This is a genomic window from Staphylococcus epidermidis (genome assembly GCF_006742205.1).
Classification (GTDB): domain Bacteria; phylum Bacillota; class Bacilli; order Staphylococcales; family Staphylococcaceae; genus Staphylococcus; species Staphylococcus epidermidis.
On the sequence record NZ_AP019721.1, the window covers coordinates 288357 to 1211102 of the forward strand.

840 protein-coding genes, 44 tRNA genes, 9 rRNA genes, 1 other RNA gene, 15 pseudogenes, 6 riboswitches and 3 other annotated features (2 of these 918 running past the window's edge) are annotated in these 922746 nt (G+C 32.1%); of the genes and pseudogenes, 683 read left to right on the forward strand and 226 right to left on the reverse strand.

Going from position 1 to position 922746, the window contains the following annotated elements; all coding sequences use genetic code 11:
• Positions 1 to 1132, forward strand: the end of a protein-coding gene (locus FNL83_RS01360; RefSeq protein WP_002489729.1) for a YhgE/Pip domain-containing protein. The gene continues 1727 nt to the left of window position 1, outside the view; 1132 of the gene's 2859 nt are visible here — the last part of the coding sequence; its start codon lies beyond the left edge, outside the window; the stop codon is at positions 1130 to 1132.
• 310 nt (positions 1133 to 1442) lie between these two features.
• On the opposite strand, the gene manA is transcribed toward FNL83_RS01360, so the two are convergent.
• The 4 genes from manA to FNL83_RS01380 all read right to left on the reverse strand — a co-directional run bounded on the left by manA (position 1443) and on the right by FNL83_RS01380 (position 6757).
• Entirely contained in the window at positions 1443 to 2393 is a 951-nt protein-coding gene (gene manA, locus FNL83_RS01365) for a mannose-6-phosphate isomerase, class I (RefSeq protein WP_001831892.1), read from the reverse strand.
• A gap of 15 nt (positions 2394 to 2408) precedes the next feature.
• Complete coding sequence (locus FNL83_RS01370) at positions 2409 to 4349, reverse strand: fructose-specific PTS transporter subunit EIIC (protein ID WP_002456327.1); 1941 nt, start codon at positions 4347 to 4349, stop codon at positions 2409 to 2411.
• A gap of 84 nt (positions 4350 to 4433) precedes the next feature.
• The gene (locus tag FNL83_RS01375; protein ID WP_002437911.1) at positions 4434 to 6305 is read right to left on the reverse strand and encodes a BglG family transcription antiterminator; all 1872 of its coding nucleotides are present in this window, start codon (positions 6303 to 6305) and stop codon (positions 4434 to 4436) included.
• 317 nt (positions 6306 to 6622) lie between these two features.
• The gene (locus FNL83_RS01380; protein ID WP_001831873.1) at positions 6623 to 6757 is read right to left on the reverse strand and encodes a beta-class phenol-soluble modulin; all 135 of its coding nucleotides are present in this window, start codon (positions 6755 to 6757) and stop codon (positions 6623 to 6625) included.
• Positions 6758 to 7055: 298 nt separating this feature from the next.
• Here FNL83_RS01380 and FNL83_RS01385 point away from each other — a divergent pair, with 298 nt between their 5' ends.
• Positions 7056 to 7835, forward strand: a complete 780-nt coding sequence (locus FNL83_RS01385) for a (S)-acetoin forming diacetyl reductase (RefSeq protein ID WP_002469307.1) — start codon at positions 7056 to 7058, stop codon at positions 7833 to 7835.
• A gap of 463 nt (positions 7836 to 8298) precedes the next feature.
• Here FNL83_RS01385 and FNL83_RS01390 read toward each other — a convergent pair whose 3' ends face one another.
• The 4 genes from FNL83_RS01390 to FNL83_RS01405 form a co-directional block, all read right to left on the reverse strand.
• The gene (locus tag FNL83_RS01390; RefSeq protein ID WP_002456749.1) at positions 8299 to 8469 is read right to left on the reverse strand and encodes a hypothetical protein; all 171 of its coding nucleotides are present in this window, start codon (positions 8467 to 8469) and stop codon (positions 8299 to 8301) included.
• A complete protein-coding gene (locus FNL83_RS01395) occupies positions 8450 to 9352 on the reverse strand; it encodes a DUF1672 domain-containing protein (RefSeq protein ID WP_002469303.1) in 903 nt (300 codons plus the stop codon). Before FNL83_RS01395 ends, FNL83_RS01390 begins: the two co-directional genes overlap by 20 nt.
• A 103-nt stretch (positions 9353 to 9455) precedes the next feature.
• Positions 9456 to 10370 (reverse strand): DUF1672 domain-containing protein, encoded by a 915-nt coding sequence (locus FNL83_RS01400; RefSeq protein ID WP_002456747.1) that lies wholly within the window; start codon positions 10368 to 10370, stop codon positions 9456 to 9458.
• A 204-nt stretch (positions 10371 to 10574) separates the two neighbouring features.
• Positions 10575 to 11075 (reverse strand): hypothetical protein, encoded by a 501-nt coding sequence (locus FNL83_RS01405; protein WP_002485491.1) that lies wholly within the window; start codon positions 11073 to 11075, stop codon positions 10575 to 10577.
• 338 nt (positions 11076 to 11413) lie between these two features.
• Between FNL83_RS01405 and FNL83_RS01410 the strand changes: the two genes are divergently transcribed.
• From FNL83_RS01410 to FNL83_RS01450, 9 genes are all read left to right on the forward strand, one after another.
• Positions 11414 to 12658 carry an ArgE/DapE family deacylase gene (locus tag FNL83_RS01410; protein ID WP_002485490.1) on the forward strand — a complete coding sequence of 415 codons (1245 nt, stop codon included), beginning with the start codon at positions 11414 to 11416 and terminating at the stop codon, positions 12656 to 12658.
• Positions 12659 to 13090: 432 nt separating this feature from the next.
• Positions 13091 to 14614, forward strand: coding sequence for a M4 family metallopeptidase (locus FNL83_RS01415; RefSeq protein ID WP_002456744.1), 1524 nt, complete (start codon positions 13091 to 13093; stop codon positions 14612 to 14614).
• Between the two features lie 513 nt (positions 14615 to 15127).
• The gene (locus FNL83_RS01420; protein ID WP_001831858.1) at positions 15128 to 15589 is read left to right on the forward strand and encodes an arginine repressor; all 462 of its coding nucleotides are present in this window, start codon (positions 15128 to 15130) and stop codon (positions 15587 to 15589) included.
• A 338-nt stretch (positions 15590 to 15927) separates the two neighbouring features.
• Positions 15928 to 17163, forward strand: coding sequence for an arginine deiminase (arcA, locus tag FNL83_RS01425; RefSeq protein WP_002437936.1), 1236 nt, complete (start codon positions 15928 to 15930; stop codon positions 17161 to 17163).
• A gap of 104 nt (positions 17164 to 17267) precedes the next feature.
• Entirely contained in the window at positions 17268 to 18275 is a 1008-nt protein-coding gene (argF, locus tag FNL83_RS01430) for an ornithine carbamoyltransferase (RefSeq protein WP_002467833.1), read from the forward strand.
• A gap of 263 nt (positions 18276 to 18538) precedes the next feature.
• Complete coding sequence (arcD, locus tag FNL83_RS01435) at positions 18539 to 19942, forward strand: arginine-ornithine antiporter (protein WP_001831841.1); 1404 nt, start codon at positions 18539 to 18541, stop codon at positions 19940 to 19942.
• 218 nt (positions 19943 to 20160) lie between these two features.
• Positions 20161 to 20847 (forward strand): Crp/Fnr family transcriptional regulator, encoded by a 687-nt coding sequence (locus FNL83_RS01440; protein WP_001831835.1) that lies wholly within the window; start codon positions 20161 to 20163, stop codon positions 20845 to 20847.
• A gap of 292 nt (positions 20848 to 21139) precedes the next feature.
• A complete protein-coding gene (locus FNL83_RS01445) occupies positions 21140 to 21898 on the forward strand; it encodes an alpha/beta hydrolase (protein WP_001831870.1) in 759 nt (252 codons plus the stop codon).
• 253 nt (positions 21899 to 22151) lie between these two features.
• Entirely contained in the window at positions 22152 to 23318 is a 1167-nt protein-coding gene (locus FNL83_RS01450) for a CapA family protein (RefSeq protein ID WP_001831857.1), read from the forward strand.
• Positions 23319 to 23664: 346 nt separating this feature from the next.
• Here the strand turns inward: FNL83_RS01450 and FNL83_RS01460 are convergent, their stop codons facing one another.
• Entirely contained in the window at positions 23665 to 25314 is a 1650-nt protein-coding gene (locus FNL83_RS01460) for an alpha-keto acid decarboxylase family protein (protein WP_002456741.1), read from the reverse strand.
• A 171-nt stretch (positions 25315 to 25485) separates the two neighbouring features.
• Here FNL83_RS01460 and FNL83_RS01465 point away from each other — a divergent pair, with 171 nt between their 5' ends.
• The 3 genes and pseudogenes from FNL83_RS01465 to FNL83_RS01475 all read left to right on the forward strand — a co-directional run.
• Positions 25486 to 25932, forward strand: a complete 447-nt coding sequence (locus FNL83_RS01465; protein WP_001831825.1) for a MarR family winged helix-turn-helix transcriptional regulator — start codon at positions 25486 to 25488, stop codon at positions 25930 to 25932.
• 215 nt (positions 25933 to 26147) lie between these two features.
• Positions 26148 to 26630 carry an IS200/IS605-like element ISSep3 family transposase gene (tnpA, locus tag FNL83_RS01470; protein ID WP_001832528.1) on the forward strand — a complete coding sequence of 161 codons (483 nt, stop codon included), beginning with the start codon at positions 26148 to 26150 and terminating at the stop codon, positions 26628 to 26630.
• A gap of 137 nt (positions 26631 to 26767) precedes the next feature.
• Positions 26768 to 27291: pseudogene (locus FNL83_RS01475) on the forward strand (DNA/RNA non-specific endonuclease); the annotation flags it as partial.
• Positions 27292 to 27319: 28 nt separating this feature from the next.
• Here the strand turns inward: FNL83_RS01475 and FNL83_RS12170 are convergent.
• From FNL83_RS12170 to FNL83_RS12000, 4 genes and pseudogenes are all read right to left on the reverse strand, one after another.
• Positions 27320 to 27665: pseudogene (locus tag FNL83_RS12170) on the reverse strand (recombinase family protein); the annotation flags it as partial.
• A 511-nt stretch (positions 27666 to 28176) separates the two neighbouring features.
• Positions 28177 to 28308, reverse strand: a complete 132-nt coding sequence (locus FNL83_RS12290; RefSeq protein ID WP_001832932.1) for a hypothetical protein — start codon at positions 28306 to 28308, stop codon at positions 28177 to 28179.
• Between the two features lie 233 nt (positions 28309 to 28541).
• Positions 28542 to 28637: a type I toxin-antitoxin system Fst family toxin gene (locus tag FNL83_RS01490; protein WP_002494655.1), complete on the reverse strand. Its 96-nt coding sequence runs from the start codon at positions 28635 to 28637 to the stop codon at positions 28542 to 28544.
• Positions 28638 to 28808: 171 nt separating this feature from the next.
• Positions 28809 to 28976: a transposase gene (locus tag FNL83_RS12000; RefSeq protein ID WP_001830645.1), complete on the reverse strand. Its 168-nt coding sequence runs from the start codon at positions 28974 to 28976 to the stop codon at positions 28809 to 28811.
• Between the two features lie 612 nt (positions 28977 to 29588).
• Between FNL83_RS12000 and FNL83_RS01500 the strand changes: the two genes are divergently transcribed.
• The 4 genes from FNL83_RS01500 to FNL83_RS01515 all read left to right on the forward strand — a co-directional run bounded on the left by FNL83_RS01500 (position 29589) and on the right by FNL83_RS01515 (position 35700).
• Entirely contained in the window at positions 29589 to 30926 is a 1338-nt protein-coding gene (locus tag FNL83_RS01500; protein ID WP_001830672.1) for a poly-gamma-glutamate hydrolase family protein, read from the forward strand.
• Positions 30927 to 31333: 407 nt separating this feature from the next.
• Entirely contained in the window at positions 31334 to 31435 is a 102-nt protein-coding gene (locus FNL83_RS01505; protein ID WP_002437978.1) for an SE2200 family small protein, read from the forward strand.
• Between the two features lie 196 nt (positions 31436 to 31631).
• Positions 31632 to 33965: a CDP-glycerol glycerophosphotransferase family protein gene (locus FNL83_RS01510; protein ID WP_002456722.1), complete on the forward strand. Its 2334-nt coding sequence runs from the start codon at positions 31632 to 31634 to the stop codon at positions 33963 to 33965.
• A 190-nt stretch (positions 33966 to 34155) separates the two neighbouring features.
• Positions 34156 to 35700 carry an NAD(P)H-binding protein gene (locus tag FNL83_RS01515; RefSeq protein ID WP_002489712.1) on the forward strand — a complete coding sequence of 515 codons (1545 nt, stop codon included), beginning with the start codon at positions 34156 to 34158 and terminating at the stop codon, positions 35698 to 35700.
• A 122-nt stretch (positions 35701 to 35822) separates the two neighbouring features.
• On the opposite strand, the gene FNL83_RS01520 is transcribed toward FNL83_RS01515, so the two are convergent.
• Positions 35823 to 37292 carry an alkaline phosphatase gene (locus FNL83_RS01520; RefSeq protein ID WP_002456720.1) on the reverse strand — a complete coding sequence of 490 codons (1470 nt, stop codon included), beginning with the start codon at positions 37290 to 37292 and terminating at the stop codon, positions 35823 to 35825.
• A 296-nt stretch (positions 37293 to 37588) separates the two neighbouring features.
• Between FNL83_RS01520 and FNL83_RS01525 the strand changes: the two genes are divergently transcribed.
• The 27 genes from FNL83_RS01525 to FNL83_RS01665 all read left to right on the forward strand — a co-directional run bounded on the left by FNL83_RS01525 (position 37589) and on the right by FNL83_RS01665 (position 68386).
• Positions 37589 to 37768, forward strand: coding sequence for a hypothetical protein (locus FNL83_RS01525; RefSeq protein WP_002456719.1), 180 nt, complete (start codon positions 37589 to 37591; stop codon positions 37766 to 37768).
• Between the two features lie 30 nt (positions 37769 to 37798).
• Positions 37799 to 38464 (forward strand): response regulator transcription factor, encoded by a 666-nt coding sequence (locus FNL83_RS01530; RefSeq protein WP_001830679.1) that lies wholly within the window; start codon positions 37799 to 37801, stop codon positions 38462 to 38464.
• A gap of 5 nt (positions 38465 to 38469) precedes the next feature.
• The gene (locus tag FNL83_RS01535; RefSeq protein ID WP_002456718.1) at positions 38470 to 39366 is read left to right on the forward strand and encodes a sensor histidine kinase; all 897 of its coding nucleotides are present in this window, start codon (positions 38470 to 38472) and stop codon (positions 39364 to 39366) included.
• A 110-nt stretch (positions 39367 to 39476) separates the two neighbouring features.
• Positions 39477 to 40226: an ABC transporter ATP-binding protein gene (locus FNL83_RS01540; protein WP_002456717.1), complete on the forward strand. Its 750-nt coding sequence runs from the start codon at positions 39477 to 39479 to the stop codon at positions 40224 to 40226.
• Between the two features lies 1 nt (position 40227).
• Entirely contained in the window at positions 40228 to 42240 is a 2013-nt protein-coding gene (locus tag FNL83_RS01545; protein WP_002470142.1) for an ABC transporter permease, read from the forward strand.
• A gap of 103 nt (positions 42241 to 42343) precedes the next feature.
• Positions 42344 to 42934 carry a DUF4064 domain-containing protein gene (locus FNL83_RS01550; protein WP_002456715.1) on the forward strand — a complete coding sequence of 197 codons (591 nt, stop codon included), beginning with the start codon at positions 42344 to 42346 and terminating at the stop codon, positions 42932 to 42934.
• A 522-nt stretch (positions 42935 to 43456) separates the two neighbouring features.
• Positions 43457 to 45049, forward strand: coding sequence for a solute:sodium symporter family transporter (locus tag FNL83_RS01555; protein WP_002489714.1), 1593 nt, complete (start codon positions 43457 to 43459; stop codon positions 45047 to 45049).
• Between the two features lie 127 nt (positions 45050 to 45176).
• A complete protein-coding gene (locus FNL83_RS01560) occupies positions 45177 to 46361 on the forward strand; it encodes a hypothetical protein (RefSeq protein WP_002456713.1) in 1185 nt (394 codons plus the stop codon).
• Positions 46358 to 47467, forward strand: coding sequence for a hypothetical protein (locus tag FNL83_RS01565; protein WP_001830606.1), 1110 nt, complete (start codon positions 46358 to 46360; stop codon positions 47465 to 47467). The genes FNL83_RS01560 and FNL83_RS01565 overlap by 4 nt, the downstream gene beginning before the upstream one ends.
• Positions 47468 to 47611: 144 nt before the next feature.
• Positions 47612 to 48937 (forward strand): PrsW family glutamic-type intramembrane protease, encoded by a 1326-nt coding sequence (locus FNL83_RS01570; RefSeq protein ID WP_002467821.1) that lies wholly within the window; start codon positions 47612 to 47614, stop codon positions 48935 to 48937.
• A 5-nt stretch (positions 48938 to 48942) separates the two neighbouring features.
• Positions 48943 to 49692, forward strand: a complete 750-nt coding sequence (locus FNL83_RS01575) for a zinc-ribbon domain-containing protein (protein ID WP_002456711.1) — start codon at positions 48943 to 48945, stop codon at positions 49690 to 49692.
• Positions 49693 to 49911: 219 nt separating this feature from the next.
• Positions 49912 to 50352, forward strand: coding sequence for a MarR family winged helix-turn-helix transcriptional regulator (locus FNL83_RS01580; RefSeq protein ID WP_002467790.1), 441 nt, complete (start codon positions 49912 to 49914; stop codon positions 50350 to 50352).
• 16 nt (positions 50353 to 50368) lie between these two features.
• Positions 50369 to 51712 (forward strand): dihydrolipoyl dehydrogenase family protein, encoded by a 1344-nt coding sequence (locus FNL83_RS01585; RefSeq protein WP_002456709.1) that lies wholly within the window; start codon positions 50369 to 50371, stop codon positions 51710 to 51712.
• A gap of 12 nt (positions 51713 to 51724) precedes the next feature.
• Positions 51725 to 52201, forward strand: a complete 477-nt coding sequence (locus tag FNL83_RS01590; RefSeq protein WP_002456708.1) for a glutathione peroxidase — start codon at positions 51725 to 51727, stop codon at positions 52199 to 52201.
• A gap of 313 nt (positions 52202 to 52514) precedes the next feature.
• A complete protein-coding gene (locus FNL83_RS01600) occupies positions 52515 to 53246 on the forward strand; it encodes a phosphoadenylyl-sulfate reductase (protein ID WP_001830661.1) in 732 nt (243 codons plus the stop codon).
• Positions 53247 to 53543: 297 nt separating this feature from the next.
• Complete coding sequence (locus tag FNL83_RS01605) at positions 53544 to 55388, forward strand: assimilatory sulfite reductase (NADPH) flavoprotein subunit (protein WP_002469597.1); 1845 nt, start codon at positions 53544 to 53546, stop codon at positions 55386 to 55388.
• 19 nt (positions 55389 to 55407) lie between these two features.
• Positions 55408 to 57126 (forward strand): assimilatory sulfite reductase (NADPH) hemoprotein subunit, encoded by a 1719-nt coding sequence (gene cysI / locus FNL83_RS01610; protein WP_002438008.1) that lies wholly within the window; start codon positions 55408 to 55410, stop codon positions 57124 to 57126.
• 21 nt (positions 57127 to 57147) lie between these two features.
• The gene (cobA, locus tag FNL83_RS01615; protein ID WP_002438009.1) at positions 57148 to 57927 is read left to right on the forward strand and encodes a uroporphyrinogen-III C-methyltransferase; all 780 of its coding nucleotides are present in this window, start codon (positions 57148 to 57150) and stop codon (positions 57925 to 57927) included.
• A 74-nt stretch (positions 57928 to 58001) separates the two neighbouring features.
• On the forward strand, positions 58002 to 58613 hold the full coding sequence (locus tag FNL83_RS01620) for an NAD(P)-binding protein (protein WP_002456704.1): 612 nt from the start codon (positions 58002 to 58004) through the stop codon (positions 58611 to 58613).
• A 20-nt stretch (positions 58614 to 58633) separates the two neighbouring features.
• Positions 58634 to 59533 (forward strand): sulfite exporter TauE/SafE family protein, encoded by a 900-nt coding sequence (locus tag FNL83_RS01625; protein WP_002438011.1) that lies wholly within the window; start codon positions 58634 to 58636, stop codon positions 59531 to 59533.
• 23 nt (positions 59534 to 59556) lie between these two features.
• Positions 59557 to 60735, forward strand: coding sequence for a sulfate adenylyltransferase (gene sat / locus FNL83_RS01630; RefSeq protein WP_002456703.1), 1179 nt, complete (start codon positions 59557 to 59559; stop codon positions 60733 to 60735).
• 15 nt (positions 60736 to 60750) lie between these two features.
• Complete coding sequence (gene cysC, locus FNL83_RS01635) at positions 60751 to 61350, forward strand: adenylyl-sulfate kinase (protein WP_002438013.1); 600 nt, start codon at positions 60751 to 60753, stop codon at positions 61348 to 61350.
• Between the two features lie 323 nt (positions 61351 to 61673).
• Positions 61674 to 61979 (forward strand): hypothetical protein, encoded by a 306-nt coding sequence (locus tag FNL83_RS01640; protein ID WP_002438015.1) that lies wholly within the window; start codon positions 61674 to 61676, stop codon positions 61977 to 61979.
• A 318-nt stretch (positions 61980 to 62297) separates the two neighbouring features.
• On the forward strand, positions 62298 to 64148 hold the full coding sequence (gene nrdD / locus FNL83_RS01645) for an anaerobic ribonucleoside-triphosphate reductase (protein ID WP_002438017.1): 1851 nt from the start codon (positions 62298 to 62300) through the stop codon (positions 64146 to 64148).
• Positions 64145 to 64681, forward strand: a complete 537-nt coding sequence (gene nrdG / locus FNL83_RS01650; protein WP_002438021.1) for an anaerobic ribonucleoside-triphosphate reductase activating protein — start codon at positions 64145 to 64147, stop codon at positions 64679 to 64681. The genes nrdD and nrdG overlap by 4 nt, the downstream gene beginning before the upstream one ends.
• Positions 64682 to 65044: 363 nt before the next feature.
• On the forward strand, positions 65045 to 66343 hold the full coding sequence (locus FNL83_RS01655; protein WP_001830664.1) for an anaerobic C4-dicarboxylate transporter: 1299 nt from the start codon (positions 65045 to 65047) through the stop codon (positions 66341 to 66343).
• A gap of 420 nt (positions 66344 to 66763) precedes the next feature.
• Positions 66764 to 68386: a BCCT family transporter gene (locus FNL83_RS01665; RefSeq protein WP_001830660.1), complete on the forward strand. Its 1623-nt coding sequence runs from the start codon at positions 66764 to 66766 to the stop codon at positions 68384 to 68386.
• Positions 68387 to 68415: 29 nt separating this feature from the next.
• Here the strand turns inward: FNL83_RS01665 and cudC are convergent, their stop codons facing one another.
• Positions 68416 to 68997 carry a choline uptake/conversion transcriptional regulator CudC gene (gene cudC / locus FNL83_RS01670; protein WP_002489710.1) on the reverse strand — a complete coding sequence of 194 codons (582 nt, stop codon included), beginning with the start codon at positions 68995 to 68997 and terminating at the stop codon, positions 68416 to 68418.
• A 470-nt stretch (positions 68998 to 69467) separates the two neighbouring features.
• Between cudC and betB the strand changes: the two genes are divergently transcribed.
• The 10 genes from betB to FNL83_RS01720 all read left to right on the forward strand — a co-directional run bounded on the left by betB (position 69468) and on the right by FNL83_RS01720 (position 84225).
• Positions 69468 to 70958: a betaine-aldehyde dehydrogenase gene (gene betB, locus FNL83_RS01675; RefSeq protein ID WP_001830602.1), complete on the forward strand. Its 1491-nt coding sequence runs from the start codon at positions 69468 to 69470 to the stop codon at positions 70956 to 70958.
• A gap of 159 nt (positions 70959 to 71117) precedes the next feature.
• Positions 71118 to 72836, forward strand: a complete 1719-nt coding sequence (gene betA / locus FNL83_RS01680; protein WP_001830593.1) for a choline dehydrogenase — start codon at positions 71118 to 71120, stop codon at positions 72834 to 72836.
• Between the two features lie 321 nt (positions 72837 to 73157).
• Positions 73158 to 74333 carry an amidohydrolase gene (locus FNL83_RS01685; RefSeq protein WP_001830632.1) on the forward strand — a complete coding sequence of 392 codons (1176 nt, stop codon included), beginning with the start codon at positions 73158 to 73160 and terminating at the stop codon, positions 74331 to 74333.
• Positions 74334 to 74779: 446 nt separating this feature from the next.
• On the forward strand, positions 74780 to 74998 hold the full coding sequence (locus FNL83_RS01690) for a sterile alpha motif-like domain-containing protein (RefSeq protein WP_001830634.1): 219 nt from the start codon (positions 74780 to 74782) through the stop codon (positions 74996 to 74998).
• Positions 74999 to 75025: 27 nt separating this feature from the next.
• Positions 75026 to 75472, forward strand: a complete 447-nt coding sequence (locus FNL83_RS01695; RefSeq protein ID WP_001830617.1) for an antibiotic biosynthesis monooxygenase family protein — start codon at positions 75026 to 75028, stop codon at positions 75470 to 75472.
• A gap of 336 nt (positions 75473 to 75808) precedes the next feature.
• Positions 75809 to 77404 carry an acyl-CoA synthetase MbcS gene (gene mbcS / locus FNL83_RS01700; RefSeq protein ID WP_001830656.1) on the forward strand — a complete coding sequence of 532 codons (1596 nt, stop codon included), beginning with the start codon at positions 75809 to 75811 and terminating at the stop codon, positions 77402 to 77404.
• A gap of 347 nt (positions 77405 to 77751) precedes the next feature.
• Positions 77752 to 80379, forward strand: a complete 2628-nt coding sequence (gene ppdK / locus FNL83_RS01705; protein WP_001830624.1) for a pyruvate, phosphate dikinase — start codon at positions 77752 to 77754, stop codon at positions 80377 to 80379.
• Position 80380: 1 nt separating this feature from the next.
• Complete coding sequence (locus FNL83_RS01710; protein ID WP_001830630.1) at positions 80381 to 81199, forward strand: pyruvate, water dikinase regulatory protein; 819 nt, start codon at positions 80381 to 80383, stop codon at positions 81197 to 81199.
• Positions 81200 to 81407: 208 nt separating this feature from the next.
• Positions 81408 to 82907 carry an L-lactate dehydrogenase (quinone) gene (lqo, locus tag FNL83_RS01715; RefSeq protein ID WP_001830651.1) on the forward strand — a complete coding sequence of 500 codons (1500 nt, stop codon included), beginning with the start codon at positions 81408 to 81410 and terminating at the stop codon, positions 82905 to 82907.
• 394 nt (positions 82908 to 83301) lie between these two features.
• Positions 83302 to 84225 (forward strand): hypothetical protein, encoded by a 924-nt coding sequence (locus FNL83_RS01720; protein ID WP_001830655.1) that lies wholly within the window; start codon positions 83302 to 83304, stop codon positions 84223 to 84225.
• A gap of 132 nt (positions 84226 to 84357) precedes the next feature.
• Here the strand turns inward: FNL83_RS01720 and FNL83_RS01725 are convergent, their stop codons facing one another.
• Both FNL83_RS01725 and FNL83_RS01735 read right to left on the reverse strand, forming a co-directional pair.
• Positions 84358 to 85248, reverse strand: a complete 891-nt coding sequence (locus FNL83_RS01725; protein WP_001830665.1) for a fructose bisphosphate aldolase — start codon at positions 85246 to 85248, stop codon at positions 84358 to 84360.
• Between the two features lie 304 nt (positions 85249 to 85552).
• A complete protein-coding gene (locus FNL83_RS01735) occupies positions 85553 to 86914 on the reverse strand; it encodes an FAD-dependent oxidoreductase (RefSeq protein ID WP_001830662.1) in 1362 nt (453 codons plus the stop codon).
• A gap of 609 nt (positions 86915 to 87523) precedes the next feature.
• Between FNL83_RS01735 and FNL83_RS01740 the strand changes: the two are divergent.
• Positions 87524 to 87703 (forward strand): annotated as a pseudogene (locus FNL83_RS01740) (IS5/IS1182 family transposase); the annotation flags it as partial.
• A 3-nt stretch (positions 87704 to 87706) separates the two neighbouring features.
• Here the strand turns inward: FNL83_RS01740 and FNL83_RS01745 are convergent.
• A complete protein-coding gene (locus FNL83_RS01745; RefSeq protein ID WP_001830659.1) occupies positions 87707 to 88297 on the reverse strand; it encodes a hypothetical protein in 591 nt (196 codons plus the stop codon).
• Between the two features lie 322 nt (positions 88298 to 88619).
• Here FNL83_RS01745 and FNL83_RS01750 point away from each other — a divergent pair, with 322 nt between their 5' ends.
• On the forward strand, positions 88620 to 89498 hold the full coding sequence (locus FNL83_RS01750) for a hypothetical protein (protein ID WP_002489707.1): 879 nt from the start codon (positions 88620 to 88622) through the stop codon (positions 89496 to 89498).
• A gap of 103 nt (positions 89499 to 89601) precedes the next feature.
• Here FNL83_RS01750 and FNL83_RS01755 read toward each other — a convergent pair whose 3' ends face one another.
• Positions 89602 to 90033, reverse strand: coding sequence for a hypothetical protein (locus FNL83_RS01755; RefSeq protein ID WP_001830680.1), 432 nt, complete (start codon positions 90031 to 90033; stop codon positions 89602 to 89604).
• A gap of 265 nt (positions 90034 to 90298) precedes the next feature.
• Here FNL83_RS01755 and FNL83_RS01765 point away from each other — a divergent pair, with 265 nt between their 5' ends.
• Entirely contained in the window at positions 90299 to 91636 is a 1338-nt protein-coding gene (locus tag FNL83_RS01765; protein WP_001830675.1) for an aspartate aminotransferase family protein, read from the forward strand.
• 127 nt (positions 91637 to 91763) lie between these two features.
• On the opposite strand, the gene FNL83_RS01770 is transcribed toward FNL83_RS01765, so the two are convergent.
• Positions 91764 to 93215 (reverse strand): APC family permease, encoded by a 1452-nt coding sequence (locus FNL83_RS01770; RefSeq protein ID WP_002489706.1) that lies wholly within the window; start codon positions 93213 to 93215, stop codon positions 91764 to 91766.
• Positions 93216 to 93758: 543 nt separating this feature from the next.
• On the opposite strand from FNL83_RS01770, the gene cidR (FNL83_RS01775) reads away from it, so the two are divergent.
• From cidR (FNL83_RS01775) to budA, 4 genes are all read left to right on the forward strand, one after another.
• Positions 93759 to 94640, forward strand: a complete 882-nt coding sequence (gene cidR, locus FNL83_RS01775) for a cidABC operon transcriptional activator CidR (protein ID WP_001830605.1) — start codon at positions 93759 to 93761, stop codon at positions 94638 to 94640.
• An 833-nt stretch (positions 94641 to 95473) separates the two neighbouring features.
• Positions 95474 to 96424 carry an L-lactate dehydrogenase gene (locus tag FNL83_RS01780; RefSeq protein WP_001830650.1) on the forward strand — a complete coding sequence of 317 codons (951 nt, stop codon included), beginning with the start codon at positions 95474 to 95476 and terminating at the stop codon, positions 96422 to 96424.
• A 62-nt stretch (positions 96425 to 96486) separates the two neighbouring features.
• Entirely contained in the window at positions 96487 to 98151 is a 1665-nt protein-coding gene (gene alsS, locus FNL83_RS01785) for an acetolactate synthase AlsS (RefSeq protein WP_001830666.1), read from the forward strand.
• A 111-nt stretch (positions 98152 to 98262) separates the two neighbouring features.
• A complete protein-coding gene (budA, locus tag FNL83_RS01790; RefSeq protein ID WP_001830626.1) occupies positions 98263 to 98967 on the forward strand; it encodes an acetolactate decarboxylase in 705 nt (234 codons plus the stop codon).
• A gap of 398 nt (positions 98968 to 99365) precedes the next feature.
• Here the strand turns inward: budA and FNL83_RS01795 are convergent, their stop codons facing one another.
• On the reverse strand, positions 99366 to 100235 hold the full coding sequence (locus FNL83_RS01795; RefSeq protein WP_001830628.1) for an oxidoreductase: 870 nt from the start codon (positions 100233 to 100235) through the stop codon (positions 99366 to 99368).
• Positions 100236 to 100310: 75 nt separating this feature from the next.
• Between FNL83_RS01795 and panB the strand changes: the two genes are divergently transcribed.
• The 7 genes from panB (at position 100311) to FNL83_RS12005 (ending at position 106555) form a co-directional block, all read left to right on the forward strand.
• Positions 100311 to 101129: a 3-methyl-2-oxobutanoate hydroxymethyltransferase gene (gene panB, locus FNL83_RS01800; RefSeq protein ID WP_001830671.1), complete on the forward strand. Its 819-nt coding sequence runs from the start codon at positions 100311 to 100313 to the stop codon at positions 101127 to 101129.
• Positions 101122 to 101982, forward strand: coding sequence for a pantoate--beta-alanine ligase (gene panC, locus FNL83_RS01805; RefSeq protein WP_001830610.1), 861 nt, complete (start codon positions 101122 to 101124; stop codon positions 101980 to 101982). The genes panB and panC overlap by 8 nt, the downstream gene beginning before the upstream one ends.
• Positions 101975 to 102361 carry an aspartate 1-decarboxylase gene (panD, locus tag FNL83_RS01810; RefSeq protein WP_001830619.1) on the forward strand — a complete coding sequence of 129 codons (387 nt, stop codon included), beginning with the start codon at positions 101975 to 101977 and terminating at the stop codon, positions 102359 to 102361. The genes panC and panD overlap by 8 nt, the downstream gene beginning before the upstream one ends.
• Before the next feature lie 417 nt (positions 102362 to 102778).
• Positions 102779 to 103789 (forward strand): zinc-ribbon domain-containing protein, encoded by a 1011-nt coding sequence (locus tag FNL83_RS01815; RefSeq protein WP_001830633.1) that lies wholly within the window; start codon positions 102779 to 102781, stop codon positions 103787 to 103789.
• Between the two features lie 3 nt (positions 103790 to 103792).
• Positions 103793 to 105124, forward strand: coding sequence for a zinc ribbon domain-containing protein (locus FNL83_RS01820; protein WP_002486289.1), 1332 nt, complete (start codon positions 103793 to 103795; stop codon positions 105122 to 105124).
• Between the two features lie 306 nt (positions 105125 to 105430).
• The gene (locus FNL83_RS01825) at positions 105431 to 106117 is read left to right on the forward strand and encodes an epoxyqueuosine reductase QueH (protein WP_153647446.1); all 687 of its coding nucleotides are present in this window, start codon (positions 105431 to 105433) and stop codon (positions 106115 to 106117) included.
• Between the two features lie 300 nt (positions 106118 to 106417).
• On the forward strand, positions 106418 to 106555 hold the full coding sequence (locus FNL83_RS12005) for a hypothetical protein (RefSeq protein WP_049381035.1): 138 nt from the start codon (positions 106418 to 106420) through the stop codon (positions 106553 to 106555).
• Positions 106556 to 106685: 130 nt separating this feature from the next.
• Here FNL83_RS12005 and FNL83_RS01830 read toward each other — a convergent pair whose 3' ends face one another.
• A complete protein-coding gene (locus FNL83_RS01830) occupies positions 106686 to 106955 on the reverse strand; it encodes a hypothetical protein (protein WP_001830640.1) in 270 nt (89 codons plus the stop codon).
• A 93-nt stretch (positions 106956 to 107048) separates the two neighbouring features.
• On the reverse strand, positions 107049 to 108113 hold the full coding sequence (locus tag FNL83_RS01835; protein WP_001830663.1) for a quinone-dependent dihydroorotate dehydrogenase: 1065 nt from the start codon (positions 108111 to 108113) through the stop codon (positions 107049 to 107051).
• Positions 108114 to 108336: 223 nt separating this feature from the next.
• On the opposite strand from FNL83_RS01835, the gene FNL83_RS01840 reads away from it, so the two are divergent.
• From FNL83_RS01840 to FNL83_RS01890, 9 genes are all read left to right on the forward strand, one after another.
• Positions 108337 to 109194 carry a fructosamine kinase family protein gene (locus FNL83_RS01840; RefSeq protein ID WP_001830635.1) on the forward strand — a complete coding sequence of 286 codons (858 nt, stop codon included), beginning with the start codon at positions 108337 to 108339 and terminating at the stop codon, positions 109192 to 109194.
• A gap of 206 nt (positions 109195 to 109400) precedes the next feature.
• Positions 109401 to 110780: an amino acid permease gene (locus FNL83_RS01845; protein WP_001830673.1), complete on the forward strand. Its 1380-nt coding sequence runs from the start codon at positions 109401 to 109403 to the stop codon at positions 110778 to 110780.
• Positions 110781 to 111081: 301 nt separating this feature from the next.
• Positions 111082 to 112140, forward strand: coding sequence for a PTS sugar transporter subunit IIC (locus FNL83_RS01850; RefSeq protein WP_001830678.1), 1059 nt, complete (start codon positions 111082 to 111084; stop codon positions 112138 to 112140).
• Positions 112141 to 112240: 100 nt separating this feature from the next.
• On the forward strand, positions 112241 to 113665 hold the full coding sequence (locus tag FNL83_RS01855; protein ID WP_001830598.1) for a polyphosphate--AMP phosphotransferase: 1425 nt from the start codon (positions 112241 to 112243) through the stop codon (positions 113663 to 113665).
• Between the two features lie 655 nt (positions 113666 to 114320).
• A complete protein-coding gene (locus FNL83_RS01865; protein WP_002438072.1) occupies positions 114321 to 115028 on the forward strand; it encodes a lysozyme family protein in 708 nt (235 codons plus the stop codon).
• A 504-nt stretch (positions 115029 to 115532) separates the two neighbouring features.
• Positions 115533 to 117341: an acyltransferase family protein gene (locus FNL83_RS01870; protein ID WP_001830636.1), complete on the forward strand. Its 1809-nt coding sequence runs from the start codon at positions 115533 to 115535 to the stop codon at positions 117339 to 117341.
• A 598-nt stretch (positions 117342 to 117939) separates the two neighbouring features.
• Complete coding sequence (locus tag FNL83_RS01875) at positions 117940 to 118713, forward strand: CHAP domain-containing protein (protein WP_002440903.1); 774 nt, start codon at positions 117940 to 117942, stop codon at positions 118711 to 118713.
• Positions 118714 to 119039: 326 nt separating this feature from the next.
• A complete protein-coding gene (locus FNL83_RS01885; RefSeq protein ID WP_001832328.1) occupies positions 119040 to 120200 on the forward strand; it encodes an aminotransferase class I/II-fold pyridoxal phosphate-dependent enzyme in 1161 nt (386 codons plus the stop codon).
• Positions 120201 to 120212: 12 nt separating this feature from the next.
• A complete protein-coding gene (locus tag FNL83_RS01890; RefSeq protein WP_001832358.1) occupies positions 120213 to 121211 on the forward strand; it encodes a D-lactate dehydrogenase in 999 nt (332 codons plus the stop codon).
• Between the two features lie 53 nt (positions 121212 to 121264).
• Here FNL83_RS01890 and copZ read toward each other — a convergent pair whose 3' ends face one another.
• The 3 genes from copZ to FNL83_RS01905 form a co-directional block, all read right to left on the reverse strand.
• Positions 121265 to 121471 carry a copper chaperone CopZ gene (gene copZ / locus FNL83_RS01895; protein ID WP_001832344.1) on the reverse strand — a complete coding sequence of 69 codons (207 nt, stop codon included), beginning with the start codon at positions 121469 to 121471 and terminating at the stop codon, positions 121265 to 121267.
• 131 nt (positions 121472 to 121602) lie between these two features.
• Positions 121603 to 123987 (reverse strand): heavy metal translocating P-type ATPase, encoded by a 2385-nt coding sequence (locus FNL83_RS01900; RefSeq protein WP_001832365.1) that lies wholly within the window; start codon positions 123985 to 123987, stop codon positions 121603 to 121605.
• 236 nt (positions 123988 to 124223) lie between these two features.
• Positions 124224 to 124430 carry a cell wall inhibition responsive protein CwrA gene (locus FNL83_RS01905; RefSeq protein ID WP_002467715.1) on the reverse strand — a complete coding sequence of 69 codons (207 nt, stop codon included), beginning with the start codon at positions 124428 to 124430 and terminating at the stop codon, positions 124224 to 124226.
• Positions 124431 to 124632: 202 nt separating this feature from the next.
• Between FNL83_RS01905 and FNL83_RS01910 the strand changes: the two genes are divergently transcribed.
• From FNL83_RS01910 to FNL83_RS01940, 7 genes are all read left to right on the forward strand, one after another.
• A complete protein-coding gene (locus FNL83_RS01910; RefSeq protein WP_049387576.1) occupies positions 124633 to 125502 on the forward strand; it encodes an SDR family oxidoreductase in 870 nt (289 codons plus the stop codon).
• Positions 125503 to 126004: 502 nt separating this feature from the next.
• Positions 126005 to 127549: an L-glutamate gamma-semialdehyde dehydrogenase gene (gene pruA / locus FNL83_RS01915; RefSeq protein WP_002503212.1), complete on the forward strand. Its 1545-nt coding sequence runs from the start codon at positions 126005 to 126007 to the stop codon at positions 127547 to 127549.
• A gap of 294 nt (positions 127550 to 127843) precedes the next feature.
• Positions 127844 to 128071 (forward strand): FeoA family protein, encoded by a 228-nt coding sequence (locus FNL83_RS01920; protein WP_001832332.1) that lies wholly within the window; start codon positions 127844 to 127846, stop codon positions 128069 to 128071.
• A gap of 5 nt (positions 128072 to 128076) precedes the next feature.
• The gene (gene feoB / locus FNL83_RS01925) at positions 128077 to 130071 is read left to right on the forward strand and encodes a ferrous iron transport protein B (RefSeq protein ID WP_001832356.1); all 1995 of its coding nucleotides are present in this window, start codon (positions 128077 to 128079) and stop codon (positions 130069 to 130071) included.
• A gap of 14 nt (positions 130072 to 130085) precedes the next feature.
• Positions 130086 to 130268 (forward strand): FeoB-associated Cys-rich membrane protein, encoded by a 183-nt coding sequence (locus FNL83_RS01930; RefSeq protein ID WP_001832330.1) that lies wholly within the window; start codon positions 130086 to 130088, stop codon positions 130266 to 130268.
• A 182-nt stretch (positions 130269 to 130450) separates the two neighbouring features.
• Positions 130451 to 130915, forward strand: coding sequence for a hypothetical protein (locus FNL83_RS01935; RefSeq protein WP_002456695.1), 465 nt, complete (start codon positions 130451 to 130453; stop codon positions 130913 to 130915).
• 304 nt (positions 130916 to 131219) lie between these two features.
• Entirely contained in the window at positions 131220 to 131738 is a 519-nt protein-coding gene (locus FNL83_RS01940) for a methylated-DNA--[protein]-cysteine S-methyltransferase (RefSeq protein WP_002456694.1), read from the forward strand.
• Between the two features lie 251 nt (positions 131739 to 131989).
• Here the strand turns inward: FNL83_RS01940 and FNL83_RS01945 are convergent, their stop codons facing one another.
• Entirely contained in the window at positions 131990 to 133156 is a 1167-nt protein-coding gene (locus FNL83_RS01945) for a hydroxymethylglutaryl-CoA synthase (protein ID WP_049387577.1), read from the reverse strand.
• Positions 133157 to 133400: 244 nt separating this feature from the next.
• Here FNL83_RS01945 and FNL83_RS01950 point away from each other — a divergent pair, with 244 nt between their 5' ends.
• Positions 133401 to 134678, forward strand: a complete 1278-nt coding sequence (locus FNL83_RS01950) for a hydroxymethylglutaryl-CoA reductase, degradative (protein WP_002438099.1) — start codon at positions 133401 to 133403, stop codon at positions 134676 to 134678.
• 76 nt (positions 134679 to 134754) lie between these two features.
• On the opposite strand, the gene FNL83_RS01955 is transcribed toward FNL83_RS01950, so the two are convergent.
• Positions 134755 to 135186: a CHAP domain-containing protein gene (locus FNL83_RS01955; protein WP_002438102.1), complete on the reverse strand. Its 432-nt coding sequence runs from the start codon at positions 135184 to 135186 to the stop codon at positions 134755 to 134757.
• Positions 135187 to 135443: 257 nt separating this feature from the next.
• Complete coding sequence (locus FNL83_RS01960) at positions 135444 to 135659, reverse strand: sterile alpha motif-like domain-containing protein (protein WP_001832364.1); 216 nt, start codon at positions 135657 to 135659, stop codon at positions 135444 to 135446.
• A 187-nt stretch (positions 135660 to 135846) separates the two neighbouring features.
• On the opposite strand from FNL83_RS01960, the gene cidR (FNL83_RS01965) reads away from it, so the two are divergent.
• The 7 genes from cidR (FNL83_RS01965) to FNL83_RS01995 all read left to right on the forward strand — a co-directional run bounded on the left by cidR (FNL83_RS01965) (position 135847) and on the right by FNL83_RS01995 (position 143410).
• The gene (cidR, locus tag FNL83_RS01965) at positions 135847 to 136731 is read left to right on the forward strand and encodes a cidABC operon transcriptional activator CidR (protein WP_001832366.1); all 885 of its coding nucleotides are present in this window, start codon (positions 135847 to 135849) and stop codon (positions 136729 to 136731) included.
• A gap of 311 nt (positions 136732 to 137042) precedes the next feature.
• The gene (locus FNL83_RS01970) at positions 137043 to 137435 is read left to right on the forward strand and encodes a CidA/LrgA family protein (RefSeq protein ID WP_001832353.1); all 393 of its coding nucleotides are present in this window, start codon (positions 137043 to 137045) and stop codon (positions 137433 to 137435) included.
• A complete protein-coding gene (locus FNL83_RS01975) occupies positions 137432 to 138121 on the forward strand; it encodes an LrgB family protein (RefSeq protein ID WP_001832367.1) in 690 nt (229 codons plus the stop codon). Before FNL83_RS01970 ends, FNL83_RS01975 begins: the two co-directional genes overlap by 4 nt.
• 49 nt (positions 138122 to 138170) lie before the next feature.
• Complete coding sequence (locus FNL83_RS01980) at positions 138171 to 139910, forward strand: pyruvate oxidase (RefSeq protein ID WP_001832342.1); 1740 nt, start codon at positions 138171 to 138173, stop codon at positions 139908 to 139910.
• Positions 139911 to 140153: 243 nt separating this feature from the next.
• Complete coding sequence (ptsG, locus tag FNL83_RS01985) at positions 140154 to 142181, forward strand: glucose-specific PTS transporter subunit IIBC (RefSeq protein ID WP_001832339.1); 2028 nt, start codon at positions 140154 to 140156, stop codon at positions 142179 to 142181.
• 19 nt (positions 142182 to 142200) lie between these two features.
• Positions 142201 to 142581 (forward strand): PTS beta-glucoside transporter, encoded by a 381-nt coding sequence (locus FNL83_RS01990; protein WP_002438111.1) that lies wholly within the window; start codon positions 142201 to 142203, stop codon positions 142579 to 142581.
• Between the two features lie 61 nt (positions 142582 to 142642).
• Positions 142643 to 143410, forward strand: coding sequence for a CPBP family intramembrane glutamic endopeptidase (locus FNL83_RS01995; RefSeq protein ID WP_001832343.1), 768 nt, complete (start codon positions 142643 to 142645; stop codon positions 143408 to 143410).
• 64 nt (positions 143411 to 143474) lie between these two features.
• Here FNL83_RS01995 and FNL83_RS02000 read toward each other — a convergent pair whose 3' ends face one another.
• Complete coding sequence (locus FNL83_RS02000) at positions 143475 to 144527, reverse strand: zinc-dependent alcohol dehydrogenase family protein (RefSeq protein WP_002456033.1); 1053 nt, start codon at positions 144525 to 144527, stop codon at positions 143475 to 143477.
• Positions 144528 to 144749: 222 nt separating this feature from the next.
• Here FNL83_RS02000 and FNL83_RS02005 point away from each other — a divergent pair, with 222 nt between their 5' ends.
• The 3 genes from FNL83_RS02005 to FNL83_RS02015 all read left to right on the forward strand — a co-directional run bounded on the left by FNL83_RS02005 (position 144750) and on the right by FNL83_RS02015 (position 147170).
• Positions 144750 to 145076, forward strand: coding sequence for a thioredoxin family protein (locus FNL83_RS02005; RefSeq protein ID WP_002438113.1), 327 nt, complete (start codon positions 144750 to 144752; stop codon positions 145074 to 145076).
• A 182-nt stretch (positions 145077 to 145258) separates the two neighbouring features.
• Positions 145259 to 146107 (forward strand): YitT family protein, encoded by an 849-nt coding sequence (locus FNL83_RS02010; RefSeq protein WP_001832362.1) that lies wholly within the window; start codon positions 145259 to 145261, stop codon positions 146105 to 146107.
• Between the two features lie 82 nt (positions 146108 to 146189).
• Positions 146190 to 147170 (forward strand): alpha/beta hydrolase fold domain-containing protein, encoded by a 981-nt coding sequence (locus tag FNL83_RS02015; protein ID WP_002485371.1) that lies wholly within the window; start codon positions 146190 to 146192, stop codon positions 147168 to 147170.
• Between the two features lie 71 nt (positions 147171 to 147241).
• On the opposite strand, the gene FNL83_RS02020 is transcribed toward FNL83_RS02015, so the two are convergent.
• Positions 147242 to 147559, reverse strand: a complete 318-nt coding sequence (locus FNL83_RS02020; protein WP_002467724.1) for a hypothetical protein — start codon at positions 147557 to 147559, stop codon at positions 147242 to 147244.
• Between the two features lie 447 nt (positions 147560 to 148006).
• Between FNL83_RS02020 and pgsB the strand changes: the two genes are divergently transcribed.
• The 13 genes from pgsB (at position 148007) to sdaAA (ending at position 161144) form a co-directional block, all read left to right on the forward strand.
• On the forward strand, positions 148007 to 149164 hold the full coding sequence (gene pgsB / locus FNL83_RS02025; RefSeq protein ID WP_002467727.1) for a poly-gamma-glutamate synthase PgsB: 1158 nt from the start codon (positions 148007 to 148009) through the stop codon (positions 149162 to 149164).
• A 1-nt stretch (position 149165) separates the two neighbouring features.
• Positions 149166 to 149618, forward strand: a complete 453-nt coding sequence (pgsC, locus tag FNL83_RS02030; protein ID WP_001832320.1) for a poly-gamma-glutamate biosynthesis protein PgsC — start codon at positions 149166 to 149168, stop codon at positions 149616 to 149618.
• A 23-nt stretch (positions 149619 to 149641) separates the two neighbouring features.
• Complete coding sequence (locus FNL83_RS02035; RefSeq protein ID WP_002467717.1) at positions 149642 to 150715, forward strand: CapA family protein; 1074 nt, start codon at positions 149642 to 149644, stop codon at positions 150713 to 150715.
• A complete protein-coding gene (locus FNL83_RS02040) occupies positions 150705 to 150866 on the forward strand; it encodes a hypothetical protein (RefSeq protein ID WP_002469060.1) in 162 nt (53 codons plus the stop codon). Before FNL83_RS02035 ends, FNL83_RS02040 begins: the two co-directional genes overlap by 11 nt.
• A gap of 2 nt (positions 150867 to 150868) precedes the next feature.
• On the forward strand, positions 150869 to 152473 hold the full coding sequence (locus tag FNL83_RS02045; protein ID WP_001832324.1) for a gamma-glutamyltransferase: 1605 nt from the start codon (positions 150869 to 150871) through the stop codon (positions 152471 to 152473).
• 255 nt (positions 152474 to 152728) lie between these two features.
• Positions 152729 to 153610, forward strand: coding sequence for a ribose/proton symporter RbsU (rbsU, locus tag FNL83_RS02050; protein WP_002447102.1), 882 nt, complete (start codon positions 152729 to 152731; stop codon positions 153608 to 153610).
• Between the two features lie 21 nt (positions 153611 to 153631).
• Positions 153632 to 154036: a D-ribose pyranase gene (gene rbsD / locus FNL83_RS02055; RefSeq protein WP_002469069.1), complete on the forward strand. Its 405-nt coding sequence runs from the start codon at positions 153632 to 153634 to the stop codon at positions 154034 to 154036.
• A gap of 53 nt (positions 154037 to 154089) precedes the next feature.
• Positions 154090 to 155013: a ribokinase gene (rbsK, locus tag FNL83_RS02060; protein WP_002467716.1), complete on the forward strand. Its 924-nt coding sequence runs from the start codon at positions 154090 to 154092 to the stop codon at positions 155011 to 155013.
• A 290-nt stretch (positions 155014 to 155303) separates the two neighbouring features.
• Positions 155304 to 156794, forward strand: a complete 1491-nt coding sequence (gene xylB / locus FNL83_RS02065) for a xylulokinase (protein WP_002485370.1) — start codon at positions 155304 to 155306, stop codon at positions 156792 to 156794.
• Positions 156795 to 157067: 273 nt separating this feature from the next.
• Positions 157068 to 157853: a hypothetical protein gene (locus FNL83_RS02075; RefSeq protein ID WP_001832336.1), complete on the forward strand. Its 786-nt coding sequence runs from the start codon at positions 157068 to 157070 to the stop codon at positions 157851 to 157853.
• A gap of 652 nt (positions 157854 to 158505) precedes the next feature.
• Positions 158506 to 159549, forward strand: coding sequence for a PTS sugar transporter subunit IIC (locus FNL83_RS02080; RefSeq protein ID WP_001832326.1), 1044 nt, complete (start codon positions 158506 to 158508; stop codon positions 159547 to 159549).
• A 2-nt stretch (positions 159550 to 159551) separates the two neighbouring features.
• Positions 159552 to 160232, forward strand: coding sequence for an L-serine ammonia-lyase, iron-sulfur-dependent subunit beta (gene sdaAB, locus FNL83_RS02085; RefSeq protein WP_002493287.1), 681 nt, complete (start codon positions 159552 to 159554; stop codon positions 160230 to 160232).
• Between the two features lie 12 nt (positions 160233 to 160244).
• Positions 160245 to 161144 carry an L-serine ammonia-lyase, iron-sulfur-dependent, subunit alpha gene (gene sdaAA, locus FNL83_RS02090; RefSeq protein ID WP_002469061.1) on the forward strand — a complete coding sequence of 300 codons (900 nt, stop codon included), beginning with the start codon at positions 160245 to 160247 and terminating at the stop codon, positions 161142 to 161144.
• A 232-nt stretch (positions 161145 to 161376) separates the two neighbouring features.
• Here the strand turns inward: sdaAA and FNL83_RS12010 are convergent, their stop codons facing one another.
• Complete coding sequence (locus FNL83_RS12010; RefSeq protein WP_162155653.1) at positions 161377 to 161514, reverse strand: hypothetical protein; 138 nt, start codon at positions 161512 to 161514, stop codon at positions 161377 to 161379.
• A gap of 343 nt (positions 161515 to 161857) precedes the next feature.
• Between FNL83_RS12010 and FNL83_RS02095 the strand changes: the two genes are divergently transcribed.
• Positions 161858 to 162034 (forward strand): hypothetical protein, encoded by a 177-nt coding sequence (locus FNL83_RS02095; RefSeq protein WP_002438139.1) that lies wholly within the window; start codon positions 161858 to 161860, stop codon positions 162032 to 162034.
• Positions 162035 to 162097: 63 nt separating this feature from the next.
• Here the strand turns inward: FNL83_RS02095 and FNL83_RS02100 are convergent, their stop codons facing one another.
• A complete protein-coding gene (locus FNL83_RS02100; RefSeq protein ID WP_002438140.1) occupies positions 162098 to 162592 on the reverse strand; it encodes a GNAT family N-acetyltransferase in 495 nt (164 codons plus the stop codon).
• A 175-nt stretch (positions 162593 to 162767) separates the two neighbouring features.
• Between FNL83_RS02100 and srtA the strand changes: the two genes are divergently transcribed.
• Complete coding sequence (srtA, locus tag FNL83_RS02105; RefSeq protein WP_002438141.1) at positions 162768 to 163379, forward strand: class A sortase SrtA; 612 nt, start codon at positions 162768 to 162770, stop codon at positions 163377 to 163379.
• Between the two features lie 344 nt (positions 163380 to 163723).
• On the forward strand, positions 163724 to 164533 hold the full coding sequence (locus tag FNL83_RS02110) for a Cof-type HAD-IIB family hydrolase (RefSeq protein ID WP_002438142.1): 810 nt from the start codon (positions 163724 to 163726) through the stop codon (positions 164531 to 164533).
• Positions 164534 to 164719: 186 nt separating this feature from the next.
• Here FNL83_RS02110 and FNL83_RS02115 read toward each other — a convergent pair whose 3' ends face one another.
• Complete coding sequence (locus tag FNL83_RS02115) at positions 164720 to 165712, reverse strand: D-lactate dehydrogenase (protein WP_002456690.1); 993 nt, start codon at positions 165710 to 165712, stop codon at positions 164720 to 164722.
• A 246-nt stretch (positions 165713 to 165958) separates the two neighbouring features.
• On the opposite strand from FNL83_RS02115, the gene FNL83_RS02120 reads away from it, so the two are divergent.
• From FNL83_RS02120 to FNL83_RS12325, 3 genes and pseudogenes are all read left to right on the forward strand, one after another.
• The gene (locus tag FNL83_RS02120) at positions 165959 to 166621 is read left to right on the forward strand and encodes an NAD(P)H-dependent oxidoreductase (RefSeq protein WP_002438144.1); all 663 of its coding nucleotides are present in this window, start codon (positions 165959 to 165961) and stop codon (positions 166619 to 166621) included.
• 377 nt (positions 166622 to 166998) lie between these two features.
• A complete protein-coding gene (locus tag FNL83_RS02130) occupies positions 166999 to 168492 on the forward strand; it encodes an aldehyde dehydrogenase family protein (protein WP_002438147.1) in 1494 nt (497 codons plus the stop codon).
• A 200-nt stretch (positions 168493 to 168692) separates the two neighbouring features.
• Positions 168693 to 168995, forward strand: a pseudogene (locus tag FNL83_RS12325) (NINE protein).
• A gap of 440 nt (positions 168996 to 169435) precedes the next feature.
• On the opposite strand, the gene FNL83_RS02140 reads toward FNL83_RS12325, so the two are convergent.
• Positions 169436 to 170233 carry a VOC family protein gene (locus FNL83_RS02140; RefSeq protein ID WP_002438150.1) on the reverse strand — a complete coding sequence of 266 codons (798 nt, stop codon included), beginning with the start codon at positions 170231 to 170233 and terminating at the stop codon, positions 169436 to 169438.
• 261 nt (positions 170234 to 170494) lie between these two features.
• A complete protein-coding gene (locus tag FNL83_RS02145) occupies positions 170495 to 170776 on the reverse strand; it encodes a GNAT family N-acetyltransferase (protein WP_001831535.1) in 282 nt (93 codons plus the stop codon).
• Positions 170777 to 170942: 166 nt separating this feature from the next.
• Here FNL83_RS02145 and FNL83_RS02150 point away from each other — a divergent pair.
• Positions 170943 to 171890, forward strand: a pseudogene (locus FNL83_RS02150) (metal ABC transporter solute-binding protein, Zn/Mn family).
• 70 nt (positions 171891 to 171960) lie between these two features.
• Here FNL83_RS02150 and aldA read toward each other — a convergent pair.
• Together aldA and FNL83_RS02160 are read right to left on the reverse strand one after the other, a co-directional pair.
• Positions 171961 to 173385, reverse strand: coding sequence for an aldehyde dehydrogenase (gene aldA / locus FNL83_RS02155; protein WP_002456035.1), 1425 nt, complete (start codon positions 173383 to 173385; stop codon positions 171961 to 171963).
• A 248-nt stretch (positions 173386 to 173633) separates the two neighbouring features.
• Positions 173634 to 174683, reverse strand: a complete 1050-nt coding sequence (locus tag FNL83_RS02160; RefSeq protein WP_002438159.1) for a YkvI family membrane protein — start codon at positions 174681 to 174683, stop codon at positions 173634 to 173636.
• Between the two features lie 347 nt (positions 174684 to 175030).
• Here FNL83_RS02160 and FNL83_RS02170 point away from each other — a divergent pair, with 347 nt between their 5' ends.
• Positions 175031 to 176818, forward strand: coding sequence for a cation:proton antiporter (locus tag FNL83_RS02170; protein ID WP_002456036.1), 1788 nt, complete (start codon positions 175031 to 175033; stop codon positions 176816 to 176818).
• Positions 176819 to 177040: 222 nt separating this feature from the next.
• Here the strand turns inward: FNL83_RS02170 and FNL83_RS02175 are convergent, their stop codons facing one another.
• From FNL83_RS02175 to FNL83_RS02205, 7 genes are all read right to left on the reverse strand, one after another.
• The gene (locus FNL83_RS02175) at positions 177041 to 179005 is read right to left on the reverse strand and encodes a fructose-1,6-bisphosphatase (RefSeq protein ID WP_002438166.1); all 1965 of its coding nucleotides are present in this window, start codon (positions 179003 to 179005) and stop codon (positions 177041 to 177043) included.
• Between the two features lie 173 nt (positions 179006 to 179178).
• Positions 179179 to 179793 carry an undecaprenyl phosphate transporter UptA gene (uptA, locus tag FNL83_RS02180; RefSeq protein WP_001831584.1) on the reverse strand — a complete coding sequence of 205 codons (615 nt, stop codon included), beginning with the start codon at positions 179791 to 179793 and terminating at the stop codon, positions 179179 to 179181.
• 107 nt (positions 179794 to 179900) lie between these two features.
• Positions 179901 to 180899, reverse strand: a complete 999-nt coding sequence (thiF, locus tag FNL83_RS02185; RefSeq protein WP_001831616.1) for a thiazole biosynthesis adenylyltransferase ThiF — start codon at positions 180897 to 180899, stop codon at positions 179901 to 179903.
• A 1-nt stretch (position 180900) separates the two neighbouring features.
• Positions 180901 to 181668 (reverse strand): thiazole synthase, encoded by a 768-nt coding sequence (locus FNL83_RS02190; protein ID WP_001831506.1) that lies wholly within the window; start codon positions 181666 to 181668, stop codon positions 180901 to 180903.
• A 1-nt stretch (position 181669) separates the two neighbouring features.
• Positions 181670 to 181870: a sulfur carrier protein ThiS gene (gene thiS / locus FNL83_RS02195; RefSeq protein WP_001831588.1), complete on the reverse strand. Its 201-nt coding sequence runs from the start codon at positions 181868 to 181870 to the stop codon at positions 181670 to 181672.
• The gene (thiO, locus tag FNL83_RS02200) at positions 181854 to 182972 is read right to left on the reverse strand and encodes a glycine oxidase ThiO (RefSeq protein ID WP_002438170.1); all 1119 of its coding nucleotides are present in this window, start codon (positions 182970 to 182972) and stop codon (positions 181854 to 181856) included. The genes thiS and thiO overlap by 17 nt, the downstream gene beginning before the upstream one ends.
• On the reverse strand, positions 182965 to 183564 hold the full coding sequence (locus tag FNL83_RS02205; protein ID WP_002438172.1) for a thiamine phosphate synthase: 600 nt from the start codon (positions 183562 to 183564) through the stop codon (positions 182965 to 182967). The genes thiO and FNL83_RS02205 overlap by 8 nt, the downstream gene beginning before the upstream one ends.
• A 69-nt stretch (positions 183565 to 183633) precedes the next feature.
• Positions 183634 to 183743, reverse strand: a riboswitch (TPP riboswitch).
• A gap of 492 nt (positions 183744 to 184235) precedes the next feature.
• Here FNL83_RS02205 and FNL83_RS02210 point away from each other — a divergent pair.
• The 5 genes from FNL83_RS02210 to FNL83_RS02230 all read left to right on the forward strand — a co-directional run bounded on the left by FNL83_RS02210 (position 184236) and on the right by FNL83_RS02230 (position 189487).
• Positions 184236 to 185510, forward strand: coding sequence for a pyruvate MFS transporter (locus tag FNL83_RS02210; RefSeq protein ID WP_002438175.1), 1275 nt, complete (start codon positions 184236 to 184238; stop codon positions 185508 to 185510).
• Positions 185511 to 185662: 152 nt separating this feature from the next.
• A complete protein-coding gene (locus FNL83_RS02215) occupies positions 185663 to 185953 on the forward strand; it encodes a putative quinol monooxygenase (protein WP_002438178.1) in 291 nt (96 codons plus the stop codon).
• 161 nt (positions 185954 to 186114) lie between these two features.
• On the forward strand, positions 186115 to 188031 hold the full coding sequence (locus FNL83_RS02220) for an FUSC family protein (protein WP_170210843.1): 1917 nt from the start codon (positions 186115 to 186117) through the stop codon (positions 188029 to 188031).
• A gap of 77 nt (positions 188032 to 188108) precedes the next feature.
• Positions 188109 to 188522, forward strand: a complete 414-nt coding sequence (locus FNL83_RS02225; RefSeq protein ID WP_002438182.1) for a DUF2188 domain-containing protein — start codon at positions 188109 to 188111, stop codon at positions 188520 to 188522.
• A 263-nt stretch (positions 188523 to 188785) separates the two neighbouring features.
• Positions 188786 to 189487, forward strand: a complete 702-nt coding sequence (locus FNL83_RS02230; RefSeq protein WP_002438184.1) for a GTP pyrophosphokinase — start codon at positions 188786 to 188788, stop codon at positions 189485 to 189487.
• A 119-nt stretch (positions 189488 to 189606) separates the two neighbouring features.
• Here the strand turns inward: FNL83_RS02230 and FNL83_RS02235 are convergent, their stop codons facing one another.
• Positions 189607 to 190524, reverse strand: coding sequence for a phosphatase PAP2 family protein (locus FNL83_RS02235; RefSeq protein ID WP_002505813.1), 918 nt, complete (start codon positions 190522 to 190524; stop codon positions 189607 to 189609).
• Between the two features lie 305 nt (positions 190525 to 190829).
• On the opposite strand from FNL83_RS02235, the gene FNL83_RS02240 reads away from it, so the two are divergent.
• Together FNL83_RS02240 and FNL83_RS02250 are read left to right on the forward strand one after the other, a co-directional pair.
• Positions 190830 to 191705 (forward strand): alpha/beta fold hydrolase, encoded by an 876-nt coding sequence (locus FNL83_RS02240; RefSeq protein WP_002505812.1) that lies wholly within the window; start codon positions 190830 to 190832, stop codon positions 191703 to 191705.
• Between the two features lie 85 nt (positions 191706 to 191790).
• On the forward strand, positions 191791 to 192507 hold the full coding sequence (locus FNL83_RS02250; protein WP_032603497.1) for a MerR family transcriptional regulator: 717 nt from the start codon (positions 191791 to 191793) through the stop codon (positions 192505 to 192507).
• A 157-nt stretch (positions 192508 to 192664) separates the two neighbouring features.
• Here FNL83_RS02250 and glpT read toward each other — a convergent pair whose 3' ends face one another.
• Positions 192665 to 194023, reverse strand: a complete 1359-nt coding sequence (gene glpT / locus FNL83_RS02255) for a glycerol-3-phosphate transporter (protein ID WP_001831473.1) — start codon at positions 194021 to 194023, stop codon at positions 192665 to 192667.
• Between the two features lie 367 nt (positions 194024 to 194390).
• On the opposite strand from glpT, the gene FNL83_RS02260 reads away from it, so the two are divergent.
• The 4 genes from FNL83_RS02260 (at position 194391) to galU (ending at position 199159) form a co-directional block, all read left to right on the forward strand.
• Positions 194391 to 195071 carry a GntR family transcriptional regulator gene (locus FNL83_RS02260; RefSeq protein WP_021298771.1) on the forward strand — a complete coding sequence of 227 codons (681 nt, stop codon included), beginning with the start codon at positions 194391 to 194393 and terminating at the stop codon, positions 195069 to 195071.
• Between the two features lie 23 nt (positions 195072 to 195094).
• Positions 195095 to 196636 (forward strand): gluconokinase, encoded by a 1542-nt coding sequence (gene gntK, locus FNL83_RS02265; protein WP_021298769.1) that lies wholly within the window; start codon positions 195095 to 195097, stop codon positions 196634 to 196636.
• A gap of 49 nt (positions 196637 to 196685) precedes the next feature.
• Positions 196686 to 198044: a gluconate:H+ symporter gene (locus FNL83_RS02270; RefSeq protein WP_021298770.1), complete on the forward strand. Its 1359-nt coding sequence runs from the start codon at positions 196686 to 196688 to the stop codon at positions 198042 to 198044.
• Positions 198045 to 198292: 248 nt separating this feature from the next.
• Positions 198293 to 199159, forward strand: a complete 867-nt coding sequence (galU, locus tag FNL83_RS02275) for a UTP--glucose-1-phosphate uridylyltransferase GalU (RefSeq protein WP_021298772.1) — start codon at positions 198293 to 198295, stop codon at positions 199157 to 199159.
• A 217-nt stretch (positions 199160 to 199376) separates the two neighbouring features.
• On the opposite strand, the gene FNL83_RS02280 is transcribed toward galU, so the two are convergent.
• Positions 199377 to 201017 carry a phospho-sugar mutase gene (locus FNL83_RS02280; RefSeq protein WP_002502572.1) on the reverse strand — a complete coding sequence of 547 codons (1641 nt, stop codon included), beginning with the start codon at positions 201015 to 201017 and terminating at the stop codon, positions 199377 to 199379.
• Positions 201018 to 201234: 217 nt separating this feature from the next.
• Between FNL83_RS02280 and FNL83_RS02285 the strand changes: the two genes are divergently transcribed.
• The 4 genes from FNL83_RS02285 to FNL83_RS02300 all read left to right on the forward strand — a co-directional run bounded on the left by FNL83_RS02285 (position 201235) and on the right by FNL83_RS02300 (position 206350).
• The gene (locus FNL83_RS02285) at positions 201235 to 202725 is read left to right on the forward strand and encodes a glycosyltransferase (RefSeq protein WP_021298777.1); all 1491 of its coding nucleotides are present in this window, start codon (positions 201235 to 201237) and stop codon (positions 202723 to 202725) included.
• A gap of 358 nt (positions 202726 to 203083) precedes the next feature.
• Positions 203084 to 204550, forward strand: coding sequence for a Sau3AI family type II restriction endonuclease (locus FNL83_RS02290; protein ID WP_021298779.1), 1467 nt, complete (start codon positions 203084 to 203086; stop codon positions 204548 to 204550).
• 98 nt (positions 204551 to 204648) lie between these two features.
• Positions 204649 to 205887, forward strand: coding sequence for a DNA (cytosine-5-)-methyltransferase (dcm, locus tag FNL83_RS02295; RefSeq protein WP_021298778.1), 1239 nt, complete (start codon positions 204649 to 204651; stop codon positions 205885 to 205887).
• A gap of 271 nt (positions 205888 to 206158) precedes the next feature.
• Positions 206159 to 206350 carry a hypothetical protein gene (locus FNL83_RS02300; protein ID WP_001831457.1) on the forward strand — a complete coding sequence of 64 codons (192 nt, stop codon included), beginning with the start codon at positions 206159 to 206161 and terminating at the stop codon, positions 206348 to 206350.
• A 282-nt stretch (positions 206351 to 206632) separates the two neighbouring features.
• Here FNL83_RS02300 and FNL83_RS12015 read toward each other — a convergent pair.
• Positions 206633 to 206929, reverse strand: a pseudogene (locus tag FNL83_RS12015) (DUF1413 domain-containing protein).
• Between the two features lie 187 nt (positions 206930 to 207116).
• Here FNL83_RS12015 and FNL83_RS02305 point away from each other — a divergent pair.
• Complete coding sequence (locus FNL83_RS02305) at positions 207117 to 207809, forward strand: SDR family oxidoreductase (RefSeq protein WP_001831420.1); 693 nt, start codon at positions 207117 to 207119, stop codon at positions 207807 to 207809.
• A gap of 88 nt (positions 207810 to 207897) precedes the next feature.
• Positions 207898 to 209151, forward strand: a complete 1254-nt coding sequence (locus FNL83_RS02310; RefSeq protein ID WP_080035452.1) for an acetylornithine deacetylase — start codon at positions 207898 to 207900, stop codon at positions 209149 to 209151.
• A gap of 169 nt (positions 209152 to 209320) precedes the next feature.
• Here the strand turns inward: FNL83_RS02310 and FNL83_RS02315 are convergent, their stop codons facing one another.
• Together FNL83_RS02315 and ppx are read right to left on the reverse strand one after the other, a co-directional pair.
• Positions 209321 to 211486 carry an RNA degradosome polyphosphate kinase gene (locus FNL83_RS02315; RefSeq protein ID WP_002470194.1) on the reverse strand — a complete coding sequence of 722 codons (2166 nt, stop codon included), beginning with the start codon at positions 211484 to 211486 and terminating at the stop codon, positions 209321 to 209323.
• 62 nt (positions 211487 to 211548) lie between these two features.
• Positions 211549 to 213081, reverse strand: a complete 1533-nt coding sequence (gene ppx / locus FNL83_RS02320) for an exopolyphosphatase (protein ID WP_002495515.1) — start codon at positions 213079 to 213081, stop codon at positions 211549 to 211551.
• Between the two features lie 313 nt (positions 213082 to 213394).
• On the opposite strand from ppx, the gene FNL83_RS02325 reads away from it, so the two are divergent.
• Positions 213395 to 214213 (forward strand): SDR family oxidoreductase, encoded by an 819-nt coding sequence (locus FNL83_RS02325; protein WP_054828575.1) that lies wholly within the window; start codon positions 213395 to 213397, stop codon positions 214211 to 214213.
• A 161-nt stretch (positions 214214 to 214374) separates the two neighbouring features.
• On the opposite strand, the gene FNL83_RS02330 is transcribed toward FNL83_RS02325, so the two are convergent.
• Together FNL83_RS02330 and FNL83_RS02335 are read right to left on the reverse strand one after the other, a co-directional pair.
• Positions 214375 to 214563: a hypothetical protein gene (locus tag FNL83_RS02330; RefSeq protein WP_002438227.1), complete on the reverse strand. Its 189-nt coding sequence runs from the start codon at positions 214561 to 214563 to the stop codon at positions 214375 to 214377.
• A gap of 16 nt (positions 214564 to 214579) precedes the next feature.
• The gene (locus FNL83_RS02335) at positions 214580 to 215656 is read right to left on the reverse strand and encodes a M42 family metallopeptidase (RefSeq protein ID WP_002456044.1); all 1077 of its coding nucleotides are present in this window, start codon (positions 215654 to 215656) and stop codon (positions 214580 to 214582) included.
• A 183-nt stretch (positions 215657 to 215839) separates the two neighbouring features.
• Here FNL83_RS02335 and FNL83_RS02340 point away from each other — a divergent pair, with 183 nt between their 5' ends.
• Positions 215840 to 216307: a YehR family lipoprotein gene (locus FNL83_RS02340; RefSeq protein ID WP_002438231.1), complete on the forward strand. Its 468-nt coding sequence runs from the start codon at positions 215840 to 215842 to the stop codon at positions 216305 to 216307.
• A gap of 52 nt (positions 216308 to 216359) precedes the next feature.
• Here the strand turns inward: FNL83_RS02340 and FNL83_RS02345 are convergent, their stop codons facing one another.
• Positions 216360 to 217937 carry an FMN-binding glutamate synthase family protein gene (locus tag FNL83_RS02345; protein WP_002438233.1) on the reverse strand — a complete coding sequence of 526 codons (1578 nt, stop codon included), beginning with the start codon at positions 217935 to 217937 and terminating at the stop codon, positions 216360 to 216362.
• Positions 217938 to 218081: 144 nt separating this feature from the next.
• Here FNL83_RS02345 and lnsB point away from each other — a divergent pair, with 144 nt between their 5' ends.
• The 6 genes from lnsB (at position 218082) to FNL83_RS02375 (ending at position 223418) form a co-directional block, all read left to right on the forward strand.
• Entirely contained in the window at positions 218082 to 218864 is a 783-nt protein-coding gene (gene lnsB, locus FNL83_RS02350) for a CPBP family lipoprotein N-acylation protein LnsB (protein ID WP_018113891.1), read from the forward strand.
• A gap of 28 nt (positions 218865 to 218892) precedes the next feature.
• Complete coding sequence (locus FNL83_RS12020; protein WP_002468221.1) at positions 218893 to 219663, forward strand: CPBP family intramembrane glutamic endopeptidase; 771 nt, start codon at positions 218893 to 218895, stop codon at positions 219661 to 219663.
• A 142-nt stretch (positions 219664 to 219805) separates the two neighbouring features.
• Complete coding sequence (locus tag FNL83_RS02360; RefSeq protein WP_002469047.1) at positions 219806 to 220558, forward strand: CPBP family intramembrane glutamic endopeptidase; 753 nt, start codon at positions 219806 to 219808, stop codon at positions 220556 to 220558.
• A gap of 111 nt (positions 220559 to 220669) precedes the next feature.
• Entirely contained in the window at positions 220670 to 221332 is a 663-nt protein-coding gene (locus tag FNL83_RS02365) for an ABC transporter ATP-binding protein (RefSeq protein ID WP_001831406.1), read from the forward strand.
• Complete coding sequence (locus tag FNL83_RS02370; RefSeq protein WP_002458165.1) at positions 221325 to 222101, forward strand: ABC transporter permease; 777 nt, start codon at positions 221325 to 221327, stop codon at positions 222099 to 222101. Before FNL83_RS02365 ends, FNL83_RS02370 begins: the two co-directional genes overlap by 8 nt.
• Positions 222102 to 222239: 138 nt before the next feature.
• The gene (locus tag FNL83_RS02375) at positions 222240 to 223418 is read left to right on the forward strand and encodes an MFS transporter (RefSeq protein WP_002456659.1); all 1179 of its coding nucleotides are present in this window, start codon (positions 222240 to 222242) and stop codon (positions 223416 to 223418) included.
• An 82-nt stretch (positions 223419 to 223500) separates the two neighbouring features.
• Here FNL83_RS02375 and FNL83_RS02380 read toward each other — a convergent pair whose 3' ends face one another.
• Together FNL83_RS02380 and FNL83_RS02385 are read right to left on the reverse strand one after the other, a co-directional pair.
• A complete protein-coding gene (locus FNL83_RS02380) occupies positions 223501 to 224856 on the reverse strand; it encodes a carboxylesterase family protein (protein ID WP_002438243.1) in 1356 nt (451 codons plus the stop codon).
• A 316-nt stretch (positions 224857 to 225172) separates the two neighbouring features.
• A complete protein-coding gene (locus FNL83_RS02385; RefSeq protein ID WP_002438244.1) occupies positions 225173 to 226852 on the reverse strand; it encodes an APC family permease in 1680 nt (559 codons plus the stop codon).
• Between the two features lie 194 nt (positions 226853 to 227046).
• Between FNL83_RS02385 and FNL83_RS02390 the strand changes: the two are divergent.
• Positions 227047 to 227301 (forward strand): annotated as a pseudogene (locus tag FNL83_RS02390) (DUF1801 domain-containing protein); the annotation flags it as partial.
• A 150-nt stretch (positions 227302 to 227451) separates the two neighbouring features.
• Here FNL83_RS02390 and FNL83_RS02395 read toward each other — a convergent pair.
• Positions 227452 to 228504: a 2,3-butanediol dehydrogenase gene (locus FNL83_RS02395; protein WP_002438246.1), complete on the reverse strand. Its 1053-nt coding sequence runs from the start codon at positions 228502 to 228504 to the stop codon at positions 227452 to 227454.
• A gap of 489 nt (positions 228505 to 228993) precedes the next feature.
• On the opposite strand from FNL83_RS02395, the gene FNL83_RS02400 reads away from it, so the two are divergent.
• Genes FNL83_RS02400 through FNL83_RS02415 form a run of 4 tightly spaced genes read left to right on the forward strand, consistent with a single transcriptional unit; the run spans position 228994 to position 232544 of the window.
• Complete coding sequence (locus FNL83_RS02400; protein ID WP_001831407.1) at positions 228994 to 230250, forward strand: betaine/proline/choline family ABC transporter ATP-binding protein; 1257 nt, start codon at positions 228994 to 228996, stop codon at positions 230248 to 230250.
• 2 nt (positions 230251 to 230252) lie between these two features.
• Positions 230253 to 230888 carry an ABC transporter permease gene (locus FNL83_RS02405; RefSeq protein ID WP_001831629.1) on the forward strand — a complete coding sequence of 212 codons (636 nt, stop codon included), beginning with the start codon at positions 230253 to 230255 and terminating at the stop codon, positions 230886 to 230888.
• 16 nt (positions 230889 to 230904) lie between these two features.
• Positions 230905 to 231849, forward strand: coding sequence for an osmoprotectant ABC transporter substrate-binding protein (locus FNL83_RS02410; RefSeq protein WP_002470137.1), 945 nt, complete (start codon positions 230905 to 230907; stop codon positions 231847 to 231849).
• On the forward strand, positions 231849 to 232544 hold the full coding sequence (locus FNL83_RS02415) for an ABC transporter permease (protein ID WP_002456656.1): 696 nt from the start codon (positions 231849 to 231851) through the stop codon (positions 232542 to 232544). Before FNL83_RS02410 ends, FNL83_RS02415 begins: the two co-directional genes overlap by 1 nt.
• A gap of 181 nt (positions 232545 to 232725) precedes the next feature.
• On the opposite strand, the gene lrgB is transcribed toward FNL83_RS02415, so the two are convergent.
• The 4 genes from lrgB to FNL83_RS02435 all read right to left on the reverse strand — a co-directional run bounded on the left by lrgB (position 232726) and on the right by FNL83_RS02435 (position 236538).
• Positions 232726 to 233427: an antiholin-like protein LrgB gene (lrgB, locus tag FNL83_RS02420; RefSeq protein ID WP_002438249.1), complete on the reverse strand. Its 702-nt coding sequence runs from the start codon at positions 233425 to 233427 to the stop codon at positions 232726 to 232728.
• A gap of 3 nt (positions 233428 to 233430) precedes the next feature.
• Positions 233431 to 233880 carry an antiholin-like murein hydrolase modulator LrgA gene (gene lrgA / locus FNL83_RS02425; protein WP_002469559.1) on the reverse strand — a complete coding sequence of 150 codons (450 nt, stop codon included), beginning with the start codon at positions 233878 to 233880 and terminating at the stop codon, positions 233431 to 233433.
• A gap of 143 nt (positions 233881 to 234023) precedes the next feature.
• Positions 234024 to 234782, reverse strand: coding sequence for a response regulator transcription factor LytR (locus FNL83_RS02430; RefSeq protein ID WP_002438253.1), 759 nt, complete (start codon positions 234780 to 234782; stop codon positions 234024 to 234026).
• The gene (locus tag FNL83_RS02435; protein ID WP_001831559.1) at positions 234763 to 236538 is read right to left on the reverse strand and encodes a sensor histidine kinase; all 1776 of its coding nucleotides are present in this window, start codon (positions 236536 to 236538) and stop codon (positions 234763 to 234765) included. Before FNL83_RS02435 ends, FNL83_RS02430 begins: the two co-directional genes overlap by 20 nt.
• A gap of 424 nt (positions 236539 to 236962) precedes the next feature.
• Here FNL83_RS02435 and FNL83_RS02440 point away from each other — a divergent pair, with 424 nt between their 5' ends.
• Both FNL83_RS02440 and FNL83_RS02445 read left to right on the forward strand, forming a co-directional pair.
• Positions 236963 to 238363: an MFS transporter gene (locus tag FNL83_RS02440; RefSeq protein ID WP_002438258.1), complete on the forward strand. Its 1401-nt coding sequence runs from the start codon at positions 236963 to 236965 to the stop codon at positions 238361 to 238363.
• Between the two features lie 423 nt (positions 238364 to 238786).
• Complete coding sequence (locus FNL83_RS02445) at positions 238787 to 239719, forward strand: 2-dehydropantoate 2-reductase (protein WP_001831565.1); 933 nt, start codon at positions 238787 to 238789, stop codon at positions 239717 to 239719.
• A gap of 122 nt (positions 239720 to 239841) precedes the next feature.
• Here the strand turns inward: FNL83_RS02445 and yidC (FNL83_RS02450) are convergent, their stop codons facing one another.
• Together yidC (FNL83_RS02450) and FNL83_RS02455 are read right to left on the reverse strand one after the other, a co-directional pair.
• A complete protein-coding gene (gene yidC, locus FNL83_RS02450; protein WP_001832893.1) occupies positions 239842 to 240678 on the reverse strand; it encodes a membrane protein insertase YidC in 837 nt (278 codons plus the stop codon).
• Between the two features lie 160 nt (positions 240679 to 240838).
• On the reverse strand, positions 240839 to 242356 hold the full coding sequence (locus tag FNL83_RS02455; RefSeq protein ID WP_049387483.1) for a serine hydrolase domain-containing protein: 1518 nt from the start codon (positions 242354 to 242356) through the stop codon (positions 240839 to 240841).
• Positions 242357 to 242642: 286 nt separating this feature from the next.
• On the opposite strand from FNL83_RS02455, the gene FNL83_RS02460 reads away from it, so the two are divergent.
• Positions 242643 to 244472 (forward strand): APC family permease, encoded by a 1830-nt coding sequence (locus FNL83_RS02460; protein ID WP_002447173.1) that lies wholly within the window; start codon positions 242643 to 242645, stop codon positions 244470 to 244472.
• Positions 244473 to 244619: 147 nt separating this feature from the next.
• Here FNL83_RS02460 and FNL83_RS02465 read toward each other — a convergent pair whose 3' ends face one another.
• The gene (locus tag FNL83_RS02465) at positions 244620 to 245996 is read right to left on the reverse strand and encodes an amino acid permease (RefSeq protein WP_002468224.1); all 1377 of its coding nucleotides are present in this window, start codon (positions 245994 to 245996) and stop codon (positions 244620 to 244622) included.
• Between the two features lie 317 nt (positions 245997 to 246313).
• Here FNL83_RS02465 and FNL83_RS02470 point away from each other — a divergent pair, with 317 nt between their 5' ends.
• On the forward strand, positions 246314 to 247123 hold the full coding sequence (locus FNL83_RS02470) for a metallophosphoesterase (protein WP_002494500.1): 810 nt from the start codon (positions 246314 to 246316) through the stop codon (positions 247121 to 247123).
• A gap of 62 nt (positions 247124 to 247185) precedes the next feature.
• Here the strand turns inward: FNL83_RS02470 and FNL83_RS02475 are convergent, their stop codons facing one another.
• From FNL83_RS02475 to FNL83_RS02490, 4 genes are all read right to left on the reverse strand, one after another.
• A complete protein-coding gene (locus tag FNL83_RS02475) occupies positions 247186 to 247794 on the reverse strand; it encodes a C39 family peptidase (protein WP_079993579.1) in 609 nt (202 codons plus the stop codon).
• A gap of 306 nt (positions 247795 to 248100) precedes the next feature.
• Entirely contained in the window at positions 248101 to 249300 is a 1200-nt protein-coding gene (locus tag FNL83_RS02480; protein WP_010959275.1) for a putative multidrug effflux MFS transporter TcaB, read from the reverse strand.
• A 263-nt stretch (positions 249301 to 249563) separates the two neighbouring features.
• A complete protein-coding gene (locus FNL83_RS02485; protein WP_001831448.1) occupies positions 249564 to 250265 on the reverse strand; it encodes a membrane protein in 702 nt (233 codons plus the stop codon).
• A 30-nt stretch (positions 250266 to 250295) separates the two neighbouring features.
• Entirely contained in the window at positions 250296 to 251447 is a 1152-nt protein-coding gene (locus FNL83_RS02490; RefSeq protein ID WP_010959274.1) for a glycerate kinase, read from the reverse strand.
• 283 nt (positions 251448 to 251730) lie between these two features.
• Here FNL83_RS02490 and FNL83_RS02495 point away from each other — a divergent pair, with 283 nt between their 5' ends.
• The 4 genes from FNL83_RS02495 (at position 251731) to FNL83_RS02510 (ending at position 255710) form a co-directional block, all read left to right on the forward strand.
• Positions 251731 to 253203 (forward strand): hypothetical protein, encoded by a 1473-nt coding sequence (locus FNL83_RS02495; protein ID WP_002438276.1) that lies wholly within the window; start codon positions 251731 to 251733, stop codon positions 253201 to 253203.
• 20 nt (positions 253204 to 253223) lie between these two features.
• The gene (locus FNL83_RS02500; protein ID WP_002456051.1) at positions 253224 to 253610 is read left to right on the forward strand and encodes a GtrA family protein; all 387 of its coding nucleotides are present in this window, start codon (positions 253224 to 253226) and stop codon (positions 253608 to 253610) included.
• A 290-nt stretch (positions 253611 to 253900) separates the two neighbouring features.
• Positions 253901 to 254782: a cation diffusion facilitator family transporter gene (locus FNL83_RS02505; protein WP_002456052.1), complete on the forward strand. Its 882-nt coding sequence runs from the start codon at positions 253901 to 253903 to the stop codon at positions 254780 to 254782.
• Positions 254783 to 255023: 241 nt separating this feature from the next.
• Positions 255024 to 255710 (forward strand): 2,3-diphosphoglycerate-dependent phosphoglycerate mutase, encoded by a 687-nt coding sequence (locus tag FNL83_RS02510; RefSeq protein WP_002438282.1) that lies wholly within the window; start codon positions 255024 to 255026, stop codon positions 255708 to 255710.
• 185 nt (positions 255711 to 255895) lie between these two features.
• Here FNL83_RS02510 and FNL83_RS02515 read toward each other — a convergent pair whose 3' ends face one another.
• Positions 255896 to 256000, reverse strand: a complete 105-nt coding sequence (locus tag FNL83_RS02515; protein ID WP_002438284.1) for a putative metal homeostasis protein — start codon at positions 255998 to 256000, stop codon at positions 255896 to 255898.
• Between the two features lie 214 nt (positions 256001 to 256214).
• Between FNL83_RS02515 and FNL83_RS02520 the strand changes: the two genes are divergently transcribed.
• From FNL83_RS02520 to FNL83_RS02530, 3 genes are read left to right on the forward strand one after another with little or no spacing between them, the layout of a single operon-like run.
• On the forward strand, positions 256215 to 257003 hold the full coding sequence (locus FNL83_RS02520) for a transporter substrate-binding domain-containing protein (RefSeq protein ID WP_002438286.1): 789 nt from the start codon (positions 256215 to 256217) through the stop codon (positions 257001 to 257003).
• Positions 256984 to 257703, forward strand: coding sequence for an amino acid ABC transporter permease (locus tag FNL83_RS02525; protein ID WP_001831576.1), 720 nt, complete (start codon positions 256984 to 256986; stop codon positions 257701 to 257703). Before FNL83_RS02520 ends, FNL83_RS02525 begins: the two co-directional genes overlap by 20 nt.
• Positions 257700 to 258431 carry an amino acid ABC transporter ATP-binding protein gene (locus FNL83_RS02530; protein ID WP_001831593.1) on the forward strand — a complete coding sequence of 244 codons (732 nt, stop codon included), beginning with the start codon at positions 257700 to 257702 and terminating at the stop codon, positions 258429 to 258431. Before FNL83_RS02525 ends, FNL83_RS02530 begins: the two co-directional genes overlap by 4 nt.
• 143 nt (positions 258432 to 258574) lie before the next feature.
• Here the strand turns inward: FNL83_RS02530 and FNL83_RS12295 are convergent, their stop codons facing one another.
• The gene (locus tag FNL83_RS12295) at positions 258575 to 258703 is read right to left on the reverse strand and encodes a hypothetical protein (protein ID WP_255262801.1); all 129 of its coding nucleotides are present in this window, start codon (positions 258701 to 258703) and stop codon (positions 258575 to 258577) included.
• 403 nt (positions 258704 to 259106) lie between these two features.
• Complete coding sequence (locus tag FNL83_RS02535) at positions 259107 to 260354, reverse strand: aminoacyltransferase (protein WP_002438293.1); 1248 nt, start codon at positions 260352 to 260354, stop codon at positions 259107 to 259109.
• 360 nt (positions 260355 to 260714) lie between these two features.
• On the opposite strand from FNL83_RS02535, the gene FNL83_RS02540 reads away from it, so the two are divergent.
• The 5 genes from FNL83_RS02540 to FNL83_RS02560 all read left to right on the forward strand — a co-directional run bounded on the left by FNL83_RS02540 (position 260715) and on the right by FNL83_RS02560 (position 264484).
• Complete coding sequence (locus tag FNL83_RS02540) at positions 260715 to 261077, forward strand: DUF4467 domain-containing protein (RefSeq protein WP_001831622.1); 363 nt, start codon at positions 260715 to 260717, stop codon at positions 261075 to 261077.
• Positions 261078 to 261100: 23 nt separating this feature from the next.
• Complete coding sequence (locus FNL83_RS02545; RefSeq protein ID WP_002438295.1) at positions 261101 to 261697, forward strand: DsbA family protein; 597 nt, start codon at positions 261101 to 261103, stop codon at positions 261695 to 261697.
• Between the two features lie 281 nt (positions 261698 to 261978).
• Positions 261979 to 262449 (forward strand): SRPBCC family protein, encoded by a 471-nt coding sequence (locus FNL83_RS02550; protein ID WP_002438297.1) that lies wholly within the window; start codon positions 261979 to 261981, stop codon positions 262447 to 262449.
• 234 nt (positions 262450 to 262683) lie between these two features.
• Positions 262684 to 263505 carry a formate/nitrite transporter family protein gene (locus FNL83_RS02555; protein ID WP_002438299.1) on the forward strand — a complete coding sequence of 274 codons (822 nt, stop codon included), beginning with the start codon at positions 262684 to 262686 and terminating at the stop codon, positions 263503 to 263505.
• A gap of 442 nt (positions 263506 to 263947) precedes the next feature.
• Positions 263948 to 264484, forward strand: coding sequence for a GNAT family N-acetyltransferase (locus FNL83_RS02560; protein ID WP_002438301.1), 537 nt, complete (start codon positions 263948 to 263950; stop codon positions 264482 to 264484).
• Between the two features lie 299 nt (positions 264485 to 264783).
• Here the strand turns inward: FNL83_RS02560 and FNL83_RS12025 are convergent, their stop codons facing one another.
• Positions 264784 to 264921, reverse strand: a complete 138-nt coding sequence (locus tag FNL83_RS12025) for a hypothetical protein (protein WP_049390275.1) — start codon at positions 264919 to 264921, stop codon at positions 264784 to 264786.
• 298 nt (positions 264922 to 265219) lie between these two features.
• Entirely contained in the window at positions 265220 to 266695 is a 1476-nt protein-coding gene (gene nikA / locus FNL83_RS02565) for a nickel ABC transporter substrate-binding protein (protein ID WP_002438303.1), read from the reverse strand.
• A gap of 249 nt (positions 266696 to 266944) precedes the next feature.
• On the opposite strand from nikA, the gene FNL83_RS02575 reads away from it, so the two are divergent.
• From FNL83_RS02575 to FNL83_RS02630, 12 genes are all read left to right on the forward strand, one after another.
• Entirely contained in the window at positions 266945 to 267664 is a 720-nt protein-coding gene (locus FNL83_RS02575) for a sirohydrochlorin chelatase (protein ID WP_002456056.1), read from the forward strand.
• 437 nt (positions 267665 to 268101) lie between these two features.
• A complete protein-coding gene (gene nirB, locus FNL83_RS02580; RefSeq protein ID WP_002438309.1) occupies positions 268102 to 270507 on the forward strand; it encodes a nitrite reductase large subunit NirB in 2406 nt (801 codons plus the stop codon).
• A 2-nt stretch (positions 270508 to 270509) separates the two neighbouring features.
• On the forward strand, positions 270510 to 270824 hold the full coding sequence (gene nirD / locus FNL83_RS02585; RefSeq protein WP_002438311.1) for a nitrite reductase small subunit NirD: 315 nt from the start codon (positions 270510 to 270512) through the stop codon (positions 270822 to 270824).
• Positions 270815 to 271750, forward strand: a complete 936-nt coding sequence (gene cobA, locus FNL83_RS02590) for a uroporphyrinogen-III C-methyltransferase (RefSeq protein WP_002438313.1) — start codon at positions 270815 to 270817, stop codon at positions 271748 to 271750. Before nirD ends, cobA (FNL83_RS02590) begins: the two co-directional genes overlap by 10 nt.
• A 178-nt stretch (positions 271751 to 271928) precedes the next feature.
• Positions 271929 to 275612 (forward strand): nitrate reductase subunit alpha, encoded by a 3684-nt coding sequence (locus FNL83_RS02595; RefSeq protein WP_002486064.1) that lies wholly within the window; start codon positions 271929 to 271931, stop codon positions 275610 to 275612.
• A complete protein-coding gene (gene narH, locus FNL83_RS02600) occupies positions 275602 to 277155 on the forward strand; it encodes a nitrate reductase subunit beta (RefSeq protein ID WP_002438317.1) in 1554 nt (517 codons plus the stop codon). Before FNL83_RS02595 ends, narH begins: the two co-directional genes overlap by 11 nt.
• Positions 277148 to 277723 (forward strand): nitrate reductase molybdenum cofactor assembly chaperone, encoded by a 576-nt coding sequence (gene narJ, locus FNL83_RS02605; RefSeq protein WP_002456058.1) that lies wholly within the window; start codon positions 277148 to 277150, stop codon positions 277721 to 277723. The genes narH and narJ overlap by 8 nt, the downstream gene beginning before the upstream one ends.
• Positions 277716 to 278393, forward strand: a complete 678-nt coding sequence (gene narI / locus FNL83_RS02610) for a respiratory nitrate reductase subunit gamma (protein WP_002438321.1) — start codon at positions 277716 to 277718, stop codon at positions 278391 to 278393. The genes narJ and narI overlap by 8 nt, the downstream gene beginning before the upstream one ends.
• Positions 278394 to 278412: 19 nt before the next feature.
• Complete coding sequence (nreA, locus tag FNL83_RS02615) at positions 278413 to 278865, forward strand: nitrate respiration regulation accessory nitrate sensor NreA (RefSeq protein ID WP_001831592.1); 453 nt, start codon at positions 278413 to 278415, stop codon at positions 278863 to 278865.
• 9 nt (positions 278866 to 278874) lie between these two features.
• The gene (locus FNL83_RS02620; protein ID WP_002456059.1) at positions 278875 to 279909 is read left to right on the forward strand and encodes a sensor histidine kinase; all 1035 of its coding nucleotides are present in this window, start codon (positions 278875 to 278877) and stop codon (positions 279907 to 279909) included.
• 28 nt (positions 279910 to 279937) lie between these two features.
• The gene (nreC, locus tag FNL83_RS02625; RefSeq protein ID WP_002438326.1) at positions 279938 to 280594 is read left to right on the forward strand and encodes a nitrate respiration regulation response regulator NreC; all 657 of its coding nucleotides are present in this window, start codon (positions 279938 to 279940) and stop codon (positions 280592 to 280594) included.
• Positions 280595 to 280850: 256 nt separating this feature from the next.
• Positions 280851 to 282014 (forward strand): nitrate/nitrite transporter, encoded by a 1164-nt coding sequence (locus FNL83_RS02630; protein WP_002470210.1) that lies wholly within the window; start codon positions 280851 to 280853, stop codon positions 282012 to 282014.
• Between the two features lie 704 nt (positions 282015 to 282718).
• On the opposite strand, the gene FNL83_RS02635 is transcribed toward FNL83_RS02630, so the two are convergent.
• Complete coding sequence (locus FNL83_RS02635) at positions 282719 to 283165, reverse strand: MarR family winged helix-turn-helix transcriptional regulator (RefSeq protein ID WP_002438330.1); 447 nt, start codon at positions 283163 to 283165, stop codon at positions 282719 to 282721.
• A 163-nt stretch (positions 283166 to 283328) separates the two neighbouring features.
• Here FNL83_RS02635 and FNL83_RS02640 point away from each other — a divergent pair, with 163 nt between their 5' ends.
• From FNL83_RS02640 to FNL83_RS02650, 3 genes are all read left to right on the forward strand, one after another.
• Entirely contained in the window at positions 283329 to 283958 is a 630-nt protein-coding gene (locus FNL83_RS02640; protein ID WP_002438333.1) for a nitroreductase family protein, read from the forward strand.
• A gap of 123 nt (positions 283959 to 284081) precedes the next feature.
• A complete protein-coding gene (locus FNL83_RS02645; protein ID WP_001831482.1) occupies positions 284082 to 284447 on the forward strand; it encodes a DUF3139 domain-containing protein in 366 nt (121 codons plus the stop codon).
• Positions 284448 to 284611: 164 nt separating this feature from the next.
• Positions 284612 to 285892 carry a dicarboxylate/amino acid:cation symporter gene (locus FNL83_RS02650; protein ID WP_002456060.1) on the forward strand — a complete coding sequence of 427 codons (1281 nt, stop codon included), beginning with the start codon at positions 284612 to 284614 and terminating at the stop codon, positions 285890 to 285892.
• A gap of 165 nt (positions 285893 to 286057) precedes the next feature.
• On the opposite strand, the gene FNL83_RS02655 is transcribed toward FNL83_RS02650, so the two are convergent.
• From FNL83_RS02655 to FNL83_RS02670, 4 genes are all read right to left on the reverse strand, one after another.
• Entirely contained in the window at positions 286058 to 286408 is a 351-nt protein-coding gene (locus tag FNL83_RS02655) for a DUF4889 domain-containing protein (RefSeq protein WP_002438338.1), read from the reverse strand.
• 190 nt (positions 286409 to 286598) lie between these two features.
• Complete coding sequence (locus FNL83_RS02660) at positions 286599 to 287021, reverse strand: pyridoxamine 5'-phosphate oxidase family protein (RefSeq protein ID WP_002489699.1); 423 nt, start codon at positions 287019 to 287021, stop codon at positions 286599 to 286601.
• A gap of 72 nt (positions 287022 to 287093) precedes the next feature.
• Positions 287094 to 289199 carry an AraC family transcriptional regulator Rsp gene (gene rsp / locus FNL83_RS02665; protein ID WP_002438342.1) on the reverse strand — a complete coding sequence of 702 codons (2106 nt, stop codon included), beginning with the start codon at positions 289197 to 289199 and terminating at the stop codon, positions 287094 to 287096.
• A gap of 1162 nt (positions 289200 to 290361) precedes the next feature.
• Positions 290362 to 290739: a YbgA family protein gene (locus FNL83_RS02670; RefSeq protein ID WP_001831516.1), complete on the reverse strand. Its 378-nt coding sequence runs from the start codon at positions 290737 to 290739 to the stop codon at positions 290362 to 290364.
• Between the two features lie 153 nt (positions 290740 to 290892).
• Between FNL83_RS02670 and FNL83_RS02675 the strand changes: the two genes are divergently transcribed.
• On the forward strand, positions 290893 to 292338 hold the full coding sequence (locus FNL83_RS02675; protein ID WP_002456063.1) for a sucrose-specific PTS transporter subunit IIBC: 1446 nt from the start codon (positions 290893 to 290895) through the stop codon (positions 292336 to 292338).
• Between the two features lie 89 nt (positions 292339 to 292427).
• Here FNL83_RS02675 and FNL83_RS02680 read toward each other — a convergent pair whose 3' ends face one another.
• Positions 292428 to 293375, reverse strand: a complete 948-nt coding sequence (locus FNL83_RS02680) for a magnesium transporter CorA family protein (protein ID WP_002438349.1) — start codon at positions 293373 to 293375, stop codon at positions 292428 to 292430.
• Between the two features lie 624 nt (positions 293376 to 293999).
• Between FNL83_RS02680 and FNL83_RS12175 the strand changes: the two genes are divergently transcribed.
• From FNL83_RS12175 to FNL83_RS02705, 6 genes and pseudogenes are all read left to right on the forward strand, one after another.
• Entirely contained in the window at positions 294000 to 294386 is a 387-nt protein-coding gene (locus FNL83_RS12175) for a copper resistance CopC family protein (protein ID WP_002493319.1), read from the forward strand.
• Between the two features lie 89 nt (positions 294387 to 294475).
• Complete coding sequence (locus FNL83_RS12180) at positions 294476 to 295231, forward strand: hypothetical protein (protein ID WP_002494490.1); 756 nt, start codon at positions 294476 to 294478, stop codon at positions 295229 to 295231.
• 8 nt (positions 295232 to 295239) lie between these two features.
• Positions 295240 to 295511: pseudogene (locus tag FNL83_RS12300) on the forward strand (DUF1775 domain-containing protein).
• 41 nt (positions 295512 to 295552) lie between these two features.
• Positions 295553 to 295834, forward strand: coding sequence for a transporter (locus FNL83_RS12305; protein WP_237640909.1), 282 nt, complete (start codon positions 295553 to 295555; stop codon positions 295832 to 295834).
• 213 nt (positions 295835 to 296047) lie between these two features.
• Positions 296048 to 296464, forward strand: a complete 417-nt coding sequence (locus tag FNL83_RS02700; protein ID WP_001831504.1) for a DUF2871 domain-containing protein — start codon at positions 296048 to 296050, stop codon at positions 296462 to 296464.
• Between the two features lie 68 nt (positions 296465 to 296532).
• Positions 296533 to 296934 carry a GNAT family N-acetyltransferase gene (locus FNL83_RS02705; protein ID WP_002474432.1) on the forward strand — a complete coding sequence of 134 codons (402 nt, stop codon included), beginning with the start codon at positions 296533 to 296535 and terminating at the stop codon, positions 296932 to 296934.
• A 56-nt stretch (positions 296935 to 296990) separates the two neighbouring features.
• On the opposite strand, the gene FNL83_RS02710 is transcribed toward FNL83_RS02705, so the two are convergent.
• Positions 296991 to 297983 (reverse strand): NADPH:quinone oxidoreductase family protein, encoded by a 993-nt coding sequence (locus FNL83_RS02710; RefSeq protein WP_002438357.1) that lies wholly within the window; start codon positions 297981 to 297983, stop codon positions 296991 to 296993.
• 240 nt (positions 297984 to 298223) lie between these two features.
• Between FNL83_RS02710 and FNL83_RS02715 the strand changes: the two genes are divergently transcribed.
• The 3 genes from FNL83_RS02715 to FNL83_RS02725 all read left to right on the forward strand — a co-directional run bounded on the left by FNL83_RS02715 (position 298224) and on the right by FNL83_RS02725 (position 301976).
• The gene (locus FNL83_RS02715; RefSeq protein WP_002438360.1) at positions 298224 to 298763 is read left to right on the forward strand and encodes a GNAT family N-acetyltransferase; all 540 of its coding nucleotides are present in this window, start codon (positions 298224 to 298226) and stop codon (positions 298761 to 298763) included.
• Positions 298764 to 299034: 271 nt separating this feature from the next.
• A complete protein-coding gene (locus tag FNL83_RS02720; RefSeq protein WP_001831435.1) occupies positions 299035 to 301200 on the forward strand; it encodes a bifunctional glycosyltransferase/CDP-glycerol:glycerophosphate glycerophosphotransferase in 2166 nt (721 codons plus the stop codon).
• A 128-nt stretch (positions 301201 to 301328) separates the two neighbouring features.
• Positions 301329 to 301976 (forward strand): hypothetical protein, encoded by a 648-nt coding sequence (locus FNL83_RS02725; RefSeq protein WP_002456066.1) that lies wholly within the window; start codon positions 301329 to 301331, stop codon positions 301974 to 301976.
• Between the two features lie 131 nt (positions 301977 to 302107).
• Here FNL83_RS02725 and FNL83_RS02730 read toward each other — a convergent pair whose 3' ends face one another.
• On the reverse strand, positions 302108 to 303787 hold the full coding sequence (locus FNL83_RS02730; protein ID WP_001831509.1) for a CDP-glycerol glycerophosphotransferase family protein: 1680 nt from the start codon (positions 303785 to 303787) through the stop codon (positions 302108 to 302110).
• A gap of 349 nt (positions 303788 to 304136) precedes the next feature.
• Here FNL83_RS02730 and FNL83_RS02735 point away from each other — a divergent pair, with 349 nt between their 5' ends.
• Positions 304137 to 305738: an L-lactate permease gene (locus tag FNL83_RS02735; protein ID WP_001831564.1), complete on the forward strand. Its 1602-nt coding sequence runs from the start codon at positions 304137 to 304139 to the stop codon at positions 305736 to 305738.
• A 204-nt stretch (positions 305739 to 305942) separates the two neighbouring features.
• Here the strand turns inward: FNL83_RS02735 and FNL83_RS02740 are convergent, their stop codons facing one another.
• Entirely contained in the window at positions 305943 to 307088 is a 1146-nt protein-coding gene (locus FNL83_RS02740; RefSeq protein ID WP_001831623.1) for a glycosyltransferase family 4 protein, read from the reverse strand.
• A 331-nt stretch (positions 307089 to 307419) separates the two neighbouring features.
• Here FNL83_RS02740 and mqo point away from each other — a divergent pair, with 331 nt between their 5' ends.
• Positions 307420 to 308898 carry a malate dehydrogenase (quinone) gene (gene mqo, locus FNL83_RS02745; RefSeq protein WP_001831551.1) on the forward strand — a complete coding sequence of 493 codons (1479 nt, stop codon included), beginning with the start codon at positions 307420 to 307422 and terminating at the stop codon, positions 308896 to 308898.
• A 143-nt stretch (positions 308899 to 309041) separates the two neighbouring features.
• Here mqo and FNL83_RS02750 read toward each other — a convergent pair whose 3' ends face one another.
• Positions 309042 to 310397, reverse strand: a complete 1356-nt coding sequence (locus FNL83_RS02750) for a HAMP domain-containing sensor histidine kinase (RefSeq protein ID WP_001832894.1) — start codon at positions 310395 to 310397, stop codon at positions 309042 to 309044.
• On the reverse strand, positions 310390 to 311064 hold the full coding sequence (locus FNL83_RS02755; RefSeq protein WP_001831555.1) for a response regulator transcription factor: 675 nt from the start codon (positions 311062 to 311064) through the stop codon (positions 310390 to 310392). The genes FNL83_RS02750 and FNL83_RS02755 overlap by 8 nt, the downstream gene beginning before the upstream one ends.
• 131 nt (positions 311065 to 311195) lie before the next feature.
• Between FNL83_RS02755 and FNL83_RS02760 the strand changes: the two genes are divergently transcribed.
• Complete coding sequence (locus FNL83_RS02760; protein ID WP_001831464.1) at positions 311196 to 312248, forward strand: ABC transporter permease; 1053 nt, start codon at positions 311196 to 311198, stop codon at positions 312246 to 312248.
• Positions 312248 to 312916, forward strand: a complete 669-nt coding sequence (locus tag FNL83_RS02765) for an ABC transporter ATP-binding protein (RefSeq protein WP_001831526.1) — start codon at positions 312248 to 312250, stop codon at positions 312914 to 312916. Before FNL83_RS02760 ends, FNL83_RS02765 begins: the two co-directional genes overlap by 1 nt.
• A 280-nt stretch (positions 312917 to 313196) precedes the next feature.
• Here the strand turns inward: FNL83_RS02765 and FNL83_RS02770 are convergent, their stop codons facing one another.
• A complete protein-coding gene (locus tag FNL83_RS02770) occupies positions 313197 to 314153 on the reverse strand; it encodes a YdcF family protein (protein ID WP_001832886.1) in 957 nt (318 codons plus the stop codon).
• 187 nt (positions 314154 to 314340) lie between these two features.
• Here FNL83_RS02770 and FNL83_RS02775 point away from each other — a divergent pair, with 187 nt between their 5' ends.
• The 3 genes from FNL83_RS02775 (at position 314341) to FNL83_RS02785 (ending at position 317733) form a co-directional block, all read left to right on the forward strand.
• A complete protein-coding gene (locus tag FNL83_RS02775) occupies positions 314341 to 314796 on the forward strand; it encodes a MarR family transcriptional regulator TcaR (protein ID WP_001832914.1) in 456 nt (151 codons plus the stop codon).
• Between the two features lie 279 nt (positions 314797 to 315075).
• Complete coding sequence (locus FNL83_RS02780; protein ID WP_001831625.1) at positions 315076 to 316464, forward strand: glycopeptide resistance protein TcaA; 1389 nt, start codon at positions 315076 to 315078, stop codon at positions 316462 to 316464.
• Between the two features lie 57 nt (positions 316465 to 316521).
• Positions 316522 to 317733 carry a putative multidrug effflux MFS transporter TcaB gene (locus FNL83_RS02785; RefSeq protein ID WP_001831540.1) on the forward strand — a complete coding sequence of 404 codons (1212 nt, stop codon included), beginning with the start codon at positions 316522 to 316524 and terminating at the stop codon, positions 317731 to 317733.
• A gap of 36 nt (positions 317734 to 317769) precedes the next feature.
• On the opposite strand, the gene FNL83_RS02790 is transcribed toward FNL83_RS02785, so the two are convergent.
• Positions 317770 to 318321, reverse strand: coding sequence for a TetR/AcrR family transcriptional regulator (locus FNL83_RS02790; protein WP_002438383.1), 552 nt, complete (start codon positions 318319 to 318321; stop codon positions 317770 to 317772).
• A 140-nt stretch (positions 318322 to 318461) separates the two neighbouring features.
• Here FNL83_RS02790 and FNL83_RS02795 point away from each other — a divergent pair, with 140 nt between their 5' ends.
• Together FNL83_RS02795 and FNL83_RS02800 are read left to right on the forward strand one after the other, a co-directional pair.
• Positions 318462 to 319109, forward strand: coding sequence for an HlyD family secretion protein (locus FNL83_RS02795; protein WP_054828573.1), 648 nt, complete (start codon positions 318462 to 318464; stop codon positions 319107 to 319109).
• Between the two features lie 12 nt (positions 319110 to 319121).
• Positions 319122 to 321098: a DHA2 family efflux MFS transporter permease subunit gene (locus tag FNL83_RS02800; protein WP_001832918.1), complete on the forward strand. Its 1977-nt coding sequence runs from the start codon at positions 319122 to 319124 to the stop codon at positions 321096 to 321098.
• Positions 321099 to 321277: 179 nt separating this feature from the next.
• Here FNL83_RS02800 and FNL83_RS02810 read toward each other — a convergent pair whose 3' ends face one another.
• Positions 321278 to 321910: a hypothetical protein gene (locus FNL83_RS02810; protein ID WP_001831566.1), complete on the reverse strand. Its 633-nt coding sequence runs from the start codon at positions 321908 to 321910 to the stop codon at positions 321278 to 321280.
• 217 nt (positions 321911 to 322127) lie between these two features.
• Here FNL83_RS02810 and FNL83_RS02815 point away from each other — a divergent pair, with 217 nt between their 5' ends.
• On the forward strand, positions 322128 to 323027 hold the full coding sequence (locus tag FNL83_RS02815) for an alpha/beta hydrolase (protein ID WP_001831549.1): 900 nt from the start codon (positions 322128 to 322130) through the stop codon (positions 323025 to 323027).
• Between the two features lie 135 nt (positions 323028 to 323162).
• Here FNL83_RS02815 and FNL83_RS02820 read toward each other — a convergent pair whose 3' ends face one another.
• Together FNL83_RS02820 and FNL83_RS02825 are read right to left on the reverse strand one after the other, a co-directional pair.
• Positions 323163 to 323552, reverse strand: a complete 390-nt coding sequence (locus FNL83_RS02820) for a hypothetical protein (protein WP_002438395.1) — start codon at positions 323550 to 323552, stop codon at positions 323163 to 323165.
• Between the two features lie 2 nt (positions 323553 to 323554).
• On the reverse strand, positions 323555 to 324031 hold the full coding sequence (locus FNL83_RS02825) for a thioesterase family protein (RefSeq protein WP_002438397.1): 477 nt from the start codon (positions 324029 to 324031) through the stop codon (positions 323555 to 323557).
• 106 nt (positions 324032 to 324137) lie between these two features.
• Between FNL83_RS02825 and corA the strand changes: the two genes are divergently transcribed.
• A complete protein-coding gene (gene corA / locus FNL83_RS02830) occupies positions 324138 to 325085 on the forward strand; it encodes a magnesium/cobalt transporter CorA (RefSeq protein WP_001832877.1) in 948 nt (315 codons plus the stop codon).
• Positions 325086 to 325124: 39 nt separating this feature from the next.
• Complete coding sequence (fni, locus tag FNL83_RS02835) at positions 325125 to 326174, forward strand: type 2 isopentenyl-diphosphate Delta-isomerase (protein WP_001831537.1); 1050 nt, start codon at positions 325125 to 325127, stop codon at positions 326172 to 326174.
• A gap of 154 nt (positions 326175 to 326328) precedes the next feature.
• Here the strand turns inward: fni and gltS are convergent, their stop codons facing one another.
• Complete coding sequence (gene gltS, locus FNL83_RS02840) at positions 326329 to 327537, reverse strand: sodium/glutamate symporter (RefSeq protein WP_001831403.1); 1209 nt, start codon at positions 327535 to 327537, stop codon at positions 326329 to 326331.
• A 316-nt stretch (positions 327538 to 327853) separates the two neighbouring features.
• Here gltS and FNL83_RS02845 point away from each other — a divergent pair, with 316 nt between their 5' ends.
• The 3 genes from FNL83_RS02845 to FNL83_RS02855 are packed head-to-tail and all read left to right on the forward strand — an operon-like array spanning position 327854 to position 329531.
• Complete coding sequence (locus tag FNL83_RS02845; RefSeq protein WP_001831459.1) at positions 327854 to 328174, forward strand: PadR family transcriptional regulator; 321 nt, start codon at positions 327854 to 327856, stop codon at positions 328172 to 328174.
• Positions 328171 to 328731, forward strand: coding sequence for a DUF1700 domain-containing protein (locus FNL83_RS02850; RefSeq protein ID WP_001831458.1), 561 nt, complete (start codon positions 328171 to 328173; stop codon positions 328729 to 328731). The genes FNL83_RS02845 and FNL83_RS02850 overlap by 4 nt, the downstream gene beginning before the upstream one ends.
• The gene (locus FNL83_RS02855) at positions 328728 to 329531 is read left to right on the forward strand and encodes a DUF4097 family beta strand repeat-containing protein (protein WP_001831626.1); all 804 of its coding nucleotides are present in this window, start codon (positions 328728 to 328730) and stop codon (positions 329529 to 329531) included. The genes FNL83_RS02850 and FNL83_RS02855 overlap by 4 nt, the downstream gene beginning before the upstream one ends.
• Before the next feature lie 154 nt (positions 329532 to 329685).
• Here FNL83_RS02855 and FNL83_RS02860 read toward each other — a convergent pair whose 3' ends face one another.
• Positions 329686 to 330294 carry a DNA-3-methyladenine glycosylase gene (locus tag FNL83_RS02860; protein WP_001831508.1) on the reverse strand — a complete coding sequence of 203 codons (609 nt, stop codon included), beginning with the start codon at positions 330292 to 330294 and terminating at the stop codon, positions 329686 to 329688.
• A gap of 205 nt (positions 330295 to 330499) precedes the next feature.
• Between FNL83_RS02860 and FNL83_RS12185 the strand changes: the two are divergent.
• A pseudogene (locus tag FNL83_RS12185) lies at positions 330500 to 331072 on the forward strand (DUF805 domain-containing protein).
• A gap of 572 nt (positions 331073 to 331644) precedes the next feature.
• On the opposite strand, the gene FNL83_RS02885 reads toward FNL83_RS12185, so the two are convergent.
• Positions 331645 to 333255 carry a ribulokinase gene (locus FNL83_RS02885; RefSeq protein WP_002456635.1) on the reverse strand — a complete coding sequence of 537 codons (1611 nt, stop codon included), beginning with the start codon at positions 333253 to 333255 and terminating at the stop codon, positions 331645 to 331647.
• Between the two features lie 587 nt (positions 333256 to 333842).
• On the opposite strand from FNL83_RS02885, the gene FNL83_RS02890 reads away from it, so the two are divergent.
• The gene (locus FNL83_RS02890; RefSeq protein ID WP_001831562.1) at positions 333843 to 334853 is read left to right on the forward strand and encodes an aldose epimerase family protein; all 1011 of its coding nucleotides are present in this window, start codon (positions 333843 to 333845) and stop codon (positions 334851 to 334853) included.
• 72 nt (positions 334854 to 334925) lie between these two features.
• Here the strand turns inward: FNL83_RS02890 and FNL83_RS02895 are convergent, their stop codons facing one another.
• On the reverse strand, positions 334926 to 335606 hold the full coding sequence (locus FNL83_RS02895; RefSeq protein WP_001831436.1) for an MOSC domain-containing protein: 681 nt from the start codon (positions 335604 to 335606) through the stop codon (positions 334926 to 334928).
• Positions 335607 to 335771: 165 nt separating this feature from the next.
• Between FNL83_RS02895 and FNL83_RS02900 the strand changes: the two genes are divergently transcribed.
• The gene (locus tag FNL83_RS02900; protein ID WP_001831586.1) at positions 335772 to 336464 is read left to right on the forward strand and encodes a ribose 5-phosphate isomerase A; all 693 of its coding nucleotides are present in this window, start codon (positions 335772 to 335774) and stop codon (positions 336462 to 336464) included.
• A 238-nt stretch (positions 336465 to 336702) separates the two neighbouring features.
• On the opposite strand, the gene FNL83_RS12330 is transcribed toward FNL83_RS02900, so the two are convergent.
• On the reverse strand, positions 336703 to 336888 hold the full coding sequence (locus FNL83_RS12330; RefSeq protein WP_002438420.1) for a hypothetical protein: 186 nt from the start codon (positions 336886 to 336888) through the stop codon (positions 336703 to 336705).
• On the opposite strand from FNL83_RS12330, the gene FNL83_RS12030 reads away from it, so the two are divergent.
• Positions 336866 to 337045, forward strand: a complete 180-nt coding sequence (locus FNL83_RS12030) for a hypothetical protein (protein ID WP_001831484.1) — start codon at positions 336866 to 336868, stop codon at positions 337043 to 337045. The two genes, FNL83_RS12330 and FNL83_RS12030, sit on opposite strands and share 23 nt — an antisense overlap.
• Before the next feature lie 404 nt (positions 337046 to 337449).
• Here FNL83_RS12030 and sdpC read toward each other — a convergent pair whose 3' ends face one another.
• Entirely contained in the window at positions 337450 to 338598 is a 1149-nt protein-coding gene (gene sdpC, locus FNL83_RS02915; RefSeq protein WP_001831571.1) for a peptidoglycan release complex CPBP-like subunit SdpC, read from the reverse strand.
• A 247-nt stretch (positions 338599 to 338845) separates the two neighbouring features.
• On the opposite strand from sdpC, the gene hutG reads away from it, so the two are divergent.
• From hutG to FNL83_RS02955, 8 genes are all read left to right on the forward strand, one after another.
• Positions 338846 to 339781 carry a formimidoylglutamase gene (gene hutG / locus FNL83_RS02920; protein WP_001831441.1) on the forward strand — a complete coding sequence of 312 codons (936 nt, stop codon included), beginning with the start codon at positions 338846 to 338848 and terminating at the stop codon, positions 339779 to 339781.
• A 469-nt stretch (positions 339782 to 340250) separates the two neighbouring features.
• On the forward strand, positions 340251 to 341369 hold the full coding sequence (locus FNL83_RS02925) for an amidohydrolase (RefSeq protein WP_002456634.1): 1119 nt from the start codon (positions 340251 to 340253) through the stop codon (positions 341367 to 341369).
• 96 nt (positions 341370 to 341465) lie between these two features.
• Positions 341466 to 342347 (forward strand): SDR family oxidoreductase, encoded by an 882-nt coding sequence (locus tag FNL83_RS02930; RefSeq protein WP_002456633.1) that lies wholly within the window; start codon positions 341466 to 341468, stop codon positions 342345 to 342347.
• Positions 342348 to 342633: 286 nt separating this feature from the next.
• On the forward strand, positions 342634 to 343245 hold the full coding sequence (locus FNL83_RS02935; RefSeq protein WP_002456632.1) for a flavin reductase family protein: 612 nt from the start codon (positions 342634 to 342636) through the stop codon (positions 343243 to 343245).
• A 43-nt stretch (positions 343246 to 343288) separates the two neighbouring features.
• Positions 343289 to 343876: a hypothetical protein gene (locus FNL83_RS02940; RefSeq protein WP_002456631.1), complete on the forward strand. Its 588-nt coding sequence runs from the start codon at positions 343289 to 343291 to the stop codon at positions 343874 to 343876.
• Between the two features lie 75 nt (positions 343877 to 343951).
• Positions 343952 to 344048, forward strand: a riboswitch (SAM riboswitch).
• A 133-nt stretch (positions 344049 to 344181) separates the two neighbouring features.
• Positions 344182 to 345483, forward strand: coding sequence for a Na+/H+ antiporter NhaC family protein (locus FNL83_RS02945; RefSeq protein WP_001831611.1), 1302 nt, complete (start codon positions 344182 to 344184; stop codon positions 345481 to 345483).
• 296 nt (positions 345484 to 345779) lie between these two features.
• Complete coding sequence (locus FNL83_RS02950; protein ID WP_001831493.1) at positions 345780 to 346292, forward strand: SRPBCC family protein; 513 nt, start codon at positions 345780 to 345782, stop codon at positions 346290 to 346292.
• A gap of 258 nt (positions 346293 to 346550) precedes the next feature.
• Positions 346551 to 347750 carry an IS110-like element ISSep2 family transposase gene (locus tag FNL83_RS02955; protein WP_080036160.1) on the forward strand — a complete coding sequence of 400 codons (1200 nt, stop codon included), beginning with the start codon at positions 346551 to 346553 and terminating at the stop codon, positions 347748 to 347750.
• A 183-nt stretch (positions 347751 to 347933) separates the two neighbouring features.
• Here the strand turns inward: FNL83_RS02955 and FNL83_RS12335 are convergent, their stop codons facing one another.
• Complete coding sequence (locus FNL83_RS12335) at positions 347934 to 348131, reverse strand: hypothetical protein (protein ID WP_256647372.1); 198 nt, start codon at positions 348129 to 348131, stop codon at positions 347934 to 347936.
• A 16-nt stretch (positions 348132 to 348147) separates the two neighbouring features.
• On the opposite strand from FNL83_RS12335, the gene FNL83_RS12035 reads away from it, so the two are divergent.
• Positions 348148 to 348285 carry a hypothetical protein gene (locus tag FNL83_RS12035; protein ID WP_162139018.1) on the forward strand — a complete coding sequence of 46 codons (138 nt, stop codon included), beginning with the start codon at positions 348148 to 348150 and terminating at the stop codon, positions 348283 to 348285.
• A gap of 223 nt (positions 348286 to 348508) precedes the next feature.
• Here the strand turns inward: FNL83_RS12035 and FNL83_RS02960 are convergent, their stop codons facing one another.
• A complete protein-coding gene (locus tag FNL83_RS02960) occupies positions 348509 to 349270 on the reverse strand; it encodes a MurR/RpiR family transcriptional regulator (RefSeq protein WP_002438434.1) in 762 nt (253 codons plus the stop codon).
• A gap of 197 nt (positions 349271 to 349467) precedes the next feature.
• On the opposite strand from FNL83_RS02960, the gene FNL83_RS02965 reads away from it, so the two are divergent.
• Positions 349468 to 351057, forward strand: a complete 1590-nt coding sequence (locus FNL83_RS02965; RefSeq protein WP_002456961.1) for an alpha-glucoside-specific PTS transporter subunit IIBC — start codon at positions 349468 to 349470, stop codon at positions 351055 to 351057.
• Between the two features lie 104 nt (positions 351058 to 351161).
• Here FNL83_RS02965 and FNL83_RS02970 read toward each other — a convergent pair whose 3' ends face one another.
• Entirely contained in the window at positions 351162 to 351692 is a 531-nt protein-coding gene (locus tag FNL83_RS02970) for a hypothetical protein (protein WP_001830032.1), read from the reverse strand.
• 300 nt (positions 351693 to 351992) lie between these two features.
• Here FNL83_RS02970 and FNL83_RS02975 point away from each other — a divergent pair, with 300 nt between their 5' ends.
• The 3 genes from FNL83_RS02975 (at position 351993) to FNL83_RS02985 (ending at position 354531) form a co-directional block, all read left to right on the forward strand.
• Complete coding sequence (locus FNL83_RS02975; RefSeq protein ID WP_002469500.1) at positions 351993 to 352628, forward strand: HAD-IA family hydrolase; 636 nt, start codon at positions 351993 to 351995, stop codon at positions 352626 to 352628.
• Between the two features lie 17 nt (positions 352629 to 352645).
• The gene (locus FNL83_RS02980; RefSeq protein ID WP_002438441.1) at positions 352646 to 352834 is read left to right on the forward strand and encodes a hypothetical protein; all 189 of its coding nucleotides are present in this window, start codon (positions 352646 to 352648) and stop codon (positions 352832 to 352834) included.
• Between the two features lie 497 nt (positions 352835 to 353331).
• The gene (locus FNL83_RS02985; protein WP_083315720.1) at positions 353332 to 354531 is read left to right on the forward strand and encodes an IS110-like element ISSep2 family transposase; all 1200 of its coding nucleotides are present in this window, start codon (positions 353332 to 353334) and stop codon (positions 354529 to 354531) included.
• A 178-nt stretch (positions 354532 to 354709) separates the two neighbouring features.
• On the opposite strand, the gene FNL83_RS02990 is transcribed toward FNL83_RS02985, so the two are convergent.
• On the reverse strand, positions 354710 to 354895 hold the full coding sequence (locus FNL83_RS02990; protein ID WP_001830056.1) for a hypothetical protein: 186 nt from the start codon (positions 354893 to 354895) through the stop codon (positions 354710 to 354712).
• Complete coding sequence (locus FNL83_RS02995; protein ID WP_002456963.1) at positions 354892 to 355248, reverse strand: hypothetical protein; 357 nt, start codon at positions 355246 to 355248, stop codon at positions 354892 to 354894. The genes FNL83_RS02990 and FNL83_RS02995 overlap by 4 nt, the downstream gene beginning before the upstream one ends.
• 398 nt (positions 355249 to 355646) lie before the next feature.
• Between FNL83_RS02995 and FNL83_RS03000 the strand changes: the two genes are divergently transcribed.
• On the forward strand, positions 355647 to 357023 hold the full coding sequence (locus FNL83_RS03000) for an amino acid permease (RefSeq protein ID WP_002456964.1): 1377 nt from the start codon (positions 355647 to 355649) through the stop codon (positions 357021 to 357023).
• A gap of 122 nt (positions 357024 to 357145) precedes the next feature.
• Here the strand turns inward: FNL83_RS03000 and FNL83_RS03005 are convergent, their stop codons facing one another.
• The 5 genes from FNL83_RS03005 to FNL83_RS03025 form a co-directional block, all read right to left on the reverse strand.
• Complete coding sequence (locus FNL83_RS03005; protein WP_002469323.1) at positions 357146 to 358018, reverse strand: MurR/RpiR family transcriptional regulator; 873 nt, start codon at positions 358016 to 358018, stop codon at positions 357146 to 357148.
• 13 nt (positions 358019 to 358031) lie between these two features.
• Positions 358032 to 359456, reverse strand: a complete 1425-nt coding sequence (locus FNL83_RS03010) for a PTS transporter subunit EIIC (RefSeq protein ID WP_001830059.1) — start codon at positions 359454 to 359456, stop codon at positions 358032 to 358034.
• 12 nt (positions 359457 to 359468) lie between these two features.
• Complete coding sequence (gene murQ / locus FNL83_RS03015) at positions 359469 to 360356, reverse strand: N-acetylmuramic acid 6-phosphate etherase (protein ID WP_002456966.1); 888 nt, start codon at positions 360354 to 360356, stop codon at positions 359469 to 359471.
• Positions 360353 to 361405 (reverse strand): MupG family TIM beta-alpha barrel fold protein, encoded by a 1053-nt coding sequence (locus tag FNL83_RS03020; RefSeq protein WP_002468185.1) that lies wholly within the window; start codon positions 361403 to 361405, stop codon positions 360353 to 360355. The genes murQ and FNL83_RS03020 overlap by 4 nt, the downstream gene beginning before the upstream one ends.
• A 179-nt stretch (positions 361406 to 361584) precedes the next feature.
• Positions 361585 to 361920, reverse strand: coding sequence for a hypothetical protein (locus FNL83_RS03025; protein WP_002469322.1), 336 nt, complete (start codon positions 361918 to 361920; stop codon positions 361585 to 361587).
• Positions 361921 to 361971: 51 nt separating this feature from the next.
• On the opposite strand from FNL83_RS03025, the gene FNL83_RS03030 reads away from it, so the two are divergent.
• On the forward strand, positions 361972 to 362718 hold the full coding sequence (locus FNL83_RS03030; protein WP_002468207.1) for a CPBP family intramembrane glutamic endopeptidase: 747 nt from the start codon (positions 361972 to 361974) through the stop codon (positions 362716 to 362718).
• 178 nt (positions 362719 to 362896) lie between these two features.
• On the opposite strand, the gene FNL83_RS03035 is transcribed toward FNL83_RS03030, so the two are convergent.
• Complete coding sequence (locus tag FNL83_RS03035; RefSeq protein WP_001830039.1) at positions 362897 to 363586, reverse strand: helix-turn-helix transcriptional regulator; 690 nt, start codon at positions 363584 to 363586, stop codon at positions 362897 to 362899.
• A 428-nt stretch (positions 363587 to 364014) separates the two neighbouring features.
• On the opposite strand from FNL83_RS03035, the gene FNL83_RS03040 reads away from it, so the two are divergent.
• Positions 364015 to 364830, forward strand: coding sequence for an inositol monophosphatase family protein (locus tag FNL83_RS03040; RefSeq protein ID WP_001830034.1), 816 nt, complete (start codon positions 364015 to 364017; stop codon positions 364828 to 364830).
• A 188-nt stretch (positions 364831 to 365018) separates the two neighbouring features.
• On the forward strand, positions 365019 to 365969 hold the full coding sequence (locus tag FNL83_RS03045) for an LCP family glycopolymer transferase (protein WP_001830043.1): 951 nt from the start codon (positions 365019 to 365021) through the stop codon (positions 365967 to 365969).
• Positions 365970 to 365988: 19 nt separating this feature from the next.
• On the opposite strand, the gene FNL83_RS03050 is transcribed toward FNL83_RS03045, so the two are convergent.
• A complete protein-coding gene (locus FNL83_RS03050; RefSeq protein ID WP_142191174.1) occupies positions 365989 to 367683 on the reverse strand; it encodes an IS1182-like element ISSep1 family transposase in 1695 nt (564 codons plus the stop codon).
• Positions 367684 to 368515: 832 nt separating this feature from the next.
• Between FNL83_RS03050 and FNL83_RS03060 the strand changes: the two genes are divergently transcribed.
• The 3 genes from FNL83_RS03060 (at position 368516) to FNL83_RS03070 (ending at position 371096) form a co-directional block, all read left to right on the forward strand.
• Entirely contained in the window at positions 368516 to 368791 is a 276-nt protein-coding gene (locus FNL83_RS03060) for a hypothetical protein (RefSeq protein WP_001830049.1), read from the forward strand.
• Positions 368792 to 368812: 21 nt separating this feature from the next.
• Positions 368813 to 369589, forward strand: a complete 777-nt coding sequence (locus FNL83_RS03065) for an N-acetylglucosaminidase (RefSeq protein WP_001832638.1) — start codon at positions 368813 to 368815, stop codon at positions 369587 to 369589.
• A gap of 382 nt (positions 369590 to 369971) precedes the next feature.
• Positions 369972 to 371096 (forward strand): FAD-dependent monooxygenase, encoded by a 1125-nt coding sequence (locus FNL83_RS03070; protein ID WP_001830037.1) that lies wholly within the window; start codon positions 369972 to 369974, stop codon positions 371094 to 371096.
• Positions 371097 to 371236: 140 nt separating this feature from the next.
• Here the strand turns inward: FNL83_RS03070 and FNL83_RS03075 are convergent, their stop codons facing one another.
• The 5 genes from FNL83_RS03075 to FNL83_RS03095 form a co-directional block, all read right to left on the reverse strand.
• Complete coding sequence (locus FNL83_RS03075; protein ID WP_001832639.1) at positions 371237 to 372190, reverse strand: 2-hydroxyacid dehydrogenase family protein; 954 nt, start codon at positions 372188 to 372190, stop codon at positions 371237 to 371239.
• 77 nt (positions 372191 to 372267) lie between these two features.
• A complete protein-coding gene (locus FNL83_RS03080; RefSeq protein ID WP_001830046.1) occupies positions 372268 to 372585 on the reverse strand; it encodes a DMT family transporter in 318 nt (105 codons plus the stop codon).
• Between the two features lie 5 nt (positions 372586 to 372590).
• Positions 372591 to 372917: a DMT family transporter gene (locus tag FNL83_RS03085; protein ID WP_001830041.1), complete on the reverse strand. Its 327-nt coding sequence runs from the start codon at positions 372915 to 372917 to the stop codon at positions 372591 to 372593.
• Positions 372918 to 373069: 152 nt separating this feature from the next.
• Positions 373070 to 373543 carry a CHAP domain-containing protein gene (locus FNL83_RS03090; RefSeq protein WP_001830036.1) on the reverse strand — a complete coding sequence of 158 codons (474 nt, stop codon included), beginning with the start codon at positions 373541 to 373543 and terminating at the stop codon, positions 373070 to 373072.
• Positions 373544 to 373864: 321 nt separating this feature from the next.
• Positions 373865 to 374359, reverse strand: a complete 495-nt coding sequence (locus tag FNL83_RS03095) for a DUF4870 domain-containing protein (RefSeq protein WP_001830040.1) — start codon at positions 374357 to 374359, stop codon at positions 373865 to 373867.
• A gap of 381 nt (positions 374360 to 374740) precedes the next feature.
• On the opposite strand from FNL83_RS03095, the gene FNL83_RS03100 reads away from it, so the two are divergent.
• Together FNL83_RS03100 and nhaC are read left to right on the forward strand one after the other, a co-directional pair.
• The gene (locus tag FNL83_RS03100) at positions 374741 to 375811 is read left to right on the forward strand and encodes an NAD/NADP-dependent octopine/nopaline dehydrogenase family protein (RefSeq protein ID WP_001830031.1); all 1071 of its coding nucleotides are present in this window, start codon (positions 374741 to 374743) and stop codon (positions 375809 to 375811) included.
• Between the two features lie 64 nt (positions 375812 to 375875).
• Positions 375876 to 377273: a Na+/H+ antiporter NhaC gene (gene nhaC, locus FNL83_RS03105; protein WP_001832636.1), complete on the forward strand. Its 1398-nt coding sequence runs from the start codon at positions 375876 to 375878 to the stop codon at positions 377271 to 377273.
• 448 nt (positions 377274 to 377721) lie between these two features.
• On the opposite strand, the gene FNL83_RS03110 is transcribed toward nhaC, so the two are convergent.
• Complete coding sequence (locus FNL83_RS03110; protein ID WP_002440903.1) at positions 377722 to 378495, reverse strand: CHAP domain-containing protein; 774 nt, start codon at positions 378493 to 378495, stop codon at positions 377722 to 377724.
• 571 nt (positions 378496 to 379066) lie between these two features.
• On the opposite strand from FNL83_RS03110, the gene FNL83_RS03115 reads away from it, so the two are divergent.
• The 4 genes from FNL83_RS03115 (at position 379067) to FNL83_RS03130 (ending at position 382915) form a co-directional block, all read left to right on the forward strand.
• Positions 379067 to 381040: an AraC family transcriptional regulator gene (locus tag FNL83_RS03115; protein WP_002438477.1), complete on the forward strand. Its 1974-nt coding sequence runs from the start codon at positions 379067 to 379069 to the stop codon at positions 381038 to 381040.
• A gap of 38 nt (positions 381041 to 381078) precedes the next feature.
• Entirely contained in the window at positions 381079 to 381807 is a 729-nt protein-coding gene (locus FNL83_RS03120) for a transcriptional regulator, SarA/Rot family (protein ID WP_002438479.1), read from the forward strand.
• Between the two features lie 35 nt (positions 381808 to 381842).
• Positions 381843 to 382166 (forward strand): PH domain-containing protein, encoded by a 324-nt coding sequence (locus tag FNL83_RS03125; RefSeq protein WP_001832425.1) that lies wholly within the window; start codon positions 381843 to 381845, stop codon positions 382164 to 382166.
• A gap of 404 nt (positions 382167 to 382570) precedes the next feature.
• Complete coding sequence (locus FNL83_RS03130; RefSeq protein WP_001832412.1) at positions 382571 to 382915, forward strand: SarA family transcriptional regulator; 345 nt, start codon at positions 382571 to 382573, stop codon at positions 382913 to 382915.
• Positions 382916 to 383019: 104 nt separating this feature from the next.
• Here the strand turns inward: FNL83_RS03130 and FNL83_RS03135 are convergent, their stop codons facing one another.
• From FNL83_RS03135 to FNL83_RS03165, 7 genes are read right to left on the reverse strand one after another with little or no spacing between them, the layout of a single operon-like run.
• Complete coding sequence (locus FNL83_RS03135) at positions 383020 to 383856, reverse strand: urease accessory protein UreD (RefSeq protein ID WP_002489285.1); 837 nt, start codon at positions 383854 to 383856, stop codon at positions 383020 to 383022.
• Positions 383856 to 384470: an urease accessory protein UreG gene (ureG, locus tag FNL83_RS03140; protein ID WP_001832410.1), complete on the reverse strand. Its 615-nt coding sequence runs from the start codon at positions 384468 to 384470 to the stop codon at positions 383856 to 383858. Before ureG ends, FNL83_RS03135 begins: the two co-directional genes overlap by 1 nt.
• A gap of 12 nt (positions 384471 to 384482) precedes the next feature.
• A complete protein-coding gene (locus tag FNL83_RS03145; protein WP_002489284.1) occupies positions 384483 to 385172 on the reverse strand; it encodes an urease accessory protein UreF in 690 nt (229 codons plus the stop codon).
• Positions 385165 to 385617, reverse strand: coding sequence for an urease accessory protein UreE (gene ureE, locus FNL83_RS03150; protein WP_001832382.1), 453 nt, complete (start codon positions 385615 to 385617; stop codon positions 385165 to 385167). The genes FNL83_RS03145 and ureE overlap by 8 nt, the downstream gene beginning before the upstream one ends.
• Positions 385618 to 385630: 13 nt before the next feature.
• Entirely contained in the window at positions 385631 to 387346 is a 1716-nt protein-coding gene (gene ureC / locus FNL83_RS03155) for an urease subunit alpha (protein WP_001832399.1), read from the reverse strand.
• 2 nt (positions 387347 to 387348) lie between these two features.
• Complete coding sequence (locus FNL83_RS03160) at positions 387349 to 387750, reverse strand: urease subunit beta (RefSeq protein ID WP_001832383.1); 402 nt, start codon at positions 387748 to 387750, stop codon at positions 387349 to 387351.
• 13 nt (positions 387751 to 387763) lie between these two features.
• Positions 387764 to 388066, reverse strand: coding sequence for an urease subunit gamma (locus FNL83_RS03165; protein ID WP_001832402.1), 303 nt, complete (start codon positions 388064 to 388066; stop codon positions 387764 to 387766).
• Positions 388067 to 388333: 267 nt separating this feature from the next.
• Between FNL83_RS03165 and yut the strand changes: the two genes are divergently transcribed.
• The 5 genes from yut to FNL83_RS03195 all read left to right on the forward strand — a co-directional run bounded on the left by yut (position 388334) and on the right by FNL83_RS03195 (position 393521).
• Complete coding sequence (yut, locus tag FNL83_RS03170) at positions 388334 to 389236, forward strand: urea transporter (protein ID WP_001832405.1); 903 nt, start codon at positions 388334 to 388336, stop codon at positions 389234 to 389236.
• Between the two features lie 432 nt (positions 389237 to 389668).
• Positions 389669 to 390811 (forward strand): acyl-CoA dehydrogenase family protein, encoded by a 1143-nt coding sequence (locus FNL83_RS03180; RefSeq protein WP_002438492.1) that lies wholly within the window; start codon positions 389669 to 389671, stop codon positions 390809 to 390811.
• 318 nt (positions 390812 to 391129) lie between these two features.
• Positions 391130 to 392071, forward strand: coding sequence for a nucleoside hydrolase (locus FNL83_RS03185; protein ID WP_002438493.1), 942 nt, complete (start codon positions 391130 to 391132; stop codon positions 392069 to 392071).
• A 109-nt stretch (positions 392072 to 392180) separates the two neighbouring features.
• Positions 392181 to 392729, forward strand: a complete 549-nt coding sequence (locus FNL83_RS03190) for a biotin transporter BioY (RefSeq protein WP_001832423.1) — start codon at positions 392181 to 392183, stop codon at positions 392727 to 392729.
• Positions 392730 to 392765: 36 nt separating this feature from the next.
• Positions 392766 to 393521, forward strand: a complete 756-nt coding sequence (locus FNL83_RS03195; protein ID WP_002438495.1) for a GNAT family N-acetyltransferase — start codon at positions 392766 to 392768, stop codon at positions 393519 to 393521.
• 120 nt (positions 393522 to 393641) lie between these two features.
• On the opposite strand, the pseudogene fdhD reads toward FNL83_RS03195, so the two are convergent.
• Positions 393642 to 394423, reverse strand: a pseudogene (gene fdhD, locus FNL83_RS12040) (formate dehydrogenase accessory sulfurtransferase FdhD).
• 218 nt (positions 394424 to 394641) lie between these two features.
• Here fdhD and modA point away from each other — a divergent pair.
• The 5 genes from modA to FNL83_RS03230 all read left to right on the forward strand — a co-directional run bounded on the left by modA (position 394642) and on the right by FNL83_RS03230 (position 398361).
• Positions 394642 to 395427 carry a molybdate ABC transporter substrate-binding protein gene (modA, locus tag FNL83_RS03210; protein ID WP_002438502.1) on the forward strand — a complete coding sequence of 262 codons (786 nt, stop codon included), beginning with the start codon at positions 394642 to 394644 and terminating at the stop codon, positions 395425 to 395427.
• A gap of 13 nt (positions 395428 to 395440) precedes the next feature.
• Positions 395441 to 396112, forward strand: coding sequence for a molybdate ABC transporter permease subunit (gene modB, locus FNL83_RS03215; RefSeq protein WP_002438504.1), 672 nt, complete (start codon positions 395441 to 395443; stop codon positions 396110 to 396112).
• Positions 396113 to 396733: an ATP-binding cassette domain-containing protein gene (locus FNL83_RS03220; RefSeq protein WP_002438505.1), complete on the forward strand. Its 621-nt coding sequence runs from the start codon at positions 396113 to 396115 to the stop codon at positions 396731 to 396733.
• A gap of 75 nt (positions 396734 to 396808) precedes the next feature.
• A complete protein-coding gene (locus FNL83_RS03225; protein WP_002438506.1) occupies positions 396809 to 397810 on the forward strand; it encodes a ThiF family adenylyltransferase in 1002 nt (333 codons plus the stop codon).
• Positions 397811 to 397830: 20 nt separating this feature from the next.
• Positions 397831 to 398361, forward strand: a complete 531-nt coding sequence (locus FNL83_RS03230) for a MogA/MoaB family molybdenum cofactor biosynthesis protein (protein ID WP_002438508.1) — start codon at positions 397831 to 397833, stop codon at positions 398359 to 398361.
• Between the two features lie 60 nt (positions 398362 to 398421).
• Here FNL83_RS03230 and moaC read toward each other — a convergent pair whose 3' ends face one another.
• Positions 398422 to 398910: a cyclic pyranopterin monophosphate synthase MoaC gene (gene moaC / locus FNL83_RS03235; protein WP_002438509.1), complete on the reverse strand. Its 489-nt coding sequence runs from the start codon at positions 398908 to 398910 to the stop codon at positions 398422 to 398424.
• Between the two features lie 61 nt (positions 398911 to 398971).
• Here moaC and FNL83_RS03240 point away from each other — a divergent pair, with 61 nt between their 5' ends.
• The 7 genes from FNL83_RS03240 to FNL83_RS03270 all read left to right on the forward strand — a co-directional run bounded on the left by FNL83_RS03240 (position 398972) and on the right by FNL83_RS03270 (position 403785).
• The gene (locus tag FNL83_RS03240) at positions 398972 to 400231 is read left to right on the forward strand and encodes a molybdopterin molybdotransferase MoeA (protein WP_002456088.1); all 1260 of its coding nucleotides are present in this window, start codon (positions 398972 to 398974) and stop codon (positions 400229 to 400231) included.
• Positions 400228 to 400704 (forward strand): molybdopterin-guanine dinucleotide biosynthesis protein B, encoded by a 477-nt coding sequence (mobB, locus tag FNL83_RS03245; RefSeq protein ID WP_002438514.1) that lies wholly within the window; start codon positions 400228 to 400230, stop codon positions 400702 to 400704. Before FNL83_RS03240 ends, mobB begins: the two co-directional genes overlap by 4 nt.
• On the forward strand, positions 400705 to 401157 hold the full coding sequence (locus FNL83_RS03250; RefSeq protein WP_002438516.1) for a molybdenum cofactor biosynthesis protein MoaE: 453 nt from the start codon (positions 400705 to 400707) through the stop codon (positions 401155 to 401157).
• On the forward strand, positions 401154 to 401387 hold the full coding sequence (moaD, locus tag FNL83_RS03255; RefSeq protein WP_002438518.1) for a molybdopterin converting factor subunit 1: 234 nt from the start codon (positions 401154 to 401156) through the stop codon (positions 401385 to 401387). The genes FNL83_RS03250 and moaD overlap by 4 nt, the downstream gene beginning before the upstream one ends.
• 5 nt (positions 401388 to 401392) lie before the next feature.
• Complete coding sequence (mobA, locus tag FNL83_RS03260) at positions 401393 to 401998, forward strand: molybdenum cofactor guanylyltransferase MobA (protein WP_001832403.1); 606 nt, start codon at positions 401393 to 401395, stop codon at positions 401996 to 401998.
• A 12-nt stretch (positions 401999 to 402010) separates the two neighbouring features.
• On the forward strand, positions 402011 to 403033 hold the full coding sequence (gene moaA, locus FNL83_RS03265; protein ID WP_002438521.1) for a GTP 3',8-cyclase MoaA: 1023 nt from the start codon (positions 402011 to 402013) through the stop codon (positions 403031 to 403033).
• Between the two features lie 401 nt (positions 403034 to 403434).
• A complete protein-coding gene (locus tag FNL83_RS03270; protein ID WP_001832414.1) occupies positions 403435 to 403785 on the forward strand; it encodes a SarA family transcriptional regulator in 351 nt (116 codons plus the stop codon).
• On the opposite strand, the pseudogene FNL83_RS03275 reads toward FNL83_RS03270, so the two are convergent.
• The 4 genes and pseudogenes from FNL83_RS03275 to FNL83_RS03290 all read right to left on the reverse strand — a co-directional run.
• Positions 403782 to 404163, reverse strand: a pseudogene (locus tag FNL83_RS03275) (transposase); the annotation flags it as partial. The gene FNL83_RS03270 and the pseudogene FNL83_RS03275 overlap by 4 nt on opposite strands.
• 34 nt (positions 404164 to 404197) lie before the next feature.
• Positions 404198 to 404374 (reverse strand): annotated as a pseudogene (locus FNL83_RS03280) (transposase); the annotation flags it as partial.
• Positions 404375 to 404650: 276 nt separating this feature from the next.
• Positions 404651 to 405844, reverse strand: a complete 1194-nt coding sequence (locus FNL83_RS03285) for an MFS transporter (protein ID WP_002438524.1) — start codon at positions 405842 to 405844, stop codon at positions 404651 to 404653.
• Complete coding sequence (locus FNL83_RS03290; protein ID WP_002489661.1) at positions 405844 to 406284, reverse strand: MarR family winged helix-turn-helix transcriptional regulator; 441 nt, start codon at positions 406282 to 406284, stop codon at positions 405844 to 405846. Before FNL83_RS03290 ends, FNL83_RS03285 begins: the two co-directional genes overlap by 1 nt.
• 162 nt (positions 406285 to 406446) lie before the next feature.
• Here FNL83_RS03290 and FNL83_RS03295 point away from each other — a divergent pair, with 162 nt between their 5' ends.
• The 3 genes from FNL83_RS03295 to FNL83_RS03305 all read left to right on the forward strand — a co-directional run bounded on the left by FNL83_RS03295 (position 406447) and on the right by FNL83_RS03305 (position 412090).
• Complete coding sequence (locus tag FNL83_RS03295) at positions 406447 to 407208, forward strand: VOC family protein (protein ID WP_001829798.1); 762 nt, start codon at positions 406447 to 406449, stop codon at positions 407206 to 407208.
• A 399-nt stretch (positions 407209 to 407607) separates the two neighbouring features.
• Positions 407608 to 408858 (forward strand): lipid II:glycine glycyltransferase FemX, encoded by a 1251-nt coding sequence (locus tag FNL83_RS03300; protein WP_002438530.1) that lies wholly within the window; start codon positions 407608 to 407610, stop codon positions 408856 to 408858.
• A gap of 76 nt (positions 408859 to 408934) precedes the next feature.
• Positions 408935 to 412090 carry an efflux RND transporter permease subunit gene (locus FNL83_RS03305; protein ID WP_057504627.1) on the forward strand — a complete coding sequence of 1052 codons (3156 nt, stop codon included), beginning with the start codon at positions 408935 to 408937 and terminating at the stop codon, positions 412088 to 412090.
• Between the two features lie 50 nt (positions 412091 to 412140).
• Here FNL83_RS03305 and mspA read toward each other — a convergent pair whose 3' ends face one another.
• Together mspA and FNL83_RS03315 are read right to left on the reverse strand one after the other, a co-directional pair.
• Positions 412141 to 412458 carry a membrane stabilizing protein MspA gene (mspA, locus tag FNL83_RS03310; protein WP_002438539.1) on the reverse strand — a complete coding sequence of 106 codons (318 nt, stop codon included), beginning with the start codon at positions 412456 to 412458 and terminating at the stop codon, positions 412141 to 412143.
• A 291-nt stretch (positions 412459 to 412749) separates the two neighbouring features.
• The gene (locus FNL83_RS03315; RefSeq protein WP_002438541.1) at positions 412750 to 412920 is read right to left on the reverse strand and encodes an SE1832 family protein; all 171 of its coding nucleotides are present in this window, start codon (positions 412918 to 412920) and stop codon (positions 412750 to 412752) included.
• Between the two features lie 141 nt (positions 412921 to 413061).
• Between FNL83_RS03315 and FNL83_RS03320 the strand changes: the two genes are divergently transcribed.
• Positions 413062 to 413970 (forward strand): AEC family transporter, encoded by a 909-nt coding sequence (locus FNL83_RS03320; RefSeq protein ID WP_001829745.1) that lies wholly within the window; start codon positions 413062 to 413064, stop codon positions 413968 to 413970.
• A 194-nt stretch (positions 413971 to 414164) separates the two neighbouring features.
• Here FNL83_RS03320 and FNL83_RS03325 read toward each other — a convergent pair whose 3' ends face one another.
• Positions 414165 to 414956 carry a glucose 1-dehydrogenase gene (locus FNL83_RS03325; RefSeq protein WP_049387545.1) on the reverse strand — a complete coding sequence of 264 codons (792 nt, stop codon included), beginning with the start codon at positions 414954 to 414956 and terminating at the stop codon, positions 414165 to 414167.
• Positions 414957 to 414983: 27 nt separating this feature from the next.
• Positions 414984 to 415847 (reverse strand): GRP family sugar transporter, encoded by an 864-nt coding sequence (locus FNL83_RS03330; RefSeq protein ID WP_001829716.1) that lies wholly within the window; start codon positions 415845 to 415847, stop codon positions 414984 to 414986.
• Between the two features lie 290 nt (positions 415848 to 416137).
• Between FNL83_RS03330 and FNL83_RS03335 the strand changes: the two genes are divergently transcribed.
• On the forward strand, positions 416138 to 418273 hold the full coding sequence (locus tag FNL83_RS03335) for a DNA topoisomerase III (protein ID WP_002489667.1): 2136 nt from the start codon (positions 416138 to 416140) through the stop codon (positions 418271 to 418273).
• Between the two features lie 112 nt (positions 418274 to 418385).
• Positions 418386 to 419720: an NCS2 family permease gene (locus tag FNL83_RS03340; protein ID WP_001829757.1), complete on the forward strand. Its 1335-nt coding sequence runs from the start codon at positions 418386 to 418388 to the stop codon at positions 419718 to 419720.
• 56 nt (positions 419721 to 419776) lie between these two features.
• On the opposite strand, the gene FNL83_RS03345 is transcribed toward FNL83_RS03340, so the two are convergent.
• On the reverse strand, positions 419777 to 420175 hold the full coding sequence (locus FNL83_RS03345; RefSeq protein WP_001829776.1) for a hypothetical protein: 399 nt from the start codon (positions 420173 to 420175) through the stop codon (positions 419777 to 419779).
• Positions 420176 to 420530: 355 nt separating this feature from the next.
• On the opposite strand from FNL83_RS03345, the gene rpsJ reads away from it, so the two are divergent.
• The 35 genes from rpsJ (at position 420531) to rpsI (ending at position 439160) form a co-directional block, all read left to right on the forward strand.
• Complete coding sequence (gene rpsJ / locus FNL83_RS03350) at positions 420531 to 420839, forward strand: 30S ribosomal protein S10 (protein ID WP_001118667.1); 309 nt, start codon at positions 420531 to 420533, stop codon at positions 420837 to 420839.
• Between the two features lie 27 nt (positions 420840 to 420866).
• A complete protein-coding gene (rplC, locus tag FNL83_RS03355; protein ID WP_001829727.1) occupies positions 420867 to 421529 on the forward strand; it encodes a 50S ribosomal protein L3 in 663 nt (220 codons plus the stop codon).
• A gap of 28 nt (positions 421530 to 421557) precedes the next feature.
• Positions 421558 to 422181, forward strand: coding sequence for a 50S ribosomal protein L4 (rplD, locus tag FNL83_RS03360; protein WP_001829775.1), 624 nt, complete (start codon positions 421558 to 421560; stop codon positions 422179 to 422181).
• Positions 422181 to 422456 carry a 50S ribosomal protein L23 gene (rplW, locus tag FNL83_RS03365; RefSeq protein ID WP_001829755.1) on the forward strand — a complete coding sequence of 92 codons (276 nt, stop codon included), beginning with the start codon at positions 422181 to 422183 and terminating at the stop codon, positions 422454 to 422456. Before rplD ends, rplW begins: the two co-directional genes overlap by 1 nt.
• Before the next feature lie 28 nt (positions 422457 to 422484).
• Positions 422485 to 423318, forward strand: a complete 834-nt coding sequence (gene rplB / locus FNL83_RS03370) for a 50S ribosomal protein L2 (protein ID WP_001829788.1) — start codon at positions 422485 to 422487, stop codon at positions 423316 to 423318.
• A 66-nt stretch (positions 423319 to 423384) separates the two neighbouring features.
• A complete protein-coding gene (gene rpsS, locus FNL83_RS03375) occupies positions 423385 to 423663 on the forward strand; it encodes a 30S ribosomal protein S19 (RefSeq protein WP_001829710.1) in 279 nt (92 codons plus the stop codon).
• A gap of 27 nt (positions 423664 to 423690) precedes the next feature.
• Positions 423691 to 424044 carry a 50S ribosomal protein L22 gene (rplV, locus tag FNL83_RS03380; RefSeq protein ID WP_001829734.1) on the forward strand — a complete coding sequence of 118 codons (354 nt, stop codon included), beginning with the start codon at positions 423691 to 423693 and terminating at the stop codon, positions 424042 to 424044.
• A gap of 23 nt (positions 424045 to 424067) precedes the next feature.
• Complete coding sequence (gene rpsC / locus FNL83_RS03385) at positions 424068 to 424721, forward strand: 30S ribosomal protein S3 (protein WP_001829791.1); 654 nt, start codon at positions 424068 to 424070, stop codon at positions 424719 to 424721.
• A 2-nt stretch (positions 424722 to 424723) separates the two neighbouring features.
• Positions 424724 to 425158 carry a 50S ribosomal protein L16 gene (gene rplP, locus FNL83_RS03390; RefSeq protein WP_001829782.1) on the forward strand — a complete coding sequence of 145 codons (435 nt, stop codon included), beginning with the start codon at positions 424724 to 424726 and terminating at the stop codon, positions 425156 to 425158.
• Positions 425148 to 425357: a 50S ribosomal protein L29 gene (rpmC, locus tag FNL83_RS03395; protein WP_000644737.1), complete on the forward strand. Its 210-nt coding sequence runs from the start codon at positions 425148 to 425150 to the stop codon at positions 425355 to 425357. The genes rplP and rpmC overlap by 11 nt, the downstream gene beginning before the upstream one ends.
• Positions 425358 to 425381: 24 nt before the next feature.
• Entirely contained in the window at positions 425382 to 425645 is a 264-nt protein-coding gene (gene rpsQ, locus FNL83_RS03400; RefSeq protein ID WP_001829723.1) for a 30S ribosomal protein S17, read from the forward strand.
• Between the two features lie 30 nt (positions 425646 to 425675).
• Positions 425676 to 426044, forward strand: a complete 369-nt coding sequence (gene rplN, locus FNL83_RS03405; protein ID WP_001829742.1) for a 50S ribosomal protein L14 — start codon at positions 425676 to 425678, stop codon at positions 426042 to 426044.
• 41 nt (positions 426045 to 426085) lie between these two features.
• Complete coding sequence (gene rplX / locus FNL83_RS03410; protein WP_002485909.1) at positions 426086 to 426403, forward strand: 50S ribosomal protein L24; 318 nt, start codon at positions 426086 to 426088, stop codon at positions 426401 to 426403.
• Positions 426404 to 426428: 25 nt separating this feature from the next.
• Positions 426429 to 426968 (forward strand): 50S ribosomal protein L5, encoded by a 540-nt coding sequence (rplE, locus tag FNL83_RS03415; RefSeq protein ID WP_001829778.1) that lies wholly within the window; start codon positions 426429 to 426431, stop codon positions 426966 to 426968.
• A gap of 22 nt (positions 426969 to 426990) precedes the next feature.
• Positions 426991 to 427176, forward strand: a complete 186-nt coding sequence (locus FNL83_RS03420) for a type Z 30S ribosomal protein S14 (RefSeq protein ID WP_001829713.1) — start codon at positions 426991 to 426993, stop codon at positions 427174 to 427176.
• Between the two features lie 30 nt (positions 427177 to 427206).
• A complete protein-coding gene (gene rpsH, locus FNL83_RS03425) occupies positions 427207 to 427605 on the forward strand; it encodes a 30S ribosomal protein S8 (RefSeq protein ID WP_001829768.1) in 399 nt (132 codons plus the stop codon).
• Positions 427606 to 427629: 24 nt separating this feature from the next.
• Positions 427630 to 428166, forward strand: coding sequence for a 50S ribosomal protein L6 (gene rplF, locus FNL83_RS03430; RefSeq protein WP_001829740.1), 537 nt, complete (start codon positions 427630 to 427632; stop codon positions 428164 to 428166).
• 31 nt (positions 428167 to 428197) lie between these two features.
• Positions 428198 to 428560, forward strand: a complete 363-nt coding sequence (gene rplR, locus FNL83_RS03435; RefSeq protein ID WP_001829747.1) for a 50S ribosomal protein L18 — start codon at positions 428198 to 428200, stop codon at positions 428558 to 428560.
• A gap of 19 nt (positions 428561 to 428579) precedes the next feature.
• Positions 428580 to 429080 carry a 30S ribosomal protein S5 gene (gene rpsE / locus FNL83_RS03440; protein WP_001829701.1) on the forward strand — a complete coding sequence of 167 codons (501 nt, stop codon included), beginning with the start codon at positions 428580 to 428582 and terminating at the stop codon, positions 429078 to 429080.
• Positions 429081 to 429096: 16 nt separating this feature from the next.
• Complete coding sequence (gene rpmD, locus FNL83_RS03445) at positions 429097 to 429279, forward strand: 50S ribosomal protein L30 (RefSeq protein ID WP_001829711.1); 183 nt, start codon at positions 429097 to 429099, stop codon at positions 429277 to 429279.
• Between the two features lie 16 nt (positions 429280 to 429295).
• Positions 429296 to 429736 carry a 50S ribosomal protein L15 gene (rplO, locus tag FNL83_RS03450; RefSeq protein WP_001829796.1) on the forward strand — a complete coding sequence of 147 codons (441 nt, stop codon included), beginning with the start codon at positions 429296 to 429298 and terminating at the stop codon, positions 429734 to 429736.
• Positions 429736 to 431028 (forward strand): preprotein translocase subunit SecY, encoded by a 1293-nt coding sequence (gene secY / locus FNL83_RS03455; protein ID WP_001829707.1) that lies wholly within the window; start codon positions 429736 to 429738, stop codon positions 431026 to 431028. Before rplO ends, secY begins: the two co-directional genes overlap by 1 nt.
• Before the next feature lie 17 nt (positions 431029 to 431045).
• On the forward strand, positions 431046 to 431693 hold the full coding sequence (locus FNL83_RS03460) for an adenylate kinase (protein ID WP_001829774.1): 648 nt from the start codon (positions 431046 to 431048) through the stop codon (positions 431691 to 431693).
• A gap of 187 nt (positions 431694 to 431880) precedes the next feature.
• Entirely contained in the window at positions 431881 to 432099 is a 219-nt protein-coding gene (infA, locus tag FNL83_RS03465) for a translation initiation factor IF-1 (protein ID WP_001829792.1), read from the forward strand.
• Between the two features lie 31 nt (positions 432100 to 432130).
• Positions 432131 to 432244, forward strand: coding sequence for a 50S ribosomal protein L36 (rpmJ, locus tag FNL83_RS03470; RefSeq protein WP_001829709.1), 114 nt, complete (start codon positions 432131 to 432133; stop codon positions 432242 to 432244).
• A gap of 22 nt (positions 432245 to 432266) precedes the next feature.
• Positions 432267 to 432632 (forward strand): 30S ribosomal protein S13, encoded by a 366-nt coding sequence (gene rpsM, locus FNL83_RS03475; RefSeq protein WP_001829703.1) that lies wholly within the window; start codon positions 432267 to 432269, stop codon positions 432630 to 432632.
• 22 nt (positions 432633 to 432654) lie between these two features.
• On the forward strand, positions 432655 to 433044 hold the full coding sequence (gene rpsK / locus FNL83_RS03480) for a 30S ribosomal protein S11 (RefSeq protein WP_001829725.1): 390 nt from the start codon (positions 432655 to 432657) through the stop codon (positions 433042 to 433044).
• A gap of 76 nt (positions 433045 to 433120) precedes the next feature.
• Positions 433121 to 434065: a DNA-directed RNA polymerase subunit alpha gene (locus FNL83_RS03485; RefSeq protein WP_001829787.1), complete on the forward strand. Its 945-nt coding sequence runs from the start codon at positions 433121 to 433123 to the stop codon at positions 434063 to 434065.
• Positions 434066 to 434081: 16 nt separating this feature from the next.
• Entirely contained in the window at positions 434082 to 434450 is a 369-nt protein-coding gene (gene rplQ / locus FNL83_RS03490) for a 50S ribosomal protein L17 (protein ID WP_001829718.1), read from the forward strand.
• Positions 434451 to 434780: 330 nt separating this feature from the next.
• Complete coding sequence (locus FNL83_RS03495; protein ID WP_002469356.1) at positions 434781 to 435590, forward strand: energy-coupling factor transporter ATPase; 810 nt, start codon at positions 434781 to 434783, stop codon at positions 435588 to 435590.
• The gene (locus FNL83_RS03500; protein ID WP_002456988.1) at positions 435587 to 436447 is read left to right on the forward strand and encodes an energy-coupling factor transporter ATPase; all 861 of its coding nucleotides are present in this window, start codon (positions 435587 to 435589) and stop codon (positions 436445 to 436447) included. The genes FNL83_RS03495 and FNL83_RS03500 overlap by 4 nt, the downstream gene beginning before the upstream one ends.
• On the forward strand, positions 436437 to 437243 hold the full coding sequence (locus FNL83_RS03505) for an energy-coupling factor transporter transmembrane component T family protein (RefSeq protein ID WP_002456989.1): 807 nt from the start codon (positions 436437 to 436439) through the stop codon (positions 437241 to 437243). Before FNL83_RS03500 ends, FNL83_RS03505 begins: the two co-directional genes overlap by 11 nt.
• 3 nt (positions 437244 to 437246) lie before the next feature.
• Complete coding sequence (gene truA / locus FNL83_RS03510; RefSeq protein ID WP_002456990.1) at positions 437247 to 438050, forward strand: tRNA pseudouridine(38-40) synthase TruA; 804 nt, start codon at positions 437247 to 437249, stop codon at positions 438048 to 438050.
• Positions 438051 to 438310: 260 nt separating this feature from the next.
• Positions 438311 to 438748 (forward strand): 50S ribosomal protein L13, encoded by a 438-nt coding sequence (gene rplM, locus FNL83_RS03515; RefSeq protein WP_002469355.1) that lies wholly within the window; start codon positions 438311 to 438313, stop codon positions 438746 to 438748.
• A gap of 19 nt (positions 438749 to 438767) precedes the next feature.
• A complete protein-coding gene (rpsI, locus tag FNL83_RS03520) occupies positions 438768 to 439160 on the forward strand; it encodes a 30S ribosomal protein S9 (protein ID WP_001829714.1) in 393 nt (130 codons plus the stop codon).
• A gap of 262 nt (positions 439161 to 439422) precedes the next feature.
• On the opposite strand, the gene FNL83_RS03525 is transcribed toward rpsI, so the two are convergent.
• Positions 439423 to 440163, reverse strand: coding sequence for an NAD-dependent protein deacylase (locus tag FNL83_RS03525; protein WP_001829706.1), 741 nt, complete (start codon positions 440161 to 440163; stop codon positions 439423 to 439425).
• A 299-nt stretch (positions 440164 to 440462) separates the two neighbouring features.
• Between FNL83_RS03525 and FNL83_RS03530 the strand changes: the two genes are divergently transcribed.
• The 9 genes from FNL83_RS03530 to FNL83_RS03570 all read left to right on the forward strand — a co-directional run bounded on the left by FNL83_RS03530 (position 440463) and on the right by FNL83_RS03570 (position 449126).
• Positions 440463 to 441218 (forward strand): DeoR/GlpR family DNA-binding transcription regulator, encoded by a 756-nt coding sequence (locus FNL83_RS03530; protein ID WP_001829761.1) that lies wholly within the window; start codon positions 440463 to 440465, stop codon positions 441216 to 441218.
• Positions 441219 to 441588: 370 nt separating this feature from the next.
• Positions 441589 to 442017 carry a galactose-6-phosphate isomerase subunit LacA gene (gene lacA, locus FNL83_RS03535; RefSeq protein WP_001829760.1) on the forward strand — a complete coding sequence of 143 codons (429 nt, stop codon included), beginning with the start codon at positions 441589 to 441591 and terminating at the stop codon, positions 442015 to 442017.
• Between the two features lie 14 nt (positions 442018 to 442031).
• Positions 442032 to 442547: a galactose-6-phosphate isomerase subunit LacB gene (gene lacB / locus FNL83_RS03540; RefSeq protein WP_001829777.1), complete on the forward strand. Its 516-nt coding sequence runs from the start codon at positions 442032 to 442034 to the stop codon at positions 442545 to 442547.
• 12 nt (positions 442548 to 442559) lie between these two features.
• Positions 442560 to 443492: a tagatose-6-phosphate kinase gene (locus FNL83_RS03545; protein ID WP_049387542.1), complete on the forward strand. Its 933-nt coding sequence runs from the start codon at positions 442560 to 442562 to the stop codon at positions 443490 to 443492.
• Between the two features lie 3 nt (positions 443493 to 443495).
• Positions 443496 to 444473: a tagatose-bisphosphate aldolase gene (lacD, locus tag FNL83_RS03550; protein WP_054828585.1), complete on the forward strand. Its 978-nt coding sequence runs from the start codon at positions 443496 to 443498 to the stop codon at positions 444471 to 444473.
• A 19-nt stretch (positions 444474 to 444492) separates the two neighbouring features.
• Positions 444493 to 444807 (forward strand): PTS lactose/cellobiose transporter subunit IIA, encoded by a 315-nt coding sequence (locus FNL83_RS03555; protein WP_001829758.1) that lies wholly within the window; start codon positions 444493 to 444495, stop codon positions 444805 to 444807.
• A gap of 5 nt (positions 444808 to 444812) precedes the next feature.
• Complete coding sequence (locus tag FNL83_RS03560) at positions 444813 to 446561, forward strand: lactose-specific PTS transporter subunit EIIC (protein ID WP_049387541.1); 1749 nt, start codon at positions 444813 to 444815, stop codon at positions 446559 to 446561.
• Positions 446562 to 446576: 15 nt separating this feature from the next.
• A complete protein-coding gene (gene lacG / locus FNL83_RS03565) occupies positions 446577 to 447989 on the forward strand; it encodes a 6-phospho-beta-galactosidase (protein ID WP_001832731.1) in 1413 nt (470 codons plus the stop codon).
• Positions 447990 to 448259: 270 nt separating this feature from the next.
• Entirely contained in the window at positions 448260 to 449126 is an 867-nt protein-coding gene (locus FNL83_RS03570) for an alpha/beta hydrolase (protein WP_002502543.1), read from the forward strand.
• Positions 449127 to 449202: 76 nt separating this feature from the next.
• Here the strand turns inward: FNL83_RS03570 and FNL83_RS03575 are convergent, their stop codons facing one another.
• Positions 449203 to 450228 carry an LLM class flavin-dependent oxidoreductase gene (locus FNL83_RS03575; RefSeq protein ID WP_002456994.1) on the reverse strand — a complete coding sequence of 342 codons (1026 nt, stop codon included), beginning with the start codon at positions 450226 to 450228 and terminating at the stop codon, positions 449203 to 449205.
• A gap of 132 nt (positions 450229 to 450360) precedes the next feature.
• Between FNL83_RS03575 and FNL83_RS03580 the strand changes: the two genes are divergently transcribed.
• The 5 genes from FNL83_RS03580 to FNL83_RS03600 all read left to right on the forward strand — a co-directional run bounded on the left by FNL83_RS03580 (position 450361) and on the right by FNL83_RS03600 (position 454632).
• Positions 450361 to 451365, forward strand: coding sequence for an NADP-dependent oxidoreductase (locus tag FNL83_RS03580; protein ID WP_001829756.1), 1005 nt, complete (start codon positions 450361 to 450363; stop codon positions 451363 to 451365).
• A gap of 98 nt (positions 451366 to 451463) precedes the next feature.
• Positions 451464 to 452474 (forward strand): zinc-binding alcohol dehydrogenase family protein, encoded by a 1011-nt coding sequence (locus tag FNL83_RS03585; protein WP_002456995.1) that lies wholly within the window; start codon positions 451464 to 451466, stop codon positions 452472 to 452474.
• Between the two features lie 795 nt (positions 452475 to 453269).
• The gene (amaP, locus tag FNL83_RS03590; protein ID WP_001829712.1) at positions 453270 to 453806 is read left to right on the forward strand and encodes an alkaline shock response membrane anchor protein AmaP; all 537 of its coding nucleotides are present in this window, start codon (positions 453270 to 453272) and stop codon (positions 453804 to 453806) included.
• Between the two features lie 12 nt (positions 453807 to 453818).
• The gene (locus FNL83_RS03595; protein WP_001829717.1) at positions 453819 to 454058 is read left to right on the forward strand and encodes a DUF2273 domain-containing protein; all 240 of its coding nucleotides are present in this window, start codon (positions 453819 to 453821) and stop codon (positions 454056 to 454058) included.
• Positions 454059 to 454131: 73 nt separating this feature from the next.
• Positions 454132 to 454632, forward strand: a complete 501-nt coding sequence (locus FNL83_RS03600) for an Asp23/Gls24 family envelope stress response protein (RefSeq protein ID WP_001829780.1) — start codon at positions 454132 to 454134, stop codon at positions 454630 to 454632.
• 60 nt (positions 454633 to 454692) lie between these two features.
• Here FNL83_RS03600 and FNL83_RS03605 read toward each other — a convergent pair whose 3' ends face one another.
• Positions 454693 to 456654: an IucA/IucC family protein gene (locus FNL83_RS03605; protein ID WP_002456996.1), complete on the reverse strand. Its 1962-nt coding sequence runs from the start codon at positions 456652 to 456654 to the stop codon at positions 454693 to 454695.
• A gap of 102 nt (positions 456655 to 456756) precedes the next feature.
• On the opposite strand from FNL83_RS03605, the gene FNL83_RS03610 reads away from it, so the two are divergent.
• The 7 genes from FNL83_RS03610 (at position 456757) to FNL83_RS03640 (ending at position 465622) form a co-directional block, all read left to right on the forward strand.
• Positions 456757 to 457938: an MFS transporter gene (locus tag FNL83_RS03610; RefSeq protein WP_001829750.1), complete on the forward strand. Its 1182-nt coding sequence runs from the start codon at positions 456757 to 456759 to the stop codon at positions 457936 to 457938.
• Positions 457928 to 459685: an IucA/IucC family protein gene (locus FNL83_RS03615; protein ID WP_002456997.1), complete on the forward strand. Its 1758-nt coding sequence runs from the start codon at positions 457928 to 457930 to the stop codon at positions 459683 to 459685. The genes FNL83_RS03610 and FNL83_RS03615 overlap by 11 nt, the downstream gene beginning before the upstream one ends.
• A 3-nt stretch (positions 459686 to 459688) precedes the next feature.
• The gene (locus FNL83_RS03620) at positions 459689 to 460750 is read left to right on the forward strand and encodes an alanine/ornithine racemase family PLP-dependent enzyme (RefSeq protein ID WP_001829764.1); all 1062 of its coding nucleotides are present in this window, start codon (positions 459689 to 459691) and stop codon (positions 460748 to 460750) included.
• A gap of 201 nt (positions 460751 to 460951) precedes the next feature.
• Entirely contained in the window at positions 460952 to 461947 is a 996-nt protein-coding gene (locus tag FNL83_RS03625) for an ABC transporter substrate-binding protein (protein ID WP_001832728.1), read from the forward strand.
• A gap of 11 nt (positions 461948 to 461958) precedes the next feature.
• Positions 461959 to 462990, forward strand: coding sequence for a FecCD family ABC transporter permease (locus FNL83_RS03630; RefSeq protein ID WP_001832732.1), 1032 nt, complete (start codon positions 461959 to 461961; stop codon positions 462988 to 462990).
• Positions 462987 to 463952 (forward strand): FecCD family ABC transporter permease, encoded by a 966-nt coding sequence (locus FNL83_RS03635; protein WP_001829779.1) that lies wholly within the window; start codon positions 462987 to 462989, stop codon positions 463950 to 463952. The genes FNL83_RS03630 and FNL83_RS03635 overlap by 4 nt, the downstream gene beginning before the upstream one ends.
• 296 nt (positions 463953 to 464248) lie before the next feature.
• A complete protein-coding gene (locus FNL83_RS03640) occupies positions 464249 to 465622 on the forward strand; it encodes a YjiH family protein (RefSeq protein ID WP_002484860.1) in 1374 nt (457 codons plus the stop codon).
• A gap of 178 nt (positions 465623 to 465800) precedes the next feature.
• Here FNL83_RS03640 and FNL83_RS03645 read toward each other — a convergent pair whose 3' ends face one another.
• Together FNL83_RS03645 and FNL83_RS03650 are read right to left on the reverse strand one after the other, a co-directional pair.
• Positions 465801 to 466115 carry a heme oxygenase gene (locus tag FNL83_RS03645; protein WP_002489896.1) on the reverse strand — a complete coding sequence of 105 codons (315 nt, stop codon included), beginning with the start codon at positions 466113 to 466115 and terminating at the stop codon, positions 465801 to 465803.
• Positions 466116 to 466267: 152 nt separating this feature from the next.
• The gene (locus FNL83_RS03650) at positions 466268 to 466528 is read right to left on the reverse strand and encodes a SunI/YnzG family protein (protein WP_001829752.1); all 261 of its coding nucleotides are present in this window, start codon (positions 466526 to 466528) and stop codon (positions 466268 to 466270) included.
• A 176-nt stretch (positions 466529 to 466704) separates the two neighbouring features.
• Between FNL83_RS03650 and FNL83_RS03655 the strand changes: the two genes are divergently transcribed.
• From FNL83_RS03655 to FNL83_RS03755, 21 genes are all read left to right on the forward strand, one after another.
• Complete coding sequence (locus FNL83_RS03655; protein ID WP_001829793.1) at positions 466705 to 467214, forward strand: metal-dependent hydrolase; 510 nt, start codon at positions 466705 to 466707, stop codon at positions 467212 to 467214.
• A 54-nt stretch (positions 467215 to 467268) separates the two neighbouring features.
• Positions 467269 to 468456, forward strand: coding sequence for a UTP--glucose-1-phosphate uridylyltransferase (locus FNL83_RS03660; RefSeq protein WP_002456999.1), 1188 nt, complete (start codon positions 467269 to 467271; stop codon positions 468454 to 468456).
• An 18-nt stretch (positions 468457 to 468474) separates the two neighbouring features.
• Positions 468475 to 469158 (forward strand): PAQR family membrane homeostasis protein TrhA, encoded by a 684-nt coding sequence (gene trhA / locus FNL83_RS03665; RefSeq protein ID WP_001829724.1) that lies wholly within the window; start codon positions 468475 to 468477, stop codon positions 469156 to 469158.
• Between the two features lie 238 nt (positions 469159 to 469396).
• The gene (gene sdrM, locus FNL83_RS03670) at positions 469397 to 470734 is read left to right on the forward strand and encodes a multidrug efflux MFS transporter SdrM (RefSeq protein ID WP_002457000.1); all 1338 of its coding nucleotides are present in this window, start codon (positions 469397 to 469399) and stop codon (positions 470732 to 470734) included.
• Positions 470735 to 470924: 190 nt separating this feature from the next.
• Positions 470925 to 471392, forward strand: a complete 468-nt coding sequence (locus FNL83_RS03675) for a SepA family multidrug efflux transporter (RefSeq protein ID WP_001829729.1) — start codon at positions 470925 to 470927, stop codon at positions 471390 to 471392.
• 269 nt (positions 471393 to 471661) lie between these two features.
• Positions 471662 to 473101 (forward strand): MDR family MFS transporter, encoded by a 1440-nt coding sequence (locus tag FNL83_RS03680; RefSeq protein WP_002469351.1) that lies wholly within the window; start codon positions 471662 to 471664, stop codon positions 473099 to 473101.
• 150 nt (positions 473102 to 473251) lie between these two features.
• Positions 473252 to 474319: a P-loop NTPase gene (locus FNL83_RS03685; RefSeq protein ID WP_001829773.1), complete on the forward strand. Its 1068-nt coding sequence runs from the start codon at positions 473252 to 473254 to the stop codon at positions 474317 to 474319.
• Positions 474320 to 474774: 455 nt separating this feature from the next.
• Positions 474775 to 476325 (forward strand): 16S ribosomal RNA (locus FNL83_RS03690).
• 263 nt (positions 476326 to 476588) lie between these two features.
• Positions 476589 to 479510 (forward strand): 23S ribosomal RNA (locus FNL83_RS03695).
• A 70-nt stretch (positions 479511 to 479580) separates the two neighbouring features.
• Positions 479581 to 479695 (forward strand): 5S ribosomal RNA (gene rrf, locus FNL83_RS03700).
• The 16S, 23S and 5S rRNA genes sit together here with 6 tRNA genes alongside, the layout of an rRNA operon.
• A gap of 13 nt (positions 479696 to 479708) precedes the next feature.
• Positions 479709 to 479783 (forward strand) — tRNA-Asn (locus tag FNL83_RS03705).
• A 1-nt stretch (position 479784) separates the two neighbouring features.
• Positions 479785 to 479856, forward strand: a tRNA-Glu gene (locus FNL83_RS03710).
• 6 nt (positions 479857 to 479862) lie between these two features.
• A tRNA-Val gene (locus tag FNL83_RS03715) sits at positions 479863 to 479938 on the forward strand.
• 16 nt (positions 479939 to 479954) lie between these two features.
• Positions 479955 to 480038 (forward strand) — tRNA-Tyr (locus tag FNL83_RS03720).
• Between the two features lie 4 nt (positions 480039 to 480042).
• A tRNA-Gln gene (locus FNL83_RS03725) sits at positions 480043 to 480117 on the forward strand.
• Positions 480118 to 480120: 3 nt separating this feature from the next.
• A tRNA-Lys gene (locus FNL83_RS03730) sits at positions 480121 to 480193 on the forward strand.
• Between the two features lie 166 nt (positions 480194 to 480359).
• Entirely contained in the window at positions 480360 to 481169 is an 810-nt protein-coding gene (gene cdaA, locus FNL83_RS03735) for a diadenylate cyclase CdaA (RefSeq protein ID WP_001829928.1), read from the forward strand.
• Positions 481170 to 482105, forward strand: a complete 936-nt coding sequence (locus FNL83_RS03740) for a CdaR family protein (RefSeq protein ID WP_001829925.1) — start codon at positions 481170 to 481172, stop codon at positions 482103 to 482105.
• Positions 482106 to 482129: 24 nt separating this feature from the next.
• Positions 482130 to 483485, forward strand: a complete 1356-nt coding sequence (gene glmM, locus FNL83_RS03745; protein WP_002457133.1) for a phosphoglucosamine mutase — start codon at positions 482130 to 482132, stop codon at positions 483483 to 483485.
• 631 nt (positions 483486 to 484116) lie between these two features.
• Complete coding sequence (gene glmS, locus FNL83_RS03750) at positions 484117 to 485922, forward strand: glutamine--fructose-6-phosphate transaminase (isomerizing) (RefSeq protein WP_001829889.1); 1806 nt, start codon at positions 484117 to 484119, stop codon at positions 485920 to 485922.
• A gap of 494 nt (positions 485923 to 486416) precedes the next feature.
• Positions 486417 to 487274 (forward strand): HAD family hydrolase, encoded by an 858-nt coding sequence (locus FNL83_RS03755; RefSeq protein WP_001829896.1) that lies wholly within the window; start codon positions 486417 to 486419, stop codon positions 487272 to 487274.
• A 304-nt stretch (positions 487275 to 487578) separates the two neighbouring features.
• Here FNL83_RS03755 and FNL83_RS03760 read toward each other — a convergent pair whose 3' ends face one another.
• The gene (locus FNL83_RS03760) at positions 487579 to 488730 is read right to left on the reverse strand and encodes a lytic transglycosylase (protein ID WP_001829926.1); all 1152 of its coding nucleotides are present in this window, start codon (positions 488728 to 488730) and stop codon (positions 487579 to 487581) included.
• A 132-nt stretch (positions 488731 to 488862) separates the two neighbouring features.
• Between FNL83_RS03760 and FNL83_RS03765 the strand changes: the two genes are divergently transcribed.
• A complete protein-coding gene (locus FNL83_RS03765; protein WP_001829921.1) occupies positions 488863 to 489594 on the forward strand; it encodes a metallophosphoesterase family protein in 732 nt (243 codons plus the stop codon).
• 260 nt (positions 489595 to 489854) lie between these two features.
• Here FNL83_RS03765 and czrB read toward each other — a convergent pair whose 3' ends face one another.
• Together czrB and czrA are read right to left on the reverse strand one after the other, a co-directional pair.
• Positions 489855 to 490808: a CDF family zinc efflux transporter CzrB gene (gene czrB / locus FNL83_RS03770; protein WP_001829912.1), complete on the reverse strand. Its 954-nt coding sequence runs from the start codon at positions 490806 to 490808 to the stop codon at positions 489855 to 489857.
• Positions 490795 to 491136: a Zn(II)-responsive metalloregulatory transcriptional repressor CzrA gene (gene czrA, locus FNL83_RS03775; protein WP_001829898.1), complete on the reverse strand. Its 342-nt coding sequence runs from the start codon at positions 491134 to 491136 to the stop codon at positions 490795 to 490797. The genes czrB and czrA overlap by 14 nt, the downstream gene beginning before the upstream one ends.
• 144 nt (positions 491137 to 491280) lie before the next feature.
• Between czrA and FNL83_RS03780 the strand changes: the two genes are divergently transcribed.
• From FNL83_RS03780 to FNL83_RS03815, 6 genes are all read left to right on the forward strand, one after another.
• Positions 491281 to 491937 (forward strand): SDR family oxidoreductase, encoded by a 657-nt coding sequence (locus FNL83_RS03780; protein WP_002485259.1) that lies wholly within the window; start codon positions 491281 to 491283, stop codon positions 491935 to 491937.
• Between the two features lie 641 nt (positions 491938 to 492578).
• Positions 492579 to 493517: a type I phosphomannose isomerase catalytic subunit gene (locus tag FNL83_RS03790; RefSeq protein ID WP_002468316.1), complete on the forward strand. Its 939-nt coding sequence runs from the start codon at positions 492579 to 492581 to the stop codon at positions 493515 to 493517.
• A gap of 54 nt (positions 493518 to 493571) precedes the next feature.
• Positions 493572 to 493799 carry a hypothetical protein gene (locus FNL83_RS03795; protein WP_001829956.1) on the forward strand — a complete coding sequence of 76 codons (228 nt, stop codon included), beginning with the start codon at positions 493572 to 493574 and terminating at the stop codon, positions 493797 to 493799.
• A gap of 232 nt (positions 493800 to 494031) precedes the next feature.
• On the forward strand, positions 494032 to 495408 hold the full coding sequence (locus FNL83_RS03805; RefSeq protein WP_002470683.1) for an EVE domain-containing protein: 1377 nt from the start codon (positions 494032 to 494034) through the stop codon (positions 495406 to 495408).
• A 180-nt stretch (positions 495409 to 495588) separates the two neighbouring features.
• A complete protein-coding gene (locus FNL83_RS03810) occupies positions 495589 to 495999 on the forward strand; it encodes a thiol-disulfide oxidoreductase DCC family protein (RefSeq protein ID WP_001829885.1) in 411 nt (136 codons plus the stop codon).
• Positions 496000 to 496186: 187 nt separating this feature from the next.
• Positions 496187 to 496633 (forward strand): Dps family protein, encoded by a 447-nt coding sequence (locus FNL83_RS03815; RefSeq protein ID WP_001829900.1) that lies wholly within the window; start codon positions 496187 to 496189, stop codon positions 496631 to 496633.
• A gap of 123 nt (positions 496634 to 496756) precedes the next feature.
• On the opposite strand, the gene deoD is transcribed toward FNL83_RS03815, so the two are convergent.
• Positions 496757 to 497467, reverse strand: coding sequence for a purine-nucleoside phosphorylase (gene deoD, locus FNL83_RS03820; RefSeq protein WP_001829961.1), 711 nt, complete (start codon positions 497465 to 497467; stop codon positions 496757 to 496759).
• Between the two features lie 207 nt (positions 497468 to 497674).
• On the opposite strand from deoD, the gene deoC reads away from it, so the two are divergent.
• The 4 genes from deoC to FNL83_RS03840 are packed head-to-tail and all read left to right on the forward strand — an operon-like array spanning position 497675 to position 501221.
• The gene (deoC, locus tag FNL83_RS03825) at positions 497675 to 498337 is read left to right on the forward strand and encodes a deoxyribose-phosphate aldolase (protein ID WP_002458726.1); all 663 of its coding nucleotides are present in this window, start codon (positions 497675 to 497677) and stop codon (positions 498335 to 498337) included.
• A 32-nt stretch (positions 498338 to 498369) separates the two neighbouring features.
• Positions 498370 to 499671 carry a pyrimidine-nucleoside phosphorylase gene (locus tag FNL83_RS03830; protein ID WP_002485262.1) on the forward strand — a complete coding sequence of 434 codons (1302 nt, stop codon included), beginning with the start codon at positions 498370 to 498372 and terminating at the stop codon, positions 499669 to 499671.
• A gap of 12 nt (positions 499672 to 499683) precedes the next feature.
• The gene (gene deoB / locus FNL83_RS03835) at positions 499684 to 500874 is read left to right on the forward strand and encodes a phosphopentomutase (RefSeq protein WP_054828579.1); all 1191 of its coding nucleotides are present in this window, start codon (positions 499684 to 499686) and stop codon (positions 500872 to 500874) included.
• A complete protein-coding gene (locus FNL83_RS03840; RefSeq protein WP_001829969.1) occupies positions 500871 to 501221 on the forward strand; it encodes a DoxX family protein in 351 nt (116 codons plus the stop codon). The genes deoB and FNL83_RS03840 overlap by 4 nt, the downstream gene beginning before the upstream one ends.
• A gap of 150 nt (positions 501222 to 501371) precedes the next feature.
• On the opposite strand, the gene FNL83_RS03845 is transcribed toward FNL83_RS03840, so the two are convergent.
• On the reverse strand, positions 501372 to 501842 hold the full coding sequence (locus tag FNL83_RS03845) for an S-ribosylhomocysteine lyase (RefSeq protein WP_001829929.1): 471 nt from the start codon (positions 501840 to 501842) through the stop codon (positions 501372 to 501374).
• Between the two features lie 227 nt (positions 501843 to 502069).
• Between FNL83_RS03845 and FNL83_RS03850 the strand changes: the two genes are divergently transcribed.
• The 3 genes from FNL83_RS03850 (at position 502070) to FNL83_RS03860 (ending at position 505283) form a co-directional block, all read left to right on the forward strand.
• On the forward strand, positions 502070 to 503254 hold the full coding sequence (locus FNL83_RS03850) for a M20 family metallopeptidase (RefSeq protein ID WP_002440552.1): 1185 nt from the start codon (positions 502070 to 502072) through the stop codon (positions 503252 to 503254).
• Entirely contained in the window at positions 503254 to 504444 is a 1191-nt protein-coding gene (ldmS, locus tag FNL83_RS03855) for an L-aspartate--L-methionine ligase LdmS (protein ID WP_002440553.1), read from the forward strand. Before FNL83_RS03850 ends, ldmS begins: the two co-directional genes overlap by 1 nt.
• Before the next feature lie 173 nt (positions 504445 to 504617).
• Positions 504618 to 505283 (forward strand): DUF2750 domain-containing protein, encoded by a 666-nt coding sequence (locus FNL83_RS03860; RefSeq protein ID WP_001829955.1) that lies wholly within the window; start codon positions 504618 to 504620, stop codon positions 505281 to 505283.
• A gap of 221 nt (positions 505284 to 505504) precedes the next feature.
• On the opposite strand, the gene coaW is transcribed toward FNL83_RS03860, so the two are convergent.
• On the reverse strand, positions 505505 to 506302 hold the full coding sequence (gene coaW / locus FNL83_RS03865) for a type II pantothenate kinase (protein ID WP_002440556.1): 798 nt from the start codon (positions 506300 to 506302) through the stop codon (positions 505505 to 505507).
• A gap of 302 nt (positions 506303 to 506604) precedes the next feature.
• Here coaW and FNL83_RS03870 point away from each other — a divergent pair, with 302 nt between their 5' ends.
• From FNL83_RS03870 to FNL83_RS03880, 3 genes are all read left to right on the forward strand, one after another.
• A complete protein-coding gene (locus FNL83_RS03870) occupies positions 506605 to 507465 on the forward strand; it encodes a GNAT family N-acetyltransferase (protein WP_002468299.1) in 861 nt (286 codons plus the stop codon).
• 110 nt (positions 507466 to 507575) lie between these two features.
• Entirely contained in the window at positions 507576 to 508112 is a 537-nt protein-coding gene (gene rpoE, locus FNL83_RS03875; protein WP_002468298.1) for a DNA-directed RNA polymerase subunit delta, read from the forward strand.
• A 336-nt stretch (positions 508113 to 508448) separates the two neighbouring features.
• On the forward strand, positions 508449 to 510056 hold the full coding sequence (locus FNL83_RS03880; protein WP_001829895.1) for a CTP synthase: 1608 nt from the start codon (positions 508449 to 508451) through the stop codon (positions 510054 to 510056).
• 226 nt (positions 510057 to 510282) lie between these two features.
• Here FNL83_RS03880 and FNL83_RS03885 read toward each other — a convergent pair whose 3' ends face one another.
• Positions 510283 to 510804 carry a DUF2529 domain-containing protein gene (locus FNL83_RS03885; protein WP_001829945.1) on the reverse strand — a complete coding sequence of 174 codons (522 nt, stop codon included), beginning with the start codon at positions 510802 to 510804 and terminating at the stop codon, positions 510283 to 510285.
• Between the two features lie 219 nt (positions 510805 to 511023).
• Between FNL83_RS03885 and fdaB the strand changes: the two genes are divergently transcribed.
• The 26 genes from fdaB to fabZ all read left to right on the forward strand — a co-directional run bounded on the left by fdaB (position 511024) and on the right by fabZ (position 534720).
• Complete coding sequence (gene fdaB, locus FNL83_RS03890; RefSeq protein ID WP_001829938.1) at positions 511024 to 511884, forward strand: class IIb fructose-bisphosphate aldolase FdaB; 861 nt, start codon at positions 511024 to 511026, stop codon at positions 511882 to 511884.
• Positions 511885 to 512244: 360 nt separating this feature from the next.
• Positions 512245 to 513504 (forward strand): UDP-N-acetylglucosamine 1-carboxyvinyltransferase, encoded by a 1260-nt coding sequence (locus FNL83_RS03895; protein WP_001829922.1) that lies wholly within the window; start codon positions 512245 to 512247, stop codon positions 513502 to 513504.
• Positions 513505 to 513931: 427 nt separating this feature from the next.
• On the forward strand, positions 513932 to 515359 hold the full coding sequence (locus tag FNL83_RS03900; RefSeq protein ID WP_001832742.1) for an aldehyde dehydrogenase family protein: 1428 nt from the start codon (positions 513932 to 513934) through the stop codon (positions 515357 to 515359).
• A 303-nt stretch (positions 515360 to 515662) separates the two neighbouring features.
• Complete coding sequence (rho, locus tag FNL83_RS03905) at positions 515663 to 516979, forward strand: transcription termination factor Rho (protein ID WP_001829985.1); 1317 nt, start codon at positions 515663 to 515665, stop codon at positions 516977 to 516979.
• A 116-nt stretch (positions 516980 to 517095) separates the two neighbouring features.
• Positions 517096 to 517353 (forward strand): type B 50S ribosomal protein L31, encoded by a 258-nt coding sequence (locus tag FNL83_RS03910; RefSeq protein ID WP_001829959.1) that lies wholly within the window; start codon positions 517096 to 517098, stop codon positions 517351 to 517353.
• Between the two features lie 286 nt (positions 517354 to 517639).
• The gene (locus FNL83_RS03920; protein ID WP_002457127.1) at positions 517640 to 518239 is read left to right on the forward strand and encodes a thymidine kinase; all 600 of its coding nucleotides are present in this window, start codon (positions 517640 to 517642) and stop codon (positions 518237 to 518239) included.
• Positions 518239 to 519315, forward strand: a complete 1077-nt coding sequence (prfA, locus tag FNL83_RS03925; RefSeq protein WP_001829940.1) for a peptide chain release factor 1 — start codon at positions 518239 to 518241, stop codon at positions 519313 to 519315. The genes FNL83_RS03920 and prfA overlap by 1 nt, the downstream gene beginning before the upstream one ends.
• Positions 519302 to 520138: a peptide chain release factor N(5)-glutamine methyltransferase gene (gene prmC / locus FNL83_RS03930; protein WP_002440566.1), complete on the forward strand. Its 837-nt coding sequence runs from the start codon at positions 519302 to 519304 to the stop codon at positions 520136 to 520138. Before prfA ends, prmC begins: the two co-directional genes overlap by 14 nt.
• A gap of 162 nt (positions 520139 to 520300) precedes the next feature.
• Complete coding sequence (locus FNL83_RS03940; protein ID WP_001829923.1) at positions 520301 to 521344, forward strand: L-threonylcarbamoyladenylate synthase; 1044 nt, start codon at positions 520301 to 520303, stop codon at positions 521342 to 521344.
• A complete protein-coding gene (locus FNL83_RS03945) occupies positions 521341 to 521760 on the forward strand; it encodes a low molecular weight protein arginine phosphatase (RefSeq protein ID WP_002457126.1) in 420 nt (139 codons plus the stop codon). Before FNL83_RS03940 ends, FNL83_RS03945 begins: the two co-directional genes overlap by 4 nt.
• 109 nt (positions 521761 to 521869) lie before the next feature.
• Positions 521870 to 522394, forward strand: coding sequence for a TIGR01440 family protein (locus FNL83_RS03950; RefSeq protein WP_001829927.1), 525 nt, complete (start codon positions 521870 to 521872; stop codon positions 522392 to 522394).
• A gap of 24 nt (positions 522395 to 522418) precedes the next feature.
• Positions 522419 to 523657 (forward strand): serine hydroxymethyltransferase, encoded by a 1239-nt coding sequence (gene glyA / locus FNL83_RS03955; protein ID WP_002468313.1) that lies wholly within the window; start codon positions 522419 to 522421, stop codon positions 523655 to 523657.
• A gap of 28 nt (positions 523658 to 523685) precedes the next feature.
• Positions 523686 to 524315, forward strand: a complete 630-nt coding sequence (gene upp / locus FNL83_RS03960) for a uracil phosphoribosyltransferase (protein ID WP_001829916.1) — start codon at positions 523686 to 523688, stop codon at positions 524313 to 524315.
• A gap of 24 nt (positions 524316 to 524339) precedes the next feature.
• Positions 524340 to 525485 (forward strand): non-hydrolyzing UDP-N-acetylglucosamine 2-epimerase, encoded by a 1146-nt coding sequence (gene wecB, locus FNL83_RS03965; RefSeq protein WP_001829933.1) that lies wholly within the window; start codon positions 524340 to 524342, stop codon positions 525483 to 525485.
• A 152-nt stretch (positions 525486 to 525637) separates the two neighbouring features.
• The gene (locus FNL83_RS03970) at positions 525638 to 525988 is read left to right on the forward strand and encodes an ATP synthase subunit I (RefSeq protein WP_002494682.1); all 351 of its coding nucleotides are present in this window, start codon (positions 525638 to 525640) and stop codon (positions 525986 to 525988) included.
• A gap of 25 nt (positions 525989 to 526013) precedes the next feature.
• Entirely contained in the window at positions 526014 to 526742 is a 729-nt protein-coding gene (atpB, locus tag FNL83_RS03975) for a F0F1 ATP synthase subunit A (protein WP_001829936.1), read from the forward strand.
• A 42-nt stretch (positions 526743 to 526784) separates the two neighbouring features.
• The gene (gene atpE, locus FNL83_RS03980) at positions 526785 to 526997 is read left to right on the forward strand and encodes a F0F1 ATP synthase subunit C (protein ID WP_001048816.1); all 213 of its coding nucleotides are present in this window, start codon (positions 526785 to 526787) and stop codon (positions 526995 to 526997) included.
• 97 nt (positions 526998 to 527094) lie between these two features.
• Positions 527095 to 527610 carry a F0F1 ATP synthase subunit B gene (locus tag FNL83_RS03985; protein WP_002457122.1) on the forward strand — a complete coding sequence of 172 codons (516 nt, stop codon included), beginning with the start codon at positions 527095 to 527097 and terminating at the stop codon, positions 527608 to 527610.
• Positions 527610 to 528149 (forward strand): F0F1 ATP synthase subunit delta, encoded by a 540-nt coding sequence (locus FNL83_RS03990; protein ID WP_001829963.1) that lies wholly within the window; start codon positions 527610 to 527612, stop codon positions 528147 to 528149. The genes FNL83_RS03985 and FNL83_RS03990 overlap by 1 nt, the downstream gene beginning before the upstream one ends.
• 22 nt (positions 528150 to 528171) lie before the next feature.
• Complete coding sequence (gene atpA / locus FNL83_RS03995; protein ID WP_001829913.1) at positions 528172 to 529683, forward strand: F0F1 ATP synthase subunit alpha; 1512 nt, start codon at positions 528172 to 528174, stop codon at positions 529681 to 529683.
• 84 nt (positions 529684 to 529767) lie between these two features.
• Positions 529768 to 530634, forward strand: a complete 867-nt coding sequence (atpG, locus tag FNL83_RS04000; protein ID WP_001829942.1) for an ATP synthase F1 subunit gamma — start codon at positions 529768 to 529770, stop codon at positions 530632 to 530634.
• Positions 530635 to 530655: 21 nt separating this feature from the next.
• Positions 530656 to 532068: a F0F1 ATP synthase subunit beta gene (gene atpD, locus FNL83_RS04005; protein ID WP_001829930.1), complete on the forward strand. Its 1413-nt coding sequence runs from the start codon at positions 530656 to 530658 to the stop codon at positions 532066 to 532068.
• Between the two features lie 19 nt (positions 532069 to 532087).
• Complete coding sequence (locus FNL83_RS04010) at positions 532088 to 532492, forward strand: F0F1 ATP synthase subunit epsilon (RefSeq protein WP_002447782.1); 405 nt, start codon at positions 532088 to 532090, stop codon at positions 532490 to 532492.
• Positions 532493 to 532640: 148 nt separating this feature from the next.
• Entirely contained in the window at positions 532641 to 532874 is a 234-nt protein-coding gene (locus FNL83_RS04015) for a DUF1146 family protein (protein ID WP_002456242.1), read from the forward strand.
• A gap of 109 nt (positions 532875 to 532983) precedes the next feature.
• On the forward strand, positions 532984 to 534249 hold the full coding sequence (gene murA, locus FNL83_RS04020) for a UDP-N-acetylglucosamine 1-carboxyvinyltransferase (protein ID WP_001829978.1): 1266 nt from the start codon (positions 532984 to 532986) through the stop codon (positions 534247 to 534249).
• A 33-nt stretch (positions 534250 to 534282) separates the two neighbouring features.
• Positions 534283 to 534720, forward strand: a complete 438-nt coding sequence (fabZ, locus tag FNL83_RS04025) for a 3-hydroxyacyl-ACP dehydratase FabZ (protein WP_001829953.1) — start codon at positions 534283 to 534285, stop codon at positions 534718 to 534720.
• A 317-nt stretch (positions 534721 to 535037) separates the two neighbouring features.
• Here the strand turns inward: fabZ and FNL83_RS04030 are convergent, their stop codons facing one another.
• Positions 535038 to 535478 (reverse strand): YwpF-like family protein, encoded by a 441-nt coding sequence (locus FNL83_RS04030; protein ID WP_001829935.1) that lies wholly within the window; start codon positions 535476 to 535478, stop codon positions 535038 to 535040.
• A gap of 190 nt (positions 535479 to 535668) precedes the next feature.
• On the opposite strand from FNL83_RS04030, the gene FNL83_RS04035 reads away from it, so the two are divergent.
• From FNL83_RS04035 to yidC (FNL83_RS04065), 7 genes are all read left to right on the forward strand, one after another.
• Positions 535669 to 536064: a single-stranded DNA-binding protein gene (locus FNL83_RS04035; protein ID WP_002457121.1), complete on the forward strand. Its 396-nt coding sequence runs from the start codon at positions 535669 to 535671 to the stop codon at positions 536062 to 536064.
• 387 nt (positions 536065 to 536451) lie between these two features.
• Complete coding sequence (locus FNL83_RS04040; RefSeq protein WP_001829904.1) at positions 536452 to 537111, forward strand: transglycosylase family protein; 660 nt, start codon at positions 536452 to 536454, stop codon at positions 537109 to 537111.
• A gap of 113 nt (positions 537112 to 537224) precedes the next feature.
• A riboswitch (TPP riboswitch) is annotated at positions 537225 to 537323 on the forward strand.
• Positions 537324 to 537394: 71 nt separating this feature from the next.
• A complete protein-coding gene (gene tenA, locus FNL83_RS04045) occupies positions 537395 to 538084 on the forward strand; it encodes a thiaminase II (RefSeq protein ID WP_001829894.1) in 690 nt (229 codons plus the stop codon).
• A complete protein-coding gene (thiD, locus tag FNL83_RS04050) occupies positions 538077 to 538898 on the forward strand; it encodes a bifunctional hydroxymethylpyrimidine kinase/phosphomethylpyrimidine kinase (protein ID WP_001832736.1) in 822 nt (273 codons plus the stop codon). Before tenA ends, thiD begins: the two co-directional genes overlap by 8 nt.
• A complete protein-coding gene (gene thiM, locus FNL83_RS04055) occupies positions 538891 to 539679 on the forward strand; it encodes a hydroxyethylthiazole kinase (protein WP_002469583.1) in 789 nt (262 codons plus the stop codon). Before thiD ends, thiM begins: the two co-directional genes overlap by 8 nt.
• Positions 539680 to 539684: 5 nt before the next feature.
• Complete coding sequence (gene thiE / locus FNL83_RS04060; protein ID WP_002505076.1) at positions 539685 to 540323, forward strand: thiamine phosphate synthase; 639 nt, start codon at positions 539685 to 539687, stop codon at positions 540321 to 540323.
• 88 nt (positions 540324 to 540411) lie between these two features.
• A complete protein-coding gene (gene yidC / locus FNL83_RS04065; RefSeq protein ID WP_002470121.1) occupies positions 540412 to 541284 on the forward strand; it encodes a membrane protein insertase YidC in 873 nt (290 codons plus the stop codon).
• A gap of 105 nt (positions 541285 to 541389) precedes the next feature.
• On the opposite strand, the gene FNL83_RS04070 is transcribed toward yidC (FNL83_RS04065), so the two are convergent.
• Positions 541390 to 542043, reverse strand: a complete 654-nt coding sequence (locus FNL83_RS04070) for an HD domain-containing protein (RefSeq protein WP_001829983.1) — start codon at positions 542041 to 542043, stop codon at positions 541390 to 541392.
• Between the two features lie 181 nt (positions 542044 to 542224).
• A complete protein-coding gene (gene cls / locus FNL83_RS04075) occupies positions 542225 to 543709 on the reverse strand; it encodes a cardiolipin synthase (protein ID WP_002457116.1) in 1485 nt (494 codons plus the stop codon).
• A gap of 173 nt (positions 543710 to 543882) precedes the next feature.
• On the opposite strand from cls, the gene csoR reads away from it, so the two are divergent.
• The 3 genes from csoR to FNL83_RS04090 all read left to right on the forward strand — a co-directional run bounded on the left by csoR (position 543883) and on the right by FNL83_RS04090 (position 544672).
• Positions 543883 to 544176, forward strand: a complete 294-nt coding sequence (gene csoR / locus FNL83_RS04080; RefSeq protein WP_001829893.1) for a copper-sensing transcriptional repressor CsoR — start codon at positions 543883 to 543885, stop codon at positions 544174 to 544176.
• Positions 544177 to 544188: 12 nt separating this feature from the next.
• Positions 544189 to 544392 (forward strand): putative copper chaperone CsoZ, encoded by a 204-nt coding sequence (gene csoZ, locus FNL83_RS04085; protein WP_002494680.1) that lies wholly within the window; start codon positions 544189 to 544191, stop codon positions 544390 to 544392.
• 142 nt (positions 544393 to 544534) lie between these two features.
• Entirely contained in the window at positions 544535 to 544672 is a 138-nt protein-coding gene (locus tag FNL83_RS04090; RefSeq protein ID WP_001829949.1) for an Lmo0850 family protein, read from the forward strand.
• 98 nt (positions 544673 to 544770) lie between these two features.
• Here the strand turns inward: FNL83_RS04090 and FNL83_RS04095 are convergent, their stop codons facing one another.
• Positions 544771 to 545982, reverse strand: a complete 1212-nt coding sequence (locus FNL83_RS04095) for an FtsW/RodA/SpoVE family cell cycle protein (RefSeq protein ID WP_002486299.1) — start codon at positions 545980 to 545982, stop codon at positions 544771 to 544773.
• 390 nt (positions 545983 to 546372) lie between these two features.
• Here FNL83_RS04095 and FNL83_RS04100 point away from each other — a divergent pair, with 390 nt between their 5' ends.
• From FNL83_RS04100 to rrf (FNL83_RS04205), 21 genes are all read left to right on the forward strand, one after another.
• Positions 546373 to 547446, forward strand: coding sequence for a D-alanine--D-alanine ligase (locus tag FNL83_RS04100; RefSeq protein ID WP_002468311.1), 1074 nt, complete (start codon positions 546373 to 546375; stop codon positions 547444 to 547446).
• An 11-nt stretch (positions 547447 to 547457) separates the two neighbouring features.
• Positions 547458 to 548813 carry a UDP-N-acetylmuramoyl-tripeptide--D-alanyl-D-alanine ligase gene (locus FNL83_RS04105; protein WP_002457113.1) on the forward strand — a complete coding sequence of 452 codons (1356 nt, stop codon included), beginning with the start codon at positions 547458 to 547460 and terminating at the stop codon, positions 548811 to 548813.
• Between the two features lie 299 nt (positions 548814 to 549112).
• On the forward strand, positions 549113 to 550642 hold the full coding sequence (cshA, locus tag FNL83_RS04110) for a degradosome RNA helicase CshA (RefSeq protein ID WP_002457112.1): 1530 nt from the start codon (positions 549113 to 549115) through the stop codon (positions 550640 to 550642).
• 249 nt (positions 550643 to 550891) lie between these two features.
• Positions 550892 to 551371, forward strand: coding sequence for a PH domain-containing protein (locus tag FNL83_RS04115; RefSeq protein WP_002457111.1), 480 nt, complete (start codon positions 550892 to 550894; stop codon positions 551369 to 551371).
• A complete protein-coding gene (locus FNL83_RS04120; protein WP_002457110.1) occupies positions 551364 to 552869 on the forward strand; it encodes a PH domain-containing protein in 1506 nt (501 codons plus the stop codon). Before FNL83_RS04115 ends, FNL83_RS04120 begins: the two co-directional genes overlap by 8 nt.
• Positions 552856 to 553365: a PH domain-containing protein gene (locus FNL83_RS04125; protein ID WP_002457109.1), complete on the forward strand. Its 510-nt coding sequence runs from the start codon at positions 552856 to 552858 to the stop codon at positions 553363 to 553365. The genes FNL83_RS04120 and FNL83_RS04125 overlap by 14 nt, the downstream gene beginning before the upstream one ends.
• Before the next feature lie 47 nt (positions 553366 to 553412).
• A complete protein-coding gene (gene acpS / locus FNL83_RS04130; protein ID WP_002457108.1) occupies positions 553413 to 553766 on the forward strand; it encodes a holo-ACP synthase in 354 nt (117 codons plus the stop codon).
• Positions 553767 to 553832: 66 nt separating this feature from the next.
• On the forward strand, positions 553833 to 554981 hold the full coding sequence (gene alr, locus FNL83_RS04135; RefSeq protein WP_002457107.1) for an alanine racemase: 1149 nt from the start codon (positions 553833 to 553835) through the stop codon (positions 554979 to 554981).
• Between the two features lie 86 nt (positions 554982 to 555067).
• A complete protein-coding gene (gene mazE, locus FNL83_RS04140; protein ID WP_001829931.1) occupies positions 555068 to 555238 on the forward strand; it encodes a type II toxin-antitoxin system antitoxin MazE in 171 nt (56 codons plus the stop codon).
• Positions 555235 to 555597, forward strand: coding sequence for a type II toxin-antitoxin system PemK/MazF family toxin (locus FNL83_RS04145; protein WP_001829891.1), 363 nt, complete (start codon positions 555235 to 555237; stop codon positions 555595 to 555597). Before mazE ends, FNL83_RS04145 begins: the two co-directional genes overlap by 4 nt.
• Positions 555598 to 555941: 344 nt before the next feature.
• Positions 555942 to 556943, forward strand: coding sequence for a PP2C family protein-serine/threonine phosphatase (locus FNL83_RS04150; protein ID WP_001829902.1), 1002 nt, complete (start codon positions 555942 to 555944; stop codon positions 556941 to 556943).
• Between the two features lie 99 nt (positions 556944 to 557042).
• Positions 557043 to 557369, forward strand: coding sequence for an anti-sigma factor antagonist (locus FNL83_RS04155; protein ID WP_001829952.1), 327 nt, complete (start codon positions 557043 to 557045; stop codon positions 557367 to 557369).
• Position 557370: 1 nt separating this feature from the next.
• Complete coding sequence (rsbW, locus tag FNL83_RS04160) at positions 557371 to 557850, forward strand: anti-sigma B factor RsbW (protein WP_001829903.1); 480 nt, start codon at positions 557371 to 557373, stop codon at positions 557848 to 557850.
• Complete coding sequence (gene sigB / locus FNL83_RS04165) at positions 557825 to 558595, forward strand: RNA polymerase sigma factor SigB (RefSeq protein WP_002440602.1); 771 nt, start codon at positions 557825 to 557827, stop codon at positions 558593 to 558595. Before rsbW ends, sigB begins: the two co-directional genes overlap by 26 nt.
• Before the next feature lie 287 nt (positions 558596 to 558882).
• Complete coding sequence (locus tag FNL83_RS04170) at positions 558883 to 561033, forward strand: Tex family protein (RefSeq protein WP_001832739.1); 2151 nt, start codon at positions 558883 to 558885, stop codon at positions 561031 to 561033.
• Positions 561026 to 561481, forward strand: a complete 456-nt coding sequence (locus tag FNL83_RS04175; RefSeq protein ID WP_001829897.1) for a SprT family protein — start codon at positions 561026 to 561028, stop codon at positions 561479 to 561481. Before FNL83_RS04170 ends, FNL83_RS04175 begins: the two co-directional genes overlap by 8 nt.
• 757 nt (positions 561482 to 562238) lie before the next feature.
• Positions 562239 to 562325, forward strand: a tRNA-Leu gene (locus tag FNL83_RS04185).
• 22 nt (positions 562326 to 562347) lie between these two features.
• A tRNA-Gly gene (locus tag FNL83_RS04190) sits at positions 562348 to 562421 on the forward strand.
• Between the two features lie 114 nt (positions 562422 to 562535).
• Positions 562536 to 564086: ribosomal RNA gene (locus tag FNL83_RS04195) — 16S ribosomal RNA — on the forward strand.
• Positions 564087 to 564350: 264 nt separating this feature from the next.
• A 23S ribosomal RNA gene (locus tag FNL83_RS04200) occupies positions 564351 to 567272 on the forward strand.
• A gap of 70 nt (positions 567273 to 567342) precedes the next feature.
• Positions 567343 to 567457: ribosomal RNA gene (gene rrf / locus FNL83_RS04205) — 5S ribosomal RNA — on the forward strand.
• 340 nt (positions 567458 to 567797) lie between these two features.
• Here the strand turns inward: rrf (FNL83_RS04205) and ilvA are convergent.
• From ilvA to ilvD, 9 genes are all read right to left on the reverse strand, one after another.
• Positions 567798 to 569066, reverse strand: a complete 1269-nt coding sequence (gene ilvA / locus FNL83_RS04215) for a threonine ammonia-lyase IlvA (RefSeq protein ID WP_001830018.1) — start codon at positions 569064 to 569066, stop codon at positions 567798 to 567800.
• 14 nt (positions 569067 to 569080) lie between these two features.
• The gene (gene leuD / locus FNL83_RS04220) at positions 569081 to 569650 is read right to left on the reverse strand and encodes a 3-isopropylmalate dehydratase small subunit (protein WP_002457053.1); all 570 of its coding nucleotides are present in this window, start codon (positions 569648 to 569650) and stop codon (positions 569081 to 569083) included.
• The gene (gene leuC / locus FNL83_RS04225; protein WP_002457054.1) at positions 569651 to 571021 is read right to left on the reverse strand and encodes a 3-isopropylmalate dehydratase large subunit; all 1371 of its coding nucleotides are present in this window, start codon (positions 571019 to 571021) and stop codon (positions 569651 to 569653) included.
• Positions 571022 to 571036: 15 nt separating this feature from the next.
• Positions 571037 to 572080, reverse strand: a complete 1044-nt coding sequence (gene leuB / locus FNL83_RS04230; protein WP_002457055.1) for a 3-isopropylmalate dehydrogenase — start codon at positions 572078 to 572080, stop codon at positions 571037 to 571039.
• On the reverse strand, positions 572077 to 573612 hold the full coding sequence (locus tag FNL83_RS04235; RefSeq protein WP_001830007.1) for a 2-isopropylmalate synthase: 1536 nt from the start codon (positions 573610 to 573612) through the stop codon (positions 572077 to 572079). The genes leuB and FNL83_RS04235 overlap by 4 nt, the downstream gene beginning before the upstream one ends.
• 22 nt (positions 573613 to 573634) lie before the next feature.
• Positions 573635 to 574639, reverse strand: coding sequence for a ketol-acid reductoisomerase (ilvC, locus tag FNL83_RS04240; RefSeq protein WP_001830020.1), 1005 nt, complete (start codon positions 574637 to 574639; stop codon positions 573635 to 573637).
• Positions 574640 to 574755: 116 nt separating this feature from the next.
• On the reverse strand, positions 574756 to 574989 hold the full coding sequence (locus tag FNL83_RS04245; RefSeq protein WP_001830009.1) for an ACT domain-containing protein: 234 nt from the start codon (positions 574987 to 574989) through the stop codon (positions 574756 to 574758).
• Positions 574989 to 576713, reverse strand: coding sequence for a biosynthetic-type acetolactate synthase large subunit (gene ilvB / locus FNL83_RS04250; protein ID WP_044555417.1), 1725 nt, complete (start codon positions 576711 to 576713; stop codon positions 574989 to 574991). Before ilvB ends, FNL83_RS04245 begins: the two co-directional genes overlap by 1 nt.
• 34 nt (positions 576714 to 576747) lie before the next feature.
• A complete protein-coding gene (ilvD, locus tag FNL83_RS04255; protein ID WP_001830016.1) occupies positions 576748 to 578436 on the reverse strand; it encodes a dihydroxy-acid dehydratase in 1689 nt (562 codons plus the stop codon).
• 478 nt (positions 578437 to 578914) lie between these two features.
• Between ilvD and tsaE the strand changes: the two genes are divergently transcribed.
• Genes tsaE through tsaD form a run of 4 tightly spaced genes read left to right on the forward strand, consistent with a single transcriptional unit; the run spans position 578915 to position 581472 of the window.
• Complete coding sequence (tsaE, locus tag FNL83_RS04260) at positions 578915 to 579376, forward strand: tRNA (adenosine(37)-N6)-threonylcarbamoyltransferase complex ATPase subunit type 1 TsaE (protein ID WP_002455871.1); 462 nt, start codon at positions 578915 to 578917, stop codon at positions 579374 to 579376.
• Positions 579357 to 580019 (forward strand): tRNA (adenosine(37)-N6)-threonylcarbamoyltransferase complex dimerization subunit type 1 TsaB, encoded by a 663-nt coding sequence (gene tsaB / locus FNL83_RS04265; protein WP_001832485.1) that lies wholly within the window; start codon positions 579357 to 579359, stop codon positions 580017 to 580019. Before tsaE ends, tsaB begins: the two co-directional genes overlap by 20 nt.
• The gene (rimI, locus tag FNL83_RS04270) at positions 579992 to 580453 is read left to right on the forward strand and encodes a ribosomal protein S18-alanine N-acetyltransferase (protein WP_001829994.1); all 462 of its coding nucleotides are present in this window, start codon (positions 579992 to 579994) and stop codon (positions 580451 to 580453) included. The genes tsaB and rimI overlap by 28 nt, the downstream gene beginning before the upstream one ends.
• Entirely contained in the window at positions 580450 to 581472 is a 1023-nt protein-coding gene (gene tsaD, locus FNL83_RS04275; RefSeq protein WP_001830015.1) for a tRNA (adenosine(37)-N6)-threonylcarbamoyltransferase complex transferase subunit TsaD, read from the forward strand. The genes rimI and tsaD overlap by 4 nt, the downstream gene beginning before the upstream one ends.
• Before the next feature lie 82 nt (positions 581473 to 581554).
• On the opposite strand, the gene FNL83_RS04280 is transcribed toward tsaD, so the two are convergent.
• Both FNL83_RS04280 and FNL83_RS04285 read right to left on the reverse strand, forming a co-directional pair.
• Positions 581555 to 583171 carry a MutS-related protein gene (locus FNL83_RS04280; protein ID WP_001832478.1) on the reverse strand — a complete coding sequence of 539 codons (1617 nt, stop codon included), beginning with the start codon at positions 583169 to 583171 and terminating at the stop codon, positions 581555 to 581557.
• A 341-nt stretch (positions 583172 to 583512) separates the two neighbouring features.
• The gene (locus FNL83_RS04285; protein WP_001830004.1) at positions 583513 to 585447 is read right to left on the reverse strand and encodes an ABC-F family ATP-binding cassette domain-containing protein; all 1935 of its coding nucleotides are present in this window, start codon (positions 585445 to 585447) and stop codon (positions 583513 to 583515) included.
• A 347-nt stretch (positions 585448 to 585794) separates the two neighbouring features.
• Here FNL83_RS04285 and FNL83_RS04290 point away from each other — a divergent pair, with 347 nt between their 5' ends.
• From FNL83_RS04290 to FNL83_RS04330, 8 genes are all read left to right on the forward strand, one after another.
• Positions 585795 to 586430, forward strand: coding sequence for a redox-sensing transcriptional repressor Rex (locus tag FNL83_RS04290; RefSeq protein ID WP_001830017.1), 636 nt, complete (start codon positions 585795 to 585797; stop codon positions 586428 to 586430).
• Between the two features lie 145 nt (positions 586431 to 586575).
• Complete coding sequence (locus FNL83_RS04295) at positions 586576 to 586857, forward strand: hypothetical protein (protein WP_002440364.1); 282 nt, start codon at positions 586576 to 586578, stop codon at positions 586855 to 586857.
• A gap of 85 nt (positions 586858 to 586942) precedes the next feature.
• The gene (locus FNL83_RS04300; RefSeq protein WP_001829995.1) at positions 586943 to 587995 is read left to right on the forward strand and encodes a YeeE/YedE family protein; all 1053 of its coding nucleotides are present in this window, start codon (positions 586943 to 586945) and stop codon (positions 587993 to 587995) included.
• A gap of 51 nt (positions 587996 to 588046) precedes the next feature.
• On the forward strand, positions 588047 to 588271 hold the full coding sequence (locus FNL83_RS04305) for a sulfurtransferase TusA family protein (RefSeq protein ID WP_001830019.1): 225 nt from the start codon (positions 588047 to 588049) through the stop codon (positions 588269 to 588271).
• A 418-nt stretch (positions 588272 to 588689) separates the two neighbouring features.
• Positions 588690 to 589940 (forward strand): ammonium transporter, encoded by a 1251-nt coding sequence (locus FNL83_RS04310; RefSeq protein ID WP_001830014.1) that lies wholly within the window; start codon positions 588690 to 588692, stop codon positions 589938 to 589940.
• 134 nt (positions 589941 to 590074) lie between these two features.
• Positions 590075 to 591028 (forward strand): LacI family DNA-binding transcriptional regulator, encoded by a 954-nt coding sequence (locus tag FNL83_RS04315; protein WP_001830022.1) that lies wholly within the window; start codon positions 590075 to 590077, stop codon positions 591026 to 591028.
• A 259-nt stretch (positions 591029 to 591287) separates the two neighbouring features.
• A complete protein-coding gene (locus FNL83_RS04325) occupies positions 591288 to 592760 on the forward strand; it encodes a sucrose-6-phosphate hydrolase (protein ID WP_001830011.1) in 1473 nt (490 codons plus the stop codon).
• A 6-nt stretch (positions 592761 to 592766) separates the two neighbouring features.
• The gene (locus FNL83_RS04330; RefSeq protein ID WP_002485130.1) at positions 592767 to 593726 is read left to right on the forward strand and encodes a carbohydrate kinase family protein; all 960 of its coding nucleotides are present in this window, start codon (positions 592767 to 592769) and stop codon (positions 593724 to 593726) included.
• 67 nt (positions 593727 to 593793) lie between these two features.
• On the opposite strand, the gene agrA is transcribed toward FNL83_RS04330, so the two are convergent.
• From agrA to FNL83_RS04350, 4 genes are read right to left on the reverse strand one after another with little or no spacing between them, the layout of a single operon-like run.
• The gene (gene agrA / locus FNL83_RS04335; RefSeq protein WP_001829999.1) at positions 593794 to 594510 is read right to left on the reverse strand and encodes a quorum-sensing response regulator AgrA; all 717 of its coding nucleotides are present in this window, start codon (positions 594508 to 594510) and stop codon (positions 593794 to 593796) included.
• Positions 594511 to 594526: 16 nt separating this feature from the next.
• On the reverse strand, positions 594527 to 595816 hold the full coding sequence (agrC, locus tag FNL83_RS04340; RefSeq protein WP_010959211.1) for a quorum-sensing sensor histidine kinase AgrC: 1290 nt from the start codon (positions 595814 to 595816) through the stop codon (positions 594527 to 594529).
• A gap of 26 nt (positions 595817 to 595842) precedes the next feature.
• Positions 595843 to 595983 (reverse strand): cyclic lactone autoinducer peptide AgrD, encoded by a 141-nt coding sequence (agrD, locus tag FNL83_RS04345; protein ID WP_001830021.1) that lies wholly within the window; start codon positions 595981 to 595983, stop codon positions 595843 to 595845.
• The gene (locus tag FNL83_RS04350) at positions 595967 to 596551 is read right to left on the reverse strand and encodes an accessory gene regulator AgrB (RefSeq protein ID WP_001830005.1); all 585 of its coding nucleotides are present in this window, start codon (positions 596549 to 596551) and stop codon (positions 595967 to 595969) included. The genes agrD and FNL83_RS04350 overlap by 17 nt, the downstream gene beginning before the upstream one ends.
• Before the next feature lie 316 nt (positions 596552 to 596867).
• Between FNL83_RS04350 and hld the strand changes: the two genes are divergently transcribed.
• On the forward strand, positions 596868 to 596945 hold the full coding sequence (gene hld / locus FNL83_RS04355) for a delta-hemolysin (RefSeq protein ID WP_002494082.1): 78 nt from the start codon (positions 596868 to 596870) through the stop codon (positions 596943 to 596945).
• A 380-nt stretch (positions 596946 to 597325) separates the two neighbouring features.
• Here the strand turns inward: hld and FNL83_RS04360 are convergent, their stop codons facing one another.
• Complete coding sequence (locus FNL83_RS04360; protein ID WP_002469371.1) at positions 597326 to 598111, reverse strand: carbon-nitrogen family hydrolase; 786 nt, start codon at positions 598109 to 598111, stop codon at positions 597326 to 597328.
• Between the two features lie 351 nt (positions 598112 to 598462).
• Between FNL83_RS04360 and sdrH the strand changes: the two genes are divergently transcribed.
• On the forward strand, positions 598463 to 599764 hold the full coding sequence (gene sdrH, locus FNL83_RS12310) for an MSCRAMM-like protein SdrH (RefSeq protein WP_049387514.1): 1302 nt from the start codon (positions 598463 to 598465) through the stop codon (positions 599762 to 599764).
• A 59-nt stretch (positions 599765 to 599823) separates the two neighbouring features.
• Here sdrH and mroQ read toward each other — a convergent pair whose 3' ends face one another.
• Positions 599824 to 600564, reverse strand: a complete 741-nt coding sequence (gene mroQ, locus FNL83_RS04370; RefSeq protein ID WP_002457068.1) for an intramembrane glutamic endopeptidase MroQ — start codon at positions 600562 to 600564, stop codon at positions 599824 to 599826.
• A gap of 174 nt (positions 600565 to 600738) precedes the next feature.
• On the opposite strand from mroQ, the gene groES reads away from it, so the two are divergent.
• The 3 genes from groES (at position 600739) to FNL83_RS04385 (ending at position 604090) form a co-directional block, all read left to right on the forward strand.
• Entirely contained in the window at positions 600739 to 601023 is a 285-nt protein-coding gene (gene groES, locus FNL83_RS04375) for a co-chaperone GroES (protein WP_001830378.1), read from the forward strand.
• A 55-nt stretch (positions 601024 to 601078) separates the two neighbouring features.
• Positions 601079 to 602698 carry a chaperonin GroEL gene (gene groL, locus FNL83_RS04380; protein ID WP_001830447.1) on the forward strand — a complete coding sequence of 540 codons (1620 nt, stop codon included), beginning with the start codon at positions 601079 to 601081 and terminating at the stop codon, positions 602696 to 602698.
• Positions 602699 to 603115: 417 nt separating this feature from the next.
• On the forward strand, positions 603116 to 604090 hold the full coding sequence (locus FNL83_RS04385; protein WP_002489907.1) for an LPXTG cell wall anchor domain-containing protein: 975 nt from the start codon (positions 603116 to 603118) through the stop codon (positions 604088 to 604090).
• 436 nt (positions 604091 to 604526) lie between these two features.
• Here the strand turns inward: FNL83_RS04385 and FNL83_RS04390 are convergent, their stop codons facing one another.
• A complete protein-coding gene (locus tag FNL83_RS04390) occupies positions 604527 to 605813 on the reverse strand; it encodes an aminotransferase class I/II-fold pyridoxal phosphate-dependent enzyme (RefSeq protein ID WP_002498971.1) in 1287 nt (428 codons plus the stop codon).
• Positions 605814 to 606006: 193 nt separating this feature from the next.
• Between FNL83_RS04390 and FNL83_RS12205 the strand changes: the two genes are divergently transcribed.
• From FNL83_RS12205 to pmtD, 7 genes are all read left to right on the forward strand, one after another.
• Positions 606007 to 606102 (forward strand): Trp-rich small protein, encoded by a 96-nt coding sequence (locus FNL83_RS12205; protein ID WP_002440392.1) that lies wholly within the window; start codon positions 606007 to 606009, stop codon positions 606100 to 606102.
• Positions 606103 to 606288: 186 nt separating this feature from the next.
• Positions 606289 to 606459, forward strand: coding sequence for an SE1626 family protein (locus FNL83_RS04395; RefSeq protein WP_001832481.1), 171 nt, complete (start codon positions 606289 to 606291; stop codon positions 606457 to 606459).
• Between the two features lie 316 nt (positions 606460 to 606775).
• Positions 606776 to 607153, forward strand: coding sequence for a PSM export ABC transporter transcriptional regulator PmtR (gene pmtR, locus FNL83_RS04400; RefSeq protein WP_002469536.1), 378 nt, complete (start codon positions 606776 to 606778; stop codon positions 607151 to 607153).
• On the forward strand, positions 607153 to 608067 hold the full coding sequence (pmtA, locus tag FNL83_RS04405; RefSeq protein ID WP_002457072.1) for a phenol-soluble modulin export ABC transporter ATP-binding protein PmtA: 915 nt from the start codon (positions 607153 to 607155) through the stop codon (positions 608065 to 608067). Before pmtR ends, pmtA begins: the two co-directional genes overlap by 1 nt.
• Positions 608048 to 608707: a phenol-soluble modulin export ABC transporter permease subunit PmtB gene (pmtB, locus tag FNL83_RS04410; protein WP_002457073.1), complete on the forward strand. Its 660-nt coding sequence runs from the start codon at positions 608048 to 608050 to the stop codon at positions 608705 to 608707. Before pmtA ends, pmtB begins: the two co-directional genes overlap by 20 nt.
• A gap of 20 nt (positions 608708 to 608727) precedes the next feature.
• On the forward strand, positions 608728 to 609600 hold the full coding sequence (pmtC, locus tag FNL83_RS04415) for a phenol-soluble modulin export ABC transporter ATP-binding protein PmtC (RefSeq protein ID WP_001830444.1): 873 nt from the start codon (positions 608728 to 608730) through the stop codon (positions 609598 to 609600).
• Positions 609600 to 610331: a phenol-soluble modulin export ABC transporter permease subunit PmtD gene (pmtD, locus tag FNL83_RS04420; RefSeq protein ID WP_001830379.1), complete on the forward strand. Its 732-nt coding sequence runs from the start codon at positions 609600 to 609602 to the stop codon at positions 610329 to 610331. Before pmtC ends, pmtD begins: the two co-directional genes overlap by 1 nt.
• A gap of 130 nt (positions 610332 to 610461) precedes the next feature.
• Here pmtD and FNL83_RS04425 read toward each other — a convergent pair whose 3' ends face one another.
• Positions 610462 to 610953, reverse strand: a complete 492-nt coding sequence (locus FNL83_RS04425; RefSeq protein ID WP_369964122.1) for a thioredoxin family protein — start codon at positions 610951 to 610953, stop codon at positions 610462 to 610464.
• 168 nt (positions 610954 to 611121) lie between these two features.
• Between FNL83_RS04425 and FNL83_RS04430 the strand changes: the two genes are divergently transcribed.
• From FNL83_RS04430 to FNL83_RS04440, 3 genes are read left to right on the forward strand one after another with little or no spacing between them, the layout of a single operon-like run.
• Positions 611122 to 611607, forward strand: a complete 486-nt coding sequence (locus FNL83_RS04430; RefSeq protein WP_002489913.1) for a hypothetical protein — start codon at positions 611122 to 611124, stop codon at positions 611605 to 611607.
• A 52-nt stretch (positions 611608 to 611659) separates the two neighbouring features.
• Positions 611660 to 612217, forward strand: coding sequence for a DUF1700 domain-containing protein (locus tag FNL83_RS04435; RefSeq protein WP_001830393.1), 558 nt, complete (start codon positions 611660 to 611662; stop codon positions 612215 to 612217).
• On the forward strand, positions 612214 to 613050 hold the full coding sequence (locus tag FNL83_RS04440) for a DUF4097 family beta strand repeat-containing protein (RefSeq protein ID WP_001830373.1): 837 nt from the start codon (positions 612214 to 612216) through the stop codon (positions 613048 to 613050). Before FNL83_RS04435 ends, FNL83_RS04440 begins: the two co-directional genes overlap by 4 nt.
• A gap of 53 nt (positions 613051 to 613103) precedes the next feature.
• On the opposite strand, the gene FNL83_RS04445 is transcribed toward FNL83_RS04440, so the two are convergent.
• The gene (locus FNL83_RS04445) at positions 613104 to 614144 is read right to left on the reverse strand and encodes a C45 family autoproteolytic acyltransferase/hydrolase (protein ID WP_002457075.1); all 1041 of its coding nucleotides are present in this window, start codon (positions 614142 to 614144) and stop codon (positions 613104 to 613106) included.
• A gap of 381 nt (positions 614145 to 614525) precedes the next feature.
• On the opposite strand from FNL83_RS04445, the gene FNL83_RS04450 reads away from it, so the two are divergent.
• A complete protein-coding gene (locus FNL83_RS04450; protein ID WP_002489909.1) occupies positions 614526 to 614696 on the forward strand; it encodes a hypothetical protein in 171 nt (56 codons plus the stop codon).
• Between the two features lie 213 nt (positions 614697 to 614909).
• Here FNL83_RS04450 and FNL83_RS04455 read toward each other — a convergent pair.
• Positions 614910 to 615212 (reverse strand): annotated as a pseudogene (locus FNL83_RS04455) (YolD-like family protein); the annotation flags it as partial.
• A gap of 182 nt (positions 615213 to 615394) precedes the next feature.
• Between FNL83_RS04455 and FNL83_RS04460 the strand changes: the two are divergent.
• From FNL83_RS04460 to FNL83_RS04475, 4 genes are read left to right on the forward strand one after another with little or no spacing between them, the layout of a single operon-like run.
• Positions 615395 to 616507 (forward strand): tyrosine-type recombinase/integrase, encoded by a 1113-nt coding sequence (locus FNL83_RS04460; protein ID WP_002489584.1) that lies wholly within the window; start codon positions 615395 to 615397, stop codon positions 616505 to 616507.
• Between the two features lie 2 nt (positions 616508 to 616509).
• A complete protein-coding gene (locus tag FNL83_RS04465; RefSeq protein ID WP_000026848.1) occupies positions 616510 to 618573 on the forward strand; it encodes a site-specific integrase in 2064 nt (687 codons plus the stop codon).
• Positions 618574 to 618581: 8 nt separating this feature from the next.
• Positions 618582 to 618947, forward strand: coding sequence for a DUF6262 family protein (locus tag FNL83_RS04470; RefSeq protein ID WP_000410573.1), 366 nt, complete (start codon positions 618582 to 618584; stop codon positions 618945 to 618947).
• 4 nt (positions 618948 to 618951) lie between these two features.
• Positions 618952 to 620322, forward strand: coding sequence for a hypothetical protein (locus FNL83_RS04475; RefSeq protein WP_002489582.1), 1371 nt, complete (start codon positions 618952 to 618954; stop codon positions 620320 to 620322).
• 42 nt (positions 620323 to 620364) lie between these two features.
• Here FNL83_RS04475 and FNL83_RS04480 read toward each other — a convergent pair whose 3' ends face one another.
• Both FNL83_RS04480 and blaZ read right to left on the reverse strand, forming a co-directional pair.
• Positions 620365 to 620775: a YolD-like family protein gene (locus FNL83_RS04480; RefSeq protein ID WP_000612778.1), complete on the reverse strand. Its 411-nt coding sequence runs from the start codon at positions 620773 to 620775 to the stop codon at positions 620365 to 620367.
• Positions 620776 to 621085: 310 nt separating this feature from the next.
• Positions 621086 to 621931: a penicillin-hydrolyzing class A beta-lactamase BlaZ gene (blaZ, locus tag FNL83_RS04485; protein ID WP_000733270.1), complete on the reverse strand. Its 846-nt coding sequence runs from the start codon at positions 621929 to 621931 to the stop codon at positions 621086 to 621088.
• Between the two features lie 106 nt (positions 621932 to 622037).
• Here blaZ and blaR1 point away from each other — a divergent pair, with 106 nt between their 5' ends.
• Together blaR1 and blaI are read left to right on the forward strand one after the other, a co-directional pair.
• On the forward strand, positions 622038 to 623795 hold the full coding sequence (gene blaR1 / locus FNL83_RS04490) for a beta-lactam sensor/signal transducer BlaR1 (RefSeq protein ID WP_001096393.1): 1758 nt from the start codon (positions 622038 to 622040) through the stop codon (positions 623793 to 623795).
• Entirely contained in the window at positions 623785 to 624165 is a 381-nt protein-coding gene (blaI, locus tag FNL83_RS04495; RefSeq protein ID WP_001284652.1) for a penicillinase repressor BlaI, read from the forward strand. Before blaR1 ends, blaI begins: the two co-directional genes overlap by 11 nt.
• Before the next feature lie 13 nt (positions 624166 to 624178).
• Here the strand turns inward: blaI and FNL83_RS04500 are convergent, their stop codons facing one another.
• Positions 624179 to 624334, reverse strand: coding sequence for a hypothetical protein (locus FNL83_RS04500; protein ID WP_167481987.1), 156 nt, complete (start codon positions 624332 to 624334; stop codon positions 624179 to 624181).
• A gap of 256 nt (positions 624335 to 624590) precedes the next feature.
• Here FNL83_RS04500 and pglS point away from each other — a divergent pair, with 256 nt between their 5' ends.
• A complete protein-coding gene (gene pglS / locus FNL83_RS04505; protein WP_001830420.1) occupies positions 624591 to 625619 on the forward strand; it encodes a 6-phosphogluconolactonase in 1029 nt (342 codons plus the stop codon).
• A 111-nt stretch (positions 625620 to 625730) separates the two neighbouring features.
• Here pglS and FNL83_RS04510 read toward each other — a convergent pair whose 3' ends face one another.
• From FNL83_RS04510 to FNL83_RS04520, 3 genes are all read right to left on the reverse strand, one after another.
• On the reverse strand, positions 625731 to 627110 hold the full coding sequence (locus tag FNL83_RS04510) for an aldehyde dehydrogenase (RefSeq protein WP_001830423.1): 1380 nt from the start codon (positions 627108 to 627110) through the stop codon (positions 625731 to 625733).
• Positions 627111 to 627409: 299 nt separating this feature from the next.
• Positions 627410 to 628339, reverse strand: coding sequence for a manganese-dependent inorganic pyrophosphatase (locus FNL83_RS04515; protein WP_001830428.1), 930 nt, complete (start codon positions 628337 to 628339; stop codon positions 627410 to 627412).
• 54 nt (positions 628340 to 628393) lie between these two features.
• Positions 628394 to 628948 (reverse strand): cysteine hydrolase family protein, encoded by a 555-nt coding sequence (locus tag FNL83_RS04520; protein ID WP_002457081.1) that lies wholly within the window; start codon positions 628946 to 628948, stop codon positions 628394 to 628396.
• Between the two features lie 191 nt (positions 628949 to 629139).
• On the opposite strand from FNL83_RS04520, the gene FNL83_RS04525 reads away from it, so the two are divergent.
• Positions 629140 to 630237, forward strand: coding sequence for a glycosyl hydrolase family 28-related protein (locus FNL83_RS04525; RefSeq protein ID WP_002457082.1), 1098 nt, complete (start codon positions 629140 to 629142; stop codon positions 630235 to 630237).
• Positions 630238 to 630689: 452 nt separating this feature from the next.
• Here the strand turns inward: FNL83_RS04525 and FNL83_RS04530 are convergent, their stop codons facing one another.
• Positions 630690 to 631493, reverse strand: coding sequence for a prephenate dehydratase (locus FNL83_RS04530; protein WP_002489911.1), 804 nt, complete (start codon positions 631491 to 631493; stop codon positions 630690 to 630692).
• An 18-nt stretch (positions 631494 to 631511) separates the two neighbouring features.
• Entirely contained in the window at positions 631512 to 632579 is a 1068-nt protein-coding gene (locus tag FNL83_RS04535; protein ID WP_002485250.1) for a nitric oxide synthase oxygenase, read from the reverse strand.
• A 191-nt stretch (positions 632580 to 632770) separates the two neighbouring features.
• Here FNL83_RS04535 and FNL83_RS04540 point away from each other — a divergent pair, with 191 nt between their 5' ends.
• The 10 genes from FNL83_RS04540 (at position 632771) to FNL83_RS04585 (ending at position 644488) form a co-directional block, all read left to right on the forward strand.
• A complete protein-coding gene (locus FNL83_RS04540) occupies positions 632771 to 634240 on the forward strand; it encodes a nicotinate phosphoribosyltransferase (RefSeq protein WP_001830368.1) in 1470 nt (489 codons plus the stop codon).
• Complete coding sequence (gene nadE / locus FNL83_RS04545; RefSeq protein WP_001832476.1) at positions 634233 to 635060, forward strand: NAD(+) synthase; 828 nt, start codon at positions 634233 to 634235, stop codon at positions 635058 to 635060. Before FNL83_RS04540 ends, nadE begins: the two co-directional genes overlap by 8 nt.
• 73 nt (positions 635061 to 635133) lie before the next feature.
• Entirely contained in the window at positions 635134 to 635760 is a 627-nt protein-coding gene (locus FNL83_RS04550; RefSeq protein ID WP_001830398.1) for a DUF2179 domain-containing protein, read from the forward strand.
• A complete protein-coding gene (locus FNL83_RS04555; RefSeq protein ID WP_001830380.1) occupies positions 635744 to 635923 on the forward strand; it encodes an NETI motif-containing protein in 180 nt (59 codons plus the stop codon). Before FNL83_RS04550 ends, FNL83_RS04555 begins: the two co-directional genes overlap by 17 nt.
• Positions 635924 to 636334: 411 nt before the next feature.
• On the forward strand, positions 636335 to 637630 hold the full coding sequence (gene purB, locus FNL83_RS04560) for an adenylosuccinate lyase (RefSeq protein ID WP_001830440.1): 1296 nt from the start codon (positions 636335 to 636337) through the stop codon (positions 637628 to 637630).
• Between the two features lie 124 nt (positions 637631 to 637754).
• A complete protein-coding gene (locus FNL83_RS04565) occupies positions 637755 to 638057 on the forward strand; it encodes a YerC/YecD family TrpR-related protein (protein WP_001830443.1) in 303 nt (100 codons plus the stop codon).
• A 323-nt stretch (positions 638058 to 638380) separates the two neighbouring features.
• Positions 638381 to 639073: a heptaprenylglyceryl phosphate synthase gene (gene pcrB / locus FNL83_RS04570; protein WP_001830396.1), complete on the forward strand. Its 693-nt coding sequence runs from the start codon at positions 638381 to 638383 to the stop codon at positions 639071 to 639073.
• The gene (gene pcrA, locus FNL83_RS04575) at positions 639070 to 641259 is read left to right on the forward strand and encodes a DNA helicase PcrA (RefSeq protein WP_001830418.1); all 2190 of its coding nucleotides are present in this window, start codon (positions 639070 to 639072) and stop codon (positions 641257 to 641259) included. Before pcrB ends, pcrA begins: the two co-directional genes overlap by 4 nt.
• Positions 641260 to 641262: 3 nt before the next feature.
• Positions 641263 to 643260, forward strand: a complete 1998-nt coding sequence (gene ligA, locus FNL83_RS04580) for an NAD-dependent DNA ligase LigA (RefSeq protein WP_001830451.1) — start codon at positions 641263 to 641265, stop codon at positions 643258 to 643260.
• Between the two features lie 19 nt (positions 643261 to 643279).
• Positions 643280 to 644488: a CamS family sex pheromone protein gene (locus tag FNL83_RS04585; protein ID WP_001830442.1), complete on the forward strand. Its 1209-nt coding sequence runs from the start codon at positions 643280 to 643282 to the stop codon at positions 644486 to 644488.
• A gap of 327 nt (positions 644489 to 644815) precedes the next feature.
• Here the strand turns inward: FNL83_RS04585 and putP are convergent, their stop codons facing one another.
• A complete protein-coding gene (gene putP / locus FNL83_RS04590) occupies positions 644816 to 646351 on the reverse strand; it encodes a sodium/proline symporter PutP (RefSeq protein ID WP_002489904.1) in 1536 nt (511 codons plus the stop codon).
• A gap of 377 nt (positions 646352 to 646728) precedes the next feature.
• On the opposite strand from putP, the gene gatC reads away from it, so the two are divergent.
• The 7 genes from gatC (at position 646729) to dinB (ending at position 654620) form a co-directional block, all read left to right on the forward strand.
• On the forward strand, positions 646729 to 647031 hold the full coding sequence (gene gatC, locus FNL83_RS04595; protein ID WP_002457086.1) for an Asp-tRNA(Asn)/Glu-tRNA(Gln) amidotransferase subunit GatC: 303 nt from the start codon (positions 646729 to 646731) through the stop codon (positions 647029 to 647031).
• A gap of 1 nt (position 647032) precedes the next feature.
• Positions 647033 to 648490, forward strand: a complete 1458-nt coding sequence (gatA, locus tag FNL83_RS04600; RefSeq protein ID WP_002458553.1) for an Asp-tRNA(Asn)/Glu-tRNA(Gln) amidotransferase subunit GatA — start codon at positions 647033 to 647035, stop codon at positions 648488 to 648490.
• Between the two features lie 12 nt (positions 648491 to 648502).
• The gene (gatB, locus tag FNL83_RS04605) at positions 648503 to 649930 is read left to right on the forward strand and encodes an Asp-tRNA(Asn)/Glu-tRNA(Gln) amidotransferase subunit GatB (protein ID WP_002457087.1); all 1428 of its coding nucleotides are present in this window, start codon (positions 648503 to 648505) and stop codon (positions 649928 to 649930) included.
• 224 nt (positions 649931 to 650154) lie between these two features.
• Positions 650155 to 651105 (forward strand): diacylglycerol kinase, encoded by a 951-nt coding sequence (locus FNL83_RS04610; protein ID WP_002484891.1) that lies wholly within the window; start codon positions 650155 to 650157, stop codon positions 651103 to 651105.
• A gap of 79 nt (positions 651106 to 651184) precedes the next feature.
• Positions 651185 to 652555, forward strand: coding sequence for a 23S rRNA (uracil(1939)-C(5))-methyltransferase RlmD (rlmD, locus tag FNL83_RS04615; RefSeq protein WP_002484894.1), 1371 nt, complete (start codon positions 651185 to 651187; stop codon positions 652553 to 652555).
• A gap of 143 nt (positions 652556 to 652698) precedes the next feature.
• Positions 652699 to 653241: a DUF3267 domain-containing protein gene (locus tag FNL83_RS04620; protein ID WP_001830365.1), complete on the forward strand. Its 543-nt coding sequence runs from the start codon at positions 652699 to 652701 to the stop codon at positions 653239 to 653241.
• 308 nt (positions 653242 to 653549) lie between these two features.
• Positions 653550 to 654620 (forward strand): DNA polymerase IV, encoded by a 1071-nt coding sequence (dinB, locus tag FNL83_RS04625; protein WP_001830390.1) that lies wholly within the window; start codon positions 653550 to 653552, stop codon positions 654618 to 654620.
• Positions 654621 to 654650: 30 nt separating this feature from the next.
• Here the strand turns inward: dinB and FNL83_RS04630 are convergent, their stop codons facing one another.
• Together FNL83_RS04630 and ftnA are read right to left on the reverse strand one after the other, a co-directional pair.
• On the reverse strand, positions 654651 to 655205 hold the full coding sequence (locus FNL83_RS04630) for a 3'-5' exonuclease (RefSeq protein WP_001830405.1): 555 nt from the start codon (positions 655203 to 655205) through the stop codon (positions 654651 to 654653).
• 188 nt (positions 655206 to 655393) lie between these two features.
• Entirely contained in the window at positions 655394 to 655894 is a 501-nt protein-coding gene (gene ftnA / locus FNL83_RS04635; RefSeq protein ID WP_001830392.1) for an H-type ferritin FtnA, read from the reverse strand.
• A 221-nt stretch (positions 655895 to 656115) separates the two neighbouring features.
• Here ftnA and murT point away from each other — a divergent pair, with 221 nt between their 5' ends.
• The 3 genes from murT (at position 656116) to isaB (ending at position 659140) form a co-directional block, all read left to right on the forward strand.
• The gene (gene murT / locus FNL83_RS04640) at positions 656116 to 657429 is read left to right on the forward strand and encodes a lipid II isoglutaminyl synthase subunit MurT (protein WP_001830445.1); all 1314 of its coding nucleotides are present in this window, start codon (positions 656116 to 656118) and stop codon (positions 657427 to 657429) included.
• A gap of 1 nt (position 657430) precedes the next feature.
• On the forward strand, positions 657431 to 658156 hold the full coding sequence (gene gatD, locus FNL83_RS04645) for a lipid II isoglutaminyl synthase subunit GatD (protein ID WP_001832482.1): 726 nt from the start codon (positions 657431 to 657433) through the stop codon (positions 658154 to 658156).
• A gap of 447 nt (positions 658157 to 658603) precedes the next feature.
• A complete protein-coding gene (gene isaB / locus FNL83_RS04650; protein WP_001830372.1) occupies positions 658604 to 659140 on the forward strand; it encodes an immunodominant staphylococcal antigen IsaB family protein in 537 nt (178 codons plus the stop codon).
• A gap of 150 nt (positions 659141 to 659290) precedes the next feature.
• On the opposite strand, the gene FNL83_RS04655 is transcribed toward isaB, so the two are convergent.
• Positions 659291 to 660277, reverse strand: coding sequence for an FUSC family protein (locus FNL83_RS04655; RefSeq protein ID WP_002457091.1), 987 nt, complete (start codon positions 660275 to 660277; stop codon positions 659291 to 659293).
• Between the two features lie 173 nt (positions 660278 to 660450).
• Between FNL83_RS04655 and map the strand changes: the two genes are divergently transcribed.
• The 5 genes from map (at position 660451) to vraR (ending at position 664128) form a co-directional block, all read left to right on the forward strand.
• On the forward strand, positions 660451 to 661206 hold the full coding sequence (gene map, locus FNL83_RS04660) for a type I methionyl aminopeptidase (protein WP_002457092.1): 756 nt from the start codon (positions 660451 to 660453) through the stop codon (positions 661204 to 661206).
• A gap of 157 nt (positions 661207 to 661363) precedes the next feature.
• Positions 661364 to 661750, forward strand: a complete 387-nt coding sequence (locus tag FNL83_RS04665) for a hypothetical protein (RefSeq protein ID WP_002489903.1) — start codon at positions 661364 to 661366, stop codon at positions 661748 to 661750.
• 14 nt (positions 661751 to 661764) lie between these two features.
• Positions 661765 to 662466 (forward strand): cell wall-active antibiotics response protein VraT, encoded by a 702-nt coding sequence (vraT, locus tag FNL83_RS04670; protein ID WP_002473931.1) that lies wholly within the window; start codon positions 661765 to 661767, stop codon positions 662464 to 662466.
• Complete coding sequence (gene vraS, locus FNL83_RS04675) at positions 662463 to 663509, forward strand: sensor histidine kinase VraS (protein WP_001830374.1); 1047 nt, start codon at positions 662463 to 662465, stop codon at positions 663507 to 663509. Before vraT ends, vraS begins: the two co-directional genes overlap by 4 nt.
• Positions 663499 to 664128 (forward strand): response regulator transcription factor VraR, encoded by a 630-nt coding sequence (vraR, locus tag FNL83_RS04680; RefSeq protein ID WP_001830439.1) that lies wholly within the window; start codon positions 663499 to 663501, stop codon positions 664126 to 664128. The genes vraS and vraR overlap by 11 nt, the downstream gene beginning before the upstream one ends.
• A gap of 56 nt (positions 664129 to 664184) precedes the next feature.
• On the opposite strand, the gene FNL83_RS04685 is transcribed toward vraR, so the two are convergent.
• The 3 genes from FNL83_RS04685 to FNL83_RS04695 form a co-directional block, all read right to left on the reverse strand.
• A complete protein-coding gene (locus tag FNL83_RS04685) occupies positions 664185 to 665363 on the reverse strand; it encodes a YihY/virulence factor BrkB family protein (protein WP_001830411.1) in 1179 nt (392 codons plus the stop codon).
• Positions 665364 to 665769: 406 nt separating this feature from the next.
• Positions 665770 to 666054, reverse strand: coding sequence for a YtxH domain-containing protein (locus FNL83_RS04690; protein WP_001830401.1), 285 nt, complete (start codon positions 666052 to 666054; stop codon positions 665770 to 665772).
• Positions 666055 to 666061: 7 nt separating this feature from the next.
• Positions 666062 to 666526 carry a low molecular weight protein-tyrosine-phosphatase gene (locus tag FNL83_RS04695; protein ID WP_001830437.1) on the reverse strand — a complete coding sequence of 155 codons (465 nt, stop codon included), beginning with the start codon at positions 666524 to 666526 and terminating at the stop codon, positions 666062 to 666064.
• A 140-nt stretch (positions 666527 to 666666) separates the two neighbouring features.
• Between FNL83_RS04695 and FNL83_RS04700 the strand changes: the two genes are divergently transcribed.
• From FNL83_RS04700 to FNL83_RS04710, 3 genes are all read left to right on the forward strand, one after another.
• Positions 666667 to 666882, forward strand: coding sequence for a DUF1128 domain-containing protein (locus tag FNL83_RS04700; RefSeq protein ID WP_001830421.1), 216 nt, complete (start codon positions 666667 to 666669; stop codon positions 666880 to 666882).
• Position 666883: 1 nt separating this feature from the next.
• Complete coding sequence (locus tag FNL83_RS04705) at positions 666884 to 668125, forward strand: aminopeptidase (RefSeq protein WP_001832467.1); 1242 nt, start codon at positions 666884 to 666886, stop codon at positions 668123 to 668125.
• Positions 668126 to 668204: 79 nt separating this feature from the next.
• Entirely contained in the window at positions 668205 to 668735 is a 531-nt protein-coding gene (locus tag FNL83_RS04710; RefSeq protein WP_001830371.1) for an acyl-CoA thioesterase, read from the forward strand.
• Between the two features lie 136 nt (positions 668736 to 668871).
• Here FNL83_RS04710 and yfkAB read toward each other — a convergent pair whose 3' ends face one another.
• On the reverse strand, positions 668872 to 670014 hold the full coding sequence (gene yfkAB / locus FNL83_RS04715) for a radical SAM/CxCxxxxC motif protein YfkAB (protein ID WP_001830386.1): 1143 nt from the start codon (positions 670012 to 670014) through the stop codon (positions 668872 to 668874).
• 158 nt (positions 670015 to 670172) lie between these two features.
• Here yfkAB and FNL83_RS04720 point away from each other — a divergent pair, with 158 nt between their 5' ends.
• The 7 genes from FNL83_RS04720 to FNL83_RS04750 all read left to right on the forward strand — a co-directional run bounded on the left by FNL83_RS04720 (position 670173) and on the right by FNL83_RS04750 (position 676100).
• Positions 670173 to 670334 (forward strand): SE1561 family protein, encoded by a 162-nt coding sequence (locus FNL83_RS04720; RefSeq protein WP_001830395.1) that lies wholly within the window; start codon positions 670173 to 670175, stop codon positions 670332 to 670334.
• 357 nt (positions 670335 to 670691) lie between these two features.
• A complete protein-coding gene (locus tag FNL83_RS04725; protein ID WP_001830414.1) occupies positions 670692 to 671210 on the forward strand; it encodes a type 1 glutamine amidotransferase domain-containing protein in 519 nt (172 codons plus the stop codon).
• Between the two features lie 320 nt (positions 671211 to 671530).
• Positions 671531 to 672340, forward strand: a complete 810-nt coding sequence (gene sgtB / locus FNL83_RS04730) for a monofunctional peptidoglycan glycosyltransferase SgtB (RefSeq protein ID WP_001830409.1) — start codon at positions 671531 to 671533, stop codon at positions 672338 to 672340.
• A gap of 277 nt (positions 672341 to 672617) precedes the next feature.
• Positions 672618 to 673421, forward strand: coding sequence for a recombination regulator RecX (gene recX, locus FNL83_RS04735; RefSeq protein WP_001830417.1), 804 nt, complete (start codon positions 672618 to 672620; stop codon positions 673419 to 673421).
• Positions 673414 to 673728 carry a YfhH family protein gene (locus FNL83_RS04740; RefSeq protein ID WP_001830430.1) on the forward strand — a complete coding sequence of 105 codons (315 nt, stop codon included), beginning with the start codon at positions 673414 to 673416 and terminating at the stop codon, positions 673726 to 673728. Before recX ends, FNL83_RS04740 begins: the two co-directional genes overlap by 8 nt.
• A 15-nt stretch (positions 673729 to 673743) precedes the next feature.
• Complete coding sequence (locus FNL83_RS04745) at positions 673744 to 675261, forward strand: ATP-binding cassette domain-containing protein (protein ID WP_001830434.1); 1518 nt, start codon at positions 673744 to 673746, stop codon at positions 675259 to 675261.
• 8 nt (positions 675262 to 675269) lie between these two features.
• Positions 675270 to 676100: a membrane protein gene (locus FNL83_RS04750; protein ID WP_001830426.1), complete on the forward strand. Its 831-nt coding sequence runs from the start codon at positions 675270 to 675272 to the stop codon at positions 676098 to 676100.
• A gap of 185 nt (positions 676101 to 676285) precedes the next feature.
• Here the strand turns inward: FNL83_RS04750 and FNL83_RS04755 are convergent, their stop codons facing one another.
• Complete coding sequence (locus tag FNL83_RS04755) at positions 676286 to 677260, reverse strand: metal-dependent hydrolase (protein ID WP_001830424.1); 975 nt, start codon at positions 677258 to 677260, stop codon at positions 676286 to 676288.
• Between the two features lie 180 nt (positions 677261 to 677440).
• Between FNL83_RS04755 and mutY the strand changes: the two genes are divergently transcribed.
• The 3 genes from mutY (at position 677441) to FNL83_RS04770 (ending at position 681111) form a co-directional block, all read left to right on the forward strand.
• A complete protein-coding gene (mutY, locus tag FNL83_RS04760; RefSeq protein WP_001830413.1) occupies positions 677441 to 678484 on the forward strand; it encodes an A/G-specific adenine glycosylase in 1044 nt (347 codons plus the stop codon).
• Between the two features lie 106 nt (positions 678485 to 678590).
• Positions 678591 to 679133: a nucleoside tri-diphosphate phosphatase gene (ntdP, locus tag FNL83_RS04765; RefSeq protein ID WP_001830384.1), complete on the forward strand. Its 543-nt coding sequence runs from the start codon at positions 678591 to 678593 to the stop codon at positions 679131 to 679133.
• A gap of 241 nt (positions 679134 to 679374) precedes the next feature.
• A complete protein-coding gene (locus FNL83_RS04770) occupies positions 679375 to 681111 on the forward strand; it encodes an ABC transporter ATP-binding protein (RefSeq protein ID WP_002489851.1) in 1737 nt (578 codons plus the stop codon).
• A 159-nt stretch (positions 681112 to 681270) separates the two neighbouring features.
• Here the strand turns inward: FNL83_RS04770 and FNL83_RS04775 are convergent, their stop codons facing one another.
• The gene (locus tag FNL83_RS04775; protein ID WP_002489695.1) at positions 681271 to 682365 is read right to left on the reverse strand and encodes an FUSC family protein; all 1095 of its coding nucleotides are present in this window, start codon (positions 682363 to 682365) and stop codon (positions 681271 to 681273) included.
• 306 nt (positions 682366 to 682671) lie between these two features.
• Positions 682672 to 683961 (reverse strand): glutamate-1-semialdehyde 2,1-aminomutase, encoded by a 1290-nt coding sequence (locus FNL83_RS04780; RefSeq protein WP_001830429.1) that lies wholly within the window; start codon positions 683959 to 683961, stop codon positions 682672 to 682674.
• Positions 683962 to 684041: 80 nt separating this feature from the next.
• Here FNL83_RS04780 and bcp point away from each other — a divergent pair, with 80 nt between their 5' ends.
• The 45 genes from bcp (at position 684042) to fumC (ending at position 704599) form a co-directional block, all read left to right on the forward strand.
• Positions 684042 to 684500, forward strand: coding sequence for a thioredoxin-dependent thiol peroxidase (gene bcp, locus FNL83_RS04785; protein WP_142191175.1), 459 nt, complete (start codon positions 684042 to 684044; stop codon positions 684498 to 684500).
• A 2-nt stretch (positions 684501 to 684502) separates the two neighbouring features.
• The gene (locus FNL83_RS04790) at positions 684503 to 685453 is read left to right on the forward strand and encodes a phosphoglycerate dehydrogenase (RefSeq protein WP_002457099.1); all 951 of its coding nucleotides are present in this window, start codon (positions 684503 to 684505) and stop codon (positions 685451 to 685453) included.
• A 95-nt stretch (positions 685454 to 685548) separates the two neighbouring features.
• On the forward strand, positions 685549 to 686001 hold the full coding sequence (perR, locus tag FNL83_RS04795; protein ID WP_001830391.1) for a peroxide-responsive transcriptional repressor PerR: 453 nt from the start codon (positions 685549 to 685551) through the stop codon (positions 685999 to 686001).
• Between the two features lie 651 nt (positions 686002 to 686652).
• Positions 686653 to 688203 (forward strand): 16S ribosomal RNA (locus FNL83_RS04800).
• Between the two features lie 94 nt (positions 688204 to 688297).
• Positions 688298 to 688374 (forward strand) — tRNA-Ile (locus FNL83_RS04805).
• Positions 688375 to 688394: 20 nt separating this feature from the next.
• Positions 688395 to 688470, forward strand: a tRNA-Ala gene (locus FNL83_RS04810).
• Between the two features lie 185 nt (positions 688471 to 688655).
• A 23S ribosomal RNA gene (locus FNL83_RS04815) occupies positions 688656 to 691577 on the forward strand.
• A 70-nt stretch (positions 691578 to 691647) separates the two neighbouring features.
• A 5S ribosomal RNA gene (rrf, locus tag FNL83_RS04820) occupies positions 691648 to 691762 on the forward strand.
• Between the two features lie 10 nt (positions 691763 to 691772).
• Positions 691773 to 691848: transfer RNA gene (locus tag FNL83_RS04825), tRNA-Val, on the forward strand.
• A gap of 6 nt (positions 691849 to 691854) precedes the next feature.
• A tRNA-Thr gene (locus FNL83_RS04830) sits at positions 691855 to 691930 on the forward strand.
• Between the two features lie 6 nt (positions 691931 to 691936).
• Positions 691937 to 692012, forward strand: a tRNA-Lys gene (locus tag FNL83_RS04835).
• A gap of 8 nt (positions 692013 to 692020) precedes the next feature.
• A tRNA-Leu gene (locus tag FNL83_RS04840) sits at positions 692021 to 692103 on the forward strand.
• 3 nt (positions 692104 to 692106) lie between these two features.
• Positions 692107 to 692181, forward strand: a tRNA-Gly gene (locus tag FNL83_RS04845).
• A gap of 11 nt (positions 692182 to 692192) precedes the next feature.
• A tRNA-Leu gene (locus FNL83_RS04850) sits at positions 692193 to 692281 on the forward strand.
• Between the two features lie 12 nt (positions 692282 to 692293).
• A tRNA-Arg gene (locus FNL83_RS04855) sits at positions 692294 to 692367 on the forward strand.
• A 9-nt stretch (positions 692368 to 692376) separates the two neighbouring features.
• A tRNA-Pro gene (locus FNL83_RS04860) sits at positions 692377 to 692450 on the forward strand.
• Between the two features lie 16 nt (positions 692451 to 692466).
• Positions 692467 to 692542, forward strand: a tRNA-Ala gene (locus tag FNL83_RS04865).
• A gap of 24 nt (positions 692543 to 692566) precedes the next feature.
• Positions 692567 to 692640: transfer RNA gene (locus tag FNL83_RS04870), tRNA-Met, on the forward strand.
• A gap of 27 nt (positions 692641 to 692667) precedes the next feature.
• Positions 692668 to 692741: transfer RNA gene (locus FNL83_RS04875), tRNA-Ile, on the forward strand.
• A 9-nt stretch (positions 692742 to 692750) separates the two neighbouring features.
• Positions 692751 to 692840, forward strand: a tRNA-Ser gene (locus FNL83_RS04880).
• 7 nt (positions 692841 to 692847) lie between these two features.
• Positions 692848 to 692923: transfer RNA gene (locus FNL83_RS04885), tRNA-Asp, on the forward strand.
• A gap of 37 nt (positions 692924 to 692960) precedes the next feature.
• Positions 692961 to 693053 (forward strand) — tRNA-Ser (locus FNL83_RS04890).
• An 11-nt stretch (positions 693054 to 693064) separates the two neighbouring features.
• A tRNA-Met gene (locus FNL83_RS04895) sits at positions 693065 to 693138 on the forward strand.
• 104 nt (positions 693139 to 693242) lie between these two features.
• Positions 693243 to 693315: transfer RNA gene (locus FNL83_RS04900), tRNA-Phe, on the forward strand.
• A gap of 8 nt (positions 693316 to 693323) precedes the next feature.
• Positions 693324 to 693399 (forward strand) — tRNA-Thr (locus FNL83_RS04905).
• A 4-nt stretch (positions 693400 to 693403) separates the two neighbouring features.
• Positions 693404 to 693487 (forward strand) — tRNA-Tyr (locus FNL83_RS04910).
• An 8-nt stretch (positions 693488 to 693495) separates the two neighbouring features.
• Positions 693496 to 693569: transfer RNA gene (locus FNL83_RS04915), tRNA-Trp, on the forward strand.
• 2 nt (positions 693570 to 693571) lie between these two features.
• A tRNA-His gene (locus FNL83_RS04920) sits at positions 693572 to 693644 on the forward strand.
• Between the two features lie 11 nt (positions 693645 to 693655).
• Positions 693656 to 693727, forward strand: a tRNA-Gln gene (locus FNL83_RS04925).
• Between the two features lie 5 nt (positions 693728 to 693732).
• Positions 693733 to 693806: transfer RNA gene (locus FNL83_RS04930), tRNA-Cys, on the forward strand.
• 9 nt (positions 693807 to 693815) lie between these two features.
• Positions 693816 to 693890, forward strand: a tRNA-Gly gene (locus FNL83_RS12045).
• Positions 693891 to 693904: 14 nt separating this feature from the next.
• Positions 693905 to 693979: transfer RNA gene (locus FNL83_RS04935), tRNA-Gly, on the forward strand.
• Positions 693980 to 693990: 11 nt separating this feature from the next.
• A tRNA-Gly gene (locus FNL83_RS12050) sits at positions 693991 to 694065 on the forward strand.
• A 40-nt stretch (positions 694066 to 694105) separates the two neighbouring features.
• Positions 694106 to 694189 (forward strand) — tRNA-Leu (locus FNL83_RS04940).
• 317 nt (positions 694190 to 694506) lie between these two features.
• Positions 694507 to 695355, forward strand: a complete 849-nt coding sequence (locus FNL83_RS04945; protein ID WP_001829860.1) for a trypsin-like serine peptidase — start codon at positions 694507 to 694509, stop codon at positions 695353 to 695355.
• 225 nt (positions 695356 to 695580) lie between these two features.
• Positions 695581 to 696639, forward strand: coding sequence for a PTS sugar transporter subunit IIC (locus tag FNL83_RS04950; protein WP_002456347.1), 1059 nt, complete (start codon positions 695581 to 695583; stop codon positions 696637 to 696639).
• 277 nt (positions 696640 to 696916) lie between these two features.
• Complete coding sequence (locus tag FNL83_RS04955) at positions 696917 to 698335, forward strand: ABC transporter substrate-binding protein/permease (RefSeq protein WP_002456348.1); 1419 nt, start codon at positions 696917 to 696919, stop codon at positions 698333 to 698335.
• On the forward strand, positions 698328 to 699050 hold the full coding sequence (locus FNL83_RS04960; protein WP_001829838.1) for an amino acid ABC transporter ATP-binding protein: 723 nt from the start codon (positions 698328 to 698330) through the stop codon (positions 699048 to 699050). The genes FNL83_RS04955 and FNL83_RS04960 overlap by 8 nt, the downstream gene beginning before the upstream one ends.
• A 514-nt stretch (positions 699051 to 699564) precedes the next feature.
• The gene (locus FNL83_RS12055; RefSeq protein ID WP_064783702.1) at positions 699565 to 699702 is read left to right on the forward strand and encodes a hypothetical protein; all 138 of its coding nucleotides are present in this window, start codon (positions 699565 to 699567) and stop codon (positions 699700 to 699702) included.
• Positions 699703 to 699911: 209 nt separating this feature from the next.
• The gene (gene queG / locus FNL83_RS04965; protein WP_001829814.1) at positions 699912 to 701042 is read left to right on the forward strand and encodes a tRNA epoxyqueuosine(34) reductase QueG; all 1131 of its coding nucleotides are present in this window, start codon (positions 699912 to 699914) and stop codon (positions 701040 to 701042) included.
• Positions 701039 to 701509: a tRNA (uridine(34)/cytosine(34)/5-carboxymethylaminomethyluridine(34)-2'-O)-methyltransferase TrmL gene (trmL, locus tag FNL83_RS04970; RefSeq protein WP_001829836.1), complete on the forward strand. Its 471-nt coding sequence runs from the start codon at positions 701039 to 701041 to the stop codon at positions 701507 to 701509. The genes queG and trmL overlap by 4 nt, the downstream gene beginning before the upstream one ends.
• Before the next feature lie 157 nt (positions 701510 to 701666).
• Complete coding sequence (locus tag FNL83_RS04975; RefSeq protein ID WP_002456349.1) at positions 701667 to 702266, forward strand: 6-phosphogluconolactonase; 600 nt, start codon at positions 701667 to 701669, stop codon at positions 702264 to 702266.
• 23 nt (positions 702267 to 702289) lie between these two features.
• Positions 702290 to 702469 (forward strand): SAS053 family DNA gyrase inhibitor, encoded by a 180-nt coding sequence (locus tag FNL83_RS04980; RefSeq protein ID WP_002468490.1) that lies wholly within the window; start codon positions 702290 to 702292, stop codon positions 702467 to 702469.
• Between the two features lie 155 nt (positions 702470 to 702624).
• Positions 702625 to 703029: a hypothetical protein gene (locus FNL83_RS04985; RefSeq protein WP_001829818.1), complete on the forward strand. Its 405-nt coding sequence runs from the start codon at positions 702625 to 702627 to the stop codon at positions 703027 to 703029.
• 184 nt (positions 703030 to 703213) lie between these two features.
• The gene (gene fumC / locus FNL83_RS04990) at positions 703214 to 704599 is read left to right on the forward strand and encodes a class II fumarate hydratase (protein WP_001829862.1); all 1386 of its coding nucleotides are present in this window, start codon (positions 703214 to 703216) and stop codon (positions 704597 to 704599) included.
• Positions 704600 to 704959: 360 nt separating this feature from the next.
• Here fumC and FNL83_RS04995 read toward each other — a convergent pair whose 3' ends face one another.
• Positions 704960 to 705784, reverse strand: coding sequence for an RluA family pseudouridine synthase (locus FNL83_RS04995; protein WP_001829804.1), 825 nt, complete (start codon positions 705782 to 705784; stop codon positions 704960 to 704962).
• 158 nt (positions 705785 to 705942) lie between these two features.
• On the opposite strand from FNL83_RS04995, the gene FNL83_RS05000 reads away from it, so the two are divergent.
• The 9 genes from FNL83_RS05000 to FNL83_RS05040 all read left to right on the forward strand — a co-directional run bounded on the left by FNL83_RS05000 (position 705943) and on the right by FNL83_RS05040 (position 715766).
• Positions 705943 to 707076, forward strand: coding sequence for a GAF domain-containing sensor histidine kinase (locus FNL83_RS05000; RefSeq protein ID WP_001829819.1), 1134 nt, complete (start codon positions 705943 to 705945; stop codon positions 707074 to 707076).
• A complete protein-coding gene (locus tag FNL83_RS05005; RefSeq protein WP_001829810.1) occupies positions 707069 to 707692 on the forward strand; it encodes a response regulator in 624 nt (207 codons plus the stop codon). The genes FNL83_RS05000 and FNL83_RS05005 overlap by 8 nt, the downstream gene beginning before the upstream one ends.
• Positions 707693 to 707962: 270 nt before the next feature.
• Entirely contained in the window at positions 707963 to 708427 is a 465-nt protein-coding gene (xdrA, locus tag FNL83_RS05010; protein ID WP_001829807.1) for an XRE family transcriptional regulator XdrA, read from the forward strand.
• Positions 708428 to 708608: 181 nt separating this feature from the next.
• Complete coding sequence (locus FNL83_RS05015) at positions 708609 to 709739, forward strand: DUF445 domain-containing protein (protein WP_002485606.1); 1131 nt, start codon at positions 708609 to 708611, stop codon at positions 709737 to 709739.
• A 72-nt stretch (positions 709740 to 709811) separates the two neighbouring features.
• Positions 709812 to 710156, forward strand: a complete 345-nt coding sequence (locus tag FNL83_RS05020) for a YlbF/YmcA family competence regulator (RefSeq protein ID WP_001829805.1) — start codon at positions 709812 to 709814, stop codon at positions 710154 to 710156.
• A 270-nt stretch (positions 710157 to 710426) separates the two neighbouring features.
• Positions 710427 to 711623, forward strand: coding sequence for a metallophosphoesterase family protein (locus tag FNL83_RS05025; RefSeq protein ID WP_001829843.1), 1197 nt, complete (start codon positions 710427 to 710429; stop codon positions 711621 to 711623).
• Positions 711613 to 714552 (forward strand): ATP-binding protein, encoded by a 2940-nt coding sequence (locus FNL83_RS05030; RefSeq protein ID WP_002456350.1) that lies wholly within the window; start codon positions 711613 to 711615, stop codon positions 714550 to 714552. The genes FNL83_RS05025 and FNL83_RS05030 overlap by 11 nt, the downstream gene beginning before the upstream one ends.
• On the forward strand, positions 714549 to 715490 hold the full coding sequence (gene yhaM / locus FNL83_RS05035) for a 3'-5' exoribonuclease YhaM (protein ID WP_002456351.1): 942 nt from the start codon (positions 714549 to 714551) through the stop codon (positions 715488 to 715490). The genes FNL83_RS05030 and yhaM overlap by 4 nt, the downstream gene beginning before the upstream one ends.
• Before the next feature lie 171 nt (positions 715491 to 715661).
• The gene (locus FNL83_RS05040; RefSeq protein ID WP_002440288.1) at positions 715662 to 715766 is read left to right on the forward strand and encodes a type I toxin-antitoxin system Fst family toxin; all 105 of its coding nucleotides are present in this window, start codon (positions 715662 to 715664) and stop codon (positions 715764 to 715766) included.
• 149 nt (positions 715767 to 715915) lie between these two features.
• Here the strand turns inward: FNL83_RS05040 and prsA are convergent, their stop codons facing one another.
• The 4 genes from prsA to FNL83_RS05060 form a co-directional block, all read right to left on the reverse strand.
• Positions 715916 to 716893: a peptidylprolyl isomerase PrsA gene (gene prsA, locus FNL83_RS05045; protein ID WP_002456352.1), complete on the reverse strand. Its 978-nt coding sequence runs from the start codon at positions 716891 to 716893 to the stop codon at positions 715916 to 715918.
• 202 nt (positions 716894 to 717095) lie between these two features.
• Positions 717096 to 717656, reverse strand: a complete 561-nt coding sequence (locus FNL83_RS05050; RefSeq protein ID WP_001829837.1) for a DUF3267 domain-containing protein — start codon at positions 717654 to 717656, stop codon at positions 717096 to 717098.
• A 165-nt stretch (positions 717657 to 717821) separates the two neighbouring features.
• A complete protein-coding gene (locus FNL83_RS05055) occupies positions 717822 to 718193 on the reverse strand; it encodes a YtxH domain-containing protein (RefSeq protein ID WP_002456353.1) in 372 nt (123 codons plus the stop codon).
• 76 nt (positions 718194 to 718269) lie between these two features.
• Positions 718270 to 718695, reverse strand: a complete 426-nt coding sequence (locus tag FNL83_RS05060; RefSeq protein ID WP_001829828.1) for an HIT family protein — start codon at positions 718693 to 718695, stop codon at positions 718270 to 718272.
• 129 nt (positions 718696 to 718824) lie between these two features.
• Here FNL83_RS05060 and ecsA point away from each other — a divergent pair, with 129 nt between their 5' ends.
• The 3 genes from ecsA to FNL83_RS05075 are packed head-to-tail and all read left to right on the forward strand — an operon-like array spanning position 718825 to position 721457.
• On the forward strand, positions 718825 to 719565 hold the full coding sequence (ecsA, locus tag FNL83_RS05065) for an ABC transporter ATP-binding protein EcsA (protein ID WP_001829855.1): 741 nt from the start codon (positions 718825 to 718827) through the stop codon (positions 719563 to 719565).
• Positions 719558 to 720781, forward strand: a complete 1224-nt coding sequence (gene ecsB, locus FNL83_RS05070; protein WP_002456354.1) for an ABC transporter permease EcsB — start codon at positions 719558 to 719560, stop codon at positions 720779 to 720781. The genes ecsA and ecsB overlap by 8 nt, the downstream gene beginning before the upstream one ends.
• 58 nt (positions 720782 to 720839) lie before the next feature.
• Positions 720840 to 721457 carry a CadD family cadmium resistance transporter gene (locus FNL83_RS05075; protein ID WP_001829861.1) on the forward strand — a complete coding sequence of 206 codons (618 nt, stop codon included), beginning with the start codon at positions 720840 to 720842 and terminating at the stop codon, positions 721455 to 721457.
• Positions 721458 to 722018: 561 nt separating this feature from the next.
• Here FNL83_RS05075 and traP read toward each other — a convergent pair.
• Complete coding sequence (gene traP, locus FNL83_RS05080; RefSeq protein ID WP_001829811.1) at positions 722019 to 722522, reverse strand: signal transduction protein TRAP; 504 nt, start codon at positions 722520 to 722522, stop codon at positions 722019 to 722021.
• A 292-nt stretch (positions 722523 to 722814) separates the two neighbouring features.
• Here traP and hemE point away from each other — a divergent pair, with 292 nt between their 5' ends.
• From hemE to FNL83_RS05140, 12 genes are all read left to right on the forward strand, one after another.
• Positions 722815 to 723876: a uroporphyrinogen decarboxylase gene (hemE, locus tag FNL83_RS05085; RefSeq protein ID WP_002456355.1), complete on the forward strand. Its 1062-nt coding sequence runs from the start codon at positions 722815 to 722817 to the stop codon at positions 723874 to 723876.
• Positions 723877 to 723952: 76 nt separating this feature from the next.
• Positions 723953 to 724876, forward strand: coding sequence for a ferrochelatase (gene hemH, locus FNL83_RS05090; RefSeq protein ID WP_001829846.1), 924 nt, complete (start codon positions 723953 to 723955; stop codon positions 724874 to 724876).
• A 143-nt stretch (positions 724877 to 725019) separates the two neighbouring features.
• Complete coding sequence (gene hemY / locus FNL83_RS05095) at positions 725020 to 726417, forward strand: protoporphyrinogen oxidase (RefSeq protein WP_002469574.1); 1398 nt, start codon at positions 725020 to 725022, stop codon at positions 726415 to 726417.
• Positions 726418 to 726552: 135 nt separating this feature from the next.
• Entirely contained in the window at positions 726553 to 727107 is a 555-nt protein-coding gene (locus FNL83_RS05100; protein ID WP_001832974.1) for an RBBP9/YdeN family alpha/beta hydrolase, read from the forward strand.
• Positions 727108 to 727421: 314 nt separating this feature from the next.
• Positions 727422 to 727495, forward strand: a tRNA-Met gene (locus FNL83_RS05105).
• Positions 727496 to 727509: 14 nt separating this feature from the next.
• Positions 727510 to 727585, forward strand: a tRNA-Asp gene (locus FNL83_RS05110).
• Positions 727586 to 727595: 10 nt separating this feature from the next.
• Positions 727596 to 727668 (forward strand) — tRNA-Phe (locus FNL83_RS05115).
• Between the two features lie 13 nt (positions 727669 to 727681).
• Positions 727682 to 727757, forward strand: a tRNA-His gene (locus FNL83_RS05120).
• A gap of 17 nt (positions 727758 to 727774) precedes the next feature.
• Positions 727775 to 727848 (forward strand) — tRNA-Gly (locus tag FNL83_RS05125).
• Positions 727849 to 727857: 9 nt separating this feature from the next.
• Positions 727858 to 727932, forward strand: a tRNA-Asn gene (locus FNL83_RS05130).
• Position 727933: 1 nt separating this feature from the next.
• Positions 727934 to 728005, forward strand: a tRNA-Glu gene (locus tag FNL83_RS05135).
• A gap of 53 nt (positions 728006 to 728058) precedes the next feature.
• Positions 728059 to 728147, forward strand: a tRNA-Ser gene (locus FNL83_RS05140).
• Positions 728148 to 728371: 224 nt separating this feature from the next.
• Here the strand turns inward: FNL83_RS05140 and FNL83_RS05150 are convergent.
• The gene (locus tag FNL83_RS05150) at positions 728372 to 728866 is read right to left on the reverse strand and encodes a site-specific integrase (RefSeq protein WP_002456422.1); all 495 of its coding nucleotides are present in this window, start codon (positions 728864 to 728866) and stop codon (positions 728372 to 728374) included.
• A 158-nt stretch (positions 728867 to 729024) separates the two neighbouring features.
• On the opposite strand from FNL83_RS05150, the pseudogene FNL83_RS05155 reads away from it, so the two are divergent.
• Positions 729025 to 729351, forward strand: a pseudogene (locus tag FNL83_RS05155) (amidase).
• Positions 729352 to 729616: 265 nt separating this feature from the next.
• On the opposite strand, the gene FNL83_RS05160 reads toward FNL83_RS05155, so the two are convergent.
• The 3 genes from FNL83_RS05160 to FNL83_RS05180 form a co-directional block, all read right to left on the reverse strand.
• Positions 729617 to 730351, reverse strand: a complete 735-nt coding sequence (locus tag FNL83_RS05160) for a halocin C8 precursor-like protein (protein WP_002456424.1) — start codon at positions 730349 to 730351, stop codon at positions 729617 to 729619.
• A gap of 526 nt (positions 730352 to 730877) precedes the next feature.
• Positions 730878 to 731165, reverse strand: coding sequence for a hypothetical protein (locus FNL83_RS05175; RefSeq protein WP_049387519.1), 288 nt, complete (start codon positions 731163 to 731165; stop codon positions 730878 to 730880).
• A gap of 161 nt (positions 731166 to 731326) precedes the next feature.
• Positions 731327 to 731992 carry an Ltp family lipoprotein gene (locus FNL83_RS05180; RefSeq protein ID WP_002456427.1) on the reverse strand — a complete coding sequence of 222 codons (666 nt, stop codon included), beginning with the start codon at positions 731990 to 731992 and terminating at the stop codon, positions 731327 to 731329.
• Between the two features lie 1250 nt (positions 731993 to 733242).
• Between FNL83_RS05180 and menE the strand changes: the two genes are divergently transcribed.
• Positions 733243 to 734667 (forward strand): o-succinylbenzoate--CoA ligase, encoded by a 1425-nt coding sequence (gene menE, locus FNL83_RS05195; RefSeq protein WP_002456429.1) that lies wholly within the window; start codon positions 733243 to 733245, stop codon positions 734665 to 734667.
• Complete coding sequence (menC, locus tag FNL83_RS05200; protein ID WP_001829851.1) at positions 734657 to 735658, forward strand: o-succinylbenzoate synthase; 1002 nt, start codon at positions 734657 to 734659, stop codon at positions 735656 to 735658. The genes menE and menC overlap by 11 nt, the downstream gene beginning before the upstream one ends.
• Here the strand turns inward: menC and yidD are convergent.
• Positions 735655 to 735903: a membrane protein insertion efficiency factor YidD gene (gene yidD / locus FNL83_RS05205; RefSeq protein ID WP_002457867.1), complete on the reverse strand. Its 249-nt coding sequence runs from the start codon at positions 735901 to 735903 to the stop codon at positions 735655 to 735657. The genes menC and yidD overlap by 4 nt on opposite strands.
• A 70-nt stretch (positions 735904 to 735973) precedes the next feature.
• Here yidD and ytkD point away from each other — a divergent pair, with 70 nt between their 5' ends.
• Both ytkD and FNL83_RS05215 read left to right on the forward strand, forming a co-directional pair.
• The gene (ytkD, locus tag FNL83_RS05210; RefSeq protein WP_002456430.1) at positions 735974 to 736441 is read left to right on the forward strand and encodes an RNA deprotection pyrophosphohydrolase; all 468 of its coding nucleotides are present in this window, start codon (positions 735974 to 735976) and stop codon (positions 736439 to 736441) included.
• A complete protein-coding gene (locus tag FNL83_RS05215) occupies positions 736428 to 737213 on the forward strand; it encodes an alpha/beta hydrolase family protein (RefSeq protein ID WP_002456431.1) in 786 nt (261 codons plus the stop codon). Before ytkD ends, FNL83_RS05215 begins: the two co-directional genes overlap by 14 nt.
• Positions 737214 to 737443: 230 nt before the next feature.
• Here the strand turns inward: FNL83_RS05215 and pckA are convergent, their stop codons facing one another.
• Positions 737444 to 739036 carry a phosphoenolpyruvate carboxykinase (ATP) gene (gene pckA, locus FNL83_RS05220; protein WP_002489635.1) on the reverse strand — a complete coding sequence of 531 codons (1593 nt, stop codon included), beginning with the start codon at positions 739034 to 739036 and terminating at the stop codon, positions 737444 to 737446.
• 151 nt (positions 739037 to 739187) lie between these two features.
• A riboswitch (SAM riboswitch) is annotated at positions 739188 to 739297 on the forward strand.
• 108 nt (positions 739298 to 739405) lie between these two features.
• On the opposite strand from pckA, the gene metK reads away from it, so the two are divergent.
• From metK to FNL83_RS12060, 4 genes are all read left to right on the forward strand, one after another.
• A complete protein-coding gene (gene metK, locus FNL83_RS05225) occupies positions 739406 to 740605 on the forward strand; it encodes a methionine adenosyltransferase (protein WP_001829830.1) in 1200 nt (399 codons plus the stop codon).
• 102 nt (positions 740606 to 740707) lie between these two features.
• Positions 740708 to 741616: a hypothetical protein gene (locus tag FNL83_RS05230; protein ID WP_002474706.1), complete on the forward strand. Its 909-nt coding sequence runs from the start codon at positions 740708 to 740710 to the stop codon at positions 741614 to 741616.
• A gap of 180 nt (positions 741617 to 741796) precedes the next feature.
• Positions 741797 to 742633, forward strand: a complete 837-nt coding sequence (locus FNL83_RS05235; RefSeq protein WP_001829832.1) for an aldo/keto reductase — start codon at positions 741797 to 741799, stop codon at positions 742631 to 742633.
• Positions 742634 to 742935: 302 nt separating this feature from the next.
• A complete protein-coding gene (locus FNL83_RS12060; protein ID WP_162154154.1) occupies positions 742936 to 743073 on the forward strand; it encodes a hypothetical protein in 138 nt (45 codons plus the stop codon).
• A 229-nt stretch (positions 743074 to 743302) separates the two neighbouring features.
• Here FNL83_RS12060 and FNL83_RS05240 read toward each other — a convergent pair whose 3' ends face one another.
• The 4 genes from FNL83_RS05240 to FNL83_RS05255 all read right to left on the reverse strand — a co-directional run bounded on the left by FNL83_RS05240 (position 743303) and on the right by FNL83_RS05255 (position 746022).
• Positions 743303 to 744502: an IS110-like element ISSep2 family transposase gene (locus FNL83_RS05240; RefSeq protein WP_080280653.1), complete on the reverse strand. Its 1200-nt coding sequence runs from the start codon at positions 744500 to 744502 to the stop codon at positions 743303 to 743305.
• A gap of 457 nt (positions 744503 to 744959) precedes the next feature.
• A complete protein-coding gene (locus tag FNL83_RS05245) occupies positions 744960 to 745313 on the reverse strand; it encodes a fluoride efflux transporter FluC (protein ID WP_001830729.1) in 354 nt (117 codons plus the stop codon).
• On the reverse strand, positions 745310 to 745675 hold the full coding sequence (crcB, locus tag FNL83_RS05250; protein WP_001830726.1) for a fluoride efflux transporter CrcB: 366 nt from the start codon (positions 745673 to 745675) through the stop codon (positions 745310 to 745312). The genes FNL83_RS05245 and crcB overlap by 4 nt, the downstream gene beginning before the upstream one ends.
• A gap of 38 nt (positions 745676 to 745713) precedes the next feature.
• The gene (locus tag FNL83_RS05255) at positions 745714 to 746022 is read right to left on the reverse strand and encodes a hypothetical protein (protein WP_002446728.1); all 309 of its coding nucleotides are present in this window, start codon (positions 746020 to 746022) and stop codon (positions 745714 to 745716) included.
• Positions 746023 to 746298: 276 nt separating this feature from the next.
• Here FNL83_RS05255 and FNL83_RS05260 point away from each other — a divergent pair, with 276 nt between their 5' ends.
• Both FNL83_RS05260 and FNL83_RS05265 read left to right on the forward strand, forming a co-directional pair.
• Entirely contained in the window at positions 746299 to 747012 is a 714-nt protein-coding gene (locus tag FNL83_RS05260; protein ID WP_001830731.1) for a transaldolase, read from the forward strand.
• A gap of 139 nt (positions 747013 to 747151) precedes the next feature.
• Positions 747152 to 747595, forward strand: coding sequence for a hypothetical protein (locus tag FNL83_RS05265; protein WP_002485267.1), 444 nt, complete (start codon positions 747152 to 747154; stop codon positions 747593 to 747595).
• Here FNL83_RS05265 and FNL83_RS05270 read toward each other — a convergent pair.
• Both FNL83_RS05270 and FNL83_RS05275 read right to left on the reverse strand, forming a co-directional pair.
• Positions 747582 to 748025, reverse strand: coding sequence for a competence protein ComK (locus FNL83_RS05270; protein ID WP_001830734.1), 444 nt, complete (start codon positions 748023 to 748025; stop codon positions 747582 to 747584). The two genes, FNL83_RS05265 and FNL83_RS05270, sit on opposite strands and share 14 nt — an antisense overlap.
• A 5-nt stretch (positions 748026 to 748030) precedes the next feature.
• Positions 748031 to 748510 (reverse strand): sigma-70 family RNA polymerase sigma factor, encoded by a 480-nt coding sequence (locus FNL83_RS05275; RefSeq protein ID WP_001830724.1) that lies wholly within the window; start codon positions 748508 to 748510, stop codon positions 748031 to 748033.
• 207 nt (positions 748511 to 748717) lie between these two features.
• On the opposite strand from FNL83_RS05275, the gene FNL83_RS05285 reads away from it, so the two are divergent.
• The 7 genes from FNL83_RS05285 (at position 748718) to ribH (ending at position 755781) form a co-directional block, all read left to right on the forward strand.
• Positions 748718 to 748933, forward strand: a complete 216-nt coding sequence (locus tag FNL83_RS05285; protein ID WP_002456441.1) for a hypothetical protein — start codon at positions 748718 to 748720, stop codon at positions 748931 to 748933.
• Between the two features lie 377 nt (positions 748934 to 749310).
• A complete protein-coding gene (gene sagB, locus FNL83_RS05290) occupies positions 749311 to 750162 on the forward strand; it encodes a peptidoglycan release complex glucosaminidase SagB (protein ID WP_001830727.1) in 852 nt (283 codons plus the stop codon).
• Between the two features lie 347 nt (positions 750163 to 750509).
• Positions 750510 to 751994, forward strand: a complete 1485-nt coding sequence (locus FNL83_RS05295; RefSeq protein WP_002484471.1) for an FAD/NAD(P)-binding protein — start codon at positions 750510 to 750512, stop codon at positions 751992 to 751994.
• A 148-nt stretch (positions 751995 to 752142) separates the two neighbouring features.
• Positions 752143 to 752281: riboswitch (FMN riboswitch) on the forward strand.
• A 149-nt stretch (positions 752282 to 752430) separates the two neighbouring features.
• Entirely contained in the window at positions 752431 to 753474 is a 1044-nt protein-coding gene (gene ribD, locus FNL83_RS05300; protein WP_002495598.1) for a bifunctional diaminohydroxyphosphoribosylaminopyrimidine deaminase/5-amino-6-(5-phosphoribosylamino)uracil reductase RibD, read from the forward strand.
• Between the two features lie 6 nt (positions 753475 to 753480).
• On the forward strand, positions 753481 to 754113 hold the full coding sequence (locus FNL83_RS05305; protein WP_002467848.1) for a riboflavin synthase: 633 nt from the start codon (positions 753481 to 753483) through the stop codon (positions 754111 to 754113).
• A 12-nt stretch (positions 754114 to 754125) separates the two neighbouring features.
• Positions 754126 to 755307 (forward strand): 3,4-dihydroxy-2-butanone-4-phosphate synthase, encoded by a 1182-nt coding sequence (gene ribB, locus FNL83_RS05310; protein WP_002456445.1) that lies wholly within the window; start codon positions 754126 to 754128, stop codon positions 755305 to 755307.
• Between the two features lie 12 nt (positions 755308 to 755319).
• On the forward strand, positions 755320 to 755781 hold the full coding sequence (gene ribH / locus FNL83_RS05315; RefSeq protein WP_002456446.1) for a 6,7-dimethyl-8-ribityllumazine synthase: 462 nt from the start codon (positions 755320 to 755322) through the stop codon (positions 755779 to 755781).
• A gap of 256 nt (positions 755782 to 756037) precedes the next feature.
• Here ribH and FNL83_RS05320 read toward each other — a convergent pair whose 3' ends face one another.
• On the reverse strand, positions 756038 to 757039 hold the full coding sequence (locus FNL83_RS05320; protein WP_001832688.1) for a proline dehydrogenase family protein: 1002 nt from the start codon (positions 757037 to 757039) through the stop codon (positions 756038 to 756040).
• A gap of 242 nt (positions 757040 to 757281) precedes the next feature.
• Here FNL83_RS05320 and FNL83_RS05325 point away from each other — a divergent pair, with 242 nt between their 5' ends.
• Positions 757282 to 758109 (forward strand): alpha/beta fold hydrolase, encoded by an 828-nt coding sequence (locus FNL83_RS05325; RefSeq protein ID WP_001830886.1) that lies wholly within the window; start codon positions 757282 to 757284, stop codon positions 758107 to 758109.
• A 489-nt stretch (positions 758110 to 758598) separates the two neighbouring features.
• Positions 758599 to 759000 (forward strand): SarA family transcriptional regulator, encoded by a 402-nt coding sequence (locus FNL83_RS05330; RefSeq protein WP_001830809.1) that lies wholly within the window; start codon positions 758599 to 758601, stop codon positions 758998 to 759000.
• Between the two features lie 236 nt (positions 759001 to 759236).
• Here FNL83_RS05330 and mnmM read toward each other — a convergent pair whose 3' ends face one another.
• Together mnmM and mnmL are read right to left on the reverse strand one after the other, a co-directional pair.
• Positions 759237 to 759800, reverse strand: a complete 564-nt coding sequence (gene mnmM, locus FNL83_RS05335) for a tRNA 5-(aminomethyl)-2-thiouridylate-methyltransferase MnmM (RefSeq protein WP_001830894.1) — start codon at positions 759798 to 759800, stop codon at positions 759237 to 759239.
• Complete coding sequence (gene mnmL / locus FNL83_RS05340) at positions 759797 to 760750, reverse strand: tRNA modification radical SAM protein MnmL/YtqA (RefSeq protein ID WP_001830802.1); 954 nt, start codon at positions 760748 to 760750, stop codon at positions 759797 to 759799. Before mnmL ends, mnmM begins: the two co-directional genes overlap by 4 nt.
• Positions 760751 to 760856: 106 nt before the next feature.
• Here mnmL and FNL83_RS05345 point away from each other — a divergent pair, with 106 nt between their 5' ends.
• From FNL83_RS05345 to FNL83_RS05360, 4 genes are all read left to right on the forward strand, one after another.
• Entirely contained in the window at positions 760857 to 762071 is a 1215-nt protein-coding gene (locus tag FNL83_RS05345) for an MDR family MFS transporter (RefSeq protein ID WP_001830884.1), read from the forward strand.
• Positions 762072 to 762359: 288 nt separating this feature from the next.
• Positions 762360 to 764777 (forward strand): leucine--tRNA ligase, encoded by a 2418-nt coding sequence (gene leuS / locus FNL83_RS05350; RefSeq protein WP_001830785.1) that lies wholly within the window; start codon positions 762360 to 762362, stop codon positions 764775 to 764777.
• Between the two features lie 25 nt (positions 764778 to 764802).
• Positions 764803 to 765114, forward strand: coding sequence for a rhodanese-like domain-containing protein (locus FNL83_RS05355; protein WP_001830891.1), 312 nt, complete (start codon positions 764803 to 764805; stop codon positions 765112 to 765114).
• Positions 765115 to 765518: 404 nt separating this feature from the next.
• Positions 765519 to 776597: a SasC/FmtB family protein gene (locus FNL83_RS05360; RefSeq protein ID WP_001832672.1), complete on the forward strand. Its 11079-nt coding sequence runs from the start codon at positions 765519 to 765521 to the stop codon at positions 776595 to 776597.
• A gap of 371 nt (positions 776598 to 776968) precedes the next feature.
• On the opposite strand, the gene FNL83_RS05365 is transcribed toward FNL83_RS05360, so the two are convergent.
• A complete protein-coding gene (locus tag FNL83_RS05365; protein WP_001830813.1) occupies positions 776969 to 778231 on the reverse strand; it encodes a BaiN/RdsA family NAD(P)/FAD-dependent oxidoreductase in 1263 nt (420 codons plus the stop codon).
• A gap of 272 nt (positions 778232 to 778503) precedes the next feature.
• Here FNL83_RS05365 and FNL83_RS05370 point away from each other — a divergent pair, with 272 nt between their 5' ends.
• The 7 genes from FNL83_RS05370 (at position 778504) to trmB (ending at position 785708) form a co-directional block, all read left to right on the forward strand.
• Positions 778504 to 780165, forward strand: coding sequence for a putative polysaccharide biosynthesis protein (locus FNL83_RS05370; protein ID WP_001830740.1), 1662 nt, complete (start codon positions 778504 to 778506; stop codon positions 780163 to 780165).
• Positions 780162 to 780854, forward strand: a complete 693-nt coding sequence (locus tag FNL83_RS05375; RefSeq protein ID WP_001830817.1) for a pseudouridine synthase — start codon at positions 780162 to 780164, stop codon at positions 780852 to 780854. Before FNL83_RS05370 ends, FNL83_RS05375 begins: the two co-directional genes overlap by 4 nt.
• Before the next feature lie 17 nt (positions 780855 to 780871).
• Positions 780872 to 781300, forward strand: a complete 429-nt coding sequence (locus FNL83_RS05380; protein WP_002456453.1) for a YtxH domain-containing protein — start codon at positions 780872 to 780874, stop codon at positions 781298 to 781300.
• A 307-nt stretch (positions 781301 to 781607) separates the two neighbouring features.
• The gene (pepV, locus tag FNL83_RS05385) at positions 781608 to 783017 is read left to right on the forward strand and encodes a dipeptidase PepV (protein ID WP_001830828.1); all 1410 of its coding nucleotides are present in this window, start codon (positions 781608 to 781610) and stop codon (positions 783015 to 783017) included.
• Between the two features lie 3 nt (positions 783018 to 783020).
• Positions 783021 to 783869: a D-amino-acid transaminase gene (gene dat / locus FNL83_RS05390; protein ID WP_001830829.1), complete on the forward strand. Its 849-nt coding sequence runs from the start codon at positions 783021 to 783023 to the stop codon at positions 783867 to 783869.
• Positions 783870 to 784255: 386 nt separating this feature from the next.
• Positions 784256 to 785047, forward strand: a complete 792-nt coding sequence (locus FNL83_RS05395; protein WP_001830846.1) for a phosphotransferase family protein — start codon at positions 784256 to 784258, stop codon at positions 785045 to 785047.
• A gap of 13 nt (positions 785048 to 785060) precedes the next feature.
• Positions 785061 to 785708, forward strand: coding sequence for a tRNA (guanosine(46)-N7)-methyltransferase TrmB (gene trmB / locus FNL83_RS05400; protein ID WP_002493957.1), 648 nt, complete (start codon positions 785061 to 785063; stop codon positions 785706 to 785708).
• Positions 785709 to 785869: 161 nt separating this feature from the next.
• On the opposite strand, the gene FNL83_RS05405 is transcribed toward trmB, so the two are convergent.
• Positions 785870 to 786184, reverse strand: coding sequence for a PepSY domain-containing protein (locus tag FNL83_RS05405; protein WP_001830778.1), 315 nt, complete (start codon positions 786182 to 786184; stop codon positions 785870 to 785872).
• A gap of 84 nt (positions 786185 to 786268) precedes the next feature.
• On the opposite strand from FNL83_RS05405, the gene FNL83_RS05410 reads away from it, so the two are divergent.
• The 11 genes from FNL83_RS05410 (at position 786269) to FNL83_RS05460 (ending at position 800871) form a co-directional block, all read left to right on the forward strand.
• The gene (locus FNL83_RS05410; protein WP_002456454.1) at positions 786269 to 787354 is read left to right on the forward strand and encodes a M42 family metallopeptidase; all 1086 of its coding nucleotides are present in this window, start codon (positions 786269 to 786271) and stop codon (positions 787352 to 787354) included.
• 5 nt (positions 787355 to 787359) lie between these two features.
• Complete coding sequence (locus tag FNL83_RS05415; protein WP_001830792.1) at positions 787360 to 787671, forward strand: thioredoxin family protein; 312 nt, start codon at positions 787360 to 787362, stop codon at positions 787669 to 787671.
• 137 nt (positions 787672 to 787808) lie between these two features.
• A complete protein-coding gene (locus FNL83_RS05420; RefSeq protein ID WP_001832670.1) occupies positions 787809 to 788663 on the forward strand; it encodes a DUF1444 domain-containing protein in 855 nt (284 codons plus the stop codon).
• Positions 788664 to 788685: 22 nt separating this feature from the next.
• Complete coding sequence (ytpR, locus tag FNL83_RS05425; protein WP_001830779.1) at positions 788686 to 789282, forward strand: YtpR family tRNA-binding protein; 597 nt, start codon at positions 788686 to 788688, stop codon at positions 789280 to 789282.
• A gap of 20 nt (positions 789283 to 789302) precedes the next feature.
• On the forward strand, positions 789303 to 792812 hold the full coding sequence (locus FNL83_RS05430; RefSeq protein ID WP_002456455.1) for a DNA translocase FtsK: 3510 nt from the start codon (positions 789303 to 789305) through the stop codon (positions 792810 to 792812).
• Between the two features lie 20 nt (positions 792813 to 792832).
• Positions 792833 to 794146: a UDP-N-acetylmuramate--L-alanine ligase gene (murC, locus tag FNL83_RS05435; RefSeq protein WP_002484970.1), complete on the forward strand. Its 1314-nt coding sequence runs from the start codon at positions 792833 to 792835 to the stop codon at positions 794144 to 794146.
• Between the two features lie 74 nt (positions 794147 to 794220).
• On the forward strand, positions 794221 to 794712 hold the full coding sequence (locus FNL83_RS05440; RefSeq protein ID WP_001830868.1) for a DUF948 domain-containing protein: 492 nt from the start codon (positions 794221 to 794223) through the stop codon (positions 794710 to 794712).
• Between the two features lie 77 nt (positions 794713 to 794789).
• A complete protein-coding gene (locus FNL83_RS05445) occupies positions 794790 to 796013 on the forward strand; it encodes a YtxH domain-containing protein (protein WP_001832675.1) in 1224 nt (407 codons plus the stop codon).
• A gap of 434 nt (positions 796014 to 796447) precedes the next feature.
• Entirely contained in the window at positions 796448 to 797539 is a 1092-nt protein-coding gene (locus FNL83_RS05450; RefSeq protein ID WP_054828581.1) for a bifunctional 3-deoxy-7-phosphoheptulonate synthase/chorismate mutase, read from the forward strand.
• Positions 797540 to 797794: 255 nt separating this feature from the next.
• Positions 797795 to 798784, forward strand: coding sequence for a catabolite control protein A (gene ccpA, locus FNL83_RS05455; protein ID WP_001830844.1), 990 nt, complete (start codon positions 797795 to 797797; stop codon positions 798782 to 798784).
• Between the two features lie 419 nt (positions 798785 to 799203).
• Positions 799204 to 800871 (forward strand): formate--tetrahydrofolate ligase, encoded by a 1668-nt coding sequence (locus FNL83_RS05460; RefSeq protein ID WP_002440219.1) that lies wholly within the window; start codon positions 799204 to 799206, stop codon positions 800869 to 800871.
• A gap of 89 nt (positions 800872 to 800960) precedes the next feature.
• Here the strand turns inward: FNL83_RS05460 and FNL83_RS05465 are convergent, their stop codons facing one another.
• Positions 800961 to 801866 (reverse strand): transglycosylase domain-containing protein, encoded by a 906-nt coding sequence (locus tag FNL83_RS05465; RefSeq protein ID WP_001830902.1) that lies wholly within the window; start codon positions 801864 to 801866, stop codon positions 800961 to 800963.
• A gap of 403 nt (positions 801867 to 802269) precedes the next feature.
• Between FNL83_RS05465 and tyrS the strand changes: the two genes are divergently transcribed.
• Entirely contained in the window at positions 802270 to 803535 is a 1266-nt protein-coding gene (tyrS, locus tag FNL83_RS05470) for a tyrosine--tRNA ligase (protein WP_001830858.1), read from the forward strand.
• Between the two features lie 190 nt (positions 803536 to 803725).
• Here tyrS and FNL83_RS05475 read toward each other — a convergent pair whose 3' ends face one another.
• The gene (locus FNL83_RS05475) at positions 803726 to 804964 is read right to left on the reverse strand and encodes a S1C family serine protease (protein ID WP_002456457.1); all 1239 of its coding nucleotides are present in this window, start codon (positions 804962 to 804964) and stop codon (positions 803726 to 803728) included.
• A gap of 279 nt (positions 804965 to 805243) precedes the next feature.
• Between FNL83_RS05475 and FNL83_RS05480 the strand changes: the two genes are divergently transcribed.
• From FNL83_RS05480 to FNL83_RS05490, 3 genes are all read left to right on the forward strand, one after another.
• A complete protein-coding gene (locus tag FNL83_RS05480) occupies positions 805244 to 805867 on the forward strand; it encodes a lysophospholipid acyltransferase family protein (protein ID WP_001830872.1) in 624 nt (207 codons plus the stop codon).
• A gap of 209 nt (positions 805868 to 806076) precedes the next feature.
• On the forward strand, positions 806077 to 807549 hold the full coding sequence (gene nagE, locus FNL83_RS05485) for an N-acetylglucosamine-specific PTS transporter subunit IIBC (RefSeq protein WP_002456458.1): 1473 nt from the start codon (positions 806077 to 806079) through the stop codon (positions 807547 to 807549).
• A gap of 95 nt (positions 807550 to 807644) precedes the next feature.
• Positions 807645 to 808769 (forward strand): HAD family hydrolase, encoded by a 1125-nt coding sequence (locus FNL83_RS05490; protein ID WP_001830750.1) that lies wholly within the window; start codon positions 807645 to 807647, stop codon positions 808767 to 808769.
• 79 nt (positions 808770 to 808848) lie between these two features.
• Here FNL83_RS05490 and serA read toward each other — a convergent pair whose 3' ends face one another.
• From serA to FNL83_RS05505, 3 genes are all read right to left on the reverse strand, one after another.
• Positions 808849 to 810444 (reverse strand): phosphoglycerate dehydrogenase, encoded by a 1596-nt coding sequence (serA, locus tag FNL83_RS05495; protein ID WP_001830903.1) that lies wholly within the window; start codon positions 810442 to 810444, stop codon positions 808849 to 808851.
• Positions 810434 to 811597 carry a pyridoxal-phosphate-dependent aminotransferase family protein gene (locus FNL83_RS05500; RefSeq protein WP_001830752.1) on the reverse strand — a complete coding sequence of 388 codons (1164 nt, stop codon included), beginning with the start codon at positions 811595 to 811597 and terminating at the stop codon, positions 810434 to 810436. The genes serA and FNL83_RS05500 overlap by 11 nt, the downstream gene beginning before the upstream one ends.
• 126 nt (positions 811598 to 811723) lie before the next feature.
• Entirely contained in the window at positions 811724 to 812164 is a 441-nt protein-coding gene (locus FNL83_RS05505; protein WP_001830816.1) for an SACOL1771 family peroxiredoxin, read from the reverse strand.
• 77 nt (positions 812165 to 812241) lie between these two features.
• Between FNL83_RS05505 and FNL83_RS05510 the strand changes: the two genes are divergently transcribed.
• Entirely contained in the window at positions 812242 to 812988 is a 747-nt protein-coding gene (locus FNL83_RS05510; protein ID WP_001832720.1) for a glycerophosphodiester phosphodiesterase, read from the forward strand.
• Positions 812989 to 813257: 269 nt separating this feature from the next.
• On the opposite strand, the gene rpsD is transcribed toward FNL83_RS05510, so the two are convergent.
• On the reverse strand, positions 813258 to 813860 hold the full coding sequence (gene rpsD / locus FNL83_RS05515) for a 30S ribosomal protein S4 (protein WP_001830798.1): 603 nt from the start codon (positions 813858 to 813860) through the stop codon (positions 813258 to 813260).
• A 220-nt stretch (positions 813861 to 814080) separates the two neighbouring features.
• Complete coding sequence (locus FNL83_RS05525; RefSeq protein ID WP_001830812.1) at positions 814081 to 814551, reverse strand: GAF domain-containing protein; 471 nt, start codon at positions 814549 to 814551, stop codon at positions 814081 to 814083.
• A gap of 134 nt (positions 814552 to 814685) precedes the next feature.
• On the opposite strand from FNL83_RS05525, the gene ezrA reads away from it, so the two are divergent.
• From ezrA to FNL83_RS05560, 7 genes are all read left to right on the forward strand, one after another.
• Positions 814686 to 816380 carry a septation ring formation regulator EzrA gene (gene ezrA / locus FNL83_RS05530; RefSeq protein WP_002468056.1) on the forward strand — a complete coding sequence of 565 codons (1695 nt, stop codon included), beginning with the start codon at positions 814686 to 814688 and terminating at the stop codon, positions 816378 to 816380.
• 329 nt (positions 816381 to 816709) lie between these two features.
• Positions 816710 to 817849 (forward strand): cysteine desulfurase family protein, encoded by a 1140-nt coding sequence (locus FNL83_RS05535; protein WP_001830860.1) that lies wholly within the window; start codon positions 816710 to 816712, stop codon positions 817847 to 817849.
• Positions 817849 to 819072: a tRNA uracil 4-sulfurtransferase ThiI gene (thiI, locus tag FNL83_RS05540; RefSeq protein WP_001830758.1), complete on the forward strand. Its 1224-nt coding sequence runs from the start codon at positions 817849 to 817851 to the stop codon at positions 819070 to 819072. The genes FNL83_RS05535 and thiI overlap by 1 nt, the downstream gene beginning before the upstream one ends.
• A 39-nt stretch (positions 819073 to 819111) precedes the next feature.
• On the forward strand, positions 819112 to 819876 hold the full coding sequence (locus tag FNL83_RS05545; RefSeq protein ID WP_001830743.1) for a sulfite exporter TauE/SafE family protein: 765 nt from the start codon (positions 819112 to 819114) through the stop codon (positions 819874 to 819876).
• Between the two features lie 242 nt (positions 819877 to 820118).
• A complete protein-coding gene (gene tpx, locus FNL83_RS05550) occupies positions 820119 to 820613 on the forward strand; it encodes a thiol peroxidase (protein ID WP_001832701.1) in 495 nt (164 codons plus the stop codon).
• A 128-nt stretch (positions 820614 to 820741) separates the two neighbouring features.
• Complete coding sequence (locus FNL83_RS05555) at positions 820742 to 821689, forward strand: class I SAM-dependent methyltransferase (RefSeq protein ID WP_002486205.1); 948 nt, start codon at positions 820742 to 820744, stop codon at positions 821687 to 821689.
• Between the two features lie 88 nt (positions 821690 to 821777).
• Entirely contained in the window at positions 821778 to 823058 is a 1281-nt protein-coding gene (locus FNL83_RS05560) for an acetate kinase (RefSeq protein WP_142191176.1), read from the forward strand.
• Between the two features lie 195 nt (positions 823059 to 823253).
• Here the strand turns inward: FNL83_RS05560 and FNL83_RS12065 are convergent, their stop codons facing one another.
• Both FNL83_RS12065 and FNL83_RS05565 read right to left on the reverse strand, forming a co-directional pair.
• Positions 823254 to 823391, reverse strand: coding sequence for a hypothetical protein (locus tag FNL83_RS12065; protein ID WP_162139018.1), 138 nt, complete (start codon positions 823389 to 823391; stop codon positions 823254 to 823256).
• 312 nt (positions 823392 to 823703) lie between these two features.
• Positions 823704 to 824204 (reverse strand): universal stress protein, encoded by a 501-nt coding sequence (locus tag FNL83_RS05565; protein ID WP_002494483.1) that lies wholly within the window; start codon positions 824202 to 824204, stop codon positions 823704 to 823706.
• Positions 824205 to 824351: 147 nt separating this feature from the next.
• Between FNL83_RS05565 and ald the strand changes: the two genes are divergently transcribed.
• Positions 824352 to 825467, forward strand: coding sequence for an alanine dehydrogenase (gene ald / locus FNL83_RS05570; protein ID WP_001830775.1), 1116 nt, complete (start codon positions 824352 to 824354; stop codon positions 825465 to 825467).
• A 63-nt stretch (positions 825468 to 825530) separates the two neighbouring features.
• Here ald and FNL83_RS05575 read toward each other — a convergent pair whose 3' ends face one another.
• On the reverse strand, positions 825531 to 826586 hold the full coding sequence (locus tag FNL83_RS05575) for a M24 family metallopeptidase (RefSeq protein ID WP_001830888.1): 1056 nt from the start codon (positions 826584 to 826586) through the stop codon (positions 825531 to 825533).
• A 171-nt stretch (positions 826587 to 826757) separates the two neighbouring features.
• On the opposite strand from FNL83_RS05575, the gene FNL83_RS05580 reads away from it, so the two are divergent.
• Complete coding sequence (locus tag FNL83_RS05580; protein WP_001830786.1) at positions 826758 to 827447, forward strand: metal-dependent hydrolase; 690 nt, start codon at positions 826758 to 826760, stop codon at positions 827445 to 827447.
• Between the two features lie 300 nt (positions 827448 to 827747).
• Here FNL83_RS05580 and FNL83_RS05585 read toward each other — a convergent pair whose 3' ends face one another.
• Positions 827748 to 828161: a universal stress protein gene (locus tag FNL83_RS05585; protein ID WP_001830808.1), complete on the reverse strand. Its 414-nt coding sequence runs from the start codon at positions 828159 to 828161 to the stop codon at positions 827748 to 827750.
• A gap of 197 nt (positions 828162 to 828358) precedes the next feature.
• Here FNL83_RS05585 and FNL83_RS05590 point away from each other — a divergent pair, with 197 nt between their 5' ends.
• The 8 genes from FNL83_RS05590 (at position 828359) to pyk (ending at position 840210) form a co-directional block, all read left to right on the forward strand.
• The gene (locus tag FNL83_RS05590; RefSeq protein WP_001830890.1) at positions 828359 to 829657 is read left to right on the forward strand and encodes a DRTGG domain-containing protein; all 1299 of its coding nucleotides are present in this window, start codon (positions 828359 to 828361) and stop codon (positions 829655 to 829657) included.
• A 33-nt stretch (positions 829658 to 829690) separates the two neighbouring features.
• The gene (locus FNL83_RS05595; protein WP_001830818.1) at positions 829691 to 830629 is read left to right on the forward strand and encodes a DHH family phosphoesterase; all 939 of its coding nucleotides are present in this window, start codon (positions 829691 to 829693) and stop codon (positions 830627 to 830629) included.
• 23 nt (positions 830630 to 830652) lie between these two features.
• Positions 830653 to 833850 (forward strand): DNA polymerase III subunit alpha, encoded by a 3198-nt coding sequence (locus FNL83_RS05600; protein WP_002486313.1) that lies wholly within the window; start codon positions 830653 to 830655, stop codon positions 833848 to 833850.
• Between the two features lie 303 nt (positions 833851 to 834153).
• On the forward strand, positions 834154 to 835383 hold the full coding sequence (ystJ, locus tag FNL83_RS05605; RefSeq protein ID WP_002440198.1) for an NADP-dependent malic enzyme: 1230 nt from the start codon (positions 834154 to 834156) through the stop codon (positions 835381 to 835383).
• A gap of 98 nt (positions 835384 to 835481) precedes the next feature.
• Positions 835482 to 836339 carry an acetyl-CoA carboxylase, carboxyltransferase subunit beta gene (gene accD / locus FNL83_RS05610; RefSeq protein WP_002440197.1) on the forward strand — a complete coding sequence of 286 codons (858 nt, stop codon included), beginning with the start codon at positions 835482 to 835484 and terminating at the stop codon, positions 836337 to 836339.
• A complete protein-coding gene (locus FNL83_RS05615) occupies positions 836339 to 837283 on the forward strand; it encodes an acetyl-CoA carboxylase carboxyltransferase subunit alpha (RefSeq protein WP_002440194.1) in 945 nt (314 codons plus the stop codon). Before accD ends, FNL83_RS05615 begins: the two co-directional genes overlap by 1 nt.
• A 177-nt stretch (positions 837284 to 837460) precedes the next feature.
• Complete coding sequence (gene pfkA, locus FNL83_RS05620; protein ID WP_002440192.1) at positions 837461 to 838429, forward strand: 6-phosphofructokinase; 969 nt, start codon at positions 837461 to 837463, stop codon at positions 838427 to 838429.
• Positions 838430 to 838452: 23 nt separating this feature from the next.
• A complete protein-coding gene (gene pyk, locus FNL83_RS05625) occupies positions 838453 to 840210 on the forward strand; it encodes a pyruvate kinase (RefSeq protein ID WP_001830831.1) in 1758 nt (585 codons plus the stop codon).
• Positions 840211 to 840590: 380 nt separating this feature from the next.
• Here the strand turns inward: pyk and FNL83_RS05630 are convergent, their stop codons facing one another.
• Positions 840591 to 841949 (reverse strand): amino acid permease, encoded by a 1359-nt coding sequence (locus FNL83_RS05630; RefSeq protein ID WP_002486314.1) that lies wholly within the window; start codon positions 841947 to 841949, stop codon positions 840591 to 840593.
• Positions 841950 to 842296: 347 nt separating this feature from the next.
• On the opposite strand from FNL83_RS05630, the gene FNL83_RS05635 reads away from it, so the two are divergent.
• The 29 genes and pseudogenes from FNL83_RS05635 to FNL83_RS05780 all read left to right on the forward strand — a co-directional run bounded on the left by FNL83_RS05635 (position 842297) and on the right by FNL83_RS05780 (position 876044).
• Complete coding sequence (locus FNL83_RS05635) at positions 842297 to 843418, forward strand: citrate synthase (protein WP_142191177.1); 1122 nt, start codon at positions 842297 to 842299, stop codon at positions 843416 to 843418.
• A 42-nt stretch (positions 843419 to 843460) separates the two neighbouring features.
• The gene (icd, locus tag FNL83_RS05640) at positions 843461 to 844729 is read left to right on the forward strand and encodes an NADP-dependent isocitrate dehydrogenase (protein ID WP_001830826.1); all 1269 of its coding nucleotides are present in this window, start codon (positions 843461 to 843463) and stop codon (positions 844727 to 844729) included.
• A gap of 315 nt (positions 844730 to 845044) precedes the next feature.
• Positions 845045 to 845755 (forward strand): response regulator transcription factor, encoded by a 711-nt coding sequence (locus tag FNL83_RS05645; RefSeq protein WP_001830897.1) that lies wholly within the window; start codon positions 845045 to 845047, stop codon positions 845753 to 845755.
• The gene (pnpS, locus tag FNL83_RS05650; RefSeq protein ID WP_001830867.1) at positions 845755 to 847452 is read left to right on the forward strand and encodes a two-component system histidine kinase PnpS; all 1698 of its coding nucleotides are present in this window, start codon (positions 845755 to 845757) and stop codon (positions 847450 to 847452) included. Before FNL83_RS05645 ends, pnpS begins: the two co-directional genes overlap by 1 nt.
• Before the next feature lie 294 nt (positions 847453 to 847746).
• Positions 847747 to 850377: a DNA polymerase I gene (gene polA / locus FNL83_RS05655; RefSeq protein WP_002470417.1), complete on the forward strand. Its 2631-nt coding sequence runs from the start codon at positions 847747 to 847749 to the stop codon at positions 850375 to 850377.
• 15 nt (positions 850378 to 850392) lie between these two features.
• A complete protein-coding gene (gene mutM / locus FNL83_RS05660; RefSeq protein WP_001830823.1) occupies positions 850393 to 851265 on the forward strand; it encodes a bifunctional DNA-formamidopyrimidine glycosylase/DNA-(apurinic or apyrimidinic site) lyase in 873 nt (290 codons plus the stop codon).
• 15 nt (positions 851266 to 851280) lie between these two features.
• Positions 851281 to 851892, forward strand: coding sequence for a dephospho-CoA kinase (coaE, locus tag FNL83_RS05665; protein WP_002485286.1), 612 nt, complete (start codon positions 851281 to 851283; stop codon positions 851890 to 851892).
• A 354-nt stretch (positions 851893 to 852246) separates the two neighbouring features.
• Positions 852247 to 852630 (forward strand): annotated as a pseudogene (locus FNL83_RS05670) (transposase); the annotation flags it as partial.
• Positions 852631 to 852735: 105 nt separating this feature from the next.
• Positions 852736 to 853761: a type I glyceraldehyde-3-phosphate dehydrogenase gene (gap, locus tag FNL83_RS05675; protein ID WP_002440179.1), complete on the forward strand. Its 1026-nt coding sequence runs from the start codon at positions 852736 to 852738 to the stop codon at positions 853759 to 853761.
• A 519-nt stretch (positions 853762 to 854280) separates the two neighbouring features.
• Positions 854281 to 854751 carry a transcriptional regulator NrdR gene (nrdR, locus tag FNL83_RS05685; RefSeq protein WP_001830825.1) on the forward strand — a complete coding sequence of 157 codons (471 nt, stop codon included), beginning with the start codon at positions 854281 to 854283 and terminating at the stop codon, positions 854749 to 854751.
• On the forward strand, positions 854752 to 856122 hold the full coding sequence (locus FNL83_RS05690) for a replicative helicase loading/DNA remodeling protein DnaB (protein WP_001830762.1): 1371 nt from the start codon (positions 854752 to 854754) through the stop codon (positions 856120 to 856122).
• Positions 856122 to 857042, forward strand: coding sequence for a primosomal protein DnaI (dnaI, locus tag FNL83_RS05695; protein WP_001830772.1), 921 nt, complete (start codon positions 856122 to 856124; stop codon positions 857040 to 857042). The genes FNL83_RS05690 and dnaI overlap by 1 nt, the downstream gene beginning before the upstream one ends.
• 352 nt (positions 857043 to 857394) lie before the next feature.
• Positions 857395 to 859332: a threonine--tRNA ligase gene (thrS, locus tag FNL83_RS05700; RefSeq protein WP_002440177.1), complete on the forward strand. Its 1938-nt coding sequence runs from the start codon at positions 857395 to 857397 to the stop codon at positions 859330 to 859332.
• A gap of 47 nt (positions 859333 to 859379) precedes the next feature.
• Positions 859380 to 859555, forward strand: a riboswitch (Lysine riboswitch).
• Between the two features lie 205 nt (positions 859556 to 859760).
• Positions 859761 to 861263 carry an amino acid permease gene (locus tag FNL83_RS05705; RefSeq protein ID WP_001830900.1) on the forward strand — a complete coding sequence of 501 codons (1503 nt, stop codon included), beginning with the start codon at positions 859761 to 859763 and terminating at the stop codon, positions 861261 to 861263.
• A 57-nt stretch (positions 861264 to 861320) separates the two neighbouring features.
• Positions 861321 to 861444 (forward strand) — a sequence feature (ribosomal protein L20 leader region).
• A 26-nt stretch (positions 861445 to 861470) separates the two neighbouring features.
• Positions 861471 to 861998 carry a translation initiation factor IF-3 gene (gene infC / locus FNL83_RS05710; protein ID WP_001830789.1) on the forward strand — a complete coding sequence of 176 codons (528 nt, stop codon included), beginning with the start codon at positions 861471 to 861473 and terminating at the stop codon, positions 861996 to 861998.
• A gap of 27 nt (positions 861999 to 862025) precedes the next feature.
• Complete coding sequence (gene rpmI / locus FNL83_RS05715; protein ID WP_001830767.1) at positions 862026 to 862226, forward strand: 50S ribosomal protein L35; 201 nt, start codon at positions 862026 to 862028, stop codon at positions 862224 to 862226.
• A 51-nt stretch (positions 862227 to 862277) separates the two neighbouring features.
• Entirely contained in the window at positions 862278 to 862634 is a 357-nt protein-coding gene (rplT, locus tag FNL83_RS05720) for a 50S ribosomal protein L20 (protein WP_001830839.1), read from the forward strand.
• A gap of 417 nt (positions 862635 to 863051) precedes the next feature.
• Positions 863052 to 863663 (forward strand): NUDIX domain-containing protein, encoded by a 612-nt coding sequence (locus FNL83_RS05725; RefSeq protein ID WP_001830874.1) that lies wholly within the window; start codon positions 863052 to 863054, stop codon positions 863661 to 863663.
• Positions 863664 to 863679: 16 nt separating this feature from the next.
• The gene (locus FNL83_RS05730) at positions 863680 to 864603 is read left to right on the forward strand and encodes a pseudouridine synthase family protein (protein WP_001830807.1); all 924 of its coding nucleotides are present in this window, start codon (positions 863680 to 863682) and stop codon (positions 864601 to 864603) included.
• A 160-nt stretch (positions 864604 to 864763) separates the two neighbouring features.
• The gene (tig, locus tag FNL83_RS05735; RefSeq protein ID WP_001830810.1) at positions 864764 to 866065 is read left to right on the forward strand and encodes a trigger factor; all 1302 of its coding nucleotides are present in this window, start codon (positions 864764 to 864766) and stop codon (positions 866063 to 866065) included.
• Between the two features lie 286 nt (positions 866066 to 866351).
• The gene (clpX, locus tag FNL83_RS05740) at positions 866352 to 867614 is read left to right on the forward strand and encodes an ATP-dependent Clp protease ATP-binding subunit ClpX (protein ID WP_001830765.1); all 1263 of its coding nucleotides are present in this window, start codon (positions 866352 to 866354) and stop codon (positions 867612 to 867614) included.
• Positions 867615 to 867725: 111 nt separating this feature from the next.
• The gene (gene yihA, locus FNL83_RS05745; protein ID WP_001830838.1) at positions 867726 to 868313 is read left to right on the forward strand and encodes a ribosome biogenesis GTP-binding protein YihA/YsxC; all 588 of its coding nucleotides are present in this window, start codon (positions 867726 to 867728) and stop codon (positions 868311 to 868313) included.
• A gap of 169 nt (positions 868314 to 868482) precedes the next feature.
• On the forward strand, positions 868483 to 869829 hold the full coding sequence (hemA, locus tag FNL83_RS05750) for a glutamyl-tRNA reductase (protein WP_001830773.1): 1347 nt from the start codon (positions 868483 to 868485) through the stop codon (positions 869827 to 869829).
• A gap of 21 nt (positions 869830 to 869850) precedes the next feature.
• Positions 869851 to 870663, forward strand: a complete 813-nt coding sequence (gene ccsA, locus FNL83_RS05755) for a cytochrome c biogenesis protein (RefSeq protein WP_001832714.1) — start codon at positions 869851 to 869853, stop codon at positions 870661 to 870663.
• A gap of 53 nt (positions 870664 to 870716) precedes the next feature.
• Positions 870717 to 871643 (forward strand): hydroxymethylbilane synthase, encoded by a 927-nt coding sequence (hemC, locus tag FNL83_RS05760; protein WP_001830811.1) that lies wholly within the window; start codon positions 870717 to 870719, stop codon positions 871641 to 871643.
• A gap of 33 nt (positions 871644 to 871676) precedes the next feature.
• Entirely contained in the window at positions 871677 to 872357 is a 681-nt protein-coding gene (locus FNL83_RS05765) for a uroporphyrinogen-III synthase (RefSeq protein WP_001832668.1), read from the forward strand.
• Positions 872347 to 873321 carry a porphobilinogen synthase gene (gene hemB, locus FNL83_RS05770; protein ID WP_002440176.1) on the forward strand — a complete coding sequence of 325 codons (975 nt, stop codon included), beginning with the start codon at positions 872347 to 872349 and terminating at the stop codon, positions 873319 to 873321. Before FNL83_RS05765 ends, hemB begins: the two co-directional genes overlap by 11 nt.
• A gap of 23 nt (positions 873322 to 873344) precedes the next feature.
• Entirely contained in the window at positions 873345 to 874628 is a 1284-nt protein-coding gene (gene hemL, locus FNL83_RS05775; protein ID WP_002456470.1) for a glutamate-1-semialdehyde 2,1-aminomutase, read from the forward strand.
• A 348-nt stretch (positions 874629 to 874976) separates the two neighbouring features.
• Positions 874977 to 876044, forward strand: coding sequence for an AbrB family transcriptional regulator (locus FNL83_RS05780; RefSeq protein ID WP_001830878.1), 1068 nt, complete (start codon positions 874977 to 874979; stop codon positions 876042 to 876044).
• A 166-nt stretch (positions 876045 to 876210) separates the two neighbouring features.
• Here the strand turns inward: FNL83_RS05780 and FNL83_RS05785 are convergent, their stop codons facing one another.
• Positions 876211 to 876771 carry a DNA-3-methyladenine glycosylase I gene (locus tag FNL83_RS05785; protein WP_001830783.1) on the reverse strand — a complete coding sequence of 187 codons (561 nt, stop codon included), beginning with the start codon at positions 876769 to 876771 and terminating at the stop codon, positions 876211 to 876213.
• Between the two features lie 63 nt (positions 876772 to 876834).
• Positions 876835 to 877070: a binding site (T-box leader), on the forward strand.
• A 43-nt stretch (positions 877071 to 877113) separates the two neighbouring features.
• On the opposite strand from FNL83_RS05785, the gene FNL83_RS05790 reads away from it, so the two are divergent.
• The 4 genes from FNL83_RS05790 (at position 877114) to radC (ending at position 882591) form a co-directional block, all read left to right on the forward strand.
• A complete protein-coding gene (locus FNL83_RS05790; protein ID WP_001830862.1) occupies positions 877114 to 879744 on the forward strand; it encodes a valine--tRNA ligase in 2631 nt (876 codons plus the stop codon).
• A 10-nt stretch (positions 879745 to 879754) separates the two neighbouring features.
• Positions 879755 to 881020, forward strand: coding sequence for a bifunctional folylpolyglutamate synthase/dihydrofolate synthase (locus tag FNL83_RS05795; protein WP_001830782.1), 1266 nt, complete (start codon positions 879755 to 879757; stop codon positions 881018 to 881020).
• A gap of 183 nt (positions 881021 to 881203) precedes the next feature.
• Entirely contained in the window at positions 881204 to 881914 is a 711-nt protein-coding gene (locus FNL83_RS05800; protein WP_001832690.1) for an A24 family peptidase, read from the forward strand.
• A gap of 11 nt (positions 881915 to 881925) precedes the next feature.
• Entirely contained in the window at positions 881926 to 882591 is a 666-nt protein-coding gene (gene radC, locus FNL83_RS05805; RefSeq protein WP_064628203.1) for a RadC family protein, read from the forward strand.
• A 63-nt stretch (positions 882592 to 882654) separates the two neighbouring features.
• Here radC and FNL83_RS05810 read toward each other — a convergent pair whose 3' ends face one another.
• Positions 882655 to 882834 (reverse strand): hypothetical protein, encoded by a 180-nt coding sequence (locus tag FNL83_RS05810; protein WP_001830753.1) that lies wholly within the window; start codon positions 882832 to 882834, stop codon positions 882655 to 882657.
• Positions 882835 to 882998: 164 nt separating this feature from the next.
• Here FNL83_RS05810 and FNL83_RS05815 point away from each other — a divergent pair, with 164 nt between their 5' ends.
• The 24 genes from FNL83_RS05815 (at position 882999) to FNL83_RS05935 (ending at position 907506) form a co-directional block, all read left to right on the forward strand.
• Complete coding sequence (locus tag FNL83_RS05815; protein WP_001832708.1) at positions 882999 to 883484, forward strand: DUF4930 family protein; 486 nt, start codon at positions 882999 to 883001, stop codon at positions 883482 to 883484.
• An 83-nt stretch (positions 883485 to 883567) separates the two neighbouring features.
• On the forward strand, positions 883568 to 883708 hold the full coding sequence (locus tag FNL83_RS05820) for a hypothetical protein (protein ID WP_001830756.1): 141 nt from the start codon (positions 883568 to 883570) through the stop codon (positions 883706 to 883708).
• A gap of 406 nt (positions 883709 to 884114) precedes the next feature.
• Positions 884115 to 884954 (forward strand): rod shape-determining protein MreC, encoded by an 840-nt coding sequence (mreC, locus tag FNL83_RS05825; RefSeq protein WP_001830832.1) that lies wholly within the window; start codon positions 884115 to 884117, stop codon positions 884952 to 884954.
• On the forward strand, positions 884954 to 885475 hold the full coding sequence (gene mreD, locus FNL83_RS05830) for a rod shape-determining protein MreD (RefSeq protein WP_001830764.1): 522 nt from the start codon (positions 884954 to 884956) through the stop codon (positions 885473 to 885475). The genes mreC and mreD overlap by 1 nt, the downstream gene beginning before the upstream one ends.
• 32 nt (positions 885476 to 885507) lie before the next feature.
• Positions 885508 to 885584: a sequence feature (ribosomal protein L21 leader region), on the forward strand.
• Positions 885585 to 885596: 12 nt separating this feature from the next.
• Complete coding sequence (rplU, locus tag FNL83_RS05835) at positions 885597 to 885905, forward strand: 50S ribosomal protein L21 (protein WP_001830820.1); 309 nt, start codon at positions 885597 to 885599, stop codon at positions 885903 to 885905.
• Positions 885906 to 885909: 4 nt separating this feature from the next.
• Entirely contained in the window at positions 885910 to 886230 is a 321-nt protein-coding gene (locus FNL83_RS05840) for a ribosomal-processing cysteine protease Prp (protein WP_001830797.1), read from the forward strand.
• Positions 886231 to 886241: 11 nt separating this feature from the next.
• Positions 886242 to 886526, forward strand: a complete 285-nt coding sequence (gene rpmA / locus FNL83_RS05845; RefSeq protein WP_001830822.1) for a 50S ribosomal protein L27 — start codon at positions 886242 to 886244, stop codon at positions 886524 to 886526.
• Between the two features lie 145 nt (positions 886527 to 886671).
• Complete coding sequence (obgE, locus tag FNL83_RS05850; RefSeq protein ID WP_001830741.1) at positions 886672 to 887964, forward strand: GTPase ObgE; 1293 nt, start codon at positions 886672 to 886674, stop codon at positions 887962 to 887964.
• 11 nt (positions 887965 to 887975) lie between these two features.
• Complete coding sequence (locus tag FNL83_RS05855; RefSeq protein ID WP_001830784.1) at positions 887976 to 888431, forward strand: ACT domain-containing protein; 456 nt, start codon at positions 887976 to 887978, stop codon at positions 888429 to 888431.
• A 12-nt stretch (positions 888432 to 888443) separates the two neighbouring features.
• Entirely contained in the window at positions 888444 to 889046 is a 603-nt protein-coding gene (gene ruvA / locus FNL83_RS05860) for a Holliday junction branch migration protein RuvA (protein WP_001830895.1), read from the forward strand.
• Positions 889047 to 889059: 13 nt separating this feature from the next.
• Positions 889060 to 890064: a Holliday junction branch migration DNA helicase RuvB gene (ruvB, locus tag FNL83_RS05865; protein WP_001830787.1), complete on the forward strand. Its 1005-nt coding sequence runs from the start codon at positions 889060 to 889062 to the stop codon at positions 890062 to 890064.
• Between the two features lies 1 nt (position 890065).
• Complete coding sequence (gene queA / locus FNL83_RS05870) at positions 890066 to 891091, forward strand: tRNA preQ1(34) S-adenosylmethionine ribosyltransferase-isomerase QueA (protein ID WP_001830755.1); 1026 nt, start codon at positions 890066 to 890068, stop codon at positions 891089 to 891091.
• Positions 891092 to 891111: 20 nt separating this feature from the next.
• Positions 891112 to 892251 carry a tRNA guanosine(34) transglycosylase Tgt gene (gene tgt, locus FNL83_RS05875; RefSeq protein WP_001830840.1) on the forward strand — a complete coding sequence of 380 codons (1140 nt, stop codon included), beginning with the start codon at positions 891112 to 891114 and terminating at the stop codon, positions 892249 to 892251.
• Between the two features lie 15 nt (positions 892252 to 892266).
• Positions 892267 to 892527 (forward strand): preprotein translocase subunit YajC, encoded by a 261-nt coding sequence (gene yajC / locus FNL83_RS05880; protein ID WP_001830800.1) that lies wholly within the window; start codon positions 892267 to 892269, stop codon positions 892525 to 892527.
• 338 nt (positions 892528 to 892865) lie between these two features.
• Positions 892866 to 895157, forward strand: coding sequence for a protein translocase subunit SecDF (gene secDF / locus FNL83_RS05885; protein WP_001830863.1), 2292 nt, complete (start codon positions 892866 to 892868; stop codon positions 895155 to 895157).
• A 743-nt stretch (positions 895158 to 895900) separates the two neighbouring features.
• A complete protein-coding gene (recJ, locus tag FNL83_RS05890; RefSeq protein ID WP_001830760.1) occupies positions 895901 to 898174 on the forward strand; it encodes a single-stranded-DNA-specific exonuclease RecJ in 2274 nt (757 codons plus the stop codon).
• An 18-nt stretch (positions 898175 to 898192) separates the two neighbouring features.
• Positions 898193 to 898711, forward strand: a complete 519-nt coding sequence (locus tag FNL83_RS05895) for an adenine phosphoribosyltransferase (protein WP_001832698.1) — start codon at positions 898193 to 898195, stop codon at positions 898709 to 898711.
• Between the two features lie 520 nt (positions 898712 to 899231).
• A complete protein-coding gene (locus FNL83_RS05905; protein ID WP_001832683.1) occupies positions 899232 to 901421 on the forward strand; it encodes a RelA/SpoT family protein in 2190 nt (729 codons plus the stop codon).
• Positions 901422 to 901434: 13 nt separating this feature from the next.
• On the forward strand, positions 901435 to 901887 hold the full coding sequence (gene dtd, locus FNL83_RS05910) for a D-aminoacyl-tRNA deacylase (RefSeq protein WP_001830766.1): 453 nt from the start codon (positions 901435 to 901437) through the stop codon (positions 901885 to 901887).
• On the forward strand, positions 901884 to 902759 hold the full coding sequence (locus FNL83_RS05915) for an N-acetylmuramoyl-L-alanine amidase family protein (protein WP_001830843.1): 876 nt from the start codon (positions 901884 to 901886) through the stop codon (positions 902757 to 902759). The genes dtd and FNL83_RS05915 overlap by 4 nt, the downstream gene beginning before the upstream one ends.
• A 371-nt stretch (positions 902760 to 903130) precedes the next feature.
• Positions 903131 to 904405: a histidine--tRNA ligase gene (gene hisS, locus FNL83_RS05920; protein ID WP_001830876.1), complete on the forward strand. Its 1275-nt coding sequence runs from the start codon at positions 903131 to 903133 to the stop codon at positions 904403 to 904405.
• 2 nt (positions 904406 to 904407) lie between these two features.
• Entirely contained in the window at positions 904408 to 906174 is a 1767-nt protein-coding gene (aspS, locus tag FNL83_RS05925) for an aspartate--tRNA ligase (protein WP_001830852.1), read from the forward strand.
• Between the two features lie 275 nt (positions 906175 to 906449).
• A non-coding RNA gene (ssrS, locus tag FNL83_RS05930) (6S RNA) lies at positions 906450 to 906640 on the forward strand.
• A gap of 89 nt (positions 906641 to 906729) precedes the next feature.
• The gene (locus FNL83_RS05935; protein ID WP_001830777.1) at positions 906730 to 907506 is read left to right on the forward strand and encodes a tRNA threonylcarbamoyladenosine dehydratase; all 777 of its coding nucleotides are present in this window, start codon (positions 906730 to 906732) and stop codon (positions 907504 to 907506) included.
• A 193-nt stretch (positions 907507 to 907699) separates the two neighbouring features.
• Here the strand turns inward: FNL83_RS05935 and FNL83_RS05940 are convergent, their stop codons facing one another.
• Complete coding sequence (locus FNL83_RS05940; protein ID WP_001830871.1) at positions 907700 to 908971, reverse strand: replication-associated recombination protein A; 1272 nt, start codon at positions 908969 to 908971, stop codon at positions 907700 to 907702.
• Positions 908972 to 909056: 85 nt separating this feature from the next.
• On the opposite strand from FNL83_RS05940, the gene cymR reads away from it, so the two are divergent.
• Both cymR and FNL83_RS05950 read left to right on the forward strand, forming a co-directional pair.
• On the forward strand, positions 909057 to 909479 hold the full coding sequence (cymR, locus tag FNL83_RS05945; RefSeq protein WP_001830806.1) for a cysteine metabolism transcriptional regulator CymR: 423 nt from the start codon (positions 909057 to 909059) through the stop codon (positions 909477 to 909479).
• A gap of 185 nt (positions 909480 to 909664) precedes the next feature.
• Positions 909665 to 909808, forward strand: coding sequence for an SAS049 family protein (locus FNL83_RS05950; RefSeq protein ID WP_001830746.1), 144 nt, complete (start codon positions 909665 to 909667; stop codon positions 909806 to 909808).
• A 199-nt stretch (positions 909809 to 910007) separates the two neighbouring features.
• Here FNL83_RS05950 and FNL83_RS05955 read toward each other — a convergent pair whose 3' ends face one another.
• Positions 910008 to 911003, reverse strand: a complete 996-nt coding sequence (locus FNL83_RS05955) for an LLM class flavin-dependent oxidoreductase (RefSeq protein WP_001830781.1) — start codon at positions 911001 to 911003, stop codon at positions 910008 to 910010.
• Positions 911004 to 911245: 242 nt separating this feature from the next.
• Between FNL83_RS05955 and FNL83_RS05960 the strand changes: the two genes are divergently transcribed.
• From FNL83_RS05960 to FNL83_RS06005, 10 genes are all read left to right on the forward strand, one after another.
• Entirely contained in the window at positions 911246 to 912388 is a 1143-nt protein-coding gene (locus tag FNL83_RS05960) for a cysteine desulfurase family protein (protein ID WP_001830848.1), read from the forward strand.
• Positions 912388 to 913506 carry a tRNA 2-thiouridine(34) synthase MnmA gene (mnmA, locus tag FNL83_RS05965; RefSeq protein WP_001830892.1) on the forward strand — a complete coding sequence of 373 codons (1119 nt, stop codon included), beginning with the start codon at positions 912388 to 912390 and terminating at the stop codon, positions 913504 to 913506. The genes FNL83_RS05960 and mnmA overlap by 1 nt, the downstream gene beginning before the upstream one ends.
• A 162-nt stretch (positions 913507 to 913668) precedes the next feature.
• Entirely contained in the window at positions 913669 to 914337 is a 669-nt protein-coding gene (locus tag FNL83_RS05970) for a tetratricopeptide repeat protein (protein ID WP_001832695.1), read from the forward strand.
• 1 nt (position 914338) lies between these two features.
• Positions 914339 to 916771: an SF1B family DNA helicase RecD2 gene (gene recD2 / locus FNL83_RS05975; protein WP_001830904.1), complete on the forward strand. Its 2433-nt coding sequence runs from the start codon at positions 914339 to 914341 to the stop codon at positions 916769 to 916771.
• A gap of 328 nt (positions 916772 to 917099) precedes the next feature.
• A complete protein-coding gene (alaS, locus tag FNL83_RS05980; RefSeq protein WP_001830814.1) occupies positions 917100 to 919730 on the forward strand; it encodes an alanine--tRNA ligase in 2631 nt (876 codons plus the stop codon).
• Between the two features lie 63 nt (positions 919731 to 919793).
• Positions 919794 to 920054, forward strand: coding sequence for an IreB family regulatory phosphoprotein (locus tag FNL83_RS05985; RefSeq protein WP_001830883.1), 261 nt, complete (start codon positions 919794 to 919796; stop codon positions 920052 to 920054).
• 1 nt (position 920055) lies between these two features.
• Positions 920056 to 920484, forward strand: coding sequence for a Holliday junction resolvase RuvX (gene ruvX / locus FNL83_RS05990; RefSeq protein ID WP_001830837.1), 429 nt, complete (start codon positions 920056 to 920058; stop codon positions 920482 to 920484).
• Between the two features lie 14 nt (positions 920485 to 920498).
• Positions 920499 to 920807: a DUF1292 domain-containing protein gene (locus FNL83_RS05995; protein WP_001830855.1), complete on the forward strand. Its 309-nt coding sequence runs from the start codon at positions 920499 to 920501 to the stop codon at positions 920805 to 920807.
• 428 nt (positions 920808 to 921235) lie between these two features.
• Positions 921236 to 921871, forward strand: a complete 636-nt coding sequence (locus FNL83_RS06000) for an O-methyltransferase (protein ID WP_001830827.1) — start codon at positions 921236 to 921238, stop codon at positions 921869 to 921871.
• 2 nt (positions 921872 to 921873) lie between these two features.
• Positions 921874 to 922746: the 5' portion of a peptidase U32 family protein gene (locus FNL83_RS06005; protein ID WP_002456168.1), read on the forward strand. 51 nt of this gene lie beyond the right edge of the window; only the first 873 of its 924 coding nucleotides appear in the window; it begins with the start codon at positions 921874 to 921876; its stop codon lies off the right edge, out of view.

A 922746-nucleotide genomic window follows, 5' to 3' on the forward strand; every position in this document is an offset into this window, starting at 1 on the left:
CCGAGTGATTAACGCTGGTCAAGATATTTTAAATAGCGGTAAAAAGAGAATTGATACGATTCAAACTGCATTGCCAGCAATCGAAAACGCATATATAAATGCAATGCGAACTGCACAAGCTTACTTCCCAACAGCTAAAAAAGATGTCGCGAAAGCTGCAGACTTTGTACGTAATGACTTGCCTGGATTAGAGAGAGAATTAGCTAATGTAACACAGTCTGTAAACCAAAAAATACCATCTTTATTTAGTCGTTATGATAATGCTGTAGATTTATTAAACGAGAAACAGCCTCAAGCAAAAGAAGCACTTGCTTCGCTTGCCGATTTCTCAGAAAATAAATTGCCAGATGTTGAGAAAGACTTGAAAAAAGCAAATAAAATCTTCAAAAAGTTAGATAAAGATGATGCTGTAGATAAGCTAATAGATACATTGAAAAATGATTTGAAGAAACAGGCAGATATTGTTGCTAACCCTATTAATAAAAAAACGACAGATGTGTTCCCAGTAAAAGACTATGGTTCTGGTATGACGCCGTTCTATACTGCATTGTCTATTTGGGTTGGAGGATTATTAATGGTCAGCTTATTATCTGTAGATAACAAACATGAACACTTACAACCTATTATGACGAAGAGACAAGTGTATCTTGGTAAATCTGGTTTCTTTTTCTTATTAGGTATCATACAGGCATTAATAGTATCTATCGGTGTTTTAGTTATCCTTAAAGCATCGATAGAATCACCGATATTATTTGTCTCTATTGCCGTGTTTAGTTCTCTCGTATTTAATTCGATTATTTACACATCTGTATCATTGTTAGGTAACCCTGGTAAGGCTGTTGCTATTATCTTACTTGTGTTACAAATTGCTGGTGGAGGAGGTACATTCCCAATTCAAACAACGCCAGAATTCTTCCAAGCGATATCTCCATATTTACCATTCACGTATTCTATCGACGCATTACGTGAAACAGTTGGAGGTATAGTTCCAGAGATACTGATTACGAAAGTGATCATTTTAGGTTTATTCGGAATCGGATTCATGGTTGTAGGTTATTGCTTGAAACCTGTGACTGACCCTATTATCCGTAAAATTGCTGAAAAAGCTGATGAAAGTAAAGTAACTGAATAAGGATCAACGATTTTACTTAATTAATGTTAGAACAGTACGATTTAAAATGATACTTACAGGAAAACATGTTGTATTGTTCTTATCTTAGAAAGATAAATTAAAAAACGGTTATTCACCTTAACAAAAGGTGGATAACCGTTTTTGTTTATCCTAAATTTAACAGTGACAGATTTTATTGCTATAGAAACAGGCACTGTTGTAATTATCGATGCTTCTCTTATATGAAAGAAAAATATATGATTAAGTCAGTTCAAGCAACATGATGTTTTATTCAATTGATTTAAATTAAAAATTGATGCAACCTGTTTATTTAATATGCCTCATCTTTACTAAAACTGACTATTAAATCCATATTACCAACAAATTTAATATATTGATCTTCAGAAGTTAAAATAAAATGATCGCCCTTATCGATTTTATATACTTTGTTATTGATTGAAACTTGCCCGTGGCCGTTAATCATTGACACTAGGCAATAAGTGTGTGGTTTTTGAAAATCTAATATGTCTTTGATAGACCATTCTTCAACCGTAAAGAAATGATTGGCAACAAATTGAGTGTGACAATTGCCATTTATCATTTCAGTCTTAGGTGTTGTATTAGGTTCAGTTGTAGTGATATCAATAACATCTTTACTTTGGTTTAAATGTAATTCACGCGTATGACCATTTTTATCTTTTCTGTCATAATCGTATATACGATATGTTGTATCTGAAGATTGTTGAGTTTCCAAAATGAGGATTCCGGAACCAATAGCATGAACTGTACCGGCTGGTACATAAAAGAAATCACCCGGTTTAACAGGTACATGTTTAAATAAATAGTCGAATTGATGATGATCAATCATATGTTCAAGTTCATTTTTACTTGTAGCATTAACACCATAGATTATTTCAGCACCAGGTTGAGCGTCTAAAATATACCAACATTCAGTTTTACCGTATTCGCCTTCATGTTTAAGCGCATATTCATCATCAGGATGTACTTGTACTGACAAACAATCATGTGCATCTAAAATTTTAGTGAGAAGTGGAAAATCTTTACGTGAGTCATTTCCGAAAAGTGCTTTATCTTCGTCCCAAACTTGTTTTAAAGATTTCCCCTTATGTTTTCCGTTGAGAATTGTGTTAGGACCGTTTTTATGTGCGGAAATTGCCCAGCATTCGCCGGTAGAATTATTCGGAATATCGTAGCCAAATTGAGTGAGATTGGTGCCACCCCATAAACGTTCTTGAAATACGGGTTGAAGAAAAAGTACCATTTGTCATACGCTCCTTTATATCTCTTTTAAAATATTAAATATTTCATCACGACTTTGAGCATGAATTAACTCATCACGCGTATTATCTTTCATGAGCGTTCGTGATAACCGTTGTAGCAGTTTTAAATGTGTATCGTTATTATCATTGGGAACTGCAATAAGAAAAATGAGCTGAGGATTTGATTCATCTAGACTTTCCCACTCTACACCTGCTTTATGATTTAATACAGCGACGATAGGACGTTTAACTGCATGAGATTTAGCATGTGGTATTGCAACGTTCATTCCGATAGCAGTTGTTGACTCAGCCTCTCGTTTAAGGATTGCGGTTCTTACCTCTTCTATATTCGTAATGTAATGACGATGGCATAACTTAGTAAGTAATCTATCAATAGCTTGATCTCTTGTCATTGGTTCCTTGGTAATTTCAATGAGTGATTTATCGAACACCATATGATGTGAGAGTTGTTTGCTGTGATTAATAGATTGGTCATCAGAAAATACATTTTCAGTTCCAACAGAAGTATCATTTCCATTATTGCTTTTTGCTATAGCAGGGGTGTGACGCTTAAATAACAAGACTGTGAACATGGTTACTAAGCTTCCAACGACAACAGCTATAAAGAACCATAAAATATTACTTATTCCACCTAGTACAGCGACAATAGGACCTCCATGAGCAACTTTATCACCGACACCTCCAACCGCCGCTATTACTGAAGCAATCATCGCGCCAATCATATTGGCTGGAATGATTCTTAGAGGATCTTGTGCAGCAAAAGGGATTGCCCCTTCAGTAATACCAAATAATCCCATCGTAAATGATGCCTTACCCATTTCTTGTTCTGCTTTATTGAATTGGTGTTTACGAACAAATGTAGCTAAACCTAAACCAATCGGTGGTGTACATACTGCTACAGCAACCATTCCCATCACAGTGTAGTTGCCTTCAGCAATTAATGCAGAACCGAATAAGAATGCTACTTTGTTTACTGGACCTCCCATATCAAAAGCAATCATCGCGCCAATAATAAGAGCAAGAATAATGATGTTAGCACCTTGCATTCCTTTTAACCATGATGTTAATGCACCAAATATATTTGAAATTGGTGCGCCTATTACAAATATAAAAATGAGACCAACTATTAAAGAAGATAGAATAGGTATAATAATAATAGGCATAATAGGAGCCATAGCTTTAGGAACTTTAATCTGTTTAATCCATTTTGCAATATAGCCCGCTAAGAAACCTGCGACGATACCACCAAGGAAACCGGCTCCTGCTTCACTTCCATATAAACTACCATCAGCAGCAATGGCACCACCAATCATACCTGGAACAAGACCAGGCTTATCAGCAATACTCACCGCGATATAACCAGCAAGGATGGGAACCATGAATTTAAACGATAAACTACCAATATTTTCAATAGATTTCCAAAATGAATCTTCGGGGATAACTAATCCTTTTGGAGTGGTGTGTCCTCCAAGAGTTAAGGCAATAGCTATGAGTAAACCGCCAACGACGATAAATGGAACCATGAAGGAAACACCATTCATTAAATGCTGATATACCATTTGAATATTACTTTTATGAGATTCTTCCTGGTCTCTAGACATATTTGAAGAAATATTTTGATCATGGTAAATTTGTGCATCTTGGTCAATCACACGTTGTATTAATTCCTTGGGTCTATGAATACCTTCACGTACACTTTCATTGATGAGAGGTTTACCATTAAACCTTGATAAATCTACCTGTCTATCGGCAGCAATGATGATTCCATCAGCTTCTTTGATTTCTTTAGAAGTGAGCACGTTTTCTGCTCCGACGCCTCCTTGAGTTTCAACCTTAATATCAACGCCCATATCTTTTGCTGCTTGTTCTAATTTTTCTTGAGCCATATATGTATGAGCAATTCCATTTGGACATGATGTAATTGCAAGTATTTTCATAGTATGCACGCTCCTTTTCCTAACAATAATTGTAAACGCATACATTTAAGCATAAAAAAGAATAATTGCCGTCAATAGTGGCAATTATTCTTTAAAACGTGCATACAAAGTGTTTTTTAGTTGTAAATCATCTAAAAGACATAATTGATGGATGTCATCTTCTTCTAATTGAGCAATTGATTGTATAATTTTACGGTTAATATTTAAATCTTTTTTACTCATTGCTAAAAAGAAAACAAGTTTAACTTCATGTTGTTTCCATGTTATAGGTTGAGAAGGTTTAAATATAATCATGTGTGATTTCAGTACTTTTTCAGGGTTGCCGTGTGGGAGTGCTATCCCTTTACCTATATATGTTGAAGATTGTTTTTCGCGATCTATGGCACTTTCTATATAGCCATCTAGAGTTGCATGATGATAATCTAAAATTTCTTTGGATTTCTCAAAAATTGGAAGAATGTGATTTGAATGATTCAGTTTGAAATTGGACTCAACACTCAACTGAATTTTTGATAATATATCATCTTTTGATAATGGGTTTTGCATGGCTTTTACAAAGAATTCGATTTTTTTAGCATCTTCATCTGAAAATAAAGGTGATACTTGTATGACTTTAGGTATTTGTAAAAGTTGACTTGTATCAAAGTCGTGAGTAGTAATTAATAAGTCAATCCCTTCAAAATGATAGTTATTAATATCTTCAAGTTTTAATGTATCTACGATCTGTATTGCATGATTAAGTTGTTTGATTTTCTCAGCAAGCAACGTTGAAATGCCTAAGCCATAATAACAAGCAATTACAACATGAATATGTGATGACTTATGGCGTTCGATAGAAGACTGAAAATGTATAGTTAAAAAGGCAATCTCATCTTCGCTTAATTGGATATTGGTATCTTGTGATAATTGTCGAATACTATCATATAGTGTATTAAAGACAAAGGGATATAGTCGTTTGATTTGACTTGTTAATGGATTATTTAGATAAACATGACTCATTAATCGCAAATATGTACGACTAAAGTGGACGTTCATATTATCTTTTAAAATTGTATCTTGTGAAAAGGGAAAACCAATATGTTGCTCCATTAATTCAATGAGTCGATCGATATAACTTTGAATAAATAGTTGTTGGATCCCTAAATCAAACTTATTGAAATGGTAGCTAATAAAAAAGGAAAAGCATTCACTTGTTTTATTGTTAAGTTGATATCCAAGGGTTTCATTGATATCTTTTATACACTTTTTCGCAATAGTTAAAGATTCTGTATCAGTGCTCCAATCTTCTTCCTCTGGTTGAGAATGTTTGATAATTAAAATTAGATGCACAAGTAATTGTTGTATTTTATTTTCAGAAGTTGATAATTGATGATTATCTATATGCTTTGAGATAATTTGTTTTATTTTTCTAGTATGGGCTTGAGGTAACTCTTGTAAAATAAGGTTTTCAACTTTAAAGTCATCGTCTGTAAGTTGATTGATATGAAGTACAGCATTACTGATACTCGTTGTACTCGCATCGATCATGATACCTTGCTTCTTTTTAATTGATAAATAAATATCAAATTTTATAGCCCACGTTTGTATACGTGTTACATAATCAATCACTTTTGATTTTGTTAAATGGTAAGTTGAAGATAGCTCTTTGATAGTGAATGTATGCTTTTCCATAAATAACCTATAAGCAATTGTGATAAGCAATTTATTCTCTTTTACAATAACTGACTCTAAAGCAGATTGTATCTCATCAGGTGTATAAAGACATGTATTTAGCATATAACCTTTAGATTGTACACTTAAAATTAATTCATTTAAAAATGTAGTATGTATAGTTTTAATATCATTACGTATAGTTCTATTAGATACATTTAACTGTTTGGCAATATCATAGCCACTTATATACGTATCTGTATAATTTAATAACAATTTGATGAGTTTGATTTGTCTATCAATCACGATTAATCACTCTTCTCTATATAAACTTTGAGAAAACGCTTTAATAATTTACTTTAATTCTATTATTAAAATTGAGCACAATCAATATGGGGGAAGATGGTGAAGTATTAGAATAAATGATTTTGTCAGAGAAATAGAGGGCTAAAATGATAAATTCTAAAAAGGCTATAGAATTAGTATTTTAAGATGAATAGTATAGTCACTTGTTCAACTTAATTAGCATCTACAAATACAATAAAAAAAGGCTAGGACACGAATGTATCCCAGCCTTATTTTATTGTATTTAGAAACAATGAGGTTTCATATGCTATTTTGAATTAAACAAATTTTAAAACTTGGTCAACGATTTTTGCAACTGTATCTGCAATACCGAATCCCATGTCTACCCAATCTTGTTTTACGTGTAAACCAGCGTTTACAGCGTTATGTAATGATTCAACGATACCTGACATAATATAATCCTCCCTTGTTGTTGTTTGTGATACGCTTACATAACTATTTCTAACATACACATAGGTACATGTAAATGGAGTTGAGAAATTTTAACAAATTCTTTAAAAACAAAATAAAATTGAGTTCGATGAATTCGAAATATTGTGACTTCTTATAATTTGATTTATTGCAATAGATGAATATTGAAAATTAAATGTTAATAAAATTGTGCATTTATTCACAATATATTCACATCAAATTGCGCAAATTATGATAATTTAAATATATAATCTTAAGAAATATTGAGGAGTGGTTTTGTTGAGTAACTCAAAAAAAGTAGCCGTTGTCACAGGTGCAGCACAAGGTATTGGCTTGAAAATTGCTGAGCGTCTATTTGAAGACGGATATAGCATCGCGCTTGTAGACTTTAATGAAGAGGTAGCTAAAGAGTCAGCTGAAAAATTATCAAAAGAAGGGCAAGAGGCAGTTGCTTTTAAAGCAGACGTTTCAAATCGCGATCAAGTATTTAGTGTGTTAAATCAAGTCGTTGAACACTTTGGCGATTTAAATGTCCTAGTTAATAATGCTGGTCTTGGACCAATGACACCAATTGAATCAGTAACACCTGAACAATTTAATCAAGTTGTAGGTGTTAACGTAGGTGGTGTATTCTGGGGTATCCAAGCTGCAATTGAACAATTTGATAAATTAGGACATGGCGGTAAAATTATCAATGCCACATCTCAAGCAGGTGTTGAAGGTAATGCTGGCTTATCTCTATATAGCAGTACTAAGTTTGCTGTTAGAGGATTGACTCAAGTAGCAGCACGTGATTTAGCTGAGAAAAATATTACAGTCAACGCATTCGCACCTGGTATTGTTGAAACACCAATGATGAAAGGTATCGCTGAAAAGCTTGCTGAGGAAAATAACCAACCAATGGAATGGGGTTGGAAACAATTTACAGATCAAATTGCCTTAAAACGCTTATCTAAACCTGAAGATGTAGCTAATGTAGTAAGCTTCTTAGCAGGTAGCGATTCAGATTATATTACTGGCCAAACAATCATCGTTGACGGTGGTATGAGATTCCACTAAGATAAATATCAATGAGATATAAAAAAGTTGAGTAAAGTTAATTCTAGAGATTTTAAAATTTCTAGAATTAACTTTTTAATTATCAAACATTAACATTCTTCTATTCTGTAAAAATAACTTAAGCTATTTAAGGTATTAAGGTATGTTAACTGCTTAGTAAATGGTCAATATTTATAATTATCAATTAAATTTAAAATTGATGGCGTGATATATTGTGGCATATCTTTTACAAAAGGTATGCGCTTAGAAAAATATTCACTCTCAAATCCAGAAATGACATGAAATCTAGCAATTGCAAATATTGGATAATCTTTAGGTAAACAATGATTGATACTTTGATTTGTTCATTGCTTTATCATTTAAACAAACATAGTGATTTTAATTTTTATCATATAAAAGAATGAAGATAAAAAAGATGTATGTGAAAAGTGTGCTCACATACATCTTTTTATTAATATACATCTTAGTTAGCACCAACTGCTACTATAGAATTTGATGTGGATGCATCATCGTAAGAATCAATTACTTTGAATTTTTTACCGTTAACTGTAAATTGTTTGTTTTTAGTATTGTGATATACCCAAAAGCCATTTATTTCAGCTATATCCCTATCATTAATTTTTAAATCCGTCATGGTCGAACACCCTATACTCATTAATTTGATTGTTACTTATGTTTGGATCGTTGATTTTTAATTTGTTATTGCTAAATAATAAGTGGAATGTGAAATTATGTGGAATAGATGGCTCTTTTCTCATTTCTTTAGCCATGGATAAAGTATTTTTTCTAATGATTTTTTCGTCATATTCGTCCAGAGTACTGAAAAGTGTAGTCGTTATTTCTGTATTAATATACGTATCTTTTTTAGACTTTAATTGTTTCATATGCTTTTTAAAATCATCGTCACTTTCTTTAATTAAAGGTTCAAAATGTTTTCTATAATCTCGTAATTTCGTGGAACTAGTAGTAATGTAAAAGTAATTATTTTGATAACCTATATTTTGAGTTTTAGTTATTGCTTCATCGGTGAATCCAGTATAGTGATATTTATCTTCTTTATCTTTGAGGTATTTTTCTAAGTTATCCATTTTTTCCTTATTTGCTCTATACTCAAAACCGCTTAACACAGTTCCTACCATCATACTCATAGTATCTCCGTTATCATTGCTTCGCATGGAGCCTTCTTCATGGATTGATTCCATATCAAAAGGGATGCTTGCATTAAACACAATGTCATGATCATCGCAATGAACGTAAACTTCGGCGCCATCACCACTTCCTACAACATTTGTGGCTTTAACATTAAGGCTAAAATTATCTTTAAAAAATTGTTCGCCAAGTTTTTCGTATTCTTCACGATATTTTTTCGCATGTGCGATAGCACTTTTTTCAGCTAATGGTTGGAAATCTTGACCTTTGTATTGACTTGCAGGAACTTTTTCTATTTCGTCTTTCATTGTCGAACAACTTCCTAATATTAGTGTTGAAACGATAATTGTGGCGATTAATTTTATCATGATACACCTTTCTTTACTAATATTACATCTTAATTAATATGAAATACATTATTTAAATCAAGCCCAAAAGCTATTTAATTCAGCAATATCTCTATCATTGATTTTACTCATGTTTATGCACTCCATATTCTAATGGGTTGTTAGCATCATAAAATGCGCGTGTAGAATTAATTTTTGGCTCACTTAATTGTAAAGTTATGTTTGTGTTTTCAGGTTTTTCTTTGTAATGATATAAATCATCACTTAAGAATAATAAATCTTTCTTAGAGTTATTTTTAGTGAAATCAGATTTAGTACTGAATAATGTTGAAACAACTTCAATTTTGGCTTTGAAATTTGTTGCTTCATTTGCTTTTTTCATGCCTTCTTTGAAATTCTTAGAATCTTTTTTTATTAAAGGTTCATAATATTTTCTATAATTATTAATATTAGTAACGTTACCTGCTAAATAATAATACTCATTTTGATATCCAACATTCTGTGTCTTATGTATTGCTTCTTTAGTAAAACCGGTATATTGATATTTTTCTTCATTGTCTTTAAAGAACTTTGTTAAGTTATCATATTTTTCTTTTTGTGCTTTATATTCAAAACCACTTAACACCGTTCCAACCATATTACTCATGGTATCTCCGTTATCATTGCTTCGCATGGAGCCTTCTTCATGTATTGCTTCCTTATCAAAAGGGATGCTTGCATTAAACACAATGTCATGATCATCGCAATGAACGTAGACTTCGACGCCATCACCACTTCCTACAACATTTGTGGCTTTAACATTAAGGCTAAAATTATCTTTAAAAAATTGTTCGCCAAGTTTTTCGTATTCTTCACGATATTTTTTCGCATGTGCGATAGCACTTTTTTCAGCTACTGGTTGGAAACCTTGACCTTTGTATTGACTTGCAGGAACTTCTTCAGGAATTGATTGTGATGAATGTTTTGCTTCTTTATGCACTGTGGAACATCCTCCAATTAATAATGTTGAAACGATAATGGTAGATATCAGTTTTCTCATGATACACCTCAATATAAGATTAGTTACTTTAATTTTAACTTAATTTATAAATTATATAAAAAGAATTTATAAAAGTATTGAACAAATATAACATTTTTCACATATTAGTTATATTGATTTTATAGCAATTTCAAACATATTCGAATAAAAAAATAAAAAGCTTACACAATGTAATTTGATACATGCATAAGCTTTGTCATATGATTAACGATTTTTATTCTGTTTATCATTTGTTCCATGATTTTGATTGTTGGAATTATTATTTGAGTTGCCATTTTGTTGTGAATCAGATTGATTATTATGTTGTGACGACTGTTGTGGTGTTGATTGTGCTGGTTGATGATATGATTGATTAGTTTTGTTCTGATTCGGTTTCTGTTTGTTATTTTCTGAAGAGTTATTTTTATTTGAACCAGACTGTTGATTATTATTTGGGTATTGATGGTAGTTAGGTTGTTGTGCTGGTTGTTCAGTACCTGATTGATTATCGTTGTTATAGTCATTATTTGTTGGTTGAGTTTGGTCTTGGTGTTGATTAGTATCACGATTTTGATTTGAAGTATCATTTTGTTTGTTTTTGCGATTGTGTTCTATTTTTTTATCATTCTTATTAGAATTAGTATGGTGGTTAATAGCTGCATATAATGAAAAGCCTAATGCACATATAAGAATGATTACCACTATTGTAGCTAAAAATTTTTTCAAAGCGTATATCCTCCATCCTTTTTATCAATTATATTTTATTATAATCCTTTTTTTATTGTAAGTAGAATTATTCTATAAGTTACAAAAGAAATTCTATATTTATTCTTCTATTAGTAATATATTACAAGCTAGAATTATCGTTTAACGTCTAAGCATGATGTCATGATTGAACCATTATGCTTGTTATAATCATTTAATATAAAATATGACTTTAACAATGAATGGTATATAAGTATTGTAAGGTAAACAATATAGATAAATGAGATACATTATAGAATAAAAGTTATACTTACATTGTTAAATTAAAAGTTTTACAAATTAAGAAAGGTGGAATAACGATGAGCGTATTATCTAATGAAGAAAGAGTTAAAATCTTATCCGATATAGTCTCAATAAAAACTGTAAATAGCAATGAATTAGAGGTTGCACATTATTTTGAAAGACTATTTAGTCAGTATGGAATTCGTTCACATATTGATACAGTTACAGATGGTCGAGCAAATTTAATAGCAACTGTTGGTTCAAGTCAACCAGTTATAGGAATATCTGGTCATATGGATGTAGTATCTGAGGGGAATCATGATGATTGGACGTATGATCCTTTTACACTCACAGAGAATCAAGGATATTTATATGGTAGAGGTGCTGCGGATATGAAATCTGGATTAGCAGCTTTAGCCATTGCTCTTATTGAAATTAAAGAAAGTGGTAAGTTAACACAGGGAACTATTAAATTCATGGCAACAGTGGGTGAAGAAATGGAACAATCAGGTTCGCAACAGTTGTTTGAAAAAGGATATGCTGATGATTTAGATGCCTTACTCATAGCAGAACCATCATTCCCTAGTTTGGTGTATGCACATAAAGGCTCAATGGATTTTAGAATTAAATCTAAGGGACGTGCATCACACAGTTCAATACCATTTTTAGGACAAAATGCTATTAAACCATTACTAGAGTTTATTCAAAATATAAATCAAGAATATGAAAAAATAATGCAAACAGTAAAAGGTGAGTCCTTAGATTTTTCAAATATGATTAATAAATTAGAGAATCAATTACCTAGCCATATAACAAAAGAAAAAGCACAAGAGCTTATACAGGGACTTGTTATGACCAATAGTATCGTTCAAGGTGGCACACAAGTAAATTCAGTACCAGATTTTGCTACAGCTGAATTTAATGTACGCACAATACCAGAATATAATAATAACAAAGTAAAAGCGCTATTTAATAAATATGTAGAGCAAGCAAATCACAATGGTGCTAGTTTGACTCAAGAACTTTATCTTGATTTAGAACCTGTAGTAACAACAGGTCAAAATCGCTTGGTAGAGCTAGGATTTGATATTGCAAAAAGCCATTTTTCTAACGAAAGAGATTTAATCATTACTCCTACTGTAGCAGTTACTGATGCTTCCAACTTATTAAAAGGAAAAGATGAAAATTTTCCATTTTTAATGTTTGGCCCGGGAAATGGACCTCATCAAATAAATGAGTGCGTAGAAAAAGCCAATTATTTAGAATTTGTGGAATACTATATAGAGTTTATCACTTCATATTTAAATGAAGAGAATGAGTAATAAAGATGTGACGTTACACTCTCCAAGTAGAATTTAAAATATTCAACTTGGAGGGTGTTTTTAATATAACATCGTAAAACTAAACAGTATTTAAAAAATACGCCGTACCATATTGTTCTAGAATTGTTGATTCTTCAGAAAGTGACGACTTTTTAAATCTATTTCTCAAAATATAGCATTTGAAGTGAAACGTTTTAACTATTTGATATAAAAATTAATTTTATTTCATTTTAATTAACTTGAGTGTATTATAACATTAATTCTAAATTTAAATTTTAACATAAGTTTTTTAAGTATTGTACAAATTATTTATACAAAAAAATTATAAGTGATGATTATGTGAATTAAATGAAATTTTCATTTACTTTTCAGAAAATTTTAATTACTATTATATAGTAAGTTGTTTTTCATTAATTTATAGGAGGTAATAAAATGAAGAATTTTTCTAAATTCGCACTTACAAGTATTGCCGCATTAACTGTGGCAAGTCCTTTAGTCAATACGGAGGTTGACGCTAAGGATAAAGTATCAGCAACTCAAAACATCGATGCGAAAGTAACCCAAGAATCTCAAGCAACTAACGCATTGAAAGAGTTACCAAAATCTGAAAATATAAAAAAGCATTACAAAGATTATAAGGTCACTGATACTGAAAAAGATAACAAAGGATTTACGCATTACACATTGCAACCGAAAGTGGGCAACACGTATGCACCAGACAAAGAAGTAAAAGTTCATACGAATAAAGAGGGTAAGGTAGTTCTTGTCAATGGTGATACTGATGCTAAGAAAGTTCAACCTACGAATAAGGTAGCGATAAGTAAAGAAAGTGCCACAGATAAAGCTTTCGAAGCAATAAAAATTGACCGTCAAAAAGCTAAAAACTTAAAAAGTGATGTCATCAAAACCAATAAAGTTGAGATTGATGGAGAAAAAAATAAATATGTTTATAACATAGAAATTATTACAACTTCACCAAAAATCTCTCATTGGAATGTGAAAATTGACGCTGAAACTGGTCAAGTGGTTGATAAATTAAATATGATCAAAGAAGCAGCTACTACAGGTACAGGTAAAGGTGTACTAGGTGACACGAAACAAATTAATATTAATAGTGTCAGCGGTGGTTATGCACTACAAGATTTAACTCAACAAGGTACACTTTCAGCTTACAATTACGATGCGAATACTGGTCAAGCTTACTTAATGCAAGATAAAGATAAAAATTTTGTTGATGATGAACAACGTGCAGGTGTAGATGCAAATTATTATGCTAAAGAAACGTATGACTATTATAAAAATACTTTCGGCCGAGAATCATATGATAATCAAGGTAGCCCAATTATTTCAATCGCACATGTAAATAACTTCCAAGGTCAAGATAACAGAAACAATGCAGCTTGGATTGGTGATAAAATGATTTACGGTGACGGTGATGGACGTACATTTACAGCGTTGTCTGGTGCAAATGATGTTGTTGCACATGAAATTACACATGGTGTAACACAGCAAACTGCTAATCTTGTTTACCGTTCTCAATCAGGTGCATTAAATGAAAGTTTTTCAGATGTATTTGGTTACTTCATTGATGATGAAGATTTCTTAATGGGTGAAGATGTTTACACACCTGGTGTAGGCGGAGATGCCTTAAGAAGTATGTCTAATCCAGAGCGTTTTGGACAACCATCTCATATGAATGATTTTGTTTATACAAATTCTGACAACGGAGGCGTACATACGAATTCAGGTATTCCGAACAAAGCAGCTTACAACACAATTCGTAGTATTGGTAAACAACGTTCTGAACAAATTTATTATAGAGCGTTAACTGTTTATTTAACTTCAAATTCTGATTTCCAAGATGCCAAAGCATCATTACAACAAGCAGCATTTGATTTATATGGCGACGGTATTGCTCAACAAGTAGGTCAAGCATGGGACAGTGTTGGCGTGTAGGCGAACCGTTTTAAAATAAAAATATGTTAACAAGTATCTAAAAATGAATTTTTAAGAGCTTTAACAAAGAAGAAGTAATGTTAAATATTTACAATTTTTAAAGCCTTAATCGAAATGAGTGTTGACTTAATTTCGACTCAGCCTGAGACAAACTTAACTGTCTCAGGTTTTTTATTTCATCATAATAGTGAACTAAAATCTTCAGGAATTTTTAAACTAATACAAAGCCGCTTACTTTACCTTGAGGTAAGACTACGGTTTGTCTAGCGTAAGTGTGACTGCATAGTAATGAGTATAAAAAACCTAATAAGAATAAAAGGGGAAATATAGATAAAATGATAGTTAAATAAACAAATTAATTTTAAATTTGAATGTATGTTTACGTACTTTGTCACAAACGACATAAAAATTCTTATAATTATCAACAATAAAATGATAAAGTATAATTAAATAAAAAGAAATTTTAATTTATAAATTAAAATAAATTAGTTATCTATAGGAGTTGATCATTCAATGAAAAAGAGTAAACGACAAGATTTAGTAACTATGATTGTTAAGCAAAATCACATTTATAAAAAAGCAGATATTATTGATTACATTGATGATCACTTTGGTGTACGTTATAGCATGACTACTATTGCGAGAGATTTAAGAGAACTTCATATTTATCGCCTGCCTGTGAAGGCAAATCAATATGAATACAAATTACTTACGCAACAATCTCAATTAGACTCAAGAGTAAGACTAAATGATTATATAGAAACAGAAATTATTAACACTATGATTAAAGAATCGTATATACTAATAAAGACGACACCAGGATTTGCACAAAGCATAAATTATTATATTGATCAGTTACAACTGAAAGAGATTATAGGAACGATAAGTGGTAATGATACAATTATGATTCTTACACATTCCCAGTCTATAGCTGAATATGTCTATTACAAAATATTTAATCATAATTATTCATAAAAATTTATAAAGTTGTCCATTATAAATATAACCTGGTAAGCGTATACATCGTTTATCAGGTGTTTTTTTAATTCAATAAATATGAGTGTTGTTATTTGACTAAGTATTCAAATTTATGAATAAAAAACTTTTATTCATAAAGATGTAAAGGTTCATATTACTCAAATATTCATTTTTTCAACGAAAGTATGCAATAGTAATGTATATTCAAACACAATTATGTATTGAATAACCAAATGTTGCGAAACTTTTTACATTTAGCATGTGATAATCATCACGAACTAAGTTATTGATCAGTTTTATACTGATAATGTAGCGAAGAAAAGGAGGAAATGAGTATGACAAATGGACCTATTCAAGTTAACAGTGAAATCGGCAAATTAAAGACGGTATTACTTAAAAGACCAGGGAAGGAATTAGAAAACTTAGTGCCTGATTACTTAGATGGATTATTGTTTGATGATATTCCATTTTTAAAGGTAGCTCAACAAGAGCATGATCATTTTGCTCAAGTTCTTCAAGATGAAGGAATAGAAGTGCTTTATTTAGAAAAATTAGCAGCACAAAGTATAGAAGATTCAAATGTCAGAGAGCAATTTATAGATGACGTTTTAGCAGAATCTAGAAAAACTATCCTAGGTCATGAAAAAGAAATAAAAAAACTCTTTTCAACTTTGTCAAATCAAGCATTAATTAATAAGATTATGGCTGGCGTACGCAAAGAAGAAATACAACTTGAATCGACACATCTTGTAGAGTACATGGATGATAAATATCCGTTTTATCTTGACCCAATGCCTAATCTATATTTCACACGTGATCCTCAAGCTTCAATTGGTAGAGGTATGACAGTAAATCGTATGTTTTGGAGAGCGAGACGCAGAGAATCGATTTTCATTTCATATATTTTAAAACATCATCCTAGATTTAAAGATGAGAATATTCCTTTATGGGTGGATCGTGACTGTCCGTTCAACATCGAAGGTGGAGACGAACTGGTGTTATCTAAAGATGTACTTGCAATAGGGATATCTGAACGTACTTCTGCACAAGCAATTGAACGTTTAGCACGACGTATTTTTAAAGATCCGTTATCTACTTTTAAAAAGGTGGTGGCGATTGAGATTCCAACTAGTCGAACATTTATGCACTTAGATACTGTTTGTACAATGATTGATTACGACAAATTCACTACACATTCAGCAATTCTTAAATCAGAAGGAAACATGAATATCTTTATTATCGAATATGATGATAAAGCTGAAGATATCAAAATCCAACATTCTAGTCATCTTAAACAAACATTAGAAGAAGTGCTCGATGTTGATGAAATCACATTAATACCAACTGGAAATGGTGATATCATCGACGGTGCTCGTGAACAATGGAATGATGGTTCGAATACTTTATGCATACGTCCCGGTGTGGTTGTAACTTATGATCGTAATTATGTTTCTAATCAATTGTTACGTGAGCATGGTATCAAAGTTATTGAAATTCCTGGAAGTGAACTTGTACGTGGTCGAGGAGGCCCTCGATGTATGAGTCAACCTTTAATAAGAGAAGATCTATAGATATAAGATAGGGTGTTGAATAGATATAGCTTGAACATCACGAAATACATTCACTTATGCTATTAAATTTGATAGCGACTTATAAAATGAAAGGGGCGCATCCCATGAAAAACATCAAGAAACCCTTTGATTTAAAAGGTAAGTCATTGCTAAAAGAGTATGATCTTACAGGTGAAGAATTTGAAGGTCTAATCGATTTTGCTATGACATTAAAAAAATATAAACAACAAGGCACACCACATCGATATTTAGAGGGTAAGAATATTGCTTTACTCTTCGAAAAGACATCTACTCGGACGCGTGCCGCATTTACAGTTGCATCTATTGATCTAGGTGCACACCCTGAATTTTTAGGGAAAAATGATATTCAATTAGGAAAAAAAGAATCTGTTGAGGATACTGCTAAAGTTTTAGGCAGAATGTTTGATGGAATTGAATTTAGAGGTTTTTCCCAAAAAACTGTTGAACAATTGGCCGAATTCTCTGGAGTACCAGTATGGAATGGGTTAACTGATGATTGGCATCCTACACAAATGTTAGCTGATTATATGACAATTAAAGAAAATTTTGGATATTTAAAAGGCATCAACCTAACTTATGTAGGAAACGGACGTAATAATGTTGCACATTCGCTTATGGTGGCGGGTGCGATGCTTGGTGTAAATGTACGTATTTGTACACCCTCATCATTAACACCGAGAGATGTATATTTTAATATTGCTAAAGATCAAGCGTCTAATTATGGAGGTTCAGTTAAGATAACTGATAACATTCATACTGCCGTCAAAGATGCAGATGTTATTTATACTGATGTTTGGGTATCAATGGGTGAAGAAAGTGAATTCGAAACACGTATTCATTTATTGAAAGACTATCAAGTTAATAGAAAAATGCTTAATTTAACCGGTAAAGTAGATACGATATTTTTACATTGTTTACCAGCTTTTCATGATACACAAACAGAATATGGACAGGATATTTTTAAAAAATATGGCTTAACTGAAATGGAAGTGACAGACGAAATCTTTAGAAGTGAGCATTCTAGAGTTTTTGATCAAGCTGAAAATCGAATGCATACGATTAAAGCCGTGATGGCAGCAACTTTAGGCTAGATTTACTACAAGAAAAATAAATAGGGATAAGATCACGTGTATGCTTCATTAAATAAACGAATATTTAATTTTGCAAATTGTGTCACATAATAAAAATAATTTTTTCAAAATCATGTTGAGAGGATGATATAGAACTTTTGACAATGACTATCAAAGATGTGTCGTTACTCATCTATATCTTTCCGCTATACATCTATATATATGCATATGTATTTTAAAAGGCATATACGTTTTCAATCCCTCCTTCTAAAGGAGAAATGAATATGAATGACACAGGAGATAAAAAATTAAGTCGAACATCATTAATCGGTCTTGTTATAGGTTCGATGATTGGTGGCGGTGCTTTCAATATTCAATCTGATATGGGAGGCCACGCTGGAGGATTAGCAATTATAATTGGATGGTTGATTACTGCTATAGGAATGATTTCATTAGCACTTGTCTTTCAAAACCTAACTAATGAACGATCTGATTTAGATGGTGGTATTTATAGTTATGCTCAAGCAGGTTTTGGTGATTTTATAGGGTTTGCAAGTGCTTGGGGATATTGGTTCTCAGCTTTTTTAGGTAATGTCGCATATGCAACGTTATTAATGTCTTCTATAGGGAACTTCTTTCCAATATTTAAAGGGGGCAACACATTTCCTAGTATCATAGTGGCATCAATATTATTGTGGAGTGTGCACTTTTTAATATTAAAAGGAGTTGAGACGGCTGCTTTAATCAATAGTATTGTCACTATTACAAAATTAATTCCTATCTTATTAGTGATTATATGTATGATTGTAGCCTTTAATTTTAATACATTCAAGATAGGTTTCTTTGGAATGGATGGATATGGATCATTATCATTTCATTTCGCTAATACGATGTCACAAGTTAAAAGTACGATGTTAGTGACAGTTTGGGTATTTATTGGTATTGAAGGTGCTGTTGTATTCTCCGGAAGAGCTAAAAATAAAAAAGATGTTGGAACTGCCACTGTTATCGGACTTATTTCAGTATTGCTCATTTACTTCTTGCTGACTGTATTAGCACAAGGTATTGTAATTCAAAATCATATTTCTAAACTTGAGGCACCATCAATGGCACAAATTTTAGCTTATATTGTTGGTGATTGGGGAGCAACATTTGTCAATATTGGTCTTATTATTTCAGTATTAGGTGCATGGCTAGGTTGGACATTACTTGCCGGAGAGTTGCCTTTTATTGTAGCTAAAGATGGTTTGTTTCCTAAGTGGTTTGCAAAAGAAAATAAAAATGGGGCACCTATGAACGCCTTATTCATTACTAATGTGTTAGTTCAAATATTCCTTATTAGTATGCTGTTTACCAAAAGTGCTTATCATTTTGCATTTTCTCTCGCGGCAAGTGCTATACTTTATCCATACATGTTCAGTGCGTTTTATCAGGTGAAATATACAATAGAACACAAGTTAACTGCAACGCCTAAACAATGGATTATAGGAATTCTAGCATCTATTTATGCAATTTGGCTGGTATACGCGTCAGGTATAGATTACTTGTTACTTACCATGTTGCTCTATATTCCGGGGATTATCGTCTATGTTGTTGTTCAGAAAAATAATCAAAAGCGACTTACACAATTTGACTATATTTTCTTCAGTCTTATCGTTATTTTAGCATTGATAGGGTTATTACGATGATGTAATTCATATTTCTAAATGTTATAGATATTGATTAATCATGAGTTAAAAGGGAGTTTAATCGATAAAAATCAAACAAAGAAAATATTTGATATTTAAACTATTGGTATAATAAGAACAGTGGTCCATGGGTATATACAGAATTGTAATAAATTTTAAATCGGAGATATTTTAGCATCCTCTTTGACCATAGTCTAAGGCAGTAAGGAGTTATTTTTATGACTGGAAATCAAATGTTTTGTAGAGAAAATGAACTTGATGAAAGTTTTAAACAATTAGCATCTTATATCAATATTCCTGTAGGCGTATTACTGCCATTTAAAAGTCAATGTTTTGTGAGACATTACAACAAAGGACAAATTGTCTACTATTCGTCTGATGAAACCACGCATATTTACCTACTCTTAAAAGGTAATATTATGAGAGAAAATTTTAATTTGAATGGTGATGTATATCGATATCTGAATAGAGAAAAAGTGCTCTTTCCTTTAAATAACTTATTTCAAGATAAAGTTCCTAATGAAATGTGTACAGCCCTAACAGATTGCGAAATGATTGGAATACCAAGAGATTTAATAGAATATTTATGCAAAAATCATGAAGAGATTTTTGTGAAATTATTCTCCTTATTAAGCGAAACACAGTGTCAACATATTGAATACAATATGGCTTTAACGAGTAAATTAGCTAAAGAACGCGTGACTAAGATTTTACGTTACCTATGTCAAACAGTAGGTTATGATCATGACGAGTTTTATGAAATTAAGCATTTTATGACAATACAGTTATTGAGTGATATGGCAGGAATATCTAGAGAAACGACGAGTCATATCATAAATGAACTTAGAGAAGAGAAAATACTATTTAAAAACAGTAAAAATTGGTTGGTTAGTAAAGACTTATAATGAGTGCGTATCACTCATACATAATTAAAAACAAGCGATGGTCGAATAGATTTTTATGAAATCATTCACTATCGTTTTTTTTATTTCATGATTTATTGTTTTAGAAATACATCATATTTAAAGGTTAGACAATCGATACTAAATCAACTTGTTTAATATAGAGAATAAAATTTTAGTTCCTCATTGGAAAGTATAGAAATTTATATAATCTATAGTCAAAGTTGCGTTTTTTCTATAAATTAATAAAAAGAATAAGTAAAATAATAGATAATACAGTAGAGGAGTGACATATATGGCTTTAATAACAATGAATTACAATTCACCAACGATAGGAATGCATCAAAATTTAACGATTATTTTACCGGAGGATGTAACATTCTTTGATAGTTCAACAACAGCGAAACATTTGAAATCAATGTTGTTATTACATGGATTGTCTAGCGATGAAACAACTTACATAAGATATACAAGTATCGAGCGTTATGCAAATGAACATCAACTTGCGATTATAATGCCTAACGTCGATCATAGTGGCTATGCAAATATGGTATATGGACATAGTTACTATGATTACATATTAGAAATTTACGAATATGTACATCAAATTTTACCACTATCTAGAAAAAGAGAAGATAATTTTATTGCAGGACATTCAATGGGCGGTTATGGAACGATTAAATTTGCGCTAACTCAAAGTGATAAATTTGCTAAAGCTGCACCACTTTCAGCAGTTTTCGAAGCACAACGTTTCATTGACTTGGATTGGACTGATTTTTCCCCTCAATCTATCACAGGCAACAATACTCAAATTAAAGGTACAGAACTCGATACGTACTACTTACTTGATCAAGCCATCGATGCTAATGTAGATATTCCTGAATTGTTTATCATGTGTGGTAAAGAAGACTTTTTATATCATGATAACCTTCAATTTATTGAGACATTAAATAAAAAAGGGGTTTCTTATAAGTTTGAAGATGGTCCGGGAAATCATGATTATGCCTATTGGGATAGAGCTATTAAACGTGCGATTGAGTGGTTTGTTCAGTAATGATACAAAGGATTGAATTTGGATATATAGGCGGACATCTTATTAAACGAATATGAAAATGATTGTTACTCGTCTTAGTATTTTCACTTATTGATTTTGTGCGGTGTTACTGTTAATCCAGATGAAAGGTAAGTCAACTATAGTTATTTATTAAAATCGACATGTTCACATATCGTATATTGTTTATTAAAGTGTATAGCGATATGATGAAAATAAATACAAAGGTTTATAGAAGGAGAGAAAGTATTAGAAAATGAAAACAGTATCTAAATATTTTGTATATATGATGATATTAGTTACGTTTTTCATAGTTGTTAGTGGGTGTTCGATTAATCAATCTTTTAGCGATAAACAAAATACAAATAAAACAATACGTGTGGTTGCTGTAGGTGATAATTTAATTCACCCAGTTGTATATAAAGATGCACAAATTACGGGGAATAGTTTTGATTTTAAACCTATGTATCAACCAGTAAAAAAAGACATTCAAAACGCAGATATTTCTTTTGTTAATCAAGAATCACCATTAGGTGGGGATGATAGGCCTTATTCAGGATTTAAAAACTTTAATACACCGAGTAGTATTGCTCAGGATTTAGTAGATACTGGCTTTAATTTTGTAAACGGTGCAAACAATCATGCCTTAGATCAAGGAGAGCAAGGTGTAAGAAATCATATTCATACTTGGAACAAATTTAAAGATCAAGTTTTGTTCACGGGTGTATATGAATCAGAACAAGCACACCGTCAAATTCCTATTAAAACAATTAAAGGTGTGAAAGTTGCTTTATTAAGTTACACATTTGGTACAAACGATCATCAACCAACTCATGATTATACGGTAGATACGTTTGATGAAAATAAAATTAAGCAAGATGTTAAGAAAGCCAAACAACAAAGTGATGTAGTACTTGTTTCAGCACATTGGGGTAATGAAGGTAAGCATCAGCCTAACGCCACTCAAAAAAAATATGCACAAATTTTCGCTGATGCAGGTGTTGATGTAGTTTTAGGTACACATCCTCATGTGATTCAACCAGTAAAATGGGTTGACGGTAGAGAAGGGAATCGTACACTTGTAGCATATTCATTAGGGAATTTCTTGAACGGTCAGTCAACAGGGAATGAAAGTAATGATTTATTAGGACGGATAGATTTTAAAATTAGTAAGAAAGATAAACAGTTTCAAGTTCAAGATGTGAAGTGGAGAAGTATGGTGAATTATTACGAATTAACTCAACACCAAAACCAGTTCCTTAAGTCGAACTTTAAAGTGATGATGCTAGATGACTATAATGACAAAGATGCCACTCATCATGGTCGCAATCAAATGGATAGTTCTTCGATGAGCCCTGCACACTTACGAGATATCACACGTTCAGTTATTGATAAACAATATTTAGACAATCGGAGTTTATAGAGAATTCAAGTAAGCCTCACATTAAAGAATGTGCAGGCTTATTTGTATATTTGGAATTTTTAACTTGGAAGTTAAAACAAATTCTAAAACTATAGCAATGGCTAAAGATATGATTAAGTTCATTAAAAAAGGTGTCTTAAGAATGATTTATTAGAATCATAAATGTTTGTGATTATTCATACATGTTACTTTTAATCGATATAAAATATAACGTTAAATGAATGTTGTTTCACGGGAAACGTCATTTTTTAAGTTTCAACTTCTATAAAGATATATTTAACACCCGTATAACTAGAGAATTATACGGGTGTTTGAATTGCTTATATTATAGAATTTTAAAAAGATATTAAGATGATTTGTTTTGTGATGCGAATGCTTTAGCTATATTACTTAATTTAACTGGTGCATCTTCAACAGCCATTTTCACTTCTACAAAGTGCATGCGATCACTATTAGATTTAATATTTTCGAAGGTGAGCATGAGTTCTTCTGAAGTGTTTACATCATGAACTAAAACATTGTCACCACCAAATACAGAAGGTAATGATTTGTAATCCCACATGCGAATGTCATTGTAAGGTTCTTTCATACCATGAATCATTCTCTCAACTGTATAACCATCGTTATTAATTACAAATATCACAGGGTTTAAATTTTGACGAATCATTGTAGATAATGATTGAACAGTTAATTGTAGTGATCCATCACCAATTAATAGAATGTTTCGACGATATGGATTTGCAATTTGTGTTCCTAGCGTTGCTGGTAGTGTATAGCCGATAGATCCCCATAATGGTTGCCCGATAAAAGTATTATCTTTGTACAAGGCTAAGTCATAAGCACCAAAGAATGATGTACCTTGTTCAGCGATTAAAATATCATCTTGTTGTAAAAAATCTTGCATCATATTGAAATAAGTCTCTTGAGTTAATGGCTGATCACTAAGTTCGTAATTGTGTGATTGTGGTCTCTCATATTGTGGGAAATCATTAGTGTTTTTGTAGTGAATATACTTATTTAAACCATTTAATATATTTGGTAATGAAAATGCTTCGATGCATGTATCATTAATTTTAAATTCATTATGATTTAGCATAATCACTTCATTAATATCAAATTGATATGAGAACCCAGCTGTTGCAGAATCTGTTAATTTAGCACCAATATTCAAAATAGCATCACTTTGATTAACATAATCTTGAATATCTTGTTCTGCTATTGAACCATCAAAGATACCCATATAATAAGGATTTTCTTCATTAAATGCACCTTTACCTAAAGATAACTGAACAACTGGAATTTGAGTTTGATTAACGAATTGTTCGAGTTCTTTATGCAGATGGAAACTATTTATTTCATGTCCTGTAATAATGACAGGTTGTGATGCCGATTCAAGTTTGTCTTGAACCATATTGATATAACTTTGAACGTTTTTTTGTGGTTCGACTTCTGGTTTGAATGGGTTTGAAATTTCAATCTCTGTTAGTGCGACATCAATAGGTAAATGAATGTGAACTGGACGACGTTGTTGAAGCGCCGTATTGATTACTCTTGGAATTTCTGTGGTAGCATTATCAGGTGTAATATAAGCTTGCGCTGTTGTAATAGGCTCAAACATTTTTCTATAATCATCAAAAGTTCCTTCGCCAAGGGAATGGTGAACGTATTTGCCTTCTTGTTCTACAGCTCGAGTAGGTGCCCCAGTGATGGCAATAACTGGCACACGCTCAGCATAAGATCCAGCGATTCCGTTGACAGCACTTAATTCACCCACTCCAAATGTTGTTACCATTGCACCGATGCCATTAATACGTGCATATCCGTCGGCAGCATAACTTGCATTAAGCTCATTTGTATTACCAATCCATTTAATATCATTATGTGCAATAATATCGTCTAAAAAGGCTAGATTAAAATCTCCTGGGACACCAAAAACTTTGTCAGCACCTGCTGAATAAACCGCGTCCATTAAATATTGTCCTACGCGTTGTTTCATATATAATTCCACCTTTGATTTCTTTTATCTTACAAGTATCATATTAACGTCAATTTGAAATAAAGTCAACTAAGTTGACCTATTAAAAGTTTGAACAGTTTCTGAAATATATGACTATCAGTCAAAAGTTTATTATAATAACGATATTGAATAAAAAAAGGATAGTGTTAAATGTCTAAAAATAAAAATGATTACGAACATATGCTGTTTTACTTCGCGTATAAGACTTTTATTACTACAGCGGATGAAATTATTGAGCAATATGGCATGAGTCGCCAACATCATCGATTCTTATTTTTCATTAATAAATTACCGGGTATAACAATTAAAGAACTTTTGATTACGCTTGAAATATCTAAACAAGGATCGCATGCAACGTTACGTAAATTAAAAGAAGAAGGTTTAATCGTCGAACAAACATCTAAGCAGGATAGACGAGTAAAAAAACTTTTTACCACTGAAGCGGGTGATGATTTAATAGGTAAGTTAAACCAAGCACAAGATGAATTAATTCAACAGACACTACAAAAAGTAGGCCATGATTGGTACGCGATGATGGAAGAACTAGCTAATTATCGTGAAGGATTCAAAACAATTGAACATTTGAAAGAAGATTAACAAAGATTTTGTAACATAAAGGTCTTAGAAGAAGAAAAAGACAATTTCTATATTTATTCAATAGAAATTGTCTTTTTTATAATTGTATAAAGAAAACCATGCGCTATGCGTATGGTTCAGAAAAGGTTTTACCGTTATCTAAAAAAACATCTCATCATGCTAGAATATATATTGGTCAGCCAACCAAAATATTCAACACGAGGAGATGCTTTTTTATGTCATCTGACACAAACAGTTTAGCACATACAAAATGGAATTGTAAGTATCACATAGTCTTTGCACCAAAATATAGAAGACAAGTGATATACGGAAAAATCAAAAGAGATATTGGAGTTATTTTACGTCAATTATGTGAAAGAAAAGGCGTAGAAATAATAGAAGCAGAAGCATCTAAAAATCATATTCATATGTTAGTTAGTATTCCACCTAAATTAGGAGTATCCTCATTTGTTGGATATTTAAAAGGTAAAAGCAGTTTAATGATTTTTGATAGACATGCTAATTTAAAATATAGATATGGAAATAGAAAGTTTTGGTGTAAAGGATTTTATGTAGATACAGTAGGTAGAAATAAAAAGGTAATTGAAAATTACATTCGTAATCAATTACAAGAAGAGATCGTTGCAGATCAAATTTCAATGGAAGAATACCTAGATCCCTTTACAGGAGAAGAAATTAAAAAAAGACGAAAAAAATAGTACCCCTTTAGGGGTGCTGGGAAAGTAGTGCAGTTGGCTGACCTATCAGTGCCCTTTTAGGGCTGGCCAGTAAGAAAGGCTTATAGCCGTAGAACAAACCACCCGTTCATACGGGTGGTTTTGATTGAAAACTATAAAATCATATTCATTATCAAGAAGCCCCAAATCTTACAAAGGTTGAATATGGTGACCATTATGAACGCAGATTTATGAAGCCTAAGAAATTGAAGGCCAACATCGAATATACAACACCGCATGGACACGTGTATCGAACGGATCACAAAGGCCGTATTAAAGAAGTATATGCGGATGACCTATCACTTCTAGATGGCGGACGTAATTCATATGCGCAACGAACAGTAGGAAGAGAAGACCGATTACCAGATGATGACGGCGGTCATTTAATTGCGCGCGGATTCGGAGGTTCTAAAGATATAGATAATCTCGTCCCCCAAAGTAAATACATCAACCGCTCATTTAAAGAGAACGGAGAATGGTATAACATGAAGAAAGAATGGCAAAAAGCAATTAAAAAGGGAGAGAAGTAAAAAATATTAAAATTGAAGTGAAATATAGCGAGAATAGTCAAAGGCCTAATAAATTTGACGTTAGTTGTGAAATTAATGGAGAAGAGCGTTTGTATTCAATAGAAAATATTTAGGAGTGAGAAAATCTGAAACCATTGCTCATATATGAATGAATAGATTTTTCATAAATTTATCTAATAATGAATTGCCAATCTCATCATTCATCATAGGTATGCTAGTAATCATTAATTAAACTTATTTGTCTTTTAAATAATTAACTGTCTTGATCACTTCATCGTAATTAAGGCCTAAACGATCAAATGACTACACTACAACCTCATCTTCCACCCTCACAAAACTAAGAAATTATTGAAATAACAATCTATTTTTAATAGATTCCCCAGACTGTTTTTCTGTAAATGTTTTTCACACCAAACGTTTTCAAATTATCCAGTTGTCTTTTTAAATTTTGATCCATGGATAATATCCTCGCATAGCCGACATTTATTTTCACTCCATAATTAATATACACCCAAATCATACGTTTGAGTCATTATAAATTCAACTACTATATCAGTATGATTAGGGTGTACTCTAATCATTTATTTTGTAAACTTTCCATATATAAAAAACCAAATGGTATAAATAAATATTATTAAAAACATAGCCGTGAACATAAACTGAATAAAACAAATAATAATTTGATATATAACAGTAGGAATGGACCCTAATATTTCTACAGACGTATTATTCAGTTTAAATATTAAATAATCGAAGAGAAATGAACTTCCTATTATAGTTATGAGTCCAATAATAGGTAAAGTAAGAAATAATAGTTTTTCCTTTTCGTAGTTTCTATGTAATGCTAGAAATCTATCCTCATTTTTGTACATGTGATCCAATAGATTTTTAGCAATTTTATAAGAAACTGACACAGCTGTAATTATTAATATAAAAATTGCAAATGGATTGGAAAAACTTAAAAAATATGTAATATAAATTGAAATCAAGGGAATTATCTATAAAAAGAATATATCTAATATAAATTTTCTGTCTTCCCTTCCATTACTTTTCTTTTCAAGAAATTCTATATCTTTTTGATACTTTTCGTTGTTTTGAATGTCTTTTAAATATGATTTAACCTTTTCCATTTAATACTCCCACCTTGATTTTGTATTCAACTAATTAGCCTTAATGTTAGCAATTTTATAGTATCAAAGAAAATCAATAATTCTAATTATAGAATTGCACTTACTTTTCTTATGTTTTTGCATTCCTCTATTAATCAGTGTTATAATATGGTTAACAAGAATTCTAGTGTGAATACACCAATCCCCTCACTATTGCAGTAGTGAGGGGATTTTTTAGGTGTGGCTATAGTCGCCTATTTATTGTTGCGATTACGTAGCCAATGCGTAAATAACGCAACAATACAACCATTGATGACTGTGGTCGTGATGTGAACAAGAATTTCTAGCATGAATAACACCTCCTCTCTGCGTCTAAATATGACGCCTGAGAGATAGGCGACTATAGTATTATACCATCTGTAAATATACAAGCATATCTACTTCCGATAAGTTATTTTATGTAATGATAGTGAGGTTTATTTCTTTGATATTCAGAGACAAAAGAGATACTTTATAAGTATTCAAATCTCTGAGTCGCTATTTTTCTTAATATTAAGCACCATTAATAAAAATTTTTTCCCTTTGACTTTATTTATAGATCGAGCTGACACTTGAGTGAAACCCAAAATAACCTTCATAAATCCCCAAATAGGTTCTACAGCCAATTTTCTATGACTATAGTTTTTCATTTCTAGTTAAGAAAGGTTTTAATTAGTTTGAATTTTAAAGTATTTCTAATTATCATTTTTCATGATTTTCTTATTTATTATGAACACGGTTTTATGTATAGCCGTTTCAAAGAACATGCTGAACAATCATCACATTTATTTATATTAAAATCACATTTAAAGCCATTTCCACCATTTCGATATACATATGATTAAAATCTATTCTTTTACTATTAAGACATAGAGATTAGTTAAAATCACCATTGGGTTTCGTTCCAAAAATTTTATTAACATATCGCGATATATTTTTGAGCAGTTCTAACATAACTTCCCATTGATAGCATAAGCTTTTAAGTTGAGGCTTGTTATAATTTTTATATGTAAGCCCTCTGTTAATTTAATTTGGTGGTGTTTATTAAAATATATGAAGGTGTCTTATTTTTTAAGGATTTATATCTTAAACTCTTTGTTATTGTTTAAAAAATTTTTTTAGTGAAAATATTTAGTAATATCAATGTTTTAAAAATATTGATATAATATAAAAAAACATTCCGCGACTTAATAAAAATATTGTTTTTTTTCAAAAATAAGTTAGTATAATTTTTATATTAATAATTCATAAGGAGAATTGATATGAAAGTCAAAAGTATTTCACGGTTCTTTTCAATGAAGAAAGTGACGCTAAGTTTCGTTACTTTATTTATTGGAGTAGGGACAATAGGTTCATACAATCAGTTTGCTGATGCAAGTACGAAAACGCAACAAACACATGTAACTAAGACATCTCCAACTCAAAAGACGACGTCCAATTTTAAACGTTCAGTTAAAGATACGTCTGTTAAATCTAGAGCTACATCAACAAAAAGAGCTACATCAACCAAACGAGCTATATCACCCAAAACATCATCAACTAAAAAAACTACAATAGCAAAAAAATCTACCACAGTAAATAAAACGCGCACAACAACCAGGACTCAGCCTACCATTCGTAAGAGTTCAACAACTTCAACACGTTCAAAAACAATACCTACTTCTGTGAAACGCACAACTTCTCATAAAGCAACTACTGTGTCGCCAACTTCTAAAGCTAAAATATCAACAAAGACACAACAATCAACTAAAAGTCATACAACTTCAGTTAAGAAAAACACTACACAACTAAGTAAAACAAAATCTCCGTCAACGTCAACAAAATCTAAAACAGTTCAATCCTCTACGACAAAGGCACAACCTACTTTATCGACTCAAGTTAGTACAACTACTAAAGCAAAGCAACTTTCAACGCCAACTACTTCTAAAACTGATAGCAGTAAAGCTTTAGTAAGTTTAGCATCTACAGAACGTAAAATAGATAAATACCAATCGATGACTCAGTTAGAAAAAGAAACAACTGAAGGTGTAGATTGGAGAAAAGATACAAAAAACACAGGGAATCAAGTACTCATTGTGGCTCCACATGGCGGAAGTATTGAACAAGGTACAACAGAATTAACTAAAGCATTAGCAGATAAAGGTAATTATGATTATTATTCATTTGAAGGTATTCGACCTAAAAATAACTCTGAATTACATGTGACGTCTACACATTATGATGATCCGACATTAAATCAAATGATTAAAAACCGTACTGCAACTATTTCGATTCATGGCGCATCAGGTACTGAGGAGATTATCTATCTTGGTGGGCCCCGTTCAGATTTAAGAAATGCTATAGAGAAGCAACTTGTAGGACGTGGATTTACAGTTAAAGTTCCACCAGAGTATCTAGGTGGTCAAAATAATAAAAACTTCATTAATAAAGAAGACAATAACACTGGCGTTCAGTTAGAATTAACGACTGCTTTAAGAAAAGCATTCTTTAAAAATGGAGATACTAGTACAAAAAATCGTACCAATAAAGAAAATTGGACACCAACAATGGAAGCATTTATTAATGCATTATATGAAGGTATCAATCAAACGTATTCATAAAAAATTTTTAATAAATGATGAACAACAATATCTTACTTAAAAAATCTTGATAAGGACGAGATGTTTTAAGATTATGTTATATTTTATAGTTCTTAATTTATGGTGAAAGTAACAATTTGACTTAAAATAGTGTTTCTATGTTGACTACATTTAAGTGATTATGCGGTATGAATTTACGATATATATATAATTTGTAGTGAAATAGTATAAGAATAAATCGTAATTTAAGTTGTAAAATAAATCTATGTAGTTTCAAAATTAATAATGAATTTTAGAAAATAAGGAAAAAATTACGATAATTTGAAATTCAAGTTTTTAAAAACAACTATAAAACGTGTATAATAGTAACTAACTATTGAACATTTTGTTTGTTCAAGAACCGCATCTTTGAAAGGAGTGTTATTAAGATGAAAAAATTAGCAGTTATTTTAGCATTAGCTGGTGCAGCGTTCTATGGTTTCAAAAAATACCAAAATCATGTAAACCAAGCTCCAAACATTGAATATTAAGATTCACTAATGATAATTATATGAAGACACGACTAGGTCGATTGCGACCATGTCGTGTCTTTTTTATTTTTAAAATTCAAAATTATTTTAATTATATACAAGTAGATAAAATTCCAAATATTAAGTATAATATCTTTCGCGAGTTCTACATATTAAAGATGAAATAATTTAATGTATTTGGGAAGTGAGATATTAAATGAAGATTAACATATTTGGATATAATATCTTCGCCAAGGGCGGAACATCAAGAAGTAATATTAACTTAGTGAAAAGCTTATTAGAAATTGGACATGAGGTACACTACTTTAATTATCAGGACTATAATAAAAGTGATATCACAAAACTAATTATTTACGAAGGTTTGAGCACAAAGCATCTTCATATTCATCAATTTAATAGTGGAAAAGAACTTGCTCATGGAGACCTACTTATAATTACTAGAGAAACCTTTTTTAATCATGCATATCTAGTTAAAAAATTAAATAGCAAGATTAAGATTGTTGGTGAAATACATGGTCCATTGGAATATATTAATGAGAATATAGATTTAGCATTAGACTGTATTGATTGTGTTCGAGTGAGTACAGCTAGAATTAAAAATGAATTTATAGCTAAATATGACTATCATCGGGTTTTTAATCAATACGTAAATGCACAACATATCGATTTAAAATCAGAGCCGATAAATACTAAACGAAATTTTTTAATTAAAGCACGTTTTGAGGATGAAGTTAAAGATATTTCATATATTATTAAATTGTTTAATTACATCATTAAAAACCAAATTGTTGATGATGCTCAACTTTATTTAATAGGATATGGTCCTTCAGAAATGCTTTACAAAAATTTGATAAATTACTATCATCTTAATGATTATATTCATATTAATGAAAAAGAACCACAGAGTTATATTTATGTATCTAGTTCGCCATATGAAACGCTCGGCTATTCTATATTAGAAACGATTGCACAGGGTAATAAAGCTCTAGTTTACTATGGTGATGATAACGTGTTAAAGGATATCTATGCACCATATGAAGCGATACGTTTTTTAACCAAAGATATGATTAAAGATAGTAAAATAATTAAAGACTTTCTAAACTATAAATATAGTCACTGTGATCGACAAAAAGATTATCGACAGTTGAAAAGTACGTTTAAATGCATTAATTATGGACAGGAATTTTTAAATAATGTTGAAACTTTCTCTTCATCTCAACATGTAAAAGTGAAGAAAATTCATCGACATCTCGGTAGTGAAAAACAAATAGATATAGCAAGTCGTTTAAAAGAGAGTCGTTGGATGAATTTAATTAGAAAAAATAAATATTTATTTAATAAATGTAAAACGTACTATGAAAAAAGAACGCATATGAGCTATATCAAAAATTTAAATCAAATACCTGTAGACGACGATTCAATATTTATAGAGTCTTTCCATGGCAAGAATTTTAGTGGAGATCCTAAATATATTGCTCTTGCTATTAAGAGACAGTATGATCATAAAAAAATATATGTGAGTTCAACCAATTCACTTGTTGATATGGAAATCAAACGTTACGGTTTTACACCTGTTCGATTTGGAAGCGAGAAATATATTAAAACGTTTAGAAAGTGTAAGTATGTTTTTATCAATGGTAACTCGTGGGATAAAGTGTACAAGTCTTCAGATCAGATATTTATTCAAACATGGCACGGTTTTCCATTAAAGAAAATGGTTAATGATTTAAATGAACAACATGAAAGACAACAACAACTAGAGGCATTCATACCACGCATGAAAAAATGGGATTACATTTTGACATCATCAGATATTAATACGACGTTGTTGGAATCTGCTTTTATGCTAAATAAAAATCCAAATCTTAAAGTTCTAGAATACGGCGCACCTAAGAATGAATATTTAATAAATAATAATAATTTACAAGAGCGCCAGCAGTTACAGCTTAAATATATGTATAAGATAGATGATGATAAAAAATATATATTATATTGTCCCACTTGGAGGGAAAATCAAAGAAAAGAAGTCACTCAGATTAATTTAAAAGATTTACTTAAATATTTACCAGAGAATTATGAGATTATTGTGAAACTTCATCCTAATGAAAGTCATTTAAGAACCAGATATAATCAAATAGATAATCGAATTCACTGTTATTTCAATGAACTTGTTGATATTCAAGAACTGTATATTCTGAGTGAATGTATGATTACAGATTACTCGTCGACCATTTTTGACTATATACATTTAAACAAGCCAGTCTTTATTCTTCAAGAAGACGAGCAACAATATAAACAAAGTGTTGGTTTTTATTTTGATTTGTTTGAAGTGGGTGATTTTCTTAAAGCCTCTTTAAATGAACGCATGTTAGCTAAACAAATTTGTAGCACTGATTATATAAATTATTCAAAAGTGGTTCATCGTTTGATGAAACAAGATAGTTCGAAAAGCAGTGAAAAGTTAATGGCCGAAATTCTTGGGGAACCAGAATATCCAAGTTCATCAAACTGCAAACAACAGATTTCTTAAAGAAAGTTGTTATTTACCGGGAAATAATATAATTATGGGTACTTTGAGACAAGAATCATGTGACTCTTGTCTCAGTTTCATATTTTTGGGTAAACATTTAACATATAGCAATGATAACCAATACAAATTTAATAAGTATACAATCTAACTATTTTTATAGAACATTAAAACACATTCTAGGGGGGAGTGCATGTCTAAAATTTTACTAACTGGTGCATCAGGTTATATTGGTAGCCATCTCAAGAATAAATTAAAAAAAGATCATGAAGTGATAGCTATATCCAGAAATACTCATAATAAAACGGATGAAGAAAATGTCACGTGGAAGTCAGCAGACTTATTTGATTTGGACGAAATTACAAAAGTAATGAAAGATGTAGATACAGCGATATATTTAGTACACTCTATGATGCCATCAGCAAAATTAACGCAGGCTAGCTTTGAAGATATGGATGCATTGTTAGCAGATAATTTTGCGCGTGCGGCGCAAAAGCAGGGTGTTAAGCATATTGTCTACATGAGTGGTTTAATACCAGAAAATGATGAGCTATCTGCACATTTAAGAAGTCGACTTGAATGTGAAAAAATTCTTGGTGATTACGGTATACCAGTTAGCACATTACGTGCAGGTTTAATTATTGGTGCAAAAGGAAGTTCTTATCCAATTCTTAAACGACTAGTTAAGAGATTGCCAGCAATGGTTTTGCCTAGTTGGGCTTACAATAAAATTGCACCTGTTGCCATTGACGATGTGATAGATGGTTTAGCAGCATTGGTGAATCGAACACCCAAAGATAACGAAGCAATTGATATCACAGGTCCTGAAGTGATGAATTATAAAACGCTGATACAGCGCACAGCTAACGTACTTGATAAGCGACTGCCTATGCTTGATTTACCTATTATACCCATTATCGTAAGTCGGTATTGGGTACAACTGATTTCAAATGTACCGAAAGAAATGGTATATCCATTAATGAATAGTTTAACTCACGATATGGTACCACATCGAAAACGCGTTGTGTCTAACTTGTCCGTAGGAAATATCACCTTTGAAGATAGTGTGAAAAGAGCACTAAGAGAAGAACAAAAGACTTCTAAGAAAAAGTCGGATTCGAAAAATTCTCAATCATTTGGGCGTATGCATCAAGAAATTAAAGATGTACGAGCCATTACACGGTTTAAAATTCCGGAAGGTTATTCGATTAAAGATGTGACTAAAGAATATGCAAAATTCATCAATAATATCACACTACATCTCGTTAAAGGTACGATAAATGAACGAGAATTTAATATGAATTTGCCCTTCATTAATAAATTTATTTTAAAAATGGAACGTGATGAAGCTGACTCTACAGAAGATATGGTGGTATATAATATTGTGGGTGGCGATTTAGCACATTCAAATGATGGTGGAAATGCACGCTTTGAATTCCGAAGAATAAGAAACACCAATGAGGGTATTATTGCTTTACAAGAATATGAACCTACATTACCTTGGGTAGTATATAAACTAACTCAAGCTAAAGCACACAAGACTGTTATGAATATTTTTAAAAATAAAATGGCACGTTTATCGCAACAAAAAAATGTGAAAGATGAAACATATATGTCTAATCGTGTAACTATTGGAGTAACAGTAGCATCAGCGTTCGTTATTGGAAGCGCAGTAGGGTTCCAACTTTTTAAAAAGCATCAAATCAAAAAGAACACAATGTCGAATGCAGAATTATAAGCATTTTATATTTAATTGTTATTACATCTTATGTGTATAAAATATATCATTTACATGATAAAGGGACAGTGGTCATGACGACGACTGTCCCTTTCTTATTATATTAAATTTAAACTTTATAATTAATTTTGATTTGATGTTACATTGTTTCCGAAAAAGTCAAATAAGTTTTTAGCGCTTTGGGTATTTTCCATATTCCCTTTGAATTTGTTAGAACCTGGCCCATATGCATATGTGTTAACATCTACACCTGTATGGCCATTGGTTGTCCAACCTGTGTGTGAAGCATCGTTAATTGGTTTTTGAATTGCATTTTGTAATTTTGTTGTTTGTTCTACAACTTTTTCGTCTTTGTCATCTTTACCTTCTTTTTGTAATTTGTGAAGCTCGTCTGCTGCTTTTTTGACTTTATCGAGTTGTTTATTTGGGAAATCAATACCGTATCCATCTTTAATTACTTTTTCAGGATCTTTTCCATCAGCGATTTGTTTTGTCATATACATTCCAGAATGTTTCATCTTGTGAATAGCCTCTGGATTCCATTTATAATCTTTACCTTTTGCGGTTGATAGACCGCCAGTTGAGTGGTCTGCAGTTGCTACAACAAGTGTATCTTTATGTGTCTTTGCATAATTAATAGCATTATCAAAAGCAGTTTCGAAACCAGACATTTCAGACATCACACCAGTGATATCATTAGGGTGGGCAGCTTTATCAATTGAAGCACCCTCAACCATTAAAAAGAATCCTTTATTATTTTTACTTAATTTATTTAGTGCACTGTTTTGCATGTCTACTAGCAACGGATTAGATTGAGGTGCATCTATTTGTAATGGCATATCTTTTTCTGAGAAAGTACCTAAAACTTGCTTGCTTTGTGATTGATTTAATTCATCTTTATTAGAAACGATATCATAACCATCTTTTTTGAATTTTTTCGCTAAATTTTTATTTTCTTTACCGAAGTATTTTGCACCGCCACCTAACATCACATCGACTTTATGTTTACCATTTATTTTATCATTATAAAATTGCTGTGCAATTTCATCTTTTTTGTCGCGTGAATCTACATGAGCAGCATATACAGCAGGTGTTGCATCAGTAAGTTCAGCAGTAGTTACTAAACCAGTTGATTTTCCTTGTTCTTTAGCTTGTTCTAGCACAGATTTAATTGGTTTTTTATTTGTATCAACACTAATCGCACCGTTATATGTTTTGTGACCGGTACTAAAAGCTGTTCCTCCAGCAGCAGAGTCTGTAACATTTTCTTTAGGATCATTAGAATAAGTACGATTTGTTCCTTTTAGATATTTATCGAATGCAGTTGGAGTCATTTTCTTAGCACCAGGCTTATTTTTATAATAACGATATGCAGTGTTAAAAGAAGGTCCCATACCATCGCCAACCATGAAGATGACATTTTTTGGATTTTTTGTGTTGCCGAAAGCAATGGCATCGTTTTGTGTTTGCTTAGTTTGAGCACTTTGTTCTGAGCTACCTGAAGCATATGATACGTTTACCGTACTTAAAACGGATGCTGCTACGATTGATGAAGCAAGCGTCGTCTTACCCATTTTGTTCATAAATTTCATAAATAAATTGCCTCCCAATATGTATGATAATTTAAGTATAGAAGACAAACTTTGACTGAGAGTTAGTTTTTAGTAAATATAATGTAAAGTAATATTATTTTTACATATTATAAAATTTTATCACTTAAATAAAATGTATGACTCTATATTCGATGTTCGTTTATATCTCTCAAAGTTATAATATTGTTAAAATAATAGCATCATGACAATGTATTTCCTATTAATAAACATGTAAAATAATCTATAATAGGTATCATAATTATTGGGAGCTAGAGACCCTAAGAGAAGGTGAGACAATGATATTTGTAATGTTATCTCCAATATTAATTATTTTGTTTATTGTACTAAGCGTATTAGAAGAAAAACGTAGAAAGAAAAATTCAAAAGAACAAAATTCGAATCATGTAGATCAGCAACAACATGATTATATCGACAAAGAACAACAACAAAATAAAAATTCAAATGATGATAAATAAGAGTGAAAAGATAGTGAAAGGTGAACATATATGAAGATTTTCATTGTAGAAGACGATTTAGTGATTGCTGAAAGTTTAGCTAATGAGCTATCTAAATGGAATTATGAGGTGCATGTGGTTGATAATTTTGAAAAGATAATGGAAGATTTTCGCCGAGTAGAACCACAACTCGTATTATTAGATATCAATCTACCAACACTTAATGGCTTCCATTGGTGCCAAGAAATGCGAAAAGTATCTCATGTGCCTATTATGTTTATTAGTTCAAGAACAGATAATATGGATCAAATTCTGGCTATCCAAATGGGTGGCGATGATTTTATCGAGAAACCATTTAACTTGTCTTTAACAGTAGCTAAAATTCAGGCACTATTGCGTCGCACTTATGATTTATCAATAGCTCGTGATGAAATAGCTGTTAAAGGTTGTAAACTAATTGTTGATGAGGCCAAGCTTAGCAAGGATAATGAACATGTTCAACTTTCCTTAACAGAGCTACAGATATTAAAATTGTTATTTCAAAATGAAAATAAATATGTAAGTCGTACAGCTTTAATTGAGAAGTGTTGGGAGTCTGAGAATTTTATTGATGATAATACGCTCGCAGTAAATATGACACGATTACGAAAAAAATTACTTTCTATCGGTGTCGATGATTTAATTGAGACAAAGAAAAATGTAGGATACAGGGTTTGAGACATATGAAGTTTGCATATATTCAATCGATTCGTAATGAGATTTCAATTATTTTAATAATTCTATTATTTTTTGCACTTATATTTTATGTGTTTTCTTTACCTTTTGATGCATACGTACTAGCAATCAGTATAATATTACTATTGATGTGTGTACGTTGGTGGATAAAGTATTTAAGTTTTAAAAAGAATGAACATCTTAAAGATAAAGTAGCATATTTAGAACATGAGTTAGCACATGTTAAGAATCAGCAAATTGAATATCGTAACGATGTTGAAAGTTATTTTTTAACATGGGTACATCAAATTAAAACACCTATCACTGCCTCACAATTACTTTTGGAGAGAAACGAGGAGAATGTAGTTAATCGTGTTCGACAAGAAATTGTGCACATTGATAATTATACAAGTCTCGCATTAAGTTATTTAAAATTATTAAATGAAGAGTCAGATATGACAATTACCAAAGTGACAGTTGATGATTTGATTCGCCCGTTGATTTTAAAATATAGAATTCAGTTTATTGAACAAAAGACGCAAATCCATTATGAAAAAAGTGAGGACATTATTTTAACCGATGCACAATGGGCTTCTATAATGATAGAGCAACTTTTAAATAATGCTTTAAAATATGCTAAAGGTAAAGATATTTGGATAGATTTTGATGTTGCCAATCAAACTCTACAGATTAAAGATAATGGTATTGGGATTAGTAAAGCAGATATTCCTAAAATTTTTGATAAAGGATACTCAGGATTTAACGGTAGATTGAATGAACAATCAACTGGTATAGGTCTATTTATAGTGCAACACATTGCAAATCATTTAAATATACAAGTAACTGTACAATCAGAGTTGAATCATGGGACAGTATTTTTTATACATTTTACTAAAGAAAAATAATAAACTTTCAAAATTGTAAGTTTGCCAATGATATTTGTAAGATTTCATGAATGTTATTGGCATTCTTTTTATTTTATGATGTAGTAGAAGGGTAGAAAGGAGTTTGCATAGTGTTATTAGAGGTTAAAAATGTAAAAAAAGTCTATGGCAGAGGTATGAACACGACAATGGCTTTAAATCAAATGAACCTTGAAATTGATGAAAATGAATTTGTAGCAATCATGGGCGAGTCAGGTTCAGGTAAATCTACATTACTCAATTTAATTGCTACTTTTGATCGTACAACTGAAGGATTAATAAAGTTAGACGAGTTGCCGCTTAATCAATTGAAGAATAAAGACATTGCACGCTTTCGCAGAGAAATGATGGGATTTGTGTTTCAAGATTTTAATGTGTTGAATACGATGTCGAACAAAGATAATATTTTGATGCCTCTTGTACTTGCAAATGAACGTCCGAAAATAATGCAAAAACGCTTAATGGAAATAAGTGAACAATTAGGAATTGAAGACTTGCTTGAAAAATATCCGTCTGAAATATCTGGGGGACAAAAACAACGGATAGCTATAGCCCGTGCGTTGATAGCACGACCTAAATTATTATTAGCTGATGAACCCACTGGTGCACTTGATTCAAAAACCTCTAAAAACCTTATGTGTTTATTTCGAAAAATTAATCAAAAGCATCAAACTATATTAATGGTGACACATTCAAATATTGACGCGTCATATGCGAACCGTGTCATCTTCATCAAAGATGGTCGTTTGTATCATGAGATTTATCGTGGTGAAGAATCGCAAACAGATTATCAAAAGCGTATTGCCGATAGTTTGGCCATATTGAATGGAGTAGGTGACTAATATGACTTTCAAGATTTTGTGGAAAATGATTAAACAAAATTTTGTTAATCAACGTCATATCATTGTTCCATTTATTAGCGTAATAAGTATTTTATTCGGTATTGAATACATATTGTTATCGTTAACAACCAACATTTACTTTAATGAGCATCATCCTGAATTAAAAATATCTGCGATTATTGGAATAGTGTTTATGACGATGTTATTATTCATATTTTTAATTTATGCAAATCACTTTGTTATGAATCATAGGAAAAAGGAATTTGCCTTAAATATGGCTCTTGGTATGGAGAAAAAACATCTAAGACTCATCATCTTGATTGAACTTTTCATTCAATTTATTATATCTGCAATCTTGAGCATTGTTGGAGGTTACTTATTTGGTGAGCTCTTTTTTATGTTATTTAATAAAATAGTTAATACGCATCAACCTCAGTTGTCAGATTATCCATTTGATGTTTTGTCAATGAAAATCACATTAACCATGCTACTCAGTTTGATGATCATATTGTTTGTTATTAACAATTTTAAAATATCATTTAAAAACTCCTTACAGTTATTGATTAAAAATAAAAGTAAGACGCATGAAAAGTCACGTGTACGGTTAATAATATTTTTAATTTTAGGATTAATTTTTATAGGGATTGGCTATTATTTAGCTATAAAACCTAACACGGCTATCGGTTCCTTGGGGATTATATTTTTTGCGATTTTGTCAACGCTTATCGGTACCTATTTGCTCTTTGTTAGCTTAGGATCAATAGTTTTAGAAATGTTACAAAAATTAGATCATTATTATTATAAACCCAATCATTTTTTCTTTATTGCAGGACTCAAATCACGCGTAAAATCTAGTGCGATTGGTTTAGCTACGATTTCATTTATGTGTACATTTCTGATTGTTACGTTAAGTATGACAGTCTCAACTTATAGAAATATGGATCATAGGTTTGAATTTGCATTTAAAAATGATTACGCAGGTTATTATATTGGTGATTTTCATAAAGATAGCAAAATTCAACGTAAGATAGAAAATTTAAAAAAAGATATTCGCCAAGAAGTTCCAACTGGTCAATTTAAAATCTATGCACGAGGTATGGTTGGAGCGGAATTGCAGGGAGGCTTAAAACATAAAAAGCTAAAAAGACAAACTGTATCGAGTGGTTTATTTAATTTTGGAAATAAGCAAAAATTCAACTCTTTTATTTCTATATATAATAAAAGTGATTATAATAAAAACAATAAAAAAATAAAATTAGATGATGATGAAATTGCAATAAGTACAAGTGTGTCATTATTTAAAAAAATGAAAACGCTCAATATATTCGGGAAAACATACAGAGTTAAATATATTGAGTCGACAAATATAGATAACTTACTCTATGCAGATGGTATAACTTTAATTGTGAATCAACAACAACTGATGGATCGTATTGTTAATGAATATCGTAATCACAATGATGAAAATTTAATCATCACTCCTAATCAAGTCCAAACTGCGGTTGAATTTAATGTATTAAAAGAAAAGGATAAGTTGAATCATCGTATTAAGAAAATAGGTGTTCAACACGATATTGAATTTCAAGTGAAAAAACAAAACCTATTGATGTGGAAACAAGTCAACTCAAGTTTAATTTTTGTAGGAAGTGTTGTATCTCTAGTTTTATTAATAGGTATATTTCTTATGATGTATTATAAACAAGTTTCAGAAGGACATGAAGATAGAGATGCATATATAACGATGAAACAACTAGGATTAGATGAAATTTTAATCAAAAAAACAATTAATAAACAAGTAATATGGGTATTTCTTATTCCTGTAATTGTTGCAATTATACATACGCTAGCTGCTTTTCGTATCATATACTCTGTATTAGGAATCGTTGGTCAATATGATTTGGGACTGTATGCTACTAGTTACGTAGGTGTGATAGTTGTATTTATTATTTTTTATTCAATGATGTACTGGATTACTTCTAGAATTTATTATACGATGATAAATGATAAGCATTAATATTTATATATTTTAAGAAAGATAAATTACAATATATCTAATTTAATGCATATATTTTAAAAAAATAGGGAATTAAATGAATAGGTGAAAAGGAGGAACAAGAATGATACAACGTAAAGGTGAATTAATACTTTCATGGATTGGCAATGGATTACATCTGTTGTATGTATTTTTAATAGGCATATTTTTCATAATGACACAAACAAGTGATTTTAAAAATGGGATGATTCAAGGATTTATAGAAGAAAATCCGGGGGAATATGATTTAGCATACCAAACTTATAACTTGATGTTAGGTTTAGGTGTTGTCCTCATTATTATACTTCTCATTTTATTAATTGTATCAATAGTTGCCGCTATTTTAATTGGCAAAAATGCCAAAGTATCAGGAATATTACTTGTTATTACAGGAATCATTGGTCTCTTTTTAAGTTTTATTGCTGGTGCCTTATGGTTAATAGCAGGTATCATGCTTTTAGTACGTAAACCACAAACACAAAATGACCAAATCAATTCTCAATATAGTAATGACATACATTCACATGTTGTGCCAGAAGAAAAGAAACGTGAACAACAACAATATAATATGAATGAACCACATATTGGTCAAACATCAACATCTCATCATGATCACGCATTGAATGATCAAAATAAACGAGAAAACCATAATCATGATAATCAACCATACAAATAGTACAAATGTATTAAAGGTTGGATACTTATATCATATGTTTTAATGTTTGAAACTTTTATTATAAATAAATGAATTGAAAAATGCTTGTTGCTGACTGTTTCGAATCATAGTCAGTTGTAAGGGAGCGAGACGACGAATCTGAAAAGAATCGGTCTCGCTTTTTTAGTATAAAAATTTAATTATTATTTTAAAATGATAAAGTGATTTCTATAGTTAAATTTAGTGCGAGGATACTTTAAAAAATTATATTGAAAAAATGTCGCTATTACAAAATGTTCTAAAGTGCACAATTCAATTTAAAAACAAAAAAGAAGTTTTAAAATTTATATTTCTGTCTATATATGAGTTGTGCACGAAATGACAAACGCAATTCACATATGAAATATTTATCACTTTACAATAATATGTTGTTAAGTTGATGTAGATAAATTCATTGTTTTACGTATAAGTCACTATCATTGTTTTTTAGGATTCATTTTAATTATATCCAATCGACTAAAGTGAAAAGGAGGAACATATTAAATGAATTGGATATCGATTATTTTATTTATTATGGTCGTATGTGGCATTTCTTTTTATGCCTATTTGCAATCAAGAAAAATTAAAACGAATAGTTCAGATGGTTATTTTATGGGAGGAAATAGCCTTACTGGATTTACAGTTGCCTCTACAATTATCATGACCAATTTGTCGACAGAACAAATTGTTGGGCAAAATGGTCAAAGCTATGCACAAGGAATGGAAGTAATGGCTTGGGAGGTTACGGCTGCCGTAGCAGTTGTATTCTTGGCCTGGGTCTTTCTTCCTAAATATCTAAAATACGGTGTTAATACAATTTCTGAGTTTTTGGAATTACGTTATGATACATTTACTAAACGTTTTGTCTCCATTTTATTTATCTTTACCTATGTCGTATCTTTCTTGCCTGTAGTATTGTATTCTGGTTCCCTAGTGTTCAATAAAATGTTTAAAGTTGATGAATACTTAGGTGTAAGTAGTTCAACTGCTGTCATTATTATTTCATCTATTATTGGTATAATTGGCATTATTTACTTATTTATAGGTGGTTTATCGTTAAGTGCTTTTAGTGATTCGATTTATGGCATGGCTTTAATTATAGCTGGACTTGCGATTACAATATTAGGTCTAGGTCAATTAGGAGATGGCAACTTCCTACATGGTTTCGACAAAATCGTGCAAGACACGCCTGAGAAATTGAATGGTTTTGGTAAGGTGGACTCGGATGTTGTACCTTGGCCAACCCTATTCTTCGGTATGTTCTTTAACAATTTATTCTTCTGGTGCGCAAACCAGATGATAGTTCAAAAAGCACTCGCAGCTAAAAATTTAAAAGAATCTCAAAAAGGTGCAATATATTTAAGCTTATTTAAAGTGTTCGGACCTTTATTTACAGTCTTACCAGGCGTAGTAGCATTTAACTATTTTAATGGTAGTCTTGATAAATCAGATAACGCTTACCCTGCACTTGTAACTTCAGTATTACCAGAATGGGCATTCGGCTTATTTGGTGCGGTTATTTTTGGTGCAATATTGAGCTCATTTGTTGGCTCATTGAATAGTACAACTACACTATTAACACTCGATTTCTATAAACCTATTTTTGGAAAAAATAAATCAGATAAACATATTGCTCGAGTAGGCCATATTGCTACTGTAGTCATTGGAGTTATTGTTGTAGCACTTGCACCAGTCATCTCATTATTCCCTAGTGGTCTTTATGCAGTAGTTCAACAGTTTAATGGTGTGTATAGTATGCCAGTGCTAGCTTTAATTTTAATCGCTTTCTTTTCTAAACGCACATCTAAATTGGGCGCTAAAGTGACACTCTTCACACATATAATTTTATACGCTATAATCAGCTTTGTATTTACAGAAATTAATTATCTATACACATTTAGTGTATTATTCTTTGTAGATTTAATTATTATTTTGATTTTTAACAAAGTTAAACTATCTAGTGAGTTTGATTTAAGCACGCACCAACCGAAAGTAGATATGACGCCATGGAAATATCGTTACGTTGCAGGTATTATTGTTCTTGCTTTAGTAGTAGTAAGTTATATTATCTTCTCACCACTCGTGTTGGCAAAATAAATGTTACAATTAAAACTTAATGAGTAAGAAAATAAAAGTGTACGTTAAGGACGTTTATCAGCGTGATCACGTGCACTTTAACTATGAATAAAGTTGATTTAAAAATTAGAAAGGAGGGACAACGACGATGCAAACAGTCGGAATTATACCTTCGCCAGGTATAGCACATCAACATGCAAAAAAAATAATTCCAAATGTTAAACAGTTATTGTCAAAGCGTACTAAACATAGTCAATGGAATTTCGACATCAAAGTCGATCTCATGATAGGATCTGCAGAGGATGTACATGAAAGTGTTGAAAAAGCAGCACAAATTAAAGAGGAACATCAGTGGGATTACGTTGTTTGTCTGACAGATTTGCCTAGTATTTCAGATAATAAAGTGGTTGTCAGCGACTTTAATAGTGACAAACATGTTGCAATGCTATCATTACCGTCACTAGGTTTTATTGATTTGAAGCGCAAGCTAGTTAAAACGATGACTTCATTGATTGAACAATTATATTATAATCAACCGAAAGACAAAAATGCGCCACATCCTTTTGTACGCGTGAAGGCTGTAGAACCTGACGAAGACGCCACATCAAAACAACGATATATTAATATTTTATTTATCATAAGTTGGATTCAGTTAATTGGTGGACTGACACGAGCAAATCAGCCTTGGAAAAACATCTTTAATTTTAAGAAAATCATTTCAGTTGCCTTTGCAACAGGAACTTATGTCTCAATATTTTCAATGCCATGGGAATTAAGCGTGATTTATTCACCGCTTCGACTTATCATATTGATGGTGATTGCTATACTTGGGATGGCTGGATGGCTATTCTATGCGCATCAATTGATTGAAAAGAAAACTGCTAAATCTCAGCGTGTATATCGATATATTTATAATTCAACCACACTTGTTACACTAAGTTTGATTACACTCATAAATTATGTCATTTTATATTTATTGTTAATCATCAGTATTACACTCTTTGTCCCTGTGGAATTATTTAATAGTTGGACGAGTGCCCAATCACAATTTACGTTCTCAAATTATATGAGATTGATTTGGTTTGTATCATCATTAGGACTTTTAGCTGGAGCTATGGGATCAACTGTTGAAAATGAAGAGAAAATACGTCGTATTACTTATTCTTATAGACAATATCATCGTTATAAAGAAGCTGAGCAAGAACAAAAAGAACAAGAAACTTCTCGTGATGTATCACAACAAAATGTCGAACAACAAACTTCAAGTAAAGATGAAAATAATGAACAATATGAAGGTAAAAAACAAGGACATAGAGAGGAGGATGACGCATGACAAATCAAAAAACTGTGGGTCTAGTCGTCGCTCCAGGTGTTACTGAACGCCTTGCAGAAAATCTCATACAAGAAATGCCTAAAATGTTATCTACGCATTATGATCATCAGCAAGAATGGATTTTTGATTTAGTTACTGATCCGCTTACTGGTTTTGCTGAATCTGTAGATGAAATTTTTGAGAAAGTAGCCGATTATCACGATAAGAGACAATGGGATTATGTGATAGCAATTACAGATTTACCGATGTTTGCTGACAAACAAGTGATGGCATTAGATATTAATATGGAAAATGGTGCAGCTATATTCTCATATCCGGCATTTGGCTGGCGTCCAGTAAAAAAACGTTTCAAGCATGCGATTTATAATATTATTCAAGAATTAAATGAAGCTGAACAAGAAAGTCGTAATTATGATAATAATAATCAAATAGAAAATTCAGTAAAAAAACAATTTCCGCTCTCTAAAATAGACAAAGAAACAATATATATGAAAGAAACAGACTCTTATCACTTAAGATATTTATCAAGTTCACGTTCTAGAGGCATGTTTCGCCTTGTTAGTGGAATGACATTTGCGAATAATCCATTAAATATGATGGCAAGTTTAAGTAATATAGTAGCTATTGCATTTACTACAGGTGCATTTGGACTTGTATTTACAACGATGTGGCAAATGGCTTATAACTTTTCAATGTGGCGTTTATTTGGAATTTCAATTATTGCGATTATTGGAATGCTAATATGGATAATGATGTCACATGATTTATGGGAACCAGTTAATAAAAGCAACCATAAGCGTATTACTTGGTTATACAATCTTACAACAATAATGACATTGATTTTTGCCATTATAATTTATTATATTATTCTTTATTTACTATTCTTAATTGCTGAAATCGTATTATTGCCATCAGGATTTTTAGGTCAGCAAGTTGGATTAAAAGGTCCTGCAGGCATTGATTTATATTTAAGTATTCCATGGTTTGCAGCTTCAATTTCGACAGTTGCAGGTGCAATAGGTGCTGGTTTACTTAATGATGAACTCATTAAAGAAAGCACATATGGATATCGTCAGCGTGTAAGATACGAAGAACAACGTCGATAAAAGCAGTCGCTTTTATCGACATTTTATTTTTGCAATACGAAATTTAACAGTTTATCTGTCATAGAATATAGCGATTTTATGAGAATTAATTTAAAATATTGATAACAACTTTTTTATAGAGATAACTTGAAAGTAGGGATTGAATTGATTTGTTCTAATTGTGGGGCACATTTAGAGAAGGATGATAAATTTTGTGTTAATTGTGGGCAGAGTGTGTTCGATAATCCAAAGACAAAAACTGAACATAATTTTAATAGTCAAGATAGACAATGTCCAAAGTGTCACAAAGTAGTAAATGTCGATGATAAGTTTTGTATCAATTGTGGTCATTCTCTTCAGCAAACATTATCAAATTCAAATGACAACATAGCATCACATACATATTCAAATACAAAACCTGAAATTGAAAATGAAACTGCAGATCATATTCGATTGACAGAAGAAGCCAAGCATCTATTTAATAACACAACGAAATCAATAGGTAGGCTAGCAGGGAATGATGAAAGTTTAAAATTAAATTTGCGTGACATGTTTTCTGAGGTGTTTAAATCTCACACCAAAGATGAAGCGGATGATGTATTTATTGCTGGAACAAAACGTACGACGCCACATATTAATGAAGTTTCCGAGGAGTGGGGAAGACCTTGGGTGTTCTCACGTGTATTTTTAGCTTTAGGTATCACTTTCCTAGCGTTATGGATATTAACAAATATATTTGGTAATGCCAATGCCATACCAGGTATGATATTTATTGGCGCACTATTAGTTCCTATTTCAGGATTAATCTTCTTCTTCGAATCTAATGCATTTAAAAACATTAGTATCTTTGATGTAATGAGGATGTTCTTTATTGGTGGTGTATTATCACTCATTAGTACAATGATTTTATATCAATTTGTTACATTTAGTACTGAATCGCAATATTATGGAATTATGACTATAACAGATGCGTTCATAGTAGGATTTGTTGAAGAGCTTGGAAAAGCAACTGTTGTTATTTTATTTATTAATTATTTAAAAACAAATAAAATACTCAATGGATTACTTATCGGTGCTGCTGTTGGTGCAGGGTTCGCGGTGTTTGAATCAGCTGGTTATATCTTTAGGTTTGGATTTAATTTATTTGATGGAGTTAATAATATTACTGAAATCACTATACAAAGAGGTTGGACAGCTTTAGGTAGTCACCTCGTTTGGGCAGCTATTGTTGGTGCTGCGGCAGTAATAGTGAAAGAAACAAAGCATTTCGAATGGGCGAATATCATCGATAAACGTTTTATATTTTTCTTTTTTGTGGCAGTGACATTACACGGAATATGGGATACGGAAATAACACTTTTAAGTAGTGGTTATTTAAAATATATCTTATTAATTATGATTGCATGGCTATTTATATTTATACTTATGAAAGCAGGGCTAACTCAGGTGAATCAGTTGCGTGATGAATACAATCGTTTAGAGGAAAGGTGATATAAATGAAATTCTGCCCTCATTGTGGAAATCCGATAAAAAAGGAACAGTCATTTTGTAATAAATGTGGAAAACATTTAAAGACATCGACACAAAGAAAAAGTGAAAATCAAATTGAACATATGCGTGAACAGCAATCGTATATTTCTTGTGAGGAAAGACAACATCATGATTCAACATTTTATAAAGAACAAAAACATACTGGTTGGCTAATTGTATTATCAATTATATTTGTCTTGTTGATAGCAGCGCTATTGTATGGTGCGTACTATACTTACAATCATTATATTAGTGATGAGCAAAGTCATCAAACAACACAGTCTCAGCAATCAAATGAAAGTGGTCAAAATAAGGATCAATCCACTGGTCCAAGCATTGATGTTTTTAGTGATGACTTTGATCAAGGTTATATGAAGTCAGCTTCAACAAGTGGATATAGAGGTGTTTATAATGGAATGACACGTGAAGAAGTTGAAGATAAATTTGGAACATCCAATGGTTCTGTAGAAAGTTTGAAGTGGAGTTACGAAAAATATGGTGATTTAGCTGTAGCCTACGATGATAATGAAGTTGTTAGCGTAGGTGTAGCACCTAATCATATTTCAGAAGATCAATTTTTAAGTATGTATAATGAACCGGATGATAGAAATTCAAGCCAACTCATTTATGATAGTAACAAAGATAATGACTTCTCTGTGTTAGCTAATGTTAAAAATGGATATGTTACTGTCATTGAAAATGTAAATCAAATTTAAATATAACGCTTATGGAAAGCCTAAGACCTCACAGAGTGTCTTGGGCTTTTTCTATGATTAGTGGTCAGGGTAGATTGGATATAGTATTATTCCAAGTCGCTTTAACTTTATAGTTGATGGTTTAATGAGAAAATTTTAATTGTGAGCATATATATTATGAATATATGCGAGTCATTTTATACTATAATCAATCGCGCACGATTGAAAAGAGGTGGAGATGTGAAACAAGAACAAATGAGGTTAGCGAATCAGCTTTGTTTTTCAGCATATAATGTAAGTCGTTTATTTGCTCAATTTTATGAGAAAAAGTTAAAACAGTTTGGTATAACTTATTCTCAGTATTTAGTATTACTGACGTTATGGGAAGAGAATCCTCAAACATTAAATTCAATTGGTAGACATTTGGATTTATCTAGTAATACTTTAACCCCCTTACTAAAAAGACTTGAGCAATCTGGCTGGGTTAAAAGAGAACGTCAACAATCTGATAAACGACAGTTGATAATTACGTTAACTGACAATGGGCAACAACAACAAGAAGCTGTTTTTGAAGCAATTTCAAGTTGCTTACCACAAGAATTTGATACGACTGAGTATGATGAAACGAAATATGTGTTTGAAGAACTAGAGCAAACATTAAAACATCTCATAGAAAAATAAGAAAGGATGAGTGTTAATGAAACAATATGATGTAGTATTTTTAGGAAGTGGTCATGCAGCTTGGCATGCTGCGTTAACATTAAAGCAAAGTGGTAAGCAAGTAGCTGTAGTTGAAAAAGATACCATCGCCGGTACATGTACTAACTATGGTTGTAATGCGAAAATTTTATTAGAGGGACCTTATGAAGTGCTTGAAGAAGCCAAACAATATCCTAATATTATTGATAGTCACAATTTAGAAGTGAATTGGAAGAATTTAATGCATTACAAAGAACAAGTCATTAATCCTATGTCTGAAACCCTCACATCGATGTTTGAACAACAGGGAATTGATGTAATCATGGGGAAAGGTAAACTTGTAGATGCTCATACAATAGAGGTAAATAATACAACTTTACAATCAGATTATATTGTTATAGCAACTGGACAACATAGTCATCAATTAGATATTGAGGGTAAAGAATATACGCATGATAGTCGGGAATTTTTATCAATGCAATCTTTACCGGATAGTATCACTTTTATTGGAGCAGGTATTATCAGTATTGAATTCGCTTCTATCATGATCAAATCAGGTGTAGAGGTTAATGTGGTTCATCATACAAATCATGCACTTGAAGGGTTTAACGAATCACACGTCAATAAATTAATTCAAAAGTTAAAAGATGAAGGTGTTAAATTTTACTTTAGTGAGAATACCAAGTCAGTTAAACCGAATGCACAACGTTTTATAGTAGAAACTGAGTCTGGAAAGATGATTGAAACAGATTATGTACTGGATGCAACCGGTAGAAAGCCTAATGTTCAGCAAATAGGTTTGGAAAAAGTGGGTATACTATTTAGTGATAGAGGTATTGAGGTTGACGATTATTTAAGAACAAATGTGAAAAATATATACGCAAGTGGGGACGTTATCAATAAAATGATTCCTAAACTTACTCCTACAGCTACATTTGAGTCTAATTATATCGCTGCCCATATCCTTGGATTGAATACAGATGCCATTCAGTATCCACCAATACCTTCAGTGCTTTATTCATTGCCTCGTTTATCTCAAATAGGTGTCACAGTTAGCGAGGCTAAGAAAGATGATACGTATATGATTAAAGATATACCATTCGGAAGACAAATGGTATTTGAGTATCAAAACGAAACAGAGGCTGAAATGTCAATTGTATTAGATAGTCACAAACGTTTAGTAGGAGCAGAGATTTATGGTAATGACGCTGGTGATTTGGTTAATCTCCTAGTCTTTATCATTAATCAAAAACTTACTGCACAAGACTTAAATAAAAATATTTTTGCATTTCCTGGAGCTTCTAGTGGCGTTATAGATTTATTGAAATTGGCAATGATGTAGAGGTGTATCTAAATGAGTATTTATGATATTGCGGTAAAGAATTATGATGGCTCTACCTATTTACTAAAAAGATATAAAGGGAAAGTGCTCATTATCGTAAATACTGCAACGAATTGTACTCTGAATGATCAATTTAATAAATTAGAAATGCTTTATAAAAAATATCATAAGTATGGTCTTGAAATTTTGAGCTTCCCTTGCAATGATTTTAATAATCAGGAGCCAGAATTAATCAAAGATATTTATCGAGTATATAAATATAAGTTTGGTATTACTTTCCCCATCCATGCTAAGATTAATGTTAATGGAGAGCATGAACACCCTTTGTACACATTATTAAAATGTAAACAACCAGGATTATTTGGTTCGCAAATTAAATGGAATTTTACTAAATTTGTAGTAGATCAACAGGGAAATATTGTTAAACGATTTTTACCTTGTGATAATCCTAACCAAATGGAAAAATTAATAAGACAATTATTAAAATAAATGCCTATATTCTTCTTGGATTAAAGAATAAAATAATCTTGTTCCATTTGTAATATTTTGAATGAAGTCACTATAAACGAATGTAAAAGAAATTATTAAAGAGTCTGCCATATCATATGTGTAGGCTCTTTAAATTTTTTATGAGCATATAGGACAAAAAATTTAAATTAATCTTATCTTTATTTCGATAATTTCTCGAGTTACCTTGACTTTCGTTATAAAAGTAGTTAAAGTATTAAACATAATTATTCTGACAATTCTGATATGTTTTGTTGATTTGGATGGATTGATAAGGTGAGAGGGGGCTCCGCTAATGTCTATAGAAAGAATTACTTATGACAATTTTCAAAACGATCCATTTATAAATGAATTAGATATTAATGATGAGACAAAAGGTGCTTATGAGATTTTAAAATGGGCATATCAAACTTATGAAAATGATATTGTTTATTCTTGCAGTTTTGGTGCTGAGAGTATGGTTTTGATTGACTTGATTTCTCAAATTAAACCCGACGCACAAATTGTATTTTTAGACACTGATTTACATTTTCAAGAAACATATGACTTAATAGATAGGGTGAAAGATAAATATCCGCAATTACGCATTAAAATGAAAAAACCGGAACTTACGTTAGAGGAACAAGGTGAGAAATATAATCCTGCTTTATGGAAGAATGATCCTAACCAATGTTGCTACATACGCAAGATTAAACCACTAGAAGACGTATTATCTGGTGCTGTAGCTTGGATATCAGGTCTTAGACGAGCACAATCACCAACACGAGCACATACAAATTTCATTAACAAAGATGAAAGATTTAAGTCAATTAAAGTGTGTCCCTTAATCTATTGGACAGAAGAAGAAGTATGGTCTTATATACGTGATAAGGATTTACCATATAATGAATTACATGATCAAAATTATCCAAGTATTGGTTGTATTCCATGTACATCACCCGTATTTGATTCTAATGATTCACGTGCTGGTCGTTGGTCCAATTCTAGTAAGACTGAATGTGGATTACATGTAGCTGATAAACCATAAGAGATAGTCAAAAAATTTTAATTTCAAAACATAGTATTCCGATAAGAAATAAAGAGTTGTTTGTTAAAAGCTGATACAGCTTTATTTAGTAACGATAATTTTGAGTAATAAAAGTTTGTATTGCCCTTTGATATTATGAATTGTCTTTTCGATTTTAGTTATCAATTGAGTATTACATTTACTGAAAATAACAAATGGTACATACTAGAATTGAAGATATAATTAATAACTTTCAAAAATAGACATATATAAATAATGACAAATATCGGAATAACAAAGTATAAGAGGTGGATAAGATTGAACTTAAGTGTTACCAATAGTCCTTTTACGGAAGGGCAAGCTAAACAAATCAATGAATTGCTTCACACTTTATCATCTAACCAACAAGTATGGTTAAGTGGCTATCTGATGGCAAATCAACAATCAAATACATCTACAGATTCTGTAGAACAACATAACTCAGATGACAATACAGAAGCGATGCTACATGAAAAGGAACCTTCAGTTGAGCCGGAAGCTAGATCGATAACAATTTTATATGGATCTGAGTCTGGTAATGCGCAAGGACTTGCAGAAATATTTGAACAACGTTTATCTGATATTGGAAATGACGTTACGCTCAAATCAATGGATGACTTTAAACCTAAGAATTTGAAGAAAGTAGAAGATTTATTTATTATCACATCTACACATGGCGAAGGAGATCCACCAGATAACGCTGTTGAATTACATGAATACATCCACGGACGTAAAGCGCCAAAATTGGATGGGGTGAGATTTTCAGTATTAGCATTAGGAGATCAAACCTATGAATTCTTCTGTCAAACTGGTAAAGATTTTGATAACCGTTTGGCTGAATTAGGGGCAGAAAGACTTTATCATCGTACTGATTGCGATGTTGATTATGAAGAAGACGCTGAAAAGTGGATGGCCAATGTTATTAATACGATTGATTCAACACCGGCTGGTACTGAAAGTGAACAAGTTGTTAGCGAATCTATAAAATCAGCAAAAGAAAAGAAATATAGTAAGTCTAATCCTTACGATGCTGAAGTATTGACCAATATTAATTTGAATGGTAGAGGTTCAGACAAAGAGACGAGACATATTGAGTTATTACTTGATAATTTTGGTGAGGAATATGAACCGGGAGATTGTGTAGTTGTCTTGCCTCAAAATGATCCAGCTATCGTAGACTTACTTATTAGCACATTAGGTTGGAGTCCAGAAACACAAGTTTTAATTAACGAGGATGGAGATACTTTAAATCTTGAAGAGGCATTAACATCGCATTTTGAAATTACTAAATTAACAAAACCGTTAATAGAAAATGCTGCGATATTTTTTGATAATGAAGAGCTTTCTGAAAAAATTCAAGATAAAGAATGGATTCAAAACTACGTTGAGGGAAGGGATTTGATTGACTTATTAAATGACTTCGCAACGACAGAACTACAACCTGAAAATTTACATCAATTATTAAGAAAGTTACCACCTAGAGAGTACTCAATATCTAGTAGTTATAAAGCAACACCAGATGAAGTTCACATTACTGTTGGAGCAGTTAGATATCAAGCACACGGTCGGGAACGTTCAGGTGTTTGTTCAGTACAATTTGCAGAGAGAATACAAGAGGGCGATACAATTCCTATCTATTTAAAACGAAATCCGAATTTTAAGTTTCCGCAAGATGAATCAACACCTGTGATTATGATAGGTCCTGGGACAGGTGTTGCACCGTTTAGATCCTATATGCAAGAACGAGAGGAACTAGGTTTTGAAGGAAATACATGGTTATTCTTTGGAGATCAACACTTCACTACAGATTTTCTGTATCAAACGGAATGGCAAGAATGGCTTGAAGATGGAACTTTATCAAAATTAGATGTTGCTTTTTCTAGAGATACTGATAAAAAAGTGTATGTGCAACATAAAATTGCAGAAAATAGTGAACAATTTAATCGATGGATTGAAAATGGCGCTACTATTTATGTATGTGGTGATGAAAGTAAAATGGCAAAGGATGTTCATCAAGCGATTAAAAATGTGTTAATCAAAGAGCAAAACCTATCTGAAACAGATGCAGAAGAATACTTAAAACAAATGAAAAGAGATAAAAGATATCAAAGAGACGTGTATTAATAGAAGGGACGGGGGATACATGGTTAATACAAATAATCATATTTCGGAAGAATTAGATAAAAATCTTGATGAAATGGAATTTTTAAAAGCAAATAGTGACTTTTTGCGTGGAACTATTGAACAAAGTTTAGCTAATCCAATCACTGGATCCATTACACAAGATGATGCAAAACTGCTAAAGTTTCACGGAAGTTATATGCAAGATGACAGGGATTTAAGAGATGAGCGTCGTAAACAAAAACTTGAGCCTGCATATAGTTTTATGATTCGAGTTCGTGTACCTGGGGGGAAAGCGACTCCTGAACAGTGGATTGCTATGGATGATATCTCTAATCAATATGCAAATCATACGATTAAATTAACAACACGCCAAGCATTTCAATTTCATGGAATTCTTAAACGTAATTTGAAACAATCAATGAAAAATATTAATCATGCAGTACTTGATTCTATTGCTGCATGTGGAGATGTTAATCGTAATACGATGTGCAATCCTAATCCTTATCAATCTCAAGTACATAAGGAGATTAATGATTATGCAACGCGTATAAGTAATCACTTACTTCCAAGAACAAATGCATATCATGAAATTTGGCTTGATGGTGAAAAGGTTTTAGATTCGAGTGAGGAAAAGGAACCTATTTATGGGAATACGTATTTACCACGTAAATTCAAAATAGGTATTGCAGTACCACCATCTAATGATATTGACGTCTATTCTCAAGATATTGGTTTAATCGCTATCGTTGAACAAGATGAGTTAATTGGATTTAATGTGACTATCGGTGGCGGTATGGGTATGACTCATGGTAATACTGAAACATATCCTCAACTTGGACGTCTCATAGGTTTTATACCTAAGGAAAAGGTTGTAGATGTATGTGAGAAAATACTTACAATACAACGTGATTATGGTAATCGTGAAAATCGAAAAAATGCACGTTTTAAATATACAGTGGACCGTCTAGGAGAAACTTGGGTGACTGAAGAATTAAACCGACGATTAGGTTGGGAAATTAAAGCGCCACGTGATTTCGAATTTGAACATAATGGTGATCGATTAGGTTGGATTGAAGGTATTAATAATTGGAATTTCACTTTATTTATACAAAATGGGCGTGTGAAAGATACTGAAGACTATTTGTTAAAAACAGCCTTAAGAGAAATCGCAGAAATCCATACTGGAGATTTCAGATTATCACCTAATCAGAACTTAGTTATTGCAAATGTTTCTCCTGAGAAAAAGGAAGAAATACAAGCTATTATTGATAAATATAAATTAACAGATGGCAAAAATTATACAGGACTTAGAAGAAATTCTATGGCTTGTGTTGCTTTCCCAACGTGTGGTTTAGCTATGGCAGAATCTGAAAGATATCTTCCTTCACTAATTACAAAAATTGAAGATTTATTAGATGAGTCTGGTTTAAAAGAGGAAGAAATAACGATTCGTATGACAGGTTGTCCCAATGGATGTGCGAGACCAGCGCTAGCAGAAATAGCCTTTATCGGTAAAGCACCTGGTAAATATAATATGTACTTAGGTGGTAGTTTTAAAGGCGAACGTCTAAATAAAATATATAAAGAGAATATCGACGAAAATGAGATATTAGAAAGTCTACGTCCATTGTTGTTGCGTTATAGTAAAGAGCGTCTTGACGGAGAACACTTTGGGGACTTTGTAATTCGTGACGGTGTGATAGCCAAAGTTCATGATGGTCGCGATTTTCATAGTTAAACGAGAGGGGGAGTGGTTCATATGGGGAAAGTATATTTAGTTGGAGCTGGACCTGGTGATCCAGAATTAATAACGTTAAAAGGTTTAAAAGCCATTAAAGAAGCCGATGTCATCCTTTATGACCGACTTGTAAATAAAGAAATACTTAATTATGCTTCTCCTTCTACTAAGTTCTTCTATTGCGGTAAGGATCCTCACAGGCACTCCTTACCGCAGGAAGAAACAAATAAAATGATGGTAACCTTAGCCAAAAAAGGGCACATAGTTACACGTTTAAAGGGTGGCGATCCATTTGTTTTTGGACGTGGCGGAGAAGAAGCAGAGGAATTAGCATGTCATAATATCCACTTTGAAATTATACCTGGAATTACATCGGGAATTGCAGCACCAGCATATGCTGGAATTCCAGTAACACATCGTGATTATAGTTCTTCTGTAGCATTTGTAACTGCAGTGAATAAACCTGGTATGGATAAAGGCAAATACTGGCAACATTTGGCCAATGGTCCTGAAACTTTATGTATTTATATGGGGGTTAAGAGACTCAGTGAAATTTGTGAGTTGTTAATACAATATGGTCGTTCGTCAGAAACACCAGTAGCTCTCGTGCATATGGGAACGTCAAAACAGCAAATGACAGTGACTGGGACACTCGATACAATTCAAGAACGAGCACATCATATTCAGAATCCAGCAATGATTATTGTAGGCGAAGTGGTTAAGATGAGAGAAAAAATTAATTGGTTTGTAGAACAGGCAACTGTTCAAAATGAAACGTTAACGGAAATGTCATCAACTTAGCGCATACATTTAAAAAAACAGTAAAAATCACGTTTATAATGAGTATTAATTAAAGTGTATAGGAGGAAATCATCATGAATATGCCCTTAATGATTGATTTAAGTAACAAGAAAGTCGTCATTGTAGGTGGAGGTAAAGTGGCAACACGTCGTGCTAAAACTTTATTAGCTTATACAAAACATATTCATGTTGTAAGTCCAACAATTACCGATACATTACAAAAATATCTAGAAACGAAGCAAATCACTTATGAAAAGAAACACTTCGAACCACAAGATGTTGAGAATGCTGATGTGGTCATCGCGGCTACTAATCAATCTGATGTTAACAACGATGTGGGGGCAGCTTTGTCTAAGAACGTATTATTTAATCATGCAGGACAAGCAGACCTAGGTAATGTAACGTTCCCTAATTTCTTAAAAAGAGATAAATTAACAATAAGTGTATCAACTGATGGTGCAAGTCCTAAATTAGGTCAACGAATTATTAAAGATTTAAAAGATACATACAATGAAGACTATTCAATGTATATTCAGTTTTTATATGAAAGTAGACAATATATTAAATCACTTAAAATTGAGCCATCTGATAAACAAGCGTTACTCGAGCAAATTTTGTCAGACAAATATTTAGATGAGAAGAAGCAACAAGATTTCATCCGATGGCTAAAATCACAAGTCAAATGAAGAATGGGGGCATATGATATATGCGCAAAGTATTAATTTTCGCAATTGCGGGATTTTTAGCACAACTTGTTGATGGGTCATTAGGCATGGGATTTGGCGCTTCATCGTCATCAATATTATTAACTTACGGTATAGCACCGGCAGTAGTGTCAGCAACCGTTCATTTTTCTGAAATTGCAACAACAGCTGCATCTGGGACATCACATTGGAGATTTGATAATGTTCATAAACCAACAATGTTGAAGTTAGCTATACCTGGGTCAATAAGCGCCTTTATCGGTGCAGGTGTTTTGACATTTATTCATGGTGATTATATTAAACCATTCATTGCTTTATTCTTGTTAAGTATGGGATTTTATATTTTGTATCAATTTCTATTTAAACGTGCACATGAACATCATCATCATGTGGGAAATTTGAGTAGTTTTAAAGTAATTCCACAAGGTTTTGTGGCAGGATTTTTAGACGCAATCGGTGGTGGTGGTTGGGGACCGGTTAATACGCCGCTCCTGCTTTCAAGTAAAAAAATTCAACCACGATATGCGATTGGAACAGTCTCAGCAAGTGAATTTTTTGTTACGTCATCTGCCGCTTTAAGTTTCATTATCTTTTTAGGAGTCACTCAAATTAATTGGTTTGCTGTAATTGCTTTAAGTCTCGGTGGAATGGTAGCAGCACCTATTTCAGCGTATTTAGTTAAAGTGTTACCCATTAACATTCTTGCAATTTGTGTCGGTGGTTTAATTATTTTTACAAATAGTAATGCATTATTAAGCTATTTTGTAAAAGATAACACTATTTCAAATACAGTTCGATTCATTATTATTCTTGCAATTATTATTTTGCTTGTTTTTCAAGTCGTTCGAAACAAGAAATTGTCTTTTTCTTATAAGAAAAGCCGAGTAAACAAATATAATTAATTGGAAAAGGAGATTTGATTATAATGTCTAACAATGAAACAATAACCAATTATACAATTAAACCTCATGGAGGAGAACTCATCAATCGTGTTGTTGAAGGAAACGAACGTGAACGTTTGATTGAGGAAGCATTAAATTTTAAACCGATTACTTTAAATCCTTGGGGAATATCGGATCTAGAGCTCATAGGTATTGGCGGATTTAGTCCCCTTACAGGATTTATGAACAAGGAAGACTACACTAAGGTTATAGAGGAAACACATTTAAGCAATGGCTTAGTTTGGAGTATTCCTATCACTTTACCTGTAACAGAATCCGAAGCAGATAAACTTGAAATAGGTGATGATATTGCTTTATATGGTGAAGATGGTCAGTTATATGGAACGCTTAAATTAGAAGAAAAGTACACATATGATAAAGAAAAAGAAGCGCGTTTGGTGTACGGAACTACTGAAGAAGCTCATCCTGGAGTTAAAAAGGTTTATGAAAAAGGTAATATATATTTAGGTGGTCCTATTAAACTATTAAATCGTCCAAAACATGACGCGTTTTCAAATTATCATCTGGATCCTTCAGAGACGAGACAATTATTTCATGATTTAGGTTGGAAAACTGTCGTAGGTTTTCAAACGAGAAATCCAGTGCATCGAGCACATGAATATATTCAAAAATCAGCACTAGAAATTGTTGATGGTCTACTTTTAAATCCACTAGTTGGTGAAACAAAGTCAGACGATATTCCAGCGGATGTACGTATGGAAAGTTATGAAGTGATATTAAAAAACTATTATCCTGAAGATAGAGCACGTCTAGTCATTTATCCTGCTGCAATGCGCTATGCCGGACCACGTGAAGCGATACTTCATGCAACTGTCCGTAAAAATTATGGTTGTACACATTTTATTGTGGGAAGAGATCACGCTGGGGTAGGCGATTATTATGGTACTTATGAAGCACAAGAGCTGATTACTCAATTTGAAGATGAGTTAGGTATTCAAATTTTAAAATTTGAACATGCCTTTTATTGCGAAGCTTGTGGTAATATGGCAACTGCTAAAACATGTCCGCATGACGCTTCTCAACATTTACATTTAAGTGGTACTAAAGTAAGAGAAAAACTGCGTAATGGCGAATCATTGCCAACTAAATTTTCAAGACCAGAAGTTGCCGAAGTTCTAATTAAAGGTTTGCGAGAAAAATAAATCAGGAGTGTTAAAATGAGTGAATCAAATCATATTACATGGCATGACTCAGAAGTTACGAAGAAACAAAGACAGCATAAAAATGGACACAAAAGTGCTGTTATATGGTTTACAGGGCTATCTGGGTCAGGGAAATCAACGGTCTCTGTTGCCTTAGAAAAAGAATTATTTAATGAAGGAAAACAAACATACCGTTTAGATGGTGATAATGTGCGTCATGGTCTTAATAAAAATTTAGGGTTTAGTCCTGAAGATCGTTCAGAAAATATTCGACGCATTGGAGAAGTAGCAAAATTAATGGTAGACGCTGGAGCCTTAACAGTTACTGCTTTTATCTCCCCATATAAAGAAGACAGAGAAGGTGTTAGAGCATTACTAGAGGATAATGAGTTTATAGAAGTATATACAAAATGTAGTGTTGAGGAATGTGAAAAGAGAGATCCTAAAGGATTGTATAAAAAAGCACGATCTGGGGAAATACCTGAATTTACAGGTATAAGTGCACCTTATCAAGCACCTGAAAACCCTGAAATTACTATAGATACTGAACACGACACTATTGAACAATCAGTGGTACAAATTATACGTTATCTTAAAGAACACGAATATATTTAAATTGATATTTCATTATATAGAGTAGGAGAGAATTAAAGATTCTTAATCCTACTCTTTTTAATTTTAAAAGTATAATGGAAAGTTTTTAAAGAAAAGCATTTGGTCAGATATACTTACTTTTAATTAAGTAAGAAGATGTTAATTTTTAAATGTCATCAATAGTATACTTATGAGTCATGATTTATGCTTAGTTTGTGACAACTATAATTTAAATTTCTAAAAAGCTAATTATTGATGTGTGATTAAAGTGAAATAAAAAGGGAAAATATTTTTAAAGAGATATTGTGTGATTTATCAAAAAAATAAGAGGATGGTGATATAACATGTCATTTAATATTTGGATGTGGATTTTACTTGTATTATTTATTGTGGGGACAATAGCTGTAATTCTCATTTTAACAGTTGGCTCAGTGTTAGAAGAGCGCTCATATGACCGTCGATCAGAAGATGAAAAGCGCAAAAATTTAGAAAAAAATCTTGAGATGTCAAAGGGACATACAGATGTATCGCAAGAGTCGAGCAATGGGGAAGAACAAGTAACACAAGAGCATTCTCAACATGTCGTTCAAGATCATCAACAAACACATCAAAATATAAATCAATCAACACAAGATAATAGAAATAATTAGATAGGTGAAAGGGAAAAGGTAAATGCTTATTTCGGTTATTTATTCCCAATTTATACGAAGATAATTACTAGAATTACCAAAAATGAAGATATTATAAATTTTAACTGAATTAAAAACTAACTATATGTTATAGAAGCCTGAGAACATTGACGTCTCAGGTTTTTATATTGATTACAAAACTATCTTTATCTCACATAGAGTTCACTAAACGTTAATAATCTTTATGACATTTTAGTTAACGACTTAGTAATCGATTGTAATACTATATATAGTATTTTATTTTATTGATATACACTATATATAGCGAAGGGTGACGAAATGACTACTCTAGAAACATCATTAACTCGATTAATCACAAAAGATCCAACTATATTAAATGAAAATGCAAATAAAGATAGTAATACATTCTCAACAATGCGAGATTTAACAGCTGGAACGGTATCAAAGTCTTATGCACTCGATCATTTACTTCCAAAGCATGTTGCTCATGCACATCAATCGGGAGATATTCATTTTCACGACTTAGATTACCATCCATTTCAACCATTAACCAATTGTTGTCTCATAGATGCAAAAGATATGTTAGAGAATGGCTTTGAGATAGGCAATGCTAATGTTACAACACCTCAATCAATACAAACCGCTTCAGCACAACTTGTACAAATCATTGCAAACGTTTCAAGCAGTCAATATGGAGGTTGTACTGTCGATCGTGTTGACGAATTACTAAGTAAATATGCACAAATGAATGCACAACATCACAGGGAAGTAGCGAATGATTTCGTTCAACCTGACAAAATTGAGAATTATGTGGATACACAAGTAACTAAGGATATTGGTGATGCAATTGAAAGTTTAGAGTATGAGATTAACACACTCTATACTTCCAATGGACAAACGCCATTCGTTACTTTGGGATTTGGTTTAGGAACAGATCAATTAAGTCGAAAAATTCAACAAGCAATTTTACATACCCGTATTAAAGGTCTCGGTAAAGATAGGGTTACTGCAATTTTCCCTAAACTTGTATTTTCGATAAAAAAGGGGGTTAACTTTAGTCCAGAAGATCCTAACTATGATATTAAACAACTTGCATTGGAATGTTCAACAAAGCGCATGTATCCCGATATTTTAAATTACGATAAACTTGTGGAACTGCTTGGTGATTTTAAAGCACCGATGGGATGTCGTTCATTTTTACCAAGTTGGAAGAATGATGAAGGTCAATTGGAAAATAATGGACGATGTAACTTAGGTGTAGTGACGTTGAACGTACCGAGAATTGCAATCGAAGCAGATGGTGACATGCAGCAGTTTTGGGATATCTTTGAAAAACGCATGCAATTATTACATGATGCACTTGTGTATCGAATTCAAAGACTACAAGATGCTATTCCAGATAACGCGCCTATTTTATATAAAAGTGGTGCATTTAAAAATAAACTCACTTCAGAAGATACTGTCGATTCATTATTTACAAAACAACGCGCAACGATTTCAATGGGGTATATCGGTTTATACGAAGCGGCAACATTATTTTATGGACCGAATTGGGAACACAATCCTGAAGCTAAAACATTCACACTAGACATATTAAGAGAAATGAAACGTTATCAAGTAGAGTGGACGAAACAATATGATATTTGGTTCAGTATATACAGTACACCTAGTGAATCACTAACAGATAGATTTTGCCGATTGGACAAAGAAAAATTTGGATTTATTCCAGATGTTACTGATAAAGGATATTACCAAAATTCATTCCACTATGATGTGCGTAAAGATGTAACGCCGTTTGAAAAATTAGATTTTGAAAAAGACTATCCTTACTATGCAAGTGGTGGATTCATTCATTATTGTGAATATCCAAAGTTAAATCATAATCTGAAAGCTTTAGAAGCAGTATGGGATTATGCTTATGATAAGGTAGGTTATTTAGGTACGAATATTCCTATTGATCACTGTTATCGTTGTGGCTATGATGGAGATTTTGAAACTACTGCTAACGGATATAGATGCCCACATTGTGGTAACACTGATCCTAAAACGGTTGACGTTGTAAAAAGAACATGTGGTTATTTAGGAAATCCAGTTCAAAGACCTGTTATTGAAGGTCGACAAAAAGAGATATGTGCAAGAGTGAAACACATGAAGGAACCTCGTTCATGAATATTTTAAACATTAAAGAAGGTCAACACTATATAGCTAAAATAGAAAGTCATAGCTTTGTAGATGGTGAAGGTGTTCGATGCAGTGTATATGTTTCCGGATGTCCTTTTCAATGTAAAGGTTGTTATAACGTTAAAGCCCAAAATTTTAAATACGGAGAACCTTTCGAACTTGAAATGCTTGAAGAGATTTTAGATTATTGTGCGCCTTCTTATATCGAAGGCTTAAGCATACTTGGTGGAGAACCATTTTGTAATTTGTTTATCACACTCCAACTTGTTGAAGCTTTTAGACAACGATTCGGTCATACAAAAACAATTTGGGTATGGACTGGCTTTTTATTTGAATATTTGAAACAGCAAGACGATGCGCGCAAGTCATTACTCGAACATATTGATGTATTAGTTGATGGTATGTTTATTCAACATTTATATCGTCCGAATCTTCCATATAAAGGATCACTTAATCAACGTGTGATTGATGTTCAATCTTCCTTACAAAAAGAACAGGTCATTGAATATCTAACTAAATAGTTTATGATGATAATTGGAATTAATTTTTAAGATATCTCTTGGAAAAATAGCCCAAAATAAATGTTATGGTTCATTTGTTTTGGGCAATCTTTGTTATAAGTTTTCAATGGGATGAACATGAAAGTTATCCACATGTATAACGACAGTTTTAAAGAGTATAGTTAATTTTATTTTTAAAGTAAATTTATATCACTTTTTAGTAGGTAGATGTGATTTGTTGCAATTTATAGACTGAAAAGTGACAAACATTAAACATCTAAAAAGTAAAAGAAATAATCTTATACTTATATATATACTAATTACATATTAAAGTGATAAAATATTGAAGTGAAAATTGTTCGGCATAAGTTAGGAGATTCTTCCATGTTATTGTTTATCATAGAAATCATAATCATGATTCTAGCGATATTATTAGGATTAAGAACTGCTGGTGCACTGGGATGTGGCATCTTTGCTATAGTAGCGCAGCTTATCATGATATTTGGATTCCAGTTACCTCCAGGTTCAGCACCAGTGACGGCAGTGTTAATCATATTATCTATTGGTATAGCAGGTGGTACGTTACAAGCCACTGGTGGTATTGACTATTTAGTATACATTGCATCACGTGTGATTGAACGCTTTCCAAAATCAATTATATTTATAGCGCCAATGATTGTCTTTGTCTTTGTTTTTGGAATTGGTACTGCAAATATAGCTCTTTCACTTGAACCTATCATAGCGAAAACTGCACAAAAAGCACGAATTCAGCCTAAACGCGCATTAACTGCTTCGGTACTTACAGCCAATTTAGCCTTACTTTGTAGCCCGGCAGCTTCTGCTACAGCTTATATTATTTCTGTATTAGCAGGGTATGAAATATCGATGGGCAAGTATTTAAGTATTGTTTTACCTACAGCTTTAATTAGTATGTTAATGCTTAGTACATTTTGTACATTTGTAGGACGAAAAGAACACGTGCGTGATGAGTCAGAACGTTTAGTTCAGATGCCAGAAGTCGAAATCAAAAATGACTTTTCATTAAAAGTAAAAATAGGTGTTATCTCATTCCTATTATGTGTCATGGGTATTTTAACGTTTGGCATATTTCCTAATCTCATGCCGCAATTCAATGTGAATGGAGATGTAGTTAAAGTTGAGATGACTGAAATTGTTCAGTTCTTTATGTATCTCAGCGCTACAATCAATTTATTATTAATAAAAATCAATACTTCTGATATTCTGTCATCGAATATTACACAATCTGCAATGGGAGCACTTTTTGCAGTTCTTGGCCCAGGTTGGTTAGGTGCAACAATATTTAATGCTCCACATAACTTAAAAATATTGAAAAATGATATTGGGTCAATTATTAGTGAAGTACCTTGGCTTGTTATCATACTTGTTTCTGTAGTTGCAATGATTGTCATTTCTCAAACAGCTACAGCATCAATTATGGTGCCGATAGTTATGAGTTTAGGTATACCTCCCATCTATTTTGTTGCGATGGTACAAACATTAAATGTGAATTTCGTTATTCCAGCTCAACCGACACTATTATTTGCTGTAGAACTAGATGAAACAGGTAGAACAAGACCTACGAGCTTTATGATACCAGGATTTTTTGTTATAACAGTATCCGTCATTACAGGATTTGTTATTAAAACCATTTTAGGATATTAATCAATTTTTATAAGTTGGAATTTAATCGCCATATATATAGTGTTTTAAATACTTCATCTCATCGAGTAAGGTATTTGAATGACTAAATATTGGCGATTTTTTATTTATAGATTAAGAGTGAGTATCAGTGGAGAAAAAAATAAAATAAATATATATACGTTAAAAGTGTATAAAAATACGATATGAAATATTGTAAAGTTCGTTCATTTTGTTAAATTTTAACTTAACACTGTTGTCATAGCAATTTAAGATGAATATTTGAGAGGCTTAAATTATATAATTATTCAAATTAGATTTTGATGATACATGTATGTAATTTGCATTATTATTAAAAGTTCGTTATTGTCTTTTTTGTGAATCACTATCCATTGAACGTAATTTAAAGTAAAGATTCATAAATTAATATTAGGGGGATCACATTTGAAAAAGGAAAAAGTTATGGACTGGACGACCTTCATAGGCGTAGTCATTGTGTTACTTTTTGCTGTTATACCTATGATGGTTTTTCCGAAAGCAAGTGAAATAATCATTACCGATATCAATAGTGCCATTTCTAATTCAATTGGATCGGTATATCTCTTTATGGGACTGGCTATATTTTGTTTTGTTTTATACATAGCATTTGGTAAGTATGGGAATGTCACGTTAGGAAAAGCGACTGACAAACCTGAATTTAATAATTTCACATGGGCAGCCATGTTATTCTGTGCCGGTATTGGTTCAGATATTTTATATTGGGGTGTTATTGAGTGGGCATTTTATTATCAAGTACCTCCTAACGGTGCAAAATCAATGTCCGATCAAGCACTTCAATATGCAACTCAATATGGTATGTTTCACTGGGGACCTATAGCCTGGGCAATATATGTGCTACCAGCTTTGCCAATCGGTTATTTAGTTTTCGTTAAGAAGAAACCCGTCTATAAAATTAGTCAAGCTTGTCGACCAATTTTAAAAGGACATACGGATAAATTATTAGGAAAAATCGTAGATATTTTATTTATTTTCGGTTTGCTCGGTGGTGCTGCAACATCACTCGCTCTAGGCGTGCCGATGATCTCAGCTGGTATTGAACGATTGACTGGTTTAGATGGATCTAATATGATTTTACGTTCAATCATCTTACTAACTATTACAGTTATTTTCGCAATCAGTTCTTACACAGGTTTGAAAAAAGGTATTCAAAAATTAAGTGATGTTAACGTTTGGTTATCATTTTTATTATTAGCATTTGTATTCATCGTAGGTCCAACTGTGTTTATTATGGAAACTACAGTTACAGGGTTCGGTAATATGATAAAAGATTTCTTCCATATGGCGACATGGATGGAACCATTTGGTGGCATAAAAGGTCGTAAAGAAACGAATTTCCCTCAAGATTGGACAATATTCTACTGGTCATGGTGGCTCGTTTATGCACCGTTTATTGGATTGTTTATCGCGCGTATCTCAAAAGGACGTACACTTAAAGAAGTTGTATTAGGAACAATATGCTATGGAACATTAGGTTGTGTGTTATTTTTCGGTATTTTTGGTAACTATGCTGTATATCTACAAATTACTGAGCAATTTAATGTAATAAGCTATTTAAACAATTATGGTACAGAGGCAACAATCATAGAAATAATGCATCAACTACCATTCTCGACAATTACTATTATCTTATTCTTAATATCAGCTTTCTTATTCTTAGCAACAACATTCGATTCTGGTTCATATATTTTAGCAGCAGCGTCACAGAAAAAAGTGATAGGAGAACCGTTACGTGCTAATCGTTTGTTCTGGGCGTTTGCGTTATGTTTACTACCGTTCTCTTTAATGCTAGTTGGAGGAGAACGTGCATTAGAAGTATTGAAAACAGCATCATTACTTGCTAGTGTACCTTTAATTGTTATATTTACGCTAATGATGATTTCGTTCTTAATTATACTCGGACGAGATCGTATCAAGTTAGAAAGACGTGCAGATAAGCATAAAGAAATTGAAAGACGTTCTCTAAGAATAGTTCAGGTCAAAGACAAACCTGAAGACGATAACTTATAACAAAAAAAAGCCAAGCGAATGTTAAATCATTATCGCTTGGCTTTTTCTGATTGATCATGATGATGTTGTTCATCTGGAATTGGGAAATAGTTAAAAATTTCTCCTGACTCTAGAGCTTCACTTAATTGAGCGAGCCACTTGTAATATATTTTAGAGTGGTCTAACTGCGCTTTTACATTTATTGCTTGTTTTTTAACTTCCTCATCTATATCATTCTTTTCAAGAAGTGGGTGAATGATATTTTCTGCATCTTCAATTGCTTCCATATTAGTGTCAATTTCACGTTCCCATTTTTTAGTAAAAAAGTTGCGGAAGAAAGTGAAGAAATCTTTCTCTGCAATAAAATGTTGCTTTCGGCTACCACGCGTGAATTGTTGTTTGACGATATCGTATTCTTGTAGTTTTTTTACACCTGTACTCATACTAGGTTTACTCATTTGCAGTTGTTGTCGCATTTCATCAAGTGTCATACTTCCTTCAAAAACCATAATGCCATACAAGTTACCTACACTACGGTTGATACCATACAAATCCATGGTTTCACCGATTGAGTTGATAACTAAATCTTTAGCTTCTTCGATATATTGACTGTCATTGTTATTATAATCCATCATTGCACCTCCATTTTAATCCATTATTTAGCTTAGGTGGACGCACCAGATACTATGATTTTTATGATGATTTGCCTGTAAAGGATACATCTATTACTTTGAGTTGTAACTCGTTCATGAATATAAAGCATAATTACATTGAAATTTCATAATCAAATGTTAGTTATCGATTTGAATTGTTAATGTCTATACTACTTTTGACTAAATTCAATGCTGCAATCTATAAATGGCTATAAAAACCTATGCTATATGTCCCATTTCTAATAAATACACACGAGAATCATTATAAAGCCTTTTATGAAAAAAAGAAAAGTAATTTTCTGAACAAAAATTATTTCTTAAACATAGATAAGTTCGATTGTAAAATACAAACATTTTTAAAGAAATTGACACTTTTTCATCAATTATGATAACATAACTCTGTAAAATTCGTTAAATAAAAATTTAACAAACTTAACGGAGGTCGTTTGATGGAACTTGTAGATAAATTATCAAATCGTCAATATATTGATGGAGAATGGGTTGAAAGTTCAAATAAAAACACAAGAGATATTATAAATCCTTACAATCAAGAAACAATCTTCACTGTAGCTGAAGGAACTAAAGAAGATGTTGAAAGAGCAATTTTAGCTGCTAGAAGATCTTTCGAAGACGGTGAATGGTCACTTGAAACAAGTGAAGTCAGAGGTAAAAAAGTGAGAGCCGTTGCTGATAAAATTAAAGAAAATAGAGAAGAGTTAGCTAAATTAGAAACATTAGACACTGGTAAAACTTTAGAAGAATCCTATGCTGATATGGATGATATTCATAATGTGTTTATGTATTTTGCTGGTTTAGCTGATAAAGATGGCGGTGAAATTATCAATTCACCTATTCCTAATGCTGAAAGTAAAGTAGTTAAAGAACCTGTAGGTGTTGTTACTCAAATTACACCTTGGAACTATCCATTACTTCAAGCATCTTGGAAAATTGCGCCAGCTTTAGCAACAGGTTGCTCATTAGTTATGAAACCAAGTGAAATTACTCCGTTAACAACAATTCGTGTATTTGAATTGATGGAGGAAGTTGGTTTCCCTAAAGGAACAATTAATTTAGTACTTGGTGCTGGATCAGAAGTGGGCGACGTGATGTCAGGTCATGAAGAAGTCGATTTAGTTTCATTTACAGGTGGTATTGAAACAGGAAAACACATCATGAAACAAGCAGCTAATCACGTGACTGACGTTGCATTAGAATTAGGCGGCAAAAATCCTAATATTATTTTTGATGACGCTGATTTTGAATTAGCTGTAGACCAAGCACTTAATGGTGGATATTTCCACGCTGGTCAAGTGTGCTCTGCTGGTTCAAGAATCTTAGTTCACAATGATATTAAAGATAAATTCGAAAAAGCTCTTATCGATCGTGTAAGCAAAATCAAATTAGGTAACGGTTTTGATCAAGATACTGAAATGGGACCAGTTATCTCAACAGCACACCGCGATAAAATTGAAGGTTATATGGAAGTTGCGAAAAAAGATGGAGCAACAATTGCAATTGGTGGTAAACGCCCTGAACGTGAAGACTTACAAGCCGGATTATTCTTTGAACCTACTGTAATTACAGATTGTGATACATCAATGCGTATTGTTCAAGAGGAAGTCTTTGGACCAGTTGTGACTGTAGAAGGATTTGCTGACGAAGAAGAAGCTATTCGCTTAGCAAATGATTCAATTTACGGTTTAGCAGGTGCTATATTTACTAAAGATATTGGTAAAGCACAACGTGTTGCAAATAAATTGAAACTTGGTACGGTTTGGATTAACGATTTCCATCCATACTTTGCACAAGCGCCATGGGGCGGTTACAAACAATCAGGTATCGGTAGAGAATTAGGTAAAGAAGGATTAGAGGAATATTTAGTAAGTAAACACATTCTTACAAATACTAATCCAGAACCAGTGGATTGGTTCAGTAAATAATAATACATTGCTTATATACAGTAAATGACTTATAAATACAAAATGCTACATGAAGTGAGTACTAACTAAGGTATAGTGCTCACTTCAATAAATGAAACCTTTTAAGAAAGAGATGTTAACAAACAAAGAAAACAAATCAATTTTTGGAGGTCTTTAACGATGAGAAGAAAACGCGATTCATACGATTATGTCATCATTGGTGGCGGTAGTGCAGGTTCAGTTCTTGGTGCACGCCTTTCAGAGGATAAAGATAAAAATGTTTTGGTATTAGAAGCTGGACGTAGTGACTATTTCTGGGATTTATTTATTCAAATGCCAGCAGCATTGATGTTCCCATCAGGTAATCGTTTTTATGACTGGGAATATCAAACTGACGAAGAACCACATATGGGACGTAGAGTAGATCATGCGAGAGGTAAAGTATTAGGTGGCTCAAGTTCTATTAACGGTATGATTTATCAACGAGGTAACCCAATGGACTATGAAGGATGGGCAGAACCTGAAGGAATGGACACATGGGACTTTGCACATTGTCTACCATACTTCAAAAAGTTAGAAACAACATATGGTGCAGCGCCATACGATAAAGTTAGAGGCCATGATGGTCCAATCAAATTAAAACGTGGACCAGCTACTAATCCATTATTTAAATCATTCTTTAATGCAGGTGTTGAAGCGGGCTATCATAAAACTGCAGACGTTAATGGATACAGACAAGAAGGTTTTGGACCATTTGATAGCCAAGTACATCATGGACGTCGTATGTCTGCTTCAAGAGCGTATCTACGCCCAGCATTAAGACGTAGAAACTTAGATGTTGAAACACGTGCATTCGTTACAAAATTAATTTTTGATGAAAATAATAGTAAAAAAGTAACAGGCGTGACTTTCAAGAAAAATGGTAAAGAACATACTGTTCATGCAAACGAAGTTATTTTATCTGGCGGTGCTTTCAATACACCACAACTATTACAATTATCAGGTATTGGTGACTCAGAATTCTTAAAATCAAAAGGTATAGAGCCACGTATGCATTTACCAGGTGTTGGTGAGAACTTCGAAGATCACTTAGAAGTATATATTCAACATAAATGTAAACAACCGGTTTCACTACAACCTAGCCTTGATGTCAAACGTATGCCGTTCATCGGTTTACAATGGATTTTTGCACGTAAAGGTGCAGCGGCGTCTAACCACTTTGAAGGTGGTGGCTTTGTAAGATCAAATGATGATGTTGATTATCCAAACCTCATGTTCCATTTCTTACCAATTGCTGTAAGATATGATGGTCAAAAAGCACCAGTAGCACATGGTTACCAAGTACATGTTGGACCAATGTACTCCAACTCAAGAGGTAGTTTGAAAATCAAATCTAAGGATCCATTTGAAAAACCAAGTATCGTGTTTAATTACTTATCTACGAAAGAAGACGAAAGAGAATGGGTTGAAGCAATTAGAGTAGCAAGAAATATCCTAAAACAAAAAGCTATGGACCCATTTAATGGTGGCGAAATTTCACCAGGACCACAAGTTCAAACGGATGAAGAAATTCTAGATTGGGTACGTAAAGATGGAGAAACTGCATTACATCCATCTTGTAGCGCGAAAATGGGACCTGCATCTGACCCAATGGCAGTAGTCGATCCATTAACTATGAAAGTACATGGTATGGAAAATTTACGTGTCGTTGATGCTTCAGCAATGCCTAGAACAACAAATGGTAATATTCATGCACCTGTATTGATGTTAGCTGAGAAAGCAGCGGACATTATTCGTGGTAGAAAACCGCTTGAACCTCAATATGTTGACTATTATAAACATGGTATTGATGATGAAAAAGCAGGTGCAATGGAAGATGATCCATTCTACCAATATTAAAATAGTTTGATTCAAAATATAATCTTAAATTCTAACCAGAAATAGATTATAATAGCAATCATATTGAATTCAATCATCTGTTACGGTATATAAAGACTTAACTTTAAAAAATTGTTGTGTACACAATTGTAACTTATTCATTGGTTACTCATATAGAAGCCTGAGACAACTTGTTGTCTCAGGTTTTTTAGTGTGTAACATTACTGTGATAGATTTGTACGATGATTGTTTAAATATAAAAATTAAGATATGTATCTCTAAAACGTTGTGTAACAATATTTATAAATTAAAGTTTATAATAATCTTGAGGAGAGGATTAAGATGAATCAAACTTTAGTTCAACATCTACGTGAAAAAGAGCAAAGAATGAAAGAAATAAGACGTTACTTACATGAAAATCCTGAATTATCATTCGAAGAAAATGAAACATCTAAATATATTGCAAACTTTTATAAAGATAAGGATTGTTTAGTTGAGACGAATGTGGGTCCTAATGGAATTAAAGTTACCATCGCAGGTAAACATCCAGGAAAAACTATCGCTATTCGTGCTGACTTTGATGCGCTACCGATAAAAGAAGAAACAGAATTACCTTATGCTTCTAAAAATGAGGGAGTCATGCATGCTTGTGGTCATGATGCACATACTGCGTACATGCTAATACTTGGAGAAACATTAATTGAAATGAAAGATCAATTGAGAGGTAATGTCGTGATTATACATCAACCTGCAGAAGAAATGCCACCGGGCGGTGCGAAAGGTATGATAGATGACGGCGTATTAGAAGGGGTGGACCATGTTTTAGGTGCACATGTGATGAGTATGATGGAAACAGGTAAAATATACTATCGTGAAGGTTTTGTTCAAACGGGACGCGCTTATTTTAGACTTGTTGTGAAAGGTCAGGGTGGTCACGGCTCATCCCCACATACATCGAATGACGCTATTGTAGCAGGTGCGCATTTTGTAACGACCGCACAGACCATTGTTTCAAGACGCTTAAATCCGTTTGAAACGGGTGTAGTCACAATAGGTTCCTTCGACGGGAAAGGACAATTCAATGTGATTAAAGATACAATAACAATCGAAGGTGATGTACGTGCACTGACTGATGATACAAGAGACAATATTCAGAATGAAATGACACGACTAGTCAGAGGATTAGAAGAGATGTTCGGAGTGATTTGTGATTTTGAATTTAAAAAGGATTATCCAGCTCTTTACAATGATCCTGAATTTACTTCTTATGTAGCAACAACTTTAAAAAATGCTAAGCTGGATGACATAAAAGCAATAGATATTTGTGAGCCGCAGCCACCCTCAGAAGATTTCGCGTTTTATGCGTTAGAAAGACCTTCAACATTTATTTATTCGGGTGCAGCACCAGAAGATGGACCTATGTACCCTCACCATCATCCTAAGTTTAATATCAATGAAACATCTATGCTTGTAGTTGCAGAGGCAGTGGGTACAATTGTATTAGATTATTTGAAATAAAAGGTGTATGAAATATCAAGAATATAAAGGTATCTATACATTGTAATTAGGTACCGATTTTATAGTTATTACGATTTGTTAATTATCTAATTGATAATTAAATTTTGTTTTTACGATACAAGCTTCTTTTGGAAATTGAAAAGATACGATAAATATAGTGGTGAGTCTAACAACACTTCTTGTGGGTTATTTATAGTTGTTAAGGGAAGCTTAAAAGATACTTTTGGTAACGTCAAAATAAAAATTTAAGTTTTTTGTTTCAATCTATCAATGGTAATTTCAGCAGTCCTTATCATCCGGACTTTTCTTACCACGAAATGTCAGTAAGAATATATAAATAGTGTTGATATGTATAGGTGACGTGCATAGAGTGTCGGTTTGGATTTAATGTTTTATATATTAAATCATGGTAGTATGTATTTATATCATATTAAAGAGGTGATAAGGTGAGTTTTTATCATTTTATACAAAATTTCGTTGGTGATGAAACACCTCTAGGTAAACTAGCCACATGTATTAACCAAGATGAAGATTTACCTATGGAAGAAACAACAGCACATAATATATTAAACTATTTTAATCAGTTAAATTATTTTGATGACGATTGTATTGAAGCTGTAAAACGCTCACTATCACTATATGAACAAAGTAAAGTAGCCCTATAATCTTAAATTGAAATGAAGGGATGTCTTATGTTAATTAGCGATACAAATAAAACATATATAATAGAAGAAACTAGTAATTCATTCACAATTGAAAAGAATAATGATCAGCAGCACTACGAAGTATTAGAATCAATCAACAGCTTATCTAATGATTCATTTTGTGTGTTAAATCACTTATTCGTCAATGGAGGTAATGAAGAGGTTTTTGAGTCACGGTTTTTAAAGCGAAATCAACATTTGCAAGATGTGCCTGGTTTTAAAGCGTTAAGATTTCTTAGACCGGTAGTCAAAGGGAGACATTACATTATCATCACGCTATGGAACAGTAGACAAGCTTTCTATGATTGGCAAAATTCACAAGCATATGCGCAAACTCATAAAAAACGTGGAACTCAAAAAGGTGTTGATCATCGTATAGTCAATAGAGATTTATCCTATAATATAAGAATAGAGTTAGAAAGTCTTAATAACTAAATTTGTGTTGAATATATGAATGATAAAATATAAAAAAGTATAATATGCCATTGAATTTATTAAGAATAAAATTTTGTGGATGCTTTTAATGAATTGTACACACGTAAAAGTATATTTGACTTGTTCAAATAATATAAGATAAATGAATGTAGCAAAAAGTTATTGTCAACAATCAAAAAGTTAATGATAAACCTGTACATTAATTTATGTTTCAGGTTTTTCTTATTTGAAAATTTGTTAGTTGATGATGAATAATATGAATGTTTTTAAGAGGTTTGATAGATTATAAACCTTTGGTAATGTTTAGATGAAAGTGAATTGAAAGGAAGTACACTTATGAATAAATCAAATTTACTAGCACCTGAGAATTATAATATTGTTACAGAAATAGAAAAATATGCCTCAGAAGATCATAAAAAAGCCATTATTTACAAGGATAACGAGCATGAAAATATTTCTGTAAGTTATAAAGAACTTATCAGTAATGCTAATAAAGTAGGGAATGTATTCCTCAATCATGGGCTAAAAAAGGGAGATAAAGTTCTCATCATGATGCCACGTGCAATCGTTACATATGAATTATATATTGCAGCATTGAAACTAGGGATAGCGATTGTTCCAAGTTCGGAAATGTTACGAACAAAAGATTTACAATATCGAATTACTCACGGTGAGATTGATGCAGTTATTTCATTTGATTCTCTAACTAAAGAATTTGAAAACGTTAAAGAATATGACCAATTAAAAAAATTTATAGTAGCTGGTCACAAAGAAGATTGGGTTTCAATAGAAGATGAAAAAGAAAAAGTAAGTGATGACCTTAAAGGCGCAGATACAACACGAGATGATTTGGCGATTCTTTCTTATACATCAGGTACAACAGGCAATCCAAAAGCAGTAACGCATTCACATGGATGGGGGTATGCCCATTTACAAATGGCACCAAAACATTGGTTATGTATACAAGAGAATGATCTTGTATGGGCAACTGCAGCACCAGGGTGGCAAAAGTGGGTGTGGAGTCCATTTTTATCTGTATTAGGGATGGGAGCAACAGCATTTGTCTATAACGGTCGTTTCCACCCTGAAACATATCTCGAGTTACTTCAAAATTATCAAATTAATGTTCTATGTTGTACACCAACAGAATATCGTATGATGGCTAAACTTAGTCATTTAGAACAGTACAATTTAGAGTATTTACACAGTGCGGTGTCTGCGGGTGAACCTTTAAATCGAGAAGTTGTTGAACAATTTAAACGTCATTTTAATATTACTGTTCGAGATGGATATGGACAAACCGAAAGTACATTGTTGATCGGATTTCTAAAAGATACTGAACCACGTATGGGTTCTATGGGCAAAGGTATACCTGGTAGTTTTGTTACTGTCATTGACGATGATGGTAAAGAGGTTGGTCCAAATGTTAAAGGTAATATCGCCGTGCCTTTAGACTTACCGGCTTTATTTAAAGGTTACTTTAAAGATGAAGCACGCACAAAAGCAGCTTCAACAGGTGATTATTATGTTACTGGAGACCAAGCTCATATTGATAATGATGGTTATTTCTGGTTCGAAGGTCGCCGTGACGATATTATCATTAGTTCAGGATATACCATTGGACCTTTCGAGGTAGAAGATGCACTAACAAATCACGCAGCTGTTAAAGAATGTGCAGTTGTTGCAAGTCCTCATGACATTCGTGGAAATATTGTTAAAGCATTTATCATCTTGCAAGATGATTATGAAGCAAGTGATGAGTTAATCCAAGAATTACAAGTATTTTGTAAAAATGAAGTAGCACCGTATAAATATCCAAGAGCAATTGAATTTGTTGAACATCTACCAAAAACAAATTCAGGTAAGATACGTCGTGTTGAATTACGTGACGCAGAAATAAAAAAATATAAACAACAAGATTCATCACATTAAGCATGAATGAAAATATTTCCTGGGACACTTATACAATGTCTCAGGTTTTTTTATTTTGACTGTCAGAGACTAATATTAGAATATGCATTAGTTTAATTTAGTTAATGTGATGGGACAGGGAATTCAGTATGAATTTTGCCCTGCTTTTTAGATTGCATGAGTATAACCTAATCAATGATGAATTGAAAAATAAAATCATGAATAAAAAAGCATTAAATTAATACTTTTGACATATTTAGAGCAAATTTAATGAAAGCCTTTTCTTAAAAATGTTGTAATTCTCTTTTTATTATGACATACTTGTAAATAAATAGTATGACATAATAAAAAATAAGAGGTGGTCAAGAATGACACAATTCGTTTATGCATTTAATGAAGGAAATATAGCTATGAAAGACTTACTTGGTGGTAAAGGTGCCAATCTTTCAGAGATGAAGAGACTCGGACTACCAGTACCAGATGGTTTTACAATTACGACTGAAGCTTGTATTACATATTTAAAACAAAATGAAGAACTACCTACAGAAGTAAAGACACAATTAATTGATCATTTAGCAGCTTTTTCTAAACGAACAGGAAAAGCCTTTTCCTCTGATGATAACTTGTTATTAGTATCAGTACGTAGTGGTGCAAAAATTTCCATGCCAGGAATGATGGATACAATTCTTAATTTAGGACTTAATGATGATAATGTAAAAAAGCTTGTTGACAAAACAAATGATGCACGATTTGCATATGATTGTTACCGTCGTTTACTACAAATGTTTGGAGAGGTTGTTTATGGTATTCCAATGACAGCTTTCGATACATATTTTAATGATTTTAAAACAAAGCATCGTTATCAAAATGATGCTGAAATTCCGGCAGAAGGACTACAAACTATATGTGAAAAATATAAAGAAATCTATGTAGAAGAGGCATATAAACCTTTTCCCCAAGAACCGTTAAAGCAATTAGAAGAAGCAATTGAAGCAGTATTTAAATCTTGGGATAATGATCGTGCACGTGTATATAGAGATTTAAATGATATTCCACATGATATTGGTACAGCCGTAAATATTCAGGAAATGGTATTTGGTAATAGTGGTGAAAATAGTGGTACGGGTGTAGCATTTACAAGAAATCCAGTTACTGGAGAAAATCATTTATTCGGAGAGTACTTACTTAATGCTCAAGGTGAAGATGTTGTTGCAGGCATTCGTACCCCTAAGGATATTGACACTTTAAAACAACAAATGCCAGATGTACATCAAGAGTTTGTTGATGTAACCAAACAACTTGAAAAACATTACAAAGATATGCAAGACATAGAATTTACAATTGAAAATGGTAAACTTTATTTATTACAAACACGTAACGGAAAACGTACTGCTAAAGCTGCAATAAAAATTGCTGTGGATTTAGTTCACGAGCAATTAATTACACGTGAAGAAGCAGTATCAAAAGTAGAAGTAAAATCAATAGACCAATTATTACATCCTAATTTTAATGAAGAATCATTAAAGCAAGCGACAGTGGTTTCTAAAATGGGCTTACCAGCTAGTCCCGGTGCAGCAACAGGAAAAGTAGTCTTCTCTGCTGAAGAAGCAAAACTTCAAGCTGAAAATGGTAATAAAGTAGTGTTAATGCGACCGGAAACATCACCTGAAGATATTGAGGGGATGGTAGCAAGTGAAGCAATCGTAACAACTCATGGTGGTATGACATCACACGCTGCTGTTGTAGCAAGAGGAATGGGCAAATGTTGTGTGACAGGATGTTCGAATGTAGAGATAGATACAGTGAACAAAACAGTATATTATCCTGAAGGTGAATTACATGAAGGGGATATCGTTTCTGTAGATGGTTCAGCTGGTGATTTATATTTAGGAGCAATTGAAACAGTCAATGCTGAACATAGTGAAGAGTTCGATCAATTTATGACTTGGTCTGAAGAGATTGCAAGACTGCAAGTTAGAATGAATGCTGAAACACCACAAGATATAAAAGCTGGATATAATTTTGGTTCTAAAGGAATAGGTTTAGTTCGTACTGAGCACATGTTCTTTGGCCCTGAACGTTTAATAGAAATGCGCCGTTTTATCTTAGCTTCAAATCATGACGAACGTGTACAAGCTTTAGAAAAAATTAAAACATACCAAGTAGAAGATTTTGAAACAATTTTCAGATTATCTCAAGATAGACCTACGATTGTTCGTTTACTTGATCCACCGTTACATGAGTTCTTACCATCATCTGAAGAAGATATAAACAATGTTTCTCAACAGCTGAATGTATCTTCAGAGTTCTTACGCAAGCGAATCGTTGACTTAAATGAGGTCAATCCAATGCTTGGTCATCGTGGTTGTCGTTTGGCTGTGACTTATCCAGAGTTATATGAGATGCAAGTTGAAGCTATCATTGAAAGTGTTATTAAGCTTCAAAAAGAGGGCATAACGTGCCTACCAGAAATTATGATTCCTCTCGTGTCAACAGTAGAAGAATTTACAACTTTAAAAGAACGATTAGTTAATACAATTACACATTTAGAAAAAGAATCACAACAAGATATACAATATATGATAGGTACTATGATTGAAACGCCTAGAGCATGCTTGATTGCGAATGACCTTGCGAAACATTGTGATTTCTTCAGTTTTGGTACTAATGATTTAACGCAATTGACATTTGGTTTCTCTAGAGATGATGCAGGAAAATTCATAAATGTGTATACTGAAAATAACATTTTACAGCTTGACCCATTCCAAACTTTAGATAGAGAAGGTGTAGGACGACTAATTCAATTAGCTGTTGAACAAGCTAAAAATACAAATCCAGAGATAAAAATTGGTGTATGTGGTGAGCTTGGTGGCGATGCAAAATCAATTCGTAAATTTAACCAATGGGAAATTGATTATGTTTCATGTTCACCATTTAGAGTTCCGGGTGCAATTTTAGCTACAGCTCAGAGTCAAGCGGAGGAAAGCGAGCGATAAGGTGAAGGATAATAATGAAGTATTAAAGTTATTTATAGTTTCAGATTCAATTGGAGAAACAGCGCAACGGATGATTCATGCGACGCTGACACAGTTTCCAGATTTAACTCAAGTAGAAATTAAGAAATTTCCATATATTAAGGACGAACAAGAATTTTTAAATGTCTTACAATTAGCTAAAGAACAGAATGCAATTGTTGCAACAACATTAGTGAGTGAGTCATTTAATGCATTAGGTCATCAGTTTGCAAATGAACATCAAATTCCCTATGTAGATTACATGTCTGAGTTAATTAGCATAATTAAACAACATACACACGCTAAACCATTAATGGAAAGTGGTGCGTTGCGTAAGCTTAATGATGAGTATTTTAAGCGTATAGAAGCAATTGAGTATTCAGTGAAATATGATGATGGTAAGCATTTTACAGATATTGGAGAAGCGGATGCTTTAATAGTAGGTGTATCACGTACCTCTAAAACGCCATTAAGTATGTACTTAGCTAATAAAGGATATAAGATTGCAAATATTCCTTTAGTCCCTGAAGTGGCTATTCCAGATAATGTATTTCAACAAAAGAATTTAAAGGTATTTGGATTAACAGCAAGTCCCAATTATATCGCAAATATACGACGTAATCGTGCAGAAACATTAGGGCTATCTTCAGAATCTAATTACAATAGTTTAGAGCGTATCAAAAAAGAATTATCTTATGCTGAAGAAGTTTTTAGAAAATTAAATGCAACGGTAATTAATACAGAATATAAATCGATAGAGGAATCGGCATTTTATATTGAAAAGTTTTTAGCTAAACGTTAAATGTTCATAAAAATATATATCATAAAATTGTCATAAATTTACTATTAACAATTTACTTTTCAAAGTGCTTGCTTTAACATAGATATGTAAAAGCTATTAGATTTGATTCTTTTCTAAGGTTTTGAGGTTATAAAGTAATATAACAAGAATGATGACGTCTAATTAGCTGGAAAGCAATATGATAACTACTACACAAGAGGTGAACATTATGGCTATGTCTGACAAAAAAGACGTCGTGTTAATCGGTGCTGGTGTACTAAGTACTACATTTGGTTCTATGTTGAAAACGATTGCACCTGATTGGGACATTCATTTATATGAACGTCTAGATCGTCCTGGTATTGAAAGTTCAAATGAACGTAACAATGCAGGAACAGGACATGCAGCTTTATGTGAATTGAACTATACTGTACAACAACCTGATGGTTCAATTGATATTGAAAAAGCTAAAGAAATTAATGAACAATTTGAAATTTCTAAACAATTCTGGGGTCATTTAGTTAAATCAGGAGAAATTCAAAATCCTAAAGAATTTATTAATCCATTACCTCATATTAGTTTTGTTCGTGGTAAAAATAACGTTAAATTCTTAAAAGATCGTTATGAAGCGATGAAGCAATTCCCTATGTTCGATAATATCGAATATACTGAAGATATTGAAGAAATGAGAAAATGGATTCCATTAATGATGAAAGGCCGTGAAGATAAGGGCTACATGGCAGCGAGTAAAATAGACGAAGGAACTGACGTAAACTACGGTGAATTAACTCGTAAAATGGCTCAAAATCTTAAAAACTCACCAAACGTTGAAGTGCAATACAAACATGAAGTTGTTGATTTTGAACGTTTGTCTAATGGTAAATGGTCAGTTAAAATTAAAAATCTAAATAATGGACAAGTATTCGAACATCAAACTGATTATGTGTTTATCGGTGCTGGTGGTGGCGCAATTCCATTATTACAAAAAACTGGCATTCCAGAAAGTAAACATTTAGGTGGATTCCCAATCAGTGGTCAATTTATTGCTTGTACAAATCCGCAAGTTATTGAACAACACGATGCCAAAGTTTATGGTAAAGAACCACCTGGTACACCACCAATGACGGTACCTCACTTAGATACACGTTACATTGATGGTGAAAGAACATTATTATTTGGACCATTTGCAAACGTGGGACCTAAATTCCTAAAACATGGTTCTAACTTGGATTTATTCAAATCAATTAAACCATATAACATTACGACTTTACTTGCTTCTGCAGTTAAAAACTTACCATTAATTAAGTATTCATTTGACCAAGTCATCATGACAAAAGAAGGTTGTATGAACCATTTACGTACGTTCTATCCTGAAGCACGTGATGAAGATTGGCAAGTTTATACAGCTGGTAAACGTGTACAAGTTATTAAAGATACTGAAGAGAATGGTAAAGGATTTATCCAATTTGGTACTGAAGTGGTTAATTCTGAAGACCACTCAGTTATTGCATTACTAGGCGAATCACCAGGAGCATCAACTTCAGTATCAGTAGCACTAGAAGTTTTAGAGAAAAACTTCCCTGAATACGCGAAAGACTGGGAACCTAAAATCAAGAAAATGATTCCTTCATATGGTGAATCACTTATTGATGATGTTCAATTAATGAGAAAAATACGTAAACAAACATCTAAAGATCTTGAATTAGGATTCTATAATAAAGCAAAATAAAAAGATATAGCGTTATCTATTAATCCATATTAGGTAAAGTTGCTGTATTTAATCTTATAAATGCCTGAGACAATGAGTGTCTCAGGCATTTTTATATATTAACAGTCAATGGTGTTAATTTGCAGATGGAAGGGATTCAAATCAAGATCGTTAACTATCATATCCTTTGATAAGGCAGCGAAAAATTCAATACAAAGTATATTTCATATCTTTTCTTTAATTGATAGATAATTAATGAAAATTCATTTTTTAAAATTAATAAATAAAAATATGTATAGATAACTATATATTCAAAAACTTAAATAGTGTATTATAAATTTATAAATAGCAATTTAAAACTAAGTAATATTTAATTGTTATTTCTCTGTATATAAAAATTAAAAGGAGATAGAATATGAAAAAATTTTGGGGAATTTTATTAATTGTGATGTCAATTGCTCTTGTGGGATGTTCGAATAGCAATGATTCAGATCAATCTTCTAATGAAAAGTCATCATCAAAAAGTTCGGAGAAAAAAACGGATGTGGCGACTGAATATACAAAAGAGGACGAATATAAAGAACTAGAAAAAGAAGCTAAGGATCTTAAACAAAAGCCAGTTCTTAATGAAATCGATGCACTTATTACAGAAAAAGGTTTTACAAACAAAACGGGATTGCAAGGCTGGGAAGACTATAAAAAATTAGTGGATAAGGTAACACTTGCAGATTATAAATACACAAAAGAATCTAAAGGGTCATCTATAGAAGAAGTTAATAAGTTCTTTAAAGATAAAAAAGGTGTAGAGATTAAACGAATGAAAAGTAAGGAAAAAAATATTAAGCATATCAATTATATGTATGTAGATCCAGATGGTAAAAAAACAGGTGAAAATAAGCAACCTATGTCCTACGCTCAAATACTTGCAACATTTAAAGAAGGTAAATTAGTAGCTACAAATATTCAACCTGGATTTTTTGCTTTAGACAAAAAGAAAATGGTTAAAGCTAAAGACTTAGAAAAAGTTAAGACATTGGAAGATTTAACGCGTTTGAAAGATCCTAAAGCGACATCATATGGTATTTTACAGACGAAATATAAAGGGAAACCATACACTCAAGTTTCAATATTAGGCAGTGATTCTGATGAAGAGAATGATATTTCCTCAGCCATCTTAGCTTATTATCTATTTTCACCAACGGAATTAGATAGTGACGATAATCATAAATACGTTGAAGTTGCATCAGCGCCATTCTTAAGTGCTCAAAACGATTTTTCATCTTATCAACTAGGCGTATTTAAAAAAATTATCGAAAGTAGTATGTCGTTCGATGAATAATCAAAGGACAATATGTGTGTAAAGTATAAAAAAACCGTGTGGTCAGATTAATCTACCACACGGTTTTAATATTTATCTAGACAATGTGATGTTGTTTAGATAAAACATTGTTCGTTATGAACTGATAAATGATTAGTTTTTATTTACTGACGCATCATAGATTGAATCTACAGCATCGCCTAATGCTTTATCGAATTCTTCTTGTGATTGGCTAGCACGTAAGTCACTTGCTAATGCACGTGAGAAGCTTGCAATTAATTCATCGTTATCTTTTAACAATTTGTTAGCTTCATCTCGGCTGTAACCACCTGATAATACTACTACACGTACAACATTAGGGTGGTCAGCTAAATCTTTATATAAGTTAGCTTCAGTAGGAATAGTTAATTTTAACATAACTAATTGATCATCGTTTAATGAATCTAAACCTTTTTTGATTTCAGCTTTTAAAACTTTCTCAATTTCAGATTTATCTTTAGCATTAATATTAACTTCTGGTTCGATAATAGGTACTAAACCTTTAGCGATGATTTTTTTAGCGAATTCAAATTGTTGTTCAACAACATCTTTGATTCCTTGTTCATTAAGTTCAAGGATGTTAGAACGCATTTTAGTACCGAAGATATGACGTTCATTTGCACGATCTAAAGTTTCATCTAAATCATCAATAGGTTTCATTAATTGTACGCCATTTTTCTCTTCAGCAAGACCTTTGTCGACTTTTAAGAAAGGAACAACGCCTTTGTCCGCTAAATAGTCTCCAGTGTATTTACCTTCAACTTCGCGATCCATAGTTTGTTCGAATAAAATCGCACCTAAAATTTTATCAGGTGAAAATGAAGGTGAAGTTACAACACGTGTACGCATATCGTGAACAAGTTGGAACATTTCGTCTTCATTACTGTATTGGTCTTCATTCACACCATATTCTTTAAGTGCTTTAGGTGTACTACCACCACTTTGGTCTAATGCAGCAATGAATCCTTTACCATGAGTCATTTTTTCTAATTGTTCTTTATTCATACTTTCCACTCCTTAATATAACTTTCATATACAGTATGATAAAAATTACTTTTTATCTCAAGTTTTTCTACTTGAAAATGATGAAAAATCACATAATTGTTGTAATTAACTATGATTTAGATGTGTGAAATGTAAATAAATCGTAACAGTGGTTTTCCTTAAATGCATCATATCGTCAGAAACACCGATGAATAGAATTGAAAAAGTTTAACTGGTATTTGCAATTTAACTATCAACTGATAAAGGTTAAATCAACCTAGGACAACAATAGATAATTACTTTTTCCTATATCAGATTAAGAGATTTAGAATAACATCTTATCGCTACCAAATGTATCTCCCAATGCTTGTTGGGCTAACACATTAAGATAATGCCAAGGTCTATCATAATCAGGTTGGAAGAAGAAATCTTGGACAGCGAGCTGTTCAAGTGTGAAACCAGCAGATATTACTACTGAAATTGTGTTAATAGAAGCAGTAATATCTTCTTTTGACATGACTTGACCACCAAGTATACGGTGAGTGTCTTTATCATAAATAATTTTCATATGAATTTTCGTATCATCTTGCATAAACTGAGGACGAATCAATTCTTCTACGTATGTTTGACCTAAATTGCCATCATAATTATCGATTTCTGTACCGTGAATGCCAGTTTGTCCAAATTTATAATCAAATAATTGTAAACCTGAAGTACCAGAAACGCGTGGCATTGTCATTTCTTTACCCAACATGTTTTTTGCTGCGACAACGCCTTGACGTCTTGAATTTGTTGCTAATGCAATATAACGATCCTCAGATACTGGTGCAAAAGGAACTAATGTCGCATCGCCACCCGCATAGACATCTTTAGCAGATGTTTGTTGTTGGTGGTTAATGTTTATAATTCCTTTCTTACCTAAATCAATTTTATCTTTTAGCCACTCGGTAGCTGGTTCGACACCTACAGCAAATAAGACAGTATCTGCGTCATATTCATTTTTGTCGGTAACTACAGTAGTTACTTCGCCATTTTGATTTCCTGAAATTGATTTTACTGTTTCGCCACCTTTAAAATGAAGACCATGTTGCTGTGCATTTGTTTCTAATATGTCTGTAAATTCTTTATCTAAGTAAGTGTTTAATATACGATCAGCGACATCTACGATTGTAGTATCTATGTCTGCTTTAGCAAAAGCTTCAGCAGCTTCAATACCGATATAGCCACCTCCGACTACAACAGCCTTTTTGGCATCTTTCATGCGTTCTTTAATTTGATTTGCCCAATCACGTCCACGCATAAATAATACATGTTTATATTTTTCAATTCCATCGACTGGAGGGGTAACAGGTTTGCCACCAGGACTTAGGAACAATTTATCATAAGAATAAGTTGCTGTTTGACCTTGGTGTTCAACTACAACAGTCTTATTGTCAGTATCTAAATCTGTGACTGTGCTATTCGTATGAATATTTACACCTTGTGCCTTATAAGAGTCAACTGATGCGTAATGTAAATCATCTAATGATGATGAGATGTCTTCAAGATAACTTTGAATACCACAAGATAAAAAGGACGGTTGATCTGCACTTTCAAAAACTTGAATATCAGCATTTTCATCTTCTTTAAGCAATGTTTGGATCACTTCATATCCTGAATGAGATGTACCTACCACAATATATTTCATTATGAGGTCCTCCTTTTATTTATAAAAACGTATTGATTACGTTAGTTTTAGCAATTACATTATGATATTTACCCAGGTAGTTAAATTCTATTCAACGTCATTGAAAAAGTGATATATTCTTCAAAATTTTGTAAAAGAATTGGGGATTCGTTCACGTTCGATTAATATGGAACTTAAGTCATTGACTCAAGGATTTTTACATATGGGTAGTCGATAGTGGATTGAAATACGATTTTATCAAGTTTGTTTCAATATTTATGTTATTGGTAAGAGGGGATAATGTGTTCAAAATGTTTTGCGAAACTGTAGTTTAGTTATGCTTTTAGTTACTTAGATATTTATTTTACAAATATTGAAATTAAAAGGAGAGGCTGGGACATAATTCCTAGCAAAATAGCCAGTAAATGGGTTTTTTATAAATTCATTTACTGGCTTTTTATTTATAATACCTCGTATTGTTGTCTCGCTTTCTTAGGGGACAGCTTCAGCTTGTCCTGTTCTCTCAAGGACTCGCCAAAATACTTTGTCTTTATATGTGAAATACTAAAAAAATAAGACCCTTTCGTATAATTTAATAAACATCACTAAACTAAATTAACGAGGTGCCTTATGTATAAAGATTATAATGTGACTCAACTTACGCTACCAATGAAAACTTCATTTTTTATCCCCGCAAATGATATTTCACGACATGCAAATGATATTGTAGAAACAATTCCCGAGACTGAATTCGATGAATTAAGACATCATCGGGGTGCAACATCATACCATTCAAAAATGATTTTAAAAGAACTATGACATTTTACGTAAAGGTTGATGGTAAAGTGTAATGAAACCAGCAGTGAGTAAAAATAGACTTATTATACCATTTGTATTGAAATTTTTATCTTTCATACCAGTATTCGGTAGCATATCAGATGAACTTTGTTGTGGTAAGTCAGAAGATTGAACTTGACCTACGTAGTATGAATTGAGCTCACGTGTACTATCCACTGCTTGTGTCTGTTGAGTAGAGTGTCGTTTTACTTGTGAAGATGTTGTAGCAATATCTTGTGCAACATAACATTGTCGTGTATTGAGTTGACTATATTCTCCATAATTTCCACTTTTATATAGCACCACTCCATTTTTGTATACTTTATAAGTACCGACACCTGCACCAGATTTATTATTTATATCAATTGTGAAATAATCCCCTTTATCCTTAACTTTTTTGAAATTTTGTAAGTCCGGATTGCCACCACTATTTTTCATAGCTTGAATTGCTACAGCTTGTGCATCATGAGATGTTACTTCGGCTGCATGTGTCGTTGTGTCATTGACACTTGGAAATAATAATAATCCTGTTAATACAGTCGTTGCAATTAGAGAAATCTTTTTCACATTGATAACCCCATTTCGAATTGATGATATATGATGTATTTAAATTACTTTACGATTATAGTTTAGCACCTTGATTGCGAGATGATAGTAGTTTAAAAGAATTCAAATACAAATTTTAAGATACGTTAAAAATCTTAATAATCATAAACCATTGCTAATGATATAGCAGTAAAACAGACGGCAAGTATTGCTTCGTAAATAGCGAATCTTTAAGAATTTGTTAAATTGTTGTACATTTTTAAAAATAGTTAGTTTATAATTATTTTATAAAGTGGTTTATTTTGTTGAGTTAAATATATTAGAATGTGAGGGAGTATTTGAATTGAAGAAATTAGCAGTGATATGTGTGTTTACAATATTAATATTAGCTGGTTGTGGTCTTGGTGATAGTGATAATAATGGAAGCTCAACGATAAATGATGATCAACAATCAGGATATAAAAGTAACAGAGATTCAAAATCAAGTATAAGTAGAAATCAAACAGAAGATAATCAGCAGGACACACAACAAGATACCCATTCGAATAGATACTATGCTCAAGTTTGGTTAACTGCTTTAGATAGTTATAGAGGTGAAAGTGACCTTCCTTTTGACGATTTAGAAATTGTACATCAAAATATTTCTAATAAAGTTTTAGATCCCTATCACCCAGACGAATCAGCCAAACTACCTGAAGGAACAGAATTGTTAACAGCAAGTGTTACTGCAGCAGGTTCAGTTTATTATAAAAGTAATGGAGATGGCACAATTACAATATATAGTGTACCATCACATTTCCAAGGGAGTTGGCGTGACGCTGATTACTCTAAAAGAGAATCTCAACGCATTATAGATGATGCTCGTACAGTTAAGTTATACAACGCTAGTGAAAGTGAAATCAATAAGATAAGTCAGATGATGAGGACTGAATTTTCAGTTGGTGATAATTTAACAGATGAAGATGATACTTCTGAATCTGAAGATCAATCAAGTAGTTCTGATGAAGCAACGGTGACACGAAGTAATGTTATCGATATAGTTGAAGACTACGAAGGGCATCAATTAGATACAGACACATATATTTACAAAGAACCAGAAAAAGATAGCGATGGTAGTTGGGGGTTCTCATTTACAGATAAAGAAGGCCATTTAGAAGGATCTTATATTATCGATAAAGATGGAGAAGTAACGAAGTATGATGAAGATGGAGAGCCAGAATAACTAATAAGGCAGTAGAGATATCATAGTCTAATTATCTATGATGTTTCTACTGCCAATATTTATTTTATAATGTGTAAAAGACATTGAGATATGAGTTTTAAAATCATAAAATTTTTTTCGAAATGATAGGTAGACAAGTCGCCATTAAAATGATGAAAAAAAGATGTGCAACTAACCACCATGCAAATTCGTTCCAACTAAAGGAAAAAAATGGACGTTGCGCAAGAAAAACGAGAAGTGGATACATCAAAGTAAATATCAATACTAAAGGTAAGTATGCTAGATGATACAAGGATTTTGAATAATGATAGATAATTAAAAAGGCGAGATAAATCAATATTCCAATACTTAAATGAATCAGTACTTCAATAATTGTTGGCACTTCATCAGGGTTGATTAAAAAATCAATATTGAGTAATAACTGAGTTAAATGTGTGTTTTGTAGTAACACATCCATTAATATAGTTATAATAAGTAATATCACGCTAATCGTGGTTGCGCATAATAAATGATAAAATATTTTTAACCAATTCATATTAATCTCCTCCGTAAAACATTTTATTCTAAATTCCCTTTAAACATATATTCTAAGCCTCAATGACATATATTTCTTTATCACAAAAGATTCGGAACGCAAATATTCTAAATTATCAGAAAATATTTACAAATCTGAAAATTATTAGTATATTGATTACTATCCTATTAATATTGATTTATTTTAAAACGATAGCAGTTGATAGTTTTATAGCTTCATATGTAGATAGCTATATTAAAAAGAGTCACTATTGGGAGGGAACTCAATGAGTAAGGTTAATCATTTGATAGATGAAGATGAACGTTATTTTGCACATTCTGGACGGATTAAATATTATCCTCTAGTTATTGATCATGGTTATGGAGCCACGTTAATCGATATAGACGGTAAGTCTTATATTGATTTATTAGCAAGTGCAAGTTCGCAAAATGTGGGTCACGCTCCGAAGCCAGTAGTCGAAGCAATTAAGAACCAAACTGAGAAATTTATTCATTATACACCAGCATATATGTATCATGAACCGTTAGTGCGATTATCAAAAAAATTATGTGACATTGCTCCTGGAAATTATGAGAAAAGAGTTACTTTCGGATTAAGTGGCTCTGATGCTAATGATGGGATTATAAAGTTTGCACGAGCGTATACAGGACGTCCATACATCATAAGTTTTACTAATGCATACCATGGTTCAACATTTGGTTCATTATCGATGTCTTCAATTAGTTTGAATATGCGTAAGCGTTACGGGCCATTACTTAATGGATTTTACCATATACCTTTTCCCGATAAGTATAGGGGGATGTTTGAGCAAGCTAAACCTAACACAGTTGAGGAATATTTAGCTCCTTTAAAAGAAATGTTTACAAAATATGTCCCTGCGGAGGAAGTTGCATGTATTGTGGTTGAAACAATTCAAGGTGACGGTGGCTTACTTGAACCCGTACCAGGTTATTTTGAAGCATTACAAGAGCTTTGCCACGCTCACAATATTCTTATTGCAGTCGATGATATCCAACAAGGATTAGGTCGTACAGGAAAGTGGAGTTCCGTAGATCATTATCATTTTACTCCAGATTTAATGACATTTGGAAAGTCATTAGCTGGAGGTTTACCAATGTCTGCGATTGTAGGTCGTAAAGAAATCATGGAAAGTCTTGAAGCACCTGCTCATTTATTTACAACTGGTGCAAATCCTGTAAGTTGTGAAGCAGCCTTAGCTACGATAAAGATGATTGAAGATGAAGATTTACTAAACGCTTCATGGAAAAAGGGGAGTTACGTTAGAAAAAGAATAGACCCATGGATAGAACGTTACCAATATGTAGGTGATGTTCGAGGTATTGGATTATCAATTGGAATAGACATAGTATCAAATAAAATTGAGAAAACTAGAGATTCTGAAGCAGCATTAAAGATATGTAATTACTGCTTTGAAAATGGTGTGATTATCATAGCAGTTGCGGGTAATGTTTTAAGATTTCAACCACCACTTGTGATTACCTATAAGCAACTTGATAAAGCATTAGATACAATAGAAGAGGCGCTTGAAAAGTTGGAAAGAGGAGAATTAAATCAATATGACATTAGTGGTCAAGGTTGGTAAGAAGCATGTAGATGAATAGCAATTCCTCGATAATAAATAACAATATTAATATAGGGAGTGGGACAGAATTCATAACGAGTTCATTGTCCTACTCCCTATATTTTAATTTAATCTATAAGTCTTTCATTTATTTTCTAGGTACTTGATACGCTTCTTCATCATTCTTTTTGGAATGTCTAATTCCATAAATTAAATAAATAATTATACCTACAATAAACCATATCAGTGTATACAACTTAGCTTCAAAACTTAATCCCCAAAATACTAGCAATACTAATATAAATGTAATTGCAGGCAATATAGGATATAAAGGTAATTTAAACTCTGGCTTAGGTAAATCTTTCCCTTCACGTTTTCTTAATCGATACATTGCTAGTGACACAAACATGAATGCAACAAGGGTACCTGCGGAAATCAATTGTGCTAAGAAAGCAAACGGGAACATTGATCCGATAACTACGCCAATGATTGTAAGTATGACAAGTGCTCGATTAGGTAAATGTTTGTGATTCAATTGACTTAACCAAGAAGGGAGTAAACCATCTCGTCCAAATGAATATAATAGACGTGAACCTGCAAGCATCATACCGATTAATGCAGTGAACATACCGATGACAGAAATTGCTTGAACAACTGCAGCAATAATACCATGACTACTTTCTCGTAATGCCCAACCTACTGGCTCTGCATTATCAGCGTATTGAGAGTAATGGAACATGCCAACAAGAACAAGTGCTACGGCCACAAACAATACAATTGCTACTATGAGTGACCCTAAGATTCCTCTAGGCATTGTCTTCTGTGGATTAATCGCTTCAGCTGAATTAGCAGCAATAGAGTCAAAACCAATATAAGCTAAAAAAATCATTGAAACTCCAGCATAAATACCTTGCCAACCTCCAAAGTCGCCAGTTTCAGTAACTTTATGTTCTGGAATAAAAGGTATATAGTTACTGAAATTAATCGCAGTTAGCCCAACAATCACAAATAAAATGATGGCCAACACCTTTAATATAACCAATACATTTTCCATACGAGCGGCTTCGTTCATTCCGCGTGATAATAGTAATGCAGTTAAAATAATCACTACAGCAGCAATGATATCAATGACACCACCGTTACTTCCAAATGGATTAGATAATGATTTAGGTAAAGAAATGCCCAATGGTGCAATAAGACCTCTTAAGTTAGCAGAAAAGCCTGAAGCAACGAAAGCAACAGCAATAAAGTATTCTGCTAAAAGCGCCCAACCGGCAACCCATCCGAATAATTCACCAAAAAGAACATTAATCCATGAATAAGCTGAACCAGCAAAAGGCATTGTAGATGCCATTTCTGCATAAGTAAAGGCTACAAGACCTGCCACAATAGCAGCTAATAAGAATGACAATGAAACAGCAGGTCCGGCATGCTCAGCCGCGACAACACCTGGTAAAGTGAAGATAGATGTAGAAACAATTGTACCAACACCTAGTGCAAGAAAGTCGCGTACACGTAATGTGCGTTTAAGATGCCCATCTTTACTTTGATAAATAGTAGGATTCTCTTTTCGAGTCATCCGATTAAAAAAACTTCCCATAACAAACCTCCATAACATCAACTTACTATTAACATGAGTCAGCAAACATTCCTTAACAATACGTATTAAAAAATCATCTACATGTAGATAAAATGAATTGGCTGATTCTGATAATTAATATAATAGCACAGAAGATAAATATTTTGTCTAAAAATTCTGAAAAATTAACAAAAATTATTTTCCTCAGTGATTAAGTTAATATAGTAAAATTTCAATAGGCTAAAAAGGATATAAATTGAATGTTAATATCACAGGAATTTTCATTTATGGTATTTGTCATGTATTTCTTCACATGATTTATAAATTAGTAAAGTAATTATATTTGTAAAACATGTTATCGTAAAAGAGAGCATCATGATAATGATGAAAAATAATCGGTATTAGTCAATTAAAACAATTATATACACGGAATTATTGTTCAATGAGTGTTAGTGTAAATGATTAATTGAAGAAGTTATGTTAAAAAAATGCTAGATATCAAACGATGGTTCTATGAGAGAAGATATCCATCAATCAAATGTTGATAATTAAGGATGAATGTAAATGGAAATTAAACAAATTAAATATTTCGTAGAAGTTGTACGACAAGGTGGTATGACGCAAGCATCTGAACACTTATACATTGCACAGTCAACGATTAGCAAAGCGATTAAAAATATTGAAAATGAATACGATATTACATTGTTTGACCGGTCACAAAAACAAATAAAACTAACAGATATAGGTCAAACATTTTATGATAATAGTTTAGAATTTTTAGCTTTATTCGAGAAATTATCTTTAGAAATGAATGACATTGTGAACGTTCAAAAAGGTCATATTAAAATAGGCTTATCACCAATGATGAATGTTCAAATGTTTACAAATGCATTGAATCAGTTTCACAGACTCTATCCTAATGTGACATATGAAGTGATTGAGGGTGGTGGTAAAATTGTTGAGAACTTAACATCTAATGATGATGTGGATATTGGTATTACTACATTACCTGTAGATCACACTGAATTTCATTCAACTTCTTTATATAATGAAGAATTATTATTAGTAGTAAGTAATGACCATCATTTAGCACATTTAAATAAAGTAGACATGGCAGATTTGAAAGATGAAGAGTTTGTTTTATTTCATGATGATTATTATTTAAAAGATCAAATTATAGAGAACTGTAAAAGGCTAGGCTATTACCCTAAAACTGTTGCTAATATTTCTCAAATTAGTTTTATCGCTAATATGATTCAACAAGGAATAGGAATTAGTATCGTTCCAGAAAGTTTAGTTAATTTAATGGGGAATAACGTAACGTCCATTCAATTAGAGAATGTTGAATTATCATGGCATCTTGGCGTGATATGGAGAAAAGATGCTTATCTCAATCATGTAACTCGCAAATGGATTGAATTTATTTCTGAGATGAAACCAACATAGGTCAATATTTAGTAAAAGATTTTATATCAAAGTCGATATTACAACTTGTCAATTTTTAATAACGCCAAAGATATGTAAGAGGCACAAACACATCTTTAATGTATTGTACATATGCACGTAAATTTCATTAAGGTACACCAATAGTTCTCACTCCACAATTTAAATATTAAAATGACTAGTACATAAATTGAAGTGTGCTTTTCAAGTAGGTGTTTATACTTAAATAACTGAGCCTGAGACATCGATATTTGTCTCAGGTGTTTTGTATATTGGAAGTTAATGGCTGAATTTAAAATGTGCCGAAGTAAATCTTTATATTATAAATTCTTTAAAAAGGTATACGACGGTAGATATTTTAATCAATTACTATTTTTTTGATGTTTTGACGTTATATTTATTGATAAATATTTGGAATTCACTGTATTTAATTGTTAGTTTATACATAGAGGTGGGTATGGCCTAGTAGGTAGTCTTTTAATAAAGGCATTGAATTGATGTCTTTATTGACGAAAAAGACCGCGATTAACTCATATTCGTTTATTTCATATATGAATAAACAAAGTATTACATTTTTCTATAGGAAACCTATTCCTTTTATGAATGGTTAACATCGTTATTATGTATTTTATTAATACTTTGTCACGTACTATAATAATAAACGTAATAAAGTTAGTCGCTGAATTGATTGCTTCAGAAAAGTGTTGAAAAATTGTCATTAAAATGAATTTTTTATATCTGAACTGAAGTAAAATTCTAGTTATTTTAATAGAAATATTATACAAATAAGCTAACACAGTTATTTGTGTAACTTTATTATGAAGGAGTTCGTTAAAATGAAAAAATTTGGGAAAAAAGTTGTTTTAGTAGGAGACGGTTCCGTAGGTTCAAGTTATGCATTTGCTATGGTGACTCAAGGAATTGCAGATGAATTTGTAATTATTGATATTGCAAAAGATAAAGTGGAAGCAGACGTTAAAGATTTAAACCATGGTGCACTTTACAGTTCTTCACCAGTGACTGTAAAAGCTGGAGAATATGAAGATTGTAAAGATGCAGATTTAGTTGTTATTACAGCAGGTGCACCTCAAAAACCGGGTGAAACTCGTTTACAACTTGTTGAGAAAAATACTAAAATCATGAAAAGTATCGTAACTAGTGTCATGGATAGTGGCTTTGATGGTTTCTTCCTAATTGCTGCAAACCCAGTTGATATCTTAACACGTTATGTTAAAGAAGTTACAGGTTTACCAGCTGAACGTGTTATTGGTTCTGGTACAGTGCTTGATAGTGCAAGATTCAGATATTTAATAAGTAAAGAATTAGGTGTTACATCAAGTAGTGTTCACGCTAGCATTATAGGTGAACATGGTGACTCTGAACTTGCAGTTTGGTCTCAAGCAAACGTTGGAGGTATTTCAGTGTATGATACATTGAAAGAAGAAACTGGTAGCGATGCTAAAGCGAATGAAATTTATATTAATACAAGAGATGCTGCTTACGATATCATTCAAGCTAAAGGATCTACGTATTATGGTATAGCTCTAGCACTATTACGTATTTCTAAAGCTTTACTAAATAATGAAAATAGTATTTTGACAGTTTCTAGTCAACTTAATGGTCAATATGGATTTAACGATGTTTATCTTGGCTTACCAACACTTATCAATCAAAATGGTGCAGTTAAAATTTATGAAACACCATTAAATGATAACGAACTACAATTACTAGAAAAATCAGTGAAAACTTTAGAAGACACTTATGATTCTATAAAACATTTAGTTTAAAACTTATGAGAATGACGAAGATGTTTTGAGTGAACTTAATTTTTGAAAGGAAATGAATATAAATGGCGGAAAAACAATATTCTGCAGCACAAATGGTAATTGATACTTTAAAAAATAATGGAGTTGAGTATGTATTTGGTATTCCAGGTGCGAAAATCGACTACTTATTTAATGCACTAGAGGATGACGATATTGAATTAGTCGTTACGCGTCATGAACAAAACGCAGCGATGATTGCACAAGGTATTGGTCGTTTAACAGGAAAACCAGGTGTGGCTATTACTACAAGTGGCCCAGGGGTAAGTAACTTAACTACTGGTTTATTAACTGCAACTTCTGAAGGTGACCCTGTATTAGCTATCGGTGGTCAAGTTAAAAGAAATGACTTATTACGTTTAACACATCAAAGTATTGATAACGCATCATTACTTAGATCCTCAACTAAATATAGTGCAGAAGTACAAGATCCAGAATCACTATCAGAGGTTATTACGAATGCAATGCGTACAGCCACTTCAGGTAAAAATGGAGCGAGCTTTATCAGTATTCCACAAGATGTTATTTCATCACCTGTCAAAGCTGATGCAATTTCATTATGTCAAAAACCACATCTTGGTGTACCTTCAGAACAAGAAATTAATGAAGTGATTGAGGCTATTAAAAATTCTAAATTCCCAGTATTATTAGCTGGAATGAGAAGTTCAAGCCAAGCTGAAACAGAAGCTATTCGCCGTTTAGTTCAAAAAACAAATTTACCTGTTGTTGAAACATTCCAAGGTGCCGGCGTAATTAGTCGCGAATTAGAAAATCACTTCTTCGGTCGTGTTGGTTTATTTAGAAACCAAGTGGGTGACGAATTACTTAGAAAAAGTGATTTAGTTATCACAATCGGTTATGACCCTATTGAATATGAAGCAAGTAACTGGAATAAAGAATTAGATACTAAAATCATCAATGTCGATGAAGAACATGCTGAAATCACTAATTACATGCAACCAGTTAAAGAGTTAATCGGAAACATTGCAGGTACAATAGATATGATTTCTGAACATGTAAATGAACCATTTATTAATCAAGATCATTTAGATGAACTTGAAAAATTAAGAGGCGAAATCACAGAAGCAACTGGAATTAAAGCAACTCACAAAGAAGGTGTGATGCACCCAGTTGAAATCATTGAAACAATGCAAAAAGTTTTAACTGATGATACTACTGTAACTGTAGATGTGGGAAGCCATTACATTTGGATGGCTCGTAAATACAGAAGTTACAATCCTAGACATTTACTATTTAGTAACGGTATGCAAACTCTAGGTGTTGCACTTCCATGGGCTATTTCAGCTGCACTTGTACGTCCAAATACACAAGTTGTTTCTGTAGCTGGAGACGGTGGTTTCCTATTCTCAGGACAAGAATTAGAAACTGCAGTACGTAAAAACTTAAATATCATTCAATTAATTTGGAATGATGGTCGTTATAACATGGTTGAATTCCAAGAAGAAATGAAATATAAACGCTCTTCAGGTGTAGAATTTGGACCAGTTGATTATGTAAAATATGCAGAATCATTTGGCGCTAAAGGATTACGTGTGACTAATCAAGAAGAATTAGAGGCAGCACTTAAAGAGGGTTACGAAACTGATGGACCAGTATTAATTGATATCCCAGTTAACTATGCAGATAATGTTAAATTATCTACAAATATGTTACCAAATGCTTTAAATTAATAAATTAACCAATGATACTAAGGTGAATTTTAATAAAACGCACTCTAAGGTTGAAAGGCTACCTTAGAATGCGTTTCTTCAAGTAATGAATATTAATAGGAGTGATTATGAATGACTAATGTATTATATCAACACGGAACATTAGGAACTTTAATGGCAGGTTTATTAGAAGGAACTGCTTCAATTAATGACTTATTAGAACATGGTGATTTAGGTATTGCTACGCTTACAGGTTCTGATGGAGAAGTAATTTTTGTTGATGGTAAAGCTTATCATGCAAATGAACATAAAGAATTTATAGAATTGACAGGCGACGAAATGACACCATATGCAACTGTTACAAAATTCAAAGCAGACTCAAGTTTTAAAACATCTAATAAAAATCAAGAAGAAGTATTCGATGAAGTTAAAAAACAAATGAAAAGTGAAAATATGTTCTCGGCAGTTAAAATTTCAGGAACGTTTAAAAAAATGCATGTACGTATGATGCCTGGTCAAGAACCTCCATACACACGTTTAATTGATTCAGCTCGTAGACAACCTGAAGAAACACGTGAAAATATCAAAGGTTCAATCGTAGGTTTCTTCACTCCAGAATTATTCCATGGTATTGGTTCTGCAGGTTTCCATATTCACTTTGCAAATGATGATCGTGATTTTGGTGGTCATATTTTAGACTTTGAAGTGGATGATGTGACTGTTGAAATACAAAACTTTGAAACATTTGAACAACACTTCCCAGTAGATGCTAAATCATTTACTGATGCTGACATTGACTATAAAGATATAGCCGATGAAATCAGAGAAGCTGAATAATTGTTAGCTAGATGTACCTTAACTCCAAACATTATAGACTACAATGATTTGTATACTAAATAGATGAGGATAAGATAAAATATGTATTGAATATATTGTCTTATCTCGGTAACGAACCCCGACATAGAGAATTTCTGAATGAAACTCTCTATGTTGGGGTTTCTTGTACTACTATTGAAAAAGTTTGATATAAACAACATCTTCAATTCAAGTATAAATTATCTATATGGTTAACAAAGCCTAGGACATGAATTTGTGTTCTAGGCTTTGTTATATGTTTATGGTGATTAGAATTTATAAAGTAAATGCATTTCAAATATGGGGTTGTTTATTTGTAGAATAAATATATTTTTTTTGAGAAAAGGTCATATTTTATAATGACTAATTTACCTAAGATATCAATCTGGTTGTGTGTATTCAAGGTGATAAGCGTATAAAAATGTATAAGCCATATCTAGATAGGGTGTCTCTAAATGATGTTTTTTTGCACATTTATATATATAACCCTGTATGGCCTCGACTTCAAGAGGATGCTTGTTAATGACATCGTAATACATACTTGTTCCCATTTCGTCTGGATAACCTTTATAAATATTTAAAATATCATCAACGATATGATCTTCAAAGTCAATTTGTTCAGCTCTAGCAACTTTAAGACCATCAACTAATATACGACGACACAACGACTCAATATGAGGAGATTTTAAAATTTTAGCTGGTTGTTGTCCAATAGCAGTGATGGTATTTATACCTAAATTCACTAATAATTTATACCAAATGCTTTTTTCAATATTTTCTTGTAAAACCACCTCTATTTTGGAAGGATGAACCATTTGCTTGAATTGACGAGTTAGTGTGCTATCTTGAATATATAGTTGGTAATCTCTGAAATGTTGAACATTGTTGTTAACTTTTTGTCCGCTAATATAGACGACTGCTTGAAAGACATGTTGATATGGAAGTTTATTAAGCTGTCCATAGCCATTTTGTGCTAAGATAATGAGCGAATCGTCATGAGTGATTTTAGGTAATTGTTTAATGACGTCATCCAATTGATGTGTTTTAACTGCTATGATAATGACATCAAAAGTTTGATTAATATGATTAAATGAAGTCACTTTAACATTACTTCCATTAGAAGTATTTTCTGGGAAATAGGTCATTAATTTATCTTGCCGGCCGATGAGTTCCGTATCTGGTAGAACTTTTTTTAATTCAAAAGCTAACGTTGTACCCACTGCACCTGGGCCTATAATGGCAATTGTCATAACTTTATTCTTTCCTTTCTTTTTACGATTCATTATACTATTGCTAATAATAAAGGAAATTGAGGGTGAAATGAATTGAAAACTTTAAATCATTTAAACAAAATGAAGGCATCACAGCAAAAGATTTCTATGGTTACAGCTTATGATTATCCTAGTGCTAAGCAAGCACAACAAGCTGAAATTGACATGATTTTGGTAGGAGATTCTTTAGGAATGACAGTGTTAGGATATGATAGTACTGTTCAAGTTACATTGAACGATATGATTCATCATGGTAAGGCTGTTAAAAGAGGTGCTTCAGATACATTTATAGTTGTTGATATGCCTATAGGGACTGTTGGTTTAAGTGATGAAGAAGATCTAAAAAATGCACTTAAGCTTTATCAAAACACGAATGCTAACGCTGTCAAAGTAGAAGGGGCTCATCTTACATCATTTATTCAAAAAGCAACTAAAATGGGTATACCTGTTGTTTCTCACTTAGGTCTTACACCTCAAAGTGTAGGTGTAATGGGGTATAAACTTCAAGGGGATACAAAGACAGCCGCTATGCAACTTATCAAAGATGCTAAAGCTATGGAAACTGCTGGTGCAGTAGTACTGGTTTTAGAAGCCATACCTAGTGATTTAGCTCGAGAAATTAGTCAGCAACTCACTATTCCAGTTATAGGTATAGGGGCAGGAAAAGATACTGATGGGCAAGTGTTAGTGTATCATGATATGTTAAATTATGGTGTTGATCGACACGCTAAGTTTGTTAAGCAATTTGCAGACTTTTCAAGTGGTATTGATGGATTAAGGCAATATAATGAAGAAGTTAAAGCAGGGACGTTTCCTTCTGAAAATCATACTTACAAAAAACGTATTATGGATGAGGTAGAGCAACATGACTAAAGTTATTACAACAATCAATGAAATGCAATCTATTGTTAAACAACATCAACGTGAAGGTAAAACAATAGGATTCGTTCCGACTATGGGAGCTTTACATGATGGTCATTTAACCATGATGAAGCAATCTGTAAGCGAAAATGATCTCACGGTTATTAGTATATTTGTGAATCCCTTGCAGTTTGGACCTAATGAGGATTTTGATGCTTATCCACGTCAACTCGATGATGATGTGGCTGCAGTAAAAAAGTTACAAGTGGATTATGTTTTCCATCCGAGTGTAGATGAAATGTATCCAGAAGAATTAGGTATTCATCTGAAAGTTGGACACTTGGCACAAGTATTAGAGGGAGCACAAAGACCTGGACACTTCGAAGGTGTTGTGACCGTGGTCAACAAACTATTTAATATTGTGCAACCAGATTATGCCTATTTTGGGAAAAAGGATGCACAACAATTAGCTATTGTTGAAAAGATGGTTAAAGACTTTAATCTTCCTGTACATGTTATCGGTATTGATATCGTAAGAGAAAAAGATGGTTTAGCCAAAAGCTCTAGAAATATTTACTTGACCTCTGAAGAACGAAAAGAGGCAAAACATTTATATCAAAGTCTACGCTTAGCAAAGAATTTGTATGAAGCGGGTGAACGAGATAGCAATGAGATTATAGGTCAAATCGCTGCGTATTTAAACAAAAATATTAGTGGACATATTGATGATTTGGGTATTTATAGTTATCCAAATCTTATACAACAATCAAAGATTCATGGACGAATATTCATATCATTGGCAGTTAAATTTTCTAAAGCAAGATTGATAGATAATATAATTATTGGAGATGACTATATTGATTAGAACATTTATGAACTCAAAAATCCATAGAGCTAGAGTTACAGAATCTAATTTAAATTACGTTGGAAGCATAACAATAGATGCCAATATATTAGATGCGGTTGATATTTTACCCAATGAAAAGGTTGCTATTGTTAATAATAATAATGGTGCTCGATTTGAAACATATGTCATTGCTGGAGAACGTGGTAGTGGAAAGATGTGTTTAAATGGCGCGGCTTCAAGACTAGTTGAAGTTGGAGACGTCATTATTATTATGACATATGCACAATTAAATGAAGATGAAATGGTAGATCACTCACCAAAAGTAGCTGTGTTAAATGAAAATAATGAAATTATAGAAATGATAAATGAGAAAGAAAATACGATATCAAATGTATAAGAAATGAGATGGAATTCGTTCTCAAGTGATAGTGTCATTATCGATTTTGAAATCAAAAAGGTTTGAAAAGATATAAATAAGATGATGATTGAATCAATAAAATACTATGAGCATGATTAAGAGTCTGGACACAAGGTAGATGGATGTCCAGACTCTTTTTTATTTCAATTATATTGTTTTGAAGTAAATGTCTAAATAATAATGAAGAGAAATACATACTATTACTATAAATCAATTTGAGAATATATGAGTTGAAAAAGTGGCGGAAAATATATACTCCTTTATATGGAATCTATATACCACAATTCACTATGTCCGATTAAATAAATAAGATTTTTAGGATTTTTGTAGAAAACAATATAAATAAAATGATATAATTTAAAAGATTACAAAATATTTATTATAGGAGGGTTTTATATGCATTGTCCGAATTGCGGTAATCCAATAGAAGATGATGATTTATTCTGTGGTGAATGTGGACATAAAATAAGTCGACATCCACAGTCAGTCAGAAATGCAGAAAGTGAAATAACAAAAGCTGAAAAGAATGATGAAGAACAAAACATAACATCAAATAATAAAGAAAACAACGCAGCGACTCATCAAAATGTTGATTCAACATCTCATGATGAGACTAGATCAAATGAAAATGACGTAGCAGATTCAACATTACAATCTAAGCAGTCACATAATGATACCCAACAATCAAATCTCTCTACATACCATCAAAGACCTCAACATCGAGAAATTCCTCAAAATCAACACAATCACGATCAACAGCAAAGTCAAATAGGTCAACAAGCTAAACAAGTAACAAATGAAAGTAAAGGTTTCTTTAAAAGTGCATTTACTGCACCTGATAAAATCATTCAAACTAATCATGTTTTCAGTTTTAAATTATTATTATCATTATTAATAATCGGTTTTATTGTATTAGCAATTTTACTCGCTTCCGTAATACCAGTTGAGATTGGTATTTTCGGTACTACAAGAGGAAGTTTGGTAACGAGTATCATTTTTGGTATTATTCTATTTTTGGTTGTCATAGTAGGTGCAATATTTGGGCTTACACGTTTAGTAGTTAGACAACCTATTGCATTTAAAAAAGTATTATCAGACTATGTGTTAATTAATAGTGTTTCGTTAGCAATTTTAATTATTTCTGTAATTTTAATATTAGCAGAATCATACAGCTTTGGCGGAAGTATAGCATTATTGTCTTTATTATTATTTATTGCTTCTGGTATTTATCTAATTGCGAAGTATAGCACTGGTAATCAAACAAGAATATCCAGCTTTTATGGTGTGATTATTTATATCATTATTTTGTTCTTATTTATTCGTATTTTTGGGGAGGCATTTTTCCATCAAATATTTGGTGATTTTATAGAAGAACTAGGGGATTTATTTGAAGGAGGAACTTATTAAAATATGAAATATTGCAGTAATTGTGGTCAACCTCTTCGAGAAGGTGTAAAGGTGTGTACAAATTGTGGTACGCCTGTGAGAAATGATGGACCTAATTATAAACATTCAGAACAACGTTATTCTCATCAACAACCACGTTCCAATAAGAGTAATAAAAAAACTTGGTTGATTGTTACTATAGTGTTAGCCATTATCATTGCTTTGGTAGTAATCTTTACTATAGCTAAAAATCAAATGTCTCCAGAAAAACAAGCGACTCACATTGCACATGCTATCAAAAAAGACGATGCTAAATCATTATCTAAGCAATTAACATCAAACGATCATCGTTTAAATGAAGAAGAAGCACGTGCGTACTTAAAGTATATTAAAGCAGAAAGTGATTTAAAGCATGTTGCTGACAAAGTTGAAGAAAACACCAAAGATATTAAAAATAATCACTATAACAATTTATCTGTAGATGCAAATGATAATAATATTTTAAATATATCTAAAGACGGGAAAAAATATGTTTTTTTTGATAACTATCAATTTAATGTTCCTCAAAAAACAATTACGATCGTTTCAAGTGATAGTGGTGAAATTACTTATGAATTTAACGGGGATAAACATCATATTTCTGTAGAAGAAGATGACGATAAAGAATTAGGAACATTTCCTATCGGTGATTATAATTTAAAAGCATCAAAAGACATGGAAGGTAAAAATTTTAAAGGCGCTATTACAATTGATATGAGTGAAAGTGATAGTATTGCATATGAATCGTTTAAACAAAAACGTTTTAATGTTGATACTGAAGGCGGATATATATTAGATAATGTAAAAATATATGCTAATGGTAAAGAAATAGGCGATGGTTTTTCATCAGAAACATATGGTCCTTATGATCCAGATGAAGAAGTTATCGTTCACGCTGAAGGTTCATACGAAGGAAAAACTTTTAAATCAAATTCGGTCAATGTAGCAAGTGCAAGCGAAAAAGATGGTGGTGTGACAGATGTCACAGTCAAATTCGATGAAGAAGCTATTGATCAGTATGTCGATAAAAAATTAGATGAAAAATACGATGATTCAGATGACGAGTCAGATAACGATTCAAGTAGTGGCGAAGTAACGCGTGAAAATGTAATTGATAAAGTAGAGTCATATGAAGGACATACACTAGATACTGATACGTATACGTATAAAGAACCTGAAAAAACCGGTGATGGTAAATGGGGTTTTTCATTCTTAGATAAAGATGGAGATTTAGCTGGATCGTACACGGTAGACATTGACGACGGTTATGTTACAGAATATGACGAAGATGGTGAAGAAGTTGGATCTGGTTATTAATATTTAATGTAAGAACCTGAGACAAAAATAATTGTCTCAGGTGTTTTATTGTAGTGGAAATTGATGACTAATTTTAAAGTAGCTATGTAACAAATTTTTATTTTTAGGACTTGTTGTTAAAATGTGGAAATACACGCAATTCAAATTCGGTCGCTTTTTTTAATTTTTTAAGAGTTAAAGTCGAATTGTCTTGTACATTCGATATTTCCTTTATATATTCGCTAATATATAATATTATTAAATAATGTGTTATGTAGATGAAAGAGAGGTCATATTGTGATTGAAGCGAATCAAATTTTAGCTAAAATGAAAAATCAAAAAATCAACTATGATAAAGTATTAAGAAAGATAATTTCTCAATGGGAACGTGATGGAGAACGCCCTAAAATCTTACTTCATAGTTGTTGTGCACCTTGTAGTACATATACGTTAGAGTTTTTAACACAATATGCGGATATAGCGATTTATTTTGCGAATCCTAATATACATCCCAAAAGTGAATATTTAAGACGTGCTAAAGTTCAAGAACAATTTGTAAATGATTTTAATAATAAAACAGGTGCAAATGTAAAGTATATTGAAGCCGAATATGAACCGCATAAATTTATGAAAATGGCAAAAGATAAAGGTTTAACTGAAGAGCCGGAAGGTGGACTAAGATGTACGGCTTGTTTCGAGATGCGATTAGAAATTGTTGCAAAAGCTGCTTTAGAACATGGTTACGATTATTTTGGTAGTGCAATCACACTCTCTCCAAAGAAAAATGCGCAATTAATCAATGAACTAGGTATGGATGTACAAAATATATATAATGTAAAATATTTACCAAGTGATTTTAAAAAGAATAAAGGGTATGAACGTTCTATCGAAATGTGTAATGATTATAATATTTTTAGACAATGTTATTGTGGTTGTGTATTTGCAGCGATGAAGCAAGGTATAGATTTTAAACAAATAAATAAAGATGCTCAAGCATTTTTACAACAATTTTAAAAATATAAAATGTGAGGCTCGGACATAATTCCTAGCAAAATAGCCAGTAAATGAGTTTTCATAAATTCATTTACTGGCATCTTTATTTAAAATACTTCGTATTGTTGGCTCGCTTTCTTAGGGGACAGCTTCAGCCTGTAGTCTTCAGCTTGTCCTGTTCCCTCAAGAGTCTCGCCAAAATACTTTGTGTTTATATGTAATTTTACATTAAAATACTTTAAAAAAATAAGCCCTTTCGTATAATTTAATAAACATCACTAAACTAAATTAACGAGGTGCCTTATGTATAAAGACTATAACATGACTCAACATACTCTACTAATGGAAACTTCAGTTCTTATCCCTACGAATGATATTTCACGACATGTAAATGATATTGCAGAAACAATTCCCGATACTGAATTCGATGAATTCAGACATTATCGTGGCTTAATATAAGAAAAGTAACAGCTCAACGAGGTGAAAATCATCAAAAAAATTATAAAAAAGACAATTTCTATATTATTTCAATAGAAATTGTCTTTATTTACTTATCTTGGACCTTTTTGTCCCAGGCTCATTTGTATATTTATATCGTTTTTTGGATGAATCGTATGATGGCTATCACTACAATGACAATCATTGAAACGAAAGATAAGATTTTGAAATGCTTACTTTTTGTTTCTTTATTAGATTCTCCATTTTCCATCATTTCCTGTAGTTCTCGTTCTATCTCAAGATCTAAATCAGTTTTTTGATAACCATTTAAACCTTGTCTATCTATATGGTCATTTTGATGTTTATAGTTGTTATTACTATCTTTTTTAGTATCGGTATCTTCTTTGTTTATTTTATCCATGATAGGACCTCCAATGAATAATAGCATTCTTAAACTTTTATACGTTATTTATTAAATTATTCATTATTTAAAAGGCAGCTTCATAATTGTAATTTATGCATCTAAACCAATAATATCACTTACATTAGCATAACCATGTCGAGTTAAATAATGCGCAATTTCTTTATTCATTTTCTTAGTCAAACCTGGTCCTTCAATGACTAATGAAGAGTATATTTGTAGTAATGATGCACCGTTTCTTAACATTTTGATAGCATCTTCAGAACTGAATATACCACCAGTTCCAATAATTAAGAAGTTACCTCGTGTTTGTTGATAGGCATATTTAACCAGTTGTAAGTTTCTTTGGAATAATGGTCTGCCACTCAAGCCACCTTTTTGTATTTTATTTTTTGAATTTAATCCATCGCGTTGTCGTGTCGTATTTGCCAACATAACCCCATCGAATGTATCTGTAATTGAAGGCAAGATTTTTTTAAAACCATCTAATTCCATATCAGATGTTAACTTTAAAAAGATAGGTACATTAATATTGTTCTTAGCTTTAAATGAATTTAAAGCATCACATAACATCGAAAATTCATCTTCGTCGTGAAAGTTTTGGAGATTTTCTGTATTTGGGGAGCTAATATTCACTGTAAAGAATGAGACGTCATTTTTAAATGTGTCAATCACTTTAATGTAATCTTGATAGCGATTTTCATAGGAAGTTGTTTTATTCACACCAACATTTAATCCTACTGGTATTGAGCATGAATGATTACGTAAATTACTTAGTGCTTTATTCATACCCTTATTATTGAATCCCATACGATTGATGAGTGCATCATCTTCTAGTAAACGATACATGCGTGGTTTTGGATTACCTGGTTGAGGCTTAGGTGTTATACCGCCGAGTTCAATTGCACCGAAGCCAATGTTTTCAAGTGCTTTTGGAACTTCACAAGATTTATCAAAACCTGCAGCTAACCCGATAGGATTATCAAAAGAAATACCGTGAATGTGTTGCGTTAATATTGGATTGTTATAAGTAAATAACTTATTAACGATAGGTAAAATGGGTGAACATTTTTGAACACACTTCAACGCATTGATGGTCAAACCATGTGCTCGTTCAGGATCTAATTTGAATAATAAAGGCTTAACTAATTTGTACATATAAATGCTCCTATTTCATTATATTTGAGGCTTACTATCCCCAGTTAATATGTTTGAAATTCATTCTTTTAATAGACTAGCATTTTCATGTAAAATTTCATAGTTAAATATTAGAAAGTTAAAAAATTGACTTAATTTAATAATATAAAGAATTTAAGATTAATGTTTTCATTATAGGTAATATAATAATGTAGATATAATATAAAGTTAAGAGGGTGAGAAAATGAATGAACAATGGATGAGCGCATTGCCACTTGACAATGTGAAAGACATTTCTCCAGTAAGTGGCGGAGATGTAAATGAAGCATTTAAAGTCACTACAGTTGAAGAAGATATTTTTTTTCTACTCGTTCAACGTCAACGATCAGAAGCCTTTTATGCCGCAGAAATTGCAGGACTAAATGAATTTGAAAATGCAGGTATAACAGCTCCAAGAGTAATTGCAAGTGGAGAGATAAATGGAGATGCATATTTATTATTAAGTTTTCTTGAAGAAGGTAGTCAAGGGAGTCAAAGAGAGCTTGCTCGATTAGTTGCTAGAATGCATAGCCAATACCAACAAGATAATAAATTTGGATTCCGTTTACCACATGAAGGTGCAGATATTTCCTTTGATAATTCATGGACTGAGACATGGAAAGAGATTTTTATAAATCGTAGAATGGATCACTTACAAGATGAGTTATTACGTGTAGGATTGTGGAAACAAGAAGATAAAAAAATGTATGAACGTGTAAGAAAAGTTATTGTTGATGAACTTTCAAATCATACTAGTAAGCCCTCTCTGTTACATGGTGATTTATGGGGAGGTAACTACATGTTCTTAACAAATGGCCAACCTGCTTTATTTGATCCTGCACCACTATATGGAGATAGAGAATTTGACATAGGAATCACTACAGTATTTGGTGGATTTACACAAGAGTTCTATGATGAATATAATCAACAGTTACCACTAGCCAAGGGATCACAAAAGCGTATAGAATTTTATAGATTATATTTACTTATGATACATTTACTTAAATTTGGAGGTATGTATGCTGATAGTGTACAACGCTCTATGAAAATCATTTTAGAATAAAGAACATCGACCTCACTAAAGATATCAACGGGCTTTAGTGAGGTTTTTAAACATAAGATTGATTGAAAATTTTAAAAATAGGGTATATTTAAATTTGTAATACGATTTTTCTGTGATTAAAAGAAATTTATTATAAAAAAAGGGGTATGACGTACGACATAATTTTCAGTCAGTGATTTACTCTATGAAATGGAGAAGAAAAGATTATGGCAGATAAACTGCAAAGAGAATTAAGCAATAGACATATACAATTAATTGCTATTGGCGGGGCTATTGGAACAGGTTTATTTCTTGGTGCTGGCCAATCTATTCATTTAGCAGGCCCATCTATCTTACTAACATACATAATAGTAGGTTTTGTTCTCTTTATGTTCATGAGAGCTATGGGAGAATTACTGTTATCCAATTTAGGATTTAAATCGTTTGGTGACATTGCTCATCATCATATTGGTTCTATGGCAGGTTTTATGGTGGGGTGGACATATTGGTTAACATGGATTATTTCAGGAATGGCAGAAGTGACTGCTGTTGCCAAGTATGTTTCCTTCTGGTATCCAACAATTCCAAACTGGTTAACAGCTGCAGCGACTATTTTAGTTTTAGTTGCTTTAAATCTATTCAGTGCTAAATTATTTGGAGAATTAGAATTTTGGCTATCTATTATTAAAGTTTTGACTATTTTAGCTTTGATAGCCGTTGGTGTTGTTATGATTGTATTTGGAATGAAGACAAGCTATGGCCCTGCAACGGTAACGAATATATGGAAAGACGGAGGCTTTTTCCCTAATGGTGCACAAGGTTTCTTCATGTCATTCCAAATGGCAATTTTCTCATTTATTGGTATTGAGTTGATTGGAATAACTGCAGGGGAGACTAAAGATCCTCACAAAACAATTCCTCAAGCAATTAATAATGTACCGTTTAGAATATTATTATTTTATATAGGATCGTTGGCAGTTATCATGTCTGTTGTACCATGGCAACAATTGAATCCTGCTGACAGTCCATACGTTAAAATGTTTGGATTAGTTGGAATCCCTTTTGCAGCAGGTATTATTAACTTTGTTGTACTTACAGCTGCAGCCTCTTCTTGTAATAGTGGTATATTTGCTAATAGCCGTACGATGTTTGGATTAGCTGGAAGAAAGCAAGGTCCAGCATTCTTACATAGAACCAATAAGCACGGCGTACCACATTATGCTATTTTAGTGACATGTGGCTTATTAAGTATTTCAGTCGTGTTAAATGCAATTTTTAAAGATGCGACTAAAGTGTTCGTACAAATTACAACATTTTCAACTGTTTTAAATATTATGATTTGGACAATTATTATGATCGCGTATCTAGGTTATTTAAGACATGAACCGAAACAGCATAAAGAAAGTAACTATAAAATGTGGGGCGGAAAATACATGGCTTACAGTATTTTAGGGTTCTTTGCATTTATTTTTATTATACTATTGATTAATAGTGCAACGCGTTATGCCGTACTTTCTGCACCCGTATGGTTTGTTATCATGCTATTGATGTATCAAAAATATAAAAAAGAATCTCGCAAAGCTAAAATTAAAAATGAGGAAGAGTAAAGCACTTATTATTTCAAATAGGACGAGTTAGCTAACACTTCATAACGTTAGTATTTAAACTAAAGGTTATGAAGTGTATTTTAATTAAAAAAATTAATGTTTTGAATTAAATGTCGAATAAGTTATCTTAATTTTCAGAAAAATATGATATACTATTGAGCATAGTCTTGAATGTCATATATGCATTTCACTAATTATCCCTCTAAGTTACAGCATCTAAGAAAGATTTAATTGAATCATATATGGGCTTCGAGACTCTTTTTATACATAATTTCACTTAGCACATTGGGAGGTTTAACTTATGTCGACGATAAAAAATATCGATGGACCAAAGGATTTTGTTTTTAGAGTGTTATCAGGGGTAGCAATTGGAATAGTAGCCGGACTCGTTCCAAATGCAATTTTGGGAGAAATTTTTAAATACTTTATGCAATATCATCCTATTTTCAAAACTTTATTAGGGGTCGTTCAAGCCATCCAATTTACAGTGCCAGCGCTTATTGGAGCATTGATAGCTATGAAGTTCAATATGACACCTTTAGCAATAGCTGTAGTAGCAAGTGCCTCATATGTTGGTAGTGGTGCAGCTCAATTTAAACAAGGTACATGGGTAATTGCGGGAATTGGGGATTTAATTAATACGATGTTAACTGCATCCATCGCCGTGTTACTTATTTTATTAATAGAAGAACGTGTTGGTAGTATGGCTTTAATTGTTTTTCCGACAGTTGTTGGTGGTTTAGCAGCTACAATCGGCGTATTTACTTTACCATATGTAAGGTTAATTACAACGGGAATTGGTAACATGGTTAATAGCTTTACTGAATTACAACCAGTGTTTATGAGTATGTTAATCTCTATGGTGTTTAGTTTTATAATCATATCACCATTGTCAACTGTAGCCATAGCTATTGCTATTGGATTATCAGGTATTGCTGCGGGATCTGCTTCAATAGGTATAGCAGCGACAGAAGCTGTATTATTGATTGGTACCAGCAAAGTTAATCATGTAGGTATTCCTTTATCAATATTTTTCGGTGGGGTGAAAATGATGATGCCAAATATGGTTAAATACCCTGTCATTATGATTCCGATTTTCTTGACAGCGGCAATATCTGGTATTGCTTCAGGGATTATTGGTATTTCAGGAACAAAAGAATCAGCAGGATTTGGTTTTATCGGAATGGTTGGGCCTATTAATGCCTTTAAATTTATGCATGTTGATTCTGCATGGTTAAGTTTATTACTTATTGTCATCGCCTTTTTTGTTGTGCCGTTTCTAGTTGCATGGATTTTAGATTTAATACTTAGAAGATTAATTCATTTGTATGAGAATGATATTTTTAAATTTATGGGATAAAGCTTCGTATCTCTTCGACGTTTAGAACGTTGAAGAGATTTTTCTATGTTAAAATATAACAATATAACATCTAACTTTAACATATATAGAGGGTGAAACGATGTCAGGGAAACTAGAAGAATTACAATTAAAAGTAGCTCGATTAAGTCGACGTACTCATGAATTAGGTATTCCAATTATGGTATTATTTGAGGGGATTCCTGCTTCGGGGAAGACACGTTTATCAAATGAATTACTATTGCACCTAGATGCCAAATATTCGCGATTTATAGCTACTAAATCGCCAGAGTCAAACGATTTACGTTACCAATTTTTACAAAAATATTGGAATACTTTACCACAAAAGGGCAATATAAATATTTATTTTAGAAGTTGGTATTCACACTTTTTAGATTATAAAGAAAATAAAATTAAGCATGATCAATATAAAAATTATGATGTTTTAGTCAATCAAATTTATCATTTTGAATCGATGTTAAAGAATGATAACTATGAAATTATAAAATTTTTCATAGAAATAAATGAAGAAAAACGCAATGAACATATTCAACAGACAAAAGATAATCCATTAACTAGATGGAAAGTTCAAGAATATGAAAATGTTATACCTCAAGAAAGTTATCTAAATCAAATGCATCAATTCATCAACAAAGATAAAGATTGGAAAGTGATCGATTACACAGAGCGCGAGCATGCTTTTGAAAAAATGTACTTACATTTAATAGATAGACTTGAGCAAGCTATAAAAAAAGTTGAACAACAAACAACTAAAGTCAACGGTAAGTTCACATCAAGCTTTACGACTTCTTTATTTAATAATAATCTTGAGAAAGTAGACAAAAAAACGTATAAAAATCTCATTGTTGAATTGCAACAGAGAATGAGAGAAATCCAATTTGCTTTATATGAAAGAAAGATTCCCCTTGTTTTGGTTTTCGAAGGTATGGATGCTGCTGGTAAAGGTGGCAATATTAAACGTATTAGAGAAAAATTAGATCCAACAGGATATGAAGTGAATGGTATTAGTGCACCTACGGATGTCGAACTTAAGCATCATTATTTGTGGAGATTTGCTAAAAAGATGCCAAAATCAGGTCATATAGAAATATTTGATCGGAGTTGGTATGGTCGTGTACTAGTTGAACGTGTAGAAGGTTTTGCAAGCCAGAATGAATGGCAACGAGCATCTGATGAAATCAATCAATTTGAAAAGATGTGGACAGATGAAGGTACAATCATATTAAAATTCTTCTTATGTTTAGATAAAGATGAGCAGCTTAAGCGTTTTAAAGACCGTGAAAATAATCCTGATAAACAATGGAAGATTACTGAAGAAGATTGGCGTAATAGAGAAAAATGGGATGAATATTTAGAAGCAAGTCATGATATGATTGAATCTACAAACACTTCATATGCCCCTTGGTATATTGTTCCGGCAGATCATAAAAAAACGAGTCGGATTGAAGTACTTAAAACAATTATTAGAAAATGTGAAGAAGTACTATGGGGAGTTAAGACGTATTAATTTTAAATAAAAATCTCGGGAGTGAGACCATGGATGAAGCATTATTCATTGGTCTCACTCTCTTTTTTAATATAATGAATGAAATGTTTATGAATGAGAACGATGTGTTTCTTCTATTATATAGTCTAAAATGATAACTCACCTATATAGAAAATGGTAACGTCGTTTAATATAAAAGATATTTTGAGTTCCAAATTGATATATAGAGTTACATTTTGTTTATTAAAGAATAAGAGTTAAAAAGTAACATCATTAAAATAAGCAAACCTTCATAAAAAATGATAATATTTAGAATCAAATAGTTAGAATTATTTCATTTATGTAACAACATTGCAATCTGTAATTTTACAGATAACTTAATATAATAGTATTTCAGCTTGAAACACAAGGTAATTACTTAAATTAAGGTGGAATATGAAACTAATATTAAGGAATTATATGTTACAAACTGAAATATATCTGTTTTAAGATTACAAAACAATGTTGATATTGTAACCTTTTGTAAGGAACGTGTAATATACAAAGGCGATTTTTATGTTATAGTGGGTAGCGTCAAAAGTTAACAAAAAACATTTTCAATATAGCACAACGAATTTAAAACATTTAAATAACAAAACAAACAAATTTTAAATTATATCTGGAGGATTTATATATCATGAAAAAAACAGTTATCGCTTCTACATTAGCAGTATCTTTAGGAATTGCAGGTTACGGTTTATCAGGACATGAAGCACACGCTTCAGAAACTACAAACGTTGATAAAGCACACTTAGTAGATTTAGCACAACATAATCCTGAAGAATTAAATGCTAAACCAGTTCAAGCTGGTGCTTACGATATTCATTTCGTAGACAATGGATACCAATACAACTTCACTTCAAATGGTTCTGAATGGTCATGGAGCTACGCTGTAGCTGGTTCAGATGCTGATTACACAGAATCATCATCAAACCAAGAAGTAAGTGCAAATACACAATCTAGTAACACAAATGTACAAGCTGTTTCAGCTCCAACTTCTTCAGAAAGTCGTAGCTACAGCACATCAACTACTTCATACTCAGCACCAAGCCATAACTACAGCTCTCACAGTAGTTCAGTAAGATTATCAAATGGTAATACTGCTGGTTCTGTAGGTTCATATGCTGCTGCTCAAATGGCTGCACGTACTGGTGTATCTGCTTCAACATGGGAACACATCATTGCTAGAGAATCAAATGGTCAATTACATGCACGTAATGCTTCAGGTGCTGCTGGATTATTCCAAACTATGCCAGGTTGGGGTTCAACTGGTTCAGTAAATGATCAAATCAATGCCGCTTATAAAGCATATAAAGCACAAGGTTTATCTGCTTGGGGTATGTAATCCAAATCTAATAATATAATTAGAAAGAGTGAGACAGCATTCGTTGTTCTCTCAGCAACGAGGACTAAAATTGACTCCTTGTATATAAGTAAGTTTTAATTTTAGTTATCGATGCAATACATTAAAAAGCCTAGGACACATTGCTTTGTGTTCTAGGCTCTTTTTTATTTGAAAGTCTAATTAAAATGATTTATATAACAAAGTGATGTTAACAAAGTGAAAATATAACATCTAGACTGAAAAAATATAATAAAATTAAATGATATTATGTTTGTATTTATTTAAAAGATATGGTTATATAAATGGTGTGTTTAATATCATATATAGATACATTTAAATTGCTTGCCTACACAACTTATATGAAGATGCTCTAATAAATGTATACCTATTTAATTTGTTAAAGTATAATATTAAAGTAAAAAGATGACATGTCAATGCAATTGAGGATGTAATTGTGATAATATTAAGAGCAAGTATTTTAAAAATTAAACGGAGTGTAATTGAATGAACGAGAACAATTATAGACGTCTCAACAAAACTTATAAACCGCACTATTTGCCTGGTTTAGATGGTTTGAGAGCTATAGCAGTCATTGGGATAATCATTTATCATTTAAATACGAAATGGTTATCTGGTGGATTCCTTGGAGTAGATACTTTTTTTGTCATTTCTGGTTATCTCATAACTAGTTTATTATTAAGTGAGTATTATAGAAATAATTCTATTAATTTAGTTAATTTTTGGCTTAGAAGATTTAAACGATTAATACCAGCAATGATGTTTGTTGTCACGGTTGTTTTAATATATACATTACTATTTAAACCCGAATTAATTATTAGTATAAAACATGATGCTATAGCAGCACTTTTCTATGTTTCTAACTGGTGGTATATCATACAAGACGTAGACTATTTTAATCAATTTGCTGTAGCGCCATTAAAGCATTTGTGGTCATTAGCTATTGAAGAACAATTCTATCTATTCTTTCCATTTATACTTTTAGGCTTATTAAAGTTTTTCAAAAAGAGAACTACAATGATTATTCTATTAATCATCTCTTTATTATCATTAACTGCAATGATAACGATACATATGTATACAGGTAACAATTCTAGAGTTTATTTCGGGACTGACACACGTTTACAAACGTTATTATTAGGATGCTTACTAGCATTTATTTGGCCACCGTTCTCTTTCAGAAAGGATATATCTAAAGGTGCTAAAGCAAGTATAAGTGCAATAGGCATAGTCGGAATGGCAGTGCTCATTTATTTGTTTGTAGTGGTTAGTGATCAAGATAAATGGATATATAGTGGAGGATTTTATGCCATCTCGTTCTTAACACTGTTTGTCATTGCAAGCGTTGTGCATCCATCAAGTGTTTTAAAGAAAATACTAAGTTTCAAGTTATTTATTTATATAGGTAAGAGATCGTATAGTTTATATTTATGGCACTATCCTATCATTATTTTTATGAATAGTTATTTCGTACAAGGTCAGATTCCTTGGTTTGTATATATTTGTGAAGTGATACTTATGTTTGTCATGGCTGAAGTATCTTATAAATTTATCGAAACACCTATTAGAAAAAATGGATTTAAAGCATTCACGGTGATACCGAAAAATTTAACAAGATTTTCAAGAACGATTATTGTGTTAATCTTGCTTGTTCCTTCTGCATTCATAGTATTTGGTGCCTATGATAGTTTGGGTAAAGAGCATGATAAACAACAAGCTGCGAAACAAAAATCTTTTAAAACGAACCAGAAAGCAAAACCTAAAAAGCCAGATGAAAATAATCAAGATAAGTCTTCACAACAACATTTTAATCCTAAAGAAGCGTCTCCATTATTGCTGGGAGATTCAGTAATGGTAGATATCGGTCAAGTCTTTAGTGAAAAAGTACCAAATGCTAATATTGATGGAAAAGTTGGCCGACAGTTAATTGAGGGTAAAGATTTAATCAATCAAAAGTACCAAGATTATACTAAAAAAGGTCAGAGTGTTGTGATAGAACTTGGTACAAACGGTGAGTTTACGAAAAATCAAATGAATGAATTAATTGATTCTTTAGGTGAAGCAGATATTTACTTAATTAAGGTAAGAGTACCGAGAGACTACGAGTCTACTAATAATAAAATTATGGAACAAGTAGCTAAGAAACATAAAAATGTTCATATTGTTGATTGGTATAAAACATCTGAAGGTCATTCTGAGTATTTTGCATATGATGGTATTCACTTGGAATACAGTGGTGTTAAGGCATTATCTAATGAAATCATTAAGAAAATGAAAGAAGTTAATGAAAAATAATATTCAAAAATAAAAATAAGAGAGCTATATATCACTAGAAATTAGAGTTAGATTCAATGTGTTTCCTTAGTCATGATTTAATGAGATGACAAAAACAATTAAGTCAAAAATGGGTATATGGTATTTATTATTATAGTTCACCATAGTGATGGGGTGGGATAACGAATTCGATACGAATTCTGTCTCACCTCATTTTTTATCAATTTTATGAACAATCTTAACGATATCTAAGATTAAATTTACATCAAGTAAATATTCTTTATTGGCTAAATATTTAAAAGATAGATTAAACTCATCAAAGCTAAAGTTGTAATAATAGCAAAATTTATTATTACAAGAATATAACAATTATAAAACGTTACATGAAACATTGTTAGTTACATGCTTTCGTTACGCTATTTACAGACTTCGTTTAACGAAATAACTCTATGTAAACATTACAAAATGATAACACCGCACACAAACGTACATTTTTCTGATAAAGTAATGCTTGTCGTTAAAAAAGAACGAAACCAAGGATAACAAAGTAAATATTTTAGTCACATGACTATTCATTATATGAAATTAATTATTTAAATTTTTAGGAGGATATTTAACAATGAAAAAAATCGCTACAGCTACAATTGCAACTGCAGGAATCGCTACTTTCGCATTTGCACACCATGACGCACAAGCAGCAGAACAAAATAATGATGGGTACAATCCAAACGACCCTTATTCATATAGCTACACTTACACAATCGATGCTGAAGGTAACTACCACTACACTTGGAAAGGTAACTGGAGTCCAGATCGTGTAAATACTTCATATAACTATAATAATTATAATAACTACAACTACTATGGTTACAATAACTATAGCAACTACAATAACTACAGTAATTACAACAATTACAACAACTATCAATCAAACAACACGCAATCACAAAGAACAACTCAACCGACTGGTGGTTTAGGCGCAAGCTATTCAACATCAAGTAGTAATGTTCACGTTACAACAACTTCTGCGCCATCATCAAACGGTGTATCTTTATCAAACGCTCGCTCAGCATCTGGTAACTTATACACTTCAGGTCAATGTACATATTATGTATTTGACAGAGTAGGTGGCAAAATCGGTTCAACGTGGGGTAACGCAAACAACTGGGCAAACGCTGCAGCACGTTCTGGTTACACAGTAAACAATTCGCCTGCTAAAGGTGCAATCTTACAAACGTCACAAGGTGCATACGGACACGTAGCATACGTTGAAGGTGTAAACAGCAATGGTTCAATCAGAGTTTCAGAAATGAACTACGGTCACGGTGCAGGTGTTGTCACTTCACGTACAATCTCTGCGAGCCAAGCTGCTTCATATAACTATATTCACTAATCATATGTGATTAATAATATACTGATATTTAAAGCATTAAACTAACATTGTATGATGTTGTTTAATGCTTTTTTTATTTCTAATAAGTTTAGTATCAATAAGTTTTGTAATTGCTGTGTATCAAATGTTAGAATTTCTAAAAAATGGAACGCAATATTATGCTGTTTGGACGACCGATACATTTTTTGATATGGTTCACTAGTGCTTTTTCAGGCTGCTTCAATAGTTTATGAGATATAATGCTGTTTTCTTATTTCAGAAAATTCTAACTATTGTTATAATATAAAGTACTTACTAATTAAATTATTTTAATGAGGAGGCATAGCATGGAAATGTCAGAAAGGCTAGCTTCAATTCCTGATAGCTACTTTGGCAAAACAATGGGCCGTATAGTTGAACATGGTCCTTTACCACTTATAAATATGGCAGTTGGAATTCCAGATGGAGAAACGCCAAAGGGTATTATCAATCATTTTTCAGAGGCGCTATGTATTCCAGAAAATCAAAAGTATGGTCCATTTCACGGCAAAGATGCCTTTAAACAAGCTATTGTTAACTTCTACCAAAGACATTACGATGTTGAATTAGACAAAGAAGATGAAGTTTGTATTTTATATGGGACTAAAAATGGTCTTGTTGCATTACCTACTTGTGTTGTTAATCCTGGTGAAATTGTACTTTTACCTGATCCGGGATATACAGATTATTTAGCGGGGGTCATGTTAGCTGATGCTAAACCACTCCCTTTAAAATTGTCGCCACCAAATTATTTGCCGAATTGGAATACTATAAGTGCTAAAGTTCTTGAGAAGACTAAGCTAATTTATTTAACATATCCCAATAATCCTACCGGTTCGACAGCGACACAAGATGATTTTGATGAAGCGATTCATCGTTTTAAAGGTACTCAAACAAAGATAGTTCATGACTTTGCATATAGTGCTTTTGGATTTGACGCCAAAAATCCAAGCATATTAGCTTCTAAAAATGCAAAAGATGTTGCTATCGAGATATTCTCTTTATCTAAAGGTTATAATATGTCAGGCTTTCGTGTTGGGTTTGCTGTTGGTAATAAAAAAATGATTCAAGCGTTAAAGAAGTATCAAACTCATACAAATGCAGGTATGTTTGGAGCACTTCAAGATGCTGCTACGTATGCACTCAATCATTATGATGAGTTTTTAGAAAAGCAAAATGAAATATTTAGACGTAGACGTGATAATTTTGAATCACAACTAAAACATGCACATTTACCGTTTGTTCACTCTAAGGGAGGTATTTACATTTGGTTACATACACCCCCGGGTTATGATAGTGAAGCATTCGAACAGTTGTTATTAAAAGAAAAGTCAATTTTAGTTGCACCTGGTAAACCATTTGGTGAAAATGGTAATCAATATGTGAGGGTTTCATTGGCGCTCGATGATAAACAATTAGAAGAAGCGGCGAATCGCTTAACACAATTACGGTATTTGTATGAAAGATAAAGGAGTTATAAAATGACTAAAATTAAATTAATGGGTGTCAGAGAAGAAGATGAACATTATATTGAAATGTGGTCACAACAACATGAAGTGGAAGTGGATATGTCGAAAGAACAGTTAACTGAAGACAATGTCCAATCTATTGAAGGATTTGATGGACTATCATTGTCTCAAACATTACCATTATCAGAAACAATTTATAATAAATTAAATCAACTTGGAATTCGGCAGATCGCTCAACGAAGTGCTGGATTTGATGGTTATAATTTAGAGTTAGCATCTAAATATGGTCTTATTATATCTAATGTGCCTTCCTATTCACCTCGAAGCATTGCTGAGTTTACCGTGACTCAAGCCATCAATATTGTACGTCACTTTAATCATATTCAAAGAAAAATGAGATTGCACGATTTTAGGTGGGAAGCATCAATTTTATCTCAATCAATCAAAGATTTAAAGGTAGCGGTTATTGGCACGGGACATATTGGTGGCATTGTTGCACAAATATTCTCAGAAGGATATCTATGTGACGTTGTAGCGTATGATCCTTTTCCAAGTGAACATGTGAAACCTTACGTTACCTATAAACAAAGTATAAATGAGGCAATTAAAGAGGCAGATATTGTCACAATACATATGCCGTCAACACAATATAACAATTACCTGTTTAATGAAAACATGTTTCAAATGTTTAAAAAGGGTGCTGTGTTTGTAAATTGTGCTAGAGGATCCTTAGTAGATACCAAGGCTTTGTTATCTGCAATAGAGCAAGGTCAAATTAAAGGTGCAGCACTTGATACTTATGAATATGAAATTGGAGTATATACGACAGATAGAAGTGAAGAAGGTTTGAATGACCCACTTTTAGAGGAATTAATTACTAGAGAAGATATTATTGTTACACCGCATATAGCATTTTATACTGAAGAGGCAATCAAACATCTTATTTTTGATGCTTTAGATGCAACAATGGAAGTATTAAATACTGGCACGACGGAGTTAAGAGTAAATTAAAAAGCATAAAGGGTAATGAGAAGCATTCCCTTTATGCTTTTTAACGTTAGCAATTATTTAACATCATAACCTTGTTCTTCAATTGCTTCTTTCATATTTTCAAATGTAACTTTTGAATCATTATACTCAACGCGTACATGATTTTCATCTAAATTTACTTCAGCACTTGATACGCCATTTAGTTTAGCTAGTGCCGATTCTACGGCGTTTCTACAATGTTCGCAACTCATTCCTTCAACTTTTATGATTTTTTGTGTCATAATTATCACTCCTTTTTACTCCGCATATTACATATTATCATAAAGCTTAAATGTAAATTTTTAAAGCTTTATGTATAGATTGTTTAGAAAGTAAATCATTTTGTAAGATATTTATCATCATCTTATATATGCTATAGTTTCATTTTTTTCAGTCTTAATGCATTCATAACTACGCTAACAGAACTTAATGCCATAGCAGCACCGGCAATCCAAGGTGCTAATAAACCACAAGCAGCTATTGGGATGCCAGCTACGTTATATCCAAATGCCCAAAATAAATTTTGTCGAATATTTTTAATCGTAGCTTTACTTGCTTTGATAGCTTTTGGAACTAATAGCAAGTCACCACCAAGAATCGTAATATCTGCAGCTTCAATCGCTACCTCAGCTCCAGTGCCTATAGCCATTCCAATATCGGCTTTTACAAGTGCAGGCGCATCATTAATTCCATCACCGACCATGGCAACCTGTTTACCTTTGTCTTGTAATAAAGAGATTTGATGTGCCTTTTCTTCGGGCAACACTTCTGCAATTACATGTTCAATGCCAACTTGTTTGGCGATGGTTTGAGCTGTTCGATTGTTATCACCAGTCAGCATAACCACGTCGATATTCATATTTCTTAGTTCTTTTATCGCTTGTTTAGCATCATTTTTTACTGTATCAGCAACAGCAATGATTCCATTAATTTGATTATCCACGGCAATCATCATTGCCGTTTGACCTAAATGTTCATAGTGATTTAATTGGTCATTTAATTTATTACTAATAGATATATTGTAATCGTTCATTAATTTTCGATTGCCCACAAGGATTTGTTGTTGATGAATCGTAGCTTTAATACCATGTCCCGGAATTGATTTAAAAGTGTCATTATCAAGTAAATTAAGACCTTTATCTTTAGCATAAGTAACAATAGCATCAGCAAGAGGATGTTCTGAAGCATTTTCAGCACTTGCTAAAAGTTGTAATGTATCATTGTCACCAACATAATCAGTTACTACAGGTTGACCATTAGTAATTGTGCCTGTTTTATCTAGCACGATTGTATCAACATAATGTGCACGTTCTACAAATTGGCCTCCTTTGAATAATATGCCATTTTCTGCAGCACGTCCTGTACCTACCATAATAGATGTAGGCGTTGCTAAACCAAGTGCACAGGGACAAGCAATAACTAAAACAGATATTGCTGAAACAAGTGCAGGTTCAAATTGCCCGGGGTGAACGAATATAATCCATATGATAAAAGTAATAACCGCAATGCTAACTACAATCGGAACAAAATATCCAGAAATAATATCAGCTAAGCGTTGAATCGGTGCTTTAGAACTTTGAGCATCCTCAACCACTTTAATTATATGTGATAATGCAGTATCACCACCTACTTGAGTTGCTTCAATCATGATTGAACCATTTTTATTCATGGTAGAACCAATCACTGAATCGCCACTACTTTTTTCAACAGGTATAGACTCACCAGTTAGCATGGATTCGTCAATAGAAGTATCACCTTTAGTGACTTTGCCATCTACAGGTATCTTTTCGCCGGGTTTTATTAGTAAAGTATCTCCGACTTTAACTTTATCAAGTGGAAGCATAATTTCTTTATTTTCTTTAATTACTCGTGCTTCTTTCGCTTGTAAATTTAACAATTCGCTTAATGCATTGGTAGTCTGTGATTTGGCACGTGCTTCTAAATATTTACCAAGAAGAATTAACGTAATTAAAATAGCACTTGTTTCAAAATATAAATGCGGGTGATGTGTTTGATGTGTGAGCCACATCATCATTTCATAAATGCTATAAAAATATGCGGCACTGGTACCAACAGCAACCAATACATCCATGTTAGCTGAACCATTTCGCAAATTTTTATACGCGCCAACGTAAAATTGCCACCCAATAATAAATTGGACAGGTGTTGAAAGAATTAATTGTACCCAAGGATTGACCAAAATGGATGGAATGGAAATTGGTGAGATATGCACCACCATTACTAATAATAGTGGCAACGATAAAATAGCTGAAATGATTAATTTATTGCGTTTATGTTTTAACTCTTGTTTTTTACGATTTGATTGCGCTTTTGATGAAGTTTTAGTTTCAGCATCGTATCCAATATTTTGAATACGTTTAATTAATGCTTCCGTGTTCGTAGCACTAGGGTAATATTTGATGAGTGCTTGTTCGGTAGTTAAGTTTACTGTTGCCTGTTGTACACCTTGCGTTTGATTTAGAACCTTTTCTATACGATTAGAACATGCTGCACATGTCATACCATTTATATTTAATTCTACTTGCTCAACTGCAACATCATAGCCGAGACTTTGAATTTGCTCTACAAAATCTTCGAGATGATAATCGTCAGACTCATAGTCGATAGTTGCTTTTTCAGTAGTCAGATTCACTTTAGCTTGAACATGATTCATACGATTCAATTTCTTTTCAATACGATTTGAGCACGCAGCACATGTCATACCAATAATATCCAAAGTCAACGTTGTATTAGCCATCTAAATGCCTCCATTTCACATCTAATGTACCCCCTATAGGTATACAAGTCAACTACTTAGCTTATATATTATGGGATAGTATTATGTGTTACCTTTAAGAAAAATTAATCAATAAATCTATATAGGTATAAATATTTAATGGATAAAATAACAAAATACATCGTTTTAATTTATTAACAGGAAACATTTCATAACATCATGTTTTTATCTTTTTCTCAATTAGCATGACATAAATGTTAAAAAAAGTCAGAAGGATTTAGATCTTCAAAATTAATATTATGATAATTATTGAAATGATCGATTTTGATATCTTCAATTATTTTTCCACTTTTGATTTGTTCGAAATAATGATTTGCACAATGTATAACATCATATTCATTGAACGTTTTGATTAAGCCGATGATTATTAATGATAATATAATACCCTTAAGTATTTTTCTCATAGGATACAACTCCTTTATTGAATTATATATGAGTGTACATTTTTTTATGATGATAAACATGCGTCTATAGAATGGATATTGACTCATCCCTTAGTTTGATTAAACAATAGCATATTAGATTTTCTAATATAATTACTGTACGTGTTTGATGATAAAACTTTATGGGAATTTAAATGTAAAACATAAAGTGAGGTAATGAAAAGTGAATTTATTAAAATTTCACAACAAAATCAAAGGATATACTCAAAATAGACAACCAGGTATTGAAGCGGATATGGAACCTAAACCCATTGCAGAATTAGAAGAATATAAAGCAGCAGGAAAGTTAGAGAATAAAGTTGCTCTAATAACAGGAGGAGATTCAGGTATTGGACGTGCGATAGCAATACTATATGCTAAAGAAGGGGCAAATGTTGCTATTGGTTATTATGACGAACATCAAGATGCCGAAGACACAGTTAATCGACTTCAAGAAATGGGTGTAAAAGCTAAAGCTTATGCTCATGACTTAAAAGATGAAAAGCAATCTCAAAAGTTAATCAAAGATGTCATAAATGACTTCGGTAGTTTAAATATATTAGTAAATAATGGGGGCGTGCAATTTCCACGCGATCATTTTGAAGATATCACTCCACAACAAGTGAAAGAAACTTTTATGACGAATATTTTTGGTATGATGTTTTTATCCCAGGCAGCAGTACCTTACCTATCTGAAGGAGATACAATTATAAACACTACAAGTGTCACAGCATATAGAGGATCGGGGCATCTCATTGATTATTCAGCTACAAAAGGTGCCATAGTATCGTTTACCCGTTCTCTTGCTACTACTTTAATGGAAAAGGGAATTCGCGTTAACGCCGTTGCGCCCGGCCCAATCTATTCACCTTTAATTCCTGCGACATTTGATGAAGAAAAAGTAGAACATCAAGGTGACGAAACGCCGATGGGTCGTCGTGGACAACCAGCAGAACTTGCACCTTCTTATGTCTTCTTAGCAACACATGCAGATAGTTCCTATATTACTGCTCAAGTCATTCATGTCAATGGTGGCGATTTTATAACATCTTAATAAAATTAATAGCGCTACTTGGAGCTGATGTTTAGCATTCTAAGTAGTGCTAAATTTTTGAGAAAAGATTAGTTGAAATTAAACGACTTTATAGATGTAATATGACGAGAAGATGGGTGAAAAGAGTATCATTTTTAATAGATTTGATTCTATTAGACGTCTATACAATAATCGAATAAATGTTTACGTTCAATGATAGTAACGTAAGAATAAGGCCATGAAGCGATTAATTTTAAAAAATTCCCTTGATAAGCATAAGTTAAATGAGATATTTAAACATAGATAATGTTAAAACTGTAAATTTATTTATAGAAAGGGAGAGTTATACGGTTCTAAAAGTCACTTACTTTAAAATGAAAGCGTTTGCAAATATATAAGCTTACATAGTAAAATAAGACAAAGGTTATGGCGAAGAAAAATCTTTAAAATAAAAGAAGATGACAAGTCATACCTTTATGCATAAAGGATGGTAGAAATGATAAATTCATAGGGGGTAATTAGAATGGTAGTACCTTTCAAAAATGAACCTGGTATTGATTTTTCAGTACAGACAAATGTTGAGCGTTTTAATGAAGAATTAAGGAAAGTAAAAGCGCAACTAGGACAAGATATACCACTTGTGATTAACGGAGAAAAACTTACTAAAACTCATACTTTTAATTCAGTGAATCCTGCGAATACATCACAGCTCATTGCGAAAGTGTCTAAAGCAACGCAAGATGATATTGAAAAAGCTTTCGAATCAGCAAATCATGCGTATCAATCATGGAAGAAGTGGTCGCATAAGGACCGTGCAGAATTACTGTTACGTGTAGCCGCAATTATCCGTCGTCGAAAAGAGGAAATTTCCGCTATTATGGTTTATGAAGCCGGCAAGCCTTGGGATGAAGCAGTTGGAGATGCAGCTGAGGGTATTGATTTTATAGAATATTATGCAAGATCAATGATGGAACTTGCAGATGGTAAGCCAGTATTAGACAGAGAAGGTGAACATAATCGCTATTTTTATAAACCTATTGGTACAGGCGTGACAATTCCACCATGGAATTTTCCATTTGCAATTATGGCTGGTACAACCTTAGCCCCTGTTGTTGCAGGTAACACTGTATTATTAAAGCCTGCTGAGGATACAGTTTTGACTGCTTATAAATTAATGGAAATATTAGAAGAAGCAGGTTTACCACAAGGTGTTGTAAATTTTGTTCCTGGTGATCCAAAAGAAATTGGAGATTATTTAGTCGACCATAAAGATACACATTTTGTCACATTTACAGGATCCCGAGCTACAGGTACACGTATTTATGAACGTAGTGCTGTAGTGCAAGAAGGACAACAGTTTTTAAAACGTGTTATTGCAGAGATGGGTGGCAAAGATGCGATAGTTGTAGATAATAATGTAGATACAGATTTAGCGGCTGAAGCAATTGTTACATCTGCTTTTGGTTTCTCTGGTCAAAAATGCTCTGCGTGTTCTCGTGCCATAGTCCATCAAGACGTACATGATGAAATATTGGAAAAAGCAATTCAATTAACTCAAAAATTAACTTTAGGTAATACTGAAGAGAACACATTTATGGGGCCAGTAATTAATCAAAAACAATTTGATAAAATCAAAAATTATATTGAAATTGGTAAAAAAGAAGGCAAACTAGAGACTGGTGGTGGAACAGATGATTCTACCGGTTATTTCATTGAACCAACGATTTTCTCCGGACTACAATCTGCGGATCGTATCATGCAAGAAGAAATTTTTGGACCAGTCGTAGGCTTTATTAAGGTCAAGGATTTTGATGAGGCTATTGAAGTAGCTAATGATACTGACTATGGTTTGACAGGCGCTGTAATTACTAATCATCGTGAACATTGGATTAAGGCTGTGAATGAATTTGATGTAGGTAACCTTTACTTGAATAGAGGTTGTACAGCTGCAGTAGTGGGTTATCATCCATTTGGTGGATTCAAGATGTCTGGTACAGATGCTAAAACAGGAAGTCCAGATTACTTACTTAATTTCTTAGAACAAAAAGTTGTTTCTGAAATGTTTTAATTTATATATAACATGTCGTTGTAATGTGCGTGAATGAGGGAGATGACTTATAGCCACTTTACAACGACTTTTTAGTTTGGAAAGGAAATAATTATTGCAATTGATAGAAGAACGTTTATTCATATCGTTAATATTTTCATCAATATTAACGATATGAATAAACGTTTAAAATAATGTATTGTTCACAAAAAAGACATACATCCTGTTAATTGGTTATTGTAAAAAAGTAGTTTAAGGCATATTCTGTTGTTAAATGATAATGATAATGATTATTAATTAGAGAGTGTGAACAATATGATTAGTGTAAACAATGGGGTAAAAAATAAAAAATATAAAGTGAAGCATATAGGGATTTCAAATAAAAATATGTTGTATCGTTTAGGGGCATTAGGGTTAAACATTGGAAGTGAAATTAGCATCAAACAGAAATGTTTACTCAACGGTCCTAGCGTTGTTGAAGTAAATGGTCAACATTTAAGTTTACGACAACGTGATGCACGACTCATAACATTAGAGGAGTAGTTATAATGACTCAAAGCTACTGTATTCTTGGAAACCCTAATGTAGGCAAAACATCATTATTTAATGCGTTAACCGGTTCTTACGAATATATAGGTAACTGGAGTGGCGTAACCGTTGAAAAGAAAGTAGGAAAATTGAAAGATAATGTAGGTGATTTAGTTGATTTACCGGGCATTTATGATTTATCACCTATTTCTAAAGATGAGACGGTTGTCACAGATTATTTAATGTCAACGTCATTCACAGGAATGATTAACATTATTGACGCATGTCAGCTTAAAAGAAATCTTAATCTTACAATACAGTTGATGGAACTCAACAAACCTATGATTATTGGTTTAAATATGATAGATGTTGCAACACAAAGAGGTATTAAAATTAACTATCAAGCTTTGATGAGAAAATTAAAAGTACCGGTATTTCCAATTGTTGCTAGAAAGGCAAAGGGGACACATAGTCTTTTAGGAGAGCTTAATTATTTAGAACCACATCAACGTCGTGCATTTAAGATTAATTATGGAACTGAAATTGAAACTGCAATTCAACAAATTTGTTCAATTATCAAACAGGATAATATGTATCCAACAGAACGTTTACGTTTTATAGCCATACAGTATTTAATAGACAATGTTCAAATTTATCAAGAACTCGATGCCATGATTTTAGAACAGTTAGAACCCATTAAGCGAAAGTTAAGTAACGCGACAGAACAATCAACACGCCAAAGAATTGAAGCTGTGCGAAATGATTACATTAATCAGCTATTGGAAGATATCGTAGAATATCCCGAAGAGGATAAACAATTCTTTACTTCAAAAGTGGATCGATTATTATTAAATAGATATCTAGGTATACCTATATTTTTAGGTATTATGTGGCTTATTTTTCAAACAACCTTTACATGGATAGGAACACCATTATCTGATCAATTAGACGCTTTTATAAGTGGTCCTTTATCAGAATGGATTAAATCTGTTATGAATACATTACATATTACGTCGTTTCTTCAAGATCTTATTACAGATGGTATTATCGCTGGTGTGGGTTCTGTATTGGTATTTGTACCACAAATTGTTGTGTTATTCTTTTTTATTTCTTTATTAGAAGATTCAGGTTATATGGCAAGAATAGCTGTATTAATGGATAAAACAATGGAATCTATAGGTTTAAGTGGAAAATCATTTATTCCTATGATTATTGGATTTGGATGCAATGTACCAAGTATTATGGCAGCAAGAAGTATAGAGAATGAGAAAGAACGTTTGATTACAATATTGGTTGCACCCTTCATGTCATGTTCAGCACGCTTACCGGTTTATGCACTTTTTGTAGGAGCGTTCTTTTCAGCACATCAATCACTAGTTGTATTAAGCTTATATATTTTAGGTATAGTTGTCGCTTTACTAGTAAGTACGTTATTGAATAAATTGATATTAAAAGATAATCAGTCTGTTTTTATTGTGGAGTTACCGACATACCGTGTTCCATCATTTAAAACACTTTGGCGCAGTACTTGGGAAAAAGCAAAAGGTTTTGTCAAAAAAGCAGGTACCTTTATTTTTGGTGGTTCAGTCGTTATTTGGACACTCACATACATCGGTCCGCACGGTGTTAATGTCCCGATTAATCAAAGTTTTATGCATATGATTGGTCAAGGGTTCGCGAATTTAATTGCACCTTTAGGATTTGGCTCTTGGCAGGCAGGAGCAACTTTAATACCTGGCTTTCTTGCTAAAGAAGTGATTATCAGTTCTATGGCTATTTTATACTCTTCTAGCGAAAGTGGTTTAACACAAGTCATTCAACAGCAATTCACTCCACTTTCAGCTTATGCATTCATGATTTTTATTTTACTTTACGTTCCTTGTATTTCAACAGTCGCTACGATTCGTAAAGAGACAAGTTCTTGGAAATGGACATTACTAGCGGTTGTTTATCCAATAGCAACAGCATATATATTAACGTTCGTATTCTATCAAGTTAGTCAATTATTTATATAAAGGATGAATTCGTCATGTTTATTTTAGTCAATACAATATTGTTCATAGCGATTTTTGGTTATACAGCAATGACATTAGTAAAATTCTTTAAACGTTCAAAAGAAGGTGATTGTGGTGGGTGTAAATCTAATTGCAAATGCGATACGAATACTTCATCTCATAAAAATAAATTAAATATTCCACATATTAAGTCATAGATAATTACAATAACAAACCTCTTTCATTCAGAAATGTATTTACGAATGAAAGAGGTTATTTGTATTAATAAAAATTTTGACATGTTAGTTCGATACAATAATGATTAAAAGTTTTAAAAAGTGATATACTACATGTAAAATGTATGTATATAAGTTAATTGCTAATTGGGAGGAATAAATGTATGAAGGGTAGCAAAAAATTAAATGAGTTACTAGAAGATAATCAGAAGAAACTAAAAAAATTATTTAAGTACGATCATAAAAAGGCTTTGGCGTTTACACCAGAGGATAGAGAAAAAGTTAAGGATAAGTTTGGTGTCTATGTGATTTTCGATGAGAAAAAACCAGTGTTTGTAGGTCAAACTGGAGGATATTCATCCACACATCAACCTATAAATAGTGATTTGTATACAAAATTAGGACAATACAATTCACGTTCAGAAACAGGTACAACTAAATTTAGAAAAGCTTATGCTCAAAATAAGGACTTAAATCCAAATCATTTAAAAGACATTACTGCAGATAAATACGGCCTCACTTTTCAATATATAAAAGTAAAAGACGAACCTGCGTTCATTAATGTTTTAGAAATTCTCGCATTAGAATATGCAAAAAATAAAGGGTATGAACTTTATAATTTTCAATAAATATAATGACATCTAATCAAAAGGGTGAGTTGGACTTTAAATTCTATATCTTGACCAGTCTGGGACGTAAATCAAAGTTCCAGACTTTCTTAAAGTATGACCTGTCGATAATTGACTTAATATATAAATGATGACATTTTTCAATTTTAGTTATCGTTAATGGTGTATCACATTCTATTCGAATGTTTATCCAATTTCATAAATATAGCAATTATCTATATTATAAAATTATGTTCAGAATAGAATGCGTTAGTTTATAAGGATATGACTAGAATGATATACACATTTAAGGAGTTGGAGAAATATGTATCAATCAATGTATGACTCGCCCGTTGGCTTATTGCAATTAATTACAAACGATGGCATCTCGTTGTCACATGTCTTATACCCTAATCAACATTTGAAAGGAATTAAAACAAAGGATACGTTAGATGTTTTTAAAGATACTAAAGCGTGGTTAAGAGAGTATTTTAAAGGGAATTATCCTGAGATAAAAGTACCGTTAGCACCAAAAGGCACTGATTTTCAACAGAAGGTATGGAATGAACTTCAGACAATTCGTTATAGAGAACTTAAAACATATGGAGAGATTGCTAAAACAGTAGGACGAGCAATGAATAAGCCAGCAATGTCTGCTCAGGCTGTAGGAGGTGCTGTTGGGAGTAATCCTATTTCTATACTTATACCATGTCATCGAGTGGTTGGTAAAGATGGAAATTTAACAGGATACGGAGGTACTTTAGACAACAAAATAAAATTATTAAAATTGGAAGAAATAGATATGACACATTTATACAGACCTAAAAAAACAACGAAACCTTGAGATACGTTATTGTATAGAATTGCTTTAGTTATTTGTCAATGTTGATCTATGGATAGGATTCGTTTTTATCTATGAATAGTAGGTAAACAGTATATAAATAGTAGAGGTCTATAATAGATGAAATGCACTATCTTGGGATTAAAAACCCCCTAAAAACAGCTATATGACGTTGTTTTTAGGGGGCAAGTATGAATAGTAAATTCGTTTCTTTCATTTTAAAAAATTAAAAAAGCAAAAGAATTGAGTTTAGATTATTCTGCTATATGATATTCACGAATATTGTTATCAATAGATTTTAAATAGAAAATGTCACGATCTGCATTTGATTTTTCAAGTTCATGATTCAATTCTAATTGGTCAAAGCGTTTGAAGAAATGTTCATATTCATCAACAGAAACCTCTATTCTATTATTTAATAAAGATTTGTGGCGCTCAACATCTAATTGCTCCTTGAATCCATCTACTAATGTTCCACTAAAGAACTCGCCTACAGAACCAGAACCATAACTAAAGAGACCAATCGTTTGTCCGCCTTTTAAATCACGTGTTTCTAATAAAGAGATGAGACTTAAATATAAGGCCCCTGTGTAAATATTACCGACATAACGATTATAATCAACTGCATCTTGGTAACTAGAGTTAAGACGGTCTTGTGTAGTTTCATCGGCATGATTAATAATAGAATCTAAAGCTTTTTGTCCCATTTTGGTGAATGGTACATGGAAACATAGTGAAGCGAAATCAGCGAGTGTTTTATTATGGCGACGTGCATATTCATTCCAACTTTCTTGGAATGACTTGATATAGGCATCTTTCGACAATGCACCAGCAACTAAGGGATATTGATGACCCGTTGGACGCCAGAAATCATAAACGTCTTCAGTATATGCTACGGCATCATCATTAAGTTTTAAAATACTTGGGTTATGTGAAATCATCATTGCAACTGCACCGGCACCTTGAGTAGGCTCACCACCAGAATGAATACCATAACGAGCTGTGTCACTAGCAATGACAAGAACCTTTTCGTTAGGGCGTTGAGCAAGATAATCTTTGGCAAGTTGAATTGCAGGTGTTGCTGCATAACAAGCCTCTTTCATTTCAAAGCATCTTGCAAAGGGTTGAATACCTAAAAGATGGTGAATTTGAACGGCTGCTGCTTTGGCATTATCAATCGCAGACTCAGTTGCTACTATAACCATACCAATATTCTTTTTATCTTCTTCTGTTATAATATCTTTAGCAGCATTGGCTCCCATAGATACGATATCTTGATTCACTGGGCTCACAGTCATTTCAGTTTGACCAATTCCAATTAAAAATTTATTAGGATCGACTTGGCGCGCTTCTGCAAGTTTAGCCATGTCTACATAATATTTGGGTACATAGAAACTTATTTTATCTATACCTATATTCATAAGGTGTGACATCCTTTCATTTTTTGAAGTAGCACTAGTATCATACCAAAGAAAATTCGTTTTATACAATGAAATATAACAGACATGACCAGGAATATATAATAAATATGTAAGCGCTTTACAAAAATTGTGAAAAGTTTTGAATTATTTGAGTGCAAGACAATGTTAGCAGTTGATATTTAAAGCGAAAGTTAAAAGGTTACATTACTACAGTAATATAAAGATATTTTAAAGGAGTACATAAATGAAAAGTTTAGATAAAGGATTTAGACATTTAACACGAAAAGATAAATTAAAAAAACTTGTTGAATACGGTTGGCTAGATGATGAAAACTATGAAATATTACTTAATCATCCGTTAATTAATGAGGAAGTCGCAAACAGTTTAATTGAAAATGTCATTGGTCAAGGTGCACTACCAGTAGGGTTATTACCTCGAATTATAGTTGATGATAAAGAATATGTAGTACCTATGATGGTAGAGGAACCTTCTGTCGTAGCAGCAGCAAGTTATGGCGCAAAACTCGTTAATCAAAGTGGTGGATTTAAGACAATTTCAAGTGAACGTCTAATGATTGGACAAATTGTCTTTGATGATGTTGAAGACACAGGCACATTAGCTAACTCAATATATCAAATAGAATCACAAATTCATCAAATCGCTGATGAAGCTTACCCTTCTATTAAAGCAAGAGGTGGAGGATATCAACGTATTGAAATAGATACATTCCCTAATCATCGATTATTATCTTTGAAGGTTTTTGTTGATACTAAAGATGCTATGGGTGCTAATATGTTAAATACAATATTAGAAGCAATCACTGCACATCTAAAAGTTAAATTTTCAAATCAAAATGTTTTAATGAGTATTTTATCTAATCATGCGACAGCATCAGTAGTAAAAGTACAAGGGGAAATAGATATTGAAGATTTACATAGAGGAGAGAGAAGTGGCGAAGAGGTAGCACAACGTATGGAACGAGCGTCAGTTCTTGCACAAGTAGATATACATCGTGCTGCAACACATAACAAAGGTGTGATGAATGGTATACACGCTGTAGTATTGGCTACAGGCAATGATACAAGAGGAGTTGAAGCAAGTGCTCATGCATATGCAAGCAAAGATGGTCATTATAGAGGGATAGCTACTTGGGAATATGATCGCTCACGTAATAAATTGGTTGGAACTATTGAAGTTCCTATGACTTTAGCGACAGTAGGTGGAGGTACGAAAGTTTTACCTATTGCTAAAGCCTCATTAAATTTGCTTAATGTTGAAAATGCACAGGAACTAGGGCAAGTTGTTGCTGCTGTTGGATTAGCACAAAATTTCTCTGCATGTAGAGCGCTAGTGTCTGAGGGGATACAACAAGGACATATGAGTTTACAATATAAATCATTAGCGATTGTTGTAGGTGCAAAAGGCGAAGAAATTGCGCAAGTAGCTGAAGCGCTCAAATATGAATCACAAGCTAATACTGCCAAAGCTCAAGAAATCTTGATGAATATAAGAAAGTCATAATTAAAAAGCCGTCAAACGGGTATATCTTGATATATAGCTTCAAGGATATACTTATTTGACGGTTTGTTTGATTTGATTAATAAATATAATTATAGTTTCGTGCAGACGATTTACTAATAATGCGTGTGCCGTAGCCTAATGGCACATTATAATTATATTCAGAAATTTTGATTTTTCCATTCTTATATACTTTTTCAACCACTGCTACGTGCCCATAATAGCCTCTCGTTGATTGCATAACAGCGTATTTTCGAGGCTTATGTCCAGTTGCATAACCAGATCGACGTGCATTGCTATACCAATTCTTAGCATTACCCCATCGATTTGATACAGGTTTACCTAATTGAGCACGACGTTTAAATGCCCACCAAGTGCATTGTTTTTTACCATAATAATTATGTGCAGCATGGGAAATATGCGTTTGTTCAATAGCTTGATATGAGAGTGTTCCAGTAAATGTAATCATTGTAGCGATAATAATACGAGATAATAATTTTTTGAATTTCATTTCTTTCTCCCAAAAAATGTATTTATTTAATGACAGTAATAATAATAGTATTTAAAAATGCGCTATACAATATAAGAAATGAATTATCAAAGTAAATGTAACATTAATGAAATATACATATTTTTATCGTAATAATCGTTTGAGTAAAAAAAGAGTGAGACTACATTCAAATAAAATGTAATCTCACTCAGGTACGAGATGATTAACTCCATGTATATAAGTATGCGTAAATGTTAAAGTCATGTCATAACATCAATTTATACTTTAGTGAATTGGTTGAAAACAGCTAGTGCCCGTTTGATACTCGTCACTGGTATGTTTTCCGGACATGGATGATTTCGAAAATATGTCAAGATTTCTTTTTGGCTCGTCACGTCTTTAGGGAAATTGATATCTTGATTAATCCAATCAACCAATTCACCTAATGGCGTGTCATCACCTAGGAAATTTTGCATAAATTCGTAAAAGCTCAATATCTCACCTCATAATATATTTTATGAGCCGACTTTTATTTTAACATATTTTCGTTTTTTAAAATACTTGAAAAACTAAATAAAATGTTTTGAATTATAGTTTTTAAATATATTAATCGCTAGAAAGGTCAATTTTGTTGTATAATTAAACTTACTATTGAATTATATCAAAACTAGGGGGATATGCATGGATATAAAACACATGAAATACTTTGTTGAAGTTGTCAAACAAGGTGGTATGACAAACGCTTCAAAATCCTTGTATATTGCGCAACCAACTATCAGTAAAGCAATTAAGGATATTGAAGCAGAGATGGCTGTCCCTTTATTTGACCGGAGTAAAAGAAGTTTAGTACTTACTGATGCAGGTAAAATTTTTTTCAAGAAATGTCAAGAAATCATCGCACTATATGATAATTTGCCCACTGAAATTAATAGTTTGTATGGTTTAGAAACAGGTCATATCACTATTAGTATGTCTGCAGTGATGAGCATGCGTAAATTTATTGGCGTATTAGGAGACTTTCATCAACTTTATCCGAATATCACGTACAACTTAATCGAAAGTGGTGGTAAGACGACTGAAAACCTTATACTTAATGATGAAGTGGATATTGGTGTGACAACATTGCCAGTAGATCATCAAAAATTTGAATGTATATCTTTAAACAAAGAAGAACTGACTGTAGTTTTAAATAAAGAACATCCTTTAGCACAAAAATCTTCTATTAAAATGGAAGAATTAGCTGATGAGAACTTCATTTTATTTAATGAAGATTTCTATCTCAACGATAAAATTATTGAAAATGCGAAGAATGCTGGATTCGTGCCGAACATGGCCTCACAAATCTCACAATGGAATGTGATTGAAAATCTTGTCATTAATCAATTAGGTATTTCCATATTGCCAGCCACTATAGCACAATTACTTAATGATGACGTCAAAATTGTACATTTGGAAAATGCACATACAACTTGGGAGCTTGGTGTCGTTTGGAAAAAAGATAAACGTTTAAGTCATGCTACAAATAAATGGATAGAATTTTTGAAAGAAAGATTATCCGAAGAATAATATAAATATAATAACAAACAATGCATTTAATAAAAGAGCGAAGTTGTTAAAGATGTGAAATAATATGTTTTTACAAAGTCATATTACAACGAAAACGTAGGGTTTTGAATTATAAATTAATTCTGCCCTACGTTTTTTTACTATCAATTAGTTCTCAGCACTATTAATTTGCTAGCGTTTTCATAGATTTAAGGAATATAAAATATCATGAATAAATATTTTTAATATATAATAGCAAACACTATAATAGAAAATGTCACTAAAAAAATACAGTAACAATTTGGACACATTTTTAGAAAGGGGTGTTGTTGATGGAAAAAGCAAAATTTGTCATTAAGTTAATACTTCAACTTGCCCTTATCATGCTTATTACTTTTATAGGCACAGAAGTTCAAAAATTACTTCATATACCTCTAGCAGGTAGTATCGTAGGGCTTATGCTTTTTTTCCTATTGTTACAATTTAAAATTGTACCTGAATCATGGATTAATGTAGGAGCAGACTTTTTACTTAAAACAATGGTTTTCTTCTTTATCCCATCAGTGGTAGGAATTATGGATGTTGCATCTAATATCACGATGAATTATATATTATTCTTTATTGTTATTATAATTGGTACATGCCTTGTAGCACTATCATCAGGTTATATCGCTGAAAAAATGCTAGAAAAAAGCAATACACGTAAAGGAACTGATCACTCATGAATGAATACTTACAAGCAGTTCTAATGATTTTGTTAACTATTGTTCTGTACTATGTTTCCAAAAAGATTCAAGATAAATACAATAATCCACTATTAAATCCAGCTCTTATTGCATCAATTGCAATAATTATTGTTTTATTGGTTTGCGGAGTAAGCTATAAGGGGTATATGAAAGGTGGTACCTGGATTAACCATGTTTTAAACGCTACAGTTGTATGTCTTGCATACCCACTTTATCAAAATAAAAAGAAAATAAAAAAATATTTAACAATTATTTTCACAAGCGTGTTGACTGGTGTAGTTCTCAATTTTGTGTTAGTATTTACAACGTTGAAAATCTTTGGTTATTCTAAAGACACAATTGTTACCCTGTTACCTAGATCAATTACAGCAGCAGTAGGTATAGAGGTTTCTCAAGAATTGGGAGGAACAGATACAATTACTGTGCTCTTTATCATAACTACAGGTTTAATCGGCAGTATTTTAGGTTCAATGCTTTTACGTATGGGAGGTTTTAAATCTTCCATTGCGCGAGGACTAACTTATGGGAATGCTTCTCACGCATTTGGTACCGCAAAAGCATTAGAGCTTGATATTGAATCAGGAGCGTTCAGTTCAATTGGTATGATTTTAACAGCAGTCATTAGTTCTGTTCTCATACCAGTACTGATTTTATTGTTTTACTAAAGGGAAAAAGATTTACTCATATTAATAGAAAGGGAGGCTATTTGTAAAAATGGCACAAATTAAAGCAAATGAAGCATTAGTTAAGGCATTACAAACCTGGAATATTGATCATTTATATGGTATTCCTGGCGACTCAGTAGATGCTGTTGTTGATAGCTTACGTACGGTCAGAGATCAATTTAAATTCTATCACGTACGTCATGAAGAGGTAGCGAGTTTAGCTGCTGCAAGTTACACAAAAATGACAGGGAAAATTGGTGTAGCTTTAAGTATCGGAGGACCTGGTATTGTACACTTATTAAATGGTATGTACGATGCTAAAATGGATAATGTACCTCAACTTATTATTGCTGGACAAACAAATAGTACATTATTAGGTACAAAATTCTTCCAAGAGACAAACATTTCTAAAATGGTTGATGATGTTGCTGTATATCACCACCAAATTCAAAAAGGTGATAACGTATTTGAAATTACAAATGAAGCAATTCGTACGGCATACGAGAAAAAAGGTGTCTCTGTTATCATTTGTCCAAATGACTTATTAACTCAAAAAATTAAAGACACTACAAATCGTGCAGTTGATACAACTAAACCAAAACCAGCTTCACCAAAATTCAAAAGTATTAAAAAAGCAGCTAAATTAATTGATAAAGCTAAAAAACCAGTAATGCTTATTGGTTTAGGTACACAACACGCTAAAGATGAATTACGTGAATTTATTGAAGCTGCAAAAATTCCAGTTATTCACACATTACCTGCAAAAACAATCTTACCTGACGATCATCCTTATAGTATTGGTAACTTAGGTAAAATTGGTACTAAAACATCTTATCAAACAATTCAAGATGCAGACTTATTAATTATGGCTGGTACGAACTATCCGTATGTTAACTATTTACCTAAGAAAAACATTAAAGCTATTCAAATCGATACGAACGAAGAAAATATTGGTGCACGCTTTAAAATTAATGTAGGTATTTTAGGTGATAGTAAAGTTGCTTTCCATCAACTAACTGAAAACATTAAGCATGTTGCAAAACGTCCATTCTTAGATAAGACATTAGAACGTAAAGCAGTTTGGGATAAATGGATGAAACAAGATTTGAATAATGACAATTCACCATTACGTCCAGAACGTTTAATGAAAGCAATCAATGCTAACTTAAAAGATGATGCAATTATCTCAGCAGATGTTGGTACTTCTACAGTATGGTCTACGCGTTACTTAAACTTATCTGTAAATAATAAATTCATTATTTCTAGTTGGTTAGGTACTATGGGCTGTGGTTTACCAGGTGCGATGGCAGCTAAAATTGCTTATCCAAACCGTCAAGCAGTAGCTATCACAGGTGACGGTGCGTTCCAAATGGTAATGCAAGACTTTGCTACAGCTGTTCAATATAACTTACCAATGACAATCTTCGTATTAAATAACAAACAATTGTCATTCATTAAATATGAACAACAAGCTGCTGGTGAATTAGAGTATGCCATTGATTTCTCTGATATGGATCATGCTAAATTTGCTGAAGCTGCTGGTGGTAAAGGCTATGTTGTGAGAGATGTAAGTCGTCTTGACGACATCGTTGAAGAGGCAATGGCTCAAGATGTTCCAACAATCGTTGATGTTCATGTTGATCCTAATGCTGCACCATTACCAGGTAAAATTGTAAACGAAGAAGCATTTGGTTACAGTAAATGGGCTTATAGATCAATTACTGAAGATAAAAACTTAGACTTTGATCAAATCCCACCAATCTCTGTAGCAGCTAAACGTTTCTTATAATAATACATTTTTAGAAACTCGACTCTAAGTAGTCGAGTTTTTTTATGTAAAATTTTCAAAAAGTATTGTAAACGCTTTATTGAATGTGTATACTAGATGTAAATAAAATCATTGCGTGTTACTGGTTATGCAGGCATGAGCAAATAAGAGTGTCTATCTTTCGTGATATGAAATTGATAGTCTTATTTGTTCATGCTTTTTTTGTGGCACGTAAATAAGAAGATAGAGAGGAATGAATTGATTATGTTTAAAAAGCTATTTGGTCAAATGCAACGTATCGGTAAAGCTTTAATGTTACCAGTTGCGATTTTACCGGCTGCAGGGTTGCTATTAGCAATTGGGACTGCGTTTCAAGGCGAAGCGTTACAACATTATCTTCCATTTATAAAAAATGATATTGTTCAACAAATCGCTAATATGCTTACAGGTGCTGGTGGTATTATATTTGATAATCTACCTATTATCTTTGCTTTAGGTGTAGCAATTGGTCTTGCAGGTGGAGATGGTGTAGCTGCTATTGCTGCATTTGTTGGTTTTATCATTTTAAATAAAACAATGGGGGCTTTCTTGCATGTAACTCCAGATAAATTATCTGATCCAACTAATGGATATGCAAATGTATTAGGGATTCCTACACTTCAAACAGGTGTGTTCGGAGGTATTATTATTGGTGCACTAGCAGCCTGGTGTTATAACAAATTCTATAATATTACCTTACCATCATATTTAGGATTCTTTGCAGGTAAACGTTTTGTACCAATTATGATGGCAACAACATCTTTCATTTTAGCCTTTCCGATGGCAATTATTTGGCCAACGATTCAAAACGGTTTAAATGCATTTAGTGAGGGGTTATTAGATTCAAATACAGGTTTAGCTGTATTTTTATTTGGATTTATTAAGCGATTATTAATACCATTTGGTTTACATCACATTTTCCATGCACCATTCTGGTTTGAATTTGGTTCTTGGAAAAATGCTGCTGGAGAGATAATTAGAGGCGACCAACGTATTTTTATTGAACAAATCCGTGAAGGTGCTCATTTAACTTCTGGTAAATTCATGCAAGGGGAATTCCCAGTCATGATGTTTGGATTACCAGCTGCAGCATTGGCTATTTATCAAACAGCAAAACCTGAGAATAAGAAAGTAGTTGCAGGTTTAATGATTTCTGCTGCATTAACATCATTTTTAACTGGTATTACTGAACCATTAGAATTCTCATTCTTATTTGTAGCACCATTCTTATTCGTAATTCACGCAGTATTAGATGGTTTATCATTCTTGACACTATACTTGTTAAATGTACATTTAGGATATACTTTCTCTGGAGGATTTATAGATTATGTTTTATTAGGTATTCTACCTAATAAAACAGCATGGTGGCTTGTCATCCCAGTAGGTATTATTTATGCAGTGATTTACTACTTTGTATTTAGATTCCTTATTGTTAAATTTAACTATAAAACACCAGGTCGTGAAGATAAAAAATCATCTGTAACAACTACATCGGCTAGTCAACTGCCATTCGATGTTTTGAAAGCAATGGGTGGTAAAGAAAATATTAAACATCTAGATGCTTGTATTACTAGACTAAGAGTAGAAGTAAATGAAAAATCAAAAGTTGATGTTGCCGGCCTTAAATCATTAGGTGCTTCAGGAGTACTTGAAGTCGGTAACAATATGCAAGCTATTTTCGGTCCTAAATCTGATCAAATCAAACATGATATGGCTAAGATAATAAGTGGAGAAATTACAAAACCAAGTGAAACAACAATTGATGAAGAAGTGTCAGATGATCCTGTACATGTGGAAGATATTGTAGAAACAGAAATTTACGCACCTGGACATGGTGAGATAATACCGTTATCTGAAGTACCTGATAAAGTTTTCTCTGAAAAGATGATGGGTGATGGTATCGGATTTGTACCAGATTCAGGAGAAATTGTAGCACCATTTGATGGTACAGTTAAAACAATTTTCCCTACAAAACATGCGATAGGATTGGAGTCTGATAGTGGTGTTGAAGTGTTAATTCACATTGGTATCGATACAGTTAAATTAAATGGTGAAGGTTTTGAAAGTTTGGTAAATACTGATGAACCAGTAACACAAGGTCAACCATTAATGAAGATTGATTTAGAATACTTAAAGGAACATGCTCCAAGTATTATTACACCAGTAATCATAACAAACCAAGAAGACAAAACATTAACAATTGAAGATGTAAAACAAGTCGATCCTGGTAAAGCGATTATGACAATTAAATAAAGCCTATAAGAATAACTTAATGGCTAAAACAAATAAGTCTGGGACAAGGATATATTATGTCCCAGACTTTCTTTATGTATATACAGATTCTTATGAGATGAGTCCAACACAGAGAATTTCCGAAGTAATACCATGGACAAAGCAAGTTGGGGTTGGGGCCCCAACACAGAGAATTTCTGAAGAAATACCATGGACAAAGCAAGTTGGGGTTGAGGCCCCAACAGAGAGAATTTCCGAAGAAATTCCACGGACAAAGCAAGTTGGGGTTGGGGCCCCAACAGAGAGAATTTTCGAAGAAATTCCACGGACAAAGCAAGTTGGGGTTGGGGAGAAGACAGGGGACAATGAATTCTATCCTAGTTTAGCGTTCATTTTAATAAGGGGAATTTTACAAAGTTGACAAGCGTGATAATTATAGGCAATGTTGATATTGGACATATCATTTTAAAGAGAAAGGAAAGATGGTAATCATGGATGACTTGAAACAAAATCAATCTTCTAACGAAAAACCTAAAGGTAATAAAATAATTAATATTTTGATATTCATCGGAATGATTTTATTAATTCAAATACCTATTGGCGTGTCACTAATAGCTTTACCTTTTTCAGTGAAATTCAGTAAGTTAACATCCATCGCATTAAGTATGCTAATAACTGGTACAGCACTATTAATCATATGGTTAGTTAGGAATTATTATTTGAGTCATACATATGAAAGACAATATCAATCAATGAGGGGAAAAGATATCTTTATTAATATTGGTTTTCTGGTATTATCAATGGTTTTTAGTATTCTAAGTAGTGTATTAATGGTCATATTTACTGGCAACGATACTACAGCGAATGAGAAAGAAATCAATGAAAGTTTAGATTTACTTTTACAAAAAGACCATTTACCACATATTTCAATTGTTGCAACTGTTGTTTTAATGATATGTATTATAGGTCCGTATTTAGAGGAATTACTCTTCCGAGGAATTTTTAAAGAAACATTATTTATGAAATATCGATTTTGGCTACCATTCATTATATCTTCTATTATTTTTAGTTCACAACATTTATCAACAAATATATTTTCATATGCAATTTATTTTCTAATGGGTTGTGTATTATACCTTGCCTATAACAGAAGACGTAATATCAAAGATAGTATGATGGTTCACATGTTGAATAATTCTGTTTCAACATTACCGGTATTTGTTGGTTATTTATGGCTATATTTTAGATAGTAAACATAACAATAAAGACCTGATTAAAAGTAGATTTATCTTTTAATCAGGTCAATTTTATATGTTAAATTGTGATATCATTCTCTATGATTAATTTAATCGCTTTATGATCTGTTGCATTTCTAAATAAATCATAGGCACTTTCGATTTCACTCAGTTTACTATAATGTGTCACGAGTTGTTCTGGTTGTATTATTTTGCTTTTTAACGCTTCAAGTAATTCTTCAGTTGTATTTCCTGAAACTAAACCAGTAGTTACGTTAATATTTTTAATCCATAATTTATCTATATCAAGTTGTACAGGTAACCCATGCACACCAACATTAGCAATCGTACCATCGACACCAATTAAATTTTGACATAAATCAAAGGTTTGTGGAATTCCGACAGCTTCAATAGCAACATCAACACCACGTGGATTTAACGATTTTACCTTTTTAATTGCGGTTTCAGTCTCTTTAGAGTTAATTAAATGCGTAGCACCTATTTCTTTAGCGGTTTCTAATCTATTATCATCTAAATCAATCATAATAATTTTTGAAGGTGAATAGAATTGTGCTGTAAGTAATGCTGCTAAACCTACAGGACCAGCACCTACAATGGCTACTGTACAGCCAGGTTTAACTTTACCTTTTAAAACACCAATTTCATAACCTGTTGGAAGTATATCTGATAACATTACAAGGGCGTCTTCTTTTAAATTTGAAGGGGCGTGATATAAAGAATTATCTGCAAAAGGAACTTTAACATATTCTGCTTGAGTACCATTCACTAAATGTCCTAATATCCATCCTCCTCCGTTTTCACAATGTGCATAGATACCTTTTTTGCAATAGTAGCATTTGCCACATGATGAAATGCAAGAGATAATCACTTTATCTCCAACTTTGAAGTTGTTAACGTTGTCACCAATTTCTTCAATGATTCCAATACCTTCGTGACCTAGTGTCGTATGTGATTTAACTTCAGGTGTATCTCCTTTTATGATATGAAGATCTGTACCACATATTGTCGTCTTAACTATGCGAATAATAGCGTCAGTACTGCTCGTAATGGTTGGCTTCTCTTTATCCGTAAGTTGTGCATGACCAGGTTTTAAGTATTCATAAGCTTTCATATCAATACCTCCATTCATTATGTGAAATTTTTCGCAATAATTATACCACGTTTTTTGAATGGATATATATAATTTTTGTGAAAAAATACATTTTACTCAGTGTGTTCAGTTTTTTATGAAATTAAATAGAGTATTTAAAATAGTGAAGTGCGATACATTGTTCATTTACACTTAAATCATTTATGATTGAGTTAAGTCTTTGAAAGATAGTAGGTGTATATCATGTATGAGAATATACAAAATATTGAAGATTTTTACCGATTTATAAATGCACACGCTTTAGCTGTTGTTCATATTATGAGAGATAATTGTACAGTATGTCATGCAGTATTACCCCAAATTCAAGATTTACTAAAGGACTATCCGAAAGCACAATTAGGTGTGATTAATCAATCTAATGTTGAAGAGATTGCCGGAGAACTTTCTATTTTTACAGTACCTGTTGATTTAATTTTTTTGAAAGGGAAAGAAATGCATAGACAAGCACGTTTTATCGATATGCAATCGTTTGAAAAACAATTGTATATGATGCAAAATGCCATCGATTAAGCTATTCTAAAATAATAATTGAAAATCAAATAGCAAATTTAAAAATGCCTGGGAAATTAATTCGGTAGATTTCACAGGCATTTATTTTTTTGTATTTTTAATCATTGGGCTGTATCTTCATTCGTGTTATGATTAATCTCGTATATTTTAAATTAAACAGTCAATAGATGAAGGAGGCCAAAATGAAGAAGCAACAAAATAAAGTCCATATGATTAATATATCTTTATGCCTTATAGGGACATTACTTATTGCAATCGCAGTAAATAGTTTTGTTATACCGGGCAATTTAGGTGAGGGTGGTTCTATAGGCCTTTCATTAATTCTGAATTATACTCTAGGTATTTCACCCGCACTCAGTTCCTTCATCATTAACGCAATATTAATTATTGTAGGTTGGAAATTTCTCAGTAGAACGACAGCGATTTACACTGCTATAACAATCACCGCAAGTTCAATTTTTCTTGATTTAACTCACACATTCGGATTAGGTATTCATGATAATTTTATTAATTCAATTTTTGCAGGTTTAATGTTGGGAATCGGTTCTGGGTTAGTAATTACTGCTCATAGTACATTGGGTGGTACATCTGTCATTGCACGTATCATTTCAAAATATAGTGAGATGAAGACGTCACAAGCACTACTTATATTAGATGCAATCATCGTGTTATCATTTATCGTTGTTTTACCTATAACGAATGTATTATATACTATTGTGATGCTATTTATTGTTGAAAAATCAATGTCTTTTGTTGTTGAAGGATTTAATCCTAAAAAAGCTGTGACAGTTATTTCAAAATATAATAAAGAAATCAGTGCTGATATATATGAAATGACTGGAAGAGGGGCAACCTTATTAAGTGGTAAAGGTGCTTACCAAAAAAGTGATACAGAAGTTCTATATGCCGTGGTATCCCAAAATCAAGTTGGAGCAATAAAAAAGATTGTTAATCAATATGATGAAAATGCCTTTTTAGTGATTCATGATGTGCGTGATGTCTTAGGTAATGGATTTATTAATATTAAATAAGATTTAATAAATTGAGCCAATTACTCAATGTTTAGACGCTGATGGTTTAAAATGGTTATAGATTGAGGAGGTTGGCACATTCATGTTTAAAAAGATTGCTACTATACTAGGTTCGACATTATTTGGTACAGTTTTATTCGCAAAAGTGAAAGAAAAGCGTAGTTATAAAAGTTTTTTACAAGAGAAAATGATTAGAATATCAGGAATGAAAAAGACATTTGAAAGTATAGATGACGCGAAAAAAGCTTTGAATGAGACTAAATATCAAACTGCAGGTAAATATAATGGAACAACATATGAATTTAAGCATAAAGTTCAAATAAGAGATTATTATGGTTCTTTAGTCTATGTTGTTAATGATCATGGTCTTCCAGATCAACGCACGGTCTTATATGTACATGGAGGCGCATGGTTCCAAGATCCTTTGGAAAATCATTTTGAATATTTAGACTTACTCGTTGATGCGCTCGATGCTAGGGTGATTATGCCCGTATATCCTAAAATACCACACAGAGATTATCGTACGACATTTGAATTATTAACAAAAATATATAAGCGATTACTGACTAAAATTGATGAACCTGAAAACTTGGTCATCATTGGAGATTCAGCCGGGGGACAAATTGCATTAGCTTTTGCACAAATGTTAAAAAAAGAGCAACTGAGTCAACCTGGCCATATTGTTCTTATTTCACCGGTGCTTGATGCGACATTTAAGAATCCAGAAGCAAGAAAATATGAAAAAGAAGATCCAATGCTTGGAATTGATGGCAGTAAATATCTTGTAGAGTTATGGGCTGGTGATGCACCACTAGATGACTATAAGATGTCTCCAATGAATGGTGATTTAGAAGGCCTAGGACATATTACACTTACTGTAGGAACCAAAGAAACATTATATCCTGATGCAGTTAAGTTCTCTCACATGTTAAATGATAAAGGAATAAAGCATCAGTTTATCCCAGGTTACAATTTATTTCATATTTATCCCTTATTCCCTATCCCAGAACGCCAACGCTTTTTAGAACAGCTAAAAAAAATCATTGTCACAAAAGAGTTATAATCAAATGAGATGCGGATACTTAATGAAAAGTTATAATTATGTATTCCCAAAAATAAAGCGAACTCTTGTTATCAATAGTATTGATAACTCGAATTCGCTTTTTTAATATGTTTATTATTTTTATATGCTTCGTTTATATTTACAGCTTTATATTCAGAGTTTGAAAATGAGTGTGCTTTTGTATTGTTTGACTCATTATTTGATGACGTAACATCTTCGTTACTGTTTCTTGAAGTATTGTTGATACGAGAGTGATCAGTATCTAGAACAGAATTACTCATGTCTTTACCACTTAAACTTCCAATAAGTATAAATGCGAGGTAAATACTACAAATAATTAAAATAATTGCTAGATAGATGCCAACAGCAAGTTTAACTGACTTCTCCATACCTCTCCTCCTAAAGTCGTAATATCTTTCATATATAATGTAACATCGTTGTTTTAATCTAATGTAAATTATAAGTAAATTTATTATGACCCAACTATGATAAGCTATAATTATTGTGATTAGCGTAATTTAATTCTGTGAAATTTAATTTGTATTCACAAAAAATTGTTATTATGGTATGAATTTACATAAATTTACGTTAACATAACATTGATTTAAAGTTTTTAAAACTGAATCAATATCGAAGTGATAGTCTACTACTAGCAAAAGATTAAGCCATTTATAGTAGATGTCTTAAATATGTAGAATATTAAATTAACAAATGGTTAATTTATTTATATTTGATGATTTAAGGTTATTTAACTATCTTTAAAATTTACAATTTAATATTAAAAAGATTTATAAGTATCATGATTTACATACATAAGAAAAGAGAGGTAAAGCAGATTGTTACTCATTATAGCGTGTGTTGCGCTTATTCTCTGGCTAGGAATTAAAGAGAAGAAGCGTCATGCAAATCGACTTGAAAAAATTCCATTACGTATTAACATAAATGGAATTCGTGGGAAATCTACGATTACTCGGATGGCTTACAGTGTTCTACGTGAGGATAAGTATAGAGTTATTGGTAAGACAACAGGAACAGATGCACGAATGCTTTATTGGTTTACTGAAAAGGAATATCCAGTAATCAGAAAACCACAAGGCGCCAACATTGGAGAACAACGAGATATTATTCGTAAGGTGGTTAAACAAAAAGCAAATGCCCTAGTTAATGAGTGTATGGCTGTAAATCCAGATTATCAAATTACCTTTCAAAATGATTTAGTAAAAGCAAATATCGGTGTAATTGTTAATGTGATGGAAGACCATATGGATGTCTTAGGACCGACACTTAAAGATGTAGCGCAAGCTTTTACTGCAACAATTCCATATAACGGGAAATTAGTTGTAATGAAAGATAACTATACTAGTTTCTTTGCAAAGGAAGCTAAAAAGCGTAATTCAGAACTCATTGTTGTAGATAAAGACGTCATACCAGAATCATATTTACGGAAGTTCGATTATTTAGTATTTCCTGATAATGTAGCTATTGTGTTAGGAATAGCGCAAGCAGTTGGTGTAGATGAAGAAACTGCATTACAAGGTATGTTAAATGCACCAGCCGATCCAGGTGCTGTTAGAATTAAATATTTCCATGCAAATCGCACAAAAAATGTATTTGTTAATGCATTCGCTGCTAATGAACCGCAGTCTACAAAAGCGATTTTGAATAAAGTGGAATCATATAATTATCCATACGATAAGAAAATAATCATTCTCAATTGTCGTTCAGATAGGGTTGATAGAACACAACTGTTTGTTGATAACTTTTTAGGTGAAGTCGATTACGATGTTCTCATTTGTACAGGAAAAAGTACACAAATGGTGACACAGTTTATGGAAACAATGCCAGAAAAAACATATATCAATTATGAAGGACGAGACTTTGTAGAGATTGAAAAAGGTATTCTACATGAAGCTGAGAATGCACTTGTATTTTGTGTAGGAAACATCCACGGCCCGGGTGGTAGAATAGCGGAATTCATAGAAGGGATAGAATAAAATGATAGGTTCAGAATTATATTTCTCCTTATTCGTAGGTGTCGTACTCAGTTTGATATTTGCTGAGAAATTTGGGATTAATCCAGCAGGGTTAGTCGTTCCAGGTTATTTAGCTTTGATTTTTGATCAACCGATCATGTTGTTATCAGTATTAATCATTAGTTGCTTAACTTATTTTATCGTAAGCAACGGTATTAGTAAGTGGGTTATTTTATATGGTAGAAGAAAATTCGCTGCCATGATACTGACAGGAATGGTGATTAAATTTATATTTGATCTCTTGTACCCATTGACCCCATTTGAAATGGTTGAAGTTTCAGGTATAGGTGTTGTCATTCCTGGTATTATTGCGAATACAATTCAAAAACAAGGTGTAGTCATTACACTTTCTACAACAATGTTATTAACATGTATTACATATATCATCTTATTTTTATATAGTTTTATTAATTAATCACGAACAAGGAGCGCGTACTAATGACAAAGAAAAAACGTTTATCGCCTAGTGAGTGGTTGCTTAAACAATCTAAAAGACATAAAAGGAAAAATACACTTTACACGGCAATTGTACTTTTAGTAGCGTTAGTTCTACTCATATTTGCTGTTAAATCAATACAAGTAGAACCTGTAAAAAGTGATACGAGAGACAAAGATAGCATTCGTATCACCTATTTAGGTAACGTCACTTTAAATAAACATATTCGACAAACTAACTTGAATGATGTTTTTAAAGGTATTCAAGATACTTTAGATCATAGTGATTTTTCAACAGGTTCATTAATAGTAAATGATTTTTCACGAAATCAAAAAGATAACATAAATAAAAATATTGAAAATATCATGTTTCTACGCAAGCATAATGTTAAAAGTGTTAACTTAATCAACGAATCTATGGATAATATTCAAGCGACAGCAATGATGAGAAAAATAGATTCCCAAGCAGGTTATAATTTTTTAACAGGTAATGGTTCAAATCCAATTAATAGTAAAACTGTACAACAAGACATTAAAGGTAAAAAAATAGCTAATGTTTCATTTACCGATATCGAATCTAACTATACTAACTCTTTAAAAAACACGACGTCAATTAGTTTAGATCCAGATATATTTTATCCTTTAATAAAAAAATTAAAGGAAAATAATGATTACGTCGTAGTCAATGTAGATTGGGGGATACCTAATGAACGAAATGTGACTACACGTCAAAAAGAATATGCACATGCGTTAGCGAATGCTGGTGCAGATGTCATTATTGGTCATAATACAGTTATTCAAAAAGTTGAAAATTATAAGCGAACGCCTATTTTTTATAGTTTAGGTAACACAACGTCTGATAACTTCTTATCAAAAAATCAGAAAGGAATGATTGTACAACAAGACTGGAAAGGTTCGCATAATCAGTTCCATATCACACCAATTCAATCAAAAGATGGAAAAATCTCTAAAGATAATATGAATAAAATGGATCATATTCGATTCAAAAATAACATTAAAGATAAATCAATTGATTTAAAATCTGATCAAAATGGAGGTTATACTTTTGAATATTAAAAAGCATTGGTTACAAATTGTTGTAGTCATTCTTGTAGTTGTTATCTTTTTATTAGTTACTTTCGCTAGGGCAAATGAAGGTTTAGATAATTATGAGCAACATGAATTAAATAATGGTGAACAGCAATATCTTTCAAAAGGGGCAAGCTAATTATGAATATATATAATAAAGTGACATTATCTGTCATTTTAGTTATAACAATTATCATTTCGTTCCTCTTTTATTTTTATACAACAGAGAAAAAAGTGGACAAAGATAAATTGTATGAAAACAAAATTACAAATCATAAACAAGCAGGTAAACCTAAAAATTATGGTGTCGCATCTAATAATAAAATAGCTACGAAAGTCGGAAATAAGATTATTGAAGATGGTGGAAATGCGGTTGATGCGGCAATAGGTGTTTCTTATGCACTAGCAGTGACAGAACCTCATTCATCAGGACTAGGAGGTGGCGGTGCGACACTTACATATAATGGTAAAGAGAATGAAACGCCTAAAGCTTATGAATATAAAACAATGTCCTCATATGAATATAAAGAAGGCGACAAAATTGGAGTTCCTGGCTTCGTGAGAGGATTACATGATATGCACGCGAAAGAAGGAAAAATGGATGAGAAAAAGATTTTAGATTACGTTATTCCGCTTGCTAAAGATGGTTTTGAGGTAGATTCAGAACTAGAAAGAAGTTTGAAATTATATGGTCGTGATATTGATCACAACTCACCATTCTATAAAGGAAATAAAAGTGTTCGCGAAGGAGATATTGTAAAACAAGATAAACTCGCTAATACATTAACTAAAATCAAAGATAAAGGTCCTGATTACTTCTATGAAGATATTGGTAAAAGTGTTTCAAAACAATTAGATAATAAATTAACTGAAAGAGATTTCAAAGAATTTAAAACAGAAGAAAAAGAAGCGGTAAGTACTGATTATAAGAATAATCAAGTGTATTCAGCACCTAATCCTTTAGGAGGCACATTAATGCTTCAAGGATTGAAAATTGATGAAAAAGAAAATGTAGACAATATGGATCGCAATAATTTTATCACAGCAATGATTAAATCACGTGATGTTATGTATAAGAATAGAGACATTGTTAATGGTAATGAGCCTAGTAATGAACAACATCTGACTGATGATTATTTACTTGGTGAACTTAACAAAGTTAATATTGGTGAAAACACAGATAATGGCAGTGATTTTGATCAAATTAGAACGGATAATACAAGTACAACCCATTTTGTAGTTATTGATAAGAATGGTAAGTTAGCAAGTACGACTAATACACTATCCAGTTACTTTGGGACAGGAGACTATATGAAAGAGGGCTTCTATATGAATAACTCTTTAGGCGACTTTAGTAAGGATAAATCAAGTCCTAATCATGGTGAACCTCACAAGGCGCCTAGATCATTTATTTCTCCGTCAGTAATTGTTGGCCCTAATTTCTATATGGGTATTGGTACACCAGGTGGGAACAAGATTCCAACAATTCTTAATGAAGTGATTGTCGATTATTTAAACAGTGATGGTTCATTACAAGAATCTATTAATAAACCAAGATTTTATAATGACGGCGGCACGATATTTTACGAAAATGCTATGACTGATGAAGATATAAATATCTTTAAAAGTCTTGGTTATGGTGTTGAAGAAAAGCATAATGATCCAAACTTTGGCAGTGTCCAAGGTGCTGTTTATGATAAAGATAAAAATACTGTAGATGTCGGTCATGATGTAGGTAACCGTTAAAATAAATACTTAATTTAATAAGCACCTTAAATGAGTAATGAAAACATTTAAGGTGCTTTTTTGTGTGTATTAAATTATAAATTTTATATACATATTTATTTGTTTTCAAGTTTAACGATAAAAATAACTTAAATATGAATATAATTTAAGACAATTTTTTGACAAAGAGTGTAAGCGTATACAATGAATGAAAGAAGTAGTATGATGATTGAGTGGAAGAATTACATATAAAAATGAAATATATAGAGGTGTCTTATGGACTTTATAGCTATTTTAATCGGATTAGGGCCACTATTAGGCTGGGGATTATTTCCAACTATCGCTTCTAAGTTTGGTGGACGTCCAGTCAATCAAATCTTTGGTGCTACTGTTGGTACTTTGATCTTCGCAATTGTTCTAGCACTATTTAAAGGTATAGGTTTACCAGGAGGTATGGCATTAGTATTTTCGCTCATATCAGGTGCAGGATGGGCATTTGGTCAAATTATTACTTTTAAAGCGTTCGAATTAGTAGGTTCATCAAGAGCGATGCCAATTACTACTGCATTTCAATTACTTGGTGCATCTTTATGGGGCGTTTTTGCGCTTGGCAACTGGCCCGGTATAACAAACAAAATCATTGGATTTCTAGCTTTACTCGTAATTCTTATAGGTGCACGTATGACTGTATGGACTGAAACAAAACAACAAGAATATAGTAAAAATCTACGAAGTGCAGTGCTCTTATTACTTGTAGGTGAAATTGGCTATTGGATATATTCTGCTGCACCTCAAGCAACAGATATTGGTGGATTTAAAGCTTTTTTACCTCAAGCTATAGGGATGGTCATTGTGGCTGTCATCTATGCGTTGATGAATATGTCTAAAGGTAATGCTTTTAAAGAGAAAGTAAGTTGGCAACAAATAATATCCGGATTTTTCTTTGCGTTTGCTGCTTTAACTTATTTAATTTCAGCACAACCTAATATGAATGGTTTAGCAACAGGATTTGTTCTATCTCAAACATCTGTAGTATTAGCAACGCTAACAGGCATTTTTTTCTTAAATCAGAAAAAAACATCAAAAGAATTAATGATTACAATTGTGGGATTAGTTCTTATTTTAGTTGCAGCATCAATTACAGTGTTTATTAAATAATATTAAGAAGGGACGAATAAGATGAAGAAAACAGCAGTATTAAATAGTCACATTTCAAGCGCAATCTCCACACTAGGTCACTATGATTTATTAACGATTAATGATGCGGGTATGCCTATACCTAATGATGACAAACGTATAGATTTAGCAGTGACTAAGTCATTGCCACGTTTCATTGATGTGTTGGAGACAGTGTTAACTGAAATGGAAATACAAAAAGTATATTTAGCAGAAGAAATTAAAACTGCGAATGCACAGCAATTAAAAGCAATTAAGAAATTAATCAATGATGATGTAGAAATTAAATTTATTGCGCATTCTGAGATGAAAGAAATGTTAAAATCTCCTTTAAATAAAGGGAATATACGTACTGGTGAAATCACTCCTTTTTCTAACATTATCCTAGAATCTAATGTGACTTTTTAAGCTTAATAGTCATGTGATTGTGCTTTTAAAAAGATAAAGTAGGTGAAGTTGAAATGAATAAAAATAAAGTGATTGTAATTGGATCAACAAATGTAGATAAATTTCTTAATGTTAAAAGGTTTCCAAAACCCGGTGAGACATTACATATTAATCAAGCTCAAAAGGAGTTTGGTGGGGGCAAGGGAGCCAATCAAGCCATAGCAGCTAGTAGATTAGCAGCAGATACAACATTTATCAGTAAAGTTGGTAAAGATGGCAATGCCAACTTTATATTGGAAGATTTCAAAAAAGCAGGTATTCATACACAATATATTTTAACTTCAGAAAGTGAAGAAACTGGGCAAGCATTTATCACTGTTGATGAAGCAGGACAAAATACGATTCTTGTTTACGGTGGTGCGAATATGACATTAAGTGCAACTGATGTTGAGATGAGTGCGGATGCGTTTATTGGTGCAGACTTTGTTGTAGCGCAGCTTGAAGTTCCATTTGAGGCGATAGAACAAGCATTTAAAATTGCTCGTAAACAAAATATCACTACTGTATTAAATCCTGCACCGGCAATTGAATTGCCTAAGTCACTTTTAGAGTTAACTGATATAATTATTCCAAACGAAACGGAAGCAGAATTATTAACAGGTATTTCAATCAATAATGAAAGTGATATGAAAGAAACAGCAACATATTTTCTCGATTTAGGTATATCTGCAGTATTAATTACTTTAGGGGAGCAAGGCACGTATTGTGCATATCAAGAACAATACAAAATGATTCCTGCGTGTAATGTAAAAGCAATAGATACGACAGCAGCAGGAGATACATTTATAGGTGCTTTTTTAAGTGAGTTAAATAAAGATTTGAGTAATATAGAATCGGCTATTCGACTTGCAAATCAAGCGTCGTCTCTAACGGTACAACGAAAAGGAGCACAAGCTTCTATACCAACACGTAAAGAAGTAGAGGCAGAATATAATTAATGAAATAAGAGTCTGTGACATGGAATAATGTCGCAGACTTTCCTCACTTATAAAGAGGGAATCTCTAAATTTTATAACTGTTTAAATAATGTCAAAGGCCCAATAAAAAGAGATTATAGAAAAATCGAACAGATTAAGCCAGTTGCACGACGATGACGAAATTTAACACGAATTCTTCTCCACACCCTCATATAGTGTAATGAATACCTTTTAATTTTAAGTTTTAATTCTCGTTCTAACTATTTATGATATATTTATACTTAATTAACTTTTTAAACAAAGGGTGAACGATGGTGAAAGAAGTAGTTCTAGGAATTGATTTAGGCACAAGCGCAATAAAAATTATTGCTGTTGATCAACTAGGAAATGTCATTGAATCAGTAAGCGAAACATTAAAGTTATACCAAGAGCATCCTGGTTATAGCGAACAAGACCCTAATGAATGGTTTGAGGCTACTAAGAAAGGGATAAAAGAATTAATTCAATCAACAGAAATGTCAGATAAGATAGTAAAGGGGATTTCTTTTTCAGGTCAAATGCATGGGTTGGTCATAGTTGATGATAATGGCATTCCTTTGAGAAAAGCGATTTTATGGAATGATACTAGAAATTCAATACAATGTAGACAAATTGAAGATATATATGGTGAAAGATTGAATTACAATCCGATATTAGAAGGATTTACACTTCCTAAAATGTTATGGGTACAACAACATGAACCTGAAATTTGGAATCGAGTTGATGTTTTTATGTTGCCTAAAGATTATTTACGTTATTGCTTAACGCAGACAATTCATATGGAATATAGTGATGCATGTAGTACATTATTATTCAATCCTGAGAATTATGAATGGACAAAAGATGTTGGAGATACATTTAACATTGGTGATATCTATCCACCCTTAGTAAAATCACATTCGTATGTTGGAAATGTAACTTCATCACTGGCTAAAGAATTAGGATTATCTAGTGATGTTGCTGTATATGCTGGGGGTGGTGATAATGCATGTGGTGCAATTGGTGCTGGTGTCATCCATGATAAAAGTGCATTATGTAGCATAGGTACTTCAGGTGTTGTATTAAATGTTGAATACCAACGTGTGACCTCATATGATAGTAATTTACACTTATTCAATCATAGTGTTCCAGATACTTATTACGCAATGGGAGTAACGTTGGCAGCAGGCTATAGTTTAAACTGGTTAAAACAAACTTTTTTTGAAAATGAATCTTTTGAAGAGATTTTAAATTTAGCTGCATCTTCAAAGATAGGTGCCAATGGACTACTATTTACACCTTACTTAGCTGGAGAACGTACGCCACATGGTGATGCTCAAATACGTGGAAGTTTTATAGGTATCAGTGGGCAACATACTAAAGCTGACTTTGCGAGAGCAGTAATCGAAGGCATAACGTATTCTTTATATGATTCTATAAAGATTATGAGACGAGCTGGTCATGAAATGAACTCTATCACTTCAATCGGTGGTGGTGCTAAGAGTAGATTTTGGTTACAACTTCAAGCTGATATTTTTAATGTGCAAATAAAAAGATTGAAGCATGAAGAAGGCCCAAGCATGGGAGCGGCAATTTTAGCGGCATACGGTCTAGGATGGTTTAAAACAATTGAGTCTTGTGTAGAGGCATTTATTAAAGTAGACGAGGTGTTTGAGCCGAATAATGAAAATCATGACCTTTATGAACAATACTATTCAGTTTATGAAGCTATATATAAACAAACGAAACAGCTTACTGCTGATTTGTTAACGATAACGAATTAAATATTAAAGACTTATCGCTCACTTTTAATGGCGATGAGTCTTTTTATTATAGTCAATTATAAGGAAATGAAAAAAATAATTATATTTATTAACAGTAAATACAATTATGTCGAAGAAAAGTTCAAAAATTGAAAAACTGTCTACTAAAAATGATAAGTAAAAATTTAATTATTAAAATGAATATTGACATTGATTTAAATTATACGTTTAATATAGGTATCATTTTTAAGATTTGAGCAATCAAGACTATATAAGCATCGAGAGGATGATACTATGTTTATTTCAAAACAAGAATTATATGAAAAGTTACAATATGTTACGCCAAGAACGTTTGCCTACTTGAATGAAATAGATTATTATAACTTATTAATGATAATTGAAGAGCATCAAATATCTATTCCACCGATTCATCAACTTCGAAAAACATTGCGAGGAAGTAAAATTATGAAGCCTAAGAATCGCGTAGACAATTGTTATATTCATTTAAAGGATGAAATTCCGACCCCTATTAACAATGAACAATTAAGTTTCCTGCATTTTTATCCACGTCAGCAAATACATTTAATTTTGAGTGCTTATTCTAGAATGAAAAGTCTAAAGTTACAATCTCAAAAACATTGTTTAAAGCTCAAATTCCCCTTAGATCAGCATTCTATTCGTAAAGAAATTACACCACCTCAAAGCTCTGATAAAGACAATGATATTTTAATTTGTCTATTACAAAAATTAATCAACGAAATTACCAAATGTCAAGTTCCTGTTTCTCTAAAGAATAATTCTTTCGAAATAAAACTACCAAACTATATCATAAAGGTTGATTTAAACTATCACGAACAGCAAGACCATTTATATCCATTACAATATAGCATCCACGCATGGCATAGAGATTTCCAATATCTCGAAATCTCAAATACCTTCACAATACCGTCTTTGAATGATCTTATTTTCCATATACAAAAGCTTTTTTTACTTATATTTCAATTACCTGAACATCTCGCGAGACAAGAATATTCATTGAGTCAATATTATTTTTACTCGCAATGCCATACAAAAAATTAAATAGACACTTAAAATATTTGATAGTGAGATGTCGAGCACCACCATAAAAGGTACGAAAGGTAAGTTATAAGAAGGTTAAAGTATGATAAAATTCGTTTCATTTATTTGATATTAAGTCATTAAAACACATTATTTAACATAAACATTCATATTGCTTAGAATCTATACCATAAAATTACGTGTAGATTCTCAATCTTTTCGCAATCATTGATTGAAATGGAATTTTTGGTTCATAAAGTTTTTTATAAACTCAGTCAATAAGAGCGATAGAGCGGGACATAGAATTTTTAGATGAATTCAGTTCCGCTCCTTTTTTAATTGTGACTAATTTTTTACAAACATGACTTTTAGCGTTAGAATACATGGAGTCATCTTAGTTATGCATTGACAAAATATTGAATCATTGTGATTAACTTTTTACTTTTACAGTATTTAAAGTAGATAAATAAAACCAATTAACTAAAAAAAGTAATTTGAAACTATCGTAAAATATAAAATTCGTGTATATAAATGTTTTAGGAAGACTATTAAAACGATTTTGTGAATTAATTCACAATATAGACTTAATTGTGTTCAATAAATTGTTGAAATCGCTTTCTTTAGGGTGTACGATAACTATGGCCTAAAAATAAAGAAAGAAGGTTTTGGGGAAATGGATATTATTTTAGGAGTAGGGACTTTAGTACTCGTTCTTATTATCATGACGCTTTTCTTAAATTTTGCGCCATATGGTAAACAAGGTTTACAAGCTTTATCAGGGGCTGCTTGTGCCACGTTTTTACCACAGGCGTTCTTAAGTTACGCAATTGGTGGCGTATTCCATGTTAAATTTTTCCAAGAAATTGGTGATCTAGCAGGGAGTTTAAGTGGTATAGCTGTTGGTATATTAACTTGTCTAAAGTTAGAAGTGTCTCCAGTATTTGCAGTCATTGTAGGTTTAGTATTACATGACTCAAAATTATTACCTGCGTTTATCGCAGCGTATGTTGTTGCATTTGGAATCAAGTTTGTTGAGAAAAAAGTTCCAGAGGGACTAGATTTAATTGTTGTTATTTTATTGGCTCCAGCAGTTACATTTGGTCTTGCAAACTTAATTTCTCCAGGGGTTATTGCAGTACTTAAACAAATTGGTAGTGCAATCACTTCAGTAGGTGATAACAACCCATATGCATTAGCAGTCATTTTAGGACTTGTTATTCCTGTAACTGGTATGACGCCATTAAGCTCAATGGTGCTTACAAGCTTATTAGGTTTAACTGGTATTCCAATGGCAATTGGTGCATTAACATGTACAGGAGCATCTTTTGTTAATGGAATCTTATTTAGCAAATTAAAAATTGGTAATAAAGGTAATGCCTTCGCGGTATTTGTAGAACCGTTAACTCAAATTGACTTAATTGCCAAATATCCACTACAACTGTTTGGTGCGAATGCCATTATTGGTGTTGTAAATGCTTGTATTGTCACATACAGTGGACTAATTATTGATATTAAAGGTATGGCAACACCTATAGCAGGTGCTATTGTACTTTATGGCTTTAACGACGCTGTAAGATCTACAATTACAATTATCGCAGTAGCAATTGCAAGTGTGATATTAGCGTACGTTATTAGTGCTATTATTAATAAATTTAACTTGATGAATGTCGGATTCAAGTTACCACGTAGAAAAAACCAAGTTAAGGAGAGTGTTTAATGATGGCTAAAAGCTATGATTATCAAAGTGCTTTCGATATTATTGGACCAGTAATGATGGGACCTTCAAGTTCTCATACAGCAGGTGCAGTAAAAATTGGTAATTCAGCGAGAGCTGTGTTAGGAGATATGCCTAAGCATATAGAAATTCGTTATTATGAATCTTTTGCTAAAACGCATCAAGGGCATGGTACAGACGTTGCTATTGTCGGTGGTGCTATGGGCTACAGCACTTTCGATAGTAGAATTAAATCATCCTTAGACATAGCAAAAGATGAAAATATTACAATTGATATTATTGAAGATGAAGGAGAAAGTATTGGTCAACATCCTAACTGTGCTTATATCAAAGCAAATACGAAAGACGGACGTTATATAGAAGTGATAGGTATTTCTATTGGTGGCGGTACAATCAAACTAAAAGGTATCAATGTAAATGGTTTAAATGTGGAACTAAATCATGGGCTTCCAATGTTAGTTATAGATGGAAATATGAATAAAGCTAAAATAAATCATCTTATTAATGATTTATCAGATATGGACTTAGACTTAGGTGAAGAATTAATAGAAACAAATGATAATGAAGGTTTAGTTGTATTTCCTTTAAATAAAGCAATCTCAGAATCAGCATTAAATATTATTAAAGATAAACATAGTGATTTAAACGTTTCCTATATCAAATAGAGGGGGATTAACATGTTTGATTCAATTAGAGAGACAATAGATTATTCAGTTGAAAATAACATCAGTTTTGCTGATATGATGATTAATGATGAAATGGAAAGAGAAGGTAAATCTCGCGAAGAAGTGCGTGATTTAATGAGACAAAACTTAAATGTTATGCGTGAGGCAGTTGAAAAAGGTACGACTGGCGATGGTGTGGAAAGTGTAACAGGTTATACAGGTCATGATGCTGCTAAACTTCGAGATTACAACGAGAATAATCATGCATTATCAGGTCATGAAATGATTGATGCAGTCAAAGGTGCAGTTGCAACGAACGAAGTCAATGCAGCAATGGGTATTATTTGTGCTACTCCGACAGCTGGTTCCTCGGGAACGATTCCCGGCGTAATATTTAAATTAGAAAAAACTCATAATATTACTGAAGATCAAATGATAGATTTTCTATTCACATCAGCTTTATTCGGGCGAGTAGTTGCAAACAACGCGAGCGTTGCCGGTGCAACTGGTGGTTGTCAAGCCGAAGTGGGTTCGGCATCTGCAATGGCTGCAGCTGCTGCAGTATCAATTTTTAACGGGTCACCAGAACAATCAGGACATGCCATGGCATTGGCAATTAGTAACTTATTAGGCTTAGTTTGCGATCCAGTTGCTGGTTTAGTTGAAATTCCATGTGTAATGCGTAATGCTATTGGTTCAGGAAATGCATTAATATCTGCAGACCTTGCACTAGCTGGAGTTGAAAGTCAAATTCCAGTTGATGAAGTCATAGGTGCTATGGATAGAGTAGGTCGTAATTTACCTGCATCATTAAGAGAAACAGGTTTAGGCGGTTTAGCAGGTACACCTACTGGCGAAAAAATTAAACGTAAAATATTCGGCGAAGCAGACAACATGGTTAAAAATAAATAATTAAGATTCAAATGCTCAGGCTTTGTAAATTATAAAGCTTGAGCATTTTTGTAATAAAAGCTGTTAAAAATTAAGAAAAAAATTATAAAAGACAAAGTTTTTATATTAAGAAGAGGCTGGGACAAAAAGGTTCAAGATAAGTAAAAAAAGACAATTTCTATTGAAATAATATAGGAATTGTCTTTTTTATAATTTTTTTGATGATTTTTAGTTCGTTGAGCTGTTACTTTTCTTATATTAAGCCACGATGATGTCTGAATTCATCGAATTTAGTATCGGGAATTGTTTCTACAATATCATTTACATGTCGTGAAATATTATTTGTGGGGATAAGAACTGAACTTTCTATTGGTAGAGTATGTTGAGTCATGTTATATTCTTTATACATAAGGCACCTCGTTAAATTAGTTTATTGGTATTTATTAAATTATACGAAAGGGCCATATTTTTTAAAGTATTTTAATATAAAATTACATATAAGCACAAAGTATTTTGGCGAGACTCTTGAGGGAACAGGACAAGTTGAAGACTACAGGCTGAAGCTGTCCCCTAGGAAAGCGAGCCAACAATACGTAGTATTATAAATAAAGAAGCCAGTAAATGAATTTATGAAAACTCATTTACTGGCTATTTTGCTAGGAATTATGTCCCAGTCTTTGTATATTGCAAATTTTCTGACAACGACATAAAATAGCTAAAAAGGGGTTGATGAAATGCTGAGATTATTTTTGATTTTCATCGCATTCATCATTAACACGACGATAACTTATTTATGGACTATCGAGGGAACATGGCCCAACTTGCTATTTAAATCATTATCATTGAGCATGATAATTGTTTTTATGTTCTATTACATTCGTTTTGTTATTGAAAATAAAAAAGAAGACTGAAGAAATAAAAAATAAAGAGTATCTTTTTGGATTAACTTATTTAATAATAACTCTACACTTTTTTTATGAATCAGATAAATCATATTGATAAAATGATAAATCGAGCCATCGATCAAATTTATAACCTACATTTTTAATTGTACCTGCATGTGAGAAGTCAAACTTCTTATGCAATGCGATACTATCCATGTTCGATGCATCAATCCCAGCAACAATAGTGCGATAACCTTGTTCTTTAGCGTAACGAATTAAATTCTCTAATAATTGAGAAGCGATACCTAGTCCTCTGTACTGTTGATGAACATATATAGAATGTTCAATAGTATATAAATAGGCCGGCCATTGTCTAAAGGAACCATAAGTGGCAAAACCAACTACTTTCCCTTCTTTTTCATAAACCCATATAGGTTCGTTTATTTTTGCTTTAGATTGATACCATTGAAGACGTTCATCTAATTGTTGTGGCTTATACGTATAAACAGCTGTTGTATTAAGGATGGCATCATTATAAATTGTCAAAATACCTTGAAGATCTTCTAGTCGCGCAAATCTAATCATCTCAATTCCTCAAATCTTTAAAATTATTATTCTCATTCAATAGATAGTGCGTCATTTTCAGAGGTTAATATGCATTCTCATCTATTTCATATCATGTAATGTTGAATTTTTAATTTAATGCTATACTAAACTAAAATTATATAATTTGCGAAATAAATATAAAGGAGTAACATAAATGAAGCAGTGGATGAATAGATTAATCACCTTAATAGGCGTATTGTTAATCATTTTAGCTATTTATTTATTCTCAAAGCCATATATCGATAATTATCTACATGAAAAAGATAACGATTATAAAATTGAAAATTATGATAAAAAGGAAAAAGAACAGACAAAGACATCTAAATCGACGCCAAAGATACCTTCCGATAAATCTAAAATGGCTGGTTATATAGAAGTTCCAGATGCACAAATAAAAGAACCAGTATACCCTGGTCCAGCAACACCAGAACAACTCAATAGAGGTGTTAGTTTTGCAGAAGGTGACGAATCTCTTAATCAACAGAATATTTCAATTGCTGGTCATACGTTTACAGATCGTTCGCACTATCAATTTACAAATTTAAAATCAGCCAAAATCGGTAGTAAAGTGTATTTTAAAACTGGAAATCAAACTAGAAAGTATAAAATAACTAAAATACGTGATGTTAAGCCTACAGAGGTTAAGGTATTAGACGAACATCCTAATAAGAAAAATCAATTAACATTAATTACTTGCGATGACTATAACGAAGAAACGGGTGTTTGGGAAACAAGGAAAATATTCATAGCTACACAAATTAACTAATATTCTTATAAGTGAAAGATACGTAATAAACTGTATTAATTATGTTCTTCTTCGAGAAGATGCTTTGTTAAAATAAATTTTAATAACTTATTGATTAGAGGGTCGAGGACAAAGTGAATGTCCTTGGCTCTTTTTAATATTTTTGATTCAAGTTATATAAATGAAAATAAGAGATTTATCTTATATATTAAGCGATAGTGTGAATGACAAAGGTAATTATTTTTTATGTTGAAAACAATTTCAATATATGAATATGTTTTCACTATATTTGATATTGCTTCAATACCAAATCCAACAGCTATATAATGATTATGAATTTTAATCTATAGATAGGGGGATTAACGATGATTAAAGCCATTGCGGTAGATATGGATGGAACATTTCTTGACACAAATAAACAGTTTGATCGAAATCGTTTTGAAACTATTTTTAAAGAATTAATAGATAAAAATATTAAGTTTATAGCTGCGAGTGGGAATCAATTTGCAAAGCTAAAATCAATTTTTGGAGATAGGGAAATGTTCTTTATATCTGAAAATGGAGCAGTCATCTATAAAGGTAATCAACTTTACAATTATCGAAGTTTTGATCAGTATATTTTTCAAAAAGTTGTAAATTATTTAAATTTGAATCAAAAGATAAACAATTTGATTATTTGTGGTGTAAAAAGTGCATATATTTTAAAAGAAACAAGCGAAGCATTTAAGCAAGATGCACGTACATATTATCACCAACTAATAGAGGTTGACTCCTTACAAACATTACCTGATGATGATTATGTGAAAATTGCTTTCAATATAAATCGTCAGACTCATCCAGACTTAGATGAGAAATTAGCTCTTAAGTTTAAAGACGATATTAAACTAGTATCAAGTGGGAGAGATAGTATAGATGTTATTATGCCAAATATGACTAAGGGTCAAGCTTTGTCTAGATTATTAAAAGAATGGCAAATGCCTGCTTCACATTTAATGGCATTTGGAGATGCAAATAACGATAAAGATATGTTGGAGCTTGCCGAACATAGTTATGTTATGGCTAATAGTGAAGATCAATCATTATTTGATATAGCGAGTCATGTGGCACCTTCCAATGATGAACAAGGCGTACTATCAACAATCGAAAATGTTGTTCTCGGTTATTCCAATAAATAATAAAATGGTTAAATGTCTGAAACGTTAACATGTACAGACACTTAACCATTTTTTTAGAAAAGTAAAGTCTTTTTTATTTTATTCGCAACAATACCAAGTGATATTGTGATGTAATGATATAGGTTAAGTAAATTGAAATAATGATAAATAATATCTTGATTACAGTGATTACTGACTTTATTCGTATTAGTTTAATCGCGTATCACATGTGCCAGTATTAATTACTGATAATGCTGCATTCAAACCACCCTCTACTAAATTTTGTACTGCTTCATCGGAGAAAAAGGCAATATGAGGTGTAACTAAAATATTTTCATTTCTAATTAGGTCTAATAATATTGGGTCGTCAATCGTTTGATTTGAACAATCAAATGTGAAATAATTAGCTTCATTTTCATATGTGTCAATGGCAGCACCTGATAATGTACCATTATTTACTGCTTCAATTAAATCAGGCGTGTTTATCACAGCTCCTCTTGCGGCATTGACTAAAACGGCACCTTTTTTAACATTTTTAAACATATTGTTATCAAATAAATGGAAACTATCTTTATTAGCGGGTACATGTAATGAGATAATATCAGCATCTTTAATTGCATCCTCTACTGTTTCTTTATATTCTAAGAAAGATAAAGAATGATTAGGATATGCATCATAACCAACTACTCTCGCACCAAAACCAGCATAGATTTTACCAGTTGCAGCACCAATACGCCCTGTACCGATGATTGCTACAGTCATATTTTTTACTGGACGAGACATAATAGGGGACGCCCATGTGAAATTATGTGCTTGCACACGTTTTTCAATTGTTGGGAATTTTCGTACGAGTTGCAGAGCGATAGATACCGAATATTCAGCAATTGTTTCAGGTGAATAACTAGGTATATTCGAGATAATAATTTCATGTTTTTTTGCAAGTTCTAAGTCATACATATCAAATCCAGCCGTACGTTGTGCAATTTGTTTAATACCATAGGACTCTAATTTAGGGTAAACTTCAGGTTCTAATTTACCGAACTGCATTGTTGTAACACCGTCATAATCTTTTAATTGATCGACAGTATCTACACTTAAAAGTTCTGTTGATGTAGTGACATCGATATTATTTTTCTTTCCCCAACGTAATGCCATGTCCTTCTCATATGCTCTTGTGCCGAAAAACATAATTTTTGTCATTAAAAATTACCCCATTTCTAAAATTTGTAATTAATAAATAGTAAAAACATTCACAAGTCAGTACTTATGATTTTTTAATTATATGTGATTTAATTCACTAAACAAGTTACTTCATAGGTCTTTTAAATTTCTAAATTATACTAACTATATAAGTGAGTTGAAGAGATTAGAAATCAATTACTTTAGTTACTTTTTGAAGTCGTATATAATTTGTATCAACAGAAGTAAAGAGAGGAAGGTATGATTATGAATCAGATGAATCAAACGATTATTGATGCATTCCATTTTAGACATGCGACAAAAGAATTTGACCCTACGAAAAAAATTAGTGATGAAGATTTTAATACGATTTTAGAAACAGGTAGATTATCTCCAAGTTCACTAGGTTTAGAACCTTGGCACTTTGTAGTGGTTCAAAATAAAGAATTGAGAGAAAAATTGAAAGCCTATAGTTGGGGAGCACAAAAGCAACTTGATACAGCAAGTCACTTTGTATTAATTTTTGCTCGTAAGAATGTGACGGCTCATACAGATTACGTGCAACATTTACTTCGTGGCGTCAAAAAATATGAAGAAAGTACAATTCCAGCAGTTGAAAATAAATTTGATGATTTCCAAGAAAGTTTCCATATTGCCGATAATGAACGAACATTATATGATTGGGCGAGTAAACAAACATATATTGCATTAGCAAACATGATGACAAGTGCTGCATTACTAGGTATCAACTCATGTCCAATTGAAGGATTTGATTTAGATAAAGTGACTGAAATTCTTTCAGATGAGGGTGTTTTAGATACGGAACAATTTGGTATTTCAGTTATGGTAGGCTTTGGTTACAGAGCACAAGAACCTAAACACGGCAAAGTTAGACAAAACGAAGACGACATCATTAGTTGGATTGAATAAAGAAATTCTATGAAACCCAGGGTATAACATGGGTTTATGTTAAATATCATAGTTAACTCACGATAGTGAGAACTTTAATCTAGTACGATTATACGAATGTAAGATTAAGTGAGTTATCAATAATTAATATATAAGCAACCTGAGACTTTTACTTGAAGTCTCAGGTTGTTTTGTTGAATATAATAGAATTTTTATACGTTGAATAATAAAACTCAAAGCGGGTACAACATACAATAGTCGCTTTTAATGATGATGCAAACAGATAATTTTGCATTATTTACAAAAGAGGTTAAAATAGGTATTACATTAAGTAAACGCTTACATTTTATTAGGGATAAGCGATTACTTCAAATATCACTAAAAAAGGATGGGTTTTAATGACAAATATTAACGTAAGAAATTATATAGATGAAAGTTACGGCTTGTTTATTAACAATGAATTCCAAGCTAGTGATAGTGGGGAAACATTAACTGTTTCTAATCCAGCTAATGGTGAAGATTTAGCTAAAGTTGCACGCGCTGGTAAAAAAGATGTAGATAAAGCTGTTCAAGCAGCTCATGATGCATTTGATAGTTGGAGTAAGATTTCTAAAGAAGAACGTGCAGATTATTTATTAGAAATTAGTCGACGTATTCATGAGAAAACTGAACATTTAGCGACGGTTGAATCACTGCAAAATGGTAAACCCTATCGTGAAACATCAACAATTGATGTACCACAAGCAGCCAATCAATTTAAATATTTTGCTAGCGTTTTAACAACTGACGAAGGTTCAGTTAATGAAATTGATCAAAACACAATGAGTTTAGTTGTTAATGAACCTGTTGGAGTTGTTGGTGCAGTAGTAGCATGGAACTTCCCAATTTTATTAGCATCATGGAAATTAGGACCAGCTTTAGCAGCAGGTAATACAGTAGTAATTCAACCATCATCTTCAACGCCTTTATCATTAATTGAACTTGCTAAAATTTTCCAAGAAGTTCTTCCTAAAGGAGTAGTTAATGTCTTAACTGGTAAAGGGTCTGAATCAGGAGACGCTATTTTCCATCATGAAGGTGTAGATAAGTTATCATTTACAGGTTCTACTGACGTGGGTTACGGTGTAGCACAAGCAGGTGCTGAACGTATCGTTCCTACAACATTAGAACTAGGTGGTAAAAGTGCTAATATTATCTTTGATGATGCTAATTTAGAGCAAGTGATTGAAGGTGTTCAACTTGGTATATTATTTAACCAAGGTGAAGTATGTAGTGCAGGTTCAAGATTATTAGTACAATCATCTATTTACGATGAATTGTTGCCAAAATTGAAAGAAGCATTTGAAAATATTAAAGTTGGCGATCCATTTGATGAAGATACTAAAATGAGTGCGCAAACTGGACCAGAACAATTAGATAAAATTGAAAGTTATATAAAAATTGCTGAAGAAGATGACAAAGCGAACATCTTAACTGGTGGTCATCGAATCACAGATAACGGCTTAGACAAAGGTTACTTCTTTGAGCCTACAATTATTGAGATTAACGATAACAAACATCAACTTGCTCAAGAAGAAATCTTCGGTCCAGTTGTAGTAGTTGAAAAATTCGATGATGAGCAAGAAGCTATCGAAATTGCAAATGATTCTGAGTATGGTTTAGCTGGAGGTATCTTTACTACAGATATTCATCGTGCATTAAATGTAGCTAAAGCTATGAGAACAGGTCGTATTTGGATTAATACTTATAATCAAATTCCTGCTGGTGCGCCATTCGGAGGATATAAAAAATCAGGTATTGGGCGCGAAGTATATAAAGATGCTATCAAAAACTATCAACAAGTTAAAAATATCTTTATTGATACAAGCAACCAAACTAAAGGTTTATATTAATAAAACGAGACACTTTACAGGATGCATGCGTATGCGTGCGTCCTGTTTTTTGTTGAAATTTTACTTCAATTAAAAGCCGAAAATATTTTTGATTATTACACTAAAATTTATTTATCTGGTGAAAAATAATAAATTAATATTCGCATTTATATTTTGTATGGTACAATCATTTTAAATATGAAAATGTTGTGAGAGATTTTATGAATCTAGAAAAAAGTTATATTGAACAACAAGTAACAAATCGTGGAAAATCTACTGCTGTATCTTAAGTACTTTGGTTCTTTTTAGGAGGATTTGGAGCACACAGAATTTAACATGGTAAAGTAGGAAGTGGAGTTGGATTATTAGTCTTAACATTATTAACTGTTTGGTTTACTTTTGGAATTCCTACTTTAATTTGGGCTATTATTGATGCTTTTTTAATTCCAAACTGGGTTAAAGAAGATGAAGATAGAATACGTCAGCAAGCTTTAAGCGAAATAAAATTAATGAAAAATAAATAAAATTATAAAAACCTGAGACATTGAGTGCAACGCAAAGTTAGATTAAATTCTAACATTGTGAGGTATAGTACACATCAATCTTGTCTCAGGTTTTCTTAATATATAGACAAACCATTAGAAAATACACCTGCCATATATCAAACACTTTCACCCCCCATAAAGACGAAGTACATGTTGAAATTCAACGGACAAGGCTAGTTGGGGTTCGGGGCCCCGACAAAGAGAATTTCACCGAGAAATTCAACGGGCAGGGCAAGTTGGGGTTCGGGGCCCCAACAAAGAGAATTTCACCGAGAAATTCCACGGACAAGGCAAGTTGGGGTTCGGGGCCTCAACAAAGAGAATTTCACCGAGAAATTCCACGGACAAGGCAAGTTGTCGGTAACTTGGATAACTTATTCAAAATAAGGTGTGTATTCAACTACGATAAGTTATTATAGTTATTTTATTTCGTTACCATGAATTGTAATGTCAAAGCCTTCAGGTGAAGTAACATGAGTAGTATTTGCATTAGGTTGATATATGTCAAAGTGACATAAACCATAAGTTTGTTCATTTTGAGTTCTAATCTTATTTGACTGCCAAGTATTTGTAGCTATATGATGATGATACTTTTGAGTGGACATAAATAGTGCTTGTGGGAAATTAGATATATGTTCGAACCCTAACTTTTCAACATAAAATTCATAAGCAGATTCTAAATTGTGTGTTTTGAGATGTAAATGCCCGATTTTTCCTTCTTCCGGCCAACTTTGCCAACCTTCATTTGACCGTTGAGTCATTAAATCATTGACATCAACTTCCAATGTATCCATTTTGACAAAACCGTCTCGCCACAACCAGTCTTCTGAAGGGCGATCATAATAGACTTCAATACCATTGCCTTCAGGATCAGTGAAATATAGCGCTTCACTGACAAGGTGATCTCCACCACCCATTGCGATGTTGAGATTGTTAGCATGATAAAGGAAGTCTGCTAAATCGCTACGAGTCGGTAAAAGATAAGCAACATGGAATAACCCTGCTTCTCTAAATTCCGGTTGTCGACCGTTGTTAAGTTCATTTAAAGTTAAAGTATAACCAAGATTTCCGATGTTGAATACGGTTTGTTGATTCGTTTGTTTTTCAATAGAAAAACCTAATACATTAGAATAGAAATCAGTTAATTTATTTAAATCTTTAACATTTAAAGTGACGTTTGTTACTTGTGTAGCATCTATAGAATGAAAATTTGTCATAGTTTCGTGTTCCTTTCAATTTTAAAATAAGTATAATTAATATACTTAAAAGATATTAAAATAGCTAATATATTGAATTAATATAAAATCTAAATAAAAGAGTAGAACTAAATTATTTTGAAATTAGTTCTACTCTTACATAGTTGACTATATGTGTGGCCATTTGATAAACGTATTGTATATTTAGTCAACTGCTATAAATTTTCGGTGAAATAAGCGAATGACGTATATCTCAAATTGATATGAGTACATTCACATAAACTATCCTAGATAAACATCTTGTGCATGATCATCTTTTTCTAATACGTTTTTTGCGAATGGACAAGAAGCGATAATTTTTAGATTGTTTTCTCGTGCATGTTCAACAACACGATTAACTAATTTTTTACCTAGACCTTGTCCACCGAGTTCATCAGAAACTCCAGTATGATCAATGTCTATTTCATTGTTATCAACCTCTTTAAATGTAATAACAGCTTTTGGGTTATTTTCGTCATTACCTACATAGAATTTATGATCGCCTTGTTTAATTTCTGCAGCCATCGACGTTCACTCCTTTAAAATTGTATATAGTTATATTTATCACGCTTTGACGTTTTCAAACATAATTAGTTTACAGTTTACATTTATATTGATAACTATTGCTTTTTTATAATGTAACAGATATAGTGATAAGCGTATAAATTGGTCATAGCAGGGAGCACTTATATTGAAGAAATTAATTATAGTGTCAATCATCATTTTAATGTTAAGCGGATGCAGTAGCTTTGATCATCGTAAACGCGAAAGTATTAATGACAAGAATAAAATGAAAGTATACACGACTGTATACGCATTTCAAAGTTTGACACAACAGATTGGTGGAAAATATGTTGACACGCAATCAATCTATCCTGCTGGTGCTGATTTACACTCATATGAACCAACACAAAAAGATATGATTGATATTGCCAAAAGTGATCTGTTTGTCTATTCAAGTCATCAATTAGATCCTGTCGCTGCAAAGATTACGAATTCGATGACCAATAATAGCATGAAATTAGCGCTTGCCGAAGGACTCAAACAAAGTGATTTTATTCACTCTAAAGACCATGATGAAAATCATGAGCATCATTCACATCATGAAGAATCGAATCAAGATCCTCATGTTTGGTTAGATCCTGTTCTAAATCAAAAATTCGCTTTCATGATTAAAGAGAAATTAATAGAGAAAGACCCTAAACATCAAGCTTATTACAATAAAAATTATAAAATAGTAAATAAAGATATTGTGCATATTGATTAACAACTACAATCAATAACGAAGCATTCTAAAAGAGATAAAGTTGTGATATCACACGATTCGCTTGGATATTTAGCGCATCGTTATGGTTTTAAACAACAAGGTGTTAAAGGTATGAATGATGAAGAACCTAGTCAAAAAGAGATTTTGAATATCGTTAAAGATATACAGCATTCGCATGCGCCTTATGTTTTATATGAACAAAATATTACCTCCAAAATTACAGATGTTATTAAGAAAGAAACAGATACTAAACCATTAAGTTTTCATAATTTAGCTGTATTGACTAAAGAGGAGCAAAATGATGATTCAATTTCATACCAATCATTAATGAAAAAGAACATTTACGTATTAAATCGCGCACTCAATAATTAAAAACGGGGTGGGTCTAACGTTCTAAATAAAACGTTAAACCCATCCCGTTAGTTATATGATAATGATTACATTAGTATCTGATATAACTTACTGTGGTATTGTAGTACTCTTCAAAACCGTGAATACCGTCAGCGCCACCTAAGCCTGATTCACGCCAACCTGCGTGATAGCCATTAACGACTTCTTCAGCCTCACAATTTGCATATACTTCACCAAATTTTAGACGTTCGGTTGCTGTCATTACTTCTGTTAAATTTTCAGAGAAGATATAAGAAGATAAGCCAGCGTTTGTATCATTAGCGTCTTCAATCACTTGTTCAAAATCGCGGTATGTTGTTATCGCAAGAACTGGACCAAAAATTTCATCTTTAAACACATTATCGTCTTTTCTAACGCTATCTAATACCGTTGGTGCGTAGAAGAAACCATGGCGTTTTAATTGATGTCCACCAGTCATCAATGTTGCACCATTTTTAATAGCATCTTGAACCTTTTCATGAATACTATCAAGTTGTTTTTGGTTAATAATTGCGCCGTAATCGGTGTTTTCATCAAATGGATCTCCAACAGTTAAGCTTTTCATTTTGGAAGTTACTTTATTTAAAAAGTCATCGTGAACATCTTCATGTACAAAGATACGTTCAGGGCACGTACAAACTTGACCTGCATTATTTATACGGGCTGTCACGATATAGTCAACTGCTTTATCTAAATCGGCATTTGATGTGACAATGACTGGTGCGTTTCCACCTAATTCTAAATTTACTTTCTTTACAGTTTGAGCAGCATTTTCGTAAACAGATTTACCAGCTCTCATACTTCCAGTTAAAGAAATAAGTTGAATGTCTTTATGCGAAGCTAATTGTGTACCTACTGTTTCTCCAGTGCCAGGAACAATTTGAATCAATCCTGCTGGTATAGTTGATGCTCTGAATAATTCAGCTAATCGAAGAGTGAGTAACGTTGTCTCTTCACTAGGTTTAATCACTACTGAACAACCAGTTACTATAGCTGGAATGACTTTTCGCATAAGGACAAGTATCGGTGCGTTCCATGGCACAATACCAGCAGTAACTCCGATAGGTTTATTGATAATTTGAATCGTTTCATTTGCAATACTATTTTGTAGAATACGTCCTTTATCTGACATACTCAGACTTGTCATATAATCGATAAATGAGATTGATTTGTCAATTTCTCCATAAGCTTGCGTTAAAGTTTTACCTTGTTCTTTTACGTATAATTGAGCTATTTCATCGCGATTTTTTTCTAATAAAGGTATAAGTAATTTAACATGTTCCGCACGTGTAGGTTGAGGCACGCGCTCCCATTCAAGTTGTGCTTGTTGCGATTTTTCAATGGCGTCGTTTACTTCCTCTTCAGTTGCAAGAGTGATAGTATCAAATGCCTCGCCAGTAGCTGGATTAATGACATCCATTGTCTCTTTAGACTGACTTTCTATAAATTCATTGTTAATAAATAATTGATTTGTCATGTTAAACACCTCCATTAGAAGTATTCCCTGAAAGATCAGTTTTAAATTTAAATTGCATTATTTTATATTAAAATTCTCCTGAACTTCAAGAAAATGAGCAACCAATAAGAAGGTGGAATAGTGTTTAAATAGATTCGTTAACTCACACAGGAAGTGTTAATAGAATTAAAATTTGTTTAGTATATGTTTAACTCTTTACCTTATTGACAATATAAAAGCCTAAGACAATTTGTCCTAGGCTAAGATTATTATTTTCGTAAAATTCCTTTGTATATCACAGGAATCAATAAGATAAAACCAAAAAGTCCCATAATAGGGAACACTTTACCAATGAGAGAAATGAATCCCACAAAAGTACAAGCAAATGTTATTATCGCCATCATAACTATAAGAATATAATAACGTTTCGTAAACGGTCGACTAAAGCGTGATGCAAAGGCGTACATTAAACCTACTACTGTATTGTATATGACTAAAACCATAATGACAGACATGATAATACCAATGGATGGAGAAATCTGCTTAGCAAGTAGCAATGATGGTAATGCTGCCTCTTTAATTTGATTAAATTCTGTAACAAGACCAAAATTAATCAAAAGTAATAGTAAAGTCACAATAATACCACCGATAAGTCCACCATAAATTGTGGACGATTGATATCGTAGCTTACCGCCCATTACAGTTAAAAAGCTAAATGCAGCAGCAATTTGTAAGCTAGCATAATTAATTGCGTCAAACCACCAACCAGGTGAAATCGACTTATTTTGATTTGAATATTGACTGACATCACTAAAGTTTAAATCACCGGTAATAAAGTAATACACTGCAATCATTACTACGACTGCCACAAGAAATGGTGTTACCCCTCCTAAAACAGCGATAAGACGATCGAACTTTAGAAATAATGTTATCAAAATAAGTATCACTAAAATGAAAGAACTTAACCAAAAAGGTAAGCCGAAACTTTCATTTATAGTCGATGCTCCGCCGGCTGTCATAATAATTGCTAGAGAAAATAAAAATACTGTAAGTATAATATCAAATAATTTAGCTATTGTTGGATGTAAATAATAACGAATAGATTCGGAGTGATTTTGAGATTTAAGACGAAAGCCAGTATTTAATACGAATATTCCTCCAAGAGTTAAGATAAGTCCAGTAATAAAAATACCGCCAATACTGTAAATACCATGACTAGTGAAGAACTGAAAGATTTCCTGACCTGTTGCAAATCCTGCTCCAACTACAACGCCTACAAAGGCGAAGGCAACAATGATGGATTCTTTAACATTGTTCATTTAATAAACAAATCCCTTCAAGCGCTATCCAAGTTAGATTAATTTTTCTGACAAAAATTTTAAAAATTACATTAATCTATTTTAGATGATTTTACCGAAAAAATAAACAGTAAAGTTCGCCACATATGTACTATTGTATAAATAGGGTGCACGTTTAAGTGTGGTATGATTAAATAAGATGGCAGATAAATGCGTATAGTCAAGTGCCATCTAACTTAAATTCATATATTTCATTTAAATGTTTACATTATCTTTAAGCAAATCATAATGCAATTGCAAAGCATTTTTGGTAGTATAGGTCAATATTAAGTATATAAATCGAATTAGAAATAAAGAAGGTGTTTAATATGTCATTGGAATTGCCCGTGATGCTAACGATTGTATTGTTCTTAGCACTAGGCATTTTTAGTCAATGGTTAGCGAGTAGAATAAAATGGCCATCGATTGTTGTCATGGCCATCGTAGGTTTGCTTGTAGGACCTATTTTTGGACTAGCAAACCCAAAAGAGGCACTTGGACCTGAGGCATTTAGTTCAATTGTATCTCTTGCTGTAGCAATTATATTATTTGAAGGTAGTAGTAATCTAGATTTTAGAGAATTAAAAGGCATTTCTAAAGCTGTTATAAGAATTATTACAATAGGAGCGGGAATTGCATGGATTTTAGGAGCAATCGCTTTACATGTCACTATGAATTTCCCTCTGTCTATTTCATTTGTTATCGGAGGACTATTCCTAATCACTGGTCCAACCGTGATTCAACCCTTGCTGAAGCAAGCGAAAGTAAAAAGAAATGTCGATTCAGTATTAAGATGGGAAAGTATTATCTTAGATCCTATTGGACCTATTATTGCACTCACTGCATTTTATGTATTCCAGATTTTTGAGGAAGGGATAGGCTTTGTCGTTATTATTCTCTTTATCTTGAAACTCTTAGCTGCAATTTTAATAGGTTTTGGTGCAGCCTTTCTATTTAATTGGCTTATAGGTCAAGATAAAATTCCTCAAAGTTTAATGCCACCCATTCAGCTTGTATTTATTCTTTTAACATTTAGTATCTGCGATGAGATATTATCAGAATCAGGTTTACTAGCTGTAACAATTTTTGGCTTAATGATGGCGCGTAAAAAACGTCACGATCTCATCTTTAAAGAATCAGACCACTTTATAGATAATGCATCATCTATACTTGTGAGTACTGTATTTATTTTAATTACGTCTTCTCTCACTAAAGATGTGTTGCTCAATGTGTTATCTTGGCAGCTCATACTCTTTAGTTTGGTTATGATTGTATTAGTAAGACCAATTTCAGTGCTTCTTTCAACATTAGGTACTGAAATAACTAAAAAGGAACGTGTAGTAGTAGCACTAATGGCGCCTAGAGGTATTGTGGTTTTAACAGTGGCACAATTCTTCTCAAGTTTATTTATGGACGATAAAATTCCTATGGCTCAATATATTACACCAGTAACTTTTGGTCTTGTATTTATCACTGTAGTCATTTATGGATTTGGTTTTACACCTTTAAGTAAACTGTTCGGTGTAGCAAGTACGGAGCCACCAGGCGTGATCATTGTCGGAGAAAGTGAATTTTCGTTCCATCTTGGTATTAATCTAAGGGATCATGGTATACCCGTCATGATGTTCAACTTATTTGAAAACACATCAGAAAAAGCCCACGAAGCTGGGTTCGAAGTATTTAAAGGTAATCTTTTATCTAGCAATGATAGAATTTATTCTGATTTATTACGTTATAATAAATGTATTTTGATGACACAATCGTTTATCTTTAACAGTTTAGCATTTAATGAATTGGTGCCTGAATTTGGCTTGAATAATGTAGATATGATGCCAGTATCTTTTAATGATGAGCAAGCACGAAACAATTTAAATGGTCCAATCAGAAATCATATATTATTTGATGAAAATCATACCCCACGTTGGTTTAATCAATTTATTACACAACATAATATTGTTGAAGTACCGGCAGAAGATTATGAAAAAATTACAGAAAATGATATGTTAATCTATCATATCAATGAAGATAAAGAAGTGACGTTTAAACGAAGCAATAGAGATATACCTGAACATGAAACAGGTGTTTATGGTATTTTAAAAAATGCTTATTTAACTTAATGTGTTGCGTAAGTTACAAAAAGCCATACTTCAAAAATTAATTTGTTTTATGAAAAGATAATCAATGACGTGACCATTAATTAATTCAAAATAAAACAAAGTATACTTCAGCACATGAATTAAGCGCCTGTACATGAGTGTATGTACGGGCGCTTTCAATTTAAGTTATTAGGAGATAAGATATGTTATTACACATCAACTTACAAAATATGTTTGAAGATATTATGTTAAATATCGGTCGTGCATTAAAATTTTGAGGATATCAATTTGATCTTGAAGTTGTTTACCGATATTGGTATCTCTAATTTTTTTACGTTGCAATTCTTCATCTACAACGCGTTTCACTGACAATTCATCTGCCCCCATTGATAACACTTTTTCTTTTCTATTGAACTCTTTATGTGCAACCAATTGCATACCAAATGAATTATATAAAAGTGTGTATCCGGCAATACCAGTTGTTGATTGATAAGCTTTTGAAAATCCTCCATCTATGACTAACATTTTACCATTAGCTTTAATTGGATCTTCACCATCAATTTCTTTAACAGGCGTATGACCATTTATGATACGTCCTTCATCTGGATTAAGACCAAAATCCTTTAACATTTTACGTATCATATCAACATCTTCACGTAAGTAATAATAAGGATTTTTCTCCTCTTTATGAGATGCTTTATCTTCTATAAAATAACGTTCAAACGTTGTCATGGCACGTTTACCAAATAAAGATGAATATTTACCTGTCCAAAGATACCATACTAAATCTGTAGAAATGTCTTCGGTAGATTCTTTATGGTCAAAAGCTCTTCTTACATGATATTCAAAAACATCGAGTAGTTCACGACCACTTAAACGTTCACCTTCAATTTCAAATGATTCCATTTCTCCATTTTCATCGACGGGAATACAACCGTGAATTAAAAGGTTGCCATTATATGGAAGATATAATTTTCCTTTTCGCATAAGGAAAGACATATGACGTCTTAATTTTTCAGATTGTTGGAATGAAAGTAATAGCTTATCCATAACTTCTTTTTCCTCTGCTAGTAACTCAGCGGGATTGTTAGGGTTTACAGTTTGGAAACAAGTATCTTTAAGCGGATATGTTTTATTATATATAGTGATTTCATTATTATCATAATCTATTTTTTCTAAAACTAAACGTTCTTCCATCTCAAAAGAAGGACGGCGCTTAATAATAGGCATTTCAAGTTTAAATTGAATCATCGCAATTGCTTGATGAATTTTTGTGATTTGACTTTCTTCGCGTTTTGTAAGACTGACGTCTTTATCTGGTCGTTTCTTAGGTTTAAACGCTGGGTTTTCAGCATCGTAATACTTTTCAGCAAGCGTAAGTAAAGGACGTAGATTGATGCCATATGCATCTTCGATAATATCTAAATTATCATAACGTGCACAGATTCGTAGTAGGTTAGCAAGACATACTTTTGAACCAGCATAGGCGCCAATCCATAATACATCATGATTTCCCCATTGGATATCTACAGAATGATAATTTATTAATGTATCCATAATTTTATCAGGTTTAGGACCACGGTCATAGATATCGCCCACGACATGAAGATGGTCTACGACTAGACGTTGTACAGTATAGGAAAGGCCAATGATCAAATCATCTGATTGTTCTAATTCAATAATTTGGTTAACTAATGTTTCATAATAAGGCTTTTTATTATGAAATTCATTGCTCTTGTAAAGTAGCTCTTCAATAATATAAACGTATTGTTCAGGTAATGCTTTGCGTAATTTTGAACGTGTATATTTTGATGAGCAATATGTAATTAAATCAATTAATCGTTGAATGGTTGTAATATACCAAATATTTAATGTTCCGATTGAATCGAAATTATTTTTAACTAATTTTAGTTTTTCTTCCGGATAGTATACTAATGCTGCTAAGTCGTTGATTTCTTGCTGGGATAATTTATCTTTGAAGATATCATTAATTTTAGCACGCACATTTCCAGATCCGTTTCTTAAAACATGTTGGAAAGATTCGTATTCACCATGAAGGTCACTAACAAAATGTTCAGTCCCTTTAGGTAATTCTAAGATTGACTCTAAGTTAATAATTTCAGTAGCAAGTTTTTCTGCACTGTCAAATTTTTGTGAGAGTAAATCTAGATATTTTTGTTTCATTTCACTTTCTGTAATATGGGTCATGCATAGTCACCTCTAATTATATTTTCCGACCTAACGATACGATTATTTATAATAATGCGCTTACATAGATTATCTTGAAAAATCAATTAATTTTCAATAATTGCGTATCATAAAATTAAAATTAATAAAAAAGCTAAGTTAACCGTTAAGAAACGGAAAACTTAGCATAACATTTATTTAACACTCCGACGACGTTTCATTAAATAACGTATAACAAAATATATGACTGCAATAATAATAATGACATACATGATACGTGAATATGTATGAATACCATTCATCAAAGCGTCAAAACTGTCACTGAGCAAACGACCGAGCAGTATTAAAGCAAAATTCCAAATTGTAGTACCTATTAAAGATAAAGTTGTAAACTGTATAACGTTCATTCGATTAATGCCAGCAGGTATTGTAATTAATACTCGAAGTACTGGGACAAAACGACATAAAAATACAGCCCATGCACCATACTTTTTAAACCAATCATTTGCCCGTTTCAAATCTTTACTTTTTAACTTCATCCACTTACCATGTCGATCAACGAAACGATATAATTTCTCTTCTGAGATAAGTCTACAAATATAATACAAAATGAGTAAACCAATGAATGAAGCAATTGTTGCTATGATTAATAATGTCCAAATAGATAAGTGTGATTTCACAGATAATAAGCCTGCAAAAGTTAAAATAATCTCAGATGGAACGACAGGTAATACGTTCTCTAATAAGATTAAAATGAATATCGCTGTATAACCCCACTTACTAATAAAATCAGTGATAATTTGTTCCATACAACGTTAGTTTCTCCTTTTAAATTAATCGAGTTGTCGTAAACTTGATGTTAAGTATAAGTCATTTTAACAAGAAACAGGTTGAAAGGGTAACAATCTTACTTTAATTAGCGTATGGATTTTAACAACGTATTGTATAGGTGATGTGCTTCTTCATCATTGTGTATACCATATGCATTCATACGACCATCTTTAAACAAGGTGAATTCATAAGTTTGATATTGAATTAATTTGGCAAAGGAAGTAGATTTCACCATATTCCCAGGGAAATGGGCAGCGTGTTTAAAAGCTTTAGGTGGGAATCTAAATAAATAAGCATTCCCACACAAGTCCTCAATAGTACGTTCTTGTTGGCTTTCTAGTAACGTATATTCATGTTTTTCACACACTGGGCAATCTTTATTTTTGAGTGCATCTACATTCATTGACTTATAATTGATATTAAATGCATCAATAGTGATTAATTGCTTTGAAAATCCTTTTCCTGAAAGATAACGTACGGCCTCTGCTACTTCATAGCTTGCAATCATTGATATAACAGGGGGAATTACGCCATTAATAGCGCAACTTTCCCCTGTGTCAGGAATTGTTTGCAATAAACATTTTAGACATGGTCCTTGGTGATCTATTCCATATACTGATCCTTTACTACCAACAGCTGCACCATAAACCCATGGGATTTGATACTTGTGACAAACCTCATTAATCAGGTATCGTATTTTGAAGTTATCCATGCCATCAATGATGATGTCTGGTTCGACATTTTTTATCAAATTTTCGATATTTGATGAAGTAACTTCTAAATCATAAGTTGTTAGATTGACATTTATATTAATTTGATTAACCTTATGCTTGATTGCTTCAACTTTGGATATTAAAGTATGTGCGTCTTCTTCATCGAAGAGTGTTTGTCGATGTAAATTTGAAATTTCAACAATATCCATATCGACGATTGCAATATGATGAGCCCCCATGCGTGCGAGTTGATCTACAATATGGCTTCCTAAAGCACCAGCGCCAAAAATAAGTATTTGAGAGGAGGATAGCTTTTGCTGACCCTCTTCTCCAAATGGTGCAAAGCGTGTTTGACGTTCATAACGCGACATTTTACAAGAACCCTAAACCTTCTGATGGACTAGATGCTTGTGCAGTATACTTAACAGGAATGCGTCCAGCTTCATATGAAAGTCTGCCAGCATTTATACCTAATTTCATTGCTTCAGCCATTTTCACAGGATCTTTTGCCGCTGAAATGGCTGTGTTGAGTAAAATACCATCTGCGCCAAGCTCCATGGCATGACACGCATCTTTAGGGGAACCAATACCAGCATCTACGATTACAGGTACACTAGCATTTTCGATAATATAACTTAAATTTAATGGGTTATTAATACCTCTTCCTGTACCAATAGGGGATGCAAGTGGCATAACTGCGTGTACACCCAATTCTTCTAAACGTTGAGCTAAAACTAAATCGTTAGAGATGTAAGGACAAACAGTGTAACCTTTTTCTAACAATACTTTGCATGCCTCGTATGTTTCGAATGGATCAGGTAATAATGTTTCGTCATCACCAATGACTTCGACTTTAATCATGTCACATACACCTGCGTGATTAGCAATTTCAGCAATTCTGATAGCTTCTTGAGCTGTTTTGGCACCTGCAGTATTTGGAAAAGTGATAAAATCTTTTAAATTAACGTTTGCAAGTGGGTTAGGTAGGTTACGATCATATAAATTCATACGTCTTACTGCAAATGTAAGTACATTTGTTTCAGATGCCTCAATTGCTTTTGACTGAACCTCTTCATTTTCAAATTTTCCAGTACCTAAAAGTAAACGAGATTGTAATTCTAAATTTCCTATTTTAAACATATTAACCGCCTCCAACAATTTCTAGTAATTCTAATCTGTCGTCTTCTCTTACAGTATATTCTTCATATTTGTCTTGCTTGATAAGTTCTTTGTTTAGTTCAACAATCACTCGTTTTGGGTCTAATTCAAGTGAATGTAAAACCTCTTGTATCGATTGATTCTGATCGAAAGTGAAGAGGTCGCCATTAATGATACACTTCATGATTATTCCTCCTTGTAACTGTAAAACTTGAATAACGTGATGGTTTAATACCAGAAAGTAGCCAATTGGCAATGTCACGACCGATAATAGGTGACAATAATATTCCGTTTCGATAATGACCACTTATCACGTATAAGCCATCATCAATTTGATCCATGACTGGCATTTCTTTTTCTGTGTATGGTCTTACTCCTGACCATTTCTTCAGTATATGACTGTCTTTTAGTTGAGGGACACGATGATATGCATGGCGAAGAAGCCAATCCATACCTTCATCTGTAGTACCGACAGAATAATTATTAAATTCACTCGTCGCACCAATTAAAAAACGATTGGGTTGTTTTGGAACGATGTAACAACCATTAGTCATAAATAATGTCTCAGTAAGTGAAAGATCGTTATTTTCTAATAAGATAACTTCACCTTTAACGCCAATCACTTGTCGTTGTAGATGATATTGTGTTAATAATTGCGAAGACCATGCGCCACCTGCAACGATAATTTTGTGCGCTTCAATTGTTGAAGATTGATCGGTTTTCACTGAATAATAGCCATTATGCCGTTCTATTGAAGTGACCTCTGTAGACTCATAACGCTTAATCTCTCTTAACTTCATTGATTCTACTAATGCCAGTGTGTAATGATGTGCATTAATTTGACCATCGTGTGGTATGTGAATGGCCGCGTATGAAGGTTTAACTTCACCATGTGTAAGTTGTAGCAAATCATCATCTGATAATTGTTTGACACTACGGTCTTGACTATTCAGAAATTGATATTGTCGTTTTATAGATGAGATATCATCGTGTTCATTAGCAATTTTGATAAGTCCTGAATTTTTAAATTGAATGTCTATGCCTGTTTCATCTAATAATGATTTACTTAATTGTGGAAACATAGCACGAGATTCGATGGCTAATTGAAACAAGTCACTATCCTCTGTAAATTCATTTTGTGCACCAAGCATACCTCCAGCTTTATATGACGCATGCTTTCCAGGTACATCTCTATCTATGACTGCAACATCTAAGTGTGTTGCACTGAGGTGTCTAGCAATTGACATACCAATAACTCCTGAACCAATGATTAGTACATCATGCATGAGTAGACCACTCCTTTCTTAATTGTTTAATTTCTTCTAGTGAAGCATTGTTAAAATATGATATGGCACATATACCTTTAAATCCAGGTGGCATCTTTTGAAGTGAATGTTCATTAATACCACCAATAGCATAAATAGGGATAGGAACATTTAATGCCTGTTGGATAGCTTCTTTAGAACGCGGTGGTACATTTGGATGTGAAGAGGTAGGAAAAATATGTCCAAAAAAGACAGAATCCAAACCATTTTCGTAACATCGTTTTACTGTTTCAACGTCATGTGTAGACATACTTACACAAATATCAGGATGAGCTTCTTTATATGTGAAAGCAGTTGTGTCATTTTCTTTAAAATGGATACGTTTAAGGTGTAAATCCTCTAACAGTGTCACATCGCTATGAATAATTATTTTATCTTTACTAAAACCCAATTGAAGTAAAGATTGAATCATGTCCTTGTTTTCTTCGTTATTCATGGAAGTGCGAAATAACAAGCCATCAATAGCTTCTTCGATATGTTTATAATGCTGTAAATCGTCCCTAGTCAGTTGTTTATGATATGTAATCGCAATAAATATAAATATCCCCCCCAATTTCTACAATAAAAAACGCCATTTCCCTTATATTGGGAAATAGCGTTGAGCTTTAGTATGACTTCATAAAATTGAGCGTCGCCACTTCCCTACGCCAGTATGAACTGGATCAGGTTCCAGGAATTATAAAGTCAGTTCTTTACTCTCAGCCTTAAACAAAGGCACTTCCAGTGGTTAAATATGAAATTAATTTACAAGATATTAAATGTTTCGTTTACAATATTTTACTACCTTTAATAAAAGACTTCAAATTTCTTTACAATTTCTATTAAGAAGATTGTAGATATCGTATTCATTTAAAAGTTATTATTATCATTTGCAAATCATTTTTAACTTTTATTGGTCAATTACATATTTAGAAACCATTTTTAAAAAATCAATAACTAATGATTGCTAATATATTGTGAGAATAGGGTGTAAGGGGCGCGGTAAAAGATATAAAAGTGTATGATGCATCTAAAATGCACAAAAAATATTAAAAAGTTCAAAAAAAATTCACAAAAAGTATTGTAACCGTTTACACTACGTGCTATATTAATAAAAAATTGTAGCGCTACAACTTAACAGTTGTTTTAAAAATTGAAGTTAAAACAGTCACCAGAGGGGATTTCTGAAACATAACGACATCATAATAAGAAACAACATAATACAAATGGAAGTAGGAAACAAATATGAAAGAAAAACGTAGTAATGTTCGTTGGTATTTTGCAATAGGGTTCTTCTTTATTGGGGTTATTGCTTACATGGATCGATCTAACATATCTTATATTGCAGTACCGATGATGAAAGATTTGGGGTTAACTAAGACACAATTTGGTTTATTAGCATCATTTTTCTCCCTAGGATATGCATTAATGCAAGTACCTTCGGGGATGTTAGCAGAGAAGTTTGGACCACGTAAAATGATTACTGTCGCTTTAGTTTGGTGGAGTGCATTTACCATCTTAACAGGGATGATTAAACATCATGGTTTACTTTACTTTATTAGATTCTTATTTGGTGTTGGTGAAGCGCCAATGTATCCATCCAATGCAGTTTTTAACTCTTTTTGGTTCGCTAAAAATGAAAAAGGTCGTGCATCTAGTGCGTTGTTAGCAGGATCTTATTTTGGTCCAGTTTTAGCACCTATCATCACGATAGCCATTGTCAATGCTTTTAACTGGCAAGCCGTTTTCTATATTTTCGGGGTTGTAGGAATTTTAATGGCAGTTCTTTGGGCAATTATTGCTAAAGACTTACCAGAACAACATAAAATGGTAAACGATGCCGAGAAAAGATTTATTACTCAAAATCGTGATATTGTCGCAACTGAGAAATCTTTACCACCGTGGAAACGTTTTTTAAGTCATTTCAGTTTCTACGCAATCGCATTGCAATACTTTGTAGTTCAGTTTGTTATCGCGTTGTTCCTAATATGGTTACCAACATATTTAACTGAACAATATCATGTGAATTTCAAAGAAATGACTATCAGTGCATTACCTTGGTTATTTATGTTCTTCTTAATTTTATTTGCTGGAGCTATTTCAGACAAGATTTTGAATACAGGTCAATCACGTTTTGTTGCACGTGGCGTAATTGCGATTGCGGGATTTGTGGTATTCTCAATTTCAATTTTCTTAGCAGTACATACAGACAACTTATATGTAACCATTTTCTGGTTATCACTTTGTTTAGGTGGCGTAGGTATTTCTATGGGAATGAGTTGGGCTGCAGCCACTGACTTAGGTCGTAATTTCTCTGGAACTGTGTCAGGTTGGATGAACTTATGGGGAAATGTTGGCGCACTTATTAGTCCTTTACTTGCAGGAATTGTTGTAGATCATTTAGGATGGTCAATGACATTACAACTCTTAATCGTTCCGGCTATTATAGCAGCAATTCTATGGTTCTTCGTTAAACCAGATAAACCTCTTATTGTTAGTGAAGAACACGTTAATAAATAATATTTTTCAAACACATGCAATGACATTCGTATCATTGCGTGTGTTTATTCTTTTATTATGTGGTATAGAGCATGGAAGCGATAAGCGAATTGTTTTTTTTATCAGTTATAAACTGCTAAACTTATAATTAATATGTATAGGAGTTGACTAAAATGATTATAATTAATGCTAAATTAAAAATCGATGCTAATAAACGCGAGGATTATCTAAAACTTATGAAAGAATTAGTCATAAATTCTAGAAAAGAAGATGGTAATTTATTCTATCATCATTACGAAGATGTAACTGAGAAAAATGTCTTTGTCGTAGTTGAAAACTATAAAGACGAACAAGCGGTTCAAGCACACAATCAATCAGATCACTTTAAAGTTTTTAGTGATAATATTAGTCAATATTTAATTGAAGAACCTCAAATTGATGTAAGTCAACCTATTCAATTATAATCACAATCTGTACTTACTCTAAAGTGAAAATGTGATAAAATAATAACTAAATATCATAATTCTCAACAATGTTGATGAAGGGCAGAACAATAAATGTATGAAGTATATGTTCTGTCCTTTTTTAATTGAATTTGTGGGATGTTAGAGAAAGGAAGATTGGGATGCAACAAATCATTAACTCTTTGATACACTTCGACCGTTCAAAAATTGATATAGCTAAAGGAATACGACAAGGATTTTTAATGATACTACCAGCATTGATAGGTTACTTATTAGGATTCCCTATGTTTGGTATTTTAATATCAACAGGTACGCTAGCACATGTCTACGTTTTTAGTGGATCACCGCAATCTATGTTAAAAACAGTCATCACCTGTTCACTATCATTTACTATTTGCATGATTCTTGGCACCTTAACAGTATCTCAGCCTATTTTATTTGGATTACTATTACTGGTTGTTGTTACAATCCCATATTATACGTTTAATGCACTAAAAATCGCTGGTCCATCATCGACATTCTTTTTAGTAACGTTTTGCTTATCTATAAACTTACCGATAGCCCCAGAAGAAGCGCTTTTACGTGGATCTGCAATTCTCATTGGTGGTATATTGGCTACCATAACAGTAATTTTAACAATCATATTTGCTAAAGAGAAAGCAGAAGACAGAGCAATTCATGCGGATTTTAAAACATTACATAACTTGCTACATCATTTTGATGAGCCAGAGGATTTCAAAGCATATGCTCGAAACGCTGTTACAGAATTTAGAAATTCTGAAAAACTTTTAATTACCTCAACATCAGGTGGTAATGGAAAATTAAGTAAAAGGTTTCAGAAATTAATTTTATTACACACATCAGCACAAGGGATATATTCAGAATTACTAGAACTCAATGAAAATCATATTCGTCCATTACCAAGTGACTTAGTTGAAATGATGGATCATATCATTAATAGTGTTCAACAACCTAAACAACAATATCGACCGTGGTCAAAAGTTGTTGATGTGGCACCAGAATTTCAAAATTTAATGGATCATATTTTGAAAATAGATGAAATGATTCACGCAAACGATAATCAAATTAAATATGAAGCAGATATTCGCAAGCCTTTATATAGTAAGCGAATATATCAAAATCTAACTTTCGACTCAATTGTATTTAGAAATGCTTTGCAATATACAGTTATTATGGCAGTAGCTATATTTATTGCTCTAGCGTTTAACATTCAAAAAGCGTATTGGGTGCCATTGTCAGCGCATACCATCATGTTAGGTAATGTGACAACGATTCGTACGTTAGACAGGTCACTTGCTAGAGGTATTGGAACGATAATCGGGACTATTGTTTTGTCGGGAATCTTGGCATTTCATATCGATCCTATTTTCGCTATTATCATTATGGGATTTTCTGCCATGATGACGGAAGCGTTTGTGGCATCTAACTATGCATTTGCAGTCATTTTTATTACGACACAAGTCATTATGCTCAATGGTCTAGCCTCTCAAAATTTAAATATTGAGATAGCGTACACCCGAATTATTGACGTTCTGATAGGTATAGCTATTGCAGTTATTGGTATATTCATACTCGCGCGTAAAACTGCATCCTCAATGTTATCTGATGCTATTGCCGAATTGGTACGTAAAGAAGGTATTTTATTTCATTATTTATTTTCAAAAAATAAACAGGAAACGAATGAACGTGATAGGGTAGAAAGTTTAAATTTAAACGTCAAAATCAGTAATGTGACACAGATTTACAATTCAGCGAATGGTGAATTGTTTAGTAATAAAGAAGCGGTAAGGGATTACTATCCAAGCATATTTGCTCTAGAGGAAATAAGTTTTATGCTAGAGCGTGCCATGAATAATAAACATCGACAAACAATAAATGATGATTTAATGGGTGAATATTTAGTCGTATTTGAAAATATAGCTAAGCATTTCCAATTTCAAGCAGATTTAAATCTCAGAGACATGCAACCATTACCTCAATACAATTACATCCGTGCTTCCCTTATGAATATACAACGTAATTGTGTTGAACAACGTCAGGCCATCACAAAAGATTAATTAATACAGATGTCTCGTATTGTTTAATTAAACAAATTTAGTGGTAAGGTTTAGTAAATTATTGAGGAGGTAAGACGATGCCTTGGACGATGGAAGATTATCCTCAAAGTTGGAAAAACTTTGAAGAACTCGAACGGAAAAAAGCGATTGATATTGGTAATGCGATGCTCAAAGATGGCTATAAAGAATCTGATGTGATACCTATTGCTACAAATCAAGCTGAAAAATGGTATGAACATGCTTCAAAAGAAGAATTAGAGACGTTAAAAAACAAACATATCACGCAACATCAAGAAGATGAATCAGCTAATCCTAAACTTAACGAAGAAAATGTTCATGTATATTATGAAGATCAGCTATGGAAAGTAAAATCTACAGAGGCTAGACGAGCTTCAGATACATTTGACACAAAATCTGAAGCAGTTAACCGTGCACAACATATCGCAGAGAATAAAGGTACCAAAGTGATTGAGCATCGAAAAGATGAGTGATTTTAAACAAAGTAATGGCGATGGATGTATGTTGAAGTGATAACTTCATATAAACATTTGGTATTGGAACATAAAATCTAATAAATATATGAAATTGAATTATCAATTATTAAAAATATGTACGTTACCTGAGACAATTATTGTTGTCTCAGGTTTTTTTATCTATAAATGATATATGATAAAACTGTAATATGACATAAAGTTTCTATATTAAATTTTAATTCGCTATAATGGGTTTGAAGAGAAATCGGAGGTTGAGAAAGATGTATGTAGAGAGAAAGCCTGCACTTTATATCGAAGATTTACGAGACGAATTCAAAAATAGCTTAAAACATTTTAAAGATGATGATGAAGCATTTAATACATTAGTTGGATTTGTGGAACTGGACCACCTATATTCTTCAGCACTTAAAGAAATAAGTACAAAATTAAGTATTTTAGATGATAACTTTAACTATCAATATAAACACAATCCAATTCATCATATGGAACGACGAGTAAAAGAGATGCACAGTTTAGTTAAAAAGTTGAATCGTAAAGGATTTGAAGTAAGTGCACAAAGTGCTAAAGATAACATTATGGATATTGCTGGTATACGGGTCGTATGTAACTATTTAGACGATGTTTATGTCATTGAAAAAATGTTATTAAGACAAGAAGATGTTAAATTATTAAAACGTAAAGATTATATCACACATCCTAAAGAAAACGGCTATCGAAGTTTACATATCGTCGTATCTATTCCAGTGTTTTTAGCAGATTCGGTAGAAGTAACACCAGTAGAAATACAAATTCGTACAATCGGCATGGATATGTGGGCAAGTTTAGAACACAAAATTCGTTATAAAAATGATACAGACACTGAAAAATATAAAGGACTATTAGAACAATGTGCATCAGAAATTACAAATGTAGAAAGTAAAATGCAACAAATACATTCAGAAATTTCAAATCGAGAGAAGTAGTGTGATTTTTTGTTTTAAATCATATAGGAGGAATTAAAAAACGGTAATTTTCTTGTTAATACAAAGAAAATTACCGTTTACTATATTATTTCATTTAAATTATGATTAATATTTTAATTCTAGACTTTACTTAGATTGTTTTTATATCTAGATATGATTTGATTAATGATAAAATCTGCAATAACCATGAGTGAAAACATAATAAGCAAGCTCATTGTTACATCACTAGTGAAATGTGCACCAATACGAATTCTGCTCAATGCCATTAAAATGCTATAACATAATCCGATACTAAACACTATTTTTTGAGTGCGTAATTTTTTAAAGTAAAATGCGATAAACATTAGAAATGCACCATTTCCAGTGTGTCCTGAAGGGAAGGAACTATGTCCAGTGTTTCCATTTATTGTAAGCCAGTGAGTGAAATGTCCAGCTTTGTCAGTGATTTCATATGGTCTAAAACGTCCCCATAAATGTTTCAAGCTATCAACGAGTTCTAATCCAATAAATAAAATCATAAAGCTAATAAGTGAAACTTTGAATAAATGATCAAGTTCTTGGTTATTTGTATGTTTTAACCAAAACTGATAACAAATAATAGTGATAATTATAATGATAATCAAAGAAATAAAAAAACTCATTCCTAAAGATAAAGCATTTCCAGCGTTTCCTTCATTATTTGCCATACCCATTGGCTTATGATTTTTGATGTTTTCTGATGTAGATAACATATATTGAGCGGTTTCTGACACGAATTCATTGGTTTTTATCAACGTAAAGATAAAAGATAAAATCAAAGTTAACGTTTTTGCTAATTTATTTTGAAATGTAGTTAAAATATAATAATTTAAAATTACAGTTGAAATAATTAATATGAGCGTAGGTGGAAATAAACCGTAGTTTTGAAATAAAGTACCGAAAATTGAATCTTGATTCATGAAATAATTTGAAATCTGTTGATCGATCAGAGGTGAACTTAAAAGAATACATATTAAGATACCTATAGTGATAAATGCTAATTTCTTTGAAATAACCATGAAATGCCTCCCTAGATGATGAAAATGTAAATGATGTTGTGCAAAACGTATAAATTATTTATAAGCAACGGTCGTTTCCTAATATTAAGAATAGTAATAAAATGTTAATTAATTATGAGGATAATATTAATTTTTTATTAAGACTATTGGTATGATTCAAATTGTTTAAATCTATTTAAATAGAAAAATCAGTTTTAAATATGTAGTAACATAAAGAGGATGGACATATGATTAGTATAATTATAAAAAATTAAATTATATGATATTATTATATTAATTAATGTATTAAGAATAAGAGGATGTATATGATTAAGCAAAATTTTACAACTAAAGTTTATCCACTTAAACAATTTGAGGGAGAATATAGTGAAGTTGCCTACGCAGGAGATAGCCAAGCTGATGATGTGATTGTATTTATTCATGGTGCACTTTTAACATATAAAATTATGACGATGTTCGAACCTTACTTCAGAGATTACAAATTAATATTTATTAATTGTCCAAGTCGTGGTAGAAGTTCAGATTTAGATCGTGACACACATACATTAGATGATTACGCTGCACGTATATATGATGTATTAACGCAAATTGTTAAGGAGCAACAAATAAAAGAACTGAGTATTGTCGGTTATTCAATGGGAGGAATGATTGCGACACGGTTACTTAAGTATAATACATTACCAGTCTCTCATCTTATTTATTTACATAGCGCAGCGAAAATTAGTCCAGATGCAAGTATGTTAGCACGATTATTTACTAGTGAGAGTAAGAGAGCAGTATTAAAAGATGAAATTAAGGCAGTGAAAAATCTTCCTCAATATATACTAGATAAAACGATTTATGCACAAAAGGAAAACGCACTTGATTTGGTGCAATTTATTGCACCTATTAAAACTATAATTACGGATATGATTTACACGATTAATACAGATTATTTACCAGATATCGATGAGATTAAACAATTTCCGAAAATCTTATTTATGTCTGGAAAAGAAGATCAAATTATTCCTTATACGGATTCTCAAGCTACGTTAGAAAAATATAAGGCGTTAGGTGGAGAAACTAAAGAAGTTATTTATCCAGGAATTGGCCATATAGATTTCCCGAGTGTTTTAGAAACCCAATCGGATGGACAAACTGGCGTGGTAGATGAAATTAAAGCGTGGATTTCCAAAAAATAAGACGTCCGGACGTCTAGAAATGAATAAAGTTATTGATAATGACGTAACGTTATCGAGTACACTTTGACTAGGAGGTGAGATGTCTATGTCGATTTATACTTCAGGAGATATAGCTCATAAATGTCATGTGTCAACACGCACTATTCAGTACTACGATAAACAAGGAATCTTATCGCCAAACTATACTTCTGAAACTAACAGACGCTTTTACACTGATAAGGAAGTGAAGAAACTTGAACTGATTTTACTACTTAAGGAAATAGGTTGCACAATTAAAGAAATTAAAGTGTTATTAAAAGATGATTCATCAATGAAATCTCTTTACACTCTTCTTCAAATCAAAAAGCATGAGATACAACAGTCAATAACAGATAAAGAAAACAAGGTACGAAAAATAGAGCAAATTCAACGCTATGTTCATCAAAATTCAATTTCTCCAATTCATTATTTACAAGATATAGCTATTTATATGGAAGAATCTCATAGACTCAAAGGTGTCAGAAAGAAATTATGGTTAAGTATAGCTCTGATTGGTTCATTACAATATGGTGGTTTGATCACCTCAATTGTAACTCAAAGGAAAAAGCCTTTCTTGTCGATGATGCCTGTGGTAGCTATGTATTCACTTTGGTTAACGAAAAAGTATAAAAAGAATGTTTCATATGTCTGTCCTAATTGCCACCATGTGTTTAATCCTAGTGTCATTCATTTTGTAACAGCATCACATACACCTAAAACTAGAAAGCTTCAATGTCCTGATTGTCACGAAATGCATTACTGTGTAGAAATTGCTAAGCAATGAATGTAATTTGGATATATTAATAAGAATTCATATATGCAACATGACGCAAAGCACAAAAATAGCCTGAGACGAATAGTCTTAGGCTATTTTAATATATAGTACATGGCTGAATAGGACATATGCGCATCGTAATCAATGATTAAGCGTACTCAGGATACTAGTCGATTTGTTCTTGACCACGTTTATTCCAAGTTAAAATGAAACATAACATAGCGAGTATGCTGATGACTGTTAATAACACAAAGCCAATATGCCATCCAAAATGTTGAACTACAAACCCCAATACAATATTAGCCATAACTGCACCGAATAAGTATCCAAATAGACCAGTTAGACCAGCCGCAGTGCCAGCTGCTTTTTTAGGAACATAATCTAACGCTTGTAAACCAATTAACATGACTGGACCATAAATTAAGAAACCAATACCAATTAATGAAAGATTATCTAACCATGCGTGACCTGGTGGATTTAACCAATATATAAGGATAAAGATTGTTACGCCTAACATAAAGAAGAAGCCTGCTGGACCACGACGACCTTTAAATAGTTTGTCAGATAGATAACCACAGAGTAGCGTGCCCGGAATTCCTGCCCATTCGTATAAGAAGTAAGCCCAACCTGAAGCGCTTAAATCAAAATGCTTTTCCTCACTTAAGTATGTCGGAGCCCAGTCCAAAACACCATAACGCACAAAATAAACGAAAATGTTTGTAAAAGCAATCGCCCATACCCATTTGTTATTAAGTACATATTTAAATAATATTTCTTTAGTAGTTAGTTCTGTTTCAATTGTTTGTTTAGTTGAAGTGGCATAATCATTTTTATACTGCTCAATTGGTGGTAAACCCTGAGATTGTGGTGTATCTCTAATTAGTATGTAAGACAAGATGGCAATAATGATAGCCAATAGTGCAGGGTATATAAAGACGCCTTCAAACCCTTTTAAATAACCGAAGTTGTATAATGCAGTCATGGAAATACCCCACGTAGCAATAGGTGCCATTAAACCTCCGCCTACATTATGTGCTACATTCCATATTGACGTTTTGCTTCCGCGTTCGCTGACACTAAACCAATGAACTAACACACGTCCAGATGGTGGCCAGCCCATTCCTTGGAACCAACCAACTAAAAACAGCATGATAAACATAATAGTTATGCTTGAAGTAAAGAATGGAATAAATCCTAATAATAAGTTAATAATTGCTGTCAATACTAAACCTAAAGTTAAGAACATCCGAGCATTACTTCGATCGCTGACAGTTCCCATTACAAATTTACTAAAGCCATATGCGATAGATACTGCAGATAATGCAATACCTAATTCACCTTTACTAAAGCCTTGCTCAATTAATGAGGGCATTGCTAAAGAGAAGTTCTTTCTTAATAAATAGTAACCAGCATAACCGATAAATATTCCTAAAAAGACTTGAAAACGTAGTCTTTTATACGTATCATCTACTTTTTCTGATGGCAATGATTTGATATGTCTAGCTGGTTTTAAGAAATTAAACATGTTGTAACCTCCTAATCGTATGATGATGTATAAAACTGAAAAATAATTACGAGTAAATTTTAAGTATCCAAGTAAGCGTTGTCAATATAATTATGTTTTTTTATGAAATACAAAATATATAATTGAATAATAAGAAACAAACAATAAGTAAGTATGGTTTAAGTGTATTTTACATTATTTTATAAACTGTATTGATAGGATGAAAAGTGAACGAATAAAAGATGGATGTAAATGATTCTAAGAAATAGTTTGTTAAATTGTGTTTAAAATGTCAAAACACCTAAAAGAAAGCGCTTGCACAACAAATTTTTGTATATTAACATACTTGTATACAAGTAGAAGTGCATTGAATTGAGGTGGATAGAACGTGACGTATGGTTATCCGAAAAAGTGGAAGGAAAACATGACTTCAGGACAAGTAATAGCTGCTGAGTTACGTTTAGGAATAGTGAGTGGTGAGATTGAATCCCATATACAACTAAGTGAAAATCAAGTTGCACAACAATTTAATGTTAGTCGTTCACCAGTCAGAGATGCATTTAAGTTACTTCAAACAGATCAACTGATTCAATTAGAACGTATGGGCGCTCAGGTACTTCCTTTTGGTGATCAAGAGAAAAAGGAAATGTATGATTTGCGTTTGATGCTCGAATCATTCGCCTTTTCAAAATTAAGTGGAACAGATACACAACATATTGGTAAGGAAATGAAAAAGCAATTAGAAATGATGAAGGTTGCAGTCCAATTTGAGGATGCTGAAGCATTTACACAACATGATTTTGAGTTTCATGAGGTGATGATTCAAGCAACAAACCATCAGTATCTTAAAGTGTTTTGGAATCACCTTAAACCTGTTATGGAATCACTCATACTCATTTCAATGAGACAAAGAATGGCAAATGACCCCAAAGATTTCGAGAGAATTCATAAAAATCATCAAGTTTTTATAGATGCTGTTGAGAACGATGATGCCTCCATATTGAGAAAAGCATTCCATTTAAATTTTGATGATGTAGGAGAAAATATTGAAGCATTTTGGTTACGTTAATTTATAGAAAAGAGGGATGAAATATGAAATATATGATTGGTGTAGATATGGGGACAACGAGTACGAAGGCTGTGCTATATGATGAAAATGGTAAGTTTATAATGAAACATAATATTGGCTATGACTTACATACACCAAACGTAGATGTGTCTGAAGAAAATCCTGATGAAATATTTGATGCTGTGCTTATGACGGTTAAATATATTGTAAGAGAATCTGGCATCGCAAAAGAAGATATTAAGTTTATTTCCTTGAGTGCACAAATGCATAGTTTGATTGCTATGAACGAGAATAATCAACGTTTAACTGAAAATATCACTTGGGCTGACAATCGTGCGAATGATTATGCTGATTTAATAGAAAAATCATATGGCGGTTTTGAATTGTATCAACGAACTGGTACACCGATTCATCCTATGTCACCATTATCTAAAATCTTTTGGATGAGACATGAGGAACCGAAAATATTTAAACAAACAGCTATGTTTGCAGATTTAAAAACATACGTACTGTTTCAATTATATGAAAGATTCGTCATTGATTATTCTTTAGGATCAGCTACAGGTATGATGAACTTAGAACAATTAGATTGGGATAATAAAGCTTTAGAATTGTTAGGTATTGAAAGAAATCAGTTACCACAACTTGTTCCAACTACACATGTTTTAACTGGAATGAAAAAACGCTACGCAACGTTGATGGGGATTGATGAGCAAACGCCTGTGATTGTCGGAGCGAGCGATGGCGTATTATCTAACTTAGGTGTAAATAGTTATCAAAAAGGTGAAGTTGCTGTAACTATTGGCACATCGGGCGCAATTCGTACGGTAATTAATCAGCCAAAAACAGACGAGAAGGGGCGTATTTTCTGTTATATTCTCGATAAAGATCAATATGTGATTGGCGGTCCCGTCAATAATGGTGGTGTCGTCTTGAGATGGTTACGAGATGAAATTTTAGCGAGTGAAGTTGAAACGGCTAAAAGGTTGGGGGTCGATCCTTATGATGTGTTAACTCAGATTGCCAGCAGAGTAAAACCAGGTGCAGAAGGATTAATTTTTCATCCCTATTTAGCTGGAGAGCGCGCACCATTGTGGAACGCTGACGCTAGGGGTTCATTCTTCGGATTGACATTATCTCACAAGAAAGAGCATATGATTCGTGCAGCATTGGAAGGTGTATTGTATAACTTATATACAGTTTATCTTGCATTAATTGAAGTGATGAATGAAACACCGACAACAATTAAAGCAACGGGTGGTTTTGCTAAAAGTGAAATTTGGCGACAAATGATGGCAGATATTTTTGATACAGACTTAATCGTACCTGAAAGCTACGAAAGTTCATGTCTAGGTGCATGTGTACTTGGAATGAAAGCTCTGGGAGAAATAGATGATTTTTCAGTCATTAAAGATATGGTTGGTACAACACATGCCCATGAACCTAACCAAGAAACAGTTGCCATCTACCAACAACTTGTTACCATTTTCATTAACATTAGTCGTTCTATGACTGAGAATTACAGTGATATTGCGAATTTCCAACGAGAACATTTAAGTGATTAATTGATTATATATTATATGAATAATAAACGAGAGAAAGAAGGGGAATGCGATGTTTGGAGAGATTTGGCCACTCATCAGTGTTGTATTAGGAATTATTATCTTATTAACATTAATTATTGGATTGAAGCTTAATACGTTTATTTCATTAATCATTACCTCAATGATAACGGCGTTATTATTAGGTATGCCACTTAACAAAGTTATGGAAACCATTGAAAATGGTATGGGTAGTACGTTAGGTCATATTGCTTTAATCTTTGGCTTAGGTGCGATATTAGGTGAATTATTAGCCGACGGTGGTGGCGCAACACGTATTGCTGATACACTTATTGCAAAGTTTGGTCAGAAACATGTTCAATGGGCTATGTTGATAGCAGCATTTATCGTTGGTATTGCGCTATTTTTTGAAGTAGGTCTTGTACTATTAATACCACTCGTATTTACAGTAGCTAAACGCGCAAATGTATCAATATTAAAATTGGGACTACCAATGGTTACAGCGTTATCTGTTACACACGGATTCTTACCACCACATCCTGGACCCGTTGTCATCGCTAAGGAGCTTAAAGCAAATATAGGTGAAGTTTTGTTATATGGTATGATTATTGCTATCCCTGTAACACTTATTGCAGGTCCAATCTTTAATCGATTTGCACAAAAGATGGTTCCAACAGCCTATACGAGAGAAGGGGATATTTCTTCTTTAGGTACTCAAAAGGAATTTAAAGAAGAAGAGATGCCTGGTTTCGGAATAAGTTTATTGACTGCTATTTTACCTGTTATTCTTATGTTGATTTCTACAATTGTGCAACTGATTACAGGACACGAAGAAGCAACAAATGTATTCGAACAAATTGTTTACTTCATAGGAACTGCTGGTACTGCAATGCTTATCGCAGTGATATTTGCAATCTTTACAATGGGAATGAAGCAACAACGAAAAATGGAAGACATTATGAAATCAGTTACGCATGCTATTTATCCAATCGGCATGATGTTACTCATCATCGGTGGTGGTGGTACATTTAAACAAGTGCTCATCGATGGTGGCGTAGGTGATACAATCGCTAAGATGTTTGAAGGAACAAGCATGTCGCCCATTTTATTAGCATGGATTGTAGCTGCAGTCTTAAGGATTTCATTAGGATCAGCTACAGTTGCTGCCGTATCAACAACAGGCATTGTGTTACCACTTTTAGAACATTCAGATGTTAATGTAGCTTTGGTCGTTCTTGCAATAGGTGCAGGTAGCGTAATTCTCTCTCACGTCAATGATGCTGGATTCTGGATGTTTAAAGAATATTTCGGGCTGACAGTCAAAGAAACATTTTTAACATGGTCGTTATTAGAGACAATTATTTCAGTATCTGGTATTTTATTTATTTTATTTATCAGTTTATTTGTATAGAGAAAAAATTCCTGAAGCTCTCATTTTAAAAATATAGCGAGTGTTTTTCAGTAGATGTCTGTCACCGATATATTTAAAATAAAGTTAATTTCTATTCGAGTATTTTTAATTTCTAACTCAATTCTTGATTAAGTTAATGTTAATATTGAAAAAGATTGTGGTGAAAAAACACTACTATGAAAGCATTTTAAATAGTGATACACTTTATTAAGAGTTTAATTACGTAAATAGGTAAAGGAGTTTATAGATTGAAAAAGATAAAAAAAGCAATAATTCCTGCCGCTGGTTTAGGTACTCGTTTTTTACCAGCAACTAAGGCGATGCCAAAAGAAATGTTACCAATATTAGATAAACCAACAATCCAATATATAGTAGAAGAAGCTTCTAAAGCAGGGATTGAAGATATTATTATAGTGACTGGCAAGCATAAACGTGCAATTGAAGATCACTTTGATAATCAAAGAGAATTAGAAATGGTTCTTGAAAATAAAGGAAAAGCAGACCTGCTTGAAAAAGTACAATATTCAACAGATTTAGCTAATATTTTTTACGTACGACAAAAAGAACAAAAAGGGCTAGGACATGCAATACATACTGCAAAACAGTTTATCGGTAACGAACCATTTGCAGTGTTATTAGGAGATGACATTGTAGAATCTGATACACCAGCTATTAAACAATTAATGGACGTTTATGAAGAAACAGGCCATTCAGTAATAGGTGTTCAAGAAGTGCCAGAATCTGATACACATCGTTATGGTGTGATTGATCCTTCTGCTAAAGAGGGAAGTCGATATGAAGTACGTCAATTTGTAGAAAAGCCGAAACAAGGTACTGCCCCTTCTAATTTAGCAATCATGGGTCGTTATGTATTAACACCAGAAATTTTTGATTATCTTGAAACACAACAAGAAGGTGCTGGAAATGAAATTCAATTAACTGATGCGATTGAACGAATGAATAGCAAACAACAAGTATATGCATATGATTTTGAGGGTAATCGTTATGATGTTGGAGAAAAATTAGGATTTGTTAAAACAACGATTGAATATGCTTTAAAAGATCCAGAAATGAGTCAAGACTTAAAAGCATTCATTAAACAACTAGATATTTAAATTCAATAAAAAATGCCTGGGACAACTATTTTGTCCTAGGCATTTTACGTATTTATAGTGGATGATTGGATTGAGTATTCACTGTCATCAAGTTTTAATTACTAGAAAGGATGGTCCCCAATATCGTGAGTACCACCTAGCAATTTTACTAACCATGTTAATTCTATTTCTTTCGATTTTAAGATTGCAAAGAGAATACATTTCCATCTTATTCTACTTAAGAGTTAAATATAGCATCATTCATTTTTTGTGCAACTACGTCAAAATGGTCACAAGAAAGTGATACATAAAGTTTAATTTTAGGCTCTGTACCAGAAGGACGCAAAGCAATAAATCCTTCATTAAAGTATATCTTTATTACATTCGCTTTAGGTAAAGTTATATCGCTGACTTCATCATTTTGTAAGTCAGTCTTTTTACCTGTTTCAAAATCTTCGATTGCAATGACTTTAAGACCACACATTTCCGAAGGTGTTTCACTTCTAAATTGAGTCATAATATTTTCGATTTTTGCCTTGCCTTGAGTACCTTCAAATGTATGTGAGAAAAGCTTGTCATTAAAGTTACCGACATTTCGAGTAATGTCTTCTAATTCATCTTTAAGCATGCGTCCTTTGTTTTTTAATTCAGCTGCATACTTAATCATTAATGGCACAATTTGAATCGCATCTTTATCTCTCACGAAAGGACGGGCTAAGAAGCCATAACTTTCCTCGTAGCCAAAAATAAAGTTTTGTTCAGGAGACAGATGTCTTATTTCAGCTGCGATATATTTAAAACCTGTCAAAACTTCTTTGAAATTGACATTATGATATTGAGCAAGAGATTTAGCTAAGCCACCACTGACAATTGATTGGAACATAATTCTGTTAGGTAATTCTTCTGTTTGTTTGATACGATAATTTAACAAAAGTGCACCAATCTGATTTCCATTGTAATAGTGGATGTTACCTTCAGCATCACGTTCAACTATTCCTAAACGGTCTGCATCGGGATCTGTACCAATAAGTAAATCAGCATCAATCTTATTAGCGAGCTCTATCGATTGATCAAAGGCTTTATGATCCTCTGGATTTGCACTGGCTACAGAGCTGAAATCTGAATCAGGTTCACATTGTGATGCAACTAACTCAAATTGATTAAAGTTAAGGGAAGATAAGATGTCAGGTACAACTGGCACACTCGTACCATGCAAGCTTGTAAAGACAACTTTTAAATTAGACTGTGGAATCGTTCCAACTAAGTCTTGTACGTTTCTGAAATAATCTTCTCTGACTTCGCTCGGGACTGAATGAATTAATGATTGTTGTTCAGTAGTTAAACTAGGTAAATTAATATGAAGCGGATGACCTAACTTATCGATATATGTGCTTAGTCGTGCGGAATCGTCGGTTGATAATTGAGCACCATCTTTTCCATAAACTTTAATTCCATTGTAATCTTTAGGGTTATGGCTAGCTGTAATCATAACACCCGCATCAGCCTGTAAGTATCTGACTGCAAATGATAAATCAGGTGTTGTTCTGTATGTATCAGCAAGATAAACTTTAATATCATGACTTGCTAGAATATTAGCGATAATTTGAGCAAATTCAGGTGATAAGTGTCTTGTGTCATAATGTATGACGACGACAGGATGCACGATACTTGATGTTAAATAATGGGCAAAGCCTAACGCTACTTTAGATACTGTGAACTTATTTAATCGGCCTTCACCTAAACCGAATTTCCCTCTAATACCAGCCGTGCCAAAAGACAGTGTAGTATTAAGTCCTTCTTGTTGCTCTTCGGAAGTTTGATTATTATAAAAATCTTTGACTAAACTTTCATCTAATACATCTATCCAATTATTTTTCATATTTACAAATTCCTCTTTATTAAAATTAAAATATACATTATACTATATTTTTAGTTTATGTTTATTTTCGAAAACATAAAAAGTTCTTAGCTTATTTTAAAACAACATATAAAATACTTCTTAAATCACATTATAAAATTTCTAGCTTCAAAATGCATCAATATTTTTATAATTAACTATAAAATAGCATACATCTTAAAAGGTGGGGATTAAAACAATGATATATACAGTAACAAGCACATTACCCTTAGTGCACGGAGGAAGAACTAAATCATTATTAACAAGAATTCGATTTCTTGATAAAGAAATGGGCATTCACAATAAAATATTAACAACGAATTATAACGCTAATTATAATGAAGTTTATCAAAAGTTCGAAGAGAATCAACTCATAACGAAAAATACGCAAATCGAAAACATATATGATTGGTTATCTGATTTCAAATTACTTTCAATACCTAAAACAAGATTTAAGAAAAAAACGCTTTACTCTGAAAAAGATAGAGACATAGAAGGTTTAACTTCTAAAGCATTCAATGATGGCAATGTGATGAGATATTATGATCAAAAAACTTATGTTTTATATCGGAAATTTTATGAAGATACAAATATCATAGAATTTGAAGACGTGATGTCACCAATTTCTAAGAAAAAAATTGAACGTAGAGAATATAATCACTTCGGTCAATTACATAGAAAGATTTACTTCTCAAGCCGCACATATCACAAAATTTTGGAAGAATATTTTGACACAGAGGGAAGTATTTACTGTAAAAAATTCTTCAATTCACAAAAGGCAAATGAATTAGATTTTATTCAAATTTTTAAAAATCAACGTATCATGAAGGCTTTTAAAAACGAAAAAGATCTCTTTAAATATTATTTCGAACATCGCTTTAAACAAAATGATATTGTGTTTAATGATGCTAGACTTCTAGATAAACCACTTTTAAATAATTGTATGAACACAAAAAATGTGCTTGTATTTCATAATAGCCACATCGATGGCGATAATATTAAATCTTCATACAAAATTGCACTGGAAAATTCTGATAAAGTAGCTCAATACCTCTTGCTCACACATATGCAAAAAGACGATATACAACATGCATATGGTATCAGCGATGAAAAAATATCGATTGTACCTCACTTTATTAAAAGCTATGGACAAAAATATACTCATGATAAAGAGGATAGATTCGTATTTATTGGTAGACTAGGCAAACAGAAACAAGTGGACCATTTAATCAAATCTTATAATCAATTCTTAAAATATGGACATCAAACGAAATTAGCTATTTATGGTGCAGATGAACAAAATCAAAAACAAGTCATACTAGATTTAGTTAAAGAATATCAAATTGAAGATAAAGTTGATTTAAATGATTTTACCAAGCATCCACTTGAAGAATTTAAAAAATCTAAAGCCTCACTATTAACCAGTGAATACGAAGGTTTTGGTTTAACCGTTATGGAAAGTATTGAAGTAGGTTGCCCAGTCATTGCTTATGACGTAAGATACGGTCCTGGTGAAATCATAGAGCCCGGTGAAAATGGCTATCTTGTTGAGCCGGATAACATTGAAGCATTCGCTGCCTATATGGATAAAATAATTAAAAATCCACTAACAAAAGTTGAAACAAAAAATGCACTCAAGTATGAACAAGCAAAGAATAACTATCAAAAGTTGTTTGAGAGAGTAAAGTAATTTAAATAAGGTTCATATTATAAGAAAATATTAATAACAATAAGACTAAATTACAATTTATTTTGAACTACACGCTGTTAATAATCAAAAACAGCGTGTATTTTTAGATTATTAAGATAAATTAATTTAATAATTTATCTAATATTTTCTCATATATTCACTAATAATAGAGAAGGAATAGTATGGTTGGAACAATTAAAAGTGATATTGTTTGTCTAATAAATTCGATATAATATTAAAGAAAAGGAATCTATTTTCAAAGAATAATAATTTTATTGTTTTAGAATATATATCTTTGAAAGATAATTATGTCATAGAATTTTAGTATCGCATGATAATTAAATAAGGATGATGGAATATGGAATTTTTAACTAAACAAGAAGTTCATAATAGAGCAAAGGAAGCTGTAGGTAAGACAATAAAAGAATTAAATGATGGCTTTTCTGTTTCAGAAACTAAAAGTTCTGTGGGGGATGCTTTTGAAAATTGGTTTGGGAAAAGTAAAGATAGTGAGAGTAGACCTGATATGGAAGAGGCAGGTGTTGAATTAAAGGCAACACCTTTTAAAAAATTAAAAAGTGGTAAATATAGTGCCAAAGAAAGATTGGTTTTAAATATTATTAATTATGAAAAAGTAGTACATGAAAAATTCGAGACTAGTTCATTTTTAAATAAAAATAATACTATAGAGCTAGCGTTTTATGAGTATAAAAAAGATGTATCTAGAGATGACTGGATTATACATGAGGCTGTTTTATATGAAATGAAAAAAAATCCAATTGATTATGAAGTAATAAAAAATGATTGGGAATTAATACATAATTATATTAATGATGGTAAAGCACATGAATTAAGTGAGAGCTTAACAACTTATTTATCCCCTTGTACGAAAGGAGCAAGTGCTAAATCTGTTAGAACTCAACCATATTCAAACATAAAAGCTAAACAGAGAGCATTTTCTTTGAAGTCTGGATACATGACATCGATATTGAGAAAGTATATTTTAGGCAATGAAGAGATTGATTCTATTGTTAAATCACCGTTTGAGCTAAAAAATAAATCTATTGAAGATATAGTGCTTGAAAAATTCAAACCATATTATAATCAAACTATAGATTCCATAGGAGAAAAATTTAATGTAGATAGAGGTGGGAAAAATTACCATAATCGCATTGCTTCTGCTATTTTAAATTTAAAAGGCAAAATTAAAGGAAATGAGACTTTTCCAAAGGTAGACGAATTTGAAAAAGCATCTATAGTTGTTAAAACAGTAAAATTTAATAAAAATAATATTAATAAAGAAAGTATGTCATTCCCTGCTTTCAGATTTAAAGATTTAATTAAAGAAAAATGGGAAGATGAAGATGGTAATCCACTAGCTCAATGGCATAATTTTCTTCTGGAAACGAGATTTCTCTTTTTTATCGTCAAAGAAGAAGAAGGTACTGAGGTGTTTAAAGGCGTTAAATTCTTTTCAATGCCAGAAGACGATATCGAAGGTCCTGTAAAAAAAGTATGGGAAGACACAAAAAATAAGTTATTAAAAGGGGTGTGTCTCAAAGCAACTTATAAAAAGGATGGTAACGTATATAGAATTGAAAATAATTTTATTAATAAATCAGATGAAATGATATGTCATATACGACCCCATGAAAGCTACTCTGACTATAGGGTGAACGGTAAATATGCAGATGAATTGCCATCTCGTGCAAATTGGATTAATCGACCTAATGATACATTAAAATATTCAGATAAATGGATGACGAAACAATGTTTTTGGATAAATAATACTTATATTAAAGAACAAGTCAAAGAATTTCTTTAGGCTATTTATGTTACAATTAATTTTGTTATCTTTTAAGTAGAACGATCGTTCGGTTTTATGGTATAATTATTGATATTCAAAAGTGAGGAGGTTGCCAATTGAATAATTTAAAAGTAGCAGAATTATTTGCAGGGGTAGGTGGATTTCGTTTAGGTTTAGAGAGAACAAAAAATAAAATGTTTGAAATTACTTGGGCTAATCAATGGGAACCTTCAAGGAAAGTACAACATGCCTTTGATTGTTATAATAAAAGGTTTAAAAACGGTGTACATATTAATCAAGATATAGCAACAATAAGTAATGAAGAAATGGCTAATACGAGAGCTGACATGATAGTAGGTGGATTTCCCTGCCAAGACTACTCTGTAGCTAGAAGTCTTAGTGGAGAACTAGGTATACAAGGAAAAAAAGGCGTGTTATTTTGGGAAATTATAAGATTTATTCAAAATACTTATCCAAAATATTTATTATTAGAAAATGTAGATAGGTTATTAAAATCACCTTCAAGACAAAGAGGAAGAGATTTTGCAGTAATGTTATCAACTCTGAATGAATTGGGATATTCAGTTGAATGGAGAGTGATTAATGCTGCTGACTATGGAAATGCGCAAAGACGAAGACGAGTATTTATTTTTGGTTACAAAAAAGATCTTGAATATGGTAGAAAAATGAGTAAATTTAGCTTAGAGAATATTATTTATGATGAAGGATTGTTCGCTTCAGGGTTTCCAGTAGAAAAAGTACCTAATAAAGAAAGAATAAATAATATAAAAATTGATAATGATATAGTAGAAATTTCTAATAATTTTAGTTTCGGTTTTTTTAATAGTGGAGTAATGAGAAATGGAGAAATACTTACCATTGATACTATACCTAAATATGAAAAACCCACTCCACTAAAAGATGTTATTCAAGGTGAAGTAACTGATAATTATGAATTGAACATAGATCAAATAAATAAGTTTAAGTATTTAAGAGGTCCAAAAAAAATTAAAAGAACATCTAAGGATGGTCATGAATATTACTTTTCAGAAGGAGGAATGTCTGAAACTGATTCTTTAGACTTGCCTGCAAGAACCATGTTAACTAGTGAAGCTTCTGTAAATAGAAGTAGCCATCTATTAAAGGTTAATGATACCTATAGAACACTGACTCCGATAGAAGCAGAAAGACTGAATGGATTCCCGGATAATTGGACTGATACAATGCCGGATAGAATGAGATTCTTTTGTATGGGAAATGCTTTGGTTGTACCAATAATTACTAGAATTGCTAATCAGATAGAAATTATTGAAATAAATAATAATGATAAATATAGCCAATTAGAATTATTTTAACAGAGGTGTGTAGTCCTCTGTTTTTTTGTTTTATTTAATATAATAAATATATATTACAGATAAATAATAAGGAGGCGTAGATATGAAAGAGCCAGAGTGGAATAAAGATTTACAGAATTAAAAAGAAGTAGCTAAATTCTTAGATAATTATTTTTCTTTATAAACAAATAAGTGATACTTTTGTGAAATGTATCACAAAATGCTTTTAATTTACATAAAATGATGTAATATATGAAGTGTAAGGAAAGAGTAAATTATTGAGGTGATGACTATGAGAAATGCTATAGAAGAATTAATCTTCTCCGATGTAAGTAGTTATGACATCTATGTAAACACAGGCGTTAACCAAGGGTTGGTTGGAGACATTAAAGATGGATATTTGACGATTGATTCTATCCCGTATATTGATGCTGAAAGATTATATTATTATAGTTTAGAGCGCAAAGCCCTCGTTACAAGTTGATTTTTAACGAACTCCCACAATGTTGAACTCGCTTGCTCTCAAAGAGTAATTGAGGGCAAAATTGACACTCTATATACCCCTAAAATCTAAATTAATGTGTTAGGAGACCGTAACTTACTACCCCTGTGAGTTATGGTCTTCATTTTTGATCTGTGATTCAACGATGATTTACATTAATTTTAATGTGTCATATTTTCTCACACAAAATATCCAATGATTCCATCAAATATTTTATTTCTCAACATATTTTAGTCATCACAATGCAACCTGTCTTGATAATTATTAAACGTTTCGACCTCTAGGATTTCTAGAGTCTTCAGCCTGTTTAAAGTTTTTTACGGCATTGTAAGCATAAATAATATTAAACAACTTATTTTTAGCATCGTTTTCACGTGAAAATGTCATACGTATATACTCTCGCTTGTTCACTTCGCATCAAAATGCTTTTTCTTGTTTCTGACGTTCTGCTAGCGATAATGCGCACCATTATTCATTTGAAAATAACTCTTCAAAACGAAATTCAAAAGCAGTACGATGATTATTTTCACCTAGTTTTAATACCCGTTCATAAAACGACATTACTGTTTCTCCTAAAGTTTGACTTTTATTCTTTAGTTACTATGTTTTCTTTATAATGAAAATGACTAAATATATGTTTGATTCTTTTGTTTAAAGTTGATTTCTAAATCACATTAATGTCCTATTCTCTAACAAAACGTTATGATAAAGATGTTCAAAATAATTCTATGATAAGGAGTAATGATGTATGGCAAAAGTTAAAGAGAAAGTTGCAGTCGTTACAGGTGCGAGTAGCGGTATAGGAGAGTCGATTGCCAAAAAGTTAAGTCAACAAGGTGCATCAATAGTTCTGGTTGGTCGTAACGAACAACGTTTAAACGAAATAGCCCAGCAATTAAATACCCCGACTAAAGTTGTTTCAGCAGATGTCACTGTAAAATCGAACATAGATGATATGTTAAAAGCTGTAATAGACCATTTTGGTCATATCGATATTGTTGTGAATAGCGCAGGTCAAAGTTTATCATCTAAAATTACAGACTATAATGTTGAGCAGTGGGATACTATGATAGATGTAAATATTAAAGGTACACTCCATGTTTTACAAGCAACATTGCCTTATTTGTTAAAACAATCTAGTGGGCATATCATCAATCTTGCATCAGTATCAGGATTTGAACCAACAAAGACGAACGCCGTTTATGGTGCAACAAAAGCAGCAATACATGCAATCACACAGTCTCTTGAAAAAGAATTAGCACGTACAGGTGTTAAAGTGACTAGTATTTCACCAGGAATGGTTGATACCCCTATGACGGAAGGTACTGATTTTGGGGAACGCAAAAAACTTGAAGCACAGAATATTGCTGATGCTGTAGTATATGCTTTAACACAACCTAGTCACGTTAATGTTAATGAAGTAACGATAAGACCTGTTTAAATGATGACATTTCTCTATTTAAAATAGCATTTTTGTTTCATGTTACACTTAAATTGTTACGTTTGAATTCAACCACTTTACACAAAGGATGGGATATCAATTGGATAAACGTCAATTTGAAATTTTAGATATGCTAGTGAGATTTAATACTGAAAGTCCACCTGGACGTAATACAGATCCATTGCAAGATGAAATCGAAACGTTACTTAAACAACTGGATTTTTCAATACAGAGAGAACAGTTATACGACAATGATAGTGTGATAGTAGCTACCTTAAAAGGGCACAATCCTAAAGCGCCAAAACTGATATTGAATGGACATGTTGATGTAGCTTCTGTAGATGACGATCAATATTGGCAGTATCCACCTTTTAAACTTACCAACAAAGATGAATGGTTATACGGTCGTGGCGTTAGCGATATGAAAGGTGGTATGTCTTCATTATTCTACGTCTTGGAGCAATTACATCAAGAGGGGCAACGTCCAGAAGGTGATATTATTGTTCAATCAGTAGTCGGTGAAGAAGTAGGTGAAGCAGGAACTAAACGTGCATGTGAAATAGGACCTAAAGGTGACTTAGCCCTTGTCTTAGATACGAGTGAGAATCAAGCACTTGGGCAAGGTGGTGTGATTACCGGATGGATTACAGTTAAAAGTAAAAATACAATACATGATGGTGCGCGTAGTCAAACGATACATGCTGGTGGGGGCTTGTTTGGTGCAAGTGCCATTGAAAAAATGACAAAGGTGATTCAATCGCTTAATGAACTTGAAAGGCATTGGGCTGTCATGAAGAAGAGCCCTGGAATGCCTCCAGGTGCGAATACAATTAACCCAGCTGTCATAGAAGGTGGACGTCACCCTGCATTTATTGCAGATGAATGTCGATTATGGATTACTGTTCATTACTTACCGAACGAAAGTTATGAATCTGTAGTTAATGAAATAGAGCAATATTTAAATAAGGTTGCAGAAGCAGATGTATGGCTCAGAGAGAATCCACTTGAATTTGAATGGGGTGGTACATCCATGATTGAGGATAAAGGAGAAATCTTCCCAAGTTTCACTGTTCCGACACATCATCCAGGTTTTAAGCAATTAGAAGAAGCACATGAACATGTTCATAATAAAAAGCTTGAACATGGTATGAGTACAACTGTAACTGATGGAGGTTGGACAGCACATTTTGGCATTCCCACGATATTATATGGCCCAGGTAGTTTAGAAGAGGCACATAGCGTAGATGAGAAAATAAAAGCAAAGGAATTAGCTCAATATAGTGATGTTTTATATACATTTTTAAAAGAGTGGTATGCACACCCACAATCCTATAAATCATAATAGATAAAAAAGAGGTACAAGCACGACTTTTATACTCACAAAATGTTGAGTTAAAGTGATGTGTTCTGTACCTCTTAATTATTATAAAGAATAACAAGTTGTATATTTATAAAAAGATATTTATTAATTTCATGTTCATTTCATATAAAATACAATTGTCAAGGTGAGTTTATCTTTTAAATGTGTTTTTTAATTTTCGCATCCAACTACCACCACGTCTAGAATGAACGGGTTGTCCAGAAGGTTGTACCGATTGTTTTTTTAGTTCTTCTCCATACTTAATTGCTTCTTGCATCAAGTAAGATTGAGAGTTTAAAGGAGATGAATTGTTTTCGACATAATGATAAACGCCTTGTGCATCTTGGTAACGACCTTTTTGGTTGTCAGATAATTGTAAATTCATATAGTTAACTAATCGTTGTCCTATTGATTTATCTTCAACAGGGAATAATATTTCGACACGTTTAATCATATTACGTGTCATAACGTCAGCTGAAGATAAATAAATATGCGCCTCACCATTATTATGGAAGTAGTAAATACGTGAATGTTCAAGTAAACGACCCACAATACTAACAACCTCTATATTTTCGCTAATACCTGGAATGCCTGGTTTAAGACAACATATACCACGAATAATGAGTTGGATTTTAACGCCTGCTTGGGATGCTTCGAAGAGCTTTTCGATAATCGTTTTATCGGTTAAAGAGTTCATTTTCATCATAATTTTACCGTTACCATGTTGTAAATGACTACGTATTTCTTTATCGATACGATCAATGAAGACGTCTCGAATATCGTATGGTGCTACAATCAATTTATTGTATTCTGGTTTTGTTGAGTAACCACTCAAGTAATTAAAGAAGTTAATTGCATCCTCAGCGATATCTTTATTTGTCGTGATGATACCCATATCTGTGTATAATTTAGCAGTTTTATCGTTATAGTTACCTGTGCCTAAATGAACAAATGACGTAAGTTCATTGTTGATGCGTTTAACGACTAGCGCAATTTTACTATGCGTTTTTAGATGTGTCATACCATAAATAACGTGACAGCCAGCATCTTCTAACATACGTGCCCAATGTACGTTATTTTCTTCATCAAAGCGTGCTTTTAATTCTACGAGCACCGTTACTTGCTTGCCGTTTTCAGCGGCTTCTTTTAAGCTGTTAATAATCGGCGAATCCTTACTCACTCGATACAAGGTTTGTTTGATAGCGATTGTATTTGGGTCATCTGCTGCTTGTCGAATAAAGTCAACTATTGGTTCAAATGATTCATACGGATGGTGGAAGAATATATCTCTTTCTAATGATAATTGATAGATATTCTTGTTGCCTAATGATCTAGGTGGTTGAGGGGTATATTTCTCATACGTTAAATATTTGAGCTTATGAGATAGATGATCAACCAATCCAAATAAGAATGTTAAATCAAGTGGACCATCTAAATAATAAATATCATTATCTTCAATTTCTAATTGATCGATTAACCATTCTACGTTCTCTTTTTCAGAAGTGCGACAATCTAATTCTAAACGTACAGCCGAACCACTCTTACGTTCTTTTAAGAAACGTTCAATTTCTATAAGCAAGTCCTCAGCGCCATCTTCATGAATGGTTAAATCTGCATTACGTGTGATTCGGAAAGTAAAAGTATTTAGTACTTCGTATCCTGTAAATAAATAATTGATGAAATACGTAATCACATCTTCTACCATGACAACGTATTGTTTTGTACCCTCATTTAAAGTTAAAAAGCGTGGAATTAATGAAGGAATTTGAACGATAGCTGAATTAATGGCATCTTCCGTATCGATATCAACAAAAATATTTAAACTTTTATTATTTAACTTTGGAAATGGATGATACGCATCAATGCCTAACGGAGTGAGTGTCGGCAGGACACTTAACTTGAACTCTTTTTCTAATTTTTCTATCAATGCATCTGATAAGTCTTCAGGTTTTACCATCTCAATATCGTAATTGGCTAATTCTTTAATTAATTCGTTATAACGTTGATATTGAGTGTTCACATAGTCTGTATTTTTAATTTTAATAGCATCAAGTTGTTCTTGAGGCGTCATTTGTGCTTTATTTTCAGGTTTGTCATATCCCATTTTGACTTGGTCTTTTAACCCAGCCACTCGAACCATAAAGAATTCATCTAAATTTGAACTGAAGATAGAAATAAAATTAAGTTTTTCAAGCAACGGATTATTTTTATCATATGATTCTTGTAATACCCTATAGTTAAAATCTAGCCAACTTAACTCCCTATTGTTGTAATACTGCGGTAAATTAATATCTTTTTCTCCCAATCGAGTTTGCATACTATACATACACCTCATTAATTTATCTTTATTATGCACCAATCTAAAATATCATAATAATTTTAAGATTTTGTAAATATAATAGAAACCTTACCTTTTAATATTTTTTCAATATGCTTTTTCTGACGATTTGCTTGGTATTCTTCTGCAATAGGTGAACCTTTGTAATAAACTAATAAATCGTATTTGTCATCTTTCTTTGCTTTTAGTTTAACTTCCTCTACAAAACTAGTATGTGAGATATTCAAGGTGTTTGCAAATTTAATAATCCCCCCTAAAGCTTGTATTGTATCTATTTCTTTATTACTAAACCACTGTGTTTCTTTGCAATAGAATTTAAGTAAAGATTTGTTTTTAAAACTAGCTAACAAAGCTAATTTCACACGATCTTTATGCGAAAAGCCGTTAATCATTGAATTTGCGATTAAGTAATACGTATGTGGTGAACTTGAGTCTGAATCAATGAAACTACCTAGGTAATAAATGTAGGCACCTTCAATAAATAATTCTTTTTCCATTGCTGAAATATTAAGTGATCGTTCACTTATAATTTGATTCAATAAGGATTGAGCTAATTTCACACGACGATTAGCACTCGTTTCTTCAATATGATATTCATTCGCTAAATGACGTAATGCATCTTTACGTACGTTACTTTTATTAAACTCATCAGGATATCGTTTGCTGATGTGGTTCATAATAAATCCTTCACGAATTCCTTTTCTTGAGAAGGTGAATTGTGTGGCGTCAATTTTTTTGAAAAGTGTTTTAAAGACGGAGATAGCTGGCAGAATAATATCGACGCGATCGCGGCTTAAACCGTCTAAATTTGTAAGTTCATCGCGAGAACTTTTACGGATTAAATCATAAACATTGTTAATATCTTTCGAAGTCATCTTATAGTTATGAACGCCACCGATAGGGTATGCATGTGCTGATTGATGAATGCGTGCAACATTACGTGCAGAACCACCTACTCCTACAAGCGCAATATGTTGGTTGGATAGCCAGTCTAACTGACTAAATTGCTCACGTAAAAACTGTTCCATATTTTTAATGGCTGTTTTGTCATTGTGTGCTTTATCACCAAAAAACTGACGCTTAAGTGATACCACGCCGAATGGAAAGCTATGAGCCTCTTTAAGTTGTTTGTCTTTGAAAAGGGTAACTTCGGTAGAACCGCCACCGATATCGACAGAAATTCCATTTTCAATATCAGTAGTATGTGTAATCGCATAGTAACCGTAAAATGCTTCATCTTCTTCAGGTACAATTTGAATTTCTATATGAATATCTTGTTTAATTTCTTTAATGATAGCTTCACGATTTTTTGATTGACGGATAGCAGCTGTTGCGATGGGATATAATGCATCAACGTTAAATTTATCCGCAACTTTTCTAAAACTGCTTAATGTTTCTTTTAAAACATGAATACCTTCATCATTCATTTCATTGGACTTAGTGAGATATTGACTTAATCGTGCAGGTGTCTTTATATTCAGTATTTCATTGAGCCCAGTTTTTTTATTGTAGCCAAATATAACAAGTCGAATCGTGTTGGAACCAATGTCTATCAAACCAATTCTTTCTTCCATGTTTGCCTCCTATAATTGAAACAATGCGTTTAAAATAATCCCTATTTAATTTTATTGTACATGATATAGATAAATTGAAAAGAACTTACAGTTAATTTTTCTGAAATATTTAAGATGATTGATAAGTAATTATATTTAAAAATTAATATTAGAAGTTAAGTGGTTTTCGGAAGTGTATTGACTCCCTAAAAAATAATAGGTTTTCCGTCTTATTCTTATCACTGTTTAAGGTGATTCACATCGTGGAAAACTAAAAACTAACATGATACTTAATTATATTAAGTATGTACAAGTGATAGGAGAGTGAGTTTGGATGGAACGTTTAGAAAACAAAATCGCAGTGATTACTGGTGCGAGTACTGGTATTGGACAAGCATCAGCCGTGGCGTTAGCAAAAGAAGGAGCACATGTGTTAGCGCTTGATATATCAGATCAATTAGAAGAAACTGTGCAGTCTATTAATGATAATGGTGGGAAAGCAACTGCATATCGCGTAGACATTTCAGATGATAAACAAGTCAAACAATTCTCAGAAAAAATAGCACAAGAATTTGGACATGTAGATGTTATTTTTAATAATGCGGGTGTAGATAATGGCGCCGGACGTATTCATGAGTATCCAGTTGAAGTGTTTGATAAAATTATGGCTGTTGATATGAGAGGAACGTTTTTAGTAACTAAATTTTTATTACCTTTAATGATGAAACAAGGTGGTTCTATTATTAATACAGCTTCATTCTCTGGACAAGCTGCCGATTTATACCGTTCAGGGTATAATGCTGCAAAGGGCGGTGTCATTAATTTCACAAAATCTATCGCTATAGAATACGGACGTGAAAATATTCGTGCTAATGCCATAGCACCTGGAACAATCGAAACACCACTTGTTGATAATTTAGCAGGTACATCAGATGAAGAAGCCGGACAAACATTCCGAGAAAATCAAAAATGGGTAACACCATTAGGTCGACTAGGAACACCGGAAGAAGTCGGCAAACTTGTAGCCTTTTTAGCTTCCGATGATAGTTCATTTATAACTGGTGAAACTATTCGTATTGATGGTGGCGTGATGGCTTATACATGGCCTGGAGAAATGTTAAGTGATGAAAGTTGGAAAAACTCTACTAAATAAAATTATAGAAAATAAAGCATGCCTAAGACATCACTTCTTGTCTCAGGCATGTTTTAATATATTGTCGGGTAATCAATGAAATAAATATAATTTTTGTTATTGAGATTTGGCAGTAAATTCTAGTATGATGTTAACTTAAATTATTTGTGCTCTAGTAATGATTATTCTGAGCAGTTTTCACACAATTTATACTGTGCATCAGCCCAACTTGATAAGTGAGTATAACCTTTTAATTCTTTAGTATTGATTTTGATGGTAATGTTTTCATCATTATTGAGTGTCTTACCACATTTTGAACAAGTCATAGCTCCAAATATAGTCTTTTTAGCTTTATTACTAGAAGAAAACATGATACGCCTCCTTCATTTACCACATAAGTGCTTGATATCTGTCATCATTTAATGAGCGAACAATCTCAGTAATTAAGCGCACTGAATTTGTATAATCATCAATGTTGAGCACAGATACATTAGAGTGCATATATCTTAATGGTACGCCGATTGTAATCGTTGGGATACCTTCATTGGCTACATGAATGCTACCTGCATCTGTACCACCACCAGGTGTTGTTGCCCACTGTACTGGAATATTATGATGCTCAGCAACGTCTTTAATATGTTTGCGCAAACCATCGTGAGCGATACTAGTAGCATCCATTAATATTGCTAATGGACCATCGCCCAACTTACCTTCATTTTTTTCACTCGTCATACCTGGAACATCGTATGCAACCCCGACGTCCACCGCGATTGCTAAATCAGGTTTAATCAAATTTGCTGCAACTTTAGCACCACGTAAACCTACTTCTTCTTGTACAGTTGCACCGGCATATAAATTGATGTCTATGTTTTCATCTTTTAGTTGTTGAAGTACTTCAACAGCGAGTGCACATCCATAGCGATTATCAAAAGCTTTAGCAGTTAAGTATTTATCATTCGCTAAAGATTCAAATTCACTATAAGGTGTAATCATATTACCTAATTCGATTCCCGCTTCTTTCGCTTCTTCTTTATTACGCACACCAATATCGATGTACATATTTTTAATATCAACTGGTTTTTTGCGTTCTTCCGGCGAGAGGGCGTGTGGAGGTTTAGAACCAATAATTCCACGTATCTCTTTGCCACTTTCAGTAGTAATCGTCACTTTTTGAGATAACATGACTTGATTCCACCATCCACCAATTGGCGTGAAATAAATGTATCCTTGTTCATCAATTTGTGTAACGATAAAGCCAATTTCATCTAAATGGCCAGAAATCATTAAAGATTTAGTTCCATGAGTAGCATTCTTTTTACCAAAAATACCACCTAATTGGTCTTCAACGATATCATCGCTCACAGGTGTTAAATAATCTTTCATTAAAGATTTAACTTGCATTTCATGTCCAGAAATACCATTAACATCTGTTAAAGATTTAAGTAACGCTTTAGATTCTGGCATAGTCATTCCTCCATTAATAAGTCTTTAAGATTAGTATAACATTCTAAATAGTGAAATTCTGAATACCATGTTTATAGATGTTTAAATTTTCGAAATAAAAAGATATTTATCTTCATATAAGTAACATATTCAAATTAAAGATGATATAATTAACATGATTAAAGATGAGAGAAGGCGACTACTATGAAAAAAGTCATATCGCTTTTAGTAGTATTAGTTATAAGTGCTGTATCTCTTTCGGCATGTGGGAAAGAACGCACAAAAACTTATGAAGGCGAAGTAAACGGAAAGCAAGTGATTACATCTTTGACATACAAAGATGATGAAGTTCTCAAACAATCTACTATAGCAACAGTTAAATATGATGATTTAGGCATCGGTAAAGATGAAGCTAAACAAATGTTTAAAAATGATGAACAAGCATTCAAAGGGATAGACGGGGTTACATATAAAACAGATTATAAAGAGCGAAAGGCCATCGAACATATCGATATTGATTATAAAGATGCCGATATAGATCAGCTTAAGAAAAATTTAGGTTTCATATCATCCGATGCAAAAAAGGGTGACCATGTTAGTATGGATAGGGTTGTCAAACAACTTAAACGTAATGGTTTAAAAGATAAAAGTAAAATGAATGAAGATAATTAAATTGAAAAGGAGTGAGACAGCATTTTGTCTCGCTCCTTTTCGATGTTGTGATTTAAGAAATTAATTTAAGTTTATAATCCTGAATGGACGTTGTAGTGCCATCTAATTGTCTATAGATAATATGGTCGGAAGTAATCTCCGTTGGACTATGAACGCCTACAGCTGCAGCGATGTTAAATAAACCTTCATGCAAACTTGTAACATAATTTGTAACACGGTATTGTTTTTCATCAACAATAAGTCCCTTTTCCTTTTTAGGATCGGTTGTTGCTACTCCAACTGGACATGTATTTAAATGACATTGTTGGCTCATGATGCAACCTACACTTATCATCATACCTCTAGCAATATTGACGAGATCCGCACCTAATCCTAATGCAATAGCGATTTTATCTGGAGTCACTAATTTACCGGACGCAAAAATTTTAACCTTGTTTCTTATGCCATACTTTTCTAACATACTTGAAACGATAGGAAGTGCTGTAAATAACGGTAAACCAACACCATCTTCAAGCTCTTGGAAGGTAGCGCCTGTACCACCTTCACCACCATCAACAGTAATAAAGCTTGGATAGGTGTCTATCTCTACCATTGTTTTAACTAACGCCTCTATTTCTTCAACTTTACTGACAACAATTTTGAAGCCGACAGGTTTTTGACCTATCGATTGTAAATGATTAACGAAATTCAGTAAATCTGTTGGATTTTTAATAAAATCAAAACGATTAGGTGAATTAATAGTTTCATATGGTTTCACATTTCTAATGCGTGCAATCTCTTCTGTGACTTTGTTTCCCTCCATATGCCCACCACGTGTTTTAGCACCTTGAGCTAACTTAATTTCAAATGCGCGTACATTATTGTGTTCGGCAAGATTGATAAACATGTCTCTATTAAAATTGCCATCATGATCTCTTACTCCAAAGAGTCCTGGACCAATTTGATAGATGATGTCACCATTACCTTTCAAATGATATTCAGATAATCCACCTTCACCTGTATTCATCCATGTACCAGCTTTAGCTAACCCCATTGACAGTGCAGTAATTGCATTTTTACCTAAAGCGCCATAACTCATCCCAGATTGACCAACTAAGCGTTTGATTTTAAAGGGATGCTTAAGGTTAGAGCCCAATACTACTGCATGTTCATCAGTTAAGAAAAACGGATCAACCTGAGCGCTTTTTCTGTATTCTTCTCTACTAAATAGGCGCTCATTCTCAATATGATATAAGAATGTAGAAATGAATTCAGTATGATCGATATGTAATTCAGTTGCTTGAAGTGGGAACATCGTATTTTGAATATAAAATCCCTCTAAGTAATCTTTCCCTGTACCAAAACTGGTCATTCTTGATTTATATTTTCCAGCTAAAACGATGTTTTTATAATCACTTCGTGAAAAAGGTTTTCCTTCATTATCGTTAGCGAAGAAATATTGTCTTAATTCGGGACCGATTTTTTCAGAAATATAACGGATTCGACCCAAAACAGGAAAATTTCTTAGTACACTGTGTTGATTTTGACCTTTATCTTTAAATAACCAAATAACCCCAAGAATCATAATCGTTAATAACACAATCATGATGATAATATTGACTATGAATTGCATGACAGTTAAAACTGACATAAACAATACCCCCTAAAAACGTTTTCAATATTATGATACAACAATGTATGCGTTTTACAATGAAAGTCTAATAGAAAAACATTAAAATTATTGTACGGCTATATTAAGATGAAAATAAATGTTTTATGCGAGAAGAGGGACAATATGGATATTAAACAATCTTCAGAGAAACAAGGTCGACCGCATCATTTATCAGACAGTAGGACAGTTTTAAAAAGAAATTTTATATTAATACCAACTTATATTTTATTACAAAGTATCATACCAATCATTGTTGTTTTCGGCTCATTAGGGATCACTGCCATGATAACACAACAGGCACCACCACAATGGTTGTATCATTTTTCATTAAGTTTAAGTTTTGTGATTGCTCAAGGTCTAATATTAATTATCTTTTATAAAATGCATCAATCTGTAATAAATGATGTGATGAAGCAACAATGGATAATTGCAAAGAATAAAATAATTAAAATTGTAATAGTTGCGATTGTCGTATATTTATTATTACTTATAATTCGGGTGATTGGAACATCATTACCTAATCATTTAAGTTATCATCTCACGCAATACGAACAACGTACGCTAGGGCTATTTAAATCACCATATGTGTTGTTAGTTACTTTTATATCCATGGTATTCTTACGTCCAATGGTAGAACAAATCATTTATAGATATCTCATCATCCATGAATTAGGAAAAGTATGGAATAGACAATTTGTAATTGGTTTGTCTATTCTTATTGAAACGATCGTACATGTTTACGACATGGCATCGATTTTTGAAATTTTTCCATATATCGTTATTGCTTCAGCAGCTACAATACTATATATTAAATCGCGGGATAATTTAATTGTCGCTTATATATTTCAAGTGATTTTGCAATGTATCCTTTTTATAGAAATTTTATGTAAGTATACCAACTTTTAAGAAGAAAAGTTTGGAATAGGAGTTTATTATGTCAAAGGAAGTACAACATTGTTATTGTCAAACTCAAACTACCGTTGAGGAAAAATTTAAATTAAAGAAAATAGTCAAAAGGGATTTTTTGCTTGTTCCTCTATATGTTTTGGCAATTTTTATTTTACCTGATTTGTTCGCTAATATTACAACGTGGATATTAGCTATAGTTAATGGTTATTTATCTGAAGATTATTTAAATAGCTTTTATAATGATGCAAGTACTGTATATGCATTTGTCGGAGAGGCAATTGTTATTCTTATTTTTTATTTATTGCATAAAAGAACGATGATAACGACTGCAATGACTAAAATTAAAGAATTAAAAAAATATATACCATTACTTATTATTTGTGCGTTAAGCACAGAGGTTTTTACAAGTCTTTGGGAATATTCAATTGATTTTTTACCTGAACAATATCAATATTATGAGACAGTTAATGAAGAAGGAATTGAAGAGTTATTTACACATACGTGGATAACACCCATACTATTTATAGATATTGTTATTTTTACACCAATCATTGAAGAACTTTTATTTCGTCATTTAATCATTCATGAACTAGGTAAAAAATTAACTTATGGTTTGATGTATATTGTGTCAATAGTGGGATTTACATATTTTCATTGTACTGATGCAGTTTCACCATTTGAAGCAGGACCTTACTTTATTGCAGCAGTCGTATTTGTTATAGGTTACCATTTTAGCCACCGTAATTTAGCAGTACCCATTGCTTTGCATATGATTACAAATTTAATAGCATTTTAAACAGTACTGCTACTTATACGATTGCGTTTAAGTAAACTATTACTTCGTATTAGAACCTAACAACCGCAAATAAACTATTTCAGATAAAAATTATTAACATAGAAAAATTAGTTATGTCATTGATGAATTAAAGGAGTATTTAATGAAGGATAACACGTTCACAACAAGAAAAATAATTAAAAAAGACTTTTTGCTTGTTCCATTATATTACATATTTTATATATTCATCCCTTTACTTATGGGGCATACCCTCATTAAAATTTTATCATTTGTGGGTTTCAATTTAACTAAAAACGAGACGGATATACTTTTTTTAGATATAACCTCTTTAACAACATTAGTCGGGGAAATAATTATTCTTTTATCATTCTATTTAATGCATAGAAAATCTATTATACCTATAGCAATTGCAAGGATTAAGGAATTAAAAAAACATGTAGCTCTTATAGTGATTTGTTTAAGTTTTATTTTTTTAATGAGTGATATCTACGATAATGTAATATATTCATTACCAGAAAAATTTCAGTATGATGAAACTGTAAATCAAATGGAAATTAATAAGATGTTTACTCATAAATGGATGTTACCGTTTTTGTTTTTAGATATTACAATACTCACACCTTTCATTGAAGAGTTACTAATGAGACATTTATTAATCCATGAATTAGGGAAAAAATTGACATATGGATTAATGAACATTGTATCTGTAATTATTTTTGCTTATCTTCACTGCACGCAAGCAAAGTCGCCTTTTGAAATAGGGCCCTACTTAATTATAGCTATAGGATTAGTAAGCGCATATCATTTTAGTGGTAGAAATTTAGCAGTTGCTATACTAGTGCATATGATTTTAAGTGTGGTTGCATTTATAAGTATGTATACATCTATAATATAAGTGAGTGATTGAGTACAATAATTTAACAGGTACAAACTTAAATTTAATAATATTAAAATAGTCAAAATAGGGAATAGAGTTTAGTAATGTCGATATAAGGATGTGTTTAAATTGCTACTTAAGGTTGAACATCTTACATACAAGGTTGATAATCGTACGATTTTAGATGATATTAATTTGAATATTAATAAAGGAGACACGATTGCTATTGTAGGACCTTCTGGAAGCGGTAAGAGTACTTTACTCAAACAATTGAATCATTTAATTAGTCCCACGAGTGGAGATTTATATTTGAATGATCAATCTTACTTTAATTATAAGCCGGAAGAGATAAGAACACGTGTGAGTTATTTAATGCAACAAAGTGAGTTAATCGGTTATACAATTGAAGATAATATGAAATTTCCTGCTGAGGCTAGAAGTGAAGCTTTTGACCGTGATAAAGCGAAACAACTCATCTCTCAAGTAGGATTAGGTAATTATCAGTTAGATGCTCAAATTGAGCACATGTCTGGGGGAGAGCAACAACGTATTACCATCGCTAGACAACTCATGTATGAACCTGAAGTTTTATTATTAGACGAAGCTACTAGCGCTTTAGATACACATAATAAAAAGAAAATTGAAGAAATTATATTTAAACTAGCAGATAAAGGGATTGCCATTTTGTGGATTACGCATAGTGATGACCAAAGTATGCGTCATTTTAAGCGTAGAATCACAATTACTGACGGTAAGATATCGAGTGATGAGGAGTTGAATGGTAATGAGTAATACAGCACTTTGTCTGACAGCACTTTTATTACTAATCCCTATCTTTATTTCTTATAAAGAAGGATTACATATTATCAAAGATTTAGTTATTGCTACAATTAGAGCAACCATACAACTATTGATTTTAGGCTTTTTATTACATTATATTTTCGAAATTAATGAAAAATGGTTATTAGTGCTATGTGTGTTAGTCATTATTATCAATGCATCTTGGAATACAATAAGTCGTGCTTCACCTGTCATGCATCATGTTTTTTGGATATCATTTGTGGCTATATTTGTGGGAACAGCGCTACCATTGGCAGCAACTGTTGCTACAGGTGCAATTAAATTTACAGCGAATGAAGTGATTCCAATTGGAGGTATGTTAGCTAATAATGGTTTAATCGCGATTAATCTCGCTTATCAGAATTTAGAAAGAGCATTTGTTCAAGATGTTTCTGATATTGAATCCAAACTTACGTTAGCAGCGACACCTAAGCTCGCATCAAAATCATCTATTAGAGAAAGTATACGCTTAGCGATTGTTCCTACAATTGATTCTGTAAAAACATATGGTCTAGTTTCAATTCCAGGTATGATGACAGGATTGATTATCGGAGGCGTTGACCCACTTCAAGCAATTAAATTTCAATTGCTTGTCGTGTTTATTCATACAACAGCGACGATTATGTCTGCACTCATTGCAACGTATATGAGTTACGGTCAATTCTTTAATGCTCGTCATCAACTCATTGCTAGAACGCAACGCACAAGACAAAGTAGTTAAATATAGTTGTTAACCTACACAGTACAGCTTTAAATATTATATAATAAAACAGTTATAAACAATGATAAGTTTGTAGCTGTTTTATTTTAGTCAAAATCAATAGTTACGTTATTACTTTGAAAGGGGCATCTAGTTGTTATGACTGTCGCACGCACAACAACATTTATATTAAGTGTTTTCATCGTAGGTATGGTTGAGATGATGGTTGCAGGTATTATGAATTTAATGAGTCAAGATCTTCATGTTTCTGAAGCGGTGGTTGGGCAACTGGTAACGTTGTACGCGCTTACCTTTGCGATATGTGGTCCGTTATTAGTGAAGTTGACTCATCGGTTTTCTTCGCGATCAGTATTATTATGGACGTTAATTGTCTTTATCTTCGGGAATGGTATGATTGCCATTGCGCCTCATTTTGGAATAATAGTTGTAGGACGTATTTTATCTTCTGCCGCAGCTTCACTCATTATTGTGAAAGTTTTAGCACTCACAGCGATGCTCACATCAGCAAAAAACAGAGGTAAAATGATTGGTATTGTTTATACAGGTTTTAGTGGGGCGAATGTCTTTGGTGTTCCCATCGGTACAGTGATTGGCGACTGGGTAGGATGGCGATTTACATTTTTATTCATTATTATTGTAAGTGTATTTGTTGGTGTTTTAATGTTAATTTATCTACCAAAAGAAGATGAATTGTCACATCCAAATCAAACACCTCGTTCATCTAGTATTGAATCACAAACTGGCTCAAGCGTCATAAGACCTCGTGAGGTTTTTAAATATCTGATGATTACATTTTTAGTGCTGGTTGCTAATTCTGTAACTTTCGTGTTTATTAATCCATTAATTTTATCAAATGGACATGAAATGTCTTTTGTGTCTTTAGCACTACTTGTTAATGGTGTAGCAGGTGTGATTGGTACTTCATTAGGCGGTGTTTTATCTGATAAGTTTACTAGTAAGCGTTGGTTAATAATTTCGATTTCAATATTTATAATAATGATGATAATTCTTAACTTATTATTACCAGGAACAGGATTATTATTAGTTGGCTTATTTATGTGGAATTTAATGCAGTGGAGTACAAATCCAGCTATTCAAAGTGGTATTATTGAACACGTCGAAGGAGATACAAGCCAAGTGATGAGTTGGAATATGTCGAGTCTCAATGCCGGTATTGGCGTTGGCGGAATCGTAGGTGGACTCGTTATGACACATTTATCAGTGGAATATGTTACTTATACTAGTGCATTGATAGGTTTAATTAGTCTTATCATTGTATTCACTTTAAAAAATAGACATTATGCTAAAAATTTATGACTGGAAAAGGTGTGCACGATAGCACATAGAAGTATCTTTATGATATTAGATTTGTGTATGCTATCAGTGCCTTTTTCAGTCTTTATTTATAGATATGTAACGCTTGATGTTGAGGTTCATAACATTTCCATGGCAGCTTACCTTTTCTGGCAAAATAAGCTAAGTCAGATATCATGTTACGACTTAAATTCATATCATGTTGGGTTACAGAATAATGATTTTTAGTCAAAATAGAGAGATGACCAAACCAAAATACTAAATCCAATATATGATATGCACTTTTAAAGTAGGAGGTATGGGGTTGGTGCCAATCAAAACGTGCTAGCCAAGTGTCGCAACTATTCATTTGATTTAAAAATAGATAAATCGGACGAACAAAACAATACTCTGTTATTACATTTCTTTGTTGTTTCATTGTGAGGGCATCATTTTTTTCGACGTGTGTACCATATTGAGACATCAAGTGAATAAAACGTTCAGAAGGTAAGGTGCGTGTTGCGTCTTCAATATAAATATCACCTTCATCGTGTGTATAACTCATGAATGTCGGTTTGGGAAATTTTTTAATGGATCGTGACATATGATGATCTTTAATAGGTTGATAAATCAAATCAAGTCCACGAGATCTTCCACGCTCTATTTTTTGAGACTCCATTAGATATAAAATGTCATCACTGTTAAGTGTCTTAAGTGTTTTATTAGGAAAATAATGCCTCATGAGTTGTGAAAAATGTTGTACTTTAGTATGTGCATTGAGTGGTGTATCAGTAGTTAACGTTCCACTTAGTAACATCACTTTATGATAATAATCATCAAGTTCGGGCATTTGCATTAATGTCATGATACTCATACTACCTGCAGATTGACCCATTAGTGTCACGTTATTTGGATCACCGCCAAAATGTTCGATATATTGATGTACCCATCTTAAAACGTTAATTTGATCAGAAATCCCATTATTATAGTTCAAATGTTGATTAAAATAAGACCAATCTAGGTAGCCGAGTGCACCTAAGCGATAATTAAAAGTAACTACTATTATATTTTCTTGTTCTACTATGTGTTCAGGACAATATAGTTCAGCTGTGCCATGTCCTTGAAGAAAACTACCACCATAAAAGTAAATCACTACAGGTAAATGATTTTGATTGGATGATGGTTTCCAAATATTTAAAAACAGGCAATAATCATTTTGTTTAAAAGAATTAAACGATGAATCTGTCATCGAAAAAAAGTCTTCAAGTGAATTGTAGGGTTGTGGTGGGATGGATTGAATATGAGTTGCATCAATCATTGGTTTGCTTAGTTCCATAAGCTTTGAATGTTGGAATCGAGATATCTTATTGAACGATTTGGCATACGGGATACCTAAGAATACATCAATATTCTTTTTGTGTATGCCATTGATGGTACAGTTACCTATCTTGACTTGAACCATGTTTGAACACACCTTTACATATAAAGTCGTAGCTTAACTATAACATGAAAAATTATATTTAGATGAAATGTGAGCAAGTAACAAAGTGAAAAGAATTGTTGATGATTGACTTGAACAATGTGTTAAAAAATTAAATTTTACAAACGAAATAAAAATGATATTAAGTGTTTAACTGAATATTTAACGAATGATATCAGATAGAATTAAATGAATTTTTGAGTTTAATTCATAATTACTGGTATATTAAAAAGCTTGAGACAATAATGATAGTCCCAAGCTTTTATTATAAATATTTTATATTCTATAAGCTGTCGTCTTATTGATTTTGCTCTTGTCGATCGCGTTCTTTCCAATCTTTATGACGCGCTTTTTTGCGTGTTTTACGCAATTTATCGCCCATTTTCTTATTCAACTTGTTTGCACGTTTGAAATAAATACTTTCAAAGTAACTTGTTGTACCAAGTTGATAGAAGATTAAAGCAACGATTACAATGACTAAGAAATCCCATGGATAGTGAATCCAATTTAAGCCTTTGAACTCTTTACTTCCAATAAATGATAAAAATGCGAGAACAATAAGGTAGATAATAATCCATAAGCTTCCGCCAATTTGTTTTTTAGTATTCTTCCAATTCATTTTATATTCATAGAAGAAATAAATAGGTAAACCTAAAATAATAATTAAAATAACTTCTGCTGTTGTTGGCCACATTGCCCAATAGATAGCTAATGATGCTAAAACAAAGGATAAAGGTGCCATAAATTTTAAAATATTAGCTTTGAATGGACGAGTCATTTTTGGTGCCATTTTACGTAATGAAATAACCGTAGTTGGACCAGTTAAATATGCAACTAATGTTGCAGTAGAAATAACCGCAGCTAGTGTACCCCAGTCACGGAACAATGTCACCATAACCATGCTGATAATTGCATTAAATGCAATGGCAACACGTGGGATATTATACTTTTTATTAATTTTACCTAAGAATTTAGGAATATGCCCATTTTCTTCCATAGCGCGTAACACACGTCCAGTAACGGCAACAAAAGAAACCCCAGTACCAAACGGTGACACAACTGCTTCCATATAAAGTAATATTGCTAACCAGTTAAGACCTAATAAAATTGCCATATCTGCAAATGGAGAATTGAAATTGATACCGCTCCATCCATGCTCGTGCAACATTGAGCTTGGCATAGATGTAATGAACGTACTTTGTAAAACTATATATAATATAGCACTTAATGTAAGTGAGATAACAATCCCACGTGCGATGTTTTTCTCTGGATTTTTAATCTCTGATCCCATGTTAATAATTGTCTGGAATGCATTAAATGAGAAGATAATTCCAGATGTTGTTGTTGCAGCAAAAATAGGTGCACTTCCGTAAGGCATAAATGTACCGATAGAGTGTCCATAATTACCTGTATCAAAACCGGAAACTAATAACATAATTATGGTTAAAATAGGGACACCTAATTTGAATACAGAAATTAAACTTGTAAATGATGTTAATAACTTTACTGACCAATAGTTTAATAATGAAAAGATTGCAATAATGATGTAAACAGCAATCAAACCGTAAGTACTGATTGAGCCATCTTTCATTAAAGATCCCATTGGTTTAGCCCAATCCCAAGGCCAAGAACTCATATATTGAACAGCAGACACAGCTTCAATGGGAATAATTGTTACTAATGATACCCAGTTCGCCCATGCTGCAATAAAACCAAGTAATGAGCCGTGAGTATACTGTGCATAGTTGCTCATACCGCCTGATTGAGGGAACATAGTTCCTATTTCAATATAGTTATAGGCAATCGTTCCAATTACTAAGAAACCGATAACCCAGGAAATAATGGCGGCTGGACCGGCCATTGAAGATGCCTCCCACGCTCCAAATAACCAACCTGATCCTATTAGTGAACCAAGACCAAGGAGGACGAGTTGAGAAAGACTTATCTTATTACTTTTTGATTTGCTATTATTTTTCATAAATACTCCTTTGTATATGTTGAATAATCAACAAAAATATTACGATATAATTATACGCTAGTTAAAACATTAGTCAAACTAAATTTTTGTAATAATACAATTAATATTGTTTAATTAAATATCAATAAAAAACAAATATATAATATAAGAAGGTAATGCTTATTTAAAAGAGGTGTAGTAATGAATAAACAAAAAATGAGCAAGTTGAGCAATTTTTAGCTAAAGAAAGCCAATGGCAAGATTGTTATAAATTTTTGAGAAATTTAATTTTTAATGAAACTGAACTTGAAGAAAATTATAAATGGATGCATCCTTGTTATACGATAAACAATAAAAATGCTGTGCTAATACATGGATTTAAAGGTTATGTAGCGTTGCTTTTTCAAAAAGGAGCAATACTTGAAGAAAAGTATCATACATTGATTCAACAAACTGAAAGACTACAGGCTGAAGCTGTCCCCTAAGAAAGCGAGCCAACAATACGAAGTATTGTAAATAAAGAAGCCAGTAAATAAATTTATGAAAACTCATTTACTGGCTATTTTGCTAGGAATTATGTCCCAACCTTTCGTATAAAATGAACGATATTCTGTTTAGAATTATTTTTGGTCACCATTTAAACGGACTAAAATTTTAGCTTGAGATTTATCGTTTACAAGTTGATTGAAGCCACTTTCAACAATATTATCTAATTCAATTTGATCTGTTACGACGTCTTTAACATTTAAGCTACCGTTAGCGATTAAATCTATTGTTTGTTGGAATGTAGTTGGTGTATAAGCAATTGTAGTTGTTAACTTGACACCTTTATTCATTTGTAATAATGGATTGAATTCTACGGGATGACCGAAGATTGATACGATGACAGCAGTACCACGTGGACGTGTTACTTCAATAGATTGTTGTAAAGTAATACCTACACCAGCAACTTCAAATGACACATCTACACCGTTGTCAGTATGTTCATAAACCGTTTGTACTGGATCGACGTTACCTGAGTTATACACGTGAGTCGCACCGACACTTTTAGCTTTCGCTAAACGTTCTTCTGATAAGTCAAAGACAAATATTTTACTTGCACCAGCAGCTTTTGCTGCAACAATAGTTAACAAACCAATTGGCCCAGCGCCAAATACTGCTACAGTATCACCGAATAATAATTCGCCTTCTTTAACTGCTTGGACAGCAACGGCTGTTGGTTCTACAAGAGCACCTTCTCGTGCTGAAACATTATCTGGTAGATGATAAACATTTGTTTCAGGAGCATTAGTAAACTCGGCAAATGCACCATCAGAACCTAGTCCTATAAATGAATAACCATCATACAAGTCAACATTTTCCGGCTTTTCTCTTTTAGACACTGTTGGATTAACTACCACACGATCCCCTTTTTTAAAACGTGATACGTCTTTACCAACATTTTCTACGACACCTGAAAATTCATGACCTAAAGTCACAGGTGCAGTTTGACCAAGTAGTGGGTCCGGTTGATCAGTTGAAATAAAGATAGGTCCTTCCAAATATTCATGTAAATCAGTACCACAGATACCGGCCCAAGAGACTTTAACTTGCACTTCATTGTCTTTTATTGCTTTGGGTTCGCGATCTTCAACGCGTACATCCTTTTGTCCATACCATACTGCTGCTTTCATAATAAAAACCCCTTAAATATAAATTTGACTGTAAAATATGAATATCAGTCTTTAATGTGATGTAATAATTCTTATTACATTTTGAGCATAATACTAAACTGCTCTATTTTCAAGAGGACACTGACATATAATGTGATATTTTTCACAATATTATAAAAATTAAACTTTTAATTCATAGATAGTGAATCATTTGCATAAATAACCGTAGATTTCTTAATTTATAATTTTTTTAACATAGAAAAAATTATAAAAATTCTGTGAAAAGTGTTTATTTTCAACTCATTGGGTATATATTAATATCTGTCTCTGTTTTCATGTATAGCAAATTTATGGTTAATGTTTAAGACTATTAATTTAACGTAAAAATATATAAGCAAAGGCCTTTGTCTTTTGTTTAACTTTAGTCATTATTTGTTTAACAATTGCATCAGAGGTCTTTTTTTAGGTCATGGAACAAGACATTCTTTATATAGGAAGGGGAAAACAATTATGTTAAGTATTAAAAACTTAACCAAGATTTATTCAGGGAATAAAAAAGCGGTAGATAATATTTCTTTGGATATTCAATCTGGTGAATTTATCGCTTTTATTGGGACGAGTGGTAGTGGTAAAACAACTGCACTACGCATGATTAATCGTATGATTGAGGCGACAGATGGACAGATTATGATGAATGGAAAAGATGTCCGTAATATGAATCCTGTTGAATTGCGGAGAAGTATCGGTTATGTCATTCAACAAATTGGTTTGATGCCACATATGACTATTCGAGAAAATATTGTTTTAGTACCTAAACTTTTAAAATGGTCTAAAGAGAAGAAAGATGAAAAAGCTAAAGAACTTATTAAACTGGTAGATTTACCTGAAGAATATTTGGATCGTTATCCAGCTGAATTGTCAGGAGGGCAACAACAACGAATTGGTGTTGTGCGCGCTTTAGCAGCTGAACAAGATATTATATTAATGGATGAACCTTTCGGTGCATTAGATCCTATTACACGCGATACATTACAAGATTTAGTAAAGGAATTACAACAAAAATTAGGAAAAACATTTATTTTTGTCACTCATGATATGGATGAGGCTATTAAATTAGCAGACAAAATATGTATTATGTCTAAGGGAAAAGTCGTTCAATACGATACACCTGACAATATTTTACGATATCCTGCAAATGACTTTGTTAGAGATTTTATTGGGCAAAATCGCTTGATTCAGGATCGTCCTAATATGAAATCTGTGGAAAGTGCTATGATCAAACCCGTCACTGTTAAAGCAGATGATTCATTGAATGATGCAGTAAATATTATGAGAACACGTCGAGTAGACACTATTTTTGTAGTCAATAATCAAAATAAATTATTAGGATTTTTAGATATTGAAGATATCAATCAAGGATTACGTGCGCGTAAAGAATTAATTGATACCATGCAAAGGGATGTCTACAAAGTACATATCAATTCAAAGTTACAAGACTCAGTGCGTACTATTCTAAAACGTAATGTTAGAAATGTACCTGTGGTCGATAATGATGAACATCTCATTGGTTTAATTACACGTGCAAACTTAGTCGATATTGTGTATGACTCAATTTGGGGCGAAGAAGATTCTGATAGTTATGAGATCCCAAATGAAAGCTTAGATGAGAATAATCACGATTTACCACAAAATCAAACTGATACACGAACAAATATAAATGAAGATGTGAATGATTATCATGATGCTCAACATAGAGGTGAGGATTAATAATGAAAGCATTCTTACAAGAATACGGTAGTCAACTTTTATCAAAAGCAGTAGAACATTTTTATATTTCTATGTTTGCATTATTGTTAGCGATTGTAGTAGCTGTCCCTTTAGGTATTTTATTATCAAAAACGCAACGCACAGCTAATGTGGTATTAACAGTTGCTGGCGTGCTTCAAACCATTCCTACTTTGGCTGTGTTAGCTATCATGATTCCAATATTTGGGGTAGGAAAAACACCAGCTATTGTTGCATTATTTATCTATGTATTATTACCAATTTTAAATAATACAGTATTAGGTGTTAAAAATATCGATAAAAATGTCATTCAAGCTGGTCAAAGTATGGGAATGACTAAATTTCAATTAATGAAAGATGTAGAAATGCCTTTAGCTTTACCACTTATTATTAGTGGTATTCGTCTATCAAGTGTATACGTCATTAGTTGGGCAACACTCGCAAGTTATGTAGGTGCAGGTGGACTTGGGGATCTTGTATTTAATGGATTAAATCTCTATCAACCACCTATGATTATTAGTGCAGCGATTGTTGTTACTTTATTAGCATTAGTTATTGACTTTATACTTTCATTAGTTGAAAAATGGGTTGTACCTAAAGGATTAAAAGTATCTAGATAAATGGGAGGAATTGACATTGAAGAAGTATCTTAACTATACACTGATTCTGATTGCATTATCTCTCATCGTGTTATCTGGATGCAGTTTACCAGGCTTAGGTGATGGAAATGCTAAAGATGATGTGAAAATTACAACGACTGAAACAAGTGAAACTAAGATTATAGGTCATATGGAAAAATTATTAATTGAACATGAAACTGATGGAAAAATCAAACCGACGTTAATTGGTAACCTAGGGTCTAGCATTATTCAACATAATGCGTTACAACGTGGAGATGCAAATATGTCAGCGGTACGTTACACAGGTACTGAATTGACGAGTGTATTAGCAGCTAAACCTACTAAAGATCCTGATAAGGCCATGTCTGAAACACAACGCTTATTTAAAAAGAAATATGATGAAAAGTATTATCATTCACTTGGGTTTGCGAATACATACGCATTCATGGTGACAAAAGAAACGGCTAAAAAGTATCACTTAAAAAAAGTATCAGACTTAGAGAAATATAAAGATGAACTACGTCTTGGAATGGATACCCAATGGATGAACCGTGCAGGTGATGGATATCCTGCTTTTGTTAAAGATTATGGATTTAAATTTGATAGTGCGCGTCCAATGCAAATTGGTTTAGTATATGATGCATTAAAAAATAATAAATTAGATGTAGCAGTTGGGTATTCAACAGATGGACGTATTGCAGCTTATGATTTGAAAATATTGGAAGATGATCGCAAATTCTTCCCGCCTTATGACGGTAGTCCACTTGCAAATGAACAATTAATAAAGGATAATCCAGAAATCGATAAGGCACTAAAAAAATTAGAAGGTAAAATCTCAACAGAAGAAATGCAGAAGTTAAATTATGAAGCGGATGGAAAAGGTAAGGAACCTGCAGTGATAGCTGAAGAATATTTAAAGAAACATCATTACTTTGAAGAAAAGAAAGGTGGTCATAAGTAATGAAAGGTAATTTGTTACATTCAATCATCGAATATTACTCACTGAACTGGGCCTTTCTTCTAGAACTGTTCTTCAAACATCTATTAATGTCGGTATATGGTGTGTTGTTTGCATGTATAATTGGAATTCCTATTGGTATTTTCATAGCCAAGTATAAACGTTTATCGTGGCCGGTAATTACAATTGCAAATATTATACAAACTGTTCCAGCAATCGCTATGTTAGCCATACTTATGTTGGCTATGGGATTAGGACCAACAACTGTTGTTGTAACTGTATTCCTATATTCGTTATTACCTATTATTAAAAATACTTATACTGGTATTGTAGAAGTTGATGAAAATATTAAAGACGCTGGTAAAGGTATGGGAATGACGGGGAATCAAATATTAAGAATGATAGAGTTACCATTATCTTTATCTGTTATTATTGGTGGTGTTAGAATTGCACTTGTTGTTGCTATCGGAATAGTAGCGATTGGGTCATTTATCGGTGCTCCAACACTAGGTGATATTATTATTCGTGGTACAAATTCAACAGATGGAACAACATTCATCTTAGCAGGTGCCATACCAATTGCTTTAATAGCAATTATCATAGATATAGGATTACGTTATCTAGAAAAACGTTTAGATCCTACTCGTAAAAACAAAAAAGATTCAATGCAAAAACATCAAGTACAAAAATTACATTAATAGATATCAATAAACTTAATTAATATAAAAAGCATAGACAGTGACTAAAACAGAGATTATTTTAGTCAACAGTTGCTTATACATTAACAATGCCTGGAACATTATTTTGTGTTCCAGGCATTGTTTGTTTAACATATTAAGTTTTCAGGGGTATTTTAGATATATTTATAGTTTTGGGTAATTATAATAAGATTGGAGCAAGTATAGGAACTACTGCTACAACAATAACGCCAACGATGACAACTGCAATACTTCCCATTGATTCTTCAGTCTCACCCAATTCTTTAGCTGCCGCGACACCTAAAGTGTGTCCACTTGTCCCTAGTGCAAGTCCTCTGGCAATAGGGTTAGATATTTTAAATAATTTAACTATTTTAGCACCTAAAGCAGAAATGACAACTGCATTTAAAATAACTGCGAGTGAGGTTAATTCTTTGACACCACCGATACCGTCAGATACAGGTAATGCAATTGCTGTCGTTGCAGCTTGAGGTAGCATAGATGCTATAATTTGATTGCCAAATTGGAATGTTATTGCAACAAGATAAATTAATAACAAGGCAATAATTGTACCAACAGCTATACCACCAAATATTTGTAACCAATATTTTTTTAATACTTCGCGCTTGCGATATAAAGGAATCGCAAAGCATATTGTAGCTGGTTCTAGGAAGAAATTAATAATGTCGCCACCGATTTTATAATTCTCATAACTAATTCCTGTCAATTTCAAAAAAGCAATACCTGCAACCATACTTACGAATAAAGGTGCTAGTAAAAAGAAACCATTCGTTTTTTTATAAAAATAAGTCGCTATGACAAATGGTATTAATGATACTAATATCCCAAAATAAGGTGTATTAATTCCTAAATGTTCAATCATTGCTTACCCTCCTACGTGACTTGTTTCTTCATTTTTCTCTTTAGAAGGGAAAAGTGATTTCGTCACTAATAATTGTGACGCAAAGCCAGTACAAATTAATAATAAAAGTGTTGAAATAATAATAAGTAAAATAATTAAAATAGGGCTTTGCTTAAGGATTGGTAAAGAGTTAATGACTGAAATACCAGCTGGTACGAATAGGAATCCAATATTATTGGTTAATGCAGTTCCCACAGTCTCAACTTGACCTAATTTCACAATGCCTGTACACAATGCGATAAATAATAGTACAAGTCCAATTACTGAAGCTGGCATTGGAATAGGCATAAATGATTCAATAATTTTTGATATAAGTAAAATCACTGCAATCGTTAATGCTTGTTGAAAAATACTGTATTTCATTGACTTCTTGTTATCAACCGTTTTGTTTTTAACGAGATGCGTTTGTTCCAAAATAACCATTCCCCTCTGTTTTCTTCATGGTTACATTATAGAATGAAAGCGGTTACTATAGATGTTTTCATAGCTCACTTACAAATATTTTAGGTTGAGGTGCACCATTTTAAAGGTGAAACTCATAAAGCATGATTTAAATTTTATTGAAGACCGAGTTGTTGTTTAAAAGTCTTCATATAAGAACGACTAACTTGATATTTAAATTCATGTGTTAACGTCAGCTGATACGTATAATTAAACCAATGCTCTATTGTTTGGATATGTTCTTTATTAACGATAGTAGCGCGATGTATTTTAATAAATAGAGAGGAAGGTAGTTTTTTCTCGTAATGATTAAGTGTTTCGGTCGTTTCATAACTTTGTTTTGTTGTATCTATCGTTGTAATCCCATTATTAACAGATAATGCGATAATGTCTGTGAAATTTAAGATGTGAATACGTTCATCCACTTCAATTGGAAGTACATGTGTTTGAGCGCGCTCATCATCACTATAATCAATATATTTAGGTGTGATAGTTTTATCTTTGTTTTTTGGTTTATCTTTAGCCATGTCAACTTTATTTACAGCTTGATTAATACGTTCTTTTTCAAAAGGTTTTAATATATAATCGGTTGCATTTAATTCAAAGGCTTTGACTGCAAATTTCTCGTGAGCGGTTGCAAAGATAATATGTGGTGATCGCTTCATTTTATTAATTTTTTGAGCTAAATCAATACCACTTTCATCCATTAAATTTATATCTAAGAATATTAAGTCAAATGTGTTGTAGAGTAACTTCTCCAATGTTTCTTCTATGTTTTCTGCTTCTTCAATTTCATCTATAGCATCATTAAGATTTAAAAGATATTGTAATTCATTTCTTGCAAGTGGTTCATCATCAACGATTAACGCTTTCATTAAAGTGTTCCTCCTTAGAAGATTTATATGGAATTAAACAACTTACAGTCGTGCCTGATTGAGAAGATTGAATGTTCAGTGCCGATGTTGTTCCAAATAGTCCAGTAAGTCTTTTATTAAGATTGACTAAGGCATTACCAGTACCAGTGGTAGACGTTACTGTCGTATATCCAATAGTATCTAATTGATCAGCTGGTATGCCTTGACCATTATCTTGAACAGATATACTTAAGTAGTCTTGCTTCATGCTAACATCCACATCAATATGATTATTCTTTTTACGATTTTTAAATGCATGTTTAATAGAATTTTCCACTAATATTTGAATTATAAAAGGTGGGATGAGCGCATCTTGACACTGATCATCAATTCGATAGTGTATGTTAAATCTATTTGGATAGCGCGCTTGCTCTAAGGATAAATATGCTGCTACTTGTTGTAATTCCTTTTGTAAAGTAATCGTATTATTACGTGCACCATTAAGATTAGAGCGGAAGAACTGACTGAGTTGAATCAGTAAACGTCGTGCTTTTTCGCTATCAATTCTTACTAGTGCTGATATAGTGTTAATAGCATTAAAAAAGAAATGTGGATTGACTTGTGCTTGTAATGATTTAATTTCAGCGTCTTTCAACAATTGTCCCTGCATTTCAGCTTGACCTAGTTCTAGTTGTGAAGAAAATATATTGGCGAGACCTTTTGCGAGCTGTTGGTCTGAAGTTGAAATAATATTGTTATCTGTGAAATAAAATTTTAAAGTCCCTGCGACTTCATTATGTATATAAAGAGGGACGACAATGGCTCCTTCAAGAGGGCAATTAGGATGGTGACATCCAATTCCTTCTCTCGTATGAGCGACTTTTAATTTTCCAGATTGAATCACTTCTTTAGATAAATCAGTAATTATCTCTTTACGTGCTACGTGATGGTCACTGCCTGCACCAATATGTGTTAAAATATCTTTTTTATTTGTAATAGCGACCGCCGACACTTGCATTAATTTTAAAATAATTTCAGCAGCTTGTTGGGCTGATTTTTCATTAAGTCCAGATCGAAAGTAAGGTAGTGTTTCGTTAGCGAGTTGTAATACATCATGCGTCTGGACTGCACGCATTTGTTCTTCTTGCTTGATGGTCGACAAAATGATGGTTAAAAATATGGCTGTACCTAAACTATTAATGATAATCATCGGTAGTGCTATAAAACTGACTAATGTAATTGCGTGATGTAGGTTATTTGTAAATAATAATATACAGCCCATTTGAATAATTTCAGTTATTGCACCGATAATAGCACCTTTTTTAATGGACGGATATGTATTTTGTTTTATTGTTTGATGACCAAAGTAACCAGATATGATAGCGATAACTATGGATGAAATAAGATAGGTATATGCGTCAGCCCCGCCAATATATAAACGACATAATCCTGAAATAATGCCTACAATTATAGCTACCCACGGTCCACCTATTAGACCAGAAACACCGATTGTTAATACACGGGTATTGGCCATTGAGGCGTCTTTGCTTAAGTGGTAATAAATATCACCAGATACGATATGGCCATTTTCTATTTCAATTCCTGTAAAATTTGAAATCATAGAGAATATACCAAAAATAATGATTAGTTGGAATTTTGAACGCCATTTGTCACGTTCGCTCATCATTGTTTTAAAATGATTAATATTCATGAGTATATATGCGAGTAAAATAATTAATCCCACGCGTTCAAGTAATAAAATAAATAAATTAAGCATAACGTCAATCCTCATTTAATTTTTAATATCATAAAAAGAAATATATTTTTTTATTAAAAATAAAAGCACTTACATTGGCTTGTTTCATATATTTATAGTTTATATTAAAACACGATTAAATCAATTATAGTATGGAAAATTGAAACTAGATAGTGTAGAATATGTTTCTATATTTACAAATTTTCTAAAAATTACAAGAAATTAAAAAAGAAACATATCTAGGATGAATGAATATTAAAATGATAAACGATTTAGTCATATTTTTATTTCAGTTAAAAAATTGTTCTAAATATGATAAAGTTTCTTAATGTAAAAATGATATTAGAAGAAAGCAAATAAAAGATTTGTAAAATAAGAAATAGATATCGTAATTAAATAAGTCTTATTAGAGATTTCTAATTAATTGTGAAGGAGTAAGTGATAGATGAATACATCACAAAAGTTTAGGGGAGATAATCGCTTATTATTAGGGATTATTTTAGGGGTTATTACATTTTGGTTATTTGCACAATCACTTGTAAATCTAGTCGTGCCATTACAATCATCATACAATAGTGATATTGGTACTATTAATATAGCAGTTAGCTTATCGGCACTATTTTCTGGTCTGTTTATTGTAGGTGCAGGAGATATTGCAGATAAAATTGGTAGAGTAAAAGTGACATACATAGGCTTAGCACTTAATATTGTTGGGTCGGTTTTAATCATTATTACGCCATTACCAAGTCTATTGATTATTGGACGTGCTATTCAAGGATTGTCAGCGGCATGTATAATGCCAGCGACACTCGCAATCATTAATGAATATTATATCGGGACAGCACGACAACGTGCATTAAGCTACTGGTCCATCGGTTCATGGGGAGGTAGTGGTGTTTGTACTTTGTTTGGTGGTTTAATGGCAACTAACCTTGGATGGCGCTCAATCTTTATTGTTTCAATTATTCTGACAATATTATCCATGTTTCTCATTAAACATACACCCGAAACAAAAGCAGAGCCTATAGGAGATCAACCGACAGAGACAAAGAAATTTGATGTTGTTGGTTTAATCATCTTAGTGGTTAGTATGTTAAGTATTAATGTGATAATAACTCAAACCTCTCAATTTGGTTTGTTCTCACCATTTATTTTGGGACTTATTGCAATTTTTGTTATATCGTTAATTATATTCGTGATTTACGAAAATAAAATCAAACAACCACTTGTCGATTTTGATATCTTTAAAAACAAAGGTTATACAGGTGCAACGATTTCAAACTTTATGTTGAATGGTGTAGCTGGTGGTACATTGATTGTAGTAAATACTTTTTATCAGCAAAAATTAGATTTTAACTCTCAGGAAACAGGATATATTTCACTTACATACCTAATTGCAGTATTAATTATGATACGTGTGGGTGAAATGATATTACAATCGTTAGGACCTAAAAGACCTTTGTTACTCGGAAGTGCCTTGACCGTCATAGGATTAATATTATTATCTTTGACGTTTTTACCTAATGCTTGGTATATAGCGTCAAGTGTCATTGGTTATTTATTATTTGGTACCGGTTTAGGTGTTTATGCAACACCATCCACGGATACAGCTGTTGCACAAGCACCAGATGATAAAGTAGGCGTCGCATCCGGTGTATATAAGATGGCATCATCCTTAGGAAATGCATTTGGTGTGGCCATCTCAAGTACAGTTTACAGCGTACTTGCAGCCCAACTTAATCTGACTTTAGGTGGTTTTACTGGAGTAATGTTTAATGCGCTTATAGCATTATTAGCATTCCTTTCTATTTTGTTCTTAATACCGAAAAAACAGTCTAATGTATAAGAGTATAGTCAACAACTTTTAATTTCATCTTTAATGTTGAAATGGAAAATATAAATTTATGTCTGGGACATCATCGGTGTCTCAGACATTTTGATATATTGATATAGAGAACTAAGCAAAAATGTAAGTATGAAGAAGTCTATAAATTTTAATTCTTGTTAAAGAGAAAAGAGATAATCAAGTCAATATGAAGTTAGTTCTACTCATATTTTAAAAACGCAACTGAAATAGAATAATAAATTAACAAAGAAACGATTCACTGTGCAAATTGGTAATAAAATGTCGAATGAGCAATGTACGTTTGAGAGATAATACTTATTCTTAATTAACAGAAAATTCTTACAAATTAACCGTATTATATTGACTGGTATGTAGTAAAGTAGTATTTTAAAAACAATATAGAATTGTAAGGAGATGGAATATATGAAAATAGCAATTGCAGGTTCTGGCGCATTAGGTAGTGGATTTGGTGCTAAGTTGTTTCAACATGGTTATGACGTCACTTTAATTGATAATTGGGAACCTCAAGTTACTACAATACAACAGGACGGTCTACATATCGATATTAATGGTGAAGCGCATCATTTCAGGCTACCTATGTATAGACTAACGGAAATTCCTAAAGCAACGTCCTATGATATTGTTTTTCTATTTCCTAAATCTATGCAATTAGAAGAGGTGCTTAGTCATATTCAACCCCATCTTCATGATAATACAATTGTTGTGTGCACTATGAATGGTTTGAAACATGAACGTCTTATACAACAATATGTTTCTATAGATAGAATTGTACGTGGAGTAACAACGTGGACTGCCGGTATTGATCAACCTGGTCACACGCACTTAATGGGGCAAGGTCCTGTTGAAATTGGGTGTCTCGTGCCCGAGGGAAAAGAAAGCGTAGATATCATTGTTAATCTGCTACAAAATGCAGAATTAAAAGGTGTAAAAAGTGAACATTTACATCAATCAATTTGGAAGAAAATATGTGTTAATGGAACAGCTAATTCATTATGTACTATACTTGAATGTAATTTGGCAGCACTGAATAATAGTGATGACGCTAAAAATTTGATATATAAAATTACACAAGAAATTGTTCATGTTGCAACAGTTGATGATGTTCATCTTAATGTTGATGAGATTTTTGATTACTTAATTGCTTTAAATGATAAAGTAGGCCCACACTATCCTTCTATGTACCAAGACTTAATTAAAGATAATCGAACAACTGAAATAGATTATATTAATGGAGCAGTTAGTAAATTAGGGAAAGAGAATCATATTGCTACACCTGTAAATGATTTTGTAACAAATCTTGTACATGCTAAAGAAAATCAACGTGGTGCACAATGATAAAATAATATGAATCGTTTGAGTTATAAGCTCTTTTTAAATTATTAACATGGCATATTTAATAGTGGAGAACGAAAAGCACGCTATAAACAATTTTGCAAGATTGTTTATAGCGTGCTTTTTTATGACTCTTCGGTTAATAACTCACTATTGTCTTTATTTTGCTCTAATTTTTGTTTGAGTTTTTTAGCTTCATGTAGTGCCACTTTCTTATAATGAGAGTGAGCAAAATGCATTTGCACTATTAGAAAAGCAGCGCTTATACTCCAATATAAGCCCAAAGCTGCAGCAGAATGTAGAGACGCATATGTTATGAATATCGGTGAAAATACCATCATAAAGTAATATGTTTTTCTTTGATCTTTTGGATAATGGATTGAGTTTACAAGTGGCTGAACAAAATACATGATTGCTGCGATTATTGTCATAATCAAATCAGGTTGCGTTAAATCAAACCATAAGAAATGTGGGTATTCAGTAATTCCGTGACTCGAAGGGTACTTCAAACTCATATAAAGCCCCATTAATATAGGCATTTGTATAAGAACAGGAAGACACCCTAACATATTTTTTAATGGATTAATTCCATACGATTGATACTTTTTCATAAGCAATTGATTGGCTGCATTACGTTCTTCTTGTGATGTTGCGTGTTTCATTTTATCTCTTATAGCATCCAATTCTGGTTGGACGACTTTTGTTTTTTCGCGCATCATATGCATATTCTTAACTTGTATTAACATGAAAGGTAATAGGATGAAACGAACTATGAGTACAATAGAAATAATAGCAAAGCCATAGTTATCCTGAAAGACTCTGCCAAGAAAATGAAGAAATCCATCCATAGATTTTACAAAAACGTTATAAAATATACCAGTTTGGTTCTCTTCTTTAGAATAATCGCATCCAGCTAGTAAAATGATAAAACCTAATAAAGTGATGAAAAGTCGTTTATGCATAGTGATACTTCCTTTTTGTTAATAATTCTATTAATTTTATGATAAATGATGTTCAAGTTCATCAAAATAGTATAATATTGCATGATTCAAAAATAACAAAGTCATTCTTAGGTGTGTATCGCATGTCTTAAATGTGGCTTTTTAATGCTTAGGTGTTATTTTAATGTTTTTTCCTTTCATCAGAACGGTAAGTTATACTTATTAAAGATAACCAAACCAGTAACATGGTTATGGCTAGATAGACACTTACAACTAAATATTTCGAATGTAAAGGTAACCATGATAAAACAAACCCCCAAGTTGCATCTCCTAATATTATCAAGGGAAGTAGATAAAAAAGAATATTCATTGCTACAAATCCCAACAAAATGATGCTGAACATGATTGAAGTTCGTAAACATTTACGGATGAAGATGTGGCCTTCACGTAATTTTAAGGTTTTACTAAAAACTAAGATACTAAATATGACCATGAATATATCGGCCAATGTGGAAATGATAAGTTGCATATTTTTCGTTTGGTTCACTTTTTCTTCTATAGTTGTGTAATGACGATTATTCATAATTTGAGTATTTAAATGTTCCGCTAAACGAGTCACTTGATTTGAATTTGTATTGGCTAATACGACAATGCCATAAGATTTACGAATATTTAATAAAATTTGTGAAGAGAAATTATCTAAAACGCCGGTATGAAATACGAGATGGTCATCAGTATTTATAAACCATCCCGAACCGTAGCTATCTGCGTTAGGCTCACTATTTAATGAGTTAGATAATACCTGATGTGATTGACGAATTAACTTGGCTTGTGATTTTGAAGTAGGGTGGATCTGTAGTTGGACCCATTTTGCTAAATCACTTGTACTTGACATCATATATGCCGCAGAAGTATCCCCAATGTTAAACTCTGGTTGTGCAACTTTATTTTCATTATCTTCCCATATATAACCTAATGCTTCGTTATTAGATTTGGTATTATTTACTTTAAAAGTGGTATGTTTCATCTTTAAAGGGGCTAAAACATGCTTTTGGATGTATGATGTATAGGATTGATGGGTAACATTTTGAATAATAATACCTAAAATATCATAATTCATATTCGAATATTCAAAAGTTTCTCCAGGTACATGGTTCAGACGTTTTCCTTTTGCAAAATTAACGATATTTTCAATACTATCGTACTGTTTAGAGTAACGATTTTCTTCAGTGATATCTCCAGGTATACCACTAGTTTGAGCTAATAGCTGTTCAATAGTAATATCTCTTTCTTTGTCTTCATACTTCATTTTAAATCCGGGTATAAATGTACTTACTTTGTCATTTAAATTTATTTTTCCTTCTTGAGCTAGTTGTAGAATTGCATAACCTGTAAAAGCTTTAGTATTGGATGCAATTTCAAATTGAGTATGTGGATTTACCTTTGCTTTTTTTTCAATATTGGCATAACCATACCCTTTATTTAAAAAGATTTTATTGTCTTTGATGATCAATATTGCTAGTCCGGGGATATCTCCTTTCTTCATTGCTGTCTCAACCATTTTATCAATATGTTTTTGAGAAGCATGTGTCAATATCGTCTCATTCTTACTATGTGCGATTTCTCGTGTTGTTATTGAAATTATCGATAAAATAGTCATCAAAAAAATGACAACAATGACAAACAGTTTTATCTTCATTGAGCATCCTCTACTTTAAACTTAAAAATTTATTGCCTACGTTATGGCAACAATGAGTGAATTTATTATAACAGTTTTGGTGTATAAAGTTACAGATAACGAATAGATATTGGGTTAACTATATCTTAATCAAGTAGTCTTTTTTTGAGAGAAACAATAAATTCTAAAGTGTAATATAACGCTAATAGAGTAAATGTAATGATTAAAGATCTGTGAAGTAGCTATACAATTTTGATTTATGGGAGTATAGTTTTATCCATCAAAATGAGTTAAAGAGGTAGGAGTCATGTTCATTCAATTTAAAAGACTTTTGATTGGTAGACCTAAAAGAAACAGAGACTTAAAAAACGAGAAAATTTCAAAATTTAAAGGATTAGCTATCCTATCATCCGATGCATTGTCATCAGTTGCATATGGTCCTGAGCAGATATTAATTACATTATCGGTGATAGGAGCTGTGGCATCTTGGTATACGCTGCCTATTGCCGGAGCAGTTTTAATATTATTAACAGCTCTAATTTTATCTTATAGACAAATTATTTATGCTTATCCAAAAGGTGGGGGAGCGTATATTGTTTCTAAAACAAATCTTGGTGAGAAATGGGGATTGCTAGCTGGAGGGTCTTTATTAGTCGACTATATATTAACGGTGGCAGTGAGTATTTCTTCAGGAGCAGATGCTTTTGTTGCTGCATTTCCCCACTTATATCATTTTAAAGTGCTTATTGCATGTTTATTAGTACTCTTTATTTTAATGATGAATTTAAGAGGTTTGACTGAATCAGCAACTGTATTATCATATCCAGTCTACTTATTTATTATAGGTTTAATTGTTTTGATAGTCGTTGGGACATTTCGCGTAGCTACTGGACAAATCGCACCACATATTCATTCCACTGTAGGGAGTACTGTGCCCGGTGTTACGTTATTTTTACTTTTGAAAGCATTTTCATCTGGAGCATCATCACTTACAGGTGTAGAGGCAATATCCAATGCAGTAACAAATTTTAAAAATCCAGCACCTAAGAATGCAGTCAAAACTTTAGTCACTATGGGTACAATTTTAGCAGTGTTATTAGTAGGTATTGTTGTACTCTCATATATATATGGAATTATGCCTCAAACTGAAACGACCGTGCTTTCACAACTTGCGTCCCAAATATTTGGTGAAAATGTAGCGTTTTATTTTATACAAGCTACTACAGTTATGATTTTGGTATTGGCTGCTAATACTGGTTTTACAGCATTTCCTATGCTAGCTGCATCAATGTCTAAAGACAAATATATGCCACGTATGTTTACTGTTCGTGGTGATCGTCTCGGTTATTCAAACTCGATTATTATATTAGGTGTATTAGCCATCATTTTAATTATCCTATTTGAAGGAATGACAGAGAACCTCATTCCATTATATGCAGTAGGTGTTTTTATTCCATTTACACTTGCTCAGTTTGGTATGGTTTTAAAATGGCTTCGAGAACGACCTGAACGATGGGGAATAAAGCTTACTATCAATTTAATTGGTGGTACGATTACGTTTATCGTATTCATGATTTTACTCATTACCAAACTTAATCAAGTATGGCCAATTCTTTTATTTTTACCTTTTGTTGTATTTATTTTTATTAGAATTCATGTACATTATGAGAATATAGCATGTGAATTACGATCTGAAATTGATATACACGATATTCCTGTTGTAGATCGTAATTTAGCTATTGTACCTATTCAAAGTATTACAACTGTAGTTGATAAATCTATTTATTATGCCAAATTATTAGCTAATGATGATGTTATTGCAGTGCATGTGACATTTGGTGATGAAGATGAGCAGGCTTTTATGACTAAATGGAAAAAACATTTTCCTGATGTAAGACTTGTGATTTTACATTCAGAGTACAGAAGTATTATTCGTCCGATTTCACGATTTATAGATAAAATTCGTAAAAAAGCGAATGATAAAAATTATTTAATTACAGTAGTCGTTCCAGAATTTATCCCTAAAAAGGCTTGGCAGCACTTGTTACACAATCAAACGAGTTTACGTTTAAAATTGCATTTAATTTATCAAAAAAACGTTACTCTGTGTACTATTCCATTCAAATTAATGAAATAACAAAAGGACCAAATACACTTGATTAAAGTGAGATTTTGGTCCTTATTATAATGAGTATATTCGCTTTGAGATAATATATATTTTATAAATATTGATTATTAATATTTTAGAGTTATAGCTTATAATTAAGTTTAATCACAATTTACTTTAATGTCGCTGTCTATCGGCTAAAGATTCAGCATTATTCTTGTATTTCTTATAATAAAAGAACAAGAAGATAAACCATAACGGTGAAATAAAAATAGCTACTCTAGTATCTTTGCTAAAGAATAGCAAAATAAAGATAAATATGAAAAAAGATAACACAATATAGGCAATAATTTTTCCGCCCCATAATTTAAATGCACTTGATTGATGTTGTTCAGGATTCTTCTTTACGTATGCGATGTAAGAAACGATAATCATTCCCCATACTACAAGGAATAGGACGGTAGATAGTGTCGTTACATAAATAAATAATTTAATAGCATCTGGGAAAACAAAATTTAATAAAGCTGCGATTAACAATGTTATTGAAGATACTAACATTGAGAGATAAGGTACACCATTAGAATTAGTTTTTGTCAATACTTTAGGACCTAAACCTTGTTTCGCTAAACCAAATAAAATTCTACTATTAGAATATATTCCGCTATTTGTTGCAGATGCTGCTGCTGTTAAAACAACAAAATTAACTATGCCAGCAGCAAAGGGAACACCAATTAGTGTGAATAATTTAACAAACGGACTACTATCAGGATCAACTTTAAACCATGGAATGACAGACATGATTACAAGTAAACCACCTATATAAAATAATAAAATTCGTATAGGAACGTTATTTATTGCTTTAGGAATTGTTTTTTCTGGATTTTTTGTTTCGCCAGCTGTGACTCCTATAAGTTCTATACCGATAAATGAATATACAGCAATTTGGAAGGACATTAAAAATCCAGCTGCACCATGTGGAAACATCCCGCCATGATGTATCAAATTACCAAAAGAAGCATGTCCATATTCTGTTTTAAATGATAAAAAAATCAGAACTAAACCTACAATAACCATCGTAATAATTGTAACGACTTTAATTATAGAAAACCAAAATTCAAGTTCTCCAAATAATCTGGCGCCAAGCAAATTAAATGATATAAGTAGGAGTACAATAAATAGTACTGTCAACCAGTGTGGGACTTGTGGATACCAATAAGCAAAATATTGTCCCATCGCAGTGAGGTCCGACATGCTAGAGACAATCCAACAAACCCAATAGGTCCACCCAATTACAAATCCACCAAATGGACCAAGGTATTCATTTGCAATATCTACGAATGAATTAAATTTAGAGTTACTTAATAATAATTCACCAAGAGCTCTCATAAAAGCAAATAACACTATACCTATCAACATGTAAGTAAAGAGTAATGAAGGTCCGGTTAGAGAAATTGTTTGTCCTGAACCTAAAAATAAACCAGTTCCTATAGCGCCACCTATAGCAATTAATTGAATATGCCTATTATTCAACTCTCTTTGTAGTTGTTTTGCCATCAACTTCCTCCTTAGGGATACGAATATGAAAGCGTTTACTTAAAATTTATCTTATCCAACATATTTTAAAAAAGCAAGAATTTTCAGAAATATAAGTGGATATATGTATTAATATGGTATCTTACATTAATAGTTATAACCTTGTAATAAAAAATTATGAAATACGATAAATGTAAACTTTATATTAAAAATTATGCTTAATTATAGACATTATTTTACAAATAGCAAGTATAATGATAAATAATCACATGAATTAACTTTCATTTATCTCTGTGTAATAATGTAAGTTATTATAAAGAGAAATGAGGATTGAGAAGATGAAAATAGGTACTATTTCTGACCTACACATTGACCGTCATCCACACTTAAATCCTGAAATATATTTAGAAAAGCTTTGTCAGGTGATTAAACAAAGGTCTATTGAGTTACTTATCATAGCAGGGGATATATCTAATGACTATAGGATAAGTTACGATTTTATTCAAAGCATTCAAGAATTAAGCGGGATACCTACTTATTTTGTTCCGGGAAACCATGATTTATGGTCTGACCAAGCAGATAAAACTTCAACAGAAATACTATCATTCTTTCGCTCAAAAGAGGAATGCTTGATCGGCAATCCAATCATTATTAATGATCAATATGCAATTGTAGGCCATGTCGGTTGGTATGATTATAGCTATGCAGATCATCGTTTTTCTCAGCAAAAAATAGCAAGTGGTAAACATTATGGTGCAACTTGGCAAGATAAAGTAAGAACAGATTGGTCATTATCAGACCCGCAACTATCCCTTTTAGCTGCTCAAGAGGTGGAAAAAGACATTAACAATGTAAGCCCACGTCAAATTATTTTAGTTACGCACGTTGTAACACATCCTCAATTCGTAGTACCAACGTCTCATCGTATTTTTGACTTTTTTAATGCATTTATTGGTACTCATGATTTTGATACTATTTATAGAAATTACCCTATTCGATTTAGTATAATGGGGCATGTTCATTTTAGAAAAAAACTTGTTGAAAATAACATATTATATATATGTCCGTGCTTAGGATATCAAAGACAATGGATGACAGATGATATAGCATATGAAATAAATCATGCTTTAGTCGATTTTGATATTTAGTATCAACTTATTTAATAAAGCCTCTAGAAACTGAATTTAAACAGTCTCTAGAGGCTTTATTATTAATTATCGATATATATGCATTTTTTTCCTGGGGCATTATAACTATTTTCCAAAGTGTGCTTTTTAATTTTAATGATTTGTTTAGAGTTAGGAATAATAGATGGGAAAATAACAAATTTTGATAAACGACTCCATAACGGATCAATATAATAATAATAGTCATCATCATACCCTATCAATAAAGTAACGTGAATATTTGAGACTAGTTTTGTTGGTTGATTGTCGAAATGAAATACACGTCGAAGCGGTTTAGAACCCAAACTAGTATGATAAATGATCGCCGGCTGACCTTTGTCGATAAATTTTTCAAGTTGATTTAATGATGTACCTGTACCATCTACAATTCGAGAATCATATTGTTTAAGAAATGGCGCAAAAGCATCAGGAAATATTGTTTGATGATGGCCAAATTTAACTAACAAAGGATGACCAACATAGCCTTTGTAGGGATTGGTTGGATGTTTAGGCCAATGACTCATAATTTGTGTTGCTTTAATATCGTAATGATTAAATTGTAATAGCATCGCTGCGGACACTCCCTCACACCCCATTACAAAAGGGATAGGGAATAGCTGACTTATAGGCTTTACTGGTAAAATTATCTTCATAATATGTATCCTCTAATAACTTTGATAAATTATATTATATAACGTGCGATTTATTTAGTATACAAAATTGATTTAGACAAACTTGAAATGAGCGTTTTCATCAGATATTCAGAGTAGAAAGGGAAGAATTAGTATTAAAATTGTCAAGGGAATGAAAATTGAAGTGAAAATAGGAGTGCTCATTTAAACATTACAAAATGTAAATTTAGAATCATAAGTCTATGGGTCCTATTAAAATAGAAAATAGGAGTGGAACTTAATTATACTACATTGTCAGTTCACTCCTATATTTTGGTTTACGAATAACTATGTGTTTTTCATAAATAATTTGAAATAAATAATTTGTAGTGCAATAAGTAAAACAGCTGTCGCACTAATAATAATTAGATACGGGGACATATCATGTTGACCGTTCAAACCAACTAGGGGAGAAATGAGGCCTCCTAAAATAAATTGGAATAGGCCAAGTAAACTTGAAGCATTGCCACTTCCACCTGTGCGTTCAGCCATTGCCATAGAAAAACAAAGTGGTGCTATAGAAGTGACTGGACATATATTAATAAAAAAGCCAATAAGTAAAACATACAATGGAAGATGTAATGTTAAAGTAAATATTAAAATTACAACACCTGACATTTGAATGATTGTTAAATATATGAGCATCGCATATCGGCTTACCTTTTCTACTATAATAGCGGTTATCTGACTGACGACTATCAAACCCACTCCATTAATAGCAAACATTGCACTGTATTGAAGTGGTGTCATATGATACATCTTTTGTGAAATAAAAGGTGCGGCTGACGAATAACTGAATAACATGACATAAGTTAATCCTTGCAATAACATCGGAATAACGAAGGTGGGTTTTGTTAATAACAGACCAAAATCTTTAAATATTGCTTTAAAATTTAACTGAGATTGTTCTTGATGGAGCCCAACTGGCATCTTTAATAAGATGCCTAAGATGACTATTAAGGTAATGATTGTTAAAAATATAAAAATCATTCTCCAACTTGCAATAGATAAAGCGAGGCCACCTAACAGTGGAGCAATGATGGTGATTATACCGTTTATGACCATAAGAGAAGTTAAAAATTTTGCTAATTCGTCTCCGTCATAGTTATCTCCAATAGAAGCTTTGGCTATGACGATTGCACCACCTCCTGCTAAACCTTGAATTAAACGGATAATTAAAAATATTGTTAAATGAACTGTAAAAACTGATAATAATGAGGCTATTAAATATCCAATCAATAAAATGAGTGCCATTTTTTTACGACCTAATACATCTGATAGTGGCCCGAACACAAATTGACCAATAGCTAAACCTATCATAGCAAAGGATAATGTAAGTTGTATTTCTGAAATTGATGAACCAAACGCATGCTGAACTTTAGGTAAAGATGGTCCGTACATATCAATAGTCAAAGGACCAAATGCAGTCATAACGCCAAGTATAACGATTAATATTTTAGATAAGTGTTTGGAACTTGTAGTCATCATCATTATTCTCCTAGAAAAGTTATAGCATCTATTATATACGTTTTACATAAAAAAGTAATCAGCTTACACAAATAAAAAAAGAAGAGTATTATCAAATAGGCATTGATAGTTTTGTCAACGTAATGTTGATCAATGAAAAAATGGTAAATATGTATATACGTCATTCAATCACCGACTGTCTTTGATAAAAAAGAACCCGAGACAAGCATTTATGTCTCAGATTCTTAAGGGTTTGTAGATATTTAGTTTGAAGTCTCATGCCTTTAGTTTCCTGAATTTGATCCATTCAAGATATTTTCTAGTTTAGCTTTAATACTATCAAATTTTGTATTGATGTCTTCAAGCATGTTGTTAACTTTACTTTGATTTTCGTTATTAAGTTGAGCGTTATTTGCATTTTTCAGTTTGTCGATTTGGTTTTGATAAAATTTTGTGAATTTAGAATCCGCATTAGTTTCTTCATTTTGTTTTAATTGATCAATTTGATTTTGTAGTTTATCAATTTGGGATTGGGTGTCCTTTTTATTTTTTATATCGCTTTTGGCTGAATCAACTTGTCGATTAATGTCGTCGTTTTGATTTTCAACTTCCTTTTTATAGTTTTGTGAAACGTTAGGGTCATTACTTACTTTATCATTATTATGATTGATAATTGCACGCGTGATAAAGATAGCTACAATAATGAGTAAAATAACTATGATTGCAATCAGCCATTTTTTAGTTTTGCTTGATTTTTCATTTTCTTCTTCCAATTGCTGCTCACGTCGATAGTCTCTTCCATTGTAATAACGTTCAGGATGATTTTCATACTCTCTATCATTTTCACTTTGTGTTGCACGATTTGAATTTGCTCTCTGTTGGGACTCTTGATGTTGTCGATACATATCTTCTTCTGAACGTTTACGATGATTTTGATATTGGTCATCATATTTGTATGAATCTCTATATTTATCTGTTCTTTTCATATTGTCACCTCATTTAATAATTACGCTCAATCAGTTTTCAATTTTTACTTGTAAAAGTCGTGCGATATTTGTTGTTGTATGTTTAACATGAAGTGCGCCTTCTTTCAAAGCTTCGTCAAGGTGGCATGGACGTTCCATGATACTAAACACGCTATCGATACCGTGGTGATAAATTGCTTCGTAATCTTTTCCTAAACTACCACAAATAGCAATGACGGGTATATCATATGATTTTGCAACTTTAGCTATGCCAATGGGTGTTTTGCCATAGATTGTTTGTTTATCCATTTTACCTTCGCCAGTAACAACTAAATTCGCATCTTTTATTCTTTGTTTAAATTGAGTCTCTTCAAGAACTACATCAATTCCAGGACGTAATTCAGCGTTTAGAAACGCAATTAACGCTGTTCCCATGCCTCCTGCAGCACCAGCGCCCGGGATATCTTTTACATTCATATTTAATTCTCTTTCAATTTTATCATGATAGTGACGTAATGCGGAATCCAACTTTGGTATCATCTTTTGCTGAGCGCCTTTTTGTGGACCATAAACTATAGTTGCTCCATTGTCTCCTAATAATGGATTAGTTACATCACAGGCTACTTTAATATTCACATCTTTCAATCGTGGGTTTATACGAGTAATATCAATGTATTCTATTTGAGATAGGGCTAAACCTCCATCGCGAATCTCTTGATTGTTTTTATCTTTAAAAGAGACACCTAAAGCCTTTAACATTCCTACACCACCATCATTCGTGGCACTTCCACCTATTCCTAAAATAATTTTATTAACATCGTGATTAAGTGCATCATTAATGAGTTGGCCGGTACCGTACGAAGTTGTAATAGATGGATCTCTTTCATCTTTACTCAATAATGCTAGTCCTGAAGCAGCTGCCATTTCAATGATAGCTGTTTGGTGTTCGTTGCTTCTCTCATAACTAGCCATGATATTTCTATTAAGTGGATCTTTTACTTCTACGCAATAAGAGGTAGCATTTAAGGCTTCTTTCAATACTTCGGTTGTTCCCTCGCCACCATCAGCCATAGGAATAATGTCATATATAGTACTGGAATCGAACACCTCTTGGAATCCATCTTTAATAGCTAAAGCAGCTTCCTTTGCCGACATACTTTCTTTAAAAGAATCAGGTGCAATGATAACTTTATATGGTGACATTTATATCACTTCCTAAACAATTGGTTTATATTTATTCTATCCAAAAATGAAATTAAACTAAAGAAATCTTGATAATTAAAATGGAAATCATACGTGAATTGTATAATAATAAGAATATAAAATTGACGATGAGCAATATGTATATATTAATATGATTAAAGCTTCAATAAATGTCTATATATTTTCAGTAGATAATTGAATGAATCACATAAAAAGAGAATAAACATGATAATCGTTTAAATGTTAGTTTTGAATTACATCATGAAGAACAGAGAGGTCAACAATGAATTACTTAAAACAATATGAATCATTTTTTTGGTTAATAGGAATTTTTATCTTTTATCTTATAATGGCAATTCTAACACCATTATCAACTACGGATTGGCATGCATATAAAGTTAATCTAAGTCAATATTTGACTCAAGAAAATGGTCGTTATTTAGGACATTTATTTGAATGGGTTGCCGTACATAATATCATAATAAGAGCTTTAATATATGCGATAACTTCGTTTTTAGTTATCTATTTAGTTGCTTATATGGTTCAATTACATACGAATCGTTTTTATTTTATTTTGAGTTTTGTGTTAATGGTTACTGTACCTAATACAATTTATAGCGAAACTTACGGGTGGTTTACTGGATTTTTTAGTTATATACCTGCTACAGTCCTATCACTTTTTATTCTTTTTACTGTAGTTAAAATGATTGAGTCGCACGATACAGTTTCTGAAATGCAATTATGGGTATTTTTATTAGTAAGTTTGTTTGGACAATTCTTCTTGGAGAATCTTTCCATCGCTAATAGCTTAATTATTTTAATAGGAATGGTAGTCTATTTCTTTGTTAAAAAAAGACTCAGTTATTTCTTAATTGTAGGATTTATGCTTAGTTGTATAGGTAACATTATAATGTTTTTAAACTTCAATTATTTTTTAATTAAGGATGGATTAAATACGCATTATTCAATTTCCGATAGTCATGGAATGATACATAAAGCAGGTGTGACGTTATTTAAGCTTGTACCAGAATATATGTTTATTAATCAAATGATTATTCTTACCGTGATATCAATAGTAAGTATAGTTTTACTTAAGCAAAATAAAAGCCTGAAGCATATGAGAGTTTATATTAAAATACCACTACTCTTAGGTTTAATTACTTTACCTGTTTATAAGATCTTCGTTTACAATCAATTTCATTTTGAATTATATAAAGCTTCATTTTCTATAGCCGTTTTGAATACAACGATTTGCTTCATTTACATGATAAGTGTGATATACGTTGTGTTTAAAATGATACAGCAAAGATACATAAGAATGATTGTGATGGGGAGTTTTATAGCTATGGCTTCATCTGTTTTGCCACTTTTATTTGTGACGCCTATAAGTTATAGAAATTTTTATTTTATTTATACTTTATGGATCGTGATATTACTTTGTTTAATTCAGCAATGTGATGTGCTATTTAAACAACTTGAACATATAATTAAAATATTTGCGATTATCATCAGCATCATTATGATGATTGGATTTACTTTTATACATATTAGTAGTGTGCACAGAATAGACTTCATTAAAGAACAAATAACACAACATCATCGCCATCAGAAAATAACATTGGAAAGATTACCATTTGAGCGATATACTCATATGACTACACCAAAGTCGAAGGAACAACTTCAAGATTTCAAACACTATTATGATTTGCCCAAAGACATCACATTTAAAGTAGTCCCATATGGTACAAAACAATAACTGTTCAAAGGGGAAATATTATGAAGTTAACCCGAATACATTATGAGATTATAAAGTTTATCATAGTTGGTGGAATTAATACCTTTAACTACTATATAACATACTTATTTTTGTTAAAGGTGTTACATGTGAATTATATGGTTAGTCACATTGCTGGATTTATTGTAAGTTTTATTATTTCATATTATTTAAATTGTTATTTTGTATATAAAGTAAAACCTACAATAGAAAAGTTTTTAAGATTTCCTATCACTCAGATAGTTAATATGGGAATGCAAACGTTATTATTATATATATTCGTAAAGTGGTTGAATATCGCTTCGGAAATTGCACCTTTTGCGGGTCTAATCATTACAATCCCAGTGACATTCATACTTTCTAAGTGGTTACTTAGAGATAAAGTTTAACGTAATCATAAGCACTATTTTTTCCTTTGAGATGAATTGAATTTCTTTTTCAAATATCTACCAATTCGTATTTAGAAAAATTTAATGTATATAAGTCTTTACATATTCATATATGTACAAGGCTTATTTTTAAATGAATAAATAATGAAGTGAAGGAAAGTATTTTTTTAGGGATATCTAATGAAATAATTAGATGGGGAATATAAAAAATGTAGAAATAAAAAAACGTTGTCATTGTGGAACTGATAATTCATACTAATATTAGCAAAAAATAAAGGTGGTAAGTGAAGGTGACTCAAAATGAAAATTTGAAGTTAGCGCAACGAGGTGCATTTCTTAGTTTAGTCATCTATATTATACTTTCTATTGCGAAATATATGACTGGATATGTTTATGATTCGGCGGCAGTTAGAGCGGATGCTTTAAATAACATGACAGACATTTTAGTTTCAGTAGCAGTTATTGTCGGACTTAAAATCTCTATTAAACCTGCTGATCAAAACCACCCATATGGGCACTTAAAATCTGAAAATATTTCCACATTGCTAGTATCATTCATTATCATGTTTGTGGGAATACAAGTTATTATAGAAAACTTTCCGAGATTGTTTACACATGATTCACATATTCCTAACTTTATTACTATTATTATAAGTATGATCAGTGGACTTGTGATGTTATGTGTCTTTGCTATTAATTATCGATTATCTAAAAGAACGAAAAGTAGCTCATTAAAATCAGCAGCTAAAGATAATTTATCTGATAGTTTAGTCAGTATTGGCACTGCCATTGGTCTAATGTTCACACAAATTGGATTTCCAATTATCGATATTATATTGGCAAATATTTTAGGTTTATTAATCGTGTATACAGGTTTTGGAATTTTTAAAGAGTCGATTTTTACTCTAAGTGATGGTTTCAATGAACAAGATTTAGAAGAATACAGATTAGACATATTAGAAGTTGAAGATGTAATTGATGTTAATAATATTAAAGGTAGATATCATGGAAGTAGTATCTTTATTGATGTGACCATTGTAGTAGATCCTTATCTTTCACTTTATGAAGCACATCAGATTTGTGATAAAGTTGAAATTCATTTGCATAATAAAGGAATTTCGTCTGTATATGTACATCCAGAACCCTATACTACAAAAGACGAAGTAAAATAAAATATATAAGAAGTCAATAATTACCTGACCATAAGGTAGTGGTTGACTTTTTTATTTTAAACCAGAATCATTACTGGGAAATTAAGAATTATAGTTCTATAATAAAAATAAGGAGAGAAAAAAAGAAACAATTTATTACTTGTACTATTTTAATGGAATTACTACATTGACTGATATTTAAATGGATTTGTAGTTAATTCATTGTAACTACATTTAGATTATAGAAAGGAAGTTTTGATTTATGCCAAAATTAATACTATGTCGGCACGGACAAAGTGAATGGAATGCGAAAAATTTATTTACAGGTTGGGCCGATGTCAAACTATCAAAACAAGGAATTGAAGAGGCGCAATCAGCAGGTAAAAAAATTTACGGCAATCAAATTGAAATTGATATTGCGTTTACCTCTTTACTCACTAGAGCTTTAGAAACAACACAATATATTTTAGCAGGTTCTGACCAACAGTGGATTCCTGTTTATAAAAGTTGGCGTTTAAATGAACGACATTATGGTGGTTTACAAGGTTTAAATAAAGATGATGCGAGAAAAAAATGGGGGGAAGATCAGGTGCATCAATGGAGACGCTCATATGATGTACGTCCGCCTAGAGAAAGTGAAGAACAACGAGAAGCATATTTAAAAAATCGTCGTTATCAACATATTGATCACCGTATGATGCCTTATTGTGAAAGTTTGAAAGATACATTAGAACGAGTTGTTCCGTTCTGGACTGATCATATTTCACAACACCTATTAGATGATAAAACTGTACTTGTTTCGGCCCACGGAAATTCCATTCGCGCATTAATTAAGTATTTGGAAGGTTTATCAGAAGAAGATATCGTCGGATATGAAATTAAAACGGGTGCACCGCTAGTATATGAACTCACAGATGATTTAGTTGTTAAGGATAAATATTATTTATAACAAGATGTATATAGTTTAAAATATTTTCATATCATAATAAATAAACCATTCAATGGTCAGTATTGATTTCATTGAATGGCTTGTTTTTTGTGTGAAGTGATATTTAAAACAATTAAATTATAGATAAATTTATGAAACCTAGGTTATTGAGCGAATTAAATTAAAATAATTGACGAATGTTACATTTATTTCGAACGTTGATGCTGTTTTATTATTTTTAAAGCACGTTTTCGTGTTTTGATATTAGGACTATTGAGGTTGCGTCTTGCTGTTTGTAAATTCTGTTTCATTTTATCTTCCTCCTTGTATAACACTATTATGAAAGAAATTAAGTTATTTGTAAATAGTAATTATTACGATTTGTAAATCGTTTAAAATAATAGTTAATAGAGTTTGAACTTTCTGAACACTTATTAGCAAGTAACTCTTTATTGACTATTATGTAATAACGGGATAAAATATTTTTATTCCGATTAGAATAATAAGAATAAGGGGTTTGATTAAATGAAAAGACTTTTACTTTGCATTGTTGCACTTGTTTTTGTTTTAGCAGCCTGTGGCAACAATTCATCTAACAATAAAGATAATCAATCAAGCAGTAAAGACAAGGATACGTTAAGAGTTGGTACGGAAGGTACATATGCGCCCTTTACTTACCATAATAAAAATGATCAATTAACAGGTTATGATATTGATGTGATTAAAGCAGTTGCAAAAGAAGAAAATCTTAAACTTAAGTTTAATGAAACGTCATGGGATTCAATGTTTGCAGGATTAGATGCTGGTCGTTTTGATGTTATTGCAAATCAAGTGGGTGTGAATAAAGATAGAGAGAAAAAATATAAATTCTCTGAACCTTACACATATTCAAGTGCTGTACTTGTTGTTCGTGAAAATGAAAAAGATATTACATCATTCAATGATGTAAAAGGTAAAAAGTTAGCACAAACGTTTACGTCTAATTATGGTCAATTGGCTAAAGATAAGGGTGCGGACGTTACTAAGGTAGATGGATTTAATCAATCAATGGACTTACTATTATCTAAACGTGTAGATGGTACATTTAACGACAGTTTATCTTACTTAGATTACAGAAAACAAAAGCCTAATGCTAAAATTAAAGCAATCAAAGGACATGCAGAGCAAAATAAATCAGCATTTGCATTCTCTAAGAAGGTTGATGAAAAAACGATTGAGAAATTTAATAAAGGCCTAGAAAAAATTAGAGATAATGGTGAATTAGCTAAAATTGGTAAGAAATGGTTTGGTCAAGATGTTTCTAAACCTGAATAATGAACAACAACATGCATTAGATGCAGCCAAACAAGCATTTGGTCCAATGTTAGAGGGATTGGTGAAATACTCAATCCCTATTACTTTGGTCACTTTCATTCTAGGTTTAATCATTGCATTGTTTACTGCACTTATGCGTATATCAACCAGTAAATTGCTTAGAGGTATTGCGCGTGTCTATGTATCAATTATTCGTGGTACACCTATGATTGTACAGTTATTTATTATTTTTTACGGTATACCGGAGCTTGGAAGATTGGTAACTAACAATGCTGATAATCAATGGACACTTGCACCTGTTATTGCTGCAGTCATTGGTTTATCTTTAAATGTTGGTGCTTATGCTTCTGAAATTATACGAGGAGGTATATTGTCTATTCCTAAAGGACAAACAGAAGCGGCTTATTCTATAGGTATGAACTATAGACAAACTGTGCAACGTATTATCTTACCACAAGCTATTCGTGTATCTATACCAGCACTAGGAAACACATTTTTAAGTTTAATTAAAGATACATCATTACTTGGATTTATTCTTGTTGCAGAAATGTTTAGAAAGGCACAAGAAGTTGCTTCGACAACGTATGAGTATCTAACTATTTATTTGTTAGTAGCTTTAATGTATTGGGTCGTATGTTTTGTCATCTCAATTATCCAAGGATGGTATGAATCACGCATTGAAAGAGGGTATCGCTCATGATTGAATTGTCTCATATCCATAAGTCTTTTAATGAAACTGAAGTGATTAAAGGTATTGATTTGAAAGTTAATCAAGGTGAAGTTGTGACACTAATTGGACGTTCAGGTTCAGGTAAAACGACTTTACTTAGAATGATTAATGCTTTAGAGATACCTACTGAAGGTACAGTGTATGTCAATGGCATGACATATAATGCTAAAGATAAGAAATCTCAAATTAAAGTAAGACAACAATCAGGAATGGTTTTTCAAAATTATAATTTATTTCCACATAAATCTGCATTAGAAAACGTTATGGAAGGTCTTATAACAGTTAAAAAGATGAATAAAGCAACGGCTAATGAAGAAGCAATGAATTTATTGGCTAAGGTTGGATTGGTACATGTTAAAGATCAACGGCCACATGCTTTATCAGGTGGGCAACAACAACGTGTCGCAATTGCACGTGCATTAGCCATGAATCCTAAAGTGATGTTATTTGATGAGCCAACATCTGCACTTGATCCTGAATTGGTCAATGATGTATTAAAAGTCATTAAAGAATTGGCTGACGAAGGTATGACAATGGTCATTGTGACTCACGAGATGCGTTTTGCCAAAGAAGTTTCCAATCAAATTGCTTTTATTCATGAGGGCGTCATTGCAGAACAAGGTACGCCTGAAGATATATTTAATCACCCCAAAACAGAAGAGCTTCAGCGATTTTTAAATGTGATTAATGAAAAATAGAATAGTAATATTATAGAAATGGAGAGGCTGGGACAAAAAGGTCCAAGATAAGTAAATAAAGACAATTTCTATTGAAATAATATAGAAATTGTCTTTTTTATAATTTTTTTGATTATTTTCAGTTCGTTGAGCTGTTACTTTTCTTATATTAAGCCACGGGGATGTCTGAATTCATCGAATTCAGTATCGGGAATTGTTTCTACAATATCATTTACATGTCGTGAAATATTATTTGTGGGGATATGAATTGAAGGTAGAGTATGTTGAATCATGTTATAATCTTTATACATAAGGCACCTCGTTAATTTAGTTTATTGCTATTTATTAAATTTTACGGAAGGGCCTTATTTTCAAAGTATTTTAATGTAAAATTACATATGAATACAAAGTATTTTGGCGAGACTCTTGAGGGAACAGGACAAGCTGAAGACTATAGGCTGAATCTGTCCCCTAAGAAAGCGAGCCAACAATACGTAGTATTGTAAATAAAGAAGCCAGTAAATGAATTTATGAAAACTCATTTACTGGCTATTTCACTAGGAATTATGTCCCAGCCTCTCCTTTAAGTGTATAGAAAGTCAATGACTTAAACTCATGTGCATTAATATTTAGTTTTTTATCTATGTTGAAGGAATCGAATTGATTAGAATTCGATTCCTATTTGCTAATGAATAATTATCTACGACTTTCTAATTCTTGTTTTACTTTATAAAATAGTGGTTTAATTGGTTTGATAAAATCACCAATATATTCATAAATTTTAGCGTTAAATCCTTCTTTAAATTTTTGAACGCCAGCATCTTCAGCATTTTCACTAAAGTCTCCGGTAACACCGTAGAAATTATATCTATCGATATTATGTTCTTTTGCAAATTGAATCATATCCCATTGTAATCGATATGCTCCCATATAAGCATTATATTTAGGGTTAGAGCCACTTGATAAGTAATACACTTCGTGATCATTATATATATATAATGCTGCAGCAAGATGAAGAACTTGACCTTCTTCTGCTATTTTCTCTTTAGTTTGTCTGATTTTACGCGCATTACTATCGAATTGTTGTTTGACTTGTGTATGTTTCGTTTTATTTTTCTTAGAATTTGGATTTTCTTCTAATGTTTTTTCAACATCTTTTAGTTGTTGATTAAGGTTTTGATGTTTAGTTTGCAACGTATCTAAATAATCTTGTAAATCGATGTAAGCAAGTTTTAACATAGCATGATCTTCATAAGTTTTTTGCATCTCAACAAAGTAAGGCTCTTCACGGAATTTAAAGCCATGTTTTTCTTCAGCCATTTTGAATAATTCAAAAAATGTATTTGTTTCTTCAATGGGTAATGTTTTAACTTTAACACCCATTTCATAAGTCTTTTTAATATTTCGACGTGTTTGGTAATCCATTTCTTTTAATAATTGATCTTCAGATTTATCTTTAAGGTTAAGTACTGATAACCAGCGGATTTGACTCATTGTATCATAACCTACAGTGTATCCTTGGTGTTTGTAACCTAATTCTTCCATTGTTTTAATCAATGCGCGATTATCAAAGGATTCAATGATTTCTCCATTAGGTTGACGTAAATTTTCTAATACATAAGGGTCAACGAGTACATATAAACAATTGTGTTTTTTTAAATAAGCAGTAAGTGATTTAAAAAAGAAGCGAACTAAAACTAAATTGTTAAAGTCCATGACTGGTCCTCTATGTGTGTAAAAATACTTAAAGAATTTTAAAGAACGTGCCTCTGTTAATAAGCACGCAGCAATGACATCTTCTTGATCATCTTTAACTCCCACTAAATGTACGTCACCTTTTGTTTTCGATCTATTATTATAATGTATACTGGATTGTGTATAATGCGAGAAATTTTCTGAAGTAAATTGCTCGAATTCTTCAGAAGTTAAATTTACAAATTTCATTATATTTCTTCACCTCTAAGTCAATTTCCATGTTTTATCGTCATGATATATATTACCAAACCCTAAACATCCTTACACATCATAACATAAAAAATTGTGTCATACTTTCGTATGAGGCCGTTTTATTTAAAAGAGAATAGATTTAAAAAGTAAGAGGTATAAAAAATTAAGTTAATGAAGATCGTACCTCTAAAGAGAATGTGATAAAATTTAAGTTGAAAGAATTGCTTAGATTAAATAACATGCTAATTGTAAACGTAGAGCTAAAGAAATATTGACATCGTTTGATATGTTAAGTGTAAAAAGAGATTAACTTGAAGTTCTATGACATAGATATAGATAGAGTGAGTAGGAGTGAGTATGTTGAAGAAGTTATTAGTCGGGGTTAGTGTACTAACTTTATTATTAGCAGGTTGCATGAGTCACGAGTACGCAGACAAAATAGATAAAGCGGTTAAACTACAAGAGAAAAAGCAACAAAAAATTGCTAAAAACGATTCAGGTGATGAAGTTAAACATTTTGATAAAAAAGATGCCAATATTTATGTGTTTGACAAAGGAAAATATGTTGTATTGGAGTATAAACCACTTAGTGATGATGCTGAAGCGCGTTACTATACTTATGAATTTAAAGATAAAAAAGCATATTATAATAAAGACTTTAATGCAAAAGCATACTACCAATCTCATGAGCCTGACTATAAAGAAGAGAATATGTATTAATCGTTTTAGGAAAAGGAGAAACGATGAAAAAATTAATCGGATTATTGATGATTTTATGTATGGTTTTGCTATACAGTTGCTCAGGTCCAATGGACTCTCCAAAGCATTCTAATAATAGCAAACCTGTAGTGGTAATATACGGTGATTATAAGTGTCCTTATTGTAAAAAAACAGAAGATCGCGTGATGCCAAAGCTTAAGAAGAAGTATATTGATACAAACAAAATTAAATATCAATATGTGAATTTGGCATTCTTAGGAAAAGATTCAATTGTAGGTTCAAGAGCGCAGCATGCGGTAAATCATTATGCTCCCAAGAAGTCACTTGAATTTCAGAAATTAATGTTTAATCAACAAAAAGATGAACATAAGCAATGGATTACAACACGTCTTGTTGATAAGCAAATTGATAAATTAAGTATCAGTGATGACAAAAAGAAAAAAATAAAGACTGATTATAAAACTAAAGGTTCCATCTCGTGGAAAAAAGCCAAGGAAGATCAACAAATTGCGAAGAAAAATCACATCAAGCAAACACCTACAGCGTTTGTTAATGATAACAAGGTTGAAGATCCATATGACTTTTCTAGCTACGAGATGTTGCTAGAAAACGAAAAGTGAAAGTATCTGTAATAGTAGTTAATATATATAAATCTTTATTTATTTAAAATGCCTGAGACTAATCATTGTCTCGGGTGTTTTTTAATTTTGACAGTCACTTGCTAATTCAAAAATGGGTGTGTATTAACCATATTTAATTTGTTTTTAGCAACGAGAACTATAAATTAAGCGTGATGTTTTCCTGAAATTTCTTCGATATTTTAGAATTAATGAAATTATCTTAAGCGTATTATTTTTGTTAATATTGAGGCAATCGATTCTTTAAAATGTGAGGTACATATATGACGATAGAAAAAAAGAAAAATAAGATTATTTTTACTAGAACTTTTAGTGCACCAATTAATAAGGTATTTGATGCTTATACAAAGCGGGAACTATTTGAACAATGGTTTCATCCTCAAGACGCATCTGTCACAGTTTATGATTTTAATGCTACGAAAGGAGGAAACGCTTTTTATGCTATTCAAGCTCCTCAGATGACAAGTTATACTATTGCTGAATATCTGCAAGTGGATGCACCATATTATATAGAGTATTTAGACTATTTTGCTACGTCAAAAGGGGAAAAAGACACAAGTATGCCTGGTATGCATATCACTTTGAATTTTGAAGAAGTAAAAGGAAAGACTACTGTAACATCGACATCGACTTTTCCAACTGAAAGTGCCGCTCAGCAAGCGATAGACATGGGTGTAGAAACAGGTATGAATTCAACACTTAATCAGTTAGAGAAATTACTAAATCAAAAGTGATATAAACCTCGATCGTATACCTAACCAAAGAAACGTGAAAAAATTTGAGTAAATCATTACACTTTGATGAAATGTCATAAAGTTTTCAGTTATATTGTTTAAATATTGAAAATGCTAGGTATATAAACTTTTTTGAAAATTTCTATATCCTATAAATAAAATTTAATATACACATATGTCATTCTTACTTATATAATAAGTGTGAAAATATTAATGTGGATAGGATGAGAAGACATGTTCAAGAACAACAAAAGTATTGAAGATACTTATGCAACAAAACCTATTATTCAGAATATCGTTGGTCAGGCACAAATCAAACAAGTGATGGCGAAACAAACACCCATGAGATATACGTTGAAAGCTATCATGGCTGGTTTTCTATTATCAATAGTTACAGTTTTTATGTTAGCAATTAAAACACAATTCGCTTCAACGCATAATGACGGGTTAATCAATTTGATGGGAGCTATTGCGTTTAGTTTAGGTCTCGTATTAGTTGTGTTAACCAATTCTGAATTATTAACTAGTAATTTTATGTATCTGACTGTTGGTTGGTATTATAAAGCAATTAGTGTAAGTAAAATGATATGGATTTTTATTTTCTGTTTTATAGGTAATATCTTAGGTGGATTTATTTTATTTTTCCTCATGAAATATGCACATGTTATGACGCCAGAAATGACAGATAGTTTAACAGCATTAGTACATAAAAAAACAGTAGAATCGACTTGGTTAAATATTTTGATTAAAGGTATATTTTGTAATTTCTTTATTAATATCGGTATTTTTATTTCAATGCAGTTTAAAGAGGGACTAGCCAAAGCATTCTTTATAGCTTGTGGAGTGATTGTCTTTGTATTTATGGGTTACGAACACGTTGTTTTTAACGCTGGATTATATGCAGGTATGATGTTCTTTAATATGGATGGATTATCTTGGTTGGGTGTGCTAAAAAATATTGTTTTTGCATTCCTTGGAAACTATATCGGTGGAGGTATCTTTATTGGATTAGTGTATGCATATTTGAACGGTAAACGTGACAGCCTCCAACCATAGAGAACTATTAAGTAATTGAGATTTAATCACTAGTCTTTATCATATTGACATCTTCATGTGCTAGAAATGGATGTCTTGCTTCATGTTGAAAGTGTTTAAATTACAAAGTATTATTGCATCATTGAAATGATATATAGATTAAAGAGATGAAATCATGAAATAGAGAAGATGAGTGGGGCTTTAGTCCTGTAGTTACGTTGCCTTACTTCAAACTCGAAATCCATTTTAGAATTTAAAAAATAAAGTTAGTATATTTAGAATTCTGTCTTATGCTTCTATACGTTAATAAAACCTGGGATATTTACAGATATCCTAGGTTTTGTTTATCAGTAATAGAATCTTGACACTTTATAAAAATGATAATAAACATTTATTGACGAGCACTTATAAAAAATTTAATCTATAGTTCATGTGGATGTTCAGTACTTAAGGAGTGAAAAATATGTCGAATATTAATATTAGAGTGGCACATGAACAAGATGCTGAAGAATTACATAGCATCATGCAAATTGCTTTTACACCTTTAAGAGAACTAGGTATTGATTGGCCATCAGTTCACGCTGATCTTGAAATGGTAAAGGATAATTTAAGACAAAATACTACATTTGTACTTGAAAATGAAAAAGAAATTATTTCAACGATTACGGTTTGCTATGCATGGAGTAGTGTAAAACCCATTTCAGGTTATCCGTTCGTTTGGTGGTTTGCAACACGACCAACTTATGATGGACAAGGGTATGGGAGTCAACTTTTAAAATATGTAGAGGAGACATTTTTACGCGATACTTTAAAAGCTGCTGCGGTAACCTTAGGAACATCAGCACGTTTGCACCCTTGGTTATTAAACATTTACGAAAAGCGGGGTTATGAAATATACGCTAAACATGAAAATGATGATGGTGATTTAGGAGTCATAATGCGTAAAATTTTAATACCAGAACAATTTAATGATGACATTTTGGGCCGACCGCCATTTTAGAAATATTTTTGTGTTCTAGAATGATAATTTAGTGAGATAGAATTCTTAGTCCTTAATGACCCCAATTCTATAATTTGTAAAATATTTGATAACAATCTATATTTTGAATTCTATACTAGAGTTCAAAAATGAATAATTACATTTTTATTTCAGTCATTGACTGAGCATACTGTAAGAAAGAGGCTGGGACAAAAAGGTCCAAGATAAGTAAATAAAGACAATTTCTATTGAAATAATATAGAAATTGTCTTTTTTATAATTTTTTTGATGATTTTCAGCTCGTTGAGCTGTTACTTTTCTTATATTAAGCCACGAGGATGTCTGAACTCATCGAATTCAGTATAGTGAATTGTTTCTGCAATATCATTTACATGTCGTGAAATATCATTTGTGGAGATAAGAACTGAAGTTTCCATTAGTAGAGTATGTTGAGTCATGTTATAGTCTTTATACATAAGGCACCTCGTTAATTTTGTTTATTGGTATTTATTAAATTTTACGGAAAGGCCTTATTTTCAAAGTATTTTAATGTAAAATGACATATAAACACAAAGTATTTTGGCGAGACTCTTGAGGGAACAGGACAAGTTGAAGACTACAGGCTGAAGCTGTCCCCTAAGAAAGCGAGCCAACAATACGTAGTATTGTAAATAAAGAAGCCAGTAAATGAATTTATAAAAACTCATTTACTGGCTATTTTGTTAGGAATTATGTCCCAGCTTCCCGTATCAATTATTATTCTTTTTTACTTAATTTATAATCAATTAAATAGATAGATTCTGGTGTAACATTAAAATGTCTTACTTTATTATTCACACCATCTATTTGAGAGTTGTATGTGATATAGCTGTTAGGAATATCTTTTTTAGATTCATTTAGTATTTCATTAGTCACTTGACCACGTTGCTTGTCACCGAAAGTAGTATTTAATTCTTTAATTAACTGAGTGACTTTAGTATTACTATAATTACCTTTATTTAATGCTCCATCAGGTAAGTATGCAGTGTTAAAGAAATAACCTGTATCACCACGTGGCACACTTAAATAACTATACATTGAAACATCCCAACTCTGTTTGTTTTTGAGATATCCTTCGATATCATCTACATTGCGTAATTGTATATCAACATTTGCCTTTTTAGCTTCAGATTGTATCACCTGTCCAATTTTAGGCAATTCTGGTCTGCCATCGTATGTGACCATGTTTAATTTAAGAGGATGCGATTTGGAATAACCTTCTTGAGCTAAAAGTTCTTTTGCACGCTTGATGTCTTGTGATTGAATTTCCTCTTTTTCTAATGATTTTAATCGATGGTTAAAAGGACCTGATGCTGGCTCAGCATAATTTTTAGAAACATTTTTAGCAATGTCTTTTCGATTAATAATCATATCTAGTGCTTCTCTTACTTTTTTATTAACTTTTTTACTATCATGATTGTATAACATTAAATGCGTTCTAAAGCCTGATGTACTTTGAATGTTTGCTTTGTTAGATTTTTTTACATCATCAACGCGTTCAATTGGAACATCAGTAGTCAAATCTGATTTGCCTGATAATAAGTGATCAACACGAGTATTACCATCTTCATGATAAGTGACATTAATTCTTTTTAATTTTGGCGTACCTTGCCAGTAGTCTTTGAATTGTTTTAGTACGATTTTTTGCGAACGTTTATACTGATCAATTTTATAAGGACCCGTACCAACAGGTTGATCAGTTACTTTGTTTTTAGCTTTTGTGTCGTAAATAGCAGCAAATGGGCTTGCGAGTTCAGACATTAATTCTGGATAAGGTTCTTTAGTAGTGATTGTGACTTTTTGTCCATGAGCATTGATTGATTTAATAGGAAGTGATCCTTTTAACAAATCACTTTTTTTCATTCCTTCTTCGAGACTGCGTTTTACAGCTTCGCCTGTTAAATGATGACCGTTTTGAAATTTAATATTATCTTTTAAAGTGAGTTCTAGTTGATTGTCAGATACTTGATGATAATTTTTGACTAATAAAGGTTTTACTTTACCATTCTTCGACATTTTAAAAAGCGATTCCAAGGCACCTGTTTTAACTGGGATATCAGTTTCGTAAGGTGCAATTGATTTAGTTTTCAAAGGTATTTCAACATTGAGGGTGTCTTTGTCTGTACTTGATGTGCCCCCACAGCTCGCTAAAACAAAAGATATCATGACAATAAGAGTAATCAATTTTTTCATAAATGAAATCCTCTCTAAATATGAATTATTTGAGATATTTAAAAATGTAATTATGTAGTAAATATAAATACATTTGGCATGATTATATTTGTAAACTCTCAACGAATTTTATTATATAACTTATAATTAAAAAAATAAAATTTTTGACAACTATGTTAGCATATTTATTTAAGATGCTACATTATACATTAGTACACAAATGTGATTTAATTATTCGTAATAATGATAATACAAAAGGGTGGGATAATTATGATAGGTAATATTCTAGTCGCTCACGGCATGAGAAAAGGAAATCAGAATGAAGCTTTAGAAGAATTTATCGGAACTTTATTAAAAGATGAGCAATATTATTATGAGTTAGCATTTTTAGAAAGTGAAACACAAAATCTTGAAATCATAATGGAGAAGATGATTAAGCAAGGAATTACAAAATTTCGTATTGTACCTTTACTCATTTTTAGTGCAATGCATTATATCAGTGATATTCCACAAATACTTAAAGAGATGAAAGCTCGATATCCACAAATTGATAGTAAAATGAGTGCGCCTCTTGGTACACATCCATATATGAAAACATTAGTAGAAAATAGAATTGCTGATGAAAAAGTCAGTGAAGGTTCAACCAAAGCAACTATAGTAATTGCCCATGGAAATGGAAGTGGACGTTTTACGAAAGCACATGATGAATTAAAAGCATTTGTTAAAACGCTTGATAGTCATCATCCTGTTTATGCAAGAGCTTTATATGGGACATTAGCATTTAAAAATGATTTAGATAAAATCTCAGAGCAATATGACGAGTTAGTCATTGTCCCATTATTTTTATTTGATGGTAGATTGGTGAATAAAGTAAAACGTCTTTTAGGTGAAATGACATTGCATAGTCAATTACACATTACGCCATCGATTAACTTTGATCCAATTTTAAGATTAATTATTAGAGAAAGACTTGAAGCGTTAGATATTTAATATATTTCAATTATTTTAAACGAATTTACAAAAAATAAATGATATGATTCGTTAAGGTTGGGGAATGTAACACAATTCATTGTTACATTCCCCTTAATATTTGATGATATTATTTCTATAATGAATGCAGCTCATTATAAAATAGTTTGTGGTTTAAAATGACAGCGTAAAGTGTAATTTCAATTGCAACATATATTATAAAATAGTTAATAATATATTTTAATTTTGGCCTCAATTTCATCCTAGAAAACCATATCCATGCCATTAGGGAAATCCCCGATTTTAATTTTAAATGTGAATTACATCACAAAAAACTGAAGTTTTGTTATAAGATGAACTTGAAAAGAGAAATACAAAATGATTAAATTTCTGACCTTTTATAAAGTTACATTGTGTTTTGTATTAAAAATTTATATTGATAAAAGGGGCATTAAAGTATGGCAAAACAAAAACTTGTAATGATTGGTAATGGTATGGCAGGTTTAAGAACGATAGAAGAGATTTTAGAACGTTCACAATCACAATTTGATATTACTATTATTGGGAAAGAACCTTATCCGAACTATAACAGAATTATGTTATCCAATATTTTACAGAAGAAAATGACCGTCGAAGATACAATTATGAATCCTTATGATTGGTATCAAGAGAATAATATTGAACTTATAAATAATGATCCAGTGGAAAAAGTTGATAAAGAAAACAAAATAGTTACTACTTCTAAAGGTATTGAAGTAGAGTATGACATTTGTATTTTCGCTACTGGATCAAAAGCTTTTGTATTACCTATACCAGGTTCAAATCTTCCTAGTGTCATTGGATGGCGAACAATTGATGATACAAATAAAATGATTGAAATTGCCCAAACGAAAAAACGCGCAGTTGTCATTGGTGGAGGTCTTCTAGGCTTAGAGTGTGCCAGAGGACTTCTAGATCAAGGAATGGAAGTGACAGTTCTTCATTTAGCTGATTGGCTCATGGAAATGCAATTGGATCGTAAAGCCGGAGAAATGCTTAAAGCGGATTTAGAAAAGCAAGGTATGAAGATTGAACTTCAAGCAAATTCTAAAGAAATCATTGGTGATAAAGATGTTGAAGCTATTAAATTAGCTGACGGTCGGGTGATTGAAACAGATTTAGTAGTTATGGCTGTTGGTATCAGACCTTATACTGAAGTTGCTAAAGATAGTGGATTAGATGTCAATAGAGGTATTGTTGTAAATGATTATATGCAAACATCTGATTCTCATATTTATGCAGTCGGTGAATGTGCCGAACATGATGGGAAAGTTTATGGATTGGTGGCGCCACTTTATGAACAAGGCAAAGTGCTAGCAGATTATTTAACTGGTAAAGAAACAAAAGGTTATAAAGGATCTACTACTTTCACTTCACTTAAAGTATCTGGTTGTGATTTATATAGTGCAGGGCAAATTGTTGAAGATGAAGATGTCCATGGTGTGGAAATTTTTAATAGTGTCGACAATATCTACAAAAAAGTGTATTTAAGTCAGGGTCAAGTCGTTGGTGCTGTCTTGTATGGTGATACTGATGATGGATCACGATTTTATAATATGATGAAAAAACATGAAACGCTTGAAGATTATACACTTGTTTCTTTATTGCATAAAGGTGATGAAGATGCGGGGACATCTATTGCTGATATGTCTGATGATGAAACGATTTGTGGATGTAATGGTGTTGATAAAGGAACAATCGTCAATGCTATTACAAGTAAAGGTTTAACGTCTGTAGATGAAGTGACTAAAGCAACAAAAGCAGGTAATTCATGTGGTAAGTGTAAAGGTCAAATCGGTGAGTTATTACAATATACATTAGGTGACGACTTTATTGCTGCAAAACCAACAGGTATTTGTCCATGTACTGATTTAACAAGAGACCAAATTGTAACTCAAATCAGGGCTAAAAATCTCAAATCATCAAAAGAAGTACGACACGTTCTTGATTTCAAAGATAAAGATGGTTGTCCTAAATGTCGACCTGCAATTAATTATTATTTAAATATGGTTTATCCTTTTGAACATCGAGACGAAAAAGATTCTCGCTTCGCTAATGAAAGATATCATGCAAATATACAAAATGATGGTACTTTCTCAGTGATTCCTCAAATGCGCGGTGGTGTTACAGATGCTGACCAACTCATTCGATTAGGAGAAGTTGCTAAAAAGTATAACGTACCACTTGTTAAAGTAACAGGTTCGCAACGTGTAGGTTTATATGGATTGAAGAAAGAAGAATTACCACAAGTTTGGAAAGATTTAGGAATGCGTTCTGCTTCTGCTTATGGTAAAAAGACGCGTTCTGTTAAAAGTTGCGTTGGTAAAGAGTTTTGTCGTTTTGGTACACAATACACAACTCGACTAGGAATAAGACTTGAAAAAACATTTGAATATATTGATACACCTCATAAATTTAAAATGGGAGTATCAGGTTGTCCGAGAAGTTGTGTAGAGTCTGGTGTTAAAGATTTTGGCGTCATATCTGTTGAAAATGGCTACCAAATATTTATCGGAGGTAATGGTGGTACTGATGTTACTGTAGGTAAATTGTTAACGACAGTTGAAACCGAAGATGAAGTGATTCAATTATGTGGTGCCCTCATGCAGTATTACAGAGAAACAGGTGTTTACGCTGAAAGAACAGCACCATGGTTAGAACGTATGGGCTTTGAAAATGTCAAGAATGTCTTATTAAATCAAGAAAAGCAAAAAGAACTGTATTTAAGAATTATGGAAGCCAAAAAAGCTGTTGAGAATGAACCATGGGAAACTATTGTTGAAAATAAAGAAGCACAAAAAATCTTTGAAGTTGAGAAGGTGTAAGAATGAAAGCTAAAGAAAAGATTAAAGTTACAACAATGAATGAAATGATTCCTCAAATAGGCAAAAAAGTAGTTGTAAACGAAAAAGAAATAGGTATTTTTCTCACAGATAATGGTGATTTATATGCCATTGGAAATATATGTCCACATAAAGAAGGACCGTTGTCTGAAGGGACTGTAAGTGGTGATTATGTTTACTGTCCGTTACACGATCAAAAAATAGCTTTAAAAACTGGAGAAGTACAACAACCTGATACAGGATGTGTAGAGACATACGAAGTAGAAGTTATTGATGGAGATATTTACTTATGTCTATAACTTATCCTGGCACAGTATATCTAATCGGTGCAGGACCAGGCAATCCAAACTTATTAACTAAAAAAGCTGAACGGTTAATTAGATCAGCTGACGTGATTTTATTTGATCGTCTCGTAAATCCTTTCATCTTACAGTATGCTTCTTCTCAAACAAAAGTGATCAATGTGGGAAAGAAACCTTATTGTAAACACATTCAACAAGAGGAGATTAATCAAAAAATTGTTGAAGCAGCTAATCAATATCAATGTGTGGTGAGACTAAAGGGAGGAGATCCTGCGATTTTTGGTAGAATTACAGAAGAAGTACAAACATTAGAAAATCATCATATTCATTACGAGATTGTCCCTGGTGTGACATCAGCAAGTGCTGCCGTAGCAACTATGAATATGGGATTAACGATGCGTTCTATCGCACCGAGTGTGACTTTCTCAACTGGTCATTTTAAAGATTCGGTTAATCACGATACGGATATTAGGAACTTGATTAATGGAGGCACTTTAGCTATTTATATGGGTGTGAAAAGATTAGGTCAAATTATTAAACAAATTGAATCATATACGAATGAAGACTACCCCATTGCAATAGTGTTTAATGCTTCCTGCTACAATGAAAAGATTGTTATAGGTCATTTAAGTACGATTGAAGAACAATTGGTTTCTCAACAACTAGAAGGTCATCCAGGCATATGCATTTTAGGTAATATACTTGATGACATTAATCGTACGTTATTGAATAATAATAAGAATGACAAGGGAAATCTATATTTAATCAAGGGAGATAAAGAACGTGCAATTGCAAAGGCTGAAACTTTATATGATGAAGGAATCCAATGTCTGATTGATTTTGACCATAGCTACCACATTTCTCAACAAAACGTGTATAACGAAATGATTAAACACAAGAGTATTAAAACAATATATGTATAAACATTTGGGTCTACAAGTTCATTATGAATTTGTAGGCCTTATTTTTTAGGGAATCTCTAACATCAATTAGGACATTCCCTAATATAATGGCTTTGTGAAAAAATGTACAATAAAGATAAGACACAATACCTATGCATTGAGAAAGGATATAACCTTGTATGGTGGGAGGATTAATAAAATGGGAAAATTTGGATTGAATTTCTTTAAACCGACAGAAAAGTTTAATGGAAATTGGTCGGTATTAGAGCATAAAAGTCGAGAATGGGAAAAGATGTATAGAGAAAGATGGAGCCACGACAAAGTTGTGAGAACGACGCATGGTGTTAACTGTACTGGATCATGTTCATGGAAAGTATTTGTCAAAAATGGCGTAATTACATGGGAAAATCAACAAATTGATTATCCAAGTTGTGGACCTGATATGCCAGAATTTGAGCCAAGAGGTTGTCCGAGAGGTGCATCATTTTCTTGGTATGAGTATAGTCCGTTAAGAGTTAAATATCCTTATATTAGAGGTAAATTATTAGATTTATGGACCGAAGCGCTTGAAGAACAAAAAGGAAACCGAATTGCGGCATGGGCATCCATCGTAGAAAATGAAAAAAAAGCCAAACAATATAAAGAAGCAAGAGGTAAAGGTGGACACGTCAGAGCAAATTGGAAAGATGCCACAGATATCATTGCAGCTCAAATTTTATACACCATAAAAAAAGATGGACCGGATCGTATTGCTGGATTTACTCCTATTCCTGCTATGTCGATGATTAGTTATGCTTCAGGAGCAAGATTTATTAATTTGTTAGGTGGAGAAATGTTAAGTTTTTACGATTGGTATGCTGATTTACCACCTGCATCTCCACAAATTTGGGGTGAGCAAACAGACGTGCCAGAATCCAGTGATTGGTACAACGCCTCATACATAATGATGTGGGGATCAAACGTTCCATTAACACGTACACCTGACGCACATTTTATGACTGAAGTTAGATATAAAGGGGCGAAAGTTATTTCAGTAGCACCTGATTATGCTGAGAATGTTAAGTTCGCCGATCATTGGCTTGCACCACATCCGGGGACAGATGCAGCGGTTGCACAAGCAATGACACATGTTATTTTACAGGAATATTATGAAAATCAACCGAATGATATGTTTATTAACTATGCTAAGCAATATTCTGATATGCCGTTTGTCATTATGTTAGATGAAGATGAGAATGGCTATAAAGCAGGTAGATTCTTGCGTGCTTCTGATTTAGGGATGTCAGGTGAAAATAATGAATGGAAGCCAGTTATTCAAGACAAATTGAGCCAACAATTACTTGTTCCTAATGGCACAATGGGGCAACGCTGGGAAGAAGGGAAAAAATGGAATTTGAAACTTGAAACAGAGGATGGTACACCAATTGATCCAATGTTATCAATGGTTGAAAGTGACTATCATGTTGAAACGATTCAATTTCCATATTTTGATAGCAGTGGTGATGGTATCTTTGAGAGACCTATTGCAACGAGAACTATTCAGTTAGCTAACGGAGAAGAAGTTAAAATTGCTACGGTTTATGATTTAATGACGAGTCAATATGGTGTTCAACGTTTTGAACACGAACTAGAAGCTACATCTTATGATGACGCATCTTCTAAATATACTCCCGCTTGGCAAGAACAAATTACAGGTATCAAAAAAGAATTAGTGACGAAAGTGGCAAAAGAATTTGCACAAAATGCTATTGATACTGGTGGACGCTCAATGATTATTATGGGGGCTGGTATCAACCATTGGTTTAACTCCGATACTATTTATCGTTCAATTCTTAACTTAGTACTATTGTGTGGTTGTCAAGGCGTTAACGGTGGTGGTTGGGCACACTATGTAGGACAAGAAAAATGTCGACCAATTGAAGGATGGAATACTATTGCATTCGCTAAAGATTGGCAAGGTCCTCCACGTTTACAAAATGGTACAAGTTGGTTCTATTTCGCTACAGATCAATGGAAGTATGAAGAATCAAATGTAGATAAATTAAAATCACCATTAGCTGAAAATATTAAGCATCAACATCCAGCTGATTACAATGTAACAGCTGCTCGTATGGGCTGGTTGCCTTCATATCCACAGTTTAATAAAAACAGTCTATTATTTGGTGAAGAGGCTAAAGATGAAGGTGATGATTCAAATGAAGCCATCTTACAAAAAGCGATTGAATCAGTTAAAAATAAAGATACACAATTTGCGATAGAAGATCCAGATTTAAGAAAAAACCATCCTAAAACATTATTTGTATGGAGATCTAATTTAATTTCTAGTTCAGCTAAAGGACAAGAATACTTTATGAAGCACTTGTTAGGTGCGCGCTCTGGTTTAATGGCAGAGCCAAATGAAGATGATAAACCAGAGGAAATTAAATGGCGCGAGGATACAGAAGGGAAACTTGATTTATTAGTATCACTTGATTTCAGAATGACTGCGACGCCATTATATTCAGATATCGTTTTACCTGCTGCAACTTGGTATGAAAAACATGATTTATCTTCTACAGACATGCATCCATTTATTCATCCATTTAACCCAGCGATTGACCCATTATGGGAATCGCGTTCGGACTGGGATATTTATAAAACTCTAAGTAAAGCTGTTTCAGAAATGGCGAAAGATTATCTTCCAGGTAAATTTAAAGATGTCGTAACTACACCATTAGGACATGATTCAAAACAAGAAATTTCAACTGAATACGGTATTGTAAAAGATTGGTCTAAAGGAGAAATTGAAGGTGTGCCAGGTAAAACAATGCCTAATTTTTCTATCGTAGAGCGAGACTATACACAAATTTACGATAAATTCGTTACTGTTGGTCCAAAACTAGAAAAAGGGAAAATAGGTGCTCATGGTGTGAGTTATAGCGTTAGTGAAGAGTACGAAGAACTTAAAAGTATAGTTGGAACTTGGAATGATGATAATACTATTTCAGTTAAAAATGATAGACCGAGAATAGATACAGCGAGAAAAGTAGCAGATGTCATTTTGAATATATCCTCTGCTACAAACGGCAAATTATCACAAAAGTCATATGAAGATTTAGAAAATCAAACAGGTATGGAACTTAAAGATATTTCTAAAGAACGTGCTTCTGAAAAGATATCATTCTTAAACATTACTTCTCAACCAAGAGAAGTGATTCCAACTGCAGTATTCCCTGGCTCTAATAAAGATGGAAGACGCTACTCACCGTTTACAACTAATGTTGAACGTTTAGTGCCATTTAGAACACTAACTGGACGTCAAAGTTATTATATAGATCATGAGGTATTCCAACAGTTTGGCGAAAGTTTACCGGTATATAAACCTACTTTACCTCCAATGGTATTTGGTGCTCGTGATAAAAAAGTTAAAGGTGGACAAGATACATTAGTGCTTCGATACCTTACACCTCATGGAAAATGGAATATTCATTCAACTTATCAAGATAATGAACGCATGTTGACGTTGTTTAGAGGTGGACCAGTTGTATGGATTTCAAATGAAGACGCAGCTGACCATGGTATTAATGATAACGACTGGTTAGAAGTATACAACAGAAACGGAGTTGTTACTGCCAGAGCTGTAACATCTCATCGTATGCCTAGAGGCACAATGTTTATGTATCATGCACAAGATAAACATATAGAGACACCTGGTTCTGAAATTACTGATACTCGTGGAGGTTCTCATAATGCACCTACTCGTATTCACTTGAAACCTACTCAATTAGTAGGAGGATATGCACAAATTAGTTATCACTTTAACTATTATGGACCAATTGGAAATCAAAGAGATGAGTATGTAGCTGTTAGAAAAATGAAGGAGGTCAATTGGCTTGAAGATTAAAGCGCAAGTTGCAATGGTATTGAATCTAGACAAATGTATTGGTTGTCATACTTGCAGTGTGACATGTAAAAACACATGGACAAATCGACCTGGTGCAGAATATATGTGGTTTAATAACGTAGAAACAAAACCGGGTGTAGGATATCCAAAAAGATGGGAAGACCAAGGACAATATAAAGGTGGTTGGGTGCTAAATAAAAAAGGAAAGCTTGAATTAAAATCTGGTAACAGATGGTCAAAAATTGCTTTAGGTAAAATCTTCTATAATCCAGACATGCCACTCATTCAAGATTATTATGAACCGTGGACATATAACTATGAACACTTAACCAATGCTAAACAAGGACAGCACTCTCCCGTGGCGACAGCTCACTCTTTAATTTCAGGTGATAGATTGAATCTTAAATGGGGGCCAAACTGGGAAGATGATTTAGCTGGAGGTCACATTACAGGACCAGAGGATCCAAATATTCAGAAAATAGAAGAAGATATTAAATTCCAATTCGATGAGACATTTATGATGTATTTACCAAGACTATGTGAACACTGTTTAAATCCAAGTTGCGTAGCATCTTGTCCATCAGGAGCTATGTATAAACGAGATGAGGATGGTATCGTACTCGTCGATCAAGAAGCCTGTCGAGGTTGGAGATACTGTATGACTGGATGTCCGTATAAAAAAGTATATTTTAACTGGAAAACGAATAAAGCTGAAAAATGTACATTTTGTTTCCCACGAATCGAAGCTGGTATGCCAACTGTTTGTTCCGAAACTTGTACAGGACGTATGAGATATTTAGGTGTTTTATTATATGACGCAGATCGCGTTCAAGAAGCGGCTTCAGCTAAAGATGAAAAAGACTTATACGAAAAACAATTAGACCTATTCCTTGATCCATTTGATGAGGAAGTCATTGCACAAGCTGAAAAAGATGGAATAAATCAAGAATGGATTACAGCAGCTCAAAACTCACCAGTGTATAAATTGGCAATAGAATATAAAATGGCCTTTCCATTGCATCCTGAATTTAGAACTATGCCGATGGTGTGGTATTGTCCACCTTTAAGTCCTATTATGAGTTATTTCGAAGGTGAAAATGCAGGTCAAAATCCAGATATGATTTTCCCAGCTATTGAGGAAATGCGTTTACCTATTCAATACTTAGCAAATTTATTAACTGCTGGCGACACAAAACCTGTTAAAGAGGGCTTACAAAAAATGGCGATGATGAGAAGTTATATGCGTTCTCAAATAACAAACCAACCTTTCGATACTTCTAAATTAGAACGATTAGGACTTACTGAAAGACAGATGACTGAAATGTATCGCTTACTAGGTATTGCTAAATATGAAGATCGTTTTGTTGTGCCTTCTTCCCATAAAGAAACATATTTAGATACTTATAAAGCGCAAGGAAGTCAAGGTTACGGTGGAGAGTACTTTGGCTCTAATTGTGAAGGTTGTGGTGTTGCAGTTCAATCAGGTAAAACTGGACAAGAAATTTATAATGAAAATTTCTATGGAGGGATCTTCCGTGATTAACCTTGAACAATTAAGTCTATACCAAGATAGCTTAGGCTATCTTGGTCAACAAATGAATTTTCCAGAAAAAATGACATTTCATCCAAAAATATTTGAAGAAACTATTTCTAAGTCTCACCCCGGCTACGAAGATTTGCTTGCATATAGAGAAGTCATGATGAATTATACTTTGTCAGAAATTAAAGCTATCTATACAGATACATTTGATTTTAGTAAAAAACACCCACTCTATATGACATTTAATAAATTTGACACGCAAAAGGAACGGGGTCAAATGCTAGCTAAATTAAAGGTTTTATACGAAATGTTTGGACTAAAAATGGTTGATAATGAATTATCTGATTTTCTCCCATTGATGCTACAGTTTTTGCAAGTTGCTGATTTTAAAAATGATAGTCGAGCACAGGAAAACCTTCAACTTGTCATTATGATTATTGAAGATGGTACGTATGAAATGGCAAATACCCTAGCTGAAAACAATAATCCCTATGCATATGTTGTCAGTGCATTAAGAAAAACGTTAAAAGCGTGTATCGTGCCTTTGAAAGAGGTGGAAAATCATGCTTAATCAATTTGTATGGGTTATTTATCCATATTTATGTTTAGCAATATTTGTTATTGGACATATCGCAAGATATAAATATGATCAATTTTCATGGACAGCAAAGTCGAGTGAAATGATTGAAAAGAAACGATTAAAATGGGGAAGTTTACTTTTTCATTTAGGTATTATTCCGGTATTCTTTGGTCATGTTGTGGGATTATTGATTCCCGCTAATTGGTTAGAGGCGATAGGAGTAAATAATCATATCTATCATATAGGTGCAGTTTATATAGGTAGTGTTTTTGGTATAATAACATTAATAGGAATGTTGTTGCTAACTTTAAGACGACTATCCATCAAAAACGTTAGACGATTAAGTTCATTTTCAGATATATTTGTGAATATCGTTTTGTTGATTATTTTAATAATGGGTTGTTATTCTACGCTTGTAACCAATGCGATTCAACCTGAATTTGATTATCGTCAAACCATTGCGATATGGTTTAGACATTTATTCATGTTTTCTCCAAATGCTGACTTAATGTTAAACGTGCCTTGGTCGTTTAAACTGCACATATTATTAGGGTTTACAGTGTTTGCGTGTTGGCCATTTACTCGTTTAGTACATGTTTGGAGTGTACCACTGTCATATATGAACAGAAGATATATTGTTTATCGCAAAAACAAAATTTAATTTATTATGAGGTGAAAGTGTGGAACCAGAATCTTTAAAACATAATCAACATTTACAAATGAATTTAGATAAGTTGAGAGCACAAGAGGGTTATGATTTTGGTGGTATCGCTTTATATGATTATCATCACACTTCATCACCAATTAAATGGCAATATGTTTCAGGTAACACAAATGATAGATATAAACTTATCATTTTGAGAAAGGGTAGAGGGCTTGCTGGAATGGTGATGAAAACCGGTAAGCGTATGGTTATTGCTGATGTAGATACAGCTTTATCTCCAGAAGAGAAAGTTAAATTTCCAATCATTCTTAGTGAGTCATTGACAGCTGTAGTTGCAGTCCCTTTATGGTTAGAAAATTCAATGTATGGCGTTTTATTATTAGGTCAAAGAAATCATCAGCCGTTACCTCAGTCATTGGACCAACTTAATATTGAAAAACAAATCGGTATTTTTACAGAAATAAACTAGGTGGTAAATATGTTGGAGCAAACTGATTTAAGTTTAGAGCAATTACTTAAGAATTATTATGAAACCACGAACGAGAAAATTGTATTTGTTAATAGACAAGGCAAAATTATTGCTATGAATGACGCAGCAAAAGATATTTTAACTGAGGAAGATAATTATAATGCTATGACAAATGCGATTTGTCATCGATGCGAAGGATACTCTAATGAATATGATGTACAATCGTGTAAAGATTGTTTTTTAGAGACAACGCAATTACAACATTCCAATTTCCAAGTATTTATGAAGACAAAAGATAATGAAATTAAGCCTTTTACAGCTATGTATCAAAATATTGATGAACAAAGAGGTATTAGTGCATTTACCTTACAGAATGTGGCGCCTCAGATTGAAAGGCAAGAAAAAATGTATCAACAAAAAATGTTACATCGTTCAATTCAAGCACAAGAAAATGAACGAAAGCGTATTTCTAGAGAATTACATGATAGTGTAATACAGGATATGCTCAATATAGATGTTGAACTAAGGCTTTTGAAGTATAAGCACAGGGATAAGGTGTTAGCTGAAACATCTCAACGTATAGAAGGCTTATTATCACAGCTTATTGATGATATTAGAAATATGTCTGTTGAATTAAGACCTTCTTCTCTCGACGATTTAGGCATTGAAGCAGCTTTTAAATCATATTTTAAACAGTTTGAAGAAAATTATGGTATGCATATTAAATATGATTCGAACATTAAAGGCATGCGTTTTGATAATGAAATTGAAACAGTTGTGTATCGTGTAGTTCAAGAGGGTGTATTTAATGCTCTAAAATATGCTGAGGTTAATGAAATTGAGGTAAGTACGCATAGTGATGGCAAGCAGCTTGTAGCAGAGGTTGTGGATCGAGGTAAAGGGTTTAGTTTAGATCATCACCCTAAAGGCTCTGGACTTGGATTGTACGGAATGAGAGAACGTGCAGAATTAGTTAACGGTCATGTTAATATAGAGACACATATTAATAGAGGTACTATAATTACATTAGATATACCGATTTAAGTTGATGATGTAAGTTGGGGGAATTGAAGTGAAAATAGTTATAGCGGATGACCATGCAGTTGTTAGGACAGGATTTTCAATGATATTAAATTATCAAGAAGATATGGAAGTTGTTGCAACTGCAGCTGACGGGGTTGAAGCTTATCAAAAAGTGTTAGAACATCGACCAGATGTTTTAATTTTAGATTTGAGCATGCCGCCAGGAGAGTCAGGCTTAATCGCAACCAGTAAAATTTCTGAAAGTTTTCCTGATACTAAAATTTTAATACTTACGATGTTTGATGACGAAGAATATTTATTTCATGTGTTAAAAAGTGGTGCTAAAGGATACATTTTAAAAAATTCACCTGATGAGCAATTAATATTGGCCGTACGTACAGTATATCAAGGTGAAACTTATGTTGATATGAAATTGACGACGTCTTTAGTCAATGAGTTTGTCAATCAATCACAAACGGATGAAGTGTCATCATCTTCAGATCCATTTAAAATTTTATCGAAACGAGAGTTAGAAATATTACCTCTTATAGCAAAAGGCTATGGCAATAAAGATATTGCAGAAAAGTTGTTTGTATCGGTGAAAACGGTAGAGGCACATAAAACGCATATTATGACGAAACTAAATTTAAAGAGTAAACCTGAATTAGTTGAATATGCCTTAAAGAAAAAATTATTAGAATTTTAAATGTATATCATGATTGATTATTAGGGCTTACTTAGTCTATGACTAAGTAGTCCTTTTTTTGTACCTTTATATAGGGAAAAATAAAAGTAAAATCAGGGTATGTCCTTATGTTCATATTTTCACAAACATATTAAAATGAATTTGTGATTGGTACTTTGTTTATAATTTTGTTTTATATTATTAATTTTGACCTCTTATTAAGCTCTCACAAAGTACCAATACACCTTATAATTAAATCAGATGAAGGTGAATTAAAATGAACATGAAAAAGGGTGTTTCTCAGCTTACGTTACAGACATTGAGTTTGGTCGCAGGCTTTATGGCATGGAGTATCATTTCTCCATTAATGCCATTTATTTCACAAGATGTTGATATTTCTCCAGGACAAATATCTGTCATTTTAGCTATTCCTGTTATTTTAGGTTCTGTACTACGTGTACCATTTGGGTACTTAACTAACATTGTAGGAGCGAAATGGGTGTTTTTCTGGAGTTTTATTGTACTATTACTTCCAATTTTTCTTTTAGGTCAAGCTCAATCACCCGGTATGCTAATGTTATCAGGATTCTTTCTAGGAATTGGTGGCGCAATTTTTTCAGTAGGTGTTACTTCAGTACCTAAATACTTTTCAAAAGACAAAGTTGGTTTAGCAAATGGTATATATGGTGTAGGTAATATTGGTACTGCAGTTTCATCATTTTGTGCCCCAGTGTTAGCAGGTGCAATTGGCTGGCAAAATACAGTTCGTAGTTATTTAATTATTCTAAGTATATTTGCAATTTTAATGTTTTTTTTAGGAGATAAAAATGAGCCGAAAGTGAAGATTCCTTTGATGGCTCAAGTCAAAGACCTATCTAAGAATTATAAGTTGTATTATTTAAGTTTGTGGTATTTTATTACTTTTGGAGCTTTTGTGGCTTTTGGGATTTTTTTACCGAACTTTCTAGTTGATCATTTTAGTATTGATAAAGTGGATGCAGGTATTCGTTCAGGTATATTTATAGCACTAGCGACGTTCTTAAGACCGGTTGGTGGTGTTATAGGTGATAAATTTAATGCAGTACAAGCGCTTATCATCGACTTCGTGATAATGATTATTGGTGCGCTTATATTAAGCTTATCTAGTCATATTGTTCTGTTTACGATAGGCTGTTTAGCAATTAGTATCTGTGCAGGTATAGGTAATGGTTTAATATTTAAATTAGTACCTTCATACTTTTCTAAAGAAGCAGGTTCAGCGAATGGTATTGTATCCATGATGGGAGGACTAGGCGGTTTCTTCCCACCACTGGTGATTACTTTTGTAACGAGTATCACTGGTTCAAGTCATCTCGCTTTCTTCTTCTTGGCTATATTTGGTGTAATTGCTCTTATTACAATGATTCATTTAAATAAAAAAGAAAAAGCTATTCGTATATAAATAAAAATTGTGTCCTAAGGTGAGCATTAAAGTGTGTTCAAATTAGGGCACATTTTTGTTTAATATCAAAATAAAATATTCAAAAAATTTTGCTATTTTTCGTTTCATTAAAATGAAATAACTAACAGTCAGTTTTCATACACATACTGAACCAAAGACTATCAATGAATTAGGAAACAATCATCCTTTCAAGACATTGGCAGTCGATAGATCATTTTAAAAAATACGTATATCTTAATGTTTTAACATAATTCCATGTTGTCATATATGTGAATAACTGATTTTACAATCACACCCTCTACTTTCATTAAAATAGCTATACAATTGCTTCTTTCAACCTCCATTATATGAAGGGAAACAAACAACACACATCTTGATAGTCTATTTAAATACCACCTTAATTCACATTTTTAGATGTTAAAATGGATAATTATTAAAATATCTATAATCATTCATTAATGGTCTTTACAATGCTTGTAATTAATAGAGTATAGATAAAGTGATGTAACTTGCAAAAAAAGAGGTATTTAGATAAGTTTAGTAGGAATTAGGTGCAAAAAAATATACTGACTGTACGAGAGAATAAGACAAAAGCTTACTTTAGACATACTATTACTATTAAATTGTATCGCTATTGCTAAAGTTGAAAGTTTTGTTGTATTTGTATTTAAAAAGCTTACTTTTGTCTCTAGTCTCTATAAGTATCACTTTTCCACTGTTTTATCAAAATTTTTCGTTACAAAATTTTGCAAGTCTTCAACTAAATTTTGGGTTTCTTCTTGAGTAATATTAAATTCATTAAAAACACTTTGTGAAATATCAGATAGAACATTTTGAATATCCTTGCCACGTTCTGTTAAAGAAATTTGAAGGTTCCGTTCATCTTGTTCTTCACGAGTTCGAATGACATAATTCTTTTTCTCTAATTTTTTTAATAATGGTGTCAGCGTGCCAGAATCCAAGAAGACTCTTTCGCCTAGTTTTTTAATGTTAAGTTTCTCATCATCTTCTATCGCCATTAATACAATATAACCTGTGTATGTAAGACCATACTCTTTTAGGTAATCTGTATATTTTTTGATGATTTCTTTAGAGGAAACATAAAATAAAAAACATAATTGTTTGCTCAAATAACTATTCTCTACATACATTTAATCACTCCTTGTTAAGGTAACAATATTATGAAGCGTATCACTTGTCAAGTATTGATCTCATCACTATAATTCAAATTGCTTTAAATTAAATTTATCAAATATTTGAATGAGTTTAATTTGATAATAAAACAATTTTTTAAAAAATGGAGGAGTACGAAAATTGACACGTATAAATGATTTTAACGAAGTGCTTAACAGTAGAAAATCAGTAAAGGTATTTGATGAGAATTATAAAATTCCTCGAGAAGAAATGGATGAAATCATTACTAAAGCAACTAAAGCACCATCATCGGTTAATATGCAACCATGGAGAATTGCTGTTGTAGAAAGTGATGAAATGAAAGAAAAAGTTAAAGAATCATTTGGATTCAATTCCAGACAGTTAACAACATCCTCAGCTATGTTAATTATTTTTGGAGATTTACAAAACTACGAAAAAGCTGAACAGATTTATGGCGATGCTGTAGAACAACAATTGATGACAGAAGATATCAAAGCACAACTGTTAGATTGGATATTACCCTATTATAAAAACTTATCTAGAGAAGGCATGAAAGATATTGTGAATATAGATAGTAGTTTAATGGCAATGCAATTAATGCTTACAGCGAAAGCTCATGGATACGATACAAACCCTATTGGCGGCTTCGATAAAGAAAATATTGCGGATATTATCGGTTATGATTCTGACAGATATCTGCCAGTTTTAGCGATTGCTATAGGTAAAAAAGCACAAGATGCACACGATTCAGTGAGACTTCGAATTGATGATGTAAGGGAGTTTTTATAAAACTTCTCAAAATTTTCACATTTACAAACGAACATTTTGTTACAATTTAACTAAATCTTTCTTTTCTATACGAATTAATCGTTTATAATTGTGTGTGATAAGATAAAAGGAGTTTCTATAATAATGAGTAAGAAACAGGTTATTTTTAGGGTAATCATTATTTTGATTATCTCTCTAATATTAGCAATTGCATTTTTCTTTGGACTCAAAGCTTATCAAGGTCATAAAAATCTTGAACTGATTGATAGCTATATGAGCGACCATCATCTTAATGATAAAGTGAAAAAAGACAAAACATCATATAGCACTAAAAAGGGGCTATACTATAAAGAAGTCGTTTTCAAAGATGAACCTAACGTGACATATGTGATTCAACCTATCAGTACTTCAAAAGGAATATTCATTGAAGGTTTTGATAGCGAAACGAAGAAAAGTATTAAAAAAGCAAAACATAGTGATTTTGATCAAAAATATAAACCTTCTAAATAAAGGATTAACACACAGTTTTATTTAAACATAGAACTGTGTGTTTTTAGTGTTGTTTTTAATAGGAAGAAATGCAGCATGCATGTATTTTTAATAAAAAAATTATATAGCTATTTTGATATTATCTGATATAATTAAGTGATGTCAGATGAAGGGGAGTTTGCATAATGGCTCTATTCAAGAAAAAAATAAGTCTACCAACGCAAGTAATTATTGCTTTGGTACTCGGTGTCATCGCTGGTCTATTACTATATGGACAAGATGATGTTGCAAATTATATTAAGCCATTTGGTGATGTGTTCTTAAATTTAATTAAGATGATCATCATTCCGATTGTATTTTGTTCATTAGCCTTATCTATTTCAAATTTAGGGGATTCTAAAAAGGTAGGAAGCTATGGATGGAAAGCAATCCTTTATTTTGAGATTATTACAACTATCGCTATAGGTTTAGGTCTTATCATTGGTAATCTATTCAAACCAGGTTCAGGTCTAGATCCAGATAAATTACCTAAAGGCGATATTACTAAATATCAATCATCTGCACATTCAGCAGAACAAGCGACTACTTATGGTAATCATCTTATAGATACATTAGTTCATATTGTGCCAACGAATTTATTTGAATCTATGGCAAAAGGTGAGTTATTACCGATTATCTTTTTCGCAGTATTTTTTGGATTAGGATTAGCTGCGATAGGAGAAAAAGCAGAACCCGTTAAAGGATTCTTAAATGGTACTTTAGAAGCTGTATTTTGGATGATCAATAAAATTTTAAAATTAGCTCCAATTGGAGTATTTGCATTTATCTGTACGACAGTAATGACTTTTGGTGCTTCTGCATTAATTCCATTATTTAAATTATTAGTTGTTGTAGTATTTGCTATGGTTTTCTTTGTTATTGTAGTATTAGGAATTGTTGCAAGAATGGTTGGAATAAGTATTTTTTCAATCATGAAGATACTTAAAAGTGAATTGTTACTTGCCTTTTCTACTTCAAGTTCAGAAGCAGTATTGCCGATTATGATGAAGAAAATGGAACGCTTTGGTTCGCCAAAAGATGTTACTTCATTTGTTATTCCTATCGGTTATTCATTTAATTTAGATGGCTCAGCTTTATATCAATCTATAGCTGCTTTATTTGTTGCTCAAATGTATGATATACATTTATCATTAACTGAACAACTTGTATTAATGGCCACACTTATGATTGCTTCAAAAGGTATGGCTGGGGTGCCAGGCGTATCTATTGTAGTTTTATTAACAACATTAACTTCTATGAACATAACAGCACAAGGTCTTGCTTTAATTATTGGTATTGATCGTTTATTAGATATGGTTCGTACATGTGTTAATGTTATTGGTAATGCACTATCAACAGTTGTTATTGCTAAGTGGGAAAACGTCTATGATAAAGAGAAAGGTCAAAACTACTTAAATTCAATTTAAAAAATTTATATATCTGACATTTTAGAGCCACTTACAATCTATGATTGTTAGTGGCTCTTATGCATTTTTGAAAAAATGTAAATTTAAAAAGCACAAAAATGATTTTTTAGTTTAAAATCATCTTTGTGCTAAATTGTTCTAATTTAAATGCAAGTTTTAATACTTCTACATTCCGTGTTTCATATTACCCATATCATGGATTTTTGACATTAAACCATGAGGTACGTCATCGTGATTAACTTTCTTAACTTTAGTAATTTTTCCAGTTTTTTCATCTTTAAAGAGCATCACAAAATCTTCTTTTTTAACTGATACATTAGCATCTTTAGGTAATTCTACGTTTTTTTCAATTTTTTCATTTTTAGTATTTATCATTTTATCAATAGTCGTGCTATCTTTCATAATACCGTAGTATGATTCTTTCTTACCACCCACGAACATCATGATTACTAGTACAATACAAACGATAATCATAATTGTGATAAGACCTATGCCTAATCCTTTTTTATTTTTCATTATTGAAAACTCCTTTATCTATATTAATTCATTTATACATAATTTTAAGTCATTTTGCAATTATATATTGTAGTATAAAGAAAATAAAGTTTATAAAATAGAGCTTGATGATATGAATGACAATAAATAGACAATAAATAACCGCATCATAATCTAAAATGATTATAATACGGTAAATTTTGATATTATTTTATAACTCAATTGTAGCTGGCGTATCTAGTTCATCATCATTCATTAATTTAATTGAACGAGGTATAAATTTGAGTACACATAATTCAGGATCTTCTTTTGAATTGAAAAATGTTTTGTCTTGAGTTTCCCATAACCAATCAATAACTTTTTGATTTTTGACAACTTCTATAGTGGCATCTATTTCAACAAAGCTATTGTTTGTTGTTTCGTTATAGCCTAATAAAATATGAGCATCAGGATTATTTTCTATTTCTTCGACTTTTAGTGAATTGATATTCGTTTTTGTATATAAGTTTAAGTCATCGTTGTAAAAGACCATATATCTGCTATTAGGTTTATTATGATGTGCTGTTGATAGGACACCAATTTTTGAAGAATTTAATACTTTTTCTATTGCTTTTGTCACTTGTTGTTTATTCAAAATTATCATCTCCTTATTATTGTATATATCCTTATCACACATAATTTAAACGAAACAACCTTATGATGATTTTTAAGAAGGTTTAAAACAAATATATTTGACTTCATCGTGTTTTAAGGTGACTTGGAAAGGAAGATGATGGTCATGTTGTATAGCTAATTCTGTTTTTGGTTGATTTGATTTATCAAGTTCATCAAGAATACTACGTTCAATATAAAATTGTTGTTTAGTTTGTGGTAGAAGGTTTTGAATTGCGCCATGCTCATGATTTAACGTTTTAATAATAATTAATGAGTTGGTTGATAATGTATTTTTAAAAACGTAGCGCTGTTGACTATCAGATAGATAACGATCATTTATTTTATTAAATAATAAAAAGTGATAGTTACCATCTTTGCGACTCATTAAAAAATTGTTAGCTATCTCTAAAGGTTCATTTAAAAATGGTTCGATTAATTTATAGAGGTGCATGAGAGGTAGGGGACTACCATAACGATTAAATAAGGCAATAAAAGGACTCTCATCTTCTATCAGTTGATAACTTACACCACCCCCGTAACGCATTAATGCGACTAAATGACAAACAAGGTCAGATAATTGAAGTGGATAAGTACCATTGTTTGTATATTTAAAACACTTTAAAGATAAATTATTGTAAACAAATTTAGTTGAAGGTATACCGGAATCTAATATAAATTGTTTATAATTTTCAAAGTGTGTGGACGAATGTAAGTACGATTTACGTTTGGTAATTAATGAGTTTTTGGTTTCTAGATTTTCAATGTCTATAAAATAGTAATCGAAATTTAATCGCTTCATCATATCATAAGTTCGATCAATAGAAGAATTTTGGTGTAGTAATCCTTCAACAGTTATACTATAACGGATAGCTTTATTTTTATTTTTAATTTTTAAATGGCATAAATGTATATCGTTCACTGACATATTCTTAGTTTCAAAGACTAACATAAATTTAACCATTTTTTTGTTCATTTTATAATCTTGGTGGCTATTAAGAAATAATAAAATTATTTCTTTGATAGATTCAAATTCATTTGTAGATGTTAATCTCATGGCTAAACCTATATTTTTTTCGAATAATTTTTCAAAGCATCGATTTAATAAATTAAAGTTCACCTCTCGCGTCGAAATATCAGTGATATCATTGATAAAAATTACAGCTTGTGGCAGGGAGGTAAAATCAATGTTGTAATATTCATTAAAAACAAATTGAAATAATTCGTTGAAATTTTGAAAACGTATAAACGCTTTAGAGTTTTTAGTCTGATCTTGAGGATAAAATTCATTGATATCTCTTTCAGTCGTTTCAGTAGCCAAATGATCACTAAACTCAAATTGATTAATTAAATCAATATATTGTGAAAAGTCAGTATCACTAAAACTTATCGAAGGTAAGGAGTCTAACTTAGAGATAATCGTTCGGTATTGTTTTGGGCTACAACCTAAATAATTTTTAAATTGATTTGTAAAATTGGTATGACTACTAAATCCAGATTGTTCTGAAATAGCGTTAATTGAGTCCTCAGATGAAAGTAGCCTTTTTATAGAGTCAATCACTTTTAAGCTTGTAAAATAATCTTTAAAATTCATATTAAGATATCTTGCAAATAGGTTAGAACAATAAGATTCAGATATATTACAATGTTGAGCTACTTCTCGTAGTGAAAGTGACTGTGATACTTTTGAATGAATAAATGTTAATCCTTCAGTAAACACTGAATGATTAACTGCAATTTGAGGAATATATTTTTTCTTATATCGAATGACTGCTTCTTTTAGTAGCGTTTGTATTATTTTAGAGATGGATTGCTCATCTTGATTTTCTCCTTTTATTAAATGTTGAATAGCTTGTAAAATAATTGTTTTAACAAAACTGCTTGATTGTAATAAATGTCTGTCAAAATAACATTTAAAAAATTTATTATCTTTACTATAAAAATAAATAACTGGAATAGAGAGTAATACGAGATTTGAAGCACTATTAATAAAATAGATGTCAGATTGATTAATGATAGCTATATGATTACCTAAATCTTTTGTTTCACCATTAATAGTGATTTTTAAGTCATTTGTAAGTGAAAACATCAGAATAATTCTATTAATATTGCGTTCAGGGGGAGAATGATATTCTTTATATATATTTAAAAAACATGTCATTGTATATTACATTAGCTCCTTGAATGAATTGAATAACTAAATTTAAATGTGACCGTGTATATCTATTTCGCTCAATTATTTAGTTGTTTTGATAGAATAATAAATGTAATTATAAGCGATTGATAAAGAAATAGTAATAGTAAAAAATAAAATTTTTCTTGGCTAAATACAGAAAATTGTTAGAAATTATAAGTTTTGCGCAATATAAAAGTTGATTTAGGAATATAGGGTCATTATTTTGGAAAATTTAGATAGAGTCAAAAAGAGAATTTTACTACATAATTAATGTTAGATTTCGTTTCCTTTTAAAAATCTAAAAGAGCAATTTAGAGGTTTAGGAGAAGTTCGAATGAATTATAAAACGAAGTCACTGTAACTAAATGTACGCTGCTCATTTCAACGTTAATTGAAAGAACAATAAAAGAGATATCGACCATAACAAGACTCAACATGTTTGATGTGTCATTATTCAGCACTTATTATCAATTGAGCAAAAATGTTTCATACCTATGTAATCTCTTAAAACTTTTCCAATTACATCAATGAATTCAACAGCAAGAAAACACAAGCACTATGATCCGAAAATAACTCCATTAAAATTCTATTTTTTGATTATTAATTTTTAAATTAAGATGAATAAACATTAGCATATGGGTAGTTTTGATGAAAGTTAAACATTTTATTTCAACATCAAGAATCAACATCTATGCACGTTTTAAATGTACCATAAGTTTATGTTCAATATTGAAGTAGCAACAATTAGAATTTTGAATTAAAATGACTCTCCCCCAAAGTAACATTTAATTTAAATTTTAAGCATTGTCATGGTGCTCGCCGTAAAGTTTTAGATTTCATTAAGTATTCATATCGCTTTTAATTCTTTTCAACAAATAGTTTAAAGACTCTCAATCATACTTATAAACTATAAATGTGAGTGGTTTGATGAGTAGAATTTTCATATAGATGTCATCATCTATAGGCGTACATTTTCGCAAGATTTTCTGTATAAAGGATATGTACAGATTTTAAACTGCCTGCAAAGTATCAAACCACTGTGCCGGCAGTTTTTTATTTTAAAACCAAAATTGACATATAAATAAAGATCTGTTTTACGTATTCGTGCTTGCCTGACGAAATATAATTGTTAAATGATTTTGTCACTTCATTTTGTAATATTGAGTATGGTACTTTGTTGTAAGTACTCGACAGCATATTTATCTGCTAAATTTTTTAAAAAAGACAACAGCTCAAAATAGTCAATTTGATTTTCAATATACAACGCTTTTAATTCTCGGCTATGTTGCTTTTCATATTGTGTACATTGTTTTTTGAAATACCCCCACATATGTTCAAAAGCATTGATAACTGAGCCTTTTGTAGGTGTAATGGTTAAAGCGTGCGTTATATGTTCTTTCACTTCACCCAATGTGGTAGGCGATTTTAATAACGTTCTTATCGAATGATATGCATTCTGATCATGAAATAGCACACGATATTTTTCTTCACGCCACAATTTTTCTATTTTTCCGCGTTCTTTCAACTAAATCCCCTCCAAAGTGATATTGATTTAACTGCAGATGTTAAAGCTAGTTTAATATTTTTTAAGAAAAATGAATAGGAGTATTGTGTAAATGATTGGAACCGGTTACAATATAATTAAGTAATTGGAATCGGTTCTAAAAGGAGGATGAATATGAGTTATAAAAAATCTGCTGAAGAAATACTTAAAGCAATTGGCGGTGAAGAAAATTTAGATGCAATGGCACATTGTGCAACTCGATTACGTTTAGTATTGAACGATGAGAGTAAAGTAGACGAAGATACCTTGTCTAATATGGACGTCGTCAAAGGAACATTCTCTACAGGTGGTCAATACCAAATTATTATAGGTTCAGGGACAGTAAATAAAGTATTTAATGAATTAGAAAAAATAACTGGAAAAGAAGCATCTACGACTTCAGAAGTTAAAGATAAATCATCTAAGCATATGAATCCATTCCAAAAATTTGTGAAAATGTTATCTGATATCTTTGTTCCTATTATTCCGGCTATTGTAGCTGGTGGTTTGTTAATGGGATTAAATAATATTTTCACAGCTAAAGATTTGTTTTATGATGGTAAATCTATCATAGATGTACATAGTCAATTTTCTGGCTTGGCTGATATGATTAATATATTTGCAAATGCACCTTTTACATTATTACCAATACTTATTGGTTTTAGTGCAGCTAAGCGATTTGGTGGTAATCCTTATTTAGGTGCAGCTCTAGGTATGATACTTGTTCATCCTGGATTGATGAGTGCATATGATTTTCCAAAAGCTTTAGAAGAAGGAAAAGCTATTCCACACTGGGATGTCTTTGGGCTACATATTAATGAAGTAGGTTATCAGGGACAAGTATTACCTATGCTCGTAGCAACATATATTTTAGCTACGATTGAAAAATGGTTACGTAAAGTTATTCCAACTGTGTTAGATAATTTATTGACGCCATTATTATCAATTTTTATTACAGCATTTATAACATTTTTATTTGTAGGGCCTGTCACTCGTCAATTAGGTTATTGGTTATCTGATGGATTGACTTGGTTATATGAATTTGGTGGAGCTATTGGTGGACTTATATTTGGTTTATTATATGCGCCAATCGTCATTACAGGAATGCACCATAGCTTTATTGCAGTTGAAACGACATTAATTGCTGATGCGACTAAAACAGGTGGTTCATTTATCTTCCCAATCGCAACGATGTCAAATATTGCACAAGGTGGTGCAGCTTTAGCTGCATTCTTTATCATTAAGCAAAATAAAAAATTAAAAGGTGTTGCTTCCGCGGCGGGTATTTCAGCTTTACTAGGAATTACAGAACCAGCAATGTTTGGTGTCAATCTTAAATTGAGATATCCATTTATAGGTGCTGTTGCAGGATCAGGTATAGGTGCGGCTTATATTTCATTCTTCAAAGTAAAAGCGATAGCGCTTGGTACAGCTGGATTACCTGGATTTATATCTATAAATCCTACACACGCTGGTTGGTTACATTACTTAATAGGAATGCTAATTGCATTTGTTGTTTCAGTTGTCGTCACTTTAGTACTTTCTCGAAGAAAAACAAATAAGACAGCTGTTGAATCATAGTAGAGACTTAAAATTTTGACACAATTTTAAACATATAATAATACCCTTAGTTAGATTGAGTGCTAATCTATAACTAAGGGTATTTGTTGTTATAATTTTTGTTTTTTCCATAAAAAGATACTAACGATAGCTACTAGAATAAGTGAAATTCCCACAACAATAATCCAAGACACGTAACTATGATCATCAATTGGTAAGGGTACATTCATACCAAAGAAACTAAAGACGAGTGTAGGAAGGGTCAAAAGAACCGTAAACAACGTTAATGTTTTCATGATGTTATTCATATCATTAGATAATAATGAAGCATACGAAGAAGTGATACTCTCAAGTATTCGTTGATGTAATTCAGTCGTTTCAATAGCTTGGTTGTTTTCTATCACCAAGTCTTCAAGTAGCTCTTCATCCTCTTCAAAACGTTTGATTGCAGGAAGACGAAAGAGTTTTTTAATAATTGTGTCGTTACCTTTTAGTGCAGCTAAGAAGTATACTAAACTTTTTTCTACTTCCATTAGTTTAAAAAGCTGCTTGTTAGTAATGTTATTTTTGAGTTCTCTTTCAATACGAATCCTAGATTTATTAAGCAATCTTAAATTTCTATTGTAGTGATTTGCTATTGTTGTTAGTATTTCAAGTGCAAATCGACTGTGAAATTTCAAGTTAATATCTTCTTGTTTAGCAAAGTTTTCTAAAAATTCATTTTCAGCATCGCAAACAGTCATAACGATACCATTTCCAATAATAATGCCTAATGGGATGGTCACAAACGACAAGACACGCCGATTGGTAGAATTGACGATAGGTAAGTCAATAATAATTAGCGAGTATCCCGTATCTTCGTCATATTCAATACGTGCACTCTCTTCAGAGTCTAACGGATCTCGAATAAAATCCTCAGGTATATTGTAAAATTCCATCAAACCTTCAATTTCTTCTCTATCTGGTTCTACTACATTTATCCATGAAGCACTATGATTGATTTCAGTTTCAATAATTTGTGAAGGATGATGAAGTGCGTGTTTATAAGCTGTAATCATAATTAATAGTTCCTTTCAGCGTCCACTAGAATAAGGATGATACTAAAGTTAATTAAATAAATTTTAAACTTCTAAATTTGTGGCATCAAGCTTCTTAAACTTCGGACATAATTTTTAAATATCATACTCTCTTGGCCTAAATATGATATATAAAGTTGAATCACATTCCTATTGTATAGTTAGGTATAAGAAAAAGTAGATGAATTTTGCTATATTATCAATCCAGCTACTAATAACTTTAGATTGTACATTAATCATTAAATATATAATTTATCTTTAAGGCATATGCAGATTACTTATGATTTAATAGTATGGTTAATTATAATAAACTTTATACAACTTATTCAATCTTCGAAATTTTGTTGATCACTTAGTAAGGTGATTCTAAAATGAATAAACTTTATTTTATATTACAAATTGCCATTTTGCTACATACTTAATTGATTTATTAACTTTATGATTTATATATACTTGTATTTAATTTACTAGATAAAATTTCTATTTTTATATTTGTGTCTAATTCGAAAAAATTAGAATAGTTATTGTTAAGATGAGTGATAATGTCTAATATGAAAAACGGAGCAAAATTTTTATATGAAAGGAGGGGTGTTGGTTTTAAAAATAATGTCTAAACATAGTGCTACGTTAGTTATTATGTTTTTAATAACTTTATTGCCTATTTTTCAATATCAAGCTTCTGCACATGCGACTTTAGAAAAATCAACACCACAACAGCAAGGGGTTATTAAAGACAAACCAGAAGCAATCAAGTTAGAGTTTAATGAACCTGTGAACACCAAATACTCGAGTGTGACCTTATTTGATGATAAAGGTAAAAAGATTAAAGACCTTAAACCAATAACAACTGGATGGTCTCAGACAGTTGTATTTTCATCTGAGCAAATTGTTAATGGCACGAATACTATTGAATGGCATACGGTATCTGCGGATGGACATGAAGTCGGAGATACGTTTGAATTTTCAGTTGGAAAAGTGAGGCTAAAGATGTAGATACATCTTCACCTTTTTATGAAAAGTCTAAATTTTGGTTTGGATTATTAAGATATGTTACTGAAGGTGCAAACTTTCTACTTATTGGCTTGTTTTGGTTAAATGGTATTGCTAGGAAACGAGGATTAAGACAATTTAATGTGTTACCCAAGCAATCAGGAATTGCATGGATTATGGCTATGTCATTACTCGTGAGTCTTGTGGTTTATATGATGACACTCACATCTGATATATTAGAAGATATTCTATCATTTAAATTAGAAGTGATAATGCAATTTCCGTATATATTAAGCTCTATTTCACTAATCATTTTGTTTATACTTTTCATTTTAAAAGATATGGAAAAAATATGGTACTGGCTCATTTCAATAGTTATGATTGCTGTGATAAGTATGTCTGGACACGTGTGGTCACAACAAGTGCCATTATGGTCAATTATCATAAGAACAATTCATCTTATAGGGCTAACGTTATGGTTAGGTTCACTCGTTTATCTCATTTGTTATGCTATTAAAGTGAAAATTAATCAGTTGACGAGTGTAAGACGTATGCTTTTAAAAGTTAATATCATTGCTGTGATTATGCTCGTTTTTACAGGGATTTTAATGGCTATTGATGAAACGAATACTTTAACACTTTGGAATAATGTGAGCGCTTGGTCTATTTATCTTGTCATAAAAATCGCAGGAATTATTGCTATGATGCTATTAGGTTTCTATCAAACGATGCGTGCTTTGAGACAACGACAACAGGTCCATCGTTTTGCACTGATGACTGAATTGTTAATTGGTATGATATTAATTTTTGCAGGTATCATGATGAGTCAAATAAATATACCTAGTTGAGGAGGGAAATGACGTTACGCAAATTACTGTTGTTAACTTTTATAGTATTTTGGGAGATCGGATTTTTTTAGTATGCTGATGCACATGTCACACTTAATCCTAATGAAAGTGAACCTGAATCATATGATAAGTATGATGTAAGGGTGCCTGTTGAGCAAAATGATCATACAATGAAAGTAGAATTAGATGTGCCAAAGGGATTAAACGTTGAGAGTGTTAAAACTATTGAAGGTTTTAAACATCATTTTTTAAAGATAAAAAGGGAACATTACTAAAATAACATGGACTGCTACAGATAAAGGTATTGGTCCCCATGAGTTTATTGAATTTCCTATTGTAGTGGCTAATCCTAAAAAGGAAGGCACATTCAAATGGAACACTACTCAAACTTATGATAATGGAGATGTTGTTAAGTGGACTGGGAAGGAAGATAGTGCGCACCCTGCACCAACTACAACTGTAAAAAAAGGTGCAAATCCAAATGACACTCATTCTGACTCGAGTCAAGGTGATTCAATCGCTTTATGGATAGTTGCTATCGTGGCAATTGTGATTTCGTTGATTGCTCTTTTTAAACAAGCGCATCCAAAAAAATTTAATTGAATCGTTTTGAATATGAATAGTATTTTCTGATGTAAAGGTTCTACGTCTTTAGATAATAATTCAATATACATTTCTATTAATTTACAAAAACAAATAAGAGTGAGGCTAAGAATTTACCTAAATTTCTGGCTAGCGTTTTATTTTATAGTCGTGATTTTGTCACTTTAATAAAAATGAATATGTTTTATAATATAATCTTAAGGAGGATTTTTTATGCGTAGATTATTATACTCTTTTTTATTTTATATGGTCATAGGTTTATTAAGTGGCTTTTACTACAGAGAATTAACTAAAGCGCATGACTTTGTGGGTGACACGCAATTGTCTTTAGTGCATACACATACACTTATCTTAGGCATGTTTATGTTTTTACTCTTATTACCACTTGAAAAAGTATTTAAATTAAGTAGTTATTACTTATTTAATTGGTTCTTTTTCGTGTATCATTTAGGTGTGTTAATCACGATTTCAATGATGACAGTTAAAGGTACATTCCAAGTTATTGGTAAAAAATTTTCACCCGAAATGTTTGCGGGATTTGCAGGCATAGGTCATACAGGTATGCTTGCAGGTTTACTGTTACTGTTTTTCTTATTAAGACAGGCTATTCTTACAGAACCCAAAAAATAAAGTCGAAATACTAAAAAATGTTTGGTAGAGTGGATTTAGATTTTCAATAACTAGACAGGTGATAGATAATGACTAAGATTCACTTTGAAGCACCCAGTCCCGAAGATTACTGTAATTTAAGAGCTAATGCTGGAATGAGTAGTAAATCGATTGAAGCGGCAATAAAGGGGCTTCCTCATGCATGTTTTAATGTGACCCTTTATGAGAATGATATGTTGATTGGTATGGGGCGAGTGATTGGGGATGGTGGTACAGTTTTCCAAATCGTCGATATTGCTGTGAAAGATATATATCAAGGTTTGGGTCATGGAATGACAATTATGCATGAAATAATGAAGTATATTGAGAGTGTTGCTGAAGAAGGTACATATGTGAGCTTGATAGCAGATTATCCGGCAGATCAATTATACGAGAAGTTTGGGTTTAAAAGTACTGAGCCTTATTCAAAAGGTATGTATATCAAATATTAAAGTAAAAACGTCATAAAATGCATTTGCTTTTGCATCCAATGACGTTTTTTAGTTATTTAAACATTGAAATCAATGACAATACGTCCAGTATTATTATGATTGATGACTTGATCGATGGCTTTTGGGATTTCATCGAATGAAATAACATGTTTGATGTCATGTAATTGTTGTGGTTTTAAGTCTTTTGCAAGTCTTCTCCAAACACGTTTTCTTAGTTTAATTGGAGTAAATACTGAATCGATACCAATTATACTTGCTCCTCTTAAAATGAAAGGAAAGACGGTTGTTTCAAAATTGTTACCACCAGTCATGCCAATTAATGCAACACTTCCGTTGTTATCCAATCGTTTGACGATGTACGGTAAGTTTTCACCACCAACTGGATCAATGGCTGCCTGCCATGTTCTCTTCTCTAATGGTTTACTATTATCTTCTGGTAAACGGCCAATTACTTCTTTAGCACCAAGCTTTTTAAGTTTTTCTTCGGCGTCATCTCTACCCGTACTTGCAATAACATCATACCCTAAGTTATTTAACATGAGTAATGAAATCGTTCCGACGCCTCCAGTGGCACCTCGTACAAGCACTTCTTTACCTTCAATAGACATACCTGATTTTTCAAGTTGTTCTATAGCTAAACCTGCTGTATAGCCAGCAGTACCGTAAATCATAGCTTCTTCCAATGTTAAATCTTCAGGTAATTCAATCACCCATTCTGATTTAACACGTGCGTATTCACTGAAGCCTCCGTAATGACTTACACCTAAATCATAGCTTGTTACGATGACTTTATCTCCAACCTCAAAGCCTGGAGCATTTGTTTCCTCAATGGTACCTGCTAAATCTATACCAGGGACCATCGGATATTGTTTTACTATTTTGTTATGGTCCTGAGTGGCTAGTGCGTCTTTATAATTTATGCCAGAATAATGTACTTTTATTAAAACGTCACCCTCAGGTAAGTCATCTTTAGTTAGTTCTTTATAACTATTTGAAACAATACCGTTGTCATCTTGATCGACTACAAAAGCTTTGAATTTTTCTACCATATTTCTACACTCCTCTAATGATGAATTGAATCAATATTAAATTTTAAAGATATTATTTAATGATTCGCTTGATATTACCCTGTTTTTATTTTTAATATAAGGAAACTGCTTTTCTAACAAACTTTATATCATTCATTGTATAATTTAATTTGAAAATTTAAAACTTATTAATAGCAAAAATGTCAATGTACACATCTAATTCACAAAATTAACTTTTTAAGGTTTTAGAGGGGGATTTAAATGGGGGAAAGGATAAGAAGTGTTCAAATAACTGAGGTAGAGCAACTACAACTAATTGCTAAAAGAACATTTTTTACAACGTTTAGAGAATCTTATAGTGATGAGGACTTCAAGCAATTTTTTAGTGATGCATATGATATAGATGTGTTGAGAAAAGAATTGGAACAAAGTAATTCTTTTCATTATTTTTATGAAGTTGATCAAAATATAGTAGGTTTCTTGAAATTGAACATTAATGATGCTCAGACTGAAAACAAAGGTCATGCATATTTGGAAATACAACGCATTTACTTTGATGAAGCATTTCAAGGGAGTGGAAGAGGACAATTATTTATCAATCTAGCTATTGATCAAGCTATCAAATTTGGGAAATCGAAAATATGGCTTGGTGTTTGGGAGCATAATCCTAAAGCGCTTAGCTTTTATAAAAACAGAGGATTTAGAGTTACAGGGTCGCATCAATTTTATACTGGAAGTGTAGTAGATAATGATTTGATTATGGAGTTGGATCTTACAACAAACTATAAACAAAGTTTATAGTTCAATCATAAAATATAAATGAGCTAGGGTTATGTTTAATATTGTTCGCATTTAGCATTAATATTAGATATAATTGTAGCGTTGAATTTTAGTACAATATCTATGTAATTGTATTCAAAGTGAAGTCATCGAAATTAAAAATGCAATCAATATATACAGATTAGGTTTATATTTTTAATAGGTAATGATAGTTATTATAGTGACATTCAAACATACAACCTAAATTTTATAAGATGTTGTCGATTTAATATAAAGAGAAAGGACGTATAGTATGAATAAACTGACAATTATTGTCACGTATTATAATGCGGAGGAATACATCACAGGTTGCTTAGAGAGTATTAAGCAACAACGTACACAAGATTTTAATTTGATTATTGTGAATGATGGGTCGACAGACCAAAGTAAAAAATTAATGGATGAAGCTATTAAAGACTATGATAAAAACATTCGATTTATCGATTTAGATGAAAATAGTGGTCATGCACATGCGCGTAATATTGCATTAGAAGAAGTAGAAACACCTTACTTTATGTTTTTAGATGCAGATGATGAATTAGCTTCTTATGCAATCACGTTTTACTTAGAAAAGTTTAATAATACTGATGGTTTAATTGCTCCAATACATTCTTTTACTACACAACGTCCGCAATTTGTTGATTTAGATCGAGTAAGGGTTGAATACTTTAATGCCAAAGAGAATATTAATTCATTTTTAAGAAAACAGTCAGCTTGTAACATTATTTTTAGAACAGCTATTGTCAGGGCGCATCATATTCGATTTAATGAAAATTTAAATACATATGTGGATTGGTCATTTGTTCTTGAATATATGAAGTATGTAAATAAGTTTGTACGTATTTTTAACTTCCCATTTTATTTCCGTGGGGAAGTCTATGATCCATTTGAAACACTTACATTAAGTGAACAAAATTTTGATATTTTATTTAAAGATTACGTCAACAGCTTTTATGATGCCATTAAACGAGCAACAAATCCAAAAGTTAGAGAATTTATTGTCACTAAAATGGGAAATAAAATTGCTAATGAATTTGAACCAACTCGATATGATATTAATGAACGCTATCAAACACATAAGGATACGCTTGTTGAATTATCGAAATTTTTACATGTACATTTAGTTAAAAACCAAAAGCTAATAAATAAAATTGAAACAATTTTGTTAATGAATAATGAAACTGATAAAGCTTTTAAAGTTAATCAATTTAGAAAAACGTTGCGACATGTTAAAAATATTGTTCTAAGAAGAAAAAATAAAGAACGTTCATTGTATGATTTAACAGATAAAGAAGATAATGTTAAACCGAAAACGATTGTCTTTGAATCGTTCGGTGGTAAGAATTACAGTGATAGTCCAAAGTATATTTATGAATATATGCAAAAGTATTATCCTAATTATCGCTATATATGGTCATTTAAGAATCCCGATAAAAATGTCGTACCGGGTAGTGCTGAAAAGGTTAAGCGTAATTCAGCAGAGTATTATCAAGCATACTCGGAAGCAAGTCATTGGGTATCAAATGCGCGTACACCACTTTATTTAAATAAAAAAGAAAATCAAACGTACATTCAAACTTGGCACGGTACACCATTAAAACGTTTAGCGAATGATATGAAAGTGGTACGTATGCCGGGTACTACGACACCAAAGTATAAGCGTAATTTTAATCGTGAAACATCACGTTGGGATTATTTAATTTCGCCAAATAGATATTCAACTGAAATATTTAGAAGTGCTTTTTGGATGGATGAAGAAAGAATATTAGAGATAGGTTATCCAAGAAATGATGTATTAGTTAATAGAGCCAATGATCAAGAGTATTTAGATGAAATTAGAACTCACTTAAATTTACCTAGTGATAAAAAGGTTATTATGTATGCTCCGACATGGAGAGACGATGAATTTGTGAGTAAAGGAAAATATTTGTTTGAATTAAAAATTGATTTAGACAACCTTTATAAAGAACTCGGAGATGATTATGTGATTTTATTACGCATGCATTATCTCATTTCTAACGCACTTGATTTATCTGGTTATGAAAATTTTGCAATTGATGTTTCAAACTATAATGACGTCTCTGAATTATTTTTAATAAGTGATTGTTTAATTACAGACTATTCATCAGTAATGTTTGATTATGGTATTTTAAAACGCCCTCAATTTTTCTTTGCATATGATATAGACAAATATGATAAGGGATTACGAGGATTCTATATGAATTATATGGAAGATTTACCAGGACCTATTTATACAGAACCATATGGCCTAGCTAAAGAACTAAAGAATTTAGATAAAGTGCAACAGCAATATCAAGAAAAAATAGATGCATTTTATGATAGATTTTGCTCTGTAGATAATGGTAAGGCATCTCAATATATTGGGGATTTAATTCATAAGGATATCAAGGAACAATGATAAATTTCATACTTAATTAATAATTATAGGGTATAATATTAATGAGCAATTAATATTATGCCCTTTTTAATATTTTAATTGAAATTCAATTCAACATGATAAAGAGACAAAGTAGGAGGCGGTTTCAAATGAAAAAAGTATTAGCAAGTGCAACGATTTTATCATTAATGTTAGTAGGTTGTTCCAATGGTGGAAATGATGAATCAAGTCATAAAGATGATAGTTCTAAAACAGAACAAAAGGATAAATCATCATCTCAACATGACTCAAAAAAAGATTCGAAACGTAATGATACAAATAATAAGCAAGACAATCAGGAAAATAACACTAATAAAGAACAAACAAATAATCAAAATCCAAATGATGGAGAACAACGAACAAGCGAAAGACCAACAACAAATTCAAACGGAAATTCATCGGATAATCAAAATAAACAACAGCAATCAGTACAAGATAACCAGAATAAATATGTAGCACCATACCAAAGTGAAAATGCGACACGTGTTGCTCGATGTCTTTCTCCATTTGAGGGCGACCGCAGTCAAGCTTTGCAACAATTACCAAATTTTGAAACTGCACTTTCCATTGCTAAAAACGAAGCTAATATGTATGGAAGCGAAAATAAATCATATAATGATTATTCAATAGAACAAACAGAAGATGGATTTAGATATGTGTTTAGCTTTAAAGATCCATCAAAAAGTAATACTTACTCAATTGTAACGCTTAATCGACAAGGTCAACCTACTGTTGTAGATCCTAACTTCCAACCTTAATTGTAAGTATAGTGAAATTCAACAAGAATGAGTCATACTAAGCTAACAATAAAAAGCGAGCAAAATCATTTCTGTATTGCATAATGACTTTGCTCACTTTTATTTTGAAAATCATCAATAAGATGAAGCACTTATTTCAATTGATTTGAAATAAGTTTACTAATATATTCAAATGACTGATTATTTTTATTTGTATATTTATTGTTTAATTGTGGGATGCTATCAGTAATTAAATCATTTATTAATAGTTCAGCATCGGTATACCAAATAGGTTTTAAGGTGTCCATTACGTCTTGATAGACGCCACGTTCTTCGACATATTGAGAGTGATTGGGTGTGTATAAGCAACCTTTTTTATCTACGGTTAAAGCATCAAAAATAATTGATGAGTAGTCTGTTAAAACAACATCTGAAATAATAATTAAGTCTTGCGTTTCAATATTATTAGGCGGATTTATTACGCCTTCAGGAACCAAGTCATTTTTACTCTCGACGTGTCCTTTATAGATCACATTATAATGTTTTAATAACTGTTCATTAATAGGAAATATATCATCATCAGATGAATTTGTTTTCCATGTTGGGGCATATAATAATACTCGCTTAGTAGGATCTATATTTATCTCACTAAATATACGTTTATGTAAACCTACATCATTGATACGATTTAATAAATAATTATTTCTAGGATATCCTACAGGTAATATATCAATTTTTTGACTAGGAAACGCTGATTCAAAGTATGTTTTTGATTCTTCTGAATCTACAATTAAATAATCTTGTTGTGTCCATTTATTATATTTTCGAGCTCGGTAGTTATATATATTTAAATTTTGGTGTGGCTCTTTACTATCTAAAAATAGTTTTTTAATAGGTGTCCCATGCCATAATTGGATGATTTTACCATTAGGGTGAATGTCGTCAGGAATATAGCTTTCCGTAATGACAAAAGTAGCTGTTTCAATCAAATTCTTCACATTTTCATCGTTAGTTGAAATAAAATGTGGTCCTGTTCTCTCATCTGTTATAAAGTAAGACTCTATCATAGGATTGTGTTTAACAAAGTAATTAAATAAATACTTAGAGTTTCCTCGATAGCCGAAATCAAATCCTAGAAAAACGACGTGGTTCTTAAGTTTTGATGAATCCTTTTTATAAATATAGCTAATCTCTTTGTGTTTTTTAACTGAATAATTCTTAATAGGAGTCACTAACCATCTTGGAGCTTTAAATTTAGTACTAAGTAGTACTGAATCATAATATCTAATACTATCGTGATCGTTAAATGGTACACGCGTAAATGGGATTCTTTGTTTATGTGCATAAGCGATGGTGTTTAAGAAGAATTTATCTCTATAAGTTAAATCATTACGGTCAAATGAGCGCCAAAATCCCTTGCTCGTTTTTAATGGTCCTTTAAAGTCTAATACGACATGACCTTCAACTGCGATATGCCCTTTAAGAATTGTTAATAATGCTAAATCAAAGATATTTTCAACTTCAAATTTATCAATAAGTTCTAATGTTGAATTAATTTCATAAATAACATTTGGATATAAATTAATATTTTTAACCCAGTCCTCAAAATCAACAAAGTCCAACCCGAAGTATTTACAATCGTTTAAATAATAATTGTTAATTGTATAGTCAACTATAAATGAAGTCTTAGGTAAAGTGATAGCTTTAATCATGGACTGATGAATTTGAATTTCATTTGAATAGGGGATGACATGCGTATAGCCGTCGCTAAGTGCACGTTCCATTTGCTCTTTTAATTTGTCCATATTTGAAATATTTATTTGCTTTATCATAAATCTTCCTTCAATCTCTTAACGATATTTGTTAGCTTTTATTTTATCATGGTGCATAATATAATTCATGTAAACATAACATAAAAATTAATATATATGTTTTTAACCTGAGAAATTAAAGCGCTTAACTACTATAAATATTAAGGTTTATTAATTGTTAACACCCCTTTACATTCATGTCACACCATTGTAAATTATATAAGAAAATGTTATATTTTTCTTGTGAAAATGGTCACGATATGCTTGTGGGGATCGTACTGATTTAATAGGTATTTATCACATATTAATAAGGGGACAGTATGCGTCTACCTAGTCTTCATGACTAAAGATTTAATGAGGAGAGTTCAATATGTTAGTAGAATCTTTTAATCCATTTGGTAATTTACTATTATCATCTTTAATTGCGGCAATCCCTATCATTTTATTTTTACTGTGTCTTACAGTATTTAAAATGAAAGGAATTTATGCTGCTATCACAACCCTTGTGGTTACATTATTAATTGCAATTCCATTCTTTAAATTACCAGTAGGAATTGCCTCTGGAGCAGTTGTTGAAGGTTTCTTCCAAGGTATCTTCCCAATCGGATATATTGTTATTATGGCAGTATTATTATATAAGATTACTTTGAAATCGGGGCAATTCGCAACTATTCAAGACAGTATTACAAGTATTTCACAAGACCAAAGAATTCAGCTTCTTTTAATTGGTTTTTCATTTAATGCATTCTTAGAAGGCGCTGCAGGATTTGGTGTTCCAATTGCAATTTGTGCACTTTTATTAGCGCAACTTGGCTTTAGACCATTACAAGCAGCTATGTTATGTTTAGTAGCTAACGCTGCATCTGGTGCATTTGGTGCAATTGGTATTCCGGTTGGTGTTGTAGATACACTTAACTTACCTGGTCATGTAGAAGCGATGGGAGTTTCACAAACATCAACATTAACTTTAGCAATTATTAACTTCTTTATTCCTTTCTTACTTATCTTTATCGTAGATGGTTTCAAAGGAATTAAAGAAACTTTACCTTCAATTCTTGTTGTTTCTGTCACTTATACAGTTTTACAAGGATTACTTACAGTGTTTAATGGTCCAGAATTAGCTGATATCATTCCATCACTTGCTTCTATGTTAGCATTAGCTTTATTCTCTAAGAAATTCCAACCTAAGAATATCTTTAGAGTTCAAAAAGATGTTAAACCAGAAGCACCGAAAAAACTTAAAGGTAAAGAAGTCTTATTTGCTTGGAGTCCATTCATTATCTTAACTGTCATTGTTATGATTTGGAGTGCACCTTCATTTAAAGCATTATTTGCACCAAAAGGTAAATTATCTGCTTTAGTTGCAAACTTTGACTTACCTGGTACTTTCAGTAATATTTCACACAAACCAATTACTTTATCATTAAACTTAATTGGTCAAACAGGTACAGCAATTCTAATTACAATTATTATTACTGTTTTAATGGCTAAAAAAGTCAACTTTGGTGATGCTGGTCGCTTATTTGTTGAAGCATTTAAAGAATTATGGTTACCAATCATAACAATTTGTTTCATCTTAGCAATTTCAAAAATCACAACATATGGTGGTTTAAGTAATGCTATGGGACAAGGCATCTCAAAAGCAGGAAGCGTATTCCCAATATTATCACCAATCCTTGGTTGGATCGGCGTATTTATGACTGGTTCAGTTGTTAATAACAACTCTTTATTCGCGCCAATTCAAGCTTCTGTAGCACAACAAATTGGTACAAGTGGTTCACTACTTGTAGCTTCAAATACAGCAGGTGGGGTTGCGGCGAAACTTATTTCTCCACAATCTATTGCCATTGCAACAGCAGCTGTTAAAGAAGTAGGTAAAGAATCTGAACTACTTAAAATGACATTACGTTATAGTATTGGATTACTTGTATTTATCTGTATCTGGACATTTATCTTGTCATTCATTCTGTAAATCAAAATTTATTGAAATGTATTTTTCATATACAAAGCCCGAAATGAAGCTATAAAGTCATTCATTTCGGGCTTTCAATATTTTGCTTTTGGATGTCGAGAGTTTAGGTAATCTTTTAAAATGATGTAATTGTTATATAAATTCTCATTTGAAAAATAGGAGTGAGACAGTTCGTTTTAAATGAACTAAGTCTCACTCCTATTTTTATTTAAACATAGACATAAATAATTGATATATATGATCCGGACTAAATTGTTTCAACGTATCTTTACTATTTTCAATGATGTGATCTAACTCATTATAATGTTGTGTTGTTAAATCGATACGTTTTGCAAGTTCAGACACATTTTCATAGTTTACTAAATAACCATTATCTCCGTTGTTAATGATTGAATCTGGCCCTACATTGCCTTCAAAACTTATTACTATATTATCTTGCACCATTGCCTCTAAAATAATCATTCCGAAACCTTCATTGCGTGAAGGTACAACAACGATTTTACTTTGTGCAAGTTTATTATTTAATTCTTGCGTTGGCTCATATATTTTAATCAAATCATTTAAATGATATTGATTAATAAAGTCAACAAGTGATGTTTTCTTACTACCAGAACCATAGATGTGAACGTCATAATTCAATTGACGCAAGTCTTCTTGTATTAAACGAATACTCTCTAATAATAAATCATACCCTTTTTCATATTCTAAACGTCCGGCGCTAATAATACGATTTTTCTTTGGAGCAGCAATTCTTTTTTCGGTAACCATATTAGGTATAACGTATACAGGAGTTTTAAGTTGTGATTGATATTTTTGCTGGTCTGCGACAGTTAACGTTGTAATCTTATTGATATTACGGTACGCAGCAATAATTTCCTTTTGATACTGATCAGGGTGAGCATCAAAATTCATATGTTCCATTGCGATGGTCACTATTTCAGCTTTAGCATATTTAGAAATGAGAATATTAAAGCTAGCTCTTGTTCCAACGAGTACATCAGTTTTAGTATGCCTGATTGCTTTAATCATTTTTTTCTCTACATAACTCGAAAACTGACTTTTACCTGGCTCAAATTGAGAAATCACTTTTGTATTTAAAAAGGGGGTATACTTTTTGATACGATTTGCCGTAATAGCTCTAGTATTTTTAAGCTTTAAGCGATAGTCCACTACGACTTTAACTTTTATTGCTGAATGTAATTCAAAATATGGAGAGTCTGCGCCTCTAAAAACTGAAATAATTGTTACAGGATGTCCTTTTTCTGCCAGTGTATTTGCAAGTTGTGTCACCGACTTTACCGTTCCGCCCATTGCATAAATATTATGCATAAAAAATGTGAACGACTTCATTGCGTAAAACACCTCATTGTTTTCTATGATATTTAAGTCATTATAACATTAGTTCGTATATAAGGGGTAACATGTAAACAATTGTAATTTGAATTGTGTAATGAAGCTATTCTCATAATGTTGACTTTTATTCTTTTGTGTAACACAATTTATATATATAATTAAATTAGTTCAATTAATGGTTATGATAAGGAAGAAATGAGCACTTCCTTGAAAGACGCTTAGATTTTTTTGCAATATAGAGAAAGCGCTTTAATTTTATTAAAGACATCGACATCTATGAGTGTCAATCGTTCCATTTATTTAATAAAAAAGGGGGACTGTGTTTGTTATGAATACTCAACATAGCAAAACAGATGTCATCTTAATAGGTGGCGGAATTATGAGCGCAACATTAGGAACTTTACTAAAAGAATTAACACCAGAAAAAGATATCCAATTGTTCGAAAGATTGAGTCAACCCGGCGAAGAAAGTTCAAATGTTTGGAATAATGCGGGAACAGGTCATTCAGCATTGTGTGAATTGAACTATACGAAAGAAGGTAAAGATGGTTCAGTAGATATTACTAAAGCAATTCATATTAACGAGCAATTTCAAATATCTAAACAGTTTTGGGCTTATTTAATACGTGAAGGTCATATTGAAAGTCCAGATAAATTTATTCAATCAGTGCCACATATGAGCTTTGTTAAAGGGGAAGAAAATGTTAAATTTTTAAAAAGTCGAGTGGCGAGTTTACAGAAAAATGTATTATTTGAAAAAATGAAAATTTCTCAAGATCCAGAAAAAATTAACTCATGGGTTCCTTTAATGATGGAAGGACGCCAATCAGATGAAGCAATTGCCATCACGTATGACGAGACAGGTACAGATGTTAACTTTGGTGCTTTGACTAAAAAGTTAATAGCTAATTTACAACAAAAAAATGTTGGCATTAATTATAAACATGAAGTTTTAGATATAAAAAAATTAAATAATGGTAACTGGCAAGTTGTGGTTAAAGATTTAAATACATCAAATGTAATGAATTATGAATCTAAGTTCGTCTTCATCGGAGCTGGTGGTGCAAGTTTACCTTTATTACAAAAAACAAAGATTAAGGAATCTAAACACATTGGTGGTTTCCCAGTAAGTGGATTATTTTTACGATGTAAAAATCCAGATGTCATACATAGACATCATGCAAAAGTCTACGGTAAAGCCGAGGTTGGTGCACCTCCAATGTCAGTTCCACATTTAGATACACGATTTGTTAATGGTGAAAAATCATTACTATTTGGACCTTTTGCAGGGTTTTCGCCAAAATTCTTAAAAAACGGTTCATATTTAGATTTAGTTAAATCTGTGAAACCCAATAATATGATAACAATGTTAAGTGCTGGCGTAAAAGAATTTAATTTGACGAAATATTTAGTTTCTCAATTAATGCTTTCAAATGAAGAACGGATCAATGATTTGCGTGTATTCTTACCAGAAGCGAAAGATGAAGATTGGGAAGTAATTACTGCAGGTCAACGTGTTCAAGTAATTAAAGATACAGATAAGTCTAAAGGTCAATTACAATTTGGTACGGAAGTAATAACATCAGAAGATGGTTCACTTGCTGCATTATTAGGTGCTTCACCTGGTGCTTCGACTGCTGTTGATATCATGTTTGATGTCTTGCAACGTTGTTACAAATCAGAGTTTAAGTCATGGGAACCAAAAATTAAAGAAATGGTCCCATCATTTGGTTTAAAATTGTCAGAGCATGAAGATATGTACCATTCAATAAACGAAGAAGTAAAAAAATACTTGAATGTAAAGTAGTATTTAAAAAACCACCATTAAATGATTAAAAATAAGTTATCATTTAATGGTGGTTTTATATGTGGTGTATAGTTTATTTAATGAAATGTTTTAAATTCATCATATTTTGTTATGAATCCAATTGATAGTTTAAAGAATACTTACTAAATAAATAGTTTTACAATAAATTGTGTTTTATCATCTGAAGTGAGAGTAATGCTACCATGATGAAGATGAATGATTGATTGGGTAATGGCTAGACCTAGACCATTACTACTAGATTCGTCACTCAGTTTATAAAAACGATCGAAGATATGTTTCGCATCTTCTTCTGCAATCGATCCATCATTTTCAATATTAAATATAATCAAGTGATTTGTACTAGTTAGAGTGATATTAATCATGCTATTTTGAGGAGCATAATTCATTGCATTAATGATGAGGTTATTGAAAGCTTGATGTAATAGTCTTTCATTTCCTCGGAAATACAAATCTTCTAATTCAGTAAACATAACTAAATCTTTTTCATCAGTTCGAAATTGTTCATGTCTAATAATATCCTTTATTAAAGTATTTAAATGAACATTATCGTTAAAAGTAAGGTGGGAAGCATTATCTAATTCAGATAAAAGTAGCAATTCCTTAGTTAGTTCACTTACTTGATTAGTGATTTCAAACATTTCATTGATACATAGTTGTTTCTCTTCTTCATTTTGCGTCAATTCAAGTTGTGTAAGCAATCGTTGTAAATGTGTAAGCGGTGTTTTAACTTCATGAGATACATTTTGGACAAAATGTTGTCTCATTTGATCTACTTGTCCTAAATTTTGACGCATTGTATTGAAACGTGATTGCAGTGTTCCGATTTCATCGTGACGTGTTTGTTTGATAGGCGTACTGAAATCACCTTTCATAATTCGAGTTGTTGCATTTTTTAATGCGGTCACTGGTTTAATAATAGAATATGTTGATGCAATGACTAGTGAAATTGAAATAATAAGTAAAAGTGTTATCAACACAGCTAAGAAAATTCTAAATTCGCTAAAAGTTTCCCCGATATCTGGGCGCATAAAAACTGCTAATGCCCCATCATCTGTTTTAAATTGAATACCTACTGTATTATCCGTTTCATTATCGAAGAACCCTGTTACAAAAAATGCATAAGGTTTATTTTTAATACCATGATAATCTTCACCGTTGAGCACTTTTTTGATTGCAGACTGACTTATAGTATTTTTACGAAAAGTTTCCCCATAAAAATGTTTGGTTCCATGTTCGTTGACAGTCATAATTTGATAATTCATTTGACCTAAATGTTTCAAATACGTATCTAGAGGTTTAGGTTTTTGTGTTCTTTCATATTCACGAGCTTCTTTGAGTGTGCGCATAATTTTTGCATCATTAGAAGCTTTCAAATGAAAGTGATAATAAATATTCGTAAAAAGAAAACTCATTAATGCACTAAACAAAATGACTGTAATTGCATATATAGCAATTCTCGAATATAATGTTTTAAACATTTTGGTCCACCCTATATCCTTGACCTCTTACAGTTTGAATTGATACTGATGATTTCAATTTAGATAAACGTTGACGTAATCTTTTAATATGAACATCAACAGTACGATCATCTCCTTCATAATCGAAGCCCCAAATTTTTTCAATAATATCATCTCGAGTGAAAATATGTTTAGGATTAGAGGCTAATAAAAATAACAACTGAAATTCTTTGTTTGGAAGATTCATCGTTTTTGAACCCACAGTAATTTCCATGTAAGACTGATTTAATATTAAGTTGCCAAGTTGTAACTCGTTATCAGCATTAATTTGATATCGTCTTAAGACAGCTTTAATTCTAAATAATAATTCTTTAACCTCAAAAGGTTTAGTGACATAATCGTCAGTCCCACTTAGAAATGCACGTTCTTTATCACTTAATGCATCTCTAGCTGTTAACATTATGACAGGAATATGATAATCATCTTTCAAAGTCTGACAAAGCTCAAAACCATCCATTCCACTCATCATAATATCTACTATCGCAATATCAACATTTTTATTTTCAAGAAAATCTAGTGATGCTTCTCCACTTGTGAAAGTATGTGTTTGAATACTTTCTCTTTCTAAATGACTTGAAACATATTGCAATAACTTTTTATCATCGTCTACGATTAAGCAATTAATCATATGTTTACGCTCCTATACTTTTTAATGATTATACTACGTTAAAACAAATTATGAACAAAATCACACTTGTTCATATTGAGTTCATATTTTCCTCTTAAACTTAACATATAAAGAAATGGGAGAGGATATCAATGAATCTAGCTTGGAAAGAGATTAAATTTTATAAGTTCAGATTTATATTAATCATGTTCATTATTTTTCTAATGGCGATTATGGTTTTATTTATCAGTGGACTTGCTCAAGGCCTAGCACGAGAAAATATATCAATATTTGATCAAATTAAAGGTAATCAATTTGTTGTTCAAAAAATGAAAGAACCACAATTAGAAAAATCTATTCTATCACGAAGTAAACAAGACAATATTTCAAAAATTATTGATGAAAAACCTTTTAAAATGGCAGGTAAAACTTTCAAAATCAATGGAAACGAAGAAAACGTGATGGCTATAAATAGCGTGAAAAATCATCAGCCAAATTTGAAATCTGGTCATTATCCTAAAAATGGAAATCAGATAGCAATAAATGAAAAACTAACTGCAGAAGGTCTTTATTTAGACGATAAAGTTAAAGTCAAAGGTGACGATACAACTTATAAAGTTGTAGGTATATTAAAAAACACGATGTATTCTCATAGTAACATTGTTATGATGGACCAATCCAAAATAGAACAAAGTAGTAATGTCGCAACATTTTATGTTACGAACCAATTATCTAAATCGGATAAAAATAAAATAAATCACATCAAAGGCGTTCAAACAGCAACTACAGACAATATAACAAGTAATATCGCAAGTTATAAAGCAGAGCAAACACCATTGGATATGATGATTATTAGTTTATATATTATAACTGCAATTGTATTGAGTGCATTCTTTTATGTAATGACGATACAAAAGACATCTGAAATCGGTATTTTAAAAGCAATTGGTATAACTACAAAGCACTTATTGACATCATTGATTTTACAAATTTCAATGATTACATTTATAGGTGTAGCTATAGCAGAAGTAGTTATTTTGCTCATCAGTCAAATTTTACCTGTATCTATGCCATTCCATATAGATATGCATAATATAATCATTGTACTTGTCATATTTATGATAGTTGGATTAATCGGTACATCATTATCATTTATTAAGTTAATTAAAATTGATCCTATTGAAGCTATTGGAGGTGGCCAATAATGGGTTTAGTTGTTAAAGATATAAGTAAAACTTTTGGAGAAAAAACCTCAAAAACAGAGGTGTTAAAAGATATTAACTTTGAAGTGAAAGATGGAGAATTCATCATTTTAAATGGTGCTTCAGGATCAGGAAAAACAACCTTATTAACTATTTTAGGTGGTTTGTTATCTCAAACATCAGGTGATGTAGTATACGAGGGGAAATCCTTATTTGAACGACATACTAATAAAGCGCACTTAAGACTAAATGATATTGGTTTTATCTTTCAAGCCTCTCATTTAGTTCCATACTTAAAAGTTTTAGACCAACTTACCTTAATAGGTAAAGAAACTGGAATGTCTAGCAAAGAAGCTCAAGCAAGAGCTAAAGAATTATTAACAAAAATTGGATTAGAAGAGCAACTTAATAGCTACCCACATATGCTTTCAGGTGGACAACAACAACGTGTAGCGATTATGAGAGCACTTATGAATCATCCGAAAATTGTTTTAGCAGATGAACCCACAGCAAGTCTTGATGCTAGTCGTGCTCAAGAGGTTGTTGAAATGATCAGAAAACAAATAAAAGCTAACCAAATGATAGGTATCATGATTACTCATGATGAAAGCTTGTTCAAATACGCTGATCGTATTGTTCAATTGTACGATGGTAAAATAAAAAACAGTTAAAAGGGAAGTAGGATAGAATAGATAGAACAAATGATATTTCACTCTAGAACCCCAACTTGCCTTGTCCGAGGAATTTCGTACTGAAATTCTCTGTGTTGGGGCCCCGAACCCCAACTTGCTTTGTCCGAGGAATTTCGTACTGAAATTCTCTGTGTTGGGGCCTCGAACCCCAACTATGGAATTGTTGTATATCACATTTAATTTACTATAATTTAAAGAAGCTTGCGACATGTTTGTGTCGCAAGCTTCTTTAAATATATTCAATTTTGCTAAGAGGGATTTATATGGTTTGTAGTATTGCAAGCCAAAACAACATAGCGAAATAAATAGTAAGTATTGTTTTATATTGATACATTAAACCCAAAAAGTCTATAATCATAGATTGTGCCAAAAAGTGGTATGGTGTACGACTTCCAATACCATCGAAAGAAAGATGAGCTTTTTTAGCAAATTTAAGCGCTCTTAAAACATGAAATTGACTTGTTACACACAACATCTGACTTGAAGTAGGCATCATCGAATGAATGATAGATTTAGAGTATAAGAAATTGGTTCGTGTATTCGTGGATTGATTCTCCATAAATATATGGTTTTCCGGAACGTTGTGAGCTATAAGGTATCTTTTCATCGCAAGTGCTTCTGAAATTGGTTCGTCAGGACCTTGGCCACCACTTACAATGATGATAGGTTTAGTCCGTTGTGAATGATAAACAGATAAAGCTTTATCAAGTCTTGCAGCAAGAAGCGTAGTCACTTCTTCAGAGAAAATTCCAGCTCCAAGCACCATAATTAACTTTACGTGTTTATAATATTGATGATTTTCAAAAGCTGTAGACCAAGATAAGTATCCGATAAATGAATAAATTGTACTAAATGCAATGGTAGCGGCCCATAAAGCTAAGCTATTAATGATAATTAGGGGAATAGTACTTATATATAAACAACTCACAGCAAATAGCCCCACAGTATAAAAATGATGACTAAGTTGTAAAATAAAAAAACGTCCTGTTTGCAACTTGAAAATATAACGATGTTTAATCAACAACAGTATCATTGCTACAATTACAATGATAAACATATCATATGGTATTGATACAGTTACCATATGATAAGTCATCATAACAAAACCAATGATGTTATATAAGATGAAACTAAATAAATTAAGAGTAAACGATTGCTTCGTATATAATAAAACAATAAGTAATAATTCGATTAGAAAACATAAAAAAAGTAACATTGTTTTGATACCTCAGTAGTTATATTACTTATAAATTTAGCTTATGAAATTATAATTAGCAATGTTTATGAATATGGTAATTTTAATACATATTTATGGTTTAAATTTTAAGGTATTATTGCTATGATTTAAAAGGATTAAACATAATTTTTTTATATAAATCGTTTAGATTAATTAGGAGATAAAAATGGTAAGAAGAATAGAAGATCACATCTCATTTTTAGAAAAATTTATTAATGATGTTAATACATTAACGGCAAAGTTACTTAAAGACTTGCAAACTGAGTATGGCATATCAGCTGAGCAATCTCATGTGTTAAATATGCTTAGTATAGAGGCGTTAACTGTGGGGCAAATTACAGAGAAACAAGGTGTTAATAAAGCTGCTGTTAGTCGAAGAGTCAAAAAGTTGCTCAATGCTGAATTAGTTAAATTAGAAAAACCTGATTCCAATACTGACCAACGTCTTAAAATAATTAAATTATCTAATAAAGGAAAAAAATATATTAAAGAGAGAAAAGCGATTATGAGCCATATTGCTAGTGATATGACGAGTGACTTTGACAGTAAGGAAATTGAAAAAGTTAGACAGGTTTTAGAAATTATCGACTATCGTATACAATCTTATACTTCTAAACTTTGATAGAATCAGTGAAAGAGTCTATACAGTTAGAGACGAATAGGAATATAATAATATGAGTGAGAAAATAAAAAAATGAGACTAAATCTGTATGTTTTTGATTAGCGTTTATTTATATAATTTAGATAAGTCTGTAACTTTCTTTTAATGGAATTACAATGAAAACTACATGTAATGGAAATTGTATTTTATTATTGCTAAATGTAAAATATATCGAGTAGGTAATGTGTTTATGAAATGTAAATATAATCATAATGTAGTGAGATGAGTAGAGGTGATAAAATGAGTCAATGCCCAAATTGTGGTCATCAAGTGAAAGATGATACATCGCAATGTCCAAACTGTGGGCAACTATTAACTAAGAAGAAAAAAAGAAAGATTAAAGACCAATCATCTCAATCGAGTAATGAGAATTCTACCAATATACGTCTTCGTAAAATTGTGCCGATAGGTATTAGTGTATTTATCTTAATACTTATTATCGTGTTATTTTTCCTTTTAAGAAATTATAATTCGCCTAATGCACAAGCTAAGATATTAGTTAATGCTGTAGATAATAATGATTCACAAAAAGTTGCTACATTATTGAGTACTAAAAATAAAAAAGTAGACGATGTTGAAGCGCAACAATATATTAATTATGTAAAAAAAGAAGTAGGTATTAAGAAGTATATTCAAGATATCAATAATACTGTAGATAAATTGAATAAAAGTAATTCAAGCGTGGCATCTTATATACAAACGAAAAGTGGACAAGATGTACTTAAGATAAGTAAAAATGGTACAAAGTATTTAATTTTTGATAATATGAGTTTCACAGCTCCGACTAAAAAGCCAATTATTAAACCTAAAGTAGAAACTAAATATGAATTTAGAACAAGTGGTAAAAAGAAAACTGTCATTGCTGAAGCAAATAAAAATACACCTTTGGGTGAATTTATTCCTGGTACATATCATTTACCAGCTAAGAAAATTACAGAAAACGGTACATTCAATGGGCATTTAAATTTTGACTTTAGAGAAAGCCACTCTGAAACCGTAGATGTAGCTGAAGATTATGATCAATCATTTATCAATATCAAATTTAAGGGTGCGAATAAATTAAGTGATAAATCAGAAAAAGTTCAAATCAATGACCGTACATTCACTTATTCTCATTCTAAAGAATTTGGTCCTTATCCAAAAACAAAAGATATAACGATTTCTGCAACTGGTAAGGCAAAAGGTAAGACGTTTAGTTCTGAGACGAAAACAATTAGTGCAGACGATTTGAAAGATAATACGAAAGTTACATTGGAATTTGATAGTGATAAAATAAATAGCTATGTTGAGAAGAAAGAAAAAGAAGAAAATAGTTTGAAAAATAAATTAACTGAATTTTTTACTGGTTATGCAACGGCTATGAATTCAGCATTTAATATGAATGATTTTAACTTTATATCGAGTTATTTTAAAAAGAATTCGTCTATATACACATCAATGAAAAGTAATTTCCAAAATCGAACGAACGTGACTATGATATCTCCGCAAGTGTTAAGTGTTCATCGAAACGGACATACTGTAAGAACAACTATTCAACATATCGATCATATTGGTAATTATATAAATAAAGATTATGAATTAGAAATAGATAATGATGATAGTAATATGCAGTTGGTTAAAGAATTATAAAAATAGACTGGATTTTATCAAACATTCAAAATATTTTATTAAAAGGGAGGAGTAAGCTTGAAAAGAGTGTATCAGTCAGAAAATCAATCATTACTTTTTATTGTTATTTTAGGTTCATTAACAGCATTTGGCCCATTGGCTATTGATATGTTTTTACCTGGACTACCTAATATTAGTCATGATTTTGATATTTCTGCATCTACAACTCAGCTTACTATCTCCTTTTTTATGATTGGATTAGCGTTAGGAAATTTTTTGGCTGGCCCCATATCTGATATTACTGGTAGAAAAAAACCATTAATTTTCTCACTGATTATTTTTACTATTGCGAGTTTAGGTATTATATTCGTCACAAATATATGGATTATGATTATTTTACGATTTATTCAAGGATTAACTGGTGGTGCAGGTGCAGTCATCTCAAGAGCCATTGCTAGTGATATGTACTCAGGTAATGCGCTAACTAAATTTTTATCATTATTAATGCTTGTCAATGGCATTGCGCCAATTATCGCACCTGCGCTTGGCGGTATCATTTTAAATTATGGGCCATGGCGAATTGTATTTGTAATACTAACAATGTTTGGGATTGTCATGTTAATAGGAACTTTATTTAAAGTTCCTGAGTCGCTTGAAAAGAGCCTAAGGGAAAGTAGTAACATAGGTACGATGCTAATTAATTTCAAAGAACTTTTTAAAACACCCCGTTTTGTATTACCCATGTTGATACAAGGGGTGTCATTTGTATTACTATTTACTTATATTTCTGCATCTCCTTTTATAGTTCAAACAATTTATGGTTTAACGCCATTAAACTTCAGTATTATGTTTGCTTTTATAGGCGTTACACTCATTATTTCAAGCCAATTAACCGGAAAACTTGTTGACTATATAGATAGATTACTGTTGCTGAGAATCATGTCTACTATACAAGTTATTGGTGTTATAATCGTATCACTAACTTTACTCAACCATTGGACTTTTTGGATACTTTCTTGTGGCTTTGTGATTTTAGTGGCACCAGTTACAGGGATTGCAACGTTAGGATTTTCGATAGCAATGGATGAGAGTAAAGGGGCCAAAGGTAGTTCTTCAAGTTTGTTGGGATTGTTTCAAACTTTACTTGGTGGCGTCATCTCTCCACTTGTTGGTATTAAGGGAGACAGTAATGCGATACCTTATATAATCGTTATCGTTATTACAGCAATAATTCTTATGGTTTTACAGTTGATTAATGTGAAGATATTTAAAAAAGCTAAAATTCATTGATAAAATTGAGTGATTTTTCAATGAGTTTTAGCTTTTTTATCGTTGTAATTTAATTGTATTAGCTAAAAGAACTTGAGCGACCTCTTGAGGAGATTCGATGCATCCATTACGTAACCAATCGATAAATACACCTGCTTGACCACCGACTGAATAAATGATAAACATACGTTTATTATTTATTGAGGTTTCATATCTATTCATGACTTTTTCATAACATGTTTTAGTGGCGTTAATGTAATCTAATGCAATATCTTTATTAGGATATGTTACAAGTGTTGCTCTGTAGAACGCTTCTTTACGTTTAATATATTTGGCTATCAATAAGAAAAATTTATATAATTTTTTTTGATCTGTTTTAATATGATGAAAATCGTTATAGAAAGATTGTAGTAAAGATATATATTTGTTTAAATGATAATTTTGGATCTTATCTAGTAATTGATATTTATCTTGAAAATGATCATAAAAAGTAGAGCGATTCACGCCACTATATGCACATATCATTTTAATGGTTATTTCATCAAAAGGATAGTATTCTAAAAGTTCGATTAAACTTTTTATTATTTTATATTTCGCACGTTGTTTCATATATTCACCTAAATCAAAAAGAAAATTTAAATAAATAAACTCTAAACCAACACAATTATTAAAAATGTTGGTGTATTTTTTATTTACACATCTTTATAATAGATAAAGTGAATTTTAAAAGCAAATAGGAGGGTATATTCATGAAAAAAATGATATTAATCAATGTGATTACTATCATTGTCCTAGTTGTTATTGGTGTGTTAGGCTTTTGGTTCTGGCATAACACAACAAGTTATGTGACAACTGACAATGCAAAAGTTGATGGAGATCAAATAAAAATCTCAAGTCCTGCATCTGGACAAATTAAATCTCTTAATGTTAAGCAAGGAGACAAACTTGATAAAGGTGATAAAGTAGCAGAAGTTTTAGCACAAGGCCAAGATGGGCAATCAAAAGATATGAACATCAAAATGCCACAAAAAGGTACTATTGTTAAAACAGATGGTATCGAAGGTTCTATGACTCAAGCAGGGAACCCAATTGCATATGCATATAATTTAGATGATCTATATATAACTGCTAATGTAGATGAAAAAGATATTTCTGACGTGGAAAAAGGCAACGACGTTGATGTAGATATCGACGGTCAAAAAGCATCAATCAAAGGTAAGGTTGAAGAAGTAGGCCAAGCAACTGCAGCTAGCTTTTCATTGATGCCTTCATCAAATAGCGACGGTAACTATACGAAAGTTTCTCAGGTAGTACCCGTAAAAATCTCTTTAGATTCTAATCCATCTAAAAATGTTGTCCTAGGTATGAACGCTGAAGTTAAAATTCATAAAAATTAAGGGGGTCATTTTATGACAGCGACCTTCATTATTATATATATTGTAGTAGCGCTCATACTCATTGGTTTTATTAATTTCTTTTTAATTAAGCGTAAAAGAAAAAATAAAGACAAAAGAGTGGAACAACGTTCGACAATAGATTCTAAGAGAGAAAGCAATCAATCTAAATTTAAAGCAAGCGATTTAGAACAAACAACTAAGTCAAATACTGATCCAACGCAATCAAACGATATTGAAGATGAAAAACGAAAAAATCACTTTGACTCAGAAATAGATAATGCATCTCAATTTATCAATACAGATAGTAAAGAGGATAGAAACGCGTTAAGCCATAAGAACCAAGAGGAAGATGACGCATCGAACGATGTGTTGAACCCTATCGATCCAAATTCTACTGAAGGTAGAGTTAATGAAAGAATTAAAAATCAAGAGTCTAACTTTATTTTTGGTAAAGGTATAACTAGAGGTAAAATTTTAGCGGCAATGTTATTTGGTATGTTTATCGCGATTCTAAACCAAACTCTATTAAATGTGGCATTGCCTAAAATAAATACAGAGTTTAATATTTCTGCTTCAACTGGTCAATGGTTAATGACTGGTTTTATGTTAGTGAACGGTATATTAATACCTATTAGTGCTTTTTTATTTAATAAATATTCTTATAGAAAATTATTTATTATAGGTTTAGCACTATTTACATTAGGTTCCTTAGTTTGTGCAATCTCATTTAATTTCCCAATTATGATGAGTGGACGTGTATTACAAGCCATAGGCGCAGGTATATTGATGCCGTTAGGTTCTAACGTTATTGTTACCATTTTCCCACCTGAAAAACGCGGTGTGGCAATGGGGACAATGGGTATTGCAATGATATTAGCACCTGCAATCGGTCCAACACTTTCAGGTTATATTGTGCAAAATTATGATTGGAATGTAATGTTTTACGGTATGTTCTTTATAGGTATTATTGCTATCGTAATTGGTCTATTTTGGTTTAAGTTGTATCAAAGTACAACAAATCCGAAAGCAGATATTCCTGGAATTATTTATAGTACGATTGGATTCGGTTCCTTATTATATGGTTTCTCAGAAGCTGGTAATAAAGGATGGGGCTCAACTGAGATTGTAACAATGTTTATTGTTGGTACGGTTTTCATTATTTTCTTTATTTTAAGAGAACTAAGAATGAAAGCGCCAATGTTGAGCTTGGAAGTATTAAAATATCCAACTTATACACTTACAACTATTATCAATATGATTGTGATGATGAGTTTATACGGAGGAATGATTTTACTTCCATTATATTTACAAAATCTTAGAGGATTTTCAGCATTAGACTCTGGATTATTACTATTGCCAGGTGCATTAGTCATGGGAGCATTAGGTCCGGTGGCAGGTAAATTGTTAGATACAATCGGTATTAAACCATTAGCAATATTTGGTATTGGCATTATGACATATGCGACATGGGAATTAAGTAAATTAAACATGGATACAACATATCTCCATATTATGTGGATATATATTGTGCGTTCATTTGGTATGGCATTTGTAATGATGCCGATTATAACTGCAGGTATGAACGCTTTACCACCACGTTTAATTTCTCATGGTAATGCGTTTGTTAATACAATGAGACAATTAGCTGGTTCAATTGGTACAGCTATTTTGGTTACGGTCATGACGACACAACAAACAAATCATCTTTCTGCTTTTGGTGAAGAGTTAGATAAAACGAATCCTGTCATTCAAGACCATATGCGTGAACTTGCCCAACAGTATGGTGGTGAGTCAGCAGCAATGAAATTATTACTCGAACATGTCAATAAACTTGCATCTGTAGAAGGTGTAAATGATGCATTTATTGTTGCTACAATTATTAGTGCGATTGCACTGATATTAAGCTTGTTCTTACAGGGCAAGAAAAAGGCTCAATTATCAGCTGAAAAAGCAAATGCTGAAGATTATCCTTCGCAACAAGATAAATAATTAAGAGATGTAATAACCACCTACGACGTTAAGAGCGTCTAGGTGGTTATTTTTATAAAAAAGACAAATTCTATATTATTTCAATAGAATTTGTCTTTTTCACTTATACAGAAACTTTATGTCTCGGAATCATAAACAAAAGAGATGATTCTCGTATTAAAAGAACATTAAAATCATCTTTATTTAATACGTGGTAAACGATTACGGAAAAACAAACTTACAATCAATAACGCAATACTACATCCAATGAGTATCAGTGCATTGTGAATCGCATCTGCTTCAGTTAATACTTGTTCAGGTGATACTGTTAAATAATATTGTTTTAGAGATTCGGAAATTTTCTGAGCAATTGTATGTATGATATAACTGAAATACAATGTAATGACTAGCATAATAGCTAAAAGTAATATATTGACTACTTTGAGTGCTGTGCGATTAAAAATAATTGTAATTACGGTTATAAACAAACTAATCAGACATAGGACAAAGAAAATATTAAATATAATGATGAGATTATCGACAGACTGTTGTAATTGATCAATATTACCTAAATTTAAATTACCGATTTGCGTAACTGTATCTTGAAAATTTCTTAATTGATGGAAATTTATAGTTTCATTTACAAATGAAATTTTAAATATAGGTTGTTTAAGCATACTATAGCCAGTAATAGCAGTTAATACTAAAACGAAAACTTGAATAATGAGACTTACCCATGAGCGTTTCTTTTTACCATATCTTTTTCCACGATGGATCTCTTGATGTTCAAATTGAGAGTTGAATTGTCTTTGGTTTTGTAATGTTTCAGACATTTAAATGCCTCCTTTAGATGCAAATTTACTAAGTTTATCTTTTTAATTTTATGTCTGTTATAATTGGGTTTAATCTAGTATCCTAAGTATTGATTAAAAAATATTTCTTTAAAATGACATACTTATCATTATATCTTTTTTTAGCAAAGGTATATAGATATTTAAACAAATTATTTCTTAAATTTAAAATTTTAAATAGAGGTAGGTTGATTGATTAATGAAAAATAGAATGATGAATCGCGTGGTTAATAAATATATACTTCATAATAGATCGATATTTTTTAGTAATGATGATGAAGTTAAACATTTTTTAGAAAAGAGAAGTATCGAAAATAGTAAAAAACATCAGCAACCTGCGACACTTAATGTAAAGTCAAATTTAGATAAACTTACTCTTAATAATATGCAAGTGTTTAGATTTAATTTTAGACATGAGAAAAATCAAAAGATACTCTATCTGCATGGTGGATATAATACTTTGCAACCTTCTCCATTTCATTGGAGACTTTTAGATAAACTAACTTTAAATACATTGCATGAGGTCGTTTTACCTATCTATCCAAAGTCACCAGATTATCACTACTTAGAAACGTTCAAAGCGATTCGTGACGTTTATAATCAATTAGTTGAAGAAGTTGGTGCGAGCAACATTGTTATGATGGGGGATGGTTCTGGTGGAGGACTAGCATTAAGTTTTGTTCAATCACTTATCAATGATAATCAAGAAGTGCCTAGAAAGTTATTTTTACTTTCACCGCTTTTAGATGCCACTTTGACTAATCCTAATATTACGAAAACGTTGGAAGAAAATGATATCTTAGTTAGTCGATTTGGCGTTCATCAACTCATGAAATCTTGGACGAATGATTTACCTTTATCAGACGCGCGTATATCACCATTATACGGTACTCTAAAAGGGTTGCCACCTATATATATGTATGGAGGTGGCAGAGAAATATTAAGCCCAGACATGCATGCATTTACTCATGCTCTAGAGGAATGTGGGAACGATGTTGAGTTTAAAGAGTATCCTAAAATGGTGCATGATTTTCCTATCTATCCCATACGCCAATCTCACAAGGTGTTAAAACACATCACTAAATCAATCTTAGAGTAAGAATTGAATAGATTTTTAACTGTATTTTAAAAGTGATGTGAATGTTGTTCTAAAAGGAAGGATGAAGTCAATTACCAATGCTATGCTTATCAGCTAGTGATGTATGAGATAATCATTTTATTTAAACAATAGTATTTATTCAAGTAATGTTTTTATTTTGCTGGTGATATCATATTTACCTTTATTTACATAATAAGTTGATAAAAATGATTCGAATTCCTTTGACTGATTTATTTGGTGAATAATATCTTCTTGTAAAGAGAATTGTTTATGTTGAATTTGTTTTTGATAGTCTTGGCAGTTATCTAGTAAGACATTCTCATGGCAAGTGTCGATGAGTAATAGAAAGTGATCAATCGCTTCTTTTTGGCCTAGAATATAGCTCATTTTCATGGCACGCTTCATCAACTGAGGTGCTGGGCCGTTCATAAACAAATATTGTTGTTCATTTAATTCTGACAATTCGTATTTTACAGTGTCTTTTAAATTCATGAGCTCTATTACTAATTTTTCTTTTATAGACATTATTATTCTCCTTTATATGGTATTCCAATTGAGTGGCCTAATTGTGGTGGCCATTCAATTTTTTCTTGCTTATGAGCATAATCTTGTATAGCATTCAGATAATGTTTTGGAAATGGTGCAGCACGACGTTGTGTCCTATCTATTCCTAACATCATGACCTCATTGGTTGCAACAACTTCTTGATTATCAATTAACATTCTCAGAAAGAAATGAGTTCGTTTGTCATCGTAATTATAAAGGAATAGCTCTATATTGAATTCTTGACCAAGTGTTAATTCATGTAAAAAAGTAGTGTGTGTTTCAACAGTAAAAACTGTATATTGTAGACGGTCTCTCTCTGACCATGATAAACCATGAACCTCATTGAATTTATTAATGACCTCGCTAAAAATAATATTATAATATGCGTCATGCATATGATTATTATTATCTATAGCATCTTCTGTCACAGTTCGGGTTACGGTAAATGTCTTGTTCATTTATTTAACCTCCTTAGTTATAACACTATACTAACCGAAAAGAGCACATACATGTAACATAATTCATGATAAAATGTAATTTATAAAGTATGAGGGGGTAAGAAAGATGACGGTGACCGTTAGATTTCAATCTTTATCGCAACCTCTTACATTAGTTTCAAATGTGAAAGAGATTCCTAAAGATGCAACGATTATATGGTATGATTTTGAAAATGCCACTGATGAAGAAAATGAGTATTTAAAAAATCATTTTGATTTCAATTACTTAGAAATAGATGATGCTATCAATGGTGACCCACGAGTTAAATATAAAGAATATGACGCGTATCAATATATGATATTTCATAGTATTATTAATGATGATTACTCACCAATCTCACTAAGTGTATTTTTAGAAGGTAATGTTTTAGTGACATACCATCACAAACATTTTCCATCATTAAAGCGTGTGGCTCAATACAATGCAGAAAATCATGATAGTGAATTAGATTGTGCAGACATCGTCATTCATATTCTGGATTGTATGGTGGATAAATATTTTAACTTTGTTTATGGTATTGAAGATAAAGTGTATAATTTTGAAGCTAAGCATGTCGATGACCGCTATAGTAAGAGCGTTATGGAAAATGTCTTTCAATTACGTTCGGATTTAATTAAAATCAAACGCGTATTATTTCCGATGCAAGAAGTTGTAGATACAATGAAACAAGAAGGAAATATAATTAAAGATGCCAAACATAGAATGTATATTCAACATATTGATGATCATCTTATTAAACAAAGAAGTGTTATTCGGACTTCTCAAGAAATGACGAATGAGATTCGTGAAAATTATGAATCATTCACCTCATTTAGGATGAATAGTATAATGCAGATACTTACGCTTGTATCTGTTATATTCTCACCACTCACTTTTATTGCTGGTGTATATGGAATGAACTTTGAATTTATGCCTGAGTTGAAATGGCATTATGCTTATTTCGTGTGCTTAACTTTAATGCTAATTATAACAATAATATTAATCATATTCTTTAAAAAGAAAAAATGGTTTTAAAACTATATATAAATAATTTAACAAAGGTAGGGTGTTTTAATGAGTGACTCACAAAGAGAACAGAGGAAAAATGAACATGTAGAAATCGCAATGTCACAAAAAGATGCGCTGGTTTCAGATTTTGATAAAGTGAGATTTGTTCATCATTCCATCCCCAGTATTGATGTTAGTCAAGTCGATATGACAAGTCATACTACGAAATTCGATTTGGCATATCCAATCTATATAAATGCAATGACTGGTGGAAGTGATTGGACAAAACAAATTAATGAAAAATTAGCAATTGTTGCTAGAGAAACTGGAATTGCAATGGCGGTGGGATCAACACATGCAGCTTTGCGCAATCCTAATATGATTGAAACATTTAGCATTGTGCGTAAAACAAATCCCAAAGGAACAATTTTCAGCAATGTGGGTGCCGATGTACCAGTGGATAAAGCTCTACAAGCGGTTGAATTATTAGATGCTCAAGCGCTACAAATTCATGTGAACTCACCTCAAGAATTAGTCATGCCTGAAGGGAACCGTGAATTTGCTTCATGGATGTCAAATATTGAATCTATTGTTAAACGCGTTGATGTTCCAGTTATTATTAAAGAAGTTGGTTTCGGAATGAGTAAAGAAACATTACAAGCGTTATATGATATTGGTGTTAACTATGTTGATGTCAGTGGGCGCGGTGGAACTAATTTCGTTGATATTGAAAATGAAAGACGTTCGAATAAAGATATGAATTATTTATCTCAGTGGGGACAATCTACCGTAGAATCCTTACTTGAGAGTACTGAATTTCAAGATCGATTAAATATTTTTGCTAGCGGTGGCTTACGTACACCACTCGATGCTGTAAAATGTTTAGCATTAGGTGCAAAAGCAATAGGGATGTCTCGACCGTTTTTAAATCAAGTAGAACAATCAGGTATCACAAATACCGTAGACTATGTAGAGTCTTTTATTCAACATATGAAAAAAATTATGACGATGTTAGATGCGCCGAACATTGAGCGTTTACGACAAGCAGATATCGTAATGAGCCCGGAGTTAATATCATGGATCAATCAACGTGGCCTTCATTTAAATAGAAAATAAAAAATGAGATAGTATATTGTAATAATTTCGACATACAAATAAAACGATAATTCCCAAGTGAGATTTATAGGAATTATCGTTTTTTTATTGTTATGCCGAAATATAATGGATTTTTATTATAAAGCTTGTACTTATAATAAAAAAGGTTAATTATTTAACTGAAAAGTTGAATAAAACTCATAACAATAATTACACCGATTAAGTCGATGAGGAAAGCACCAACAATAGGAACTACTAGATATGCTTTAGGGGAGTTGCCAAACTTTTTAGTGATAACATCTAAATTAGCCATCGCATTTGGTGTTGCTCCCAGACCATGGCCAATAAATCCTCCTACCATAACAGCAGCGTCATAATCTTTACCGAGTCCTTTAAATAATATGAAAATCGAGAATAGTACCATAAATACGACTTGTACAAGAACAATTATGATTAGTGGGATAGCTAAAGAATATATTTGAGTTAATTGGATACTCATTAAAGCTAATGATAAAAAGATGCCTAATGAAATATCACCTATTTGTTCGCTCATTTTTAAATCAACGATATCCCAACCAATAAAGTCTGTAGCATTTCTAATAATTACTGCTACAAACATTGAACCAACATACATTGGAATATTAACTCCGGTTAAATCGGTAAAAGTATTGCCAATATATGTTCCTAATGCCATGCAAAATACGAGTATAGAAAATTGTATAAAAAAGACTTGAATAGGTTTATATTTTGTATGTAATGATTGATTGTATTCAACGACACCATAATTTTTAAATGAATCGTCACGATGCTCTGGCTTAAGATCATAGCGTTTTATTAAATATTTAACGATGGGACCGCCAATGAGTCCACCGAATACAAGGCCTAGTGTAGCGGCTGCTAAAGCAGCTGCAACTGCAGAATCTACACCCATATCTTGTAAGGTTTTACCATAAGCTGCAGCATTACCGTGACCACCTTCCATTGACATTGAACCTGCTGTAAGACCTAATAAAGGTTTAATGTTTAAGAGTTTAGCGAGTGATACACCAATAATATTCTGACAAATAGCCATGATTCCACAAAAAGTGAAATAAATCAACATGACTTTTCCGCCAATTTTGAATAGTTTTAATGATGCGCCAAGTCCAATTGTAGTAAAGAAAGCGAGCATAAAGAAATTCTGAATGAACGCCGAATCAAGTTTTATTTTAACGATATTAAATGAATCTAATATAGCCACTAATATTGCAAATAAAAGACCACCAATGACAGGTGCTGGAATACAGATTCGCCTTAAAATAGAAACATGGTTGATTATTGTTTGACCAATTAAATATAAAACACATGCCAAACATAATGTGGTAATTGCATCAAATTCTATCATTTAAAAGCCCCCTTTGTATGAAACCCTTTATAACTAGTTATATTAAAGTAAATCAATGTAAACCTTATAAAGTCCCATAATACACATTATACATACACAAATGAAATAAATCCAGTTTACCAAATAATGATATAAGTATATTAAAAATATTGATTTTTATAATTTGTCAATAAAAGATGGTGTAATTTGAATAAAGACGTGTGTATTAATAAATTAAACTCAGTACCTTGCAATGTATAGTAGTGGATGCTATAGTTAATTTGAATCACTACTGTGTATAGTTTAATACTGTTTATACGACTGAGGAGGTAGATATATGAATGTACAGTTTAAGAAAGGTGCTTTAGAATTAATTGTTCTGCTAATTATTAAAAAAGAAGATCAGTATGGTTATTCACTTGTACAAAATATCTCCAGATATATGACCATAGCTGAAGGTACAGTTTATCCTCTGCTAAGGCGTTTGGTTAAAAGTGGGGAACTGAGTACGTATTATCAACCTTCAACTGAAGGTCCGTCTCGAAAGTATTATCAATTAACTCAACAGGGGGCTGCGAGAGTTAATCAATTAGAGGAGGATTGGAAATTGTTTACGGAAGCTGTAGAACATTTCATTGAGGAGAGTGAGAATGAATGAATAAAAATGATTATTTAAAAGAACTTAAAAAGCATTTGAAACATATGAATAAAGAAGAAAAAGAAGATATTTTGAATGAATACGATACGCATTTTTATAGCGGACAGCAAGAGGGAAAGTCTGAATCAGACGTGTGTAAAGAATTAGGTAATCCAAAATTAATAGGTAAGGAACTTACAGCTACTTCCAGTGTAGAAAATGCACATCAAAAAGTGTCGTTAATGAATATTTCATCCGCAATTGTAGCAGTAATGGGGCTAAGTTTGCTTAACTTTTTTATTGTTATAATACCAGCTTTTTTATGCATTTTGCTCGTATTAACCTTCATCATTTTTACTCTAGCTTCACTAGCTGCACCATTGATGTTGCTCATTAAAGGAATTATGGATGGTTTTCATTCCATTATCTTATATGACGCATTTATGACTGGTTTAATGTTTGGTGTTGGACTCGTACTTGCAGTGGTGACTTACTATCTCATTAAGTGGCTATTTGATGTGACTATGAAATATCTAAAATGGAATATCTCTATTGTCAAAGGAAGTGTACAATCATGAAAAAAATTGCAGCGATAATATTTTTAATAGGCTTGTCACTAATTATTATTTGTAGCGTGGGAGTTTATGCACAAAATAAAAAATTGAGTAAAGACAATCAATATAATAATCAAACAACAAATTTAATGAAAAACTATGATGATAATACTGTGAAAAGTATTTACGTTGATGGAAAAGTAAGTGATATAACTGTGAAAAAAGGTAAACATTTTTCGGTTAAGTCCAAAGGGAATGACAAAAATTTAAACGTAACTAGCAAGGTGAACAATCAACGTTGGGTAATTACAGAGCGTCAAACAAGTCCACATATTAATTTTAGAATACAAGGTAAAGTTAGTAATCACATTACGATTACAGTACCTAAATATATTAAAAACATAGATATTAAAACTAATGCCGGGGATTTAAATATTGTTGGAGTAAATAGTGGCACAGGAAGATTTGATGCTGAATCTGGAGACATTAAAGTTCAAAAAGGACGATATAAAAAGGTGACACTTCATAATGAGGATGGGGATATTCATACGAAAGATATTCATTTTAATCAAGCTAATATTCAAAATGACAATGGGGATATTCAAATGAAACAATTAGACCCTGATATTCCTTTACGTATTAAAAATGAAGAAGGGGATATAAACTTGAATTATAAAAAAGAACTTCATCACACCCAAATCATCACTCGTAATGAAGAAGGGGAAACAGACATCGATCATCGTGTGTTATATAATAGTAAAGTTGAAAATGGAAATAATAAAGTGAAATTAATCAATGAAAATGGAGATATTAAAGTAAAATAAAGGTATTTTTCTAACATTAGCTCAAAATTGAGGAAAGAAGTATTTTCAATAAATAATGAATGGTGTATTTTAATATGCACTTTTTTGCAGATTTTAATTTGAATAAATTTAGAGAAAGGAAGTAGGACTCATGATAATATCCTGCTCCCTTTTTTTATTTCCATGTATCGTCGGGATTTTGAAAATCTGATTTGCGCATTCTAGAGACATATGGATTGCCTTTAACAGTGAAACGTAGTGGTTTATTTGTCCATTCTCCTTTATTAGGAATACCGATACGACCACTTTCTATAATAGTTTTTGGATATTTGCGATGATTGGTATCTATAGATAATTTGCAGTCATTTAAGGTTGAGCCATCAATTGATCGTGGAATATTGAAAGCTTTAGTCCACTTTCCTGGACCATTAGTGAGCTCGTATCCAGATTTTCCACGATTGACGTTCATAGCGCCGATACCTTCATCTGGTTCAATAGCACGAATAAGTACACCTTCTGGTATGCCCTCAGTCCGTGTAACAAAATTGATTAATAAGTGCGTATGCATCACATGTGCATATATCGTGCCACCTTTTTTATATAAAGAAGTCACTTTTGGTGTTATTTTGCCACCAAAACCATGTGCAGCTTTATCTTGTATACCTAAATAAGCTTCAGTTTCTACAATATATCCAGTATATGTTTGATAGTCATCTTGGTAAATAATTTTAACACCTAATAAAGCTTTTGCAGTTTGGGTTGTCTGCTGATTTATAAAGTCCAAATATATCACCTCTCTTTTTTATTAAAAGTATTTACTAAAAAATGTAAAATGTAATATTATGTTTCATATTACTATTTTTATTTAAAATACGTTTTGTTATACTTTTAATATGAGTTTTAATAGAAATAAACTCTTATTAATGTAACAAATAATGTGTTGATTTAAAACACTTGTTTTAATGACAAAATGAAAAGGAGTATATCTAATGAGAGAAAAAGTTAGATTTACACAAGCTTTTAAATTATTTTGGACTAACTATTTTAATTTTAAAGGACGCTCACGTAGAAGTGAGTATTGATTTGCCATGTTATGGCATTTAATTTTTATGATTCCTACAATTATTGGTTACTCTTTTGGAATGTTCTGTTTAATATCAAGTGAAACTTTTAAAAGTAAAGGATTTCTCTTGTTGGGGGTAGGAATTTTTATCTTTTCTTTAATTTATATTTTGATTTATAGTTTAGTTACATTAATACCTAATGTTGCGATATTATCAAGAAGATTCCATGATCGCTCAATGACGATGACTCTTCCGATTATTTTTTATGTTTTCACTGTCATTGTATCAGGTTTTAATTATTTACCAAATATAGATAATTCAGCGGTATTAATATTTATGGGAATTATCTGCTTAATCTACTGGATTGGGTCGATATTAATATTAGTATTGACTTGCTTAGATAGTAAAACAGAGTCTAATAAATATGGACCAAGTCCAAAGTACAATCGTAACGAGACAAATTTCCATGGTGATAATGCTAATCCAGTTGATAAATAAAATTTAAACAATAATATAGCCCGAGACAATCATGATTGTCTCGGGTACTTTAATTGTATTGATAGTTTGTGATTGAATTGAAAATGCCCATGCATTATGCGTGAGCGTTATCAAGTTTAGTTATTATCCTTGTATGGCTTTATATGTATTTCAGCTCTTTTGTTGTCCTCCCTCTGATAACAAAATCTCAAGTTAAGATTTAATTATCAAGTTTACTTATTTTAGTGATACCTAGTTTGTTCTTCATGCTATATGATGATAGAAAAATACATGTTTATAGCAAACCGGAATTTATTAAACGTCATCAAGTCAATAAAAACCAATGAATTTAAGCTTAATATTAATTTCGCAATATCTATTTGCTGCTTCATATCAAAAAACATAATTGAAATTGTGTATGCTAAAAATTTTATATGTTAGCACCTACGTTAATAATTATCTCAATGATTCATATCACTGTGGAACTTCATATGCAGCGATGTACGATTGTATCAACGCTGACATGTTTATTCATTTCAACTTTAATCACGGTATCGTTGATTCAAATTAAACGTCTTAAAAAGGATAACAACTTAAATCAAATATGATAATTCAGGATATTGACGACCTAATAAATCATGTAGTTCACAATATTTATGGTAGAGTGGTTTATAAGCTTGAACTTTTTGGATTTCAGGTTCTTGTATATAAGCTATAGGTTGCTTCATAGATAATGCCGCCTCTTTTAATGTACTATATGCATTCCCAACATTTGCACCTAACATCGCTGCACCTAATGCTGAAGCATTAGATGAATCTATGACGACAACCCTTTTATTTAAAACATTTGCATAAATTTCAACGAGTAATTTACTCTTTTGTGGGATACCACCAGACGCATACACTGTATGAACAGGAATATGATTATCTTCAAATTGTTTCATAATTAATTTTGTTCCAAATGCTGTAGCTTCAATATATGCTCGATGAATCATTTCATACGGTGTTTGAAGTGTAAGACCAAAGATACTTCCAGTTAGATGACTATTACTAAGTATACTACGATTTCCATTCAACCAATCTAAAACAACAACATGTTGTTCTTCTATTCTAATGTGACTTGCTAATTCCTCTAAATAGTTAAGCACAGGCATATGATGTTCATTTGCTTGATCTACAATATGTTTAGGTGCTTGGTTCTTTGAGTATTCAAACAAATCACCGACAGCTGGTTGACCAGCTTCATAGGCATATAATCCAGGTATAATAGCATTTTTAACTGAGCCAGTTATTGAAGAAATGGGTACTTGTCTTGAATCTAGCATGAGATGACAAGTACTTGTACCAATGACTGCAGTGAATTCTCCAGCTTCTATTGCCCCAACACCTAAGACGCCAGAATGTGCATCTATGATAAAAGGTGAAACCTGGACATCTTGAGAAAGCCCCCATATTTGTTGATAGTCTTTACATAAACGACCTGCACTTTCTCCAATTGATATGATTGGCGCTTCACATTTTTCTTTGACGATTTTAGGTAAATCAGGATCCACGCTATGGAAGAAGTCGTAATTAAATCCAGCTTCATTGTCCCAAAAACCTTTAAAACCAATACCACAATTTGATCGTATATTTGAATTTGTTAGTATACTAGTGATGTAATCTCCAGCTTCCATTATATACCGTGCTCTTCTAAGTATTTCTGGTGCTTCATGTTTAACTTCCAGGATTTTCGGTATCATCCATTCGCTATTTACGCTTGAGCCATAATAATCTAACCAATTTTTATTCTTACTCATCTGAATCATATAGTTTGCCTCATCTTGAGCTCCATGATGTTTCCATAATTTTACGTACGCGTGTGGATTTGTCTTTAAATCTTCATGACGATGAAGCGGTTCAAATTGTTCATCGAGAAAGATAATTGTACTGCTTGTAAAGTCGACTCCAATTCCAACCACATCGTTTTTATTAACTTTACTATCTTCTAATACAAATTGAACGCCTTGTTCAAGAATTTGTAAATAGTCGTCAGCATTTTGTAAGAAGTAGTTTTCAGGTAACGGTTTATCATATAATGAGTTCATATAAGTTCCGTTCGCATAGTCTTCCTCATATCTTGATATGATATGTCCGTTGGATGTGTCAGCTAATATCACTCTTCCAGAAGCGGTTCCAAAATCAATTCCTATACTATAACTCATGTGTATGCCTCCTATATATAGCGTAATTGTAATAAATCATATTGTTCTGAGTCGACGATTTGATGTTTAAGTATAGTTTACATGAATGTAAGTGTTTACAAAAATGATAATTATATTTTCGAATCATCTTACATACAATTTATTTACGTTAATTGCCGAAATCTATGGAATATTACAAGAAAAAGTGTAACAATATGTAAGTGAAACACTGCTGATAAAAGTTGAATTTAAAAAGTCTTATATTGCTATTTTCAAGTATAAAGTGTTTGATATGTTTAGCCAAAAAGCTACCCCTTTATGGCAGACATCTTAAAAAATCAGGGGATTGAAAGTAATTTAAGACTTTAAACGTTCTTCTATTTAAAAATTTGTCCAATTAAAAGCAGATGTTCTTATATCATTATTAACTTTTAAATCAATCGCGAGGCTGGCGATTATAAATACAACTTAAATTGATATAAGTAAGTTATTATAAACACTGTTAAATAAGGTGATGAGGGAATTAGGACAGGTGTGGTAGAGGTTTTAGTCATTGAAATATAGTTAGAGGAGCGTTAATTTTACAAGGTTGAAAGGGAGATTATGTAATGATATCTAAAGTTGAACATCAAAGACACGGTTTAGATTTAATTAAAATTGATAATGACGATACGAAAATTGTATTTACAAACTATGGTGCAAGAATTGTTTCTTGGAAATACCATGATAACAATATCGTTTTAGGGAATGTAGTAGAAGCGGATGAATTTTATTTTGAAGAACCTTTTAATTTTGGTGCTACGATAGGTCGCTATGCGGGTAGAATTGAAAATGCATCATTTAAATTAGATGATGATACTTTTCAATTAGAATCAAATGATGGTCAACATCATTTGCATGGGGGCAGTCATGGATTAAATAGACGTATTTTTGATTATGAAATAGTTGATGATATTGGACAAGTAAAGATTATATTCACAACAACGATTAAAGAAGAAGAGGACAATTATCCTGGAGATATGATGGTAAAGGTTATTCACACTTATGATGCCAATCATCGATGGTCCGTACAATATGAGGCAAAATCAACAAAAAAAACAGTATTTAATCCTTCAAATCATGTTTATTTTAATTTGAATCGTGATAACAATGTTGTCTATAACCACTGTATAAATAGTTCAGCATTAAAAATGTATATGTTAAATAATAAACATATTGTTAAAGAGGGGCAATCTCTTGATTTACATCGATTATTGGATACAAATAAAGTCTATTTAAAAGATATTTTTGAAAGTGACAATGAAACTTTGCAACAACAAATTAATCATTATAATGGCATTGATCATCCTTTCGAATTTGGTGGAAATGAGCTTACCATTGATAATTCTGAATTTGAACTTAATATTAAGACTGATATGCCTCATTTTGTAATGTTTACGTTTAATGATCCACAAGTTTGGAACAATGATTTTAATATTTATAAGGCGCATTCTGGATTTTCCATCGAAACTCAATATATGCCTAATGATATAAATATGTACGGCGCCAAAGCTCAGTCTATTTTAGAGGCAGATACATTATTTACATCTAAAACAAGTTTTCAAATTCATGAAAAGTAGTATTGATGATTATCATCATTCATTGCAATACATATGAGAGTCTGAGCTTAAAAGTTTCAGACTCTTTTTAAACTATTTATCGTCAGATTTAATGAATTTTCTATTTTCGGCACGCGTTTTCATTTTCTGTAGTTTTTTCTTTCGATCAGGTGAAAGATAAGGATTTCGAAGTGCATGATAGATTAATCTTAAATTATTTCGCTCATTATAGAATAGATGATTTAAGTCTTTCACAGATAGACGTGTGTTTGATTCTGCCTTTTTAATGAGTTTTAAATTATCACTCTGATGTACATATCCTTCTTTTATAACTCTAAAATAAAATCCAGTTTTACCAGATTGCGACATTTTTTGAACTAAATTAGGTATTGCATATTTAGCTTGAATTTTCCAACAAGGTTCTCGTATATCTGATACTTCTATGATTGTATCGCCTAGTTGATACTGATTACCAAAATAAACATCTGCTTCATCTAGATGTTCAACTGTCAAATTCTCTCCAAACATTGCAAATTCAGGTAATTGATCTAAGTCATCTTTAAATAATTGATAATTAGATTTACTAAAACAACATATCGCTTTATGTATACCACCATGGTTATGATAGGCTTGTTCATCGTCCACGAACCCAAGTCGATTGAGCCACATTTGACCTTTAAAAGGAATTTTGTTTAACGCTGATTGCATTGGTTTATAGTTTCCATAAGACAATGTTTCTATTTTGCCAATAGATATGGCATTCACTTTAATCATGTATATCACGACCTTTTAATTTATAAGTTATTATCAAGTGTTGATATAAATAGTTTAACAATAAAATGAAATGATTAATATGAAATAAAAAATGAGGTATGTTAAAAATTTGAATCTCATGTAGAATATAATTAGATACTTTTATGAAGAGGAGAGCAACGACACATGAAAGATGCAAAAGAGCTAAAATTGATGACCTTAGAAGATGTACTTAGTCAAATTGAAAATGGTATGACAATCGGAATAGGAACAGGGAGCACAATTGAATTATTAATTCCCCAAATTGCTGAATTAATTCAGCAAAAGAATTATACAATTACCGGCGTCTGTACTTCTAATAAAACAGCATTTTTAGCTAAAGAATTAGCTATGAATATAGTTGATGTAAATGATGTTGAGAAAATCGACTTAGCAATAGATGGCGCTGATGAAGTAGACAGTGCGCTTAACCTTATTAAAGGCGGTGGTGGAGCCTTATTTAGGGAAAAGGTCATAGATGAAATGGCTGACCGATTTGTCGTTGTTGTAGATGAAAGTAAACTCGTCAACTATTTAGGAGAAACATTTGCATTACCAGTTGAAGTCGATAAATTTAATTGGTACCAAGTTGCCAAAAAAATTGAGCGTACTTATGATATTCATGTAAGCAGAAGAGTTAATGAAGATGTACCGTTTATAACCGACAATGGTAATTACATATTAGATTGTTCATTGCAAAATAGAATTCCTGCTTATGAGCTACACGAATTTTTAATTCATTTAACTGGCGTTCTTGAAACAGGATATTTCCTCGATATTGCCGATCAAGTAATAGTAGGAACACAAGAAGGCGTAAAAATATTAAATAAAGAAACTTAGCAATTATATTAAGCTAAAATATTAAACTGAGATAAAGCATTTGTGTGTTTAAGTGATTAAGTTACACAAACAATACATATTAGAGTTGTAAAGACATGAATGACATACAATCTTATCATATTCATTGAGTCCTCCAATTTGTAATAAAGTTAGTTCAATAACTGATTTGTGCTGAACTCCGAAAATGTAAGATTGTATGTTAATTTTTGTTTTCTGTGTTATTGATTGAGGCAAGCATTTATATTTTGTTTAAATTCAATTTTGTTATAAACGTTAATATCAATTTATCTAATTGATGTAAGACATTAACTAATTTTTTAAGCAAAAGTTTACTTAGTGTTTTAGTAATAATTTTTGAAAAAATAGCTAGGTCTTTAGCTGGGGTAAAAGGAGGTTTTATTTTGAAAGTTGTTTTATATTTCATTTACTTTTTCGTTGCGTTTTTTGTTGTAGATTCTTTAATTAGTTTGGTATTTCCAATTGAATTTGATGTGTATACAAATTTAATTACTGCATTCATTTTTGCAGTTTTTATGACACCACTATTATTTGTATTAAAACAAGACAAAAACAAAAAATAAAATAAACATGTATAATGGAAAAATTGATAGATATTGAGAAGAATATTTAAACGTAAAAATGTTATGGTGTTTGAATATTACGATTAATAAAGTAATATGGAAAAATTAATATCCTGTTAATGCAAACCCTAATAAGTAAATTAAGATTTTAAATGCAAAAGCAGTTATCATCTCAATAGTTCTAATGAAACGCAATAAATTATTTTTAATCAATATAGCGAATTTATATTGATTATTATTTAAATTGATAGATATGAAAAAGCCAGTCCAATGATTAAGGTGTCGAACGTAATCACTGGACTGGCTTATTTATACATTTTAATACTAAAAATAAAGAGTAATACTAAAATCAAACTTTTAGAATGCGAATCATTAACACAGGATTTATTTTAAAGTATCAATTATTAATGTGATTTATCTGTGTCGGCTTTATGATCTTCAACTTCGTGAATTTCATCTTTAACATCGTTGACAACAGATGAGTGTCTATCTTCGGTATAAGTTGAATGATCTTTAATGTTATCATTGTGAGTTGTATCCGTTTCTTTATTAACTGAAGAGGCGTCTTCTTTATAATTAGAAGTAGTAAGTGCATCGTCACTCTTATTAGGTTTCTTTGATTGATGTTTGTCATTATCAATATCTTGTTGCTTTGTTTCATCTTTAGATGATACATCATGATTTGAAGTTGAAGAGGCGTCTTCTTGACTTGGTTCTTCATCTTGAATATGAGATAAATAATTATTAGGATCAACTTCGTCTAAACTTTGTTTCGTCGTTTTATAAACAATAGCACGAATGATTAGACTAATAATAATAAATGAAACACCCACAATTGTTGTAGAAAGTGCGATGACTTTCATTGAGAAAAGGTCGCCTGTTTCTTCACTAAATAAAAAGACGAGAGCAAAAGTCATGGATGCGTGAAAAGCAGTTGCAATATAAATTGTACGACCATTAGTAGCTCTAATTAATTCACCAATAATCATTGAAAACATGAATGTATATAAGAAATGGTATCCGGCGTATTCTACACCATATGTCGTGTTAGCTGTAAATACTGAATAAATAAGACCAACGACAATACTCGCAAAAAATGTGTTCATTCTTGTTTCAAGAATATTTTGTAAGTAAGAACGGAAACCAAACTCCACTACAAAAGCCATTAAAATATGACCAATTAATATAGTTAATAATGATACTGATAAATCTGAAGTTTGTAATAGGATGAAACTATCAGCATAAGTATTAAAGCTAAACAAGCCAATCATTAAAATGATAAGTGGTAGAATGAGTGCTAAAAGTAGACGCTCAATCACTTTTAAACTGATAGAAAATTTCAATCCTGCTAATTGTTCTTTTCTGTGCTTAAATACTAATATGCACACAATTGCAGCTATGAAAGGAGCTAAATCTTTAATACTAAAGACAAAACGTTTCACTCCGATAGTCGCTTGAAAATCTCTGAGTATCACGGACAATGCCATTGTGATAACGAAAAATACAAAGACCATCATAGCCCATTGGAACCCAGAAAATCTAGAGTTTTTCATTGTATGTAACCTCCATTAGGTAACAAGCTTAAATTGATTTATTTACAATTATACATCTTACAAGCATATGTTTAAATTGTCTATTTTAATTATAATCAAAATGTAATAGTCTTGAATCATTTTGTTAGCTAATCGTAAATAATTTTATCATTATATGGGTATGTTAAAAGAGCAAGCATTGATTAAGAAAAAGTCAATAGTTATACTTTAATTAACTTAACTGATAAAAAATCAAGGGGGATATATCATGTATCAACTTGCACAATCTAATCTATGGACAGGTCGTTTAGATAGTGAAACTGATCCTACACAATTTAGACACTTCCAAACTGTTAAATTCGGTGATTTAAGTCAATTAGATTTTTCGGATGAACACAAAGGCGTGGGCTTATTAGGATATGCAATTGATAAAGGAGTAGAATTAAACAAAGGACGTGTAGGTGCAAAAGAAGGTCCCAATGCCATTAAGCGAGCTTTTGCTGGATTGCCAGATTTGAATCAATGTGAAGAGATTATAGATTATGGTAATGTAGAACACAATCATGAGTTGCTAATAGATACACAGCGCGAATTCGCAGATCTTGCTGCTAAGTCTATCAAACGACATAAACAAACATTTTTACTTGGTGGCGGTCATGATATAGCATATGCACAATATTTAGCTACTCGTAAAGTTTATCCTGAGTCGTCAATAGGTGTGATTAATATAGATGCGCACTTTGACACACGCGATGAGGGTTATTCAACCTCTGGTACTAGTTTTAGACAGATTCTAGAAGAAGATGATAATGCAGATTATTTAGTGTTAGGTATATCTCAAGGTGGTAATACACAAGCTTTATTTAATTATGCTAAAGAAAAAGATATTCAATTTGTATATGCAGATGAATTACTACATCAGGTATCTCCCCCCATTAAAGATATGATAGAACGTTTTATCCATAATCATGATACGGTTATGTTCACAATTTGCATGGATGTAGTAGATAGTGCATTTGCACCAGGAGTCAGTGCACCAGCTGTCCTAGGAATATATCCACATACAGTTTTCGAACTTGCTAAACGGGTCATTCCAAGTGAAAAAGTAAAATCTATAAGTATAGCTGAAATGAATCCGACGTATGATTCAGATCAAAGAACTGCTAAATTAGTTGCTAATTTAGTACATCATTGTTTAATTTAAAGTTAGAAGTCGTCATGTAAAAATTTAATAATTTTAGATATATTTAGTTTCAAAATGCCTGTGATATTCGTTGATGTCTCGGGCATTTTAACATGTTGACAGTTTATGACTGAATGAGAAATAGCGTGTTAATCACTAATTAAAATGTCACACTTGTTGTCGTAATCGTACTAACCATTTATTGTGAAGATTGTTCATTTTAATATGAAAGAGAATTTTTAATGCATTTTTATCATATATTCCGATAAGCTAGGCAGTAATTAATGATAAATGTGACTGTTTAAAAATGTTTTCGCTTTTTTAAATAATTTTAATAAACTAGCTCTCAAAAATGTTGAATATTTAGAATTTTCCGATAAAATGTTAAGATACTCTTAATAAAATTGACAATTAAGTTAATTAAAAGAATGATAAATCACTAGTTAAGTATATGAATAAATTTGAAGTGTGAGAAAGGGCTGAGCGATATATGACAAATTATTCTACTTATGTAGATTGGAGAAGAACGTTTCATCAATATCCTGAACTTTCAGATGAAGAATATGAAACTACAGAAAAGTTACGAAAAATACTCAAAAGTTATGGTATACGTATACTGGAGGTACCTTTAAAAACAGGTTTAGTAGCAGAAATTGGGCAAGGAGAGGAAATGATAGCAGTAAGAACAGATATTGATGCTTTGCCTATAGAAGAACAAGTGAAGCATGAATTTACATCAAAGTATCAAGGTGCAATGCATGCATGTGGTCATGATATTCATATGGCAAGTATATTAGCTACTGGTATTCAACTAAAAGAGATTGAAGATGAATTAAATGGACGCGTTCGATTAATATTTCAACCTGCTGAAGAATTAGGACATGGTGCATTTGAAATCATAAATACTGGAGTACTTAAAGGAGCTAAAGCAGTACTTGGTTTTCATAATTATCCCACTTTAAAAGTTGGTGAATTTGCTATTAAATCGGGTGCAATTACCTCTGCTGTCGATCGTTTTGAGTTTAATGTTAAAGGTAAAGGTGCGCATGCTGCAAAACCTGAGCAAGGAAATGATCCAGTCATCGTCGTAGGACAACTTATCAATAGTTTACAAACTATTGTGAGTCGAAATTTATCAGCTTTTGATAGTGCAGTTGTAACAATCGGTGAAATTTCTTGTGGTAACACATGGAATGTTATAGCTGACAAAGCTTATATACAGGGCACTGTTCGTTCATTCGATGAGGATATACGTCATTATATTGAAAATAGGATGAAAAATATTGCTGATGGTTTAAGTCGTGTTTTTAATGTGGATATTGATTTAACTTATTCAAGACTACCTGGTGCAGTAGTAAATGATGCACATCTAACACAAGAAGCAATCGAGGTCGCTAAAAATGTTGGCTATCATGTATCAATGCTCGATGAACCGGTTACTATTGGAGAGGATTTTTCAGGTTATACAGAAGAATACCCCGGTGTTTTCGCATTTATTGGCTCCGACAGTAAATATGATTTACATCATCCTAAATATCATCCAGATGAGCGTATTTTGGAAAAAGTTCCTCAATATTTCGTTCAGCTCGTTCAACGTTTATTGACATAATTTTATAAATTGAAGTGATTTCAGATTTTCTATGATTAAACGTACATGATAACTGGGTATACAGAAAGCATTAAATGAATTAGGAGATGATTTGAAATGTCAGCTCAAGATCCGCGCAATAAATTTAAAACTGATAATTATGAAAAACAAGAACAAGAAGTTCCAGGTATACAAGCTAAAATGTCACCACAACCAGATTGTGGGGAAGATTCTTATCATGGCCACCATCGATTAGATGGCTTTAAAATACTAGTGACTGGTGGCGATTCAGCAATTGGACGTGCGGCAGCAATTGCTTATGCTAAAGAAGGTGCAGATGTAGCGATTAATTATTTACCAAGTGAACAACAAGATGCCGATGATGTAAAACAGATTATTGAAAATGTTGGGCAAAAAGCTATCTTAATTCCTGGTGATATTAGAGATGAACAATTCAACTATGACATGGTTGAAAAGGCTTATCAGCAATTAGGTGGTTTAGACAATGTAACGTTGGTTGCTGGTCATCAACTTTATCAAGATGAATTATCGGAGTTTAAAACTCAAGATTTTACCGAAACGTTTGAAACGAATGTCTATCCGGTATTTTGGACAGTCCAAAAAGCGCTTGAGTATTTACAACCAGGAGGCTCGATTACAACAACATCTTCAGTTCAAGGTTATAATCCTAGTCCAATTCTTCATGATTATGCTGCAACGAAAGCTGCAATTATATCTTTAACAAAGAGTTTTTCAGCCGAACTTGGCCCTAAAGGTATTCGTGTTAACTGTGTTGCACCTGGACCGTTTTGGTCACCACTTCAAATTGTCGGTGGACAACCACAAAGCGCTATACCTACTTTTGGACAAAACACACCGTTAGGACGTGCCGGCCAGCCAGTTGAATGTGCTGGGACATATGTGTTATTAGCCTCTGATGATGCAAGTTATATTACCGGTCAAGTATATGGTGTGACTGGTGGGACTCAAATAGATTAACTTAACTATAGCATGTTGATTAGTATATATTTTTCGAAGTGAAAGCACGACGAAGGTGCTAAACATCATACAAACCTATACAGTTTAATATAAGATTTGTTTATGATAATAAGCGCCTAGGACAAATATCAATGTCCTAGGCTTTCTTATCTTATAGGCTAACAGTGATTCAATTGAATATACGATCTTCTTTAACTTTTTATTTATAATTATGTCTGCAAAGGGACAACAATAGTTAAATAGTAAATTTTATATTTTTAATAAAAATTGATTGGATTGATTGATAGTGAAAAAAATAAAAGCTGAAACACTTTCAGATATGCAAAATTATAAATTACTTAGTGGAAGTATTATACCTAGGCCGATAGCATTTGTAACTACTCAAAATTTAAAAGGGGATATCAACGCAGCCCCGTTTAGTTTTTTTAATGTAGTTAATCATACACCACCTATGATTGCAATTGCTGTTCAACGTACAAAGGGAAATAGAAAAGACACCTCAATAAATATAGAACAATCAGGTGAGTTTGTAGTGCATATTACTGATGAGGCTATTGTTAATGATGTGAATGAAACTGCTGCCCCGTTAGAATATGGTGTTAATGAACTTAAAAGAACCTCTCTAAGTATGATTGATTCAGATTTAATTAAAGTTCCAGCAATCAAAGAAGCAAAAGTAAGGTTTGAGTGTAAGCTTCATCAAATAGTACAATTGGGCAACAAAGATAACGGGAGTGATTTGATAATTGGTGAAATTGTCGTGTACCATATCGATGAAGAAGTTTATTTTGAAGATAGTAAAATTGATGCAAATCAATTAAATCCGGTAGCTAGGTTAGCTGGAAATGATTACTCTTTGTTAGGTCAAACATTTACGGTTAATCGGCCTACCTCATAAAAATAAAAATACATATGTAAATCTCATTTTAAGGGTGTCATTGATGAAAGCATATCTATATAAATTCATGCCATTGCTCATTTTCGTCATAGGACTGATTATCTTTTACGTTTTTAATGATTATCCCACATTGATACATGTCATAGTGATTATTGCTTTTATAACGAATGGATTGAAAAATGTATATTTTGTTAATAATAATATTAGAAATCATATGATATGGGTGAGCCCTAAACTCGATCGTATCCTTGGTATGATTTCGGGCATACTATATTTTGGTATTTACGTGGTTGGCTTTATAAAGCAACAGCCTTTATGGATAGTGATGCTTATTCTAGTATCAACAGTGGGTACTGCGGTTTTATTAGAAACAAAATTACATATTACATCACTTCAATTAGAGGAGACGTTATCATCTGAACGGATAAAACGTAAAGTAATATCAAGACATAAAGCACAACGTCTTAAGTGTATATTTTTTACTGTGATTGTTGTAGTAATCATTTCAATGCTCATATCATTATATTTAAAGTTGATGGTTATTTTTGGACTTGCAGTAACGATTTTTATCTTAGCATCAATAAGTGTGGCTATTTTCGAAAAATACTTTACTATTATTGAAAATATGTAAACTATTATTAAAATATTTAAAATAATAAGTGTTGACGTTATTGCAAATATCTTGTAACGTTAAACACAATTCAATAACTTATCAAGAGAAGTGGAGGGACTGGCCCAAAGAAGCTTCGGCAACATTGTATCATGTGCCAATTCCAGTAACCGAGAAGGTTAGAAGATAAGGTTAAACACGACGTTAACTGAGACTGGGGCATGATTACGTGTCCTGGTTTTTTATTTTTGAGTTATTGATTAAATAGATAGGAATTTTTTAGTATAAAATCTATCAATCCATTATACGGGAAAGTAGGTTAGATTATGAAAGAGATGAAGAATGGCAATGCTTGGGCATTAATTCCTTTATTGTTATTTGTCTTACTATTTCTAGGTGTTGGTATTATTTCTGGTGATTTTACCACTATGCCATTAAATGTTGCTATTACAATTACTGTTATTGTTGCCTTACTTATGAACCGCAAGGAAACTTTTGCAAAAAAAGTAGAGGTATTTACAAAAGGTGCAGGTCACTCTAATATCATTTTGATGATGCTTATTTTTATCCTTGCTGGAGCTTTTTCGACGACTGCTGAAAAAATGGGAGGCGTGTCATCTACAGTTAATTTAGGCTTATCACTTATTCCTCAAAATCTAATAATTGTTGGGCTATTTATTATTTGTATGTTTGTATCAATTTCAATGGGGACTTCTGTTGGCACAGTTGCAGCTATTGCACCAGTAGGTTTTGGATTTGCACAAGCAACAGATGTACCAGCTGCATTAGCCATGGCAACAGTTGTTGGGGGAGCGATGTTTGGTGATAATCTATCTATGATTTCTGATACCACTATTGCAGCAGTAAGAACACAAAAAACAAAAATGAGTGATAAATTTAAAGTCAATTTTAAAATTGTACTACCAGGTGCGATTATTACAATCATCATTTTATTCTTTTTAACAAATGGTATTTCTATAGATCATACTAAAAACTATGATTATAATTTAATTAAAGTCATACCATACTTATTAGTTTTGATTCTTGCGTTAGTTGGTATTAATGTAATTATTGTATTAATAGGAGGTACTGTATTAGCCGGTATAATTGGACTGATTGATGGTTCTTTTGGTTGGAATGGCCTTTTAAATGCTATTTCTAAAGGTATTATCGGAATGGAAGATATTGCTATGATTGCATTGCTTATAGGTGGTCTAGTAGGAATTATCCAACATAATGGTGGTATTGATTGGTTGCTTAATTTTGTAAGGTCAAAAGTAAAATCAAAGCGTGGTGCAGAACTAGGTATAGCGAGTTTAGTGAGTGCAGCTGACATTTCAACAGCAAATAATACAATTTCTATTATTATGGCTGGACCATTAGCTAAAAATATTGCTGATGAATATGATGTCGATCCAAGGAAATCAGCAAGTATATTAGATATCTTTGGTGGGTGTTTTCAAGGATTATTACCATACAGTCCACAAGTGATTTCAGCAGCAGGTGTAGCCGGAATTTCCCCATTCCTAATGTTACAATATAGTATTTATCCAATATTATTAGGTGTTTGTGGATTAGTAGCAATTATTTTAAGAGTACCTCGTTTAAATCAATCGTCAAAGAAATAAAATATGCCCCATAGTATATATTGACTGTCAACAATCTTATGATTGTTGACAGTTTTATAATGACTCTTTGATACACACCATCTGTATTTTATTTTTAAGTTGAGTATCAAACAATTTAGAATAACAGTAAAATATTGATAAAGACAAGACTATACACTCAATCTTGAATTTAAAAAGTTAAAAATCACTAAAATTATAAGTTTTATTTAATATAATTTAATTTTATAGAGCTCAAAGTTTGTGACCTAGCTCAAATACGTTAAAATAGTATTAAGAGTGAAAGTAGGTGAAATGAAATGGCAAAATATAATGTGGAAAATGAATATGTAGAAATCGACATTGAGAGATTACTCAAATATACACCAGAGGTCGTTTATGAGGCATGGACAAAAACAGATATCTTAAAAAAATGGTTTATGACCACTCAACGCACGAATAAATCATTTGATGCAGATATTCAAGAGGGAGGAAAGTATCGCATCATTGATAGTAGAAACGGTAAACAAAACATCATTGAAGGTACATATGAAGAGTTAGTTTTAGATGAATATATCAAGATGACGATTGGAATGCCAGGACTAAGTGAGGAAGAGGATGTCATTGAAGTAGAGTTCTTTGAAAGAGAGAATGGCGGAACTCAAATGTTCTTTTACTATCGCTCTTTTGTTGAAAAGGAAAGACGTTTAACAACATTAGAATATAAGCAAAAGAAAAAAGAATATCATGATTCAACAGCACATGGATTTGAATTGATGATTGATCAAATGCAAAATGTGATAGATGAAATTGAGGAACAGCGTCATAACTAAACTGAAAACATACTAAGATTAGCTATGAAGAAATCTATGACGATAGATTTTTTCATAGCTATTTTTTATAGTTATAGAGAGAAGTAGACTGTCCAGACTCTTGGATTTTAAATCCGTATAAAAAACAAGTCAGCTTTACTCTCGCCTTTTGAAATTCGTTTGTAGTATGTTGGGTTCTTGAAACCGTGTATAGGAAAATGAAATGAGAAAGGTTAAGTAAAGTTTTTAGCTTCTCAATTATTCAAAGGAGGTTTTTTTATCGATTACTTAGGTGTTGATATTAGTAAAAGAAGTAGTGTAGTTGCACATTATAAAAATGAAAAATTCCAAAAAGAGTTTTTCATCCAAAATAATAAAAATGGTTACAACTATTTACTCAAGTATTTGAATGACTTAGACCACCCACAACTCATTTTTGAATCTACAGGTATCTATTCAAGAAGTATGGAACGATTTTGTTGTGTAAATCAAATTAACTATATTCAAATGAATCCGTTAGAAGCCAAATTTAAAACGAGCGCTCTAAGATCATGGAAAACTGATCAGGCAGATGCTCATAAGCTTGCTTGTTTAGGACCGACGCTTAAACAAACAGACAACTTACCTATACATGAGTTAATATTCTTTGAATTAAGAGAACGCGTCCGTTTTCATCTAGAAATCGAGAATGAACAAAATCGACTTAAATTTCAGATCCTTGAATTACTCCATCAAACATTCCCTGGTTTAGAAAGATTATTTAGTAGTCGATATTCAATCATTGCACTCAACATCGCAGAAATCTTTACTCATCCAGACATGGTTCTTGATATCGACAAGGAGGTACTGATTACACATATATTCAATTCTACAGATAAGGGAATGTCAATGGATAAAGCTACAAAATATGCACTTCAATTAAGGGTGATTGCTCAAGAAAGCTATCCTAATGTCGATAGACATTCCTTTCTAGTCGAAAAATTACGCTTACTTATTCAACAATTAAAACAATCTATTCATCATCTCAAACAATTAGATGATGCCATGATTCAATTAGCACAACAACTCGATTATTTTGAAAATATTCATTCGATACCTGGTATTGGTAAGCTAAGCACAGCTATGATTATTGGGGAGATTGGTGATATTAAGCGATTTAAATCAAATAAACAACTCAATGCTTTTGTTGGCATTGATATCAAACGATATCAATCAGGTCATACACACTGTAGAGATACCATCAACAAGCGTGGTAATAAAAAAGCGAGAAAACTTTTATTTTGGGTGATTATGAATATAATAAGAGGGCAGCATCATTATGACAATCATGTCGTCGATTATTACTACAAACTAAGAAAGCAGCCTAATGAGAAACCTCATAAGACTGCCATCATTGCTTGTATAAATCGATTATTAAAAACAATTCATTATCTTGTAATGAATCATAAATTGTACGATTATCAAATGTCACCACATTAGCCAAACGTACAATCAAATATAGTTTAACACCTTATTCAAAAAAATTAAAATGAACGGTTTAGTTAAGTAATGCTTATTTTAATTATAAGTACTTGACTAATCGTAGGAAAGAGGCTGGGACATAATTCCCTAGCATAATAGCCAGTAAATGAGTTTTCATAAATTCATTTACTGGCTATTTATTTACAATACTTCGTATTGTTGGCTCGCTTTCTTATCGGACAGCTTCAGCCTGTAGTCTTCAGCTTGTCCTGTTCCCTCAAGAGTCTCGCCAAAATACTTTGTGCTTATATGTAATTTTATATTAAAATACTTTAAAAAATATGGCCCTTTCGTATAATTTAATAAATACCAATAAACTAATTTAACGAGGTGCCTTATGTATAAAGACTATAACATGACTCAACATACTCTACTAATGGAAACTTCAGTTCTTATCCCCACAAATGATATTTCACGACATGTAAATGATATTGCAGAAACAATTCCCGATACTGAATTCGATGAATTCAGATATCATCGTGGCTTAATATAAGAAAAGTAACAGCTCAACGAGTTGAAAATCATCAAAAAATTATAAAAAAGACAATTCCTATATTATTTCAATAGAAATTGTCTTTATTTACTTATCTTGGAACTTTTTGTCCCAGCCTTTTTTTAATAATTTAATTGTCAGTGTCTAAGTTGAAAATGAACCTGACAAATAGTATTTATAAATAGAGTTAGAATTGAATTCAATGATATGATGACTCACTTTCCTATGTTAATTCATGATTCTCTTTATATTCGTTATATTTTCTTAGTAGTGTTTCAAAGAAAATGTGATAGCTAATAAAACTGGAATAATCAGTACCATCGTTTAAATAGAAGGTATTGCTTGAAACATAGACATTGTAATCAGCTTGTTGTGCCAATGTATTGTCTTTCATTGTTGTTACGGAAATAAAATATTTTTGTCTCAGTTGAAGCAATTGTGTGACTTCTTTAAGTTGATGTGTTTCGCCAGAAAGTGAAATGATGAAAAACAAATCTTCTGGAATTGTCTTGTTTAACACCATCTTTAGTTCATGAACATCATGTAACAATATAATATTTTTATGCATAGTCAACAGTATACGTTGTGCTTCTTCAGCGACATTCATCTGTGCACGTCCAGTACCATATAAGTATATTGTTGTAGCATGATGCATTTTGTGAGTTAATAAACGATAATCAATACGTTCTAAATAGTTGAATGTATTTTCAATTTCTTGTTTAAATTGCTCCATAGAATCAGAAGGAAGTTGATGATTCTTACTATCTTCAAATTTTAAAAAGGATTTAAAGTCACTATAACCATCAAAACCTAGTTTACGAGTGAAGCGATGAATCGTAGCATTTGAAGCATGTGTCTGTGAGGCTAAATCTTGTATTTTCATATTTTTGCAAACATCTATATGTGTATTAACATAATGTGCAATTTGTATATCATTATCATTTAATTGATCGAAATTAGAGTTTACACGTTCATCTAAAATCATCTTAACACCTCATCACTGAAAATATTTTCTTTATATGAAAATATAATCTAATTATACAAAAATGTTTCAAAGTGCGTCAACGTCATTGTCATTATGTAAGCGTTTACTATATATTGGTAATAACTTATTAAATAAAGAGCAATAAAGATAAACATATATTAGTTATCATAATTAAGGGAAGTGGGAGGTATTCAAAAATGAATGCAATTAAACGATTTGGTAGTGCAATGATAGTACCTGTTTTAATGTTTGCTTTTTTCGGTATTGTTTTGGGATTCGCTACATTATTTAAAAATCCAACCATTATGGGAGGATTAGCTGATCAGCAAACATTTTGGTTTAAATTTTGGTCTGTTATTGAATCAGGTGGTTGGGTAATATTTACACATATGGAAATTGTCTTTGTAGTTGGCTTACCATTATCTCTTGCTAAAAAAGCACCAGGACATGCAGCTTTAGCAGCTCTAATGGGATATTTAATGTTTAATACTTTTATCAATGCAATTTTAACTCAATGGCCACATACTTTTGGCGCTAATTTAAAAAAAGGTGTAGAAAACACAACAGGATTAAAATCGATTGCAGGTATTGAAACGTTAGATACCAATATTTTAGGTGCAATCATTATCTCAGGAATAATAACGTGGATACATAATAGATATTACAGTAAGCGTTTACCTGAAATGTTAGGTGTATTTCAAGGATTAACATTCGTTGTAACAATCTCTTTCTTTGTCATGCTACCAGTGGCAGCAATCACTTGTGTTGTTTGGCCAACGATTCAACACGGTATTGCTTCAATTCAATATTTTATTGTTGCATCAGGTTATATAGGTGTTTGGTTATATCATTTCTTAGAGCGTGTACTAATACCTACAGGATTGCATCATTTTATCTATGCACCAATCGAAGTAGGTCCAGTAGTTGTTAATCATGGTTTGAAAGCAGAATGGCTTCAACACTTAAACCAGTTTGCCGAAAGTAATAAACCACTTAAAGAACAATTCCCATATGGATTTATGTTGCAAGGAAATGGAAAGGTTTTTGGTTGTCTAGGTATAGCATTGGCAATGTATGCAACTACACCAAAAGAAAATCGTAAAAAAGTTGCTGCATTATTAATACCAGCAACACTTACGGCAGTAGTAGCTGGTATTACAGAACCACTTGAATTTACATTCTTATTTATTGCGCCATTTTTATTCGTATTACATGCACTACTAGCAGCAACTATGGATACACTGATGTATGGATTTGGTGTTGTAGGTAATATGGGTGGCGGTGTACTAGATTTTATTGCAACTAACTGGATACCATTAGGAAAAGCACATTGGATGACATATGTCTTTCAAGTAGTAATTGGTTTAATCTTTGTTGCAATTTACTACTTCTTATTTAAATATTTAATTTTAAAATTTGATATTCCATTACCAGGACGTAAGAAAGGTGAAGAAGAAGTTAAATTATTTTCCAAACAAGATTATAAAGATAAAAAAGGAGATTCAACTCGCAATCATTCACCTAATAGTGAATATGAAGAAAAGGCGATGTACTACCTAGAAGGTCTTGGAGGAAAAGAAAATATTAAAGACGTTACAAATTGTACGACACGTCTACGTTTAACTGTTAAAGACGAAAGTAAAGTTCAAGAAAGTGCCTATTTTACACATAATCAAATGTCTCATGGTTTAGTAAAAAGTGGCAAAAGTGTTCAAGTCGTCGTTGGAATGTCTGTACCTCAGGTAAGAGAAGCATTTGAAAATATTGTAAATGATGATCTATCTTAGATATAAAGTAACTCCCAAAATAATTCAAATAGAGATTATTTTGGGAGTTTTTGTATTTATATGTGTAAATAAGTTATTCTTGCTCATATATTCTATCTTTCTATTCATGAAATGCGTGCTTTATGTAGCATTTTTGCTCTATAACTTGCTGATAGGATATCAATATTACGCGTTGCAATAGTTTGAAGCAGCTTTGTGAAAATCTCAGGAGGACATGTGACGCTCGCGCAATTATTATTTAATGTATAATTCACATTATGATGATTCGCAAACATATTCATAATATCGATGACTTTATCTTTAATGAAGGCATCTTGTAAACCATCGATCGCTAAATCAAAGCGTTTAATAGATTGGTAAAGTTGTTCTGAATCAAGAAGTTCATTTACACGGTTGGGTAAAAGTATTTGATAAATAGCATAATTGTGGAAACTTAAGAAACTTATCAGATAAGGTAGTTGTAGCTTGGGGAGGCTAACTTCCAATGCGAACACATTGTTTTGCTTAATGATAGAATACTGAAAAGATTCACAAAAAGTAATTTCTTTACATAAATGTATTAATTTTTTTCGCGTTGAGCGAGATTTCAAACCTGCAACATTAATGATGTAGGTTTCAAATTTATCAATCAACATATGGGGACCTCCAATCGTTAACAATATATGTATGAAAATGATATGAATGCTTATATTTTATACGCTGTTCGTTTAAATAAATTGTACCACTCTTTTTTTTTAGAATCACTAAGACTTTTGATTGAAGTTGAAAGATTATAGTTATCTTATTTCGAATGAGTAATCATTGAAAGAAAAGTTTTATTCATTGCATAGTTAAGAACCAGATTTTATATTATTTGATGCTTAGTTATTTAGAAGCAAGCTTAAATCAAATTATGTTAGTATGAAAAATAATAAATATTGAAAGGAGATGACAATATGTATAAAGCTGTAGTGTTTGATTTTGATGGTACTGTCATTGATACCGAAAAGCATTTGTTCGATTTAATAAATACACATTTAAAAATCCATCAAGTAGCGCCGATTTCTTTAGAATTCTATAAACAATTTATTGGCGGTGAAGCTACTGAATTACATACATATTTAGAAGATGCTATTGGTTTCAAAAATAAAGAAAAAATTTATGATCAATATTATCAAACAAGTGTTGAATTGCCGGTAAATTCTACAATCATTCAATTGATGCAATATTTAAAAAAACGTCATATCCCAATGGCGATTACTACAAGTAGTTATAAAAAGAATATATATCCTATATTTAAACAATTAGGACTAGATACATATATTGATGTTGTTGTTGGTCGTGAAAATGTCGATAGTGTTCAACCTAATCCGGAAATTTATTTAAAAGCCGTACAAGAGCTTAATTATAATCCTACAACCTGCTTAGCAATTGAAGATTCTGTCAATGGTGCTACTGCAGCGATGCTAGCAGGATTAGATGTTGTCGTTAATACGAATATAATAACGAAGGATCAAGATTTTTCGACAGTTCAATGTGTTGGACAGGATATGGAATTTGAAGATATAAAGAATTCTTTATTTAAAGAATAAATTGGAGGTATTCAAAAATGGGCTATATTATCCTATTTTTCATAGCAGGTCCAGTAATTATAGGAGTGGGTAATCTTATATTGGGACCGATATTTAATAAACGTACACCTTTACATGTTCAATTTCGATCGTTTATTATTGGTTCTCTTGTGTACCTTATTCTCGCCACGATTTGCTATTTTTTGTTTCTTCAAGGCAAATTATAAGGCTATTTACAGTCTGAGTTGATTTAGAACAATGGTAAAGTTAACTTAACTAAAATAAGTTTGTTATTTATATTATAGAAAAGAAATCTAAAATTAATATTAATGATTTATACTAGTTTGAATATAAATATTAAATGAGGGACTCAAAATTCGTATAAATATCTTAGTTGTTCACTAATAACGAGATTTGAAAATCATGATAGATTGAGGTATATGTTTAAATCAATCATCGAGCGCACTTACTAAACATACTAAGATTAGCTATGAAGAAATCTATGACGATAGATTTTTTCATAGCTATTTTTTATAGTTATAGAGAGAAGTAGACTGTCCAGACTCTTGGATTTTAAATCCGTATAAAAAACAAGTCAGCTTTACTCTCGCCTTTTGAAATTCGTTTGTAGTATGTTGGGTTCTTGAAACCGTGTATAGGAAAATGAAATGAGAAAGGTTAAGTAAAGTTTTTAGCTTCTCAATTATTCAAAGGAGGTTTTTTTATCGATTACTTAGGTGTTGATATTAGTAAAAGAAGTAGTGTAGTTGCACATTATAAAAATGGAAAATTCCAAAAAGAGTTTTTCATCCAGAATAATAAAAATGGTTACAATTATTTACTCAAGTATTTGAATGACTTAGACCACCCACAACTCATTTTTGAATCTACAGGTATCTATTCAAGAGGTATGGAACGATTTTGTTGTGTAAATCAAATTAACTATATTCAAATGAATCCGTTAGAAGCCAAATTTAAAACGAGCGCTCTAAGATCATGGAAAACTGATCAGGCAGATGCTCATAAGCTTGCTTGTTTAGGACCGACGCTTAAACAAACAGACAACTTACCTATACATGAGTTAATATTCTTTGAATTAAGAGAACGCGTCCGTTTTCATCTAGAAATCGAGAATGAACAAAATCGACTTAAATTTCAGATCCTTGAATTACTCCATCAAACATTCCCTGGTTTAGAAAGATTGTTTAGTAGTCGATATTCAATCATTGCACTCAACATCGCAGAAATCTTTACTCATTCAGACATGGTTCTTGATATCGACAAGGAGGTACTGATTACACATATATTCAATTCTACAGATAAGGGAATGTCAATGGATAAAGCTACAAAATATGCACTTCAATTAAGGGTGATTGCTCAAGAAAGCTATCCTAATGTCGATAGACATTCCTTTCTAGTCGAAAAATTACGCTTACTTATTCAACAATTAAAACAATCTATTCATCATCTCAAACAATTAGATGATGCCATGATTCAATTAGCACAACAACTCGATTATTTTGAAAATATTCATTCGATACCTGGTATTGGTAAGCTAAGCACAGCTATGATTATTGGGGAGATTGGTGATATTAAGCGATTTAAATCAAATAAACAACTCAATGCTTTTGTTGGCATTGATATCAAACGATATCAATCAGGTCATACACACTGTAGAGATACCATCAACAAGCGTGGTAATAAAAAAGCGAGAAAACTTTTATTTTGGGTGATTATGAATATAATAAGAGGGCAGCATCATTATGACAATCATGTCGTCGATTATTACTACAAACTAAGAAAGCAGCCTAATGAGAAACCTCATAAGACTGCCATCATTGCTTGTATAAATCGATTATTAAAAACAATTCATTATCTTGTAATGAATCATAAATTGTACGATTATCAAATGTCACCACATTAGCCAAACGTACAATCAAATATAGTTTAACACCTTATTCAAAAAAATTAAAATGAACGGTTTAGTTAAGTAATGCTTATTTTAATTATAAGTACTTGACTAATCGTAGGAAAAAGTCTGGGACATAAATCATAATGTCCCAGACTTTTTTACTGTCTATTAAACAGTAATTTTGTTGAACTTACATAATCAATTTTAATACTAATGTTACTATAATAAGTATAATTAATAATAAATCAATGCCTACCATAATAGTATATCGTGTAGGTTTTTGGCCTTGCTGCTTAGCTAATACCATTGCTTTATAATTTGGAAGTAAACTAATGATTAACAAAATAATTACAATGAGTCCGATAATAATAGTCAAGATGAGCGACCTCCATTTTTTCTATTTAAGAACTCCCATATGACACCAGCAAACACACCTATAATTAGTCCGGCAATGATACCTATACGCGGAGTGAAAAAAATTGCTCCGAATATAAGGCATATAAAAAGCGCAATAGGCAAAGTTGTACCATAAATAAGTTTACGTTCTGACGAACTTAAAATTGTAAATACAATGATATAAATGACAAAGAAAACAATAGCTGCAATGACAGTTCGTACAATAATAGACGATATTGAAGCCTCTTTCATAGTCAATAAATTAAGAATTAAAAATGCAGTCATAAATATTAAAGAAAATTTGATTGCACGTATAACAAGCGCTTTATTCATATGAGCACTCCTTTACTATTTAAAAAAAGTATATCATATTTAAATAATTATTAAGAGCAAAGACATAGGTAAAATGGTAATGTGATTTAAGTTAAATTTGAAATGACATTGTATATAGTTTTAACAATCATTTTGTGTTATATAGCTAGGTGGTAAGCTGTTAATATTTTAAATCAACTATAAGAGTGTGTACTGAACTATTTCGTTTGCTCTATAATCTCTATTATCAAAAAGATTTTAATATGAGTGTTATCAAAAAGCAAGAAAACATCTTAGCAGGATAGGTAAGCGCTTTTACAGAATTGTAAAAATATTGTTTCAATTTTGTCAATTTGTAGTATAATTACGGAAATAAGATTATCAAAAATTCAATCTAGATTTAGAGATGGGGTCAAGTTATGGAAAATAATGAGTTGCAAAGGGGATTGAATGCACGTCAGATGCAGATGATTGCTCTTGGTGGAACAATTGGTGTTGGTCTTTTTATGGGAGCAACAAGCACAATTAAGTGGACAGGTCCATCAGTTATTCTTGCATATTTAATTGCTGGTATTTTTTTATTTTTAATCATGAGAGCCATGGGTGAAATGATATATATTAATCCAACCACTGGTTCTTTTGCGACGTTTGCTAGTGACTATATTCATCCAGCAGCTGGCTACATGACTGCTTGGAGCAATGTATTTCAATGGGTTGTCGTCGGCATGAGTGAAGTGATTGCAGTAGGAGAATATATGAACTACTGGTTCCCAAGCCTTCCTAATTGGATACCAGGAGTGATAGCAGTTCTCTTTTTGATGGCTGCTAACCTAGTTTCAGTAAAAGCGTTTGGAGAGTTTGAATTTTGGTTTGCCTTAATTAAAGTTGTAACTATTGTATTAATGATTATTGCAGGATTAGGATTAATTTTATTTGGTATAGGCAATGGAGGGAATCCAATAGGGATTTCTAACTTATGGTCACATGGTGGATTTATGCCAAATGGATTCATTGGATTTTTCTTTGCTTTATCTATTGTGATTGGATCATACCAAGGTGTTGAATTGATTGGCATCTCAGCAGGTGAAACCAAAAATCCTCAAACAAATATTGTAAAGGCAGTCAACGGAGTGATATGGAGAATTTTAATTTTCTATATTGGTGCAATTTTTGTCATTGTATCAGTATATCCTTGGAACCAATTAGGTAGTATTGGTAGTCCTTTTGTTGCAACGTTTGCTAAAGTGGGCATTACGTTTGCTGCTGGTTTAATAAACTTTGTAGTCTTAACAGCAGCATTGTCTGGTTGTAATTCAGGTATTTTTAGTGCAAGTCGAATGATTTATACTTTGGCAAAAAAAGGACAAATGCCTAAAGTATTTACTAAAGTAATGAAAAATGGCGTACCTTTCTACACTGTATTTGCAGTATCTATGGGAATATTAATTGGTGCTTTATTAAATGTTATACTTCCATTAATTATTGATGGAGCTGATAGTATCTTTGTATATGTATATAGTGCCTCTATTTTACCGGGAATGATACCTTGGTTTATGATTTTATTTAGTCATCTAAGATTTAGAAGGTTACATCCTGAAAAGGTTCACAATCATCCTTTTAAAATGCCGGGAGGGGCAATTGCCAATTATTTAACTATCATGTTTTTACTCCTAGTATTAGTCGGTATGTTACTTAACAAAGAAACTGTAGTATCGGTTGTTATTGGTATCGTGTTTTTAACAGCTGTGACACTTTATTATCTTATTAGATATCACAAAAAGGAACGACAAATATAATAAAAGATGAAATGAAGATTGATTGTTAAAATCAGTAATTTTTAAGAGTTAGTATAAATTAAAGCGATTCTTTCATACATTATCTTTTCTAGGATAAGTATAAAGAATCGCTTTTTATTATTTTAATGTTTAAAATCTATATTCGAGAGATGTTTACGGTAATTATCTAATGCAATTTTTGATTGAGTAATAAAATCTAAAGATGATTGATAATTTAGCGCAATATATCGATAGTACAATATATCAATAGTAAACATTTGTGCAAATAACGAAGTTGTGGCTCCCATACGCATCTCATTTTCATCGGTTTGTCCATAGGTTAAAACAATATTAGATTGCTTTGCAACTGGATTATCAGAAGTGCTTGAAATAGTCGCAATGGGAATGTGATAGTCTGCAATGACTTTAGCAATAGATTGCATTTCACTTTGAGTACCATTGTTAGATATAAATATAACACAATCATTAGAGTTACGTGTTGCTAACATAGTGGTGAAAATATGAGTTTCATGCACTAGTTGAATATTTAGACCGATGCGAGATAATTTTTGATATAAATCTGTTGCTACAACAAATGAGGCACCATAGCCGTAAATAAATATGGTTTCAGAATTTTTAATTAGATCACAAATTTCATCGATGATAGCAACGTTAATGGTTTCATTAGCATTACTTAACGCTGCCTTAGAGCGAGAATGCAATTTGTTTTTAAGTGAAATTGTACTTTCGTTATCAACTAACTCAACATTATATTGTGTGACTTCTTTAGGTAAAAATTTAGACAAACGTGTTTTAAGTTCATTAAAGCCACCGGGTGTTACCTTTTTACTTAGACGTATGATAGAAGTAGAACTAGTTTCTAATTGATTTGCAATTTCTTGAGAAGTCATATTAACAACTTTATGAGGATAGTTGAGAATAAATTGCGCAATTTTTTTCTCGTTTTTAGTGAAATAGGGATACTGGTTGTCAATCTTATACAAAATGTTTGGCAATTAAATCACCCATTTATTCAGGATTTCTCATTTCTTTAGTTGTGCCGAAGAAATAAGTAAAGATAAAGCCACCCGCATAAGCAGCTAGTAAACCTACGATGTAACCGAGATACATATTATTAGCAATCAATGGTAATAATGAAATACCACTTGGTCCTACAGCTGTCGCCCCAATATGACCGATACCACCAATGACAGCACCACCAACACCGCCACCTATACACGCAGTGAAGAAAGGGCGACCTAATGGAAGTGTTACACCATAAATTAAAGGTTCACCTATACCTAAGAACCCTACAGGAAGGGCACCTTTGAGCGTATTACGTAATTCTTTATTTTTACCGCATCTCACCCACAATGCAATCGCCGCACCGACTTGTCCAGCACCAGCCATAGCGGCAATAGGTAACAAGTAAGTGGAGCCAGTTTGATTGATTAATTCGATATGGATTGGGGTGAAGATATGATGTAATCCTAGCATGACTAAAGGTAAAAAGAATGCTCCTATAATGAATCCACTGAAAATGCCTCCTACTCCAATAATCCAGTTAATTACATAAACAAGACCATCGGAGACAAAGCCAGCTAGTGGCATGATTATAAATATAGTTAACAAACCAATAAGTAGTAAGGTTATTGTGGGCGTTACGATGATATCAATAGAGTTAGGTATTATTTTATGTAGTCGTTTCTCAACCATGCTTAATAACCAAACTGCGAAGATAACACCAATAATACCACCTTGTCCAGCAGCTAGATGTTCTCCAGTGAAAATATTTTTAATTGGATTTTCATCCGTGATACCGGTTAGTAATGTAGTACCACCGATTACTCCACCTAAACCTGGTGTAGCACCGAATACTTTCGCTGAGTTAATACCAGTGAAAATAGCTAAGTAAAATAACATACCATCTTTAATAACATTTAAGACAGTAACAATTTGTTGAATCCATTGACCTGAAATGGAACCTGCTGTAAGCAAGTTACTAAGTATTGCTGCAATCCCACCGATTAATCCTGCACCTATAAATGCTGGTATTAAAGGTATAAAGATATTAGCAATAGATTTTAACACTTTATTCCATTTACTTTGTTTTCGTTGACTTTGGAATTGTTTTTTATGTTCATACGCACGTTTTTCTGCCTGTGATTTATAACTTTGATTTTCAGTCGTCTCTTCAGCTAGAGTTGCTCCTGACTGGTCAGCCATAAGTTTAGCAACTTTATTAACAATCCCCGGTCCAACAACAACTTGAATTCTTTCATCTTCAACAACGCCTAATACGCCATTGATTGATTTTAATTCATCATAATTAACTTTTGCATCATTGTGTACTTTAATACGAACTCGAGTCATACAATGGATGATATTGCTTATGTTTTGAGAACCGCCTAATGCGTGGGTAATGTCTTTGGCAAGACGTTCTTCTTTACTCATGGAATCTCCTCCTTAAGTGTTGATAGCTTGCTTAATCACTCCATTATTTTGTTTTAAACGAAGTCTTGCATCTTGTTGAGTTGTGGAACATAAGTGCATTACGATAGCTATTTTGATATTGTGGTCTGATTTTTCATATAATTCTATAGCCTCTTGATGATTTAAATCACACACATCTTGAATTATGCGAATAGAACGATGGATTAACTTTTGATTTGTAGGTCGTAAATCAACCATTAAATTATCATAAACTTTACCCACGCCAATCATTGTCATTGTAGAAATCATATTTAAAACTAATTTTTGAGCAGTACCTGATTTTAATCTCGTAGAGCCTGTTAATACTTCAGGTCCCACATTGATTTCTAATACGTGATTTGAATTTTTACTTATATCACTGTGAACGTTACAAGAGAGTGCGACTGTTTCTGCATTCATTTTATTTGCATAAACTAGTGCACCTTTTACATATGGTGTACGTCCACTAGCAGAAATACCCACAACAATATCTTTGGATTGAAGATGGATGTTCTTTAAATCCTGTGCACCTTGTTCAGCATCATCTTCTGCACCTTCAATAGCTACCGTCATAGCTTTTTGTCCACCAGCGATGATTCCAATAATATCATTTGGTGAAACGTTAAAAGTTGGAACACATTCTGCTGCATCTAGTACGCCAAGTCTTCCACTTGTACCTGCACCAATATAAATAATTCGTCCTCCATTATTAAAGCGTTGAATTGCACTCTCTATCACTTTTGTTAAATTAGGAATAACAGGTTCTATCGCTTTAGGTACTAATTGATCTTCTTGATTCATAGTTTTTAATGCATCACTTAGATTCATTTCATCCAGATGCATCGTTTGTATATTTCTCGTTTCAGTAGTTAAATGATTCATTTGTTATTCTCCTTCGTATATACAAATTTAAAAGTATCTCCAGGTTGAATCAGTGATAACAATGGAACATCTTTATCACAAACATGACCAATACAATTGATGTGGGAATGACCTGGCATAGGAGCTTTTATAACTTGAATTTCTCCTTCATAACGACCATTCAAGTGATTATCAATTGTGATATCTCCTTGATCTCTATGTGCCGATCCTATCATTGGGACAGTCTGTTGATTATCTGTACGAGAATATTGAGATCGAATTACATGTTCAGGTGAATCTAATCTTGATGTGTGTATCTTTAAAACTTGTGATGTAAATGAGGAGTCTAGTTGATCTAAGTGTAAAATAAAGTGTCGATATAGCCACATATTAGATAATTGTTCCGCATAAATGTGTGATAATAGCGTATCACTAATTATAATGTCAGATATACCCGTTAATTGAAGGTCTTGTGCAGCAATAAGAGGGTGTTCAAAACGATGTTTTTCAACTGTAGGAAGACCTTTGAATAAGGGGCCTCTCTTCTGCGTGCCAGGTATAAAAGCACAAATTTTTGCATGCGCATCGTATTTTCTTATGAGTTGATTTTTTTCTTCAATAAATGAGATAGATAAACCAGTATCAGGTCTAGGATAATAATTATGACAGTATAAAAGTTGATTATTAAAATCAGTACAATATATGTGCGCTAACATGCTATCAGTTAATGTACTAGCATTAAGACAGCATTTGAAGCCGTGACTGATAATGTCTTTGATAAGGTCAATATTTAATTGATTATCTATACGAATATAAAAATCCCCATGAGGTAATTGGTTCAAATAACTGTAAATAGTTTGATTAAGTAATGAAGGGGTTACATCGATAATATAAGTGATTTGATAGGCTGATAATAGTTGGCATAAGTCTCCCAAATAAGCCATTTGATTTTTCTTGTCTTCCTCAGGTATCTGTAGTGAAGTAAAAACTACATCATAGCCTAAGTCAGCCATATTTAAAATATAATCTCGATCTAAATTCTGTCCTAGATAGACTGAGAAACCAAGCATTTTAAACACTCCTTCTTGATACCTAATCATGGCTAATTATAACCTTATTGCAACAAGTTTACAATTTAGTAAATAGAATAAATAATTTAATGTTTTAATTATAAGAGATTGATATTTATAATTATTTTTAACGTTAATATATAATTAATAGTATAGTAGTATAGAAACATTTGAATATACTAAAGAGCTTGTTTATGTTTGAGTAACTGTCGGTGAATGAGTGTTTGTTGTGTATTAATGTAATAAATTATATGTCCTTGGTTTAAAGTTAAAAGTGGAGAATCGTTTAACCTTCGAATCAATTGGCAGTACGATACAAGCGTATCATTAGAATTCAACAACAATTGATGAGACATTGCCCATTTCATCTCTTGATTTACAGTAAGGTTGAAATCATCTATAAAAGATTCAAATTTGTTATGATGTATGAGTGCATAGTATTTCGCATTTTCACTCAGAGAGAGTAATTTAACAAGTTGTTGTTCAATATGTAGTGAAATTTCTAAATAATTCATAAAGCCTCCCATATGATTGAATAATTATTGGTGAGTGGAAAGGATACAATGATGAAAAAAGATAAAAAAAGGCAAAGTTATAGGTTTAAAGATATAGTATGGCGTGATTTCAGTTTAATTGCGATAGGCTTTCTATGTATATTTATATTTAGCTTTATAGGTTTAACAATTGCTGCTATAGCTTTTCAAAGTATTAATGAATTACAACTTACTATGATTGGAACTCTAGGACAATTTATGTCATATATTTTAGTGATATTAGCTTTTTATTTTTTACATATCAATTCATTTGTAGATAGAGTTAAGAGTGGTTTTGATTATTTGAAAAAGCATTGGTTGTTTATAATTATCGTCATGTGTGCATCTTTTATTATTTCTAATGTTTATGACAAATTAATTGAACTATTACCTAAATATTTGCAATATAGTGAAACGCAAAATGAACTTGAACTCAATGAATTATTTAAAAGTGGTATATTTATTCCTTTTGCATTTGTACTTATTGTAATTGTAGGACCTATTGTTGAAGAATTGGTATTTAGACATTTGTTAATAGGTGAACTAGGTAAAAAGTTTAACTTTATTGTGATGGGGGTTATATCAGCATTGTCTTTTACATATATACATGTGAGTGATGCTAAGTCCCCATTTGAATTTGGAGCATATTTAATACTGGCAATAGCATTAGTATATGTTTACTTAAAATCGAATAGAAACTTAGCTTCATCAATTAGCTTACATATGTTAAATAATTTCATATCATTCATTTGGACAATTATAGTTGTATTCAGTAAATGATTTAAAAATATATTTCCGAGCAGTAGTTATAACGGGAAATTACTAAAGAGAGGTATAGTTTTGTCACTGGGACGAAAATGAAAGTTTAAAAATAGAAGTGTACATTAATAACTCTATAGACAGCTACTAGTGTGTTAAAATGCCTGGGGCCATTCGGCTATCCCAGGCTTTATTTTTATCATTCAGAAGGCGCTAAAAACTGTCGATAATTTTCAATTGAGATATCTTGGGTTTGTATCGTTTTTTCAAAAGAATATGAGATATCTTGAATATCCAGGATAGATAATTCACGAGTGTAACCTCTACCGATTTCAAATACAACAGCATGCCAAACAGCATTTTTGCATATTAAGCCTATAAAAATCACATTTTCAGCTTGAATTTGATTATTTTCATTTAAATCTACTAACATCACATTACGCTCCGTGCAATAAATTAAAATATCAGAAAATAATTGAGGTAGTGTGACATGATTAGAATCTTCAAATTTAATATAATAATCCATTTTTTTTAGCAATTTACGTAATCGTGTTTGAGGTAAATTTAAACATTGCTTGATTATTGCTCGAATTTCATTTTGATAAGGTAAAGTGGAATTGGACTGACTTTCATTTAGTGTTAAAAATAATGCCGAAAGTTGCTGTTCAGTTAACGATAAGGTGATTTTAGCATGTGCATCTTTGATTTGATAACCGCCTAATTTGCCATGACGAGCATATACTTTTACCCCTTGATCTTCTAATTCATCAATATCACGTAAAATAGTTCTCTTAGATACGTTAAATTGTTTTGCAAGCTGGGATGCAGTAATTTTGTCAGAACTTTGAATAGTTTGAATAATTCGATTTTGACGTTCTAATTTATTCAATGAAAGTCACCTCCATAAACATTACATATTACAATTATTATAACATATAAGCGACAATGATGACATTTTGATTGTTTCAACTCCGCGATAGTGTAAAATTATACAAAAAAACTTTTAGAAAACGCTTACAAAAATAAAGGCAATATGATACTATAATATTTGTAACAGGGGGAGCGATTAGACAAAGGGGTAGAGCTACATATTAGATAGCTGTATAATCGTTCAAGTTACATCAAAACATCTTCAATATTTATTACTTACTTTCCTTTCTATTTGTCGGCTAGTTATTGACTAGCCGATTTTTTAATTTTTATTGATACAAATTCTCATTTTATAACACTATGATTTACAATAGATTTTACATATAACTATAATGATTTTAAATGAAAGCACGATAGTCTTTGAAACAATGAAATGAAGGTGAAATTATGACAGAACTTTATTTAAAAAAATTAGATGAATACATATGTCAATGGATACGTGGTTTAGACGATATCATTCCACGTTTGGTTGAGAAAATGGAAACATCAACAAAAAAAGATAGGTTTGATTTAGTTACTAATGTTGATAAACAAATTCAGAATCATTTTCAAAACTTTCTTCAGGAACATTATCCTACACATCAATTACTAGCTGAAGAGAAAGATAACTCAGATATAACACCTTACGAGGGTCACCTCTGGATTATGGATCCTATAGATGGAACAAGTAATTTAGTGAAACAACAAGAAGATTACTGTATCATAATAGGATATTTTATTGATGGGGAACCTAAACTTTCATATATTTATGATTATCCACATCAAAGATTATATAGAGCAATTGCTGGTATAGGAGCCTACGAAAACAATCAATTAATGACAATGCCAAAAAGAATTGGTTTAAGAGAGGCAATTATTTCATTTAAACCACAAGTGTTAAAAGAAGAGACGGTTCAATCTTTATTTCAATCAGCCTTTGATTTTAGAAGTATTGGGTCTTGTGGTCTTGATTCTATTCGAGTGATAAAAGGTCAGTTTGGGGCACACATTAATACGAATCCTAAGCCATGGGATATTTCAGCACAATTTCTTTTTGCAAGAGAACTAGGTTTGATTATGACACAAATAAATGGTGAACCTCTTGATTTTAGTAAGGCGGGCCCATTTATTATTAGTAATCCTGGTTGTTACGATGATATGATACGTATCTTAAATGAAGGCGGAGGCTATTCAAAGAGTAGTCATCATATCGAGCGTGGTTAATGTATATTTTTATAAATTATATCAAATTAGCTCTATAGAGATTTTATACATTTAAACTATACGATTTCTTAAAGAAAATTTAAAATAATTAATGAATAGGTCTATAGATGTATACCAAATAAATTTATTTATAATATAATGACCTATGTATCATAAAACAACAAAATTATTGAATAGGAGTGGTAGGGATGCAAAGATCAGATAAAAGAAAAATGAGCCTGCCGATGAAAATACTACTATGGGTAGTGGGAATTTTATTTCTATTAGCAATCATTGCAGTTATTTATGTTAGTGCAAAAATATTTATTACAGGAGACAAAATACATAATCCGTTAAATAGAAATCATTCTGAATTACGTTCTGGAAAAGTAAATTTAAAAAATGGTGATCCATTTACTATTGCACTTTTTGGCGTAGATTCTGATGAAAAGCGAAAGCAACAAGGCGGTGGGGAACGAAGTGATACAATCATGGTACTTTCCATTAATCCGAAAGAAAAGAAAACTGAGCTAGTAAGTATTCCACGTGATACCAAAGCAGAAATAGCAGGTCGAGGTACTGAAGAAAAGATTAACCATGCATACGCTTATGGCGGTCCTAACATGGCTGTTAAAACAATTGAAAAATTAATGAATGTTCCAATTGACCATTACGCTACGATTGACATGGATGGACTACATGACATGATTGATACATTAGGTGGCGTTGATGTCGTAAGTAATAGTACATTTACAATGGGGGCTAATCACTTTGTTAAAGGTGAAAAAACACACGTAGATGGTGATGCTGCCATGGACTTTATTAGAAGTCGTAAAGAAGATGGGGCAGGAGGCGATTTTGGTAGACAAGAGCGTCAGCAACTTATCTTAGAAGCGATGGCAGATAAGTTGACAAGCGCTTCTTCAATCACTCATTTTAATACATTAATGAATCAAATTCAGAAAAATGTTAAAACAGATTTAAAATTAGGTGATCTTAATACAATTAGAACTAAGTATAAAGATGCTAATGACCAAGTTAATCGACATCAGTTAGAGGGTGAAGGTGGTATACAAAATGACGGTTTGTACTATTTCATACCAAGTGATGCATCTAAAAATGAAAATACACAATTACTAAGAGACAATTTAAATTTATAAAAAAGAAAAATTTTTAAAATCACATATAGTGTAATGCTTGAGTTAAAAGAGTGTGGGACATAAAGTCCCAGGATAAGTAAAAAAAGACAATTTCTATTGAAATAATATAGAAATTGTCTTTTTTATTATTTTTTTGATTATTTTCAGCTCGTTGAGCTGTTACTTTTCTTATATTAAGTGCCATTAGCACAAATCCTAATTCTCTTTTGGCTTTATCTATCCCTCGAACGGACATTCTAGTGAAACCCAAAATAGCCTTCATAAATCCAAAAACAGGCTCCACATCAATTTTTCTTTGACTGTAGATGGTTTTTGTTTTTGGTTCTGAAAGCTTTTTATTAATTTGGGCTTTAAAATATTCCCAATTATAATTTTTCATTATTTTTTTATTTGTTTTTGAATTGAAGTTCATACATTGTTGTTTCAGAGGGCATTCTGAACAATCATCACATTCATATAATTTAAAGTCTCGTTTAAAACCATATTTATCATGACGATAGGCATATCTTTTAAATCCTAGTCTTTTATTATTCGGACAAATGAATTCATCGTTAATTTCGTCATAATCCCAATTTTGAGTATTAAAGATGTCACTTTTATATTTTTTAGTTTTATCTTTTATAAACATTCCATAAGTTATGAGTGGCGTTCGATTAAAATTATCTATAATTGCCATATAATTGGCTTCGCTACCATAACCTGCGTCAGCTACAATATATTCAGGTAAATGACCGTAGGTCTCTTGTATTGTATTTAAAAAAGGTATCATTGTTCTTGTATCAGTCGGATTTTGATACACATCATAAAATAAAACAAATTGAGAATTTGTCGCTATTTGTAAATTATACCCCGGTTTAAGTTGTCCATTTTTCATATGATCTTCTTTCATTCTCATAAATGTGGCATCGTGATCTGTTTTAGAATAACTATTTCTATCCTTTAAAATAGATTTTTGGACTTCGTATTTATGCTTTCGCTGAGAGTAATCATTAATTTGCTTTTTGTATTTTTTAATTTTAGTTCTTTTGAGCCGTATTTGTTTTCTTATTTTAGTACATTTTTCATTATCGATATGTTGGTTTAAATCTTCGATTTCTTTATCTAAATGACTACCAATCAAATCTATTTCTTCTTTTGTTAAGTCATTATCATGATCTTTTTTAATCTCAGGTATGATTTTATTTATCACCAATTCATGATAGAGTGCTTTAGAGTTTTCATTCATTCTTGACTCATGGTTTTGAATACTCTTTTTCCATACAAATGTATATCGATTGGCATTTGCCTCAACTTTCGTACCATCAATAAAAATGGCCTGATCATCAATAAGATTTTGTTTCAAACACTGACTATGAAATTGAATAAATAATGATTCTAATAAAGCGTCTACTTTGGGATTTACTCTAAATCGATTAATCGTTTTATAAGAAGGCTTTTGATTTTGTGATAGCCACATCATTCGGATACTATCATTGAGTAATTTTTCTATCTTACGTCCTGAAAACACAGATTGGGTGTAGGCATATAAAACTACTTTTAACATCATTTTTGGATGGTATGATGTTGCACCTCGATGATGTCTGAATTCATCGAATTCAGTCTCGGGAATTGTTTCTACAATATCATTTACATGTCGTGAAATATCATTTGTGGGGATAAGAACTGAAGTTTCCATTGGTAGAGTAAGTTGAGTCATGTTATAATCTTTATACATAAGGCACCTCGTTAATTTAGTTTAGTGATGTTTATTAAATTATACGAAAGGGCCTTATTTTTTTAAAGTATTTTAATGTAAAATTACATATGAATACAAAGTATTTTGGCGAGACTCTTGAGGGAACAGGACAAGCTGAAGACTACAGGCTGAAGCTGTCCCCTAAGAAAGCGAGCCAACAATACGAAGTATTGTAAATAAAGAAGCCAGTAAATGAATTTATGAAAACTCATTTACTGTCTATTTTGATAGGAATTATGTCCCAGGCTCTTTTTGCAAATTAAAGATGGCTGAGTTAAATATTCTCTTATTTTAGTTTTAAACATTTTTGCTAAATTTTTAAGGATTATATTGCATTATATATCATTTTCTTTTAACTAATACTTAAATAAACTGAGCTAATATGTAATTCAATGTCTATTAAACAAAAGGTTATGATATTCAATGCTAATGGCTTGAAATAAAGATATATATATTCAGACGTTTTAACAAATATCGCACAACTTGTCTTTTTGCTAGAAGAATTAGATGTTGAAAACTTAAGTGAATTATTATCACGTTTAAACAGTGGATACATTCTACAAATCTAACCAAACCTGGTGACAAAACAACAATTAACATTCTTGTTGGATTTTTACGTGATGATGATATCAATCGTAGTATGATATATGTTAAATCTGCTTAGAGGAATGTCTCGTAATAACTAAATCTAGTACGGTTTAATATATTTTTAAACTAACATCTATCACTTAAATTTCTAGTACATTTGATATAAAAACTTTTTACCGTATTATGAGTCGACATTTATTCTTCTAATCATGTATGATTAGTAATGTTATTAAATATCATAGAAGGAGTGACGCATATCAATCCTAAAGTATTAAAAGCTCTAGCAATCACATCTAATGTACTATTAGTTATTGGAATCATCTGTTTAATTATGCTAAAGCTCATGTTAGCTATTGCATTTTTTGTTGTATCATTAACAATTAGTCTCGTCATTTTTAATGTTATGTTCAGACACCGTACAGGTATGAAAATTGCAATTAATGTCTCGTTCTTTATAGTGATGATTGCTATCGTAATAGCCTATTTTGTATTATCTTAAAATTTTTAGGAGTTAGTTGAAATGTTAAAGAATACTCGGCTTCGAATGACGACATTGTTCATAATTAGCATACTCGTCATTTTAGCAATACTTTTTCTTATATTTGATACAAACCTTTTTAAAAATGATGTTAAACATACATTTAAAGAAGCGGTGTCTCTTCAAACAAGTGAGGGAAATATCCATACTAAAGAAGTTAATGGTAAGTTTATATATGCTTCCAAACAAGATATAGAGAAAGCTATGCAAATAAAACATAGTGATAATGATTTGAAGTACATGGATATATCAGAAAAAGTACCTATGTCAGAGAAGGAAGTTAACCATATCTTAAAAGGAAAAGGTATTTTAGAAAATAAGGGATCAACGTTTATTAAAGCCCAAGATAAATATGAAGTGAATATCCTATATCTCATCAGTCATGCACTAGTTGAGACAGGAAATGGTCAATCAGATTTATCAAAAGGAATTAAAGAAGGTAACCATCACTATTATAACTTTTTTGGTATTGGTGCTTTTGATGAAGATGCTGTAAAGACTGGTAAGAGTTTTGCTAAACAGAAGAAGTGGACCACTCCTGAAAAAGCGATAATGGGTGGCGCGTGGTTTGTGAGATACCATTACTTTAAAAATAATCAATTGAGCTTATATCAAATGCGGTGGAACCCACAAAATCCAGGCCAACATCAATATGCTAGTGATATTCAGTGGGCCAATAATATAGCTGATTTAATGGAGAAATACTATGATAAATATGGAATAAAAAAAGATCATATAAGAAAAAAATATTACAAATAAATAAAATTAGAGAATGAGTTAGCAATCAACTAAGTGTTTCATTCTATTTTGGCAATTTATATATGAATAGCTTCAAACAGAGTAGTTTTAACTTTGTCAATGATTAGCTATATGATAAAAAACTTGGGACAATAAAAGATGTCTCAGGTTTTTTAGGTTTAAAAGAATATTCGTAAGCATATACCCCTTTTGAATTTTTAAATATTTCTTTTACAATAGAGTGAAAATTTAAAGTAAGCATTAACAATAGAAAGATTAGATATATATTCATTATTTTTAATTAGAGAATTGTATTTATTGACAATTAAAATAGAAGGGTTTGCTTTTCAACATGTGTGTGTATGCTAAAATAATAAAGAATGATAAATTTGAGGTGTAAAACATGAAAATAGCAATAGTAGGCGCAGGTATAGGTGGTTTAACTGCTGCTGCGTTATTAGAAGAACAAGGTCATCAAGTTAAAGTGTTTGAAAAAAATACTTCTATAAACGAATTAAGCGCTGGTATTGGGATAGGAGATAATGTTTTAAAAAAATTAGGGCATCATGACCTTGCTAAAGGCATTAAAAATGCTGGTCAAAATCTTACCGCAATGAATATTTATGATGAGCAAGGCACCCCATTAATGAGCGCTAAATTGAAGTCTCATTCCCTAAATGTCGCATTATCTAGACAAACTTTAATTGAGATCATACAGTCATATGTCGAAGAATCATCTATTCACACAGGATTTAAAGTTACTAAAATTGAACAAACGAGTTGTAAGGTTACCCTACATTTTACCAAACAGGAAAGTGAATCATTTGATTTGTGTATTGGTGCTGATGGGTTACATTCTGTAGTAAGAGAGTCTGTAGGTGCACGAACTAAAATTCGTTACAATGGTTACACATGTTTTAGAGGCATGGTTGAAGATGTACAATTTAATGACCAACATGTTGCGAATGAATATTGGGGTGTTAAAGGGCGAGTAGGTATAGTCCCATTAATTAATCAACGTGCTTATTGGTTTATTACTGTTCATGCTAAAGAAGGAGATCCAAAATATCAATCTTTTGGAAAACCCCATCTTCAAGCATATTTTAATCACTTTCCAAATGAAGTGAGAAATGTGTTAGAAAGACAAAGTGAAACAGGTATATTACTTCATGACATATATGATTTAAAACCACTGAAGACATTCGTTTATGGACGTACTATTTTAATGGGCGATGCTGCGCATGCCACTACGCCTAATATGGGACAAGGTGCTAGTCAAGCTATGGAAGATGCAATTGTATTAGTGAATTGTTTAGAAAAATATGATTTTAATAAAGCGATTGAGCGTTATGATAAACTTAGAGTTAAACATACCGCAAAAGTGATTAGGCGTTCGAAAAAGATAGGTAAAATGGCTCAAAAGCATCATAAATTAACTGTTAAACTTAGAAATACCGCGATGAAATTAATACCAAATGCTTTGGCATCAGCTCAAACAAAATTTTTATACAAATCCAAAGAAAAGTAATATATGATGACATACATTGTTAAATGATAAAGTTAAATATTAAAAATGCAGTCATTTTAATAAATAAAGAGCTATGAAGATAGAGACTCAACTCAATATCTTCATAGCTCTTTTTGTGTTTATGTTGTTGAATGCACCAGTTAATTGACAATAAACTGAGGTTCATCACCATTTAATTTTTTTATTGTATCATTCGCAACAATTTTAGCCATCATATCTCTAGCTTCAAATGTTGCATTACCAATGTGAGGTGTAAGCACAACGTTTTTAAATGATTTTAATGCATCAGTGATTTCTGGCTCAAATTCATATACATCCAATGCAGCACCTTCAATAGCTTTATTATCAAGGGCTTCAACTAAAGATTGTTCATTTACTATTGGACCACGTCCTGCATTAATTAAATAGGCAGTAGATTTCATTTTATTAAATTGTTCAGTATCAATCATATGATGCAGTGATGGATTATATGCCGCATTGATTGTAATAAAATCTGCATTTTTAAGTAAAGTATCTAAATCTACATATTTCGCACCGATATCTCGTTCTTTTTCTTCCTTACGATGAGGACCAGTGTACAGAACATCCATATCAAATGCGCGTGCGCGTTTAGCTACTGCACCTCCAATTTCACCTAAGCCTATAATACCAATAGTTTTTCCTGATACCTCTCTGCCTCGGAAGAATAAGGGTGCCCAACCATCAAAACCTGTTGTTCTGGATAAATGATCTCCTTCTACAATTCTACGCGCTACTGATAAAATTAAACCGATTGTTAAATCAGCAGTAGCATTTGTCGAAGCGTGTGGTGTATTTGTAACATCTATATTTTGTTGTCTTGCATATTCGACATCAATATTATTAAAACCTGCACCATAATTCGCTATAATTTTAAGGTTATTAGCACTATCAATAATATCTTTATCAACAGAAGTTGATAGTAAACTAATTAATGCATCTGCATGTTCTACCCCTTTTTTTAAGGTTTCTTTATCAATAAGCCCCTCGCCATCATACATGTCTACCTCAAAATGTTCTTTCAATAAGTTAAGTCCCACTTCAGGTATTGCGCCTGCAATATAAACTTTTGTCATAACCATCACTCCTTCTTTTATGAATAGTATAGTAAAACAAGAAAGCGCAAACAATCATTAAACCTTAATGATTGATATTAATAACTTATTAAACGTAATCCAACAACTGAAATGATGATTAATAAAATACATAAAATTCTACTTAAACGTGTAGATTCTCTATAAAAAATCATTCCAATTAATGTACCACCAGCTGTACCAATTCCTGTCCATATAGCGTATGCAGTACCCATAGGAATAGATACCATTGCAAATTTTAATGTACTAAAACTTAATATAAATGCTAATCCTAAAAAAATGACATAAATTTTATTCTTTGTACGTGATAGTTCATTTAATAGAACAACACCCAAAATTTCAAAACTTCCGGCTATCATTAGAAATAACCAAGCCATACTTTTTATCTCCCTTCTTTCGTTGCATCAGTTGTCAGTTTTAATCCTATTATTCCTAAAATAAGGGTCATTATTAAAAAGATTTTAGTGAAAGTAAATGGTTGGTTGAAGAAAATCATATCAACTAACACTGTACCAACAGCACCGATTCCGACAAAAAATGCATATACCGTACCAACTGGTAAGTGCTTCGAAGCATCAATGACTAGAAAAAAGCTTAAAGCAATAAAAAAGAGGGTAAATATCCATGTAAACAATGAGTGCGCTTGATCAAGTCCAGTGACCCAGATGATTTCAATAAAACCGGCTAATATAACTTTAAGCCATTGCATTCTTTTATTCCTCCTATTAAAGTAATAGAACCATTTTCTCAAATTCGTAACTTCGAGGCAATGGCTTCTCACAAACATTACTATCAAATAAAAAATCCAATCTATTCTTACACAAGAATAGATTGGAGCAATTTTAATAATTTGAATACTGATTAATTCAGGTGGATGTAATTATATGAACTTGCTTCACTGGCAGAGATTGTTCGTGTGCTTATAGCGAATGGACCACCATCATAGTTCATTTCTGATACAGTAATAGAACCATCATTATTGACACTTTCAACGAAAGCAACATGTCCGAAAGCACCTTCAGATGATTGCATAATTGCACCTTCTTCAGGTGTATTATTTACAGTGAATCCTGCTGCTTGAGCTGCAGTTGCCCAGCTATTTGCATTACCCCATGTTGATCCGATTTTTCCACCAGTTTTATCATAAACATACCAAGTACATTGGCCAGAAGTATATAAATTTCCTGAATTAGAAAATGATACTTCAGTTGTACTATAGTTATATGTACTTTGTTGTTGATTGTTATTTTCAGCCGCATCTGCATGTGTTGTGTGACCTAGAAATGCTATACCAAGTCCAGCTACCAATGTCGAGATTGTTTTGATTTTTTTCATAATATTTAACGCCTCCAAAAATTGTAATATTTATTAGATGTACTGCAAATTGATTTGAAAATTATTAACATGTTTACTCATTTATGTGTGTGCATGTAGTTGTTCTTAACAACACTGAATACTTTAACAGATTTAATTGAAAATATGGGGATTGTTACTTATTCGTAAACAAAATAAAAAAACTTGATTATCTATGTAATAAAAGATAACCAAGATTACGAACTCAATTTATATTGTTAATGTGCTTCAAATCAAGATTTGGAGGGTCATAATGTAAATAAGTTCAAGTGTTTTATTACAATGATTCTGTAATAATGTAACTTATTTTATAAAAGGTATCGTGAGTGGGATAGTGTAAGTTTTGCCAGACATATATTTTACGCAAGCAATAATTGTACACACAAATGACATTATTAACAATGCCAATAAGATGAAGACTACCACCAGCAGCAAAATTAATAATAAGATGGCTAAACTTTCACTTATATTCATTAAAGGAACAATCATAAACATACATATCACGCCTACTGTTGAATAGATAGTATAAGAAATAAAATAGTTCAGATACGTTTTCCCAGATACATCAATAAGTCGGGACTCTTTACGCTTGAGTAACCAAATAATCAAAGGACCAATGATACCAGTAAATAAACTTAATAAATAAATTAACATTGCCATTAAACGATTATCTTGACTTTCCTCATTTTGAATAGTTGATTGGTGGTGTACTGTACTGTCATTCGATAAATTATCTGATGAAGTTTGATCAGACACATTCTTAGATTTTAATTCATTGTAATTCGTGTGTTTATCCATAATAGGTTTTACCTCCATTTGTAAAAAAAATCACTTAATGCAACTATAATTGTATCAATAATTAATTATTAATTAAATGTTAAATTTAATTTTTATATCGATTGACGAAGTAGTTTGAAATATAGATAATTTGGTTATATAGTACTGTTGCTATTAATAAAATTTTAAGCGTTATATATAATAGTAATGTAAATGGTAAAATTTTATATTATAATGCAGATCTAGTAAATATTTTAATCATTACATACATGTGGAGAGGCACATCGTTCAATCAGATTATGTTTGAATTGAGAACCACTCCTTTTTTATGGCAAGAATACAAAATATATTAGTGATTTATTGTAGTATAAGCATAAAAATTTAGTGAAAAGAGGTAAAAAAATGAAAATAGCTATTGTAGGTTCAGGTAATGGTGCAGTAACTGCTGCAGTGGATATGGTAGATAAAGGTCATGATGTACGATTATATTGTCGTAACGAATCTATTAGTAAATTTGATGTCGCCCTAGAAAAAGGTGGCTTTGATTTTAATAATGAGGGAGAAGAGAAGTTTATAGAGTTTACTGATATTAGTGATGATATGGAGTATGTTTTAGATGGTGCAGACATTGTTCAGGTAATTATTCCTTCATCATTCATTGAATATTATGCTAAAGTGATGTCAAAATTTGTGACGAACGACCATCTCATTTTCTTTAACATTGCTGCTTCAATGGGTTCAATACGATTTATGAATGTATTAGAAGATCGTCATATTGATGTCCATCCACACTTTGCAGAAGCAAATACATTAACATATGGTACACGTGTTGACTTTAACAATGCTAAAGTAGATTTATCTTTAAATGTTCGTCGGGTGTTCTTTTCAACATTTGATCGTAGTGAGTTAAATGAAAGTTATGAAAAGGTATCTAAAATTTACGATTATCTTGTAAAAGAAGAAAGTTTACTTAAAACTAATCTTGAAAATGGTAACCCAGAAGTACATCCTGGACCAACATTATTGAACGTTGGACGTATTGATTATTCAGAAGAGTTTTCTTTATATAAAGAAGGCATAACAAAACATACTGTGAGATTATTACATGCTATTGAGATAGAACGTTTAAATTTAGGGAGAAAATTAGGTTTTGAATTATCGACTGCCAAAGAATCACGTATTCAAAGGGGTTATTTAGAACGGAAAGACGAGGATGAACCGTTAAATCGTCTTTTTAATACTAGTCCTGTGTTTTCTCAAATTCCAGGACCGAATCACGTTGAAAACCGTTATTTAACTGAAGATATCGCATATGGATTAGTATTATGGTCTAGTTTAGGACGTGTCATTGATGTCCCGACACCTAATATCGATGCTGTTATTATGATAGCTTCAACTATTCTTGAACGCGATTTCTTTGAAGAGGGCCTCACTATCGAGGAATTAGGCTTAGATAAATTAGGATTAGAGTAATTTTTAGCAATTAAAATTTAAGAAAAGAGGTTTTGTTTCAAATCATACTGAAGGGAGCAAAAGTATGACTCAAAAGTATAGATATCCTACTTTTTTAGAATCTATTTCTACTATTTTAGTTATGGTTGTCGTTGTAGTAATTGGTTTTGTTTTCTTTAATGTCCCGATACAAATATTATTATTAATTTCTTCAGCTTATGCAGCATTGATTGCACATAGAGTGGGATTAAAATGGAAGGATTTAGAAGAGGGGATTACTCATCGATTGAGCACGGCGATGCCAGCTATCTTTATTATTTTAGCTGTTGGAATCATTGTAGGAAGTTGGATGTATTCTGGAACAGTTCCAGCGTTAATTTACTATGGACTTAAATTTTTAAACCCAAGTTATTTATTAGTATCAGCATTTATAATCAGTGCAATGACTTCAATCGCTACAGGAACGGCTTGGGGATCGGCATCTACAGCAGGCATTGCACTCATATCAATTGCTAATCAATTAGGTGTGCCAGCAGGTATGGCTGCTGGTGCCATTATTGCAGGGGCGGTTTTTGGTGATAAAATGTCTCCATTATCTGATACTACAAATTTGGCAGCTCTTGTAACTAAAGTTAATATTTTTGCTCACATTAAATCGATGATGTGGACAACAATCCCTGCTTCTATAATAGGATTGGCTATATGGTTTATTGTTGGATTACAATATAAGGGAGACGCAAATACACAACAAATTCAAAATCTATTAAAAGAATTAACAACAATTTATAACTTGAATTTTTGGGTATGGATCCCACTTATTATCATAGTTTTATGTTTAATATTTAGAATCTCTACAGTACCGTCAATGCTTATCTCTAGTATCAGTGCTTTAGTTATTGGAACATTCGATCATCAATTTAATATGAAAGATGGTTTTAAAGCTTCTTTTGATGGATTTAATCATACAATGCTACACCAGTCTCATATTTCAGATAATGCTAAGACGTTGATTGAGCAGGGTGGTATGATGAGTATGACTCAAATCATTGTAACTATATTTTGTGGTTATGCTTTTGCTGGTATTGTTGAAAAGGCAGGTTGTTTAGACGTAATTTTAGAGACAATAGCTAAAGGCGTAAAGTCAGTTGGAACACTAATATTAATAACTGTAGTTTGTAGTATTATGCTAGTATTTGCAGCTGGAGTTGCTTCAATAGTTATTATTATGGTAGGCGTACTTATGAAAGATATGTTCGAAAAGATGAATGTCTCAAAGTCAGTGTTATCTCGTACACTTGAAGATTCAAGTACAATGGTATTGCCACTCATTCCATGGGGCACATCTGGTATATATTATGCACACCAACTTAATGTTTCAGTTGATCAGTTCTTTATATGGGCAATCCCATGTTACTTATGTGCATTCATTGCAATAATTTATGGCTTTACAGGTATAGGAATTAAAAAAATAAGTAGAAAATAAGTTTAAATATTATTGTAAGTGGAATGTAGATAATAGTTGAAACATTAACTTACGATATAAATTGTAGCTATAGTATCATAAGGCGTTTCAAGTTTGTTAATATCCTTTAAGTACATATCATGTATTTGTTATGTAGCGAAATAAATGCATGACAGTACACGACGAATTCTTTTGACACTATTTTTGAGATGACATAATTATTGAGAAAACTACCACAACAATTGAATTTGTTTAAAGTTGTAATTGAGGTTAAAGCGTTTATTAATACGTTTTAATCTCAATTTTTTAATATCTATAATCATAGAGCGTCGATGTATTGTTTTAATCTTATATAAAGAAAAATGGTTCTACACTGTATAAGTTGATAAAATACTGCTTAAAAAATACCTGAGACAATGATAATCAATGTCTCAGGTATTTGACTATGTTATACAAGTTTTATATGTGATTAGTGAATATAGTTATATGAAGCAGCTTGACTCGCAGAGATTGTACGTGAAGTGACAACACCTGCACCGTGACCGTAGTTCATTTCTGAAACTCTGATTGAACCATTGCTGTTTACACCTTCAACGTATGCTACGTGTCCGTATGCACCTTGTGACGTTTGTAAGATTGCACCTTTAGCAGGTGAATTGTTTACTGTGTAACCAGAACGTGCTGCAGCGTTTGCCCAGTTGTTTGCGTTACCCCACGTTGAACCGATTTTGCCACCTACTCTGTCAAATACATAATATGTACATTGACCTGAAGTGTATAAGTTACCAGATGCTGAGCGAGCGTTTGATAAAGATACACCGTTTGATGATGGCGCAGAAGTTGTTGTAACGTGAACATTACTACTTGATGTTGAATAGCTTGCGCCTAAACCACCAGTCGGTTGAGTTGTTCTTTGTGATTGCGTGTTGTTTGATTGATAGTTGTTGTAATTGTTGTAATTACTGTAGTTATTGTAGTTGCTATAGTTATTGTAACCATAGTAGTTGTAGTTATTATAATTATTATAGTTATATGAAGTATTTACACGATCTGGACTCCAGTTACCTTTCCAAGTGTAGTGGTAGTTACCTTCAGCATCGATTGTGTAAGTGTAGCTATATGAATAAGGGTCGTTTGGATTGTACCCATCATTATTTTGTTCTGCTGCTTGTGCGTCATGGTGTGCAAATGCGAAAGTAGCGATTCCTGCAGTTGCAATTGTAGCTGTAGCGATTTTTTTCATTGTTAAATATCCTCCTAAAAATTAAACTAGTTTTTTATAATTAATAATCATGTGATCAATGAGTTACAAAATAAATTTTTATTCGTTCTTGTTTAACGACAAGCCATACTCTAACAGAAAAATTGATGTTTGTGTGCATTGTTATTGATTTGTAATTTTTTGCTAATATTGTTACACAATCTCATTTAACCCAATTAATTTATGTAATATGAATAGAAATGATACGCTCAGCTTTTTTAAAGTATTTTATTTTGAGCAACACAAACACTGTTACATGAATGTAAAATTACTGAAAATTCTTTTTGATAATAATTAACATAGCAATGTGAATAAACAGTATTTGAATTTTTGATATTTTACGTTGATTTGATGATATGATTGAGCAATATTTTGAAAAAGCTATATAAATAGAAAAGAAAATTGATATAATTAAAATCTAATTTGTTACTACTAATTTTTTGAGAGTTGTATAATAGACACTGAAAAATAGATGTTGTCTAGTTATATTTAGTTTAGCAATCGGGGAGAAGTTTAATTTAAAATACACACTAGGACATCGTGAGGAAGACATATGAGAGAAAATTATTCGATACGTGTTTTTAATAATTTAGCCATTAATACAGAAAAGGCACTGAGTGTAAAGGTATTTTATTGTTTGAAAGGAAAATGTGAAGTCACTATCAATGTTCAGAAACATATATTAGAGAAAGATGATATAGCATTTGTTGTAATGAATGATACGTATTCACTGTTAAGTAATACAGAGACCATGTGTTGTATTATCGATATACCTATACATCGATATCTTAGTCAGAAGGATACTCAATTTTTAATAAGTGGTACAAAGATTGATGAAAGTAGTAGAGATAGAATAAAATATTGGATATTAAAAATATTAGAGCTCCATTGTTTATCTTATAATGATGTGTCCGAGATACAAAGGTTGATACAATTTTTACTTATTGAATTGAGTTATCTAAAGAAACCAAAACTTGATGTAAATAAAGATTTTTATTTATCTGAAGATATACATCAATATTTAGTGGATCATCATGACAGTAAAATCAACAAACATGAACTAGCTGAAGCTGTTAACCTATCAAATCAAGCACTTACATCAATGTTTAAACAAACGCCATTTCAAACATTTAATCAATATTTAAATCAACTTAGATTAAAATTTTGTCTTATAGATATTTTGACAACCCATAAACCTATCGAAGAAATAGCTATAGATCATGGTTTTCATCATTATTCTCGATTTATACAATTATTCAAAAATACATATGGTTATACACCTAAATTGATTAGAAGAGATTATATAGCGACGTCTATCTTCAAAAATACTGCTGAAGAAATTGATTTAGATAGACATTTTCTTATGAACATTCACGAATTACGAGATTTAGATTCAAAAATAATAAGTAAAAAATATATTGAGATGTCAGATAAAGGAAAAAAATATCGTTCTTATGATATTTATATTGAAGATAACCGAAGTACTATTCTTGATCAGGAACAGATAGTTCATATAAAGCGTAATTTAAGTTTAAGTCAAAAATCAATGCGTTATGTAATAGAACTTAACTACACTTCTATGATTGAAAACAAAGAGTTATGTCGTTATGAGATGTTGAAAATTTTACGTTTTTGTTCCGGTTTGAATTTAATTCCAACATTTAAAATCATTACCGATCGACATGATACTTTTACATCAAAGGAAAAAATGGCTCTGAAGTTAACATTTCAAATGTTATTCATTATGCTTAGGGAATTTAATCAACTTGAGATTGAATTTATAGTAGAGGACATGATGTTAAAACAAGTGGTGCAGTTAAAAAAGATGATTAGCTCTTATTTTGAATATTATAAATTAAATTATCGTATTAAAAATGAGAAAATTGGAAATGTTAATTATCAAAATTTAGAAAAACAAGTGACTCAAATTTTCATTCCTATTGATCAATTACATTTATATATTAAAGAGATGTCATTTGAAAAAGTCATTTTGGAAACCAGCTATTTGACCGATTTAAAAAGTGAGGTTGTAGAATATCCATGGCTTCAACATATTCATACATTAATTAAAATGTGTGGTTTAGTAAGGGGAGTTTTAATACAACCGTCCTTTGATTACGCTACCACATACACATATCATTCAAATTTAAAACCGCATCATATCTTGTCTTATGTAATAAGAATGTTTAACCAATTAAGGGGTACAATCGTCTATAAAGATGATGCAATCATTATGACTAAATATAAGTATGAATATCAGGCCATTGCTATCTTTTTAAAAAATACGATTAAGGAAAATGTAAACCATCAACAATTAATTTTTTCAGATATTCAATCACTCAACCATGCAGAATATGAATATATAGAAATGATGCCACTTTTAATGAATGAGAATAATGAGCTAGATAGTCATATATCATACCCACATCAATATTGGTTAGCAAAGTTGAAGAGTAAAGAAAGCCAACAAGCAATAGTTGATCTTCCTAAAATGAGTATTGCTCATTTAACATTTCTTTGTTCGTAGTCGTGCAAGGTTGTTGACTAAGAAAGGATTATCATCAAATGCAACAACAGAAGATTAAACGATTCTTAGCCCATTTTGTATTAGATCACGTCACAATAGAATATTTGAAATATGGCCACCAGTTGACAATTGAACAGCTTAAATTATTAATATTTATATTACATTTCACTGAAAATCATAAAGAAGATTTAAGTTTAAATATGATCATCTTTTACAAAAATTATCAAAAAAACCAATTGTTAAAAAGTATTACACATCTATATGAATTTAATTGGATTTCAAAAAAACGACATCCATACGACCAACGTAGACTAGTTATTACATTAACTCAAAATCAATGTAGTAAAATAACTCAATTAATTGAAGAATTAGAACACTTCTTAGAGGTGAAATCTACATTAATAAACGAAATTAATCATTCAACTTTATTATCGTATTATTTAAAGTGCCATAGTCAATTTAGAGTGATTGAACAATCTTGCACCTCTCAACATTTAACATTAGAAGAATTATACCTTCTTGGGTTACTTATCATTAGTGATAACAAGACTACATTTAAAAGCATAAAAGTACATGCTTTAAAGGGAATCATTGCAATGGGACCTATTATTAAGACCTTACAGTCAAAAGGTTATCTCATTAAAAGTCGGAGTAGAGATGATGAACGCTATATTGTATTAACACTTAGAAAAGAAAAAGTTAATGTGATTCAGTCAGAAATCGAGGAATGTTACAATAAATTAGAACAGGGAATACAGCATGTGTAAAATAAAATTTATATTAAACAAAAGGAGCTGAAAGAATGATTTTAGACAATGTGAATCCTGATGATTTATTTCCTACCGAGAAAAAAGGGCCTTCTGTATTAGGTATGATTGAGTATAACGTGCAGGGTCAGACTAAATTTGAAGGTGCCTTCATAGCTACAAATGAACGGTTAATTATGAATGTTGATATGAATGGACAATTTTATTATCGTAATATACGTTATGATGAAATTAATCAAATTCATTGTGATGGTTCAGATATTATATTTGAGTTCAATATTGGAACAGTTCCAATGCGTGAAATTAAGACAGAAGATGTACAAGCTTTTGTTGATTATATAAAACAACAAATTCAATAAATATACTAGTTTATTATGTGATATTTACAATGAACTTAAAATTTTGAATTGTAAAAGATTTGATACCTTTAAAATTCCTTATGTAAAATAATTGACTGCTCTTTTGATGTATACGAATCAATCCCAATTAAACAGATATGTTATATTAAAATTTTAAAAAATACGATGACTTAATTAGTGATATATTATTAGGATTAATATTTTTAATTACATCAATTTCACTATTATAAATGTTTTGGTTAAGAAATAAATGTATAAATGCATTTTGTAGTTATAAAAATATTGAATTCTTATACTTATTTGTTTAAAATGTACCTTGTAACATGGGCGGAGAAATTTTCGGTTAGATAAAATACATGTGAACCTTGCTACAACAAGATGTGCATCAGAGGAGTGGTTTTATAATGGGAAAAATTAAAGACATCAATGATTTGGTTAATGCGACATTTCAAGTAAAAAAATTTTTTAGAGATACTAAAAAGCAATATAATTTAAATTATGAAGAAATTTATATTCTTAATCACATTTTGAAAAGTGAATCTAACGAAATATCTTCAAAAGAAATTGCTACATGTTCAGAGTTTAAACCGTATTATTTAACTAAAGCATTACAAAAATTAAAAGATTTAAATTTACTATCTAAAAAGAGAAGCGTGCATGATGAAAGAACAGTAATTGTATTTGTATCAGATGAACAACGAGAAAAAATAGAAAAATTGATTTTAGAATTAGAAAACTATATCAAATAATACTAAGACACTGGCGTTTCATGTGTGTTTTTAAGATGAAGATTTCTAAAAAAGACTAGGTATCCCACTTTAAAGTGAGTACCTAGTCTTTTTATTTGAAAAAATTAATATTTTCTTAAGAAGTTAATTTGTCGATGATAAATCGTTTGATTGATATATGATTGAACACGAGTCAAAATTTCTTCTATTATTTGAGTTCTTTTAGTCAAAATACGAACGGCCAATCCATGAGTAGGTAATTGTGAGATACCTATTCTACAGTCGTATTGTTTTTGAAAATCAGCAACCGCCACGTAAATATCGTCTATGAAACTTTGGTTTACATCTGGATGAATAAAATAAGCTGATCCTAAGTGTGTATAATTTTCCATATACCCAATACCGTCAAGTCGGCTTTTATCAGGACTTAACATCATGTTATCGAAAACAACTAATTGATTGTCAATGTAAATTTCATTAGTAAGATGCATATAATTATACGTGAAATCTTGGCCATTAGATGAATAGCCGGGAGTCAATATATCTGTGTAAAATATAGCACTATCTTCTTTAAGATTAAACGTATTATGTTGGAAAAATTTAGCGTTTTCATAGGCAATAATAGGATCTGCTACAAATTCCATATACGATTGATTTGATAAATTAAACGTTTGATACTGTTCTACATGGTCATTAGGCGTTTTATATATTTTAGTTGCACCTTGAGAAGTAAGCGTCACTTGTGCATTATCTTCTAAGTTGACATTGACACGGTATCTATCTCCATCTAGATAACCTCCACCCACATTGACAATATAGAAAGTTGGCACAGGAGATTGTTCTAAATATATAGGTCGTAATACTTTGAGCGCCTTTTCAAAAAATATATTTCGTGCTTTCGAACTTTCACCATTATTGAAAACTGTTAAATCTAATTGACCGGTCCAATGTTGCTCAGCCATTAAGTTAACCCTTTCAGTAAGACGTCGTGCTCAATCCACTCAATAACTTTTTCTAAACCTTCATCAGTTTTTAAATTTGTAAAAGCGAATGGATGATTTCCACGAAATACTTCAGTATCTTTAGCCATTTGATCTAATGAAGCACCCACATATGGTGCAAGGTCAGTTTTATTAATAATGAAGAAATCAGATTTAATCATACCTTGTCCACCTTTACGTGGAATCTTTTCGCCCTGAGCAACATCAATGATATAAATTGAAAAGTCAACGAGTTCTGGACTAAAAGTAGCCGCTAAGTTATCGCCACCTGATTCAATAAAAATAAGTTCAATATCATCATTACGTTCTAATAATTCATCTATGGCTGCGAAGTTCATTGAGGCGTCTTCACGAATAGCTGTATGAGGACAACCTCCAGTTTCCACACCGATAATTCTATCTTCTGGTAAAACACCTGTATTAACTAGTATTTTTTCATCTTCTTTAGTATAGATATCATTAGTAATAACGCCAATACTCATTTTTTTCGCAAGGCGTTTAACCACTTTTTCTATTAATTGGGTTTTACCTGCACCAACAGGCCCCCCGATACCAATTTTAATTGGGTTTGACATCTCATATGCCTCCTATGAAATAAAGATTCGAACATGAACATTTTCATGTTCCATTTGATTAAGTTCCAAGCCGGGAGCAGTCATACCAAAATCGATTTCGTCCAATTCTAGTATGTGATGTCGTGTCTTCTCAATATGGGCTATCATTTCAGTTACGACTTGCTGTCCAGCTGTTTGTCCTAAAGGAATCGCTCTTACTGCATTTTGGGTAAGGCTAGAGATATTTTGATATAAATAATAATCAATGATGGATTCCACATCTACACCTAAAAAATGTCCTAGCATAGTAAAGCACACAGCAGGATGAAGCTTAATTTTATTGTTTTTCATTTGATTATAATACCATTGAATCCATTCACTATCATAAAGATCTAAAGCTAATTTTACCATGCGTGTACCCATTTGCTTAGCGCCAATACGCGTTTCTTTAGGTAGATTTTGTACGAAGAGTTTTTGGTTAATATCTAAAATTTTATCTTTGTCATTGTTAATTAATGCGTGGTAGACAATTCTCATAGCTATCCCATCTGAATAAGTTAATTGTTCGTTTATAAACAAATGTAACCATTTAATAAATGTCTCAGTATCATGTACAGTTTCTCGTTGAATATATGTTTCAAGTCCAAAAGAATGACTAAATGCACCTGTAGGAAACTGAGAATCACAGAACTGAAAAAGTCTTAAATGTTGGTGATCAATCATGTGAATGTCCTATATGTCGAAATGCTTGATTGACCTTTCTGTCTTCATGTGAGTAGGGGATACCCAACTCTTTTAATAAATCTTCAACAAGATAGTCATATTGAATAAGCATTTCAGTTTCTGTAAATTGGGCAGGCAGATGGCGATTACCTAGTTGATGAGCAATGTCTCCCATTTCCTTTAAATTTCTAGGTTTAATAACTAATAAGTCTTCGCTATTAACATCGACAATAATCATGTTTGTATCGTCTTGATATAAAATATCACCATATTGTAGGTCAATAGGTTGTTTAAGACGTATCCCTATTTCATTACCGTGATCTGTTTTAACACGTTGTATACGTTTAACCAAATCTGAGTTTTCAAGATAAACTTTTTCGACATGTTTTTGCTTTTCATCTTGAGATAAATTAGCAATATTTCCTTGAATTTCTTCTATAATCATGACTTATGTCCTCCTAGAATAAGAAGTATCTTTGTGTTAATGGTAATTCTGTTGCTGCTTCACTTGTGATTTTATTACCATCAACGAATACCTCATATGTTTGTGGATCTACATCTATTTTAGGTGTAGCATTATTATTTTTCATATCTGCCTTAGTTAAATTTCTAATATTTCTAACTGGTCGAACCATTCGTTTTAGATTGAGTTGACGATAAATACCGTTTTCATATGCAGTGTTAGAAACAAAAGTCATAGCAGTATGTGTAATGTTACCACCAAATTGACCATACATTTTGCGATATTTCAAAGGCTCTGATGTTGGTATGGAGCCATTAGCATCACCATTTACTGCTGAGTTAATCATGCCACCTTTAACAACAAGATCGGGTTTGGCACCGAAGAATTCTGGTTCCCACATTACTAAATCGGCAAGTTTACCCGCTTCTACAGATCCAACATAGTCAGAAATACCATGTGTAATGGCAGGATTGATTGTATATTTTGCAATGTAACGTTTAATACGATTATTATCGTGATATTCAAAGTCACCATCTAATGGTCCGCGTTGTTCTTTCATACGGTGTGCAACTTGCCAAGTACGTGTTACAACTTCACCGACACGTCCCATTGCTTGTGAATCTGAACTTACCATACTAAATACGCCCATATCTTGTAATACGTCTTCTGCTGCTATAGTTTCCTTACGTATACGAGAATCTGCAAATGCAATGTCTTCTGGTATTGAAGCATTAAGATGGTGAGTAATCATAACCATGTCTAAATGTTCATCTACAGTGTTGTGAGTGTAAGGTAATGTTGGGTTTGTAGAAGAAGGTAAGATGTTTGAATATGCAGCTGATTTGATTAAGTCAGGTGCATGACCACCACCAGCTCCTTCAGTATGATACATATGCAATACACGATCTTTCACAGCAGCCATTGTATCTTCCATAAATCCAGCTTCATTTAATGTATCTGCATGTAAAGCGACTTGAACATCAAACTCATCTGCAACGTCTAATGCATGACTTAATGCTGAAGGTGTAGCTCCCCAATCTTCATGTACTTTAAGACCTATAGCGCCTGCATGAATTTGTTCAATAAGTGCAGTATGATTGACAGCTTGACCTTTACCAGTAAATCCTACATTAATAGGCATCTCTTCTGCTGCTTCTAACATGCGATGAATATGCCAAGGTCCTGGTGTTACAGTAGTCGCTTTAGCACCTTCAGAAGCACCAGTTCCTCCACCGATATGCGTTGTAATACCACTCTCAAGTGCAACTTCAGCTTGTTCAGGATTGATGAAGTGCACGTGTGTATCGATACCGCCGGCAGTAACAATTTTACCTTCAGCAGCAATAATATCAGTTGTTGCACCAATGATGATGTCAACGTTATCCATTATATCTGGGTTTCCAGCTTTACCGATCTTAAAAATATAACCATTTTTAATTCCGATATCTGCTTTAACAATCTTGTCATAATCAATAATTAATGCGTTAGTTAAAACTAAATCGGCTACATTTTTATCATCTCTTGTCACATTAGGATTTTGAGCCATACCATCACGAATTGATTTTCCGCCACCGAAAGTAGCTTCATCTCCATAATTTGCATAGTCTTTTTCAACTTGTGCAAACAAGTTCGTATCTCCTAATCTCACAGAGTCTCCTACAGTTGGTCCATAAAGACTTGTGTATTGAGATTGTGTCATTTTAAAACTCATGCTTATTTACCACCTTTTTTATTCGCATTGTCTTCGCCTGCATCGTTTTTAACGGCGGCGTTTTGATTTGAATCATTTGGACGGAATACGCGTTCTTCGTCAATATCGCCATCGACTAAACCACGGAATCCATAAATTTTACGTCGTCCAGAATATTCGACAAGTTGTACTTTTTTTTCATCTCCAGGTTCAAATCTCACTGCAGCTCCTGCAGGAATATCCAAATGTTTACCATATGCTTTCTCACGATCAAATTCTAATGCTTTATTTGCTTCGAAAAAGTGGAAATGTGAACCTACTTGTATAGGTCTATCGCCTGTATTTTTTACTTCAATCACCGTTTCGGGATGATGTTTATTGACTTCTATTTCAGTATTTTTAACAATAATTTCACCAGGAATCATTGATATAGCCTCCTTAAACGATTGGGTGATGGACTGTTATTAACTTAGTACCATCTGGAAAAGTTGCTTCAATTTCAAGTTCTGTAATCATGTTAGCTACGCCATCCATGACATCTTCCTCGTTTAAAATTGTTTTTCCATAGCTCATGAGTTCAGCTACCGTTTTACCATCACGCGCGCCTTCTAATAATTCATCACTGATTAAAGCAAGTGCTTCAGGATGATTAAGTTTAAGTCCTCTTGCTTTTCTACGACGTGCAACCTCAGCAGCTACAACTATCATCAATTTGTCTTGTTCACGTTGTGTAAAGTGCAAAACTATCCCTTCTTTCATATTAATTTGTCTTGCAAATTTTATATTAAAACTATTTAATGAAGTATACAAGTATAATACTTTGATAATTTTATCTAATTAACAATGTTTTTTTAAATTAAGTGTATAAAGTTGAATAAATATGAAAAATATCCAGCGTACATAAACATTATTTTAGTAAAATGTAATTGATATGATGAATATTTAATGGTAATTTGAAAACTGTCTTTATTAAATAATTAATGTAGTGAATAAAAGGAGGCTATAAAATTGAAATTGATAAAAGTAATTTTAAGTAGTATCTCTCAAGTGGTTTTAATTAATAATCCATATACTGGGTTATTCATTTTAATTGGACTGTTCGCAGTGAATTGGAAAGTAGGAATCAGTGCAATGATTGCAAGTGTAATGACTTGGATATTGGCACCATATATGAATTACACAAAAGAAGAAATCGAAAGTGGATTAGCCGGATTTAACCCTGTATTAACCGCAATTGCACTTACTTTATTTTTGGATAGCAATTGGAGCGGTATATTAATCACATTCGTAGCCACTATTTTAACGCTACCGATTGGAGCAGCGGTTAGAGAAGTATTGAAACCACATAAAATAGCGTTTCTAACTAGTCCGTATGTTATTATGACGTGGATTACTTTATTAATACCTAATCAACTTAAAACGTTACATACTCAGATTGATATTATTCCGGAGCATATAGAAAAGGTATCTTTAAATAATGACCACACCCGTGTTCATTTTTTTCAATCAGTTTTAGATGGATTTGGACAAATATTTTTAATGCCCAGCATAATAGGTGGTTTGTTAATTCTAATAGGGATTTTTATAGGTTCTAAAAAAGCTGGAATTGTTTCTATAATTGCAAACATTATTGGGTTCCTAATAATTATATTACTGGGTGGAGACTATAGTAGTATAAATGAAGGCATATTTGGCTATAATGTAGTTTTATCTGCGATTGCGCTAGGTGTCACTTTTGAGACAGCAATCCATAGTTATCTCGCAATGATTTTAGGAATAGTACTCACTGCATTCATACATTTAGGTTTGAGCACATTGCTCGCACCATTAGGTTTACCAACTTTAACATGGCCATTTATTTTTGCTACATGGATTATGTTGTTTGCAGGAATTAAAAATCAATCTGTATAAATAATGCATAAAAAATGAAAATATTAAAATTTAAAAATTGAGTTAACCTTAATTGATACATTGTGATTATTTTTAAATTTATAGTCGCAACTGTTTTAGATCAGATTTTTAATTCAATGAGTTTTATGTCCGAAATTTTAGCATTACTCTATAAAGTTTAAACGTATTTGAAAATCAAAATTCTACTAAAAAGCATCTGTCTACATTATGAATGTGGCGATGCTTTTTATATTTAAAATTTATAAAAGAAATAAAATTGACTATCTAGATACATTCATAGATTAAGTTATGTATATATTAATTGTTAACTTTTCAATATCAGAGGGAAATGCGTATGAAGTACAATTAGTAAATTTTGAAAAAATAAAGTCGAGTGTTAAACTATGAATAATTAAATTTAAAATAAAACGAGTCATAGGGGGCGTAAATGTGATGGAGTCTTTTTTAATTCACACTGACATTCAAAAAAAGTGGATTCGTAAATTTAAAAAGATTGAAAGTGAATTCAAAGCACGCGCAGCTGAAAATGATATTCAATCTAGATTTCCATATGAAAATATTGAGTGGCTGATAAAGGAAGGATATACTAAACTAACTTTGCCTGTAGAGTATGGGGGTGAAGGTGCTACTATTGAAGATATGGTGATTTTACAAAGTTATTTGGGTACTATTGATGGAGCAACTGCTTTATCTATAGGGTGGCATTTAAGTGTAATTGGTCAATTGTACGAGCAACATATGTGGTCACTATCAATGTTAGATTCCTTTGCTAAAGAAGTTGTTCATGGTGCACTGATCAATAGAGCAGTCAGTGAAGCGGAAACTGGTAGTCCTACTAGAGGTGGTCGCCCATCTACACATGCTGTTAAAGCTGAAAATGGTTATGTTATAAACGGTGTTAAAACCTTTACATCTATGAGTAAGGCGTTGACACATTATATTGTTGGTGCGTATGTTGAAGAAACTAAATCAATGGGATTCTTTTTAATTCCTCAGTCAACTAAAGGTGTAAGTATTGCTGACAACTGGGATATGGTTGGTATGAGAGCGACTGAGAGCCATGATTTAATTCTTGATGATGTTTATGTTCCTAATGAAAATTTTGTAGAATCAAAACGTGAATCAAGACCTAATGGTTGGCTTCTTCATATACCGAGCTGTTATCTAGGTATTGCACAAGCAGCTCGTGACTATGCAGTAGATTTTGCAAAAAATTATCGTCCTAATAGTATTACAGGTACGATTGATAGTTTACCTACAGTGCAACAAAATTTAGGGAAAATGGAAAGTTTATTACTTTCTGCAAGACATTTTCTATGGAGTACAGCTAGAGGGTATCAATCATATACAGAGGATGCACAAATATGGAATGAAACCTCAGCAAGTAAAGTGGTGGTAATGAACCAAGGTATAGAAATCGTTGATTTAGCTATGAGAATAGTTGGAGCTAAGAGTCTAGAAATGAGCAGACCTCTTCAACGGTACTATAGAGATATACGTGCTGGATTACATAATCCACCAATGGAAGATATGGCTTACACTAATATTGCTAAAAGTATTACAAACAAACTTTAATGTCATATTGATATTCTTTAAAGGAATGAGATGGAATTTAACGTTTTTCATTGCAATGCATATAAAGTATAAAAAAGCGCGATGTACATCAACAATTTAATTCAGTCATCGATTGACTTCAAGTTAAGTATGCCTGTGACAACTTTTTTGTCACAGGCTTTTCTAATGCAACCATAATGAAATCGCTGTGTAACTGCTAAAAATTTTTAATAATTATAGGTTGCCATGTATTCAATGATTAACTTTAAATTATTTGGTGTCACGAAAGGTTTCAAATATAATTAAGTTATTCATTAAAAAACGTTAGGAGTATCAACTATGACCAAAGTATATTTTAATCATGATGGTGGCGTTGATGATCTAGTGTCACTATTTTTATTATTACAAATGGAAAATATAGAACTTGTTGGCGTAAGTACGATTGGTGCAGACTGCTATTTAGAGCCTTCATTAAGTGCTTCATTAAAGATTATAAATCGTTTTTCAGACGTTGAAATTAATGTAGCACCATCATATGAAAGAGGGAAAAATCCTTTTCCAAAAGAATGGAGAATGCATGCTTTCTTTATGGATGCCTTACCAGTGCTAAATGAGTCTTGTATACCCAAAAGATGCAAGGCTAGTGAGGACGAGGCGTATATAGATATTATTCGTAAAGTGAAGAGTTGTGATGAGAAAGTTACATTGTTATTTACTGGACCGCTTACAGATTTAGCTAAAGCTATAAAATATGACAACTCAATTTTAAAAAATATAGAGAAATTAGTTTGGATGGGTGGAACGTTTTTAGACAAAGGAAATGTTGAAGAACCAGAACATGATGGTACAGCTGAATGGAATGCATTTTGGGATCCTGAGGCTGTAAAAGTTGTATTAGATAGTGATATGAATGTCGATATTGTTGCTTTAGAAAGTACAAATCAAGTCCCTCTAACAATGGAAGTTCGTCAAATGTGGGCAGATAAAAGACAATATTTAGGCGTTGATTTTCTGGGCACAAGTTACGCAGCAGTACCACCACTCACACATTTTGTGACCAATTCAACATACTTTTTATGGGATGTATTAACTACTGCTTATGTGGGTTCTCCAAATTTAGTTGAATCAACGAAATTGAAAATTGATGTAGTCAGTCAAGGACCTAGTCAAGGGAGAACATTCCAATCTGAATATGGACGTGAAGTTCAAGTCATTACGGATGTAAATAAACAAGCATTTTTTAACTACATAACGGATTTAGCAAAGAAAATCGAGTCCTAAGTTTTATTTGTTAATAAAAAGGTTCATCTACTTCAACTTATTGTAAACTTTCCATTCATAAAAGTTTACAAGGGTGCTATAATAAAATCTATGTAAGGAGGATGAACAAGTGACTACAAAACATTTAGTATATACAGCTTTAATGACTGCTATCATTTGTATTTTAGGTATAGTACCAAGTGTACCTCTGCCATTTATGCCAGTCCCTATTGTATTACAGAATATAGGAATCTTTTTGGCAGGAATTATTTTAGGGCGAAAGCTTGGTACTACTAGTGTTATTGTCTTTTTACTATTGGTAGCTACAGGTTTGCCAGTGCTTTCTGGAGGCCGTGGGGGAATTGGCGTATTTGCAGGACCTTCGGCAGGATTCTTATTCTTATATCCTGTTGTAGCTTACTTTATAGGCATTATTCGTGATGCATATTTGCATAAAATTAATTTCTTAGTGATTTTTATAGCTACACTAGTTATCGGTGTATTAGGATTAGATATATTAGGTACTATCATTATGGGCTTTATTATACATATACCTATCTCTAAGGCATTTATATTATCATTTACATTTATGCCAGGTGATATCATTAAGGCTATTATTGCAAGTTTAATAGGTGCAGCAATTTTAAATCATTCACGTTTCAAGACTCTTATTCAATAACTAAAAAATAATAATAAAGTTGATGAGGCGATATTTATGTCGAAAATAACTTTTAAAGATATTTATATTGATGGAAATAAAATAACTGAAGATTCTAGAAAGGCGATTTATCTCTTACCTCCTCAACCATTAAAATATGCTAGTAACACGTGGATTTATAAAACGATGCCAACAATGAACCAGTGGCTTAAAGACATTGAAGTTCAAAAGAAAATGCATCTAAATCAATCATCCTATCATCTTTCATTTTCATTTCCAGCTAATGAAAAGATAGATGAAGTATTGTTGGAAAAAATACGTGAACTAGGTTTTCAGATAGGAGTACTTGAGCTCTATGTCATTGAAGCTAAAGCGTTAAAAGAGCTCTCCCGCAAAAGAGACGTAGATATTCAACTTGTATCAAGCAATAATATCAATGATTACCTTCATGTTTATGATGCGTTTGCACGGCCTTTTGGTGATAGCTATGCCAACATGGTTAAACAACATATTTATAGCTCATATAACTTGGACGATATTGAACGTTTAGTTGCATATGTTAACCATCAACCAGTTGGAATAGTCGATATTATAATGACGGATAAAACAATAGAAATAGATGGTTTTGGGGTTTTAGAAGAATTCCAACATCAAGGTATCGGTTCTGAAATACAAGCTTACGTTGGACGTATGGCTAATGAGCGACCTGTTATTCTTGTTGCAGATGGAAAAGATACTGCTAAAGATATGTATCTAAGACAAGGATATGTATATCAAGGTTTTAAGTATCATATTTTAAAAGAAAATATTTAAGTTAATTGAAATTTTATATCGAAATGATAACCTAAGATGGATTGTTAAATCAATTCATCTTGGGTATTTTTTATGAGTTGAAAAGGTGATCGTAAATGAAATGTTAATCTTAAAATTCATTTAATTTATGATTCTTTCTGGGTGACTATTAAAATGATTTTCTCGAATAAACTCAATTGCGGTAATGTATAAATCTTTTGCAAGTTGTATTGCAAGTGAAGTAGGGGCAGATTTAGATAATATAATTTCTACATCGATTTTAGCTGCTTTGATTAAAATTTCAGATGAAATACGATCGCTAAAAATTAAAACCTTATCTCTCACCGGTATATGTCGTTGAATACAATAACTGTATAATTTATCAAGAGCGTTATGACGTCAGATTTCGTAGCGATGTTCAAAAAATTTTTTCCATCACTGATGGCAGCATTATGGAGACCACCCATTTGTTTGAAAATAATACTTGCATCCTGTAATTGCGTCATCATATTAATAACTTGTTAGGGTTGAAGTTAAATGGTTGTCATTGATGTTTTGGCAATAGCTGCATCATTTTGAAAATAAAAGGCTCTGCTTTTACCACAACAGGAAGCAAGCACACGTTTTGTAGGATGTTCGAAGTGATGGCCTACTGATTGAGTTAGTTTCACATGAGCGAATCCTTTACTTTCGTCGATATGAATGGATTGTAAGTCATTTCTCTTTAAGAATATACCTTCAGATGCAAGAAAACCTAAAGTCAATTCTTCTAAATAGTTTCGACTACAAATAATAGTTGCAAACTTAAATTCGTTGACTTTAATTGTTAATGGCATCTCTGTTATACATGAATCCGATGCTGTATATAAGTGTCCATTTTCAAATTTGATTATAGTTTGTTTTTGCGTCACATCTTTTTTCATTTTTTACCCCTTGAATCATAACTACTTATTATCATAAAAGAAACTCAATTCTCACTCTTTTGTATATCATATTATTAGGAAAGGACTTTTAAGAAGATTTTGTAAAGTAAATTGAAGTACATATAGTTGTATAAATAATGACATAATTTATCACATTTTATTTCTTTTTCAAATAATATTTAAAGCGTATAATAAAGGTTAAATGGAGGTAGGCTATCATGAAAATTAAACATATTTTTGTTATCATTTTAACATTGTGTGTAGTGTTAGCAGGTTGTACCAACGAGAAAGGTCAGAATAAAGAACAGAATGAAAAACAACCGACAAAAGGTGATAAACAAGAACTTCAAGTTTCTGCTGCAGCAAGTTTGACTGAAGTCAGTAAAGCATTAGGAAATGAATTTAAAAAGGACCATCCAAATGTAGAAATTAAATTTAACTATGGCGGATCAGGTGCGTTAAGACAACAGATAGAAGCGGGTGCTCCGGCAGATGTCATGATGTCAGCTAACACTAAAGATATAGACCTGTTGAAGAAAAAAAACAAAGCACATGACACTTATAATTATGCAAAGAATCAACTTGTATTAATTGGCGATAAAAATAAAAGTTATACCTCTGTAAAAGATTTAAATCAAAACGACAAACTCGCACTAGGACAAATAAAAACAGTGCCTGCTGGTAAATATGCAAAACAATATTTAGATGATCAACATTTATATGGTGATGTTAAAGATAAAATTATTTTTGCTAAAGACGTAAAACAAGTATTAAATTATGTGGAAAAAGGAAATGCACAGGAAGGATTCGTTTACAAAACAGACTTATATCAACAAAAGAAAAAAGCAAATAAAGTTAAAGTCATCGAAGAAATTAAATTAAGCAAACCAATTACTTATAAAGCAGGTGCAACTTCAGATAAAAAATTAGCTAAAGAATGGATTAACTTCTTAAAATCTAATAAAGCTAAACAAATTCTTAAAGAATATCAATTTTCTGTATAAGGAGTTCAGAGCTATGCCTGATTTAACGTCCTTTTGGATTTCTTTTCGTGTTGCTTTAATCAGTACAATGATAGTTACTATTTTTGGCATTTTGATTTCTAAATGGCTATACAATAAAAAAAGATATTGGGTAAATCTATTAGAAAGTTTTATCATTTTACCAATTGTGTTACCACCTACTGTCCTTGGTTTTATACTATTAATTATATTTTCAACAAGAAGTCCTGTAGGAGAATTCTTTACTAATATCTTACACTTACCAGTTGTATTTACATTGACAGGTGCAGTGATTGCATCTGTCATTGTTAGTTTTCCCCTTATGTATCAACATACAGTGAATGGTTTTCGAAGTATAGATTCAAAGATGTTAAATACTGCAAGAACGATGGGAGCAAGTGAAACAAAAATATTTCTTAAATTGGTGTTACCATTATCTAAACGTTCTATTCTTGCAGGTATTATGATGAGCTTTGCAAGAGCAATAGGTGAATTTGGTGCTACTTTGATGGTTGCTGGCTATATCCCAGACAAAACAAATACATTGCCTTTAGAAATTTATTTTTTAGTGGAGCAAGGGAAAGAAAATGAAGCATGGTTATGGGTGCTTGTATTAGTTGCGTTTGCGGTAACTGTCATAGCGACCATAAATCTGGTTAATCGTGATACGTTTAGGGAGGTTGATTAAATGCTCACAATTAAAGTGAATGGTGTTCTTAATCAGACGAAAATTAATATAAATATAAAGGATCAACACCCTAAGATATATGCGATACAGGGACCATCTGGAATTGGAAAGACAACAATTTTAAATATAATTGCCGGTTTGAAAGCTATAAATTATTCATATATAAAGGTTGGTAAACGTGTATTAACTGATTCACGACACCATTTGAATGTTAAGGTTCAACAACGTCGTATAGGATATCTATTTCAAGATTATCAACTTTTCCCCAATATGAATGTTTATAACAACATAACGTTTATGACTAAACCTTCTGAACATATCAATGAACTTATTCATACTCTAAAAATAGAGCATTTACTTGAAAAGTATCCTGTGACCTTATCAGGAGGTGAAGCTCAGCGCGTCGCTTTAGCAAGGGCGCTAAGTACGAAACCCGATTTGATTTTGCTTGATGAGCCTTTTTCAAGTTTAGATGATAAAACAAAAAACGAAGGTATCAAATTAATTTTAAAAATATTCGAAGCATGGCAAATTCCTATTATATTTGTAACGCATTCAAATTATGAAGCGCAACAAATGGCGCATGAGATTATAACAATTGAAGATTGTATACAAATATAGTAAGAAGTGCTATTTATCTGTTAATTTTAACAATAATTTGTATATTCAAAATATAAAGAGAGGTTTAGAGATCTAATGCAAGAAAGATACTCGAGACAAGTGTTGTTTAAGGAAATTGGTTTAAAAGGTCAAAGTCTACTTGAGAAAAAACATGTGCTTATAGTAGGTATGGGTGCGTTAGGAACACACTTAGCTGAGGGATTAGTGAGAGCGGGAATAAATAAGTTAACCATTGTTGATAGAGATTACATTGAATTTAGCAATTTACAACGACAAACGCTCTTTATAGAGCGTGATGCAGAAGATGTACTACCAAAAGTAATCGCTGCACAGAAAGTTTTAAAAGAGATACGTAAAGATGTAGAGATAGATGCTTATATTGAGCATGTTAATTACAATTTCTTAGAGCAACATGGCATGCATGTCGATATCATATTAGATGCAACTGATAATTTTGATACACGTCAGTTAATTAATGACTTTGCTTATAAACATCAGATTCCTTGGATTTATGGTGGTGTTGTACAAAGTACATATGTTCAGGCAACGTTTATTCCTGGTGAAACACCGTGTTTTAATTGCTTAATGCCTCAATTACCATCTATTAATTTAACATGTGATACGGTTGGAGTTATTCAACCAGCTGTAACAATGACAACCAGTTTACAACTCGTTGATGCATTGAAGTTGCTGACTGGTAATAAGGTTAATAAACACTTCACTTACGGGGATATTTGGACAGGAGATCATTATACATTTGGTTTTAGTCGTATGCAAAATGAAGATTGTAAAACTTGTGGTAATGCTCCAACATATCCACACCTTAATCAACATCAACAAGATTATGCGACCTTATGTGGAAGAGACACTGTTCAATATAAAAATGCTGATATTTCTCAGGAAATATTACTATCATTTCTCGAGCGAAATCATATTCAATATCGCACGAATTTATATATGACAATGTTTAGGTTTAGAGAACATCGAATTGTTGCATTTTCTGGAGGTAGATTTTTGATACATGGAACGACAGAACCTAAAAAAGCAATTCAATTAATGCATCAACTATTTGGTTAAATATAAGGGAGTGAATAAACATGCACAAACATCAACATCAGAATATTCATTTAAACAGACCGATTCATGTAGCAATTTTGACTGTATCGGATACGAGAGATTATGATTCTGATAAAGGTGGTCAACTGATTCAATCTTTGATAAATCAACATGAGAATCATGTTGATATTAACCACTATCGAATTGTTAAAGATGATATAGAAGCTATTACACACCAACTTAAGCTTTGGTTAACTTCGTCAAATCAACTAGATGTCATTATTACAACGGGAGGAACAGGTATCTCACAAAGAGATGTGACAATAGAAGCTGTTCGCCCATTGTTAACTAAAGAATTAGAAGGTTTTGGTGAATTATTTAGATACTTAAGTTATACCGAAGATGTTGGTACAAGAGCATTATTAACTCGAGCTATTGCAGGTACCTGTGATAGCACCTTAATTTTTGCACTTCCTGGCTCAACTGGTGCAATTAAACTTGCAATAGAAAAATTAATTAAACCTGAATTGAGTCACTTAGTGTTTGAATTAAATAAAGACATTAGGAATTAAGTAATTTCAAGATATTAGATATAATGTACGAATCTTTAATTTATACAATAAATAGAATTATCAATTTTTTCTGTGGAAGTCGCCAGATTTACCACCAGATTTAGATTCTAAGTACGTTTCTCCAATTATCATGCCTTTGTCTATAGCTTTTGTCATATCATAGATTGTAAGTGCTGTAACTGAAGCAGCAGTCAATGCTTCCATTTCAACACCAGTTTTACCTGTTGTAGACACGACCGCTGTAATATTTAAACGATATGAATCATCATTATTTGAATCCCATTTGAAGGATATATCTATGCCTGTAAGTGGTAATGGATGACACATAGGAATGATTGTAGAAGTGTTTTTAGCTGCCATAATACCAGCAATTTGCGCAGTATTAAGTACATTTCCTTTACTATTAGTATTTTGAGTAATTTGACTATAAATTTTTTCATTAACTATTATACTTGAGTGTGCTTCTGCTACACGTTTTGTAATTTCTTTATTAGAAACATCAACCATTTTAGCATTACCTTGTTTATTAATATGTGTGAAATTAGTCATTTTTTCCCTCCTATTAGGAGTAAGTATATCATGAAAATTAATATTTTTTGGAGATGAGTGTATGTCTGTAGAGAAAAGAACGCCAATATCAGTTAAAGAAGCAATTAAACGTATTATGAAACAACATGTTGAAGTGAAGAATATCAATATTAATTTAGATGAAAGTTTAGGACATATTCTTGCTGAAGATATTGTTGCGACCTATGATATACCAAGATTTAATAAATCACCCTACGATGGGTTTGCAATTAGAAGTGAAGATTCACAAGGTGCAAGTGGCGAAAACCGTATTGAATTTGAAGTAATAGATCATATCGGTGCAGGTTCAGTTTCAGAAAAAACAATTGATAAAAACCAAGCAATTCGAATAATGACTGGTGCTCAAATTCCTTCTGGAGCTGATGCCGTAGTAATGTTTGAACAAACTATTGAATCTGAAACAACTTTTACAATTAGAAAATCCTTTAAACATTTAGAAAATATTTCGCTACAAGGTGAAGAAATAAAAGCTGGTGATATTGTACTACATAAAGGTATGCGTATTAACTCAGGTGTGATAGCAGTCTTAGCTACATACGGTTATACTAAAGTGCGAGTGGCTCGAAAACCAACTGTTGCAGTAATTGCTACAGGTAGTGAATTGCTTGAAGTAGAAGATGAGCTTGAACCAGGAAAGATACGAAATTCAAACGGACCAATGATTAAAGCATTAGCTAAACAATTTGGAATACAAGTTGGAATGTATAAAGTTCAGCATGATAATCTCGAAAAGAGTATTGAGGTTGTAAAAAAAGCTTTATCAGAGCATGATTTAGTAATTACTACCGGAGGTGTGTCGGTAGGAGATTTTGATTACTTACCAGAAATATACAAGTCCATCCAAGCACAGATACTATTTAACAAAGTGGCTCAAAGACCAGGTAGTGTTACTACGGTTGCATTTGCAGATGGTAAATATTTATTTGGCTTATCTGGAAACCCTTCAGCCTGCTATACAGGATTTGAATTATATGTCAAACCTGCTGTAAATAAGCTCATGGGAGCTAAAGCTTGTTATCCGCAAATAATCAAAGCTACACTTATGGAAGATTTTAATAAAGCTAACCCATTTACACGATTGATTCGTGCTAAGGCAACATTAACAAAAGCTGGAATGACAGTAATACCATCTGGATTTAATAAATCAGGTGCAGTTGTAGCCATTGCGCACGCTAATGCTATGATTATGCTTCCTGGTGGCACACGTGGATTTAAAGCGGGCAACATTGTTGATGTGATTTTGACCGAATCTAATAGTTTTGAAGAGGAATTGATACTATGATTTTACAAATTGTAGGTATGAAAAATTCAGGGAAAACCACATTGATGAACCATGCTATATCATTTTTAAAAGAACGAGGCTATTCAGTAGTAACAATTAAACATCACGGGCATATTGGTGAAGAAATTGAATTACAGTCATCTGATGTTGACCACATGAAACATTTCGCTGCGGGCGCAGACCAAAGTATTGTTCAGGGGCATCATTTACAGCAAACAGTGACACGTAAAAAGAAACAATCGCTTAGAGAAATAATAGAAAATTCTGTTACAATTGATTGTAGTATCATTTTAGTTGAGGGCTTTAAAGAAGCAAATTATGATAAAATTATCGTTTATAAAAATAATGATGAATTAAGAAGTCTACAAGGACTTTCTCACGTCATAGGGAAAATAGAAACCAATCATCCACGTGCAAGTAATCAACTTGAGCACTTACTCAATAAATTAATTAAGGATAAGGGAATGAATTAAATGAAGCAATTTGAAATCGTGACTCAACCTATTGAAACAGAACAATATAGGGATTTTACGATTAACGAACGTCAAGGTGCCGTAGTCGTATTTACTGGTCACGTAAGAGAGTGGACTAAAGGTATTCGTACACAACATTTAGAGTATGAAGCTTATATACCAATGGCTGAGAAAAAATTAGCTCAAATTGGTAAAGAAATTGAAGAAAAGTGGCCTGGAACAATAACAACAATTGTACATCGAATTGGTCCATTACAAATATCAGATATTGCAGTTTTAATTGCAGTATCTTCACCGCATAGAAAAGCAGCATATGCAGCGAATGAATACGCCATCGAGCGCATAAAGGAAATTGTTCCAATTTGGAAAAAGGAAATTTGGGAAGATGGTGCTGAATGGCAAGGTCATCAAAAGGGAACATATAATGAAGCAAAAAAGGGGAAAGCAAGATGAAAATTTTATATTTTGCAGAGTTAAAAGAGTTGCTCAATCGATCTACTGAAACAATACATTTAGATACGACATTAACTGTTCAAGAATTCGAGTCATATTTATTAAAACACCATAGTGAACTTAAATCTAAAAAATTTCAAATAGCTGTTAATGAAGAATTCGTCAGACAGGATGATATAGTTCAACCAGGAGATACAATTGCGCTCATTCCACCGGTCAGTGGGGGTTGATCAAGATGAAAGCAATTATTTTAGCAGGTGGAGAATCTAGCCGATTTGGTAAAGCTAAAGCTTTTGCTAAAATTGATAATCAATATTTTTATCAAAAAATTATAGAAACGTTAAAATCTACAAATATGTTTAATCGCATTATCATTAGCACTAATTCCCAATTAGCTTCTCAGTTTGAATATGAATATGTGATTATTGATGACGAACATCATCAAAATAAAGGGCCGCTAACAGGAATTTACTCAGTGATGAAACAATACATGGATGAAGAATTGTTTTTCATTGTATCTGTTGATACACCAATGATTACAAGTAAAGCAGTGAATGGGTTATATCATTTCATGGTATCAAACTTAATTGAATCACGTTTAGATATTGTCGCATTTAAAGAAGGAGAAATATGTATACCGACGATTGGTTTTTATACACTTTCGACGTTTCCTTTTATTGAAAAAGCTTTAAATTCAAATCATTTAAGTCTGAAGCATGTCTTTAAACAATTATCGACAGATTGGTTAGATGTTACTGAAATTGACTCGCCTTATTATTGGTATAAGAATATTAATTTTCAGCATGATTTGGACTCTTTAAAAATGCAGATAAATGAATAAGGAGGTCCAACAATGAAAGAGGTAATACAAGATAAATTAGGCCGTCCAATACGGGATTTAAGAATATCGGTCACTGATCGATGTAATTTCAGATGTGATTATTGTATGCCAAAGGAAATCTTTGGAGATGATTACACTTTCTTACCTAAGAATGAATTGCTTACTTTTGAAGAATTAACACGAATTTCAAAGATTTATGCTCAATTAGGAGTTAAAAAGATAAGAATTACAGGAGGAGAGCCTCTCTTACGACGCAATCTTTATAAACTTGTAGAGCAATTAAATCTCATAGATGGTATAGAGGATATTGGATTGACTACTAATGGCTTGTTATTAAAAAAACATGGAAAAAATTTATATCAAGCTGGTTTACGACGTATTAATGTAAGTTTAGATGCGATTGAGGATAACGTTTTTCAAGAAATTAACAATAGAAATATTAAAGCGTCTACAATCTTAGAACAAATTGATTATGCAGTATCAATAGGTTTTGAAGTTAAAGTAAACGTGGTTATTCAAAAAGGGGTTAATGATAATCAAATTATCCCGATGATTGATTATTTTAAAAATAAAAATATCGAAGTACGTTTTATTGAATTTATGGATGTAGGTAACGATAATGGATGGAATTTCAATAAAGTTGTAACTAAAGAAGAAATGCTTAATATGATAGAACAACATTTTGAGATAAGTCCTGTAGCGCCTAAATATTATGGGGAAGTTGCTAAATATTTTCGACATAAAGATAGTGATGCACAATTTGGTCTAATTACGAGTGTATCTGAATCATTTTGTTCCACATGTACGCGTGCTCGATTGTCTTCAGATGGTAAATTTTATGGTTGTTTATTTGCCTCCTCAGAAGGGTTTGATGTAAAAGCCTTAATACGTAATGGAGCTACAGATGATGATTTAAAAGCACAATTTAAACGATTGTGGAGTATTAGAAACGATCAGTACTCTGATAAGCGTACGATGCAAACTATTGAGAATAATAGAAAGAAAAAAATTAATATGAATTATATAGGTGGATAGGCTTAGTCTAGAATTTTAATACTTATGGTATTTTAAGCATTTAAATTTAGTTTCAAAAGTTTATAATACTAATAAATTATATTAAATAAGCAAGAAACAATTAATACAGTTTTGAGTATTTATAGACAACATATGCTTAAGTCTTCATGTTAAACATTTTAAATCCATAATTTTATACATTTAGTTAGTTAATATAGCTACGACAAAACCTATTTAGATATTTTAAATGCCTTTCAACATATAACTGATTGTTTAAATTGTTTAATTTCAAAACAATATTTAGAGGCAATTTTAATATTTGTTATAGATTAAATGCAAAACCTGTAATATAATAAAAATAAGCAATTGAGTTTTATCACACAAACACAACATCCAAGAATCAACTTAGGAGGCATATTATTATGAGTAACAAAGTACAACGTTTTATTGAATCAGAGAGAGAATTAAGTCAATTAAAGCATTGGCTTAAAACAACATATCGTATTTCTATTGAAGAATTTGTAGTTCTTTACAAGGTCTATGCAGACACTAAAATTAGTGGTAAAGAGTTACGAGACACATTACATTTCGAGATGTTATGGGATACTAGTAAAATTGATGTGATTATTCGTAAAATCTATAAGAAAGAACTCATTTCTAAATTACGCTCAGAAACCGATGAAAGACAAGTTTACTATTTCTTCGATGCAAAGCAAAAGAAATTATTGGACAAAATGACTGGAGAAATTGAAACAATTAGTATTGCAAATTAAGGACAGTAAATTTTAAATCTAAAAGTGGCTAAATAAATTATAAAATGAGCCTGGGACATAAAGTTCCAGGATAAGTAAATAAAGACAATTTCTATTGAAATAATATAGAAATTGTCTTTTTTATGATTTTTTTGATTATTTTCAGCTCGTTGGGTTGTTACTTTTATTATATTAAGTGTCATTAGTACAAATCTTAGTTGTCTTTTGGCTTTATTCATCCCTCGAACGGACATACGAGTGAAAATCCAAAATCAGGCTCCACATCAATTTTACTTTGACTGTAGATGGTTTTGTTTTGGTTCTGAAAGCTTTTTTAATTTGGGCATTGAAATATTCCCAACTATAATTCCTCATTATTTTTTTATTTGTTTTTGAATTGATTAATCGTTTTATAAGAAGGCTTTTGATTTTATGATAGCCACATCATTCGGATATTATCATTAAGTAATTTTTCTATCTTACGTCCTGAAAACACAGATTGTGTGTAGGCATATAGAACTACTTTTAACATCATTTTTGGATGGTATGATATTCCACCACGATGATGTCTGAATTCAGTCTCTAGAATTGTTTCTACAATATGCTGAAGACTACAGGCTGAAGCTGTCGCCTAAGAAAGCGAACCAACAATACGAAGTATTGTAAATAAAGAAGCCAGTAAATGAATTTATGAAAACTCATTTACTGGCTATTTTGCTAGGAATTAGGTCCCAACCACTATTTTTATTATTTTTTATACCCTATATTTTTATTATTTTTTATACCCTAACATAGTGATATAGCAATGTTGGAATAAAATTTACATAAAAGTCATTTTGACATATTTAGGTATGTTAATTTAGACGTTTTTTTTAAATTCTAGTAGTTAATATGAAGTGCTGTAAACCTTACGTCCGTGCACTAAAATATAGATGACTAAAGTTGTAAATCCTAAAATACCCATGATTCCATATAATTGACTATAAGAAATCATATGTGTGAAAAGACCTAGTAAGGATGGTCCAAATCCAATTCCTATATCTAAACCAATAAAGTAAGTTGATGTAGCTAAGCCATATTTATTTGATGGAGATACTTTTATTGCGATAGCTTGCATACAAGATGACAAGTTACCATAACCAATTCCTAATGCGATACCTGCAATAAGTAATACCCATCCGTTAAAACTAAGCATCAGTAGAACAAAAGATAATACTAAAAAGATAAATGCTGGATAAACAACTACATTTTCGTTTTTATCATCCATCAATCTTCCAGCAATAGGTCTTGTTATGAGGGACGCAATAGCATAAAAAATGAAAAAGTAACTTGCTGATGTAACTAGATCTCTTTCAACAGCAAAAGCCTGTAAATAAGTTAAAATTGCAGCGTAAGTAACACCGATTAATAGCATGACGAATGCTACCGGAATGGCTTCTTTGGCTACAAAATGAGCCAAATTGAATCGTTTATGTGTAATTGTGTTTTCTTTAACTGTTGTGAAATTAATTTTAATTAACAGTGATAATAGACCACTTATGACACCTAAAATTACACAAATAGTAAATAAAATATTGATAGAAAAGGAATTCATCAATAACATACCAAAAAATGGGCCAATAGCGGTTCCCAACACCAAACTTAATGAGAATAAACTGATACCTTCACTTTTGCGTGTAGGTGGTGTAATATATGCTGCTATTGTTCCTGTAGCAGTTGTAGCAACCGCTGTTGCTAAGCCGTTCATTAAACGCACCATCATTAAGAACCAAACAGAACCAGGTATAAAATAAAGTAGCTGTGTTACTACTAAACATATTAAACCAAAAATGAGAATTTTTTTTGGACCAAATCGATTGACGTATTTACCTGTTACAAATCGACCTATTAATGATCCTACTATAAAAAGTCCGACTACGAGTCCAGCAACAGAATCAGAAGCATGGTATTCTGATTTACTATAGCTCGCGATAACGACAATTAATAAATACATACATAGATAAACAAAAAAGTTAATAGCAAAGTTAATATTAAAACTCTTCGTAAAGATGGGGTCTTTAATTATTGTAGACTGATTCATTACTGTTCCTCCTTTATCATTGCTTCATGAATTTGAGACATCGCATTTGTAATATCAAATACTTGCTCATCAGTTAATCCAGTTTTTTTTATAATATCTTGTTGAATGACAGTGATCTTTTTACTAATAGTTTCAAAAAGTCTTTGGCCTTTGTCAGTTAAACTCAATAATTTCTCTCTCTTATCAACTCCTGTTTTTGTCATGACCCAACCATTGTCTAACAACACTTTAATCAACTTTCGTGTTGTAGGCTTTTCTATTGAACGACGATGAGAAATTTTTACAAGGGTAGTAGGTTGATAATTGGCAATATCTCTTAGCACAAGCCATTGGCCAGTATGAATCTGATGCTGATCTAATATAGGTTGTGTAAGTTTAATATAGGGTCTATATATACCTATAAAACTATTGAAAAATTCATTGGTTAAAATATCTAACACCTCATTGTTATATTAGTTAGCTTGGCTAACTATTTAAAAGACAGAGACAATTATATGACTAAAATGTGAATTTTGCAATGGTCTTAGATTCCTTTTTAATATTTAAAGTAATTAAAGTTAGATTTTGTTAAAATGAGCAATAACATGTGGAGGGGGAGAAAGTTGAACTTAAAATTAGACCATATCATTCACTATTTACATCAATTAGAGTCATTTAAGTTTCCCGGAGAAATATTAGAATTGCAAAATGGTGGAAGACATCATCATTTGGGCACCTTTAATCAAATAGCACCGATTAAAAATAGTTATATCGAATTGCTAGATGTTGAAAATGAGTCAAAACTTAGCAATATAGCTAAAACTGAAGAAGGTCGTGTATCATTTGCTACAAAAATAGTGCAGGATCATTTTAAACAAGGGTTTAAAGGTATTTGTTTTAGAACAAAGGATATAAATCAGGTTAAAAGTACTTTAGAAAATAGAGGCGTTGATGTGATAGGTCCTATTGATATGGAAAGAGAAAACAAAAAAGGTCATCAAATTCGTTGGAGATTGCTATATATTGCTAACCCTGACTATACAGTCAAACCACCTTTCTTTATAGAATGGGATAACAACAAAAAGCAAAACCTATCACAAATACATAATTTCAACTTGTCATCGTTTAAAATTAAAGAGGTGATTATTACTAGCACTCAACGTGAAACAACAGTAAGTCTTTGGAAAGAATGGTATAACCTGAAAATAGTAAATGAAACGGCTACATCTACTGATCTCAAATTAGAAACTGATGAAGTTATCTATAAAATAGAAGACGGCAAAGATTCAGGTTTTCATACATTAATAATGACCGATATCAATGCCACAGCACCATATTCAATATTTATACGTGGTGCTAAATATCGTTTTGAGCCACCCAACTAGTATAAATATAGATAGGCACTGTGAATAATTAAACCGATGTGTATGAAAGCGAAAACGGTAGATAAAATACTTAGAATCAATTCATAGTTTGTGGTACGTAAAAAAATAAAAAAAATGGATATAATAAATATAAATGCTACGAAGATGACACGAAGACTAAAATATGAAATTGTTAGTGGGTGATTGATTGTAATAATGATTGCCACGAGATTTAGGATAATAAATAACAATAAAATAAACTTTCTCATATAAAAACCTCTTTACTAGTTGTTAGTAATCATTATATCAAGGGTAATAGTATTGAAAGAACTAAAACGGTTTGAAAGTGACATCGTCGACATCGTTCTCATTAAGATGTATAATTAAAATTACTGTAAAATAAAGGAGATATTTTAAACCATGGAAAAGATGAACATCACTAATCAACAACATGACGCATTTGTGAAATCTCATCCCAATGGTGATTTATTACAATTATCTAAGTGGGCAGATACGAAAAAATTAACAGGATGGTATTCAAGAAGAATTGCTGTCGGTGAAAATGGTCAAATTAAAGGTGTTGGCCAGCTACTATTCAAAAAAATACCTAAACTTCCATACACTTTATGCTATGTATCTAGGGGATTTGTAGCTGATTATAATAATAAAGAAGTGTTAGAAGCTCTACTTAGCTATGCTAAAGAAGTAGCAAAAGATGAAAAGTCGTATGCTATCAAAATAGATCCCGATGTCGAAGTAGATAAAGGTGCAGAAGCACTTAAAAATCTACGTGAGCTTGGGTTTAAACATAAAGGTTTTAAAGAAGGACTGTCTAAAGACTATATTCAACCAAGAATGACTATGATTACGCCTATTGACAAAACAGATGATGAATTAGTTCAAAGTTTCGAACGTCGAAATCGTTCAAAAGTAAGACTTGCACTGAAGCGTGGAACTAAAGTAGAACGATCAAATCGCGAGGGGCTTAAAATCTTTGCTAATTTAATGAAGATAACTGGGGAGAGAGATGGTTTTTTAACTCGAGATATTAGTTATTTTGAAAATATATATGATGCACTTCATGAAGACGGTGATGCAGAACTCTTCCTTGTTAAATTAGAGCCTAAGCCAGTATTAGATACGGTTAATCAAGATCTTGAAGCACAATTAGCTGAGAAAGAGAAATTACAATCAAAAAAGCAAGATAAAAAGACACTTAATAAACTTAATGATATTGATAATAAAATTAAGAAAACAAATGAATTAAAATCGGATTTAACAGAACTTGAAAAAAGCGAGCCAGAAGGTATTTACTTGTCAGGAGCGCTCTTAATGTTTGCAGGAAACAAATCTTACTATCTCTATGGCGCTTCCTCGAATGACTATCGTGATTTCTTACCAAACCATCACATGCAATTTGAAATGATGAAATATGCACGTGAGCATGGTGCAACAACCTATGACTTTGGTGGTACAGATAATGATCCTGATAAAGATTCAGAACATTATGGGTTGTGGGCTTTTAAACGAGTTTGGGGTACATATTTAAGTGAAAAAATTGGAGAATTTGATTATGTATTAAATCAACCGCTATATCATTTAGTTGAGAAAGTGAAACCTCGTTTAACGAAAGCTAAAATTAAAATATCACGTAAACTTAAAGGTAAATAACTACTACATTCAGATCTGAACGCTTCTATAGATAAATTGAGAGCGTTCAGATTTTTTATAAGAAAGGAAAAAATGAATGATTAAAAAAATATTACAATTTTCGTTAGGTAATAAATTCGCTATTTTTTTGATGGTAGTTTTAATTATATTAGGTGGCGTTTATTCAAGCGCCAAATTAAAACTTGAATTATTACCAGATGTTGAAAATCCAGTTATTTCAGTTCAAACTACAATGTCTGGAGCAACACCCCAGTCAACACAAGATGAAATAAGTAGCAAGATTGATAATCAAGTACGCTCGTTGGCCTACGTAAATAGTGTACAGACTGAATCTATACCTAATGCTTCTATAGTAACTGTAGAATACGATAATGGTACAGATATGGATAAAGCTGAAGAACAATTAAAAAAAGAAATCGACAAAATTAAGTTTAAAGATGGCGTTGGTGAACCCGAATTAACAAGGAACTCTATGGATGCTTTTCCAATTGTGGCATATTCTTTTACGAGTAATAATCAAAAGTTAAAAGACGTTACTAAAAAGTTAAATCAACAGCTCGTACCAAAATTACAAACCATTGATGGTGTACAAAATGCACAATTAAACGGTCAAACTAATCGTGAAGTATCGTTAAAGTTTAAACAAAAAAATTTAGATGAAAAAGGTTTAACTGCAAATGATGTTGAGAACTATATAAAAACGGCTACACGTGAAACGCCATTAGGACTTTTCCAATTTAATAAGAGTAATAAATCTATTGTTGTTGATGGTCAATTTAAATCTGTAGACGCTTTTAAAAATCTTAAAATCCCTTTATCTATTTCTGGACAAGCTGCACAAAATGATAGCGATTCCGACAGTGATAGTCTAATGCCAAGTGATAATACTCGCTCGACTAATAGTTCAACTCATATGGCACAGAAAGGCCAAATGCCATCTGTACCACTTAAAGATTTAGCAGATATTAGTGTCGGTGATGAACGTACTTCTATATCCAAGACAAATGGAAAAGATGCTGTTAACTTACAAATTATGAAATCACAAGATGCTAATACTGTGCAAGTTGCGAGAGAAGTTCAGAAAAAAGTAGATGAATTTGTACGTAATGAGAGTGGAATGAAATCTATTAAAACAATGGATACTGCTAAACCTATTGAAGACTCTCTTTATACTATGGTTGAAAAGGCCGCTCTCGGTACGATTGTTGCTATTATCGTTATTCTTCTGTTTTTAAGAAATATAAGAACTACAGCTATTTCAATTGTATCTATACCAATGTCAATATTAATTGCGCTCATAGCATTAAAATTAAGCAACGTATCATTAAATATTCTTACTTTAGGTGCATTAACGGTTGCAATCGGGCGAGTTATAGATGATTCTATAGTTGTCGTTGAGAATATATTTAGAAGATTATCTGATCCGAATGAGAAGCTCAAAGGTGAAAATTTAATTATAAGCGCTACTAGAGAAGTATTTAAACCTATTATGTCATCGACCCTTGTTACTATAGTAGTGTTTTTACCACTAGTGTTTGTGTCAGGTTCAGTAGGTGAAATGTTTAGACCATTTGCGCTAGCCATTACTTTTAGTTTATTAGCTTCACTACTTGTTTCGATTACCCTAGTGCCTTCTTTAGGTGCAACATTTTTTAAAAATGGCGTTAAAAATAGGGAACAAAAAGAAGGTCTAGGAACAGTTGGGAGAGCCTATAGAAGCGCTTTGAATTGGTCACTTAATCATAAATGGATTGTGCTTATAGTTAGTATTTTTATTTTAGTTGGAAGTGTGGTCATAGGCGCAAGAAATCTAGGAACGAGTTATATTTCAACTGGAGATAATAAATTTTTAGCTCTAACATATACTCCAAAACCTGGAGAAACACAGAAATCTGTGACACAACATGCTGAAAAAGTACAAAATTATTTAGATAAAAAAGATAAAGTAGAAACTGTTCAATATTCTATAGGTGGTCCTACACCACAAGATCCTACCGGTAGTACCAACAGCATGGCAATTATGATTAAATATCAATCTGACACGCCTAATTTTGATGAAGAGCCTGATAAAGTACTTAAACATATCGAGACATTTAAACAACCTGGAGAATGGAAAAATCAAGATTTAGGAACAGGAGCAGGTAATAATTCTGTTGAAGTAACTGTCAAAGGACCTAATACAAGTGCAATGAAAGATACAGTCAACCGTGTAGAGAAAATGATGACTGATATTAAAGGCATAACGAATGTTAAATCTGATTTATCACAGACGTATGACCAATATGAAATAAAAGTTGACCAAAATAAAGCTGCAGATAATGGTATTTCTGCTGCACAACTTGCGATGAATCTTAATGAAAACTTACCTGAGAAAACAATTTCTACAGTTAATGAAAAGGGTAAATCTATAGATGTAAAGGTCAAACAAAATAAGCAAACAGATTGGTCTTCTCAAAAAATTAAAAACATTAAACTAAATAAGCCTACGGGCGGTACGATTAAACTTAGTGAAATAGCATCTCTTAAAAAATCATATACACCAAGTAAACTGACTCAAGAAGATGGCGATTATGCTACGACTGTTACAGGTAAAGTGACTGATAAAGATGTGGGTGGTAAATCTCAACAAGTTATGGCTAAAGTGAAAGACCTTGAGAAACCTAGTCATATTAAAATTAATGTCGGCGGTGCAACTGATGACATTGATAAGGCTATTTCTCAGCTTGCTATGGCGATGATAGCAGCAATTATCATTGTTTATTTAATTTTAGTTATTACATTTAGAGGTGGTCTGGCACCATTTACAATCTTGTTCTCATTACCATTTACGGTTATCGGTGTAGTACTTGCACTCATCATTACCGGAGAAACTATTTCAGTTCCAAGTTTAATAGGTATGCTTATGTTAATTGGTATCGTTGTTACGAATGCTATAGTATTAATCGATCGTGTTATTAACAATGAAAAACAAGGTATGCCGATGAAACAGGCATTGATAGAAGCGGGTGGTACACGGATAAGACCTATATTAATGACAGCAATTGCAACAATAGGTGCACTAGTGCCGTTGTTATTTGGTCATGACAGTTCAATATTAATTTCAAAAGGTATGGCTGCAACAGTAATAGGTGGATTAATTTCTTCAACGCTACTCACACTCTTTGTAGTACCGGTTATATACGAAATTTTATTCACTTTAAAAAATAAAATTACTAAAAAGTTTAATATGTAAAAAAACGACTTAGGTAAGATGATTATACTTACCTAAGTCGTTTTTATTTTTTAATATAGTATAAAAATTAAAATAATAAATATAACAAATAATAAAAGTGATAAGATATTCAAGATACTAACACCTTTTTTATCATCTTTTAATTCTTTAAAACCAGTCACTTCAACATTACCAACTAAAAGCAATAAAACGACAAATACCCACCAATTTTCTTTAGGGAATTGTAACGTTGTCAAAGCAACTACAAATAGTAACAATATGCCCATAACAATTCTCAAGATTCGAGTTATGACAGAATGCATTTTAAAAATACTAATGTACGAAACAATTAAGTATAAAACAGGCAATAAAATAAGATAAAGTTTCATAAAGAGCCACCCTTTCTATTACGAATAATATATTAGCACGATAAAAATCATATGACTAGAATACGAGTAGAGATTAATTGGTTGTCGTAGCTTCATAAGTTGCTTTGCAAACCAAAATTTAAAAATTCTAGATATACGTGTTTATTAAATCAGTTATTGATTGTCAATATGGTAACAATGTTTAAAACATTGATTTTTAGATTCTAATGTCATCTACAATTGGCAAAAAATTTTAATAAATTTTGTAGTTTAAATTTATACTTATGGGTTAAACAATCAACGTGCTAAATTTTAAGATTGTTGATTTAATTTTGAACGTATATAGGAGATTTCTTGTTCAATATTTTCAAGTTGTTTAAATAGAGGGTCAATATCTTGATGAAGCGACTCACGTTTTTCTAAATCGTTTTGTAATCGTGTATAATCATATTTAAGTTCTGATAACTTTGAATTCAAGTCCATCGTATCATTCTCCTCTTCAAAGGGTTAATAGTAGTAATTTTTACATTTAATAAAGATTATATCACGAAATACGATACTTCTAAATAAGTGGGACACGATATCAAAGTACTCATTTGTATAAACTAGAAAGAAGGAATCAATGTGACTGAACAATTTGTCATAATTATATTATTAATAGCACTTGGTTATTTTCTTAAACGTATGAATTACTTGAAAGCAACTGATAGTCAAGTACTTTCAACTTTAGTGTTAAATGTTACATTACCTTCACTCGTTATAGTTAACTTAAATAGTGCAAAATTAGATGTATCTTTTTCAATATTACCTATAATGATGATTATTTACGGTATAGTAGCTAAAATTATTGTAATTTGGTTCTTTAGAAAATATGATAACCATATGCGTGGTTCTGTTGGTATGATGACTGGATCTATGAATATTGGTTTGTTTGCTTATCCGTTGGTTGAAGCGATATGGCCATCTAAAGGTATGATATATTTCGGAATGGTTGATATTGGTGGGGCCATTATCATGTTTGGTATTACTTATTTTGTAGGAAGTTATTTTAGCGAAGGTAGTGACCAATTTAACTTCAAATTTTTAGGAAAAAAATTAGTTCAATCAGTCCCATTAGTAACCTATATGATTATGTTTGGATTGAACATGTCTCATATTCATATATGGCAACCAGCTATTGATTTCTTTAGTGTATTATCAAAGGCGAATATGCCTTTATCCATGATATTATTAGGTGTAATGCTTAATTTTAGTATTGAGAGAGAATACCTCCCTGTAACAATTAAATATCTTTGTTTACATTACGGGTTAGGTATGTTAGCTGGAACACTAGTTCACTTTTTATTACCTGTATCTGATGATATGATTAAAACAACCTTGCTTATAACGTGGTTATTACCAGTAGGAGTAGCAATCATACCATATTCGATTCAATTCAAATATAAGACATTACCATTTGTTGGAATGGTAACTAATTTAACCATTATTATTAGCATTATCATTTTGTATATTTATCAAGCTGTATTTGTATAAAAATTGATTGCATAATCAATATACTTATTTATATAACTAAAAAAGCTATGAAGAAATGTATCATTGTAGATATCTTCATAGCTTTTTTATTATAGTTTGTCACTTATATTCAGTCGATGACTGATACTTTTTAAGACTACTATTCATTACTAATTTATGACATTTTATTTCTAGTTAAAATTGAAAAATGCTACTTAACCTTTACCACCCATAAATGCTGGATAGTTCATCATGCCACCATCAACGTACAATGTTGTACCGTGTATATAACTTGCAAGATCTGAAGATAGGAATAGTACTGCATTAGCTACATCTTGAGCATTTCCAATTTCACGTGCAGGTATCATTTTTATTGTTTCTTCACGCGTCGTTGGGTCAGAAAATTTTTCTTCAGTGTGTTCAGTAACAATTGCCCCAGGAGATATATTATTAATACGAATACCGTATTGGGCATATTCCATTGACATTGTTTCCATCATTAATTTTAAGCCACCTTTACTTGCGGCATAGTGTACATAATTAGGCCATGGAATAGTGTCATGAACACTCGAAATGTTAATAATAGTACCTTTCTTGTTTTCCTTTAAAAATTGATTGATGGCTTCTCTTGAACCCACAAAGGCGCCAGTTAAGTTTATGTCAATAACTTTTTGCCAGTCGTCAATCGACATTTCATGAGTTGGGATTGAATTTTCGAATCCAGCATTATTAATTATAATGTCTAAAGTTCCAAAGTGATTAATTGTTGTTTCAATCATTCGTTTAATATCTTCTTCAATTGAAACATCACCTCGAACCACCAATGTTTGACCACCAAATTTAGCAACAGTTTGTTTAATTTCCTCAATTTCATCATGATGTCGATCAGAACGGTAATTTATAACAACCTTGGCCTTAGCTTTACCAAAATTTTCCGCAATAGATTTGCCAATTCCAGTGGCAGCTCCAGTAATAAGAACCACTTTATTTTCTAATTCTTCAAACACTATGTTACCTCCCTAAAGTTTAAAATTCTATTTTAAGTTGCCTAAAATGATTGAAGCTATAACTATAACGATAATACCTGACCAAATACCAATCATTTGGCGACGATCTTTTTTCTCCCCTAGAATAAAGATACCCCCTAAAGTTGAAACAATAACAAGCAGTTGTGATAATGAGAAACTAGTTGCTACACCAACTTTAGGTTGTGAATAGAACATAAATAAGTTACCGATACCCCAGATAACACCTGGTATAAGATTTAGAGCAGTAGATTTAATTGAAGTATTATGATTCATTGAAAGGATTAATCCTCCAATTGCCATACCAATTGATTGGAAGAAGAGAGCATCTGTACCACTTACTCCAAAAATATCTCCAAGAACGACATAACCTACGTAACCGATTGTTGATAGAAGTAATATTCCCATTGCTTTTTTAAATTCTGGGTTATCGGATTTGCCTTCGCTTTTGGCTTTAAGTGATGTTAAAGAAATACCTACAACCAATAAGATCATTGCTATAAGTCCCATCACTACTTGAACAATCGTGCTCCATTCACCTAAGAAAATAGCGCTAAATAGAGTGGTACCGACAAGTTGCATACCCGTTGAAATAGGCATCGTTTTAGATACACCTATTAAATGCACTGATTTTAATTGATTACCTTGACCAAAAGCCCATAGAGCTCCTGATACTAAACCGACAATAATTACTGTAAGGTTATCAAACGCTGCGTGTCCAGTAGCAAGTAGAGAAAATCCGATAAAAAGTGTACCTAAAGTTGTACCTCGAATCTGATTATATGGTCCACCACCTACAAAAACATTTATAATGACTACACTACCCCAAAATAGGGCTGGTAAAAGTGCTATCAAAAAATCTACAATTTGCACTTATTACTCACTCTCCTAAGAACAAAATTAAGTGTCCCAATTACACTCGAAATCATTCTATAGTAATTAAAAAAAGAAGTAAAAAACAACACCTTAAAAGTGTTGAAATTTTTAGTAAGTAAATATTCGTATTAAGTGATAATGTGTTTTTGAACTATATGATTGAACAAGATATGTATATATAACTATCTTAATTAATTTTATATATAGTAATTTACAAAAAGATACATGTTACAATGTATGTAATTCTATAACATGACGTATTTTATAAATGTGAAAGGAAAATTAAAATGAAATCTTTAATCTTAGCTGAAAAACCATCTGTCGGAAGAGATATCGCTAATGCTTTGAATCTTCAACAAAAAAGTAATGGTTATATAGAAGGGAAACAGTATATAGTAACTTGGGCATTGGGGCATCTTGTGACAAATGCAACGCCTGAACAATATAACCCTTCATATAAAGAATGGAATTTAGAAGACTTACCTATCATTCCTAAGAAAATGAAAACAGTAGTGATTAGTAAAACAAATAGACAATTTAAAATTGTAAAATCTTTAATTTTAGATAAAAATGTTAAAGAAATTATTATAGCAACAGATGCTGGACGAGAAGGTGAACTAGTAGCTCGTCTTATTTTAGATAAAGTAGGTAATAAAAAACCAATCAAGCGTTTGTGGATTAGTTCGGTTACAAAAAAAGCCATACAAGAAGGATTTAAACAGTTAAAAAATGGAAACGCGTATCAAAATTTATATGAAGCAGCACTTGCACGAAGTGAAGCAGATTGGATAGTAGGGATTAATGCAACACGTGCACTAACGACAAAATATGATGCACAATTATCATTAGGTCGTGTACAAACTCCAACAATACAAATAGTTAAATCAAGACAAGATGAGATTAACTATTTTAAACCAGAAAAATATTACACGTTATCCATTAATGTTGATGGTTACGATTTAAACCTTAAGCAACAAAAGCGATATAAAGATAAAAAAGAATTAGAATTGATTGAACATAAAATTAAACATCAAGAAGGAAAGATATTAGAAGTTAAAGGAAAAAATAAGAAATCTTACGCGCAACCTTTATTTAATTTAACAGATTTACAACAAGAGGCATATAAACATTACAAGATGGGGCCAAAGGAGACACTAAATACATTACAACATTTATATGAGAGACATAAGTTAGTAACCTATCCCCGTACAGATTCTAATTATTTAACAGATGATATGGTCGATACAATTCAAGAACGGTTAAGAGCAATTTTAGCTACAGATTATAAATCTCATGTTCGAGATTTAATTTCTGAGTCCTTTTCTTCTAAAATGCATATTTTTAATAATCAAAAAGTTTCAGATCATCATGCGATTATTCCCACAGAGGTTAGACCATCTATTGAACAATTGAGTCAACGAGAGTTTAAAATTTATATGCTAATCGCAGAAAGATTTTTAGAAAATTTAATGAATCCTTATTTATATGAAGTTTTAACAATCCATGCACAAATGAAAGATTACAATTTTGTTTTAAAAGAGATAATACCTAAACAATTAGGATATAAAGCTTTAAAAGATCAAACCTCTTCGCATACTTTAACGCATTCTTTTAAAGAAGGTCAGTTATTTAAAGTACATCGTATTGAGATTCATGAACATGAAACAAAGGCACCGGAATATTTTAACGAAGGTTCATTACTTAAAGCCATGGAGAATCCACAAAATCATATTGATTTGAATGATAAAAAGTATGCAAAAACACTCAAACATTCGGGGGGGATTGGAACTGTAGCAACTAGGGCTGATATTATAGAAAAGTTATTTAACATGAATGCTTTAGAGTCGCGAGATGGCAAAATTAAAGTTACATCAAAAGGAAAACAAATTTTAGAATTGTCTCCAAGTGAATTAACCTCACCTATACTAACAGCCCAATGGGAAGAAAAATTAATGCTTATCGAAAAGGGGAAATATAATTCTCAGAAATTCATACAGGAAATGAAAAACTTTACATTTAAAGTAGTAAATAAAATTAAAAGCAGTGAGCAAAAATATAAACATGATAATTTAACAACAACCGAGTGCCCAACATGTGGTAAGTTTATGATAAAAGTCAAAACTAAAAATGGACAGATGCTTGTATGTCAAGATCCCAAATGTAAAACTAAGAAAAATATTCAACGCAAGACTAATGCACGTTGCCCTTATTGTAAGAAAAAAATGACTTTATTCGGTAAAGGGAAAGAAGCTGTTTATAGATGTGTATGTGGCCACACAGAAACTCAATCACAAATGGACAAAAGAATGAGAGATAAAACGAATGGTAAAGTTTCACGTAAAGAAATGAAAAAATATATAAATAAAAAAGAAGAAATCGACAATAATCCATTCAAAGATGCTCTGAAAAATCTCAAATTGTAGATAAATATCGAACTTCTTTGTGACTTTCAACTAAAAAGTTCGTTTTTGGTATTGTTTTTTAAGAAATTTGATATTAAACTATTAAAGTATTTCAAATAAAGGAGCATTCATTGTGAAAAAGTACTTCCAGTTCGATAAGCATGGGACAAGTTATAAAAATGAAATTTTAGGTGGAATTACGACCTTTCTATCAATGGCATATATTCTAGCTGTAAACCCGCAAATTTTAAGTTTAGCTGGTGTAAAAGGTGCAACAAGTGATATGAAGATGGATCAAGGTGCCATCTTTGTAGCGACAGCTTTAGCAGCGTTTGTTGGATCATTATTTATGGGATTAATTGCTAAATATCCAATTGCTTTAGCACCTGGTATGGGGTTAAATGCATTTTTTGCTTTTACAGTAGTATTAACTATGGGAATTCCTTGGCAAGTAGGATTAACAGGTGTTCTATTCTCTGGTATATTTTTTGCATTACTTACTGTTACTGGTTTAAGAGAAGTTATTATCAATGCTATCCCTCATCAAATGAAGCTAGCTGTTTCGGCAGGGATTGGTTTATTTATCACATTTGTGGGGTTACAAAGTTCAGGGATAATAATTAAAAGTGATTCAACTTTAGTAAAATTAGGACATTTGACTGAAGCACCAGTACTTTTAGCGATTTTCGGAATCATTGTTACGGTCATTTTATATGCTATGAAAATTCCTGGTTCAATTTTTATAGGAATGATTGTAACTGCCGTAGCGGGTATGCTAACTGGTCAAATTCATCCACCATCAGGAATAATTGGAGAAGTTCCAAGTATCAAGCCAACCTTTGGTGCGGCATTTGAATCATTTAAAGATCCTGGTCAACTGTTTACTATTCAATTCCTAATTGTTATTTTAACATTCTTGTTCATTGATTTCTTTGATACAGCTGGTACGTTAGTAGCTGTTGCCACGCAAGCAGGATTGATGAAAGATAACAAATTACCGAGAGCTGGAAGAGCGTTATTCTCTGACTCTTTAGCAACTATTGTAGGTTCTGTGTTTGGTACAACTACCACAACATCATATATTGAGTCTACTTCTGGCGTAGCTGTAGGGGCTAGAACAGGATTTGCAAGTATAGTCACGGGTATTTGTTTCTTATTAGCATTATTCTTTAGTCCGTTAATAGAAGTTGTAACAAGTGCAGTAACTACACCTGCTTTAGTCGTAGTAGGTGTATTGATGGCGGCTAATTTTGCTGATATAAATTGGAAGCAATTTGAAGTTGCAGTACCAGCTTTTATTACAATCATTATGATGCCATTGTCTTATTCTATTGCCACTGGTATTGCATGTGGATTTATTTTTTATCCAATAACAATGATTATCACTAAAAAGTATAAAGAAGTTCATCCAATTATGTACTTTTTAATGGCTTTGTTTATATTATATTTTATATTCGTTCATAAATAATAAAAAGGAGTTGAAACGTTGAAGTTTCAGCTCCTTTTTGTATAATAGTATGAATTTTAATCATTATCTCCTTTAATTCGTTTTTTATATTGAGTATAAACGACCCTTGCATTTTTATTAGGGATATAAGTGGGTGCAGCTAAGACAATAAATACGAAGAAAATCATTAAGAAGAATAAAATCCAATGAATTACCATACCTATAACTGGTAAGAACGCAACGAAGGATCCTATTAATCCTAAGAAAGGAATGACAAACATAGGTTTAATTGAGTTCTGTGAATCCACTAATAATATAATGATGAGCACAAGATATAGAAGAGCGTTAAACAACAATGGTTGCCATCCAAAACTTAGAATTACACTGCCACCTAGAAATGGAATACCATAGAAAAATTCACAGACAATAAGAAAGACTCCTATGATTGCCAAAGATATTTTCACTCCATTTTTCATTTTATCACTCCCATTCAACTACTATTATATATAATAATTGTGAATAATAATATTGATTTGATTTAGAATGTTTAACATTAGAAAATAAAAAGTAAAAAAATTTCTCTAAAATGGTTGAACAACATCATCATTTAAAGTACAATTATCAAGTATGTGTTAGACAGTTATATATAAGATTACTGGAAAACCTTGAATTATCAATGTTTTTCATGTATTATATTTAATGTTGGACTTTATGAAAAGCGATGAAGCGAAAGGTTACTGACACACCCGGCCGCTTTGCCATGGCGTTGTGTGAGATAGTTTTCGTGGAGAAGTCTATCACTTAAATGTAGACGAATAAGGAGGGAAAATTATGGCAAAACAAAAAATCAGAATCAGATTAAAAGCTTATGATCATCGTGTGATTGATCAATCAGCAGAAAAAATTGTTGAAACTGCAAAACGTTCTGGTGCAGATGTTTCTGGACCAATTCCATTACCAACAGAAAAATCAGTTTATACAATTATTCGTGCTGTGCATAAGTACAAAGATTCTCGTGAACAATTCGAACAACGTACTCATAAACGTTTAATCGACATTGTTAATCCAACACCTAAAACGGTAGATGCTCTAATGGGCTTAAACTTACCATCAGGTGTAGACATCGAAATTAAATTATAATAGAACAATATAGGAGGTGGACTTTCGATGACCAAAGGAATCTTAGGAAGAAAAATTGGGATGACACAAGTTTTCGGTGAAAATGGTGAATTAATCCCTGTAACAGTTGTAGAAGCTAGTCAAAACGTTGTATTACAAAAGAAAACTGAAGAAGTTGATGGTTATAATGCTATCCAAGTAGGTTTTGAAGATAAACAAGCATATAAGAAAGGTTCTAAATCTAATAAATATGCTAATAAACCAGCTGAAGGTCATGCTAAAAAAGCTGACACAGCACCTAAGCGCTTCATTCGTGAATTCCGCAACGTTAACGTTGACGAATACGAAGTAGGTCAAGAAGTCTCAGTTGATACATTCGAAACTGGTGACATCATTGATGTTACAGGCGTTTCAAAAGGTAAAGGTTTCCAAGGTGCTATTAAACGTCATGGACAAGGTCGTGGACCAATGGCTCACGGTTCTCATTTCCATAGAGCGCCAGGCTCTGTAGGTATGGCATCAGACGCTTCAAAAGTGTTTAAAGGACAAAAAATGCCAGGACGTATGGGTGGAAACACTGTTACTGTTCAAAACTTAGAAGTCGTTCAAGTTGACACTGAAAATAGTGTGATTTTAGTAAAAGGCAATGTACCTGGACCTAAAAAAGGTTTAGTAGAAATCACAACTTCAATAAAAAAAGGTAATAAATAATTAAGAAGCGAAAGGAGGAAATTGCATAATGGCTAATTATGATGTTTTAAAAGTAGACGGATCAAAATCAGGTTCAGTTGAATTAAACGATGCAGTATTTGCTATCGAACCTAATAATAGCGTTCTTTTTGAAGCTATTAACTTACAACGTGCGTCATTACGCCAAGGTACTCACGCTGTTAAGAATCGTTCAGCAGTACGTGGTGGTGGACGTAAACCATGGAGACAAAAAGGTACAGGTCGTGCACGTCAAGGTACAATCCGTGCTCCACAATGGCGTGGTGGTGGTGTAGTATTCGGACCAACACCAAGAAGCTATGCATATAAAATGCCAAAGAAAATGCGTCGTTTAGCATTACGTTCTGCATTATCTTTTAAAGTTCAAGAAAATAGCTTTACAATTGTAGATACTTTTGGTTTTGAAGCACCAAAAACAAAAGAATTCAAAAATGTATTAACTACTCTTGAACAACCTAAGAAAGTATTAGTTGTAACAGAAAACGAAGATGTAAATGTTGAATTATCAGCACGTAACATTCCTGGTGTTCAAGTTACAACTGCTCAAGGATTAAATGTACTTGATCTAACAAGCGCTGACAGTGTAATCATTACAGAAGCAGCTGCGAAAAAAGTTGAGGAGGTGCTCGCATAATGGAAGCAAGAGATGTTCTTAAGCGCCCCGTAATCACTGAAAAATCTTCTGAAGCTATGGCAGAAGATAAATACACTTTCGATGTAGATACTCGTGCAAATAAAACACAAGTTAAAATTGCTGTTGAAGAAATCTTCGACGTTAAAGTTGATAGTGTAAATATTATCAACTACAAACCTAAGAAAAAACGTATGGGCCGTTACCAAGGCTATACAAACAAAAGAAGAAAAGCGATTGTTAAACTAAAAGAGGGTTCAATCGATTTATTTAACTAAAAAATTACCAATAAGGAGGTAAGCGACAATGGCTCTTAAAAAATATAAGCCAATTACAAATGGTCGTCGTAATATGACTACTTTAGATTTCGCTGAAATCACAAAAACAACACCTGAAAAGTCATTATTACAACCGCTACCGAAAAGAGCGGGACGCAATAACCAAGGTAAATTGACTGTTCGCCATCATGGTGGTGGACACAAACGTCAATACCGTGTTATCGATTTTAAACGTAACAAAGATGGAATCATTGCTAAAGTTGATTCAATTCAATATGATCCAAACCGTTCAGCAAACATTGCATTGCTAGTTTATGCTGATGGTGAAAAAAGATATATCATCGCACCTAAAGGATTACAAGTAGGTCAAACTGTCGAAAGTGGTGCTGAGGCAGATATCAAAGTTGGTAATGCTTTACCATTACAAAATATTCCAGTTGGGACAGTAATTCATAACATCGAGTTAAAACCTGGTAAAGGTGGACAACTTGCTCGTTCTGCTGGTGCTAGCTCTCAAGTATTAGGTAAAGAAGGTAAATATGTATTAATCAGATTAAGATCTGGTGAAGTACGTATGATTTTATCTACATGTCGTGCAACAATTGGTCAAGTTGGCAACTTACAACATGAATTAGTAAATGTTGGTAAAGCAGGACGCTCTAGATGGAAAGGCGTTCGCCCAACTGTACGTGGTTCTGTAATGAACCCTAATGATCACCCACACGGTGGTGGTGAAGGTCGTGCTCCAATCGGTAGACCATCTCCAATGTCACCATGGGGTAAACCTACGCTTGGTAAGAAAACTCGTCGTGGTAAAAAATCTTCTGACAAACTTATCGTTCGTGGACGTAAGAAAAAATAATATTAAAAACTTATTTGGGTGTGCGGCGTAAAGCTGCACGCACACAATAAGAAGGGAGGCGCCCAAATGGCTCGTAGTATTAAAAAAGGACCTTTCGTCGATGATCACTTAATGAAAAAAGTAGAAGCTCAAGACGGAAGTGAAAAGAAACAAGTGATTAAAACATGGTCTCGTCGTTCTACAATTTTCCCAAATTTCATTGGCCATACTTTTGCAGTATACGATGGACGTAAACATGTACCTGTATATGTCACTGAAGATATGGTAGGTCACAAATTAGGTGAATTTGCTCCTACACGTACTTTTAAAGGACATGCAGCAGACGACAAGAAAACAAGAAGATAATTTTAATAAGTAGAGGAGGAAATCCTGATGGAAGCAAAAGCGGTTGCTAGAACAATAAGAATCGCACCTCGTAAAGTAAGACTTGTTCTTGATTTAATCAGAGGTAAAAATGCTGGAGAAGCTATTGCTATTTTAAAATTAACTAATAAAGCTTCATCACCAGTAATCGAAAAAGTATTAATGTCCGCTTTGGCAAATGCTGAGCACAACTATGATATGAATACAGATGAATTAGTTGTAAAAGAAGCATATGCTAATGAAGGACCAACTTTAAAACGTTTCCGCCCACGTGCACAAGGACGTGCAAGTGCAATTAATAAACGTACAAGCCACATTACAATCGTCGTAAGTGACGGTAAAGAAGAAGCTAAAGAAGCTTAATAACTTTCTAAGGAGGGAATACTGTGGGTCAAAAAATTAATCCAATCGGACTTCGTGTCGGTGTTATCCGTGATTGGGAAGCAAAATGGTATGCTGAAAAAGACTTTGCTTCACTTTTACATGAAGACTTAAAAATCCGTAAATTTATTGATAATGAATTAAAAGAAGCGTCAGTTTCTCACGTAGATATTGAACGTGCAGCAAATCGCATCAATATTGCTATCCATACTGGTAAGCCAGGAATGGTTATTGGTAAAGGCGGTTCAGAAATTGAAAAACTTCGTAACAAATTAAATACCTTAACTGATAAAAAAGTACACATCAACGTAATTGAAATTAAGAAAATTGATATTGATGCACGTTTAGTTGCAGAAAATATTGCACGTCAATTAGAAAATCGTGCTTCATTCCGTCGTGTACAAAAACAAGCTATTACAAGAGCTATGAAAAATGGTGCTAAAGGTATCAAAACTCAAGTATCAGGTCGTTTAGGCGGAGCTGACATCGCTCGTGCTGAACAATACTCAGAAGGAACTGTTCCACTTCATACATTACGTGCTGACATTGATTATGCACACGCTGAAGCCGATACAACATATGGTAAATTAGGCGTTAAAGTATGGATATATCGTGGAGAAGTTCTTCCTACTAAGAACACTAGTGAAGGAGGAAAATAAAAATGTTACTACCAAAACGTGTAAAATATCGTCGTCAGCATCGTCCAAAAACAACTGGTCGTTCTAAAGGCGGTAACTACGTAACATTTGGTGAGTATGGATTACAAGCTACAACTACATCTTGGATCACATCTCGTCAAATCGAATCAGCTCGTATTGCAATGACACGTTACATGAAACGTGGCGGGAAAGTTTGGATTAAAATCTTCCCTCATACACCATATACTAAAAAACCTTTAGAAGTACGTATGGGTGCTGGTAAAGGTGCGGTTGAAGGCTGGATAGCAGTTGTTAAACCTGGTAGAATTTTATTCGAAGTAGCTGGTGTACCTGAAGAAGTTGCTCGTGAAGCATTACGTTTAGCAAGTCACAAACTTCCAGTAAAATCTAAGTTTGTAAAACGTGAAGAATTGGGTGGTGAAACAAATGAAAGCTAAGGAAATTAGAGACTTAACCACTTCAGAAATCGAAGAACAAATCAAATCTTCAAAAGAAGAGCTTTTTAACCTACGCTTTCAGTTAGCTACAGGTCAATTAGAAGAAACGGCACGTATTCGCACAGTAAGAAAAACGATTGCACGTCTAAAAACTGTTGCTCGTGAAAGAGAAATTGAACAAAGCAAGGCTAATCAATAATAATTGAAAGAGGAGGTTACGAAAGTGAGCGAAAGAAACGATCGTAAAGTTTATGTAGGTAGAGTTGTTTCAGATAAAATGGACAAAACAGTCACTGTTCTAGTGGAAACTTACAAAACGCACAAATTATACGGCAAACGAGTAAAATACTCTAAAAAATATAAAACTCATGATGAAAACAATTCAGCTAAATTAGGAGACATTGTTAAAATTCAAGAAACTCGTCCTTTATCAGCAACAAAACGTTTTCGTTTAGTAGAAATTGTTGAAGAGTCAGTAATTATTTAATCAAGATTAGAGATAAGGGAGGTTTAACGAATGATCCAACAAGAAACACGCTTAAAAGTAGCAGACAATTCTGGTGCTCGTGAAGTTCTTACAATTAAAGTATTAGGTGGATCTGGTCGCAAAACAGCGAACATTGGTGATATTATTGTATGTACTGTTAAAAATGCAACACCAGGTGGCGTTGTCAAAAAAGGTGACGTTGTAAAAGCTGTTGTAGTTCGTACAAAATCAGGTGTTCGTCGTGAAGACGGTTCATATATTAAATTTGACGAAAATGCATGTGTTATCATCCGTGATGACAAAGGCCCACGTGGTACTCGTATCTTTGGTCCTGTTGCTCGTGAATTACGTGAAGGAAACTTCATGAAAATTGTATCACTAGCTCCAGAAGTACTATAATACCAATCAAATAAATTCACATAATTTAAGGAGGTGCCCACATGCATATCAAAAAAGGTGACAACGTAAAAGTTATCGCAGGTAAAGACAAAGGTAAAGAAGGTAAAGTACTAGCTACTGAACCAAAAAAAGACCGTGTCGTTGTGGAAGGTGTTAACGTTATAAAAAAACACCAAAAACCAACTCAATTAAACCCTGAAGGTGGAATTTTAGAAACAGAGGCAGCAATCCATGTTTCTAACGTACAATTATTAGATCCTAAAACAAATGAACCTACACGTGTAGGATATAAAACAGTTGATGGTAAAAAAGTTCGTATCGCTAAAAAATCAGGCGAAGAAATTAAAGCTAATAATTAATAACTAGTTGAAAGGAGGATCCACTTTGAACCGTTTAAAAGAAAAATTTAATACAGAAGTTACTGAAAACTTAGTGAAAAAATTCAATTATAGTTCAGTGATGGAAGTACCAAAAATTGAGAAAATCGTTGTGAATATGGGTGTAGGTGACGCAGTTCAAAATTCTAAAGTTTTAGACAATGCTGTTGAAGAGTTAGAATTAATTACTGGTCAAAAACCATTAGTAACAAAAGCTAAAAAATCAGTTGCAACATTCCGTTTACGTGAAGGTATGCCAATCGGTGCGAAAGTCACTCTTCGCGGAGAAAGAATGTATGAATTCTTAGACAAACTCATTGCAGTTTCATTACCACGTGTACGTGACTTCCAAGGTGTTTCTAAAACAGCTTTTGATGGTCGTGGAAATTACACACTTGGTGTTAAAGAACAATTAATTTTCCCAGAAATTGACTACGATAAAGTAACAAAAGTTAGAGGAATGGATATTGTTATCGTAACAACTGCTAACACTGACGAGGAAGCTCGTGAATTGTTAACAAACTTCGGTATGCCATTTCGTAAATAATCTCTAAAAGGAGGCTAATAAAGTGGCTAAAACTTCAATGGTTGCTAAGCAACAAAAAAAACAAAAATTCGCTGTACGTGAATATACTCGTTGTGAACGCTGTGGTCGTCCACATTCTGTGTATCGTAAATTTAAATTATGCCGTATTTGTTTCCGTGAATTAGCTTACAAAGGTCAGATTCCTGGCGTACGTAAAGCTAGCTGGTAATAATAAGAGTCTGAAAGGAGGCAACAATCAATGACAATGACAGATCCAATCGCAGATATGCTTACTCGTGTAAGAAACGCTAACATGGTTCGCCACGAGAAATTAGAATTACCTGCGTCTAATATTAAAAAAGAAATTGCTGAAATCTTAAAGAGTGAAGGTTTCATTAAAAATGTTGAATATGTAGAAGACGATAAACAAGGTGTTATTCGTTTATTCTTGAAATATGGTCAAAACAATGAACGTGTTATCACAGGTTTAAAACGTATTTCTAAACCAGGTTTACGTGTTTACGCTAAAGCAAATGAAGTGCCAAAAGTATTAAATGGCTTAGGTATTGCATTAGTTTCAACTTCTGAAGGTGTTATCACTGATAAAGAAGCAAGAAAACGTAATGTTGGTGGAGAAATTATCGCATACGTTTGGTAATAAATAATAAGGAGGTGCCATAACATGAGTCGTGTTGGTAAGAAAATTATTGACATTCCTAGTGACGTAACAGTAACTTTTGACGGAAGTCATGTCACTGTAAAAGGTCCAAAAGGTGAATTAGAAAGAACTTTAAATGAAAGAATGACATTTAAACAAGAAGAAAACACTGTTGAAGTTGTAAGACCATCTGATTCTAAAGAAGACAGAACAGATCATGGTACAACTCGTGCTTTATTAAATAATATGGTACTAGGTGTTTCTCAAGGTTACGAAAAAACACTTGAGCTTGTTGGTGTAGGTTACCGTGCACAAATGCAAGGTAAAGATTTAGTACTTAATGTTGGATACTCTCACCCAGTTGAAATTAAAGCAGAAGAAGGCATTACTTTCGCTGTTGAGAAAAATACAACTGTTAAAGTATCTGGTGTTTCTAAAGAACAAGTTGGTGCGATTGCTTCTAACATTCGTTCTGTAAGACCTCCAGAACCTTATAAAGGTAAAGGTATTCGCTACCAAGGTGAATATGTACGCCGTAAAGAAGGTAAAACTGGTAAATAATAGATAACACTCTAAAGAAAGGAGTATTGAAATGATCAGTAAAATTGATAAAAACAAAGTACGTTTGAAAAGACATGCTCGTGTTCGTACTAAATTATCAGGTACAGCTGAAAAGCCACGTTTAAATGTGTATCGTTCAAACAAACACATCTATGCACAAATTATTGATGACGTTAAAGGCGTAACACTTGCTCAAGCATCATCACAAGATAAAGATATTGCAAACACATCAGCTTCAAAAGTTGACTTAGCAACTACTGTTGGTCAAGAAATTGCTAAAAAAGCTAACGATAAAGGTATTAAAGAAATCGTCTTCGATCGCGGTGGATATTTATACCACGGACGTGTTAAAGCTTTAGCTGATGCTGCAAGAGAAAATGGATTAGAATTTTAATTAAAGGAGGGACACATTCATGGCTCGTAGAGAAGAAGAAACTAAAGAATTTGAAGAACGCGTTGTTACGATTAACCGTGTTGCTAAAGTTGTAAAAGGTGGTCGTCGTTTCCGTTTCACTGCATTAGTGGTTGTTGGAGATAAAAATGGTCGTGTAGGTTTCGGTACTGGTAAAGCGCAAGAGGTACCAGAAGCTATCAAAAAAGCTGTTGAAGCAGCTAAAAAAGATTTAGTAGTTGTTCCACGTGTAGAAGGTACGACTCCTCATACTATAACTGGTCAATATGGGTCAGGTAGCGTATTTATGAAACCAGCTGCACCTGGTACAGGAGTTATCGCTGGTGGACCAGTTCGTGCCGTATTAGAGTTAGCAGGAATTACTGATATCTTAAGTAAATCTTTAGGATCAAATACTCCTATTAATATGGTTCGTGCGACTATCAACGGTTTACAAAACTTAAAAAATGCAGAAGATGTTGCTAAATTACGTGGCAAATCTGTAGAAGAATTATACAATTAAGGAGGGAAAATAAGTTATGGCTAAATTACAAATTACCCTCACTCGTAGTGTTATTGGTCGTCCTGAAACACAACGTAAAACTGTTGAAGCTTTAGGTCTTAAAAAGACTAATAGTTCAGTAGTTGTTGAAGATAACCCTGCAATTCGTGGGCAAATCAACAAAGTTAAGCATTTATTAACAATTGAAGAAGAAAAATAATTAAGGAGGTGCCGAAATGAAATTACATGAGTTAAAAGCAGCTGAAGGATCACGTCGTGTACGTAACCGTGTAGGTCGTGGTGCTGCAACTGGTAACGGTAAAACAAGTGGCCGTGGTCAAAAAGGTCAAAAAGCACGTTCAGGTGGTAAAGTAAGACCAGGATTTGAAGGTGGACAATTACCTTTATTCCGTCGTTTGCCTAAACGTGGTTTCACTAACATTAACCGTAAAGAATATGCTATTGTTAACTTAGACCAACTCAATAAATTTGAAGATGGTACTGAAGTTACTCCAGCTTTATTAGTAGAATCTGGTGTTGTTAAGAATGAAAAATCTGGTATCAAAGTACTAGGTAACGGTTCACTAGACAAGAAATTAACAGTGAAAGCTCATAAATTCTCAGCTTCAGCAGCAGAAGCTATTGATGCAAAAGGTGGAGCACACGAGGTGATCTAATGTTTCAAACGTTTGTACGTTTCTTTACAACTAAAGAAGTACGAAACAAGATTTTCTTCACTCTAGCAATGTTAGTTATTTTTAAAATAGGAACGTATATTCCTGCTCCAGGAGTTAATCCTGAAGCCTTTAATCATCCACAGGGATCTCAAGGTGCCACTGAGTTATTAAATACTTTTGGTGGCGGTGCCTTGAAACGTTTCTCAATATTTGCGATGGGAATCATGCCTTATATCACTGCATCCATCGTCATGCAATTACTGCAAATGGATATTGTTCCTAAATTTACAGAGTGGGCAAAACAAGGTGAAATGGGTAGAAGAAAAATTAATAACGTAACTCGTTATTTTGCTATAATTTTAGCTTTTATCCAATCTATAGGTATGGCTTTCCAATTTAATAACTATCTCAAAGGACAACTTATTATAGAAAAGTCTGTTATGAGTTATTTATTAATTGCAGTTGTATTAACAGCGGGAACAGCTTTCTTAATTTGGCTTGGTGACCAAATCACACAGTTTGGTGTTGGTAACGGTATTTCTCTTATCATCTTTGCAGGTATATTATCAACTTTACCTTCGAGTCTAGAACAATTTGCACAATCAGTGTTTGTAGGTCAAGACGATACTTCACTTGCTTGGCTGAAAATACTAGGATTGATTGTAGCCTTGATTTTACTAACAGTAGGCGCAATATTTGTTCTTGAAGCTAAACGTAAAATACCTATTCAATATGCAAAGAAACAATCTGCTCAACGATTAGGTTCACAAGCAACTTATCTACCTTTGAAAGTTAACTCTGCCGGTGTTATTCCAGTTATCTTTGCGATGGCGTTTTTCTTGTTACCAAGAACATTGACTTTATTCTTCCCGAAAGCAGAATGGGCACAGAATATTGCTGATACTGCCAACCCATCAAGTAATATTGGAATGATTATTTATGTAGTTTTAATTATTGCATTTGCATATTTTTATGCTTTTGTACAAGTTAATCCTGAAAAAATGGCAGATAACCTTAAAAAGCAAGGTAGTTATGTCCCAGGAATTAGACCTGGTGAACAAACAAAAAAATATATTACTAAAGTACTTTATAGATTGACTTTTGTTGGTTCAATTTTCTTAGCAGCTATAGCTATTTTACCTATAATTGCGACTAAATTTATGGGCTTACCACAATCAATTCAAATTGGTGGTACGAGTCTTTTGATCGTTATTGGTGTAGCTATTGAAACTATGAAAACTTTAGAAGCACAAGTCACTCAAAAAGAATATAAAGGCTTTGGTGGTAGATAATTTGTAGGAGGGCATTTATGAATATCATTTTAATGGGCTTACCTGGTGCAGGTAAAGGGACTCAGGCGAGTGAAATTGTTAAGAAATTCCCAATACCACATATTTCTACTGGTGACATGTTCAGAAAAGCGATTAAAGATGAAACAGATTTAGGAAAAGAAGCTAAATCATATATGGATCGTGGAGAATTAGTTCCTGATGAAGTTACTGTAGGTATCGTTAAAGAAAGAATTTCTGAAGACGATGCAAAAAAAGGATTCTTGTTAGATGGATTCCCAAGAACTATAGATCAAGCTGAGTCATTAAGTCAAATTATGTCTGAGCTTGATAGAGAAATTGATGCTGTCATTAATATCGAAGTTCCTGAGGAAGAATTAATGAATCGTCTTACAGGTCGTCGTATCTGTGAGAAATGTGGTACAACATATCATCTTGTATTTAATCCTCCAAAGGTTGATGGTATATGTGATATCGATGGTGGAAAGTTATATCAACGTGAAGATGACAATCCAGAAACAGTATCTAATCGTTTGAGCGTTAATGTTAAACAATCTAAGCCTATTTTAGAATATTACAACAACAAAGGTGTCTTGAAAAACATTGATGGTTCAAAAGATATTGACGAAGTAACCAACGATGTCATTGATATCTTAGATCATTTATAATAGATCAACACTATACGATCTATGTTTCAGTGAGTATTAGAGTAAATTTAACAGAATGAGTGACAAATAACGATATTTAATTCCCGTATTTTTGTTGAACTTATATTAAACCATCACGAATAGATTCGTATCGTTAAGTTGTCTATTGACGATTACCTTACTATTGCAAAAAGGGGGAAGTTAATCAATGGCTAAACAAGATGTAATTGAATTAGAAGGTACAGTACTAGATACTTTACCAAACGCAATGTTTAAAGTAGAATTAGAAAATGGTCATGAGATTTTAGCTCACGTAAGTGGTAAAATCAGAATGAATTACATTCGTATTCTACCTGGCGACAAAGTAACTGTTGAGATGTCTCCGTATGATTTATCGCGCGGTAGAATTACTTATCGTTATAAATAATCGTCACTCCATAATATAGGGAGGTATAAAAATGAAAGTAAGACCATCAGTAAAACCAATATGCGAAAAATGCAAAGTCATTAAACGTAAAGGTAAAGTAATGGTAATTTGTGATAATCCAAAACACAAACAAAGACAAGGTTAATAAAAGAGAGGTGTAAATTAATATGGCACGTATTGCAGGAGTGGATATTCCACGTGAAAAACGCATTGTTATCTCATTAACATACGTATATGGTATTGGTACTTCAACTGCTAATAAAATAGTAGAAGAAGCTAACGTATCAGCAGATACTCGCGTTAAAGATTTAACTGACGATGAATTAGGTCGTATCCGTGAAGTTGTAGATGGCTACAAAGTAGAAGGTGACTTACGCCGTGAACAAAACTTAAACATTAAACGTTTAATGGAAATTTCATCATACCGCGGAATTCGTCATCGTCGTGGCTTACCAGTTCGTGGACAAAAAACTAAAAACAATGCTCGTACACGTAAAGGTCCAGTTAAAACAGTAGCTAATAAGAAAAAATAATAGGTAAAGGAGGCAAAATTTAATGGCACGTAAACAAGTATCTCGTAAACGTAGAGTGAAAAAGAATATTGAAAATGGTGTAGCTCACATCCGTTCAACATTCAATAATACTATCGTAACTATCACTGATGAATTCGGTAATGCATTATCTTGGTCATCAGCTGGTGCATTAGGATTCAAAGGATCTAAAAAATCAACTCCATTTGCAGCTCAAATGGCTTCAGAAACAGCTTCTAAAACTGCTATGGAACATGGTTTGAAAACAGTAGAAGTAACAGTAAAAGGACCTGGTCCAGGCCGTGAATCTGCTATCCGTGCACTACAATCTGCAGGTTTAGAAGTAACTGCAATCAGAGACGTTACTCCAGTACCACACAACGGTTGTCGTCCACCAAAACGTCGTCGCGTATAATTTTTAAATGTATTGTTACAAGTCACTGAGCAAACAGTTTAAATCTAGTCGACGTATTTAAGGAGGATATTTGTAAATGATAGAAATTGAAAAACCTAGAATTGAGACAATTGAAGTTAGTGAAGATGCTAAATTCGGTAAATTCGTTGTTGAACCACTTGAACGTGGCTATGGTACTACACTAGGAAACTCCTTACGTCGTATCCTACTATCTTCATTACCAGGTGCAGCCGTTAAGTACATCGAGATTGAAGGAGTTTTACACGAATTTTCAGCAGTAGATAATGTAGTAGAAGATGTTTCAACAATCATTATGAACATTAAAAAACTTGCATTAAAAATTTACTCTGAAGAAGATAAAACTTTAGAAATTGATGTTAAAGATGAAGGCGAAGTAACTGCAAGTGACATTACTCACGACAGTGATGTTGAGATTTTAAATCCAGAGCTTAAAATCGCAACAGTGTCTAAAGGTGGACATCTTAAAGTGCGTCTTGTTGCTAATAAGGGTAGAGGTTACGCATTAGCTGAACAAAATAATACTAGTGATTTACCAATTGGTGTAATTCCTGTTGATTCACTATATTCACCTGTTGAACGTGTAAACTATACAGTTGAAAATACACGCGTAGGTCAAAGTAGTGATTTTGATAAATTAACTTTAGATGTTTGGACAAATGGTTCAATCACACCACAAGAGTCAGTATCATTAGCAGCTAAAATAATGACTGAACACTTGAATATCTTTGTAAGTCTAACTGATGAGGCTCAAAACGCTGAAATCATGATTGAAAAAGAAGAAGATCAAAAAGAAAAAGTACTTGAAATGTCTATTGAAGAATTAGACTTATCTGTACGTTCTTATAACTGCTTAAAACGCGCAGGAATCAATTCTGTACAAGAGTTAGCTGATAAATCTGAAGCTGACATGATGAAAGTGCGTAATTTAGGTCGTAAATCTCTAGAAGAAGTAAAATATAAATTAGAAGATTTAGGATTAGGATTAAGAAAAGAAGATTGATAAAGGAGGTTAACTCATGGGTTACAGAAAATTAGGTCGTACTTCTGATCAACGTAAAGCAATGTTACGTGACTTAGCAACTTCATTAATCGTTAGTGAACGTATCGAGACAACTGAAGCTCGTGCTAAAGAAGTTCGTAGTGTAGTAGAGAAATTGATCACACTTGGTAAAAAAGGTGATTTAGCATCTCGTCGTAATGCTGCTAAAACTTTACGTAATGTTGAAATTTTAAATGAAGATGACTCTACACAAACTGCTCTTCAAAAATTATTTGGTGAAATCGCTGAACGTTATAGTGAACGTCAAGGTGGTTACACTCGTATTCTTAAAGTAGGCCCTCGTCGTGGTGACGGCGCTGAATCAGTAATTATTGAATTAGTTTAATCTAATTTTAAGACACAAGTTATAACTTAGTTGTCTAACCTTAATAAATACACATTTACTACTTATATATAAAGCAAATGAGTGCAACGATAATGTTTGCCACATACAAATATTGTCTAGCTCAGAGTACCCCATCCAACTAAATAATTATTTAAGCGTGAACTCAACATTTGATGGGGTGCGCGCTTTTTTATTTAAGCTATAGTTAATAACACTATAGCTTTTTTTATAATTCATATTACAAATGATTAAATTATACATATCTGATATACAGTCAATTTGAATTATTGTAGAATGTTTAGTGATATAAAAATATTAGGAGTGGTTGATGTGAATGGGTCAAATCCTATCATTGAATTTAAAGATGTATCATTTCAATATCAAAGTGACGCTGCTTTCACATTAAATCGCGTTTCATTCTCAATACCAGCTGGACAATGGACTTCTATTGTAGGTCACAATGGTTCAGGAAAATCTACTATTGCTAAACTTATGGTAGGTATAGAAGAACCAAGTGAAGGACAAATTCTATTTCAAAATCTACCAGTAGACTCTCAAAATAAGCGAGAAGTGAGGAAACATATCGGAATTGTTTTTCAAAACCCCGATAATCAATTTGTAGGTTCTATAGTTAAATTTGATGTTGCTTTTGGTCTTGAAAACCAACTTGTTCCTTATAAAGAAATGGTATCTAAAGTTAATCAAGTATTAACTGAAGTAGATATGATAAATAAAGCCGATGATGAACCCCATTCACTTTCAGGAGGGCAGAAACAACGTGTTGCCATTGCTGGGGTACTTGCACTTAATCCTGATGTGCTGATTTTAGATGAAGCGACAACGATGCTAGATCCTCATGGAAAGTCATCTTTACTTAACCTTGTAAATGAAGTTAAAGTAAATAATCATGTTACAATTATTTCAATCACTCATGATTTAGATGAAGCAATGCATGCTGATCAAATCATTGTATTGAATAAAGGAACTGTTTTTAAACAAGGAACACCTCAAGATATTTTTAAGTGCGAAGAGGCACTAATATCGGTTGGATTGGACTTACCATTTCCTTTGAAAATGAATCGACTTTTAGGTTTTGATTCAACTTATGTAACTTATGAAGGGTTGATTAAAAAATTATGAGTATACAATTTAATCAAGTGAGTTATATTTATCAACAAGGGACACCTTATGAATTTGAAGCTATTAAAAACGTTTCACTAACTCTTGAACAGGGCAAGTATTATGCAATTATTGGTCAAACTGGAAGTGGGAAATCCACTCTGATTCAACATTTGAATGCTTTATTAAAGCCCACTACAGGTTCAGTCAACATTAATGGTTTAGAAGTTACAAATAAAACTAAAGACAAGCACTTACGTCACATAAGAAAAGAAGTAGGTATAGTATTTCAATTTCCAGAATCCCAATTATTTGAAGATAGCGTTGAAAAAGAAATTGAGTTTGGACCTAAAAATTTTAATATGAACCTAAAAAATGTTAAAGACAAAGCTTTTCAACTTCTTCTTGAATTAGGTTTTTCAAGAAATGTGATGTCATCCTCTCCATTTCAAATGTCGGGAGGACAAATGAGAAAAATAGCCATTGTTTCCATTTTGGCTATGGATCCACAAGTAATTATTCTGGATGAACCGACTGCTGGGTTAGACCCGAATAGTAAACACCAAGTCATGTCTTTAATAAAGAAAATACAAATAGAAGAAAATAAAACGATTATTCTTGTTTCACATGATATGGATGATGTAGCACGTTATTCAGATGAAGTTGTAGTAATGAATAAAGGGACGATAGTAGAAAAATCAAATCCTAGAAATTTATTTAATCAAAAAACGCAATTATTAAAGTGGCATATAGAGTTGCCTAAAGTAGTGAAGTTACAGAAAGATATCGAAAAAAAATATAATATGTTATTTCCAAAGCTTGCCATGAATGAAGAAGAGTTTGTGAAGTTGTATAAGGAGTGGCATCATGAAGAATAAATTAATCATTGGACGATATCTTCCTATGCAATCAATTATTCATCAGCTTGATCCTAGAGCTAAGTTAATATTTGTCTTTTTCTTTATTCTTTTAATTTTTTTCTGTCATTCACTAGGTACATATGCATGGTTGTTTCTTTTTATAATATTATTTATTAAGTTAGCACGTATTCCTTTTTGGTTTTTAATTAAAGGATTAACACCTATCTTTTTCTTCTTGGTTTTCACTTTTTCTATGCATGTGTTATTTACTAATGGAGGTATCGTATTATTTCAATGGAAGTTTATCACTATTGAATCAAATGGTGTTATGGAAGGAATTTATATATCACTAAGATTGATTTTTATAGTTATGATTGCAACAATCATGACACTTTCGACTAGTCCGATTGATTTAACAGATGCTTTTGAAAAATTATTTGTACCTCTTAAAGTGATTAAAGTACCAGTACATCAATTAAGTATGATGATGTCTATTGCTCTAAGGTTTATACCAACATTAATGGACGAATTAGAAAAAATTATACTTGCTCAAAAATCTAGAGGATCAGAAATAAGTTCAGGAAGTTTAATAACACGAATTAGAGCTTTTATACCCATCATGATTCCATTATTTATTTCTGCCTTTCAAAGAGCAGAAGAACTAGCTATAGCAATGGAAGTCAGAGGTTATGATATTAACATCAAACGAACAAGCTATAGGTTATTACATTGGCAATATAAAGACACATTAACAGTCTTACTTTTAATACCTATCGCTACTATATTATTTATTTTAAAATTTTCAGGAGTGTAAATATTGCGTATATTAGTTGAAATTGCTTATCAAGGTAACCAATTTTTAGGTTTTCAAATTCAGCAACAAGGACGAACTGTTCAACAACAATTTGAAAAGATTCTTAAACGAATGCATAAACATCATGTACGAATTCATCCCTCAAGCAGAACAGACAGGGGTGTGCATGCGTATCAGCAATTCTTTCATTTCGATACCGAATTGAATATTGATAACAAACAATGGCAATATGCGATGAATCGAGCTTTACCAGATGATATTTACGTTAAAAATGTACGAAATGTCGACGAGTATTTTCATTGTCGTTATGACTGCGTAGGCAAACGCTATCGTTACAAAGTTTATCAAGGTAATCATCGAAATCCTTTTAAGAGTGGTACTGAAACATTTGTTAATGAAACATTAGACTATGATAAAATGAACAAAGCTGCTCAAGAATTTATAGGTACACATGATTTTACCGGTTTTTGTTCACAGAAAACAGAAGTTGAAAGCAAAGTAAGAACACTATATCAGAGTGAAATTGTTGCTACTAAAGAAGGGTTTGATTATGTCGTAACAGGTTCTGGATTCCTTTATAATATGGTCCGTGTATTGGTAGCTTTCTTAATTGAAGTAGGAAAAGGAAAGCGTGAACCTAATGACGTCCCTAAGCTCTTAGAGGACAAAAATAGAAATAATGTGCCTCTCACAGCTCCACCTGACGGATTATATTTAGAAAAGATTTATTTAAGCCCAGAAGAATTGATACAAGAATATGGGAAAGATGTAAAAATACACTACAAAAAATCGTTGGAAAAACACTAATTGTCATTGACAAAAGTACTGTGAAATTATATGATTATTAACGGTATTGTTTTATATCACCCCACGATAAGCCCCGGAAACTTATTGTGTTACAAGATATATAAGCAAAGCAGAACAACAGTTAATGAAATAAATGAAATCTTACGCTTTTAAATCGTAACAATAATGATAGTTGTTAGTGCAATAAACATAGGTTCGAATGTGATTTATTCGTACTGCAATTAATGAACGAAGCATTTATTTTTAGGAGGACAATTATTATGCGTCAAACATTTATGGCAAATGAATCAAACATTGAGCGCAAATGGTATGTTATTGATGCTGAAGGCCAAACATTAGGTCGTTTATCATCAGAAGTAGCTGCTATATTACGCGGTAAAAATAAAGTAACTTATACACCACATGTTGATACTGGTGATTATGTAATTATCATTAATGCATCTAAAATTGAATTCACTGGTAACAAAGAACAAGACAAAATGTACTACCGTCATTCAAATCACCCAGGCGGTTTAAAATCAATCTCTGCTGGTGAATTAAAAAGAACAAATCCTGAACGTTTATTAGAAACTTCAATTAAAGGTATGTTACCAAGTACACGCTTAGGTGAAAAACAAGGTAAAAAATTATTTGTATATGGTGGCGCTGAACATCCACACGCTGCACAACAACCAGAAAACTACGAGTTACGTGGTTAATTAGAAGGAGGAAATTACATTGGCACAAGTTGAATATAAAGGCACAGGCCGTCGTAAAAACTCAGTAGCACGTGTACGTTTAGTACCTGGCGAAGGTAACATTACTGTTAACGAACGTGATGTACGTGACTACTTACCATTCGAATCATTAATTTTAGACTTAAATCAACCATTTGATGTTACAGAAACTAAAGGTAACTATGATGTTTTAGTTAACGTACACGGTGGCGGATTTACTGGACAAGCTCAAGCAATCCGACATGGAATTGCACGTGCTTTATTAGAAGCAGATCCTGAATACAGAGGTTCTTTAAAACGTGCTGGATTACTTACTCGTGACCCACGTATGAAAGAACGTAAAAAACCAGGTCTTAAAAAAGCACGTCGTTCACCACAATTCTCAAAACGTTAATTTTTGGCGAACAACATTTACACTTCCCGTTTATTGGGAAGTGTTTTTTTTATAATTTAAGACTGAGACAATTAGATGTCCCAGTCTTTATTATTGAGTAGGATTTAGATTATTCATTTAAAAAGCACTTTATTCAAGCTTTTTCAATACTATGCTATGCCCTAAAATTAAGAAAGTTTCATCAAGAAATTCTATGGATTTGACGTGTTTGATTTTGGAGCATGAGTAGTGGATTTTGAACTTAATTTGACTTCTATGTTACTTAACTATTACTATTTACAATTTCTTCTATAACACTAGTCATATCATCGTGTATAACTAAGCTAGCTGTATGATCATATGGAGTTGCATCTCTATTAATGATAACTAGGTTGTCACCTTTAAATTCTGATACAAAACCAGCAGCAGGTTGTACAACAAGTGATGAACCTAATACGATGAGCGTATCTGCATGTTGAATTTTATCTAATGCCTTGAAGACTGTTTTTTGATTTAACATCTCGCCGTATAAAACAATATCAGGTCTGATGACGTTACCACATTTTTCACAATATTTGAGATGATGTGTCATGACATATGATTTTGAGTACTCCTCATAACAGTTAATACAATAAAAGCGATTAAGTGTACCATGTAGCTCATCAATATTGTGACTACCTGCATCTTCGTGTAAACCATCTATATTTTGAGTGATGACGCCAAGTGATTTTTGCTGATTTTCCAGTTGTGCAATCCATTGATGAACAATATTAGGTTTTTTATCGGCAATTAAAAGTCTTTCATGATAAAAGTTTATAAAACTTTCTTTATTATCATGTAAATGATCAATGCTAAGCAAATACTCTGGAGACTGTCCATCTTTTGATATTTCATCATACAAGCCACCCATTGAGCGAAAATCTGGAATTCCGCTTGCAACTGAAACACCAGCTCCTGTAAAGAAAACAATTTGATTAGAGTTGTTTACGATATCTTTTAACTGTTGAATATCTGGTTTTTTCATTTGTTTTCACCTCATTATCATAGATATTATGTAAGTACTTATTTATTATCAACTACAATATAATTTAATATTAAAGAATTCATGTTATGATTTAAAGTAATGATTGAAGTTATTTCTAAATTTTTAATGAAAATCAGTAGTATTTTTGAAAATCAAAATAATCATATAAAAAGTAAAAGTTGATATTGAAAGCTACAATATAAATTTTAAATTCGTAAGATAGTAAATGATAAACTTCTAAAATAATGAATCTGTTTCAATATTATGATATATAGTAATTATAGGAAGTGAATAAATCAATGAACAAATATGATAGGTTAGATGAAATCACAAAATTAGTAAATAAACGAGGTTCTGTAAGAACAAATGAAATCGTCGAAGATCTAAATGTGTCAGATATGACTGTGCGCCGTGATCTCGCAGAGCTTGAAGAAAAAGGTGTTCTCACTAAAATACATGGTGGTGCTCGTAGTAATTCAGCTTTCCAATATAAAGAAATGTCTCATCAAGAAAAACATACACGTTTTATTGAAGAAAAACGATTTATAGCAAAGAATGCAGTAGATTTAATTGAAGATGGAGATACTATTTTCTTAGGTCCTGGTACTACAGTTCAAAAATTAGCTGAAGAAATAAATCATTATTCATTAACAATTATTACTAATTGTTTACCAGTATTTAATATATTAATAAAAAAACAAACGTTACATTTCAGAGTCTATTTATTAGGTGGGGAAATGCGTGATTTAACTGAAGCATTTGTAGGTGAGATGACAAATCAGTTATTAAGTCAACTAAGATTTAGTAAAATGTTTTTTAGTAGTAATGGTGTTAAAGATGGTCTAGCTATGACATCCTCAATAGAAGAGGCTTATACGCAACAAATTGCACTTAGCCATTCGTTGGAAAAATATTTACTGATTGACTCTTCAAAAATTGGTAAGGATGATTTTTCATCATTTTGTGAGCTTCGTGAACTCAATGCAGTTTTAACAGATAATAATGACTTGGAAAAGAAAGAAAAAATAGAATCATATGTTGAGGTTATTAGCTAAAGTCTTTAACATATTGTCTTTAAAGTGAATATAAATATATTTAAGCATCATAATAATGTCAATTAAACATTATTATTAAGCAATAAAATCAGATGATAAGAATTTTAAAATTAAATAAGTAGTTTAAGTAGAAGTAGCAATAAAGTTTTTTAAATTTATTGCTACTTTTTTGTTTAAATAAACATTTTGCATAGAGAAAAACAGCAATTTCTTTTTAAATCAACATATATCAAACAAAAATACGTGACAATTGTTTGTTATATGTTGATTATTTGTTTAAATATGTTTATAATTTAGGTGTAAATATTTGAAAGCGCTTTTTCAAAAACACATGTGTTTAATCACCTTAATTCAAAAAAGGAGACTTATTATGACGATTATTATTGGTTCAGATGTAGATGGCAAACGCTTAAAAGAATTAATTAAAGATTATTTGGAAGACAACGATTATGATGTTTTAGATGTTACAGAAGGAAAAGATCTAGACTTTGTTGATTCAACAGTCTCTGTAGCTAAAGAAGTTCAAAAGTCCGACGACAATCTAGGTATTGCTATAGATGCCTATGGTGCAGGTAGTTTTATTGTAGCAACTAAAATTAAGGGAATGATTGCGGCTGAGGTTTCAGATGAGCGTTCAGCTTACATGACACGTAGCCATAATAATGCACGCATGATTACTATGGGAGCTGAAATTGTTGGAGATACGCTTGCTAAGAATGTCGCAAAAGAATTTGTCAATGGTCATTACGATGGTGGACGTCATCAAATCCGCGTAGATATGTTAAATAAAATGTGTTAATAGGAGGAATAAAAATGAAAATTGCAATAGGTTGCGATCATATTGTTACTGATACAAAAATGGAAGTTTCACAACACTTAAAATCACAGGGACATGAAGTGATAGATGTTGGAACTTATGATTTCACACGTACACATTATCCGATTTATGGAAAAAAGGTAGGAGAAAAAGTTGCGAGTGGTGAAGCAGATTTAGGTGTATGTATTTGTGGTACTGGTGTAGGAATTAGTAATGCTGCAAACAAAGTACCAGGTGTTAGAACTGCTTTAGTTAGAGATATGACATCAGCGCTTTATTCTAAAGAAGAGTTAAACGCCAATGTTGTAAGTTTTGGCGGTAAAGTAGCAGGTGAATTATTTATTTTCGACATCGTTGATGCATTCATTGAGGCAGAGTACAAACCTACTGAAGAAAATAAAAAATTAATTGCTAAAATCAATCATTTAGAAGCACATAACAATGACCAAGCTGATCCACATTTCTTCGACGAGTTCTTAGAAAAATGGAATAAAGGTGAATATCACGATTAAGGAAGATGTCCAATGATTTTAACATTAACTTTAAATCCCTCAGTTGATATATCTTATCCTTTAGATCAGTTTAATTTAGATACTGTTAATAGGGTATCTCAAACAAGCAAAACAGCAGGCGGTAAAGGATTAAATGTTACTAGAGTATTGTCTGAATTTGGTGAAGACGTAATAGCAAGTGGTTTTTTAGGTGGAGCATTAGGTCAATATATTGAAGAACAAATAGAAACTACTCGTATTAAACAAGCATTTTTCAAAATCAAAGGCGACACACGAAATTGTATTGCAATACTACATGAGGGACAACAAACTGAAATCCTTGAAAAGGGTCCCACGATTGAACTTAAGGAATCAGAGGAATTCAAGTCACATCTATTAAAACTTTTCAAAGAAACTGATGTGGCTGTTATGTCTGGTAGTCTGCCCAAAGGACTTAATACTGATTATTATACGGATATTGTGAGATTAGCAAAAGAACAAGGAATTTTGACCATTTTAGATAGCTCTGGTCAATCACTTGAGGAAGTTCTTATTAGTAATGAGAAACCTACAGTAATTAAACCAAATATAGATGAATTATCACAACTTTTAAATTACAAAGTAACTAATGATATTAAAGAATTGAAAGTGGCATTAAGTCAGCCAATATTTAATGATATTGAATGGATTATTGTTTCATTGGGCAGTGAAGGTGCTTTTGCAAAACATAATCAAAAATTTTATAAGGTGAATATTCCCAACATTAAAGTAGTTAATCCTGTTGGGTCAGGAGATTCTACTGTAGCAGGTATTGCTTCTGGACTCATTCATCAACAAACCGATGAAGAGTTATTAAAAAAAGCAAATGCATTCGGAATGCTAAATGCAATGGAACAACAAACAGGTCATATTAATACAGATAAATTTGACGAAATATTCAAACAAATAGAAGTTATAGAGGTGTAATTTATGACAAAATCACAACAAAAAGTGTCATCAATTGAGAAATTAAGTAATCAAGAAGGTATTATTTCAGCTTTAGCATTTGATCAACGTGGTGCATTAAAAAGAATGATGGCAGAACATCAATCTGAAACACCAACAGTTGAGCAAATAGAACAATTAAAAGTACTTGTTTCTGAAGAATTAACTCAATATGCGTCTTCAATTTTATTAGATCCAGAATATGGTTTACCAGCATCAGATGCTCGAAATAATGACTGCGGACTATTACTTGCATACGAAAAAACTGGATATGATGTGAATGCGAAAGGTCGTTTGCCAGATTGCTTGGTAGAATGGTCTGCGAAACGTTTGAAAGAGCAAGGGGCCAATGCAGTTAAATTTTTACTTTATTATGATGTAGATGACACAGAAGAAATTAACATACAAAAGAAAGCATATATTGAACGAATTGGTTCAGAATGTGTTGCCGAAGATATTCCTTTCTTCTTGGAAGTTTTAACATATGACGACAATATTCCTGACAATAAAAGTGCAGAATTCGCTAAAGTTAAGCCACGTAAAGTTAATGAAGCAATGAAGTTATTCTCTGAAGATCGTTTTAATGTGGATGTACTTAAAGTTGAAGTACCTGTGAATATGAATTTTGTGGAAGGATTTTCAGAAGGAGAAGTTGTTTATACTAAAGAAGAAGCTGCACAACATTTCCGTGATCAAGATGCAGTTACTCACTTACCATATATTTATTTAAGTGCAGGTGTATCAGCAGAATTGTTCCAAGATACATTAAAATTTGCGCATGATTCTGGTGCGCAATTCAATGGTGTTTTATGTGGACGTGCCACATGGTCAGGAGCAGTTAAGGTATACATTGAAGAAGGAGAGCAAGCTGCCAGAGAATGGTTGCGTACGGTAGGATTTAAGAATATTGATGATTTGAATACAGTATTGAAAACAACAGCTACATCATGGAAAAACAAATAATGTAAGGGAGGATATTCAAATGAATAGAGATGAGGTACAATTACTCGGATTTGAAATTGTTGCCTATGCTGGGGATGCACGTTCAAAATTATTAGAAGCTTTAAATGCTGCTAAAGATAGTGAATTTGATAAAGCAGAACAACTTGTAGAGGAAGCGAATGAATGTATTGCTAATGCACATAAAGCACAAACCAATCTTCTAGCTCAAGAGGCTAAAGGCGAGGATATCGCATATAGTATCACTATGATTCATGGTCAAGACCATTTAATGACAACATTACTTTTAAAAGATTTAATGAAGCATTTAATTGAATTATACAAAAAAGGGAGCTGACCCCTATGAATAAATTAATAGCATGGATAGAAAAAGGAAAGCTATTCTTTGAAAAAATATCACGAAATATTTATTTAAGAGCGATTCGTGATGGATTTATTGCTGCTATTCCAATTATCTTATTCTCAAGTATATTTATTTTAATTACCTATGTACCAAATGTGTTTGGTTTTACTTGGAGTAAAACTATGGAAGGTATATTGATGAAACCCTATAACTATACAATGGGAATAGTTGGTTTGCTTGTAGCAGGAACCACAGCTAAATCTTTAACTGATTCTTACAATCGAAAACTAGATAAAACGAATCAGATTAACTTTATTTCGACAATGATGGCAGCTATTTGTGGATTTTTATTCTTAGCTGCTGATCCTGTTAAAGATGGTGGATTTTCAAGTGCATTTATGGGAACAAAAGGTTTATTGACAGCCTTTATTTCTGCGTTTATTACCGTGATTGTTTATAATTTCTTTGTCAAAAGAAATATTACCATTAAAATGCCTAAAGAAGTACCACCAAATATATCTCAAGTATTTAAAGATATTTTCCCTTTATCAGCCGTAATTTTAATTTTGTATGCTTTAGACTTACTTTCTAGAGCAATAGTCCACACGAATGTAGCAAATGCAGTATTAAAAGTATTTGAGCCACTATTTACTGCGGCAGATGGTTGGATTGGGGTAACACTCATATTCGGTGCGTTTGCGTTCTTCTGGTTTGTAGGTATTCATGGACCTTCTATTGTTGAACCAGCGATTGCAGCAATTACTTATGCGAACCTTGAAACAAATTTACACTTAATACAAGCTGGAGAACATGCTGATAAAGTAATTACACCGGGTACACAGATGTTCGTAGCAACTATGGGAGGAACCGGTGCAACATTAGTTGTTCCATTTATGTTTATGTGGTTAACAAAATCAAAAAGAAATAAAGCGATAGGTAGAGCATCAGTCGTACCTACATTCTTTGGTGTCAATGAACCCATACTTTTTGGTGCACCACTAGTACTAAATCCGGTATTCTTTATACCTTTTATTTTTGCACCTATAGTAAATATATGGATTTTTAAATTTTTTGTTGATGTTTTAAATATGAATAGTTTTAGTATCTTTTTACCTTGGACTACTCCTGGTCCACTCGGTATTGTTATGGGGACTGGATTTGCATTTTGGTCATTTGTGTTAGCAATATTACTTATTGTTGTTGATGTGATTATTTACTATCCATTCTTAAAAGTATACGATGAACAAGTGCTTGAAGAAGAATTAGGAAATAAAGAAGCAAATAATGAATTAAAAGAAAAAGTATCAGCAAACTTTGATACGAAAAAAGCCGATGCTATTTTAGCAACTGCAGGGGCAAGTGAAGCGGATACTGATGATACATCTTCAGTTGATGAAACAACTTCTACATCCTCTACAGATACTATTAGTGAACAAACAAATGTTTTAGTTTTATGTGCAGGTGGAGGTACAAGTGGTTTACTAGCTAATGCTTTAAATAAAGCTGCTGAAGAGTATGAAGTACCAGTAAAAGCAGCAGCAGGTGGTTATGGTGCACATATGGATATTATGAAAGATTATCAATTAATTATCTTAGCACCACAAGTTGCTTCGAATTTTGAAGATATTAAACAAGATACTGATCGCTTAGGAATTAAATTAGCCAAAACTGAAGGCGCTCAATATATCAAGTTAACAAGAGACGGTGAGGCGGCTTTAGAATTTGTAAAACAACAATTTAACAATTAAAAAGGAGTTTTATATATGACTAAGAAATTACCTGATGACTTTATTTTTGGTGGAGCAACCGCTGCTTATCAAGCAGAAGGAGCTACTCAGACTGATGGTAAAGGGCGTGTCGCTTGGGACACGTATTTAGAGGAGAATTATTGGTACACAGCTGAACCAGCAAGTGATTTTTATAACAGATATCCTGTTGACTTGGAATTAAGTGAACGCTTTGGTGTAAATGGTATACGTATCTCAATTGCTTGGTCTCGTATTTTTCCTAAAGGTTACGGTGAAGTGAATCAAAAAGGTGTCGAGTATTATCATAATCTTTTCAAAGAATGTCATAAACGTCATGTTGAACCTTTTGTAACATTACATCACTTTGACACACCAGAGGTACTTCACAAAGATGGAGATTTCTTAAATCGTAAAACAATAGACTATTTTGTAGATTATGCTGAATTTTGTTTTAAAGAATTTCCAGAAGTTAAGTATTGGACAACATTCAATGAAATTGGGCCGATTGGTGATGGTCAATATTTAGTTGGTAAATTCCCTCCAGGTATCAAATATGACTTTGAAAAAGTATTCCAATCTCATCATAATATGATGGTTGCACACGCACGTGCTGTTAAACTTTTTAAAGATGAAAATTATAAGGGAGAAATAGGTGTTGTCCATGCATTACCTACAAAATATCCATATGATCCATCTAATCCTGAAGATGTGAGAGCAGCCGAACTTGAAGACATTATTCATAATAAATTTATTTTAGATGCAACATACCTTGGTAAGTACTCACGTGAAACGATGGAAGGAGTACAACACATCTTATCTGTGAATGGTGGTCAATTAGAGATTTCTGATGAAGACTACAAAATTTTAGATGAAGCTAAGGATTTAAACGATTTCTTAGGTATTAATTATTATATGAGTGACTGGATGCGTGGTTTTGAAGGCGAATCTGAAATAACACATAATGCCACTGGTGATAAAGGTGGATCTAAGTATCAACTTAAAGGTGTAGGACAACGTGAATTTGATGTTGATGTTCCTAGAACCGATTGGGATTGGATGATTTATCCACAAGGTTTATATGACCAAATTATGCGTGTAGTAAAAGATTATCCGAATTATCATAAGATTTATATTACTGAAAATGGATTAGGATATAAAGATGTATTCGACGAAAAAGAAAAAACAGTACATGACGATGCACGAATTGACTATATTAAACAGCATCTAAGTGTGATAGCAGATGCGATTGCAGATGGTGCCAATGTTAAGGGATACTTCTTATGGTCTCTTATGGATGTATTTTCATGGTCAAATGGTTATGAAAAAAGATACGGTTTATTCTACGTTGATTTTGAAACACAGGAAAGATTCCCTAAGAAAAGTGCATATTGGTACAAAGAACTTGCAGAAAGTAAAGAAATTAAATAAAAGCTAAATATTAACTAGTAAATAAGGCATCTAACTAAGCGCACTTATTAAAGTATTTAAAACAAAAACGATTATTTCCAATGAAAATGATTTGGAAATAATCGTTTTTTAATACGTATATTCATTTTCAAGTAAAGTAGTTTAAAATGAAGTTATGTCTAATTGTGATATATCTTATCGAACCAAGATTATTTTAAAGTAATCCCATAAATCAAATAATTTATTACTAATAATAGTATAATTAATAAATAAACATGAAGAGGGGTAATGATGAAGTCAAAATTCACAATTCTATTATTTACAATCTTTTCTACAACAGTATTAGTTTTGGTTATTATTTATAACAAAACTCAATCCCAATCATACATTTCGACTCACTATTCTAATAATAAAATAAAAACAACAGCAACACTTTTTTTACATGGTTATGGTGGTAGCGAACGCTCAGAAACGTTTATGGTCAAACAAGCGTTAAATAAAAATGTAACCAATGAGGTGATAACCGCTAGAGTGAGTAGTGAAGGAAAAGTATATTTTGATAAAAAATTAAGTGAAGATGCAGCAAACCCTATTGTCAAAGTAGAATTTAAAGATAATAAAAATGGAAATTTTAAAGAAAATGCTTATTGGATTAAAGAAGTTCTATCACAACTAAAAAGTCAATTTGGAATTCAACAATTTAATTTTGTAGGACATTCAATGGGGAACATGTCATTTGCTTTTTACATGAAAAATTATGGGGACGATCGACATTTGCCACAACTTAAAAAGGAAGTTAATATAGCGGGAGTTTATAACGGGATTTTGAATATGAATGAGAACGTGAATGAAATTATCGTTGATAAACAGGGGAAACCAAGTAGAATGAATGCCGCATATCGGCAATTGTTATCACTGTATAAGATTTATTGTGGTAAGGAAATAGAAGTTTTAAATATCTACGGAGATTTAGAAGATGGCTCACATTCAGATGGACGTGTGTCAAATAGCTCTTCTCAATCGCTTCAATATTTACTAAGAGGTAGCACTAAGTCTTATCAAGAAATGAAATTTAAAGGTGCAAAGGCACAACATAGTCAATTACATGAGAATAAAGATGTTGCAAATGAAATCATACAATTCTTATGGGAAACTTAAAAGTAGTAAACAAAACGCACGATTGAATGATAACTTGACTTTCAAGTGAATCAATCGTGCGTCTTTTAGTAATAGTCTAAAATTCATCGCGTGAACAAGATGGAATCAATTCATTCGCAATTAACTCAATTAATTCCATTCTAGCGTCTTCACCAAATACATGAGGTAAGATGATGATTTCATCCACTTTAAATTGTTGATGAAGTAAGGTAAGTTGTTCCGCAACATCATTTGGCATTCCGTATATGATTTTCGATTTCATCTTTTCAAGCTTTTCTAATTCTCGTTGACTATAATGCTTGTTCTGTGCTGTTTCAATCGATGGATAACTCTTAGGTTGATTTAAATAGTTAATACGCATCAACCAAAGTTGAAGCGTATGTAGCAATTGTTTAACTCTAGATAAATTAGAAGCTGTTACCACAAAAGTTGCTAAAATAACATATGGTTTCGCATTATTAATTTCACCATGATAAGCTTTAAAATATTTTCTATAAGTGCTTATAGCTTCATGAAGGTCTGTCTCAGATTGTCCCATTCGTGCAATAACAAAAGGTAGTCCGCGCTGAGCAGCTAATTTTGCGCTTCTATTACTCATACCTAAAATATATAGTTGAGGAAATGAAGTAACCATAGGTGTAGCTAATAATGATTTAAAACGATGGTCTTGAGTTGTATCGTTATTGAAGTATTTAAGCAAATCAGTAATCTGAGTATTGAATGGTAATTTTTCATTTTTGTTTTCATTTAGTGCTGCATTAACATTTTTAAAGCTTGGCGAACGTCCGATAGCCATATCGATACGTTGGGGGTGTCTTGCTTCCATAATTTTAAATTGCTCAGCTACTTTATAAGGACTATAATGTGGTAACATCACACCTCCACTACCAACTCTGATGTGTTGTGTGTGTTCTAAAATCGACATCATTATTATTTCAGGTGCACTAGAAACGACAGAATAAACTTGATGATGTTCTGCAACCCAGTATCGTAAGTACCCAAGTTTCTCAGCGTGTTGGGCTAATTTAATACTATGCTTTAGGGCGTCATTTGGGGTACGCCCTTCGAACAACGGGACATAATCAAGTAAACTTAATCTCATGAACACACATCTCCTCTTCATTTATATTCAGGATACTATAAATATTATTATACAAATGATATGTAATGATTGCGATTGAATTGTTTAGGGTAACACAATAACATAAACTACTATTATAAGGATGATGATGATATGAATAATGAACAAATAGTATTTAATAAAGTACCAGACGGAATGCCACAAGACGATACATTTAAATATGAAGATATAGATGTTATTGAACCTTCAGAAAATGAATTGCAATTGAAAACATTATATATATCGGTTGATCCATATATGAGAGGACGTATGACAAATGCTGATTCTTATGTAGATCCGTTCAAACAAGGGGAACCGTTCAATGGACATACGGTATCTAAAGTTTTGAAATCCAAGGATAGTAATTTTGATGAAGGTGATATAGTAGTGGGTATGCTACCTTGGAGAAAAATAAATACAGTAAATAGTGAGTATGTTAACAAAGTACCTACTTCTGACGTACCATTACATCTTTATCTTAGTGTGTTGGGGATGCCTGGTCAGACTGCTTATCATGGATTACTTGATATTGGACAACCTAAAGAAGGTGAAACAGTAGTTATTTCAGCAGCTTCAGGTGCAGTTGGTTCAGTTGTGGGCCAAATTGCGAAGCTTAAAGGTTGCAGAGTCGTTGGTATAGCTGGTGGAGATAAAAAAGTGAACTATCTAAAAAATGAACTTCGTTTTGATGCTGGTATCGATTACAAAAAAGATAATTTCCCTGAAGCGTTAAAAGAAGCGGTGCCTAACGGTATAGATGTCTACTTCGAAAATGTAGGTGGATATATTGGCGATGAAGTCTTCAAACATCTCAATACACATGCAAGAATTCCTGTTTGTGGTGCGATTTCATCCTATAATCATCCAGAAAAAGATATTGGACCACGCATTCAGCAAACATTGATTAAAAATCAAGCAATGATGAGAGGTTTCATAGTAGCAGAATTCGCTGATGGTTTTAAAGAAGCGAGCAAACAATTAGCTCAATGGGTTCAAGAGAATAAAATTAAAACACAAGTTTCAGTAGAAGATGGTTTTGATAAAGTGCCGCAAGCCTTTAGAAATCTGCTAACTGGTGATAATTTTGGTAAACAAGTTATTAAAGTGGCAAGTGAATAAAAGCAAAGCATTAATTTACTTGTCGATAAAACGTTTGCACTATAAGTGGTAAATTGAAGTGATATAATAAAATTAAATAATTTTAAAGAGGTGGCACTATGAAAGCGATAGGATTTAAGTCTTCATTCCAATTAGATGAAGGAAATTGTTTTGAGGAATTTAACTTTGATATACCTCATCCATCCGGCCATGAATTATTAGTCAAGGTTCAAAGTATTAGTGTGAATCCTGTTGATACAAAACAGCGTACAATGCCAGTTGACAAAGCGCCACGTGTACTTGGCTTTGATGCTGTTGGTGTGATTGAAAAGATAGGAGATCAAGTGTCAATGTTTCAAGAAGGGGACGTCGTTTTTTATTCAGGTTCTCCTAACCAAAATGGTTCGAATGAAGAATACCAATTAATAGAGGAATATTTAGTAGCTAAAGCACCTACAAATTTGAAAAGTGAACAAGCAGCTAGCCTACCTTTAACTGGGCTAACAGCTTATGAAACGCTTTTCGATGTTTTTGGAATTTCAAAAGAACCATCTGAAAATAAAGGTAAATCATTGTTAATAATTAATGGAGCAGGTGGTGTAGGTAGTATTGCAACACAGATAGCGAAATTTTATGGGTTGAAGGTTATTACAACTGCTTCGAGAGAGGATACTATAAAGTGGTCTGTTAATATGGGTGCTGATGTTGTACTGAATCATAAGAAAGATTTAAGTCAACAATTTAAAGATAATCATATTGAGGGTGTTGACTATATCTTTTGTACATTCGATACAGATATGTATTATGAAATGATGGTTAACTTAGTTAAACCTAGAGGACATATTGCGACAATTGTCGCATTTAATTCGCAACAAGATTTAAATTTATTGAAATCTAAAAGTGTAACATTTACGCATGAATTTATGTTTTCAAGACCATTACACCATACAGATGATGTAATCAAACATCATGAATATCTTAAGGATATAACAGAAAAGGTTGAACAGGGATATTATCAACCAACTACCACGAAAGTTATCGACGGATTAGATGTAGATAGCCTTTATGAAGCGCATCAAATTTTAGAGTCTCATTCTATGATTGGTAAGCTTGTTATCAATCTTAAGTAAAAAACGTCATAAAAATCTTAGTATATGCATGAAAAGGTGATAACATTTAATATCCTAATTCAGTTTGAAGATTTAATATGAAACGTAATCCATACGAGACAAGCGTTTATTTTAACTCAGTGATTAATTATTAATACACTATAAAAGCCTGGATCAATTGATGTTCCAGGCTTTTATATTTGTCATTTGAAATTATTAATCATTTCAAACAGAGTGTGATAGAACATGTATATTTAATCTTTTGATGTAATGTTTTAGTAGATTATAACCATGAATTTTAATTTAACCACTTTTACTTTATTTGAATGATGATATTCTTACTTAAGTCTACTATTTGTATCAATAGTGTTTAAATATGCTTAGTTCCTGCCTAGTGATTAATATCATTTTATATAAGTTAGCGTAATATTTTGTTCTTATACGCAGTCAACATAAAGTCATTACAATATAGCTTATAGTGACTGTATTACCATTTTCATGAATGGCTATTTCAATTATTCGATTCTAATACAAATATCCAATAAAAGAACAACCTAGACGTTATCAGACATATATAACACCAGACAAGAAAAAACATATATTAAAATTTAAAGCTCTATAATGAAATTAAAATTAATTTGCTTAATTCTGGTTTTCAATTAAAAAAATAGGGAATAATGACTGTAAGCTGTACTTCTTTAAATATATTTTAATTAAGATATCAATTTGAATTATTAATGTTTTAAAAAATATTTATAGGGTACCTAATTGATGTATAATCTAAAATTAACTTTTGCTAAGGAGGTGACGTGCGAGGTGAAAAGACTTAAGAATTTTATTCTCGGCTTACTCATTGTGGCTATAGTTGGCTTCCTATTATTTATGTATATAGATGATAGTCGCATTCAAAGTTATCAAGACTACTTCTTACAATTTAATTGGTTCCAACCACTATTGATTGGGCTTGCAGGATTACTTATATTAATCGGACTTATATTAGTACTTAGTATTTTTAAACCTACGCATCGCAAACCTGGACTTTATAAAAACTTTGATGATGGACATATTTACGTATCACGTAAAGCTGTTGAAAAAACAATTTACGATACAATCGCTAAATATGATCAAGTTAGACAACCAAATGTTGTAAGTAAGCTTTATAACAAAAAGAATAAATCATTTATTGACATCAAAGCAGATTTCTTCGTACCAAACCATGTTCAAGTTAAGAGTTTAACAGAGAGTATCCGTGCTGATATCAAAAGTAATGTTGAACACTTTACTGAAATTCCTGTTAGAAAATTAGAAGTTAACGTACGTGATCAGAAAACATCTGGTCCACGTGTATTGTAAGGGAGGGATACCATGGCTGATAATAACAATCAAAACGGACAAGACGCTACTCAACAATTTATAAATATTTTAAAATCGTTTAAATGGCGTATTATTGGATTTTTAGCATTTTTAATTATAGCTATATTATTCCTAACTCTCGGATTTTGGAAGACAATTTTAATTATAGTGTTATGTTTAATAGGAATCGGTATCGGGTATATTAAAGACCGTACACAAGATTTCTTAAACTTCCTAAATAGATGGAGTTAGACTCAGATATTAAGAAGTTTCTAATCAATTAATTTATGAATAAAACTAATTTAAAAATAAAGGAGAATGTATTATGGCAGTAGATAACAATAAAGCTAAACAAGCATATGATAATCAAACAGGTGTTAATGAACAAGAAAGAAAAGAGCAACAACAAGCTCAAAATAATCAACCTCAATTTGAAAACAAATTAACTTTCTCAGATGAAGTAGTTGAAAAAATTGCAGGTATTGCAGCACGTGAAGTTAAAGGAATTTTAGACATGAAAGGTGGCTTCACAGATAGCTTTACTAACGCTTTCTCAAACGGTAACAATGTAACTACAGGCGTATCTGTAGAAGTTGGAGAAAAACAAGCTGCTGTAGATTTAAAAGTTATTTTAGAATATGGTGAATCTGCACCTAAAATTTTCCGTAAAGTGACAGACTTAGTTAAAGAACAAGTAAAATATATTACTGGTTTAGAAGTTGTTGAAGTTAACATGCAAGTTGACGACGTAATGACAAAAAAAGAATGGCAACAAAAAAATGAAAAAGATAACAAAGAAAACAATGAAAGAGAAGGTTTAAAATAATCAATCTCTTGATGTATATCAAAAAAGCACTTGAGCATGACGCTCAAGTGCTTTTTGATTTTATAAATCATTCTTTCTATGAAGTGGATTATGCACTTTAATATACGTATATTCATGTGCTTGATCCTCTAAACGCATTGTTGTGACACACTTATAATCGATTTCGGATGCGAAAATAGTGCGCTTGATGTTGTTGAGATGTTGTTTTGAAATGTGAGTCATGTGATTAAAAATGTCTTCTACTGTTTGTGAAATAATTTGCCATATTTCTTGTTCAAGGACTTTACTATTAGAATATTTAGCTATTGTAATAACGAGTTCACCTAAATGATTTTGAACTGTTGAATAGAACATTTTATTAAATACTGATGTTTTAGAATTTGTAAGGATTCTAGATTTTTCATGGAAATGTCTAGTGGTAAATCCAGCATTATTCAATTGTTCATTATCAATACGTAATCCTTCAAAGTCCCTGATATAAATCATATTTAGTGAGCCATCTTTATTAAAAGTTGCCACTGAATTTTGTAAATGTGCCTCTAGCGAAATTCCATATTTTGAATAAAGAGGGATAACTAAGCCAAGAAGAGCTTTGCTATAGTCTTTAATCCATTGTTTCGCTGCTTCTTCATAATTTTTATATTGATACGTATTTTGATACGTTTTGATTAACGTACAGATTGGTGCTTCAGTATTATAAGGATAGGTCGCAACCAAACTTGATGGAATTACTGGCACTGTTTCATTAGATATAAATTGATATAAATTATTTCTAAACAAAGTCCCTAATTGTTCACTTCTATCTGTTTGAATTGCCTCATTGTCGTTTCGATTATAAAAGTGAATCCCTGCATTTTCATCGATATAAGTAGATTGATAATGTGAAAAATCTTCATCTTTTGACATAATCTCTCTTAAAATTTGCGTCACTAGTGGTCCATTATATGTCGTTTGTTCAGACAATGTTCGAATCTCACCGGTTATATGTACATTCGTCGATAACTTGATGTGCGGGGATAAATCAGGTTGTTTAGGTACTAACGTTCTAAATGATAGACCGGCATAATATGGTACCGAATGATTACTTATCAATATTAACTTTTCATTTAGTTCATCCCGATAATCACTTTGTAAAATATGTTTTATTTGCCAAGGGTGAACCATCATTAAATGATAATTTTGTAAATTAAAATCTTCGCCAAATTCTTTTTCTAAGGTTTTAATTAAGTCGGGAAACATTTGCTTTACGGCAACATTGTAATCTACATTCGATGATTGAATACGACTTATACTTTTATGAATAAAAACGGCTCTTAGATGAATAACATTACCAAATTCTGATGAATACATAAAGTTTTCCTCAGCATTCATTCCTTTTCTTAACTTAGCACCAGGATGAAGGGGATGACCTTCGATGACAGATTGTTCGGAACGCAAGTAACTATCATTTGCATTTTTAATAAGGTTATATAATGGCGCTCTTTCATTACGCATCGTATAGTGCTGGAAACTTAAAGCAAAAGTCATATTAGCTGCACTATTATTTAAATCATTTCTAAATTGTACGCTAGCCTCGTTATTTAAGTTTTCATCTTCAATTAATATCCAATCTAATATTTGATTAGGATGTAGTACACGTTCAAAATCATCTTCTTTACTTAGATTCTTAAAATAAAAAGGTCCTTCAACATCAATGCGATCGAATGCATGCATTCCAGTTATTGGTGCATACAAATAAATATTAGATGTTGGAAAATAGATTTCTAAAATGGCAATCACATTAACTCCGTATCCAGCAAACTGATGTCGATTAAGTATACGACTATGATCGCGACTTTTTACTAAATTCTCCCTATGTAAAGATGTAATTAAACGTTGACTTACTTTATCACGTCCATCTAATAAATGATCAATATAATTAGAAGACCAATTAGGATTATGATGTTTAAGAAAGTCATATACATTATGTTCATCTTCAGTCATTATTATATTTTGTTTATTTATAAATTGATTGAAATTCATAATTCACCTCTAAAAAATATTTTACAAAAATAAATAACATTTGTATAATCCATATTAATGATAATGATAATTATTATCAATGAAAAAGACAGGTGGAATTTGATGGCAAAATATTTCTTTTCCAGTTCTTTTCTGTTATTTTTAGGAAATTGGATTGGTCAAGTGGGTTTAAATTGGTTCGTACTCACAACATATCATAATGCTGTATATTTGGGTTTAGTTAATTTCTGTCGTCTTATACCTATTTTACTATTAAGTGTTTGGGCAGGATCCATAGCTGATAAATATGACAAAGGGCTTCTGTTACGGATCACTATTACTTCATCATTCATAATTACAGCATTATTGTGTTTACTTACTTATAGTCTTAACAGTATACCGATTTTCATCATTCTTTTATATGCAACATTTAGGGGCATACTAAGTGCTGTAGAAACTCCAGTGAGACAAGCAGTTTTACCTGATTTATCTAGTAAAATTTCTACAACTCAAGCAGTTTCTTTTCATTCGTTCATTATTAATATATGCCGATCAATAGGACCAGCAATAGCAGGTGGATTAATAGCTGTATACCATACACCCACTACATTTTTAGCTCAAGCAGTGTGCTATTTTATCGCAGCAGTTTTATGTATACCTATTCATTTTGAAGTCATATTAAGTCAAAAAGAAGGAAAAGCACTACCACTTAAAGTTGTACTAAATTATTTTAAAAGTAATTTAGAAGGTAGTCAGATATTCATTACGTCTATAATTATTATGGCAACAGGCTTTTCTTACACTACAGTTTTACCAGTATTAACAAACCATATTTTTCCTGGTCAATCGCAAGTGTTTGGTATAGCTATGACTTTTTGTGCGATTGGAGGAATAGTTGCAACAATAGTCTTACCATCAATTTTAAAACACTTGAGTACAGTAAAAATGTATTATCTCAGTTCAATATTATTTGGTATAGCTTTACTAGGTATTATCATACATCATTTAGTAGTTATGTTTATCTGTATTACGTTAATAGGCTTGTTTAGTCAATGGGCTAGAACAACTAATAGAGTTTATTTTCAACATAGTGTAAAGGACTGTGATAGAGGGAAAGTATTAAGTATTATAATGATGGATCGAGGTATGATTCCGTTAGGTAGTTTAATAATGAGCTTTTTCGCGGATATGTTCGGTATTTTAACTACATTTACTATTATGGGAATTAGCACTATCAGTATTTCACTCATTTTTTATATCATACAACGTATTTCGAATATGGAGGAGAGCAATAATGAATCATAAGGAATGGCTTTTAGCTGACAAAAACATCCAATATCGAACGATTAACGCAATGATTAAGGAACATATTGTTTCTGAAGGTATGCGTATTAAAGAAGGTACGTGTAAAGTTGAAATTTTTCTCAATAATCACCTTTTATCGTTAAAAGTAGCGCGAAAAAGTGCCTTAAAAAGATACGTTTTTACTGGTGACATAGTATTAAAAAATAAAAAATTGTCTCAATCAATTGAAAGTTTAGAAGAACTTCTTCAAATACTAACGGAAATATTTCATATCAACATTTCAAAACGATTATACGATGAATTAATACATAGTAGGGATAGTTTGTATGAAACGTACAAACATTTTTATAATAGACAAACACTCATTCATCAGAGTATGAAATTTAGTAAATTACCCGATTCTATAAATTTTATTGCTTGGCTGCAACATTTACAAGATAGTGGTATTACAGATGATTTAAGTTACTCGGAAAGTCTTGTGATAGAAGGGCATCCAACACATCCTTTAACAAAAACTAAATTGCCTCTCAGTACTAATGAATTGAAACTTTATGCACCAGAATTTGAAAAAGTTATTCCATTAAATATTATGCTTATTGAAAAAAATCATGTAGTAACAACAGCAATAAATGATGATCAAAATTTTATTCTAAATCAAGTTATTCCTGAATATCGAGATCGTTTAAAATGCTACCTCGAGCCACTTCGATTAAATCTTAACGATTACAGAGTGATGTTGATACATCCTTGGCAGTATGATCATACTATCGGCGAACAATTTGAAGAATGGATAGCCAAGAAAATCTTACTACCTACACCATTTACTGTTGAGTCCAAAGCTACTTTATCATTTAGAACAATGGATTTAATTCATACACCATATCATGTGAAATTGCCAGTAAATGTTCAAGCTACAAGTGCTGTTAGAACAGTTTCATCAGTTACGACTGTAGATGGTCCTAAGTTAAGCCATGCATTACAAGGATTGCTTCAGGAATTTCCAGAACTTCAAGTCGCGATGGAACCTTATGGAGCTTATGCTCACACGGCATCTGATTTATCAAAACAATTAGCGCTTATCATACGTCAAAAACCTACGATATATGATTATGGTTGTACAGTTGTAACAGCTAGTTTAGTTAATCCTAATCCAATTGATAATCAGGCAGTTGTAGATAGTTATTTAAAATGGATAGAAAATGAAATCACACTTGATCATATTAAGCATTTTATAGCAATTTATACACAAACCTTAGTTACACCGCTTATTGCGTATATTCAAAATTATGGCATAGCACTTGAAGCACATATGCAAAATACGATTGTTAATCTTGGACCTAATTATAAAATGAAATTCATTGTACGTGATTTAGGTGGTTCTCGTATAGATTTAAATACACTTAAACAGAAAGTTCCTCAAATAGATGTTACAAATGAAAGTCTTATTGCAGATACTATTGAAGAGGTTATTGCTAAATTTCAACATGCAGTTATTCAAAATCAACTAGCAGAATTGATTCATCATTTTAATCAGTATGATGAAGTAATAGAAGAAGAATTATTTGAAATTGTGCGTGAAGAAATCGAAATGGCAATCGATAATGACAAGCCACATGCTGAAAAATTGAAAAAAATATTGTTTGGGTCAACTATCACAGTCAAAGCTTTATTAAGTATGAGAATGGAAAATAAAGTGAAAAAATATTTAAATACCAAGTTAGATAATCCAATAAAAAAAGAGGTGTAGTGCATGGCGAATGTTCGTGTCAATTTATCTAAAATTAAATATAATGCCAAAGTACTTCAATCGTTATTAGAACGTAGACATATCCATTTCACACCAGTAATTAAATGTGTCGCAGGGGATAAACGTATTGTATCAAGTATTAAGTCTTTAGGAATTACTCATTTTGCTGAATCAAGACTAGATAACATTGAACAACTCAAAGATTTAGATATTACATTTACATTGTTACGACCTACTGTTGAAGCAGATTTGGAAAAGATGATTTCAAGAGTAGAAATGAGTATCCAAACTGAATTAACCACAATCAAAAAACTTAATACGTTAGCAAAATCACTTGATATTAAACATCAAATCATGCTAATGGTTGACTGGAAAGATGGTAGAGAAGGGGTCTTGACCTATGATGTGGTGCGTTATGTTCAAGAAGTACTTAGATTATCTCACATACAACTTGTTGGCTTGGCATTTAATTTTATGTGCTTTAAATCAGAAGCACCCAATGAAAAAGATGTTCGTATGATAAACAAATTCATACATAATGTAGAAAACGAAACTCATTTTAAGTTTAGAATTATTTCAGGTGGAAATTCGAGTATGTTACCTCAAACACTGTACAATCATTTAGATAAAATCAATGATCTTCGTATAGGGGAGGCATTATTAAGGGGTATAGATACGACGACAAATCATTCAATTAATAGCTTATATCAAAATGCGATAGTATTAGAAGCAGAAATTATAGAGATAAAACCACGTCTATATCAAAAAAATAATCAATCTTATTTACAAGCTATAGTAGATATCGGTTATTTAGATACGTTTATTGAGGGGATAAAACCTCTTGGGAATGATATAAGAATATTAGGTGCATCAAGTGATCATTTGATGATTGATTTAAATAACCAAGATCATTATCAAATCGGTGATAAACTTCAATTTAGCTTGAATTATGAAGCACTGTCTCAGAGCATGTATATGAAAAATTTAACTAAGTTATATAGTAGTGATTCAAAAATAGAATCCCTTGTTCAGAACTTCGATATGCCTATATATTCCCAGTGCTAATAGTTCTTATTTACCTTTAACTCAACGCACCGTCTCAAATTAAATTTGATAGGTTTTACTTATTAAAAACCAGCATTTTTTGTAAACATCATTTGTTCAGAATTGGATTAATTATGAAAATAATAAAATAAGTTATTGACATTGAGAATCGTTATCAATAAACTAATAATGTAAGCATATACATATTAAGGAGTGGAATCAGTGAGAGGTTTAAAAATTTTAAGTGTAATTGGCTTATTGTTTGTTTTAATTGCAACTGCAGCATGTGGAAATAATAGTTCAAGTAACTCAAGTAAAGAGTCATCAAAAGATGGAGTTGAAATCAAGCACGAAGAAGGTACTACGAAAGTACCTAAACACCCTAAACGTGTTGTTGTTCTTGAGTATTCATTTGTTGATGCGTTAGTTGCTTTAGATGTTAAACCTGTTGGGATAGCGGATGATAACAAAAAAAATCGTATTATTAAACCATTAAGAGATAAAATTGGAAAATACACTTCTGTAGGAACACGTAAGCAACCTAACTTAGAAGAAATCAGTAAACTTAAACCAGATTTAATTATTGCTGATAATAATAGACACAAAGGTATTTATAAAGACTTAAATAAAATTGCTCCTACGATTGAACTGAAAAGTTTCGATGGAGATTATAATGAAAATATTGATGCTTTTAAAACAATTTCAAAAGCTTTAGGTAAAGAAGAAGAAGGTAAAAAACGCTTAGAAGAACACGATAAGAAAATTGAAGAATATAAAAAAGAAATAACTATGGATAAAAATCAAAAGGTATTGCCTGCAGTAGCTGCTAAATCAGGTTTGCTTGCTCATCCAAGCAACTCTTATGTTGGTCAATTCCTAAGTCAACTAGGTTTTAAAGAAGCATTAAGTGATGATGTTACTAAAGGTTTAAGTAAGTATCTTAAAGGACCTTACTTACAAATGAACACTGAAACTTTATCTCAAGTGAATCCTGAGCGTATGTTCATAATGACAAACAAAGCAAGTTCTAACGAACCTTCACTAAAAGAACTAGAAAAAGATCCTGTATGGAAGAAATTAAACGCTGTGAAAAATCAACGTGTTGATATTTTAGACCGTGACTTATGGGCAAGATCACGTGGTTTAATTTCTTCAGAAGAAATGGCAAAAGAACTTGTTGAATTATCTAAGAAAGATAGTAAAAAAGATAATAAGTAAGGTGGAAAACAATGACTATGGTGAATAAAGATAGTCAATCCGCTATTGAACAAAAAAAGAAAAAGCGCACTACACTCACTTTTATTGTGGGTGTGTGCCTTCTTTTTATTTCAGTATATTTGAATTTAGCGATTGGTTCTTCAAAAATACAATTTAATGATATTTTAAGTTATGTAACTGGACACACGAATACAAAGGCAACTTTCTTAATACACAATGTACGTATGCCAAGAATGTTAGCTGGTTTAATTATTGGTGGCGCTTTAGCAATTGCAGGTTTATTGATGCAAGCAATTACCAAAAATCCTTTGGCTTCACCACAGATTTTTGGTGTGAATGCAGGTGCTTCCTTCGTTATTGTACTTATAACTGTACTTATACCATCACTAGGCTCTTACTCTACAATTTTAGCGATAATTGGTGCCTTCTTAGGAGGTTTTACTGTTTATACATTGTCTGGCTCTACTAAGTCGATTACACCGATTAAATTAGCACTTGCAGGTATGGCTATTCATCTGTTCTTTAGTAGTATGACTCAAGGTATAATTATTTTAAATGAAGATTCTAATGATACAGTGATGTTCTGGTTAGTTGGTTCATTAGCCGGTATAAAATGGCAACAGATTATATTCATCTTACCATTTTTACTCCTTGCTATTTTTGTGACCATATTTATGGGAAGACAATTAACTATATTAGAGTTAGGTGATGATATTGCCAGAGGATTAGGACAAAGAACAGAAATCGTCAGAATGATTGTTGGAATATTGGTCGTTGTTCTTGCTGGTGTTTCTGTTTCTATTGCTGGGCCTATAGGATTTGTAGGTTTGATAGTTCCACACATAGTGAAAAGATATATAAATAAAAATTATGTATTGATGATACCTTTAACATTTATATTCGGCGCTACTTTATTACTTATTTCTGATGTATTGTGTCGCTTAATTACTTATCCATTCGAATCGCCAGTAGGTATTGTTACATCATTTGTTGGTGCTTTTTACTTCTTATTCATAACTGTTAGAGGGGTGAATCGCATATGATTAAACAAAACCTGAAGATGCGCTATACCATTGTCTTACTGTTATTAATTTTTAGTACAATCTTTAGTCTATGTATAGGATCAGTAATGATTAATCCTATTCATGCAGTTACAGGCTTCTTTTTACACAATGACTTTATTTTAAATGAATATCGAATTCCTAGAACACTTTTAGGATTACTTATAGGCAGTAGTTTAGCTATTTCTGGCTCGGTGATACAAGGGGTTATAAGAAATCCACTTGCTTCACCTGATGTTATTGGAATAACAAAAGGGGCAAGTTTAGCAGCAGTAATGATCATAATGATATTTCCATCAGCACCTCTATTTGTTCTTCCTTTAGGTTCATTTATCGGTGCTTTGACAATAAGTATTATTCTTTCAGTTCTTATTTCAAAATTTGATGTAAAGGGATCAAAATTAGCATTGATAGGTTTAGCGATAGGTGCAATTTGTACGGCCATTGTCCAATTCTTGCTTATACGTAATCCTCTTGATGCAAATAATGCGTTATTATGGTTGACTGGTAGTTTATACGGTCATAATATAGTCAATTTTTATAGTTTATTACCATGGTTTATTATCACTGTACCTATAGTATTGTTATTAGGGTATCAACTTGATATTTTAAATTTAGGTGATCATGTAGCCATTGCACTAGGAGCACGTGTAAAAATCTTAAAAATGATTTTACTTGTATTAGCAGTAATGTTAGCAGGTGCTTCCATTGCGGTAGTAGGGGGTATTAGTTTTTTAGGTCTTATAGCACCTCATATTGCACGTCAACTTGTCGGCCATAAAAATATACATGTTATAATCATGTCAGGTTTGGTAGGAGCAATATTATTAACTTTTGGTGATGGTTTAGCAAGAGGTATACAACCTCCTCTTGATATTCCTGTAGGTGTTGTAATAGCAATTATAGGCGCACCTTATTTCTTATTTTTATTACGTAAGATGTAGTAAATTTGATAGTTTCAATATCGTATTTTTTAGTTATAGAGCCTGATACATTACAAATTAATGTACAGGCTCTTATTGATGTCACAATATCATTTTGATGGCCCATTAAAAAATAAAAATATAAATCATATACGAATAGAACTGCTTAAATGAAAAAGAGTTAAAATGGATTTGCTAAAAGTTAATAAATAGCGTATAGTGTTCTTTACGTAATTATTCAAAATAATGCATATATATAATGTGATATACTTTAAATTACATATGGATATAAAAAGATAGAAATGGATTGAATATATATGAATGGATTTAAAAAAGTTGACATAGTAAGAGGTAGAATTAAATTTATCACTATGTCATTGTTAGGGATTATATTATTTTTAGTTCCTATACCAGTCGTTCAAGATGGAAAGCAGCAAACGACACTTCCTATAGCTTTTTTAGCTGGTTTATTAAAAGATTGGCTTGGTGGTATCATGCCAATTTTAATTGTAACCATCATAACTGTATCAGGTATTTTAACAATATTATGCTCTACAATTTATAAAAATAAATTAAATCCTCAAGGTTTAATGAGCAGTGCTTTCAACGTTAAAATAGGATGGCTTGTTTTGAGAGTATTAGCTGTCTTCTTTTCTTGGTTAACATTTTTAAATATTGGACCTGAAATGATTAAATCTGAAGATACAGGTGGATTAGTATTTTCAAGTTTATTACCTACTCTTGTAGCAGTATTTTTATTTGCTGCAATCTTTTTACCTTTATTAATGGAGTATGGTCTATTAGAATTACTTGGACCCATCTTTAGACCTATCATGCGACCTTTGTTTACTTTACCTGGTAGATCGACAGTTGATAATCTAGCTTCATTTATAGGTGATGGTACAGTTGGTGTTTTAATTACTAGTAGACAATATGGTGAAGGATATTACTCTAGAAGAGAAGCAACAGTAATATCCACAACCTTTAGTGTTGTATCTATTACGTTCGCTATTGTCATTGCCGAAACAATTAGAATGCAAGATCAATTTTTCTATTTTTATTTAACAGTTGTCATTTCATGCTTAATTGCAGCAATGATTATGCCAAGAATTTGGCCACTTAAAAATATTCCTGACGAATATGCTAAAGAAGTAAGTGAAGAGGCTCGTAATGAACAGCTACCAGAAGGCAAAACAGCATTAAAATATGGTTTTGATTTAGCAACTGAAGTTGGAATTAAATCGCCAGGGTTTAAAGAATTTTTAATTTCAGGTTTTAAAACAGTTGTAGATATGTGGTTTGTAATTTTACCAGTTGTTATGAGTATAGGAACAATAGCTACCATTATTGCTAACTACACGCCTGTTTTTGAAATTATAGGAAAACCATTTGTTCCAGTACTAGAATTGTTACAAATTCCAGAAGCACATGAAGCATCACAAACAATTTTAATTGGGTTTGCCGATATGTTCTTACCTTCAATTCTTATTGAAGGGGTTCAAAATGATGTAACACGTTTTGTAATTGGAGCATTGAGTATCTCACAACTTGTGTATTTATCTGAAGTAGGCGGCGTGATTCTTGGTTCTAAAATTCCAGTTAGTATAAGTAAATTATTTATGATTTTTTTAATTCGTACTATCATTACGCTTCCAATAATTGCTTTATTAGCGCATTTATTTATCGGATAAAAGATATACTCATTTTTAATTTAGTGAGAGTGGGGGGAAGAAAATCATAACAACAGTAATATAAATTACTAATGGTTGAAATAAAAATTCTCATATATCAAACTTGTTCTAATTTTTATAATTATAAAAATTAGACAATAAATCATATACGTATTCTAGCCCACTCCCTTTAGATAATTTATCTTCTGTTCAAAGAAGATAAAACATTTGATTTAACAATTTCGCTTTTAATGACTGGTGAATCTTCGGATTTTCCAGTATTTTTATGTGCTTGTTTAAATACATCACTATTCACCCAATTTTTAAAATCTTCTTCAGTTTCCCACCAACTATTTACATACATATCTTCGCTATAATCAACTTTATCAATTTGCCAAACTTCAATACCTTCAAAGCCCTTTAAAGATTCAATAGGTCCTCCTTTAGTAAAATTAGGCGCCATTTGTTTTGCATATCCTTTTTTTACAGTGATTCTATTTGTAACAACGAACATTCTAATTACCTCCAAGTCTATTTTCTTCAATATAATATTTATCATTTAGCTTTGCAATTTTGTAAATATCACATTAAAAAACTGTCGACATTGTATTGAATTATGTCGACAGTCTAATTATAAAGTTATGTTGAAAAATATAAATCTGTAATTTATTTTGTTAACTCATTATATACTTTTTGATCATTTTGAGTGTAAATAATATATAAGTGTTGATCGGTATCAATTAATACGCGATTTGTTTTTCCGAAAGTAGAACCAATACGAGAGATTTCTTTACCATTCTCTTCTGGTACGGCATGAATATCTTGATCTTGAGTAACATTTTTAATTTCATTATTTGGAATTTTGATATCTGCTACTCTCCATTGAATACGAACTTCATTATCGTTTTTCTTAACTGTCATTGCCATTGAAAACACTTCCTTTAATTAATTTATAAACCTATCATAAATGATTGTGTAATCGTTTTCAAGTATTTATGTGATACTTTTTAAAATTATGTCATACTAATAAAATATAAGTACGAAAGTATGTTCGCATTATAGGATGAAATATGCTAAAATATTTTTATAAAGGAGAACAAAACATGACAGGTAAAACACACGCATCATGTGGCTTTTTAGTCGGTGCAATAACCACACAATATTTTCATACAGATATATTTACTTCTATATCAGTGATTGTACTTTCAGTCATTTCAAGTATATTGCCAGATATATGTCATACACAAAGTAAAATAGGAAGACGATTTAGGCTTACTAGTTTTTTTGTCAGAATTTTATTTGGTCATAGAACATTTACGCATTCACTTTTATTTATTATAGGAATTAGTTTTTTACTGTACTTCATACAAACTCCGATGTATTATATGGTTGCAATTGTTATTGGTATGTTTTCGCATGTTATACTTGATATATTAACCCCAAGAGGTGTTAAACTATTATATCCTTTACCATTTAATATCGTATCACCCATTCATTTTAAAACTGGGGGACTAGTAGATGTATCTCTAGCTACTGCATTAAGTGTTGGTGCGATATATACTTTATTTCAACCATATTTAAATACTATGATGCACTATTGGTTAATCAAATAAGATTATTATGAGAAAAATAACAATTAAAATTACGTATACATAAGGAGCGTTATCATGTTAGACAAAAATCAATTGGAAAAGTATAACCAAGAGCATTTGTATGAATATGAAAAATTAATGAGTAGTAATGAAAAGAATGCTTTAGATGAAAAAGTAGATCAGTTAAATCTTGCAGAAATTCAAGATTTATATCAAGATTTATATGTTAATAGAAAAACTATTGATGATGTATCTTCTGTATCTGAAGTCAAATATGAAGTGAAATCACGACTCAATGAAGAAGAACGACATACATATGAACAAAAAGGTTATGAGGCAATACGAAATGGTGAATTTGCTGTATTATTGATGGCTGGAGGACAAGGTACGCGTTTAGGATATAAAGGGCCTAAAGGTTCTTTTGAAATAGAGGGTACGAGTTTATTTGAACTTCAGGCGCGTCAACTGATTCGTTTAAAAGAAGAAACCGGCCACACAATTAATTGGTATATTATGACAAGTGACATTAATCATAAAGATACAATAGAGTATTTTAAACAACATAAATATTTTAACTATGATGCCAATCATATTCATTTCTTTAAGCAAGATAACATTGTTGCTTTAAGTGAAGAAGGAAAGCTTGTTTTAAATAGAGATGGACATATAATGGAAACACCTAATGGTAATGGGGGTGTATTCAAGTCTCTTAAGAAAGCAGGATACCTTGATAAGATGCAACAAGATCACGTCAAATATATCTTCTTAAATAACATTGATAATGTCTTAGTTAAAGTTTTAGACCCGTTATTTGCCGGTTTTACAGTGACACAAAGTAAAGACATCACATCAAAAACAATTCAACCTAAAGATAGTGAAAGTGTAGGTCGGCTTGTAAATGTTGATTGTAAAGACACTGTGTTAGAGTATTCTGAATTAGATACAGACATAGCAAATCAATTTAACAATGCTAATATAGGTATCCATGCTTTTAAACTAGGTTTCATTACCAGTGCTGTTGATAGAGAATTACCGTATCATTTGGCAATCAAGCAATTAAAGCAATTAGATGAAAATTTTGGTGTGGTTGAACGTCCTACATTAAAGTTTGAATTATTTTATTTTGATATATTTAGGTACGGTACAAGCTTTGTAACATTACAAGTTCCAAGAGAAGAAGAATTTTCACCTTTAAAAAATAAAGAAGGTAAGGATAGTGTACATACAGCTACAGAAGATTTAAAACGAATGGATTTGATTTAACTAAAGGTGGTGGAATAGATGTCTCAATCATCTAAGCGAAAAAACGATTCTGTGGTAGAAACTTTTAAGGACATCATTCCTTTAACATTTGGAGAAGAGATTGGTAATGCAGCATCACATGGTGCTGCTGCATTACTTACATTATTTATTCTTCCATATGCAGCAGTGCATAGTTTTAACAATGGTGGCACATTAGAGTCAATTAGTGTGTCAGTTTATGTGATTAGTATTTTTATGATGTTCATATCATCAACCATTTATCATTCAATGCAAAATAATACGTCTCATAAATATATATTAAGGATTATTGACCATAGTATGATTTATGTGGCTATTTCAGGAACATACACACCTGTTTTGTTAAGTGTTGTCGGCGGTTGGTTAGGTTGGCTCGTGACAATATTATTATGGGGAACGACATTATGGGGGATTTTGTATAAATCAATAGCAACTAAAGTCAATCATAGATTAAGTCTCATTGTTTATTTGGTGATGGGATGGGTAGGTATCATATTTTTACCTATTATTATTATGCGAACATCATGGTGGTTTATTTTCTTTATATTTCTTGGTGGGTTATCTTATACTATCGGAGCATGGTTTTATGCCCAAAAAAATAAACCTTATTTTCATATGATTTGGCATATATTTATTGTTCTTGCTTCTTTCTTACATATGATAGGCATTTTTTATTTTATGTGATTGCAACATTCTGTCATTATAAGTTAGAGAGAAAAATAAGTATTATTTTTAGAAATATCATTATACTTCAAATAAACACATGATTGCGTTGAAATTTTAACTTTATAGACTTTATAAAGGGGTGAGATGTACTGATCTCACTCTTTTTTATTGAAAACAAAAGGTGTATGAGTATCATCATATTAAAAAGTCAATTTTACGTTTCAATAGCTAAATCCAATAAAAAGGGAGTTTTTTTATGAATCTTAAGTCTATCATTACTGTAATGGCACTCATACTAATAATGTTTATGGCAGCTATAGAAACATCTATTATTTCATTAGCATTACCAACAATAAAAAATAGTTTGAATGCCGGTAATCTAGTTTCATTAGTATTTACCGTATATTTTATTGCTTTAGTCATAGCTAACCCTATCGTTGGTGAACTTATGTCTAGATTTAAAATTATTTACATTGCTGTTGTAGGGGTATTATTGTTTGCCTTAGGTAGTTTAATGTCGGGATTAAGTCAGACGTTTACTTTTTTAATTATCTCTCGAACAGTACAAGGTTTTGGAGCAGGAGTTATGATGTCACTCTCACAAATAGTTCCTAAGTTGGCTTTTGAAATTCCTTTGAGATATAAAATTATGGGTATAGTTGGAAGTGTTTGGGGAATTTCGAGTATTATTGGCCCATTATTAGGTGGTGCGATTTTAGAGTTTGCTTCATGGCATTGGCTATTCTATATCAATATTCCTATTGCTATAGTGGCAATAATACTTGTACTTATGACTTTTCATTTTCCTGATGAGACACAAGTACAACAGAGTCGTTTTGATATAAAAGGATTGATTATCTTTTATATCTTTATAGCTTTATTAATGTTTGGTTTACTCAACCAACATCATATTATTTTTAACATATTCTCAATTATTTTAGCTTTAGCTGTTTTATGGCTACTATTTAAAATAGAAAATAGTATCGAACAACCATTTCTTCCAACAAAAGAATTTAACATATCAATAGTTCTAGTTTTTATAACGGATTTACTTATTGCGATAACACTGATGGGATATAATTTATATATACCAGTATATTTACAAGAAAAACTTAGTTTATCACCTTTACAAAGTGGATTTGTAATATTCCCGTTGTCTGTTGCTTGGATTACGCTTAATTTCAATTTAGCTAAAATAGAAGCGCATTTTACTAGAAAAACATTATATATTTGCTCATTTTTTGTTTTATTAGTTAGTAGTCTGATGATAATGTTTGGCTTAAAACTCCCATTGCTTATTGCTTTTGCGGTTGTTTTTGCAGGTTTAAGTTTTGGTTATATTTATACAAAAGATAGTGTTATTGTCCAAGAGGAAACTTCTCCAAAAAATATGAAAAAGATGATGTCATTTTATGCATTGACAAAAAATTTAGGTTCGTCAGTCGGATCTACGATTATGGGCTATATGTATGCACTAAATGTTGGTTTATTTGGTTCTAATTTACACAATGTATTAGGATTAGTCTTAATAATTGCAGTATGTTTAATTGTAATGTGGATGACATTATATAAAAGCAATACTATTCAATCTTAGAAAAAATGCAGAATGATTTTTTAATTATGAGCAAGTAGAAATGCATATACCATATCTACTTGCTTTTTTGTGAAAATAAAATGAAATAAGTTGAGATGAGAAGCAGAAATGTTGTATAACTTAAAATTTTATATGCTCTTATTTACATGATAATATATATGTATACGAAGTGTAGGGGAGGACAAAAGTGATGAAATTTTTAAAAAATAAATCATATCATTTATTAGTAACACTTATTGTTCTCACTATATTTGTTATTTCCGGAGCAATTTTTTTAACATTTTTAGGCTTTGGTTTGTACGGTTTGAGTCGCATCCTTATTTATTTACACTTAGGCGATTTTAGTTACAATAAAGGCTTTTATGATAATTTAATATACTACGGTAGTTATATCGTTTTAGGCTATTTTACTTTATTTTCAATTGAGCATTTAATGGATTATTTTAAAAAGAATCTTCCAAAAAATCCATACTTTCAAGGTATTAACTTTCATCTCATCTCCTATATTGTTACTACAATTATGTTTTATTTTATAGTTCACATACACTATGTACATGTTAATATACATTTTTGGGTAATTATGATTATTATAGGATTTTTATTTGTATGTAAAGAAGTTTTTTATCCTGAAAGTAAAAATTTGAATAATAAAAAGTAAGGCTTCTGTAAAAAAGAGAATTTAATATGGAATAATTGAACTTAACGATAGAAAATAATTTAATTATTTAATGGTAATGATTGATAATGCTAATAAAAATTGCAGTTGTGTCATGCTTTACCAAGCAGTTCAAAGTTTAAATAATTACACTATAATGGCATCCAAAATAATAAGAAATCTCTATATTATTCTGAGCATTAAGTTTGTATCTGTAATTAAAATTTGGTTGAATATGGAATTATCATTTGAATAAAAAGGAGTATATGTTTATGGCCAGTTATGAATTGTCTAAGACTAAGCGAAATTTAATTGTATCTGTAATGTTAATTAGCGCTTTCGTGGCCATTTTAAATCAAACATTACTTAATACAGCCTTGCCACACATTATGCGTGAGTTAAATATTAATGAGAATACATCGCAGTGGCTGATTACAGGTTTCATGTTAGTGAATGGTGTCATGATTCCACTCACCGCTTATTTAATGGATAAAGTAAAAACAAGACCGCTATATTTAGGTGCAATGGGATCATTTCTGATAGGGTCTATCGTTGCTGCTATTGCACCTAATTTTGGCGTGCTCATGATTGCACGGGTAATTCAAGCTGTCGGTGCAGGTATACTCATGCCATTAATGCAATTTACATTGTTTACATTGTTCTCCAAAGAACACCGTGGATTTGCAATGGGACTTGCAGGATTAGTTATACAATTTGCACCTGCAATTGGACCTACATTTACTGGTTTAATCATTGACAATGCAAGTTGGAGAGTGCCATTTATTGTTATTGTCGGTATAGCATTAGTTACATTTATATTTGGTTTTGTATCGATTTCAAGTTATAACACGACGAAAGAAACAAAACTGGATAAAAGATCCGTTATATACTCTACATTAGGTTTTGGCTTAATGCTTTATGCTTTCAGTAGTGCTGGTAACCTAGGTTTTTCTAACCCAATTGTTCTTTGTTCAGTTTTAATAAGTTTAATCATCATTGGCATTTTTGTTAAACGACAAATTACAATTTCTAATCCATTATTAAATTTGAAAATATTTAATAACAAAATATTTTGTTTTTCTACAATTACTTCTATGATCATTATGTTATCTATGGTAGGACCTGCTTTACTTATTCCATTGTATGTTCAAAATGCTTTAGGATTATCTGCGTTGCTATCAGGATTAGTAATTATGCCTGGCGCGATTATCAATGGTATTATGTCTGTGTTTACAGGAAAGTTTTACGATAAATATGGGCCTAGACCGTTAATATTTACTGGGTTTATCTTATTGATTTCTTGTACATTTCTATTATGCTTTCTTAAAGTAGATACATCCTATACGTATTTGATAGTAATCTATGCGATTCGTATGTTTGCAGTGTCTTTACTAATGATGCCTATCAATACGACCGGGATAAATGCATTGAAAACTGAAGACATTTCCCACGGAACGGCAATTATGAACTTTGGTCGTGTTATGGCGGGATCTCTAGGAACTGCTCTAATGGTCACTTTTATGAGTATAGGTGCTCAATGGGTTGTATCATCAAGTGAACACGCTAGTAAAGAAATGATCCAGCGACAAAGTGTTGCTGTGGGAGTTGATGTATCGTTCGCCTTAGTCACTGTTTTTGTGATTATTGCTTTTGTTCTAGCGTTATTTATAAAGGAGCCTAATCATTTAACTCACAATAGTAGGAAAGTATAATAATTAGAGGTTAGTCTATTTTAAAAATGGGCTAACTTCTTTTTTTATATTAGGAAAAGTCTTATACTAAAAAATATAAATGATATATATATAAACAGGCAACTATAGTTGCTATGTAGATAAATTAAAAATCAATAAGGGGGATTTACTTTGTTAACGGTAAATCAAGTTAAAGAAATTGTAGGGGCATTAAAGGATCCGATTATTGATGTGCCATTGAGAGAATCTGAAGGTATTGTTGATGTCTCTATTAAGGATAATATTAACCATGTGAGTGTTAAAGTGGCAATGGCGCAATTAGGGGGACAGCCACAATTAGATCTTCAAATGGCTATAGTCAAAGCCTTAAAAGAAAATGGTGCAAATACTGTGGGAATTCGTTTTGAAGAACTTCCTAGCGAAGTAGTCGAAAGATATATAGGAAAAGGTAGTGAAAAGCCCAAAACCATTGAAGAACTATTATCACAAAATAATCCAGTTGAATTCATTTCTATAGCTTCAGGTAAAGGTGGGGTTGGTAAATCGACAGTTGCTGTCAATCTAGCCGTAGCATTAGCAAGAGAAGGTAAGAAAGTAGGATTAGTAGACGCTGATATATACGGTTTTAGTGTGCCTGATATGATGGGAATAGATGAAAGACCAGGTATAGATGGTAAGGAGATTATACCTGTAGAGAGACATGGAGTAAAAGTTATTTCAATGGCATTTTTTGTTGAAGAAAATGCACCGGTTATTTGGAGAGGTCCAATGCTTGGTAAGATGCTTACGAATTTCTTTACAGAAGTACAGTGGGGAGAACTTGATTACTTACTTCTTGATTTACCACCTGGCACAGGAGATGTAGCTTTAGATGTACATTCAATGTTACCATCAAGTAAGGAAATTATAGTAACTACACCGCATCCAACCGCGGCGTTTGTAGCGGCACGAGCAGGTGCAATGGCTAAACATACAGAACATACAATTCTTGGTGTTATAGAAAATATGAGCTATTTTGAAAGTAAAGAAACAGGTAAAAAAGAGTATGTTTTCGGAAAAGGAGGAGGCAAAAAGCTTTCTGATGAACTTGAGACGCAATTATTTGCTGAACTTCCTTTAGAACAACCTACATGGAATCCCAATGACTTTTCGCCTTCGATATATCAATCGGATGATCGTCTAGGAGAATTGTATACTTTAATCGCAAGAAAAGTTATAGCAAGCACCCAAAAACAATAAAATCGAGAATATCTAAATTGGCGTTTAAATCGTGTGAAAAATATTTTCATACGATTTTTCTATTGCAAATTTTAAGAAATGTGTTAGAATGTTTTCTTGTGAGTGAATAAAAGAACTCATACGAATAAAAAATAATTCAATTTAATTGTTGACTTCAAAACATAAAATTGATATTATATAAAAGTCGCTGAAAAGCGGATGTAAAGCGATTGATAATTTTGTTGAGTTGGTGTAAAAATAACCCTTGCAAAGTTAACGAAAAGCTTTTAAAATTAATTAAGTAATATCAATTAGTTATTGACTTTTCTTAAAACAATATAGTACAATAAAAAAGATTGATTTTACTAAATGAACATTGAAAACTGAATGACAATATGTCAACGTTAATTCCAATAAACAGTAACGAAACGTTACAAACTATTTAGTATTTATGAGCTAATCAAACATCATAATTTTTTATGGAGAGTTTGATCCTGGCTCAGGATGAACGCTGGCGGCGTGCCTAATACATGCAAGTCGAGCGAACAGACGAGGAGCTTGCTCCTCTGACGTTAGCGGCGGACGGGTGAGTAACACGTGGATAACCTACCTATAAGACTGGGATAACTTCGGGAAACCGGAGCTAATACCGGATAATATATTGAACCGCATGGTTCAATAGTGAAAGACGGTTTTGCTGTCACTTATAGATGGATCCGCGCCGCATTAGCTAGTTGGTAAGGTAACGGCTTACCAAGGCGACGATGCGTAGCCGACCTGAGAGGGTGATCGGCCACACTGGAACTGAGACACGGTCCAGACTCCTACGGGAGGCAGCAGTAGGGAATCTTCCGCAATGGGCGAAAGCCTGACGGAGCAACGCCGCGTGAGTGATGAAGGTCTTCGGATCGTAAAACTCTGTTATTAGGGAAGAACAAATGTGTAAGTAACTATGCACGTCTTGACGGTACCTAATCAGAAAGCCACGGCTAACTACGTGCCAGCAGCCGCGGTAATACGTAGGTGGCAAGCGTTATCCGGAATTATTGGGCGTAAAGCGCGCGTAGGCGGTTTTTTAAGTCTGATGTGAAAGCCCACGGCTCAACCGTGGAGGGTCATTGGAAACTGGAAAACTTGAGTGCAGAAGAGGAAAGTGGAATTCCATGTGTAGCGGTGAAATGCGCAGAGATATGGAGGAACACCAGTGGCGAAGGCGACTTTCTGGTCTGTAACTGACGCTGATGTGCGAAAGCGTGGGGATCAAACAGGATTAGATACCCTGGTAGTCCACGCCGTAAACGATGAGTGCTAAGTGTTAGGGGGTTTCCGCCCCTTAGTGCTGCAGCTAACGCATTAAGCACTCCGCCTGGGGAGTACGACCGCAAGGTTGAAACTCAAAGGAATTGACGGGGACCCGCACAAGCGGTGGAGCATGTGGTTTAATTCGAAGCAACGCGAAGAACCTTACCAAATCTTGACATCCTCTGACCCCTCTAGAGATAGAGTTTTCCCCTTCGGGGGACAGAGTGACAGGTGGTGCATGGTTGTCGTCAGCTCGTGTCGTGAGATGTTGGGTTAAGTCCCGCAACGAGCGCAACCCTTAAGCTTAGTTGCCATCATTAAGTTGGGCACTCTAAGTTGACTGCCGGTGACAAACCGGAGGAAGGTGGGGATGACGTCAAATCATCATGCCCCTTATGATTTGGGCTACACACGTGCTACAATGGACAATACAAAGGGCAGCGAAACCGCGAGGTCAAGCAAATCCCATAAAGTTGTTCTCAGTTCGGATTGTAGTCTGCAACTCGACTATATGAAGCTGGAATCGCTAGTAATCGTAGATCAGCATGCTACGGTGAATACGTTCCCGGGTCTTGTACACACCGCCCGTCACACCACGAGAGTTTGTAACACCCGAAGCCGGTGGAGTAACCATTTGGAGCTAGCCGTCGAAGGTGGGACAAATGATTGGGGTGAAGTCGTAACAAGGTAGCCGTATCGGAAGGTGCGGCTGGATCACCTCCTTTCTAAGGATATATTCGGAACATCTTCTACGAAGATGAGGGATAACGTGACATATTGTATTCAGTTTTGAATGTTTATTAACATTCTTTGTACATTGAAAACTAGATAAGTAAGTAAGATTTTACCAAGCAAAACCGAGTGAATAGAGTTTTAAATAAGCTTGAATTCATAAATAATCGCTAGTGTTCGAAAGAACACTCACAAGATTAATAACTAGTTTTAGCTATTTATTTTGAATAACAATTCAAAATATGGTGGAAACATAGATTAAGTTATTAAGGGCGCACGGTGGATGCCTTGGCACTAGAAGCCGATGAAGGACGTTACTAACGACGATATGCTTTGGGTAGCTGTAAGTAAGCGTTGATCCAGAGATTTCCGAATGGGGGAACCCAGCATGAGTTATGTCATGTTATCGACATGTGAATTTATAGCATGTCAGAAGGCAGACCCGGAGAACTGAAACATCTTAGTACCCGGAGGAAGAGAAAGAAAAATCGATTCCCTGAGTAGCGGCGAGCGAAACGGGAAGAGCCCAAACCAACAAGCTTGCTTGTTGGGGTTGTAGGACACTCTATACGGAGTTACAAAAGAACATGTTAGACGAATCATCTGGAAAGATGAATCAAAGAAGGTAATAATCCTGTAGTCGAAAACATATTCTCTCTTGAGTGGATCCTGAGTACGACGGAGCACGTGAAATTCCGTCGGAATCTGGGAGGACCATCTCCTAAGGCTAAATACTCTCTAGTGACCGATAGTGAACCAGTACCGTGAGGGAAAGGTGAAAAGTACCCCGGAAGGGGAGTGAAAGAGAACTTGAAACCGTGTGCTTACAAGTAGTCAGAGCCCGTTAATGGGTGATGGCGTGCCTTTTGTAGAATGAACCGGCGAGTTACGATCTGATGCAAGGTTAAGCAGCAAATGTGGAGCCGCAGCGAAAGCGAGTCTGAATAGGGCGTTGAGTATTTGGTCGTAGACCCGAAACCAGGTGATCTACCCTTGGTCAGGTTGAAGTTCAGGTAACACTGAATGGAGGACCGAACCGACTTACGTTGAAAAGTGAGCGGATGAACTGAGGGTAGCGGAGAAATTCCAATCGAACTTGGAGATAGCTGGTTCTCTCCGAAATAGCTTTAGGGCTAGCCTCAAGTGATGATTATTGGAGGTAGAGCACTGTTTGGACGAGGGGCCCCTCTCGGGTTACCGAATTCAGACAAACTCCGAATGCCAATTAATTTAACTTGGGAGTCAGAACATGGGTGATAAGGTCCGTGTTCGAAAGGGAAACAGCCCAGACCACCAGCTAAGGTCCCAAAATATATGTTAAGTGGAAAAGGATGTGGCGTTGCCCAGACAACTAGGATGTTGGCTTAGAAGCAGCCATCATTTAAAGAGTGCGTAATAGCTCACTAGTCGAGTGACACTGCGCCGAAAATGTACCGGGGCTAAACATATTACCGAAGCTGTGGATTGTCCTTTGGACAATGGTAGGAGAGCGTTCTAAGGGCGTCGAAGCATGATCGCAAGGACATGTGGAGCGCTTAGAAGTGAGAATGCCGGTGTGAGTAGCGAAAGACGGGTGAGAATCCCGTCCACCGATTGACTAAGGTTTCCAGAGGAAGGCTCGTCCGCTCTGGGTTAGTCGGGTCCTAAGCTGAGGCCGACAGGCGTAGGCGATGGATAACAGGTTGATATTCCTGTACCACCTAGTATCGTTTTAATCGATGGGGGGACGCAGTAGGATAGGCGAAGCGTGCTGTTGGAGTGCACGTCCAAGCAGTAAGGCTGAGTGTTAGGCAAATCCGGCACTCATAAGGCTGAGCTGTGATGGGGAGAGGAAATTGTTTCCTCGAGTCGTTGATTTCACACTGCCGAGAAAAGCCTCTAGATAGATAACAGGTGCCCGTACCGCAAACCGACACAGGTAGTCAAGATGAGAATTCTAAGGTGAGCGAGCGAACTCTCGTTAAGGAACTCGGCAAAATGACCCCGTAACTTCGGGAGAAGGGGTGCTCTTTAGGGTTCACGCCCAGAAGAGCCGCAGTGAATAGGCCCAAGCGACTGTTTATCAAAAACACAGGTCTCTGCTAAACCGTAAGGTGATGTATAGGGGCTGACGCCTGCCCGGTGCTGGAAGGTTAAGAGGAGTGGTTAGCTTCTGCGAAGCTACGAATCGAAGCCCCAGTAAACGGCGGCCGTAACTATAACGGTCCTAAGGTAGCGAAATTCCTTGTCGGGTAAGTTCCGACCCGCACGAAAGGCGTAACGATTTGGGCACTGTCTCAACGAGAGACTCGGTGAAATCATAGTACCTGTGAAGATGCAGGTTACCCGCGACAGGACGGAAAGACCCCGTGGAGCTTTACTGTAGCCTGATATTGAAATTCGGCACAGCTTGTACAGGATAGGTAGGAGCCTTTGAAACGTGAGCGCTAGCTTACGTGGAGGCGTTGGTGGGATACTACCCTAGCTGTGTTGGCTTTCTAACCCGCACCACTTATCGTGGTGGGAGACAGTGTCAGGCGGGCAGTTTGACTGGGGCGGTCGCCTCCTAAAAGGTAACGGAGGCGCTCAAAGGTTCCCTCAGAATGGTTGGAAATCATTCATAGAGTGTAAAGGCATAAGGGAGCTTGACTGCGAGACCTACAAGTCGAGCAGGGTCGAAAGACGGACTTAGTGATCCGGTGGTTCCGCATGGAAGGGCCATCGCTCAACGGATAAAAGCTACCCCGGGGATAACAGGCTTATCTCCCCCAAGAGTTCACATCGACGGGGAGGTTTGGCACCTCGATGTCGGCTCATCGCATCCTGGGGCTGTAGTCGGTCCCAAGGGTTGGGCTGTTCGCCCATTAAAGCGGTACGCGAGCTGGGTTCAGAACGTCGTGAGACAGTTCGGTCCCTATCCGTCGTGGGCGTAGGAAATTTGAGAGGAGCTGTCCTTAGTACGAGAGGACCGGGATGGACATACCTCTGGTGTACCAGTTGTCGTGCCAACGGCATAGCTGGGTAGCTATGTATGGACGGGATAAGTGCTGAAAGCATCTAAGCATGAAGCCCCCCTCAAGATGAGATTTCCCAACTTCGGTTATAAGATCCCTCGAAGATGACGAGGTTAATAGGTTCGAGGTGGAAGCGTGGTGACACGTGGAGCTGACGAATACTAATCGATCGAAGACTTAATCAATTTTTAAAAAACGTTTTGCGACGCAAAATCTTACTTACTATCTAGTTTTGAATGTATAATCATTCATTTGTCTGGTGACAATGGCAAGGAGGTCACACCTGTTCCCATGCCGAACACAGAAGTTAAGCTCCTTAGCGCCGATGGTAGTCGGACTGACGTTCCGCTAGAGTAGGACGTTGCCAGGCAAAATATTACTATTCCGCAGTAGCTCAGTGGTAGAGCTATCGGCTGTTAACCGATCGGTCGTAGGTTCGAATCCTACCTGCGGAGCCATGGCTCCTTGGTCAAGCGGTTAAGACACCGCCCTTTCACGGCGGTAACACGGGTTCGAGTCCCGTAGGAGTCATTTTATGGAGAATTAGCTCAGCTGGGAGAGCATCTGCCTTACAAGCAGAGGGTCGGCGGTTCGAACCCGTCATTCTCCACCATTTAATTAAATACTGCGGAGGGGTAGCGAAGTGGCTAAACGCGGCGGACTGTAAATCCGCTCCTTCGGGTTCGGCAGTTCGAATCTGCCCCCCTCCACCATTCTTGGGCTATAGCCAAGCGGTAAGGCAACGGACTTTGACTCCGTCATGCGCTGGTTCGAATCCAGCTAGCCCAGCCATTAGAGCCATTAGCTCAGTTGGTAGAGCATCTGACTTTTAATCAGAGGGTCAGAGGTTCGAATCCTCTATGGCTCACTTTCTAGACATCTTCAATCGAAGGTGTCTTTTTTTTATTTGTTGGTATTTTTTACTTTTATTTCTTATTTAAGAATTTTTCTAAAATGTTATTTTGTCGTATGACAGTGTCAATAATGATTGGTATAATAATCAATATGGAAAAGTATTACCCGGAGGAGATGTTATGGATTTTTCCAATTTTTTTCAAAATCTGAGTACTATAAAAATTATTACTAGTTTACTCGATTTACTGATTGTTTGGTATGTGTTGTATCTTCTCATTACAGTTTTTAAAGGTACTAAAGCAATTCAATTATTAAAGGGAATAGTTGTCATTGTTATCGGCCAGCAAATCAGTAAAATTCTTAACTTAACAGCAACATCTAAATTGTTTGATATTGTAATTCAATGGGGTGTTTTAGCACTCATTGTGATATTTCAACCTGAAATAAGAAGAGCCTTAGAACAATTAGGTAGAGGAAGTTTTTTAAAACGATATACGAATACTTATAGTCGCGATGAAGAAAAGTTGATTCAATCTGTGTCTAAAGCTGTTCAATATATGGCTAAGCGACGCATTGGTGCGCTTATTGTTTTTGAAAAAGAGACAGGTTTGCAGGATTATATAGAAACTGGAATACCGATGAATTCAGACATATCTCAAGAGCTACTAACTAATGTATTTATCCCTAATACGCCATTACACGATGGTGCAATGATAATTCAAGGAAGTAAGATTGCCGTTGCTGCAAGTTATTTACCATTATCAGATAGTGTTAAAATATCAAAAAGTTTAGGAACTAGACATAGAGCGGCAGTTGGAATTTCAGAAGTTTCTGATGCTTTTACTGTTGTTGTATCAGAAGAAACTGGTGATATATCAGTCACTTTTGATGGAAAATTAAGAAGAGATATTTCAAAAGATGTTTTTGAAGAATTGCTTGCTGAACATTGGTTTGGTGCACACTTTCAAAAGAAAGGTGTGAATTCATAAATGCTTGAAAGTAAATGGGGATTAAGATTTGTCGCTCTCATATTAGCAGTTTTTTTCTTTTTATCAGTAAATAATGTGTTCGGAAATATTTTTAATACAGATGATTTATCTCAAAAATCATCCAAAACTATTCAAGATGTGCCCGTTGATGTTATCTATAATAGTAAAGACCTACATGTAACTAAAATTCCTGAAAACGTCGATGTTAATTTAACAGGACCACAATCAAAATTAATCAAAATTGAAAACCCTGAAGATTTGAAAGTAGTTGTTGATCTTTCTGGAAAAAAAGCAGGGAAATATCAAAAAAAATATCAAGTTAGAGGCATAGATAGTGGTATCAACTATCAAATTAAACCTGAAGTTGCACACATTAACCTTGAAAATAAAATAACACGAGTTATGCATGTGCAACCAGACATTAGTAGTAACAGTTTAGATCCAAAATATAAAATAAGTAAACAAAGTATTTCACCAGAAACTGTAAAAGTGACTGGTGGAGAGCAACAATTAAAAAATATAGCTTATTTAAAAGCAACCTTTAAAAATTCTAGTAAAGTGAACAAAGACACCAATGATGTTGCAGATGTTAGTGCATTTGATAAACAATTGAATAAATTAAATGTATCAATTAATCCAAATGAAGTTAATTTAAAAGTAACAGTTGAACCATTCAGTAAAATGGTTAAGGTACGTACAAAAACAACGGGTAAGCTTAATGAAAATAAAGAATTAGATAGTGTTAAACTGGAAGATAAAGAAGTAGAAATCTTTGGTAATAGAGATGAATTACAAAATATTAATGAAATTACTGCTGAAGTAGATATTGATGGAATTTCAGAATCTACAGAAAAAACAGTATCATTTAACTTACCTAAAGATGTGACTAAAGTGAATCCAAAGGAAACAAAAGCGTATATAAATGTTAAAAATTGATAGATACAAAAGGAGCGTTTAAAAATGGGAAAATATTTTGGTACTGATGGTGTTCGTGGTGTCGCTAACCAAGAACTCACACCTGAATTGGCTTTTAAACTAGGTAGATACGGAGGATATGTTCTCGCACATAATAAGGGTGAAAAGCATCCTCGAGTTTTAGTAGGAAGAGATACAAGAGTTTCAGGAGAAATGCTAGAATCTGCATTAATTGCTGGTTTAATTTCAATTGGCGCAGAAGTGATGCGCTTAGGTGTTATTTCAACACCGGGTGTGGCTTATTTGACTAAAGAAATGGAAGCAGCATTAGGTGTTATGATTTCTGCGTCACATAATCCGGTTGCTGATAATGGAATTAAATTTTTTGGTTCAGATGGCTTTAAATTGTCAGATGATCAAGAAAATGAAATTGAGCAATTATTAGATCAAACCAATCCTGATTTACCACGACCAGTAGGAGAGGATATTGTACATTATTCAGATTATTTTGAAGGTGCACAAAAGTATCTAAGTTATCTTAAATCAACTGTTGATGTTAATTTTGAGGGTCTTAAAATTGTATTAGATGGTGCAAACGGGTCAACTTCTTCTTTAGCCCCATTCTTGTTTGGCGATTTAGAAGCGGATACTGAGACAATTGGATGTAATCCAGATGGTTATAACATTAATGAACAATGTGGCTCTACTCATCCAGAAAAATTAGCTGAAGCTGTGTTAGAAACTGAAAGTGACTTTGGTTTAGCTTTTGATGGAGATGGCGATCGAATTATTGCGGTAGATGAAAATGGACAAATTGTAGATGGAGATCAAATTATGTTCATTATTGGTCAAGAGATGTATAAAAACCAAGAACTCAATGGAAATATGATAGTTTCGACAGTAATGAGTAACCTTGGTTTCTACAAAGCTCTAGAAAAAGAAGGTATTCAGTCAAACAAAACTAAAGTTGGAGATCGCTATGTTGTCGAGGAAATGAGAAGAGGAAATTATAATCTTGGTGGTGAACAATCCGGTCATATCGTATTAATGGATTACAATACTACTGGTGATGGATTATTAACGGGTGTTCAGTTGGCTTCCGTTATTAAAATGAGTGGTAAAACTCTAAGCGAGTTAGCTTCTCAAATGAAAAAGTACCCACAATCTTTAATTAATGTGAGAGTGACTGACAAATATCGTGTTGAAGAGAATATTCATGTTCAAGAGATAATGACGAAAGTTGAAACAGAGATGAATGGTGAAGGAAGAATTCTTGTTCGTCCTTCTGGAACTGAACCTTTAGTACGTGTAATGGTTGAGGCTGCAACTGACGCGGATGCTGAAAGATATGCTCAAAGTATCGCTGACGTTGTTGAAGACAAAATGGGCTTAGATAAATAATACTTTCATGTTTAAATTCATATATAAAACAGATTTATGATGTTACAGACATAAATCTGTTTTTTTTAACAGAATTTTATCTTTTAAAAAGATTTGAAAAATATATTTTTTTATTTTGAGAATAATTCATCGATGTATCTATTCAGAACTATTACTATTTGTGAAAAATACTGTTAAATCGTTTGCAAATTAATTCGTTGACAGTGTACAATGAATATTAATGGAAAGGAGGAGAGTCTAGGTTATTAATAATTAAAGCGCCTGTGCAAAATACCTAAATAGTTATCAAGTATTAAAAGTTAAAATAGTAGAACTTTTATAGATAACGATTTGGATTTTGTAGACGAGGAGGATAGTGATCGAATCAGATCGGCGGATGCTATCCCGGATGTGGCACATTCGTTAGCTTATTAAGTAAATCATTAAGGTGACTTAGTGGACAAAGTTAATAAGATCGCCAAACTAAATAAATTATTTTGGGAAACTACGGATAGCGTGTATAAAATTCATATAATAGCACGCTTATTTCATGATGTATTCGTTGATAATGATTATGATAGGGGATTATCAAATTTAAGCAGTGATAATTAATCATAATAGCCGTGTTATCCCATTTGTTGGAGGATATTATATGTGTGGAATTGTTGGTTATATTGGCTACGATAATGCCAAAGAATTACTATTAAAAGGGTTAGAAAAATTAGAATATCGTGGTTATGACTCAGCAGGTATTGCTGTAGTTAATGATGATGGTACAAAACTTTTTAAAGAAAAAGGAAGAATTGCTGAATTACGTAAAGTTGCAGATAATAGTGATGAGGATGGTACGTTAGGAATTGGTCATACACGTTGGGCGACACATGGTGTTCCAAATTATGAAAATTCACATCCACACCAGTCAACATCTGGACGTTTTACATTAGTTCATAATGGTGTAATTGAAAATTATGAAGAATTAAAAGCTGAATATTTATCTGATGTCACTTTTTCATCAGAAACTGATACGGAAGTTATTGTACAATTAGTAGATTATTTTTCTAGACAAGGATTAGCTACAGAAGATGCATTTACAAAAGTAGTTAAATTATTACATGGGTCATATGCTTTAGGATTATTAGATGATAATGATAAAGATACTATTTATGTGGCTAAAAACAAGTCTCCGCTTTTAGTAGGTGTAGGTGAAGGTTTCAATGTTATTGCTTCTGATGCTCTAGCAATGTTACAAACTACAAACCAATACAAAGAGATACATGACCATGAAATAGTTATTGTTAAGCGAGACACAGTAGAAATTAAAGATCTTGAGGGGCACATTCAACAACGTGATACGTATACGGCAGAAATAGATGCTGCTGATGCAGAAAAAGGCGTATATGATCATTACATGTTAAAAGAAATTCATGAACAGCCTGCAGTGATGCGTCGCATTATTCAAGAATATCAAGATGAAAAAGGTAATTTAAAAATCGATTCAGAGATTATTAATGATGTAGCAGATGCTGATCGTATTTACATCGTTGCAGCTGGTACTAGTTATCATGCTGGATTGGTTGGTAAAGAATTTATTGAAAAATGGGCAGGTGTACCTACTGAGGTTCATGTAGCTTCTGAATTTGTATATAATATGCCACTTCTTTCTGAAAAACCACTATTTATTTATATTTCACAATCTGGTGAAACAGCTGATAGTCGTGCTGTATTAGTTGAAACAAATAAGTTAGGTCACAAATCATTAACAATTACTAATGTTGCTGGTTCAACATTATCACGTGAAGCGGATCATACATTACTTTTACATGCTGGACCTGAGATTGCAGTCGCATCTACAAAAGCATATACAGCGCAAATTGCTGTTTTATCTATCTTATCTCAAATTGTTGCTAAAAATCATGGTCGTGAAACCGATGTTGATTTATTAAGAGAACTAGCTAAGGTTACTACAGCTATTGAAACAATTGTTGACGATGCACCTAAGATGGAGCAAATTGCAACGGATTTCTTAAAAACTACTCGTAATGCATTCTTTATTGGACGAACAATTGATTATAATGTTAGTTTAGAAGGTGCATTAAAATTAAAAGAAATTTCTTATATTCAAGCTGAAGGATTTGCAGGTGGGGAATTAAAGCACGGAACAATCGCTTTGATTGAAGATGGCACACCTGTTATAGGTTTAGCTACACAAGAAAACGTTAATCTATCAATTCGTGGAAATATGAAAGAAGTAGTAGCACGTGGTGCATATCCTTGTATGATTTCAATGGAAGGTTTGAATAAAGAAGGAGACACATACGTGATTCCACAAGTACATGAATTATTAACTCCTTTAGTATCTGTAGTGACAATGCAATTAATCTCATATTATGCTGCGTTACAACGAGATTTAGATGTTGACAAACCTCGTAACTTAGCCAAATCGGTTACAGTAGAGTAAAATGTTTATAATTTAGAGTAGCCTAAATGGCTACTCTTTATTTTTGAATTAATTTTAGATTTATCCTTCAATTAATTTTAACGAAGCGGTTTAATGCCGTTGTTAAATGACTTTAATGAGTACCCTAAATTAACTAGTATTGGATAAACCTACAACTGGAATGGATTTTATATAAAGAGACAACTATTTAAAACATTTGGTAAGCATATTTTAAATGATTCACAACTTTCTGTCATACTTGTAACACATATAATAGAAGAAATGCTGTTATTTTTGAAAAAGATTTACTTAAAGACTTTTAAATATTTAACAAGGTTAATATTTAAGATGTTATGAGATCTTTATCGGATGACAATTTTTTTGATAGGGATGTCATTGTAAATAAGAGAAGACAACGTTATAGTATGTTCAAAGTGTAATCAAAGCCGTTGCACTTTAGTATGATAAGTGACACAATTTAAGTGTATAAGTTAGAGTCTTGAATGGAGGATAATATGAAAAATATAAAAGCAATTTTTTTAGATATGGATGGAACGATTTTACATGAAAATAATAAAGCCTCGGAATATACTAAACAAGTGATTAATGAATTGAGAGAGCAAAATTATAAAGTTTTCCTTGCTACTGGGAGATCTTATTCAGAAATCAGTCAGCTTGTTCCTGATGGATTCACTGTAGATGGTATTATCAGTTCGAATGGAACTTCAGGTGAAATTCATGGAGATAATTTGTTTAGACATAGTTTAACTTTAGAACGAGTACAGAAAATTGTGGAATTGGCTAAAAAACAACATATTTATTATGAAGTTTTTCCTTTTGAAAGTAATCGTATATCTCTTAAAGAAGATGAAGATTGGATGAAAGAAATGATTTCCACTATAGAGCCACCTGACGCTGTAAGTCAAAGTGAGTGGTCATCGCGAAGAGAGGCAATTAAAGGAAAAATAGATTGGCGAGATACCTTACCTGATGCACACTTTTCTAAAATATATTTATTTAGTCCCAACTTAGATAAAATAACTGATTTTCGCAACCAGCTTGTTGAAAACCAATCAAATTTAGGTATTACCGTATCTAATTCTTCGCGTTATAATGCTGAAACGATGCCATATCATACAGATAAGGGTACAGGTATCAAGGAAATGATTGATCACTATGGTATTAAGCAAGAAGAAACTTTAGTTATTGGTGATAGTGATAATGATAGAGCTATGTTTAATTTTGGCCATCACACTGTTGCAATGAAAAATGCAAGACAAGAAATTAAAAATCTTACAGATGATATTACCGAATACACGAACGAAGAAGATGGTGCAGCACATTACTTAAAAAGTCATTTATTAGATAACTAGTTTTCAGGTCAGTATCTTGTTGTTAAACGGTCGATCACGATAGTTTATATCAGTAAACATAGGCAAATGGACACTTTCATGATTAAATATGAGAGTGTCCATTTGCCTATTTAAATTATATATTTATCAACTGGTTCATTATGCTTATTTAAATTATATGCATGAGCATTAATAAAATATTTAAAGAGGATTTTCACAAAAATGCAATTACAATATAAAAAGCCCAACATGAAAGACTAATAAAATTTCATGTTGGGCAAAATACTTTAAATTTAAATTAATAAAGTAATCTAAGGACAATCAACTATTTCTTATCAAATAGATTTTTAGATTGTTCTGTAACATTTTCTTTATTTTCATTTACTTTTTCTTTGATGGAATCATATATGTTATTTTCTTGACTATCAGTTTTGTCTTGTTGTATATGTGTTTGTTGATCTTTCATTTTATCTGCTTCTGTATCTTTGGAGTTGGAAGCATTTAATTTAGTATCTACTTTGTCGTTTACATTACCTTTGTTAATATCTTTATTTTTATGACGTCTTTTGCTTTTGACTGGTTTGTCACCACGTCTAACGAAATAATTAATAATTCCAAAAATCAAAATGTAATAAAGACATAGGCGTAATACTATAGATACGATTCTAGCTATTATAATAATAGTTTGAGCCACCGTTTGAGACATACTGCTTGTTAAGTATTGTACACCGAATAATAGCGGTTTGTTAATAATACTTGCAAGTAAACTAATAAGTAATACGCCAATGAAAAATTTAAACCAAGTTTTCTTACCGTTTTTAATACCTTTAAATCCTTCTTTTAAATTACTCATTACTTTACGAGATGAATCTTCTGTATAAGCGGTAGTATAATTAATAATGAATATAATTACAAACCAATAGAAAATTGATGAGATGAAACCTGTTATGAGTAACAACACAATTTGTATTGTAATTAAAATTCCCATTGGATTGTCGTAGCCGCTTATTGATTGTTGTAAGCCGATTAATATTGGGCTAAGAGCTAAACTATATAATTTATTTAATAGCACTAGAATAAGTACGATTACAATGAATAAAACTAAAGTTATTAAAGCTAAAATTACTGATTTAGCATATTTGCCTTTTTTAAAAGCAAAAAATAAATCACTAAAAAGAACTTTCTCTTTATTAATAGCTTTTTGAATTGCATATACTGTACCAGTTATCAATGGGTAACCTACAAAAATAAATAATAAAGCTAAAATGAGTAAAATAAAAATAATAGATATTATAGGTTTTGTAGTAGATTCACCGAGTTGAGCTAACATTGGTAACCTTTGAGCTCTTAATATAACTAATGAGAATGCAATATTAGAAGTAATATAGCAAATGACAAAAGTTATTAATGAGAGTAGTATTAACTTTAGATTATGTGGTTTTGCTTTTTGAAATCCGGATTTATAATAATTAAACAAATTTTAAGCACTCCTTTTTTTTCATATAAATACAATATCAAAATTCTAATAAATTTTAAATTAATATCTAACATAATAGAGCACAAAATGTTAGAATATGCTAATAAGATAACATTGAAGGGAGATAATATCATGAAATTTGCTGTTATCACTGATATTCATGGAAACTTTGATGCGCTTCAAACTGTTTTAGATGATATTGATAGTAGAGATGATATCGAAAAAATTTATAACCTAGGTGATAACATAGGGATTGGACATGAGACAAATAAAGTACTGGATACTATATTTGACCGGGATGATATGGAAATGATTGCAGGTAATCATGATGAAGCTATTATGTCACTCGTCAATGGAACACCTTATCCTGAAGATTTAAAAGGGAAATTTTATGAGCATCATCAATGGATAGAAGGACATTTAGATGAGTCCTATTACGATGAAATTAATCAATTGCCTAGATATATTGAAATGACCATAAAAGGGAAAAAGATTTTATTTATTCATTATGAAATTGAAAATGATAAAATGTCAGCTCCTATTGATGAACAACCTTTTGCACCTATTACAAAAGATGACGAACAAGCTATTTCTGAATTATTTAAAGACAAAGAAGCCGATTTAATTTTATTTGGACATAACCATAGGTTGCATATGTTTGATGATAAATCAACAGTATATTTTAATCCTGGATCAGTAGGTTTGAACAATGGTTCAAACACCGTATATGGTATTATTACCGTTAATGAAAAAGGAATTTCAGTAGAGAGAGTGAAATTAGCGTACAATAATGAAGAATTTTTAGCAGGATTTGAAGAAAAGCAAGTACCAGCTAGAGAATTTATATTTAAGAATTTCATTTAAAGTAAGATGTTTATATGTGAAAAAGTAAATATTGAGATAGATTCATCTGAAATTTATAAAACCTATTGAAAATTTTTAGAGCGTGGGAACATAACTGATGTCCCACGCTCTTAATATATAGAATGATTGAAATGGGGTTCTACTCACAAAAACTCTCTTTTAAATTAAGATAAGATTTTTAGGTTGAGTCTTTGAATGAAATAGAACCTTCAATCTACATCTTTATTTATATTTAAAAAGTATCGATAGAAATAAACTCACTAATGAGAGTGTTCATGTATACCTGAGCACAATGTTGATTCATCGTGTTTGTGTTCTGGTGTTTCAAGTTGTATTGTCATATGCTGAATATTTAATTGCAATAGGTCACTTTCGATTGACTTTAACATTGTTTCACACGTTTGAACTGATAAATATTCTGGTACAACTGCATGACAACTTAATGCATTCATATCATTTGAAATGGTCCATACATGACAATCATGTACATTTTGAATTCTTTCATCTTTACTAATTGCTTTAATTACAGCATTTAAATCTATATCATTAGGCGTTCCTTCCATCAATATGTTAAGGGATGATTTAGAAATGCCGTAAGCACTTTTTAAAATAATTAACGAAACTAAAATACTAGCTATAGGATCCGCTATTGTAAAATTAAAGCCCCAAATTAAAAGAGAAGCAACGATTGCGCCAACAGAGCCGAACAAGTCTCCAAGTACATGTAAAAATGCGCCTCTCATATTAAGGTTGTGAGAGGTATCTCCTCCTTTAAACATAAGTATCGCTACAATGATATTTACCATAAGACCAATCACACTAATGATGAACATTTCCTTCGATTGAACCTCAGGAGGTTCTAAAAATCTTCGTATCGCTTCGATTATTATAATAATACTGATGATAAATAGGGTAACTCCATTGAAAAGTGCTGCTAAAATCTCAAAACGCTTGTAACCATATGTTTTACTTTTTGTAGCATGCTTTTCAGCATATATAAAAGCTATAAGAGCTACTCCTAAGGATATAGCGTCACTTAGCATGTGAAAACCATCAGACAATAATGCTAGACTATTTGCTAAAAACCCACCTATAATTTCTACAAGCATGAAGAGACTAATGATAATGAAAGAAAACATGAGTACCTTTTTATTATCTGTATGAACGTGTCCGTGTGCATGAGAATGATGATGTTGATGATTATGATTTGTCATTAGAAATTCCACCTTCACTAGGATGTTTGGCGTGGTGAATGGCTTGTTTAAGTAAAGTTGAAACGTGTATATCATCTATAGAATAAATCATTGATTGCCCTTGTCTTTTAGATTTAACAAGATGAGTGCTTTTAAGTAGTTTCAATTGATGTGATACATTTGATTGAGTCATATTTAAAGAATGTGAAATATGTCCAACACTTGCTTCACCGTTTTCAAGAAACTCCATTATTCTCACACGATTAAAATCACTTAAAGCTTTGAAAATATGAGTGACTTTAATCAATGTATCCTGATTGCTTTCAACGTTAATATGATATCCACTCATTGAAAATTCACACTCCAACATATGAATATTTGTTCATATATTAATATAATGAGAAGATTGAAATATGTCAATAATACACTAACGTTTAATATTCTCTTGAAGTGGTAAATACTAAGTACGATTTTTTGAAGGAGGACGTTTGAAATGAGTATTTTAGTTATTGGAGCAAATGGAGGCGTAGGTTCTAAACTAGTAAGTCAATTAAATGAAGAACACGTTGATTTTACAGCTGGTGTACGTAAGGAAGATCAAGTTAAAGAATTAGAAAATAAAGGGATTAAAGCTACATTAATAGATGTAGAAAAAAATAGTATTAATGATTTAAAAAATATCTTTACAGATTATGATAAAGTTATCTTTTCAGTTGGATCTGGTGGAAGCACTGGAGCGGATAAAACAATCATTGTTGATTTAGATGGTGCTGTAAAAACAATTAAAGCTAGTAAAGAAGCGGGTATCAAACATTATGTTATGGTATCAACATACGATTCTAGACGTGAAGCATTCGATGCGAGTGGAGATTTAAAACCGTATACAATTGCAAAGCATTATGCTGATGATTACTTAAGAACATCAGATCTTAATTATACAATTGTACATCCAGGTTCACTTACAGATGATGCTGGAACTGGAAAAATAGAAGCTGATTTATATTTCGACAAAGCAGGATCAATTCCACGTGAAGATGTTGCTACAGTTTTAAAAGAAGTAGTAACTTCTGATGGTTTTAATAATCAAGAATTCCAAATTTTAAGTGGCAATCATGGTGTTAAAGATGCATTGAAAAACTATGAATCTTAAAATTTAAAATTAAGTACGTATTAAAAATTATTTGTCTTTTATAATACAACTTGATACAAAGTTCGTTCCTATTATCGTTAGAATTGTTGTAATTTGTTTTTAAATACTTCAATTTCTAATCAGTATTTGAGGGGGCAAGATAAGGAAATCAAAAGTCTTATCTTGTTCCCTTTTTATATTCAAAGTTAAATATTTTAATGAGTATAATTATACTAAATTTTCTACTTTTAAATGAACTTGAAAAGAGTGTAATGCTTGATTCTATTGAATCCAATTTAAAGCATTGTTATTTTAAAGGATCATTTTCAGAAAATAATGGTATAGTAATCAATAAAACGCTTTATTAGATTAGTAAAAATGATGCTATTCAATTTATTAGGCAGTTGATATAATATGTAAGAATCCTACGTCAAATGGACACAGGATAGAAAGTTTATAAAATGATAGTATATTCATATAGTAGTTTGTGAAATAATCATATATGCTACACTCAATACGAGTGAGAAAGATAGTTAGCTTCAAATACATATCTTAAAAGAAGGGCTATGTTGTATCAAAAGTAGTTTTATTATTTAACATTGTGTGATATTCAAGCATAGATAATGATTTAAGTTTAAGCTTTTAATAATGGAGGTGTGAACATGCCGTTATTTTTAAAACCCATTTTTCTGGATAAAGTATGGGGCAGTGATAATCTTCGTCAATTTGGGTATCAACTACCTAATAATCACATAGGTGAATGTTGGGGAATTTCAGCACATCCACACGGAAAAAGTGTGATTGAAAATGGTATATTTGCTGGTCAAACATTGGATCAAGTATGGAACAATCATAGAGAAATATTTGGAGATTTTCCAAGTAAAGATTTTCCATTAATGGCTAAAATTGTAGATGCTGCTGCGCCATTGTCTATTCATGTACATCCCGACGATTCTTATGCATATGAACACGAAGAAGGTCAATATGGAAAATCTGAATGTTGGTACATCATTGAAGCTGATGAAGGTGCAAAGATTACTATAGGTACGTATGCGAAATCTCGTGATGAATTTGAAGAGCAATTGGAGCAAGGTACATTTGAAAATTATTTGAGAACAATACAAGTGCAACCAGGTGATTTTTACTTTATACCAGCTGGAACGATACATTCTATAGGTGCAGGCATTATGGCGTATGAAGTCATGCAATCATCAGATATTTCATACAGAATTTATGATTATCATAGAAAAACTGATAATAGCGAGGAACGTGAATTAAATATAGATAAGGCATTAGATGTTATTAATTATTCAAATGAACTACCTAATATCACTCCTCAAAATGAAGTGATAGAAAATCACAATTGTACACATATTGTATCTAGTGATTTTTTTACTATGGTTAAGTGGGATATTTCTGGAACTCTAAATTATATGAAGCCTAGAGAATTTTGTCTTGTTTCTGTTTTAGATGGACAAGGTAAACTTATTGTAGATGGTGATATATATGAAATATCTAAAGGTTCAAACTTTGTGTTAACTTCCGAAGATTTAGATAGTGTTTTCGAAGGAGATTTTAAACTAATCATTAGTTACATTTAATATATATTAAAAATATACCAATTTAAGTATAGGTGATATAAGGAGAGAGGCTTTGTGAAGCAATTTATATATATTTCTCTAGTTTGTGGCATTATTTCCGGAGCAGGGATATTTTTACAATTACCACATTATCCATCTATGATGATTCCAAGATTTGTGGCGATTCTTGGAATAATTAGCGCTGCAATCACAATAAGAGATAAGGAAATAAGTGGTATGCTTAAACTTGGTGGGATAATGATTAATATAATGCCGTTACTTGGGAGTGTCATTGCTAAATAAAAGATGATGATATGCAAGTGTCTAACGATGATACTTGCATTTTTAATTTTTAAAATCAACTTTTAATGATAAGTGTTGTTTAGAATAGTGGATGATATTATGATAAAATAAATGAAAATATTTAATAATAATGATGATCACATTAAAGTGATTACTGATGAAACCCATGGTTGTTTAAAGTGAATGATATGAAAATAGAACATAAATTAATTTTAAGATAAGGAGCATTATAATGACTGAGGAAATTAACTATTTTTGGCTTAATTGTGGTTACAATAGATGGAATCATAATGAACCATTAGTGGGACAGACAGCGTTATTTGAATCTGGCGCACATTTTAATCCTACACAAGGATATAGAGCATTTAAAAAAGCTAAAGCTGGAGATCAAGTGATTTTCTATCAAGTACAAACAGATTCTGGACTTTTAGGTATAGGTGAAATTATAAGTGTGCAATCCGGTGCTCAAAATAAAATAAGAGTAGAATTTAAATTTAAAGAAACGCTAAAACCACTTACAACGGATTATCTTAAAAGAAGTGAAACACTCGATTTTCGTATGAGTAACATGAGGGAAACACTTTTCAACCAAATCAGAGAGTCAGAATTTGAGTTAATAGTTAGTTTAGGTAAAGGAAAATCGAAAATTCCTCGATATTTTTTATTAGCAGAAACAGAAGCGTTTGAACCTGGTAAAAACTATACTATATTTACTCATACATTTAATGGAATCAAAAGGAATGGTTATCATTTTTACACTCAACTAGAGGTGGGTGATAACATTATTATATATAATAAATATCAAAACCAATCGGTTATCGGTATTGGCGAAGTATCAAAGCATATACATGAGAAACCACCTATACCAGGTCGAACGAATAGTACAGCTATTGAAATTTTTTATGAGAAAGATATCAAGCCCATTTCATTAGGTCATTTAAATAAACATCCTAAATTGAAGAATCTGTACTTTTTACAAGAAAATGCGAAACAGTCAATAGCAAGTATGTCACAAGCTCAATACGATGCCATTTTGGACATGAGTATGAATAATGGTATTAAACATCCTTTTGAAACAGTAAAAAAAGCAGAACTATCAACTCAAAATGCTGAAGATGATAGTTTAAAACCTTTTGTATTATTAGTTGTTGAACAAAAAGGAGAAGGCTTAAAGGCAGCTGAAGAATTACTCCAAAAAACAAATGCAAACCCTGTGATTACTAGCGGACATCCAGATTTTACTGAAGATATGCTTTATGGTAAATATTTACCTAATGAGTCAGGAGCGCTATATTATCGTGAAGGATTCATCACACATCTAATGCCTAAGAAAGATAAAAGTTATTTAGTCATTGATAACTTCAATCGCATCGATGTAGATATTTTCCAAACATATATTAATGTACTTGAAGGCTATGAAGTGACATTACCGAGATATAATAAAGATGGAAGCATGATTAAGTGGTCAAAAAATAAAGATTCTTTTTATCATTTTAATCCTAATTGGCATATTGTTGGTATTACATATGACTCTATAGAAAAAATTAAGCAAAAATATTCGTCACAGTTTTTAAAATATACGCGTATCGTCAAAGTGAATCATGACTAATCGTGTTATCAGTCGTATGAAGAACACATAACTGATTCATTTTATAGAGTAGGTTATAACTATATATTTCCTAGTGATTTAAACCTTGTTAAGTTAGAATGATGTTAACTTAATAAGGTTTATTTATTATACCTAAATGGGAATATAAATAATTAAGCAATGAAAAAGGAGTGTATACACATGCCAATAATTTATTATGATGGAAATTGTGTTTATTGTTATAACTATGCAATTTGGTTAATTCAAAACGGACTTTCACATAAATATGAGTTTGCAACAATTAAAGGTCAAATAGGTAAACAATTTTTTGAAAATTATCCTGATGCTCAAAATAAGAATAGTGTTATTCTTCAAAAAGGAAATCATTTAGAATTTGAATCACAGGCTGTTGCAACATTGATATCGTCACTACCTAATCACTCTAAATTTCTTGGAATAGGATTAAGATTAATTCCTAAACCACTAAGAGATTTAGGATATCGATTATTTGCAAATAATCGAGATAAAATGTGGAAAACACATTGGCACAAGCCAACTGATTATGAAAAATCATTTTTTCTTGATGATAATGAAAAAATCAAACTAACCTAATTGATAAAATATAATTTAATTGATAATAAAAGAAGATGAACAAGCTCAAAATTAAGATCATTTAGGCAGATGTTTTGAGAAATTAAAGTATTATTTATTTTGTCTCTTAGTGTTATTTTACTTTACAAATTAGAATTATTATAATATAATAACCATTGTAAAAATGAGGTTCGAAGGAGTGTTTGATATGAGTCAACAACAAGATGTAGTCAAAGAATTAAATCAACAAGTCGCAAACTGGACGGTAGCTTATACAAAGTTGCATAATTTCCATTGGTACGTTAAAGGTCCTAATTTCTTTTCTTTACACACAAAATTCGAAGAATTATACAATGAAGCTAGTCAATATGTTGATGATTTAGCAGAAAGAATTTTGGCAATAGGTGGTAATCCAATTGGAACACTTTCCGAGTGTTTAGATAAATCAATAGTAAATGAAGCAGGAAAACATTATTCAGCTGAAGAAATGGTAGAAGAATTGTCTAAAGATTTTTCTAAAATCTCTAAACAATTAGAACAAGCAATTGAAGTGGCGGGAAGTGCTAGTGATGACGTTTCAGAAGATATGTTTATCGGCATGCAAACTTCAGTTGATAAGCATAATTGGATGTTACAATCTTATTTAGGTCATTAATTTTTAATAACTTACATTTTAATTTTAAATTGACGATCTCAAATATTTTAAGTGTAGCTATTAGAAAAGAGTGGGACGACAAACGCATTTAGTGTTTGTCATCCCACTCTATTTTTATATTTTCTATTCAGCTATTTCGAGCGCTATTTCCATCATTTGAGTAAATGATGTTTGTCTCTCTTCTGCACTAGTGGCTTCATCTCTTAGAATATGATCACTTACTGTAAAAATACCTAAAGCCTTTTTATTTGCATGGATGGCATTTAAATATAGACCTGCAGATTCCATTTCGATACCTAAGATACCCATCTTTTTCCATGAATCATTAAAAGTTGAATCAGCATTATAAAATGTATCAGATGACAAAACGTTACCTACATGTGATATGGCACCAATTTCATCAGCAGCTTTCTTAGCTTTAGCTACTAGATTAAAATCAGCAATAGGCGCAAAGTGACCCGGTATATTAAATTGATCAACATAATTTGAGTTTGTGGAAGCGGCTTGTGCAATAATCACATCATATAAATTGACATCTTCTTGAAGAGCGCCACATGAACCTACGCGAATGATTGTATCCACATCAAAGAAATGGTAAAGTTCATAAGAATAAATACCAATACTTGGAATTCCCATCCCAGAGCCCATCACAGAAACTTCTTTGCCTTTATAAGTTCCTGTGTAACCAAACATATTACGTACTGTATTGAATTGTTCAACATTTTCTAAAAAATTTTCAGCAATATATTGAGCACGTAATGGATCGCCTGGCATTAATACAGTTTTAGCTATTTTAACTCCATTTGGGTTAATGTGAGGTGTACTTTCTGTCATAATATATCTTCTCCTTAATAGTCAGTTCGCAATATCATTATAACCGTTATATTACCATTTTAAGATAACATTTGTTTATCTTTTTTGCGAATTTTTGTACTATATAATTGAAGGTAAATATGTTTTGTTTTTTAACGATATATTAAAGTTATATGAAGATTTATTATTTGGAGATAGTAATAAACTAAAAAACATGGAGGAAAAATGATGAATAAAGCAAAATTGATAGACCATACATTATTAAAACCTGATTCAACAAAGGAACAAATAGATACTATTATAAATGAAGCAAAAGCATATCAGTTTAAGTCTGTATGTGTGAACCCTACACATGTACAATATGCATCTGAACAACTTAAAGGAACAGACGTTTTAGTGTGTACTGTTATTGGATTTCCACTAGGTGCAACAACTACAGCGGTTAAATCTTATGAAACAAAAGATGCGATTAACAATGGTGCCCAAGAGATTGATATGGTGATAAATATTGGAGCACTTAAGGATGGCCGTTTTGATGAAGTGCAAAATGATATCGAAGCCGTCGTTCAAGCAGCCAATGGTAAAACAGTTAAGGTAATTATTGAGACTGTTTTATTAACTGAGAAAGAGAAGATTAAAGCATGTCAATTATCTGAAGCGGCAGGTGCACATTTTGTTAAAACATCCACAGGTTTTGCTGGTGGGGGTGCAACAGTTGAAGATGTAAAATTAATGAAAGATACTGTTGGTGATCGTTTAGAAGTAAAAGCGTCAGGCGGCGTGAGAAATCTAGAAGATTTTAATAATATGATTGAAGCGGGTGCTACACGTATTGGTGCTAGTGCCGGTGTGCAAATTATTCAAGGACTTGAATCAAATACTGATTACTAATACTAAATTTATGTCTAAAGGAATGATGAATAATGAGAATGATTGACATCATAGAAAAGAAACGAGACGGTAAGTCATTAACAAAAGAAGAAATAGAATTTTTTGTAAACGGATACACTCATGAGGAGGTTCCAGATTACCAAGCTTCAAGTTTAGCTATGGCGATATTCTTTCAAGATATGAATGATGAAGAAAGAGCGGCATTGACAATGTCAATGGTTAACTCAGGAGAGAAGATCGACTTAAGCGATATCAATGGTATTAAGGTAGACAAGCATTCTACAGGGGGCGTCGGTGATACAACGACACTCGTTCTTGCCCCATTAGTAGCGGCAGTAGGTGTTCCAGTTGCAAAGATGAGTGGTCGTGGTCTAGGACATACGGGGGGGACGATAGATAAATTAGAATCAGTTAAGGGATTTAATGTTGAAATCAGTGAAAAAGATTTTATAAAACTTGTAAATGATAACCAAGTAGCAGTAATAGGCCAATCAGGCAATCTCACACCAGCTGATAAAAAATTATATGCACTACGGGATGTAACAGGGACAGTTAATTCTATTCCTCTAATCGCTTCGTCCATAATGAGTAAGAAAATTGCTGCTGGCGCAGATGCAATTGTTCTAGATGTCAAAACTGGCAGTGGTGCGTTTATGAAGACGCTAGATGATGCCGAAGCGCTTGCGCATGCGATGGTAAGAATTGGTAATAATGTAGGTCGTAATACGATGGCTATTATTTCAGATATGAGTCAACCTTTAGGAAATGCAATTGGTAATGCGCTCGAATTAAAAGAAGCTATCTCAACATTAAAAGGAAATGGGCCGAAAGACCTAACAGAGCTTGTGTTAACACTTGGTTCTCAAATGGTTGTCTTAGCTGAACAAGCAACATCTTTAGATGAAGCGCGTCAGATGCTAATCGATGCTATAAAAACAGGCAAAGCTTTAAACAAATTCAAAACATTTCTATCGAATCAAGGAGGAGATGACTCTATTGTGGATTCTCCTGAAAAGTTACCTAGCGCGAAATATCAAGTTGAATTTAAAGCTAAAAAAGATGGTTATATAACTGAAATAATAGCTAATGAGATAGGCGTTGCTTCAATGATGTTAGGCGCTGGTCGTCAAACAAAAGAAGACGTTATTGATTTAGGTGTAGGTATCGTGTTAAATAAAAAAGTAGGAGAACATGTTGAGAAAGGTGAAAATATTTTAACTATTCATACCAACACCAAAGAGATCGATGATATTTTATATAAACTAGACAATAGTATTACTATTGAGAGTAAGGGCGAAGCTCCAACCTTAATTCATAAAATAATAACCGAGTAGGAGATGTAAATGATGACTACACCGTTCAAAAGAATTCATCTAATAGTTATGGACTCAGTAGGTATAGGCGAAGGTCCTGATGCAGCGGCATTCAATGACGAAGGATCACACACTTTAAAGCATACTTTAGAAGGATTTAAGCAAAAGTTACCACATCTAGAACAACTTGGATTAGGAAATATTGCACCGCTTCCTGTTGTTTCAAAAGTAACGCATCCGGGTGCATTTTATACCAAACTAAGTGAAGCTTCAGTAGGCAAGGATACAATGACAGGACATTGGGAAATTATGGGGTTAAATATTATGCAACCATTTAAGGTTTATCCAAATGGTTTCCCAGCAGAGCTTGTTAAAGAGATTGAATCAATGACTGGACGCAAGGTTGTAGCAAATAGACCTGCTTCAGGAACTCAGATTATTGACGAGTGGGGCGAACATCAAATGAAAACTGGAGATTTAATAGTTTATACTAGTGCTGATCCAGTCTTACAAATTGCTGCACATGAAGACGTGATTCCACTTGAAGAACTTTACGAGATTTGTGAAAAAGTTCGTGAACTAACAAAAGATCCTAAATATTTAATAGGGAGAATCATTGCTCGACCATATGTTGGTGAACCTGGTAACTTCACTAGAACTTCTAATCGACATGATTACGCGTTAAAACCATTTGGACGAACAGTGATGAATAGCCTTAAAGATAGTGGTTATGATGTAATCGCGATTGGTAAAATTAACGATATTTATGACGGTGAAGGCGTGACAGAAGCTATACGTACTAAAAATAATATGGACGGTATGGATCAATTGATTGAAGTTGTAAAAAAAGATTTTGAAGGTATCAGTTTCCTTAATTTAGTTGATTTTGATGCATTGTATGGCCATCGTCGTGATAAAGAAGGGTATGCTCAAGCAATTAAAGATTTTGATCTTCGTTTACCTGAATTAATGAATCATTTAAGAGAAGATGATTTAGTTATTATTACAGCTGATCATGGTAATGATCCAATTGCTAAAGGTACAGATCATACACGTGAATACATTCCACTTTTAATGTTTAGTCCGAAAATTAAAGATTATCATGAACTTTCACAAGACACGACATTTAGCTCTATCGGTGTTACAATAGCAGATAACTTCAACGTAGAATTACCTAAATATGAAAAAAGTTATTTAAAAGAAATGGGGGTTGAGCATCAATGAAAGTTTTAAGATTCTTATTAGGACTAGCATTTGGAACAGCTGGTGTTTTACATTTTACTAGAGAGAGACAATTTAGAAATATTGTTCCAGATTATTTACCTTTACAAAAAACTGCTGTATTGGTAACAGGTGTTATAGAAATCTTTTTTGGTATCATGTTGCTTATTAAAAGACCAGCATCATGGTTGAAAAAGGGTATTAATTTATTCTTGTTAGCAGTGTTCCCAGCAAATATTTATATGGCTCGTAAAGGATTGCCATTAGGTGACAAAGAACTACCTAAATGGGCACTTTATTCGAGATTACCATTGCAATTTGTGCTTATTAAAGCCATTAAAAAATTATAATTTTTACAGAAAATAAGACCTTCTAAAATGCTAACTAGTTAGTATTTTAGAAGGCTTTTTTATAAAAAAGAGAAACATCGAAGGGAAGATTCATTCGACATTTCTCCATAATGATATTAATTAAGCTTTTATGCTTAGTTGTATTGTTAATTATTTACCTTCTCCGTAGATGTCATTCCATTGCTCTCTTTTATCTAAAAATGCTTGAGCAATTGTTTTAGCACCTTCTAAAGAATGACTTGCAGCCCAACCACATTGAACCTCATTACAAGCTGGGACTTCGCTAGCATTTAACACATCATGCAATGTTTGATCGATAATATTTAATACGTCATCGTAGTCGTCATGATTAATAAATGAAACATAGAATCCAGTTTGACAACCCATAGGACTTAAATCTACTACTTTATCAGTATGATTTCTAATGTTTTCTGCCATTAAATGCTCTAAGGAATGTAGACCAGGCATATCCATATGTTCCTTATTGGGCTGTTTGAAACGAATGTCATATTTGTGTATGACATCACCATTAAGACCTTCCATAGTCCCGGCTAGACGAATAAAAGGTGCAACAACCTTAGTATGGTCTAAATTAAAGCTTTCTACATTCATTTTAGTCATGCATTTATCCTCCTTATTGCTCTACAGCAATTTTTTGTTTAATTCAATAAATAGATTGTAACAATACTCTAATACATTTACAATTTTTCTAAACTAATAGACTGTTGTCTTTTAAATTGTAAGAAAATTGTGTAAAAATTAATGACAACCAGTATTAAATCCGATAAAATAAGTAATAATTAAAAAAGAATGATTGATACGCAAAGTTTCAAAGGGAGTTAGATACAATGCATAATAAACAAAAGATATTAGATTTTATAGAAAATAATAAATATGATTATGTAGAAATAAGTCATCGTATTCATGAACGCCCTGAATTAGGCAATGAAGAAATTTTTGCATCGAGAACATTAATTGACCAATTAAGAGCAAATCGATTCGAAATCGAAACGGATATTGCAGGACATGCAACAGGATTTATAGCAACGTATGATTCTGATATGACTGGACCGGTTATAGGATTTCTAGCTGAATATGATGCTTTACCTGGTCTTGGTCACGCATGCGGGCATAATATTATTGGTACTGCTAGCGTACTTGCTGCAGTAGCACTAAAAGAAGTCGTCGATGAAATTGGTGGTAAAGTAGTCGTTTTGGGATGTCCTGCTGAAGAAGGTGGGGAAAATGGCTCCGCAAAAGCTTCTTATGTTAAAGCAGGTGTCATTGATGAAATTGATGTAGCATTGATGATTCATCCTGGAAATGAAACCTATCGTACAATTAATACTTTAGCTGTGGATGTTCTAGATATTAAATTCTATGGACGTAGTGCGCATGCATCTGAAAATGCAGATGAAGCATTAAACGCTTTAGATGCAATGATTTCATATTTTAATGGTATAGCACAGTTAAGGCAACACATTAAAAAAGGACAACGAGTTCACGGGGTTATTTTAGACGGTGGTAAAGCGGCTAATATTATACCTGATTTTACACATGCGAGATTTTATACTCGAGCTACTTCACGGAAAGAACTTGATGTTTTAACTGAAAAAGTAAACCAAATTGCAAGAGGTGCTGCGATTCAAACTGGGTGTGATTTTGAATTTGGTCCTATCCAGAATGGTGTAAACGAATTTATCAAAGCGCCTAAACTTGATGATTTATTTGAAAAATATGCAACTGAATTAGGAGAAGAAGTGATTGATGATGATTTTGGTTATGGATCTACAGATACAGGTAATGTAAGTCATGTTGTACCAACTATACATCCACATATTAAAATTGGTTCTCGAAATCTTGTAGGACATACCCACCGCTTTAGAGAAGCGGCTGCAAGTTTACAAGGTGATCAGGCACTCATTCGAGGTGCAAAAATTTTAGCATTAATGGGACTAGAATTAATCGAAAATAAACCGTTGTTAGACGAAATAATTGAAGAGCATACGCATATAAAGGGGCATGTTAAGTAATGAATAATAAAGTAAATGGTCCGTTTCTCACACTTAGTGATTTGTATAATGATGACATTGTTTACACATCTCGACCTTCATATGTGTCGAACCCATGGTTGAAACCAGATGAACACCAATCAAATTTCTTAACTGGAAGAGAATTACTTATAGCTAATCGTTTTCCTGTCATTGTTCATGAGGCAAGTGTTACAAACAAATTAGAACAACTTTTTAATATAGTGGGTAGGGAAATTCCACCACATACTTATAAATTTAAAGATCAAGAAACATATGAAAGCTTGATAAGGAATTTAGCTCTTCATCAAGGTAAAAAAATCTACTTTCAATATATTCATAATGAAGATATTTTACCTAAAGAATATTATGCACTTGATAAAGATGTTTTTGTTGCTCTTAATAATAAAGCACGAATTCCAGAATGGACTAATAACAAATATCTACCACAAAGAGAAATTGTCTCAATTAAAGATTTTGAATCTCGTATTCAAGCATGGTCGTATCCATTTGTCATAAAACCAGGCGATGATTTACCTACAGCAGGAGGATATGGTGTTATGATTTGTTATAATGATACAGATTTAGATAAAGCTATCACACGCATCAACAATGCATCAGCAGAGACTGAACATTTAATCATTGAGCAAAAAATTAATGCAGTGAATAACTATTGTGTACAATTTGCTTATTCAGATGATATTGGTATCAAATACTTAGGAACAGCGCAACAGTTAACTAATGACTATGGATTTTACAACGGAAATGAAAATGTTAATGATGTGCCTCAGAATGTAATAGACGCTGGTAGAGAGATTATGGAAATAGGCGTAAGCAAAGGTTTTTTTGGTGTAGCAGGTTTTGACTTACTAGTAGATGATAATAATGATGTTTATGCGATTGATTTAAACTTTAGGCAAAACGGATCAACGAGTATGCTACTTTTAGCAAAAGATTTAACTCATGGATATCATAAATTTTACAGTTACTTTTCTAATGGAGATAATACAAAATTCTATAATGCTATTTTAAAATACGTAGAATTAGGTGTACTTTATCCACTTTCCTATTACGATGGAGATTGGTATGGAAAGAATCAAGTTAATTCTAGATTTGGCTGCATTTGGCATGGGGAAAATAAAGAATTAATTAATCAATATGAACAACAATTTATATTGGAAGCTGGATTATAAGTGTATGATTCTTTAAGAATATTAAGTAGTGTTTGATAAAAAAGTTAGAATAATCAATCATGTCCCAGTTTACAAATAAGATTTGAATTTTAACATTATTGACTATCAATCGTTAGTATTTTAAGATTTAAAGTAAGAAACACTATGAATAACTTATGAATTGAGGGTTAAGTATGTCATACAAATATGAAGCATTTTTTAAAGATATTTTGATTAATGAATATATTTATTTTGCTTCAAAAAATAAAAAATTAATTAGAATACAACATGAGAATTTGCCATATATTGCTATGTGGACAGACGAAAATGTTGCTGAGTCTTATTTGTTACATCATTCAATTGATTACGACAAAATCATTAGAGCAGATATTGACCGTTTTGTAACATATGAAATGGATGAAATCTTTGATCCAGGTGACAAAGTTTTAGTTAATGTGAATAATGGTGAAGAAGGAAACATTGTAGATATAGTTAAAATGACTGATGAGTTGATGTCTGAATTAGATGATATAAGAATGAGAGAGTTTATTAAAGATGTCGCAAAATATGACGAAGTATACGGATTGACAAACAAAGGTGAAAAGAATTTTATTATGATTTCAGATGATGACCATAACAAACCACACATCATGCCTGTTTGGAGTATTAAGAGTAGAGCGCGTAAAGTACGTGATCAAGATTTTGAAGAATGTGATTTAATCGAAATTGAAGGTGAAGTCTTTAGTGAATGGTTAGACAAGTTACGCGATGATAATAAAGCAGTGGCGATTGATTTGAAATCAGGTGTTGTTGGTACTGTTGTATCAGCGCAAAAACTGTCAAATGAAGCAACATTTTAATTGATTATATTAGAAAAAGTCTGCGACATGTTTATAGTATTTACACCCCATAAGTTAGATTTTAATTTAACTTTTGGGGTGCTTTTTTTATAAACGAACATTATAAATTTGATATTAAAAAGATGTTTGAAGCTAAAAACTGAGAAAATTCAACGTATAAAGTAAGTTAGATGGTAAGGGAAGTAACAATCCATACCAATTTGCTTCCAGTCATTTTCCTATTAGAGGTAAAGTGCTCCTAAAGCGCCTGAAAAAGCACCATTCTCAATATAGTACGGTTTAAATCCTCTTAGAACAGTGTAATTTTCAACAACTTCACGTAGTAATTGATTGTTATTAAATGATGAACCGATATATACAACGTGATTAGTCTTATATTCACGTGCTAAAGTAATAGCCATAGTTGTTATAACTTCACCAACGACGCCAATTGCAGAGGCAAGTTTGTTAGCTGATGTAAACTGATTATCTAAGTGATGTAATACATTTCCAAAATTTGCTGCTGTTAAATCTCCAGGAATTGGTGGTTCAGTATCTTTATAAATATGTTTTACTTTTAAATCAATGGCATCACGATCTCCATTTTGAGCTAAATTCGTTAATTCTTTATAATCTGTTATATTGGACAATAAATAGCCTAAACCTTGTATCATCCCGCCTCCGGTACCTACACCTCCAACACGTTGCTGGTCTTTTCCATCAAAATAGTGGAAAGAAGTACCTGTACCTACATTAGCAAAAATGTAATGTTCAATTTGATGACCTTGTTCATCCAATAAAATTTCTAAACCTTTTGATGATGCATCGAACTCTACAAATATTTCAGGGGAATGATGAATTTGATCTGCTATTACTCCAGCATTTCCACCTGTAAGCTTTAATGTTTCGATTTCTTCATTGTTAAGCCAATCTATGACTTTTTGGATATTAGTTGTTAATTCAGTTCTGTAATATCTACGATTGTCATGCTCTTGTACAATTTTAATTAAAGTCCCTCCGGCATCAATTCCAATCTTCATATGTCTATCACTCCATAACAATTATTGTCACTCATTATAGTATAGTAAAATAACTGAAAAACAAGTGAATATTTATAGAAAGCTCTTATTAAGGTACACTTATGTTAATAATACAGTTAATAATAAACATAGGGTAGTCATTATAGTGATGACATAGATATTGATAAAATGAGGTTGTAATGAGTTGAATTAGGGTAAAATGATGTTGAGCAAGGGAAAATGTTATACATAACTAGTCCGATAGTCATAATTATTCAATTCATATATAATATAAGTGGTAATTAATAGATAGGGGTAAAGCAATGTTTATAAAAAAAGATTTTGATGATATTACAGTTCAAGTATTTGAAGAAAAATATAGAGATGCACTTAACCAATTTGAATTAAGTGAACGACAACAAATATATTCTTCATTGCCTCAAACTGTTTTAGATGATGCATTAAAAGATGAAAATCGAATTGCTAATGTAGCTTTAAATAAAGAAGGAAAAGTAGTGGGGTTCTTCGTATTGCATCGTTATTATCAACATGAAGGTTATGATACACCAAACAATGTTGTTTATGTACGTTCATTGTCAGTTAATGAAAAGTTTCAAGGCCATGGATATGGGACAAAAATGATGATGTTTTTACCAGAGTATGTTCAAGCATTATTTCCTGATTTTACACATTTATACTTAGTAGTAGACGCTGAAAACCAAAGTGCTTGGAACGTTTATGAACGTGCAGGTTTTATGCATACAGCTACAAAAGAAGAAGGACCTATTGGGAAAGAAAGACTTTATTATTTAGATTTAGATTCAAAACATGTATCTTCTTTAAGGCTAAAAGAGGGGGAAGCCGCATATAATGATGATATTCACGTGATTAATTTGCTTAAAGATGATGTAAAGGTAGGCTTTATTGCACTAGAACAAAATGATAATAAAATGAATATTTCTGCAATCGAAGTTAATAAGCAAAATAGGAATGAGGGAATTGCAGAAAGTGCTTTACGCCAATTACCAACGTATATACGTAAACAGTTTGAAGACATTGAAATTTTATCAATTACTTTATATGGCGAACGTAATGAATTAAAACCATTGTGCTTGAATAGTAATTTTGTAGCAATAGAGGAAACTGAGGATTATACACGTTTTGAAAAATATATTAATTATTAACAGTGATTGCTAAATCACAACTTGTCATTTATAATTTATTTTTGTTACTATTAACAAATGATTATTTGACGTTAATTTAAAGAAAATCCTTTGAAAGGAAGTATTTTTATATGAAAATTCAAGATTACACAAAAGAAATGGTTGATGAGAAATCATTCATCGATATGGCCTATACTTTATTAAATGATAAACAAACAACGATGAATTTATATGATATTATTGATGAATTTAAATCTTTAGGCGGATATGAGTATGAAGATATTGAAAATCGAATCGTACAATTCTATACCGATTTAAACACTGATGGTCGTTTTTTAAATGTAGGAGAAAATCTTTGGGGTCTACGTGATTGGTACTCTGTAGATGATATTGAGGAAAAAATCGCACCAACAATTCAAAAATTCGATATTCTAGATGACGAAGATGAAGAAGATCAAAACCTTAAATTATTAGGTGATGACGACGCTGATGAAGATGACGATATTCCTGCTCAAACAGATGATCAAGAAACATTAGACGAGTCAGATAATGATGAAGATGATGTTGAAATGAATGAAGCAGATATCGTTATTGATGAAGACGAAGACGAAGATATTGCTGAAGGTGAAGAAGAAGCCTTTGAAGACGCCGAAGACTTTAATGATTAATCAAGTAACTATATTTTAATTTAAAAATATGTCTCGCTTTATAACAGAAACATTAAAGTGGGACTTTTATTTTTATTTAAAAGGTGGTAGTATTTTATTTGGGCTCCTTTAATTAGGACACGTGTATTAAATAGATACGCTCCCCTTACAATTGCTGTGAGAGGGAGCGATTTTTTTATTTTTAATATTCATAATGAAATGTAAAAGTGAATCAAATTGTTGAGTAATATACCAAATTTATTTCATTATTATTGTTAAATACATAGGTTACTCACAGTTTTTAATAGATTTTATCAATCATTAAATAGTTTACTAAATTTTACAGGAGGTCAGACAATGACAAAGTTTATTTTTGTAACAGGCGGGGTTGTGTCATCATTAGGAAAAGGAATAACAGCCGCTTCTCTAGGAAGATTACTTAAAGATAGAGGACTTAAAGTTACAATACAAAAATTCGATCCATATTTAAATGTAGACCCAGGCACAATGAGTCCGTATCAACATGGTGAAGTGTTCGTTACAGACGATGGTGCTGAGACTGATTTAGACTTAGGACATTATGAACGTTTTATAGATATTAATTTAAATAAATATTCAAATGTTACTGCCGGAAAAGTATATTCACATGTGTTGAAAAAAGAACGCCGTGGTGATTACTTGGGTGGTACTGTACAAGTTATTCCCCATATTACAAACGAAATTAAAGAAAGATTGCTATTAGCTGGTGAGAGTACTAATGCGGATGTTGTAATTACTGAAATTGGTGGAACAACAGGTGATATAGAGTCTTTACCTTTCTTGGAAGCCATTCGTCAAATTAGAAGCGACTTAGGTCGTGAAAATGTAATGTATGTACATTGTACTTTGCTACCATATATTAAAGCTGCTGGGGAAATGAAAACAAAACCTACACAGCACAGTGTTAAAGAATTACGAGGTCTAGGTATTCAACCTGATTTAATAGTAGTACGTACAGAATACGAAATGACACAAGATTTGAAAGACAAAATCGCCCTATTTTGTGATATCAAAAAGGAAAGTGTTATAGAATGTAGAGATGCAGATTCTCTTTATGAAATTCCGTTACAACTTAGTAAGCAAAATATGGACGACATTGTTATTCAACGTTTACAATTAAATGCCAAGTATGAAACGCAATTGGATGAGTGGAAACATCTATTAAATACCGTTAATAATTTAGATGGTAAAATTACAATCGGTTTAGTTGGTAAATATGTGAGCTTACAAGATGCTTATCTATCAGTTGTTGAATCACTTAAGCATGCTGGTTATCCATTTAAAAAAGACGTTGTGGTAAAATGGATTGATTCAAGTGAGGTCAATGATGATAATGTTGAGGCTTATTTATCCGACGTTGATGGTATTTTAGTTCCTGGTGGATTTGGATTCAGAGCAAGTGAAGGTAAAATTGCAGCTATTCGTTATGCCCGTGAGAATAACATACCATTCTTTGGCATTTGTCTAGGAATGCAATTGGCAACTGTTGAATTTGCGCGTCATGTTTTAGGCTATGAAGGTGCGCATTCAGCAGAATTAGATCCAAGTACACCATATCCAATTATAGATTTATTACCAGAACAAAAAGATATTGAAGATTTAGGTGGAACCTTAAGACTTGGTCTTTATCCTTGCCACATTAAAGAAGGTACATTGGCAGAGAAAATTTATAATAAAAACGATATTGAAGAACGTCATCGTCATAGATATGAATTCAATAACGAGTTTAGGGAACAATTAGAAAGTAACGGTATGGTATTTTCAGGTACAAGTCCAGATGGTCGTTTAGTAGAAATTATTGAAATACCTAAAAATGATTTCTTTATTGCATGTCAATTCCATCCTGAATTCTTATCAAGACCTAATCGTCCACAGCCTATATTTAAATCATTTGTAGAAGCGGCGTTGAATTACCAACAAAAATAATTGTTTTGATACGCAAACAATATAAAAATAAATAAAAATGGTCATTTCCTTAAAAGCAAGAAGGAAATGACCATTTTTAATTGCCTGTTAAAACTTTAACAGTGTACTTTATTTATCATTATAGATTAGATGTTTTGGTTATAATTATTATACGTTGTTGCTTCATCAGTTAATCACACGGATGAAATTATTTTATAGAAAATAATTGAACGACTTCACACATATTCTATAAATCTAGGTCTCTAGTCATCTCAATCATTTGAGTATAAATATCATAATAAATATAATTTAAGGCCATCGGATGTGGTTGAATGATTTTATCATAATCTTCTGTGTAAACAATGGGCCTAGGTGTTGATAAATTAACATAATGAATTAAATGATTAGGAAAATCATCTCGTTTAGGGTTATTACAAATAAGCACTAAATCGACATCTAAATCAATAAGTTGAAGTACATCACTTTCAACTTCCGAAGTGTAGTATGGTGAAAATAACAGTACCCTATCTGTTGTATCTATATCGTTAAAATTTTGTAAATCTTCAAGTGGTAAGCTAGACGCTAATTTTTCATGGCTTTGTAATATGAATGACTCATAGAATTTTAAATCATCGTAGCCTTTGATATAGACATGTCCTTCTCCACCAATTGCTTGAATGAGACATTGAGCTGCCATTTGAATATCCAACTCTTGTTTTTCAAGCCGATTAAAAATACCAGTTAATTGTGTGTTTAAGATTTTTGACATTGTAAACCTCCAATCTCTTTACTGAAATATTGTAAATAATCCTAGATAGATATGCAATATGTGAACATTTTTCGAAATGTATTCGCTTCCAAAAACGTAAAAACAACTAATTATAAAAAATATCAATATTAAATAAAATATTCGAATGCAATCAGTATATATTTTTGATATAATGACGTTGAAAAAAACGTGCACTGTTGCACTCAAGGAGGAACTTTAATGCCTTTAGTTTCAATGAAAGAAATGTTAATCGATGCGAAAGAAAACGGTTATGCGGTTGGTCAATACAATCTTAATAACCTCGAATTTACACAAGCTATTTTAGAAGCGTCTCAAGAAGAGAATGCGCCAGTTATTTTAGGTGTTTCTGAAGGGGCAGCTCGTTATATGAGTGGTTTTTATACAGTTGTGAAAATGGTAGAAGGTTTAATGCATGACTTAAACATCACAATCCCAGTAGCAATTCATTTAGACCACGGTTCAAGCTTTGAAAAATGTAAAGAAGCAATTGATGCTGGATTCACATCTGTAATGATTGATGCATCTCATAGTCCTTTTGAAGAAAATGTTGAAATCACTTCTAAAGTAGTTGAGTATGCTCATGATAGAGGCGTTTCTGTAGAAGCTGAATTAGGTACAGTTGGTGGACAAGAAGACGACGTAGTTGCTGATGGCGTTATCTATGCAGACCCTAAAGAATGTCAAGAATTAGTAGAAAAAACTGGAATTGATACTTTAGCTCCAGCATTAGGTTCTGTACATGGACCATATAAAGGTGAACCTAAATTAGGATTTAAAGAGATGGAAGAAATTGGTGCTTCAACTGGATTACCTTTAGTATTACACGGTGGTACAGGTATTCCAACTAAAGATATTCAAAAAGCTATTCCTTATGGTACTGCTAAAATTAACGTGAATACTGAAAATCAAATTGCGTCTGCTAAAGCAGTTCGTGAAGTATTAAACAACGACAAAGATGTGTATGATCCACGTAAATATTTAGGACCAGCACGTGAAGCAATTAAAGAGACAGTTAAAGGTAAAATTAGAGAATTCGGTACTTCTAATCGCGCTAAATAATTTAAATATCTTTGCTATTGGTCATTGAACATAAGTTCAGTGGCCTCTTTTTATGCTATAATAATGACAGAAATTTACATTTTATGGTTACAATATTCAATTTCGGGAAGGTTTTATATAATAAAATAGCTTACAAACGAATAATTAACAAAATAAATGATTAATTGAAAAGATAAGTGGTATTAGTTCATTGACGTATTCTTAGTCGTAATTAGCAATCTTTATAAAAAACAAAATGATGCTATAAATAAATTGTATTTATTTATTGTAAAAATAAGTATTTTACAAATAAAGTAAAATTATCTTATAATGCTAATAATGTGATATTTTAAAAAGAAGGAAACAAAGGAGAAAAGTGATATGGCTCAAGAGGTAATAAAAATTAGAGGTGGACAAGCACTAAAAGGAGAAGTAGAAATTAGTGGAGCAAAAAATAGTGCAGTTGCTATTATCCCCGCAACTTTATTAGCTCAAGGACAAGTAAAGTTGGAAGGCCTTCCTCAAATCTCTGATGTCGAAACTCTAGTAAGTTTGTTAGAAGATTTAAATATTGAAGCAAGATTAAATGGTAAACAATTAGAAGTGGATACTACACAAATAGAGAATGCACCTCTACCTAATAATAAAGTTGAGTCTTTACGTGCTTCTTATTATATGATGGGCGCAATGCTTGGTCGTTTTAAAAAATGTGTAATTGGATTGCCAGGTGGATGTCCACTCGGGCCAAGACCTATTGATCAACATATTAAGGGATTCAAAGCATTAGGAGCAGAAATTGACGAATCTAGCAATACATCCATGAAATTAGTAGCAAAAGAACTTAGAGGCGCTCATATATTTTTAGATATGGTAAGTGTTGGAGCGACGATTAATATTATGCTTGCGGCAGTCCATGCCAAAGGTCAAACTGTTATTGATAATGCAGCCAAAGAACCTGAAGTCGTAGATGTTGCAAACTTTTTAATGAGTATGGGTGCTGATATTAGAGGAGCAGGTACAACATCAATAAAAATCAATGGTGTTGAGGAACTAAAAGGTTCAGAGTATCAAATTATTCCGGACAGAATTGAAGCTGGTTCTTATATGTGTATGGCCGCAGCAATGGGTGAGGAGGTCATTTTACATAATATTGTTCCTAAACATGTTGAAGCTTTAACTGTTAAGTTGCAAGAGTTAGGTGTAGATATTGAAATTGAAGATGAAAAAATAATCATTCGTAAACAAACACCGTATAAAAATGTAGATATAAAAACGCTTGTTTATCCAGGTTTTGCAACTGATTTACAACAACCTATTACACCATTATTATTCATGACAGAAGGACCTTCGTTTGTGACTGATACTATTTATCCAGCGCGTTTTAAACATGTAGAAGAATTACAGCGTATGGGTGCTAATATTAAATCGGATGAGGGAACAGCTGTGATTAAACCTTCGACACTTAATGGAGCTGAAGTATATGCAAGTGATTTACGCGCAGGCGCTTGCTTAATTACTGCAGGTTTAATAGCTGAAGGTGTGACGACAATATTTAATGTAAAACATATTTATAGAGGATATACTAACATCGTTGAACATCTTAAAGCACTTGGTGCTGATATTTGGACGGAAACGGTATAATTCTTAACACAATTTTTAAATTAACAACATTTATATTTGAGTGATATGAAATAGTGAGTGTATCAGAATTCATGTTAAATACGTTGTTTCTTTACAACAAACCCTAAACTTGTAATGTCTGAAAAATAATCTTATGAATCAATCGAATTTAGGATGTTGGAATAGAGTACAAAAAGACCGATTTAAGCGCAATTTTAATTTAGTGATTGACTTACCTATAAGTTAAGAGAGTCTGGGACATTAATGTCTCAGGCTCTTTTTGGTTCAAAATCAAATTTGAAAAATATAATTTGATATCTCAAATTATATTAAGTGCATTTTAGAAAATAGCATTTATTTAAATCGACCTGTGAGCAAGTTATGTTTATTACCTGTAAAAATAGGATAGTATATGTATATATCTTTTCTAAGGAGTGAATATAATAAGATGAGAAATTTCACTAAACAATATATAAACGGTGAATGGGTTGATAGTGCAAGCGGTGAAACTATTGATGTTATTAACCCTGCAACTGAAGAAGTAATGGGTAAAATTGCTAAAGGTAACGAAGAAGATGTTAATAAAGCTGTAGATGCTGCAGATAAAGTATATTTAGAATTTAGACATAGTTCTGTTGAAGAAAGAAGAGAACTTTTAGATAAAATCGTAAAAGAATATCAAAATAGAAAAAATGATTTAATTGAAGCAATTACTGATGAACTAGGAGCGCCTTTATCAGTTTCCGAGAACGTTCATTATCAAATGGGATTGAATCATTTTACAGCTGCAAGAGATGCTTTAGATAGCTTCCAATTTGAAGAACAACGTGGCGATGATTTGGTTGTTAAAGAAGCAATTGGAGTTGCTGGACTTGTTACACCTTGGAATTTCCCTACAAACCAAACTTCACTTAAATTAGCTGCTGCGTTTGCTGCTGGTAGCCCTGTTGTTTTAAAACCATCTGAAGAAACACCATTTGCTGCAATTATTTTAGCAGAAATTTTTGATAAAGTAGGCGTACCTAAAGGTGTGTTTAACTTAGTCAATGGTGATGGATCTGGAGTAGGAAATCCTTTAAGTGAACATCCAAAAGTAAGAATGATGTCATTTACAGGTTCTGGTCCTACAGGTTCAAAAATTATGGAAAAAGCTGCAAAAGACTTCAAAAAAGTGTCTCTTGAATTGGGTGGGAAATCACCTTATATCGTATTAGATGACGTTGATGTTGAAGAAGCTGCTAATGCAACAACGAAAAAAGTAGTTAACAATACAGGTCAAGTTTGTACTGCAGGAACACGTGTACTTATTCCTGAAAGTATTAAAGAAGACTACTTAACAGCAGTTAAAGAAGCATTTAGTAAAGTTAAAGTAGGTCAACCAAGAGAAGAAGGAACTCAAGTAGGTCCTATTATTAGTAAAAAACAATTTGATCAAGTTCAGGATTACATTGATAAAGGTATCAATGAAGGAGCAGAGTTATTCTACGGTGGTCCAGGTAAACCAGAAGGATTAGATAAAGGATATTTTGCGCGTCCAACTATATTTATTAATGTAGATAATCACATGACGATTGCACAAGAAGAAATTTTCGGACCTGTCATGTCTGTAATCACTTATAATAATCTTGACGAAGCTATTGAAATTGCTAATGATACTAAATATGGTCTTGCTGGCTATGTTATTGGTAAAGATAAAGATACATTGAGACATGTTGCTCGTTCAATCGAAGCTGGTACAATTGAAATTAATGAAGCTGGTAGAAAACCAGACTTACCATTCGGTGGTTATAAAGAATCTGGCTTAGGTCGTGAATGGGGCGATTATGGTATCGAAGAATTCTTAGAAGTAAAATCAATAGCTGGATATTTTAAATAATTAGTAAATTAAATTAAATGTTGCAATTAAACAAAGCACGGAACTAATTTTGTTCTGTGTTTTGTTTTTTATGTTAAAATTCCTAAAATCATTTTGTAATTAAAATGAAAATTTGCTATAGTTAGTCTAGTAATTAGAAGGTTGAGAAATATACAAACGTATAAATATAGCTATAATGTGACTTTTTATTATTGTCAGTCACATAAATATCGAGATAAGAATCTATTATTTGGTTAAGCTAACTATGCGTTTATTATTTTTGAACTTCGTAAAATAAATAATTAATGAAATGGGTGCAAGTCTATGCCTGGTAGAGAACGAACATCTCCGCAGTATGAATCTTTCCACGAATTATATAAAAACAATACTACTAAAGAGCTCACTCAAAAAGCCAAATCTTTAAAATTAACTAATTACAGTAAATTAAATAAAAAAGAATTGGTACTTGCCATTATGGAAGCACAAATGGAAAAAGATGGTAATTACTATATGGAAGGAATATTAGATGATATTCAACAAGATGGATATGGTTTCTTAAGAACCGTTAACTATTCTAAAGGTGAGAAGGATATTTATATTTCTGCAAGCCAAATTCGACGTTTTGAAATAAAACGTGGTGATAAAGTAACGGGTAAAGTTCGTAAACCAAAAGATAATGAAAAATATTATGGTCTACTTCAAGTTGATTTTGTAAACGACCATAATGCAGAAGAAGTCAAAAAACGTCCTCACTTCCAAGCTTTAACACCTCTTTATCCGGAAGAAAGAATCCTATTAGAAACGCAATCTACAAATTATTCCACTCGTATTATGGATTTAGTCACACCAATAGGTCTTGGTCAACGTGGTCTTATAGTTGCACCACCTAAAGCTGGTAAGACAAGTTTATTAAAAGAAATCGCTAACGCAATAGCGAGTAATAAACCGGAAGCGAATTTGTTTATATTACTAGTAGGTGAGCGTCCAGAAGAAGTGACGGATATTGAAAGATCGGTTGAATCTGCAGAAGTCGTTCATTCGACTTTCGATGAACCACCAGAACACCATGTTAAAGTTGCTGAATTATTATTAGAGCGTGCAAAACGATTAGTTGAAATTGGAGAAGATGTAATTATACTTATGGACTCCATAACACGTTTGGCACGAGCATATAATCTAGTCATACCACCTAGTGGACGTACATTGTCAGGTGGGCTTGATCCCGCTTCATTACACAAACCTAAAGCGTTTTTCGGTGCAGCACGTAACATTGAAGCTGGGGGAAGTTTGACAATTTTAGCTACTGCTTTAGTTGAGACAGGATCTCGTATGGATGATATGATCTATGAAGAGTTCAAGGGTACAGGTAATATGGAATTACATCTTGATCGTAAGTTATCAGAACGTAGAATATTCCCAGCGATAGACATAGGTCGTAGTTCAACACGAAAAGAAGAGCTATTAATCACTAAAGCGGAATTAGATTCATTATGGCAATTACGAAATTTATTTACTGATTCAACAGACTTTACAGAACGTTTTATTAGAAAACTTAAGCGTTCGAAAAATAATGAAGAATTCTTTAAGCAATTGCAAAAAGCAGCTGAAGAGAGTACTAAAACTGGAAGACCAATTATTTAAACTCGTAGATTAAGGGTTGCGTTTTCCAAATATTACTATTATAATTACACAGTATTGGGTAAAAAACTCACAAATAACTCTGTTCCAGATGGTTCAGGGCAAAGGAGCTGAAAAAAATGAAACAAGGAATTCATCCTGAATACCACAAAGTTATCTTTTTAGATACAACAACAAACTTTAAATTCTTAAGTGGTTCTACAAAAACATCTTCAGAAACTATGGAATGGGAAGATGGAAATGAATACCCAGTTATTCGTTTAGATGTATCATCAGATTCTCATCCATTCTATACTGGACGTCAAAAATTCGCAGCAGCGGATGGTCGTGTGGAACGTTTCAACAAAAAGTTTGGACTCAAATCAAACAACAACTAATTTTGGATTTCAACTGTCTACTTTCCCGTTTGGGTATTGTAGACAGTTTTTTATTATAGAGTTTTGTTGAATCATCAACTCTATATCAAAGCTCTTTATATCTATAAAATCTACGATTAGTATAATTATATATAGAGGTGTGTAAAACTTTTTATAAATCATTCGTTCAATTTTTAAATTTCATAATGCACCTGTAAATTATGATTCTTACTTTGAAAATACATTTATCTACATAAAAAATATGATATAATTAAGCGATTATGTTTTGAAAAAGGTGGAACTATCAATGTATGAAACGTACCATTCAGGTTGGATTGAAACCATAACAGGAAGTATGTTTAGTGGGAAATCTGAAGAACTTATACGTCGCTTAAGACGTGGAATATACGCTAAACAAAAGGTGGTTGTTTTCAAACCAGCAATTGATGATCGTTACCATAAAGAAAAGGTCGTCTCACATAATGGTAATGAGATAGAAGCGATTAATATATCTACAGCTCAAGAAATTTTAAATCATATGCTAGAAGAAGTAAACGTCATCGGAATTGACGAAGTGCAATTTTTTGAAGACGATATTGTCAACATAGTTGAAAAATTAGCTGAAAACGGGCATCGTGTTATTGTAGCAGGTTTAGATATGGATTTTAGAGGAGAACCGTTTAAACCTATGCCCAAGTTGCTCGCAGTTAGTGAACATATTACAAAGTTGCAAGCAGTATGTTCTGTATGTGGTTCACCTTCGAGTCGTACACAACGGTTAATAAATGGTGAACCGGCGAAAGTAGATGATCCCATCATATTGGTTGGTGCAAATGAAAGTTACGAGCCACGTTGTAGAGCACATCATATAGTTGCACCTAGTGAAAATGAGAAGGAGGAAATGTAGTGTTTGATCAATTAGATATAGTAGAAGAACGATATGAACAATTAAATGAATTACTGAGTGATCCTGATGTCGTGAATGACGCTGATAAATTAAGAAAATATTCAAAAGAACAAGCTGACTTACAAAAGACTGTTGATGTGTACAGAAGTTATAAAACCAAAAAAGAAGAATTACAAGATATTGAAGATATGCTAAATGAAACATCTGATAAAGAAGAAGTTGAAATGCTAAAAGAAGAAAGTAGTGCTTTAAAAACAGAATTACCTGATATGGAAGAAGAATTAAAAATCTTACTTATACCTAAAGATCCTAATGATGATAAAGATGTTATAGTTGAAATCCGTGCAGCTGCAGGGGGAGATGAAGCTGCAATATTTGCTGGGGACTTAATGAGAATGTATTCAAAATACGCCGAGGCAAACGGATTTAAAACAGAAATAGTTGAAGCTTCAGAAAGTGATCATGGTGGATATAAAGAAGTGAGTTTCTCAGTATCTGGTACAGGTGCTTACAGTAAATTAAAATTTGAAAATGGTGCACATAGGGTCCAACGTGTGCCTGAAACAGAATCAGGGGGGCGAATTCACACTTCTACCGCAACTGTTGCTGTATTACCTGAAGCTGAAGATGTCGAAATTGAGATACGTAATGAAGATTTAAAAATTGATACTTATCGCTCTAGTGGTGCTGGTGGTCAGCACGTTAACACGACTGACTCTGCAGTGCGTATTACACACTTGCCGACTGGTGTTATAGCAACTTCTTCTGAAAAGTCTCAAATTCAAAACCGAGAAAAAGCTATGAAAGTTTTAAAAGCACGATTGTATGATATGAAATTGCAAGAAGAACAACAAAAATATGCTTCTCAAAGAAAATCAGCTGTTGGTACAGGTGATCGTTCTGAAAGAATAAGAACTTATAATTATCCTCAAAGTCGTGTGACAGATCATCGAATTGGTTTAACGCTTCAAAAGTTAAATCAAATCATGGAAGGAAATTTAGACGAGATTGTGGAGGCACTCACACTTTCAGAACAAACTGAGAAACTGAAAGAATTAAACAATGGTGAATTATAAAGAGAAGTTTGCAGAAGCCAAGACAATTGCCGTAAATGAGGGGTTTGAATCAACTCGTGCCGAATGGTTGTTTTTAGATGTTTTTGGTTGGTCGAAAACAGATTATTTAATTCATAAAGATGAGCAAATGTCTTTGACATCAATTAACAAATTGGATAAAGCGTTGGATAGAATGATCACAGGAGAACCTATTCAATACATTGTTGGATTTCAGTCTTTTTATGGTTATCAATATAAAGTGAATCAACACTGTCTTATACCAAGGCCTGAAACCGAGGAAGTTATGTTGCATTTTTTAGAATTGTGTAAAAAGACTGATACCATAGCAGATATTGGAACTGGAAGTGGTGCTATAGCAATTACGCTTAAGTTACTGCAACCTGAATTAAATGTTATTGCAACAGATTTGTATGAAGATGCTTTAAATGTAGCTAAGCAAAATGCTAGTCATTATCACCAAAATATTCAGTTTTTGCGTGGAAATGCTTTAAAACCGCTAATTGAAAATGATATAAAATTGGATGGGCTGATATCTAATCCACCATACATAGGCCATAGTGAAATAATAGATATGGAGTCAACAGTACTAAATTATGAGCCACATCATGCTCTATTTGCTGAGAAAAACGGATTTGCTATTTATGAGTCAATATTAGAAGATTTACCATTTGTAATGAAACAAGGTGGACATGTTGTTTTTGAAATAGGTTATAGTCAAGGAGATATCTTAAAAAGAATGATTCAAGATTTATATCCTGAAAAAGAAGTAGAGATTTTCAAAGATATCAATGGAAATCAGCGTATTATATCTATTATTTGGTAGTTAAACAATTTATAAGATATTTTTTATAGTTGTTTTGTATAAGAAAAACGTGACTTTCGATCAGCAACATAGCACGGGTGGAATTTTAATTCAACTTTTTGAAAATGAATTAAATTCTGCCCTTATTTCTTTACAGCATATAATCACAGAAGAGGTGAAAACATGCACACACAAATATGGGATTTAAGAATGTATAAAAATAATGTTAGTCAATATCCACATATAGATGAGATAAAACAAACTTTCCTAGATGGAGGTTTAGTAGCGATACCTACTGAAACAGTATATGGTCTTGGTGCGAATGCTAGAAACGAAGAAGCAGTCGAAAACATCTATGTTGCAAAAGGACGTCCGTCCGATAATCCGTTAATCGTTCATATTCACAGTATTGAACAACTCGATGATTTTGTAGAGTATATTGATGATAAGGTTAAAGTATTGATGGATGAATTTTGGCCGGGACCTATTTCTTTTATATTACCACTTAAACAGGGATATCTTTGCAGTAAAGTGACTGGTGGATTAGAATCTATCGCTGTTAGAATGCCTAGTCATAAAATAGGGAGAGCATTACTTCAAATTGTAGATGAACCCATAGCAGCTCCTAGTGCTAATATTAGTGGTCGACCGTCACCAACAACTTTTGAACATGTGAATAGAGATTTAAATGGTAAAGTCAACGGTATAGTTAATGGTGATCAATGTGAAGAAGGACTTGAAAGTACTGTGATTGATTGCACACAGTTTCCGTTTCGTATCGCGCGACCAGGTTCAATTACGCAAGATATGATAGAAACTAAACTACCTCATTCGATAAATCGTCAAATATATGAGGAAAATGAAAAGCCTATCGCACCTGGTATGAAATATAAACATTATTCCCCAGAGACCCCATTAACAATTGTTAAAGATTTAAATAAAAAAATTGCTAATGATGATAAATGGTCAAAAGTAGCATTTGTATTCCCAGAGAGTCAAAGAAGTTTGATTCCCGAAAATAGCATTTTTATATCTTTATGTGAAAATAAGGGAGATTTTAAATCAGCAGGCCATAATTTATATGAAATTTTACATGAACTTGACCAGAATGAAGAAATAGAAGAGGCATATATTTATGGATTTGAAGATAATCATCACACTGAAGCTATCATGAACCGAATGTTAAAAGCAGCAAGTTATAAACTAATTAAAGGTGAAAAGCTATGAAAATAATTTTTGTATGTAGTGGCAACACTTGTCGAAGCCCACTGGCTGAAAGTATAGCCAAGTCCCTTTTACCACACGATAGTATAGCTTCAAGAGGGCTATTCGCAGTTGAGGGACAGGCCATATCTAAGGAATCGTTAGAATTAATTCATAAGTACGATTTACCTGAACCATCACGAGCACAAGCATTTCATATAGATGATCTTGATGCTGATATTATACTTACCATGACGCAAGCTCATAAAGATTTAATATTTTCTATGTATGGACGACAATCTAATGTCTTTACATTAAATGAGTATGTAGGTGACACACAAGAAATTGATGACCCATTTGGTGGCTCGTTTGATGTTTATGAACAAACTTATACCAAAATTTATGATTTAGTCGACAAAATAAAATTTAAACACGAGTAAAGTAAAATATATATAATTAGTATATGTTAAGCTTTAAATAAGTTATAATTAAGGAGTATAGCAAGTTTGCTATGTTCCTTTTTTATTTTATACAAAGGGGTGGGTTCAAATGCGTGATTTACAACAACTGCTTGATGAATTGAAAGATATGTCATTCTTTAATCCAGGCGAAATGTGTATCATTGGTTGTTCAACTTCCGAAGTTATAGGTAAACGTATTGGTTCTGTTGGATCAATGGACGTAGCTAAAGAAATTTACGAAAATTTGAAACAACTAGAGATTGATACAGGCGTGACATTTGCTTTTCAAGGATGTGAACATATTAACAGGGCAGTAACGATAGAAAGAGCAAATTTCAACCCATTGACTATGGAAGAAGTTACTGTCGTTCCAGACGTTCATGCAGGTGGTAGTTTATCCACTTACGCTTATCAACAAATGGAAGATCCTATTGTTGTTGAGCATATTACTGTTTCAAAAGGTATAGATATAGGTCAGACCTTAATTGGAATGCATATTAAACATGTGTGTGTTCCTGTAAGAACAAGTGTTAAACAAATTGGAGAAGCTATCGTTACCATAGCGACATCTAGACCTAAGAAAATTGGTGGCGAACGAGCTAAATATCAATAAATATTGAGGAAGAAGGGGATTTAAATGTCTTATATCGAGAAAAAGGATAAAGTTGTTTACGATGCTATTCAAAAGGAGTTTCAACGACAAAATAGTAATATTGAACTCATTGCATCAGAAAATTTCGTATCACAAGCAGTTATGGAAGCCCAAGGTTCAGTATTAACGAATAAATATGCTGAGGGTTATCCTGGGCGTCGTTATTATGGAGGGTGTGAGCATGTAGATGTAACTGAGTCCATTGCCATTGAAAGAGCAAAAGCTTTATTTGGAGCAGAACATGTTAATGTTCAACCCCATTCAGGTTCTCAAGCTAATATGGCTGTGTATTTGGTTGCTTTAGAAATGGGCGATACTGTGTTAGGTATGAATTTGAGTCATGGTGGTCATTTAACACATGGGGCAACTGTCAATTTTAGTGGTAAATTTTATCATTTTGTTGAATATGGTGTGGACCAAGAAAATGAATTAATAAACTATGATGAAGTGAGACGTTTAGCAATTGAGCATCAACCTAAATTAATTGTAGCTGGTGCTTCAGCATATTCAAGAACTATTGACTTTAAAAAATTTAAAGAAATTGCTGATGAAGTAGGAGCTAAATTGATGGTAGATATGGCACATATTGCTGGTTTAGTAGCTGCTGGTTTACATCCTAATCCTGTAGAATATGCTGATTTTGTGACTACTACAACTCATAAAACTTTACGCGGTCCACGTGGTGGTATGATTTTATGTAAAGAAGAATATAAAAAAGATATAGATAAAACAATCTTCCCAGGTATTCAAGGCGGTCCATTAGAACATGTCATCGCCGCAAAAGCTGTTGCATTTGGAGAAGCTTTGAACGACGATTTTAAAGATTATCAAAATCAAGTCATTAAAAATGCACAAGCTTTAGCTCAAACATTAATTGAAGAAGGCTTCAGAGTTGTATCTGGCGGAACAGACAATCATTTAGTTGCAGTTGATGTTAAAGGTTCTATCAATATGACTGGTAAATTAGCTGAAGAGACACTTGATAAAGTAGGAATTACATGTAATAAGAATACTATTCCATTTGATAAAGAAAAACCGTTTGTAACAAGTGGTGTTAGACTAGGAACACCAGCAGCTACAACTCGTGGTTTTGATGAATCTGCATTTGTGGAAGTAGCAAAAATTATTAGTTTAGCATTAAATAACTATGATAATGATACTAAACTAAATGAAGCTAAAGAGAGAGTTCACGCACTCACATCTAAATATCCATTATATAATTAATAGACATACACATTGGAGGAAAATGATTATGAGTAAAGTACATGTTTTTGATCACCCATTAATACAACACAAACTAAGTTATATTAGAGATGCTCGCACTGGAACAAAAGAGTTTAGGGAACTTGTAGATGAAGTCGGTATGTTAATGGCTTATGAAGTAACTAGAGACTTAGAACTGCAAGATGTTGAAATACAAACACCTGTGACTAAAATGACAGCTAAACGTTTGGCGGGTAAAAAGTTAGCAATTGTACCTATTTTAAGAGCTGGTCTAGGCATGACAGATGGTGTGTTAAGTCTTGTTCCTGCTGCTAGGGTAGGACATATAGGACTATATAGAGATCCAGAGACTCTTGAAGCGGTAGAGTACTTTGCGAAAATGCCTCAAGACATCGATGAACGTCAAATTATTGTGGTTGATCCTATGCTTGCTACTGGTGCTTCAGCTATTGAAGCAATTTCTTCATTAAAAAAACGTGGAGCTAAAAGTATACGTTTTATGTGTTTAATAGCTGCCCCTGAAGGCGTTGAAAAAATGCAAGAAGCACACCCAGATGTAGATATATATATTGCGGCATTAGATGAAAAATTAAATGACAAAGCGTATATTACACCAGGTTTAGGTGATGCAGGGGATAGATTATTCGGTACTAAATAATAGATTCGGAGATAGATATTTTTGATGAAAAAAGTTATGACCATATTTGGAACTAGGCCTGAAGCTATAAAAATGGCTCCGTTGATTAAAACGTTAGAGAAAGATTCTGACCTGGAACCCGTTGTTGTAGTCACCGCCCAACATAGAGAGATGCTTGATTCAGTGTTGAATACTTTTAACATAAGTGCAGATTATGATTTGAATATTATGAAAGCTGGTCAAACATTGTCTGAAGTAACATCTGAAGCAATGAAAAAGTTAGAAGATATCATACAAAAGGAAGTGCCTGATATGGTACTTGTTCATGGTGATACAGTGACAACCTTTTCTGGAGCATTAGCCGCATTTTATAGTCAAACACCTATAGGACATGTTGAAGCTGGATTAAGGAGTTATAATAAATATTCACCTTATCCTGAAGAAATAAATAGACAAATGGTTGGGGTAATGGCAGATTTGCACTTTGCCCCAACCTATAATGCTGCACAGAATTTAGTAAAAGAGGGTAAATTAGCCAAACATATAGCTATCACTGGTAATACAGCTATTGACGCAATGAATTATACAATCGATCACCAATATTCATCATCTATCATACAAAAACATAAAAATAAAAACTTTATTTTACTCACAGCACATAGACGTGAAAATATAGGTAAACCTATGATAAACGTGTTTAAAGCGATTAGAAAGTTGATTGATGAATATCAGGATTTAGCGTTGGTCTATCCTATGCATATGAATCCCAAAGTAAGAGATATTGCGCAAAAATATTTAGGAAATCATCCTAGGATTGAATTGATAGAACCACTTGATGTGGTTGATTTTCATAATTTTGCTAAACAAGCATATCTCATTATGACTGACTCTGGTGGAATACAAGAGGAGGCACCATCATTACACAAACCAGTTTTAGTATTGAGAGATAGTACTGAAAGACCGGAGGGAGTAGATGCTGGAACTTTGAGAGTCATTGGTACGAATGAAGAAGATGTCTATAATGAAACTAAAAAATTAATAGAAAACCCAGACCTTTATCAAAAAATGAGTCAAGCTGTTAATCCATATGGCGATGGACAAGCTAGTGAGAGAATTGTGCAACATATAAAATATTATTTTAATTTGACAAATGACAGACCCAATCATTTTGAATTTACAAAAGATTTATAAAATGACAAATGTGAATTTTTTGTGACAAAAACCGGTGAAAATTTAACAAGAATTTGAATAGAATTGACACCATACAACAGGCTATATTATCATTTAGATTGTATGAGTGGAACGGTTTACATGATTGGTATAGGACACTCGGAGGCTATAAAATGCGTCGTTTCAACATCATTTTCAAACAATATTTGCAATATTATCTTTATATATTGGTAATAATTGGAATATTGTACTCAATTTCACCCCACCCATTTCTCTTGGGTCTTATGATAGGTACATGTGGTTCTTTAGTAAATACATACATCTTTGAGATTTATTTAGCTAAATCAATGCATAAAGAAACTACACAAATGTCTACTGGTAGTACTTGGAGGTATTTAGTGGCAGTTATTGCATGTGTATTATGGTTATTCTTTAAAGAACACATTAATATTATCGGAGTTTTAATTGGGTTAATGATTTCTTATATTGTAATCATATTGCGCCCTCTACTACAAAGGGAGTAAAAATTTAATAGAAAGAGGTGAGTTTATGGATCACAAATCCCCACTCGTTAGTTGGAACGTCTTTGGTTTCGATATTGTTTTTAATTTGGCCAGTGTTTTAATGGTAGTGATTACAGCAATTTTAGTTTTTATTTTAGCTATAGTTTGCACTCGAAACTTAAAGAAACGACCAACTGGAAAACAAAACTTCATTGAATGGGTATTTGATTTTGTTAGAGGTATTATTGAAAGTAATATGGCCTGGAAAAAAGGTGGGAATTTCCACTTCTTAGCAGTGACATTAATTCTTTTCATTTTTGTGGCCAACATGCTTGGTTTACCGTTCGCAATTGTCACTCATGACCATACGCTATGGTGGAAATCACCAACAGCAGACGCTACGGTAACTCTAACGTTATCTACAACTATGATTTTGTTAACGCACTATTACGGTATTAAAATGCGTGGAACAAAAGCTTATGCAGCTGGATATTTTAAACCTTTCTGGCCATTAGCTATTATTAATGTATTCGAAGAATTCACTTCTACATTAACTTTAGGTCTACGTTTGTACGGTAATATTTTTGCAGGTGAATTATTACTCGGTTTACTTGCATCATTGTTCTTTGAACAACCTGCATGGGGTTGGATAATTAGTATTCCTGGATTAATTGTTTGGCAAGCGTTCTCTATATTCGTGGGAACAATTCAAGCATATATCTTTGTAATGCTTTCAATGGTTTACATGTCACATAAAGTGGCAGACGGACATTAATATAATTTAGTAACTATATAAATATTAGGAGGAAATTTTATTATGAATTTAATCGCAGCGGCAATCGCAATTGGTTTATCAGCATTAGGTGCAGGTATTGGTAACGGTCTTATCGTATCTAGAACAGTTGAAGGTGTAGCACGTCAACCAGAAGCACGTGGGCAATTAATGGGTATCATGTTCATTGGTGTTGGTTTAGTTGAGGCATTACCAATCATCGGTGTTGTAATTGCATTCATGACATTTGCTGGATAAGACATTTTATAAGGCGAAGTCTAATGAGAGACTATCGCCGTTCGTTTTGTTTTTTATAGCTTAGTGATTATTTTGACGAAAGGAGTGTCATGAGCCCGTGACTGCAACAGCTAATACATTTATTCTCGGTGCAGGAGTTGAATGGGGGACAACATTTGTAACACTCGTAACATTTGTAATCCTCATCATACTTTTGAAGAAATTTGCTTGGGGTCCATTAAAAGAAGTAATGGACAAACGTGAACGTGATATCAATAAAGATATTGACGACGCAGAACAAGCTAAGATAAATGCTCAAAAACTTGAAGAAGAAAATAGAAAGACACTTAAAGAAACTCAAGATGAAGTTCAAAAAATCTTAGACGATGCTAAGATTCAAGCACGTAAGCAACATGAAGAAATTATTCATGAAGCTAACGAAAAAGCTAATGGTATGATTGAAACTGCTCAAAGTGAAATTAATAGTCAAAAAGAACGTGCAATTTCTGATATTAATAATCAAGTTTCTGAACTATCAGTACTTATTGCATCTAAAGTTCTTAGAAAAGAAATTTCAGAGCAAGATCAAAAAGAATTAGTTGAAAAGTATTTAAAAGAGGCAGGGGATAAATAATGGCAAAGGTAGCAAAAAAATATGCCAAAGCATTATTTGATGTCGCTCTAGATACAAATCAACTAGATGTTGTCTATGAAGATTTAGAAACAATTAGCCATTCATCGTTTGATTTCATCAAACAACTTAAAGCAATTGATAGTAATCCAAGCTTAACTGCAAATCAACGTGAAGAATTTGTAGAAAGAGTTTACAACGAAGCAAATCCATATGTGGTAAATACTTTAAAAGTATTAGCAGATAACCGACATATTTCAATTGTAGAGAATGTTTTTAAATCATTCCAAAATTTATATAACAAATACTACAAACAAGATTTTGCAATTATTGAATCGACTTACGAGTTAAGCGAAGATGAAATATCAAGAATTGTAGAACTTATCAAAAAGCAAACTGAATTATCAAATGTAATTGTTAACACTAAAATCAATCAAGATTTAATTGGTGGATTTAGAGTTAAGGTTGGAACTACAGTTATGGATGGTAGTGTTAGAAATGACCTTGTTCAATTACAAAGAAAATTTGAAAGAGCTAACTAATATTTAAAGAGGAGTGACATAGATGGCCATAAAAGCTGAAGAAATCAGTGCATTGCTTCGCTCACAAATTGAAAATTATGAGTCAGAAATGTCCGTTACAGATGTTGGTACAGTACTCCAAATTGGTGACGGTATCGCATTAATTCACGGACTTAACGACGTTATGGCTGGTGAGCTAGTAGAATTCCATAACGGTGTTCTTGGTTTAGCACAAAACCTTGAAGAATCTAATGTGGGTGTGGTTATTTTAGGACCATATGAAGAAATTAGTGAAGGTGACGAAGTTAAACGTACTGGCCGAATTATGGAAGTACCAGTCGGAGAGGAAATGATAGGAAGAGTTGTTAATCCTCTTGGACAACCCATTGACGGACAAGGTCCAATCAATGCGACTAAAACTCGTCCTGTAGAGAAAAAAGCAACTGGCGTAATGGATCGTAAATCTGTAGATGAACCATTACAAACAGGTATCAAAGCAATTGATGCTTTAGTACCAATTGGCCGTGGTCAACGTGAATTAATCATTGGTGACCGTCAAACTGGTAAAACAACTGTTGCAATTGATTCAATCTTAAACCAAAAAGATCAAGATACAATTTGTATTTATGTTGCAATAGGTCAAAAAGATTCAACAGTTCGTGCAAATGTTGAAAAATTAAGACAAGCAGGTGCTTTAGACTACACAATCGTTGTATCTGCATCCGCAGCTGATCCAGCACCATTACTTTATATTGCACCTTATTCTGGTGTAACTATGGGTGAAGAGTTCATGTTTAATGGAAAACATGTTCTTATCGTTTACGATGATTTAACTAAACAAGCGGCAGCATACCGTGAGCTATCATTATTATTACGTAGACCACCAGGTCGTGAAGCATATCCTGGGGACGTGTTCTACTTACACAGTAGATTATTAGAAAGAGCTGCAAAACTTAACGATGATCTTGGAGGCGGTTCAATTACTGCTTTACCAATCATTGAAACTCAAGCTGGCGATATCTCAGCATACGTTCCAACAAATGTTATCTCAATTACTGACGGACAAATATTCTTACAATCTGATTTATTCTTCTCAGGTGTTAGACCAGCGATTAATGCTGGGCAATCAGTATCTCGTGTTGGTGGTTCAGCTCAAATTAAAGCGATGAAAAAAGTTGCAGGAACATTACGTTTAGACTTAGCTTCATATCGTGAGTTAGAATCATTTGCGCAATTTGGTTCTGATTTAGATGAATTTACAGCTAAAAAATTAGCGCGTGGTGAACGTACTGTTGAAGTATTAAAACAAGGTCAAAATAACCCACTGCCTGTAGAACATCAAGTACTTATTATTTTTGCTTTAACTAAAGGTTACTTAGATGATATTCCTGTCCAAGATATCAATCGTTTTGAAGAGGAATTTAACCACTGGGCTGAGTCAAATGCAACTGAATTATTAAATGAAATTAGAGAAACTGGTGCTTTACCAGATGCTGATAAATTTGATTCTGCTATCACAGAATTTAAAAAAGGATTTAATAAATCAGAAGAATAAAATCTAATTTAATCGTAATAGAGAGTACATTCTAAATCTTATAAATCGTTAAATTAAGATTAATACTCCAAAGGTGGTGAGATAATGGCCTCTCTTAAAGAGATAGATAGTCGTATTAAATCGACAAGTAAGATGAAGCAAATAACAAAGGCGATGAACATGGTTTCTAGTTCAAAATTACGTAGAGCTGAGAAAAATACTAAATCATTTAGACCTTATATGGAAAAGATGCAAGATGCTATTACAGCTGTAGCTGGTTCAAATAGTACTTCTAATCATCCAATGCTTAAATCTAGAGATATTAAAAGAAGTGGTTACTTAGTAATCACTAGTGATAAAGGCTTAGCCGGTGCCTATAGTACAAATGTTTTAAAAAGCTTAGTAAACGATATCAATTCTAAACACAACGACAGTAGTGAATATAGTCTAATCGTTTTAGGTCAGCAAGGTGTAGATTTCTTCAAACATAGAGGATATGAAATTGAAAGTTCTTTAGTTGAAGTTCCAGATCAACCTTCATTTAAATCTATTCAATCTATAGCTAAACATGCTATTGATTTATTTAGCGAGGAAAACATAGATGAATTGACTATTTATTACAGTCATTATGTTAGTGTCTTAGAAAATAAACCTGCAACTAAACAAGTTTTACCATTATCTCAAGAAGATTCAGGTCAAGGACATGGTCAAATGTCTTCATACGAATTTGAACCAGATAAAGAATCTATTTTAAGCGTTATTTTGCCACAATACGTTGAAAGCTTAATCTACGGTACAATCTTAGATGCAAAAGCTAGTGAACATGCTTCACGTATGACAGCAATGAGAAATGCTTCAGATAATGCGACAGAACTAATCGATGATTTATCATTAGAATACAATAGAGCGAGACAAGCTGCGATTACTCAACAAATTACTGAAATTGTTGGTGGATCATCAGCTCTTGAGTAATAATAAAAGGAGGAAATCAACATGGGAATTGGCCGTGTAACTCAAGTTATGGGTCCAGTAATAGATGTTCGTTTTGAACATAACGAAGTACCTGAGATAAATAATGCATTACACATCGAAGTTCCTAAAGAAGATGGAGCGCTTCAATTAACATTAGAAGTTGCACTTCAACTAGGTGACGATGTAGTTCGTACAATTGCAATGGACTCAACTGACGGCGTTCAAAGAGGAATGGAAGTTAAAGATACAGGTAGAGACATAAGTGTACCTGTCGGTGACGTAACTCTAGGAAGAGTGTTTAACGTACTAGGAGAAACTATTGACTTAGATGAAAAAATTGATGATTCAGTACGACGTGACCCTATCCATAGACAAGCTCCAGGATTCGACGAATTATCAACAAAAGTAGAAATCTTAGAAACTGGTATTAAAGTAGTAGACTTATTAGCACCTTACATAAAAGGTGGTAAAATTGGATTATTTGGTGGTGCCGGTGTAGGTAAAACCGTACTAATCCAAGAACTTATTAATAACATCGCTCAAGAACACGGTGGTATCTCAGTATTCGCTGGTGTTGGTGAACGTACACGTGAAGGTAATGATCTTTACTATGAAATGAGTGACAGTGGTGTTATCAAGAAAACTGCAATGGTCTTTGGTCAAATGAATGAGCCACCTGGTGCACGTATGCGTGTAGCATTATCCGGATTAACAATGGCCGAATATTTCCGAGATGAAGAAGGCCAAGATGTGTTATTATTCATTGATAACATTTTCAGATTCACTCAAGCTGGTTCAGAAGTTTCTGCGTTATTAGGTCGTATGCCATCAGCTGTTGGTTATCAACCTACACTTGCTACAGAAATGGGTCAATTACAAGAACGTATAAGTTCAACAAATAAAGGTTCAGTTACATCAATTCAAGCTGTTTTCGTACCAGCCGATGACTATACTGACCCTGCGCCAGCAACAACGTTCGCACACTTAGATTCAACAACAAACTTAGAGCGTAAATTAACAGAAATGGGTATTTATCCAGCTGTAGACCCGCTTGCTTCTACATCTAGAGCTTTGGAACCTTCAGTAGTAGGTCAAGAGCATTATGATGTGGCACGTGAAGTTCAATCTACTTTACAAAAATATAGAGAGTTACAAGATATTATTGCGATTCTTGGTATGGATGAATTATCAGATGAAGATAAACAAACTGTGGAACGAGCACGTAGAATTCAATTCTTCTTATCACAAAACTTCCACGTTGCAGAACAATTTACTGGACAAAAAGGTTCATATGTACCTGTTAAAACAACAGTTGCAGACTTCAGAGATATTTTAGATGGTAAGTATGACCATATTCCTGAAGACGCATTCCGTTTAGTAGGTAGCATGGAAGACGTAATTGAGAAAGCAAAAGATATGGGTGTTGAAGTCTAATAATTAGGAGGTATGGATAATGAATACACTTAGACTAAATATTGTCACTCCTAATGGTTCTGTCTATGAACGTGAAGACGTTGAGATGGCTGTCTTACAAACAACAGCTGGTGAAATGGGGATTATGTATGGTCACATTCCAACTGTTGCTGCATTAAAAACAGGTCATGTGAAAGTTAATTTTCACAACGGAAATGAATTTATTGCAGTAAGTGATGGCTTTATTGAAGCAAGACAACATCAATTATCAATTATCGTCCAAACGGCCGAACCTGCTAGTGAAATCGATGTTGAAAGAGCTAAATTAGCTAAGTCGAGAGCAGAATCACATTTAGAAGATGATGATGATAATACAGACATAAATAGAGCTAAAAGAGCACTTGAACGAGCAAATAATCGTTTACGTGTTGCAGAATTACAATAATTAAAAAAGGTTCGATAGTATATTTTAATGACTATCGAACCTTTTTTTAAATTTTAAAATGTTAAAAAGTAATATCCATTTTTATAAGTATCTTTATTGCCTCTTTTCGTGTACAATGTTATACAGTAATCTTACGAAGGAGCTTAATATGGATTATCTTGGTCAGTTCGCAATTGTTCATTTAATCTTACATGTTGTTTGTATTTGCGTAGCTTATTGGGCTTTAAATTCCATAAAATTAGACCAATTTTTTAAAAAGGGCTACCCATTACAAGTTCAAGTTTGTATGATTTTTATTTCTATTTTACTGGGTACGGCAGTCAGTAACTTTATAGTTGATTTATTGCAATATTCAACTCAAGTGAAATACTTGATAAAATAACTATGTAATTGTTATTTAATTTATAAGTTAAATATGATCATATGACGAATATTTAATTAAAATGTTGGGAAATGTATAACTGATTAGAGTTTTAAGTGGAGGATTAAAGATGGATAAAATAGTAATAAATGGTGGAAATCGTTTAACAGGTGAAGTTAATGTTGAAGGAGCTAAAAATGCTGTATTACCTGTACTTACAGCGTCATTACTTGCTTCTGAAGGACACAGTAAACTAGTTAATGTCCCAGAGTTAAGCGATGTTGAAACAATCAATAATGTATTATCTACACTCAATGCAAATGTAGAGTATGATAAAGATAAAAATGCAGTTAAAGTTGATGCAACTAAAACTTTAAATGAAGAAGCCCCTTATGAATATGTGAGTAAAATGCGAGCAAGCATCTTGGTTATGGGACCACTACTTGCTCGACTAGGGCATGCTATTGTTGCTTTGCCAGGAGGATGTGCGATTGGAACACGTCCTATCGAGCAGCACATTAAAGGATTTGAAGCTTTAGGTGCAGACATTCATTTAGAAAATGGAAATATTTATGCAAATGCTAAAGATGGATTAAAGGGAGCACATATTCATTTAGATTTTCCGAGTGTAGGTGCAACTCAAAATATTATTATGGCAGCGTCCTTGGCATCAGGAAAATCTATCATTGAGAATGTCGCTAAAGAACCTGAAATTGTTGATTTAGCTAATTATATTAATGAAATGGGCGGTAAAATTACAGGTGCAGGTACTGATACCATTACGATACATGGTGTTGAAAAACTTTACGGTGTTGAACATGCAATTATACCAGATAGAATTGAAGCTGGAACGTTACTTATCGCAGGTGCAATAACTCGTGGTGACATATTTGTACGTGGTGCAATTAAAGAACATATGGCTAGTTTAATATATAAGCTTGAAGAGATGGGGGTAGATCTTGAATATTATGAAGAAGGTATAAGAGTTACAGCAAATGGAGATTTAAATCCAGTAGATGTAAAAACTTTACCACACCCAGGTTTCCCAACTGATATGCAATCTCAAATGATGGCTTTATTATTAACAGCAAATGGACACAAAGTGATTACTGAGACTGTTTTTGAAAATAGATTTATGCACGTTGCAGAATTTAGAAGAATGAATGCGAATATAAGTGTTGAAGGAAGAAGTGCTAAAATTGAAGGAAAAAGCCATTTACAAGGTGCTCAAGTTAAAGCAACAGATTTAAGAGCTGCTGCAGCCTTAATCTTAGCTGGTTTAGTTGCAGAGGGAACTACGCAAGTGACTGAGTTAAAGCATCTAGATAGAGGATACGTCAATTTACATGGAAAACTAAAAAGTCTAGGTGCAAACATAGAACGTGTAAATCGATAATATTATTACAGCTTAAGCTCGGAGGTTTTAAAAATGGAAACGATTTTTGATTATAATCAAATTAAACAAATTATCCCACATAGACAACCTTTTTTACTAATAGATAAAATTGTAGAGTATGAAGAAGGTAAAAGGTGTGTAGGACTAAAGCAAGTATCAGGTAATGAACCATTTTTCCAGGGACATTTCCCTAATTACGCTGTGATGCCTGGTGTTCTTATTACAGAAGCTTTAGCGCAAACTGGTGCAGTAGCTATGTTAAATAGTGAAGAAAATAAAGGGAAAATAGCATTGTTTGCAGGCATTGATAAGTGTCGCTTCAAAAAACAAGTCGTACCTGGAGATACATTAATGTTGGAAGTTGAAATAACTAAAATAAAAGGTCCTATTGGTAAGGGTTCGGCTAAAGCGACTGTTGATGGCCAACTTGCTTGTAGCTGTGAACTTACTTTTGCTATTCAAGATGCTTAATCTTAGATAATTAAACTCTTTAGGTAAAATAATTCGTATTGTGATAACAAAATAGTAAAACTTATTTAAAGAATATCGCACAGATTATTGACCTAACACTTTATGTATATTGAATTTCTGGTTGAAATACTTTAAGTCAGGTCTCGCCTAGAAATATAAGTATCAAATGGCAGTACTTTTTAATATAGTAATCTCTGTTCGTAAAGAGCCTGGAACAATGGTTAATTCATGTTCTAGGCTTTATTTATGTTCAATATTTAAAATTGTATATGATTTAAATATATGAAAATTAAATGTTTTATAATTACCCTTGGTGTTTATCTTTCGATTTTCTCATCTTTCAACTTAGGTTTTGATTGCATCATACGATTAAATGTTTTTTTCAACTTTTCACCTGTAAGTCCTTCATCAACTAATTCTTCTAATAAACTCTCAGCGTATTCTTGTCTCAAAGTGTAGATGTGACATTCTAAAACGACTGACATTGAATATTTAAAATTTTTAACGCTTTTAACTGTTGCATTAAATAACGCTGGATCGTTAGCAGGTCTTGTGATGACTACTCTAATATCTAAAAGTTGTTTGTTATCCTTATATTGCTTAAATGTTTCATAGTGTTCATTTGAAATTACTATTTCTAGTAACCACCCAGTGCCACTTCCTTCTTTATTTATAATCACACCATCTTCAATGACGTATTCTGATATTGCACCATGTTCATTCACAATTTGAAATCTTACTGCCTTAAAAGTTTTCATAATATCACTTCTCCAAATTTTTTTATTAATACAATAATAGAAATTTATGTCAGATTTAGATATAATACTTCAATATTTTCTTTAAATATATCAAAATCTCATCGTCATTTACTAACAATTTCAATAAAATTGTGGTTTTGACCAGTGAACTAAGCTCAGTTATGATTAGAACATAAGAAGGAGGTGACACATGTTAAATAAAATAGTCATTGTTGGTAGAATGACGAAAGATGCTCAAATCTATGAAAAGGAGGATAACAAAATAGCAACATTTTGCGTTGCTACAGAAAGAAACTACAAAGATGATAATAATGAAATTTCTACAGATTATTTACTTTGTAAAGCTTTCGGTAAAACTGCCACTAATATTGAAAAGTACACTAGTCAAGGTACTTTAGTAGGTATAACTGGACAAATGCGTTCAAGAAAATATGAAAAAGAAGGCCAAACACATTTTGTTACAGAATTATACGTTGAAACAATAAAATTCATGTCCCCAAAAAATAAAAACAATGAAACTCCCTCTGATAATCAATTTGAAAACAACACTTATCAACCTGATGATTTAGAAATAATTCATATTTAAACAACTAACTTTTCCTTTAAAACTCCATCCTATATTTAATAAATTAATTTATCCTTTCTTTCAATTATACTCGAGCGGCCTTTGTTAATCATAAAATATTAATAAAAGGTCGCTTTAAATACATAGCAAAGGCCTATAATTTCAATAATTATCTGATAAATTTCATTTGTATTACAACGATATTGTAGTAATATGACTCGAAAAAACTATCATGATAGGAATCATTACGGTTATTCATAAAAATTAGCATCCTATTTCATGTAATTGTAGTGTAAAAAATAGGCGTTTATTTTTATTTCAGTGTAACCTGCACGATTTTTATAGATGTTACAGTGGGTTACGTAAACAAATTAAGAAAACAAATCACTTTTAGGAGGATTTTTAATAATGAAAAAAACATTAGTTGCATCATCATTAGCTATAGGACTAGGCGTTGTAGCAGGTAACGCAGGTCATGACGCACATGCAAGTGAGACTACAAATGTTGATAAAGCAGAGTTAGCTCAAAAAGCGTTAACTAATGATCAATCACTAAATGAAAGCCCTGTTCAAGAAGGTGCTTATAATATTAATTTTGATTACAATGGTAATTCATATCATTTTGAATCTGATGGTTCTACTTGGAGTTGGAGTTATGAATCAACAAACAATGCTACGCAACCTGTTCAACCAAGCCAATCTCAAGTAGCTACACAACAACAACCTGTACAAGTATCAGCACCACAAAATGAGCAAACAGCACAACCACAAACAAAATCAACATCTACAAGTCAAACTTCTTCAAGTAAAGCTTCAAGTGGTTCATCAGTAAATGTAAATTCACATTTACAACAAATTGCTCAACGTGAATCAGGTGGCGATATTCATGCAATAAACCCATCTTCAGGTGCAGCAGGTAAATATCAATTCTTACAATCAACTTGGGATTCTGTTGCTCCAAGTCAATATAAAGGTGTTTCACCTGCAAAAGCTCCAGAAAGCGTACAAGACCGAGCAGCAGTAAAATTATATAATACTGGTGGCCCAGGTCATTGGGTAACTGCATAATTAAAATATGAAGTATCTACCATCTTCTCGAATTTGAGAAGATGGTTTTTTATTGTACGACTTATTTGATTTACATGTAATCGTTTGCTATGGTTGATAATGAATCATATATTATTTGCTACTAGGGGAGCCAAAAGGCTGAGATGAATGTATTCAGACCCTTATAACCTGATTTGGTTAATACCAACGTAGGAAAGTAGTTATTAACTATTCGTCATTGAGATGTCTTGGTCTAACTACTTTCTTCGCTGGGAAGTAGTTTTATTTTTTGAGGAGGCTAATTATGACATTTTCAAAAGAGTTGAGGGAAGCATCAAGACCTATTATTGATGACATTTACAATGATGGTTTTATTCAAGATTTACTAGCAGGTAAGTTATCTAATCAAGCTGTAAGACAATACTTAAGAGCAGACGCTTCTTATTTAAAAGAGTTTACAAATATTTATGCAATGCTCATACCCAAAATGAGTTCTATGGAAGATGTTAAATTTCTAGTAGAACAAATTGAGTTTATGTTAGAAGGAGAAGTTGAAGCGCATGAGGTTCTAGCTGATTTCATTAATGAACCATATGAAGAAATAGTAAAAGAAAAAGTATGGCCACCAAGTGGTGATCATTATATTAAACATATGTACTTCAATGCATTTGCACGTGAAAATGCAGCCTTCACGATTGCAGCGATGGCACCCTGTCCATACGTCTACGCTGTCATTGGTAAACGTGCGATGGAAGATCCCAAATTAAATAAAGAATCAGTGACTTCTAAATGGTTTCAATTTTATAGTACTGAAATGGACGAACTTGTTGATGTGTTCGATCAATTGATGGACCGTTTAACTAAACATTGTAGTGAGACAGAAAAAAAAGAGATTAAAGAAAATTTCTTGCAAAGTACTATTCATGAGAGACATTTCTTCAATATGGCATATATTAATGAAAAATGGGAATATGGGGGAAATAACAATGAATAAACCTAAAATTGCACTAACAATAGCAGGCACAGATCCCACCGGTGGGGCAGGTGTTATGGCGGATTTAAAATCATTTCACGCGTGTGGCGTTTATGGTATGGCCACTATAACAAGTATCGTTGCTCAAAATACCCTAGGAGTTCAACATATCCATAATTTAGAATCTTCATGGGTAAAGGAACAACTTGATAGTGTGTTTGATGATGAATTACCACAAGCTATCAAAACGGGTATGATTGCAACAAAAAAAACGATGGAGTTGATTCAAAGTTACTTAAAGGAACATTCCAATATTCCTTATGTGATTGATCCAGTTATGCTTGCCAAAAGTGGTGATTCATTGATGGATGAAAATACTAAAAATCATTTGCAATCAACATTATTACCTTTGGCTGATGTTGTCACTCCGAATATACCTGAAGCTGAGGAAATTACTGGTATTAAAATTAATGATGAAGAAAGCATACGTAAAGCAGGTCAAATCTTTATTAATGAAATTGGTAGTAAGGGTGTTGTAATTAAGGGAGGGCATTCAGCCGATTTAAATAATGCTAAAGATTTTCTTTTTACTAAGAATGAAACGTATACCTTTGAGAACAAACGCTTTGATACTAAACATACTCATGGAACTGGTTGTACTTTTTCAGCAGTTATTACAGCAGAATTAGCTAAAGGTCGTTCCATAAAAGATGCAGTTAAAAAAGCAAAAGAGTTTATTTCATTAAGTATTGAACATACCCCAGAAATTGGCAAGGGGAGAGGACCTGTAAATCATTTTGCTTATATGAAGAAAGTAGGTTTAGATGATGAATAATTTAGAACGATTACGTTCAGAAAATCCACTCGTAATTTGCTATACCAATGATGTTGTGAAAAACTTTACTGCGAATGGTTTACTAAGTTTAGGTGCTAGTCCCGCAATGAGTGAGGCACCAGAAGAAGCTGAAGATTTTACTCGAATGGCTAGTGCGCTTTTAATTAACATCGGTACACTCACACGTGAAAATGAAGAAGACATTATCAAAATAGGTAAAATTGCTAATCAGCAAGGTACACCAATAGTTTTTGATCCAGTGGCAGTTGGTGCTTCTACATATCGTAAAAATTTTTGTCAACGTTTTCTTGGTGAAGTTAATGTCACAGTAATAAAAGGCAATGCTTCAGAAATATTGACATTAATAGATTTTAATACAACTATGAAAGGTACTGACAGTGACAGCGAATTAGATTCAGTAAATATTGCAAAAAAAGCGGCTAATACTTTAAATACTGCTATTGTCATTACTGGAAAAGATGATATTATTGCAAAAAATGAGAAAATAATTAAATTATCTAATGGTTCTCCGCTTCTTACTAAAATCACGGGGGCTGGATGCTTGTTAGGTGGTGTATTAGCAAGTTTCTTGTTTAGAAATACTCAACCTTCAATTGATTTATTAGTTGAAGCGGTAAGTGTCTACAACATCGCAGCAGAATTTGCTGAACAAGCGCCTCATGTAAATGGACCTAGTACTTTTCTATCTGAACTGCTAGATCAACTTTATCAGATGAATGACATTACTTATAAAAATCAAGTCAAAAAGGTAGAGATATGAATATGATGTTTGATTCAAAACAATTATCAGTCTATTTTATTTGCGGAACACAAGATATACCTAAAAATAAATCAATTGAGCAAGTTCTCAAAGAGGCATTAGAAGCTGGAATCACGCTATATCAATTTCGTGAAAAAGGTCCGAATGCACTAAAAGGGGAAAAGAAAAAACAGTTAGCCTTAAAACTTAAACAATTATGTCACTCATATCACGTACCTATGATAGTTAATGATGATGTTCAATTAGCCCAAGAGATTAATGCTGATGGCATTCATGTAGGTCAAGATGATATGGAAATTCAACAATTTGCAAGCCAATTTAAAAATAAGATTATAGGTTTAAGTGTTGGGAATTTGAAAGAGTATCAACAATCTGATTTGTCTAAAGTTGATTACATTGGAGTAGGTCCAATGTATACAACATCATCAAAAGATGACGCTAGTAAACCTGTTGGTCCATCTATGATATCTCAATTAAGATTATATATTCATGATTTTCCTATAGTTGCCATTGGAGGTATAAATGAAACTAACGTGCAGCCTATTGTTGACGAAGGTGCAGATGGTATTTCTGTCATCTCAGCTATTACACGTAGTACCAATATAGACAAAACGGTTAAATATTTCTTAAGATATTTCACCTAAATCTCTATTTTTTCTACTTTTTGTTTTCTACTATTGAATTAGTATGATAAAATATACTCTATGTGAATATAACATTAGAGGTGGAAAAATGAAGAAAAAAGCGTTACTACCTTTGTTTTTGGGAATAATGATTTTTCTAGCAGGTTGTGATTACTCTACACCTGAGAAGCAAGATGGATTCTTCTTTAATACTTTTGTTCAACCTATGAAACATCTCTTACAGTGGTTAGGAAATGATGTTTTTCATAATAATTTTGGACTAGCAATTATTGTATTAGTTCTTTTCATTCGTTTAATCTTGTTACCATTTATGTTATCTAACTATAAAAATAGTCACATGATGCGTGAGAAAATGAAAGTGGCTAAACCTGAAGTAGATGGCATTCAAGAAAAGGTTAAACGTGCGCGAACACAAGAAGAAAAAATGGCTGCAAACCAAGAACTTATGGAAGTTTATAAAAAATATGATATGAACCCTATGAAGAGCATGTTAGGATGTTTACCTATACTTATTCAAATGCCAATTATTATGGGATTATACTTTGTATTAAAAGATAAGCTTGTAAATGGTTTATCTGAACATCCGCATTTCTTATGGTTCAATTTAACTAAGCCTGATATTTGGATTACAGTTATTGCCGGTGTGCTATACTTTATTCAAGCTGTAGTTTCAAGCAAAACGATGCCTCAAGAGCAACGTCAGATGGGCTATATGATGATGGTTATTTCTCCAATAATGATTATTTGGATTTCTTTACAAGCATCATCAGCTTTAGGTTTATATTGGTCTGTCAGTGCATTATTCTTAGTAATTCAAACGCATTTTGCTAATATTTATTACTCTAAACTTGCTAAAAAAGAAGTTCAACCTTTTATTGAAAAGTATGAAAGAGAACATAATCCATATTCAAAGAAAAAAGGGAAAAATACTCAAGTAGTATCAAAAAAGAATAAAAAATAATAAACAATAACCTGAGACATCAATCGTTGTCTCAGGTATTTTTTGTGGTAGATGCTAATGGACTTTGGTTAAAACATGAGTTAACAATATATCTTTTATTTGAATTTACTCTTTATTAAAATTCCACTCTGACATAAATTGTTTGAGATATTGAATCATAAATTGATGTCTTTCTTCAGCAAGTTTTTTTGCAGTAGGAGTGTGCATTAAATCTTTTAATTTAAATAATTTTTCATAAAAATGTTTTATTGCTGAATTGTCTAATTCTTCAACGAGAGACGTATGTAACTCTTCATTTGAAAGCTTCGTTTCAGTCCACATAGGTTCACCAAAGTGTCCTGAAAACTGGAATGTTCTCGCAATGCCGATTGCTCCTATTGCATCTAGGCGATCAGCATCTCTAACGATTTCACCATCTATTGAAAGTTTAACGTGATTATTTTTACCAGCTCGATAACTCATATGTTTAATAATATAGAGAACTTGTTGTGATATTTCACTGCTTAAATCTAGGGTAGATAAGAACTGTTTAAGCTGATCATATGCTAAAATTTCATCAGTTAATTTACTATCAACAGTATCATGCAATAAAGATGATAGTTCTATAACAAGTGTATCTGTTATATTTTCTCGTTTAGCGATATAACAAGCGTTGTTATAGACACGTTCCACATGTGCAATATCATGTCCAGTTGTATCATGTTGATGGAAACTTTTCATATACTCATAAGCTTTTTTAATCTTCATTCTTGAGTTCATAGATAGACTCCTTACTTAATTTAAAAGTAGCAAAGTATTTAATTTTTTACATTTAGTATTTAATAGTATCTTTGACATCCTTTATAATGGTTTAATTAATGAAACTACTTATCCTATTACATTAAAGAAGATATAAATGAAGAAGTGAACCTTTCGTTAAGCGTTCACTTCTTGCAAATTATTATAAAATTGGAGAAAGTAGTTGCGAAATCCCTTCTTTGAATTTAACTAGCAGATTTCGTTTAGCATATTCTTCAGAAGTGAGCTTGTTAGATAATTTCATATCATTAATGAAAGCTTGTTTTAATGATCGTGCTACGCCTTCATCATAAATAAAAGCATTGACCTCAAAGTTTAATGTAAAGCTTCGATTATCCATATTGGCAGTTCCTACACTTGCTACCTCATCATCAATGACAAGTGTTTTTGAATGTAGAAAACCATTATCATAATGATAGACATTAACGCCAGCTTCAAGTAAAGACGCTACGTTTTTAAGCGTAGCCCAATAAACAAAGGGATGATCACGTTTGTTAGGAACCATGATGTTAACATCCACACCACCAAGCGCTGCAATTTTAATCGAATCTAAAAAAGCTTGATCGGGAATGAAGTATGGTGATTGAATGTATATAGATTCTTTGGCTGATGAAATCATTTTTAAATAACCATATTTAATTTGTTCCCAATCTTCATCAGGCCCACTTGAAGCAATTTGTATGCCTATCGTACCACCAGAGTCAACATCAGGAAAATATCGAGATTCATAAGTTAAATTGTCACGAGTTGATTGTGAGTTCCAATCTAAGATGAATCTAAGTTGAAGGGCATTTACCGCGTCACCTTTAATACGTAAGTGTGTGTCCCTCCAATAACCAAATTTCTTAGATTTACCTATATATTCATCTCCTACATTAAAACCACCAACATATCCAATCGTACCGTCAATGACTACTATTTTTCTGTGGTTTCTATTATTCATTCTTAAATTAATAAGTGGTAATTTTGATGGAAAGAAAGATTCAGCGTGACCGCCTTTTTGACGAAACTTTTTTAGATCTTTCTTTCGTAAATCTCTTGAGCCCATATCATCGTATAGCATTTTAACTTCTATACCTTCTTCAGCTTTTTTTTCTAATTCATGTAACAATTGCTTTCCGAGATTATCACTATGAATAATGTAGTATTGGATGTGAATATATGATTGTGCGTGTCTAATATCATTAATTAAATCATCGAACTTCTGATGACCATCTGTATAAATTGTTAGATCATTATCAGTTGTTAAAAAAGCAGCATTATTATAAAGTAACATTTGTACCATTTCTTTAAATTTAACAATTTGATGATTACCCTTAGAAAAGTCTTGCTTTTTCAATGCCTCTAATTGCTCGTCAACAATCATTTCAAGACCAACTTTATCCTCTTTGGCGAGTTTAAATATATGTTCTCTCTGTATTTGGCGACCTAATAATAAATACAATATGAATCCTACTAAAGGTAGAAAAACTAAAACCAATAACCACGCCCATATAGAATTTGCTGTACGCCTCTCCATGAAAATAATAATGAATGCAAAAACTAAATTTAATAAAAAGGCACTAACTAATAAAATATTAATTATAATATTAGATTGATGAAGTGCCATAGTAAAGACTTCTATCATAGGTTACCTCCTTTATGATTGTTTATTCTCACTCAGTTTTCATTTCAGTGATTTTTAAATATAATTATAGCATGAAGAAATACGATTATCATGGTTAGATAATATTTAATTACCTGAATCATTGACGAGTGAATTTATGAATAATACGATATAATATGAACAGAGGTGACTTTATGGCAGACATGGAGAGTGCACATCACTCAGAGCAAATAAAAACAAATTTAAAATCAAGATTAAATAGAATAGAAGGTCAAGTAAGAGCAATAAATCGTATGATTGATGATGACGTTTACTGTGATGATGTACTAACTCAAATTAGAGCAACACGTTCAGCATTGAATAGTGTAGCTACTAAATTACTAGACCATCACATGAAAGGTTGTATTATGGAAAAAATAAACGACGGTGCGCAAGAAGAAGCAATGGATGAATTGCTCGTGACATTCCAAAAATTAATAAAAGATTAAGAGGGTATGAAATTGAAAAAAGGATTGATAAATGTTTCAGGTATTAAAACAACTGAACAAGCTAAACAGCTCAAAGATCATTTATCTAAGATGATAGGCATCAATAGTGTGGATATCGATTACCAAATGAATGAGATTCGAGTAGAATTTGACACTCCTGCAAATTTAAATAACATTGAAAAAGAAATTTACGATTACGGATTTCGTATTTTATAATTAAATAATTGCGCTTAATTCATTTTTCGTTTGAATTATTATAGCTTTTAGAAATATTTAAAAATATTTTTAGAATGATGTAGTAAAGTAGAAGTAATTAGGGTATTATTGAAATAAAGCTATTTCTAACGAGGTGATAATTGTGAAGAATCAAGATAAGATTCAAAATGTAGTCAAATTATTATCATCATTGGGTGTGAATATTAAGAAAACTAAGTCTCGTTTAGATATTATTAATACTTTGCCTACATCTAATCAAGTAAGTCATGAATTAAAATAATTTGCATGATAATATAATATTTTATGTATTGATTATCTAAATTAATATATAAAGAGAGACACTGTTCATCGTGAATAGTGTCTCTTATTTTATACAGGTTAAATTGTATTAGATTTTTTAGATAATGTGGTTATTTCATATCTTTGGGGTTCATGATAATAAATTGAAAGAACTACTCCTATACCAGTCATTAAACTCCATAAAGAACTTCCACCGTAACTAATAAACGGAAGTGGTATACCTGTAATCGGTAATAATTGAACCGTCATGCCGATATTTTGTAACACGTGAAAAACAATCAACGATACATATCCTATGATAAATACTTTGTTAAACTGACTATCAATTTTACTAGCTAACCGTATAAGGTGAAATATTAAGAATAAGAAAAGTAATATCAATAATACTGAACCTATAAAGCCCATTTCTTCTCCAATCACTGAAAAAATAAAGTCGGTATGATTCTCAGGAATATAAACTTCGCCATGGTTATAACCTTTACCTAATAATTGACCTGAACCAATAGCTTTTAAAGATTCTGTTAAGTGATATCCATCTCCACTACTGTATGAATAGGGATCTAACCAAGAATTGATACGTCCCATTTGATACATTTTTATTCCTAATAGGTTTTCTATTAAGGATGGTTTATAAATGATAGCTAATATAATACTAGAACCACTTACAAATGCAACAATAAAAAGAGGGGCTAATATCCTCCATGTTATTCCACTTACTAACATGACGCCAGCTATAATTGCACATAACACCAAAGTAGTACCTAGGTCATTTTGCAATAGAATTAATGCCATAGGTATAATGGATACACCTAAAATTTTAAAAAATAACATTAAATCAGACTGAAAAGACTTATTAAATGTAAATTGGTTATGTTTAGATATCGTTTTAGCCAAAGCAAGTATAAGTATAATTTTCATGAATTCGGAAGGTTGGATGCTTATAGGACCGAAACTGTACCAACTTTTAGCACCATTAATAATTGGGGTGATTGAAGTTTCAGGTAAAATAAGTAACCCTATTAATAGAACGCAAAATATACTGTATAAAATATAAGTATTATTTTTAATTTTTTTCGGTGAAATTATCATAATTAAAAATGCAATAATAGCTCCGAAAATATAATAAATAATTTGTCTAATACTGAAATTTGCACTATATTGTCCGCCACCCATAGCGGAACTGATTAAAATAACACTTGTTAGTGCTAATAGTGATATAACTAGTACGAGTATCCAGTCTACTTTACGTAACCAGTTACGTTTAGGTTGTTGACGAGAAGAATAATTCATTGCTTACTCCTTTATGTATATGGATCACTTTTCAAAATTTCTGTAGATACTTTTACAATATTTTAATCATCTGTATTCATTCATATTTTCTAATCAAATATATATTAATTTTACATGACTTCTTTTAAATTTGCTAGAATATCACAGAATGATAGCACCTTATTAACTTTTAATATGTAATAGTCATAATAAAAATATGTATATTAGCGCAAATTGTCATTAAAATTTAGTTCTATATTTAGATTATCAAATGCAATTGAATTTAAAAATATGATAATATTAAGTTTCAGAAGCCGTTATGTACTTAAAGTAGTAAATAAAAAGATCAATTAAACAATTACGTTAAAGAAAAAGGCTAAAAGAACTGTAATTGTAATGGAGGAAAACGAAATGACAAAAGAAAATATTTGTATCGTTTTTGGAGGTAAAAGTGCAGAACACGATGTTTCAATTTTAACTGCACAAAATGTTTTAAACGCAATTGATAAAGAACGATATCAAGTTGATATCATTTATATAACAAACGATGGTGAATGGAAGAAAAAAGATAATATTACACAAGAAATAAAAAATACTGATGAACTCGTCATTAACGATGTAGAGACTGGAGAAATCTCACAGTTACTCAGTAAAGGTAGTTTAGGAAAATCATATGATGCAGTATTCCCATTATTGCATGGTCCAAATGGAGAAGATGGAACTATCCAAGGTCTTTTTGAAGTACTTGATATACCATATGTAGGTAATGGTGTGTTAGCTGCTTCAAGCTCAATGGATAAACTTGTGATGAAACAATTATTTGAGCATAGAGGTTTACCTCAATTACCTTATATTAGCTTTTTAAGAAGTGAGTATGAAAAATATGAAAATAATATCATTAAATTAGTTAATGATAAGTTAACATATCCGGTATTTGTAAAACCTGCTAATCTCGGTTCAAGTGTTGGTATAAGTAAATGTAACAATGAAGAAGAATTAAAATCTGGGATAACTGAAGCATTCCAATTTGATCGTAAACTTGTCATTGAACAAGGGATTAATGCTAGAGAGATCGAAGTAGCTGTCTTAGGTAACGATTATCCTGAAACGACATGGCCTGGTGAGGTTGTTAAGGATGTAGCGTTTTATGATTATAAATCAAAGTATAAAGACGGTAAGATTAGATTAGATATTCCAGCAGATTTAGATCAAGATGTTCAAATGACATTAAGAAACATGGCATTAGAGGCCTTTAAAGCTACTGATTGTTCGGGATTAGTTCGTGCAGATTTCTTTGTTACTGATGATAATCAAATTTATATCAATGAAACAAATGCCATGCCAGGATTTACTGCATATAGTATGTATCCAAACTTATGGAAAAATATGGGCTTATCTTACCCTGATTTAATTGCTAAATTGATTGATTTGGCTAAAGAACGTTATGAAGATAAAAAGAAAAATAAATATAAAATTGATTATTAGAGGTTTTAGTTATGATAAACGTAACATTAGAGCAAATTAAAAACTGGATAGATTGTGAAATTGATGAAAAACATTTAAAAAAAACAATAAATGGCGTTTCAATTGATTCACGAAAAATCAATGAAGGGGCGTTATTTATACCTTTTAAAGGTGAGAATGTTGATGGCCATCGTTTTATCACACAAGCTTTGAACGATGGTGCTGGAGCTGTTTTTAGTGAAAAAGAGAATAAACATTCTGAAGGGAACCAAGGTCCTATTATTTGGGTAGAAGATACTTTAATAGCCTTACAGCAATTGGCAAAAGCATATCTAAATCATGTAAATCCTAAGGTGATAGCGGTTACTGGTTCTAATGGAAAAACAACAACAAAAGACATGATTGAAAGTGTATTATCAACTGAATTTAAAGTTAAGAAAACACAAGGAAATTATAATAATGAAATTGGAATGCCGTTGACTTTACTAGAACTTGATGAAGACACAGAAATTTCTATTCTAGAAATGGGGATGTCAGGTTTTCATCAAATAGAGTTGTTATCTCATATCGCACAACCTGATATAGCGGTCATCACAAACATTGGCGAATCACATATGCAAGATTTAGGATCGCGAGAAGGCATTGCAAAAGCTAAATTTGAAATAACAACTGGTCTCAAAACAAATGGTATATTTATTTATGACGGAGATGAACCTTTATTAAAACCTCATGTTAATCAAGTTAAAAATGCGAAATTAATAAGCATTGGGTTAAATTCAGACAGTACATATACTTGTCATATGAACGATGTAAAAAACGAAGGTATTCATTTTACTATCAATCAAAAAGAACATTATCATTTACCAATTTTGGGCACGCATAATATGAAAAATGCTGCTATTGCAATTGCTATTGGACATGAATTAGGCCTAAATGAAACAATAATTCAAAATAATATTCACAACGTGCAATTAACCGCTATGAGAATGGAAAGACATGAATCATCAAACAATGTAACAGTAATTAATGACGCATATAATGCAAGTCCAACGAGTATGAAAGCAGCCATTGATACATTAAGTGTTATGAAAGGTCGAAAAATTTTAATATTAGCAGATGTACTTGAATTAGGACCTAATAGTCAATTGATGCACAAACAAGTTGGTGAATATTTGAAAGATAAAAATATTGATGTTTTATATACATTTGGTAAAGAAGCTAGTTATATCTATGATAGTGGTAAAGTTTTTGTTAAAGAAGCAAAATACTTTGATAATAAAGACCAGTTAATTCAGACGTTAATATCTCAAGTTAAACCTGAGGATAAAGTCTTAGTTAAAGGTTCACGAGGTATGAAGCTTGAGGAAGTTGTTGACGCATTGTTGTAATATAAAATCTAATTTCAAAGCATGCAATGAATGAGCATCTGTAAATTAATTAGGATGTTACTTTCATTGCATGCTTTTATTTTTTTGGTAAACTATGAAAAAGCGCTTACATTACATATTGCACGACCTTTTTGAAAGTTAAATAGTTTGATGAATTACATTGAAAACAGTAAATGTGTGAAATTGCTTTATTGCTATAATATTTTTAAGGTGGTACTATATAGAAGTTGATAAAACATAAGTGAACATATATGTAAAAAAAGCATATTAAGAAATATACACGTAAAAGGAGAATTATTTTGCAAAATTTTAAAGAACTAGGGATTTCGGATAAAACGGTTCAAACACTAGAAGCAATGGGATTTAAAGAACCGACACCTATCCAAAAAGATAGCATCCCTTATGCGTTAGAAGGAGATGACATCCTTGGACAAGCCCAAACTGGTACTGGGAAAACAGGGGCGTTTGGTATACCTTTAATTGAGAAAGTTGTAGGCCAACAGGGTGTTCAATCATTAATTCTTGCGCCAACGAGAGAGCTTGCTATGCAAGTAGCTGAGCAATTAAGAGAGTTCAGTAAAGGTCAAAAAGTACAAGTTGTTACAGTCTTTGGTGGTATGCCTATTGAAAGACAGATTAAAGCATTAAAAAGAGGCCCTCAAATTGTAGTAGGTACGCCGGGAAGAGTTATTGATCATCTTAATCGTCGTACACTTAAAACTCAAGGAATTCACACGCTTATTTTAGATGAAGCAGATGAAATGATGAATATGGGATTCATCGATGATATGAGATTTATTATGGATAAAATTCCAGCTGAACAACGTCAAACTATGCTATTTTCAGCTACGATGCCAAAAGCAATCCAAGAATTGGTACAGCAGTTTATGAAAGCTCCTAAAATAATTAAGACAATGAATAATGAAATGTCAGATCCTCAAATTGATGAATATTATACAATAGTTAAAGAATTAGAGAAATTTGATACATTTACAAACTTTTTAGATGTTCATCAGCCTGAATTGGCGATTGTCTTTGGTCGTACTAAGCGTCGCGTAGATGAATTAACAAGCGCGCTATTATCTAAAGGATACAAAGCAGAAGGTTTACATGGTGATATTACCCAAGCAAAACGTTTAGAAGTATTGAAGAAATTTAAGAACGATCAAATAGATATTTTAGTTGCTACAGATGTGGCTGCACGTGGTCTTGATATTTCTGGTGTGAGTCATGTTTATAATTTTGATATCCCTCAAGATACAGAAAGTTATACTCACCGTATTGGACGTACTGGTCGAGCAGGAAAAGAAGGTATTGCAGTTACTTTTGTAAATCCAATTGAGATGGATTATATTCGACAAATTGAAGATGTCAATAATCGTCGAATGAAAGCATTAAGACCTCCACATCGTAAAGAGGTGCTTAAAGCGCGTGAAGATGATATTAAAGATAGAGTTCAAAACTGGATGTCAAGAGAAAATGAGCCGCGTTTACAAAGAATATCAAGTGAATTACTTAAAGAATATGATAGTACAGAATTAGTAGCCTCTTTACTTCAAGAACTTGTAGAAGCTAATGATGAAGTGGAAGTACAATTAACTTTTGAAAAACCATTAGCACGTAAAAATCGCAGTAGTAAAGGCGGTTCTAGAAGAAGTAATCATAAACGTGGTAATGGTAAGTTTGATAATAAAAATAGACGATCAAAAGGGTCTAAAGGTCAATCAAGCAAAAAGAAAAACCAAAAGAAATTTGACCGTAGAGATAAGCAACAAAAAAGTGGTAATCAATCACTAAAAGGTCGCACATTTGCAGATCATCAAAAATAAATAAATTAACTAGCCTGAGATAATTTTTTGTCTCAGGCATTTTTTATTTATACGAATTAAAAAGTACATATGTATTGAGCATAAAACTTATTATATAGTAGGTGTGACGCGTCGATATGAATTTTTTCATTTTTGCATGTGAATAAATTTTTTAATAAATAATACATTGAAAATATAGGTCGCTGTTATTTTTTAGACTTTATTATCACTATGCTATAATGTGGGTAAATCTTGAAAAGGAGTATATTTATGAAAAATGATAGTACGTTTCATAGAAGCCCAATCCAAGCGCTAAAGTACTATTACATAACTAGTTGCATAGGTTTATTTATTTTGCTTGTTATACTTAGTTTACTTTTGTATTTTAGCTATTTAAATCATTGGTGGCCTTTTACATCCTACATCTTTCTTGGGCTAGGTTTGTTATCTATTTTAAACACTTGTATATCTCCACTAATTAAATATAGATATCATTATTATAAAATTCACGAAGATTTTGTCATATTAAAAAGATTATTTATTTTTAAGAAAGAAGAATTAAGTAAAATAGAGAGAATACAATTTATCGATATTGGAACTAATCCATTATCAAAAAAATTAAATCTTAATTCCATAACTTTATTTACTGCAGGTCATACAATCTCATTTCCAATAATATCTGAGAAAGAAGCACAAAATATTCAACAACAAATACTATTGAGATTGAGAGGTGCAAATGACGATGTATAGTCCGCAAAAGCTACATCCAATTTCTTATATTGATGGCTTGATTAGTGTGATTAAATCAAATTTCATTGTAATTATCATCTTTTTATTTAATATAAAAGATTTTAAATATGATGATTTTTCGTCTTATATTATTCCAGGTATAATGACTTTGATATTTTCTATCGGTTTCATTCATAATATTATTAAGGTTTATAATACACGATATTGGATTGAAGAGGATCATTTTATATTAACTACTGGTGTTTTTAATAAGGAACGAAAAGAACTAAATATTAGTCGCATACAATCTGCAGATACGTCTCAAGGATTGATTAATCAGATTGTTGGCGGCGTTGAACTCATTATTAAAACACCAAGTGATGGCATAGAATTAGGGACAATTTCAAAAAAGCAAAGTGAAGTTATTGAACAAGAATTGCGATCTATTCAAGAACGCATGAATAACCAGGTAAATCAAGAAGCTAAAGAGTTAAATGATGAGAATCATACTCAGACATATCAACAACATGCCAAACCCCAATATGCAATATTTAAAATGCCTTTTAAACAACTATTATTTATGTCTATGACAAGTGGAGCTATAGCACTTGCTTTTGTGACACTATCTCCTATTATTGGCAGTCTCTCAAGTGTTATTCCATGGGATAAATTTGGTGAAGAAATATCTTCTGTATTTAAAACGATATATTTCATTGTCATTTTTATTGTCATACTAGTGTTATTATTAAGTTATATAATCGGAACTATCATGTACTTAATAAAGTTTTATGGATATCAAGTTATTCAAGATAATCATCAACTTAAAATTCAATATGGATTATTTACGAAGAAAAATATCACTGTACCAACTGACCGACTGCAAGGTGTACTTGAACATCAATCTTTTATACGAAAATTATTTGGTTATACATCTATACATTTCTATATTACAAGTGATATAGATACTACTGAAGGGGAACCCACTGATAATGATGGAAGAATTATGATTTTACCGTTTATTCCAAGAAAAGAGGCATATAAAGTGATTAGACCTTTGGTTCCTGAGATGACATTTAATCATGCTAAAATTGGCATGCCTTTAAAAGGATTTCATCGTCACTTTCTAATTCCTTCCATATGTATTATTGGTATAGGCATTATTGGATGGTATATGTGGTCTTTATGGTCTTTAATCATAGCTTTATTACCAATCTTATTATTTTTTGTTTACGCTATACTTTATACACGTTTTAGTGGTTTTGCTTTTAGCGAATCAGAGCTTGTTGTCCAAAAAGCGTCTATATTAAATATTAAGAGATTTTATGTTAAAAAAGAAAAAGTTTTAGGAATGACTATTAGCCAACATCCCTTTCTTGAAAGAAGTCAACTCGCAAATTTTCAATTTGTTATTGCTAAGGGTAGTAGTCAGCAAAACATTGGTTTGAAGTTTAGTGAAGTAGATAATGTTCTTAAACTCAAAAATTGGTACATGAAAGGTGATACTCATGAAGTCTTATAAATATATGCACCAAAATGGTATTAAAGTAATGAGAATTAGTGGTGCTTTTTGGACGTTTTTACTAGTGATAGCATTGTCTATTTTAATATTGCTTAATGAATTAAAATTCCATTTTATTAATACTAAAAATTTAATAATTGGAGCAATAATTTTAACTACAATAGTTTGTATTTTATTTATGATTATAGTGCCTTGGTTTAAGTTTAAACATCTTAGATATTTTTTAGATGATAAAGAAATACATATTAGAGAAGGTATCATTTTTATAGATGTTCACGTCATCCCTTACTTTAGAATACAAAATATAGATATAGTTGAGGGATTTATCATGAGAAAGTTCCAACTCGCTTCGCTGTCATTATCAACTGCTGGGGGAAATTCTGAAATAGCATTGATAGATATTCAAGAAGCACAAAGATTGAAAAAACAAATTAAACAACAAAAATCAATAACGACAAATGTAACTTCATTAGAAAAATTAAACGATGATATATAAAAGACTTGATAAAAGATTATTGGTGATATACTAAAGAGGCGATACAAGTGATTTATGGAATAGGTATAGATTTAATAGAAATTGAACGAATTAAAAATCTTCAGAATCAAACAAAATTTATTGAAAGAATACTTACTATAGAGGAAAGGGACAAATTAAATCAATATACACACGAGCAACGTAGATTAGAATTTTTAGCTGGACGCTTTACAGTGAAAGAAGCATTTAGTAAGGCCTTAGGTACAGGGTTAGGGAAATCAGTATCGTTTCAGGACATTAACTGTTACAACGACGCTCTAGGTAAACCATGTATTGACTATCCTGGTTTTTATACACATGTGAGTATTACACATACGGAGAATTATGCTATGAGTCAAGTTATTCTTGAAAAAAACGAATGAAAATTGGATAGAATTTTTAATCATCAGAAATAAGATGAAGTAAGTAGTTTCAAGGAGGACATATATATGTCAGAGAAGTTTTATAGAGCAACATATTTAAATGTGAATTTAGATGCAATTTTAGCAAATTATCAAAATTTCAATCAATTACACGCTAATAAGACTGTCATTTCAGTTATTAAAGCAAATGGATATGGATTAGGAAGTGTGAAAATAGCACAACATTTAATGCGTCATGGTGCAACATTTTTTGCGGTGGCTACACTTGATGAAGCAATAGAGTTAAGAATGCATGGAGTTGATGCTAAATTATTAGTTTTAGGCGTTGTTCCAACAGAAGACATTGAGAAGGCTATACAGCATCGTGTTGCATTAACAGTACCTTCTAAAGCATGGTTGAAGGAAACTATCAAGCAAATTCCTGATGATAACCAAAAAAATTTATGGCTACATGTAAAATTAGATACTGGTATGGGCCGAATTGGAATGAAAGATATAGATGAATATAAAGAAGTGGTTGATTTAATTAATAAAAGAGATCATTTAGTTTTTGAAGGGGTTTTCACACATTTTGCGAGTGCTGATGAACCTGGAAGTTCTATGAATGAACAATATACTTTGTTCAAAGAGATGGTTAATCAAGTTGAGAAACCAATTTATATTCATTGTCAAAATTCTGCTGGATCACTACTCATGGATGGTCAATTTTGTAATGCAATAAGATTAGGAATCTCTCTTTATGGATACTATCCTTCAGAATATGTTAAAGATAATGTGAAAGTTCATTTAAGACCGAGTGCGCAGTTAGTATCAGAAACCGTTCAAGTCAAAACGCTTAAAGTTGGGGAAACTGTTAGTTATGGACGTACATTTATTGCTGATGAAGAAATGACAATTGCAATTTTACCTATTGGGTATGCCGACGGATATTTAAGATCGATGCAAGGTGCATTCGTCAATGTTAACGGGAGTCAATGTGAAGTCATTGGACGCATTTGTATGGACCAAATGATAGTTAAGGTTCCTTCTCATGTAAAAACGGGTGAAAAAGTAATACTTATGGATAATCACGTTGATTCACCACAATCAGCTGAAGCCGTAGCAAATAAACAAGGTACAATTAACTACGAAGTATTATGTAATTTATCAAGACGTCTTCCAAGAATATATTATTATGATAATAATGAAGAGGTTACTAACGAATTGTTAAAATAGTATAGTCACTGATTAGGAAATTTGTTATTATAAAACTAAATTGATGCTAATATAACAACTTTTGGAATCAGATGGAGGTTCTTTTCATGTTATCTTTTAATCAAAATAGAAACCACAGTCTTGAACAATCTTTAAAAGAAGGTTATGCACAAATGGCCGATTTAAACCTCTCCCTAGCAACAGAAGCTTTCCCGATAGAGTGTGAAGCTTGTGATTGCAATGAATCACATTTAATATCTAATTCAAAGAATGAATGATTAGAAGAGGAGATGTTTATTTAGCGGATTTATCACCAGTTCAAGGGTCTGAACAAGGGGGAGTAAGACCTGTAGTTATCATTCAAAATGATACTGGTAATAAATATAGTCCAACTGTAATTGTAGCTGCGATTACTGGTAGGATTAATAAAGCGAAAATACCAACCCACGTAGAAATTGAAAAGAAAAAGTATAAATTAGACAAAGATTCAGTTATTCTTCTTGAACAAATTAGAACACTAGATAAAAAGCGTTTAAAAGAAAAATTAACATTTTTATCAGAGAGTAAAATGATAGAGGTTGATAATGCCTTAGATATTAGTTTGGGATTAAATAACTTTGATCATCATAAATCTTAAATAATTATATGCAGTAAACATAAAAAAATATTGAAATAAAAGGCAATAACTTTATAATAATTAAGTGTTTAAGTAATATTAGGATATTTAAACACTTATATAGTTGTCGATATGTCTATTTATATTTGATTTAAGACGTATCACTATAGTTATTATGAAAATGTATTTATTATAAAAGGATGTCTTGAGTTTTTAAGGCTTTAGGTTATCCATTCCTAAAGTCTTTTTTAGCTATCAACAAAGTTTTAACACCAAAAATTATGCTATTCGCAGAAAGTAAATAAAGGTTTCATATTGTTATAAAAATGATGGGATATTGAAGTGGAAGTAAGGAGGCGCATTTCGTGGAAGAATTCACAAAAAGTTATAAAGCCCTTGTTAAAGAAAGTTTAATAACTAACAATAAAACATTATTAATTAAGAAATGTGAAGCATTCACAAATGAAGTTATAAAGAAAGATGTTTTACCTGAAGATATAGTTGAGATACATAAAGATTATATTAATACATTAGATTTAACTGAAGAAGATATTTTAGAAACGCTCGATGTGTTACAAGAAGTCGTTAAAGGATTTGGATATAGTTACCGAGATTACCAAAGACTTGTTAATAAGCTTCAAGTCCACGATAAAGAAATGGATTTAGCCTCAAGACTTCAACAAACTATGCTGAAAGCTGATATTCCACAATTTGATAGCATTCAAATAGGAGTGATATCTGTTGCTGCACAAAAAGTAAGTGGTGATTATTTTAATCTTATTGATCATAAAGATGGCACAATGAGTTTTGCTGTGGCAGACGTTATAGGTTCAGGTATTCCAGCAGCTTTAGCTATGAGTATGATAAAATTTGGCATGGATGCTTATGGACATTCACAACTACCTAGTGATGGTTTGAAGCGTTTGAACCGTGTTGTTGAAAAGAACGTTAACCAAAATATGTTTGTCACAATGTTTTATGGACTGTATGAAGAGATGAATCATCTTCTTTACTGTAGCTCAGCTGGGCATGAACCTGGCTATATATATCGCGCAGAAACTGAAGCGTTTGAGGAAATTGGTGTGCGAGGAAGAGTTCTAGGTGTGAGTCCCAAAACACGTTATAGCCAACAGGAAATCCCTATTTACCTTGATGATTTAATCATAATTTTTACTGATGGTGTTACAGAGGCACGAGATGTAGAGGGTAATTTTATTGATAAAGATAAGTTGTTAGACTTAATTCAAAAATATAAGCATATGCATCCACAGGATATAGTTCAAATTATTTACGAAGCGATTTTAAAATTACAAAATCCTGCGAGAAAAGATGATATGACTATTTTAATTATAAAAAGAGTAAACTAATTTATAAAATATAGATTAAAGTTAATTCATGTAGGGTATAGGTGATTTTGAGTACATATGTAGGATAAACACATTTGATAAAAACTAGGAGTGTATTAAATGAATCTAAATATTGAAACAATAACTCATGATGATTTTTATGAGGTTAAAGTTGGTGGAGAATTGGACGTATATACTGTACCTGAATTAGAAGAGGTACTAGTACCAATGAGACAAGAAGGCACACATGATGTTCACGTTAACTTAGCTAATGTGAGCTATATGGATTCAACAGGCCTCGGTTTATTCGTAGGCACGCTAAAAGCATTAAATCAAAATGATAAAAATCTCTATATCTTAGGTGTTTCAGAGCGGATAGGTAGATTGTTTGATATTACAGGTTTAAAAGATTTAATGCATGTTAATGAAGGAACGGAGGTAGAATAACATGCAATCTACACAAGATTATATTGAAATGCGGTTGCCAGCTTCTGCAGAATACGTAAGTTTAATACGTTTGACGCTTTCAGGGGTATTTTCAAGAGCTGGCGCATCTTACGATGATATAGAGGATTCTAAAATAGCAGTGAGTGAAGCGGTGACAAATGCGGTTAAACATGCATATAAAAAAAATTCTGAAATAGGCATGATTAATCTTTGTTTTGAAATATTTGATGATAGAATTAAAATCGTTATTTCAGACCAAGGTGAAAGTTTTGATTATGAAGCCACAAAATCACATTTAGGTCCATATAATGATAATGAAAATATTGATTTTCTACGTGAAGGTGGTCTAGGATTATTTTTAATTGAGTCTTTAATGGATGAAGTTACTGTTTATAAAGAATCTGGTGTAACAATCAGTATGATTAAGTATATAAAAAAAGAGCAGGTGCGAAATAATGGCGAAAGAGTCGAAATCAGCTAGTGAAGTATCACCTGAACAAATTAACCAATGGATTAAACAACATCAAGAAAACGAAGATAGCCAAGCTCAAGATAAATTAGTAAAACATTATCGTAAGCTGATTGAATCTTTAGCTTATAGGTACTCTAAGGGACAATCACATCATGAAGATTTAGTTCAAGTTGGTATGGTTGGTCTAATAGGTGCTATTAATAGATTTGATTTATCATTTGATCGTAAGTTTGAAGCCTTCTTAGTACCAACAGTTATTGGTGAGATTAAAAGATATTTACGAGATAAAACATGGAGTGTTCATGTACCTAGACGTATTAAAGAAATTGGTCCAAGAATCAAAAAAGTTAGTGATGAATTAACAAATGAACTTGAACGTTCACCATCTATTAGTGAAATCGCACAACGCTTAGAAGTTTCAGATGAAGAAGTTTTGGAAGCGATGGAGATGGGGCAGAGTTACAATGCCCTGAGTGTGGATCACTCTATAGAAGCAGATAAAGATGGTTCGACAGTTACATTATTAGATATTATGGGACAACAAGATGATAATTATGATTTAACGGAAAAACGTATGATATTAGAACGTATTTTACCTATTTTGTCAGAGAGAGAAAGACAAATCATACAATGTACTTTTATTGAAGGTCTTAGCCAAAAAGAGACTGGTGAAAGAATTGGTCTTAGTCAAATGCATGTTTCACGTTTGCAACGTACCGCAATAAAAAAATTACAAGAAGCTGCAAGACAGTAAACGAGTTGTTAACAGATTTGGCAATTAAATCCGTTATAATAGCCTGGGATGAATTAAAATAAGTTCATTTCAGGTTTTCTTATATTTATATTTGCATGATTTAATAAATTTAAAATTAGTATTAGTTATATGAAATATTGGATACTATTAGAATGAATTTTATCAATCTGAATTATATCTCTATTTTTACTAGGTACTCTGATTGAAATGAATCGCTAGAAAATCAATTTAATTATTATGTTAAGATAAATAAGTAATTTTAAAGAAAAGCGTGGTAGAAAAGACAAATGGATAACAGTTTAATTGAAACAATTGTAAGTAAATATCAATTTTCGGAAAAACAAATTAAAGCAGTTTTAAAATTGCTGAAAGAAAACAATACGGTTCCATTTATAGCAAGATATCGTAAAGAAGCTACAGGTGGACTTGATGAAGTAGAAATTAAACAAATCAATGATGAATATAACTATATGTTAAATCTTCAAAAACGTAAAGAAGAAGTAATACATAATATTGATCAACAGGGTCTATTAACTTCTGATTTAAAGCAAGACATATTAACACAGACGAAGCTACAAAGAGTTGAAGATTTATATCGTCCATATAAACAAAAAAAGAAAACACGTGCAACTGAGGCTAAAAGAAAAGGATTAGAAGATTTAGCAGATTGGTTTTCACAATCAAAATTGGATACAAAAATTGAAGATAAAGCTCAATTATTCTTAAATGATGAAGTGACTACAATTGAAGATGCGATAGAAGGGGCTAAAGATATTATAGCTGAACGTATTTCGGATAATCCTCAATATCGCTCTAAAATACTTAAAGATGTTTTTAATCAGGGACTAATTGTTTCCTCGAAAAAGAAAAAAGCCGAAGATGAGAAACAAACATTTTCTATGTACTATGATTACAAGGAACCAATTAAACGTATTGCTAATCATCGTGTTTTAGCGATGAATCGAGGAGAAAAAGAAAAAGTATTATCAATAAAAATTGATTTTGACACGACACGTATTCAAAGAGAAATAGCAAATGTTGAGATAAAAACTCAAAATGAAGCAACTCCGTTTATTAAAGAGGCTATTCAGGATAGCCTTAAGCGATTAATTCTTCCTTCAATAGAAAGAGAAATTAGAGGAGATTTAACACAAAATGCAGAATCTCATGCAATAGATGTATTCAGTGAAAATCTTAGAAATTTATTACTACAACCACCAATGAAAGGTAAACAAATTCTTGGAGTAGATCCAGCATTTAGAACAGGGTGCAAACTTGCTGTCGTCAATCCATTTGGTACCTTTATTGCTAAAGGTGTTATTTATCCTCATCCTCCAATATCAAAAGTTGAGGCAGCCGAAAAAGAGCTGGTAAAGATGATAAGTGACTATAATATTGAGCTTTTAGCGATTGGTAACGGTACTGCGAGTAGAGAAACTGAACAATTTGTTGCTCAAGTAATAAAAAAATATCAACTTCAAGCTCAATTTATCATAGTCAATGAAGCTGGCGCATCAGTTTATTCAGCATCAGAAATTGCTAGACAAGAATTTCCAGATTTTCAAGTAGAAGAACGAAGTGCAGTTTCAATTGGTAGAAGAGTTCAGGATCCTTTAAGCGAACTTGTTAAAATAGATCCTAAATCTATAGGAGTAGGACAGTACCAACATGATGTCAACCAAAAAGATTTAAGTAGTGCCTTAACGTTTGTAGTAGAGACTGCCGTCAATCAAGTTGGTGTGGATGTGAATACTGCTTCTAAATCCTTGTTACAATATGTATCAGGTCTTACATCAACTATCGCTCAAAATATTATTGATTATAAGGAAGAAAACGGACCTATAAAACATCATAAAGAAATAAGTAGAATTAAACGATTAGGTGCAAAAACATTTGAGCAAAGTATTGGTTTTTTAAGAATTGTTGATGGTGAAGAACCTTTAGATAATACTGCAATACACCCTGAAAGTTACGATGTTGCATATCGCATGCTTCATCAATTAGATTTAACTGCACAAGATATAGGTTCCGTTAAACTCAAAAACACGTTATCAAATGTTAATATTTCAACACTTGTATCTCAATTAAATATTGGTGAACCTACATTAAAAGATATAATACAATCATTGATTGCACCTAATAGAGATCCAAGAGATGAATTTGAAACACCTATTTTGAAGTCCGATGTATTATCGATTGAAGATTTATCTAAAGGCATGAAGTTGAATGGTACAGTAAGAAATGTTGTTGACTTTGGAGCATTTGTAGATATCGGTGTTAAACAAGACGGACTAGTACACATATCAAAATTATCTAAGAAATTCGTTAAAAATCCAATGGATATGATAAGTGTAGGAGATATTGTAGAAGTTTGGATTTTAGATATAGATGAAAATAAAGGCAAAGTTTCATTGACTATGGTTGCCCCAAATGAATAATTTAGCATTACAAAGCCTTACCGAAAGTATAGCGATAAAGTATTTTGGCAAAGCTTTTAAGCACGAGGTATATTATAATAAACGTTTACGTACCACTGGCGGTAGATATATATTAAGTAGTCATAATATAGAAATAAATCCAAAACAGTATGAAATGTTTGGAGAAAAAGCAGTCATTGATATCATAAAACATGAACTGTGTCATTATTTTCTTCATTTAGCTGGTGAAGGATATCAACATCGTGATAAAGCATTCAAGAGTTTGAGCGCCAAAGTAGGAGCACCTAGGTTTTGTACTCCGACAGAATCTTATCAAGATAGAGCTAATTATAAATATAGGTGCATCTATTGTGAACAAGAATTTATTCGTATAAAGCGTGTGAATCTTGAAAAAATGCGTTGTGGACGATGTGGAGGTATTTTAAAACTTCTTCAAACAAGAAAGTGAAAGAATTTAAATCATCATTTTGTTTTGAAAATGAATTGTTAAAATTAATAAAAGAGTACTTGTACTAATCATATATAAATTTAACCTGAGTCATTTATAATGTCTCAGGTTTTTCTATGATATGTCTTGAAGATATATATATAAATAGCTGAGTAAGGGCAAATAATTATTAAAATAAGATGTAAAAGATAAGTAATTTTATTTTGAATCAATGAGAAACCATTAAATTATCTTACAGTTTTTGATTTAATACTGAAAATTGAAATGTTAATAATCACAAAATTATATGTTTGATGATTATTGTCTTATGAATTTTATCATTAGGCGTCTTATTAATTGTAAAGTAATAATCGATGACTTGAATATGGTGATGTAACTTTTTTATATTATTATTCTCCATATAAAGGTAATTTTAGTTATCCTTGACTTACGCTATGGTAGTAAAATAATTAAAAAGAACATATTTGTATTTTTTAATTGAAGTTTAAGATAATATTGTAGAATGATTTACGATGTAATGCTATATAATTTGACTTGTGTATAATGTTACAAACAAAATTTAAATTATACTTGTAAAAGCATTGACAATGTAATTGTTGTGATATATCATAGTTATCGTTGTCTTAATAAGAGGTCTTAATATTAAGTACTAATTAATTTTATTAATATAAAGTTAAATTATTATTGACAAAACGTAACAAAGCATTTACAATAGTTAATGTTATCGATAATTAAATTCTAATTATGCGTTTTGCCAGCGGTCGTGGCGGAATGGCAGACGCGCTAGGTTGAGGGCCTAGTGGGAGTTAATCCCGTGGAGGTTCAAGTCCTCTCGGCCGCACCAAATTGAATTTTTATATCTACATGCGGGTGTAGTTTAATGGCAAAACCTCAGCCTTCCAAGCTGATGTTGTGGGTTCGATTCCCATCACCCGCTCCATTTTAAATATGAACATTGAAAACTGAATGACAATATGTCAACATTAATTCCAATAAACAGTAACGAAACGTTACAAACTATTTAGTATTTATGAGCTAATCAAACATCATAATTTTTATGGAGAGTTTGATCCTGGCTCAGGATGAACGCTGGCGGCGTGCCTAATACATGCAAGTCGAGCGAACAGACGAGGAGCTTGCTCCTCTGACGTTAGCGGCGGACGGGTGAGTAACACGTGGATAACCTACCTATAAGACTGGGATAACTTCGGGAAACCGGAGCTAATACCGGATAATATATTGAACCGCATGGTTCAATAGTGAAAGACGGTTTTGCTGTCACTTATAGATGGATCCGCGCCGCATTAGCTAGTTGGTAAGGTAACGGCTTACCAAGGCAACGATGCGTAGCCGACCTGAGAGGGTGATCGGCCACACTGGAACTGAGACACGGTCCAGACTCCTACGGGAGGCAGCAGTAGGGAATCTTCCGCAATGGGCGAAAGCCTGACGGAGCAACGCCGCGTGAGTGATGAAGGTCTTCGGATCGTAAAACTCTGTTATTAGGGAAGAACAAATGTGTAAGTAACTATGCACGTCTTGACGGTACCTAATCAGAAAGCCACGGCTAACTACGTGCCAGCAGCCGCGGTAATACGTAGGTGGCAAGCGTTATCCGGAATTATTGGGCGTAAAGCGCGCGTAGGCGGTTTTTTAAGTCTGATGTGAAAGCCCACGGCTCAACCGTGGAGGGTCATTGGAAACTGGAAAACTTGAGTGCAGAAGAGGAAAGTGGAATTCCATGTGTAGCGGTGAAATGCGCAGAGATATGGAGGAACACCAGTGGCGAAGGCGACTTTCTGGTCTGTAACTGACGCTGATGTGCGAAAGCGTGGGGATCAAACAGGATTAGATACCCTGGTAGTCCACGCCGTAAACGATGAGTGCTAAGTGTTAGGGGGTTTCCGCCCCTTAGTGCTGCAGCTAACGCATTAAGCACTCCGCCTGGGGAGTACGACCGCAAGGTTGAAACTCAAAGGAATTGACGGGGACCCGCACAAGCGGTGGAGCATGTGGTTTAATTCGAAGCAACGCGAAGAACCTTACCAAATCTTGACATCCTCTGACCCCTCTAGAGATAGAGTTTTCCCCTTCGGGGGACAGAGTGACAGGTGGTGCATGGTTGTCGTCAGCTCGTGTCGTGAGATGTTGGGTTAAGTCCCGCAACGAGCGCAACCCTTAAGCTTAGTTGCCATCATTAAGTTGGGCACTCTAAGTTGACTGCCGGTGACAAACCGGAGGAAGGTGGGGATGACGTCAAATCATCATGCCCCTTATGATTTGGGCTACACACGTGCTACAATGGACAATACAAAGGGTAGCGAAACCGCGAGGTCAAGCAAATCCCATAAAGTTGTTCTCAGTTCGGATTGTAGTCTGCAACTCGACTATATGAAGCTGGAATCGCTAGTAATCGTAGATCAGCATGCTACGGTGAATACGTTCCCGGGTCTTGTACACACCGCCCGTCACACCACGAGAGTTTGTAACACCCGAAGCCGGTGGAGTAACCATTTGGAGCTAGCCGTCGAAGGTGGGACAAATGATTGGGGTGAAGTCGTAACAAGGTAGCCGTATCGGAAGGTGCGGCTGGATCACCTCCTTTCTAAGGATATATTCGGAACATCTTCTACGAAGATGAGGGAATAACGTGACATATTGTATTCAGTTTTGAATGTTTATTAACATTCTTTGTACATTGAAAACTAGATAAGTAAGTAAGATTTTACCAAGCAAAACCGAGTGAATAGAGTTTTAAATAAGCTTGAATTCATAAATAATCGCTAGTGTTCGAAAGAACACTCACAAGATTAATAACTAGTTTTAGCTATTTATTTTGAATAACAATTCAAAATATGGTGGAAACATAGATTAAGTTATTAAGGGCGCACGGTGGATGCCTTGGCACTAGAAGCCGATGAAGGACGTTACTAACGACGATATGCTTTGGGTAGCTGTAAGTAAGCGTTGATCCAGAGATTTCCGAATGGGGGAACCCAGCATGAGTTATGTCATGTTATCGACATGTGAATTTATAGCATGTCAGAAGGCAGACCCGGAGAACTGAAACATCTTAGTACCCGGAGGAAGAGAAAGAAAAATCGATTCCCTGAGTAGCGGCGAGCGAAACGGGAAGAGCCCAAACCAACAAGCTTGCTTGTTGGGGTTGTAGGACACTCTATACGGAGTTACAAAAGAACATGTTAGACGAATCATCTGGAAAGATGAATCAAAGAAGGTAATAATCCTGTAGTCGAAAACATATTCTCTCTTGAGTGGATCCTGAGTACGACGGAGCACGTGAAATTCCGTCGGAATCTGGGAGGACCATCTCCTAAGGCTAAATACTCTCTAGTGACCGATAGTGAACCAGTACCGTGAGGGAAAGGTGAAAAGTACCCCGGAAGGGGAGTGAAAGAGAACTTGAAACCGTGTGCTTACAAGTAGTCAGAGCCCGTTAATGGGTGATGGCGTGCCTTTTGTAGAATGAACCGGCGAGTTACGATCTGATGCAAGGTTAAGCAGCAAATGTGGAGCCGCAGCGAAAGCGAGTCTGAATAGGGCGTTGAGTATTTGGTCGTAGACCCGAAACCAGGTGATCTACCCTTGGTCAGGTTGAAGTTCAGGTAACACTGAATGGAGGACCGAACCGACTTACGTTGAAAAGTGAGCGGATGAACTGAGGGTAGCGGAGAAATTCCAATCGAACTTGGAGATAGCTGGTTCTCTCCGAAATAGCTTTAGGGCTAGCCTCAAGTGATGATTATTGGAGGTAGAGCACTGTTTGGACGAGGGGCCCCTCTCGGGTTACCGAATTCAGACAAACTCCGAATGCCAATTAATTTAACTTGGGAGTCAGAACATGGGTGATAAGGTCCGTGTTCGAAAGGGAAACAGCCCAGACCACCAGCTAAGGTCCCAAAATATATGTTAAGTGGAAAAGGATGTGGCGTTGCCCAGACAACTAGGATGTTGGCTTAGAAGCAGCCATCATTTAAAGAGTGCGTAATAGCTCACTAGTCGAGTGACACTGCGCCGAAAATGTACCGGGGCTAAACATATTACCGAAGCTGTGGATTGTCCTTTGGACAATGGTAGGAGAGCGTTCTAAGGGCGTCGAAGCATGATCGCAAGGACATGTGGAGCGCTTAGAAGTGAGAATGCCGGTGTGAGTAGCGAAAGACGGGTGAGAATCCCGTCCACCGATTGACTAAGGTTTCCAGAGGAAGGCTCGTCCGCTCTGGGTTAGTCGGGTCCTAAGCTGAGGCCGACAGGCGTAGGCGATGGATAACAGGTTGATATTCCTGTACCACCTAGTATCGTTTTAATCGATGGGGGGACGCAGTAGGATAGGCGAAGCGTGCTGTTGGAGTGCACGTCCAAGCAGTAAGGCTGAGTGTTAGGCAAATCCGGCACTCATAAGGCTGAGCTGTGATGGGGAGAGGAAATTGTTTCCTCGAGTCGTTGATTTCACACTGCCGAGAAAAGCCTCTAGATAGATAACAGGTGCCCGTACCGCAAACCGACACAGGTAGTCAAGATGAGAATTCTAAGGTGAGCGAGCGAACTCTCGTTAAGGAACTCGGCAAAATGACCCCGTAACTTCGGGAGAAGGGGTGCTCTTTAGGGTTCACGCCCAGAAGAGCCGCAGTGAATAGGCCCAAGCGACTGTTTATCAAAAACACAGGTCTCTGCTAAACCGTAAGGTGATGTATAGGGGCTGACGCCTGCCCGGTGCTGGAAGGTTAAGAGGAGTGGTTAGCTTCTGCGAAGCTACGAATCGAAGCCCCAGTAAACGGCGGCCGTAACTATAACGGTCCTAAGGTAGCGAAATTCCTTGTCGGGTAAGTTCCGACCCGCACGAAAGGCGTAACGATTTGGGCACTGTCTCAACGAGAGACTCGGTGAAATCATAGTACCTGTGAAGATGCAGGTTACCCGCGACAGGACGGAAAGACCCCGTGGAGCTTTACTGTAGCCTGATATTGAAATTCGGCACAGCTTGTACAGGATAGGTAGGAGCCTTTGAAACGTGAGCGCTAGCTTACGTGGAGGCGTTGGTGGGATACTACCCTAGCTGTGTTGGCTTTCTAACCCGCACCACTTATCGTGGTGGGAGACAGTGTCAGGCGGGCAGTTTGACTGGGGCGGTCGCCTCCTAAAAGGTAACGGAGGCGCTCAAAGGTTCCCTCAGAATGGTTGGAAATCATTCATAGAGTGTAAAGGCATAAGGGAGCTTGACTGCGAGACCTACAAGTCGAGCAGGGTCGAAAGACGGACTTAGTGATCCGGTGGTTCCGCATGGAAGGGCCATCGCTCAACGGATAAAAGCTACCCCGGGGATAACAGGCTTATCTCCCCCAAGAGTTCACATCGACGGGGAGGTTTGGCACCTCGATGTCGGCTCATCGCATCCTGGGGCTGTAGTCGGTCCCAAGGGTTGGGCTGTTCGCCCATTAAAGCGGTACGCGAGCTGGGTTCAGAACGTCGTGAGACAGTTCGGTCCCTATCCGTCGTGGGCGTAGGAAATTTGAGAGGAGCTGTCCTTAGTACGAGAGGACCGGGATGGACATACCTCTGGTGTACCAGTTGTCGTGCCAACGGCATAGCTGGGTAGCTATGTATGGACGGGATAAGTGCTGAAAGCATCTAAGCATGAAGCCCCCCTCAAGATGAGATTTCCCAACTTCGGTTATAAGATCCCTCGAAGATGACGAGGTTAATAGGTTCGAGGTGGAAGCGTGGTGACACGTGGAGCTGACGAATACTAATCGATCGAAGACTTAATCAATTTTTAAAAAACGTTTTGCGACGCAAAATCTTACTTACTATCTAGTTTTGAATGTATAATCATTCATTTGTCTGGTGACAATGGCAAGGAGGTCACACCTGTTCCCATGCCGAACACAGAAGTTAAGCTCCTTAGCGCCGATGGTAGTCGGACTGACGTTCCGCTAGAGTAGGACGTTGCCAGGCAAATATCGTATGGATGCGATGAGCCTAATCGAGACCGAAAGGTCTCTTTTTTTATACAAAATTAGTTTTAAAAAAGAAAGTGTTTGATATGAAAAAGTAAACATATCGAGGAATAGAAAGCGCTTGTAACTTATGAATTTGGGAGCGAGAGTAATGAAATTAGTCGAGCTACAAGGTTCAACAAGAGACGAAAATGAAACACAAGAGGGCGAGCGCTTATCTCAAGTGAAGAAAGTTTCTTAGCCGAGGGAACAAACTGACATTCTAAAATAAGATACTAAAATGAAGACGACGAATTAATAATATATTCGTCGTCTTCGGATTTGGTTATAAAATTAACTTAAATAAGTAATGAATATAACATTTTATTTTCATTGATATAAATATTAGAAGGATCAAATTGACATACGCGATCTTTTAACTGAATGAGATCATCATGATGTTTCAGCTGTATACCTATAATAACAGTTCCAGTGTTTTGTGATGTTTTCTTTAAATATTCAAATTTTGTAATATCGTCTTGAGGTCCGAGGACATCATTGACAAATTCTCTTAAAGCACCAGGTCTTTGTGGGAAATTTAAAATAAAGTAATGTTTCATTTCTTCAAATAGAAGGGAACGCTCCTCAATTTCTTTCATTCGATTAATATCATTGTTGCCTCCACTTACTATGCATACAATAGTTTTATTTTCAATCTGCTTTTTATATTGTTCTAAGGCACTTACACTTAAAGCACCAGCTGGTTCAGCAACAATCGCTTGTTTAGAGTACATATCCAGAATTGTGGAGCAAACAGCTCCTTCGTCAACTTGAACATAATCATCCACTTTATCTTTCGCAATATCAAAGGTAATATCACCAACTCTTGCTACTGAAGCTCCATCAACAAACTTATCAATATTTTCTAAAGTAACTATACTATGGTTGATAACGACTGATTGATACATACTACTGGCACCGGTTGGTTCAACACCAATAATTTTAGTATGGGGGGAATGTGCTTTAAAATATGTGCTCACTCCTGAAATAAGACCGCCACCACCTATAGCAGCAAATACATAATCAAATGTTTTATCCTCTTTTTCAGCTTGATTTAATATTTCCTTAGCTAAAGTGCCTTGTCCTGCAATAGTATATACATTATTAAATGGGTCAATAAAATTCATTTTATGTTGCTTCGTATAGTTTAAAGCTTGTGCTAAGCAGTGATCAAATGTATCGCCAATTAATACTATTTCTACGTTACTATCCCCGAAGAATTTGACTTGATTGATTTTTTGTCGTGGTGTAGTTACTGGCATGAAAATAACAGCTTTTAAATTGAGTTTTTTGGCAGTATAAGCAACACCTTGAGCATGATTTCCAGCACTTGCGCAAGTAATACCTTTATTTTTTTCTTCATTGGATAATACTGAAATAGCATTATAAGCTCCTCTTAATTTAAAGGATCGTACCCACTGTAAATCTTCTCTTTTTAAATAAACATTACAATTATATTTTTGAGATAAGTAATGGTCGAATTGTAAGGGAGTTTCTTTTACTATATTTTTTAGACGTAAATATGCTTCATCTATATCTTTTGTCGAAACTTTAGTTCTTACTGTCACTGTCATTCACACCTTTAAAAAGTTTTTTCGTATTTTTCTATTAAATTTTCAAATTGTAAAGTAATAGCAATATCGTCTAAGCCATGGATTAATTTATTTTTCCAGGTTTCATCTATATCAAAATGAAAAGACTGAGACACCGTAGACACTGTTTGATTAGGTAAATCAACAGTTATTTCATCAAATTGAGCTAAATGTTCTCTTTCTTTCTGATTTAAACATATAGGTAACATTGCGTTTTTAGTACAATTCATGTAAAAGATGTCACTAAAACTTCCTGCAATAATAATGTTAAAACCATAATCTTTTAAGGCCCACGCTGCATGCTCACGGCTAGAACCACAACCAAAGTTATCTCCAGTAATTAGAATTGACGCACCATGATATTTTGGTTTATTAGGATTAAAATCAGGATTATCACTACCATCAGGTAAGTAACGCCATTCATCAAAAGCAAAAGGTCCAAAGCCTGATTTAGAGACCCGCTTAAGATGCACTTTGGGAATGATTTGGTCAGTATCTATATTGTCATAAAAAAGGGGGACAGTTTTTCCGGTATATATAGTGATTGGTTTGATTTCCAATTATACTACCACCTTTCTAACATCAATGAATTTACCATTAATCGCAGCAGCAGCAGCCATAGCAGGGGATACCAAATGTGTACGAGCGCCTTTGCCTTGTCTTCCTTCAAAATTGCGATTACTCGTGGATGCACAATGTACTCCTTCAGGAACTTGATCTGGATTCATACCTAAGCACATAGAACATCCTGGTTCACGCCACTCAAATCCAGCATCTTTAAATAATTTATCTAGTCCCAGAGCTTCAGCTTCCTTCTTAACAGTTCTTGAACCCGGAACCACAATAGCAGTAATATTTGGATGAACTTGTTGTCCTTTAATAATATGACTTGCTTCAATAAGATCAGATAATCTTGCATTCGTGCATGAACCTAAAAAAACATAACCTAATTTTATATCTTCGGCTTTTTGACCTGGGTGAAGTCCCATATAGTCATAAGCACGTTGGTCATTTGCATTTTTAATTTCTGGGAATGGATTACTAAAACTAACTCCCATTTCTGGGTTAGTTCCCCAAGTTACTTGAGGTTCTAAATTTGTTACATCAAGTTCAATAACTTTATCAAAATAGGCATCATCATCAGAATAAAGTTCTTTCCACCACGCCATAGAACTATCAAAATCAGTAGCATAAGGACGACCTTTTACGTAACTAAAGGTTGTTTCATCAGGTTGCATTAAACCATACTTTGCTCCTGCTTCAATAGCCATATTACAAATCGTCATACGTGCTTCCATGGATAAATTTTTTATAGTTTCTCCTGTAAATTCAAGAGCATAACCAGTACCGAAATCTACACCATATTGATTGATTAAATATAAAATAATGTCTTTAGCATAAACTCCAGCTGGTAAAGAACCATTTATATTAATTTTCAAATTTTTAGGTTTTGTTTGCCATAATGTTTGTGTGGCAAATACATGTTCAACCTCGCTTGTTCCTATCCCAAATGCGATAGCACCAAATGCGCCATGTGTAGCAGTATGTGAATCTCCACATACAATAGTTTTTCCTGGTTGAGTTAATCCAGTTTCTGGTCCAACCATATGCACAATACCTTGTTCGTCAGAACCCATATCAAAAATATGTACACCAAAGTCCTTAGCATTTTGTTGTAAAGTTGTAATTTGTTTATTAGCAATTTCATCTTTTATATTAAAAATATCAATTGTGGGAACGTTATGATCTAAAGTTGCAAAGGTTAGATCAGGTCTTCTAAGTTTACGATTTTGTATTCTAAGTCCTTCAAACGCTTGAGGAGAAGTGACTTCATGAATGAGATGTAAATCAATGTATAATAATTGTGGTTCACCTTCTTTTCCATGAAGCACATGTTTTTTCCATACTTTATCAAACAGTGTTTGACCCATAATTTTCTCCTCCTCTTATAGATATTTTTCTTTAAGCAATTTAAAAATTTCTGAAGTTCGATATTGTCCACCTAAATCTGCAGTTGTCTTATTAGATTGAATAAACGAGTAAACAATTGACTCAAGTTCGTTAGCAGCATCATTTTGATTTAAACTTTCTCTTAAGCAAAGTGCTAAAGATAGAACCATACCAAATGGATTCGCTTTATCTTCATTAGCTATATCTGGTGCTGAACCATGAATTGGTTCATAAAGACGTGTACCTGTTTGACCAAAACTAGCTGATGGAGAAAGACCTAGAGAGCCTGGTATAACAGATGCTTCATCACTTAAAATATCTCCGAAAAGATTCTCTGTTACAATCACATCAAATTTCGTAGGTTGGGTGATCAGATGCATGCTACAAGCATCAACTAGCATATGATTAACTTCTACTTCTGGATAATCCTTTTTTACATCGTTTACTATTTGTCGCCATAACTTACTAGAGGATAGAACGTTTTCCTTATCAACAGAAGTTAATTTTTTACGTCTATGATTTGCAAGATTAAAAGCGATTCTCACAATACGTTCAATTTCTTGACTTGAATATTTTAATGAGTCTAAAGCTTCGGTTTTTTTAACATAGCTTGGTTCACCAAAATAAATCCCGCTCGTTAATTCTCTTACTATAACTAAATCTGTGCCTTCTACAATATCTTGTTTTAGTGGTGAAAGATGACTAGCCCCTTTAGTTACAAATGTAGGTCGAATATTAGCAAATAAATTTAAGGATTTTCTCAGTTTTAACAAACCGTGTTCTGGACGATTATTTGGGTCTGTCCATTTAGGCCCTCCAATCGCGCCTAATAAAATAGCATCTGCATTTTTACATGATTGTAATGTTTCGTTAGTTAAAGGTGTACCATAATAATCTATTGAAACACCTCCAAAATGATGACTTTCCAAATGGTATTCAAAATGATATTTTTCACTTATTAATTTTAAAAGTTCTAATGTACCAGATAGAATCTCTGGTCCTATACCATCTCCAGGTAAGGCAACTATTTTATAACTCATGTACGTATACCTTCTTTCAACTCATATTCTGAAATATATTTAGCATGAGCATCGATATATGCTTTACATGAAGCTTTTAATATATCGTGGTCTATACCTATGCCTGTCACTTCAATATGATTAATAATGATTCGTACATGTACTTCTGCTTGAGCATCAGTACCTTCTGTTACAGAATCAATACGATAATCAATTAATTCTGCGTCTTTCTTGAAAATTCGGTCAACAGCATTATAAATTGCAACAATTGAACCCGTTCCAATACTTGAATCTTGTTTAACTTGTCCGTTTCTTTCCTTTATAACTACTACTGCACTTTGTAGACCTTTAGATACGTATTGAAGTTGTAAGTTATCAAGTTGAAAAATAGCATTGTGTTCATGTTCGGAGCCATGTATAATCGCATGAATATCTCTATCGGATACATTTTTTTTCTTATCGGCAATTTCTTTAAATTGTTTAAATAATGTAACTTGATCTTCCAATTTAATTTCATATCCCAGAGCTTTAAGCTTTTCGGCAAATGCATGTTTACCTGACAATTTACCTAGTGGCAATTCTGTTGTATTCACACCTACAAGTTGAGGTGTCATGATTTCATAGGTTTCACGATGTTTAAGGACACCGTCTTGGTGAATTCCGGATTCATGACTAAATGCATTTTGACCGACTATAGCTTTATTTCTAGGTACACGGATACCAGCATATCTTGAAATTAAGTCAGATGTTTTCTTAGTTTCTTCAAGGTTAATTTGAGATTCAAGACCATAGTGGTCCTTCCTTACATATAAAGCCAAAGCGACTTCTTCAAGTGAGGCATTTCCTGCTCTTTCACCAATACCGTTCACGGTACCTTCAATACGTCTAGCTCCACCTTCAATAGCTGCTAAACTATTAGCAACTGCCATTCCGAGATCATCATGACAATGTGCACTAAAGATAATTTTAGAATTTGACTTAACGGCCTGTGTTAATTGTTTAAAAATTTCGCCATACTCTGTAGGATAACTAAATCCAACTGTATCAGGGATGTTGATAATTGTGGCTCCTGCGTTAATCGCAGTTTGAACACATTCAATTAAAAATGGAATTTCAGTTCTTGTTGCATCCTCTGGAGAGAATTGTACGACTTCAAAAAATTGTTTTGCATAAGAAACGTGTTCTTTTATTGATGTTAAAACTTCATCTTGAGTCATTTTTAATTTATGTTCTAAATGAATAGGGGAGGTTGCAATGAATACATGTACTTGAGGTTTTACAGCTTCTTTAGTGGCTTCATATACAGCATCAATATCAGATTTTTTACATCTAGCTAAACCACACACTGCTGTTGTAGTCAAAGTTTTAGCTATAGCTTCTACTGATTTAAAGCTACCAGTACTAGAAGCAGGAAAACCTGCTTCTAGTACATCTACTCCCCATTTTTCTAGTTGCTTGGCAATTTTTAATCTTTCATCAAAAGTAAAATTGACTCCTGGCGTTTGTTCACCATCTCTAAGTGTTGTATCAAAAATTTGAATATGTTCTTCCATTAAAAACACCCCTCTACTGTTGTTATTTTTCAATACTTTTAGATTTAATGAATGGCATCATTTCTCTTAATTCACGTCCAACTTGTTCAATTTGATGACCATGTTGATCTTCACGTAATTGATAGAATTCTTTAAAGCCATTTTTGTTATCTTCAACAAATCTACGGCTAAAGTTACCATTTTGAATATCTTCAAGTACTTTTTTCATATTTTCTTTAACATTAGGTGTAATTACTCTTGGTCCAGAAACATAGTCGCCAAATTCAGCAGTGTTAGAGATAGAATAACGGACATTTTCCATTCCGCCTTCATACATTAAATCAACAATTAATTTCATTTCGTGTAAGACTTCAAAATAAGCTAATTCAGGTTGGTAACCTGCTTCCACAAGTGTTTCGAATCCACTCTGAATTAATTTGGAAACTCCTCCACAAAGTACAGCTTGTTCACCGAATAAATCTGTTTCAGTTTCTTCTTTAAATGTCGTTTCAATGACCCCGGCACGAGTAGCACCAATGCCTTTTGCGTAGCTTAAAGCAATGTTTCTAGCTTGGCCTGTAGCATCTTGTTGAACACCAAATAATGCTGGTACGGCACTTCCTTCAACAAATGTACGTCTAACTAAATGACCAGGTCCTTTAGGTGCTACTAAAAAGACATCGACATCACTAGGTGGTTCGATAACACTGAAATGGATATTAAAACCGTGTGCGAATGCTAAAGCATTTCCTTTTTCTAAATATGGTTTAATTTCCTTGTTATATACTTCACCTTGAATTTCATCAGGCAATAGTACCATCACTACATCTGCTTGTTGTGTTGCTTCACTTACCGTATAAACATCAAATCCATCTTCTTTAGCTTTATTAAATGATCGTCCTGGACGCAGGCCAATGACTACATCATAACCATTGTCCTTTAAATTTTGTGCATGTGCATGTCCTTGTGAGCCATAACCAATGACAGCAATTTTTTTACCTTGTAATGCATCCTGAGTTACTGTTTCGTCGTAATATACTTTTGTCATAATAAAATCCTCCAGTCATTTTATAGAAAGTTCTGAATTTTCAAAATAATTTATGCGTAAAAGGTGCATGATGTTAGTTATGTTTAGTTGATTTTTTAACTAGCGCATCAAAACGTTTATTCACTTTTAACACTTAGTACATTTACTTGTTGTGATAGTTTTTTAAGAACAATTTTAAAAGTATCATCATCTTTAATATTGACTTTAAGTTTCATATTAGAAATTCCTTCTTTGTCTGAATGTTTAACATGAAGTTCATCAATATTACATTGTAAGCGAACGAAGGCGCTAGTAATTCTGTTCAAAGTACTCACTTGATCAACTAATGTAAAATGAATTGTTCGTTCCATTAGTAACCCTCCATTTCATGATTTGATTTGCCACTAGGTACCATTGGATTAACTGGTTCTATAGGTGAGATTCTAACTTCAATGAGTGCCGGTCCATGATATGCAAATGCTTCATCAATTGAAGATTCTAATTTATCTGGAGAATCTATCAAGAATCCCTTAATACCATATGCTTCCGCCATTTTCATAAAATCAGGTTGATCGTTAAATACAGAATGAGAAAATCGTTTATTAAAGAATTTATCTTGCCATTGTTTTACCATACCTAAAGTTCCGTTATTAATAAGTACTATTTTGACATTAAGTCCATATTCTGGAAGTAAAGCCATTTCTTGGTTCGTCATTTGAAAACCGCCATCTCCTACAAAACATACAACTGTTTTCTCAGGTTCAGCTAATTGTGCTCCTATTGCTGATGGAATTCCAAATCCCATAGTACCTAAACCACCACTTGTTACCCATTGTCCATAATTTTTAAATGGATAGAATTGTGCTGTCCACATTTGGTGTTGGCCTACGTCAGTTGTAACAATTGCATTTCCATTGGTAACTTTGCCAATATATTCAATCGCTTTTTGTGGTTTGCAAAAGTTTTTATCATTTTCATCATATTTAAATGGATAGTTACTTTTGTTATTAATACAATAATCGTTCCATTCTTCGTGGGAGGATGTTAAAACTTGCTCATGGCATAAGTTCTCAAGCACAAGCTTGCAATCAGCGACTATACCTAAATCTGTATTAATAACTTTATTTATTTCAGAAGGGTCGATATCTACATGTACAACCTTTGCATTTGGTGCGAATGCATCAGGCTTACTTGCAAGACGATCATCGAATCTACTACCTAAATTGATAAGTAAATCACAATTTGTTAAAGCCATATTACTTGCATAAGATCCATGCATACCTCCCATACCTAAGAATAAAGGGTGATGATAAGGTACTGCTCCAAGTCCTAGGAGAGTTGTAACTGTAGGGATTTGATGTCTTGTCACAAATTCTGTTAATAAATGATTAGATTTAGAGTGATTAATACCAGCACCTGCAAGAATAAGAGGTTTCTTAGCTTCTTTAATCATATATATTAACTTATTAATATCCTCTTTATTTGGGTTACTATTAACTTCATAACCAGGAATATTAATATCTTTTGTAAGTTCAACATCAGTTTTAAGCACACCCATATCTTTAGGGAAATCAATCACTACAGGACCTTTTCTTCCAGTGTTCGCTAAATGAAAGGCTTCATGAACAATTCTTGGAATGTCTTCAATCTTTTTAACTTGATAATTGTGTTTTGTAATAGGTGTAGTCATCGAGAGTAAATCAGCTTCTTGGAAAGCATCTTTACCAATACCAGGTGTAGCAACTTGACCAGTAAAAACGACTAGTGGTAAAGAGTCGCTATATGCATCAGTAATACCTGTAATGGCATTTGTTGCACCGGGTCCACTTGTCACAACAACGACTCCTGTTTTACCAGAGACACGCGCATATCCTTCAGCAGCATGTGTAGCACCTTGTTCATGACGAGCAAGAATATGTTTGATTTTCCCGTCATAAAATGTATCGTATAAAGGTAAGACAGCTCCACCGGGATAACCGAAGATAAAATCTACATCTTCCTGCTGAAGTGCTTCAACTAATAATTGAGAACCACTGCGTGTTATTAAGGGTTGTGATTCCTTTGTTTGATGCACAGAAGGGTGAGGCGAAGCCATTGATTTTTGATTTGACATTTTAATCATCTCCTAATTAAATAAGGTTTTCCGGAACTTGCATAATACCTCCAGTATTAGCGCTTGTGACTAAACTAGTATATCTAGCTAAGTAGCCTGTTTTAACCTTTGCTCTGAATGGTTCAAGCTGATTTTTACGGCGATACAGTTCTTCTTCAGATTGATTGACGTTTAGAGTTCTATTGATTAAATCAATCGTAATTTTATCACCATCTCTTATTAAGCCAATGGGTCCACCTGAAGCGGCTTCAGGTGAAATATGTCCAACTGCAATACCTCTAGTTGCTCCCGAAAATCTACCGTCCGTAATTAATGCAACATCTTTACCTAATCCTCTGCCCACTATGGAAGACGTAGGGGCTAGCATTTCTGGCATTCCAGGACCTCCCTTAGGTCCCTCATATCTAATAACAACAACATGTCCTTCTCTTACTGTATGATTATCAATGGCTTCAACAGCTTCATCATGAGAGTTAAAACAAATTGCCTTTCCTGTAAATACTTTAATTGAAGGATCAACTCCACCGACCTTGATTACCGCTCCTTTAGGTGCGAGGTTTCCGAATAAAACAGATAATCCACCTTGTTTATCATAAGGGTTTTCAAGAGGATGAATAACATCAAAATTTTTGATGTTTTTACCTTCATTATTTTCTCTCAAGGTTTTACCCGTAACTGTTAATCTATCCGGATGTAAAGTACCATCCTTTTTCATCAATTCATTTATAATAGCTGGGACGCCACCTGCTTCATGAACATCGTGCATAGAATAAGAAGAACTAGGTGCAATTTTAGAAAGGTAAGGTGTTTTTTTAGCAATTTCATTAATACGTTCTAAATCGTAGTCAATACCTGCTTCATTTGCAATTGCAAGAGTATGAAGAACAGTATTAGTAGAACCTCCCATGGCCATATCAAGAGCAAAAGCATCATCAATTGCATCTTGTGTGATAATATCGCGAGGTTTAATATCATTTTTAATATTTTCAACCAACCTGAATGCAGCTTGTCTAATCATTTCACGACGTTGGTCACTCACAGCTAGAGCTGTACCATTATATGGTAGGGCTAAACCTAAAACTTCCATTAAACAGTTCATTGAGTTTGCGGTAAACATACCGGCGCACGAACCACATGTAGGACAAGCGTTTTGCTCCATGTCTAAAAATGCTTCTTTTGAGATTGTTCCTTCTTTAAAAGCTCCAACCGCTTCAAACATTGAAGATAATGTCAATGCCTTACCTTGAGCGGAAAGACCAGCTTTCATTGGGCCTCCTGAGCAAAAGATAGCTGGTACATTTGTTCTAACAGCTGCGAGTAACATTCCTGGCGTAATTTTATCGCAATTAGGAATGTAAAAAACACCATCAAACCAATGAGCGTTAATAACTGTTTCAGCTGCATCTGCGATAATTTCTCTTGAAGGTAAGGAATATCTCATGCCAATATGTCCCATAGCGATTCCATCGTCAACACCAATAGTATTAAATTCGAATGGGATAGCACCTGCTTCTCTAATAGCTTCCTTTGCGATGTCTGCTAATTCTCTTAAATGAACGTGCCCAGGAACAATATCAATATAAGAGTTACAAATTGCTACGAAAGGTTTATTCATATCTGTAGGTTGTTTAAGAGCGCCAGTCGCATGTAAAAGACTTCTTGCAGGAGCTTGGTGATCTCCTTTTTTGATCATATCACTTCGCATATATCGTTCCCCCATATAATTATTTAGAAAATAAAAAAACGTCCCAATGAATATTGGGACGTTATTAAGTCCCATCCAACTAGAAATAGGACTTAAACATTTAGAAGTTAAAACTTTTCTAAAGTTCGAGTCCTTACGAGTATAATAAAATGATAATAGCATGTTGAGTTGTTGGTAGGTCTAGCGTAGATAGATAAGTCATTTTATTATACTCCTTTCGTTGAATGGTCATTTATTCTTAATAGTTTGAATTGTTTTAAAATTTGATAAATTCAATTTACTACATGTGGTGAATTGTGTCAATAATAAATTTAGAATTTTCTAAAAATTTATAGAGGACAAGCTTAAATATTTTACGAAGAAATTTGAATTAAAATTTGTTACAATGAATAAGTTAATAAACCATGTAGAAATGTTTATATATCTTTAAATATAGAGATAATTTGATTTTAAATAATCATATATAGGAGAGTAAAAATTGATAACTATTCACAATTTAAATGAAATGGATAAATTTGCTCAAATACTTGTAAAACATTTAAGTGCTAAGGACTTGATTTTATTAAATGGTGACCTAGGAGCAGGGAAAACTACATTAACGCAATTTATAGGAAAAGCGTTAGGTGTTAAAAGAACGATAAACTCACCAACATTTAATATAATCAAATCTTATACAGGTTCAAGCATACGATTACATCATATGGACTGTTATCGACTTGAAGGTGAGGAAGATGATTTAGGTTTCGATGAATATTTTGAAGACAATGCTATCATAGTTATAGAGTGGAGTAAATTTATCAAAGATTTCCTTCCTCCTAATCACTTAACTATTAATATAAGTGTCAAAGATGCGAATGAGAGACAAGTATCCATTGAAACACATGGGCAACATTATGCATTAGTAAAGGAGGCAATTTTGAATGAACTATCTTCTAATTGATACGTCAAACCAACCTTTATCAGTAGCTATTATGAAAGATAATGAAGTGATTGCTGAAAAAACAACTGATATCAAAAAGAATCATTCAGTGCAACTCATGCCCGAAATAGCAGAAATTCTTACAGAAAGTAAAATAAATAAAACAGAAATAACTGATATCGTGGTAGCGGAAGGTCCAGGTTCATATACCGGTCTTAGAATAGGGGTTACTGTTGCTAAAACATTAGCGTATGCATTAAACACTAACTTATATGGTGTCTCATCACTTAAAGCACTTGCTAGCACAGTAAAAGACAGTACGAAGTTGTTAGTACCCATTTTTGATGCTAGAAGAGAAGCAGTTTATGCAGGTGTTTATCAATATCAGGACAATGAATTAATAACCATTATTGATGACACTTATATACCTATTTTTGAACTTATTGAAAAACTTCATCAATTAAACCAACCTTATGTGTTTGTAGGATTTCATATCGAAAAAATAAAACATTTATTAGACAGTGACATCGTAGAACAGTTACCACAAGCTTCAAGTATGAAGCAATTAATCCAAAAACCAGAAAATATACATTCATTTACTCCTAAATATCATAAATTATCAGAGGCGGAACGAAATTGGTTAAACCAACAAGAGAACAATTGAATATTAGGAAAATGAGTGTGGAAGATGTTCCTAAAGTTTTTGATATAGAAAGAAATAGTTTCTCACACAGTTCGTGGTCAATCGATGCATTTTATCATGAAATAGAAAACAACGAATTTGCTACATATTTTGTTATAGAATTTAGTGACAAAATAATTGGATATGTTGGTTTATGGTTAGTCGTTGATCAAGCACAAATTACAACGATAGCTATATCAAAGGCATTTAGAGGCTATGGTCTTGGGCAACTTTTACTTAAATATGCAATGAACTATGCACGTTTTTCTTGTGATGTGATGAGTTTAGAAGTAAGAATAGATAATGATGTTGCACAACATGTTTATAGGAATTTGGGATTCCAAAATGGTGGAAAAAGAAAGAATTATTATGGAGAAGGCGAGGACGCATTAGTCATGTGGGTGAATTTGAAATGACAAATAATAAATTAATCTTAGCAATTGAAACAAGTTGTGATGAAACGAGTGTAAGTGTAATAAAGAATGGCACTGAACTTTTATCTAATACTGTTTTAAGTCAAATAGATAGTCACAAACGTTTTGGTGGTGTTGTACCTGAAGTTGCTAGTAGACATCATGTTGAAGGAATAACAGCAACTATAGATGAATCGTTAGTGAGTGCAAAAGTGAAAATGGAAGACATTGACGCTATTGCAGTAACACAAGGCCCAGGATTAATAGGAGCTTTATTGATTGGTATTAATGCGGCTAAAGCTTTGGCATTTGCTTATGATAAGCCTATTATTCCAGTACATCATATTGCTGGTCATATTTATGCCAATCACTTAGAACAACCATTAACGTTTCCACTAATGTCATTGATTGTATCTGGTGGTCATACTGAACTAGTATATATGAAAAATCATTTAGATTTCGAAGTGATTGGTGAAACGAGAGATGATGCAGTAGGAGAAGCTTATGATAAAGTTGCTCGAACAATCAATCTTCCTTATCCTGGTGGACCGCATATTGATCGATTAGCAGCTAAAGGTAAAGATGTATATGATTTTCCAAGAGTTTGGCTCGAAAAAGATAGTTATGATTTTAGTTTTAGTGGTCTTAAAAGTGCTGTAATAAATAAACTGCATAATTTAAGACAGAAAAATATTGAAATTGTAGCTGAAGATGTTGCAACGAGTTTCCAAAATAGTGTTGTAGAAGTTTTAACCTATAAAGCTATTCATGCTTGTAAAACTTATAATGTTAATCGCTTAATTGTTGCAGGTGGTGTTGCTAGTAATAAAGGATTAAGAAATGCACTAAGTGAAGCATGTAAAAAAGAGGGTATACACCTTACTATTCCAAGTCCTGTTCTTTGCACTGATAATGCAGCGATGATTGGTGCTGCTGGATATTATTTATATCAAGCTGGTTTGCGTGGCGATTTAGCTTTAAATGGACAAAATAATATTGATATTGAAACTTTTTCTGTTTAAATAATATTTCAAAGCGCCTATCTAAGAGTAACTACTTTTAGATAGGCGCTTAACTTTTTTATAAATATTAAACTAATTAATTCTAGAGGTTTCGAATATTTTGTTGAGCACGCTGATAAATATCGATAGGAAACTGCGTAATGCGTAGTAATTCAATTGCATTACGTGTATTGGCTTTACCTGGTTTAATTTTGTAATCGAAAAATATGCTATTTTCTTGAATTGATTCATTAAAATGATAATTATTATATGTATTTTCTAATAATGTTGATAATTCAACATCATGTGTCGCAGCGATAACCTGATATGCTTTTTGATTATCTAAATACGATAATACTGATTCAGAAGCCGCAATACGTTCAGTTGTATTCGTTCCTTTAAAAATTTCATCTATAAAACAATATATCTTATTGCACTGATGAGTGTTAAATAATCTACGAATAGACTTAAGTTCTGACATGAAATAACTGTCACCACTTAAAACGTCATCCGCATTTGCCATTGATGTCATTACATAGCCAGGTTGATAAATAAATGAGTGAGCTGTTGCAGTTTGTATCGATTGAGCTAAAATCAAATTTAGTGCAACTGCTTTCATAAATGTAGATTTTCCTGATGCATTAGAGCCTGTGAGCAATATATGATTTGAAATGTCAATTGTGTTAGCAATCGCATTTTCTTCATCTAGTAGAGGATGAATGATTGATTTCATTTGAAGACCATTAATATTGTGATTGATTTTAGGATAACAATAATGTGTCAAAGTATGTTGATACATAGCTATAGAGTAATGATTATCTAATATGCTTATGTAGTCATAACATGTCATAACTTCTTCTTGATACTTAAAGTAGCTGCGTTGTATTAAATGAAATAAAACATAATCTATCATGAATACTAATTTAATAAACATGATTATGCTACTCGCCATATCTTGTGATTCTACTCTAGCTAATAAACCACTAAAACGGCGTGAAGCTTTAAAATGAGTAAAATCAACACTTATCGCGGGCGTGCTCTCAATCTTACTTAAAGCTTGACTTTGCTTTATAACATTAGCAGTATAAAAAATTGATTTTAAATCTTGGTCATAAGATTTTTTTAGTTTGAAAGATAATATTGCATTTAAAATCATAAAAGTAAGACATATTAATATACCTTTTGAAGGAATTAAAAAAATGAATGCGAACCCGATAAATGGTAACAACGGACAAAACATTAATAAAATATTTCGCTTAGTGGGTAACATTTGATCTGGAAACAAAGGGTATACATTTTTACCAATTTTAGAAAGAATGTAAGATACATTTAAACGAAATACTTTATTTTCTTTAAACATGTTTATCAATGAGGTTTGATTTACCTTAAACATACCTCTTAAAGTTGCATATAGTCGCATTTCACCAATTGCAGTGAAATTAAAATTAATTTTATGAAATAACGTATCCATATTTAGGTCTGACCAAGTCTTATCGTCGATAAATGACTGCTCATTGTAATGATCGCGGTAAGCGTGATATTGGGCATCGAATCGTGAATTAGGACGTATAAAACTTTCTAATTTTAATTTGTTATCCCATAAAGTATTTATTTTAGCAATCTGTTTACGCCTCTCTATAATAGAGATAATTACATTTACAAGTGTAATTAGGATGATGAAAGTTAATATAATCAGTACTAAGGTTTGATTGTTCGTCATGAAGTTTAGTTCTCCTTTTTCTTTCTTAATAAATTATTTCATAAATGAATAACGTAAACAATTGAAAATAGAAAATAAGTTGTCAATAGGGAACGTGCGTACTTATCAACAAAATGTGAGTAAGTTGTGGGTAAGTAGTGAAGTTGTTTGTGGATATGTAAATAAATAAGTAAAATTAAAAAAGAAAAAGTGTTAATTTACTTGTGGATAAGTAGGGTAACTCTGTGGATAGTGATTATGAAAGTAATTCAAGCTGTTAATAATATTTGTGTAAAAAAATACTAAAAGACACTGAAAAGTCATATATTCAACTTTCAGGTGTCTTGTCATTATGTTGGAAATTAGAGCTTTTCTTGTAATTTTTCCCATTCCAACATTATTTGTTCTAATTTTTGTTCGGTATCGGATTTTTGATTGGCAAATTTACTAGCTTTTAGAGGGTCGTTAAATACTTCAGGTTGTGTTAACTGTTCGTCGATATGTGATATTTGTGCTTCTAATTCTTCGATTTGTCTTTCACAATGTTCAATTTGTCTTTCTAATTTACGTTGTTGTCTTTTTTGTTGCTTTTGACTGATATAGGTTGAAGTATTTGCGTCTTGATTTATCTCTTTATTTTCAAAATTATTTTGAGTTATTGTTTCATGTGCTTTGATAGCTGCAGCTTCTTCAGTTTTCTCAATATAATACTGATAATCTCCCAAATACATTTGGCCACCATTAATGTTTAAATCAAAAACTTTATTTGCAAGTTGGTTAATAAAATAACGATCATGTGATACAAAAATAATTGTGCCTTCAAAATCTTTCAATGCTTGTTCAAGCATTTCTTTAGAATCAATATCTAAATGGTTAGTCGGTTCATCTAAGATAAGAACATTATCACGTTGTAACATTAAAAGTGCTAATTGTAATCGTGCCTTTTCGCCGCCGGATAAGTCATTGATAATTTTTTTTACGTCTTCTTGAACGAACAAGAAACGCCCTAATACTGCCCGTACATCTTTTTCATTCATATGTGGATATTGATCCCAAACATAATCGAGAATGGTTTTATTTGATTTAAATTCAGCTTGTTTTTGATCATAGTAACCAATTTGTAAATTAGCACCAAAGATAATTTGACCACCTAGTTTATGTTGTTTTTCAGCAATTGTTTTTATCAATGTTGTTTTACCAACACCATTTGGACCAATGATAGCTATATGATCCCCTTTAAAGATTTCGAGGTTTATAGGTAGTGTAATAGGTGAGTCGTAACCAATTTTTAAATCATGAATGTGCATCACATCATTACCAGTATTACGGTCGAAGCCAAATTGTATATTTGCACTTCTAGCATCTATCATAGGTTTATCAATACGTTCCATTTTTTCCAATGTTTTACGTCTACTCTTAGCCATGCCGCTTGTAGATGCACGAGTAATATTTTTTTCTACAAAGGTTTCTAAACGCTTGATTTCTTCTTGTTGCTTTTCAAATTCTTGCATGCGTTTTTCGTAATACTGATTACGTTGCTTTATAAATTGCTCATAGTTTCCTACATAGTGTTTTACATTTCCTAGAGCAACATCATAAACTTGAGTTACAATTTTATCTAAAAAATATCTATCATGACTGATAATTACAATTGCCCCTTTAAAGTACTTTAAGTAATCCTCTAACCACTTGGTTGTTTCCATGTCTAGATGGTTAGTTGGTTCATCAAGAAGGAGTAAATCGGGTTCTTTAAGTAACATTTGAGCAAGAGAAAGACGTGTTTTTTGACCACCACTAAAATCATTAATAGGCTTGTTGAAATCGCTTTCTGTAAAGTTAAGCCCGTGCAGGACTGTTTTAATTTTACTCTCATATTGATAACCATCTAATTGCTCATAACGATTCGTTAAAGTTTCATATTTTTCAATATGTGATTGATATTCATCGGATTCATAATCTTGTCCATTTCGTGCAAGCCAATCGGTTTCATCCTTAATTAAATTTTCAATTTTCTTTATATGTTCAAAAGGCTTAGACATTTCTTCAAAGACAGTAGCTTCTGAATTGAGTGTCATTTGCTGAGTTAAATAACTCATTGTCAAATTTTTGATTTTTGATATTCGACCACTATCGTAATTTTCCACACCTGCTATGATTTTCATTAATGTCGATTTACCAGCTCCATTACGGCCTACTACGCCGATTCTTTCGCCAGTTTTCACCTCAAAATTAACATCTGTGAAGATATCTTCACCATCGAACGATTTGGAGATGTCATTAAGTTGTAAAAGTATCATTCGATTCTCACCTTTCTATGTATTTGAAATAGGTTTAAACTATATATAAAGTATTTGTTTTTGAATATTTAAATTTTTGTTAATTCTATATTATCGAATTTTAAATAGAAAAATAAATTGCGTACGTTATCTTGAAATGATGTTAAACTCAATTACTTCTATTCTACAGTATTCATAGAACACATGAAACTAGGATATTTATTTTTAAAAATTAATAATGTATAATGTTTAAGTATTCGTTGTAGACAATTATTTGTATTATGAGATGACATTCCACATATGTTTTAACTCATTTACTGATTTTAATGATACATGCATAATATACGCGAAAAAGGGGGGTTAGATATATGCCAGATGATTTTAAAATTCCTCGCGCTACGTTAAAACGTCTACCTTTATATTACCGATTGGTCAGTATTTTGAAAGGTAAAGGTATAGATCGTGTTAATTCTAAAACAATAAGTGAAGCACTACAAATTGATTCAGCTACAATAAGAAGAGACTTTTCATACTTTGGTGAATTAGGAAAAAAAGGATATGGATATAATATAGATAGTATGCTTGAATTCTTTAAATCAGAATTAAGTGAGAGCGATCAAATTAAAATTGCCATTATAGGTATCGGTAATTTAGGGCGTGCATTACTTACATATAACTTTTCAATACATGATGAGATGACAATTACTGAAGCTTTTGATATTAGACCAGATATTATAGGTGAGAATATCGGTGACGTTGTGGTAAAACATAGTGATGATATCAAAACGACATTAGAATCAGAAGATATTGATGTAGTCATTTTAACAACACCAGATAATGTGGCACAACAAGTAGCTGATGAACTTGTTAAAGCCGGTGTTAAAGGTATACTAAACTTTACGCCACGTCGAATTAAAACACCCCAAGATGTCCAAGTACATCATATTGATTTTGGTATAGAGTTACAATCATTATTGTTCTTCATGAAAAATTATAGTAAATAATTAATAAAAATCACATTAACATAGTACTCTCAAGTGAGAAGTGAGAGTGCTTTTTTTATATTAAACAGTTACAATAGATTATAAATACGAAACTTTTTAACAAAAATTGTAAGTTGATATTTATTGTAATGGGAGATTGAAACAAATGACTCAAGAAATAAATTGTAATTTCAAATCACATATTCCCAGAATAATGACAGTTCCCGGTATATTGTTAATACATGAAAATAAGTTGGAGTTTAAGGCATATAGTCAAAACAATAATCCATTCAATATTCAATTCGAACTCTCTAGCATTGTGCGGTATAGAATATCGAAAGGGTTATTAGGAAATAAATTGTTTATTTATTATTCTGACCAGGAGTGGTATAAATTTAGTAACTTATCTAAGAGTGACTTAATCAAACTCACAAAATATTTATATTAAAACATAATAAATAAAATTAAGAATTTGCAAAATATAGTCCTTTCTACTATAATACCTTAGTATTTATATCGGAAAAGGTGATAAAATGGTGTGGACAATTATAAGCGGATTAGTCGTTGGCATATTGCTAGGATTTGTAATGCAGAGAACAAGATTTTGTTTAGCTGGTGGATTTAGAGATATGTACGTTCAAAAGAGTAACAAAATGTTTTATGCATTGCTTATTGCTATTACAGTCCAAAGTATTGGTTTACTTATTCTAAAGAACTTAAATATTATAGAGGTTCCAGCAGAAACATTTCCAGTTATAGGAACTATTTTGGGATCCTTCGTTTTTGGAATAGGGATAGTATTAGCTGGAGGATGCGCGACAGGAACTTGGTATAGGGCTGGTGAAGGGTTAATTGGAAGTTGGGTGGCATTAATATTTTATGCATTGACTTCAGCCGTAACTAAAACTGGGGTACTTCTTCCAATAATGAATCAAATAAATAAACCGACGCAAGTCAGCACAAGTATGACGAGTACAACAGGTATACCACAATGGATTCTCGTCATGTTATTAACTGTAATTACAATATTTTTAGTTGTGAAAACAATTCGAAAACCTAAAATAATGGTGCCCCAACTTAAACAAAAATATAGTGGTATTAGACATTACCTATTTGAAAAAAGATATCATCCATTTGTTGCTGGCATTGCAATAGGTTTTATTGCTCTACTTGCTTGGCCTATGAGTGAATCTACTGGGAGAATGGGTGGCTTAGGTATAACAACACCATCTGCAAATCTTGTAAATTATCTTATTTCAGGAGATTTAAAATTTATTGATTGGGGTGTGCTTTTGGTACTAGGTATATTCATAGGTTCTTATATAGCTGCAAAAGGGTCTAAAGAGTTTAGATGGAGATTGCCAGATATTAAGACAATTCGCAATAGTGCGCTTGGTGGTATATTTATGGGATTTGGTGCTTCAGTTGCAGGTGGTTGCTCTATCGGTAATGGTTTAGTTGAGACAGCTACAATGAGTTGGCAAGGATGGATTGCTTTAGCCTCTATGATTATTGGTGTTTGGTTTATGAGTTATTTTATTTTTGTAAAACCTATGAAAAAGTTACAACAAGTATCTCAAAGCTAAGATTGGTTATTCTAATGTGACATTAGATAAAGTGAATGAGGAGGTATATCAATGGTATACGAATTAGGAACAGTAGGGATGGTTTGTCCATTTCCTTTAATAGAAGCACAAAAGAAAATGAATGAATTAAATCAAGGGGATGAATTGAAAATCGATTTCGATTGCACCCAGGCTACGGAAGCATTACCTAATTGGGCTGCAGAAAATGGATATCCAGTTACAAACTATGAGCAACTTGATGATGCATCATGGACGATTACTATTCAAAAGGCATAAAAATTTATAGTTATAAAGTTGATAAACAGATTTTTTGAGGATAGGAAATTAAGCAAATTTAATTATAGATGTGATTGACGAGAAAAAAGTTAAATTAAGTAGCTATTAGCTATATCGTTGAAAGAAAGAGCTAAACTTGAAGACTGTTTTTAATTTAATGAAATTCGTTAGTAGAATTATGATAGCCTGAGACAACAATCATTGTCCCAGGCTTATTTATTATTGTAATGAGATAACTAAATCAAGATTATCTTTTTATTATACTCATTACTAACATAGTGTAACGAAAATAATATGTTTTTAGTACAACGCTTATATATACAATGTAACTTAAAGTGACATTCTGTGTAACATGACCTTACCTAATTTTGCTTTTAAAAAAACACTCATTATGATGTTTTTAAAGGAAGTGGTAAGTATGAATATGAATGATACAATATTTCTATTTTTATGTACTCTATTAGTATGGTTAATGACACCAGGTTTGAGCCTTTTTTATGGGGGACTCGTACAATCAAAAAATGCTTTAAATACTGTAATGCAAAGTATGGTTGCCATTGTCATTGTCACATTTATATGGATAATGATTGGTTTCTCTTTAAGTTTTGATGGAGGTAATCAATGGATAGGTGGTTTGAAATTTTTGGGTCTTCATCATGTTGGTTTTGAAACTTCAAAAACTTTGAGTCCTCATATACCTCTCTCATTATTTATGTTGTTTCAAATGATGTTTTGTACAATTGCGGTATCTATTTTATCAGGTTCGATAGCCGAGAAAATGAGATTCATTCCTTATCTGATTTTTGTGAGTTTATGGGTTCTATTAATTTATAGCCCTGTTGCCCACTGGGTATGGGGTGGTGGTTGGATTAGTAAAATTGGAGCAATAGATTATGCGGGTGGAACAGTAGTTCATATAACATCAGGTGTATCTGGTTTGGTTCTTGGGATAATGATAGGTATAGGTAAAAAGAAAGAAAAACATACTCCCCATAATCTATTAATTACACTTATAGGTGGTATATTAGTATGGTTAGGATGGTATGGATTTAATGTGGGCAGTGCATTTACATTCGATCACATAGCCATGATATCGTTTGTAAATACAGTTATTGGTGCAAGTGCAGGTGCTTTCGGTTGGTTAATCTTTGAATATATCTTGAAAAAGACTACAAGTTTACTAGGTCTTTTATCTGGAGCGCTCTCTGGTCTTGTCGCTATTACACCAGCAGCAGGATACGTCAGCTATATGAGTGCCATGATTATTGCAATAATGGGTGGCATAGGTTGCTATATCGTTATAAATTTAATTAAAGTAAAACTCCAATATAATGATGCACTAGATGCATTTGGTATTCATGGTGTAGGTGGTATCTTAGGAGCTGTGTTTACAGGAGTTTTTCAATCACATCAAATTAATAGTGCGGTGGAGAATGGTTTTATCTATACAGGTGATTTTAAAATAGTAGTGATTCAACTTGGAGCGGCAATTGCGACTGTCGTTTTTAGCGCAATAGTCACTTTTTTGATTGCTAGATTTATTAAAATTTTTACTCCTTTAGCTACAACTCAAGAAGAAGATAAAACAGGACTCGATGTTATAGTACACGGTGAGAAAGCGTATTTCTATGGAGAGCTAAATAAGTTTAATCGTCATATTAAGTTTTAAAATTATATAAATGACAATCACCTAACACGTCAATTTATTTAATCGTATTCTAAACAATAATTTCAACTATTTAAAGCGTTGGTTCATATGGTAAAATAAAAAGGAACGATTGATGACGTGATAGGTGATTTTTTATGAAAAATATATCAGATATAGCAAAATTAGCTGGAGTATCGAAAAGTACTGTTTCACGCTTTTTAAATAATGGATCTGTGAGTCCAGCAACGAAAGAAAAAATAACTAAAATAATAGAAGAAAATAATTATCAGCCAAATCAATTTGCACAAAGCTTAAGAGCTCGACGTACCAATTTGATTGGAGCAATTATTCCGCGTATGAATTCATACGCTGTTGACGAAACGATTAAGGGTTTGGTACACCAATGTAATCAACATCGATATCAGTTATTATTAAATTACACAGGATTAAAAATAGATGGTGAAATTTCGGCACTAAAAACATTATCACGTAGTAAAGTTGATGGAATCGTGCTAATGGCAACACATATTACTGAAGCGCATATTGAAGTCATTGAGAAAATTGATGTTCCTGTCATTATAGTAGGACAAGAACACGACCGATTATATAGTATATATCACGATGATTATGAAGCTGGATATAAAATTGGAGTACTCATTGGTGAAAAAGGTTGTCGAAATGTACATTTCTTTGGCGTTAGTGAAGAAGATATTGCAGTTGGTATTCAACGTAAGCTGGGAGTTATTCAAGCGCTGAAGGACTATCACATAAGTCCGAAAATTTATGAAACAACATTTAAGCATGAACAAGCTTTTAAAGATGTAAGTCAGCAACTTGAAAGAGTACATGATGCTGATGCGATAGTTGGAGCAACTGATACCATTGCTTTTGCAATCCATAAATATTGCTCTGATCATCAACAAAGGTTTTACAATTGTTCAATATATGGATTTGGTGGAGACCCTATGACTCAAATAGTATCACCTGTCATTCAAACGGTTAGCTATAATTACTTTGAAGCAGGAAAGCAAGCATTAAAAGAAATTAACCAACTATTAAAAGGTGAACAAACAACATTAAAAATAAAAATTCCTATCAAATTGAATTAACATGCATAGAAATCTTGTTTTAGTTAAAATGGAACCGATACCACATATAATGATAATTGCTAATCAAATTGGTATAATTATTGAGAAAGCATAGTTGAATGAAATAATTAATTAAATATTGACAGGTATCAATTGGATATTAATAAGCATGAATTTAAACATGTCAAAAAGTGACATTATTAACATATTTCTCTAAATCAATATGTTAAAATAATAGAGTTATTAATATATAAATAGTTGTAGTAGGAGGTAGAACATAGTGGAGTGGACTCGTGAAGAGAGATACCAACGTATTGAGGATGTTGATGAAACATATCTTGAGCAACTGAAACACCAAGTGGATACATCTTTATATAGACAAACATTTCATATCCAACCTGAAATGGGTTTATTGAATGATCCAAACGGACTCATTTATTATGAAGGATACTACTATATTTCACATCAATGGTTTCCGTTAGGTGCTGTGCACGGTTTAAAATATTGGTTTAATTATAAAAGCAAAGATTTATTACATTTTGAACCTCAAGGAACACTTCTTAAACCTGATACTAAGTATGATAGTCATGGCGTATACAGTGGAAGTGCTTTTGAATATCAAAATCATCTTTATTATATGTATACAGGCAATCATCGTGACCAACATTGGAATAGAATTTCCAGTCAAATGATTGCCAGAATGAACAAAGACGGAAAAATAGAGAAGTTTCCTAAACCTGTGATTCATGGACAACCTGAAGGGTATACAAGTCATTTCAGGGATCCAAAGGTATTTGAAAAAAATAGTCAACTGTACGCTATTCTAGGTGCTCAAAATGAAAATGAGATGGGGCGTTTACTTTTATATCGTAGTCAAGATGTTGTTGATTGGCATTTTGAAGGTGAAATTAAAACTAATCTGACACAATTTGGTTATATGTGGGAGTGTCCTGATTATTTTAGACTAGGCAATAAAGATGTCATACTCATGTGTCCACAAGGCGTTGAAGCTGAAGGAGATAAATATAGAAATATCTATCAATCAGGGTATATGATAGGAGATTTAAACTTTAATAATCTATTTTTCGACCATGAAAGTTTTCAAGAATTGGATAATGGTTTTGATTTCTACGCGCCACAAACGTTTGTTGATGCAGACGGGCAACGCATTTTAATTGGATGGATGGGACTACCAGATACAGAGTATCCTACAGATAAAGAGGGGTGGGCACATTGCCTTACTATTCCTCGAGTACTTACCATTGAAAATGGAAAACTTAAGCAGCGACCTTTTAAGCAGTTAGAAGATTTAAGAACTAATAAAGAAACAGCTTTGGGATATGCTAATAAATTTAAACGTAAATTACATCCATATGAAGGTAAGCAGTATGAGATGATTATAGATATATTAGAAAATGATGCTTCAGAAATATATTTTGAATTGCGTAGCTCTCGATCTGAATCTACACTGATTACTTATAATAAACACGAAAATAAACTCACTTTAGATCGTACCGATAGTGGGACACTACCATCAAATGTCGATGGAACAACGCGTTCTACCATTTTAGATTCACCATTAAAACAGTTACAAATTTTTGTGGATACATCTAGTATCGAAATATTCTGTAATGATGGTGAGCGTGTTTTAACCTCACGTATTTTCCCAAATGAGGATGCTACAGGTATAAAAGCTTCGACTGAATCTGGTCAAGTATATTTAAAATTCACTAAATATGAATTAAAAGGGTGATTTATAATGAGACGTCTATTTGCTATTGGAGAGGCATTAATTGATTTCATACCAAATGTAACGCATTCAAAATTAAAAGATGTTGAACAATTTAGTCGACAAGTTGGTGGCGCACCGTGTAACGTAGCGGCTACAGTAAGTAAATTAGGTGGAAAATCAGAAATGATAACACAACTAGGAAATGACGCGTTTGGTGATATCATTGTAGAAACAATTGAACAACTTGGCGTAGGTACGCAATATATTAAGCGAACTAATAAAGCAAATACTGCATTGGCATTTGTCAGCCTTCAAGATGATGGTCAAAGAGATTTCTCATTTTATCGTAAACCTTCTGCAGATATGTTATATCAACCTGAAAATATTGATGATATTCAAGTATTCCAAGACGATATTTTACATTTTTGTTCTGTAGATTTAATAGAGAGTGACATGAAATATGCCCATGAGAAAATGATTGAAAAATTCGAGTCAGTAGATGGTACTATTGTTTTTGACCCTAATGTACGCTTACCTTTATGGGAAGATAAACTCGAATGTCAACGTACAATAAATGCGTTCATACCTAAAGCACATATTGTTAAAATATCTGATGAAGAATTATTATTTATTACTGGTAAGAGGAATGAAGATGAAGCGATTCAATCTTTATTTAGAGGTCGAGTTAATGTAGTGATTTATACACAAGGAGCGCAAGGTGCAACTATTTATACCAAAGATGATTATCGTATTCATCATGAGGGGTATCAAGTACAAGCAATTGATACAACTGGTGCTGGTGACGCATTTATAGGTGCTATTATTTATTGCATACTCGAGTCTCGGTATTCTGAATGTAAAGATTTATTTAAGGAAAAGGGCAAGGATATACTAGCGTTTAGTAATCGTGTCGCAGCACTTACAACAACGAAACATGGTGCTATTGAAAGTTTGCCAACAAAAGAAGATATAAAAGACTATAATTGATTTAAAATATAAGAAATAAGTAAAACACCCATCTTTACAATTTCATATCGTAAAGATGGGTGTTTCATTATATTTTTTTAACATTACGTACTGAAGCGAAACAATTTTCGCCATTCTTAAAGTAAACAATACGTTCTTTTGAGTCAATAGATTCAATATTATGCCTGTTTATTACAAAACTGTTATGACATCTAAAGAAACGTTCATCAAGCTGTGCTAATTCCTTTAAATTTCCATAAAATTCAATTTGTCGATTATCAAGATGTGCAATGAGTCTATGAGATTTCGTAGATGATTCAAAAAACATAATATCATCATATTGAACGTATACTGAATTACTTCCCCGCTTTAACTCAATCGTATCTACATTACTTTCTTTTGATAATAATTTGAGTCGTGTATGTGCTGTTTCAAGACAATCTATGATTCTCATTTTTAATTCAGATGGATCATCTTTAAAAATAAAATCCATAGCAGCCACTTTATAAACAAACGTCAAATAAGTCAGCTCACTGTGACTGGTTACAAATATAATATTACCAACAGGATCATGTTTACGAATTTCACTGGCTAATTTAATACCGTTCATATCAGCTTCTAATTGAATATCAAGGAAGTAACAACCAATGTCATTAAGTTCTTTTGATTGCTCTAAGACCTCATAAGGATCATTTGTTGCTAAAGCTAACTCCATTGGCTTTTCTTCAATCATTATGTAGTTTTTAATGATTGATACCATATGTTCTCTTTGTCTTTGGTCATCTTCACAAACAAAAATTTTCATTTAATTCTACACATCCTTATGATTCCTTATTATTTATTTCTACTTTTTGTACAAAGTAACCATTTTCGATGACAGTATCTAATAAAACATTCTCGTTTGAGTCTGTCAGTTCTTTTAAAGTTGATAAACCTAAACCGCGATTATCACCTTTAGTAGAAAAACCTTGTTCAAACAACTCATGAATTTTAGGGATATCATTACTACATTTATTCATAACGATAAAAGTGACAGATTCCTCATTATCGATGAATGCGATATTGATGAGTGGTTCCTCAAGATTTTCTGAAGCTTCAATAGCATTATCAACTATAATACCGATAATACGACTAAGCTCAACAGTATTCATATCGATACGATCAATTTCATCAGGAACCTCAATACTAATTGGAATACGTTTTTCTTGAGCTTGAATAATTTTAGTAGTAATCAGCCCTTTAATTTCTCTCACTTTCAACTTTTCAATACCATTCATTTTAATAGAGCGAGTTTTTAATTTATCTTTCATTGGAACGATATTTTCATTAAAATATTTACGTAATCCAGGCATATCATCTTCTCTAATGTAATCTGAAAGAGTGGTGAGGATATTCACATAATCATGTCGGAACTTACGCATTTCATTGTTAATGCTTTCTATACGTAACGTGTACTCATAATATGCTTCGATTTCTTTTACATTACGTTTATACCTCATTTCACGGAGTGTAAAATTGGACATCACTAATATCACTACACTTAAAAAAACCATAATACCCAACAATAAGATGGCATATAATTTAAGGGTATCATTTCCTCGCATATCAGTTTGTGACACCATATAAAGTAAAATAAATGATATGAAAAGTACTATTGTTATTATCAATAAGTATCTTTTATTGAGTGACAAGTAGGATACTTTTAATTTATTGAACAATAGTTGAGTTAAATAAGCAATAATTAGAGTTATGATTACAAAAGAGGTAAAATGTATTAACTGTAAAGCAAATTTAAACGGAATATAATCTTTTATAGTCAAATGTATGTATACAGTTATGAAATTAGTTATATATAAGATCATAGTGGTGAATAATACAACTAATATTGAATAAAGCTTTATTTTTGTATAAAAGAAAATGGTGATTATTATAACCAAAACTATTAATGCTTTACTTTGCCAAAAGTAATACATTATTGCAGAAGGGATTACAATCGTAAAAACGATTATGTAATCCCTAAAATTAAATTTCATATTAATGATAACTTTAGTAACCCAAATCATTAAAAAGATTTGTAGGCCTGCAAACGGAAATAGATTAATATCATCCATATCTTACACACTTTCTAGGGTTATATTTACTCGTATAGTTTAGTCAGTTCTTCTGGTACTTCTGGTTCGTCAAAGTAAGAGGCACATACACTATCTCCTGCTACAGTACCAATAAATTCCAAGATTGTAGTGAAAAATTTTATAAATAAATTAAAAATGTTTTCCATGATTAATATCCTCCTTAGGGAAAAAGATGGGTAGTAATGTTAAAGATTCTAAAATTACACCGAATAAAATAAGTTTATTTACCGGTTCTTTAGTTACTAATGAAATAACTACGATAGTACAATATAAAAATATGGAGAGTATTTTTTTTCGCTTTACAAGACGTCTAGGTATAGGTTGTTTCTTAGTTGCTGCAGGTGCGTATAAAATGGTAATAATTAATCCGACTAATGCCATAGATAAAAGAACAAAATAGTTAATATCTAACTTTATTATTAAGTATGGAAAGATAATAAAGAAAATTATGTTCTGAATATGACATAACAATGACGAATTTGCATGCGTACCGTGTGCATGTCTCCTAATTAAAAAATAACTTAAATGAGTTAAAAGTGTGTAAAAGAAAGTATGAAAGATTATTGCTAGCCCATACACAACTATAGACTTTTCAATATTTATCGCTAGTACCTGCATCCCTAAACGAATTTTTAGAAACTGTATGTGATCTAAGTTATTTTTACGTTGTAAATATTGAGCAAATTGCTCAATTTTTTTATCGATGATTTTCACTTGTTTACTACTCTCCTCAAGTGTCATTATACAATTTTGCGCAACATTTTTTAGAAAGCATGCCTAACTGTTAAAAAAATATACCTAAGTGTTTTAATTAAGTACTATTAGATATTTTACCATATTTAGTTTTACAGTTGAGTACTAAATATTGCTATTTACGAAATTTTAATCTTTAAATGGAAAAATCATGTTTTAATAGACTCATATCACAGAGATGTGATTGAAAGATAGTTGAAAAATTTGCTTAATCTAGTCGAGTGAATGTTAAATTCATTCGTATCCATTACCTTAATTCGAAAGGAGTGAAGTTATAATGGCAGCAGATATCATTTCTACAATCGGTGATTTAGTAAAATGGATTATCGATACAGTTAATAAATTCAAAAAATAATTTTTGAATGAGTCTATTGTAACTTTTGTAACTTTGTTTTCTTCGTATAATTAATATTATTAGTGAGTTGTTGAGCCATCCCAACTTAATAATTTACTAATATAAACTAAGCAAGTGAGAAGCATTTGCTAGTAGCTGTAGTTTCCTTGGACTCAGTGTTACGTATTATTCTTAGCTACCTTAAATAGGTAATTATTTCTAGCATGTAAGCTATCGTAAACAACATTCAATTTATCATGTTAAATAGATAAATTCACTAAAATTTTTTCATAATTAATAACATCCCCAAAAAATAGATTGAAAAAATAACTGTAAAAACATTCCCTTAATAATAAGTTATCAAGCCGTGAGTCTCTCCCAAGCTCACGGCTTTAACTATGCTATTTATAAAGATGTGGTTTTAGATTTCTGAAAACTGGAATATATTCTCTTTGTTGATCTACTAAGTCTACATCGATATGTGTTGTTAGTACTCCTTCTTTATCATCTAAATGGTCTAAAATTTCACCATTAGGATTAATGACAATTGAATTTCCAGCATAATTGGTGTGACCATCATCACCACAACTATTACAAGCTACAATAAAAATATCATTTTCGATTGCTCTCGCTTTTAGTAATGATAACCAATGATCTAGTCTTGAGCTAGGCCACTGCGCTACATAAAAAGCAATTTTAGCACCTTTTCTAGCTGGATAGCGCAATATCTCTGGAAATCGCAAGTCATAACAAATGATTTGCGTCACAAGTGTTTGATCAGATAAATAAAAAGGTTCAGGGACTACATTTCCACCACATAAAAAGTCTGGCTCACGTAACATTGGCACGAGATGTACTTTGTCATATTCATTAATCAATTCTTTGTTTTTATTAATTGCAAAAGCAGTATTATATATATGGTTTTCTCTTATATTTGACACTGAACCTGCAATGATATCTACATTAAATGTATGTGCTAAGTCTTTTATAAAGAGAGAGCTGTCTTTAAGATTTTTATCAGCTTTTTGTTCTAATTCTTCTAATGCATAACCGTTATTCCACATTTCTGGAAGCACGACGACACTGGTATCTTTATCTAAGTATTGATTAAACTTAGTTTTGATATTTTGCATATTTTTATCAACATTTCCACGTTCTACATTGAATTGAAGTATTTGGATTTTCAATATATTCACCCGCCTATCGTTTTAGTTATAAGATACTAAAATTGCCAGTTAAAGGCAAAATTTCATTTAAAATATCTAAAATTTAATCATGTTAATCTATACATACAACTATATTGAACTAACATAAATTTTGAAATTTTGTTAGGCTTAGGGTAAAGCTTTAGCTTACATTTAATTATCAAGTAATAATTAAAATAAAAATATTCTTGAATTCTGTTGTTTACAAATAGTTACTTTTACGTTTCAACTTTATTAATATTAATTTTCAATAATCATATTTAAATGCAAAATGCTTAGTTTTTTTATATACTTGAACTAACAAAAGATTGTAATGGGGAGGTGGTTGAATTTATGAAAAAGTTTAACATTAAACATTCATTTATGCTTACGGGCTTTGCTTTCATGGTAACTACATCATTATTCAGTCACCAAGCACATGCTGAAGGTAATCATCCTATTGACATTAATTTTTCTAAAGATCAAATTGATAGAAATACAGCTAAGAGCAATATTATCAATCGAGTGAATGACACTAGTCGCACAGGAATTAGTATGAATTCGGATAATGATTTAGATACAGATATCGTTTCAAATAGTGACTCAGAAAATGACACATATTTAGATAGTGATTCAGATTCAGACAGTGACTCAGATTCAGATAGTGACTCAGATTCAGATAGTGACTCAGATTCAGATAGTGACTCAGATTCAGACAGTGATTCAGACTCAGATAGTGACTCAGATTCAGACAGTGATTCAGATTCAGATAGTGATTCAGACTCAGATAGTGACTCAGATTCAGATAGTGATTCAGACTCTGGTACAAGTTCAGGTAAGGGTTCACATACCGGAAAAAAACCTGGTAACCCTAAAGGAAATACAAATAGACCTTCTCAAAGACATACGAATCAACCCCAAAGGCCTAAATACAATCAAACAAATCAAAACAATATAAACAATATAAACCATAATATTAATCATACACGTACTAGTGGAGATGGTGCGCCTTTTAAACGTCAACAAAATATTATTAATTCTAATTCAGGTCATAGAAATCAAAATAATATAAATCAATTTATATGGAACAAAAATGGCTTTTTTAAATCTCAAAATAATACCGAACATAGAATGAATAGTAGCGATAATACCAATTCATTAATTAGCAGATTCAGACAATTAGCCACGGGTGCTTATAAGTACAATCCGTTTTTGATTAATCAAGTAAAAAATTTGAATCAATTAGATGGAAAGGTGACAGATAGTGACATTTATAGCTTGTTTAGAAAGCAATCATTTAGAGGAAATGAATATTTAAATTCATTACAAAAAGGGACAAGCTATTTCAGATTTCAATATTTTAATCCACTTAATTCTAGTAAATACTATGAAAATTTAGATGATCAGGTTTTAGCTTTAATTACAGGAGAAATCGGCTCAATGCCAGAACTTAAAAAACCTACGGATAAAGAAGATAAAAATCATAGCGCCTTCAAAAACCATAGTGCAGATGAGATAACAACAAATAATGATGGACACTCCAAAGATTATGATAAGAAAAAGAAAATACATCGAAGTCTTTTATCGTTAAGTATTGCAATAATTGGAATTTTTCTAGGAGTCACTGGACTATATATCTTTAGAAGAAAAAAGTAATAAAATAAGCATCTCGCCATGTATGATAATTAATTTATACATGATGAGATGCTTTTATTTTAAAATATAAGATGGAATATAAATGTTGCTTGTTCTTGCAATTTTTTAATAGAATCTCCACCCACAACTTGAGTTAATACAACCGAACCATTCATAAGCATGTGTATGCCTATAGGTACAGCAATTCGTTTTGTGTAAACATAAGCAAGTGAGAAAATGACTCCCATTCCAAAATATACCGGTATAAATTTGAAGTCATTATGTGCTAAAGCGAATATTAGAGAACTTACTATAGAAGCAATGATAAAGCTTACCACACGTGATCCCTTTATAAAGTTATACAATTCTCCGAAGATAACTTTACGAAAAACGTATTCCTCTAAAATGGGACCTACTATGGATATTAAAACGATAAATATCGGCATTTGCTTAGCAATAGCCATTAACCTTTCAGTGTTTGGACTTCTTTGCGGACTGCCATTGATGGCAAATAAAATTATACTGATGATGACTTGGTAAATCATCACAATACAAAATCCTAATAGAACCCAGGCGAAAATATATCTTTTAGGTTCCTTATGTCCTTGTTCTAATTGAGTAGGATTTTTAATGGTTGCTTGCATGAAAATGATTAACAATGCAGCGATGATAAAGATAGATACTTGCATGATAATCATTGTTTGGGCAGTTTGCATTTTAGACATATCTCCAAGTAAATGGTTACCTAAAACCAACCCAGGTAGTATTTGAGCTAAACCGTAGAATAGAACGGTTAATAGGGATACCCATAACCTTTTCATAATTTCCCTCCATCTATATATGTATATTATATATTTTATCGTAAATAAAGGTTAAGTACAAAATTAATAATCCTTTTGGCTTGATATATTGACCAATTTTGATTAATATTAAAATCAGATTAGCACTCTATATATCAAAGTGCTAAATCACATGTAAATGAAGGAGGAACAATCATGCTTAAACCATTAGGAAATCGTGTGATTATTGAGAAGAAAGAGCAAGAACAAACAACTAAAAGTGGCATCGTTTTAACAGATAGCGCTAAAGAAAAATCAAATGAAGGTGTGATCATTGCAGTTGGACAAGGTCGTTTATTAGACAATGGCACACAAGTTGCTCCTCAAGTCAGTGAAGGTGACACAATCGTCTTCCAACAATATGCAGGTACTGAAGTAAAACGTGGCGACAAAACATATTTAATTTTAAATGAAGAAGATATATTAGCTATTATAGAATAAAGAGCGAATTTTAAATATTAATTAAATGATTTAATAAGTGGAGGTTGTTTAGACTATGGCAAAAGATCTTAAATTCTCTGAAGATGCGCGTCAAGCAATGTTACGTGGTGTTGATAAATTAGCAAACGCTGTAAAGGTTACAATTGGACCTAAAGGGCGAAATGTGGTTCTAGATAAGGATTACACAACACCTTTAATTACCAACGATGGTGTAACAATTGCTAAGGAAATAGAGTTAGAAGATCCATATGAGAATATGGGTGCAAAATTAGTGCAGGAAGTTGCGAATAAAACAAATGAAATCGCTGGGGACGGTACAACTACAGCAACAGTTTTAGCACAATCAATGATTCAGGAAGGTCTTAAGAATGTTACAAGTGGTGCAAATCCTGTAGGCTTAAGACAAGGTATTGACAAAGCAGTGCAAGTGGCTATAGAAGCGCTTCATGAGATTTCTCAAAAGGTTGAAAATAAGAACGAGATAGCGCAAGTTGGAGCTATTTCAGCAGCAGATGAAGAAATCGGTCGCTACATTTCTGAAGCAATGGATAAAGTAGGTAACGATGGCGTTATCACTATTGAAGAATCAAATGGGTTTAATACAGAATTAGAAGTAGTTGAAGGAATGCAATTTGATCGCGGTTATCAATCACCATATATGGTAACTGACTCAGATAAAATGATAGCTGAATTAGAACGTCCATATATATTAGTAACGGATAAGAAAATTTCATCATTCCAAGATATTCTTCCATTATTAGAACAAGTTGTGCAGGCTAGTCGACCAATTTTAATTGTTGCGGATGAAGTAGAAGGCGATGCACTTACTAATATTGTTTTAAACCGTATGCGTGGAACATTTACTGCTGTAGCAGTTAAAGCCCCAGGATTTGGTGATCGACGTAAAGCAATGTTAGAAGACCTAGCAATATTAACTGGTGCTCAAGTCATTACTGATGATTTAGGTTTAGAACTTAAAGATGCATCTCTTGATATGCTAGGTACTGCTAATAAAGTTGAAGTGACTAAAGATCATACAACAGTCGTAGATGGTAATGGTGATGAAAATAATATTGATGCTCGTGTAGGTCAAATTAAAGCACAAATTGAAGAAACTGATTCAGAGTTTGATAAAGAAAAATTACAGGAACGTTTGGCAAAACTAGCTGGCGGCGTAGCTGTTATCAAAGTAGGGGCTGCAAGTGAAACAGAGCTTAAAGAACGTAAATTAAGAATTGAAGACGCATTAAATTCAACACGTGCGGCGGTGGAAGAAGGTATCGTTGCTGGTGGTGGTACTGCGTTAGTCAATATATATCAAAAAGTAAGTGAAATTAAAGCAGAAGGTGATGTTGAAACGGGTGTTAATATCGTATTAAAAGCATTACAAGCACCTGTTAGACAAATTGCTGAAAATGCAGGATTAGAGGGTTCAATTATTGTTGAACGTTTAAAACATGCTGAAGCGGGCGTTGGTTTCAATGCAGCAACAAATGAATGGGTTAATATGTTAGAAGAAGGTATAGTAGATCCAACTAAAGTAACTCGTTCAGCGTTACAACATGCAGCAAGTGTAGCTGCTATGTTCTTAACAACTGAAGCAGTCGTTGCTAGTATTCCAGAGCCAGAAAATAATGAACAACCTGGAATGGGTGGCATGCCAGGTATGATGTAAATATTTTATTGATTTTAGACATCAATATAAGTATTTAATTTAAATTACTATCAAGCCTCTCAAAAGTTGAATAGACTTTTGAGAAGCTTTTTTAGGTATGGGTTAAAATATTCGTAATTAAAAAATCATCAGATAAATCACTATATAGTAAAGTTATAATGTTTAGTCAGTAAAACTCTAAGAAATCAACGATTTTAATGCAGTTATAAAAGTGTTATTTCAATGTTGAAAGTAATAAAAAGTCTTTAGTATTATTAGGGGAAATTAAATTGTGAAAAATTAAAATACATGATATATTATAAATTAAATAACGTATTGTGTATATTTTATCGATTATGCTCACACTGTAAATCAGTATCATAAGCATTTGATATCGAAGTTTAATTTAAATCAAAAAATTAGGAGGCACATACAACTATGAAAGACAACAAACCTAATAATTCGAAATTAATTCAAACATATTTAAGTAAGAAAACTTTAAGATATGGTACAGCAAGTGCATTAACATTGGCACTCTATTTATTTAACAGTAACGTAACTGTGTATGCGGATGAAAATACTGCAAACCAAAATCAAGGAACATCACCAAAAACTTCACAGACAGCACCTACAAATAATACTGAAAATACAGATGCCACAGCCATAACAACAGATCAAAATAATAATGATGAAGAAGAATACGATGCGTCATATGAACTTCCAATTCTTTATGTAACTGTCTGGCTAGATGATCAAGGAAATATTATTAAAGATGCTGTGGAAGATGCTAAAACCCCTGCTTCAGAAAGGCAACCGGTGAAAATTCCTGGGTACCAACATTATAGAACTTCTGTGAGTGACGGAATTACTAAGTTTATTTATCGTAAAATTAGCACTGCACAATCACCTATAGTTGAAAATAATCAACAAGATAATAATACAAATAAAGTTGTTGAAACAACCAATCAAAATAAAGATGAAGTGAATGGAAAAGAACAAAATCAAGCAAATACTTCAGTAACAAATACACAAATTACCAAAAACGAGAAAGACGAAGACACAAAAACACTAAAGAAAGATAAAGACGAGAAAGAATCTAAAGACACAAAAACACCAAAGAAAGACAAAGAAAAGAAAGACAAAGAAAAGAAAGACATAAAAACTCCGAAGAAAGATAGAGAAGAGAAAAAACCAGTAATACCAAAAAGCGGCAAAGACGAGAAAGACACAAAAATAACTAAGAAAGACAAAGAAGACGAAATTACAACAACTTCCAAGAAAGATAATAACAATGATGTACAAGATAAATTACCGGAAACAGGTAAAACAAACGATATTCAAAATCCTGCTTTAATAATGTTACTTGCTGGTTTAGGTTTATTAGGATTATTTAGAAATAAAATAAGAGAATAGTTAGTCATAGAGTGTGGATGTACAATCCACACTTTTTCTATATTAAAAACTTAAAGAATAGGGTGGCGAGTGTAGTTATTTGATAAATAATCATTGTAGAAAAATCACAGATACTCAACTTCGAGATAATGGAGATAGAAATCAAAAGTCAAAAACTAATGTACTGAGTATCAATTTATTCGTTTTAGCTTTTGTACTTAAATCACACAAAAAGAAAACAATAAATTATTAAAGTGTCGACTAACGAAATTGTGAATATTCTTAAAAATTATATCCGAAGAAAATAATAATTAATATTTTTTTGTACATATAATGTCATATCAAATTAAATTAAATTAAAAGGTTTTATCACATAGTTTTCAAGAGCATAAAAATCAAGATAAGAATAGAACTAGGATTATGAATGCTCTCTATTCATAATCCCAGCCCCTTAAACTTATTTAATATCATCAATTGCATTAGCAATAGACTCAAAGACATAAGGAATATCTTCTTTTTCTACACAACTAAAGGCAATACGAATATCTGTACTATTTAAAGCAATAATACCAATTGAATAGTTATTAATTAAATGTTTACGTAATTCTTCTGGATCGACTTGATTTAATTTCAATGACATAAAGTATCCTGAATTAAAGTCATAGGCTTGCCAATATTTGGCATATTTATTATCATACACTACTTGTTTAGTTACTTCGTAGCGTTCTTTTAAAATATTGATATTTTGATCGATTTCTTTATCAAATTGCTCATGATATTTAAGTACATGTTTGATTGCACTTTGAGAAGGTAGTGGAGAACTTGAAATATTGCTACGAATTAATCCTTTTACTTTAGCTTCTAGCGCATTTTTTAACGTTTCATGATCAATTCCAAACGTCATAAAGCCAACTCGGAACCCCCAAGAGAAGAATTCTTTAGTAGCTCCATCCAAACGCACTGGTAAAAGGTTAGAAGATTTCACCTGTGTTAAAGCCGTGAAAATTGACTGTTGGTAAACTTCTTCATAAAATAACCCATAGTATGCATCATCGACAACAGTTACTACTTTAGTACCTTTATTAGCTAGTTCTTCAATTGCATTTACAATAGTATTAACTTCTTTTTTATTTGGTGTGTAACCAGTTGGGTTATTAGGATAATTTAAAATAATAATCACTTTGTCTTTTTTATATTCTTTTAATGTTTTTACAAGTTCAGATGTAGTGAAGTGACCTGAGTCATCAAAAATAGAATACGTATTGATATGAGCACCGTGACGTGTGCTAAATACAAGTTTATAATTACCCCAGTTGTGTGTCGGTAATAAGACGGTATCATCTGTATCTACAAATAAATCAGCTACTAGAGAAAGACCGTGCGTGAGAGCATTTGTAACGATGGGACGAGAGATAGATTTAGACTTTAAGTCGGGATTTTCTTTAAGCATTTTTTTCTGCCATAAATCACGTAATTCCTCTACACCTTGAGGAGGTGCATATGGGAAAATTTCATCCGGTGTAAGGTCATTAAACATTTGGTTAAGTGAATTTGCGTACATTTTACCTTCTTTTTTGGTTGCCATACCAATAGTAGCATTATATGTTGTGCGTTTTGCTTCGGCAGATTGCGATAAAATTCCTTTTGGATAAAACATATCTTTACCTAATTGTGACATCATATCTAATACTTCTGGACTTGATTGCTTTATTTCATCATTCAATTTTTGGGCTAATGGATTCATCATTGTCTTAACCTCTTTTCAATAATGTGTTTATATATATATTATCTTGTATTGCTTTAAAGATAAAGGGTTGTACTAAAGATATAAATTAAAAATTATCTATCAAAAACAGAACATACGTTCTGTTTTTATGTTAAACTATTGATAGGTCATCATATTATATGACACTCATCTTTTTGGGAGGTGTAGTATAATGACGTGGTGGCAAGATGGAATCATTACATTAATTACCGGTGGCATACTCATTGTCTTTCGTATTTGGTTGGAAATAAAATGGAAAGGCAAATAGATGACCAAAAAACCCCAAGTCTGCTGGTACCAGACTTGGGGTTGTGTAGTATAATACGTGGATACAATTAAATTGTAACATTGTACTAAATAGACCGCAAACAATATTATATAAAGTGATGCTATTGAGTGTGGTTCATAGTTTTGTTTTAATTTGATATACTTTTATATTACTGAGGTGAAATAAATGAAACACTTGACTAAAATATTTGTTGGATTAGCTATTGTACTATTTATAGTAGGGTATTATTTACAAGCGACAGATCACGATTCACAAGGTATAAAATTATTGTTAGCAGCAATTATGTTTATGATTTGTGCTTTTATTAATAGACATAATGAGCGTAAAAAAAAATAGATACATTCATATGATAAAACTTCAAACATTATTTTAAGTTTTAAGTATATTAAATCAAACAGATGAAGTTTGTTTTGCTATTTTAACAGTAATTTTAAAAGAATTTTAGTAATTGCTTTACGAAATTTGGTGAAATATTTAATTTTAGGGTGAAATGTAGAATTCAAATGAATTCAGTTTCATCCTTTTTGTATATAGATGATATATACAGTATATTCCTGATGAAATAGAGATTTCTACTAATTTTTCGAAATCACTTTACAAAAGTGTGTATATTGTATATATTATGTATATACAGAAGAAAAGGGGGACATCAATGAAAATAATTTTGAAGAACAATAGTGAAAGTCCTATATATGAACAGATTAAGCAACAAATTAAAGAAAATGTTTTGAAAGGTCATGTTTCCCCTGGTGAACATCTTCCATCAATGCGTGAGTTAGCTAAAGATTTAAAAGTGAGTTTAATAACGACAAAACGAGCATATGAAGATTTGGAAAAAGATGGATTTGTAACAACTATTAGAGGTAAAGGAACCTTTGTAAAGGAACAAGATAATTCTATTCTAAAGGAAAAGCAATTTTTTGTTATTGAAAATTTAGCTCACTCTATGTCAAAAGAAGCCAAAACAATTGGAATGCCTTTAGAGGAATTAATAGAAATATTGACTATGATTTATGAGGAGGACGACTAATGAACGCGATAGAACTTAAAGATGTTAATTATCGATCTAACGCATTTCAATTGCAAGATGTCTCCTTCAATGTTCCTAAAGGATATGTTACAGGTTTTATAGGTGGAAATGGTGCGGGGAAAACTACAATAATACGATTAATTATGGATTTAATTCAATCTGAAAGTGGTACAATCTCTGTTTTTGAGAAAGATATAAAAATTCATCCTCGTGAAATAAAAAATAAAATTGGATTTGTGTATTCTGAGATTTATTTTAATCAAAAATGGACAGTAAAAAAATTAGAAAATATCATTGCCCCTTTTTATGATCGTTGGGATCATGAAATATTTATAAAGTATTTAAAAATTTTTCAGCTGCCATATAAAAATAAAATAAAAACTTTCTCAACCGGTATGAAAATGAAACTATCGTTAGCAATTGCATTCAGTCATCATGCAGAATTATTTATCTTAGATGAACCAACTTCAGGGTTAGACCCATTAATAAGAAATGAATTACTTGAAATTATTCAACAAGAATTGATAGATGAAAATAAAACAGTTTTCTTTTCAACACATATTATTTCTGATTTGGAAAAAATTGCAGATTATATCGTTTTTCTCAGTGAGGGTGAAATCATATTCAATGAGTCTAGGGATAAACTATCGCAAAAATACAAAATTGTTAGTGGTTCTAATGAAGACTTAGATGAAGAGTTGGACGAACTTTTGATTTACAAAGAAAGTAAGCAAACAGGCTATATTGGTTTAACAGAATATTATCAAACATTTAATGAATTGTTTGGTAGTGGTGTTGAAATAAAAGATGCATCTATAGAACAATTGATGATTTATTTAGAAAAAAGTAAACATAAACGAAATACAAATTCAAAATACAAAGTGAGATTTAACTATGAAGCAATTAATGATTAGAAACTTAAAATTACGTAGTTGGACACTAATTATTTACGCATTATTGCTTTTATTCTTTCCCATTTATCATTTGTTAAATAAAGATACACCACTATATTCAATTATCTCAGGACCAATCGGATTAATACTGACGATGATATGTTTGATAGATATAGGTCATTTATTCAGAGTTAATCGTAGATTAGGTGGTTCATCTTCATATTATTTCTTTTATAGTTTGCCTGTATCACAGAGAGATTTGCTTAACGCTAATTACATGACATGCATTTTATTAACTTTTATAGGTGCGCTTATCATTAGTTTATATGGATACAACACAAGCACAATAAAAACAGATTCGATTTATTTTTCGACGACTTTTTCATTCATAGTAGGGAATTTCTTTTCTATACCTATAGCGTTTAGTAAGAGTACTGAACGTAAAGATCGAGATATTCCATATATAGCTTATATTGTAGGAATTATGGTGGTTCTGCCATTTACTTTATCGGTCATTTTTATCTTAATCAATTATCTTACACACAATGATAGCCATATCCCAATGATATACTCATATTTCTTAAATTATGGTCTATTAGTTGTAAGTAGCATTTTCTTAGTCATTAATTATTTGATTCAAATTAAAAAAATAAAGTATTAACATTTTTAAGGAGGTCTATGATGAAATTACAACATATTACCAAAAAATATGGTCAAAATACTGTTTTAGACGATATAGATTTTGATTTCGGCGAGAGTCAAATCGTTGGTCTTATCGGTAAAAATGGAGTTGGTAAAACAACTTTGATGAAGGTCATGAATAATAACATCATTAACTATCAAGGGAAAGTCGACATGCCTAAAAGTGAGAATGTTGGTTATTTAATTGAGCATCCTAAGTTATATGGAAACAAGACAGGTTTATTTAATTTAAAATTATTTGCACAAGTATTAGGCGATGGTTTCGATAAGGAATATGCAAATCATATTATTGAAGCTTTTGGAATGAAACCATATATCAAGAAAAAAGTTAACAAATATTCAATGGGAATGAAACAAAAATTATCAATTGCAGTTTCATTAATGAATAAACCTAAATACTTAATTTTAGATGAACCTACAAATGGTATGGATCCAGATGGTTCGATAGATGTATTAAAGACAATTCAATCACTTGTTCAACAATTAGAAATGAAAATATTAATCTCAAGTCATAAATTAGAAGACATTGAATTGATTTGTGATAGAGCAGTATTTCTTAGAGATGGTAAGTTCGTTCAAGATGTAGATATGAAAGATGGGGGACCAGAGGATAGTACTATTCTTACTTTACAAAAAGATGACTTTAATAAAGCTTTAGATTCTCTTTCTGAAAACTTTAAAGTACAGCAGTCTCAAAAAGAATCGGGAGAAATTATCATTAAAGCTCAAAATGATTATAGAGAGTTACTTAAATCGTTATCCCAACTAGATATTTATCCAAAATATATTGAAACACGTAAAAGTTCACTACGTGATACTTACTTTAATATTAATCAAAGAGGTGATAAATAATGAAGAGCTTACAATTAGTCAAATATGATTTAATTAGTATACTTAAAAGTCCGTATACTTATTTAGCATTTATACTTGTAATTGGAATGACGGTATTCCAAGCTAGCATGATGGCAAATTATAGTTCTGCACATAAAGTTAATATAGATATGGTTTTTAATTTAGCTAATTGGCTTTTCTTGTTTGCTGGTCTTTTATTCATTATAAAAACAATAACAAGAGATTACTCACAAGGTACTATACAATTGTTTATGAGCAGAATAACTAGCAGAATGGGCTATATCATTACTAAAACAGTATCTATTGTATTAATTTCATTCTTATTTACAATTATTCACTACTTGGTAATAATTATTATACAATCTACAACTAAAAGTGAAAAAATGGATGGAGATAGATTTTTAAATAATATTTGGTTTTACCTTATTTTCTTTTTATTCTTTGGATTATTCTTATTACTAATCACTTTAATAGTAGAAAAACCTGCTGTCATATTTACTCTAGGTATTTTCTTAATACTCATCGTTCCGTTTATTCAGCCATTTATTCCAATGATTCCGAATATTGGCGATGATATTCAGGATTCATTTAAATATATACCATTTACGTATTTAACTGAAAAAATGACTGGTGAGATTAAATTCTCTAATTGGCAATGGTTTATCTCTATTGCATCAATAGTGGTCTTATTTATTGCAAATATGTTATATGCATCAAAGAGGGATATTTAAATAGTAAAATGTGGAGAAGTTAGTTAAGTGATTTAAACATATAAAAATTGTTTAGTCATTAACTAAAATTTATGAGGCGTATTTTATAGGGTGGGACGTAGAATTCATGATGAGTTCTGTCCCACTCGTTTTATTTATATAAAAGTTGATTAATTATTGAGTAAAAATCAAAATTAGGATGGGTTTTATCTGGCAATTTATTACTTCTAATTTTATTGACAAAATTTTGTACTTCTTTTGCTCTTGGTCTCCAAACTGTCAATTGTTCGAATGAATCGTTCATGAAGACAAAGATAGGGATAGCCCTTGATTTACCATTTGTTAAATATTGATCAATCAGATGTGTATCATCATCTCTATGAAATACTCTTGCTTTGATGTTCAGAAATTCAATAGTATGCTTTAATATTGGAATGTTCATCATGGCATCGCCACACCAATCCTCTTTAATTATAAGCACCTTATAATAATTCGATTCTCTTAATTGATTTAAACGTGCATCATTAAGTGGTAGGTGGAAGAAATTATAAATGGATAATAAATTGTCTTTACTTTCTTGTATTTTATTAATGAATTCATTGAGTGTTTGACTTTTATTAAAATAAGTTTCTAAATTTCTTATATAAAACCCCTCCCTTGAATAATTTAAAATGTTATATCAATTTTTTGAGTTTAAAGAAATTAAAATAACTTAATATATGTATATTAAATAATGTGACTATCTTGTTAGATGAAACTACATTGTGCATATGCTATATTAATTAGAACAAGAGTGAAAGTGGTGACTCAGGTGCGAATTCAAAATAGATGGTTAATATTCGCTATTTTTTTAACTGGAGCTATTTCTTTATTGATAGGTTTGACTTATTACAAAAGTATAAAATCTGTGGATTTATCTGGTTACAGTGTGAATCAAATTAGTTTAAATCATGGTTTTAATCAAAAAGGATTTGTGGTTAATAAGAAAATTAAATTAGATAGATATACCTTTTACAATGATAAAAATCATAAAGATTTTACAGTAAAAGTAAAAAATAAAACGCATAAGGTTAAAGGCATGGTTTTAGTCAAAGATGATAAAGTTGAAACAAATTTTGGTATTAAAATGGGTGACCCAATTGATAAAGTCATCAATAAATTGGGAGAAAACTACAAGATTAATAAAGTAGGGAAAAATTATCACTCAATGACTTATGTAGACCGTTTTAATAAATTAAAATTAAACATTTTATATAAAGATAACATTGTTAAAAGAATTGAGTTCTTTAGTAAATAATAATCAAAAAGTATTAGATATTTTTTAGTTCAGATTGAGAGCGTGCGTAAATATGGATAAAATAACCTTCTTAAATGAATTAGAATTAGCTTTAGATGATTTACCTAGAGAAGAAAAAGATAGTATTATGCACAAGTATGAAAACTTGTTCTATGAAGAAGAATTGAAAGGGATTAGTGAATCACAAATTATAAAAAAGTTAAATGATCCTTATCATATTTCCAAAGAAGTAAAAGCTAGAAGTGCTATTCATTATGCTAGTTACAAACCAACCTTAGCAAACATAGTAAGAGCAATACTAGCATCGTTAAGTCTTGGTATTTTGTCGTTATTTATTATTTTAATACCGGTTGTTATCATTGCATTACTTATTCTATTCTGTTTCCTTATTTCTATTTGTTTTATCTTTGCACCATTTGTTTTATTATTTTATTCAGTATTACATGGTTTCGAAAATGCTATAAGCAATGTGTTTTTTTCAATTTCTTTTACAGGTTTAGGAATTATGTTTATTGTTATTACTTTGAAAATTGGTGAAATAATTCATAAACTTATTTTGAAATATCTTCTTTGGTATATAAAAACTGTTAAAGGAAGCGTTAAAGAATGAAAAAGCTTTTTATTAGTGGTTTAATCATATTTATTATTTTCTTTGCTAGTGGTGCTATGACTTGGTTTACTATAGATAAAAATAAATACGATAATCGACATTATACCAAAACAATAAATAGCAAAATTGAACATTTATCTATAAGTACAGTAACAACCAATGTTAATGTAATTTCTGGAAAAAAATTAGCTGTTTATTTTACTGGAGATAATAAAATAAATGTTACAAAAAATAATAAAAGGTTAAGTATTAAAGAAAAACGTGCAGTAGATAGAGGATATGGATTAAATTTTAATCCATTTCACTCAAACAATAGAAAGTTAACAATTGTTGTACCAGAAAAAGACCTTAAATCTCTTAATATTCAATCGTTATTGGGAGAAATTGATTTAAATCAAGTGAATTTGAAACATGTTTCATTGGAAACAGATAGAATTATACAACTTAAACGATCTGAACTCAATCAGGTAAACATCGAATCTTCTAAAGCAAATTTTTATATTACAGACTGTTTAATCAGGGAAGGTCGTATGAAGCTTGATAAGGGTATAACTCATGTTAAAAATAGTACATTAAGTGATACTGTTTTCTTGGTTAATAGAGGAGATATTTCTATGACGGACATGAAATCTAACAATGATATAAAAGCTTCTACACAAAGAGGTAATATTAATTATCATTTTGGCGAAAAACCTAAAAACACTTTGCTTAAACTTCATCCTGGTCATGGAAATAAAGAAATTAAAAATCGATATTTCGATAAAGGAAAAGTGGGAAATAGCGATAATATATTGGAATTTTACACTGTAGATGGCGATATTAAAATTGAATAAATAATATAAATTATTCGACCCTTTGATTTATCAAGATAGGGTCGAATTTTTAATTAGTATGTGGCAAAAGTTAATGGTGTATCTATTTCGCCTTCAAAGTAATTTATATTCAATTTCTTTCCTTTTAACCAATTAGAAAAATTGATTGAGGTTGGATGACTGTTTTGACCTAATGCCATCCATGATATTAATGAATTAGGTTCATATAGTGAAGTATGAATTGTACCAGACCAACTTTTAAATAGGTTGCTATAGATTTCGTATTGCGGGTCGTTAAATAATTTGAATGCGATATCTTTGTTTGTAGAAGGAGTTGTTTTATTTATTACACGATTTAAGCGTTCTTTAGATTCTCTTGTATAGTTTCTATTTTCATGGGTAAGCAATTCAAAATGATTTGTGCATATATGTTCATACCTTACATCTATTGATCGAGGTGTAACTTCGACAATGGCATAATTCGAATGTCTATCCATTAGTATATAACTGAATGAACTACGATGCGGTACTTCCTTTAAAAATTTGATTGCTTCAGTTACATTTTTGCAATTTTCAAGTATTAGCCGACCAACCATGTAACATACAAATCCATTTGCAGGCTTTTTACGATGCATAAAATTATATGCCATAACTAAACCATACTCGTTCATACCATCCATTCTACCAGTCACTCTTGAAGTCGGTCCTATTTGAGATAATCCCCCGTCATTAGGTTGAAATAATAAGTATCTACCATCATATGTTGCAGGATGATAATCATAATTTCGGACTAAAAAATCACGACCTTTATATACTGTGCAACCACTGTCCTTTAAATCAGTAAATCGATAATGGCCAAAATTTAAAATCATTTGTTTTGTAGGTAGATTCAATACATCTTGCATACCAATTATTTCTTCCCAAATCTGTGGCGAATAGATTTGAAATATATCATAGGTTTCCTTGACATCAATATCAAAACGTGGAATTCTCTTTCGCCATTCTTTATTTCGATTTTTTAATAAAGGAGTGGTTTGTAACCAAAGAGCAGTCTTTACTCCTAAATCATAGTGAGAACCACGATGAGTCATTATATCAGAACGTACTTTTTGCATTTTATAATCTCTCCTTATATTTTTACTTCAATGTAATATAAAAGTAACTTATTATTAATTGAACTTGATTTGCGTAAATCATACAATCTAAATTAAGATAATGACATTATCTCAATAGGAGTGATCATTCTGAATATTGATAATTACAAAGTAATCACTGATAAATTAAAATCTTGGTTGCTAAGTTAATCTGTGTGTGTACCATGATTAAAGAAATCATTTAATTGTTTCATTTTAAGCATCTTTAGTTGATATATTATCATAATTTATATTCATATTTAGAATAATTACCTGTAAAAAGGGTATATATTTAATGATAAAGTTAAGTATGTTATCATTATGAAATGTAGCTATGCATATTAATTATAGAGGTGAAAACTAATGTGGAACTTTATTAAAGGGTTATTCAAATTTGTCTTTAGTTTATTAGCTATTACTACAGTAGTAGTAGGCATCGGTGTAGTTGCCTTTGCTTATATTTTTAGAAAAGACTTTGAAGATATCGAAAGAAAAACGAAAGAAATCGTTTCTGATATCGAAAACAACAATTAATTTATAATAATTTAGGAATAAGCCTGTACATCATTGAGATGTGTAGGCTTATTTTTATTAGTTGATTTTACCAATTATCAGTCAAAATTAATTATTGAATTCTAAAATTAATAATTAAATGATTTCATTCAGAAAGGCTTTAGATAACACTAAGTATGTTGGTGGTTATATAAGTGTAAAATGAGAAATTCATAATAAATTCTCTTGTACTCTTTATATAAAAGAAATATCTATAATATCTAAAAATGAAACTTTATGACGTTCTCTTGAATGAGGAGCAGTACCTTCAATCTCATAATTTATTGAATCAATCCGATGTACAATGAGCTCTATAAAATTAATATATCCTTCTTCGTAATATTTGATATTGACTGGGCGTGATTGTTGTAGTGCTTCATGTAAATGTATATTTAGTTGCGAAAGTTGGTCGTCTGAAAGCACTGGTCTGCTCACTTTATTTTGATCTATCATATATTGATAAATTGTTTCAAACTGTTCTGGTAAAGTTGCGAATGGTTATATATATGTTAAAGAATATAGACTATTTTGTTTAAAATGAATCATGTTTTAAGAAAAAATAAACAAAGTAAAAATATTAAATAGTCTTTTTTATTATGTGTAATAAGTTTAATATGTAGGATGTAAAAAGAGTTGAAATAATGTATACTTATACTATTAAATTTAGAAATGAGATTATTATGAAAATAGTAGAAGTAAAATCTAAGAATGGTATCAATTTTATGATTTTAGATGGTAATAATGAACCTATAGTAGATGCAGTAAGATATTTGAAGTATCTGGATAGTGTTAAGAAAAGTTTAAATACCAAGAAAACCTATGCCTATGCGCTAAAAAAATTTTTTGTTTACTTAGAAAATAAAAAGATATGCTATAAAGAAGTTAGTTTTGATAACTTTGTTGATTTTATAAGATGGATGAAAAAACCTTTTGAAAATGAGAATGTCCTCTCTTATCACCGAAAAGAAATAAGCATTAGTCCTAAGACAATTAATCTGACTATGACCGTAGTATCTAATTTTTATGATTATCTCTATAGGAGCAAAAAATTAGATGTTAATTTCTATGATTTTATACATATGGAAAGTAAATACTCTAAAAAATATAAAAGTTTTATGCATCACGTAAATAAGGACTATAGAACGTTGAAAAATATTTTGAAAGTTAAAGAACCAAAGAAAAAGATAGAAGTATTAACTAATGCGGAGGTTAAGAAATTATTAGGAGAAACTAATAATATTAGAGATAAATTCTTAATACAATTATTATATGAAACAGGATTACGTATAGGTGAGGTATTATCATTACGTATTGATGATATTAAATTTGACTTTAGAAAAGGCCATCAAATAGTTTTGAAAAATAGATTAAATGACAATGGTACTTATTTAAAAACTGGTGAAAGAAAAATATTTATTTCTCAATCGTTAATTGATTTATATGATGATTATGTCTACGAAATAATTGACGAACTTTCAATATGTTCTGATTATCTTTTTGTAAAAATAAAGGGGAGAAATGTAGGAGAAGCTATGAATTATAGCGATATATGTTCATTATTTAAAAGGCTAAAACATAAAACATCTATAAATGTTCACCCTCATTTATTTCGCCATACACATGCAACTGTTTTTTATAATGAAACTAAGGATATTAAACAAGTTCAAGAAAGACTTGGTCATAGTAATATACAAACGACTATTAATTTATATGTTCATCCTACTGAAGAAGATATACGCGAAGATTGGAATAAAGTAAAGCATCAATTTCAAGTTTTTAATAAAGGGGAATGACTATGTCAATACCAATTAATTTACCTACAAACAGTACTATTATTAATGAATTATGTACATTACAAAGTAGAGCCATCAATATAAAAGGAGAGGTTTTAATAACTGAAATATATGATGATTACTTTTTTAAAAATGATGAGTGGCACATTTCAGCTTTTAACAAATTCAAGCAATTTCAAGATAGTATCAAGAACTATAGAGACAAAAGAAAAAATGTTTTCTTTAGGATTAAAAATAAAAATTTGAATTTAGAATTTAAATACCTTTTTTTGAAACTGATAGTTAAAGAGGATTGGTCTTTATCTAATTTATTTAATACTGGAGCAGTGAAGATTAATAAGATTGCTGAGTTCTTTAATAAAGTTTATCCAAATTTAAATTCTTTACTTGATTGTGATATAAATATATTAGAAAAGCACTGGTTTAATTGGTTGACTGCAAATAATATACCAATAAAAAGAAGATCATCAACAATAGTTTTTGGTGATTATGAATACAAAAGTGGGCTAGCTTCTTTTTTAAAGAATATGTACATTAATCTAATTAAGTTCATTGATAAGCGAGAAGAATGGGAAAAAGATAAATGGGATATTAGAAATTTAGAAAAATATGGATTGAGTTATAATAAGACACTAACTGGCAATTATTTAAACTTTGAAAAAATTGAGTCAATTAAAATGCGAGAATCAGCAAAAAAATATTTAAAAAAACGTTTGATAACTGGTGATATAGTATTTGCTACAGCAAGGTTTTATATAAGAGTTTTAACTAGGTTTTTTCAAAATATAACTAAAAATGAAGAAACAAGGAATAGTTTAAACGAACTAGATAGATGTCATATCGAATCATATATAGAATTTTTATTTGAATATGCAGCTAATAAAAATTTGCGAAGTACTAAGAACTTTGTGAGAGAAGAATTAAAAACAATTAGAAGATTCTTAAACGATATTATAACTCAAAACTATGCTATAGCACCGTACCAAGATATACGATTTTTAATTTATCCACAAGACTTACCTAAACACGAAAAGAAAAATAGTAGCCAAATTGATTATATCCCAGATTTTGTATTGGAACAGCTTTTTGAGCATATAAATGATTTGCACAAAGATTTAATACCTGTAGTTTGGATAGCTTTTAAAACGGGATTAAGAATTTCTGATGTATTGACATTAAAAAATAATTGCCTTGCAAAAGTTAATGGAAAGTATTCAATAATAACAGATATTGCTAAAACTTTTGTTAAAGGACATAGAATACCAATTGATAATAAATTAGCTGATATAGTAGCAGTTTTAATAGCCGATTCTAAAATTAAAAGTACAAAAGATAATAATCCTAATAATTATATTTTTGCTATTCATAAAGGAAAAAGAAAGGGAATGCCCTATACACAACATATGGTCAGGGCACACTTAAATCATTTATCAAAAACTAAAAATATTATTGATGAACAAGGAGAAATCTTCCATTTCAAAACTCATCAATTTAGACATACCTATGCAGTAAAATTGTTAAATGGTGGAGCAGATATATTAACTATACAAGAATTATTAGCACATTCCTCACCAGAAATGACTCTAAGATATGCTAAGTTACTTGATGATACAAAAAGAAAGGCTTTTGAATCAGTTATTGATCAAGGAGCTTTTAGTTTTGATGTTGACGGTAAAATTAAAAATATACAGCATAGTAGTGAACTATCTGAAAAAGCATTGAATTCTTTATGGCAAGAACATAAATTAAATGCAATGGACAATCCTTATGGTACTTGTCATGCTAGATTGAGCGGCGATTGTCCATACATGGAAGCTCCGCCATGCCTAACTTGTAATTCTGGGAAACCATGTAAGGATTTAGCTATTGGATTTTCTGATTTAGATGTTGAAAAATATGAATTACATATCAAATCAACGGTCAAATCTATAGAATTAGCTAAAAATAATAATAGGCAAGATATGGTTGAAAAACACACTAATATATTAAATAAATATGAAGAAATACTAGGTAATATAAAAGATGGAAACATTATATTCGGGAGAAGTAATAGAATAAAAGTATAGAGGTTAAAATGGAAAAATTTAATAGACAAGAACAATTAAAACAGTTACATGCAGAACGAAAAGTTAAAACCGAGAAAAAAGTTGATAAAGCAATAAATGATTTAGTTCAAAAAAATAAAGAAATTAACTTTAATATCGTTTCTAAACATTCAAAAGTTTCTAAAGCTACATTATATAAAAATAATAAAATTCGAAAGAAAATAGAGAAGTTACGTGAACAAAACAATGAAATATTTGTTCATAAAAATAAAAATGACGGTAAAGATGCGTTAATTTCCTCTTTAAAAAGAAGAGTAAATTCTTTAGAAAAAGAGAAAAAAATGTTGAAAGAAGAAATTAGCGTTTTATATTCTAGGTTATATGAGGATATTTAAAATAATGGACAATAAAAATGAAAAGATTCTTGAAGATATTAATAAATTACAAGGCTATAAAGTAACATATCAATATGCTACTGCTATAAATATAAAAGATAATAACATGAACCCTTGGTTTGAAAAAATTGAGGAAATTCTATTGAATGTAAAAGGAGTTATACGCATTTTATCTCCTGACAACCCCCAGGTAAATTATGATTATTGGGTTTTACCTGGAAAATATAAAAGACATACAAAAGAATATCACGAAAAACTAGAAAAATTTTTAGAAAAATTTGCTACTAATGTAAATATTAATGAAGGATTGTTTGATCAAAAAAATATACATGGATACAAATATAAAAAATATATATTCACTCCACATATTGAAATTACTCATGATAACACTTTAAATTTATTTTTTTTAACCTTAACTATATTTAACAATGGTACATTTGTTGTAGAAATCATTGAAGATTTAGAGAGTATAGACTTTGGAAGCGACTTGTATAGTACTTTCTCATATGTAAAAGATACGATATATCCTCTAATTAATCAAGAAAATAATAATAGACAAAGACAGTATCAATTGTATGGCAATAGACATGGTAAAAATATTAGAGATGTTTCTAGGCAAATTAATAGAATTATAAAAAATAATAGTAAGGATATTTTTGAATATAAAGTATCTAAAAATATGGACTTTGAAGTTTATTATTTAGCTAATGAAAATGAATTTACTGATGATCCTTTTTATGAGGATGTGAAAATTCAAGAGTGGTTAGTAAATGCGCCTATTTTTTCATTTGAAGGAAAAAGTAAACATTTTAGGCAAGATGGTTATAGCGATAATTATATAAATTTCTTGAATAAAGCATCAATTTTTGTAGTTTGGATGAATGAGCAAGAAGGAGATGTTTTAGAACAATGTTCTCAAATGGCAATTTATTTCAGTAGTTCTGCTAATTTCTTTTTCTTAGAAACTATGTTAAATGAATTACAATTGTATGGGTATCAACAATATAATTTAAATGGAAAAAAAGAAGCCCTATATTTTAGACAATGGATACTAAATTTCAAGAGATCTATTGCAATTATTTATAGAACAGAGCTTTTACCTAGTTTATATTTATATTTGTATCTAAAGAATAATAATGATTTTAAATCTCCTCAGTATATTGAAGAATTAAACAAAGAAGAATTATCACTAATTGAATTGGAGCAGTCATATAAGGAAGAAGAAAGAAGCGAAAAATTAAATAAACTTTTGTTAATAATAAGTCTTTTATCAATTTTCCAAGTAGTAGAAATTTTTTTCAGTGATAAAAATAATATATTTAATATCAGTATCATACTTATAATGATTTTGCTAGAAGTATTTCGAAAAAGGTAATTATAAGAACACTATTTAAGCTTTTAAAAAGTTTAAATAGTGCTAAGTGATACTACAAACGTTAGTATTATTTAAATTATATATATTATTGTTAGTATCAGAAAAGGAAAATGTATTACCAATTTCATCCTTTTTTAAAATTTTTCCCGTATATTTTGAAATGTTACCGTCTTCCCAATATGTGATTGTACATAACTCATCATTTCTAATTTTTATTTGGAAAATCTGATCTAAATTATCTAATGAATCATATGTTAGCAATGGTTTTTCAACTTTATCTTGATTCATTATGATTTGCTCTAAAATTTCAAACTGTTTTGGGAGAGTCGCAAAAGCTTGCCATTTGATTTTTCCCCGCCCTTGAGGGATTTTAGGTTTTAAATATTTTCTTGGTATTTTTCTATAATCAGTTTCATATTTATATTCATCTGGCGCATTAGGATTTGGAATCATGTTAACCACCTCATCATCATTATAGAACGTATGTTCTTTTTCGGCAAGGATTATATAATTTGTTAAGGTGATTAATTAATTCAAAATAAGTTATTTTCTAGATAGAAAAGCTGAGTAAGATTATCGAGATTTTATAACTATAGTTACTGGAATTATAATGTTAGGTATGTTAATGGTATTTTCTCTTTTAAAATTAATGTGAACACAAAAAATAGAACATATATAATTATAAATAATATATATGTTCTACGATATTATGAATTTTTATGAAAGATAGAATTATATCAGTATTTATTATGCATTTAGAATATTAAAATTCCTTCATTACACTCTTGGCGGTTTCACTTATCAACTTATCATTTGGCTTATCACTTTTATTGTCTTTATTCGTAAAAATGACTAAAACAATAGGTTCAGATTGGCCCTTAGGATAAACAAAAGCAACATCATTTCTAGAAGCATATGTTATTGCTTGACCACTTTTATCAGCAACCTTACAGTCTTTTGAAACACCGTCTTTAATTAAAGTATCTCCGCTTTTATTATTTAACATTAAATCAAGTAAGAATTTTTTGTTTTCTTTGCTTAATTTTCCATTTGCGATAAGTTTATTTAAAGTCTTACCGAAAGCAGCAGGTGTTGAAGTATCTTTTTTGCTCTTTGGTGAATAGTAATTTAATTCTATCTCATATCTAACTGGATTTGTTACTTTATCTCCTAGTCCTTTTAGACGTTGTTTAACTTTTTTGTTCCCACCGATTTCTTTTATAATTTTATTGTTTGCTGTATTATCACTATATGTCATTGAAGCCTCAATAAGTTCTTTTAAAGTGATATCTTTTCCTACATATTTTTCTAAAATAGGAGAATAAGCAACTATATCATCTTTGTTAATATGTATTTTTTTATTTAACTTATTATAAGGTACTTGTTCTAACAAAATAGCACTATTTATCGCTTTTGAAGTCGAAGCATAGGCAAATCTCTTATCTGAATTAAATTTTACTTCCTTACCACTTTTAGTATCTAAAGCATAAACACCAATATGAGCATTATATTTTTTTTCTAAATCATTTAACTCTTTGGCATGTGGACTGTTTGAATTACATGCACTTAAAACTAAAGCAATTGCAATTAAAAATATTAACTTTTTCAAAATAAACCCTCCAATATTACAAATATAATTTTTATGAATAAATAATATTACATTTGTAATATTTGTGTCAATAGTTTATTATAAATATTTGAAAGAAGGTGTCAAAATGGCTAAATTACTAATAACGAGCGTAGTAAGCTTTTGTTTTATATTTCTATTGTTAGTATTTTTTAAGTACATATTAAAACGCTATTTTAATTATAGTTTAAATTATAAAGTTTGGTATCTAACTGTGCTTGCTGGATTAATACCTTTTATCCCAATTAAATTCTCTTTTATAAAATTTAATAATGTGAATAATCAAGCGCCCACAGTTGAAAGTAAGTCACACGACTTGAACCATAACATAAATACCACCAAACCTATTCAAGAGTTCACAACAGATATCCATAAGTTTAATTGGGATTCAATTGATAATATCTGCACAGTTGTTTGGATAGTTTTAGTTATTATTTTAAGTTTTAAATTTTTGAAATCCTTATTATATCTTAAATATTTAAAGAAACAGTCACTTTATCTAAACGAAAATGAAAAAAATAAAGTAGATACGATACTTTTCAACCATCAATATAAAAAAAGTATTGTGATTCGAAAAGCAGAGACTATTCAATCTCCAATAACTTTTTGGTATGGGAAATATATTATTTTGATTCCTAGTTCATATTTTAAAAGTGTAATTGATAAAAGACTAAAATATATAATACTGCACGAATATGCTCATGCTAAAAATAGAGATACTTTACATTTAATTATCTTTAATATCTTCTCTATTGTTATGAGTTACAATCCATTAATACATATTGTAAAAAGAAAGATAATTCATGACAATGAAGTAGAAGCCGATAGATTTGTTCTTAATAATATTAACAAAAATGAATTTAAAACTTATGCGGAATCTATTATGGACTCCGTATTAAATATTCCATTTTTTAATAAAAATATATTAAGCCATTCATTTAATGGTAAAAAGTCATTACTCAAAAGAAGATTAATTAATATAAAAGAAGCCAATTTGAAAAAACAGTCTAAATTAATTCCAATTTTTATTTGTATTTTTACTTTTTTGCTCATAGTAATTCAAAGCCAGTTTTTGATGGGACAATCCATAACTGATTATAATTATAAAAAGCCCTTACAGAACGATCACCAAATTTTAGATGAAAGTAAAAATTTTGGTTCAAATAGTGGATCTTTCGTCATGTACAGCATGAAGAAAGACAAATACTATATTTATAATGAAAAAGAAAGTAGAAAAAGATATTCTCCTGATTCAACTTATAAAATTTATTTAGCGATGTTTGGACTTGACCGTCATATCATAAGTGATAAAAATTCACGTATGTCATGGAATCATAAACATTATCCTTTCGAGTCTTGGAATAAGGAACAAGATTTAAATACAGCAATGCAAAATTCAGTTAATTGGTACTTCGAACGTATTAGTAATCAAATACCAAAGAACTATATTGCGGCTCAACTCAAGCAATTAAATTATGGTAATGAAAATTTGGGAAGTTATAAAAGCTATTGGATGGAAGATAGTTTGAAAATATCTAATCTTGAACAAGTAATAGTTTTTAAAAATATGATGGAACAAAAAAACCATTTTAGTAAAAAAGCAAAGAATCAATTATCTTCTTCATTATTGATTAAGAAAAATGAAAAGTATGAACTGTATGGGAAAACAGGTACAGGTATAGTAAACGGGAAGTATAATAATGGGTGGTTTGTAGGTTACGTAATTACTAATCATGATAAGTATTATTTTGCTACACATTTATCAGATGGAAACCCGTCTGGGAAAAATGCTGAATTAATCAGTGAAAAAATATTAAAAGAAATGGGTGTTTTAAATGGCCAATAAGCAAGTTGAAATATCTATGGCTGAATGGGATGTTATGAATATAATATGGGATAAAAAATCAGTATCAGCTAATGAAATTGTAGTTGAAATTCAAAAATATAAAGAAGTTAGCGATAAAACGATTAGAACATTAATCACAAGACTATATAAAAAAGAGATTATAAAACGATACAAATCAGAGAATATTTATTTTTACTCATCAAATATTAAAGAAGACGATATTAAAATGAAAACTGCTAAAACCTTTCTTAATAAACTGTATGGAGGGGACATGAAAAGTTTAGTGCTAAATTTTGCGAAAAATGAAGAATTAAATAACAAAGAAATTGAAGAATTGCGAGCCATTTTAAATGATATTAGTAAAAAATAAATAGATATAGGGTTCAAACATAATTTACATATATATTATGTTTGAACCCTATTAAATTAGATTTTTTTATGAGATTAGTACATATAACCATTTGTGCCCATTTAACCATACCACGACCGGTAGGAATATTTTTATCTAGCATGTCTCGTGGTATATTACGGTAATCCATTTCATTAAATATATCTTTCATTATTCAATCACCTCAATCCTTATAGTTTCATTATACGAACATTTGTTCTGTTTTTCAATATAAAGTTTTTGGCAATATAATTGTTCGTGATGTTTTAGTATGATCGAAGTAATTTCTAATTTGATTTCGTTATCATAAGTAGTAAGTTAATAAGTAAAATGACTTTTCGTTGTAAATTAAACATACTTAAAGGTAAAATTGAATCAATGATTAATGATTTTATGGAGGTTTTGGTATGACATTAGGTTATATAGGTTCTTATACTAAAAAGAGTGGTAAAGGTATATATCGCTTCAAACTAAATGACGAAACAGGAGTTATTGAAGCGTTAGAAACTGGTTATGAAATTGAAGCGTCAACTTATCTTACTCGTAATGAATCGTTTTTATATGCGATTACTAAAGAAGGTGAAGAATGTGGTGTAGCTAGTTTTAGTATTAAAGAAGATGGACAACTGGAATTAATTAATAAATGTCTAGCATCAAAACAGGGAACTGGTTGTTACATTCAAGTGTCTAGTAATGGTAAATATTTATTTGAAGCGGTTTATGGTGCAGGACTTGCAAGGATTTATAAATTAAATCCAATTACGGGAGCAATAGAGAAATTAATAGAAGAACTTGAGCATGAATTTCCAACTGGCTCACATGAAAGACAAGATTCATCACATGTTCATTTTTTAAATGAAACACCTGATCATAAGTATGTTGTAGCTACTGATTTAGGTACAGATAGAGTTGTAACATACAAATTTGGTGAGGATGGTTTAAAACAATATGCAGTTTCTCAATTCAAAAATTCAGACGGGCCTCGCCACATCGCTTTTAGTAATGATGGACGACACGCGTATATCGTTCACGAGCTATCAAATGAGGTGAGTGTTACAGAATACCAAGACGGTAAGTTCATTGAGCTAGAGAGACATTCAACTATTCCAAGTGACTTTAACGGGGAATCGAAATTAGCAGCAGTGAGACTATCACATGATGGGAAGCACTTATATATAAGTAATAGAGGGCATGATAGTATTGCTATATTTGAAGTTTTAGAAGATGGCAGATCACTGAGAAGTATTGAAATACAACCAAGTTACGATGCCTTTCCAAGAGACTTTAATATAACTGAATCAGATAACTATTTAATTTGCGCACATCAAGAAGGAGAATCAAAAGTTTCAATTTTTGAGCGTGATAACATAACTGGTAAACTTTCATTAAAAGATAAAAAAGCTATAGCAAATGAAGGTGTTTGTGTACTACTATAAGATGTCTTTGAATAATAGAAAAGTGATATAAAAAGCCCTTGAGTGGTTATGAGATAAAAAAACAAAACTCTGTATATCACTCAAGGGCAAATCATATGGAGATAACTAACACTAGTTCTTGAAGAAGGTTTTAATATATTTAAATTTACCTTTATATGGAGGGAAAAATAAACTCGATTCTAGACGTGTAGATTTAAATGTGTATGATTTCATATGACTAAATGTATCAAAAGAATACTTACCATGATATTGACCTATGCCTGAAGAACCTACACCACCGAAAGGTAAGTTAGGATTAGCTAAATGCATTAACGTATCGTTAATTGCACCGCCCCCAAATGATAATTCTTCAACCACTCTATGTGTCATGTTTTCATCTTCGCTAAAAAGATACAAACTTAGTGGTTTTGATTTACTTTGGATGATTTCAAGTACTTCATCGAAATTATCATAAGTAATAATAGGCAAAATGGGACCGAATATTTCTTCTTTCATGATTTTATTGTCATTGGTTATGTTATCCAATAAAGTAGGTTCAATATATAAATCTTCTTTAGAACTATTACCTCCAAAAACAACATTATCTTTATGAATTTGAATCAAGTCATTCAACCGATTAAAGTGTTTTTGATTAACAATCCGTCCGAAATCAGGGCTTTTTTCAATATTTTCTCCGTAAAATTCAGTAATTGTTTTTTTAAGAGCTTTTATTAAATCATTTTTAACTTTCCGCTGAACTAATATATAATCTGGAGCGACACATGTTTGACCAGCATTAGTAAATTTACCAAAACTAATACGTTCACTCGCTACTTTGATATTGGCTGTATCATCGACAATGACAGGTGATTTACCGCCAAGTTCAAGAGTAACTGGAATTAATTTTCTTGCTGCAGCTTCATAGACAATTTTTCCGACTTTTTCACTGCCAGTAAAGAACATATAATCAAATGGTAGACTTAATAACGTTTGGGTTTCTTCAATACCACCTTCAACAACAGAAACGTATGCTTCATCAAATGTATCTTCAATGATGTCCTTGATCACAATGGCAACATGAGGTGTTAACTCTGAAGGTTTAACTATAGCAGTATTTCCGGCAGCTATTGCTCCGATGAGAGGCTCGAAAACTAATTGAACCGGATAATTAAATGGTCCTATAATAAGCACCGTACCGTAAGGTTCTTTTTTAATATAACTCTTTGTAGGGAATAAGTAGAGTGGTGTATCCGTTTGTTTGGTTTTCGACCAATTTTTTAACTCTTTGCGCATTAGCTTTATGCTTTTCAAAAGCATACCAATTTCAGTTGCGTATGCTTCAACCTTACTTTTACCTAAATCTTTATATAAGGCATCTAATAATTCATTTTCATGATTTTTGATATTTTTACTTAGTAATTTAAGTTGTTGTTTTCGAAATTTAAGGTTTTTTGTTTTATGCGTATTAAAAAAAGCTTTACTATTGTTAAATTTATCTCTAATTATTGTCATAAAATTACCTCCAAATTATTTTTTTGGTAAAGAGGTTGAGATAGTCCTGAATATATTAAATGAGAACATAAAAAGATTAGTGATTATTTCTTCTTAAATATAAAAATTTTGTTTAAAAAGTTACAAAAAGGGAGTGGAATAGAATTCATATCGAATTCTTAGTCCACTCCTGAAATTTAGAACTAACAATTTAATAACACCTGATATCAATGTGTTATTAAATCAATCAACTACTGAGAAATTACTCTAGGATGAAAAAATATATCATGGGCAACAATATAGTTTTAATGCTTTTAAAGTTATTGAGTTAAAACTTCAGTGATTTGAGGAACAACTTGTTTTTTTCGTGATACAACGCCAGATAAGAAAGCCATACCATCATCTAGTTGTACTTTAAATGCTTCTCCAACTTTATCTTTTTCAGCACCAACTACAAGGATTTTAGAATCGCTGTTAATAATATCAGTAACTACAAGAACGAATAAATCGTATTTTTCATTGGCACTCATTTCTAACATAACTTTTTCAAATTCCTCTTTACGATCTAAAACTTCATCAATATCTACAGTATTGACTTGAGCAATACGTGTTACATAATCTCCCATATTGAATGATTTAGCATCCATATTGACAAGTGTTTCAGCAGATTTATCTGTAGTTGAAGCACCTGCTTTTAACATTTCTAAACCATATGCTTCTAAATCAACATTTGCAATATCTTTAAGTGCTTGAGCAGCATCTACATCTTCTTTTGTGCAGGTAGGTGATTTAAATAATAAACTATCAGAAATTATAGCTGAAATCATAAGTCCAGCGATTTCTGGTTTAATTTCAAATCCACGTTCTTTATACATTTTATATAAAATTGTTGCACTACAACCAACTGGTTCTGCTCTATAGTATAAAGGGCCAGCTGTTTCAAAGTTAGAAATTCTGTGATGATCTATCACATGTTTAATTGTAGCGTTTGAAATAGTATCTGCACTTTGTTGAAACTCGTTATGGTCGACTAAAATAACATCTTGTCCTTTTAAATCTTCGTTTAATAATTCTGGAGCTTCTACGTTAAAATAATCTAGTGCAAATTGAGTTTCCGCACTTATTTCACCTAAACGATAAGCTTTTGCTTCAGTATTACCAGTTTGTTGCTCAAAATCAGCCATAATTAAAGCTGAAGAAATAGCATCAGTATCTGGATTTTTGTGCCCGAAAATAAAAGTTTTTGTCATTTTCAATATCTCCTTATACATATATTGTTAATCATATTTTATCATGATTGTTGTTTAATCTTCTACTTTTGCACCAAGAGAATTTTTAAAATGGGAGAGTGCCCATTGATGACCATCTTGATTAAAAGATGCTACGCCTCTAATTGGGATAGTGATGTTATAACCTAAATTGTATGCTGAAACAGCGGTATGCAAAATACAAATATCCGTGCAAACACCCACAATTTCAATATCATTGATTTGTCTTTCACGTAATAAACTATCTAATGGTGTACCGTAGAATGAATCGTATCTCGTTTTATCTAAATAATGTACATTCATTTGGTCTTTAATTGAGTTGTATAATCTACCTACCTCGCCATATAACTCACGACCTGGTGTTTGATGAATATTATGATTGGGGAATAATTTACTTTCAGGATGAAATTTATCATTTTCATAATGCAAGTCCATTAGGAAAAATATTTCCTGTTGATTATTATGATAATTTTTTATACGCTGAGTAATAAAAGTTTCAATTTCTTGTCCAGGTTTGCCACATGTTAATTTACCATTATCGTCAATAAAATCAAAAGAGTAATCTACAATGATTAATGCTTTGTTACTCATTAGAACAGCCTCCCAATATGTGTTTAAAAAGCGTTAGATTGGTATATTTATATAAAGCTAAAACTTTTGTAATCGTTTAAATTAAATTGGCAGTAAAAATATACACCATAATTAAAACGAAATGTAATTATAGTATATAGACTTTACTTTAAGCACACAATCATTATTTAAAATATATGAGGAGTTATAACATGTTTATCAATGCAAAAGATTTCGGATTAAAAGAAAAAAGTAAATATAAGGATACAAGAGCGATTCAAAAAGCATTAAATTACGCAAAAAAAGGCAGACACACTGTTTATATACCTAAAGGAACTTATTATATCAGAAAAGCTTTAGTTATTTATGATTCTACAACATTGTTATTGGAAGAAGGTGCAACACTTTTAAGAAAAGGGAAAGATGCATTATTAAAAAATGGTAGACGCTTAAAGCTATATCATGGCTATAATGGAAATAGTCACATTTATATTAAAGGAGGAACTTTTGATATGAATGGAGGCGAATATCCATATAATAATACAGCCATGTGCATGGGACATGCAGAAGACATTCAAATTTTAGGTGTAACATTCAAAAATATTGTTGGAGGGCATGCACTCGACGCATGCGGAATCAATGGTTTACACATATCAGAATGTGAATTTAAAGGATTTCTTGATATTGATGGAGATCGTTCTTTTTCTGAAGCAGTACAATTGGACATACAAGTACCTGGTGCTTTTCCTAAATTTGGAACTACAGATGGAACGATTACGAAAAATGTTGTCATTGAAAAATGTTATTTTGGCTGTTCAGATCATCCTAAAATGAAAGCGTGGAATAGAGCTATTGGCTCTCATGCCAGTAGATATAACTGCTATTATGAAAACATTCATATCAATCAAAACATCTTTGATAATTTAAATGAGTATGCTTTAACTCCTCTAAAGTCAAAAGACACATTTATTACAAAAAATAAATTTATAAATTGTAATGGTGGAATAAGATTTCTTGGAGTGAAGGATGGTAAAAATGCTGCCGATCCTATTACAGGACAAGTGATGGAAACTCAAGCTGGTGAGAATTTCAATGTGATAGGTAATACTTTTATTGGTAAGATGAAAAGAGATGCGATTCATATTAGAAGTTATCATCACGTCCAACATCAAAACGTTTTTATAGCGGCAAATCAATTTGAAGATGCTTCACAATCAATACATTTAGAAAATATTAATGGACTTACTTTAAATCAGGAACAAACAAAAATCAAAATCAAGAGTATTGATGTGAAAAACATCAGTAATTAAAGATTTAGAAATATATTAATCATATAGTAAAAGCATAAGAGTACAATCGTTAATAGGTAAAATGATTACTGAAGTTTCCATTGGTAGAGTAAGTTGAATCATGTCATAATTTTTATACTTAGGGCACCTCGTTAATTTAGTTTAGTGATGTTTATTAAATTATACGAAAGTGCCTTATTTTTTTAGAGTATTTCAATGTGAAATTACATATAAGAGCAAAGTATTTTGGCGAGACTCATGAGGGAATAGGACAAGCTGAAGACTTATATAGGCTGAAGCTGTCTCATAAGAAAGCAAGCCAACAATACAAAGTATTGTAAATAAAGAAGCCAGTAAATGAATTTACAAAAACTCATTTACTGGCTATTTTCTAGGAATTATGTCCCGGCCTCTTATTTTATGAAATTATAAAAAATATTGTATTCACAAGAATTTTTACAATTCATGTAAAGTTAGTTTTTCTTATTAAAAGCGCCGATAATTTTAACTTGAAAATCCAAAGTCTCTAAAATTGAAATAATTTTATTCACATCATTATTTATAGCAGTATCGGCTTGAACATAAAAATGATACATACCTAATTGAGTTTTAAGTGGTCTAGATTCAATCCACGATAAATTTATGTTGAATAAAGTAAAAGTATTTAAAACACTAGCTAAAAGTCCTGGCTTATCATACTTAGGCGTGATAAGGAAGATAGTTGTGTTTGGATGTTCAATAAAATGAGTATGATTTTTCACTACTAAAAATCTAGTTACATTATGAGGGTAATCTTGTATATGTTGATCTAAAGTATGGTAGCCATAAGTTTCCCCACTCCCAATAGGAGCTATTGCTCCAATACCATCTTTTATCATGTTAAGGCTTTGAATAGTGCTATCTACATAATCATAGTCAAACTGTTGACGATGAATGTAGTTTATTGTTTGACTGATTGCTGGAGCAATTGAATATACTTTATGAATATCATCAAGTGAATTTGAATGATGACCGTAAAGTGAAAAATCTATATCTAGTTGAATTTCACCATGTGCGTATACATCATGATGTGCTAATGAATCAGCGACAATGTTAATAGTACCTTCAATAGAGTTTTCAATAGGGACAATTCCGACAGCCTGTTTATCTTTAGATACGGATTGAATGACTTCATGCAAGTTAGATAATGGAATGAAGTCATACTGTTCATGTGATTCAAATTGCTTAGCGGCTAGATATGAAAAAGTTCCTTTAGGTCCTAGATAATATAAATGCATTATGCCACCTCGTTTAAATTAATGGAAAGGGCACTTCATAGGTTCTTCTTTTTTATAGAAGAAATTCGTATGATGCATTGTATTATCATATCCATGATGATAGTTAGAAGTTAAAGTTGGTGAAAGTGGAGGTGCCAGCCAAGACCACTTACCAGTAACATTTCTGTTTTGTTGATGTTCATTTCGTTCAAACATTTCAAATTGCTTCGCTGCAGTTAAGTGGTCAACAATAGAAACACCATCAGCTTTAAATGAATGATACACAGCATGATTTAACTCTACGAGTGCTCGATCTTTATTAAATGAATTATTTTTAAGTGTATCAAATTCAAAAGCTTCTGCAACTTTTTCTAAAAGATTATAACGATAGGTGTCTGTGAAATTACGTACAGCAATTTCGGTTACCATATACCATCCATTAAAAGGTGCTGTAGGGTAAGTAATACCACCGATTTTTAAATCCATATTTGAAATAATAGGTACCGCATACCATTTTAAACCTAATTTTGAAAGCTTGGGATAGTGTTCATGATGTATAGAAACTTCTTTTACAATATCATTTGGAAGTTCGTGTATTTTTATAGTGTCGTTAGGCAATTGATAAATCAGAGGTAAAATATCAAAATTTGAACCTTTACCTTTCCAACCTAGATGTTCAGCTAAACGAGTAACCTTTTTTTCAGATGGATCGCCAACATTTTCATAACCAGCATAACGAATCAACTGATTATTATAAATTTTAGGTGTATCTTCAGGACTAAAAATTGTAATATATGGTTTGATTTTTCCGCCGTTAGTAGCTTCTTTAATATGTGTATGTATAAATTTTATAAATTCTTTTTCGTCACATACATCTCGGGCATCTTTAACATTTAAAGAATTCCAAAACAGTCTACCAATACAACGATTTGAGTTTCTCCATGCCATTTTTGCACCGTAAGATAATTCTTCATAAGTATGTGTGTAACTACCAGTCAAGTTAATTTCTTGCTCAATCTCTTTCATTCTATTTTCAATTTCATTAGTATTATATTTTAATTCGCTATACATGGTCTGAATAAATGATCTTGCTTTATCTATTAGCATTTAAAACACCTCAATCGTCATTATACGTGAGCATATACTGTTTCTTGAATAATATAGGTAATTGTCATAAATTTGTCGACACTATATTAGAATTTATTAGGAAATAAATGTAAATCAAACATGCAAGTACCTACTATATATGAATTATGATAAAATAATTGTAAATATTTAAGTCGATTGGAGAGGTTAAAGTGTACCAATATAACGACGATAGCTTAATGTTACACAATGATTTATATCAAATTAATATGGCTGAAAGCTACTGGAATGATGGTATCCATGAAAGAATAGCAGTGTTTGATTTGTATTTTCGAAAAATGCCATTTAATAGTGGATATGCGGTATTCAACGGATTGAAACGCGTTGTGAATTTCATCGAAAACTTTGGGTTTACAAATGAAGATATCACATATTTAAAATCGATAGGTTATGAAGAAGATTTTCTAAATTACCTAAAAGATTTGAAATTTACAGGGAATATTAAATCTATGCAAGAAGGTGAAATTTGTTTTGGTAATGAGCCATTATTAAGAGTTGAAGCACCTTTAATCCAAGCGCAACTTATTGAAACTATTTTGTTAAATATCATTAATTTCCAAACATTAATTGCAACTAAAGCCAGCCGAATTCGTCAAATAGCAACTCATGACACTTTGATGGAATTTGGTACAAGAAGAGCTCAAGAGATCGATGCTGCACTGTGGGGCGCTAGAGCAGCCTTTATTGGAGGGTTTGATTCTACAAGTAATGTTAGAGCAGGAAAACTTTTTAATATACCTGTATCTGGCACACATGCACACGCACTAGTACAAACATATGGTGATGAGTATATAGCATTCAAAAAGTATGCTGAGCGACATAAAAATTGTGTGTTCTTAGTTGATACTTTTCATACTTTAAAATCAGGAGTACCAACCGCAATTAAGGTTGCAAAAGAGTTAGGAGATACTATTAATTTTATAGGTATCAGATTAGATTCTGGTGATATTGCGTACCTATCTAAAGAAGCTCGTAGAATGTTAGATGAGGCTGGTTTTACAGAAGCTAAAATTATCGCATCAAATGATTTGGATGAGCAGACTATTACAAGTTTAAAAGCACAAGGCGCTAAAGTTGACGGATGGGGAGTAGGTACAAAACTGATTACAGGATATGATCAACCAGCCTTAGGTGCAGTTTATAAATTGGTTTCTATTGAAACAGATGATGGCACAATGAGTGATCGCATTAAATTATCAAATAATGCTGAGAAAGTTACTACACCAGGCAAAAAAAATGTTTATCGTATTATTAATAATAAAACAGGCAAGGCTGAGGGCGACTATATTACGCTAGAAGGTGAAAATCCTAATGACGAATCTCCATTGAAAATGTTCCATCCTGTTCACACTTACAAAATGAAGTTTATTAAATCATTTAAAGCGGTTAATCTACATCAATCTATATTTGAAAATGGCAAACTTGTATACCATCTTCCAGATGAATATGAAGCTCAGGACTATCTTAAAAATAATTTAAGTATTTTATGGGAAGAAAATAAACGATATCTTAACCCGCAAGATTATCCAGTAGATTTAAGCACTAAATGTTGGGAAAATAAGCATAAGCGTATTTTTGAAGTTGCTGAACACGTTAAAGAGATGGAGGATGAAAATGAGTAGATTGCAAGATGTTGTGGTTAATGAAATGAAAGTAAAAAAACAAATTGACAGTGTAGAGGAAATCCAGGAAATTAAGCAATTTATTAAAGCGTATGTAAAATCACATTCATTTATACAAACTCTTGTTCTTGGAATATCAGGTGGTCAAGACTCTACTCTAACAGGTAAGTTAGCACAATTAGCAGTAAATGAATTGAAAGAAGAGGGACGTAACTGTAAATTTATAGCAGTGAAATTACCTTATGGTGTGCAACAAGACGCTCATGAAGTAGAAGATGCACTTGAGTTTATTAATCCTGACACAACATATACAGTTAATATTAAACCAGCAGTTGATCAGAGTGTTCAATCACTTAGTGAAGCAGGCATCAAACTTACTGATTTTCAAAAGGGTAATGAAAAAGCACGTGAACGAATGAAAGTTCAATTTTCAATTGCTTCTAATACTCAAGGTATAGTTTTAGGAACTGATCACTCTGCCGAAAATATTACAGGATTTTACACTAAATATGGAGATGGTGCTGCGGACATTGCGCCTATCTTTGGGTTAAATAAAAGACAAGGTAAACAATTACTAGCTTATCTAGGAGCACCTAAACACCTTTATGAAAAAGTGCCAACAGCTGATTTAGAAGATGATAAACCTCAGTTACCAGACGAGGAAGCACTAGGCGTATCTTATCATGATATTGATGATTATTTAGAAGGTAAAGAAATTCCTGCAACTGCTCGTGAAACAATCGAAAAACATTATGTTAGAAATGCACATAAGCGTGAACTTGCTTATACACGATATTCATGGCCTAAATATAACAAATGAAAATTTATAAGTGACAAAATGATTGGCGACTGATAAAATAATCTGGATTTAAAAGTAAGAAAAGAGGAATAATATGTCAGCAATTGCTCAAAATCCATGGTTAATGGTCTTAGCAATTTTTATAATTAATGTATGTTATGTCACATTTTTAACAATGAGAACGATATTGACTTTGAAAGGTTATCGTTATGTTGCAGCAGTAGTTAGTTTTATGGAAGTCTTAGTTTATGTTGTTGGTTTAGGGTTAGTAATGTCTAGCCTAGACCAAATCCAAAATATTTTTGCTTATGCATTAGGATTCTCAGTCGGTATTATAGTAGGAATGAAAATCGAGGAAAAACTTGCGTTAGGTTATACAGTTGTCAATGTTACTTCATCGGAATATGAGTTAGATTTACCAAATGAATTAAGAAATTTAGGGTATGGTGTAACCCACTACGAAGCATTTGGTAGAGATGGAAGTCGAATGGTAATGCAAATATTAACACCAAGAAAATATGAATTAAAGTTAATGGATACTGTCAAGAACTTAGATCCCAAGGCATTTATTATAGCGTATGAACCAAGAAATATTCACGGAGGATTCTGGGTTAAGGGTGTACGTAAACGTAAACTGAAAGCTTATGAACCAGAACAACTGGAAGTTGTAGTAGATCACGAAGAAATAGTAGGTGGTAGCTCAAATGAGCAAAAAGTTTAGAGTTGAAGATAAAGAAACAATTGCAGATTGTCTCGACAGAATGAAAAAAGAAGGGTTTATGCCAATACGTCGTATTGAGAAACCAGTTTATAAAGAGAATAAAGATGGCAGTATAGAGATTTTAAAACAGGATATTATATTTGTAGGTGCTTTAATCCAATAAATATGATTAACTATAGAATGATAAAGCCTAGGACACTCACTATTGTCCTAGGTATTTTTATGCATTGATTACTGATAATAATGTTAATGCCGGTCTTATATAAATTGCTTTTAGACACTTGGTAATTCAACTGAAATGAGTTACTCTAGAAATTTTACAGGCGAAACGAATCGGAAATTTTATACTAAAAATTAAATAAAGCATTATCTTACATCTAACTATAGTTTTTACCAGATTGTGTTTCTAGATTGATTCAAATAAAATAGTAATAACTAGATAAACACTTATACATTTTAATCAAGTTCTGTTAAACTATAGATGAAAGCTTAGAAACGAACTTTTCTTATAAAAAATGTGATAATGTACAGTTTTTGTAGGAGCTATAATACATACGATAGGAGTTTACAAAGAATGATAGAACGTTATTCAAGAGATGAAATGTCTAGTATTTGGACGGATCAAAATCGCTATGAAGCATGGTTAGAAGTAGAGATTCTAGCGTGTGAAGCATGGAGTGAGTTAGGTTATATTCCTAAAGAAGATGTAAAAAAAATTCGTGAAAATGCCAAAGTAAATGTTGAACGCGCTAAAGAAATTGAACAAGAAACACGACACGATGTAGTTGCATTTACACGCCAAGTTTCTGAAACTTTAGGTGATGAACGTAAGTGGGTACATTATGGATTAACTTCCACTGATGTAGTTGACACTGCCTTAAGTTATGTAATTAAACAGGCAAACGAAATCCTTGAAAAAGATTTAGAAAGATTTATAGATGTATTAGCTGCCAAAGCTAAAAAATATCAATATACATTGATGATGGGGCGTACACATGGAGTTCATGCTGAGCCTACAACTTTTGGCGTAAAAATGGCTCTTTGGTATACTGAAATGAAACGTAATCTTAAGCGTTTTAAAGAAGTGCGTAAAGAAATAGAAGTAGGGAAAATGAGTGGAGCAGTAGGAACATTTGCCAATATTCCACCCGAAATTGAGGCTTACGTATGTGAACATTTAGGAATAGACACTGCAGCTATTTCTACTCAAACATTACAAAGAGATCGTCATGCTTATTACATTGCTACATTAGCACTAATTGCTACATCAATGGAAAAATTTGCAGTAGAAATTCGTAATTTACAAAAAACTGAAACTAGAGAAGTCGAAGAGGCATTTGCAAAAGGACAAAAAGGATCATCAGCAATGCCACATAAAAGAAATCCAATCGGTTCTGAAAATATTACAGGTATATCTCGTGTGATTCGAGGATATATTACTACTGCATACGAGAATATACCTTTATGGCATGAAAGAGATATCTCTCATTCTTCTGCAGAACGTATCATGTTACCAGATGTTACAATTGCTCTAGATTATGCACTTAATCGATTTACGAATATTGTTGATCGACTAACAGTTTATGAAGATAATATGAGAAATAATATTGATAAAACGTATGGTTTAATCTTCTCACAACGCGTACTACTAGCATTAATTAATAAAGGCATGGTACGTGAAGAAGCTTATGATAAAGTTCAACCTAAAGCAATGGAATCTTGGGAAACAAAAACACCATTTAGAGAGCTAATTGAACAAGATTCATCTATAACTGACGTTCTATCAAGTGAAGAATTAGATGATTGCTTCGATCCTAAGCATCATCTTAATCAGGTCGACACTATATTCGCGCGTGCTGGTTTATCTTAATTAAATCAAATTTAATACAAGACAAATGATTCTAATTTCCTATACATTTTTCATGAAACTACTACACTTTAACGAATTAGTAAGTTAAAATAATGAGAGAATATTTGTATAGGGGTTGTTCGAGATGCAAATTGAAAAATTAAGAGGTCAGTCATTAGATGAATTATTTGATGCGATCTTAGCACTAGAAAACAGAGAAGAATGTTATCAGTTTTTCGATGATTTATGTACTGTAAATGAAATACAGTCATTATCTCAGAGACTTCAAGTTGCTAAAATGATTAAGCAAGGTTATACTTATGCAACTATTGAAGAAGAGTCTGGTGCATCGACTGCAACGATTTCTAGAGTAAAGCGTTCGTTACAATGGGGTAATGATGCTTATACAATGATTTTGGATAGACTAAATATTGAAACAAAGGCATAAGAATGCATATACTTTCGTATGATTTCAGTGTTTCATTTAATACATTAATAGCTTTGAAAGATTTATTGAAATCTTTCGAAGCTATTTTTTAATGAAGATAAATTTTTAAAGATAATTAATTTAAGCATTCTATCTGATTTATTATAACGAATTTACACAGTATCTAGTTATTGAATTTAGTAGCAGTATAGTCATTTTTGCTTAAAGCATATGTTAAATTACATATGACTTAAAATCATATAGGATTAACTTATTTAGTCTTTAGAACTTAAAACTTAAAAATGCTATAATTTAGGGTATGTTAAATAAAGGAGTTTCATAAAATGTACGACATAACCAAGTGGAAACATATGTTTAAATTAGATCCGGCTAAATCAATTTCGGATGAAAATTTAGAGGCACTGTGTATGTCTAACACTGATGCAATAATTATTGGTGGGACAGATGATGTAACAGAAGATAATGTTATTCATTTAATGAGTAGAGTAAGACGTTATCCGTTACCACTTGTCTTAGAAGTTTCGAATGTAGAAAGTGTGATGCCTGGTTTTGATTTCTATTTTATTCCAACAGTCATGAATAGTAAGGATACAAAATATCATAACGAAATTTTACTAGAAGCCCTTAAAAAATATGGACATGTGATTAATTTTGATGAAGTTTTTTTCGAGGGATATGTCGTTCTAAACGCAAATAGTAAAGTTGCAAAAATTACCAAAGCTTATACTCAATTAGGTATAGAAGATGTCGAAGCATATGCACAAATGGCAGAAGAATTATATCGATTTCCAATCATGTACGTAGAATATAGTGGCACATATGGAGATGTTGATAAGGTTAAAGCGATTGCAAATATGCTTCAACATACTCAATTATTTTATGGCGGTGGTATAACAAACATTGACAAAGCTAACGAAATGTCTAACATTGCGGATACCATTGTTGTCGGCGATATTATATATAACGACATTAAAAAAGCATTAAAAACTGTAAAGATAAAGGAGTCTAATAAATGAATGCGCTAGTAAAAAATATGAATTCAGAGCAAAGTGAAGCGGTTAGAACAACAGAAGGCCCATTGCTTATTATGGCAGGTGCTGGATCAGGAAAGACACGTGTGTTAACACATCGCATTGCGTATTTATTAGATGAAAAAGATGTATCACCTTATAATATTTTAGCTATTACGTTTACAAATAAAGCAGCTAAAGAAATGAAGGCGCGTGTCGAACATCTTGTGGGAGAAGAAGCGCAAGTGATTTGGATGTCCACTTTTCACTCTATGTGTGTAAGAATTCTGAGAAGAGATGCTGATCGTATTGGCATTGAAAGAAATTTCACTATCATTGATCCTACCGATCAAAAATCAGTGATTAAAGATGTATTGAAAAGTGAAAATATAGACAGTAAGCGATTTGAGCCACGTATGTTTATTGGTGCAATTAGCAATTTGAAAAATGAATTAAAAACACCTGAGGATGCTCAAAAAGAGGCGAATGATTTTCACTCTCAAATGGTTGCAACGGTTTACAAAGGTTATCAAAGACAGTTATCACGTAATGAAGCACTCGACTTTGATGATTTAATTATGACAACTATTAATTTATTTGAACGTGTACCCGAAACTCTAGAATACTATCAAAATAAATTTCAATATATACATGTAGATGAGTATCAAGATACCAATAAAGCACAATATACCTTAGTAAAACTATTAGCAAACAAATTTAAAAATTTATGTGTTGTTGGTGATTCTGACCAATCTATTTATGGTTGGAGAGGAGCTGATATACAAAATATTTTATCTTTTGAAGAGGACTATCCTGAGGCAAAGACAATTTTCCTCGAACAGAACTATCGTTCAACTAAGAATATTTTAAATGCTGCAAATGAAGTTATAAAACATAATTCTGAACGTAAACCTAAAGGTCTATGGACTGCAAATTCTGGAGGAGACAAAATTCAGTATTATGAAGCTATGACTGAAAGAGATGAAGCAGAATACGTTGTTAAAGAAATAATGAAGCATCAACGCAGTGGTAAAAAATATAGTGAAATGGCTATATTATATAGAACAAATGCCCAATCACGTGTACTTGAGGAAACATTTATGAAATCAAATATTCCTTATACAATGGTTGGGGGTCAAAAGTTCTATGACCGTAAAGAAATTAAAGATTTACTTAGTTATTTAAGAGTTATTGCTAATAGCAATGATGATATTAGTTTGCAACGTATTATTAACGTGCCTAAACGTGGTATTGGACCTTCATCTGTTGAAAAAATCCAAACCTATGCACTTCAAAATAATATAAGTATGTTTGACGCATTGGCTGAGGTAGATTTTATAGGTCTCTCTAAAAAGGTAACTCAAGAATGTATCAGTTTTTATGAAATGATTCAAAATTTAATCAAAGAACAAGAATTTCTCGAAATTAGTGAAATCGTAGATGAAGTACTACAAAAATCAGGCTATAGAGACATGCTTGATCGAGAACAAAGTATTGAATCACGAAGTCGATTAGAAAACTTAGATGAATTTATGTCTGTACCTAAAGATTATGAGGAAAATACTCCTTTAGAGGAACAATCACTTATTAATTTTCTAACAGATTTATCATTAGTTGCTGATATTGACGAAGCAGATACACAGAATGGTGTAACATTGATGACAATGCATTCAGCAAAAGGTCTTGAATTTCCTATAGTTTTTATTATGGGAATGGAGGAGTCGTTGTTCCCACATATCAGAGCAATAAAAAGTGAAGATGATCATGAAATGGAAGAGGAACGTCGTATTTGTTATGTAGCAATTACACGAGCAGAAGAGTTGCTTTATATCACAAATGCAACGACCAGAATGTTGTTTGGTCGTTCTCAATCCAATATGCCATCTCGATTTTTAAAAGAAATCCCAGAAGACCTACTTGATAGTCATACCGGTCAAAAAAGACAAACTATATATCCCAAATCTCAACCTAAAAGAGGTTTTAGTAAGCGTACTACATCAACTAAAAAACAAGTTTCATCATCTGATTGGAAAGTAGGAGATAAAGTTATGCATAAAGCATGGGGTGAAGGGATGGTTAGTAACGTGAATGAAAAAAATGGATCTGTAGAGTTGGATATTATATTTAAATCAGAAGGTCCAAAACGATTATTAGCTCAGTTCGCACCAATAACAAAGAAGGAGGACTCATAGGGGATGCAAGGTGTTAAAAAGCGTGTGGAAAAATTACATGACTTATTGAATCAATATAGTTATGAATATTATGTACAAGATAATCCCTCAGTGCCTGACAGTGAGTATGATAAGTTATTACATGAGCTGATTGAAATTGAAGAAAAATATCCAGAATTCAAATCGACAGACTCTCCAACAGTGCGTGTGGGTGGCGAAGCTCAGTCTTCTTTTGAAAAAGTAAATCACGACACGCCTATGTTAAGTTTAGGTAATGCTTTTAATGAAGAAGATTTAAGAAAATTTGATCAACGTATTCGTGATAGTATTGGTAAGGTCGAATACATGTGTGAACTTAAAATAGATGGTTTGGCTGTTTCGCTCAAATATGAAAATGGTCGTTTTGTTCAAGGACTTACACGTGGTGATGGTACGACAGGTGAGGATATCACTGAAAATCTAAGAACTATACATGCTATACCACTAAAAATTAAAGAACCTCTCAATTTTGAGGTCCGTGGGGAAGCTTATATGCCACGTCGTTCATTCATTCATTTGAATAATGAAAAAGAACAAAATGGTGAACAACCTTTTGCAAATCCACGAAACGCTGCTGCAGGCTCTTTAAGACAACTTGACTCTAAACTAGCTGCGAAAAGAAAGTTAAGCGTCTTCTTATATAGTGTGAATGACCTAACCGAGTTTAATGCAACAACACAAAGTGAAGCGCTAGAGGAATTGGACCAATTAGGTTTTAAAACTAACCAAGAACGTGAACGAGTATCAGATATTGAGGGCGTACTTAATTATATAGAGAAATGGACAAGCAAAAGAGGATCTTTATCTTACGATATTGATGGTATTGTTATAAAAGTTAACGATTTATCTCAACAAGAGGAAATGGGTTATACGCAAAAATCTCCAAGATGGGCGATTGCTTATAAATTTCCAGCTGAAGAAGTTATTACAAAATTATTGGATATTGAGCTAAGTATTGGGCGTACGGGTGTTGTGACACCAACTGCAATTCTAGAACCTGTAAAAGTAGCTGGTACTACAGTTTCAAGAGCCTCACTTCATAATGAAGATTTAATACATGAAAGAGATATACGTATCGGAGATAGTGTTGTTATTAAAAAAGCCGGGGACATCATCCCTGAAGTTGTAAAAAGTATTTTAGATAGACGACCTAACGAATCGGAAATTTATCATATGCCAACACATTGTCCTAGTTGTGGACATGAATTAGTTCGTATTGAAGGAGAAGTTGCTTTACGTTGTATTAATCCAAAATGTCAGGCACAGCTTATTGAAGGACTTATACATTTCGTTTCAAGACAAGCGATGAATATAGATGGTTTAGGTACTAAAATTATTCATCAGCTATACGAAAATCAGTTAATCAAAGATGTCGCAGATATTTTCTATTTGAAAGAAGAAGATTTATTACCATTAGAGAGAATGGGAAAGAAGAAAGTTGATAATCTTTTATTAGCGATAGAAAAATCTAAAGAACAGTCATTAGAGCATTTATTATTTGGACTGGGTATTAGACATTTAGGTGTAAAAGCTAGTCAAGTACTTGCTGAGCGATATGAAACGATGGATCAACTTTTTAAAGTAACTGAAAGTGAATTAATTGAAATTCAAGATATTGGAGATAAACTTGCACAATCTGTTGTAACATATCTCGAAAATAGTGATATTCGTTCATTAATTGAAAAATTAAGTAATAAAAATGTTAATATGTCTTATAAAGGAATTAAAACAACTGAAATCGAAGGTCATCCTGATTTTAGTGGGAAAACAATTGTATTAACAGGGAAACTCGAGCAAATGACGAGAAATGAAGCATCTGAATGGTTGAAAATGCAAGGTGCTAAAGTTACAAACAGCGTGACTAAAAGTACTGATATTGTCATAGCTGGAGCAGATGCAGGGTCTAAATTAGCCAAAGCTGAGAAGTATGGTACTGAAATTTGGACTGAAGCAGCATTTATTGAAAAACAAAATGGAATCTAATAATTAGAGGAGTACGTGAATGAAGCGAACAATATTTTTACTCATGTCGATACTGTTATTATTAACGGCTTGCGGAGATGGACATAAACAAACTTCATCAGATAAAGAACAAAGTGAACATAAGGATAACCATAATAAAAATCAAGTGAAACAAATAGCGACTGATAAAAAAGTTCAAGGTGATAACTATAGGACTATATTACCCTTCAAAGAAAGCCAGGCTCGTGGATTATTACAAGATAATATGGCAAATGGTTATAATGGAGAAGATTTTGAAAGTGGTTTACTAGAATTAAGTAAAGAAATCTTTCCAACAAATAAGTATTTATATCAAGATGGACAATATTTAGATAAAAAAACGATTAATGCATACTTAGATCCGAAGTATACGAAAAAAGAAATTGACAAGATGAGCGAAAAAGAAAAGAAAAGCAAAAATGCTAATGAGAATCTTGGACTCAATCCATCTCACAATGGTGAAACAGATGAAGAGAAAATAGCTGAAAATTCTCCAGCCTATCTTTCAAATATACTCGAGCAGGATTTTTATGGAAATAGTGATTCTAAAGGTAAAAATATAAAAGGGATGACAATTGGTTTAGCCATGAATAGTGTTTATTATTACAAAAAAGAGAAAGATGGCGAAACATTTAGTAAAGATTTATCTGATAAAGAGATTGAAAAGCAAGGTAAACAGATGGCTAGTGAAATGCTTTCTCGTTTACGTGAGAATAGTGATTTGAAAGATATTCCTATTCATTTTGCTATCTATAAACAATCAAGTCAAGATTCCATTACACCAGGTGAATTTATAGTTGGTACTACGGTTGAAGAGGGTAAAACTAAAATTAACTCTTGGGATAATATTAATGAAAAAGCAGCCTTAATTCCTTCGTCAACTGCAGCTGATTATGATGAAACGCTGAATAATAACTTTAAACAGTTTAATGATAATTTGCAATCGTATTTTTCAAACTTCACACAAGCAGTTGGTAAGGTTAAATTCGTAAATAAAAAAGCTAAACAACTTACAGTTGATTTGCCTATAGATTATTACGGACAGGCAGAAACGATAGGTATTACACAATATGTTACAGAGCAAGCCGAAAAATATTTTGATAAACTAGATGAGTATGAAATTAGAATCAAAGATGGAAATACTCCACGTGCTCTCATTAGTAAAACTAAAGACGATAAAGAACCACAAGTTCATATCTATCATAATTAGTTACTGATGATGTATGACACCCGTTTCATTGTATAGAAAAGAATAGAATAGAATTCGAATTAAGTTTAATGGTCAATCCATTACCAAAGGAATATATTTGCAATTTGATGTTATTGATGATTTTGACTCATTTTTCAAGCCGTCAATAAATTTAAATGAAAAAAATTAGCTATGAAGAAATTTAAATTGATAGATTTCTTCATAGCTATTTTCTTATGTGAATAAAATAAATTGACACTGTATATTAGAGAAATATTTAAATTATACTTGTAATTGTTATTTAATTAATCAATATTATAATTTTGATATAGTCTGATAATTGTACATTTATTCTTTAACGACGTGTTTAACTTTATTAAGATTTTCAATAACATAATCATCAGGTTTTTTTGTTAATTTACTTACGATGTACGTAATCAATACGCTAACTATGAAACCTGGAATGATTTCATACATACCAAAGAATGCATTGATTGTAGCCAAGGGTTTTATCCAAGAAATCCAAACAATAACAACTACAGCACCAGCTACCATTCCGCTAATAGCTCCTGCACGTGTTAAATCTTTCCAATATAAAGAGTAGAGTACTAAAGGACTAAATGCAGCTCCAAAACCAGCCCAAGCATTACCAACTAAATTTAGTATTGTATCGTTTGGATGCCAAGCAATCGTAATAGCAACTATCGCAACAAGTAGAACTGATAAGCGTCCAATCAAAACAAACTCTTTTTGGTGTGATGATGCTTTATCTGAACCTCTGATTAGTTTATAGAAATCTTCAGTTAAAGAACTTGATGTTACTAGTAATTGTGAAGAGATAGTACTCATTATTGCAGCAAGGATGGCTGCTAATAAAAATCCACCTACAAGCGGATGAAATAATATTTGACTCATCACAATAAATAGTGTTTCAGGATCTTCTAATTTAATATGTCTTTCAGATATAAATGAAATTCCTGTTAATCCCACACCAATCGCTCCTAATAGACCGACTGCCATCCAACTTATTCCCAGACGTCTGGCTTTTGGTAGTAATTTATGTGATTTGATAGACATAAATCTTACTATAATATGTGGTTGACCAAAATATCCGAGTCCCCATGAGAATAATGAAACAATGCCTAAAACAGTGGTTCCTCTAAATAAATCTAAGGTTGTAGGTTTCATTTGAGCAATATCATGAAATGTATCCCAACCGTTGAGTTTAAGCAATGCAACGATAGGTACCATTACCATAGCAATAAGCATAATCACACCTTGAAAAAAATCAGTAATTGATACAGCTAAATAGCCACCAAAGAAAGTGTAAAAAATAACTATAATAGCCACTATCAAGAGTCCAGCATGATAATTCAATCCAAATGCACTTTCAAAGAGTTTTCCGCCAGAAACGAAACCTGAATGCGTATATAGAGTGAAAAATACGACAATAATCAATCCTGAAATAATTTTAATAATATTTTTCTTATCATCTAGTCTATTTTTAAAAAAGTCTGGGAGTGTAATAGCATCTCCCGCAATCTCAGTATAAACACGTAGTCTTGGAGCAACAACAAAATAATTAATGTATGCACCTAAGGTTAATCCAATGGTTATCCAAATGGCGGATAAACCTGTACTGTATACTGAACCTGGAAGTCCCATAATCATCCATCCAGACATGTCAGAGGCACCAGCTGATAAAGCTGTGATATATGGTCCGATACTACGTCCCCCCAACATAAATTCACTTAAGTTTCCAGTAGCTTGTCGATAACCATAGAAGCCAATAATTAGAAGGATTATGAAATAGACAATAATCATAACGTAAGTCTGCCAATTTGCATCAATTTGATTACTGAGAGCTGTACCTAATGTAAACATAATTAACACTCCCTTTATTAAATAATGATATAAGATACATGTAACATTATACAATGTAACTAAATGTTCAGAAAAGTAAAAAATTTAATAGTAGTATAAAAAGTCTTTGATAAAAGGTTTTTAACTCTAGATGTGTCTTATAATTAATTAATATCTATTGCATAAATATGTATAAAATTATTGTTAGAATTAAACTTTAATTCATCTATCATTTTAAAACATAGAGATGATAATTAAGGGAATTCTTATGTAAAAGTTCATTAAACACCTTAATATCAAGTGTTTATTTTGAGTAACTTATTCATAAATATTTAGATTTTTGGTTCGAAATTTGATACAATTTGGTGATGAATGAGTATTAAGGAGGCTTTTATTTAATGACTAAAGTAACACGTGAAGAAGTTGAACATATTGCTAATTTAGCTAGACTTCAAATTTCTCCTGAAGAAACAGAAGAAATGGCTAATACTTTAGAAAGTATTTTAGATTTTGCGAAACAAAATGATAGTGCCGATACAGAAGGTATTGAGCCAACTTATCACGTATTAGATTTACAAAACGTATTACGTGACGATAAAGCAATCGAGGGCATTCCTCAAGAATTAGCATTGAAAAATGCGAAAGAAACAGAAGATGGTCAATTTAAAGTGCCATCCATCATGAATGGGGAGGACGCTTAAGATGAGTATTCGTTTTGAATCTATCGAAAAATTAACTGAATTAATCAAAAATAAAGAAATTAAACCTTCTGATGTAGTAAAAGATATATACGCAGCTATTGAAGAAACTGATCCAACAATCAAGTCATTCTTAGCTTTAGATAAAGAAAATGCAATAAAAAAAGCCGAAGAATTAGATGAATTACAAGCTAAAGATCAAATGGATGGTAAACTATTTGGAATTCCTATGGGAATCAAAGATAATATCATCACAAAAGATGTAGAAACTACATGTGCAAGTAAAATGTTAGAGGGATTTGTACCTATTTATGAATCAACTGTAATGAACAAACTACATGATGAAAACGCGGTTTTAATTGGTAAATTAAACATGGATGAGTTTGCAATGGGTGGCTCTACAGAGACTTCATATTTTAAGAAAACATTAAATCCTTTCGATCACACAGCAGTACCAGGAGGATCTTCAGGTGGTTCTGCAGCAGCGGTTGCAGCAGGTTTAGTTCCTTTTAGTTTAGGGTCAGACACTGGTGGTTCTATTAGACAACCTGCATCTTATTGTGGTGTTGTTGGTATGAAACCAACTTATGGCCGTGTATCACGTTTCGGTTTAGTTGCATTTGCTTCTTCTTTAGATCAAATTGGACCAATCACGCGTAATGTTAAAGATAACGCATTAGTACTTGAGGCAATTTCCGGTGTAGATGCGAATGATTCTACAAGCGCACCTGTTGATGATGTAGATTTTACTTCTGATATTGGTAAAGATATTAAAGGTCTTAAAATTGCATTACCTAAAGAATATTTAGGTGAGGGTGTAAGTGAAGAAGTTAAGACTTCTGTAAAAGAAGCGGTTGAAACGTTAAAATCACTTGGTGCTGAAGTTGACGAAGTCTCATTACCAAATACAAAATATGGTATTCCATCATATTATGTTATTGCGTCATCAGAGGCTTCAGCAAATTTAGCGCGATTTGATGGTATTAGATATGGATATCATTCTAAAGAAGCACAATCGTTAGAAGAATTATATAAAATGTCTAGATCGGAAGGCTTTGGTGAAGAAGTCAAAAGACGTATCTTCTTAGGTACTTTTGCTTTAAGCTCAGGTTATTACGATGCATACTATAAAAAATCTCAAAAAGTTAGAACGTTAATTAAAAATGATTTTGACAAAGTATTTGAATCTTATGATGTTGTGGTTGGACCGACAGCACCTACAACAGCATTTAATATTGGCGAAGAAATTGATGATCCTTTAACAATGTATGCGAATGACTTATTAACTACACCAGTTAATCTTGCCGGTTTACCTGGTATTTCAGTTCCTTGTGGACAATCAAACGGACGCCCAATTGGTTTACAATTAATTGGTAAACCTTTTGACGAAAAAACGTTATATCGTGTCGCTTATCAATTTGAAACACAATACAACTTACATGACGCATACGAAAATTTATAAGGAGTGGAAATCATGCATTTTGAAACAGTAATCGGACTTGAAGTTCATGTTGAGTTAAAAACGGACTCAAAAATGTTCTCTCCATCACCCGCACATTTTGGAGCTGAACCAAATTCAAATACAAATGTTATCGACTTAGCTTATCCAGGTGTATTACCAGTAGTTAATAGACGTGCAGTAGATTGGGCAATGAGAGCTTCAATGGCATTAAATATGGATATTGCTACAAATTCAAAATTTGATCGTAAAAACTATTTCTATCCAGATAATCCAAAAGCATATCAAATTTCTCAGTTTGATCAACCTATTGGAGAAAATGGCTATATTGATATTGAAGTTGATGGAGAAACAAAACGTATCGGTATTACACGTCTTCATATGGAAGAAGATGCAGGTAAATCAACACATAAAGATGGTTATTCTCTAGTAGACTTAAACCGTCAAGGTACGCCATTAATTGAAATTGTATCTGAACCCGATATTCGTTCACCTAAAGAAGCATATGCTTATCTAGAAAAACTACGTTCAATCATTCAATATACAGGTGTATCTGATTGTAAAATGGAAGAGGGATCCCTACGTTGTGATGCTAATATTTCACTTCGTCCATATGGTCAAAAGGAATTTGGTACAAAAACTGAATTGAAAAACCTTAACTCATTTAACTACGTTAAAAAAGGTTTAGAATATGAAGAGAAACGTCAAGAAGAAGAATTATTAAATGGTGGAGAGATTGGTCAAGAAACACGTCGATTTGATGAATCTACTGGTAAAACAATTTTAATGCGTGTGAAAGAAGGTTCAGATGATTATAGATATTTCCCTGAACCAGATATTGTACCATTATATGTAGATGAAGATTGGAAAGCACGTGTAAGAGAAACAATTCCAGAATTGCCAGATGAACGTAAAGCTAAATACGTAAATGATCTTGGACTACCAGAATATGATGCGCATGTATTAACATTAACTAAAGAAATGTCTGATTTCTTTGAAGGCGCAATTGACCATGGTGCAGATGTTAAACTTACTTCCAACTGGTTAATGGGAGGTGTTAACGAGTATCTTAATAAAAATCAAGTTGAATTAAAAGATACGCAACTAACACCTGAAAATTTAGCTGGTATGATTAAATTAATAGAAGACGGAACAATGAGTAGTAAAATCGCTAAAAAAGTTTTTCCAGAACTAGCAGAAAATGGTGGAGATGCTAAACAAATTATGGAAGATAAAGGTTTAGTACAAATTTCTGATGAAGCAACACTACTTAAATTTGTAACAGATGCATTAGATAATAATCCACAATCAATAGAAGATTATAAAAATGGTAAAGGTAAAGCTATGGGATTCTTAGTGGGCCAAATTATGAAAGCTTCTAAAGGTCAAGCTAACCCACAAAAAGTTAATAGCCTATTAAAACAAGAATTAGATAACCGTTAATTCGAAAATTATAATACTTTAAGCTTCTAACAAAGGATATGAACTTTGTTAGAAGCTTTTATTACTTTTGAAAAGTTTAAGTATTAAGTTTCTTAATGTTTAAAATTACATATATTTTATCTTTGTAGTACCGATTAGTTTAGAGAAATCGGAAATAAATACTTTTAACTGATGTATAAATCATATAATATAAGTAATGAGTATATGAATTTGAGGGATTAACTATGAGAAAACGTGCAAGAATTATATATAATCCAACATCAGGAAAAGAACTTTTTAAACGTGTATTACCAGATGCACTGATTAAACTTGAGAAGGCAGGTTATGAAACGAGTGCATATGCAACTGAAAAAATTGGTGATGCTACTTTTGAAGCTGAAAGAGCACTAGAAAGTGAATATGATTTACTCATTGCAGCTGGAGGTGACGGTACGTTAAATGAGGTGGTCAACGGAATCGCCGAACAACCCAATCGGCCTAAATTAGGTGTAATACCAATGGGCACCGTTAATGACTTTGGAAGAGCACTTCATTTACCAAGCGATATAATGGGGGCGATTGATGTAATCATTGATGGTCACACAACCAAGGTAGATATTGGAAAGATGAATAATCGTTATTTCATTAACCTAGCTGCAGGGGGGAAACTAACACAAGTATCTTATGAAACACCAAGTAAGTTGAAATCAATTGTAGGACCGTTCGCGTATTACATTAAAGGATTCGAAATGTTACCTCAAATGAAAGCAGTAGATGTACGTATCGAATATGATGATAACATCTTCCAAGGAGAAGCTTTACTATTCCTTTTAGGTTTAACGAATTCAATGGCTGGCTTTGAAAAATTAGTTCCAGATGCGAAGCTTGACGACGGTTATTTCACGTTAATTATTGTAGAAAAAGCAAATCTTGCTGAATTGGGTCATATTATGACACTAGCGTCTCGAGGTGAGCATACAAAACATCCTAAAGTCATTTATGCTAAAGCGAAGTCTATTAATATTTCATCATTTACTGATATGCAACTTAATGTTGATGGTGAATACGGTGGGAAATTACCTGCAAATTTCCTTAATTTAGAACAGCACATAGAAATTTTTACACCTAAAGATGTATTTAACGAAGAACTATTAGAAAATGATACGATAACTGATATTACGCCTGATAAGCAATAAAATTATTACGACATCAAATTTAAGGTTAGGAATGCCACACATTATATTCCTAACCTTTTTGTATGTGGGAGGGAAAAAATTGGAAACAATTAAGAAAAACGAAGTTAAAACGGGAAAGGTTATTGATTTAACTCATGAGGGACACGGAGTTGTTAAAGTTGATCGATATCCAATTTTTATTCCTAATGCTTTAATTGATGAAGAAATTAAATTTAAATTAATTAAAGTGAAAAAGAATTTTGCTATAGGAAAATTGATAGAGGTCATAAGTGAAAGTGATGATAGAGTGACACCACCTTGTATTTATTATGCAAAGTGTGGTGGTTGTCAATTACAACATATGACATATAGAGCGCAATTGGATATGAAAAGAGAACAAGTAGTTAATCTTTTTCATAGAAAAGGCCCTTTTGAGAATACGGTTATAAAGGAAACTATTGGCATGGTCAATCCCTGGCGATACCGTAATAAATCTCAAATTCCTGTAGGTCAAAGTAACTCGAATCAAGTTATAATGGGATTCTATAGACAACGTAGCCATGACATTATAGATATGGATAGTTGTCTTATACAAGATAGACAACATCAAGAAGTAATGAATCGAGTGAAGTACTGGCTCAATGAATTAAATATATCTATATATAACGAAAAAACAAAAACAGGTTTAATACGTCATTTAGTAGTAAGGACTGGTTATCATACCGATGAAATGATGGTTATCTTTGTTACAAATGGAGCAACATTTAAACAATCAGAACTATTAGTAAACAAGCTAAAAAAAGAATTTCCAAATATAACAAGTATTAAACAGAATATAAACAATAGCCATTCTAATGTTATAATGGGGCGTCAATCAATGACTTTATATGGTAAAGATAAAATTGAAGACCAATTAAGTGAAGTAACTTATCATATTTCTGATTTATCATTTTACCAAATTAACTCATCACAAACTGAAAAACTTTATCAGCAAGCTCTGAATTATGCTCAATTAACAGGAAAAGAAATAGTATTGGATACGTATTGTGGTATAGGAACGATTGGTCTATATATGGCACCACTAGCAAAACATGTTTATGGTGTAGAAGTTGTTCCGCAAGCCATAAAAGATGCGGAAGACAATGCGACTAAAAACCAACTTAAAAATACGACTTTCGAATGTGGAAAAGCAGAAGATGTTATCTTAACATGGAAATCACAAGGGATTAAACCAGGCGTAGTCATGGTAGATCCACCTAGAAAAGGATGCGATGAAACTTTCTTAACTACTCTTTTAAAATTAAATCCGAAAAGGATTGTTTATATATCATGTAACCCTTCAACGCAACAAAGAGATGCGCAAATATTGGCTGAACAATACGAGTTAGTAGAAATTACACCAGTTGATATGTTCCCACAAACAACTCATATTGAGACTGTAGCATTATTTGTACGTAAAGACGAAGAGTGAATTTAATAGAAGTCAATTCATTGTTATTTTGAAGTGATTGTTAAGATTGTATTACAAGCAACTTACTTTATTGAAAAAGGTCTTTTTTAGCTATAATAAAAATTGTATACTGTTTTTGAAAATAGAGAACTGGAGGGGTGAATGTGCATAAAATAGATTTATCAGGCAACAAATTTCAAATCCAACGATTTGTTCTGTTGCAAATTGTATTGGCGCTATTTACAATACTATTTACTTATAAATGGGCTTATCAAACAACGCATATCATTGAACAAAATCTTGTCATGAATCTTATTTTTGGATTTGTAGGTTTCGCAGTACTAGTTATTTTGCATGAGTTTATTCATCGTATTTTGTTCATTATATTTTCTAAAGGTGAAAAACCATCTTTAAAATATGATAAAAACAAAATTATTGTACAGTTCTCTCAGACTTGTTTTCATCGGTGGCAATTTACAATTATCATGATAGCACCACTTGTTATCATAAGTGCGACCTTACTAGCACTTATTCAAATATATTCCTTCTCATCTTTAATCTTTATGTTTAGTATACATACAAGTTATTGTATGATAGATGTGTTTTTAGTAGCATTGGCATTACAAAGCAAATTCAAATATATACAAACCTATGGAGAAGGTTTGTATCTTTATCATCAAAAGCCTACTCAAACCTATTATGAATAATCACTAATTATAGTGACAAGCGTATATATCAAAGTTGATAATTGATTTAAAAATTTCATTTCTTATTTTTCAACTCGTTTCAATTGTAATAAAAAATCTCATTAAAATATGCAACTACATTCACATAACTACTTATGTAGAAAAGGATAGGACTATGAATTTATTCTAAAAATTGTAGTCCTATTTTTTTATTACATTAATTAAATAAACAATACAAATATTACCATGTGCACAATACATGTAAACATAGAAAGGATGGCGTATAATAATATAAAGCCATTATTTGGAAGACATAGTGAGGTGAGTCGATGACTGAAAGAAGAATTATTCATATAGATATGGATTATTTTTTTGCTCAAGTTGAAATGAGAGATAATCCTAAACTAAAAGGAAAACCTGTCATCGTTGGCGGTAAAGCGAGTCATCGAGGCGTAGTTTCTACGGCATCATACGAAGCAAGAGCTTATGGTGTTCACTCTGCTATGCCTATGACTCAAGCACATAAGCTATGCCCCAATGGATATTATGTAACAAGCCGTTTTGATACTTATAGAGAGGTATCTGGTCAAATCATGAAAATATTCAGAAGCTATACAGAATTAGTAGAACCCATGTCTTTAGATGAAGCTTATTTAGATATTACACATTTAGTGAGACCGGATTTACCAGCATCAACCATTGCAAATTATATTCGCAGAGATATATACGAAGTAACACGTTTAACTGCGTCAGCCGGCGTGTCTTATAATAAGTTTTTAGCAAAGTTAGCGAGTGGTATGAACAAGCCGAATGGTTTGACAGTAATTGATTACAATAATGTACATGAAATATTAATGCAATTAGATATTGGAGATTTCCCAGGGGTAGGCAAAGCTTCGAAGAAAAAAATGCATCAACATCATATATATACAGGTCAAGATTTATATAATAAAGATGAATTTGAATTAATACGTTTATTCGGTAAAAGAGGACGAGGTTTGTATAATAAAGCTCGAGGTATAGACCATAATGAAGTAAAGGCGAGTAGAGTTCGTAAATCTGTTGGTACTGAAAGGACATTTTCTACAGATGTTAACGATGATGATGTTATTTTAAGAAAAATAAGAGAGCTTTCAGGAAAAACAGCAGAACGTTTAAATAAAATTCAAAAATCAGGTAAAACAGTCACTGTAAAAATAAAGACCTATCAATATGAAACAATCTCAAAGCAAAAAAGTTTGAGAGATCCTATTCGTACTGAAACTGATATCTATAATATTGCCTATACTTTATATAACGACTTAAAAGATCCAGAGATTCCGATTCGATTAATAGGTGTAACGGTCGGGAGTTTAGAGCAATCTGATTTTAAAAATTTAACAATATATGATTTTATTTAAATGGCTGATGAACACAAGTTAAGTGGACAATCAGCCTTTATCTTTGAGATTTTTTCCATATATACTCAACATGCTTTGAAGATCATCATAATGTTTCAATAAGCGGTAGGTAATCATTGCACAAGCTTTAGCATCATTTAACGCATCATGATGACCGTGAAAATCTAAATGGTAATGATTCATTAAATGTTTTAGCCCATATCGATATGCATTAATTGTTCGTTTAGCTAATTGATATGAACAAAAGTATGTCAAAGAAGGTGTATCTATATTATGACTTTTTAAACTTTGATGTAACACATTCATATCAAAAGCAGCATTATGGGCAACAACAGGAAGTTGATCAATAAATTTTAGCATATATGGATAGACATGCTTGAATCCAGGAGCATCTTGCACATCTTCGGGATGGATGCCATGTACAGTAATATTTGTTTCAGTAAAGTAGTCAAAAGGATTCACAAGGGTATGAAATGACTCTGTTATTTGATTATCAATAACTTTAACCATACCTACAGAGCAAATACTTGTTCGTTTACTGTTAGCAGTTTCAAAGTCCAGTGCAACAAATGCATTTTGTACCATTATTTCATTCCTTTCAATTCTTTTTCGTTATGTTAGTATTTAATGTCAATATTTTATTACAATAACAATCTTATAGATAGTAAAACGGGTTAGAACAAATGATTTATGCATAAAAAAACCCTTAAATCATTTATCTTTGAGGAGATTTAAGGGAAAATAACACAATATTTAGGAATAAGTTGTTGTATTTATTGTTCGTTGAATGAACGCGCTGCTAATTCTTTTTCATATAGGTAAAGTGTATTACAATCATCGCCAATACGAGTAAGGTAATCTATATGAGTTTCAAATGTAGATTCTTCTTCAACTTGTTCATCTAAGAACCAATTTAAAAATGAAATTGTAGCATAATCTTTATCATTCCGAGCTAATTCTGATAGATTATAGAAACGTTGAGTAACATCACGTTCTTGAGCTAAACTATCTTTAAATGTTTCTAAAATAGAAGAAAATTCTACTTTAGGAGCTTTAATTGTATCAAAGATGGCATGTTCGCCACGATCATTGATATAGTCATAGATTTTTTTACCGTGGAAACGTTCCTCTTTAGCTTGTTCTATATAAAAATTTGCAAATCCGTCATAAGATTCTTTGTCACAGTATGCTGCCATTGCCATATATGCATGCGCTGCAAAATATTCTTGATTCATCTGTTCATTTAAAGCTGCTAATAGTTCTTTACTTAACATCTTCAATCACCCCGTATAAATAAAAATAAGATTCTTTTATATTATAACAAAACTTTTCTCAATAGCAAATAATAATTATTCTAATCTAGATATAGTGATTGTCGTTCTTATTAATAATTATTCTAATTTGATTAATGAATAACATATCTTAGTTGAGAATCTTTTTTGTTATACCATTTACGTGTTATAATTACTCGAGTGCAAATTGGAGGAGGAAACGCATGAGACAATGGACTGCAACCCACATGGCTAAGTTAGCAAGGAAAGCAAGTATAGCTGTAGGTAAAAAGGGTACAGACTTGCCGGGACAGATTGCAAGACGTGTGGATCATAATATTTTAAGAAAATTAGCTAAACAAGTAGATGACATTGTTTTTATAAGTGGGACTAATGGTAAAACGACTACATCTAACTTAATTGGACATACATTAAAGAAAAATCAAATAAACATTATTCACAATAATGAAGGAGCAAATATGGCAGCAGGGATAACTTCTGCTTTTATTATGCAAAGCTCTAAGAATACTAATATTGCGATAATTGAAATAGACGAAGGATCTATTCCACGTGTTTTAAACGAAGTCACACCTTCTATGATGGTGTTTACAAATTTCTTTAGAGATCAAATGGATCGATTTGGTGAAATCGATATTATGGTTGATAATATTGCAAAATCAATAAGTAACAAAGGGATAAAATTATTATTAAATGCAGATGATCCGTTTGTGAGTCGCTTGAAAATTGCAAGTCATTCCATTGTGTATTACGGAATGAAAAAATTTGCGCATGACTTTGAACAAAGTACAATGAATGAAAGTAAATATTGTCCTAATTGTGGACGATTATTGCAATATGACTATATACATTATAATCAAATTGGACATTATCACTGTGAATGTGGATTTAAGCGAGAAGAACCTACATATGAAGTGTCATCATTTGATGCTTCACCATTCTTAAAAATGATAATAAACCAAAGTGAGTTTAATATGAAAATTGCAGGAGATTTTAATTCTTATAATGCAATAGCAGCCTATACCGTATTAAGAGAATTAGGATTAAATGATGATGCAATACGCAAAGGATTTGAAACATATACGTCTGATAATGGTCGCATGCAGTATTTTTCAAAAAATAAGAAGGAAGCTATGATTAATCTAGCAAAAAATCCAGCTGGAATGAATGCAAGTCTATCAGTAGGCGAGCAAATTGATGATAAAAAAATTTATGTTATTAGTCTTAATGACAACGCGGCAGATGGTCGAGATATTTCATGGATATACGATGCAGACTTTGAAAAGCTAGCTACCCAAGATATCGAAGCTATCATTGTAAGTGGTACACGTGCTGAGGAACTACAATTACGTCTCAAACTTGCTGAAGTTGAAGTGCCTATTAAGGTTGAAAAGGATATCTACAAAGCGACTGCATTAACTATGAAATACAGTTCATTTACGGTAGCAATTCCAAACTATACATCATTAACACCAATGCTTGAACAACTTAATCGCTCATTTGAAGGAGGGCAATCGTAAGATGAATGAACTAACGGTTTATCATTTCATGTCAGATAAGCTTAATTTATACAGTGATATTGGTAATATCATGGCATTAAAACAAAGAGCTAAAAAAAGAAATATTAAGATAAATGTTAAAGAAATCAATGAGACTGAGGGAGTCACATTTGATGATTGTGATATTTTCTTCATTGGTGGTGGGAGTGATAGGGAACAAGCGCTTGCCACGAAAGAATTAAGTAAAATTAAAACTTCTTTAAAAAATGCAATTGAAGATGGTATGCCTGGGTTAACTATATGCGGTGGTTATCAATTTTTAGGTCATAAGTATATTACTCCTGATGGTACCGAGTTAGAAGGATTGGGTGTTCTTGACTTCTATACCGAGTCTAAAAAAGAACGCTTAACTGGAGATATCATTATAGAGAGTGATACTTTTGGCACGATTGTTGGATTTGAAAATCATGGTGGTAGAACATATCATCCGTATGGAACATTAGGCCGAGTAACGTATGGTTATGGTAATAATGATAACGATCGAAAAGAAGGTATACACTATAAAAATCTATTAGGTTCTTATCTTCACGGCCCAATTTTACCAAAAAATCATGAAATAACTGATTATCTACTTGAGAAAGCATGTGAAAGAAAAGGGATACTATTTGAGCCTAAGAAGATCGATAACACAGAGGAAGAAGCTGCTAAGCAAGTTCTTATTAAACGTGCAAAAGAAAATAAAAAATAACTCAATATAACTTAATTTTTAATAATTATTGTTAATCATGACGATAATTAGTTATTTGTATAAAGACTTATTATATTAATGCCTCTAGAACATTAATGCATGTTCTAGGGGCATTTTAACGTATTAGCAGTTAATGACTGAATTCTGAATTGTAAATAACTTATGCCGATGGTTAATTAACAAAAGGTCATGAACAAAGTGATGAGCATTTCCTTCTAAAACGCTAAAGAAAATGTGGAAAGTGGGATGTGTTGAGATGAAAAAACAATGTCTTCTATATTTATACGTAGCACCTTTAGATATACATTTAGGAAACGTTAATGTTCATTAATCTTGAAACATAGACACTCAGGTGCTAATTTCTATTACATATGAAAAAAACACTTTGAAACATATACTTATTGTTAAACTGTAATTGAACCATACAATAAATATAGGAGTGAAAATATGAAGATTTTTAAATTGACGTCATTGACACTAGCTGCTTTAACGTTAGCCTTTCCGTTTTCACATGTCGCACAAGCACATACTTACTTAGAAAAGCATCACCAAACAAACGAAACCAAACAATCTCATAGCTTTTCTTTAGAAGGTGAGGCTGGTGAAAATCCAACATTTTTAACTCAACCTCAATTTATTAATTCCCTAGATAATGGTCATTTAAATATTAATGGTTATCAGATTCAGCAAGATGATACTAATGATATTGAATACAAAAAGGTTTATGATCAAGAAATTAGAGCTACAAGCAATCATACAGCGATAAGTGTACGTTTCAGTATTAATAATCAATCACTATCACTTGAAAGTATGAAAGATGCATACCCAAATGAGAGATTGAATCATATTCCACATACAAGCAATGATTCACAATATCCAGAAGACGGTATATATGTCTATCACGGTAAAATGATTAAATTACAATACAAAGTGACACATGGATTTGTTACGAGCGTGACGATAGGTGAAGGTGTAGACGAATAGTTAGCCAAACATTCAAATTCAATGTATTAAAGAGATTTATGCGTCTATTTCTATGTATCAAAAGAGCCGTAGATAAACTTTGTTCTACGGCTTTTTATCATACGAAATAATTTATATATATGTAATAAAGTAATTAGTTTTAACGTCATATTATTTTGCATAACGTGAATCTAAAATTTTGTATATGAGTAGAATTTCATATATGAGTGTACTTTTCATTTGATTTTGGTCAAACTCATCCATCTGTTTAACAGAAGACTTTAGTGTTGCAATAGATTTTTTTTGACGTGCAAAGCTTCCTTTTTGAATGATGCCATTAATACTATTACTAATATTAATCAATGCTATCTTCTCATTAGCATCAAAAGCAATAGACGTATGTTTGGGTAAATAAATAATGTTAGATAAATGTGAAATAAATAAACGGTTGTTATAAGCGCGATTTGTAAGGCGATTTAATAATTTCCAATTATCTTCATTTTTATGATAATGAAGTTCATCTCTTTGATAACTCATTAATGTTTCAACTTTTTGAGCAATAATGTTTAATTTTGATAATTCTTTACTAGTCTTTTCCGAGCTGAATTTTCCTAATAATAACTCATTACAGCGTTCATAAAATAAACGATACATTTTTTTCTCACTAAGGGCTAATTGCTCTTCAAGTTGATGATAATACTTAGGTGGTAAGATGATAAAATTGACTAATCCAGCCGTAACAAGTCCTATAAGAGCTGTAAGTAACCGTGAAAAGAAATTGAACACATATGCTTCATGTATACCTGGAATCATTGCAACGGAAGTTAATACTGCGACAGTTGTTCCTACCTGTAAATTAAGTTTAGTGCATATCAGAATGGTAAATGTAGCACTTAAAGCATAACTTAACGGTGATTGATCACCGAAGACATATGTAAAGACAACAGCAAATAACGCACCAATAACTGTTGCTGGCAACCTTTTATACCCCTTTTTTAATGATGCTTTAGCAGTAGGTTCAATTGTAACAATTGCAGTAAGTATGGCAAAAATTGGAGTGAGGTTTAACAACATACAAAATAAAGACGTAAAAAAAGTAGCCAAACCAGTTTTAATAGTTCGCGCTCCAATTATATGTCTATACCATTTATCATTCATATCATACTGACTCCTCTTAAGAAAAGGAAATTCGAAAAGACTTTACTTTAGACAAATTCTCTTTCTTTGAAAATTAATTTAACTATTATGAATCGTTATACATTCATATTTAGTATATCAAAAAATTTTTGCTATAATAAGATGTAATATAATTTATAAAGGAACGGGATAAAATGATTGTTAAAACTGATGAAGAATTACAAGCGTTAAAAGAAATAGGTTACATTTGTGCAAAAGTCAGAGATACTATGAAAGAAGCTACTAAACCTGGAGTGACTACCCGTGAATTAGATCACATTGCCAAAGATTTATTTGAAGAGCATGGGGCGATATCAGCGCCTATTCACGATGAAAACTTCCCAGGTCAAACTTGCATTAGTGTTAACGAAGAGGTCGCGCATGGAATCCCTGGTAAACGAGTAATTCGTGAAGGTGACCTAGTTAATATTGATGTATCAGCTTTAAAAAATGGGTACTATGCTGACACTGGAATTTCATTTGTTGTAGGGAAATCAGATCAACCACTTAAACAAAAGGTTTGTGACGTAGCCACAATGGCTTTTGAAAATGCTATGAAAAAGGTGAAACCAGGTACAAAATTGAGTAATATTGGAAAAGCTGTTCATGCAACTGCACGCCAAAATGACTTGACTGTGATTAAAAATTTAACTGGACATGGTGTTGGACAATCACTTCATGAGGCACCTAATCATGTCATGAATTATTTTGATCCTAAAGATAAAACATTATTAAAAGAAGGGCAAGTCATTGCAGTAGAACCATTCATATCAACACATGCTACATTTGTAACTGAAGGTAAAAATGAATGGGCTTTTGAAACTAAAGATAAAAGTTATGTCGCTCAAATTGAACACACGGTTATAGTTACAAAAGATGGTCCGTTACTTACAACTAAGATTGATGATTAATTAAAAATTAGTAATTCAAATTAGAAATTAAGATTATAATTTACTTTTTTCATATCTCGTCAGACTAAAGTATGAAGCATATATGGTTCCGAAGCCTATTTCATTAGGTTTCGGAATTGTTTTATAATAAAGCTTAATCAGTGACGAGGTGATATCATTGAATATTTTAGATTTATATTTACAACAATTTATAAAACGAATTACTAAAAAAAGTATCAATGAATATAAAATGTCATTAGATAAGCAAATTAAAAATATTGATACTTATATTAATTATTTAAGAGAAAAAAGATTACAATTAAAGAAGTTAATTGACACCCTCACGCTCTCATTAGAAAATAAATATATAGATTTAGTAAACAATCAAGCAATCTATTGTGCTGAGGAAATACATGATAATGATATTGATATGATTAAATCACAATTAAATGATGCTGAGTCTTATTATGCGAGAATAGAAGCGGATATAAATTTACAATCTAGAATGAAAATAACTACTGAAGAAGCATTCCACTTTATATATCATATGAGTGCTGTAGCATAGAAAGGTGGCGAAATATGACACGCAAATATATATCAACTGAAATGTTGATTATTTTTACTGCTTTAATGATTATTGCTAATTTTTACTATATATTTTTTGAAAAAATTGGCTTTTTACTAGTACTCCTATTAGGATGTGTACTTGTATATGTAGGGTATGTGTATTTTCATAAAGTAAGAGGACTACTATCTTTTTGGATAGGAACCTTATTAATTGCTTTTACACTTTTGTCTAATAAGTACACGATTATTATTCTATTTATATTTTTAATTGTAGTCATCATACGTTATTTGGTTTATAAGTTTAGACCATTAAAAGTGATTGCTACAGATGAAGACATCACATCACCCATTTTTATTAAGCAAAAATGGTTTGGTGAACAACATACACCAGTGTATGTATATAAATGGGAAGACGTACAGATTCAACACGGTATAGGAGACATACACATTGATATGACAAAAGCGGCAAATATTAAGGAAACAAATACCATAGTTGTGCGTCATATTTTAGGTAAAGTACAAGTAGTTGTACCTCTTAATTATAATATAAATTTACATGCGACTCTCTTCTACGGCACTGCTTATGTGAACGATAAATCTTATAAGATTGAGAATAACCATGTTCAAATTGAAGAAAAAACGAAAGATGATAATTATACTGTTAATGTTTACGTTTCATCATTCATTGGAGACGTAGAGGTGATTTATAGATGAATCACTACATAAGAGCTATAGGCTCAATGCTTATATTAGTATATAGTATGCTTATTGCTTTTTTATTTATTGATAAAGTGTTTGTAAATATTATCTTTTTTCAGGGGATGTTTTATACACAAATATTTGGAATACCTGTTTTTCTATTTTTAAATTTATTAATTGTTCTTTTATGTATTATAGTTGGATCTGTTTTAGCTTATAAAATTAATCAACAAAATGATTGGATTATTTCACAAATAGAAAGATCAATAGAAGGACAAACAGTAGGTATCAATGATCAAAATATCGAATTATATACAGAAACGATAGATATTTATCATACACTAGTTCCATTAAATCAAGAATTACATCGACTTAGAATGAAGACTCAAAATTTAACTAATGAAAACTACAATATTAATGATGTTAAAGTCAAAAAGATTATCGAAGATGAGCGACAACGACTTGCCAGGGAATTACATGATTCTGTTAGTCAACAATTATTTGCTGCGAGCATGATGCTATCGGCGATAAAAGAGTCGAAATTAGAACCACCTTTAAATCAACAGATACCAATTCTTGAAAAAATGGTTCAAGACTCACAACTTGAAATGAGAGCTTTGTTGTTACATTTAAGACCGATAGGTTTAAAAGATAAGTCTTTAGGTGAAGGAATTAAAGATTTAGTCATCGATTTACAAAAGAAAGTACCAATGAAAGTTGTGCATGAAATTCAAGATTTTGAAGTGCCAAAAGGCATTGAAGATCATTTGTTCAGAATTACACAAGAAGCTATTTCAAATACATTGAGACATTCAAATGGTACAAAAGTAACTGTGGAATTATTTAATCAAGAGGATTATCTTTTACTAAGAATTCAAGATAATGGAAAAGGGTTTAATGTAGATGAAAAATTTGAACAAAGTTATGGTTTGAAAAATATGCGAGAACGAGCGTTAGAAATTGGTGCGACGTTTCATATTGTATCTTTACCTGATTCAGGTACACGAATTGAAGTTAAGGCACCATTGAATAAGGAGGAGAATTCAAGTGGCGATTAAAGTTTTATTTGTTGATGATCATGAAATGGTAAGAATCGGTATTTCAAGCTATCTTTCAACTCAAGAAGATATAGAAGTAGTAGGTGAGGGTGCTTCTGGTAAAGATGCTATCACTAAAGCGCATGAGCTAAAACCAGATTTAATATTAATGGATTTACTTATGGACGATATGGATGGTGTAGAAGCAACTACTGAAATAAAAAAAGATTTACCTCAAATTAAAGTAGTCATGTTAACAAGCTTTATAGAGGATAAAGAAGTTTATCGTGCACTTGATTCTGGAGTAGATAGTTATATTTTAAAGACAACAAGTGCAAGTGATATAGCTGACGCTGTGCGTAAAACGTATGAAGGTGAATCAGTATTTGAACCAGAAGTGTTAGTAAAAATGCGCAACCGTATGAAAAAACGTGCCGAGCTTTATGAAATGTTGACAGAAAGAGAAATGGAGATCCTATTACTTATAGCTAAAGGATACTCTAACCAAGAGATTGCAAGCGCCTCTCATATCACCATCAAAACAGTAAAAACTCATGTAAGTAACATACTAAGTAAATTAGAAGTACAAGATCGAACACAAGCAGTAATATATGCGTTCCAGCATAATTTAATTCAATAAATTATTAAAGGCGAAAGTAAAGATACATCTATCGATACTTTCGCCTTTCAATATTATCAGTCGCTTGTGTGATGTTCTTCTTTAGATTGATGATTGATATTATACGTGTCATCTTCATTAGAGATATCTACATCTTTGCTATCTTCATAGTATTCATAAGTCGTATTTTCGTTATAGTGATTTTCATTGTTATCATCATGTTTAATAGCGGCTTCTTCAGGCGTGTGACCAGCTATGACTTTTCTTTGGTGAATAATTGCATTGATTTCAGCACCGATAATAATAATAAAGCTTGTGATATACAACCATAAGAATAAAATGATAATACCAGCTAAACTTCCGTATGTTTTCGAATAGTTACTAAAGTTTGAAATATAGTAACCGAATGCAAAGGACCCTAGTAACCAAATAATGGAAGTGAAAATAGCGCCAGGAATAACAGAACGTAATTTTGTTTTAACATTAGGTGCAACTGAATAAAGTACAGTAAATATGATGAAAATAATAATCAATGGAATAACAATTCGTACTAAATTAAAAATCCATTCAATTTGATTATCAATACCTAGTGGTCCAAATAAAAATTTATTAATGACTGGACCTAGTGTTATAAGTACTACAGCAACAACAAATACTGCACCTAAAACAAGTGTATATAGAATACTTAATAATTTAACTACTACACCGTTTCGAGAATCCTCAACGTCATAAGCAACATTAAATGAGTTAATAATAGCGGACATTCCATTTGATGCTGACCAAATAGCTAAAATTAACCCAACTGACAAAATACCTCCACTGGCAGTGTCAGAGATATCTTTAACAATTCCACCAACGATGCTAGCTGTTTCTTGATCAGGGACATATTGACTTACTTTTTGATTAATCTGATTAGCATCAATCGTGATAAATTGACCAAGTAGCGTAAGTAAAAAAATTAGCATTGGGAAAAGTGCTAATACAAAATGATATGTCATCTGTGCTGCTAAACCTGCAGCGTCATCTTTACCTATCCTATAAATCAGGTAAGAAAAGAAATTAGAGTTTTCGGTGTATTTTGCTGGTTTATTCAGCCGGGAAACAAAAAATACTTGATTCTTTTTTTTAGGTTTCTTAGATTGGAATTCTTGAGGTTCTATATATGTACGGTCAACTTCTATTTTTTTATTCTTTTTATGCTCTTTATCTTCTATTGAATTAAGATATTTAGAAGTTGTTTTCTCTTTTTTTGACATAACAATCTCCTTTGCTTTTTATGTTTTACTTTTAAAATTGATATTCCCGTATTTGCGGTATAGTAAAACAAATATGGTTTTATTTATATATGATAAATCCAATACCCTTTAAAAAGTAATGTATTTTTAACACTCAATGATTATTTTGGCCTAAATTAAATAGAAAGGCAATAGTTTTTAAATATTGATTTATAGTTTTTAACATGAGTTAAAGTATTAAACAAGTGCGAGTCAAAATTTAACAATTATTGTAAAGTTTATAATCAATAAAGATAAAAAGAGTGGAGCAGAATCCATCTAAAATGAATTCCGTTCCACTTCATAGTTATTAAATATCATAAACTTATATGCGTACATTTTCCAATTGATGTCCTACTTTCTCTGAAAATGCTACGCATTTGAAAGTTTATTTACCTAAGCGTTGATTTTTACGATTTACAAAAGTTTCTTTGGCATCTTTAATAGAACGTTCTAATTCAGGATTATTACGACGTATTTCATCTAATGTATCTTTCCAATACATTACTTCATCTTTGATGCTACTTATTTTTGAAGGTTTACGTGTACGATTTCCTTCTTTGATGTCTTTGAATGATTGTTTTAAAGAATGACGTGTAGATTTATCAGCAAGAGCAGCCGCGCCACCAATTACGGCACCAATTAAAATACCAGGTACTAATTTATTTTCCATAGTTGAATTACCTCTCTTTCAAATTTGCATCTTTTACGATGTAGTCTATTAAATTATCACAAGATGATTGCACCATCTCGAAAACACCTTCAAAATTATTTGTGTAGTATGGATCTGGTACATCACTCTCTTCCATGTTACTAAATTCTAGCAATTTGAACAATTGTCCTTGTAAATTTGGATTGATTTGTTTGATATTGTCTACGTTACTTTGGTCCATAGCAATAATATAGTCAAAATCATCATCAGGTTCGAAAAGTTCACTCACCATACCATCATAAGGAATATGGTACTTCTGTAGAATTTTTTGTGTTCCGTTATGTGGAGGTTCGCCTAAATTCCAACGTCCTGTTCCTCTAGAATGAACTTTTATATCTGAAATACCTCTTTCTTGTAGTCTTTGTCTCATGATAGCCTCAGCCATTGGAGAACGACATATATTACCGAGACATACAAATGCTACATGTATCATTAGTATCACTCCAAACTATGTATTTATATGCCCATTTTATATACTATCTAAACAATAAGAAAGTACTTAACCTCAAATTCTATCAAAGTTTAACAAACTATGATAATTTGATAGAATATTGAACTAAAGAGGTGAATTAAATGTCATTATCTAATGAAGAAATGATTTCTAATATAAGACAAAAATTAAATATTGTAAATCAAGCATTACTTAATCCGGAAAAATTTAAATCAACACCTCATCAAGACATAAGCGAAATATATGAATTCGTAATGTCTAAAGATTCATTCTCGCCTAGTGAGGTTACGGCTATTGCTGACCATTTAGGACAGCTTAGACAAGATATGGAGGATTAATATGACGAATTATCATAATAAGTTAAAACAATATGCAGAATTATTAGTAAGAGTGGGAATGAATGTACAACCACAGCAACCTGTTTTTATACGTTCATCTGTTGAAGCGTTAGAATTAACTCATTTAATCGTCGAGGAAGCATATAAAGCAGGGGCAGAAGATGTTCGAGTGAGCTACACAGACCCGAAATTAAAAAGATTAAAATTTGAAAACGAATCAGTTGAACACTTTGAAAAACAAGAACTCAAACAATATGATATTGAAGAGCGTCTGGATTATGTTAATCGTGGCGCAGCGAACTTGGCGCTCATTGCTGAAGATCCAGAGCTATTAAATGGAATAGATGCGCAAAAGTTAAAAGCGTATCAAACTGTATACTCAAAAGGATTTAAACCATATATGGAAGCAAGTCAAAAAAACCAATTTCCATGGGTAGTGGCTGCGTTCCCTACTAGGGATTGGGCACGTCGTGTCTATCCAGAGTTGGATGTTGAATCAGCATATATTAAATTCATTGATGAAGTATTTGATATTGTTCGTGTAGATGGACAAAATCCAATTGAAAATTGGGAAAAACACATTAAAGATTTAAGTGTTCATGCTAAACGATTACAAGAGAAAAACTATCAAGCTTTACATTACATATCAGAAGGCACGGATTTAATAGTAGGGTTACCTAAAGGACACATATGGGAAGATGCAACAAGTTATGTAAATGGGGACGGTCAACCTTTCATTGCTAATATCCCTACAGAAGAAGTTTTTACAGCTCCAGATAGAAACAATGTTAATGGATATGTAACCAATAAATTACCTTTAAATCTTAATGGTAACATTATAGACGGGTTTACATTGACTTTTAAAGATGGTGTGATAATTGATGTCAAAGCAGAAAAAGGTGAGAAATTACTTAAAGATTTAATTGCAACTGATGAAGGTGCTTGTAGATTAGGTGAAGTAGCACTAGTGCCCGATGATTCACCAATATCAAATCGACGCACAATATTCTATAACACTCTTTTTGATGAAAATGCATCATGCCACCTAGCTATAGGGTCAGCTTATAGTTTTAATATCAAAGGTGGTACTGAAATGACTACAGAAGAAAAAATTGCAAATGGACTCAATGATTCCAATATTCATGAAGATTTCATGATTGGTAGTCCTGATTTAACAATTTATGGGATATTGCAAGATGAAACAAAAGAATTAGTTTTTAAAAATGGAAATTGGGCTAAATAGTATAAGTGAAATAAACAATCAATTATTGAAATGAATTGGGAGTTTGTTTAAATATTATAAATTGGGGAGATTATGATTTATGGCTAACACAAATAGAAAAAGCAAAAAAATGTCAGATGCTAAATGCATCAAAACAAGACAGGTATATCCACAAGATACCAATCATCATCACACAATGTTCGGTGGAACTTTAATGGCAAATATTGATGAAATAGCTGCTATTACTGCTATGAAGCACGCTGGCAACCCAGTTGTTACTGCATCAACAGATTCTGTTGACTTTTTAAGACCTATTACAACTGGAGATATTTTATCATATGAAGCAATGGTTTCTTATGCAGGAACAAGTTCGATGGAGATATGTGTTCAAATTGTTATTGATGATGTTTATAAAAACGAGCGCCACTTGGCCGCTTTAAGTTTTTTAACTTTTGTAGCATTGGATAGTGATGGAAAACCAACATCAGTACCTGATGTTGAACCTGAAACATCTGTAGAAAAATGGTTCCATGAAACTGCGCCACAACGTGTTGCTAGACGTAAAGAACGTCGTAAAGAAAGTATAGATACAATTGAATATTTATCTAGAGTTAGACATATCGAAAAGTAAGAATTTAGTAATTAATGTAAATAATAAGATAATATAATTTTAACAATAAAGTTTTTCTTTTTATTAAAACAGTAACCACCCTATGAATGTTGAAAACAACATAGGGTGGTTACTGTTTGTTTATACTAAAATTTTGTTATGAAAATATTTGATGTTGATGCATGATTTGTTCTTTTTTCTTGAAATCAGTATTTGGGTAATACATATTTTTAACTAAAACATTCGGACCTAGACATTGATATTCTGCACAATGACAATTTAAAGATTGTGCAAGGTCAGTATTTAACCACTGGTTGAATACATCTGTCAATTTATCCTTTTGTATATTAGATATTGTACCATTTTCATCACCAAAATCAGTCACAATAACATCGCCAGTAAATACATTAACATTCAAACGGCTACGACCATCAGGGTCATTTCTCATTGTAACATTCTTCGATTTTCTTAAACGTTGCAATAAATGTTGATCATATTCATCATTTAAACATGGATAGATAGGTAGAGTACCAAACAACATCCATGTGTTTTCATCACGTATATCTAACAAATGATGAATAGCTTCTTTCATTTCTTTAAGAGATAATACATTTAATTGGCTAGCAAAATCAGATGGATACATTGGGTGAATCTCATGACGGCTACATTTCATGTCATTTACCACTTCGTTATGTATTTTACTTAGATAAGGGACTGTGCTTTGATTAAGCATTGTTTCTGCCGATACGAACATGCCTTGGTCTGATAAAGTGCTGGAATTTTCAAGCATTTGCTCATATAATTTCAACTTGGCTTTTAGAGGAGGTTGTTTTCTCATTGCACCAAAGCCAACATCAGTAAACTCTTGAATGGTTCCCCAATTATGTGAAATATGCATAACATCTATGTATTCTGCAATATCTAAATACCGGTCTTGAGGTAAAGTTAAATTTGAATTCATTTGAACATAAATACCACGATGTTTGGCATACTTAAGTAGAGGCTTAACGACGTTTTTGATTGATTTTTTGGAAAACATTGGTTCTCCACCTGTAATAGACAATGTTCTTAAGTTAGGTATCTCGTCCAAACGTCGATAGATGATATCCATCGGAAGAGGATCAGGATCTTTAGTTTGTAAAGTGTAACCAACTGCACAATGACTGCAACGCATATTACATAAATTTGTAGTTGTAAATTCTATATTACTTAATGTTAATTGGTTATGTTCTAAAATATCATTATATGCTTCCCATGGATCATTGTTGATAGAAATAGGGGATTTGTTTGATATTATCATAATTTATTACTCCTAAAATTAAAAAATTTCCATCTACTTTGTTTTGATTATGTGCAAAATGTACAATGAATATTATTATGATTATATCGCTTTTTGTCAAATTCTGTTAGGATAATATTATCGTAGTAAATACAAGTAAAAAGGAGTTCCAATATTTAATGAGTGAACAGCAAACGATTGATCAAATTAAAACACGATTAAACAAATTTATTGAAGACATTGATCATGTAAATCCGGATGAGGTACGTGTAGAAGATATTGATGAGTGGATTGGTTTACTTGATCAGTTGGAAGAAAAAGTGAAACAAGTTTCAAAATAATTATTTAGAAAGTCTAGGACATCAATAACAATCCTAGACTTTCTTAACGTATAGCCACTGAATAATTAATACATAAAAGTTTCCATATATTTTAGTATTGAGGCCCCAACAAAGAGAATTTCAGCGAGAAATTCAACAGACAAAGCAAGTTGGGGTTGGGGCCCCAACAAAGAGAATTTCAGCGAGAAATTCAACAGACAAAGCAAGTTGGGGTTGGAGAATGACAATGTAAATAATACTAATAAGTTTAGCTCTTTTTTAATTTGAAAAATTTAGCAATAGATGTTTAACTCCCTAATTTTTTGTCTATATTATATCTAGATTCAAAAACAGATGAATGAAAGGTGATGTCACATTATGGCAAAAAAAGTAGCAATTATTCTAGCAGATGAATTTGAAGATATAGAATTAACAAGTCCTAAAGAAGCATTAGAAAATGCTGGATTTGAAACAGAAGTGATTGGTGATACAGCTAACCATGAAGTTGTTGGTAAACACGGTGAGAAAGTCACTGTAGATGTTAGCATTGCTGATGCTAAACCAGAAAATTATGATGCATTATTAATTCCTGGTGGATTTTCACCTGACCACTTACGTGGTGATGAAGAAGGTCGCTATGGTACTTTTGCTAAGTATTTCACTAAAAATGATGTTCCAACATTTGCAATTTGTCACGGACCATTAGTATTAGTTGATACTGACGATTTAAAAGGACGTACAATCACGGGTGTTATTAACGTACGCAAAGATTTATCAAATGCTGGTGCGAATGTTGTAGATGAATCAGTAGTGGTAGACAACAACATTGTAACAAGTCGTGTACCTGATGATTTAGATGACTTCAATAGAGAAATTGTTAAAAAATTAGAAGCATAAATTGTATTTATAATGAGCTAATCTGCACTCATTATTTTGATTTTAAATTATTGATTAAGACTGTTGTTAAAGTTTTTGACTTTTTCAACAGTCTTTTTTATGGCATTAAATAAATGATAAAAAACTGAATTTTGATAGGTAAATGATATCTTGGAAATGACAACTTGAGTTTAAATGAATAATTTGTACTTTTGACTGTACTTAAGTCTTAGAACTATTGCTACACCTTGGGACTGATTTTTTAACTTTACTATAGCTAAACGGTTAAACAATTGGTAAACTCACTTTAAAAGGGTGAGTTTGAGAAAAGGAGAAAACCCATGAAAAGAAGCGATAAATATACGGATGATTATATTGAACAACGTTATGAGTCTCAACGACCTCATTACAATACATATTATCAACCAATAGGGAAACCACCGAAAAAGAAAAAAAGTAAAAGAATTTTCTTAAAAGCAATTATCACTATATTAATTTTATTGATTATATTTTTTGGTGTCATGTACTTTATTTCTTCAAGAGCAAATGTAGATGATTTAAAATCAATTGAAAATAAAAGCGATTTTGTTGCTACCGAAAATATGCCTAACTATGTAAAAGGCGCATTTATTTCAATGGAGGATGAGCGTTTCTATAAACATCATGGCTTTGATATAAAAGGAACGACAAGGGCATTGTTTTCAACTATTAGCGATAGAGATGTGCAAGGTGGAAGTACAATTACGCAACAAGTTGTAAAGAATTATTATTACGATAATGAACGATCCTTTACAAGAAAAATCAAAGAATTGTTTGTAGCGCGTAAAGTTGAAAAGCAATACAGTAAAAATCAGATTTTAAGTTTCTATATGAATAATATTTATTATGGTGATAATCAATATACTGTAGAAGGTGCTGCAAATCATTATTTTGGTGTAACGGTCGATAAAAACAATTCAAATATGAGTCAGATTAGTGTGTTACAAAGTGCTATATTAGCAAGCAAAGTAAATGCACCAAGTGTGTATGATGTAAATGATATGTCGAATAATTACATCAATAGAGTTAAAACCAATTTAGAGAAAATGAAACAACAAAATTTTATTAGTGAATCACAATATCAAGAAGCTATGTCTCAACTTGGAAATTAAACGACTAAACAAATAAAAATGGAATGAATATAATGGGATTAGTTTATAGAAGCAATATTTTATTAACCATTTATTTATGATATTATATCAATCTTTTAAAACATATTGAGTCGATAGCTAAATAAATTTAAAGGAGTAGGACAGGATGAAATCTGTTTTACTCCTTTTTTAGTGCATAAAGTAGGGATATAAAATTCAAAGTCTTTTATGAAACATCTAATGATGTGTCATAATATATGTAAGAAAAACGTTTGAATATAGAAGTAGGGATAGTAAAATGCCAAAGGTAACTAAAATAGAAGTACAAAAAAAGAATAAAGAACGCTTTAATCTCTTTTTAGATGGAGAATTTGAAATGGGGATAGATATTGATACATTAGTTAAATTTAACTTAAAAAAAGATCAAATACTTGAACCGTCAGATATGCAGAATATTCAAGAATATGATCACTACCGTCGAGGTGTTAATCTTGCAATTCAATACTTGTCTTATAAGAAACGTACTGAAAGAGAAGTTATACAGTATTTAGAAAAAAACGATATTCAAAGTAATGCTATTCAAGATGTCATTGACTATTGCTATAAGGAAAAATTTATTGATCATGAAGACTACGCAGAAAGTTTAAAAAACACCATGATACACACTACAGATAAAGGACCAGAAATATATAGACAAAAACTCTATCAATTAGGTATTGAAGTTACGATTATTGAAAAATATGTCGAAGCATATGAACAACAACAACCATTAGATGACGTCATCAAAGTTGCTGAAAAAGTGATGAAGTCTAAAAAGGGTCCTGAAGCAAAGGTAAAGCAAAAAGTAACACAGTCACTTCTCCAAAAAGGATATAAGTTTGAAACAATTCAACTAGTTATGAATGAAATAGATTTTTCTCAAGACGAAGAAACATTAGACCATTTATTGCAACGTGATTTAGAGAAAGTCTATAATAAAAATTGTAGAAAATATGACAGTGATAAAAGTGTTATTAAAACCATAGAGGCACTCATGAGAAAAGGCTATAATTATGATAAAATTAAATCTAAATTAGAAGAAAGCGGTATATCTAATGAATAAAAAGAAAATGAGTGAAATGTCCGAGCAAGAACTAAGACATGAAATACAATTATTTAAAGAAAAAATGCGTAAAGCAGAGATGAATGGCATTATGAATGAATATGATGTTTATCAAAGCAAAGTGATTATAGCAGAAAGCTATCTTGTGGATCGCAATAAAATTGAACCTGGAAAAATCTATAAACTCAATGATGGTAGTAAACAGTACTTTAAAGTAGAACGACTCAAGGGTGTATTTGCATGGGGATTTAGAATAAACAGTAGTGAACCTGAGGAAGGTCTACCATTAGCATTATTAAAATTTTAGAAGGATGTATAATTGATGGGAAGCTCAATAGTTTTAAAATTACTCAAGGTAACACATTACTATAGAAATCATAATTCAAAAAAATGGTATCGACCATTAGGTTATGATGCTGAGGACATCAACCTAAATAATATTTCTTTGCATATATATCAAGGTGAAGCATTAGGTATAATCGGAGAACCTGGATCTTCTAAAACTTTGATTGGTAGAATTTTAAGTGGTTCAGTGAAACCTGATAAAGGTAAGGTCGTCCGAACTAAAAACTTGTATTTCGGTGATATTGATGATCGAAAGATTAATAATTTAACTGTGAGCCAATATGTGAGCGAACTCGTACAACTTTTTCCTTATGAAGTAACTGAGCATAAAGTTGAACAAATTATTCAATGGGCACATTTAGGTGATTACATAGAAGAAAAGGTTTCTAATTTAAGCGAAAAATCATACGCACAACTTTTACTTAGTATTGCACGTTCTTCAAAAAACGATATTATCATTTTAAATCATGTTTTATCACATTTAGATGAAACATTTATAGAAAGAGCTACAGTTTTATCAAAAGATTATATTGAAGCTAATAAAACACTAGTCTTAATTGATAATGATGTAGAAAAGATAAGTAAAACAAGTAACTACATAACATGGGTATCACACGGCCAGATACGCAAGGAAGGTTCTCTAAATCAGGTATTACCAACTTTTAGAGAACATGAAAAAGATCGTACTAGTTTAAAATCAGAAATGGAAATTGAGAACTTTGATTATGATTGGAAGCAGAATCGCTCTCGTATTCCTGAAATGACTTATAATTTTAAAAGAATAGAACGTTATAATCATGCTAAGCCACCAAGATTTCTAGTGAGATTTTGGACCTTATTTGTCAGCTTTTTGATTGGGCTTGTTTTAATGAGCGTACTTTTCTTTAACAACTTAGGTATGGTCAAACTAGGGAACATTAATACCCAAGCATCCATACAGAATCAGAATAAAGATACTTACGAAGAAAAACTTGCATATGGATTAGCATTAGATGGATCAGTTACTTTAAACGGGTCTAAAGATTTAAAAGTACCTAAGTATAGTTTAATTACAATTACTGGAGAAAATAACAAAAGATATCGGGTCGAAATGAATCAAAGGAGATATAGTGTTAGTAAAAATCAAGTGTTTTATTTCAATCCAGCTGGGTTATACGAATCTCATACTTTTAAGAAATTGTCACCTTATATAAAATCAAATTATAGTACTTACGTAGAGTACTTTAACAGTCACTTACATCAAAAACATGATAAAGTAACAGAAACGCTTAGACCTGATAAAGATAAAAAGTATGTTGTACCGATCACGCAACAACCTATAAAAATGATATTTGGTGATAATGATAAACTGTCTGGATTTGTTATTCCAATGACAAATAAAACGGAATTGAAAAAAACATTTAATATCACGAAAGATGTATGGATTACAAAAAGTGGAAGCGGTTATTTTATCGCTGATATGAAAGAAGAAAAATGGATTTATATTGAATTGTAGGTGTGAAAATGATAGATAATTTAATTGTATATATTAAAAACTTACCACATCTTTTTAGTTTTTGTACTCAAAGGCTTAAGCAAACATGGAAGTGGTTTGCAATTAGCCTAATTATAGGACTAGTAATTATTCTAGCATTAGAGGGATTTTTTAATTTCAACCATACTACCGATATTGTTCAAGTGCGTTGGTTATTCAGAATTTCATCATTCATCATATTCAGCATTATTATACAATCTATTTATATAGCTTATAAGTACTATATCAGAGATTTCGTTGTCATGAAGTCATTTCATATATCTGCAGTTACACCTACTATAGTTATAGCGATGTTAGGTTTAATAACAATACTTATTCTGGGGATAGTTATTATTATTCTTAAGCCTGTGAATTTTGAAGCATCAATACTTTCATTTTTATATTATTTAGTAATTTTAGCAATTTTTATCAGTGTGACTTCGATAATATTGGGCTTGCTGAGTTATGCAATTAAACATGTAAAACTGATATTTATTATAGTAAGTGCTATCAGCTTCTTTATGGTTCCAATTACATACATCCCTAATACAAATTTAAATGTGGTTAATCATATTATGATGTTAAATCCTCTGTATTATTTCGTAAATGGTAGTTCGCAAGCTATAGTATTTGGTACAATCAGCATGAGCAATTTACCTTATCATTTATATATTATTATTTTAATTGGAATCATCTGTGTGATTAATTATGCGCTTGTGCGTCACATAGCATTTGATAAATATCAAAACCAATCTAACCAAAAGAATTATTCAAAAAAGAATAAAGAAAAGGAATGTTTAAACGTAAAATTAGATAAGTAAATAGTTCAATAAAGTTATTACAATAGTACAATCTTTTATTAAATTAAGAATGCCTCAGACATCAATCAAAGTCTGAGGCATTCTTAATTTATAGGCGGTCGATGGCTAAACTGAAATTCTTTTATATCAAGTTTTCTCCAATGTTAGCATCGTAGTTAATATGAATTTTGTAACAATCAATTATATTATGAAAATAATTTACGTTGTAATTTATCTTCGCTAAATACCCACCCAATATAAGAGTGATCAATTTCATTTTCAAGTGTTAAATGTGCAATAGCTACAAAAGAATAACGACCTTTATTTAAGTATCGTAAATCCATAAGTCGAATTTCTGTTGTGCCATCATCTAATGGTGTAGTTTGCCAACGGTAAATTGAAGAAAAGTTTAAAAATGTATATATATCTTTATTACCTTTAACTTTCCATAATATCGAATCAGGAGTCATAGACTGGCGTTTAACTTTATCAGTGAAATCTACATTTTTCCATTTGGAAACACCAACATAATCATGCTTATCTGTTTGTATTGCGACCCGCCATACATGAAATTTTATTGTTGGAGCTACGAATACTTTTACTGGTGTATGCGATTGCTCAATTTTTTGGAGTGCTTGTTTTCTAATTGCTGCTTGCATCTTAAATCTTACAATATAATAGCCTATGAGAATTAATATAATTGGAAAGAAAACAATATACGGGTGAATACCTAATATCCACAATAAGACACCGGTACTTAAAATAATGAATATTATCGGATCAAAGGTATTAATCACGCTTAATTGAATCCATTTGTTAGTTATGGGACGTAATGCTTGTGTACCATAAGAATTAAAAATATCTACAAAGACATGTAAAAACACTGCTAGTTGTGCCCATAACCATACATGTAAAGGATTCGTTTGGCTAAATATTACAAATATAAAAAATGTAATTAATATAGGCCATAATATTGTAAAAGGTAATGAATGTGTGATTCCTCTGTGATGTGAAATATATGTCGCATTATCCTTTAATTTCAATACAGTATCACCGTCTGGTATTAAAGAACCTGCGATTAAAGTCGTCGCAGTAGCAGCAAATGATTCTGCCATAACTGGATCTTGCGTTGCTAAAGCTGTAAGACCCACACCCATAACGATATGTGTGGCTGTGTCCATAAATGCTCACTCTTTTCATCTTTATTTAATATATATTATAATCTAAAAGTTGAAATAACAAAATTAACTTACTTTAAATAAACATATACAAAGTAATGTATTATAGAGTCATGTTAAAGTTGAACTTAAGAATGCTTTTAACAATACATTCTTATGAAGCTAATAGAGAGGAAAGGTTTTATGTATCTAGAAAATTCTTTTAAAAAAGATATTGAAGATTGGTTTCATAAAAATCAAAGAGATATGCCTTGGAGAGAAACGACTAATCCTTATTATATATGGCTAAGTGAAGTGATGTTACAACAGACGCAAGTAAACACTGTTATCGATTACTACTATAGATTTATACATAGGTTCCCTACAATACAGTCGTTGAGCGAAGCTAATGAAGATGAAGTGCTGAAGTATTGGGAAGGGTTGGGCTATTATAGCAGAGCGCGTAATTTCCATACTGCCGTAAAAGAAGTTAATAATAATTATGATGGTGAGGTACCATACGATCCTGAATCATTTAAAAAGTTAAAAGGTGTGGGTCCATATACTCAGGCGGCGGTCATGAGTATAGCTTTCAATCATCCTTTAGCAACTGTCGATGGTAATGTTTTTAGAGTATGGTCACGATTAAACAATGACTATCGTGATATAAAGTTACAGTCCACTCGAAAAGCATTCGAACAAGAATTACACCCGTATGTGTTGAAGGATGCGGGAACATTTAATCAAGCAATGATGGAGCTAGGGGCGTTAGTATGTACGCCAAAATCACCATTGTGTTTGTTTTGTCCTATTCAAGAACACTGTGAGGCATTTCATATGGGGACTACACAAGAATTACCAGTAAAAACCAAAAGTTTAAATAAGAAAACCATTGAGCAAAAAGTTTTTCTTATTCGTAATGATAATGGTCAATATTTACTTGAAAAGCGTAAAGAAAAACTTCTTAATGGTATGTGGCAATTTCCAATGAGAGAACAAACAAATGCAAACGATGTGATATCTGATGATTTAGGAAAAAGTATCGAAACAATTAACGAACCAGTATTTAAATTAAAGCATCAATTTACCCATCTTACATGGGAAATTAAAGTATACAATGTTACAGCACCTCTTAATATAAAGGAAAATGATTTACCTAAACAAATGACGTGGTTTAATTTAGATGATAGGGAGCAGTATACATTTCCCGTACCAATGGATAAAATATATAAGTTTATTGAAGGTTAATTTATAAACATCAATCTCAAATGCCACTTATAAATGATAGGTTAATCAAGCATATTAAAATATGATATAATCTAAATGGTTAAATACGATAAAGGTGGTGTGGAGTATGGTAAAGGAATCCATACCTAAAGAAGGAGAAAACATTAAGATTCAAAGTTATAAACATGATGGTAATATTCATCGTGTCTGGTCAGAAACCACAATTTTAAAGGGAACGGAACATGTGATTATTGGTGGTAATGATCACACTTTAGTAACTGAAAGTGATGGGCGTACATGGATTACTCGAGAACCAGCAATTGTGTACTTTCATTCTGAATATTGGTTTAATGTTATTTGTATGTTTAGAGAAGATGGTATTTATTATTATTGTAATTTATCTTCGCCTTTTGCATGTGACGAAGAAGCGTTAAAATATATTGATTATGATTTAGATATCAAAGTTTATCCGAACGGAAAATATCATTTACTTGATGAAGATGAGTACGAGCAACATATGAACCAAATGAATTATCCACACGATATCGATATTATTTTAAGAAGAAATGTTGATATTTTACAACAATGGATAGAACAAAAAAAGGGGCCTTTTGCTCCTGACTTTATAAAGGTATGGAAAGAACGTTATAAAAAAATTAGAGATTATTAAGCAAAATAGATGTAAATAAGAATAAAATATTTTATATTGTAAAAGTAATCTATAAAAATTCATAAATGAAGTGTAACAACAACGGTAATTTGTTAGTTCATCTTTCTAACTTAATATCTAATAGAGTGTCTTCGTGTATTAGAGGTTGAGACATTAACATTTGTATCTTTTATTTTTAAAGTGTATACAAATGCAATGTGCCAACCTCTCTTCATTTTCAAATTATTAGGAGGGAAGGCGCATGATAAAACGATATTTAAAGTTTGTAAAACCTTATAGATATCGTATTATTGCAACAATTATAGTAGGGATTATTAAATTCGGTATTCCCATGCTCATACCTTTATTGATTAAATATGCTATAGATGGCGTGATTAATAATCATTCGCTTACAAATCAAGAAAAATTTAGTCACCTTGGTGTAGCAATAGGAATTGCATTATTTATTTTCTTAATTGTTCGCCCGCCGATTGAGTTTATTAGACAATATTTAGCTCAATGGACAAGTAATAAAATACTATATGATATTCGTAAACAATTGTATAATCACTTGCAAGCACTAAGTGTTCGCTTTTATGCAAATAATCAAGTCGGTCAAGTCATTTCAAGAGTGATTAATGATGTCGAACAAACAAAAGACTTTATTCTTACTGGATTGATGAATATCTGGCTTGACTGTATAACGATTATTATCGCACTTTCTATTATGTTCTTCCTTGATGTAAAATTGACGTTTGCTGCAATTTTTATTTTTCCATTTTATATTTTAACTGTTTATTTTTTCTTTGGAAGATTACGAAAACTTACACGTGTGCGCTCACAAGCTCTAGCAGAAGTACAAGGTTTCTTACATGAGCGGGTTCAAGGAATGTCTGTTATTAAAAGTTTTGCTATTGAAGACAATGAAGCTAAAAATTTTGATAACCATAACAAGAATTTTTTACAACGAGCCTTCCAACATACAAGATGGAACGCATATTCTTTTGCTGCTATTAATACTGTTACAGATTTAGGCCCAATAATTGTGATTGGCGTGGGTTCATATTTGGCAATTACAGGATCGATTACTGTCGGAACTCTAGCAGCATTTGTCGGTTATCTAGAACAATTATTTGGACCACTTAGAAGACTAGTATCTTCATTTACTACACTTACACAAAGTTTTGCATCTATGGACAGAGTATTTCAGTTAATGGATGAGGATTACGACATCAAAAATGGCATTGGAGCACAGCCAATTAAAATCAGTAAGGGTCAAATTGATTTAAAACATGTGAGTTTCAAATATAATGAAAATGAAAAAGAAGTATTACACGATATTAATTTAACAATTAACAAAGGCGAAACTGTAGCATTTGTAGGTATGAGTGGTGGTGGAAAATCTACTTTGATTAATCTTATACCAAGATTTTATGATGTTACTCAAGGTGAAATACTTATCGATCATCATAATGTTAAAGATTTCCTAACTGGTAGTTTAAGGAATCAAATAGGCTTAGTACAACAAGATAATATTCTTTTTTCTGATACGGTTAAGGAGAATATTTTGTTGGGTAGGCCTGATGCGACTGATGATGAAGTCGTAGAAGCTGCAAAAATGGCGAATGCCCATGATTTTATTTCAAATTTACCGAATGGATATGATACTGAAGTAGGAGAACGAGGAGTTAAATTATCTGGTGGACAAAAACAAAGGTTGTCAATTGCACGTATCTTTTTAAATAATCCTCCTGTTTTAATATTAGATGAAGCAACAAGTGCATTGGATTTAGAGAGTGAAGCTATTATTCAAGAAGCACTTGATGTTTTAAGTAAGGATAGAACAACATTAATTGTTGCACATCGTCTATCTACCATTACTCATGCAGATAGAATAGTTGTAATGGAAAATGGACGAATTGTTGAGACTGGCACACACCAACAATTAATTAATAAATGCGGTGCTTATGAGCATCTTTATAGTATTCAAAATTTATAAAGCACTTATAACATTGAAAATGCCTGAGACTGTTATTGTCTCAGGCATTTTTGTACTGTTGGCAGTTATTAAAAATAAGAACTATTTTACCTATAATCAAAACTGCTAACTAGGAGAATTTCACTGATTAATCCAATAAAATTCTGATTTACCGTTTTATTATAAGTCAAAGTCCTCATCTGAAATGTCTATATCAGTATCAGAACGGTGATAGGTAAAGAAACTTAAACGGATTCTATCTAAGTGTTCAAGTTGATATCTGTATTCTTCAATTTCAGCAATAATTTGCATCATATTGCTATAAGAATATTGCGTCTGATGTGGGTTTTTAATTAATTCTTGCTGAAAAGCATCCATCAAGTTTTTCTTCTGAGGATTGTCAACTTCATAATCTAATTGAGTGACATCATATCTAGCTTTTTTTGATAGACTCTTAAATATTTGTTCATGTAAAGTAACTAATGAATCAAGTTCTAATTTGATTTGTAAAAGTAATTGATTATTTAGTTGATATAAATCATTTTGATATCGTGACATTCGTTTTAGCACTTCATATGCTTGTCTGGTCGTTCTAACTACTTCTCTAAATAGTATTTTTTTTCTATTCTGTTGATAAATATGTTTTTTTGTTAATGGTCTTTCTTCATTGTAATAGTCGAAAATCTTTTCTAATTTATTGATGCGTGAGTTTAGTTGATCACCATCCTGTTTAATATTATGAAATTCTGATGTGTCATTGAGTACAAGTTTAAACCAAACAAATATATCAGAAGAAATATTCATAGAATTATAATAAATTTTTGTTTCAAACTTAGGAGGTAAAAAAATTAGATTGACAACAGAAGAACTCAATACACCAATCATCACTAGTACAAATCTAAAAAATGCGACAACATAGAAAGAACCAGTGTGTTGCCCCATAATTATAAGTGCAGTTACGCTTGCAAGTGTTGCTACATGGGCAAGATTAAATTGGAACAAAATTGCAATGAGTAAAATAACGGTAACGCCCATGATAATGAAATTATTACTGAATATCGTTACCATTGTTACTGCAAGTAATGCACCAATCACATTACCAATAGCTTGTTCAGAAACAGTTTTGATTGAGCGATAAACACTCGGTTGCATGGCAACTACTGCACTGACACCTGCTAACGTTTTTAGACCAATATTATCAGGAAGTAAAGAAGCGATAGACATAGCTAAGATAATGGCTATACCAGTTTTGAAAATCCGAGCTCCAAGTCTCAAATTAAATGCTCCTTTTAATTATTTTGAGTAAAAATAATACTCTCATTCATTATTGTTATACACCCCTGAACTTAAATAATCAAGTTTATCTATACGCAATTTGGTTTTTAGATGCAAAATGTTAAGAAATTAAGCAAATAGTTTTATTTTGTACTTTAAAAGCTATTAAATTTTATGAACTATAATAAATTTTGCTTTGGAAAAGTGAAAACGTAAATTTCCATTAAATTTTCAACAGTTAATCCATAATTGAACATAAAAAGAACTTGAACACATAGTTAATGTGTCAAGTTCTCATACTGTAGGTTATTTCATTTTACTAAATGCATAATCAGCTGCTTCTAGTGTGCGATCGATATCTTCTTCAGTATGTTCTGTAGTTAAGAACCATGCTTCAAATTTAGAAGGCGCGAGATTAATGCCTTGGTTCAACATTAATTTAAAGAATTGAGCGAAAGCATCTCCATCAGAGTTTTCAACTTGTTCATAATGTGTAACTTTTTCATTTGTGAAATACAATGTCAGTGAGCCATAGATTCGATTTATTGTTGCTGTAATATGATGCTTATCTATTAATTTTTGTAACCCTTCTTCAAGACGACGACCTAATTGATCAAGTTTATCATAAACACCTTCTTGTTCAAGTACCTCTAATAAAGCAATACCTGCTCTCATAGATAACGGGTTACCGGCCATTGTTCCTGCTTGATAAGCTGGACCTAATGGTGCAACGTGCTCCATAATATCTTGTCGACCACCATAGCCTCCAATTGGTAAACCACCGCCAACAATCTTACCAAAAGCAGTGAGGTCTGGTTTAACACCTAATAAATCTTGAGCTGCACCATAATGGAAACGAAAAGCAGTGATAACTTCATCATAGATAACTAATGTTCCATTATCATGAGAAATTTTATTTACTTCTTCTAAGAAACCTGGTTGTGGCATGACCATCCCAAAATTACCCACAATCGGCTCTACTAATACTGCAGCAATGTCGTCTTTCCAATAATCAATAGCTTCTCTATATGATTCTATATCATTAAACGGTACTGTAATAACCTCTTGTGCAACACTTTGGGGGACACCAGCAGAATCTGGAGAACCAAGTTGAGAAGGTCCACTTCCAGCTGCCACTAAAACTAAATCAGAATGACCATGATAAGAGCCTGCAAACTTAATGATTTTGTTTCTTTTAGTATAAGCACGAGCAACTCTAATTGTTGTCATAACTGCTTCAGTACCAGAGTTCACGAAACGAATCTTTTCTAAAGAAGGAACTGCTTCTCTAAGTTTTTTTGAGAAATTTATTTCTAATTCAGTAGGGGTACCATAAAGTACGCCTTTTGCTGCTTGATCTTGGATAGCTTCGGTGATATGTGGGTGTGCATGACCAGTTATTATTGGACCATAAGCTTGTAGATAGTCGATATATTTATTACCATCTACATCATATAAGTAAGCGCCATGACCTTCTTTCATTACTACTGGTGCCCCACCACCTACTGCTTTATACGACCTTGAAGGTGAATTCACACCTCCCAAAATATATTCATTAGAAAGTTGCTGAAGACGTTCGCTTTCAGTAAATTTCATATCTATCAACCTCTTTTTATTTAATATTTTCAATTAATATCGTATCATAAAATCAACACATTTAAGAAATAGGTGAGTATATGATTAGTAAAGGTGAACAATTTCCCTCTTTTTCTTTAGAAAATCAAGATGGCAATTTTATTTCAAATGAAACAATTAAAGGTCGTAAAACGATTCTTTATTTTTATCCAAGAGATAATACACCAACGTGTACTACTGAAGCTTGTGAATTTAGAGATCACATTGAAGATTTTAATCAACTTGATGTAGATATATATGGCATAAGCGCAGATTCTAAAAAGAAACATCAAAATTTTATAAAAAAACACCAATTGAATTTTGACTTATTCGTAGATAAAGATTATCAACTTGCTAATAAAGTTGGGGTTTACCAATTGAAAAAATCATTTGGCAAGGAGAATATGGGGATTGTAAGAACAACATTTATTCTCGATGAAAATGGTAACATTATTGATGTGATTGAAAAGGTAAAGGTAAAAACACAAATTGAAACAATAAAAAATATTCTGGAGGGTTAATTTTGAAAATTGTTAGCTTAAATAGATTAAATGAAATAGAAAATGAATTAAGAAAACAATTTCCAAACGAAGAATTTAAATTTTATGACAAAGCTATAAATATCCCTATTAATGATAGAAAAACTATGGACATTTTAATAGGTTATGATGGCAAAATAGATCGTACCTTTATTGAACATTGTATCAACCTTAAATGGATTGGATGGTTTGCAACAGGTGTAAATAATTTACCGTTAAATTATATTAAAGAGCGAGATATCATTCTAACAAATGGTAAAGGTATACAAGCTAAACAAGTGTCTGAATATATAATGACATTCATTTTGCATGATTATAAAAAGATGAAAACTTCCTATAGAAATCAATTAGAAAAAAATTATGACTCCAGAATTACTGGTAAAAGATTAAACGAAGAGACTTTATTATTCTTGGGAACTGGTGCGATTGCACAAAGGGCTGCTTATTTAGCCAAAGCTTTTGGAATGAAAGTAATAGGGGTTAGTAAGTCAGGAAAAAATGTTGAACAATTTGATGAAGTTTATACAATTGAAGAGTTAGATGATGTTATTGAAAAGGCAAATATTATTGTTAATGCATTACCTGAAACAGAAGAAACAATTTACTTATTAAAAAGAAAAGATTTCATACAAATGGACAATAATGCCTTATTTATAAATGTAGGAAGAGGAACAATTGTTGATGAGGAAGTGCTCATCAATGTACTCAAAGATCGATTAATCAGACATGCTTATTTAGATGTTTTTGAAAAAGAACCACTTAGTAAGGACAATCCTTTATATGATTTAGATAATGTGACCATAACTGCTCATATTACAGGTAATGATTCTAATAATAATAGAGAAGCTACGGACATTTTCAAAAAGAATCTTGAGCATTTTCTCAATAATTATGATGTAATTGAGAATAAAGTAGACTTAGATTATGGTTACTAATTGAAAACAGCAAGTATTTATTGACATTTATTTATAGCAACAGTTATATTAATATTAAGTAATAATAATTATTATTTAGAAAGATGGTGAAATAAGTGAGTGCGGAACTTGAATCTATTGATCATGAACTTGAAGAGTCAATTGCTTCATTAAGAAAAGCGGGCGTTCGCATTACACCCCAAAGACAAGCAATTATGCGTTATCTTATATCTTCACATTCACATCCAACAGCAGATGAAATATATCAAGCACTTTCACCTAAATTTCCTAATATAAGTGTTGCTACTATCTATAATAATCTAAGAGTTTTTAAAGATATTGGTATAGTCAAAGAGTTAACATATGGTGATTCATCTAGTAGGTTTGATTTTAATACACATAATCACTACCATATTATATGTGAAAAATGTGGTAAAATCGTTGACTTCCATTATCCACAATTAGATGAAGTAGAGCAATTAGCTCAACATGTAACAGATTTTGATGTTACTCATCATCGGATGGAAATATATGGAGTATGTAAAGAATGTAAAGAAGAAGGAAATTGAAGAAAGTAAGGTCGTAGAATAGAAGCAAAATAAAAATTTAGTCATTATTGATACTCTTATGAAGTTTTATTGAGATAAAGTAATGATGAAATAGTATGACTGTTTAGCAATTTCATATAAATAATCGTATATAAGTAGTAGGGGCTGTAATAATTTGTACAGCCTCTTTCTTTTTACATATGACTTCGTTTTGCAGATGTACAAAACGAAAGTATTTACACTATATAAATATAATGTACTATATGTAGATATATATTCACTCATTAAGTAAATTTTAACTTAAAAAATCGATAATAAATATTGACGTTACGTTTATATCTTGATACTATATAAAAGTCGTCAAAAGCAGATTAATTAATTGAAAAGAAAAAGTTAAGAACTTTAAAATTTAGTTAATAAAGTGTAATTTTGACTATTGAAATTAAAATCATTACATTATAAAATGTTATTTGTTGAATTAATTAAGAAATGACAAGAAATGAAATACAAATTAATTCTTGACTTAATAAATTCTGTTTGTTACAATAATGTATTGTAAGTGTTAAAGAACATTGAAAACTGAATGACAATATGTCAACGTTAATTCCAATAAACAGTAACGAAACGTTACAAACTATTTAGTATTTATGAGCTAATCAAACATCATAATTTTTTATGGAGAGTTTGATCCTGGCTCAGGATGAACGCTGGCGGCGTGCCTAATACATGCAAGTCGAGCGAACAGATGAGGAGCTTGCTCCTCTGACGTTAGCGGCGGACGGGTGAGTAACACGTGGATAACCTACCTATAAGACTGGGATAACTTCGGGAAACCGGAGCTAATACCGGATAATATATTGAACCGCATGGTTCAATAGTGAAAGACGGTTTTGCTGTCACTTATAGATGGATCCGCGCCGCATTAGCTAGTTGGTAAGGTAACGGCTTACCAAGGCAACGATGCGTAGCCGACCTGAGAGGGTGATCGGCCACACTGGAACTGAGACACGGTCCAGACTCCTACGGGAGGCAGCAGTAGGGAATCTTCCGCAATGGGCGAAAGCCTGACGGAGCAACGCCGCGTGAGTGATGAAGGTCTTCGGATCGTAAAACTCTGTTATTAGGGAAGAACAAATGTGTAAGTAACTATGCACGTCTTGACGGTACCTAATCAGAAAGCCACGGCTAACTACGTGCCAGCAGCCGCGGTAATACGTAGGTGGCAAGCGTTATCCGGAATTATTGGGCGTAAAGCGCGCGTAGGCGGTTTTTTAAGTCTGATGTGAAAGCCCACGGCTCAACCGTGGAGGGTCATTGGAAACTGGAAAACTTGAGTGCAGAAGAGGAAAGTGGAATTCCATGTGTAGCGGTGAAATGCGCAGAGATATGGAGGAACACCAGTGGCGAAGGCGACTTTCTGGTCTGTAACTGACGCTGATGTGCGAAAGCGTGGGGATCAAACAGGATTAGATACCCTGGTAGTCCACGCCGTAAACGATGAGTGCTAAGTGTTAGGGGGTTTCCGCCCCTTAGTGCTGCAGCTAACGCATTAAGCACTCCGCCTGGGGAGTACGACCGCAAGGTTGAAACTCAAAGGAATTGACGGGGACCCGCACAAGCGGTGGAGCATGTGGTTTAATTCGAAGCAACGCGAAGAACCTTACCAAATCTTGACATCCTCTGACCCCTCTAGAGATAGAGTTTTCCCCTTCGGGGGACAGAGTGACAGGTGGTGCATGGTTGTCGTCAGCTCGTGTCGTGAGATGTTGGGTTAAGTCCCGCAACGAGCGCAACCCTTAAGCTTAGTTGCCATCATTAAGTTGGGCACTCTAAGTTGACTGCCGGTGACAAACCGGAGGAAGGTGGGGATGACGTCAAATCATCATGCCCCTTATGATTTGGGCTACACACGTGCTACAATGGACAATACAAAGGGTAGCGAAACCGCGAGGTCAAGCAAATCCCATAAAGTTGTTCTCAGTTCGGATTGTAGTCTGCAACTCGACTATATGAAGCTGGAATCGCTAGTAATCGTAGATCAGCATGCTACGGTGAATACGTTCCCGGGTCTTGTACACACCGCCCGTCACACCACGAGAGTTTGTAACACCCGAAGCCGGTGGAGTAACCATTTGGAGCTAGCCGTCGAAGGTGGGACAAATGATTGGGGTGAAGTCGTAACAAGGTAGCCGTATCGGAAGGTGCGGCTGGATCACCTCCTTTCTAAGGATATATTCGGAACATCTTCTACGAAGATGAGGGATGACGTGACATATTGTATTCAGTTTTGAATGTTTATTAGCATTCAAGTTTTAATGGGCCTATAGCTCAGCTGGTTAGAGCGCACGCCTGATAAGCGTGAGGTCGGTGGTTCGAGTCCACTTAGGCCCACCATTCAATAATTTAAAACCTTAGGGGGCTTAGCTCAGCTGGGAGAGCGCCTGCTTTGCACGCAGGAGGTCAGCGGTTCGATCCCGCTAGTCTCCACCATTATATTTTGTACATTGAAAACTGGATAAGTAAGTAAGATTTTACCAAGCAAAACCGAGTGAATAGAGTTTTAAATAAGCTTGAATTCATAAATAATCGCTAGTGTTCGAAAGAACACTCACAAGATTAATAACTAGTTTTAGCTATTTATTTTGAATAACAATTCAAAATATGGTGGAAACATAGATTAAGTTATTAAGGGCGCACGGTGGATGCCTTGGCACTAGAAGCCGATGAAGGACGTTACTAACGACGATATGCTTTGGGTAGCTGTAAGTAAGCGTTGATCCAGAGATTTCCGAATGGGGGAACCCAACATGAGTTATGTCATGTTATCGACATGTGAATTCATAGCATGTCAGAAGGCAGACCCGGAGAACTGAAACATCTTAGTACCCGGAGGAAGAGAAAGAAAAATCGATTCCCTGAGTAGCGGCGAGCGAAACGGGAAGAGCCCAAACCAACAAGCTTGCTTGTTGGGGTTGTAGGACACTCTATACGGAGTTACAAAAGAACATGTTAGACGAATCATCTGGAAAGATGAATCAAAGAAGGTAATAATCCTGTAGTCGAAAACATATTCTCTCTTGAGTGGATCCTGAGTACGACGGAGCACGTGAAATTCCGTCGGAATCTGGGAGGACCATCTCCTAAGGCTAAATACTCTCTAGTGACCGATAGTGAACCAGTACCGTGAGGGAAAGGTGAAAAGTACCCCGGAAGGGGAGTGAAAGAGAACTTGAAACCGTGTGCTTACAAGTAGTCAGAGCCCGTTAATGGGTGATGGCGTGCCTTTTGTAGAATGAACCGGCGAGTTACGATCTGATGCAAGGTTAAGCAGCAAATGTGGAGCCGCAGCGAAAGCGAGTCTGAATAGGGCGTTGAGTATTTGGTCGTAGACCCGAAACCAGGTGATCTACCCTTGGTCAGGTTGAAGTTCAGGTAACACTGAATGGAGGACCGAACCGACTTACGTTGAAAAGTGAGCGGATGAACTGAGGGTAGCGGAGAAATTCCAATCGAACTTGGAGATAGCTGGTTCTCTCCGAAATAGCTTTAGGGCTAGCCTCAAGTGATGATTATTGGAGGTAGAGCACTGTTTGGACGAGGGGCCCCTCTCGGGTTACCGAATTCAGACAAACTCCGAATGCCAATTAATTTAACTTGGGAGTCAGAACATGGGTGATAAGGTCCGTGTTCGAAAGGGAAACAGCCCAGACCACCAGCTAAGGTCCCAAAATATATGTTAAGTGGAAAAGGATGTGGCGTTGCCCAGACAACTAGGATGTTGGCTTAGAAGCAGCCATCATTTAAAGAGTGCGTAATAGCTCACTAGTCGAGTGACACTGCGCCGAAAATGTACCGGGGCTAAACATATTACCGAAGCTGTGGATTGTCCTTTGGACAATGGTAGGAGAGCGTTCTAAGGGCGTCGAAGCATGATCGCAAGGACATGTGGAGCGCTTAGAAGTGAGAATGCCGGTGTGAGTAGCGAAAGACGGGTGAGAATCCCGTCCACCGATTGACTAAGGTTTCCAGAGGAAGGCTCGTCCGCTCTGGGTTAGTCGGGTCCTAAGCTGAGGCCGACAGGCGTAGGCGATGGATAACAGGTTGATATTCCTGTACCACCTAGTATCGTTTTAATCGATGGGGGGACGCAGTAGGATAGGCGAAGCGTGCTGTTGGAGTGCACGTCCAAGCAGTAAGGCTGAGTGTTAGGCAAATCCGGCACTCATAAGGCTGAGCTGTGATGGGGAGAGGAAATTGTTTCCTCGAGTCGTTGATTTCACACTGCCGAGAAAAGCCTCTAGATAGATAACAGGTGCCCGTACCGCAAACCGACACAGGTAGTCAAGATGAGAATTCTAAGGTGAGCGAGCGAACTCTCGTTAAGGAACTCGGCAAAATGACCCCGTAACTTCGGGAGAAGGGGTGCTCTTTAGGGTTCACGCCCAGAAGAGCCGCAGTGAATAGGCCCAAGCGACTGTTTATCAAAAACACAGGTCTCTGCTAAACCGTAAGGTGATGTATAGGGGCTGACGCCTGCCCGGTGCTGGAAGGTTAAGAGGAGTGGTTAGCTTCTGCGAAGCTACGAATCGAAGCCCCAGTAAACGGCGGCCGTAACTATAACGGTCCTAAGGTAGCGAAATTCCTTGTCGGGTAAGTTCCGACCCGCACGAAAGGCGTAACGATTTGGGCACTGTCTCAACGAGAGACTCGGTGAAATCATAGTACCTGTGAAGATGCAGGTTACCCGCGACAGGACGGAAAGACCCCGTGGAGCTTTACTGTAGCCTGATATTGAAATTCGGCACAGCTTGTACAGGATAGGTAGGAGCCTTTGAAACGTGAGCGCTAGCTTACGTGGAGGCGTTGGTGGGATACTACCCTAGCTGTGTTGGCTTTCTAACCCGCACCACTTATCGTGGTGGGAGACAGTGTCAGGCGGGCAGTTTGACTGGGGCGGTCGCCTCCTAAAAGGTAACGGAGGCGCTCAAAGGTTCCCTCAGAATGGTTGGAAATCATTCATAGAGTGTAAAGGCATAAGGGAGCTTGACTGCGAGACCTACAAGTCGAGCAGGGTCGAAAGACGGACTTAGTGATCCGGTGGTTCCGCATGGAAGGGCCATCGCTCAACGGATAAAAGCTACCCCGGGGATAACAGGCTTATCTCCCCCAAGAGTTCACATCGACGGGGAGGTTTGGCACCTCGATGTCGGCTCATCGCATCCTGGGGCTGTAGTCGGTCCCAAGGGTTGGGCTGTTCGCCCATTAAAGCGGTACGCGAGCTGGGTTCAGAACGTCGTGAGACAGTTCGGTCCCTATCCGTCGTGGGCGTAGGAAATTTGAGAGGAGCTGTCCTTAGTACGAGAGGACCGGGATGGACATACCTCTGGTGTACCAGTTGTCGTGCCAACGGCATAGCTGGGTAGCTATGTATGGACGGGATAAGTGCTGAAAGCATCTAAGCATGAAGCCCCCCTCAAGATGAGATTTCCCAACTTCGGTTATAAGATCCCTCGAAGATGACGAGGTTAATAGGTTCGAGGTGGAAGCGTGGTGACACGTGGAGCTGACGAATACTAATCGATCGAAGACTTAATCAATTTTTAAAAAACGTTTTGCGACGCAAAATCTTACTTACTATCTAGTTTTGAATGTATAATCATTCATTTGTCTGGTGACAATGGCAAGGAGGTCACACCTGTTCCCATGCCGAACACAGAAGTTAAGCTCCTTAGCGCCGATGGTAGTCGGACTGACGTTCCGCTAGAGTAGGACGTTGCCAGGCAAAATATCTTGGAGAATTAGCTCAGTTGGGAGAGCATCTGCCTTACAAGCAGAGGGTCGGCGGTTCGAACCCGTCATTCTCCACCATTTATAGCCGGCCTAGCTCAACTGGTAGAGCAACTGACTTGTAATCAGTAGGTTGGGGGTTCAAGTCCTCTGGCCGGCACCATCTTTTGAGCCATTAGCTCAGTTGGTAGAGCATCTGACTTTTAATCAGAGGGTCAGAGGTTCGAATCCTCTATGGCTCACCATTTAAATAGCGGGTGTGGCGGAATTGGCAGACGCACTAGACTTAGGATCTAGCGCCTTTACGGCGTGGGGGTTCGACTCCCTTCACCCGCATTCGCGGAAGTAGTTCAGTGGTAGAACACCACCTTGCCAAGGTGGGGGTCGCGGGTTCGAATCCCGTCTTCCGCTCCATTAATGATATTGCCGGGGTGGCGGAACTGGCAGACGCACAGGACTTAAAATCCTGCGGTGAGAGATCACCGTACCGGTTCGATTCCGGTCCTCGGCACCATCTTTAATATTTGCGCCCGTAGCTCAACTGGATAGAGCGTTTGACTACGGATCAAGAGGTTATGGGTTCGACTCCTATCGGGCGCGCTTATTTTACGGGAAGTAGCTCAGCTTGGTAGAGCACTTGGTTTGGGACCAAGGGGTCGTAGGTTCGAATCCTGTCTTCCCGATAGTAAAATAAATTTTGGGGGCTTAGCTCAGCTGGGAGAGCGCCTGCTTTGCACGCAGGAGGTCAGCGGTTCGATCCCGCTAGTCTCCACCAATATTAATTTACAAACTACATAACGGCGGTGTAGCTCAGCTGGCTAGAGCGTACGGTTCATACCCGTGAGGTCGGGGGTTCGATCCCCTCCACCGCCACTACTATTAGTTGTATAATTATATTCAGGACCTTTAGCTCAGTTGGTTAGAGCTAACGGCTCATAACCGTTCGGTCGCAGGTTCGAGTCCTGCAAGGTCCATATAATTTTGGAGGAATACCCAAGTCCGGCTGAAGGGATCGGTCTTGAAAACCGACAGGAGCTTAACGGCTCGCGGGGGTTCGAATCCCTCTTCCTCCGTTTTAATGGTCCCGTAGTGTAGCGGTTAACACGCCTGCCTGTCACGCAGGAGATCGCGGGTTCGATTCCCGTCGGGACCGCCATTTATTAAATTTTAATAGTTATTTACCTATAATTTGTGGAGGAATACCCAAGTCCGGCTGAAGGGATCGGTCTTGAAAACCGACAGGGCCTTAACGGGCCGCGGGGGTTCGAATCCCTCTTCCTCCGCCATTAATTATTAGCGCGGGATGGAGCAGTTCGGTAGCTCGTCGGGCTCATAACCCGAAGGTCGGTGGTTCAAATCCGCCTCCCGCAATATTATTGATATGGGTTTCGTGATGAAACAGTTGATATGCATATTGTTTTTTAGAACATACATGACTCAGTTTTCAAAGAGGTGTCATTACGATTTCTTATTTTGGTTCAGTAGCTCAGTTGGTAGAGCAATGGATTGAAGCTCCATGTGTCGGCAGTTCGATTCTGTCCTGAACCATACCTATAGCCGGCCTAGCTCAATTGGTAGAGCAACTGACTTGTAATCAGTAGGTTGGGGGTTCAAGTCCTCTGGCCGGCACCATTTTGGAGGGGTAGCGAAGTGGCTAAACGCGGCGGACTGTAAATCCGCTCCTTCGGGTTCGGCAGTTCGAATCTGCCCCCCTCCACCATCTTATATAGGGGCATAGTTCAACGGTAGAATAGAGGTCTCCAAAACCTTTGATGTGGGTTCGATTCCTACTGCCCCTGCCATGGCGGTTGTGGCGAAGTGGTTAACGCATCGGATTGTGGTTCCGACACTCGAGGGTTCGATTCCCTTCAACCGCCCTTTATATTAATGGGCTATAGCCAAGCGGTAAGGCAACGGACTTTGACTCCGTCATGCGCTGGTTCGAATCCAGCTAGCCCAGTTATTGGCGGCATAGCCAAGTGGTAAGGCAGAGGTCTGCAAAACCTTTATCACCGGTTCAAATCCGGTTGCCGCCTCCAGGTTATTATGCGGGAGTAGTTCAACTCTTAGAACACATTCCTTCCCGGAATGAGATATAGGTGTAAATCCTATCTTCCGCTCCAAATTTTAATATTATGCGGGAGTAGTTCAACTCTCAGAACACATTCCTTCCCGGAATGAGATATAGGTGCAAATCCTATCTTCCGCTCCAATTTTAAATATGCGGGAGTAGTTCAACTCTCAGAACACATTCCTTCCCGGAATGAGATATAGGTGTAAATCCTATCTTCCGCTCCATTATTCACTTCCATTGGGAAGTTTTTTGTTTATATATTGAGCCGGTGTGGCGGAATTGGCAGACGCGCGGGACTCAAAATCCCGTTCCTTTATTGGAGTGTCGGTTCGATCCCGACCACCGGTATACATTTATATTTTTAGAGTGAAACCATTGTAAATTTAATGTTTTCACTCTTTTTTTATTTATTTGAGCGCTAATTGTTATTTATCATTTGATAGTCTCAAAAATTTTATTAATGAGTAAGTTACTAATAATTGTGTCCAAATTCTTATAAAAAATATTTTAAAAAATAAATATAATATTTAATATAATGTAAACAGATAGGGTTTTTATTTTAACATTTAGGCATTTAATCACATATTTTATCAGTTTATATATATAATTTAATTGTAACAGCTGTTATTAAAAAAATAAATTTTATAATTTTTGGAGGTTATCATATGAAAAAGAGATTTTTATCTATATGTACAATGACAATTGCAGCGTTAGCAACTACTACAATGGTAAATACTTCTTATGCAAAAACCGATACAGAAAGCCATAATCATTCCTCACTTGGCACAGAAAACAAAAATGTTTTAGATATTAATAGTTCGAGTCATAATATCAAACCAAGTCAAAATAAAAGTTACCCAAGTGTAATATTACCTAATAATAATAGACATCAAATTTTTAATACTACACAAGGTCATTATGATGCTGTTAGTTTTATTTATATACCAATAGATGGTGGATATATGAGTGGTTCAGGTGTTGTTGTAGGTGAAAATGAAATATTAACTAATAAACACGTTGTTAATGGAGCTAAGGGTAATCCAAGAAATATTAGTGTCCATCCTTCAGCTAAAAATGAAAATGATTATCCTAATGGCAAATTTGTGGGTCAAGAAATCATACCGTATCCTGGTAATAGTGATTTAGCAATCTTAAGAGTGTCACCAAACGAACATAATCAACATATTGGTCAAGTAGTTAAACCTGCAACTATAAGTAGCAATACAGACACTAGAATTAATGAAAACATCACTGTTACTGGTTACCCTGGTGACAAACCATTAGCCACAATGTGGGAAAGTGTAGGTAAAGTTGTCTATATTGGTGGCGAGGAATTAAGATATGACCTAAGTACTGTAGGTGGAAACTCTGGATCTCCAGTATTTAATGGTAAAAATCAAGTTATTGGAATACATTATGGTGGCGTAGATAATAAATACAATAGCAGTGTTTATATTAATGATTTCGTTCAACAATTCCTAAGAAACAATATACCTGATATAAATATTCAGTAATTAAATTTAGTTTTTATAAAATATATATAACATATGCGTCCAAGGTTAAATATATAATTTAACCTTGGATGTTTTTTTATCAAATAAGTAAATGCTAAATATTATCCCTATTAAGTATAAATGCTCAAATTTCTTTAATTATTGACATGAAATTTGATATTAAATGATTGTTTATATTTCGTTTCTATAATACGATTAATTTAATGTTTTAAATGGAGGTTTAACATGAGTCATTCGCAAATAAATGGAAAGCGATTTTTTAACAACATTTTGAATGCAGTAGGAGCAGGGGTAGTTATTGCACTGTTACCTAATGCCTTATTAGGTGAATTATTAAAATTCTTCAAAGAAGGTAATCATGTACTAGAAACGATTTTTCAGCTAGTAACAATCATACAATCTTTTATGGCTTTTATTATAGGGGTTCTTGCTGCGCACCAATTTAAATTTAAAGGTACAGGTGCTGCAATTATTGGTATTTCAGCAATGCTAGGTTCTGGAGCTGTACACTATAATGGACAAACAATTGAATTAAAAGGAATTGGAGATATTATAAATGTAATTTTAGTAGTTATATTAGCGTGTTTCATTTATATGTTTTTAGAGGGGAAATTAGGTTCCTTAGAAATGATTATTTTACCCGTTTTAGTTCCTGTAATTAGTGGATTAATAGGGTTATTAACATTACCTTACGTTCAAGTTATTACGCAGTCACTAGGAAAATTAGTAAACAGGTTTACAGAATTAAATCCATTATTAATGTCTATATTAATTTGTGTAACATTTTCTTTATTAATGGTAACTCCAATCTCGTTAGTTGCTATAGCAACAGCAATTAACCTTACTGGTTTAGGAAGTGGTGCTGCAAATATGGGAATAGTTGCAGCTTGTGTAACCTTTTTATTTGGATCTTTAAGAGTTAATTCTCTTGGAGTTAACGTGGTATTACTCATAGGTGCTGCTAAAATGATGATTCCTGTGTACTTAAAGCATTTAATTATAGCCATACCATTGACAATTAATGGAGTCATATGTGGTATAATTGCTTATATTTTAAAAATTAAAGGGACTGCACTATCTGCTGGCTTTGGTTATACTGGATTGGTTGGTCCCATCAATGCATTAAACCGTATGTCGGGAAATCCATCTATGAATATTATTTTATTAATTATTGGATATTTCGTGATACCATTTGCAGGTGCCTTTATTGTACACAAAATTTGTAAAAAAGTATTAAGTACATACAGTGATGAAATATATAAATTTGAAATCTCAAAAGATTAATTTTAATTATTATATTAGGAATCAGTATATGATATGTAACAAACTCTTTACTTTTTTTAAGGTAAAAGTTGAAATTTGAATAACTTAATGAATATATTTATTAAGTTTAGATAGTATAAAAATACCCGAGACATTCAATGTCTCGGGTATTTTTTTATACTATATCTGAAAATCTAATTGCGCGAATATGTGTATTTATGTATAATAATGTATAATTATTAAAAAGGGGGTCAAAACAATGAAGTGTTTGTTCAAAATGCTATCAATCATAATAATAATGTTAAGTACTTTCACCTTATTCATCAGTCCGAGTACATATGCAAATGAAGATGAAAATTGGACTAAAATAAAAAATCGAGGAGAACTAAGAGTTGGATTGTCAGCTGATTATGCACCTTTAGAATTTGAAAAGACGATACATGGTAAAACTGAATATGCGGGTGTAGATATAGAATTAGCTAAAAAGATTGCGAAAGATAATCATCTAAAGCTAAAAATTGTAAACATGCAATTTGATAGCTTATTAGGTGCACTTAAGACCGGTAAAATCGATATTATTATCTCCGGTATGACAACAACTCCCGAACGAAAAAAAGAAGTGGATTTTACAAAACCTTACATGATTACAAATAATGTGATGATGATTAAAAAAGATGATGCAAAACGTTATCAAAACATCAAAGATTTTGAAGGCAAAAAAATTGCTGCGCAAAAAGGGACAGATCAAGAAAAAATTGCACAAACTGAGATTGAAGATAGTAAAATTTCTTCACTCAATAGATTACCTGAAGCTATATTATCTTTAAAAAGTGGAAAAGTAGCAGGTGTAGTTGTTGAAAAACCAGTAGGTGAGGCATATTTAAAACAAAATTCAGAACTAACATTTTCAAAGATTAAATTTAATGAAGAAAAGAAACAAACATGTATAGCTGTTCCTAAGAACTCTCCTGTACTTTTAGATAAGCTAAATCAAACGATTGATAATGTAAAAGAAAAAAATTTAATTGATCAATACATGACAAAAGCAGCCGAAGATATGCAAGATGATGGAAATTTTATTTCTAAATATGGCAGTTTTTTCATTAAAGGAATTAAAAATACTATTTTGATTTCATTAGTAGGTGTGGTATTGGGGTCTATTTTAGGCTCTTTTATAGCTTTATTAAAAATAAGTAAAATTAGACCATTACAATGGATAGCAAGTATATACATAGAATTTTTAAGAGGTACTCCTATGCTTGTGCAAGTGTTTATTGTATTTTTTGGGACTACTGCAGCTTTGGGGTTAGATATTTCAGCTTTAATTTGTGGTACTATTGCGCTTGTTATAAATTCTTCAGCCTACATTGCCGAGATTATTAGAGCTGGTATTAATGCTGTAGATAAAGGACAAACTGAAGCTGCTAGAAGTTTAGGATTGAATTATAGACAGACTATGCAATCAGTAGTTATGCCACAGGCAATTAAGAAAATTTTACCTGCATTAGGTAATGAATTTGTAACCTTGATTAAAGAATCGTCTATAGTTTCCACAATTGGAGTGAGTGAAATCATGTTTAATGCACAAGTTGTACAAGGGATATCTTTTGATCCTTTCACACCATTGTTAGTTGCAGCATTACTATATTTCTTACTTACATTTGCACTTACACGTGTTATGAATTTTATTGAAGGGAGAATGAGTGCCAGTGATTAATATTAAAAATTTAAATAAAAAATTTGGAGCAAATGAAGTATTGAGAGATATTAATCTTACTGTTGAAAAGGGTGAAGTGGTTGCAATAATTGGACCATCTGGAAGTGGTAAAAGCACTTTACTCCGTTGTATGAATTTGTTAGATGTACCTTCAAAAGGTAAAGTTATATTTGAAGATAATGAATTAACTCAACATAATGTTCATTTAGATAATTTACGACAAAAAATGGGTATGGTATTTCAAAATTTTAATTTATTTCCTCATAAAAAGGTCATTGAAAATGTAATGTTGGCACCACTTTTATTACATAAAGATAGTAAAGATCAATTAAAAGAGAAAGCTTTATATTTACTTGAAAAAGTGGGGCTTAAAGACAAAGCAGATTCATATCCTAATCAACTGTCTGGAGGTCAAAAACAAAGAGTTGCTATTGCAAGAGCTTTGGCAATGGAACCTGATGTTATGTTATTTGATGAACCAACATCTGCACTTGATCCTGAAGTAGTAGGGGATGTTTTAAAAGTAATGAGACAATTAGCGAATGAAGGTATGACAATGGTGATTGTCACGCATGAGATGAACTTTGCTAAAGAAATAAGTGATAAAGTAGTATTTATGGCCGATGGTGTTGTGGTTGAATCTGGTACACCACAAAACATATTTGAAAATCCTCAGCACAGTCGAACTGAAAATTTTTTATCACGAGTGTTATAAAATTTATGTTTTCGAATGATAAAAGTCAAAGTTTACTATACTGAGTTAACGAATTTGTTATAGTGACATCATTTTAAACTTTTAAAAGAGAATTAGTATATCATGAAAATACTTATAGAAGTTTGGAAACAAATTGTTGTCTTAAGTTTAAAATGGTAAATAGGGTCAAAGTTATCTAAAACATGGATTTTTAAATATAAATATCGATTCGCTACAAAATTTGTAAAGAGGCTGGGACATAATTCCTAGCAAAAAAGTCAGTAATAGGTTTACATAAATCCATTTACTGGCATCTTTATTTACAATACTTCGTATTGTTGGCTCGCTTTCTTAGGGGACAGCTTCAGCCTGTAGTCTTCAGCTTGTCCTGTTCCCTCAAGAGTCTCGCCAAAATACTTTGTATTCATATGTAATTTTACATTAAAATACTTTTAAAAATTAAGGCCCTTTCGTATAATTTAATAAATACCAATAAACAAAATTAACGAGGTGCCTTATGTATAAAGACTATAACATGACTCAACATACTCTACTAATGGAAACTTCAGCTCTTATCCCCGCGAATGATATTTCACGACATGTAAATGATATTGCAGAAACAATTCCCGATACTGAATTCGATGAATTCAGACATTATCGTTGCTTAATATAATAAAGTAAAAGCTCAACGAGCTGAAAATAATAAAAAAATTTAAAAAAGACAATTTCTATATTATTTCAATAGAAATTGTCTTTATTTACTTATCGTGGACTTTTTTGTCCCAACTTCTATATTTTTTTATCATCACAATATTATGCCAACTCTGATACATAATCTTATGTTAGAATAGCATATGTAATTTTAAAAAGGTGGCAAAGCTAATGAACAATAAACTAAAAAAAGAAATTATAGACTTTGCTCATTCTATAGGCATTGATAGTATTGGATTTACTACTGCAGATCCTTTTGATGAATTGAAACAAAAATTAGAGGAATACCATGCAAAAGGGTATGCATCGGGTTTTGAGGAATCAAATATATCATTACGTACAGAACCTAAACTAAGCTTACCTAGCGCACGTTCTATTATTGCAATAGCTGTGGGTTATCCTAATAAACTTAAAGGTGCACCAAAAAGTGTTAAAGGTGATCGTAGAGGCATGTTTGCAAGAGCATCATGGGGCCAAGATTATCATAGCATTATGCGTAAGAGACTTGATAAATTAGCTGATTTCATCAAAGAAAAAGTACCTGATGTCGAAATCCAATCGATGGTTGATACCGGTGTATTGTCAGATAGAGCAGTAGCAGAAAGAGCTGGATTAGGATTCACGGGTAGGAATGGATTTGTGATTTCTCCTGAATTAGGGACTTGGTCTTACCTAGGTGAAATGTTAGTAAGTATACCGTTTGAACCTGATGATCCTTTATTAGATAGTTGTGGTGACTGCACAATTTGTGTTGATCGCTGTCCAACAGGTGCACTTGTTGGAAATGGTCAGTTAAATAGCCAAAAATGTATTAGTTTTTTAACTCAAACTAAAGGTTATCTTCAAGATGAATATCGATATAAAATTGGAAATAGATTATATGGGTGTGATACATGTCAACAAGTTTGTCCTAAAAATCGTGGTATTAATACTCAGCATGATGATATTGTCTTGGAACCTGAAATTTTGAAACCACGTCTTGTACCTTTACTTCAAATGAGCAACAAGAAATTTAAAAGTACATATGGGCATTTGGCAGGTGCTTGGAGAGGTAAAAAACCAATACAAAGAAATGCTATTATAGCTTTGGCACATTTTAAAGAAGAAAGTGCTATACCAGAACTAAAAGAAGTTGCATTAAATGATCCAAGACCTATGATTAGAGGTACTGCATATTGGGCAATTGGACAAATTTTAGAGGATGATGCTATATCTTTTATTGATGAGCATTATGAAAATGAGATTGAAGAAGTGCAGCTCGAAATGAAAAAAGGTTTGCAAATGAGGAGAGAACAAAAATGACAAATCATATTGTACTATATCAACCAGAAATACCAGCAAATACAGGAAATATTGCACGTACTTGTGCGGGTACTTTAACCCATCTTCATCTAATTAAACCACTCGGCTTTAGTACGGAAGACAAAATGTTAAAACGTGCAGGACTTGATTATTGGGAGCATGTTAATATTACATATCACGATAGTATTGAGGAATTTTTTGCTAATACAGAAGGTCATTACTATTTATTAACAAAATTTGGTAAACAGACCTACAGCGATTTTAATTTTTCTAATACTAATGAGGATTATTATTTTATCTTTGGTAAAGAAACTACTGGTCTTCCTGAATGGGTTAAGGAGAAATATGCAAAAACAGCTTTAAGAATTCCAATGAGTGACAATATACGCTCTCTTAATCTTTCTAATACTGCTGCTTTACTGATTTACGAAGCTTTGAGACAACAAGATTATCCTAACCTTTCATAATTAACGCTAATAGATAAAGTAAATGCAAGATAAACCCAAGAAATGTTATATTAATTGTGAGCCAATAAAAAATAATAGTTTGATAATTAATACAAAGGGTATACTTTAAATTAAATCGACTTAAATAAAAGAGCAAACTTAGAGGAGTGTAGTTAACATGGCAATGAATTTTAAAGTATTTGATAATAGTGAAAAAGTAGCAGAATATACTGCAGATATTCTACGTAAGCAGTTTAATAATAATCCAACTACTATTGCAGGATTTCATTTGAGCAAAGAACATGCACCAGTGTTTGATGAACTTAAGAAAAATGTAGAAAATCATACAGTTGATTTCAGTCAAATAAATATTTTAGATTATGATGATAATCATTCTTATTATGAGGCTTTGGGTGTGCCAACAGGCCAAATTTATTCCATTTCTTACGAAAATGATGCAATTGACTTTATCTCAGATAAGATTAAGACTAAAGAAAATAAAGGCAAACTGACAATGCAAGTCCTTACGATTGATGAAAATGGTAAACTTGACATTAGCGTTCGTCAAGGTTTGATGGAAGCTAGAGAAATTTTCTTAGTTATTACTGGTGCTAATAAACGCGATATGGTAGAAAAACTTTACCGTGAAAATGGTAAGACTAGTTTTGAACCATCGGATTTAAAAGCACACCGTATGGTCAATGTTATCTTAGATAAAGAAGCGGCTGCAGGCTTACCTGAAGACGTAAAAGAGTACTTCACTGCACGTTTTGCATAAAATAAGTTTGTGAGGGATAAATGATGGCGAACAAAAAAGATTCCAAATTAAATTATCATGAAGAAGAAAATGCTATGGTTACCGACTTAGATGATTTAAAAGAATTAGGAAAAGAAATGGAACAGATTTCACAGGAAAATGATGAAGAAAAATTAAATCAATCTCATGATAACGAAGTTCGTTCAGATTTAAAAAAACAGTAAATAGATTTCATAAAAATCCAGTAACTTATCAGTATGTTAAGTTATTGGATTTTTGCATTGTATTATCTTTCACATGATTTGTTGTAAAAATATTCACTCCTTTTGATTGGTTATGATATGATACTTACAGTCATTAACACAAGGAGATTAATTAAATGTTAAGAAAATACTGGATTCACTTTGTCATAGTTACTGTTATAGTGAGTTTGATATCTATAAAAGGTTTTCCACTTGCTTTAGGCGCTTTATACTTGCCACTACTGTTCAAAATTGTACAACTTCAGCTTAATTTATCAAAAGGTCTTATTGATAATGTCAATGTACATACATTTATAAAAAGTAATCAGTCTGGTGTGGTGATCAGTGTGATTTGTTGTCTATTAATAACGGGAGTTTTGACATACACCTTGGATGATTTTTATAATGAATTACCAGGATTTTTAGGTGTTTTAGTAAGTATAAGTCCTGTTACTCTCACTATAGGCGTGATACTATTTGTTTTAACTGCAATTGCTATTGTTCAGGCTACTAAAGCAAAATATCAGCAATCTAAGAATTAAATAAGTAAGAAATAATTTAATATATGAGTCATAAATGAACATGAAAAAAATCATTTAGGACTCATTTTTATTTTAATAGGAAAAATTTTCTTTTAAATGTAAACGGTTTATTTCAACATTGCTCATACAATTTAAATAGTGCTATACTACAATTAAACAAAGAACAATAGGGGGAGCGATATAAATGTCAGTCAGAATTGAACATGATACATTTGGAGAAATTGAAGTACCAGAAGACAAATATTGGGGTGCACAGACTGAAAGAAGTAAACGAAATTTTCCAGTCGGCAAAGAGCATATGCCTATACAAGTCATTTACGGATTTGCTCAACTAAAAAGAGGTGCAGCCTTAGCAAATCATGAATTAGGAAAATTGAGTGATGAAAAAAAGAACGCCATCGTTTATGCTTGTGATCGTATTTTAAATGGAGAACTAGATAATCATTTTCCACTTGTGATTTGGCAAACAGGTAGTGGTACTCAAAGCAATATGAATGTAAATGAAGTCGTAAGCTATGTAGCTAATGAATACCTTAAGAAACATGGAAGTAAGGAAACTATCCATCCAAATGATGATGTAAATAAATCTCAAAGTTCAAATGATACATTTCCTACAGCTATGCATGTCGCATTGTTCCATGAAGTTGAAACTAAGTTAGAGCCAGCACTTAACCATTTACGTCAAACTTTTAAAGAAAAAGAAGACCAATATCAATCAATCATTAAAATTGGACGCACACATTTGCAAGATGCAACGCCTATTAAACTAGGTCAAGAGATAAGTGGTTGGCGCTATATGTTAGAAAAATGTGAGCAATTACTATCAGAATCAAAAAAGCATATTTTAAATTTAGCAATTGGTGGAACTGCAGTAGGAACGGGAATTAATGCTCATCCAGAATTTGGTCATAAAGTAGCCAAATATATTTCCCAAAACACAGGGTATGCTTTCGTATCATCTGAAAACAAATTTCATGCTTTAACTTCTCATGATGAAATTGTACAATTACATGGAACATTAAAAGCGCTAGCGACAGATTTAATGAAAATTGCAAATGATATTAGATGGCTAGCCTCTGGACCGCGTGCAGGTCTTGCTGAGATTTCAATTCCAGAAAATGAACCTGGATCTTCTATTATGCCAGGAAAAGTAAATCCAACACAATGTGAAATGTTAACTATGGTAGCAGTACAAGTCATGGGGAATGATACGACGGTAGGTATCGCAAGTTCTCAAGGTAATTTTGAACTAAATGTATTTAAACCGGTAATTATGCATAACACTTTACAATCTATTTACTTATTAGCAGATGGAATGAATACCTTTAATAAAAACTGTGCAATTGGTATTCAACCGATAGAAGAAAATATTAATAATTATTTAAATCAATCATTAATGCTAGTTACGGCACTGAACCCTCATATTGGATATGAGAAAGCAGCTCAAATAGCTAAAAAGGCACACAAAGAAGGACTTACTTTAAAAGAATCTGCAATAGAAAGTGGATATGTAACTGAATCACAATTTGAAGAGTGGATAAAACCAGAAGATATGGTAGACCCACATTGATTTTCTAGATTATAAAAATTGCATATAAAAACAAAGTATTTTGGCGAGACTCTTGAGGGAACAGGACAAGCTGAAGACTACAAGCTGAAGCTGTCCCCTAAGAAAGCGACCCAACAATACGAATTATTGTAAATAAACAAGCCAGTAAATGAATTTATAAAAAACTCATTTACTGGCTATTTTGCTAGGAATTATGCCCCAGCCTCTATATTAGTAGTTTGGCAATGAGAAAGATGAAATTAGGTGTTATGTTGACTTTTTTAATAAAACATTCTGTCCTATTTCATTAATTAATAGTTAAAATAATATAGTTTTTAATTCGATATTTAACTTAATGTTAATGATAACATCGACATATTGCTATTTATCATCTAGACTTACAGAAATAATTTCTTGAGTCAGTGGATGAGTAAATTCAATTTGATGACTATTTAGCTCTAATTGTCGTAATGTTGAAGTTCCATAAAGTGGATCCCCAATAACTGGATGGCCAATCTCAGCAAGGTGCACACGAATTTGGTGTGTTCGACCTGTATCTAGTTTAATGTCGAGTTGACATACACCTTCTTTAATCATTTTAGAGTTAATAATGTGAGTGATTGCACGTTGACCTGTGTTGGAAATTCTTCGTTTGTTTGAATGAAATTTATCTTTACCAATAGGCATATCTATCGTTTGTGGCTTAATAGGTAACAACGCTTTGACATTTGCTTTATATATACGCGTAATTTCATTATATTCTAACATTCGGTCTAAGATTTTTTTCATAAGCGGATTTTTAGCAACTATCAATAAACCTACTGTTTCTTGATCTAGTCGATGTATGGGCTCAACATATTCACTATCAACAGTGTAAATCACATGGTTCATAAGTGTGTTGCTCTCTTTTAAATCATTGGGATGCGTTTTAACACCTTTTGGTTTCATGACAATGGCCAAGTCATCATCCTCGTAATAAATTTGAGCATATCGATAACTTGGTAAATAATTACTTACTTCATTAGGGGTTGGTATCTCAACATGATCACCAGTTTTAACATTATTTAATAATGTACCGTACTCTTTATTAATTAAAATTTCTTTAGACATATTCAGTTGATGTAAGTCTTTTTTAGGTAATTTTAAATATTGGAAAATCTCTCTCAATGTATAATCGTTAAATTGTTTAGGTATTGTAAATTTCATTTTTTCCTCCTATAAACTCAGTTCTATCATATCATATATTTGCACGACTCTATAACTTGTTTTATTTTGAAAGTTTTAATAACATCGACATTGTGAGTTTTTAAAAACAAAGAATGAGATGTATAATAATGATAAAATGCTAAATTTGAGGGGATAAAATGGAGAAACCAACTAGACTTGCATTACTTAAGGAAATAGCCGAATTTCTAAATGAAGAAACTGAAATATATAGCATGATGCAAGGAGCTTTGCGTTTACTTATAAATGGGAGCGACTTTTCAACTGGTTGGATTTTCTATATTGATGAAGAGGGGCACCATGATTTAGTTTCCTCTGTAGATTTACCTGAAGCTTTATCTAAAAACCATTGTTACTATTTGACAAATGGTTCTTGTTGGTGTGTGCAAGCATATCAAAATCATAAATTAACTAAAGCTTCTAATATAATAAATTGTTCTAGAATCAATTTAGCTAATCATGCTTATGATAAAGAAACGAATCATATTACTCATCATGCTACTGTTCCATTGCAGTCTGGGAGCGAAAGATTCGGTTTGCTTAACGTAGCATCTCCTAACAAAGAACATTATAGTGAAGAAGACTTAGAACTATTAGAATCTGTAGCATTTCAAATTGGTTCAGCTATAAAGAGAATTCAGCTAACTAATAAAGAAAAAGAAAATGCCAAAATTAATGAACGTAATCGACTAGCTAGAGACTTACATGATTCAGTAAATCAAATGTTATTTTCTTTAAAATTAACGGCTCACGCTGCAAAAGGGATAACTACTGACGAGCAAGCGCAAAGAGCTTTTAAGACTATTGAGGAAACAAGTCAAAATGCAGTAAATGAAATGAGAGCACTGATTTGGCAACTAAAACCAGTTGGATTAGAACAAGGCTTAATTCATGCATTACACTATTATAGTAAAATGTTAGGATTAGATTTGAAAGTTACTATTAATGGACTAATAGATTTATCTAATGATATCGAAGAAAATGTATACAGAATTATTCAGGAAGCAATGAATAATGTTATTAAGCACGCTAAAACTAACAAAGTTTATCTTGATTTATCACAAAATGTTGATTATCTTGAGGTAGATATTAGAGATAACGGTCAAGGTTTTGACACGCAATCAATTAATACGTTTTTATTTAATGGTTTAAAAAACATAAAGCAACGTACACAGTATTTGAACGGTAAAGTTACTATAGAATCAAAAATAAATCAGGGCACTCGGATTTATATTAAAATTCCATTGAAGTTAAAGGAGCATCCTTATGCATAAAGTCATTCTCGTCGATGATCACTATATTGTAAGGCAAGGTTTAGAGTTTTTATTATCAACTGTAGATGATTTATCAGTTTTAAAGGGTTTTAAAGATGGCGCAACATTTTTATCTTATTTAAAAAACAATGAAAGACCGGACATCGTGCTTTTAGACTTAGTAATGCCAGAGATGAATGGTATAGAAATTACTGAAATACTCAAACAACAATATCCTGAAATCAAAGTATTAGTACTTACGAGCTATGTAGATGATGAACATGTTATTTCAGCTATTGATAAAGGAGCTGATGGGTATGAAATGAAAGATGTTGAACCTCAAAAGTTAATTGAGACAATTCATAAAGTTTTGCAAGGTGAACGTATCATACATCCTCAAGCTAAAAGCGTGATTAAGGCCGTATCAAAAAAACCGCATTATACGAATAAGTTATCTAAACGTGAAAAAGAAGTGCTTAAGGAAATGGTTAAAGGTAAAACAAATAAAGAAATTGCAAGAGCATTGTTTGTATCAGAAAAGACAGTAAAAACACATGTGAGTCATATTTTTAGCAAACTAGAAGTCTCCGATAGAACTCAAGCCGCTATTTATGCAATGGAAAATAAATTGATTTAAAAATTACATTGATTTTTATGAGTGTAATTGTGTTAAGTTGAGTTTTAGCCAATAGCACTTACAGCAATTAAATTTCTGCTTGTAGATTAATATCACTGTCTAATTATTTTGATAATTATGCCTATTATAAAAATAGACTCAAAAACGTATTTACTCTTTTATTTTTATTGAAAATATATTAAGATGTAATTTGTGTTTCAAGAAATGTGTATTATTGCAATTTCTTGTGTCCGGATAAAATATTTCCAATGAGAAAGGTAGATAAATAGAATGGATAGACAGAGTTTCACAGATTTAATTCAAACAAAATTTAAGATGGTCCGTATAGAAGCAGGCTATACTCAAGATACAATGGCACAAACCATTGGACTTTCCAAAAAAACATTGGTTCAAATTGAAAAAGAAAGAGTTCTACCAAACTGGACTACATGCGTATCAATTTGTGCTTTATTCAGAGATTCAGATGTATTAAATAGTACATTCGGTTGTGATCCGCTCGAAATTGTACAAACAATTTCTAGAAACCATTGTGCTTATCCAAATCACTCAACAACAAGTGATATTTACTGGAATACTATTGATACACGTAATGGTTTCATTTTACAAAGTAATAAAGTAAGTAACATTTATCGTGTTCTCAATAATGAAAAACAGCCAATCTTTGGTACTTCAAAAATGAGGGAAGCTGAAACTTACTTCAATAGAAATGCTAAAGAAGAATTAATACACGTATAAACATAAATACATAAGTGATAGAAGAATCATTTTATGATTGAATCACTTTGATCTAATATCATAAAAAATATAGGAGCATAAGTGTTAGACGATGAGACAACTTTTTGGTTTCATCGTTTTTTTATAAGTGAGTAAAATGAAATAGTTTTGAAACATTTTCTATTTAAAGGGAGTTTATATGATGCATACCATATTATTAGTAGTTTTTATGATAATTTTAGGAGCAATAATTGGTGGAGTAACTAATATGATTGCAATTAAAATGTTATTTCATCCATTTAAACCGTATTATATTTTTAGGTTTCGTATTCCATTCACACCAGGTTTGATCCCAAAACGTCGTGAGGAAATCGCCAGAAAAATTGGACAAGTTATTGAGGAACATCTTATTACTGAAGAACTAATTCGACAGAAGTTAAATCAACCGCAATCGAGAAATATGATACAGCAATTAATCCATAAACAAATAAGTAAATTAAAAAATGATGATGTGACAATAAAAAAAATAGCTGGATTTTTAGGGATAGATGTTAATGAGTTGGTAGATTATAAATTGACTACTAAATTTCTAAATAAACTAAACTTTTGGTATGAGTCAAATAAATATAGAAAGTTAAGTGAAATATTACCTCAGTCTTTCTTAGATCAATGTAAAGGTCAAATAGAATATATTACTGACTTCCTATGTGAAAGGGCTAGAAATTATTTAAGTTCTGAAAAAGGTGAACGTGATATTTATGAAATGTTAGACACATTTTTCAATGAAAAGGGACGCATCATTGGTTTACTACAAATGTTTATGACAAAAGAAAGCATTGCTGACAGAATTCAACATGAGTTGATTAGACTAACTCAACATCCTCAATCTCAAAAAATAATTACTAAAGTATTAAATGATGAGTATGAAACATTTAAAGATAAGAACTTAGATGAGATCATTAAAGAACAACAATTTAAAAATTATAGTCAATTAGTACTTAATGAATTAAAAACTTATTTAAATCTAAAAGATAAAACAGAGAGACCTATCAAACAAGTTGTTCCGCAGTTTATTCAATTCCTAGAAGATGATACATCAAAACGTATGACTGATTTTATTATTAAAGGTACTTCAAAACATTTAACAAACATTATGAAAAAGATTAATTTACGTCAATTAGTTGAAGAACAGATTAATACATTTGACTTAAAGTATATTGAAAATCTAATTATTGATATTGCCAACAAAGAATTAAAATTAATCATGACATTAGGGTTTATATTAGGAGGTATCATTGGATTTTTCCAAGGAGTGATTGCAATCTTTGTCTAATGGTGACAGATATGTTAAAGTATTCTGTGAGTGGTTAAAAACACAAATTAACTCAAAGGAGTGCAAAGACTTATGGCAGTAAATTTATATGATTATGCAAATCAATTAGAACAAGCTTTAAGAGATAGTGATGAATATAAAGCTATTAAAGATGCATTTGCTAAAGTAAAAGAAAACGAAGAATCAAAAAAATTATTTGATGAATTCCGTGAAACTCAAATGAGCTTCCAACAAAAACAAATGCAAGGGGAAGAAATTCCTGAAGAAGATTTACAAAAAGCTCAAGAACAAGCTCAAGCTATAGAAAAAGATGAAAATATTTCTGAATTAATGAATGCTGAGCAAAAAATGAGCCAAGTATTCCAAGAAATTAATCAAATCATCGTAAAACCTTTAGATGAAATTTACGCTGACTAATAGTTAATCAATATCTACTTTGATTGAGCCTGGGACATAATAATTGTTCCAGGCTTTCTTATTTATATTTTATTATTTTTAAATCCATGGATTCTTCATCGACTGTCAACAAACAGATATGGTAAAATGAAAGAATATAAGGTAAAGTTATTTCTCATCATTCATACTGTAAAATTTTAGTTTATATACTTTATGCATCACATTAATGTATAAACAATCTTGTACATTTTTTCAATTAACTTTGCAGATATTCTAAGGAGAATCAAACTTATGGTTAAATTTATACACTGTGCTGATTTGCATTTGGACAGTCCTTTCAAATCTAAAAGTTATCTTAGTCCAAATATTTTTGAAGATGTCCAAAAGAGTGCATATGAAAGTTTTAAAAACATAGTCGACTTAGCTTTAAAACAGGAAGTCGATTTTATTATTATAGCAGGTGATTTATTTGATAGTGAGAATCGTACATTGCGTGCTGAAGTCTTTTTAAATGAACAATTTGAAAGATTAAGAAAAGAACAAATATTTGTTTATATTTGCCATGGCAACCACGATCCTCTTACTTCTAAAATAACAAGTCAGTGGCCTAATAACGTATCCGTATTTTCAAATCAAGTAGAGACATATCAAGCTATCACTAAATCAGGAGAAACAATTTATATTCATGGATTCAGCTATCAAAATGATGCGAGTTATGAAAATAAAATAGACGCATACCCATCAAGTCAAGGTCAGAAGGGCATACATATTGGTGTATTACATGGAACTTATAGTAAATCTTCGGTGAAAGACCGTTATACTGAATTTAGGTTAGAAGACTTAAATCAACGTTTATACCACTACTGGGCATTAGGACATATACACCAACGTGAACAGTTAAGTGACATGCCAGTCATTAACTATCCAGGTAATATCCAAGGAAGACATTTCAATGAATTAGGAGAAAAAGGTTGTCTATTGGTCGAAGGTGATCATCTTAAACTCACTACACAATTTTATCCTACTCAATTTATTAAATTTGAAGAAGCTACAATTGAAACTGATCATACATCTAAACAAGGACTTTATGATGTTATTCAATCTTTTAAAGATAAAGTAAGAACTGAAGGGAAATCATTTTATAGATTGAACGTACGCATTAATAGTGAAGACATTATTGCACCACAAGATTTAATTCAATTAAAAGAAATGATTACTGAGTTCGAAGAAAACGAAAATCAATTTGTTTTTATTGAAGATTTAAATCTTCAATATGTTCAAAATGACGAAATGCCAATAGTTAAAGAGTTTTCACCAGAATTACTTGATGATGCGTCACTTTTTGATTCGGCAATGACTGATTTATATCTTAATCCAAGGGCTTCTAAGTTTTTAGATGACTATAATGAATTTGATAAAGTTGAGTTAGTCAATCATGCAGAAAGACTTTTAAAGGATGAAATGAGAGGTGAACAAAATGATAATTAAATCATTAGAAATATACGGATATGGCCAATTTGTTCAACGTAAAATTGAATTTAATCGTCAATTTACTGAGATATTTGGTGAGAATGAAGCTGGTAAATCTACTATTCAAGCATTTATTCACTCTATTTTGTTCGGATTTCCTACTAAAAAGTCCAAAGAACCACGTTTAGAACCAAGATTAGGTAATCAATATGGTGGGAAATTATCACTCATTTTCGACGATGGCATTGAAGCAGAGGTTGAGAGAATCAAGGGAAGTGCTCATGGAGATGTCAAAATTTATCTTAAAGATGGTACTATTCGAGATGAAGTTTGGCTAAATAAAAAACTTAATTACATTTCAAAGAAAACATATCAAGGTATATTCTCTTTTGATGTTTTAGGTCTTCAAGATATTCATAAAAATCTAGATGAAGAGCAACTACAAGATTATTTATTAGAAGCAGGTGCACTTGGATCAACTGAATTTACAAGTATGAGAGATAGAATTGGACAAAAGAAAGAAGAATTATATAAAAAATCTGGAAAAAATCCAATTATTAATCAACAAATTGAGCAACTTAAACAATTAGAAAATCAAATTCGAAATGAAGAAAGTAAACTTGATACATATCATCGACTTGTAGACGATAAAGATAAATCATCAAGAAGACTAGAAAATTTGAAGCAAAATTTAAATCAATTATCAAAAATGCATGAGCAAAAACAAAAAGAGGTTGCTCTACACGATCAAACACAAGAATGGAAAAGGTTAGAACAGTCGCTTAATATAGAGCCTATAAATTTTCCTGAAAAAGGGATAGATAGATACGAAACTGCTAAATCTCACAAACAATCACTTGAACGAGATAAAAGTTTGCGAGAAGAAAGATTAAGCATATTAAATAAAGAGGCGGAGTCCATCAATCCAGTAGACCAAAAGTATATTGATTCGTTTAATAGCCTTTATCAACAAGAGACTGAAATTAAACAAAAAGAATTTGAGTTACGTTCAATAGAGAAAGATATTGCTGATAAGCAACGTGAACTAGAAGCTCTTCAATCTAATATAGGTTGGCAAGAAGTGTTTTACGACACAGACAGTACTGAAGCGATGAAAAGTCATATGAGTGATTTAGTATTAGGCAAGCAAGAACAAATTGCTTATATCAATCAGTTAGAACGTGGACTTGAAGAAAATAAAATTGAAAGAAACTCTAATTCTAATGAGATTAATCAAGTTGAGAATGAGCTTGTTCCTGACGAAACCTTTGAAAAGAAAAAGGAATATACACAACAAGTTTTAGAATTACATGAAAAAGAGAACTTGTATGAAAAGTTAAAAGAAACTTTTGAAGAAGAACAAACACAAAAAAATAAAAGACAAAAGTTTTTGAGAATAGGATTTATTGTTTTGACTATTCTATCAGCAGCACTTTCTATTTTTTCTTTTTTCACTGCAAATCTTATTTTTGGTATAATATTTGCTCTATTAACTGTGATTTTTGTAGTAGGTATCATTTTTTCTAGATCTAAAGCAGTAGATTATAGCACAGCAATAAGTCAGGAAATTAATGATTTAGAAAACCAACTCACGCAACTTGAAAAAGAATATAATCTTGACTTCGATTTAGAATATCAACAACAAGTTCGTGAACAATGGCGTCATGCTAAAAAAAATAAAAAAATACTTGAAGAAAAACATCAATATATCAATCAATCATTAACGACTGCAAATGAGCGATTAGATAGTTTAAAACATAGCATTATTGAAATAAAAAAAGAGTTACGTTTATCAGAAAAACTTTCTGATGAATTAGTGGTTGAAAGTATCTCAACCATTGGTCAAATTAAAGCGCATGATAAATACATTATTGATTTAAATCAACAACGCAATAATCTGCTAAAAGATATCAATCACTTTTATGAACGTGCACAATCTGTAACTGAACCACATTTAAAACTATTTAATCAGATGTCTTTCTTCCATGATGTGAAACAGTGGTTAAAAAATGCAGAAGAACAAAATGAGGCTTGGAATAAAAATCAAACTGAAACGCAATTACTCAATAATGAATTAAAGCAATTGAAGTCACGCTTAAGTGAAACGAATCAAATGATTAAGCAATTATTTGATTATGTTGATGTAGATAATGAAGAAGATTATTATACACATCATCATCATTTTGAAACATATCAAAGTGATTTAAATCGATTTAATGATTTAAATCAATATTTAGAAAATCAAAATTACACTTATGAAATGAGTTCGCAATTAAGTGAGAAAACTACTGCTCAACTAGAAGAAGAAGATCATAGATTGGCTAAACAAGTTGACGATTACAATGATCAATTTTTAGAAATGCAAGCAGAAGTTAGTGATTTAAATGCTCAGATTAATCATATGGAAACAGATAGAACTTTAGCACAATTAAGACATGAATATTATAGCTTAAAAAATAGACTTAACGATATTGCTAAGGATTGGGCAAGCTTAAGTTATATGCAAGCTTTAGTGGAAGAACATATCAAGCAAATAAAAGATAAGCGTCTACCACAAGTGATTAATGAAGCTGTATCTATTTTTAAAAATTTAACAAATGGTACTTACAATATGATTCATTATACTGAAAATCATAAAATACATGTAAAGCATTCTAACGGACAAGTATTTGAGCCAGTTGAGTTGAGTCAATCTACAAAAGAATTATTATATGTGGCTTTACGTATTAGTCTTATTAAAGTATTAAAACCGTATTATCCATTCCCAGTGATTGTAGATGATGCATTTGTTCATTTTGATAAATATCGTAAAGAACGTATGTTGAAATATTTGAGAGAACTATCAGAACATTATCAAATACTTTATTTTACTTGTACAAAAGATCATGTCATACCGGCTAAAGAAGTATTAACTTTAAATAAATTACAGGAAGGCGGGAAAAAATGAGAAATGTAGAAAAATTAAATCCCGGCGACTCAGTGGATCATTTTTTCTTGATCCATCGTGCAACTCAAGGTGTTACAGCTCAGGGTAAAGATTACATGACACTATTTCTGCAAGATAAAAGTGGTGATATTGAAGCTAAATTATGGACTGCTACGAAAGATGATATGCAAACTTTAAAACCAGAAACAATAGTTCATGTCAAAGGTGATATCATCAATTATCGTGGACGCAAACAGATGAAAATACATCAAATACGTCTTGCACAAGCTGAAGACAAAGTGTCAACTAAAGACTTTGTTGACGGTGCGCCAATGTCACCTACAGAAATACAAGAGGAATTATCGCATTTTATGTTAGATATTGAAAATGCTAACTTACAACGCATTACTAGACATTTAATTAAAAAGTATCAAGATCGTTTTTTCACTTATCCAGCAGCTAGTTCTCATCATCATAATTTCGCGAGTGGATTGAGTTATCATGTTTTAACAATGTTGCGTATAGCAAAATCTGTATGTGATATTTATCCTCTGTTGAATAGAAGTCTATTATATAGTGCTATCATTTTGCATGATTTAGGTAAAGTAAGAGAATTGAGTGGTCCAGTGGCGACGACCTATACTGTTGAAGGAAATTTACTTGGTCATATCTCTATAGCAAGTGATGAAGTTGCTGAAACAGCCAAAGAGTTAGGCATTGATGGAGAAGAGGTTATGTTACTTAGACATATGATTTTAGCGCATCATGGTAAAATGGAGTTTGGATCGCCTAAATTGCCTCATTTAAAGGAAGCTGAAATACTTTACTTTATAGATAATATTGATGCTAAAATGAACATGTTTGATAAAGCTTTCAAAAAAACAGAAAAAGGTCAATTTACAGAAAGAATTTTTGGTTTAGAAAATAGACAATTTTATAATCCAACAACACTTGATTAAATTCAGGTTCAATAGTACAAAGTTACTTTTAATGAATAGATAATTTTAAAGAAGTATCTATTCTTAGAGTCTTTGTACTTTTTTAATGTTTTTTAAACAACATGTTATAATAAATTAGTCGCCTAACTTTACTTCTCAGGCGTCGTATGATGAAGGGAAGGAGGTGCATATATGATTTTAGATATCTTTGTACACATCATCACCACTGTTATTAGTGGTTGTATAGTTGCGTTGTTTACGCATTGGCTACGTCAACGTAATGACAAACATCGATAGGCGACATTTTTTAAATTTAGCCACACTAAAAACCCCCTTACTACTGGCATAGTAAGGGGGTTAGTGCATATATGATAGATATCTTTGTTAAGTATATTATAACATGAGTGATGAATATTTCAATTAAGGACAATCAAGTTTGAAAGGAATTAAGAACCTGAATTAGTTAATCCAGAACCACCTTGTGATTGTTGTTGCTGTTGTTGTTTGATTTTATCTGGATCAAGAATAGAATCCTCAATTGCTTTTTTAATATCTCTATCTTTGTAGTCTACTTTATACTCTTTTAATAATTCTTTGTATGCATCAGTTAATAATTTAGGTTTCTTCTGTACCTTTTCTTCGATTAATTTTTGTTTGATATTTGATTTTTCACTATTAAAATCAGTTTCTTTATCTGCTTTTATAATGTGATAGCCATAGTCTGTTTTTACGACTTTAGAAACTTCTCCTTCTTTTAATTTAAATAGTGCTTTTTCGAAGCTATCTACCATTTGACCTTTAATCACATAACCTAATGAACCATCTTTCTTAGCTGAAGAACTGTCCATTGATTCTTTTTTTGCTATTTCTCCAAACTTATTTGGATTCTTTTCCACTTCTTTTTGAATTTTTTCAGCTTTTTCTTTCGCTTTTTTATCTGATAAACCTTCTTTATCGCTAGATTTAGATTTAACTTTAATTAAAATGTGTGATGTTTTTTTAGAGTTTTCTTTGATTTCTTTATCTGATACATTAACTTTATCTAGTAACAATTGTTTCTGATAAGCTGATAATTTCTTCTGTTCTTTATAATCATCAAGTGACATACCTTGTTGTTTTAACATGCTTTCAAATTGATCTTTACCGCCGTATTGTTTCTCTTCTTTTTTAATATCTTTATCAATATCTTTTGTATCTACTTTATCTTTATATTTATCTGCTAAAACTTTGTTTAATACAATGCTAAAAGATGTGTTAGCAATTTGTTCTTTGCCCATTTTTTTCATTACGTCAGCAACTTTAACATCACCAGCTTTAGAAGAAATAAGTGTGTTATCCTTCGATTCAGTTGCATTTGAACCACAGGCACCTAACAAAAGTGCACTTGCTGTTACAGGTACGATAATTTTATTCATTAATTTCATAAGTTGATAGCTCCTTTATGTATTAATCATCGTAAATATAACATATTATTAATCATCAACCAATTAGAAACCCCTTTCCTCAGACTATAGTATGACAAGGAAAGGGGGGTGTAACTACATAATTGATAGCGATTTAATTATGCATATTTTATTTATAAATATAAAGAATGTTGCATCTATTCTTTGTAAAGGATTTAAAAAATCAGTGTTGTATATAAGGATTGTCTACCTTGTTTAAAATATGAAGACCTGATTGATGTTCTTCGACATAATGTCCATCATTTGAAAATAGAAGTATCTTTAAATATAAAATATCCATCATTGAACAGCCTATGTTAAGTGATAATAAAAACATAAAATAATGTCCATATTGAGGTAAATATATACTTAGCATTATAAATATACCAGATAGGAAAAAGATGGGTAGAATGAGATTAATACAAAAATAAATTTTGTGAACAGGCGTATTAACATAAGTATTAAAATATGGTACCCATTTCTTACTAGATAATTTATGGATTTTAAAAGATTTATAATAAGGCAAAAAGAATAAAAGATGTACTATTTTATGAATAGGGTACATGAGCAATATAAACACTATAAGTACAAAAAAATGTCTATCTGAGAGTGGTGTATCTAAAAAATAATACATCACTTCATAACTAACTAAAAATGTAAATATTGTCGCAACTAAACTTAAAAATGCAATTCTTTGAATACCGAACCGTGCATGTATATCGATTTGCCGAGTACATAAAAACATAATATATGCCTCTTCTCTATGTTAATATTCGTTACGTATTATCTATGTCTTTTGCTCAATAGTCAATAGATATTGCTGATATTTGTTGGTTTTACTGAGTGAAAAGTTTAAACTATCTAAGATTTAGAAGTAAAAAAACTATGGCTTAGTTGCCATAGTTTTAAACTACTTATCGTTTGAAAGGTTATTACTAATATCTTCGCCACGATTTTGTAAATTTTCAATGTGGCTTTGTAATTTTTCGATGTTTGGATTAATATCAGATTTAAAATTACCAATCAATCCTTTAAACTCTTCGCCAATTGAACTTCCAAATTCAATACTTTCATTCTTGATTTGTGAACCGTAATTAAGAATATCATTGAAGGATTGTTTCATATTCTCTATTTCACGTTGTAATTCTGATTGAGCTCCAGTGGGTTGACTAGCATCAATCGTATGATTTTTTACGCTTTGGTTATCACGATGTCTTAAAGCAACTGCAAATCCTGCAACAGCACCTACACCTAAACCAAATAATATTCTTGAGACTTTCATTATGATTCTCCTCACTTTATTTGTCGGATAATTGTAATAGTTATTTCATACCCAGTATAACAAGAAATATGCATGATTAAGATATTTGTGCTTGAATTTGTGTTGCTATTTTTTGTTTAGTTTCATCATCGATTACATCTTCATGTGTTTCCCATTTATAGCCAAATCCGTCTATATCATTTTCATATCTCGGTATTAAATGGAAATGAATGTGAAATACTGATTGATCGGCATATTCACCATTATTTTGAATAATGTTTAAGCCGTCAGGGTGAAATGCGTTTTTAATTGCATTTGCTACTTTAGGTAAAGCAACCCCTATATGTTTCATTGTTTCTTCATCAGTTTCAAATATATTTGCTGAAGGTTTTTTAGGTACTAATAGCGTATGTCCTTTTGAAACTTGAGATATATCAAGGAATGCATAAACATAATCATTTTCATATATCTTAAAACTAGGAATCTCACCTGAAATAATTTTACTGAATATCGTTTCTGACATAATAATGACACTCCTCTACAAATGTTTGTTCATATTATATCATTCATTTTTTAAAACTACATCATTGTAAAGATTATTTTTAGGTCTATATAATTTTTTTTGATACAATAAAGTCAATGGAGGTGCCTTATGACAGTAAAAGTTGAACATCTTACAGGGGGATATGGAAAAAAACCTGTAATTAAAGATTTGAATTTTGAATTAGAAAAAGGTGAAATTGTAGGTTTAATAGGTCTAAATGGTGCTGGGAAAAGTACTACAATTAAACATATGCTAGGATTGATTAATCCAATGGAAGGCAAATTATCAATTTCAAATATTAAAATTAATGAAGATATTGAAAATTATAGAAGAAAGTTATCTTATATACCTGAATCACCAGTCATCTATGATGAACTAACTTTAGAGGAGCACATTGAAATGACGGCGATGGCTTATCAATTAAGTAGAGAAGAGGCTATGCGTAGAGCTAAACCATTACTTAAAGTTTTTAGATTAGAAAATGAACTTAAAGTATTTCCAAGTCATTTTTCTAAAGGGATGAAACAAAAAGTGATGATTATTTGTGCATTTATAGTTGATCCAGAATTATATATTATTGACGAACCTTTCCTCGGTTTAGATCCTTTGGGGATACAGTCTATGTTAGATTTAATGGTAGAAAAAAGAAATGAAAATCGAACAGTATTAATGAGTACACATATTTTGGCTACAGCCGAAAGGTATTGTGATAGATTTATTATTTTAGATAAAGGTGAAATTGTTGCATTTGGTAATCTTGATGAGTTACGGGAACAAACAGGATTAAAAGATAAAACTTTAGATGATATTTACATCCATGTCACACAAGGTAGTAGTGCTTATGAATAACGAGGCGTTAACTTTGTTTAGAAAACGACAACAAGCTATACGTAAGGAGAAAAACTATTATAATAAATTTATATTTAATGGTCACTTTACAGTTTTTCTACTTATACTATTAGGAGCATTTATATTTGGATATGGCGAATGGTTAAGTCACATTCCTCCCCAAATAGACTATGCACTATTTGCTAGTATAGCATTAGCTGTTGTTTCATTATTCCCAATTCGTACACTCTTAAAAGAAGCGGACCAAATCTTCTTACTACCTTTTGAAAGACACATGAAAAATTATATTAATGCAAGTCTGTTTTATAGTTATATTTCAAGAATCAGTTTACCGTTCATTTTGCTAATCGTATTCTTTCCATTGTTTTATAAATTAAGTCACAATCATTATGGATTTTATATCGCATTTTCTATAAGTACATTGCTATATCCATATTTGGTATTACTCATCAAATGGCAATGGGTTAAATTAAATAAAAATGTGTTCATTATCAACATATTATTATTTATACCTTTAGCAGTAACGCATTACATGATTTTAAGATTTCATAACTATTTAGCTTTTTTAATAATGATTATATTATTTGTAATTTATTTAGTCCTAAAGACTAGAGCAGATCACTATTTACTTCCTTGGGAAAAAGTGATTGCAATTGAACAACAACATCACACAAATTATTATAAATTCGTTAATATGTTTACAGACGTAAAACACCTAAGAGAATCAGCAGTACGTCGTAGTTATCTTGATTTCTTACTACCCGTTCCTAAAGGTGCCAAATTTAATGAGAATCGGATGTATTTATATTTATTTATAAGAAGTTTTGTCAGAGGACGCGATGCTTTTTCTATTATTTTAAGATTAGTTATTATCGCTATTATATTAATGGTATGGTTATCACAACCAGTTGTTTCATTAATTATCGGTAGTTTGTTTATGTATATTATTTTATTACAAATGTCTCAATTTTATACGCAACAAGCATACGGTTTATGGCCTCAAGTTTGGCCTGTATCTGATACAAAAGTTATTGCGGGATATCAGCAATTTTTAAATCGCTTGATGATTATAATCGCTATTACATTTACGATTGTTTATGTAATCAAACACCATGAATTATTCTTTTTTGCTGTATTATTCTTTATAGTAGGCTGGCTAACCATTCGAAATGCAGTTAAAAAATTAAAATATCAAGAAACATTATTACGTGACTAAATCAAATTTAGTTAGAGTAAAATTTATTTTAATTTATTAAAGTCAAAAGAGGGATTGAATGTTTGAAACGATAACGACAGCCGCCATCCTGTATATTGCTACAGCGGTTGATTTATTAGTTATATTATTAATATTTTTTGCAAGAGCTAACAATTATCAACAGTATAAAGATATTTATATTGGACAATATCTAGGGTCATTAACTTTAATTTTTGTAAGTTTGTTTTTTGCTTATGTACTTAACTATGTACCAGATAAATGGATTTTAGGATTGCTTGGTCTTATACCAATTTATTTAGGAATTAAGGTTGCTATATTCGATGATTGTGAAGGGGAAAGAAGAGCTAAAGATGAACTAAATAAAAAAGGATTATCTGAGTTATCAAAATCTGTAGCAGTAGTCACATTAGCAAGTTGTGGTGCAGATAATATAGGATTATTTGTACCATATTTCACTACCATAAATAATTATGAATTAGTTATCACTTTAATCACATTTGTAATCTTAATTTTTATTCTTGTCTTTACCGCTCAAAAATTGGCTAATATACCTGGCCTAGGTGAAGTCATTGAAAGATTTAGTAGGTGGATAATGTCAATAGTCTATATTGGTTTAGGACTATTCATTATCATTGAAAACGGAACAGTTCAAAAACTCTTTCATTTTGTTTTTTAGTGTAATGAGATTATATTACAACTATAATTCATTCGGTAACTTCCATAGTAAATATGGTGGTTGCCGTTTTTTTAATTCAACAAACATAATCAATTGAGATGAGTTTGAGGATGAAATGCCATCTAATTAAAGCTATAGCTAAGAGGTAATACATCATGGCTAAATTAAAGATAGAATAAAATCGGTGTTTTAATCAATGTAAATTAGAATAAGTAAAAGTATTTAACTATATACAAAAAGATGCCTATGACCATGTGTAATGTCACAGGCATCTTGTCGTATAAACAATTGCCATAAATAGAAAAATGCACTTAGAAATTCTTTAGAAAATGCAATTTGAAAGATGTAAAAAATTAATGGATATAACAATTAATCAAATTTTTATCTCACTACACCAATCACTCTGCTTAGTATAGTTCCTTTTACAGGCAACAGATTAACCTAAAATTTGATAAATCTCTATCAACGGTTGAAATGTCTTTTAACATCATTCCATATAATTTATAAGTAGACTAAATAACTGTGTTCATATTTTTTGAATATATAATTTGTATTGACGAATTAATGATCTTCTATTGGATATAAATATCTTTCAAAGTAGCTGGAATGTTGACCACTAGCACCAAAGTATTGGCTCAATGCATCTTTTGAAAAGTTTTCATTAAATATATCAGAAGCTTTGAAATCTTCATATGCTGTTCGATTTGCAAAACCAAAGTAAATTTTGTAGGTAGACCCCTCAGTGGGTTTTAATAAACGATAGCTTTTAAAACCACCAAAATTACTTAAAGGTACGTCTACGTGTAATAATTTTTTCTCTAGCTGTTGACGATGATCTTCAGATGTAGGGACAAAAATAGCACTATAAAAATGATGTTCGTTAAATTCACCTGTGCTATCAATCACTTGATATGAACTAGGATGTTTTAAGATTGATTTTCCCTCAGACTCTTCTAAGATTATTGAGGAATCATTAGTGGAAAATTGAAATAAACTACGTTCTTGATGATTAAGTTTAATTTGATTTAAAAATTGGTAAGTCCCATAAGATGTATATAAATACATGGCTCATTCCTCCTTTGTTTAAATTTATTATACGAGCCTACTGTTCTATATACAAATAAAGTTGATTAATTTGTATAAAAAAGTAATTTATTTTTAGATGACAAATTAAGAAAAATCATAAATTATTTAATATTAGTCATGTAATTTAATATCTATCCAACTTTTAGTAAATAAGAGATATCTTATTAAAGAATTTTATCCACTTGGTACAGTCAAATGTAGTGTGTCTTTTTTGTGACATTTAAGCATATTAAAATACTTAATTAAGTGCAATATGCTATCATTGGTAAGAATGATTCAATTGTGGGGGGACTCAAGGGTGCGCAGCAAAAACGATACAATTTTAAAAGCTATAAAAGGAGAAAGTACGTCACATACACCTGTTTGGTTTATGAGACAGGCTGGACGTTCTCAACCTGAGTATCGAAAATTAAAAGAAAAATATTCTCTATTTGAAATCACACATCAACCGGAATTGTGTGCATATGTGACACATTTACCAGTAGATAATTATCAAACCGATGCGGCTGTATTGTACAAAGATATTATGACACCACTCAAACCAATTGGTGTAGATGTCGAAATTAAATCAGGAATAGGACCTGTAATTTCCAATCCTATTCAAACTGTTAAAGATGTAGAAAGGCTATCCCAAATAGATCCTAAAAGAGATGTCCCATATGTATTAGATACAATTAAGTTACTCACTGAAGAAAAACTTAATGTACCTTTAATAGGTTTTACAGGAGCGCCATTTACTTTAGCATCTTATATGATTGAGGGAGGGCCTTCAAAAAATTATAATTTTACTAAAGCGATGATGTATAGAGATGAGGAAACATGGTTTGCTTTAATGAACCATCTCGTCGACATTTCTATTGATTATGTTGTAGCACAAGTGGAAGCAGGAGCGGAAATCATTCAGATTTTTGATTCCTGGGTTGGTGCACTCAATGTGAAGGATTATCGCTATTATATTAAGCCAGCCATGAATAAATTGATTTCTGGCATTAAAGCTTATTATGATGTACCTATCATTCTTTTTGGTGTCGGTGCAAGTCATTTAATTAATGAATGGAATGATTTACCGATAGATGTACTAGGCCTTGATTGGAGAACTACAATAAAGCAAGCTGACAAAATGGGAGTCAATAAAGCAATTCAAGGTAATTTAGACCCATCTGTACTGTTAGCGCCATGGGATGTCATAGAATCACGACTCAAAGACATATTAAATCAAGGTTTAAATCGTGGAAAGCATATTTTCAATTTAGGTCACGGTGTATTTCCAGAAGTTAAACCAGAAACTTTGCGAAAAGTGACTGAATTTGTTCATAATTATACAGCGAAATAGTTTTTAAAGATTTGGTTAGATTCCAAACCTTACTTCATTGATTCAAATTAAAGATTTAAAAGGAAGGTTTTTATTAATGACTAAAACAATAGGCTTATTAGTAATGGCGTATGGTACACCATATAAAGAAAGTGATATAGAGCCTTATTACACTGATATTAGACGTGGAAAAAAACCAACTGAAGAAGAACTGCAAGATTTAAAGGATAGATATGAATTTATTGGTGGGCTTTCTCCTTTGGCAGGAACAACCGATCGTCAAGCCGAAGCATTACTCGAAGCATTAAATAAAGAACAAGATGATGTGAATTTTAAACTTTATCTCGGATTAAAACATATATCTCCATATATTGAAGAAGCAGTAGAGCAAATGCATAATGATGGAATTAAAGAAGCAGTAACAGTTGTTCTTGCGCCTCATTATTCTAGTTTTTCTGTTGGCTCTTATGATCAACGTGCTCAAGAAAAAGCAGATGAATATGGCATCCAGTTAACACATATTAAACACTATTATCAGCAGCCAAAATTTATTAAATATTGGACGGAAAAAATTAATGAAACATTAGAACAAATACCTAATCAAGAACATGATGAAACTGTATTAGTAGTTTCTGCACATAGTTTACCAAAAGGGTTAATTGAAAGAAATAATGATCCATATCCTCATGAATTGCATGAAACAGCGGAAATTCTTAAACAGGAATCTAACATCATCCATGTTGCTGAAGGGTGGCAATCAGAGGGGAATACTGGAACACCTTGGTTAGGCCCAGATGTCCAAGATTTAACTCGTGATTTATATAAGGAACACCAGTTTAAGCACTTTATCTATACGCCAGTAGGTTTTGTTTGTGAACATTTAGAGGTGCTTTATGATAATGATTATGAATGTAAAGTGGTTTGTGACGATATTGGGGTAAATTACTATCGTCCAGAAATGCCTAACACACATCCATTATTTATCGGTGCTATTGTTGACGAAATTCAATCACATATATAAATGAGTCTGTCATCCAAACCTATTAAACAAAACAATTCCTCCATTTTAATAGGGGGAATTGTTTTTATAATTTTTTCTTTTAGAGTCGGTATATGGCGTATTTTAATAAATTTTTAAGCAATTCTGAAAGGAAGCGTGGAAAAGTGAGTAAGAAAGTGGCAATTATTGGAGCGGGAATCACTGGTTTATCTAGCGCATATTTCATTAAAAAACAAGACCCTTCTATTGAAGTAACTATCTTCGAAGCCTCAAATAGAGTAGGTGGAAAGATTCAAACATATAGATCAGATGGTTACACAATTGAGTTAGGCCCTGAGTCTTATTTAGGTCGTAAGACAATTATGACTGATGTGGCAAAAGATATTGGATTAGAAAATGACCTTATAACAAATACTACTGGCCAATCTTATATTTTTGCTAAAAATAAATTATATCCTATTCCTGGTGGCTCAATTATGGGAATTCCTACAGATATTAAACCATTTATTAAAACAAGACTCATTTCACCTATTGGTAAATTAAGAGCGGGGCTTGATTTGTTTAAAAAACCGATAGAAATTGAAGATGATATTTCTGTTGGTAGTTTCTTTAGACAACGATTAGGTAATGAAGTATTAGAGAACTTAATTGAACCACTAATGGGTGGTATTTATGGCACTGATATTGATCAATTGAGCTTAATGAGTACATTTCCTAACTTTAAGGAAAAAGAGGAACAATTTGGTAGTTTGATTAAAGGAATGAAAGACGAAAAAGAACAACGTATTAAGAAACGTCAATTATATCCAGGTGCTCCTAAAGGACAATTCAAACAGTTTAGACACGGATTGAGTTCTTTTATAGAGGCTCTTGTTAAAGATATTGAAAGTAAAGGTGTCCACATACGATATAACACGCCAGTCAAAGATATATTGATTTCGCAAAAAGATTATGAAATTTTATTAGAAGATGACAGTAAAGAGAAATTTAATGGCTTACTTGTAACAACACCACATCAAGTATTTCTGAACTGGTTTAGTCACGATCCAGCATTTGATTACTTTAAAAACATGGATTCTACTACTGTCGCAACAGTTGTTTTGGCCTTTGATGAGAAAAATATTACCAATACGTACGATGGAACTGGCTTTGTTATTGCAAGAACAAGTCAAACGGATATTACTGCATGTACTTGGACATCAAAGAAATGGCCATTTACTACTCCAGAAGGTAAAGTTTTAATTCGAGCATATATAGGAAAACCAGGTGATACTGTAGTAGATGATCACACCGATGAAGAAATAGTATCAATTGTTAGAAAAGACTTAAGCCAAATGATGACCATCTCAGGGAATCCTGATTTTACAATTGTAAATCGGTTACCTAAGAGTATGCCCCAATACCACGTGGGTCATATTAAAATGATTAAAGAAATTCAACAACATATTAAAACAACTTATCCTAGATTACGTGTTACAGGGGCACCGTTTGAAGCTGTCGGTTTACCAGACTGCATACAACAAGGTAAGAATGCAGTTGATGAAATATTAGAAGAGTTATAATAATATAATGACACTTTAATTAGAAGAATGTAATAAGTTAGATTTACGCTATAAATATATGGCAAGGAAACTTATTCGATTTCTTTTTAAAGTGTTTTTATTTACAATAGAATTAATAAAGGAGTGAGAGGAAAGATGACAGACATTATAATTGTACACTCAAAACATGGTAATTCTAAAAATCATTGGTATGAATGGTTAAGGCATAATTTAACTTTGGAAGGGTATGATGTTTCTTTATTCAATCTTGAAGCAAATGATCATGCTCAAATTGATGAGTGGGTTAATGAAATGAAACAACAACTACATATCCGTAAAAAAGATACATATTTTGTGACCCACGGATTTGGCTCAATCGCTGCTTTAAAATTTCTTGAAGAAACGCATCATCACATTGAAGGTTTCTTTAGTATCGCAGGATTTAAAGAAGATGCACAAGATATAGACGAAGATGTAGATTTAAAAGGGGTAACCATCGATTACGATAAAATAAAAGAGCAAGTAGATAAATTTTATGGACTCACGTCTAAAGATGATCAATATGTTTCATACAAGGAAACACAAAGGCTGATGAATTCACTTAATGGACATACACGTGTAGTAGAAGATGGGGGACACTTTTTAGAAGAGGAAGGTTTTGTAACATTTACTTCTTTAATTAACAGAATGCAAGGATATATGACTAGGTAGGATGTTTACACATCTATCCTAGTCTGTACTTTCAAACATTAAATATTATTGATAATAATTCATATCATTTAGTAATTTAAATTATAAAATGATATATGAAGTAATTTTTTACACAAATAAATCGAAAAACGATATTGACTATTATGGCTTAAGTTTATATACTTAATAGGTAATTGTTTAGAGGGCGTTAAACCTTAAGTGTTACATTTATTTTTTAATGACATTTAAAGAAATTGTTAAAATAATTTAAATAAAGTGTTGACATCATTAACTATTTAATGATATGATTAATAGGTAGTCAAAAATAATATTAGCGCGGGATGGAGCAGTTCGGTAGCTCGTCGGGCTCATAACCCGAAGGTCGGTGGTTCAAATCCGCCTCCCGCAATACATGTTTTATTAGGTCTCGTAGTGTAGCGGTTAACACGCCTGCCTGTCACGCAGGAGATCGCGGGTTCGATTCCCGTCGAGACCGCCATTACAATTATGGTTCAGTAGCTCAGTTGGTAGAGCAATGGATTGAAGCTCCATGTGTCGGCAGTTCGACTCTGTCCTGAACCATTCGCTATTTTTGGCGGTTGTGGCGAAGTGGTTAACGCATCGGATTGTGGTTCCGACACTCGAGGGTTCGATTCCCTTCAACCGCCCCATAATCGTATTTCATTAAGCGGGTGTAGTTTAATGGCAAAACCTCAGCCTTCCAAGCTGATGTTGTGGGTTCGATTCCCATCACCCGCTCCATTTTATTTATCCACAGTAGCTCAGTGGTAGAGCTATCGGCTGTTAACCGATCGGTCGTAGGTTCGAATCCTACCTGTGGAGCCATGGCTCCTTGGTCAAGCGGTTAAGACACCGCCCTTTCACGGCGGTAACACGGGTTCGAGTCCCGTAGGAGTCATACAAACAGAAGTGAAATATCGCTTCTGTTTTTTTATTATTATATTCTATCATGGAGAGTTGTCCGAGTTGGCCGAAGGAGCACGCCTGGAAAGTGTGTAGGCGTCACAAGCGTCTCGAGGGTTCGAATCCCTCACTCTCCGTTATTTGTTTGTACCTCGTTAAATCTCGTGAAACAAAACGTTGATTTGACGGGGTTTTGTTATATCTTATTAACTTTCGTTAAACCTCGTAAGTCAAACTAAACGTTCCCGTAACATTCCTCTATATTGTTAAATTGATAAAAACGTCCCCGCAAAATTAAATTACGTTCCCGTTCATATTTTCCAATACATTCACTGTTTTTTCTCTTTCTGTCTGCTCTACTTCATCTAATAGATGCGAAATATGCATCCATAGTAGTTTTAATATTTTTGTAACCTAATCTCTTTGAAGTGTAATAGATAGATACGTCATTGAGTAGTAAATAAGAACAATGCGTGTGTCTTATACTATGCAAAGTATATTTACCTATTTTATTTTCTAAACAAAATTTTTGTAACACTTTAGATACAGCATTGTGTGTAATCAATCCTACACCTGTACTGAATAATTGATTTGATAAACTCACTGGCATTTTAGATAATGTTTTTCTTAACATATTCATATCTGCAGCAGGTATATCTACAGTTCTATCTGAAGTTTCTGTTTTCGTTCCTGGTAAGTGTATTGTATTATTTTTATAATCTAAATCACTTCTACTTAGTTTTTGAACTTCTCCAAAGCGACCTCCAGTGACGATTAAAATATAAACAAATACATATGATTGAATAGGGGGATCAGATACATACTTCTTTAAATTTACAAAATTTTCTATGCTCATAAACTTTTCATCTTCTTTTTGTGCAGGTGTCTAGGTAAGATGGTTGGTAAATTAGAGGTGTGACACCTAGAAACGATTTGTTAAATGCTAATATTACCGGACAACTTAATTTAAATTATAGATTAATTTAGTTAGGTTTCATCACTAGTAAAAAAGACATGGACTATATAACTAAGAACATCAACAGTTTTACTAAGAGACTTGCAGAGGCTATCAATGGTAGACAAATAAACGCACTAAAAAGCAACCCATCTAGCAAAAAGATAACTTGGAACTGGGGAGGTACTTTCTACCCTAACGCACCTAAAAGTGGTATTAGAGTTAGAAGGTCGCTAGGTATCAATGGCGCTATTGTTGAAAGTGGCTCGTGATTATACAGAAAGACAGATTGGGTTAAATTCGACCAAGTTATTAAAAAAGATGGATATTGGTGGCACCACTTTAAATATCAAGCACCAGGTTCAAGTAATAAACATTTCTATTGAGCCGTTAGTAAAATTATAAACAAACAACAAAAAATAAAAAATGAGTAATATTGGGGTAAAATAGACTGGAAATGATATAATTAAATTACCAGGTCATTGTACAAGGGTAGTCGCTATGGCTACCTTATTTTTTTATACAAAAAAAGCGACTAAAAAGTCGCTTTTAAAAGTGTTATTTCTTTTTATTAAAATACATTAAAGTGATTATAATTGAATACGTGAAAAGAAATATCATTATAAACATTGCCATGTAATCACCTTTTCCTTATTTACAAATATAGTTGGTTGCACCAGTACAGCCTAGAGAGCTTATCAGACCACAAATTGTAGCTAATGAAAAGCCTCCCCAACCAGTAGTAATACCTAAAGCTGTAGCAGTTGCCCAACAACCTGCAGCTCCACCGGTACCACATAAAGCTCCTACTGCCCATTCACACCAACCACGCTCTTTAGGTGGTAAGTTTTTAGCAGAATCTTTTTCGATTTCATCTTTAGAGGTATGTTTAAAGTTTTTATCGTAGTAATGACCTTTCTGATCTATATTAAATTCATAATAAGGTTTGCCATTTAAAATGCCTTTCATATTAATATATTCTTTATTATTATATTTAACAAATTTTGAATACATCATATGATTGTAGAAAACTTCATTGTTTGCTTCGTTATATTTTAATTCAATCATTGCAAGGTTATCATTCATTTTAGCTAATTTTTTACCAAATACATAGTTAATAGAATATACATTGGTGTTTTTACCTTTATCCAAATGAACAATAATATCGTCATCTTTTATTGAGTCAATAGAAGTTGAATTAGCGTGCTTTTTATAAGCATTAGATTTTTTTATTTTTTTAATAATATTTTGTTTAGTTTTACTATCCACATTACTTTGAGGTTTGCTCACCTCATTATTTGCAGCATTAACGTTTTGAAACCCTGTTGCAACACAAAAACTTGAAATTATTATAATAGATAAAATTGATAGAAATAATTTTCTCATTAGAATTCCTCCTTATTGTGTTCTATACTCATACTATCATTTTAACTAATTAATATAACGATAATTCCTATGTGTTTATTATCATTTCGTAGATGTCGATATCAAAATTTTAACCATTTTACTAAAAGGTATGTTTTTTATTTTGGCAGAAATCTGTAATAGTCTGTTTAAAACATTTTGTATATGTTTCATATCTTTTATAGCAATTGAAATGATTTTATTAGCTGATTTTGTCATAGTACTTCTTAAATGAATAGTACTATTGATTTAATCTATATCGTTATATTGTAATTTTATACCTCTCCAAAAGGTCGACCTGCAGCTATAAGTATAAAAATTGCTAAATATGATAATTCATTTTTACAAGTTGAGAATTATTTTAATTTCCTGTATTCAGTTAAAGACATGAATTTATCTTCTTCTTTTTTTGTAGGTTTCCTTTCATAGATAGGGTCGTTCCAAGTTTGATCACGTTCAATTATTTCCTCATTTAACGCATCTTTAAAAGCTTGTGAAAAGCAATTATTTAATTTTTGAACACTTGCTTTCGTATGTCTTTTTTATGTCCACCAATAATGTGACCTTCTGCATACTCTTTTAACATTTCGCTATATTTGAGTTGTGAAAAATTTTTAATAGCTGTATTGCCAAACTTTTCATCAAAGATATTTAATGCATTATAATAACAGTTTAAAGTTGATTGTGATATTTTGTTCTTTTTATTAATTTTTATACAATCTTGAAAGTTTTCTAGAAACGGTGTTTCAGACGAAATGAGTTGGTTCTTATTTATTTCATTGGATTTAAGTTGCATTGTCTTATACGCTACTTTTTAGTTTTATAACCTCTTTTACGATAGCTCTTATTTTACATCTAAAATCATAAGACCATGTTATATTAATTTTTTCACATTCATTCTCGTTGTTCTTCTCTTGATGCTAAAAAATAGGACGAGAAAGTAACTCGTCCGTAAACTTAATTATCCAAATGCTCAATAGCATATTTTGCTTCTGATTCTGTAAATTTTTCACCGTAGTTAGACACCAAAAGATCGTAAATTGAGTCATTAGACATATGCATATCTTTGGCATATGATTTTGCTTTCTCAAGTGCATTCTTTTCATAATCAGCCTCTAGATGATCTATAGCATATTGTGCATCTTCTTTATCAAATTTTTCTCCATATTCAGATGTTAAAATATCATAAATTCCTAGTTTAGACATGTGAAAATCATCATAATATGACTTTGCCTTTTCAAGCGCAGAGTTCTCCAATCGTGTTGCAGATTCATTTTCTTTTCCAGGTTCTTTAGTATTTTCTTTGGTGGAGTCATAATTAGTTTTTGTTTCTTCTACTGCAGTTTTATGATTTCGCTCGTCTTTATCATTTACATTATTCTCTGTAGTTTCTTTAGTTTCGTTATTTGAATTTGATGTTGCTGGTACAATCATTTGTAGATTACCATAATAGGTAATGCTTGCTAATACGATAACTGAAATTGCAACAGTAATGATTGTTCTTGCAATAGATGGCCACTTGCTAAATTTCCACATGAGAAATAAACCTAGTGGAAAAATGAATAAAAGTGATAAAACTATAAACCATTCTTGTTTGTACCATGATGTCGTTTCTTGTTGCATAAAACGTCCTCCTGTGTATCTATTTGATGAAAAGTAGCAGGTTTAATTTTTAATATATTGAAAAAAGCAAATTTGTATATTTAAGGTTATAGAATCACATTGTTAGAAATAAATGTGTAGTAGGTAAGTTAAAGTAATTACTCAAGTCTTGAAGTGTTTTGCAATCGTGAGCGTTGATTGCTTTTTCAATTTGATTTAAAGAGATTAGTGCGTTAGTTAAATTACTTTTCACATAGTACATAGTAAGTGTTGATGTCTTCTCTCACATAAGAACTTGATGATAATTTACTGTTAACATATAATTCACTACCTAAAATGACTCATTCTAATTTATTTGGCATTTCAATATATTTAATATCTATATCATCAATCAACTCCTTATATTGATGCATAATTCTCACTCCTTATTTAGTTTTAGAAATTGCATATTGATTATATTTATAAAATCAACTCCTATATGAAGGTTTAAATTATGCGTAATTTTATATATAAAAAAGAGACGTAATCATACTAAAGTGTAAATTAGTAATATAAGCGTCTCTCTTTATTTATCGCTATTTTTCTTTTGTTTTTATTAATCCATAAAAGCTATAATTTCTCTCATTTCATCTTCAGTAACATCAGGTGTAATATAAGTGATAATTTGATTGTTTTTCATTACGAAGTTTTATTCTGTTAATTTAGTAACATTAAACATTATCAGTTACAGTTTAAATTCTCTTTATTCCTATTGGAATGTTAGAATGAGTGAGTTTTGTAGCTTCATCTATTTCCCTTCAATCTATAGTTTATTATTCGGTGAAATATCTCGGAAAAAGTATTTAACAATTTCGGTACTCATATAAAACCCCATAGTGTTATATAAAGTAATTTAAAAATATAACAAACTAAACGGTGTTACAATATTATATAAATAAAATATATTAAATAATGAATTCATGAGGTGATTCTTTTTGAAAAGAGAACGATTCTTATAAAAATGTATATATAGTTAATAATAGAATGATTGATGAAAATAAATAGAGCACATTATTAATTGAAATGTGATAATGAAAGTTGCGTAGGTTACTAACTTAAAAGCATGATTACATTAAAGACTTATAGTTGACGCATGTAGTCCACATTTTCAATAGGGGATTGACTTTTGGACGTATTACTTTAAGTTGAAAATAACATATTAAGCTCAACTACTGATATTTAATAAGCAAGTAGGTATAATTATACGTGTATATAATTTGGAGGAATGCATTGTGAATTTTTGGTTACAGGAACAAGCTCAATCAAATGGAAATCGATTAGCGATTGTTACAAATCAGTTATCTTTAACGTACGAAGAATTATATCATCGTGCAAAAACAATCGCGGAATATTTAACTTCTTTAAATCAGAAAAGGATTGGTTTATATATAAGCAATGATATTGATTCAGTTGTTTTGATTCATGCTTGTTGGTTAGCTCATATTGAAATAGCTATGATAAATACACGTTTAACGCGACATGAGATGATAAATCAAATGAATTCAGTCGACATAGCAACGATTGTACACACGTTGCCTTTAGAATTAGAAGGGTTTAATTTATATCATTTTAATGATTTAACACAATTAGATAAACATGATGTTTCAGGTTACAAATTTAATTTAGAATCGATTGCATCAATTATGTTTACGTCTGGAACGACGGGACCTCAAAAAGCTGTGCCTCAAACGTTTAATAATCATTTAGCCAGTGCTAAAGGCTGTAAACAAAGTTTAGGATTCGAACAAAATACTGTGTGGCTTTCGGTCTTACCTATATATCATATTTCTGGGCTCAGTGTTATTTTGCGCGCAGTGATAGAAGGATTCACTGTCAGACTTGTTAAAAAGTTTCAAACTGATGATATGTTAACACAAATAAAGACTTATCCAATCACCCATATGTCCCTTGTTCCACAAACGTTAAAGTGGTTAATGGATGCAGGATTGACTCAACCATTTTCTTTAGAAAAAATTCTGCTAGGTGGTGCTAAATTATCACCACAATTAATTGAGCAAGCATTGACTTATCGTTTACCTGTATATAATTCTTTTGGTATGACAGAAACTTGCTCTCAGTTTCTAACAGCCTCACCTCAAATGCTCAAAGAACGTTTCGATACTGTTGGAAAACCAAGTGAAAATGTCGAAGTGAAAATAAAAAATCCCAACGCATATGGACATGGAGAGTTATTAATTAAAGGTGAAAATGTGATGAATGGTTATTTATATCCCAAATATTTAAAAGACACATTTGATAATGATGGGTATTTTCAAACTGGAGATATAGCTGAAATAGATGATGAAGGTTACGTCATAATATATGATCGGCGCAAAGATTTGATTATAAGTGGTGGAGAGAATATTTATCCTTACCAAATTGAAACAATCGCAAAAGACTTTGAAGGCATTGAAGATGCCGTATGTGTAGGAATATCAGATGATACTTGGGGTCAAGTACCAATATTATATTATGTGACAAATCAAGATATTAATCAAACTGAATTAATAGAACATTTTGAGAATCATTTAGCTAGATATAAAATTCCTAAAAAATATTATCAGGTCAAATCTTTACCTTATACATCGACAGGTAAATTACAACGTAAAAAGGTCAAAAGTGAAGACTTGAATGAGGGAAAGAATAATGAAAGTTAAGGCAATCAATCTATATACTTATAAGGAACCTTTTAAATCACCAATTTCAACACCGAAAGTGAAGTTAACGCATCGAGAAAGTTTGTTTACGGAAATAGTAACTTATAGTGGAGAAACTTATTATGGAGAATGTAATGCATTTTTAACTAATTGGTATGATAAAGAAACAATACTCACAGTCGTAAACAGATTAAGACAGTGGATACCGCAAGTACTTCATAAAGATATGACATCTTTTGATTCATGGTTACCTTACCTAAATCAAATGAATGATGCGCCAGCTGCTAGATCAATGGTTGTCATGGCTGTTTATCAAATGTATAACGACTTGCATGATTTTGAAGTACAATACGGTGCTACAGTTAGTGGCTTAACTAATAGTCAAATTGAAACATTATTAGAAACAAGACCGAAACGTATAAAACTTAAATGGTCAACATCACTCATCAAAGATCTTGAAACTATACGTTTATTAAATTTTGATTGTGATATTGCTATAGATGCAAATGAATCATTAACAAAGCCATCATTTTTACAATTAGCCAACGTAAATACATCAGATATTATATATATTGAAGAACCTTTTAAAATTCTAGAAGATTTAAATGATATTGATATGTCTATTTTTCCTAGAATTGCCATCGATGAAAAGGCACTTTCTATAGAAAAAATACAATCAATAATTCAGCAATATCCCATACAAGTCGTCGTGTTAAAACCATTTAGACTTGGGGGAATAGATAGAATGTTAAACGCCATGAAAATTTTGAAAGAAAAAAATATAAGGTTTGTAGTTGGGGGCATGTATGAGTTTGGTCTAAGTAGATATTTTACAGCAATGTTAGCTAAAGAAGGAAGTTATCCGGGTGATATTACGCCACACGGTTATTATTTTTCTAACGATATCGTAGAGACAAGTGGCATATTAAAAGGGGGAATGATTTATTTCACTCCCCCTAAAGTCAAACGTTCTTTACTTAACAAAGTTTAATGATGATGTGTGGTTTTAGAATTTTTATCTTTTTTTAATGGAACAGGATCAAAGCCACCTTTATGCAATGGATGACATTTAAGTATGCGTCGTACACCGAGATAAAGTCCCTTTAGTGCACCATGGTATTCGATGGCTTCTCTAGTGTATTGTGAACATGTTGGATAAAATCGACATGTTGGTGGTGTAAGTGGCGAAATAAAACGTTGATAAAATACAACTAGAGATAATAATATTTTTTTCAACATTGATAAAGGCCTCCAACTAAATATTTAATAATTATATTTTAACACAGGATGAGAGGAAGTGAGGAACGTGGAGTTTGAGGATAGAGATGGAAGGATTGTAACATTGAACTATAAAAATGAAAATGATATGCCTAATGGCAATCACGTTCTTGCAATTCCGGTATACAATAATCAGTTATTATTTACAAACCATCAACATCGTGGGATAGAGTTTCCTGGTGGTAAAGTTGAAATAAGCGAACAAAGTAAAGAAGCAGTAATTAGAGAACTATACGAAGAGACGGGGGCAATCGCAAAATTTATCTATTATTTTGCACAGTATAGTATAAAAATGGAGCATGATGAGCCGTTTATAAAGGACGTTTACTTCGTTGAAGTAAGTCATTTGGAATATGTAGATACCTATTACGAGACTTTAGGCCCTTGTCTTTATCATCAAATTAATGATATTCCTTTAAATAAAAGAAGTTTTTTAATCAATGATAAGGCGATTCTTCATTGTTTGGAAAGGGTGAAAACACTTGGATTTTATTAAGGAAAAGCGCATGCCAATCGAATATGAAACTCATTTTTTTAATGAAGTAACATATCTTGTAGATTATTTAAAAGTCAAGGCTCTGATGATGATTCCGAAAAATAAAAAAGATATCAAACGTATCGTTATATACTTAAGAGGTGGTAAAGGGCAAGTTGGAAGAGTGAGAGCTGCAAGACTTATGCAATTTGCAAATGAATATACTTTAGTTATAGGTCCTTACTATAGAGGAAATAATGGAAGTGAAGGAAGAGATGAATTTTACCGCGGTGATTTAAATGATGTAACGCATTTGATTCGACTTTTAAATCAAAACTATCCTTCTGCATTTATACATATGGTAGGATTTTCACGTGGAGGTCTACAAGGATTACTTACTTTTAATGATTTGCCTGTAGATAGTTATATGATTTGGGGTGGCGTATCTGATATACATTTAATGTATGAAGAACGAGTTGACTTGAGAGGTATGCTACGACGAATGGTTGGACATCCAAAAAAAGATGCGAAAGCTTATAAAAGCAGAGATGCAATGCAATTTATAAAAAAAGATAGTCCTCCTATTCTCATTATTCATGGTGGCAAAGATATTCAAGTTGGAATACATCAAGCTTATGATTTAGAAAAAAAATTAAAATCCAAAGGAATTTATTATCAAACCTATTATCAATTGGATGAAGGTCATGTACCACGACCTCCTGCGATGAGAGACGTAATTCGATATATACATCAATGGATGAACGACGTCGAAAATAAAAATTTAAATATATAGTGACAATGGATTATACAAGTTGATGATAGCAATGTAGATATTAGGAATAATTAGTTATTAAATAAAGAGACTGTTTGAAACTCTAGAAATGTATTATCATATCCAGATATCCTCAAATAAATGTATTATTATTTCCATCGTCATTTAAATAAAAATTTAAGTGCCCGAGATATTAAAAGCTTTCTCAGGCACAATGCTTTTAAATTTAGCGTGATAAATGTGTATATTAATTATTGATTAAATGCACCTTTGTTGGCAATATGTTCAACTTCCTTGCCGAATTTTTTAAAGTTATTATTAAAGCGTTGAATCAAATCGTAAGCTTGTGCTTTGTAGTTATCTTTATTGTTCCAAGCATTGATAGGATTCAGAATAGTTGTAGGTACACTGTCAATCTGAACTGGAATATTTAAGCCAAATGTATCATCTTTAATATATTTAGTATTTTTTAATTTACCTGATATAGCTTGATCTACCATTTCACGAGTATAGTGTAGACTAATTCTTCGCCCTATACCATATTTACCACCTGTCCATCCAGTATTTACTAGATATACATCTACATCATGAATATCGATTAAATTTCCAAGTAAATCAGCGTACTTTGTTGGACTTAAAGGTAAGAATGGTGCACCAAAGCAAGTTGAAAACGAAGGTTGAGGTTCAGTAACACCACGTTCTGTTCCAGCTAGTTTAGACGTGAATCCACTTAAGAAATGATACATTGCTTGATCTTTAGTTAGCTTAGAAATAGGAGGGATAACTCCAAATGCATCAGCGGTTAAGAAAATAATCGTATTCGGATGTGCTGCCTTTGAAGGTGTAACAATATTCTCTATATAGTCAATAGGGTAGGCGGCGCGAGTGTTTTCAGTATAGGTGTTATCATCAAAATCTACCGTACCGTCATCATTTGTAACTGTGTTTTCTAATATTGTTCCGTATTTAATAGCATTATAAATTTGAGGCTCTTTCTGTTTAGATAAATGAATTGCTTTTGCATAACATCCACCCTCAATATTAAAAACGCCATTTTTATTCCAACCATGTTCATCGTCACCAATTAACTTACGTTTTGGATCGGCAGAAAGCGTCGTCTTACCAGTTCCTGATAATCCAAAGAATAGTGCTACATCTCCTTTTTCTCCAACATTAGCTGAACAATGCATACTCATGATATCCTGCATTGGAAGCAAATAGTTCATTACAGAGAAAATACCTTTTTTCATTTCACCAGCATATTCTGTGCCACCAATTAAAATCACTTTATGTTTAAAAGATATAATGACAAATGTTTCACTATGTGTCCCATCTAATTTGGGATTAGCTTTAAAGTGAGGTGCTGAAACAATTGTGAAGTTGGGTTTTATATTTTGAGCTTCATCTATAGATTCTGGACGAATAAACATGTTACGAGCAAATAAATTATGCCAAGCTAATTCATTTATCACCTTAAGTTTAAGACGTGACTCTTTATCGCTCCCTGCATATCCACTAAATATGTAAAGTTCCTCTTTCTGATTTAAATAATCGAGTACTTTATTGTAAAGTTTTAGAAATGTTTCTTCATCCATGGGCTGATTGATATCTCCCCAATTTATATTATCCTTATACGATGGTTCAGTGACTATAAATTTATCTTTAGGTGAACGACCAGTGTACTTACCTGTTTTAACATTTATTGCCCCCAGTTCAGTTAACTCACCCTCATGATTTTTTAAAATTTTTTTGTATAATTGTGTTGATGATAGTTGAAAATGTGATGTAGCTTTTTCTATTAGCTGATTTATCTTAAGTGTTTCTGTGTATGTATCTATAGACATACCCAATCCCTCCATACGATAATTTATGTAAGCCCTTACATTTAGATAGTATAACATACCGATTGAATTTATCCACTTTAAAATAGAAATAGTGACAATGTATAAAATTGACAACATACTTTGAATTAGATATTATTAAGTTTAACGGATTCTCTTATCCTGAGTGGTGGAGGGACATGGACCCAATGAAACCCAGCAACCTCTTTATTTAAAGAAAGGTGCCAAACCGTTTGCAGACAAATATGGTCTGAACGATAAGAGCGAATGGACGTTTAAGAGCCTTCTCTCTATCTATATAGTGAAGAAGGCTCTTTTATTTAGCTCTCATATTTAAAGAGAATTTTCGTAATTTATTTAAAGGAGAAAATGATGACATACAATAAACGATTATTTACCTCAGAATCAGTTACTGAAGGCCATCCTGATAAAATTGCTGACCAAGTTTCAGATGCCATTCTTGATGAAATATTAAAGGATGATCCCAATGCTCGTGTAGCATGTGAAACAACAGTAACAACAGGAATGGCACTTATTTCTGGAGAAATCTCAACAACTACTTATGTAGATATTCCTAAAGTGGTGAGAGAAACGATTAAAGATATTGGTTATACTAGAGCAAAATATGGTTATGATTCACAAACAATGGCAGTGTTAACTGCGATTGATGAACAGTCTCCTGATATTGCACAGGGTGTAGACAAAGCTCTTGAGTATCGAAATGATATTTCTGAAGAAGAAATTGAAGCAACAGGTGCAGGTGACCAAGGATTAATGTTTGGATATGCAACTGATGAAACTGATACGTATATGCCTCTACCTATATTCCTGTCGCATCAACTTGCTAAACGATTGGCTGATGTACGAAAAGATGAAATTTTAGATTATCTTCGTCCAGATGGAAAAGTACAGGTGACTGTTGAATATGGTGAAGATGACAAACCTAGACGTATTGATACCATTGTAGTTTCTACACAACATGCTGAAGATGTAGAGTTAGCACAAATTGAAAAGGACATTAAAACGCATGTTATTTACCCAACTGTAGATAAAGCTTTATTAGATGATGAAACTAAATTTTACATTAACCCAACTGGACGTTTCGTTATTGGAGGACCTCAAGGAGATGCTGGTTTAACTGGACGTAAAATTATAGTTGATACGTATGGTGGATATGCCCGTCATGGTGGAGGTTGTTTTAGTGGTAAAGATCCTACTAAAGTAGATCGTTCGGCAGCTTATGCTGCAAGATATGTAGCTAAAAATATTGTTGCAGCTGGTTTAGCTAAACAATGTGAAGTACAACTTGCATATGCAATTGGTGTAGCAGAACCCGTTTCCATTTCAATTAATACGTTTGATACTGGAAAGGTTTCAGAAGCACGATTAGTTGAAGCTGTAAGAAAGCATTTTGATTTAAGACCAGCAGGTATCATTAAAATGTTAGACTTAAAACAACCGATATATAGACAAACAGCAGCGTATGGTCATTTTGGACGTACAGACGTATTGTTACCATGGGAAAAATTAGATAAAGTCAATGTTTTAAAAGATGCTGTTGAAATTCAATGACTTGTAAAATAGAAAATAAATAATTATAAAATATATGTCGAAAATAAGCCTTTTTTCTATTATAATTAGAGTTATTGAAACTGATAAAGGAGCGTTGTTTTAATGGATTTTTCTTCACCGACAGTAATTGGCTTAATTGTTGCAATACTTGTGGCTGTTTTATTCTTTGTACTCTTCTTAGTAGCGAACCATAGTAAGAAGAAAGTGAAAAATCAAACAGAAGCACATTATAAAGAAAAAGAACAACATCTAAAAGAATCTCATGAAGAAGCTTTAGAAAAAGAGAGAGTTGAGAATAAAAAAGTTGTTACAAAACAAAAAGAAGATTTTGACGTGACAGTTAGTAACAAAAATCGTGAAATTGATGCGTTGAAACTATTCTCAAAAAATCATAGTGAATATGTTACAGATATGCGATTAATTGGTATTCGTGAGAGACTAGTAAATGAAAAGAGAATACGCCCTGAAGATATGCATATTATGGCAAATATTTTCTTGCCTAGTAATGAGTTAACTAATATTGAACGTGTGAGTCATCTTGTACTTACACGAACTGGCTTATATATAATTGATTCTCAATTATTAAAAGGCCATGTTTATAATGGTATTAGTGGTGCGCAATTTAAAGAATTACCTACGATGTCACAAGTTTTTGACACGCTCGACTTAGATTCATCACAGCCGCAGACATTGGTCTTAGATCAAAATGAAGATCAACATTCATTATCTTTTGTTAATTATTCAGATAAGATTAAACATATTGAAAAATTAGCAGGAGATTTACAAAATGAATTGAATACCAAATATACGCCTACATCAATACTGTATTTTAATCCTAAAAAGGATAATGATGTTACAATTTCTCATTATACGCAGTCATCAAATGTTAAAGTTTTAGTTGGTCCTGAACAATTAGATGAATTCTTCAACAAGTTTGTTTTCCATGGACGCATACAGTACAATGTGGATGATTTACAAGATATCATGGATAAAATCGAGTCATTCAATTAAATTATTAAAGAAATTACTTTATTTTTCATATGAGTGCTTATTATAGTCTTCAAAACAATTACTACAAATTAATTGTTTTGAAGGCTTTTTTGATTTGATAGTATTACTTTTTTAAATAGTAAAAATAGGGTATGTATTACTAGTAAACTTTTCAATTACAATGATTAAAGGAGAGATTATATGGAGACGGTTCAATTTTATAACGGAAGAACAATGCCGAAAATAGGGCTCGGAACTTATAGAGTAAAAGATGGCGATGAATGTAGAGAATCTGTAAAATATGCTATCGAACGGGGTTATAGAAGTATAGATACGGCAATGATTTATGGTAACGAAGAAACGGTAGGTCAAGGTATTAAAGAAGGATTAGAATCGACTGGTTTAAGTCGTGAAGATTTATTTATAACTTCTAAATTATGGCTAACTGATTTTGGACGTCAAAATGTGGAAGATGCCTATCGACAATCTGTTGCAAAATTAGGACTGGATTATTTAGATTTATATCTGATGCATTGGCCAGGTACAAATGAAGCGGTAATGATTGATACTTGGAGAGGTATGGAAGACTTGTATAAACAAAATCAGGTGAAAAATATTGGTGTGAGCAATTTTACTCCAGAACATTTTGAAGCATTGCTTGCCCAAGTTTCTATTAAACCGGTCATTAACCAAGTAGAATTTCATCCTTATTTAACACAAAATAAATTACGAAAGTATTTAGAAGCTCAAAATATTATCATGGAATCATGGTCTCCATTAATGAATTCACAAATTCTCCATGATGAAGTCATAAATGAAGTAGCTAATGAAGTAGGAAAAACTCCAGCCCAAGTTGTAATAAGATGGAATATTCAGCACGATGTTGTTGTTATACCTAAATCCGTAACACCACATCGCATAGAAGAAAATTTAGACGTATGGAATTTTGAATTAAGCGACAACCAAATGGAAAGAATTGATCAATTAAATCAAGATAAAAGAATTGGACCTAACCCTCTTGAATTTGACGGTAAGTAAATCAATAGTAAAATGAGGTTGGGACATAATTCCTAGCAAAAAAGTCAGTAAATGGGTTTTCAGAAATTCATTTACTGGCTTCTTTATTTACAATACTTCGTATTGTTGGCTCGCTTTCTTAGGGAACAGCTTCAGCCTGTAGTCTTCAGCTTGTCCTGTTCCCTCAAGAGTCTCGCCAAAATACTTTGTATTCATATGTAATTTTACATTAAAATACTTTTAAAAAATAAAGCCCTTTCGTACAATTTAATAAATAGCAATAAACTAAATTAACGAGGTGCCTTATGTATAAAGACTATAACATGACTCAACATACTCTACTAATGGAAACTTCAGTTCTTATCCCCGCGAATGATATTTCACGACATCTAAATGATATTGCAGAAACAATTCCCGATACTGAATTCGATGAATTCAGACATCATCGTGGCTTAATATAAGAAAAGTAACAGCTCAACGAACTGAAAATAATCAAAAAACTATAAAAAAGACAATTTCTATATTATTTCAATAGAAATTGTCTTTAAATACTTATCTTGGACCTTTTTGTCCCAGCCTCTTTCCTACGATTAGTCAAGTACTTATAATTAAAATAAGCATTACTTAACTAAACCGTTCATTTTAATTTTTTTGAATAAGGTGTTAAACTACATTTGATTGTACGTTTGGCTAATGTGGTGACATTTGATAATCGTACAATTTATGATTCATTACAAGATAATGAATTGTTTTTAATAATCGATTTATACAAGCAATGATGGCAGTCTTATGAGGTTTCTCATTAGGCTGCTTTCTTAGTTTGTAGTAATAATCGACGACATGATTGTCATAATGATGCTGCCCTCTTATTATATTCATAATCACCCAAAATAAAAGTTTTCTCGCTTTTTTATTACCACGCTTGTTGATGGTATCTCTACAGTGTGTATGACCTGATTGATATCGTTTGATATCAATGCCAACAAAAGCATTGAGTTGTTTATTTGATTTAAATCGCTTAATATCACCAATCTCCCCAATAATCATAGCTGTGCTTAGCTTACCAATACCAGGTATCGAATGAATATTTTCAAAATAATCGAGTTGTTGTGCTAATTGAATCATGGCATCATCTAATTGTTTGAGATGATGAATAGATTGTTTTAATTGTTGAATAAGTAAGCGTAATTTTTCGACTAGAAAGGAATGTCTATCGACATTAGGATAGCTTTCTTGAGCAATCACTCTTAATTGAAGTGCATATTTTGTAGCTTTATCCATTGACATTCCTTTATCTGTAGAATTGAATATATGTGTAATCAGTACATCCTTGTCGATATCAAGAACCATGTCTGGATGAGTAAAGATTTCTGCGATGTTGAGTGCAATGATTGAATATCGACTACTGAATAATCTTTCTAAACCAGGGAATGTTTGATGGAATAATTCAAGGATCTGAAATTTAAGTCGATTTTGTTCATTCTCGATTTCTAGATGAAAACGGACGCGTTCTCTTAATTCAAAGAATATTAACTCATGTATAGGTAAGTTGTCTGTTTGTTTAAGCGTCGGTCCTAAACAAGCAAGCTTATGAGCATCTGCCTGATCAGTTTTCCATGATCTTAGAGCGCTCGTTTTAAATTTGGCTTCTAACGGATTCATTTGAATATAGTTAATTTGATTTACACAACAAAATCGTTCCATACCTCTTGAATAGATACCTGTAGATTCAAAAATGAGTTGTGGGTGGTCTAAGTCATTCAAATACTTGAGTAAATAATTGTAACCATTTTTATTATTCTGGATGAAAAACTCTTTTTGGAATTTTCCATTTTTATAATGTGCAACTACACTACTTCTTTTACTAATATCAACACCTAAGTAATCGATAAAAAAACCTCCTTTGAATAATTGAGAAGCTAAAAACTTTACTTAACCTTTCTCATTTCATTTTCCTATACACGGTTTCAAGAACCCAACATACTACAAACGAATTTCAAAAGGCGAGAGTAAAGCTGACTTGTTTTTTATACGGATTTAAAATCCAAGAGTCTGGACAGTCTACTTCTCTCTATAACTATAAAAAATAGCTATGAAAAAATCTATCGTCATAGATTTCTTCATAGCTAATCTTAGTATGTTTATTATATATTGGTACAACATCGTTGAGTTGAGAATATGTTTATTATTTTAACTACAATGATTCTAGTTGTCATGATAGCTTGAGGACCTTAATAAGGATTTAGTTTCGTTGAGCTTCTAAATTAATAAGAAAATTCAAGATACAAATAGAAATCATAATCTATGAAATAAATTAATATAACCGTTAGTAAAAGTTATTTTAATATTAGATGCGATATCCATAAAAGCAAGCAATGAAACCTAAAATAAATTGTAATAGGGAATAAACTACAAAACGTATTGGTTTAAATTGAGGGCTTAACATATTAACAAGTTCAGATGATAATGTTGAAAAAGTAGTTAAACCTCCGAGAACACCTGTAACAAAGAAAGGAAACATATGATGGCTATCGAGTGCGTGTCCCATCATAAACCCGATAATTAAGCTACCTGTAATATTTACTATAGATGTTGCAATAGGAATTTTACTATTGAATAAGCGTTGGCATATATTTGTGATAAGGGCTCTAAGTACAGCACCTATTCCTCCACCTAACATAACGAGCAAAATAGTAATCAAGAAAATCTACCTCCTATTTTGACACCGAGGTAACAACTTAGTATTCCTAGAATATAACTCGTCACACCATATATAGTAAATAGTATAAAATGATGCTGATTAAATAGTGTTACAAGTTCAAATTGAAATGTTGAAAAGGTAGTTAACGCACCAAGTAAACCAGTAGTAAGCCCTTTTTTTATGTTAGGATGAGTTTTAAAAAGTGAAAGGCTTAATGCGCCGATACTACCCATTAAAAAAGCACCTAATAAATTTGCAACAAATGTCCCCAACGGAATGGTTGAACCTTCATTAAGCATTGATAAACAGAATCTTATCAATGCACCTAAAGCACCACCTACAAAAATATATAGATATTGCATCTATATTTCACCTCAAAATATAAAAGAGTTGATTATTATTATTTAAAAATGTAACCAAAAGTATGTAAAGATGAAAGAATATGGATAATAATAGTGATTAAAATAATCAATGGTAATATTTTGCTTGCAAATCTAATCCAATCTGAACTTTCCTTAGCATACTTTATAGATTTATCGGCAAAAACAATCGATAAAATAAGTATTATAATATTAACGATACTTGTAACTACAACAATTTTCATAAACGATTGAAATATATTACTCAATAATGAATTATTGGTATTAAAGAAAAAACTTAAAATTATCATTAATAGACTAAGATAAAAGTACTTTTTTGACCGAGCCATAAACTGCCTCCTAGATAAACATTATTACAATATACTATCATATTTATTAAACTTAAACATAGTAATTTTCATTCCATTTTAAACAGTATATTTAAAATTAAAGCAAATAATTCGCTTACATTTCAAGGTCATGTTATAAATAAGTTATAAAATTTTTAAATTTAAAACGTGATAATAAATCGCTATCCCTAGTTTTAGTCTGATATACATACAAATAATCAATTCTATACATATAATTGATAGTATTGACCTTTCACGTTCAGGAGGAGAAATGACATGACAAAATTAAATGTTAAAGTGTTTGCGGATGGTGCAGATATTGAAGAAATGAAATCAGCATATAAGAATCAACTCGTTGATGGTTTTACAACGAACCCAAGCTTGATGGCTAAAGCGGGTGTAACTGATTATAAAGCTTTTGCAGAGGAAGTGGTTAGTGAAATACCCGACGCTTCAATTTCTTTTGAGGTGTTTGCTGACGATTTACCTACTATGGAAAAAGAAGCTGAGATTTTAAAACAATATGGTGATAATGTATTTGTAAAAATTCCTATTGTTACAACAACTGGTGAGTCTACACTACCATTAATTAAACGTTTATCATCGAAACAGGTAAGGTTGAATGTCACAGCTGTCTATACTATAGAGCAAGTAAAAGCAATTACTGACGCTGTGACTGAAGGTGTGCCAACATATGTGTCAGTATTTGCAGGACGCATTGCAGATACTGGGATTGATCCACTTCCTTTGATGAAAGAATCAGTTAAGGTCACTCATAGTAAAGAAGGTGTTCAATTATTATGGGCAAGTTGTCGTGAAGTATATAATGTAATTCAAGCTGATGAAATTGGAGCTGATATTATTACTTGCCCAGCTGATGTTGTAAAAAAGGTTAATAACAATTTAGGCCGTGATATAGGAGAACTTTCAGTAGATACAGTCAAAGGTTTTGCCAAAGACATTCAAAGTTCCGGTTTGTCAATTTTATAAATGTAAAAAAACAGCAATTAAGTGGATTTATTTCACTAGATTGCTGTTTTATTTTAGTTATATAAGAAGATTTGAAAGAATAGTTTGATTCATTTACTATTGATAAATATGACTAATTCTGAAAAGAGGTACCTATCAAATGAGTAAAAATGAATTCATCAAAAGAGTAAATAAGCAATTATGGTTTTTAAATGCTAAAGAGAAGAATGCGCTTAACAAATATATTGACTCAGTTGATCAGAATAAAAGTATTGATACCAATAAGCCAATAAGATTTTCAAATGAATATTTAAAGAAATTTATATTTAATCATAAGAAAAAATCGACTTCTCATGTGTTCGTACTTTTAATTTGTATGGTTTTAGCTTATGCATTTTTGCTCGGACTCTTTATTTTAGGGTTAGTGGCCAGCTTAGCTATCGTGCATGCCTATATCAACCCAAATATTGATTTATCAGTTTTTGTTATGTTAACTGTTTTGATTGTCGCGATAATTATAATAATTGCTAGTTTATATGCTATTAAACATACGACTGCATTGTTTACTAAGAAGCTTTTAGAATATAAATTTAATAAAAGGTAGTTTTCTCTATGATATGACCTACGGTAAGACTTTCTTGCCATTTTTTTGTTACAAGTGTATAGGGGATGTTCAGTTCGATAGTCGTACCATCTTCAAAAACAATCATTGTGGTATGAATTGAAGAATGAATTCCTATAATATTTCGTGCATTGATAAAATATTTAATCGGTGCACGTTTTTGCGTAACTGGAAATAATATGGTTTCCTCATTAATATAGATAGGTATGAATTTTTTAATGTTTAAAATATTTTTAGATAACATACATTGATTATGATAGGATTTTTGATGTAATTCCAATAAATAATGTAATGTTTTTTCAGGTGTACATGGTAAATGAATAGCGTAATGTTCATACTGAATATAGGTTTCAACATTTGTTGAAAACGCAGTTTGAATATATAAAAGTGAATGCGTTGATATACATTTCATAGATGTCAATCCTTTGTAGATGAATTTAAATAACGACGTAGTTTTCGTATTGCGTTAGATTTTATTTTTTTAATCGTTGTAGGTGAAAAATCTAAAATTTGGGAAATTTCATATTGTTTGTATCCTTGTAAATATAAGGTTAACCAATCTCGTTCGCGTGGAAGTAACTGTTGTGAAATATCTTTAATAAGTAAATCGATTTCGTTGATTGAAAATGACGGAGAAAGTTCTGAAAGGGCGTCAATGCTACATATATTAAGCGTATTGTCTTTTTGTCTAAATAAATCTATAAGATAGAATTTTAGGCGTATAAATAGATAAGATTTAAAAGAAGAAGATTGTTGTTCATCAAAATCGAGTGTAAGTTGCCACATTTTAATGAGCATTTGTTGATAAAATTCATCATAATTATAAGTGATTTGATAACTTTTTAACAAATAATGTATGATATTGTTGTATTTTTTATATGCTTCCTCAAATGACATTTAATTAACTCCTATTTGTGCACATAAAATGATTTCCGGATAAATAGAAGTTAACTTATTGTTTGAAAATAATCATTTGCGTAATTGAAGCAATAGGTGTTAAATAGTAGTCATAGACTTTATTAATATGTAAAAATAAGTGTTTTATTTGCACGCTAACTTGGCTTTTCAACATAAATACTTTTTGAGTAAAAAGGAGGAACTTTTATGGATTATGCACATTTAAATCTCGAGCACTTTTTTGCAAGAAATGATGATTTGGATATTATTAGAGATCGATCTGATTTTGTGATGATTAATAATTTCACCAATGAGATGAAATACCGTGAAGGTGAAATTGAAGGAACTATAGATTTGAATCAATACTATTATAAAAATAGATCACAAGCTGTAAGTTTCATAATGATGAATTATAAGAACTAATATTTAGAGTGTCACCATAGTGACTAAATTTGAGTTTATAAAACCTATTCAACACTATAATATTTAAATGATTTAAAATTTAAATCTAATTGCCATAAAAATAAGGGTTAATATTGTTGTTTAATAATAATTAATGAAATTTTTAAGTTTTGTCAATTTATAAAACATTCATTTGGCATTAAAAATTTTCGATTCTTGTCTTATTATTTTAATATGTGCAACGTGTAACCTATTTATTTAAATTTCAATTTGATTACCATTTATTTATGAATTTGTAACAAAAGAAGTTTCAAATTGTGAATGTGTTTGAATAATGTTAAACTTGATTATCGTAATAGAATGACTAGTTTAACAACAATGACCTAAGAGGTGTGAATATGACTAAGCACAAGAAAGGCTCAATATTAGCTATCATAGGTTTGCTAATTGTATTTGTTGTTACAGGTTTTATCTTCTTTTCAATGATTTCAGATCAAATATTTTTCAAACATGTCAAACCAGTTGAAAAGGTTGAAAAATTAGATAAAACTTTAGATAAAGCATCTAAAAAGCAAATACACAATTATACGAGCCAACAAGTATCTAACAAAGCAAATACAGCTTGGCGTGATGCGTCTGGTACAGAAATTAAAGAAGCTATGGATAGTAGTAAATTCATAGATGATGATAAACAAAAATATCAATTTTTAGATTTGTCTAAGTATCAAGGCATTGATAAAAACAGAATTAAACGCATGTTGTTTGATAGACCAGTATTACTAAAACATACAGATGATTTTATTAATGCTGCAAAGTCTAAACATGTCAATGAAGTATATCTTATTTCTCATGCTCTATTAGAAACAGGCGCAGCTAAAAGTGAACTGGCTAATGGTGTAGAAATAGATGGTAAAAAATATTACAATTTCTATGGTGTTGGTGCATTAGATAGTGACCCTATTAAAACAGGTGCCGAATATGCTAAAAAACATGGATGGGACACACCACAAAAAGCTATTTATGGTGGCGCTGATTTTATTCATAAGCATTTCTTATCTCATGACGATCAAAATACACTTTATAGTATGAGATGGAACCCTAAAAACCCGGGTGAACACCAATATGCTACTGATATAAAATGGGCTGAAAGTAACGCGAATATCATTGCAGATTTCTACAAGAACATGAAAACAGAAGGTAAATACTTCAAATTATATGTTTATAAAGATGACGATAAACACCAAAAATAAATTAAATAGTTAAACTAAACACCACTAATAAAAGTTGTGAAGTTAATCGTGCTAATTAAAATTAATTTAGATTTAAGCAATAGTTAACTCTCAATAGTTTTATAGTGGTGTTTTTAATTTATTGGATTAAATGTTAAATTATTCAGCTTTGTTTTTTCGCGATAGTATTGTAAACAGAACTGCAAAAGCAATTAAAACTTTAACTATAAATTTCATAAGCTTCACCTCAAATAAATTTTAGCATACTATTTTAAGATTAAAAGTCAATCAAATAGGTAATATAGATAAAGTGAAAAAGTGTACAGTAAAACGTAACTACTAATAATAAATACATAAGGATGATTTACATGCGTGTAGCAATAATAGGTATGGGAACAGCTGGTGTAAGTGTGTTACGCCAACTCGTTAAACATGAAAACTTTTCTCAATTAAAAGTAGATGTATATGACGATGATAGAAATATGGGCCAAGGTGTTCCATTTCAAAATGATAGTAGCGAACTACTTATTAACATGCCATCAAAATCCATGAGCTTAAATCTTGATGATGATCAAGAGTTTTGGAAGTGGTATCAAAATCAGACGGAATTTAATTTTAGTAATCCTCAATATTTGCCTAGATTTGTATTTGGTCATTATATGAAGTCTTATTTATCTTATTATAATGACCAATTTGATAATTTAACTATTATCAATGATAAAGTACAAGAAATTTTTACACAATCCGATGTTGATGACACAGATTTAAAATATCATGTATGTACATGTGATGATGAAAAAGAATGGCGTGAATACGATTATTTATTTTTAACTTTTGGAACTTTTAGTTACCATGACCCTTATGATTTGAAGGGAACTAAAGGCTATATACAAACGCCGTATCCTACATATCATACACTTGATAATGTTAAAGATTCAGATCGAATCGTGATTATTGGAACAGGGTTGGCTAGTTTAGATGCTGTGAGATATGTAGCTGCACATCATCCATCTTTACCCATTACTATGACAAGTCGTTCTGCAGCATTGCCAAGTGTTAGAGGGAAAATGACTAAAATTCAGTTTACGCATTTAACTAAATCACGATTTAATGGAATTATGAAAAATCACTTTGGTAATGTACCATTAGAAAAAGTAGTTTCATTATTTTTAAAAGAATGTGAAGATTATGGAATAGATTTTAAAAAACTTATTTATCGTAGAACTGGAAACCATGTCAAAGACTTGGAGTATGATTTAAATCATGAAGAAGAAATGGGGATATTCCAAAGTATCATTGAACATTTAAAAGAAAATTTAAACTGGATTTGGAATAGTTTGAGCGTTAAAGATCAAGAAACTTTTAATCGTAAATACACTAAAATTATTCAGTTAAATTCTAATCCAATGCCTCCTAGAACAGCTCGTTTACTTATCAAGTTAATACAGAATAATGAACTTGTCATTAAAAAAGGGCTAGAAGACATAGTCCATAAAAATAATCAATTTATGTTGAAGTATAACGACACTACGCAAAATTATGAGTTGTTTGACATCGTTATTAATGCAACGGGCTCTAAAACACATCTTTCTCAATTAGATGAGGATGATCAATTAATTTTAAACTTAGAAAATAGACAAATTGTTCAACGTCATCCTATGGGTGGCATTCAAATTATCCCAGAAACAAATCAAGTCATAAGCCCCAGATATGGAACCTTAAAAAATGTGATTGCAATTGGACAAATGACCAACGGTGTCAATAAACTTAGAAATGGCGTAAAGATGATTGTTAATCAAGTTGTTGATACAGTATCTCAATTATATATAACACAGGAAAATAGAAATAAGTAATATGCATTAAGCGTGTTTGTGAGTTTAATATATTCTCATAAAATCTTTTAATAAAGTAAGCTATAAAATTGTATTTTAAATTTAAATATAGTAAGATTTACAATGTAGTGAAGAACTACTGGACTCAATTAATCATAACAATTTCATATATTTCTTTCGGGGCAGGGTGAAATTCCCAACCGGCAGTAAATTGAGCCTGCGACCCACTAATATTGTTTTTGATGTTAGTGGCTGATCTAGTGTGAATCTAGAGCCGACAGTTAGAGTCTGGATGGGAGAAAGAATTTGAATTATCGACTTACACAAATTCGTGTAGTTATGATAAGCGTATTGTATACTTATGTGCAATTTTTAGTATGCTAATAGGCTTATTTAAAGATATAGATATCTCCTTATGCCTACAATATAGGTATAAGGTTTTTTTTGAGGTGATCAATTGAGTAGATTTATGGATGATGCTATTCAACTAGCAAAAATGGTAAATGGACAAACAGGTGTTAATCCACCAGTAGGATCCGTTGTTGTTAAAAACGGTAGGATTGTAGGTTTAGGTGCACATTTAAAAAAGGGAGATAAACATGCCGAAGTACAAGCTATTGAAATGGCAGGTTTAAATACCCAAGGTGCTACCATATACGTTTCATTAGAACCTTGCACACACCATGGTTCAACACCACCTTGTGTGCATAAAATCATTGAAGCGGGCATATCTAAGGTCATCTATGCTGTTAAAGATACTACTTTAGTAAGTAAGGGTGACGAGATTCTGAGAGAAGCTGGTATAGAGGTTGAATTTCAATATAATGAAAATGCAGCTGCATTATACCGTGACTTTTTTACTGCTAAAAGAAACGAAGTTCCAGAAGTAACTGTAAAGGTCTCATCTAGTCTAGATGGTAAACAAGCAACAGACTTTAATGAAAGTAAGTGGATAACAAACAAAGAAGTTAAAGAAGATGTTTATCAATTAAGACATGAGCATGATGCAGTTATTACTGGGCGTAGAACCATTGAAGCAGACAATCCATTGTATACAACCAGGGTTCCTGATGGAAAGCATCCGATTCGAGTTATTCTTTCTAAGAAAGGTCAACTCGATTTTAATCAACAAATATTTAAAGATACTGCATCGGAGATATGGATTTACACTGAAAATGAAAAATTAAAAACAAATAAAAGTTTTATTAAAATAATAAGTATTAGTAATTGTGATACAACGACAATATTACAAGACTTATATCAAAGAGGTATTGGGAAACTGCTAGTCGAGGCAGGCCCAAATATTACATCTCAATTTCTCCAATCCAAACATCTAAATGAACTCATTTTATATATAGCCCCGAAATTAATTGGTGGTTCTGGCAAACATCAATTTTATAAGACTGACGAGGTCATTGATTTGCCTGAAGCAACTCAATTTGAAATTGTTGATTCCAAGTTAATTAATCAAAATTTAAAATTGAAATTACGAAAGAAGTGAATGTCTATGTTTACAGGTATCATTGAAGAAATAGGTACTGTACAACAAGTTCGCTCTGAGCAATCAGTAAGAACGCTTGAAATTAAAGCACAAAACATTTTAGTTGATATGCATATTGGTGATTCAATAAGTGTTAACGGTGCATGTTTAACTGTGATAGATTTCACTGACTCAAGTTTTTCAGTTCAAGTCATCAAAGGGACTGAAAACAAAACATATCTTGGAAGTGTTCAACGTAATACAGAAGTTAATCTCGAAAGAGCCATGAGTGGAAGTGGGAGATTTGGTGGACATTTCGTGTTAGGTCATGTTGATGAGCTTGGAACAATTTCTAAAATCAATGAAACTGCTAACTCAAAAATTATTTCTATTAAAACAACTAAAAATATTTTGAATCAAATGGTAAAGCAAGGTTCTATAACTGTAGACGGAGTTAGTCTTACTGTATTTGATTTACATGATTATACTTTTGATATACATCTTATACCAGAAACACGTCGATCTACTATTCTTTCATCTAAAAAAGTGGGCGACAAAGTGCACTTGGAGTCTGACGTACTATTTAAATATGTTGAAAACATCATGAATCAAAATCAATCGCAGTTAACAGAAGAAAAGCTTAGAGCATTTGGTTTTTAGGAGGAATATCACATGCAATTCGATACAATTGAGTTGGCTATAGAGGCTTTAAGAAATGGAGAGAGCATTATTGTAGTTGACGATGAAGATAGAGAAAATGAAGGAGATCTTGTAGCTGTTACGGAATGGATGGATGATAATACCATTAATTTTATGGCTAAAGAGGGTCGTGGTCTGATTTGTGCACCAATTGATAAATCTATAGCTGAAAGATTAAAACTACAATCTATGGAGCAAAATAACACTGATATTTATGGCACACATTTTACTGTAAGCATTGATCATTATAAAACTACTACAGGAATCAGTGCACATGAACGTACACAAACGGCTAGAGCACTCATAGATGAAAATACTAATCCTGAAGATTTTCATCGTCCGGGGCACTTATTTCCACTTATAGCAAAAGAGAATGGTGTGTTAACACGTAATGGTCATACTGAAGCTGCCGTAGATTTGGCACGGTTAACAGGAGCACAACCAGCTGGAGTAATCTGCGAAATTATGAATGATGATGGGACAATGGCTAAGGGTGAAGATCTCCAGTCATTTAAAGAACGCCACCATTTAAAAATGATTACTATAAAAAGTTTGGTTGCTTTTCGTAAGGCTGTTGAACTTAATGTTAATCTTAAGGCAAAGGTCAAGATGCCAACTGATTTTGGTCATTTTGATATGTATGGATTTACAACGGATTATAGCGATGAAGAAATCGTAGCTATTGTTAAAGGAGATTTAAAAAGCAATCCTAATGTACGTATGCATTCTGCTTGTCTGACTGGGGATATTTTTCATAGTCAAAGATGTGATTGCGGGGCACAACTTGAAGCGTCAATGAAATATATTGACGAACATGGTGGAATGATTATTTATTTACCTCAAGAAGGTAGAGGAATAGGGTTAATTAATAAGTTGCGCGCATATGAGTTGATAGAAAAAGGTTATGATACAGTTACTGCAAATCTTGCTCTTGGTTTTGATGAGGATTTGAGAGATTATCATGTTGCAGCTGAAATATTAAAGTATTTTGATATAAGTGAAATTAACTTGCTCAGCAATAATCCTAAAAAATTTGAAGGTTTAGAAGATTACGGCATTGAGATCGTAGATAGAATTGAACTTATCGTTCCAGAAACACAATATAACCATAGTTATATGGAAACTAAAAAAAATAAAATGGGACATTTAATATAGGAGGGCTCGAAAATGAATTTTGAAGGTAAATTAGTTGGTAAGGATTTAAAAATTGCGATTGTTGTTAGTAGATTTAATGATTTTATTACTACACGTCTACTTGAAGGGGCTAAAGATACACTTATTCGTCATGAAGTAGAAGATACAAATATTGATGTAGCTTATGTGCCTGGCGCATTCGAAATTCCACTCGTTGCAAAAAAATTAGCTCAAAAAGGTGAATATGATGCTGTGATTACATTAGGATGTGTGATTAGAGGCGCAACTTCACATTATGACTATGTATGTAATGAAGTAGCTAAAGGTGTTTCTAAAGCAAACGACATTTCAGATACTCCGGTGATTTTTGGAGTTCTAACAACTGAAAGTATTGAACAAGCAGTTGAAAGAGCTGGTACTAAAGCTGGAAATAAAGGTTCAGAAGCAGCAGTTAGTGCAATCGAAATGGCTAATCTAATTAAGCAAATCAATTAAAAAATAAAGAAGCTGGGACAAAAAGGTTCAAGATAAGTAAAAAAAGACAATTTCTATTGAAATAATATAGAAATTGTCTTTTTTATAATTTTTTTGATTATTTTCAGCTCGTTGAGCTGTTACTTTTCTTATATTAAGCCACGATGATGTCTGAATTCATCGAATTCAGTATCGGGAATTGTTTCTACAATATCATTTACATGTCGTGAAAACTCATTTACTGGCTATTATGCTAGGGAATTATGTCCCAGCCTCTTTATTTTTTATGTCTTTTAATGCCAAGAATAAGAGACGTCAATAAAGTTGCAAATATACCTATACCCAAGGTTGCCTTTTTTAAGATTTTGGGTTTAGTAAATTCTTTTATAGCTAATGACAAGTTTTGAGGCCGTTCTGCTAGTCTTCTCATAAAGTACGCAAACCAATCATTACCGTATGGTACATAAACTGTAAAAAAATAACCTTCATTAGCTATTTTTTGTGATAATTCCGTGCGGAAACCGTACAACATTTGAAATTCCATTTTATCTTTGCTGATATGATTTTCTTTCATAAATTGTTTGACTTGGTTGATTATTTCATTGTCATGGGTAGCCACCGATGTAAAGTTCTTTGAATTTAGTAGTCGTTTTTTAATAATTCTAATATAATTTGCGTCAATTTCTTCTTTTGATTGAAAAGCGATTGACGCATCTTCCTTATAAGCACCTTTCACAAGTCTCAAACGTAATTCAGGATATTTATCAATTATATCATCGGCTTCATACAGATAGGCTTGAACGACTGTACCCACATTTTTAAATTCACCTTTCAATCTCTCAATAATATGTTGAATTTTAGAAAGACTATCGTACTTCTCTGTATCAATATTAATATGCATCTTCCCATTCTTATCAGCTTTAAGTAAAATTTCTCTCATGTTTTCATAAGCAAGATTTAAATCAAACTCACTTCCAAGTTGACTTATCTTGACTGACATATGTGCCTTTACATTATTGTTATATATTGCATCGATAATTTCTAAAATCTCTTCTTTAGCTTTAATGCTTTCTTCTCTAGTATTAACAAATTCACCCAATGAGTCGACAGTAACTGAAATATTATAATCATTTAAATATTGTATAGTCTCAATTAATTGATGAATCGTATTTCCTGCGACTACACGATTTGCTCCCATTTGAGGTCCCATCTTTTTAGCTATTTTATTAAGATATGTATGATTAGATAACGCAATGAAAAAATCTTTAAATAATGACATATGCAATACCTCCGTTATACTAGAGTATGATATTTTTAAATAGTGTATCATGAAAATTAAGTTTAAGAAAGCGTTTACATAAAGAGTTTGAACACTTAAAGAGTATTTTTACTTTTAGATGTATTTGAAGAGTTAAAGAAAATATTTAAATATCTATCAAATTTCACTTAAAATAGCATTCAATATGTTTGGTTTGCTATAATTATATTAATAAAGAACATATAAAAAGGGGCAATTAGAAAATGTGGAAGTGGGAAACAGAAAATGACGCAAAAGGCGTTGTTGTCATTGCTCATAATATTTTAGAACATACAGGTAGATATGCATATGTTATCACGATGTTAAGACGAAATGGTTATCACGTTATCATGGGCGATTTACCGGGACAAGGGCAAACTTCACGAGCTCAAAAGGGACAAATAGATGATTTTAATACGTATCATGAAAATATATTAGAGTGGATAAAAATAGCTAATGAATATAAAATTCCAACATTTGTTTTAGGTGTGGGACTAGGTGGTCTCATCATTTTAAATCTGCTTGAGAAAACAGAATTACCTATTGAGGGTATCTTGTTATTTTCACCTATGTTAGAACTAAAGAGAGACTATAAAGGGCGCAAAAATAAATTGATTTCTAATGTTGGTAAAATTTCTAAAGATACTAGATTTAAAGTTGGTATAACTCCTCAAGATTTAACACGTAATGATGAAATTATTGAAGAAACAGCAAATGATGGACTAATGCTTAAAAAGGTAACATATAGTTGGTATAACCTTATAAATGAAAAGATGAAAGAAACAATGGATCATATCAGAGATATTAAACCTATTTCAGCATTGATAATGTATGGTACCAATGATAAAATTTTAGAAACTCAATCTATTAATGAAATGAAAGATAAATTAAAGTCGAAAGAGATGTACTTTAAAGTTTGGGATGGATTATATCATGAAATACATAATGAACCTGAACGCGATTTGGTGATGAGATATGTTCTATCATTTTTGAATAATAGTGTAAATACTATGGGTTTTATAGTAAATGAAGAGGAAATTGAAGACATTTAAGTGAGCGAAAGAAAAATGATATCAATTCGTATACAATTCTATAATGTGAATAAGAAACTCGGTTTTATACTGGGACTATAGTAATGAGTCCGTACATCTTAAACTTGTACGGGCTCTTATAATTTTTAAGAATATATTTAGTTTGGTTTAATAAAAAATATATTTAACAATTTGTATAGAAAGTTTTGTCAAAATTATTGCGTTTTAAATGTAGAATTGATATATTTTGCTTATATAATTAATTTAATTTTAATATGTATTAACGCTAAGTTTTTGGGTTAGAATTTGAGTTGCACTAGATGTAAGATTTTTTTAAATCTCATTTTTAAATCTTTTTACGGATAAAGTTGATTTTAAGTAGCTCAATTATTGAAATAAAAGGGTATAATTCTAAAGTTTAATAACTTGACTATTTGTAAAATTAAATTTGGGGGAAATGGTTAAGTTAGTTTATAGAATTCACAATTTTTTATTTGGGAGATGTTAATTTTGGCTAATAGTGAAAAGAACAGGGTTTATGGTATTTTACAATTAGAGACATTATTCAAAGAGATTGATTCAATTTTTAATACAATCAAAGAAGAATATGGAATGTCTAAAGAGGAAATTTTGATTTTACTTACACTTTTGGAAAAAGGCTCAATGACTTTAAAGGAAATGGATAAATATGTTCATATTAAACCGTATAAACGTACACGTACTTATAATAATTTAGTTAATCTTGAGTGGATTTACAAAGAAAGACCTCAAGATGATGAACGTACAGTTATTATTCATTTTAATGACAAGCAAAATTCTAAAAAAGAAGATTTGTTAAAGTTTATTGATGACTCAATTAAAATCAAGTCTGAACCAATGCAATCTAGTTTACAATCTATTTTAGCAGTTTAATTTAACGTGCTTTAAATCTTTAACTGAACAAATTATTTTATTTGAATCATGGGTATAATTATGAGAATTAGTTGTTGAACTATATTAAAGAGTGTTTTCAAAATTATGAGGATCAGTAAAATTAATAGCACTTAAAAGTAAGGTATACTTCGTGATGAAATTTATAATTAAAAAAGAACCTGGGACAAAATGTTTGCTTGTCTCAGGTTCTTTTTACGTGCACGTGTATAAATTTTTTAATTACGTTTTTCAATAGCACAGATAAAAGGAGCGTTATTCTTTTGATTTATGAATTGATATTGTAATATATGAGCTTTATTTTGATCAAAGTTTTGTAAAAATTCAAGTAGTGCTTCTTTTTCTACTTTACCTTCTTCATGACCGTGATATATAACTAATATAATAATTCCTTCAATACTTAAGATATCAAAGATTTCATTAATAGCCATAATTGTTGTTTCAGGTTTAGTGACAATTTCTTTGTTACCTTTCGGTAAATAACCTAAATTAAAAATAGCAGCATCTATGCAACCGTGATGTTGGGCGGGAATGTGCAATTTAGCATTTTCATGACCAGATTGGATTAATTTTACATTCGAATAATCTTTTGTTTTTTTGTGCGTATTCAAAATTGCTTGTTCTTGTATATCGAATCCATAGACAAATCCATTTGGAACATGTTGAGCAAAATAAGCAGTATCATTCCCATTACCACATGTTGCATCAATTACAATACTATTATGATTAATATGAGAATCAATTAACGATTTAGAGAAGGGTAAAATACGTTCTAGTTTCATGATTGTATACTCTGCTTGTTCATTTTACCTTGATAGGAGTTTCGTCTAGCAAGCTCATTATCAATTTCATTTAATACTTCCCATTTATTAACACTCCACATTGGTCCAACCATTAGATCTATAGGTCCATCTCCAGTGATTCTGTGCACAATCATTTCTGGGGGTAATACTTCAAGTTGATCACAAACAAGATTGGTATAATCTTGTTGACTCATAAACTCGAGCATACCTTTTTCATATTGTTTAACCATAGGCGTTCCTTTTAGCAAGTGTAATAAATGAATTTTAATACCTTGAACGTCCATCTGAGCGACTTCTTTAGCAGTCTCCATCATCATGTCATAATTTTCACCTGGTAAGCCGTTGATTATGTGCGTACAAACATTTATATTATGTTTGCGTAATTTTGTTACGCCGTCATAGTATGTTTGCATATCATGAGCACGATTTATTAAATCGGAAGTTGACTGATGCACAGTTTGTAGGCCCAACTCTACCCATAAGTAAGTGCGCTGATTAAGTTCAGCTAAATATTCTACAACATCATCAGGCAAACAATCAGGTCTTGTCGCGATTGATAAACCAACGACGCCATCTTCTTTTAAGACAGGTTCATATTTTTCTTTTAGTACTTCAACAGGTGCATGCGTATTTGTAAACGCCTGAAAGTATGCAATATATTGACCTTCACTCCATTTTTCATGCATACGTTCTTTTATTTTTTTGAATTGAACTTCAATTGGTTCAGCTCTATTACCTGCAAAGTCACCGCTTCCTGCTGCAGAACAAAATGTGCAACCTCCATGAGCTACAGTACCATCTCTATTTGGGCAATCAAAACCTCCGTCTAATGCGACCTTAAATATTTTCTGACCAAACTTGTTTTTTAAATGATAGTTCCATGTGTGATAGCGTTTATCTTCAAAGGCATACGGGAAATAGTTACCCATAATACATTTTCCTTTCTATTTAGGTTCTAAGTACAGATTTTAACATATTTTAGTGTTATAGTGTCTATTGTAGATTGAGAAAAATATAAAGAGAGGGACTCATGATATGAATATACCTAAATCAGTATGGTGGCTAGTTATAGGTATGGCACTTAATATAACCGGCGCCAGTTTTTTGTGGCCTTTAAATACAATTTTCATGAAGGAAGAACTTCATAAGAGTTTAACAATTGCAGGTATCGTTTTGATGATTAATTCATTTGGAATGGTTGTAGGTAATTTGTTAGGTGGTTCTTTGTTTGATAAACTTGGTGGTTACAAAACGATTTTAATAGGTACATTTACGTGTTTATGTAGTACCACATTACTCAACTTGTTTCATGGCTGGCCATGGTATGCAATTTGGTTAGTACTACTTGGATTTGGTGGCGGAATGATAGTTCCTGCTATTTATGCGATGGCAGGTGCCGTTTGGCCTAATGGAGGAAGACAAACTTTTAATGCTATCTACTTAGCACAAAATATAGGGGTTGCTTTAGGCGCGGCATTAGGAGGTTTTGTGGCTGAATTTAGTTTCAATTATATTTTTATGGCAAACCTCATTATGTATGTACTTTTTGCCATCGTGGCGATTACACAGTTCAATTTAGAGATTAATGCTAAATTTAAACCACAAGATTCGATAGATTTAAAAAGCAAAGAAAATAAAAAACGATTTACTGCTATGATGCTAGTATGTGCAATGTTTGCAATTTGTTGGATTGCATATATTCAATGGGAAACAACGATAGCTTCATTCACACAATCAATTAATATTTCAATGTCTCAATATAGTGTATTATGGACAATCAATGGAATTATGATTTTAGTAGCTCAACCTTTAATAAGACCAATTATTATCTTATTAAAAGGTAATTTAAAACATCAAATGTTTGTAGGTATTTTAATTTTTATGAGTTCTTTCCTAGTGACGAGTTTTGCAAATCACTTTGCTATATTTGTAGTTGGCATGGTCATTTTAACTTTTGGAGAAATGTTTGTTTGGCCTGCAGTACCAACTATAGCAAATCAACTTGCACCAGTTGGAAAGCAAGGGCAATACCAAGGATTTGTTAATTCAGCATCTACAGTGGGTAAAGCATTTGGACCATTTATTGGGGGTATACTTGTAGATACATTTAATATGAGTATGATGTTTATTGGGATGATTATATTATTAAGTTTTGCACTGTTATTTTTAAGTTTCTATGATAAAGTGTTACCCAAGAATTTTAAAAATCAACATCAATCAAGAAGACGACGAAATCAGAATGGTATTTAATTAAAGTAATGATATTTAATTAACTACTTGCATTCATTGACCATATACAATAATATTAAACACGTATAGTATTAAGCATTTAGAGGCTTTTCTACAGAGAGCTAGTGTTGGTGAGAGCTAGTGTTAAGGACTAAATGACTTATTAACATAAACGACATTTAACTAGACATCTCTTACTATTAAAATGAAGTGCGCTAACTGTTAGCGAATAAGGGTGGTAACGCGGCACAGGTCGTCCCTTTCAAATCATTAATAGTAGAGATGTCTTTTTATGAATTAGGAGGAAATGTGTTGAATTATAATCATAAGGAAATTGAAAAAAAGTGGCAGAATTACTGGGAAGAAAATAAGACCTTTAAAACGAATGATAATTTAGGACAAAAGAAATTTTATGCATTAGACATGTTTCCTTATCCATCTGGTGCTGGTTTACACGTAGGTCATCCAGAAGGATATACGGCAACGGATATCATCTCACGATATAAAAGAATGCAAGGTTACAATGTATTACATCCTATGGGGTGGGATGCTTTTGGTTTGCCGGCAGAACAATATGCTTTAGATACTGGTAATGATCCTCGTGAATTTACACAGAAAAATATTCAAACTTTCAAAAGACAAATTCAAGAATTAGGATTTAGTTATGATTGGGATAGAGAAGTGAATACTACAGATCCTGAATATTATAAATGGACGCAGTGGATATTTATTCAGTTGTATAATAAAGGGTTAGCTTATGTTGATGAAGTTGCTGTCAATTGGTGTCCTGCATTAGGTACTGTTTTGTCGAATGAAGAGGTTGTCGATGGGGTATCAGAACGTGGCGGTCATCCTGTTTATCGTAAGCCTATGAAACAATGGGTACTCAAAATTACAGAATATGCTGATAGATTACTAGAAGATTTAGATGAGTTAGATTGGCCTGAATCAATTAAAGACATGCAACGAAACTGGATTGGACGTTCAGAAGGTGCCAAAGTAACATTTAAAATTGAGCAATCTGACCAAAATATTGAAGTGTTTACGACACGACCAGATACAATCTATGGTACTTCTTTCTTAGTTTTAAGCCCAGAACACCCACTTGTGAATGAAATTACGACAAGTGATAAAGAACAAGAAGTCAAATTGTATCAAAATGAAGCATCAAAAAAATCTGATTTAGAACGTACGGACTTAGCTAAAGAAAAAACAGGTGTGTTTACTGGAACATTTGCAATTAATCCGCTCTCTGGCGATAAATTACCTATTTGGATAGCAGATTATGTTTTATCAACTTACGGTACTGGTGCAGTAATGGCTGTGCCTGGACATGATGAGCGAGATCATGAATTTGCTACGAAGTTTAATTTACCAATTATCGAAGTTATAGAGGGTGGCGAAGTTCAAAAATATGCATACACAGGTGAAGGAAAACACATTAATTCTGGAGAATTAGACGGTCTAGAAAATGAAGCGGCAATAAGTAAAGCGATAGAATTGCTTGAATCTAAAGGTGCTGGTGAGAAAAAAGTCAATTATAAATTACGTGATTGGTTATTTAGTAGGCAACGTTATTGGGGAGAACCAATTCCTATTATACATTGGGAAGATGGATCAATGACTACAGTTCCTGAAGATGAATTGCCTTTACTACTTCCTGAAACAGATGAAATTAAGCCATCAGGTACCGGTGAATCTCCACTTGCAAATATAGATGCGTTCGTAAACGTTATCGATGAAAAGACAGGTATGAAGGGGCGCCGAGAAACCAATACAATGCCTCAATGGGCTGGCAGTTGCTGGTACTATTTACGTTACATTGATCCACATAACGAAAAAATGATAGCAGATCCTGAAAAATTAAAGCATTGGCTACCTGTTGATTTATATATTGGAGGCGTGGAACATGCAGTACTTCACTTATTATATGCAAGATTCTGGCATAAAGTGTTATATGACTTAGGTGTTGTACCAACAAAAGAACCATTCCAAAAACTATACAATCAGGGAATGATTTTAGGCGAAGGCAATGAAAAAATGAGTAAGTCTAAAGGTAATGTGATTAATCCAGATGATATTGTTGCATCACATGGTGCTGATACATTACGACTATATGAAATGTTTATGGGACCTTTAGATGCTGCGATCGCATGGAGTGAAAAAGGTTTAGATGGTTCTAGAAGATTCTTAGATCGTGTTTGGAGACTTATCATTACTGATGAAAATTCAATCAATAAAAAAATTGTAGATTCTAACAATCATTCACTTGATAAGGTTTACAATCAAACTGTGAAAAAAGTAACAGAAGATTTTGATACACTTAGTTTTAATACTGCAATCAGTCAATTAATGGTGTTTATTAATGAGTGTTATAAAACCAATGAAGTTTACAAACCTTATATCGAAGGGTTTGTAAAAATGTTATCGCCTATTGCACCACACATTGGTGAAGAATTATGGGATCGATTAGGGCATGAAAATACCATTACTTATCAACCATGGCCAACATTTGATGAAAGTTTATTAGTAGATGATGAAGTTGAAATCGTAGTTCAAGTCAATGGTAAAGTTAGAGCAAAAATCAATATTCCAAAAGATTTATCTAAAGAAGAAATGCAAGACTTAGCCTTGTCTAATGATAATGTTAAAATGAGTATTGAAGGAAAAGAAGTTAAAAAAGTTATTGCTGTACCTCAAAAGCTAGTTAATATAGTTGCTAAATAATATTTTTCTAAAGGAGTGCTATTAAATGGAGTCAATAACAGTAGATGAATTAAAGAAAAAAATATTAGATTCAAATCCAGTTAACATTGTAGATGTTCGCACAAACGAAGAAACTGAAATGGGTGTTATTCCTGGAGCAAAAACAATTCCTATGGATGAAATTCCTGATAATTTAAAAGAATTCAATAAAAATGACACGTATTATATTGTGTGTGCAGCGGGGTCACGCAGTGCTAAAGTAGTTTCATATTTAGAAGAACAAGGTGTTCATGCTGTAAATGTCGAAGGTGGAATGAATGCATGGGGCGATGAAGGTACTGTAATTGATAATATTTAAAGAACTTCGAAGTTGTAGATAACGATATTCTAAATTAAAAATTAATACAAATGAGTTTATAATTTATTCTAGTAAATTCTGGAATTACACTGTAAATCACAAATGTGGTCACTGAGTACGATTAAGATTTTTATTTGAAATCTTAGTCGTACTTTTTTTGATATAAAAATCATTAAATAATTCAATGTGGATCTCAAAAAACAAATTCTGATATCATTTAAAAATATATTAAGATAAATTTTTATACTACTAGATTTAGAATAATATAGATGATAAAATTAAAAAGACTTTAAATAGTTGTGTTTGATTAAATGAGCGATATTGGGATGAGTCATTACTTTAAATATTTTTCAAAGTTCATTAGACATACATCATAAAGAATTTACAACTAGGAGGCCAATTTAATGAATCTATTTAGAAAACAGAAATTTAGTATTAGAAAATTTAATATAGGTATTTTTTCAGCATTAATAGCTACAGTCGCATTTTTAGCTCATCCGGGGCAAGCAACAGCATCAGAACTGGAACCTTCTCAAAATAATGACACTACAGCTCAATCTGATGGAGGGTTAGAAAACACATCTCAGTCTAATCCTATAAGTGAGGAAACCACAAATACATTATCTGGGCAAACAGTACCTTCATCTACTGAAAATAAGCAAACACAAAATGTTCCTAATCATAACGCTCAACCAATTGCAATAAATACTGAAGAAGCTGAATCTGCTCAAACAGCATCTTATACCAATATCAATGAAAATAATGATACGAGTGACGATGGGTTACATGTTAATCAGCCGGCTAAACATCATATTGAAGCCCAATCTGAAGATGTAACAAATCACACGAACTCAAATCATTCAAATTCATCGATTCCAGAAAATAAAGCTACAACAGAATCATCAAGTAAACCTAAAAAAAGAGGGAAAAGATCATTAGATACAAATAGCGGAAATGACACGACAAGTACAACTCAAAATACGGATCCAAATTTAAGTAATACAGGTCCAAATGGCATTAACACTGTAATTACATTTGATGATTTAGGAATTAAGACAAGTACTAATCGCTCTCGACCTGAGGTAAAGGTAGTTGATAGTCTAAATGGCTTTACAATGGTTAATGGTGGTAAGGTCGGTTTATTAAATAGTGTGTTAGAACGTACAAGCGTGTTTGATAGTGCCGATCCGAAAAATTATCAAGCAATAGATAATGTCGTAGCCTTAGGACGTATTAAAGGAAATGATCCGAATGATCATGATGGTTTCAACGGTATAGAAAAAGAATTTTCAGTGAACCCTAATTCTGAGATAATATTTTCATTTAATACAATGACTGCTAAAAACAGAAAAGGTGGAACTCAATTAGTTTTAAGAAATGCAGAAAATAATCAAGAAATTGCTTCAACTGATATTCAAGGAGGCGGCGTATATCGTTTATTCAAGTTACCTGATAACGTACATAGGTTAAAAGTTCAATTTCTACCTATGAACGAAATACACTCAGATTTTAAAAGAATTCAACAGCTACATGATGGGTATAGATACTATTCTTTTATAGATACAATTGGTGTTAATTCTGGTTCACATCTATATGTGAAATCAAGACAAGTTAACAAAAATGTAAAGAATGGTAAAGAATTTGAAGTTAATACTCGTATAGAGAATAATGGTAACTTCGCTGCTGCTATAGGTCAAAATGAACTTACTTATAAAGTAACACTACCAGAAAATTTCGAATACGTTGATAATTCAACTGAAGTTTCATTTGTTAACGGGAATGTGCCTAATTCTACGGTAAATCCGTTTTCAGTTAATTTCGATAGACAAAATCATACTTTAACGTTTAGTAGTAATGGTTTAAATTTAGGAAGAAGTGCTCAGGATGTTGCTAGATTCTTGCCCAATAAAATACTAAATATTAGATACAAGCTTAGACCTGTCAACATCTCAACGCCACGTGAAGTGACTTTCAATGAAGCAATTAAATATAAGACATTTTCTGAATATTACATTAACACTAATGACAATACTGTTACTGGTCAACAAACACCTTTCAGTATTAATGTCATCATGAATAAAGACGATTTATCAGAACAGGTCAATAAGGATATCATCCCATCGAACTATACACTTGCTTCTTATAATAAATATAATAAGTTGAAAGAACGTGCTCAGACTGTTCTGGATGAAGAAACAAACAATACACCTTTTAACCAAAGATACTCTCAAACTCAAATTGATGATTTGTTACACGAATTACAAACAACACTAATAAATCGTGTGAGTGCTTCGAGAGAAATTAATGATAAAGCTCAAGAAATGACTGATGCTGTATATGATAGTACAGAATTAACTACTGAAGAAAAAGATACATTAGTTGATCAAATTGAAAATCATAAAAATGAAATTTCTAATAACATTGATGATGAACTTACAGATGATGGTGTTGAAAGAGTCAAAGAGGCTGGATTACATACTCTAGAAAGTGATACTCCACATCCAGTAACAAAACCAAATGCACGACAAGTTGTGAATAACAGAGCAGATCAACAAAAGACGCTTATACGTAACAATCATGAGGCAACTACCGAAGAACAAAATGAAGCGATTAGACAAGTTGAGGCACATTCATCTGATGCTATCGCCAAAATAGGTGAGGCAGAAACAGATACCACTGTAAATGAAGCTAGAGACAATGGTACGAAATTAATAGCTACAGATGTTCCAAATCCAACTAAAAAAGCAGAAGCTAGAGCGGCAGTTACCAACAGTGCAAATTCAAAAATTAAGGATATCAACAATAATACACAAGCAACATTAGACGAGAGAAATGATGCTATCGCACTTGTTAATAGATCAAAAGATGAAGCAATTCAAAATATTAACACTGCACAAGGTAATGATGATGTCACTGAAGCACAAAATAATGGAACGAATACGATACAACAAGTACCATTAACTCCAGTGAAAAGACAAAATGCAATAGCAACTATCAATGCTAAAGCGGATGAACAAAAACGTTTAATTCAAGCAAACAATAATGCAACGACTGAAGAAAAAGCTGATGCAGAGCGTAAAGTTAATGAAGCAGTCATAACTGCAAATCAAAATATTACCAATGCAACTACTAATAGAGATGTTGATCAAGCACAAACAACTGGAAGTGGTATCATATCTGCTATTAGTCCTGCAACGAAGATTAAAGAGGATGCACGTGCAGCAGTAGAAGCTAAAGCTATTGCACAAAATCAACAAATTAATTCAAATAATATGGCAACAACTGAAGAAAAGGAGGATGCATTAAATCAAGTAGAAGCACATAAGCAGGCCGCAATAGCAACTATCAATCAAGCGCAGTCAACTCAGCAAGTTTCTGAAGCTAAGAATAATGGCATAAATACTATTAATCAAGATCAACCTAACGCAGTTAAGAAAAATAATACAAAAACAATATTAGAACAAAAAGGAAACGAGAAAAAGTCAGCAATAGCTCAAACACCTGATGCTACCACTGAAGAGAAACAAGAAGCTGTCAGTGCTGTTTCGCAAGCTGTTACCAATGGCATTACCCATATCAACCAAGCAAATTCTAATGATGATGTTGATCAAGAACTTAGTAATGCAGAACAAATTATTACTCAAACTAATGTCAATGTTCAAAAAAAATCTCAAGCCAGACAAGCATTGATTGCTAAAACAAATGAAAGGCAGAGTACGATTAATACTGACAATGAAGGCACTATAGAAGAAAAACAAAAAGCAATTCAAAGTTTGAATGATGCTAAAAATTTAGCTGATGAACAAATTACACAGGCTGCTTCTAATCAAAATGTCGACAACGCCTTAAATATAGGTATAAGTAATATCAGTAAAATACAGACTAATTTCACTAAAAAGCAACAAGCTAGAGACCAAGTAAATCAAAAGTTCCAAGAAAAAGAAGCTGAGTTAAATTCAACACCTCATGCAACTCAAGATGAAAAACAAGATGCGTTAACTAGATTAACACAAGCAAAGGAAACTGCACTCAACGACATAAATCAAGCACAAACAAATCAAAATGTGGATACAGCACTTACTAGTGGAATTCAAAATATTCAAAATACACAAGTTAATGTTAGGAAAAAGCAAGAAGCCAAAACTACGATTAATGATATTGTTCAACAACATAAACAAACTATACAAAATAATGATGATGCTACAACTGAAGAGAAGGAAGTCGCAAATAATTTAGTTAATGCATCACAGCAAAATGTAATTAGTAAGGTTGATAATGCTACAACGAATAATCAAATTGATGGTATTGTGAGTGATAGTAGACAAAGCATAAATGCAATTACACCTGATACATCAATTAAAAGAAATGCTAAAAATGATATTGATATTAAAGCAGCTGATAAGAAAATAAAAATTCAAAGAATAAATGATGCTACAGATGAAGAAATTCAAGAAGCGAATCGTAAAATTGAAGAAGCTAAGATTGAAGCAAAAGATAATATTCAACGCAATAGTACTAGAGATCAAGTAAATGAAGCGAAAACTAATGGAATAAATAAAATAGAAAATATAACACCAGCAACTACTGTGAAATCTGAAGCTAGACAAGCAGTACAGAATAAAGCAAATGAACAGATTAATCATATTCAAAACACGCCTGATGCAACTAATGAAGAAAAACAAGAGGCAATAAATAGAGTAAGTGCTGAATTAGCAAGAGTTCAAGCACAAATAAATGCAGAACATACAACCCAAGGTGTCAAAACTATCAAAGACGACGCGATAACTTCTTTATCTCGAATTAATGCACAAGTTGTTGAGAAAGAGTCTGCAAGAAATGCAATCGAACAAAAGGCAACACAACAAACGCAATTTATTAATAATAATGATAATGCTACAGATGAAGAAAAAGAGGTCGCCAACAATTTAGTTATCGCTACAAAACAAAAATCATTAGATAATATTAACTCCTTATCTTCAAATAATGATGTTGAAAATGCTAAAGTAGCAGGAATAAATGAAATAGCTAACGTTTTACCAGCAACCGCTGTTAAGTCAAAAGCAAAAAAAGATATTGATCAAAAACTCGCGCAACAGATTAATCAAATTCAAACGTATCAAACTGCTACAACTGAGGAAAAAGAAGCGGCTATTCAATTGGCAAATCAAAAATCAAATGAAGCAAGAACAGCAATTCAAAATGAACATAGTAACAATGGTGTCGCACAAGCTAAATCTAACGGCATTCATGAAATTGAATTAGTTATGCCAGATGCGCACAAAAAATCTGATGCTAAACAAAGTATCGATAATAAATATAATGAGCAAAGTAATACTATCAACACTACACCAGATGCAACAGATGAAGAAAAGCAAAAAGCATTAGATAAATTAAAAATAGCTAAAGATGCAGGATACAACAAAGTTGATCAAGCGCAAACAAACCAACAAGTATCTGATGCAAAAACTGAGGCTATAGATACGATAACTAATATTCAAGCAAATGTTGCAAAAAAACCATCCGCTCGAGTGGAATTAGATTCAAAGTTTGAGGATTTAAAGCGTCAAATCAATGCAACGCCCAATGCTACAGAAGAAGAAAAACAAGATGCAATTCAAAGATTGAATGGTAAAAGAGATGAAGTTAAGAATCTAATAAATCAAGATAGACGTGACAATGAAGTTGAACAGCACAAAAATATTGGACTTCAAGAATTAGAAACGATTCATGCTAATCCAACTAGAAAATCTGATGCGCTCCAAGAGTTACAAACTAAATTTATTTCACAAACAGAGTTAATTAATAATAACAAAGATGCAACTAATGAAGAAAAAGATGAAGCCAAACGACTTCTTGAGATTAGTAAAAATAAAACTATAACAAATATCAATCAAGCGCAAACTAATAATCAAGTTGATAATGCTAAAGATAACGGCATGAATGAGATTGCTACCATAATACCAGCAACAACAATTAAAACAGATGCAAAAACGGCTATTGATAAAAAAGCTGAGCAACAAGTTACAATCATCAATGGTAACAACGATGCAACAGATGAAGAAAAAGCAGAGGCTAGAAAGCTGGTTGAAAAAGCGAAAATTGAAGCCAAATCTAATATTACAAATAGTGATACTGAAAGGGAAGTCAATGGTGCTAAAACCAATGGGTTAGAAAAAATAAACAATATTCAACCATCAACTCAAACTAAAACAAATGCTAAGCAAGAAATAAATGACAAAGCTCAAGAACAATTAATCCAAATTAATAACACGCCTGATGCAACCGAAGAAGAAAAGCAAGAGGCAACAAATAGAGTCAATGCTGGATTAGCACAAGCAATACAAAATATTAATAATGCACATAGTACTCAAGAAGTAAATGAATCTAAAACAAATAGTATTGCTACAATCAAGAGTGTACAACCCAATGTGATCAAAAAACCGACTGCTATAAATAGTTTGACTCAAGAAGCTAATAATCAAAAGACGTTAATAGGTAATGATGGTAATGCTACTGATGATGAAAAAGAGGCTGCAAAGCAATTAGTGACCCAAAAATTAAATGAACAAATTCAAAAAATTCATGAAAGTACACAAGATAATCAAGTTGATAACGTAAAAGCACAAGCTATCACTGCAATTAAATTGATTAATGCAAATGCACATAAAAGACAAGATGCCATTAATATTTTGACTAATCTAGCTGAAAGTAAAAAATCAGATATAAGAGCCAATCAAGATGCAACTACTGAAGAGAAAAATACGGCAATACAATCTATAGATGATACGTTGGCACAAGCACGTAACAATATTAATGGTGCAAATACAAATGCGTTAGTGGATGAGAATTTAGAAGATGGTAAGCAAAAGTTACAACGTATTGTGTTGTCAACTCAAACTAAAACACAAGCTAAAGCAGACATTGCTCAAGCAATAGGTCAACAAAGGTCGACAATAGACCAGAAACAAAATGCTACAACAGAAGAAAAACAAGAAGCCCTTGAGAGACTTAATCAAGAAACAAATGGAGTCAATGATAGAATACAAGCAGCTTTAGCAAATCAAAATGTTACAGACGAAAAAAATAATATATTAGAAACAATAAGAAATGTTGAACCTATTGTAATTGTAAAACCAAAGGCTAATGAAATAATTAGAAAAAAAGCTGCGGAACAAACGACTTTAATAAATCAAAATCAAGATGCGACACTAGAAGAAAAACAAATAGCACTTGGCAAATTAGAAGAAGTAAAGAATGAAGCGTTAAATCAAGTATCACAGGCACACTCAAATAATGATGTGAAAATTTCGGAAAATAATGGAATTGCTAAAATTTCTGAGGTCCATCCTGAGACTATAATTAAACGTAATGCTAAACAAGAAATTGAACAAGATGCGCAAAGTCAAATTGATACTATCAATGCAAATAATAAATCAACTACTGAAGAAAAATCAGCCGCTATAGATAGAGTTAATGTTGCTAAAATTGATGCTATTAACAATATTACTAATGCTACAACTACACAATTAGTTAATGATGCTAAAAATAGTGGTAACACGAGTATTAGCCAAATATTACCAAGTACAGCAGTCAAAACTAATGCATTAGCAGCTCTAGCTAGCGAAGCTAAAAATAAAAACGCTATAATAGATCAAACACCAAATGCGACAGCAGAAGAAAAAGAAGAAGCAAATAATAAAGTTGATCGTCTTCAAGAAGAAGCAGATGCTAATATCCTAAAAGCGCACACTACTGATGAAGTTAATAATATTAAAAATCAAGCTGTTCAAAATATTAACGCTGTTCAAGTTGAAGTTATCAAGAAACAAAACGTTAAAAACCAATTAAATCAATTCATTGATAATCAAAAGAAAATTATTGAAAATACGCCTGATGCAACACTAGAAGAAAAAGCTGAAGCTAATAGATTGCTTCAAAATGTACTAACTTCCACATCAGATGAAATTGCTAATGTAGATCATAACAACGAGGTTGATCAAGCTTTAGATAAAGCTAGACCAAAAATCGAGGCAATTGTACCACAAGTTAGTAAGAAACGAGATGCTTTAAATGCAATCCAAGAAGCATTTAATTCACAAACTCAAGAAATACAAGAGAACCAAGAAGCTACGAATGAAGAAAAAACTGAAGCATTAAATAAAATAAACCAATTACTTAATCAGGCTAAAGTAAATATTGATCAAGCACAGTCAAATAAAGATGTAGATAATGCGAAAACACGTAGTATTCAAGATATAGAGCAAATTCAACCACATCCACAAACAAAAGCAACCGGGCGTCACAGATTAAATGAAAAAGCTAACCAACAACAAAGTACTATTGCAACTCATCCTAATTCAACAATTGAAGAAAGACAGGAAGCAAGTGCAAAACTACAAGAAGTTCTTAAAAAAGCCATAGCTAAAATAGATAAAGGTCAAACCAATGATGATGTAGAAAAGACTGTAGTAAACGGAATAGCTGAAATTGAAAATATATTACCTGCTACTACAGTTAAAGATAAAGCTAAAGCTGATGTAAATGCTGAAAAAGAGCAGAAAAACATACAAATTAATAGTAATGATGAAGCAACGACTGAAGAAAAATTAGTTGCTAGTGACAATTTAAATCACGTTGTCGAGACAACAAATCAAGCTATTGAGGATGCACCAGATACCAACCAAGTGAATGTAGAAAAGAACAAAGGTATAGGTACAATTAGAGATATTCAACCACTTGTAGTTAAAAAACCTACTGCCAAATCTAAAATTGAAAGCGCAGTAGAAAAAAAGAAAACTGAAATTAATCAAACACAAAATGCAACTCATGATGAAGTAAGAGAGGGTTTAAATCAGTTAAATCAAATTCATGAAAAAGCCAAAAATGATGTAAATCAATCTCAAACTAATCAGCAAGTTGAAAATGCTGAGCAAAATAGTTTAGATCAAATCAATAACTTCAGACCAGATTTTAGTAAAAAACGTAATGCAGTAGCTGAAATTGTTAAAGCGCAACAAAACAAAATTGATGAAATAGAGCAAGAATTTAGTGCTACACAAGAGGAAAAAGACAATGCTTTACAACATTTAGATGAACAGGTTAAAGAAATCATTAATTCTATAAATCAAGCTAATACAGATAATGAAGTAGATAATGCTAAAACTTCTGGGTTGAATAACATAACTGAATACAGACCAGAATATAATAAAAAGAAAAATGCTATATTAAAATTATATGATGTTTCAGATACTCAAGAAGCTATAATTAATGGTTATCCTGATGCAACTGAAGATGAACTTCAAGAAGCTAATAGTAAGTTAAATAAAATACTTTTAGATGCAAAAAAACAAATTGGTCTTGCGCACACAAATAATGAAGTTGATGATATTTATAATGAAGTTTCCCAAAAAATGAAAACTATTTTACCACGTGTAGATACAAAAGCGGTAGCACGTTCTGTACTTAATGCACTTGCTAAACAATTGATTAAAACTTTTGAAAATACTGCAGATGTTACTCACGAGGAACGTAATGATGCGATTAATCATGTAAAAGAACAATTATCTTTAGTATTCAATGCCATTGAAAAAGACCGAAAGGATATACAAGTTGCGCAAGATGAATTATTTGGATTAAATGAATTAAATAGTATATTTATCAACATAACTCAAAAGCCAACTGCCAGAAAAGCAATTAGTGGTATGGCGAGTCAATTAAACAACTCTATCAATAATACGCCATATGCTACAGAAGAAGAACGACAAATTGCACTGAATAAAGTTAAGGCGATTGTTGATGATGCAAATGAAAAAATACGAGAAGCTAACACTGATAGCGAAGTACTTGGAACAAAATCAAACGCAATAACATTGTTACAAGCAATCAGTGCGGATGTACAAGTTAAACCACAAGCATTTGAAGAAATCAATGCACAAGCTGAAATTCAAAGAGAACGTATTAATGGAAATAGTGATGCGACAAGAGAAGAAAAAGAAGAAGCTTTAAAACAAGTTGATACATTAGTAAATCATTCATTTATTACAATTAATAATGTTAATAAAAATCAAGAAGTTTATGATACTAAAGACAAAACGATTGAAGCTATTCATAAAATCAAACCAATATCAACTATCAAACCACAAGCATTAAATGAAATCACTATTCAACTAGACGCTCAACGTGATTTAATAAAGAATAATAAAGAGTCTACAGTTGAAGAAAAAGCCTCGGCTATCGATAAATTAATTAAAACTGCAGCAAGAATAGCCGAAGCAATAGATAAAGCTCAAACAAATGAAGAAGTTAAAAATATTAAAAAACAAAGTATTGATGAAATTTCTAAAATACTACCTGTTATTGAAATTAAATCAGCTGCAAGAAATGAAATTCATCAAAAAGCAGAAGTTATTCGCGGATTAATTAATGATAATGAAGAAGCGACTAAAGAAGAAAAAGATATCGCATTAAATCAATTAGACACAACTCTAACACAAGCAAATGTTTCAATTGACCAAGCATTAACAAATGAAGCTGTTAATAGAGCTAAAGAAATAGCAAATTCTGAAATTAATAAAATTTCTGTCATTGCCATTAAAAAGCCTGAAGCTATAGCAGAAATTCAAGAACTAGCAGATAAAAAATTAAATAAATTTAAACAAAGTCAAGAAGCTACTATTGAAGAAAAGCAATCAGCTATCAATGAATTAGAACAAGCTTTAAAATCAGCTATTAATCATATTCATCAATCTCAAAATAATGAATCAGTGAGCGCTGCATTAAAAGAAAGTATATCTTTAATAGACTCGATTGAAATTCAAGCACATAAAAAATTAGAAGCTAAAGCATACATTGATGGATATAGTGACGATAAAATTAATGACATATCTTCTAGAGCGACTAACGAAGAAAAACAAATATTTGTAAGTAAACTTAAAGCATTAATCAATCGTGCACATAAACAGATTGACGAAGCTGAAACATTTGTTTCAATTGAAACAATTGTCCGAAACTTTAAAGTTGAAGCGGATAAATTAAACTCAATTGTACGTAAAAAAGCTAAAGCATCGAAGGAAATTGAATTAGAAGCAGACCATGTAAAGCAAATGATAAATGCAAATTTAAGTGCTAGTACTAGAGTGAAACAAAATGCTCGTACATTGATAAATGAAATTGTTAGTAACGCTTTAAGTCAACTTAATAAAGTAACCACAAATAAAGAAGTTGATGAAATAGTTAACGAAACGATTGAAAAACTTAAGTCAATACAAATAAGAGAAGATAAAATATTGAGTAGTCAACGTTCATCAACATCTATGACGGAAAAATCTAATCAATGTTATAGTTCCGAGAATAATACAATTAAATCTCTACCAGAGGCAGGAAATGCTGATAAATCACTACCATTAGCAGGAGTTACTTTAATATCTGGTTTAGCAATCATGTCCTCACGTAAAAAGAAAAAAGATAAAAAAGTAAATGACTAAATTTATAAATCACAAAACCGGAGATATCAATTGATAAACTCCCTTCAAAGTAGACATTAATATAATGAAAACTTTGAAGGGAGTATTTTTAGATATTCAATATAAAATCGACGCTAATCTATTATTATACGTCTTTTAAGAATAGCAAAATGTAAATTCTTTTCAATACTAAATCAGTTCATTTAAGGTAGTTATTAATATTTACCATCTATATGTGAAATATAATAATTATAAATTTAATGGAGTTGAATACCTTTATCACGTTCTAATAACAAATTATTAATTGTAATGGTGGTTATGTTGTGGAAATATTAAGAAATACTATTTATGAATTAGTTTATGTACAATCTAGATAAGTTTAATAATAAAAATTATTTGTTTTGATCTATTTTAAATTCACCAGCAAACATTCCAGCAACATGACCCGTAACTAATGCGCTTGTTATATTATAACCTCCAGTGTATCCATGAATATCTAGGACTTCGCCACATAAAAATAATCCTGGCACTAATTTAGACATCATAGTTTTTGGTTCTATTTCTTTTAAAGAAATACCGCCGCCTGTCACAAAAGCTTTGTCTAATGGAAGTGTGCCATCTACTGTAAAGGTAAAAGTCTTTAGAAGATTAATAAAAGTTTGAAACTGTTGATTTGATAAATGATGTGCAGTCATTTCATCATTAATACCAGATTGTTCGAGAATAAACAATAAATACCGCTCTTCTATTAATCCTCGCAAGCTATTTTTAATATATTTATCTGGTTCTGCATTAAGTATTTTTCTCACTTTTTGAGATAGTTGATCTACGTTTAGTTCAGGAAAAACATCTAATTGCATATGGATATTTTTCTTTTTTTGATTTTTCTGCTCTTTATAAACAAACTGACTACATCTAAGAGCAGCAGGACCACTAATTCCAAAATGTGTGAATATCATATCCATTTGATGACTTACTCTTTTTTTACCATTTTTCTTTAAGACCGATAAATTAACATCTTTTAAACTTAACCCTTTTAAGCGATTTGATTTGATAAAAGTTTCTGATGAAGTGATAGGCACTTCAGTAGGGAATAATTCTGTTATAGAATGACCTAGAGATTTTGCAAATTTGTAACCATCTCCAGTAGAACCGGTTTGAGGAACTGATGTACCGCCTGTAGCAATAATTAAACTGTGACTTTCAAATTCACCTATTTGTGTTTTAACTTTAAAATTATGGTCATACGAAACACTGACAACTGGTGTTTCTTCCTTAACCTCAACATGATTTTCTTTGAGTTGGTTAATAAGCACATCAACAACATCTTGAGATTTATTTGAAACTGGAAACATTCTACCATGATCTTCTTCTTTAAGTTTGACTCCACGGGTTTCAAAAAAATTTATAATAGAAAGATTATCAAAAACTGAAAAAGGGCTATATAGGAATTTACCATTACCCGGAATATTTTTTATGATTTCATCATATGGAAGTCTATTAGTTACGTTGCAACGACCACCACCTGAGATTTTTAGTTTCCGTCCAAGACCTTTTTTCTTTTCGATTAATAAAACTGATTTATTTTTTTCACTTGCAGCAACCGCAGCCATAGCCCCACTTGGGCCACCTCCGATAACAATTGTTTGATACATGATGATAACCTCCATACCTTTTTATCTTAATTATTGTAAATGGAATAGGATGACAAAGCTTAAGATAATAATTATAATATAAAACTTGGCAAATAATATTAAAATTGAAGTTGAGAGTCTATTAAAGTCCATATTGATTTTAATTAAAGTTATCTTTATAGGACAAACAACTATTATTTTGTGATATATTTTAAAGTAATGCAAGATAATGAGTTTAACAGTAAAAATAGAACTGACAAGCATTAATAATTATTAAGATAGGAAGATAGGTTATGAGTGAAAGTAAAGAAATGGTTCGTGGAACCTTTTTAATTACAATAAGTATTTTAATTACAAAAGTATTAGGTGTCTTATTTATTATTCCGTTTACTGCTTTAATAGGTGGACAAGCCAACATGGCACCTTTTACTTATGCTTATGCACCATACAATATAGCTATAGCTATAGCAACAGCTGGTGTTCCGCTTGCCGCGTCAAAATATGTTGCTAAATATAATGCACTAGGTGCATATAAGGTCAGTCAGAAGTTTTATAAATCAAGTTTTGTAGTCATGAGTATTACAGGAATTGTAGGTTTCCTAGTTTTATATTTATTAGCACCATACATAGCTGAACTAACCTTATCACGTAATACTCATGGTAATAGTGGATGGACAGTAGCTGATATCACTTGGATTATTAGAATAATAAGTATGGTAGTTATATTTATTCCAGTTCTCGCAACTTGGAGAGGAATATTTCAAGGATACAAATCGATGGGACCTACTGCAGTGTCAGAAGTTACAGAGCAAATTGCAAGAATTGTATTTATTTTAGTAGGTAGTTATTTAACGCTCAATGTATTTGGAGGTACAGTTCTTCAGGCAAATGGTATTGCAACGTTTGCAGCTGCAATAGGTGCAATCGCAGGAATACTTACATTATGGTATTACTGGATTAAAAGAAGAAAAAATATTAAAAAAATGGTCGACTCAGATACAGCGAATCTAAATGTTTCATACGGGAAAATGTATAAAGAAATTATTGCTTATAGTATACCGTTTGTCATAGTAAGTTTGAATTTTCCACTATTTAATTTGGTCGATCAGTTTACTCATAATGGTGCGCTTAACCTTGTAGGTGTCAAACCTGGTTTGCAAGATATATTCTTTAACATGTTAAACATGTCTACAAACAAAATAGTAATGATTCCAACATCATTAAGTGCTGGATTTGCTGTCAGTTTAATACCATTTATAACTAAAACCTATGAAGAAGGTAGATATGCAGAGATGCATCGACAAATTAGAACTTCGATTGGAGTTTTAATGTTCATTACTGTTCCAGCTAGTATTGGTATCATGGCATTAGCGCAACCTTTGTTCACAGTATTCTATGGTTTTGATCCAGTTGTTCACGGTCACGATCCAAATTTCGATGGAAGTAGATTATTATTTTATTATGCTCCTGTTGCAATTTTAATTTCATTATTAAGTGTTACAGCATCAATGTTACAGGGTATCGATAAACAAAAACTAACAGTTTTTGTTATTTTAGGATCTGTTTTAATTAAACTGATTCTCAATTATCCTTTAATTATGTTATTACACACACCTGGCGCTGTATTAAGTACAGCAATAGCTTTATTATTTGCAATTTGTTGCAATTTCTATATTCTTAAAAAATATGCAAACTTTAAATTTAGTTACAGTTGGATACATTTAGCTAAGATTATTCTAATTTCAATCATCATGATGATTGGGGTTGAGGTGATTTTCTTCATTTTAAGATTATTCTTGGAACCAACTAGATTTAATTACTTGATTATTGTTGCAATTGGTGTCATTGTGGGAGCAATCATTTATGGTGGTATTACAATCAAGACTAAATTAGCTGATGAATTTTTAGGTGATATTCCCGCTAAAATAAGACGTAAAGTGAAGATGTTGCGATGAGATTAGATAAATTTCTAGCTAATATGGGTGTTGGAACGCGATCAGAAGTTAAACAGTTACTCAAAAAAGGATCTGTTAAAGTCAACCAAAATATAGTTAAGTTACCTAAACTTCATGTTAATCCTAATTCTGATGAGATAATGGTAAATGATGAAGTAGTTAGTTATATCGACAAAGTGTATATCATGTTAAACAAACCAAAAGGTTATATTTCAGCGACAGAGGATGAGGTGCATCCTACTATTATTGATTTGATACCTGAATATGCACATTTAAATATTTTTCCGGTCGGACGTTTGGACAAAGATACAGAAGGATTACTCCTTGTTACAAATGATGGACAGTTTAATCATGAAGTAATGAATCCCAATAAGCATGTTTCAAAGACTTATGAAGTCTATTCAAAACACCCAATAACTCAATTCGATATTGATAAATTTAAATCCGGAATAGAATTATCAGATGGAAAATTAAAGCCTGCAATTTTAAAGAAAGTTGATAATTATGTATCACATGTCACTATTTACGAAGGAAAATATCATCAAGTTAAAAGAATGTTTCATAGTATCGAAAATGAGGTATTAGAATTGAAACGCATAAAGATTGCTCAACTAGAACTAGATCATAATTTAGATTTGGGTAGTTACCGTTTGTTAACACAAATAGATTTTGATAATCTTAAGAACTAACAAAGGAGAGATGTAAAATGGGAAAAAGTACTAATTTATTTAAAATTGCATTAGGCATTGGTGGTGCAATTACTGTTGTAGCATTATCACGTAAAGAAAGTCGAGATAAACTTAAACAAGAATATAATAAATATAAAGAAAATCCTGAATCATATAAATCTAGCGCTAAAGATTTAGCAACTCAAATAGGTAATAAAGCTAATGAAACAATTCAAGAAGTTAAGAAGAACCCTAAAGACTATGTTGAACGTATCAAAAGTAATCCTAAAGAATTTTTAGAAGAAGAAAAGTCTAAAATTATTGGCAAAAATGATCAGACACAAGATGATATTGAAGAAGGAAAATTTGATGCTGAAGGCGGCGCAACTGTCAATAACAATTTAAGAGTTGTTACTGAAGATGACTTAAAAAATAATAAAAATGCATTACAAGATAAAAAAGAATAATTATACATTTTAAATTTAGTGGAACAGAATTTGAATTCAATTCGTTGTTCCACGGTGATTACAAAGATTCGTTTTAAACATAAGTGTTATTAGTTTATTTTCAATCCGTTCATCGATTGTTAAGAATAAGAGAAGCCTAGGACATTAATTTGTACCTAGGCTTTTATATATTTTTTAAATATAAGTTAATCATTTAGTCACTACTTATTAATAAAAATTAAGTTATTTTTCTGACATCTTACTGTAGTTTCTTTTAAACATCATGTAAAATGGAACATAACTTAGAAAAAAAGGAAGTTGATCTCGAATGTGGAAAGAAAAGGTTCTAGAGTACGAAAATCAAATGATTGAAGATCTTAAAGGTTTATTATCTATAGAAAGCATCAGAGATGATTCTAAAGCCACTGCTGATGCACCTGTGGGACCAGGACCGAGAGAAGCTCTTGATTACATGTACAATTTAGGTAAAAGAGATGGTTTTTCAACGCATGACGTTGATCATATAGCTGGTAGAATTGAAGCTGGTAAAGGAGAAGATGTATTAGGTATTTTATGTCATGTCGATGTAGTACCCGCAGGCGATGGGTGGGATTCAAACCCATTCCAACCAGTAGTGACAGACAATGCAATTATAGCCAGAGGGACACTGGATGATAAAGGACCCACCATTGCTGCCTATTATGCAGTTAAAATTTTAAATGAGATGAAGGTAGATTGGAAAAAACGTATACACATTATTATCGGAACTGATGAAGAATCAGATTGGAAATGTACAGACAGATATTTCAAAACAGAAGAAATGCCTACCTTAGGTTTTGCTCCAGATGCAGAATTCCCAGCAATACATGGTGAAAAAGGTATAACAACCTTTGATTTAGTACAAAATGAAGTGACAGAAGATACAGATGAACCTGACTATGAGTTATTAAAATTTGAATCTGGTCAAAGATACAATATGGTTCCTGATTATGCTAAGGCAGAAGTGCTCGTCAAAGAAAATATGACAGATGTCATTCAAAACTTTGAAAACTTTTTACAACAAAATCAACTACAAGGTGAAAGTACAGTTGACAGTGGTATTTTAATATTAACAATTGAGGGTAAAGCAGTTCATGGCATGGATCCATCTTTAGGTGTTAATGCAGGATTGTTTTTACTTAAATTTTTAGCAAGTCTTAATCTAAATAAAAGCGCAAAAGATTTCGTAGAATTCAATGAGCGATACTTATTTGAATCTCACTTTGGTGAAAAAATGGGTATGAAGTTCCATACTGATATTATGGGAGATGTCACTACTAATATCGGGGTTATCAGTTATGATAAAGAAAAAGCAGGCAGTTATGGTATTAATCTAAGATATCCCGAAGGATTTAAATTTGAAGACGCAATCGATAGATTTAGAAGTGAAATTAATGAACTAGGTTTTAATTTAGAACTTGGCAAAGTTCAAAAACCACACTATGTCGATAAAAATGATCCATTTGTAAAAACACTTGTAAACGCATATAGAAATCAAACAGGTGATATGACTGAACCATATACGATTGGTGGAGGAACATATGCGAGAAATTTAGATAAGGGTGTCGCATTTGGTGCGATGTTTGCAGATTCAGAAGATTTAATGCATCAAAAAAATGAGTATATAACTAAAAAGCAATTGATCAATGCAACAAGTATTTATTTAGAAGCTATTTACGCTTTATGTGTGGAGGATTAATTTATGACAAAAGTTTTTATAAATGGTGAATTTGTTAATGAAGAGGATGCTAAGGTTTCATATGAAGATCGAGGCTACGTGTTTGGGGACGGAATCTATGAATATATACGGGCATATGATGGGAAATTGTTTACCGTTAAAGAGCATTTTGAAAGATTTTTAAGAAGTGCTGAAGAAATAGGACTAGATTTAAATTATACTATTGAGGAATTAATTGAATTAGTACGCCGATTATTAAAAGAAAATAATGTGGTGAATGGCGGTATTTATATACAAGCTACTCGTGGTGCTGCTCCTCGAAATCATTCATTTCCTACACCACCTGTAAAACCTGTTATTATGGCGTTTACAAAAAGTTATGATAGACCTTATGAAGAATTAGAACAAGGAGTTTATGCCATTACAACTGAAGACATTAGATGGTTACGTTGTGATATTAAAAGTTTAAATTTATTAGGAAATGTATTAGCTAAAGAATATGCTGTTAAATATAATGCTGCAGAGGCTATACAACACCGAGGTGATATTGTCACTGAGGGTGCATCTAGTAATGTTTACGCAATTAAAGATGGAGTGATATACACGCATCCAGTTAATAATTTTATATTGAACGGAATTACTCGCCGTGTCATAAAATGGATAGCAGAGGATGAACAAATACCATTCAAAGAAGAAACATTTACAGTAGAATTTCTTAAAAGTGCTGATGAAGTTATCATTTCTAGTACTTCTGCAGAAGTTATGCCAATTACAAAAATTGATGGTGAAAATGTTCAAGACGGACAAGTTGGTACTATAACACGACAATTACAACAAGGATTTGAAAAGTATATTCAATCGCATAGTATTTAAAATTTTTAAATTTATAGTTTGAGGATGAAAATTTAAAATAATTGTCTTATTTCACCGTAAATCTTATCTTATAATGTGTTATAATTTATAATAAAGCGATTTAGAAATCAAAGAGACATTAGACTAGTAAAATGTATCTTTTTGTTTCTGATTTTTAGTTGAAATGTAACCCTAAAAATTATAAAATCTTTTATGAGTGATAAATTATGAACGGATTAAATAAGTCTGATTAAGATGGGACTAAGTATTGACTTAAATAGCTCACATAAACTGTTAACAAATTAAATGTAAAGCGTAAAAAACAAACGCTTTGTAAAAATTAGAATATATGGCTCACGAAAAACTATTTCTTGAGCCATTTTCTAGTTGAAAGTGAGGTGAACGTGTTGGAGCAGTTTTATCAGTTAGGGTGGACACTTGATTCGGCAGGAGGAGCTTCTGGTGAAGCATATATGGCTGAACAAGATGGACAAAAATTATTTTTAAAACGAAATTCAAATCCTTTTATTGCTGCGCTATCTGCAGAAGGAATTGTACCTAAACTTGTTTGGACGAAACGTATTGAAACAGGTGAAGTAGTAACAGCTCAGCATTGGAAAAATGGCAGAGAATTAAATGAAGATGAAATGAACCAAACAAGAGTCGCTGAACTACTACATAAAATTCACGGTTCAAGACCTTTATTAACTATGCTAAAGCGTATGGAGATGGAACCTATTACGCCTGACATTATGTTGAATAAAATTAACGCATCACTTTCAAGAGAAGTTTTGACACATCATGTTGTGAGAAGAGCTTTAACTTACCTTGAAGATCATATACCGAATTTAGACGCACGTTTCTTTACTGTTGTACATGGAGATGTTAATCATAACAACTGGTTATTATCAGATCGGGATGAACTTTACCTTGTGGATTGGGAAGGTGCAATGATTGCAGACCCAGCGATTGACATTGGTATGCTGCTTTACAATTACGTTCCTCAAAACAAATGGTCTCAGTGGTTTAAAACTTATGGCGTTGAAGAAAGTGTCAATTTGAATAAACGTATGAAATGGTACACAGTTATTCAAGCAATAGGTCTTATTCAATGGTATGAAGAACAAAAACGCTATAGAGATATGAATACATGGCTGAAATTTTTAAATGAAGTAATGAATAGTAACTTATTTATATAAGGAGTAATTAATGATGAGAGTTCGTTACAAACCGTGGGCCGAAGATTATTTAAAGAACCATCCTGATTTAGTAGACATGGATGGTGCTCACGCAGGTAAAATGTCTGAGTGGTTCGAAAAAGAACAACCGATTTATATTGAAATTGGTTCAGGAATGGGACAATTTATAACAACATTAGCAGCACAATATCCAGAGATTAATTTTGTATCAATGGAACGTGAAAAAAGTGTGATGTACAAAGTTCTTGATAAAACAAAAGAAATGGGTCTTAAAAATTTAAAAATGATTTGTAATGATGCTATTGAGCTTAATGAGTATTTCAAAGATAAAGAAATATCTAGAATTTACTTAAATTTTTCAGATCCTTGGCCTAAAAAGCGCCATGCAAAAAGACGTTTGACGTATCATACATACCTTGCATTATATAAACAAATACTTAAAGATGACGGTGAAATTCATTTTAAAACTGATAATCGTGGTTTGTTCGCATTTAGTATAGAAAGTATGTCGCAATTTGGAATGTACTTTACTAAAATGAATTTAAATTTACACGATGAAGATGATGAAGATAATATAGTGACAGAATATGAGAAGAAATTCTCTGAAAAGGGATCTCGTATTTATCGAATGGAAGCTAAATTTCATAAATGTTTCGAATAGAATAGGTAACTTATCATTTATATCAAATCAACTTTTATGTTTAAAATTATCATGAAAGTTGTTTTTTTACAAAAAGCCCCAAATGATTTTAAATATAAATTCATTTGGGGCGAAGTTATTGTGATAGGTTTTTATTATTATTATATAATATCAATTTTACCTCAGAGTTCAATTATATCAATGATTTGTCCTGACACAGCATCTGCATAAAATTCATAATTAATAAGATGGTCATTTTTTAATACTGTGATACCACCTTGGTATATTGGTTGATTATGATTTATATTTTCTAAAACGATTGGTTCTTGCACAATATAGGAACCTTTTACTTCTCTAAAATAAGTTTTGACTTCATTTAGTAATAATTCGGCGTTATACAGTTTTTTCTTCGTCAAAAAAATGAGAGAAAAGATTAATATTAAAAAAGCTGTAGAAAAAAACAATATAGTTATTTTTTTAAAATTAACTGACTTCATCACAAATTCTCCTCTTACATAATTCATATCATTAGTTTACCACATTGAAGATGATATAATTAAGCATAAGGAGTGAGATTTTATATGACTATTGATAACTCAAAAACATTGGAACGAATTAAAATATTAACAGAGCTTCATGGAGCACCTGGTTTTGAAGATGAAGTGAGAAGTTATATGAAAAGTGAAATGGAACCATACGTGGATAAGTTTATTCAAAATAAGATGGGTGGTTTCTATGGTATAAAAAAATCAAATAAAGAAAACGCACCTCGAGTTATGATAGCAGCACATATGGATGAAATAGGTTTTATGATTACTCATATTAATGATAATGGAATGATTCAATTTACGAATTTAGGTGGCGTGGCTAATGATATTTGGCAAGGACAAAGATTAAAAATAAAAAATAGATACGGTAAAGAAATCATAGGTGTAGTTGCTAATATTCCTAAACATTTTAGAACAGGAAATGAAAGCATACCTCAAATCAAAGATTTAATGCTAGATATTGGTGCTTCTTCATCAGAAGAAGTGCGCAATCGGGGTGTAGAGGTGGGCGATACAATAGTTCCTCACACAATAATGACTCAGTTGTCAAAAAACAGATACAGCGCGAAAGCCTGGGACAATCGATATGGTTGTGTCTTAGCTATTGAGATATTAGAATTATTAAAAGACGTTCAACTAGATGTTGACTTATATGTTGGTGCCAATGTACAAGAAGAAGTTGGACTTAGAGGAGCTAAAGCTGCCGCAAAGCAAATTGATCCTGATATTGCATTCGTTGTCGATTGCTCCCCTGCAAATGATATCAAAGGTAAACAACAACTTTCTGGTGTGTTAGGGGAGGGGACTTTAATTCGTATCAAAGATGGTACTATGATACTTAAACCATTATTTAGAGATTATCTCCTTAAGCTAGCAGAAGAAAATCAGATTGCATATCAATATTATATATCACCAGGTGGTACAGATGGTGGGGAGATTCATAAAGAAAATGAAGGTATACCAACAGCTGTTATTGGAGTATGTGCGCGTTATATTCATAGCACTGATGCGGTCTTTGATATTAGAGATTATTTTTCTGCACGTCACTTGCTAAAAGAAAGTATTATTCATTTAACAAGTGGACAAATTCAACAATTACAATATGGAAAGGAATTTTGATATTTATGATTAAACTTGAATCAGAACAACAATTTGAAGAATTAAAAAAAGGGTATACAGTATTTGAATTCACTGCTGGATGGTGTCCAGATTGTAAAGTAATTGAACCGGATTTACCTAAATTAGAGAAAAAATACAGTCAATTACAATTTGTGTCTGTAGATAGAGATCAATTTATAGATATTTGTGTTCAAAATGATATTTTAGGCATTCCTAGTTTTCTTATCTTTAAAGAAGGTCAACTTTTAGGAAGCTATATAGGTAAAGAGAGAAAATCAATTGATCAAATTGATCAATTTTTATCTCAACACATTTAATAATTAGTCAGAAAATGACTCAGCAAATCTACATTAATTTATAATAACAAATTAATGTGATTATCTGAGTTTTTTCTGTTAACTCAACATTATTTATTGTAAACTGTAAAAAGGTGCGAAAATAGGGAGTGTTAATAATGAATGTCTTCCAAATGAGAGATAAATTGAAAGCGCGTTTAAAACATTTAGACGTAGAATTCAAGTTTGATAGAGAAGAAGAAACGTTACGTATTGTAAGAATTGACAATCACAAAGGTGTAACGATTAAACTTAACGCTATCGTCGCAAAATATGAAGAACAAAAAGAAAAAATTATAGATGAAATTTGTTATTATGTCGAGGAAGCAATCGCTCAGATGGGTGATGAAGTGATTAATAATGTTGAGGACATACAAATTATGCCGGTTATAAGAGCTACAAGTTTCGACAAAGAAACTAAGGAAGGTCATGCATTTGTGTTAACAGAACATACTGCTGAAACTAATATATATTACGCTCTTGATCTAGGGAAATCTTATCGGCTAATAGATGAAAATATGTTACAAACGTTAAATTTAACTGCTCAACAAGTGAAAGAAATGTCACTATTTAATGTTCGTAAGTTAGAGTGTCGCTATAGTACGGATGAAGTTAAAGGTAATATTTTTTACTTCATCAACACAAATGATGGATATGATGCAAGTCGTATTTTAAATACTTCTTTTTTAAATCATATTCAACACCAATGTGAAGGTGAAATGCTTGTTGGTGTGCCACATCAAGATGTATTAATTCTTGCAGATATTAGAAATAAAACAGGTTATGATGTTATGGCTCATTTGACTATGGAATTCTTTACTAAAGGACTTGTTCCGATTACTTCTTTATCATTTGGTTATGATAACGGACATCTAGAGCCAATATTTATTTTGGGGAAAAATAATAAACAAAAAAGAGATCCTAACGTTATTCAACGTTTAGAAGCGAACAGAAAAAAATTCAAAAAAGATTAATGATAGAAATGGAGTTTTATAAATGAACTTATTTTACAATCCTAAAGGTGTTGGAGATGTTGCATTTATTCAAATTGAACCTTCAGTTGGTCCTTTTGAATATGAACAAAAACATGGTGTGGTAGAAATCAAAAAAGAAAATGAGGTAGTAGGTTATAATATATTTAATGTGTCTAATAATGTGACAATAAATGATAATGGACATATTAAACTAACTACTGAATTAATCAAAGATTTACAACAACTGATTACTGAAGCAGGTTTTGATTATCAACTTGATACTGATGTATCGCCTAAATTTGTAGTTGGTTACGTAGAAACTAAAGAAAAACACCCTAATGCAGACAAACTAAGTGTGTTGAATGTAAATGTCGGTACTGAAAAACTTCAAATTGTTTGTGGGGCTCCAAATGTAGAATCTGGTCAGAAGGTCGTTGTTGCAAAAGTTGGGGCCGTTATGCCAAGCGGAATGGTAATTAAAGATGCCCAATTACGTGGGGTAGATTCTAGTGGTATGATTTGCTCAATGAAAGAATTAAATTTGCCTAATGCTCCTAAAGAAAAAGGAATTATGGTACTTAACGATGACTATGATATTGGTCAGGCATTTTTTGAATAATTAAGAAAGGTAGTGTAATTATGAGCTGGTTTGATAAATTATTTGGCGATGACAACGGTTCGAATGACGATTTGTTACGCAAAAATAAAAATAGACGTCAGTCTCAGCAATCAAAACAAAATAATCAAGACTCATTACTGCCTCAAAATAATGATATTTATAGTCGACCAAGAGGTAAATTTAGATTTCCAATACAAGTTTCTGAAAATGAATATACGCAAAAAAATGAAAATTATAATGAACATAACCAAGAAGAAACAAACGATATAATGAGATCATATAACCAGCATGATAATCCTGAATTTGATTCTTCTGGTAAAAGACATCGACGCCGACGCCAAGCGTATTCAAAACACGATCAATCTAAGATTACACAACAAAAGCAATTTGCAGATAACAATTATACAAATAATAACAGTGTTTTTAATCAAAACGACAATAAGAAATCTTCACAACAACGTAAATCAATACAATCTGAAAATATCAAAAACAAAGCAAACACTAAGAATACGTCGACATCTCCTGAATTTACATATTTAAATCATAGTTTTAAATCAAGCGAGGTACCCTCAGCGATTTTTGGTACAAAAAAACGAAGACCGATTGAGAATGGTGTCATACCGCCAGAACATAAGGAATTAAATGATAAAGAGATTGTTCAACAGGATGAAGTCTCGCATTCAACGAAATCAATAGATGCATCAAAAAATGTTTCTAATAGTAACGATAACAATATTGAAAAAAATCAACAGAAAAAACAACAAACAACTGCTCAAACTGAGTCATCATCAGAAAATATGCATAATGTTGAAAAGTCAAATTATCAAACTACTAAGCGTAAAACACCAAATTACTCTAAAGTAGATAATACGATTAATATTGAAAATATCTATGCTTCACAAATTGTAGAAGAAATCAGAAGAGAAAGAGAACGTAAAGTTCTACAGAAACGACGTTTTAAGAAAGCCTTACAACAAAAACGTCAACAAAATCAACAGTCAGAAGAGGATTCAATTCAAAAAGCTATTGATGAAATGTATGCTAAGCAAGCCCAACATTACACAGGCGAAAGTTCATTGGATTTAGAAAATGAAAGTAATCAAGATTCGTCATCTAATAGTCTAGAGAAACAATCAAATAGCAGCAACATTGACAATAAAGAAGCCCAAAATAACACACCTTTATTTAACTACGAAGAAATTGACTTAGATACGACATCAGATGTATATAAAGTTAATGAAGAAGAAACTGAATCTAAAAATGATGAAGATTTAGTATCATCAAATCATTATCATTCTAATGATGATGCGGAAGTAGAAGATGCCGAATATCACGAATTAGATGATAACCGACAACAAAACCAAAGTAACTCTCAAGACGATATAATTAGTTCAAAATCAAGTACTTCAAATATGTATGATAATGCAATCAGTGCAAGTGTAGATAATAACACTGAAAGAGCTAAATCAAATGAAGATAAAAATGATACAGAAATTACACACTTAGATGGAACAACAAGTGCAAAAGTTAGTGACGAGAAAATTGAATCTAATACAAACAATCATTTAGAACAAGATAAGAATGTAAAATTAAAAAATGTAAATTCATTAAAATCTTCAAATTCTGATACAGGTCAAACAAGAAAACAACGTTTTGGTGGTAGTAGACCGTTTAATGTTTTAATGACACCATCAGATAAAAAGAGAATGATGGATCAAAACCACAAAAAAGTAAGTGTTCCAGAGCTTAAACCTGAAAAACAAGCGAATGCAAATCATAGAAAAGACAGCGAATCTAATAAATCTGAAGAATTTAAACAAATCAATACTAATAGAGAAACCGATTCTAATAGTTATGAATCTAATGGCATAGAGCATGATATGAATTCATCAAGTGATGAGCACGTATATGAAACACCATCCAAACAACAGGATGAGCAAATACAAAAGCTACAAGATGATTTTCATTTTGAAAACGCAAATCATGCTAAAATTAACAATTCAAATGAAACTGGCAATCAAAGTAATATAAGTCATTCAAAACGGTCACAATATTCAACAAATGAAAGTAAAAATATTGATACACAAACTTCAAATTCAAGTACATCAAATCAAAATTTTCAACGTATTCGTAAAGGACCGAATATTAAATTGCCGAGTTATCAATTATTGGAAGCCCCAGAACCACATGAAAAAGATCAAGATTGGATAGATAATAAAAAGCAAGAATTAAACGACGCATTATATTATTTCAATGTGCCTGCGGAAGTGAAAAATGTAACAGAAGGACCGAGTGTTACTCGATTCGAATTATCTGTTGAAAAAGGTGTCAAAGTATCAAGAATCACGGCATTACAAGATGATATAAAAATGGCTTTAGCTGCTAAAGATATTAGAATTGAAGCACCAATTCCAGGTACAAGTTTAGTAGGTATTGAAGTGCCAAATCAAAATCCTACTAAAGTGAATTTAAGGTCAATTATTGAATCACCTAAATTTAAAAATACAGAGTCCAAACTTACAGTTGCAATGGGTTATCGAATTAATAATGAACCCTTATTGATGGATATCGCTAAAACACCTCATGCACTTATCGCTGGTGCTACAGGGTCAGGTAAATCGGTATGTATCAATAGTATCTTAATGTCTTTACTTTATAAAAATCATCCAGAAGAATTGCGTTTATTACTCATTGATCCGAAAATGGTAGAACTTGCACCTTATAATGATTTACCACATCTCGTATCACCTGTAATAACAGATGTAAAAGCAGCTACACAAAGTTTAAAATGGGCTGTTGAAGAAATGGAAAAACGTTATAAATTGTTTGCTCAATATCATGTCAGAAATATTACTGCTTTCAATAAAAAAGCACCTTATGAGCAAAGAATGCCTAAAATTGTTATAGTAATTGATGAGTTAGCTGATCTTATGATGATGGCACCACAAGATGTAGAACAATCAATTGCACGTATAGCTCAAAAAGCTCGAGCTTGTGGTATCCATATGTTAGTTGCTACACAACGACCATCAGTGAATGTAATCACTGGTCTTATTAAAGCTAATATACCTACTAGAATTGCATTTATGGTTTCATCGAGTGTTGATTCTAGAACGATTTTAGACAGTGGTGGCGCTGAAAGATTATTAGGTTATGGTGATATGCTTTATTTAGGTAGCGGTATGAATAAACCTATACGTGTTCAAGGTACATTTGTTTCAGATGACGAAATAGATGAAGTTGTTGACTTTATTAAGCAACAGCGTGATCCTGAATATTTATTTGAAGAAAAAGAATTATTAAAGAAAACACAAACTCAAGCACAAGATGATTTATTTGATGATGTATGTGAGTTTATGGTTGAAGAGGGACATATTTCTACTTCTCTTATCCAAAGACATTTCCAAATTGGTTATAACAGAGCGGCAAGGATTATCGATCAGCTAGAACAATTAGGATATATTTCAGGTGCTAATGGTTCTAAACCAAGGGATGTTTATATTACAGAAGCGGATTTAAGTAAAGAATAAAATGAGTAAGGAGTATTGAAATGACACACTATCATTTTGTCGGAATTAAAGGCTCAGGCATGAGTTCATTAGCACAAATCATGCATGACCTCGGTCATGAAGTACAAGGTTCAGACATAGAATCATACGTTTTTACAGAAGTTGCATTAAGAAATAAAGGGATTAAAATTTTACCTTTTGATGCAAATAATATTACAAAAGAAATGGTTGTCATCCAAGGTAATGCATTTCCTGATAATCATGAAGAAATTGTTAGGGCACATGAATTAAAGCTTGATATTATAAAATATCATGACTTTCTTGGTCATGTTATAAATCAATATACATCTGTTGCTGTTACAGGTGCACACGGTAAAACGTCTACAACTGGTTTGTTGTCACATGTGATGAATGGAGATAAAAAGACATCATTCCTAATCGGTGATGGTACAGGTATGGGACTACCAGGAAGTGACTATTTTGCTTTTGAGGCTTGTGAATACCGTAGGCACTTCTTAAGTTATCATCCAGATTATGCAATTATGACTAATATTGATTTTGACCATCCAGATTATTTTAAAAATATCGATGATGTTTATGATGCATTCCAACATATGGCATTAAATGTTAAGAAAGGAATTATTGCTTGGGGCGATGATGAATATTTACGTAAATTAGATGTGGATATTCCGGTTTATTATTATGGCTTTAAAGAAACAGATGACATCTATGCTAAAAATATTCAAATTACTGAAAAGGGTACGCAATTTGATGTATATATTAAAGGCGAATTTTATGATCAATTCTTATCCCCACAATATGGAAATCACAACATTCTAAACGCACTTGCTGTAATAGCAATTAGTTATTTAGAAGACATGAATGTAGAAAATATTAAAGAAGCACTGATAACATTTGGTGGTGTAAAACGTCGTTTTAATGAAACAAAAGTATCAAATCAAGTAATAGTAGACGATTATGCACACCATCCAAGAGAAATTAGTGCTACAATTGAGACAGCGCGAAAAAAATATCCGCAAAAAGATGTTGTTGCCGTTTTTCAACCACATACGTTCTCAAGAACTCAAGCATTTTTAAACGAATTTGCTGAGAGTTTAAGTAAGGCAGACCAAGTATTTTTATGTGAAATATTCGGTTCAATAAGAGAAAATACGGGAGATTTAACTATAGAAGATTTAATCAATCGTATTGACGGCTCGACGCTTATAGATGAAAATAGTATTGATGTATTAGAAAAATTTGATAACGCTGTAATTTTATTTATGGGCGCTGGTGACATTCAAAAGTTACTAAAAGCTTATTTCGAAAAATTAGGCGTAAAAAATGATTTTTAATATGTTTATATAAAAGCATCATGGGTATTAAATATTAATGACTTTTATTTTATGGTAATTAGGAGGCGTTTTTAATGGATTGGATTTTACCAATTGCAGGAATCATCGCTGCGATAGCGTTTTTAATTTTATGTATCGGTATCGTCGTGGTACTTATTTCTGTTAAAAAGAATTTAGACTATGTGGCTAAAACACTAGATGGTGTTGAAGGTCAAGTTCAAGGTATTACTCGTGAAACGACTGATTTACTTCATAAAGTGAATCGCTTAACTGAAGATATTCAAGGTAAAGTTGATCGTTTAAATTCTGTAGTTGATGCTGTTAAGGGCATTGGAGACTCAGTACAAAACTTAAATGGATCTGTAGATAGAGTTACAAACTCAATTACGCACAATATTTCTCAAAATGAAGATAAAATTTCTCAAGTTGTACAATGGTCAAATGTTGCAATGGAAATTGCTGACAAATGGCAAAACAGATACAATCGTAGAGGAAGTGCAAACTACAAAACAAACACTGTAGCAGATGATGCAAATCATAGCTACAATTCACGTGTTAATAAATAATTAATACTATTTAATGACAAATGCACTTAAATGAGGCTTTTACTTATTTAAGTGCTTTTGTTTTAGGAGGAAAGTTTATGGAACATTATAATCGTGATAATTTCGAGAAAAGCCATACAAGCGAAGAATTGTATCATCGCACATCTCGTTCACAATCTAACTCATTGAAGCGTAAGGATTTTGTAGTTAGTTTCATAGCAAGTGCGATAGTAGGTTCTGCTGTTGGATTGTACTATAAAAATAAAATATATAAAAAAACGGATGAATTGAAAGAAAAAGAACAAGATTTACGTAGTAAAGTTGAAAACTATAGACAACGAGCGGAAGATACAGTGGTTTCTGTTAAATCTAAAGTTGAGCAATTAAAATATGATTCCAAAGATAATATCCATGCAGATGAATTACAAGCTCAAAAAGCTGCTATTCAACGCGAAACAGACTTAGCGGATGAATCACCGGAAGCGCAAGCAATTCAAGAAGCAAAAAAAGAAACAAAACAAGTGGATGATGTGAGACCATCAGCAACAGAATTAGCAGCTCAACAAAATGCTATTCAACACGAAACAGACTTAGCGGATGAATCACCGGAAGCGCAGGCAATTCAAGAAGCTAAAAGTGAAGTTGATTCAAACAATAAAACATCTACGACGCACATAGATAGTGAGAAAGAACCTTCTGCTGAAGAAATTGCAATTGCTCAAACGGCAGTTAAAGAAGAAGCACGCAATCATGATTTAGCAAACCCTTCTGCAAGTGGAGAAGATACTAAAAGTAAGTCAGAAACTGAAACAGAAAAATTAGCTGCAGCGGCAAAAGCAAAAAAAGATAGAATAAATAATAATAATGAAGTTGCTAGTAACACGAAAAATCTAATGCAAGAAGAAGCTATAAAAGCTTCAAATAACTCTGATGTTCCAAATCTTGTAACTAATTTAAATCAATCTCAAGCATCAGATACTAATTCAGTTGCTTATCGCTTAGCACAGGCAGCAAAAGAAAAAAGATCTAAGCTCACAAATGGCTCTAAAGAAACACAACTTACAGAAGCGTTGTTAAAAGAACCATCAATTGCTAAAGCTCAAACAAAATTGAAGCGTATCCCTACACTTATTACTGAATCTAAAAAACATTCAAATAATCCGCACAGCCAAAAAAATTCGAATCAGACTAAGAATATAACAGCAACTAAAGAGGATTCCAAAGGCAAACAGCAACATACACCTAACCAAAACAAACGTAATAAACAACAAAAAGTAGAAAAAACTAGTAGCAAAATTGAAAAACGAACATTTAATGATTAATCTCGAGTTTTAAATATTAACAATGATAAAGAGTAAAATGAAGTGTATTGAACATTATAAAAGTTATATTCTTTATCTACTTAACACGATTTACTAACTATTGTAATTATTATGTTAAATTTTAAATTTAAGTCATTAATTTAAGAGATTATTTCACTTTAAAATTAGATATTTAAATAATATCTGAAATCTTGAGGTAGGACGACGAATTTATATTCAGTTCGTTCCTATCTTTTTTAACATTTAAATAATATTGTAATATCATTATTTAACAAATTATTACTTACATAAATTTACAGAAGATTTAGTATTTTCTGTAAATTGACGCTTGAACTATAAATGTGAAATTGTTAAAATTAGATTTGAATAATTTTAATTTTATCGCTTTAAAGTAACATACTTTATGCGGAACTATATCTTAGAGGTGAGTAGAAATGACTAATAAATTAGAACAGTATAGAGAAGAAATTGTTTCCTTAAATGATCAAATATTAGAATTACTATCGAAGCGAGGAGAATTAGCACAGAAAATTGGTGAAGAAAAAATTAAGCAAGGTACACGAGTATATGATCCTCAGCGTGAAAAGGAAATGATTAATCAGCTATTAGATAAAAATAAAGGTCCATTTAACGACAATGTGATTAAGCAATTATTTAAAGAAATTTTTAAAGCCTCTACAGATTTACAAAAATCAGAAAATGAAAAACATCTTTATGTATCACGTAAATTGAAACCTGAAGATACGATCGTTAAATTTGATAATGGTGGAATCATTGGTGATGGTAATAAATCATTTGTATTTGGTCCTTGTTCTGTAGAATCACAAGAACAAGTTGATGCTGTAGCACAAGATTTGCAGGCTAAAGGCGAGAAATTTATTCGTGGCGGAGCGTTTAAGCCGAGAACTTCTCCTTATGATTTCCAAGGTCTTGGAGTAGAAGGTCTCAAAATTTTGAAAAATGTTAAAGATAAATATAACTTAAATGTAGTAAGTGAAATAGTTAACCCAAATGATTTCGAAATCGCTTCAGATTATTTGGATGTTTTCCAAATTGGTGCTAGAAATATGCAAAATTTTGAGTTACTCAAAGAAGCTGGTCGTACAGAAAAACCTATTTTATTGAAACGTGGTTTATCAGCAACGATAGAAGAATTTATCTATGCAGCAGAATATATTGCTTCACAAGGTAACCGAAATATTATTTTATGTGAGAGAGGTATTCGTACATACGAAAAAGCAACTAGAAATACATTAGATATCTCTGCTGTACCTATTTTAAAGCAAGGAACACATCTACCTGTTATGGTTGATGTAACGCATAGTACAGGTAGAAAAGATATTATGTTACCGACAGCGAAAGCGGCTTTAGCCGTTGGTGCTGATGGAGTTATGGCTGAAGTTCATCCAGATCCTTCTGTTGCGTTAAGTGATGCCGGTCAACAAATGGATCTTAATGAATTCAATCAATTTTATCACGAATTAAAACCACTTGCTGATATGTACAATTCGAAGAAACTGAAATAGTAAATCATGTATCGTTATACAATTAAATAAGTGATAATTTCCCATAGTTCAATATACTTTTGAGCTATGGGAAATTTTATTTATAACAACCCATTAATAAAAAATCACATAAAAAATATTAAATGTAACGGAGTTTTTAACAGAATTGTGACAAAAACATAAAATGATTTCACAAACTATACAAATATGATAAACTTTGAAAATGATATGAAAACACGTTATAATAACAAATAAAACGTTTACAAGGAGGAAATTATGACAGTTACAATTTATGATGTAGCCCGAGAGGCTAGGGTATCAATGGCAACTGTTTCACGTGTAGTAAATGGAAACCAAAATGTTAAACCAGAAACACGTAATAAAGTAAATGAAGTCATTAAAAGGTTAAACTATCGACCTAACGCAGTTGCAAGAGGTCTTGCAAGTAAACGTACAACGACAGTTGGAGTTATAATTCCCGATATTTCAAATGTTTATTATTCTCAACTTGCAAGAGGTTTAGAAGATATTGCAACAATGTACAAATATCACTCAATTATCTCAAACTCAGATAATGATCCAGAAAAAGAAAAAGAAATTTTTAATAATTTATTAAGTAAACAAGTCGATGGTATTATTTTCTTAGGTGGAACTATTTCTGAAGAAATTAAAAGTCTTATTAATCAATCATCTGTACCAGTCGTAGTTTCTGGAACGGATGGTAAGGATGATCATATTGCATCTGTAAATATTGATTTTAAACAAGCAGCCGAAGAAGCAACACAATATCTTATAGAGAAGGGTGCTAAAACATTTTCTTTAATAGGTGGAGAATACTCTATAAAGGCACAAGATGATGTTTTAGAGGGCCTTAAAAATGTTTTAAGTCAGCATCAACTAAAATTAGACGATACATTACATTTAACTGGCAATGAAAGTTACAAATCAGGTATAAAAACATTTGAACAATTGCAATCGAATTTACCAGATGCTGTTCTTTGTATTAGTGATGAGCAAGCAATAGGTATATTGCATAGTGCACAAGATGCTGGAGTGAAAGTACCTGAAGACTTACAGATTATTAGTTTTAACAATACACGTTTAGTAGAAATGGTGAGACCACAGTTATCTAGTGTTATTCAACCATTGTATGATATTGGTGCTGTTGGAATGAGATTACTGACTAAATACATGAACGATGAAGAAATTGAAAATCCTAATGTCATATTGCCTCATAGAATAGAATACCGTGGGACAACTCAGTAATAATAATTAGTGACATATAAGATATCTATATTAATGCTCTATAGTGAAATAAATATTTTCATTATAGAGTGTTTTTCATATTCACTCATTGTATCTGAATCAATCAATTTTTCTATTTAAATTCACTTTAACACACATTACTAAGGAATAACTTTATAACTGTTCTTGTTAGTACAATTAAATATTTAGTAATTTTATGGGTAAATACGATTATTTTCATATCAATGAATTACAAGTATTGTTATACGTGTAACTTTTGTGAAAAATTTCTTATGTATCCAGAATACGAATAGCATGATTATTTCTAAAATAACGAACTTTTAGCACTAAATATATTAAAATATTCGACATTTAAATGTAAGTCGGTTATCATGATTCATATAACTCGTTAATTATATAAAATCAAGGGGCTGAATATTTTGGCACAATTATCAGATTTAGAAATAGCAAACTTATCAAAACTTAAACCAATAAGTGAAATTGCAAGAAAAGTAGGGATTACTGAGGATGCTTTAGAACCATACGGCCACTATAAAGCTAAAATAGATATTAATCAGATACAAGAACAGGAGAAAAAAGGGAAAGTCGTATTAGTAACTGCTATGAGCCCAACACCAGCTGGTGAAGGAAAATCCACAGTAACTGTAGGTTTAGCAGATGCATTTAACAAGTTGAATCATAATGTTACTGTTGCATTACGAGAACCTGCCTTAGGACCAACTTTTGGTATTAAAGGAGGCGCAACAGGTGGTGGTTATGCTCAAGTACTTCCTATGGAAGATATTAATTTACATTTTAATGGTGATTTTCATGCAATTACTACTGCAAACAATGCACTTTCCGCATTTATCGACAACCACCTACATCAAGGAAATGAATTGGGAATTGATCAACGAAGAATTGAATGGAAACGTGTTTTAGATATGAATGATCGTGCGTTACGTCATGTTAACGTAGGATTAGGTGGTACAACTCACGGAGTACCTAGAGAAGATGGTTTTAATATAACAGTTGCGTCAGAGATAATGGCTATTTTATGTCTAAGCCGAAATATCAAAGATTTAAAAGAAAAAATAAGTCGAATTACCATTGGTTATACACGTCATCATAAACCTATAACAGTTTCTGATTTGAAAGTAGAAGGTGCATTAACTTTAATACTTAAAGATGCGATTAAACCAAATTTAGTTCAAACAATTGAGGGAACTCCAGCTCTTGTTCACGGAGGCCCTTTTGCCAATATTGCTCATGGTTGTAACTCTATATTAGCAACTGAAACTGCTAGAAACTTATCTGATATTGTTGTTACAGAAGCAGGATTTGGTTCTGATTTAGGTGCCGAGAAGTTTATGAACATTAAAGCTCGTGAAGCAGGTTTCGATCCATCAGCAGTTGTTGTTGTAGCAACGATTCGTGCTTTGAAAATGCACGGTGGTGTTGCAAAAGACCAACTTCAACATGAGAACATAGAGGCTGTTGAAGCGGGACTTGTTAATCTTGAAAGACATGTGAATAATATTAAAAAATACGGTGTCGAACCAATAGTAGCTTTAAATGCATTTATTCATGACACACCTTCTGAAACAGCGTGTGTGAAACAATGGGCTAAAGATAATCAAGTGCGTATTGCTTTAACAGAAGTATGGGAAAAAGGTGGAGAAGGTGGAATTGAACTTGCTAACCAAGTGTTCGATGTAATGCAGGAACCTCAAAACTTTAAGCATTTATATGAGTTAAAACAACCACTCGAAGCTAAAATTGAAACGATTGTTAAAGAAATTTATGGAGGTTCAAAAGTAAATTTCAGTAGTAAAGCACAAAAACAATTAAAGCAATTTAAAGAGAATGGCTGGGATGAATATCCGATTTGTATGGCTAAAACTCAATATTCATTTAGTGATGATCAGACATTGTTAGGTGCCCCGAATGATTTTGAAATAACAATTAGAGAACTTGAAGCCAAAACAGGCGCTGGATTCATCGTTGCATTAACTGGTGCTATAATGACTATGCCTGGTTTACCGAAGAAACCAGCTGCACTAAATATGGATGTTACTGATGATGGGAAAGCAATAGGTCTTTTCTAAGAAAATAAAAAAGAGAGTGAGACAGTGTTATTAATAAATATTGCTCGCTCTCTTTTCATTTCAAAAATTTCGATAAATATATCTGATTTTTATTCGTCTTTCGATTGTTTCAGCAAGTGCTGTTTAATATTGTATTTTTTAGCGTTTTCGTATTGTTGTTTAGAAATTTTTCCTTCAACACGCATACGTTTAAGTACGTATTGTTGACGTTTCATGCTCAATTTTAAAAGATGGTAAGGCTTTACTTTGCCGTGTTCGTCATAAGGCGTATAGCCGTATGGACTTTGCAGTAAGCCAATGAGATAAGCTGATTGTGCAATATTCAAATCTTTTGCAGGTATACCAAACAGACTATATGAAGCAGACGATATACCAGTTATATTGGCACCGTTGTAGTCATGACCAAATGGGACGATATTTAAATACGTATATATGATTTCATCTTTTGATAATAAATTTTCGACCCGTGTAGCCAAGATAATTTCATTTGCTTTACGACTATAAGTTTTTTTATTTGAGAGCACTTGATTTTTTACTAATTGTTGCGTGATAGTACTACCACCAGAAGATTGGTTTGAATTTGTGATATCTTGAAGCATCGCCCTTAAAAGTGCTTTAGGCATAATACCGTTATGTTTATAAAATAATGTATCTTCAGAGGCTGTAAGTGCATGTATAATATTTGAATTTACATGGTTCGGTCCAACTATGAGTGTATTTTGTGAATGATCATATTCTTCTAAAATTTGATTATTATGATTTATTAGCTCATCGCCAGGTATATGAAGGATTTTTGCTTTCAACTCTCGATCACTTATTGACGAAGCATCTTTAGTTAGTTGTTGGAAGTATAATACTAATGACAACAGTATAATAAAACCAATCAAAAAAACCACCAAAAAAATTACGACACATATATGTTTGACCTTCTTATATAAATGTTCAAATTTAGTATATTTATCTGTAGTTAGTATTTGATACTTGTTGAAATGCATTAGATACCTCCTAAAGTTAGATATAGTATACCATATCTTGAAAGTTGACTTTTAAAATAATGTTAACTATAATAATATTCAATTCAATATGTTTTGAATATAAAGGACAAGTAACTTTTGAGAAAGCTTAAAGAGAACTAGTGGTGGCTGTGAACTAGTAGTTTCTTATTGGTGAATACACCTTGCTATTTTTATTATTCAACGTTTTATTAATGAGCGTATCATTAATAGAGATATTTATGAGTAACGAACTCTATCTAAGTATGGTGGTACCGTGCACAAGCGCCCTTACATTTTGTAGGGGCGCTTTTTAATATGTTTGAATAAATCACTTATATCACTATATTTATTAAATATCTTTAACTTTTTTAAATTTATAAAATAATTTAGGAGGATTTTATCAATGGCTAATGCTTTAATAGAAGATTTAAAATGGAGAGGGTTAATTTATCAACAAACAGATGAAGAGGGTATCGAAGAATTATTAAATAAGGAACAGGTCACTTTATATTGCGGCGCAGATCCTACAGCTGATAGTTTACATATTGGTCACTTGTTACCTTTTTTAACATTAAGACGCTTCCAAGAACATGGGCATCGTCCTATCGTCTTAATTGGTGGAGGTACTGGTATGATAGGAGATCCTTCTGGAAAGTCTGAAGAGCGCGTGTTACAAACAGAATCACAAGTTGAAGCTAACGTCAAAGGCCTGTCTAATCAAATGCATCGATTATTTGAATTTGGCAGTGATAAAGGGGCAAAATTAGTTAATAATAAAGATTGGCTTGGTCAAATTTCGTTGATTAGTTTTCTTAGAGATTATGGTAAACATGTTGGCGTTAACTATATGCTAGGAAAAGATTCTATTCAAACACGTTTAGAACATGGTATCTCTTATACAGAATTTACTTATACTATTTTACAAGCTATTGATTTTGGCTATTTAAATCGTGAGTTAAATTGTAAAATTCAAGTAGGCGGATCTGATCAATGGGGTAATATTACAAGTGGTATTGAATTAATGCGACGAATGTATGGACAAACTGAGGCATATGGCCTAACAATCCCATTAGTAACTAAATCAGATGGGAAGAAATTTGGTAAATCAGAGTCTGGAGCTGTGTGGTTAGATCCTGAAAAGACAAGTCCATATGAATTTTATCAATTTTGGATTAATCAATCTGACGAAGATGTAATTAAATTCTTAAAATATTTTACTTTTTTAGAAAAAGAAGAAATTAATCGATTAGAACAATCAAAAAATGAAGCGCCTCACTTACGTGAAGCACAGAAAGCACTAGCGGAAAATGTTACGAAATTTATTCATGGTGAAGCAGCTTTAAAAGACGCTATACGTATTTCAAAAGCACTGTTTAGTGGAGATTTAAAATCATTATCTGCTAAAGAACTTAAAGAAGGGTTTAAAGACGTACCTCAAGTAACGCTATCTACAAAAACGACAAATATAGTTGAAGCACTTATTGAAACAGGTATTGCTTCATCTAAACGCCAAGCACGTGAAGATGTAAACAACGGTGCAATATATATTAATGGTGAACGTCAACAATCAGTCGATTATGAGTTAAGTAGTAAAGACCTTATTGAAGATGAAATTACAATAATTCGACGAGGAAAGAAAAAATATTTCATGGTTAATTACCAATCATAAATGAAAAAATTTGATTGAATCATTTCACAATGTTTTCTATATATTATAAAAATTAAAAGATTTATTTAAAAAGGAATAACTATAAAAGTAAAACTCTGAGTATCTCTTACTATGAAGTATACTCAGAGTTTTTACTTAAAATCGATCAACTATAATATATTAAAATCAATAAACGTAATATGAAAATTTTTTATTGAGCAAATTGACTTTGTGATTGAGATGATTCAGATGCAGATGCTTGTTTTTTTAATTTTACATTAATGTCTTGTGTCTTACCATCTCTGATAACTTTTAGAGTAACCGTTTCACCTGGTTTTTTGCTCTCGTATAAATAAGTTCTTAAATCTGTATCATCTTTTATTTGTTTACCATCTATTCCAGTAATAATATCACCCTTTTTAATGGCATTTTCACTGTCTACTTTAGCTACATAAACGCCTTTGTCTTTATGAGTATGTAGTTCTTTACGATAGTTTTCAGGAATATCACTTAAATTTATAAGACCTATACCGATTGAAGGGCGTTCGATTTTACCATGTTTAACGAGTTGTTCGATGGTCACTCTAACTTCATTACTAGGTATAGCAAAACCTATACCTTCTACTTGTGCTGCCGCAATTTTCATGGAATTGATACCAACGAGATTTCCGTTAATATCCACTAATGCACCACCCGAATTACCGGGATTTATTGCAGCGTCTGTCTGTAAAACATTAACTTTAGTATTACCAGCAGAAGTATTGGCGTCAATTGTACGTTCGCTAGCTGAAATAATTCCTGATGTAACAGAATTTGCAAATTCTAATCCTAGAGGATTACCCATTGCAAAAACACTATCTCCTGTTTGAACTTTTGACGAATTAGCAAATTGAATTGCTTTTATTCCTTTTGTATCTTTTATTTTTAGAACAGCAATATCTGTTAGGGCGTCTTTACCTATTAATTTGGCATCTACTTGTTTTGAATTATGTAGTTGAACTTTAATTTCCGAAGCACCATCAACAACGTGATTATTTGTAACGATATATGCGGAACCTTCACTTATTTGATAAATCACACCGGAACCAATTCCCGCTTCTTTTGATTTAGATGCCTTACCGTTGAATAAATCATCAAGGTTTGTAGATTTTTGCATGTTTATCACGCCGACAATTGCGGGAGAAACGTCTTTAATCATGTCATGTACTGATTTGTATTGATTACTTTTACCATCTAACTGATTGCCACCATGACTATTTGAAACTTGATGAACAGTAGCACTTTCATTGTTAAAACCATTTTTATTTAGGAGTTTACCAATACCTAAGACGAGAAGTGCTCCAATAATTCCAGCGATTATTGCAACAATAATTGTTTTAATCCATGGAAAAGTGTGTCGCTTCTGTGAAGAATTACGATAGTGGTGTTGATTCTTTTCTTGTTCTGACATTTGTTACCTCCATAATTTGTAGTCTGTATTACTATTATGTATCGTTTGTATAAAATTTGCTAGCAATCAACTATACGACTTTAGGAGTATTATCATAAATGATATTGTTGCCTTTAAGATATAGAAGAATCATTGCTTGATACAAATAATTTTGTTGTTATATTGATATGTATTTCAGTGCTATAGTTATCTAATGACTAAAGAAAACATGTGTTGTATTGTTCTATGAATTTGATAGTGATAAAATCATTATGATAAAGAAAATAAGCAGGTGACATTATGTACAATTTTATAAGTAAGATTTTAGATGTTATTTTAGTGAAAATGTCTAAATCATTATATGTTATTGGTAAGGAAAATATTCCTAAAGATAGTAAATATGTTGTAACTTGTACGCATGAAAGTTATAACGAAGTAATCATGTTAGGAATGGCATTACTACCTAATCAAATCCATTATATGGCTAAAAAAGAATTATTTAAGAATCAGTGGGCTGGCAAATTTTTGAAATCACTAAATGCATTTCCAGTTGATAGAGAAAATCCTGGTCCAAGTACATTAAAAAAACCAGTGAATTTACTTAAAGAACATAAAACTATAGGTATTTTCCCAACTGGTCATCGTACTTCAGTAGAGGGAGCCCCATTAAAACGTGGTGCAGCTACTATAGCAATGCTTGGGAAAGCACCTATCTTACCAGCAGCTTATGTGGGTCCAAAAAAAATTCATGGTTTGATTACAGGTCAAGCATTAATCAAAATTGGTAAACCAATTGAGATGGATGATATTCCAAAGGATTTGAAACGGAACGAGAAAGTTGATTTCTTAACCAAAGAAATCGAAAGACGCACAACTCAATTACAAAAAGAACTTAATGAAATTTCACATAGTTTAAAGAAATAGAGTGATATAGATATCATTACTGTTGAGGAACGTCGTACAATTAAATGATTTGTATAGACGTTCTTTCTTTTAGATTATAATTAAGCGTTTACATTAAGGTGGATAATTATTTTTCTAGAGCAAATAATTTTGTTTTAATGTATGGAATAGAAAACGATTTTGTATTACGGTGTTTTAACGTTTGATAATAAAAATAAGGGATGATATAAATGTATAAACTTTTGCAACATTTGGGTAGGTCTCTCATGTTACCTGTAGCAGTTCTGCCAGCAGCCGCAATTATTGTAGGCATAGGTCATGTTTTAGATGCTTTAAATATACTTCCTCAAGCTGCACTCTTTTTCACAAGTGTTGGGACCACTATATTAGAGCAATTAGGTATATTATTTGCTATTGGTGTAGCTATCGGTATGGCTAAGAAGAATGATGGCGCAGTAGCATTAGCGGCAGCGTTAGGATTTTTTATAGTTACAGTAGTACTATCTCCAGAAAAATTAGCAACTTTGTTACAAATTAAAGAATCTAAAATTGATTTAGCATTCAGTCAAATGAATAATGGAAATGTGTTTGTAGGGATTATTATAGGTTTGATTGCTGCATATAGTTATAACAAATTTAGTGAAACGAATTTACCTATGGCCTTATCATTCTTCAGTGGGAAACGACTTGTTCCAATCATGACAGCATTCTTTTGTACAATTTTAGCGATTATTTTATTATTGATTTGGCCTCCAGTTTATAATGGGATAGTTACTTTTGGTAAGTGGATTGTTGGTATGGGTCCATTCGGTGCATTATTATATGGTTTTTTTAATAGATTGTTAATACCTACTGGGTTGCATCATGCGCTCAATAATGTATTTTGGTTTGATACTGCTGGAATAAATGACATAGGTAAATTTCAAAGTGGTAAAAATGCCATTAAGGGAATTACTGGCAGATACCAAGCAGGATTTTTCCCTGTTATGATGTTTGGTGTACCGGCAGCAGCTTTGGCGATGTATCATACTGCAAAGACGAATCAAAAAAAACAAGTTTATGCTTGGTTTTTAGCAAGTTCAGTTTCGGCATTCTTTGTGGGTGTAACTGAACCCATAGAGTTTGCATTCATGTTTGTAGCTCCAGTTTTATTTGTTATTCATGCTGTTTTAACTGGATTATCATTATTTATAGCAGCAATGTTTCATTGGACAGCAGGATTTTCATTTAGTGCAGGTCTTATAGATTATGTGCTTTCATTGGTTAATCCGATATCTAATCAACCTTGGATGTTATTATTGCAGGGTGTAGTCTTTTTTATTATCTATTACGTTATCTTTAGAGTTGTCATACAAGTCTTTAATTTAAGTACTATAGGTAGGGGAGATAATGAACTTATCGATCCAACATCAAATGATACTTCTGAAATGGAAGTATTACAGAACAAAACCACTACAAGTAAATATTATCAAAACGCAAAACGTATTTTAGACGGATTAGGTGGTAAAGAAAACATTATTAGTTTAAATCATTGTGCAACAAGGCTTAGATTGGAGCTTAAAGATAATTCGATTATAGATGAGCAGAAAATTAAAAATGCTGGAGCTATTGGTATAACTCAAAATGGACACCATTATACCCAAGTGATTATTGGAACACACGTACAACAAGTTGCCAATGAAATGGATCACCAAATGAATTAGTTTGTGAAAGGGGTGGCTCGTAAGGAGTTTGCCCTTTTTTATTGAACCATGTAATATAGTTATATCAGAATTTTCTGAAATGAAAGGGGTAAGGCATGAAGGCTATATTATTTGATGTAGATGGCGTATTTTTAAGTGAAGAACGATGTTTTGATGTTTCAGCAATTACTGTAGCTGAACTTTTATCGAGTCCAGATTTTTTAAATTGTGACATAGATATTCATTTTGATGGTAATTTAACTGAAAATGATATAAACAAAATACGTAGAAACGTATTTAATAATGACCGAATATTAAATCAACTAAAGTCACTTGGTTTAAATTCAAATTGGGATATGCTATTTATTGTATTTAGTATTCATTTAATTGATAAAGCTAAACAATTAAAACCATCATTACGAGATCAATTACTTGATGAATTATTGTTTACCAAAGAGACTTTAAAGGAAATAGCAAAGGATTTAACTGATAAAACGATAAATTATAGCTTACCTTACGATGTGATAGCTTCGTTTAGAAATGGTAAAGATGCTATTTACGAAGATTTGGAAGTTTACGCTAAAAATCAATTAGAACTTAACAACACTAGTTTATTTAAATTGAAAAGTGCTTTATGGACATTAGCAAAAGATATATATCAAGAATGGTATTTAGGAAAAGCTTTATTTAATCAAGTTGAATATAAAAAAGATATTCAAGATTTTAAGAAAGGTTTCATTTATGATGAGGTCATTCTTAAACCTATAGAAGAAATTCAATTATTACTTCAAAATCTAATAGAAGCGGGATATCAAATTGCGATAGCAACTGGTAGACCTCGAACTGAAACAATTATTCCATTTCAATCATTGGGATTAAAATCTTATTTTAAAGATGAACATATCGTAACGGCAAGTGAGGTGTTGCTAGCAGAGAAACAATTTCCTCAATATCAACCTTTAGGAAAACCTAACCCGTTTAGTTACATCGCTACGTTAAATGGAAATTATAATGACCAATATGAACGATATGCGACAAAGCAAGAAGATATCGTAAATAAAGATGAGGTTTACATAGTAGGCGACTCTTTAGCTGATTTATTAAGTGCGAAGAAGATAGGGGCTACGTTCATTGGTACTTTAACTGGTTTAAAAGGTAAAGCTGCTCACTCTGAATTAGTTGCAAATGGAGCAGATCATGTAGTAGAGGATATAACTAAGATTCGAAAAATTCTATTATAGACAAAAAATGACCTCAGATTGTATATTAATTTCAATCTGAGGTATTTTTGTTGGTTTATAAAAAGACGAAAGTAGTTAATCAAATTGTTAACTTAGTGCTAATAATTTTGTTGAATCCGCTTGTTTCATTTAAAATTTTTATAACTTCCTCACTTGCTTGTTGATCAATAGAAAGAATCATTAAAGCATCTCCACCAGCATCGTTACGTCCTAAAGTCATTGACGCAATATTAATTCCGTGACTTCCCAATAGGTTGCCTGTTTGTCCTACTATACCAGGTTTATCTTTATGACATGTTACTAATTGATATTGGTTAGGTTTAAAATCAAGTGAGTAATCATTAATACGTACTATTCTTGGGCCAAAACCTGCGAATACCGTTGCGCCAATTTTGATTTTATCTTGATCATTAACTAGTTCTAGCTCAATGTAACTACTAAAGCCAGAATGTTTCTTTTGTTTTTCTATATTATACGTGACACCTTGTTGGTTAAGTATTGCTAATGCATTAATAATATTGACTTCATTACCTAAATCTTCTTTCAAGATGTTCGTTATAATTGTTCTTGTAATTAAACTAGTGTCATTTTGCGCTAAGTCACCAGCATATTTAACTTTAATTTCACTCGGAGCACCATCGAGAAGCTGAATAGCAAACTCACCAATAGTTGTACTTAAACCTATAAAGCTTTGAGTTGTTTTATCAACTTTGCTTAAATCCATTTTTGGAGCATTCACAGCATGCTCAACATTCCCTTTAGTTAGAATTTCAATTATTTCTTCAGATACAGAGACTGCAACCTTCTCTTGCGCTTCTACAGTAGAGGCGCCAAGATGTGGTGTGACAATAATTTTATCATGTTGAATGAGAGGGGAATCAGTAGGAGGTTCATGTTCAAATACGTCAATAGCTGCACGATCTATTAAGTTATTATCTAATGCTTCAATAAGTGCAGTTTCATCTATAATACCCCCTCTGGCAACATTTATGATTTGTAAGTTTTGTTTAGCTTTGTTAAAGAAAGATGAACCAACAATTCCTCGAGTTTTAGGTGTTAATGGTGTGTGAACTGTTACAAAGTCGGATTTTTCGGCAATTTCATCAACAGTTGCAATTTGAATATCTAATGACTTCGCTTTATCTTCTGTTAAATAAGGATCGAACGCTAAAATTTTCATACCGAAACTCTGCGCACGTTTAGCGACGCCCAAACCAATCCTACCAGCACCGATAACACCTAAGGTTTTGCCATAAAGTTCAACCCCTCTAAATGCTTTACGATTCCATTCTTTGTTACGTAAAGATTGGTGTGCTTGAGGAATATTTCGTGCCATTGCAAGCAACATAGCTACTGAATGTTCTGTAGCAGAAATTGTATTACCATCAGGAGCATTAATTACTAAAATACCTTTTAAAGTCGCTGCTTCTATATTAATATTATCCACACCTACACCAGCTCTTGCAATGACCTTCAAATTTGTTGCAGCATTAATAATTCGCTCTGTTACTTGGGTTTGACTTCGTACGATAAGAGCATCATAAGTTGAAATCATATTTACTAAATCATTTTCAGATAAATCTGTTTGTATATCTACGTCAAATTCTGGATGTTTTAAAATACTTTGTAAACCATCCTCAGAAATTGGGTCTGATACTAATATCTTATGACTCATGTCTAATAACCTCCATAAATTGAGTTATCCCTGTTCCAATATAATTGACATTTCTATTAGAAGTTAAAATAATTTCCAATGCAGACACGACTGCTAAAATATCAAAAGGAGATATTTTCCCCATGTGACCAATTCTCAAAATTTGTCCTTTTAAGTGTCCTTGTCCCCCAGCAATAGTTATATTGAATTGAGATTTAAGTTGATTTTTAATGATATTAAGTTCTTCTTGATTTTTTGGAACAAATGAGGTCACAGTAGGTGAGGCATGAGCATCATCTTTTACTAATAATTCTAATTCAAGTGCCTTTAGTGCTGCTCTTAAGGCATTACGTATTTTAAAATGGCGTGAAATAACGTGATTTAATCCTTCTTTTTTTACAAGTTCTACATAAGCATTTATTCCTCTAAATAGACCAACATTAGGGGTGAAGGGCGTTGAATTTTGCTCTTGTGATTTTATGTATTTATTTAAATCTAAATAGAATCTCGGTGTTTTTACATCAGCAAATCGTTTTTTTGCTCTATCGCTATAAGCAACAAATGCTAGACCTGGTGGTAGCATGATAGCTTTTTGACTTCCCGAAACTAATACATCGATTTTATCTTTTGTTAAATCAACATCCACTGCACCGATACAGCTTACACCATCAACAATAAAATATAAGGAATTATCAAAAGCTTTAAGTGCATGACCTAATTGGTGAACTGGATGTATGACACCAGTAGATGTTTCACAAAATTGAGTGAATACTGCAGTGACTGGAACGTTTAATTGCTTTAAATAAGTGATAAAGTCATCAACTATTACAGCTTCACCCCAGTTAACATCATATACATGTACATGATTATAATAAGTTTGTGCGATTTGTTTAAAGCGATTTCCAAATGCACCAGAAACAATTATCACAATATGATCGTCAGGATTCGCGATGTTAAGCATACTTGCTTCTAATACGCTAGTGCCACTAGATGTAAGAATAAGTACTTCGTTTTTGCTACCAAATACTGGCTTTAAACCTTTAAATGCTTCACTAGCAATTTCCTCAAAGTCAGTAGAACGATGACCTACCATTGGTAATTGTACGGCACTCAAGATTTGTTCCGGTACAGGAGTTGGTCCAGGTGTTAATAATAAAGGTTGGTAATACTGCATTGTACATTCCTCCCATAATAAGATTTATTTATTTTAGCAAAAATTCTGAATATTTAAAACCCTTATTATATAGCTATCACATAATTAAAACGTTTACATGTTTAAAATTTGTGATAGCTATATGATTTATATTAAATTAGGTTCAATTGAAATAATGACATTATTCCGTATTGCATTAGATATCATACAATTATTATCTGCAATCACTAATAATTTATCTAAAATACTTTTAAGCTTTTCTGTTTGAGAAGAGGGTACTTTAATTGAGGGATAATGTGTAATACGTTCCATTTTAAATTTTTTATTTTCAAACGAGGCTGTACCTATTGACTGTTGATTAATTTTTACATTAGTAAAACCACTCTTTTCTAGTGTTGCAGCGAGTGAAATGATGTAACAAGATGATGCTGCACTTACTAGTAATTCATCTGGATTTGTGCCTTCTCCTTGGCCACCGAGTGAAGAGGGGATGGATATATTTTCATTGATAATATCTCCTCGAAGTTTACCTACTTCTTCGCGTCCACCTAGCCATTCAGTTTTAACTTTAAAATCATGTCTAACCATATGAATTGACCTCCAATTTAATTATGGTAATTTAAGTTTAGGGCAAATTAAATAAGTTTAAAAGAAAGGTGACTTTGATGAAATTTCGACGTCCAAATCAACATTTCCAAATCGTAGCGCATAGAGGATTACCTGAAGATTATCCTGAAAATACTATTATCGCTTATCGACATGCGCTCATGTTACATATAGATATGTTGGAAATTGATGTACATTACACAAAAGATAAAGAACTTGTCGTTATACATGATGATACTATCGATCGTACGTCAAATGGTAAAGGTAAGGTTTCTGATTTTACTTTAAAAGAATTAAAAGCGTTAGATTTTGGTTTCTATAAAGGAGAGAAATTTAAAGGGGAGAGTATACCGACTTTTGATGAAGTGTTAGATTTAGCAGATAACTTTTCACAAAAATTATTAATAGAAATAAAAAAGCCTAGTCAGTATCCAAATATTGAAAATATGATTGTTGATAAATTGAAGGAAAGACAAATATCTAAATCTAAAGTGATTTTACAATCATTCGATTTTGATTGTGTAAAAAAATTGTCAGCAATGAATTTAGATTATGAATTAGGTTTATTAATTAGTAAGAAAAAATATTGGCACAAGTTACCAAATTTCAAAAAAATTGCCAAAGTTGCTGATTATGCTAATCCTAATTATCAAATTGTTTCGAAGAAATTTATGCAACTTGCTCATGAGGAAGAGTTAAAAGTATTACCTTATACTGTAAATAAATTAAAAGAATCACAAAAATTAATAGATATTGGTGTTGACGGTATTATTTCCGATGTACCTGAAGATTTATTTGAGCTATAAGAATGAGAGGAAATGTAGGTATAGAACGCGAAGTTCAATACGTACAATCATCAGTTACTTCAAAAAGTAATAAATAAGAGCGTATTTTCAATTAAGTTGAGTATTGATTATTGTTAATAAAAACTGGAATATTATTTAATATCCCAGTTTTTATTAAACAAAATGCATCATACATTTAAATACTTAAAAACCAAAATGAGATAGAAATTTTTACATAAAATAAAACACCCAAATCCAAGATTGGAATTGGGTGTAAAAATAGAAGTCGATTATCTTGAGTAGTACTCAACGATTAATTGTTCATTGATTTCAGCTGGTAACTCGCTACGTTCAGGGAATCGAACGAAAGTACCTTTTAAGTTGTCAGCATCGAAGTCTAAATATTCTGGTACGAAATTGTTAATTTCAACAGATTCTTTAATAATATCTAAGTTTTGTGATTTTTCACGAACTGTAATCACTTGACCAGGTTTTAATGAGTAAGATGGGATGTCTACGCGTCCACCATCCACTTCAATGTGACCGTGGTTTACTAATTGACGTGCTTGACGACGTGTACGAGCTAAACCTAATGAATAAACAACTGCATCTAAACGACTAGCAAGTAAAATCATGAAGTTTTCACCGTGTACACCATATTGCTTACCAGCAATATCAAATGTGTTACGGAATTGTCTTTCAGTCATTCCATATAAGTAACGTAATTTTTGTTTTTCACGTAATTGTAAACCATATTCTGATAATTTTTTACGTTGGTTAGGACCGTGTTGTCCTGGTGCATATGGTCGTTTTTCTAATTCTTTACCAGTACCGCTTAATGAGATACCTAAACGACGAGATTTTTTCCAGTTTGAACCTCTGAATCGAGCCATGTGAGACTCCTCCTTTTTCTTTTTTGTTGTTATGAAAAAACAAAAAAGAGTGTTACATGCTTATCGAGATATATTGTTTTATGTGTCTTCACCTTATAGCGACAGTTACGCGACACGTCCACATTGGGAACAACATAGAGCTAGATAATATATAACTGCTATTTTCGTTAATTCACACAAAGATTATTCTATCATTTTAAAAGAAAGTGTCAAGATTTTTTTAAATTTGATTGAGTTGTTTTTCTAAAGTTTTTACAATGGATTCAAGTCCTTCTTGATCATCTTGTGAAAATCTGTTTTTTATAGGAGCGTCAATATCTAATACTCCGATAATCTTGCCGTTTTGATGTAATGGAATAACAATTTCTGATTGACTATTTGCGTCACAAGCTATGTGGCCAGGGAATTGATGGACGTCTTTAACACGTTGTGTTTCACCAGATGAAACGGCAGTGCCACAAACCCCTTTACCAATAGCAATATGTACACAAGCAGGATGACCTTGAAATGGCCCAAGAATAAGTTCGTTATTTTCAATAAGGTAAAAACCTACCCAATTAATTTGATCAATTGTATCGTTAAGAAGGGCAGAAGTATTGCTTAATATTGCAATTAAATTCTTTTCATCTTCGATTAAACTAGCAAGTTGTTTTGATATCAGTTTGTAATTTGTTGGAATATTCTTTGTCATCGTCATACCTCGTTACTACAATTTTTAATTTAGTATAATCTTTTAAAAATAATCTATCAATTAATTGATTTTGTGATTTAACGACGCACAAAATTACGTTATAATGTAAGATGATAAAATAGGAGGAGAAGTATATGGTGTTATTTATCATATTAGCAATATTAGTAGTTATTTTAATTGCTATTGGCGTATTGTTTTATATGCGCTCAAACAAAAGAAATTTAATTGAAAAAACAGAAGAGCGTAAGAACGAAATTGAACAATTACCTTTAGATGATAACCTAAGAAAACTTACTGGTTTAAATTTAAAAGGTGAAACAAAGACTAAGTATGATGCAATGAAAAAAGACAACACAGAAACTACAAATAAATACTTAGCTCCAGTGGAAGAAAAAATTCAAAATGCTGAAGAGTTGTTAGAGAAATTTAAATTCACGGCAGCACAAACTGAAATTGATGATGCTCACGAATTAATGGATCAATACGAAGAGAATTATCAGCATCAAGTAACTCAAGTGGACGACATTATAAACTTACATAAAGAAAATGAAGCATTGTATGAAAAGTGTAAAGTTGACTATCGTGAAATGAAACGTGATGTATTAGCCAATCGTCATCAATTTGGTGAAGCAGCTGAACCACTTGAAAATGAAATCGAAAATTATGAGCCCAAGTTAAATGAATATGAGAATTTAAAAAGTGAAGGTAATTATGTTCAAGCTCATAATCACATTGCTGCTTTAGAAGATCAAATTAAAAATTTAAAATCTTATATGGATGAAATTCCAGAATTAATTCGAGAAACTCAAAAAGAATTACCAGGACAGTTTCAAGATTTAAAATATGGATGTAGAGACTTAAAGGTTGAAGGCTATGATTTAGACCATGTCAAAGTCGATGGTACAATACAAAGTCTTAAGACAGAATTAAGTTTTGTTGAACCAATGATTAGTCGATTAGAATTAGATGAAGCTAATAATAAACTTGAAAATATTAATGATAAATTAGATGAAATGTATGATCTTATTGAATATGAAGTAAAAGCCAAAAATGAAGTTGAAGAAACGAAAGATATCATTACTGATGACTTATTTAAGGCCAAAGATATGAACTATACATTACAAACCGAAATTGAATATGTTCGTGAAAACTACTATATTAATGAATCAGATGCTCAAAGTGTAAGACAATTTGAAAATGAAATTCAAAGTCTCATCTCAGTTTATGATGATATTTTAAAAGAAACTTCTAAATCTGCGGTACGTTACAGTGAAGTACAAGATAATTTACAGTACCTTGAAGATCATGTATCTGTGATTAACAAAGAACAAGATAAACTTCAAAATCATCTTATCCAATTACGCGAAGATGAAGCTGAAGCAGAAGATAATTTATTGAGAGTGCAATCTAAGAAAGAAGAAGTTTATCGACGTTTATTAGCTTCTAATTTAACTAGCGTCCCAGAACGTTTTATTATCATGAAAAATGAAATTGATAATGAAGTAAGAGAAGTAAATGAACAATTTAGCGAACGTCCAATTCATGTTAAACAACTAAAGGATAAAGTAGCAAAAATTGTTATTCAAATGAATACATTTGAAGATGAAGCTAACGATGTACTTGTAAATGCTGTATACGCAGAAAAGCTTATTCAATATGGTAATAGATACCGTAAGGACCATCATCATGTTGATAAAAGCTTAAATGAAGCTGAACGATTATTTAAAAATAACCGATATAAACGTGCGATAGAGATAGCTGAAGAAGCATTAGAAAGTGTTGAACCTGGTATTACCAAACATATTGAAGAGCAAGTGATTAAAGAATAGTAATTTGTGTATAAATATTATACAAATGTGAGTTAAATCTACATGAGATTTACTATCTTATTTTAATCATAATTAATAGAGTCAAAGATTAGTATAAATGTATTTTTTTACAGTCATGGACTGTGCATGAATCAAAATTACCTGAGACAATAATGAATGTCTCAGGTTTTTTATTGCTCTACTAGTAGTGAATTAAAATTCATTGTCATACTCTTTTAATTTTGTGAGAAAATAGTATAATGCTTGAGTATCCTAATTTGTTAATTTATAGTGAAACAATTCATTATTAAAACAAGATTTAATTAAAATTTGAAGGAGAAGTGTTATCAGTGATTTATTTAGACAATGCAGCCACTACCAAAGCTGATCAAGATGTTGTTGATTCATTCGTGAAAGTGAACCAAACATTATACTTCAATCCAAATAGTCCTCATCATGCAGGGGTTCAAGCTGAACAATTATTATTAAAAGCAAAAAGTGAAATCAATCGTATATTAAACTTAAATAATCAGTTTGATATCATTTTTACAAGTGGCGCAACTGAATCGAATAATATACTGCTAAAAGGTATTGCGTATATGAAAAAAGAAACTGCTAATGAGATTATCACATCAGTCTTAGAACATCCTTCAGTTTTGGAAGTAATGAGGTATTTGGAAAGGGAAAAAGGTTTTAAATTAAAATACGTTGATGTGACAAAAGAAGGTAAGTTGGACACAGAACACTTAAAATCATTAATGACAGATAAAGTAGGACTTGTGACATGTATGTATGTCAATAATATTATGGGACAAATTCAACCTATTGAAGAAATAGCAAATATTGTAAAAAATTACCCACGTGCACACTTTCATGTTGATGCAGTCCAGGCTTTAGGTAAAGTGCCTATGCAAATTAATCATATTGATAGTTTGAGTTTAAGTGGTCATAAGTTTAATGGACTTAAAGGTCAGGGACTACTACTTTTAAAAAATATTCAAAACATAGAACCTATAGTACATGGTGGTGGGCAAGAATATGGGCTACGAAGTGGTACAATTAATCTACCAATGGCTATCTCTATGGTTAGAGCTATAAAGAATGCAGTTGATCAAACAAAAGAGCTTAATTTACGTTTAAGCAATTATAAAAATAAATTACTTTCATTTTTAGCAGAATACAAAAATGTATTTATCAACTCTCCTCAAAATGCATCACCTCATATTATAAATATAGGATTTCCAGGTGTTAAGGGTGAGGTACTTGTTAATGCTTTTTCCAAACAAAACGTAATGGTTTCAACTACAAGCGCTTGTTCTTCTAAGATGAATAAATTGAATGAGGTTTTACTTGCAATGGAAATTGCAGAGTCAAAAATAGAAGGTAGTATAAGAATTTCTTTAGGGGCACATACGACTGAAAACGATATATTAAGTTTTATGAATGCATTTGAATCTGTATATAAGGAAATTAAGGAGCTGTTAAAGTAATGCAATATGATCATTTATTAGTTAGATATGGAGAGCTTACGCTTAAAGGTACGAATAGAAAAATGTTTGTTAATCAACTTAAAGATAATGTGAAACGCGCGCTTATTCCATTAAGTGGTTATCATGTCAAAGGAAAGAGGGATAGAATGTACATAGAATTATCCCCTGAAGCAGACATAAATGAAATCATTCAACGCTTATCTAAAGTTTATGGTATAAAATCAATTAGTCCAGTTATAAAAATTGATAAAAACGAAGAGAAAATTAATCAATCAGCAATACAGTTATCTCATGACTTTGAAAAAGGTTCAACTTTTAAGGTTGATGTAAAACGCGTTGACAAGTCATTTCGATTGGATACGTACGAATTGCAACGTCAAGTCGGTGGAGCAATACTAAAAGAAAATAATAATATAACAGTGAATGTTAAAAATCCTGACTATGAAATTAAAATAGAAGTAAGAATGGATGCTATTTATATTTATGAAAAAGTAATCGCTGGTGCAGGTGGACTGCCAGTCGGTACAGGTGGTAAGACATTACTTATGTTAAGTGGTGGTATTGATTCTCCTGTAGCGGGAATAGAAGTAATGAAACGTGGTGTAACTGTTGAAGCAATACATTTTCATAGTCCACCGTTTACGAGCGAAAAAGCCAAAGATAAAGTTATCGAATTAACAAGAATTCTAGCGGAACGTGTTGGTCCTATCAAATTGCATCTCGTGCCATTTACAGAAATACAAAAGCAAATTAATAAAGTTGTACATCCTCGTTATACGATGACTTCTACAAGAAGAATGATGATGCGTATATCTGATAAAGTTGTACATCAAATAAATGCTAATGCTATCGTAAATGGAGAGAATCTTGGTCAAGTAGCAAGTCAGACGCTAAAGAGTATGTACGCTATTAATCATGTTACAGCTACACCTGTTTTAAGACCTCTATTAACGTTAGATAAAGAAGACATTATTAAGAAAGCGAAAGAACTTGGTACATTTGAAACATCTATTCAACCCTATGAAGATTGTTGTACAATATTTACTCCGAAAAATCCTGTAACTGAACCGGACTTTGACAAAGTAATAAAATATGAAAGTGTATTTAATTTTGATGAAATGATAGAAAATGCAGTTGAAAATATTGAAACATTAACAATAGATCAAAATTATAAAAGTGCGAAAGAACAATCTACAGATTCATTGATTAAAGATTTATTCTAAAATTCGTAATGTAATAAAAACAAAGGGGTTAGGCTTAATATGGATTGGAATTTATCGATTATGTTGATGATTGTTGCCTTTGGTTTTATCGCTTCATTCGTCGATTCTGTAGTTGGTGGGGGTGGACTAATTTCAACCCCCGCATTACTTGCAGTTGGTTTGCCACCATCTGTTGCTTTAGGTACAAATAAATTTGCGAGTTCTTTTAGTACGTTAACAAGTGCATTAAAATTTTTACGTTCAGGTAAAGTTGACTTGAAAATAGTAGGAAAGATGTTTCCACTAATATTTGTTGCTTCTGGTGGTGGTGCTATCATTGCGACATACATACCAGCAAATATTTTAAAACCGCTAATCATTATAGCATTGTCATTAGTTCTTATTTATACCGTCATACAAAAAGATTGGGGAAATATAAGAACATTTACCGATTTTACTTTTACAAAAGCAGTATTATTTACATTAATATTTATTGTTATTGGATTTTATGATGGGTTTTTAGGTGGTGGTACAGGCTCCTTTATGCTATTTACACTTTTATTATTTGGCTTTGACTTTTTAAGTGCAGCTGGTAATGCAAAGGTTTTAAATTTTGCATCAAATTGTGGTGCGTTATTATTTTTCATGATTTTAGGTCAGGTCAATTATTTTTATGGTATTATTATGGCTTCTAGCATGATGATAGGTGCGTTGTTAGGTGCTCAATTTGCTTTGAAAAAAGGGGTAGGATATGTAAAAGCTTTATTTTTAGTGGTTACTGCAATATTAATTATAAAAAATCTCTACGATTTTATTGTGCAGTAAATAATTGTTAGATTAAGAGGTTCAAATGAAATTGTAGACAAACTTTAAGTGAGTGTGTATTGCTTATCTTGTCGAGTTAATGTTTGCAAATTTGTTTGGCCTCTTTTATTACTATATTACAAAAGAACGATGTTTTTTTGGAAAGGTTTTCATTTTTTTGATAGATAATGGCTAAAAAATTGAAAACCATACGTTCTTTATCGTATCATTATAATTAACTAAGTTGATAGGAGGTCGTTACGATGACTCAAATTACATTTAAAAATAATCCCATTAAATTATCAGGTTCTGAAGTGAATGAAGGTGATATCGCACCAAATTTCACAGTGCTTGATAATAGTTTGAATCAAATTACTTTAGATGATTATAAAAACAAAAAGAAATTAATTAGTGTTATACCATCTATTGATACAGGAGTATGTGATAGTCAAACTCGAAAGTTTAATGAAGAAGCTTCAGCAGAAGATGGTGTAGTTTTAACGATATCAGTAGATTTACCTTTCGCCCAAAAAAGATGGTGTGCATCAAGCGGATTAGATAATGTAATTACTTTAAGTGATCATAAAGATTTATCTTTTGGTCGAAATTATGGACTTGTGATGGATGAATTACGCTTACTTGCACGTTCGGTATTTGTGTTAAACGAAAACAATAAAGTAGTATATAAGGAAATTGTCAGCGAAGGTACGAATTACCCTGATTTTGAAGCTGCATTAAAAGCTTACAGAAATATTTAGTCATTTTGAACTATTGACAGTAAAAAGTATTAGTGTCCATACTTGTTCGAGTAGTAAATTAATTATTTAGAGTTAATTCATACTATCAATCACGGATGGACACTTTTTTAAATAGAAAGGGATATTTTATGTCTGAAGAAAATACTATTATGGAACGTCTATTTCATAAATTAGATGATAAAGCTAAAACGTTAAACAAAGAAAATGGACAGAGTTTTATCGAAAATTTAGGGTTAGCTATGGAAGATATTTATACAAACCAAAGAGAACTTTTAGAACAAGCAACGCTTCAAGATAGAAGGAAAGCTTTTCAATTTGCATATTTAAGTTTATTACAAGAAGAAAATATTCAAGCTAATCATCAGATCACGCCTGACTCTATAGGACTCATTCTCGGTTTTCTTGTTCAACGCTTTTTAGAACATAAAAAGGAAATGCACATTGTAGATATTGCAAGTGGGGCAGGTCATCTAAGTGCAGCTGTGAAAGAAGTACTTTCTGATAAAACAATTATGCATCATCTGATAGAGGTAGATCCAGTGCTATCACGTGTAAGTGTGCATTTGGCTAATTTTTTAGAGATACCGTTTGACGTTTATCCTCAAGATGCGATTATGCCATTACCATTGGAAGAGGCTGATGTCGTGATTGGAGATTTCCCAATAGGATACTATCCTTTAGATGAACGTAGTAGAGAAATGAAGTTAGGCTTTGAAGAGGGACACAGTTATTCCCATCATCTGTTAATAGAACAATCTATTAATGCGCTAAAAGGGGCAGGTTATGCATTTTTAGTTGTTCCTAGTCATCTCCTTGAAGATGATAAAGTGAAACAGTTGGAAAATTTCATTGCTACAGAGACTGAGATGCAAGCATTTTTAAATTTACCTAAAACATTATTTAAAAATGAAAAAGCACGTAAATCTATATTGATTTTACAAAAGAAAAAATCAGGCGAAACTCGACCAGTTGAAGTCTTATTAGCCAATATCCCTGATTTTAAAAATCCTCAACAATTTCAAGGTTTCATTTCTGAATTGAATCAGTGGATAGTCACAAATCATACAAAAAAATAGTCTGTAACAATATAGTATTCAAACTGTGTTAATGATAAAATGATTATGTGAAAAATATAACTAAACAAATGATGGAGGACAATGTCTTATGTCAAAATTAATTTTGGCGGTAAATGCTGGTAGCTCATCTTTAAAGTTCCAGCTAATTAAGATGCCTGAAGAAAAACTAGTAACTAAAGGTGTGATAGAACGTATTGGTTTAAGCGATTCTATCTTCACCATTCATGTTAATGGCGAGAAGCTTACTGATATCAGAGATATCCATAATCATGAAGAAGCCGTTAATATAATGTTAGATAGTTTTAAAGAACATGAAATGATTAAAGACATCACTGATATTCAAGGAACAGGTCATCGTGTTGTACACGGTGGTGAAACTTTCCCTAAATCAGTTGTTGTTACTGATGAAGTAGAATCTCAAATTGAAGAATTAAGTGAATTAGCACCTTTACACAATCCAGCTAATTTAATGGGAATTAGAGCTTTTAGAAAGTTATTACCAGAAATCCCACACGTTGCAGTGTTTGATACTTCTTTCCATCAAACTATGCCTGAACAAGCTTATTTATATAGCTTGCCATATCATTACTATGAAGACTATGGCATACGTAAGTATGGTTTCCACGGTACAAGCCATAAATATGTATCTCGTAGAGCTGCTCAAATTGTTGGTAGACCAATTGAAGATTTAAGAATTATTTCTTGTCACATCGGTAACGGTGCATCTATTGCAGCTATAGATGGTGGAGAATCTATAGCTGCAATAGATGGTGGAGAATCTATTGATACATCTATGGGATTCACACCACTTGCTGGTGTAACGATGGGGACTCGTTCGGGGAATCTTGATCCAGCATTAATACCATTCATTATGGAAAAAACGGGTAAAACAGCTGATGAAGTTTTAGAAATACTTAATAAAGAATCAGGATTATTAGGTCTTACTGGGACATCAAGTGATTTGCGTGATTTAACTGAAGAAGCTAAACATGGACGTCAACGTTCCCGTGTTGCTCTGGATTTATTTGCTTCAAAAATTCACAAATATATTGGCTCTTATGCAGCTAGAATGCATGGTGTAGATGTTATTGTATTTACTGCAGGAATAGGTGAAAATTCACATATTATTCGTGGTAAAGTTTTAGAAGGACTTGAGTTTATGGGTGTTTATTGGGATCCTAAGAAGAATGAAAGTTTACATGGTGAAGAAGGTTATATTAACTATCCACATTCACCTGTAAAAGTACTTGTTGTACCTACTGATGAAGAAGTAATGATATCTCGTGATGTGATTAAATATGGTAAACTTAATGATAATACACCCAAAAAAGAAGAATTTGATACCAACGAAAGTATCGAAGTGAATTAATTTTAAAAATAGAAATAATGAATTTAAATAGCATCTTTTCTATCTGTGTTTAATAATTTTAGTACATATAAAATTGAGACTGGGACTAAAAGATCCAAGATAAGTAAATAAAGACAATTTCTATTGAAATAATATAGGAATTGTCTTTTTTATAATTTTTTTGATGATTTTCAGCTCGTTGAGCTGTTACTTTTCTTATATTAAGCCACGATGATATCTGAATTCATCGAATTCAGTATCGGGAATTGTTTCTGCAATATCATTTACATGTCGTGAAATATCATTTGTGGGGATAAGAACTGAAGTTTCCATTAGTAGAGTATGTTGAGTCATGTTATAGTCTTTATACATAAGGCACCTCGTTAATTTTGTTTATTGGTATTTATTAAATTATGTGAAAGGTCCTTATTTTTCAAAGTATTTTAATGTAAAATTACATATAAACTCAAAGTATTTTGGCGAGACTCTTGAGGGAACAGGACAAGCTGAAGACTACAGGCTGAAGCTGTCCCCTAAGAAAGCGAGCCAACAAAACGAAGTATTGTAAATAAAGAAGCCAGTAAATGAATTTATGAAAACTCATTTACTGGCTATTTTGCTAGGAATTATGTCCCAGCCTCATTTTAATTTCATCTATAACAGTGACTAATCTTGATATTTTTCACGTAATTGAGGTGTTGCTACTTGAGGTTGGAAATCTTCAGGCATTTCTTCTGTACGCACAACTAATACGTCACAAGGTGCATGTCGAACAATCGCTTCTGATACAGAGCCAACAATAAAACGTTCTACCGCATTTAAACCTGATGTACCACTCATAATCAAATCAGCACCAACATCACGCGCTAATTTTTTAGGTATAATTGCTTTAGGTGAGCCGAATTCTAAACGTGTGTCCACATTTTTTACACCTGCATTTGTGGCTACTTCTTTATAACCTTTAAGTAATTCTTCGGAGAAATGCTTTGATTTTTCTGTGAATTGAGCATCGTATACTTCATAAGAAGAATACGTACGTGAGTCAATTACATTCACAATAGTTAATTGAGCATCGTTACGTTTAGCAACACCGACAGCTTTGTTAAAAGCCCATTCTGCTTCGTGAGATCCATCGACTGCGATTAATATGTTTTTATAAGAAATCATCATTATTGCCCCCTTTATCTTTCTTAATTCTATTTTAACATAATAAACAGAATATTTAATTAATAATAATTACAAAATTATGTCATTATATGTTATTGTTTGCCGTTTTAATAAGGACACGTTACGATAAGGTTGGAGGTAGATAATATGAAAATTGGGATTCCTAAAGAAATAAAGAATAATGAGAATCGAGTGGGGTTATCCCCAAGTGGTGTACATGCACTTGTAGACCAAGGACATGAAGTTTTAGTAGAAACAAATGCTGGTCTAGGATCTTACTTTGAAGATGGTGATTATCAAGAAGCCGGTGCCAAAATTGTTGATGAGCAGTCAAAAGCTTGGGATGTTGATATGGTCATCAAAGTTAAAGAACCACTTGAATCGGAATACAAATTCTTTAAAGAAGAGTTAATCTTATTTACTTATTTACACCTTGCGAATGAACAGAAATTAACTCAGGCACTTGTGGACAACAAGGTTATATCTATTGCCTATGAAACTGTACAATTACCAGACGGTTCTTTACCGTTATTAACACCAATGAGTGAAGTGGCTGGTAGAATGTCTACACAAGTGGGAGCTGAATTTTTACAAAGATTTAATGGAGGTATGGGTATCTTACTAGGTGGCATACCTGGAGTACCTAAAGGCAAAGTCACTATCATTGGTGGTGGTCAAGCAGGTACAAATGCAGCTAAGATAGCTTTAGGATTGGGAGCTGAAGTGACAATACTAGATGTTAATCCTAAACGTTTAGAAGAATTAGAGGACTTATTTGATGGCAGAGTAAGAACAATTATGTCTAATCCATTAAATATAGAAATGTATGTGAAAGAAAGCGATTTAGTGATTGGAGCAGTCCTTATTCCAGGTGCTAAAGCTCCAAACTTAGTGACTGAAGATATGATAAAAGAAATGAAAGATGGATCAGTGATTGTAGATATTGCGATAGATCAAGGTGGAATTTTTGAAACAACTGATAAGATTACTACTCATGATAATCCGACTTACACTAAACATGGTGTCGTGCATTATGCTGTAGCTAATATGCCAGGTGCCGTTCCACGTACATCTACAATTGGATTGAACAATGCAACATTACCTTATGCGCAATTATTGGCTAATAAAGGTTATCGTGAAGCATTTAAAGTAAATCATCCATTATCTCTAGGTCTGAATACATTTAATGGACATGTGACTAATAAGAATGTAGCTGATACATTTAATTTTGAATACACTTCAATTGAAGATGCATTGAAATAATGCGTGAAATTTACCCCAAGACTTCATTCATGTGAATGGAGCTTGGGGTTTTTTGTTGTTTTGTTATTTTTCGTATTGAGTTAATATTTCATAACCATTTTCAGTTACTAAAATATCATCTTCAATTCTAACACCAGCCACATGAGGGACATATATGCCAGGCTCTATAGTAATCACCATGCCTGCTTCAAGTTGATTATTATTTACACTTGATATATCTTGATATTCGTGTTCTTCAAGACCTAATCCATGACCTAGTCTATGTGGGAAGTAATCACCATAACCTGCTTCTTCGATGATATCTCTAGCAATTTTATCAATATCTTTGATGGTAACTCCTGGTTTAATAGATTTAATTGCTTCTGTTTCTGCTTTTAAAACAATGTTATATATATTTTGTGCTTCCTTATTAGGTGTGCCAAAATGAATTGTGCGTGTCATATCACTGCAATAATGATGGTATACAACACCTAAATCAAATAGTACAAACTCATTTTGCTGTAATTTTCTGTCACCGGGTGTTCCATGTGGTGAAGCAGCATGGTCACCGAAGAGTACCATCGTGTCGAAACTCATTTCATTAACACCATATTTTTTTATTTCGTTTTCGATATGGTTGACAACTTCTCTTTCTTCAACACCTTCTTTAAGAAAGGATTTACCAATTTCAATACATTTATCAGCTAACGCAGCTGCTTTTTTTATATTGATAATTTCATCTTCTGATTTGATATTGCGTAAGTCCTTGATTGATTGATCAACATCTTGATAGTGTTCTATATTAAAGGCTTTTGTTAGTTCTCTTTGACGTTTAACTGTAAGATGTTCACTTTCAATGAGCATTTTAGAGAAAGTTTTAGAGTATTTGTCGAATGGGTTTTCAGTATCTAAATAACCGATGATTTTACCTTTAAACGGTGATTGTTTTACTTCTTCAACTTCCATTTTTGGACAAAATAAAACAGGCTCTTCATTTGATGGAATAAGCAAAGCGAAGAGTCTTTCATGTGGCTCACTTCGATACCCAGTAAAGTAAAAGATGTTTAAGGGTGTCGTAATCCATGCTGCATCAGCATCTTCTTGTTGTAAAACTTTTTTGATTTCTTTTATTTTAGTCATATAATGAACCTCCATCATGTGATGATATATTAATTCTATGCTAATAAGATATAGTTTTCAAAAAGTAAGGGTTATTGATTGAACTTAACAAGCTAAATAGCTCACTAGTGTTATAAATGTGACTGGTAGGGTATACTATTAAAAGATATTACTTTTAGGAGGGTAACTCTTATGAAACTTTCATTTCATGGTCAATCAACAATTTATTTTGAAGGTAACGGCAAGAAAGTTATAGTTGATCCATTTATCTCTGGCAACGATAAATGTGACCTAGATGAACAAACGTTAGAGGTAGATTACATTATCTTAACACATGGTCACGCTGACCATTTTGGTGATGTAGTTGAATTGGCTAATCGTAATCATGCAACTGTGATTGGTTCGGCAGAATTACAAGGATATTTATCTACTTATCACGGAGTCGAAAATGTTCATGGCATGAACATTGGTGGGAAGGCTAAATTTGATTTTGGAACAGTCAAATTTGTTCAAGCATTCCATAGTTCTAGCTTTACACATGACAATGGTGTGCCTGTATATTTAGGTATGCCTATGGGAATTATTGTCGAAGCTGAAGGCAAGACTATCTATCATACTGGGGATACAGGATTATTTAGTGATATGAAACTGATAGCAGATAGACACCCAGTTGATGTATGTTTTGTTCCTATTGGAGATAACTTTACTATGGGAATAGAAGATGCTAGTTACGCTATTAATGAATTTATTAAGCCTACAATCAGTGTTCCTATTCATTACAATACATTCCCGTTAATTGAACAAGATCCAGAGCAATTTAAGGATGCAGTTCAGGTAGGGGAAGTACAAATTCTTAAACCGGGTGAATCAGTGGAATTTTAATTGTTTGTCTAAATGACAAATAGCTTTTGATTTTTAAGTCATTTTCTAAAAGTACAACGATAATTAAAATTTAACAGTAGTAAGTTGTTATTTTGAATTTATGAAATATAAATAAGAGCCTGAGACACACTTAATGTCTCAGGCTTCCTAATGTTGTGGCAAGTCGATTGCTGAATAAAAAATTGAAATTATATCAAGCTTTTTAATACAAATGCCAGGTATTTAATTAGGAACAAGAATTCATTACAAATTCTAGCTCATTTATTATAGTTTTGGTATTTTAGGTTACTAGTATGTCGTTTATTTAACAATTAAAACAGGAATAGTAGCACGTTTAGCTACTTTATGACTTACGCTACCTAAAACAAATTTCTTATTGTCTTCAGCTTTTCGGTTACTTAGAACAATAATTTCATATTTACCACTATTTGCAAATTTTAATAGCTCATCCTTAGCATTGCCTCTTACAATAACTTCATCATAATCAATGCCGTAGTCTTCTAGAGTTTTAAGTGTACTTTCTAAACCTTTAGAACGTTTTTCGGTTAGCTTATCTAAATGTACGCCAGCTCTGATTGACGCTTGAGCATCTTGCTCATTAATGGCATTTAAAACTGTGACGATAGTTCCTTCACCAGCTAAACGAGACACCTCTTTAAGAGCTTTCTCATTTTTAATTTGAGTGTCTACCCCAAGTAGAATATGTTTATACATAAATCATCCCTCCTCAACTTTATTTTAGTAAAGTTTTAGTGTAATTTCCATTAATATTTAAATATTTTGAATATAAACTTTAACGGTAATTTATATTGATTAATATTTAGTATTTTACAATGATTGAACAATGATTTTTTGTACATTAAAAGTTATAATGATAAAAAGACTGTTATAAAGAAATAAGAGGTAACGGGATGACAAAGAATGAACAAATAATTAAACATATCGAATCTTTATCAATTGGCTCTAAAATCTCTGTACGAAAGATTGCTAAAGATCTTAATGTGTCTGAAGGTACTGCGTATAGAGCAATTAAAGATGCGAGTCAACTTGGAATTGTAGCAACTATTGACAGAGTTGGTACTGTTAGAATCGAGAAACGAAGTAGGGAAAATTTAGATAACTTAACGTTTAATGAAATTGCAAATATTGTCGAGGGCCAAATACTTGCCGGTAGAGCTGGACTTAATAAATCAGTTTCAAAATTTGCGATAGGAGCAATGCAATTTGATGATATTCTGAAATATATAGGCAAACACACATTATTAATTGTTGGAAATAGAGAAAATGTACAGATTGAAGCTTTAAAACGTGAAACTTCAATACTCATCACAGGTGGTTTTCGTCCAAGTGCTGAAATTATACGTTATGCAGATGAGCATGAATTACCAATTATTTCTTCAAGTTATGATACATTCTTAGTTGCTAATATCATCAATAAAGCAATGTTTAATCAAAAAATACGCAAAGAAATACTTGTGGTTGAGGATATAGTTAAACCAATCAATGAACTATCAGTGTTATTTGATTCAATGACAATACATGATTACAAAAAAATAGCGAATGAAACCGGCCATACAAGGTTTCCTATAGTAAACGAAGAATTTAAATTAGTAGGTATAGTAACTAGTAGAGAAATCATTAATATGAACGAAGAAGACCTATTAGGTAAAGTTATGACTAAAAATCCATTGAGTGTTAAATTAACAAATACGGTTGCTAGTTGTGCCCATTTATTAATTTGGGAAGGGATTGAATTATTACCAGTAACTGATAATAATAAAAAAGCTGTCGGTGTGATTAACAGACAGGATGTTTTAAAATCAATGCAATTATTAGGTAGACAACCTCAAATTGGTGAAACAGTCAATGATCAAATTGCCAAACATATTTCAATACATCAACAAGGAATAAATGTCGACGTATCTCCACTCATTACAAATCATTACGGTACACTAAGTAAAGCAGTATTTGTTGGAATTATTGAGGAAACGATTCGGCACGAAATGAGAAAGTATAAAAAAGGTAATGTCATGATAGAAAGTATGAGTATTATCTATATTAAGACTGTACCAATTGAATCTACTATTGAAGTACATTATGAAATGTTAGATGTTGGCCGATATTTTGCTAAATTAGAAGTTACTATGATTAATAATGGTGAAAAAGTTGCTAATGCATTAGTAATTTGTCAAATGTTTGATGGGTTTTAAATAATATTTAGAAGTTTAAAGGGAGTAATTAATATGGAAGTAAAAATGAATGAAATAATGGAAGCATTAGAACAAAGTGAATTAATTATTATTCACAGACATCTAAGACCCGATCCAGACGCATATGGTTCACAATTAGGTTTGAAATATTACTTACAAAAGAAGTTTCCAAACAAACAAATTTATGCTGTAGGAGCTAATGAAGATTCTTTGAAATTTATAGGTTTGATGGACGAAATTGACAATGATATATACAAGAAAGCGACTGTAGTTGTATGTGATACGGCAAATGCGCCACGAATAGATGACCAACGTTATGATACAGGTACCAAACTTTTGAAAATTGATCATCATCCTGCTACTGATCAGTATGGAGATATTAACTATGTTAATACCAAAGCTTCTTCCACTAGTGAAATAATTTACGAATTCATTTCACATTTCAATGATGAACATATCATTGATGAACAAGTTGCTAGAGTATTATATCTTGGCATCGTTGGTGATACTGGACGTTTTTTATTTAATAATACAACGCCACGAACAATGCAAATTGCTGGAAAATTACTTACATATCCTTTTGATCACAACCAAGAATTAAACAAAATGTCTGAAAAGGATCCAAAACTATTACCATTTCAAGGATATATATTGCAAAATTTTGATTTAAATGATAAAGGATTTTGCAAAGTTAAAATAACTAAAGACATACTTGAAAAATTTCAAATACAACCTAATGAAGCGTCTTTATTTGTAAATACAATCGCAGATATTCGAGGATTAAAAATATGGATGTTTGGCGTTGATGAAGGAGATCAAATTAGATGTCGGTTGCGTTCTAAAGGTCATATTATTATTAATGATGTCGCTAATACATTTGGTGGTGGTGGACATCCAAATGCATCTGGAGTTTCAGTAAATAGTTGGGAGCAATTCGAGCAACTCGCCGAAGCTTTAAACGACAAGTTATAATTTTTAAAAGGAGGTAAGAGACCATGGTAGCACATTTAAATATTCATACTTCTTTTGACCTGTTAGATTCTAGTTTAAGAATTGATGCATTAATAGATAAAGCTAAAAAAGAAGGATATCGTGCGCTTGCAATAACCGATACAAATGTATTGTACGGTTATCCAAAGTTTTATGATGCTTGTATTGCAGCTCACATACATCCAATCTTTGGTATGACTATATATTTAACGGATGGTCTCTATACTATTGAAACGGTTGTTTTAGCAAAAAATAATCAAGGACTCAAGTCATTATATCAACTTTCTTCTGCTATAATGATGAGAAATAAAGAAGAAGTGCCAATTGAATGGCTAAAAAGATACGACGAACATTTAATTATCATATTTAAAGAGGCTGAGTTGTCTCATAAGCAAGTTATTGATGCTTTTGAAGGTAAGAAAGAATTATATTTAAATCACAATAGTAATAATACATTGACTGGCAAACGTGTATGGATGCAATCTGCAAGATACTTAAATGAAGATGATGCTGAAACCATTCCAGCGTTACATGCCATAAGAGATAATACTAAGTTAGATTTAATACATGAGAAAGAAACACTTGATGAACATTTTCCTAGTATAGAAGAACTTCAAACACTAAATCTTAGTGAAGATATGATTACTAACGCGAATGAAATTGAAGAATTATGCCAAGCAGAAATTGCATACCATCAATCCCTGTTGCCACAATTTGTGACACCTAATGGTGAAACTTCGAAAGATTATCTTTGGACGATACTTATACATAGGTTACGAGAATGGGAACTTAATGATAAAACTTATTTCAATCGGTTGAAACATGAATATAAAATTATTACTGATATGGGTTTCGAGGATTATTTTCTTATTGTAAGTGATTTGATTCATTTTGCTAAAACACATGAAGTGATGGTTGGGCCAGGTCGTGGTTCATCAGCAGGGTCATTAGTAAGTTATTTATTAGGTATTACTACTATAGACCCGTTAAAATATAATCTTTTATTTGAAAGATTTCTTAATCCTGAACGCGTAACTATGCCAGATATTGATATTGATTTTGAAGACACGAGACGTGAAAAAGTAATTAAGTATGTACAAGATAAATATGGTGAACATCATGTATCAGGTATTGTGACATTTGGGCATCTGTTAGCTCGTGCTGTTGCTAGAGATGTAGGAAGAATAATGGGATTTGATGAAACGAGTTTAAATGAGATTTCAAAACTTATTCCACATAAATTAGGTATAACTCTTGAAGAAGCATACCAAAAGCCAGAGTTTAAAGCATTTGTTCATCGTAATCATAGAAATGAACGTTGGTTTGAAGTGAGTAAAAAGTTAGAGGGATTACCAAGACATACGTCTACGCATGCTGCAGGTATCATTATCAATGATCAACCATTATTCAAATTTGCCCCATTAACAACTGGTGATACAGGATTATTAACGCAGTGGACTATGACAGAAGCGGAACGTATAGGATTATTAAAAATTGATTTCTTGGGATTACGCAATCTATCAATTATTCATCAAATTATTTTACAAGTTAAAAAGGATTTAAATATAAATATTGATATAGAAGCTATACCTTATGATGATAAAAAAGTTTTTGATTTATTATCAAACGGTGACACTACAGGTATATTTCAATTGGAATCAGACGGTGTTAGAAGCGTATTAAAAAGATTGCAACCCGAACATTTTGAAGATATCGTAGCTGTCACATCATTATATAGACCAGGACCAATGGAAGAAATACCAACTTATATAACCCGTAGACATAATCCTAACCAAGTTGCTTATTTACATCCAGATTTAGAACCAATCTTAAAAAACACATATGGTGTTATCATTTATCAAGAACAAATAATGCTAATAGCAAGTCAAGTTGCTGGTTTTAGTTATGGTGAAGCAGATATTTTAAGAAGGGCAATGAGTAAAAAGAATCGTGCAATCTTAGAAAGTGAGCGTCAACATTTCATTGATGGTGCAAAAAATAACGGTTACGATGAACAGATAAGTAAGCAAATTTTTGATTTAATACTTAAGTTTGCAGATTATGGGTTCCCACGTGCCCATGCTGTTAGTTACTCAAAAATTGCATACATTATGAGCTATTTAAAAGTGCACTATCCTCATTATTTTTATGCAAATATCTTGAGTAATGTAATAGGAAGTGAAAAAAAGACTGCAGCTATGATTGACGAAGCTAAGCACCAAAGAATTAGCATCTTGCCTCCCAATATTAATCAAAGTCATTGGTATTATAAGGCAAGTAATAAAGGAATATATCTGTCTTTAGGTACAATTAAAGGAATTGGATATCAAAGCGTTAAATTAATTATTGATGAACGTCAGCAGAATGGACCTTATAGAGATTTCTTTGATTTTTCAAGACGTATACCAAAAAGGGTGAAAAATAGAAAATTACTTGAGTCTCTTATCTTAGTAGGCGCATTCGACACTTTTGGCAAAACTAGAGCGACATTATTACAAGCAATTGATCAAGTATTAGATTTGAATTCTGATGTTGAGCAAGATGAAATGCTTTTCGATCTTTTAACTCCTAAACAATCGTATGAAGAAAAAGAGGAACTACCTGATCAATTATTAAGTGATTATGAAAAAGAATACCTAGGATTCTATATTAGTAAACATCCAGTTGAAAAGAAATTTGAAAAGAAACAATATTTAGGCATATTTCAATTGTCTAATGGAAGTCACTACCAACCTATACTTGTTCAATTTGACCATATCAAACAAATAAGAACGAAGAATGGTCAAAATATGGCATTTGTAACGATGAATGATGGAAGAACGATGATGGATGGAGTGATTTTCCCAGATAAGTTTAAAAAATACGAAACTTCTATTTCAAAGGAACAGATGTATATCGTATTAGGTAAATTTGAAAAGCGTAACCAACAAATGCAACTTATCATCAATCAACTTTTTGAAGTTGAAGCGTATGAGCAAACAAAATTGTCTAATTCGAAAAAAGTTATTTTACGTAATGTAACACATCTAGAACCACAATTTGAACATTCAAAAGTAGAATCTAATGAACAACATGCATTAAATATTTATGGTTTTGACGAAAGTGCAAATAAGATGACAATGTTGGGACAAATTGAACGTCAACGTCAAAATTTTGATCTATTAATACAAACTTATTCGCCAGCTGATATTAGATTTATTTAACTTTTAACGATTTTTAAATTATGATATAGTTAACTGATGATTATTTCTTAATCATCAGTTTTTCTTTTATAATTATTTTTTGTTCTGATTTAACACACTAAATCTGTTTTATCAGCAGAAGAAATAATTTGAATTGCAACATCTAAAAATCAATTTACTTTCAATGATTGTACTATTGTTCTACATATTTACTAGTAAATCGTGTATATTTAAAATGATTCAGTTTTCTTTTCATGGATTGACTTATGTATTGAATATATATAGTTCAATGACTTCTCACAAAATAAAATAGGGGTTGATTAAATGTCTTTAAGAGATGACGCTTTAGAAATGCATAGAGAGAACCAAGGTAAACTAGAAATTACACCAAATGTTAAAGTGACAAATAAGCAACAATTAAGCCTAGCATACTCACCTGGCGTTGCAGAACCTTGTAAAGAAATCCATGAAGATTCAAGAAAAGTATATGAGTACACTATTAAAGGAAATACAGTTGCTGTTGTAACAGATGGAACTGCTGTTCTCGGTTTAGGGAATATTGGAGCAGAAGCAAGTATTCCAGTAATGGAAGGAAAGGCAGCACTGTTCAAAAGTTTTGCGGGTATTAATGGTGTGCCAATAGCTCTAGATACAACTGACACTCAAGAAATCATAAAAACAGTAAAACTTATTGCACCAAACTATGGTGGAATTAATCTTGAAGATATATCAGCTCCCCGCTGTTTTGAAATTGAAGAAACCTTAAAGAAAGAGACCAATATACCTATTTTTCATGACGATCAACATGGTACAGCTATTGTTACTATGGCTGGGTTAATCAATGCTTTAAAAATTGTAGATAAAGAGTTAACGGATATAAAAGTTGTATTAAATGGTGCAGGTGCAGCAGGTATCGCTATAGTGAAGTTACTTCATGCTTATGGTGTGAATAATATGATTATGTGCGATTCAAAAGGTGCTATTTATTCTGGCAGAAATTTTGGTATGAATGATACAAAAACATATGTAGCTAAGTGGACGAATAAAGATAAAGTTGAAGGTTCACTTGAAGAAGTGATTAAAGATGCAGATGTTTTTATAGGTGTATCTGTAGCGGATATATTAACTCAAGATATGGTGAAGACAATGGCTGATGATCCAATTATTTTTGCTATGGCTAATCCTAATCCTGAAATCAATCCCAATGAAGCCAAACAGGCAGGTGCAAAGGTCGTAGGTACAGGTCGATCTGATTTTCCAAACCAAATTAATAATGTATTAGCATTTCCAGGTATTTTTAGAGGTGCATTGGATGTTGAAGCCACTCATATTAACGAAGATATGAAAAAGGCAGCTGTAGAAGCTATCGTTCATTTAATAGACGAAAATGAGTTACATCCTGATTACTGTATACCAGGACCATTTGATAAAAGAGTAGCTCCATCAGTAGCCAAAAATGTAGCTAAAGCTGCTATGGAATCCGGTGTAGCAAGAATTAAAATTGATACACAAGAAATATTTGATAAAACTATGAAACTTACTGACTTAAAATAGATTAAACGAATAGCTATATTTTTAGTACTATTATGATTTATACAAAAAATATAAAGTCTTTTTAAATGAAGTAACAGAGGATATTTGGAGGTTTACCAATGTTTAAAGATTTTTTTAATCGAAGCAAGAAAAAGAAATATTTAACAGTTCAAGATTCTAAACAAAATGATGTACCTGCTGGTATAATGACAAAATGTCCTAATTGCAAAAAAATAATGTATACAAAAGAATTGAATGAAAATTTAAATGTATGCTTTAATTGTGATCATCATATAGCTTTAACCGCATATAAAAGAATAGAAGCAATTTCAGACGATGGATCATTTATAGAATTTGATAGAGGTATGACATCTGCTAACCCATTAGACTTTCCTGGGTATGAAGAAAAAATTGAAAAAGATCAGCAAAAGACTGGACTTAATGAAGCGTTAGTGTCTGGTACTGCGAAATTAGATGGAATACAATATGGTGTTGCAGTTATGGATGCTCGTTTTAGAATGGGAAGCATGGGCTCTGTAGTTGGTGAAAAAATATGCAGAATTATTGATTATTGTACAGAACATCGTTTGCCATTTATTCTGTTTTCTGCGAGTGGTGGAGCTAGAATGCAAGAGGGAATTATTTCTTTAATGCAAATGGGGAAAACAAGTGTTTCTTTAAAAAGACATTCTGATGCAGGACTATTATATATTTCTTACATAACTAATCCCACTACTGGAGGGGTTTCTGCAAGTTTTGCTTCGGTTGGAGATATTAATTTAAGTGAACCTAAAGCACTAATCGGATTTGCTGGTAGACGTGTTATAGAACAAACAATTAATGAAAAGTTGCCTGATGATTTCCAAACTGCTGAGTTTTTATTAGAGCATGGTCAACTTGATAAAGTCATTCATCGAAAAGATATGCGTGAGACTTTATCAAATATTTTAAAAATCCATCAAGAGGTGAGTAACTAATGTTAGATTTTGAAAAACCACTTTTTGAAATTAGAAATAAAATTGATTCTTTAAAAGAATCGCAAGAAAAAAACGAAGTTGATCTTCAAGATGAAATAGATATGCTGGAAGCATCATTAAAAAGAGAAACTACAAAAGTGTACACTAATCTAAAACCTTGGGATCGTGTTCAAATCGCTCGTTTACCAGAAAGACCAACCACATTAGATTATATTCCCTATATTTTTGATTCATTTATTGAGTTACATGGCGATAGAAGTTTTAGGGATGATCCAGCAATGATTGGTGGAATTGGTTACTTAGATGGTAAGTCTGTAACAGTTATAGGCCAACAACGTGGTAAAGACACGAAAGATAATATTTATCGTAATTTTGGTATGGCTCACCCAGAAGGGTATAGAAAAGCTTTGCGTTTAATGAAACAAGCAGAGAAATTTAATCGTCCAATATTTACTTTTATAGATACTAAAGGTGCTTATCCGGGTAAAGCAGCTGAAGAAAGAGGTCAAAGTGAATCAATTGCAAAAAATTTGATGGAAATGGCTTCATTAACGGTACCAGTTATTGCTGTTGTTATTGGTGAAGGCGGAAGTGGCGGCGCTTTAGGAATTGGAATCTCAAATCGTGTTCTGATGCTTGAAAATAGTACTTATTCAGTTATTTCACCTGAAGGAGCAGCTGCACTTTTATGGAAAGATAGTAACTTAGCTCAAATTGCCGCTGAAACTATGAAAATCACTGCGCATGATTTACTAGATTTAGGTATTATAGATGAAGTGATTAATGAGCCACTTGGTGGTGCGCAAAAAGATGAAGAAGCACAAGCTTTATCAATTAAGAAAATGTTCCTTAAACATTTAAATGAATTAAAGCAACTCACACCTGAAGAATTAGCAAATGATCGTTTTGAAAAATTTAGAAAAATTGGTTCAGTTGTGGAGTGATTTTGTATAGCTATTAGTCTAATTGTTAGGCTTTTAGCTCTTTTTTTTATGTTGTAATAAAAATTACATTTTTAAAACGTTTACATCTATGAATTGTCTTTCTTTTAATGGAACGTTAAAAAAATTTATGGTAATTTAGAGTTGAAGATAAATCTAGTTAAGGAAAGGTATGTCGTCATGAAGAAGATTGCAGTTTTAACTAGCGGAGGAGATTCTCCGGGTATGAACGCTGCTGTTCGTGCAGTGACTCGGACAGCAATTTACAATAATATTGAAGTTTATGGTGTTTATCAAGGTTACCAAGGTTTACTTGATGATGATATTCATAAGCTTGAATTGGGTTCAGTAGGGGATACAATTCAACGAGGAGGAACTTTCCTCTTTTCCGCAAGGTGCCCTCAGTTCAAAGAAGAGGATGTACGTAAGAAAGCTATTGAGAATTTACGTAAGCGTGGTATCGAAGGTTTAGTTGTTATTGGAGGAGATGGCAGCTATAGAGGGGCACAACGAATTAGTGAGGAATGTAAAGAAATTCAAACAATTGGTATTCCTGGTACAATTGATAATGATATTAATGGTACAGATTTTACAATTGGTTTTGATACTGCATTAAACACTATTATTGAATCAGTCGATAAGATTAGAGATACGGCATCAAGTCACGCAAGAACGTTTATTGTTGAAGTTATGGGGCGTGATTGTGGAGATTTAGCTTTATGGGCTGGATTATCTGTAGGTGCTGAAACGATTGTTTTACCAGAAGTCAATACAGATATTAAGGATGTAGCTGAAAAGATTGAACAGGGTATTAAAAGAGGGAAAAAACATTCTATCGTTATGGTTGCAGAAGGTTGTATGAGCGGCCAAGAATGTGCAGATGAGTTAACGAAGTATATTAACATTGATACACGAGTTTCAGTGTTAGGTCACATTCAACGTGGCGGTAGCCCATCTGGTGCTGATCGAGTATTAGCTTCTCGACTTGGTGGATATGCTGTTGAACTATTAAAACAAGGCGAGACAGCTAAAGGTGTTGGCATTAGGAATAATCAATTAACCTCTACGCCGTTTGATGAAATTTTTGCTGAAAGTGATCGCAAATTTAATAGTCAAATGTATGAATTAGCAAAAGAATTATCAATTTAAATTTATTTGGGAGGATTATAAAAATGAGAAAGACTAAAATTGTATGTACAATAGGACCAGCTTCAGAATCAGAGGAAATGCTCGAAAAACTAATGAATGCAGGAATGAACGTTGCGCGTTTAAATTTCTCACATGGTAGTCATGAAGAACATAAAGCAAGAATTGATACAATTCGTAAAGTTGCTAAACGTTTAAATAAAACAATTGGCTTGTTATTGGATACTAAAGGGCCAGAAATTCGTACGCACAATATGAAAGATGGACTTATTGTTTTAGAAAAAGGCAAAGAAGTCATTGTCAGTATGAATGAAGTTGAAGGAACACCTGAAAAATTCTCTGTAACATATGAAAATCTAATCAATGATGTCAATATTGGATCATATATACTATTAGATGATGGTTTAGTTGAACTTCAAGTCAAAGAAATTAACAAAGATAAAGGCGAAGTTAAATGTGATATCTTAAATACTGGTGAATTAAAAAATAAAAAAGGTGTTAACTTACCTGGTGTTAAAGTTAATTTACCTGGTATCACTGATAAAGATGCCGATGATATCAGATTTGGTATAAAGGAAAATGTAGACTTTATAGCTGCAAGTTTTGTAAGACGTCCAAGTGATGTTTTAGATATCCGTCAAATTCTTGAAGAAGAAAAAGCAGAAATAACAATTTTCCCTAAAATCGAAAACCAAGAAGGTATCGATAATATTGAAGAAATTCTTGAAGTATCTGATGGATTAATGGTAGCACGTGGTGATATGGGTGTTGAAATTCCACCAGAAAGCGTACCAATGGTTCAAAAAGATTTAATTAGAAAATGTAATAAATTAGGAAAACCTGTAATTACTGCGACTCAAATGCTTGATTCTATGCAACGTAATCCACGTGCGACACGTGCAGAAGCAAGTGACGTAGCTAATGCAATATACGATGGTACTGACGCGGTAATGTTATCAGGTGAAACTGCAGCAGGTCAATATCCTGAAGAAGCTGTTAAAACTATGCGTAATATTGCAGTTTCTGCTGAAGCAGCGCAAGACTATAAAAAATTATTAAGTGATCGTACTAAATTAGTTGAAACTTCATTAGTAAATGCAATTGGTGTTTCTGTTGCACATACTGCCTTAAACTTAAATGTAAAAGCTATTGTAGCAGCAACTGAAAGTGGTTCAACAGCACGTACGATTTCTAAATATCGTCCACATTCAGATATCATTGCTGTAACACCTAGCGAAAAAACTGCTAGACAATGTGCAATTGTATGGGGAGTAAATCCGGTCGTTAAAGAAGGACGTAAAACAACTGATGCTTTACTAAATAATGCTGTAGCAACAGCAGTAGAAACTGGTAGAGTTTCAAACGGAGATTTAATTATTATTACTGCTGGTGTACCTACTGGAGAAAAAGGAACTACAAATATGATGAAAATCCACTTAGTAGGTGATGAGATTGCTAAAGGTCAAGGTGTTGGTAGAGGATCTGTTGTAGGCCATGCAATTGTCGCAGATAGTGCTAGTGATTTAGAAGGTAAAGATTTATCTGATAAAGTTATTATTACAAATTCTGTTGATGAAACATTAGTACCATATGTTGAAAAAGCTATAGGTCTAATTACAGAAGAAAATGGTATTACTTCACCAAGCGCAATTATAGGTTTAGAAAAAGGCATACCTACTGTTGTTGGTGTAGAACAAGCAACCAAAGAAATTAAAAATGATATGTTAGTGACTTTAGATGCGTCACAAGGTAAAGTGTTTGAAGGTTATGCTAACGTCCTTTAATTTAACAAATGATAAATTAAAAAAGAAGATTTGATAATCACAAAGCTTTAAAGCTATTCATAAGAGAGCCTGGAACATTGATTTATGTTCCAGGCTCTTATTATTTAGGGGCGTTGATTATTGAAATTAAAAATGATTAAATCAATCTTTTATAACACTAATTATTGATTTTAAAGTAGAACACCAAATGTCATCTTTATTTGAATAATAAAAGTAATAAAAGAATGATTGATTGAAAGATAATGATTGTAGAAATTGACATGATAAGGTTAGAGGCTTCTAGATGACGTTAATCAGTAGAAAGTAAGAAAAGTATATCACTCAGATGAATTAAAAAATCGACACTAGTAATGAGAAATTACTAAGTGTCGATGTAAATTTTATCGTGCTTCTTTATCAGCTTTTTTGTATCTTAAGTACATTAAACCTAATAAAATAAACCAAATAGGCGTGCAGTAAATCGCTCTTCTTGTATCAACATTTATAAATAACAAGGCAAATACAAAAACAAAGAAAATAAGTATAAGGTATCCCATGTATTGACCGCCTGGTAGTTTATATGTCGCTTTCTTATGAAGTTCTGGATTTTTACGACTATAGTTAATATAAGCAATAATAATTAATGCCCAAACCACAACAAACAATACTGTAGAAATCGTAGTAACATAAGTAAATACAAGTGTTGCATCAGGGAATATGTAATTCAGTAGTGCTGCAATTAACAATAAAGCTGATGATGCAATGATTGCTTTATGTGGCACACCATGTTTATTAGTACTAGCAAATGTTGGTGGTGCTTGATTTTGGTTTGAAAGTCCATAAAGCATTCTGCTGTTTGAGAAAATACCGCTGTTACATGAAGAGGCAGCAGCTGTTAAAACAACGAAATTAATTATTCCTGCTGCAAACGGTATACCAATTAATGCAAACAATCTAACGAATGGACTATTATCTGGATCTACTTTATCCCATGGAATAATGGACATGATGACTGCTAATGCACCAACATAAAAGATTAAAATTCTAATAGGTACACTATTGATAGCTTTAGGTATAGTTTTTTCTGGATCTTTTGTCTCTCCTGCAGTAACACCAATCATTTCAATACCAACAAATGAGAACAATGCCATTTGGAATGACATAAAGAATCCAGAAGCTCCTTTTGGAAAAATTCCATGTTGATACAAATGAGTTAAACTTGTGTTACCAAATGGTGTCTTGAATGCGAATAAAATCATGATTACACCTATAACGATTAAAGCAATGATTGTAACTATTTTAATGATTGCGAACCAGAATTCAAGCTCACCAAACAACTTTGCACTTAATAAATTGAAAGACATTAGAATAAGTACACAGAATAAAGCACTAATCCAATTAGGTATGTCTGGGAACCAAAAACTTATATATTTGGCAACTGCAGTCACTTCAGCCATACCAGTAATAATCCAACATAGCCAGTAAGTCCAACCCGTTACAAATCCTGCGAACGGTCCTATATATGTGTTGGTCACGTCAGCAAAAGATTTGAAATTCGTATTTTGAATAATAATTTCTCCCAATCCACGCATGAACATAAATAACATGAACCCTATAATAATATAAGTAAGTAATATTGAGGGACCAGTCATTGCGATAGTTTGTCCGGCACCTAGGAACAGACCAGTTCCTATAGCACCTCCGATGGCAATTAATTGAACATGTCTATTGCTCAATTCTCTTTGTAAATTCTCAGCCATAAGACAACTCCCTTACTATAAGATATATATATTATGCACTTATAATGCAATTTATACAATTCTTTTCGAAAAAAAGTGTGAAAATTCACCATAATCATTATTAATATTTATTAATCATTCTTGATAACTAAACGAAAAGACATAAAGAATTGTGATTTCTTAGACGAGATAAGTATTGGAAAACCAGAGTTGTTAAGGGTTTTAGAAGGAAAATATTATAAGTAGCGACTAGACATTTTTCTCGTACTGATATGAGAATGTTTTTAATGTTTCACAAATTGTTTGAATTTAGCTATAATATTTATTGAAAGCCATTTCATAAAGAAACAGTAAAGGGGAAATTTATCATGGCAGAATTAAAAAGAGGTTTAGAAGGGGGTATTGCAGCTGAAACTAAAATTAGCTCGATAATTGACAGTCAGTTAACATATGCGGGCTATGATATTGACGATCTCGCAGAAAACGCGCAATTTGAAGAAATAATTTTTTTACTATGGAATTATAGACTTCCTAATGAAAATGAGTTAAGTGAATTAAAAGAAAAATTATTTGATTATATGACTCTTAATAATAGAGTATACAAGCACTTTGAGGAGTATGTGACGGATCATGTACATCCAATGACTGCTCTACGTACATCAGTATCATATGTAGCTCATTTTGATCCAGAAGCGGAAAATGAATCTGATGAGAATAAATATGATAGAGCTATTCGTATTCAAGCTAAAATCGCTTCTTTAGTAACGGCTTTCGCTAGAGTTAGAGACGGTAAAGAACCTGTCAAACCTAATTCTGAACTTAGTTATGCAGCAAATTTCTTATATATGTTAAGGGGAGAACTACCAACAGAAGTTGAAGTTGAAGCATTTAATAAGGCATTAATTTTACATGCTGATCATGAACTTAACGCATCTGCATTTACGGCACGTTGCGCAGTATCTTCATTATCAGATATGTATTCAGGTGTTGTTGCAGCTATTGGTTCATTAAAAGGACCATTACATGGTGGTGCAAATGAACGAGTGATGTCAATGCTTAAAGAAATAGGAAGCATTGATAATGTAGATCACTATTTAGATGAAAGATTTGCAAATAAAGATAAAATTATGGGCTTTGGTCATCGTGTTTATAAAGATGGTGATCCAAGAGCTAAATATTTAAGAGAAATGAGCCGTAAAATCACTGAAGAAACAGGGCAAAGTGAACTGTTTGAAATGTCATTAGCCATTGAGAAGAGAATGAAAGAAGAAAAAGGACTTATTCCTAATGTCGATTTCTTTAGTGCTACAGTCTATCATAGTATGAATATTCCACATGACTTATTCACACCAATATTTGCAGTAAGTCGTACTTCTGGCTGGATTGCTCATATTTTAGAGCAATATCGAGACAATAGAATTATGCGACCAAGAGCTAAATATATAGGTGAACAAAATCGTAAATATGTGCCTATTGAAGAAAGACCATAAAATAAATTAGTATTATAACTTTAAAATATGGAGGTTAATTGTATGTCTGCAGAAAAAATAACACAGAGTAAAGATGGTTTAAATGTACCTAATGAACCTATTATTCCGTTTATTATTGGTGATGGTATTGGACCAGATATTTGGAAAGCAGCTAGCCGAGTAATCGATGCTGCTGTTGAAAAAGCGTATAATGGAGAAAAACGTATAGAATGGAAAGAAGTCTTAGCAGGTCAAAAAGCTTATGATGAAACTGGAGAATGGTTGCCACAAGAAACGTTAGAAACAATCAAAGAATATTTAATTGCTGTTAAAGGTCCTTTAACAACTCCAATTGGTGGTGGAATTCGTTCATTAAACGTAGCACTGAGACAAGAGTTAGATTTATTCACTTGTTTACGTCCGGTACGTTGGTTCAAAGGCGTTCCTTCACCAGTTAAGCGACCTGAAGATGTTGATATGGTTATTTTCCGTGAAAATACCGAAGATATATATGCAGGGATAGAATTTAAACAAGGTACATCAGAAGTAAAAAAAGTTATAGATTTCTTACAAAATGAAATGGGAGCAACTAATATTCGTTTCCCTGAAACTTCTGGTATTGGTATAAAGCCAGTATCTAAAGAAGGTACAGAACGTCTAGTAAGAGCAGCTATTCAATATGCACTTGATAATAATCGTAAATCAGTAACTTTAGTTCATAAAGGTAATATTATGAAATTTACTGAAGGTTCATTTAAGCAGTGGGGCTATGATTTAGCTCATAATGAATTTGGTGATAAAGTGTTTACATGGCAACAATATGATGAAATTGTTGAACAAAAGGGTAAAGATGCTGCGAATGAAGCACAAAGTAAAGCTGAACAAGAAGGTAAAATTATTATTAAAGACTCTATTGCTGATATCTTCTTACAACAAATATTAACTCGTCCAGCTGAACATGATGTTGTGGCAACTATGAATTTAAATGGTGACTATATCTCTGATGCTCTTGCAGCTCAAGTTGGAGGCATTGGTATTGCGCCTGGTGCTAACATTAACTATGAAACTGGACATGCTATTTTTGAAGCAACACATGGTACTGCACCTAAATATGCTGGTTTAAATAAGGTTAATCCGTCATCAGAAATTTTAAGTTCAGTTTTAATGCTTGAACATTTAGGTTGGCAAGAAGCCGCAGATAAAATCACTGACTCTATTGAGGCAACAATTGCTTCAAAAATCGTAACATATGATTTTGCGCGTCTTATGGATGGTGCAAAAGAAGTTTCAACATCTGATTTTGCTGATGAACTAATTAAGAATATTAGATAATTTTTTAATAACTTTTTATAAAAATTTCAAAGAACCTGAGACATAAAATATTAGTGTCTCAGGTTTTTTTATTAACAATAAATTTAAAATAAACCTATTTCTATCTTATCTTGAACATTCACTCTGCTTAAATTTCATATTTCTTTTATTAAAGTTTCCTTTAAGAAAATATATATTGAAGTTACTATTTCGTATAATTGTTAAGGGTAAATTTATAACTTTTATTAAGATTATGTAAATTTGATGTGTAGCTATATTATTTCTATTTGAATATCAGTTATAATATAAATGTATAAAAAGATTAGGAGGCACACTATGTCACAAAAAATATTAGTGGTTGATGATGAGCAATCCATCGTGACCTTACTAAAATATAATTTAGAAACAGCAGGGTATATAGTCGAAGTCGCTTATGATGGTGAAGAGGCATTGAAAAAAGTTGAAACAGAACAACCGGAACTAATTGTATTAGACGTTATGTTGCCAAAAAAAGATGGTATAGAAGTATGTAAAACAATCAGGTCTGATAAAAATTTAGTACCGATTTTAATGTTGACAGCAAAGGACGATGAATTTGATCGAGTTTTAGGGCTTGAACTAGGTGCTGATGACTATATGACAAAACCATTTTCACCTAGAGAGGTAGTTGCCAGAGTTAAAGCAATATTAAGACGTTCTCAATTTGTAAATGAAATTGAGAAGGAAGATGTTGATGATGAAGATATTATCATTGGTTCAATTAGAATTCGACCTGAATTCTTTGAAGTCTATAAAGAAGATGAATTATTAGAATTGACGCCAAAAGAATTTGAATTGTTATTATATTTAATTGAAAGACAAGGAAGAGTTATTACTCGAGAACATATGTTGAATTCAGTGTGGAATTATGAATTCGCTGGAGATTCTCGAATTGTTGATGTACATATAAGCCACTTAAGAGATAAATTGGAAGAAAATCCTAAGCAACCTAAATTGATAAAGACTGTACGTGGTTTAGGTTATAAACTGGAGAGACCTAAAGCTTAATGTTGAAGTTCCATTTGCGTTTATTACTATTAATTAGTACTATTACAATCATTAGTTTTATTGGTTTAGGCGCTATCATTCACAACACAATTTATCAAACATTAACTAGTAATCAAATTAAAAGCTTAGATAGTGAAGCCCGTAATTATGTTAATCTCTTTAATAATAATAAAGAGAAAGAAATCACTAATATAGCTCATAATGAAAAAAATATCATATTAATAAAAGAAAAAGATAAAGATAAAATTATTTACTCAAGTGGAAATATTAAAGATATTGACCATAGAATTGATAATGAAGCTAATCCTTCGAAATTAATCAATAAAAACACAAAACTCGGTATGCGTTACACCTATAAGAATACAATAGATGATAAAACAATATACATAAGTGGAATTAATAATGAAATTATTGATTTACAAAAGGATTTATGGAAATACTTGTCTATTGTTGGAGTCATTGTATTATTTACGGTCTATTTAGCAAGTAGAAGTATCAATCGAACATATATTAGACCTATCAATGAAGTAACTTATGCTACATCACTTCTAGCAGATGGATATTACCATGTTCGTGTTCCAGAAAGTAATGTGAAGGAAACTAGGGCATTATTTGTGACTACAAATGACTTAGCACGACGATTGCAAAAATTAAACAATAGTCAAAAAATTCAATCCAATAGATTAAAAACTACCTTAGAAAATATACCGAGTTCAGTACTGATGATTGATAAACATGGAGAAATTGTAGTTGCTAATCATGCTTATTATCAGGTGTTTAACCCTGATCAAATGGTAGAAAATAAAAGTTACATTGGTTTCATAGATGATAGTATTGAAAAATTAATTATTGAAAGTTTTAGAACTGAAAAAGTTATCTATGAACAATTAGAAGTTGCTATTAATAACGTACATACTAAATATTTCGATGTATCTTGTATCCCCATTTTAACTAAATCTAAAAAAAATTTACAAGGTATGGTGGTTGTGCTTCATGACATTACTAATTTGCAGAAATTAGAAAACCTTAGAAGGGAATTTGTTGCAAATGTGTCACATGAACTAAAAACACCGATTACTTCAATCAAAGGTTTTGCAGAAACTCTGATTGAAGGTGCTAAAAATGATGAACAATCGCTTGATATGTTTTTAAATATTATTTTAAAAGAATCTAATAGAATAGAGTCATTGGTTACAGACTTATTAGATTTATCACATATAGAACAGCAAAAAGAACTTGAAATAAATTACATGAATTTATCTGAATTAGCTATTAATATAATAGATAATTTGCAAACACAAGCATACAATAAGAGAATCAAAATACAATCTGAAATTGAAAAAGATGTCATCATTGAGGCACATGAAAATAAAATAGCGCAAGTTATTACTAATTTGCTATCAAATGCTATAAATTATTCTTCAGAAGATAATAAGGTAATAGTAAGAGTATATAGAAATGACAATAAAGTTTATTTAGAGATTCAAGATTATGGTATTGGTATAAGTGAAACAGATCAAAAGCGTATATTTGAACGTTTCTATCGTGTAGATAAAGCGAGAAGTAGAGATTCAGGTGGTACAGGACTTGGTCTGTCTATAACAAAACATATTGTTGAAGCACATAATGGTAGAATAGACGTGAAAAGTGCACCTGGCAAAGGTTCGATATTCAAAGTTCTATTTAATGATAATTAAATTTGAGGGCACTACATTGTCGGTACAGACAATGTGGTGTCCTTTGTTGTAGTGATTATTTAGAAATATAATGTTAAGACTTATGCTATTAATTAAAATCAAAATACATCTTGTCATTGACAGACATAAGATGAGTGGAAATTTTTTAAGAAACATTTAACTTAATATTTCTTTAGCATTTATAAGTTAAATATTAGTAATAGCTAATGCGTAGTGAATACTAAACTCGCTTACTCGTTATGTATTTGTATATATGCTAAAATATATGTAAATCTGTTCTGGAGGTTACGTATTTTGAATAAATTAGTATTAATAGATGGTAATAGTCTAAGCTTTAGAGCGTTTTATGCTCTCCCTTTACTTTCAAACCATGCAGGTATTCATACAAATGCAGTTTACGGCTTTGCTATGCTCTTAGAAAAAATAATTAAAGAAGAAAAACCGAATCATTTTTTAGTTGCATTTGATGCAGGTAAAACGACTTTCAGACATTCTAAGTACAGTGAATATAAAGGTGGTCGTCAAAAGACTCCACCTGAATTAAGTGAGCAATTTCCATATATTCGTCAACTTTTAGATGCGTATCATATTAAAAGATATGAACTTGATAATTATGAAGCTGATGACATTATAGGAACATTAAGTAGACAAGCTGATGAAGAAGATTTTGAAACCATTATCATTACAGGTGATAGAGACTTAACTCAATTAGCCACTGATAATGTTACAATATATTATACAAAAAAAGGTGTTACCGACGTTGATCATTATACACCTAAATTTATAGCAGAGAAATATAATGGTTTAGTGCCGAAACAAATTATCGATATGAAAGGTCTAATGGGGGATACCTCTGACAATATTCCTGGCGTTGCTGGTGTCGGCGAAAAGACGGCTATTAAATTACTTAATCAATTTGAGTCAGTAGAAGGGGTCTATGAACATATTGAGGAGGTCACTGCAAAAAAATTAAAAGAAAAACTCATCAATAGTAAAGATGATGCCTTAATGAGTAAAGATTTAGCAACAATCAATGTTCACAGTCCGATTGAAGTATCATTAGAAGATACAAAATTAACTCTACAAGACGACACTACAGAAAAAATTGAACTATTTAAAAAGCTAGAATTTAAACAACTATTAGCAGATATAGACACATCCTCTACGAATGAAGAAGTCATAGATAAAACTTTTGAAATTGAGCAAGACTTTCAAAATGTAGATTTGAATGATTTAAACGAAGCGGTAATACATTTTGAACTCGAAGGCACTAATTATCTTAAAGACACTATTCTCAAGTTTGGTTTTTATACAAATCATCAACATGTAGTGATAAATGCTGAGGATGTAAAGGATTATAAACATTTAGTTCAATGGCTTGAAGATAAAAATACAACTAAAATTGTCTATGATGCAAAAAAAACTTATGTATCTGCTCATCGATTAGGGATTAATATAGAAAATATTGAATTTGATGTTATGTTAGCAAGCTATATTATTGACCCATCACGTTCTATTGATGACGTTAAATCTGTGGTAAGTTTATATGGACAAAATTATGTAAAAGATAATATTACAATATTTGGGAAAGGTAAGAAACATCATATACCTGAAGAACCAATTCTAAACGAACACATTGCCTCTGTGACAGAAGCTATAGCAGCTGTAACTCCAACCATGAAATCACAGTTAGAAGATTATAATCAAATTGAACTGTTGAAAGATTTAGAATTACCATTAGCAAGAATTTTAAGTGAAATGGAAGAAATTGGTATATATACCGATATCAATGATTTGAAAGAAATGGAATTCGAAATTCAAAAAAAATTGGATGTATTAATATCCAATATTCATGAGTCGGCTGGTGAAGCGTTTAATATCAATTCTCCTAAGCAATTAGGTGTTGTTTTATTTGAAACATTACAATTGCCTGTCATTAAGAAGACCAAAACGGGCTATTCAACAGCTGTAGACGTATTAGAAAAACTACAAGGTGAGCATCCTATTATAGATGATATTTTAGAATATAGACAACTTGCTAAGTTGCAATCTACGTATGTAGAGGGATTACAAAAAGTAATAAGCAAAGATCATAGAATTCACACACGTTTTAATCAAACGCTTGCTCAAACTGGTAGATTATCAAGTATAGATCCTAATTTACAAAATATACCTATACGATTAGAAGAAGGAAGAAAGATTAGAAAGGCCTTTAAACCAACTTCTAAAGATAGTGTGATTTTATCTGCTGATTATTCACAAATTGAGTTACGTGTACTTGCTCATATTACGCAAGATGAAAGTTTAAAACATGCATTTATAAACGGACATGATATTCACACTGCAACAGCAATGAAAGTATTTAATGTTGAATCTGACCAGGTTGATAGTTTAATGAGACGTCAAGCAAAAGCTGTTAACTTTGGTATTGTATATGGTATCAGCGATTATGGATTGAGTCAGAGCTTGGGTATTACTAGAAAACAAGCAAAAGCATTTATTGATGATTATTTAGCTAGTTTTCCAGGTGTAAAACAATATATGTCAGACATTGTTAAAGATGCAAAAGCACAAGGTTATGTGGAAACACTACTTCATCGTCGTCGATACATTCCTGATATAACAAGTAGAAACTTTAATTTAAGAAGTTTTGCAGAAAGAACAGCAATGAATACACCCATACAAGGTAGTGCAGCTGACATAATAAAATTAGCAATGGTTAAATTCAGTGAAAAGATTAAAGAAACTAAATATCATGCTAAGTTATTATTACAAGTTCATGATGAACTCATATTTGAAATACCAAAATCAGAAGTAGAAGATTTTAGTAAATTTGTAGAAGAAATTATGGAACAAGCATTAGTGCTCGATGTACCTTTAAAAGTAGATTCGAATTATGGTGCAACATGGTACGATGCTAAATAAAGAAAGGATAATATCATGCCTGAACTACCTGAAGTTGAACATGTTAAAAGAGGTATTGAGCCATTTATAAAAAGTGCAAAAATAGAGAAAGTAACTTTTGCTAAAAATGTAATTAACGGTAAGAATAATAACCGTGAGACGATTATAAAAGGTATGGAATTAGATACTTTTAAAAAACTTACTGAAGGTTATGTTATAAAAAAAGTTGAAAGAAGAAGTAAGTACATTATTTTTTATATAGCGGATCATGACGATGATAGAATCTTAGTTAGTCATTTAGGTATGGCAGGCGGATTCTTTGTTGTTAATAACCTTGATGAGATAAGTACACCGAATTATCGAAAGCATTGGCAAGTCATTTTCGATTTGGATAATAAACAAAAATTAGTCTATTCTGATATCAGACGGTTTGGAGAAATTAGAAATATAGTCAATTTTGATAGTTATCCATCTTTATTAGAAATCGCTCCAGAACCATTTGAAGAGGTGGCATTTGAACACTATTTAGAATGTTTGACAATGAAAAAATATAAGAATAAACCAATAAAACAAACGATTCTTGATCATCGTGTTATAGCAGGAGCTGGAAATATCTATGCCTGTGAAGCTTTATTCAGAGCTGGTATTACTCCGGATAAAATTACTAATTCACTCACTAAACAAGAAAGAAAATCCCTCTTTTATTATGTTCGAGAAGTTTTAGAAGAGGGTATAAAATATGGAGGTACTAGTATTTCAGATTATAGGCATGCAGATGGTAAAACTGGACAAATGCAATTACATTTAAATGTATATAAACAAAAAAAGTGCAAGGTTTGTGGTCATTCGATTGAAACAAAAGTGATAGCTGGTAGAAATAGTCATTTTTGCCCAAACTGTCAGAGATAAAGGAAGAGTGAAATAATGTCTAAAGTGATTGGGATAACTGGTGGTATTGCCACTGGAAAATCAACAGTTTCAGAATTATTAACAGCATATGGGTTTAAAATCGTAGATGCTGATATTGCTTCACGCGAAGCAGTTAAAAAAGGCTCTAAGGGTCTTGAACAAGTTAAAGAGATTTTTGGGGAAGAAGCAATTGACGAAAATGGTGAGATGAATCGTCAATATGTAGGAGAGATAGTTTTTAATCATCCTGACTTACGCGAGGCTCTTAATGAAATAGTTCATCCTATTGTAAGAGAGATAATGGAACAAGAGAAAAACAATTATCTAGAACATGGATATCATGTAATTATGGATATCCCATTGTTGTACGAAAATGAACTACAAGATACTGTAGATGAAGTTTGGGTGGTTTATACATCTGAAAGTATTCAAATCGATCGTTTAATGGAGAGGAATAATTTATCATTAGAAGATGCTAAAGCACGTGTTTATAGTCAAATATCTATAGATAAAAAAAGTAGGATGGCAAATCATGTGATAGATAATCTAGGTGATAAATTAGAACTTAAACAGAATTTACAAAAATTACTTGAAGAAGAAGGGTATATTCAATCGGAGAGTGAATAGTAAATATAATGAAAATTGTATAGAATGCTTTTATTTTGTTATCACAAAGTGTATGTATTATAAATAATTACATATTAAACGCTAATTAGAGGCAAAAAAGCTGGGACATAATTCCTAGCAAAATAGCCAGTAAATGAGTTTTTTATAAATTCATTTACTGGCTTCTTTATTTATAATACTTCGTATTGTTGGTTCGCTTTCTTAGTTGACAGATTCAGCTTGTAGTCTTCAGCTTATTCTGCGTCTTCAAGAGTCTCGTCATAACACTTTGCCTTTACATTGAAATACTTTTAAAAATAAGGCTTTTTCGTATAATTTAACAAATACCACTAAATTAAATTAACGAGGTACCTTATGCATAAAGATTATAATATGACTCAACTTACTTTACCAAAGGAAACTTCAGTACATATTCCCACACATGATATGTCACAATATGTGAATGATATTGTAAAAAATTCCAGGTACTGAATTCAGACAGCATTGTTGCGCAACATTATAGCATCCCAATATGATGTTGAAAGTAGTGTTATATGCTTACACACAATCAGTATTTTCTGGTAGAAAAAATTTCTTAATGATACTATTCGAATGATGTGGTTTTCACAAATTCTAAACCCTTCTTATAAAATGATTAATCGATATAGAGTAAATCCAAAAGTAGATGTTTTATTAGAATCCTTATTTATTCAATTCCATAGTCAATGTTTGAATCAAAATCTTATAAATGATAAAGCTTAATTTATATTTATAGATAAATTTATCAGTAAACGCTTTCATTTAAAAATTAATATGTTATACTATTTCCATAAAGTATAACATATAAAACAAGGGGTGCTTTGAATGGCAACGAATATTGCAATTAACGGTATGGGTAGAATAGGTAGAATGGTGTTACGAATAGCACTAAATAATAAAAATTTAAATGTTAAAGCGATTAACGCTAGTTATCCACCTGAAACAATTGCACATTTACTTAATTATGATACGACGCATGGAGTTTATGATAAAAAAGTTGAACCGATTGAAAGTGGTATTAAAGTGAATGGACATGAAATTAAATTACTTTCTGATCGCAATCCAGAAAATTTACCATGGAATGAGATGGATATTGATGTTGTTATAGAAGCGACAGGTAAATTTAATCACGGAGATAAAGCAGTTGCTCATATTAATGCAGGTGCTAAAAAGGTATTACTCACTGGACCGTCTAAAGGTGGAGACGTTCAAATGATTGTTAAAGGAGTCAATGATAATCAACTTGATATTGATACATACGATATTTTTAGTAATGCATCTTGTACTACTAATTGTATCGGACCAGTTGCAAAAGTCCTCAATGATAAATTTGGAATCATAAATGGTCTGATGACAACTGTTCATGCAATAACAAATGATCAAAAAAATATTGATAATCCACACAAAGATTTAAGAAGAGCACGTTCTTGTAATGAAAGTATTATTCCAACGTCAACAGGTGCTGCTAAAGCACTTAAAGAAGTATTGCCTGAAGTTGAAGGTAAACTTCATGGAATGGCTTTAAGAGTACCAACAAAAAATGTCTCTCTCGTTGATTTAGTTGTTGATTTAGAACAGAATGTTACAGTTACACAAGTTAATGATGCATTTAAAAATGCCGATTTATCAGGTGTTCTTGATGTTGAAGAAGCTCCTTTAGTTTCTGTAGACTTTAACACAAATCCTCATTCAGCAATTATTGATTCTCAATCTACGATGGTTATGGGACAAAATAAGGTGAAAGTTATCGCTTGGTATGATAATGAATGGGGTTATTCGAATAGAGTTGTTGAAGTAGCTGACAAAATTGGACAATTAATTGATGATAAAGCAATGGTAAAAGCCATTTAATTAAATATTTATACTTACACTAAACCTGAGATAGCCATATTATCTCAGGTTTATTTATATACAAATAGCCCTAAACAAAGTTGAAGCACCATTGATGTTATTATAGATAACCAATTAGCTTTAGACATATTTCTAGATACTTTCTTTATAAAAAAATGATCCATAGTCATTATTTATTAATCAAGTTGAGATGATTTTGAAATGAGGTGATTTTAACGAATCATCTTTCAAATTATAATTTAATAATGGTACTTTTGGTCGTATTTATAAAATTGTGTAGTACATTTAAATGGTTGAAATTCATTTAATATGGTTAATCACGTTAAAATGTATTATTTTTAATAAATAACATAGCATTCTAAAACCTTTATTTATAAGACAATTTTTCCTTTTTTACACATAGTGGTATTAACAATGTATCATTACATTCTTTCGTTTATAGTTGCAATTGACCTTTCTTTTTTACACAGTACTTTTATAGTATAATGTACGGTGATTAAACTTGGGAGGGTGACATATATGAAATGCCCAAAATGTAATTCTACACATTCCAGAGTGGTTGATTCAAGACATGCAGATGAGGCCAATGCGATTAGACGTAGAAGAGAATGTGAAAATTGCGGAACGCGTTTTACAACATTTGAACATATTGAAGTTAGTCCATTAATAGTAGTGAAGAAAGATGGGACTAGAGAACAATTTTTAAGAGAAAAAATATTAAATGGTTTAGTAAGATCTTGCGAGAAACGACCAGTACGTTATCAACAACTTGAAGACATAACTAATAAAGTGGAGTGGCAACTTAGAGATGAGGGACAAACTGAAATTTCTTCTAGAGAAATTGGAGAGCATGTTATGAATTTGTTAATGCATGTTGACCAAGTTTCCTATGTAAGATTTGCATCTGTATATAAAGAATTCAAAGATGTTGATCAACTCTTAGAGTCAATGCAAGGTATCTTGAGTGATAATAAACGGAGTGATAAATAGATGGGGTTACAAACCTATGAATATGGTCTAAAACCACAAGATGGATTTGAGGTGATTACACATTTCGAATTCACCTCACAACATTTAGATATTTTAAATCGACTATTCACCCCTTTAATCGGAGTTGAATCAATTGGACTCTATCATTTTATGAGTCAATTCATAGATGAAAGTCAACAACTCGGGTTAACGCATTATATATTCATGAATGAACTAAAAATTAACTTATTAGATTTCAGGGAGCAAATGGACAATTTAGAGGCTATTGGATTGATTAAAACATTTGTAAGGCATGAAGAAAAGTACTCTCACTTTGTTTATGAGTTAATTCAGCCTCCAACAGCCTATCAATTTTTTAATGATCCTATGTTATCAGTATTTTTATTTAGTGAGGTTGATAAAAAACGTTATCAAGCACTTAAATCTTATTTCGAAAAAGATGAGAAAGATTTAAGCAAATATCAACAGACAACTAGAAAATTTACAGAAGTATTCAACGTACCTAAAAAGGTCAATGTTTCTGATCAAATTAATTTAAAGCAAATCAAACACTATGATGGTATAGATTTATCTAATGAAACTTTTGATTTTGAAATGTTGAGACAGATGTTGAACCATCATTTTATTAGTAATGAAATTATCGATAAAGAAGCTAAGAATTTGATTATACAACTTGCGACACTTTATGGAATTACTGAAGATGGTATGAAAAATGTTATATTAAGTTCCATTACCAGTGCACAACAATTATCTTTTGAAGAAATGCGTAAGAAAGCTAGAACTTATTACCTGATTGAACATGATAATCAATTACCAAAATTAGAGCATCAAACAAATAAAATTAACGATGAAAAAAAAGATCGACAAGCGGAAGATACAACAAATGATTGGTTACAACTGCTAGATGAAACAAGTCCGATTGATATGTTAGCAAGTTGGTCTGATTCGGAACCTACACAGTCGCAAAAAAGTATGATAGAAGAATTGATTAACCGTGAAAAAATGAATTTTGGTGTAATCAATATACTTTTACAGTTTGTTATGTTAAAAGAAGATATGAAGTTGCCAAAATCTTATATTTTTGAAATTGCTTCCAACTGGAAGAAAATTGGTATTTCAAATGCCAAACAAGCATATGAATATGCATTACAAGTTAATCAACCTAAAAATTACGAAACACATTCTAATGATAAACGACAGAACAATCGTGGAAGACAAAATCAATTTTTATCCAAAGAAAAGACACCTAAATGGCTTCAAAATAGGGACGATCAAGAAGAAAATAAAGAAATAAATGATGACACTCTCGAAGAAGATCGACAAGCATTTCTTGAAAAGTTAAATCAAAAGTGGAAGGAGGAAGATAACTAATGAAAAGTTTCAGAAATATCATGGGCGATTCTCAAAATCTAGATAAACGTATACAAAAAATAAAACAAAATGTAATCAATGATACTGACGTTAAACATTTTCTTGAGAAAAATCGTAGTAATATAACTAATGAGATGATAGACGAAGATTTAAATGTTCTTCAAGAGTATAAAGATCAACAAAAAGTTTATGATGGACATCGCTATGATGATTGTCCGAATTTTGTAAAAGGACATGTTCCTGAACTATATATTGAAAATGAAAGAATCAAAATTAGATATCTACCTTGCCCGTGTAAAATTAAACATGATGAGGAACGATTTGATTCACAACTTATTACATCTCACCATATGCAAAGAGATACACTTCATGCAAAGCTCAAAGATATTTATATGAATAATCGAGAGAGACTTGATGTAGCAATGGCAGCTGATCAAATCTGTACAGCAATTACTAACGATGAAAAAGTAAAGGGGTTATATTTATATGGTCCTTTTGGTACAGGAAAATCATTCATATTGGGTGCTATTGCAAATCAACTTAAATCGCAAAAGATTTCATCAACAATTGTATATTTACCAGAATTTATTCGCACTTTAAAAGGTGGCTTTAAAGACGGTAGTTTTGAGAAAAAATTACAACGTGTGCGAGAAGCTAATATTTTGATGTTAGATGATATTGGCGCAGAAGAAGTCACACCGTGGGTAAGAGATGAAGTGATTGGTCCTTTATTACATTATAGAATGGTACATGAACTTCCTACATTTTTTAGTTCTAACTTTAATTATAGTGAGCTTGAGCATCATCTTTCAATAACTAGAGATGGCACTGAAAAGACTAAAGCAGCACGAATTATTGAAAGAATTAAGACTTTATCGACACCTTATTATTTGACTGGTAAAAATTTTAGAAACAATTGAATTTTATAGTATGTGGTGTATAATAGAGATAAATCTTAATCGTTGAAACTATTGAAGATACGATAATTTAATCTCTGTTACACAGAAAGTCATTAATTGATGAGAATATGGCTAACACATTAAATTATTACTACTTCGTTAATATTGATATTTGTAATGAATATCCGGCTCAAGACCGTTATCTTATGTAAAGTATAGTATATGACTGGTCACGTATGCTTTTCATATACTTAACTAGGGTGGTACCACGACAAACTCGTCCCTTGCTAGGGACGAGTTTTTTTATGCTCAGTAAAGTTAATTTATTCAATAAGCCAACGATCAGATGTTTTATTAAATAGGAGGAAAAAATATGAATCAAATTAATATTCAATTTCCAGATGGTAATACAAAAGAATTTGATAAAGGGACTACTACAGAAGACATCGCTCAATCAATTAGTCCAGGATTAAGAAAAAAAGCAGTTGCGGGAAAATTCAATGGTCAACTTGTAGATTTAACACGCCCTTTAGAACAAGATGGAGCTATTGAAATTATTACTCCTGGGAGTGAAGAAGCGTTAGAAGTACTTCGTCATTCAACAGCTCATTTAATGGCACAAGCATTAAAACGTTTATACGGAGACGTTAAATTTGGAGTTGGACCTGTAATAGAAGGCGGATTCTATTATGATTTTGATATGGATGATAAGGTTTCATCGGATGATTTTGATAAAATTGAGAAAACAATGAAACAAATTGTGAACGAAAATCATAAAATTGTAAGAGAAGTAGTTAGTAAAGAAAAAGCAAAAGACTTCTTCAAGGATGACCCTTATAAATTAGAACTTATTGATGCAATTCCTGAAGATGAGAGTGTAACACTTTATACTCAAGGTGAATTTACTGATTTATGTCGAGGTGTACACGTACCTTCTACTTCTAAAATTAAAGAGTTCAAACTATTATCTACAGCTGGTGCTTATTGGCGTGGAAATAGTGATAATAAAATGTTACAACGAATTTATGGTACAGCATTCTTTGACAAAAAAGATTTGAAAGCACATCTAAAAATGTTGGAAGAACGTCGTGAGCGTGATCATCGTAAAATTGGTAAAGATTTAGAATTGTTTACAAACAATCAACTCGTTGGTGCTGGTTTACCATTATGGTTACCAAATGGTGCTACAATACGTAGGGAAATAGAACGTTATATTGTCGATAAAGAAGTAAGTATGGGATACGATCATGTTTACACACCAGTATTAGCCAATGTTGATTTATATAAAACATCTGGTCACTGGGATCATTATCAAGAAGATATGTTCCCAGCAATGAAGTTAGATGAAGACGAAGCAATGGTCTTAAGACCAATGAACTGTCCACATCATATGATGATTTATAAAAACAAACCTCATTCTTATCGCGAATTACCTATACGTATTGCTGAATTGGGTACTATGCATCGTTACGAAGCAAGTGGTGCAGTATCAGGTTTACAACGTGTTCGAGGAATGACATTGAATGATTCCCATATTTTCGTTAGACCTGATCAAATTAAAGAAGAATTTAAACGTGTAGTTAATATGATTCAAGATGTGTACAAAGATTTTGGTTTTGAAGATTATCGCTTCAGATTGAGTTATAGAGATCCTGAAGATAAGCATAAGTACTTTGATGATGATGAAATGTGGGAAAAAGCTGAATCCATGCTTAAAGAAGCATCAGATGAATTAGGTTTAACTTATGAAGAAGCTATTGGTGAGGCAGCATTCTATGGACCTAAGTTAGATGTTCAAGTAAAAACAGCTATGGGAAAAGAAGAAACTCTATCAACAGCACAACTTGATTTTCTTTTACCAGAACGTTTTGACTTAACGTACATTGGTCAAGATGGAGAACAACATCGTCCTGTAGTTATACACCGTGGTGTAGTTTCTACTATGGAACGTTTTGTTGCATTTTTAACAGAAGAAACAAAAGGTGCATTTCCAACTTGGTTGGCGCCTATGCAAGTTGAAATTATTCCTGTAAATATAGATTTACATTATGATTATGCAAGACTTTTACAAGATGAACTAAAATCGCAAGGTGTCCGCGTTGAAATTGATGACCGTAATGAAAAAATGGGATATAAAATTCGTGAAGCTCAAATGAAAAAAATACCTTATCAGATTGTTGTAGGTGACCAAGAAGTAGAGAATCAAGAAGTAAATGTAAGAAAATATGGTTCTGAAAAACAAGAATCAGTTGAAAAAGATGAATTTATTTGGAATGTTATTGATGAAATCCGTTTGAAAAAGCATAGATAAACTTGAAAATATAAAGTATATCATGTATATTACAAATTAATATAATAAATAGAGTTAGAGGTTGCATTATTAATGACTAACTTATCAGAAGTCGTATGGGACATGTGTTGAATAAGTGAAAGGTAATAATGCCGAAATGATGTTATTTCCATAAATTAGCATTGTTGGGACAACTTTCGAATAGAAGTTGTACTGTCACTTTATGTGATGTGCTACCTTATATAGATAAACATTAGTGGTTGCATATCTTAAAGGTATGTAACCACTTTTTACATTATTGATACAGATATAAAGACAAGTGATATAAAAGTAAAATGATATTAATATTATTTTACTTTTATATCATCTATACCAAATTTATCTACAACAATGATATGCATTGATGTGGTAACAAGTTAGCCTCTACTTATGAAGGAAAGGGAGCTTATATGAAAAAGAATAATAAACAAAATGACGGTGTTCAAAGAGGATTAAAAGATAGACATATTTCAATGATTGCCATTGGGGGATGTATAGGAACTGGTCTATTCATGACTTCTGGTGGAGCTATACATGACGCAGGTGCATTGGGTGCTTTGATTGCCTATGCAGTTATTGGAGCGATGGTGTTCTTTCTAATGACGTCGTTAGGGGAGATGGCGACATATTTGCCTGTGTCAGGTTCATTTAGTACTTATGCTACACGCTTTGTCGATCCTTCACTAGGTTTTGCTTTAGGATGGAATTATTGGTTCAACTGGGTGATAACAGTAGCAGCTGATGTTACTATTGCAGCGCAAGTTATACAATATTGGTCCCCTATGCAAGGTATACCAGCTTGGGTCTGGAGTTGTATTTTCCTTATTATTATTTTCGCGCTTAATTCTTTATCCGTTAGAGTATATGGAGAGAGTGAATATTGGTTCGCACTTATCAAAGTAGTTACAGTCATCATATTTATAGGAATTGGTATCTTAACTATTTTAGGGATTATGGGTGGAGAATTTGTAGGATTTGATACGTTTACAAAAGGAGATGGGCCAATACTAGGTGGGAATTTAGGAGGTAGCTTGCTATCAATTCTTGGTGTATTTCTAGTCGCAGGCTTCTCATTCCAAGGAACTGAACTTATTGGTATTACAGCAGGTGAATCTGAAAATCCAGAAAGAGCAGTTCCAAAAGCGATTAAACAAGTATTTTGGCGTATACTTTTATTTTACATTCTAGCTATTTTCATTATTGGTATGTTGATTCCATATGATAGTAAGGCATTAATGGGCGGTGGTGATAGTATAGCTACTTCACCTTTTACATTAGTATTTAAGAATGCTGGATTAGCTTTTGCTGCTTCATTTATGAATGCTGTTATATTAACAAGTGTATTATCAGCAGGTAACTCAGGAATGTATGCTTCAACAAGAATGTTATATTCGATGAGTAAAGATAAATTAGCTTATAATTCTTTTGGAAAAACAAATAAAAGTGGCGTACCTTATGTATCTCTAATTGCAACTGGAGTACTAGTCATTCTTATTTTCGCATTGCAACATTTAAGTGGAGATGCATATGAATACATTGTAGCTGCTAGCGGAATGACTGGTTTTATTGCTTGGGTTGGTATAGCAATCAGTCACTTTAGATTTAGACGCGCATTTGATAAACAAAATTATGATAAATCAAAATTAAAATATAAAGCGAAGTTATTCCCATTTGGTCCGATTTTTGCAGGTATTTTATGTGTAATAGTTATCATTGGACAAGATGTAGATTTTATTAAAACAGGTAACTTTGATATGAATAGATTTTTTATAACTTACATGGGAATACCTGTATTCTTAATTTTCTTCTTTTATCATAAATTTAGATATAAAACTAAAAAGATTCCTCTAAACAAAGTTGACTTAAGGCAAGATGTTTCGATGGAAGAAGTAAGACACCATAAAAATAATTAAAAAATAGTTTGACTTAAACAATAAATATTGATATGATTATTAACGTTGAATACGAAACGAACCAAGTAGAAGCACCCGCTTCTCACCTGTGGCGACGCTGAAGCAGTTGGCAGGTCAATCATGTTACACATTTATTGTGTCTAAGAAGAGCGGGTAGTTATACTCGCTCTTCTTTTTGCTTGGAACAATTTCGTAAAATTCTGGGAGGTGTCAACCATAGCAAAAGATCAAACTCAAATTAATGAGAAAATTCGTGCAAAAGAACTACGCTTAATAGGCCAAGATGGTGAACAAATTGGTGTTAAATCTAAACGTGAAGCTTTAGAAATGGCTGAACGTGTGGATTTAGATTTAGTTGTTGTAGCACCAAATGCAAAACCACCTGTTGCGAGAATAATGGATTATGGTAAATATAAATTCGAACAGCAGAAAAAAGAAAAAGAAATGAAGAAGAAACAAAAAGTCATTAACGTTAAAGAATTACGTTTAAGCCCAACTATTGAAGAACATGATTTCCAAACTAAGTTGAAAAATGGACGCAAGTTCTTATCTAAAGGCGATAAATGTAAAGTTTCAATTCGTTTCAGAGGTCGTGCGATTACACATAAAGAAATTGGTCAGCGTGTGTTAGAAAAATTTGCAGATGAATGTAAAGATATTGCAACTGTTGAACAAAAGCCTAAAATGGAAGGGCGTCAAATGTTTATTATGTTAGCGCCTATCAACGAAAAATAAACGTTAAATTATAGGAGGAAATGAATCATGCCTAAAATGAAAACTCACCGTGGAGCAGCTAAACGTGTTAAAAGAACTGGTTCAGGTCAATTAAAACGTTCTAGAGCTTTCACATCTCACTTATTCGCAAATAAAAATACTAAACAAAAACGTCAATTACGTAAAGCTAAGTTAGTTTCTAAAAGTGATATGAAACGTGTTAAACAATTATTAGCATACAAAAAATAAGATTTTAAACGAATATATATACGATAGAGATCATCTAAGGAGGAATTTATTATGCCACGAGTTAAAGGTGGAACAGTAACAAGAGCACGTCGTAAAAAAACGATTAAATTAGCTAAAGGTTACTTTGGTTCAAAACATACATTATATAAAGTAGCTAAACAACAAGTAATGAAATCAGGTCAATATGCTTTCCGTGACCGTCGTCAACGCAAACGTGATTTCCGTAAATTATGGATTACACGTATTAATGCGGCTGCACGTCAACATGACATTAGCTACTCACGTTTAATGAACGGCTTGAAAAAAGCTGAGATTGATATCAATCGTAAAATGTTATCAGAAATTGCAATCTCAGATGACAAAGCTTTCGCTGAATTAGTATCAAAAGCTAAAGAAGCTTTAAAATAATATTTATACAAGACCTGGGACAATAATCTTTGTCTCAGGTCTTTTTATATGCTTGTTGTTAATATATTATTTAAAAGCATTTAAAAATTGAGTACAATACCCTGATGTAATAGCGGACATATCTTATTTTTTTGTCATTTCATAATACTAGATTGTTTCAAATCATGCTTTGAAACAATCAATATCTACGAAGTCAATAACTAAAAAAAGATAAATTTGCAATCATGTTATGACAGTAAGGTATATAATGTGGCTTTGTTAAAAGTTTTATAATATCAACAATGTAAGATTATGTCTTATTTTAATTATAAATATAATGGTGCTTTTATCGTTTTACATATACATATATTCAATCGCAAAAAATGATAATTTTTGCTAAAATGACTGATAGTATACTATATCTAAAAGGAGATAATCATGTCTAAATTTGATGAACAAATAATTGTTGTAAACAGAGATATTTTATTTAACAAAGATAAGAATGCTTTTAATGGTTTTTTACATAAAAATAATTTCAAAGGAAAAGAAATTTTTAGTGCGTTAAGTAAATATGAAGTGAAAAGACGTGGTGATATGGAAGATGATCCATCGTTTAAACAATTAATATCATATTGCCTACTAGAAAATGAGAAGGGTGAAATCCTTATTTACGAACGTCTTTCTGGTGGTGGAGAAGAACGGTTACATGGTCAGTCATCAATCGGTGTTGGTGGTCATATGAACGATGTTGTTGGAGCTGATTCTATTAATGAAGTTTTAAGAGTTAATGCTCAAAGAGAATTAGAAGAAGAAGTAGGATTAAGTAATAATAAATCTCAAAATATGGAATATTTAGGTTTTATAAATGATGATGACAATGATGTGGGTAAAGTTCATATGGGCGTCGTATTTAAAATCACTGTGCATTCAAACGATGTTGAAGCTAAAGAAACTGATACGCTAAAAATTAAATGGATAGAACAAGGCGACATTCAATCCTATGAGGATTTTGAAACATGGAGTGCATTAATTCTTCAAGATATATCATGATTGGAGTGCTAAATTAATGGCTGATATTATACCTTTTCCACAGTCTAAAAGTAAAATGATTAAGCAAATAAATGATGCAGAAAGAAATGCAGATTTTGAAAAGATGTATCAATTGTTTAATGTATATGAACAGCATTTCGACCTTAACGAGGAGATTGCACTAAAGAAATGCCAGATGCTTTTACAATTGAATGCTTATTTAGAGTTACGAGAAGAGGCAATTATTTTGTTAAAACGTGGATTCAACTGTTATGACGAATTGATGATATATTATATTAAAAGTCTGAATGGCTTAGGTCAATTTAATGAAGCAGTTGAAGTAATTAATCAAATTATCGATGAAGTTAAAAATCATAAAACCAGAATGGAACTTTTTCCACTTAAAGAATATGCGATATCGAGACTTGATGAAGATAGAAAGGCATTGTCCTCATCTTTATCAGATTTCGGTTCGCTTAACACACGTGAACAAACTTCTTTAATATTACAACTTATTGATAATGGACATTATAATTTTAAAGAATCAGTAGCGAATATACTAATTTCTATGGATTTACCAAAAAATTTAGTGAGCTTAATGTTGGAATATTTAAGATTTGCTGAATATTCTCATACAATTACAATCCATAAATATGGTGAAACTATCAATGTAAACCCTAATCATTTAAGTGGCATTGAGCATACGACGATAAAAGACAAGGTCATTCCTGTCGTAATGAATAGATTAGAAGATGGAGCGTTGCATATTTTAAAAGAAGCACAACATATTATGAATAATCATTCTATACTCATGTATCCTATAGATATAGAGTCGTTATACACTATTGATAATTGGATAGATGCATATGATGTTTACTTCAAACAATTAATTGGTATAGATATAAATGGCTGTAACAATGATACTTTACAATTCATTAAATCATTAGATAATGAAATGTAAAATTTAATTTGTTGCAAATTGAGAAAAAGAATTTTAATATAGAAATCGTTGAAAATAAACTTGAATAACCCATCGTTTTCAAAGTTTGTTAACGCTAAAAACCTATGCTATAATAGGGAAGTTGAAAAAATAAATTAGTCAATCATGGAGGTATTTATACATGACAGCAACTTGGGAAAAAAAGGAAGGTAATGAAGGCGTTTTAACTGTTACTGTTCCTGCAGAGAAAGTAAATAAAGCATTAGATCAAGCATTTAAAAAAGTGGTCAAACAAATTAATGTGCCTGGATTCCGTAAAGGTAAAGTGCCTCGTCCAATTTTTGAGCAACGTTTTGGTGTAGAAGCACTTTATCAAGATGCAGTGGATATTTTATTACCTGAAGCTTATGGTGAAGCAATTGAAGAAACAGAAATTAATCCAGTTGCACAACCAGAAGTTAATGTAACTCAAATCGAAAAAGGTAAAGATTTCATTTTTGAAGCTACAGTTACAGTTGAACCTGAAGTTAAATTAGGTGATTACAAAGGATTAGAAATTGAAAAGCAAGAAACTGACCTTTCTGATGAAGAATTACAAGAATCAATCGACCATAGCTTAAGTCACCTTGCTGAAATGGTTGTTAAAGAAGATGGTGCTGTTGAAAACGGTGACACAGTAAACATTGATTTCTCAGGTTCAGTTGATGGTGAAGAATTTGATGGTGGACAAGCTGAAGGTTATGACCTAGAAATTGGTTCTGGATCATTCATTCCTGGCTTTGAAGAACAAATAGAAGGAATGAAAACTGGCGATGAAAAAGATGTAGTTGTAACATTCCCAGAAGAATACCACGCTGAAGAATTAGCTGGTAAAGAAGCTACATTTAAAACAAAAGTCAACGAAATTAAATTCAAAGATGTACCAGAATTAAATGATGAGATTGCTAACGAATTAGATTCTGATGCTGAAAACGTGGACGAATATAAAGAAAATCTTCGCAAACGTTTAAGTGAACAGAAAGCAACTGAAGCTGAAAATACTGAAAAAGAAGAAGCTATTAATAAAGCAACAGAAAATGCTTCAATTGATATTCCTGAAGCAATGATTAATACTGAATTAGATCGTATGATTCAAGAATTTGGTCAAAGAATCCAACAACAAGGCTTAGATTTGCAAACATATTATCAAATCTCTGGTCAAAACGAAGAGCAACTAAGAGACCAAATGAAAGACGATGCAGAACAACGCGTTAAAACAAACTTAACGTTAACTGCGATTGCTGATGAAGAAAATATTGAAGTATCTGATGAAGATATTGATAAAGAATTAGAAAAAATGAGCGAGCAATTTAACATTTCTGTAGAAGATATTAAATCTACTTTAGGTAATACAGATATTGTTAAAAATGATGTACGCATTCAAAAAGTTATTGATTTATTAAGAGATAATGCGAAATATGTTGAAGCTACTAAAGAAGACTAGTATCGTTCATTAAATGAATGCATAATATTGAATTAGTCAATTGTCTATAAGTTAAATTAAATATAGACAGTGTCAATTGTATAGATTGACAACTTAATATAGCATCATTATGATTTATAATTGTTGATGTTAAATGAAATTTAGGGGCGGGACAATGAAATCATTCATTAAGAATAAGATTTCTGTCCCGCTCCAAGTTATTTAAGCATCTTGATTGTAAATATGTTAAGTTGCATTGTAGAATGCTTTTTAGTATAGTCTTTATGGAATAGGGGTGTAAAAAAGAATGTTCAAATTCAATGAAGATGAAGAAAATTTAAAATGTTCTTTCTGTGGTAAAGATCAAGATCAAGTAAAAAAATTAGTCGCAGGAAGTGGCGTTTATATTTGTAATGAATGTATTGAATTGTGCTCAGAAATCGTTGAAGAAGAATTAGCACAAAATACATCTGAAGGATTTACGGAGTTACCAACTCCTAAAGAAATTATGGATCACCTCAATGAATATGTCATTGGTCAGGAAAAAGCCAAAAAATCATTAGCAGTTGCTGTATATAATCACTATAAGCGTATTCAACAATTGGGTCCGAATGAAGATGATGTTGAATTACAAAAAAGTAATATCGCATTAATTGGGCCAACTGGTAGCGGTAAAACATTATTAGCTCAAACACTAGCTAAAACACTAAATGTACCATTTGCAATTGCTGATGCTACAAGTTTAACAGAAGCAGGTTATGTAGGTGATGACGTAGAAAACATCTTATTACGTCTTATTCAAGCTGCTGATTTCGACATTGATAAAGCTGAAAAAGGTATTATATATGTCGATGAAATTGATAAAATTGCGCGTAAATCTGAAAACACTTCAATCACGCGTGACGTGTCTGGTGAAGGTGTACAACAAGCATTGCTTAAAATTTTAGAAGGTACAACTGCTAGTGTACCGCCTCAAGGTGGTCGAAAGCATCCAAACCAAGAATTAATCCAAATTGATACGACAAACATCTTATTTATCTTAGGTGGAGCTTTTGATGGTATCGATGAAGTCATTAAGAGACGCTTAGGAGAAAAAGTGATAGGATTTGCTAGTAATGAAGCAGATAAATATGATGAAGAAGCTTTACTGGAACAAATTCGTCCAGAGGATCTCCAATCATATGGCTTAATTCCAGAATTTATTGGTCGTGTACCTATAGTTGCTAATCTTGAAACTTTAGATGTTGCTGCACTTAAAAATATTTTAACTCAACCTAAAAATGCGCTAGTTAAACAATACACTAAAATGCTAGAGTTAGATAATGTAGAATTAGAGTTTTCTGAAGAGGCTCTATCTGCTATAAGTGAAAAAGCAATCGAACGTAAAACAGGAGCGCGTGGATTACGTTCAATTATAGAAGAAGCATTAATTGACATCATGTATGATGTACCTTCTTCTGAAAATGTAAGTAAAGTAGTCATTACTGAACAAACAATTAATGAAGAAATTGAGCCTGAATTATATGATGATGAAGGAAATCTAATTAATAAGAACAAGACATCTGCTTAAAATATTTGATTTAAGACTGAGTCACGTGAATTGTGACTCGGTTTTTTTATATGTAAATATAGAAAAAAATGTTAAAGTTAATTATACAATAGTATAAGAAAGAGGAAGTCTATGAATATAAATTTTAATAATATTAACTTAATTATAAGTGCTGTAAAAAAAGCACAGTATCCTGACACTGGATTAACAGAAGTAGCGTTAAGTGGACGCTCAAATGTAGGGAAATCTACATTTATTAATAGTATGATTGGGCGTAAAAATATGGCGAGAACGTCACAACAACCTGGTAAGACACAGACATTGAATTTCTATAATATAGATGAACAACTTATTTTTGTTGATGTACCAGGATATGGATACGCTAAAGTAAGTAAAGTTCAACGAGAAAAATTTGGTAAAATGATTGAAGAATATATTACACAACGAGAGAATTTAAAACTTGTTATTCAACTTGTCGATTTAAGACATCAACCTACTGAAGATGATGTGCTTATGTACAATTATCTTAAACATTTTGATATACCAACACTTGTAATATGTACTAAAGAAGATAAAATTGCCAAAGGAAAAGTACAAAAGCATATCAAAAGAATAAAAGACAAATTAGAATTAGAATCTGGAGATAATATTATAAGTTATTCTTCAATTAAAAATAGTAAACAGCAAGAAATTTGGAACTTTATTGAAACATATATATAAATTTTTTCAATTAGAGAAATGTATTTTAACCACAATTAAAAAATGTCGGTATTTTGGCAAAAAATTGAATGTAGATTATAATCTTTCTAATTTATTTAAGCATTCCACTTAAACATCTTTTTAAATGTGTTATACTTGTTTTATTGTTAGTATATGGAGGGCGTTATAAATGCATTTTGTTGCAATTAGCATAAATCATCGAACAGCTGATGTAACATTAAGAGAGCAAGTTGCTTTTAGAGATGATGCCTTACGATTAGCACATGAAGATTTATATGAAACTAAAGCAATTTTAGAAAATGTCATTTTATCTACATGTAATCGTACTGAAGTATACGCTATTGTTGATCAAGTTCATACAGGACGTTATTATATACAAAGATTTTTAGCGCGCTCTTTTGGATTTGAGGTAGATGATATTAAAGATATGTCGGAAGTTAAAGTGGGGGACGATGCAGTTGAACATTTATTGCGTGTCACTTCTGGCTTAGATTCAATTGTGCTTGGTGAAACACAAATTTTAGGACAAATGCGCGATGCATTTTTCTTAGCGCAAAATACTGGTACAACTGGAACGATTTTTAATCATTTATTTAAACAAGCGATTACTTTTGCTAAAAAAGCACACAGTGAAACAGACATTGCAGATAATGCTGTGAGTGTTTCTTATGCTGCTGTTGAATTAGCTAAAAAGGTATTTGGAAAATTAAAAAGTAAACATGCTGTCGTTATTGGAGCAGGGGAAATGGGTGAATTATCACTCTTAAATCTTTTAGGTTCTGGAATTTCAAATGTAACAATTGTTAATCGGACATTATCTAAAGCTAAAATTTTAGCCGAAAAACACAATGTTTCATATGATTCACTTTCAGCATTACCATCTTTATTAGAAACAACGGACATAGTAATTAGTTCTACAAGTGCTGAAGACTATATCATCACTAATTCTATGGTGAAAACAATTTCAGAAACTAGAAAACTGGATTCATTAGTTCTGATTGATATTGCGGTTCCACGAGACATTGAACCAGGGATTGATGCAATTACAAATATTTTTAATTATGATGTTGATGATTTGAAAGATTTGGTAGATGCCAATTTAAGAGAACGTCAATTAGCTGCTGAAACTATTGCAGGACAAATACCTGAGGAGATTGATTCACACAACGAATGGGTTAATATGCTTGGTGTTGTACCTGTAATCAGAGCTTTACGTGAAAAAGCTATGAATATCCAAGCAGAAACTATGGAAAGTATTGATCGTAAATTGCCAGATCTCTCTGAAAGAGAACGTAAAGTCATTTCGAAACATACAAAAAGTATTATCAATCAAATGTTAAAAGATCCTATCAAACAGGCTAAGGAATTAAGTACTGATAAAAAAAGTAATGAAAAATTAGAGCTATTTCAAAACATATTTGATATTGAAGCCGAAGATCCTCGTGAAAAAGCAAAGTTAGAAAAAGAGAGTAGAGCAAAGGAAATCTTAGCGCATCGAATATTTAGTTTTGAATAAGCATATTAATTTGGTGATGATATGCAAGAAACCCTGTTAATTCGATTTCATGAAATCATATTAATGATTTATCTGTTTAGTATTATATGTTACTTTGTTGATTTCATTAATAAAAATTATAAGACTAGAACTGTAGGTTTTTATTCATTAGGGATTGTTTGGGTTTTACAAACAATCTCTTTGTCTATTTTTTTTATTCATACTAAACAAGTGCCACTAGGTTCTATATTTGACGTTTTTTTCTCTTTAACTTGGATTATTATATCAATTTCGTTGATATTGAATTTGATTAAAGTAATGAATTTTTCTGTTTTTTTCCTTAATTTGATTGGATTTATCCTAATGAGTTTAAATACTTTTCAGCCTGAACATTATCAAACGCAAATTCAACAAATTGCAGTAATTAATGAATTATTACTTGTTCATATAGCACTTGCAGTATTAAGTTATGCATTTTTTGCAATCGCATTTGTAAATTCATTACTCTACATTATTCAATATCGAAATTTAAAGGAGAAAAATTTCGATCAAAATTACTTTAGAATTGGTAGTGTTGCTACTTTAGAAACCATCGTTTTCTATTCAACACTTGTTGCATGGATTATCCTTATATTAAGTACGATTTTAGGTGCACAATGGGGTATCTTTGCAGTCGGTAAACAAATATTTATAGATCCAAAAGTAATATTTTCAACAATTATTACTTTATTATATGGTGTTTATATTTTCATTAGAATAAAAAAATGGATATCACAAAGAAATCTTATCTACTTTAACATTATATTATTTTGTTTGTGTATGATTAATTTATTCTTTTTAACTCATTTTAGATAAGAAATAACTTGTTTTTCATATAAAAAAACCGGTATCGAGGAGGCATTTAACGTATGCGTAAATTAATTGTTGGGTCGCGAAGAAGTAAATTAGCGCTAACACAAAGTCAACAATTTATAGATAAATTAAAATTTATCGATCCGTCTTTGGATATTGAAATAAAAGAAATTGTAACTAAAGGCGACAAAATTGTAGATAAACAATTATCCAAAGTTGGAGGTAAAGGACTTTTTGTTAAGGAAATCCAAAATGAATTATTTAATAAAGAGATAGATATGGCGATTCATTCTCTAAAAGATGTACCAAGTATGATTCCTGACGGTCTTACCTTAGGATGTATTCCTGACAGAGAAATTCCTTTTGATGCCTATATAGCAAAAAATCATATACCATTACAAGAATTGTCTGAGGGCAGCATTGTAGGTACAAGTTCTTTACGTCGTGGCGCTCAAATTTTATCAAAATACCCACATTTAAAAATTAAGTGGATTCGTGGAAACATTGATACTCGATTAAAAAAATTAGAGACTGAAGATTATGATGCTATTATATTAGCTGCTGCTGGATTAAAACGCATGGGTTGGTCAGATAATATTGTTACGACTTATCTTGATCGAGATATATTACTGCCAGCTATAGGGCAGGGTGCACTTGGTATTGAGTGTAGGAGTGATGACAAAGAACTTTTAGATTTACTATCTAAAGTACACAATCATGATGTAGCACAATGTGTGACTGCTGAACGTACTTTTCTATCAGAAATGGATGGCAGTTGTCAGGTTCCTATAGGTGGATATGCAACAATTGCTCAAGATAACCAAATTGAATTTACAGGACTGATTATGTCTCCAGATGGTAAGGAAAGATATGAGCATACAGCATTGGGTACTGATCCTGTAAAATTGGGTATAGAAGTGAGTCAAGTACTTAAAAAACAAGGTGCTTATGACATAATTAAAAAATTAAACGAAGCAGAATAATACTAAACTCTATTATAGAGGTGAAATAAATTTATGAAACCAGTTATAGTTATGACGCAGACGAATGAAGTTCATAGTCATTTAGTTGATATTATCCATAAGCCTTTTATCCAACTAAAACAACTTCATTTTAATGAAAAATTGCTTGATCATAGCTACGACTGGCTTATTTTTTCGTCTAAAAACGCAGTAAAATACTTTTATCCTTATTTAAAAAACGTTAAAGTTAAAAAGGTAGCTGTTATAGGTGATAAGACAGCTCAGTATTGTAATGAATTAGGTATTAGTGTCGACTTTGTGCCACGTGATTTTTCTCAAGAAGGCTTTTTGGACGAGTTTAAGATTAGCGAACAACATTTATTGTTGCCCTCAAGTGAAAAAGCACGTCCTAAATTAGTTCAACAATTGAGCAAATATAATGAAGTCGTTAAAATTGATTTATATAGACCAGTACCGAATTTTAAAAATATAAGTCAAGTTAAGTCTCTTGTTAGAAAACATCAAATAGACGCAGTGACTTTTTCTAGTTCCTCTGCAGTTGAATTTTATTTCAAAGAGGACAATGTGCCTGAATTTGATCATTATTTTGCTATCGGTAAGCAAACTGCTAGGACCATTTTAAAATTCAATACATCTGTAAAAGTGGCAAATAAACAAACATTAGATTCACTTATTGATAAAATAATAGAAAGTAGGGAACAAAATGAAATTTGATAGACATAGAAGATTGCGTTCATCTAAGACAATGCGTGATTTAGTAAGAGAAACTCATGTTAGAAAAGAAGATTTAATATATCCAATATTTGTAGTTGAGCAAGATGATATAAAAAGTGAAATTAAATCACTACCAGGCATATACCAAATTAGTTTAAATTTATTGCATGAAGAGATTAAAGAGGCATATGATTTAGGTATTAGAGCAATCATGTTCTTCGGTGTGCCAAATGACAAAGACGACATTGGATCTGGTGCATATGATCATAATGGAGTTGTTCAAGAAGCGACACGAATATCTAAGAATTTATATAAGGATTTACTTATTGTTGCAGATACTTGTCTTTGTGAATACACAGACCACGGACACTGTGGCGTTATTGACGATCATACGCATGATGTAGACAATGATAAATCACTTCCATTACTTGTAAAAACAGCTATTTCTCAAGTTGAAGCTGGAGCTGACATCATTGCTCCAAGTAATATGATGGATGGTTTTGTTGCTGAAATTCGTGAAGGCCTTGATCAAGCGGGATATCAAAATATTCCTATCATGAGTTATGGTATTAAATATGCATCAAGCTTTTTCGGTCCATTCAGAGATGCTGCAGATTCAGCACCTTCTTTTGGGGATAGAAAAACCTATCAAATGGATCCTGCAAACCGTTTAGAGGCATTAAGAGAATTGGAAAGTGATCTTAAAGAAGGTTGCGATATGATGATAGTTAAACCATCTTTAAGTTATCTAGATATTATTAGAGATGTAAAAAATAATACGAACGTGCCAGTCGTAGCATACAACGTTAGTGGAGAATATAGTATGACAAAAGCAGCAGCGTTAAATGGTTGGATAGATGAAGAGAAAATTGTTATGGAACAAATGATATCTATGAAACGTGCAGGTGCTGATTTAATAATTACTTATTTTGCAAAAGATATCTGTCGTTATTTAGATAAATAGATGATAATTGAGGAGGTCATATGATGAGTTTTGAAAAATCTATTAAAGCAATGGAGCAAGCTGAGAAATTAATGCCTGGCGGTGTTAACAGTCCCGTAAGAGCATTTAAATCAGTAGACACACCAGCTATTTTTATGGATCATGGTGAAGGATCTAAAATATATGATATTGATGGAAATGAATACATTGATTATGTGCTAAGTTGGGGCCCATTAATTCTGGGACATAAAAATCAACAAGTTATATCCAAATTACATGAAGCAGTAGATAAAGGTACAAGCTTCGGCGCTTCAACACTTCAAGAAAATAAACTTGCTGAACTTGTGATTGACCGTGTACCTTCAATTGAAAAAGTAAGAATGGTTTCCTCAGGAACTGAAGCTACTTTAGACACACTTCGTTTAGCTAGGGGTTATACAGGACGTAATAAAATTATAAAATTTGAAGGGTGTTATCATGGACACAGTGATTCTTTATTGATTAAAGCAGGATCAGGTGTTGCAACACTAGGTTTACCTGATTCACCAGGCGTCCCTGAAGGTATTGCTAAAAACACTATCACGGTGCCATATAATGATTTAGATTCACTTAAATTAGCGTTCGAAAAATATGGCGATGATATTGCTGGTGTTATTGTTGAACCGGTTGCTGGAAATATGGGTGTAGTGCCTCCAGTGAATGGATTTCTACAAGGTTTAAGAGATATTACTAATGAATATGGAGCATTACTTATATTTGATGAAGTGATGACTGGTTTCCGTGTAGGTTATAATTGTGCGCAAGGATACTTTGGTGTAACACCTGATTTAACTTGCTTAGGAAAAGTGATAGGTGGAGGTTTACCCGTTGGAGCTTTTGGTGGTAAAAAAGAAATTATGGATTACATTGCTCCTGTTGGGACTATTTATCAAGCTGGCACACTTTCAGGTAATCCTTTAGCAATGACTAGTGGTTATGAAACATTGAGTCAACTTACTCCTGAATCTTATGAGTATTTTAATTCTCTAGGAGATATACTTGAAAAAGGATTAAAAGAGGTATTTGCTAAGCATAATGTTCCAATCACAGTAAATCGCGCTGGTTCAATGATTGGTTACTTCTTAAATGAGGGGCCTGTAACAAATTTTGAGGAAGCAAATAAAAGTGATTTAAAATTATTTAGTAATATGTATAGAGAAATGGCTAAGGAAGGTGTTTTCCTACCACCTTCACAATTTGAAGGAACATTTTTATCAACTGCACATACTAAAGATGATATTGAGAAAACTATCCAAGCATTTGATAATGCATTAAGTCGTATTGTGTGATAATTTTAAAATATAATTATTTAAATTAATTGAGTCTAGGGCAAAAGTCAATGTCCTAGACTTTCTTAACTTATAAGTAGTTTATAACTGAATTAAAAATGCACTTATATCAACTTTTAAAGCTATGTTATGTCATCAATACAGTAAATTCCACTTAGAAATTCAACAGACAAGGCGAGTTGGGGTTTGGGGCCCTAACAAAAAGAATTTCACTGAGAAATTCAACAGACAGGGCAAGTTGGGGTTCGATGGTGGACTAGGAATTTAAGATGCATTTTGTTCTACTCTTTGAATTTAAATAAAGTTAGAAATTTTGTGACTTACTTTTAACGAAAGTAGAGTGGTATTTTGAAGCGGAATTTTATTAATAATTTAATCATATTATTAATTGCTATTATGTTAAGTCTGTTATTAAAAATGTTACATGTGATTTTGCCATTTATGTTTGGACCAATATTAGCGGCGTTATTATGTGTAAAAGTATTAAAATTAAAAATACGATGGCCATTTTGGTTGAGTCAAATTGGTTTAATACTACTTGGAGTTCAAATTGGCTCTACCTTCACACAACAAGTGATTAAAGACATAAGTAAAAATTGGCTAACTATCGTTTTTGTCACTATCCTACTAATTTTATTAGCTTTGATAATTGCATTCTTTTTTAAGAAAATTGCACAAGTAAATTTAGAAACTGCAATTTTAAGTGTTATACCAGGTGCGCTAAGCCAAATGTTAGTGATGGCAGAAGAAAATAAGAAAGCAAATATATTAGTTGTGAGTTTAACACAGACATCACGTGTAATATTTGTTGTTATTTTAGTACCACTTATTTCGTATTTTTTTCAGGATAACCATCATGAAATGAATCATACTACAATGGAAGTACCCACACTTTCTCAGACTTTAAATATATGGCAAATAATCATCTTATTCTCAATGGTGGGAATCATCTATATAGGAATGTCAAAAATTAACTTCCCCACTAAACAATTATTAGCACCTATAATAGTTTTAATTATATGGAATATGACAACACATTTAACATTTTCACTAGATCATTGGTTGTTAGCCACAGCGCAACTTATTTATATGATACGTATTGGATTACAGATTGCCAACTTAATGAGTGATTTAAAGGGAAGAATTGCAATAGCAATAGCCTTTCAAAATATAATGCTCATAGTCACAACGTTTATAATGATAATAGGAATACATTTGATTACTAATGAATCCATCAATGAATTGTTTTTAGGAGCAGCACCAGGAGGTATGAGTCAAATAGTTTTAGTGGCTATGGCTACTGGAGCTGATGTAGCGATGATTTCAAGCTATCACATTTTTAGAATATTTTTTATATTATTTGTCATTGCGCCACTAATTGGTTATTTTATTAATGTTAAATTAAATAATAAATGATTTTAATGACTTAAGTTATACATTTTTAAATAAAACTTCGAAAATATTTGCGAGTAATTGTAATTACTTAAAAGTAAAATCTAGATAAATTAAACGTTGTAAACTTTTAGTATGCGTGAAAAACTCATATTGTTTGAATATCCGCAGCGCAACTTATGTCTATGCTTCACTCATGATTTGGTTTGAAAGGACATCCTTCAAGATGTGAGTCATACAATCCAGCAGCTTCTAAGAATGAGAACACGGTTACTGGACCTAAAAATTTAAAACCATATGCTTTTAAATCTTTTGATAATTGAGTAGCTCTTTGATCAACTTTTTTACGATCTCTAGGTTTTTTATAACCCATATTTATGGGTTGATGATTTACATAAGACCATAAAAATTTACTAAAACTACCATAGTCTTTTTCAATTTTTAAATATCCCTTCGCTTGGCTCACAATTGCTTCTAACTTTTTACGATTATGAATAATGTTTGGGAATTTCATTAAATAATCAATATCCTGTTCAGTCATATGTGCGATAAATTGAGGTTCAAAGTTGTAAAATGCCTGTTCATACGATTCTTTTTTCTTTAATATTGTCAACCATGATAATCCTGCATGTTGTGATTCAAGAGCCATTAGCTTAAATAATTCTTTGCTATCATAGATTGGTTGTCCCCAATAATAATCATGATACTCTATATAGATAGGATCAGTTGTGTTAAAAGCACATTCATTCATAATTTCATCTCCAATACATTGACTTATTTTAATATCCATTATAATATAAATGAGTAAAAGAATATATTATTTGGGAAGAGTAAGTTTATATCATTTTAAAGAGAGCATATGGTGGCTGTGAATATGTAAATGATTAAGTCTGAAGGTAGCCCTATTTTATAACTTCTATTGAAACATAGACGACAAGTAGGTAGAAGCGTGTATGAGCGTTAATCAGAGACTTAAGTGCTTGAAGAAAAGAATGAATTATTTCTTCTTGAATATAGGTGGTACCACGGAACAGAACATCCGTCCTATTTTTTATAGGATGGATGTTCTTTTTATTTTTTAGGAGGTAGACATATGGAAATGAAACCAAAATATGATCCAAGAGAAGTTGAAAAGGGTCGTTATGAGGAATGGGTAAGTAATGGTTACTTTAAACCATCTGAAGATAAATCTAAAGAGGCATATACAATTGTAATTCCGCCCCCTAATGTAACAGGTAAATTACATTTAGGTCATGCATGGGATACTACTTTACAAGATATAATAACTAGAATGAAAAGAATGCAAGGATACGATACTTTATATCTGCCTGGTATGGATCATGCTGGTATAGCAACTCAAGCAAAGGTTGAAGCAAAACTTAATGAACAAGGTATATCTAGACACGACTTAGGAAGAGAAAAATTTTTACAGCAAGCATGGGATTGGAAAGAAGAGTATGCAACATTTATTAGACAACAATGGGCTAAACTTGGCTTAGGGTTAGATTATAGTAGAGAACGCTTTACGTTAGATGATGGTTTAAGTAAAGCTGTAAGAAAAGTATTTGTTGATTTATATAATAAAGGTATTATTTATCGTGGTGAAAGAATTATTAACTGGGACCCTAAAGCTAGAACAGCTTTATCAGATATTGAAGTCATTCATGAAGATGTCCAAGGTGCTTTTTATCATTTTAAATATCCTTATGCTGATGGGAATGGATATATAGAAATAGCTACTACACGTCCTGAGACTATGTTAGGTGACACTGCTATTGTTGTAAATCCAAATGACGAAAGGTATAAAGATGTGATTGGTAAAACAGTTATATTACCTATTGTAGGAAGAGAGTTACCTATTTTAGCTGATGAATACGTTGATATTGAATTTGGTTCAGGAGCAATGAAAGTTACTCCGGCACATGATCCTAATGACTTTGAAATTGGTCAAAGACATCAATTAGAAAATATTATAGTCATGGATGAATATGGTAAGATGAACGATAAAGCTGATAAATACAAAGGGATGGATAGATTTGATTGTAGAAATCAGCTTGTTAAAGACTTAAAAGAACAAGATCTTGTTATAAAAATTGAAGAACATACACATTCAGTAGGACATTCTGAACGTTCTGGTGCAATAGTAGAACCTTATTTGTCTACACAATGGTTTGTAAAAATGAAACCTTTGGCACAAAGAGCTTTGGATAATCAAAATACAAAAGATAGAATTGACTTTTTCCCAGGTAGATTTGAAAATACATTCAATCGCTGGATGGAAGAAATTAGAGATTGGACGATTTCGCGTCAACTATGGTGGGGCCACCAAATACCTGCTTGGTATCATAAAGATACAGGTGAAGTCTTTGTTGGTGAAGAAGCACCTGAAGACATCGAGAATTGGATACAAGATGAGGATGTATTAGATACATGGTTCTCAAGTGCACTTTGGCCGTTTTCAACATTAGGATGGCCTGATACAAATGCTGATGATTTTAAACGTTATTATCCGACAAATGCATTAGTTACTGGTTATGATATCATTTTCTTCTGGGTAGCCCGTATGATTTTCCAAGGATTAGAATTTACTGATAGAAGACCATTTAATGATGTATTACTCCACGGTTTAGTCAGAGCTGAAGATGGGCGTAAAATGAGTAAATCATTAGGTAATGGCGTTGATCCTATGGATGTTATTGACGAGTATGGCGCTGATAGTCTACGTTACTTTTTAGCAACAGGATCTTCACCAGGTCATGACTTGAGATATTCTACTGAAAAAGTTGAATCAGTTTGGAATTTTATTAATAAAATATGGAATGCTGCCCGCTTTAGTTTAATGAATATTGGTGAAGATTTTAAAGTCGAAGATATAGACCTAAGTGGTAATTTGTCATTAGCAGATCAATGGATATTGACTAGATTAAATGAAACGATATCTACAGTAACCGAATTAAGTGATAAATACGAATTTGGTGAAGTAGGTCGTGCGCTTTATAATTTCATTTGGGATGAGTTCTGCGATTGGTATATTGAAATGAGCAAGATACCTATGAATGGCGAGGACGAATCTCAAAAGCAAACGACGCGATCAGTACTTAGTTATGTTTTAGATAAAATAATGAAAATGTTACATCCATTTATGCCTTTTGTGACAGAAACAATTTGGCAAAGTCTTCCACATCATGGAGAAACAATTGTAAAAGCTAACTGGCCAACTGTTGATCAAGCATTAATCTTTAATGAAAGTAAACAAACAATGGAACAATTAGTTGAAATTATTAAATCTGTCCGTCAATCAAGAGTTGAAGTTAACACACCGTTATCTAAGGCAATACCGATTTTAATTCAAACTAAAGATGAAAAGATTAAACATACACTTATGGATAACATAAGTTACCTACACAAATTCTGTAATCCAAGTCAATTGACTATTGATACTGAGATTGAAATTCCAGAAAAAGCTATGACAACTGTAGTAGTTGCTGGTAAGGTAGTTTTGCCATTAGAAGGTCTTATTGATATGGACAAAGAAATTGCTCGACTTGAAAAAGAATTAGATAAATTACAAAGCGAGTTAGATAGAGTAGATAAAAAGTTATCCAACGAGAATTTTGTAAATAAAGCACCAGAAAAAATAATTAATGAAGAAAAAGAAAAACAACAACATTATCAAGAAAAATATAATGGTGTTAAATCTAGAATTGAACAATTAAAGGCATAGGAGCATGATCATGAATTACCTAGACAGCTTGTATTGGATACACGAAAGATCTAAATTTGGTATCAAACCTGGCGTCAAACGTATGGAATGGATGCTAGAACAATTAAATAATCCCCAACATAAAATTAGAGGTATTCATGTGGGTGGAACAAATGGTAAAGGTTCAACTGTTGCATACTTGAGAACCGCATTAATTGAGAACGATTACTCAGTTGGAACATTTATCTCACCATTTATTGAAAGTTTCAATGAACGTATTAGTTTAAACGGTGTACCAATTATGAACGATGAAATTGTTCAATTAGTTGAACGAGTTAAACCTGTTAGTGAAGCCTTAGAGATAGAAACAGATTTAGGTGGGGCTACTGAATTTGAGATTATAACAACAATGATGTTCCTTTATTTTGGTGAGATAAATCCTGTTGATTTTGTGATAATTGAAGCAGGTTTAGGAATTAAAAATGATTCGACGAATGTTTTTAAACCTGTGCTATCCATACTCACAAGTATAGGACTTGACCATACAGATATCTTAGGAACAACTTATTTAGATATTGCAAAAGATAAGGCAGCTATAATTAAACCACATATACCGATTGTTTATGCTGTAAAAAATGACGATGCTTTAAAGTATGTGAGAGATTATGCGCTTGAACAGAACGCAAAACCAATTGAATTGGATCGGGAGATTACCGTTGTCTCCCAAGATGATGAGTTCACATATCGGTATAAAGATTATGAATTAGAAACTATCATTCTTAATATGTTAGGGGAACATCAAAAGGAAAATGCAGCACTTGCTATTACTGCTCTCATTGAATTAAATGAAAGACAAATCATAGAATTAGATTTTAATAAAATGATAGACGGTATAGAATCTGTGAATTGGACAGGTAGAATAGAACAAGTAAAAGAACAACCATTAATGGTTATTGATGGTGCTCATAATAATGAAAGTATTGATGCGTTAGTAGACACAATAAGACATTATTATGGAAGAGATAAAATTGATATTTTATTTTCTGCAATTAAAGGAAAGCCAATTCATAGTATGATTAACAAATTAAATGATATTGCATCAAAATTCTATATAGCAGATTTTGAGTTTCCAAAAGCATTAGCTAAAGAAGAAATTGCCGAAGAATTGAAATTAGATAATTTACATTTAATTGATGATTATGTTGATTTTATTGAAAATTACGAAGGTGATGGGCTGATTATTACTGGAAGTTTATACTTCATCAGCGAGGTAAAAGCAAAAATTAATTTTAATTAAATTCAAAAGAGTGACAACTGCAGTTAAAACTGTAAGTTTCACTCTTTCTTTGTATAATCTTCTTTAATAATTTATGTTTATAAAAGTCTAGAAAGAAGACATACTCATGAACGAATTGTAAAATTCTTCTCATATTTACTTTTGTTTAAGACTGTTTATAATAAATGTTGAGGAGTGTGATATATGCTATTACTTGCCTATACTTGTAGCATTATATTTAGTTTTCTTTATCAATTTTGCAATCAAAATATATTAAAACTTCAATATCTTTATTCTAGGTCTCACTGTGATTTTTGTCATACTATCATAAAACCCTTAGATTTACTGCCTATTATAAGTTTTTTAAAACTTCGTGCACAATCTCGTTGTTGTAATCAACCATTACAACGTTTATATTTAATCGGAGAACTCGTTTCGTTTGGTGCTATTTTCCTCTATTATCCTACTCATTTTAATATACACTTCACATTATTTTTAATAACTTTCCTGTTTCTACTGACGATGTGTCTTTACGATATTCACTCAATGCATATTGATATGAGACTCTTATTTGTATACACAGTCGTATCTGTTTTTACAACCCAAACCTATTTTGGTAATTTTATAATGATATTTTTGATTTCACATGTTATTTATCTATTCGCATCTAAATTTATAGGGTATGGAGACATATTGCTTTTTAATATATTGGGACTTATATTTCCGTTAAATTTTTTCTTTTTTATTGTTGTATTTACGTTTATCATTGGGGGGATTTTTGCCATAATTTTAAAAATTTTTTCTTTTAAAGATATTAAATATTTACCTTTAATACCATTTATATTCTTATCATTCGTAGTAACTTCATCAGTTTATCACCAACTTTTATTTCTTTTAGGGGGAGAATTTTATTAAGAATAAATGAAATGGCACTGCATGAAAAACCTAGAGAACGTTTAATTACATATGGCGCTAAAAGTCTATCCAATGTTGAACTTTTAGCAATTCTCTTAAACACTGGTAGAAAAGGATTTTCTAGTATTGACATTGCAAACGAATTACTGAAGCAACAATCCACTATTAGAGATTTAAAAAAATTGTCTATAAATGATCTACTGAAAATAAAGGGCATTGGACTTTATAAAGCTGTAATATTACAGGCTGCATTTGAACTAGGTGAACGTATTAATTCTACAAGCACTTTTGACAAAGTACAGATTACACATCCTAGTGACGTTGCTAGTCTGATGATGTCGACAATGAAAGATTTAGAGCAAGAACATTTTGTTGTACTTTTACTTAACTCAAAAAATATAGTCACAAAACAAGCTTGGGTATATAAAGGCACATTGAATAGTTCGATTATTCATCCAAGAGAAGTATTTAATATTGCAATAAGAGAGTCTTCTAATTCAATAATAGTTGTACATAATCATCCTTCAGGTGATGTAACACCTTCGAAAGAGGATATTACTACAACGTATAGACTTAAAGAGTGCGGAGATATATTAGGTATAAATTTACTTGATCATATTATTATTGGTGATAATAAATTTACGAGTTTAGTTGAAGCGGGGTATTTTGATAAATAAAAAAGCTAGCTAAATACATTAAAAATTTTAATTAAAAAATTTGTATAGCTAACTTATGATTTATTATTGAATAAAACCTGAAAAGTTTTGAAAATGTTCAAATAACCATAATACACCTTGATAACCTAAATAGATACATAACAAAACAATGCCTACTGAAATCAAAAAGCGTAATATAGATAATCCAACTTTAAATAAGAGGATGACTAGCAAAACAATTAAAATAATCGTTAAAATGCTCATTATGTTGAACCTCCTTAAATCACTTATATTGTATATGTAGTATTATATATTATATTAACTGATTTGCCATCGGTCTATAGATACATCATCTATACGGCTATAGTCTGATGTAATGAAAAATATTTTAAATTATACTAAATTTGATTTGTAAAAGGAGGGCTTATATGAGATATATCTTTAGTGTTATTAAAAATATTATTGCAGTATTAGCGATAATATTGATTATATATATAGCTCTTCAACATGCACCATTTCTCAAAAATCAAGAATGGAACCCACTTAATGATATGAACAATCATCATCAAAATATCACACAGAAAGTGAGTCAAAAAAATAATACACTCTATTCACAACCTAGTAACGATAAAAGTTACATTTTAAAAGAAAATGATATCATCAATAATGTTCCAGCAGGTCAAATTAAGACAGTTTTTAATATGATTGATAAGGCAGAATTTATGTCTGTTTCAGGTTTAGAACGTATGGGATTCAATGACGAATATCTTGCTGGCCAACAAGGTGACGAATTTATTATTTATAAATTCGGTGATGATTATATCCGAGTTTATAATACTGAATTCGAAATGAACGAAGACCTAAATCAATTAAAACAACCTATTAATTTGAAGCCAATTGAAGCCTATCAATAACAATAGGAATGATTCATTTGAAAACCAGTTTTAAATGCGTTAGGGTTTATATAGATTATTTATAAAGGTTGGTGTGATTCAAAATGGCTGAACAATCAAAAGAAAAACAAGCTAATGAACAAGCAAAAGCGCAAAATCTTTTTGCTCGCTGGAGAAAAGAAGAAACACTTTATAGTGAAGATGAAAAGAAAGATAAGTCTTCAAAGAAGAAAGATAAAGAATAACTTACCAAAATAAAGTGAATCAGTAAGCGTTATAAAGTAAGTAAAATTACTCAGTTTAGAATGATGTAAATATTTTATCATTTTAATTTAATATAATTTAATAGAAATAAAATTTTGATGATTTGTGTTAAGCCTGGGACAATGAATTTTGTTCCAGGCACTTTTATGTTCTGACAGTTAATGATTATATTAAAAATTTATTTGAAGTCTAGTTATATCAAGATTTAGTGAAGTTTTCCATAGCTCGTTTACTCTATCTATTTTATTAATCAGTTTGATTAATGTTAGCTCTATAGTCACAAATAATAAAATAGAATCAATTTCATAAAGTTAGTGCTTTATTTAACTGAATGAGTAATATAAAATATATTAAGATACTAATTTTAGTCATATAGAGGTGTTCTGGGTGCTTAAGTTTTTTAGTAATAACAAGCTCATTGTCGTTTTATGTGCAATGATTATTTTTATTGCATTAATAGGGTTATCGATACGTTCTCAGACCCAATCTCCAGCTGAACAATACGTAGGAGACTCTGTATCATTTGGACAAAGAGTAATCAGTTATCCAATTCAATTTGTTACTGGATCTATTGGTGATTTATTTGAAAAAGGAAGCTCAAAAAAGGATAAAAATAAAATCAAACAACTTGAAGCTAAAAATGAAGAGTTAGAATCAGAAAATAAGAAATATAAAAAAGAACTTGATATCAAAGATTTATCAAAATATGAACCTATTTCTACTTCAGTTATTGCGAGAAACCCAGATCAATGGATGAATACGATATTAATAGATAAGGGCTCCAAAGCAGGTATAAAAAATAATATGGCCGTCATGACAACAGAAGGATTAGTTGGAAGAGTAACCAAAGTTAATCAGTTTTCATCACAAGTAGACCTTATTTCCACTCATACTCGAGCAGGAAAATTATCTGTTAATATTCATCACGGTACTAAGAATATTTTTGGTTTAATCGATCGATACGACAATAAAAACGAAGAATTGATCATAAGTGATATTAATAACAAAGATAGCGTTAAAAAAGGCGATAAAGTAGTAACAAGTGGATTAGCAGATCAATTACCGAGTGGGTTATATATTGGTGAAGTAACAAAAGTCGAAAATGATCAATATGGGCTTGCTAAACAAGTACGGGTCAAAACTGGAGCTGATATGACAGATTTAACTCATGTGTATGTTGCTAAACGTGATGTCAGTACTATACCTGATGAAGGTAGTGATAATTAATGCGTACTTTTTATTACTTTCTAATAGGTATACTTCTATTTTATATTGATACCATTATAGGGCTTACCATCCCCATGCATTTCGGGAAAATTGATATTATTTTTGTACCACATTTAACTATCATGTACATTCTTATCATGACGGTTTACCGAGGTTTTGGCGTTGCTATGTCTTTAGCATTCTTTTTCGGAATAGTAACTGATTTATATTTTGGAAGTATATATGGTTTATATATGTTTGGTTATATCATTTTAGTTGTTATAGTTGATAAATTTTTTAAAATCTTTTATCGAGATTATTCTGTATTATTTTTTATCATTTTATTATCCACAATGTTTTTAGAAGTATATGTGGCTATGATCTATGGAGTAATAGGTTTCATTAAATTTAATTTAATAGAATTTGTATTATTAAGACTTATTCCAACTCTCATCATTAATTTTTTATTACTGATTATGTTATTTCCTATTATTATTAAATTTACTAAAAAAGTAAAAAACACAATTGACAGTAAGGCATAGTGATGGTAAGATGCAGTAGTTGAGTAGTTTCAAGCTACATACAACCGCTCGCATACAGGTTGAAGTACAATCATATTGTCACCTGTATATGGCGTGACTTATTATATAGGAGGTGCAAAGTATGTTTGCTATAATTGAAACAGGTGGAAAACAAATCAAAGTAGAAGAAGGTCAAGAAATCTACGTTGAAAAATTAAATGCTAACGAAGGTGACTCATTCACTTTTGATAAAGTTTTATTTGTAGGTGGCGACTCAGTTAAAGTTGGTGCTCCAACAGTTGAAGGTGCATCAGTAACTGCGACAGTTAATAAACAAGGACGCGGTAAAAAAATTACTGTCTTCACTTACAAACGTCGCAAAGACTCTAAACGTAAAAAAGGCCATCGTCAACCATATACTAAATTAACAATCGATAAAATCAACGCATAATCGTATGATTACTGTTGATATTACGGTTAATGACGAAGGTAAGGTCACAGATGTAGTCATGGATGGTCATGCTAATCATGGTGAATATGGTCATGATATTGTCTGTGCAGGAGCATCAGCAGTCTTATTTGGAAGTGTTAATGCTATAATGGGATTAACATCAGAGAAGCCAGATATCAACTACGAAGATGACGGCGGATATTTTCATATAAGAAGTGTTGATACGAATAACAAAGAAGCTCAATTAATTCTTCAAGCAATGTTAGTTTCTTTACAAACTATAGAAGAAGAATATAATGAAAATATCAAATTAAATTATAAGTGAGGTGTATCCCGATGTTAAAATTAAACTTACAATTCTTCGCATCTAAAAAAGGGGTAAGTTCTACAAAAAACGGACGTGACTCTGAGTCTAAACGTTTAGGTGCAAAACGTGCTGATGGTCAATATGTATCAGGTGGTTCTATCCTTTATCGCCAACGTGGTACTAAAATCTACCCTGGTGAAAATGTAGGTCGTGGTGGCGATGATACATTATTCGCTAAAATCGACGGCGTTGTTAAGTTTGAACGCAAAGGTCGCGACAAAAAGCAAGTTTCTGTATACGCAGTTGCTGAATAATTTTGTCTAGTAAACACCAGAAGTGAATACTTCTGGTGTTTTATTTTGTTTAGGTAAAAATACAAATTGACTATAGTTTTTATATCACTATATATAGTGATATAATTAAAAAGATTAAAATTTCGGAGTAAAAGAGGTGAGATATATGTTCGTCGATCAAGTGAAAATATCTCTAAAAGCTGGTGATGGAGGTAATGGCATCACTGCTTACAGAAGAGAAAAATATGTACCTTTTGGTGGTCCAGCTGGTGGCGACGGTGGTAAAGGTGCTTCTGTGGTATTTGAAGTGGATGAAGGATTGAGAACTTTATTAGATTTCAGATATCAAAGACATTTTAAAGCTAAAAAAGGCGAAAATGGTCAAAGTAGCAACATGCATGGTAGAAATGCGGAAGACTTAGTGTTAAAAGTACCACCAGGTACAATTATTAAAAGTGTTGAAAGTGAAGAAGTGCTTGCAGATTTGGTTGAAGATGGCCAACGTGCTATTGTAGCTAGAGGAGGACGCGGCGGGCGTGGTAACTCAAGATTTGCTACCCCTAGAAATCCTGCGCCAGATTTTAGTGAAAATGGTGAGCCAGGCGAAGAATTAGAAGTGACTTTAGAGTTGAAATTGTTAGCAGATGTTGGATTAGTTGGTTTTCCTAGTGTGGGTAAATCTACATTGCTTTCAATAGTTTCTAAAGCGAAACCTAAGATAGGTGCTTATCACTTTACGACAATAAAGCCTAATCTAGGTGTTGTTTCAACTCCTGATTATAGAAGTTTTGTTATGGCAGATTTACCAGGATTAATTGAGGGCGCTTCTGATGGTGTCGGCCTTGGACATCAATTCTTAAGACATGTTGAACGAACTAAAGTGATTGTTCATATGATTGATATGAGTGGGTCAGAAGGTCGAAACCCATTAGACGATTATAAAATTATTAATCAAGAATTAATCAATTATAAACAACGCTTAGAAGATCGTCCACAAATTATAGTCGCAAATAAAATGGATTTACCTGATTCACAAGGGAATTTATCGCATTTTAAGGAACAATTAGATAACGATGTGACAGTTGTTCCTGTTTCAACTATTACGAGAGACAATATTGATCAATTATTATATCAAATTGCCGATAAGCTCGAGGAAGTTAAAGATGTTGACTTCTCAGTTGAAGAAGATGAGAATTTAGGTGTTAATCGTGTATTATATAAACACACACCATCAGCAGATAAATTTACTATTTCTAGAGATGATGACGGCGCATATGTAGTGAGTGGCAATGCTATTGAAAGAATGTTTAAAATGACTGATTTTAATAGTGATCCAGCTGTAAGAAGATTCGCAAGACAAATGCGGTCAATGGGTATTGATGATGCTTTAAGAGAGAGAGGTTGTAGCAATGGTGATATTGTTAGAATCTTAGGCGGAGAATTTGAATTTGTCGAATAGGGGTGTCTAAATTGGACAATAAAGACAATCGAAAATTTTATTTAATTAGAGAAGATGTACTACCAGAATCTGTCATCAAAACTTTAAAAGTTAAGGATGCTTTAAAAAATAATTCGAATTTGTCCATTTATGATGCTGTAAAACAATTCAATCTCTCTAGAAGTGCATTTTACAAATATAGAGAGACAATATTTCCAGTAGATGAAAAAATATTAGATCAAAGAGAATTTACTTTGATTTTATATGTAAATGATATTGTTGGAATGTTAGCCCAAGTTCTTAATGCAATCTCTCAACTTCAATTATCAGTGTTGACAATTCATCAAAGTGTTCCAATTGAAGATAAAGCGACAATCACACTATCTTTAAATGCGAGAAATTCTAATTTATCCATTGATGAGGTCATTGAATCATTAAGAGAGATAAATCATGTAACTAAAGTAGACTTAATAAGTATGACTATGTAAAGGAGTACTGACATGTATGCATATATTAAAGGAACATTATCTCAGTTGTTCCCTACACATGTAGTGGTTGAGACATGTGGCATAGGTTATGAGATACAAACGCCTAATTCCTATCGTTTTCAAAAATATCTTGAAAAAGAAGTCCAAATTTATACTTCACTAATTGTACGAGAAGATGCTCAACTACTATATGGCTTTATTAATGAAGAGGAAAAAGAAATGTTTCTTAGCTTAATAAAAGTGACTGGGATAGGACCTAAATCAGCTTTAGCGATACTTGCTTCAAGTACACCACATGAAGTTAAATTGGCTATCGAAAATGAAAATGATGCTTATTTAACACAATTTCCTGGGATAGGAAAGAAAACTGCAAGACAAATTGTGTTAGATTTAAAAGGGAAGGTTACAATTACTGAAGAAAATAGTGACGATTTATTACAAACTCAAGTTAATGGTAATGAACAAAACCAAATAATATCTGAAGCACTATTAGCTTTACAAGCACTGGGCTATTCTAAACGAGAATTAACCAAAGTAGAAAAATCCTTAAACAAACATAATGTGAATAGTGTGGATGAAGCCGTTAAAATAGGACTACAAACACTAGTTTCTTAATGGAGGAAGTCAAATGGATAAAAGAATGGTCGATCAAGAATTTCATAATGAAGATACTGACTTGGAATTATCACTAAGACCAACACAATTAAAGCAGTATATAGGTCAATCCTCTATAAAAAGTAATTTAGAAGTCTTTATCAAGGCTGCCAAACTTAGACAAGAGCCACTCGATCATGTCTTGTTATTTGGTCCTCCAGGACTAGGTAAAACGACGCTATCAAATATCATTGCTAATGAGATGGAGGTAAATATTCGTACCATCTCAGGACCATCTTTAGAAAGACCAGGTGACTTAGCAGCGATATTATCTGGGTTACAGCCAGGTGATGTGTTATTTATCGATGAAATTCATAGATTAAGTAGTGTTGTTGAAGAAGTTCTGTATCCTGCTATGGAAGATTTTTTCTTAGACATCATCATCGGTAAAGGCGATGAAGCAAGAAGTATTCGAATAGATTTGCCGCCATTTACATTAGTTGGAGCAACGACAAGAGCCGGTAGTTTAACGGGGCCATTAAGAGATCGTTTTGGTGTGCATCTTAGATTAGAGTATTATAATGAAAATGATTTAAAGGAAATAATCACGCGAACTGCAGAGGTCTTAGGAACGGACATCGATAAGGAAAGCGCCTTAGAATTAGCTCGTCGTTCTAGAGGTACACCTAGGATAGCGAATAGGTTACTAAAACGTGTAAGAGACTTCCAACAAGTAAATGAAGACGATCAGATATATATTGAAACGACTAAACGAGCATTACAATTACTGCAGGTCGACCAACACGGTTTAGATTACATTGACCATAAAATGATGAATTGTATTATTAATCAGTACAATGGTGGTCCTGTTGGATTAGATACAATTGCAGTTTCAATAGGTGAAGAACGAGTGACTATAGAAGATGTATATGAACCTTTCTTAATCCAAAGAGGTTTCTTGGAAAGGACTCCACGTGGGAGAAAAGCAACTGCTTTAGCCTATGAACACTTTAATACTACTAACGAAAAGAGGGAATAATTTGAATATCGAAGATTTCGATTATCATTTGCCAGAGTCTCTCATTGCACAAACACCACTAAAAAACAGAGACCAAAGTAGATTGTTAGTTCTTAGCAAAGATACTGGTGAGCTGACACACTTACATTTTAGAGATGTCATCCATTATTTTGAGCCTGGTGATACATTGGTTCTTAATGATACACGTGTTATGCCTGCTAGATTATTTGGCCTAAAAGAAGAAACTGGTGCTAAAGTTGAAATGCTAATGCTCACCCAAATTGAAGGTAATGATTGGGAAGTTTTACTTAAACCTGCAAAGAGAATTAAAAAAGGTCATCGTCTAAATTTTGGAGATGGTAAAATCGTTGCTGAGTGTATTGAGGAACTTGAACAGGGCGGGCGTATTATGCGTCTACATTATGAGGGTATACTCCAAGAACGCTTAGATGAATTAGGCGAGATGCCATTACCTCCATATATTAAAGAAAGATTAGATGATCCTGATAGGTATCAAACGGTTTATGCTAAAGAGAGTGGATCAGCAGCTGCACCAACAGCGGGTTTACATTTTACTGATGATTTGCTAAATAAAATTAAACAAAAAGGGGTACATATCGCTTTTATTACATTGCATGTTGGATTAGGAACCTTTAGACCCGTAAGTGTTGAAAATATCGATGATCACGAAATGCATAGTGAGTATTATCAAATGACACAAGAAACGGCTGATTTATTAAATAAAACAAAAGAAAGTGGGAAGCGTGTGATATCAGTTGGAACAACATCAACGCGTACATTAGAAACGATACGTCGTGATCATCCTCAATTTGTTGCCACAAGTGGATGGACTGATATCTTTATTTATCCTGGCTTTGAGTTTAAAGCGATAGATGGGTTAATTACTAATTTCCACTTACCTAAATCAACGTTAGTCATGCTAGTATCAGCATTTAGCAATAAAAAATATATTTTAAACGCTTATCATAAAGCTGTTGAAATGGAGTATCGATTCTTTAGTTTTGGAGATGCAATGTTAATTATATAAAAGAATGTGAGGTTTAACATATGCCTGCAGTGACATATGAGCATATAAAAACATGTAAACAATCCGGTGCCAGATTAGGAATTGTACATACACCGCATGGATCTTTTGAAACACCAATGTTTATGCCGGTTGGGACAAAAGCAACAGTTAAAACAATGAGCCCGGAAGAATTAAGAAACATAGAAGCAAAGATTATATTAGGAAACACATATCATTTGTGGTTACAACCTGGAAATGATATTATCAAGCACGCTGGGGGATTACACAAATTCATGAATTGGGACGGTCCAATTTTAACAGATTCTGGTGGTTTCCAAGTATTTAGTTTAAGTAATTTGCGTAAAATTTCTGAAGAAGGTGTAGAATTTAGACATCATACCAATGGCTCAAAACTATTTTTGAGTCCCGAGAAGTCTATGCAAATACAAAATGATTTAGGTTCTGATATTATGATGGCATTTGATGAATGTCCACCAATGCCAGCTGAATATGATTACGTCAAAGATTCAATCGAACGTACAACTCGATGGGCAGCCAGATGTTTAAAAGCACATCAACGCCCTGGAGATCAAGCACTGTTCGGTATTATTCAAGGTGGAGAATACAAAGACTTAAGAGAACAAAGTGCTAAAGAGCTAGTCAGTCTTGATTTTCCAGGGTATGCAATAGGAGGGCTGTCTGTAGGTGAGCCAAAACCTGTTATGTATGACATGGTTGAACATACAGAACAATTTATGCCGAAAGATAAACCTAGATATTTAATGGGAGTAGGTTCTCCTGATGCTTTGATTGAATGTAGCATTAGGGGCATGGATATGTTTGATTGTGTATTACCTACTAGAATTGCTAGAAATGGTACTTGTATGACATCAAATGGTCGATTAGTTGTTAAAAATGCTAAATATGCAGATGATTTAAGACCACTTGATGAACAATGTGACTGTTATACATGTCAACATTACACAAGAGCTTATATTAGACATCTAGTTAAAGCGGAAGAGACTTTTGGTATCCGTCTTACTACTATTCATAATTTACATTTTCTGCTAAAATTAATGGAAGATATTAGACAAGCCATTCGAGAAGACCGTCTTTTAGATTTTAAAGATGAATTCTTTGAACAATATGGATTAAATGTAGAAAACCCTAAAAACTTTTAAAGAGGAGTAACTAAAATGGAATTAACTTCATTGATTATACCAATTTTATTATTGGTCGTAATGTATTTCTTATTAATAAGACCACAACAAAAACGTGCAAAAGAACATCGTGCAATGATTAACCGTGTTGAAGCGGGTCAAAAGATTACTACAATCGGTGGTATTAAAGGAACTATAAAAGCTGTAGATGAAACTTCTGTAATCATTACAGTAAATAGTAATGGAACAGAAATGACTTTTGAAAAACCAGCTATAAAACAAGTAGATCCTTCATAAATACAGATTGATATCTAAATGTAGGGGATAGAATGTTTTATCTTTCTACTGTAATAGAATTCTAATCTTAAATGATTAAAATAAATTTATTTTAACTTCTGTATTGATTGTTATAATGTTAAGAATGCCTGGGACAATTTCTGTCTCAGGTTTTTTTAGTATTTTTTAAACATAATAATTATTATAAAATTGTTGCATTTTTAGACAATAATTTCACTATTTCTATGAGTATGTTAATATAAGTAAGTCCGTTAAAGTGAACGTAATATCATTTTAACTTGCACGATAATTTATTCATCGAGTATTCTAGATACATAAGTAAATAATGAGGTGTTCATGTGAAGAAAACGAGTAGAATAATTGCATTCATACTCCTCATAGCTCTACTATTCACAGGAATGGGTATGACGTATAAGAATGTAGTTAAAAATGTTAATTTAGGTCTAGATTTGCAAGGTGGTTTTGAAGTCCTCTTCCAAGTAGATCCTTTAAATAAAGGAGATAAAATTGATAAAAAAGCACTTCAAGCTACATCTCAAACATTAGAAAATCGTGTAAATGTTCTAGGTGTATCAGAACCGAAAATACAAATCGAAGATCCAAATCGAATTCGTGTACAATTAGCAGGTATCAAGGATCAAGCACAAGCGCGTAAATTATTATCGACACAAGCTAATTTAACAATTAGAGATGCTGAAGATCATGTTTTAATGTCTGGTTCAGACATTAAACAAGGCTCTGCTAAACAAGAATTTAAACAAGAAACTAATCAACCAACAGTTACATTTAAAGTAAAAAGTAAAGATAAATTTAAGAAAGTAACTGAAAAGATTTCTAAAAAACGTGACAATGTCATGGTAGTTTGGTTAGATTTCGAAAAAGGCGATAGTTACAAGAAAGAAGCTAAAAAGCAACAAGAAGGTAAAAAGCCTAAATTTATATCTGCAGCGAGTGTAGACCAACCTATTAATTCTAGTAGTGTTGAAATTTCAGGTGGCTTCAATGGGAAAAAAGGTGTTGAAGAAGCGAAACAAATAGCTGAGTTATTAAATGCCGGCTCATTACCAGTTGATTTAAAAGAAATTTACTCTAACTCTGTTGGTGCACAATTTGGTCAAGATGCTCTTGATAAGACCATGTTTGCATCAATTGTAGGTATAGCATTAATTTATTTATTTATGCTTGGTTTCTATCGTTTGCCTGGTTTAGTTGCAATCATTGCCTTAACCACTTATATTTATTTAACTTTAGTCGCATTCAATTTCATATCAGGTGTATTAACTCTACCTGGATTGGCGGCATTAGTTTTAGGTGTAGGTATGGCTGTCGATGCCAATATCATAATGTATGAACGTATTAAAGATGAACTAAGAATTGGACGCACGCTTAAACAAGCGTATTCAAAAGCAAATAAAAGTTCATTCTTAACTATATTTGATTCCAACTTAACAACTGTCATCGCTGCAGCTGTGCTTTTCTTCTTTGGAGAAAGTTCAGTCAAAGGCTTCGCAACCATGTTACTCTTAGGTATTTTAATGATATTTGTAACCGCAGTATTCTTATCAAGAGGGTTGTTATCATTACTGGTATCTTCAAACTTCTTTAAAAAACAATACTGGTTATTTGGTGTTAAGAAGAAGGATAGACATGATATTAATGAAGGTAAAGATGTACATGATTTAAAAACATCATATGAAAGGTTAAACTTTGTTAAATTAGCTAAGCCACTTATTTCACTTAGTATTTTAATTGTAATTATTGGTTTGATTATCATTTCAATATTTAAATTAAACTTAGGTATTGATTTCTCATCCGGAACAAGAGCAGATATTCAATCTAAAAATGCTATAACACAAGCACAGGTTGAGAAAACTGTAAAATCAGTTGGATTGGAACCAGATCAAATACAGATTAATGGTAGTGGAAATAAAAATGCCACAGTTCAGTTTAAAAAAGATTTATCACGTGAGGAAGACAATAAATTAAGTGCTAAGGTGAAATCTGAATTTGGAGATAATCCACAAATTAATACCGTTTCACCTCTCATAGGCCAAGAGCTAGCTAAAAATGCTGTAACTGCATTAATACTTGCTTCTATAGGCATTATTATCTATGTTTCACTAAGATTTGAATGGCGTATGGGTCTATCTTCTGTACTTGCATTATTACATGACGTATTTATCATCATTGCAATCTTTAGTTTGTTTAGATTAGAAGTAGATTTAACATTTATTGCAGCAGTATTAACTATCGTTGGTTATTCAATCAATGATACAATCGTAACTTTCGACCGTGTTCGAGAAAATCTGCATAAAGTTAAAGTAATTACGCATACTGATCAAATTGATGATATAGTCAACCGCTCTATTAGACAAACTATGACACGTTCTATTAATACAGTGTTGACTGTAGTTGTAGTTGTAGTTGCAATATTAATATTAGGTGCACCAACAATATTTAATTTCTCTTTAGCATTACTAATTGGATTATTATCTGGTGTATTCTCGTCAATTTTCATTGCTGTACCATTATGGGGCATGCTTAAGAAACGACAGTTTAAAAAGACAAAAAATAATAAATTAGTAGTACACAAAGAGAAGAAATCTAACGATGAAAAAATCTTAGTTTAACTTCTTCACATTTTAATAATTTTAAAAATTTACAAGAGGCTGGAACAAAAAGGTCCAAGATAAGTAATTAAAGACAATTTCTATTGAAATAATATAGAAATTGTCTTTTTTATAATTTTTTGATTATTTTCAGCTCGTTGAGCTATTATTTTTTATATTAAGCCACGATGATGTCTGAATTCATCGAATTCTGTATCTGGAATTATTTCTACAATATCATTTACATGTCGTGAAATATCATGTGTGGGGATAAGAACTGAAATTTCCATTGGTAGAGTAAGTTAAGTCATATTATAATCTTTATACATAAGGCACCTCGTTAATTTAGTTTATTGCTATTTATTAAATTATACGAAAGACCTTATTTTTTAAAGTATTTCAATGTGAAATTACATATAAACACAAAGTATTTTGGCGAGACTATTGAGGGAGCAGGACAAGTTGAAGACTACAGGCTGAAGCTGTCCCCTAAGAAAGCGAGCCAACAATACGAGGTATTGTAAATAAAGAAGCCAGTAAATGAATTTATAAAAACTCATTTACTGTCTATTTTGCTAGGAATTATGCCCCTGCCTCTTGATTTTATATATTAGCGTTTAATCATAAAGATAGCAGTTAATGAACAAATTGAATGATAAAAGTTTTGTGAAGAATTGAAATGATATATTCTTTTAAAAAATGCAAGTACTTTTTATTTCAATAAAATTTCGGTATAATGACCTGTGGAAATGAGGACGATTATAATGATTAAATCAAAATATAATTGGGATATAACTCAACCGAATACCTTTATAAGTGAGAGTAGCAGTGATCAATTTAAACTTTCACCTATAGTAAAAAAGGTATTAGAGAGTAAAAATATTGTGGATAATCAGGAGATTCAAAATCTATTTGAAGGCACTAACATTAGTCATGATTATATGTTATTAAGTGATATGCAAAAAGCCATTGATCGTATTAAATTAGCTATCGATCAAAATGAACGAATACTAGTATATGGTGACTATGATGCAGATGGTGTTACATCTACTACAATTCTAGTGTCTACTTTACGTCTACTTGGCGCTCAGGTGGGGTGGTATATTCCCAATAGATTTACAGAAGGATATGGACCTAATGAATTAGCATTTAAAAATGCTTATGACGAAGGGATTTCCTTAATAATAACTGTAGATAATGGTATACAGGGACATCATGAAATAAGTACCATACAAGAATTAGGTGTAGATGTTATAGTGACAGATCATCATGAAATAGGAGAAACTTTACCTGATGCTTTTGCAATTGTACATCCGATGCATCCTAATTTTGAATATCCTTTTAAATATTTATGTGGTGCGGGTGTTGCTTATAAATTGGCCCAAGGATTGATAGAGCATCCACCTCAACATTTCATAGCATTAGCTGCCATAGGTACAATTGCAGATTTAGTATCATTGACAGATGAGAATAGATATATTGTAAAGCAAGGAGTAAAGATATTAAACAATCATACACCATCGTCCATAAAGGCTATCTTAAATCAAGCGGGTTTTAATGATGAAATAACAGAAGAAACAATTGGTTTTATTATTGGACCTCGATTAAATGCGGTTGGTAGACTAGAAGATGCATCATTAGCTGCTGAACTTTTATTGTCCGATGAATTTGAAGAGGCGGAATTTTTAGCTGAACAAGTTGAACATTTTAATCATGAACGTAAAGATATAGTATCTAAAATTACTAATGAAGCATTGTTATTAGCAGAGGAACAAATCAAGCAAGGCCATTTGTTTCTTTTACTTGCCAAAGAGGGGTGGCATGAGGGTGTATTAGGTATTGTTGCATCTAAAATTGTAGAAACATATGCACTACCTACATTAATTTTAAATATTGATGAAAATCAAAATCATGCCAAGGGTTCTGCGAGGTCGATTGAACAAGTTTCCATGTTTGATATTTTAAATGATCATCAACAGTTAATTGATAAGTTTGGTGGTCATCACATGGCTGCAGGAATGACAATGTCTATCGATAATATTGAACATTTACATAAAGAGCTAGATATGTGGATGAAAGAACTAACTGTTACCACTTCATTAGAGCCTTCAATAAAGGTGGATGCACAACTTGAAGAAAAAGAAATTAACATTAAAAATATTAAAGATATATTTCAATTAAGGCCTTTTGGTACGGACTTTAATAGTCCTCTTTTTATGGTTAGAGATCTAATTGTCAAGTCAACAAAGGGAATTGGACAGGATAATAAGCATCTTAAGTTAACGCTTGGTCATTCAGGTTTAACTGCTTTATTTTGGAATCATGGACATTTGGCAAGTGAACTTGAACCAGGTCAACCGATTCATATAATAGGAACATTGCAAATTAATGAATGGAATGGTAATCAAACACCTCAATTTATCATCAAAGACATTGCTATAGACCAATTACAAATTTTAGATTATCGTAGTAAACGTAAAAATATACAATTTAAAGAAACTGAATCAAATGTTGCCTATGTCATTCATCCGAAACTTAAAAAAAGCAATTCACATTACTATCATTATGGTGAGGTTATTGATAGACCTTATGATAAAATAGTGTTTAGAGATTTACCTAATACTATGGTTGAAATTGAACAAACCTTAGAACATTCACAAATTTCTCAACTATATTTAGTTCTGCAGCATGAAAAGTCAATATATTTTGAAGGTATCCCTAGCAAGTCGCTTTTTAAAAAGTGTTACAAAGCTTTAATAAACAAAAAAGAAACTGACTTAATTAAAGAAGGTATGCTGCTTTGTGAGTACTTAAATATTAAGCCAGAAATATTAACATTCATGCTTAAAGTCTTTAAAGAATTGGAGTTTATTTACGACGAAAAGGGATTGATTAAGATAAATCCAGCGCCAAATAAACAAGATATAGAAAATAGTCGTATTTACCAAATGAGACGAGCACGTATGGAAGTAGAAGAACGTCTTCTCTATGATGATTTTTTAAATATAAAAGAATGGATAATATCAAAGTTAACATAGCTTTCAGGAGGAAAAACAATGGATTTAAAACAATATGTTTCAGAAGTAAAAGATTGGCCTTCAGCAGGTGTAAGCTTTAAGGATATAACAACTATAATGGATAATGGTGAAGCTTATGGATATGCTACGGATCAAATTGTTGAATACGCAAAGGAAAAAAATATAGATATAGTAGTTGGTCCTGAAGCCAGAGGATTCATAATAGGGTGTCCAGTTGCTTACTCAATGGGTATTGGATTTGCTCCAGTACGTAAAGAAGGAAAACTACCTCGAGAAGTTATTCGTTATGAATATAATTTAGAATATGGAACTAACGTATTAACTATGCATAAAGACGCGATTAAACCAGGACAACGAGTTTTAATCACTGATGATTTACTAGCTACAGGTGGAACTATTGAAGCTGCAATAAAGCTTGTTGAACAATTAGGTGGTATAGTTGTAGGTATTGCTTTTATTATTGAACTTAAATATTTGAATGGAATTGATAAAATAAAAGATTATGATGTGATGAGTTTGATTTCATATGATGAATAAAAATAATAAAATATAGATTTTTATGAGCCTGAAAAAATAATATCAGGCTCATTAATCTTTTGGAAAACCTTAATGCCTTAATGTATTAAATGATTATCAATGTTATTATAATTTACTTTATAATTGCTATGAATATTAGCTAAGTATTTCATCTCTATTTTTAATTGGACATAGTTTTAAAACGATATTTAATAAAAATATGTGTTTTAAATTTTTAATTGGGACCGACAACTTAAATGTAAATTTAAATGTGTGATTAAAGTTTAACATCATTTATTTATTTGTAAGTCATATTGTAGTATCATGAAACTATTATTTAGAAAGTTAATAAATGAGTTTCAATTATATAGTTGAACATGATAATTTGATATATGTAGAACCTTTCTACTTTCTTAAGCTATAAATGATTTATGGTAAAATGAATACAAAACAATGAATAAGTACTTTCATGTGGTATGTTAAACATCTTTGCAACATGAGTACTAAACGAAAGTAATGAATTGAGTGGGGTGTCATTAAAGTGAATAACGAGTATCCATATAGCGCGGATGAGGTGCTTTATAAAGCTAAATCATATTTATCAACAAGTGAATATGAATATGTTCTCAAAAGTTATCATATAGCTTATGAGGCACATAAGGGTCAATTTAGAAAAAATGGCTTACCTTATATTATGCATCCTATTCAAGTTGCAGGGATTTTAACAGAGATGCGTTTAGACGGACCCACTATTGTCGCTGGGTTTCTACATGATGTGATTGAAGATACTTCTTATACATTTGAAGATGTTAAAGATATGTTTAATGAAGAAATTGCACGAATAGTAGACGGAGTAACTAAACTTAAAAAGGTTAAGTATCGCTCTAAGGAAGAACAACAAGCAGAAAATCATCGTAAACTATTTATTGCTATTGCTAAAGATGTACGCGTAATTTTAGTGAAGTTAGCAGATCGGCTTCATAATATGAGAACTTTAAAGGCAATGCCAAGAGAGAAGCAGGTAAGAATCTCTAAGGAAACCTTAGAAATCTATGCTCCTTTAGCACATCGTCTCGGAATCAACACGATAAAGTGGGAACTTGAAGATACAGCGCTGAGATATATTGACAGTGTGCAATATTTCCGCATCGTTAATCTTATGAAGAAAAAACGTAGTGAACGCGAAGCTTACATTACAAATGCAATCAATAAAATTAAAAACGAAATGACTAAAATGAATCTTTCGGGCGAAATTAACGGTAGACCAAAACATATTTACAGTATATACCGCAAAATGATAAAACAAAAAAAGCAATTCGATCAAATATTTGATTTGCTTGCTATACGTATTATAGTTAATTCGATAAATGATTGTTATGCGACACTTGGTTTAGTTCATACATTATGGAAACCGATGCCTGGACGTTTTAAAGATTATATAGCTATGCCTAAGCAAAATATGTATCAATCACTACATACCACTGTAGTTGGACCCAATGGCGATCCTTTAGAAATACAAATTAGAACGCACGAAATGCATGAAATCGCTGAACATGGTGTTGCTGCACATTGGGCTTATAAAGAAGGTAAGACAGTTAATCAAAAAACACAGGATTTTCAAAATAAGCTTAATTGGTTAAAAGAACTTGCTGAAACCGACCATACTTCTGCAGATGCGCAAGAATTTATGGAATCCTTAAAATATGATTTACAGAGCGATAAGGTATATGCATTTACTCCAGCTAGTGATGTTATAGAGTTACCTTATGGTGCAGTACCAATTGATTTTGCTTATGCAATACACAGTGAAGTAGGAAATAAAATGATTGGTGCTAAGGTTAATGGTAAAATCGTACCTATAGATTATGTTCTACAAACTGGTGATATTATAGAGATTCGTACAAGTAAACATTCTTACGGTCCAAGTAGAGACTGGTTGAAAATTGTAAAATCTTCTAGTGCCAAAAGTAAAATCAAAAGTTTCTTTAAAAAACAAGATCGTTCTTCTAATATTGAAAAAGGTAAATTTATGGTAGAAGCGGAGATTAAAGAACAAGGATTCCGTGTTGAAGATATTCTAACTGAGAAAAATTTAGAAGTCGTTAATGAAAAATATCATTTTGCTAATGATGAAGATTTGTACGCAGCTGTTGGATTCGGTGGTGTTACATCAATACAAATCGTCAATAAATTAACTGAACGACAAAGAATATTAGATAAACAAAAGGCATTAAATGAGGCGCAGGAAGTTACAAAATCTGTACCTATAAAAAAAGATATTACCACAGACAGTGGTGTATATGTTGAGGGATTAGAAAACGTCTTAATCAAGTTATCAAAATGTTGTAATCCTATACCAGGTGATGATATTGTTGGTTATATCACTAAAGGACACGGGATTAAAGTTCATCGTACAGATTGTCCAAATATAAAAAATGAGACAGATCGATTGATTTCGGTAGAGTGGGTAAAATCTAAAGATTCAACACAACAATATCAAGTTGATTTAGAAGTTACTGCATATGATAGAAATGGCTTGCTTAATGAAGTATTACAAGCTGTAAATTCTACTGCTGGAAGCTTGATTAAAGTATCTGGGCGTTCAGACATTGATAAAAATGCAGTAATTAATATTAGTGTGATGGTAAAAAATGTCAATGATGTGTACCGTGTCGTTGAAAAAATTAAACAACTAGGTGACGTTTATACAGTATCTAGAGTTTGGAACTAGAGGTGCAAAAGATATGAAGATAATTGTACAAAGAGTTAAAAATGCTAGAGTTACGAATGATACAATTGATAACCAAATTAATAAAGGCTATTGTTTACTTGTAGGAGTAGGTCAAAATTCTACTGAAGAGGATGTAAAAGTCATCGCAAGAAAGATTGCTCATGCACGTCTCTTTGAAGATGAAAATGACAAATTGAATTTAAATATTCAACAAGTTGAAGGAGAAATTCTTTCAGTTTCCCAATTTACTATATACGCTGATGTTAAAAAGGGGAATAGACCTGGATTCTCAAATTCTAAAGCTCCAGAACAAGCTAAAGACTTATATCAAAAATTTAATAAAGAATTAGAAGGTTATGGCTTAATTGTCAAAACAGGTGAGTTTGGAACACATATGAATGTTGAAATTAATAACGATGGACCTGTCACATTGATTTATGAATCGCAGGATGGGAAAATAATATGAAGAAAATAGATTCATGGCTAACTAAACATGGTCTAAAAAATCGACTTACGCTCGTAGTAATTGTAATTTTTATTATATTTTTAATTTTACTTTTTATGTTTGTTAATTTAAGTGATGAAGATACAGGTCAAATTACTATAACTGAGAATGCTGAGTTAAGAACAGGACCTAATGCCGCCTATCCTGTTATTTATAAAATAGAAAAAGGCAAAAGTTTTAAGAAAATAGATCGAAAAGGGAAATGGATTGAAGTTCAAAATCACGCTGGCACTGAGAAAGGCTGGGTTGCTGGTTGGCACACAAATTTGAACATTCCAGCTGATCAATCACTTTCGTCAAACCCTCTAAAAGGAAAAACAATTGTACTTGACCCTGGTCATGGTGGAAGTGATCAGGGCGCCTCAAGTAGTACACCATCTAAAAGTCTCGAAAAAAATTACACACTTAAAACTGCTAAAGAATTAAAAAAGTTATTAAATAAGGAAGGTGCTCATGTAAAAATGACTCGTTCCAATGATAAATATGTGTCCCTAGATGATAGAAATATAAAGGGTGACGCATTTATTAGTATACATAATGATGCGCTTGATTCTTCAAATGCCAATGGAGTGACTGTTTATTGGTTTAAAGACAAGCAAGAATCACTTGCACAAACTTTAAATTCTGCAATTCAAAAGAAGGCATTATTGACAAATCGAGGTTCTAGACAACAAAATTATCAAGTGTTGAGACAGACAGATATACCAGCAGTACTGTTAGAGTTAGGCTATATAAGTAATCCTACTGATGAATCAATGATTAATGATCAATTACATAGACAAGTGGTTGAACAAGCTATTGTTGATGGTTTAAAACAATATTTCTCGTCCTAGACCTTGCAAATTATTCTAAAAATCGTTATCATTATTGTTGAACTTTATAAATAAAACCGATATGATTCTTGAAATTTTAAATGAAGTAGGTAGCATTTAATGCGTAGAAATACAATCCTTGGCTGTAAGATTGTACTTAGTAATTTAAAAATTTGAACGCAAGAAGAGGTACTTTTAATTAAAAGTCGGATAGCGCACGTTAAGCGTTTTGAGTGGATTATGCTTTTATCAGTATAATCAAATAGGGTGGCAACACGGTGAATCGTCCCTTGTATAGTTTTGCACTATACAAGGGACTTTTTAATTTTTTATAACCCATATGAAAATAAAAGACTATTTTAATCTTTTTTAATAATAAAGGAGAGAGTTTTATGATTAAGATGCCAAGAGGTACCCAAGATATCTTGCCGCAAGATTCTGCTAAATGGCGTTACATTGAAAATCGATTACACACATTAATGGAATTGTATAATTATAAAGAAATAAGAACGCCAATTTTTGAAAGTACTGAACTTTTTGCAAGAGGCGTGGGGGATTCTACTGACGTTGTTCAAAAGGAAATGTATACATTTAAAGATAAAGGGGATCGTAGTTTAACATTACGTCCTGAAGGAACTGCAGCCGTTGTACGTTCATATATTGAACACAAAATGCAAGGTGAACCCAATCAACCTATCAAACTTTACTACAATGGTCCTATGTTTAGATACGAACGTAAACAAAAAGGAAGATATCGCCAATTTAACCAATTTGGTGTCGAAGCAATAGGAGCGGAAAATCCTAGTATTGATGCTGAAATACTCGCTATGGTTATGCATATATATGAGTCTTTCGGATTAAAGCATTTAAAGTTAGTTATCAATAGTATTGGTGATAGTGAATCACGTAAAGAATATAACGAAGCATTAGTAAAACATTTTGAACCTGTGATTGATACATTTTGTTCAGATTGTCAATCAAGATTACACACTAATCCTATGAGAATTTTAGATTGTAAAATCGATAGAGATAAAGAAGCAGTAAAAAATGCACCCCGTATCACAGATTATCTCAATAATGATTCTAAATCTTATTATGAACAAGTTAAATTACATCTTGATAATTTGAACATATCTTATGTTGAAGATCCTAACTTAGTTCGTGGGTTAGATTATTATACTCATACTGCCTTTGAATTAATGATTGATAATCCAGAGTATGATGGAGCTATCACTACATTATGTGGTGGTGGTCGATATAATGGGTTGTTACAATTATTAGATGGTCCAGATGAAACAGGTATTGGGTTTGCACTAAGTATTGAAAGATTATTGATGGCACTTGATGAAGAAGGTATTTCATTAGATGTAAGTGAAGATTTTGATTTATTTGTTGTGACAATGGGAGAAGATGCCGATCGTTATGCTGTTAAGTTAATCAATGATTTAAGAAGAAATGGAATAAAAGTAGATAAGGATTATCTAAACAGAAAAATTAAAGGACAAATGAAACAAGCTGACCGTCTTAATGCTAAATATACAGTAGTAATTGGAGATCAAGAGCTTGAAAATAATGAAATTGGTGTGAAAAACATGATTTCAGGCGAATCAGAAAATGTACAATTAGACGAATTGGTTAATTATTTTAAAAGTAGAAAGGAAGTCTAAAAATGAATAAAAGAACAACGTATTGTGGTTTAGTCACAGAAGAATTTTTAAACGAAAAAGTAACATTAAAAGGTTGGGTTCATAACAGACGAGATTTAGGTGGATTAATTTTTGTTGATTTAAGAGATCGTGAAGGTATTGTCCAAATAGTTTTTAATCCTGACTTTTCCGAAGAAGCATTGCAAGTTGCTGAAACAGTACGCTCAGAATATGTAGTCGAAGTTGAAGGTGTAGTAACAAAACGTGATGCTGAAACTATTAACCCAAAAATCAAAACAGGTCAAGTTGAGGTTCAAGTTTCAAATATTGAGATTATTAACAAATCAGAAACACCTCCATTTTCAATTAATGAAGAAAATGTAAACGTTGATGAAAATATTCGATTAAAATATAGATATTTAGATTTACGTAGACAAGAATTAGCGCAAACTTTTAAAATGAGACATCAAACTACGCGTTCTATCCGTCAATACTTAGATAATAATGGCTTCTTCGATATTGAAACACCAGTATTAACAAAATCAACACCTGAGGGTGCGCGAGATTATCTAGTACCTTCCCGTGTACACGAGGGTGAATTTTACGCGTTGCCACAATCACCACAATTATTTAAACAACTATTAATGATAAGTGGTTTTGATAAATATTATCAAATTGTTAAATGTTTCCGTGATGAAGACTTACGTGCAGATCGTCAACCAGAATTCACTCAAGTTGATATTGAAATGAGTTTTGTCGATCAAGAAGATATCATAGCCATGGGTGAAGATATGTTACGTAAGGTTGTAAAAGATGTAAAAGGAATAGACGTTAGTGGCCCATTCCCACGTATGACATATGCAGAGGCTATGGACCGTTTTGGTTCAGATAAACCTGACACTCGTTTCGGTATGGAACTTATCAATGTGTCACAGCTTGGTAAAGAAATGAATTTTAAAGTTTTTAAAGATACGGTAGATAACAACGGCGAAATTAAAGCAATTGTCGCAAAAGACGCTGCAAATAAATATACACGTAAAGACATGGATGCATTAACAGAGTTTGTAAATATATATGGTGCAAAAGGATTAGCTTGGGTTAAAGTTGTTGATGATGGTTTAAGTGGCCCAATTGCTAGATTTTTCGAAGATGTTAATGTTGAAACACTTAAACAGTTAACAGAAGCTAAACCTGGAGATTTAGTAATGTTTGTAGCTGATAAACCTAATGTTGTTGCTCAAAGTTTAGGGGCTTTAAGAATTAAATTAGCAAAAGAATTAGGTTTAATTGATGAATCAAAATTAAATTTCTTATGGGTAACTGATTGGCCGTTATTAGAGTATGATGAAGATGCAAAACGTTATGTAGCAGCACATCATCCATTTACTTCACCTAAAAGAGAAGATATCGAAAAGCTAGACACTGAACCTGAAAATGTACAAGCCAACGCTTATGATATTGTTCTAAATGGTTATGAACTTGGTGGTGGTTCTATAAGAATACACGATGGTGAATTGCAACAAAAAATGTTTGAAGTATTAGGATTTACTAATGAACAAGCTCAAGAACAATTTGGTTTCTTATTAGATGCTTTTAAATACGGTGCTCCACCTCATGGTGGCATCGCGTTAGGTTTAGATAGACTTGTGATGTTATTAACAAATAGAACAAACTTGAGAGATACAATTGCATTCCCTAAAACAGCATCAGCTACATGTCTTTTAACTGACGCTCCAGGAGAAGTATCTGATAAACAACTCCAAGAACTCTCACTAAGAATCAGACACTAGGGCCCCAACAAAGAGAATTTCACAAAGAAATTCAACAGGCAGAGCAAGTTGGGACTAGGGCCTTAATTTAATGTTTCTTAAGAAATTAGCACAGAGAGCTTAATTGTACGAATTGAATATAAAACATCGGTGTGTAATATAATTAATCAGACATTATATTATAATTTTGGTAACTAGTTTAGAATACACGAGAAAATAATACACATTTGAGTTAAATGATAAGTCTTTAAAATTTACTTCTCTTTTTAAATTGTGGTATGATATTTTCATAAGATAGTCATCTGTGGTGTTCGTAAGTTTGCTTTTTATTTGGGCCTAACACTCTTTGATCAGGGAGCCCAATAGGTTTTCTCGCAGCGCACACGCCTCTATAGGAGGACTTGCAAAACGAGAAACAGGGCACCCACCTGTATATAGCAGGCCGAATGATCAAGCTATTTATAACTACGGCATCAACGGACTCTATCGGTACGCAAGACTTTTGTCTTGCGTATTTTTATGTATATAATTATAAAGAAGCATAGATATAATGAATTGGAATCAAAGGAGCTAAAGATGAAACATCAATTTTCAAGGAATGAATTAGCAATAGGACAAGAAGGGCTGAACTTACTAAAAAATAAGACTGTTGCAGTTTTAGGTGTTGGTGGCGTCGGGTCATTTGCAGCTGAGGCATTGGCTCGGACTAATATAGGGCACATCATACTTATAGATAAAGATGATGTCGATATTACAAATGTGAACAGGCAAATTCATGCACTGACTTCAACTATTGGTCAAAGTAAAGTCACGCTAATGGAAGAAAGAATCAAATTAATAAATCCCGATTGTAAAGTAACTTCTTTGCATATGTTTTATACCGAGGAAACATACAAAGATATCTTCAATAATTATGATATTGATTATTTTATTGATGCAAGCGATACAATCATTTATAAAGTTCATCTCATGAAAGAGTGTTTAGAAAGAGGAATTGAGTTAATTTCAAGTATGGGTGCAGCAAATAAGACTGACCCGACACGTTTTGAAATTGCAGATATTTCAAAAACACATACTGATCCTATGGCTAAAGTAATTAGAAATCGTTTAAAACGCCTTGGTATTCGTAAAGGTGTTAAAGTAGTATTTTCTGATGAAAGTCCTATTGTTATTCGCGAGGACGTAAAAGAAACAGTAGGAGATAAAAATGCAATCAATAGAAAAGGGCAAATGCCTCCATCTTCTAATGCATTTGTTCCAAGTGTAGTAGGCCTTATTTGTGCAAGCTACGTTGTCAACGATATTTTAAAAGATATACCTGTAAGGCGAATTAAAGATAAAGGACAAAATTAAAGTTATCTATCTCATTGCAAGAAAATCATCATCTTCTATTTTTGTGAAATTTGATTCATAGTTTAAAAAAAACAAAATGTATTTTAAATAAATCTACAACAACTCATAGTAAAAAAACCTGAGGCATCAGTATTGTCCCAGGTTTTTTGCATCTAAGATATTAATTTCAACTACATATTTTCAATGAATAAAATTATGTTTTATTTCGTAAGTTATCGTAAATTGTTTTAAATTGTTGTTCACTTTTTGATGTGGTTTTTGGTTCATAATACACTCTGTTTTTTAATTTTTCTGGTAAGTACTGTTGTACAACATGACCATTTTCATAGTTATGAGGATATTTGTAACCTATAGCCCGTCCTAACTTTTTAGCACCTGAATAATGACCGTCTTTCAGATAATCCGGTATTTGACCTATATGTCCATTTCTTATATCGCCAAGAGCTTTATCTATTGCTGTGATACCAGAATTTGATTTAGGTGATAAGCATAATTCTATTACAGCTTGACTAAGGGGAATTCGTGCTTCTGGAAAACCTAGACGTTCAGCTGATTGTATTGCTGCTAAAGTCCTCTGACCAGCATTAGGTGATGCTAACCCAACATCTTCATAACTAATTACAAGTAATCGACGTACGATTGTAGGTAAGTCACCAGCTTCAATTAGACGTGCTAAGTAGTGGAGTGCTGCATTGACATCACTACCTCTAATTGATTTTTGAAAAGCGCTCATGACGTCATAATGCATGTCTCCATCTTTATCACTTACAAAAGCACCTTTTTGTAAGCAATCTTTTGCGTCATCTAATGTAATATGTCTTTCGTTTTCTTCACCAATATGAGCACTTAGTACAGCTAATTCCAAAGCGTTTAATGCACTCCTAACGTCGCCTTGGCTTTGCGTTGAAAAATATTCGATAGCATCTTCATCTACAATAGGATGATAAGTACTTAAACCTCTTTCCTTATCATTTATAGCTCTATCTAATGCCAATCTTATATCATCTTGATCTAATGGGTAAAGCTCAAATATTTGTGCTCTAGATCGTATCGCTGGATTTATCGCATGATAAGGATTTGAAGTTGTTGCACCTATTAATACAATTTTGCCATTTTCAAGATGTGGTAATAAAAAATCTTGTTTAGCTTTGTCTAAACGATGAATTTCATCTAATAGTAAGATAACTTGTCCTGACATCTTAGCTTCTTCGACAATTAGCTGCATATCTTTCTTTGTATTTGTTACGGCATTTAATTGTCTGAATTTAAATTGTGTACTGCCTGAAATTGCTTTTGCAATACTTGTTTTACCAATTCCAGGTGGACCATAAAAAATCATAGAAGAAAGACGTTTAGTATCTACCATCCTTCTTATTATACCTTTCGGACCAACCAGGTGTTGTTGAGATATAATTTCATCTATATTTTTCGGTCTCATTCGAGAGGCTAATGGTTCTGTACTCACATTTTTCACACCTTTCTAATATTATATTAACGTAAAAAATGGTAGAATGGTATCAGATACTATTCGAATTAAGTGAGGTTATACAATGAAAATATCAACAAAAGGGAGATACGGATTAACATTGATGATATCTCTTGCTAAAAGAGAGGGTCAAGGTTGTGTATCACTAAAAACAATTGCTGAAGAAAATAAACTAAGTGATTTATATCTTGAACAATTAGTAGGCCCTTTAAGAAATGCTGGATTAATTCGAAGCGTTCGAGGTGCTAAAGGTGGTTATCAACTTAGAGTTCCATCAGAAGAAATTACTGCAGGAGATATTATCCGATTACTAGAAGGACCGATTACGTTTGTAGAAAGTATTGATTCAGAACCGCCTGCACAAAAGCAACTATGGATTAGAATGAGAGATGCTGTAAGAGATGTTTTAGATCATACTACATTAAAATATCTTGCAGATTACAAAGATACGAATGAAGACTTAGAGGGTTATATGTTCTATATTTAAATTTTATAGTGGTTAAATAGATACATAGATATCTCCATTCATTATTTACTCGTAAAAATTTTACCTGTAATGTTTAACTAACATTTTATAAGGTTATAACAAAGCATAGCAATCATGGATTCACATTTTTAATCCATTTTAATGTTGCTATAAATAAACTTTTATAACTGAGAGGAGTAAATTTTATGAGTTTTATGGATAAAGCTAAAGAAGCTGCTGAAAAATTTAAAGATAGTGATAACGAACAAGTTAACAAAGTAAAAGATAAAATAAATGAATATACAGGTGGCGAAGACAACAAAGATAAAAAGGACAAAAAGGATAAATAAAAAGTCTCTAATTATTTTAAAAGGTTAAATAGCTACCAACAAAGTTTCAAACTTTGTTGGTAGCTATTAATTTTTTAATACAAAATGACTTATAAATAAGTTATGAAAATCATATTTAATTTATTAAAATTCATCAAAAGAGTGAGACAATAATGATTGTCTAATCCCTTATAATCATTGGTAAGATGTTAACATTTTACTATGATTTAATTGCACGTTCTAATCTTCGATATGATTCTATTTGTTTGTCTTGATCATAGATATAACTAATTGCCATAAGTTCATCGATATCCCCGTACTCTTTTATGAACGATTCAAGTTTTTGTTTAACTGTATCTTCAGATCCTATAAGTGACCCTTTTAAACGTTGTTGTGCTAATTCATATTCGCGTGGTGTTAATAGGGCCTTTAAATCATCTGTTGGTGGTTGGACAGGTTGCATTTTTCCTCGTGTTATACTTACCATTATTTGAGACATCGTAGTTGCTAAATATTCTGCTTGTTCATCAGAATCTGACACAATTGTATTTAAACAAACAATTACATAAGGTTTATCAAGTACTTCTGAAGGTTCAAATAATTCTCTATAAATTTGTAGTGCTTCCTTCATTTGTTGTGGAGCAAAATGTCCTGCAAAAACATATGGTAACCCTTTACGTGCAGCTAAATGTGCAGAATCTGTAGATGAACCTAGAATATACATTGGGACATTTTTATCTACCGCAGGATAAGCACGTACATATGCTTGTTGATGACTCGGTCCAAAATATTGTTGCAGTTGTTCAACTTCTTCAGGGAATTGATAAACACCATTATGCTGATCTCTTCTTAATGCGCTCGCTGTCATCATATCTGTACCAGGAGCACGTCCTAATCCTAAGTCCACACGTTGAGGGAATAATGTTTCCAATGTCCCAAATTGTTCTGCTACGACTAGTGGTGCATGATTCGGTAACATTATGCCTCCAGAACCTACTTTGATAGAATGAGTATGTTCTAATGTATGTTGAATTAATAGAGAAGTAGCTGAACTAACTAAATTTGGAGCATTATGATGCTCTGCAATCCAGTAGCGCTCATAATCTAAATCATCTAATGCTTGAGCGAGTGTAACCATATCGTTAATTGCATCTTTATCTTCTTGACCTTCACGTATAGGTACTAAGTTTAACGCAGATAATTTTATATTTTTCATACATGATGCTTCCTTTCCATAATTAATAATAATTGAAGTATAACAATCATTTTTGATTTTCAATATTGAATTGCTCAAATTATTTTAATTTTATATACAAAAATGATATTCGATAAATTGGTAGGTTAGATGTTAAAATTTAAATGACATAAATTTTTTCATTGGTAAAACAGAAAAGTAGAAATAAACAAATAATGGTGCTATTATAGGAACATTGATAATTTGACAAGGAGTGTCCAAACATGGAAGTATACGCAGATTATGCTGCGACTACGCCAGTAAAACCAGAAGTAATAGATGCTATGATGGAAATATATCAATCTCATTTTGGTAATCCATCGTCAATACATTCTATTGGTAGAGATGCACGCAAATATCTTGATCAGTCACGTCGTACAGTTGCACAATTGTTGGGAGCGAATCCGAATGAAGTAATATTTACAAGTGGTGCAACAGAATCGAATAACACTGCTATTAAAGGATTAGTGAAAGCGAATGAACAATTAGGTAATCATATTATTACTACCAAAATTGAACACCATTCAGTATTACACGTATATGAGCAACTTGAAAAAGAAGGTTATGATGTTACGTATCTAGATGTAGATGATACTGGTGCAGTTGATTTAGACCAATTAAAAGAAACAATTAATGATAGAACAATTTTAGTATCAATTATGTTTGTAAATAATGAGATTGGAACAGTACAAAATATTTATGATATTGAAGATATTATTGGAGACACTCATGCGTTATTCCATGTTGATGCTGTTCAAGCAATTGGACATTTAGATTTAGATTTTCATAATTTTAAAATTGATACAATGAGTATTTCAGCACACAAATTTGGTGGTCCTAAAGGTGTTGGTCTACTATTAGTAAAAGAGCATACACCAATAGCATATAATCAACTTGGTGGTGAACAAGAAACCAAACGTCGAGCAGGTACAGAAAATTTACCTCAAATTGTTGGATTAACAAAGGCACTTGAATTAGCTATAACCAATCAAGATGTAAATAATGTTCATTTAATGAATTTAAAAGAATTATTTTTAGTTCAGTTACAGGAAAGGGCAATTCCATTTGAATTAAACGGTTCAATGACAGATTCAACGGGTCATATTTTAAATATTTATTTTCCATTTATAGATGTTGAAACAATGTTAACATTATTGGATTTAGCCCATGTATATGTATCTTCAGGTTCTGCTTGTACAGCAGGTTCAACGACTCCATCTCATGTACTTGCAGCTATGTTTGAAGATGAAGAACGAGCAAAACATTCAGTACGTTTTAGCTTTAATGAACAAACAACAACGCAAGAAATTAAATATATTGTAGCTGAAATTCATAAAATCTATCATAAATTTAAGGAGGAATCATAGTGTCTAACAAAGATATACGCGTAGTTGTGGGCATGTCTGGTGGAGTGGATAGCTCTGTTACTGCATACTTGTTAAAAGAACAAGGTTATGATGTAATAGGTATATTTATGAAAAATTGGGACGATACTGATGAAAATGGGGTGTGTACAGCCACTGAGGATTATAATGACGTGATTGCAGTATGTAATCAAATTGGCATCCCATACTACGCTGTTAATTTTGAAGAACAGTATTGGGATAAAGTATTTACTTATTTTCTTGATGAATATAAAAAAGGTCGTACACCTAACCCTGATGTGATGTGTAATAAAGAAATTAAATTTAAAGCATTTTTAGAACATGCTTTAAAATTAGGCGCTGATTATGTCGCTACAGGTCATTATGCTCGTATACGTCGTCATGATGATGGGCATGTTGAAATGCTAAGAGGTGTTGACAATAATAAAGACCAAACCTACTTTTTAAATCAATTATCCCAAGAACAACTATCCAAAGTCATGTTCCCAATTGGAGATATTGAAAAAAGTGAAGTAAGACGTATTGCAGAAGAGCAAAATTTAGCTACTGCCAAGAAAAAAGACTCAACAGGTATTTGTTTTATTGGTGAAAGAAACTTTAAAGAATTTTTATCACATTACCTACCAGCTCAATCTGGTGAAATGTTGACATTAAATGGAAAAAAAATGGGACAGCATAGTGGATTGATGTATTATACAATTGGTCAACGTCACGGCTTAGGCATCGGTGGAGATGGAGATCCATGGTTTGTTGTAGGTAAAAATTTAAATGATAACGTATTATATGTTGAACAGGGATTTCACCATGATGCACTTTATAGTGATTATCTCATAGCTTCTGATTATTCATTTGTTAATCCAAGTGAAATTGATTTGGAAAAAGGTTTTGAATGTACAGCTAAATTCCGTTATCGCCAAAAAGATACTAAAGTTTATGTTCAACGCGAAAACGAGAATTCTATTAGAGTAACTTTTGCTGAACCAGTTAGAGCGATTACACCTGGTCAAGCAGTTGTCTTCTATAATCAAGAAGTATGTTTAGGTGGCGCTACAATTGATGATGTTTATAAAAACGAAGGTCAATTAAGTTACGTTGTATAAATTGTTTATACCGTTAATTCATGAGAAATTCTTGTATTAACGGTTTTTTTATGACTTGTTTTTTCATGAAAATATATAAATAAAGAAAAATTAACTTAAATATCCTGAAAATACATATTTAAAATAATCATGTTATAATCGTGTAGAAATGAGGGAGAAAAGATGCACGAACAAAGTAAGATATACCAAAATATTAAAGATGGTAAATTAGATACCGCTTTGAAAGACTTGTTTGAAAATATAGAAGAAAATCCGGCCATTGTTGAAAATTATATTAACGCAGGTATTGTATTATCAGATGTTGGAGAAATTGAAAAAGCAGAACGTTTTTTCCAAAAGGCATTAACTATTGAACCTGAAAATGGTGCTGTTTATTATAACTTGGCAAATATTTATTATAATGAAGAACGTTATAACGAAGCGATAAAGCTATATCAAACTGCACTACAATATGAAGTAGCGAAAAAAGATTGTAATTATATGATTGGTATGTCGTTTAATCAACTAGGTGCTTTTAAAGAAGCTTTACCATTTTTAATGACTGCAGCTGAAATGGACGATGATAGAGATTTAGAAGTACAGTTTCAATATGGGTTAGTACTATGCCAACTCGAAATGTTTGATGAAGCTATTAAACAATTAAATAAGGTTCTTTCTATCGATTCACAGCACGTAGATGGTATATATAATCTTGGTTTAGCAACATATATGAAAAATGAAAATTTAGATGAAGCAATTGCATATTTTGAACAAGCAATATCAATTGATGAAAAACATTTACTTAGTCAACATGCATTAAAGACATTCAAAACAATGAAAGAGGAGGAATAATATGTCTGACCCTACACTTTTTGATTATTCAATGATCAAAGGTACAGTTGATGCTATTTTATTTCAAAATACGGATAATTTTTATACTGTTCTAAAAGTAGATACTATAGAATCAAATGAAAAATTTGATAGTATGCCAACTGTGGTAGGGTTTCTTCCCAATGTAGTTGAAGGCGATGTTTATACTTTTAAAGGGCAAGTCGTACAACATCCACGTTATGGTAAGCAATTAAAGGCTGAAACATTTGAAAAAGAATTACCTCAAACTAAAGAAGCCATTATTAGTTACTTATCAAGTGATTTATTTAAAGGCATCGGTAAAAAAACGGCTCAAAACATTGTAAATACACTAGGTGAAAATGCTATAAATGATATTTTAACTCGTCCAGAAATCTTAGAAAGTGTACCTAGTTTACCAAAGAAGAAACAAAAGCAAATTGCTGATCAGATTAATGCAAACCAAGAATCTGAGAAAATTATGATACGTTTACACGACCTAGGGTTTGGTCCGAAATTATCAATGGCTATATATCAGTTCTATATGGGTGATACTTTAAATGTCTTAGATAAAAATCCTTACCAATTAGTATATGACATTAAAGGTATTGGTTTTAATAAGGCTGACCAACTTGCTCGAAATGTCGGTATTGAGCCACATTCACCTGAAAGATTAAAAGCAGCATTATTATTTACGTTAGAAGAAGAATGTATCAAACAAGGACATACATATCTACCTCGTACAATTGTTATAGAAACAACACAAAATTTACTCAATGAAGATATTGAGAAACCAATTGAAACAGAGCAATTACTAGAAATCATTGACGTTTTATCAGAAGAGAAAAAATTAATATCTGAAGCTGATCAGGTATCAATTCCAAGTTTATACTATTCAGAATTGAAAAGTGTGCAAAACTTATACCGAATTAAAACAAACACATCTAAATTAAAAGAAATAGAACAGTCTGATTTACAAATACATATTGGTGATATTGAGTCACAAAATGAGGTTAATTACTCTGCCTCTCAAAAAGAAGCGCTTGAAACAGCAATAAATTCTAAAATTATGCTTTTAACTGGTGGTCCGGGTACCGGTAAAACCACAGTCATTAAAGGTATAGTTGAATTATATGCAGAAATACATGGGCTCTCGCTCGATTATGATGATTACAATGAAGATGATTATCCAGTAGTGTTAGCTGCACCCACTGGTCGTGCTTCTAAGCGCCTTCACGAATCGACAGGTTTAGAAGCAATGACAATTCATCGTTTAATCGGTTGGAACCAAGATACACAACCACAGGATATTTTAGAAAATGAGATCAATGCAAGACTCATTATCATCGATGAAATGTCAATGGTAGATACTTGGTTGTTCCATCAATTTTTAAGCGCTGTGCCTTTAGAAGCACAAATTGTATTTGTCGGAGATGAAGATCAGTTACCATCAGTAGGTCCAGGACAGGTATTTAAAGACCTTATTGATTCTGAAATAATACCGCGTGTTAATCTTACCGAAGTATATCGTCAGCAAGATGGTTCCAGTATTATTGACTTAGCTCACCGTATGAAATTAAATGAACCTATCGATATTACTAAACGTTATCATGATCGTAGTTTTATTCGTTGTGGTACGAATCAAATTCCAGACGTTGTTGATAAAGTAGTTAAAAGCGCTGTAGCTAAAGGCTATGATATGAGTGATATACAAGTTTTGGCTCCTATGTATAAAGGTAACGCTGGTATTAAGAGACTTAACCAAGTTCTACAATCTATTCTTAATCCGAAGCAACAAGATGATCGTGAAATAGAATTTGGTGAAGCTGTGTTTAGAAAAGGGGATAAAGTACTTCAGTTAGTTAATCGACCTAATGATAATATATTTAATGGGGATATAGGTATAATAGTAGGTATATTTTGGGCCAAAGAAAATGCTCTAAATAAGGATGTGTTAGTTGTAGATTTTGAAGGTAATGAAATTACATTTACTAAACAAGATTTAATGGAACTAACACATGCATATTGTACATCTATCCATAAATCACAAGGTTCAGAATTTCCTATTGTAATTATGCCTATTGTTAGACAATATTATAGGATGTTACAACGTCCCATTCTTTATACAGGATTAACTAGAGCTAAACAATCACTTGTTTTGCTTGGTGAACAAGAAGCATTTGATATAGGTTTAAAAACAAATGGACAAATACGATTAACGCAATTAAATGATTTGTTAAAATCGTATTTTGGACAAAACAAAGATAATTTAACTACAAATAAACAAACGATTAACGAACAAAAAGAAAATAACAATCATCTGGATTTGAAAAATGAAAAAGAAAATGATATCCAATTAAACGAGTCGACAATTTTCCAAATCGATCCAATGATTAATATGGGGGAAATGACGCCATATGACTTCGTTGAACGTTGACAAATCAATAAAAAGAAAATAAAATGAAATTAAGTAAGTATAGAGACGAGTAAATAACTTTTGAATTATAGAGATGTACTGGTTGGTGAAAAGTACAAACAAAATTATTGAATGCTACTCTATATTAGTTAAATAAAGTATACAAAGTGATAAGAAATAGTAGACAAACAAAATTCAAGTATGTAAATAGGTCACAATTCTTATAACTAGGGTGGTACCGCGATAACGTTCGTCCCTTTGTGGATGAACGTTTTTATATTCTTGAATAATACTCAACTATGACTATCTAACTGCGATAACAAAAACGTATGAAGGAGAGTTTTTATTTATGAAAAAAATGAAAGCTAGTGAAATTAGGCAAAAATATTTGAATTTCTTTGTAGAAAAAGGACATATGATTGAACCGTCTGCACCACTTGTACCTATCGATGATGATTCATTATTGTGGATCAATTCTGGTGTAGCTACCTTGAAAAAATACTTTGACGGACGCGAAACTCCTAAAAAACCAAGAATTGTCAATTCTCAAAAAGCTATACGAACAAACGATATAGAAAACGTCGGTTTTACTGCTCGCCATCATACTTTTTTTGAGATGCTAGGTAATTTTTCAATCGGTGACTACTTTAAACATGAAGCGATTGAATTTGCTTGGGAATTTCTAACAAGTGATAAATGGATGGGCATGGAACCTGAGAAGCTATATGTGACTATTCATCCTGAAGATACTGAAGCTTTTAGAATTTGGCATGAAGACATTGGTTTAGAGGAAAGTCGCATCATTCGAATAGAAGGCAATTTTTGGGATATCGGGGAAGGACCATCTGGACCAAATACAGAAATTTTCTATGATCGTGGATCGGCTTATGGAAAAGATGATCCTGCTGAAGAAATGTATCCTGGTGGTGAAAATGAAAGATATTTAGAAGTTTGGAATCTAGTGTTTAGTGAGTTTAATCACAATAAAGACAATACTTACACACCACTACCAAATAAAAATATTGATACTGGCATGGGATTAGAACGTATGACGTCTATCTCACAAAATGTAAGAACAAATTATGAAACAGACTTATTTATGCCTATAATTAAGGAAGTAGAACATGTTTCAGGAAAAAAATATTTAATTGATGATGCACAAGATGTTGCATTTAAAGTTATCGCAGACCACATTAGAACGATTTCTTTCGCAATTGCTGATGGCGCATTACCAGCTAATGAGGGTAGAGGATATGTATTAAGAAGATTATTACGCAGAGCAGTTCGCTTTAGCCAATCATTAGGAATTAATGAACCATTTATGTATAAACTTGTTGATATAGTCGCTGATATCATGGAACCATATTATCCAAATGTCAAAGACAAATCCAACTTTATTAAACGTGTCATTAAATCAGAGGAAGAACGCTTCCATGAAACGCTTGAGGAAGGTCTTACGATTTTAAATGAACTGATAAAAGAAGCGAAGAATAGTGATCAGGTTATTAAAGGTCATGATGCTTTTAAGTTATATGATACTTATGGATTCCCAATAGAATTAACTGAAGAATTAGCAACTCAAGAAAATTTGTCTGTTGATATGCCTACTTTTGAACAGGAAATGCAACAACAGAGAGATCGAGCTAGACAAGCTCGACAGAATTCTCAATCAATGCAAGTTCAAAGTGAAGTACTAAAAAATATTCAAGATGAAAGTCAATTTGTTGGCTATGAAACTACGGACTATCAATCATTAATAACTCATATCATATACAATGGTGAAGAAGTTAAACATGTTGAAGCAGGAGAAACAATTTACTTTATTTTAAGAGAAACGCCTTTCTATGCAGTAAGTGGTGGACAGGTCGCAGATAAGGGAACAGTTGGTAATGAGAGCTTTGAAATAAATGTAACTGACGTAACTAAAGCGCCTAATGGCCAAAACTTACACAAAGGTATTGTGCAATTTGGTGAAGCAACACAGAACGCGAAAGTAGAAGCACGTGTTAACAAAGAGGATAGACGACTTATTCAAAAAAATCATAGTGCTACACATTTATTACATGCTGCATTAAAAGAAGTATTAGGAGATCATGTTAATCAGGCTGGTTCGTTAGTAGAACCTGAAAGACTACGTTTTGATTTCTCACATTTTGGTCCTATGACACAAGAAGAAATTAATTTAGTAGAACGTAGAGTAAATGAAGAAATTTGGAGAGCTATCGACGTCCGTATTCAAGAAATGAGTATTGAAGAAGCCAAATCAATAGGCGCTATGGCTTTATTTGGTGAAAAATATGGAGATATTGTTCGCGTTGTCAATATGGCACCATTTTCAATAGAATTGTGCGGTGGAATACATGTGAATAATACTGCGGAAATTGGTCTCTTTAAGATTGTGAGTGAATCTGGAACAGGTGCCGGTGTTAGAAGAATTGAAGCTTTAACAGGTAAAGGTGCATTCTTACATCTTGAAGAAATTGAAACACAGTTTAATAATATTAAAAATCATTTAAAAGTTAAATCCGATAACCAAGTAGTTGAAAAAGTTAAACAACTTCAAGAAGAAGAAAAAGGACTGCTTAAACAATTAGAACAACGCAACAAAGAAATAACATCACTAAAGATGGGGAACATTGAAGAACAGGTTGAGTTGATTAATAATTTGAAAGTTTTAGCAACAGAAGTAGAAATTCCAAATCCAAAAGCGATACGTTCAACTATGGATGACTTTAAATCTAAACTTCAAGATACTATTATAGTGTTAGTCGGACAAGTTGATGGAAAGGTTTCTGTAATTGCTACAGTACCAAAATCACTTACAAATCAAGTAAAAGCTGGAGATCTTATCAAAAACATGACACCAATTATTGGTGGAAAAGGTGGAGGTCGTCCTGATATGGCTCAAGGTGGCGGAACTCAACCTGAAAAAATAACAGAAGCATTACGCTTTATTAAAGATTACATTAAAAATCTATAACTCCAATGAATAATGGTGTAGAATTAAAGTGAGTCAGAATACGCTTATTAAGGAGTGTCGTATATGGAAAATTTTGATAAAACAATGAAATTTAGTTATGAAGAAATTCCAAAGGAAGATGTCAAATCAGTTCTTCAGAATGTCCATCGTACATTAGAAGAACGTGGATATAATGCAGTTAATCAAATAGTGGGTTACTTATTATCTGGAGATCCTGCATATATTCCACGTCAAAATGAAGCAAGAAACCAAATACGTCATATAGACCGTGATGTAATTATGGAAGAACTCGTTTCAAACTATTTAAAAGAGTCTAAGAATTAATATGCTAAAGCATAAAATTTTAGGACTAGATGTTGGAAGTAAAACTGTTGGCATTGCTATAAGTGACCTTATGGGTTGGACTGCTCAAGGGTTAGACACACTCCGTATCAACGAAGAACAAGATGATTTAGGAATTGATCAACTCGTGAAGATTATTAAAGATAATCAAGTTGGAACTGTTGTTATTGGCTTGCCCAAGAATATGAACAATTCAATAGGTTTTCGGGGAGAGGCTTCAATAAAATATAAAGAAAAGTTACAAGAGTCTATCCCTTCTATTGATATTGTTATGTGGGACGAACGTTTAAGTACAATGGCTGCTGAAAGATCTTTACTTGAAGCAGATGTTTCAAGACAAAAAAGAAAAAAGGTAATAGATAAAATGGCAGCTGTATTTATTTTACAAGGCTATTTAGATTCTATTCAATAAAGGAGAAATTAAAAATGACAGAACATAATCACGATGCTGAGTTAACAATAAATAATGAAGAGGAATTACTTACGTTATATGATGAAAACGGAAATGAAGTTTTATACCGTAAAATGTTAGAATTTTATCATCCAGAATTCAAAAAAGAATATGTCGTTCTTGCAGAAGAAGGTGCACAATCAGATGACGAAGATATGATTGAACTTGTACCAATGATAAATGAACCTGATGAGTCTGGTGATGGTGGGAAATTAGTCCCTATTGAAACAGATGAAGAATGGGATATGATTGAAGAAGTTGTAAATACTGAGATTAACGAATAATCTTTAAAAGATGTTGTATGAGAAGTGTAATTGAGATTCTAGGTCTCTTACATCAAGGAATTATATTGAGAGGGAAAGTTTAATATTATTAAATTTTCAACTTAGTTACCATCTTAAATTACTTTCAAAATGCCTGAGACAATCAATGCTGTCCCAGGCATTTTAATATTAGAATTATTTAAATTTACCCTACTAATAATAATGCTTGGAGACATATTCGTATAATTGCCTCTTATAAAAATCTTTGAATTATGGTAAAATGTCTAAAGTTAATTTCTATGAATACTCATATTTACTTCTAATATAAAAGTATAGAAGAATTACTATTATAATCAGTCATTTTCATTGATTAACTATCAACATAATCAATACATGGGCTGATTTATTTTGTTTTTGTAATTGTTAATGATAAAGGAAGTTTTAATGATATGGATTCAAATCAAAAATATTTAGCACAATTACATCAATCAATTGATACTGAAATCGAAGAACTTAGAGTTTATGCTGAAGAAAATCAAGTTCCTATTGTAGATAAATTAACACTTGATTTGATAAGACAACTCATTCGAATGAATAGAACTAAAAATATTTTAGAAATTGGTACAGCCATTGGTTATAGTTCAATGCAATTCGCTAATATTTCGAAAGATATAAATGTAACAACAATTGAACGAAATGAAGACATGATTCATCTTGCAAAAAAGTTCATAAAAAAGTATCGATACCAGAATCAAATCCGTTTAATTGAATACGATGCTTTGAATGCATTTGAACAAGTCAATGACAAACAATATGATATGATATTTATCGACGCAGCTAAAGCACAATCAATGAAATTTTTCCAACTATATACACCGTTATTAAAAAAAGGTGGAATTGTGGTTACTGATAATGTTTTATATCATGGATTTGTTTCAAATATAGACGTTGTTCGTTCGAGAAATGTGAAACAAATGGTTAAGAAAGTGCAACAGTACAATGAATGGTTGATGGAGCAATCTCAATTTACAACAAACTTTATAAATATGGATGATGGATTAGCAATATCTATAAAAGGAGAATGACTATGGTTGAATTATTAGTTACTCCTAAGTCAATAACTCATATGGAAACACTAATAGATAAAGGTGCAGACGCATTTGTTATTGGTGAACAAAAATTTGGTTTAAGACTGCCGGGAGAATTTAATCGTGATGCTATGCAAGAAGCTGTAGCATTAGCCCATAAAAATAACAAAAAAGTATACGCTGCTGTGAATGGTATTTTCCATAATTACCACTTAGATGCCTTGGAAGACTATATTAACTTTTTACATGATATTCAAGTAGATCGCATTATATTTGGTGATCCAGCTGTCGTTATGTATGTTAAACAACACGAGCATCCAATTCCATTAAATTGGGATGCTGAAACTCTTGTAACGAATTATTTTCAGTGTAATTACTGGGGGAAAAAAGGTGCAAATAGAGCAGTTTTAGCTCGAGAACTTAGTTTAGATGAAATAATTCATATTAAAGAGCATGCTGATGTAGAGATAGAAGTTCAAGTTCATGGTATGACTTGTATGTTTCAATCCAAAAGAATGCTATTAGGAAATTATTATACTTTCCAAGAGCGACAAATGAAGATAGAACGCCAACATGATCATGGAGACTTATTATTATATGATGAAGAAAGAGATAATAAATATCCAGTTTTTGAAGATTATAATGGTACTCACATCATGTCTCCAAATGATATCTGTTTAATAGAAGAATTAGAGCCTTTTTTTGAGGCAGGAATAGATGCGTTTAAGATAGATGGTATTTTACAAAGTGAAGAATATATAAATGTAGTCACAGAGCAATATCGAGAAGCTATAGATTTATTTAATGAAGATCCGGATGCATATGAAGATGAAAAATTCATGCTCGTTGATCCTATAGAAGAAATACAACCT

Bases quoted from the DNA above. Each gene is read 5' to 3' on its own strand.
- manA (WP_001831892.1), bottom strand. From the start codon at position 2,393: ATGGTACTTTTTCTTCAACCCGTATTTCAAGAACGTTTATGGGGTGGC.
- FNL83_RS01370 (WP_002456327.1), bottom strand. From the start codon at position 4,349: ATGAAAATACTTGCAATTACATCATGTCCAAATGGAATTGCTCATACA.
- FNL83_RS01380 (WP_001831873.1), bottom strand. From the start codon at position 6,757: ATGTCAGGTATCGTTGAATCATTACATAACGCTGTAAACGCTGGTTTA.
- FNL83_RS01390 (WP_002456749.1), bottom strand. From the start codon at position 8,469: ATGACGGATTTAAAAATTAATGATAGGGATATAGCTGAAATAAATGGC.
- FNL83_RS01395 (WP_002469303.1), bottom strand. From the start codon at position 9,352: ATGATAAAATTAATCGCCACAATTATCGTTTCAACACTAATATTAGGA.
- FNL83_RS01400 (WP_002456747.1), bottom strand. From the start codon at position 10,370: ATGAGAAAACTGATATCTACCATTATCGTTTCAACATTATTAATTGGA.
- FNL83_RS01410 (WP_002485490.1), top strand. From the start codon at position 11,414: ATGAGCGTATTATCTAATGAAGAAAGAGTTAAAATCTTATCCGATATA.
- FNL83_RS01415 (WP_002456744.1), top strand. From the start codon at position 13,091: ATGAAGAATTTTTCTAAATTCGCACTTACAAGTATTGCCGCATTAACT.
- FNL83_RS01420 (WP_001831858.1), top strand. From the start codon at position 15,128: ATGAAAAAGAGTAAACGACAAGATTTAGTAACTATGATTGTTAAGCAA.
- arcA (WP_002437936.1), top strand. From the start codon at position 15,928: ATGACAAATGGACCTATTCAAGTTAACAGTGAAATCGGCAAATTAAAG.
- argF (WP_002467833.1), top strand. From the start codon at position 17,268: ATGAAAAACATCAAGAAACCCTTTGATTTAAAAGGTAAGTCATTGCTA.
- arcD (WP_001831841.1), top strand. From the start codon at position 18,539: ATGAATGACACAGGAGATAAAAAATTAAGTCGAACATCATTAATCGGT.
- FNL83_RS01440 (WP_001831835.1), top strand. From the start codon at position 20,161: ATGACTGGAAATCAAATGTTTTGTAGAGAAAATGAACTTGATGAAAGT.
- FNL83_RS01445 (WP_001831870.1), top strand. From the start codon at position 21,140: ATGGCTTTAATAACAATGAATTACAATTCACCAACGATAGGAATGCAT.
- FNL83_RS01450 (WP_001831857.1), top strand. From the start codon at position 22,152: ATGAAAACAGTATCTAAATATTTTGTATATATGATGATATTAGTTACG.
- FNL83_RS01460 (WP_002456741.1), bottom strand. From the start codon at position 25,314: ATGAAACAACGCGTAGGACAATATTTAATGGACGCGGTTTATTCAGCA.
- FNL83_RS01465 (WP_001831825.1), top strand. From the start codon at position 25,486: ATGTCTAAAAATAAAAATGATTACGAACATATGCTGTTTTACTTCGCG.
- tnpA (WP_001832528.1), top strand. From the start codon at position 26,148: ATGTCATCTGACACAAACAGTTTAGCACATACAAAATGGAATTGTAAG.
- FNL83_RS12290 (WP_001832932.1), bottom strand. From the start codon at position 28,308: ATGGAAAAGGTTAAATCATATTTAAAAGACATTCAAAACAACGAAAAG.
- FNL83_RS01490 (WP_002494655.1), bottom strand. From the start codon at position 28,637: ATGCTAGAAATTCTTGTTCACATCACGACCACAGTCATCAATGGTTGT.
- FNL83_RS12000 (WP_001830645.1), bottom strand. From the start codon at position 28,976: ATGAAAAACTATAGTCATAGAAAATTGGCTGTAGAACCTATTTGGGGA.
- FNL83_RS01500 (WP_001830672.1), top strand. From the start codon at position 29,589: ATGAAAGTCAAAAGTATTTCACGGTTCTTTTCAATGAAGAAAGTGACG.
- FNL83_RS01505 (WP_002437978.1), top strand. From the start codon at position 31,334: ATGAAAAAATTAGCAGTTATTTTAGCATTAGCTGGTGCAGCGTTCTAT.
- FNL83_RS01510 (WP_002456722.1), top strand. From the start codon at position 31,632: ATGAAGATTAACATATTTGGATATAATATCTTCGCCAAGGGCGGAACA.
- FNL83_RS01515 (WP_002489712.1), top strand. From the start codon at position 34,156: ATGTCTAAAATTTTACTAACTGGTGCATCAGGTTATATTGGTAGCCAT.
- FNL83_RS01520 (WP_002456720.1), bottom strand. From the start codon at position 37,292: ATGAAATTTATGAACAAAATGGGTAAGACGACGCTTGCTTCATCAATC.
- FNL83_RS01525 (WP_002456719.1), top strand. From the start codon at position 37,589: ATGATATTTGTAATGTTATCTCCAATATTAATTATTTTGTTTATTGTA.
- FNL83_RS01530 (WP_001830679.1), top strand. From the start codon at position 37,799: ATGAAGATTTTCATTGTAGAAGACGATTTAGTGATTGCTGAAAGTTTA.
- FNL83_RS01535 (WP_002456718.1), top strand. From the start codon at position 38,470: ATGAAGTTTGCATATATTCAATCGATTCGTAATGAGATTTCAATTATT.
- FNL83_RS01545 (WP_002470142.1), top strand. From the start codon at position 40,228: ATGACTTTCAAGATTTTGTGGAAAATGATTAAACAAAATTTTGTTAAT.
- FNL83_RS01550 (WP_002456715.1), top strand. From the start codon at position 42,344: ATGATACAACGTAAAGGTGAATTAATACTTTCATGGATTGGCAATGGA.
- FNL83_RS01555 (WP_002489714.1), top strand. From the start codon at position 43,457: ATGAATTGGATATCGATTATTTTATTTATTATGGTCGTATGTGGCATT.
- FNL83_RS01560 (WP_002456713.1), top strand. From the start codon at position 45,177: ATGCAAACAGTCGGAATTATACCTTCGCCAGGTATAGCACATCAACAT.
- FNL83_RS01565 (WP_001830606.1), top strand. From the start codon at position 46,358: ATGACAAATCAAAAAACTGTGGGTCTAGTCGTCGCTCCAGGTGTTACT.
- FNL83_RS01575 (WP_002456711.1), top strand. From the start codon at position 48,943: ATGAAATTCTGCCCTCATTGTGGAAATCCGATAAAAAAGGAACAGTCA.
- FNL83_RS01585 (WP_002456709.1), top strand. From the start codon at position 50,369: ATGAAACAATATGATGTAGTATTTTTAGGAAGTGGTCATGCAGCTTGG.
- FNL83_RS01590 (WP_002456708.1), top strand. From the start codon at position 51,725: ATGAGTATTTATGATATTGCGGTAAAGAATTATGATGGCTCTACCTAT.
- FNL83_RS01600 (WP_001830661.1), top strand. From the start codon at position 52,515: ATGTCTATAGAAAGAATTACTTATGACAATTTTCAAAACGATCCATTT.
- cysI (WP_002438008.1), top strand. From the start codon at position 55,408: ATGGTTAATACAAATAATCATATTTCGGAAGAATTAGATAAAAATCTT.
- cobA (WP_002438009.1), top strand. From the start codon at position 57,148: ATGGGGAAAGTATATTTAGTTGGAGCTGGACCTGGTGATCCAGAATTA.
- FNL83_RS01620 (WP_002456704.1), top strand. From the start codon at position 58,002: ATGAATATGCCCTTAATGATTGATTTAAGTAACAAGAAAGTCGTCATT.
- FNL83_RS01625 (WP_002438011.1), top strand. From the start codon at position 58,634: ATGCGCAAAGTATTAATTTTCGCAATTGCGGGATTTTTAGCACAACTT.
- sat (WP_002456703.1), top strand. From the start codon at position 59,557: ATGTCTAACAATGAAACAATAACCAATTATACAATTAAACCTCATGGA.
- cysC (WP_002438013.1), top strand. From the start codon at position 60,751: ATGAGTGAATCAAATCATATTACATGGCATGACTCAGAAGTTACGAAG.
- FNL83_RS01640 (WP_002438015.1), top strand. From the start codon at position 61,674: ATGTCATTTAATATTTGGATGTGGATTTTACTTGTATTATTTATTGTG.
- nrdD (WP_002438017.1), top strand. From the start codon at position 62,298: ATGACTACTCTAGAAACATCATTAACTCGATTAATCACAAAAGATCCA.
- nrdG (WP_002438021.1), top strand. From the start codon at position 64,145: ATGAATATTTTAAACATTAAAGAAGGTCAACACTATATAGCTAAAATA.
- FNL83_RS01655 (WP_001830664.1), top strand. From the start codon at position 65,045: ATGTTATTGTTTATCATAGAAATCATAATCATGATTCTAGCGATATTA.
- cudC (WP_002489710.1), bottom strand. From the start codon at position 68,997: ATGGATTATAATAACAATGACAGTCAATATATCGAAGAAGCTAAAGAT.
- betB (WP_001830602.1), top strand. From the start codon at position 69,468: ATGGAACTTGTAGATAAATTATCAAATCGTCAATATATTGATGGAGAA.
- betA (WP_001830593.1), top strand. From the start codon at position 71,118: ATGAGAAGAAAACGCGATTCATACGATTATGTCATCATTGGTGGCGGT.
- FNL83_RS01685 (WP_001830632.1), top strand. From the start codon at position 73,158: ATGAATCAAACTTTAGTTCAACATCTACGTGAAAAAGAGCAAAGAATG.
- FNL83_RS01695 (WP_001830617.1), top strand. From the start codon at position 75,026: ATGTTAATTAGCGATACAAATAAAACATATATAATAGAAGAAACTAGT.
- mbcS (WP_001830656.1), top strand. From the start codon at position 75,809: ATGAATAAATCAAATTTACTAGCACCTGAGAATTATAATATTGTTACA.
- ppdK (WP_001830624.1), top strand. From the start codon at position 77,752: ATGACACAATTCGTTTATGCATTTAATGAAGGAAATATAGCTATGAAA.
- lqo (WP_001830651.1), top strand. From the start codon at position 81,408: ATGGCTATGTCTGACAAAAAAGACGTCGTGTTAATCGGTGCTGGTGTA.
- FNL83_RS01720 (WP_001830655.1), top strand. From the start codon at position 83,302: ATGAAAAAATTTTGGGGAATTTTATTAATTGTGATGTCAATTGCTCTT.
- FNL83_RS01725 (WP_001830665.1), bottom strand. From the start codon at position 85,248: ATGAATAAAGAACAATTAGAAAAAATGACTCATGGTAAAGGATTCATT.
- FNL83_RS01735 (WP_001830662.1), bottom strand. From the start codon at position 86,914: ATGAAATATATTGTGGTAGGTACATCTCATTCAGGATATGAAGTGATC.
- FNL83_RS01755 (WP_001830680.1), bottom strand. From the start codon at position 90,033: ATGAATTGGTTAAAAATATTTTATCATTTATTATGCGCAACCACGATT.
- FNL83_RS01765 (WP_001830675.1), top strand. From the start codon at position 90,299: ATGAGTAAGGTTAATCATTTGATAGATGAAGATGAACGTTATTTTGCA.
- FNL83_RS01770 (WP_002489706.1), bottom strand. From the start codon at position 93,215: ATGGGAAGTTTTTTTAATCGGATGACTCGAAAAGAGAATCCTACTATT.
- cidR (WP_001830605.1), top strand. From the start codon at position 93,759: ATGGAAATTAAACAAATTAAATATTTCGTAGAAGTTGTACGACAAGGT.
- FNL83_RS01780 (WP_001830650.1), top strand. From the start codon at position 95,474: ATGAAAAAATTTGGGAAAAAAGTTGTTTTAGTAGGAGACGGTTCCGTA.
- alsS (WP_001830666.1), top strand. From the start codon at position 96,487: ATGGCGGAAAAACAATATTCTGCAGCACAAATGGTAATTGATACTTTA.
- budA (WP_001830626.1), top strand. From the start codon at position 98,263: ATGACTAATGTATTATATCAACACGGAACATTAGGAACTTTAATGGCA.
- FNL83_RS01795 (WP_001830628.1), bottom strand. From the start codon at position 100,235: ATGACAATTGCCATTATAGGCCCAGGTGCAGTGGGTACAACGTTAGCT.
- panC (WP_001830610.1), top strand. From the start codon at position 101,122: ATGACTAAAGTTATTACAACAATCAATGAAATGCAATCTATTGTTAAA.
- FNL83_RS01815 (WP_001830633.1), top strand. From the start codon at position 102,779: ATGCATTGTCCGAATTGCGGTAATCCAATAGAAGATGATGATTTATTC.
- FNL83_RS01820 (WP_002486289.1), top strand. From the start codon at position 103,793: ATGAAATATTGCAGTAATTGTGGTCAACCTCTTCGAGAAGGTGTAAAG.
- FNL83_RS01825 (WP_153647446.1), top strand. From the start codon at position 105,431: ATGAAAAATCAAAAAATCAACTATGATAAAGTATTAAGAAAGATAATT.
- FNL83_RS12005 (WP_049381035.1), top strand. From the start codon at position 106,418: ATGACTCAACATACTCTACTAATGGAAACTTCAGTTCTTATCCCTACG.
- FNL83_RS01830 (WP_001830640.1), bottom strand. From the start codon at position 106,955: ATGGATAAAATAAACAAAGAAGATACCGATACTAAAAAAGATAGTAAT.
- FNL83_RS01835 (WP_001830663.1), bottom strand. From the start codon at position 108,113: ATGTACAAATTAGTTAAGCCTTTATTATTCAAATTAGATCCTGAACGA.
- FNL83_RS01840 (WP_001830635.1), top strand. From the start codon at position 108,337: ATGAATGAACAATGGATGAGCGCATTGCCACTTGACAATGTGAAAGAC.
- FNL83_RS01845 (WP_001830673.1), top strand. From the start codon at position 109,401: ATGGCAGATAAACTGCAAAGAGAATTAAGCAATAGACATATACAATTA.
- FNL83_RS01850 (WP_001830678.1), top strand. From the start codon at position 111,082: ATGTCGACGATAAAAAATATCGATGGACCAAAGGATTTTGTTTTTAGA.
- FNL83_RS01855 (WP_001830598.1), top strand. From the start codon at position 112,241: ATGTCAGGGAAACTAGAAGAATTACAATTAAAAGTAGCTCGATTAAGT.
- FNL83_RS01865 (WP_002438072.1), top strand. From the start codon at position 114,321: ATGAAAAAAACAGTTATCGCTTCTACATTAGCAGTATCTTTAGGAATT.
- FNL83_RS01870 (WP_001830636.1), top strand. From the start codon at position 115,533: ATGAACGAGAACAATTATAGACGTCTCAACAAAACTTATAAACCGCAC.
- FNL83_RS01875 (WP_002440903.1), top strand. From the start codon at position 117,940: ATGAAAAAAATCGCTACAGCTACAATTGCAACTGCAGGAATCGCTACT.
- FNL83_RS01885 (WP_001832328.1), top strand. From the start codon at position 119,040: ATGGAAATGTCAGAAAGGCTAGCTTCAATTCCTGATAGCTACTTTGGC.
- FNL83_RS01890 (WP_001832358.1), top strand. From the start codon at position 120,213: ATGACTAAAATTAAATTAATGGGTGTCAGAGAAGAAGATGAACATTAT.
- copZ (WP_001832344.1), bottom strand. From the start codon at position 121,471: ATGACACAAAAAATCATAAAAGTTGAAGGAATGAGTTGCGAACATTGT.
- FNL83_RS01900 (WP_001832365.1), bottom strand. From the start codon at position 123,987: ATGGCTAATACAACGTTGACTTTGGATATTATTGGTATGACATGTGCT.
- FNL83_RS01905 (WP_002467715.1), bottom strand. From the start codon at position 124,430: ATGAGAAAAATACTTAAGGGTATTATATTATCATTAATAATCATCGGC.
- pruA (WP_002503212.1), top strand. From the start codon at position 126,005: ATGGTAGTACCTTTCAAAAATGAACCTGGTATTGATTTTTCAGTACAG.
- FNL83_RS01920 (WP_001832332.1), top strand. From the start codon at position 127,844: ATGATTAGTGTAAACAATGGGGTAAAAAATAAAAAATATAAAGTGAAG.
- feoB (WP_001832356.1), top strand. From the start codon at position 128,077: ATGACTCAAAGCTACTGTATTCTTGGAAACCCTAATGTAGGCAAAACA.
- FNL83_RS01930 (WP_001832330.1), top strand. From the start codon at position 130,086: ATGTTTATTTTAGTCAATACAATATTGTTCATAGCGATTTTTGGTTAT.
- FNL83_RS01935 (WP_002456695.1), top strand. From the start codon at position 130,451: ATGAAGGGTAGCAAAAAATTAAATGAGTTACTAGAAGATAATCAGAAG.
- FNL83_RS01940 (WP_002456694.1), top strand. From the start codon at position 131,220: ATGTATCAATCAATGTATGACTCGCCCGTTGGCTTATTGCAATTAATT.
- FNL83_RS01945 (WP_049387577.1), bottom strand. From the start codon at position 133,156: ATGAATATAGGTATAGATAAAATAAGTTTCTATGTACCCAAATATTAT.
- FNL83_RS01950 (WP_002438099.1), top strand. From the start codon at position 133,401: ATGAAAAGTTTAGATAAAGGATTTAGACATTTAACACGAAAAGATAAA.
- FNL83_RS01955 (WP_002438102.1), bottom strand. From the start codon at position 135,186: ATGAAATTCAAAAAATTATTATCTCGTATTATTATCGCTACAATGATT.
- cidR (WP_001832366.1), top strand. From the start codon at position 135,847: ATGGATATAAAACACATGAAATACTTTGTTGAAGTTGTCAAACAAGGT.
- FNL83_RS01970 (WP_001832353.1), top strand. From the start codon at position 137,043: ATGGAAAAAGCAAAATTTGTCATTAAGTTAATACTTCAACTTGCCCTT.
- FNL83_RS01975 (WP_001832367.1), top strand. From the start codon at position 137,432: ATGAATGAATACTTACAAGCAGTTCTAATGATTTTGTTAACTATTGTT.
- FNL83_RS01980 (WP_001832342.1), top strand. From the start codon at position 138,171: ATGGCACAAATTAAAGCAAATGAAGCATTAGTTAAGGCATTACAAACC.
- ptsG (WP_001832339.1), top strand. From the start codon at position 140,154: ATGTTTAAAAAGCTATTTGGTCAAATGCAACGTATCGGTAAAGCTTTA.
- FNL83_RS01990 (WP_002438111.1), top strand. From the start codon at position 142,201: ATGGCTAAAACAAATAAGTCTGGGACAAGGATATATTATGTCCCAGAC.
- FNL83_RS01995 (WP_001832343.1), top strand. From the start codon at position 142,643: ATGGTAATCATGGATGACTTGAAACAAAATCAATCTTCTAACGAAAAA.
- FNL83_RS02000 (WP_002456033.1), bottom strand. From the start codon at position 144,527: ATGAAAGCTTATGAATACTTAAAACCTGGTCATGCACAACTTACGGAT.
- FNL83_RS02005 (WP_002438113.1), top strand. From the start codon at position 144,750: ATGTATGAGAATATACAAAATATTGAAGATTTTTACCGATTTATAAAT.
- FNL83_RS02010 (WP_001832362.1), top strand. From the start codon at position 145,259: ATGAAGAAGCAACAAAATAAAGTCCATATGATTAATATATCTTTATGC.
- FNL83_RS02015 (WP_002485371.1), top strand. From the start codon at position 146,190: ATGTTTAAAAAGATTGCTACTATACTAGGTTCGACATTATTTGGTACA.
- FNL83_RS02020 (WP_002467724.1), bottom strand. From the start codon at position 147,559: ATGGAGAAGTCAGTTAAACTTGCTGTTGGCATCTATCTAGCAATTATT.
- pgsC (WP_001832320.1), top strand. From the start codon at position 149,166: ATGATAGGTTCAGAATTATATTTCTCCTTATTCGTAGGTGTCGTACTC.
- FNL83_RS02035 (WP_002467717.1), top strand. From the start codon at position 149,642: ATGACAAAGAAAAAACGTTTATCGCCTAGTGAGTGGTTGCTTAAACAA.
- FNL83_RS02045 (WP_001832324.1), top strand. From the start codon at position 150,869: ATGAATATATATAATAAAGTGACATTATCTGTCATTTTAGTTATAACA.
- rbsU (WP_002447102.1), top strand. From the start codon at position 152,729: ATGGACTTTATAGCTATTTTAATCGGATTAGGGCCACTATTAGGCTGG.
- rbsD (WP_002469069.1), top strand. From the start codon at position 153,632: ATGAAGAAAACAGCAGTATTAAATAGTCACATTTCAAGCGCAATCTCC.
- rbsK (WP_002467716.1), top strand. From the start codon at position 154,090: ATGAATAAAAATAAAGTGATTGTAATTGGATCAACAAATGTAGATAAA.
- xylB (WP_002485370.1), top strand. From the start codon at position 155,304: ATGGTGAAAGAAGTAGTTCTAGGAATTGATTTAGGCACAAGCGCAATA.
- FNL83_RS02075 (WP_001832336.1), top strand. From the start codon at position 157,068: ATGTTTATTTCAAAACAAGAATTATATGAAAAGTTACAATATGTTACG.
- FNL83_RS02080 (WP_001832326.1), top strand. From the start codon at position 158,506: ATGGATATTATTTTAGGAGTAGGGACTTTAGTACTCGTTCTTATTATC.
- sdaAB (WP_002493287.1), top strand. From the start codon at position 159,552: ATGGCTAAAAGCTATGATTATCAAAGTGCTTTCGATATTATTGGACCA.
- sdaAA (WP_002469061.1), top strand. From the start codon at position 160,245: ATGTTTGATTCAATTAGAGAGACAATAGATTATTCAGTTGAAAATAAC.
- FNL83_RS12010 (WP_162155653.1), bottom strand. From the start codon at position 161,514: ATGACTCAACATACTCTACCAATAGAAAGTTCAGTTCTTATCCCCACA.
- FNL83_RS02095 (WP_002438139.1), top strand. From the start codon at position 161,858: ATGCTGAGATTATTTTTGATTTTCATCGCATTCATCATTAACACGACG.
- FNL83_RS02100 (WP_002438140.1), bottom strand. From the start codon at position 162,592: ATGATTAGATTTGCGCGACTAGAAGATCTTCAAGGTATTTTGACAATT.
- srtA (WP_002438141.1), top strand. From the start codon at position 162,768: ATGAAGCAGTGGATGAATAGATTAATCACCTTAATAGGCGTATTGTTA.
- FNL83_RS02110 (WP_002438142.1), top strand. From the start codon at position 163,724: ATGATTAAAGCCATTGCGGTAGATATGGATGGAACATTTCTTGACACA.
- FNL83_RS02115 (WP_002456690.1), bottom strand. From the start codon at position 165,712: ATGACAAAAATTATGTTTTTCGGCACAAGAGCATATGAGAAGGACATG.
- FNL83_RS02120 (WP_002438144.1), top strand. From the start codon at position 165,959: ATGAATCAGATGAATCAAACGATTATTGATGCATTCCATTTTAGACAT.
- FNL83_RS02130 (WP_002438147.1), top strand. From the start codon at position 166,999: ATGACAAATATTAACGTAAGAAATTATATAGATGAAAGTTACGGCTTG.
- FNL83_RS02140 (WP_002438150.1), bottom strand. From the start codon at position 170,233: ATGACAAATTTTCATTCTATAGATGCTACACAAGTAACAAACGTCACT.
- FNL83_RS02145 (WP_001831535.1), bottom strand. From the start codon at position 170,776: ATGGCTGCAGAAATTAAACAAGGCGATCATAAATTCTATGTAGGTAAT.
- aldA (WP_002456035.1), bottom strand. From the start codon at position 173,385: ATGACAAATCAATTATTTATTAACAATGAATTTATAGAAAGTCAGTCT.
- FNL83_RS02160 (WP_002438159.1), bottom strand. From the start codon at position 174,683: ATGAACAATGTTAAAGAATCCATCATTGTTGCCTTCGCCTTTGTAGGC.
- FNL83_RS02170 (WP_002456036.1), top strand. From the start codon at position 175,031: ATGTCATTGGAATTGCCCGTGATGCTAACGATTGTATTGTTCTTAGCA.
- FNL83_RS02175 (WP_002438166.1), bottom strand. From the start codon at position 179,005: ATGACCCATATTACAGAAAGTGAAATGAAACAAAAATATCTAGATTTA.
- uptA (WP_001831584.1), bottom strand. From the start codon at position 179,793: ATGGAACAAATTATCACTGATTTTATTAGTAAGTGGGGTTATACAGCG.
- thiF (WP_001831616.1), bottom strand. From the start codon at position 180,899: ATGTCGCGTTATGAACGTCAAACACGCTTTGCACCATTTGGAGAAGAG.
- FNL83_RS02190 (WP_001831506.1), bottom strand. From the start codon at position 181,668: ATGTTTAAAATAGGAAATTTAGAATTACAATCTCGTTTACTTTTAGGT.
- thiS (WP_001831588.1), bottom strand. From the start codon at position 181,870: ATGAAGTGTATCATTAATGGCGACCTCTTCACTTTCGATCAGAATCAA.
- thiO (WP_002438170.1), bottom strand. From the start codon at position 182,972: ATGCATGATGTACTAATCATTGGTTCAGGAGTTATTGGTATGTCAATT.
- FNL83_RS02210 (WP_002438175.1), top strand. From the start codon at position 184,236: ATGAAAGAAAAACGTAGTAATGTTCGTTGGTATTTTGCAATAGGGTTC.
- FNL83_RS02215 (WP_002438178.1), top strand. From the start codon at position 185,663: ATGATTATAATTAATGCTAAATTAAAAATCGATGCTAATAAACGCGAG.
- FNL83_RS02220 (WP_170210843.1), top strand. From the start codon at position 186,115: ATGCAACAAATCATTAACTCTTTGATACACTTCGACCGTTCAAAAATT.
- FNL83_RS02225 (WP_002438182.1), top strand. From the start codon at position 188,109: ATGCCTTGGACGATGGAAGATTATCCTCAAAGTTGGAAAAACTTTGAA.
- FNL83_RS02230 (WP_002438184.1), top strand. From the start codon at position 188,786: ATGTATGTAGAGAGAAAGCCTGCACTTTATATCGAAGATTTACGAGAC.
- FNL83_RS02235 (WP_002505813.1), bottom strand. From the start codon at position 190,524: ATGGTTATTTCAAAGAAATTAGCATTTATCACTATAGGTATCTTAATA.
- FNL83_RS02240 (WP_002505812.1), top strand. From the start codon at position 190,830: ATGATTAAGCAAAATTTTACAACTAAAGTTTATCCACTTAAACAATTT.
- FNL83_RS02250 (WP_032603497.1), top strand. From the start codon at position 191,791: ATGTCGATTTATACTTCAGGAGATATAGCTCATAAATGTCATGTGTCA.
- glpT (WP_001831473.1), bottom strand. From the start codon at position 194,023: ATGTTTAATTTCTTAAAACCAGCTAGACATATCAAATCATTGCCATCA.
- gntK (WP_021298769.1), top strand. From the start codon at position 195,095: ATGAAATATATGATTGGTGTAGATATGGGGACAACGAGTACGAAGGCT.
- FNL83_RS02270 (WP_021298770.1), top strand. From the start codon at position 196,686: ATGTTTGGAGAGATTTGGCCACTCATCAGTGTTGTATTAGGAATTATT.
- FNL83_RS02280 (WP_002502572.1), bottom strand. From the start codon at position 201,017: ATGAAAAATAATTGGATAGATGTATTAGATGAAAGTTTAGTCAAAGAT.
- FNL83_RS02285 (WP_021298777.1), top strand. From the start codon at position 201,235: ATGATATATACAGTAACAAGCACATTACCCTTAGTGCACGGAGGAAGA.
- FNL83_RS02290 (WP_021298779.1), top strand. From the start codon at position 203,084: ATGGAATTTTTAACTAAACAAGAAGTTCATAATAGAGCAAAGGAAGCT.
- FNL83_RS02300 (WP_001831457.1), top strand. From the start codon at position 206,159: ATGAGAAATGCTATAGAAGAATTAATCTTCTCCGATGTAAGTAGTTAT.
- FNL83_RS02305 (WP_001831420.1), top strand. From the start codon at position 207,117: ATGGCAAAAGTTAAAGAGAAAGTTGCAGTCGTTACAGGTGCGAGTAGC.
- FNL83_RS02310 (WP_080035452.1), top strand. From the start codon at position 207,898: ATGGGATATCAATTGGATAAACGTCAATTTGAAATTTTAGATATGCTA.
- FNL83_RS02315 (WP_002470194.1), bottom strand. From the start codon at position 211,486: ATGCAAACTCGATTGGGAGAAAAAGATATTAATTTACCGCAGTATTAC.
- ppx (WP_002495515.1), bottom strand. From the start codon at position 213,081: ATGGAAGAAAGAATTGGTTTGATAGACATTGGTTCCAACACGATTCGA.
- FNL83_RS02325 (WP_054828575.1), top strand. From the start codon at position 213,395: ATGGAACGTTTAGAAAACAAAATCGCAGTGATTACTGGTGCGAGTACT.
- FNL83_RS02330 (WP_002438227.1), bottom strand. From the start codon at position 214,563: ATGTTTTCTTCTAGTAATAAAGCTAAAAAGACTATATTTGGAGCTATG.
- FNL83_RS02335 (WP_002456044.1), bottom strand. From the start codon at position 215,656: ATGCCAGAATCTAAAGCGTTACTTAAATCTTTAACAGATGTTAATGGT.
- FNL83_RS02340 (WP_002438231.1), top strand. From the start codon at position 215,840: ATGAAAAAAGTCATATCGCTTTTAGTAGTATTAGTTATAAGTGCTGTA.
- FNL83_RS02345 (WP_002438233.1), bottom strand. From the start codon at position 217,937: ATGTCAGTTTTAACTGTCATGCAATTCATAGTCAATATTATCATCATG.
- lnsB (WP_018113891.1), top strand. From the start codon at position 218,082: ATGGATATTAAACAATCTTCAGAGAAACAAGGTCGACCGCATCATTTA.
- FNL83_RS12020 (WP_002468221.1), top strand. From the start codon at position 218,893: ATGTCAAAGGAAGTACAACATTGTTATTGTCAAACTCAAACTACCGTT.
- FNL83_RS02360 (WP_002469047.1), top strand. From the start codon at position 219,806: ATGAAGGATAACACGTTCACAACAAGAAAAATAATTAAAAAAGACTTT.
- FNL83_RS02370 (WP_002458165.1), top strand. From the start codon at position 221,325: ATGAGTAATACAGCACTTTGTCTGACAGCACTTTTATTACTAATCCCT.
- FNL83_RS02375 (WP_002456659.1), top strand. From the start codon at position 222,240: ATGACTGTCGCACGCACAACAACATTTATATTAAGTGTTTTCATCGTA.
- FNL83_RS02380 (WP_002438243.1), bottom strand. From the start codon at position 224,856: ATGGTTCAAGTCAAGATAGGTAACTGTACCATCAATGGCATACACAAA.
- FNL83_RS02385 (WP_002438244.1), bottom strand. From the start codon at position 226,852: ATGAAAAATAATAGCAAATCAAAAAGTAATAAGATAAGTCTTTCTCAA.
- FNL83_RS02395 (WP_002438246.1), bottom strand. From the start codon at position 228,504: ATGAAAGCAGCAGTATGGTATGGACAAAAGGATGTACGCGTTGAAGAT.
- FNL83_RS02400 (WP_001831407.1), top strand. From the start codon at position 228,994: ATGTTAAGTATTAAAAACTTAACCAAGATTTATTCAGGGAATAAAAAA.
- FNL83_RS02405 (WP_001831629.1), top strand. From the start codon at position 230,253: ATGAAAGCATTCTTACAAGAATACGGTAGTCAACTTTTATCAAAAGCA.
- FNL83_RS02415 (WP_002456656.1), top strand. From the start codon at position 231,849: ATGAAAGGTAATTTGTTACATTCAATCATCGAATATTACTCACTGAAC.
- lrgB (WP_002438249.1), bottom strand. From the start codon at position 233,427: ATGATTGAACATTTAGGAATTAATACACCTTATTTTGGGATATTAGTA.
- FNL83_RS02430 (WP_002438253.1), bottom strand. From the start codon at position 234,782: ATGAAAGCGTTAATCGTTGATGATGAACCACTTGCAAGAAATGAATTA.
- FNL83_RS02435 (WP_001831559.1), bottom strand. From the start codon at position 236,538: ATGCTTAATTTATTTATTTTATTACTTGAACGCGTGGGATTAATTATT.
- FNL83_RS02440 (WP_002438258.1), top strand. From the start codon at position 236,963: ATGAATACATCACAAAAGTTTAGGGGAGATAATCGCTTATTATTAGGG.
- FNL83_RS02445 (WP_001831565.1), top strand. From the start codon at position 238,787: ATGAAAATAGCAATTGCAGGTTCTGGCGCATTAGGTAGTGGATTTGGT.
- yidC (WP_001832893.1), bottom strand. From the start codon at position 240,678: ATGCATAAACGACTTTTCATCACTTTATTAGGTTTTATCATTTTACTA.
- FNL83_RS02455 (WP_049387483.1), bottom strand. From the start codon at position 242,356: ATGAAGATAAAACTGTTTGTCATTGTTGTCATTTTTTTGATGACTATT.
- FNL83_RS02460 (WP_002447173.1), top strand. From the start codon at position 242,643: ATGTTCATTCAATTTAAAAGACTTTTGATTGGTAGACCTAAAAGAAAC.
- FNL83_RS02465 (WP_002468224.1), bottom strand. From the start codon at position 245,996: ATGGCAAAACAACTACAAAGAGAGTTGAATAATAGGCATATTCAATTA.
- FNL83_RS02470 (WP_002494500.1), top strand. From the start codon at position 246,314: ATGAAAATAGGTACTATTTCTGACCTACACATTGACCGTCATCCACAC.
- FNL83_RS02475 (WP_079993579.1), bottom strand. From the start codon at position 247,794: ATGAAGATAATTTTACCAGTAAAGCCTATAAGTCAGCTATTCCCTATC.
- FNL83_RS02480 (WP_010959275.1), bottom strand. From the start codon at position 249,300: ATGATGACTACAAGTTCCAAACACTTATCTAAAATATTAATCGTTATA.
- FNL83_RS02485 (WP_001831448.1), bottom strand. From the start codon at position 250,265: ATGAAAAGAACAGATAAATATAGAGATTCATACAAATATGATGACCAA.
- FNL83_RS02490 (WP_010959274.1), bottom strand. From the start codon at position 251,447: ATGTCACCATATAAAGTTATCATTGCACCTGATTCTTTTAAAGAAAGT.
- FNL83_RS02495 (WP_002438276.1), top strand. From the start codon at position 251,731: ATGAATTACTTAAAACAATATGAATCATTTTTTTGGTTAATAGGAATT.
- FNL83_RS02500 (WP_002456051.1), top strand. From the start codon at position 253,224: ATGAAGTTAACCCGAATACATTATGAGATTATAAAGTTTATCATAGTT.
- FNL83_RS02510 (WP_002438282.1), top strand. From the start codon at position 255,024: ATGCCAAAATTAATACTATGTCGGCACGGACAAAGTGAATGGAATGCG.
- FNL83_RS02515 (WP_002438284.1), bottom strand. From the start codon at position 256,000: ATGAAACAGAATTTACAAACAGCAAGACGCAACCTCAATAGTCCTAAT.
- FNL83_RS02520 (WP_002438286.1), top strand. From the start codon at position 256,215: ATGAAAAGACTTTTACTTTGCATTGTTGCACTTGTTTTTGTTTTAGCA.
- FNL83_RS02525 (WP_001831576.1), top strand. From the start codon at position 256,984: ATGTTTCTAAACCTGAATAATGAACAACAACATGCATTAGATGCAGCC.
- FNL83_RS02530 (WP_001831593.1), top strand. From the start codon at position 257,700: ATGATTGAATTGTCTCATATCCATAAGTCTTTTAATGAAACTGAAGTG.
- FNL83_RS12295 (WP_255262801.1), bottom strand. From the start codon at position 258,703: ATGATTCAACATACTCTACCTTCAATTCATATCCCCACAAATAATATT.
- FNL83_RS02535 (WP_002438293.1), bottom strand. From the start codon at position 260,354: ATGAAATTTGTAAATTTAACTTCTGAAGAATTCGAGCAATTTACTTCA.
- FNL83_RS02540 (WP_001831622.1), top strand. From the start codon at position 260,715: ATGTTGAAGAAGTTATTAGTCGGGGTTAGTGTACTAACTTTATTATTA.
- FNL83_RS02545 (WP_002438295.1), top strand. From the start codon at position 261,101: ATGAAAAAATTAATCGGATTATTGATGATTTTATGTATGGTTTTGCTA.
- FNL83_RS02550 (WP_002438297.1), top strand. From the start codon at position 261,979: ATGACGATAGAAAAAAAGAAAAATAAGATTATTTTTACTAGAACTTTT.
- FNL83_RS02555 (WP_002438299.1), top strand. From the start codon at position 262,684: ATGTTCAAGAACAACAAAAGTATTGAAGATACTTATGCAACAAAACCT.
- FNL83_RS02560 (WP_002438301.1), top strand. From the start codon at position 263,948: ATGTCGAATATTAATATTAGAGTGGCACATGAACAAGATGCTGAAGAA.
- FNL83_RS12025 (WP_049390275.1), bottom strand. From the start codon at position 264,921: ATGACTCAACATACTCTACTAATGGAAACTTCAGTTCTTATCTCCACA.
- nikA (WP_002438303.1), bottom strand. From the start codon at position 266,695: ATGAAAAAATTGATTACTCTTATTGTCATGATATCTTTTGTTTTAGCG.
- FNL83_RS02575 (WP_002456056.1), top strand. From the start codon at position 266,945: ATGATAGGTAATATTCTAGTCGCTCACGGCATGAGAAAAGGAAATCAG.
- nirB (WP_002438309.1), top strand. From the start codon at position 268,102: ATGGCAAAACAAAAACTTGTAATGATTGGTAATGGTATGGCAGGTTTA.
- nirD (WP_002438311.1), top strand. From the start codon at position 270,510: ATGAAAGCTAAAGAAAAGATTAAAGTTACAACAATGAATGAAATGATT.
- cobA (WP_002438313.1), top strand. From the start codon at position 270,815: ATGTCTATAACTTATCCTGGCACAGTATATCTAATCGGTGCAGGACCA.
- FNL83_RS02595 (WP_002486064.1), top strand. From the start codon at position 271,929: ATGGGAAAATTTGGATTGAATTTCTTTAAACCGACAGAAAAGTTTAAT.
- narI (WP_002438321.1), top strand. From the start codon at position 277,716: ATGCTTAATCAATTTGTATGGGTTATTTATCCATATTTATGTTTAGCA.
- FNL83_RS02620 (WP_002456059.1), top strand. From the start codon at position 278,875: ATGTTGGAGCAAACTGATTTAAGTTTAGAGCAATTACTTAAGAATTAT.
- FNL83_RS02630 (WP_002470210.1), top strand. From the start codon at position 280,851: ATGAACATGAAAAAGGGTGTTTCTCAGCTTACGTTACAGACATTGAGT.
- FNL83_RS02635 (WP_002438330.1), bottom strand. From the start codon at position 283,165: ATGTATGTAGAGAATAGTTATTTGAGCAAACAATTATGTTTTTTATTT.
- FNL83_RS02645 (WP_001831482.1), top strand. From the start codon at position 284,082: ATGAGTAAGAAACAGGTTATTTTTAGGGTAATCATTATTTTGATTATC.
- FNL83_RS02650 (WP_002456060.1), top strand. From the start codon at position 284,612: ATGGCTCTATTCAAGAAAAAAATAAGTCTACCAACGCAAGTAATTATT.
- FNL83_RS02655 (WP_002438338.1), bottom strand. From the start codon at position 286,408: ATGAAAAATAAAAAAGGATTAGGCATAGGTCTTATCACAATTATGATT.
- rsp (WP_002438342.1), bottom strand. From the start codon at position 289,199: ATGACATGTTTTTTAAATATATATAAAGAATATCATTCTCCCCCTGAA.
- FNL83_RS02675 (WP_002456063.1), top strand. From the start codon at position 290,893: ATGAGTTATAAAAAATCTGCTGAAGAAATACTTAAAGCAATTGGCGGT.
- FNL83_RS02680 (WP_002438349.1), bottom strand. From the start codon at position 293,375: ATGATTACAGCTTATAAACACGCACTTCATCATCCTTCACAAATTATT.
- FNL83_RS12175 (WP_002493319.1), top strand. From the start codon at position 294,000: ATGTCTAAACATAGTGCTACGTTAGTTATTATGTTTTTAATAACTTTA.
- FNL83_RS02700 (WP_001831504.1), top strand. From the start codon at position 296,048: ATGCGTAGATTATTATACTCTTTTTTATTTTATATGGTCATAGGTTTA.
- FNL83_RS02705 (WP_002474432.1), top strand. From the start codon at position 296,533: ATGACTAAGATTCACTTTGAAGCACCCAGTCCCGAAGATTACTGTAAT.
- FNL83_RS02710 (WP_002438357.1), bottom strand. From the start codon at position 297,983: ATGGTAGAAAAATTCAAAGCTTTTGTAGTCGATCAAGATGACAACGGT.
- FNL83_RS02715 (WP_002438360.1), top strand. From the start codon at position 298,224: ATGGGGGAAAGGATAAGAAGTGTTCAAATAACTGAGGTAGAGCAACTA.
- FNL83_RS02720 (WP_001831435.1), top strand. From the start codon at position 299,035: ATGAATAAACTGACAATTATTGTCACGTATTATAATGCGGAGGAATAC.
- FNL83_RS02725 (WP_002456066.1), top strand. From the start codon at position 301,329: ATGAAAAAAGTATTAGCAAGTGCAACGATTTTATCATTAATGTTAGTA.
- FNL83_RS02730 (WP_001831509.1), bottom strand. From the start codon at position 303,787: ATGATAAAGCAAATAAATATTTCAAATATGGACAAATTAAAAGAGCAA.
- FNL83_RS02735 (WP_001831564.1), top strand. From the start codon at position 304,137: ATGTTAGTAGAATCTTTTAATCCATTTGGTAATTTACTATTATCATCT.
- FNL83_RS02740 (WP_001831623.1), bottom strand. From the start codon at position 307,088: ATGAAGTCGTTCACATTTTTTATGCATAATATTTATGCAATGGGCGGA.
- mqo (WP_001831551.1), top strand. From the start codon at position 307,420: ATGAATACTCAACATAGCAAAACAGATGTCATCTTAATAGGTGGCGGA.
- FNL83_RS02750 (WP_001832894.1), bottom strand. From the start codon at position 310,397: ATGTTTAAAACATTATATTCGAGAATTGCTATATATGCAATTACAGTC.
- FNL83_RS02755 (WP_001831555.1), bottom strand. From the start codon at position 311,064: ATGATTAATTGCTTAATCGTAGACGATGATAAAAAGTTATTGCAATAT.
- FNL83_RS02760 (WP_001831464.1), top strand. From the start codon at position 311,196: ATGAATCTAGCTTGGAAAGAGATTAAATTTTATAAGTTCAGATTTATA.
- FNL83_RS02765 (WP_001831526.1), top strand. From the start codon at position 312,248: ATGGGTTTAGTTGTTAAAGATATAAGTAAAACTTTTGGAGAAAAAACC.
- FNL83_RS02770 (WP_001832886.1), bottom strand. From the start codon at position 314,153: ATGTTACTTTTTTTATGTTTTCTAATCGAATTATTACTTATTGTTTTA.
- FNL83_RS02775 (WP_001832914.1), top strand. From the start codon at position 314,341: ATGGTAAGAAGAATAGAAGATCACATCTCATTTTTAGAAAAATTTATT.
- FNL83_RS02780 (WP_001831625.1), top strand. From the start codon at position 315,076: ATGAGTCAATGCCCAAATTGTGGTCATCAAGTGAAAGATGATACATCG.
- FNL83_RS02790 (WP_002438383.1), bottom strand. From the start codon at position 318,321: ATGAAACAACGTGCGAAATATAAAATAATAAAAAGTTTAATCGAACTT.
- FNL83_RS02795 (WP_054828573.1), top strand. From the start codon at position 318,462: ATGAAAAAAATGATATTAATCAATGTGATTACTATCATTGTCCTAGTT.
- FNL83_RS02800 (WP_001832918.1), top strand. From the start codon at position 319,122: ATGACAGCGACCTTCATTATTATATATATTGTAGTAGCGCTCATACTC.
- FNL83_RS02810 (WP_001831566.1), bottom strand. From the start codon at position 321,910: ATGTCTGAAACATTACAAAACCAAAGACAATTCAACTCTCAATTTGAA.
- FNL83_RS02815 (WP_001831549.1), top strand. From the start codon at position 322,128: ATGAAAAATAGAATGATGAATCGCGTGGTTAATAAATATATACTTCAT.
- FNL83_RS02820 (WP_002438395.1), bottom strand. From the start codon at position 323,552: ATGTCTATAAAAGAAAAATTAGTAATAGAGCTCATGAATTTAAAAGAC.
- FNL83_RS02825 (WP_002438397.1), bottom strand. From the start codon at position 324,031: ATGAACAAGACATTTACCGTAACCCGAACTGTGACAGAAGATGCTATA.
- corA (WP_001832877.1), top strand. From the start codon at position 324,138: ATGACGGTGACCGTTAGATTTCAATCTTTATCGCAACCTCTTACATTA.
- fni (WP_001831537.1), top strand. From the start codon at position 325,125: ATGAGTGACTCACAAAGAGAACAGAGGAAAAATGAACATGTAGAAATC.
- gltS (WP_001831403.1), bottom strand. From the start codon at position 327,537: ATGATAGAATTTGATGCAATTACCACATTATGTTTGGCATGTGTTTTA.
- FNL83_RS02845 (WP_001831459.1), top strand. From the start codon at position 327,854: ATGAATGTACAGTTTAAGAAAGGTGCTTTAGAATTAATTGTTCTGCTA.
- FNL83_RS02850 (WP_001831458.1), top strand. From the start codon at position 328,171: ATGAATAAAAATGATTATTTAAAAGAACTTAAAAAGCATTTGAAACAT.
- FNL83_RS02855 (WP_001831626.1), top strand. From the start codon at position 328,728: ATGAAAAAAATTGCAGCGATAATATTTTTAATAGGCTTGTCACTAATT.
- FNL83_RS02885 (WP_002456635.1), bottom strand. From the start codon at position 333,255: ATGAGTTATAGTATAGGAATTGATTTTGGAACCGCTTCTGGAAGAGTG.
- FNL83_RS02890 (WP_001831562.1), top strand. From the start codon at position 333,843: ATGATATCTAAAGTTGAACATCAAAGACACGGTTTAGATTTAATTAAA.
- FNL83_RS02895 (WP_001831436.1), bottom strand. From the start codon at position 335,606: ATGATTAAAGTGAATGCCATATCTATTGGCAAAATAGAAACATTGTCT.
- FNL83_RS02900 (WP_001831586.1), top strand. From the start codon at position 335,772: ATGAAAGATGCAAAAGAGCTAAAATTGATGACCTTAGAAGATGTACTT.
- FNL83_RS12330 (WP_002438420.1), bottom strand. From the start codon at position 336,888: ATGAAATATAAAACAACTTTCAAAATAAAACCTCCTTTTACCCCAGCT.
- sdpC (WP_001831571.1), bottom strand. From the start codon at position 338,598: ATGAAAAACTCTAGATTTTCTGGGTTCCAATGGGCTATGATGGTCTTT.
- hutG (WP_001831441.1), top strand. From the start codon at position 338,846: ATGTATCAACTTGCACAATCTAATCTATGGACAGGTCGTTTAGATAGT.
- FNL83_RS02925 (WP_002456634.1), top strand. From the start codon at position 340,251: ATGACAAATTATTCTACTTATGTAGATTGGAGAAGAACGTTTCATCAA.
- FNL83_RS02930 (WP_002456633.1), top strand. From the start codon at position 341,466: ATGTCAGCTCAAGATCCGCGCAATAAATTTAAAACTGATAATTATGAA.
- FNL83_RS02940 (WP_002456631.1), top strand. From the start codon at position 343,289: ATGAAAGCATATCTATATAAATTCATGCCATTGCTCATTTTCGTCATA.
- FNL83_RS02945 (WP_001831611.1), top strand. From the start codon at position 344,182: ATGAAAGAGATGAAGAATGGCAATGCTTGGGCATTAATTCCTTTATTG.
- FNL83_RS02950 (WP_001831493.1), top strand. From the start codon at position 345,780: ATGGCAAAATATAATGTGGAAAATGAATATGTAGAAATCGACATTGAG.
- FNL83_RS12035 (WP_162139018.1), top strand. From the start codon at position 348,148: ATGACTCAACATACTCTACTAATGGAAACTTCAGTTCTTATCCCCACA.
- FNL83_RS02960 (WP_002438434.1), bottom strand. From the start codon at position 349,270: ATGATTTTAGATGAACGTGTAAACTCTAATTTCGATCAATTAAATGAT.
- FNL83_RS02965 (WP_002456961.1), top strand. From the start codon at position 349,468: ATGAATGCAATTAAACGATTTGGTAGTGCAATGATAGTACCTGTTTTA.
- FNL83_RS02970 (WP_001830032.1), bottom strand. From the start codon at position 351,692: ATGTTGATTGATAAATTTGAAACCTACATCATTAATGTTGCAGGTTTG.
- FNL83_RS02975 (WP_002469500.1), top strand. From the start codon at position 351,993: ATGTATAAAGCTGTAGTGTTTGATTTTGATGGTACTGTCATTGATACC.
- FNL83_RS02980 (WP_002438441.1), top strand. From the start codon at position 352,646: ATGGGCTATATTATCCTATTTTTCATAGCAGGTCCAGTAATTATAGGA.
- FNL83_RS02995 (WP_002456963.1), bottom strand. From the start codon at position 355,248: ATGAATAAAGCGCTTGTTATACGTGCAATCAAATTTTCTTTAATATTT.
- FNL83_RS03000 (WP_002456964.1), top strand. From the start codon at position 355,647: ATGGAAAATAATGAGTTGCAAAGGGGATTGAATGCACGTCAGATGCAG.
- FNL83_RS03010 (WP_001830059.1), bottom strand. From the start codon at position 359,456: ATGAGTAAAGAAGAACGTCTTGCCAAAGACATTACCCACGCATTAGGC.
- murQ (WP_002456966.1), bottom strand. From the start codon at position 360,356: ATGAATCATTTAACTACTGAAACGAGAAATATACAAACGATGCATCTG.
- FNL83_RS03020 (WP_002468185.1), bottom strand. From the start codon at position 361,405: ATGCTTGGTTTCTCAGTCTATCTAGGACAGAATTTAGATCGAGATTAT.
- FNL83_RS03025 (WP_002469322.1), bottom strand. From the start codon at position 361,920: ATGAATTATTTAGAAATTTCACTACATATTGAACAACAACTTGTTAAA.
- FNL83_RS03030 (WP_002468207.1), top strand. From the start codon at position 361,972: ATGAAAAAAGATAAAAAAAGGCAAAGTTATAGGTTTAAAGATATAGTA.
- FNL83_RS03040 (WP_001830034.1), top strand. From the start codon at position 364,015: ATGACAGAACTTTATTTAAAAAAATTAGATGAATACATATGTCAATGG.
- FNL83_RS03045 (WP_001830043.1), top strand. From the start codon at position 365,019: ATGCAAAGATCAGATAAAAGAAAAATGAGCCTGCCGATGAAAATACTA.
- FNL83_RS03050 (WP_142191174.1), bottom strand. From the start codon at position 367,683: ATGTATAAAGATTATAACATGACTCAACTTACTCTACCAATGGAAACT.
- FNL83_RS03060 (WP_001830049.1), top strand. From the start codon at position 368,516: ATGTTATTAAATATCATAGAAGGAGTGACGCATATCAATCCTAAAGTA.
- FNL83_RS03065 (WP_001832638.1), top strand. From the start codon at position 368,813: ATGTTAAAGAATACTCGGCTTCGAATGACGACATTGTTCATAATTAGC.
- FNL83_RS03070 (WP_001830037.1), top strand. From the start codon at position 369,972: ATGAAAATAGCAATAGTAGGCGCAGGTATAGGTGGTTTAACTGCTGCT.
- FNL83_RS03075 (WP_001832639.1), bottom strand. From the start codon at position 372,190: ATGACAAAAGTTTATATTGCAGGCGCAATACCTGAAGTGGGACTTAAC.
- FNL83_RS03080 (WP_001830046.1), bottom strand. From the start codon at position 372,585: ATGGCTTGGTTATTTCTAATGATAGCCGGAAGTTTTGAAATTTTGGGT.
- FNL83_RS03085 (WP_001830041.1), bottom strand. From the start codon at position 372,917: ATGCAATGGCTTAAAGTTATATTAGCCGGTTTTATTGAAATCATCTGG.
- FNL83_RS03090 (WP_001830036.1), bottom strand. From the start codon at position 373,543: ATGAAAAAAATCAAAACAATCTCGACATTGGTAGCTGGACTTGGTATA.
- FNL83_RS03095 (WP_001830040.1), bottom strand. From the start codon at position 374,359: ATGGATAAACACACGAATTACAATGAATTAAAATCTAAGAATGTGTCT.
- FNL83_RS03100 (WP_001830031.1), top strand. From the start codon at position 374,741: ATGAAAATAGCTATTGTAGGTTCAGGTAATGGTGCAGTAACTGCTGCA.
- nhaC (WP_001832636.1), top strand. From the start codon at position 375,876: ATGACTCAAAAGTATAGATATCCTACTTTTTTAGAATCTATTTCTACT.
- FNL83_RS03110 (WP_002440903.1), bottom strand. From the start codon at position 378,495: ATGAAAAAAATCGCTACAGCTACAATTGCAACTGCAGGAATCGCTACT.
- FNL83_RS03115 (WP_002438477.1), top strand. From the start codon at position 379,067: ATGAGAGAAAATTATTCGATACGTGTTTTTAATAATTTAGCCATTAAT.
- FNL83_RS03120 (WP_002438479.1), top strand. From the start codon at position 381,079: ATGCAACAACAGAAGATTAAACGATTCTTAGCCCATTTTGTATTAGAT.
- FNL83_RS03125 (WP_001832425.1), top strand. From the start codon at position 381,843: ATGATTTTAGACAATGTGAATCCTGATGATTTATTTCCTACCGAGAAA.
- FNL83_RS03130 (WP_001832412.1), top strand. From the start codon at position 382,571: ATGGGAAAAATTAAAGACATCAATGATTTGGTTAATGCGACATTTCAA.
- FNL83_RS03135 (WP_002489285.1), bottom strand. From the start codon at position 383,856: ATGGCTGAGCAACATTGGACCGGTCAATTAGATTTAACAGTTTTCAAT.
- ureG (WP_001832410.1), bottom strand. From the start codon at position 384,470: ATGTCAAACCCAATTAAAATTGGTATCGGGGGGCCTGTTGGTGCAGGT.
- FNL83_RS03145 (WP_002489284.1), bottom strand. From the start codon at position 385,172: ATGATTGATCACCAACATTTAAGACTTTTTCAGTTCTGTGATTCTCAG.
- ureE (WP_001832382.1), bottom strand. From the start codon at position 385,617: ATGATTATAGAAGAAATTCAAGGAAATATTGCTAATTTATCTCAAGAT.
- ureC (WP_001832399.1), bottom strand. From the start codon at position 387,346: ATGAGTTTTAAAATGACACAATCTCAATACACAAGTCTTTATGGACCA.
- FNL83_RS03160 (WP_001832383.1), bottom strand. From the start codon at position 387,750: ATGATTCCTGGTGAAATTATTGTTAAAAATACTGAAATAGAAGTCAAT.
- FNL83_RS03180 (WP_002438492.1), top strand. From the start codon at position 389,669: ATGGAGTCTTTTTTAATTCACACTGACATTCAAAAAAAGTGGATTCGT.
- FNL83_RS03185 (WP_002438493.1), top strand. From the start codon at position 391,130: ATGACCAAAGTATATTTTAATCATGATGGTGGCGTTGATGATCTAGTG.
- FNL83_RS03195 (WP_002438495.1), top strand. From the start codon at position 392,766: ATGTCGAAAATAACTTTTAAAGATATTTATATTGATGGAAATAAAATA.
- modA (WP_002438502.1), top strand. From the start codon at position 394,642: ATGAAAATTAAACATATTTTTGTTATCATTTTAACATTGTGTGTAGTG.
- modB (WP_002438504.1), top strand. From the start codon at position 395,441: ATGCCTGATTTAACGTCCTTTTGGATTTCTTTTCGTGTTGCTTTAATC.
- FNL83_RS03220 (WP_002438505.1), top strand. From the start codon at position 396,113: ATGCTCACAATTAAAGTGAATGGTGTTCTTAATCAGACGAAAATTAAT.
- FNL83_RS03225 (WP_002438506.1), top strand. From the start codon at position 396,809: ATGCAAGAAAGATACTCGAGACAAGTGTTGTTTAAGGAAATTGGTTTA.
- FNL83_RS03230 (WP_002438508.1), top strand. From the start codon at position 397,831: ATGCACAAACATCAACATCAGAATATTCATTTAAACAGACCGATTCAT.
- moaC (WP_002438509.1), bottom strand. From the start codon at position 398,910: ATGACTAATTTCACACATATTAATAAACAAGGTAATGCTAAAATGGTT.
- FNL83_RS03240 (WP_002456088.1), top strand. From the start codon at position 398,972: ATGTCTGTAGAGAAAAGAACGCCAATATCAGTTAAAGAAGCAATTAAA.
- mobB (WP_002438514.1), top strand. From the start codon at position 400,228: ATGATTTTACAAATTGTAGGTATGAAAAATTCAGGGAAAACCACATTG.
- FNL83_RS03250 (WP_002438516.1), top strand. From the start codon at position 400,705: ATGAAGCAATTTGAAATCGTGACTCAACCTATTGAAACAGAACAATAT.
- moaD (WP_002438518.1), top strand. From the start codon at position 401,154: ATGAAAATTTTATATTTTGCAGAGTTAAAAGAGTTGCTCAATCGATCT.
- mobA (WP_001832403.1), top strand. From the start codon at position 401,393: ATGAAAGCAATTATTTTAGCAGGTGGAGAATCTAGCCGATTTGGTAAA.
- moaA (WP_002438521.1), top strand. From the start codon at position 402,011: ATGAAAGAGGTAATACAAGATAAATTAGGCCGTCCAATACGGGATTTA.
- FNL83_RS03270 (WP_001832414.1), top strand. From the start codon at position 403,435: ATGAGTAACAAAGTACAACGTTTTATTGAATCAGAGAGAGAATTAAGT.
- FNL83_RS03285 (WP_002438524.1), bottom strand. From the start codon at position 405,844: ATGAATCAGTCTACAATAATTAAAGACCCCATCTTTACGAAGAGTTTT.
- FNL83_RS03300 (WP_002438530.1), top strand. From the start codon at position 407,608: ATGGAAAAGATGAACATCACTAATCAACAACATGACGCATTTGTGAAA.
- FNL83_RS03305 (WP_057504627.1), top strand. From the start codon at position 408,935: ATGATTAAAAAAATATTACAATTTTCGTTAGGTAATAAATTCGCTATT.
- mspA (WP_002438539.1), bottom strand. From the start codon at position 412,458: ATGAAACTTTATCTTATTTTATTGCCTGTTTTATACTTAATTGTTTCG.
- FNL83_RS03315 (WP_002438541.1), bottom strand. From the start codon at position 412,920: ATGGACTTGAATTCAAAGTTATCAGAACTTAAATATGATTATACACGA.
- FNL83_RS03335 (WP_002489667.1), top strand. From the start codon at position 416,138: ATGAAATCTTTAATCTTAGCTGAAAAACCATCTGTCGGAAGAGATATC.
- FNL83_RS03345 (WP_001829776.1), bottom strand. From the start codon at position 420,175: ATGAAAAATGGAGTGAAAATATCTTTGGCAATCATAGGAGTCTTTCTT.
- rpsJ (WP_001118667.1), top strand. From the start codon at position 420,531: ATGGCAAAACAAAAAATCAGAATCAGATTAAAAGCTTATGATCATCGT.
- rplC (WP_001829727.1), top strand. From the start codon at position 420,867: ATGACCAAAGGAATCTTAGGAAGAAAAATTGGGATGACACAAGTTTTC.
- rplD (WP_001829775.1), top strand. From the start codon at position 421,558: ATGGCTAATTATGATGTTTTAAAAGTAGACGGATCAAAATCAGGTTCA.
- rplW (WP_001829755.1), top strand. From the start codon at position 422,181: ATGGAAGCAAGAGATGTTCTTAAGCGCCCCGTAATCACTGAAAAATCT.
- rplB (WP_001829788.1), top strand. From the start codon at position 422,485: ATGGCTCTTAAAAAATATAAGCCAATTACAAATGGTCGTCGTAATATG.
- rpsS (WP_001829710.1), top strand. From the start codon at position 423,385: ATGGCTCGTAGTATTAAAAAAGGACCTTTCGTCGATGATCACTTAATG.
- rplV (WP_001829734.1), top strand. From the start codon at position 423,691: ATGGAAGCAAAAGCGGTTGCTAGAACAATAAGAATCGCACCTCGTAAA.
- rplP (WP_001829782.1), top strand. From the start codon at position 424,724: ATGTTACTACCAAAACGTGTAAAATATCGTCGTCAGCATCGTCCAAAA.
- rpmC (WP_000644737.1), top strand. From the start codon at position 425,148: ATGAAAGCTAAGGAAATTAGAGACTTAACCACTTCAGAAATCGAAGAA.
- rplN (WP_001829742.1), top strand. From the start codon at position 425,676: ATGATCCAACAAGAAACACGCTTAAAAGTAGCAGACAATTCTGGTGCT.
- rplX (WP_002485909.1), top strand. From the start codon at position 426,086: ATGCATATCAAAAAAGGTGACAACGTAAAAGTTATCGCAGGTAAAGAC.
- rpsH (WP_001829768.1), top strand. From the start codon at position 427,207: ATGACAATGACAGATCCAATCGCAGATATGCTTACTCGTGTAAGAAAC.
- rplF (WP_001829740.1), top strand. From the start codon at position 427,630: ATGAGTCGTGTTGGTAAGAAAATTATTGACATTCCTAGTGACGTAACA.
- rplR (WP_001829747.1), top strand. From the start codon at position 428,198: ATGATCAGTAAAATTGATAAAAACAAAGTACGTTTGAAAAGACATGCT.
- rpsE (WP_001829701.1), top strand. From the start codon at position 428,580: ATGGCTCGTAGAGAAGAAGAAACTAAAGAATTTGAAGAACGCGTTGTT.
- rpmD (WP_001829711.1), top strand. From the start codon at position 429,097: ATGGCTAAATTACAAATTACCCTCACTCGTAGTGTTATTGGTCGTCCT.
- rplO (WP_001829796.1), top strand. From the start codon at position 429,296: ATGAAATTACATGAGTTAAAAGCAGCTGAAGGATCACGTCGTGTACGT.
- secY (WP_001829707.1), top strand. From the start codon at position 429,736: ATGTTTCAAACGTTTGTACGTTTCTTTACAACTAAAGAAGTACGAAAC.
- FNL83_RS03460 (WP_001829774.1), top strand. From the start codon at position 431,046: ATGAATATCATTTTAATGGGCTTACCTGGTGCAGGTAAAGGGACTCAG.
- infA (WP_001829792.1), top strand. From the start codon at position 431,881: ATGGCTAAACAAGATGTAATTGAATTAGAAGGTACAGTACTAGATACT.
- rpmJ (WP_001829709.1), top strand. From the start codon at position 432,131: ATGAAAGTAAGACCATCAGTAAAACCAATATGCGAAAAATGCAAAGTC.
- rpsM (WP_001829703.1), top strand. From the start codon at position 432,267: ATGGCACGTATTGCAGGAGTGGATATTCCACGTGAAAAACGCATTGTT.
- rpsK (WP_001829725.1), top strand. From the start codon at position 432,655: ATGGCACGTAAACAAGTATCTCGTAAACGTAGAGTGAAAAAGAATATT.
- FNL83_RS03485 (WP_001829787.1), top strand. From the start codon at position 433,121: ATGATAGAAATTGAAAAACCTAGAATTGAGACAATTGAAGTTAGTGAA.
- rplQ (WP_001829718.1), top strand. From the start codon at position 434,082: ATGGGTTACAGAAAATTAGGTCGTACTTCTGATCAACGTAAAGCAATG.
- FNL83_RS03500 (WP_002456988.1), top strand. From the start codon at position 435,587: ATGAGTATACAATTTAATCAAGTGAGTTATATTTATCAACAAGGGACA.
- FNL83_RS03505 (WP_002456989.1), top strand. From the start codon at position 436,437: ATGAAGAATAAATTAATCATTGGACGATATCTTCCTATGCAATCAATT.
- rplM (WP_002469355.1), top strand. From the start codon at position 438,311: ATGCGTCAAACATTTATGGCAAATGAATCAAACATTGAGCGCAAATGG.
- FNL83_RS03525 (WP_001829706.1), bottom strand. From the start codon at position 440,163: ATGAAAAAACCAGATATTCAACAGTTAAAAGATATCGTAAACAACTCT.
- FNL83_RS03530 (WP_001829761.1), top strand. From the start codon at position 440,463: ATGAACAAATATGATAGGTTAGATGAAATCACAAAATTAGTAAATAAA.
- lacA (WP_001829760.1), top strand. From the start codon at position 441,589: ATGACGATTATTATTGGTTCAGATGTAGATGGCAAACGCTTAAAAGAA.
- lacB (WP_001829777.1), top strand. From the start codon at position 442,032: ATGAAAATTGCAATAGGTTGCGATCATATTGTTACTGATACAAAAATG.
- FNL83_RS03545 (WP_049387542.1), top strand. From the start codon at position 442,560: ATGATTTTAACATTAACTTTAAATCCCTCAGTTGATATATCTTATCCT.
- lacD (WP_054828585.1), top strand. From the start codon at position 443,496: ATGACAAAATCACAACAAAAAGTGTCATCAATTGAGAAATTAAGTAAT.
- FNL83_RS03555 (WP_001829758.1), top strand. From the start codon at position 444,493: ATGAATAGAGATGAGGTACAATTACTCGGATTTGAAATTGTTGCCTAT.
- FNL83_RS03560 (WP_049387541.1), top strand. From the start codon at position 444,813: ATGAATAAATTAATAGCATGGATAGAAAAAGGAAAGCTATTCTTTGAA.
- lacG (WP_001832731.1), top strand. From the start codon at position 446,577: ATGACTAAGAAATTACCTGATGACTTTATTTTTGGTGGAGCAACCGCT.
- FNL83_RS03570 (WP_002502543.1), top strand. From the start codon at position 448,260: ATGAAGTCAAAATTCACAATTCTATTATTTACAATCTTTTCTACAACA.
- FNL83_RS03575 (WP_002456994.1), bottom strand. From the start codon at position 450,228: ATGAGATTAAGTTTACTTGATTATGTCCCGTTGTTCGAAGGGCGTACC.
- FNL83_RS03580 (WP_001829756.1), top strand. From the start codon at position 450,361: ATGAATAATGAACAAATAGTATTTAATAAAGTACCAGACGGAATGCCA.
- FNL83_RS03585 (WP_002456995.1), top strand. From the start codon at position 451,464: ATGAAAGCGATAGGATTTAAGTCTTCATTCCAATTAGATGAAGGAAAT.
- FNL83_RS03595 (WP_001829717.1), top strand. From the start codon at position 453,819: ATGGCTGATAATAACAATCAAAACGGACAAGACGCTACTCAACAATTT.
- FNL83_RS03600 (WP_001829780.1), top strand. From the start codon at position 454,132: ATGGCAGTAGATAACAATAAAGCTAAACAAGCATATGATAATCAAACA.
- FNL83_RS03605 (WP_002456996.1), bottom strand. From the start codon at position 456,654: ATGAATTTCAATCAATTTATAAATAAACAAAATATAATAATGACTGAA.
- FNL83_RS03610 (WP_001829750.1), top strand. From the start codon at position 456,757: ATGGCAAAATATTTCTTTTCCAGTTCTTTTCTGTTATTTTTAGGAAAT.
- FNL83_RS03615 (WP_002456997.1), top strand. From the start codon at position 457,928: ATGAATCATAAGGAATGGCTTTTAGCTGACAAAAACATCCAATATCGA.
- FNL83_RS03620 (WP_001829764.1), top strand. From the start codon at position 459,689: ATGGCGAATGTTCGTGTCAATTTATCTAAAATTAAATATAATGCCAAA.
- FNL83_RS03630 (WP_001832732.1), top strand. From the start codon at position 461,959: ATGACTATGGTGAATAAAGATAGTCAATCCGCTATTGAACAAAAAAAG.
- FNL83_RS03635 (WP_001829779.1), top strand. From the start codon at position 462,987: ATGATTAAACAAAACCTGAAGATGCGCTATACCATTGTCTTACTGTTA.
- FNL83_RS03640 (WP_002484860.1), top strand. From the start codon at position 464,249: ATGAATGGATTTAAAAAAGTTGACATAGTAAGAGGTAGAATTAAATTT.
- FNL83_RS03645 (WP_002489896.1), bottom strand. From the start codon at position 466,115: ATGTTCGTTGTTACAAATAGAATCACTGTAAAAAAAGGATATGCAAAA.
- FNL83_RS03650 (WP_001829752.1), bottom strand. From the start codon at position 466,528: ATGGCAATGACAGTTAAGAAAAACGATAATGAAGTTCGTATTCAATGG.
- FNL83_RS03655 (WP_001829793.1), top strand. From the start codon at position 466,705: ATGACAGGTAAAACACACGCATCATGTGGCTTTTTAGTCGGTGCAATA.
- FNL83_RS03660 (WP_002456999.1), top strand. From the start codon at position 467,269: ATGTTAGACAAAAATCAATTGGAAAAGTATAACCAAGAGCATTTGTAT.
- trhA (WP_001829724.1), top strand. From the start codon at position 468,475: ATGTCTCAATCATCTAAGCGAAAAAACGATTCTGTGGTAGAAACTTTT.
- sdrM (WP_002457000.1), top strand. From the start codon at position 469,397: ATGAATCTTAAGTCTATCATTACTGTAATGGCACTCATACTAATAATG.
- FNL83_RS03675 (WP_001829729.1), top strand. From the start codon at position 470,925: ATGAAATTTTTAAAAAATAAATCATATCATTTATTAGTAACACTTATT.
- FNL83_RS03680 (WP_002469351.1), top strand. From the start codon at position 471,662: ATGGCCAGTTATGAATTGTCTAAGACTAAGCGAAATTTAATTGTATCT.
- cdaA (WP_001829928.1), top strand. From the start codon at position 480,360: ATGGATTTTTCCAATTTTTTTCAAAATCTGAGTACTATAAAAATTATT.
- FNL83_RS03740 (WP_001829925.1), top strand. From the start codon at position 481,170: ATGCTTGAAAGTAAATGGGGATTAAGATTTGTCGCTCTCATATTAGCA.
- glmM (WP_002457133.1), top strand. From the start codon at position 482,130: ATGGGAAAATATTTTGGTACTGATGGTGTTCGTGGTGTCGCTAACCAA.
- glmS (WP_001829889.1), top strand. From the start codon at position 484,117: ATGTGTGGAATTGTTGGTTATATTGGCTACGATAATGCCAAAGAATTA.
- FNL83_RS03755 (WP_001829896.1), top strand. From the start codon at position 486,417: ATGAAAAATATAAAAGCAATTTTTTTAGATATGGATGGAACGATTTTA.
- FNL83_RS03765 (WP_001829921.1), top strand. From the start codon at position 488,863: ATGAAATTTGCTGTTATCACTGATATTCATGGAAACTTTGATGCGCTT.
- czrB (WP_001829912.1), bottom strand. From the start codon at position 490,808: ATGACAAATCATAATCATCAACATCATCATTCTCATGCACACGGACAC.
- czrA (WP_001829898.1), bottom strand. From the start codon at position 491,136: ATGAGTGGATATCATATTAACGTTGAAAGCAATCAGGATACATTGATT.
- FNL83_RS03780 (WP_002485259.1), top strand. From the start codon at position 491,281: ATGAGTATTTTAGTTATTGGAGCAAATGGAGGCGTAGGTTCTAAACTA.
- FNL83_RS03790 (WP_002468316.1), top strand. From the start codon at position 492,579: ATGCCGTTATTTTTAAAACCCATTTTTCTGGATAAAGTATGGGGCAGT.
- FNL83_RS03805 (WP_002470683.1), top strand. From the start codon at position 494,032: ATGACTGAGGAAATTAACTATTTTTGGCTTAATTGTGGTTACAATAGA.
- FNL83_RS03810 (WP_001829885.1), top strand. From the start codon at position 495,589: ATGCCAATAATTTATTATGATGGAAATTGTGTTTATTGTTATAACTAT.
- FNL83_RS03815 (WP_001829900.1), top strand. From the start codon at position 496,187: ATGAGTCAACAACAAGATGTAGTCAAAGAATTAAATCAACAAGTCGCA.
- deoD (WP_001829961.1), bottom strand. From the start codon at position 497,467: ATGACAGAAAGTACACCTCACATTAACCCAAATGGAGTTAAAATAGCT.
- deoC (WP_002458726.1), top strand. From the start codon at position 497,675: ATGAATAAAGCAAAATTGATAGACCATACATTATTAAAACCTGATTCA.
- FNL83_RS03830 (WP_002485262.1), top strand. From the start codon at position 498,370: ATGAGAATGATTGACATCATAGAAAAGAAACGAGACGGTAAGTCATTA.
- deoB (WP_054828579.1), top strand. From the start codon at position 499,684: ATGACTACACCGTTCAAAAGAATTCATCTAATAGTTATGGACTCAGTA.
- FNL83_RS03840 (WP_001829969.1), top strand. From the start codon at position 500,871: ATGAAAGTTTTAAGATTCTTATTAGGACTAGCATTTGGAACAGCTGGT.
- FNL83_RS03845 (WP_001829929.1), bottom strand. From the start codon at position 501,842: ATGACTAAAATGAATGTAGAAAGCTTTAATTTAGACCATACTAAGGTT.
- FNL83_RS03850 (WP_002440552.1), top strand. From the start codon at position 502,070: ATGCATAATAAACAAAAGATATTAGATTTTATAGAAAATAATAAATAT.
- ldmS (WP_002440553.1), top strand. From the start codon at position 503,254: ATGAATAATAAAGTAAATGGTCCGTTTCTCACACTTAGTGATTTGTAT.
- FNL83_RS03860 (WP_001829955.1), top strand. From the start codon at position 504,618: ATGTCATACAAATATGAAGCATTTTTTAAAGATATTTTGATTAATGAA.
- coaW (WP_002440556.1), bottom strand. From the start codon at position 506,302: ATGAAGATTGGAATTGATGCCGGAGGGACTTTAATTAAAATTGTACAA.
- FNL83_RS03870 (WP_002468299.1), top strand. From the start codon at position 506,605: ATGTTTATAAAAAAAGATTTTGATGATATTACAGTTCAAGTATTTGAA.
- rpoE (WP_002468298.1), top strand. From the start codon at position 507,576: ATGAAAATTCAAGATTACACAAAAGAAATGGTTGATGAGAAATCATTC.
- FNL83_RS03880 (WP_001829895.1), top strand. From the start codon at position 508,449: ATGACAAAGTTTATTTTTGTAACAGGCGGGGTTGTGTCATCATTAGGA.
- FNL83_RS03885 (WP_001829945.1), bottom strand. From the start codon at position 510,804: ATGTCAAAAATCTTAAACACACAATTAACTGGTATTTTTAATCGGCTT.
- fdaB (WP_001829938.1), top strand. From the start codon at position 511,024: ATGCCTTTAGTTTCAATGAAAGAAATGTTAATCGATGCGAAAGAAAAC.
- FNL83_RS03895 (WP_001829922.1), top strand. From the start codon at position 512,245: ATGGCTCAAGAGGTAATAAAAATTAGAGGTGGACAAGCACTAAAAGGA.
- FNL83_RS03900 (WP_001832742.1), top strand. From the start codon at position 513,932: ATGAGAAATTTCACTAAACAATATATAAACGGTGAATGGGTTGATAGT.
- rho (WP_001829985.1), top strand. From the start codon at position 515,663: ATGCCTGGTAGAGAACGAACATCTCCGCAGTATGAATCTTTCCACGAA.
- FNL83_RS03910 (WP_001829959.1), top strand. From the start codon at position 517,096: ATGAAACAAGGAATTCATCCTGAATACCACAAAGTTATCTTTTTAGAT.
- FNL83_RS03920 (WP_002457127.1), top strand. From the start codon at position 517,640: ATGTATGAAACGTACCATTCAGGTTGGATTGAAACCATAACAGGAAGT.
- prmC (WP_002440566.1), top strand. From the start codon at position 519,302: ATGGTGAATTATAAAGAGAAGTTTGCAGAAGCCAAGACAATTGCCGTA.
- FNL83_RS03940 (WP_001829923.1), top strand. From the start codon at position 520,301: ATGCACACACAAATATGGGATTTAAGAATGTATAAAAATAATGTTAGT.
- FNL83_RS03945 (WP_002457126.1), top strand. From the start codon at position 521,341: ATGAAAATAATTTTTGTATGTAGTGGCAACACTTGTCGAAGCCCACTG.
- FNL83_RS03950 (WP_001829927.1), top strand. From the start codon at position 521,870: ATGCGTGATTTACAACAACTGCTTGATGAATTGAAAGATATGTCATTC.
- glyA (WP_002468313.1), top strand. From the start codon at position 522,419: ATGTCTTATATCGAGAAAAAGGATAAAGTTGTTTACGATGCTATTCAA.
- upp (WP_001829916.1), top strand. From the start codon at position 523,686: ATGAGTAAAGTACATGTTTTTGATCACCCATTAATACAACACAAACTA.
- wecB (WP_001829933.1), top strand. From the start codon at position 524,340: ATGAAAAAAGTTATGACCATATTTGGAACTAGGCCTGAAGCTATAAAA.
- FNL83_RS03970 (WP_002494682.1), top strand. From the start codon at position 525,638: ATGCGTCGTTTCAACATCATTTTCAAACAATATTTGCAATATTATCTT.
- atpB (WP_001829936.1), top strand. From the start codon at position 526,014: ATGGATCACAAATCCCCACTCGTTAGTTGGAACGTCTTTGGTTTCGAT.
- atpE (WP_001048816.1), top strand. From the start codon at position 526,785: ATGAATTTAATCGCAGCGGCAATCGCAATTGGTTTATCAGCATTAGGT.
- FNL83_RS03990 (WP_001829963.1), top strand. From the start codon at position 527,610: ATGGCAAAGGTAGCAAAAAAATATGCCAAAGCATTATTTGATGTCGCT.
- atpA (WP_001829913.1), top strand. From the start codon at position 528,172: ATGGCCATAAAAGCTGAAGAAATCAGTGCATTGCTTCGCTCACAAATT.
- atpG (WP_001829942.1), top strand. From the start codon at position 529,768: ATGGCCTCTCTTAAAGAGATAGATAGTCGTATTAAATCGACAAGTAAG.
- atpD (WP_001829930.1), top strand. From the start codon at position 530,656: ATGGGAATTGGCCGTGTAACTCAAGTTATGGGTCCAGTAATAGATGTT.
- FNL83_RS04010 (WP_002447782.1), top strand. From the start codon at position 532,088: ATGAATACACTTAGACTAAATATTGTCACTCCTAATGGTTCTGTCTAT.
- FNL83_RS04015 (WP_002456242.1), top strand. From the start codon at position 532,641: ATGGATTATCTTGGTCAGTTCGCAATTGTTCATTTAATCTTACATGTT.
- murA (WP_001829978.1), top strand. From the start codon at position 532,984: ATGGATAAAATAGTAATAAATGGTGGAAATCGTTTAACAGGTGAAGTT.
- fabZ (WP_001829953.1), top strand. From the start codon at position 534,283: ATGGAAACGATTTTTGATTATAATCAAATTAAACAAATTATCCCACAT.
- FNL83_RS04030 (WP_001829935.1), bottom strand. From the start codon at position 535,478: ATGAAAACTTTTAAGGCAGTAAGATTTCAAATTGTGAATGAACATGGT.
- FNL83_RS04035 (WP_002457121.1), top strand. From the start codon at position 535,669: ATGTTAAATAAAATAGTCATTGTTGGTAGAATGACGAAAGATGCTCAA.
- FNL83_RS04040 (WP_001829904.1), top strand. From the start codon at position 536,452: ATGAAAAAAACATTAGTTGCATCATCATTAGCTATAGGACTAGGCGTT.
- tenA (WP_001829894.1), top strand. From the start codon at position 537,395: ATGACATTTTCAAAAGAGTTGAGGGAAGCATCAAGACCTATTATTGAT.
- thiD (WP_001832736.1), top strand. From the start codon at position 538,077: ATGAATAAACCTAAAATTGCACTAACAATAGCAGGCACAGATCCCACC.
- thiM (WP_002469583.1), top strand. From the start codon at position 538,891: ATGAATAATTTAGAACGATTACGTTCAGAAAATCCACTCGTAATTTGC.
- thiE (WP_002505076.1), top strand. From the start codon at position 539,685: ATGTTTGATTCAAAACAATTATCAGTCTATTTTATTTGCGGAACACAA.
- yidC (WP_002470121.1), top strand. From the start codon at position 540,412: ATGAAGAAAAAAGCGTTACTACCTTTGTTTTTGGGAATAATGATTTTT.
- FNL83_RS04070 (WP_001829983.1), bottom strand. From the start codon at position 542,043: ATGAACTCAAGAATGAAGATTAAAAAAGCTTATGAGTATATGAAAAGT.
- cls (WP_002457116.1), bottom strand. From the start codon at position 543,709: ATGATAGAAGTCTTTACTATGGCACTTCATCAATCTAATATTATAATT.
- csoR (WP_001829893.1), top strand. From the start codon at position 543,883: ATGGCAGACATGGAGAGTGCACATCACTCAGAGCAAATAAAAACAAAT.
- FNL83_RS04095 (WP_002486299.1), bottom strand. From the start codon at position 545,982: ATGAATTATTCTTCTCGTCAACAACCTAAACGTAACTGGTTACGTAAA.
- FNL83_RS04100 (WP_002468311.1), top strand. From the start codon at position 546,373: ATGACAAAAGAAAATATTTGTATCGTTTTTGGAGGTAAAAGTGCAGAA.
- FNL83_RS04105 (WP_002457113.1), top strand. From the start codon at position 547,458: ATGATAAACGTAACATTAGAGCAAATTAAAAACTGGATAGATTGTGAA.
- FNL83_RS04115 (WP_002457111.1), top strand. From the start codon at position 550,892: ATGAAAAATGATAGTACGTTTCATAGAAGCCCAATCCAAGCGCTAAAG.
- FNL83_RS04120 (WP_002457110.1), top strand. From the start codon at position 551,364: ATGTATAGTCCGCAAAAGCTACATCCAATTTCTTATATTGATGGCTTG.
- FNL83_RS04125 (WP_002457109.1), top strand. From the start codon at position 552,856: ATGAAGTCTTATAAATATATGCACCAAAATGGTATTAAAGTAATGAGA.
- alr (WP_002457107.1), top strand. From the start codon at position 553,833: ATGTCAGAGAAGTTTTATAGAGCAACATATTTAAATGTGAATTTAGAT.
- mazE (WP_001829931.1), top strand. From the start codon at position 555,068: ATGTTATCTTTTAATCAAAATAGAAACCACAGTCTTGAACAATCTTTA.
- FNL83_RS04145 (WP_001829891.1), top strand. From the start codon at position 555,235: ATGATTAGAAGAGGAGATGTTTATTTAGCGGATTTATCACCAGTTCAA.
- FNL83_RS04155 (WP_001829952.1), top strand. From the start codon at position 557,043: ATGAATCTAAATATTGAAACAATAACTCATGATGATTTTTATGAGGTT.
- rsbW (WP_001829903.1), top strand. From the start codon at position 557,371: ATGCAATCTACACAAGATTATATTGAAATGCGGTTGCCAGCTTCTGCA.
- sigB (WP_002440602.1), top strand. From the start codon at position 557,825: ATGGCGAAAGAGTCGAAATCAGCTAGTGAAGTATCACCTGAACAAATT.
- FNL83_RS04170 (WP_001832739.1), top strand. From the start codon at position 558,883: ATGGATAACAGTTTAATTGAAACAATTGTAAGTAAATATCAATTTTCG.
- FNL83_RS04175 (WP_001829897.1), top strand. From the start codon at position 561,026: ATGAATAATTTAGCATTACAAAGCCTTACCGAAAGTATAGCGATAAAG.
- leuC (WP_002457054.1), bottom strand. From the start codon at position 571,021: ATGGGTCAAACACTGTTTGATAAAGTATGGAAAAAACATGTGCTTCAT.
- leuB (WP_002457055.1), bottom strand. From the start codon at position 572,080: ATGAGTTATAAAATAGTTGCCTTACCTGGAGATGGTATAGGACCAGAG.
- FNL83_RS04235 (WP_001830007.1), bottom strand. From the start codon at position 573,612: ATGGAAGAACATATTCAAATTTTTGATACAACACTTAGAGATGGTGAA.
- ilvC (WP_001830020.1), bottom strand. From the start codon at position 574,639: ATGACAAAAGTATATTACGACGAAACAGTAACTCAGGATGCATTACAA.
- FNL83_RS04245 (WP_001830009.1), bottom strand. From the start codon at position 574,989: ATGGAACGAACAATTCATTTTACATTAGTTGATCAAGTGAGTACTTTG.
- ilvB (WP_044555417.1), bottom strand. From the start codon at position 576,713: ATGGCTTCGCCTCACCCTTCTGTGCATCAAACAAAGGAATCACAACCC.
- ilvD (WP_001830016.1), bottom strand. From the start codon at position 578,436: ATGCGAAGTGATATGATCAAAAAAGGAGATCACCAAGCTCCTGCAAGA.
- tsaB (WP_001832485.1), top strand. From the start codon at position 579,357: ATGAACTATCTTCTAATTGATACGTCAAACCAACCTTTATCAGTAGCT.
- tsaD (WP_001830015.1), top strand. From the start codon at position 580,450: ATGACAAATAATAAATTAATCTTAGCAATTGAAACAAGTTGTGATGAA.
- FNL83_RS04280 (WP_001832478.1), bottom strand. From the start codon at position 583,171: ATGACGAACAATCAAACCTTAGTACTGATTATATTAACTTTCATCATC.
- FNL83_RS04285 (WP_001830004.1), bottom strand. From the start codon at position 585,447: ATGATACTTTTACAACTTAATGACATCTCCAAATCGTTCGATGGTGAA.
- FNL83_RS04290 (WP_001830017.1), top strand. From the start codon at position 585,795: ATGCCAGATGATTTTAAAATTCCTCGCGCTACGTTAAAACGTCTACCT.
- FNL83_RS04295 (WP_002440364.1), top strand. From the start codon at position 586,576: ATGACTCAAGAAATAAATTGTAATTTCAAATCACATATTCCCAGAATA.
- FNL83_RS04300 (WP_001829995.1), top strand. From the start codon at position 586,943: ATGGTGTGGACAATTATAAGCGGATTAGTCGTTGGCATATTGCTAGGA.
- FNL83_RS04305 (WP_001830019.1), top strand. From the start codon at position 588,047: ATGGTATACGAATTAGGAACAGTAGGGATGGTTTGTCCATTTCCTTTA.
- FNL83_RS04310 (WP_001830014.1), top strand. From the start codon at position 588,690: ATGAATATGAATGATACAATATTTCTATTTTTATGTACTCTATTAGTA.
- FNL83_RS04315 (WP_001830022.1), top strand. From the start codon at position 590,075: ATGAAAAATATATCAGATATAGCAAAATTAGCTGGAGTATCGAAAAGT.
- FNL83_RS04330 (WP_002485130.1), top strand. From the start codon at position 592,767: ATGAGACGTCTATTTGCTATTGGAGAGGCATTAATTGATTTCATACCA.
- agrA (WP_001829999.1), bottom strand. From the start codon at position 594,510: ATGAAAATTTTTGTTTGTGAAGATGACCAAAGACAAAGAGAACATATG.
- agrC (WP_010959211.1), bottom strand. From the start codon at position 595,816: ATGGATGATATTAATCTATTTCCGTTTGCAGGCCTACAAATCTTTTTA.
- agrD (WP_001830021.1), bottom strand. From the start codon at position 595,983: ATGGAAAACATTTTTAATTTATTTATAAAATTTTTCACTACAATCTTG.
- hld (WP_002494082.1), top strand. From the start codon at position 596,868: ATGGCAGCAGATATCATTTCTACAATCGGTGATTTAGTAAAATGGATT.
- sdrH (WP_049387514.1), top strand. From the start codon at position 598,463: ATGAAAAAGTTTAACATTAAACATTCATTTATGCTTACGGGCTTTGCT.
- mroQ (WP_002457068.1), bottom strand. From the start codon at position 600,564: ATGAAAAGGTTATGGGTATCCCTATTAACCGTTCTATTCTACGGTTTA.
- groES (WP_001830378.1), top strand. From the start codon at position 600,739: ATGCTTAAACCATTAGGAAATCGTGTGATTATTGAGAAGAAAGAGCAA.
- groL (WP_001830447.1), top strand. From the start codon at position 601,079: ATGGCAAAAGATCTTAAATTCTCTGAAGATGCGCGTCAAGCAATGTTA.
- FNL83_RS04385 (WP_002489907.1), top strand. From the start codon at position 603,116: ATGAAAGACAACAAACCTAATAATTCGAAATTAATTCAAACATATTTA.
- FNL83_RS04390 (WP_002498971.1), bottom strand. From the start codon at position 605,813: ATGAATCCATTAGCCCAAAAATTGAATGATGAAATAAAGCAATCAAGT.
- FNL83_RS12205 (WP_002440392.1), top strand. From the start codon at position 606,007: ATGACGTGGTGGCAAGATGGAATCATTACATTAATTACCGGTGGCATA.
- FNL83_RS04395 (WP_001832481.1), top strand. From the start codon at position 606,289: ATGAAACACTTGACTAAAATATTTGTTGGATTAGCTATTGTACTATTT.
- pmtR (WP_002469536.1), top strand. From the start codon at position 606,776: ATGAAAATAATTTTGAAGAACAATAGTGAAAGTCCTATATATGAACAG.
- pmtA (WP_002457072.1), top strand. From the start codon at position 607,153: ATGAACGCGATAGAACTTAAAGATGTTAATTATCGATCTAACGCATTT.
- pmtB (WP_002457073.1), top strand. From the start codon at position 608,048: ATGAAGCAATTAATGATTAGAAACTTAAAATTACGTAGTTGGACACTA.
- pmtC (WP_001830444.1), top strand. From the start codon at position 608,728: ATGAAATTACAACATATTACCAAAAAATATGGTCAAAATACTGTTTTA.
- pmtD (WP_001830379.1), top strand. From the start codon at position 609,600: ATGAAGAGCTTACAATTAGTCAAATATGATTTAATTAGTATACTTAAA.
- FNL83_RS04435 (WP_001830393.1), top strand. From the start codon at position 611,660: ATGGATAAAATAACCTTCTTAAATGAATTAGAATTAGCTTTAGATGAT.
- FNL83_RS04440 (WP_001830373.1), top strand. From the start codon at position 612,214: ATGAAAAAGCTTTTTATTAGTGGTTTAATCATATTTATTATTTTCTTT.
- FNL83_RS04445 (WP_002457075.1), bottom strand. From the start codon at position 614,144: ATGCAAAAAGTACGTTCTGATATAATGACTCATCGTGGTTCTCACTAT.
- FNL83_RS04450 (WP_002489909.1), top strand. From the start codon at position 614,526: ATGTGGAACTTTATTAAAGGGTTATTCAAATTTGTCTTTAGTTTATTA.
- FNL83_RS04460 (WP_002489584.1), top strand. From the start codon at position 615,395: ATGAAAATAGTAGAAGTAAAATCTAAGAATGGTATCAATTTTATGATT.
- FNL83_RS04465 (WP_000026848.1), top strand. From the start codon at position 616,510: ATGTCAATACCAATTAATTTACCTACAAACAGTACTATTATTAATGAA.
- FNL83_RS04470 (WP_000410573.1), top strand. From the start codon at position 618,582: ATGGAAAAATTTAATAGACAAGAACAATTAAAACAGTTACATGCAGAA.
- FNL83_RS04475 (WP_002489582.1), top strand. From the start codon at position 618,952: ATGGACAATAAAAATGAAAAGATTCTTGAAGATATTAATAAATTACAA.
- FNL83_RS04480 (WP_000612778.1), bottom strand. From the start codon at position 620,775: ATGATTCCAAATCCTAATGCGCCAGATGAATATAAATATGAAACTGAT.
- blaR1 (WP_001096393.1), top strand. From the start codon at position 622,038: ATGGCTAAATTACTAATAACGAGCGTAGTAAGCTTTTGTTTTATATTT.
- blaI (WP_001284652.1), top strand. From the start codon at position 623,785: ATGGCCAATAAGCAAGTTGAAATATCTATGGCTGAATGGGATGTTATG.
- FNL83_RS04500 (WP_167481987.1), bottom strand. From the start codon at position 624,334: ATGGATTACCGTAATATACCACGAGACATGCTAGATAAAAATATTCCT.
- pglS (WP_001830420.1), top strand. From the start codon at position 624,591: ATGACATTAGGTTATATAGGTTCTTATACTAAAAAGAGTGGTAAAGGT.
- FNL83_RS04510 (WP_001830423.1), bottom strand. From the start codon at position 627,110: ATGACAATAATTAGAGATAAATTTAACAATAGTAAAGCTTTTTTTAAT.
- FNL83_RS04515 (WP_001830428.1), bottom strand. From the start codon at position 628,339: ATGACAAAAACTTTTATTTTCGGGCACAAAAATCCAGATACTGATGCT.
- FNL83_RS04520 (WP_002457081.1), bottom strand. From the start codon at position 628,948: ATGAGTAACAAAGCATTAATCATTGTAGATTACTCTTTTGATTTTATT.
- FNL83_RS04525 (WP_002457082.1), top strand. From the start codon at position 629,140: ATGTTTATCAATGCAAAAGATTTCGGATTAAAAGAAAAAAGTAAATAT.
- FNL83_RS04530 (WP_002489911.1), bottom strand. From the start codon at position 631,493: ATGCATTTATATTATCTAGGACCTAAAGGAACTTTTTCATATCTAGCC.
- FNL83_RS04535 (WP_002485250.1), bottom strand. From the start codon at position 632,579: ATGCTAATAGATAAAGCAAGATCATTTATTCAGACCATGTATAGCGAA.
- nadE (WP_001832476.1), top strand. From the start codon at position 634,233: ATGAGTAGATTGCAAGATGTTGTGGTTAATGAAATGAAAGTAAAAAAA.
- FNL83_RS04550 (WP_001830398.1), top strand. From the start codon at position 635,134: ATGTCAGCAATTGCTCAAAATCCATGGTTAATGGTCTTAGCAATTTTT.
- FNL83_RS04555 (WP_001830380.1), top strand. From the start codon at position 635,744: ATGAGCAAAAAGTTTAGAGTTGAAGATAAAGAAACAATTGCAGATTGT.
- purB (WP_001830440.1), top strand. From the start codon at position 636,335: ATGATAGAACGTTATTCAAGAGATGAAATGTCTAGTATTTGGACGGAT.
- FNL83_RS04565 (WP_001830443.1), top strand. From the start codon at position 637,755: ATGCAAATTGAAAAATTAAGAGGTCAGTCATTAGATGAATTATTTGAT.
- pcrB (WP_001830396.1), top strand. From the start codon at position 638,381: ATGTACGACATAACCAAGTGGAAACATATGTTTAAATTAGATCCGGCT.
- pcrA (WP_001830418.1), top strand. From the start codon at position 639,070: ATGAATGCGCTAGTAAAAAATATGAATTCAGAGCAAAGTGAAGCGGTT.
- ligA (WP_001830451.1), top strand. From the start codon at position 641,263: ATGCAAGGTGTTAAAAAGCGTGTGGAAAAATTACATGACTTATTGAAT.
- FNL83_RS04585 (WP_001830442.1), top strand. From the start codon at position 643,280: ATGAAGCGAACAATATTTTTACTCATGTCGATACTGTTATTATTAACG.
- putP (WP_002489904.1), bottom strand. From the start codon at position 646,351: ATGTTTACATTAGGTACAGCTCTCAGTAATCAAATTGATGCAAATTGG.
- gatC (WP_002457086.1), top strand. From the start codon at position 646,729: ATGACTAAAGTAACACGTGAAGAAGTTGAACATATTGCTAATTTAGCT.
- gatA (WP_002458553.1), top strand. From the start codon at position 647,033: ATGAGTATTCGTTTTGAATCTATCGAAAAATTAACTGAATTAATCAAA.
- gatB (WP_002457087.1), top strand. From the start codon at position 648,503: ATGCATTTTGAAACAGTAATCGGACTTGAAGTTCATGTTGAGTTAAAA.
- FNL83_RS04610 (WP_002484891.1), top strand. From the start codon at position 650,155: ATGAGAAAACGTGCAAGAATTATATATAATCCAACATCAGGAAAAGAA.
- dinB (WP_001830390.1), top strand. From the start codon at position 653,550: ATGACTGAAAGAAGAATTATTCATATAGATATGGATTATTTTTTTGCT.
- FNL83_RS04630 (WP_001830405.1), bottom strand. From the start codon at position 655,205: ATGGTACAAAATGCATTTGTTGCACTGGACTTTGAAACTGCTAACAGT.
- ftnA (WP_001830392.1), bottom strand. From the start codon at position 655,894: ATGTTAAGTAAAGAACTATTAGCAGCTTTAAATGAACAGATGAATCAA.
- murT (WP_001830445.1), top strand. From the start codon at position 656,116: ATGAGACAATGGACTGCAACCCACATGGCTAAGTTAGCAAGGAAAGCA.
- gatD (WP_001832482.1), top strand. From the start codon at position 657,431: ATGAATGAACTAACGGTTTATCATTTCATGTCAGATAAGCTTAATTTA.
- isaB (WP_001830372.1), top strand. From the start codon at position 658,604: ATGAAGATTTTTAAATTGACGTCATTGACACTAGCTGCTTTAACGTTA.
- FNL83_RS04655 (WP_002457091.1), bottom strand. From the start codon at position 660,277: ATGAATGATAAATGGTATAGACATATAATTGGAGCGCGAACTATTAAA.
- map (WP_002457092.1), top strand. From the start codon at position 660,451: ATGATTGTTAAAACTGATGAAGAATTACAAGCGTTAAAAGAAATAGGT.
- vraT (WP_002473931.1), top strand. From the start codon at position 661,765: ATGACACGCAAATATATATCAACTGAAATGTTGATTATTTTTACTGCT.
- vraS (WP_001830374.1), top strand. From the start codon at position 662,463: ATGAATCACTACATAAGAGCTATAGGCTCAATGCTTATATTAGTATAT.
- FNL83_RS04685 (WP_001830411.1), bottom strand. From the start codon at position 665,363: ATGTCAAAAAAAGAGAAAACAACTTCTAAATATCTTAATTCAATAGAA.
- FNL83_RS04690 (WP_001830401.1), bottom strand. From the start codon at position 666,054: ATGGAAAATAAATTAGTACCTGGTATTTTAATTGGTGCCGTAATTGGT.
- FNL83_RS04695 (WP_001830437.1), bottom strand. From the start codon at position 666,526: ATGATACATGTAGCATTTGTATGTCTCGGTAATATATGTCGTTCTCCA.
- FNL83_RS04700 (WP_001830421.1), top strand. From the start codon at position 666,667: ATGTCATTATCTAATGAAGAAATGATTTCTAATATAAGACAAAAATTA.
- FNL83_RS04705 (WP_001832467.1), top strand. From the start codon at position 666,884: ATGACGAATTATCATAATAAGTTAAAACAATATGCAGAATTATTAGTA.
- FNL83_RS04710 (WP_001830371.1), top strand. From the start codon at position 668,205: ATGGCTAACACAAATAGAAAAAGCAAAAAAATGTCAGATGCTAAATGC.
- yfkAB (WP_001830386.1), bottom strand. From the start codon at position 670,014: ATGATAATATCAAACAAATCCCCTATTTCTATCAACAATGATCCATGG.
- FNL83_RS04720 (WP_001830395.1), top strand. From the start codon at position 670,173: ATGAGTGAACAGCAAACGATTGATCAAATTAAAACACGATTAAACAAA.
- FNL83_RS04725 (WP_001830414.1), top strand. From the start codon at position 670,692: ATGGCAAAAAAAGTAGCAATTATTCTAGCAGATGAATTTGAAGATATA.
- sgtB (WP_001830409.1), top strand. From the start codon at position 671,531: ATGAAAAGAAGCGATAAATATACGGATGATTATATTGAACAACGTTAT.
- recX (WP_001830417.1), top strand. From the start codon at position 672,618: ATGCCAAAGGTAACTAAAATAGAAGTACAAAAAAAGAATAAAGAACGC.
- FNL83_RS04740 (WP_001830430.1), top strand. From the start codon at position 673,414: ATGAATAAAAAGAAAATGAGTGAAATGTCCGAGCAAGAACTAAGACAT.
- FNL83_RS04745 (WP_001830434.1), top strand. From the start codon at position 673,744: ATGGGAAGCTCAATAGTTTTAAAATTACTCAAGGTAACACATTACTAT.
- FNL83_RS04750 (WP_001830426.1), top strand. From the start codon at position 675,270: ATGATAGATAATTTAATTGTATATATTAAAAACTTACCACATCTTTTT.
- FNL83_RS04755 (WP_001830424.1), bottom strand. From the start codon at position 677,260: ATGGACACAGCCACACATATCGTTATGGGTGTGGGTCTTACAGCTTTA.
- mutY (WP_001830413.1), top strand. From the start codon at position 677,441: ATGTATCTAGAAAATTCTTTTAAAAAAGATATTGAAGATTGGTTTCAT.
- ntdP (WP_001830384.1), top strand. From the start codon at position 678,591: ATGGTAAAGGAATCCATACCTAAAGAAGGAGAAAACATTAAGATTCAA.
- FNL83_RS04770 (WP_002489851.1), top strand. From the start codon at position 679,375: ATGATAAAACGATATTTAAAGTTTGTAAAACCTTATAGATATCGTATT.
- FNL83_RS04780 (WP_001830429.1), bottom strand. From the start codon at position 683,961: ATGAAATTTACTGAAAGCGAACGTCTTCAGCAACTTTCTAATGAATAT.
- bcp (WP_142191175.1), top strand. From the start codon at position 684,042: ATGATTAGTAAAGGTGAACAATTTCCCTCTTTTTCTTTAGAAAATCAA.
- FNL83_RS04945 (WP_001829860.1), top strand. From the start codon at position 694,507: ATGAAAAAGAGATTTTTATCTATATGTACAATGACAATTGCAGCGTTA.
- FNL83_RS04950 (WP_002456347.1), top strand. From the start codon at position 695,581: ATGAGTCATTCGCAAATAAATGGAAAGCGATTTTTTAACAACATTTTG.
- FNL83_RS04955 (WP_002456348.1), top strand. From the start codon at position 696,917: ATGTTAAGTACTTTCACCTTATTCATCAGTCCGAGTACATATGCAAAT.
- FNL83_RS12055 (WP_064783702.1), top strand. From the start codon at position 699,565: ATGACTCAACATACTCTACTAATGGAAACTTCAGCTCTTATCCCCGCG.
- queG (WP_001829814.1), top strand. From the start codon at position 699,912: ATGAACAATAAACTAAAAAAAGAAATTATAGACTTTGCTCATTCTATA.
- trmL (WP_001829836.1), top strand. From the start codon at position 701,039: ATGACAAATCATATTGTACTATATCAACCAGAAATACCAGCAAATACA.
- FNL83_RS04975 (WP_002456349.1), top strand. From the start codon at position 701,667: ATGGCAATGAATTTTAAAGTATTTGATAATAGTGAAAAAGTAGCAGAA.
- FNL83_RS04980 (WP_002468490.1), top strand. From the start codon at position 702,290: ATGGCGAACAAAAAAGATTCCAAATTAAATTATCATGAAGAAGAAAAT.
- FNL83_RS04985 (WP_001829818.1), top strand. From the start codon at position 702,625: ATGTTAAGAAAATACTGGATTCACTTTGTCATAGTTACTGTTATAGTG.
- fumC (WP_001829862.1), top strand. From the start codon at position 703,214: ATGTCAGTCAGAATTGAACATGATACATTTGGAGAAATTGAAGTACCA.
- FNL83_RS04995 (WP_001829804.1), bottom strand. From the start codon at position 705,784: ATGAAATTTACAATACCTAAACAATTTAACGATTATACATTGAGAGAG.
- FNL83_RS05000 (WP_001829819.1), top strand. From the start codon at position 705,943: ATGGAGAAACCAACTAGACTTGCATTACTTAAGGAAATAGCCGAATTT.
- FNL83_RS05005 (WP_001829810.1), top strand. From the start codon at position 707,069: ATGCATAAAGTCATTCTCGTCGATGATCACTATATTGTAAGGCAAGGT.
- xdrA (WP_001829807.1), top strand. From the start codon at position 707,963: ATGGATAGACAGAGTTTCACAGATTTAATTCAAACAAAATTTAAGATG.
- FNL83_RS05015 (WP_002485606.1), top strand. From the start codon at position 708,609: ATGCATACCATATTATTAGTAGTTTTTATGATAATTTTAGGAGCAATA.
- FNL83_RS05020 (WP_001829805.1), top strand. From the start codon at position 709,812: ATGGCAGTAAATTTATATGATTATGCAAATCAATTAGAACAAGCTTTA.
- FNL83_RS05025 (WP_001829843.1), top strand. From the start codon at position 710,427: ATGGTTAAATTTATACACTGTGCTGATTTGCATTTGGACAGTCCTTTC.
- FNL83_RS05030 (WP_002456350.1), top strand. From the start codon at position 711,613: ATGATAATTAAATCATTAGAAATATACGGATATGGCCAATTTGTTCAA.
- yhaM (WP_002456351.1), top strand. From the start codon at position 714,549: ATGAGAAATGTAGAAAAATTAAATCCCGGCGACTCAGTGGATCATTTT.
- FNL83_RS05040 (WP_002440288.1), top strand. From the start codon at position 715,662: ATGATTTTAGATATCTTTGTACACATCATCACCACTGTTATTAGTGGT.
- prsA (WP_002456352.1), bottom strand. From the start codon at position 716,893: ATGAAATTAATGAATAAAATTATCGTACCTGTAACAGCAAGTGCACTT.
- FNL83_RS05050 (WP_001829837.1), bottom strand. From the start codon at position 717,656: ATGTTTTTATGTACTCGGCAAATCGATATACATGCACGGTTCGGTATT.
- FNL83_RS05055 (WP_002456353.1), bottom strand. From the start codon at position 718,193: ATGAAAGTCTCAAGAATATTATTTGGTTTAGGTGTAGGTGCTGTTGCA.
- FNL83_RS05060 (WP_001829828.1), bottom strand. From the start codon at position 718,695: ATGTCAGAAACGATATTCAGTAAAATTATTTCAGGTGAGATTCCTAGT.
- ecsA (WP_001829855.1), top strand. From the start codon at position 718,825: ATGACAGTAAAAGTTGAACATCTTACAGGGGGATATGGAAAAAAACCT.
- ecsB (WP_002456354.1), top strand. From the start codon at position 719,558: ATGAATAACGAGGCGTTAACTTTGTTTAGAAAACGACAACAAGCTATA.
- FNL83_RS05075 (WP_001829861.1), top strand. From the start codon at position 720,840: ATGTTTGAAACGATAACGACAGCCGCCATCCTGTATATTGCTACAGCG.
- traP (WP_001829811.1), bottom strand. From the start codon at position 722,522: ATGTATTTATATACATCTTATGGGACTTACCAATTTTTAAATCAAATT.
- hemE (WP_002456355.1), top strand. From the start codon at position 722,815: ATGATTCAATTGTGGGGGGACTCAAGGGTGCGCAGCAAAAACGATACA.
- hemH (WP_001829846.1), top strand. From the start codon at position 723,953: ATGACTAAAACAATAGGCTTATTAGTAATGGCGTATGGTACACCATAT.
- FNL83_RS05100 (WP_001832974.1), top strand. From the start codon at position 726,553: ATGACAGACATTATAATTGTACACTCAAAACATGGTAATTCTAAAAAT.
- FNL83_RS05150 (WP_002456422.1), bottom strand. From the start codon at position 728,866: ATGAGCATAGAAAATTTTGTAAATTTAAAGAAGTATGTATCTGATCCC.
- FNL83_RS05160 (WP_002456424.1), bottom strand. From the start codon at position 730,351: ATGAGAAAATTATTTCTATCAATTTTATCTATTATAATAATTTCAAGT.
- FNL83_RS05175 (WP_049387519.1), bottom strand. From the start codon at position 731,165: ATGCAACTTAAATCCAATGAAATAAATAAGAACCAACTCATTTCGTCT.
- FNL83_RS05180 (WP_002456427.1), bottom strand. From the start codon at position 731,992: ATGCAACAAGAAACGACATCATGGTACAAACAAGAATGGTTTATAGTT.
- menC (WP_001829851.1), top strand. From the start codon at position 734,657: ATGAAAGTTAAGGCAATCAATCTATATACTTATAAGGAACCTTTTAAA.
- pckA (WP_002489635.1), bottom strand. From the start codon at position 739,036: ATGTCTATAGATACATACACAGAAACACTTAAGATAAATCAGCTAATA.
- metK (WP_001829830.1), top strand. From the start codon at position 739,406: ATGACATACAATAAACGATTATTTACCTCAGAATCAGTTACTGAAGGC.
- FNL83_RS05230 (WP_002474706.1), top strand. From the start codon at position 740,708: ATGGATTTTTCTTCACCGACAGTAATTGGCTTAATTGTTGCAATACTT.
- FNL83_RS05235 (WP_001829832.1), top strand. From the start codon at position 741,797: ATGGAGACGGTTCAATTTTATAACGGAAGAACAATGCCGAAAATAGGG.
- FNL83_RS12060 (WP_162154154.1), top strand. From the start codon at position 742,936: ATGACTCAACATACTCTACTAATGGAAACTTCAGTTCTTATCCCCGCG.
- crcB (WP_001830726.1), bottom strand. From the start codon at position 745,675: ATGCAATATCTATATATTTTTGTAGGTGGTGCTTTAGGTGCATTGATA.
- FNL83_RS05255 (WP_002446728.1), bottom strand. From the start codon at position 746,022: ATGGCTCGGTCAAAAAAGTACTTTTATCTTAGTCTATTAATGATAATT.
- FNL83_RS05260 (WP_001830731.1), top strand. From the start codon at position 746,299: ATGACAAAATTAAATGTTAAAGTGTTTGCGGATGGTGCAGATATTGAA.
- FNL83_RS05265 (WP_002485267.1), top strand. From the start codon at position 747,152: ATGAGTAAAAATGAATTCATCAAAAGAGTAAATAAGCAATTATGGTTT.
- FNL83_RS05270 (WP_001830734.1), bottom strand. From the start codon at position 748,025: ATGAAATGTATATCAACGCATTCACTTTTATATATTCAAACTGCGTTT.
- FNL83_RS05275 (WP_001830724.1), bottom strand. From the start codon at position 748,510: ATGTCATTTGAGGAAGCATATAAAAAATACAACAATATCATACATTAT.
- FNL83_RS05285 (WP_002456441.1), top strand. From the start codon at position 748,718: ATGGATTATGCACATTTAAATCTCGAGCACTTTTTTGCAAGAAATGAT.
- sagB (WP_001830727.1), top strand. From the start codon at position 749,311: ATGACTAAGCACAAGAAAGGCTCAATATTAGCTATCATAGGTTTGCTA.
- FNL83_RS05295 (WP_002484471.1), top strand. From the start codon at position 750,510: ATGCGTGTAGCAATAATAGGTATGGGAACAGCTGGTGTAAGTGTGTTA.
- FNL83_RS05305 (WP_002467848.1), top strand. From the start codon at position 753,481: ATGTTTACAGGTATCATTGAAGAAATAGGTACTGTACAACAAGTTCGC.
- ribB (WP_002456445.1), top strand. From the start codon at position 754,126: ATGCAATTCGATACAATTGAGTTGGCTATAGAGGCTTTAAGAAATGGA.
- ribH (WP_002456446.1), top strand. From the start codon at position 755,320: ATGAATTTTGAAGGTAAATTAGTTGGTAAGGATTTAAAAATTGCGATT.
- FNL83_RS05320 (WP_001832688.1), bottom strand. From the start codon at position 757,039: ATGTCATTATTTAAAGATTTTTTCATTGCGTTATCTAATCATACATAT.
- FNL83_RS05325 (WP_001830886.1), top strand. From the start codon at position 757,282: ATGTGGAAGTGGGAAACAGAAAATGACGCAAAAGGCGTTGTTGTCATT.
- mnmM (WP_001830894.1), bottom strand. From the start codon at position 759,800: ATGAAACTAGAACGTATTTTACCCTTCTCTAAATCGTTAATTGATTCT.
- mnmL (WP_001830802.1), bottom strand. From the start codon at position 760,750: ATGGGTAACTATTTCCCGTATGCCTTTGAAGATAAACGCTATCACACA.
- FNL83_RS05345 (WP_001830884.1), top strand. From the start codon at position 760,857: ATGAATATACCTAAATCAGTATGGTGGCTAGTTATAGGTATGGCACTT.
- FNL83_RS05355 (WP_001830891.1), top strand. From the start codon at position 764,803: ATGGAGTCAATAACAGTAGATGAATTAAAGAAAAAAATATTAGATTCA.
- FNL83_RS05360 (WP_001832672.1), top strand. From the start codon at position 765,519: ATGAATCTATTTAGAAAACAGAAATTTAGTATTAGAAAATTTAATATA.
- FNL83_RS05365 (WP_001830813.1), bottom strand. From the start codon at position 778,231: ATGTATCAAACAATTGTTATCGGAGGTGGCCCAAGTGGGGCTATGGCT.
- FNL83_RS05370 (WP_001830740.1), top strand. From the start codon at position 778,504: ATGAGTGAAAGTAAAGAAATGGTTCGTGGAACCTTTTTAATTACAATA.
- FNL83_RS05375 (WP_001830817.1), top strand. From the start codon at position 780,162: ATGAGATTAGATAAATTTCTAGCTAATATGGGTGTTGGAACGCGATCA.
- FNL83_RS05380 (WP_002456453.1), top strand. From the start codon at position 780,872: ATGGGAAAAAGTACTAATTTATTTAAAATTGCATTAGGCATTGGTGGT.
- pepV (WP_001830828.1), top strand. From the start codon at position 781,608: ATGTGGAAAGAAAAGGTTCTAGAGTACGAAAATCAAATGATTGAAGAT.
- dat (WP_001830829.1), top strand. From the start codon at position 783,021: ATGACAAAAGTTTTTATAAATGGTGAATTTGTTAATGAAGAGGATGCT.
- trmB (WP_002493957.1), top strand. From the start codon at position 785,061: ATGAGAGTTCGTTACAAACCGTGGGCCGAAGATTATTTAAAGAACCAT.
- FNL83_RS05405 (WP_001830778.1), bottom strand. From the start codon at position 786,184: ATGAAGTCAGTTAATTTTAAAAAAATAACTATATTGTTTTTTTCTACA.
- FNL83_RS05410 (WP_002456454.1), top strand. From the start codon at position 786,269: ATGACTATTGATAACTCAAAAACATTGGAACGAATTAAAATATTAACA.
- FNL83_RS05415 (WP_001830792.1), top strand. From the start codon at position 787,360: ATGATTAAACTTGAATCAGAACAACAATTTGAAGAATTAAAAAAAGGG.
- FNL83_RS05420 (WP_001832670.1), top strand. From the start codon at position 787,809: ATGAATGTCTTCCAAATGAGAGATAAATTGAAAGCGCGTTTAAAACAT.
- ytpR (WP_001830779.1), top strand. From the start codon at position 788,686: ATGAACTTATTTTACAATCCTAAAGGTGTTGGAGATGTTGCATTTATT.
- FNL83_RS05430 (WP_002456455.1), top strand. From the start codon at position 789,303: ATGAGCTGGTTTGATAAATTATTTGGCGATGACAACGGTTCGAATGAC.
- murC (WP_002484970.1), top strand. From the start codon at position 792,833: ATGACACACTATCATTTTGTCGGAATTAAAGGCTCAGGCATGAGTTCA.
- FNL83_RS05440 (WP_001830868.1), top strand. From the start codon at position 794,221: ATGGATTGGATTTTACCAATTGCAGGAATCATCGCTGCGATAGCGTTT.
- FNL83_RS05445 (WP_001832675.1), top strand. From the start codon at position 794,790: ATGGAACATTATAATCGTGATAATTTCGAGAAAAGCCATACAAGCGAA.
- FNL83_RS05450 (WP_054828581.1), top strand. From the start codon at position 796,448: ATGACTAATAAATTAGAACAGTATAGAGAAGAAATTGTTTCCTTAAAT.
- ccpA (WP_001830844.1), top strand. From the start codon at position 797,795: ATGACAGTTACAATTTATGATGTAGCCCGAGAGGCTAGGGTATCAATG.
- FNL83_RS05465 (WP_001830902.1), bottom strand. From the start codon at position 801,866: ATGCATTTCAACAAGTATCAAATACTAACTACAGATAAATATACTAAA.
- tyrS (WP_001830858.1), top strand. From the start codon at position 802,270: ATGGCTAATGCTTTAATAGAAGATTTAAAATGGAGAGGGTTAATTTAT.
- FNL83_RS05475 (WP_002456457.1), bottom strand. From the start codon at position 804,964: ATGTCAGAACAAGAAAAGAATCAACACCACTATCGTAATTCTTCACAG.
- FNL83_RS05480 (WP_001830872.1), top strand. From the start codon at position 805,244: ATGTACAATTTTATAAGTAAGATTTTAGATGTTATTTTAGTGAAAATG.
- nagE (WP_002456458.1), top strand. From the start codon at position 806,077: ATGTATAAACTTTTGCAACATTTGGGTAGGTCTCTCATGTTACCTGTA.
- FNL83_RS05490 (WP_001830750.1), top strand. From the start codon at position 807,645: ATGAAGGCTATATTATTTGATGTAGATGGCGTATTTTTAAGTGAAGAA.
- serA (WP_001830903.1), bottom strand. From the start codon at position 810,444: ATGAGTCATAAGATATTAGTATCAGACCCAATTTCTGAGGATGGTTTA.
- FNL83_RS05500 (WP_001830752.1), bottom strand. From the start codon at position 811,597: ATGCAGTATTACCAACCTTTATTATTAACACCTGGACCAACTCCTGTA.
- FNL83_RS05505 (WP_001830816.1), bottom strand. From the start codon at position 812,164: ATGGTTAGACATGATTTTAAAGTTAAAACTGAATGGCTAGGTGGACGC.
- FNL83_RS05510 (WP_001832720.1), top strand. From the start codon at position 812,242: ATGAAATTTCGACGTCCAAATCAACATTTCCAAATCGTAGCGCATAGA.
- rpsD (WP_001830798.1), bottom strand. From the start codon at position 813,860: ATGGCTCGATTCAGAGGTTCAAACTGGAAAAAATCTCGTCGTTTAGGT.
- FNL83_RS05525 (WP_001830812.1), bottom strand. From the start codon at position 814,551: ATGACAAAGAATATTCCAACAAATTACAAACTGATATCAAAACAACTT.
- ezrA (WP_002468056.1), top strand. From the start codon at position 814,686: ATGGTGTTATTTATCATATTAGCAATATTAGTAGTTATTTTAATTGCT.
- thiI (WP_001830758.1), top strand. From the start codon at position 817,849: ATGCAATATGATCATTTATTAGTTAGATATGGAGAGCTTACGCTTAAA.
- FNL83_RS05545 (WP_001830743.1), top strand. From the start codon at position 819,112: ATGGATTGGAATTTATCGATTATGTTGATGATTGTTGCCTTTGGTTTT.
- tpx (WP_001832701.1), top strand. From the start codon at position 820,119: ATGACTCAAATTACATTTAAAAATAATCCCATTAAATTATCAGGTTCT.
- FNL83_RS05555 (WP_002486205.1), top strand. From the start codon at position 820,742: ATGTCTGAAGAAAATACTATTATGGAACGTCTATTTCATAAATTAGAT.
- FNL83_RS05560 (WP_142191176.1), top strand. From the start codon at position 821,778: ATGTCAAAATTAATTTTGGCGGTAAATGCTGGTAGCTCATCTTTAAAG.
- FNL83_RS12065 (WP_162139018.1), bottom strand. From the start codon at position 823,391: ATGACTCAACATACTCTACTAATGGAAACTTCAGTTCTTATCCCCACA.
- FNL83_RS05565 (WP_002494483.1), bottom strand. From the start codon at position 824,204: ATGATTTCTTATAAAAACATATTAATCGCAGTCGATGGATCTCACGAA.
- ald (WP_001830775.1), top strand. From the start codon at position 824,352: ATGAAAATTGGGATTCCTAAAGAAATAAAGAATAATGAGAATCGAGTG.
- FNL83_RS05575 (WP_001830888.1), bottom strand. From the start codon at position 826,586: ATGACTAAAATAAAAGAAATCAAAAAAGTTTTACAACAAGAAGATGCT.
- FNL83_RS05580 (WP_001830786.1), top strand. From the start codon at position 826,758: ATGAAACTTTCATTTCATGGTCAATCAACAATTTATTTTGAAGGTAAC.
- FNL83_RS05585 (WP_001830808.1), bottom strand. From the start codon at position 828,161: ATGTATAAACATATTCTACTTGGGGTAGACACTCAAATTAAAAATGAG.
- FNL83_RS05590 (WP_001830890.1), top strand. From the start codon at position 828,359: ATGACAAAGAATGAACAAATAATTAAACATATCGAATCTTTATCAATT.
- FNL83_RS05595 (WP_001830818.1), top strand. From the start codon at position 829,691: ATGGAAGTAAAAATGAATGAAATAATGGAAGCATTAGAACAAAGTGAA.
- FNL83_RS05600 (WP_002486313.1), top strand. From the start codon at position 830,653: ATGGTAGCACATTTAAATATTCATACTTCTTTTGACCTGTTAGATTCT.
- ystJ (WP_002440198.1), top strand. From the start codon at position 834,154: ATGTCTTTAAGAGATGACGCTTTAGAAATGCATAGAGAGAACCAAGGT.
- accD (WP_002440197.1), top strand. From the start codon at position 835,482: ATGTTTAAAGATTTTTTTAATCGAAGCAAGAAAAAGAAATATTTAACA.
- FNL83_RS05615 (WP_002440194.1), top strand. From the start codon at position 836,339: ATGTTAGATTTTGAAAAACCACTTTTTGAAATTAGAAATAAAATTGAT.
- pfkA (WP_002440192.1), top strand. From the start codon at position 837,461: ATGAAGAAGATTGCAGTTTTAACTAGCGGAGGAGATTCTCCGGGTATG.
- pyk (WP_001830831.1), top strand. From the start codon at position 838,453: ATGAGAAAGACTAAAATTGTATGTACAATAGGACCAGCTTCAGAATCA.
- FNL83_RS05630 (WP_002486314.1), bottom strand. From the start codon at position 841,949: ATGGCTGAGAATTTACAAAGAGAATTGAGCAATAGACATGTTCAATTA.
- FNL83_RS05635 (WP_142191177.1), top strand. From the start codon at position 842,297: ATGGCAGAATTAAAAAGAGGTTTAGAAGGGGGTATTGCAGCTGAAACT.
- icd (WP_001830826.1), top strand. From the start codon at position 843,461: ATGTCTGCAGAAAAAATAACACAGAGTAAAGATGGTTTAAATGTACCT.
- FNL83_RS05645 (WP_001830897.1), top strand. From the start codon at position 845,045: ATGTCACAAAAAATATTAGTGGTTGATGATGAGCAATCCATCGTGACC.
- pnpS (WP_001830867.1), top strand. From the start codon at position 845,755: ATGTTGAAGTTCCATTTGCGTTTATTACTATTAATTAGTACTATTACA.
- mutM (WP_001830823.1), top strand. From the start codon at position 850,393: ATGCCTGAACTACCTGAAGTTGAACATGTTAAAAGAGGTATTGAGCCA.
- coaE (WP_002485286.1), top strand. From the start codon at position 851,281: ATGTCTAAAGTGATTGGGATAACTGGTGGTATTGCCACTGGAAAATCA.
- gap (WP_002440179.1), top strand. From the start codon at position 852,736: ATGGCAACGAATATTGCAATTAACGGTATGGGTAGAATAGGTAGAATG.
- nrdR (WP_001830825.1), top strand. From the start codon at position 854,281: ATGAAATGCCCAAAATGTAATTCTACACATTCCAGAGTGGTTGATTCA.
- FNL83_RS05690 (WP_001830762.1), top strand. From the start codon at position 854,752: ATGGGGTTACAAACCTATGAATATGGTCTAAAACCACAAGATGGATTT.
- dnaI (WP_001830772.1), top strand. From the start codon at position 856,122: ATGAAAAGTTTCAGAAATATCATGGGCGATTCTCAAAATCTAGATAAA.
- thrS (WP_002440177.1), top strand. From the start codon at position 857,395: ATGAATCAAATTAATATTCAATTTCCAGATGGTAATACAAAAGAATTT.
- FNL83_RS05705 (WP_001830900.1), top strand. From the start codon at position 859,761: ATGAAAAAGAATAATAAACAAAATGACGGTGTTCAAAGAGGATTAAAA.
- rpmI (WP_001830767.1), top strand. From the start codon at position 862,026: ATGCCTAAAATGAAAACTCACCGTGGAGCAGCTAAACGTGTTAAAAGA.
- rplT (WP_001830839.1), top strand. From the start codon at position 862,278: ATGCCACGAGTTAAAGGTGGAACAGTAACAAGAGCACGTCGTAAAAAA.
- FNL83_RS05725 (WP_001830874.1), top strand. From the start codon at position 863,052: ATGTCTAAATTTGATGAACAAATAATTGTTGTAAACAGAGATATTTTA.
- FNL83_RS05730 (WP_001830807.1), top strand. From the start codon at position 863,680: ATGGCTGATATTATACCTTTTCCACAGTCTAAAAGTAAAATGATTAAG.
- tig (WP_001830810.1), top strand. From the start codon at position 864,764: ATGACAGCAACTTGGGAAAAAAAGGAAGGTAATGAAGGCGTTTTAACT.
- clpX (WP_001830765.1), top strand. From the start codon at position 866,352: ATGTTCAAATTCAATGAAGATGAAGAAAATTTAAAATGTTCTTTCTGT.
- yihA (WP_001830838.1), top strand. From the start codon at position 867,726: ATGAATATAAATTTTAATAATATTAACTTAATTATAAGTGCTGTAAAA.
- hemA (WP_001830773.1), top strand. From the start codon at position 868,483: ATGCATTTTGTTGCAATTAGCATAAATCATCGAACAGCTGATGTAACA.
- ccsA (WP_001832714.1), top strand. From the start codon at position 869,851: ATGCAAGAAACCCTGTTAATTCGATTTCATGAAATCATATTAATGATT.
- hemC (WP_001830811.1), top strand. From the start codon at position 870,717: ATGCGTAAATTAATTGTTGGGTCGCGAAGAAGTAAATTAGCGCTAACA.
- FNL83_RS05765 (WP_001832668.1), top strand. From the start codon at position 871,677: ATGAAACCAGTTATAGTTATGACGCAGACGAATGAAGTTCATAGTCAT.
- hemB (WP_002440176.1), top strand. From the start codon at position 872,347: ATGAAATTTGATAGACATAGAAGATTGCGTTCATCTAAGACAATGCGT.
- hemL (WP_002456470.1), top strand. From the start codon at position 873,345: ATGAGTTTTGAAAAATCTATTAAAGCAATGGAGCAAGCTGAGAAATTA.
- FNL83_RS05785 (WP_001830783.1), bottom strand. From the start codon at position 876,771: ATGAATGAATGTGCTTTTAACACAACTGATCCTATCTATATAGAGTAT.
- FNL83_RS05790 (WP_001830862.1), top strand. From the start codon at position 877,114: ATGGAAATGAAACCAAAATATGATCCAAGAGAAGTTGAAAAGGGTCGT.
- FNL83_RS05795 (WP_001830782.1), top strand. From the start codon at position 879,755: ATGAATTACCTAGACAGCTTGTATTGGATACACGAAAGATCTAAATTT.
- FNL83_RS05800 (WP_001832690.1), top strand. From the start codon at position 881,204: ATGCTATTACTTGCCTATACTTGTAGCATTATATTTAGTTTTCTTTAT.
- radC (WP_064628203.1), top strand. From the start codon at position 881,926: ATGGCACTGCATGAAAAACCTAGAGAACGTTTAATTACATATGGCGCT.
- FNL83_RS05810 (WP_001830753.1), bottom strand. From the start codon at position 882,834: ATGAGCATTTTAACGATTATTTTAATTGTTTTGCTAGTCATCCTCTTA.
- FNL83_RS05815 (WP_001832708.1), top strand. From the start codon at position 882,999: ATGAGATATATCTTTAGTGTTATTAAAAATATTATTGCAGTATTAGCG.
- FNL83_RS05820 (WP_001830756.1), top strand. From the start codon at position 883,568: ATGGCTGAACAATCAAAAGAAAAACAAGCTAATGAACAAGCAAAAGCG.
- mreD (WP_001830764.1), top strand. From the start codon at position 884,954: ATGCGTACTTTTTATTACTTTCTAATAGGTATACTTCTATTTTATATT.
- rplU (WP_001830820.1), top strand. From the start codon at position 885,597: ATGTTTGCTATAATTGAAACAGGTGGAAAACAAATCAAAGTAGAAGAA.
- FNL83_RS05840 (WP_001830797.1), top strand. From the start codon at position 885,910: ATGATTACTGTTGATATTACGGTTAATGACGAAGGTAAGGTCACAGAT.
- rpmA (WP_001830822.1), top strand. From the start codon at position 886,242: ATGTTAAAATTAAACTTACAATTCTTCGCATCTAAAAAAGGGGTAAGT.
- obgE (WP_001830741.1), top strand. From the start codon at position 886,672: ATGTTCGTCGATCAAGTGAAAATATCTCTAAAAGCTGGTGATGGAGGT.
- ruvA (WP_001830895.1), top strand. From the start codon at position 888,444: ATGTATGCATATATTAAAGGAACATTATCTCAGTTGTTCCCTACACAT.
- ruvB (WP_001830787.1), top strand. From the start codon at position 889,060: ATGGATAAAAGAATGGTCGATCAAGAATTTCATAATGAAGATACTGAC.
- tgt (WP_001830840.1), top strand. From the start codon at position 891,112: ATGCCTGCAGTGACATATGAGCATATAAAAACATGTAAACAATCCGGT.
- yajC (WP_001830800.1), top strand. From the start codon at position 892,267: ATGGAATTAACTTCATTGATTATACCAATTTTATTATTGGTCGTAATG.
- recJ (WP_001830760.1), top strand. From the start codon at position 895,901: ATGATTAAATCAAAATATAATTGGGATATAACTCAACCGAATACCTTT.
- FNL83_RS05895 (WP_001832698.1), top strand. From the start codon at position 898,193: ATGGATTTAAAACAATATGTTTCAGAAGTAAAAGATTGGCCTTCAGCA.
- dtd (WP_001830766.1), top strand. From the start codon at position 901,435: ATGAAGATAATTGTACAAAGAGTTAAAAATGCTAGAGTTACGAATGAT.
- FNL83_RS05915 (WP_001830843.1), top strand. From the start codon at position 901,884: ATGAAGAAAATAGATTCATGGCTAACTAAACATGGTCTAAAAAATCGA.
- hisS (WP_001830876.1), top strand. From the start codon at position 903,131: ATGATTAAGATGCCAAGAGGTACCCAAGATATCTTGCCGCAAGATTCT.
- aspS (WP_001830852.1), top strand. From the start codon at position 904,408: ATGAATAAAAGAACAACGTATTGTGGTTTAGTCACAGAAGAATTTTTA.
- FNL83_RS05935 (WP_001830777.1), top strand. From the start codon at position 906,730: ATGAAACATCAATTTTCAAGGAATGAATTAGCAATAGGACAAGAAGGG.
- cymR (WP_001830806.1), top strand. From the start codon at position 909,057: ATGAAAATATCAACAAAAGGGAGATACGGATTAACATTGATGATATCT.
- FNL83_RS05950 (WP_001830746.1), top strand. From the start codon at position 909,665: ATGAGTTTTATGGATAAAGCTAAAGAAGCTGCTGAAAAATTTAAAGAT.
- FNL83_RS05955 (WP_001830781.1), bottom strand. From the start codon at position 911,003: ATGAAAAATATAAAATTATCTGCGTTAAACTTAGTACCTATACGTGAA.
- FNL83_RS05960 (WP_001830848.1), top strand. From the start codon at position 911,246: ATGGAAGTATACGCAGATTATGCTGCGACTACGCCAGTAAAACCAGAA.
- FNL83_RS05970 (WP_001832695.1), top strand. From the start codon at position 913,669: ATGCACGAACAAAGTAAGATATACCAAAATATTAAAGATGGTAAATTA.
- recD2 (WP_001830904.1), top strand. From the start codon at position 914,339: ATGTCTGACCCTACACTTTTTGATTATTCAATGATCAAAGGTACAGTT.
- alaS (WP_001830814.1), top strand. From the start codon at position 917,100: ATGAAAAAAATGAAAGCTAGTGAAATTAGGCAAAAATATTTGAATTTC.
- FNL83_RS05985 (WP_001830883.1), top strand. From the start codon at position 919,794: ATGGAAAATTTTGATAAAACAATGAAATTTAGTTATGAAGAAATTCCA.
- ruvX (WP_001830837.1), top strand. From the start codon at position 920,056: ATGCTAAAGCATAAAATTTTAGGACTAGATGTTGGAAGTAAAACTGTT.
- FNL83_RS05995 (WP_001830855.1), top strand. From the start codon at position 920,499: ATGACAGAACATAATCACGATGCTGAGTTAACAATAAATAATGAAGAG.
- FNL83_RS06000 (WP_001830827.1), top strand. From the start codon at position 921,236: ATGGATTCAAATCAAAAATATTTAGCACAATTACATCAATCAATTGAT.